Consider the following 922746-nt stretch of genomic DNA (forward strand, 5'->3'; position numbering starts at 1 on the left):
GGACAACGCGGGTATCGGCGGGGTGTTCCTCGCCGCGATCGTCATCGGTGCTGGGTTCGGCATGCTCTTCGGTTTGCTTTCATACGCACTGAACCGTAACCGCCGAGATTTCTCGTCGGTCATGCAGATGGTCGCGACTCGCTACGACCTTGTCACCGATCCATCGCACCTGCACGAAGCGCGCCGAATACTCACCCAGGCTTAGTAGCCCTAGGCGGAGCGTCGCCTCGCACTCTGGATCCACCGCTCAACGTCGTCGGCGGTGCGCGGAATCTCAGCTGAGAGATTCACGCACCCGTCTTCGGTGACGACAATGTCGTCCTCGATCCGCACGCCGATGCCGCGCAACTCCTCTGGCACCGTGAGGTCGTCGGGTTGGAAGTACAACCCGGGCTCAATCGTGAACACCATGCCGGGTTCGAGCTTTCCATCAAGGTACAGCTCGCGCTTTGCTTGCGCGCAGTCGTGCACGTCGAGACCCAGGTGATGGCTCGTGCCGTGAACCATGTAGCGACGGTGATACGCGGTGCCGTCGGGCTCGGGGAGCAGCCCCCACTCGCGTGTGTACCGCTCGATCACGGCCATCGCGGCATCGTGCACATCGCCGAAACGAATGCCGGGCTTGACGATCGCGCGCGCCGCATCTGCCGCATCGAGCACCGCTTCGTAGACGCGCCGCTGCGGCTCGGTGAACGTACCCGAGATGGGCACCGTACGCGTGATGTCAGCGGTGTAGAGGCTATCAAGCTCGACACCGGCATCAAGGAGGAGAAGGTCGCCCTCACGAACCGGGCCATCGTTGCGGATCCAGTGAAGTGTGCAGGCGTGCGCGCCTGCAGCAGCGATCGTTTCGTAGCCCACCTCATTGCCGTCGAGGCGCGCGCGGTGGTTGAACACGCTTTCGACGATGCGCTCGCCCCTGGGGTGTGATGTTGCCTCGTTAAACGACGCGAAGACCTCGGTGAAGCCTTTCGCAGTCACGTCGACAGCGGCCTGTAGCTCTGAAATCTCGAACGCGTCTTTAGTAAGTCGCAGCTCAGAAGCTGCGCGCGCCAACGAGTCGTCTTCGAGCGTGAGGTCGCCATCTGCAGCGACAAACTCGTCGAGGTGCGCGGTCTCGAGGCCGAGTAAAGCCGCGACCTGCGCAAGCGAGGGCCTGGGTCCGATCCAGAACTCACCGATTTCGGGGTTCGCGAAGAATTCGTCGCTATCGCGCCCCGCGCGCTCGCGGAAATAGAGCTTTGCTGCGCCACCGGGCTCAATTGTCAAGATCGCTCCGGGCTCAGAGTCAGAGCCCCACCCGGTGAGGTGCGCGAATGCGCTGTGCGCACGAAACGGGTAGAAAGTGTCGTTCGAGCGCTGCTTGAGCTGTCCAGCAGCAACGACGAGTCGAGTGGCGGGGAACTGCGCAGCAAGACGCTCACGACGTAGCTTCGCGTATGGTGCAGCGGGTAGCTCTGCTGGTAGCTCATCGACTCGCTCCGCCCAGTGCGACGAAATGTAGTCAAGGAAGTTGTCTGAAGTTGGAGTGGTGCTCCGGTTGCTGTTGTCGATCTCAGCTTCGTGGGTAGCGTTCGCCTGCTCGGTCATGCTCCCATCCTCCCATCTCGACCTGAGGGTCGGGAATAGACTGAAGCAATGACCAGCAGCGCGGTGGAGTTAAGTGGTGGATACGACCTCCACACCCACTCACTCATTTCAGACGGCACGACGAGGCCCGCAGAGATCGCGGCGGAAGCGGCTGCACTTGGCCTCGAGGGCTTCTCGCTCACTGACCACGACACGATCGAAGGCTGGGACGAGGCGCGCACGGCAGCCCGCGCTCACGGTATTGATTTCTTGCCGGGCATCGAGGTGACAACGCGGCACAACTGGAAGTCGCGGCACCTGCTCGGGTACGGCGTCGATCCACGCGCTGACGAGCTTTTCGAGGGGTTGCAACGCGTGCGGGATGCTCGCTTTACCCGCGCTCGCCGCATGGTCGAGCTGCTCGCCGCAGACTTCGATATTTCGTGGGAGTACGTCATGGGAAGCACCGAGACGATCGCGGTTGGTCGGCCGCACATCGCCGATGCGCTCGTTGAGGCAGGGTATTTTGCGGATCGGAGCCAGGTGTTCGCCGAGGTGCTGCACCCGAGGTCGCCCTACTATGTTCCAACCTATGCGCTTGAGATGCCTGACGCGATCGCGCTCGTGCGACGGGCAGGCGGGTTGCCGGTTTTGGCTCACCCAGTTGCAGTGCGTCAGAGTACGCCAGTTACGCCCGCAATCGTGCGAGAACTTGTCGAAGCTGGGCTGTGGGGTATCGAACTTGAGCACCCAGAGAACCGAGAAGATTGGCTCCCGCCACTTCGTAAGGTGGCAGCTGAACTCGGGTTAGAAGTCACCGCTTCGAGCGATTATCACGGCGAGGGTAAACCAAACAGGCTTGGCGAAAAGCGTTCGAGTCGCGACCTTGTTGAGCGCATTCGCTCGCAGGTCGCGACTCCGCAGTAAACGGGGGAGGCTTAGGCCTCGGGCTGAGGCTCAGCCGGCGAAGCCTGCGCACCAGAGTCTGGTGCACTAGCTGCCGCAGAATTGTTGGTGCGACGGCGGCGACGGCGGCGCCTCGGCGCTTGCTCCTCGCCCGAACCTGCCTCGCCCGGCAGCGGTGCACCGGGCTCGCCCTTGCCCTCAAGGTCGTGGCCGTGCTGTTCGTGACCGTGCGCTTCACCGCGCCCGCCGCCGCGTGGGTTCGCGTCGCGAGTGCGCTTGCGATTGCGGGTGCGTGAGCGGCTTGATCCACCGCCAGACCCCGCGCCCTCTGCGCCTGAGCCCTCGCGCTCCTTTCGCGGAGCGCTTTCTTTCACCGGAGTCGCCTTGAGGCGGCCCTTCGAGCCCTCAGGGATGTTGAGTTCACTGTAGAGGTGCGGCGATGACGAATAGGTCTCCACAGGCTCGGGCACCCCAAAATCGAGCGCCTTATTAATGAGCGCCCACTTGTGCATGTCGGCCCAGTCGACGAACGTTACGGCGATACCGGTTCGCCCCGCACGACCGGTGCGACCGACCCGGTGGAGGTAGGTCTTTTCGTCGTCGGGAACGGTGTGGTTAATTACGTGCGTGACGTCATCGACATCGATTCCGCGGGCCGCAACATCGGTCGCGATGAGAATGTCTTTCTTGCCTGACTTGAACCCAGCCATCGCGCGCTCGCGCTGATCCTGATTGAGGTCACCGTGCACAGATGCTGCTGAGAAGCCGCGATCCACAAGCTCTTCTTGCAGCTTGGCCGCCGCGCGCTTCGTGCGCATGAAGATGACTGTCTTGCCGCGACCCTCAGCCTGCAGAATTCGACCGATGACCTCGTCTTTGTCGAGGGCGTGCGCACGGTACACCTTGTGCTCAATGTTCGCCTGCATCGCGCCCTCGTCGGGGTCTGAAGCGCGAATGTGGATCGGCTTCGACATAAACCGCCTCGCGAGTGACACGATTGTGCCGGGCATCGTTGCCGAGAACAGCATGGTGTGCCTGGTAGCGGGAGTCTTTGAGAAGAGCTTTTCGATGTCGGCGAGGAAGCCGAGGTCGAGCATCTTGTCTGCCTCGTCGAGCACCATTTCGCGCACGTTTGCGAGATTCAGCACACGCTGGCTCGCGAGGTCGAGCAGACGGCCGGGGGTGCCGACAACGATCTGCGCACCCGCCTTGAGCTGGTCGATCTGGCCCTCGTAGGCCTTGCCGCCGTAGATCGGCACGACGGATGCGCCGCGGTTCTTCGCAGCAAGCTCAAGATCTTCAAATACCTGCACCGCTAGTTCGCGCGTTGGCACGACGACCAGTGCCTGCACACCCGGCTCGGGATTCTCGCCCACGCGCTGAAGCAGCGGAAGGCCGAAGCCGAACGTCTTGCCGGTGCCTGTCTTCGCCTGGCCGATGATGTCTTGGCCAGTGATTGCGAGAGGGATTGTCTGTTCTTGGATTGGGAAGGCATCGACGATGCCCTTCTCTGCAAGTGCGTCGACCATGTCTTGATCTACGCCCAATTCGAGGAATGTGGTCACGTTGCGTCCTGTTCTGTTCGATTGTGCATTGCTACGCGTCCATCGATCAGGGCGCAGCTGTCGCGGCTCCAGCGGCAGCGACGAAATACATACGTGCGAGGCCAGTCTAGTTCGAGACGCGCAATTTCCCCGTGATTCCCGCGGTATTCCTCGGACTCGGTGCTGCGACGGTACACTTACAGCGTGTTCGAGTGGATCAGAGGGCTGCGCGCAAAACAGGCGCCGTCGCGTCGGCTGCAGTCTCGCGACGAAGAGAATGAAGCCGAACGCGTTGACTTATCTGAGTTCGCACCAGGCATTCTGCCGTTCCTTGGCCTCACCGCCTACCTGCAACTCGAGCTCTATGAAGCGGCGACCAGGGGAGTCTCGGGCGCAGCAACCCTCGAGGCCAAGGAGACCCTGGCCCGAGTCGCTGGCGAAACGCTCGCGAAGCACCAGAAGTTTGCCGACGAGATTCGCAGGCGCGGCCACGAACCGCACACCATCATGCGGCCCTACACGAAGGTCATCGACGATTATGTCGAGCGGATCGACGCTGACGACTGGCACCAGCACGTGCTCTCGCTCTACCTTGTCGGCGGATTGTTTGACGGGTTCTTCGCGAGTCTCGCTGAGGGACTCAAAGATTCGTATCGCACTGAGGGAATATCGATCCTCGGCGGTGGTGAGGGGCGAGAAGCGCTTCGTGGTTTGCTCGCACAGGCGCTTGAGGAAGACCGGAAGCTGTCGCACTGGCTCGCAGTCTGGGGGCGGCGTCTCGTCGGAGACACGCTTCTAGTGTCACGCGCGGTGCTCGCGCTGAGTGAGAAGCGTGAGTTCGTCGAGAGCGAGGTCGAGCCAGTGTTCACCGAGCTCATCGCCGATCACATTCGTCGTATGGACGGGCTTGGCCTCACCGCATAGGCGGCGCTCGTGAATACGTCGATCGACCTGAGCCCACCTCACTGCGACTATTTCGCTGCGGGAGTGTGCCGCTCATGCACCTTCATTGAGACGCCAATCTCGGCGCAACTCGAGGAGAAGCAAGCCCGCTGCACTGAGTTTCTGCCGGGCATACCGAGCGAGGCCTGGCTTCCGCCAGTAGGTGGGGGTGTGAGAGCGTTTCGAAACCGTGCGAAACTCGCTGTAGGTGGCGAGGCTGGTGACGTGACGCTCGGCATCCTCGATCGTGAATGGTCGGGGGTGGATCTCAGTGAGTGCCTCATTCACGAGAATGTCATTCGCTCTGTGACTCCGACGCTCAAGGCTCTCGTAAACGATTCTGGGATTGAACCGTACCTCGTTCCAAAACGCCGTGGCGAACTGAAGTACGTGCATGTTACAGCGAACCTCTCGAGCGAGCTGATGGTTCGATTCGTGGTGCGCACCGAACACGGGCTTGGCCTCATCAAGCGCCAACTGTCAAGGATTCGCCAGGCTCTGCCGAACGCCGTTGTGATCTCTGTCAATCTGCTGCCAGAACACAAGGCTGTGCTCGAAGGAGAGCGTGAGGTGACACTGCACGGCGAAGCACTCGCCATGCAGCTTGCCGGCGAGACGCAAAAGATCACACTGCACCTGCGCCCACAGAGCTTCTTCCAAACCAACACGCAGGTGGCGACCGCGCTCTACAATCAAGCGTCACAGTGGGTGGATCGCATAGACCCCGCCTCGGTATTAGACCTTTACTGTGGCGTCGGGGGATTCGCGCTGTTCACTGCGAGTGGTGCAACGGGCTCCCGCAGGGTGCTCGGTGTGGAGGTAAGTGAACAGGCGATTCGATCCGCAAAGCGGAGTGCGAAAGAGGCGGGGATCCCCGCCCAGTTTTTCGCGGCGGATGCGACTGATTTCGCGGTCTCACTAGCGCGCGAAGAAATGCCCGAACTGGTCATTGTGAACCCGCCACGGCGCGGCATTGGCGAAGAACTTGCGGGGTGGATCGAGCGCTCGCCGATCCACCATGTCATCTATTCGAGCTGCAACCCGGCATCGCTCGCACGCGACCTCGAGCGCATGCCGTCGCTACATGTGAAAGAAGCACGGCTCTTCGACATGTTCCCGCATACGGGTCACTTGGAAGTTGCCGTGCTTCTCGAGCGCGTGAGTGCCGCTCAGGTTAGCTGACGAAGCCCACCTTGCGCGCTGCGTCGGTGCCGATCTCAACATACGTGATTGCGGCGCGATTCACGAGGAAATGGCGACCTTTGGTGTCGGTCAGTGCCACGATTCCCTCGGCCTCGGCCTGGATCAGCTCGCGGATCTCGTCTGCCGAGGCGTCGGTCTCGAACGAAAGCTCGCGCGCCGACTGATTGATGCCGATCCGTACTTCCACAATTGCCTCCTGGCTCACTGGCTTTTCTACTTCCTCGAGTGTATTCGTGACTCGCTCACACGGTGCCTGAAACCGGTGCACGTTCGCCGTCAGCGCATCACCGGGCCGGTCAGGTGCTGCTATTCGGTGGGGCGCAAGATCAGCGTGTCTGTCGTGGCAGCATCCACCGCTTCCGGCGTGTACACCCAGGCGTACTGTGCACCCAGCGCCCAACCTTCGGTCTGATCGGTGTAGTGCTTGTGGAACGCGTGACCGCTCTGGCCCGTCAGGTTCTGCCAGGTCGAGGCGTCCCAATCCGACACGTCAATCACCATGCGCATCGAGGGCACCGTAACGGTCTCGTAGCCCTGCCCGAGTTCCCAACCTGTCGCGTTCACCACCCCTGATCCACCCGATGCCTCATACGGGCCACGGTTGAAGAGTGCCTCGATAAGGGCGATGCCGCTCTCGCCGAACGTTCCGTGAGTGAGCGAGAGTGCGTGTAGCTCTCCCCAGTTCCAATTCGCCAGGTTTTCGCCTTGCAGTTCTTGAATTTCTGCGAGCGCCTGATTCGCGGCGACCTCAAGCAATTCTTGCTGCGACGCCGAGTTTCCTTCAGTCCACCATCCAGACTGTGGATCGGCGAGCAGTAGTTCGAATACGCGCGCAAATCGCGACTGGTCGTCTCTTGGAATATCGCCTCCGTGCCCCGCAACTAGCTCGGCGGTTACGTGCTCCCAGAGCACATTTGCAAAGGCTGCGGCGGCGGAATCTAAATCGTTCTGGCCATCCCAATCGGCGAGAAGATCGAGTGCCGATTGAAGCGCATCATCGTCTGTGCTGAAACTTGAGTACGCGCGCTTGAGTGTGTCTGCGGCGGGCATCTCGTTGTCCATTTGGATCTCGGCCAGGTCGCTTGCTGCGATGGGACCCTCTGCGATCCGCTCTTCGATAAGCTCGGCAATACGTGCCGCGCGGTACCCGTAATCCCAGTCTCGGCTGAGGAAATGTGGGTAATCATCGTTCACAATCGCGTTGTTTGCCGTGACGATGTAGCCAGATCGTGGGTTGTAGATCCAGGGTTGTTCCTCGAACGGAACGAAGCCCTGCCAGTCAAAGCTGCTGTCCCAACCAGGCGTCGGCAGGAAGCCCTGCTGCCCATCTGCGCGAATGGGGAGTCTGCCGGGAGCCTGATATCCAATGTTTCCTGATGTATCAGCGTAGATAAGATTTTGCGCTGGCACATCAAAGAGGCTCGCTGCAGTGCGGAAGTCAGTGAAGTTTTCTGCGATATTCAGTGCGAATATCGCCTTCGCTGTGCTTCCTGCGTCGAGCGCAGTCCAGCGCAGAGCAACCGCCGCCTCAGCCTGGTCTGACTCCTGGGGAGTGCCGCTGCATCGAGAGCGATGATCGTGCCGTCTGCCTCTTCTGTGAATGGCGAGGCCGCGATCGCGGTGAAGTCGTTTGTGAGACCAGAGACCACGGGGCCGTGGATCGTCTCGCGTACCGTGAAGACCGTGTCTTCGCCGTTGGCGACCCGAATTGTCTCCTCGCGAGTGGTCATATCTCGCCACTCACCGTCGTACCAATACCTATCGCCACTTGTTGCTTCAATAAACAGATCCGCTACGTCGGTAGTGAGGTTCGTGAAGCCCCACGCGACGTCTTGGTTATGCCCAATGACAATGCCGGGGAGGCCCGAAAAGCTGAAGCCCGCGACATCGAACGGGCACTCATCTGTGAGCTCAGCGCAGCGAAGTTGCATCTGCGTCCACACCGATGGGAGTTCGGCACCCAAATGTGGATCATTTGCGAGCAAAGGCTCGCCAGTTGCGGTGTATTGCCCAGAGACGACCCAAGAGTTGGATCCAACACCCTCACCCTGAGCGGTAATAATGCTGTCGACTTTTTCGAGCAATTGGGTAAGTGCCACTCCTCCCATTGCGGCGACTGCGCTGTCGAGACGATCTCCGAGCGGCGCATCAGAGGCCGTTATAGAAGCATGAGCGTTGGCGGCGAGAACATTTTCGCCAGCAGGATCGTCCGCGAGGATCACCGGATGCTCGCCGAACGGATATCCAGGATACAAGTCTTCGAGCTGTTTCGAGTCGAGAAACTGAGCCTCAAGTGCGCGGGCAGTCTCATCTTCGATATTCGTGCGGAGATCCCAGGCCATAGCCTTGAGCCAAGCGACTGAGTCAGCGGGCTCCCACGGTTCGGGGGCATAGTCAGAGTTCTGAAGCCCGAGTACCGAGTATTCGAGAGAAAGTTCGGCCCCCTGGCGCTCTGCGAGATAGGCATTTACTCCGTCTGCGTATGCCTCGTAGTAGCTGCGCGTCTCGGCATCGAGAGCCTCCACCTCTTGCTCTGCGACGCGATGCCAACCGAGCGTGCGCAGAAACACATCGGTTCCAAGCTGCGACTCTCCAAACAGCTCAGAGAGCCTTGCGCTTGTGAGATGGCGGCGGAAGTCCATTTCCCAGAAGCGGTCTTGCGCGTGCACATACCCCTGGGCGAAGAAGAGGTCGTCGGAGGTCTCGGCCGTGATGGTTGGGATGCCGTGTGAATCGCGCTGCACACTGACCTCGTCGGCGAGCCCTTCGACCGAGACCGTGCCATTCACTGTGGGGAACGAGCGCTGCACAGTCCAAACGCCGAGGCCCGCTGCAATGAGTGCGATAACGACGATGCAGACGAATACCCAGCCGAGAATGCGAAGCCCACGACGCCTTGGTTTTGGTTTCAACTGCCGATTTTTTGCAGTACCGGATTGCGCGATAGCTGTCGAGCTGTCGGCTTGCGTCATTGTTCCTCCGCTTTGAGTAGACGTGCGTGCACTGAGAATGCCCCACGAGTATGGCATGAGTGTGAGAAACCGATTGTCCGACCCTCTCACTAGGCTGAATCTATGATCAGTTTCGATGCCGCCCAGTCGCGTGTCCTCGGCCTCGATGCGCGTAGGCACGCACGAATTATTGGTGCTGCGGGAACAGGTAAGACCACCCTGCTCGTCGAAAGTTATGCGAACATACTCGAGAACTCTGGCTGGCAGCCCGCAGATCTCCTCGTTCTCGCCCCGAACCGACTTGTGGCGTCTCGAGTGCGCACACTCGTTGAGCAGCGGGTTCGACGAGTGCTCGCCGGTGTACCTGTGCGCACAGCGTCGTCGTTTGCGTTCTCCCTCCTTAATAGCTACGCCGCCCAGCTTGGTGATCCACCGCCGCGTCTGCTGACAGGTGCAGCACACGATGAAACGATCTCAGAAGTTGTCGGTGCTTACATCGATGCGCCGGGTGAGTCTCACGATTCGCAAGCTTCTCGCCTCGCGCCTGAGGTATTGCTCAGTGCACCTTTCAGAGCAGAACTTCGTGAACTCGCACGCGTGCTTGATGACTTCGATATCGACCCGGTCGACATGCGGGTGCAGCTTGCTGAGCTGAGTGTCAGAGCACGAACTGAAATCTATACGCGGTTTCCTGATCCAGCTATCTCAGCAAGATGGGATGAGGGGCTCGCGTTGCTCACAGAGGTTGGCGAGGTACTTGCGAAGACGAGACCTGGTGAGTTGAGTGCTAGCAGCCTGTTGCGGCGCGGGGCAGCTTTGATTCGGTCGGGCGCTGTGAGCGCACCGATGCTGGTCCTCGTAGACGACGCGCAAGAGCTCGGCGAGGGGCAGCTCGCGCTGCTCACCGCCTGTGCGATGAGAGGGAGCGCGGTTTGGGTGTTCGGCGACCCAGACACCTCAACCGGAGCTTTTCAGGGGGAGCGCACAAGCATCTTGGCAGGAGTTCACGGCGAACTCGCACGCCGAGGTTGGGAAAACCATGCAGGTGACGACGAACAAGTCGTCGTTCTCGAAACCGTGTTTCGGCACGGGCCAACTATTCGAGGATTCGTTCGAGACCTCTCTGAGCGACTCGGAGTCTCAGGTGGTGGGGCGCAACGTGAAGCGAGCAGTTCAGTCGCTGCAGACGCTGACGCTGTGGAGTTTGCCCGTGTTGCGTCGTCAACAGAACAGTTGGGCGTCATTGCTCATCGAATGCGCGCGAGAAGGCTCGGAATCGGTGGTGGGACTCGTCAGCTCAAGTGGGATGATATGGCTGTCGTATGCCGGTCCCGCGCCGAAGCGAGTCGGGTGGCGCGCTTACTCGCTATGCATCAGGTACCGGCCGGGGTTGCGGCCGGTGGTGTTGTGCTGCGTGAACACTCAATTGTTCGTGAACTCGTTGTACTTTTACAGCACGCATTGGGCATTCGTCCGCTCGACGCGGCCGCGATACTACAGCTAGCCGGTGGTGTGATTGGCGGACTCGATGCTGTGGCTGTTCGTCGATTGCGCGGTGCAATGCTCATCGAAGAGCGGCGGGCAGCCCGGGCCGAACAGCGAGACGCGCTCTCGATCGATGAGCTTATATACGACGGGTTCATGTTCCCCGACACGGGTCGGGTTCCCGACAGCGCTGGCGGGCGAGCGATTCGTAAGCTCGGGCAAATTGCCCGCTCTGGGGCGCGAACGCATACGAGTGGCGGAACCCCGAGAGAAGTGCTGTGGGCACTTTGGGAAGGCACGAAGCTGGCAGAACGGTGGCAGCGAGATGCGGTGTCAGGAAGACGTTCAACCGCAGACGACGCGAACCGTTCACTTGATGCGACACTCGGCCTGTTTTTCGCGCTGCAGCGCCACGAGGAGCAAAACAGCTCGCAGCCGATCGAAGATTTACTAGAAGAACTACTAGCGAGTACCGTTCCACAAGATTCGCTCGCGCAATCGAGCTTGCGAGACACCATCACAGTGACGACTCCCCAGGGGCTTGTCGGCCGTGAGTTCGCGCTAGTGACCGTGCTCGGAGTGCAGGAGGGAGCCTGGCCGAATGTGCGCGCACATGGCTCACTACTTGGCACAGCTGCGCTTGAGCGGTGGTTGCGTGGCGGCCAGGCCCTCCCTGCATCGAGGCGAGAAACGATCCACGATGAGTTGAGACTCTTTCTGCAATCGTGCTCCCGCGCGACAGAAGAGCTATTGGTTGTTGCAGTTGCCGACGATGAGCAATACCCGAGCCCGTTCTTCGCATTCGGGGAAGCGTTCGAGACCCAAGAACTGCCCAGCGCCCGTCTCACACTACGGGGGGTGACCGCCGAAAAACGTAGACAAGTAGTTACCAACCCAGACGGTGTCGATGCCGTCGCGTCGCTGACCGAACTTGCGCTCGCCGCTGTTCCGGGTGCGCACCCTGACGATTGGTATGGCGTATTGCCGGCATCGAGTGACATTCCACTCTTTGCCGGAGCAAGTGGTGACACCGCACAGTCAATTCCCGTGAGTCCGTCTCAACTTGAGCGGGCCGAAGAGTGTGCGCTCGATTGGGTCATTGCCGCACTCGGCGGTGGATCGGGGAATGTGCAGGCGAGCCTGGGCACTCTGGTGCATCATGCACTGGAGACAGCAGAAAACACTGACGCAGAGGCACTGCTCGAAACCATCAATGCAGAATGGAAGAAACTTCCGTTCCAGGCCGAATGGGAGTCAGAGCGTATGCAGCGGTTGGCTCAGCAGATGGCCCAGGGGCTCTCCGAGTATCTCCGCGCGTTCGAAGTGTCAGACCGTCAGCTCCTCGGGCGAGAGTCGAGATTTAGTGTGCAGATTGGGAATGCTCAATTGCGAGGTGTTGCTGACCGCATTGAGGCTCGCCCGACCCCCGAGGGTATAGAAGTGCAGGTGGTTGATCTGAAGACAGGTAAGACCGCAGTGTCAGGGCCAGCCGCAGAAGAGCACGTGCAGTTGCAGGCATATCAACTTGGCGCTTCACTCGGTGCGTTGGAAGTTGAGACACAAGGTAGCGACGAAGCACAGTTGCAGACCTCGGCGAAGCTCCTCTATGTGCATCCGGATTCGGCAAATGGGAAGGGATTCGTTGAGCGAAAACAAGCCGAACTCACGCAAGAGCGGAAAGCTGCGCTAATGCAACGAGTTTCAGATGTTGCTGAAGTCATGGCGGCCAGCAACTTTACTGCGCGGATCGAGCACCACTGCTCCGATCCACACAAACCAGGCAATTGCAGGCTGCACATTATTCAGGCGGTGAGCCACGCGTGAGCCCCGTTGACACGATGAACCCGGTATTTTCAGCAGCGCGAATCGCGCAGATTCTCACTCCTCCGGGGCAGCAGCCGATCACTCCCACCGACGAACAGCGTGCCGTCATTGAGCATCCTCTCGAGGGGAGCACTCTCGTCATTGCGGGCGCCGGAAGCGGCAAGACCGAAACTATGGCGAATCGGGTGGTCTGGCTTATAGCCAACGGAATCGTCGACCCAGAGCAAATCCTAGGGCTCACCTTTACTCGGAAGGCCGCTGGCGAGTTGCGGGAAAGAATTGTCCGCAGTCTTACCGGATTCAGTGCGAGCCTCGAGAACCTTGCAGAACTCGGAGAGCTTTCCGATGCCGAGCGCACGCGAGCCGATGCGCTTCGTACTGTGCTGGCTGACGGGCTAGATCTGCCAGAGGTGAGTACCTATAACTCCTTTGCTGCTGGTGTGCTCCAGGAATTCGGTGTGGCAGCTGGCCTTGCTCCGGGCGCGGTCGTGATCGATGAAGCCATGGCGTGGCGTGTCGCGCGCGAAACGCTGTACTCATGCAAAGACCCTGACCTCGTGACGAGCGACCTCAGTGCGTCAACACTCATCAGACACATGATCGAGATGGATCGAATGGTCGCCGACCATCTCACGAGTTTCGATCGCGTAGATCAGGTCGTAGAGGAGTTCCGTGGTGTGCTGCGGCTGCCATACAACGAGAAAGAAAAGCCTGATGCGCCGAGCGGCAAAGTGTATGCGCCCGTGCGTGATGCGGTGCAAGCGCTCGCCGAAACTCCTCTCATCACAAGGCTTGCCCGCCTCTACTCGGCCGAGAAGCAACGCCGAGGACTGATCGACTTCTCCGATCAACTCTCGCTCGCGACACAAACGCTGTCTGCTGCCCCTGAATCGCGCAGGGTACTGCGGTCTAGGTATCGAGCAGTGTTGCTTGATGAAGTGCAAGACACTTCGGTGGGGCAGACGAGACTCCTCTCAAGCATTTTTGGGGGATGCCTGTGATGGCGGTGGGCGATCCGCACCAATCGATCTACGCCTGGCGTGGTGCGTCCGCCGAAGGACTTCTCTCGTTCCACTCAGATTTTCAGGGAAGATCCGAAGAGCGAGATTCATCAGCCGGGGCTACAACCTTGACGCTGTCGGTGAGCTGGCGAAACCCTGTCAAGGTGCTTCAAGCCGCAAACATTATTTCTGGAGATCTTCGCGCTCACGCGAAGATTCCGGTACCCAAACTACAGCCGAGGCCTAACGCAACGGACGGCCGGGTCGACTGCGTCTTTCCAGAGACCGTGCACGAAGAGCGAACTCAACTTGCTCAGTGGATGGCAGAGGCGAGAGAAACGTTTCAACGAGGGGGCGCCGATCCGCTACCTACTGCGGCCGTGATTTTGCGCAGCCGCAGCGCCATGCCCGCAATTTCTGCCGCGCTGACCGAGGCAGGAGTCCCGAATCGTATCGTCGGGCTTGGCGGGCTTCTGAGCACTCCAGAGGTCACCGATGTCGTAAGTGTGCTTCGTTGCTTATGGTATGCCGACGCTGGAAGCGACCTTATTCGCATACTTGCTGGGCCAAGATTCCGAGTTGGAGTTGCCGATCTAGCGGGTCTGCGCGATGCTGCGAGATGGTTCTCACAGCGTGACGTGTCTCAGCAGCGGCTTCAGGATGAAGATCGAGAGGCCGATAGCGTGCTCCCGGACCCAGACCGGCAGTTCACGCTTATTGATGCACTCGATGCGATTGCCAGCATGAGTGACCTGGGGCACCGGGCTCTCGCAAGCATCAGCATGACTGGTAGACAGCGCCTGCAGCAAGCGGGCTTGATGCTGCGGTCGCTTCGCAGAGGAGTAGGGGGCGATATCTCGGAGCTCATCGGAAGTGTTGTCTTCGCTCTGCGGCTCGATATCGAACTTGAAGCCAATGAGACGAAGTTTGAGCAGGGTAGCGGCTCTGCTCTTGCAAATATTGAGGCATTCACTGACCTGGCCGAGGGATTTCTCGCTATCGACACGGTCGGCACACTCGCCGCGCTACTTGAGTGGATCGAGCGCGCAGCAGAAGATGATGACGCGCCGGAACACGTTCCCGCTCCGCTCCCCGGTACTGTGCAGCTCATCACCGCTCACGGAGCCAAAGGCCTGCAATGGGACCTGGTGGCGGTTCCACGGTTAGTGAACGATGAGTTTCCCGGAAAACCGCGCAGCGGCAAGGGCTGGCTCACCACAGGCGCACTGCCTGATGAACTCCGAGGAGATCGGAATGCGCGCCCTCAGCTGAATTGGTGCATCGCAACCACGCAGAAGGAGCTGCGTGACCGGATAGCCGAGTACCGCGGAGCCCTGCAGGAACGACATGCAGACGAAGAACGGCGACTTGCATACGTAGCGGTGACACGCTCAGCGGGCTGGCTATTTCTCAGCGGATCGTTTTGGGGAGGTCAGAAGCGGCCACGCAATCCTTCGATATATCTCACCGAACTTACTGAAGGCGAGTCGCCAGTTATTCCCGAGTTGCCGCTGGCCAGCATGTATGAAGAGGACCCGAGCGAAACGCTCGAACTTACTGCCAACTGGCCACTCGATCCACTGGGCCGACGAAGTGATGCCGTGTTACGTGCGGCAAAAGTAATACGCGAAGAAATCGAGCGGAGCAGCCAGGTCAACAAACCGGGCGGTTCGCACACTGACCAGGTTGTGGAACTACTGCTCGCTGAACGGAACGCTCAAATTGAAGGCGACGGGAGCCGCGCGTTGCAGTCGAAACTGCCAGAGCGCGTGACGGCTTCCACCTTCCATGAGTTTGTCGAGGACCCAGTTCAAGCCGAGCTGCGCAGACTCAGACCAATTCCGCAGCGCCCGTATCGCCGCACTCGGGTCGGAAACCAGTTTCATGAGTGGGTGGAGCGCCGGTCCACCACCGCGGGCGGCACCGTGCTCCCGCTCGCGGGTCTAGACCCTGAGGAATGGGGGATCGATCCGCACGAGTTTGATGGTGAAGCAGACCTGCGGCCACTCATTGATGCGTTCGAACGATCGCGATGGTCGAGCTTGCAACCGGTCGCCGTCGAGCTTGAAGTCTCGCTACCGTTTGCTGGTCGAACTCTCGTGTGCAAGCTCGACGCAGTGTACCGAGTCGAAGGAACAACTGAGCGCTTCGAGGTGGTTGATTGGAAGTCCGGTCGAGCCCCGGCCAATGAAGCCGAAAGGGTCAGTCGATTCTTCCAACTCGACCTGTATCGCCATGCGTACGCACTTTGGGCAAACATTTCACCCGACCTCATCGACGTGTCACTGTTCTACGTGGCAGAAGAAGTTGAGTTGCGGGGTGAAAGTAATCGGAGCCTAGCCGAACTCGAAGCGGTGTGGCTTGAGGCCGCTGAGTCGCTCAGGAATGAGGTGGACGGGGGAGATCACTCTCATCTATAGGCTGCGTGAGTTGATCATCGTTTTCGTCCGCTTGATCATCCTCCGAGGGTTCCGACGGGTCTGAGGAATCGGAGGAATCTGAGGATTTTGCCGTCTGTTCAGGCTGTTTGAGCGGTTCGATGAAGTCGGTATCGACGCCGAACATTCGGTCCTCGTCGAGCGCCTCGTAGCTTGCTGTCTCCGAGAGCCTGTCTGTAACCTCAGGAGTTTGGTCGAGGAGGTCGATGGCCTCAGCTTCACTGAGCTGCTGACGTGCTTCGAGCGGCGCGTCAAGAAGACTCAAGCGGTCGACGAGTTGGTCGAGCATTCCGACCGCGTCATCGACTATTTGCTGATCGTGTGTATCGACTCCGTGCAGCAACCAGCGTGCAATCTCGAGCTCATGGTAGAACCTCGTCCGGCTCCGGAACGACCGAGAATCACCGGTATTGCAGCGAGAGAAGTAGCGTGAAGCGACGGCCTCGAAGACGTCTGGACTGGCTTCGTGCAACCAGGCGAGGTCACTTGCAGGGTCACCAATAGAGAGTCCTGACCAGTCCAGTATTCCGACGACTCTATCTTCTTCGACGAGTACGGTATCCCCGGATAGTGTGCCGTGCACCATGTTCGGTGCAAAGTCCCACACCTCGGCCGCCTCGAGCACCTCGGTCCAACGGTGCAGTACTGTCTCGGGAAGATTTCGTGTGGCGGCAGCGCGATCCACAATTCTCGTGACGGCAAGTCGCTGGTCTTGCGCGCTCCGGTTTGGGAGCCCGCCCTGCTGCGCGAGGCTGCGAGGTAGAGCGTGGATCGCAGCGATCGATTCCGCAAGTGAGTCAATGAGTAACGCGTCGCTTTCGAGATCACTTACATCGAAGTGGAAGCCTGGAATAAAGGTCATGGCAACCGCCCGAGTCTCACCGGCGCGAGTGATGCCGAGGACACGTGGAACTTCAAACGGAAGCTCACTCCTGGCACCGTCGCTCAACGCTGAAATCCCGAGAACTGACGCTGATTGAGTGGTTTCCGCTTGTTGTGTGCGAGGCACGCTCATAATGACCTCACTGTCTTCGGTAGTGAGGATCGCAGCCGAGTAATCTTCGCTCGCGAGCTGGTGCGGTCGAACTGCGACAGCAGTCAGGCCCGGCACAGCCGAAGTCGCGAGTGCAGCTAGGGTGAGTGGAAGACTGGCCATGCCATTAGGGTAGGCAGACCCGGTGACTCAGGCGATACGCCACGCGCACTGGCTCGGAGTCTATGAAATTTTGGTGTGTTGGAGACGGTGAATCTGAGAGGATCGAAGTATGGGTGCCGAACAGATTCCGCTTGCTGGAAGTTGGATCGACCGTGACGTTGCAACCCGCAGCTCGGAAGCTGCGTTAGAGGCGGCTTGGAACGAGCCCGACGCGCGGGTGCTGCGGATATTTGGCGTCAATGTACCCATAATGAGAGGCGAATTGTCGCCGAGGCTCGAACTTCTTCCGACAGCAGGCTTCTTCGCCGAGGCAAGCCACCGAATCTACCTCGGCAGGAAAGACGGGACACCCATTTTTGCGGTCGCAATCGGCGATGAAACGCAGGGTGGGGTGACGAGCGAGTGGATCCACCCATTTGAGGTTTCTCTCGAGCTTTCGCCCGCTGAGAGAGAGCTCGTTGTTATTGCCAGTGCGCTCGCGCGTTGGCATGAATCTGCGCTCTGGTCGGCTCGAGATGGTGAGCTGACTGAGTGGGCCGACGGCGGTTGGTCGAGGCGAGACTCCCGTGGTGGCGAACTCTTTCCGCGAATGGATCCGGCTGTCATCGTGCTGATTGAGCACGAGGGCAAAGTGCTACTTGGTTCGAATACCCTCTGGGAGAGTGGACGATTCTCGCTCCTTGCGGGGTTTGTTGAAGCTGGGGAATCCCTCGAGCAGGCAGTTGCGAGAGAAATATTCGAAGAGGCCGGCGTTCGTCTCGGTAAAACTCGGTACATGGGATCGCAGCCGTGGCCGTTCCCACGTTCACTGATGCTGGGATTCCGCGCTCAGCTTGCGGAGGGACAAGATCCAGATGCTCTCGTTCCCGATACACAAGAAATCTCAGAATTGCGTTGGTTCAGTCGCGAGGAGCTTGCAGATCCCCCCGTGGGTATTCGGTTGCCCACAAAACTCTCGATTTCGGGATGGTTGATAGCTGATTGGGTTTCGGAAGGTGATCGGTGAGCGCGGAAGCCTCAGCGATACTTGAAGCCCTCGATCCCGATCAACGAGAGATCGCTGAAGCACTGCGGGGCCCAGTTTCTGTGCTTGCAGGGGCAGGAACGGGAAAGACCCGAGCGATCACGCATCGAATCGCGTATGGCGTGCGGAGCGGAGTCTATGACCCCGAACGAGTGTTGGCTGTCACCTTCACGCGAAAAGCGGCGGGAGAACTTCAAGGGCGATTGCGCGATCTCGGTGTTGAGGGAGTGCGAGCAAACACCTTCCATGGTGCTGCCCTCGCCCAGCTAGGGCATTTTTGGCCCCAGTTTGTCGGAGGAGACGCGCCGAAACTCATACCGGGCAAAGTTGCAACCATCTCACACGCGGTTGAGGCTCTCGGTTTGCGATTCGGGGCGGAGACGCTTCGAGATCTCGCGGCAGAAATTGAGTGGCGAAAAGTCTCAATGATCTCTATTGACGAGTATGCGCACCGCATTGACGAGCGCCCGAAGCTTGTGGGAGTCGACGCCGAGAAAATGGTAGCGATTCAGCAGGGTTACCAACATGTGCTCGAGGAACGACGACAGATCGACTTTGAAGACGTGCTCGTATTGCTGGCTGGAATGCTCGAAGTAGAACCCAGAGCCTCGCTGCAAGTCCGCGAACGCTATCGGTTCTTTACCGTCGATGAGTTTCAAGACGTTTCACCGCTACAGCACCACTTGCTTTCACTCTGGCTCGGTGCTCGCGACGACGTGTGCGTGGTTGGTGACGCCAGCCAGACCATTTACTCGTTCGCAGGCGCCGCGAGTAAGTACCTGTTGGGTTTCGGGCTCGAGTATCCGAATGCGCGTGAGTTTCGACTCGAACGAAACTATCGTTCTGTCGAGCCGGTTGTGCATTCGGCTAATCGGCTTATGAGAGACAGGCCCGGTGCGCTGCACCTCAGTCCCATGCGCACTGAGGTCGCGCCGCAACCGACATTCGAGTGGTTCGCGACGGAACAGGACGAAGCTCGTGCTGTGGCACAGTCGATCGCCACCGCACTGAAAGCGGGAACCCCTGCATCCGAGATTGCCGTCTTGTACCGTACGAACGCACAATCTGCGCGGATCGAAGAGTCGCTCACCAACGAAGGGATTCCTTCACGAGTGCACGGAGCGCAGCGATTCTTTGATCGTGCGGATGTGCGACGAGCCATTCTGTTAATCAGGGCACAGGCCAAAGCAGGGGATTCACGTCCGTTGTTCCAAGTTGTGAGCGACATGCTGCGTGAAGTCGGGTGGAGCACAAAGCCACCGCAAGGCGCGGCTGAGCGGGAGAAGTGGGAAGCCCTCAACTCGATCCTCGCGATGGCGGATGATCAATCTCCGACCACCTCGATTGTTGAATTTAGCGAGGAGCTCCTTGCCCGTCAGAGAGCTCAACACGAACCGAAATTTGAAGCAGTCACGCTCAGCGCGGTACACGCCGCAAAAGGCCTTGAATGGAAGTTCGTGCACGTGGTGGGAATGAGCGAAGGTATTTTTCCCATCTCTCACGCTGTGGCAGAGCACGAGATTGAAGAAGAGCGAAGACTCGCCTATGTCGCCTTTACGCGAGCGCGTGATGAACTCTTGGTTTCGGGATATCAGAGTGCCGCTCGGGTTTCACGAAGGCCATCTAGATTTGTCAGTGAGGCTGGAATTCTTCGCTGAGCGCGCATCCGCACTCAGGATGAATCTCAATGCGTGTGAGTGTGGGAAGTTCTGACACTGTGCCGTGCCTCGCGGGAAGCACCAACTGCGAGTTGTGGACCCACGTGTGACCTTCGCGCCAGGCGTGCACATAATGGGCGGCGAGAGCACCAACAAGCAGTGACACGTGCGCAGTTTCGCTGCTCGGGCGTTTGCCATAGAACTGGGCGGCTACCCCAGGAAGGGACGGGTCTTTCTCAACAAGGTGCAGCGCTTCACAAGAGTGACATGGGCTTCCGTTTGCCGACACAAGTGGTCCAACACGTACCGCCTCATCGGTGAACCGAATGAGCAGGTGTGGCACGCTTTCATAAAGCCAACGGCTCGAACGCTCGAGTGGTTCGAGAAAGCGAATGACCTGAACTGCGAGCTCTGGCGCTGCTGATGATTTCTCAAAACTGCAGAGCCAATTCGTTTCTAGTGCAGTTTGCAGGCCCGGAATCTCGCGGCCATCATCGCTCATGGTCGTGCGGATGCTGCTTGGAGGGAGGTGCTGTGAAGGTGAGTAGCGTTGAGAAACCCGGCGTTTCGGAATTCGGCGAACGAGAGCTGGGCGCAGCGTGTCGATAATTTCGTGCATCCCGAGTTTTCTTGTCTCAGCGCTCTCCACGATGCTGTTGAACTCTTCTTCGGGAATACCCGTAAGCAATCGTCGAAACAGTTGTTGCAGCTCGGGTGTCGGCGCGCTGACAAGCACATTGCCGCGTTCAAAACCTACACGGAGCGTCGTTTCGTCGCTCCAAGAGACCGCGCGACCCGGGTCTATGAGTACGTGAGCTGAAGACTTCATAATCAGAAGTGTGCAGCACTTTTTGCGCACTGCTCAGTTATCCACAACCTTGGTGAGAGTTAGAGCAGAGATCGGGGCTGTGAGCGGTTCTAGTGTTCCGGGGGTTGCGGAGCATCGGGAGGTGATTGATTCTTCCCGGGTGACGGCGGTAGTTCGTTGCGAAGCAGCTTCTCAAGCTCTGCATCAAAATCATCAGTCGTTGCCTCCTGGCCCCTGATGAGTCCGAGTCTTGAAAGCAACAGGTCGGGAGCGTCGAGCTCCTCAGTAGTGGGGAGGAGATCTGGGTGGGCCCAGAGGCCGTCACGAGTCGAAGTGTCACTTCGCTCTGCCACGATCCGCCACATCGCCGCGGCCTCACGGAGGCGCCGTGGCCGAAGCTCGAGGCCAGCCAGTGCGGCGAAAGCACGCTCAGCGGGCCCGCCCGTGGCCCGGCGCCGACGTACCATTTCGGCAATGCCCCCGGCCCCGGGGAGTCGTTTCGTTGCGTTCTCGGTCACTACATCAACCCATCCTTCTATGAGCGCAAGCATTGTCTCGAGACGCTCATGTGCGGCTTCTTGAGCGGGTGTCTTCGGTGGAATGAACGCACCACTTGAGAGCAACTGCTGCAATTCTTCTGTATTCGATGGGTCCAGGTCACGCGAGAGTTCCTCGATGTGGTCGGTATCTATGTGGATCCCACGCGCATAATCGGTGATCGCCGTGAGCAGGTGTAGGCGCAACCACTTGGTGTGCCTGAACAGGCGTGCGTGAGCAAGTTCGCGCACTGCCAAGTACAGCGTGACTGCCTCGAGGTCTTGATCGAGTCCACTCGCGAAATTAGCAACACCGGTCGGAACGAGCGCTCCTCCCTCATTTCCTGGGCCAGAGAGTAGAGGGATGCCCACGTCTCCGGCGGCCACAACCTCACCCGAGAGCTGGCCGACGATGGACCCGAGTTGCACTGCAAAGAGGGCGCCTCCGACGCTCCGCAGCATCGGTGCAGCCTGCTGCAGGGCCGCAGACATCTCCTCCGGCATTTGCGTGTTCATCGCATTCATGAGCGCCTGAGAAACTGACTCGGCAACCGGCTCAGCGAGGCTGATCCACGTATCAATCGAGCGCTGAACCCATTCGATTCTGCTCAGAGCACGAGGTGCGTCTGGTACGGGACCAAGCTCGGTCGCCTCGTCGAGCCAGAGCGACGCAACCGGAAATGCGCGCTCAGCCGGGGCCGCATTAACGGTACCTTCGCCGGCCGCGGCATCGAGCGCGGTGCGCCGAGCAATGGACCAATCGATGCCTTCGCTCGGATTATTCATGGCACCGCGAAGTGTGGAAAAGAGTGCATTGAGCATCGCAGGGTCGCCCGAGACGCCAGCTGCCTTTGCGAGTACGCTCGGGTCGAACTCGCTGTTTTGTTGACCTCCGAGCATGTTCTGCAACATGCGCTGCAGTTCTTCAAAATTCGGCCCCGGTTGTTCGTCTGGATTCTCGGGGCGATCCTCATCCATGCTCACGGTGTTCTCCTCGTGCCTGTGTTCAAAAACAACGCTACGGCACGGCCAGTGAAAGGGCGCAGTGAGAGTGCCGATTCTATTGCGCCCACTGCGAACAGGTAGGTGGCGCTAGAGGTTTCCAGGTGATCTTCACACCCCAAACGCTAGTGTTTATAGGGTGACCGACCAGACTACTGCTGCCCCCCGATCGCGCCGACTTTCGCCGCTCGCAATCACCATCGTTCTCGTGGTGGTGCTCATCATTGCGTTTCTCGCCATTGCCTCGGTAATGACTGAGGTGCTGTGGTTTGAGCAGCTCGGTTATCTTGAGGTCTTCGCGATCCAGTGGCTCGCAGCTGCCGCAATGTTCGTCATCGGGTTTTTGGGTATGTCAGTGCCCACGTTTATTGCGATCGATATTGCCTATCGCAAGCGCCCGGTGTACGCCAGATTGACCGCGCAGCTAGATCGTTATCAAGAGGTTATCGAACCGCTTCGTCGTCTCGTGAAGTGGTTGCTCCCAGCGATTCTTGGCATTTTTGCCGGCGTTGCTTCTGCAACGAACTGGGAGACAATTCTGCTCTGGTGGAACTCGGAACCGACCGGCGAAGTAGATGCCCAGTTTGGTATAGATCTGTCGTTCTATCTCTTTACGCTCCCACTCCTGCAGTCCGTCGCGGGCTTCCTTTCTGCGGTAGTGCTTATCTCCCTCATTTTGGGTGTTGGCACGAGCTATCTCTACGGCGGCATTTCGTTCAATGAGCGTGAGTTCCGCATTTCAAAGGCAACCCGCATACAGACAGCAATTCTCGCGACGGTCTACTTGCTCATACAGGCGGGTAGCTTGTGGCTCGATCAGTTTGCTGCGTTGACAGACACCAGTGGCTTTGCGACCGGCGCAATGTATACCGGGGTGCACGCATCGATCCCTGGCAAGCAGATCCTCGCTGGAATCGCGGCGATCGTCGCGCTGCTTTTCCTCATCACCTCAATCACCGGAAAGTGGCGCATGCCGGTCATCGGCACCGCACTGCTCATCGTCTCGAGCCTCGTACTTGGAGTGGGGTATCCGTGGGCGATTCAGCAGTTCAAGGTACTGCCAGATGAGCAGAGCGTTGAGTCCGAATACATCAGCCGAAACATCGAAGCCACGAGAAAGGCGTATGGTCTCGACCAGGTCAAAGTGGAGCCGTATGACGCCATTACCGATGCCGAGCCAGGTGCGCTGCGCAATGACGCCGTGGCAGCATCCAACATTCGCATCATGGACCCAGAGGTTATTTCGCGAACCTTCGCGCAGCTCGAGCAGCTGAAGCAGTACTACAAATTCCCGAACTCATTGAACGTCGATCGTTATGAGCTTGATGGTCAGGTTGAAGACACGGTCTCTGCGATCCGTGACATTGACCTGTCGGGACAGACGAGCTGGTACAACCGCACCCTCGTGTTCACGCACGGGTACGGCATGGTTGCCGCTTACGGTAACCAGCGTTCAGCTGGCGGCGAGCCTGTCTTCCTCGAGAACGGAATTCCGACGAGTGGGCGCCTCGGTGAATTCGAACCCCGCGTCTATTTCGGAATGGACTCTCCTGAGTACTCGATTGTCGGTGGCGACCATGAGAAGCCGATCGAACTCGACTATCCGTCAGATGTGTCGAGTGGTAGTGAAGCGCCCGCTGATGAAGCAGAAGATGCAACACCCGCTGAATCAGAAGAACAGGCAACAACCGAAGCCGATGCTGCTGAGATTGGTGACGGAACTGCTGAAGAAGTGAACACTGGCCGCGCAAACCTCACCACGTTTGCTGGCGAGGGCGGCCCAGAGCTCAGCAATATCTTCACCAAGATTATTTACGCATTGAAGTTCCAAGACGTCGAGGTTATGCTTTCGGGCGCAGTCGTTGATGGATCGCAGATTCTCTACGATCGAAGCCCACTCGAGCGTGTACAGAAGGTAGCCCCATATCTCACGATCGATGAGGCACCGTACGCATCGGTCGTTGATGGCCGAATTAAGTGGATCATCGATGGGTACACGACATCAGCTGATTACCCGTACTCAGAGATTCAAGATATGAATTCCCTACTCGTAGATGCTGACAACCAGCGCACGAGCATGTTGGCTAAGCCAGTGAACTACATTCGCAACTCGGTGAAGGCCACGGTTGACGCATACGACGGTAGCGTCACGCTGTACGCGTGGGACACTGAGGATCCGCTCCTCAAATCCTGGAGCAAGGTCTACCCAGGAACGCTCAAGGACGTGTCAGAGATGAGCGGTGACTTGCTGAGCCACGTGCGCTACCCAACAGATTTGTTCAAGGTTCAGCGTGAGGTACTGAGTAAGTATCACGTCACAAACGCTGGCGCGTTCTACTCGGATGAGGACGCTTGGAGAACTCCAGATGACCCGGTAGCAAGCACGAGCGAAGGTACCGCGAACCCACCGCAGCCACCGTACTATCTCACGCTTTCGGCAGGCGCGAACGCCGAACCCACCTATTCGATCTATTCGACGTATATTCCTGATGCAACGGGAGACACGGCCCGAGATATTCTCACTGGATACCTCGCTGCGAACTCGAATGCTGGTTCGGAAGACGGTAAGATTGCTGAAGACTATGGAACGCTGAAACTTCTCACGCTACCGAAGAGCAATACGATTCCTGCTCCGGGTCAGGTGCAGAACAGTTTCAACACTGACCCGAAGGTTTCAACCGAGCTCAACCTGCTCCGACAGGGTGGCACGCGAGTCATTAGCGGTAACTTGTTGACACTTCCTGTTGGTGGCGGCCTGCTCTACGTGCAGCCGGTCTACCTTGAGGCGTCGTCTGGCACGCAGTTCCCGCTGCTGCAGAAGGTGCTCGTGTCGTTCGGCGACAGCATTGCGTTTGAGGACACGCTTGACGGTGCACTGGACACGCTCTTCGGCGGTGACTCCGGTGCAAACCTCGAAGACGTCGAGGGCGGCGAGGAGCCAGGTTCGATCGCACCAGATGACGGCTCAGAGCCGTCTGGTGAGGGTGAGGAGGAGCCCTCGAGCAGCGGGAACTCTGCGACTATCACGCAAGCGCTTAGGGATATGCAAGAGGCTCTCACAGATCGCGACGCTGCAATGCAGGAAGGTGACTGGACAGCGTATGGTGAGGCAGACGCGAGGCTGAAGGATGCGCTAGAGCGCGCGCTTGGAGGCTAATCCGATCTCATCGCACACTCATTAAATCCGAGTGCGAGTTTGCTGCTCAGTGGTCACGCTTGAGCGGAAACTCGCACTCGGATTTTTCGTACCTGCTTGGATACTTGCCGTCGCTCACAATGGGCATAGGTGTGAACTTCTGAATTCGAAGTTTTCCGGAAAGAAATGTCTGGGTTGTGATGGCTGGACGCTGACAAGGGACTGTGCGGATATCTCCACGACCCGACGTCGCGGCAGCGGACCCTTCTGAGGCAAAGGCAAAGGCCCCTGACTTGGGATAAATCCCAGGTCAGGGGCCTTTTCTTGGTTGCGGGGGCAGGATTTGAACCTACGACCTCCGGGTTATGAGCCCGGCGAGCTACCGAACTGCTCCACCCCGCGGCACAAGAATTAACTTTAGCACTTCAATGACCAGAAGGCGAATCGGCTCCACGCAACGACCTGTGGATAACCAAGTTCCGTTTGTCGTACGCACGGGCACCATAGCGACCTACGCATTTTGAATGAAAGGTCTCGTACTTATGATCTCCATGGTGTCGACTCGCCACTGGAACCGGCTGAAACTCAGCATTGCGACTGCGCTCACCGCGGTTCTCGTCGTGCTCGGGATAGGTGTTGCGCCAACTCACGCAGCGACACTCGATGGAATGCTCGCCTTCAATGGGTTCCACGTTGGCGCATTCAAGAGTTCAGACGGCTCGCTCGCGTACTGTCTTGAACCCGGTGCAGACGCGCCATTCAGCACTCAGTTGGGTCCTACCGTCGTGTCATCACTGCCCGGCTACTCGGTAAACGCGCAAGATGGGTGGGGGTGGAGTGGCAAGGTAGCAACTGCGACTGCGTCCGGTGAAGTCTTGCGCCAGCTCAACTGGGTTCTCGCCGAGCATGCACCGGGCGCTTCTCCTGAGCAGGCTGTCGCCGTGCAGATTGCGCTTTGGGAGCTTCGTCGGGGCCCGGGTAACGCGGCGTGGCTCGATGAAAAATACAAGCTCATTCGCGATCACGGGGGAGCATCGTTTGTGCAGGCCGGCCTCAAACTTGCAGAACGGGCGAAGACCGAAGCCGTAGGGCCCGGTAATAGAACACCTGATGCTGCACTAATTATCAGCGCTGGTGAGGAGCACGGATCAGGAACACTCAGCTACCCAAGTGGAACCACGTCGCTCACGATCACGGGAGGCGAGTTTGAGAATGGTGAACAGCGCATGGTGCTCTCAGACGCTTCAGCGGGATCTGTCAAGTGGAGTGCGACGTTACATGACGACGAATGGGCCAGGTTCCATGAGGTGACCATCGAAGGAACGTGGGAGCTCGAGGAACGGTACTGGCCAGATCAGATTGTGTTGCACCCTTCGTCGGACCAGACTGAGCAGAAGCTTGGTTCTGGAGTCGCCGCAGTCACAGCTAAAAATGGCGGTGAATTCGACCCGGTCTCAATCACTGTCGATAGTCAGTTCACTCCCGCAATTGAAACCTCAGTGCCTGAGTTGATTGTGGATCGTGACACAGGTAGCTTCGCCGACACGGTAACTGTCTCTGCATCTGGCGAATCAGCACCTTGGCCGCAACGAACGACGAACGGCACTTACTTGCCCCTCACTGCACAGGGAACGCTGTATGGACCATTTAATGTGCCGCAAGAGGAGCGAGACGAAGCTCCCGCAGGATCGCCCGTTGCCGCGCGCAGCACGCTCAAGATCGACAATGGTCCTGGTACATATGCTGTGACTGCAGAAGCAACGCCGAGCGAGTCTGGGTATTACTACTGGGTCTGGCAAATCGATGAGGCGTCACAGTCTCGCCTAGTGAGAGACTCAGAACTTTTGCCGGCTAATGGAGTCTTTGCGGATCGATTTGGTGTCGACGTGGAAGGCCACGTAGTTCCCACTCAACTACGTTGGATCACTGCTCTGAAGGAGCGAGAACTGCAGTTTGGCACTAAAGAGCAGGTGCTCGAGGACACAATCAAAGTGAGTATGCAGCGCGGTGCTTGGTTAGTTGACCGAACGGGAGAGCGGATCCCCGCGCGAATTCGTGTGACTGCCTACCAGCTAGATGAGGAACCAAGTCAGCAAGGCGAACCTCCCGCAGAGGCGAAAGAGATTGCCAGTGTTTTTGCTGACGTGACGGAGACCGAGACTTGGATCGACGTGCCTCCGATAACGATCCCTGAAGGTACGCGTGGGTGGGTGACCGTGCGGGCGTGCTTGCTTGAGGAAGACCAAGCAGAATCTGTGCGTGGCCATATCGAGTCGTGGTGTGACGACTTTGGCATACCAGAGGAGACAGCGGTGATCGTCGAACCCCAGGAACCCAAAACGCAACCCAGGCTCGCAGTCACAGGGTTCGAACCCGGCCAGCTTGCACTCCTTGCTGGCGCCGGAGTGCTCACATCAGGTGTGTTGTTGTTCGGGCTTCAGGGAATCATTCGCCGAGGTGCACGTAGGCGTGAGGGTCAACTGTTCACCACAGACCTGTAATGATCCGCAGACTCCGTGCAGCTTGTCCAAACCTAATTCATAGGATTGGGGTGAATGCTTATGGGTATCGAGAAGGGAGCCATGATGGCTGATGAGGACACCCCAACAGAACCCGGCGCATCACAAAGTGAGCAGCACGCAGCACAATCGCAATCGCAACCACCAGTCCCACAAGAGGGTGCCACGTCGGCTGCAGAGGCGATGTATGGATCATCACCTCAGCAGCCGGCTTCGGTGCAGCAGCAGACGACGCCGATCTATGGGGCGCAGCCAACGTACGGTCAACAGCATTCTCAGCAGTCTGCGGCATCGGGATATCCGGCGTATTCACCCTCATATTTAGGGCAGCAGTACTCGTCTCCCGCCGCACAGGCTTCGCAGCCTGAGACCTCGGAGAAGAAGGGACACTCGACGGGAACCCTGCTCTCCGGTCTCGCGATCGCTGCTCTTATTGGGGGTATCGTCGGCGGGGGCGTGTCTTCGCTCGTCGTGGCGAACCTTGCGCCTCAGTCAGCGACAGTCGCACAGCACAGCGGCGCTGTGACGCTCAATAATCCTGAGAGTGTGACTGAGGTCACAGGGGTTGCCGCAGTAGCTACTCCGAGTGTCGTGACGCTTGAGGTGCAAGGGCAAAGCGCAGCTGGCTCTGGTTCAGGGGTGATTTATAGCGAAGACGGTTACATCATCACGAATGCTCACGTAGCAACTCTTGATGGGGCGGCGTCGGATGTGAGCATCCGCGTGAAACTGAGCGACGGCCGAGTCTTCGACGGCACCATTGTGGGCGTGGCTCCGTATTCAGACATCGCGGTGGTGAAGATTGAAGCTGACAACCTCACACCCATTGAGGTTGCTGATTCAACCAAGGTGAATGTTGGCGATGTTGCAGTCGCGATCGGTGCGCCACTGAATCTGGCGAATACGGTGACGAGTGGTGTCGTGAGCGCACTCAACCGGGGTATTTCGGTGGGAAGTCCTCTCATTCCAGAAAGCCCAGACTCAGACCAGCCTCACGACGATGGCTCTGACGGGCAGAATCCTGGGTTCCCGTGGGACTTCCGATTCCAGAACCCGGGCCAAGAGGAGGAAGATACGCAGCAGAGTGTCGGGCAGGTGACCCTGCCCGTGATCCAGACTGATGCGTCGATCAACCCCGGTAACTCGGGTGGTGCGCTCCTGAACAACCAGGGTCAACTCATCGGCATTAACGTTGCGATCGCATCTCCAGGTGCAACCGAGGGAACCGCAGCGAGCGCGGGTCTCGGGTTCGCCATTCCCGCGCAGCTCGCGACGAGAGTTGCAGATGAGATCATCGCCGGCGAGCAGCCCTCACACGGGCTCCTCGGTGCGAGTGTTGCAGATTCAAGCTTCGACACAGACGCTGATGCGAATCACGCGGGTGGATTGCTTCAAGATCTCACCCCTGGTGGAGCGGCCGATGAAGCAGGTCTACGCGCAGGCGACGTGATCACTGCGATTAATGGCATTCCTGCAACCGACGGAACCACGGTGTCCGCGCTCATCAGAATGCAAGCGGGTGGGAGTGAAATCACCATCGATTACACAAGAAATGGTGAGGCGGGGCAAACCACCGCAACACTCGGCACTCTGGACTGGTAATTGCTCGCCTGGACGCTGGTGCGCCAGCGTCCAGGTGTGTAGTGAACTAGAGTTTATTGAATGACCACTGCCCGATTTCACTTCGCGAGCGGTAATCTCGGCAAACTGCTGGCGATCCCGAAATACGTGTTGTCGTTCGTCTTTTCATGGTTCGTTCCGCGCTCCCATCTGCAGTGGGCATTCGGAAGCGGAATTGGTGTGGGAGAGGGGGCTCTCGCCCTAGCTCTGCATGTGCGCCAAACGCAAACCGACGCTGTGGTTTTCTGGATGGTGAGTAACGAGTCAGAGCGCGCCCTTGCGGAACGCCACGACTTCATTGCAGTCGAACGGAATTCCTGGCGCGGATACTGGGTCACACTTCGTTCTGGCACACTCGTCGTCACCCACGGGCTCGGCGATGTGAATAGGTTTGGCGTGTTTGGGGCAGTAATTATTCAGCTCTGGCACGGTGCACCCATGAAGCGCATTCACTTGGATTCGCCAGTAACCACGACAGTGACCGGACCGAGGCTCATCCGGTCGCTGCTGCGGCGGATGTATGAGCGCGGCTCACAGCAGGTGAGTTTGTATGTCGCCGGGTCTATCGATGCCGCAGAGCGGTTGCGATCCGCATTCAGGGTGGATCCCGGCAAGGTTCGCGTTCTTGGAGATCCGCGCGATGACGTGCTCGTACGGCAGGCACAAAATCCTGCGCTCGCAAGCGAGGCGCGTGCGAGCGTACTTGAAGAGCTTGGACTCACTGATGCAGGCCCTGACACGCCGATCTTCCTGTATGCACCGACATGGCGCGACGGTGACGACGACCCGGCAATACCTGTTGCGGCGGAGATCGAGTCGATCCACTCACTACTGACGGATCTCGGCGCACACCTCATCATTCGGTCGCACCCGCTTGGAGCGGGCGACTACGATCCAGTGCTCAACGAACGAGTGCATATGCTCGGAAGCGATCGGGTACGGGACATTACACCGTTGCTTGGCGCGTTTGACGCGCTCATCACCGACTACTCATCGATCGCAATTGATTTTGCTCTGCTCACGAGACCGATCGTGTGGTTCGCCCCCGATCTTGAGAGCTATACGCTCGGCAGAGGACTGTATGAACCGCTAGAGATCACGGCTACAGGGGCCGTAGAACGCAGTTGGGGCGGCGTCGTCACACGACTCGAACGGCTAGCCGAGCAAGGGTCGCACGAACTCCGTGAATCGCAGAGAAGTTCGCGCGCGCTCGCCGAAAGATTCCATGCCTATCGAGACGGTGCTTCAGCCGCAAGAGTCGCGGAGTATATAGCTGAACTCAAACGCCCCGCACACGAACTCGTACCGAATCCAGCAGTGTTCTTCGAGAGCTTTTATGGCAGACAGGTGAGCTGCAATCCACTCGCACTCGACCGAGAAATTGCCGCGCGACATCCCGATCTCGACAGATACTGGAGCGTGACCTCAGAGCGGCAAGCTGTTCCAGAGGGGGCGACGCCGGTACTTGTCGGCGGAAAGGAGTGGTTCGCAGCACGCCGCCACGCCAAACTGCTCGTGGTGAATGACTGGCTTCGGCATCGGTTCAAGCGAGCGCGGGGCCAATTTGTGCTGCAAACTTGGCACGGAACAATGCTGAAACACCTCGCACTGGGCCGCCCAAACGTTTCGCTGCGCACACGCTTGGCGATCCGCCGCGAAAGTAGCCGCTGGAGCGCCATGCTCTCTCAAAACCCGCACGCAACCGAACAGTTCCGCAAGAGCTATGCGTTCTCGGGTCCAGTGTTCGAAGAGGGCTACCCGAGGGTCGATCGGCTCGCTCTCGCAAACGCGGGGAGCGGACTGAACCCCGTTACTGTTCGAGCGTCGCGCGCAGCGGTGGGCGTGCCTCAAAGCAAGCGTGTGCTTGTTTACGCGCCTACCTGGCGCGAGAGTGCCGTAGCCGCCGTTGATGAGCTCGATGTTACTGCGCTCGCCGCCGCGTTAGGTGATGAATGGGTGGTCGTTGCAAGGGGCCACACGCGTCAACATTCCCTCGGTGGGTACAACATCGTTGGTGAGTACGGCGTGATCGATGCCTCCAAGCATCCCGACATCAACGACGTCATTCTTGCGGCCGACCTCATCGTCACAGACTATTCATCGCTGATGTTTGATGCGGCGGCATCGAACATTCCCCTCGCGTTCTTTGTGCCTGACCTTGAGAACTATCGAGACCGAGAGCGTGGCTTTACCTTTGACTTCGAAGGCGACTCGCCTGGTCCGCTACTCACCAGCCGTGAAGAGGTTGTTTCCTGCGCAAACGCGCTGGCTCGCGACGGCCGTGCCGCCGAGTGGATCGGTGAATACCAAGGTGCCTACGCGGCTTGGCAGAAACGTTTCCTCCCGCACGATGACGGGTTCGCAGCATCTCGGGTCGTAAGCAAGCTCGAAGAATGCGGTGCACTCGCCTCAAATACCGCGCTCGCCTCAAGCAAGTAGAGCACTCGCAGATCCTGCAGAATTATTTACGCTCGTGAGCGATCGACAACTCTGCCGCCTCCGAGAAGCTTGCCACCACCAAAGAGAATGCCACGCAGGAACCCCGCACCCCAGCATGTGTGCATGAGCACGAGGGCCACGCCAGTGAGCAAACGATCCTTACACCCGCGCTGATCTTGAATTCGGGCGATAGCAAACCCTATTCCGAGTGCGTACGCCACAAGCGGTGCCCAGCCCAGAGACCACCAAGCCCAGGGCAACATGCCAACTATCTGAAGCACCAGCACGAGAACTGAAACGGTCAACGCAACGACGAGGGCGCCTGGCGCGAAAAATCTCCACGGATTCGCGCGCCCGTACCGGCGTACCAGTACGGCGCGCCAGGTTCCCGTCGCGAAGAACTGCTTCGCGAGATCACTAAAGCTCGCCCGCGGCCAATACGTCACACCGAGCGAGGGATCGAACCACACGGTATAGCCAGCCCGCCTGAGCCGCAGGTTGAACTCCCAGTCTTCACCGCGAAGTATCTCAGGGTCGTACCCACCGACCGCTGCAACCGCCTCTCTACGGAAGATTCCGAGATATGCGGATTCGGCCGGGCCGGGTGTGCCGTCGCCGTGATACGCCCCGCCACCGAGTCCAAACGGACTATTGTAACCCCGCGCGATCGCACGCTGAACCGGAGTAGCCCCCGCTGCCCGCATCACACCACCCACGTTCGCCGCACCGACCTCAAGCAGAGCCTGAACTCCGCGCCTCGTGTAGTCGGAAGTGAGTTCTGAGTGTGCATCGACGCGCACGATGACAGGGTGACGGCTTGCTTCGATCGCCCGATTGAGACCGGCGGGAATGTCACGTTCGGGGTTTTCTACAAGCCTGACCCGGTGATCTGCCTCGGCGATCCTCTTCGCAATCTCATTGCTCGCGTCGCGAGACGGGCCAAGAGCGAGCACAACCTCTTTTTCACCCGGGTAGTCTTGCGCCAGAATCGTGGCAACTGCCTGTTCGAGAAACCCCTCCTCGTTGAGCACGGGCATGATGAAACTCACCGCTGGAACGTCTGGGAGTTCGGTGAGTTCGGGGGGAAGATAACGATCCACATCACGATCCTCCCATAGCCCGCTGATATCAAGGATCGAAGCAGAACTGAAGGCTATTGTGAAGCACATGCAAATTGCGAAGGACGGTAGGCGAGCAGTAAAACTCGCGAAACGTGTGCTGAAAGGCCGTCGCGCGTACTTCGATCTCAAGAAGATGCTTGAGGAACGCGGTGATCTTCCGGAAGATCGCTACCGCGTTGGTGTGTATTTCGCCGACAGCGACGTGAATCTGTACCAGATGCGACAGTGGTACGCACCGCTCGCAGAACTCGCCAAAACCGTACCGGTTGTTGTACTCGCACGCAACGCAGCAGGTGCTCGCCAACTCATGCAGGAGAGCGGGCTAGATGTTGCGTACGTGCCCAAAGTCACGAGCATCGAATCGTTCATTGCGAAACAACCGCTTGACATCATCATGTACGTGAACCAAAACACTCGTAATTTCCAGATGATGCGTTACGGAAATCGCTGGCACGTGTTCATCAACCACGGTGAGAGCGACAAAATGTACATGACGAGTAATCAGTACAAGACGTACGACTACGCGTTTGTGGCAGGAGACGCAGCACGGTCACGGCTAGCGAATGCGCTCTGGAATTATGATGTCGAGGCTCGCACAGTTGCGATCGGGAGGCCACAGACTGATCACCTGAGTGGCACGCCGCCGTACACGGCAGACGACCGCACCGTCGTGCTCTATGCGCCGACGTGGGAGGGTGACCGGCCCGCAGCAAGCTACGGTTCAGTCGTCTCACACGGCGAACGCTTGGTTCAGGAACTCATAGGTACAGGCCGACATCGCGTCGTGTATCGACCGCATCCTCGAAGCGGAGTGGTCGATAATGAGTTCGGCCAGGCGAACAAACGCATCATCTCAATGCTCGAGTCTGCGAATCAGGCAGACAGTTCTGCGCAGCACGTGTATGACGACTCGCCAACTCTTGGGTGGCAGTTGCAGGTTCCAGATGTCGCTATCTGCGACATCTCTGCAATGGTGTACGACCGGCTTGCCACCGGAAAACCACTCATGGTGACGCGGCCACTGGCGCCAGAGGCCGCGGTTGACGAGGGGGGCTACCTCAGCGTGTGCGAATGGCTTGATGCGTCGGACACCGGTGAAATTGCCGCGGTTCTCGACCGGGTCATTGGTGACGAAGATGCCCGAGACCGGCTTGGTGCCTGGTCAACTCGCTACTTCGGCGATACGACTCCCGGTGCACCCACCGCGCGTTTTCACGCGGCAATTGAGTCGCTGCTCGAGCGCGCGTCCCAGGAGCGTCTGGCACAAGAGCGCGCCTGACAGCACGCAGACACGGTGGATCACGCGGGGTGGTCAGTGTTGTATCGTTCGAGTACTTCTGTGATCGGGCCATCGAACGCGAGTTTTCCTCCATCGAGGTAGAGGCCACGCTTGCAGAACCGCCGCAGGTCTCGCTCATTGTGCGATACGAGGAAAAGCGTGCGCCCCTCGGCGAGCAGCTCGTCGATCCGCCGATAGCATTTCGCACGAAACGCCTTATCGCCGACTGCCAGAACTTCGTCAACAAGAAGTACCGGCTCGTCGAGTTGGGACACCACGGAGAAGGCCACACGCACCTTCATGCCGCTCGAAAGATGTTTGTATGGTGTGTCGATGACTTGTCCGGCCCCAGCGAACGACACGATTTCATCGAACTTTGCGGTGATCACCTGCTTAGAGAGCCCGTGGAGCCCAGCGGTGAGCATAATGTTGTCGCGAACCGTGAGGTCGCCCACAAAGCCACCCGTGAGCTCGATGAGCGGCGCTACGCCGCCGCGCACATGCACGGTGCCTTCGTCTGGAAGTAAAACCCCAGCAACAAGTTTCAGCAGAGTCGACTTTCCCTGACCGTTCCGGCCGACGACTCCGATCGCCTCACCCGGAGCAACGTCAAAAGAGACGTTTCGGAGGGCCCAGAACTCACCTGGGCGAGTTCGTCGCCCGCGCCCTGCGAAGAGGTCTTTGAAGCTTCTTCGCGATCCACGATTTCTTCTGAAGTGCACACCCAGGTCGCGCACTGAGATGATCGGAGTTAATGCGTCTGACACTCAAATCTCCTTCAAGACGCCGCCGATTGAACGGCGAAATACGGTGAGCCCAAGCAGGAGAAACAGTAGAGAAATGATGGCGGCCGAACCAACAAGCATCCAGTCGAGTTGATCTGGGAAGAACCCTGCTCGGAACAGACTGAATATTCCGGAGAGCGGATTCAACCACGCTAAGGGCTGCGCGAAACTCGGGAGATCTGATGCGCCGTAGATGATGGGTGACGCGTAAAAGAGCACGCGAAGCACCAGCTTGGTGGCTCGCTCGAGATCGCGGAAGAAGACCACGAGTGGCGCAATCAGCAGGCCGAGTCCGAGTGTCAGTACGGCGAGAAGAACCACACCCAGTGGAAACAACACGATTAGCCAAGTGATCTTTGCGCCACTTCCAATTGCGAAGATGAGGAGCACAGGAAGACTCAGCAAGAATTCAATGCCCTTGGAAGCGACGATTCTGCCCACCCAGATCCACCGTGGAAGCGCGACGGAACGGACGAGTCGAACGTCGCGCAAGAACGCACGAGTCGAATCGCCGAGTGCGCCGTTGATCCACATCCAAGGCAGAAGTGCGGTCAGGAGGAACACAATATACGGGTCTTCGCCCACTGAGCGATCAAACACCTGGGTGAAGATGAACCAGTAGATGAGGCTCATGAGCAGTGGATCGAGGATCGACCACAGGTAGCCAAGAACCGATGTTGAGTACCGAACCTTGAGGTCACGCCGTGTGAGAAGCCACAGGGATGAAATCGCAGAGCCGCGTCTGGCTCGGGCTGCATATTCTGGCACAGTCACAGAAGCTATTCTGCCGGGTTCTGTGAGTCTGTGCTGAATGTTCGCGCAGTCAATTCAGTTTGGTAGGTTAGTGGGGTGCATCTTTCGTCAACTCCGTCGTCTACCGACAACCAGACCGAGGTAAAGGCTGGGGGAGCGACTGGGAGTGCGAACGAGCAGCTCAGAGACGAAGCAGAAGAGCTGGAGCCGCGGTCGCGACGCACCCGCAGCGGCGGCGATGAGGCGCCGACCGAGGAGCCAGCACGTCGGCGAATTGAAGTGCCGACGCCTTCTGTCGTTCGGGCCCGCGAGCGCGGAAAAGTTGCTGCACAGAATCCAGTGGTGCTTCGCACTGAACAACTCACAAAGGTCTACGGCTCAGTAGTTGCGGCGAATGAAGTTTCGATCTCGGTGCACGCGGGGTCGCTCACCGGTATTGTCGGGCCAAATGGCGCGGGTAAGACGACCACGCTGTCAATGATCAGTGGGTTGCTGCGGCCGAGTTCTGGCCGGGTCACCGTCGGCAACGTCGATGTGTGGGCCGATGGCCCAGCGGCGAAACAACTCATCGGCACGCTGCCGGACCGACTGCGTCTCTTCGATCGCCTGACGGGCGCGCAGCTCTTGTACTACTCCGGTGTGCTGCACGGAGTTGCCGAGGCCGAAGTTGCCGCGCGCAGTGCTGAGCTTGCAGAGGCGTTTGGGCTTGAATCAGCGCTCGACCGACTCGTTTCTGATTATTCGGCGGGTATGCAGAAAAAGATTGCGCTCGCGTGCTCCATGATCCACGCGCCCGAAGTGCTTGTACTCGATGAACCATTTGAGGCTATTGACCCCGTTTCCGCAGCTAATGTCACCGAAATCCTTGAAAAGTTTGTAGCTGGCGGCGGCAGCGTCATCCTGTCGAGTCACAGCCTTGAGCTGATTCAGCGTGTTTGCGATCATGTTGCAATCATTGCGAGTGGGTCAGTGATTGCGCAGGGCACCGTTGACGCTGTGCGCGACGGGGTGAGCCTTGAAGAGCGCTTCCGGGCCCTCGTCGGTGAGGGTGAATCAAAGAAGGGGCTTCAGTGGTTACACGGCTCTTCCGACTCCGAGTAGCACTCGCCGGTGGCCTATTTCGAGGGTCTGTTCTGCACGCGTTGCGAGTCGCTCTGCTGTTGCTCGTGTGTGCCGCTATCGCTGTTGCCGCTGCGCTAGTTCCTAGCATTGTTGTGGAGCCGGGCGAGGTTCGAGATGCGCTCGACATCATCATGGGTGCTGTAATCGTGGCGCTTGCGATGCTCTACCCGTTCTTCGACAATCGCCGGTATCTCGTACCCAAGCAGTTCTCCCAATACCCGGTGGGCCCCGCGAAACTTGCTTGGTCGATGCTTGTTACCTCGTGTGCGAGCTGGTCTTTTCTCCTATTGCTTGTGTGGGTCGCCGCGCTCGTCGTCAGTCGGCCAGAGTGGCTTGCTGGTGGGTGGATCGCCGCACTGGTACTCGTGTTAGTTGTCGTATTTACGGTTGTCGGCGTGCGCCTGGCTGCTGGTCTCTCGCAACTGCTTGCTGGAGATCGATTTGCCGGTGGGCTGAGGCTCACCGGTGGCGTGCTCGGCATTGCTTTGATTCCCATTCTTGTGTTTGGGATTACCGAGGTGTTCAGGAGCGAAGACAACCGGATGCTGGTGGAGGCAGCGGGCCCGCTCGCGTGGTCACCGTTCGGAGCTGGATTCGCTGCGATCCACCATCTCAGCGTTGGTGAAGTGTCTGCGGCCGGCATCAAGCTCGCGGTTCTTGGCGGCACGACGCTGTGCTTTGCGTTGCTATGGTTCGTTGTCGTGCACAGGTCTGTGACACGCATCGAGTTGCCGCTCGACTCGTCTAACGCAAAACAGGGGCTCGGCTGGTTCGAGCGCTTTGCCGCGCGGCCCGCTCAGGTAATTGCTGCGAGACAGCTCACGTATTGGATGCGTGACCCCAGATACAAAATTGCGCTCATCGCTCTGCCCGTTGCGCCCATCGCGATTCTTGTCGCATTTCTTGTGGCAGGGGCGGACTTCAAGCTTGCCGTTGCTCTTCCGCTTCCCGTCTTGCTGCTGCTCTTGGGCTGGTCGCAACACAACGACATCGCTATGGATTCGACTGCGATTTGGGAACACGTAGCGAGCGGCGTTAGAGGGTGGGCCGACCGTGCGGGGCGACTGGCGCCTATATTGTTCGTTGGTGTTCCGGTCGCGGTGATTGGGTCAAGCCTCACGGTTACATTTATGGGGGACTGGCGCATTCTGCCGGCGGTTATCGGCATGAATCTTGGCGTGTTGCTCGTATCTACCGGGGTGGCGAGTGCCTTCTCGGCGATCATGCCGTATCCGGCCACACGCCCGGGCGATAGCCCGTTCGTGCAGCCGCAGTGGTCGGGGTCAGGATCTGGAACTTCCCAAACTCTCTCGATGCTCGCAGCGCTTTTGCTTTCGGTGCCTCCCGTTTGGTCGGCCGTGCTTGCGATAAGCAGTGTGACGTTTGTCGGTAATCTGTGGGCGTTCCTCTTCGGCGTTGGTTACGGCCTCGTTGTACTTCTCGTCGGAGTGATCATCGGTGGCCGCGTTTTCGACAAGCAGGGCCCCGAGATCCTTGCAGTCACTCAGATCTTCGACTGATTGGGTCAGCTTCGGTTTTCTGTAGCTCTCGGCTCAAATTCGTTTCGAGCGGTTAGACTTCCTCCATGGGAATCTTTACGAGAAACGAACCGGACTCGGGCGGCGGCCTTGACGTGCTTGATCGGGAACTCGAAAAGCTTGTCGAGGACTCGCAGATTGAAGACGGCGATCACGAACGCTTCTCCCACTATGTACCGAAAGACAAAATTGTCGAGTCAGCAATTACTGGAAAGCCAGTTCGTGCGTTGTGCGGTAAGAAATGGACGCCATCGCGCGATCCCGAAAAATTTCCCGTGTGCCCTGACTGCAAGCGAGTCTACGAACGGATGAAGAAATAGCGTTACCGATATTCGGTTGTAATCGCTGGGTCGCCGCGGGTCAAGCTCATAGCGACAGCTGGCAGCTCAGCGATACTTGCGCGATGCCGTTCGCGCGCGAGAGCAATACCTTCGGTTCCAGTGAATCGCTGAGCTACTGATCCACCATCGACGAACTGCTCGAGAACTTGCCGACTCGTCTCTGCAACATCGGTGCCTTCTGGGGTCCCGCCCGGGCCATCACCGAGGAAGATGAGTTCTGAGCGGGCGACTCCACGAGAATTGAGAAGTCGACGCACGCTTTTGCGGCCTCCGACGGAGGCCTTGTCGGTGCTCTTCTTAGCAACCGAGACCCACTCGCCCTCGTCGTTTTCGCGCGCAACGAGCTTGTACACCATGCCCATGGTTGGGCTGCCTGAGCCAATCACTACCGAGGTGCCAACGCCAAACGAATCTACGGGTGAGGCGGCAAGCGCAGCAACCGTGTGCTCATCGAGGTCGTTGGTGACTGTGATGCGGGTATTGGTCGCCCCGAGAGAGTCGAGGAGAGCCCGCACTTCGGCAGCTACCACCGTGAGGTCACCGGAATCAATGCGCACGGCCCCGAGTTCTGTGCCCGCGACGTCGATTGCCGTGCGTACCCCTTGTTCGATGTCATACGTATCGATGAGGAGCGTTGTGTCAGTGCCAAATGCGGCAATCTGAGCCTCAAACGCTTCGCGTTCGCTGTCGTGCAGCAGTGTGAACGAGTGGGCTGCGGTGCCCATCGTCGGGATTCCATAGCTGCGGCCAGCTTCAAGGTTTGAAGTGGCACTGAACCCTGCGATATATGCAGCTCTGGCAGCTGCAACCGCGCTGCGTTCGGCGGTGCGACGTGATCCCATTTCTGCCAGTGGCTTTCCATTCGCTGCGTAGACCATTCTGGAGGCAGCTGTCGCGACGGCAGAGTCGTAATTCATGATGCTCAGGGCGAGAGTTTCGAGAATGACTCCCTCTGCGAAGCTGCCTTCAACGGTGAGGAGCGGGGATCCTGGGAAGAATACCTCGCCTTCTGGGTACCCCCAGATTTCACCCGAGAATCGATAGTCGGCGAGCCATTCGATGGTGCTTGCGCTCACGACCTGCTGTTCACGCAGAAAATCGAGCTCTGCGTCGGTAAAGCGAAACTGCTGAATCGCTTCGAGCAACCTGCCGGTGCCGGCCACGACTCCGTACCGACGTGCGCCTGAGAGGCGTCTCGCGAATAACTCAAACATGCTGCGCCTGTCGGCAGTGCCCGCCTTGAGCGCGGCATCGACCATGGTGAGTTCGTAGTGGTCTGTGAGCAGAGCTGTTGAGATGTGCACGTGGTCAGCTTAGCTAGCGAAAGTCCCGCGAGGAAATAGCAGGGGGTGCGGGGAGTGGTTCAAATCCGGTCGCGATGACGTTCATGACTCCTTCTGGGGTGCGGTCGGCAGTGCCTCGGATGATGAGCGCTGGAGAGGACTGCGCAACGAAGCGATGTGCTTGCCACACGTTTGCCCAAACCACGATATTTATCGTTCCGCTCTCATCTTCAAGGGTGAGGAAGGTGACACCTCCAGCTGTGTGCGGTCGCTGTCTGTGAGTTACCAGGCCCGCAACCTCAATCGGCGATCCGTTGTGTGCGTTTCGGGCACGGTCTGATCGCACAACACCACGGGCATCGAGCCCCGCTCGCAGAAGAGCAAGAGGGTGAGTGTCGGTGGCTACCCCGGTGGTCCAGAGATCGAGAGCAGTTTGCTCCGCAGTAGAGAGCACGGGGAACAAGGGGGGCTGCACGTGCACTGCAATGCCTGGGAGGTACCTTTCTCGGTTCTCTGAGGCTGGTCCCGCAGACCAGAGTGCATCGCGGCGTGAAATACCGAGACCGGAGCAAGCGCCGGCGGAAGCAAGTGCTTCAAGCTGTTCGCGGTTGAGGTCGGCCCTGCGGGCGAGGTCTGCCAGGTCTTTAAATGGCTTCCCTGATCGAGCTCTGACGATTCGCTCGGCGAGCTGCTTGCCGATACCGCGAATGCCCGCAAGCCCAAGACGCACTGCGAAGTGCCCATCACGACGGTGCACACCGCTCGTGTCCGGTGCGTGTTGATCAAATACACCAACGGGTTCCTGTTCCGCGCTCATGCATGCATCTATTCCGGTAGGTGCATGCGTGCCGTTGGGGGACAGCTCAAGTTCGGCTTCGGTACCTGAGTGTTGCACGTCTGGCGGTAAGACCGTGACCCCGTGCCGCTTCGCATCCTCGACCAAGCTGCGCGGAGCATAGAATCCCATCGGCTGAGACTGCAGCAACCCAGCAAGAAAGGCGCCGGGGTAGTGAAGCTTGAGCCACGAACTCACATACACGATGAGAGCGAAGCTAATGGAGTGACTCTCGGCAAACCCAAAGTCAGCGAACGCCTCTAGCTGGGTATAGATGCGCTTCGCTTGCTCACTAGTGATTCCGTTTGCTGCCATGCCAGCGAAGATCTTCTCTTTGAGAGAGTTCATTTTCTCGATGCCGCGTTTGGAACCCATTGATCTGCGGAGCAGGTCGGCATCTTCGCCAGAGCTGCCACCGACTGTGGTAGCAATTTGCATGAGTTGCTCTTGAAACAGTGGCACGCCGAGCGTTCGTTCGAGTACCGGTTTGAGGCTGGGGTGCGGGTACTCAATTGGTTGCTTGCCGGCTCGACGCTGCAAGTACGGGTGCACCGCGCCGCCCTGGATCGGACCCGGCCGGATTAGCGCTATTTCAATGACAAGATCGTAGAACCTGCGGGGCCTGAGCCGGGGGAGCGTATTTAATTGGGCGCGGCTTTCGACCTGAAATACGCCGATCGCGTCGCCCCTGCACAGCATGTCGTAGACGCCCGCCTCTTCTTTTGGGATCGTCTCAAACGCCCACGCTTCTCCGGTTGCTGCGCGCACCATACGAAAGGTCTTATCGATCGCGCTGAGCATGCCAAGGCCTAGCAAATCGAACTTCACGAGCCGCATGGCAGCGCAATCATCTTTATCCCACTGGAGCACGGTTCGCCGATCCATGCGCGCATGCTCGATCGGGCATACTTCACCGACTGGCCGTTCGGTGAGCACCATGCCGCCGGAGTGAATTCCAAGATGGCGCGGGGCTCCGGCGAACTCGGCTGCGAGCCGAAGTACCGCTGACGGGATGGCTGCGTACGGGGAGTCTTGAGCTACCGATCCACCATCTTTGACCTGCCCCGGAAAACTGTCGTGATGACTAAGTTTTGAACTCCATTGACGCTGCTCGGATGGGGAGTATCCGAGGGCCTTTGCAGCGTCTCGAATTGCAGCCTTAGGTCGGTACGTGATGACATTTGCGACTTGGGCTGCATTTCGGCGCCCGTACTTCTCATACACATACTGAATGATTTCTTCACGTCGCTCGGAATCGAAATCGACGTCGATATCTGGTTCGTCCTCGCGCAAACTCGAAAGAAATCGCTCGAATGGCAGCCCGTAAAAGATTGAATCCACTGAGGTGATCTCTAGCAAATAGCACACCGCAGAGTTCGCCGCAGAACCGCGGCCTTGGCAGAGTATTTCTCGCTCGCGGGCCTCGCGTACGATGTCGTGCACAATGAGGAAGTAGCCTGGGAAGTCGAGCTGTTCGATGACTGCGAGTTCGCGTTCGATCCGGTCACGACGAGGTGGATCGAGGCCGTCTCGCCCCGCGCCATAACGTTTTGCTGCGCCACGCCAAACGAGTTCTCGAAGCCAACTCATCTGCGTGTGTCCGGTCGGGAGGTCGAGCTTCGGTAGCCTCGGCATTGCCTCCCGAAGGGAAAACGCAAGCTGACGAGCAAGCGGAACTGTGCGAGCGACAGCGTCTGGATTTTTCGGAAAGTGACGATGCATGGCGGCCGCACTTCGCAGGTGTGCGGTACCGGAAGCGGGGAGGTGCGGATCCAGCTCTGCGAGACTGCGCCGTGCGCGCACAGCAGACATGGCTTCAGCAACGCGAGTGTGTGGAAACGTCGCTGCGTGTACTCCGCCGGTGGCAAGCGTGGGAAGACCAGTCAGATTCGCGAGTGAGGTCAGCTGTTCGATTCTGGTGTCGTCTATTGGATGACCGTGGTGAGTGAGCTCGACAAAAACATTCTCGCGCCCAAACAGCGAGATGAGTCGTTCGAGTTCGTGCCGAGCCTGCGCTTCGCCCTCGCTGCGGTTTTCTGCGTGAGTAAGGGACTGCTGTACTGCGCCCTTTCGGCAGCCGGTAAGTATGATCCACTCACCAGCAGCGGTCTCTGCGAGTGCTTCCAGGTCGTACTTGGGTCGACCCTTTTCCCCGCCTGCGAGTTGCCCCTCAGTGATAGCGGTTGAGAGCCGATGGTACCCAGGCGAAGAGCGTGCCAGGGCGAGGAAGTGCGTGCCTCCCGGGTCTGTCACTCCGAGCTGCGGCGATGTGAGTCCGAGAGTAAGTTCGGCGCCATACACAGTGAGGAGTTCAGGGTGTGTGCGCGCGGCCTCTGCGAAGCGCGGAGCACCATAAAAACCATCGTGATCAGTGATGGCAAGACCTGTGAGCCCAAGTCGAACTGCCTCGGCGACGAGTTCATCAGGGGACGAAGCTCCGTCAAGAAAGCTGTAGTGCGAGTGTGCGTGGAGCTCAGCATATGCAGGTTCAGTCATACTGGCCCTCAGCAAACCAATGAATGAGGGTGTCGCGGGTTTGTCCAAGCAGCAACCAGGCAGTGCCGCCAGTGAGTTCTACCTGCAATCGGAATCGGTCGGGTCGCCCTTCCCACCAACGCTCTCGAATTGGCCAGGGCTTTGACCAAGACTGCACCTGCCCTGGGATCTTGCTGTGCTCGACACTGAGCGAGTGTGGATTCTCAGTGAGGAGGTCATCTTCGTCGATGCCGATGGTTGTCCCTGCTGCGCCGAGTAACTGTGCTCGGAGCGGAGAAGAAAAGACCAAGCTCGGCTGGGAAAACGGAAGGGACCCTGGCCAAGGACCCGGAGGGCGGGCGCCGTGTGCCGCTACGCCCCATGGTACGAATAGTTGTCTGTCTCGAAGTAAGCGCCCTCCAGCGAGCACAGTGGTGCCCACTCCGGAGGGGCCGAGAAGCCCCTGAGCTCTGCTGAGATGGTGGTGGATACGTTCGTCTGGCCCACTTGTCCATAGCCCAGGTTCATGGGAAGCTGCGCGATCGATGCGGATCGGTGACAGGTGAACCACAGCGACACCAGCACCTGTTCGTTCACCCGTGCCCGACTCAAGCGATCCAGCTTGCCAGCGGATGCGCGCGACGATATCGGAAGGGGTGAAAAACCTCGGATGTGTCCACTCTCGTTCGTGCTTGACCTCTATATCGTCGGTAAGCGTAATGCGAAGAGTGGTGCACACGAGATGTTCTTCGCTGAGGCTCGCATAGAGCTGCTCAGCGAGGGGGCTGCAGGCGAAGGCGAGTTGTTCGGTGCTGGTGAGCGGCGGTTCGAAGTGAAGCTCGGTGTCGAGATTACTGGTGGGCTGTTGTGGGCGGATCTCCTCTCCGTGTTCTGCATCCAAGCCGCGAGCGTGCCTATGTGCGAGAACCCCCGCGGGGCCAAAGCGTGCACGAACGGCATCTTCGGGGAGGGCAGCGAATGCTCCGAGCGTATAGATGCCAAGCCCCGGAAGGAGCGCTCCGAGGCGCTCATCGACTCCAGATGAAACAGGAAGCCTGCTGAGGAAAGAGGCTGATCTACCTGGTTCAATGATCCGCACATCGCTCGAGGGATCAGGGATGGTGAGTGCGTTTCCACCCAAGTCTGAAACGTGAAGTGCCGCGGCCTGGAGTGCAGCGAATCGGCTATCGGCTATACCGACGCGTGCCTCTATGGAACCTGCGGCGTGTGCCACCTGTAGTAAGGCAGTTGCGGCCTCGGCCTCTCCACCGTAATAACGTGCGGGCCCCCGAGCTCTCATTGCAACAAGTCCAGGGCGCAGCGTTTCGATCTGTGGAACAAGCTCAGTGAGCTGAGCGAGGAGATGGGTAAAATCTCGCGTTTCTTCTTCCCACTCCGGGATCTGCAACACAATGACGCGCTCTGAAGGCATAGCTATACCGCCCTCAATAGAGGGGCGTTGGCTGCAGGCCCCTGATCCACTGTGAACGTGTCATGCGACCAGTTCACAACATGCTGTCGCGTACCACGCCGATCTTCTGACTGCACAGTGAGCTGCCTACTTGAGATGGCGCCATACCCTGAGCCGAGTCCTGACCACCGAGAATTCATGACGGTGAGTCGTGATTCACTACGTACCCAGTCGCCCACAATTACGAGAGCAGAACCGTGCTCTCGGAGCCTGGCAGAAACTCGCTCAGCTTGAGCAGGGGAGACACGTGTGTCGAAATGTGCGACGACAACTGTGAGCGTTTCGCTCAGTGTGCCAACGAGGGAGAGGGCGTGTGGGCCGGGGGTTGGAATGAGTACGCAACGATCTAGTGCGATACCGAGCGCGGCGGCCGCCTCAGCTCCAAAGTATGGGCAGCCGAGCACACCGCACCAGGCGCCGCCACGGGACGCCTCAGCGAGAAACGCAAGCGCAAGCTGCCAAGAGCCTCGCACCGCGTATGTTGCGCCCATTTGGAGTGCCCCGCCAGGAAGCAGCGGCGACAAACCGGGGGTGGTTGGGAGCGCGCGTTCACCAAGCCGGAGCGGCTGCATCTCATTGATGCGCTGCTGCAGCGATGGGAGCGCAGCGGTGATATTCATGCGACCATATTCGAACATATGTTCGAATAAATCAAGCTGAATGTGTGGGCGCCCGCGTGTCGTCAGAGCCGCGTAGGATGGAGGGGATGAATGAGGAAGAGCTTGAGGAATATGAGCGTGAGGCGGAACTCTCGCTATTCCGGGAATACCGCGACATTGCGAGTCAGTTTCGCTATGTCGTAGAGACAGAGCGTCGCTTTTATCTCGCGAATGAGGTTGATCTAAAGCGGCAAGATGCCGGCAACGATTTTTATTTCGAACTCACCATGAGTGATGTCTGGGTCTGGGACGTGTACCGCTCGGATCGCTTTGTGAAGTCAGTGCGGGTGCTCACGTTCAAAGATGTAAACGTTGAAGAGCTTTCTGCGCGTGAACTCAAGCTGCCACAGGAACTCTCGATCGACGAGTAGCGGGCTTACGCCTTCTTCACATACCGCATGTAGGCGGCAACGCTAGGAAATTTTCCACAAGGCTGTCTCTATTTAGCAACCGTCGAAACTTGTGTTGCACGCTGGAACAATGAGTTACCGGAGTGTATTAACGCGGACAGTCGGCACACTGTTGCCAGGCTTGATGCTCGTCAGCACGGTGCTGTCCGTTCCTGCGGAGAGTTCAAAGTGGCAGCCGCCGGTTGAGGATCCGCTGCGCGTGTCTGGTCCTTACCGAGCTCCCGCTTCTCCGTACGCATCGGGTCACCGTGGTATCGACCTTCCTGCCCAACCCGGAAAATCAGTAATTGCCCCAGTCGCAGGGAGCGTAAGTTTTGTTGGGTATGTGGTGGATAGGCCGGTGCTGTCGATCCGCATCGATTCGCACACGGTGCTCACCTTCGAGCCGATTGAGACCCATCTTCGCGAGGGCGATGTGGTTGCACGCGGTGATGTGGCGGGTGTTGCTGGGTCGGGTGGGCACTGTCTGTCTGAGTGTGTGCATTTAGGGGTACGTGTTGATGGCGCATACGTGAACCCCATGCGTTATTTCTTGCATAAGCCAGTATTGCTGCCCTGGTGATCGACTTGCTTCGACATCCAATGAAACTTATGCCCTTGGATGGGCTTGGCGATACGTTTCTGAGAGTCGCTCCATCGAGACGTGTGTGTACACCTGCGTACTCGACAGGCTCGAGTGCCCGAGAATCTCCTGCACTACCCGGAGGTCGGCTCCGCCATCAAGGAGGTGGGTTGCTGCGGTGTGGCGTAGAGTGTGCGGTCCGCGGGGGCCACCACCAGGCTCTTCGTCAAGCTCGCGTGATACCAGTCGATAGACCGCACTACTGTTGAGCGCAGTACCGTTTCGGTTCCCAATGAATAATGCAGTTTGTGCGGTTTTAGGAGAGGGGTCTGTGTTCCGTTCGAGGAGCGGTCTCCGCCCTTCGGCGATGTAACGTTCAACCGTTCGTGCGGCAGGGGCGCCGAGCGGAACGATACGTTCTTTACTGCCCTTGCCTACAACTTTGACGCTGCGGGATCGTGAGTCGTATCCTTCAATCCGTAGCGAGATGAGTTCTGACACTCGGAGTGCAGAAGAGTAGAGAAGCTCGAGAATTGCGTGATCACGTATTTGTTCGGGATCACCTGCGGCAGCTCGAGTCTCCGCCCGGTCCAGTACCCGAACCATCTGTTCCTTGGAGAGTACTCGCGGGAGAGCGCGAGGCGTTTTGGGTGTGCGTAGCCGTGACGCTGGATTCCCCGGCACAAGGCGACGTGACTCGAGCCAGGTGCCAAATGATTTGAGCGTGGCTACGTGGCGCGCGAGTGTTGCGGGTGCGAGCCCTTGCTGCTGTCGTTCCCAGAGCCATGCCCGAAGCAGTTCAAGGTCTAACTGGTCGAGCGTTTCTATATGTTGCGCATCTGCGTATTCGGCAAAGTATGTGAGATCTCTGCGGTAGGAGCGTACGGTGTGCTCAGAGTACCCGTATTCGAGCCGCGCTGTTTCTAGAAACGCGCTCACTGCCTCGATGATCCTCATATATGTATTCTTCCCAAGTGGATCCAGGAAGTCTGTTTGCCCGGTGGCGTTTTGAGGTTTCCGCAAAAGTGTGAAATGAACTCGAAATTCGGGGCAACTCGTACTAGCATACGACTTGGGGCAGGGGGATACCCGTGGGGGGATATCGCACTAGAAACATTGGGGCTTTTAGGTTCCAGGGTTTCTGAAGTTGAGACACACAGACAGGTTTTGTGTGTACTGAACACTGCCCCGTAATTGGGGCGTTGGCATGTATCTTGTGCCCACGCAACAGACATATCACGCGATACGGGGTAGGGGGTGAGCGTGAGCATACTCAAAATCTTTCGATGAGTCATTGGACGTGTATCCAATGCTTCGACATCGGTAGATGCTGCCGTTCAGAACCCCGGAGTGACGATCCCGGTGCGGTTGCATAACTCTTTGAGCGAATCAGTCAACGTAGCCGCCGGAGCCGGTTTACCAAAACAGAAGCCTTGGGCGAGGTCAGCCCCCAGCTCCTGCGCGAAGTTCAGCAAAGCATCATTTGCGACACCCTCGACAAGCAGTCTGGCATTTACGTCGCGAGTTGCGGTAATGAGTTTGTCGAGACGGCGGCGTGCTGCAGGATCAGAGAGCGCTGCGCAAAACAGTTCTCTATCGATCTTGACCACACTAGGTCGGGCTTCCCGTATTCGTGATTCGTTCGCGGCGTATGCGCCCGCATCATCGATGAGGAACAGACCTCCGAGGTCACAGACCCGGCGGCGGATCGTACTGGTATCGGCGCAGGTTTCGCCTTCAAATAGTTCAAGCCCCCAGGGGCGATCCATTGACGTCAGCGCGCTTTCGATCTCAGGATGCAAAATGGTGCTGCCAGACGCATTGACGGTAAGAAAAAAGTCGGGTGGAAGTGCGGCCTTGGCGGTATCGCCAGCCAGTGCGATGAGATCAATCTCAAGCTGCTCACGCGTGCCATTTGCCTCTGCGATTGCTAGTTGCTCAAGTGGAGTCGACCCATTCGTGAAACGAGTAAGCGCTTCAAATCCAGTAACTTGCCACTTTTCAAGATCAACCATCGTGTGGAACACGACCTGCGCGCCGCGCGTGTCCAATTGTCTTTTGGAGTGTGAAGAGCTTCTGTCGGAGGCCACGACTCAGTGTATCGAACCGAGGTGTTTGACGGTGGTTGGAATGCGAGAAGTAAAGGAGATGGTGTTGTGAGTTCATTTACTGACACTGTTACGCGGTCCGAGGGAGTCAGGTGGCTTCGCTCACGTCGGCTCCGCCGCTCCGGCCGAGTCACTGTATTCTCCATTGTTACTGCGGGTCTCATGTCGTTATTCGGCATTCTCGGTGCCTTCGAATTATTTGAAGATGACATCACCCGGTTCGAGACCTACCTGTCAATTGCGATACTTGCTGTCGGGCTCCTCGTGGGCTGCTTTGTCTTTCTGCTCAAGCGGGAGCTTCCTTACTGGTTTGGGATCGCGTTCATAATCTCGCATGCCTCCGTGCAGGTGTATTACCTCGGTTTCTCTGACGAAGGTCAGAACGCGATCGCTGGTCTTCAAGAACTGCCGGTAATGGGGATGTATTTCGCTTGGTTCTATGGCCCCCGCATCGCACGGATCGGACAGGCGCTCATTCTCGTCGCAGTGATGTGGGCAGCAGCAGGAGGTATTTTTACTACTCTGTTGCCACTCTTGGGCATTCCGAATCTCATTGGCGTCACGATGTTCACTTGGTTGTGTGTGGAAGTGGGCCTCCTCATGCGGAAGAGAGTCTGGGGTGAAGCACAGACAGATGAGCTAACAGGCGTACTCAATCGCCGGGGGTTCGTGGCTCGGGCACAGAAAGAACTCGAACGGGCGAGTCGATACCACTATCCACTCAGTCTCGCCATAATCGATCTCGACGACTTCAAGTGCGTGAATGACACTGGTGGGCACGCCGCAGGCGACGATCTACTGCGTACGTTGACGAGTCAGTGGAAGTCGCTCTGCCGATCTTCTGACCTGATCGGAAGACTTGGTGGTGACGAATTCGTCATTCTGCTGCCGGAATCCCATCTCGCAGAGAGTGAAGTGGTGATGGGGCGTCTCCGCCAGCTGGCAGTTCATCCTTGGTCGTGGGGCATCGCCGAGGCAGAGTCGGGGGATACTCTCGAGCAGCTCCTCCAGCGCGCAGATGAAGCGATGTATGGCGAGAAACGCGGACGCAGTTCACAGCGCTCTTAGCAAACATCATCGGCTCGGTCACTCATTCCTGGTGAGCGCCCAAAGGACTGTTCCGCCACTTGTATTTACTCGCTGCTCGACGTGGCCCAGTAGTTCAAGTTCGGTCAAAGTCTCTCGTGCTTCTTGCTGAGTGATTCCAGCGTGTTTTGCTACCTTGGAGAGTTCTCTTCCGCCTCGCAAGGGGAGTGCGTCGAGAATCCGAACATGCACAGAAGGCTGTCGGTTGAACTCACCGTCGGAGTCAATTTCCAGGAGATCTCGCCCAAACAGCGCATCTGAATTCGTGCCCAAGAGATCGAGGAGTTCAGTTCCATTCGTTATGAGAGACGCTCCGTATTCTCGGATCAATCGATGGCATCCCGCAGATGCGGCAGAGGTGATAGGGCCCGGAACCGCTCCGAGTGGTCGACCTATTTCCGCTCCGTGCCCTGCAGTGTTCAAAGTTCCTGAGCGTGTACCTGCTTCTGTAACAAGGATTGCCCGAGATAAAGCTGCAATCAGTCGATTGCGCTGTAAGAAACGCCATCTAGTCGGGGCAGTGCCCGGCACAAGCTCGGAGCATACCGCGCCAAGTTCGGCGATGCGTGAAATGAGCTGATCGTGTGACGCGGGGTACGGTCGATCCGCGCCTCCTGCAAGAACCGCGATTGTAGGAGCCTCGACTGCGAGAGCCGTGCGGTGTGCAACCGCGTCAACCCCGTAGGCTGCGCCAGAGACGACTGAGAATCCTGCCGCACAAGCGTCTCCGGTGAGTTCAGCAGTGATTTGACTGCCATAGCCTGTGCAAGCTCGAGCTCCAACGACCGCGAGCGATGGCTGGGAGAGCAATCTGGGCTCCCCGCGTACCCACAACATATGTGGGGTGTGAGCGCCCAGATCGTTGAGTGCCTCTGGCCAGTCTGGATCTTCAGGAACAAGTAGTCGCATTCCGAGTGTTGTCGCAATACGTAGGTCATCCATCGTGGCTACCCGATCGAGCCGTGGCCGCCAGCGCTGAAGAGCACTTGTGAGTTGTGATGGCTGGAGTGGTTCGCGATCACAAGAAGGGAGATTCTGCACAATGTCGTGGCCGCTAGACGATGACATTAGGAAATCGAGTGCAGGAAGAACCCCGAGCGTTGCGATAAGTGATCCGGCAAGTGCATCTCCGGGCTCACTGACTCTCGACCAAATTGATCGAGCAAGCCGGACTGCGATGTTTCCCTGGTCACCGCTCAAGGGCTCTATGAGATTGCATAGTTCGAGATCATTAAGAAGAGTCGAACCTTCTCGTATGGGCGACCTATTATTCATACTGTTGCTCCTCCTCGTAGCTCTAACGCTTGTGCGAGTTCGCGGCGTCCGGGCCTGTTTCTTCCTGCGAGGTCAGCGATTGACCAAGCGAGCCTAAGCGTTCGGTCGTATCCGCGCATCGTGAGCGCACCGAGTGAAAGTGCACGGTCGATGATGAATGTGTCGTCTTTGGGGAGACGGAGCTCCGGGCCTCGAAGCCAGTCGCCGGTCACTTCGCTGTTGACACTCCACGGCGTATGAGAGAGTCGAGCCGAGGCGCGAGCCCGCGCCTCTCTCACTCGATCGAGCAGTTCGGAACTCGTTGTGCGTGATTGTCCCGTTGCTTCTTGATATTGAGCATTCGCCACACGACGAACGGTGAGCCGAAGGTCGATGCGGTCATTCAATGGCCCTGAAATTCTCTGCATATACCGCACCCGAGTAGCAGGTGTGCACCGACACTGGGGCGCAGTTTCTGGTGCTCCCGCGTTCCCGCATGGGCATGGGTTAGCTGCAAGAACGAGTTGAATTCTCGCGGGAAGTGTCGTTCGTACGTGAGCACGCATGATGTCGATCGTCCCTGATTCGAGTGGCTGTCTGAGGTTATCGAGTATCTTTCGACCAAACTCTGGCGCTTCATCTAGAAAAAGCACTCCATGGCAGGCGCGTGTGAGTGCCCCAGGTCGAATGCCGCGGCTATCGCCACTCCCAGAGATCGCGGCTGAGGTCGCGGTGTGGTGAGCGCGCACGAAAGGCGGTCGAGTGATGAGCGTGTTTACCTGCGACCCATCGAGTGAAGCGATACTGCTCACTGTGAGCGACTCGCTCGGTGATAGGTCAGGCAGAACCGTTGGAAGTCGCTCGGCCAGCAGCGTTTTACCCGCACCCGGAGGTCCGAGAAGAGAGACATGGTGTCGGCCCGCAGCTGCAATCACCATTGCCTCAACAGCTTCGGGCTGTCCCACGACGTCAGCCATGTCGGGGGTGTCTGCATGGCGGGCAGGTTCGGATCCAGCACTTTTCCTAGATGTCGATACTTGGGATGACTCCCGCGGGTCGAATGGATCTCCACGATGCCAGGCGACAGCGCTAGAAAGATCACCTACTTCAATTACTTCGATTCCGTGAACCAGCCGCGCCTCAGCACCACCCTCGTGAGGAACCATCACTCGTGTGAATCCAAGTTCTTTTGCCGCAATGACGGCACTCAGGAGTCCCACCGGTCGTCGAACGCTTCCATCCAGCCCGAGTTCTCCAATATGCGCTGTCTCTGCGAGCCTGGTAATTGGAAGGTGCTGCGATGCGGCGAGGGCTGCAAGCGCGATCGCGAGGTCAAAGCTGGAACCCTGCTTGGGTAGGGCTGCCGGGGCTAGATTAATTGTGACCAGGCGGTCTGACAGGGGGAGTCCGGCTTGTGCTGTTGCGGTGCGTACCCGCTGCTTGGCTTCCGAAAGTGAAGCATCAGGAAGACCGATGATTACCATTCCCGGGAGCTGTTGAGACACTGCAGCTTCTACCATCACCGTTGTCCCAGCTAGCCCGGTGAGCGCAATTGCGGCGGCTTGGCAGACGCATCTGCTCACGAGATGCTCCGAAGATGGACAACCTGCGGGGCAGGTGCGTTCGACTGGAGCGTGATGCCGATTCCATCGATTCTAAGTCTGCCCCCGCGAACGTTTCGTTCTCGAGACCACTCGAGCAGCAACCGTCTAAGCCTTGCTACTTTTTGAGGCGTAATTGCTTCAAGAGGGGAACCGAACCCTGTTCCACTGCGCGTCTTCACTTCAACCGCGACAGTGGTTTTCCCTTCCCGCATGATGAGGTCGAGCTCACCGTAGCGACAGCGCCAATTTCGCTCGATGAGGTGAAATCCGCGTTCGAGCAGGTACTGCTCAGCAAAGCCCTCACCCTTCGCTCCAAGAACCTGGTTGTGAAAGGTTCTGGAGGGCTCCTTTGTTGTCTGCAACTTGTTCATTTATGCCTCCTTGCACGTAATCATGGGCGGATCAAGAATGTCGCTCGGGCGAAGAGCGAGAAATGTGGAGAACTTTGCCCGGACCCTGCATAAAAGCTTGTTGTGAACGGAGTGCGCTCATGGTTCTGCGCTTCACGATGCGGGTGGTAGACTTGGCAACTGCATCTCGTAAGAGGTGACTTCGCGTGCCCACTTGTCAGTGTGAAACCATCGGTCCCTGTAAAGGGCGGTTAAACCTGCGGGCACTAGGATCTGGTCGCATTTGCGGCCGATACAACCGAAAGGTGCGGGTTTTCGCACCAGAAAAGGAGAACGGCAATGGCCGTCGTAACTATGCGTCAGCTGCTCGACAGCGGCGTCCACTTTGGACATCAGACCCGTCGTTGGAACCCGAAGATGAAGCGTTTCATTTTCACTGAGCGTTCGGGTATCTACATCATCGACCTTCAGCAGTCGCTCACCTACATTGACGCAGCATATGACTTTGTGAAGCAGACCGTTGCACGCGGCGGTTCGGTGCTCTTCGTTGGCACCAAGAAGCAGGCTCAGGAGGCTATTTCTGAGCAGGCAACTCGCGTAAATCAGCCTTTCGTGAACCAGCGCTGGCTCGGTGGTCTTCTCACTAACTTCCAGACTGTTACCGGTCGCCTTGAGCGCATGAAGGAGCTCGAGCAGCTCGACTTTGAGGGGGGCACCTCCGGCTTCACGAAGAAGGAACTCCTTCTCAAGAAGCGTGAGCTCGACAAGCTTCAGAAGTCGCTCGGTGGTATCCGTCACATGAGCAAGACTCCGTCGGCTCTCTGGGTAGTCGATACCAAGAAGGAGCACCTCGCGATCGACGAGGCGAAGAAGCTGGGTATCCCAGTTATTGCTATCCTCGACACCAACTGTGATCCCGACGAGGTCAGCTACCCGATCCCGGGCAACGACGATGCGATTCGTTCGGTTGCACTGCTTACCCGCGTGATTGCTGATGCTGTAGCGGAGGGGCTCATGGAGCGCCACCAGAAGCCTGCTGAGGGCGAGGCTGCTGCGGAACCGCTTGCTGAGTGGGAAGTTGAGCTCTTGGGAGCTGACAAGGCTGAGGAGCCGGCAGCTGAGTCTTCGGCAGAAGCAGAAGAAACACCTGAAGCAAAGGCTCCTGCCGCTGAAGAAGCTGCAGTAGAAGCTCCCGCTGCCGAGTAACGAACCCCATACATCTGGAGTGCGAGGCGCCCTGCGTCTCGCACTCCGTTGAACTAAAACGACAAGGAGTCACACAATGGCTGCAGTAAGCATGGCCGCTGTGAAGGAGCTGCGCGACCGTCTCGGCGCCGGCATGGTTGACAGCAAGAACGCGCTCGTTGAAGCCGAGGGCGACATTGAAAAGGCGATCGAAATCCTTCGTCTGAAGGGTTTGAAGGGCGTTGCAAAGCGCGGCGACCGCGAAGCAAGCGAGGGTCTCGTTGCTGCAAAGCAGAGCGACAACGCTGCAACGATCATCGAGCTTGTTTGCGAGACTGATTTCGTAGCGAAGAACGAGAAGTTTATTGCGCTTTCGGAGCAGGTCATCGACGCAGTTGTTGCTGCGGGCGCGAGCAACGCTGAGGAAGGCCTTGCGGCCACAGCAGGTGACAAGACCGTTGCTGAACTCATCAATGACGAGTCGGCAATTATCGGTGAGCGCATCGTGCTTCGCCGTGTTGATCGCATTGAAGCACCGAGCACCGCTGTATACCTTCACCGCACCTCCAAGGACCTCCCGCCGCAGATTGGCGTGGTTGTCGGGTACGAAGGCGCAGATGACAAGGTCGCACTGAGCATTGCTCAGCACATCTCTTTCGCAGAGCCTCTGTACGTGAATCGCGACGAGGTTCCTGCTGCCGATGTCGAGAAGGAGCGCGAGATCGTTACCGAAATCTCGAAGAACGAAGGCAAGCCTGAGGCCGCACTTCCGAAGATCGTCGAGGGTCGACTCAATGCGTTCTTCAAGCAGGTTGTGCTCAACGAACAGGTACACGCACTCGACGCTGACAAGCGCGACGTTGCAAAGGTTGCAGATGCCGCAGGCATTAAGGTAACCGGATTTACCCGTTGCAAGGTAGGCGCCTAACTTCATGTATCAAGACCCGGGCCGAAGTGGCCCGGGTCTTGTGCTGTGTGGGGCGCTAGGCTTGTAAATTAGGCAAAGTTGCGCTTTCGCGTCTGGGCTTCATGCCTGGCGAATGCCGATGACATCTGCGAAGTAGTACGAACGGAGAATGCTATGACTGACCTACCGAACCGTAAGCGAAGAGTGTTACTCAAGCTTTCAGGTGAAGCTTTTGGTGGCGGAACGCTCGGTGTCAACCCAGATGTGGTTAGTCAGATCGCCCAGGAGATCGCGGCATCGCTCGAGGATGCAGAAGTCGCTGTAGTCGTTGGCGGAGGCAACTTTTTCCGAGGTGCTGAACTCTCCCAGCGCGGCATGGATCGAGGCCGGGCAGACTACATGGGCATGCTTGGTACGGTCATGAATGCTCTCGCGCTCCAGGATTTTCTGGAGCAAGCTGGTGTGGAAACCCGAGTCCAGTCTGCAATTACAATGACGCAGGTTGCAGAGACTTACATTCCGTTGCGTGCGATTCGTCACTTAGAGAAGGGCCGCGTGGTGATATTTGGTGCCGGCGCCGGTCTTCCATATTTCTCCACCGATACTGTTTCTGCACAACGGGCACTTGAAATCCACGCGGATGAAGTGCTTGTGGCAAAGAACGGGGTCGATGGCGTCTACACTGCAGATCCGGCAAAGGATCCAAATGCAACGCTCATCAGTGACATAAGTTACGGAGAAGCGCTCGTGCAGGGACTTAAGGTTGTTGATTCAACCGCGTTTAGCCTGTGCATGGATAACGGCATGCCGATGCGAGTCTTTGGCATGGAACCAGAAGGAAACGTGACCGCAGCAATCCGTGGCGAGAAGCTCGGTACTGTAGTTCACAGTTAAATTCGCACTGGCAACAATTTGAGTGCTCCGATAATCACAGCGGCGCACCGCTAAACTTGAAAGCACTGCATACTGCCGGTAAGCAGTGGGTGCAGACACTATTTGTGGAGGAGAAGTAGCGTGATCAATGAGGTCTTTGCAGACGCCAAAGAGCGTATGAACAAGGCAGTTGAAGCGGCGAAGGAGTCGTTTGCTACTGTGCGAACTGGCCGAGCAAATCCTGCCCTACTCCAGAACGTCACCGTAGATTATTACGGGACTCCGACACCGCTTCCGCAACTCGCATCAGTCACAAACCAAGATGCACGCAGTCTCTTGATCACGCCATACGACAAGGGCGCGATGAAAGAAATCGAACAGGCGATCCGCGATATGCATAATCTCGGCGCGAACCCATCGAATGATGGCAACGTGATTCGCGTCACGCTCCCCGAGCTCACCGAGGAGCGCCGCAAAGAGTTCGTCAAGATTGTGAAGAACCGTGCAGAAGACGCTCGTGTCGCAGTTCGCAATGTGCGCCGCAGCACCAAGGACGAACTTGACGCCTTGAAGAGTGAAGTTGGCGAAGATGAGATCACTCGCGCCGAAAAAGAACTCGAGGCACTGACGAAGCAGTTCGTCGATCAGGTCGACGATGCGCTGAAGCGCAAAGAAACAGAGCTTTTGGAGGTCTGAACTCCATGACGGAGAAGGGCCGACGCGACGAGATTCGAGCGCAATTCGATTCAACGCGCGCTCATCTCGAAGCTGCGAATGCCCGAATTGAGCAGCGAGCAGGTCGTAATCTGTTCCTTGCAATCGGAGTAGGCCTGCTACTCGGTGCAGCTTTTCTTGGCAGCTTGTTCATTGTCAAAGATTTGTTCGCGGCTTTTGTGCTCCTTATCGCCGTGGTGGCATCTATCGAGCTCGCAACGGCATTCCGCGTTGCTGGGAGACGCGTACCGCGGATCGGTGTGGCGCTCGGCGCAGTCATGATCGTCGCCGCGGCATATTTCTGGGGTGCAGAAGGTATGCTGCTGGGCCTCTTCGCGGCAGCAACACTGCTCACACTCTGGCGGTTAGTTGAGGGGCTTTTCGCACGTTCGTCGATCGTGCCCAAAACGCTTGTGCGTGATGTGTTTTCGGGACTTTTTGCGCTGGTGTATGTGCCATTCTTGGCCGGTTTCGCAGTGTTGTTGTTGGCTGCCCCGAACGGTGAGTGGTGGGTATTTGCAATGGTCCTCCTCACTGTTTCAGTTGACATTGGTGCGTATGCAGCGGGAGTCACCCTCGGCAAACACAAGATGACGCCTCGGATTAGCCCAAATAAGACCTGGGAGGGCTTCGGTGGCGCGGCTATTGTCGCCATGGTTGCTGGCGTCATTGTCTCGATATTTGCGCTCCATGAGCCCTGGTGGGTCGGCATCATTTTTGGCGCGCTTGTGCTGCTTACAGCCACAGGCGGAGACCTCACGGAGTCGCTGATCAAGCGAAATCTTAAGGTTAAAGATATGAGTAATTGGATACCGGGGCATGGCGGCTTGCTCGACCGATTGGACTCACTGCTGCCATCGACGGTCGTCGCCTATGGGCTTGCCCTAGTGCTTGGAGTGGTGGCGTCGTGAGTCAAGAATCACAAATGAATAGTCCGTTTCCGATGACCAAAGGTCGCGAAAAGGGCTATCAGCCGAAACAGGTTGATGAGTTTCTCGACCGGGCGCGATCCGCGTACGAAGATAATGAGGCGCCGCCGCTGACTGCTGCAGATGTTCGGAATCTGGCGTTCAAGCTTCAGCGGCATGGTTATGTTCCTAGGTACGTAGACGCAGCGCTTGACAGGCTCGAAGACGTGTTCTTTGAGCGTGAGCGTCGTGCTCAGATGCGAGAAGTCGGTGAGGATGCCTGGTGGCAGGCTACCCGCGGTCTCTTATCTGAGGTGAGAGGGCGGATCGATCGTCCCCGTGGTAAGCGGTTCCGTAGGCGAGGCTGGTTCGCAAGAGGTTACCGCCGTTCGCAGGTCGATGCGTTTCTCGATCGCATTGGCGAGATGTTTAGGAATCGCGAAGTGTCTGTGACATCGAGTGAGGTCCGGGAAGTCGTATTCCATCCGCAATGGAGAGGATATGACGAAGCCCAGGTCGACGCTCTGCTCGATTCGCTCGTGGACATCATCCTTTCGACTAGATAACTGGGTGGCTGCAAGACCTGTCTTGGCCATTTCGCTTCGTTGATATAGAATCGTTATATTGTGACTTCTGAGATGACACGTTCAAAATTTTCCTGGACAAAGCTTCGTTCCGCACTTGCGGTGTCTTCAGTGGCAGTATTTCTTGGTGCCGCGGTTGCAGCTCCGCTGACAATTCCTGATGCTCAGGCCGACACTGCCGCAATGCAACTCGACGACCGTTTGTACCAGGAATTCGTGCCGAATACCGATCCGATCGATGATCTCGTTCTCCCCGATGTTCCGTTGGAAAAACTTCCTGACCCCGAACCAGAGCCTGAGCCAGAGCCCGTAGCAACTACTGCTCCAGCTGCACCGGCAGCCCCGGCAGCGTTGCCAAAGTACACGGGCGGAGGTTCACCAGCGGAGTGGATGTCAGCGGCAGGTATCGCCGAGTCCGATTGGAGCTACGTTGACTTCATCGTGAGCCGGGAGAGTGGCTGGAACCCGAATGCAACGAACCCGTCTTCTGGGGCGTGTGGCCTCGTCCAAGCGCTTCCTTGTAGCAAGGTTCCCGGTAGCGGGTACAACCCAGTCGACAATCTGCGCTGGGCAAATGGTTACGCAGTGGGGCGTTACGGTAGTTGGGCTCAGGCCTATACCTTCTGGACTAACAACCACTGGTGGTAATTCGTGGGTCGGGGGCGACGAGGGCCGAATAAGTATGAACGCGCTGCCGCTCAGCCGCAACGCGATGTAACCCGACTTGCTCACGGCGGAGCTCAGAAAGAGCACCGTAGAGGCGAAGAATGGTTCGTTCGCACGATACCCGCCCATCGAGCTGAGAAGCTCTATCGGTGTCCCGACTGTGGAACAGATATCCCCGTAGGTCAAGGCCATGTGGTCGCTTGGAGAGCTGAGCATCTCTTTGGAGATGAAGCAGCAGTGAGGGATCGCCGTCACTACCACACGCATTGCTGGCGAGCGAGGTAGCGGGTTCTCTAGGCCATTGTTGGCGTTTCTTGACGAAAGCGCAGCAAGTAGGCATCGTTATGGAGTTGCCACAGAGATGAACGAATTGTTCCCTGCGTGCCTTGTGATTGAGAGAGCACCTGGATTGTGTCATTTGTGAGGTGCGTTGCTTCAATGACAGTGAATTCGGCGACGTCTTCTGAGCGCTCGGTAGTTTGAGACACAAATTCGTCGCGGGTTCTCAGTACCCCGCACTCATGGATTTCTTTGAACTCGGGATGAACTAAGGCGGCGATGAAACTTTGGTTTGCTCGTACGGTCGGGGAGGACAAGGTTTGCTCGTTCCTGAGTACCTCCGCAATTGGATCAATAGGGGTTTCTAGTTCGAAGAGGGCGGGAGACCCGCTTTGGCTTTGACTTGGCAACAATGAAGTCGGTGCTGACACGACGCTCGCGCCTTCAAGGCCGGGGCCATAATTCGGATCCACACCTCGTTGGAACGCCTCGGCAACCGCGCGCGCACGCTCGTCTGCGGCCTCGTTGAGTGGATGGCCAGCATGCCCTTTGACCCACTCGAATTTCACGTTTCGGCCAATGAGTGCGGCATCGATTGCTTCGAGGAGCTCACGATTGAGTACCGGCTTTCCGTCCGACTTCCGCCATCCACGCTGCTTCCATCCGCGCATCCATTTAGTGACGGAATTGATGACATATTGGCTGTCACAGAGAATTCGTAGTGGCTCGTCTCTGCCCTCAGTGGCTCGGAGCAGATCGAGAACCGCCATGAGCTCGCCCTGGTTGTTCGTCGCACGGGGCCAGCCACCCGCACGCCACTGCTGATCATTGATGAACCATGCCCACCCAGCCGGCCCAGGGTTTCCGAGCGCAGACCCATCTGCTGCTGCGGTAATGGTCATCGTTAGCTCTCGACAACTTCTTCTTGTACCGATTGGTCAACAAACGTCTCGGTGACGGTACTGAGTTTCTGCGCGTTGCCCACGACTTCGCCGAGACTCTCAAAGTACCGCGCCACAGCGCCACGTTCGACCTTGAGCTGGGCCATGCGATCCTCTGCTGCAGCGAGAACCTTCGTAGCGCGGTTTTCGGCCTCGACCCACGTCGTTTGGGCACGTTGCTCTGCTTCAAACACGATCTCACTTGCTTGGCGTTCGGCCTCAGCTCGGATCTCGGTAGCAGCTTGCTGGGCTTCGCTGGTGATTCGTTGGTGTTCGTCTCTGGCGGTGGCGAGTTGAGAACGCATGGTCTGCAGTTCTTCATTCACCGTTTCGAGCTCGCGTTTCGAGTTCTCTGCGGCCTCGTGTTGACGCGCCGCAAGTTCTGTCTCGAGTTCTTCGCGCTGCGAGGCGATGGAGAGTGCTGTATCTCGCTTCTCGGCAGCCAGGGCCTCGCGTTGCGTGCGAACTTCTGTTTCGGTCGTAAGTCTCAGCTCGGCGAGGGCGGCTTCTTCTTTGTTTCGGTACTCTGCAAGTTCTGCAACGGTGTTTGCGCGAAGTAGGTCGGTCTCTTCCGTAACAGCTGCGCGCTGCAGCGCGGTTTCACGGGCGATTGACGCTTCTGCCTCGTCTCGTTGTCTCTGCAGATCCTCAGCGTGTTGCTCAGCGGCAGCAGCAAGTTCGCGACCTTGTTCGGCGCGCAACCTCTCCATCTCGGATTCAAATGCCTGTCGCTCGCGTTCGATGCGGAGTCCAAGTCGTTCGCTCTCAATCGCGAGCTTCTCTGCGGACTCCTCGCGGTTAATCCGAAGTTGTTCTTCGGCTGCCGCTGTTTCGTCTTGGAGGCGCTGTTCGTGGTCGGCAAGTTGCGAAGCGATCCGCTCCTCATGCATTGCTGTCTCGTCTGCGAGTGCAGCATCGTGCGCAGCGCGTTCGTCGGTGAGTTCCTGTTCTTGCTCGGTGCGCTGTTGCTCGAGCACGCGTTCATATGCGGATCGCTCGGCGTTCAGAGCTTCTCGCTGCTCCTTCGCTTCGGTCTCAATGCGATCTCGATGCTCATCCCATTCGGAGATGAGCCGATCTTGGTGTGCTGCCAGTTCGCGATCCAGACGCTCTTCGTGAGCACGAAGCTCTTCTGCAATTCGACTGTCGTGCGCTTCCCGTTCTGAAGCGAGTTTCGCCTCGTGCTCGTCTAGCTCGCTCGCTAGTTGGGAGTCGTGCGCTTCGCGTTCGTCGGCGAGCTTGGCATCGTGTGCTTCACGCTCATCAGCGAGCTTGGCATCGTGCGCTTCTCGTTCGTTCGCGATCTGCGCACTGTGCGCTTCAAGCTCCTGAGCGAGTCGCTCCTCATGTTCCCGTTGCTCATTGGCAAGTCGCGTCTGATGCGTCTCAATCTCAGTGGCGATCGAGGCATCGTGCGCTTCGCGTTCCGCACTGATTTCGGCGTCGTGTGAAGCACGCTCCTCAGCGATTGATGCTCGGGATTCAGCAATCGCTGTCTCGAGCGCGGCACGCTCCTGCGCGATGGCGGTGTCGTGCGCTTCTCGGGCGGAAGCAAGGCTAGATGCATGGGCATCTCGCTCGGCAGCGAGCGTCTCGTCAAAGGTATTGCGGGCTCGATCGCGAATTTCCGCGGCAACCGCATCGGCACGTTCTCTCTCGCGGAGTGCCTGCGCGGCTAGCGTTGCCAGCTCAGCAGTATGGGCGGTAACCTCACGCGAAATTCTGCCCCGATGCTCGTCCTGTTCGAGCGCTATGCGCGACTCGTGCTGCGAACGCTCACTGGAGAGTTCGCGGTCGTGGCGCTCACGTTCGTCACTCAGTTCAGCGTCATGTTGCGCACGTTCCTGTGCAATTTGCGCACGTAGATTTTCGATTTCTGTGGTGAGGGTGCGGCGCTGCTCATCTATCTCAGCAGTCAGTGTGCGTTCACGCTCGGTGTAGTGTTCTTCGAGCGCAATCTCTTCTGACTGCTTTCTCGACGCAAATTCGGCCCGATTTTGCTCATTCTCGAGTTCGAGCCTGGCCCGTTCGGCAGCCGCTTCTCGCTCGTACTCTTCTTTCTGCTGCGCAAACTGGGCCGCGGCAACCTCGGTTTCACTATTTAGCGATTCCGCTGCTTCCTGGGCTTCGGCAGTGATCGTCTGCGCTTCAGACTCAGCTTGAGCGAGCCGAGCACGTGCGTCTCGATCAGAAGTTTCAATGAGGCTCTGCGCCTCGCGCTCCGCAGAAGCGAGCGTCTGAGCTGCGATGGCCTGCGCCTCTGCAAGTAGCCGATCACGTTCGGTGTTGAGATCTTCAGATTGCCTCGCAACATCGGTGCGGGCACTGCGGATCATCACCTCGGTTTGCTCATTAGCAGAGCGCAGCAGCTCGTCGGCTCGAGTTTGAGCCTGCGTGAGGAGCCGCGTGGCTTCTTCTTCGCTCGAGGCTCGAAGTTTGGCCGCATCAAGGTCTGCCTGCGCCATGAGATTCTGCGCGTGCTGTTCCGCAACCTGAAGGCTTTTCTCTACTCGGAGTCCGAGTCCCGAGTATCCCGTAGCACCAAGCTCGGTAACCTGCGATTGAAGGTCAGCGATGAGCTGACGCTGTTCTTGGCCCGAAGTAACCGACTGCTGGTGCGCAGCCTGCAATGACTCAAGATGCGAGCGCAATGTCGCAATATGACCATTGAGCGCGCCGATCCGCTCGTCTACTTCTTCTCGCTTATAGCCGCGAAAAGCTGGCGTGAACTGCTGAGGTGAGTCGGACACAAATCCTCCGGTGAAGTGTTCTGGCGTGTGCCTCTTGCGGCTCATTTGACAACACGCTGGGCAGTTGAACCAATGATATCTGTACTGTCTTTGCCTACGATGACTACAACCTATCCAGCGCGCACACTGCAAGCTCGGGTACCGTTATACGGTTGATACTTTTTGCGCACCCGCGCATCCACTGACTGAAAAGCGGGAGGAACCTCGTGAGATATGTGCTTGCCATTGCGGCGTTGGCCATTTCAGGGGTGTTGTTGCTCCTCGGAATAGGGCAGCGCACATTTCTTGCAGGCCCTGTGGAGATCGTGCATACCGTCACGTTTGAAGATGAGACGATGTATGCAGTTGTCGATGGCGAGCAGCTTTCGAAGGTGCCGGGACAAGCGAATATATTGATGCGCGGTGAGGCAGCATTTGCCGCCGTCGCTAAGACGCGCGATATTGCTGGCTGGCTCGCCCCCTTCGGTTATCAGCAAATCGAAGTGGATCCTACGGAGAAACCAACCTCAAGCATCCAGATCAGAGCAGAAGTTCCGACAACTGACCTGTTGGAAGTTGACGACGAAGGTGCAGTCGTGCCGCTCGACCCGCGGGGGAGCGACTTGTGGCTCGATTCTCGAAGTGGGGAGAACGGGGTGTTCCGGCTTCCCGTTTCCCTGACCGAGAATCAATCCATACTGATCTCGGGCAACGGTGAAGACCCGATCCCTTCCGGTACATCAATCGCTTGGGTTCAAGAGCGCAATACGCCGTGGGCTGGGCCACTGCTCGCAGCTGGCGGAGCATTTGCGCTGCTCGGGGCCGTGCTCTATCTCATTGCTTTTGATCGAGACAAGCGTGCACTCGGACCACGCCGCGGGCGCAGAGGACCGCTCATTGGCGTGCAAAACGTCGTGGGTGGTATGCGGCGGCGAGGGGCAGACTCGCCCGCTCCAGAGGCGCCAAAGCAGGGTGTCCGATCCAGCGCCCCCGAACTGCCGACAGGGCGGATCGAAGAGTCCGAGATTCCTGATACGGGAACCGTCACAGGTGATACCGGCGAGATCATCCTGGAGTCCGTAGACGAAACAGGTGCAGATGCGCCAGGCGGAACCACGGAAGAAATAGTCGTGGAGGACGAGGGTGGCTCAGCGGCCGATGAGACAGATACAAAGGGGGATAAGCATGCGGAATAAGTCACGGCGTTCAAGTCGACTTTCGCTCATCTGCGCAGCTCTTGGGCTTTCAGCAACGCTTATGGTCTCGGGATGTTCTGCCGAATATTGGCCAGACTTTTCGCCCGAACCCGAGGGAGTTGAAGCCACGAATGAGCCGGTTGAGGGTAACCTTGCGACTGTGCCGGTAAACGAAGCACAAATCCAAACCATCATCGACCGTGTGGCAATTGCTGCTGCGGTCGGTGATAAAGATTTGGACGCGCGTGCGATTGCTGAGAGGTTCTCGGGTGACGCGCTCACTCAGCGAACGGCAAATTACAAGATTCGTAATGCGGTTTCTGATTACGGCTCGACGCCTGCGGTAATTACCGATGACCTTCTGCAGTACCAGCTTGTGCAGAGCACTGAGTCGTGGCCACGCACCCTTTTCATCACGGTTGCCTCGGAAGCGAAGACAGATGAAGAGGGAAATGTGGGCGAGGCGCCCTCACTAGCCCTCATTCTCACGCAGCGGATCGCACAAGAGAACTATCAGGTGAGTCGAATTATTTCGCTTCGCGGCGGAATTGAGATGCCACAGGCGGCACCCGCAGAAGAAGGCACCGCGGTGCTTTCCGACGATATCTCTGGGCTCGCATTGCAACCCGGTGAAGTGGGAGCTTCGTATGCGGCAGTACTCCAAGGCGGCCCCGATGTTGAGGAAGCAGCGCTGTTTGACCTCAGCAATGATCCACTCATTGAAAATTACGGGCAGGCGTGGGTAGCTCAGTCTCAAGCGAAGGCAGAAGCGGATGAGACCCCGCAGAAGTACTCGGTGACAGTGACACAGGGCGAGAACCCAATCACAAGCCTCTCTACTGGCGCGGGTGGTGCTCTCGTCGCGACTACCGTTATTGAGTCGCAAGTGATTGACTCTGATGGGGGAAGGTTCAAGCCGCGCGCTGAAGGCGCGGTGACCGCACTCTCTGGGCTTGAAGGTCAGCAGGATCGGATCGTGCGAGAAGTTGCGCATCAGTTGCTGTTCTTCGTGCCGAGTAAACAAGACGGAACACAGATTCAGTTGCTCGGAGTTACGAGCGAATTGGTTGGAGCGGGGAAGTAAGTAATGGCGGGAGTAATGCCACACATTCCGGGTGGAGGAGTCGACCTCAGTCATCTCGTGCAGCGCACACAGCAGGCGCAGGGGGCACCTGAAGGAAGCGCTCCCACGCCTACCCAACCGGGCGGCGGGCAGGTCGTTGACGTTCCTTCGATTGCAATCGAGGCCGGAGAGCAAAACTTTGAGCAGATTGCCCAACTCTCGCAGGTCGTTCCGGTTGTCTTTGATATCTGGTCCGCACAGAGCGAGGCATCGAAATCGCTGAGCCCGATTCTGCTGAAGATTACGCGGGAGTTTGGCGGCCGTGTACTGCTCGGGAGAGTCGATGCTGACTCGAATCCGGGTCTAGCTCAGGCATTTCAGGCACGGTCCGTACCGACAGTGATTGCACTGATCGGCGGCCGACCAGTGCCTCTCTTTGAGGGGGCACTTGCGGAGGAACAGGTACGAGAATTCTTCGGACAGCTCGTGCAGCTTGCTGCGCAGAATGGTGTGACGGGCAAGGTTAACGCGCCAGATCTTGCGCCTGGTGAGGATGCGCCTGAGGCGCCCGCCGAACCGCAGATACCCGCAGCCCATGTTCCGGCGGTTGAGGCGGCTGAGCGGGGCGATTACGCAACGGCGGTGAAAGAGTGGGAAGCGGTACTGCAGAAGGCGCCAGCCGATGCACAGGCAAAGGCGGCGCTCGCACAGGTGCGCCTCTTGCATAGGCTCCAGGGTCTCACTGTCGACGAGATCCGCACCGCTGCTGCCGAGCGCCCCGATGATCTTGACGCACAGATGCTCGTTGCTGACCTAGACCTCTCGGGCGGTCACATCGAAGACGCCTTTCTCAGGCTGCTCGACCTTTTCTCGGCGAGCGGCACCGACGACCGATCCACTATTCGCACACGTTTGCTCGAGCTCTTCGAAGTCGTGGGAGTAAGCGATTCGCGAGTCATCGCTGCGCGAGGACGACTCGCAAACCTGCTGTATTAGGCCAGCAATGGAAGTGAGATCGTACCTCGATCACGCGGCGACTTCGCCGATGAGCGAGTCTGTGCTTTCGAAGTATGTTGGTGCGCTTCGCACGGTTGGCAACCCCGCATCGACGCATGGCAATGGTCAGCACGCGAGTGAATTGCTTGAGGCGGCACGCGAACGAGTGGCGCAGTCGCTCGGGTGTGACTCGGCCGAGTTGGTATTTACTGGCGGGGGTACGGAATCGATCAATCTCGCGCTCAAGGGCGTGTATTGGGCGCGGCAGCGAGGCGCCAGTCGGCCTGTCATTCTCGTAGCCGATGGTGAACACCACGCGACAATCGAGGCCGCTGAGTGGTTGCGTGATGCGCAAGGTGCAGAAGTGGTGTGGCTGCCGATAGATGAGGTGGGAGTGCTGCAGCCCGAGACGCTCGAGGCAGCGATTGCGTCGGCTGGGGCTGACCGTGTGGCGTTGCTGTCGTTCCTTTGGGCAAACAACGAGGTGGGCACGGTGCAACCGGTGTCTGAGCTGTGCTCGATCGCACGCGACGCCGGTATCCCTGTGCATCTTGACGCGGTTGCGGCGCTCGGGCAGGTGCCCCTAGACTTCGCGGCGACGGGCGCATCGCTCATGAGTGTGTCTGCGCACAAAATCGGGGGAGCGGTCGGCGTTGGGGCACTTGTCGTGGCCCGAGACCAGGTTATTGACTCGCTATTTCATGGTGGATCGCAGCAGCGCGGCCGTTCGGGTACGCAGGATGTTGCCGGTGCGGTGTCATTCGCCGCTGCACTCGACGAGATCATTGAACCGGGTTCACAACAACCGAAGTCAGCACACATCGAACATCTCCGATTGCTCCGAGACCGTCTCATCGAGGGTGTTCGGGCAGTGGATCCAGAGGCGCAACTCCGCGGAGCGGATCCGCTTGAATCACGCTTAGTAGGAAATGCACACTTCACGTTTCCGGGTTGTCAGGGTGATTCCCTGGTGTATTTACTCGATGCGACCGGGGTTTCTGCATCTGTGGGGTCCGCGTGCCGCGCCGGGGTGGCAACAATCTCACACGTGCTTCTTGCCATGGGAGTGCCGGAGCAGGAAGCTGCGGGAGCGCTCCGTTTCACACTTGGTTCGGCGAGCACCGCTGCTGACATTGACGCGCTGCTTACTGCACTCCCTGCCGCATTGCAGCGTGCGCGTGCTGCTGGCTTGAGTTAGCCTCAACCTTTTGTGCTGATCCTCAAACTCAGAATGCATAATCTCTGATGAGCGCCTAGACTGCTTGGGTGAAGATTCTGGCGGCGATGAGTGGTGGGGTGGATTCGGCGGTTGCCGCGGCCCGCGCAGTCGAGGCTGGACACGATGTTGTTGGAGTTCATCTTGCGTTGAGCCGAATGCCGGGCACGCTCCGCACGGGTTCGCGTGGATGCTGCACGGTCGAAGATGCGATGGACGCCAGGCGGGTCGCAAACTTGCTCGACATTCCTTTCTATGTGTGGGATTTCAGCGAGCGGTTCAAGGCAGATGTGGTTGATGACTTCATCGCCGAATACGAGGCTGGTCGCACTCCGAACCCGTGCATGCGATGCAACGAGAAGATCAAGTTTGCGGCGCTCCTCGATAAGGCAGTCGCGCTCGGGTTCGATGCGGTTGCAACCGGTCATTATGCTTCGCTCATCGATAGCCCCAACGGGCCAGAACTGCATCGGGCGAGCGCCTGGGCGAAAGACCAGTCATATGTGCTCGGGGTGCTGACGGCAGAGCAGCTCAAGTATTGCTACTTCCCGCTCGGTGACACGCCCTCGAAGGCGCTCATTCGCGAAGAGGCGGCGGATCGAGGAATTCAGATTTCTCATAAGCCCGACAGCCACGACATCTGCTTTATTCCCGATGGTGACACCCGCGGTTGGCTTTCTGAACACGTGAAACGAGAGCCAGGCGACATTCTCGATGAGTCTGGTTCAACTGTCGGTCGTCACGATGGCGCGCACGGTTACACAATCGGTCAGCGTAGGGGGCTTCAGCTTGGGGTGCCAGCGCCAGATGGTAACCCGAGGTACGTGCTTTCGATCCGCCCGGTTTCAAACCAGGTAATTGTTGGACCGAAGGAACACCTTGCTGTCTCGCGCATTGCGGGGGGCAGGTTCAGTTGGGCGGGCGACCCAGGAATTGACCTCGCAGAGCGGTTTGCGTGTGACGTGCAAATTCGAGCTCATGCTGAGCCAGTGCCTGCGTATGCTTCGCTCGTGCCGATCCGCGAATCTGAGCGCACCGAGCAGCACAGGGTGGGTGCAACCCACGAGGTCGTGGTCGATGTCGCACTCGACCAGGCCGAACCTCTGCTCGGTGTCGCGCCTGGGCAAACCGCAGTGCTCTATATCGGCACTCGCGTACTGGGGCAGTTCACGATTGACCGCGCTATTCCGGCAGATTCTGCTCAGGCGGCGTAGTAACTTCGCGTTGCGCTCGTAGACTGGAGCGGTGACTGAATCATCTGAGAACTTCAGCGATTTCGAACGAGCGCGCGAAGAGTCCGAACGCCTCACAGCAGAGATCGAGCGATACCGCCTCGCCTACCACTCTGAGGGCGTCAGCCTCGTCTCAGATGCCGAGTACGACGCGCTATTTCGGCGGCTTGAGGCGATCGAGCGCGAACATCCAGAGCTAGCAGGCCAAGACAGCCCGACTCAGGAGGTCGGTGCTGCAGTCGTCTCAGCGGGGTTTCCAGAGCACGAACACGCGGAGCGAATGCTCAGTCTCGATAACGTGTTTTCGATTGACGAGTTTCGCGAATGGGCTGAAAAGACGAAAGCATCTGTCGGCACTGATGTTCGTTGGCTCTCCGAGCTCAAGATAGATGGGCTCGCAATCAATCTTGCTTACCGAGATGGAAAACTTGAGACCGCAACCACCCGCGGCGACGGGCGGGTCGGCGAGGACATCACGGAGAATGTGCAGTTCATCCCGGTGATTCCAACCAGTCTCAACGGGGATGATATTCCAGAGTTCTTTGAGGCTCGAGGAGAGGTGTTTCTTTGCACCGAAGACTTTGAGGCGTTGAATGAGCGGCAGCACGAATTACAGGCTGCGCACGCGGAGGCTCAGCGCGCGCGAGGAGTAGCCGAAGAAAACATCACTGTGAAGTATCCCGAGTTTGCGAATGCCCGCAATACTGCCGCCGGAAGTTTGCGGCAGCGGGCTGAGAAGAAAAACGACGCAGACCTTGCGCTTATGCGGTCTAGACTCGGCAGACTCTCGATGTACATGCACGGTATCGGCGCGTGGGATTCCCCGGCGTTTTCCAACCAATCAGATGCGTATGACCTTCTGAAGTCTTGGGGCCTTCCTGTGTCGCCGCACTCTCGCGTATTCGATACGGTCGACGAGGTGGTGCAATTTATCGAAGACTGCGGCGAGCGCCGTCATGATTTCGAGCATGAGATCGATGGAATCGTGGTGAAGGTTAACGATCTATCGATGCACGATGAGCTGGGGGTGACTAGCCGGGCACCGCGTTGGGCGATTGCTTACAAGTACCCTCCAGAAGAGGTTCACACGAAACTGCTCGATATTCGAATCGGTGTTGGGCGTACTGGTCGGGCGACACCTTATGCGGTCATGGAGCCAGTGCACGTTGCGGGGTCAACGGTGAGCCAGGCAACACTTCACAATCAAGACGTCGTTCGTGCAAAGGGCGTAATGATCGGCGACACCGTCGTGCTTCGCAAGGCGGGCGACGTTATCCCCGAGATTCTCGGTGCGGTCATCGAGCGGCGTGACGGCAGCGAACGTGAGTGGATCATGCCAGATCACTGCCCCGAGTGTGGCACTGAGCTGCGTGCGATGAAAGAGGGCGACATCGACCTCCGGTGCCCGAATGCTCGTGCGTGCCCCGCTCAGGTTCGGGGGCGCGTCGAGCACATTGGTTCGCGTGGCGGCCTCGATATCGAAGTGCTCGGGGAGGTGACGGCTGCCGCGTTAACGCAGCCACAGGGGGATGATGAGCCACTGCTTGTTACAGAGGCGGGGCTATTCTCTCTCACCGAGGATCTGCTCCTGCGTCATCCCTACTTTCGGAGAAAGGATGGGAGCGCGTCTAAGGATGCGGAGACCTTTATTGCCGAGCTCGATAAGGCAAAGACGAAGCCGCTGTGGCGACTGCTGGTCGCCCTGAATATTCGCCATGTGGGTCCCGTTGCCGCCCGGGCACTCGCCGAATGGTTTGGCTCGCTTGAAGCCATACGTGCGGCGAGTGTCGAGGAGCTTTCTGAGGTTGAGGGGGTCGGCGGCATCATCGCCGAGTCGCTCTCAGAGTGGTTTACGGTCGATTGGCACGTCGAAATTGTGGATCAGTGGGCGACCGCCGGCGTGCAATGGTCGACCCCGGGTCACCCAGGCCCTGGGGCAGCGCGATCTGTTGATGGCGTGTTGGCGGGCCTCACCGTGGTGGCCACGGGAACGCTTGAGGGATTCACGCGTGATGGGGCCAAGGAAGCGATCATTCAGGCGGGCGGAAAGGCCGCATCGAGCGTGTCTAAGAAGACGGATTACGTTGCAGCGGGTCCGGGTGCAGGATCGAAGCTGACGAAGGCAGAGGAACTTGGTATTCCCGTGCTGAACGCCGAACAGTTTGCTGTTCTCGTGACTCAGGGACCGAGCGGTTTGCGGGAGTTATCCACAGATGAGTGATTTCGCACTTGTGATTTCCCTATCTTCGCTATTCTGAACGATGTTCACTCAAGGAAAACGGCGACTCGGAGGGGGACGCGCGCCACGAAAGGAATAACCAATCGTGTCAACTGGTGCTGCATCAACACTTGTTCGAAGCTCATGGGCGCTTCAAGATCCACTACTCACTGAGTATTACGATCGCGAGTGGGGCATGCCCGTGCGTGATGATCAGGGCGTCTTTGAAAGGCTGACGCTTGAGGCGTTCCAGTCAGGCCTCTCTTGGCTGACGATCTTGCGCAAGCGTGACGCCTTTCGTGCGGCATTTCATGACTTCGATCCCGTACCCATCGCCCAGTACGACGAAGCAGATGTAAACAGACTGCTCGCAGACCCTGGCATCATACGAAACCGGCTCAAGATTGAGGCAACGATTTCTAACGCCCGCGCGCTCATTGAAATGCAAGCGAAGGGTCAGTCTCTCGCCGAAGTCGTTTGGAGCTACATGCCAGAATCTTCTCCAACGCCAACTGAAGACAGCGAGGTGCCGAGCGCATCTGACGAGTCAGTGGCGCTGGCAAAAGATCTCAAACATCGTGGGTTTCGATTCGTTGGACCAACGACAATGTACGCACTTATGTGTGCGCTCGGGGTCGTTGACGTACACCTAGTGTCGAGTCATAGGCGTGGGTGCTCGGGGCTTTGGAATCGCGACGGCTCACGTGTGGAACAGTAATTTTCGGTCAATTTGCTCATCCAACCGGGTCTTCATCTCCACTCGGTAGGATGGACAGGTTCGAACCCGACTTCTTCTGATGGAGCAGCATGCCAGAGAATCATGCGGCCCCGAGCGAGATCACTACGTCTACCGTGGAACACCTCGCCGGGCTTGCCAGGATTGCACTCACCGACACCGAGATTGAGACGCTCACGAGCGAACTCGGATCGATACTTACGAATATCGCAAAGGTGAGCGAAGTCGCGACACCTGATGTTCCTGCGACGAGCCACCCGATCCCGCTAAGCAACGTCACGCGCGAAGACGTCGTGTCTGACGTTCTTTCGCGCGAAGAGGCGTTGCAGAACGCTCCCGCGGCTGCCGACGGCATGTTCCGGGTCTCATCGATCTTGGGTGAAGAGCAGTAGGGAATACACATGAATGAACTAATTCAGCTCACCGCTGCAGACCTCGCCGCAAAGCTCCAGGCAGGTGACGTGTCCGCCGAAGAGGCGACACGCGCTCATCTCGACCGTATTGCTGCCGTTGACGGTGATCTCAATGCGTTTCTTGCTACAAATGAGGAGGTGTCGCTCGAAGCCGCGCGCGCAATTGATGCGAGACGAGCTGCGGGTGAGGAGCTTGGCGAACTCGCGGGAGTTCCTCTCGCAGTGAAAGACGTGTTGGTCACAACCGATATGCCGTCGACCTCGGGATCAAAGATGCTCGAGGGGTACCGCTCACCATTCGACGCCACTTCGGTCGCGAAGGCCCGTGCAGCCGGTCTCATCTCTATCGGCAAGACAAACATGGACGAGTTTGCGATGGGGTCCTCCACGGAGAACTCTGCATACGGTCCGACGCGCAACCCGTGGGCACTTGACCGAGTTCCCGGAGGCTCAGGAGGTGGCTCGGCTGCTGCCGTAAGCGCTTTCGAAGCACCGCTTGCACTGGGTTCTGACACAGGTGGCTCGATTCGCCAGCCCGCTGCACTCACGGGCACAGTTGGTGCGAAGCCAACCTATGGTGGGGTCAGTCGCTACGGCGCGATCGCACTTGCTTCGTCCCTTGACCAGATCGGGCCGTGCGCGCGCACTGTGCTCGATACCGCACTTCTGCACGACGTGATCGCAGGTCACGATCCGCACGATTCAACTTCGCTCGCTCACGAGTGGCCATCAATGGTGGCTGCCGCGCGCGGTGGGGCAAACCCGGAGTCACTCAGGGGGCTGCGAGTTGGAGTCGTGAAACAGCTCATGCTTGATGGCGTTCAGCCAGGTGTTAAAGCACGATTCGAAGAGACTCTTGCTTTGATGTCGGAACAGGGGGCTGAGATTATCGAGATCGACGCACCTCACTTCGAGTACGCGGTAGCAGCGTATTACCTCATCCTTCCTTCTGAAGCGTCGAGCAATCTTGCAAAGTATGATTCGGTTCGCTTTGGGTTGCGGGTGGAACCGGAAGGTGGCGGCACCATCGAGGGTGTCATGAGTGCGACCCGAGAAGCCGGCTTTGGCGCTGAGGTAAAGCGCAGAATTATTCTGGGCACTTACGCGCTTTCAGCGGGCTACTACGACGCCTACTACGGCAGTGCTCAAAAAGTTCGCACGCTCATCCAGCGTGACTTTGCGAGTGCCTTTGCGCAGGTCGATGTGATTGCATCACCGACAGCACCAACAACTGCGTGGCAGCTTGGTGCACACCGCGGTAACCCGATGCAGGACTACCTCAATGACGCGACCACGATTCCGGCGAACCTCGCGGGTATTCCAGGCCTGAGCCTGCCGGTGGGAACGGCAGCTGAAGATGGGCTACCAGTTGGGCTCCAGCTCATGGCGCCAGCGTTCGAAGACGCCCGGTTGTACCGTGCTGGCGCAGCGATTGAGACCCTCGTCACTGAACGAGACGGTACTCCGTTCTGGGCTCAAGCTCCATCACTCACTGCAGCCGGAAAGGCGGGCGCATAATGGCAAAGACAAAGCTCATGGACTTTGAGCGGGCGCTCGAACTGTTCGAACCCGTCATTGGGCTCGAGGTTCACGTGGAGCTCAATACGAAGACCAAGATGTTCTCGCCCGCGCCGAACATCTTCGGTTCTGAGCCGAACACGAACCTCGCGCCTGTGTGTCTTGGGCTTCCGGGCTCGCTCCCGGTGCTCAATGAGCAGGCGGTTCGCTACTCGATCAGTCTCGGACTCGCACTCGGTTGCGAAATTGCCGAGGTTTCAGGGTTCGCGCGCAAGAATTATTTCTACCCCGATATGGGCAAGAATTACCAGATTTCGCAGTACGACGATCCGATCGCACACGACGGTTCAGTAGAAATTGAACTCGAATCGGGACGTGTGGTGCATGTGCCGATTGAACGCGCTCACATGGAAGAAGATGCGGGCAAGCTGAATCACGTTGGTGGCTCCACGGGGCGCATCCAGGGTGCAGAGTATTCGCTCGTTGATTACAACCGTGCGGGTGTGCCCCTCGTAGAGATCGTGACACGACCGATTTTCGGCGGCGAAGCTGACACCCCTGAAATTGCTTCGGCCTACGTTTCGACGATTCGTGATCTCGTAGTATCCCTAGGTATCTCGGATGCACGGATGGAGCGAGGAAACATTCGCTGCGACGCGAACGTATCATTGCGCCTACGTGGCAACGAAGAGGCTGGAATGAGCGTGCTGGGCACTCGCACTGAGACGAAGAACGTGAACTCACTGCGTTCCATCGAACGCGCGGTGCGCTTCGAGATCCAGCGCCAGGCCCAGATTCTCTCTGAAGGTGGATCGATCACGCAGGAGACCCGCCACTGGCACGAGGACACGGGCGAGACCTCGCCAGGTCGTCCAAAGAGTGACGCAGACGATTACCGGTACTTCCCGGAGCCAGACCTTGCTCCGCTCACGCCATCACGCGACCTCGTTGAGGAATTGCGGGCTGCGCTTCCAGAGCACCCGACGCTTCGTCGCCGTCGCCTTCGCGAGGAGTGGGGCTTCTCAGCGCTCGAGTTCCGCGACGTTGTAAACGGCGGTCTTGTGAACGATATCGAAGCCACGGTCGCTGCGGGAGTTCCAGCGCAGACCGCACGTAAGTGGTGGACTGGCGAGATTGCACGCATCGCGAACGAACGATCAGCAACACCATCCGACCTCATCACACCATCGCAGATTGTCGAGCTCGTCGCTCTCGTCGATGCTGGCACACTCAACGACAAGCTGGCTCGACAGGTCATCCAAGGCATCATTGATGGCGAGGGTTCTGCCCAGGAGATCGTCGATGCTCGTGGACTCGCGATCGTGTCAGACGACGGCGCACTCATTGAGGCCGTAGATGCCGCACTCGCGCAGCAGCCAGACGTGCTCGAAAAGATTCGCTCGGGCAAGGTTCAGGCCGCCGGTGCGATTATCGGTTCGGTCATGAAAGCGATGCGAGGCCAGGCAGACGCGGCACGTGTTCGAGAGCTGGTGCTCGAGCGCGCCAGCGTTTAGGCGGTTCACATATTCGCGTTCGTGCAGGGGCGGGGCAACCCACCCCCGCACGAACGCGTAGACTCGCCACATGGGTAAGAGCGAGCAGCAATTTTCCACAAAAGGTGCTTATGTTACGGGTGGCGCTGAGTTCACGCGAGATACGAACTACATCGAGGACCGCATAGTTCGAGATCCTGAGGCTGTAAAACAACTTCCTGCCCCTCCGCAGTCAAGTATCGGATCTCTTGGTTACGGTTTGAGCGATGGTGCGGAGGCGTGGCCAGTAGAGCCGGGACGGTATCGGCTCGTTGCCGCAAATGCTTGCCCGTGGGCAAATCGCACCGTCATCGTGAGACGGCTCCTAGGGCTCGAAGACGTGATATCGCTCGGACGCCCCGGTCCAGTGCACGACGTGCGCTCGTGGACGTTCGACCTCGACGAAGGCGGTGTCGATCCGATACTAGGAACCGAGCGTCTCCAAGAAAACTATTTCACTCGCTTTCCCGGCTATCCTCGTGGAATCACAGTTCCCGCGATCGTAGATATTCCTACGGGGGGAGTGGTGACCAACGACTACCCTCAGATCACGCTCGACTTTTCGACCGAGTGGCGCGAGTATCACCGAGAAGGGGCGCCAAACCTTCTCCCGGAGAGCACGCTTGACGATATGTGGCCCGTGATTAAGCGAGTATTCACCGAGGTAAACAATGGTGTGTACCGCTGCGGTTTTGCGGGAAGCCAAGATGCTTATGAGACGGCCTACGCGAGGCTCTGGGAGGCCTTTGACTGGCTCGAGGAGCGGCTCTCAAAGCACCGTTACCTCATGGGCGCAACCATCACCGAGGCTGACGTGCGACTCTTCACCACGCTCGCACGCTTCGATCCCGTGTATCACGGCCACTTCAAGACGAATCGAAACAAGCTCGCTGAGATGGAGAACCTTTGGGGCTACGCTCGCGACCTGTTTCAGACTCCAGGTTTTGGAGACACGATCGACTTCGTGCAGATCAAGCAGCACTATTACATCACTCACGAAGATGTGAACCCGACGCAAATTGTTCCGTCGGGCCCTGACCTTGGCAATTGGCTCGATCCACACGATCGAGAGAGGCTCGGCGGTTCGCCATTCGGTGATGGCACGGCACCTGGGCCGGTGAGCGAGCATGAGCGGATCGCAGCGGGCCACAACCCGCTGTACCCCCTCTTATCTGACTAAAGTCTGGCCACCCGTTAGCGCACGTCGTCGTCGACCCAGTCCATCGACTTCGTGACAGCCTTGTGCCACTGCCTGAGTAAGCGATCTCGCTCACCAGGGTTGATTGACGGCTCCCATCGTTGATCTTCGCGCCAATTTTCGCGGAGCTCGTCGAGCCCCGACCAGAAACCAACGGCGAGACCAGCTGCATACGCCGCACCGAGCGCCGTTGTCTCGGTTACAGCCGGGCGCACGACCGAGGTATTGAGCATGTCGGCTTGAAACTGCATGAGTGTGTCGTTCGCCACCATGCCACCGTCAACGCGGAGTTCGGTGAGCGGCGCACCGTTGGCGGCTGCCACGTCGGCATTGACCGCATCCAGTACGTCGCGGGTTTGGTACGCAACTGCCTCAAGTGCTGCGCGCGCAATGTGTCCGCGATTCGAGTATCTTGTGAGCCCAACCAGTGCGCCGCGCGCGTCGGGCCGCCAGTACGGTGCAAAGAGGCCAGAGAACGCAGGAACGAGATACACGCCGCCGTTGTCATCAACCGAAGCGGCGAGTTTTTCGACCTCAGTGGCAGAAGCGATGAGTCCAATTTGGTCACGCAACCATTGCACCAGTGAACCCGCAACTGCGATCGAGCCTTCGAGTGCGTAGTGGGCGGGTTCGTCTCCAAGTTTGTAGCTCACTGTGGTGAGCAAGCCGTTGGCGGAGTGCACAATGTCTTCACCGGTCTGGAAGATGAGAAAACAACCAGTACCGTAGGTGTTTTTTGAGTCCCCGGCGTTAAACGCAGCCTGCCCGAACGTCGCTGCCTGCTGATCGCCCAAGATCCCTGCAATAGGGGTGCCGCGGAGTAGCGACGTTTCGTGCGCGGTGCCGTACACCTCAGATGACGAGCGGATCTCGGGGAGCATCGAACGAGGTACGCCAAATGCGCCGAGCAACTCGTCGTCCCATGTGAGCGTCTTGAGATCCATGAGCATGGTACGCGATGCGTTCGTGACGTCAGTGGTGTGAATGCCGCCGTTTACTCCGCCGGTGAGGTTCCAGAGTACCCACGTATCCGTGGTGCCAAAGGCGAGTTTTCCGGCCTCGGCTTCTTCCCTGGCGCCCTCAACGTTCTCGAGGATCCAGGCGATTTTGGAGGCCGAAAAATAGCTCGCGAGCGGCAGCCCAGTCTTCGCCTTGAATCGTTCGGCTCCGAGCTCGGATTCTGCTGCGAGCTGATCCACAATGCTCTGCGTTCGCGTGTCTTGCCAGACAATCGCATTGTAGATCGGCTCACCGGTCTCGCGATTCCACACCACGGTTGTCTCGCGCTGATTGGTGATGCCGACTGCCTCGATGTCGCTCTCATTGAGCTTGGCACGGCCGAGAGCGGTGCCGATCACTTCCTGGGTGTGCTTCCAAATTTCTGTCGCATTGTGCTCTACCCAGCCCGCCTGTGGCATGTGCTGTGTGTGTTCACGCTGGCCCGTGGCGATGAGCCTTCCGCCTCGGTCAAAGACGATCGCGCGGGTTGATGTGGTGCCCTGGTCGATCGCGAGAATGTAGTTTCCCATTACTGCTCCTGAATCTTGCTAACACCCGGTTCGCCGAGCACCACGCGATGGCGATCTGCGAGCAGTTGCGTCGTTCGGGCTATTTCTTGTGTCTGAGCTGCCGCATCCCAGCCCATAGTGGAAGCGATCGCTGAGGCAATCTCGACGAGCGACTCATGTGTCATACCGCCGCAGAACGCGACAGATGTGCGTCGAAGGAGCAGGTCATCGAGGTGACGCACATCTTCGTGACGCGCGAGAAACTCCAGCTCTTCAGCGAAATACCCGGGGGTAAGTGTGAGCTCACGAGGCATCTTCGGGAGAACTGCGAGCATCGCAGCAGCTTTGGTGCCGTATCGCTTGAGAAGTTGTTCGACGACTTCGCGGCTGTGGCCCGCACCGTTTCTCGCGATCCACAATTTCTTCGCGGCGCGACTCGTGGGGAACCCAATCGCGCCCCCAATTGGCAGCGCCCGCGTCTGGGTGCGACGCGCGATGCGACTAGTTGGCCAGCCAAGTAGCGCGAGCGTCTCATTACCGAGGTGCTCTGCGAGTGCGCGGAATGTGGTCCATTTTCCGCCGACCAGGCTGAGTGTGCGCACGTCGTCGAGCCACCCGTGCTCGATGCGGTAGTCGCGCGAGACGAACCCGGGAAGCGTGTCATCGTGGCGGGGGAGCGGCCGTACCCCTGAGAATGTGAAAACAATCTGGTCGCGCGAGACCGGTATCGACGGAAAGACGTGCTTTACGAGGTCGAGGAAATACTCGATCTCGTCGTCGGTGCACACCGAGACCTCGCGTGGATCGACGTTGATATCTGTAGTGCCGATCATCACGCGGTCTTTCAACGGGTAGACGAGCACGATGCGGCCGTCTGAGTGCTCGAAGAAGATCTCGCGGCCGCCTGTAGCGTCAAAGAGTTCTGGGTGATCGAGCACAATGTGCGAGCCCTTAGTACCACCCATGTAATTGGTTGGCCTGCCGAGCGCCTCATTCGTGAGATCGGTCTCTTTGCCACTGACATTCACAATGACCCGTGCACCGAACTCGAACTCCTCGCCGCGCTTGTTGTCGCGCAAGCGAGCCTTGCCGTTCTCGAACCCGACAAGTGACACATAGTTCGCGGCGCGCGCGGTCTGCTCGCTCGACACCGTGGCCGGGCCGTTGGCTTCTGTTGCGCCAGCAGCGAGACCGTCGTACAAGACGTCGAGCGCAAGTCGTTCTGGATCGTGCATGGACGCGTCGAAATATGTTGCCGTGTATTTGATCTCTGGGTTCAGTCGGGGCAAAAGCTTGAGCGATTTCTCTCGACCGTGGAAGCGGTGACGGGGCACCCTGCCGCCAGCACGTGAGAACGTGTCGTAAATCATGAGGCCGGTCTTTATGAGCAGCGCGCCTCGCTCGCGAGACTTGCCGCGGCCGTGCGTAATGAGCAGCCTGAGAGGTGCCGTGAGGATGCCAGAGAAAGTCGAGAAGATGGGAATTGTCGTCTGAAGAGGCCTGACATAGTGCGGCGCATTGCGGATCAGGCGATTGCGCTCTTGCACCGCCTCTTTGACGAGCCTGAATTCGCCATTCTCGAGGTACCGCACACCGCCGTGCACCATGTGGCTCGACGCTGACGACGCCCCGGAGACAAAGTCAGCGGCATCGATAAGTGCAACGTCGACGCCGAGCAGTGCGAGTTCTCGGAATGTCGCTATGCCGTTGATGCCGCCGCCCACGATGAGTACATCTGCTTGAGGCCGGTCTACGAGCGACGCGACCCGTTCGTGGATAGGTTGTTTGTTCGCCATGCGCATCACCTGTTCCCGTGAGTTGTGCTGGTTCTACGCTATCGTCTTGCTGTGACAATCGGGCGGTAGGCACTGCCATGTGGTGCAATGGAGTGGTGGCGAACGGAATGCGGAGAGAAGCGTCGATTCTGCACGTTGACATGGACTCATTCTTTGTCTCCGTTGAACTGCTTGACCGCCCAGAACTCGTTGGCCTTCCGGTTGCCGCTGCACACGACACGCAGCGTTCAGTGGTCTCGAGCGCGAGCTATGAGGCGAGGCGTTTCGGTGTGCGATCCGCCATGCCAGTCGCCCGAGCGAAGCAACTGTGCCCGCAACTCGTGCTTGTCACACCGGTGTTCGAGAAATATCGGGTCGCGTCGCGAAAAATTATGGAGATCTTTCGCGAGTTCACCCCACTTGTTGAGCCGCTCAGCATCGACGAGGCATTTCTTGACGTCGCTGGTTCGCTCAGGCTCTTTGGTAGCCCGATTGACATTGCGAGGCAGCTGAGAGCGCGGGTACGAGACGAAACTGGGCTTCCGGCATCCGTCGGGCTCGCAGGCACTAAGTTCATTGCGAAGCTTGCATCACAGCGCGCAAAGCCCGATGGCATACTCGAGATTCCACCCGCACGAACGCTCGAATTCCTCCACCCGCTTCCGATTGGGGCGATGTGGGGAGTTGGGGCCGCGACTGAGCGAGCGCTGAAATCTCGCGCGATCCACACCGTTGCAGATCTCGCGCGGGAGCCACTCGACTCGCTTCGGCGCATCGTCGGAAATGCCTCGGCCGAAAAGCTGCACGAGCTCGCGAACGGTCGCGATTCACGCGGGGTAGAAACGACGCGGATCGAGAAGAGTATTGGCCACGAAGAGACGTTCGCGACGGACATCACCGATCGGACAATGATTGAGCGCGAGCTGTTGCGGCTCTCGACGCGCACCTCGGAGCGTCTGCGCGACGCCGCAATCGAAGCGCGAACCATCGCGATCAAAGTGCGTTGGGACACGTTCGAGACGTTCACGCGGTCGCGAACGTTGCCTGAGCCGACAAACACCACGCAACGGGTGTACTCGACGGCGCGCGAGTTGTTCGAATCGCTTGCGCCCGCAGACAGGGCGATGCGCCCCGTGCGGCTCATCGGTGTGCGGGCCGAACAACTTGTTGACGCGGGCAGTGGATCGAATTCGCTGTGGAATGAAGACGAGCAGTGGCAGGCGGTCGACTCCGCAGTCGATGAGGTTCGTGAGAAGTTCGGGGCCTCGGGGCTCACTTCGGCGCGCCTACTCGGTGGGCGTGACGAGGTGGTCGATCCACGCTCACTACAAGACCCGGGCTAGAGACCCGTCGCACCCTCGTTCTTACTCGCCGCACCGAGCGCGAGTATCGCATCGAGCAGGGAAGCGAGCCAATCAAACACGAGCACGGTGCCGCGTGTCTGCTCCTCATCGATGAGGCGCTCGTGATCTTCTTCGCTCTCGAGACCGATGCGAGCTGCGATCGCAAGCCGAACAGCAGTTACCGTACGAGCCCAGGCAGGAAACGAGGCCTCCGTTATGTTCACCGCAGTCTCGGTCATCGACGTGCTGTTTGGAAGTGACCAATCGAGGTCGCCGATCACTTGCATAGCGTCTTGCAGCTTGCGATTAATGAGGCCCTGTTCGGTGACCCTTCGGAACGCGGTCGCATCGGCCGCATCTTCAAACGCGTCGGGAAACAATCGCGCGAGCGCAGGGTCATCGGGGGCGACATCAGAGCCACCCACCTCCAGGCTCGCGAATAGTGGATCGGGATCGAGCGCCGTCGTGCTGTGGCTCTCCATGAGCATGATGAGCTGACGAACAAGCTGATCGAGCATGCCAGCCTCTTCGGAATCGAAGAGAATCTCCACGCCGCCGTCTGCCGGTTGTAGCCTCACTGTGCATCCTCCCGTTCGACCGTCGCCCACAAACCGTACTCGTGCATCGCCTCCACGTGCAGTTCCATTGCCTCCCGCGACCCCTCAGCAACCACAGCACGACCAAAGTTATGCACCCGAAGCATCAACTCGTCTGCACGCTCAACCGTGAACCCGAAATGCGTGCGGAACACGTAACTCACGTACGACATGAGATTTACTGGATCGTCCCACACAATCACCCGCCACGGAAGCTGCGGTGCGACTGCGAGCGAGCCATCTGTGCTCGGGCTGCGCTTCGTACCTGACTCGTCTGCACCCATCATCCCCACCCCAATTCGTGAATGCGTGCCTCATCAATTCCCAAAAAGTGCCCCACCTCATGCACGAGCGTAATGCGAATCTCGCGAGAAAGCTCGTCAACATCTTCACAGTGCTCAAGCAGATTCTCTCGGAAGAGCGTGATGCGATCCGGTTCCTCCCCATAACCATACGTATCGCGCTCGGCAAGCGAAAACCCCTCGTACACCCCAAGAATGTCACTGCCATCCTCCGGACGATCCTCGATGAGGAAAATGACATTATCGAGGTGTTCGAGCATTTCATCAGAGAGCGAGTCGAGGCCATCGGAAACCATCGACTCAAACTCTTCGGGCGACACTTCGAGCATGCTTTCACCCTAACCGTTCAGCCAGAGATTGCACCTAACAATCCTGTTATCCCTCCTCGTGAGGGTCGCGAGTCGTGCGGGCAAGCCACGGCAACACCAACCACAGTGCGGCAAGGAGCACGGCGGCGGCAGCCGCCGCGATCCACCCCCAAAACTGGCCCAGCACCACGCTGAACACGAATGCCACCGTGCCAGCGATGGTGAGGCCCAAGAAAACGAGTGCGAGTGTCGTTAGGCGGTTCGAGATATGTACCGTTCGGGCTTTGCGCCCCCGTTGAAACAAGAATCGGTGGAGGCTCACTGGCGCAACCATGAGAATTGTGGTGGTAATCGCGAGCGAAACCAGCACGAGATACAGCGTGAGCTGCGTGCCCTTGATGAGCTCAGCGAACCGCTGCTGAAACGGCAAAATAAGCAGGAACGCAGTGAGGATCTGCACGCCCGTCTGTGACACGCGCAGCTCTTGCGTGAGTTCAGTCCAATTGCGGTCGGCGCGCATCGCAGGAGACTCGGGGCGGTCCGGAATGTCAGACATACCTCATCGTACGCCGGAAGCACTCACATGCGATATGGGCGAATTGGCAGAGCGAACGGTACGCCCGCGCGCTCGCCGCCGTCTGACAGCACGCCAGTGACGAGCTCGCGGGGGACCGGGTAGTTGGGTATCGCTGCCAGGTACACCTCGTGGGCCTCGAGCGACCGCACGGCCCGCTCTGCCGCATCCTCCGAGACCTCGATCGCGTGAGTGGGCTGATGCATCATGACGAGCAGCCACTCGGCTTTCCATGCCTCGAGTCCTTCATCGGTGAGCTGCTCTCGGAACAACCACGGGTTGTCTGCGTCACGAATCGCATCGATGACCGCGATGCCGGTCGAGCGATGATCCACATGATTAAGCCCCCACGGCGCCTCAAGGCCCCAGCTCATCGTCACCACTGCGTCAGGGCGAGTGGATCGGATCTCACGCGCGATTCGCCGCCGAGTCCCAACCGAGGGTTCCACGAGTCCATCAGGGAGATCGAGAATGGTGAGGCTCTCAACTCCCACGATCTCGCACGCCTTGCGTTGTTCGTCGGCGCGGCACGGCGCGGTCTCAGACGGGGTCATAGTGCGGATCCCGGCTTCGCCGGCCGTGAGCAGCAAATACGAAACCTCGATACCGCGTGCCGACCATTCGGCCGCGACCGCCGAACCTCCGTACTCCATGTCGTCGGGGTGCGCGACTACGCACAGTACCCGCTCGATTCCGGTTGCGTCGAAGAGTTCGAGAGTCGTCATAGTGCGACCCTAACGCCGCGCTCAGAGAATATACACGTCGAGGTGGTTGCCGACCGTGCCGCGGTCGTAGATCTTGCCCGGATACCCGAACGGTGTCTCGTACACGGTGCCCTTCGGTGCGGATCCGGCGAGCACGATGTAGCCGTCTCCGTCGCTGACGTAGCCACCCGCGTTGACGTGGCGCCCCGGAATTGCAAGACCACCGCCCGGAAGCACCTGCTGGCTGTAGTACGTGAACCGGTACCCGCCCCAGTTCACCGAACCAGTGAACATGAACTGTTCGAGCGTATAGAGGGCGGCGGGTGCTGGTGCATGGTCTTTGTGGGTGCTCCGGCCGCCGTCTTCTTCGGTGAGTGTGATATCGAGGTCGAGGATCGTATCGGTTGCCGCGGTCGAGGTGAGTGCCTGGTGGGCAGCCGGTGTGACAAATCTGGGCGCGCTGCTCGCGTACGCGTTTGGCAGCGAAAACGGTGCGAGAACCGTGGTGCCTACGAGCACGAGCGTCGCCGAAACTGACCCCAGTGGGCGAATGCGCGACCAGGGTAGATAGTTCGAACGATAGACAGACACGATCTCCCGAGTGTAACCGCGCACCCTGAGTGTCGAAACAATGATCGGCCCTGACTTTTGCGTCAAGGCCGATCGGATTTGGGGTCCCTGCGTAGAAAGTTCTCAAACCCTACTCCGAAGCTGAAATTGTTGATTTCTCGCTGGAAACGAGGGGTATACCGGGTATCGCAGCGGGCCGGTAACACCCCGATTCAGGACGTTCGAGGGCCCTGTGTCAGGAGGATTGGGAAACCTCAAACCTTTCTCACCCCCGCAGAAGTAGATCGACTTATCGACGATTACCTCACTGGTTTCAGCGTCGGATACCTCGCTCAGAAGTATGGTGTGCACCGTGCAACCGTCTCGAAACATCTCACCCGGAGCAACGTCGTGCGCCGCCAGCACGGCCCCACAATCGAGGAAGCCGCAGAGATAGTGAAGCTGCACGGCGGTGGCATCTCAATGCGCGCTATCTCACGCAAGATGTTGATGATTGCGTTTCAAAGCAATATCGATTCGACGATCGCCTTCAGCGTTCCGTAACGAACGCCATGCTCCGCGGCGGATGAGTTCATCCACGACCTCCGATGAGGCGCCGAGCCAAGCTGCCTGGTGAAATGGTGTGAACCAAGAGTCACCAGCGATTCTCCATTGATTTACGCTCAGAAATCGCTCTCGATCAAGAAGACGAAATACCGCCTCCCAATTGCCGACTTTGGCAACGTCCGCAAGACGATTGATGTTGTCGACGTGACTCTCCCTGAGAAGTCCCGCCTCTATCACGCCTGGCCAATCAACTTCCAACTGCCACCCTACGCTCGACATTCGGACGGTGTAACCAGAACTACTGCTGCCGGATCTACATCACTTGCCGTTGCAAGAGTCGGCAACTCGGCAGAATCAAGACCAGCAAGTTCAAGTGCTGCCTGTCCAGCTAAGTGAGCCGAACGCACAGACGGGACTGCTGCACGGATAGGTGACAGTTCTAGTCACGCCGCCAGTGCGACGGCACTCGATCTCCTCTGCAACCCGTCAGACCTTGACCGAACCTTTTGCGACCGGCGCACGGCAAAGTAGCGCTTGGTACTTCTCAACGGCTTCTGCCATTCGCTCTACATGTCTGGGTCGGAAGACGAACTGCTTGAAGGTCGGTGAGTAAAGGCAGTAGCGCGGCGATCTGCGGAGCGCTGTCGATGTGATCCGACTCTGACGCAAGACGCTCGGCACCATCAAGACGAACCTGTCTTGGGCGTTCGCCTATAACGTGGCAGCGATTCCGGTCGCAGCGTTCGGTATGCTTAACCCAATGCTCGCCGGCGATGGCGTTCTCGAGCGTCTTCGTCGTTGGCAACAGCCTGTGTCTGCGCGGCTTCACGTCCATCACCAAGCAGGCTGCCTAGCACACCGGGCCGGGTCGCCCAGCCGAGAGAAGACACCCATGACGAAGCCACACGCGGGCTACGGGCACGACCACGGGCCTCACAGTGGCCACGAGCACCACGAGCACCACGAGCGCACTGGGCACGAGGATCACGATGGTCACGTTGGCCATATGGGCCACTGCGGTCACGGCGATCATGTGGCACAGTTTCGGCGCCTGTTCTGGGTGAATCTCGTGCTCGCGGTGCCAGTCGTCGCGTTCTCGCCAATGTTTGCCATGATCCTCGGCTATTCAGTACCAGGTTGGGCCACCTGGATCGCACCTGTTATCGGCACCGTGATGTATGTCTGGGGCGGCGCCCCATTCTTGACGGGCGCGGTGAGCGAAATCAAGGCCCGCAAACCGGGCATGATGTTGCTGATCGCCCTGGGCATCACCGTGGCCTTCCTCGCATCGTGGGGCGCAACACTCGGGCTGTTGCATCACGAGCTCGAATTCTGGTGGGAACTCGCGCTGCTGGTGGTCATTATGCTGCTCGGGCACTGGATCGAGATGCGTTCGCTCGCCCAGACCACTTCTGCGCTCGACTCCCTCGCGGCGCTTTTGCCCGACGAAGCCGAGCGGGTCGAGGGTGAAACGGCCGTCACGGTGAGCCCGGCGGAGTTGCGCGTTGATGATCTCGTGATCGTGCGCCCGGGCGGCAGCGTGCCGGCCGACGGCATGATAGTTGACGGACGTGCGGCCATGGATGAATCGATGATCACCGGCGAATCGCACCCCGCGACCCGCAGCGAGGGCGATGCGGTGACCGCCGGCACGGTCGCGACCGATTCGGGGCTGCGGGTCAGAGTCACCGCCATCGGAGACGACACGACACTTGCCGGCATCAACCGACTCGTCGCCGACGCACAGAACTCGTCGTCTCGTGCGCAGCGCATCGCCGACCGGGCTGCAGGGTGGCTGTTCTGGTTCGCCCTCGCCGCAGCGGTCATCACCGCGATCGTTTGGATGCTCGTGGGCGACCCAGATGTGGCCGTGATGCGCACCATTACCGTGCTAGTGATCGCCTGCCCGCACGCGCTCGGCTTGGCGATTCCGCTCGTGGTTTCCATCGCCACCGAGCGCGCGGCTCGCGGCGGGGTGCTCGTGAAAGATCGTCTCGCGCTCGAGACGATGCGCCAAGTCGACGCGGTGCTCTTCGACAAGACGGGCACACTCACCAAGGGCGAACCGGTTGTCACCGGTGTCGCGCCAGTCGGCGATGTTGACGAGCACGCCCTGCTGGCCCTGGCCGCCGCGGCCGAGGCCGACAGCGAGCACCCCCTCGCCAAAGCGATCGTCGCCGCGGCGAGCGACCGAGGCCTCAGCCTTGCACCCGCCACCGGGTTCTCTTCTTCACCGGCGGTTGGCGTCACCGCCACCGTGGCCGGCCACGAGATTCGGGTCGGTGGGCCCCGGCTTCTGGAAGAAACCGGGCAGCCCGAGATCGGTGCAGCCGATGCCTGGCGGGCCGAAGGTGCCATCATTCTGCATGTCGTTCGTGACGGAATCATGATCGGCGGGCTGAAGCTCGCCGATGAGATTCGCCCGGAGTCGCGCGATGCCCTCGCCGCACTGCATCGGCTCGGTGTTGAGGTCGTGATGATCACCGGTGACGCTGCAGCCGTCGCGGGGGAGGTTGCTCGCGAACTCGGTATCGACCGTGTGTTCGCGGGCGTGCGCCCCGAAGATAAGGCCGCGAAGGTGGCCGAGTTGCAGCACGAAGGCACGGCTGTCGCGATGGTCGGCGACGGTGTCAACGATGCCCCCGCCCTCGCGCAAGCCGATGTTGGTATCGCTATCGGGGCGGGCACCGATGTGGCGATCGCGTCGGCAGGGGTGATCCTCGCCAGCTCTGACCCGCGTTCGGTGCTCTCAGTGATCGAACTCTCACGTGCTGCCTACCGCAAGATGAAACAGAACCTGTGGTGGGCGGCGGGGTACAACCTGATTTCGGTGCCGCTTGCCGCCGGTGTGCTCGCCCGCGTCGGGTTCGTGCTGCCGATGTCGGTCGGAGCGATTCTGATGTCGCTGTCGACGATCGTCGTGGCGCTGAATGCCCAGCTCTTGCGCCGCATCGATCTCAGCCCAGAAGCCAGCACTCGCGCCGTGCTCGAACGCACGAACTGACCTCACGCAGCCCAGGATCAGCACATGTCATCAACCACTGAATCGCACGCGTCGCACCACGGGTATATCGGCGATAAGAAGCGCTACCTGCAGCGCATGAAACGAATCGAAGGTTCGGCCCGGGGCATCGCGAACATAATCGACGAAGAGCAGTACTGTATCCACATTCTGACCCAGGTCAGTGCGCTCACCCGCTCGCGGCAGGGGGTGGTGACGGGGCTCGATGATCACCTGAAGCACTGTGTGCTCGATGCCGCCAAGCTTAGCGACGAGGCCGCCCACGAGAAGATTCAGGAGTCCACTGCCGCGGTCAACCGGCTGATCCGATCGTGACTGTGTGAGTCGGCCTCGCGGGTTAGCCTACCGGCACTTCCCGCCGAGCAAGGCTCTCGCGCCGCGCACCCCGGTGCGCTCGGAGCGCTCGGAGCGCCGACAGAATGGCCACAAGGTCAACAATCTCTTGCAGCAGCGCTCCCACCACCGCCGGCAAATAGCCGAATGCGGCGACGAGCATCAAACCGACTGAGATGATGATGCCCATCCAGATCGACTGCAGGGCGATCTGCACCGTGCGCCGCGAGACATAGGCCACATCTGCCACTCGCGCGATGTCGTTCGAGGTGATCACCGCCGCTGCTGACTCGCTCGCGACCGTTGCACCCCTGCCCGCCATCGCAACACCGACATCGGCGGCCGCCAGCACCGGGGCATCATTGATCCCATCGCCGACCATGAGTACGGGTCTCGGCCGCATCGCCTGCACAATCCGCACCTTGGTCTGGGGAGTGGTCTCAGCGTGCACCGTCTGAATGTCGACCGCGTGTGCGACAGACTCCGCGGTCGACGTGATATCACCGGTCACCATCGCGATCTCGGCTACGCCTGCTCGGCGAAGACGGGACACCGTGTCTGCAGACTGCTCACGAATCGGGTCGGACAAGATGATCACTCCGGCGAGCTCGTCACCGACCGATACGTAGACGGCCGTCTCCCCAGCTGAGAGTACGGGTCGATCGATCGGCCCGGTCACCTCTTCGATAAATGAGGGCTTGCCCACTCGCACCGAAGTGCCGTCTGCCAGGGAGGCGAGGACACCGTTTGTTGCCACCTCGTCGGCCGTCACCACTTCGGGAAGCTCAAGTTGCTGTGTGCGTGCCGATGCCACGATCGGATCGGCGAACACGTGCACGGAGTACTGCTCGGCGGCGGCCGCGAGCTGCAGCGTCTCGTCTACGGTGCGAGCAGCAGGGTGAATCTCGACGACGTCGGCTTTACCTTCGGTCAAGGTGCCGGTCTTGTCGAATGCGACTGCACGGACCCGGGCGAGCACCTCTAACACGCCACCGTCTTTGATGATGACGTTGAGCTTTGCCGCGGAACTCATCCCGCCCATAAACGCAACCGGGGTGGCGATGAGCAGCGGGCACGGCGTCGCCACGACGAGCACCTCGGCAAACCGCACCGGATCCCCGCTGAGAAACCACGCGAAGCCCGCAATCAGCAATGACACAATGGTGAACGGCACCGCATAACGGTCGGCGAGTCGCACCATCGGTGCCCGGGAGTCCACGGCCTCCTCGACCAACCGTACGATCGAGGCGTAGTTCGAATCGGCTGCCACCTTCTGCGCGCGCATCGTGAAGCTCGTCGTGCTGTTGACCGTTCCAGAAAGCAGTGGGTCGCCCGCGTGGTAGTTCACCGGGATCGGTTCACCGGTCACGGATGATTCATCAATCGTCGCGTGATCCGATAGGAGCACCCCGTCGACGGGGAGGATCTCTGAGGAGCGCACCAGCAGTTCGTCGCCGACTTTCACCTCTTCGATCGCGATGCGTTCGACCTCACCTGTTACCGGGTGAATTCGACCCGCGAATGCTGGGGCTCGGTTCAACAGTTGGTCGAGTTCTCGGCTCGCGCGGCGAGCGGCGAGGTCTTCGAGTGCTTCCCCTCCGGTGAGCATCAACGCGATGATGAGCCCCGCGACATATTCCTGTACGGCGAGTGTCGCGATCATGGCGATGACCGCAAGAATGTCGAGCCCCCAATGCCCGCGCATCAGATCTTTGAACATGTCGATCGCGGTGATCACGATCACGATACCGAGCACCAAGTATGCGGTGACCCCGAGAGCCATCTCTGCGCCGGTCAACCAGAGCATAACCCCGGTCGCCAAACCGACGAGCACGAACATCATGAGCTTGCGGGTGCGAAGAAATTCCCCCGTCGATGACATTGCGTGTGACGCTTCCGAGGTACGTGGGGCGATGGTCTGGGCTGGCACGGTGCTGTTCTCAGTCTCTCTTCGAGAGGGTTGAGAGCGCGGTGAGCGCGGTCACATCAGTGATCGTGATCCGCCCCTGTTCCTGTTGTGAGATCACCCCGGTGTCGGTGAGTTTGCGAAGTTGCCGACTGAGGGACTCTGGTGTCGTGGACAGGAGCGAAGCAATGTCCTTCTTTGCGAGCGGCAGCGTCACGTAGATAGCTCCTCGCGGCCCTGGCGTCGCAGGGAGCGAGAGCAGGTAATCGGCGAGACGAGAGCTCACGTTTCCCAAGATGACAGAAGCCAGCCGCGCCTCAGTATCATCCAAGCGCTGACTCACTCCTTGCAGCATGCGCAGCCCGATGCTCGGATGCTTCTCGACGAGACGCCCGAGATCGGCATGACGGAACACGCACAGTTCGGTATGCACGAGCGCTTCTGCTGCGTGATCGGGTCTCGTGCCGGTGAGAAACGCGGATTCTCCGATGAAGTCGCCCGGACCGAGGACCCGGATCACCTGCTCGTGCCCAGCCGCACTTGTACGAGCGATCTTCACCTGACCGGTGTGCACCACCATCAACTGCGACATATCCGAGCCTGCTGTATACGCCTGCTCGACAGCGTCTAATCGGACGGTACGTGCAAATCCCGCAACTTCCACTTGCTGCGCATGTGTGAGCCCTTGAAACAGTGGTACACGGGCCACGCAGAGATCATTTGCTGGATCAGCATCCACATCGGTTGAAACAGCCAACGGCATCCTTCCCTTCCCTTCCCTTCTAGTATGGCGACTCGTGGCACAACACACGCGCTTCAGCTGAAGCCAGGGGTGGCGCGTGCAGTGATGTACGCGTGTGGCGTCCGCGGGTTCGAGCGCTGCCCGATCACCTCGAACCCGGCGTGGGTGAGGGCTTCGACCATTTTGTTCATCGGCCACCGGTATGCGGCGGCGATCGGATGGTCGAATGCCTCTAGCCGCGGCCCCGCGAAAAAGGACATCAGCAGCGATCCGCCGTCACCCAGCCGAGTGCGCAGTGTTGCGAGCGCGTGTAGGAGCTCTTCTGAGCTCATGTGAATGGTCGAATACCAGGCGAGGATCCCGCCCCAGCGGGTCTCGCAACGGGCGAGATCTTCGATGGAATCGTGATGGAACACAACCGCGGGATGTCTGGCTCGGGCAATCGTGATGAGGCGATCCGATGGCTCGAGCCCTTCCACCGTGTGTCCGAGGCGTGCGAGGTGACCGGTCCAACGCCCGGTACCCGCGCCGACATCAAGAATGGGGCCATCGACTGCCGCGGCCCACGGCTCGATGACCGCACGGTCAGGGTCATCCGGTGAGATCTCGGCGCCGAGAATGCCCTCGATATCAACCTCAGGCGACCCGTATGCATCGGCCACCCGGTTTATTGAGGCCACAGGATCAGACGTCCGTGCTGCTGTGAATACGGCGTCCGTCGGTGCCTCAGGCCGCTGGGTCATGGTTCGATGATCACTTTGCCGGCAGTGTGCCCAGCCTCCACCATGGCGACGGCCTCCGCAGCCCGATCGAGACTGTACCGGTCCGTCACCTGCGGGTCGACGAGACCGTACTGGGCGACGCCGGTGACCTTCTCGAGCCCTTCACGCGTGCGCACCACCGCTACGCCACCGAGTTGCTGCACGGTGGTCGGGTCTGCGGTACTGATGATGACGCTCGGGTTTTTGGCGACGACCGCGAGATCACGAAGCGCCTGCCCACCGACCAGGTCGATGAGCACATCAACACCCTCCGGCGCGATGGCACGCACCCGGTCAGCCGCACCCTCCCCGGAGGCAACGAACGTCGCACCGGTCGACTCCACCAGTTCCTGCTTCGCTGCACTGGCCACACCGATGACCGTGAACTTGTGCACATTGCCGATCTGCGCCGCCATCAGCCCGACCCCACCTCCGGCGCCAAGAATCAGCATCGTCTGACCAGGTTCCAGCTCGATCTGATGCGTCACGTCATACGCAGTCGCCCCTGCGACAGGCAGTGCTGCAGCGTCAGCAAAGGAAAGCTCTTCGGGCTTCTGGACAGTTTGTGCCGCATCCAACACCGTGTGCTTCGCGAACGTTCCCTGTCCTTTGGCCGCGAGGCCGAGCACCATGTCACCGACAGCGAAGTTCTCGACCTCTGCGCCTACGGCGGTGACGACACCGGAGGCCTCTCGGCCCATCGGTGCGGGAAGCGGCCAGTGGGAGTCCGTCTGCCCCGCACGGATCTTCCAGTCAGCAGGGTTCACCCCGGCCGCTTTCACTTCGATCGCGAGCTCTCCAGGCCCAGGCGCCGGAGCGGGGCGTTCAACGAGTTCCTGCGTCTCGGGGCCGCCATAGGCGGCGAAGACCAGCGCTTTCGACATTATTGACTTCTCCTCATTCTCCAGGTGAGTGACACTTACGTGGTTGCCTGTGGTGGAGCGTCTTCACCCGAAGCCTCTGCCGCATCAGCGAGTTCCTTCGTGGCATACTCCGCGTCAATTGCGTGCTCCGGAGGTGAATAGACGGTGTAGAGCACCAAAGGCTCATCGCCAGTGTTGCGGAAGTTGTGGCGAGTACCGGCCGGGACAGCGCACAGGTCGCCAGCATCAACGGTGTGCGTCTCGCCGTCAAGGTCGGCCTCTCCGCTGCCCGACACAAAACTCAGCAACTGGTCGGTGGTGTCATGCACCTCGTCGCCGACCTCCCCGCCCACCGGAATCGTCATCGCAACGAGTTGGGAATGCTTTCCCGTCCAGAGCACCTGACGAAAATTCATGTTTGCTTTCGCGACCTCGTCGATGATGAAGTGCGTCGCCTTCTCGCCGACGCTGAACTGGTTCTCACTCATGTGTGTGGTCCTTGCTCAAGATGGAAGTTCGGATGAACTCTGGGCCGTGGCTGGTTCGACCGGGCGGCCTGTTTCATGTGCGGCTCGGGCGCGTTCACTCCTCGACAACGCAGTGGCTCCTTGGGTGTTGCGCAGCAGGCGCATCGCGTTGAGGATTACGATGAGCACCGATCCCTCGTGCACGAGCATGCCGATAGCCATCGTGACACCCCCTGCGAAGACCCCGACGAGCAGCACGACAACGGTGATGAGCGCGATCCAGATGTTCTGGCGCATGACGTTCACGGTGCGTTTGGCGAGGCCAATTGCTTCGGGCAGTTTCAAGAGGTTGTCGCCCATCAGGGCAATGTCTGCCGTCTCCACGGCCACCGCTGAGCCCGCTGCACCCATGGCAACACCAATGTCGGCGGTCGCGAGGGCCGGGGCGTCGTTCACGCCGTCGCCCACCATCGCGACCGTGTGCCCCTCGCGCTGCAAACGCGCGACAGCGTCGAGCTTGTCCTCGGGTAGCAACGAAGCATGGATCTCATCGATACCGACCGCCTCACCGATGGCTTCGGCGACAAGGCGCGTATCTCCGGTGAGCATCACCACCTTCCGCACCCCGCCAGCGTGCAAGCGCCTGATCATCTCGGGGGCATCCTCGCGGATCGTATCTGCGACACCGATTACGCCAAGCACGCTCTCATCGACCGCGACAATCATGGGGGTCTTGCCTGCCGCCGCCAGTTTGTTCGCAGCCACAGCCGCCCCCGCGTCGTTCACGATCCCGTACTGTTCGAGCAGCGGCACGTTACCGATGAGTACCCGCTTGCCGTGAGCGTCGGCCACGATCCCCTTGCCCACGACCGGTGTGACCGATCCCGGAAGATCCTCGGGGGCCACTCCTTCTTCTCGTGCGGTGTCGAGGATCGGGCGGGCAAGTGGGTGCTCGGACCCTGCTTCTGCGGCGGCTGCCCAGCGAAGCACCTCGCGCCGATCCGCTTCAGGATTGAGCACAACGATGTCGGTGAGTACCGGGCGGCCCTCGGTGAGAGTCCCCGTCTTATCGACTGCGACGGCCGAGATCTTGGCCGAGGTTTCGAGGTACTCGCCGCCCTTGATGAGAATCCCGTTGCGGGCCGAGCGGCCGATTCCCGCTACGATCGCCACGGGAATCGAGATGACGAGCGCGCCCGGGCAACCGATCACGAGCAACGTGAGGCCGAGCACTACGTCACCAGAGATGAGGCCCGCCGCAAGCGCGAGTACCATCACCGCGGGCGTGTACCACTCCGAGAATCGGTCGATGAATGCCTGCGTTTTCGCTTTCGCATCCTGCGCTTCTTCGACACGGTGAATGATGCGCGCGAGCGTCGTGTCGGCTCCGATGCCGGTCGCCATGACCTGTAGGAATCCGCCCCGCGAGATCGTGCCTGCAAACACGTGATCTGACTTCGTCTTTTCGACCGGGATCGACTCACCCGTGATCGATGCCTCGTCGATCGCTCCGGTGCCTGACACGACCTGCCCGTCGACGGGAACTTTCGCTCCGTTTTTTACGAGCACGATCTCGCCCATGTGCACCTGATGTGCGGCGATCTCGACCTGCTCACCGTCGCGCATCACGACTGCAACGTCGGGGGCCACTGCGACCAACTCAGCGAGCGCTGCACGGGTCTTGTTCATCGTGCCGGCTTCGAGTGCGTGACCGATCGCGAAGAGGAACGTCACGGCGGCAGCTTCCCAGAAGTTGCCGATGAGTGTCGCGCCGATCGCTGCAATCGATACGAGCAGGTCGATACTGATGAACTTTACGAGCAGTGCCCGGACGGCCTTCACGACGATTCCGTACCCCGCGACAATTGCTGCGGCGAGCATGAACGCGTTCGCAAGGGTAAACACATGACCAGAACCGTGGGCGTGTTCGCCAGCGTCGATCCACCAATGCGGACCGACCGTGACGTTCCAGCTGCCGCCGAAGAGCTTTTCGACGCCGAACGACACGAGAATGAGGAGGCCCGAGACAACGGGAATGAACCAGTTGCCATACCGCCACTTACGGAACGCGTTCACGAATGTGCCGCCTTTCGAATTGGTGAACTTAGTGCGTGAGGAGCCGTTTGGCTAGAACGCGGAGGCCTTCGACTTATAGCCGGCCTTATCGACAGCAGCAATGAGATCGTCGACGGAACTTCTTGTCTCATCGTGGTCGATCTCAACGCGACCCGAGGCGAAGTGCACCGTCACGTTCTCGACGCCATCGAGCTTGCCGACCTGCTTCTCGATCTTGGTCACGCACGACGGGCACGAGAAACCCTCGGCGCGCAGCAGAGTGTGGGTGGTGTCAGTAGCGTTCGCCATGATGAGTCCTTTCGCTTCACCCCGAAACGGGGATCGACCAGGAGGTTCCTGGCCTTCACGACCCAGACTATTGTGTTGACAGAGCCTCAGCCTTGACCTAGATCAAGTCGTGTTCGGAGCTCCTCTCTGTGGCTCACCAGCTACTTGGGTGCTGTGAGTCGCTTCTTGGTTGATATGCTGGGCGCCATGAAGGTCTACAAGACCGAACTGATCCGTCAGCAAGGCCCTGGCGGACGGTCGAGCAGGTCGAGCTTGCGACCCTCGAATACGTGTGGTGGTGGAACCATGAGCGGCTCCACGGGGAACTCGATATGCGTACTCCGATCGAGGTCGAACAGGCGTACTACGTTGAAACCGAGACGCTTCTGTCACCGACCGGCTGACAGGGAAATAGCCCCTGACTCAGGCAACTAAACACCTGATCAGAGGCTACTTTCTCTCAGGGTCCCTGCGTAGAGAGTTCTCAAACCCCACTCCGAGACTAACGTCGTTGATTTCTCGCTGGAAACGTGGGGTGTACCGGGTATCGGAGCGGGTCGATGGCGCACCGATTCACGACGTTCGAGGGCCTGTCGTCAGGAGGATTGGGAAACCTCAAACCTTTCTCACTCCCGCTGAAGTTGATCGCCTGGTCGATGATTACCTCACTGGTTTCAGCGTCGGATACCTAGCTCAAAAGTATGGTGTGCACCGCGCGACAGTTTCGAAGCACCTTACCCGCAACAACGTCGTGCGCCGCCAGCACGGGCTCACGACCGAAGAGGCTGCAGAGGCATTGAAGCTGTATGGTGGCGGAATCTCGATGCGCGCGATCGCCCGCACGCTCGGTGTCGGCCGCAAGCAAGTGCGTGTGACACTGATGGCCGCAGGCTCACTGACGAGCCGATGATCTCGCGGGTTGTATCGAAGCAACTTCGAATGTCGGTACTGAGCCGTAGGATTGCGAACTAGGTGCCATTGAGAGAAATAGCTATGAGTTTTGATTCACCTATGCGAACCTAAGGACCGGGTACACCTGCCCCGGATAGAGAAAATCCCCGCAAGAGAAATCACTGGCCAATTGGCGCTTCATCGCCCCACTGGGACTCCTCATCACGCTCGCGGGCGGTGCTCTTCTCCTGTCCCAACACACACGCGCCTGAACACGTAAGGACCACCGGAGTGAGAGAGGTCCGCTGAGGTGTTGAGCATTTTATTGTTCGAGTCGGATTTGGGCGATGACCTCACCGTACTCGGTCTCACCGATGGGTTCAAACCCGACAGCACGGAAGAATCGCTCCGGCCCGGCCTCCCCAGCTTCGTACATGACATTCACGTAGTCGAATCCTCGGCGATGAGCCTCGTCAAGTAGATGCTGTATCGCGAACCGTCCAATTCCTCGGGCTTGGTCATCGGCTTCAACATTGATCCGCCAAAGCACTGAACGGAACTCCTCGCGCACTGCTTCCGGGTCGAAGTTCGCGCTAATGAACGCGACCACTCGATCATCTTCGAGTACGACACGCTGCCAAAAGGTTCTGGGGTCGGCAACGGCGCTCGCGAGCCCGTAACTGACTGGGGCGAGGAACTCTTCTTGCCCTTCCTTGAGGAGCATCTGGTTAACTGCGAGGATCGTTGCGGGAGAAAGTTCCTCGATTCTCAGGTTCATCATTGTGCCTCCTGTTCAGGGTCATCCACAGGGACAGGTATCTGTTGGTCAATCCAATCAGCCTCGTTCACAAGGGCTGGAGCGGTATCACAGTGCTCGAACGCTTCGACCGCGACACTTTGGTCTATCGGGGTGAGTTGATCTAACCGATCAGCTTCTGGCACTTCGCGTTTCTCTGTCATTTGTGGTCCCTCCTTACGTTTCGTAAACGTTCGTTTTCGTCCTGCAAGTTAAGCACCATGGCGATACCTGCGAGGTTTACCCCGTCCCGCAGCAGCACGATCACCCTGTCAATACGATCAAGGTCTCTTTTGCTATACCTGCGCGTACCGCCGGCTGTGCGGGCAGGAGCAACAAGCCCACGGCTTTCGTACATGCGAAGCGTCTGCACACCGACACCCAGAAGTTCTGCCGCAACAGAAATCCCGTACACCGGCAGGCTGTACTGCTTGTCGCTCTCACCACTCACTGTTCTCCACCCACTTGCATCGAGTTAAATGACATGCTATAACAAATCTAAATCGGTTGCCATAGATTGTGGGGTGGCCGAGACAACAGATGAAAGGAGAACACCATGTATCTGCGTACTGATCCGTTCCGTGAGTTTGATCGTCTTACTCAGCGAGTCTTTGGTGGGCAGGGGACGTCCGAACAGCCCACTGTGATGCCGATGGATGCGTGGCGTAAGAACGATAACTTTTACGTCGAGTTCGACCTGCCTGGTGTCAAGGAAGAGAGCATCGAGCTTGATGTGGAACGTAATGTTGTCACGATCAAGGCAGAACGACCCGCATTGGATACCGATATTGAACGACTCGCCTCAGAGCGGCCGCGAGGGTTCTTTACCCGGCAGCTCGTGCTCGGAGACAATCTCGATACGGAACGTATCGAGGCGAACCTTGACGGTGGCGTACTGACGCTGGTCATCCCGGTCGCTGAATCCGCGAAGCCCCGCAAGATCGAAGTCGGCAAAGGCGGATCACACAAAGCAATCGCCTCATAACCTCACAAGAAAGCGCCCCATGGTGGCACAGTTGAACCGCGCACCTTCCCCGCCCCTGCTTGGGTGGCCTCCACACAGGCAAGGGCGGGCGTGGGGTTGTGATATCAGGGACATCACAATCGAAACGCACCACCACCAGAGCTTCATGGGTCGGGATTGCCCCAGCCCTCGACGCCCGGTGCGAGAAGTGCTCCTCCAAAACATCCAGATCATTACCTTGGCTGTCATGAGAGCACTGTCCCTGCGCATCTACGATGCCGGTGCCGGTGCCGATGAAGCTTACGAAGCACTACACAGTCGGGTGCGCGCGAGCAACAGGTTCTAGCACTCGAAACACTTGTATGGCGTTTTGGGAGATCTGCTTGGCGATGTGCGATCACAGCGGCAGAAACTGGACCAGCTCGCAACGGCTCACGCATCCAACCGGTCACTGGCATTCGATAACGGCTGGCCGAATTGCCTGGCAAACCACGCCTTGCAACATAACCCTTGAGCGGGGCGGCAGAGCTGATCAATAAGGGAGAGGTTCAAACCGAATCAAGCGCACTTACTCTTGTTCAAGGTTTGAACCTCTCCCATTTCCGGGTCCCTGCGTAGACAGTTCTCAAACCCCAGCCCGAAGCTGAAATCCTTGATTTCCTGCTGGAAGCGAGGGATGTACCGTGTGTCCCAGCGGGTCGTTAACGACCCAATTCAAGACGTGCGAGGGCCCTGTGTCAGGAGGAATGAGAAACCTCAAACCTTCCTCACCTCTGCCGAAGTAGACCGCCTGGTCGATGACTACCTCGCTGGTCTTAGCGTCGGATATCTTGCACAGAAATATGGGGTGCATCGTGCGACAGTCTCGAAGCACCTCACCCGAAACAACGTTGGTCGTCGCCAACGCGGACTCACAATTGACGAAATCGCTGAAGCCGTGAAGCTTCACGGAGGCGGCATCTCTATGCGCGCAATCGCACTCACGCTTGGAGTCGACCGAAAGCAGGTGCGGGCATCGCTCGTCGCCGCGGGCGCATTGTCTACTTAGTGCTGAGACTTCACCGCTCAAGCATTTGTCTGTGGGGCAATAGGCGATCGCGTATCGGCGGTTCTCGAAGTATCACGCTCGGGAGTGCAGAGTCACATTTCGACAAAGTTATCTTGGCGCATGTTGCACTAAGAGCCCCCGCCTGCCGGGGAACGAGTCGTGTAGCCATCTCGGACAGTCACACGCATGCTGAAGTTCAGCGAGGGGAAGTAGGAGCTGTGGCTACCAGTGGTTCCTACCAGAAAACAGCAAGCCCGACGTTGATCAGGGCCAGGCCGCCCACCGCGTGCGCGATCCCGGTGGGAACGGTTTGACCGCGCTTCACCTTCCGCCGACCAATCCAGGCCGCCACGAGGATCACGATAAGCAACACCAGTTTCACCGTGATTTTGATGTGATTGACGTCGGTATCGCCCATCGACGCCAGACCCACAAGCAACACGCCGGTAATGAGCTGCACCCATGCACCGATGAACTGAAAGAGACCCACGGATGGTTTCTTGAACGTTGCGAGCCACCCTCCGACGAGCGCGGCTGCTCCGAGGATGTGAAAAAAGACCAGGGTGGCGTGAAGAAGATCCATACCGATCAGCTTATGGTGGTCGATCTGTCGTTGCCGCCATCTGCCCCATAAGGGGCGGGGATTCTCGGTGACCTTTCAGGTTTATCGACATAGTGTTGACATGTTTTCGACCCTGTGTCGGCAAGATGAAACGATCCGGAAGGAAGTCATGTTTCTTGCAATCCGCGAACTGAAGTTTGCGCGAGGACGGTTTGGGCTGATGGGTGCTGTTGTGTCACTCATCGCCATCCTGATGGTGCTGCTGTCTGGTCTGTCCTCGGGCCTGGTCAACGATGGTGTCTCAGGCCTGAAGTCGCTGCCAGTCACGGCGTTTGCTTTCGACGAGGGCACGAAGACCGACAATGCGTTTTCTCGCTCGGTGGTAGACGTTGAACAGGTTGACGCGTGGAAGTCACAGCCAGGTGTCAAGCATGCTGACCCCGTCGGCGCTGGGATGACAAACGCCACCACCGACAATGGCACGCAGATTGACCTGTCGCTCTTCGGCATCGAACCCGACTCCTTCCTCAACCCAGCGGTCTCTGAGGGCGAGCAGCTCTCTGGCCTCGCTGGAATCGTCGTATCTGAGACCGCGAAAGGTGACGGACTCGAACTCGGCACAATCATCACCCTCGATCGCCTCGACACCGAACTCGAGGTCATCGGCTTCACCGAGGGCCAGGCGACGTTCGGGCACGTCGACATGGCGTACCTCAACCTCGATACGTGGAGATTGATTGCATCGGGTGCGGCGCAGCCTGGTACCCCTTCTCAGGCGCAAGTCGACGCGCTCGACTTCGATGTCGCGAGCGTGGTGGCACTGCAGGCCGACGACGGCGAGGAGATCGACGTGCTTGCTGGTGATCTAGCGGCTGGCACAACAACGGTCGATCTGAAGGAGTCCTTTAACTCGTCGCCGGGGTACGAGGCAGAGACCCTCACTCTCAGCATGATCCAGGTGTTTCTCTACGGGATCTGTGCACTGGTCGTAGGCGCATTCTTCACGGTGTGGACCATTCAGCGTCAGCACGAGCTGGCAGTGCTCCGCGCTGTCGGTGCCTCGGGCCGGTACCTGCTCCGTGACTCGTTGACGCAGGCGGCAATCCTACTTCTCGGCTTTACAGCGCTCGGCGTGGCGGCCGGTGTGGCTCTCGGTTCAGCTATGCCTGATGGGATGCCATTCGCGCTTGAAGCAGAGCCTATTCTCACCTCTTCAATCATCACTATTGTTCTGGGTCTTGTAGGTGCCGCTGTCGCGGTGCTTCGCATCATCCGCATCGACCCAAATACTGCCCTGGGAGGTCAGCGATAATGGCGACAGAACACGCAATCAAGTCAGCACTTTCACTGCGCAGCGTCACGGTCGAACTGGGAGACGGTGACAGCAAAGTGCGCCCCCTCGACCACGTCGACTTCGAAGTTGCCAGCGGCGAGTTCGTTGGTGTCGTCGGCCCATCAGGCGCTGGGAAATCCTCTTTGCTCGCAGTCGCCGGAGCACTCCTGCAGGCAGACTCGGGAACTGTCGAAGTGTTGGGGCAAGACCTGTCGAAGATCGGTCGCTCTCAGGGGAAACTCGCAAAGTTCCGGCTCCGTAATATCGGCTTCGTCTTCCAATCAGGAAACCTCATCCCGGCGCTGAATTCTGCGGATCAGCTGCGCCTAGTAAACAAACTTTCTGGAGGCCCTACCTCGTTCGACCCGCTACCACTCCTCGACGCAGTCGGCATGGCACACAAAGCGAAGAACCTTCCCGGGCAGCTATCCGGCGGAGAACGCCAGCGTGTGGGAATCGCACGCGCATTTGTCACGAACCCAGGCCTGCTGCTCGTTGACGAGCCGACGTCGGCACTTGATCGTTCACGTAGTCAGCAGATTGTGGCGCTCCTTGCTGAGCAGAGCCACGAACGAGGGGTTGCGACCATTATGGTGACGCATGATCATGACGTGATTGGTCACTGTGACCGCGTGGTAGAGATGGTCGACGGACGCCTAAGCGCGTTTGAAACGAATGTGGCTGCGAGCGCCCACTAACCCTATCTCCAGAAACCGAGGTGTATGTTCAAGGACAGACACCATGTGTGGAAAGAGGAGGCGATCGCAGTGCCCAAAATTAGTGCAGCCACGATCGTGCAACACCGCGCTCAACAAGAGCGCCTCATTCTTGATGCAGCGCACGCGATTCTCGAAGAAACTGGCGATGTCACAAGCATGCGGGAAGTTGCTGAGCGAGCGGGTCTCGCGAGATCTAGTGTCTACCACTACTTCGGTTCCCGTGAGGCGCTCCTCAACGCGCTCGTACAAGATGTGTTCCCGAAGTGGACCGAGCGTGTCACGAACGCGATGGCCGCCGAGCCCGAACCCAGCGGACGAATCATTGCCTATGCGCTGGCCAACGTGCAGCTCGTCGAGGAAGGGGCGCACGCCGTCGGCTCCGCACTCGCCGCCCTCTCACCCGGCGAAGCTCTCAACGAACAAGCCACACAGATGCATCGTGCAATACAAGAGCCATTGATTGAGACCCTTACCGAACTCGGCGTACAAAACCCTGAGGGGCTCGGTGAGCTTATCAACTCGGTAATACACGCCTCCACACGATTGTTGGAGTCGGGGCAGCAACCTGAGCAAGTGTATGCCGGGCTTACCGCAGTTATCGGGCCGATGGCACGCGAGATGCAATCGCAGAAGGTCCAGGAGATCAAGGGCGCCCAGGCTGCCGAGGTGGCTCTGGATTGGGCTTATAGGCCAGAACGTGTGGATGGGAACCCGATCTAGCCGCGGAATCACGCAGTAAAACCGGGATCGTCATGCTCCGGCACGCTTAACTGTGCCGAACCCTTCGAATACGACCCGTTGCCTGCTATGCGAGACCCAACTCGTCAAGAACGGACGAACCGCCGCAGGTACCCAGCGCTGGAAATGCCCGCAGTGCGGCGCTTCGAGCAGCCGTAAGCGCGATGACGTGACCCGCAAAGCCCAGCTCAACCAATTCCTCGACTGGCTCCTCGGAAAACATCGTCAATCCGAGATCGATGGCAACCAGACCGGTCGATCATTTCGCCGCCGAACCGCATGGTGCTGGGAACTGCGCCCCCGCATTCCCGCGACTGGAGAGATTCATGACGTGGTCCAGGTCGACGGCTTCAACCTCCGTTCTGGGTGGTGTGTCCTCACTGCGAGATTGCGCGGCAAAGTCATTGCCTACCAGTGGTGCGCACGCGAGTCCCAGGCTGCTTGGGGTGCACTCTTTCAGCGACTGCCCGCCCCGACCGTGGTGGTGTGCGACGGCGGCCCCGGCATGCACGCAGCACTCAAAGAGCAGTGGCCCAATACCCGGGTGCAACGCTGCCTTGTTCACCTGCAACGCAACGTCCGCAAATATGTCACCACCAGATCGAAAACCATTGCAGGCAAGGCGTTATGGGGGCTCGCGCTGAAACTCACCCGAGTGAAGACCCCCGATGATGCAGAGGAGTGGATGCGGCTCCTCCTTGGCTGGGAGGCCGAGTCTCTGCACCTCACGAAAGAACGCACCTACCGGAAGCACGCCGACGAGGTGCCGTCGTGGGCCAGGCCCGGACAGACCTGGTGGTACACACATCAGCGGCTCCGCTCCGGGCACCAAGTACTACGCCGAGTGATCCGAGCTGGGCACCTCTTCACGTTCCTCGACCCGCGACTGGCCACACTGCAGGTACCGTCATCGACGAAGGGATCGAGGGCGGCACCAACGCGCAGATGCGGCTCTTACTCCTCCATCACCACGGCATGCCCGAGACGCATCAACGGCGTGCGATCGAGTGGTGGCTCTACCTCCACTCAGAACACCCAGACCCGGGAAGAGTGGCCACTGATCAGCAGCGGCAACCATCGAGACCTCTCCGCCCACAACAACGCGAACCGGATCCCGGGCCCATGCTCTACGACACCGCGCTCAGCGCCGACGAAGGACTCTGGCTCCGTCAAGGATGGGCCGGCCGAGGGTGACACGCCCAACGCTATCCACACGTTCTGGCCTATACCCCCAGACTGGCGAGGTCATCGCGGAATACACCATCGACCCACGTAAGGATTACCAGCGAGCGAAACGTTGAGGGTCTGCTGAAGCTTTACTTGACTCGGGTTTCTTTACGCCGCGAGTGCGACGCTGCTTACATTAACAACTTCAAACTCGACCGGGGTCAACTTCCCTAACCCACGCTGGCGACGCTTGCGATGATATTTCCCCTCAATCCACGCCACGATCGCGAGACGAAGCTCCAGTCTCGTTTCCCACACCTTCCGGTCGAGCACATTTTTCTGCAGGAGCGAGAAGAAACTTTCCATCGCCGCGTTGTCGCCCGCCGCCCCGACACGCCCCATCGACCCCTGCAACTGGTGCCTGGTGAGCGCGTGTTGGAAGCTCTGCGAACGAAATTGACCGCCCCTGTCCGAATGCACAATCGTGCCTTGGGGATACCCGCGCTGCTCGACCGCGTTCTCTAACGCAGTCACAGCAAGGGCCGCTTGCATTCGGTCACCGATCGAGTAGCCCACGATCCGGTTCGACCACACGTCTTTCACCGCGCAGAGATAGAGTCTGCCTTCTTTCGTCCACTGCTCCGTAATATCCGTAAGCCACAACAAGTTCGGCTGCTCCGCGGTGAACTCACGCTCGACCAGATCGTCACCCACCGGCGCGCCAGCACGGGCGTTACGGGCCTTGCGTTTCGTGATTACCGAACGGATGCCGGCGACATGGCACAGCCGCCACACACGCCGTTCTGACACTTCGTAGCCCAGATCGAGGAGCTCGTCGGCGAGGAAACGGTACCCGAACTCGGGGTCTTCCGCATGAATCTCGCGTAACACCTCGATGAGATGTTGCTCCTCGAGTTCACGCTTGGAATGGGGCCGTTTCACCCACTGGTAGTACGCCTGTTTCGTAAATCCCAGCACCCTGCACGCCACCGCGACAGGCACCCTGATCGGGGCACCTACTGCAGCCATCTCTCGGACGAGCGGGAACACTATTTTGGGGGCGTGATATGAATCTGCGACAGATACGCGGCCGCCCGACGCAACACCTCGTTCTCTTGTTCCAGGAGGCGGTTACGTTTGATCAGTTCACGAATCTGAGCATCTTCCTCTCGCGTCACTTCGGCCGCGAGGGGCAGGCCACGATCAGCTCGGTCGGCATCGGTCACCCATTTTGAGAGCGCTGATTTCGAGATTCCGAGGTCTTTGCAGATCTGTGACTGGGTCGCGCCTTGTCTGACGAGCGCGACGGCGTCTTTTCTGAACTCTTCCGAGTATTTAGCCATGATCCATATCCTCCCAGCCAGTCCCTCAGAACTGGCGGACAAGAGTCAATCAAAGCTTCAGCAGACCCTACACCTCTGCCGAGTTCGCAGACGCTGCGAGACTGATGGATATTAGGCTCTCGACAGGAAGAACCGGGGTGTGTTGGGACAACGCCGTAGCCGAGAGCTGGTTTGCGTCGTTAAAGAACGAGCACTGGCACCACCACTCGTATGCGACACGTGCCAGGGCAAGGCTTGCGGTTGCTGAATATATTGAAGTGTTCTACAACCGTAAACGCCGTCATTCAACGCTCGGGTATCGCACCCCTGCATCTGTGATGGGCGCGTTCTTCGACCGTGTGCTACCAGTAGCTGATGATCAGCAAGCTGCGTAACCATCTGTAACTGAATCAATAATTAAGCGTTCTCACGTCTACAAAACTTGACACAGCCCACGTCTTCCGAGGGACCAGACGTTTTTAGAGGGAGATGACGCCGCTTCGAGATATGGATCTCTCATCGCTAAAGCTAACGTCGACGTACGGGGGTGTGCTCTCGCTCTCTGAACCGGATAAATATCCTGTGGCAACCGTTCTCAACTACATAGGCGTATCGCATCAGGGCACCGACCTGGGCGGGATGTTCCAAGGCGTAGGAGCATGGAGTGAAGTTTCTTTTGATGCGGTATGGGGTTTTCTGTGTTTTTCTCGGCGAGCTGGCCATCCTTACACCACCGGTCGGGATGATATCGTTCATCATGCACAAACTGGTAGTCCCCCGAGGTAAACATGGGTCAGAAGATTACGCTCGGCAACGTCTTCGCCTCCGTGAGCTGGTTCATTCCCATGGCCATAGTCGCGTGTCTCGTGCTGATATTCCTTCCGGACATTGCTTTATGGCTACCGAACATGATGGACGGGTAAGGTTCGTACACTTTTGGCAGGGGATTGAGCTAGCGTGAAATTCTGGCGAATGCTTGCTTTCGGTCCTGTCATGAATAGGGCCCGATAAGGAAAAGCAGGGGGTGAGCGCGATTTGCGATCGCGCTCACCCCCTGCTTGGGTCTCTTGCTGAATGGGATCGTGTTGTGTTCAGCAGGCCAATCGCTAATCAGTCACGAGCACCAGAGAAGCACTCTGGGGGCCGAAGGCGTTTGAAACTACAGCTACCTGTGCCCCTTCGACTTGACGCTCGCCGAGTTGCCCACGCAGTTGCTGCGTCGCTTCAGCAAGGAAACCGAGCCCATGGAGTCGGCCCTCAGCGAGTTGCCCACCACTAGTATTCATGGGCAACGAGCCACCGGGGCCAATGGTTTTACCCCCATCAACCCAATCTCCAAACTCACCGATTCCGCAGAAACCGAGAGCTTCAACCCAGGACATGGCTATGTGAGTGAATCCATCGTAAATTTCGGCGACGTCGACGTCATCTACCGTAACGCTTGAGCGTTCCCAAAGTTTTCGTGCGCTGTCACGCGTGCCACCAAACAAGAGATCGTCAGGGAATGTCCAATCGGGTCGCGAGCCGGTGCCGTGTGATGAAGCATCGATGAATACAGGTTTTTGCTTCAGATCCTTCGCGCGCTCCTCAGTCGTGATCAGCACTGCAACAGCGCCGCTGCCAGGATAATCGCAATCGAGAAGTCGGAGCGGTTCAGCCACATATCGAGCCGATAGATAGTCGTCCATGGTGATCGGATCGCGAAGCATTGCGCGTTCGTTCATAGCTGACCATTTCCGAGCGTTCACAGCAATCGCGCCGTAGTCTTCTTCGCGAATGCCATACTCGAATTTACGACGTTGCTTTCGCATTCCCATGACCGGGAGAACAGCCCCGGCTGCTCCGTATGGAAGGAGATATTGAGCGGCACCCTCGGCAGGAGGGAACTGTGTTTGCCCACTCATTTGACCCCATTCACGGGTGATAGCGCGAATGACCAGGGCCACTTCACAATGACCGCTTGCTACCGCCATTTCTGCTTGGATCACAGCCGAAAGGGCGGAGGCACCGGTTGCAGCGAAATCTCCGAAATCTGAAAGGCTCTCGATGCCGAGGAGGCGTTGAAAATCGACGGCGGCCTCACCCGTCGAGCCGGGGTACTCGTAGATGCCGTCGATATCTTGGATATCGATGCCGGAGTCAGCTACGGCGGCTTTGACTGCATCCACCGCGAGTACCCGAGCCTGCAGACCAAGCTCGCGACTGATCTGAGAGTAACCGACTCCGACAACTGCTGTTTTGCGACCGAAACTCATGCTGCAACCTCCTGCTGGCTGGGACGGAATTGTGGGAGGCTGTACTCTCCTCGTTCTTCGAACACTACTTCGACAGCCATGCCGATGGTAATATCTTCAGGGTTTGCCTCAAGGATGTTGGTCAGAATACGGATACCCGGATAATCATCAAGCTCCACGAGTGCGAGCACTAAGGGTAAGTCCTCGACGAATGCGGGATGGAATGCTTGATGAAGCACTGAAAATGAATATACCGTCCCAGTGCCGGCAACGGGGACCGGAATGGGGTCAGTGTCGATATCGAAACGTTCCGCTCGATCATTTGGAGGAAACTGAACGAAATCGGTTCCTTCAAAACCCTGAATGACAAGTTCGCCTTTTCGAGCGTGTTCCCAATAGAAAGCACTAGCCGTACTTGGAACAGGTGCTGGTTTTTCCATAGCTCACCTCACTGTGATTAGTAATACTTGTAAGAGACATAAAGGAGTGTACTATCGATTCGTGTCTAGTACTGACTCGACTCTCGTAAGCCTTATGGTATACCATGCAGGGAAGGCTTATTCTTCGCTCTTTTATTACGGGTAAGTGGGTAATGAGGGCCACAGACACAGTGAGGTGGATTAATGGGAAATATTCTTGAAGGCGTAAAGATTGTGGAGCTTGCTTCATGGACGTTCGTGCCAAGCGCAGGTGTTGCGTTAGCAGACTGGGGCGCAGACGTGGTCAAGGTCGAGGATACTCGGGGCGGCGACCCGGGTCGCGCCTTGGTGGTGGGGGGCCTCACTAGGGAGAAATCTCGCACGGGCCAGGACTTCATGCTGGAACTGGGAAATCGCGGGAAGCGGAGCGTCGGACTCAACCTGAAAAGCGAGGAGGGCCTCGCAATTTTCAAGAAGCTCGTCTCCGAAGCAGATGTATTTCTCACCAACTGGCTTCCGGCTGTACTTGAGAGAGCGAAGATCGACCTAGATGAACTGCGTGCGGCAAACCCGAGGCTGATTGTTGCGCAGGGCACAGGGCAAGGTACCGAAGGGCCGGACGCAAGCGCGCCGGGCTTTGACGCGACGGCCTATTTTGCGCGGAGCGGCTACTCGTTCTCGCTCAGTGCACCTGATTCAATTATGCCCTTCCGCCAGACCCCGGCACTTGGAGACCTTCCCGCGGGCCTCACCCTTGCCGGGGGTGTTCTGGGTGCCTTGTACCACCGTGAGCGCACCGGTGAGGCACTTCCTGTCGAGGTCTCATTGCTGGCGCAGGCAATGTGGACGATCGCGCCCGACATCACAGCGGCAGATTTCTTCGAAGACGTTGATCTCGTGCCGAAGCCTCCACTCGGAGTCGGGTTTAACGCTGTAGGCCATCCCTACAAGACATCCGATGATCGTTGGATTCAACTGATGTTTCTGCAGCCGGACAAGAACTGGGGAGAGTTTATACGGCGGGTGGGTCTGCCTGAGCTCGCAGAGGATGAACGTTTTACTCCGGCACAGAATCTCTTCAAAAATAGCCAAGAACTTACAGATATTCTTACTGCCCACTTTGCGGCAAAACCATATGATTACTGGGTCGAGACGCTTAAAGATGAGACCGGCGCGTGGAGCCCAATCAAGTCCCCCAAAGAAGTTCTTGATGACCCACAGACCGAAGCAAACGGCTATTTCATCCAAAACACGTCTGAAAACGGGATACAGTACCGCCAGGTAGCGCCCCCGATCCGTTTCAACAAGGAAACGCCGGCAGCATCTAGTGCACCTGAGTACGCTGAGCATACCGAGCAGGTGCTCTTAGAACTCGGCTACGACTGGCCGGAAATTATCAGCGCGAAGGACAACGGAGTGGTTTCTTAAACACTTCTGTAAGAACTCCGACGGTTCAGGTACAAACCTTGACCGTCGGAGTTCTTACGTTCGGGTGTAACAGTCACGAATGCATACCTGTCGAGCCGATCGCGGCATGTCATAACGAGCGCAACGAAGCGAGGTTTAATATTGAGTTCCCATTCTGTAAATGCTCTGGGTAGTCCATCCAATCATGACTCTAGATCCGAGCTTGAAGGGTACACGCCCTGGGCACTCTTCGGAATGACTCAGAGAGATTTACCCGGCCCTGTGCAACAACGAGGAATAGTCGGTTCGGAGGCCGTTGACCTTGATGGTTCGATTCGTGCTGGAGCGCTCGGGGTATTCGCTGATACCGTCTTCGCCGGTCCCGTGATGCAGAACCGTCCTTCGCCGACATTCGGAATTGTCACCTCAGAGCTGTCGATGAATTTTCCCACGACAATGCCGTCATTCGGTGAGCTTATTTCGATGCGTCAAGACACCGTGGAGGTCACACGCGTAGGCGGGAACGTCACAGGGGTGATACTTGGCGAGGGAAATCGTGTGCTTTCCACGGTACACATCGCTTTGCGATTTATCGACCATGGCCGAGAGTACGAACCGCTGGGTCTCCCCAAGATGGATGCGCCGGGCTTTTCGCTAGCAACATTACTGGGAGTACCTGAGGCGCAAGAAGGAGAAGCTTTCTTGCGCAAAAAAGTGGCGCCTCACTTGGCTAATCCCTCGGGTATGCTCCATGGGGGTATCGCGGTGACCATTCTCGAGTACGTTGCGTCTCGCGCAGTGCATGAGGAGACGTCGGCCTGGGAGTGCGAGAGCTTACGCGTGAACTATCTTCGTCCGGCGCCTCTCGGCGAAGAGGTGAAAGTCACCGCTCGACGGGTCCATACGGGAAGGAACCTTTGCGTTGCTGATGCAAAAATCGCCTTGCCCAATGGAAAAGTGACAAATATCGCTCGGCTCAGTTACCGGAAGGTGCAAGAGTGACTCGCGGGACCGCTCTGAAATATCCAGTATGGCTTGTGAGCGGAACACTCAGTATGAGTGGACTGGCAGCCTCGCTCAATCAGACTCTGGTTATTCCCCTTCTTCCCATTTTTCCTATCGAACTCGGTGTTTCTGCCGACGCAGCGACTTGGCTCGTTACCATCACCCTCTTGATCGGAGCAATCAGTGTTCCGACGCTTTCTCGGCTTGCTGACCTGTATGGAAAACGCCCCATCCTGCTCGTATGCCTAGCAATCATGGCAGCTGGCGCGTTGATTTCCGCGCTGGCCAACGGATACGCCGCCCTGTTTATTGGCCGAGCATTGGCGGGCTTTGGCATGGCGCTCATTCCGATCGGGATGAGTATTCTTCGAGATACGTTACCGCCTGAACGCGTCGGATCCGCAGTTGCTTTGATGAGTGCGACCCTTGGGTTTGGTGGCGCACTCGGTCTGCCTTTATCTGGTTTAATCTACGACGCCGTGGGCTGGCGGTGGGTGTTTGGGTTCATGTTTTTGGTGCCCTTACTCTTGATCGCCGCCGTCCTTATTGTGGTGCGTGGGCCAAACATCAAGGCAGGTGGACGGTTCGACTTTATCGGCGCCACGGCACTCTCGGTAGTGATCGCGGGCGTTCTTCTCGTTGTGTCGCGTGGATCGATTTGGGAATGGACCTCGTTCACCACGATCGGGTTATCAATTTTTTCTATCGTAGTGCTCGCGGCATGGATTCCATTCCAATTGCGCACCCGCGACCCCATCCTGCACCTTCGTACGATGGCGACTCGGACGGTCGCTTTTACAAATATCGCTGCCGTCTTCGTTGGGTTTGCGTTGTTTGTGAGCATGCTTTTAGCGATGCAACAGTTGCAGGCTCCGCTGGGTACCGGGTACGGGCTGGGACTGTCAGTGACCGAGGCGGGCCTGTGGATGGTGCCGTCAGGCCTCGCAATGGTGGTATTGTCGCCGCTGAATGGTTACCTGCTGAACCGGGTTGGAGGCAAGGCCGTACTAATCGCAGGAACAGTGATTATCGCCCTTGGATACGTTGCGCGGAACATTTTTTATCACACGCCCCTCGAAGTGTCGTTTGCTGCAGCTCTCGTCAGTATCGGCACAGCATTTGCGTATGCAGCTATGCCCACCCTCATCATGTCGGCAGTGCCCCTTGAACAGACTGCGTCAGCGAATGGGCTGAACACGGTGCTGCGACAGGTGGGTACTTCCGTATCGAGTGCAGCGGTTGCGGCTGTTGTCTCAATAACATATGTTTTAGTCGATGGCGGGTCGTACCCGACGTGGAACGGCATCGTGATTCTTAATATCGTTGCTGCTGTAGCTGCGCTGGTGGGTGGGGCAGCCGCGTTAGCGATCCCACGCTCTCAAATAGTTCCGGTTCACTGAGAACGAAACGCATCATTTCGCCGTGAGTTGACGTTCGAAACCATCGAGAAGCGCCGAGAGACCCGTCTCAAAATCGTCGTCTGACACCATAGCCAGTTGGATTTCTTCAGTACGGAGAAGTTCCTTGAGTGCTGGCATCTCATCAGTGATGAGGAGAGTCTGCCGGTCATCGAGGGTGACCGCTTCGTTGAGCATCGCAGTTCGTTCTGTGAGTACGATTCCGTTCGTGAATGTTGTGACTGAGCTTACCAGCTGCCAAGCAACTAGCGGGGCAAAACCTGCAGCCATGAGCGTTTTGAGGATCAAATCGATCCGTGTAAATGCATGGATGCCAGCCTTTAAAGAAAAAGAATTCTGTCGAATAAGGATTAGGTCGGCGAGGGCTGCATCCTGGCGCAATATTCGGCGAATGGTACGTTGATACGTTTCGATGAACGTTCGCCAGTCGCTGAAGTCTTCGGGGTTCGGGAGCTGGGCGTACAGTAAACCGACTGCACGGTCACTCATTGCTCGGAGCAGATCATCCTTCTTGCGAAAATACCAATAGATACTGGTGACGCCAACATCGAGCGTGCGTGCGAGCTCGGGCATACTCAAACTCTCGACCGAAGATTCTTTGATGACGGCGAAGGCCCCGTCGATGATGCGATCGGGGGTAATAGATCCGCGCTCCCGGCGCTGGGGCGTTTTAGATTTCTGAGTGACCATAGAATCGTATTCTATCAAGTCGTGCCCGTTGTCCCTTTACAACGATGGCGGCCGTCGCCTGTGCCAGGCCTACTATTTTTGCAAGTTGTTAAGATGTTAAGGACGTGTTTTCAATCCTATGAAGCTTTCTCCGCTATGACTCCTGACTCACCGACCATGACGGCCCTGACTCGTTGGGCTCAGTCGGGGCTGATGTCTCTCACGGGAGAACCAGGAGGGTTTACCGACTCAAGCCCGGCCTTCGCTTACGCCGCATTCGAAGTGCACCTCGAGCGTCTGACACAATGGCTCGGATTATCCAACGAAGATCCACTCGCTGATCCCGCGGTTGTTCTTGGCGGCCGAGCACGCGAGAATAATTTCACCCGGGGAGGACAAACCTCGGCGGGGGGAGCCACCAGGTTGATCCAGGGGGCCGATGGCTGGGGGGCATTGAGCCTTGCCCGGGAGACAGATCGGGAACTCGTTCCGGCTCTTCTCGGCACTGAAATTGGAAACCAGGATATCTGGCGTGCAGTGGAACAATCTGCAAGCAGCTCGGTCAGAGCTTTGGTGGAACGAGCGGCGACGATGGGAATGCCGACAGCGATGCTGGGCGAGGCAAGGCAAGCAGCAGGGACTTCCGTCCAAATTTCCAAACCCCGAAAGCTGCAGCTTCGCGATGCGGTCGTGGTAGATCTATCGGCACTCTGGGCTGGCCCGTTGAGCACAGCTTTTCTGGCGGCAGGAGGGGCGCAGGTGATAAAGGTTGAATTTGCAAACCGCCCGGACGGCGCACGGCAAGGCAATCAGCGTTTCTTCGACTGGCTCGGCCACCGAAAGCTGATGTGCGTCATTGAAGATAGTGCCGAAGGAGAAGCGTTCTTGGCGCGGCTGATTGATGTGGCAGATATTGTTATCGAGGCCTCACGGCCCCGTGCGCTTCATCAGCGGGGGCTCGCCTATGATCAACGCCAACACGCTGACGGAAAAATTTGGGTGCGCATTACTGGGCACGGAACGAAAGATGGGGCAGAGCACCGCGTTGCGTTCGGAGACGATGCTGCAGTGGCTGGGGGCCTCGTCGGACGAAACCGCAGCGGCGCACCTGTCTTTATGGGGGATGCCGTCGCAGACCCCCTCACGGGTGTCAAAGTCGCAAACGAAGTTGCCGCAGCTATCGACGCTGGGGGTGGAAGGTTTATCGATATTTCGATGAGCGGTGTTGCCGCGGAGTACGCTTCGGCCATAACTTCTCTGGCCGTTTCAGGCGACACGCGGAAACGGCCAGGAGAAGGTTGGCATGGAGAGCGCAGAGACGATGCGATGACTCCTGTTTCGGCCCCACCCCGGATTCCCCTCTCGCCTCCGGCGCACGCGCTGGGTGAAGACAACCGGGTGGTTCGGGCCCTAGTCGCCAGTCGTGAGAGTGCTTCTGGGGTGTTGCCGGGGCATTACTGAGCCAAAAAGTCGAGTACTGCGCTCATAGCCTCGGCTGAGCCTGGCGCGCGGTAATGGTCGACACGGCTGAGCGTCACGAGAGTTGCGTGAGGGAGTGCTGCCATGAGGTCATCAGCTGGTCCCACTGTATCTTCCTCACCGAGAAGAATGAGAGTTTCGACGTCAAGCTCTTTCAAACGCGAGAGTGCTGGCGGAGGTGCCGCGGTTTTCGCGTACGCCGCAACCGATTTCAAGGAGTTACCTGCACGGAGAGCCAGTTGACGTATTAATGCTACAGAGGGATCTGGCTCGGGTGAGAGCAGCTTGTCACCGAGGCTTGAAAACCCAGAAGCATCGCCCCACATTTGATCGCCGATTCCGACGAGCACGAGGCGAGTAAATGATTCGGGACTTCGCACGGCGGCACGCAGCAGCATGAGCGCTCCCGCAGAGAAACCTACTGCGGTTGTAATGCCCGATTCGTGCATGACAGCGAGCAACTCGGCGAGCATGTCGTCATCAGTGCCACTCGGTGCCGGCAGTTCCCCGTGCCCGGGTAGACCAAAAGGAACGACCCGGTAGCCGATTGTCTCCATCAGTTCATGCCAACCGGGAACCCCCCATGTAGCTTCGTGTGTGGAACCAAATCCGTGTACGAATAGGGCGGGCGCACGATCGGCGTCGTTGCTGTTCACATGAGAGTTCGTGTCGGTCACGGGTAACGCTATTCTGTCTGAGTGCTATCAGCAAAAATGAGCGTGGCAGCGTGTTCGCCGCTGTCAGCCATGGGTCCGCTGCTGAAGCTTGGGGCTGCGGCTCCCAGCTTGGCGGCAACCTCGGCGGCTGAGAGGCCTTCTACTGTATAAATTGCTACATACCGTACGAAGGCGTCGGGATCTGGATTCCATGCCCGGTGACGAGAGACCGCGGTGATCTCAGGAATTGCTGCACGCACCTCGGGAATGTGCGTGGAGGTGTACCACTCATTGAACGCTTGCTCCTCTGCAGCACTGCTTGGGCTCGCGTGGGCAATAAATACTGATTGTGACATGACGCTCTCCTAGGGTCTTTGTTGATATAGATGGACAATGAATACGTTATTGTAGAAAATGGTACCGTAAGGATCACAGTAACGCACGGCTTCAGTTTTATTAGGCCCTGCCATATTTTTACGAGTATTTCGCGCAAGATAGCGCCGTAGGCACGACGAAAACAATGGAGTGAGGAAAAGCATGAGTCAATCAGCACAAACGATATTCATTAATGGTCAATGGCGGGAAGCCATTGATGGTGCGAGTTTTCAGGTCACAGACCCCAGCACGGGTGAAGTCATCGGTCATGCATCCGACGGTAGCCGCGCGGACGCAGATGCTGCGATTGCGGCGGCCGCTGCGGCCTTCCCAGCATGGTCACAGACGACTGCCTATCAGCGCGCAGAGATTCTGCAACGCGCGCATGATCTCATGCGCGAACGACAAGAAGAACTTGCTCAGCTGATGACGAAAGAGCAGGGTAAGCCGTTAAAGGCCTCGCGTAACGAGGTGGGGTATGCTGCAGATTTCTTGCGTTGGTTCGCCGGAGAGGCTCTCCGCATCGGCGGCTCCACTATTCCTTCAGCGCGTGCCGACCAGCGTTTTGTGACCATTCACCAGCCAGTCGGAGTGATCGCAGCGATCACGCCGTGGAATTATCCCATTTCCATGATCACCCGAAAGATTGGTCCGGCGCTTGCTGCAGGCTGCACCTCGGTGCTGAAGCCAGCTGCCCTCACGCCACTGTGCGCGGCAGCAACCCTTGAGATTTTCCGCGAAGCGGGAGTACCTGACGGCGTAATTAACCAAGTTACTACGAGCCACGCAGCCGAGGTGGGCGACGCATTTATCGAATCCCGCGACGTGCGCAAGATTACCTTCACGGGTTCAACCGCGGTTGGCCGCAAGATCGCAGGTCAAGCGAGTGAAGCCATGAAGCGCGTCTCTGTCGAGCTCGGTGGCCACGCTCCGTTCATCGTCTTCCCTGACGCCGATCCAGTCCACGCCGCGAAGGGCGCAGCGCTAGTGAAATTCCTGAATATGGGGCAAGCTTGCATCAGCCCGAACCGTATCTATGTGCACCGTTCGATTTACGATACGTTCCTTGAAACGTTGCAATCAAGAGTCTCGGCCCTCAAAGTAGGCCGTGGCACAGAAACAGGCGTATCGATCGGACCACTCATTGATGACCGCGCTACCGCGAAGATGGTGGAGCAGGTCGAGGATGCCCGCGGGAAGGGCGCGCGTGTTCTCACTGGTGGCGAACGGGTGACGGTTGATGGCCTTGCAGGGGAAAACTTCTATAGCCCAACCGTGCTTGCAGACGTCACTCCCGACATGTTGATTTCGTCAGAAGAGACCTTCGGTCCGATCGCGGCGGTGACCCCATTCGATACCGAAGAAGAAGTTATCGAGTTGGCCAATGATACCGAGTACGGCCTTGCGGCTTACGTCTACACGAAAGACCTTTCGACAGCCATTCGGGTTACCGAAAAGTTGCATTTTGGAATGGTGGGCGTGAACGACATCAACCCCACGTCTGCCGCCGCCCCGTTCGGTGGCGTGAAGGATAGCGGTTTGGGTCGCGAAGGCGGCGCTGAGGGCATTTTTGAGTACCTTGATGTCAAGCTGATCGGTCTCTCCGTGTAGTTTCTCGTCGATCGGGAGAAAATCTACCTTCGGTTTGGGGACGACATAACGTCGTCCCCAAACCCGTTGTAAGCGTAAAAAATCGTCCGGAAATGGATCCTGCAACGAATACCGAAAGCACTACAGTAATGATATGCTGAGGTAGGGCCTTACCTCTGCCAACGAAAGCGCTTTAAACCTTCAATCATTTTGAACACAACGATGTGGAGATATCCATGGCACTACCAATTACAGAAGAACACCAGGACCTTGCAGAATCAGTTCGTGCGTTACTCGGAGCCGAAGACGCACTTGCGACAGTTCGTGCAACATACGACGGAGATTATTCTGGACTGGAGCGGCTCTGGCCTCGCTTCGGGGAGCAGTTCTTACTAGGCCTTCACGTCCCTGAAGAAGACGGCGGCGAGGGGTTCACGCTAGCGGAGACGGCGGTGGTGCTTGAAGAGCTCGGCCGTGCGCTGAGCGGCTCAGGGGTAGCTGCATCAGTCACAGTGACCGAAGCGCTCGTAACGCACGGAACCGCAGAGGTCAAAGAGAAATTTTTGTCGAAGCTGGCAAGCGGTGAACTCCGAGTAGGGCTGGGCCTGTCGGCCAACCTCTCTGTGGATTCACAAGGCCTCAGCGGAACCACGGGCCCAGTAATTGGGGGAGCATCTGGAGATGTCGTCGCTCTTGTCAACGGCGACGATCTCGTACTTTTGGCGCCAACAGAGGCTGCGGTAGCCCTCAACCCTATCGAAAACAGTCTCGACCCCTCCCTGCAGTTGGGAGAAGCAGAACTCAGTCTCAAATCCGACCAGACCACTGTCGTGGAAGGTGCAGGACGGACCGCACGGTATGTTGCTCGGCTGGCCTTTTCCGCTGAAGCTATCGGCGCCTCTTCTGCCGTGCTTGAGCAGGCGCTCGAATATTCAAAAGTACGTGAACAATTCGGCCGCACCATTGGTTCGTTCCAAGCAATCAAACATCATCTCGCCAACATGCTTGTTGCAAACGAGCAAGCTATCGCTGCTGTCTGGGACGCGGCACGCACGAAACCTGACAACACTCAGTTCACCGTTGCGACCGATGTTGCCGTCACCCAGGCGCTCCAAGCGTTCATCGAAAACGCCCAACAGAACGTGCAAATTCACGGCGGAATTGGGTTCACGTGGGAGCACAACGCGCATTTATACATGCGTCGTGCTCGGGCTATTGCAGCTCTTGTCGCTCCCGAACGTGAGGTTCTCGATGACATCTATGTGTGGGCAGACGGTGGAAATACTCGAAAATACGGCATTGATTTGCCCGAAGAAGCAGAAGAATACCGGGTACAAGCCAGGGAATTCCGTAAAGAATTTGATGCACTCAGCGGAGACGCTCAGCGCAAATTCTGGGCGGATTCTGGCTACATGTTTCCCCACTACCCAAAGCCTTACGGCAGAGGAGCCGACCCCGTGGAACAGCTCGTCATTGAGGAAGAGCTGGGTGACATGCAGTTACCGAACATGGGGATTACCTGGGTCATGATCACGCTTATTCAGCAAGCAACGCAGGAACAGGTCGACCGTTGGGTCACCCCTACTCTCTACGGTGAGTATGTCTGGTGCCAGCTTTTCAGTGAACCCGGAGCCGGGTCTGATGCCGCTGCAGTGTCGACTCGCGCGGTAAAAGTTGATGGGGGTTGGCGTCTCACCGGGCAAAAGGTATGGACCAGTGGGGCCCAAAACAGCAATCGAGGTCTGATCACCGTCCGAACAGATCCGAGTGCTCCCAAGCATAAAGGCATCACAACGATGGTTGTAGATATGCAAGCTGAGGGCGTTGACATTCGACCGTTACGCGAAATGAGTGGGGACGCGCTCTTTAATGAGGTGTTCTTCGACGACGTGTTTGTTCCCGACTCCGATGTCGTTGGCACAGTCAATGACGGGTGGAAGGTTGCACGGGCGACACTCGGGAACGAGCGTGTATCGATCGGAGCAGGAAACAGTGCGTCGTTTGAAGCTGGTGATCTGCCAGCCCTTATCTCACAGGTGAATTTGCAGAACGATAACGCAGTAACACAGGCTGCCGCGAAGATGCTTGTCGAAGAGCACACCATGCGCTTGCTGAACTTACGTAGTGTAGCTCGGGCCGTGCAGGCATCAGGACCCGGTGTTGAGGGCAATATCGGGAAGCTTATCTCGGCCGAGCACTCGCAGGGTGTCACTGAACTCGGGATGACGATCGCCGGAGAAGCAGGTGTCACAGGAAAGTTCCCCGAACTTTCATATGAGTACCTGTTTGCTCGGTGCTACAGCATCGCCGGTGGAACATCAGAAGTCACGCGAAATGTTATTGCAGAACGGATTCTAGGTCTTCCCCGTGATCCACTCAACAAATAGAAACATGGCATTGGACCCAAAGGAGTACATTTATGGCTGATCAGTCAACGAACGAGGTGCTGGTCGAGCGTCGTGGGCACACGATGCTCATTACCATCAACCGCCCGGAGGCGCGAAACGCGTGTAACCACGCGGTATGGGTCGGGGTCGGCGATGCCCTCGAAGAAGCAGAAAGCGACGATAGTGTTCGCGCTATTGTTATCACCGGGGCCGGAGACAAAGCATTCTCTGCCGGTGCAGATCTCAAAGCAATCGCTCGTGGTGAGCAAATTGTTCCGGATGGAAAATATGCGGAATGGAGTTTCGCTGGGTTCGCCAACCATCCGGTGAAGAAGCCTACAATCGCCGCGGTTAACGGAACGGCCCTCGGTGGGGGCATGGAACTTGTGCTCGCATCCGATTTGATTGTTGCGAGCGAGACTGCCATTTTCGGCCTCACTGAGGCAAAGGTCGGACTGGTCGCAGCAGCCGGGGGAGCTTTTCGCTTGAGCCAGCGGATCGCCCCCGTCGTGGCCATGGAGATGCTCTTGACGGGCGCTCCTATCGACGCAAATCGTGCGCTTGAACTGAACCTCATCAACCGAGTGGTTCCGCAATCAGAGGTCGTCGACGCGGCGATCGCTCTCGCTGAAGAAATCGGTGCGAATGCCCCCCTTTCCGTCCAAGCACACAAACGGTTGGCTTTAGGCTACAACGTAGATGGAGAGCGCCCGCTCGACGCTGCTGGTTGGGCTGCGACTGCCAAACTCATGGACGAGGTATCGGCTTCGGAAGACGCTCAGGAAGGGCCTCGTGCCTTTGCGGAGAAACGCAAGCCGAACTGGTCAGGTCGATAACACTACACGGCGTTGCCCCTAACACTCCGGGGGCAACGCCGTTTTCTGTAGGAGAGAGACGAGACGTTACACATGCGTGTGGTACCCGCGCCCCCATGGTTCATCACCGGCGTCGTTGCCCTGAGCGGACTGGCCGCGTCACTGAACCAGACCCTCGTCATTCCACTCCTTCCTGGTTTTCCCAAAGCTCTGGGAATCACAGGAGATGACGCAGGCTGGCTCATCACAGTGACGCTCTGGTACGCGGGGTGACTGTGCTAGCAATTGCTGTAAAGGGTGTTTCGGGTTAGGAGAGTCAGAACCCCAAATCTGACACCCTAATGCTGGATATTCTCTTGGAGCGCTGATTTACCGTCGGCGGACCAACCCACGGGGAATCCGGAACGACTCGGGACGCCGGAGAAGTGACGCTTTGGAGCTCGGTCCACGAGATTGACCTAGAAGCAATAGTGAATTCATTACAGTACACTTTACGGTATGCGATATAGTGTTCCTAACATGCACGTAGACGGTTGCGCATTCAGGGATGACGCCAAACCTCTCTCGATAACAACTAGAGCGTAGCCGCGAATGCAGAGGAACGGATAAGCTCGCGTTTTTTAGCGTAACACCACAGTAGTTTTCCCGAACGGCGGAATGGAGAAATTAATGAAGCTGATCGTCTTGGTCAAAGAGGTGCCTGATACCTTTGGTGACCGCAAGCTTAACCTGGAGACCGGTCTCGCTGACCGCAGCGCGAGTGACGCGGTGCTAGACGAAATTACTGAGCGCGCCATGGAGGTTGCGCTAGCGTATGCAGATGCCAATGAGGGCACTGAAGTCGTCGCGCTGTCACTCGCTCCAGAAGGGTCTGCGGCAACGGTGCGTAAGGCGCTCGCGATGGGGGCCGGCAGTGCGATTCACGTTGCTGACGATGCTCTGCTGGGCGCGGATATCGTTTTGACTGCCGAGGCGCTCGCCGCAGCAATCCAGCGTGCAGGCTTCGACATCGTGATCACTGGCAATACTTCAACTGACGGTTCTGGTGGCATGATGTCGGCGGCGATTGCCGAATACCTTGGGGTTCCGCATGCTTCGGGGCTGTCTTCAGTCGAGATCACTGACAGGCAGGTGAAGGGCACGCGACCTATCGATGGTGGGGTACAGCAGGTATCGGCGGAGCTTCCTGCGGTGGTATCGATCACAGAGGCTCTTCCAGATCCGAGATTCCCGAACTTTAAGGGGATTATGGCGGCGAAGAAAAAGCCTCTTGAGACGTTGTCGCTGGCAGATCTAAACGTTAATCCCGATGACCCCGAGGCTGCGCGTTCGATTATGCTTACGGTGGCTGAAAAGCCGCCGCGTGAAGCTGGTATCAAGATTACTGATGAGGGCGATGCGGGCGAGAAGCTCGCCGACTTCCTTATCGAGAACCGTTTGGTGTAAGGGAGAAAAACGATGGCTGAATTCGCTCAAGACGCAATACTTGTTGTCGCCGAGACAACCCCAGACGGTGCTCTTGCAAAGACTGCCGCCGAACTTATTGGTGCTGCTTCGCTCGTCGGCACTCCCGTCGCATTACTCCTTGGTAAAGCTGAGCTTGCGACTGAGCTTGCGGAGCTCGGGGCTGCGCGGGTACTCGTAGCAGAAGACGCTGCGGGTGCAGATCTTGTGGTTCCTGCGGTCGACGCGCTTACTCGGGCTACTCAGTCAGTGCAGCCCGATGCGATTGTGCTGGCGCACTCGCACGACGGCCGGGACATTGCTGCACGCTTTGCGGTACGCACGAAGCGTGCAGTGTCAGTAGACGCAGTCGGAATTGCGCGGGATGATCTGGGCATTGTTGCAAACCATTCGGTGTATGGCGGCGCCTATAACACTTCGTCGACCTCGACCTTTGGTGCTCCGGTCATCACCCTTCGGCAGGGCTCTGTTGATGCTAGGGCGGCGTCACAGCCGCTCGTGCAGGAATCTCTGTCGGCTGAAGCATCAGGGAAACCTGCTGCGAAGATTGAATCGTTTGAAGTTGAGACCCTGGTATCGCTCCGTCCGGAACTGCGTGGTGCTGTAAAGGTTGTTTCGGGTGGGCGAGGTCTTGGGTCACAAGAGAAGTTTGCTCTCGTTGAGGAACTTGCGGATGTCCTGGGTGCAGCCGTAGGCGCGTCCCGAGCTGCAGTGGATGCGGGCTATGTTCCCGCAAGCCACCAGGTGGGCCAAACTGGGGTGTCCGTCTCACCACAGCTGTACATCGCCCTCGGTATTTCTGGAGCGATTCAGCACCGTGCCGGTATGCAGACTTCGAAGAATATTGTCGCGATCAATAAGGATGCCGATTCGCCGATCTTCGAGGTTGCTGATTTTGGTGTTGTCGGTGACCTCTTTCAGGTCGTACCTCAGCTCATCAAGGCGCTCGAAGCCCGAAAGAAGTAATGGTGGCCACGTACACAGAATTATTACGTCAGGGTCTGCCGCGCTCTCCTGGCGGGGAAGCTTGGCCCCCTGGTGGCGTACAAGCACAGCTCGTTGCTAAGACGCAAAAATCGAGTGTAGCCCCTGCGACGGCCGGTGAACCGCCTGTGAATGTCGTGCCGGATACGGCAGAAGTTTCAGTTGCCGTTTCCGAGCCTTCAGCCCAACCCGCGGGCGAGGCTGACGCAGGGAGTGATGTGTCGAGTTCACAGGTGCTTCGCCAGGGGCTTCCCCGTACGACGGGCGGCGATCCTTGGCCTCAGGGTGGGGTTGTTGCAGGGAGCGCTGCGATGAACGCTGTAGTAACACCTCCTATTCCCGACCCTGGGGTGTCTACGAAGGCCACAGTAGAGCTTGAAGCTGACTCCGCTCCAGCACCTATTCCTCCGCAAGTGGACGGAAATGTCACTGCGGATAGTAGGGAGTCTGTCGCCGACTTCGTTGCCGGAGACGTAGCCCTTCGCCGGGGCCTACCCAGGGTGATGGGCGGTCGACCGTGGCCTCCAGAAGGGTTTGCGCCCGCCTCCTCGGCACCGAAGGCAACTCGTCCCGTAGCGACTCCTCAGCAAGAAGCTCCTCCCGCGGTTGAACAGCCACCTGCGGCTGCGCCTCCACCTTCTGCGCCTCAACTGGCTCCGACAGCGCGTGCAGGTGAACCTGTTGCGGTTCCGCAAGCTGCTCCAGCTGCTCCAGCTGCGCGACAAGGGCTGGCTGCTTCAACAGCCGCAGAATCGCCTGTGCAGTCGAAGCCAACGCCTGTGGTTGAGAAACCCGTGAAGCCGAAGCGTGAGCCGACCATGATCGGTGAGAAGAGCTTAGCTCAGTGGGTGAAGCTTGTAGTGCTTGGCGGGATCGGGGCAATTATTGTTGCTGGAGTTCTCGTGCTCGCAGCTCGGGGCGTTACGACGTTGCCGGGTGTGCCTGCATGGCTTGAGAAATACCCGGGGGAATATGACCTTCCGGAGTCTTCGGAGCCGGGGTTCCCTTGGTGGGCTCGTTGGAGCCATGCGCTCAATATTTTTCTGATCGTGCTCATCATTCGTTCTGGATTGTTAGTGCGCACGCAGCAGAAACCGCCCGCATTCTGGACTCCGAACAAGGGGGGCAAGAAGATCAGCATCAACCTGTGGTTACATACGTCACTTGATGTGCTCTGGCTTGTCAATGGTGTGCTTTTCGTCGTGCTTTTGTTTGTCTCCGGGCACTGGATGAGGGTCATTCCCACGAGTTGGGAAGTCTTCCCCAATGCGCTGTCGGCCCTCCTGCAGTACATGACGCTTGATTGGCCGACGGAAAACGGGTGGGTGAATTACAACAGCTTGCAGCAGATTATGTACTTCGTGATTATCTTTGTTGCGGCGCCGCTGGCAGCGATTACGGGCTTGCGGATGAGTGAGTGGTGGCCGAAGAATGCTGAGAAGCTAAATAAGTTCTATCCAGCACCGCTTGCTCGTGCACTGCACTTCCCGACGATGCTCTTCTTTGTGTTCTTTATTATTGTGCACGTGTTCCTGGTGTTCTCGACGGGAGCATTAAAGAACCTGAACCATATGTTTACGGGTACAGAGGCAGTGAACTGGACTGGTTTCTGGTTGTTCGCGCTGACGATCTTTGTCACGGTTGCTGGGTGGTTTGCGGCACGTCCGCTCATTATGGCGCCAATCGCAAACGTGTTTGGTAAGGTGAGCAACCGGTAAACACCAGCACAACAACATTCCAAATTTCAAACAACCAAATAATAGTTCCGGTATTCAGTAGCTTCTCAGCACCAGAAGGTGCCTGAGCGTGCCACCCTCCTCTTGTCAACCAATGTGTGCGTCTGTCTGTATTACAGGCAAACCCGAGCATGCGTCGACAACGCTCGAGGGTGGCGCGACTGATTTATTTGAGTATTGCGGCACCACGTTTGTCGTTGCGTGGGCATTTTTAACAAACCGCTACAGTATGGCTTTCAGTTAAGTGGTATAGTGCTTCAAGTACTCTCCAATCGGTACCCAATCTTCAACGAGGAGGAAATCTCTCATTATGGCGATTAAAGTAGGCAGTCAACTGCGATCAACGGCTTCCAGCGTGCAGGTCGTTGTCGTGCGTGGCTCGGAGGCCGACGGTACTCTCGAGGCCGCCGGCGCTGAATTGACCCACGACGCCACAGCGAATAGTGCGCCCAACGCATCCGCAGGCGAGACCATTCAAGTGGGCAAGCGCTATGTAGACGCAGACTCAGGAATAGAGCTCTTGGTCATTGCAGCCGGGCCTGGCCCGATCGCTTTCAACGGACGAAACCTCACGCTGAAAGACTCCAAACCTCTCCCAGCTTCGGATTAGGGTGTCACGATGAATATAACTTCTCTACTCGACATGTCTGTGACGGCAATGAGCGACCGGACCCTCATCGGTAACAAGGCCGACGGTTTAAGTCCCGCTGAGTTGCGTCGCCGAGCGCTTGCCGGTGCAACTTATATCCGTCAGAGCGGTGCCAAAGTCGTGGGATATTTAGGCGGTAACGGCCCTGAATTCCCGGTAGCGCTGTTTTCAGCGGCGTACGCAGGCGTTCCTTTTTTGCCCCTAAACTTTCGACTGAGTAACGAACAGTTAGATGAAATTCTTGCTCGACAAGACGGCTTGTTGTTATTGACGAGAGATGCTCAACGAATCGAACAGGGTGCGTTGTCGCTCGACGACTTCGAGCTCATCGTCCGTGATGGGGCTGAGGAAGAGGCGACACCGTCAGAAGCTGATGATATCGCCGTCATTCTCATGACGAGTGGAACTACAGCTGCACCCAAGAGCGCCTTGTTGCGGCACCAGAATTTGGCGTCCTATATCCTTTCATCCGTGGACTTCGCTTCAGCGGAGCCTGACTCCGCAACGATCGTGAGTGTTCCGCCGTACCATATTGCCGCGGTGGCTAATATGCTTTCGAACTTGTTTGCGGGCCGCCGGATTGTGTATCTTGATCACTTCACGGCGGACGAGTGGCTCGACGTTGTGCGCAGGGAAGGAATCACCAATGCTATGGTGGTGCCGACCATGCTCTCGCGTATCGTTCATGCACTTGAAGAGAGTGGCCAGGATGCTCCCGAGACGCTTCGCGGAATTTCTTATGGCGGGGCAAAAGTACCGACAACGGTTCTGCAACATGCGCTCGAAGCTTTTCCCAACGTTGGCTTCGTGAACGCGTATGGACTCACTGAGACTGCCTCGTCGATTGCGATTCTCGGTCCTGAAGACCACCGCACAGCGATGGCAAGTGACGATCCTGAGGTGCGGGCCCGTTTGAGCTCAGTGGGACGTGCGCTTCCTGGAGTGGAGATTCAGGTGCAAGACGAAAACGGTGAACCCTGCGCCCCGGGTGTCGAGGGGGATATCGTTGTCCGTGGCCCACAAGTGGCCGGTGAATACCGCGAATCAGGTTCACTCGTTAATGAGGACGGCTGGTTTAGAACTCGAGACCTCGGATACATCGATTCCGAAGGTTTCATTTTTGTAAAGGGGCGTGCGGACGATACCATCATCCGCGGCGGCGAAAATATTGCTCCCGCTGAAATTGAAGACGTGCTCTTCCGCCACGAGGCTGTTGCCGATGTCGCTGTAGCTGGCGTGCCCAACGACGAGTGGGGCTTTGTCATCGCGGCATTCATCGTAGTGAAACCAGGAGCGAGCCTCAGCAGTGACGAAGTGCGTGCCTTTGCTCGGCAGCACCTCCGCAGTTCAAAGACTCCGGACGAGGTGCACTTCACCGATGAGATTCCGACGACTCCTACGGGTAAGGTCCTGCGACGTCACCTAGTCGACGGCTTACTGGAGGGCGTTTCCAGTTGATTTGAGGTGTGTTCCGGTTACCAGCGTTTGCTCCCGGAACTCACCTATTTCTTCACGACTGAGAGCGAAGAGTCTTATGGCCTTGCCGTTGCAGATAACTGTCGAGGATTTAGCTGCTGGCCGTGTCGATCGTCTGCTCGGCGACTACGACCCTGAGGCTCGAGAAATCGTTACGCTCGTGTCAGTTGATCACCCGGTCAGTACCGAGACACTGCACCGAGCCGCCGTTCGTGCTATGTCTACAGATCGTATCCTCATCGGAGTAGCTCGCCGGATGCTACCGATGAGCTCGGATGTGGACATCTTGCTGGAAGAATTCGCTACTACCTTCGCGGTGAACGGTGGTGGAAACGACTCAGTGGTTTTCACCGATGAAGTGGACGCTCGTGCAATCGGCCTTGCGGAGGCAGTCGCACGGAATCCACATAGCTCGACAATTTTTCTCGATACCCTCCGAGCCACTGCTTCCCTCGACGTACCCGATGCGCTCCAAGTAGAATCGCTCGCGTACTCAGCGCTCCTCGGAGGGGGAGAGTTCAGAGAGTGGCTAGCCGGGCGCGAGGCCCCCTCGTCGCCGCCGATGGTAGCCGACCCCGTACTCGCGCGGCGCAAAGGCGATACGCTACATATCACTCTGAACCGGCCACAACGACGCAACGCCTACGGCGCACAATTACGTAATGAATTGGTGCGTGCACTCACGATCGCCGAGGCGGACGAAAGCATTGAGCTCGTGATCGTTGATGGTGCTGGAACGAGTTTTTGTGCGGGGGGAGACCTCGCAGAGTTCGGCCTTGCTGCAAACCACAGCGAGGCTCACCTGATTCGCACCAGAGGCGGCGCCGGAAGGCTCGTCGACGCGTTACGAGACCGAATTAGGTTCGAGATTCATGGACCGTGTGTGGGGGCAGGCGTTGAGATACCTGCCCTTGCGGGACGTCTGGTAGCAGACCCTCACACCACATTCCTGCTGCCCGAGGTCTCAATGGGTCTTATTCCGGGAGCCGGAGGAACCGTGAGCCTTCCGAGGCGCATCGGTCGGTGGCGTTCTTTCGCGCTATGTGTCACTGCTCAGCATATCGACGCCGAACAGGCACTATCCTGGGGCCTCGTTGACGAGGTACGTCCGAGGGAAGCCGCAATAGAGTTATAGCGGAACGAGCGCCCTGTTACGAGAACACACTCGACATGTGGGGCGATGGGCCTTAGCCAGAGGTTTCCTCGAGGATACGGGCGGCTTGCTCAAGCGCGAGCCGAACACCGAAGGCGAAGCTCTCGTCGTCTGCCATATCGAGCATCGCATCGTGCTCCGAGATGAGGCCGACGAGAATCGGCATATTTTCGACGTCAATGAGGGATAGCTGCGAAAGACCGACCGGAGGAGTCTGGTTGACTTGACGCATGCGTTCGGTAATGATGAACCCGCGCGTGTACAGTGAGAGCGAGGAGTAGAGAAACCACGCTTGCCTAGCGGTGAAGCCCGCCTTGGTCAAGTACGCGAGTATGCTCTCAATCCCGCGGTACACCCGGTGCGTCGAAGGAATGCTGTAGCTCGAGGTGCGCATGAGCACGAGATCTGTCAAAACGTTGGCATTCTGATGCGAAGCCCGGTCAGCTGAAAAATAGGATAATAGGAATTCTTGCCAGTCTTCAGGCTTCCATCCCTCAGTCGTCGGCAGTTGATTCTGCAGAAACGTCGTCGCTTGAGTCGTCATCTTACGGAGGAGATCGTCTTTGCTGCGAAAGTACCAGTAGATACTCGTCACACCGATTTCGAGATGGCTGGCGAGCACCGGCATACTCAAATTGTCAAGGCCATCTCGTTCAGCGACAATGAACGCGCCTGCTAGGATGTCTTCGGGTGAGATAGAACCGCGCTCGCGACGTTTGCGCGTAGCGTTTGAAGTCATGGTAGATTCCTCCCTTAACAATGGCGTATGACCGCCCTGGCGTTTAGCGGCTTGAGAGCGTACCTGATGCCCACTGCATCGAAATGCACATATGAAAAGCCTCCAAACGACTCTACCGAATCAGCCTATCACTTTGTGATATGCCTTATTCGACCGTCTGCTGGTCTTAAGCGTGCGTCGATGCGGCCTGAACTGCGCGATCCGGCCGGGTATTGCGGTTCCCGATCCTATCGGGATGAAGGGCAGCGGTGATCGCTGATCGCACGTCATGAGGGTTCTCGGGTAAGACCGCGTCAACGAAGCCATACTCATAAAGCTGGGATGGAAGAGGGCGAATTGCCTCCGCAAAATCAGCTGCTCGCTCGGAGTCGCGGTAGATGACGGCCGCGCCTGCTTCTGGGCCGATGACGGGGAAGATCGATCCTTCGAGCATGTATAGGGTATCGGTGTGAGCGAAGGCGATCGCTCCGCCGCTTCCGGCTTCACCCACGACCAACGAAACGCTCACGCTGCGTAGACTCGCGAGTGCGACCAGCACCTCAGCGATCTCGTTCGCGATACCCCTGCTTCAGACGATGGTGAGGGGTCAGCGCCTGGTGTATCAATGATGGTGAGCACGGGAAGCTCCAAACGGTCAGCCAAGGTCACAGCGCGTCGAGCTAGACGGAAATCGTCGGGACCTGGGAGGGAAAGGGGACCGCCGCTACGATCCCGGTCGAGCGCAATTACGACGACACGGTTGTCGCCAATATTGGCAATCCCAGCGCGAAGCCGCGGGCCAGGTCCGTTCAGTTCGACCCAGCCGTCCGTGATCCACGCTGCCCATTCGAGCCCTGACGGGCGTTGGGGTGCCCGGCTTGCAAGCACTGCGTCCCAAGTTGTGGTCGCGGGCGCGGGAGGAGTGGGCCCTGGGTGGTCCGTGGTGAGAGCGGGTACTCCGTCACGGACACCAAGGGCACGTTCGAGCCAGGTAAGTTGTTCTTCTTCAGGAACGATCGCGTCAATGAGGCCATGAGCCAGCGCAGACTCTGCCGTATGCGATGTTTTTGGCGGGAAATGCCCGGTTACTGTGTGCACAACGCGGGGTCCTCCGAAGCCGATCGTGGCACCAGGGCTCGCCACGCGGACATCAGCCGTGTTACCCCAGGACGCGAAAATACCGCCAGCACTTGGCGAGCGGAAGGCAGACGCGCTCATCAAACCGGCCGCGCGGTGGGCAGCGACGGCTGACGCGGTGCGGGTCATTTGTGTGAGAGCGAAGTATCCCTCCTGAAGCCGAGCCCCTCCGCTGCTGATGATCTGGGCGATGGGGAGACCGCGTTCCGTAGCTCTGCGGTAGGCGCGCACCATTCGTTCACCCGTGACAGTACCTAACGTCCCGCCCGCACGAGCAAAATCGACCTCGATGAGGACGTAATCGCCCAGAGGCCCGTGAACAAGCCCCGCACGAAGCGATTCGTCCCGTGCGTCTACAGGTTCCGCGCCCGGGAAATTGAGAGGATCGGAGGACCCAAGTTCGGCATCCCATACCTCCGAGAAGGGCAGCATAGTCGTTTCTGGTTCGAGAGCGATCGAGGTTTCCTGTGTCACTGATGGTCCAATCGTGCGAGTGGCGGCGTTGCGATCCTTGTCTAGTTGAGTCTACCGTAAGAGCAACGATAAGTCATTCGAGTCGAATCTTGAGACGGGAACGGGGCCTGAAGTCTACCTCCAGGCCCCGTTCGATCCGTATGTTCGTTCTCGAGTTACGAGGTGGGGAAGAGCAACGTTGCGCTTCCCGGGGCGAGCTTGTCTCCCGCCTCATCTTCCGTCCATATCTCAAGGTTCACAACGGTCCCGTCTTCCGTGGCGTCCATTGACGACACCGTGCCCTTCACGGTGACCAAACCACCCAAGTTTGGCTTGCGGAACTGACAAGAGACCGAGGTGATGCGTGCTTGCTCACCGGCCCAGTCTCGTAACGCATTGTGGATATACGCGAACTGCAAATTTCCCATGCCGAAAGCACCGTCATAGCCGGCTTGCTTTCCCGCCTCGTTGTCCATGTGGATCGGCACGAATTCGTCATTCACCGCGGCGTACCGGTTCCACGTAGCGAAACCGGTTTCGCGAGTGTACGGTGTAATTTCGGTTCCAACATTAATGACGGAACCTGAAGCGTCGGTAGTGTGTGTCATTCTTCTTTTCTCTCTTACGTTGGTCTAATACCGAAGGAGGGTCGTGTCCACGCGCTTAACCACGTCCCCATGTTGATTCGTCCATTCATCGCTGAGGACGGTAATCAGCATCTGGCCGAGGCGGCTCGTGCGTTCCGTGTAACTACTCAGTCGATTAACGCTTGTGATCGTGTCACCAGGACGAATGGCAGTTGAATAGGTCGCCACCATCCCCCCATTGAGCATAAATTTTAGACCGGGGCCCTCGACGCCGATCTGCTTCTCCGTGCTATCGGGATCGTTTTGATCGCTATCCACGGCATCAGGGTGCTGGCGCGAATCGACCACGGCCCAAGCGAACGGATTGAAATCCTCTGGCGCGACGACAGCATTGGTATCCGTGGAGAGATACCGCTTTGGAGGAGAAGCAGGCCAGTATGTTGCGAGAGCCCAGCGTCGAATATCTGAATCCGATACCGGGTAGCTCACGCGACGACTGATCTCCGTACCGACGGCGTTATGCATCGCCTCGGAGATGTGTGTTGAGGTTTCGGTTCCCATGGAATCCCTTCCTGATCGTGGTGGAGTCGTATTTGTTAGGCGAATGCGGAGACAAAATGCTCAAGTTGGCGGATCGTGCGGCACTCGAACGCGCCTGTGCAGTGCGTAGCGTACTCGCTTGCGACCGAGTCACCTTCGTTCCACATGCTTTTTGCCTCCGGGTTGAGGAAGTAGACGCTCGCTGCTCGCTGGCGAATCATATCGAGTGCGTCTACGTGAGGGTCCCGGTAATTATTTCGAGCATCCCCAAGAATGAGAACTGTCGTCCGGGCGTCGATTGCGGAATGATGGTTCTCGCTGAACAACCGGAGAGCATTGCCGTAATCTGAGTGGCCGTCAACGCCATAGCCGCGCCGCTCATCGTTAATGCGACGCGTGGTTTCGACGATAGTAGATGTTGTCGCGATCAGATCGGTCACCTCTGAAAGTCCATCGACGAATACGAAGGAGCGTATGGACGCAAAGTGAGACCGTAACGCATAGGTGAGTTGGAGCGCGAAACTGGCAAAACTTGCAACAGATCCAGAGATGTCTGCGAGCACTACGAGTTTTGGTTTCGGCGGGCGGCTTGGCCGAAACCGGAGATCGACCGGAGCCCCACCGGTCGAGATTGAGCGACGAATGGTAGTGCGAATATCAAGAAACCGGGGAGTGTGTGACTGTTGTGTGGTTGCAAGCGCAAAACCTAGCGCGCGCCCCAACGGCTCCACCACTTGTTCCATGTTGTGGATTGCTTCGCCCGAGGCTGTAAGAAAATCAACGTCTTCAGGGAGCGGGTTACGAAGCGTCGATGCGACCGCGTCTGCCCCCCTGTCCTCAACGAGGCGGCGACGTACCTCGCTCTGGAGTATACGCTCGAAATCAAAGGCTGCCTTACGGGCTCGCTCTTCTGCAGCCCGAAGAGCGATGCGGCCCACACCATCTTCCAGCGAACGATTCTCGAGGCGTAGTAGGTCAGTAACCAATTCGTCAGCGCGTACGGCTCGCTGTGCCCGCATAATGTAGATGGTGCCGGCGACGGCCCGCCCGGGAACAATTTTTGCATGACGATCAATGAGTTCTGCAGATATCTGGCGTACGACGTGATGGTTTTGGTGCTGGAGGCTCAGGACCAGGAAATCCCGGAGTTCTTCGTCGGGGAGACGAGAGAGAGCAGGATCAGACCCCGACGCTCCCGCAGTAAAAAACAAATCGAAGAGAAGATCGTAGGCATCACGGTATGCATTCGATTTGATGAGGCATGCCGCAAGCGACTCACGAACCGATTCACGGTCGGCAAGATCCACCACCTCGAGCGCATATGATGCATCAATGAGGTCTGATGTGGCCACGGGGATTCGTATTCGACGAAGTTCCTCGGCGAGAGCATGGACCGTTTTAATCATGAGGTGGGAGCGAGTTCTGAACGAATGAGTTCTATGTCCCCCTGATGTTTGAGGAGGATATTTGCGTGGTTCGCGACAACCTCATCGGTGATTTCGGTCACATTGAGTAGGCTCAACGTTTGCGCCCAATCGAGAGTCTCTGAAACCGAGGGGTTCTTCCTTAAATCCATGTTCCGGAGTGCGGCAACGGTTTCCGCTATCCGACCCGTGAGTTGGTCCGAGAGCTCGGGTATACGCGCAGCGATGATCTCTCGCTCCCGTTCGGGAGAAGGGTAATCTACGTGGAGGAAGAGGCAACGGCGACGCAGTGCTTCGGACAGTTCACGGTTGTTATTTGAAGTGAGGAATACGAGGGGAGTGCGTGTCGCCTGGACCGTGCCCAGCTCAGGAACTGACACCTGATAGCTGGAGAGAAATTCAAGCAGAAGGGCTTCAGCTTCAACGTCCAGCTGATCTACCTCATCGATCAGGAGGACGACGGGCTCTTCGGAGCGCACCGCATCGAGAAGCGGGCGAGAGAGGAGAAAATCTTCAGAGAAGACGTTCGAGACGTCATCATCTTCGCTCCGCTGAATGGCGAGGAGCTGCTTCCGGTAGTCCCATTCGTAGAGCGCACGCGCTTCGTCAATTCCCTGGTAACACTGGAGCCGGATCAAACGCGATCCCGTAATCTCGGCGACGGAGAGAGCGAGTTGTGTCTTTCCGGTACCGGCCGGTCCCTCAAGAAGTAACGGCTTTGCAAGTGCATCAGCAAGAAAGATTGCTTGTGATGTCGCGTTGTCGGCGAGATATTTCATCCCCGCAAGGTCCTGAGCCACCTGCTCAGTATTCGTAAAGTGCCTGACGTGTGCTATCTCTGATGCGACTTGCTGAGCCATGTGGGGAACCTCCGATGGTGCCTACGTTTCTATAGATGAGCTTACCGTAAGGCATTTGACAATAGTCAAGCGGGAGTGACATTCTGTATTCCAGGGGTTCGGCTCTCTGGCCGAAAGCTCGGTAACAAACTCGGTTCCTGGTAATGGGGATGCCGATAATCAAAGGAAATGAGGCAATGACAGCTGCTGAACCGTCGGTTGCCGCTCGCCAACAGCATGAGGCATGGCTCGAACGCCGGGTGCCCTCAGTCGAGCGTGTCCGCCCGGGGCTCTGGTCGCTTCCGATTACTATCCCCAATAGTCCGCTTCGCTACGTGCTCATTTACGTCATCGAGCTCCCTGACGGAATCGCTCTCGTCGACACTGGGTGGCCCCATGATGAATCCTGGAATGCCTTGGAAAGCGGGCTCGAGAGCATCGGCTTCTCGGTCGAAGATGTGCGCTACGTCCTTATCACGCATTCGCACACAGATCATCACGGGTTGACGCATCGAATTACAGAGCGCAGTGGTGCGCTCGTTGTCATGCACGCTGTTGAAGATGAGGTGATCCGTGAACTTGAAGCGGGGAAATCTGGTGCGAGTGAGAGCGACACTGAATGGCTCTCCGCCCGCGGAGCGAGCGAAGAGCAACGTCTGGTCATCCAAACGGAAAAGGCTCAAGGGAGCGGACCTTCAGAACCTGTCATTGTTCTACCCGATATTTTGATCACAGATGGTGACAGACCCCTGCCGGGTCGGCCTGACGTCGTCGCGCTCTGGACTCCAGGACACACTCGGGGCCATCTCTGCTTCCACCTGGAAAATGACCGGGTTCTGATCTCGGGCGATCACGTTCTTCCGCGGATCACTCCGCATGTAACTCGAGCCTCCTTCGTTCCGCTCGACCCGGCACTGACGAATTACCTCGAATCGCTCAAACGCATCTCCGCCCTCGACGTAGATGAGGTACTTCCGGCACATGAGTATCGCTTCTCTGATCTTCACGCGCGGATAGATTTCATGCTCGCTCATCACGAAGAACGATTCCTCGAGATTCTCGCCGCGGTGAGAGACGGTGCACGCACCACGTGGGACGTTGCCGAACGTATCTCCTGGTCACGTGGATGGGATGCGACGAGCGGTTTTATGCGTCAGACAGCCCTGGCTGAAACCTACACCCATCTCAAGCATCTTGAGGCTACGGGCAGAGTGAAACACGCGTCTCAGCGTCCTGATGAATGGGTCATCGAAGGCGATGCACAGGCGCATGCAGAGACATTGATACACCAAGAAATCTGAAACACACATTATTGAAAGGCTGATCTCGACTTATGGATCCTAACGAACTCAGGCGCCTCGACTTTTCGCTCAGCGAGGAGCAGGAAGCCATCCGTGAACTCTTTGCGGACTTCTTTGAAAAACAATCTCCGACGACGATCGTGCGGGAAGCCGAGCCCACGGGGTTCGACCAGAAGCTGTGGGAACAATTAATTGAGCTCGGTGTCACTCAAATGGGCGTACCGGAGGATCGAGGCGGAGACGGCGTCGGTATTTCTGAGCTAGCGATCATTGCTGAAGAATTCGGACGCACACTCGCACCCGTTCCGCTTCTTGAGCACATTGTTGCTACACGATTGCTCGCGCAGGTGAACGACGAATCTGTGAATGAGGTGCTCGCCGGAGCAATGGATGGAACCAGAATCCTTGGAATCGCGACCGAACCTCTCGTCAATAGGGGACTCGTCTCCACGGCAGCAGTGGCAGCAGATATTGTCGCTTTTGATGGTGACTCTCTCATCATCGTTAGCTCTGAGAACCGTACACACGTGCCGAACCAGGCATCGCTCCCGTATGCGTGGGTTGACCCTCACACCGAAGGGGTAGCGAAAGTATCGTCCTCGAATGCTGCAGAACTCTATGATATTGCCCTGCGTGAGCTCAAAACGTTGACGGCTGCAGCGCTTGTTGGACTCACTGAAGCTGCTTTGAAGCTCTCACTCGAGTTTGTTAAATCGCGCGAAACGATGGGGATATCAATCGGTGCCCTCCAGGGTGTGTCCTTCCCTCTCGTCGACGTCTCTATCGGTATCTCAGGGTCGCGGAATCTCGCGTACCGCGCGGCCTGGTTCCTTGATCACGAGCCCGAGGCAGAGCCTTGGCTTCAAGCCTCCGCGCTGGTCAGGGCCACCGAGACCGCGACTGTTGGGGTGACTACTGCTCAGCATATGCAGGGTGGCCTCGGATTCACTGTCGAAGCAGACGCCAGTCTCTACTTCCTTCGTGCCAAGGGCTGGGCACTTGCAGCGGGTAATCCGCGCGACGACAGTCGCCGGATCGGCGAACTTCGAATCAACGCGGCTGCATAGTAGCCATCACGAGCGTAAGGATAAAGAACCATGGATTTTAGTAAGATTGAGCTCAGCGCAGAGCATGAGCAACTCAGGGCAGACATTCGTGACTTCGTTCGCGAGTATTTCACCCCTGAAGAGTATGAACACGAACACAAAACCGGCGATGCGTTTAATGAAAAGATTCATTTGGCGCTGGGGGAGCGCGGTTGGATTCAACCTACATGGCCCAAAGAGCGCGGCGGTGCTGGGCTGGATCGACTCGGGGCGAAGATTCTCGATCTGGAGCTCAAAAAAACTCGGCTGCCTATGATCGCTCTGGGCACGACCGATCTCGTATCGAAGGCAGTAGAACGTTTCGCTAGCCCCAATATTCGTGACGAGGTGCTGAAGGGTGTTGCAAAGGGCACCGTTCGTTTCAGCCTCGGATATACCGAACCCGATGGCGGTTCAGACATTGCGGGCGCTAAAACCAAAGCTGTGCGCGACGGTGACGAGTGGGTCATTAATGGGTCGAAGATGTTCACCACGGGGGCCCATACTACGCAGTACACGTTCTTGATTACGAGGACGGACCCCACTCAGCCCAAACACAAGGGCCTCACCATGTTCCTCCTCCCTCTGGACCTGCCAGGAGTTGAAATCCAGGGCATTTGGACCTACAGCGGTGAGCGCACGAACATCGTCTATTACGATGACGTTCACGTCAGTGACGACTATCGTCTTGGAGAAGTCAACGGAGGGTGGACGGTTCTGCGTGGGCCGCTCGATGAAGAGCACAGTATCGGCGCGGGAGAAGACGACGGCCTCGACGAACCTTCGATTGGGACCAACTTCATTCGTGAGCTCCATTACGCGCTCGACGACACCGCCGAATGGGCGAAGACGGAGCGGGCTGATGGTTCACGACCGGCGGATGAAGCGGGGGTGCTCGAACGTATCGGGGCCCTCACCGCACGATACGAGGAGGCCGTGATTACTCAGGGGCCCGCTGGTCGTATCGCTGGGTCGGAAACTCTCGTTGAGGGCTCTGCCGAACTCCTCGATCTCATAGGCAGAGAAGCACTGGTCTCGAGAGACGGTGACGGAGCGGTCGGAAACGGACAGATCGACTATGCGCACAGGTTTGCCCAGGGGACTGCAACCTATGCGGGAACAGTCGAGGTATTCCGTACGATCTTGGCCCAACATGTTCTTGGTCTGCCCCGACCCAACTATCCCGGTTCACGTGACTTTGGGGTGTCGGCATCGACAAAAGTCTCGTGAGCAACGGAACATTCAGTATTTACAATAAGTTAGCAATGAAGGAGTACTCATGGCGATTGGACGCCTTTTCCACATCATTCATTTAACGGACGACTTGCCAGCGCTGGAATCTTGGTATGACGACGTGTTCAGCGTTCAGCGCGGTTTTCTCGATCACCACTACATGGAGGGTGAGCGCCGCGATGCGTCGCTCGTGTTACTCGGTGACTCCGTCATCGAGCCACTCGCACCCGCCTTCCGTGTCGATGACTGGGCGGAGTTCCCCCTCGGGCGCTTCTACAACCGCTTCGGAAAGCACTGGCACTCGATCGCTTGGTACACCGATGACGCGGGCGAGATCTGGCAGCGTCTTACCGATGCCGGCGTGCGCGTGTACATCGAGGGCGGCAAACTCACGGATACACGTCCTGGCCCTGATTCAGCGATTATGACGCACCCGAAAGACACGCTCACTCAGCTTGAGTTCATGCGGCCCAGCGGCGTCGTTGAAGAGAACGACCCGAGACTGAAGCCCGATTGGGACCCCAACTGGTGGATCAACAATCATCCGATTCAAACCCCCGGTCTTGCATACACCACTGTATTGACCAAAGATCTTGAGCGTGCCGAAAAAGTATACGGGGAACTCCTCGGCGGCACTGTGCTCCACAAAAGTTCTTCCGAGCTCACCGGTACTGACGACATCTACGTACAGGTCGGAGACACCGTGGTGCAGCTGTCGAAGCCGAACACCGACGGCACCATTGCCGCGCAGGATTTCGAAAAGAACAAGGAAATCCACCACGCGGCGGCATTCAAGGTACTCGATCTCGATAAGACCAAAGATTACCTTGAGGAAAAAGGCATCAAGACCGTAGCTCGCGATGATGAGACGCTCATCAGTGATCCGGAGACTACCCACGGTGTACCTTTCCGTTGGACCACCTGGGATGTGCCAGGCGGCCCTCGCGACGGAAAGTGACACGCGCATCAACAACCACACCGCGGTTGGGTGAGCACGTTTTGCTCATCCAACCGCGGTGTTGTTGTCGCTATCAACCTTGACACTGCAACCCGACTACGACGTAGATACCTCTACGCGTGCGAAACGACACGCCCCTCGATCATGGTCATGACGACGGGGTTCTTCTGACCGAGTTCGATGGCCTCAAGTGCGGGGGACTCAGTCAAAATAAGATCAGCCTCCATCGTCGGTCGCACGAGCTCACGGCGGTGATCCGAGCCGAGTAGCGTGGAGGCGACCTCATGCACCGCCGTAAGATTACTCGGCGGGCAAAGGTAACCGGCAAGGGCTTGTGCCGCAGTGACACGTTCGTCAACGCCAATGACTTTGCCGTCGGGGCCGCGGCGGTTGAGAGCATCGTGCATTACTTGCCAGGGGTTTACTGGACCATACGGAGCATCACTGGAGGCGACGGTCGGCACTCCGGCATCGAGTAGTGTGCGATGACGGTAAAGATGAGGAATATCAGCTGCCTCAACGTCAGTCAGGTACTGATCCCCTCGGTGTCCTAGAAAACCGGGCTGGGTGACCACGGCAAGTCCGAGGTCTCGCATGCTCGGAATAAGCTCGAGAGGCACAATCGCTGCGTGTTCGATCCGATCGCCAGGTATCGCACCCGTCTGTGAGAGAGCGACGAGAACAAGGACGAGCGCCTCCCGCGTCACACAGTGCACCGCAACCGGTCGTCCGGTCCTCCGAGCGCGCGCAATTTCCTCGATGAGTTCGGCCATTGACGGGAGCCCGGTATCCCCGAGTACGATCTTGAGCGCACCGAGCGTGATTCCTTTCGGCACCAGTTGAGGCTCGCTCAGCAGGGTTATTCGTTGAGGGATGTCACCGGCCGCACGCGCGTTCCCAATGAGTCTGGGGTCACGCACCCCGGGGGTCGCGTCGGTTATCTCGGTGAGCCCGAGACGGGAGAGCTCCGTTCCGAGACGTGCGAGGGGAGCTCCCCGGCGGGGGGGAGTTGCGTCTGCAGCCATGCGTCGCCTCGCCAAATACGGCCGGTCGGCATCCCGTTATGGTCGCGTTCAACGGCGTGAGCGGGTGCACTACGGATATCGAGCTGTGCCAGGGCGGCTGAGTTGAGGACCCACAGCGCTCCGCTCCGATGCTGGATGCGTACCGGGGCCGCGGGCGCGAGCTCGTCAAGAACTGTCACGTCGAGCGGCCCGACAGTCGACTGGTCGTAGCCGATCGCGCGAATCCAGCCGTGAACATCACGCTCCGCCGCGTGCAGCGCACGGCTCAGCGCAGACCGGTTCTTCACCGCCTCAGGCGAGCAATCGACAGAATTACGTGCAGCGGCGAGAGCGAGGATGTGTATATGATGGTCGGCCAGCCCCGGGAGCGCATACGCCCCGTCGCAATCGATGCCGACTCCAGACGCGTGAGTACGGGGGGGACGTATCGAATCGATACGTCCCCCCGTACCTCGAGGTCAACCAGACGCCCATCCATCATGCGCACATTCTGGAGAACAGTGACACGTGAAAGATCAGCCATGAGAGACATTCTCTCACCCAAATTCGAAAATTCAGCGTGCCTCGTACGAGACGGTGGCGATGCCCGCGAGCTTCCCATCGGTTCGGCGCGATTCCACCCGTACAACCGTGAGTGAGCGTCCTGTATGAACGCGAGTAGCAACCACCGTAAGGAGATCGTCCACGGGTATCCCCCTCAAAAACGAAACCCGTATCGATGTTGGTCGCCACAGCGCTTCTCCCAGAGTTTTGCGTGCGGTGTATTCAAGTGCGATGGTGTGGATGCCCCCGTGCATGATGCCCCGCGGATTTGCGAGCCAGAGGGGAATCGGTAACGTGCCGATGGCACCGTCGCTTGTTCCTTCGAACAGCATTGGCAGCATTGTCGTAAAGGGTACCGTTTCCGCAGGTGCTGGAGGCAACTCGAGGTAACCGCCCTCGGGAACCGGGAGGTACCTTCCGCTCAGCGACGCGATTGCGACACGGTCTCCACGACGGTTAGATATCTCCCCTTTCGAGAGCCCTCCTACTTGGCTTATGCCAACGATGTGGGTGTCTAGTCTGAATTCATCGTCCGACGGGTCAGCCGCAGGATTGAAATCGATCGACAGCTCCGTAGTCACCATGCCGTTCATACCCGGCGGATGACCGTCGAGGAGCACGAGACTGAGACCATGGTCCGCGAGCATTCCTAACGAAGCCCAAGCGAAAGCGCCCTCGTCGTTACGGAACCACGGGCCGGGTTTTTGGACGTAGATACCCTCACTGGGGGGATCCATGGGTACTCCCGTGAGCGACCACGGAGTTTGTTGCCGCAAGGCGGTTTCGTTGCCGAGGGTACTCAGGGGAGCTGTCCGTTCGGAATCGTGTGGGCTCAAGGCTGTACCTCAATGACAAGTGCGCCTGCTTGTCCACCACCCGCGCACATTGCGGCTACTCCAATACCACCGCCTCGACGTTGCAGATCGCGAATCAGTGTGTTGACCATTCGCGCGCCTGAGGCCGCAACGGGGTGCCCGATCGAGCAGCCGCTCCCGTGGATGTTCACGATTTCTTCGTCAATGTTGAGAAGCTTGCATGCCGCCACCGGGACGGAGGCGAACGCTTCGTTGATTTCCCACACTGCAACGTCAGAAACTTCAAGACCCGCTTTTCCGAGTACACGGGTGATTGCGTGCAGAGCACCGACGCCCATGAGAGCCGGGTCAATACCAACCGAAGTCCATGCGCGGATTGTGGCCAAAGAAGTGAGGCCCTCGCTCTTTGCGAGATCAGAACTGGTGACCGCGACCGCAGCAGCAGCATCATTCATTCCGCTGGCGTTTCCCGCTGTAATTGAGAAGCCCTCGATCTCCGGGTGGAGAACGCGGAGCGAAGCGAGCCTTTCGCGGGTAGTGTCACGACGCGGGTGCTCGTCAACGGAGAATTCAACGGTTTCTCCGCTCCAATTCTTCACCGAGACGGGAAAGATTTCTTCTTCGAAGAGGCCCTTGTCGATCGCGTCGATTGCCCGTTGGTGAGACCGTAAGGCCCACGCATCCATTTCTTCCCGGGAGAGATCTGCGTATTTTGCTGTATTCCAGCCAACCGAGATCGACATGTCCATATTTGGTGCGTCCGCGCGGTTGGGGTGTGTCGGCGGGACCCACGGATCCTCGTAAATGCCACGAAGGCCGGGAACGCGACGTTTAAGCGCAGGGCCGAGAGACGTTGACTGTACCCCTCCCGCAACAATCGCGTCCTCCATTCCAGATTTAATTTGTGCGGCAGCGAGACCGATCGTGCTGAGACTTCCAGCACAGTGTCGATTCAAAGCTGCGCCCGGAACCGTCAGCATTCCAGCCTCGACGGCAGCATGGCGGGCAACATCGCCGCCACCGTAGAGGGATTCCGCAAAGAGTACATCATCAAAACGCTCTGGGTCGAGGCCGCTGCGCTCCACGGTCTCAGTAAGGAGCGCAAGTCCAAGCTCTTCGGGAGTTGTATTTGCAAGGGTGCCTTTGTTGGCCGTGCCGACTGCGGTTCTGGCCCCGGCAACGATGACAGGATCGGTCATTCTGTGTATGCTCAACTTTCTCCATGAGGGCAGCTACTCAGGGAAATGCGTCGCTGCACCGTCGTATTGTATGGTTCTACTGAATCATATACCGTAAAGTCGTGTAGTAGGGAAAGTCCCTACGAAATTTAAGCACACAACGATGTGAGGAGACGTTCATGGAATTAGCAGGTAGTTCAGCACTTGTGACCGGTGGTGTTGGAGGATTTGGAGAGGCAACAGTGCGTCGTCTCGTCGACGCAGGAGCAAAAGTCGTCATTGCCGACCTTGATGAGCAGCGGGGGTCGGCCCTTGTTGAGAAGCTCGGAGCAGATAAAGCAAAATTCGTTAAGACAGATGCGACGAGTGAAGAATCTGTGGGGGCTGCAGTCGCAGCTGCCAAAGACTTTGGTCCGCTTCGCGTGGCCGTGATTGCGCACGGTGGCCCAGCAGCTGGAGCTCGAATTGTCAATCGTCAGGGCGAGCCCTACCCAGTGGAGACCTTCCGCCGAACCGTAGAAATCTTCCTGGTTGCCACCTACAACATTCTGAGTCAGTCAGCAGCGGCGATGTCGCAGAACGAACCACTTGCTTCGGGGCAGCGTGGCGTTGTTATCATGACAGCCTCGATTGCTGGCTTTGAAGGCCAGGTGGGCCAGTCTGATTACTCGGCAGCAAAGGGCGGCGTCATCGGTCTCACATTGACTGCAGCACGCGATCTCGCGCCGGCTGGAGTCCGTGTGATGACTATTGCACCCGGAACATTCTTCACGCGCGCATACGGCGACGTTCCACGCGAAACCATTGAAGAGCGTTTCGGAAAAATCGTTCCCAATCCGAAGCGATTGGGTGAGGCAGACGAATACGCTCAGCTTGCGCTACAGATTGTCGAAAATGATTATCTCAATGGCACTGTGATTCGTATCGACGGGGCCCAGCGCTTTAACATGTGACCTCGTACGCAAAAGAATGGCGCCTCCTCGGAGGCGCCATTCTTTTGCGTATTTAAGGCCTTGTTACGCTCCGGAAGGCGAAGCGAGCACGACATTCTTGAGGAAGTCGTTGACTGCACTTGCAAAGCTCTTGTTGTCGTCGCCGGCAATCATATGACGAGCATTACTCACAACCGTGCTGTACGGTTTATGAAGCACCCCCTCGAGCTCCTTGACGCCTTCCTCGTCGATAACGTCAGACTTGCCGCCGCGCACGATAAGCGTGGGAACTTCTATGAGCGATGCTCGTTTGAGAAGGGCATCGGCATCGGGAACGCGACCCTCGCTTTGAGCGTTCGGCTGCATCATACGGGGATCCCAATGCCAGTACCAGCGGCCATCTGCACGCAGTCGAACGTTCTTTTTCAGCCCCTCCACATTGAGCCGGCGCTCGCGCCCCGTGTATTCGGCGATGGCGTCTGCAACCTCATCGAGGTTCGCGAAGCCGTCACTGTGTCCCACCATGAAATCCGTGATTCTTTTGACTCCTTCTGTGGCTGTACGTGGCACGATGTCCACGAGTACGAGCGCGCGGGCCAGCTCAGGGTTGTCAGACTGTGCAGTGAGCGACGCAAGACCGCCCATCGAAGCGCCTACGAGCACAGGAGGATTTCCTCCCAGCGAGCGCACGAGAGAAACGGTGTCACGAGCATAACTCTCAATGGAGTAGGTACCGTCTTCTGACCATCCAGAGTCGCCGTGCCCGCGCAAGTCAACGGTGTACGAGTTCCATCCCTCGTCGACGAGACTGTCCGCCGTGCTGTCCCACGAGTGTCTCGTTTGACCTCCGCCGTGTAGGAAGATGAGGGTCGGGAGTGTGGAGTCTCCGGTACCTTCCCAATAGTCACCGGTAAGAGTCAGCCCGTCCCCTTGGAGTGAAAGGGTACGAGGTGTGTGAATTGTTGCCATGTATGTTTGCCACCGCCATGTGTCTCGTCGGTTGAGCGCTAGTCTTGCCGCTACCGGCTGTCTTGGTCTCTTGAGGTGTCGAAGAGAAGCGCGGCTTCCCTGACATATACGCACGTTATCGTAAAGCATTCAGTATGTCGAGAATTCGTACCGGCTGCCTACGTCGAAGATCATGGGGTCGCAATCAGGCGATGAAGCCAATCCAGTTCTCTGATCTAGGCCTGTTTTGCAGTACTTTTTAGAGAAGGACAGCGGGCCCATTTTCGCTCTATTGCTTGCCGAGTGGGGGCAATCTGAGCGAGGCGAGATTCATTGCGCCCATGTGATTCCATCACTGTATCGTTCTCATGTTGACACGATCAAAACATCCGCGTAGTGTATATCTCAACTTACGGTAAGCGCTACGGTAACGTTATTGCTTAACCCGGAAACCCATGAATGACAGAGAGGTCATGCATAGTCCATGTCAACGTTCACTACATGAGCCTTACAACGAGTCGCATGATGCACTCGACCGCGTAACTCCTTAATTTCCCTCCTGAACTGAACGCGGGCGGAGCAGTGTCGCTCCGTACGTCCGCTAATTCTCAATCGATAAGGCACACTTCTATGACAACAACGTCGTTGCAACACCCCGATGATATGGCAGGTATTGCGGAGGGTATCGCCGTGGGCGAATCTGATGCTCTTCGGCAGGAAGCTCCCGATGAGCAGTCCCCTCTATGGGAGAGGATAATCACACGCCTCTCATCAGTGTCTGCCATCTTGGCGGGCCTCTCAATCGTGGTCCTCGGCTTACAAATTGTGCTAGACGCCGGCGGACGCACCCTGTTTAATTCCCCAGTTCCTGGCACGTTGGAATTAGTTTCCAACTGGTGGATGGTTATCGCGGTCTTTCTCGGATTTGCTTTCACACAGTTCAAGGGCGAACACATTCGGGTGACGCTCTTGATAGAAAAGCTTCCCGTCATATGGAGCACGGCGGTCGAGACGGTCATTCTCGCCCTGAGCTTTATCATGATTAGCTTTTTAGCGTACTACCTCACGCTCGACGCTATTCAATCTGTCAAAGTCCGTGAAATAGTGCCGGGATCATTCCCCTTAGCACTATGGCCGATCACGGTACTCATGGCTTTTGGTATGTGGCTGTACGCCGCGCAAATCCTTGTATCAATCACGAGTTCCTTGCGTGCTGCCAAGCGCGAAAAACAATCTGGCGCTGAGCAGCTGCCGTTGCTGTCAGCGCAGAACGTCATGCTGGGCATTTCGGTGGTTGTATCTATCGTCATTACCATTTGTGTGCTCGCGGTGCCCATGTCGCGCGTAACAACCGGCACCCTCCTCATCGTACTCATGGTGCTCCTGCTGCTCTGCGGCTTGACGACGGCTCTCGCAATGATCGTGACCGCCGCACTCGGGCTTTGGGAAATCGTCGGGATGCCGGCTCTCGTCGAGGCTATCGAATCGGTGTCATTTCACTCGGCAGCAAGCTGGAGCCTCAGCGTCGTGCCTATGTTTGTGCTCATGGGCATTGTGCTGTGGCGCACGGGTCTTACAGCCAAGGTATTCTACGCTGCGCGGCTCTGGCTAGGTGGGATGCCAGGTGGGCTTGCGGTAGCGACGAACTTCTCGGGTGCCGGCCTCGCTGCTGCGAGCGGGAGCACCATCGGTATCTCGTATGCGCTCGGTCGGATGGCCATTCCCGAGATGCTGAGAGCCGGGTACAAACCGAGTCTTGCGACCGGTGTTGTTGCCATGGCTGGTACGTTAGGGCAGCTTATTCCACCCAGTGTGCTTCTGGTGGTCTACGCCGGTGTCGCAGCTGTTCCGGTAGGGCCGCAGCTTACGGCTGCAATTCTTCCCGGAATTATTGTTGCCGTGCTGTATGCTCTGGTGATTATTATTCAGGGACTCGTGCGCCCAGACATCGCCCCGAGAGCCAAAGCGACGGGCGTACCGATGAAGGTAAAGCTGAAGGCCCTCGTAGGTATTATTCCTTTGGTCGTCGTGATCTTTATTGTGATCTTTGGGATGCTCTCAGGTATCTTCACCGCTACCGAGGCTGGAGCATTCGGCGCTCTGGCTGCAATCGTAGTAGGTTCGGCGTTTGGTGAAGAGCGCAAGAACCCTAAGCAACTCTTTAAAAAGCTGGGTCAGTCGCTGCAAGAGACGGTGACGGCAACGGCCGGAATCTTCTTGCTTTTGATCGGTGTGAATATGCTCGGACGCTCAATGACAATGAGCGGCGTACTCCGGACGCTCACCGACTGGGTGGTCAGCCTTGGGATGCCGACCGTCGTCTTCTTGCTCGCAATCATGGTGTTGTTCCTGATTCTCGGCATGTTCATGGAGTCGATGTCAATCATCCTGCTCGCAGTTCCAATTCTGGCACCTGTGCTTATTGCGATGGACGTAGATATGCTGTGGTTCGGTATCTTCGTAGTCATGCTCATCGAGCTCGCCTTGGTGACGCCTCCTGTCGGAATGCTCACGTTCATCGTGCACCGGCTCGCGCAGGATAAAGACGTCAACCTGGGGCAAAAGATCAGCCTCATCGATGTGTTCAAGGGGGTTATGCCGTTTGTCTTTACGAGCATTACTTTCATCATCGTGCTTATTTTCTTCCCAGAAATTAGCACTTGGCTCCCAGGAAATCTTGATGTGAAGTAGAAAAGCGTCAACGATGCTTTCGGGCACGATCGAGATGTCCAGGCGATCGCAGACGGCGCCTTCATCTGCGATCTTCGCGCTGATGTTCTATCGACCTAGGAATAGACGAGGAATGTCGAATATTTTCCAACCACATATATAAAAAAATGAAGGAATGATATGAAGTACCAAAAGAATGCTCGTAAACGTCGACTGATTTCTTCAGTCGGGCTCGTGGCGTCAGCGACGTTGCTGCTTGCTGCTTGTGCTGGAGGGGATAGCGGGGATAAGGGAGGAGACTCGGTTGCGTCAGAGGACTTCAGCCCGGTGACGCTCTCCTACGCCGATGTAGGGGGTGAATCTACGAACGGGGCTCCGTTCTATGCTTTTGCTGACGAGGTTGCCGCTGCGACTGATGACAAGGTGACGTTTGAAAGCTTCTTCAGCGGTAGCCTCCTTGGTGTGACGGATTCGCTTGGTGGCGTGCAGAGCGGAACTGCTGACCTCAGCTATGTAGGCGCGTCCGCATTCCCCAATGAGATTCCCATAGCCCACTGGAATAACTCGATGGGGGCTGTTTCCAGTTCCACGTATCCGCTTTCTATCCTGCAGGGGTACATTGCTCAGCAGGAGTGGGCGCTGAGCGATCCTGAGCTGACCGCAGAGCTTGACGCGAATAACCTTATGGTGATCTGGAACTCCTTGCCAGACACCAGAACCGCTCTCATTTGTAAGGATGAGCCCGTGCTCACCCTTGAAGACGCGAAGGGGAAGCGTTTGGGCGTTTCCGGTACTCCTCCGAGTCTTCCCGAAATGGAGAGACTCGGCTTCACCCAGGTGCAGTTGAGCCCGGTTGAGTGGTACGAGGGGCTTCAACGCGGGGTCGTTGACTGCGTTGGCGGCACACCGACAGCAGCTGCGACATATAGTCTCTTTGAGGTGGCCAAGCACTGGACCTTTGCTGACTTCAACGGCTCACCCGGAACCTATACCATGATGAACAAGGAGAAGTTCGAGTCGCTGCCAACTGCTGCTCAAGACGCGATCTGGGACGCATTGCCGACGTGGCTCGTCGAACGAGGCAAGGAGTGGATCAAGAACTACGAAGCTCTAGTGACCGCGCAAGATGAGTACGATGTCAGCTTCTACGATCCTGACGAAGACTTCCAGAATCTGGTGGTCGACGAACAAGCGAAAGCCTACGAGGCACTTGCAGATTCGGCTCCGGATACGGTTGCAGACCCGGCGGCGTTCCTTGATAACTTCCGTTCGATCTATGACAAGTGGGAAACTCGTCTCTCTGAAGAACTCGACTTGCCTACGGAGCACACAAAAGACACGCTCGAGGAGATCGCTGAGTTCGATAGCGATGCGATTGATTGGGACGTGTTCCGAGATATGCTCGCCGAGGTCTACGACGCACACCGCCCTACCGCATAACTCATCTTGCAGCGTCGCTCACACGTCTTCCTTGTAAGACATAGCGACTTCGCGCGAGACAACTACGATGCTCCTTGTGAATCTCTAGCAAGGAGCATCGTAGTTATAGAAGCCATGTCGACGTTATGACAGCGTTCGCAGGGGAAGCTCCGACATCAGCAACGTTCTCTTCAGTCGCAAATTCTCTTCCGTTCGTGCCAAATCCCAAGACATTAGGAAGTACTCTCTGGTGGATCTTCAGTGCGCGATGAAGCGCCTTGCCGTCCATGCCTGAACCTCATCGCTAAACGTTGGGGTGTCATGATGGTTGTAGACAGGAGAACTCCATTGGAAGGAACCCTAACAAATGTCTACACGTCGTCCCCGCAGAGAGTTTTCTGACGAGTTCAAAGCCGATGCGGTGCGCATGGTCACCGAGCTTGGAAAGACTCGTGCGCAGGTTGCCCGCGATCTTGATATCAACGAGTCAACACTCGGAAAATGGGTTGCGAAAGCGACCGGCACCCACGGTACGGGGTCTGGGTCTGCTCGCCGTGCTCCTGACCCTGATTCAACCGACCCCTACGAGATGCAGCGCGAGATTGACCGGCTGCGTGAGGGCGGTGCTCATTGGGACCTTCGGGCTCACTCTCGTGCTACATGCTGCCGGTTCGGTCGCAGCGTTCCTCACAGGAGTGAGTCAACCCGGTGAGGGTATTGCGGGAGGCGTCGGGGTCCTGTTTGATCCGACGCACCCGGGTCGAGCGCTCGGCAGCGACGAGTTGAGTCCATTCGTGTACTGGATGGTTGTGGGCGTGATGCTCGCTATTCTCGTCGTGGTACTCATGTGGGCCTGGACTCGTTGGAGACGGCACTCACTCAAGATCGATATGGATCCGCGAAAGCTCCCTGGGACAGCCACCGCATACGAGGTGCAGGCCACCGCATCGTCCCGCGCGCTACTGCGCAGAGCAGCTACTCTCCGGCCATCGCTCGAGCGGCCAGGCCCTTCTGACGTTGGGTACCGACTCGGGCAGTACCGCGGAAAGGGCGTTTGGTCAAGCGTCGAAGACTCGATCCTGCTCATCGGTCCACCTCGCTCAGGCAAGGGACTGCACATCGTGATTCCGGCGATCCTCGACGCACCAGGCGCGGTCGTGACGACCTCCACCCGTCCCGACAATCTGACTGCGACGCTTCGGGCACGAACGCGAGTTGGCCCCGTGATGGTGTTCGACCCGCAACATCTGGCTGAAGGCGTACCGGCGGGGTTGCGATGGTCTCCAATTCGAGGGTGCGAGGATCCGCTCACTGCAATGATTCGCGCAGCCGGGCTCGCTGCCGCCACCGGGCTCGCCGACGGTGGCGTCGACGGCGGCGGATTCTGGGAAGGTAAGACACGCGTCGCACTGCAAGCGATGATGCATGCCGCGGCACTTGACAACCGCACACCCGCCGAACTGTTCCGGTGGACACTCGACCCATCAGCCGCTGCAGACGCTGTCGCGATCTTGAATGCTTCACCGCGGGCGGCAACTGGTTGGTCCGAGGGCCTTGAAGCAATGATCGAGACCGATCCGCGCACCAGAGACTCGATCTGGCAGGGCGTCTCACTGGCTCTCGCCGCTCTCGCCGACCCTCGCGTACTCGATGCGGTCAGTCCCGGCCCAGATGAAGCCTTCGACCCTGAAGCTTTCATCCGCGAGAAGGGAACCCTCTATCTACTCGCAACCGGTGCAGGCGCAGGGAACAGTGCTGCGCTCGTTGCCGCGTTCGTTGAGGACCTCGTTGAAACCGCCCGTCGAATGGCAGCACGATCGCCCGGGGCGCGACTTGATCCGCCGTTGCTGCTCGCGCTCGATGAGATCGGAAACCTTGCGCCTCTGCCATCGCTTCCCACGCTCATGGCGGAGGGAGGCGGTACTGGAATCACGACGATGCCTGTGCTGCAGTCACTTGCTCAGGCCCGAGACAAATGGAGCGAGGATCAAGCCGCAGCAATATGGGATTCGAGCATCGCGAAGATCATTCTCGGTGGTGCATCGAACTCCCGCGACTTGCAAGACCTCTCGACCTTGATCGGTGAACGCGACGAGTTCACCGACTCCGTCACGCTCGGTGACTACGGCTCACGAAGCAGTCAGCGGTCAGTGCGCCGGGTGCCGATCATGCCGCCCGACCGCATCCGCACCATGCCATTCGGCACAGGAGTCCTGCTGCTGCGTTCAGCTCCACCGATCATCGTCGACCTACTGCCCTGGCCGAAGCGCTCTGACGCAGCCTCTCTCAAACGCGAACGCAGTGAGATCGAAACACTGCTCGAAAACCGACCTACCAGCGAGTGACGAGCAACCGAGCTGGTTGCGCCTACGCACCTTCCTGATACGAGCGGCTGACGTGGCCGCTCCCAATCAGGCAGGAGGACGGTCCCATGACCATCCGCACACAGCAGTCGATCTCAGGTTTCATCGCCAGCGACCCTCAACTCACTCGGACAGACCGCGGCGACGCACGATTCTACGCACGCTTCGGCCAAGAGAACTTCCGCCGCGAAGACGATGGCACGTTTACGAAACTCGAAACAACTTTCCACAACCTAGTGATGTATCGCACCACCGCAGAACGCGCGTACGAGCGCTTCTCGAAGGGCGACAGCTTCGTCGCCGAAGGCTACCTGCACGAGTACAGCTACGAACGCGACGGCCAAGCCACAGACGGCGTGGAGTTTATCGCCAAAAAGATCGGTCACGACACCGCTCGCACCCAATACAGCGTGGAACGAAGCCAGCGCGCCACAGATCACGAAGCACCGGCACGCGGTCAAAGCCGTGCATTCGAAACCCCTCAGAAGCGACCGAGCCCTGACGCTCCGACACTCGGTCGCTGAAACGGCAGGAGCGCAACGATGACTAACAACAATCGCACTGACGAAGTGTTCGACGATATGCCCGAACCAAGCTTCAGGCCTGAAGACGAGACCACACCGCCGCACCCGATCAACTGGAATCTGCTCACCTCCCACGACCTTGAGCAAGAGCTTCTCGCACTCAACCGGTGGGTGAACTGGCTCAGGTTGGAATATGGGCTTCCGGCGTCAGAAGTGCCGCCGCTCTGGCACCGCCACCCAGAGCTTCTCTGGGAGCTGTCGGCGCTACACCTACACTGGCTCAGCGCTTACGATGCGGAACAAGACGGCTCAGCCCCGTTCGGCTGGCATCGAGACTTCGCAGATGCTCGCAACCGACTTCGTGACTGGGTTGCCGCCAGCGGCACCCGACGAGACCGCGATCGACCCACCAGACAGACACCCTGGCCAGGCGAAGAACATTCCCAAGAGGTCGTGGAACAAGTCATTCACGATCGCGAAGCCGACTTCATCGAGTTTGTACTCGAACAGGTACAGGCCCGCGAAGCAGCTGAAGACGCGTTCTACGCCAACATCGACTTCCAAACTGGGGAGGTTCGAGAATAATGACTCGTCCGTATGAGAGGAAAACCGACCGCCGCAGCCGTGAGGAGCGCAAATATTCGGTGCGAGCCGAGCACCGAGCGCAACCGGATGTCGACCTGCTGGCAGAACTGTTGATTCGCTTTGCGCTGCAGGAGGCAGGAGCAGGCCGTGCCTCTGTCTCAGAGTCGCGGAAGGCAGCCCTGGCCGGCATCAGGGCTCAGATGTAGAATAAAGTTGTCCGCCTCGGTGGTGGATGTTGTGGTTCTTAAACCCTCGCGCTTCGGCGCTTGGCAAAATTACGTGGCTTTTCAGCCTAGTCCTACAGCCTTTCGGCTCTTCTCACGATCAACATTCACAGTTGAACCTCCCGCGGTGGGCGCTCAGAACCACAAATTGCGGAGAATCGTCATGAAGAGCCCAACCCCGAACCGAACCGCGGTCGATGACTTGGCGCGACCCTCAGTGCCGTCTGGTGGCGCAATTGCGGTCACCTATCTACGTGTGTCGACGAAAGAGCAGGCAAAGAAGGGCGGCACGGACGAGGGATATTCCATCCCGGCCCAGCGCGAAGCGAACCGTCGCAAAGCTGAACAGATCGGTGCAACAGTCATCGAAGAGTTCGTTGATGCTGGCGAGTCTGCACGCAAGGCAGACCGGCCCGAGCTAATGCGAATGATCAAGTATGTAGCCGAACACCAGGTTAACTACTGCATCGTGCACAAAGTGGATCGGCTTGCACGTAACCGGGCTGACGATGTCGCCATCCATCTCGCACTGCGTGACGCGGGGGTCATGCTCGTCTCCGCCAGCGAGAACATTGACGAGACCCCGTCGGGCATGCTGCTGCACGGCATCATGTCATCGATCGCAGAGTTCTATTCACGAAACCTCGCCACCGAGACTGTGAAGGGACTCACACAAAAGGCAGCACAGGGTGGCACCATCAATCGTGCGCCGATCGGGTACGTCAACATTGGCGTGCGTGATGAACGCGGCCACGAGAGCCGCACCGTGAAAGTCGACGAAGAACGAGCCCGCCACATCACCTGGGCGTTTCAGGTATACGCCTCAGGCCGTTGGACGCTCTCGCAAATCCATCGCGAACTCATCGCCCGCGGGCTCACCACCCTGCCAACTCCGAAGCGCCCCTCGAAACCGATCGCGATCTCAACCTTGCACCGGTTGCTGTCGAACCCGTACTACAAGGGAGATGTGACGTTCAAAGGAGCAACCTACAAGGGCAACCACGACGCGATTGTGCCCAAAGAAGTCTGGTACCAGGTACAGGCCGTGCTCGACGCACACAAATCCGCAGCTGATGCCACGCAGGTGCATGACCACTACCTGAAGGGCACCGTCTACTGCGGTCAGTGCGGCGAGCGGCTGATCATCACGAACGCAAAGAACCGGCACGGCAACGTCTACCCGTACTTCGTATGCTCAGGCAGACACTCTGGGAAGACCGAGTGCACAAGGCAAGCCATGCTTATCGAAGATGTCGAGCGGCTCATCGAGAAGTACTACGAGATGATCGAAGTCTCACCCGGCATGCGGCAAGACCTCGCCGGAAAGATCCACGCAGACTTCGACCTGCTCATGGCGAACGAGACAAAAGAACTCTCACGACTCACAAGCGAACGGGACCGTCTCGATGACGAGCGGATGAAGCTGTTGCAAGCTCACTATGCGGGTGCGGTACCGATCGACCTGTTGAAGCAGGAGCAAGATCGCATCGCGGATCAGATCGGAGACATTCAGCACCGAATCGAAGCTCACCACGATGAATATGCTTCAGCAAGGGCAAACCTCGATGACTCGCTCGGGCTGCTTGCCAACATCGTCAGCGTGTACGAGCGTGCTGATGACGCAAACCGGCGACTGTGCAATCAGGCGTTCTTCCACCGGATCTTCATCGAGGAAGACAGGGATGTCCGCGTCGAGTACGAGCGCCCCTTCGGTTCACTCTGCGATACCGAGGAGCAGATGAACGCTCTGAACTGGGCCGCTGAAGCGAAGAAGAAGGGAGAGGCTCAAACCGGACAAAGAGTGGTTACTCTTGTCGAGGGTTTGAACCTCTCCCATTTGGGGTGGACAACGGGACTTGAACCCGCGACCACCGGCACCACAAGCCGGTGCTCTACCAACTGAGCTATGCCCACCATGCTGACCCAGCAAGCCGAGGCTTGAAAGGCAACCACACGATCATATCCCACCCCGGCAGCCGTCGCCAATTCGGGGCGGCGTTGCGATAATGAACACATGGCTGAAGCAAAGACGCAACCAACCGATGCGAATGTTGATGAGTTTCTCGCAAACCTGGAGCCTGCGAAGCGGCGCGAGGATGGTCTCGTGTTGGCGCAGATCTTTCGCGACGTAACGGGGGAGGAGCCGGTGCTCTGGGGGCCGACAATGATCGGCTACGGGAGCTACAACTACGTATCACCTGCGAACCCGCGCACCAAGGGTATCTGGCCGAAGAGTGGATTCTCGCCACGCAAGGCGCAGCACTCGCTGTACGGGCTCAAAGACCTACCCGAAGGAGCGGCCTTGCTTCCGAAGCTCGGCAAGTACACCGAGGGTGCAGGATGTGTCTACGTGCGCAAGCTTGAAGACATCGACCTTGAAGTGCTGAGGCAGCTGATCCGCATCGCGACGACACGGCAGGATGACCAGCCGAGCTCTTGACCGACTTGAGAGAACTAAGCGGTAGGATTCTCGGCGGCGGCGCTGCCATCGATAAGTGGCGCGAACTGTTCTGCAACTGACGCTGCGATGACTTTCGACTCCTTGGTATCTGGTCCGTTGCCCTGCGCCATCACTGTTTGACGGAAGTAAGCGAGCTCTTGAATCGACTCTGCAATGTCTGCGAGCGCTCGGTGACCGCCGCGCTTCTCGGGAGACGCATAGTAGGCGCGGGTGTACCAGCGGCGTGAAAGTTCTTTGATAGTCGAGACGTCAATCGAGCGGTAGTGCAGGCGCTCTTCAAGCAGCGGCATGTACTTCGAGATGAAGCGTCGGTCCATGCCGATGGTGTTGCCAGCAACGAGCGGGCGGCGCCCCTCAGGAATGAACTTATTGACGTATTCGATGACTGCCGCCTCAGCGTCAGCAACTGGCGCGCCAGTGGCGATGCGGGGGAGCAGGCCGGAGGTCTCGTGCATGTTGCGCACGAAGTCGCCCATGCGATCCATCACGTCGTCACCCGGGTTTATGACGATCTCGAAGCCGGGATCGAGCGGCTTGAGATCGAAGTTAGTGATGATCACCGCGATCTCACAGAGCCCATCAGTGTCGGTGTCGAGCCCGGTCATTTCGCAGTCGATCCACACGATCTGTTCTGCGGGGGCATTCGACACGGTGACTCCTTTTGCGCGGGGATAACGACCTGACCAGTCTAGCCGCGGCAGTAAGCTGGTTCTCATGGCAATTCTCCCGATCACCATTTGCGGTGAGCCCGTTCTTCACCGTCCAGCAGCACCCGTCACCGAGTTCGATGCAGACCTGCGAAAGCTCGTAGACGACATGTTTGAAACGACTGTCGCTGCTCCCGGCGTGGGGCTTGCCGCACCGCAAGTTGGCGTCGGCAAGCGCATTTTTGTGTGGATGTATGAGGATCAGGATGAGGCGGCGCCGCAGGGTGTTGCGATCAATCCTGAATTGTGGATCGCGCCACCAGAGCCCGGGTTACCCGGCGATGATGAGGTCGAGGGATGCCTGTCGTTCCCAGGTGAGCGATTTGCACTCCGTCGCTCACCCCGCGCACTGCTTCGTGCACAGGATATTGACGGAGAGCCCTTTGAGATCGAGGCGAGCGGTTGGTTCGCGCGCATCATGCAGCACGAGTTCGATCATCTCAACGGGCTTCTATATGTGGATCGCCTTGTGCATCCAGAGAACCGGGCAGCCCAAAAGATTGAGCGCAAACGAGGTTGGGGCAAGCCCGGCCTCACTTGGACGCCGGGCGTGGATCACCTCGAGGATTAGCTCCTCCGGGTTCGATAGCCTGGCTGCAAAGCATCAACGCCGATCGGGGAGACCACATGCACAAGCGCACACTCGGACAGAACCTTAAGGTATCGGCCGTGGGTCTCGGGTGTATGGGGATGTCGCAGGCCTACGGGCCAAACCCCGGATCTCGGAGCGACATGATTCAGGTGCTCCGCACCGCGGTGGATCAGGGTGTGACCTTCTTCGATACGGCCGAAGTGTACGGGCCGTATGTGAATGAGGTGCTCGTCGGCGAAGCACTTGAAGACTTCCACGATGACGTAGTGATTGCGACGAAGTTTGGCATGAGCATCGTTGACGGGCAACACAACGGCGTGAACTCGCGGCCTGAACAAATCCGTAAGGTTGCCGAGCAGTCACTCAAGAGCCTGAGGGTAGAAGCAATTGATCTTTTCTACCAGCACCGAGTCGACCCCGACGTGCCAATTGAGGATGTTGCGGGCACCGTCGGAGAGTTGATTTCAGAGGGAAAAGTGAAGCACTTCGGGCTCTCCGAGGCCTCGGCCACGACGATTCGACGAGCTCATGCGGAGTATCCGGTTACTGCCCTCCAGAGCGAGTACTCGCTCTGGACACGGGATCCAGAAGCAGAAGTGCTGCCAGTATTGCGCGAACTCGGCATCGGGTTCGTGCCGTTTAGTCCACTCGGTAGAGGTTTTCTCACGGGCGCAATATCGAGTGAAACGGTGTATGCCGAAGATGACATGCGGCGAAATCTCCCGCGTTTCGAAGCCTCGAATGCTGCCAAGAACGAACGGCTGGTGTCTGAAGTACGCGCGATTGCGGAGCTACGCAATGCTACGCCCGGTCAAGTCGCGCTCGCTTGGCTGCTCGCGCAAGAACCATGGATCGTGCCGATTCCCGGCACCCGCAGTACCGCGCGCATTGCTGAGAACATTGCTTCGTCAGAACTCACGCTCACTGGTGATGAGTTGTCTCAGTTGAGTGAACTTACAGACGTCATTGGCGTTTCAGGTGAACGGTATGGTGAGCAAACGATGTCGTTTGTGAACAAGTAGTGCGCCTGCTGCGTACCGTCGACAATGCCCGATAGCCTGGCACGAAGGCATCGTTTACGAGAGGGTGATTGCGTGGCTTATCGAGTACAGGGTGTCGTCGTTCGCGAAAAGAATGCGTCGGCGACAATCGAGACCATCATTGTTCCGAATCCGGGACCGGGCGAGGTAGTGGTTGATGTGCTTACGTGCGGTGTGTGCCACACCGACTACCACTATCAGCAGGGCGGGATCAGCGATGAATTCCCATTCCTGTTGGGGCATGAGTCCACAGCCCGAGTTGCTGAGGTGGGCGAGGGCGTGACCGAGGTCGCCGTTGGTGATCGTGTGATCCTCAACTGGCGTGCCGTGTGCGGTCAGTGCCGCGCATGTGAGAAGGGGCAGCCTCAGTACTGTTTCGCGACACACAACGCGAAGCAGAAGATGACGCTTGAAGACGGGACCGAGCTGTCGGCGGCCTTGGGCATTGGGTCGTTCGCTGAAAAGACCCTTGTTGCGGCGGGTCAGTGCACAAAGATTGACGAAGATTCTGACGCCGCGGCCGTCGGTCTGCTGGGCTGTGGCATCATGGCCGGAATCGGCGCCGCGATCAATACTGGCGAGGTGAAACGCGGTGAGTCTGTCGCGGTTATCGGTTGTGGGGGAGTTGGCACAGCAGCGATTGCCGGTGCTCAGCTTGCTGGCGCAACGACGATCATCGCCGTCGATATCGACGATGCGAAGCTTGAGCAGGCAAAGCGATTTGGTGCGACGCACACCGTGAATTCGAAGAACGAAGACCCAGTCGAGGCGATCCGCTCGCTCACTGACACGTTTGGTGCAGACGTCGTCATCGACGCAGTGGGCCGCCCAGCGACCTATAAACAGGCCTTCTATGCGCGTGACCTCGCTGGCAGGGTCGTGCTCGTTGGTGTTCCGACGCCAGATATGAAGCTCGAGTTGCCACTTCTCGACGTGTTTGGTCGCGGTGGATCGCTGAAGTCCTCGTGGTACGGAGACTGCCTGCCGAGCAGGGATTTCCAGATGCTCATTGACCAGTACAAGCTCGGCAGACTTGATCTTGAAGGTTTCGTGACCGAGCGCATCGGGCTCGGCGACGTCGAGGTGGCATTTGCGAAGATGGCTGGTGGCAATATTCTGCGATCGGTGGTTGTGCTGTGAACGCGCGCATTGAGAACCTGGTGACGAGCGGCACATTCTCGCTCGACGGTGGTACTTGGGACGTCGATAACAATGTGTGGATCGTGGGCGACGATCGCGAGGTCATTGTCATCGACCCGGCGCACGATCCAGCGGCGGTGGCCGCAGCGGTCGGCGACCGCAACACGATCGCGGTGCTGCTCACTCACGGGCACGACGACCACATTCGTGCGGCACGCGAGACAGCGGATCTACTTCAGGCCCCGATCAGTCTGAACCCTGCCGATCGCATGCTTTGGGACGCCGTCTATCCCGACGTCGCCCCAGATCGAGAAATCACCGAGGGCGACGAGTTCGAAGTTGCGGGTGTGACGCTTACTGCCCGGAGCACGCCAGGTCACTCACCCGGGTCGACCTGTTTCGTTGCGCCTGAACTGAACGCGGTGTTCGCAGGGGACACGCTGTTCCAGGGCGGGCCCGGCGCGACTGGGCGCTCGTACAGCAGTTTCGACACGATAATTGAGTCGATTCGTAACGTACTCTTCGAACTACCCGCTGAGACCGTCGTACACACTGGCCACGGTCCCACGACAACGATCGGTGCAGAATCTCCGAATCTCGAAGAGTGGATCGCGCGCGGACACTGATCACACTCGGTGCGCGTTCGCGAGACTTGTCGATCACATAGTACGATCGATGGGTTGCCTCCGTAGCTCAGGGGATAGAGCAATGGCCTTCTAATCCATTGGTCGCAGGTTCGAATCCTGCCGGGGGCGCCAACGAGAAAGCATCGCTTTCTCGTTGCGCGACCCCAATCGCTACAGCGATTGCCTACGGAGCGAAGCGAGGGGCAGGGCGCTGACAAAGGACGATCTCGATGATTGAATGTCGCCATGACAGGGAACTTCTTCACCATTGGTCATTCAAACCGCACGTTCGAGGAGTTTCTCGACCTTTTACAAGCATCTGAGATTGATCTTGTTGTTGACGTGCGCAAGCTACCGGGGTCAGATAGGTACCCGCAATTTAACGCTGATGAGCTTGCAAGTGCTCTTAGCGAGAACAGCATCGATTTTCGCCGTGCGGAGCAGCTCACGGGCCGCCGTCCGGTGAGCAAGGACGTGCGGTTTGAGGTGAACGGTTGGTGGCAGAACCGGAGTTTTCACAACTACGCGGACCATGCGCTCTCGGAAGAGTTCGCTGAGGGTCTGGCGGAATTACGTGAGTGGGGTAAGTCGCATCGAGTGGCGATTATGTGCTCGGAGGCCGTGTGGTGGCGGTGTCACCGTCGCATTATTGCGGATCACCTGCTCGCGAACGATGAGCCGGTGCGCCACATCCTCGGGCCGCGAAATATCGATGAGGCGAAGCTGAGCGAAGGTGCGCAGCTTGGCGACGGTGGATTCGTAACCTATCCTGTGGCTGCGAACTGACTCTGCCGCGGAAAGGATGGTCTACTTCTTAGCGGCCTTGGCAGCTGCTTTTGCGGCACGCTTAGCCTCGCGCACCTGAAGTAGTGTTTCTGGCGAGACAATATCGGCAACACTCATCAGTGAGCCTTCTTCGCCGTAAGGCGCAGAGGCTTCGCGCCATCCGTCACCGTCGAATCCATATTGTTTGCCGAGAAGTGCGAGAAAGATCTTTGCCTTCTGATCCCCGAACCCTGGCAGTGACTTGAGTCGTTTGAGCACGGTCTTGCCGTCGGGGGAGTCCTGTGTCCAGATCGCGCTCGCGTCGCCGCCCCATTCGGCGACGAGTTCGCGGCACAACGATTGCACCCGCTCGGCCATCGATCCGGGAAATCGATGCACTGCGGGCGTCTGCTTGAATGCCGCTACGAAGTCGTCGGTATCCACAGTGGCAAGAGCGTTCGCATCAATGTCGCCAACGCGTTGTTGGATCTTGAGAGGGCCCGCGAACGCCACTTCCATCGCGACCTGTTGGTCGAGCAGCATGCCGATGAGTAACGCAAGCGGATTGTCGCTGAGCAGTCGGTCGGCTTCAGCATCGTCGGTGAGGTGAATCATTATGATGCCAGTATTGCACCGAGTCGGGGTTCGATAATGCAGCCTACTTCCTTGGGAGTTTCTCGATCAGGCAACAATACAGTTCTTGGGCAATATAAAGTTTTATCGCAAGGGGTTCAAGAGAGAATGGTGGAAATGAATTTCCGAATATCATTTTCAAACTATATGGGGAGTTCTCGATCTTCATGAGAAGTCAGAAGTGTCTTCACCGGTAAACCTCTCGGCGGTGACCGATGCGAAGTACGAGGACCACCACTTCCGCATCGATCACGTCATAGACAACTCGGTAATCACCGATTCGGATGCGCATTTCTCCAGAACCGCCCTTGAGCTGTTTGCAACCCAGTGGGTGCGGATCAGACGCTAACGCGTCAATGGCGCGAAGAATACGTTGTGCAGTCTTGCGATCGATCTTGCGCAGTGTTTTTAGTGCGGACCGCGCATAGGTTATTTCGTAGCGCACGACCGGTGCTTACAGCCCAAATTCGGCCATGACATCAGCGTGTGACACCCGAGCTCCAGACTCGTTGCGGGCCGCTGCGGCTCCACGAACGTCGGCTTGATCTTCAAGCGCCTCCAACGCACGATCGAAGAAATCAGGGGATACGACAACAGCTCGTCGACCAGCTCCCCGAGAGGTGATCTCCACTGGTTCTCGCTGCGCAGCGGCGATGTATTCTGCCTGCTGCGCGCGGAACTGAGAAAGAGTGATCGAAGTCATATCTCAATGGTACAACTTGTACAAGATGTACGCAATGGTGGAGTGGCCAAAGCGCCCAGACAGCAAATTTTGCCACACCATTGACACACAAAGCGGGGAATCCGGCCGAAGCCGAATTCCCCGCTCAGTAACAGTTGCGCTTATGCGAACTGGTTCATGGTGTTGTCCTTGCCGCCAGCCTTGAGGGCTGCGTCTCCGGCGAAGTACTCCTTGTGGTTGTCACCAATGTCGCTGCCAGCCATGTTCTGGTGCTTCACGGTTGCGATGCCCTCGCGGATCTCGCGACGCTGCACGTCGCGAACGTAGGTGAGCATTCCCTCTTCGCCGAAGTAACCCTTTGCGAGGTTGTCGGTTGACAACGCCGCAGTGTGGTAGGTCGGGAGAGTGATGAGGTGGTGGAAGATACCCGCACGCGCTGCGCCATCGCGCTGGAACGACTGGATTTTCTCGTCGGCGAGACGACCGAGCTCGGTCTCGTCGTACTCCACGCTCATGAGGCTGTCGCGATCGTACGCCGATACGTCCTTGCCCTCTTCCTGCAGCTGATCGAACGCCTGCTGGCGGAAGTTCAAGGTCCAGTTAAACGATGGGCTGTTGTTGTACACGAGCTTAGCGTTCGGAATCTCTTCGCGGATCCGATCCACCATGCCAGCGATCTGCTCAACGTGAGGCTTCTCGGTTTCGATCCACAACAGGTCTGCACCGTTGCGCAGCGAAGTGATGCAGTCGAGCACGCAACGATCTTCGCCCGTGCCCTTGCGGAACTGGTACAGGTTCGACGCGAGGCGCTTCGGGCGAAGCAGCTTGCCATCGCGCTTGATGATCACGTCGCCGTTGCCGAGCTCTGCGTCTGAGATCTCTTCGACATCGAGGAACGAGTTGTACTGGTCACCGAGGTCGCCGGGCTCGTTCGTGACGGCGAGCTTCTGGGTGAGGCCTGCGCCGAGCGAGTCGGTGCGAGCGACAATCACGCCATTGTCGATGCCGAGCTCGAGGAATGCGTAGCGAACTGCGTTGAGCTTCGCGATGAAGTCCTCGTGAGGAACCGTGACCTTGCCGTCTTGGTGGCCGCACTGCTTCTCGTCAGAAACCTGGTTCTCGATCTGGATTGCGCATGCGCCAGCTTCGATCATCTTCTTTGCGAGCAGGTAGGTTGCCTCGGGGTTTCCGAAGCCCGCATCGATGTCTGCGATGATCGGCACAACGTGCGTCTCGAAGTTGTCGATCTGCGACTGAACGAATTCTGCTGCTGTCTCGTCACCCGCTGCGCGAGCGTCGTCGAGCTGGGTGAAGAGCAGATCGAGTTCGCGAGCATCTGCCTGGCGAAGGAACGTGTAGAGCTCTTCGATGAGCGCCGGTACCGAAGTCTTTTCGTGCATCGACTGGTCGGGGAGTGGGCCGAATTCCGATCGGAGTGCTGCGACCATCCAACCCGAAAGGTAGAGGTACCTCTTGTTCGTCGACTTCAGGTGCTTCTTGATCGAGATGAGTTTCTGCTGACCGATGAAGCCGTGCCAGACACCGAGTGACTGGGTGTAGACCGAGGAGTCGTTGTCGTACTCGGTCATGTCGCGGCGCATGATGTCGGCGGTGTACTGGGCGATTTCGAGTCCGGTGCGGAATCGGTTCTGTGCGCGCATCCGAGCGACGTGCTCTGGGTTGATCGCGCTCCAGCTGGAACCGTGCTGCTCCTTGAGCGCCTGCACTGACTCGATATCGTCGTTGAACGCAGTCATGATATTTCCTCTTCGGTGGTTGTCGTTTTGCGGACTACTTCCACTTTGGAGGCTCTTGACCGCCCAAGTTACACAATTTGAGGGTGAAGAAACAGTGTTTTTCTGTTTTTCGGAATATTCGCGAGCCGCGAGTAGGTATCAGTTCACACCCTTCCGGACCCGAGAGGCATTGAGTTAGTCGAACTGGTTTACCAACGAATGAGCCGCGCGCTCCACATAATCGCGAATCGCGTTGTCATACATCGGCGGCAATTCTGCCTCATCGAGCGCGGCGTTCATGTGAAAGAGCCATCGATCACGAGCTTCTGGGTTGATGTGGTACGGCACGTGACGCATGCGAAGTCTGGGGTGGCCGCGTTCCTCTGAATAGGTCGTGGGGCCGCCCCAGTATTGCTCGAGAAACATGCGAAGGCGGCGGATCGCGCCCTCCCAATCCTCCTGCGGGTACATGGGCGCAAGCAGCGGGTCCTCGCGTACACCGCGATAGAACGCACGCACGATCTTCTCGAAGGTTTCGGTGCCACCGATCTGAGCCCAGACCGTGTCGGTCACCGCGTTGCCGAGCTCGCCGCTGCGAAGAGTGAGTCGGGGATTCGGGGTCGAGTTGTCGGTCACTGCTCTCCTCTGGGAAGTTTTGGATACTCGTCGGCGAGCTTCACGCCGGCATCAGTAAATTTCTGGCGCAGTTCGGCCCTCAAGCCCCGCTGAACCTCCCACTGTGCCTCCGGTCGAGTGCGGACCGCAAGCCGGAGGGTTGCTCGGTCGCCGAAGACGCTTTCGAGGCCCCATACTTCAGGTTCTCCGGTCACCTTGCGTGCATAGCGTTCTGAGGTGAGCAGGGCGCGAGCCGCTTGGAGCGCAACGTCAGAGACATGCGCGAGGTCTTGGTTTGCGTTCACGGTGATATCGATGAGCGCGCGCCCCCATCCCTGCGACGCGTTGCCGAGCGTAAGGATCTCGCCGTTGCGCACGAACCAGAGTGTGCCATCCATGCTGCGTACCTGGGTCACTCGAATTCCGACGTTTTCAACAGTTCCGGTGATCGTGCCAACAGTGATGATGTCTCCGACACCGAGTTGATCCTCGAACACCATGAAGATGCCGTTTAAGACATCTTTCACGATGTTCTGTGCCCCGAACGCGAGACCGGCGGCAACGATACCCGCAGAGGTGAGTACGGCGCCGAAATTCACGTTCAGCTGACTCAGTATGAGGATGATCGCGGCGACTGCGACGAAAATCGTGATCACAGCGCGCCCGACGGAACCGAGAGTACGTGTGCGCTGAACCGCTCGTGCGTGTATGTAAGGCGCAGCCTTAATTTCTGAGGTGGTGTCGACGTTCTGTGACTTCTTCACGCCCTGAACGATCTGGGTGACCGTGCGATCGAGTAGTCTGCGCAGGATCCAGTTCACAATCACCGCGATGATGATGATCGCGACAATGATTAGGGGAGTGCGCCAGGTGGTGAGGAAGTCAGTGAAGGCGTTACTTGCCGCCTCCACGACCTCCCCAGCCGTTTCTGTGCGGAACATCATGCGGTCTCCGCGTCAGCTTTCTGGGCGACGAGTGCGCGTTCAACTCCCGCCAGGTGCTCGGTGATGAGCCTGCGCAGGGCAGCGGGTGCATCTTCGTGAGCGTCGAGCCAGGTCGCAGTTGCCACACGAAGCTCCTCGCTTGCGAGCGGTGACGGGTAGAACCCATCGATGAGCTCTTCTGCGATTGCGTAGCTGCGCGACTCCCACACAGTGAGCAGTTCGGCGAAGTAGCGATCCACATAGGGCGCGAGGAGCGTGCGGTCGTGCGCGCGGAGGAACCCGAGGCCCGTGGCACGGACGATCGCATTGGGCTTGTCGTCGGCCTCCCACACCGAAACCCATGCCGCGGTCTTGTCCTCCGCGGTAGGAAGGGCAGCGCGTGCGTGAGCAGCTGATTGGTTGCCGGTTGCGGTGCGGTCATCGGCGAGTGCGGCGTCAATCTCTTCGGCCGTTGCGCGCCCGCCCGCAGTGAGCGAGATGAGCAGCTCCCAACCGAGGTCGGTGTCGATGTCGAGGCCGGTGAGCGGGGTGCGCTCTTCGAGCAACTCGAGAATGGTGTCAAGTTGCGCTGGGCTCGATGCGAGGCTTGCGAACGACTTCACAAACTGGAACTGATTGTCCGATCCAGGCTTCGCGTCGAGAGCGAGTTGCCAGAGCGCATCCGCCACCTTTGCGAGCGTTGCCTCACGCTTCTCAGGTGAGACGTAGCTCGAAGCAGAGAGCACGAGCTGCTGGATCACGGTGCGGAGCATCGTCGAGTTGGTTTCGTTCGCGACGTGCGCGAGCACGATATCGACGAAGCGGCTCGCAGGGAACTCGCCGTCTCGGGTTGCGTCCCACAGGGTGCCCCACACAAGTGAGCGAGCGAGTGAATCCTCGATATTGCCGAGGTTATCCGCCGCGGTGGCGAGCGACCGCTCATCGAGGCGGATCTTCGCATAGCTCAGATCGTCATCGTTCAGTATGAGCAGTGCGGGCTGCGCGACGCCAACGAGTTCTGCTACCTCGGTAGTTGCGCCGTCGACGTCGAGTTCGATGCGCTTGGTGCGGCGGAGCGATCCACCTTCGGACTCGTATAGGCCAACCGCGATGCGGTGCGGACGGAGTGTTGGGTAATCTGCGGCCGCACTCTGCACAATCTGGAATGACGCGTAGTTACCCTGTTCATCCAAGGTGAAATCAGGTTGCAGGGTGTTCACGCCTGCGGTCTCGAGCCACTTCGTGGTCCACTCGGTGAGATCGCGACCACTTCTCGCCTCAAGCTCAGTCATGAGATCTGGAAGTTCAGTGTTCGAGTGGTGGTGCTTGACGAAGTAGTCGTGCACACCCTGCATGAACGGTTCGCGCCCAACCCAGGCCACGAGTTGCTTGAGCACCGAAGCACCCTTCGCGTATGTGATGCCGTCGAAGTTCACGAGCACGTCTTCGAGGTCGCGGATCGGAGCGACAATCGGGTGCGTCGACGGCAACTGATCCTGCCGGTACGCCCATGACTTCTCACTCGCGACGAATGTGGTCCAGCAGTCTGACCACTCGGTCGCCTCGGCAACGCCGAGCGTCGACATGTATTCGGCGAACGACTCGTTGAGCCACAGGTCGTTCCACCAGCGCATCGTAACGAGGTCTCCGAACCACATGTGAGCAAGCTCGTGCAAGATGGTGACGACTCGACGTTCGCGCATCGCATCGGTGACCTGGCTACGGAACACATACGCCTCGGTGAACGTCACAGCGCCGATGTTCTCCATAGCGCCCATGTTGTACTCGGGCACGAACAGCTGGTCGTACTTCTCGAACGGGTACGGGTAGTTGAACTCGGCCTCGAAGAACGCGAAGCCCTCACGTGTCTTCTCAAAGATGTAGTCGGCATCGAGAAATGGCGCGAGTGATTCGCGGCAAAAGACGCCGAGGGGAATCACGCGGCCATCGGTGCTCGTGAGCTCAGAACGCACCTCGTGATACGGGCCCGCGATGAGTGCGGTGATGTAGCTCGACATCACTGGTGTGGGCTCAAAGGCCCACGTTGCGATGGCTTCACCATTGCTGTCTCCGGCAGGCTGGGGCTCTGGCGTGGGCTGATTCGACACGACCTTCCAACGCGCAGGCGCGGTGATTGTGAATGCGAACGTCGCCTTGAGGTCGGGTTGCTCGAAGACCGGAAACATGCGGCGTGAATCGGGCACCTCGAACTGCGAGTAGAGGTACACCTCGTCGTCAGCAGGGTCAACGAATCGGTGAAGCCCCTCACCGGTGTTCATGTAGAGCATCGTCGAGCGAATTCGAAGCGTGTTTTCGGTTGCAAGACCAGGTAACTGAATTCGCGAGTCTGCATACACCTCTGCCGGGTCGAGACTCACGCCATTGAGTTCGACCTGCTCGACCGACGCAGCAATGATGTCGATAAACGTCGAAGCACCCTCTTGAGCAGAGAAACGAATAACAGTGTCGGCACTGAACGTTGTGTCGCTCGTGGTGAGATCGAGTGCGACATCGTAGCTCTGGCTGCTGACGATCGCAGCGCGCTCTTGTGCTTCGGCGCGGGTGAGATTGGTTCCGGGCACGGTTCTCCTTGTGGATCTTGAAACCTGCAAATGACGAATGACACAAGACTATGCCCGTACCCTGACCAAAGGGTGGCCAATAGGGTAGACAAGGAGTATTTCGCCCAGTCGAGCCAGTAGGGTGGGGCTATGACTGCCAATCAGCCGAACGTTGAATTCTATTTTGATCCGATTTGCCCTTGGTGCTGGATGACCAGCAGATGGGCCGCCGAAGTCGCCGAGGTTCGTGGCTTCGAGATCGCTTGGAAGCCGATCAGTCTGAAGATCATCAACGAAGGTAACGACCTCGGGTCGCACCAGGGTCTTCACGACGAGGGTCACCGCTTGGGTCGAGTGGTCGAGGCAGCCCGGGTCGCGGGGGGAGAGAGCCTGGTTGGAAAGCTCTACACCGAGATGGGAACTCGCCGACACCCAGGCGGTCGTGACGATTTCAATGCGATCATCGCTGAGTCGCTCGAAGCTGCAGGGGCTGATGCAGCGCTCGCCGCAGCAGCGGATACTGATGAGAGCGATGCGCAACTGCGCAAGAACACCGACCATGCGCTTGAGATTGCGGGCCCCGATGTCGGGGTGCCGATCATCTCGATTGACGGTGTAGCTTTCTTCGGTCCGGTGGTCACACCTGCGCCCACTGGCGACGATGCGCTCAGACTCTGGGATGGAATCTACGCCGCAGCCAGCGTGCCGGGTTTCTACGAACTCAAGCGCGGGCGCACCGAGGGGCCAAAGTTCTAGGTCACGAGCAACGGTAGGCTAGATCTATGCGTATTCATGTCGCCACAGACCATGCTGGCCTCGAGTTCAGCCAGCAATTGCAAGAGCATCTGCGCGCCCGCGGGTTCGAGGTTATTGACCACGGGCCGGCCGAGTACGATGCGCTCGATGACTACCCGTCATTCTGCATTAATGCCGCACTTGGCGTCGCACGCGATGAGCGTGACGGTGTCCGGGCGCTCGGCGTTGTGTTTGGTGGATCGGGGAATGGCGAGCAGATGGCGGCGAACAAGGTAAAAGGTATTCGCGCCGCACTCGTGTGGAATGACTCGACCGCGATGCTTGCCCGTGAGCACAACAATGCAAACGTGATCTCGATTGGTGCGCGCCAGCACGACGTGGCAGATGCGATCCGCTTTATCGACCTTTTCATCGATACGCCGTTTCCGGGCGACGAGCGGCATGTGCGTCGAGTTGCACAGCTGGGTGAGTATGAGACGACCGGCAGCATCGCCGGTAAGCAGGTCGACTCGCTATAGCTCGTGCTCTTTGCGCATTATGACGAGTTCTCTGCACGAGAGGGAAGAGTATGCCTGAGGGGCATTCCGTGCACCGAATTGCCAGGCAATTCTCGACCAATTTTGTGGGCACCGCCCCTGAGGTTTCGAGCCCGCAGGGCCGCTTCGCTCAGGGAGCAGCGGTACTCAATGGGCGCGAGATGATCGACGCTCGCGCTGTCGGCAAGCAGATGTTCTTGGAGTTCGAGGGCGACGAGTGGTTGCGCGTGCACCTCGGCATTTATGGGGCTTGGGACTTCTCGGGTGATGTGCGGGTGAATCCGTCGATTCAGATCCACGGGTACACGCCAGGCCACTCAAAGCTTGGCCAGACCGGTGAGTACTCTCGCGCCGATCGTGTGCGGGCGCTCGATCGCGATGCCGAAGACTCTGTTACGTCGATTGGTGCGCCACGTCGCACGAGAGTGCGCATGGCAGAGACCGATAGAGAGACGGCAGACTCTGGTAGTTTTCCGCCCGAGCCGGTGGGGCAGGTGCGTGTTCGTCTACTCAACGATCTCGTGTGCGCCGATCTCAGGGGCCCGACGGCGTGCGAGGTGCTGTCGCCCGCCGAGGTGGATCGGGTGATTCAGAGGCTCGGCCCCGATCCAGCAAATGCAAACACCCCCGAGGAGCGAGAACGGTTCGTCGAGCGCGCGCATAAGAAGAAGACCCCCATCGGTTTGGTATTGATGGATCAAGCGGTCGTCGCTGGCATTGGAAACGTGTACCGTGCTGAGTTGCTGTTTCGTGCAGAACTTGATCCACACACCCCCGCGAATTCGCTTGACCGCACGGTGCTCGAAGAGCTCTGGGATGACTGGGCGCACCTGCTCGAGATCGGCATTACCGTCGGCCAAATGATGACGATCGACGGGCTTGAGGGCGAGGCGTATCAGAAGGCGCTTGTGGAGCGCGATGAGCGACACTGGACGTACAAGCTCGAGGGCACTCCCTGCAAGCGCTGCGGTACGAACATCGTGCTCGAAGAGATGGGCAACCGCAAGCTCTACTGGTGCCCCGGCTGTCAGCACTAAACCGCTAGGCGGTATCCCATTCCGCGCACGGTCTCGATGTGGCCCTTGCCGAGTTTTTGGCGCAGGTATCCGACGTAGACGTCAACGATGTTTGATCCGGGATCGAAGTCGTAGCCCCACACCCGGCTGAGGAGTTGCTCACGACTGAGCACCTGACCAGCGTTTCTGATGAACTCTTCAGCAAGGGCGAACTCGCGAGAAGAGAGTTCGATCGCCCGGTCACCTACGTGTAGTTGACGCGTGCGTAGATCGAGCCGAAGGTCGCCGGCACGGATGTCTGTGGTCGGTGCGCCGTCTTCGGTGCGAAGTCTCAATCTGATGCGCGCGATGAGCTCGTCGAAATGGAATGGTTTGCCAATGTAGTCGTCGGCTCCGCCCTCTAATCCTGTGATGGTGTCTTGGATCTCGGTGCGCGCTGTAAGCAGAATCACCGGCATGCGCGAGCCGGAGCCACGAAGACGCTCAAGAACCTCAAACCCGTCGAGGCCCGGCATATTGACATCGAGCACCATGAGGTCAAACTCGTCGGTGAGCGCGAGGTGGAGCCCGTCGGTGCCATTCGACGCAACGCGGGTCGCAAACCCCGCTGCACGCAGTCCCTTGTCGACAAACCCAGAGATGCGGGGCTCGTCGTCGACGATAAGTATCGAAGGCATGGGGTCACGCTCCTGCGAATTGGGTGCCAGCGATCGGCACGGTAATGGTAAACATTGCTCCGCCGCCTGCGGCGTCGCTCACGTTCACATCGCCGCCATGTGCGCGGGCGATGACCTGCACAATATTGAGTCCGAGGCCACTTCCCGTGCGGCCATCACTCCCAGTACCTCTGGCGAATCGCTCGAAGATCTTGGCCTTAGAATCATCTGGCACTCCGGGGCCTCGGTCGCGCACCCAGAGGTGCAACAGTGGCCCGTTCGCACGGCCGCCGATCTCGACATCGCCGCCGCCGTGGGTCACTGCGTTTTGAGCGAGTTGCAGCATCGCCTGCGTGATTCTGGCGGAATCGAGCTGCGCGACACCTGTTGCGACCTCACCCAAGGTGACCGTCGCACCCTGGATCGCCTTAGCTTTGCGCGCGATGAGGTGCAGTAGATCTGAAGTGTCGACGGGCGCGAGCTGCACCGGGCTCGGGCCGTGTAGTGAGGCTGTGGCAGACAGATCGCTCACGAGCTCGCCCATGCGCTGCAATTCATCCATGGCAAGTTCGCGAGTATCTCGTGCATCCTCGGGATCGTTCGGATCCATGAGCTCGACATGCCCCCGCACGATCGTGATGGGCGTTTTCAACTCGTGCCCCACATCACTGAGCAGCTGCCGCTGCGAATCGAGCGCATCATCAAGTCGATCCAGCATCTGATTGATGGTCTCGGCAAGCTCGGCAACATCATCATTGCCGACGATTGGTATGCGTTCAGAGAGGGAGCGAGCCGAAACCCGCTCCGTGGTCTCACGCATATTGCGCAGCGGCCGCAGTAGCCGTGTCGCAACAAACGTGCCCGTACCCGCGACGACTGCGAGCACGATGGCGGAGACAATGATGAACATGCGAGCGGCCTCGTTGAACTCTCCGAGTTCTGCCTCCAGGTCATAGACCATCACAAACGCCACATCAGCGGGTTCGGCGGAGTCGACTACCTCGATCGGCGCGACGAGATAGCGCCACACCACCCCGTCTTCGGCATACGTGCCGAGCATCGCGCTTTCGGCGGGGCGGGTGCGCTCGACATGGGCAGCAAACTCGGCCTCGTCCCGAAGGTCGAGATCAAGCTGAACTCCGGGCACCATAGTGATTTTTCCCGCCGCCATACCCATCGCGCCAGTGTTATCGTCTGGACTCATTCGCTCTACTACCGCAGTGAGTGCCGCGGTCGACGAGTCCCATGTGCCCGATCCACCGGGGCCTTCGGTAACGATGTACCGAGCCGACTCGAGGTTCGCATTCAACCGCACATCGACCTGTTCGAGAATGCGATGGCGCTCAACGAGGTACACAGACAAGCCCACCGCGATCAGTCCAAGCGCGGTTACAAGCGTAATGACAGACACGATCCTCGTGCGCACGGAGACGGCGAACCGCCGCCCCCGTTTCTTGCGTGTTGAGGTATCTGTCACCTCTCCAGTATCGCCGCTGAACGCGACGAAGCCCCGAAACATAAGAGAGATCTCATCCAACGAAGCACGAAAGCGTGATGCAATGAAGAGGTGCAGCATCTACTCGTCGAGGCGCTTGAGGTCGCACCTGAAGCGGTCACCCTCGTCTCACGCGAACCACTTGGAGCAGGATCAGTTTCGGGCTTCGACGTCGCAGCGGATCGGGGCGGAGGAGACAGTGGCGATCCACTTCGCTACTACGTAGACACATCTCGGCAGGGCACACAACAAGAGACCGGCTTGGTTCTTGGTGACCTCAACGCGCCAGAAGCCCGCATCTGGTTGCACCCCGCAGATCCACACCTGCCGGCGCTCGCCGCAATCGCATTTCACGACGCCGCGGCATCGCTTCTCGCAAGATGCGGGGTAACCGACGCGAGCGCACCAACTTTCATTGCCTACCGGCCGGGCAGACGAGCCGTACTTCGCGTCGACGCCCCAGACCGGCCGATCTGGGTAAAGGTCGTTCGACCGAGCCGCATCGAGCGGATCATCTCCACACACGTCGCCTGCGAACAGGAGGGCCTCCCGGTTCCGGCAGTGCTCGGCTGGTCGCCAGACGGAGTAATACTATTTGAGAACGCCGTGGGTACTCCCGCAGCCGAGGTGCTGTGGGATCCAGATGACCTCGTCACGCAGGTCGATGAACTTCGCACACGCATAGCGAGTGTCGAAACACCCCACAAACTTCGCGGAGTAGCAGACAGACTCGACTGGTACGCAGACGGTCTCTCTCACCGAGACGATGCCGCCCAGGTGGCGAGACTCGCCAGGGGAGCCCTCGCCGACACGGAAAACCAGGTGCGCGAGCAGGTCACCCACGGTGACCTCCACTTCGGTCAGCTATTTCTTAGCGACGATGGCACGGGAGAACACAGTCGTATCAGTGGGCTTCTCGACGTCGACACCATGGGAATCGGCGACCCGGCAGAAGACCCAGCGGCATTCATCGCCCACGCCACCGTCAGCGCCATGCTCACACCGCCCGAAGCTCGAGAGCGAGTGTGGTCGCTCGTCGAAATCGCCCTCAGCCGCTGGGGGAGCGAACGCGTACGTGCACTCTTCGCCATCCACATGCTCGGGCACGCGCTCGCCGCAGTGGATCGGGATGAAGAGGTGATGTCACGGATGCTGTTGCGCAACGCGCAGGTCGTGCTGAGCGGTGGTCAGCCGTCGGATGAGCAAAGGTAAGAACCCTCTCATGAGCGTTTACTTTTCGCCTTACCGGGGCCAGGAAGTATTGAAGATGTCAGCAACGGTGAACATCCGATCAAGCAGACATTCAAGCTAGATGAAGGGGAAAATCATGAGCAACAAGATTTCGAAGAAGAAGTGGATGGTTTACGGGGCAACCGGTCTGGTTGGGCTGTCACTCTTCGCAGGCGGCGCAGTTGCGGTTGCAAATGCAATGGATCTGCGCACATCGAACGGAACCGAAATTCCTGGTGGATCACTCACCGGTGAAAGCTCAAGCGTCAGCGATGTTCGCGGAGTGAAGTCGGATGTTGCCTCGGTGGCAAGCGCGGCCTCAGCCGTGAGCTCGGCATCGGTTGCGTCGGTTGCGTCAGCAGTCTCCACGAACTCAGCTCCGTCGGCAGTTTCAGCGCCTTCGGCCGTATCAGTGCCGTCGCCTGTTTCGGTTCAGTCGCCAGCAAGCCCCGCATCGGCAGCTTCTGCGGCATCGGTGGCTTCGGCAGGATCGCTGTAACCCGTAAAGTTATGGCATAATAGATCCTTGTGCCACGGTGCGGCACTGCCGCGAGGGTTCCGCACACACCGTGAACGCACACAACTACTTCATAACTAATTCCGCGCTCCGACTTGCGGCGGTCGCAGAGAGAGAACATCATGCAGAAGCTCGACCACGTCGATGCAGCGTCGCTCAAGAGCGACGTTCCCGAATTCCGCGCAGGCGACACCGTTAAGGTGCACGTGAACATCGTCGAGGGTAACCGCTCACGTATTCAGGTGTTTCAGGGCGTTGTGATTTCACGTCACGGCGAGGGTGTCCGCGAGACCTTCACCGTTCGCAAGATCAGCTTCCAGGTTGGTGTGGAGCGTAAGTTCCCAGTTCACTCTCCTGCAATTGACAAGATCGAGGTTGTTTCTCGTGGCGATGTTCGCCGTGCGAAGCTGTACTACCTCCGCGGCCTCACCGGCAAGAAGGCCAAGATCAAGGAGAAGCGCGACGCATAGTCGGCTGATTCAAATACAGGCTCAGGCTCCCACCTTATTCAGGATGGGGGCCTGAGTTGTCTGTACTGTTAGAAATGCACTGCGCGCGACAGTGCTAAATTTTCACGAAGAATGAGGTCACGGGGCCAATGAGCGACACAGCCGAGCAGCGGAGCGGTGGCATCGTGAGATTCTTGCGAGACCTCGTCATTATTCTGGTGGTCGCGTTTCTCATCTCGTTTCTCCTCAAGACGTTTCTTGTGCGTAGTTTCTATATTCCGTCGCAGTCGATGGAGTTGACGCTGCAGGTGAACGATCGAATACTCGTGAATCAGCTTGTGCCCGACGTCGTTGATGTTCAGCGCGGCGACATTGTTGTATTTCAAGACCCTGGCGGGTGGCTGTACCCGAAAGCGAACCCCACGACACCGGGCCCTATCGGGTCGGTCTTGCAGGCTGTTGGTCTCGCGGCCGATACGAGCCACGAATACGTCGTGAAGCGGGTCATTGGTGTCGGTGGAGACCACGTCACCTGTTGCGACGCCGATGGGCGTATTCAGGTGAACGGTGTGCCGCTCGATGAGCCTTACATCGTGATACCTCCGGGGGAGCCGAAGGCATCGGCAATTGACTTTGATGTGGTGGTGCCCGAGGGTTCGGTGTGGGTGCTTGGTGACAACCGGTATTCGAGCAAGGACTCAAGATATAACCAGGATCAGCCGGGCAAGGGCTTCGTGCCCGAATCTGAGATCGTTGGTCGCGCCTTTGTGTTGAACTGGCCACTCGAACGTTTCGGGTTATTGAATAGGCCCGAGTCGACGTTCACCGGGGTTGATGAAGCTCGTGAAGGCTAAGGATTCGAGCAAAGACCCGACGCTCGATTTCGAGTGCTCCCATTTTGAGCAGGGCATCGAGCTGGTCATCGGAATCGATGAGGTTGGCCGAGGGGCGATCGCGGGGCCGGTCGCGGTCGGGGTTCACGCGGTAATTGCTGGTGTCACCGAGTTTCCGACAGGACTTCGGGACTCGAAGCTGCTGAGCGAGAAGCGACGTGAGGGCCTCGCGCCGCTGGTAGCAGAGTGGGGAGCGGGGGCCGTAGGCTTCGCTGCTGCGGAAGAGATTGATACCCATGGAATCACCGCCATGCTTGGTGCTGCCGCGCGCCGAGCGCTGCTTGAGTTGCATCGCACAGGGGTTCCGGTCGATCGTGCGCTGATCTTGCTTGACGGCTCACACGACTGGTTGTCTCCTGTGCTGCGTTCTCCGTTGAATGTCATTACGAAAGTTGGTGCGGATCGCGCGTGTGCGAGCGTAGCTGCGGCCTCAGTGCGCGCCAAGGTTGAACGCGACGCTGTGATGCGGGAAGCAGATATCAAATACCCACACTATGCCTGGGCATCAAACAAGGGATACGGTGCGGCGGCGCACTACGCGGGGATCGAGTTGCACGGCGTCACTGACTTCCATCGGAAGACCTGGGTGAAATCTATTTCCAGGGTCTAGTTCAGCCGCAGTGCTCGGAAGCCGGGAAAGTGTGCCGCAACAGGTAGGGTAGAACCCGTGAATACGCGCGCGCTTTCTTCCAGCGCCCCAATCGGGGTGTTTGATTCGGGCGTAGGCGGCCTGACCGTTGCGCGCGCAATTCGAGACCAGCTGCCGAATGAGTCGATTCTGTATGTTGCCGACTCTGCGCATAACCCGTACGGCCCGAGGCCGATCGCCGAGGTGCGTCGTCTTGCGCTCGAAGTGCTCGACGAACTCGTTGCGCAGGGCGTGAAGATGCTCGTGATCGCGTGCAATACGGCGTCTGCCGCCGTGCTCAGGGACGCGTATGAGCGGTACGACGTTCCGGTGGTTGAGGTCATCGGGCCTACGGTGCGAAGCGCGCTCGCGATCACCCGCAACGGTAGGGTCGGGCTCATTGGCACGGCGGGCACCATTCAGTCGAGGGCCTACGACGATCTTTTCGCTGTGCGTTCAGACGTGAAGCTCAGCTCGCAGGCGTGTCCGCGCTTTGTCGAACTCGTTGAGGCAGGCAAGACGAGCGGTGAAGAAACGCTGCAGGTTGCAGAGGAGTACCTGCGCCCGCTCGTCGAGCAGGGCATTGACACACTTGTGCTCGGTTGCACCCACTACCCATTCCTGCGCGGCGCGCTGAGGCAGGTTGTAGGGCCCGGCGTCGCGCTGGTTTCGAGCGATATCGAGACCGCGAACAGCGTGTTCGAGGTGCTCACTGAGCAGGGCCTTCTTCGCCCGGCAGGTGCCGGAGAACCCACGATCCGCTACGAAACTACGGGGCAAGATAACGACGAATTCATGCGGCTCGCCCGCAGAATGCTCGGAATCGGCATTGACTCGATTGATCCAGTGCCGACCGGCGCAATTGCGCTGCCGCACAACGAATCTCAACTTCTGGAGGAAGCATGACGGAACACACTCGCGTAGATGGGCGCAGCCCGAACGATATGCGTGAGGTGACGATCGAGCGCGGTTGGAGCACGCAGGCGGAAGGCAGCGCGCTCATCTCGTTCGGAAACACCCGCGTGCTGTGCACGGCATCGTTCACGCCGGGTGTTCCTCGCTGGCTCATGGGCAAGGGAACCGGTTGGGTGACTGCTGAGTATTCGATGCTTCCACGATCCACAAATGAGCGCATGCAGCGTGAGTCAGTGCGCGGAAAAATTGGCGGACGTACGCACGAAATTTCGCGACTCATAGGCCGCAGCCTGCGGGCCATCATTGACACCAAGGCGCTCGGCGAGAACACCATCGTTATCGACTGTGACGTGATTCAGGCTGATGGCGGCACGCGCACGGCCTCCATCACCGGTGCCTATGTGGCACTCGCTGACGCGATCGAGTGGGCCAGAGAACAGGGCCATATCGCGAAGAAGTCGAAGCCACTCACCGACAGTGTTGCCGCTGTTTCGGTAGGGATCGTTGATGGCGTGCCGATGAGCGACCTCGCATACACCGAGGACTCCAACGCCGAAACCGATATGAACGTTGTAGTGACGGGTTCTGGCGACTTCGTTGAGGTGCAGGGAACAGCAGAGGGCACACCATTCAATCGCACTGAACTCGATGCGCTGCTCGATCTCGCGCTCGCAAGCGCACAGGAGCTTGCGGAGAAGCAGGCAGCGGTATTGGCTCGATAACGACGAAACTGAGGAATCATGAATCTCAAACTGGTACTCGCTTCGCACAATTCACACAAACTCGAAGAGTTGCGACGCGTGCTCGAGCCGCTCGTTCCCGGCATCGACCTCGTCGGGTACGACGGCCCTGAGCCGGTCGAAGACGGCCTGAGCTTCGAAGAAAACGCGCTGATTAAGGCGAGGGCTGCGGCGGCTCATACTGGCCTTCCCGCGCTTGCCGACGACTCGGGTATCACCGTAGGTGTGTTAGGAGGAAGCCCTGGAATCTTCTCAGCGCGCTGGGGCGGTCGCGCGAGAGACGATCAGGCGAACGTGAAGTTGCTGCTAGAGCAGCTATCTGACATTGCCGAGGAACATCGGTCGGCGGGGTTTGTATGCGCGGCTGCCCTCGTGCTTCCTACGGGAGAAGAGGTGTGCGAACTCGGAGTATGGGAAGGCGACCTGCTCACTGAACCGATCGGTGCAAATGGATTCGGCTATGACCCGATCTTTCGGCCCGCGGGCGAGCGCCGATCCGCCGCCGAAATGCGCCCCGAAGAAAAGAGTCTCGTCTCGCACCGCACAAGAGCGTTCACCGAGCTTGCACCAGCGATTTTACGACTACTTGGCCCTGCTGAGGAAGAACGTTCAAAGGAGTAGCGCTCGCGCAGTACGATCGAGCGATTAAACCGAAAGGATGCGGCAATGACGGAGCATTCAGGCGGGCTTGTTCGACCCGCGGTTACTGAGCACGAGGCGGTCGCGATTGCCCACAAGTGCTATGGTCTCGAGGTTACTGCCCGAGAACTTGGAAGCAATCAGGACCGAAACTTCTTGCTTGAAGAGCGGTCGGGTAGGAAGTTTGTGCTGCGCATTGACAACGCGGCATTCCCGGACTCTGCTCGCGAGGCGCAACACGCCGCAATTGAGGCCTATCGTGCTGCAAGTGTGCCGGTTGCGTCAGTACTGCCCTCGCAGTACCCGTCGGGTAAGTTGCCTGAATCAGGCGCACTGACGACACGGTGGAACGGTCTCGCTGTTCGACTGAACGAGTTCGTTGACGGCTCTTCGCTCGTCGATGCCGGGTACCTCGCACCAGTCGTTCTCCGTGAGTTTGGTGCGCTCGCGGCGCGGTCGGTTCAAGCACTAGTTGAACTTGAACACCCGGGACTCGAGCGTGAGCACATGTGGGACATGCGGGTGGCTGCTGAGCAGACGATCCGCCTGAGCGCAGCGATCACTGATTCGGCACTGCGCGAGCGCGTGCAAGAAGCGGTTGCAGAGGCTGACACGCTGCTTGCGCCCGTTGTGGATCATCTTCCCGTTCAGGCGATCCACGGCGACCTCACCGACGACAATGTGATTGGCAGCTACGGCGACGATGCGCGGTTGCACCCACAGACGGTGCTCGACCTCGGTGATCTCTCGTATGGCTGGCGGGTCGCGGAACTTGCGGTGACGGTGTCATCGATGCTGCATCATGACGAATCGAGACCGCTGAGGGTGCTCGATACGATTTCGGCATTCCATGAAATATCGCCCCTCTCGCAAGCTGAGGCGCGCGCGCTCTGGCCGCTCGTGGTGCTTCGCGCATCGTTGCTGGTGGCGAGCGGCTGGCGGCAGCTTGAGATCGACGGTGACAATGACTACGCACGTGAGCGGATCGCGGGCGAGCAGGCGATCTTTGACGCCTCAAGGCTGTACTCGGTCGTTGAGATGACCGAACAGGTGCTTTCTCGTCTCGGAATGCTCGGTGAAATGGGCAGTGACGGGAGCGTGAGGCTCAGCGCGACTCACACTCATCCAGAACAGCAGGACGCCGTTGGTTTGGGCGCCTTGCTTCCGGGCCTTGAGAGTAACGTCGTTGTGCTCGACCCCGGAGTTGAGTCAGCCGCTCTCGATGGGGGCGCCTGGCTCGGAGACGACGCCGAACAAGGGTTGATTACTGCAGCATTTGCGCAGGGGCATGCTGCGGCCGTGCTGCCGTATGGTGTCTATCGGCTCACGCGAACGCAAGTCAATTCCGCAGATGCTGCGGCAACGTGGCCAATCGATACTGAAATTTGGGTGGATCGCCGTGTCGCAAACGCCACGCACGCCGCGGGGGCCGAAGCCTCACTTGACGTGTGTGCGCCTGTCACTGGAACGGTTCTGGCGGTGGACGAGGAGTCGGTGCGGCTCGAACTTACCCACGGGTGGATCCTGAGTATCGCCGGGTTCAGGCCGGCCGTTGCAGTAGGGCACGTGTGCGCTACGGGGGAGCGGATCGGTACGCTTGAGCACCGAGAGACGATGCGCTCGATGCGGATCGGGATCCACAGGGCAGACGCGCCGATGGTGACAACTGAGCCAGACCGGGCAGCGCTCGTGGCACCCGAACGCGTGCCCGCATGGAGCCGCCTGTCCCGAGACCCCGCGAGAGTGCTCGGCCTCGAGTCGCTCGCGCAGCGCGACGAATCTGACGATGAGCAGCAGCGGCGTGAGCGCGCGTTTGCGAGCGCGCAAGAGCGCTATTACGAGCGCCCCATGCAGGTGCAACGCGGTTGGCGACACCACCTCGTCGATACGACTGGCCGGTCATACGTCGACATGGTGAACAACGTGAGCGGGTTGGGCCACGGCCATCCGGGAGTGGCCGACGCGGTGAATCGCCAGATACGCCTGCTGAACACGAACTCGAGATTCCTGTACCGTGAGCTTGCCGAATATAGCGAACGGCTCCTCGCCCTGCTGCCTGAGGGATCAGAGCTCGACACGGTGCTGCTCGTGAATAGCGGTTCAGAGGCCGTTGATCTCGCGCTTCGGGTGGCACAGGCAGCAACTGGTCGACGAACCGTTGTCGCGCTGCGTGAGGCTTACCACGGGTGGACGATGGCGAGTGATGCGGTGACCACGAGCGCCTACGACAACCCGAATGCGCTGGCTAGTAGGCCCGACTGGATTCACATCGCAGATGTACCGAACAGGTTTCGAGGCACCTATCGTGGCGATGCAGCCGATTTGTCGGTCGGCGCAAAGTATGCGGCGGATCTCGGCAGTGACCTTGACACGCTTGCAGCCAAAGGGCGCGATGTTGCCGGATTCATCTGTGAGTCTGTGCTCGGCAACGCTGGTGGCGTGATGCTGCCCGACGGCTACCTCACAGACGTCTACGCCCGTGTGCGGGCAGCTGGCGGTCTGTGTATCGCCGACGAGGTGCAGGTCGGATTTGGTCGCATGGGGTCGAGTTTCTGGGGCTTCGAGCAGTCGGGCGTAATGCCCGACATCATCACCATCGCAAAGCCAATGGGCAACGGGTTTCCGATTGGTGGGGTGATTACCTCGAAACGCATTGCCGATGCGCTGAGCGATCAGGGTCAATTCTTTTCTTCAGCGGGCGGCAACCCTCTCTCGTGCATGGTGGGCATCGCCGTGCTCGACGCGATGGAAGAAGAGAAGCTGCAGGAGAATGCCCAGGTGGTTGGGGCAAAGCTCATCGCAGGTTTCACTGCACTCGCTGAGAAGTACGAGATCATTGGGCCGATCCACGGTGAGGGGCTCTATCTCGGTGTCGAGCTCGTGCGTGATCGCGAGACGATGGAACCAGCGAAGGAAGAGGCCGCGGCGATTTGTGAGCGCCTGAAAGATCTGGGCGTGGTGGTGCTCACGACATCTGAGCGATCCAATGTGCTCAAGGTTAAGCCTCCGCTGTGCCTTACTGCAGAGAGCGCAGACTTTGTGGTCGAGCAGCTCGAACTCGTGCTGAGTACGGGGTGGTAGTTAAGCGCTAGAGCAGGGTCGCGATTAGTCTTCGGGCGTTGCCCAAGTTGCTTTGTCCATTGAGATGTCGCGAGTCATCTCAGTGAGAAACCGAATGACGACATCGCGTTCGTCGCCTGAGAGGCGCGCTGCCGAGTGAAACCGCTGTGCGTGCTGCGAACCTACGGTTTGCATCGCAGCAGCTCTCGATTCAGGGGTCACTTCGATTGCGAAGGCCCGGCGATCCACCGGGTGAACGTGGCGCACAATATGCCCGCCCTGCTCGAGACGATTGAGCAGCTTAGTGGTCGACGCGGCAGAGATTTCGAGATAGTTCGCGATCATGCTGGGAGTCACGACCTCGTCGCGGTTCTTCGCGATGATGAGGTAGTGCAGTGCGCGCATGTCGAGTGCGCTCAAGCCCATGTATCGCTGCGACGCATCAGAGATTCGCTGCTCTTCTTCGCGAAGCGCTGAGAGCGCTTTCATGAGTGTGTCGATTTGCGCAATGTCACGCGTGCCGAGACCAGCACGGTCGACCAGCTCACTTTTGGGGTCGCTTGCGTCGACCTCGTACAGTCTGCCCGAGATCGGATCTTCACCGTGTGGTGAGTGATCGGGAGCGATCATGGTGCAATCCTATGGTTTTCGACCTGGTCATTCAGGGTATTATCTCAGGGTTAATTATATACGCTTAGATAGTAATTTTGATCGGCTCAAATGGAGGCACTCCCGCATGGCAGAAGCAACGGTCACTGAATCGCGTCGAACCCGCGTTCCCAAGTGGCTTCGAGTACTGCTCCCGGCGGTACTCATCCTCGTGTGGCTCACCGCCGCGGGTATTGGTGGCCCGTACTTCGGTAAGGTGAGCGAGGTCTCGTCGAATGACCAGACCTCGTACCTGCCCGAGTCGGCTGACGCAACGCAGGTGCGGGCGTTGCTCGGCGAGTTTAATGACAGCGACGCGATTCCTGCGGTGCTGGTCTTCACGAGCGAGACCGAGCTGACCGAGACCCAGGTCGACGAAGTGACCGACGCGATTGCGGCGCTTCCTGACATTGAAGGCGTTGCAGAAGATGTATCGCCGCCAATCCCGTCAGAGGATGGGCGCGCACTAGAGGCCTTCGTGCCGATCGACAGTGATGCTGATATCGGAGATGTCATCGGCGCTGTGTCACAGCAGCTCAGCGATGTGATGCCAGACGGAGTGGAGAGTTTCGTCACCGGACCTGCGGGGTTCTCGGCAGACCTCATCGAGGCATTCGCTGGAATCGATGGGCTTCTCCTCGGTGTCGCGCTGCTCGCGGTCTTCATCATCTTGATTCTCGTGTACCGCTCCTTCCTGCTTCCCATCGCGGTGCTTTCAACCAGCATGTTCGCGCTCTGTGTCGCGCTGCTCACGGTGTGGTGGCTCGCAAAAGCCGAAGTCGTGCTCTTCAGCGGTCAAACGCAGGGCATCCTGTTCATCCTTGTCATTGGTGCGGCGACTGACTATTCACTGTTGTATGTCGCGAGATACCGCGAACAGTTGCGTGTGCATGAAGACAAGTGGATCGCAACACTCGGTGCACTCAAGGGGTCGTTCGAACCGATTCTCGCGTCTGGCGGCACGGTCATCGTTGGGCTCATGTGTCTCTTGCTCAGCGACCTGAAGTCGAACAGCACGCTCGGTCCGGTGGCATCAATAGGCATCGCGTTTGCAATGCTTTCGGCGCTCACGTTGCTACCGGCAATCCTGTACGCCTTTGGTCGCGTGGCATTTTGGCCAAAGCGCCCGAAGTTCGAGCCAGAGGTCGTCGCTGCTGAGGCGGGCGTGCCGGGGTCGGGCCTCTGGCCCAAGATCGGCCAGCTCATTCGCCGCCGCCCGCGCGTAATCTGGGCGGTCACCTGCGCCGTGCTGCTCATCGGTGCTGCTGGCATGACGCAGCTTCAGGCCAACGGTGTTTCTCAGTCAGAGCTCGTGCTCGGCTCGTCAGAAGCACGAGACGGCCAGGTCGCACTGGGCGAGCATTTCCCTGGTGGATCGGGTAGCCCTGTCTATGTTGTCGTAGCAGAGGGCGAACTCGAAGCTGTCGCGAACAACCTGCTCAATAACGACGGAATCGACGGTGTATCTGTGGTGAGTGGTGATTCTCCTTCAGGATCCGCCACTGTGACCGAGGACGGCATCACCGCGTTCGGTCCTCCCGGTACGCCGGCGCCCGAACCGACGATCGTCGATGGGCAGGCCATGCTTCAGGCAACACTGTCCGATGCGGCAGATTCGGCGGATGCGGAGTCGACCGTGCGCGGGTTGCGTGCAGATTTTGCGGATCAGGGAACCGAAGCACTCGTCGGCGGAGTAACCGCGACCGCAATCGACACGAACGATGCATCGATCCACGATCGAAACCTCATCATTCCCGTGGTGCTAGTCGTAATTCTCTTCATCCTCATGCTGCTGCTGCGATCCATACTCGCACCAATACTGCTCATACTCACCACGGTGATTTCGTATGGCACGGCACTCGGCGTTTCCGCGCTGGTGTTCAACGGGATCTTCGACTTCCCGGGTGCAGACCCTGCGGTGCCGCTCTTCGGCTTCGTATTCCTCGTTGCGCTCGGAATCGACTACAACATCTTCCTTGCGACTCGGGTGCGCGAGGAGTCGAAGCAGTTCGGCACCCGCGACGGAATCATTCGCGGACTGTCGGTAACTGGTGGTGTGATCACCTCAGCTGGCCTGGTGCTTGCGGCGACATTCGCAGCGCTCTCGGTAATTCCGATCCTCTTCCTGGTGCAGCTTGCGTTCATTGTCGCGTTCGGTGTGCTGCTCGACACGTTCCTGGTCCGCGCCTTCCTCGTTCCAGCGCTCATGTACGACATTGGGCCCGCGGTATGGTGGCCGTCGAAGCTACGTCACCGTGAGCGCGAGCTCGAACAAGACGAGGCCCGCCACGGCGAGAAACACTAGACCCGCTGCAAGGTCAAAGTAGGGCGTCGCGCGTCGAAACCATCTCTGAAAGCTTGGCGTCGACGTAAAGAGGGCAAAGAGTACAAACCAAGCGAGCCCCAACGCCGTGAGCGCAACCACGATGAGTGTGCGGTCGAGAGCGGTCGCATCACTCGGCAGCAATTGCGAAAACAGGGCCGTGAAAAACAGGAGCGCCTTCGGGTTCGAAATATTGGTTACGAACCCGAGGGCGAGCGGGTGGCGAGTGGCCGGAACAGGCGAACTTGTGACAGGTGCGGCTGCGCCACTCCTCAGGATTCTTATGCCGCTCCGGATGCTCTGAACGCCGATCCAGATGAGAACTGCGGATCCCAGTGCCTGCAACGCTGGGATGGTGGCGGGGAAGGCTCGCATGAGTGCGGCAAGTCCGAGCACCGAGGCAGAGGTCCAGAGAAAATTGCCGATCATGATGCCGACGGCAGCGATCACCGCTGCACGCCGCTCACGCACACCGAGCCTGAGCAACAGGAACGTATCGGGCCCTGGAACGACGATTGCGATAGCGAATGTCGTGAGGAGCGTTACCCAACTCGCCGCAGTCATGGTGGTCTCGATCACTTACCTATGTTGCCAGATTTGGCGGTCCCGCTCGTGCAGGTTCGATACGATGCTTTTCATGAGCGAAGAGACAACAGACGACGCCGTTGAGTTTGCGCACCAACTGTTCGATGCGGCACGCGAGGGCAACACAGAGTTTGTGTTGACCGCAATCGATCAGGGTGTACCGATCGATCTCTCTGACGCAAAGGGCAATACGTTGCTCATGCTTGCCGCGTATCACAGCCATGGTGAGCTCGTTGCTGGGCTGGTCGAACGCGGTGCCGATGTCAATCGACTGAACGACAGGGGTCAGAGCCCGCTCGCAGGCGCAGTATTCAAGCGCGCAGACGACGTGATTCGGGTGTTGCTCGCACACGGCGCTGATCCAGGGGCTGGATCGCCGACTGCTCGCGCAACCGCGCGTATGTTCGGGATTGACCTAATTGAACATGTAGGTGAAAGCGCACGTGCCGAAGAAGACGACAAAGGCGGCGAAGCCAACTAGCGTCACCCAAGCCTTCGGCGGAACGTTTTCGGGCGAATCGTCTTCAAGCTCCACGTTTTCTACATTGGAGTCTGACTGCTCGTGTATCGTCATGCGCCCCTCACAATCGTGGAGATGTCGGAAACAAGTGCAATCGCGAGAACTATGAAAATGACAGCGATGAATGCCGTGTACATCCAGCGATACTTGTGATCGCTTCGCCAAAATTGTCGCAAGCTTGAGATTCCGGTGACGACAGCGATGATGCTGAGCCCGATACCGATGGGAGCCGATACGGCGCCTGAAAGCCCAATGATCGGAACAGCAATCGGGATTGCCAGGTACGTGATGATGCAGCGGATACCTGTAATGATCATGGCGATCTGCATGTTGCGGTGCGCTGATTGCTCAGCCTTCCGAGTCTTCTTGATGCCGTTCACTCGAAGAAGTGCTCGCATAAAGCGATCCGCTGTCGGTCGTGTCGGGGCTAGCTCGGCAATACTCGATGATTGCTCTTGAGTCTCGCTCAATTCATCAACAGCGCTCATGCTTCTCCCGATCATCAGTCTGATGTCGTCAGCGTACCAGGCGATTCTGTGGGGGAGTGTCAATCCTTCGGTGACGTCGTATGACACGCGAAGTTGAATCTCGACACGGAATACTTAACTATGGGTTATGCCACCCATAAACCGATCTGCTTGTGTGGTGCGTGTTCGATCCACACCCAAAAGGAGTAATTGAATGACTGAGATAGCTTTCTTTACGAGGTTGCTCGACGAGGCGCCTGCGAAGGAACGCTATCAACTTGCGACCGAGCAGATTCAACACGCTGAACGGTTCGGATTTGGTCGCGCATGGGTGGCGCAGCATCACTTTCGTGGAGCGGAAGGCGGGTTGCCATCGCCAATTGTTCTACTCGCCAATGTCGCGGCCAAGACCACGAAGATTCGCCTGGGCACGGCAGTGATCACGCTGACACTGGAGGATCCTGTTCGTGTGGCGGAAGACGCGGTGGTCGCTGATCTGCTTTCGGGCGGTCGCGTAGACCTGGGTATTGGAAGTGGGAGCAATCCGAGTTCGTTCATTCCGTTCGGGCTGCAGCCAGCGAATAAGGCTGCCGACTACGAACGAAAGCTTGCAACGCTGATCACAGCGCTTGCGGGCGGCGACTTGGGTGCGGAGAACACGCTTTACCCGGAGGCGGGGAGTCTTGGCCGGCGCGTCTGGCAGGCGACGTTTAGTGCGAGTGGGGGAGAACGGGCGGGTAAACCTGGTCACGGACTTCTGCTCAGTCGCACGCAACCGCGACCGGCTGAGTTGGATGGCGCACCGCTTCATGAGCTGCAGCTGCCAATTATCGATGCGTACAAGAACGCGCTGCCTGCGGGCGTAGAGCCCCAAATCACCGCCTCACGCACGGTGTTTGTGGCGGATGATCGGGCCGAGGCGCTGCGCTTCGCCGAGGTAGGACTGCGGAAGCACGCGAAGTTCTTTGGTGGGACAGAAGACAGCTCGCTCGACGAGCTCATTACTCGCAGCGATACACACTTGGGAACTCCTGATGAGGTCGCCGAGTCGCTCGCGCAGGATCGCGTCTTGGAGCACGCCACGGAGGTTGCAATCCAGGTGCACTCGGTCGATGCTCCGCACGAGCACGTGCTTCGCTCGCTTGAACTCTTCTCCGGAAAAGTCGCACCCCACTTCGGTTGGGATGTCGCGTAGGCACTTTCGCACATGCCCGCGTCGATTATGTAGCGTTTGTTCTGGGCTCAGTTACAGGCGCAGCGCTCTGCCTTGGGTACCCCGGCGAGTGCTTCTTCAATGTGTTCTCCGCAACCTGCCCAGGTTGGCTTGCCGCAGTTGCTGCATGTGATTTGTGCGCACATGGTGGCTCCTTAGTGTCTCGGTGAGGGATTAGTGTTAGCGGCCGAATAGTCGGGCGAAGAATCCGCCACCTGAGCGGGCCTTCGCCGCTTCGACCTGCGCTTGGGTGTGTTTGCCGTTGCACCACTGAGAGGCGGGCACGGTCTGTTTCACCATCGCAACGTGCTGGCCGCAACCGGCCCAGGTGGTTTTTTCACAAGTGCGGCACTTGACGGCTCGGCACATATCGTCTCCTTCAGGCACGAGAATGATGGGCGTCTTTAAGAACAAGATACCCGAGGGGGTATTTGTTTAATGATGAAACTATACCCCATGGGGTATTCTGGATGTCAACTCGAATGTAAAGGATCATTGATGTCTGATCAGGAAATTGCCGGGTCCGGTCTTGAGTACGATCCGGAGGCTAAACGTAAGGTCATTAATCGGCTGCGACGTGCCCACGGCCAACTTGCCGCGGTAATTACGGCAATTGATGAAGATGCGCACTGCAGAGACGTTGTTCAGCAGCTTGCGGCAGTGTCGAAGGCGCTTGATCGTGCGGGATTTCTCGTTATCTCGAGCGCGTTGCGGCAATGTCTGGCAGACCCGGACTCTGAGGATGGCACGAAGTCCGAAGAGCTGGAGAAGCTGTTCCTTTCACTCGCCTGACGTCCGGTGTGTGATTGAGGCGCGCGTGGCGCCGCGCACTCCTTTTGCTTGACAAAATCTATACCCTAGGGGGTATTCTGAACTCGAAACAAAATACCCCCTGGGGTATTTTCTTCGTGTGGTTGTTCGACTGAAGCTATGCAAGGTATCCAGTCGATCCACCTCACTGAATGCACAAGCGAGAAAGAAGGGTGAACATCATGCTGTTGGAGCGGATTTATGACGAGGATCTTGCGCAAGCGAGCTATTTCATCGGTTGCCAAGCAAAGGGTGAAGCAATTGTCGTCGACCCGCGGCGAGACATCGACGTATACCTTGACCTCGCGGTTAAAAACAACATGCGCATTGTGGCCGTGACCGAGACACATATTCACGCCGACTATCTTTCAGGTACGCGTGAACTTGCTGCTGCGACTGGCGGGCAGATGTACGTCTCCGATGAAGGTGGATCAGACTGGACATATGGCGATGATTTCGACGACGCCGTGCGCATGAAACATGGGCACCAGATCCAGCTCGGTAACATCACCGTCGAGGCCGTACACACACCAGGACACACGCCAGAGCACCTGTCTTTCCTCATTACGGATGGGGCTCAGGCAGATGAGCCGGGCTTCATACTTACTGGCGACTTTGTCTTCGTCGGAGATCTCGGTCGTCCCGACCTCTTGGATGAGGCCGCGGGCTTCGTCGACACCCGGTTCGGCGGTGCAAAAGACCTGTTCGCAAGCTTGCGTGATCACTTTTTGACGCTGCCCGATTACGTGCAGGTGCACCCTGCTCATGGCTCCGGGAGCGCCTGCGGCAAAGCGCTCGGTGCGATTCCTGCGAGCACCGTAGGTTATGAACGCAACTTTTCATGGTGGGCAAAGTACTTAAAGAACAACGATGAGCAAGGCTTTATCGACGAACTGCTCAGTGGTCAGCCGGACGCGCACGCATATTTTGGGCGCATGAAAAGGGAAAACAAGCTGGGACCCGCCATTATCGGGGATGCTGCCGGGCTTGTCGCGTACACGGTTGCCGAACTCAATCAGGCCCTTGCCGAAGACAGCATTATTTTCGTTGATACTCGCCATAACAGTGAAGTGCACACTGGCACAGTCAATGGCTCCCTCAATATTCCGGGCGTCGCGAAAGCCGCGAGCTATGGTGCGTGGGTTTACAACCCGGAGGTGGAAACGCGGCCACTCGTTCTCTTGGCCGACTCGCCGGAAGAGGCTGACCAATTGCGCGATCACCTCATTCGTGTAGGGATCGACACCGTGCAGGGATACATCACTTCACTCGATGGTCTCGAGCTCGTGAAGCCAAAACTGGTCTCGCCTGCGCAACTCGAGGGCGTCGAGCGGGTCGTGCTTCTCGATGTACGCAACAAGACCGAGTACGCAGAGGGTCACATTCCCGGAGCTGAGCAGCTTTCCGGCGGACGGGTGCTTTGGAACCTCAGCAGCCTCCCTGATCCAGATGCTGGCACGATCGTCACCTATTGCCAAAGCGGCGTACGTAACGCTGTTACGGCGAGCGCATTGCGTCGCGAAGGGTATGACGTGGCGGAGCTTGAGGGCAGCTACCTCGCCTGGGTGGCTCAACCTTGCAACACACCCGTCGCTGCGTAAGCTCGATTTCTGCTGGAGCATAAGTGGAAGCTCAAATCTTCATTGCGCTCATGCTCGCGGCGCTGGTGGGAGTGTCCCTAGGGCTCCTTGGAGGCGGTGGTTCGATTCTTGCCGTGCCGATTCTGACCTACGTTCTGGGCATGGATCCACGCGAAGCCATCGCGGCCTCGCTCTTCATTGTCGGCATTACCAGTGCCATCAGTGCAATTTCGCACGCGCGGGCGGCGCGCGTGCGATGGAAGACGGGAATCCTCTTCGGAGTCGCGGGGATGGTCGGTGCGTTTGGGGGAGGGGTCGTCGGAGGGTTCATTCCCGGTGTGGTGTTGATGATCCTCTTTGCCATCATGATGGTCGTCACCGCGATCGCGATGATTCGCGGCAGGAAGAGCCGCGCCGGAGGTGGGTCTGAGGGGCCCGGCGACCTGCCGACGGTGAGAATACTGATTGATGGACTGCTCATTGGTGCTGCAACGGGTCTCGTGGGTGCCGGGGGTGGGTTTCTTGTTGTTCCCGCTTTGAACTTGCTCGGCGGCCTCCCCATAGCGATCGCCGTCGGCACCTCGCTGTTAGTGATTGCGCTGAAATCATTCGCGGGCCTGGGCGGCTATCTCTTGTCGGTCCGTTTGGACTGGCCGATCGTAATTGCATTCACCGCGACTGCAGTCGCTGGATCATTTGTCGGTGTCACTTTGGCAGGCCGTATCCCCGAGCAAGCACTGCGCCGAGGCTTCGGCATATTTGTGCTTGTAATGGGTGCATTTGTGCTCGTGCAAGAAATCCCGACACTTCTCGCCTCATTCACCGTCGCATAGTGCTGATCGTTGTTTAGATAGCGCTGCGGCCGCCACCTGGAGGGTACCTGCCAACTTGCGTAGGATTGGTGAAGAATAGGAAAAACTTATTGCAGAGCTATGTATGCGCTGGGCGATACGAGTAACCACCCTCGCGGCAATGATGCCGTCCAACCGAAAGGACTGTCCCTTGTTTGGAAACTTGAGCGGACCCACGCTCCTTGTACTGATTGCGTTGATTTTCGTAGCGCTTGTCGTGGCCATCGTGCTCATAATCGTGTGGGCAGTCCGCAAGAGCGGCAAGGTCGACCCCAGGCTCGAACTGCAGCGGGCCTACGAGGCAGGCGTTCGCCAGGCAGAACTGCAGCGTGCCTACGAGGCTGGCCTCAAAGCGAACAATGAGCAAGGTCAGGGCAAACCTAACTCCGGAGCCTGAACGGTTTGCAGAATCACCGGTGAGCGAAGCTGGGGATCGTGCTTCGAGCGTCTCGCGTCTAGATGATCATCGGAACGAACCCGTCGATGACGAAGTCGCGGTTGCGTCCCAGCGGGGCCCTGATGAGGGTAACGCACAGAGAACCGCGGCCAAATACACCTAGGAGAATAACTAATTCATCACAATGAACTCATAGCTTAAACCAAGGCCCCGGGTGAATGGCACGACCAGAGGTATGACGAACACGCCAACAATTAACACCGAACCACCCGAGCCAGCCGCATATCAGACCGCAACCGTAGCAAGGGGTAAGAACACGATCGGCCGCATCGCGCTCATCACCGCGATCGTCGGCTTCATCTTCGCATGCGTGCCTGGCGCACTAATTGTCGGCTGGATCCTGCTTCCGATCGCCTTCATCCTCTCGCTCGTCTCATTCTTCATGAAGGGAAAGAAGAAGGGGTTAGGGATCGCGGCACTCATCATTTCGGTAGTCGGAACGATCGTCGGCGTGATCGTGTTCATGGCCACAGTCGCAACCGCAATCGATGAAGCATTCGGCGGAGGCGAAACAACCGCAGTAGCCCCAGCAACGGACGGTGAAGAAGCCGAAACCCCGGCAGACGACCAAGGCACTCGTGAAAGCCCCTATCCAGTAGGAACCACAATCACACAAGGCGACTGGGACCTCACCATCAACAGCGTCACACTCGACGCGACCGATGCAATAGTAGCCGAGAACATGCTGAACGAAGCCCCATCCGAAGGCAACCAGTACCTCATGGTCAACGCCACAGTGACCTACAACGGCGAAGAGTCAGAAGGGTCAAGTCCAATGGTATCCATTGAGTACGTCACAGCTGGCGGCAACACCATCAACAGCTACGACAATATGGTCGTCGCACCAGAATCTTTCGACCTGATGAGCCCTCTCTATAACGGGGCATCGACCTCCGGTAACTTCGCGTTCGAAGTACCCACCGACACAGCAGGCGAAGGAGTACTCGGGGTTCGCGCGACCATGCTCGGCGACAAAGTATTCGTAGCCGTCCAGTAACTTAAGCCAACCAAGACACCCTAACCGGAACACATGCCGGAAGGGGGTCTTGTCATCTGGTTGGGAGGAGATGTGGCAGCCTCCTGAACCAATACCGCGAAATACAAACGCTAGCGCACGTGCGTATACATAACGCACGAACCGGAGGCATTACCCATTGGCCCAGCAACGCTGCATGCCAACACCAGGACGAAACTCGACACGCAAGCCTCAATCATGAGCAAGGCAACCGCCCTGACCACCAGCGACTAGTGAAATCCCTTAGAACGCCTGTATCCAGGTTTGCGCGATTAGATGCAGAATAAGGTGCAGTAAAAGTGAAGGGCAGCAGCCAGAAAAATTACTGCCCTACTCTCGTGTAGCGTGCGCAAGGGGGGACTTGAACCCCCACGTCCGAAGACACTGGAACCTAAATCCAGCGCGTCTGCCAATTCCGCCACTTGCGCGTGGGGCCCGCAACTACGGGCACCGGTCTAGCATAGCGGTGTCTCAGCGATCCACCACTTCGGCACCCGCCGGAAGCTGCGAACCTGCCGGCACCCGCACTGTCACGTACTCAGTTTCAGGGGTGGCCGCAGACACTGAATCGCCCCGAAGCTCAGCTTCGATTGACGCAACAGTTACTTCGTCGTGCGCCGACTGCTTGGCCCCGTGGTGGCTCATCCGGTCGATCCACGCGAGTGCGAGCGCCGAGACGATGAATGCGAGGTGGATCATGACCTCCCAGAACACGCCGTCGTACGAGTAGAGCACGTCGCCCTTGCTGTCGAGCACGATGCCGTCATTCATACGACCGACCTCGATGAAGGTCTTGAGCAGGTGGATCGAGGAGATCGAAATGATCGAAACCGCGAGCTTGACCTTCAGCAGGTTTGTGTTGACGTGCGAGAGCCACTCGGGCTCATCGTGGTGGCCCTGCACCCGGATCTTCGACACGAATGTCTCGTAGCCACCAATGATGACCATAATTAGGAGATTCGCGATCATGACGATGTCAATGAGCGCGAGCACGCTCAACATCACGTCGGTTTCACTGATGTGACCAGTAACGATGACGTTCTCGATGAGGTGCCACAGTTCTACGAAGAACAGCACCACATACACTGCCTGCGCAATGATGAGCCCGAGGTAGAGCGGCGCCTGCAGCCAGCGGCTTGCAAAAATAAAGCCTGCGAGGGTTCGCGAAGCGAGGCCGGGCCCCTGCTCAGCGGTGCGTTCGGAGTGCGACTGGGTGCGAAGTGGCACGTGCGGCCTTTCGGTCGTAAAAATCAGTAAAAGTCATGCTACTGGAGGTTTGCTGAGGAATTTCCAGATGTAGACTAGCTCGAGCGAAGGGGAGTATTCCGTTACACTCGTGTCGTCAGTACGCGGTGCCACGTGGCGCGGCCGGTGCGAGTGCGGTGCATCAGAAATGGTGAACCGGGAAGAGACTTTCGGTGTTCAACCGTACGCACTCACAGTGCGTCCAATACCGAAAGAAGCAAGTGAACTCCGTTCTTCCTCTCTGGTTCGAGATTTCCTCGATGATCGTGCTCGTCGCGATCCTCATCCTCGATCTTCTGCTCATTATTCGTCGCCCACACGCACCGAGCATGCGTGAAGCAAGCCTCTGGGTTGGCTTCTATGTGCTGTTGGCGCTCATGTTTGCCGGGGCCATATTCCTTCTTGGCGACGTGCAACACGGGACAGAGTTCCTTGCAGGCTGGCTCACTGAGTACAGCCTGTCAATTGACAACCTCTTCGTTTTCGTGCTGATTCTCGGAAGCTTCTCGGTTCCGTACGCATACCAACAGCGCGCACTCATGATCGGAATTGTGCTTGCACTGATCTTCCGCGGCATGTTCATTCTTGTAGGTGCTGCGGTCATCGAGCGGTTCCTTGCGATCTTCTTTGTTTTCGGTGCATGGCTCATTTGGACCGCCTGGCAGCAGGTGAAGCCCGGAGGTGAAGAGCACGGCGGTGACAGCTGGGTGATTCGACAGGTCAAGAAGGTCGTTCCCATCAGCGAGGAGTACGACGGCGGCAAGTTCCGCACAGTAGTGAACGGCAAGCGTATGTGGACGCCGTTCCTTCTTGTCATCGTGTCGCTCGGAACAACCGACTTGCTCTTCGCGCTCGACTCGATCCCGGCGATCTTCGGTATCACGCAAAGCCCATTCATTGTCTTCACCGCGAACGTGTTTGCGCTCATGGGTCTCCGCCAGCTGTACTTCTTGCTCGGCGGCCTACTCGAGCGCCTCGTCTACCTCAAGTACGGGATCGCAGCGATTCTTGCCTTCATCGGTGTGAAGCTGATCTTCCACGCGCTTCACGAAAACTCGCTCTCGATTATCAACGGTGGCGAACCTGTGAAATGGGCTCCCGAGATCGGCACGAACTTCTCGCTCCTCTTCATCTTGGTTGCGATGGCGATTGCAACTATTGCGAGCGTGGTGCACGCCCGCAAGGATGCGAAGGCTCATGGGGAGACATTGCACCTCGGTGCCGCAAGCAATCCTGCGAAGCGTGATGAGGCGTCTGACCAAGACGAGTCATAAGAGAACCTTGCCGGGAATGGTTCTCGGGGTCGCGGTGTTAGACTGATCAATCATGTGTTCGCGGCAGATTCTTCTTCGTCGCCGCGACGGAATCTAGCCCTAGGCCACCCGTCGCGGGGTTCTCGCATGGCCGATTCACCGCGCTGGTAACAGTCTTTTTGCAGCGCGAAGCAAAGGAATGAAGAGAAGTAATGACTGAGACGAAGCCCCGTACGCTGGCCGAGAAACTCTGGGACGATCACGTGGTCGTAAAGGGGGAAGAGGGAAACCCTGACCTCATTTACATCGACCTTCACCTCATTCACGAGGTGACGAGCCCTCAGGCATTTGACGGGCTCCGAATGGCGGATCGCCCGCTGCGCCGTGTAGATCTCATGATCGCGACTGAGGATCACAATACTCCGACCCTGAACATCACCCGCGAGATCGAAGAGCCGACGAGCCGTGTTCAGATCGAGACCCTTCGCAAGAACGTTGAAGAGTTTGGTGTCCGCGCACATCCGCTTGGCGACAAGGAGCAGGGCATCGTGCACGTTGTGGGGCCGCAGCTCGGTCTCACGATGCCGGGTATCACGGTCGTGTGCGGCGACAGCCACACCTCGACGCACGGCGCATTCGGTGCACTCGCGTTTGGTATCGGCACGAGCGAGGTCGAACACGTCATGGCGACTCAGACACTCCCGCTTAAGCCCTTTAAGACGATGGCCATCAATATCGATGGCGAGCTTCGCCCGGGCGTGACCGCGAAAGACATCATTCTCGCTGTCATTGCGAAGATTGGAACCGGCGGTGGCCAGGGCTACGTGCTTGAGTACCGCGGTGAGGCGATCCGCAACATGTCAATGGATGGTCGAATGACTATTTGCAACATGTCGATTGAGGCCGGTGCGCGTGCGGGCATGGTTGCACCCGACGAGACAACGTTCGAGTATGTCAAGGGCCGCGATCACGCGCCACAGGGTGCTGACTGGGACGCAGCGGTGGAGTACTGGAAGACACTGCCAACTGACGAAGGTGCAGTCTTTGACGCCGAGGTGAATATCGACGCTTCGCAGCTTGAGCCGTTCGTCACCTGGGGCACGAACCCGGGTCAGGGCGTACTCCTCAGCGACACGGTGCCAAACCCTGCAGACATTTCAGATCCAAATGCGCGGGTCGCGGCAGAGCGTGCGCTTGAGTACATGGATCTCGAAGCGGGTACTCCTATGAAAGACATCGCGGTTGACGCGGTATTCATGGGCTCGTGCACGAACGCCCGTCTCGATGACCTGCGCGAGTTTGCAAGCATCATCAAGGGCAAGCGTAAGGCTGAGGGGGTGCGACTAATGGTCGTGCCCGGATCGGCGAGAGTGCGTCTCGAAGCCGAAGCAGAGGGCATCGACAAGATCGTCGAAGAGTTTGGCGGCGAATGGAGGTTCGCTGGTTGCTCAATGTGTCTCGGTATGAACCCCGACCAGTTGGCACCGGGCGAGCGTTGCGCCTCAACCTCGAACCGTAACTTTGAGGGTCGCCAGGGTAAGGGCGGGCGCACGCACCTCGTTTCGCCGCTCGTCGCTGCTGCAACCGCGATCAGGGGCACGCTCTCGAGCCCTTGGGATTTGCAAGACGATGCTGGTAAGGGCATAACTCACGATGCAGCTGCGCACGCAGCCGAGAAAGTGGAGGCGTAACTCATGGAGAAGTTCACTACACTGACCACCACGGCTGCTCCGCTGCGCCGTTCGAATGTTGACACCGACCAGATCATTCCGGCAGTGTTTCTCAAGCGCGTGACGAAGACCGGCTTTGAAGACGCACTGTTTCACCACTGGCGACAAGATCCAGAGTTCGTGCTGAACCAGCCCCAGTATGAAGGCGCAGAGGTGCTCATCACGGGTCCTGACTTTGGCACCGGCTCGTCGCGAGAGCACGCGGTGTGGGCGCTCCGAGATTATGGCTTTAAGGTCGTCATTTCGCCGAGGTTTGCCGACATTTTCCGGGGCAACTCGGGTAAGCAGGGTCTGGTTGCTGCGCAGGTCGAAGAAGCTGACGTCGAGCGGTTGTGGGCCGTCGTTGAGGCAGATCCAAAGACTCCAGTCACGGTCAATCTCGAAGCTCGTACAGTGACAGCTGGCGATGTGAGTGTTGAGTTTCAGATTGATGACTACACCAGGTGGCGGTTGCTTGAGGGGCTCGACGACATCGCGTTGACGCTCCGCAATGAGCAAGACATCACAGATTTTGAGGCGCGTCGTCCGAGCTGGATGCCGACGACGTTGCCTGTACAGAATGCCTAGGAGATAACTACGTGAGCAACGCAGAACCTCAGGAAGCGCCGACGCAGTCGGGTACGTTGGCAGCGGAAATTCCCGCTCGCGACAACGCAAATCAGGGCGCGAGAGTTGGACTCACCTCCGATGAGATCATCATCAACGGGGGTAGGCCGCTCAAGGGGCGAATCGAGGTTCGCGGTGCGAAGAACCTGGTGACGAAGGCGATGGTTGCTGCGCTGCTCGGTCAAACCCCGAGCGTGCTCCGCAACGTTCCGAATATTTCCGATGTTCGCGTTGTCGCAGGCCTGTTGGCGCTTCACGGCGTCCTCATCACCAAGGGCGAGAACGCCGATGAGTGGCATTTCGATCCGTCGAACGTCGAGAAGGCGCATAAGGCCGACATCGATGCGCATGCGGGTTCCTCACGAATTCCGATCCTGTTCTGCGGCCCACTGCTGCACCGACTCGGTGAGGCGTTCATCCCAGATCTTGGTGGATGCCGAATTGGTGATCGCCCAATCGATTTCCACCTCGATGCGTTGCGTGAATTTGGTGCTGTCGTGGAGAAGCTGCCGAGCGGAATTAGCCTCACTGCGCCGAACGGGTTGAAGGGCGCCAACATTGAGTTGCCGTATCCATCAGTCGGCGCGACAGAGCAGGTACTGCTCACTGCCGTTCTCGCTGAGGGGCAGACGGAGCTGCGAAACGCGGCAATCGAGCCCGAGATCGTTGATCTCATCTGCATTCTGCAAAAGATGGGTGCGATCATCACGATCGAGCCGAATCGCGTGATTTTCATCGAGGGTGTCGAGAAACTCCGTGGCTACGACCACAAGGCCATCTTTGATCGCAACGAGGCCGCGAGCTGGGCTGCAGCCGCACTTGCCACCAAGGGTGACATCTTCGTGGGGGGCGTTCGTCAAGAAGAGATGATGACCTTCTTGAACGTCTTTCGTAAGGTCGGTGGAGATTTTGAGGTCCACGATGACGGCATGCGTTTCTGGCATCCCGGTGGCACGCTGCAGCCGGTGACCTTTGAAACCGACGTACATCCGGGCTTCATGACCGACTGGCAACAGCCACTCATCGTTGCACTGACTCAGGCCGAGGGAGTGTCAACGATTCACGAAACCGTGTACGAAGATCGATTCGGGTTTACCGACGCACTCAACACAATGGGCGCAAACATCGTTGTGCACCCTGATGGGCTGCAAGACGAAACGCGCAGGGTTAAGCGACGTGAGTTCGAGCAGGCCGCAGTGGTTACAGGGCCGACACCTCTCACCGCAGCAGATGTAGTTGTGCCTGACCTTCGCGGTGGATTTAGTTACCTCATTGCGGCGCTCATCGCAGAGGGCGAATCTCAGGTTTCGAACATCGGCATCATTGCGCGCGGATACGAAGGTTTCATCGACAAGCTCCGGCAACTCGGCGCAGATTTCGTGTTTGAGGGATAGTTTTCGCCGCACGGGTATCCATGCAGCTTGGCGCCTCAGGATCCGGGATAATTGAGGCATGACTGAAACGGTAAAGCTGCGCAGCCGCTCTGGGGTCGAGAAGCGCCGACCCTCGATGTTCTGGTTGCTTGCGGCCTTAATTTTGCCGTTGTGGTCGCTCATGGTGCGCTATCGCTTCACGCGTGACTCGAAGCTGCCGTCGAAGGGCCCGTTCATTTTGGCGCCGAATCACTACAGCGAGATCGATCCAATTGCGATGGGTGCTGCCGTGTGGCATCTTGGTCGCGTTCCGAGATTTATGGCGAAGGCGAGCCTGTTTCGAGTCCCGGTGTTCGGTGCGATGCTGCGAAAGAGCGGCCAGATTCCGGTCGAGCGCGATGGTGGATCGCGATCCGCCGACAGACAGAACCCAATGGGCGCGGCAAGCCAACTCATCACGCAAGAATCAGGGGTGATCGTCTACCCAGAAGGTTCACTCACCCGAGATCCTGACCTCTGGCCAATGCGTGGCAAGAGCGGCGCCGTGAGGCTCGCGCTCGAATCTGGAATTCCGCTTATTCCCGTCGCGCACTGGGGTACGCAGCGGCTCATGCCAAGGTACGGAAAATCGATCAAACCGTTCCCGCGGAAGACGATCGAGGTCGCAGTTGGGGACCCGATTGATCTCAGCAAATTTGAGGGAAAGCCTCTCGACCAGAAGACCATCAACGCGGCAACGAGCTTGCTGATGGATGAGATCACGAAGCTGCTCGCCGGTCTGCGTGGCGAAACGCCGCCTCCTGAGCGGTGGGATCCGTCAAAGCATCAGCAGAACGAAACGGGTCGCTTTTGAACGCGCCGAGAATTCAGCAGTCGAAGGTTGCGGTTGTCGGTGCTGGAAGTTGGGGCACTACCTTTGCGAAGGTGCTCTGTGACGCTGGCTCCGATGTGACGATTTGGGCTCGCCGCGGCGAGGTCGCTGACGAGATTAGGGTGGCGAAGCGCAACAGCCAGTACTTGCCGGGGGTAAACCTTCCAAAGTCGCTCAAAGCCTCGACCGACATTGCAGAAGTGTTGAGGGGCGCACGTCTCGTATTTCTCGCGGTACCGAGTCAGACACTTCGGCAGAACCTGCTCGATATCGAACCGTATCTTGATCGGTCAAGCGTGCTCGTGAGCCTGGTGAAGGGCGTCGAGCGTTCGACCACTATGCGCATGAGCGAGGTCATGTACGACACGCTCGACCTCGATCCCGAGCGGATCGCAGTCGTGTCTGGGCCGAACATTGCAATGGAGATTGCCAAGGAGCAGCCCACCGGTGCGGTCGCTTCGTGCGCCTCGATCGAAGTCGCGCGCGAAGTAGCGCAGGCCTGCTCTGCGCCGTATTTCCGCACCTACGTCAATACAGATGTTGTGGGCACCGAGCTCGGTGGTGTGCTCAAGAACCTCATTGCACTCGCAATCGGCATCGTCGACGGTGTCGGTTACGGTGAGAACACGAAGGCTTCAATCATCACTCGTGGGCTCGCCGAGATGACTCAGTTCGCGGTATCGCAGGGCTCAGAAGCCAGCACACTGTCGGGTCTCGCGGGTCTCGGCGATCTCATCGCTACGTGCCAGTCACCGCTTTCTCGAAACAACACTGCCGGCCGCCTTATTGGGCAGGGCTTCTCTCTTGAAGAGACTCGAGAGCAAATGCAGCAAACAGCAGAGGGCATCACCTCCGTCGCACCAATTCTCGAGATCGCTGCGGCAAACAACATTGTTATGCCGATCGTGCAGCAGGTGCAGATGGTGCTTGAGGGCGAGATGAGTCCCGAGAACCTTGGGCCTCACCTCGCTACCGAAGACGGAATTCCGAAGCGAGAACTTGTGCTTGGCCGGGAGTCGAGATCAGTGTGGCGTCGCCTATTTGGCCGCCGGAAGGGGAGCGCGTGATGTCGGCAGCCGACAAGAAACGTACGATTGCGTTGGTATTTGGCGGGCGCTCGAGTGAGCACGGCATCAGCTGTGTCACCGCCGCCGGAATTCTTCGCGCGATCGATCGTGAGAAGTTTGACGTTGTGCCGGTCGGCATTACGAAACATGGCGCGACGGTGTTGCTCGGCGAAGACGACCTCGCAAACTATCGGCTCGAAGCAGGCGCCCTTCCCGAGGTTTCAGACAACGGCACGAGGGTATTGTGGCCAGCCTCAACGGAGACCCGAACGCTCACCCTGGTGTCCTCTGACGGAACGGTGGAGCCGCTCGAGCACATTGACGCAGTCATGCCTATGATGCATGGGCCGTATGGCGAAGACGGCACGATCCAAGGCATGCTCGACCTCATTGATATGCCCTACGTGGGAAGCGGAGTGTTGGGCTCTGCGCTGTGCATGGACAAGAACCTCGTGAAGACCGTGCTTCAGGGTGCTGGAATTGCGGTCGCACCGTGGCGCACCGTCACGCGTGATGAGGTGGATCGCGATCCATCGCTGGTGCATACCCTCGACGAGGGACTCACGTACCCACTGTTCGTGAAGCCTGCTCGAGCCGGGTCCTCGGTAGGAGTTACGCGCGTGACAGAGGCTTCTGAGATTCCCGCAGCACTCGATGTCGCGTTTGCTGAGGATCGGACTGTGCTCATTGAGTCTGGAGTCGTTGGCCGCGAGGTGGAGATCGCGGTGCTCGAAGGGCGGTCAGGTGAACGTCCGCGCACGAGCTCGGTGATTGGCGAGATTGTCTTTAACGGACGCGACTTCTACGACTTTGAAGCCAAGTATTTGGGTGCACCCGGTGTCGATCTCGAACTGCCCGCTCAGGTTACCGACGCCGAGTTTGACGCGATTCGAGATGCAGCAGTACGTGCGTTCGAAGTGTCACAGTGCGCGACCCTCGCGAGAATCGACTTCTTCTTGACCGAGAGCGGCCCGGTGCTCAACGAGATTAATACGCTCCCGGGCTTTACTCCGATCTCAATGTATCCGAGACTGTGGGAAGAGTCGGGTGTCGAATACACCGACCTGATTACTGAACTTATCGAGCTCGCGCTCGAAAAACGCCCAGCCTACTGACCCAAGAAAACTTCACCAATGACCACTGCACCGAATAACTTCTCCGTAGCCGTCACCTATGTCGATTCCGACAATATGCCGGTTGACTACCGGTCAGAGATTATTGCGTTGCGCGATGTGGTGGTTTCGAAGCTTGGTGCTTTAGGAATTAACGTGGTGACGATCAATGCGGCGAGTCCTGTCGAAAGCTCGAGCAGCGCACTTGAAACGGCCGACGGCGTCGTCGTGATGGGCGGAGTCGACATCGACCCGGCTTTGTATGGCCAATCGGTCGAAAGTGACACAGTGAAGCACCTGCACCCCGAGGCTGACGAGTACGAGATCGAGATGATTCGCGGGGCATACGGGGCTGATACGCCGGTATTCGGTATTTGCCGTGGATCGCAGCTCATCAACGTCGCTTTCGGCGGCACGCTTATTCAAGATCTCGGGCCCGGGATACACGTGACGGCGGTTTCCGAAAATGAACCGACGGAAGACGGCGACTGGAACAACCACGACATTGTGATCAGTGAGGGCACCGCACTCGCAGAAATCCTCGGTGAATCAAGAATTGATGCGCGCGTGAGTCATCACCAGGCGGTCGATGCGCTTGGTGAGGGGCTTCGTGTCTCTGCACACGCTGACGACGGTGTGATCGAGGGGATCGAGGCCACAGGCGGGTGGGTGGTCGGCGTGCAATGGCATCCAGAAGAGAAGAACTCCGATCCAGCACAACTCAATAGGTTGCTTGAGGGGTTCGTGCTCGCTATCGAAGAACGGACGAGGCAGCGGGCCGCGTAGCTTTCGTCTAACTACTCAGCGGCTTCTTCTTCGGCAAGGCCTTCGAGAGCGGCTTGCTCATTTGGTGCGTCGCCAAACTGAGACTCATCGATGACCTCTGAAACGCTGACGCAGTGGCGCTCTTGGGGAAGCTGTTCTACCGCACCTCTGAGTTCGGAGATGACGTTGGTGCCGCTCACTTGCTCGTCTGCGTTGACAATCACCTCGAGGCCTGGCGTTCGCCCGTACGCCTCGAACCGATACAGCGGGGCACGTGATTCATCGACGATCCAGTCGATTCCGCCCACAGTCACACAGTGATCGGTTGTTGGCCCGCTCGGTTCGATGCCGCAGTAGAGCAGCACGCTCGCAGGATCTCCCCATGCGCCGGTGGCCTGCGCGTTCGTGTTTCGTTTATCGAGACCGTCGAGTGTTGCGGGAAGGCGAACGATGACATTCGCGCACGCAGGGTCATTCGCGTCCACCGCTGGATCCATCGGCACATCGGGCGTGCACCCGGCAAGAGTAGCGGTAAGTGCACCGGCTGCGAGGAGCGCCAAACTTGCGCCCGCGACTCGATTCTTCACAGCATCAAGTTTATCCATCGGCACCTGGCAACCCGGTGAGGTCACTGTGCATAACGCTGTCCGCTGCGGTATCGCACGGTAGCGTAGGCATGTGACTACAGTTGGAGAACTCGGCGAGAGCGGCGTGCTGAAGCGCGTGCTCGAACAGTTACGTCCTGCGGAGGCCGCATCGCTCGGGCCAGGTGATGACTGTGCGGTGCTCACCTCGACGGGTGACCTCGTGGTGACGAGCGACACAATGATCGAAGGGCCAGACTTTCGACTCGCCTGGCATTCTGGGTACGAGCTTGGGTGGAAGTTGGCGGCAACGAATCTGTCAGACGTGGCTTCAATGGGCGCTCGGGCTACTGCGTTGACCGTTTCCTTCGCGTGCCCGTCGGACACACCTGTGGAGCTGCTCGCCGAAGTCTCTCGCGGCCTCGACGCAGCTTGCGCTGAGCTCGCTCCGGGGTGTGGAGTTATCGGAGGAGATCTCAGTCGGGCCCCGATGCTATTTGCCGCTGTCACTGCGATGGGCGACCTTGAAGGCAGAGCTCCGGTAACGCGAAGTGCTGCTCGAGCAGGAGACGTTGTTGCGTATGCCGGTGATCTCGGTCTAGCGGGACTCGGACTATCGCTTCTGTTCGCAAACTGTGCCGATGCGAATGGGGAAGCGCAAAGCGCAGGCCTCGCCGAGCTCAGGAGCCAGCACGGCGCTGCACTGAGTGCCCAGTTTGCTCCGTCTCCGCCGATCCACTTGGGGGTCGCGGCGAGCGAAGCGGGTGCGACCGCGATGATGGACGTGTCAGACGGCCTTGCCCTCGATGCCAACCGTATGGCACGTGCGAGCAACGTCACGCTCGAGCTCTCGTCGAGCGAAATTATACGCTCGTTCGGTGCTCAGCGCGGCGTCAAAGTGCCGCTTGAGGCGATACTTGAGGGCGGCGAAGACCACGGGTTGCTTGCATGCTTTCCCAAAGATATTGAGCTCCCGACGGGGTTCCACCCGATTGGCGCAGTGCGTGAGCGGCAAGACGCACCTGTGCAGGTTGATGGCAAATCCTATGCGCCTCGGGGTTGGGATCCGTACACTGAGTACACCCCGGGCCTCACGACCTCCAAGGAGCGCGCATGACCGAAATCACCGTGACAGGAGCTGCCGAGACCAAGCTGTCGGCCGACCTTGTAGAGATCAGCGCGAACGTGTCACTCCGTGGCACATCGCGGTCGACGGTGCTCGAAGACGCAAATGCCGCGCATGCTCGCTTGGTGGATCGGGCGAAGTCGCTCGTCAGCGATGGAACTGCGAGTGAGTACATTGCGGCACCGGTTTCGAGTTCTTCGAACTCGTGGCGTAACGAAAACGATGAGATGGTCATCGAGCACCATGCGTATGTGAGCGTCAGGATACTTCTCACCGACCTCAATCTCGTCGGAGAGATCGCGGCAGAACTCACAGCGAGCGGAGCCGATATTCGAGTGACCTGGGGTTTGAGTCCCGAGGTTCGCGATGAGCAGACTCGCGATCTCCGCGGTGCAGCCGTGCAGAATGCGAGGGCGGCTGCGGAAGACTATGCGGAGGCACTCAGTGCCTCATCGCTGCTCATGGTGTCGCTGCGCGATATTGCGCAGGGTGTGCCGATCGCTCCACGTGGGGCCAGAATGGCGATGGCGGTCGAATCTGCACCCGAAGTAACCGCAGGAGAAATCACGGTGAGTGTGCAAATCGAAGCGACGTTTACTGCGCTGTAGACAGGGGAATGGTCGCGCCCGCGAGCCGCAGTGCGGTCCAAAGTTCGGCCCTGGTATCGGCCGAATCGATATTTCGCTGAAGCAGGCTCGCTGCCGTTTTGATCCTCGTGCGCATGGTGTGGCGGTGGATCTGCAGTTCCTCTGCCGCAGGAGTGAGCTGGCAATTGTGCCTGAGCCACACCTCGAGACTGTGTTCGATCTCATCGTGGTGCCGCCGATCATGTTCTCTGAGTGGAGAGAGGAAGCCTGTGGCGCGTCGCTTTGCCTCAGGGCTTTCGGCGATGAGCTGGAACACGCCTGAGTGCATCGATGGACGATATGCCACGAGTTTTGGGGGCGCGTCGGTTTCGACCCACGCGGCGATCGATTGCTCGAGAGCTCGGTCAGCCTGATCAAGCAGTCTGCTGAGATCGTTCAGCGATCCACGTTCTGACAGACCCGCCGTGCGCTTCGCGATGAGCTTGCGCAGCTGCGTGACGTGAGCGGATTCGCATATGACAATGAGTTTGCCGTCGTGCACTCCACTGGTTATGCCCTCGCCGAGGTCTTGGGGTGACAGGTCGCCGTCACCTGCTCGCAGTGCGATAACGGCGACCTGCCCTCGAGGCAGCCTTGGATACAGTGGGGCAGCGATGGCCTCCGCATGCTCACGATCGCCGCGAATGAGCAGAGACACGATCGCTGAGCGCAGCGCTGCCTCGGCACTTGTGATTCGTGTCGCGGGAGTTCGGTCGCTACGCGTGAGCCGGTCAATGTTCTGCGCGTGCATCGCTGCTTCGATGAGGCGGGCGGCTGCTCGAGTGATCGCGATAAACGGGGTGTCGTAGGGGACGCGAATGAGTGGGAGGCCCAAATGCTCGCAGGCTTCGACGAGTGTTGGTGGAATGCGATCCCACCGCAAACCCACGCCAACTCCGAGCGCCGCGGCTCCCGCGCGTACGAGCCGTGACACATAGGCTTCAGCAGTATTTTTGCCGAGCGCAGACTTGAACTGCACGCCAGTTGTGAGCAGTACAGTGCGGGGCGTGAGGAACGGGGTGGGGTCTGGCAGATCAGACGAGTGGACCCACTGAACGGCCCGTGCCCCGGTATTGTCGTCGACTCCGGCGATCGCAACGAGACCGAGCTCGTAGTCACGCAATAGCGTGTCGAGCTCGATCCAACTCTGAATTGCCGGTTCGGCGAAATATTGCATCATCAATCGCCATTATGGCATCAATTTTCATGGTGGATCGAACGTATCCTGAGAGGGTGCAAGGAGACGGTACGTAGAGTACGTCGTACCGCGCATTTCGCTCACCACTTCAAGGAGGAACTTTCATGTCAGTTATCGGTGGCCCCTCGCTTCCGCAGGAGCGCAAGCTTGTAACCAGCATCCCTGGCCCGAAGTCACAGGAACTCATGGCGCGCAAGAACGCTGCAGTAGCGTCTGGCGTCGGTGTCGCTCTTCCCATCGCTGTTGTTGCGGGTGGCGACGGTGTGCTCGTAGATGCTGACGGCAACTCGCTGATCGACCTTGGCTCGGGCATTGCGGTGACTGGTGTTGGCAACTCGGCTCCCCGCGTGGTCGAGGCCGTGCAGCAGCAGGTCGCACAGTTCACCCACACCTGCTTCACCGTTACCCCGTACGAGGGCTACGTTGCGGTTGCAGAGAAGCTCAACGAACTCACCCCTGGTGACCACGAGAAGCGTTCGGCGCTCTTCAACTCGGGTGCTGAAGCGGTTGAGAACGCGATCAAGATCGCGCGTCACTACACCAAGAAGAACGGCGTCGTCGTTTTCGATCACGCTTACCACGGTCGCACCAACCTCACCATGGGTATGACGGCTAAGAACATGCCTTACAAAGACGGCTTCGGTCCGTTCGCTCCCGAGGTGACTCGCGTGCAGACCTCATACCCGTACCGTGACGGTCTCGCAGGCGCTGATGCAGCTGCCGTTGCTATCACCGAGATTGAAAAGCAGGTTGGGGCAGCAAACCTCGCTGCAATCATCATTGAGCCAATCCAGGGCGAGGGCGGCTTCATCGCTCCCGCAGAGGGCTTCCTCCCAGCAATCCAGAAGTGGGCAACCGAGAACGGCGTCGTCTTCATTCTCGATGAGGTGCAGACCGGCTTCGGTCGTACCGGCCAGATGTTTGCGGCAAACTTCGAAGGTGTTGTGCCCGATATGGTCACCACCGCAAAGGGCATCGCTGGCGGTCTTCCGCTATCGGGTGTCACCGGTCGCGCCGAGATCATGGATTCGGCTCACGCTGGTGGACTCGGCGGAACCTACGCGGGCAACCCACTCGCGTGTGCAGCTGCTCTCGCAACGATCGAGACCTACGAGGCAGAGAACCTGCTCGAGAAGGCAACCAAGATCGGCGAGACGATCACCGAGGTCTTCAGCAACCTGCAGAAGACCGACGACCGCATTGGCGATATCCGCGGACGCGGCGCGATGATGGCGATCGAGCTTGTTGAGTCGGGCTCAAAGACCCCGAACGCAGCACTGACAGGTGCGATCGCGAAGTACGCGGCCGAGCAGGGCGTGCTCGTGCTCACCTGTGGCACCTACGGCAACGTCATCCGCTTCCTTCCAGCACTCACCATCTCTGATGAGCTGCTCCGCGAAGGCCTGCAGGTTGTCGTCGACGCGATCGCTGCCAACTAACCCATTCGCGCAGTCATACCAACTGGCATCCTGCCCAAGTAGCAGGATCCACAACAGGAGGAATCACTCATGGCACTGAAGCCAAACGAACAAGAACTGCTCGACCGCGTACAGTCAGGGCTCGCAATCGGGGGCAAGTGGGAAGCCTCGACCTCTGGCGCGACCTTCGATGTGCACGACCCCGCAACTGGTGAGGTCATCAAGACGATCGCCGACGCGACAGTCGAAGATGCGATCCGCGCACTCGATTCTGCCGTGGCAACGCAAGCAGCGTGGGCCGCAACTTCATCGCGTGAGCGCTCGAACATTCTGCGCCGTGCATTCGATCTGCTCATGGAGCGTCGCGAAGACTTCGCGCTGCTCATGAGCATGGAGATGGGCAAGCCGATCGCCGAGGCGCGTGGCGAGGTGAACTATGGAGGCGAGTTCCTACGCTGGTTCTCGGAAGAAGCCGTGCGCGTGCGTGGTGACTACCGCCAGAACCCAGAAGGCACCGGCAACATGGTGGTCTCGCACATTCCAGTTGGGCCTTGCTACTTTGTCACCCCGTGGAACTTCCCGCTCGCGATGGCAACCCGCAAGATTGCACCGGCACTCGCTGCTGGTTGCACCGTTGTGATCAAGCCGGCCGGCCTCACTCCGCTCACCACCATCTTCTTCGCGCAGCTGCTCGAAGAGGCTGGCGTACCAGCAGGTGTGGTGAACGTGGTGCAGACCTCGAAGTCGAGCGCACAGTCGAGCGCACTGCTCTCCGACACACGCCTTCGTAAGCTCTCATTCACCGGCTCGACCCCGGTTGGCGTAAAGCTGCTCGAGGCTGCGGCACAGAACGTGCTGCGTACCTCGATGGAGCTCGGCGGCAACGCTCCGTTCGTTGTGTTCGAGGACGCAGATCTGGATAAGGCTGTCGAGGGCGCTATGCTCGCGAAGTTCCGCAACATTGGCCAGGCGTGCACGGCGGCGAACCGCATCATCGTGCACGAGTCGGTCGCCGACGAATTCGCCCGCCGCGTGAGCGAGAAGGTCTCGGCAATGACCGTGGGCCGTGGCGCTGACGAGGGCTACGACATCGGCGCGCTTGTTGAGGAGAAGGCTGTTGCGAACACCGCTCGTCTCGTCGCAGACGCGGTCGAGACCGGCGCAACCGTTGTCACCGGTGGCGAGGCGATCGATGGTCCTGGTAACTTCTTCCAGCCGACCGTCATCGACAAGCTCAGCCCGCAGTCAGCAATCATGCGCGAAGAGATCTTCGGGCCAGTGCTCGGCATTATTCGGTTCCAGACCGAAGACGAGGCTGTCGAGATTGCGAACAACACCGAGTACGGTCTCGTGAGCTATGTCTTCACCGAAGACCTCGCTCGCGGTCACCGCATGATCGAGAAGCTCGAGAGCGGCATGATGGGGCTGAACACCGGCCTCGTGTCGAACGCTGCAGCTCCTTTCGGTGGCATCAAGCAGTCGGGTATCGGTCGCGAGGGTGGTTTCGAGGGAATCCACGAGTTCCTCTCGTCGAAGTACACGCTCATCCCGCGCAGCTAATCACCGCACCAATTCGACCCGGCAGTTGTTGCTGTTATTTCTGAATGGAAACAGCAATGACTGCCGGGTCGATTTGGGCAAGCCACAGAGTGGAGCCGTTTTCTCACGAGAGCGACTCCACTCTTTGTGTTCTAGCTCGCGAGCTCAGACCACCACAGCGCAGTCTCACCGTAATTGCGCTGCTTCAATGGCGTGAGTTCTGGTGGCAGCGCGGGTTCGGGAGATCGTGTCGATCGCTCAACGAGCACCACCGATGAAGACGTGATGATGTGAGCGACCGACGCCAGGTTCGCTGCGAGTTCTTGCTCACTGAGGTCATACGGTGGATCGAGCAACACGACGTCCCATGGCGTTGCCGATCCGCAGTCAAAGCGCTCAACCTCTCGGTCGAGAAACGCCTGTACGGACTGGGTTTCAACGTTGATTGTGGGCGCGGACTGAGATGAGCCCCAAGCGCCAAGCACCGTCTTTGCGTTTCGTGAGGCGACCTTGGCCGCCGGGGGATGTTTCTCAACGAGTGTCACTTCGCGCGCGCCGCGGCTGGCGGCCTCGAGGCCGAGCGCGCCCGATCCACCATACAAATCAAGTACACGGCACTCTTCGATCATTCCCCAAGAGTCGAGTGCAGAGAAAATTGCCTCGCGCACGCGGTCACTGGTGGGGCGGGTGCCAGCTTTCGGCACCTCGAGTCGCAGGGAGCCCGCGAGTCCCGAAATGATGCGTGTCATGGTTCAGACTTCCTGCTCGATGCAGGCACGGCGGCCTCAGTGGTGGATCAATACCTGTCAACTGTACTCGGTGATGTCAGTGCTCTTCGATACTCTGGAACCATGCCACCCACCACACTGGATTCACCGCTCGAGCGGGTAATCGGTGGGCCAAGTGCGAAAGCACTCGGCAAGGCCTTTGGCATGGAAACCGTGCGTGATCTGATGTGGCACTTGCCCAGGCGATACTCCAAGCGCGGAGAACTCACGCCGCTCAAAGATCTTCCGTTAGGTGAGCAGATCTCGGTTGTCGCGCAGGTGCTCGACGTGCGGTCTCGCAATATGCAGCGGCGCCGCGGCCAGATTCTCGAAGCCCGAATCACCGACGGGGTCGGCACACTCACCCTCACCTTCTTCAACCAGGGGTGGCGTGCAAAAGAGCTACGCGCGGGGCGCCAAGGCATTTTTGCCGGCAAGGTTTCTGAATACCGAGGGGCCTTTCAACTTCAGCACCCCGACTACGAACTTTTTGATGATGACGCCGCAGTGCCTGGTCGCACTGCACTCGAAGAAGCCGCGCTCAAAGCGTGGGCAGAATCGCCAATGCCGCTCTATCCTGCTACGGCTCAGATGCCGAGCTGGAACATCGCGAGATCAGTGCTGACAGCGCTTGATTCGCTGCAAGATGTCGTCGATCCACTGCCCGATACGCTGTGGGAGACCCAGGGAATCTTGCCGCTCGGTGCGGCGTTTGAAGCGGCCCACCGCCCGCGTACCGACAGCGACTGGCAGCAAGCCCTGCGCAGTCTGAAGTTTCGTGAAGCGTTCGAACTCCAAGTCGCGCTGCTCTTTCGCAGGCAACAGCAGACGAGCATGCGCAGCACGCCGCGTGAGCCTGGGAGACTGCTCGAACTATTTGACGAGGCATTGCCGTTCGAACTCACCGGCGACCAGCGGCGCGTTGGGGGAGTTATCTCAGGGGAACTCGCTACACCGCACCCCATGCACCGCCTGCTGCAGGGCGAGGTTGGTTCGGGTAAGACACTCGTAGCTCTCCGCGCGATGCTGCAGGTGGCCGAGAGCGGTGGGCAGAACGCGATGCTCGCTCCCACCGAGGTGCTCGCGTCGCAACACTTTCGTTCGATCGTCGAGGCGCTGGGCCCCGATCTCGCTGCACAACTCAACCCGGTGCTCATCACCGGCCGCATGCCGGCCTCAGAACGGCGGCGGGCGCTGCTCTCGCTCGCCTCAGGCAATTCTCGTATCGCGGTGGGCACCCACGCTCTCATGAGCGAAGGGGTAACGTTCTTCGACCTCGGGCTAGTCGTCATTGATGAACAACACCGATTTGGGGTCGAACAGCGTGAGGCACTGCGGCAAAAGGGCACGCAGCCGCACGTGCTTGCGATGACCGCGACACCGATTCCTCGCACGGTCGCGCTTACCGCGTTTGGTGACCTCGAAACGCTCACCATTCGCGAACTCCCACCCGGTCGGCAGGGAATTCAGACGTTTGTTGTGCCTGAGCTCGAGATGCCAAAGCGGGCAGAGCGCGTCTGGGCACGCGCCGCAGAAGACATCGCTGAGGGGCGGCAGGTATATGTAGTTTGCCCTGCTATCAGTGGCGGTGGATCGCAGAGTGTTGAAGAGGGAAGCGAACAGGCCCTCAGCGATTCTGATCTTGATTCGGGGGAGTCTTCCTCTTCTCGCCCAATGCGAAATGTCGTTGATACGGTGCAAGAGCTGCGTAGCATGCCGCAGTTCGCGGGCCTTCGCATTGAAGCGCTCAGCGGAGACATGGCTGGTCCAGAGAAAGACAGAGTGATGGGGGAGTTCGCCGCTGGTGAGATCCACATACTTGTCGCGACGACAGTCATTGAGGTTGGCGTTAACGTTCCAAACGCCAGCATCATGATCGTGCGAGATGCAGACCGGTTCGGGGTTTCCCAGCTTCATCAGCTGCGGGGTCGTGTGGGGCGCGGAGAACACCCGGGCCTATGCCTACTCATGAGCGAGGCGCCGCAGGGCACCACTGCCCGCGAACGCATTGAAGCGGTGGCATCGACAAGTGACGGGTTCGTACTGGCCGAGATTGATCTTGATTTGCGCCGCGAGGGCGACATACTCGGCACCGCTCAGTCTGGTGGGCGATCCACCCTCAAACTATTGCGCGTCACCCACGACGGCGAGCTTATTGCGCATGCCCGTGAGCTCGCAGCACTGCTGCTGCTCGAGGACCCAAAGCTCGACGCGTACCCAGAGCTCAAGCAGCAAGTGGCTCGCGACGAAGCGCACCTTGAAAACCTCGCAAAGTCCTGAGTCGCATTCTTGCGCGCGAAACCAGCGTGGTACCCAGGTACTACTGAGTCGATACTTCAGAGGGATCCCTGAGAAGCCTGAAATTTCTAGGCTGTGTACAGAAGCTGAGTACACCATCTGAGGAGACACCATGATTGAAGCGCGTGGCCTGACGAAGCATTACGGCCAGAAGGCTGCTGTCGACAACGTCAATTTCACGATCAAGCCGGGCCAGGTCACTGGCTTTCTCGGGCCGAACGGAGCCGGGAAGTCGACGAGCATGCGGCTCATGGTTGGGCTTGACCGCCCGTCCTCCGGCACGGTGACGGTGAATGGTCAGCGCTATTCCGAGATGAGCGCGCCACTCGCTGAGGTCGGTGTATTGCTTGACGCGAAGGGCGTGCATCCCGGGCGTAGCGCTCGGAGCCACCTGCGAGCGCTCGCGGCGACGCACAGGATTCCCGAGCGTCGGGTGAATGAGGTTATTGAGCTGACCGGTCTTGGCGCGGTTGCAAACAAGCGAGTTGGCGGGTTCTCACTGGGAATGGGTCAGCGACTCGGAATTGCGACGGCCCTGCTTGGCGATCCGAAGGTGATTATTCTTGACGAGCCAGTCAACGGACTCGACCCTGATGGCGTGCTCTGGGTGCGCCAACTGTTGCGACACTTTGCCAGCGAGGGGCGCACGGTTCTCCTGTCGAGCCATCTGATGAGCGAGATGGCACAAACTGCCGATCACGTGATCGTGCTGGGTCGTGGGCGAGTGGTCGCCGACGACCCAATTTCCGAACTTATCGCCGGCGGGGAAACGAAGGTGAGGGTGCGCAGCCCCCAGGCCGCACAGCTCGCTTCCTACGTGATGAGCGGCACAGGGAACATCCAATTGCAGCCTCTCGAGGGCGGCGACGGTGAGGGCTTCACTGCAACCGGAATTGAAGTGCAGCGCATTGGCGAGATTGCTGCGACGAACGGCATCGTTCTTCACGAACTCACACCCATTGCCACGAGCCTCGAAGACGCCTATCTTTCGCTGACTCGAAGCGAAGTCGAGTACGCGGCCGGATAGGTCGTTTGGCTGACGAAGACCGACCCCACAGATTTACCCGTTCGAAAAGGACACAAAGATTATGACTACCGCAACCTACACGCCACAGGCGACCCGAAGCTCCTATGCGGGTACCGGCATGACTCCGCGACTGAGCTTTACCGGAGTCCTCGCATCCGAACGCATCAAGCTGACGTCGTTAAGAAGTTTCCGCATCACACTGCTGCTCACGGTGCTCGGCGGGCTTGGAATGAGCTTTCTGAGCGCCCTCGCGTTCAGTAGCCAGTATGAGTACATGGGGGTTCCCGCATCGCAGATGCCCGCAGAGACTCTGCAGAATCACCTGCTGGGAGTCGCAACGTTCCCCGCGGTGTTCCTCGCGCTGATTTTTGGTGTGCTTGGGGTATTCGCGATCTCGAGCGAGTACTCGAGCGGAATGATACTTTCGAGTCTCGCGGCCGTGCCCGCGCGCACACCTCTCTATTTCGCGAAGATTGTGGTGCTCGCTTGCATCTCAGGCATTACGGCTCTCGCGCTCATGGCCGCGGGTCTCGGCATCGCGCTCGTATTCCTTCCTGAGTCAGCGGCAGAGCTCACGTCTTCCGTTGTCATTTCGGGTGTGCTTGGTTCGAGCGTTTACCTGGTGCTACTTGCGCTCCTTGGCTTCGGCGTTGCTGCAGTGCTCCGCTCGACTGCTGGTGGCATCTCCGTTGTCGTGGGGCTCACGTTCGTTCTCCCTGTCGTGATGCAGTTCCTAACGCTTACGAACTGGGAGTGGGTTATTACAGTGAGCAACTACCTTCCAATGACACTCGGAAGTATTCTCGGCTCGGGAACCGTTGAGGTTCCCGATATGCCAAGCTACTGGGTGGCATTGCTCGCGATGGCAATCTGGGCAATCGTTCCGACTGTGTTCGGACACCTGCTTTTGAAATCACGCGACGCGAAATAGTCGCCGCTAAGGTGAACTCATAAGGGGAGGAGTGCCGATGACTCAGAGTCATGTGACACAGTCGCAGGCTGAGGTCGCGGCGCTCCTTCCGAACCCTCCGGGCGCGATACGTCGTTGGTTAAGCGCGCACCCACTGGCCGTCGATATGGCCATTCTCGTGTGTTACTTGATCGGTGCTGTCCCGCTGGCCGCGTTCGACGCCTTTACGCTCGTGACAGACCGGGCCTTTGGCAACTTCCCAATTATTTTTGGATACACGACCCTGCTCGCGATTCGACTCGGTGCCGGCGTTGTTGCACTCATTTTCCGCCGCAAGGCCCCGCTCGTCGGCCTCATAATTCTTTCGGTCGCCCTGATCGGCGATGTCGGCGCGCTCGCGGTCGCGAACGGAGTAGCACTCTGCTTCTTGCTTTATGCGGTCCCTGTCTATCGCGATGTGAGAACAGGGTGGATCGCGTACGCGATCGCTGTTGCAGGATCCGTAGTCTCGCTCGCGTTCGAACCCCTGCTTGGCGAGGTCAGTCTTTACGGCTCTACTTCGGTACGCGACGTTTGGGCGACCGCGATCATGAGTGCGATCTGGTTGCTTGTCGTCTTGCTCATTGGAATCAACCTCGGAAACCGTCGTCGCTACCTCGCTGCAATCATCGATCGGGCACACCAACTCGCGCGTGAACGCGATCAACTGGCAATGCTTGCGGTCGCCGAGGAACGGTCGCGGCTTGCCCGCGAGATCCACGACATTGTTGCCCACTCAGTGTCGGTGATGATCGCGCTGTCCGAGGGCGGGGCACGCGCGGTGCAGGCAGCACCGGAGGAGGCTGCAAACGCAATGCAGAGGAGTGCCGAAACCGGGCGAACCGCACTGACCGAGATGCGCAGATTGCTTGGAGCACTTCAGGCTGATGAAGTGGCCGAGCTTGCTCCGCAGCCGAGTCACACTGACATTCCATCCCTCGTGCGCGGCTTCGCTGAAGCAGGAATTCAGGTCGAACTGCACGAGAGTGCAGACATCGAACACATCGAACGTCTGCAGGGGCTTGCAATGTATCGCGTAATGCAAGAAGGCCTGACGAATGTGCTGCGGTATGCGGGCAAAGGGGCACATGCGCAGGTGCGAATCGAAGATCTCAGCGATGGGGTTGCAGTGACGGTGCGCGACTTCGGGCGTGCTGAGGGTACCTCTGGGCCGACAACGGGCCTCGGCTCGGGTCGCGGACTCGCGGGTCTCGCCGAGCGTTTGCGCGTGTTTGGTGGCACCATTGATTCCGGCCCTGCGCCTGATGGGCAAGGCTGGCAACTCCAAGCGTTCTTCCCCAATGACCCGCAACCCGCACCGACGGAATAGGACGAGCAGTGAACGATCCACACCACATACGGGTAATGCTTGTTGATGATCAAGAACTCATCCGCACGGGATTTCGTCTCGTGTTGCTCTCAGAGCCCGATATTGAAGTCGTTGCCGAAGCGGGTGAGGGAGAGATGGCTCTCGCCGAACTCGAGCAACTCGGCGAGGGCGGCTGCGATGTCGTGCTCATGGATGTACGCATGCCCGGCATGAACGGTATCGAGGCGACTGAGCGGATCGTGTCATCGTATCCCGCTACGAAAGTGCTGGTGCTTACCACGTTCGACCTCGATGAATATGCAGTCGGCGCGGTACAGGCCGGTGCGAGCGGGTTTTTATTGAAAGACGCGAGACCAACGGAGCTAGTCGATGCGATCCGCCGCGTCGCGAGTGGGGATGCCGCGATGGCACCCGCCGTGACCGCCCGGATGCTCGCGCAAATGCGAAGTGCGCAAAGCGAGGGTGTCGGCCTGTTGGGTGGCGCACTCGGGACCGGGGGAGCAGAACCACAGAAAGATGCGGTTGACTCGGAAGCGCTCGCCGAACTTACCGAGCGCGAACGCGATGTGTTGTCGCTGATTGCGGCGGGTAAGAACAACTCTGAGATCAGTGCAGAGCTGTTTCTCTCGGAGTCAACGGTCAAAACGCATGTGGGGCGCATACTCTCAAAACTGCAGCTCCGAGACCGGGTGCACGCAGTAATATTCGCAAAGCAGCACGGTCTGTAATGGTTCTTGATGCGTGACCCCGTAGGGTAGAGGTATGAGCAATATCGCAGTGGTACCGGGTTCCTTTGATCCGATCACGCTCGGGCATCTCGACGTGATTCGCCGAGCAGCCGCAGTTTTTGACGAGGTACACGTTCTCGTCGTGCACAACCCTGGCAAGACGGCGATGCTGCCGATCTCAGAGCGGGTAGCGCTTATCCAGCAGTCGATTGATGAGGACCCAAATACGCCGTCGAACATCACGGTTGCGTCTTGGTCTGTCGGCCTACTGGTTGATTACTGCACAGAGGTCGGCGCTTCGGTGCTCGTGAAGGGCATTCGCTCGCAGATCGACGTCTCGTACGAAACACCAATGGTGCTCATGAATCGGAGCCTCGCAAATGTTGAGACGATCTTCATGCTGCCAGACCCCGCACACGCCTATGTTTCGAGTACGCTCGTGCGGCAGGTCGCTTCTCTTGGTGGAGATGTGAGCCCGTACGTCCCGCCAGCTGTCGCGCGCTTCTTAGCAAAGACGAGGCCCGCCTGATGCGTAGCGTGTATGAAGAGTCTGTACGCGACCTCGTAGGTCGCCCTGGCGAGATGCGAGAGCGCGAGCTCGAGGTTGTGGTGCCCGAGGGATTCGGCGAGGCGCTCGCTACGATTCCCGAGGGTGAAAAGCTGTCGCTCGACCTGCGCCTTGAGTCTGTGCACGAGGGCATTTTGGTGTCTGCCACGGCACGCACCACCATGCATGCGCAGTGCGGCAGGTGCCTCAAGGATTTCGAAGCACCGTTTGAAGTCGAGTTTCAGGAACTTTTCGCGTATACTTCTTCGGAGGCCGACGAGTATGAGGTTCACGGTGATCACGTGGATCTTGAACCTCCGCTCCGAGACGCGGTAGTGCTTGCACTTCCGTTTCAGCCAGTGTGTCGCCCGGACTGTCCGGGGCTCGATCCCGAGTCCGGTGAGTTGCGTGATGCTGAGGCTGTTGAGTCGCCTGACGCGATCGTAGATCCGCGGTGGGCGGCGCTGGCTGATTTTAAGGCTGTAGAATCATCAGGTTCGGGTGCGCCCGAGACTGAGAATAACTAGGAAAGAGAGCATCATGGCTGTTCCCAAGCGCAAGATGTCGCGTTCGAACACCCGTCACCGCCGTTCGGCGTGGAAGGCTGAGGCACCGAAGTTGGTCAAGACCGTTGAAAACGGCAAGACCGTCTACAGCCTCCCGCACCGCGCCCGCGTGGTCGAGGACTCGCAGGGCAACGCTCTGTTCCTCGAGTACAAGGGTCGTCGCGTAGCTGACGCGTAAGACTTACTCGTGACCGGGAACGTGAATTCGCTCCCGCAACACGAGCACGAAGAGCCGCCGGGCGCACCTCAGGGCGCACCCGGCGGCTTTCTTCGCGCCTTTGATGTTGCGGTCGATCCTGAGCTGCTTGAGCTCGCGCTCACGCATCGTTCATGGGCGTACGAGCACGGAGCGGCCCCGCACAACGAGCGCCTTGAGTTTCTTGGCGACTCAATCCTTGGTCAGGCGGTCACGGTAAAGCTCTATCGCGATCACCCAGACCTCACTGAGGGAGAACTTGCGAAGCGCCGTGCCTCGCTTGTGTCGACGCTGGCGCTCGCAGAAGTTGCGCGCGGGTTGTCGCTCGGTGACGAGCTAAAGCTCGGCAAGGGTGAAGAACAGACCGGTGGTCGCGACAAAGACTCGATTCTCGCCGACACGGTCGAAGCGATCATCGGCGCGGTCTTTCTCTCCACTGATCCAGTGACAGCCGCGGAGTTTGTGCTGCGGCTCATTGATCCACTGTTTGAAGACCCTGAGCGCTTTTCTGAGACGCTCGATCCGAAAACGACTCTGCAAAAGGAAGCGGCGAGGCGAGGCTTGCTCCACCCTGCCTACGTTACGGTTGGGGCCGGCCCGGACCACGCCCGCAGGTTTACGTCGTCGGTTGAACTCGACGGCATTGTCGGGCGCGGCGAAGGCACGAGCAAGAAAGTCGCTGAGCTCGAGGCTGCGCGTAGCCTCATCGTGAAGCTCCGGGCGCGAAGCGCGAAGCGACGCCCACGAAAGCGCTAGTCATTGCCTGAACTGCCCGAAGTCGAGGTCGTGCGAGCCGGTCTTGCCCCCGCGGTGACCGGCGCACGTGTTGTCGCCGTTTCGGTCGTGGATCCCCGTGCGCTCAAACGTCACATGCCACTCGGAGGTGACGACGGCCTCGGTGGGCACGGCCGCACTTTGACCGCTGAGGCGGGGCTTCTGCGATCCGCTGACTTCGAACGGCGCCTGACTGGCGCTGTGCTCGCGGCACCCGAACGCCGTGGCAAGTTTATGTGGATCCCTATTGTTGCGCCGAGCCAGCAAAGTGATGTCAGGGGAGCTGCTCTTCTTGCGCATCTCGGCATGAGTGGCCAATTGCTGCTTCGTGCGAATGATGCGCCGGATGATCGTCACGTTCGGATTCGCATCTGGATCGAACACCCGGAGCACTGCGAGCTTCGCGTCGACTTTGCCGATCAGCGACTTTTTGGGTCGCTTGCGCTCGACGGGTTGGTGCCGACGCTTCCGAGTGGATCGATTCCTGCGCAGGCGGTGCACATCGCGAGGGATCCGCTCGACCCGTACTTCGACGACGCCGAGTTTGTGCGTCGTCTGCGTTCGCGTGCCACCGGCGTGAAGAAACTGCTGCTCGATCAGGCGCTCGTGAGTGGGGTGGGAAACATCTACGCTGACGAGACGCTGTGGCGGTCGAGGATCCACCCCGAAACGCTAGGAACCTCGGTCTCGCAGCGAGGAGCGACCGCGATGCTCGGCCACATGCGTGATGTATTTGCGCAGGCGCTTGCCGAGGGCGGTACGAGCTTTGACGCGCAGTACGTCAACGTGAATGGCCAGGCGGGTTACTTCGCGCATTCGCTCCACGCGTACGGGCGCACAGGGGAGCCGTGCCACCGCTGCGGCGGGCCGATTCGGCGCATCACCTTCGGCGGTCGCGGTTCGCACTTCTGCCCCCAGTGCCAGCGGCGGCGGTGACAGCGACTTGCTGATGCGCAGGTGAGTGCGGCGTCTGCCACTCGCAAACGGAGCTGCAGGTGCTGTTCGCTCTTGACAGTTCTAGAAATTGCATTCGCACTTAAGTAAAGCCTTAAATAAGGAGTTTCTAAAATGAACGCGGCTGACCGACTGAGCTTGGTTTTTGCTGCGCTCGCTGATGCAACTCGACGGGAGATTCTCTCGCGGCTTGCCGAAGGGCCCGCCACTGTCGGTGAGGTAGCCGCTCCATTTGAAATGAGTGCTCCGGCGATCTCTCAACACCTGAAAGTGCTCGAACGTGCGGGTCTCGTCACGCGCACCGTTCACGCACAGTGGCGAACACTTTCACTCCAGACAGAGCCTCTTGATGAGGCGTCGGCCTGGGTAGAGAAGCAGCGAGACGAGTGGAACCTTCGCCTTGATGCCCTTGAGGAGCACCTTGAAGGGCTGAAGAAAAATGAGGCGAAGAAACAATAATTCGAAGGAGAAAGCACAATGAATACGATCAGCCCGTCAGCGACGTCGGGCCCAGAATTCTCAATCACCCGAATACTTGAGGTGCCACGTGAACTCGTCTGGCGGGCCTGGACCGAAGAGTCAGAACTGGCCCAGTGGCTTCGACCATTCGGGGTCAGCACCGATTCTGTCTCGTTTGATGTTCGGGTGGGCGGCCACTACTCATACACGATGACGAACGACGAGACCGGCGAGAAGTTTCCCACCGGTGGGGTCTTTCTTGAGGTTGAACCGATAGAGCGCCTCGTCTTCACATGGGGTGAACCCGATGCTCCCATCGAGAGCGCGCCGGTCATCACGCTCACGCTTATTGCGCAAGATCCTCAGCGAACTGAGCTGGTTTTTCACCTGCGCGGGTTCGAGGGTAAACCCGGTGATGGTTTTGTGTATGACGGTTGGGACGAAGCGCTAGTGAACTTCAGTCGTCATCTTGCCGGTGAACGACTGGGCTAACGCGCGGGATTCGGAGAAGAAAGCGGCGAACCAGAACAATTCGATTTTGACGCTTTCATCGCAGCGAAAATCGTGAGCTGCTACTGGTTTCGGTGAGACTACTTTTTGTGGGCCGTGATTATGGTGTGACTGTGCGCATTGATCGTGATCACGAAAGATTCACAGTCTACGTACCAGTTCTTACCCCGCCGATTGACGCGCGACTCATCCACACTATGGGTGCGTATTGCGTTCTTGCACCAAGCGACAACATCATGAATCTCCAGTGAGAGGTTTCGCCGGAGTCGCTCTGCGCCTAGCTGTGTCGTATGTAAATCATCGATTCATATGTTCATCGAGACTCTGTGCCCAGCACTCTAGACAGTTCTGAATTTGCTACGCAAGTACGCAAGTGAAGTGAGATTGGGGTCTGCAAGCAATGAGGGAGGCTCGATTTCAAAGGACGCCTTTCCTGATCGGATTTTCCCCCTAGTGTTGTTCGCAACTATATCCGACTGCTTCTTGCTGAGTGACTCGAGCGCTCAGGATTCTGTTGGGGTGCGACCTATAGCGTGGCCTCATGCGTATAGAACCCACCAACTCATATAAGGCAGGCAATACTCGCAAAACAACTGCCTGGGTAGTTCTCGCGCTGTACCTGGCATTTCTCTGCTGGATTCTCTTGCTCAAGATGCACGTTACTGACTTTGGGGATCTTGCAGGTCGACGGTCGCTCAACTTGGTTCCATTCGGTGCAAGTGGTGAAATGGGCGGGCTCGGATCCCGGGAGATCCTTCTCAATGTGTTAGCTTTCGTTCCGCTTGGAATGCTCGTGTACCTTGTTGCGGCTCGACGCGGAGTTTGGCTATGGGTACCGCTTATCGGTACAGCAGTTGCGTTTGAAGTCACGCAGTTCGTCTTTGGAATTGGCGCGTCAGATATCACGGATGTCATCACGAATACGGCTGGGGGACTGCTCGGCCTCGGCGCCGGATGGTTGGGTGTTCGCTTGCTTGGCGCGCGGGCGGTGCGGTGGATCCCCATCGGCCTGTGCGTGCTGCTAGCACTGTTCATCGGTGGTTTCTACACCTGGATGCTCGCGACAGGCGTACGTTTTCGGCTGTAAGTGACCTGCGTTACACGCAAGATTTGTTGTGCTCGTTCCACACACCCAGCCCACTCCCTCCTCGCCCTGGGGTGCTGCAGGGCCAGCGAGCGTCAGGCGAAGATGGAGTGTTATGCGCATCAAATCGGCACCGAGGCTTCGCATGGCGCTAGAATTTCGCCTGACGCTCAATCGCAGAGCGGTCGCCAGTGGTGGATCGGCGAATGCGCCCGACGCGACCGACTTGACTGCGGCGACACGCCGATAAACAGGCCTGTGACCAGGCTATTTGAAATTACTTCAACTTCCGTTTGCATTCTGGTAATACCAGATCTACACTCTTGGTAGTACCAAGCTGGTAATACCAGATTGGATACTCCAGAAAACTGGCGCATTACCGAAAACAACGGAGTTATCTCATGCAACTCACCGAACAGGCACCCCAACTGGTCGATCAGGCGGAACAGGCAGCCGCCAATGCAGCAGTCGTTGACTGCGATGTACACCCCATCCTGGAGTCATCTGAGCAGCTCATGCCGTACCTTGACGAGTACTGGCAGGATCAGCTCACAGGACAAAACTTTCCTTCGATGGAGCCGAACTTTCACCCGATCGCTTCGCCGATCGCTGAGCGTCCCGGCCTTGCCAAGGGGCCGACAGGTCGCGCGGCAACCCGCGTCGAAGACCTCGTGGCTGACGTCTTCGCTGATGGTAAGACCGACTACGCGATCCTCAACCCGCTCTACAGCATTCAGCAGATGCATCAACCGCGTCGTGAGCAGGCACACGCTCGCGCATTGAACACGTGGATTCAGCGCGAGTGGCTCGACAAAGACGACCGTCTTCGCGCCTCGATCGTGATTCCTCTTGGCAGCGGTGAAGCTGCGGCTGAAGAGATCGAATACTGGGCAAACACCGACAAGCGTTTCGTTCAGGTTCTTGTACTTGGCCAGACCGAGCTCCTCCTCGGTCGCCGCCACTATTGGGCAATTTGGGAGGCTGCAGCGAAGCACAACCTCCCGGTTGCGATCCACATCGGCGGCGTGTTCCGCCAGGCTCCAACGTCGGTGGGCTGGCCGGTAACGCACCTCGAGTGGTACGTCGGTCAGCAAGCAAACTTCGAGGCCCAGATACTCTCGATCGTCTCTGAGGGCATCCTCCAGAAGTTCCCGAACACCAAGGTTGTGCTCACCGAAACTGGTTTCAAGTGGATGGCACCGTTCCTCTGGAAGTTCGACAAGCTGTGGAAGACCTACCGTCCAGACGTGCCGTGGCTCGATAGCCGCCCGTCAGACATGGTGCGTAAGCACTTCAAGGTGACCACTGCACCCTCCGATGGTGCTGAAATCAGGGGCAAGCTCGACCAGGCGGTTGACCGCCTCGGGTCGGAAGACATGCTCGTCTACTCGAGCGATTACCCTCACCAGCACCACTCGCAACCGCGCGATATCGAGGCGGGCACTGAATCTGCAGAGCTCGTCGAGAAGATCAATCGATTCAACGCATTCGAACTGTACGGCCTCACGAAGTAGCCGAGTTCAGAGACTTACGAGGATTCATCATGACTATCACCCAGACCTACGATCCGATTACCGACACTAAGTCGAGTGGCGTTGACCCCGTCAAGGTAACTACCGGCATTATTGATGTCGACATTCACCCGCTACCCGCACCCGGCAAGCTCGATCCATACCTCCCTGAGAAGTGGAAGAGCTACATGGAGCGCTTCGGCGTTCGCACCACGCATGGCCTCTCACACGTCTCGGAGTACCCGCAGATGTTCGGCAACGCGATGCGCGGCGACAGCTGGCCCGAAGAGGGTATGCCGGGCAGCGACCTGAAGCTTCTGCAGGAGCAGCACCTCGACAAGTACAACGTCGAGCTCGGCACGCTGCAGTGCCTGTCGCCCGGCGGAAAGACGCTGTCGCCTGCGAACCAGGCGCTGAATCAGGACCTCGGCGCCGCGCTCTGCACGGCAGTGAACGACTGGCAGCTCCACGACATGGTGGCTGCCGATCCCCGCCTGCGACTCGCGATGGCGTCGATGTGGGAAGCACCTGACCTCGCGGCTCAGGAAATCTACCGTATTGGTCAGGACAACGGCGTAGTTTCGGTGCTCGGCCTCGCGAAGACGCTTGAGCCCCTCGGTTCGAGAAAGTACTGGCCAATCTTCCAAGCGGCAGTCGATGTGGATCTTCCACTCCAGATCCACCTCTCACAGGGCGGCGGCCACCCAAACACCGGAACCGGCTGGACCTCGTACCACACCGAGTACCACACGGGCATGGTGCAGAGCTTCCAGAACCAGATCGTGAGCCTGATTCTCTCGGGCACATTTGATCGCTACCCAGACCTACGTGTGCTGTTTGTAGAGGGCAACGTGGCTCACTTCGCTCCACTCATCGAGCGACTCGATTACCACTGGGAAGTCATGCGCGACGAGGTGCCAGACCTCAAGCGCAAGCCGAGTGAGTACATCAGGGACCACATTTGGCTCTCAACTCAGCCGCTCGACGAGCCTGACAACCCGCAGCACCTGTTCGAAATGATCGAGGAGTACTGCGCGGAGAACATTCTTTACGCGAGTGACTACCCGCACTTCGACTTCGATTCTCCAGACTCCTCGTTCCCAGCAAGCATGCCGCAGCAGATGAAGGAAGACATTCTGCTCAATAACGGCAAGCGCTTCTTCAAGCTCGACTAAGCCACCGGCAGACAAAGGAGTATCAGTCATGGCGAAATACACAGTTGCAAACGTCGGCGATCTTCAGCCGGGTGAGCGCATCGTTGTTGAACTTGAAGGTCGCTCTGTGGGCGTGTTCAATGTCGACGGCGAGTTCTTCGCACTGCTCGACCAGTGCCCGCACGCCGGTGCCGCGCTCTGCAGCTTCGGCAAAGTGTTTGGCAAGTCCGAGGCAGTGGCGCCCGATGCAGAGATTACCTATGAGCGCTCGCGCTCGATCCGCTGCCCGTGGCACCAGTGGGAGTTCGACATTCGCACCGGCGAATCGTTCTACGACCCCGCCAATGCCCGCGTACGCAAGTACAACGTCGAGGTAGTCGAGGGTTGCCCCGAAGACGTCATCGACCTTGAAGCGCAGGGGATTCAGAAGGGCCCGCACATTCTCGAGGGCTATCACGTGAGTGTCGAGGAAGACATGGTCGTGGTAGACACGAGCCGCGTACGTCGCGGCACCCAATCACGGCGCGCCACGCGCGTCACACAACTTCCATCGACGGGAGCACGACCATGAGTACCGCAGTCAAAGAGGCGATCTTCTTTCCAGAAGCAAGCGCGACGCAGGGAACCTTCCCGGTGACCGTTGTCTCAGCAGTCGAAGCCGCAGACGGCATTCGCGCACTGACGCTCACGAGGCCCGGGGGAGAACCACTCCCAGAGTGGGGTCCCGGCGCGCACATTGACGTGCATATCTCTCCAGAGATCATTCGTCAGTACTCGCTCAGCGGCAGTCCAGCGAACCGCGAGGCGTGGCGCATCGGCATTCTGCGCGAGCCTGAGAGCCGCGGTGGATCGGAGGCGATCCACGATCGCCTCGAAGCTGGCGACACCATCTGGGTGAGCGAGCCGAAGAACAACTTCAATTTCGGCCCGGCGAAGCAGTACCTGTTTATCGCGGGCGGGATCGGAATTACCCCGCTCATTCCGATGATCAAGGCGTGCCACGAGGCCGGTGCCGACTGGCGCCTCGTCTACGGTGGCAGGTCGCTCAGCTCGATGGCGTTCACCGACGAACTGCTCGCACTCGGCGACCGCGTCACGCTGTGGCCGCAAGACACCAACGGGCACATCGATCTCGCTGGGCTGCTCGACGCGCCCGACGCCGAGACCGAGGTGTACTGCTGCGGCCCCGGCCCACTACTTCAGGCGGTTGAGGGCAAGTTCGATGCGCTCGATCCCGGACTGAAGTGTGCATTGCACATTGAACACTTCAAGCCCAAGGAGCTCCCGAAGGGTGCCATCAACCTTCCGTTCACGGTGATCTGTGATTACTCGGACGTTGAGGTTGAGGTCGGTGCCGACGAGAGCATTCTCGACGCAGTGCAGCGTGCTGGCATTCAGTTGCCTTCTTCGTGCCGCGAAGGCACCTGCGGCACGTGCGAAACCGTGGTGCTCGAAGGAATTCCGGAGCACAGGGACTCATTCCTCACAAAGGATGAGCAGGCCTCGAACGAGGTCATGACGCCCTGCTGCTCACGGTCAAAGACTCCAGTACTCGTGCTGGATTTGTGATCCGCGAGGGTCACTAATGCCCCTTCGCATGAGGCGGAGGGGCATTTCATTTCAAGAGATTCTCGAGGAGGAGAATTGAAGAAACTCACCATTGTGCCCATTGCTGTCGCATTCCTACTCGGAGTGTCGGCGTGCAGTGGCACTGCGCAGGCAGACACACAGGCCGGCGACGACGCGACATACAACTTCGACATGTCGGTCACCACGAGCGAAACTTCAACCTGGTTCAAGGGAGCCGAGAAGTTTGCAGAGCTTGTTGCCGAAGAAAGTGACGGTCGGATCAACATCAGCGTGTTCGCAAATGACTCGCTCTCAGCTGGCGATGCAATTGCGGGCATTGAGCAGGTGATGAACGGTGACAAAGCGCTGAGCTACAACTCTGCGATCCAGCTTTCCGGCATCGATGATCGCTTTAGCGCAATCGCCGCTCCGTTCACCTTCAGCAACTATGAAGAGGTGGATTCGGTGCTCGAATCGCCTGAGGCACAGGATGCATACGCCGGTCTTGCTGAAGAGCACGGCGTGAAGATGCTCGGATTCGGCGAGAACGGCATGCGCCAGATCAGCAACAATACGCATGAGATTGACGGGCCTGAAGACCTGAAGGGGTTGAAGGTACGCGTGGCAGGTTCGAAGCTGTTTATGGACATGTACCAGACCTTGGGTGCTGATCCACTGGTCATGAGCTTCTCAGAGCTGTTCACGTCGCTCCAGACCGGTACGGTCGACGGGCAAGAAAACGCGGTGGATCTCTTCTACGCGAACGGTCTCGTAGAGGTGCAGGACTACCTCACGATCATGAACTACGTGTACGACCCACTGCTGCTCATGATGAACCAAGAGATGTTCGACAGCATGAGCGACGCTGACCAGCAGATCATGCTCGATGCAGCGGCAGAGGCGAACGCGTACCAGATCGCAATGATCCGTGAGCTCGAGCAGGAACAGCTCAAGGACATCAAGGATCAGATGCAGGTCAAGGAACTCTCGGCAGCAGAAATTGCCGAGTTCCGTGAGGCGCTTGAGCCGGTTTACGAGGAATGGATTCCGACCTGGACTCCAGAGCTCTACGAAGTCATTCAGCCGAAGTAACGCTCATTTAATACAAGACAAGGAACGAAATGTTCACCCTGGAGAATCAAGTAGCCCTCGTGTTTGGCGGAGGCTCGATAGGTGGCGAGACCAATAACGGGCTCGCTGCGTGCCTTGCGTTTGCTCAGGCCGGAGCCAAAGTGGCCCTGGTTGACGCGAACCCCGATGCAGTTGCGGGCGCGCTTGATCGCTTTGAACAAGAACTCGGCGATCAGGCGAAGGGCAACGTGATCGGCCTCCAGGCCAACGTCACGAATCCCGACGAGGTGAAGGCCGCGGTCGACGCTACGATCGAGACCTTCGGCAAGATCGATATTCTGCACAACAATGTAGGTATCGCCCGTATGGGTGGTCCCATTGAGATGGATCTCGACGAATGGAACCTCGTCGTCAACGTGAACCTTACGAGTGCGTTTCTCACGAGCAAGTATGTGTTGCCGCACATGCTTGCGCAGGGGAAAGGTTCGATCACGAACGTCGCTTCCGTCGGAGGCATGCGGTACATCGGATACAACTATCCGAGCTACACCGCGACGAAAGCTGCGCTTATTGGGTTCACACAGAACCTTGCGGTTGAATACGCCTCGCAGGGAATTCGTGCGAACTCTATTTCTCCCGGGTACATTGAAACTCCGATGATCTACCGCCAGATAAGCGGTGCCTATGACTCCGTTGAAGAGATGGTGGCGGCGAGGAATGCGCTGAGCCCCACCGGAAAGATGGGGGAGTCGAACGACGTCGCAGCTGCAGCGGTCTATCTTGCCAGTGATGCCGCGAAGTATGTCAACGGGATATGCCTTCCGGTTGACGGTGGCCTGATTCAGCGCGCTACGGTTCCCGTAGCAGATCACTAGATCAGGCGCGGCTTAAAATAGCCGCAGTCGATTCGACACAAGGGGTTCTGGGCGCCGATTAAGGTGCTCAGAACCCTTTTCGTTGGAGCAGCTCGATGAGCCAAGTGAAGTGTGCGTCAGCCTTCTCGATCGCCCGCGGGAGGTCGCGATCTCGGAGCGCTGCGTAGTAATCATCGTGTTTGTGGATGAACTTCTCGATGTCGTGCTCGTAATCGAGGCTGTCGTGCGTGACCTTGAACACCTGGTCGAGCGCACGCCAGAAGAACATGAGACCATCAAGGCCTGCGGCTTCAAGTATGCCGAGGTGGAACTCGGAGTCACCCTGCACAATGTCATCTCCGGACTCTGCCTTCGTGAGCAGGTCGAGGCCGGCCTTGGCTCGCGAGAGATCTGCGTCTTCGAGCTGTGTGGTGAGAATGATCACAGCCTGCATCTCCAGCGACTTACGGAGTGACACCAGCGAGTAGATGTCAAAGTTTACGCTGAGTAGGCCAAGCAACAGTACGTCGCTCAGGGCGTCGGGGTGAACGCCAGAGAACACCGACTTTTCGCGCTCACGCTTCGTGATGATTCCGAGCGATGACAGTCTGCCGATGCGATCGCGAAGCGCAGTGCGGCTGATGCCGAGTCGTTCTGCAAGATCGCGCTCACCAGGCAGTGCGGTGCCGACATCGAGCGTTAAGAGCTGAGCCATGACACGACCGAGCGTCGGGTCCTTGAAAAACGACGTGAGAAACTCTTCGTTCTGAAAACGGTCGAGTCCCGCTTCAGGGAGAGTCGAAGTGTTCGTTTCGCTTGGTGTCATGGGGAGTGTTCGCATACCTTTACTGGCCGTCTCTCCATCCTATGGCGAAACGATGCGTCAGCTTGGCGTTACTCGCCGGTTCGAGGAGTCAGAGCCGGAGTGCGCGGCGTGGAGTGGTTGGAGCATAAGGCCGCTCTTTCAACGGTGGCAACGACTTCGTGGCAAAGATCCAAATCTTGCTCACTCATGTTGCTCTGGCTGTTCCAGAGAGCAAACATGCAGCGCCTGTCTGACTCACGGATCGGCACGACAACCACATTATTCATTGAGCACTGAACTTCACAAACAGGTATGAATAGGGGAGTGGTGATCGAGTCGTCGCCTGCATGAAGTGAATGCCAGGTTCGAGCGGGCACCCATGCGGCTTCACCCTCGAGCAGGGTGACTGTCTTCTCGCCATATACGAGATCAGCTTGGCCGCGTGTTTGCCATAGAAGAATATGTTCGAGCGTGTGCACTCGCTCGGTGAGTTCAGCGCCAGAGATGGCTGGAACAACTTCGGGAGTCACTGTGGCCCCAAGGTCGTCGTTCATCCGCATGTGTGAAGCTCCATCTCAAACAATCATCTGATGAAGGTAAGTATATGCGAAGTATGCACCATTTCGCGAGGATTTTTGTGGAATTGAGCTTCGCAAAACGGGGGAAGATCAATATCTGCACCACACCCGCAGGGCTAACGTAGAGGTTATGGACACTCAATCGCCTACTGGGCAGACCTCCATGGGGGCGCGAAGTGAGTTCTCGCAGGCGATTGAGAACCTCGCTCCCGGGTACTTTGCGCTCGTCATGGGCACGGGAATCATCTCGGTTGGGTTGAGCATGGTCGGTTTTCAGGCCGCTTCTGCTGTGCTGCTGGGGATCGCCGCCTGCTGCTACGTAGTGCTGTGGGTCCTGTACGTTTGGCGCGCGATCCACTTTCGTGAAGCTATGCTGCACGATCTCAGGGACCCAGAGAAAGCGTTCGCATACTTCACGATCGTTGCGGGCTCGGGCGTGCTTGCCGTCGCGCTGATCCGCCACGGGATCATCGGTCCCGCTGTGGTGCTCATCGCATTCGCTGCACTGCTGTGGTTTGTATTTGGGTATCTCTTGCCCTGGCAGGTCTTCATGACGCGTGACGGAAAACCGATTCTTGCCCGCACCAATGGCACCTGGTTCATTTGGGCGGTTGCGAGCCAGTCGGTGGTCGTTTGTATGGCGCAAATCGAGCCGCACGTCACCGCGGGGCGGCACTGGGTCGGAATTTTGGCGGTGCTCTCATGGTCGGTAGGGGTAGCGCTCTACGCAGGTGTCGCAATTTTGGTGTTGCTGCGCATCATCCACTACGGAATCACTGCAGCTGAATTCGAGCCCCCGTACTGGGTAGCGATGGGCGCCCTTGCGATCGCAGTGGTTGCGGGAACCAACATCATCGATATGCAGTCGACGCCAATGGTCGATGCGACGCGAACGATCATTGCTGGCACCGTCGTCATTTTCTGGAGTTTCTGCGTGTGGTTGATTCCGATGCTCGTTGGCGCCGGGTTCTGGCGCCATATCGGCCATCGTGTTCCGCTCAAGTACATGCCAACGCTCTGGTCGATGGTGTTTCCCATCGGCATGTTCGCCGTTGCGTCGGTGAACATCGGGCGTGTGGATCGTCTTCCCGTCGCCGAGGCCATCGGCCACGTGATGATGGTCGTTGCCGTGCTCGTGTGGCTCACGGTGTTTATCGGAATGCTGATCCGCATTACACGGGTACTTGCGCGCTCACTTGGCATCCGCGCATAAACCAACGACCCACTGAGTTACGCTGAATCACCGTACAGACGCACGGTGTTGCCCCACGGGTCGTTCACGGTAAGCACGCTCTCGCTCATTGTGTGCTCGATGTTCTGGGCGGCGAGCCGATCCGCAATGCTCGCGAGAGCCTCGTTATCGCCGAGGTGGATCGCGAAGCCACCTAGCCCCGACGCATCTGCGCCGCGCACACCTGCCCCCGCACTCTGCCAGGTGTTGGTTGCGAGGTGGTGATGGTAGCCGCCAGCCGAGTAGAAGACAGCGCCCTCTGATTCTGCGGTGATATCGAAGCCGAGCGTATCGGCATAGAACTCGCGCGCATCATCGAGGTCGCCAACCTTCAGGTGCACGTGGCCCATGACAGTGTCTTCTTCGCTCGGAGTACTTCCCATGTGCTCCTGAATGAAGGCGTTGGGGTCGAGCGGGGCCGAGCCCATCGTGACGTGCCCGTCCTTATTCCACTCCCACGTGTCTTCCGGGGTGTCGGTGTACAGCTCTAGCCCGTTACCGTCGGGATCCATGAAATAGAACGCAAGGCTCACGGCGTGGTCGGCGCTGCCGCCGTAGCTCGCGGGTGCAACTGTTGCGATGTTGTAGAGCACACCGGCCAATGCGGGCGCATCGGGGTAGAGGATCGCCGAGTGATAGAGGCCAGCGTCAGTATGCACGACCGGCGCGCTCTCTGCGACCTCGGAGATCAGGAGTAGTGGGTTCTCGTCTAGCCCGAGCGTCACCGAGGTCTCGGTCTCGTCAAGAACCTCGAGTCCCACCGCGTCGACGTAACTCCCTGAAACGCACCCCTGGATGAGCTATTCGCGGTGGGGAATGGCATGGCGGGCCTGGCTCGGTGTGCTGGTGGTGTCGATGCTCGGGAGTGTTGCAGCTTCACTCGTGATTTCGGGTGGACCCAATCCAATGCTGATGTACGGAATCACTCTCGTGGGAATTCTCCCCATAATCTGTGCCGCGCTCGCCGCAGTTCTCGGTCCGTGGCTCAGGCGCTTCTATCCGTTCTCACAATCGTTGCTGTTTGGTGGGATCACAAGTGCAACGGTGTGCCTCATTTTCGCAATCATCTCGCTGGTCGAGTGGATCGGCCGTGGTCCATGCCCGCCAGATACGTACTGCTCAGGCCCATTCGATGGTGTTCTTTGGGGAATCTGGTTGTTCGGACTTCCGATCTTTCTGTTCCCGTGCATCGGATTTGGCTTGTCGATCTGGGCACAAACGCGAAAGGGCCAGAAATAGTTCTGGCCAATCGCAGCGGGTGCGATCGTGATTTTCGGAACGTTCCTCTTGTTCGCACTGATCCGCCCTAGCGCCGGGATATGATCAACCCGTTATGCAGTCAGTTATCACTGAATTCGGGGCACTAGTCACAGACGCCGGTCGCACCCTGCTGCGATTCGTCGTCGGCGCGGCGCGGGCACTCTGGATGCACTGGCCTCAGCTCATCGGCCTATTTCTCGCGGGGTGGATCGGTCGAATGGGGTTTCTCTGGCTCGCGACCGTAACGTCGAACTGGAGCCCGACGGTTGCCGTGCTTATCCTGCCGCTCGCCCCGTTCTGCACGCTGCTCTCATTCGTGCTCATGCTGCGCGCGATGGCTCCGACGCTCCCTGCGTTCTCGGGAATGTTCGTCGAAACCACGGCGAAGCAGCGGTGGCGCGACGACTTCGCTGTCGCTGGCAAGGTACTTATCCCGTTTCTCGCGGTGTACGCCTCCGCCGGTCTACTCAAACAGGACGCGGCTGTGTTCCTCGTCGACACGACCGCCGATGAGAGCCTGAACACTGCTTTCCAAGACATCGACTGGGGTCGCACGAATTATGCGCCGGGCCTCGCGATCGTTGCGTTCGTGCTCGTCGCACTCATCGCCCGTAAGGTGATCTCGATGCTCGGCCTCGTCGAGCGCAACCTCGCCTGGGCGGGCCTGGCCGCGTACATTGAGATCCTCTGGGTCATGACGCTCGTGAATGTGTTCAACTCGCAGATCGAGTCACTCACGAGCTGGATCGCGACCCGCCGCATCACCGCACCCGTCATTGACTGGTGGGAGCGCACGTTCGAGGCCATCAGGGAATGGAGTGCGCTGGTCGGAGGTGCAATCGACGCTGTGTCGGCGGTGCTTGGGAACCTCGGTGCGGTTGTCGTTGTTCCTGTGGCATGGCTCGCGATCGGGGCCGCAGTCTATGGGCATCAGCTGCGGTCAGTGGATCTCTATGTGCCAGGGCACGAGGAGACGACGAAGCGGCTGCAGCGGATCCCGAACCCGGTACGACGGGTTGCTGCGCAGGTGACGGAGCCGGTCGTCACACCGGTGCGGAGCGCGTTCAGCGCGATCCGCAAGATCGCAGTGGCGGGCGTACTGCCAATGGTGATGTTCTGCATCGTGTTCCTCATATCGGGTGCGGTGCAGAGCGGCGCCACACTTCTGCTGCATGAGGCATTCGGGCCCGGCCCGGCACTGCGCCAGTTTGCGCTCGAACCCTTCGCGCTGCTCGCCGAGCGAGGAGTCTACTTTGTGCTCACACTCTCGTTGCTTGCTGCGGCGGTAAACGCGGTCGTCATGGCGCAGAAGGAATCGGATCGCGTCCTGGCTACTCAGTCGGTGGGGTGAGCACCAGGTAGACGGGTTCGTGCCAGGCGACGCGCACCTCGGTCGGCGTCACTCCGGTGGGAAGAGCGAAGAGGAACTCACGTGTCCAAGTGCGCGGGCGTTCGATAGGGGACTCGATTACCTCGTCCGAGAACGGGGCCACGGTAGGTCCCGGTGCGTCTTCGGGCACGCATCGGAGCACGACCGGGGCTAGATATAAATCGTCGGCGTTCGCGGATTCTATTCCGCTTCGGAAATCGTAGCGGTTGCCTTCGGCGTCGCCGAGTCCGACCTCGCAGGCGTCGAGGAACTGGTCGGGTGATGCCTCGAACTCAAGGTTCACGGCCCAGAGCATCGCCCCTTTGACGGCGACGAAGTCGTCTGTAGTCTCACGCGGCTCGAGCGAGATCAATCGGACCGTTACTTCGCGATCCCACTTCACCCCGTCGAGCTCGAGATAACGCTGTGTGAGAGTGCCCTCAGATGCCCCGGCGACAATCGGAGCCGACCACTGCCACGGGAGGTAGAGCGTAAAGAGCCGGAACGATGACGCGATGAGTGCGAGCGCGAGCAGAGGCAGCAGCAGCGCGAGCCAGAGTCGGTTGCGCCTCCACCAGCCGATGCGTCCGGGGGCCGCTCTGTTCGCAGGTTCGGTGTTGAGTGCCTCATTCGGTTCCAGAGCCTCATCAGTGGGCATTGCAGTACCGTCGCTCATGGCAACTCCGTCGTCGTTCGGCGCAGCACGATGCGTGTATCTGGTTCCGCAAGTTCTTCCGCCAGCGCCTTGTCGATACCGAGATTGAAATCGGCGACGTCATCGCTTTCCTCTGTCGACGCTCCAGCAGGGATGAGCAGGTGCGCGCCCTCGAGGGCGTCGGGGGAGACCTCAATCGGGATCTGGCACGAGACGGGCAACCCGGGCTGCGTCGGCCCGCAACTGTTCGTGACCGGCTGAGTGTCGCCGAAGGTTCGGCCGTCGGCGGCGCGTAGCACCACGGCGCGGTTAGGTAGCAAACCCGGCTCTGCGACGGGGGACCAGACGATGTCGAACACGATCCACACGCCCGAAGTGCCCGCGACCCGGCCAAGCGTCTCAACTTCGGAGGCCGACTGCACCCCCGTGACCGACACCTCGGCCGTGCGCATCGCGACCGTATCGCCAAGTCTTGCCTGCTGAATAAAAGGGCGCTCGCTCATGACACGATCTGATGCCGGCAACCGCTCGGCGATGAACGACCCGATGAAAAGGGCAGCCACGACGAGCACAGCGGTGAGAAGGCCAGTGCGGGAGAATTTCACGACTCATCCTCGGATTCCAACGGTTCGACCGGTAGCGTAACTCGCGCGGCGGGTACCGGGTCGCGCCACCCGAGGCTGTCGTCGAGGGTGGATCGGCGCCAGATATTCCCAGAGAACACTATGGTTGCGTCGTCTGGGATCGCGGCAGAAACTTCCTGCTGCCACCCGATCACGACGTTCGTCGTGAGCCCCGGCTGGAACGTGTACTGCGTCAGCCCGTCGATTCCTCTGAGAATGGTGGGTCGCGCCTGCTTCGGTCCGTCTTCGAGTTCGATTGTGCGCACACCGTGAACGTCGAGCGAGATGCTCTCGGAGAGCGTGTACGCCGGAACCGGTCGATCGGAAGTGTTCGTGACGTCGACCAAAAGTGCGATGTAGCGATACCCGTCTTCTGCGTAGAATGCACCCGCGAGTTCATCGAACACTCTTGCCCGCTGGGTCGAGACCTCGAACGGAGTTGCAACGAACTCCGCCCCCGACCCGTATGTGGGGACCTCGTCGTCAGCGTCGGATACCGCGTCCCAACCTCCGAAGATGCCGACCGCTCCGAGCGCCAATGCTCCAGCTACCAGCGCGAGTCGCTGGGGAGTGAGGATGTCGGAGACGGCGCCGTACCATGCGGTCGCGCGGCGAAGACGCGAGGGCGGTCGATCCGGGGTCACGTGCCAAGCATATACAGTGCTTCGGGCGTTGCTTCGCGGTGCCGATCCACTCGCCAGGTATTGTGTGACAAGGAATCTCGACCAGGAGACCCGCGGAAGGGAGACGGCGTGCACCTGAAGAGTCTGACGCTCAGGGGCTTTAAGTCCTTTGCTCAGCCGACGACCTTTCAGTTCGAGCCCGGCGTTACGGCGATTGTCGGTCCGAACGGCTCTGGCAAGTCGAACGTCGTTGACGCTCTCGCCTGGGTGATGGGTGAGCAGGGGGCAAAGACCCTCCGCGGCGGCAAGATGGAGGATGTCATCTTCGCCGGCACCTCGACGCGCGGACCCCTCGGTCGCGCCGAGGTGAAACTCACCATCGACAATTCCGATGGCGCGCTCCCCATCGAGTACTCCGAGGTGACGATCAGTCGAATCCTTTTCCGTAATGGATCGAGCGAGTACGCGATTAACGGCGAGGCGTGCAGGCTCTTAGACGTTCAAGAGTTGCTCAGCGACTCAGGTCTTGGCCGCGAAATGCACGTGATCGTGGGCCAAGGGCAGCTTGACGCGGTGTTACGTGCGACTCCCGAGGACCGGCGCGGGTTCATCGAAGAGGCCGCAGGTATTCTCAAACACCGTCGTCGTAAAGAGCGAACCGCGCGCAAGCTCGAGGCGATGGAGACGAATCTTACGAGATTGAGTGACCTGGCGGGGGAGATCCGCCGCCAACTCAAACCGCTCGGGAAGCAGGCGGAAGTCGCGAAGCAAGCGCAGGGAATTGCCGCTGAGGTGCGAGATGCGCGCGCAAGACTGCTTGCTGACGATGTCTCGCGGCTACGCGTTGAACTCGAGGGCCTGTCCAAAATTGAGTCCGAGCGGCACTCCGAACGAATCGTGCTGCAGGAAAAGCTCGAGCAGAAACAACTCCGCGTTGCGCGCCTAGAGCAGGAACAGCAGGGTGACGAACTCGATTCAGCACGCAGGGTGACATTCGCGCTCGAATCGGCCCAATCAAAGCTTCGTGGGCTGTTCGCGCAGACGCAGCAAAGACTCACGTTTCTCGCCACGCAGGCAGAGACACCAGAACAGCTCAACCACACGACGCGTGCTGCGGTCGACGAGGCGCGCGAAGAGGCTCTTGCGCTCGCTGAGGCTGTTCCTTCCCGTGAGGAAGCCTGGAACCAGGCCGCTCAGGCGACGCAACAGGCGAGACAGGCTCTTGACGCAATCGATGAGCATATCCAGGAGCAAAGCGAGTTAGTTTCTCGACACGATCTCGAACTCTCGGCCTTGCGCGGGCGAGTTGAAGCGGCCGAGCAGAAACAGCAGGCGGTTGCTGAGGAAGTTGCTCGACGCACACAGGCGCTCGAGCAAGCTGAAGAGCGCGCAGAAGCCGCGAAGAACGAACTTGAAGCGTTCGAGACGGCCAACGGATCAGTCGAGCTGCCAGAGGGCGGGCTCGATGCTGCCTACCGCGAGGCGCAGGCGAAGGAGGCAGACGCCGAGTCTCTCGTAAACGAGTATCGGGATCGCTTGCACGCACTTGAGCAGGAGCTCGCCGGCGTCGAAGCTCAAGTGAGCGCTCTCGCACGGTCACTGGAGCAGCGGGACGCAACGGCGGCGGTTCTCGAGGAACAATACAGCGGAATCCGAGGCCGGGTGGCTGACCACGTTCGGGTCGCTGAGGGCTATGAAGCCGCAGTGGGCGCAGCACTTGGTGTATTCGGTGACGCGCTGCTCGCCGACGATGCGCGTGTTGCTGGCGACGCCGTTGAACACGCACGCAGCGAAGACCTCGGGAGGTTGCGGGCAGTCCTCGCGCAGGGAACAAAGGGAGACATCGCGACTTTCGCCGATATCCCGGGTCTGACAGCCATCGCGAGCGTACTTATTGACGCACCAGATGGGGTTCGAGGGCTGCTTTCTCGCAGTTACGTTGCCGAGGATGTAGCTGCCGCGATCCACGGGTCAGCGATGCTTCGCGAGCGTCTTGAGGGCGGCAATTACACCGTCGTCACCGCCTCTGGCGACGTGCTGACCGAGCACACGCTCTCTGGTGGATCGGGGAGTGCCCCGAGCCGCATCGAGATCACCGCCGAACTCACTGAGGCGCGCGAGCGGCGCACCGCACTCGACGCGGAGATCGCAGACGCAGAAGCTCAACTTCAAGACCAACGCGAGCTTGTGGCGCGGTTGAAGACGCGAACGCGTGAGGTGTACACAGAACTGCGTGAGGCAGATGCAAAACTTGCAGAGCACGCACGTAGGCGTCAGCAGCTCGTGGTGCGCGCTGAGGCTACTCAGGCAGAAGCGCAGCGCGCAGCGACCGCACTCGAGGGTGTCACGGGCGCTTCGGCGGAGTCTGAGGCCGCGGCGCAACAGGCTGCGCGGGCATACTCTGAAGCAGAGGCAAAGCCGCGCCCCATGCTCGACGCTACGCAGCGAGAAGGCGTGCTTCTTGAACTCGAACAGGCACGGCAGCGCGAGGTTGAGGCGCGGCTCGCGTTTGAGACTGCGAAAGAGCGCGTGCGGGCCTCGGAAGAGCGCAGCCGGGCGATCGCGGAGCAGTTCGAAGCAGAACGGCTCGCCGCGGAAGACGCTGCACGCAGGTCAGTGCTCCGCGCACGACAGGTTGAGCGGGCGGATCGTGTCGCGGCCGCACTCCCGAACATCCTTGATGCGTGCGATCGCTCGCTCTCTGAAGCGAGAACCGCTCAGCAGGCAGCTGAGCAAGAGCGTGCAAAGAACAGTCAGGAACTCACACTGTTGCGTTCTGAAGAAGTGGAGTTGCGCAGTCGTCTGCAGCAGCTCACCGAGAGCGTACACGGCGCCGAGTTGAAGAGTTATGAGCGCAAACTACAGTTATCCTCACTCCTCGAGCGGGCCGGAAGCGAGCTCGGCCTGGTGGAGGACGTATTGATCGCCGAATACGGCCCCGAAGTTGGTGTTCCGGTTACAGAGACCGAGACGAGTGAAGAATCCAGCGACGAACGCGAACCTCAGTTCATTCCGTTCGATCGCGGTGAGCAGGAACGGCGGCTCGCGCGCGCTGAGAAGCGGTTCGCAGAACTCGGTCGTATTAACCCGCTCGCGCTCGAAGAGTTTGCTGCGCTTGAACAGCGGCACCAATTTCTGGTTGAGCAGCTCAGTGACCTCACGAAAACCAGGGCCGATCTTACGCAGATCATCGAAGAGCTCGACGAGAAGATGCAGGGCATCTTTGCCGCAGCCTTCGAAGACACCAAGGCGGCATTCTCAGAAGTGTTCCCCATCTTGTTCCCCGGTGGATCGGGCGAGATCGCGCTCTCGAATCCGGACGATTTGCTGACCACTGGTATCGATATTGCGGTCAGACCGGCCGGTAAAAAGGTTGAGCGACTGTCACTGCTCTCTGGCGGTGAGCGGTCTCTTGCAGCAGTCGCCTGGCTGATCGCAATATTCCAGGCCCGACCGAGCCCGTTCTACATCGTGGACGAGGTCGAGGCAGCTCTCGATGACGCAAACCTTGGTCGACTCCTGCAGGTGTTCGAGCGGTTGCGCGAAAACTCGCAGCTCATCATCATTACGCATCAAAAACGAACGATGGAGATCGCCGACGCTCTCTACGGTGTCTCGATGCGAAAAGACGGAATTTCTGCGGTTGTTGGACAGCGACTGGCGGAATCCGCCTGAGAATCGTTTCGAGATTCTAACGAATCTGTCTCAGCCCCACATTCGGTGCGACCCATGCCACATGGCACCACTACGCTACTGAGAGTAGCTTCCCAACGGTGGGGAGACTCACGTAAGAATGAAAGGCGTAGCCAATGAAGGTTTACTCCAGGAAAGCGGCAGGAGCGATTGCTCTCATCGCTGGAGCAGCTCTCGCGCTATCCGGGTGCACAAGCACCGGCGGCGACAATTCATCAGATACCGGTGAGACAGAGGCGGGTCCACTTCGGATCGGCACTCTTCTGCCACAGACCGGCACACTCGAGCACCTTATCTACGGACCTCGTGCCGCAGTGACGCTCGCACTTACAGACATCAACGAGGCTGGCGGCGTGCTCGGCCAAGACGTTGAACTCGTAGTAGAGGCCAATGAGCACGACGCATCTGATCCAACGATCATGAGCAAGAGCGTCGATGACATCATTAAGGCAGAGCCAGCCTTCGTTCTCGGCGCCATGGGCACCGGTAACACGAACGCTGCAATGCCGAGGATTACCGAGGCCGGAATCCTCATGGGATCGCCATCGAACACGGGTATCGCGCTCGCGGGCATCAACGACCTGTACTTCCGCACCATTGCTTCTGACATCATTCAGGGTCGCGCTCTTGGCAACTTGATTCTGCAGAACGCTCCGTCAACGGTTGCAGTGCTTGCCCAGAACAATGACTACGGCAATGGCCTGCGCGATAACCTGCAGGAGACGCTTGAAGCTGCCGGTGCAGAGGTGACCTACGGCGCGAACGGCGCTGGCGAGGAGTTCCCCGAGGGGCAGACGACCTTCACCTCTGAGGTGACCGCAGCTCTCGCGACGAACCCAGACGCGATCGCGATCATCAGCTACGAAGAGGCGAAGCAGATCATTCCTGAGCTTCAGGCACAGGGCTTCGATCTTTCGAAGATCTACCTCGTTGACGGCAACACGGTTCCTTACCCTGAGTTCGATGCGGGTATCCTCGAGGGCGCTCAGGGCACCACGCCTGGCCGCGCTACCGTCGGTGAGTTCCGTGACGCACTGATTGCTGCCGATGAGTCGGCAAGCAAGAGCCTTGCCTTCGCGCCTGAGACGTACGATGCAGTGGTTCTCGTTGCACTCGCGGCTGAGCGCGGTGGAGCAACGGACACGCAGACGATTGTCGACAACCTGCACGCTGTTTCAGGTGCAGATGGCGGCGAGACCTGCGATAACTACGCTGACTGCCTCGCCCTGCTCCAGGACGGACAGGACATTCACTACCAGGGTCAGGCCGGTGGCGGACCACTGAATGAAGATAACGAGCCGTCTTCGGCACTCATCGGCATCTACCAGTACGACGCCGAGAACACCCCGAATGCGGTGGGTGAGATCGAGGGCTAACCCTCGAGACACACCTCACGAGCAGAGGCCCGGATCTGTATGGATCCGGGCCTCGCTTTATGAGTGGTGCATTTGTCGAGAGGCTACGACGCTAGTGCTTCGACTTGGCTTCCACGTCAGCGGCCAGTGTGCCGAGGTACAGCTCGATGACCTTAGGGTCGTTCGCAAGTTCGCGGCCAGTACCCTCGTGGGCGTTCGTGCCCTGGTCGAGCACGTAGGCCCGGTCACAGATCTGCAGGCAGCGCCTGGCGTTCTGTTCGACCATGATGATCGTGACGCCGGTCTGGTTAATCTGCCTCGTGCGAATGAATGTCTCATCCTGTCGCACGGGGGAGAGGCCTGCGCTTGGCTCGTCGAGCAGCAGAACACTCGGCTCCATCATGAGGGCGCGGGCCATCGCCACTGATTGTCGTTCGCCACCGGATAGCGAACCCGCGAGTTGCTTCCTGCGATCCGCCAGCATCGGGAACAGGTCCCAGATTTCTTGAGAACGGCTCGCAAATTCCTTGGGCTTCAAGAACATGCCCATCTGCAAGTTCTCCTCGATCGAGAGTGCCTGGAACACATTGTTCGTCTGCGGTACAAAGCCAACGCCCTTGCGCACCAGTTGGTTCGTCTTCATGCCGGTGACGTCTTCGCCATTCAGCGTGACCGAGCCGTCGCGAATATCGACGAGACCGAACAGTGACTTGAGCAGTGTGGATTTACCCGATCCGTTCGGCCCAATAATGCCAACGAGTTCTCCCTTGCGTGCCTCGATTGTGCACCCGTTGAGAATGTTGATGCCGGGAAGGTAGCCCGCGTGAAGCTCATTTGCGCGCATAACGACTTCGGTGGATGTGGATGCAACTGACGTGTTCATCAGGCCTCCTCCTTCGCTTCCTCTTCGACCGCAGCTTCAATGGTGCGAATCATAGCTGTGTTCATGACATCGTCGTCACCGAGATCTCGATCGTGGTGAGCGCCAAGGTACGCATCGACGACAGCAGGGCTGGTCATCACGTCTTCTGGGAGACCCTCGGCGATGATCCGCCCCTGTGCCATAACAACGACCCAGTCAGAAATGTGGCGAACCATGTGCATATCGTGTTCGACGAACAACACGGTCGTTCCCTCGTCGCGCAGCTGCTCGATGTGCTCGAGCAAGCTCTGCGTCAGTGCGGGGTTCACGCCCGCCATTGGCTCGTCGAGCATGATCATCGAGGGCTCGGACATGAGCGCGCGCGCCATTTCGAGCAGCTTCTTCTGGCCGCCCGAGAGGCCACCGGCCATGTCGTCACGTTTTGCGTCGAGTTTGAATCGCTTGAGAAGCTCTTCGGCTCGTTCGATATTCTCTCGTTCCCGCTTTGCCCACAGCGGCTTGACCAGCCCCACGAAAAGATTCTCACCGGGCTGATTTGCAGCCCCAATGAGCATGTTCTCAAGCACTGTCATTTTCGTGAGTGCTTTGGTGAGCTGAAATGTGCGGATCATGCCAGAACGAGCGACCTTGGTCGCACTCGGGCGGCTGAATGTCTGACCGTTGAACGACCAGCTCGCTGCGGGGGAGCCCGATCCACCATTTGGGCGGTCGAAACCCGTCACCAGGTTGAAGAACGTGGTCTTGCCAGCCCCGTTCGGGCCAATGAGCGCGGTGATAGCCCCGCGCTGCACCTCGAGGTGGTCGACGTCTACAGCGGTCATGCCACCAAAGCGGCGCACAACATTGTCGGCCGTGAGAATTGGGTCGGGCTTTGCAACGCCGGGAACCTGGTCGAGGCTCGCGAGCTCTTTCTTCAAGAGGTCGCGGTCATAGGGGTAGTCGTGTGCGCTAGACATTGAACGCCAACTCCTTCTTGTTGCCCAAGATGCCTTGAGGCCGGAATATCACGAGCAGCATGAGCATGAGTCCGATGAGGATCCACGCGAGAATCTCTGCCTGCTGTGCGCTGAGAATGTGCCCCGGGATGTACTCGGAGGCGACGCTCGTAATTACGAGTCGCAGTACGAAGAACAGGATCGAACCGAGGAGCGGGCCGAGAATGGTTGCCGCACCTCCGAGCAACATGATCATCCAGAGGTTGAACGTGGTTGCGCGCCCCATGCCATCGGGGTTGATCGCTGCGGGGAGTGACATGAGGATGCCGCCAAAGCCACCCATAACGCCGCCAATGATGAGGGCCTGGAGCTTGTATGAGAACGGACTCTTTCCAAGGCTTCGCACCGCTTCCTCGTCTTCGCGAATTCCCTTGAGCACGCGACCCCACGGACTGCGAATGAGCAGCCAGGTGAACACCAAGAAGATCGCGACGAGGCCCCAGGCAAGAATGCGGGTCCACCAGTCATCAACGCCGGTATTCACATATTCGAGCCCGAGAAAACTCGTGCGGCCCTCCGGGAGAGGTGACAGCGCATTCAACTGCTCCCGAAATTTCGGGCTTTGAATGCCGCTCGGGCCGCCAGTGAACGGCGTCAGGTTTGCAAGCCTTGCAGTCATCCGAAGAATTTCTGCTGCGCCGATGGTGACGATCGCGAGGTAATCGCCCCGTAGCTTCACTGTTGGTATTCCGAGAAGCAGGGCAAACGCGGCCGAAGCAAGCACCGAAATGAGCAGTGCGAGGAAGAGCGGAACCCCGTTCATCACTGAGATGACAAAGCCATAACCGCCGACCAGCATAAAGCCGGCCTGGCCAATGTTCATGAGGCCAGTGAATCCGAAGTGAATGTTCAGGCCGATGGCCGCGATCACAAAGGCAGCGGTGATCGGTGAGAGCGCGGTCTGCAGGATTGCCTGCAGCATATCTATCCAGAATTCCATGTGCCTAACCGATCCGTTCCTTGCGCCCGAAGAGTCCCTGCGGTCTCACGAGCAACACAACGATGAGTATGAAGAGGGCTGCGGCGTGCTTGAGGTCGCCCGGGAGCCAGATGTTTGCCATTTCAACGATGATTCCGATGATCATCGAGCCCACAATCGCTCCGAGCGTTGTTCCAATGCCGCCAAGAATGACCGCCGCGAAGAGTAGGAGAAGGTAGTGCCAGCCGGTATTCCAGGCGATGCCGTTGAGTACAAGGCCAAGGAGCATGCCCGAGAGGCCCGCAAACGCGACGCCGACGGTCCACACGAGTCTGATCACCCGATCCACATCTATGCCGGAGGCCTCAGCGAGTGCGCGGTTATCGGCAACTGCGCGAGTTGCGCGTCCGAACCTCGTGTATTTCATCGCGAGCGCAACCGCGATGATTGCGACGAGTGAAATGCCCATCGCGATGTACGACTGCACAGTGAGAGTTACGCCAAGCAACGTCACAGTTTTTGGAGACGATGGGTCGATGCGCAGAATGCTTGCTCCGAAGAAGAACTGGAAGATGTTCTGAAGCACGATCGAGAGGCCGATCGACACGATCATCATTTGCATGAGACTGAGTTGTCGCTTTCGCAACGGCCTCCACAGCACTGCGTCTTGGAACCAACCCACAACTGCCATCAGAATGACGACAATGAGGCCGGTGAGCCAGATGTTGCCGGTGAGCTGCATGAAGAGAAACGCCAGGATGCCGCCCATCGAGAGCATTTCGGCGTGGGCAAAGTTCGAGAGCCCGGTAGTACCAAAGACGAGTGAGAGGCCAACTGCACCGAGCGCGAGCAGCAGGCCGATGCGAATGCCCGAGGCGCCCTGCTGCCAGAACCTGGGCCAGAAGTTGCTTTCGGCGCTCGTGCGGGGTGCGTCGGCAGTCTCGGTAGTTTCCTCGGCCGCATCCGTCTCCTGCGCATCTTCGGCGGGCTCCGGCTCACTCACGGCGGCGGGATCATCGGTGAGCGGGAAGAGTGCGCTCACCGACTCAAACAGTGCGACCTGAACCGTGCGGCTGTCGGCTGACTTGAAGTACTGGCCGGCGGGAAGCGTCGACTGATCCACCGTGACGGTGTACTCACCCGCCCGTGTCACGGTGAATACCCAACGCCCGTCTGCGTCGGTTGCGGCGGTTTCGTTCGCACCCGACCCCGTGAGCGCGAGTTCAATGTCAGCAGCAGGCTCGCCAGTGCTTGTCTTGATGAGGCCCTGAATGCAGCCCGTTTGTGCGTCGGGCACACAATCAGCGGCGTGAGCGGGTAATGATTGGAATGTGAGCGCAAAGAAGCTCGCGAGGAGCGCAATGAGCGCAAGCAGAGTCGCGTGTTTCACCGCGGGTCTCCGCATTTGAACGTGGTTCACTTGACCTCCATTGGTCCGCGCTGCTTCGCGCGTCGACGTTCGGGCAATGACTGCCCACCACAATATCGTCGGTTTCGTGGTGATTTGGCCAACTCGCCCGTTCGCGGCGTCATTGTTGCCGATACGAAACATCGGGTTGCAGATTTCGTCACTCTGAGTTGTCGGTAGTCTTGAATCATGGCAGAAAAGGCATGGTCGTTTGGTCGGGCATTTCGCAACGTATTTGGCGGTGGATCGGAGCCGATCACCGAAGATACTTGGGACGACATTGAGACAGCCCTCATTTCTGCAGACTTCGGCCCAGAGATCACCGATGCGGTGCTCGAGGTCGTTCGGTCAGAAGTGGATCGCCACCGTGTGACCGATGTGGTCGACCTCAAGCGAATCCTTCGCGAAACGGTGGAAACAAGGCTCGATGCATTCGACCCGACGCTTCGCCTGTCCGAGCGTCCCGCCGTCATTCTGGTTGTTGGGGTGAATGGTGTCGGAAAGACCACGACTATTGGAAAGCTCGCGAACTACCTCACTCGCTTCGATAAGAAGATCATCGTGGGGGCGGCTGACACGTTTCGTGCGGCGGCGGTCGAGCAACTCGCGACCTGGGCAGACCGCGCAGGTGTCGAAATAGTGAAACCGCAGCAGCAGGGTCAAGACCCGGCCTCGGTCGCGTTTCAAACAGTGCAACGCGCAATCGACGAGCAGTTCGATATTGCAATCATCGATACAGCGGGTCGCCTGCAAACAAAGGGCGGGCTCATGGATGAGCTCGGCAAGATTCGCAGAGTGATCGAAAAACTCGCTCCCGTTTCCGAAGTGTTGTTAGTGCTTGATGCCACGACCGGTCAGAACGGGCTTGCCCAGGCCCAGGCATTTATCGAGCATGCCGGTGTGACCGGTCTGGTGCTCACCAAGCTGGATGGTTCGGCTAAGGGCGGATTCGTGCTCGCGGTGCAGGAATCAACCGAATTGCCGATCAAGCTTGTCGGTCAGGGCGAGGGGATCGGGGATCTCACAGGTTTCACGCCGCACGTCTTTGCCGCGCAACTTATTGGCTAATGAAACTGGGCGACGCGTTCTGGTCAGTATGAGCAGTTCAGTGACGTTGCGAGGCCGGTAGACTAGGAACACTATGGCTACTTTCGGAAACCTCTCGACTCGGCTGACAGACACCTTCAAGAACCTGCGTTCGAAGGGCAAGCTGTCAGCGTCTGACGTTGACGGTACAGTACGCGAAATTCGCCGAGCGCTGCTCGAAGCAGACGTGTCGCTCGACGTCGTCAAAGACTTCACCGGAAAGATTCGTGAGCGCGCGCTCGGAGACGAAGTGAATCGTGCGCTGAACCCTGCGCAGCAAGTTGTGCAGATCGTGAACGAGGAACTCGTTGAGGTGTTGGGTGGCGACCAGCGCCGTCTTCAGTTCGCGAAGAACCCACCGACGGTCATCATGCTTGCGGGCCTGCAGGGTGCAGGTAAGACGACGCTCGCTGGCAAGCTTGCGAAGTGGCTTAAGGATCAGGGGCACACACCAATGCTGGTTGCGTGTGACCTGCAGCGCCCGAACGCTGTGACCCAGTTGGGGGTTGTGGCAGAGCAGGCCGGAGTTGCAATTTTCGCACCAGAGCCGGGTAACGGTGTCGGTAACCCCGTCAAGGTTGCGAAGAACGGTGTCGCTGAGGCGAAACGCACTCAGCATGACTTCGTCATCGTTGACACCGCGGGGCGACTGGGTGTTGATGCCGAGCTTATGAAGCAGGCGAGCGACATTCGCAAGGCGATTGATCCAGACGAAGTGCTGTTCGTCATCGACGCGATGATCGGTCAAGATGCGGTCGCGACTGCTCAGGCGTTCCAAGAAGGCGTCGACTTCACAGGGGTTGTGCTTACCAAGCTCGACGGCGACGCACGCGGTGGTGCGGCACTCTCGATTCGTGGGGTCACTGGCCGCCCTATTCTTTTCGCGTCAACGGGTGAGGGTCTTGGTGACTTCGAACCGTTCTATCCCGACCGCATGGCGAGCCGAATCCTTGACCTTGGCGATATTCTCACGCTCATTGAACAGGCACAGCAGGCCTTCGACGAAGAAGAAGCGCAAAAGGTTGCCGAGAAGTTCGCGAAAGATCAGTTCACGCTTGATGACTTCCTCCAGCAGATGCAACAACTGCGCGGTGCGGGGTCCATCAAGAAGATGATGGGCATGCTTCCCGGCATGGGCAAGATGAAGGATCAGCTCGAGAACTTCGACGAGCGCGAGATTGTTCGCACTGAGGCCATCATTCAGTCAATGACCAAAGATGAGCGTACGAATCCAAAAATTCTGAATGGTTCTCGTCGCCTGCGCATCGCAAAGGGTTCGGGCATGACCGTCACCGACGTCAACTCGCTTGTGCAACGGTTTGAACAGGCTTCGAAGATGATGAAGACTGTCGCCCGCGGTGGTGTGCCGCAGATTCCAGGAATGGGCCCCATGCCGGGAATGGGTGGCCACGGCGGCAAAAAGAAGCAGCAGCAAAAGGGCAAGGGCGCAAAACGTTCGGGTAACCCGGCGAAGCGCGCACAACAGCAAGCTGGCCTCCCGGCGCAGCCAGCGCAGGGGAGCGGCTTCGGCCTTGGCGCTGCTGGCGGAGCTTCGGCGCCCAGCGCCGACGAGCTGGCAAAGCTTCAAAAGATGCTCGGTGGGAGCAAGCGCTAGCTAGTTATCGCGCCAGATCATCGGCTTCGTCACACGAAGGAGACAGCATGACTCGAATGAGTTCGGTGTACCCGATCGGAACTGACATCGTAGCGAGAGACGTGTGGACGAAAGTTCCACTGGACTGGGCGAACCCTGGCGGGGAGACAATCGATGTCTACGCCCGTGAGCTCGTTGCTGCCGAGAAACGTTACGAGGAATTGCCGCTGCTGGTGTATTTGCAGGGTGGCCCAGGTGGTAAGTCGCCGAGGCCGCTCGGTCGTGACAACTGGCTCAGCGATGCGCTAAAGAGATTCCGAGTCGTGCTGCCAGATCAGCGGGGGACCGGCCGATCCACACCACTCTCGGGAAACGAGGTCGGAGAGTTAGCCGCTGGCGAAGCGGCGAAGCTTTTGTCTCACTTTCGTGCGGACTCGATCGTGCGTGACCTCGAAGCCGTACGCGCTCAGCACTACGACGGCAAACAGTGGTGGACACTCGGGCAAAGCTACGGCGGGTTCCTAACGCTGCACTATCTGTCAATTGCGCCGGAGGCAATCGTCGCCTCGGCAGTCACCGGTGGTCTTCCCTCGATCGACCCTGACCCGGCCGAAGTTTATCGACTCACCCTTCCGCGAGTGCGAGAAAAGAACCGGTTGTTCCGCGAGCGCTTCCCGCACCTGACAGATCGCGTGTCGCGGGTGGCTGATTTGCTTTCGGCAAGCGATGTTCGTCTGCCAGACGGCGATACGCTCACGGTGAGGCGCCTGCAGACGCTTGGGTTTGAATTCGGCATGTCCGTCGGGGCGGATCGAGTGCATTGGATCTTCGACGAGGCCTTTTCCGATGCTGCAGAAACGCGGCTCAGTGACACGTTTATTCATGCGGTGTACGACGCGACCTCGTTTGCGACGAACCCGCTGTATGCCGCACTGCAAGAGAATATCTATGGAGCAGGTCCGAGCAATTGGGCGGCCCACGAAGAGCTCACCAAGCATGCCGATTTCGCAGAGTCAGCGAGGCCACTTCAGTTCACTGGCGAAATGGTGTTCCCATGGATGTTTGAGGAGATCCGGGCACTTCGAGGCTTTCATGCGGGAGTCGAATTGCTCGCCACACAGTCTTGGGAAATCGATCTGTACGATACCGAACGGCTCGCTACCAACGAAGTGCCGGTTGAAGCGGCAGTTTATTACGACGACATGTACGTCGATGCGGCATTGTCCCTCGACACTACTGCTCGTGTCGGCGCTCTCAACTCGTGGGTAACAAACGAATTTGAACACGATGGGTTGCGCATGGGGGATGTAGTCGATCGCCTTTTCGCAAAACTCGAGGTACGCGTGGGTGGGACTTTGAGCGCCACTCAAAACCCCTGATCCCAGCAAAAATTGCAATGATGCCGTTCGTGTGGCACAATTATCAAGTTCGCTTTTGCGTACCGTGCTTCCGCGCCCTCGGGTTCGACTCGCTTCGTCCCAATTCATTGCGCGGTGTCATTTTTCTCACAATTTCTAAGGAGCCATCACATGGCAGTAAAGATTCGCCTCAAGCGTCTCGGCAAGATCCGTGCACCGTACTACCGCATCGTCGTAGCCGATTCGCGCACCAAGCGTGACGGTCGCGTGATCGAGGAGATCGGCAAGTACGATCCCACCCAGAACCCTTCGTTCATCGAGGTTTCTTCAGAGCGTGCCCAGTACTGGCTGAGCGTGGGTGCACAGCCCACCGAGCAGGTTGCGGCACTCCTCAAGCTCACCGGTGACTGGGGCAAGCACACCGGCGAGGGTTCGACCGAGTCGCAGGTGAAGGCCCCTGAGGCCAAGGAAGTGTTCGAGGCTGACACCAAGAAGAAGTCGGTGCTTCGCCCGAAGGCTGAGAAGCCAGCAGAGGCTCCTGCCGAAGAAGCAACCGAGGCTCCGGCTGAGGCAGAGGCGCCAGCTGAAGAGGCTGCCGCTGAGAACACCGAGGCGTAAGGCTTTTGGCTGAGATGGTGCTCTCAGAGGCATTGGAGCACCTCGTCAGAGGGATCGTGGATCACCCAGACGAGGTGCGCATCGATGCCCGCAGCGGTAACCGCGGTGAGACACTCGAGATTCGAGTGCATCCCGACGATCTTGGTCGCGTCATTGGTCGCAGCGGGCGCACCGCTCAGGCACTTCGTGCTCTGATCTCCGCGCTTGCATCGGGCGACCGCGTGCGCGTCGATGTCGTTGATACCGATGCACCAGAGGCTGGCTAATGGCTGACGCCCCAAAGCGTGCACATGCTCCCCGTCCCGCTAGCGGGGCGGGGAGTTTGCGTGTCGGTCGCCTATCGAAGCCACACGGGCTCAAGGGTGGCCTCAAGCTCGAGATGTATACCGACAATCCAGAGCTGCGTTTCGTGCCTGGCGCACAGTTCCATCTGCAGGTGCCCGAAGATTCGCCGTGGTTTGGCCGAACGATCGAGCTGAGAGAGCTCCGATGGTTTAATTCTGTTCCTGTTGGCTTCTTTGTCGAGGTTCCCGATCGCACTGCGGCAGAGAGCATCGTGCGCGCAATTCTGTGGATCGACGAGCAAACGGTTGCAGCGGGTGCTGAGGAGAACGCATGGTATGATCACGAACTCGTTGGACTTGATGTCGTTGAGCTCGACGATGCTGGCAATCAGGTGAAGCTCGGAGTTGTTGCCGAGGTGCAGCACTTTCCGGCACAAGATCTGCTCGCGGTAACCACCGACGGTGGCACGGTACTTGTGCCGTTCGTTGAGGCAATCGTTCCAAACGTTGACCTTGAGTCGGGTGTTGTCACGCTCACACCGCCCTCGGGGCTCTTTGGTGGGGGTGCCGAGTGAGGATCGATGTCGTCACGATCTTTCCTGGCTACTTCGATGCCCTCGAACTCTCCCTCATGGGCAAGGCCCGCGATCGTGGCTTCATCGATTTGCGAGTTCATGACCTGCGTGATTCGGCGCATGACAAGCACCGCACGGTAGACGACACGCCCACGGGCGGCGGTGCCGGAATGGTGATGAAGCCCGAGCCGTGGAGTGTCGCGCTCGACGGAATCCTCGGTGACGCTCAAGCTGATGCCGATCCGCTGATAATTTTTCCGTCGCCCGCGGGCGAGGTATTTACTCAGTCAATGGCACGCGAGCTCTCGAGCGAATCTCACCTCATCTTCGGATGCGGAAGGTACGAGGGCATCGATCAGAGAGTGTTCGACGAGTACTCAGAGCGTGGTCGTGTTCGACTTGTGAGCATTGGCGACTACGTGCTGAATGGGGGAGAAGTCGCGTCGATTGCCATGATCGAAGCAATCGGGCGCCTGATCCCTGGTGTGGTCGGCAACCCTGAGAGCCTGGTCGAGGAATCTCACGAAGATGGGTTACTCGAGTATCCGAGCTATACGAAGCCCGCAGAATGGCGGGGTCGCCGCGTACCCGATGTATTGCTGAGTGGCAACCACGCGGCGATCAGTGCCTGGCGACATGAGCAGAGCGTTGAGCGAACCAGGCGTGTCAGACCGGAACTGCTGGGCGACTAGTCTTGGTTTATGCGTGATTTTCTCTCGGCCGTAGTCGGAAAAGCGGTGCGGGTGCTCGCGAGACTGCGTGGCGGCGGATCGGCGCTGCCAGGGCTCGTAGTTGAACGAATTGACCCGGGTTTTATAGCTAGGGCGCTCAGCACCTTGCCTCTCGGTGTTGTCGCAGTGAGCGGCACAAACGGCAAGACAACGACGACCAAGATGATCGTTGAAATGCTTGAAGACCAGGGGTTAAAGGTTTTCACGAACCGAACGGGTTCAAACTTCTCGCGTGGCGTGGTTGCTGCGATTGTCGGAGAATGCTCGCTATCGGGCAAGTTGCATGCAGATGTGGCGGTGCTCGAACTCGATGAGGCCCATGCGATGTACTTCATCGATCGAGTACAGCCAAGGTTCACGTTGCTGCTCAATGTGCTGCGTGATCAGCTCGATCGTTTCGGCGAAATCGATACGACAGCAAACTACTTGCAGCGCATCGCCGACGCGACAAGCGACGAGGTCATCGTGAACCGTGAAGACAGACACATCGCGACCATTGGTGAACGAACCAGACAGCGCGCCGAACCCACGGGTGCACCGAGGGTGCGCGAGTTCGGGCTTGTGAATGACTTGCTCAGCACGTTCCCTGGTGACGATGATTTTTATGCTGGATCGGCGGATCCAGCACCGTCTGATTCCGAGCGGCCCGATGTTGATGTTGTGCTCACTGCGCTGGGTAAGCGCACAGCGACGTTTCGAATTGCGGGTGAAGCCTACGAGACTCCGCTTCTGCTCGAAGGGCTCTATAACACTTACAATGCAGCTGCAGCCCTCTCTACAGTGCGGGCGGTGTTTGATGCTGCAGCCGATACGTACCGTGCGCCGACGACAGAACAACTGCTAGATTCACTCGCTCAGGTGCGTCCCGCGTTTGGGCGCGGTGAGCGCCTCGAGCTTGACGGCCAGCCCCTTGAACTTGTGCTGGTAAAAAACCCGGCTGGCTTCAAACTCGGGCTTGCATCGTTCGATGCTGCCGATACCGGTGTCATGATTGCGATCAATGACCAGTATGCCGACGGACGTGACATGTCGTGGCTCTGGGATGTAGAGTTCGACTCGCTTCGCGAGGGCGGCGTCGCGGTCGTCACCGGCACTCGGGCTTGGGACATGGCGCTGCGACTCGAGCACGATGACGTCGAGTTTGGCGTAGTAGAAGAGGATCTCTCGCGTGCGCTTGCAGCTTTCCGAGCCAGCACTCACGGGCAACCGCGAAGGATCTACTGCACGTACACTGCCATGCTCGGGTTGAGAAAGCGGCTGAGCGAGCTCACGAATGTTGAGGAGATCTAATGGAATTGAAGATCGTCTCGCTGTACCCACGCGACATGAATATCTATGGCGATCGTGGCAACTTGCTCTCGCTCGTTCGTCGCGCTCGTGCGCACGGAATCACTCCCGAAGTCGTTGAGGTCAATGTTGGGGATCCGCTGCCTGACGACGTCGACATCATTATCGGTGGTGGGGGCCAAGACTCGGGCCAAGAGCGTGTTGCCCGTGACCTCCTGGGTCGCGGTGCAGAACTCCGTGGGCTCGCAGAAGAGGGGCTCCCAATGCTGCTTATCTGTGGACTGTACCAACTTTTTGGTCATCGGTTCGTCACCGGTTCAAGCTCAGAAATTCCAGGCATTGGTGTGTTCGACATTGAAACTCGCGCGGGGAGCGAGCGCATGATCGGCAACGTAGTGGTTGATTCCGAGGAGTTCGGTCAGATCATTGGGTACGAGAACCACAGTGGCAATACGGTGCTTGGCGACGAATCAGTTCCCCTTGGAAAAGTCTTGCAAGGCTCGGGCAACAATACGGTAGACGGTACAGAGGGTGCGAGAACCCGCAACGCCATCGGTAGTTACCTGCATGGTTCGCTCCTGCCGAAGAATCCGGCGATCAGTGACTTCCTCATCCGCGTCGCGATGGAGCGCAAGTATGGGGCTTTCACCCCGCGAGAAATCGACGACACGGTTGCGCTGCGCGCGCGAGCGAGCGCGAAAAAGCGACCAAGATAATCGCTTAAGAAGATTCTTTTGCAATTCGGGAATACATGCGGGTGCATGAAAGTTGTACCCCTTGTCATCGCATGTGACGAAACGTATGCGACAAGGTCGCACCTACACGAATAACCCGAAAGGTACACACATGAGCATCACCGCTGAGAGCATCCCCGGTTACCGCGCAGGCACTTGGGTAATCGACCCAACCCACTCGGAAATTGGCTTTTCAGTTCGTCACCTCGCTATTAGCAAGGTAAAGGGCAAGTTCGAGGAGTTCGAGGCAACTTTCGTGACCGGCGAGAACCCGCTTGACTCGAATGTGACCGCTAAGGCAGTTGTTGCCTCGGTGAACACTAACCAGAAGGATCGCGACGGACACCTCCGCACGGGTGACTTCTTTGCTGCTGAAGAGCACCCAGAGCTCACCTTCGTATCCACCGGCGCACGCTTTGAAGACGGTGACTTCAAGGTTGACGGCGAACTGACCATGCGCGGCGTAACGAAGCCTGTCACCTTTGACTTCGAGTTCGGTGGCTTCGGTGAGGACCCATACGGCAACTACAAGGCTGGCTTCACCGCAACCTCGGTCGTGAAGCGTGAAGACTTCGGTCTCACCTGGAACGCACCTCTCGAAAAGGGTGGTCTGATGCTCGGTAACGACGTCACGATCACGCTCGACGTGCAGGCAGCACTCCAGCAGTAATCGAATACCCTATTCGAGCTCGCCGGTAATCCTTCCGCGAACGCGGCGGAGATCTTCCATCAGTGAGCCGATAAGCACCCAGTGCTGCGGATGCGGCCTCGGAATCGTATACGGCGCGGTAAGCGCCGGTTCGGCCGGGGCCGCTTCTGTGTCTTCGGCAACGTGCACGAGAAGTTCAAGGTCGTGGGACGCGCGCCGGATCTCCTCGACCATCCCCACTACCGATGGATCGGTGACAAGGTCGGAATCGTACAGGTCGTACAGCGCGCGGGACATGCCAATAACTTGCGTGACGATGGGCTGCAACCGCTGAAACAGCGCGTCGTCTTCGAGGAGCTGCTGGCGGTGACGACGACCACGAGGGTTTAGGCGAAGGCTCTCACGTGCACTTCGAAGTGACGCATGAACCGTAGAACGCTCGTTTTGCAACTTCCGTGCCTCAACGAGCATGTTTTCAAGCCAGGCCTCGTCTCGGGGCGCTGCGAGCGCATCGGCGAGCCGGTCGAGAGCGTGAGAGGCATTCAGCGCCAGATCCACAATTTCAGCGTGCGTCGTTGTTCGAACTGGAGCGACAACGATTGCATTGATTGCCACACCGAGTGCCGCACCAATAGCGGTCTCGACGAGACGCTCGACGCCGTAGCCGAACTCTGATCCGCCGAGGGCAATCATAAGTAGCGCGGTAATGGCGATCTGGTTCGTTGATGTTGAGCTCATGCGCAGGAGCCAACCGACGCCCATCGCGACAAGAATCGCTGCGACGAATAGCCACGAACGCGGCCCGAAAACAGCACCCGCGCCGAGAGCTACGGAAACCCCAAGTAGCACCCCGACAACACGCTCGAGACCCTTCGTAAGCGACTGATCCACACTCTCTTGAACAACGATGAGAGCAGCGATTGCGGCAAATAGAGGGAGAGTTCCGGGAAAGATGAGTGAACACACGAACCACGCGAGAATCGCCGCACCGGCAGCCTTGAAAAGCTGGAGAGCAGACGGGCGCGCAGATACCGTGAAGCGCCTGGCCCACTTTGGGTCCGCGCTCTTCCACCAGCGGTCGCGATTCGGGCTCATAAGAGGTCGTGTTTGCTGAGTTCTTCGGCGAGCGTCGCACCATCGGGCCCGTAGACCCAGGGCACTCCGCTCGCGTCGCGGTGCAATCGTGCTTTTGAGCGGCCGCCTGCGAGCACCGCCTGACTCACCGAGAGTTGGCGGATCGCCACTGCCGCAACATTGTTCGGGTGTGCCTTCGCGAACTCGTGATAAAGCGACTCGTCGTGCTGACCGTCATCTCCGATGAGGATCCACTTGACGTCTGGGAATTCTCTCGCGAGCCTCTTCAGCTCGCGTTGCTTGTGCTCGCGACCACTGCGGAACCAACGATCGTGCGTTGGGCCCCAGTCAGTGAGCAAGAGCGGTCCCATCGGGTAAAGATTGCGTGCAAGGAATCGGCTGAGCGCGGGCGCGGCATTCCACGCGCCAGTGGAGAGGTAGATGAATGGAGTACCGGTGTGCTTTTTCGAGAGACGCTCGTACAGCACGGGCATGCCTGAGGTCGCTCTGCGCGCGTTCTCATCGAGCACGAAACTGTTCCACGCCGCGACGAACGGTTTGGGTAGTGCAGTAATGAGAACGGTGTCGTCGACGTCAGAGAGCACGCCAACTTTCGCGTGTGGATCCATCACCTTGACCGGTGCGTGACTCACTTCAGCGCCCTCGACACGAAGGGTGACTGTATGCCAGCCAGGGTTGAGCGCAACGCGCACGATCGAATCGATGACGCCGCCGCGGTCTGCGACAACCTCAGCCACGGGCTCGTCATCAACGAGCACAGCCACCTTCTGGTAGGGAACATACAGGCTCGTAAAAGTGCGCCAGCCGCGCACACGAGACACTTCTTCGACGTCTGGCCTGAAACGCGAGTGCTCGCTCGTGTCGGGCCGCAGATAGAGCACGCGCCCGAGTACGCGGATCCACTCAGTCGTGCCATAACCAATGTAGGGAATGACCCACGGTGATTTGCCTCGCTTGATGGCGCGCTTCGCACGAGATCGGTGGATGCGATCCTCGAACCGGGCCGCGAATCGCGGTCGGCTGTCGGGCAGGTCGTCGGGCGAAGTCACCAAGCCAGTGTATGACGTATTAGAACACGATGCCCGCCACCTTTTCCCAGGTGCGATCGAGCGCGGCGCGATAGCCGGCCAGTCGAAGTGGATCGGGTGCCGCAAGCGGCCGACCGTCAAGCATCGTCGCCGTTCGCAACCCGTGCAGAGCATTTACTGCCCAAACTTCACACTCGACGAGCGCGTCAGCGGTGATGTGCGTGGGCGTGAGCTGTTCGCTCCTGTTTTCGGCAATCTCGCAAATCAGTGCTTCAGTCACCGATGCCACGCGGCGTGTTGAAGCAGAAATGAACCCATCTGATCCGATCCACCAGATGAGTGCGGTTGTTGTGCCCTCAGCGACTGCATCTGCGTTCGTGAGTATTGCCTCAGCACCGAGCTCCCGGTTGAGTGCCGAGAACACGCCGATGTTTCGCCCTTTGCGTTCGGGGTGCCAGAGCACTGGATCGTCCGTTCCGATGCTTCGCAGCTCAATCGACTCGCTGAGTTCGGGGAGTGGCCTGAGCGATAGGCGTAGTTCTGGCGTCTGATTTACGCCGCCCCAAAGCTCGAGGCGGGGATTCCCCTCCCCGTATTTCTCAATCTGAGTGAGTGAGTCGCGGAGAAAATGCTCGAAGTCTGCCTCGCGAAACGGCATGTTCAGGTCGGTGCACGCCGATCTCACTGAGGTCGTAAAGCGGGCGATGTGCCTGCTGAGACCACGTGCCTCGGCGGTTCCGCGCGAGACGCAGACCCGAAACGAGTCGGCGACGTATAGTTCATCATTGGGTCGCCCCACTGCTTCACTCATGCCGCGAGCGTAGCAGGATCGCTACGCTGTGATCATGCCCAATGAGAACAACGCACTGCATTTCGCACGAGCGTTGGCCGACGCGCCAAACTGGTTTTGGTTCGACGGAGCGGCGGCCCCGAGCGGCGAGCGGCGCACGAGTTACCTCGGCAAAGGTGACGAGGTGCTCATCGCACAGCCGGGCCGCGAACAAGAGTTTCTCGACACACTGCGAAGCCGACAGGTGCCTTCCCGAGCAGTAAATGGAGCGCCACACGAGTTTCGATCAGGCTGGGTTGTCGCGTTCAGCTATGAATTCGGCGTGAACCTCATGGGTGCCTCCCCAGATACTTCGTTAGCTCCGCATGCGGGCGGACCATTAGCGATTGCCATGCGCGTGAATAGCGTAAGGTCACTGGATTCGCGAGATGCCGGTGTGGATCCACCGAGCGCAGCAGGACGCCACCGGTCGCCAGTTCCGTACTCGTGGCGGAGCAGTGAGAAGGAATACGAACAGCAGGTGGAGGCCTGTAAGGCCGCGATCCACCGTGGTGATGCGTACGTGCTGTGCCTGACCGACACCGCAGAATCGACCGTGGAGGGGCCGTACCGACCGCTCAGCCTCTACGAGCGACTGCGCGCGAGCAGCCACGCGACTCGCGGAGGCATCATCGTCGCGGGTGGCGACGCTCTCGTGAGTGCGAGCCCAGAGCGCTTTTTGAGTGTGCGCGGAAGCACGGTCTCGACGCACCCAATCAAGGGAACGAGGCCGAGGGGTGAGACTCCGGAGTCTGACAGGGCGCTTGCCACTGACCTCGCGAACGACGAGAAAGAACGTGCGGAGAACCTCATGATCGTGGACCTCATGCGTAATGATCTCAGTAGGGTGTGCGAGGTTGGAAGCGTGAGGGTCGACCGATTTCTCGACGTCGAAACGCACGCGCGAGTGCACCAGCTCGTGAGCACTGTTTCGGGTGAACTCGCCCCAGGTCGTGATGTGTTCGACGCGCTTGTTGCTTGCTTTCCCGGTGGATCGATGACCGGCGCGCCAAAGCTCAGCGCCGTCACGATTCTCAGCGAACTCGAACAGGGGCCTCGCGGACTCTACTCAGGCTGTTTTGGGTGGATCGACGATTCGGGCGATGCGGAGCTCGCCATGACGATTCGTGGGGTTCAGTTGCGCTCACTCTCAGACAGAAATTTTGCCGGAAACGTGCACGCGCTTGTGGGGGCGGGTGGTGGAATTACCGCAGATTCTGTTGCGCAGCGGGAGCGCGAAGAGCGCGACCTGAAGGCAGCCGCGGTTCTGGCCGCGATTTGAAGCTGAGCGCGATAAACTGGGTGGATGTGTGCGGCCTAGGTGGGCCGAGTTTGTTCAATAGATTTTGAGGTGCGCGTGAGCGAGCAGCAGGAAACCGAGCAGAGCTACGACTTCAGGGCGATCCAAGACCGTTGGCTTCCGGTATGGGAAGAGCTCAAGCCGTTCGAGGTGCCGCAAGACGCGAGTGTGCAGTCGGCCAAGCCAACGAAGTACGTGCTCGATATGTTTCCGTACCCCTCGGGCGATCTGCACATGGGGCACGCTGAGGCGTTCTGCTTTGGTGACATCCTTGCGCGCTACTGGCGCGGCCAGGGGTACGACGTGCTGCACCCCATCGGGTGGGATTCGTTCGGGCTTCCTGCCGAAAATGCCGCGATTAAGCGAGGCGTAGATCCACGCGAATGGACCTACGCGAATATTGCCCAGCAGAAGGCTTCGTTCCGCATCTATGCTCCGTCATTTGACTGGAGCCGCGTGCTTCACACGAGCGACCCCGAGTACTACAAGTGGAATCAGTGGATCTTCCTGAAGATGTACGAGAAGGGTCTTGCGTATCGCAAGGCGAGCTGGGTCAACTGGGACCCGGTAGACCAGACTGTGCTTGCAAATGAGCAGGTACTCGCCGACGGCACCTCCGAGCGCTCCGGCGCAATGGTCGTGAAGAAGAAGCTGACCCAGTGGTACTTCAGAATCACCGACTATGCAGATCGTCTGCTTGAAGACCTCGATCAACTTGAGGGCAAATGGCCGACCAAGGTGCTGAACATGCAGCGAAACTGGATCGGCCGCTCTGGCGGCGCCGAGGTCGAGTTTGAGATCGAGGGCCGGGCCGAGAAAGTACCCGTATTCACCACACGACCCGATACGTTGCACGGCGCAACCTTTATGGTGGTTGCCCCCGATTCAGATCTCGCGGCAGAGCTTGCTGCCGGCGCCTCGCCAGAGGTGCGTATGCAATTCCAGGCGTACCTTGACGCTACTCAGAAGCAGAGCGAAATCGAGCGGCAGAACACCGACCGCGAGAAGACCGGCGTCTTCCTTGATCACTTCGCGGTGAACCCGGTGAACGGTGAGCGCATTCCGGTGTGGGCGTCAGACTATGTGCTTGCCGATTATGGTCACGGCGCAATCATGGCGGTGCCCGCTCACGACCAGCGTGACCTCGATTTCGCGCTGAAGTTTGAGCTCCCGGTGCGCGTGGTGGTAAACGTGCTCGACGAAGACGGCACGCCAATGCCGGATCCGGCTGAGAGTGGCATCGCTACTGCGGGCGAGGGTGTGCTCGTCAACTCCGCCGAACTTGACGGCCTGAGCAAGAACGACGCCATTGCGAAGGCAATCGAGGTACTCGAAGAGCGCGGCACCGGCCGCGCCGCAACTACGTATCGACTTCGTGACTGGCTCATCTCGAGGCAGCGGTACTGGGGCACCCCAATTCCAATTCTGCACGCCGAAGACGGTTCGATGCGACCGGTTGCCGAGGCAGAACTTCCCGTCAAACTTCCCGAGGCAGCGGGTCTCGACCTGAAGCCGAAGGGCTCGTCGCCGCTTGGTGCGGCAACTGAATGGGTCAATGTGACTGATCCAGAAACTGGCGAGACGCTCACCCGAGACCCCGACACAATGGACACGTTCGTCGATAGCTCGTGGTACTTCTTCCGGTTCCTGTCATCGAACGATGCGACTCAGGCATTCGACCCGGCCGAGGCAAAGAAGTGGGCGCCAGTCGATCAGTACGTCGGCGGCGTTGAACACGCAATCTTGCACCTGCTGTACTCCAGGTTCATAACCAAGGTGATGTTCGATCTCGGGTACATCGACTTTGAGGAGCCGTTCCTCGACATGCTGAACCAAGGCATGGTGTTGCTCGACGGCGCGAAGATGTCGAAGTCGAAGGGCAACCTCGTCGAGTTCGCCTCTGAGCTGAGTGAGCACGGAGCCGACGCGTTGCGGGTGACGCTCGCATTCGCCGGCCCTCCCGAGGACGACATCGACTGGGCTGACGTTTCGGTGCAGGGCTCGGCAAAGTTCCTTGCGCGTGCGTGGCGCATTGCTCACGACATTGAGCTTTCGGGATCGACAAGCACAGACTTTGCTGCGGGGGACACCGGACTACGTCGCGCGACGCACCAACTGCTTGCTGACGCACCCGGATTGGCTGAATCGTATAAGTTCAACGTCGTTGTCGCCCGATTGATGGAGCAGGTGAATGTCACTCGTAAGGCGATTGACTCCGGTTGTGGAGCCGCTGACCCTGCGGTTCGTGAATCTGCCGAAGCAATTGCGATCATTCTGTCGCTATTTGCGCCGTATGCTGCAGAAGACATGTGGGCAATGCTTGGGCATGAGCCCACTGTGTCACTCGTAGAGTGGCCGGCGGCAGATGAGTCGCTGCTTGTACAAGAAGCGGTCACAATGATTGTGCAGGTCGATGGCAAGGTGCGTGACAAAGTAACTGTTTCTCCAACTATCTCCGAGGCTGACGCTGAGGCACAGGCGCTAGGTGCGCCGAATGCGCAGCGTGCCATCGGTGATCGACAGGTTGTCAAGGTAATCGTTCGTGCACCGAAGATCGTGTCGATCGTTACCAAGCCAGCCGCGTAATAGCACTTCGTTCACAGAGCGCTTAGGTGCTCTCAAGGCCCCCAATTTATTCACATTGGGGGCCTTTCCGCGTCTGTGGTGACGTATCGCTGCGAGAGTTTCGGCATGCAGCAACAATCAGAGGCCGACCGAAATCATCAGTCCGCAACTCAAGGGCGCTGGGGGAGAAGCCCCGTGGCTCACGCTGACGAGCCAACTCCGTTGACGTGGGAGCCGCGACCAACAATTCGTGCCAGCCTGACTCGAGCTCTCTCGCTACCCGCATTGATAGGAATCGGCGTCTTCCTGGTTGTTGCGATAGCAACGACGGTGATTCTTTTGCAAGGACAAGGGGCGAACTCCGGTGGCGTGCTTGCCCAACAAGCGATCGGGCCTGTTGCGACTCAAAATTCGACGCAAACGAAGAAAGACAAGGATGAGAGCAAATTGGAGGCTCAGATATTCGTTCATGTCGTCGGCGAGGTGCTGCACCCTGGCCTTGTAGAGCTGCCAGAGGGTGCTCGGGTACTCGACGCCATCGAAGCTGCTGGCGGCGCCAACACCGAAGCTGGTCTTGAGGGCGTCAATCTGGCACGGGTAGTGTCCGACGGAGAACAGATCGCCGTGCCGACGCTCGAAACGGCAGAGCAACTTGCCGCCGGCATCCCAATAGCGCCCGAATCTGCGTCTGGTGGTTCCGCCAATGGTGGCGTTTTGAACCTCAACCAGGCAACTGCCGAACAACTGGAGCAACTTCCGAAAATAGGCCCCGCACTCGCACAGCGCATTATTGACTGGCGTGACGCTAACGGTTCATTTAGCAGTGTGGATCAGCTTCTCGAGGTAAGCGGAATCGGGGAGAAGACGCTCGATCAATTCAGAGATCGGGTGGGTGTGTGAACACAGGCGTGAAACGGACATCTCCGGCTGGGCAGTGGCGTCTCCTGGCTCCGGCACTCCTGTGCTGGCTCTGTGCGGCGGTACTCATACATTGGCCAAGCGTGGCGATATTCGCAGTACTCACCTCCGGTGGAGTCGGCCTCTGGGCCATTATCGTGGCATCTCATCGAGGTTTGCGCCGTATAACCTCACCGACATCAAGGCCCTATCGGTGGGGAATTGGCCTGCTACTACTCACGTGCTCGGGCCTCCTGCTAGTGACCATGCAAATCGCGCTCACAGAGCATGCGCGGGAGGATCCGGTCTTGGTGTCGGCAGCAGAATCGGGAGGTGAAATCTCGGCGCTTGTGTCCATCTCCGACTACCCGTCGGCATCGGTTCAACTTGATGGTCGTGTTCGGGGCTGGGTGAGAGCAGAAGTGAAACAAGTGAATGGTACGCACTTATATCGCCCGGTTAAGCTCATGCTTTGGCTTAACGAGATGGCACCTCAGTTGTGGGCGCCCGGTGCTGAGGTTTCTGTAACTGGTGCGATCGCAAGGAGTCCGCCAGAGGGCGGTACAGCCTACGAAATGAGCGTTTCAACATTCGATACTGGCACCAAGTCGAAGCATAATCAGTCGAGCTTAAGCAACCAGATTGGGCGAGGTGCCGCAGCGCTGCGGAACGGTTTGCGTGACGCATCGGCTCGGCAGCCAGACGCAGCGCTTGTTCCGGGGTTTGCGGTGGGCGACACGAGCCTGGTGTCAGACGAACTCGAGGCGCTCATGTTGGAATCGAGTCTCACCCACTTAACTGCTGTCTCAGGTTCGAACTGTGCGCTTGTCGTGAGTGCATTTGTTGGCGTAGCCGCGTGGCTCGGTGCAGGGAGGCGCACACGCAGAGTCATTGCCGGCGCCGGACTTGCCCTTTTCGTCATTCTGGTGGGCCCCGATGCGAGTGTACAACGGGCGGCCGTCATGGCGACTGTGCTGCTCGTCTCTGACTTTGGAGGAAAGAAAGGACGTTCCTTACCGTCACTCGGCTTAGCGGTACTTGTGCTCCTCGTTCATGACCCGTGGCAATCTATCCAGCCCGGATTTGTGTTGTCGGTCGCGGCAACAACAGGAATCGTGTTGTGGTCACCATCAGTCGAGCAATGGTTGAGAACCACTACAAAGCTCCCAAAAATCTTGGCGATACCCGTCGCTGTGGCCTGTGTGGCGCAGTTCTTCTGCGCACCATTCCTCCTCTTGCTGCAACCGGGCATCTCACTCGGTGGGGTGCTCGCGAATGTGGTGGCCGCCCCCGCGGCACCGCTAGGCACGGCGCTAGGCATGGTCGCACTTGTCTTGCTCCCGCTGCATTCCGGCATCGGTGCGCTTGTTGTGGGCGTCGCAACTTGGCCTGCGCGTTGGGTGCAGGCTGCTGGTGAATTGTCACTTATGCTGCCCTTGCATCGACTGCACTGGCCGAGTGGGTGGGGTGGCGCGCTGTTGCTTGCCGCAGTGGAAGCGCTGCTATTCACCTCGATCCTGCTGCGTTCGGGGCGTGTTACGAATGGTATTGGCGAACGTCTGGAATCATTTGGGCCTTGGCGTAGGGTCCCCAGTGGACCATTGTCACTACGCGTAGCGTTGCAGGTGGTATCGGCGACTGCGGCCGGAGTGTTAATTGCGATTGTCGCGATTGTTCCGGTGTCGGTGCGTTTGGGAGTGCCCGATGACTGGTTCATGGTCACGTGTGATGTGGGGCAAGGTGATGCGATTCTGCTCCGTGACCCACAAGTTGCAAGCAGTGTGATGCTCATCGACACGGGGGATGACCCTGAACGCCTCAATTCGTGTTTAGAGCTCTTCGGAGTGAACAACTTGGCACACGTGATCCTGACTCACGATGACCGAGATCATGTCGGTGCGCTTTCTACCGTCTTGCGGAGAACTGAGCAGGTGATTATTGCGCCGAGTACTCGAGATCAAGAAGAATTTCGGCCGCTTGAGGCGCAACTCAAGATGGCTGATGTGCAGGTCCAGACCGGTGCTGTTGGCACTGGGGCATTAGATGCGGGGCTGCAATGGGAGTTTATTGGACCAAATCCCAATGGTGTTCCGGAGGACACTAATGCAGCAAGCCTGGTACTCAGCGTGTCGGTTGCGGGGACCCGCGTGGTTTTGCTTGCGGACACGGGGGAGGACGAGCAACAGTGGCTTTCGACAGAGTATCCGGAGCTTCAGGCTGATGTTGTGAAGGTTGCGCATCATGGCTCAAAAGATCAGTCACTTGATTGGTACGAACAGCTTGACCCAACGGTTGCACTCATTTCTGTGGGGGAGAACCGATACGGGCACCCTAATGGCGCACTTATCGAGACTCTCGAACTCGATGGTGCAGCGGTGCTCAGAACAGATGAACTGGGTTCAATCGCGTTGCGGGTAGAGGAGGGCGCCCGCATTGAGGCGTGGACTGCGGGTCGGCAGGATTGACATACGTCTGGCCCGTCGGTGGGAGCCGGTAAGGTAATTGCGTGGCAGTGCATAAGATACCGAAGCTCGAATGGATGGACGTGTCGCCAGCGCCTGTGGTGTTGGTTTCGGGCCCGGAAGAGTTCTTCGCCGACCGAGCTTCGCAGCGCATTCGAGATCTGCTGCGTGAAGCGCATGCTGAGCTCGAAGTGCACGATATCGATGCGGCCTCGTACGGTGCCGGCGAACTTTTCACGATAGCGAGCCCATCACTGTTTGCCGAACCTCGACTCATTCGCGTCTCGGGGGTTGAGAAATCCTCAGATGCATTCATTGAAGACGCAAAGCGATATGTGAGCGAATTTGCCGAAGACACCACACTGGTGCTCCGACATACGAGTGGGCAACGCGGTAAGGGGCTGCTTGACCTCGTGCGGAAGACCCCTGGGGCAATTGAGGTTCCGTGTCCCGAGCTTAAGAAAGACCAGGAGCGGCTCACCTTTGCGCAGGGCGAACTGAGAAGGCTGGGTGCACAAGCTACGCCCGGTGCAGTGCGCATGCTCGCTGCTGCGTACGCCTCTGGCAGCGTATCGGAGCTCGCGGGCGCTTGTGCTCAGCTCGTTTCCGACTCCGGTACTCAGATCACTGAGGAATCAGTAAATCGCGCTACTGAGGGGCGTGTCGAGGCGAGCGGGTTTAAGGTTGCCGATGCTGCAATCGCGGGAAAACAGTCGGATGCGCTTGTGTTACTTAGACAGGCGATATTGTCAGGTACCCCGGCGATTCCAATCCTTGCTGCGCTCAATATGAAATTGCGCGGAATGGCACGGGTTTTTGGTGCGTATGGTTCGAGTGCACAGCTCGCGAAGCAGTTTGGCATGGCGCCTTGGATGGTGGATCGCGCGATGAAAGATATTCGGGGTTGGCAGGAGGCAGACCTGGCTCGAGCGATTGACCTTGCAGCAGAGACAGAGCTGAAGCTCAAAGGTGGAAGTCGTGATCCCGACTATGCGATGGAGCGATTTGTGTCGTTCGTGGCTCGGCGTGGTCGCGAACGCGGATAAGACGGTGCAGGGCGGATAAGCCCGTACAAATAAGAATGGCCCCGCCGAAGCGGAGCCATTCTTAAAGCTAAAACTTAGATCGCAGCGACCTGCGCGGCAATCTTCGACTTGCGGTTTGCTGCCTGGTTCTTGTGGATGACGCCCTTCGACACAGCCTTGTCGAGCTTGCGGCTAGCAACCTTGAGGTTTGCCTCAGCTGCGGTCTTGTCGCCAGCAGCGATCGCCTCACGAGTCTTGCGAACGAGGGTGCGGAGTTCGCTCTTGTACGCCCGGTTACGCTCGGTAGCCTTAGCGTTGGTCTTGATGCGCTTGATCTGCGACTTAATATTTGCCACGTTGAATAGTGTCCTTTTGATACAGGTTGACGGGATGTTCCGTTCGGTGAGAGAGGGCACCTCGCGGGATGTGTGGTCTGAACCACACGCAAGCCAAGAATCAACTTTATCAGAAACTTGAGTAGCTCGCACGGCTGTTTCCCGCAAGCTCGTACAGCACATAGCGTGATCCACTCAATGAAAGCGGAATAACTTGGGCCGTGCTCATGGGATACTGGAGGGTAATGTCTCCACGCAGTGTAAACCCACCGAAACCGGCTTCGACCGATCCCGCGAAGATACGCAACTTCTGCATCATCGCGCACATCGACCACGGTAAGTCGACGCTTGCCGACCGTATGCTCCAGGTCACCGGCACGGTGGCCGACCGAGACATGCGAGCACAGTATCTCGACAATATGGAGATTGAGCGCGAACGCGGCATCACCATCAAGTCCCAAGCTGTACGCATGCATTGGCAGAGCGATGGAGCTGATTACGCGCTCAACATGATTGACACGCCGGGACACGTGGACTTCAGCTACGAGGTCTCTCGGTCGCTCGCTGCTTGCGAGGGCGCAATTCTTCTCGTAGATGCGGCTCAGGGAATCGAAGCTCAGACGCTTGCGAATCTGTACCTCGCGATGGAGAACGATCTCGAGATCATTCCGGTGCTGAACAAGATTGACCTGCCCGCGGCAGACCCTGAGAGGGTGTCTCGGGAGATCGCTGATCTGATTGGCGGAGACCCAGACGACATCCTTAAAGTCTCAGGCAAGACGGGCGCTGGGGTCGAAGAGCTCCTTGACCGTGTGGTTGCGCGCATTCCTGCTCCTGTCGGGGCCTCAGACGCACCGCCACGCGCAATGATCTTCGACTCTGTCTACGATCCGTACCGCGGGGTAGTCACCTACGTGCGAATGGTAGACGGCAAGCTCACGCCACGCGAGAGAATTCAGATGATGTCGACGGGTGCTGAGCACGAAGCACTTGAGATAGGCGTTTCGTCGCCGGGCCCGACACCGACTGAAGGTCTTGCTGTCGGTGAAGTTGGCTATCTGATTACCGGTGTGAAAGACGTGCGTCAGTCGAAGGTTGGCGACACCGTCACCACAAAACTTCGCGGTGCGACTGAGGCGCTTCCTGGCTACACCGATCCCAAACCGATGGTCTTCTCAGGTCTCTATCCGCTCGATGGTTCGGACTACCCAGTGCTCCGTGAAGCGCTCGACAAGCTCAAACTTTCTGACGCCGCGCTTCAATACGAACCTGAGACCTCGGTTGCGCTCGGCTTTGGTTTCCGCTGTGGATTCCTCGGCCTTTTGCACTTAGAAATTATTAGTGAGCGGCTGCGTCGTGAGTTCAACCTCGACCTCATTGCGACTGCGCCAAGTGTGATTTACGAAGTCGTGAAGGAGGACGGCACAGAAGTTGTGGTGACGAATCCTTCCGAGTATCCCGACGGTAAGATTGACGTCGTGCGCGAACCTATGGTTCGTGCTGCGATCCTTGCCCCGAAAGATTACGTCGGAACGATCATGGAACTGTGCCAGTCGCGTCGTGGTAGTTTGCTCGGAATGGAGTATCTCGGCGAGCGAGTCGAACTGCGATACAACATTCCGATGGGTGAAATCGTGTTCGACTTCTTTGATCATTTGAAGAGCCGCACGCAGGGATACGCAAGCCTCGACTATGAGGTGAGCGGGCAGCAAGAAGCCGACCTCGTGAAAGTCGACATCCTGCTCCAAGGCGATAAGGTCGACGCGTTTAGTGCGATCGTGCACCGAGACAATGCATATCACTACGGCACAATGATGACCGAACGACTGCGAAAGCTCATTCCTCGCCAGCAGTTCGAGGTGCCGATCCAGGCCGCAATTGGTGCGCGTGTGATTGCTCGCGAAACGATTCGAGCGATTCGTAAGGATGTGCTCGCAAAATGCTATGGCGGTGACATCAGTCGTAAGCGTAAGCTCCTTGAAAAGCAAAAAGAGGGCAAGAAGCGCATGAAGATGGTTGGCCGCGTCGAGGTGCCACAGGAAGCCTTTATCGCTGCGCTTTCGGGAGATGTTGAAGGGAAGGAAGCGTCGAAGAAATGAGTGCTGAGACCCCCGGGCCACGTCGGTCCAATTACTCCAGCATGCCCGTTGCCTACGCTGCAATCGGTGCATCTTCTGCGCCCGACCTGCTGAGATTTCCGCCTGCGGAGAGCACACCGTATGAAGAGACGCTGCAGCTCGGCAGTGGCACCGAACGATTTCTCACCGCCGCGAACCTGCTTATGACCTGGGGTGCTCAACGAGTTGCTGGCGTCGAGGTAGTCGATATCGATCCGGGTGAACCGAGTGAGTACCCGGGTGTGCACTTCACTGAGACTGGAACGCCAGAGCTTGGCGCGGCGCGCGAAGAGCTTTTCACTCCAGAGGGTGAGGCATATTTGCTTGCTGGCACCACTGCCTCATTCGTGGTTGGGAGCAAGGACCCTCGCCGGATTCTGGTGGTTACCACCGTAAATGAGTCCAATAGACTCGGGTTTGCTTGGGGCGATCGCGACGAAGTCGCGGGATACGGGGAGCAGCAGCTCACCGTTGAGATCCGTGAAGACAGCACAGTATGGGCAGTCGCTAGAGGGTTTACATTTCAGAGCAGTACCGGAATCACTGCTGGGCTAAAGCAGCGTGCCCACGTTAAAGAGGCCGTTGCCCAGGCACAGGCGTTCCTTCAGGCGCTCGCTCCGGGTGCCGCTCTTCGTAACGGTGTCGCGAAACCAGCGGATGAGCCGGACGAGAATGACCAGTCCGCAGACGACCAGCCGAGCGCGTAGACGTGCCAAGCGCACTTCCTGAAGGGGACCCTGCTCCGGCAGATGGCGCTCTGCCCTTGAGCGTGGTTTCTGGGGCAGGCCAACGGGGGTTCGGCGTATACGTGCACGTCCCATACTGTCGCGTGCGCTGTGGCTACTGCGACTTCAACACCTACACCGCGAGCGAACTGGGCGGCGGTGCGAGCCAGGCAGGGTACGCCAGGGAAGCGGCAGCGGAACTGAGTTTCGGGGCAAAGACGATGCGTGAAGTCGGCCTCCCCGAGCGCAAAGTCTCAACCGTGTTCTTTGGGGGAGGTACCCCTACACTTCTGCCAGCTACCGATTTGAGCTTTATTTTGGGCCGGATCAAAGAAGAGTGGGGGCTTGAGAATGACGCTGAGGTAACAACCGAGGCGAATCCAGACTCAGTTGACGAGGAGTACCTGCGCACACTCGCCGATGCAGGGTTTACTCGAGTGAGTTTTGGAATGCAGTCGGCTGTTCCTCACGTGCTTCGCGTGCTCGATCGAACGCACACTCCCGAACGGGTTCCACTCGTCGTCGAGTGGGCGCGAAATGTTGGCCTCCAGGTGAGCCTCGACCTCATTTACGGTACGCCGGGGGAATCGCTCGCCGACTGGGAACAATCGATCGACGCCGCGCTGGCGTGCGAGCCGGACCATATTTCTGCGTACGCGCTCATTGTCGAAAGTGGCACGAAGCTCGCGGCTCAGATACGCCGCGGTGAGATCGCGGAGCCAGACGACGATCTACACGCAGAGATGTATGAGCTCGCAGACCGTAAGTTCGGTGCTGCTGGGTTTGAGTGGTACGAGATTAGCAATTGGTCTCGGTCGCTGTCGACGAGGTCTCGGCACAACTTGGCGTATTGGACCGGCGAGGATTGGTGGGGTGCGGGCCCCGGCGCGCACAGCCACATTGGGGGCTTCGCTGGTGGAATGTAAAGCATCCTCGTGCGTACTCTGAGCGGATCGCCGCGGGCGTGTCTCCGGCGCATGCCCGAGAGGAGCTCAGCGAGTACGCACAGCACAGTGAACGAGTGCTGCTTGAGACTCGTATTGTTGACGGGCTAGCAATTGAGGTGCTCGATGATACCGAACGCGAGGCGGTACCCTCATTGATCGCTGACGGCCTCATTGATGGGCGTGCCGCGCTGGGGAGCAGCGGATCCACACCGCGTATCGTGCCCACGCTTCGCGGCAGGCTACTCGCCGACACGGTAATCAACAGAATCCTGCGTTAGACTGGCACTCATTGTGTTCGAGTGCCAATCGGGAGGTGCGTGATGGTTTCGGAGCGCAGTCTCGCGGTGCTCCATGCGATTGTGAGTGACTTTGTCGCCTCGAATGAGCCGGTCGGCTCTAAGTCGATTGTCGAGCGACACAGTTTTGGTGTCTCAGCGGCTACGATCCGCAACGATATGGCATTGCTCGAAGAAGACGACCTGATCGCGCAGACCCATACTTCGTCGGGCCGCGTGCCCACCGATAAGGGATACCGGCTCTACGTCGACACTCTTGCGCGCCTGCGCCCGCTTTCTTCTGCGCAACGCACCGCGATCGAGCGGTTCCTCGGCGAATCCAGCGATCTTGACGATGTGATGGCCAGAACAGTTCGCTTGCTGTCTCAGCTCACCAATCAGGTCGCTGTGGTGCAGTACCCCTCATTGCGTGGCACAGCGGTTCGACACATAGATCTCGTCACTCTCGGTGAAAATAGGGTGCTTTCTGTCTTGATTCTTGGCAATGGGGTGGTCGAACAGCAGGCCGCGACGCTCCCTGCCGCGCGGGTTACAGAGGCGTGGGTCAGTGGTCTTCGTGACAGAATCGCTGGTGCTGTAATTGGGCTCGATATTGACAGTGCGGATCGAGCAATTGCAGACCTCGCTGAAAGCCTGGATTCATGGGCGTCTGCCGAAGACACCAGTCTGATTTTGAGTGTTCTAGAGGTAGTGACGGGCCAGTTGCGGGCTAACCGCAGTGACCGCATGGCTGTAGCTGGCGCTGCAAATCTCACGAGACCGGGCGAATTCACGGGCTCTCTGCCCGCGGTGCTTGCGGCAATTGAAGAGCAGGTTACCCTTCTCAAACTGTTTGACGAGCTCGTTCAAGACGAACGTGAGATCGCGGCATCTATTGGCCGTGAGAATGAGGCGTATGGGCTTTCGAGCACCTCAATTCTCGCGACAAACTATGAAGAGCAGGGTTCGTCACGCGTCGGCGTGATCGGTCCGCTCCGAATGGACTACGCAGGGAATATCTCAACTGTCCGCGCAGTTGCGAGATACCTCAGCAAACTTTTGGGCGAGACTGGTTAAGACCGGTGTTTCGATCCACAACCCACTGAAATTTACTGAAATACCTAGGAGTACCACCGTGGCAGATCACTACGAGACGCTCGGCGTTTCACGCGAAGCGAGCCTCGAAGAGATCAAGAAGTCGTATCGCAAGCTCGCGAGGCAACTGCACCCAGATGTGAACCCGAGCGAAGAGGCCGCAGAGCGATTCAAAGACGTGACGCATGCCTACGATGTGCTTAGCGACCCAGAACAGCGGCAGCGCTATGACATGGGCGGCGGGCAAGCCGGCGGCATGGGTGGCTTCGGCGACATCTTCGAGACATTCTTTGGTGGTGGCGGCTTCGGTGGCGCATCACGGGGACCAAGGTCGCGGCACGAGCGTGGCGAAGACGCTCTCATCCGAGTGGATGTGAAGCTCGAAGAAGTGGTCTTCGGAGTGCAGCGCGAGGTCTCCATCAATACTGCGGTTCTGTGCGGTACTTGCGAGGGGAGCGGCTGCCAGCCCGGCACGCACCCCGTGAACTGTGACGTGTGCCGTGGCCAGGGTCAGGTGCAGCGGGAGGTTCGCTCGCTGTTCGGCAATGTCGTTACGATGCACCCGTGCGGCAGCTGCCAAGGCTACGGCTCGGTCATCGAGACTCCTTGCACGCAGTGCGCGGGCAAGGGTCGTGTGCGTGAGCGGCGCAGCCTGAAGGTGGATATTCCTTCGGGCATCGATACCGGTACCCGCATGCAGATGCGCGGAGGCGGCGAAGTTGGGCCGTTTGGTGGGCCCAATGGCGACCTGTTCATTGAGTTCCGCGTTGAGCACGATGACACCTTCAGTAGAGACGGTAATGACCTCCTCAGCACAATTAAGGTATCGATGACCGATGCGATACTCGGTACCGAAGTCGAGCTTGATTCGCTCGACGGCAAGGTTTCCGTTGAGATTCCGGCAGGCACACAGCCGGGCGACCTCATTTCGATCAAAGGCCGCGGCATTCAGGGGCTTCGCACGAACACCCGAGGCGACCTGAAAATCGCGATGCAGGTAGTCACACCTACCAAGCTCTCTGGCAAGGAGCGCGCGCTCATTGAGCAACTGGCACAGCTTCGCTCAGATGACGCGCCTCACTTCGGTGAATTCAAGCAGAGCTTCTTCGGCAAGCTCCGTGATCGTTTCTTCGGATAGCCAATGGCAAATATGTACCTCGATGAGTCGCTCGTCGGGGCCGCTGTGGGCGACGAGATCACCGTCACCGGAGATGAAGGTCGACACGCTGTTCGCGTGAGTCGGCTGCGAGTGGGGGAGCAGACGCTCATTGGCAATGGTCATGGGCTGATGGTCACTGGCGGCGTGAGCCAGATCGATCGCGACCGGTTCACGGTGCGCGTTGAGGCAGTGAGAAATACAACGAAACCCACTCCGGGTGTGTATCTCGTGCAAGCTCTCGCGAAGGGTGACCGCGACGATCGCGCAATAGAGCAAGCAACCGAATTCGGTGTCGATGGCGTCATTCCCTGGCAATCAGATCGCTCGGTATCTCGCTGGGAAGGCGAGAAGGCGGCCAAAGGAGTGGCGAAGTGGTCTCGAATTGCCCGTGAAGCATCCAAACAATCAATGCGAGGGTGGATCCCAGAGGTTCGTGAACTCACCACGCTTGATGAGCTCTGCTTGCTGGCACAACATGCTCACCTCCTCGTCCTCCACCCGCGCGGTGAGCGCCGATTGAGCGAGTGGGCCCGCGAACTGCATCTGGAACAAGATATCTACCTGGTCGTTGGGCCAGAGGGCGGTCTCAGCGACCGAGAGCTCGAGAAACTCGCGGAGGCCGGTGCACACACACTTCTGCTCGGTGAAACTGTGCTGCGCACGTCCTCGGCCGGTCCCGCAGCACTTGCCGTACTCAATACCCAGCTTGGTCGCTGGTAGGTAGACTGAGTGCATGGCTGAAGAGACCGTGTTTAGCAAGATCGTGTCGGGCGAGATCCCAGTAGAAAAGCTCGCTGAAACCGAGCGCGTTATTGCGTTCCCAGACATCAACCCGCAAGCACCCGTGCATGTGCTCGTTGTTCCGAAGACTTCGGAGTACCAAAATGTGACTGAGCTCGCTGCTGGAGACCCGAGCCTGCTCGCAGAGATGGTTGAGGTTGCGAAAGGCATCGCTGCTGAGCACGCAAACGGTGAATTTAGGCTTATTTTCAATAATGGTGCAAGTGCTGGACAGACTATTTTCCACGTCCACGCGCACGTAATCGCAAACCTTGAGGAGCGGTCACTTCTTGGATTCTGAACCGGGCAAATCCTCTACTTCACCAGAGGCTGAGCTACAGCGAACTGTGACACTCAGCGGAGTTGAGTTGTCTTCCTTTTTAGGGCATCGTGAGCAGTTGCTTACTGAGCTTGAAGCCGCTCATCCCGGGGTGAGTTTTCTTGTGCGCGGCGAGGTGCTCACCATCAGAGGTGAGGTACATGCAGTACGCGCCGCTGAAGAGGTCGTTCGCGAAACCCTTGAGCTTGCCCGTCGCAGCGGCTCAGTCTCAGAAACCGATGTTCGTTCAATCTCTCGTATGGTTCGCGAAGGTAATGGCCCCAGAGCTGCGGTGACCTTGAGCGAGCCAATTCTGACGGTTCGTGGAAGTGCTGTGAGACCGCAGACTCAGGGCCAACGAGATTATGTTGACGCGATTGAACAAAACACGGTGGTGTTTGGAATCGGGCCCGCTGGCACAGGTAAGACTTATTTGGCGATGGCAAAAGCGGTGCAGGCACTGCAGCGCCGAGAGGTATCGAAGATCGTGCTCACTAGGCCCGCTGTTGAGGCTGGCGAACGACTTGGGTATCTTCCTGGCAGCCTCGAAGAGAAGATCGATCCTTACTTGAGGCCCCTCTTTGATGCTGTTGGGTCGATGATGGATCAAGATCTGGTTCCTCGACTCTTAGCGAACGGCACGATCGAGGTTGCTCCGCTTGCCTACATGCGCGGGCGAACGCTCAATGAGGCATTCATTGTGCTCGACGAGGCGCAGAATACGACCCCTGAGCAGATGAAGATGTTCCTCACCAGACTCGGGTACGGGTCGAAGATGGTCGTCACGGGTGACCTCACACAGGTTGATCTGCCGTCGAAGCTCAGCGGTCTGCGCGTGGTGAGCCGAATCCTGAGGAATGTCGAGGACATCCATTTTCAAGAGCTCACTGCTGATGACATCGTGAGACACAGCCTTGTCGGTCGCATCGTCGATGCCTATGCGGCATTTGACGAAGAACAACACAGAGAAAGACTGAGCGATGAGCGTAGAGATTAATAACGAGTCAGGAATCGCAGTAGATGAGGCTCGACTGCAGCGCCTCGCAAGCTTTGTGCTTGAGTCGATGTTCGTTCACGCAGACACAGAGCTGAGTCTCATGTTCGTTGACGAAGCGGCGATCGAGCAGTTGCATGTGCAGTGGATGGATGAGCCGGGTGCAACCGATGTGCTGAGCTTTCCAATGGACGAGCTACGACCTGGTCGTCCCGATGCGAAGACCCCTGCCGGTTTGCTCGGAGACATCGTGGTGTGCCCCCAGGTTGCTGAATACCAAGCAGAAGCTGCGGGGCACAGCCTTGAACAGGAGATCACGGTGCTCGTGGTTCACGGCATGCTCCACCTGTTGGGATTTGACCATGGCACACCTGATGAAGAGGCAGAGATGTTTGGGTTGCAGCGCGATCTTGTGCTCGCATTCAGTACTCGAGAACGGACGAAGTAGGTGGGCAGTCAACCTGACGGACCTGGGCAACCACTCATTGTCCGCGTGGCGACCTCTGTGCGCCGTATCGCAGATCGGGTGGCCCTCGGTAGGGGGCAAGTGAGAGACGAGCAGCAGTTGCTCGATGTGGTGGATCAGGCTGCAGAACTCGCACTGCTCGAAGAAGATGACCGTGACTATATTCACTCGATTGTTGAGTTTGGCGACAAGTTCGCACGTGAGGTGATGGTGCCTCGCACTGACATGGTGACGGTTAACTCCGATGTTTCCGTGAGAGAAGCGCTTGAGGTGCTCCTAAATTCACGACATTCGCGCGTACCAGTAATTGGTGAAGATGCTGATGAGGTGCTTGGCGTTGTGTACTTGCGTGATGCGAGCAGCTTCGTTTTGAGGCGATCGAACGAGGCAGACGAGTCCACGGTGACGCGCATCATGAAGCCGGCCATGTTCGTGCCCGAGGTGCAACGCGCCGATCGTTTGCTGCGTCAAATGCAGCAGGAATCGAACCACCTGGCACTCGTTGTCGACGAATACGGCGGAACTTCCGGCCTCGTGACGCTCGAAGACCTTATTGAAGAGGTCCTTGGCGACATCAGCGATGAACACGACCGCGAGACGAGCGACGTCATTCGTGAAGCAGATGACGTCTATCTTGTCAGCGCGCGGCTATCCATTGATGACCTCGGTGAATTATTCGACGTTGATCTCGATGACGAAGAGGTCGACACTGTCGGTGGCCTCTTTGCAAAATGGTTAGGGCGGCTCCCCGAGGTCGGTGACGTGGTTACGGGTGAGGGGATAGGCCTCGAGGCGGTTGAAATTGAGCGTCGGAGGCAGCGTCTCATCTCGGCTCGAGCGCGGCGAGTGGATCCGCTCACTGGTGAAATTAGGTTACCGATGTTGGGAGATGAAGAGTGAACGAAACAGCACCTGAATTTCGTGCGGGATTCGTCTCGTTCGTCGGGCGACCAAACGTGGGAAAGTCGACGCTCACGAATGCTCTAGTTGGCGAGAAAATCGCAATCACGAGCCCGAAACCACAAACTACACGGCGTGCGATTCGCGGCATCGCGCACCGGCCAAGCGGCCAATTAATCATTGTCGACACCCCGGGAATTCATCGGCCACGAACGTTGCTTGGGGAGCGGCTGAATGCGCTCGTAGAGGCGACGCTCGGCGACGTAGACGTGATCGGGTTTTGTGTCCCAGCAAATGAAAAGCTCGGACCGGGTGACCGATTCATCAATGACCGTCTCGATGATTTTCCGCGAGCGAAGAAAGTCGCGATTCTCACGAAGGTCGACGAATCATCCAAATCTGAGATCTTCGAGCAATTGACGCGACTCAGCACGCTTCGCGAGTGGGACGCGGTAGTGCCGGTCTCATCTGTTACTCGTGAGCAGCTCGACGTGTTGAGCGACGAGTTGTTGAATCTTATGCCTGTGTCACCGCCGCTCTATGAGCCAGCAACAATCACAGATGAGGGTGACGACGAGCGCATCGCTGAACTCATTCGCGAGGCAGCCCTTCGTGAGGCTCGAGAGGAATTGCCGCACTCGCTCGCTGCTACCGTCGACGATCGTGAGGAACGAGAGCCCGAAGGCGAAGGTGAACTCGGACTCCTGGAGATCTACGCGTCGCTGTACGTCGAGCGTGATAGCCAGAAGGGAATTGTGATCGGCAAAGGCGGGTCGCGTTTACGTCAAATTGGCGAAGACGCGAGGAAGGAAATCGAAGCTCTTCTGGGGCGCCGCGTCTACCTCTCGCTCCGAGTGAAAGTGCTCAAAGAGTGGCAACGCGATCCCAAATCGCTCGGCAAACTCGGCTTCTAGCGTCCGCCCGAGAATCCGCCGCCTCCGCCACCACCAGCGAATCCACCCCCGGTTGACCCACCGGCGCTGCTCGAGGTGTAACTCGCCGAGGAGTTCAGTGAACTCGTGAACTGGGAGAGCGTCGACGGTAGAGCCGCGATGCCGCTCGCTGCTAATCCTGGGTACCAGTACGGTACATAATTTGGATCTGTGGCTTGGTAAGTCGTCTTCAGAACTTCGGTCCACTCTTTTTCCAAGCCGAAGAGCATGGCATAGGGCAGTAGTTTCTCGTACAGGTGGATCACGTTCACAGATCCATCACTTCTGCGCTCGGCTCCACTGTAGGACTGCAACATTTGAATTCGATCCGCCTCTGCGACACGAATGAACATGCGCACACCTTCAAGATACTCGCGAGTCTCTGCGCCTAACCTGGTGTGGGCCCTGTGCCTGACGAGGGAAATAATTGCGCATATCGCGATGACAATGCAGGCAAGCAGGCAGAGAGCAGGAATCTCTGGGTTTCGAAGCGCGAGCCCGATGAAAGCGAAAGCCGCGAGTAGGGCAGCGATTCCGAGCGACACCCAGGCAAGTACACGCGCCGCAGGTACAGCGATTTGTTCGATGTAGCCTCGCTCCGAAGCAGCTGACTTTCCTTCGGCCTCGAGTTCACTCATCGAGCTTGCGAACGCTTCGTCTTCGCTGGGAAGTTCCACTGCGTCTCCCGGGTCAGCTCCTGGAATGAGCGTCTCGAGGGCGGACTTATCGAGTGGATCAGCAACTTTTGACGTGTCTACCGCACGTACTACCGGCCCAGATGCACCGTCTTCTAGGCGGATCGCACCACCTACCGCGAGGTGAACGATCTGAGCCGCAATGGTCGATCCACGTGTACCTGTAGCGATGTGGGCAGCAAGTAGCGGCGGGAGTGAAGTGGGGACATCATATTGAGCGATGATCGTACCGCGCGCAGTTTTGCGCTTTCGTTTCGTCTGCCCGAGCACGATGACACTCGCAAGCCCTGTTGAGAGCCCGGCCCCACCAATAATGAGTGGCACGACGTCAAGGGTGAAGTTTGGAAGTCGCTGCGATGGCTGGACAACTGTGCCTGACTCTAGTCCGATCGCAACAGTTACCCCTTCTTGTGGCTCGAGGGGCACAGTAGAAATTGTCAGCGGATCGGCTTCTGAGCCGCTGCCCGATAGGGAACACTCTTCTGTGCTCTGCGCTTGACCGATGTAGCAGCGAGCGTCTGAATTGAGAGAGTCAGCGAGCTCTGGGCCAAAACTGATTTCTGCGCTGAACTCCTTGACCGGCTGGAGATGTTCGAAATCCATGAGGTCCCAGTAGAACTCGTCTGCGGTTCCGTCCTCGCGTGCCAGTATGACGTCGCTCAGCGTATAACTGATCACAAAAACCTGAAGCCCATGCAAGTATGAGTCGTCACCCACTAAGACCGCTCGGAATCCATCCTCGTCTTCTATTTCGAAAGGAACGGGTTCGCCAGCGCCGTTCGTGACAGTGAAGTCATGCGGGTTGGTAGAAGCACCCTCATAGTCGATCGGCAAACCGCGCACTATGCCGCGATTCTGGTCAAAGTCAGGAAATCTGGGAGTGACTGTCTCTGTCACATGTGCGATTGCCCGGCCATTGATGTCAGCGTCAATGTTGTACTCGACATGCCAGCTGTCGTAACTGAAGTCACTAGTGTCTGCTTGTGCCGGTGCCGCAGTGAACAACGTCATTGAACCCAGCATCAATGCCGCACACCCGAACAGTCCTCGCAACAGGAGTTTTCGCATATGCACCAGGCTACGCTAAACTTATCGCATGCTGTTCGGCTCGCTTCTCCTTAGCTGCCGCGACGAGTCCTCGACTTTCTGTTCATAAGTCTCTGGCCTCACTCGTCGCGGTGTTTGTGTTTGGCTGAGCAAAGTATCGAAGACGAAAGACGAGTCAATGAAGAACACGCAGCAGCCCTCAGGGATGCCAGTACACCGTTACCGCCCGTACAACGAGGTCTTCAAAGTAGATCTCCCAGACCGCACCTGGCCAACAAAGACAATCACTGAAGCGCCACGCTGGTGTGCGGTTGACCTTCGTGATGGCAACCAGGCGCTAATTGATCCAATGAGCCCAGAGCGCAAGCGCGTCATGTTCGACTTGCTCGTCAACATGGGTTACAAGGAGATCGAAGTCGGGTTTCCCTCGGCCAGCCAAACCGATTTTGACTTTGTGCGTCAGCTCATTGAAGAGAACGCGATTCCCGATGATGTGACAATCCAAGTGCTGACGCAGGCGCGTGAGCACCTCATCAAACGCACCTATGAATCGCTCATTGGCGCGAAGCAGGCGATCGTTCACCTATATAACTCCACGAGCATTTTGCAGCGCGACGTTGTCTTTAATTCAGATCAAGAAGGCATTAAGCAAATCGCGCTTGAGGGCGCGCGCTTGTGCAAGGCGAGTGAGAGCATTTGTGAAGGCACCGAGATTTACTATGAGTACTCACCCGAGTCCTACACGGGCACGGAGCTCGAGTATGCGGTAGAGGTCTCCAACGCGGTGCTCGAAATTTTCGAGCCCACCCCGGAGCGTAAGGTCATCATCAACCTCCCGGCGACTGTCGAGATGGCAACACCGAACGTCTACGCTGACTCGATTGAATGGATGAGTCGGAATCTGAACCACCGCGAGAACGTCATCCTGTCGCTGCACCCGCACAATGACCGCGGAACCGCAGTCGCTGCTGCTGAGCTCGGCTACATGGCTGGCGCCGACCGTATTGAAGGCTGCCTGTTCGGCAACGGTGAGCGCACTGGCAACGTTGATCTTGTTGCGCTTGGCATCAACATGTTCACTCAGGGTATCGATCCACAGATCGACTTCTCGCGTCTTGACGAGGTACGTCGAACCGCCGAGTACTGTAACCAGCTTCGTGTGCCCGAGCGCAGCCCCTGGGCGGGAGACCTGGTCTACACTGCTTTCTCCGGTTCTCACCAAGATGCGATCAAGAAGGGCTTTGAGCGCATGAAGTCCGACGCAGATGCTGCCGGCGTATCGGTCGATGAGATCGAGTGGGCCGTGCCTTATCTCCCTGTGGATCCAAAGGATCTGGGGCGCTCGTACGAGGCAGTTATCCGGGTGAATTCGCAATCCGGTAAGGGTGGTGTCGCGTACCTGCTGAAGACCGATCACTCTCTCGATTTGCCGCGTCGACTGCAGATTGAGTTCAGCTCCGTAGTTCAGGGTCACACTGATTCTGAAGGCGGCGAGGTGTCGAGCGAGGAGATCTGGAGCATCTTCCAAGACGAATACTTGCCAACAACCGACGACTCAGGCGCCGAAAAGTGGGGTCGCTACGAGATCTTCCGCACGTCGACAGTCAGCGCAGGAGATGGTGTGACAGAGCTCACCGTGGATTTCCGCGATGGCGACGACGAGCGACAGACTGTAGCAACGGGGAATGGTCCCGTGGACGCCTTCCTCAATGCTCTAAATGATTCTGGCCACAATGTAACGCTTTTTGACTATGTCGAACACGCGATGAGCACTGGCGGAGACGCTGTGGCAGCAGCCTATGTCGACCTCGAGGTCGACGGGCAGCGCCTCTGGGGTGTCGGAATCGATCCCGATACAAGCCGTGCGACGCTCAAAGCAATCGTGTCATCGGTAAATAGGTCAGTGCGTAGCGGCGTGCGCGAAGACGCGACGGTATAAATTCGCACATTTGTTCGAATGGGCGGAGTGGCGCGGCGGTGAAATTTACCGCCGCGCCATAGTCTTTAGGTGTGATTGCTTCGATACGCGGTGAGGTCTTGTCCTCGGGTGCAGGTTGGGTCGTCATTGGCGTAGGCGGGTTCGGTGTTCGTGTCGAAGTCCCGAGCGGGAGAGTGTCTCAGGCGGTCACAGGGGAGTACGTCGAACTGCACACATCTCTGGTTGTGCGTGAAGATTCGCTCACGCTATTTGGCTTTGAATCTGAGCAGGAACTGACGGTATTTGGGCATCTCATTGCAGTATCCGGTGTGGGTCCCAGGAGTGCCTTAGGGGTGCTTTCTGAGTTGTCGCCGTCAGAAATTGTTCGCGCTGTGGCTTCAGAAGACGACAAGTCTTTCCGCAAAGTTTCCGGGATTGGCCCGAAAACGGCAAAGTTGCTTACCGTCTCACTTGCAGGCAAGCTGAGTGGTCTTGTGATTGAGCCTGCCGAAACAGAGACGGCCGCGGTGTCAGACAGCGACCAGGTAGTCAGTGCCGTTACCGCGGGGCTTCAGGGGCTTGGATGGTCGGAGAATGAAGCGCACCAGGCGGTACTCGACGCTCGTGATGCGGGGGCCGCGCTCGAAGATGCGGCGTTGCTTCGCGCGGCACTTACGCTCTTACAGCGGGGTAGGCGATGACCGGAGAGCTTTCAGCGCAAGTTGCTCCTGCTGAACTGGGGTACGAGGGGGCCCTGCGCCCTGCAACTCTTGCCGAATTTGTTGGGCAAGAGAAGGTGCGCGAGCAGATGGGATTGCTGCTCGGTGCCGCTCAGATTGAGGGGCGCACACCAGACCACATTCTGCTTGCCGGCCCTCCTGGCCTCGGCAAGACTACGCTGTCCATGATCGTTGCGGCGGAACTCGGTGTACCGATTCAGCAGACTTCGGGTCCGGCGATCCAGCACGCCGGCGATCTTGCCGCAGTGCTCTCCTCGCTTGTGCCCGGCGAGGTGCTATTCATTGATGAGATACACCGGATGGCGCGAAGTGCCGAGGAGATGTTGTATCTCGCAATGGAAGACTTCAAGGTCGACATCATGGTGGGAAAGGGAGCAGGTGCTACGTCAGTTCCGCTCGAGCTTTCACCCTTCACGCTTGTTGGCGCCACAACGCGAGCTGGTCTCCTTCCAAACCCGCTGCGAGATCGTTTCGGGTTCACGGCGCACCTTGAGTATTACGCAAATGCTGAGCTCGAGGGGGTCTTGAGACGTGCCGCTGGCCTCCTCGACTTTCCACTCGAACAGGCTGGGATCGCAGAGATAGCCGGGCGATCGCGTGGCACTCCCAGAATTGCGAACAGATTACTTCGACGTGTTCGTGATTACACCCTTGTGCACAACACCGCACCAGATGCTGAGTCAGTTAATGCTGCTCTTTCGCTTTATGACGTAGACGAGCACGGTCTCGATCGTTTGGATCGCGAGGTGCTTCGCATCATTGTTGATCGGTTTGCAGGTGGTCCAGTCGGGCTTTCAACGCTTGCCGCATCGGTAGGTGAGGAGGCCGAAACAATCGAGGCAGTTGTTGAACCGTTTCTCATGCGCGCGGGCCTGATTGCAAGGTCACCGAGAGGCCGGATCGCAACATCACTTGGGTGGTCCCACCTGGGTCGTACTCCACCTCCCATGTAGTGTGTAGTTCTCGCAGGAAACCCCGCTAGACTTGTGCGGTCCGTGCGTGCACTGATGCGCGCCCTACTCTCCTTGAAAGGATCAAGAACCTATGGATCCGATGACACTCATAATGCTCGGCCTCATCGCCCTGCTGATTTTCTTCATGTTCCGCAACGGACGTAAGCGCCGTGCTCAGATGGAGGAGATGCAGAACAACATGTTGCCGGGCGCTGAGGTCATGCTTCAGTCGGGTATCTTCGCAACGATTGAGTCGATTGACGAAGAAGCAAACCGGGTCACCGTCTCAAGCGGATCGAGCACGCTCGTTGTTCACCGCAACGCGATTGGGCAGGTTGTTACTCCTGTAGACGCATCAGTTGAGGACACTGAGCAGTCAGCAGCACTCGCGCCAGATGATGATCCAGAATTCGGTGAGCGCATGAATGTCGCTGATCCCACTATTGAAGATGTTGTCACTGACGGGGGAATAGAGGTTAATGATGCTTCTGACGACACTCCTTCAAATCCACAGGGGAATTCCGACGACAAGAACTCCGACAAGGAGTAGTGCTGAGTAACAGTTCAAACTGTTGCTGACTTTGAGAAAGCGAGACTGCTGTCTTGGCCAAAAAAACCGCATCACCGGCGGTACGTAGCGCACGACGATCGCTCGTAATACTGCTGGTATTTACCGTTGGGCTCATGGGACTCATCACGCTTGGTGTGTTCCGAAGCGACGCGACTTGGACCCCGAAACTAGCGCTTGACCTGCAGGGTGGCACCCAGATTCTGCTAGCCGCCAACCAGCACGACGGCAAAGCGGTCACAGGCGAACAGCTAGACCAGGCAGTCTCGATTCTCCGACAGCGTGTGAATGCCTCTGGCGTTTCCGAAGCAGAGATCACCACGCAAGGCAGCAACCACATCTCCGTGGCAATTCCCGGCAAAGTAGATGATGCGACGCTTCAGCGAATTGAGGCATCTGCAGCACTCGATTTCCGTGGCGTATTTGCGGAGACGATTTCAGGCAATTCAGGCGCAGGTGCTGAGGCTGATGCAGAAGCAGATGCCAGCGCTGAGGCTGATGCCTCCAGTGAATCTGACGCAACGGGGTCAGAGTCTGCTGATGGTGAACCACCAGTCACGGGCGATGAGGGTGACGAGGCGGCACCTGAGGATGAAGCTGCGGCGGATCAAACAGACAACGGAGGTCTCTATCCTGATCCAATTCCTACGGATCCCGCTGATCCGGCATGGCTCACTGACGCACTTCTCGCTGAGTACGAGTCTTTCACCTGCGATTCTGACGCCGCGCTTGATGTTACGAATGCTGCGGCAGATCGCCCCCTGATTACCTGTGATGACCTTGGGCTTTACAAGTACATTTTGGGTCCAGTTGAGCTCACCGGTGATGTAATCACGGACGCGGTTGCTCAGCAGCGACAGATTTCTACGGGTGGCACCACGGGTGAATGGGAAGTCGCCATCACCATGAACAAAGAAGGCGCGACAGCATTCGGCAAGGTGAGCAACCGTCTTTACGGTCAGCAGCAACCGTTGAACCAGTTTGCATTCGTGCTTGATGGCAAAGTCCTCTCGGCGCCAACCATGAACGCGCAGATTCTTGACGGTAGGCCAGCGATTTCTGGCAACTTCACGAAGGAATCTTCGCAGGTGCTCGCGGATCAACTGAAGTTTGGCGCACTGCCGATTGGCTTTACCGTGCAGAGCCAGGAAGATATTTCTGCCACCCTCGGTAGCAACCAGCTCTCTGCAGGCCTTCTTGCAGGACTCCTCGGTCTTGCACTCGTCGTCATATATTCCCTTTTCCAGTACCGCCTACTCGGAACATTGACGATCGCGTCACTCGCGATTGCGGCGCTACTTACCTATCTACTGCTCACCTACTTCTCCTGGCGACAGGGGTACAGGCTGTCTCTTGCTGGCGTCGCGGGTATTATCGTCGCGATTGGCTTCACTGCTGACTCCTTTATCGTCTACTTCGAGCGCATCCGTGATGCTCTCCGTGATGGTTTTGGTATTGAAAGTGCTGTCGAGAATGGCTGGAAGCGAGCGATTCGAACCGTGCTTGCGTCAGATGGTGTGAACTTTCTGGCGGCGGCAGTGCTATTTGTTCTTGCGGTCGGTAACGTCAAGGGTTTTGCGTTCACACTTGGCCTCACAACAATCGTTGACGTCATCGTTGTTGCATTCTTCACGCACCCGATGATGGCACTGCTCGCTCGCACGAAGTTCTACAGCGGTGGCCACAAGTTCTCAGGTCTTGATCCACGCCAACTCGGCGCGGTTTACAGAGGTCGTGCGCAGTTCGCCGAACCAATTGCTTCGACGAAGCGCGCATCGAAGAAGGTCGCGCGCAGTCGAAACGAAGCTGAGCGCAGGCAGACTATCGCGGAGCGCAAAGCAGCCGAAGCGCTGAGCGCAGGAAAGGAGAACTAGCATGGCTCGTTCATTCTCCGAATTCGGCAATGCGCTCTACACCGGTGAGAAGTCCATCGGCTTCGTTGGCCGTCGTAAGCTTTGGTACACCATCTCGGTTGTGATCATTCTCATCGCAATTGTTGGCCCCTTCCTTCGGGGCGGCTTCCAGTTTGGTATTGAATTTACTGGGGGCAGCCAGTTCCAAGTTCACGTGGCGAGCGATACCGAGCGCGACCCCGATCTTGCTGAACAGGCTGTCGCGACCGTGCTGCCGAATAGTGTTCCGCGAGTTTCGGTTCTCGGTCAGAACGAAGTGCGAGTACAAACTGAGGCTCTTGACGATGCACAGAACCGCGCGGTCACGGACGCACTCGCTGCTGCCTACGGAGTTGATCCGGCGGAGGTAACGTACTCCTTCATCGGGCCGGCCTGGGGGCAAGACATTACTCGACAGGCTTTTGTTGCCCTGATCGTTTTCATACTGCTCTCGGCGCTCGTAATGGCACTGTACTTCAGGACATGGAAGATGTCTGTGGCGGCGCTTATCGCCTTGTTCCACGACCTGATTATTACTGCGGGAATTTACGGCATTGCAGGGTTCGAAGTGACCCCAGCTGCAATGATTGGGTTCCTTACGATTCTGGGTTACTCGCTGTATGACACCGTGGTGGTGTTCGACAAGATTCGTGAAAATACCATGCCGAGCGAGATGAGCGATCGTCGCACGTTTGCTGAAGCGGTGAACCTGGCGGTGAACCAGACACTTGTGCGTTCGATTAACACCTCTGTTGTCGCACTACTGCCAGTTGCCTCGATTCTGTTCGTAGGTGCAGGGCTCCTGGGCGCGGGAACGCTCCGTGATATTTCTTTGGCGCTCTTCATCGGTATTCTCGCCGGCGCGTATTCGACGATCTTCGTTGCTGCTCCGGCGTATGCTCATCTCCGCGAAGGAGAGAAGACGCTTGTCGAGCACGACAAGAAGGTTTTGCGGCTTCGCGGGAAGGACTCAGACGAAGTGGGCCTCGTTACTGCTTCGACTGAAGAGAAGTAGCGCAGAGGTCATTTCGAGGAATGTGCGGTCTCTGGTGTAGCGTTCTATCAACCAAGGAGGCGGCTCGTGGCGAATTCTGATACGACACACGCGACAACTTCGTCGCTGCGCCGCTTGGTGCCGCGCATTTTCTCGCGCGGTGTCACTCACGGCGCAGTCGACGAGGTAATTCGCACAGTGCGAGGCAACCACCCCCGTGCTGATCTGTCGATAATTCAGCGAGCATACGAGACTGCGGAACGCGCGCACAGAGGCCAAAAGCGCAAGTCGGGTGAACCCTACATCACCCATCCCGTTGCGGTCTCCCAAATCCTTGCAGATCTTGGGCTAGCACCAGTGGCTATAGCGGCCTCGCTGCTCCATGACACGGTGGAAGACACTGACTACTCGCTTGACGAGCTCACAAAAGAGTTCGGCGAAGAAGTGGCTATGCTTGTTGACGGGGTTACCAAGCTCGACAAGGTGAAGTACGGAGACTCCGCCCAAGCGGAGACCGTGCGAAAGATGGTCGTTGCAATGTCGAAAGACATTCGAGTGCTGGTGATCAAACTCGCAGACCGCTTGCATAACGCGAGGACTTGGGGCTTTGTCTCTGGTGAGTCGGCAAAACGCAAAGCACAGGAAACGCTCGAGATCTATGCTCCTCTCGCACACCGCCTCGGAATTCAGTCGATAAAGACTGAGCTCGAGGATTTGTCCTTCGCTGTTATGAAGCCGAAGCTTTACGCAGAAATTGACAATCTCGTTAAGCAGCGAAATCCGCAACGCGACGAACTCGTCGGGCGCGTAATAGGCGCGATTGAGGGCGACCTTCGAGAGGCGCGAATCAAGGGTGAGGTAACGGGCCGCCCGAAGGAGCTCTATTCGATCTATCAAAAGATGATCGTTCGCGGACGCGACTTTGACGAGATTTATGACCTTGTTGGCATCAGGGTGCTTACCCACTCGATTCGTGACTGCTACGCGGTTCTGGGGGCCGTGCACGCACGATGGACTCCGATCCCCGGGCGCTTCAAAGACTACATAGCCACACCAAAATTCAATCTCTATCAGTCGCTGCACACCACAGTCATCGGACCTGATGGTAGGGCGGTAGAGATTCAGATCCGCACTGTTGAGATGCATCAACGCGCAGAGTACGGTGTTGCCGCGCACTGGAAGTACAAGCAACGCCAGCAGGGGAACGAAGCTCAGACTTCTTCGAACGACATGGCCTGGTTGGCTCACATCTCAGATTGGCAGGCCGAGACTGAGGACCCGAGTGAGTTCCTTGACGCGCTTCGGTTTGAGATTGGTGCAAAAGAGGTTTACGTCTTTACGCCGAAGGGTCGGGTAATTGGGCTGCCGGCTGGCGGAACAACGGTTGACTTTGCCTATGCCGTGCACACCGAGGTGGGTCACCGCACAATGGGTGCGCGCGTGAACGGGCGGCTAGTGCCGCTCGAGACCGCGCTGCAGAACGGCGATGTCGTTGAGGTCTTTACTTCGAAGGATCAGAATGCCGGACCGAACAAGGCCTGGCTCAATTTTGTGAAGAGCAAGCGTGCTCAAAATAAGATCCGGCAGTGGTTTACCAAGGAGCGACGCGAAGAAGCCGCTGAGACCGGTAAACAGGAGCTCATGAAGACGCTCCGGAAGCAGAACTTGCCGATGCATCGGGTATTGAGTTCAGAGGCTTTGCAACAGGTCGCTCAGCAATTAAATCTCACCGATGTTGCGGCGCTGTATGCCGCGATCGGTGAGGGCAATACCTCGGCGCAATCAGTCGTTGAGAAAGTCTCTGCGCTTGTCATTGATGAACAGGTTTCGACAGAGTCGGCACCGCTGGCATTGCCACTGCATGAAACTCCTCGAGCACGTAGCTCGAATGTTTCATCGAGTGGTGTCATAGTCAAAGGGGCGAGCGATGTTCTTGCGAAGCTTGCGAAGTGTTGTACGCCGGTTCCGGGCGATGAAATTCGTGGATTTGTCACAAAGGGCCAGGGCGTTTCCGTGCATAGAAGCGACTGCAAAAATTTCAAGAGCTTGCAGTCGCAACAGGATCGGATAGTTGACGTAGAATGGGCACCGAACTCAAAGAGTGTGTTCCTCGTGCAGATCCAGGTCGAGGCACTTGATCGGTCAGCATTGCTCTCAGACGTCACTCGCACGCTCTCGGAACACCATGTCAATATACTTTCTGCGTCGGTGAATACCTCGAGCTCCCGATTGGCAATTAGCCGTTTTCTCTTTGAGATGGCAAACGCAACCCACCTTGACCATGTGCTGAGTGCGGTCCGCCGTATCGAGGGTGTGTATGACGTCTACCGCATCACTAATTGACGCCCAAAGCATTCGTCCAGTCGGTGCCAGACTCGAGCTCGATCCGGGCTGTTTGACTGAGAAGCCCGCTCCAAGGCGGCTTCGTGGGGATTGGGTACGGTTCTCAGCAACAGTCGACAAGCGACCTTTCTCTCGAACGAAAATGGCTGGGGGCTCCGCAGTAGGTCGTACGCCGTGCGAAGTGGCGTAGTGACCGCGTAGTCGCCAAAGAGCGAGAAATCCCCTGCCTCAAATGCATACTCGCGGTACTGCAGATTTCTAATTCCTGGAAGTGCAGGGGTGCGCCCACGCCGTGTTGAGATTTCAATAGGCGATCCTGGGAGTCTGATTGCCCCCCAAATCCACGCAGCTGTCTCATTGATTGCAACATACCGATCACCAAGATAGTCAGCAATTGCAACGCATCGGACTGCAGGGGACTCTGGCCACCCCACCGGTCTGTATCCCGGACCACACCGCACCAAAGTGCCGTGAAGTATCGATGCAGATTTCACGGCCTCTGGCCAGTGATCTGTGCGAGGTGGAAGTTTCGGAGTCATGCACTAAGCCTCAGCGAATTGAATGATTATTTCCAGTTCGCTGAGGCTTAGTGTGGATAACTAGTCTCCGAGTGCCGCGAGCCACGACTTCTGCGTCGCAAGCTTCTCTTCGGCTGCGGTGCGAGCCTTTGAATCCTTTGCGGCCTCGATCTCTGACTCGAGTTCAGCGATGGAGGCCTCGAGCTGACCACGAAGACCTTCGCTTCGCGCCTTGGTCTCAGGATTCGACTTGCGCCAGTGCTCATCTTCGAGGGACTTCACGTGGTCTTCAACGCGTCGGAGCTTGCCCTCGATGTCTCGAAGAGCCTCTCGTGGGACCCGTCCGACCTCGTCCCACCGCAACTGTATTGCAGTCAGCTGCTTTCGTGCGGCGCTTGGGTCAGTGAGCTCGAGTATCGGTTGTGCATCATCAATGATCGCCTGCTTCGCGACCAGGTTGGCGGCGTACTCTTCGTTCGTTTGTGCGGTTTCAGCAGCCTTCGCCTGGTAGAGCACGTCACCAGCGGCTTTGAAGCGGGCCCACAATTGATCGTCGAGTTTGCGACTTGCTCGCCCCGCTTGCTTCCACTCGTCGAGCAGATTCCGATAGGCAGGTATTCCATCCACACCCTTGTTAGCGAGTGCTTCAGCAGATGCAATGATCTTCTCTTTGCGTGACTTTACATCTTTGTTGTTCGCGTCCATTTGTGAAAAATGAGAGCGTCGAGCTGTGTCAAAGGACTGGCGAGCAGCGCGGAATCGTTTCCACAATGCGTCAGCCTGCGATTTGGGGAGGTGCGGGCCACTGCGCTGAGCTGCTTGCCAGTCGGTAAACAGTTGCTCAAACGCAGTGCTTGTCTCTTTCCACCGTACAGATTGCTCTGGTTGACCGGCGAGCCTCTCAGCCTCAGCGACAATCGATTCGCGCTTCGCTACCGCTTCTTCGCGAGCGGCATCGCGCTCTTGCTGTTGCTTCTCACCGAAAGCTGCAGCCTTCTCGGTGAGCTTGGTAACACGACTTCTTAGCGAATCGATGTCACCAACTGCTGCGGGTTCGACGAGCTGCTCCTGCAGCTTTGCTACGGTGCTGGCGACCGACGCGTCGGCGGTTCCGCGATTGATTCGGGCTTCGAGCAGCGTGATCTGACCTTCCAAGTCAGAGAACTTGCGCTCGAAGTAGGCGAGAGCCTCTTCTGGCGTCCCATCTGGAAACGATCCAACCGCACGTTCACTGTCGCCCTCTCGGACGTACACCGTACGATCTTCATCGACCCTGCCCCAGGGCGTCTCATTTGTCGCTTCACTCACCGTGCTGCTCACCTGTCGTGTTGGATCGGCTCATTCCGACCGTGGCTGTTAGACCCCTCCACTATGCCATAGGGAACGGTGCTGAACGTGAAAGTCAGTGCGCCTCGCTAACATGAGTGTGTGTCTGAGATCCCAAGTCCAACTGCGCCTCTAGCGGTGCGTATGCGGCCGAGGTCGTTAGACGAGGTAGTGGGGCAGCAGCACCTGCTGCAGCCTGGCTCCCCGCTTAGAGTGATTGCCGACGGGGGAGAAGGATCCGCAGTATCAGTTATTCTCTGGGGCCCACCGGGTACCGGCAAGACAACTATCGCCCAAGCAATTGCTCACTCGAGCGGTCGCAGATTTGTTGAACTCTCAGCGGTCACCGCGGGGATCAAAGATGTGCGCACGGTAATGGAGCGGGCGCTGAACGATCGTGATCTTTACGATATAGCGACCGTATTATTTCTTGACGAGATCCACCGCTTTACCAAAGCACAGCAAGACGCACTGTTGCCTGGCGTAGAGAACGGCTGGGTCACTCTCATCGCTGCAACGACTGAGAACCCGTCGTTCTCGGTCATCAGTCCACTGCTTTCGCGTTCACTGCTGTTGACACTTCACCCGCTGAGTGCTGAAGACTTGGCGCAACTCATCGTTCGCGCCACGTCCGATGCGCGTGGGCTTGCCGGTGGAGTAGAAGTCGATGACGAGGCTCTCGACGCACTGGTACAGCTTTCTTCCGGTGACGCTCGTAGAGCGCTCACAGGTCTTGAGGCTGCGGCATCATCAGCGGTTTCAAGTGCTCCTGAAGCTGCAACCGAAAAACCGCGTATTACTGCTGAACTTGTTTCCGTGGCTGTGAACCGCGCACTTCTTCGCTACGATCGCGACGGCGATCAGCACTATGACGTTGTAAGCGCGTTTATCAAGTCGATGCGGGGCTCTGATCCAGACGCCGCAATGCACTATCTTGCGCGAATGATTGAGGCTGGCGAAGACCCAAGATTTATCGCCCGAAGGCTTATGGTCCATGCGGCCGAAGACGTAGGTCTTGCGGATCCGCAAGCGCTAGTACTAGCTGTTGCTGCGGCTCAGGCGACACAACTTATTGGCCTGCCTGAAGCTCGTATTCCACTGGCCGAAGCCACGCTCTACATAGCGACTGCTCCTAAATCGAATGCTGCGATTACCGCAATCGATGCGGCTATCGCAGATGTCAAAGCGGGTAGATTCGGGCTTGTGCCGAAACACCTTCGCGACGCTCACTACGCTGGCGCCAAGAAGCTGGGGCACGGCAAGGGGTATCGTTATCCTCACAGCGACCCGAGAGGTGTCGTGGGGCAGCAGTATCTTCCTGATGAGCTTGCTGGAGTGCGATACTACGAGCCAACACGCCACGGAAATGAGCGTGAGGTCTCAGATCGGCTGGAGAAGATCCGGCGTATCACGAACAGTGAGTAGTAATCTGCTAAACTAGCCGATGGCCACATGGATCTCGATGCTGGCTGCACACGAGATCTTCATGGCAGGCGCCCATTAGCCGGGTTACTGCAACGGTCGTTCCCTCACCGAAGACGGTTTGTTGCGTCGCGTGCATGCACGAGCGGTAGCTCGAAACATGCGGGCGCAACGTGGCCGAGAGAACATTTTTATTGCAAACCCGAAAGGAAACCTGTGTCGACTACGTCACGCACCCGTTCCAAGACGCGTCTGTCGCGCTCACTTGGCATTGCCCTCACCCCGAAGGCAGCTCGTTACCTTGAGAAGCGCCCATATGGCCCAGGCCAGCACGGTCGCACCAAGCGTAAGAGCGACAGCGACTACGCAGTTCGTCTGCGCGAGAAGCAGCGCCTACGCGCTCAGTACGGCATTCGCGAGAAGCAGCTCGTTATTGCATTCAACGAGGCTCGTCGCCACGATGGCCTGACGGGTGAGAACCTCGTCGAGCTTCTTGAGATGCGCCTCGACGCACTCGTGCTCCGTGCAGGGTTCGCTCGCACGACCGCTCAGGCTCGACAGATGGTTGTGCACCGCCACATTCTTGTCGACGGCAAGCTCGTCGACCGTCCTTCATTCCGCGTGAAGCCAGGTCAGCTCATCCACGTGAAGCCTCGCTCAGAAGCAATGGAGCCTTTCCAGGTTGCTGCTGCGGGTGGACACGCAGAGGTTCTTCCTCCGGTTCCGGGTTACCTCGAAGTTGAGCTTGACAAGCTCCAGGCGCGCCTCGTGCGTCGCCCGAAGCGCGCAGAGGTTCCTGTGACCTGTGAAGTGCAGCTTGTTGTCGAGTTCTACTCGGGCCGCTAAGCGGACAGGCTTTGAAGGCGCTGGGATCCACCTGGATTCCAGCGCCTTCAAGCTTTTCAGGCATTGACGACCGGATAAGCTTGACGGGTATTCTTTCGCGGTACCAATTGGGTGCTGCATCGCGATCGCAGAAGGGCAGAATTACATGCGAAAGTTTGTGTTGCTTGTATTCGGCGCAGCCATTGGATTTGTGGCAGCTCATTTCGTGAATCAAAGCCCGAGCGGGCGTCAGTTTTTTGAACGCGTGAACCGCGGTACTGAGGAGCTCTCACAGGCATTCGCGCAGGGATATCGCGCAGCGGAGCAAGATCAGTTTGAGCAGAAGCTCAATGATCTTGGCCCGAAGAACTAAACAACTGAGTCAATTTTCCTAGTTGAAGGAACGAATAACCACACATGCAGACCGCTGAGATTCAACGCCGTTGGCTGAACTTCTTTGAGCAGCGAGGTCATACTGTTGTCCCGTCGGCTTCCCTGGTCAGTGATGATCCGAGCTTGATGTTCACGGTCGCAGGCATGGTGCCATTCGTTCCGTACCTGTCCGGTCTCGTTCCCGCGCCGTACCCGCGTGCCACTAGTGTTCAGAAGTGCATTCGCACGAACGACATCGAGGAAGTAGGCAAAACCCCTCGCCACGGCACGTTCTTCCAAATGTGCGGCAACTTCTCGTTTGGAGACTACTTCAAGGAAGGCGCGATCCGCTTTGCTTGGGAGCTGCTCACCACGAGTGAAGAAGACGGTGGGCTCGGGTTTGATCCTGCCGATCTCTGGGTCACGGTATACGAGGAAGACGACGAGGCGCTCGCACTGTGGAAACAGTATTCCTCTCTCCCCGAAGAACGTATTCAGAAGCTCGGCAAAGATACCAATTATTGGTCAACCGGTCAGCCAGGCCCCGCAGGGCCTTGCTCTGAGATATTTTTCGACCTCGGACCTGAGTACGGAATTGACGGTGGGCCGGCGACCGATGATGATCGCTATGTCGAGATCTGGAATCTCGTGTTCATGCAGTACCAAATTGCCGATGTAAATTCGAAGACGGACTTCACGATTCTTGGTGAGTTGCCGAAGAAGAACATCGACACTGGTATGGGTCTCGAGCGCGTTGCCTTCATTAAGCAGGGCGTTCAGAACATGTACGAAATCGATCAGGTGCGACCGGTACTCGATCGTGCAGCCGAGCTCGCCGGAAAGACGTACGGTGAGAACCATGATGACGATGTGCGGCTTCGTGTCATCGCAGACCATGTGCGCAGCGGCCTCATGCTCATTGCCGATGGTGTGACACCTTCGAATGAGGGGCGCGGCTACATACTCCGCAGACTACTGCGACGCGTTATCCTATCCATGCGGTTGCTTGGGGTTGAGGGGGCAAGTTTCGGCGAACTGTTCCCGGCCTCACGAGACTCGATGCAGTCCGCATACCCAGAAGTAGCGAGTGGCTTCGATTTCATTTCACGTGTTGCTTACGCAGAAGAGAAGACCTTCCTGCGCACGCTTGCATCCGGAATTCAGATCCTCGACGGCGCCATCAGTGAGGCGAAGGGCGGCGCGGGCAGCGTGACGGGCGAGACTGCCTTCCTGCTACACGACACACATGGTTTTCCGATTGAGCTCTCGCTTGAGATCGCAGAAGAAGCGGGCGTTTCAGTGGATCGCGCAGTCTTCACTCAACTCATGCAAGAGCAGCGAGATCGCGCGAAGGCAGACGCCAAAGCGAAAAAGGGCCAGCGCGCCGATCTTTCGGTATACAAGGAATTGCGTGGACTCGGCGAAACTCAGTTCGTCGGATATGACGCACTGAACCACGAGAGCCGTGTTCTTGGCATCGTCGTTGAGGGCGCCCCCACGTCCGAAGCTCGCGAAGGCGAGATTGCTGAGCTTGTGCTTGCCGAAACTTCGCTTTGGGCAGAGTCTGGCGGCCAAGATTCTGATCAGGGCATCATCGTCGGCGAGGGCTTTGAAGCAGAGGTACTCGACGTGCAGAAGCCGGTTCCCGGTCTCTTCGTGCACACCGTGAAAGTCACGTTCGGCAGTATTGGTATCGACGCGAGGGCAGAGACCCGTGTCGATGCTGACTACCGTCGTGGGGCAACCCAGGCGCACTCGGCAACGCACATTGTGCACGCTGCCCTTCGCGATGTACTTGGGCCGAATGCGCACCAGGCGGGTTCATATAACAAAGCTGGCTACATGCGGCTCGACTTCACCCACTCCGAGGCATTGAGTCAAGCTACAAAGAGCGAGATTGAGGAAATCTCAAATCTTGCAGTTCGATCCGACTATGAGGTTGTAACCCGTGAGATGGGTCTCGATGAGGCGAAGTCACTCGGGGCTATGGCGCTCTTCGGCGAGAAATATGGTGACCGAGTACGAGTTGTTGATATCGGGGGCGCCTGGTCGCGCGAGCTCTGTGCGGGTACTCACGTTTCAAGTTCTGCAGAGGTCGGAATGATTAACCTCGTTGCGGAGAGCTCGGTTGGCTCGACCAACCGACGTGTTGAGTCTCTTGTCGGTATGGAGGCGTTTCAAAGTTTTGCCGCAGAACGCGCGATCGTGCAACAGCTTTCGGGTGGACTTCGCGTGCCGCGGGCCGAAATCGTCGCAAAGGTCGAGGATCTGAGTGCTCAGCTTCGCGCTGCCGAGAAGAAGATAGCTTCACTCGAGGCTGCGCGGCTTGCAGAGCAAGTGCCGACGCTTTTGCAGTCGGCCGAGCGAGTTGGTGCTGTTCAATTTGTGGCAGCGGATCTGGGGAAGGTCGGCTCAGCTGACGATGTTCGCGGTCTTGTCATTCAACTCCGTGAGAAGCTCGGGTCAGAGCCGGGCGTCGTCGTACTCGCGGGAACTGTCCCAGGAGATGGTGCAGGCAAGCCGCTTGTGGTCGCGGCGACGACGGCCTCGGCCCGTGAACTCGGGATCAAGGCGGGCGACCTTGCGAAGCGAGGCGCTCAAGCACTCGGCGGTGGCGGCGGCGGAAAGCCGGACCTTGCTCAGGGCGGTGGCACCGATCCGAGCCAAATAAGTGAAGCGTTGACGCAAATTCGCCGCCTGATCGAGGGATAGCCTGTGCGGGTGGGGGTTCGACTCGGCATCGATGCGGGAAAAGCTCGCATCGGTGTTGCGCGGAGCGATCCACACGGAATGCTTGCGACCCCAATTGAGACGGTGCGACGAGATTCTGGCGGCGAGGCCGATGTGGCGCGCATTGCTGAGCTTGTTGCTGAATACGAGGCTTTCGAGCTTATTGTTGGTCTGCCGTTGAACATGCGCGGGGAACGTACGCCGTCAACCGAAGATGCTGCAAACTTTGCTGACCAACTCGCAAGAAAACTCGCAGGCCAAGTTCAAGTGCGGCTTGTTGATGAGCGACTTTCGACGGTCTCTGCGCAAGGTCAACTACACCAGGTAGGCAAACGTACCAAGGAGAGCAGAAGCGTTATCGACCAGGCCGCCGCTGTGGTGATCTTGCAACACGCACTCGATATCGAGCGCAATCGGGACGAGCCACCTGGAACACTGGTGGAGGCAACTTTTGACGACGAGAGCAATGGGGACTCGAAATGAATGAAGCGTACGGGGAGGAAACCAGGGTGAAGCGACGAGGTCGTATCGTCATCTCGGCAGTGCTCATCGTGTTACTTCTTGCGCTCGGTGGTGGAGCGGCGTACGTCTGGACCCAGTTCGGTGACAGAATCTCTCTCGCAATGGGATGGACGACAAATGACTACGAGGGTGAAGGCCACGGCGAAGTTCTCATCACAATAACCGAGGGAGAAATCGGTTCAGACATCGCTAACGCTCTTGCGGAAGCTGACGTCGTAAAGACCTCCGAGGCATTCTATGAATTGCTTCTTGCGCAAGATCCGGCAGTCGACTTCCAGGTGGGTACCTATCAGCTGAGAATGCAGATGAGCGCGCAGGCCGCTCTCGATGCACTGCAAAACGAAGAAAACCGTATGCGGTACACCGTCACAATTCCCGAGGGCACAGCCGCACTCGATGCGCTCGAACTCGCAGCCGGAGTCATGGGTATCCCGTTCGAGGAGTTCGAACAGGCCGTGCAAGATCCCACGGCGTTTGGTGTGCCCGCAGACTTCCCATCGATCGAAGGTTTCCTCTTCCCAGCTACATACACGTTTGAGCCGGGCGATACTGCTGAGTCGATCATTCAAACAATGGTGGATCGCATGTGGACCGCGCTGGGAGAGCACGGTGTCTCTCCCGAGCAATCTTGGGAGATCCTCACTCTCGCTTCGATCGTGCAGCGTGAGGCCGGATCGAATTTCGAAGACTTCCCGAAAGTATCTCGAGTCTTCCTTAACCGCCTCGATATCGACATGCTGCTGCAATCAGATGCGACGGTCGGGTACGGAACCGGAAACTACGGCACCGTATGGACCAGCGACGAGGAGCGCCAAGATACGTCGAATCCCTACAACACCTATGCGAATCCGGGGCTCCCAATAGGGCCAATTGGTCTTCCGGGTGATGTAGCGATTGAGGCTGCGATTCATCCCGCTGATGGGCCGTGGCTGTACTTCGTCACCGTCGATCTCTCAGTGGGCACAACAGAGTTCGCCACGACGCTCGAAGAGCACGAAGCGAACGTGCAAAAGCTCGCGGAATGGTGCACCACGCACCGGGACGAAGGGGGCACCTACTGTGACTGAGCGTGGGCTCTCTGACGAGGAGCTTCGTCGCCCAGCTCCCGCGCAACTTGCAGTACTCGGACAACCGATCTCGCACTCGAAGTCTCCGGTCATACACCGAGCGGCGTATAGCGCACTTGACCTCCCTTGGGAGTATGAGGCCATAGAGTGCGGGGAATCGCACCTGGCTGATTTCCTATCTTCCCGCGGCCCAGAATGGCGGGGCTTCTCGCTCACCATGCCGCTCAAAGATGAAGCGCGTCGATTGGCCGCAGTCGTTGATCCTGTGGCGGAGGAGAGCGGGGTCGTTAATACGCTGCTTAGACTCACTGATCGCGCAGGGAAGCCGCAGTGGGCGGGTTTCAACACGGACGTCGCAGGGCTTGCTGCCGCGATACGTCGCGCCGGGCTCGACGCAACGCATACGGTGGTGTTGGGTGCTGGCGCGACGGCAACTTCTGCGGTACTCGCTGCGAGAGACCTCGGCGCGCAATCAGTAACTGTTTCAGCTCGTCGCACTGAAGCTGCCGATGCTGTCGTACAGCGATTCCCCGACCTTGCCCAGGCAATGCCTCTTGGAAGCATCCCTGATGACGGATCGACTCTCGTCATTTCAACGTTGCCGGGACCAGCTGGGGCCAGCGTTCAACTTCCGGCCGAACTGTTTAGTGTGCCACTCTTTGATGTCGCATACGACCCCTGGCCGTCTCCACTCGCGCAACGGTGGCGCGAAGCTGGTGGTGAGGCCTACGCGGGACTGGAAATGCTAGTCGAGCAGGCTCTCGTGCAGATCCGGATCTTTGTACAAGGTGATCCGAACACAGCACTCGAGAACGAGCAAGCCGTGCTCGATGAGATGCGTGCCGTGAGTGTGGGAGGATAGAGCTTATGCTTCGTTGGCTTACTGCCGGGGAATCCCACGGCCCAGAACTTATTGCTGTCATAGAGGGCATGCCTGCCGGTGTGCCCGTCTCTCTTGATGGGATCAGAGAAGATCTCGCGCGTCGCAAGCTCGGTTACGGGCGTGGATCGCGCATGAAGTTTGAACAAGACGAACTGAACATCTCTGGCGGCGTCGTCCAGGGTGTTTCGATCGGCGGCCCGATCGCAATTCGCATCGGCAACACGGAATGGCCCAAGTGGCAAGAGGTGATGAGCGCCGAAAAGACTGATCTGACAGAGAAGTCTCGAGGTCGCGGAGCAGCGCTTACCCGCCCGCGTCCGGGCCACGCAGACCTGGTCGGAATGCAGAAGTACGGCTTTGGCGAGGCGCGCCCGGTGCTTGAGCGCGCAAGTGCCCGAGAGACCGCGGCACGCGTTGCGCTCGGTGCAGTAGCTCGCGCGTTCCTCGCAGAGCTCGGAATTGAGCTCGTGAGCCACACTGTTTCGCTCGGTGAGATTGAGACGCCCGAGGGCACAGTATTGCCGCGACCTGAAGACGTGGCCAAGCTCGATGCAGATCCACTGCGATGCTTCGATGAGCAGACGAGCGCTCGCATGGTTGCTGAGGTCGACGACACCAAGAAGTCTGGCGACACCATCGGGGGAATTGTAGAGGTACTCGCGTATGGCCTGCCCCAGGGCTCGGATCGTACGTTCACTGGGATCGAAGGCTCGATTCACGTCTAGCTGGCGCACTCATGGGCATCCAGGCAATTAAGGCCGTTGAAGTTGGAGATGGCTTTGAGACGACGCGTCGCCGCGGTTCGGTGGCGCACGACGAACTGCACATTCGCGATGGTCAGATTGCCCGCGATACGGGTCGCGCGGGTGGTATCGAGGGAGGCATGAGTACCGGTCAGGTGCTTCGTGTCCGTGCAGGTATGAAGCCAATTGCGACGGTGCCTCACGCCCTTCCGACGATTGATGTCGCAACTGGAGAAGAAGCAAAGGCGCACCACCAGCGCAGCGATGTCTCGGCTGTTCCAGCTGCCGGCGTTGTTGCAGAGGCAATGGTCGCACTCGTACTTGCTGAGGCTGTCGTGGAAAAGTTCGGGGGAGACAGCCTTGCCGAAACGCAGCGCAATCTTCAGGGCTTCCTCAACGCAATTCCTGAGCGGCTCATAACGGCCCAAGAGTCGTGATCGCCTCGCGTCGCGCTGCCCGGCAGGCGGGTCCTCCCGTCACCGCGCCTAAGCCTGCGCCGCCGACGCATCGTGTGCTCCCTGTAGGTGAGGAGTCGCACACGCACAACCCGACCGAGGTGGAGGCCTCGAAGAAGGCGAAGCAACGGCGTAAGCGTCGGCGCCGAGGTGCATCGAGAGTGCCCGATCGAGCAATTGTCTTCGTTGGACCGATGGCAGCGGGAAAGACGAGCCTTGGGCGGCGGGTTGCGAAAGAGCTTGCGGTGCCGTTTGTTGACAGTGACGTTCTGTTCGTGCGCGAGCACGGTGCCATTACAGACTTCTTTGCGGCTCATGGTGAGCCTGAGTTTCGACGCATTGAAGCCGAGATCATTGCGGCTGAACTTGCGAAGCCGGGCACGAAAATTCTTGCGCTTGGCGGGGGAGCAGTGCTCACTGAGTCGACACGTCAGTTGCTCGCCCAATATCCCACAATTCTGCTTATGACTACGCAAGATGCTGTGCTGCGCACTGCGAACCTCTCGCGTCGGCCGCTCCTGCGAGATGATCCATCTGCTTGGGGAAGAATTCTTGCGGAACGTAAGCCCCTGTATCTTGAGGTCGCTAACGTCACCTTCAGAACTGATCGCGCAGGCAAAGAGCAGCTGACGAAGCGTGTTGTTCAGTGGGTCAAAGCTTACGGGCGAAAAGAACGCGCGAATGCGCGACGATCCACTACTGAACGTGGGCGCGAGGTTTCAATGGATGAGAAGAAGGAACGGGAGTAACCATGTCTTCGACTGTGAGCGAGATCATCGTTACGGGTGAGTCGAACTACGCGATTTCGGTTGGGCGCGGGTTGCTGGATCGGATACCCGAGGCTCTGGGCGACAAGGTCGCCAAGGTGCTGATTGTGCACACTCCAACCGTGGGTAAGCTTGCCGATGACTTGCGTGCATCGCTACAGGAGACATATGCGCAGGTGTTGCTCGCTGAGGTGCCCGATGCTGAATCGGCAAAGCGCGTCGAAGTAGCGGCGTTCTGCTGGCAGATTCTCGGGCAGGCTGACTTTACGCGTAGCGATGCCATCATCGGCTTGGGCGGTGGAGCGGTGACTGACCTCGCAGGCTTCGTCGCAGCAACCTGGTTGCGGGGGGTCAAACTCGTACAGGTTCCGACGACTGTCCTCGGAATGGTAGATGCCTCCGTCGGGGGCAAAACCGGAATCAATACCGCTGAAGGAAAGAACCTCGTCGGCGCGTTTTATGCGCCGGCTGCAGTGATCTGTGACTTAGAGGTGCTGGGTTCCTTGCCGAAGAACGAAGTCCTGGCTGGTTTCGCAGAGGTGGCGAAGTGTGGGTTCATTGCTGAACCTGAGATTCTCGACATTATCGAAGCAGATGTGGATCGTGCCACGGATTCAACGACACCGGAGTTTCAGCGTGTTGTTGAACTTGCGATCGGTGTGAAAGCACGAGTGGTCTCGGAGGATTTCAAGGAGGGTGGTCTTCGCGAGATCCTCAACTATGGGCACACCCTGGGCCACGCGATTGAACACGCTGAGCGTTATCAGTGGCGTCACGGCGTTGCCATCGCGATAGGCATGATGTTCGCAGCAGAACTTGGGCGTATGGCTGGCTCGCTATCAGACGAGGCGGTTGCCAGGCATAAGCGCGTGCTCTCACTTCTCGGGCTTCCGATGCAGTACCCCGCAGGGCGATGGTCAGGGCTACTTGCCACGATGCAGCGCGATAAGAAGGCTCGGGCCGGAATGCTTCGATTTATCGTTCTCGATGACATCGCGAAGCCCCGGGTACTTGCTGGTGTCGATGACTCGATTCTCCAATTCGCGTATCAGGAAATTGCGAGCTGAGAGACGGGTTCGACTCTCGCGCAATCTCAGAATTGCGCGTACAATGTGGATATGAGTATCGCAGCAACAGGGCAACCGGGGTTCGTTGAGGGTTTTCGAATGCTGCTCGGAGCGGCCGGGAACGGAGCGCTGCTTGCGGAACTGCTTGGGGTAAAACCATCACAGGTGACCAGATGGAAGCAGGGCACGCAAGTGCCCTCGGCTGAATCGGCCCGCTCGATCATGGACTTTGCGTATATCGTGGCGCGGGCCGAATCGGTTATGCATACGAGGGTCGTACCAATTTGGCTCGATTCACCGAATCAGTTTTTGCGTGGTTCGACACCGCGTGAGTGCATCAAATTGGGTCGGGTGGCCGAAGTAATCGGCGCGATTGACGCCGAAGATGAGGGCGCTTACGCCTAACGGCCATGACAGGCGAGACTCTGCGGCTCTATCGTTGCTACCCAAGAATTTCTGGGGCCCGAACGGGCAAACCCGGTCACTGGTCCTATGTACCGAGGCCCCAGTTTCACGGCCGCTGGGACAATTCTGACCTGTATGACTCGTGGTATTTCTCGAAATCGCAGGTAGGGGCAGTTGCTGAGAGCTTCTACAACAAACGTGAGTGGATCCCAGAGGTCTTTTTGACTCCGGCAGGTACTCCGCGAGCAATTGCTGAGTTCACATATTCTGGCGGCTCGCTTCTCGATTTAGACGATGCGGAAACGCTAATGGGTTTGGGAATCCGGCCCAGTGAGGTTGTTGTACAAGACTTGAGCAAGACACAGCAACTTGCGCAACGGGTGTTTGAAACACGAGCGAGCGACTGCGGAGGACTCTCGTGGTGGTCAGCACAGATGCCGTCTGAGAGTTCGGTTATGCTGTGGGCCGAAGACGGGGCTCCGCCAGCGGGACTCAAACTATCAGGGATTCAGTCGCTGAGCCTGGAGCACCCAGCCGTTATAGAGGCGGCAGCCCGACTTTATCGTCCACTCGGTGCATAGGTACGCCGTGATCCACCCTTGTGGGGGCCCGCGAGAAAACCTTGCGAGCGCAGAATGAGGGCGAGCACCTGGCGATCTTCGGCGTGCATGACGCCCTCGACGAACCTGTTGAGAGCAAGGTCGAGTGAGATGAGTCCTCCGCTTCCGGCGACCTTCTGCAAGATTGCGACGAGTGTGCGGGGAGCAAGCACAGATTCTTCGAGCCCCGGCCTTCCATCTATTTCGCGCTCTGTCGAAACAAATTCCGAAAAGCCCTCACCATGTGCTCCAGAAAACACCTGTTGGCTGATGAAGGCTGCGCGTGACACTCGCTCAAGCTCGTCAGCGGAGAGCGGGATGTTTCCTTCTTTGTCTGCAATCGACGCGGCTGCCAGAAGCGCGTTTTCGACGGGCGTGTCAGTGTATTCACGCGTATGGTCTGGGTAGTGTACACGGTAGCTATTCGCCCCGAATCTGTTCACCAATTCTGCGCTCATACGGTCTATGCCGCGATAGCGGTGCGGAGTCTGTTCGTTCGCGGTCGCAAGAATGACGAACCCTTGGGCAACGGTAACCTGTTCACCGGCATTCTCTTGAACAGAGAAACTATCGCCGGGACGAAGTTGCAATACTCTGTTCAGACGCTTCAGGAACTCGGCTGGCATCGCATTTACTTCGTCGAGTATGAGGGGACCGCCCGTGGTCATCGCTCGAAGCAGTGGTCCCGGAACAAAGACGCTCGCTGTAGCACCGTCAACCGGTCTCAGTTCGTGGCTGCCGATCAATTGTGTGCTCGAGATGTCGCCGTATCCGGACACAAATTCTGGTTGTCTGCCCAGGCGTCTTGAAAGGTACTCTGCGAGTGCGGTCTTTGCTCCACCGGTTTCTCCGAGCAGGAGCATCGGCTCACCACGCATGAGTGCTGGGAGAGACTCAGCAATAATGTCTCGCATCTGCCTGGTCAGAAGCAGCCCACGTTCGAGTTGAGACCTTGCCTCACGTAATCGTAGTGAGGAGACGGCTTCGAGCACCGCGTCTCGCGTAGTCGCATCTTTGATTTGCGTATCGAGCCACGAAACGTGCTCGTCAGTTGCGTGCGCAGCTTTGGTGCGGAGTTCTGCTTGTCGTGCTCGCTCTGTAGCAAGCAGCGTACGTCGCGCGCTACCTGCACGATGTGCGAACGCATCGATCTCTTTACGTAGTTCTCGCTGCGACAGTTCATGCTTACGAGTGAGCACGGCTGTTCTCAGAACCGAAGCGCGCTCGGTGAGTGCCGAGTCCACAACCTCTCGAGTCTCCGGATCCGCGAGTAGCGCATCAAGACGCTGACGTAGCGCCTCGGCTGCATCGTGCGCAAGCATGTCTTGAGAGTGTGCGCGTGCGACACGACGCGCCCTACGAAGCTCCCTGGCGGTTTCGGCAACCTCAGCAAGCACAGGATCTGTCGCGGGCGAAAGCATATCGTCACGCTACCACTCGCTAGTGTGGTGACATGGCTGAGGCGCATGGTGAAGCTCGATTGCGCGGAACAATTATGGCCGCGTCTGCAGTGCTCGGCGTGCCAGTTCATCTTGTAGAGGGCGACAGGTGGAAGGTCGAAGACGGTGCGGTGAGCGTCGGTCTCGACAGACTAATTGCAAACCGGGACAGTGATGCCGCAGCCGCACGGGTTCTACTTTTGATTTGGGAATCAGTGCGGGAGGTGCGAGTTGCCAAACTTCGCCGGATGCGGAGACTCGCGCTCGCACGGCAGAACCCGGATCATGAACCAGTTCTTGCGACAATCGACCGGCTATTTGCAGTGCGAGAATTGACCGCGGCGATGCCTCATCTGCGGGAGCCGTTGGCCCGCGTGATCTATGCCGATCTCCCGGGTAACGTGGGCGAGTTGAATAGAAATCTGCAGTGGTTATGTGCGTTGCTCGCTATCACCGCTGATGCGCGCGCTAGTCGAAGGTACATCGAGGCTTGTTCGCTCGAAGTTGAGGAAGAACTTTCGAGACTTCAGAAGACCGGCGGTGCGACTGCTGCCGCTCAGGTGCTTCGCCTTGCACTTGCACCAGACGGCAGCCGAGCGCATCTTCAGCGCTTTGAGCGTGCGTACGCCCTTATCGTTCCTCCATTCGAACGCCTCATGAAGATTGACCGCGCGCGCACTGGAATCGAGCCCGGATCACGAGAGGGCGTGGCGTCACCAGAGCAGTCGGTCGCGACCGAAGGGAGTGATGCGGGTGTAGCCTTCGACGCAGATAATGCCGAGCCAGGTGATGCCAACGCAGAAGCGTCGAACGATGAAAGTGAGGAGTCTGCCCGCGCTGGAGATAAGCGAGATTCCGCAGAGGGATCGGATCTCTTCGTCGCTGAACAGGCTGGTTTCGTCGCAAGTGTGCTCGACACTCCTTTGCCTGCCGGAGGCGCCTGGGCCGACGAAGTGCTGCCAGACGACCTCAGCGCGACTGGTGCATCAGAAACGGCGCCGACGACGCTTCCGTCTGGGCCGAGCCATTCGGGTGGATCGGCAGCAACATCGCTCGCAATCTATCGTGAGCAAGTGCGTGAACTCTCTCCACACATTGAACGATTGCGTGAGGTATGGCAGATCGTTATTTCTGAGCGGATTGGCGCGCGCAACGTCTTGTCTCGTGTTCCAAACCCAGAAGGTGAGGTGCTCGACAAGAGCTCACTTGTTCGAATTGTCGCCGAGGTGACTGCGGGAGTGAAACGCCCGAATGCCTATCTTTCACGACATCGTGACCTGCGCCGCACGAAACGAGAAGGAAGCACGGACTACATTTTGTTGATTGACCGATCCGCTTCAATGCTTGGCGCACCAGCCGAAGCAGCCGCCGATGCGGCACTCATTATGCTCGAGTCACTTGCAGCCGTGGAACGCGATATTGCGGCAGAAGAACGTGCACTCGACATCGACCTTGAACTCGCGTTGCGAACTGCGCTGATTGTCTATGACACCGAAGCTACCGTGGTTAAGCCGCTCTCAGGAGCGCTCGATGACCACACACGACGTCGCATGCACGCCGAGATCCGGGCCCCTCGTGGATCCACGAACGACTCGGTGGCTCTTGAAGCAGCGGCACGTGAGCTTCGAATTGGTGTGGGCCGCGAACACCTGAGCGTCGGAGTGGAACGTCGCCGAGTGGTCATCCTGGTGAGCGATGGTGGAACCGACGACAGTGCGCGTGCGCACACTCGATTGCTCAATTTGCGCGCGGCGGGAGTGAAAGTGTTTGGCATTGGGATCCGTACCGGCGATCTCGTCACCCGATTTGCGCCAGACGGGATGCAGCTCGATGACGCAAACGCTTTACCCGCAGTGATCGAAGACCTCATTAGGTCGTCGGGTCTTGACCGGGACCACTCATGACAGAGTCGATAGGCTCGAGGCCGGAGGAACAGATGGAACACGCAGGCGACAGCGGCGCAACCGAACAGGTTCGGCTTGCCAGACTGCTATTTGGTGAGCTCGCGCAAGAGCTTGACCGCGCGCTCGGTGACGATCACGGTGTGAGTGGATCCGTCGACCGAGCCCTCGACGAAGCTGTGAACGAGATTCGCAAGGGAGAAGCAGGAAAGGCTGCGTTTATCGGTCTGCACGAGAGCGAAGCAGCAAGGCTGGCCGATTCATTTCACGCCGCACGCAGCGTTGCCTCGTTGGCCGGGCTTACGGTGCCCGAGCCCGAAGAGTTCTGGCTTAGCGGTGCCCAGCGAGAGAAACTCGCCCGCGCACTCATATCCGATCACTCGCTTGTAGCTGTGCCAGCCCCGTATGGGCTCGGGGCCAATCGGTGGATCGAGGTATTCCGTGCGGTTGCGAGGCAGCAGGGGAGCACGCTTTCGCTCACCGCACCACTTACCTTTGCTCCGGAAGTTCTTGGCGCGTTTGCTTCACTCGACAGCGCCCCAGCGCGGGTGCCCTCAGTGCGGGGCTGGACACTCAGGCTCGTTCCCGGAGATGATTCGCCCGCGCGCATGGGGGTGAACTACTCTGTCGGCCCACACGCAACGCTGCCAGAGATGCTCATGCTGCAGCTCATGAATCTCGTTCGAGGGGCTGATCCCGTGGATCGACGGAGCTTTACGTGGCTCCAAGGAACGTTCGCCGATGGAAAATTTGCCGCTCGCCACTTCTACGACGAATCGGGTCGGGGAGTTGGCGTGAATGCGCGTGAGATTGGGAATCAGGGGCCTCACCTTGGCGTTCGAACTCCCGTGAGCTAGTGGTTCTCCCAAACACTCGGGGCGTCTTGTCTGGTAGATGGAAGCCGCGTCGAGGTGCCCCATTCTAGAATCTCGGGGGGAAGCCGAAGTTCATCAGGGTTTGCCCCCGACTTATCGATGATCTCGTCGACTGGAACGACCCCTCCGCCAGTGCGAAGAATTCGGCCGCGTACGATCGCGCGCGCATAAATCTCGGGTTCGCCTGCGATGCCTGACCCTCGCGGAGCAGGGCGCACAAATCGCTGCTCAAGGTACACAGCCTGGTCGTCGAACCCTAAGATCTGCGACTCAACGGTAAATTTCTGCCAAGGATTCAACGACTTCCGATAAGAGATTGTCTGGCCGACAACCACTGGATACCAGCCCTCGCGCCTAAACAGTTCGAAAACACCGTTCCGAAGCAGAAGGTCGAATCGGCCAATATCCATGATGGACAAATACTTGCCGTTGTTCATGTGTCGGAGGATATCGATGTCGGTCGGCCACACCCGAAACTGCGACCGTGAGACATCAGTGAACCCGATTTTCGAGCCCCGTTTTCCGACGAACCACTGATGCCAAAGTGTGCGAGGAAGCATATGCATGTGATCAGCCTAGGTTTGGCAAGATCGATCTCAGAATCTTTTGTCGAACACCGCAAAACTGGCGGGTGTAAGATGGATCGGCGCGTTCCGCGTACGAACCTCGAATCAGCAACTGGAGCATGACAACATGGCAACCTCGAACGACATCAAGAACGGCACAGTCATCAAGGAGGCAGGTCAGCTCTGGAACGTTTTGGAGTTTCAGCACGTAAAGCCTGGCAAGGGTGGTGCGTTTGTGCGCACTAAGCAGAAGAATGTTGTCACGGGCAAAATCATTGATAAGACGTACAACGCTGGCGCGAAGATCGAGACGGCAACCGTTGATCGCCGTGACTTCCAGTACCTCTACCAAGACGGTGCAGATTTCGTATTTATGGATCTGAGCGATTACGACCAGCTCACGGTATCCGCTGCGGTGGTAGGCGATGCGCACAAGTACATGCTCGAAAATCAGCAGGTGCAGATTGGTCTGCACGAAGGTGAGCCACTGTACCTTGAGATGCCGGCTTCGGTGGTTCTTGAGGTGACATACACCGAGCCAGGACTGCAGGGTGACCGCTCAACAGGTGGCACCAAGTCGGCAACGGTTGAGACCGGTGCTGAGATTCAGGTTCCTCTCTTTCTCGAGACCGGCACCAAGGTCAAGGTTGACACTCGCACGGGGGATTACCTCGGCCGTGTCAACGAATAAGCGTTCATGAGTGCACGTACTAAGGCGCGCAAGCGCGCGCTTGACATGCTGTTTCAGGCAGATGTGCTTGAAACTACACTCGCTGAAATCGTCAGTGCCGAAGCCGGGCGTGCCCTAAACGAGCCAGACCGCGTGGCTTCGTGGATATACGCCCGTGAGATCGTCGATGGTGTCGCAGATCACCGCGAGGAGATCGATGAGTTGATTTCAAGCTACGCGCAGGGATGGACGATTGATCGCATGCCCAATGTGGATCGCGCTATTTTGCGGCTCACTTCTTGGGAGATTTTGTACAACCCCGAGGTGCCAGCCGCGGTGGCTATTAATGAAGCCGTCGGTTTAGCGAAGCAGTACTCAACTGAAGACTCGAGCAGATTTGTGAATGGAGTGTTGGGGCGCATCGCTGAACACGCGCAGGCGTGACGTGCGATAGACTTGCCCGTGTTGCAGCTTTTCTTTAATGGCGTCCAGTGAGGCGCAGAAGGGAGGCGGAGAATGAACACGCGAACGGTTCTCGACCAGGCCGAGATTTCGCGGGCTCTTACCCGTATCTCACATGAAATCATTGAGGCAAACAAGGGTGTTTCAGATCTCGTTTTAGTTGGAATACCAACACGAGGCACCCATCTTGCCCAGCGAATAGCGGCAAATATCTCTCGCATTGAGGGCGTTGACGTACCCGTAGGTAGTCTCGATGTGACGATGTATCGTGATGACCTCGCGCACCATCCCACTCGCGCGCCCATGCCAACGGAGATGCCGGAAGATATCGACGGTGCAACTGTGGTGCTTGTAGACGATGTGTTGTATTCGGGGCGCACGGTTCGGGCTGCGCTCGACGCTTTGGGCGATCATGGTAGGCCCAAGGTTGTGCGCCTTGCCGCTCTTATCGATCGCGGTCACCGGGAACTGCCGATCCGCGCTGATTTTATCGGGAAGAATTTGCCGAGTTCTCGCGACGAGCGAATCTCAGTGCGCCTCGTAGAACACGATGGGGAAGACGCGGTAACGATCTCGTGAGGCATCTCATTGACACCCGCACGCTTACGCGAGACGAGGCGCTCCTCATCCTCGATACCGCGGAAGACATGGCAGCGACGCAACAGCGCGAAGTCAAAAAGCTTCCGACACTTCGTGGCAAGTCAGTAGTGAATCTGTTTTTTGAAGACTCGACTCGCACGCGGATCTCGTTCGAAGCCGCCGCTAAGCGTCTTTCTGCCGACGTCATCAACTTCAGTGCGAAGGGCAGCTCAGTTTCTAAGGGTGAGTCTCTCAAAGACACTGCCCAAACCCTGCAGGCAATCGGCGCAGATGGGGTCATTATTCGGCACCCTGCGAGCGGCGCGGCCGCGAGGCTGGCCTCGAGTGGGTGGATCGACGCGGGTGTCTTGAACGCCGGAGATGGCACGCACGAGCACCCCACCCAAGCTCTGCTTGATGCGTTCACGATTCGTCGAAGACTGCATGGTGAGGGGAGTCGCGGCAAGGGGCTCGATGGTGTCTCGGTCGTGATCGTGGGAGATATCGCTCACTCGCGTGTTGCCCGTTCGAACCTGTGGTTGCTCAATGCGCTCGGTGCTCGTGTGAGCTTTGTAGCGCCCGAGACGCTCTTGCCGTTCGGGGTGCGATCTTGGCCCGTGGCGATCCACCATTCGCTCGACACCGCTCTTCGTGAGGAGCAACCCGACGTCGTCATGATGCTCCGCATACAGTCTGAACGCATGCACGCAGCGTACTTTCCGAACGATCGTGAATACGCGCGAAACTGGGGTCTCGACGACCGCAGGTTCGAGGGACTGAGCGACGACACACTCGTGATGCACCCGGGGCCCATGAACCGAGGACTTGAAATTTCATCACGCGCGGCTGATTCTTCGCAATCAACCGTGCTCGAACAAGTTACACACGGTGTCTCGGTGCGAATGGCGGCACTGTACCTACTGCTATCCGGCGAACGAATTGAAAGCTGAAAGAGAGAACGATGACTGAGCGTATATTGATTCGTGGCGCACGGATAGCGGCTGATCTCGTAGAGCGCGGCTCCGAGATTACGGCAGCGCCGCAGCAAGACATTCGCATCGAAAACGGGCGCATTGCGGCCCGTGGAGAGAAGCTCGAACCGCTAGAGGGCGAACGGGTCATCGACGCGAGCGGGCTCGTCGCGTTGACTGGGTTTGTCGATCTCCACACGCACCTGCGCGAGCCGGGTTTTGAACAATCCGAAACGGTGCTCACAGGCACTCGCGCAGCCGCTGCGGGTGGCTTCACCACGGTGTTCGCTATGGCCAATACGCTGCCGGTGCAAGATACCGCTGGTGTAGTCGAACAGGTGAAGGCGCTCGGTGATGCGGCTGGGTACGCAACAGTGCGACCAATTGGGGCAGTGACCGAAGGACTCGCGGGGGAGCGCCTCAGCGAGATTGGTGCAATGGCTCAGTCTCTCGCAGAAGTTCGAGTCTTCAGTGATGACGGTAAGTGTGTGCACGATCCGCTGCTCATGCGGCGGGCGCTCGAGTACGTGAAGACGTTTGACGGAGTTATCGCTCAGCACGCACAAGACCCGAGGCTCACTGAGGGTGCTCAGATGAACGAGGGCGCGGTCTCGAGCGAGCTTGGTCTTAAGGGATGGCCGGCGGTCGCCGAGGAGTCGATTATTGCTCGAGATGTGTTGCTTGCCGAACACGTTGGCGCCAAGCTGCACATTTGTCACCTGTCAACTGCTGGATCGGTCGAGGTGATCCGCTGGGCAAAAGCGCGGGGAATCGCGGTCACAGCCGAGGTCACCCCGCACCACCTCATTCTCACCGAAGAACTCGCGCGAACATACGACGCACGGTACAAGGTGAATCCGCCGCTTCGTCGCGATACTGACGTGCAGGCGCTTCGTGAGGCAGTTGCCGAGGGTTTGATCGACATCATCGCAACAGATCACGCCCCGCACCCCTCAGAAACGAAGGAATGCGAATGGGACTCCGCGGCCTTCGGCATGGTCGGGCTTGAGTCTGCGTTCTCAATCGCGCTTTCCACACTCGTGCAGCAAGGGTACGTGAGCTGGGCAGAGCTCGAAACGCTGCTCTCGCAAAAGCCGGCTGAAATTGGCGGTCTCTCGGTCGGCGCAGAAGGCGAACATCCGAGCGCGCTCGAAGTCGGGCAGCGCGCTGACATCGTGCTCGTAGATCCCAATGGCTCAAGCGAGTTCTCCCTTGGCCACCTTAAGGGTAAGAGCACCAACTCACCATTTCTCGGAATGGAGCTTCCTGGCCGCGTCACCCACACGATCCGCCACGGATACCTCACACTCGACGACGGGCAACTCACTGAGCCAGAAACAGTGGCGCAGAAAGCAAGCGAGGTGTCGCAATGAATCGAATCACATTCTTACTCATTTGGATTGCAATAGCCGCGGCAATCTTCACGTTCATGGCGATTGCCTGGCGTGCGCGAAAGCGACGAGACGCATCGCTCAGCCCAGCATCGATTGGGCTTGCGGATCAGCCGATCGCAACATTTGCTCATGTGAGTTACGTCTCGACCACTCCCGTGGGAGAACCCTTCGTGCGCGTCGCAGTACCCGGGCTGAGCTACAAGGGCTGGGCAGATGTTGCCGTACACCGCGAGGGCGTCGCGATTCAGGTCACCGGTGAGCCGCGAATTGAGATTTCAGCGGATCGAGTTCGTGGCACCGACACTGCTCGAGGCCGTATCGGAAAGGTCGTCGAGCGTGATGGAATCTCCCTGCTTCAGTGGGAGGCACTCCAAGCCGGCTCTGACACTCGAGCCCTCGAATCCGGTTTCAGATTTGATACCCCGGCCGAACAACGACGATTCGCGGCAGCAATCTCGGAAATGAACCCGATCCACCACACAGATTTACCGACATCAACCAGCATCACCCAGGAGGACGACGCGTGACGAATACGACGAATGAAGTGACAGCGCCGCCCGCGAGTGCACTTCCAGAGGGTGCCGCAGTACTTGTACTCGAAGATGGAACCCGTTACGAGGGGCGGGCATACGGAGCCACCGGCCGATCGCTCGGAGAGATCGTGTTCTCGACCGGCATGACTGGCTACCAAGAGACCCTTACCGATCCTTCGTATGCCGGGCAAATAGTTCTCATGACTGCTCCCCACATTGGCAACACTGGCGCCAACGACACCGACATGGAGTCACGCAAGATTTGGGTCGCTGGATTTATTGTGCGCGACCCGGCACGTCGGGTTTCGAACTTCCGCGCAGAACGCTCGCTTGACGAAGACCTCGTGAATGATGGTGTCGTAGGCATCTCAGGCATCGACACGCGTGCCGTGACCCGGCGCATACGCTCGGCCGGTGCAATGCGGGCCGGTGTATTTTCTGGGAGCGAGCTTGAACTGAGCGAAGATGAGCAACTCCAGCTCGTGCGCGAGCAAGCAGGGATGGCGGGCAAGCACCTCTCAAATGAGGTCACGACCCCAGAGCGCTATATGGTTGCGGCCGCCGAGGGCACTGAGCGCGTCGGATCGATCGCGGTGCTTGACCTCGGGATCAAGCGAGCTACAGTGCGTTACCTCTCTGAGCATGGATTCGACGTTACGGTGCTTCCCGCGTCAACCACCCTTGAGGAAATACGCGAGCTCGCTCCTGATTCGATTTTCTATTCGAATGGCCCCGGAGATCCGGCCGCGTCAGACGCGCAGGTCGAAGTGCTCGCGGGATTGCTCCGTGACGGATTGCCGTACTTCGGTATCTGCTTCGGTAACCAGCTGCTCGGCCGAGCACTCGGCTTCAACACCTACAAGCTTCCATTCGGGCACCGAGGTATCAACCAACCGGTGCTAGACAAGCGAACTGGCCGCGTTGAGATTACGGCGCAAAACCACGGATTCGCTGTGGATCTACCGATCGAAGGCGAGCACGAATCGCCAGCCGGACTCGGTCGAGTTCGCGTCAGTCACTACAGCTTGAACGACGAGGTAGTTGAGGGTCTTGAATGCCTCGATATTCCCGCGTTCTCAGTCCAGTACCATCCCGAAGCAGCGGCCGGACCGCACGACGCTTTTTACCTGTTTGATCGATTCCGCACGCTAGTGAAAGATCGTGCAGCATCCTCGTCGAACACCACCAAGGAGACCAAATAATGCCGAAGCGCCAAGACATCAACTCCGTGCTCGTCATCGGTTCGGGCCCAATCGTCATCGGTCAGGCTTGCGAGTTCGACTATTCGGGTACTCAGGCCTGCCGGGTGCTCCGTGCAGAGGGTGTCCGAGTAATTCTCGTTAACTCGAACCCCGCCACGATCATGACAGACCCCGACTTCGCCGATGCAACGTACATCGAACCGATCACCGCAGAGGTCATCGAATCGATCATCATCAAGGAAAAGCCTGATGCAATCCTGCCGACTCTGGGCGGCCAGACAGCGCTCAATGCTGCGATGGAACTGCACGAGCTCGGCATACTCGAGAAGCACAACGTAGAACTCATCGGCGCAAAGGTCGAAGCGATTCAGCGAGGCGAAGACCGACAGATATTTAAAGATCTCGTCATCGAGTCGGGCGCAGATGTCGCTCGCTCGTTCATCGCACACACGCTCGACGAGGCGAAAGAATTCGCGAAGGATCTCGGCTATCCGCTCGTCGTACGTCCCTCCTTCACAATGGGCGGCCTAGGTTCGGGCTTTGCCTACACCGAAGAAGATCTCGTGCGTATTGCGGGCGACGGCCTGCACTACTCGCCGACGAGCGAAGTGCTGCTTGAGGAGTCGATCCTTGGGTGGAAGGAATACGAGCTCGAACTCATGCGCGACACTTCGGATAACACCGTTGTTGTGTGTTCGATTGAGAACGTCGACGCGGTCGGTGTGCATACCGGCGATTCGATTACTGTCGCGCCTGCCCTTACCCTCACCGATAACGAGTATCAGAAGCTTCGCGATATCTCCATCGACATCATCCGTCGCGTTGGTGTAGACACTGGTGGCTGCAATATTCAGTTCGCTGTCGATCCCAAGACTGGGCGCGTCATCGTCATTGAGATGAACCCGCGTGTTTCACGTTCGTCGGCGCTCGCATCGAAGGCCACCGGCTTTCCTATTGCAAAGATCGCGGCAAAGCTTGCGCTTGGATACCGTCTCGACGAGATCCCGAATGATATTACGCAGAAGACCCCGGCGAGCTTCGAGCCGACGATTGATTACGTCGTCGTGAAGGCACCTCGATTCGCGTTTGAGAAGTTCCCCGCAGCCGACGACACATTGACGACAACTATGAAGTCTGTGGGGGAGGCAATGGCTATTGGCCGAAACTTCACCACCGCTTTGCAGAAATCGCTTCGTTCACTAGAGAAGCGGGGTACCTCGTTCCACTGGGGTGAGGAATCGCGTACGGTCGATGAGTTGCTGACCTCGATGGTTCGCCCGACCGATGGTCGCATTGTTGATATCCAGCAAGCTCTTCGCTTGGGCGCAACGATTGAGCAGGTCTTCGACGCTACCTCGATTGATCCGTGGTTCCTTGACCAGATCGTGCTCATCAATGAGGTCGCCGATCGCGTGAAGACCGCACCGCAACTCACACTTGATGTGCTGCGCGAGGCAAAGGATCACGGGTTCTCAGACGTTCAGATTGCAGGCATTCGCGGAGTTTCTGAGTCGGAAATTCGTGGACTGCGGCACGGACTTGGTCTGCGCCCTGTTTTCAAGACGGTTGATACCTGTGCGGGAGAATTTCCCGCGCTCACGCCGTACCACTACTCCTCGTATGATTTCGAAACCGAAGTCGAGCCGAGTGATCGCAAGAAGGTCGTAATCCTGGGATCTGGCCCGAACCGCATTGGGCAGGGCGTCGAGTTTGACTACTCATGCGTGCACTCATCGTTTGCGCTGTCAGACGCTGGCTACGAAACGATCATGATCAACTGCAACCCAGAGACTGTGTCGACCGACTATGACACGAGCGATCGGCTCTACTTCGAGCCGCTCACGCTGGAGGATGTGCTCGAAGTGATCCACGCAGAGCAGGCGAGCGGAGAGCTGCTCGGTGTAGTGGTTCAGCTCGGAGGTCAGACGGCGCTCGGACTCGCTCAGCCGCTGAAGGACGCGGGAATTCCAATTCTCGGAACTTCGCCGGAAGCGATTGACCTCGCCGAGGAGCGTGGAGCGTTCTCGAGCATCCTCGAGCAGGCAAACCTTCTTGCTCCTCGCAATGGGACAGCAATCGACGAAGAGGGTGCAGTACGCATCGCCGAAGAAATCGGCTACCCCGTTCTCGTTCGCCCGAGCTTCGTGCTCGGGGGCCGCGGTATGGAGATTGTGTACGATACCGAATCGCTGCGCGGCTACTTCGGGCGCATCGAAGGTCACGCGCTGGTTGGGCCTGGCCATCCACTCCTCGTGGATCGGTTCCTTGACGACGCAATCGAGATTGATGTTGACGCGCTCTACGACGGTGAGCAACTGTACGTGGGCGGAATCATGGAGCACATTGAGGAAGCCGGTGTGCACTCGGGCGACTCGAGCTGCACGTTGCCGCCGGTAACGCTTGGTCACGATCAGATTGCTCAGGTTCGTGAAGCAACGCGGGGAATCGCCGAGGGCATCGGTGTACGCGGGCTGTTGAACGTGCAGTTTGCGATCGGTCAGGGCGTTCTCTACGTGCTCGAGGCTAACCCTCGCGCGTCTCGTACTGTGCCATTTGTGTCGAAGGCTCTGGGCATTCCGCTCGCAAAGGCCGCTTCTCGCATTATGGTTGGTGACTCGATTCAGGATCTCATTGAATCAGGCTTCTTGCCCGAGCGCGATGGCTCTCGAACACCAATCGATGCCCCAATCGCCGTGAAGGAGGCGGTGCTTCCGTTTAAGCGTTTCCGCACCCACGAGGGCCTGGTTGTGGACTCATTGCTCGGGCCTGAGATGCGCTCTACGGGTGAGGTCATGGGCATGGACCGCGACTTCCCAACTGCATTCGCGAAGAGCCAAGCGGGCGCTGGTAGCTCGCTTCCCACTTCGGGTACGGTATTCCTCTCAGTGGCGGATCGGGACAAGCGTGCCGTCGTGCTCCCGGCACTGAGGCTCCAAGAGCTTGGGTACCGCATTCTTGCGACGCAAGGAACCCAGGTCGTGCTAGCGCGCAACGGTATCGAGTCTGAGACTGTTCGCAAGCATTCGAAGCGCGACGAGGGCGACACCATTGTGGATCTGATCAATCGGGGTGAGATCGACATGGTGGTCAACACGCCTTCTGGCAGTTCGGCTCGCGCCGACGGATACGAGATTCGCGCTGCTTCCGTTGCTGCGGACAAGCCGATCTTCACGACGATTTCTGAACTCGCGGCGGCTGTCGGTGCACTCTCGGCACTCGGTGATGGGTTCGACGTGAAGTCCCTTCAAGAGTATGAGGCAGATCGACAGGCTGCCCTATCGGCGGCAGTTTAGGAGCGACGTGTCGGCAGATGAAGTGAGCGCTCAGAGCTTCGGTGCTCGGCTGGCAGCAGAATTTGCTGCCGGCCGGCACCTGTGCGCGGGTATTGATCCACATCGCGAACTGCTCGTCGATTGGGGACTCGAGGACTCGGCTGACGGTGCCGAGCGCATGGGGCGCGAGGTCGTGGCAGCCGCCGTTGGCGTCGCCGCGTGTGTCAAGCCACAGATTTCATTTTTCGAACGCTTTGGATCGGCTGGGTTTGTGGCGCTTGAGCGCGTGCTTGCCGATGCCCGAGCTGCCGAGGTGCTCGTGATCGGCGACGTGAAGCGCGGCGACATCGGAAGCACATTCTCAGCGTACGCAGAGGCCTGGCTCGCTCCGGGTTCACCGCTCGAAGTTGACGCGATGACGGTCGCGCCCTACATGGGTTTTGAAACGCTCAAGGGCGCCTTCCCATTCGTGCGAGAGCACGGCAAAGGAATGTTCGTGCTCGCCGCAACCTCGAATCCAGAGGCTCGGCCTGTGCAAACAGCAACATCTGAGCAGGGTGTGACGCTTGCTCAGACGATGGTGTCGCACGCGAACGCTTGGAACGCCCGTGAGCACGGCAGCGACAGCGTGGGATCTATCGGGGTGGTACTTGGAGCCACGCTGAATCTTCAAGAATTTGGAATTGATGTGTCCAGGCGTGTCGAACCTTCGCTACCTGTGCTGGCCCCGGGCTTCGGGCATCAGGGTGCTCGCGTTGAGGACATTGCCAAGATATACGGCGGAATCGGCGATGCAGTGCTTGCGAGTGAATCCCGAAGTATCCTTGCAGGTGGAGGCGAACACCTCGCCGCGCGGATTCAGCACCGCGCAAACCTCATCACCCAGGCGCTCGAGGAGACACGATAGCAATGCAGCAGGGAGCGATGCCCGAGGTAGATAGAAAGGCGGCAAACCGTGCTGCGGTTGCCGCCAGGCAGGCTCGGGCCGAACTCAAACGAAAGTTGCGAGAAGGGGAGATCTCCCCACTTCGTGCGCTCGAATATTCCAGGGTCCCAGGGCATGCTGCCGCCACACTGCGGATTACCGATTTCCTGCTTTCGTTTCCATCGATCGGGGCCGTAAAAGCCGATCGAATTCGTGAGGAGCTGCAAATCTCTGAGCGCAAGCGCCTCGGTGGGCTCGGAACATTGCAGCGGGAGCGCCTCGAACAGTTCGTGCGTGAGCGCTCAGGCGCTGCTGCGCTTGGCGAACGACCACCACTCACCGTACTTGCCGGCCCCACAGCCGTTGGTAAGGGCACTGTCGCGGCGTATGTCCGTGAACACTATCCAGAGGTCAGCCTCTCGGTGTCGGCAACGACCCGCTCGCCGCGTCCCGGCGAAATCGAGGGTGTGCATTACTTCTTTGTAAATGACGAGGGGTTCGACCGTCTGCTTGCGCAAGACGAGCTCTTAGAGTGGGCAACTGTTCACAACAAATTCCGTTACGGCACCCCGAAGGGGCCCGTGCTAGACGCGAGCGCAAGAGGCGAGCGCGTGCTCTTGGAAATAGATCTTCAGGGTGCGCGTCAGGTTCGACAGAGCATGCCCGATGCCAGGCTCGTATTTCTTGCCCCACCGAGTTGGGATGAGCTCGTGCGCAGACTCGTTGGCCGGGGGACCGAGGGCGAGGAGGAGCGGGAGCGACGTTTGCAGACAGCAAAGGTTGAACTTGCGTCAGCTGATGAATTCGATGAGATCATCGTGAACGATGAAGTTGCGCATGCAGCCGAGCGCCTTGTCGAACTCATGCGGGGCGACCGCTAAGCTTTGCGCGTGAGCGTGTACACGGAGTTCGCCTCGGCATGGGGCCCGGTTGACCATGCTGCGGCAGCTGTAGCCTCGCTCGATCCTCGACAGTTCTGGGGAATTCCGCTCGCGCTCGTCGGTGCGGCGCTGCTAGCATTCGGCGCTCAGTATCAATCGAGGGGCCTCAACAAAGTCGAGCGACTCACCGGTGAAAGTGCGCATGCGGGGCTGTCGATCCGCCACATGCTCAGTCTCTTTCGCAGGCCATCGTGGATCGTGGGTACGCTCCTCTTAGGGCTTGCAGTGGTCTTTCAGCTTGGCTCACTCTCGCTGTCGCCCATCACGCTTGTTCAACCTATTGGTGTCGTTGGGTTGGTCATTACATCGGTGCTTAACTCCAGAATTTCGGGTGTGCGGCTCGGAAAGCGTGTAACCGGGGCAATTGCGCTCGCTGTTGTGAGCATTGCGATTTTTGTGTTTGTCGCGGCGACGAACGTGACTGATCAGCGGATCACCGACGAGAAACTCGTCACTGTACTCATTGCGTTTGGGGCCGTATTTTTGGTTGCGCTTACGCTATTCGCACTCTTCCGTAAGCGTGGGGTGGCACTGATATACATCGTTGGTGCAGGAGTGCTGTATGGCTTTGTTGCGACCCTCGCCAAAGTGCTCATCAGCAGATTTCAGCAGGGTGACTTCGAATGGCACACGTGGGCGTGTGCTGTCGCACTAATCGCAGGAGCTCTGCTCGGCATGCTCTTCGTGCAGAACGCCTACTCATCGGGTCCGCCAGATCTTGTGGTGGCCGGACTCACCGTTATAGATCCGATGGTCGCAGTGCTCATCGGAATCCTCATACTGGGGGAGGCCTCGAACGCTCCCGCGTGGGTTGCGGTCACTTTCGTTATCACCGGTGTCACCGCAGTTATTGGTGTGATGGGAATTTCGAAGTTCCATCCACAGACCGGCAAGTCAGTGTTGGATCACACTGGCAGCTTGCCCGTCGTAACTCCGCTTCAGCCTGACGACTAACCCGAGGTAATCACGTCAACGGTACTTGCTTGCCCGGTCGGTAAGCAGAGACGCTTTTAGCCCCCGGGATCCAGAAGCGCCACGGGAACGCTGATCCGCCAGCCTCGCCGGAAACCCCCACACGAGGGCCTCGAGCGATCTTAGGCACCGGCTCCGAGGCAAGTGAGAGGGAGAATGGCGCGGCCAGTAGATCGAGCGTGTTGTAGCGTTCGCGAGTGATCCCTAGTGCAGCTGCCAGGTTGCCCGGGCCTCGTGCGATCGCAGTGTCTGAAATACCCGACCGTGGAGGAGAAGAGGCCTCTGAGCGCTTGGCTTCACGTCTCGAGCGGGCGAGTTCGTGTCCGCTTACGATGTCACCGGCTCGCAATAACACCCCCGAGGCGATTCCCTCTGGGGAGCACACCAGATTCAACGCGTAGTGCATGCCATAGGTGAAGTAGACATATGCGTGGCCGGGCGGGCCGAACATGGCTGCGTTGCGGTCGGTGCGACGATCTCGTGCGTGTGAACCAGCATCGTATGGTCCCGTCGTACCGGCACCGTGATACGCCTCCACTTCAGTAATGCGAATACTCACCGAGCCATCTTCGCCCGCAAGCGCGAGAGTTGCACCAAGCAGTCGTGGGGCAACTTCTAACGCTTGAGCATGAAAGAAAGATCGATCCACACTGTTCATTGTATGGACGAAGCTTGTGTCGAAATTGAGAGGACTGGCGACGCCGTTGTCGGCAGCCCTGACGGCCACACTACCTCCCCTTTCGGAGCGAGACACGAACCGTGATCTTAATGTGATGATGCTCGGAAATTCGAAAAAACTACGTCGGTTTTGGATAGACTGGTGAGGTTGTCTTACGGGGCGTTAGCTCAGTTGGTTAGAGCAAAGGACTCATAATCCTTCGGTCGTGGGTTCAAGTCCCACACGCCCTACTCATCCGCAAGGTGCCTCAGTTGCGCTGCACTGAAGCGAGCTATACATCGTCATCTGCGGCGAGGCCGCCCTCAGCCTCCCACGACTCCACTCGTTCAGTCTTTGACGCCGAAAACTTGAGCCGAACGCCGTGACCCCGACCACCGTTACCGTCGGAAACGAAGTGTGCTCCGAGACGCTCGAGCGCACTCCGAAGTTCAATACGTTGATCTATTGTCAGCGGGAACAGACTCTTCTCAAAGTTGCGCAGCTGACGACGTGTCAGACCTGCCGCTTCGGCAGCGTCAGCCGCCGATACTCCAACGAGTGCTCGGGCGGCTCGAGCTAAATTTCCGGTCAGTGGAAGAGGTTCTTTGCTCATATGTTCACCCTGCCAGAACTCGCGATATTTATCGAGTGATTACGAACCCGCGATCGTGCGATCGGGATCATAGCCGGCCTCAATCAGTGAGGTGGCCCGTTCGGTCTGGGTGTTGAGTTCGAGCATGTCAGTATGCAGACCGAGATCCCGATCCACATGGAGCGCCATGGTGTGCGCGGCATGCCGAACATCTCGTGCCTCGATTGCCTCGACGAGAGCCCTATGATCTGAGTGCATGGTCTCAATCGTGGTGCCGAGAAACACTCTGTTCTCTGCTCCAGCGCGTTCGAGCACAGACATGACGCCGAGGTATAGGTCGAGGAGGAGCTTGCTACCACTTGCCTCAACAATGAGCCGGTGGAAAGATTCAGGCGTAGTGCTTCTGTTGCAGGTGTCATGCGTTTGTGTTCCCGCAGTGACCGATGCCTGAAGTGCTCGTTTTAGCGCTGCCAGCTGCTCGTCAGTGCGATTCACGGCCGCGTGCTGGCTCGCTTCAATTTCAAGCGAACGACGATACACCAGCACTTCCTCGAGATCTTGGTCAGCAAGAAACTCGGAGATGATCGAACTCACCGGCGTTCGGGACCGTACGAATGTGCCAACACCCGGAACGCTCTCGAGCATCCCGAACGCAGCGAGGGACCGTACTGACTCGCGAACCGTGGAGCGACCCACTCCGATGAGTTCTACGAGTTCGGGTTCTTTTGGAATGAGGCTTCCCACTTCCCAATCGCCAGCGGTGATTTTGGCGCGCAAGAAATCGATAGTATCGCGCACCTTTTGGGAGCCGCGGGTAGAGCCTGCCATGAATGACCTCGTATGTAAGTGAGCTAGACCTAACTATATCGGTGAGAACGCTACGAAACTCCTCCAACGCGCGAAGGGGAGGCAGGTTGTTGCGGGATCGACGAGCCCAATTTCACTAAATCAGATGTTATACATCAGATCTACAGGAAACCTGATGATACGGTGCAAGTCATGAGCAAATCCACTTCGATGACAACAGCATCAAACTCAGACTCGCTCCCGTACGACGCGCTCCTGGTGTGCTCATTTGGTGGCCCGAACCAGTCAGAAGATGTCGTTCCGTTTTTGCGCAATGTCACCCGCGGCAAAAACATCCCCGAGGAACGTCTGGTTGAGGTTGGGGAGCACTACTACCGCTTTGGCGGAAAGAGTCCAATCAACGAACAGAACCTGCAGCTCGTTGAGGCACTACAAGAAGAACTCAGCGACCGAGGCGTGAATCTCCCAGTGATTTGGGGAAACCGTAACTGGCACCCGTACACAACCGACACATTGCGCGATGCGGCCGCATTTGGCACTCAGCGTGTGCTTACGCTCGTCACGAGCGCGTACGCCTCTTACTCCGGCAGTCGTCAGTACCGCGAACACTTGGCCGAAGCCGTCAACGTTCTCGGGTCAGCTGCCCCGAGCATCGATATTCTGCGGCCATTCTTTAATGATCCCGGGTTCGCGCTCGCGAACGCGGACGCGATTGGAGAAGCAGCCTCACGAATCGACGGTGGCCTCCAAGACGTACATATTGTGTACGTCACTCACTCAATTCCTGACACGATGCAAGAAGCATCGGCTGTCACTGGTCCCGGGTATCGCGAACAGCACCTCGACGTTATGGCAACGATCAACAGTGAGCTCGAGACGAGACACTCGGTTTCGTTCGACTCTTCGTTGGCATATTGCTCACGCTCCGGAGACCCCCGCGTGCCCTGGCTGGAACCCGATGTGAACGATCACATTGAAGCACTCGCTTCCCAGGGCGTTCGACGCATCATTATTGCTCCAATCGGTTTCATTTCCGACCATATGGAGGTTGCATTCGATCTCGATATTGAGGCACTCGAGACCGCGGGTGAACAGGGGGTTCAGGCGGTGCGAGCTGACACGGTAGGTGTGCGCAAGGTTTTTATTTCGGGTCTTGTTGACATGATTCTTGAGCGCGCAGCGCGTGAGCGCGGTGAAGAGGTTGCCCCCACAGTGAGTGGATCGTACGCAGCTTTCCCCGACATCGCACCACCAGGAAGCTGCCGCATGCGACACGGCGAGGTGACGGGGATCCAGGTTATTGCGGGCGAAGATGACTAGAAAACCCTGTTAAGGCGAGCCTTTCCTTGCTTGCGCTGAAAACTCTAACGCGTATCGTTAACTAGTAAGGCGGAACAAAATGAACCGCTCAATCGTGTAGATGGAGGGAAACTATGGCCTATCTAGAAAAGCACTCGACTACACTTCGAGACGATGACGCACGACTTGCAGGTGTTGCGAAACACCTCACGCCAGTGCTTCACAACCTCATTGCCCTCGGAGTAAACGGCAAGCAAGCCCATTGGCATGTTCGCGGTGAAAACTTCGTGTCTGTACACGAATTTCTCGATGAGATTATTGCTCATGCCCAAGACAACGCGGACACGATTGCTGAGCGACTCGTAGCCCTAGGGCTCGCAGTTGACGCACGAATCAACACGGTTGCCGAGAAGTCGGGCAACCCTGCAATGCTGGTCGGCTTTCAGCAGGCTGAGGTGACGGTTCGTGAGATGATCGCGCAGCTCGATGCAACGCTCGACGCGCTCTACAGTGCAGTCGACGGACTTGAGCGAATTGATCCTGTGAGCCAGGATCTCGTCATTGCCGCTGCGCAACTATTTGACAAGGATCGTTGGTTCCTGAATTCCCACTACGCAAAGTAGACCTGCAGGTTCGTCTATACAACAAAGGGGCCGCGTCCTCACCATCTGGTGGGTACGCGGCCCCTTTGTTGTGAACCTTAGTCCGGTCCGTGAAATCTTACGAGTCGTAGGAACGTACTGCGATCACTGCGTTATGGCCACCAAAACCAAACGAGTTCGAGATTGCCAGCTGTGGGCCATCGCCGAGGGGCTGTGGATCGCTCGAGACTTGGAGTGGAATCTCCGGATCTCGATTTACGAGGTTGATAGTTGGGGGAGCTGTGCGATTGTGTACGGCGAGAATTGAGAACATCGCCTCAAGTGCACCTGTGCCACCGAGCAGGTGACCAGTGGCAGCCTTCGTTGCAGAAACTGGAATTTCACGAGCTCGATCACCGAATACTCCGAGCAATGCGGTGTACTCGTTGATGTCACCGACAGGAGTCGAGGTTGCGTGAGCATTGATATGCGTCACTTCCTCTGGTCGTGCACCGGCCTGTGAAAGAGCCAGCTTCATTGCACGTATTGCCCCGTGACCCTCTGGGTCATTAGCCGTGATGTGGTACGAGTCAGCAGTGACACCACCGCCTGCGATTTCTGCGTAAATCTTGGCACCACGAGCCAAAGCGTGCTCTTCAGTTTCGAGTACGAGCGCAGCCGCACCCTCGCCCATAACGAACCCATCGCGATCGATGTTGTACGGACGCGACGCTGTTTCGGGGGAGTCGTTGCGCTTCGACAGAGCTTGCATCGCCGCGAACGAAGCGATCGTAACGGGGTGGATCGCAGCCTCTGATCCGCCAGCGATTACAACGTCAGCCAGACCGAGCTGTAGGTGCTCATATGCGTTCGCAATTGATTCTGTGCTTGAGGCACACGCCGACGCAACGGTGCGTGCGTATGCTCGTGCCTCGAAATGCATGGATACGGCCGCGGAAGGGGCATTCGGCATAAGCATGGGGACGGTGAGCGGCATGACTCTGCGAGGCCCCTTTTCGCGCAGTGTGTCCCAAGCATCGAGAAGCGACCACACGCCGCCGATGCCAGTTGCCCAGTCAACGCCGAGTCGCTCGGCGTGAACGTTCGGTGTGCCGGCGTCTTCAAATGCTTCCTTCGCTGCGATGAGTGCGAACTGGCTCGACGGGTCTAAGCGTTTCGCTATCGGGCGATCTAGCACTTCTGATGGGTGAACTCGCGCTTGACCCGCGAAAGTGACAGGGAGTTCATACTGCGCTACCCATTCCTGCTCCAGGGTGCGAACGCCCGACTCACCAGCGAGGAGGGACTCCCAGCTCTCGGGTGCTGTGCCGCCAAGCGGTGAACTGGCCCCGATGCCGGTGACTACGATCTTCTTGCTCATGTTGTGTGCTCTCCGCGAGTGTGAGGAGGTGGAACCGGTAAATCCGGCAAAACTTTGGGAAATTAGGCGGCGTTGGGGTGGGGCGCGCACATGCGATGTCTCACGCGCCCCTCCCAGCCGCGACTGTTGTTGTTAGGCCTGAGCCTTAACAATGAAATCTACTGCGTCACCAACGGTCTTGAGGTTCTTGACTTCCTCATCGGGGATCTTGACGTCAAACTTCTCTTCTGCGTTAACGACAATGGTCATCATCGAGATTGAGTCGATATCGAGGTCATCGGTGAACGACTTGTCTGCTGCGACAACGTCTGCAGCGATTCCAGTCTCATCGTTGATGAGTTCTGCAAGACCTGCAAGTACCTCTTCATTGCTGAATGCCATGTGTTTCTCCTTATTTGATTGGACTTGAGATGAAACGTATGTGGGATATTTTCTCGCACATTCCTTTGCCCGACTTACCGGCGCGCGGGAAACGCGAGGGTGGTGGGCTAGGGAAGCTCGACGACCTGCGCTCCGTACACGAGACCCGCACCGAAGCCAATCGTCAGTGCGAGTTTGCCAGAGAGTTCTGGTTGCTCTTGCAGCAGCGTGTGCATTGCGAGTGGAATGGACGCAGCCGAAGTGTTGCCCTGCATTTCGATATCGCGAGCGATTGCTACACTCTCGGGCAGCTTCAACTGCTTTGCGAACTCGTCAATAATTCGCATGTTTGCCTGGTGCGGAATGAATGCTCCGAGATCACCCGGTTCAATACCCGAGACCTCGAGGGTATGGCGTGCAACCTTTGCCATCTCCCAAACCGCCCAGCGAAACACACTCTGGCCGTCTTGACGCAGTGTCGGCCACTCGACGAGTCCGCCACCGTTCCGGTACTGCTGGAACGACGAGGTCATGCCGATGGTTTCCCACTTTTCACCATCGGAACCCCAAACTGTCGGGCCGATACCAGTGTGATCACTCGGGCCAACAATGACCGCACCCGCGCCGTCCGCGAGAAGGAACGAAATCGAACGATCGGTGGGGGACACGACATCTGAGAGCTTCTCAGCGCCGATAACAAGAACGTTCTTGCATGTACCTGAGCGAACAAGCGCATCGGCTTGCCCAACCCCATACACATATCCCGCGCAGGCTGCAGAAATATCGAATGCAGCGGCTGGGGTGAGCCCCAAACGATGAGCGGCCAGCGCCGCCATTGACGGGGTGATCGCCGTGTTGGAAATAGTTGAAATGATTACGCCATCGATTTCGGATCTATCAAGTCCTGATTTCGTGATGGCTTCCTCGCCGGCATCAACCGCGAGGTCGACCGCAAGGATGTCGGCACTCGCGCGCTTGCGCTGAATGATTCCAGTGCGTTGGCGGATCCACTCATCTGATGAGTCGATCGGACCAACGAGATCATCGTTCGGAACATCGAGGTCGCCGCGAGCGGCGCCAACCGAAAGGATGCGTGTGTGTGCCGGACCAGTTGGCTGTACGAGAGATGCCAAGATTCGTTCCTTTCGGTTACGCCGCGTCGGCGATAAGTTGAACGGCCGCGTCGAGGTCTGCTGGTGACTTCACTGCAACAGAGGGAATGCCTTTGAGGCCACGCTTCGCAATGCCTGTGAGTGCGCCCGCGGGTGCAAGCTCGATAAGCCCAGTGATTCCCGCAGCGGTAAACGACTCCATGCATGAGTCCCACCGCACCGGGTGTGCAATTTGCGAGACAAGTGAGTCGCGGAATGCCGAACCACTCGTCACCAGCCCACCGTCTGCATTGCTCCAAAGACTATGGGACGGGTCGGAGACATTAGTCGCCGCGGCGGCTTCAGCGAGCACCGGAACTGCACTCGCCATGTAGGTCGTATGGAAAGCTCCAGCAACCTGGAGTGGGATGACGCGAGCACCGCGCGGTGCACTCTCGGCAAGGGTGGCAAGACCGTCGAATGCTCCCGCCGCCACAATTTGCCCGCCTCCGTTGCGGTTTGCGGCAGTCAGGCCCGCTGCTTCGATAGCTGCCAGAACGTCTTCTTCAACGCCGCCGACGACGGCTGACATTCCCGTCTTCTCAACTGCCGCAGCCTCTGCCATAGCGCGGCCACGTACACCGACAAGTCGAACGGCATCAACTTCGCTGAACACTTCGGCAGCGGCGGCGGCGGCGAACTCGCCAACTGAATGTCCGGCGACTCCCACATCTGTAAGGTCAACCCTGGATGCAAGAGCACGCCAGGTAAGAATTGATGCAGCAACAATAAGAGGTTGAGCGGTCTCGGTTGCGCGAATGGTGTCAGCATCACTGACTGTGCCATGCATAACGAGGTCTACGCCGGAGGCTTCCGAGGCGGTACCTAAAAAGGATCGCGCAGCATCGTCTTCAATCCAATCAGCAAGAAAGCCTGGAGTCTGTGAGCCCTGTCCTGGGCAGGCGATAACAATCACGTCTAATAGTTTCTCAGATCGGCCAGCCTAAGACTGCATAGACTCGACCACAAATTTGATAAATCCTTGTAGGTTATGGCTAGGATTGCCGTCGGTTCCCTCGCCGATTGCCCTGCTGAGCGATAGAGCCCGCGATGAGCGCTGACTGCAAGATGAGAGATTCGCGCGCTCCCGTTGCGTTCCAGCCAATGACTTCTGAAACCTTCTTCAGGCGATACCGCACAGTGTTTGGGTGTACAAACAATTCACGCGCGGTTCCTTCAAGTGAGCGACCGTTGTCGAGGTAACACCACAGTGTTTCCATGAGTTCACTTGAGTGGGCCAGCAGTGGCTCATAAATCTGCTCGATGAGCGTGCGCCGTGCCAACCCATCACCCGCGAGGGCGCGCTCTGGAAGTAAGTCATCTGCAAGCACGGGGCGAGGTGCGTGGCGCCATGACCTCGCAACTGCGACGCCAGCAAGCGCTGCTCGTGCGCTTCGAGATGCTTCAATGAGGGTGTCAACCGTCGGTCCGAGAACTAGCGGTCCGTCACCGAATCCTTCACTTAGGCGTGTTGCGATATCGAGGAACGACAGCAGGGGCTCTTCTGCTGCGGGCAGTTTTTCGGCATCGTGAGGCTGAGGAACCATTCGCCCAAGCACCAACACGAGTCGTGTGCCTTGCAAACCAATTAATACATCGGCGCCGGCGTGGCGCGCGGTGCGGCGCAACTGATCCACATCGACACTGCGCTCTGCACTGCCAACAAGTACAGCTGCTTCGCCCTCTCCATGCCACCCGAGGGCTGCGATGCGGCTCGGCAGCTCGTCGTCAGACTCACCGGTGAGAATCGAGTCCACCACGAGGGCCTCAAGTCGCGCGTCCCAGAGGCCTCGGGCTTCGGCTTGCCGCGCATACACATCTGCTGCAGCGAAGGCTACATCACGTGAGTAGTGAAGCACTGCCTCCCGCAGTGCTTCACTACGCGGGGTGACTCTGTCTTCTACCACAGTCACGACTACACGAATGAGTTGAAGTGTTTCCTGCAGACTGATTGAACGTAAGAGTTCTCGGGGTGCAGAACTGAACACATCAGATGCAATCCAGGGTGTTGAAGTTGGGTCTTCATACCACTGGATGAACGAGCTGATGCCAGTTTGCGCGACCAAACCAACAGCTGACCTGCGGCTTGGCGGCATGCTCCCGTACCAGGGGAGTGTGTCTTCAAGTCTCGTTACAGTTTGCGTTGCGAGTTCACCAGCGATTGTTCGCAGCCACGCGAGTTCCTGCTCTTTTGTTCCCGTTGTCATGAGCGCCTGACTACGCATCCCCGCCAGCGCCGCCGGTGGTACCAGCGAGCACATCGTCGAGACGGTACTTCTTTGCAGCCTCCACAGGAATGCTTGCGTCGATCTTGCCCTCGAGTGCGAGCCGCTGCAGTACCTTGACTACAACTGACTCGCGGTCAATGTGGAAGTGGCGGCGGGCAGCAGCTCGGGTGTCGGAGAAACCGAAGCCGTTTGCGCCGAGCACAGAGTAGTCTCCCGGTACGTATGGCCGAATCTGCTCGGGAACGTCTTTCGACCAGTCGCTGACTGCAACCTTCGGGCCCTCAGCGTTTGAAAGCTTCTCAGTGAGGTACGCGGTGCGCTGCTCGCCACCGAAGTTCTCAAAGTTGTGTTGGTCAACTGCAACACCATCGCGATGGAGCTCGGACCAGCTGGTGACACTCCACACGTCAGCGGCAACGTCCCAGTCCTTTGCGAGAAGATCTTGGGCCTCTATCGACCACGGCACGGCAACACCTGATGCAAGAATCTGAGCCCGATGCGTGCCCGACTTGGCTTCGCTCACGCGATGGATGCCTCGAACAATGCCCTCAACATCAGTGCCCTCGGGCTCTGCCGGGTGCAACATTGGCTCGTTGTACACGGTGAGGTAGTACATAACGTTCGGGTCCTCGTGTTCACCACCGTACATCCGCTCGAGGCCCGACTTCACGATGTGCCCGATTTCATACCCGTATGCCGGATCGTAGGACACGACCGCCGGGTTCGTCGATGCGAGCAACAGCGAGTGACCGTCAGCGTGTTGCAGACCCTCGCCGGTAAGCGTCGTACGCCCAGCAGTTGCGCCGATCATGAAACCACGGGCCATCTGATCGCCAGCCGCCCAGATCGCATCTCCCGTGCGCTGGAATCCAAACATCGAGTAGAAGATGTAGATAGGGATAAGTGGTTCACCATGCGTTGCGTATGAGGTGCCAACATTAGTGAATGCGGCTGCCGCGCCGGCTTCGTTAATGCCGACGTGCAACAGAACGCCTTGAGGGCTTTCCTTGTAAGCAAGCAGAAGCTCACGGTCAACTGAGGTGTAATTCTGTCCATTCGGATTGTAAATCTTGGATGTCGGGAAGTACGAGTCCATCCCGAACGTACGTGCCTCATCGGGGATGATTGGCACGATGCGGTGGCCCATACCCTTGTCCCGCATGAGGTCTTTGAGTAAACGAACGAAGACCATCGTTGTCGCGGCCTCTTGCTGTCCCGTTCCCTTGGCAGCAATTGCGTAGCTCTTGTCTTCAGGAAGGTCGAGAGCAACATGCTTTGTGCGGCGCTCTGGGAGGTAGCCCCCAAGTTCTTGACGTCGCTGCTCCATGTACTTAATCGCCTCGTCATCCTTGCCCGGATGGTAGTAGGGAGGCAAGTATGGGTTCTCTTCGAGTTGCGCATCACTAATAGGAATGTGCATCGTGTCGCGGAAGAGCTTCAAGTCTTCGAGCGTCATCTTCTTCATCTGGTGAGTTGCGTTTCGACCCTCAAAGTGTGGGCCTAGTCCGTAACCCTTGATTGTCTTCGCGAGAATGACGGTGGGGCGACCCTTGTGTTCGAGAGCTGCCTTATATGCCGAGTACACCTTGCGGTAGTCGTGACCACCACGTCGCAGACCCCAGACCTCTTCATCTGAATAATCCTTGACGAGTTCGAGTGCGCGCTCATCTTTACCGAAGAAGTGATTTCGAACGAACGCACCGTTCTCAGCCTTGTATGTCTGATAGTCGCCGTCTGGCGTGGTGTTCATAATGTTCAGCAGAGCACCATCGGTGTCTCGAGCGAGCAGGTCATCCCATTCGCGACCCCAGATAACCTTAATGACGTTCCACCCAGCGCCACGGAAGTAGCTCTCGAGCTCTTGGATAATCTTGCCGTTGCCGCGCACGGGACCGTCAAGTCTTTGCAAGTTGCAGTTGATGACGAATGTTAGGTTATCGAGTCCTTCATTCGCTGCGACCTGGAGTTGCCCACGGCTCTCAACCTCGTCCATTTCGCCATCGCCGAGGAACGCCCAGACATGCTGATCGCTCGCATCTTTAATGCCGCGATTGGTCAGGTACTTATTGAGCTGAGCTTGATAGATCGCATTGATCGGTCCAAGGCCCATCGACACGGTAGGGAACTGCCAGAAATCGGGCAGAAGCCTCGGGTGTGGGTAGCTGGGAAGTGCGTTCGGTGCATGCGACTTCTCCTGGCGAAACCCATCGAGCTGATCGGAGGTCAAACGCCCCTCAAGGAATGCGCGTGCATACATGCCGGGGGAGGCGTGTCCTTGCACGAAGATCTGGTCGCCGCCTCCTGGGTGGTCTTGGCCGCGGAAGAAGTGGTTGAAGCCAACCTCATATAGCGAAGCCGCCGAAGCATATGTCGAGATGTGGCCGCCGACACCGACGCCGGGCCGCTGTGCGCGGTGAACCGTCATTGCAGCATTCCAACGAATCCAAGACCGGTAGCGCCGTTCCAGTTCCTCATCGCCTGGGAACTCAGCCTCATTCTCTGAGGCGATCGTGTTCACGTAATCAGTGGTGGGAACCATTGGGACGCTGAGGTGCAACTCTCGAGATCGTTCAAGAAGACTTGTCATGATCTCGCGGCCGCGCCCGGGGCCACGTGTCTCGACAAGATCATCGAGCGATTCACGCCACTCGGCGGTCTCGGTTGGATCCATGTCGTCGTGATCCGGCGCGTATGGGTCTTGTGTGTTCACAGCCACGGGAATACTCCTAAATCGCCATAGTGCGCGCGAGTGAGAAAACTGGTGAGTTCTCGTCACCTCGATCGCGCAACGCAAAACGTCCCTCGATTGGGGGCGTCTTCCAGACTAGCGAACATCCACGACAAAACGCGCGATTTATGGTTGTGAAGTGTCAATTTTGAACAATGTTCGGTTGTTCCACCGCTAGTCTGGGGTGCGGTATCGAGATAGTAACGCGCGTACGCGCACGAAAGGCATTGCAGTAATGGTTCTCGCAGTTGGCACAATCGCACCTGACTTCACACTTTCTGATCAGCACGGAGAAGAGCTCACACTGAGCGAGCTTGTATCGGAAGGCCCAGTAGCGCTCGTCTTCTTCCCGCTTGCGTTTACCGGAATCTGCACTGGTGAGCTGTGTGAACTTCGTGACAACCTGACAGTGTTTGAAACTAAGAACGTGCGCCTACTGGGAATCTCTGTGGATTCTGTTTCGGCCCTCAAGGTTTGGGCTGCGAATGAGGGCTATAACTTTTCGATTCTTTCTGACTTCTGGCCGCACGGAGCGGTTGCGCAGGACTACGGCGTGTTCATTGAGGAACGTGGAATTGCCACCCGCGCAACGCTGCTTATTGGAGAGGGGCGCAAGGTTCTTGCGTCATTCGAGACCGCACCGGGTCAAGCACGAGATTTCTCTGCGTACCAAGAGGCTGTCGACGCCCTGAATTAGGCTCTGGTACTACCAGGGTTGCTATGATCGAGTAGGCCGGACTTCAAGCTGCTGGCTCAGGTGCATCGACGACGCTGAAGGAGTATGGCAATGCATACGCTTTCGGTCATCATTCCATTCTTTGCACTCGTTCTTATCGGGTACATCGCAGCGCGATCGAGGTTCATGCCTATTGAGTCCGTACCCGGACTCAATACATTCGTGCTCTATTTCGCACTCCCAGCGGTGCTCTTTCAGCTCGCAGCACGAACTCCGGTCGCGCAGCTCATTGATCCGACCACACTTTCGTTGTGGATCATTTCGGGCCTCCTCATCATGACGCTTGCGATAGCGACAGGGCTGTGGAGAAAACGCAGTTGGCTTGATGCCTCGTTTGGTGGCCTCATCTCTGTCTTTTCGAACTCTACGTTCTTGGGCATCCCGGTGATCGTCGCGCTAGTTGGGGAGTACGCTGCGGGTCCGATTGTGACGACACTGCTTGTAGACATCGTGGTGATGCAATCGGTGGCGCTTGCGATGTCTCAGCAGGGCACCCACGGCAGTGCGATTACGAAAGCCCGAACTGCACTTGTGAGAGTTGTGACGAATCCGATGCTGCTTGCGATCGTATTCGGTGCGCTGTGGGGATTGACTGGCTGGGAAATACCAACCTCGATAGACAGCATTCTCACGATTCTTGGCGCGGCTGCCACGCCCGTCGCGCTGTTCACCATTGGTGCGGTGTTGGCGCGTGAGGCACTTCGGCGGATCCCAGATGATCGAAGCGGAAGTGGGATACTCGCTGGAGACGTGAGCTGGCTCACATCATTGAAGTTGCTCGTTCACCCGACGCTTGTGTGGTTGCTCGGTCATTTGGCGATCCACTTGGGTCTGCCGCTCGAGGCGGCTGATCTTCGCGTCTTGGTGTTGGTTGCGGGGTTGCCATCGGCCGCGAACGTGTCGATGCTCGCGGAGCGACTTGGGGCTGACAATGGGCGGATCGCACGGGTGATTCTGCTGTCGACACTTATAGGTTTTGGAACCTTTGCGGTTGTTGCGATGCTTGCCTAGCCAACGCTGGGAGGCGACCCTACTCGGAGATTGAGAGCGCTAAGAACTCCCTTACATCAATGAGTTCCTCTGCGTTGATGCCGTGTGCAAGGCCCGAGTAATTCCTGATCGTCGGAGTGGTGTGGCCAGGTAGCCACTCCTCTGTGCGGGTTACGGCGGCCGGGTGGATCACACGATCCTCCATTCCGCGTCCCGAAAATACCGCAGGGCGTTGTGTAGAGAGCTGTTCGTCTGCTGGCATCGATCCGCCAGCTACAAACCCGCCCAGTATGACCGGAGCCATCACTCGCTCCGGTCTCGTGCGGAGCAGTTGAGAGGCCATGAGGCCGCCTTGCGAAAACCCGATTGGTACGACAACTGAGTGCGGCGCGAGTGTCGTGTCTACCCATCGCCAAATTGCATCTGTCGCCTGCTCGAGCGCGATGGGATCGGGATTACCGGGTTCGGTAATGTGGAACCAAGCGTGCTGCGTGGGAGCGAGAGAGACGGGTGCGCGAAGTGACGCCCACTGCATTCCCTCGGGAAGCACCTGGGCGAGCGCGGGAAGGTCTTCTTCGTTTGAACCGAACCCGTGGAGGAACAGTGCGACCTTTTCAGCCTGGTCGGCTTGCCAATTCGGTGAAGTGATGGCCTTAAGTATTGATTGAGTGCTGCTCATGAAGTTTCTGCGTTTCCTGCGTAGGTGTGTGGATCGCGATTGCTTTGCAAACGACAACAGCGCAGAAAAAGAAAAATTCCCGATTACTCGGGAATTTCTTCTAGTGGTGGGCCCTACCGGGATCGAACCGATGACATCCACGGTGTAAACGTGGCGCTCTACCAGCTGAGCTAAAGGCCCTCCGCCCGCAATTGCGAACTCGATTAGTCTAGTGGGAAATGGGGGTGCAAATCTAATCGAGCGCCCATAACTTGAAGATTCGGCGCGTCGCATAGTGACACACTGGGAATATCGCGATGAAAACCGGGGTTGTTGGCTATGCGAGAAACTCCCGCGAACGGTAGGAAAGTACAGGTGAAGAGTGGCGGCAGCGAGCACAGTGGTGCAGAACGAGAGCGGATCCACGGGAGGCTTTGAGGCTGGAGAAGCGCTCAAGCGGGCATTTCGGGAACACCCAGCGGGCATTGGTGTCATCACCGCGCAGACGCCCGAAGGCCCGGTGGGACTTACGGTCTCGAGCGTTGCTTCAGTGGCTGTTGATCCACCAGCGATTGCGTTTTCAGTCACCCGTGCGACCGGTAGTGCAGGGGGAGTGCTACACGCCGACACATTCCTCGTGCATCTCGTAGACTCGCGCCACGCAAGCATCGCGCAGTCGTTTGCCGTAACTGGTGCCGAACGCTTCACGCCCGAGCAGGGCTGGACTACGCTGCCTACCGGTGAGCCATATTTGCCAAACGTGCGCGCTGCGCTTCGGTGTCGAGCACTTCACACGCTGGAGGTCGGTTCGTCCGTCATAGTGGTCGCGGGTGTGCTCGACGCCCACTTTGCCGAGTCAGCGGATCCGATGGTGTACCTTGACCGGCAGTTCCGCGGGTTGGGCGATCCACTGTAAGTCAGCGCGTTGACTTACCAACCCCGCTGCTTCCAGGCCTCAAGATCTTTTGATTCAGCGCAGATGCTGGTCGCATCTCCGTGACCAGTGAGCACCTGGGTGTCTCCGGGGAGCACCAAGAGCTTCGACTCAATCGACTCAAGAATCTGAGAAAAACTCGAATAGTCCCAACGAGTGGCGCCTGGGCCTCCCTGGAAGAGAGTGTCCCCGGAAAAGAGTGTTCCGAGAGCATCAAAATAAAAGCTCACAGAGCCTGGGGTGTGCCCTGGTGTGTGGATCGTCACTAACTCAGAGCCACACACCGAAAAGATTGCGCCGTCGGCTAACTCAAAATCCGGAAGGATTTCACTCCCCACGGTCTGTTCCCAAAGAAACTGGTCTGCGGGGTGCAGATAGAGGTGGGTGTCCAGACGCGACGCGAGTTCAACTGCAGCGTTGATGTGGTCCTCGTGGCCGTGCGTGAGCAAAATGCCAAGTGGATCACGATCGCCAATTGCCGCTGCAATCTCAGCAGCGTCGTGGGCCGCATCAATGACCAGTGCAGAAGAGTCATCGCCGAGGATCCAGACATTATTCTCGATGGGGATACCCTCGGGTGGGTACCCAGGCTTTCCTAACCCGAGTACCCCTTGGGTGATGACGCGTTCGATGCGAACTCCGTCGGTCATGGATTACTTATTCAGCTCGTGTAACAACGGTTGTGCACGGGAGCTGACTGAGTACCCCGTGGCTCACCGATCCGAGCAGCAGGCGGGAAATCCCCCCACGGCCGCGGCTTCCGACGACCAGCATGTCGGCCTTTGCCGCAACTTGCAAGAGGGCAGTGACCGGGGGAGCCTGCACAATTTCACGCTGCACCTCGAGATCAGGGTATCTCGATGCGAGTCCTGCAACGGCGATCGCGATTGCTTCTTCAGCAGCGGCTTGCTGCGCGGTAACAAGCTCTTCGCTCCAGAGGTATTCGAGCCCTGGAGTGAGCGGTGGCATCCACGCGTAGACCGCGATGAGCGGCTGAGACCGGAGGGATGCCTCCTCGGCAGCAAACGCGAGCGCGAGCTTAGACGACTCAGAGCCGTCAACACCCACGACGATCCCAGTTCCGGCCTCGGTCTGCTCCGCCGGAATTACCGCAACGGGGCAGTGCGCGACTGCCGCGATCTTGACCGCACGGGTTCCAAAAATCGAACCAGCGAACTTGCTTCCACTGTGAGCGCCGAGAACCAACAGATCCGCATGCTTGGATGCGAGTTCGATTTCAGCGATTGGGTGGCCGACCACCGCGGTCCCGGTGATGTTGCCGGTGAAACCGAGTGTGTTCGTGGCGTAGTCGATCTCATTTGCGAGCATCTGCTCGGAGGCAACCTGAGCTTCCGAGAGAAAGGCCACGCTTTCCGAAAGGAAGGAATCATCTGCAATGTGAATGAGCTCAACGCTTGCACCACGGTGTCGTGCTCTTTCGAGTCCCCAGGCAAGCGCAGCACGGGAATGGTTCGAAGCGTCGACTCCGATGAGGTACTTTTCAGACATGCTGTGATTCCTTCCTATCGGTAATGCTCCGCTACGCGCTGAGTTCTGGAAGTTGAACGGGGTGACTACCTGCCAGCTGCTCAATTACTCGAACAACCTGACAGCTGTAACCATACTCGTTGTCGTACCAGACGTACAGCACAGCGCTTGATCCAGTGACAATTGTGGCAAGGCCGTCAACGATTCCTGCGCGGTTCGAACCCACAAAGTCGGTAGAGACAATCTCAGGTGACTCGACATAGTCAATCTGCGTGCGCAACTGGCCGGTGAGTGAAACCTGCTGCAAGAACTCATTGATCTCTTCGCGACTCGTCTCGGCCTCGAGCTGCAGGTTGAGTACGGCCATTGAAACGTCAGGCGTAGGAACGCGGATTGCGTTACCTGTGAGCTTGCCTTCGAACTCCGGAAGAGCCTTTGCAACGGCCTTTGCTGCGCCGGTCTCAGTAAGCACCATATTGAGCGCTGCCGAACGGCCTCTGCGATCACCCTTGTGGAAGTTGTCGATGAGGTTCTGATCGTTCGTGTATGAGTGCACGGTTTCTACGTGGCCCTGCTTCACACCGAAGCGGTCATTCAGTACCTTGAGTACCGGCGTGATCGCGTTCGTGGTGCACGATGCGGCACTCAGGATCTTCTGGTCGTTGGTGATCTGGTCGTTGTTCACGCCATAGACAATGTTGAGCAAATCGCCCTTGCCAGGAGCTGTGAGAAGAACACGTGAGATTGCAGAGCTGTTTAGGTGCTGACTCAGACCCTCTTCGTCGCGCCAGCGGCCAGTGTTGTCGACAAGAATTGCATCTTCGATGCCATAGCTCGCGTAGTCCACTGTTGATGGGTCGTTCGAGTAAATAACCTGGATGCGAACACCGTTCGCAAGAATGACATTCTCGTCCTCGATGACCTTGATGGTGCCATTGAATGGCCCGTGTACTGAGTCACGACGCAGAAGGTTCGCGCGCTTCTGGAGGTCGTTATCCGATCCGCGTCGAATTACGATCGCACGGAGATTCAGGCCGTTTCCGCTGCCTGCGTGCTCGATCATTATGCGTGCGAGAAGTCGACCAATACGGCCGAACCCGTAAAGAACGACATCGCGGCCCTTGGCCGGCCTTGTACCCGCAGCTGCGGCGAGCGCATCTCGAAGATAGTTCTCAAGGTCACTAGACCCTGAAGCCTTGAATCCGTTCGCGAGGAGTGCGAGGTCTACGGATGCTGGGCCAGGCTGTATTGCTGCGAGCGCCTCGACGACCGCGGAGGTGTCAGCGAGTGAGAGTTCGACGTCATCGATCTTTCGAGCGAAGCTGTGGGCGCGAATAATGTCGATTGCGGATCGGCCGATGAGGCTGCGTCCGTGTACAGACATTACGATGTCGTGATCTCGATACAGTTGACCGATGAGCGGAATCATTCGCTCAGCAATTTCCTGCTTTGCGTTCCATGCCTCAAGGTGGTCAATAGCGGGCTGATTCATCTGAACGGCTGGTTCCTTCCGGCTTTATCGGGCGCCGTTACGGGTAGGTGCGACCGAAAACTTGTGCTCCGTACAAGTATCCCATGAGCGTGACGCTATATGACACGCCGATTCGGGGATTCATCAGACAACGCCCACACTAGAAGGGTAAAGCTGTCTCGGTGCCCACCTGCACCTTGAGCAGCGCCCCGATATTACTTTCTAACAAAGGAACTCACATGTCTGTGAAGAAGCGCGGCATCCTCGCCGCTTCAGTCGCGGCTCTTGCCCTCACCGTCACTGCGCTTACTGGTTGCGCGTCTGATGCTAATACGGGCGCTGACGAGGGAGACTCGGCTGGTCCAGTCCGAATCGGTGTTGTACCCGGCGGCCAGCCCTATTGGGATGTCTTCGTCGAGGAAGCAGCGAATGAGGGTATTGAGGTCGAAATCGTAGATTTCGCCGAATACCCGATTCCGAACCCCGCGCTCACTGAGGGCGAACTCGACCTCAATCAGTTCCAGCACATCATCTATCTCGCGAACTACAATGTCGACGCAGATGAAGACCTGGTTGCGATCGGTTCTACCGTTGTCTACCCGATGAACGTCTTCTCGGATAAGTACGACGATCTCGCAGATATTCCAGAGGGCGGCGTTGTCGCGATTCCAAACGACGAGTCAAACCGTGCTCGCGCACTTCTCGTATTGCAGAAGCTCGGTCTCATCGAGCTGAAGGATGGCGGAAGCGCAACCTCAAGTCCTGATGACATCATCGCTGACAAGTCCAAGGTGACGGTGACTGAAGTTGCCGCAGACATTATTCCAGTCTCGTTGCCAGACGTTGACGCTGGTGTAATCAACAACGACTACGTCGAGCCTGCAGGGCTTGATTTCGCTGATTCACTCGGCGCCGACAGCGCCGATGACCCCGCGGTCGCGCCGTATACCAACATCTTTGCGGCACGTTCGGAAGATGCCGACAATGAGACCTACCTGAAGCTCGTCGATATTTACCAGAACAACGAAAAGGTTCAGGCTGCAGTCAAGGACTATGTTGGCGATGGCGCGGTGCTCCTCCAGACACCACGCGAAGAGCTCGCTGCAATTCTTGCGCAGGCTGAAGAAGATTACCGCGCATCGAAGGGCTAAACTGAGGGTCTTATGACTCGCGTTGAACTGCTCTCCGTCGGGAAGCGCTATCCAGCGCGGGGCCGATCCACCACTGAAACAGTGGCCGTCGATGATGTATCTATAGAGATCGCATCGGGGGAGATCCACGCGGTGATCGGATACTCGGGGCAGGTAAGAGCACGCTACTCAGACTTGTGAATGGGCTTGAGCGTGCGACAAGCGGTCAGATCTTCATCGACGGTGTTGAGATTACCGGGTTATCCGAGTCAAAACTTCGTCATGTTCGATCGCGCATCGGAATGATCTTCCAGCAGTTCAACCTCTTTCATTCGAAGACAGTCTTTAAGAACGTGGAGTACCCACTCGTTGTAGCGGGTACTCCACGTGATGAGCGTCAAGCTCGGGTCTTGGAGCTACTGAGTTATGTCGGGCTCGAAGAGTACGCGCACTCCCACGTTGAGCAGCTTTCGGGCGGACAAAAGCAGCGAGTCGGTATCGCTCGCGCGCTTGCTACAAATCCCGGTCTCTTACTTGCAGATGAAGCCACGAGTGCGTTAGACCCGGACACGTCGCGCGAGGTTCTCGAGCTTCTTGCTCGAGTGAATCGAGAGTTCGGCATCACCATCTTGCTCATCACGCACGAAATGGATGTCGTACGCGAGATAGCGCAGCGGGTGACAGTGATGGAAGGCGGCCGAGCGGTTGAGCAGGGAGACGTGTTTGACGTCTTTTCCGCACCTCAGACCGATACGACCCGACGCTTTGTCTCGACTGCGCTGCCAACGGTTCCCGATCCAGAGCACCTACTCGCACTGCGCGAAAAACACAGGGGCAAGCTGATCTCCGTCACGCTCCGCGACGGAGGAGTTGACCAGCCGGTTGTCTTTCGCACACTCGCTGACCGCGGTGTTGGTGTGAGCATTGTGCACGGAGGAATTACCGACGTTGGTGGCCGCTCATTCGGCAAACTCACGCTCGAATTGATCGGTGAGGGCGTGCAGGTTGAGCACGCGATTGCGGCCCTCGCACAAGAAACAGAACTCGAGGTGCTCGCATAGTGGATCGCCTCATTGAACTGCTGCCAAAAATCGCAGATGCCACGCTCGAAACGCTTATCTATGTGAGCTTCGCGATGCTCCTCGGCGGCATATTTGGCCTCATCATCGGAGTGTTGCTGACGACGACCCGGCAGGGTGGCATCTTGCAGAACACCCCGGTGTACTGGGTGCTCAACTTCCTGGTCAACTTTTTCCGACCGATTCCGTTCGTCATTCTTATTCCGGTCATCATGCCGCTGGCGCGCGTCATTACGGGCAAGGGGATTGGTGGGCCGGCGCTCATCGTTGCTCTCGTAGTTGCGGCATCATTCGGCATCTCGCGCCTGGTCGAACAGAATCTGCTCACGGTGCCTCCCGGCCAGATTGAGGCAGCTCGCGCGATGGGGGCAAGCCCGTTGCGGATCCTGCTTACGGTTCTCATCCCAGAGGGTCTCGGCCCGCTGGTGCTCGGATATACGTTCGCCTTTATCGCTGTTGTAGACATGTCTGCGATGGCTGGTGTCGTGGGTGCTGGCGGACTAGGTAACTTTGCGCTGCAATACGGTTACCGACAGTTCAACCCTTGGGTGACTTGGGCCTCAGTACTCATCATCGTTGCGCTCGTGCAGCTCATTCAGCTGCTCGGCAATGTTATCGCTCGCAAACTGCTGCGGCGATAGTTCGTGTAGAGCCGGTACCCTCGAGGCATGGCTTCCTACACACTCGCAGACCTGCGTAACGTCACCAACGAACTCTGGCCAGAATCAACGGCTGAAGCCTGGGACCGAGTGGGGCTTGTGAGTGGGCGACCTGAAGAGCCGATCCACCGAGTTTTGCTCGCGGTTGACGCGGTGCGTGCCACCGTTCGCGAGGCATTGGAGTGGGAGGCCGACGCGCTCATTACGCACCACCCGCTGCTTCTTCGTGGGATCCACTCAGTCGCAGAGGACACGAGTAAGGGTGCGCTTCTCGCCGAACTTATTCGGGGAAAGTGTGCGCTTATAGCCGCGCACACGAATGCCGACCAGCCAGAAGACGGCGTATCTGATGTCATCGCGTCCAGGCTCGGCTTGCTTGATGCAGTACCGATCGTTCCGCTCGAGCCCGGGCACTCCTCTGGAATTGGCAGAGTAGGAACGCTCGTCGAGCCGATGTCACTTCGATCGTTCGCCGAACGCGTCGCGAGCGAAATGCCTCAGACCGTGAGCGGAGTTCGCGTGGCCGGTGACGGCGAGCGCCTGGTGCAGCGGATCGCACTGCTCGGGGGAGCCGGAGACAGTCTGCTCGACCACCCACTTGTTCGATCGGCCGATGTGTATCTCACCTCAGATCTTCGCCACCACCCGGCCCAGGAATCCCTAGAACTTGCGACTGTAGCTGGCGGACCAGCGCTCATCGATGTCGCCCACTGGGCGAGCGAGTCGCTCTGGCTGGAGGGTGCGGCAGCAATGCTGAGCGAGAAGCTCCCGAATGTTGAGATACGCGTCAGTACGCTTCGCACGGACCCGTGGGATTTCGCGGTCTGGCAGTAGGCTTGTGCGTATGAAGGCTACCCAGCGCCAGCAGCAACTGCTCCTCGACCTCCAACAGCTTGACCATCAAATGGCGAGGTTCAGAAAGCAATTAGATCAACTGCCAGAGCGGGCAGAGCTCGCGGCACTTGAAAACGAGCGAGAAGCCGCGCGAAATACGTTTATGGACGCGCAGCGTGAACTCGACACTCGCCGTCTTGAACTCAGCCGCATCGAATCCGACGTGCAGGTGGTCGAGCAGCGACTCGAGCGAGACAACGCGCTTATTGCAGCGAGTACCTCGAGTAAAGAAGCGGTATCGATTCAGTCTGAAATTGACACGCTCATGCGACGCAAGTCAGAGCTCGAAGACAGGGAACTGGAATCCATGGAGGTCGTCGAGTCAGCCGAGGCGGTATTCACTGAGGCTGAAGCCCTGCTCGCAGGTGTGAATGCTCGACGAGACGCCATTCAAGATCGAATTCAGGGTGCAGAGCTCGCGATTGAGACACAGCGCAAGGAAGCTCAAGAACAGCGGGCAAACATTAGTGCAGAAGTACAAGGAGACTTGCTCGCGCTGTACGAAAAGATTCGTGCGCAAGTAGGCATTGGCGCAGCAAGGCTCCAGGGCAACGTCTCCGAAGCGAGTGGAATGTCACTGACCCCTGCCGAACTCAGCGATATTCGATCCACGAGCCCTGATGAAATTGTGCTGTGCCCAACAACAGGTGCGATCCTCGTGCGCGACTCAGAGTCCACCGAGACGCAGGTACACTAGAACTCGGAACGGGTCGGCGGACGGTCGCGTCGCGAATGCTTGCATTACGCGCCGAGGAACGTCCGGGCTCCGCAGGGGAGAACGGTGGGTAACACCCACCCGGGGCAACCCGCGAGAAAGTGCAACAGAGAGTAGACCGCCCATCGAGGTTCGCTGAGATGGGTAAGGCTGAAAGGGTGGTGTAAGAGACCACCGGCGCTCGTGGTAACACGAGCGGCCAGGTAAACCTCGTTCGGAGCAAGGCCAGACAGCAGATGATGACGCGCCCCGCCGAGTCTGCGGGTAGGCCGCTAGAGGGCACTGGCAACAGGGTCCCGAGAGAGATGACCGTCACCGTGTTTACACGGGACAGAACCCGGCGTACAGCCGGCCCGTTCCACTCAGTCAGAGATGGTCAGCAACTCAAATCCGTTTTCACGCACCACGATTGTGTGCTCGAATTGTGCGGTAATCGACTTGTCTTTCGTTACGACTGTCCAGTTGTCGTCCCACATCTCCCACTCATGTGTGCCCAGGGTGAGCATGGGTTCTACGGTGAATACCATTCCAGGCACGATGACGTCATTGAATCGGGGTGCCGAATCGTAATGGGGAATGATGAGGCCTGAATGAAAAGCCGAGCCGACGCCGTGACCCGTGAAATCACGAACGACTCCATAACCGAATCGCTTGGCATAAGTCTCAATGACTCTCCCGATGACGTTTACCTCGCGGCCGGGCTTCGCCGCTTTGATTCCGCGCATCATTGCTTCGTGAGTGCGCTCGATGAGCAGATCCACTTCTTCGCCAACGGTGCCAACCCGAAACGTTCGATTCGTATCGCCGTGATACCCATCGAGGTATGCCGTGATATCGACGTTGACGATGTCACCCTCCCTGAGCACGGTGTCGTCTGGGATCCCGTGACAGATTACTTCGTTTACTGAGGTGCATGTCGACGCTCTGTAACCCCGGTATCCGAGCGTCGAGGGGTAGGCGCCCGATCCAACGACAAACTCATGGCCGATTCGATCGAGTTCGGCCGTGGTAACCCCATGTGCCACCGCTGCCCCAACAGCGTCGAGCGCACGCGAGGCGATGCGGCCGGCCTCACGGATTTTGCGAATCTCGTCGTCTGAATACGTGTTGTCTCCTGTATAGGGAGGTGGGGTCTGTAGACCCACATACGGAGGCCGCTCGATCTGGGGAGGAACGATGCGGGTCGCAGGGAACGCGCCGGGAACAACAAAACCGTGATCGTCGAAGGGCATGGTTCTAGTCTAGGAGGAGCGAGATGTGAGGAGGATCGCCATGAGTAAGAGTGAATGGGGCATCGAGGGCCCCGCGGAGGAATACTGGTTTAATACACGAACTCGCGAAGTGGAAGTGGGGAAGCAGTCACTCGCGATGTACCGACTCGGGCCGTTTGCGAGCCGAGCCGAAGCAGAGCACGCAGAAGAGACAGTTGCCGAGCGCGCACGCGCCTGGAATGAAGAAGATGAGGACAACGCCTAAAGTTCGCGCCGAGAGCGCGTGCGACCGATAGTCTGAACGAGTCAGCCAACTCGGTGTGCCACGGCGCATCGGTGCCCGAATCGAGAGGAGCCAGGGAGTGAGTAAACAGCGGGACTTTGTACTTCGCACCATTGAAGAGCGCGGCGTAAGGTTCGTGCGCCTTTGGTTCACGGATGTCGCCGGAGCACTGAAATCTGTGGCCCTCGCCCCAGCAGAAGTCGAGGGTGCTTTCAGCGAGGGAATCGGCTTTGACGGCTCTGCCATTGAGGGCATGACGCGAGCGTATGAGTCTGACCTGCTTGCGGTACCAGACCCCTCCACATTTCAGATTCTTCCGTGGCGAGGTGAGGTCGAGCCTACGGCACGCATGTTCTGCGACATTCGCACCCCGAACGGAGAACCCTCAGTCGCCGACCCACGAAATGTGCTGAAGCGCACGCTGGCTCAGGCCGCCGAGCTCGGATTCTCGTTCTACACACACCCTGAGATTGAGTTCTATCTGCTGAAGTCAAAGATTGTCGGCCCCGAGGGGCCGATTCCGGTGGATCGGGCGGGGTACTTCGACAATGTGCCCGGGGGAACTGCTCACGATTTCCGTCGGCAGAGTGTGAACATGCTCGAAGATCTTGGCATCTCGGTCGAGTTCAGCCACCACGAGGCAGGCCCTGGCCAAAACGAAATTGACCTGAGGTACGCCGACGCGCTCACCACAGCCGACAACATTATGACGTTCAGGTCGGTAATTAAGGAGGTTGCAATTGCGCAAGGCGTACACGCAACTTTCATGCCGAAGCCACTCGCAGCGCATCCCGGTTCAGGCATGCACACGCATCTCTCACTCTTCGAAGGTGATGAGAATGCGTTCTACGACCCGAGTGCGAGATACCAACTCTCGGTCGTGGGTCGGCGCTTCGTCGCAGGAATACTTCGTCACGCGCCAGAAATCACTGCCGTGACCAATCAGTATGTGAATTCGTACAAGCGTCTTTGGGGCGGGGACGAGGCGCCCTCATTCGTGAGTTGGGGTCACAACAACCGCTCTGCGCTGGTTCGCGTGCCAATGTACAAGCCCGGAAAGGGCGGGGCGGCCCGGGTCGAGTACCGCGGAATGGACAGCGCTGTGAACCCATACCTCGGCTTCTCAGTCTTGCTTGCTGCTGGACTGAAAGGCATTCAAGAAGAGTACGACCTGCCGCCAGAAGCAGAAAACAACGTGTGGGCCCTTAGCGACGCTGAACGCAGAGCAATGGGCTTCGACGCTCTGCCACAGAGTCTCGAGCACGCACTATCGGTGATGGAACGTTCTGAACTCGTTGCTGAGACGCTTGGGGAACAGGTGTTTGCATATCTCATACGTGATAGCCGGCGCGAGATTGATGCTTACAGAAGCCAGGTCACACCGTTCGAACTCGAGTCAATGCTCGATACCATTTGATCGTTTCCGTGAACAGGGCGGCATCGCAAGGACCCGGGCGTCGGGGGGAACTTGCGTTGCTCGCCAAGGCAGGGTTTCAGGAACTCTCAAGGGCTCGAGAAGAACTTCATGAGCTTTCTGAGCAGCTCTCTGAAACGTCAGAAGCATCATTGCGCGACGGACTCTCTCTGGCTGCAGACCCTGACCAGGCGCTCTCGTTGCTGCTGCGACTTTCGGCGACCGGGGAAGCGGCGCTCGACGATCTCGACAGTTTCGCCTGGCAACGGTTGTGCAAGCTTGTCGGTGCATCTCCCGCACTCGGTGAGTTTCTCACACGACATCCTGATCTAATCCCGAAACTCACTGGGCGTGACGGCAGACTCCCGAGCTCCGACGAGGCACGAATTGAGATGCTCGCTGCAGTCACTTCGGGTTCGGAAACGCTTGCTGGTGAAGAGGGCTGGAATGCGCTCCGGGTGAAATACAGAGAGCTGCTCGCCGGGATAGCACTGTACGACCTCACATTCGACGGTACCCATCCCGAGATTCCCGACGCCCGATCAGTGCTTGAGGCTGTTGCTGCCGCCCTATCGAGCATTGCAGACGGGGCGCTCGAAGCGGCACTCGCTGTTGCGCGGGCCACATTAGAGGTGGGCGGATCCACACCACCAATAGATCGCGAGCGAATCGATGACGTGCGCTTCACGATTATTGCGATGGGCAAGTGTGGCGCAGAAGAGCTCAACGTTGTATCTGATGTCGACGTTATGTTCATTGCCGAGGGCGATGAGCGGATCGCAACCCTGCTGGCCCGCGAAACGATGCGAGCCATTCAAGATCCTGCCCATGAGTTACCACTCTGGCAAGTTGATCCGAATCTTCGCCCCGAGGGACGTCATGGCTCGCTCGTTCGCTCGCTCTCATCGATGCTGAATTACTACGAACGGTGGGCAAAGACGTGGGAGTTCCAAGCTCTCATTAAGGCTCGAGCAGCTGCGGGCGATCTAGATCTTGGCAATGAGTTCGTCGACGCAGTGCAGCCGCTTGTGTGGGCTTCTTCGAACCGAGAAGACTTTGTTGGTTCTGTTCAGCGCATGCGTGAGCGCGTGACAGAACATATTGACCGCGTTGAGCTTGATCTCCAAATAAAGCTCGGTCCAGGCGGCTTACGAGACATCGAATTCAGTGTTCAGCTTCTGCAACTTGTGCACGGTCAACGCGACGAGCGATTGCAATTGCGCGGCACGCTCCCTGCCCTCAGGGCACTCGTTGAAGACGGGTACGTCGCCAGGGCCGATGGCGAGCGACTCAGTGAGCACTATCAAACGCTTCGGGTGCTCGAGCACCGCTTGCAACTCAAAGATCTTAGGCGCACCGCGTTGATGCCAGGTGATGGCGACGCATTGCGGGTGCTGGCTCGAGCTTCGGGCTTAGCGTCGACAGGGGGAGAGCTTCAAACCCTCTGGGATCGAACGCGTCGCGAAGTACGAAGTTTGCACTTGAAAATCTTCTATGCACCGTTGCTCAGCGCGGTTGCCGCGCTCCCCGACGAAGACTTCGTGCTTGGTTCTGACGAAGCGAAAGCGCGACTTGCAAGTATTGGGTTCGGAGATCCGAACGGCGCGATGAGGCACCTTGCTGCGCTCACAGGTGGATCGACGCGACGTGCTCGAATACTGAGGAACCTCACTCCGGTTTTACTCCAGTGGCTCGGCGAGGGAACCGACCCCGATTATGGCTTGCTTTCGTTCCGCAAGGTGAGCGAGGCGAATCAGGAGTCGTCATGGTATCTCAAGCTCCTGCGTGACGGCGCGATGGCTGCGGAACGACTGACTAGCATCCTGTCGAATTCACGCTTCGCGGCTGATCTACTCGAGAGCTTTCCTGAAGGCGTAGCTTGGCTGGAACGCGACGACCAACTTGTTCCACCGACAGCTGATGCCCTGCTCGCAGAAATGCGATCGCTCGTATCACGTCGTACCACGCTTAAGTCGGCCGCTGAACGACTTCGACGGGTGCATCGACGCGAAATACTACGCCTTGCTATGGGGCGAGTCGTAGGCGTGATTGATGACGAACAAGTTTCATCTGGGCTCGACAGCGCCCACACCGCTCTGCTCGATGCTCTGCTTAAGTCAATACGTGCCAACAGTGAAGCAGAAATCGGTGAACCAGCTCCTGCGATCGCACTGATCGGCATGGGAAGGTTCGGTGGCGGAGAGCTTGGGTTTGCCTCAGACATTGATCTTGTTGCAGTTTCACGCGAACAACTCGCAAGTGGCGGATCAGTGTCGCGTGCGGTCAAGATTATTACTGAACTGCGAAACCTTGTCGAGGATCCGAGGTTTCCGGTAGATCTTGATTTTGATCTCAGACCTGAAGGTAAAAGTGGGCCAATCGTTCGAAGCCTCGAGTCATATCGGGCATATTACGAACGTTGGTCTGTGACGTGGGAAGCGCAGGCTCTGCTCCGAGCACGCCACGTTGCCGGCGATATCAAACTCGGTAGTAAGTTCATGTCCATGGCGGATCCGATTCGATACCCAGAAACATTCACTGACGAGCAGCTTCGAGAAGTTCGCCGCATCAAAGCTCGGGTTGAGGCCGAGCGGCTCCCGCACGGAGCGGACCCAAAAATGCACCTGAAGTTGGGTCCTGGAGGAATCAGCGACGTCGAGTGGCTCGTGCAACTGATTCAGCTCAAGCACGGCGCGCGGCATCCCGAGCTTCGCACGGTGTCTACGTTGGGTGCGCTCGATGCTGCGGTAGGGCTTGAACTACTTTCTTCAGATGATGCCGCTTGTCTCCGTGACGCTTGGGAGTATGCGAGTAGCGTGCGCTCCGCTATGCGCCTGTGGAGTGGGCGAGCTTCGGACACACTGCCACGGAACTGGCGCGATCTTCTTGGGATAGCCGGTGTGCTTGGGACTTCCCGGGAACGGACCTCCGAGATCGTTGAACAGTGGTTTGGACTCAGTCGCAGAGCACGAATCGTATTTGAACGTGAGTTCTTCGGATATACCGATGAAGAACGATTTCTGTGAATGGAAAGTGGCCGGCAAGAAAACAGGTCTGATCGTCGGTGTCAAGCTATAGACGAAGTGGATCTGGCGGTCCTAATCTTGGTACATGGGATACCTAGCCAGTGTGCTTGAAGCGCTTCTCGCAAACGAAAGCGCTGAATTTGACTATGACATCGAGTCTTAGCGGCGCTTCGTCGCCCCCAGGGCGGCTTTGACCTGCGATCGTCCAGCAAAACGACAATAGGGCGCCCATCACATTGGTGTGACGGACGCCCTTTTGCGCGAGAGCTACTTATACGCCGTAGTAGAGCTCGAATTCGTACGGATGAGGGCGAACTGACATTGGGAAGAGTTCAAGCTCCTGCTTCAACGAGATCCAAGTCTCAATGAGTTCCTCGGTGAAAACACCACCTTCGAGCAGATACGCATGATCTTCCTCGAGAGCGTCAAGCGCAGCCTCTAGCGAAGTTGGAACCTGAGGAATGTTCTTCGCTTCCTCTGGCGGAAGCTCGTACAGATCCTTATCGATCGGGTCGCCTGGCTCAATTCGATTTCGAATGCCGTCAAGACCAGCCATAAGCTGAGCAGCGAATGCCAAGTACGGGTTGCCGGAGGCGTCTGGGGCGCGGAACTCGATCCGCTTTGCCTTCGGGTTTGAACCAGTGAGCGGGATTCGAATTGCCGCTGAGCGGTTACCCGCAGAGTATGCGAGATTGATTGGGGCTTCGTAGCCCTTTACCAGTCGACGGTAGCTGTTGATTGTCGGGTTCGTAAAGGCAAGTAACGAGGGAGCATGGTGCAGAATTCCGCCAATGAACCACCGCGCGGTGTCAGAAAGACCCGCGTAGCCGTTCTCGTCGTAGAAGAGTGGCTCGCCATCTTGCCAGAGCGACATATGGGTGTGCATGCCGGAACCGTTGTCTCCGAAGATGGGCTTTGGCATGAACGTCGCGGTTTTACCCCATAGGTCTGCGGTGTTCTTAACGATGTACTTGAACTTCAGCACGTCATCTGCAGCATTCACGAGCGTGTTGAAGCGGTAGTTAATTTCTGCCTGGCCTGGAGCCCCGACTTCGTGGTGCGAACGCTCGAGGTGAAGGCCAGCTTCGATGAGACGAAGCGAAATATCATCACGGAGGTCGGCTTGCTTGTCGACGGGGGAGACCGGGAAATAGCCACCCTTGACGGCAGTCGTGTTGCCGAGATTTCCGCCCTCAATCTTGCGCGCCGAGTTCCAGTGCGCTTCTTCAGAATCTACCTCGAAGAAGGTGCGTCGAGGAGTGGTCTCGTAGCGAACCGAATCCAAAATATAGAACTCTGCCTCAGGTGCGAAGAACGCAGTGTCGGCGATTCCTGTGGAGTTCAGATAACGCTCTGCCTTCTTGGCAATCTGGCGTGGATCCTTCGAGAAGATCTCACCCGTGCGGGGGTTAAAGATGTCGAAGATCATGATGAGCGTGCGTTCTGCACGGAACTGGTCGATGTAGGCGGTGGTGACATCTGGAATCAACTGAAGGTCAGATTCTGCGATGCCAGTGAATCCCTTAACCGATGAGCCATCGAACATCTGCCCTACTTCGAAGAATTCGAGATCTACCGTCTCGGCAGGAATATTGAAGTGCTGCTGCACTCCGGGCAGGTCGGTAAAACGGATGTCGAGAAATTTCACATCGGTTTCGCCGATATAGTCGATGACTTCCTGGGGAGTCTTGAACATCGGATCCTCACTCTCTATGGCGATATATCGCCGCTTTGACTTCTAAGACTACGGGGCACACGTTTCAGACACGTGCAATCACTGTTTCGAAAATGTTTCGTATCAGTAAGCCTCCGATGCTCGTCAAGTACACACGAGAGCACTATGAGCGGATCAGTACCGTTCCAGCGATCTTGTCATGGAAGCCTCGCTGGTCTGAGTCCCAGACCAAGGGTGGGATGACAATGATTATGAGGAGGCTTCGCAGCAGTGGTCGCCATATTCCGACCCAACCTCCAGCGATAGGGACGACGTGCATACCTGTGAAACGGTGGCCGAGCGAACCCCCAATGGTTGGGATGAACACCGCCTGGAGTACCACAAAAATAATCGGATGCCACCACATTGCAAACTCGCCACCGATGAGTAAATAGGCAGGAATCGAAGCAAGTGCCCAGTCAATGGCGAGGGCTATGAGACGGCGACCGATTCTTCCAATGGAACCCTGCCCGTGCTCAGGTAGCCCGAGCCGCTCTCCTGGATACTCGCTTGGAGCGAGCTCACCGAATTTTTGCGACATTGCTTACCGAGGGCGGGGTGCTCGAACGCGATTCGGGTCGATGCCCTTTGGTATTCCGACAGGACTTGCCTGGAGCGAAGATAGTCGGTTGTATACCGCCGCGATCTCGTTGCGGTTGAGCGCTGACTTGAGCTTTTGTAGCTCGCGTGTCAATTTTGGAAGTGGAATCGCACCCTCATCGGGTCCCACGTACAGATGGTGGATCGGAATATTCGAAATTGCACGCCGCAGCTTGCGTTCCTCGTCTTGCGAGATTCTACGCGTGCGTGCGAGAGAACCCTCTGAAATAAGCACGACTCCCGCGCGACCAATGACCCTATAGACCGCATCTTGCTGGCGCGTCATGGCAACGGGCACCTCGGAACCTCGCCAGCTGCGGCGGAGCGCACTTTGAATAATTGCACCGACCGCACCGGGGCGCCCCTCGATTTGAGCGTATGCAGTGGCTTCAGCTCGCCTACCGAGCACAATCATGGCGACAAGCAGGCCAGCCAGCACGCCGGTGAGTGGCCAAAGCACCCAAGCGAACCAGTTGCCTGGGAGGAGCCATGCGAGCAATACCGCAACAAGTATGGGGCCGATAAACGAAAGAAGCATAAGAGGCGTGAGTAACCGGTCCGTTTGACGGGTGGTGTTGTACACCTGCACCATTTGCTTGATGCGGCCCGGTGACTTCGGGGTCTTTTGCTTCTCTTTCGCCATACCATCTATCGTATCGCGTCACGGTGGCTTCGCTCATTCAGGCAGCGAGACGTTCACCAATGGCGAAGCTTCTACACAGCAGACTTTTGACTTGCTGTCTCCACAAAAGTGAAGCTATCGCCGAGGTTGTGAAGGTCCGAGCTCCACCGCTGCGGATACTGAAATCAAGGTGGTGTGTATGCGGAAAGACAAAGTTGAATTCGAGGCTTGTGAGTGGGCCTGGATTGTCGTTGAGTTAGTGAATCTTGGTATAGAACGACGGAAGAGAAGCTCCTGTCTCGGAATAGGTCTGAAAAGAGAGCTATCTATGATTCTGAGAACCAGTTCCGAAACGCGTTATCGCAAGGTGAATCGGCGTGAATTGCGGAAGACGTTCGATCACGCTCGAAATGGGCACGAATTGGGATGTGAAGCATTCGGTGTGTCGATATCAGAGATGATGCAACTGCTCCGGAACAGTAGCGATACGCCGGTCGTGTCGCTACTGTGTGAAGCACTTACGAGCGCCGCGGAAGAAATCATTGAGGAGCAACAATGGGATGCGGCAGTCGCCCGCGAGCTTGTAACGCTTCATGTGGGTCGTCGAATCACACCAAAGTTCAACAAAAAATGAGGTGGGCTCCGAACTAGTGCTCGGAGCCCACCTCATTGATGGATAACCAGATAACTAGATACCTAGATCCGCTTCAAAATTGCCCTCTTCAAGGCGTGACTTCATTTGCGTCAGGAAGCGGGCTGCATCTGCTCCATCAATCGTGCGGTGATCGTAGGAGAGCGCCAAGTACACGTATGACCGCACTCCAATCGAATCTCCATCAGGAGTAGAAACAACACCAGGCTCCTTGACTACCGCACCCGTTCCGAGGATTGCGGACTGCGGAAGGAAAACGAGCGGGGTGTCGAACAGGGCGCCGCGGGAGCCGGTGTTCGTGAGCGTAAACGTTCCACCGCTGAGCTCATCTGGGGTGAGCTTGTTATTCCGCGTTCTGTCGGCCAGCTCAGCAATCTCCGTCGAGATCTGAGCGATATTCTTCGATCCGGCGTCGCGAAGTACAGGGGTGAGCAGACCGCGCTCAGTGTCCACAGCAATGCTCAGGTTCTCGACGTCAGGGTAGACGATCGAATCATCTTCGACCGTCGAGTTAATCACAGGGTAAGCCTGAAGCGCTTCAACCGCTGCAATCGCGAAGAATGGCAGGAAGGAAAGCTTCGAGCCAGTCTTTTCAAGGAACGCATCTTTCTTCGCCTGGCGAAGCTGTGCCACCCGGGTCACATCGACCTTCACCGTTGTGGTCAGCTGTGCAGTGGTTTGCAATGAAGCAACCGCACGCTCGGCCACAATCTTGCGGAGTCGACTCATCTTCTGAGTTGTTCCGCGGAGTTCGGAAACAACGCGTTCAACTGGCTTGGCCGCAGTTGCTGCTGGTTCTGCAGCTGTCGATGTAGTCGCGGTCGCCGCAGCGATCACGTCTTCTTTACGAATTCGGCCGCCAACACCGGTTCCCGTGATCGTACTGAGATCGACACCCCGCTCATTCGCGAGTTTGCGCACGATTGGAGTGACATAACCCGAAGCGCTGCTGTCGGACTGAGCCGAATCAGATGCGGTCGCGGCAGCAGCAGGCGCAGGTGCAGACGCTGGCTTCGCGGGCTCAGGAGCTGCGGCAGGCGCAGGTGCCTGTTCCACTGGAGCTGGCTCTGCGGCATCGGCCGCGGGGGGAGCCTGCTCCGCGGGAGCGGGGGTCTCCTGTGTAGGCGGTTCAGAAGCTTCGGTTTGCTGGGTCACGCCGCTGCCGATACGTGCAAGTACACCACCGACCTCGACCGTCTCGTCTTCGCCGACCAAGACTTCTTGCAGCACACCCGCGATAGGTGAGGGCACCTCGGTGTCAACCTTGTCGGTCGAGACCTCGAGTAGCGGTTCATCTACTTCAACAGACTCTCCAACTTGCTTGAGCCAGCGAGTAACTGTGCCCTCGGTGATTGACTCACCGAGCGAGGGGAGAAGGACATCTTGCGAGTCACCACTCGTTGCTGCTGCTGGCGCTGAAGTCGCTGGCGCTGAAGTCGCTGGCGCTGAAGTCGCTGGCGCTGTCGGCGCAGCAGGAGCGGCCTCGGCTGGCTTTTGGTCTTCTGGAGCCGGAGCAGCGCTTTCTGCGGGGGCGCTTGCTTCAGGTGCGCTCGAAGACTGAGCACCACTGCCGTCACCAATGCGTGCAAGTACTGCGCCAACCTCGGCGGTCTCGTCTTCCTGCACGAGGATCTCTTCGATTACGCCCGCTACGGGCGAGGGGACCTCCGTGTCGACCTTGTCGGTCGAGACCTCAAGTAACGGCTCGTCAACCTCGACCGTGTCACCAACCTGCTTGAGCCAGCGGGTGACCGTGCCTTCGGTAACGCTCTCACCCAGTGCGGGGAGGACAACCGATTCACTCATCGCGTTTCTCCTTCTGAATTCTTCTCGAATTACTCGTGCAGTCGCGACTAGATCGCGTGCAGTGGCTTTCCGGCGAGCTTCAACATCGCTTCACCGATCGTCTCATTCTGGGTTGGGTGCCCGTGTACAAACGGAGCAACGTCTTCAGGTGAAGCCTCCCAATTCACGATGAGCTGAGCTTCACCAACGAGCTCACCCACGCGTGCACCGATCATGTGCACCCCAACTACGGGGCCATTGTTAACCCGGACTGCCTTGACGCTTCCTGCGGTACCGAGGATCGAACTCTTTGCGTTGCCTGCGAGGTTGTACTCGTATGAAGTCACGTTTTCGGCGCCGAACTTCTCTGCTGCCTTCGACTCGGTGAGGCCCACCGATGCAATCTCAGGATCACAGTAGGTGACCTTAGGAATGTTCACGTCTTCAACGATGACAGGAGAAAGGCCTGCAATCTCCTCAGCTACGAAGATGCCCTGCTGGTAGCCGCGGTGCGCAAGCTGCAGACCGGGAACAATATCGCCAACTGCGTAGACACCCGCGACGTTTGTGGCGAGTCGCTCGTTGGTGAGCACGAATCCACGATCCATCTCGATGCCAACTTCTTCGTAGCCGAGACCCTGCGTAGCTGGGCCACGACCGACAGCGACGAGCAGGTAGTCAGCGGAGAGCTCGGTTCCATCTTCGAGTGTCACGGTGACGCTCGAGTCATCTTGGGTAACGCCTTGGAAGCGTACGCCAAGCTTGAAGCCGATTCCACGCTTCTTAAAAGCGCGCTCAAGCTGCTTCGACACCGACTCTTCTTCGTTTGGAACGAGATGGGGGAGTCCCTCAATGATGGTGACCTCTGAACCAAAGGACCGCCAAACGCTCGCAAACTCAACACCGATAACACCGCCGCCGAGTACGAGGACCTTCTCAGGAATCTCGTCAAGTTCGAGAGCGTGTTCACTGGTGATCACACGACCTGAGATCTCGAGCCCTGGGAGCGACCGTGAATACGAGCCAGAGGCAAGCACCACGTTCTTACCCACAAGTGTGTCTTCGCCCACTGTGACAGTGTTGGCTGCTGAGAGGCGGCCTTCACCTGCGAATACAGTGATGCCATTTGCCTTGAGTAGTCCCTGGAGTCCCTTGAACTTACCGGCGATGAGCTTTTCACGGAAGCTGTTGACAGCGGTGATGTCGATGCTCTCAACCGAGGAGTTCACACCGTACACGGACCCCTCGCGTGCGACATCAGCAATCTCAGCCGAGTGCAAGAGTGCCTTCGTGGGAACACAACCCCGGTGGAGGCAAGTTCCGCCAAGCTTGTCCTTTTCAACGATTGCTGCGGTCATCCCGAGCTGCGTCGCTCGGATTGCTGTTGCATATCCGGCGCTGCCGCCGCCCAAAACTACGATGTCAAACTGGTGCTCGGCCAAGTGGGGTCTCCCTCGGTTCAAAAATTTAATGCCTGTCCCGCGCGATGGTGCGGCGTGCACAAATTAGCCTACTACCTCAGTGAATCTGCGTGAGTGAACTTGCGTGTGTTCGCTGTTCGCGCATTTCAGCCCGTTGCCTGGTGGGCTTCGTAGAATGAAGGTGTGACCGAATCATTATTCTCAGCTGTGCACGCAGAGCGCAGGGGGAGTGTTCCGAAGGGCATTCCTCTCGTTGTCGTGCTTTCGGGGGCAAGTGATGCCGGTGGTGCAATCTCGCAACTCGAAGAATATATGTGGGAGCGCACAGGGCCCGAGGAGATTATTCGCTTTGATGCCGACCAGTTGTTGGACTATCGCTCCCGCAGGCCATTGATTACGTTCAACGAAGACCATTTCATCGACTACAGTCCTGAAGAGCTCACCCTCAGTCTCGCTCGAGACGAGCTCGACGCGCCGTTCCTTTTACTTTCCGGTTTCGAACCCGACTTCCGGTGGGAAGCGTTCGTCGACGCAGTGCTATTACTCGCACACGAGTTTGAGGTTTCCGTAACTACCTGGATGCAGGCCATACCTATGCCAGTGCCACACACCCGCGGTGTGGTGAGCACGGTGAGTGGATCGCGTGACGATCTTATTGAGCGATCAATATGGCAGCCCAAGACCAGGCTCTCAGCGAGTGTGGTCCATCTTCTTGAATACCGACTTCACGGCGTGGGCGAAGAGGTCGTGGGATACGCGCACCTTGTTCCGCACTACCTCTCGAACAATGAGTATCCAGAGGTTCTGTGTGCTGAGCTCGATGGAATCATGGCAGCGACAGGGTTGCTCTTCGCCACAGACGATATGCGTGAGAGAGCACAAGCGTTCCGCCTCCAAGTAGATCGGCAGATTGCAGATAATGATGAGTCTCGAGAAATGCTCGAGAACCTTGAGCGCCGTTTCGATATGTATATGGAACAGCAAGATGAGCGCAGTTCACTGCTCGGCGAAGACCAGGCTATGCCTACCGCGGATCAGCTCGCGAGCGAGCTAGAACGCTTCTTGGCAGAGCGTCAACAGGGCCCTGAACAGACCGATGGGCCAGGCGTGCAATAATAGACTCACGAACCCATTCAATCGCCGTGGGAATACGGCGGACTTGACATGGGTTTTCATGGTGTGCGCGTGTTTTCTAAATTTCACGCGCATCGAGAGATCTGAGAGGCCTTTGCGTGGCAGCAACGACAACTAGCAAGAATCGCTCGGCGAAGACCGCCGATAGCGAGGAACAGACCGAAGCCGAAAAGAAGCCAGTGAAGAAGGCTGCGGCTACGGCTAAGAAGGCGGCAGCGTCAAAGCCCGCCAAGAAGAAGGACACTGCAAAAAAGTCCACCCGCGCGAAGAAGACTGACGACCTTATTGACGAAGAGTCAGAAGAGGTAGTTACGCAGGAAACCGAGGCTCCTGAAGAGGAACAAACAACACCGGAGCATTCAGAGCCACTTCCAACGGGTGCGATCGTCCTCAAAGCCGGCGATGAGGAAGACGTTCCTACCGTTACTACGGCTATCCCGGGTGCAACTGCCGACCCGGTGAAGGATTATCTCAAGCAAATCGGCAAGGTCGCTCTGTTGAATGCGGCTGAAGAGGTCGAACTCGCCATGCGGATCGAGGCCGGCCTTTTCGCTGAAGAGAAGCTTGCTACCGAGACTGGCCTTCCGAAGAAACTTGAACGCGAACTCAAATGGGTTGCTCGTGATGGGCAGCGGGCCAAGAGCCACCTGCTCGGCGCAAACCTCCGTCTTGTAGTTTCGCTCGCAAAGCGTTACACAGGTCGTGGTATGCAATTCCTGGATCTTATTCAGGAAGGTAACCTTGGCCTGATTCGTGCGGTCGAGAAGTTTGATTACACTAAGGGATTCAAGTTCTCGACATACGCGACATGGTGGATCCGTCAGGCGATTACTCGTGCAATGGCAGACCAGGCGCGTACGATCCGTATTCCCGTGCACATGGTTGAGGTCATCAACAAGCTTGCACGTGTGCAGCGGCAGATGCTCCAGGATCTGGGCCGCGAACCGACTCCAGAAGAGCTGAGCCGCGAGCTCGACATGACCACTGAAAAGGTCATCGAGGTACAGAAGTATGGCCGCGAGCCTATTTCACTGCATACCCCACTGGGTGAAGACGGTGACAGCGAGTTCGGCGACCTCATCGAGGATACAGAGGCAGTCGTTCCTGCAGATGCTGTTGGGTTCACAATGCTGCAGCAGCAGCTCGAACAACTGCTCGATTCGCTTTCCGACCGTGAGGCCGGCGTCATCAAGATGCGTTTTGGGCTCGGAGACGGCATGCCAAAGACACTCGATCAGATTGGCGACACATTCGGTGTAACACGCGAGCGAATTCGCCAGATTGAATCGAAGACGATGGCGAAGCTTCGCCATCCATCACGTAGCCAGCAACTGCGCGACTACCTCGAGTAAACAAGTATAAGTGATGGGCCCCAACCAAAAGGTTGGGGCCCATCACTTTTGTCAGAGGATCATAGTCACGATCAGTGCATCAGAGGCACCGAGTAACTTATGCATTCAACTTGTGGCTCTCGTCGTACCAGCTATCTGCAATTGGACGAAGCTTCGGTTCATGCTTCTTTGCGTGGTGAGCGCAGAAGAGCAATTCACTCCCGCTCAGTTCAGCGCGTACGTAAGCTTGCGCCCCACAGCTGTCGCAACGGTCGAGTGCGCTCATTGGACGGTTTGCTTCGTTCACTTCCGTCGCTTCAGCGGTTTGCTCTAATGTGCTCATATCTACCTCCCGGCAACTTAGGTGTAACCATCAAATCATTAGAAGTTGCAGGAATGGCTTAACTTCGGCGCTGTTTCGCTCAGCGCGTAGGTGTTGCAGGTCAGGCTAGTGCTAGATATTGCCACTCGCCGCACTGCCTCGCTCAGGATGTCAGTGGGGTGGAATACAGTATGAGGGCATTAAAGAAAGCAGGTTCACTCCCGTGGCAGATTCGAGCTATTCGGCCAGACACCTCACTGTTCTTGAGGGCCTAGAGGCGGTTCGCAAGCGACCGGGAATGTATATCGGCACGACGGACTCGCGTGGTCTCATGCACTGCTTGTGGGAGATCATCGACAACTCGGTTGATGAGGCCCTCGCAGGCTACGGCACCAATATCCGTATTACCTTGCACGAGGACAACAGCGTGACGGTCGCAGATGATGGTCGCGGCGTGCCGGTAGATATCGAACCTCGAAGCGGTCTAAGTGGTGTAGAGCTTGTATTTACAAAGTTGCATGCCGGCGGCAAATTTGGTGGGGGCGGTTACGCATCCTCCGGCGGTCTGCACGGCGTGGGAGCCTCCGTAGTGAATGCTCTGTCTTCAAGGCTCGATGTTGAGGTAGACCGCGATGGAAAGACATGGGGCATGTCATTCCGGCACGGCGAACCAGGGGTGTTTTCGGGGGACGGGCCAGACAGCCCATTTACGCCGTTCGAGCAGTCCTCTGAACTCCGTGTTGTAGGCAAAGTTAAGAAAGGTCTGAGCGGGACTCGCGTCCGATACTGGGCTGATCCTCAGATTTTTCTTCCTACCGCAAGGTTTGAACCTGAGTCGCTGATTGCCCGCGCTCGACAAACTGCCTTTCTCGTGCCAGGTCTTGGTATCGAGATTCGTGACGAGCGACCAGAGTCATTAGATGAGTCAGGCGAAGCTCCGATCCACAGCTTCAATTACGAAGGTGGGCTCGCTGAGTTCGTGAACTTTCTTTCATCCGATTCACCGATCACCGACACCTGGCGAGTGACAGATTCAGGTAAGTTCACCGAAACTGTGCCGGTAATCGATGAGTCAACTGGGCACCTCGTATCACGGGAAGTCGAGCGAGAATGTGAAGTCGATATCGCACTGCGTTGGGGCACCGGCTACGAAACTGAGATACAAAGCTTCGTCAACATCATCGCAACCCCAAAGGGCGGTACACACCTTGCTGGGTTTGAGCAGGGACTTACGAAGTTCTTCCGTAAACAGATAGAGCAGAATTCTCGCAAGCTCAAGGCAGGCAGCGACAGGCCGGATAAGGATGACATTCTTACCGGACTTACCGCGATCGTCACAGTACGGGTTCCCGAACCACAGTTTGAGGGGCAAACTAAGGAAGTTCTCGGCACTGCCGCAGTCCGTCAAATTGTCTCTAAAGCAGTGACAAGTGCACTGAACGCAAAGTTCGAGTCCGCGAAAAAGCACGACAAGCTGCAAACCGGTGCGCTGCTCGAGAAGATGGTCTCGGAGATGAAGTCACGCATAGCGATGCGTGCTCAACGAGATACCGCTAGGCGCAAGAGCACACTTGAAAACTCATCGCTGCCCGCAAAGCTCATTGACTGCCGCTCGAAAGATGTCGCGAACTCAGAGTTATTCATCGTTGAGGGTGACAGTGCGCTCGGAACTGCACGACCCGCTCGCGACAGTGAATATCAGGCTCTTCTGCCGATTCGAGGAAAGATCCTAAACGTGCAGAAGGCATCGCTTGCTGAGATGCTTTCGAACACTGAGTGTGGAGCGATCATTAAAGTTATTGGGGCGGGATCTGGGCGAGATTTTGACCTCGAACTCGCGCGATACGGCAAAGTCATTCTCATGAGTGACGCAGATGTTGACGGTGCACATATTCGTACACTCTTGCTCACACTCTTTTTCCGCTATATGCGACCCATGCTGGAGGCTGGCCGCGTATATGCAGCGGTTCCTCCGTTGCACCGAGTTGTTGTGCAGAACGCTGGGCGCAAACCGAACGACATTATCTACACGTACAGTGAGCGGGAGCTGCAAGAAGTTCTGAAGAACCTGCACAAGCGCGGCAAAAAGTATGTTGAACCAATTCAGCGCTATAAAGGCCTCGGAGAGATGGATGCAGATCAGCTCGCTGAGACGACAATGGATCGCGAGCACCGTACACTCCGGCGTGTAAGGCTTGAAGACGCCCATGCCGCCTCGCAGGTTTTCGAGTTGCTCATGGGGAATGAGGTCGCTCCGCGCAAGGAGTTCATTATTGAGAACGCGGACGATCTCGACAGAGAGCGAATCGACGCCTAAGCGCTCTGAGCTGCCAAAACCGGTCGAGGAACAAGCCTCCGCGCTGGTGTACGTACGCAGAGATCTGCATGCGTACACCAGCGCATTGGTGTTCTACGGGGTTTCGCCAATATAGGTCACTGACCCTTCGAGCGGCGAGCCTGATCCGTCACGTTTGCTCATCGTCTCTGGCAGCTTTCTGGCGGTGCCATCTGTTGACAATGCTCTGGGCTGTCCCGTGCCCACCCACGCAGCTGTGAGCCCGGATTCGCCCTTCAGGAATCGCTGAGCACGCACCCCGCCCGTGGCGCGACCCTTCGCAGGGAACTCGGACCACGCGGAGATTTTGCCCGACGCGCCGCCTGTGCCGATCAGGGCATTCTCATCGGAACTCTCTGCAACAGTAACTACATTGGCTTCAGCATCTGCTTCAATAGCGGTCGCAAACAGAATCTTTGCACCCAATCCCAGCTTCATCCCGGCCATTCCACCCGCAGCTCGCCCCTGGGGCCGAACCGCAGAGGCCGCAAATCGAAGCAATTGAGCATCGTTTGATACGGCGGCAAACTCAGTCTCATCAGGTGCAAGGAAGGCTGCGACAACTGAATCCTGAGGCTTGAGCGTGATGACTTCAAACGACGGCCGAGCAGGCAAGTCGGTGAGTATTACTCGCTTGACAACACCTTGGGTCGTAAAGACTCCGACCGGTGTCTCAGTGTCGAGCGGCACGACACCCACCACTTTCAGTTTCTTGTCCGTCAATCCGAGGTACTCATTGAGTCGAACTCCTGCGGAGAACGCGATCGATGCCGCGGGAACGAGCGGAAGATCTACCGGAGTAAATCGGTGCAGCGTTCCGTCAGAGAGAATCGCACCGATTTCTCCTCGGACCGTCGTGTCAACCCTCGCACTCACGGCGCCATGCTTGGTCGCGCGGGAAGTACCTCTCGGGGTGTCAAGCGCCTCGGGGTCACGATCCACACGCAGTGCGCGACCGGTTGCAGACAGCATGACGGTACACGGAGTGTCTGCGACCTGTAGTTCGTCTGCGGAGACTGTGGAACGCGCGGGCTTCGCTATGGCGCCGGTAAGTAGAGTGCGGCGCGGAGTGCCGTAAGCGGCCGATGCTGCATCGAGCTCCTGCGCCACAACGTCACGGAGTCGCTCCTTGCTGCCAAGGATCTCGAGGAGGCGTTCAATTTCGGCCTGGAGTTCATCGCGTTCGGCCTCAAGCTCGACACGAGAAAACTTAGTAAGCCTGCGTAGACGAAGCTCAAGAATGTATTCTGATTGCGCTTCAGACAGGTCGAACACCTGCATAAGACGTTTGCGCGCCTCGTCTGCGTCATCACTCGTGCGAATAACCTGAATGACTTCGTCAATGTCAAGAATTGCAATGAGTAGGCCCTCGACAAGATGCAACCGATCTTTGCGTTTGCGGAGCCTGAACTCACTGCGGCGAGTGATGACGGAGAGGCGGTGGTCAAGGAACACCCGTAGCATCTCACGTAGCCCAAGCGTCTGTGGTTGCCCATCGACGAGTGCGACAGAATTGATGCTGAACGAGTCTTCGAGCGGTGTATACCGGTACAACTGAGCGAGTACGGCGTCGGGGGAGAAGCCTGTCTTCAGCGTGATCACAAGCTTCAAACCGTTCTTGCGGTCTGTGAGGTCAACGACATCAGTGATGCCCGAGAGCTTCTTCGCGTCGACGCCCTGCTTAATTTTCTCGATGACGCGTTCGGGGCCCACGAGGTACGGGAGTTCGGTGACTACGAGCCCGGTGCGCCGCGCCGTCAGCTGCTCAATCGAGACCTTGGCACGCGTGCGAAAGGCTCCGCGGCCGGTTCGATACGCATCCTTCACTCCATCGAGCCCAACAATCGTGCCGCCACCAGGCAGGTCCGGGCCAGGAATGAACTCCATCAGGTCTTCGACCGTGGCTTCAGGGTGGTACAGCAGGTGTTTTGCACCCTCAACAACCTCGATCAGGTTGTGCGGCGCAAGGTTGGTAGCCATACCCACAGCAATTCCGCTCGCACCGTTCACGAGAAGGTTTGGTACAGCAGAGGGCAACACGTCGGGCTGCATGATCTGGTTGTCGTAATTCGGAACAAAGTCGACGACATCTTCATCGAGCGACTCGGTCATGCCGAGTGCCGCACCCGCCAGCCTCGCCTCGGTATATCGAGATGCCGCCGGACCGTCATCAAGCGAGCCAAAGTTGCCGTGGCCGTCGATGAGGGGAAGGCGCATCGCAAAGCCCTGTGCGAGCCGAACGAGTGCGTCGTAGATGGACGAATCACCGTGCGGGTGCAACTTGCCCATCACTTCGCCAACAACACGGGCAGACTTCACGTGACCCTTGTCTGGGCGCAGACCCATGTCGGTCATCATGTAGAGAATGCGACGCTGCACCGGTTTGAGCCCATCGCGTGCGTCGGGAAGTGCGCGCGAGTAAATCACAGAGTATGCGTACTCGAGGAACGACCCCTCCATCTCTTGCGAGATGTCGATGTCTTCGATGCGTTCGCCGTGTGTCTCGTGGGCGGTGTTGGAGTCAAGTTCAGTGACATCGGCCATAATGGACTACATGCTACCGACTGCCACAGACAACGGCGGAAGGCTTGCCGCACTTCTCCCAACTGGGCTGCTCGCAATAGCGAAATCGCTTGAAAACGGCCCTCGAGAACTGGTCGAGAACGCGGTCGGTGCTTCGATAGGGCGAGAAGAATTCCAACTGCTTCGCGAGAGGCTTCCGGCAATACGCTCGCTCGTAGTAATCATGGTCGACGGGCTGGGTACAGCGAACCTCAAGGCGCGTTCAACCCACGCGCCAACGCTTGCCTCGCTCTCACAGCGCCGAATAACGACGGTGTCTCCCTCAACCACCTCGGCCGCAATTACGACTCTCACAACGGGCAAACTGCCCGGTGAGCACGGTCACATCGGGTATAAGATCCGCCACCCTGAACTTGGAATCATCACCTCTCTTCGAGATTGGGAACATATTCCCGATGTTCGAGCCTGGCAACTCGCACCGACACTTTTTGAACTTGCGGCGAGAGCTGGAATTCGGTCATCGGTTTTCGGGCGCCCTGCTCATGCTGAAAGTGGGTTCTCGAGGGCGGTGCTCACGGGCGCAAGTTATATTGGTGGATCGCGAATCGCAGATCGATTCGCCGCAGCCAAAAGTTTCATCGCAAATGAGGATGCCGCACTCGCGTACGTCTACATTGATGAGCTGGATCGAGCCGGTCATAAGAGCGGTTGGCAAAGCGAGAGCTGGGCCGAGCGACTCGAGCAGCTTGATGCTGCGCTGGCGGATTTCCTTGTCGGTCTACCAGCAGACACCGGGGTCGTACTCACCGCTGATCACGGCATGGTCGATGTCGAAGCGCACCAGCAAGTAATATTTGATCGTAATTCGAGCGAGTTTTCTGATGTGGTTGACGTTGGGGGTGAGCCTCGATTTAGAAGCTTCTACTTGCGCGAAGGCTCGGATCCACACCCATTTACGGAATGGCTGCGACGCATCGAAGGAAAGCGTGCCTGGGTTGTAACGAGGGCGCAGGCATTTGAGTCTGGTGTATTCGGTAACACGATCGGTCCAGGAGTACCGGAACGGACAGGCGACGTCTTGCTTGCTGCGCGGGGTCAGTGTGCTTACTACATGACCGACGACGATCCACAGTCGTTCAACATGGTGGGTCAACACGGTTCATGGACTGATGAGGAGCGCGGAATACCGCTCATCCTTGCAGGTGACTTTGCGGGAAGCGGCTACGCGAAAGCTGTCGAATCGTATGCGCAGGCGCGCGATACATTCGATTTGGGGCACTCGCGAAGCTGAGGCCTAAGCAGGGTCGTCGTCGCTGCGCGTACCGAAAAGGATGTCGTCCCAGCTCGGAATCGATGAACGACCGCGTCGAGATTGCTTCGAGTCGCGCTTTGAGGGCTCGAGCCCAGAGATGGGCAATGCATTTTCGTCACCTCGTTCGGCGACAGTTTCCGATGTTTCGACGGCTCGAATTGTGGATCCGCTGGGGCTCTCTGAATCGTCAGCACTAGCGTCTGCACTCTCTCCTGAGACACCTGCCGTTCCCCAGATGTTAGCGGCTGCGCCGGTGCGTTCTGGGGGAGTTGACTCGTTCTGCGCCGAGCGCTCACCCCGTCGGCGGCGAAGCGCGTCAAGCAGATCAGCTGTCTCACTTAACTCGTCGCCGCTCGCGTCGGTCTTCACGGCGAGCTGATCAATCTCGCGGCGACGTTCATATTCTTCGTCATCGTCTGGTTTGGAAGCAGCGCTCGTTGCCTCCGCACTCGAAGGTTCTGAGTGCTGCTCCTCAATGTCGTCGCGGTTCAGTAGTGCGTCAGGATCGAACGCATCTGAATCGAAGCGTTCGCGCTGGTCATTGTCAACAGCGCGGAGCTTGGGAATGAGCCTGTCACCCACGTCCCCAACTTTGGAGAGGTTCGTAGCGTCAGGAGAGAGGGGGTTGAGCACTCGCTTTCGATGATCAAAGCCCCAAATTGCATCGTGATCACCGTCCCGTGTGTCGAAGACGAGACCGATCATCCAGCCAGCATTCTCGTCGCGCCAGGAGCGCCAGGTGCTCTGCTGATTTCCAAGTCCGATAAGCCGCTCTGCGATGACTTCACCGAAGCGTTGCTCATCACCGCGATCGCCGGTGTCAGATGATGGATCGGTTCTCACCGGCACTGCGTGTGCCAGGTCCAACATGTAGCGCTGCTCTGCGCGAACCGGCTCTTCGAAGCGCTCAACGTCGCTTTCCTCAAGTCCAGTCTCGGCTGCGACTTCTGCGCGGGTTTTGCCCGAACGCAGCATCGCCTGAATTTCACGCGGACGTACTGAGAGCGTGCCCATTGATTTCTTGCTGAGTTGTCGGACTTCATTTGCTGCTAGCTCGTCAACAACGAAACGATATTCCTCGCCGAGTTCGTTGGCGAGGATGAGTGCGTTGTCTTCGCGTCGTACTACGCGCAGTTCATCCATTGCAGATCCCTTCGGTGTTCGCTCAAGCGTGTCACAGCAAAGTGAATCGACCCGGTATTGACCTGGGCGAGTGTGCGGAACTTTTCGTTTCAAGGATGTTCACAGGTAGTACAGTTTGCGTTCGGGCGAACATTCAGGCAGACTATGGCCGCTCCCTTACGCCAGACGCAAGAAATTAGCAGGAGAACATGGCAACTGATTACGACGCACCACGCAAGAACGACGACGAAGCTGCTGAGTCGATCGAAGCGTTAAAAGAACGCGGTCCGTCGAAGGGCAGTTCGTCCATTGACTCCGAAGATGCGGACAATCCGAGCTTCGATCTCGGCGGGTCCGATCTCTCTGATGTCGAGCTCGATGTTGTCGTTCTGCCGCAGCAGGCAGATGAATTTACTTGTGTGAATTGCTTCTTGGTGCGTCACCGCTCACAGCACTCACGCGACACTGATCTCGGACCAATCTGTGTGGAGTGCGACGCCTAACAAGAAAACGCATCGCGTTTTCGTAGGCGTCGGTGCCGCCCCTGCGGCAGCCCACGGAGCGTAGCGCGGGGTGGACGCCTAACAAGAAAACGCATCGCGTTTTCGTAGGCGTCGGTGCCGCCCCTGCGGCAGCTTGACCGTTAGCCTTTCGGCCGAATTGCCTCTGCGAGTGCGAGCGGCTTGCGGCTGGTGATGATCCAGTACGGAGTCGGATCGTTCTCATCTGCGATTTCGAGCTTCAATCCCATGTGGATCCACCCTCGAACGAGTAAATAGTTGCGCGCGTCGGCGTCTTGGCCGATCGATTTACGCAAGAGTTCGGAACCGAGCGGCTCTATCTTGCCGATGAACTCGACTGGAATGACCGCTCGGCCAGCTTGCAGCTGACCTTCGCTTACTTCAATGATCGGGCTCAGCGCAAAGAAGATGATTGCGATAACAACGTACATCGCAATAGCGGTTGGTATGGCTGCTTGCGCGTTGATCGGCATCATTATTAGGGCAACTGCGGGAATCACCAGCAACCACGCTACAAAAAAGCCGAACCCGGGTACGAGGCGCTCTCGATAATGCGCATTGCTTGTCTCAGCAGTCATGCTCCCATTATCTCGATAACTCTCGCGGCAAATCTGTGCGCTCTTGGAGCGGGGATCAACACGAGGTTCTGACGTTAATCCGATAGCCTGGGTGAGTGACTGACCTCGTAGAGATTCCAATAATTGCGGATCAAGTTCCGAAGTACGCGCACTTTGATGACGCCGGTGCAGATCTGTGTGCCGCAGAAGCACTTACGATCGCGCCGGGCGAGCGCGCTCTTGTTTCGACTGGCGTGGCGATCGCACTGCCAGAAGGGTATGCGGCGTTTGTCGTGCCGAGAAGTGGGCTTGCGGCCAAGAAGGGAATCACTGTGCTCAACTCGCCGGGCACGGTTGACGCAGGTTATCGGGGGGAAATTAAGGTCACCCTGCTGAACACCGATCGTTCAGAACCATTTGAGGTGGCCATTGGCGATCGGATAGCCCAGATGATTGTGACCCCTGTCAGCCGGGCGGTTTTTGTTCCGGTGTCTGAGTTGTCAGAAAGCGTGCGCGGTGCTGGGGGCTTTGGCTCCACCGGTGTGAGCGCACACGCATAGGTCCGTGCTGACGAAAGTTTCGAGGAGACGAACACATGAGCGACGAAGAATTGACTGAGAACTTAGCAGCAGAAGAGGCCGTTGAGGAGACTGAGACCCAGGAGCCAAGTCCTGAGAAGTCTGCGCCGGAGGATCGCGAAACCGCTGGCCCATTCGATATCGCTGAGGTTCCCGCGATGCGACCCTACGTTGATCTCGGTGGCATCAAGATCGCTCCTCGCGAGGGTCTGCAGATGCGGCTTGAGGTAGACGAACGCGCGAAGCGTGTCGTTGCGGTTTCACTCGAATACTCAGGATCGCTACTACAAGTGCAAGCGTTTTCCGCCCCGAAGACGAGTGGTTTGTGGAACAAGATTCGTGTAGACCTTACAACCCAGCTTGAGCAACAAGGCGCTGCGGTCGAGGAGGAAGCCGGTGCTCTTGGCCCAGAACTCGTGACGAAGACGAGTGTGCCAGAGGACCAGGGCGGTGGCACGCGGATTGTGCGATTCATTGGTGTCGACGGTCCACGTTGGACGCTTCGTGGCGTATTAATGGGGGCCGCGGCGCTTGAGGCTGAGGCACGAGAAAACATGTTCGAGCTGTTCCGCGAAATCGTTGTGGTTCGCGGAGATTCACCGATGCCCCCGGCGACCTTCTGCCTATGCGCGTACCCGCGGGAGTTCAGGCTGGTCAGCAGGTCGCACAGCAGAACGGCAAGTCGGCACAGGCGTGAGCGATCCACACCACGAACCTGCAGCTGACGATTCTGGGTTATCAAACTCAGAACAGGTTTCGCGCGGGATCGGTGCTCAGGCGCTGAACGGAAGCATCGCGCGTGCGGTGCGCGCAGGGGCCGAAGGCCAAGAACTGACCGCGTCTGGCGTGTTTGAAGCAATCGGAGGCATTCGCGGGATATTCGAGGCGATTGTGCCGAGCTTGGTGTTCATCGTGCTGTACGTGTTCACTCAAGATGCGCGCCTTTCTGCGCTGGTTCCTGGAGCCATGGCTGTACTTCTCGTCATCTTTAGGCTCATTCAGCGTGAGACAGTGGTTTCGGCGCTCTCTGGAATGCTCGGTGTCGGTATTGCAGTGCTCATCACGCTGATCACTGGGCGCGGGGTGGATTATTTTCTCTCGGGATTCATCACCAACATTGCCTGGGCGGTCGTGTTGATTGGTTCGATTCTCGTGGGTCGGCCGATCATCGGTCTGATTGCGGGCTTCATTGACGGTGACACGAAGAAGTGGCGGATCGAGCCGAGACTCCGTCGGGCTTCAACTTGGCTGACGGTCATGTGGCTTGGGTTATTTATCGCGCGGCTCGCTGTGCAGCTTCCGATGTACCTTTCGGAGCAGGTCGGGGCCCTGGGCGTTGCTCGCATTGCGATGGGGATACCGCTATTCGCGATCGTACTCATTGCTACGTGGTTTGGGATCCGAAAATTTCGCTCTTCATCAGATGATTCAAGCGGCGAGAATGGCGTAATCTCGGGAGAGAACACCCCCTCGAAGTGAAAGCAGAACGCTCCGTGACGGTGTAGGATTTATCTTGACATCGAGAGACTTTGGAGGAACCTCATGGCATCGGTCAATAGTTTCGACGCGAAAAATACACTCGCAGTCGGAGACGCAACATATGAGTATTTTGAAATCGGAAAGGTTCCGGGAAGCGCCCGGCTTCCGTACAGCTTGAAGGTGCTTCTTGAGAACCTCTTGCGCACCGAAGACGGTGCAAACGTTACGAAGCAGCACATTGAGGCACTTGGCAATTGGGATCCGAACGCTGAGCCAGATACTGAGATTCAGTTCACGCCAGCACGTGTGATCATGCAAGACTTCACGGGCGTTCCCTGTGTTGTCGACCTCGCTACCATGCGTGAAGCTGTGACTGACCTCGGTGGCGACCCGAACAAGATCAATCCGCTTGCCCCCGCTGAGTTGGTCATCGACCACTCGGTAATCTCAGATGTCTTTGGTACGCCAGATGCGTTCAAGAAGAACGTTGAAATTGAGTACCAGCGCAATGGCGAGCGCTACCAGTTCCTCCGTTGGGGCCAGGGCGCGTTTGATGACTTTAAGGTAGTTCCTCCAGGGACTGGCATTGTTCACCAGGTGAATATCGAGCACCTTGCTCGCGTGACCTTTACGCGCGAGGTAGACGGAGTGCTGCAGGCATACCCAGACACCTCTGTGGGCACCGACTCACACACAACAATGCAGAACGGCCTCGGCGTACTCGGTTGGGGCGTCGGCGGTATTGAGGCAGAGGCCGCAATGCTTGGTCAGCCTATTTCCATGTTGATCCCACGTGTTGTTGGCTTCAAGCTTTCCGGCAAGATTCCTGCTGGGGTTACGGCGACTGACGTGGTGCTCACCATCACGCAGATGCTTCGCAATCACGGCGTGGTCGGTAAGTTCGTCGAGTTCTACGGCGCAGGCGTCGGATCAGTCCCGCTCGCTAACCGTGCGACCATCGGCAACATGAGCCCCGAGTTTGGTTCGACCGCAGCAATGTTCCCGGTAGACGACGTCACCCTTGACTACATGCGACTTACGGGTCGCGATGAGGCTCAGGTTGAGCTCGTGAAGGCATACACGCAGGCACAGGGCATGTGGCATGATCCATCGAACGAACCCGAATTCTCGGAGTACCTCGAGCTCGATCTCGGAACCGTTGTCTCATCGATTGCCGGCCCGAAGCGCCCGCAGGACCGCATTGAGCTTACGAATGCGAAGAACCAGTTCGAGACAGATCTGAAGAACTACGCTCAGGCTTCGAACCCCGCGAAGGTGAAGGACGAAGACGGCAACGAATTCGCTCTCGATCACGGCGCGGTTACGCTTGCGTCAATTACGTCGTGCACCAATACCTCGAACCCTTCGGTAATGCTTGCTGCCGGCGTGCTTGCACGCAATGCAGTCGCAAAGGGACTCAAGGCGAAGCCATGGGTGAAGACCACGCTCGCTCCGGGCTCTAAGGTTGTCACCGATTACTACGAGAAGTCGGGTCTCACCGACGATCTTGAAGCACTCGGGTTCTACCTGGTCGGCTACGGTTGCATGACCTGCATTGGTAACTCCGGTCCGCTGAACGATGAAATCTCGCAGGCAGTAAACGACAATGATCTCGCTGTTACGGCAGTGCTCTCGGGCAACCGTAACTTCGAGGGCCGCATTAACCCCGACATCAAGATGAACTATCTTGCGAGCCCACCACTCGTTGTGGCGTACTCACTTGCGGGCAGCATGGATTTCGATTTCGAGACTGAATCACTCGGTCAAGACTCCGAAGGCAACGAGGTGTACCTCCGCGACATCTGGCCAGATCCGACCGAGGTTCAGCAGATCGCTGACGCCTCGATCGATTCCGACATGTTCCGCGAAAAGTACGCGACGGTATTCGATGGTGACGAGCACTGGGCCTCACTTCCCACACCAGAGGGCAATACCTTCGAGTGGGATGAGAAGTCGACCTATGTTCGCAAGGCTCCGTACTTCGACGGCATGCAGCTTGAGCCATCACCTGTGCAAGACATCACGGGTGCTCGCGTGCTCGCGAAGCTTGGTGACTCGGTTACGACCGACCACATCAGCCCTGCTGGCAGCTTTAAGGCCGAGACCCCTGCGGGGCGTTACCTCGTAGAAAACGGTATCGCTCCGAAGGACTTCAATACCTACGGTTCGCGACGCGGTAACCACGAAGTCATGATCCGCGGCACGTTTGCGAACATTCGTCTGCGTAACCAGCTTCTCGACGATGTCGAGGGTGGCTTCACCCGTGACTTCACGCAAGAGGGTGGCCCACAGTCCTACATCTACGATGCGTCGCAGAACTACCAGGCTGCAGGAATCCCGCTCGTCGTACTTGGTGGTAAGGAGTACGGTTCGGGTTCATCTCGCGACTGGGCCGCCAAGGGAACGAGTCTGCTCGGCGTGCACGCCGTTATCGCTGAGAGCTTCGAGCGTATCCACCGTTCGAACCTCATCGGCATGGGTGTGCTTCCGCTTCAGTTCCCGGCCGGTAAGAGCGCCGATGATCTCGGTCTCGACGGTACGGAAACGTTTGACATTACGGGCATCACTGCACTCAACGGTGGATCGACACCGAAGACTGTTTCGGTTAAGGCAGTGAAGGTAGACGGAACTGCAATCGAGTTCGATGCAGTGGTTCGTATCGACACCCCGGGTGAGGCGGATTACTACCGTAACGGTGGAATTCTGCAGTACGTGCTCCGTTCACTCGTGTAACACGCTCAGAGAAGAAAACCCCAGTGGTCCGCTAAGGCCCACTGGGGTTTTCCCGTCTTTAGGCTGCAATGCGAGGCCAGGGTGATTGAGTAGAATGAAATGATGCTTGAACGAATCAACGGACCGCGTGATTTAGACGCGTTGAGTGTAGAAGAATGCACCGACCTTGCCGCTGAGATTCGTCAGTTCCTTATTTCCGAAGTTTCAAAGACTGGAGGCCATCTCGGCCCGAACCTCGGTGTTGTAGAGCTCACAATTGCGATCCACCGTGTCTTTGACTCACCCAATGACCCGATAATTTTCGATACCGGGCATCAGAGCTACGTGCACAAGCTGCTCACAGGCCGCAAAGACTTCTCGCGCCTCAGGATGAAGGACGGGCTAGCGGGGTACCCGCAGCGTGCAGAAAGCCCTCACGACGTCGTTGAGAGCTCACACGCTTCGAGTTCACTGAGCTGGGCCGACGGTATTTCGCGAGCGTTTACGCGCACCGGGCGCCAGGACCGGCATGTCATTGCGGTCGTCGGAGACGGTGCTCTCACAGGCGGTATGACCTGGGAAGCACTCAATAACATCACTGACGATAACGATCGCAACCTTGTCATTGTCGTTAATGACAATGGGCGCTCGTACGCGCCGACAATCGGTGGATTCGCTCGATTCCTGAACGGCGTGCGCGTCACCGATAGCTATCGTGACCTGCAAGAGGGGAGCGAGCGTCTCTTTGACCGCTTAGGTGCTCCTGGTCGCACTGTGTATCGAGCCGCGAGAGGTGCGATACGGGGGCTCGTGAGTCGCGCTTCTGGCAATCAAGATCTGTATAGCAACCTCGACATCAAGTACGTCGGCCCGATTCATGGACATGATTTAGAGGCCGTGGAGCGCGCGCTGAAACAGGCGAAGGCATACGGGCGGCCGACCATCGTTCACGTGATCACCGAGAAAGGGCACGGCTACGCCCCAGCTGAGAACGATCAGGCCGACCAGTTCCACGCTATCGGGCAGATCAATCCAGAGAACGGAGAATCGCTAGACGCCTCCTCTGGGAGAAGCTGGACGTCGGTGTTCCGGGAGCGAATTCTCGAGCTCGCGCACCAGAACGAGCGAATTGTCGGGATCACCGGAGCGATGCTGAACCCTACAGGGCTTGATGCCTTTGCAAAGGCGTACCCTCGCCGCGTGTATGACGTTGGAATTGCAGAGCAGCACGCAGTGACCTCTGCCGCCGGTCTCGCATATGGCGGCCTCCATCCTGTTGTGGCCATCTACGCAACATTTATGAATCGAGCATTCGACCAGTTGCTTATGGACGTCGCCCTCCATCGGGCGGGAGTCACCTTTGTGCTCGATCGTGCGGGCATTACAGGCCCTGACGGTGCAAGTCATAACGGAGTTTGGGATCTCGCGACATTGCAGGTGATTCCTGGAATCCAGATCGCTGCTCCTCGCGATGAAGCCACACTGAGAGAGCTTTTGGGTGAGGCAGTTGAAATCGATGATGCACCGACGGTAATTCGATACCCAAAGGGGAGTGTGGGAGAGCCAATTGCCGCGCTGCGTCGATCAGAAGATGGCGTTGATGTGTTGCTCGAGAGTGCTGACCGAGAACACGCTGATGTGCTGTTCGTTGCGGTTGGGCCGATGGCGCGAATTGCTCTCGAAACCGCGGCGCTTCTCGAACAACAAGGCATCACCTCCACGGTTGTTGATCCGCGCTGGGTGATACCTGTTCAGCGTTCGATTGTCGACCTTGCGCGAACCCATCGGCTCGTGATTGCGATTGAAGATGGAATACGGGTCGGGGGAGTAGGCACCACGATCCGCCAAGAATTGCGCGAGGGCGGAGTCGACACCGCAGTGAGTGAACTCGGCACCCCGTATGAGTTTCTCACGCACGCTTCACGTGGCGAACTACTGGAGTATGCGGGTCTCACCGCTGTGCAAATCGCGTCAGATGTTGTTGAGCAGGTGCAGGGCAAACGACTCCCGATCGCGCGTCCCGAGTGACGGAGCAGGTGGGCCAGCCTTCCAATGAAGGTGGCCCACCTACAGATCGTTTAGCTCTCTACGCTGCCAATTTTGGGAGTGTGAAACGTGCTTCCAAACGCGCGTTCTGAGGCTCCGACGCGATCCAGGTATGGGGTCGCCCCACCAGCCTGGAACGGCCAACCGGCACCGAGGATTAGACCAAGGTCGATGTCTTCGGCGGCATGCACCACATCTTCATCGAGCATAATCTTGATCTCGTTCGCGAGTTCGTCTTCAACACGCTTCAGAATCACCTCCGCGGTGACGGGAGTGTTGCCAAAGGTGAGCGCCTTCTTCGCTTCCTTAGAAAGGTCTTCAACCTTGCCCATCTTTGTTTTCACGAGTGGATCAGAGATCTCAGCCAAGGCGTGAAGGTTTGGCGAAGCGTAGAACCGTTCGGGGAACGCGTGCACCATTGTGTCTTGCACGTGTGCAGCGACCTTCCAACCCACCAGATCAATGAGTTCGAATGGCCCCATTGGTAGACCGATTGGTGCGAGCGCCTGCTCAACGACGGGCATTGGCGTTCCTTCGTCGAGAGCACGTGCAGCCTCACCCATTACCTTGGCGAGCAAACGATTCACGACGAACCCCGGCCGATCCGCCGTAATAATCGCGCTCTTACCGAGCTTCTTCGCAATGACCATCGCGGTCGAAAGCGTTGTCTCGTTTGTCTCAGGCGCATTTACGACCTCAAGGAGCGGCATGACCGCTACCGGGTTGAAGAAGTGGAATCCAACGAGCCGCTCCGGATGAGCGAGGTTCTTACCAATCTCCTCAACAGAGAGCGACGAGGTATTCGTTGCAAGAATTGCGTCTTCAGCGATGATGGGCTCGATCTCGGCAAAGACCTGCTGTTTCACTGAGACTTCTTCAAAGACTGCCTCGATTACCCAATCGCAGTCAGCAAATTGCGACTTATCTGTTGTGCCTGTGACAAGTGCCTTCACTTGATTGGCGTCGTCGGAGGAGAGCCGGCCCTTTTCGAGCATCTTGTCGATCTCGCCTCGGATGTACCCGATGCCCTTGTCAACGCGGGCCTGATCTAGATCTGTGATGACGACGGGCACGCGAAGCTTACGTGCGAATAGCAAGGCGAACTGGCTCGCCATGAGTCCGGCGCCAATGATTCCGACCTTCTCGACCTTCTTCGCGAGCTCCTTATCGGGTGCGCCAGCAGGACGCTTCGCGCGCTTTTGCACGAGATCGAAGGCGTAGATCGATGCGGCAAATTGATCGCCCGAGATGAGTTCAGCAAGCGCTTCGTCTTCTCGCTCGAAACCGCGAACTCTGTCGTTATCTTTGGCTGCGTTCAGCAGATCGAGCGCAACATACGGTGACTTAGCTGCGGTTCCGATCTTCGCTCGTAACGTGTCGCGCGCGATCTTGATCGCCACTGGCCACTTCGTGAGGCGCTCAAGCTTGCCAGGTTCGTTTGGTCTCGACACCTTGATCCGCTTGTTCAGTACCCCATCTGCCCACGCGACTGATTGCTCAAGGAAGCTAGCAGAGCCAAACATCTCGTCGAATAGACCAAGCTCTTTCGCCTGCTTCGGCTTGAGCATGCGATTGTTTTTGAGAGGGTTCGACACAATGATGTCGATTGCATTCTCGATGCCGATGAGGTTGGGAACAAGCGTTGCTCCACCCCAGCCCGGAATTATGCCAAGGAAGACCTCAGGGAATGCGAGAGCAGCCGTTGACGAATCGAGTGTGCGGTAGTCACAATTGAGCGCAATTTCCATAGCACCGCCCAGTGCGAGTCCGTTGACAAATGCGAAAGAAGGCACGCCAAGGGTGCTTAGCTTGCCGAGCACATGGTGTCCGTACTGGGCCATAAGTCGCGCGTTCTCACGTGTAGCGAGCGTCGAGACCTTCGAGAGATCCGCACCTGCTGCAAATATGAATTGTTTGCCAGTAATCGCAACCGCCTGAATCTCACCTGAAGCAGCACGCCCCGTGAGCGAATCAAGCACCTGGTTGAGTGCTTGGAGTGTGCGAGGCCCGAGAGTATTCGGGCGGGTGTAGTCCCGACCGTTGTCGAATGTGATGAGAGCGAGGGTGCCACCAGAGGGAAGCGGAACATCGCGAACATATGACTCGGTCACTACCTCATCAGCTGAGGCTTCGATGAGTGGAGAGAAATCGATCTTGCTGTAGTCAGTCATTGCGCTTACTTGCCCTTCTTGCCGTTGAAGTGAGGGTTCTCCCAGATAACGGTGCCGCCTTGGCCCAGACCCACACACATTGCTGTGACGCCGAAGCGAACATCGGGACGCTGCTCAAACTGCCTGGCGAGTTGAACCATTAAACGCACTCCTGACGCGGCGAGTGGGTGGCCGAACGCAATCGCGCCGCCCCATGGATTCACCCGTGGATCATCGTCGGCAATGCCAAAGTGATCGGTGAACGACAACACCTGAACTGCGAATGCTTCATTAAGTTCGAAGAGGCCAATATCTTCGATCTTGAGCCCAGCCTTCTTCAATGCCTTTTCCGTTGAAGGTACGGGTCCGAGTCCCATAACCTCTGGCTCGACACCTGCGAATGCGAACGAAACCATCCGCATTTTTGCGGAGAGTCCCAACTCTCGAGCCGTATCGCCACCCGCGAGTAGTGAAATAGTTGCCCCGTCTGTGAGCGGGGAAGAGGTGCCCGCAGTCACGCGGCCGTGCGGCCTAAACGGCGTCTTCAGCCCTGCGAGATCCTCCATCGTCGTGTTTGGACGACGTCCCTCATCCTCAGTGGCAAGACCCCACCCTTCGGACGTTTTGTACGCGACCGGAACCAAGTCGGCCTGAATGTCACCTCGATCGTAAGCGGCCTGAACTTTATGCTGACTCAGCATTCCGAACCTGTCGGCGCGCTCCTTTGTAAGCTCAGGAAAACGGTCGTGCAGTCGTTCTGCTGTGATGCCCATGTTGAGCGCATCCGGGCTCACGAGTTTCTCTGCAACGAAGCGAGGGTTTGGGTCAGCGTTCAATCCTATGGGATGGTGCCCCATGTGTTCAACGCCACCGGCAATCGCAAGGTCATACTGGCCCGAACCGATCGCACCACCCATCATGGCGGTAACGGTCATCGCGCCGGCACACATGCGGTCGAGGGCGAAACCCGGAACCGTAGTTGGAAGGCCAGCAAGAATCGAGACGGTACGGCCAAGAGTAAGCCCCTGATCACCCTGTTGCGTAGTTGCCGCAATCCCGACATCGTCGACGCGATCAAGAGGGAGGTCAGGGTTGCGATTTACCAGCCCCTGTAAAGCTTTCACTGCGAGATCATCCGCACGTGTGCTCGCGTACATGCCCTTTTCGCCTGCGCGTCCGAATGGGGTGCGTACCCCATCAACAAACACGACTTCTCTCATTGTGGCCACTTTGCCTCCATTACGTGGTGTGTCAGTTGTCTTTCATCTTATGAACCCAAGATGATCCGAGGGGAACTGGTGCATGGTTTGCTAGAGAACGCGCGCTTTCGACTCGAACATGTTTATTCGTTATCTACAAAAACGGTGCACAATATTGGTGCGACTATTCCAATTTGCCAGGGGCGTGCCCCAAGCTCGCTCAGCCGCTCCGCGACTGCTTCTGGTGTGGCGATCGCGGGCGGTTCCCAAGCCAATCCCCGCAGCACGCTCGGCGGAATCAGGTTCTCTGTGGGTATGTGTTGGCGTTCAGACTCAGCAGTGGCCACAGCGCGCAGTTCACTCAGCCGCTCGGCTGCATCTGGAAAACGCTGCGGCCACGCACGATGATTTGGCATCGTGTTGGGAGCGCGAGTGGGGGGACCGGGCAGTTGCGCAGTGGTCTTCCCTCGCAAAATTGCCTTCCACCAACGATTAAGCTCTGTCCGGCTCGCGCGGCCCCGAAAAGTTTTGAGCGATGCAAGATCTTCGGGTGATCGCGGGTTCGCTAGTACTGCGGCGACTATAGAAGCATCTGGAATGAGCCTGCCGGGAGCTATGTCTTTGCTTTTCGCAAGGGTGTCTCGCGCTGTCCAAAGTTCGCGCACCATAGCAAGTTGGCGTGGTGATCTGAGCTTATTTCCTGCAACCTTGCGCCAAGGATCTTCAGGCTTTGGCTTTGGCGCTTTGCGAAGTACCGCGTCGAATTCTTGAAACGCGTAGTCCAGCTTCCCCTGTTCCTCCAGCGCGTGTTTGACCGCATCACGAAGATCGGGGAGGAGCGCGACGTCGAGTGCCGCATACTCAAGCCACGGTTCCGGAAGCGGTCGCGTCGACCAATCCGCTGCCGAATGCGCCTTCTCGAGCGTGACATCGAGGAGCTCTGCAGTAACGTACCCGAGGCCTACCCGCTCGAGCCCCAAGAGCCTCGACCCCAGTTCAGTGTCAAACAGTGCTTGTGGATCCAGTCCGATCTCTCGCAGGCTGGGGAGATCCTGATCCGCCGCATGTAGGACCCATTCGTCACCCGTGAGCGCGCTCGCGAGCGGAGAGAAATCTGAGATACCCGTTGGATCAAAAAGGAATGTACCCGCTCCGCGTCGATACACCTGCACGAGGTAGGCGCGATTGCTATATCGGTATCCTGAAGCTCGTTCGGTGTCTACACCGAACGGACCCTCACCTTGAGCGATGCGACGACTCGCATCGTGGAGTTCGTCTTGATCTGTTACAAGGGTCCAGCGTTCAGCGCTCATGAGGTGTTGTGGGGCGTTTCGATTTCGTTCGGTGATGGACAAGCGAGGCGACACCTTCTTGATGCGGGAACCCCGCGAGCAGGCACAGCAACTCTGACCAAGCCTCGATATGAGCGCGAATGTCTTCGCCTTGAGGTGTCCAAGATGCGCGCAGCTCGATCTGAGAGCTATCGCCACGTGCCTCTAGCGTACCGAAGCTGCTTGACAGCACCTTCGTAGCTGTGCCGGAGAGGAATGTATAGGAGGCCTTGCGAGAAGATAGAGCATCGACGAGCCACGACCAAGCGACGTCAGATATGAATGGATCGACACCAATCTCGAGCTCGAGGGGAGCTTGCGCGTAACACACAACACGAAATGATCCACCCCATTCTTCTGAGGAATCTGGATCGTACATGAGCACAAATCGGCCGGCGCCAGCGGGGGAGTCGAGTACAGCCTCGCTCTCTGCAGATTTGCCCTCTCGAATTCCCGCTGCAAATGCGATTGAATGGGGTGCGATTCGCTCCGGTGCTGGAATCTCACGTACGACAAGTTCGCTGCGAAGCAGACTACTACGCAGCCGCTCGGCTGCTGCAGTGAAAGCGGCCGGAGGCGGCACTGGCGTAGAAGACACATAGGAAGACTAGAGTTTGCTGTACGCCTCCTCGGCCTCCCACGCCGGGTGAGACTAAAATGCGGGAGCGATACGGCGCGAGGGAGAAATGAACTCATGAATGCGTGGAGAAAGGCCGTTGTCGCCGGCTCTGCAGCTGCGGCGGCTGGCCTCACTGCCGGGGCAGCAGCATTCGCCGCAAGCGTTCAGTTTGCGCGTTCCACAGTTCGTGTAGCCGAGCGCTCTGAACGGTCGGTGCGCGTTTTGAGAGTGGTTCGTGGTGAAGTCACCCGGGTATGGCTCGCTGGCGAAGGCGTTGATGCACTCGGGCGTCAGTCATTGCTGTTCGAGACGCCCGATGATCTCGCAAATGTCCTGAGTGGTCGCGAGCCTTCAGGTCACGCAAGGCTCGGACCGGTCGTCGCACGGAGTGGCATTTCGGTGCTCCGCGAGGTCGAACGAGTGGATCGCGGAACCCTTGAAGCTGGTGCTGAGGGGCGCATGGTTGGTTGGTGGTACACCCGCCCAGAAGAACTTGGCTATCGCGTCGAGCGAACGAGCTTCGAGTCAGAGATTGGTGAACTGGACGCTTGGATTGTGCGCCCGAGGTGGCCACGGAAACGGCGCTGGGCAGTTCATGTGCACGGTAGAGGCGCGAGGCCAGAAGAGACGTTTCGTGGCATCGCCCCGCTCGCTCGGGCCGGGGTGACCAGCCTCATAATCAACTATCGAAACGATGAACAGCAGCCACCAGGTCATGGTTCCCGCTACGGCCTTGGTATCTCTGAGAGCCGCGACGTCGATGCAGCAGTTGGGAGGGCGCTCGATCTTGGGGCGGAACGGGTCACGCTCGTTGGATGGTCGATGGGTGGAACCGCGAGCCTTCTCGCAGCGGCAGACGGAGTGAATCGCCATCACATCGATGGGATCATCCTTGATTCTCCGGGGATCGATTGGCCTGAAATACTGCGATGGCATACCAGGCTTAAGCGCGCCCCATTGTGGATCGCGAACGTCGGCATGCGCATGCTTCGTGCTGGACTCGTCTCCTCGGGTGAAGAGGGCGGCATCGATGTGCAGTCGCTTCGGCCGGAGCACTTCGCGAGCCGGCTCAGTGTGCCGACCCTTGTACTTGCAAGCCCTGATGATCGGTATGTTCCGTGGGCAGGTGCTCGAGAACTTGCGGGGTTATGCCCGGAACATGTGCAGTTAGTGACCATCTCAGGCGCGCGTCATGTGCGGTTGTGGAATGTCGATCCAGAACGGTGGGAGCAGGCAGTGCTCGATTTCGCCGCTGCGTTGCCACGACCAGGCTGGCGGGGGCAGTAGACTGATTCGGATGTCTGCTACTGAAACGCACAGCTTTGCCCGCCTGGTTGATCGGCGCCCGAGTATTACGGGAACCGAGCTTGTGGCAACGTTGGTTCCGCCCCTCAGTTCAGCGGAGCGACCTTTGAATCGTATATTCCCGATACTAACTATGAGTCGCAAGCTCGTGCACGTGACCTTCTGCGTGCGTTCGTGACGCCGGAGCCACCGGCGTCACGAGGTGGGTTCTTTGGTCTTGGTCGCAAGAAGGTACAGCCTGATTCCGGCAACTTATCGTCGACTCGACCGGGTGTGTATCTCGACGGCGGGTTCGGTGTCGGAAAGACACACCTTCTCGCTGCCTCCTGGCACGCAATGAAGGGCCGCAAGTATTTTGGTACGTTCATTGAATACACCGCGCTCGTTGGTGCGCTCGGCTACAACGGTGCCGTGAGCGTTTTGAAAGGCGCCAAGCTCATCTGTATTGACGAGTTTGAGCTCGATGATCCCGGTGACACGATGCTGATGACGAGGCTGATTAATGACCTCACTTCAAGCGGATCGAAATTCATCGCAACTTCGAACACTCCGCCCAATGCCCTCGGTGAGGGAAGGTTTGCGGCGGCAGACTTCATGCGCGAGATTCAGGCCATGTCCGATCGGTTCGAAACGATTCGCATCGACGGAGTCGACTACAGACAGCGTGCGCTTGAGGGTGAAGCTGTTTCGCTCAGTGAAGATGCATATCTTTTTGCGCTCGCAGATGTCGCTGCGTCTGGCCAACGAATGACCGACGATGATTTTGATAGCTTGCTCGACCATCTCGCCACAGTGCACCCCTCAAGTTACGCTGGCCTGATCCAGGGGGCACAGTCAATCGGTATCCGAGACGTTCACGAGATAACCGACCAGTCAGCTGCGCTACGCTTTGTCGCTTTTATTGATCGTGTGTACGACGCACAGATCCCGATTCGCGCCACAGGCACTTCCCTCACAGAAATCTTTGGCGGCGGGATGCTCGAGGGTGGTTACCAGAAAAAGTACCTGCGCTGCATGTCACGTCTGAACGCGCTGACTTCAAGCGAGATCGAATAGGGCAATGTCTGGCACTTGGCATGAAGTTGGTCGTGCTCTTCGCGCACTCATTCTTGGTGCGCGAGGCAAGAATTCGACCCAGAAGCACAACAATTTAACACCGAAAGCCACGCTGAAGTGTTCTGGCCAACCCGTTCGATTGCGGGAAGAAGATGAGGCAAGCCCTGGGCAGTTTGGCGAGGGAAGAACCCGCGACCTCGAGGTTGCTGCGTTCAGCAAGATTCGCCTCGAATATTCGCCGCAACCCGACGGTGATCCAGACCCCGGAGAGATTGTTTGGACTTGGGTTCCGTACGTTGAGAATGACGGCCGTGGCAAGGATCGACCCGTGCTGATTATTGGCAGGATCGACGAAACCACCGTCGTCGGATGTTATTTGAGCACCAAGCAACACCGTGATTTCATTTCGATTGGCACAGGGGCATGGGATTCGCAGGGGCGGCAGAGCTTCCTTTCTCCGCAGCGGCTCCTGCGAGTCACTCACACAGGAATGCGTCGAGAAGGTGTGCAAATAGATCGCCAAGGTTTTGAGCGTGCTGTTGCGGGGATTCGCGACCATTACCGTCTCAAGTAGTTTTCGCTAGCTCAGGTGCAACTGCTCGAGAACCTCCCGCACAGCTACCCGTTCCTCATCGTTGAGCCCCTGAATCGGGAGCGGTAGCGAAGACCGCTGTGCGAGACCCGATTCTTCAGCCAGAGCCGCAATCGCCCGAAAGCTTCCGTGCTTCTGAAATAGGTCCCACACTGGCAACAGCGTTTCGGATGAGGGTGCCTGTCCCGATCCACCAATCTGCGCGGCGCGGAGCAGGCTCTGAGCCGCGTTTGGGAATGTGCCGCCAATTACCGAGTACCAGGTGTCACAACCAGCAGAAAGCATTTCTGCAGCCGACGCATCACCCGATATTCCGATAGAAATTTCAGCGCCAACAGACGAACGGATCTCAGCAAGACGGTTCCGCGCCTGATCGCCGGATTCAAGGGCTCCAGGAATCTTGATAGCCACGACATTCGGAATGCGCGCCAACCTTGCGTACAGATCGTACGTGAATCTGAATCGAGTCGTGCCAGGATTGTCGTAAATGATGATGGGGAGATCTGTAGCGCCTGCGACCGCCTCGAACAATCCAATGACATCGCCCTCAGTAAGCGGCTGATAGCTCACCGGGGCAAGCAGGAGAGCTTTGGCGCCAGCTTCCTCCGCATCCTGTGCGTTGCGCAACACATGTGAGGTTCGAAGCGCCCCAACTCCGGCAAATACCGGCACCCCTTGCGCGTGCTCGACTGCAGTTCTCACCACTTCCACGCGTTCGTCGCGATCCAAATACGCATAAGCACCGGTCGATCCGAGCACTGTGATCGAGTCAACCTGCGCGACGACCAGTCGCTTGATGAGGTTCACGAAACGTGGTTCATCTACTTTGTCCTGGTACATGGGGGTTAAGGGGAATGCGCTGAGTCCGCGAAACATATTTCTCCTGCCGCAATACAAGTGTGCGAGTGAGTTCAAGTGTGCCAGCAATTGAACTTGAAGGTTGTCGTGACTCTACCCAATGTGGATAATCGAAACAGCGCGCCACTTCAAGGTGCCTACTTGAAAGGAAAAGAACATGGCGATCGATGATCTGAGTAAGAAGGCAAAAGATTTTCTCGGCGAGAACGCTGACAAAGTTCAAGAGGCGTTGAAGAGCGAGCAAGCTGAATCGATCAGCGACAAGGTACTCGACGGCCTCGCTGGTGTCGCCAATAAGGTGACAGGCGGAAAGCACAGCGACCAAATTGAAGACATCAAGACCAAGCTTGATGGGCAGATCGGTAACGAATAAGTCCGCACTAGGGAATGGGCTCGGCAAGGTGTCGGGCCCATTTCTCTTGTAAGGTCACTGCGGGAGGTCCCGGTATCCTACAAACGAAAGAACCCGGCTTGAGCCGGGTTCTTGTGAGTGCGCGATACTGGGATCGAACTAGCGCAGATTCTTTCAAGCGAACGCATCGCGTTCGCAGAATCTGCGAGGTCACTGCGTGAGGTCCCGGTTTCCTACAAACGAAAGAACCCGGCTTGAGCCGGGTTCCTGTGAGTGCGCGATACTGGGATCGAACCAGTGACCTCTTCCGTGTCAGGGAAGCGCGCTACCGCTGCGCCAATCGCGCCCAATTCTTGAGCTATTCAGTTATTGCGAGGTGGCGACGGGATTCGAACCCGTGTATACGGCTTTGCAGGCCGCTGCCTCGCCTCTCGGCCACGCCACCGTAGTGGTTGCCACCACAAAGCGGCCAAGATTTCTCTTGGCCACTGGAGCGGATGACGAGACTCGAACTCGCGACCCTCACCTTGGCAAGGTGATGCGCTACCAACTGCGCTACATCCGCATTGTCGCCCCGAGGCGACTCGAATAACTTTATACAGCGAACTGACTCTATGCAAATCCCACGCTAGAACCCGGGCGTGGCGAGTGATTGTTACGGAGCGGTGATGTGCCTAACAGCGAATTTGTCGGTGGTCACTACTAGCCTGGATCGCATGGCGCGGAGTACAGGCAAGCGTATCGCTCGAGCAATAGCGATCGCCGTTGTGCTCATCCTAGGGATTGGCGCAGTCGTTGCCTACGAATTCCGCACAGAAATAAGAGATCATTTCACAGCTGTGGGTTTTCAACCGACTTCTCGGGTTGAAGGAATCCAGACCTCAATTGCACTCACCGCGTCTGGCGATCGAATATTTCTTGCGTCGCGCCCAACCATTGGCGACCGAGAGCAGTTCAGCACGTGGTGTGCGGATGTCGATCACAGTGAAGAGGGTCACGTACTCGGTTGTTTTGCTCAGAATCGAATCAGGCTCTTTGACGTCACAGATGAGCGTCTTTCTGGCGTTGTCGAGGTCACGGCCGCGCACGAATTGTTGCACGCCACATATTCGAGACTGAGCGCGTCTGAACGGGAGCAGCTCTCTGACGAGCTCAATGACGCATACGAGGCACTGATAGCCGACGACCCGATGCTCGAGGAGCGCATGAGCGTGTATGAGCAACTTTCAACGACAGCCTTCGCGAACGAATTGCATTCGGTTCTCGGCACTGAGGTTCGAGACCTTCCAAAAGCGCTCGAGACGCACTATGATCAGTGGTTTACTGACCGGGCAAGAATAGTTGACTGGTACGACTCGTATCACAGCGTCTTCACTCAACTAACGGAGCAAGCGAATGCGCTAAGCGCAGAGCTTGAGTCGCTGCGTACCGACATCGAGCAGCGGAGCGCAGAGTACGATGCGGCGGTGCGTCAGTTCAATGCTGACGCAGCCGAATTTAAGGCGCGTAATGAGCGATTCGAATTCGATGGCCAACCCGAACTGTTCAACCAACTCAGATCCGAGTTGCTCGCCCGTCAAGATGCGCTGAGCCAAACTCTCGCAGGGCTTCAGGCCGATACAGATCGATTCAATGAGTTGCGCGAACAGCTCATTGAGTTGAATGACGTCAGCATTCAACTCAATGATGTGCTCGATAGCACGTTACCGACGCCAACAGAGGAGCCCGCTCCAAGCGGGTAGTTACGACTGCCGTGGTCACCGCCGCTCACTCAACCTCAGATGTGAGTTCGGAGTTGGATACGTGTATGATCATTCAGGTTGCCGCGATGTTTTACACAAGCGGAACGGGCGATTGGCGCAGTTGGTAGCGCGCTTCCTTCACACGGAAGAGGTCATCAGTTCGAGTCTGGTATCGCCCACCATTTACAACCGTTGTTCACGCGCTAAGGCACTCGACTCATAGCGATCTGCGCGTGCCAAGACTCGGCCATGGCGCTACCCGGTAGAATCGATCTGTTATGTATCGTCTCCGAAGGGAATGCTAAGTGGCCGACGGCTTCGCACTGTTCACCGACCGCTCTGTTGTCGCAATGCGCGTTAACGGTGAACTCCGAGATCTCGCACATCAAGTGTCTGACACGGATGAGGTGGAGCCAGTCACGATCACGTCGGAGGACGGACTGAATATCCTGCGCCACTCTGCAGCGCACATTCTTGCTCAGGCTGTGCAGAACATTAACCCAGAAACCAAGCTTGGTATTGGGCCACCCATAACCGACGGCTTCTACTACGACTTCGACCCTGAGGAGTCTTTCACCCCCGAACACCTCAAGGCTCTCGAAAAAGAGATGCAGAAGATTGTGAAGCAGGGGCAGCGTTTTGTGCGCCGCGTCGTAAGTGAAGACGAAGCACGCACTGAGCTCGCAAACGAACCCTACAAACTTGAACTTATTGGGCTCAAGGGGGAGCGGATCAGGGGTCTGACAACGAGAACGTTGAAGTCGGCGGTGCCGAGCTCACGATTTACGACAATATTGACCCCAAGACCGGTGAGACGCGTTGGAAGGATCTGTGCCGGGGCCCGCATCTTCCGAATACCAAGATGATTGGTAATGGTTGGGCACTTACGCGCTCTGCCGGCGCATATTGGCGTGGCAGCGAGAAGAACCCCATGCTGCAGCGAATTTACGGAACAGCATGGCCCACAAAAGACGAACTTCGTGCCTACCAAACCAGACTTGAGGAAGCAGCTAAGCGTGACCACCGCAAGCTTGGCGTCGAAATGGATCTTTTCAGTTTCCCTGACGAGATTGGCTCTGGTCTCGCAGTATTCCACCCGAAGGGTGGAATCATTCGGCACGAAATCGAGTCGTTCATGCGTGATGAGCTATTGAAAAACGGCTACGAGATGGTGAACAGCCCGCACATTACCAAGGGCACACTTTTTGAGACCAGCCAGCACCTCAATTGGTACAAAGAGGGCATGTTCCCTGCGATGCACCTTGACGAAGTGGCCGATAACGATGGTCATGTGGTGAAGCAGGGGCAAGATTACTATCTCAAGCCGATGAACTGCCCGTTCCACAACCTCATTTTTAGAGCCCGAGCACGGAGCTACCGAGAGCTCCCACTTCGTCTCGCAGAATTTGGCACCGTCTACCGTTACGAAAAGAGCGGTACGCTCTCGGGACTCACACGTGTGCGCGGTTTAACTCAGGACGACGCCCACATCTATGTCACCGATGACCAGGTGAAAGACGAAATCAAGCGACAGCTCGATTTCGTCTTCGCAACGCTTCGGGCTTATGGCCTCGATGATTTCTACCTTGAGCTCTCAACCCGTGATCCCGAGAAGTCTGTAGGCAGCGACGAGCAGTGGGAAGTCGCGACGGAAACCCTGCGCGCGGTAGGCGTTGAATCTGGCCTTGAGCTGGTGGACGACCCGGGTGGTGCAGCCTTCTACGGGCCGAAGATTTCGGTTCAGGCACGAGACGCGATCGGTCGCACTTGGCAACTCTCAACCGTGCAACTCGACTTCAACCAGCCCGAGTTGTTTGAGCTCGAGTACGCAGCCGCTGACGGTACGCGCAAGCAACCTATTATGATCCACCGTGCTCTACTCGGTTCGATAGAGCGGTTCTTTGCGATTCTGCTCGAGCACTACGCAGGTGCCTTCCCCGTCTGGCTTTCGCCCCAGCAAGTAGTCGGAATTCCCGTCGCTGAAGAATATGGATCGTATCTCGACGGAGTCATTGAACAGCTCAAACTGCAGGGCGTTCGTGCGGAGGTCGATCACTCAGATGACCGCATGCCAAAGAAGATTCGCACGCACACGAAAGCGAAGGTTCCGTTCCAACTTATCGCGGGCGAAGAAGATCGAGCTGCAGGGGCCGTGAGTTTCCGTTTCCGGGATGGCACCCAAATGAACGGGGTGCCCGTGGATGAGGCGATCCACCGTATCGTGCGTGCGATTCAGAGCCGCGAGCAGGTTAATACCGCCTGGACGGAATGACCAATATGGCTACATCAGAAGCGGCCGCTACAGAAACCCCGGGTGAGCGGGGGACTGTTTGGGTTGAGAATGACGTGCAGCGACTATGGGTACCGCATCGCATGGCGTATGTCGCCGATCACCATCAGCCAGATCACACTGATTGCCCATTTTGTGCCGCACCGAGCCACGACGATAAGGAATCACTCATCGTCGCTCGCGGCAAGACGAGTTACGTAATCCTCAATCTATTTCCATACAACAGCGGACATATGCTCGTATGTCCGTACCGGCATGTAGCCCAATACGATGACGCGACTCCGGAAGAAATTGCTGAGATTGGTCTGCTCACTCAAATCGCAATGCGTGCTGCGAGAACCACACTGAAATGTGATGGATTCAATATTGGAATGAACCAGGGGGAGGTCGCAGGTGCGGGGATAGCTGCCCATCTTCACCAGCACATCGTTCCTCGTTGGACGTCTGACTCCAATTTCTTTCCGATTATTGGACGCACAAAAGCGATGCCGCAGTTGCTCGGTGAAGTTCGAGATCTGATCGCAGCTACTTGGGCAGACCCTCCCGATACTGGGAACTGAACCCCAAGGCACGGTTACGATTTACAGACAACACAGGTTTAAGAAAGAGGTCTTCCCATGGCCGGTCACTCCAAATGGGCAACAACGAAGCATAAGAAGGCAATCCTTGACTCACGGCGCGCGAAGGCGTTTGCCAAATACATCAAGGTAATCGAGGTCGCTGCTCGTATTGGCGGCCCAGATCTGGCAGGTAACCCTGCACTCGCCGATGCGGTGCACAAGGCGAAGAAAAACTCGGTGCCTGGTGACAATATCGACCGGGCGATCAAGCGAGGTGCGGGGCTCACTGGCGAGTCTGTCGAATATTTCGACACAATGTACGAGGCATACGGACCAAACGGCGTGGCGTTGATGGTCGAGTGCCTCACAGACAACAAAAACCGTGCGGCAGCCGAGGTACGCACCGCGCTCAGCCGCAATGGTGCGACACTCGCAGATCCAGGGAGCGTTGCGTACAACTTCGAACGCAAGGGCGTCATCACGGTTCCCTCAGAGGGAACAACGGAAGACGACGTACTTCTCGCCGTGCTCGAGGCCGGTGCTGAAGAAGTGACCCGCACGCCAAATGGTGAAGCGTTCGAGGTCATCACAGACGCTTCTGACCTTTTCGCGGCCCGCACTTCGCTCGTCGATGCGGGAATTGACTACGATGCCGCTGATGTCGAGTTCGTTCCGAACCTGAAGATAGAGATTGATGCGGAGACCGCCAAGAAGGTCTTCCGAATTATCGATGCGTTGGAAGACAGTGACGACGTGCAAAACGTGTACTCGAACTTCGACCTGACACCTGAAGTTCAGGCTGAACTCGCGAACGACGATGACTAACTGATTGCCCGAGTTGCGCATCATCGGTATTGACCCCGGTCTCACAAGGCTCGGCGTCGGAATTGTCAGCTCAGAGGGTGGGCGAAAGCTCACCTTCGAGCACGTTGAGGTGATGCGCAGCCCAGCTTCAGAGGACACACCCGCACGACTACATTTACTCGGCGGTGCGTTGGAGCGGCTATTCGATGGTGAACGACCAGATGCGATAGTGCTCGAGCGGGTATTTGCTCAGCAAAACCTGCCGAGCGTTATGGGCGTCGCTCAGATCAGTGGTGTGGTGATGTTTCTCGCCGAGCAGCGCGGTATTCCTGTGACTCTGTACACGCCAAACGAAGTGAAGTCGCAGGTCACAGGATACGGCGCCGCAGACAAAGCGCAGGTCACAGCAATGGTCACACGTCTGCTTGGGCTCGCTGCGCCGCCTCAGCCTGCGGATGCGGCTGACGCTCTCGCACTTGCGATTACCCACGCGTGGCGCCTCGGAAGGGGTGGCTCCCAGCAGCGTTTGTCTCGCAGCTCAGTCGCGGGAGGGCCTGGGGAGACCCCGGCTCAGCGCGCGTGGCGTGAAGCGGAATCGAAGCTTGGTCGGCGTCGCAGCGGGCCAATTGGCAGGAGTTAGCAGTGGCGCTCTACCGGGAAACTGGCGTGGTGCTCCGAACCCAGAAACTCGGTGAAGCGGATCGGATCATCACGATGTTCACCAGGGGGCGAGGTATTCTCCGTGCGGTCGCAAAGGGCGTGCGCCGCACCTCGTCAAAGTTCGGTGCACGACTCGAACCGTTCATGGTGGCGGATCTGCAGTGTTTCGAAGGGCGTACGCTTGACACGATCACCCAGGCTGAAACGCTCGGTGCATACGGGCCAAAAATCAGTCTTGACTACGAAGCGTTTCGGGCAGGAAATGTCATCGCGGAAACTGCGGAGCGCATCGGAGAAGGAGATGCATCGCCCGAGCAGTTCGTGTTGCTCGTCGGGGCGCTGCGAACACTCGCAGCGGGAAAGATTGCTGTTTCGCTCGTACGCGATGGTTACCTACTTCGCGCAATGAGTATCGCTGGTTGGACGCCGGGGTTAAACGAGTGCGTGAAGTGTGGCGCGGCAGCCCCAGACGACACACCACATCAGTATTTTTCGGTTCCGCTTGGTGGGGTGGTCTGTGACGCTTGCCGGTTGGCCGGTATCCCCAAGCTTGATGCAGAAACGGTGTTGTTGCTACGGGCACTGCTTGCGGGTGATTGGGAGACGGCGGTGGGTGCGTCGAAGCGATCCCAAGATCAGGCAACAGGCATCATTGCGGCTTATACACAATGGCATCTTGAGCGCGGGTTACGCACACTCTCCCAACGGAATTTCTGAGGATCAGCTTCGCCAGCTGAACGGCAATAGAATCGCAGCATGCCTGAAGCCCCAAAAACACTCGTCCCGATCGATTGGACAGGTGAGTACCCACCATCCTTCTCGGGGCCCGCGCCAGCGCATGTGGCCATTGTCATGGATGGTAATGGACGCTGGGCAAACCAACGGGGTCTACCGCGCGTAGAGGGCCACCGTATGGGCGAACAGGTGCTCCTCGATGTGGTCGCTGGCGCAATTCAGGCTGGGGTGAAGCACTTGAGCGTTTATGCCTTCTCGACTGAGAATTGGCGCCGCTCACCCGACGAGGTTCGTTTTCTCATGGGATTTAATCGAGATGTTTTAAGACGTCGTCGTGAACAACTCAACGCGTGGAACGTGCGAATGCGCTGGGCCGGCCGAAGGCCAAGACTTTGGGGCTCAGTCATCAAAGAACTCAAGACCGCAGAAGAGTATACGAAACGCAACACCGGTCTCACGCTCACGATGTGCGTGAATTACGGAGGCCGCAACGAACTTACTGACGCAGTGAAGAGGATAGCCCACGAGGTCGCAGAAGGCCGACTGTCGCCTAACGGCGTCACAGAGCGTGTGATTGAGCGGCATCTTTACGTGCCCGAACTTCCGAATGTGGATCTGTTCATCCGCAGCTCAGGTGAGCAACGAACAAGCAATTTCCTCCTGTGGCAATCTGCGTACGCTGAGATGGTGTTTCTCGATCAGCTTTGGCCGGATTTTTCGCGAAGAGATTTGTGGGAGGCGATCCAGATCTTTCACGATCGCGACCGACGGTTCGGGGGAGCGGTCGACAAACCGAAGAATGCTAGCTGACTATTGACGACCCGGCGATCTGAGAGAATGGATCCGCAATGACTACTTCCACTCTTCGCGATCAGCGCCTAAACATAGGGCCACTCGTACTCGACGTTCCCGTCGTGCTTGCCCCGATGGCCGGCATTACGAACACCGCATTCCGCAGGCTCTGCCGCGAATACGGCGCGGGACTCTATGTGAGTGAAATGATTACGAGCCGCGCGCTCGTCGAGCGAACCCCGGCCTCGATGCGGCTCATTAAGCACCACGAAAGCGAAACCACCCGGTCGATTCAGCTTTACGGCGTTGACCCAAATACCGTTGCTGACGCAGTGCGCATGCTCGTCGACGAAGACCTCGCAGACCATATCGATCTCAATTTTGGGTGCCCTGTTCCGAAGGTCACGAGAAAGGGCGGCGGCGCGGCTCTGCCTTGGAAGAGCGATCTGTTTCGATCAATCGTCGAGGGCGCGGTTCGCGCAGCAGGCGATATTCCGCTCACGGTCAAAATGCGCAAGGGAATTGATGCGGATCATCTGACCTTCCTAGACGCCGCGCGTGCTGCAGAAGGTGCGGGCGTCGCCGCGATAGCGCTTCACGGCCGCACCGCAAATGAGTTTTATTCCGGCAAAGCTGACTGGGATGCAATCGCTACGTTGAAGGACACGATCACGAGCGTTCCGGTTCTTGGCAATGGGGATATTTGGGCGGCTGAAGATGCGATCCGAATGGTGCGCGAGACCGGATGCGACGGTGTCGTAGTGGGGCGCGGCTGCCTCGGCCGACCCTGGTTATTCGGAGATCTCGCTGCGGCGTTCCGTGCTGAGGACGGCCGCATTTCTCAGGAGGAAGCGAGCGCAAGCATTGCCAGGCCCGCACTTGGTTTCGTCATGGATGCGATGAGGCGGCACACCGAACTTCTCATTGAATTCTTCGATGGTGATGAATTGCGTGCATGTCGCGATATTCGTAAGCATGTTGCCTGGTACTACAAGGGCTACGGGGTCGGCGGAGATATCCGACGTTCACTTGCGATGGTTGAAACACTCGAGAATATGGACGAGATATTCTCCACGATGGATCGAGAGCTTCCGTATCCGGGCATTGGGGCAGAGGGCCAGCGCGGCCGCGCAGGTAGCCCGAAGCAGCCTAAGCTTCCGGATGGATGGCTGAACTCCCGCGCAAGCACAGACATTGACTTTGCTGAACTCGCTGAGGCCGAGCGAGACGACTCGGGTGGATAGTGTGAGGCAACCGAATAGGCGCTATTCCGAAGCAGATTTCGAGCGATTCGTACCTGAGCACCACAGCGGAAACCGAAGCGATTTCGAGCGCGATCGTGCGCGTGTGATTCACTCTTCTGGCCTGCGCAAGCTCGCTGCAAAAACTCAGGTGTTGAGCCCAACTGCGGGCATAGATTTCGCACGCAATCGGCTGACTCACTCACTCGAAGTAGCCCAGATCGGCCGCGAACTTGCCGCTGCACTTGGTCTCGACAGGGACCTGGTAGATGCAGCCTGCCTCACGCACGACCTTGGCCATCCTCCGTTTGGTCACAACGGTGAACGGGCGCTTGCCGACTGGGCGAGCGACGCCGGAGGCTTCGAAGGGAATGCACAGACGCTTCGCATTCTCACGCGTCTCGAAGCAAAGCGTTTTACAGACGAGGGCGTAAGTGCTGGATTAAATCTCACCCGAGCAGCACTCGATGCGAGCTGCAAGTACCCCTGGTCTTTGGCTGAGGCCTCGCCCGGCAGCGCCAAGTTTGGTTATTACGAGGATGACCGCCCCGTCTTTGAGTGGATGCGAAGGGGCGCGCCAGACCGCATCAAATGCATTGAGGCACAGACAATGGACCTCTCTGACGATATTGCCTATTCGGTGCACGATTTCGAAGACGCGATAGTGAGTGAGTACATCGATCCACTCATTCTTACGTCGCGCTCGGGGCACGACTCACTCATTGCAGACGTTGCTGATTGGGCCGGCGGTTCATTTACTGCGGATGAACTCTCGGAAGCTTACGATCGCCTCGCAACAACGAAAACCTGGCTCACGCGTTGGGACGGTTCGAGAAGAGATCAGGCCAAGCTTAAGAACTTTACGAGCGACGTGATTGGGCGGTTTGCCCGTGCCGCGATCAGAGCCACCCAAGAAGCAGTGGATCGCAGCATCGTTTCTGGATACGGGGCAAGCATTGTGGTGCCTCACGAGATCCATGCAGAAATTGCGGTGCTCAAAGGCATTGTTGCAGCGTTTGTGATGTCGAGCGGAAGACGACAGCCCACTTACCGTAAGCAACGAGAACTGCTTACGGAACTACTCGATGCGCTCTGGGCTGCGGGTGAACAAGAGCTGGAACCAGCGTTTGTCGCTGACTTTCGTGCCGCACAAAATGATCACGAGGCTCAGCGTGTCATCGTCGATCAAGTGGCCTCACTCACGGATCAATCGGCGATCTCCTGGCACCGTAGGCTTTGCGAAGTACCCCTCGTCTGACCCGTTGCCGATAGACTCTGCGCTATGGCGGGCCGGATCAAAGCGAGTGACGTCGAAGAGGTCAAGCGACGTACAAATATCGCAGATCTTGTAAGCGACCACGTAGCGCTCAAAACTGCGGGTATTGACTCGATGAAGGGTCTGTGCCCATTCCATGACGAGCGAAGCCCGAGCTTTCATGTCAGACCGGCTCTTGGGTACTTCCACTGTTTCGGATGCGGAGAATCAGGGGACGCGATTAGTTTCGTGCAGAAAGTGGATCACCTCTCCTTCGCCGAAGCGGTGGAGCGACTCGCTGCCAAGATCCACTACGTACTCACGTACGAAGAGGGCACTGAACGCCGCGAGGACGGCCCAAATCGTGCGCGCCTGCTCGCGGCCAATCAAGGTGCAAACAGCTACTTTCGTAATCAACTTATGAGCGAAGAAGCAACCGAAGCTCGCGCTTTTCTCGAACGGCGTGGATTTGCCGCGTCATCGTGGGAACAGTTCGGAGTCGGGTATGCGCCAAAAAGTTGGGATGCATTGACGGCGCACCTGCGCACACAGGGATACACGCCCCAGGAGCTCGTGCAAGCGGGACTCGTCTCAGAAGGAAACCGTGGCGTATATGACCGGTTTCGCGGTCGGATAGTCTGGCCAATTCGTGACACAAGTGGTCAGACTCTGGGTTTCGGTGCACGCAAACTCTATGAAGACGACAACGGCCCGAAGTATCTCAACACTCCGGAGACACCGGTTTACCACAAATCTCGCGTGCTCTACGGAATTGACCTCGCCAAGAAGGCTATTTCTCGCAATCGAAAGGCCGTGATTGTTGAGGGTTACACCGACGTAATGGCGTGTCATCTTGCTGGGGTCGAGGTCGCTGTCGCCACCTGTGGCACTGCGTTCGGCGCAGAGCACATCACGATGCTTCGGCGAATGATGGGCGACGACGCTGCTGCCGAAGTCATCTTCACCTTTGACCCCGACGAAGCGGGCCAGAAGGCCGCGCTACGGGCCTTTAGCGAAGAGCAACGTTTCACGGCCCAAACTTACGCTGCCGTCGCGCCCGACGGCTATGATCCCGCAGACCTCAGACTCCATAAGGGAGACGAGGCTGTTCGTGAACTCTTCGAGCGAAAAGTGCCGCTGTTTGAATTTGCGCTCCGCCAATCGATCGCCCGTTTCGATCTCAACTCAGTCGAGGGCCGCGTAAACGCGCTGCGACAGGCTGCACCGATTGTTGCGGGAATCAAAGACCCGTCGCTCAGGCCCGGGTACGCCCGTGAGCTTGCCCGGATGCTCGGCATGGAACTCGGCGAGGTGCAGCAGGCCGTTCGAGGCGCATCGAAGCAAGCGCCCCAGCCTCAATCTAACTACACGCCTACCGCGGAGGTTGTCGAAACTATTCGGCCCGAGATTACGCTCTCGAGCCTGCGCAACACCCCGACGGTTTGGCTTGAACGCGACGCAATCATGGCGATGTTGCAGCAGAGCCAGGCGGTTGGCACAGAGCTGCTCTCGCAGGCTGTCACGGCCCAGGTAACCGAACCACAACTTCGTGTGGTTCGCGACGCCATTGCCCAAGCGCTTCCGTACGTTGACGGTGACAGATTTGTTCAAGCAGTGCTCGACGCTACGCCACCGACTCATCAACCGCTTGTCCGCGAACTCGTGATTGCGACAATGCCTCAACGAGATGCCGCCCAGCTGGCTGAGTATTCGCGAGAGGTAGTGATTTCTTTGCTCGATCGCGATCTCGCTTCACTTAAGCAAGAGCTGCTCGCACGAATGCAACGGGTAGGCGATTCAGGCAGCGAAGCTTCAAGGCGCATCCAGCAACAGCTTGCCGCCCTCGAGGGGGCCAGGCGGGCTCTGAGACATGACTAGTAGGGTGAATGTGTGATCCAGCCGAATCTCTCTGCCGACCCGATCCTGCACACTTCCGATCTTTCTCTTGGGTACCCGGCACACGCCGGCGGGAGGGCGTTCCAGGCCGTTGAGGGGGTCTCTCTCTCGTTGCGGCGAGGGGGAGTGCTGGCTGTGCTCGGTGAGAGTGGATCGGGAAAATCCACACTCACGCGGTACCTTGCAGGTAGAGGGAGCGAGGGGGACAAGTCTGCCCGAATCAAGCTCAGCGGTGGTACTGCGCACACCCTTGATGTCCCGTTGGAGCGGCTCTCGAAGCGTGGGCGGAATCGTTTGACTGCGTATGTTGGGCACCTCGCCCAAGACGCGGGAGCCACGCTCACTCCAGAGCTCAATGTTGGCGATGTGTTGTACGAACCAATCGTCGAGCGAGTACGTAATTTCGATCGCGTGGCCCTGGGAAGCGTTGTTGCGGAGATGATGGATATCGTCGCGCTTCCACTCGCGAAACTGCAGGAGTATCCGTTTGAACTTTCGAAGGGTCAGCGGCAACGCGTCGCGGTAATGCGATCGCTCATGCTCGATCCGAAGCTACTGATTGTCGATGAACCGACCCTCGGTGTTGATGCGCTCAATAGGCCACGCATTGTCGAACTTCTCAAGTGGTATCAACAGCGCACGGGCGCGTCGATGGTGCTTGTGAGCCATGACATCAAAATGCTGGAAGCTCTTGCAGAGGAAGTGATTGTTCTTCAACAGGGGCAGGTCGTTGGACGTGGCGAGATCAACACCATATTCCGGCGTACCGAGCACGATTATGTGCGTCGGCTTGCCGACGCACTTCGATCCACCGCATACGACGAGATTGCCGAGGAATAGGCCCGCCCACGCCGTGACTGACGCTGATTTGCAAGCTCGATATACAGCTTGCTAGGCTAATTGAGTTGCTGCGGCAATGATCCCCTGTAGCTCAGTTGGCAGAGCGCTTGACTGTTAATCAGGATGTCGCTGGTTCGAGCCCAGCCGGGGGAGCGAAAGAAACCCTTACCGTTTCGGTGAGGGTTTTTCGCTATCCAAAGGAGGAGCCCGATGTCGCAACAGCTCGGAAGTGTCATTGCCGTAGAGCCCTATGGTTCGCCCGTTGTTCACGAGTCGGTGTGGTTAGCACCCGGTTCGTTTGTTGTTGGCGACGTGCGCATTGGTGCGGATTCGAGCGTCTGGTACAACGCGGTACTTCGTGGAGATTCAGATTCTGTGAGGGTGGGGGAACGCACAAACTTTCAAGACGGAGTCGTTATTCACACATTTCGCGGCAATCCGACGATTATTGGTGACGACGTCTCGATGGGGCATAACGCCGTTGTGCACGGTGCGACTGTCGAAAACGGCTGCCTCATCGGCATGAGTGCCACTGTGCTGAACGGTGTGGTCGTAGGAGAGGGGTCACTCATTGCCGCTGGAGCAGTTGTGCCCCAGGGCATGGTGATTCCGCCACACTCGCTCGTTGCTGGTGTACCCGCGCGTATTATTCGCGAACTCGGCGAAGCGGATCGCGAAATGGTGCGAAAGAATTCCGAGGTATATCTCGGGTACACCGACAACCACCGCAACGCGACACGCGCCGGGCACACCGAAATTTAATCTCGACCGAAAGATGCACTATGATCGGTGAGGTGCTTCTGGCACACGCTGAACAAGTGTTCGGGGATGTAGCTCAATGGTAGAGCCTCAGTCTTCCAAACTGATTACGCGGGTTCGATTCCCGTCATCCCCTCTGAAAGTAACGATGTGTCCTGGCTTTTTGACAGGTCACAGAGTCTTTCACAGGGGCGCACGGAATCATAGTGTGCGTCTCGGCGCTAATTTCAGCTAAGATTGTTCGGGTTGCGTGCCTGCAGGTTGGGTACGTACGCGAAACGATCGTTTCGGGGTGTAGCTCAGCTTGGCTAGAGCGCCCGCTTTGGGAGCGGGAGGTCGCAGGTTCGAATCCTGTCACCCCGACGAGGGCTGAAATTAGCCCGAGACAAGCTGATTGCAGCATGATTCCGACGATGAGAGGCCAAATTGCCGAAGACGAAAGCTGAGAAGCTCACCCCGACCCGCACCAAGCTGACGGTAACCGTCACGCAGGACGAGCTCGCGCCGTACCTCAAGGATGCGTACAAGTCGATTGCCGAGCAGGTCTCGATTCCTGGCTTCCGCAAGGGTAAAGCACCCGCGCAGATTATCGACCAGCGCTTCGGTCGCGACGCCGTGATTTCTGAAGCAGTGAATCACTCACTCGATGACTTCTACCAGGCCGCAGTTGCTGAGGCTGAGATCCGCCCGATGGGACGCCCGTCTGCAGATATCGAGGCAATGCCCGAGGCAAAGGACGAGAAGAGCAAGCTCGTTCTCCTTTTCGAGGTTGAGGTTCGTCCTGAGTTCAAGCTTCCGAAGTACGAGGGCTTGAAGGTTACTGTCGATGATGCTGAGGTTGACGAAGACGCAATTGAGAACGAACTCACGAGCCTGCGTCAGCGTTTTGGCACACTCGTAACTGTGGATCGCCCAGCTAAGACCGGCGACTTTGTCGAACTCGATCTTGTTGCCAAGGTAGGCGATGTTGAGGTCGATCAGGCAAGCGGTGTCTCCTACGAGGTCGGCGCGGGTAACCTGCTCGCTGGCACAGACGAGGCAGTGGAAACTCTCACCGCCGGTGAATCGACCACGTTCACGTCTCAGCTGCTCGGCGGCGAGTACGAGGGGCAAGATGCCGAGGTCGAGCTCACCCTGACCGCTGTCAAGGAGCGCGAACTGCCAGAGGCTGACGATGAGTTCGCACAGCTTGCGAGCGAGTTCGATACCATCGCCGAGCTTCGTGAGAGCCTGAAGGATCAGGTTTCAGAGGCATCAGTGTTTGCGCAGGGCCGACAGGCACGTGACATCTTCACTGAGACCCTCATTGAGAAGGCAGAAATTCCTATCTCCGAGGAGCTCGTCGAGGATGAGGTGCACCGTCACCTCGAGGGCGAGGGCCGTCTCGAAGACGATGAGCACCGCGCTGAGGTTCGGGTTGCGAGTGAAAAACAGCTGCAAATGGAGCTTCTGCTTGATGCAATTGCCGAAGCTGAAAGCGTCACACCTACTCAGAGTGAACTTTCGGATTACATCTTCCAGTCTGCTCAGCAGTATGGAATGGAGCCTACCCAGTTCCTTCAGGCCATCAGCCAGGGGAATCAGCTCCAGGTCATCCTTGGTGAAGTTACACGTAACAAGGCACTTGCAATTGCTCTTGGTAAGGCAAATGTTGTCGATAAGTCGGGCAACCCAGTTGACCTCGGCCGCTTCGTAGCCGTCGATACCGATGAAGACGAAGCTGCTGATGACGCGGAAGATGCGCCAGCGGCTGAAGAGCCGGTCGCAGAGGAAAAGCCAAAGAAGGCTGCTCCTAAGAAGGAGACCGCTGCTAAGAAGGCACCAGCAAAGAAGGCTTCTGAGAAAGAAGCTTCTGCCGACTCAGACGAGGAAGCTGCGAAGAAGGCTGCACGTTCGGCAGCCGCCAAGAAGGCAGCTGCAACTCGTGCAGCGAAGAAGGCAGCTGAGGCAGAGGGCAAGTAACGTCCACCCCCTAGCTGCAAGAAATCCCCGGTCTATACCGGGGATTTCTTCGTCTATAGCGAACTCGACCGGGTGAAGAAACGCCCACGGCGAACACGCCAGCGCAGGCGGGTCACAGTCGATACGCTCGAACCAAGTAACTTATGAATGGAGCGCCGAATGGCTGAACAGTCGCCCATGAACAGCGTGTTTGATCGCCTACTGAAAGACCGGATCATATGGCTCGGCTCTGAGGTTCGCGACGACAACGCAAATGAGATCTGCGCAAAGATTCTTCTGCTTGCCGCAGAAGACCCCGAAGCAGACATTTATCTGTACATCAACTCGCCTGGTGGTTCAATCACTGCTGGCATGGCTATCTACGACACGATGAGTTTCGTCCCGAACGATATTGTGACGGTCGGTATCGGTATGGCTGCTTCGATGGGGCAGTTCTTGCTTACCGCGGGGACTAAGGGCAAGCGTTACATCACCCCGAACGCACGTGTCCTGCTCCACCAACCGCACGGCGGGTTTGGCGGTACCGCAAGTGACATCCAGACGCAGGCTCAACTCATCACTTCGATGAAGAACCGTCTCGCCGAGATAACCGCGGCCCAAACCGGCAAGACTGTCGAACAGATTAATGCCGACGGGGACCGCGATCGCTGGTTCACAGCTGATGAGGCACTCGAATACGGATTTGTCGATTTCATTCGTGAAACTGCCACTGATGTAATCGGCGGCGGCGGCACCAACAAGTAATGCGCAAGGAAGACACGAACATGACGAATCTCCACATGCCTGAGGCACGCTACGTTCTGCCCTCATTTGAGGAGCGCACCGCGTATGGCTTCAAACGTCAAGACCCGTACGCAAAGCTCTTCGAAGACAGAATTATCTTCCTAGGTGTGCAGGTTGACGATGCGTCCGCAGATGACGTAATGGCACAGCTGCTCGTCCTCGAAAGCCAGGACCCGGAGCGTGACATTACGATGTACATCAACTCCCCGGGTGGATCGTTTACCGCGATGACCGCTATTTACGACACGATGCAGTACATCCGTCCGCATATCCAGACTGTGTGTCTTGGACAGGCTGCTTCGGCAGCTGCCGTACTGCTCGCAGGCGGAACGCCCGGAAAACGGCTTGCCCTCCCGAATGCACGCGTGCTGATCCACCAGCCGTCGAGCGGCGAAGGCGGCCGGGGCCAGGCATCAGACATTGAGATCCAGGCGCGCGAGATTCTGCGCATGCGTGACTGGCTCGAAGAGACTCTCTCGAAGCATTCGAAGCGTACTGTCGAAGAGGTTCATGCCGACATTGATCGCGACAAGATTCTGAGTGCACAGGAAGCCCTGGAGTACGGGCTCGTCGATCAGGTCCTGACGAGCCGAAAGAATCCTCAGCCCGTCATCGGCCAGTAGCAAATTGATTGCCTTGTGACGGCGCGCGGCCTGTGTTGGCGGCGCGCCGTCACTTTTTGTCAGGGGCGCCTATTAGGCTCTTGTAGAGAGTCGAGACACGAAGGAGTTTCGGATGGCCCGAATCGGTGAGAGCAGCGAGGTTCTCAAGTGTTCATTCTGCGGCAAGTCGCAGAAGCAGGTTGCGCAACTCATTGCGGGTCCGCAGATCTACATTTGCGATGAGTGCGTAGCGCTATGCAACGAGATCATCGAAGAACGCCTCTCCGAACATCAGCCAGCTGAGCCGAATGACTTCACGCTGCATAAGCCGCGAGAAATCGCTGACTTCCTCGATCAATATGTCATTGGTCAGGAGCGCGCTAAACAGTCGCTCGCTGTTGCCGTCTACAACCATTACAAGCGGGTGCGCGCTACCAACTCCCTCGTGAGTGCAGAGTTCGCGAGCGAACAAGTCGAAATCGCAAAGTCGAACATCATGATGATCGGGCCGACCGGCTGCGGTAAGACCTACCTTGCTCAGTCTCTGGCTCGCCAGCTTGGCGTGCCCTTCGCAGTCGCAGACGCCACGGCGCTCACAGAGGCCGGCTATGTCGGAGAGGATGTCGAGAACATCCTGCTTAAGCTTCTGCAAGCAGCCGACTTCGATGTGCAACGCGCTGAGACCGGAATCATCTACATCGATGAGATCGACAAGATCACTCGTAAAGCAGAGAACCCGTCGATTACCCGCGATGTTTCGGGCGAGGGCGTGCAACAGGCACTACTCAAAATCCTTGAAGGCACAGTTGCCTCCATTCCTCCGCAGGGTGGCCGTAAGCACCCGAATCAAGAGTTCATTCAACTCGACACGACCAACATTCTGTTCATCGTCGCGGGTGCTTTCGCAGGCCTCGAAGAGGTTATCGGGCAGCGGCTCGGTAAAGGCGGAATCGGCTTTGGCTCACCAATGGCGAGCAAGCGAAACGAAGCAGAACTGTTTTCAGAGGTTCAGCCCGAAGACTTGCACCGGTTCGGACTTATTCCGGAGTTCATCGGCAGATTGCCGGTTGTGGCAACCGTCGATCCGCTTGATACTGATGCGCTGAAGCGAATTCTCACCGAACCCAAGAACGCATTGGTGAAGCAGTATCAGCGAATGTTCGCTCTTGATGATGTCGTGCTTGAGTTCGAAGACGATGCGCTTACCGAGATCGCCAACCTTGCTGTCGAACGAAAGACTGGCGCACGCGGTCTTCGTGCAATCCTTGAAACAGTGCTCGGCCCCGTGATGTTTGACGTTCCATCGAATGATGACGTAGTCAAAGTTATTGTGACGCGAGAGTCGGTGCTAGATGAAGCCCCACCGGTCGTGCTCAGCGCACAAAAGGGCAGAGAGAGCGCCTAGCTCTCTACTGACTGACTTACAGACCGACCGACCGGTCGGCACTGTACACGTAGCACTGAGGCGGCGATACCTTACGAGACCGCTGCGGTGATGTCGTAGCTCATCAACACAGAGCCGTCTTCACCCGGTATAGTCATCGCTGATGCCGATAGAGCGCCCGACTCAAGCGTTGCCATACGGCCGCCTTCGACTGTTTCGGCATCATCGGTCACCGTGAACCCACTGTTCGTCACGATGCTCTCCCAGATGGCATCGCTAGCTTCCTGGTCCTCCGCACGAAGAACCAGGTACCAGGTACCAAAGCCCCGCGACCCCACGTCATCAATTGTTGCACCTTCGGGAATCACAAACTCCGCAGGGAAGTCTTCGGGAATTTCCTGACTCTTTTCGAATACCTCGTCAGGATTCTCTGCGGGCCAACTCCCACCCTCAGGTTCTTGCTTCTCTGTGGGCACTGGATCACCCGTACCAACGGCTCCAGGCTCTTCAGCACATGCAGTGAGCGGTAACACGAGCAGGCCAAGTGCGAGCACACCAGCCGTTATGCGTGGAGATTGCGCCATGTTAGTTCAACCAATCATCATCGTCATCTGTATCAGCATTGTCTACCGCACCGGTGCCAGGAGCCTGCGCGTCATGATTCACGGCTTGCACCTGGCCGGCTGCGTCAAGGTACACCTCGGCGAGCACCGTAGCGTCTGCAGAGATGAGTTCCGCACGCGGCCTGCCTTCGAGCCAGGTGAGAGTCCAAGACTCGCCCGCAGGGTGCGCGGCTTCGGTAGCTCGCACCGCATCGAGCAGCACCTGAGGTACTCCGCGATGCGGTGGATCTCCCGCGCGCCAGCGCACTCCGAGCTGCATGTGCGTTACTCCGCTGTCTCCACGTGAATTTCTGCGACAGTGATATCTGAAACATCTGCCGCAACGATGCTGAGATCTGCAACACGACCCACATCAGCAAGATCGCTGGCAGCGAGTGCCAGTCGATCTCGATCCACTTCAGGAGCCTGAATCACGGCGCGAGTAACGGGGGTGCGCTGCGAGACCTTTGCGTCTGTTTTTGCGCCGCGAATGCCGATGAGTGCACTGCCCACGAGGTTGAGGAGTTCTGCATCGGCGTCTGAGCCTGCGAGATCATTCACTTCTTGCGAAGTCGGCCACGACGCACGGTGCACCGAGCCCTCTGCAAACCATGACCAGACTTCTTCGGTCGCATATGGCAAGAATGGAGCGAACAAGCGAACAAACACAGAAAGTGCAGTGCGTAGTGCGGTTACCGCAGAGGCCTGAATCTGACCGGTACCGTTGTGTGCACGCTCCTTAACGAGCTCGAGGTAATCGTCACAGAATGTCCAGAAATACGACTCTGTGATCTCGAGCGCGCGTTGGTGATCGTACGACTCGAAGGATCTCGACGCGTCTTTGATTACCCGAGCGAGTCCCGCAAGCATAGAGCGGTCTAGGGGTTCAGTCACTTTGCCTGCACCGCTCGCATCAAATGAGAGCGTAAACTTCGCTGCATTCAGCAGCTTGATCGCGAGCCGGCGGCCAATTTTGATCTGAGTGGGATTCTGAGGATCAAATGATGCATCAGTTCCGAGCTTCGCTGATGCCGCCCAGTACCGCACCGCGTCCGACCCGTGCTGCGCGAGCATGCCAGCTGGGGTGACGACATTGCCCTTTGACTTCGACATCTTCTTGCGGTCAGGATCCAAGATCCAGCCCGAAATGCCCGCGTGCTTCCAGGGGAGTGTGCCCGATTCCAGCTCCGAGCGGAGAAGTGTGGAGAACAGCCAGGTTCGAATAATGTCTTGTCCCTGTGGGCGCAGGTCAAACGGGAAGACCATGTCGTAGAGCTCAGGGTCACGCTCCCAGCCGCCTGCGAGTTGGGGAGTAAGCGACGAAGTGGCCCAGGTGTCCATCACATCGACTTCACCCTGGAAGCCGCCTGCAGCGCCTCGCTGAGCTTCGGTATATCCCTCAGGAACATCGCTCGAGGGGTCGACCGGCAACTGCGATTCCTGCGGCAGGATTGGCTTGTCGAACTCTGGGTTACCCTCCGCGTCAAGCGGGTACCAGACAGGAAGCGGCACACCGAAGAAGCGCTGACGCGAAATGAGCCAATCACCCGAGAGGCCCTCAACCCAGTTCTCGTAACGCACCCGCATGAAGTCTGGGTGCCAATTCAGCTCCTTACCGTGGGCTAGCAACCGCTCACGAAGCGACTCGTCGCGAGCACCGTTCTTGATGTACCACTGGCGAGTGGAGACGATCTCAAGCGGCCTGTCGCCCTTTTCAAAGAACTTCACCGGGTGAGTGATCTTGCGAATCTCGCCCTGAAGTTCGCCACTTGCCTGGAGTAGCTCAACCATTGTTTGCTTCGCACTGAAGACTGTTTTCCCTGCGATTTGTGCGTAGGCCTCACGGCCAGCCTCCGAAACGATATCGCTCGGTGGATCGGCGATAATACGGCCATCGAAACCGAGAATGGCGCGGTTCGGGAGGTCGAGCTCGCGCCACCAGATCACGTCGGTGACGTCACCAAACGTACACACCATTGCGATGCCGGTGCCCTTGTCCTGCTGCGCGAGGTGGTGCGCAACAATCGGTACCTCAACGTCGAAAATCGGTGTGCGGACCGTGGTCCCGAAGAGGTCGCGGTAGCGCTCGTCATCGGGATGCGCGACAAGCGCGACACATGCCGCCAGGAGCTCCGGACGAGTCGTGTCGATGAGCAGGTCACCGCTACCGTCGACCTTGTGGAACGCGATCGAGTGATAGGCGCCCGGTTGTTCGCGATCCTCAAGTTCAGCCTGCGCCACCGCGGTGCGGAACGTGACATCCCAGAGAGTTGGCGCCTGGGCCTGATAGGCCTCACCGCGCTCAACGTTGCGCATGAATGCGAGTTGCGACGCGCGAAGCGAATCCGAGCCAATCGTGCGGTAGCTCTGTTTCCAGTCAACCGAGAGTCCGAGGGTTCGCCAGAGGTCTTCGAACTGGCGCTCGTCCTCAATCGTCAAACGCTCGCAGAGTTCGATGAAGTTACGGCGCGAAACCGGCACCTGATCCGCTGCCTTAATGCTCTTACCGTCGCCACCCTCGTGTGGTGGCTTGAAATCTGCAACATACGGGAGTGACGGATCGCAACGAACCCCGTAATAGTTCTGTACGCGACGCTCAGTCGGCAACCCGTTGTCGTCCCACCCCATGGGGTAGAACACACGGTTGCCCGTCATACGCTTGTACCGGGCCACGGTGTCGGTGTGCGTGTACGAGAACACGTGCCCGACGTGCAATGACCCTGATGCGGTTGGTGGCGGCGTATCGATGCTGTAGACGTCGTTGCGCGAAGCACCTTCACGTTCGAACGCGTAGGTTCCCTGCGCTTCCCACACCTGCCCCCACTTTGCTTCGAGGCCTTCGAGTGCCGGCTTCTCGGGGATCGCGCTCATGCGTGGGCTCCGTTTTCTCGACGCGTCGAAATCTCGCGCGGTCGGGTTCGATGTGGACGGCACCGCGTAGTCGAGCGAAAGCGCTCTGGTGCCTGAAGGTGTTTGTACCACCCCAGTCTATCTCGTTGCACCCGTTCTGGTCCTGGGGCGCGCCCCGGCCAGTCGCCAGGTGCATCCGTTTAGAATTGTGCGGAGTTGCCGCTCAAGCAGTTGTCGAGAGTGTGGATCATCGCCCAACGAAAGGTATGTAATGACTGAGAAGATCCGTGTCGGAATCGTAGGGTACGGAAACCTCGGTCGAGGGGTGGAAAATTCGATCGCTCAGCAACCCGATATGGAGCTTGCTGGCGTGTTCAGCAGGCGCGACCCAGAGTCAGTTGAGACCCTCTTTGTCGCGACGGCAGTATTTGGTCTCGAGTCGATCCACGATTTTAATGACCGCATCGATGTGCTCGTGTTGTGTGGTGGATCGAAAGAGGATCTGCCGGTGCAAACACCCGAGCTCGCCGCGAACTTCACCCTCGTCGATAGTTTCGATACCCACGCGAAGATTCCAGAACACTTCGCTGCGGTCGATGCATCCGCAAAGGCCGGCAATACAACCGCAATCATCTCGACGGGGTGGGATCCGGGCCTTTTCTCACTGAACAGGCTCTTCGGTGAAGCAATTATTCCGACCGGTGAGACGTACACGTTCTGGGGTCGTGGGCTAAGCCAGGGACACTCCGACGCACTCCGGCGCATACCCGGTGTAGCTGGCGCCGTGCAGTACACCATTCCCTCAGAAGAGGCCATCGACCGTGTGCGCGCTGGTGAGCGCCCAGAACTGACCACCCGTGAAAAGCACACTCGTGAGTGCTACGTGGTACTTGAAGATGGTGCAGACGCGGACTCGGTTCGAGAGGCAATTGTCACGATGCCGGACTACTTTGAGCCGTACGACACAACAGTGAACTTTATCTCGGCAGATGAATTAGCGCGCGACCACTCGGGCATGCCTCATGGTGGGTTTGTCATTCGGTCGGGGGAGTCGTCGGATGGGGTAGCTCAGACGATCGAATACCAGTTGTCGCTTGAGTCGAACCCTGAGTTTACTTCGAGCGTTCTCGTTGCATATGCGCGGGCCGCAGCGCGACTAACCGCATCAGGGGAGCACGGCGCCAAGACACCATTTGATATCGCGCCAGGATTGCTTTCGCCGAAGTCACCCGAACAGCTTCGAGCAGAGTTGCTGTAGACCCGACACAGGTTGGCCCGAACACGGAATTGCGCGGGCCAACCTGACGACTGGGTGTTAGTCGGTGAGGATTCCTGGGTATGCTTCGGCGTGATCCGCTATCCAGGCATCTACGGCTCCCGCTGGATCACCTTCGAACTTGTCACCGGTAACGAGACCCTCGAGCGCACCGTATGCGTCGTCATCGAGCTTGATGCCCGCGATGTAGTCCGCGGCATCAGGGTACCTCTCTGAGAACCCGAGCGTTCCGAGCACGTGGTAACCCTCGGGATCGCCAAACGCGCCCAGTGGATCGTCGAGTTCTTTCACGGGGAATGCGGCATTCGCCCAAAAAGGGCGCCACAGAGTCACAACGACTGGTTCTTGGCTATCGATCTTTGACTGAAGCTCTGCAAGCATGGCCTGCGTTGACGAGGTGACAAGCTCATACTCGTCGTCGAGACCGTACTCAGGCATCACGATGTCCTGCACTTGTTCGGTGAGTCCCGCACTCGGTTCGATGCCAACGATGCGTCCGTCGAGCTCACCCGACATTCCGGCAAGATCATCGATCGAGGTTACATCGTCCATATACTCCGGCACGGCAAGGGTATTTACGCCGTGATCAAAGTACGTTGCGAGATCCTCGATCTGGTCGCCGTATTTTTCCATGTAGCTCGCGTGCGTACGTTCGGGCGCGGCTGAGGTGTAGATGTCGACGTCACCCTCTGAGAGCGCCGTATAGAGCAGGCTTGCCTCTGACAGTTCCTCCATCTCGGTCTCGTATCCTAGCTTTCCGAGTTGGTCTTCGAGGAGATACGCCAGACTCAAGCCATCGGTCCAGGCCGGAAGGTATCCGAGTTTGATTGGCTCTTCGGTCGCCGACTCGCCAGCACTCGCGGTTGCACATCCGCTGAGTACGAGCGCAGCTGCCGCCGCTGCAGCGAGTCCGGAGGAGAGTTTACGTAAGGTCATGGGTTCCTTTCTTTCATGCAGAAGGCCGCCTCAGCTGTGTGCTGGGGCGGCCTTCTCATATTTGATTGTGAATCGGCCTGACGTTAACTAGTCAGTCAGAATTCCTGGGTATGCGTCGGCATGATCCGCGAGCCACGCCTCAACAGCGCCTGCGGGATCGCCCTCAAACTCATCACCAGTTACCAGTCCCTCGAGTGCGCCGTAGGCGTCATCGTCAAGCTTGATGTTGGCAATGTACTCTGCCGCCTCTGGGAACTCCTCTGAGAAACCAAGGGTGCCGAGGAAGTGCAGCGACTCTGGTTCACCCATCGCGCCCATCGGATCCTCGAGATCCTTGATCGGGAACGCGGCATTCGCCCAGAATGGACGCCAGAGTGTCACTACAACATCTTCTTCGCTGTCGATCTTGTCCTGGAGCGTCGCGAGCATTGCTGAGGTTGACGAGGTTACGAGCTCGTATTCGCTATCGAGACCGTACTCAGGCATCGCAACCTCTTGCGTTTGCTTGGTGAGACCGGCGCTCGGCTCGATGCCGATGATCTCGCCATTGAAGCGAGCTGCCTGACCCTTGAGATCCTCGATCGAGTTCACATCGTCCATGTATTCGGGCACAGCCAACGTGAGCACGGCACCGTCGTAGTAGGCACCGAGATCCTCGATGTTATCCCCGTACTGCTCCATGTAGCTGGCGTGGGTCACTTCAGACCACGCTGAGGGATACATGTCGATGTCGCCGCCAGCTAGGCCGGTGTAGAGAACGCTTGCTTCCGTCAGCTCTTCCATTTCAACCTCGTAGCCAAGCTTTTCAAGCTGGTTCTCGAGGAGGTACGCAGTGCTCAGGCCGTCAGTCCAGCTCGGGAGGAACCCAAGGGTAATTGTTCCCATGCTGTCGCTCTCGGTGGGCTCTGCGGTATCTCCGGTATCGCCGTTCGATGAGCAGCCGACGAGCGCGAGGCTTGCAGCCGCGGTGAACGCGAGTACCCCTGTGAGATGACGTTTCTTCATGATTTCCTTTCTTCGTGCGCGAGGCGCACGGGTGAGATGAGCAGTTACTGGGGCGTCACATGCCCGCAGGCGTAGCCGGACGAATAGCCGCTTTCGCTTCGGCAACTTCGTTTCGTCGAGCATTGATGCGACGCTTCCTCACAGTGCTCAAGAGTGAGTTCTTGTATTCGCCCGGATTACCAAGGGCGGCCGTAACGCGGTCGAGGAAGACAGCGAGGATAACGACTCCGAGGCCAGCTTCCACGCCCTGCGCAATGTTGAGGGTCGCGATTGCTGCGACAACCTCTTTACCGAGGCCGTTTGCGCCAGCCATGCCGGCAACGACGGCCATGGAGAGCGCGAGCATGATGACCTGGTTGATTCCAGCCATAATCGTCGGGGTAGCGAGTGGCAATTGGATTCCTCGCAGAATCTTGCCGGGAGTCGAGCCAAAAGCATGACCTGCTTCCACCGTCTCACTATCGACTCCACGAATACCGAGTTCTGTAAAGCGCACACCAGGTGGCAGCGCAAAGAGGACCGTGGCGAATACGCCAGGCACAAACCCGATGCCAAAGAAGATGACCGCGGGAATGAGGTACACGAACGCAGGCATTGTCTGCATGAAGTCGAGCACCGGCTTGACGATCAGGCTAAATGTTTCGTTGCGTGCCGCAAGAATACCGAGGGGGACCGCGATAAGAATTGCGATAACAGCAGCGATCAACACGAGCGCCAGTGTGAGCATCGCGTTTTCCCACTGACCCATCGCAACAACAAGCAACATCGTGATGATTGTGCCGAGTGCCAGCTGCCAGGAGCGTACGAGCCAGCCTATGAGAGCAAACACGAGGATGAGTACGGGTGAAGGAATCGCGACGAGGAAGTCAGCCAAACCTTCGACGAGCATCTTTACGATGAAGCTCACGACATCGAAGACGCCCTCAAACGCGTCTTTGAACCAGTCGAGGCCGGAAGCCGCCCAATCACCAATGGGAATGCTGATGAAGTCGTTCATGCCAGGCTCCCTTCTGTCTCAGTACTTGCTGAGCCCGTTTCTTCGAGCGTCTGAGTGATAATTGCCGAAGGCACGTCTGGCGTCGGCTCGATGATGGGAATCTCCGTCGTTGTCGCGGGAAGATTTGCGAGCGATGCAAGCAGGGTGACCCGCGGAACCACACCGATGAGCCGATCCTGCTCATCGACAACTGCAACGGGCAGGTGGCTCTCAACCGCAAGCTCAAACAATTCAGCAATGAGCTGGTCTGGTGAGACAATCGATGGAGTCGGCTTGAGCGCGTCTTGGATATCTGCGCTGCCTTCTCGAACGAGGCGGAGCATGTCTTTATCACGCACCACGCCGAGCAGCTTACGGCCGGACGAGGTCACGAAGCACGCAGCAGTTTGCAGGTCACGCATCGTGCGAAGCGCTGCGCGTGGGCCAGCAGACGCTGCCACAACGGCGCGCGGCGGTTCCATGACATCGCCAGCAGTGAGTACACGGGCACGATCCACATCTTGCACAAACTGAGCAACGTAGTCGTTCGCGGGGTCAGTGAGGATGTCGTTCGGAGTGCCGAGCTGAACAATTCGTCCATCGCGCATGACGGCGATGCGGTCTCCGAGGAACATTGCCTCGTTGAGATCGTGCGTAATGAAGACGATGGTCTTTCCGAGCTCTTGTTGGAGTTCGACGAGCAGCTCTTGCATTTCGCGGCGGATCAGTGGGTCAAGCGCCGAAAACGCTTCGTCCATGAGCAAAATCTCGGTGTCAGCAGCGAACGCTCGCGCGAGCCCTACGCGCTGCTGCATGCCTCCGGAGAGTTCGCCGGGAAGTGAGTCTTCCCAGCCCTTCAGGCCGACGCGTTCGAGCCACGACCGGGCGCGCGTGCGTCGCTCTTCGAGTCCGACGCCCTGCACTTCGAGTCCATACGCTGCGTTATCGAGCACGCTTCGGTGCGGGAATAGCGCGAAGTGCTGAAACACCATCGACATGCGCTCGCGGCGCACCTCGCGAAGTTCGGCATCGCTCATGCCCACAATTTCGTGCCCAAATACTGTGATCGACCCATCGGTGGTCTCACCGAGTCCGTTGAGCATTCGGATGAGCGTGGACTTTCCGGATCCGGAGAGTCCCATTACTACAAAGATTTCTCCGACGTTCACGTCGAAGCTGGCATCGATAACTGCGGCTGTGCCAAACGGGCGCACTTCGTCACGCGAAGCGCCGTTGCGCAGCCGCTTCACTGCCTCCTTGGGGCGTCGGCCGAACACCTTATAGGCGTGTCCGACCGAGAGCGCAAAGCCCTCGGTTGCCGGGTTATTCATGTTCCTCCTGGCGGGGTTTCCGCTGGTTTTCAATACGAGAATCGGGCGGCAAAGAGCGCGGGTGGTGCTCGCCAGCCCTCATTCGACGGTAACCACCTGCATGCATAGATCGCTAATTGACAATTCATAGAAAAGTGGTCAAACTTGGCTCCGACCTGGGGTTTCTTCAATTTTCGATCGTTACCCGTTCGTTACCAGATCCGCGTGAACCTGAGATTTCGCACAGACTTTACGACATGTATTCACACTCAGCCGACGTGACATATTCACGCTAGAATGGTCGCTATCGACTGTGATCCGGCTATCACCGGTGAGTCTTCGGAAGAACGGCGATCCACACCCACGTGTGAACGCCCATTAGACCCGAACGGGTAGGCCCGTCATCGCCAAACGAAGGGGTGCGTCGGTTCTCGACGCGCAAGCGGGGTGGTACCGCGGAGTGTGGATCGGTTCACACTGCGTCCCGGCACGATGCAGAGCGTGACAAGAAGGTACCTCCTCATAATGACCTACCCCAAGCAGACGACCGGATCAACAAGCGAGTCCGGTGCCGCACTAGGCGTCAACCCCTCACCAAAGTTCCCCAAGATTGAAGAGCAGGTGCTTGCGTTCTGGGAGCGTGATGACACTTTCCGCGAGTCAATCCGCAGACGTGATGGGCAACCGGAGTGGGTATTCAATGACGGCCCACCGTTCGCGAACGGCCTTCCGCACTACGGCCACCTGCTGACGGGGTACGCAAAAGACGTCTTTCCGCGCTTCCAAACCATGCTTGGCAAGAAGGTTGAGCGTCGGTTTGGTTGGGACACACACGGCCTGCCAGCTGAACTTGAAGCAATGAAGCAGCTCGGTATCACTGAAAAGAGTGAGATCGAAGAAATGGGCGTCGCTGCGTTTAACGCGAAAGCTCGCGAATCAGTACTTCAATACACCAAAGAGTGGGAAGAGTATGTCACCCGCCAGGCACGCTGGGTAGATTTCGAAAACGACTACAAGACACTCAATTTGAGCTTCATGGAGAGCGTGCTCTGGGCCTTCAAGCAGCTTTACGATAAAGATCTCGCTTACGAGGGCCACCGCGTGCTGCCTTACTGCTGGCGAGATGAAACCCCGCTCTCCAACCACGAACTTCGTATGGACGATGACGTGTATCAAATGCGACAAGATCCATCGGTGACAGTGACCTTCCCGTTGCACGGCGATCGCGCTGCAGCACTCGAACTCGTTGGGGTTCGTGCGCTTGCGTGGACGACCACGCCATGGACGCTTCCGACGAATGCGGCTCTCGCCGTTGGTCCAGAGATCGAGTACGCGGTTGTGCCAGCCGGCCCGAATGGCGCATCTGACGGTGGCGAAGCGGGTCAGGCGCGGTACCTCATCGCTCTCGAACTCGCGGGCAACTACGCGAAAGATCTCGGGTACGAGTCAGCAGAAGCGCTGCGCGAAAATGTTGCAGCGATCCACTTGGGCGCTGCCCTCGCAGATGTGCAGTACGAGGCCGCATTCGACTACTTCGCCGATGCAGAAGTATGGGGCACTGAGCACTGCTGGCGCATACTTGTCGACGATTACGTGACCATCACCGACGGCACCGGCATAGTGCACCAGTCTCCTGCCTACGGCGAAGACGATATGCGGATCACACTTGCGGCCGGTATGCCCACGATCGTGAGTCTCGACGATAGTGGTCGGTTCATCAATGCGGTGACAGATGTCGCAGGAGAACTCTGGATGGAAGCAAACCGTCCGCTTATTCGCCTGCTCAAGCAGCACGGCCGCCTCCTGCGCGAGCAGAGCTACGAGCACAGTTACCCTCACTGCTGGCGCTGCCGAAACCCGCTCATCTATAAAGCGGTTTCGAGCTGGTTCGTTCGCGTTGACCCAATCAAGCAGCGCATGCTCGAGACAAACGAAGAAATCAATTGGGTACCTGCGAACGTGAAGCACGGCCAGTTCGGTAAGTGGCTTGAGGGCGCTCGCGATTGGTCCGTCAGCCGAAATCGGTTCTGGGGGAGCCCGATCCCTGTTTGGAAGAGCGACGATCCCGAGTACCCGCGCGTCGACGTGTACGGTTCGCTCGAAGAACTCAAGAATGATTTCGGCACGCTACCGGTCAATGAGCAGGGCGAAGTGGATCTGCACCGCCCCTACATCGATTCACTCGTACGGCCGAACCCAGACGACCCCACCGGCAGGTCGACAATGCGTCGCATTGAAGACGTGTTCGACGTGTGGTTTGATTCGGGGTCGATGCCGTTTGCGCAGGCACATTACCCGTTCGAGAACCAAGAGTGGTTCGATACCCATCAGCCGGCTGATTTTATTGTCGAGTACATCGGCCAGACACGCGGCTGGTTCTACGTGCAGCATGTGCTTGCGACTGCACTGTTTGATCGCCCGGCGTTCAAGAGCGTCATTAGTCACGGCATCGTGCTCGGTTCAGACGGCAACAAGATGTCGAAGAGCCTGCAGAACTATCCTGACGTGAATGAGGTGTTCCACCGCGACGGTTCTGACGCGATGCGCTGGTTCCTCATGGCCTCTCCGGTCGTGCGAGGCGGCAATCTCATCGTCACAGAAGAAGGGATCCGCGAGGGAGTTCGCCAGTTCATCTTGCCGCTCTGGAACAGCTGGTACTTCTTTAGCCTCTACGCAAACGCTGACGGGCTGGAAGCGAAGCGGAGTGTAACTTCTGCTGATCCACTTGATCGCTACATTCTCGCTAAAACAGGCAAACTCATTCGTGAGGTCGGGGGGCACCTCGAAGGCCTCGACACAACTTCAGCGGCAGAGTCACTTCGTGCCTTTGCTGAGACCCTCACCAATTGGTATGTGCGGCGCTCACGCGACCGTTTTTGGGAGGGTGTAACTGGCGCGAACGGAAAGCAAGAAAACCGGCAGGCCTTTGACACGCTGTACACCGTGCTTGAAACGGTAGCGCGCGTCGCAGCTCCTATGACGCCACTTGTTTCTGAGGAGCTTTGGAAGGGCCTCACTGGAGAGCGCTCGGTTCATCTGGCCGACTGGCCTGATGCTTCGGAGTTCCCAGACGATGACGAACTTGTCGCTGCGATGGATGAGGTGCGTCAAATCACATCGCAGGCACTAGCGCTGCGCAAGGCACGTCGTTTGCGTGTGCGCTTGCCACTCTCCAAGCTCACCGTTGTGACCTCCCGCCCCGCGGCTCTCGAGCCTTTCGTCGATATTCTGCGTGACGAGCTCAACGTGAAATCCATTGATCTTGTTCAGCAGACTGAGACGAGTGCCGAAAGCTACGGCATCGTTCATACGCTCTCGGTGAATGCACGTGCGGCAGGCCCACGTCTCGGCAAGCAAGTGCAGGCTGCCATCAAGTCGGCGAAATCCGGGGATTGGACTGAGGAGAATGGCGTCGTTACAGCCGGCGACATTGTGCTCGAACCAAACGAGTACGAACTCACGCTCCACGTCGGTGACGGAGCGGACGCAATCACCCTCATTGCCGGAGGTGGATTCGTGCTGCTGGACACAGAGACGACGCCAGAATTGGAGGCAGAGGGAATTGCACGCGATGCGATCCGCGCCATTCAAGAAGCGCGCAAGAACGCCGGTCTCGACGTGAGTGATCGAATTGTGCTCGCCCTGAACGCCGCGCCTGAGTTCGCTGCTGCCCTTGAAACGCATGCTGACCTCATTGCTGGCGAGACCCTCGCCGAAGCAATCGCGACGCAGGCGACCGAAGACATCGGTGAGGTAGCTCAGAACCTTCCGAGCTACGGAGCAGGTGTGCACGTGAGTGCTGCTGGTGCGTTGGGCACAGAAAAGGCCCCAATCGTCATCACGATCGATGCGACGGGAGCAAAAAAGTGAGCGACGCCACCACGCAACGCGTGTACGAAGAGCTGCTTACAAGAGTCGGTGAAGCTCACCCAAGGCCGCGAATCGAACCGGTGCGCAGACTCGCTGAGCTTGCGGGCTCACCGCAGCTGTCATTTCCGGTGATCCAGGTTGCTGGCACGAACGGAAAGACATCAACGAGTCGCGCGATCGAGTCAATCCTGCGTGCCCATGGCCTCCGCACCGGGCTGTTCACGAGCCCACACCTTGTGGACTTTGCTGAGCGATTCCAGGTAGACGGTGAGCCTGTCGCACCCGAGGTTCTCGCCGCAGGTTGGCAAGAGTTGCAACTGCCCTTGCAAGCGGCCGATGCCGAGCTTCTCGCTGCTGGCATGGGCAAGATCACATTCTTCGAAGCTCTCGTTGTGCTCGGCCTCGTCGTGTTCGCAGACGCTCCAGTTGAAGTTGCAGTTCTCGAAGTTGGCATGGGTGGCGAATGGGACGCCACGAATATTGTCGATGCAGAAGTTGCGGTTTTCACCCCAATTGCGCTCGATCACGTTACGCTGCTGGGCCCAGACATTCAGGCAATCGCGCGCACGAAGTCAAAAATCATTAAAGACGCGAGCACCGTGATAACCGCCGCTCAAACCGCAGATGCGCTGGCCGAAATACACGCAGAAGCCGAGCGTCACGGCTCGAAGGTATACGCAGCCGGCGCTGACTTCTCACTTCTCGAAGACCGTCTAGCTGTCGGAGGTCGTCAAATTGACGTCGTCGGCATCACGGGTCACACATACGAACCCGCGTTCGTTCCGTTGTTCGGCCAGCATCAGGCCGAGAATGTTACGCTCGCGATTGCCGCAGTCGAGGCATTTTTCGGTGCGGATCGGCCAGTTCCCACGGAGATCCTCGAGACAGGCCTTGGCCAGTTGACTTCGCCCGGCAGACTGCAACTGGTGGGCACTGATCCGATCGTCTATGTCGATGCGGCGCACAATCCACACGGAGCTGAAGCTCTCGTGCGCGCAGTCACCGAATCATTCAGTTTCGACGAACTCGGCATTGTGGTGGGGGTGCTCGGTGAGAAAGACGCGAGTGGGCTGCTCGAGACGCTCGCGCCGATTGCCGCGCAGGTGTTTGCAACCGCAGTCGATTCGCCACGAACACTGTCTGCCGAAGAACTCGAGGTTGCTGCCCGCGCCTCGCTTCCGGAGACCCCTATCGAGGCGTTCCCCGCGCTTCCGTTTGCGCTTGATCGCGCGCGGAGTTGGGCGAGTGAGAGCAAGAACCGCGCGGTGCTCGTCGTTGGTTCGGTGGTGCTCGCAGGTGAAACGATCGAACTTGCTCGCGAACAGAAGTGGGGAACTGAATGAGTCGCAACGATGATTCCGCTGCATCAGATTCAGAAGAAGAACTGATTCTCTCGCCATCTGAGTCTGTGGCCCATAATTCCGCGATGCGCATTTCTGGTGGATCGGGTGGCCAGCGATCGACACGAAAGGCGCTTGCCTCGATCGTTTTGGGTTTTGAGCTCATCATTGTGGTGCTCATTGGCCTCACGATCTTTGGGCTCGGCCTCACTGACCCTAGGTGGTTGGGGCTCGTCATCGGAGGAACACTCGCAGTCCTGTGCATCATCTCACTCGGGCTACTTCGCGTGGGCGAAGTTGGCATCGTGCTCGGGTGGATCACTCACGCATTAATGCTGGCCACAGCGTTCATACTTCCAACAGCGCTGTTTGTAGGCGCGGTCTTCACCGCGCTGTGGGTCTACTGCATTGTGCGCGGCGGAAAGATTGATCGTCAGCGTGACACCTGGCTTGCATCACTAAACTAAGTAGTCGTTCATCAAATCGAAGTACAGGAGCGTGCATGTCAGTTGAGCAAACCCTCATTCTCGTAAAACCCGATGGTGTCGCGCGTGGCCTGAGCGGGGAGATCCTTCGCCGCATTGAAGCTAAGGGCTATAGCGTCACTGGGCTTCGCATGTTTACTCCAGACCGCGAGCTGCTCGCTGCTCACTATGCGGAGCACGAGGGCAAGCCATTCTACGAGCCGCTCATTGAGTTCATGAGTTCGGGCCCCGTAGTTGCTATCCGGGCTGAAGGTCACCGTGTCATCGAGGGATTCAGGTCACTCGCTGGTACGACAGATCCGACCGGTGCCGCCCCAGGAACAATTCGAGGCGATCTCGGCCGCGATTGGGGTCTGAAGGTGCAGCAGAACCTCGTGCACGGCTCGGACTCGACAGAGTCAGCGGAGCGCGAACTTAGCCTCTGGTTCGCCTAGGCCAATACGCGAAGCGCCGGTGTCCAGCTTGCTGCTGGGCACCGGCGCTTCGTTGTTTCTGCGCGTCAGAAGGTGTCGGGAATCACTCGAACCGCGCCCTTGTCTGCGGACTGAGCAAACGCTGCATACGCTCGCAATGCGTCGCTCACTGGGCGTTGCCTACCTTTCGGACGGTAACCACCGTTCGCCTCAAGCGCGATCCGCCGCTTCTCGAGCACTTCGTCAGATACATCGAGCGTGAGAGCCCGGGTTGGAATATCGATCGAGATCGTGTCACCGTCTTCAACGAGCGCGATGAGTCCGCCCGATGCAGCCTCCGGCGAAATGTGGCCTATCGATAGCCCCGAAGTACCCCCGGAGAAGCGGCCGTCGGTAATGAGGGCGCACTGTTTTCCGAGCCCACGCCCCTTCAAGAATGAAGTGGGGTAGAGCATTTCTTGCATGCCCGGGCCACCCTTTGGCCCTTCGTAGCGGATCACCACGACATCACCCTCATTGACTTGTTTGTTGAGGATCTTTTCAACCGCCTCGTCCTGCGACTCGCAGACGACGGCGGGGCCCGAGAAAGTCCAGATTGACTCGTCGACGCCCGCGGTTTTCACGACAGCTCCATCGACCGCGATGTTGCCGCGAAGCACTGCGAGGCCGCCGTCCTTCGAATACGCGTGTTCGACGCTGTGGATACAGCCATTCTCTTGATCGAGATCGAGGTCACGCCAACGTTCAGACTGGGAGAACGCTGTCGATGAACGCACGCCACCAGGAGCCGCGTGCCACAGTTCAAACGCTGTTTCGCTCGCCTTGCCACCGCGTATGTCCCACTCATCAAGCCATTCGCCAAGAGTCTTCGCGTGCACGGTATGCACGTTTTCATCGAGGAGACCGCCGCGACGCAATTCACCGAGGAGTGCGGGGATGCCACCCGCGCGGTGCACGTCCTCCATGTAGTACGTTTTTCCATTCGCGACGTTCGGCGCTACCTTCGCAAGGCAGGGAACTCTGCGTGACACCGCGTCGATTTCATCTAGGCCGAAGGCGACCCCGGCTTCGTGTGCCGCGGCAAGGAGGTGGAGAATTGTGTTCGTCGATCCACCCATTGCAATATCGAGAGCCATCGCGTTGCCAAACGCCTCTGGCGTCGCAATATTGCGGGGGAGCACGGTCTCATCATCGTCTTCGTAGTAGCGCTTGGTGATATCAACCACGAGTGCGCCAGCGTCCTCGTACAGCGCACGACGAGCAGTGTGGGTTGCGAGCGTCGAACCGTTGCCAGGAAGCGAGAGCCCAATCGCCTCAGTGAGGCAATTCATCGAGTTCGCGGTGAACATTCCCGAGCACGATCCACATGTCGGGCAAGCTGACTCTTCGATCAGCTGAATATCTTCGTCTGACACGTTCTCATTCACGGCCTCGGAGATCGCATCGACGAGGTCCAGCGTGCGCACCATACCATTCGCGAGAACTGCGCGACCCGACTCCATGGGGCCACCAGAAACAAACACGGTGGGGATGTTGAGTCGCAGTGCTGCGAGAAGCATACCCGGGGTGATCTTGTCGCAGTTGGAGATGCAGATGAGTGCGTCTGCGCAGTGAGCGTTCACCATGTACTCAACCGAGTCGGCAATGAGATCGCGGGATGGAAGCGAATAGAGCATGCCACCGTGGCCCATTGCGATGCCGTCATCGACCGCAATCGTGTTGAACTCGCGCGGAATACCTCCGGCCTCGATAATCGCATCGGAAACAATTCGACCGACGGGGGCAAGGTGTGTGTGCCCCGGCACAAACTCGGTGAATGAATTCGCAACGGCAATGATGGGTTTGCGTCCCAGGTCTGCGCCATTGACCCCGGCTGCACGGAGAAGCGCGCGGGCTCCAGCCATGTTGCGTCCGTGGGTAACTGTGAAAGAGCGATAAGTGGCCATAGTGTATTCATACTCAAGGGGGAGAGGCTCGACCAGAGACCAGTTGTACTAGTACTCGTAGTACCATGATCAGATGATTCGTCCACGCACTCCACGCGGGATTCAACTCGGCGAATTCCTTGCTGCTCGACGCAAAGCACAGCGACGAGTCGAGCTCGGCTTGCCACCCGGCACACGTCGTGGTGACATCGGCTTGAGCCGCGAAGAAGTCGCAGCACTCGCCGGCATGAGCGTGAGTTGGTACACCTGGCTCGAGCAGGGCCGCGAGATCAACGCATCACGACAAGTCCTTGCCGCGGTCGCACGCGTCTTGCAGCTCAACGAGGCCGAGACCGAGTATGTGTTCGCCTTGGCGGTTCCCGGCGCAAACAGCAACCAGCTCGAACCCGCACCGACACCAGATCATTTAACGAGGCTCGTGCGAGCACTTCCATTTCCCGCGTTCGTCATTGCTGGGGACTGGACGATTGTTGCCTGGAATGCGCGCTATGAGTGGCTCTACGAGTCAATTAGCGCGATCCTTGATGTGGATCGAAATCTGCTCAAACTTATTTATACCGACCCCAAGCTCAAAGAAATGCTGCCCGACTGGCAGCGTGACAGTAGACGCTTTCTCGCCGAGTTTCGTGCCGACTCGGGCGTGCGGTTGAGCTCAGAACGCCACCGCGAGGTTGTGCAAGGGTTAATCGAGGAAAGCCCTGATTTTCGCGCACAGTGGGCAGAACACTCCGTTGAACGGTTTAAGTCGCGATTGCGGACCTTCGTGCATCCCCAGGAAGGAGAGCTCGTCTTCGAGCATCACCGTCTCGTTCCATCAGACGCGAGCGACCTACACGTCATCATGTATGTTCCTACCTCGCCGCTCGCGATCTCTGAAGAAACCGCTAGCGTGGAGTCGTGAGTCACAAATCACTTTCGACACTGAGCCTCGCTGAAGCCCGCCGTGTTGCGCTGGCGGCTCAGGGGTTTCGTAATGTGCGCAAGATCGGCAAGCGTCGCCCGTTCGACACTGCGCTCAATCGCTTACACATTCTTCAGATTGACTCAGTGAATGTCTTTGCGCGCAGCCACTATCTACCCGTGTTCTCTCGACACGGTGGGTATGAACCCCCGAAGCTAGACCAACAATTGTGGGGGAGCGGTGAGTTCACTGAGTACTGGGCGCATGAGGCCGCATTCCTGCCAATAGCGGATCGGAAGCTATTCGGCTGGCGAATGGACGACTTCAGAAACCGACACATGAGTGACGGTCGTGCTGAGGCTTTCTCCAGAGTGATCTCTGATGTTCGGGCGCGGTTGCGAGACGGCGGTCCGCAGCTTGTTCGCGAGCTTGAGTCGGGTCCACGCGAAACGCGGGGACCGTGGTGGGATTGGAGCGATACAAAGCGAGCAGTCGAAATGCTGTTCGCTTGGGGTGAGGTCGTTTCTGTGGGCCGCGAAGGGTTTCAACGACGCTACGCGCTTGTGGAGCAGGCCGTCTCCGATGAGCATCTCGAGTCAGTCGAACGCGAGGAAGCACAGATGCAGCTCGTTGAGCGGGCAGCCGACTCGCTCGGGGTCGCAACTCTGGCCGACCTCGCGGACTATCACCGGCTAAAGCGAGGCGAAGCTAAGGCGGCCGTGCAGCAGTTAGAGGATCAAGGCATTCTCATTCCTGTTGAAGTTGACGGTTGGCGCACCTCGTCAGGGGCGCGAGAACCTACGTGGATCCACCGCGATGCCCGAGTGCCGAGTCGGCTCGCGCCGAACGCCTTGCTCACTCCCTTTGACCCAATTACCTGGTTCAGACCACGTGCCGAGCGACTCTTTGATTTTCACTATCGGATCGAGATTTATACGCCCAAGGAACAGCGACAGTTTGGGTATTACTGTCTTCCGCTCATGGTCGGCGGCAAGCTTGCCGGACGCATAGATCTCAAAGCCGACCGGACGAATAGAGACCTACTCGTACAGGCAGCGTGGCAGGAGAGCGCTGCTCCCGCGCAGACGGCAGAAGTGGCTCGGGAGCTTCTTGCTGAGGCCGCAGCATGGCAGGGACTCGATGCAATTCGCACTTCGGGTGTCGGCAACCTGAAGCTCCCGAGTATTTTCACTCCAAATGTCAGAGCCCCAGAGTAGTCTCGTTGCATGGAAACCACCCGCAGCGTTCGTCCCTTCGAAGTCGTCAGCGAGTATGAACCGAACGGCGATCAGCCGCAGGCAATCGAGCAATTGGCTCGCCGCATCAACAATGGTGAGACAGACATTGTGCTGCTCGGCGCGACAGGCACCGGCAAGTCAGCGACGACCGCCTGGCTCATAGAGGCAGTACAGCGCCCGACTCTCGTGCTCGCCCATAACAAGACACTTGCTGCACAACTCGCAAACGAGTTCAGACAGTTGCTGCCGAACAATGCGGTCGAGTACTTCGTGAGCTATTACGACTACTACCAGCCCGAGGCGTATGTGCCTCAGACAGATACCTTTATCGAAAAGGACTCCTCGATTAATGCTGAGGTAGAGCGGCTGCGACACTCCACGACGAATGCACTGCTCAGTCGCCGCGACGTGGTTGTGGTGTCGACGGTCTCCTGCATCTACGGTTTGGGAAAGCCTGAGGAATACTACGAGGCGATGGTTCCGCTTGTCGTTGGCGATCGCCTTGATCGCGATGTGCTGCTCCGGCGCTTCGTCGACATGCAGTACCAGCGCAACGACATCGAGTTTGTTCGCGGTAACTTCAGGGTTCGTGGAGACACCGTCGAGATCATTCCAATGTACGAAGAACTTGCAATACGAATTGAATTCTTCGGCGATGAGATTGAAGCGCTCTATTACCTTCATCCCGTGTCGGGTGAAGTGATCAAACAGGTCGAGTCGGTCTCTGTGTTCCCAGGGTCGCACTACGTCGCGAGCCGCAATGTTATGAACCGCGCGATGGGAACAATTGCAGACGAACTCGACGAGCGGCTCGCAGAGCTTAAGCGACAGAACAAGCTCGTAGAAGAGCAGCGTCTGCGAATGCGCACCACTTTTGATCTCGAAATGATGGAACAGATCGGTTTCTGTTCGGGTATTGAGAACTACTCCCGACATATCGATGGTCGTCAAGCCGGCGAAGCACCCCACTGCCTCCTTGACTATTTTCCCGATGATTTCCTCGTCGTCATCGACGAGTCCCACGTCACAGTGCCGCAGATTGGTGCGATGTATGAGGGAGACTCGTCGCGTAAACGAACACTCGTCGAGCACGGCTTTCGTCTACCGAGTGCGCTCGACAATAGGCCACTCAAGTTTTCAGAGTTCAAAGACCGTGTCGGTCAAACGGTGTATCTCTCGGCCACTCCTGGCAAGTACGAGCTAGGTCTTGCCGATGGCGTTGTCGAGCAGATCATTCGACCAACCGGTCTTGTCGACCCGAAGATTGTGGTGAAACCGTCTGAGGGGCAGATCGATGATCTCCTTGAGGAGGTTCGACAAAGGGTCGAACGTGACGAACGTATTCTCGTCACGACCCTCACGAAGAAGATGGCCGAACAACTCACCACGTTCATGGAAGAGGCGGGCGTTCGGGTCCGTTACCTCCACTCCGATGTCGATACGTTACGTCGCGTCGAGCTTCTCACCGAACTTCGCGCTGGTGTTTTTGACGTGTTGGTTGGTATCAACCTGCTGCGAGAAGGCCTCGACCTGCCGGAGGTATCGCTCGTGGCAATTCTTGACGCCGACAAAGAAGGCTTCCTCAGATCTTCGACATCCCTCATTCAGACAATTGGGCGTGCAGCACGAAATGTCGCCGGTGAAGTACACATGTACGCAGATCGAGTTACCCCGTCAATGCGGCTCGCCATTGATGAGACCGACCGCAGACGCGAGCTACAGATCGCGTACAACACTGAGAACGGAATCGATCCACAACCGTTGCGCAAGCAAATTGGTGACATCACTGAGATTCTCAATCGCGAGGCCGCAGATACAGAAGAGGTGCTGTCTCACCGGGTTTCGCGACACGCACAAAAAGGTTCGACGCAACGCGCCAAAGGCAAGGCGGCTTCGCGTGCTGGCGCAATCGGTGCCGAGGGTGCTGAAAAGCTCGAGGAGCTCATCTCTGACCTCACGCAACAGATGCTACTCGCCGCTGAAGAGCTGAAATTCGAGCTGGCGGCGAGACTTCGCGACGAGGTTTCTGAACTTAAGCGCGAACTTCGCAGTATGGATGCGGCGGGTCACCTGTGAGTATCGTCAGGTCCGTGAGTTTATTCGTAGCTATGTTCGAATAATTGAGATTAGCGCGATACACTACGTGAGTGAGTTCGAACACCAAAATCCGTTCATCTGCTACCCACGCGAAGATTAATGTGCAGGGCGCGCGCGTTCATAATCTTCAAAACGTTGATCTTTCGATTCCGCGCGATTCGCTTGTCGTGTTCACCGGCCTGTCGGGGAGTGGCAAGTCGAGCCTGGCGTTCGACACTATTTTTGCCGAAGGCCAACGCCGCTATGTCGAGTCGCTAAGCGCCTATGCCCGCCAGTTTCTCGGGCAAGTAGATCGTCCAGACGTCGACTTCATTGAGGGTCTCAGCCCAGCAGTCTCGATTGACCAAAAGTCAACGAACCGCAACCCTCGTTCAACTGTAGGAACGATCACCGAAATCTACGACTACATGCGCTTACTCTGGGCACGCGTTGGAATTCCGCACTGTGCCGAGTGCGGCGAACGCATTGAATCGCAAACAGTGCAGCAAATCGCCGATCGGCTGATGACACTGCCGGAGCGAACAAGGTACCAAGTGCTCGCGCCCGTAGTCAGCAAAAAGAAGGGTGAGTTCGTAGACCTGTTCCAAGACCTTGCGGCGAGTGGGTACTCTCGCGCGATCGTCGATGGCGAGCTCATTCAACTAAGTGATCCGCCAAAACTGAAGAAGCAGATCAAGCATGACATCTCGGTCGTGGTGGATAGGCTGGTTGCCTCGCCCGACGGCCTAGGACGCCTTACGGACTCACTTGAAACTGCGCTGAAGCTTGCTGGCGGCACTGTCACGATCGACTATGTCGATGCCGATGAGCACGCAGCCGATCGAACGCAAACCTTTTCAGAGAACCTGTCTTGCCCGAATCAACATCCGGTGCAGCTCTCCGAGATCGAGCCGCGAACCTTTTCCTTCAATGCGCCATTTGGTGCTTGTCCGACCTGCTCCGGGCTCGGTACCAGCATGTCAGTAGATGAAGACTTGGTGCTCGGAGACCCCGTGCTCTCGATTTCCGAGGGCGTCATTGTGCCGTGGACGAGCCAAGGCAAGAGCCTGTACCAGTACTACGAAAAACTTTTGGTCGGTCTCTCAAACGATCTCGACTTCTCACTGAACACTCCGTGGGAGCAGCTGAGCTCAGAAGTCCAAGAAGCAGTGCTTCACGGTAATAACTTCAAAGTGAATGTGCGTTGGCGAAACCGGTTTGGCCGCGAAGTAAAGTACTCGAGTGGCTTTGAAGGGGTTATCCCGTTTATCGAACGTCAGTACGCTGAGGCCGAGAGCGACAACAAGCGAGATCGTTGGGCAGAGTTTCTTCGAGAGGTCCCATGCCACGCGTGTAACGGACAACGACTCAAGCCCGAGGTTCTCGCCGTCACCGTGAACGGTGAATCGATTGCAGATGTCGGCGAATTCAGCCTCACAGATGCGAAGCGATTCTTTGATGAAGTCACGCTCACAGAGCGTGAAGCAAAGATTGCGGCACAGGTTCTTCGAGAGATCCGGTTACGGTTTGACTTCCTTATCGAGGTCGGACTCGGATACCTTACCCTCGCCAGGGCAGCTGGCACGCTCTCTGGCGGTGAAGCGCAGCGGATTCGACTTGCGACGCAGATCGGTTCGGGCCTGACTGGCGTGCTGTATGTGCTTGATGAGCCCTCGATCGGGCTTCATCAGCGCGATAATCGCAGGCTCATTGAAACGCTTATCAAGCTCAGAGACTTGGGTAACACGCTCATCGTCGTAGAACACGATGAAGAGACAATCGAGGCCGCTGACTGGATCGTCGACATCGGACCGGGGGCAGGCGTAGAGGGCGGCACAGTCGTCCACTCAGGCGAGCTGCAGGGGCTGCTTTCTCGCCCAGATTCGATCACCGGCGACTACCTTACTGGTCGGCGTTCAATCGCTACTCCACGCAAACGCCGTAAGCGAGACAAGCAACGTGAAGTCACCGTTGTCGGAGCACGGTCGAATAATCTTAAGAATGTCGACGTCACTTTCCCTCTCGGCGTAATGACCGCAGTAACTGGGGTATCCGGAAGCGGTAAATCTACCCTGGTGAACGACATCCTTTATCGAGTTATGGCGAATCAACTTAACGGTGCGCGATTGGTGCCCGGCAAGCACACCCGGGTCACTGGGCTTGAGCACCTTGACAAGGTTGTGCATGTGGATCAGGCTCCGATTGGCCGCACTCCTCGGTCAAACCCTGCGACCTACACTGGCGTGTTCGACAAAATCCGCAACTTGTTCGCTGAGACGCCAGAAGCCAAAACACGCGGGTATCTACCTGGCAGGTTCAGCTTCAATGTGAAGGGTGGTCGCTGCGAAGCATGCTCAGGCGATGGCACATTGAAGATCGAGATGAACTTTCTTCCAGATGTCTATGTTGCGTGTGAGGTGTGCGAGGGCAAGCGCTACAACCGCGAGACGCTCCAGGTGAGGTACAAGGGCAAGAACATTTCCGAGGTGCTCGAATTGCCCATTGCAGAAGCCGAAGAATTCTTCGAACCCATCTCCTCAATCCACCGATACATGAAAACGCTCGTCGACGTCGGCCTTGGCTACGTTCGGCTTGGACAGAGCGCCACGACGCTTTCTGGCGGCGAAGCACAGCGTGTGAAGCTCGCCACCGAGTTGCAAAAGCGATCAAATGGTCGAAGCATTTATGTGCTCGACGAGCCTACGACGGGCCTACATTTTGAAGACGTCAGAAAGCTCTTGCTCGTGTTGAACGGTCTCGTTGACAAGGGCAACACCGTAATTACCATCGAACACAATCTCGACGTGATACGCAGCGCGGACTGGGTCATTGATCTCGGCCCAGAGGGCGGATCTGGGGGAGGCACGGTGCTCGCCACCGGAACACCGGAGCAAATTGCGAAGCATGAGGAAAGCTACACGGGACAATTTCTCGCAGAGGTTCTCGGGAAGGATCGTTCAGTAAAGGCATCTGCGTGACCGAGGAGCGCATCGACTGGCGAAGTCGGGATCGACGCGACGCTTTTAAACCCGCCGCGGGCGAGATTCCGACGAGCCCAGGAGTCTACCGATTTTCCGACCCTCAGGGGCGGGTGCTCTACATTGGTAAGGCGAAGAACCTCAGGGCGAGGCTGTCCAACTACTTCCAGCCGCTACGTTCGCTTCAACCGAGAACTCAGCGAATGCTTTCGCTCGCAACTCAGGTTGATTGGACAGTCGTTGCGAGTGACACTGAATCGCTCGTGCTCGAGCACACGTGGATCACCCAATTCAAGCCCCCATTTAATGTTCAATTTAAAGACGACAAAACCTACCCATATCTTGCAGTAACGCTCGGGGAAGAAGCGCCTCGCCTCATCATCACTCGCAATGAGAAAATCAAACGAGCAAAGTATTTTGGCCCATTTCCTAAGGTGTGGGCAATTCGCGAGACCGCTGCGTTGCTGCAGCAAGCGTTCCCGATCCGCACTTGCAACGACGCGGACTATAAGCGTGCGATGCAATCGGGAAAACCCTGCCTCCCTAGCCAGATTGGCCAGTGTGGTGGCCCCTGTTCGCAATCAATCTCCATAGAGGACCACCGCGCACGCGTGAATGAGCTCGTGGCGTTTCTTGGTGGAAATTATCAGGCACAGTTTCGCAAGTTGCAGCGTGAAATGCGTGAGGCCGCCGCGGAGCAGAGGTATGAAGATGCTGCGAAGCTTCGCGACCAGGTTTCGGCCGTTGAACACGTTATGGAAAAGAATGCCATCGTGCTTGGCCACGATGTCGATCTTGACGTTTTTGGGCTGCGCTCTGATGAACTTTCTGCCGCCGTGCACCAGTTCATCATCAGGGGTGGTCGAGTGCGCGGCGAACGCAGCTGGATTGTAGACGTAGAACTCGATGACTCGCCAGGCAGGCTCCTTGAGCAGGTTCTGCAAACGGCATATGAGGGGGAAAGGGAACCACCTCCCGAGATCTTGGTATCTATTCAGCCCGATGAGACTTCCGGCCTCGAACAGGCGCTCTCGAGTCAGCGACCGCGCCGCGGCCAGGTGCGAATTCGTGTGCCAGAGCGCGGAGACAAGGCACAGCTCATGGAGCGCGCACGTCTAAATGCCGGAGAGAACCTGGTGCGGTACAAGATGAAGCGTGCTGCCGACATCACCTCCCGCACTGATGCACTTGCAGAGTTGCAGTCGGCGCTCGGCATGAGCGAGGCACCGCTGAGAATTGAATGCATTGATGTCTCACACCTTCAAGGAACCGGGGTCGTTGCTTCCCTTGTCGTTTTTGAGGATGGAACGCCTGCGAAGAGTGAGTATCGAAAATACCGAATCGAAGAAACTCGAGATGATACTGACTCGATTTACCAAGTCGTCTCTCGAAGAGCCGCTCAGTTGAACCAGCTAGCCATTTCTGGTGAACTTCCCACCGGCGCGTATCGCGCGAGACCGCACCTGCTTATTGTGGACGGTGGCGAGCCACAGGTGAAGGCTGCTCACAGGGCCCTCAGCGAAGCCGGAATAGACGACTTGGCGCTATGCGGAATTGCGAAAAGGCTCGAAGAGATATGGCTTCCTGAAGATCCATACCCTGTCATTCTTCCGCGAGCAAGCGAAGCACTTTTTCTTGTTCAGCGAATTCGCGACGAGGCGCATCGCTTTGCAATCACGTTCCAACGAAAACGACGCAGCACCGCGATCGCGTCTCAGCTCGCAGAGGTTCCGGGGCTCGGGCCGAAGCGTGTGCAGCAGTTGCTTCGCCATTTTGGATCGGCAACTCGTTTGCGATCCGCTTCTGTTGACGAACTTACCGCGTTACCAGGCATTGGGTCGCGTATGGCCGAGCACATCGTCAAGCACGTCGCGGGGTCCGAAGCCAACACCGCTAACGCTAAGCTTGAGGGTGCAGAATCTAACGTCGATTGAGAGGGGAAGACGATGAGTGAAGCACTCAACGGGCAAGAAATCTTGATCGTCACCGGAATGTCTGGCGCGGGACGAAGCACGGTCGCCAACTCCCTCGAAGATCTTGGGTGGTACGTCGTAGATAATCTGCCGCTCTCAATGGTGAAAACGTTGGCTGACATGGCCGACCGTTCTGGGGGAGCGCTCCCACGCATTGCCGCGGTAGTTGATGTTCGCGGCCGTGACCTATTCGCAGACATCCAAGAAACTGTGAATGAGTTGCGGCACACCGCAACCGTTCGGGTGATATTCCTCGACGCTACTGATGAAACACTGGTGCGTCGGTATGAGAGCGTCAGGCGACCACATCCACTGCAAGTTGAAGCAGGTGGATTGCTCGAGGGAATCCGCCTCGAACGCGAACGTGCTCAGGAGTTGCGTGCGACGAGCGACGTTGTCGTCGATACGTCGAGTTACAACGTGCACGAACTCACAACAGCAACGCGCGAAATGTTCTCTTCGGAAGATGTGCCAGGGCTCCAGCTGACGGTAATGAGCTTCGGATTCAAGTACGGCGCACCCACAGACGTCGACCTGATGGCCGACATGAGATTTCTTCCCAACCCTTTCTGGGAAACTGATCTACGCGCGCTTACCGGAGTCGATCCGGCTGTGAAAGACTATGTACTCAGCCGCGAAGGCGCGAGCGAGTTCATCGACGCATACGTCAAGGCCCTCACTCCGGTGTTTGCTGGGTTCCAGCGGGAGAATAAGCGCCATGCGTCTCTTGCAGTTGGTTGTACTGGCGGGAAGCACCGTTCGGTCGCCGTTGCGCGCGAACTTGCGGATCGCCTTGCCGGACTGCCAGGAGTCAGTGTGCAATTGCGCCACCGTGACCTCGGTCGCGAATAGTAAAGGTTGCGCTCATACTTACTTCTACTGTTGATCGTTGTTTTTGAAAGGAACATCTGTGCCGACTACCGCCGACGTCATGAGCGAGCTTGTGAGGCTCCCCGTGCAACGGACTGGAGAGCGAATGGCAGAACTCGCCACGGTGCTTCGCCTGTCCGGCGGCCTGCACACCATAAATGGACGCATCGCGCTTGAAGCCGAGCTCCACACGCCACAGAGCGTGCAGCGTGTGCGCAAAGACCTTATGGAACTGTACGGTGTGCGCGCCGAGGCCAAGCAGCTTCCGCCAACCAGCGTTCGCCCTGGATCACCGCAATTCCTAGTTCGTGTGCTCGATGGAGAAACGCTCGCACGCCAGCTCGGACTCATGGATCAGCGTCGGAGGCCGATTCGCGGTCTTCCGAACCGTGTCACCACTGGTGACGCTGGAGAACTCGCAGCTGCGCTCCGAGGGGCGTTCCTGTCGCGAGGCAAGATTACGCCTCCGGGCAGAACAGTGAGCCTCGAAATTACTTGCCCGAGCAGCGAGACATCCATGGCCCTCGTTGGTGCTGCGAGCCGCATCGGTATCGACGCGAAGGGCCGTGAGATCCGCGGAGTCGCGAAGCTTCTCGTTCGAGATGGTGAGTCTATCGGTGAGCTTCTCGGCGCGATGGGCGCAGTGCGATCCCGCGAGGCCTGGGACGAGCTACGCAAGGCGAGGGAGACGCGCGCTACCGCAAACCGTCTGGTGAACTTCGATGATGCGAATCTCAGGCGTTCGGCGCAAGCATCGGTTGCAGCCTGCGCGCGGGTCGAGCGTGCTCTTGAGATTCTCGGCGAGTCAGTGCCCGAGCATCTGAATTACGCTGGGCAACTGCGTTTGTCTAACCGCGAAGCGAGCCTTGACGAACTCGGAGCACGCGCTGTACCCCCGCTCACGAAAGACGCGATTGCCGGCCGCATTCGTCGCCTACTCGCAATGGCAGATAAAGCCGCCGACGAGCAGGGCATACCGAACACCGAAGCCAGCATTCCTGACGTTTTGGATCAGATCGACTCTATCTAGCTGGCAGCGAACACCTCCCGCTTATCCCTTTCCAGCAATAGACTGGGATCGCCAAAACTCAAGAGAATGGAGCTGCAATGACCGCATACTCACTCCCAGAACTACCGTATGATTACGCTGCGCTCGAGCCGCATATCAGCGGCAAGATCATGGAACTGCACCACAGCAAGCACCACAATGCTTACGTCACCGGCGCGAATGCTGCGCTCGAAGCACTTGCCGAGGCCCGTGACTCGGGAAACCTCGCCAACGTAAACAAGCTCGAGAAAGATCTCGCCTTCAACCTTGGCGGTCACGTTAACCACTCGATCTTCTGGACCAACCTCTCGCCTGAGGGTGGCGGACAGCCAGAGGGCGAGCTGAAGGCAGCAATCGACGAGTTCTTTGGCTCGTTTGAGAAGTTCCAGGCGCACTTCGCGGCAGTAGCTGCGGGGATCCAGGGCTCTGGCTGGGCTGTGCTCAGCTGGGATGTGCTCGGTTCGCGTTTGATCGTGCAGCAGCTCTTCGACCAGCAGAGCAATACAGCACAGGGCACGATTCCACTCTTCCAGCTCGACATGTGGGAGCACGCGTTCTACCTCGATTACCTGAACGTGAAGGCCGACTACATCAAGGCTGCGTGGAATATCGCAAACTGGGAGAATGTCGCGAAGCGCTTCGAAGCTGCACGCACGCAGACTCGCGGCCTTATTTAATCCCACTCACCCTTTAGGAATTATGCGCACCATTGCTTCACTCGGCCCGCTGCGGTCGAAAACGGTTATTGTCCGTTGTGATTTGAACGTACCCCTCGCCGATGACGCACATGGTGGCAAAGTCATTACCGACGATGGGCGGATCCGCGCCTCACTCACGACGATTCGCGAACTGCGAGAGTCGGGGGCGCGGATCGTGCTCGTCAGTCACCTGGGGCGCCCGAAGGGTGCTCCGGATCCACAATTTTCACTAGCGCCGGTCGCCGCGAGAATGCAGGAGCTCCTGGGAACGCCTGTAGCGTTTGTCGGTGAAACCGTCGGAGATCAGGCGTCAGCTTCGATCGAAGCACTGCAAGATGGTGAGATCGTTCTCCTTGAAAATCTCCGGTTCAATCCAGGGGAGACGAGCAAGGACGAGCAAGAACGTAGTGCGTTCGCGGCTCAGCTCGCAAAGCACGCTGACGTATTCATTTCTGACGGGTTCGGGGTCGTGCACCGCAAGCAAGCGAGTGTGTACGAGCTTGCAAGGCTCCTGCCGAGTGCAGCAGGGCGACTGGTCGCGGCAGAACTCGAGGTGTTGAGGCGGCTTACTGAGGATGCGCAGAAGCCGTATGCTGTCGTGCTCGGCGGCTCAAAGGTCTCAGACAAGCTTGGCGTCATCGCTCATCTCCTCGAGCGTGTGGATTCACTCCTCATCGGCGGCGGGATGGTCTTTACATTCCTCGCAGCGAAAGGCCACAAGGTGGCCTCCAGCCTCCTTGAAGAAGATCAACTGGAAACAGTGCGCGGATACTTGAGCGAGGCTGAGCGGCGCGGAGTACGAATCGTACTTCCCACCGACATCGTCGTTGCTGATTCGTTCGCTGCCGATGCCGAACACGAAGTAATACCAGCAGACGCGATCGAAACAAGCTCGTTTGGTGCGAGTGGAATTGGGCTCGACATAGGCCCCGAGTCAGCACGGTCATTCGCTACAGAAATCACCGACGCGAAAACTGTCTTTTGGAACGGGCCTATGGGCGTCTTTGAGATGGAAGCTTTCTCTCACGGAACTCGCGCCATTGCCAAGGCATTGACCGAGACGGCCGGTTTCACAGTCGTCGGTGGCGGAGATTCAGCCGCCGCTGTGCGCACACTCGGTTTTGCAGACAACGAGTTCGGACACATTTCTACCGGGGGAGGCGCAAGCCTCGAGTTCCTTGAAGGCAAGACACTTCCGGGGTTAGAGGTACTTTCATGAGCGAGTCATCGGCGCAACAGCGGACACCAATTATTGCCGGCAACTGGAAGATGAACTTTGACCACCTCCAGGCAATTGCTTTCGTGCAGAAACTCGCTTGGAGTCTGAAAGATGTTCGTCACGATTACAACGATGTCGAAATCGCGGTCTTTCCTCCATTCACAGATCTCCGGTCAGTACAAACACTGATTTCAGCCGACAAGCTCTCACTCAGTCTTGGCGCCCAAGATGTATCTGAGTTTGAATCGGGTGCCTACACGGGCGACGTTTCAGCACCAATGCTGAAAAAGCTCGAGTCCGCCTACGTTATCGTCGGCCACTCTGAGCGGCGTGCTGGTTACAGTGAATCAAGCGAACTTGTAGGCCGAAAGGCCGCAGCGGCACAAACTGTTGGTATCGTTCCGCTAATTTGCGTTGGCGAAACCGCCGAAGATCTTGAAGAACATGGCGCTTCGGCAGTGCCGGTGCAGCAACTCATCAAAGCTCTTGCGCAGCTTTCAGCAGATGCAGAGTTCATCGTTGCATATGAACCCGTATGGGCAATCGGGAGTGGGGAACCAGCAACGCCCGAGCAAGCAGAGAATGTGGCTAAGGCCCTTCGCGAAGTAGTTCGCGAGCAAAAAGGCGACGATGTTGCGAACGCCACTCGCATTCTTTATGGTGGATCAGTCACGAGCCAGAACATTGCTGGCTTCATGAAGCAGCCAAATGTTGACGGTGCGTTGGTTGGTGGCGCGAGCCTAAAGGTCGACGAATTCAGTCGCATTGCGCAGTACAAGAAGCATGTAACGGCATAGCCCGTTATACTGGAGTCTGACTTACTGCGCCTCGTACGCGAAAGGCATGTACATTGCTCGTTCTGAAGATCATTCTGATCTCGCTGCTCGTTCTTACGAGTTTGCTGTTGACCCTGTTCATTCTGCTGCATAAAGGCCGCGGTGGTGGCCTCTCCGACATGTTTGGTGGCGGGGTGACCTCGAGCCTCGGCTCATCCGGAGTCGCAGAACGTAACCTCAACCGTATTACCATCGTCGTGTCGATTGTGTGGTTCTTCTCGATCATCGGCATTGGGCTCGTTGATCGTTTCTCGCTTATCTAAGAATTTTTGAAAGCAGGTCATTCGTGGCAGGCAGTAACGCCATTCGTGGTGCTCGCGTCGGTTCAGGCCCCATGGGGGAGATGGATCACGGAGTACGCGCTGAACGCACCAAGGTCTCGTACTGGGACGCCCTGGGGAACGAAACCGTACGGTACTTCTCTGCGGACGTTCCAGAGGAGGAGATTCCCGAGCAGATTGATTCACCTTCGACCGGCCTTCCCGCTGGTCGCGAGAAGGAGAATCCACCGCTCCTTGCGAAGAACGAACCCTACAAGACGCACCTTGCGTATGTAAAAGAGCGACGCACCCCGGAAGAGGCCGAGGAGCTTCTTGAGGCTGCACTGCAAAAGTTGCGTGAGCGACGCGGCACTGCAAAAGCCTCAGCGTAACGAAAAGCTCAATGCAGTAAGTACCCCATCAGACTTAACGTCTGATGGGGTACTTACTTGTCCTCAATGGACTTATAGGTCGTTGAGGAGCGTCTGGATGTACTCGGTGAGGCGTCCACTCCGCACGGTGCACACATGCCTGCCACGCTCACGGAGAACGGTGGCGTCACCCTGCGCCTGTGCGAGCATCAATTCGCCGAACGTCGAATCGCTCCCAGGTATCGCCTGGTCTTCAGCGCCAGCATCGATAAGTTGCAGGAACGAACCAACGCTCGGGCCGCCCTTATGAATTTGGCCGGTTGAATGAAGGTAGCGGGGTCCCATGCCGAGCGCAACGGGGACTCGTAGTTTCTGCTCCAGCTTAGAACGCAGCTCCTCGATCAGCTCATTTACAGTCGGGCTACTCGAATTGACATACGCCTGAATCGCGAGATAGCCGTCCGAATTGATCGTTGACCGTAATTGCTGAAGCGCTTCCGTGGGACTAGGTGATAGTTCTGTTCGAATATCCTCTGTGCCGATCATTTGCCGTGCCGCGCGCTTCGCTGACTCGACGTCTGGTTGAGTGAAAGGGTCAACACCGAGCAACAGCCCAAGTGCGGCTGTCGCGACTTCCCATAGGAGAAATTGTTCGCCGAGTGTGCCGGACACCGCGAATCCCTCGTCCGGTTGCGCAAGATCAGCCGTGAGGTGAACCCGCTCCGCCGCGGTCGTGTACGACGCGGCGCCTTCTCGACCGGGCGGATAGGAGATAGGGAGAATCCCTTTTCCATCCTTGCCTGTCGATTCGGCGATAAGCTGTTCGATCCACATACCGAATGTCTCAGACAGGGATGCGTCGCCGTGCAACTCGAGTACAAACTGCTGGGGGAGACCCGCCGCAATAACCGCAGCAAGAATGAGTGCGGGATTTTCAGCTGAGTCCTCGCTGAGTTGGGGGCGTGCCATCGCCGCATCTCGTACAAGACGCTGCCCGTCTGCTCCGGCGAGCACCGACGGGACCAGTCCGAACGCCGTAAGCGCAGAAAAGCGGCCACCAGTGTGAGGGTCAGCGTTGAAACAACGCATTCCGGATGAGTCGGCGAGGAGCTCGAGCTCCGACCCTGGGTCAGTAATGACGATGATTCGTTCAGCGGGATCGATGCCCTGGGCGGCAAATGCGTGCTCGAAGGCGGCCCTGTGACTCAGTGTCTCTATTGTCGTGCCTGACTTGGAGCTCACGACCACTGCAGTGTGCTGCAAATCAGCAGACAACGCCTCGCGAACAGCGTCGGGATGCGTAGAGTCGAGCACTCGAAGGTTCGGAGCGATCACCATTGGAGCTAGACTCGATCCACCCATGCCGCAGAGCACGATATTGGTGATGCCAACGGCTGCCAGCGAACTTCGCAGCGCCACCGCCTCGGAAATTATGCTCAGTGCCTCGGCTTCAAAATTTGTCCACCCAAGGCGAACCGCTGCCTCTGCACTAGCAGCAGGGCCCCAGATCGTCGCATCTTTCGCGAAAAGCCGAGACGCGAAACGCTCGCTGACGAGTCTTTCGAGCAACTCCTCGAATCGCGCGTCACGTTGCGCGCCTAACACCGCGGGCGTCACAGAGATTCCTGCAAAGCTCTTGACACGGTCGACACCAGTTCAGACCAAGAGTCATCGAACTTCTGCAACCCTTCGACCTCAAGAAGATCTGTCACCTGCACATAATCAATGCCTTGAGCATCTATCGCATTGAGAGTCTGGTTTGCATCCAAGTAGCTTCCCGTGATTGCGTCTCCACGCACGTCACCATGATCTGCAAGCGCCATGAGCGTCGCCTCAGGCATCGTGTTCACAGTTTGGGGCGCAGCGAGCTCAGTGACGTAGAGCGTGTCGGGGAGTGCCGGATCTTTGACGCCGGTCGATGCCCACAACGGGCGTTGCGGATTCGCGCCCAGCTCGATAAGTAACCGTGCCCGTTCGCTCGAAAACATCTGGTCGAATGTCTCGTATGCTAAGCGAGCATTGGCGACCCCCGCTTGACCGCGAAGCTCGTTCGCTTCAGTAGTACCGACCTTCGCAAGTCGCGAATCAATTTCAGTATCGACGCGAGAAACAAAAAATGAAGCGACAGAATGAATCTTCGAAAGGTCATGACCTGCCCCGCGTGCACGCTCAAGACCAACCAAATAGGCATTTATCACTTGACGGTAACGCTGCAGGCTAAAGATCAAAGTGACATTTACACTGATGCCTTCAGCGATCGTCGCTGAAATTGCCTCAAGGCCTTCAACTGTTGCGGGGATCTTTATCATCGCGTTGGGGCGGTCGACCTTCTCCCATAGCTGCTTCGCCTGCGCAATTGTTCCTGCAGTATCACGGGCGAGCCCTGGCTCGACCTCAATTGACACGCGACCGTCTTTTCCATCGCTACTGTCAAAAACACCAGCGAAGATATCGCAGGCGTCAGCAACGTCGGCCGTTGTCAACTCTGTGATCGTAGCCTTAACGTCAAGTCCCCGTTTCGCGCAGTCCGCGATGCGGTGATCGTACCCTTCTCCAGAACCGATCGCTTTCTGGAAGATGGTCGGGTTCGTCGTCACACCGACAACATTCATGGTGTCGATGAGCTCCGCCAGCTGACCGCTCTCAATGCGTGTGCGAGAGAGGTCGTCCAGCCAAATGCTCACGCCCGTTGCACTCAACGCGGCAGTACGTTCGTTACCCACGATTACCTCCTGACGAGGGATATCGACTCATGCGCTGCAGCAACAACTGCATCGGTCGTGATCCCGAATTTCTCGAAGAGAGTTTCGTAATCAGCAGAAGCACCGAAGTGTTCAATTGAGACAGAACGACCGCGATCACCTACATAACGCTCCCAGCCGAGTGACAACCCAGCTTCAACGCTCACACGTGCGGCAACTGCTGCGGGAAGTACGCTTTCTCGGTACTCGTCGCTTTGCTCTGCGAACCACTCCAATGAAGGTGCGGAGATCACACGAGCACCGATTCCCTCGCTCGCCAGTCGTTCCCGCGCCTCAACCGCAAGTTGCACTTCAGAGCCCGTGGCAATGAGAAGTATGTCGAGACTGTCAGTTGGGGTATCTGCAAGAACATACGCGCCGCGCCGTACACCGGCGGCAGCTTCCTCCTCCGACACAAAGTCACCTCCGCGGGGGAGTACTGGCACATTCTGTCGTGTGAGTGCTATTCCTGTTGGTCCGGCGTGCCGAGAAAGGATCTCATGCCATGCGATCGAGACCTCATTTGCGTCTGCTGGCCTCACAATAGCGAGGTTTGGAATCGCGCGGAGCGAGGCCAACTGCTCGATGGGCTGGTGGGTCGGACCATCTTCTCCCAGGGCAATTGAATCGTGGGTCCAGACGAAAATGCTCGGCACATTCATGAGCGCGGCAAGGCGAACAGCCGGTCGCATGTAGTCGCTAAAGATGAGGAAGGTGCCACCGTAGCTGCGGGTGTTTCCGTGAAGCTGAATTCCATTGAGGATCGAGCCCATCGCGTGCTCTCGGATACCAAAGTGCAACACTCGCCCGTAAGGATCTCCAGTCCAGCTGGTCGTCGAGCGGGCCGCTGGCACGAATGAGGGCACGCCCGGGATCGTAGTGTTATTAGAACCCGCGAGGTCGGCCGAGCCGCCCCAGAGTTCTGGCATGAGCGGACCGAGCGCTGCGAGTACCTTGCCGCTCGCGGCACGGGTTGCAATGCTCTCCCCGGGGGCGAATGTAGGTAGCGCCTCCAACGCGCCTTCTGGCAGCTCCTGCGCCTCGACCCTGTCAAATAGAGCCTTGCGCTCAGGGTTTGCAGTAGCCCATGCGTCGAAGGACTTGTTCCAGGCTTTCCGTCGCTCAGCCCCGCGATCCACCGCTTTTCGAGTGTGCTCAATAACTTCCGGAGCGACAACGAAATGCTCGTCAGGATCGAAGCCAAGTACAGTCTTCAGGCCTGCGAGCTCTTCGGCGCCAAGCTTTGCACCGTGAATTCCACCGGTGTTCTGCTTTCCGGGTGAGGGCCAACCAATGATCGTCTTCAAAATAATGAGGGAAGGCTTCGTTGTCTCGGCCTTAGCCTCTTCGATCGCGGAATGAAGGTCACCGAGATCTTCAACGTAGTCGCCAGTCTTCTTCCAGTCGACAGTGAGTACCTGCCAGCCGTAAGACTCGTACCGCTTAGCCACGTCTTCAGTGAACGAGATATCGGTGTCGTCTTCAATTGAGATCTGGTTTGAGTCGTAAATGGCAATGAGGTTGCCGAGCTCTTGATGACCTGCGAGTGAGGATGCTTCGCTGGTTACGCCCTCCTGGAGGTCTCCGTCACCGGCAACAACATAAATGTTGTGGTCGAACGGGCTCGTACCTGCAGGGGCCCCCGGGTCGAATAGCCCACGCTCATAGCGCGCCGCATATGCGAATCCAACTGCTGATGCAAGACCTTGGCCGAGTGGACCAGTTGTGATCTCCACTCCAGCGGTGTGACCATACTCGGGGTGTCCCGGAGTCTTTGAACCCCATGTGCGCAGTGACTTGATGTCTTCAAGCTCAAGTCCATACCCTCCGAGGTACAGCTGAACGTATTGAGTGAGCGAAGAGTGTCCAACCGAGAGGATAAAGCGATCCCGCCCGATCCACTGACTATCTGACGGGTCGTGCTGCATTACTTTCTGGTGAAGCAAGTATGCAAGTGGAGCAAGACTAATCGCTGTTCCAGGGTGTCCGTTTCCGACTTTCTCAACGGCGTCGGCTGCGAGTACCCTCGCGGTGTCGACTGCCCGATCATCGAGTTCGTTCCACTCTAGTGAGTCTGCCAAGGGCCTGCCTCTCTCGCATGCAAGATCACACCACTCGGTGCGTTTTATGCGCGCTACACGCACGCACACACAATCCTACAGAAAGGCCAGGTACCATGGAGGTGATGTCAACCGAGATTTCTTCACGCGCAGAGGCCCCCGCTGCTGGGCCCGATCGTTCGTTTGGTCGTACGGTCAAAGCGTATGTAGCGCTGACCAAGCCGAGAGTTATGGAACTCCTGCTTGTCGTTACTGTTCCGGCAATGATCCTCGCCGAAAAAGGGCTGCCAAACCTCTGGCTCGTGCTCGCAACGCTTATCGGCGGCGCCATGAGCGCAGGCTCAGCTGGCGCTTTCAATTGCTACATCGATCGCGAAGCCGATCGCCTCATGAAGCGCACCAAAAACCGTCCACTCGTGACCGGTGAGGTCTCTGACCGCAATGCCCTCGTGTTCGCTTGGGTGCTCGGTGTCGTTTCCGTTGTTTGGTTGTACTTCACGACGAACTGGCTTGCTGCTCTGCTCGGTCTCGCTGCAATCTTCACGTATGTCGTTGTCTACACAATGTGGCTCAAGGGCCGTAGCGAGCAGAACATCATTTGGGGCGGTATCGCCGGCTGCTTCCCGGTCGTCATCGGTTGGGCGGCGGTAACTGGCTCGCTTGACTGGCCAGCCTGGATCTTCTTCCTCATCATCTTCTTGTGGACCCCGGCGCACTATTGGCCGCTCTCAATGCGTTACCGTGAGGACTACGCGAAGGCTGGAGTGCCAATGTTGGGCGTGGTTCGTGGCCGAGTCACGGTTGGGCTGCAAGTGATTCTGTACACCTGGGCGACCGTTGCATCGAGCCTGCTTCTCATCCCAGTCGCAGAAATGGGCTGGCTGTACATCATTGGTTCGATCCTCGTAGGTGGCTACTTCATCGGCGAGGCGCACAGTCTCTATTCGAGTGCGATCCGCGGTCAAGAAGGCAAACCGATGAAAGTGTTTCACGGCTCCATCACCTATCTTTCAGTGCTGTCGCTTCTTATCGCTATCGATCCGCTCCTTCCGTTCTAACGCCCGGGGCGGCATCTTTAGCGGAGTATCCTTGCGTGTATGAACGCGGCAGGTGCTCCCAAGTCTCATCCGAACACTTCCGTCGTTGCCCTGGGGCGACCACTTCACGCTCCTGACGCACCGATTAATCCGCACATTGCGATGAGTTCTACATTTGTCGGAGTCGACACGCCTGAACTCAATGAGCGGGGTTACGGTCGTTTTTCAAATGAAAGTTGGGAACCACTCGAAGAAGCTATTGCAACACTTGAAGGGGCCGATCTTCCCGGCGTAAGTTTCGCTTCGGGCATGGCTGCCGTTTCCGCTGCAATTTCTCTTGCGCCAATAGGAGGCGTAATCACTGTCGCTGGCACCTCCTACAACGGCACGATGAGCCTCGCCAGACAGCTCCATGATGAGGGAGCGGTGGTGTTGCGCGAGGTGAATGCCCTTGATCTCGACGCGACTATTGTCGCCTTTCAAGGCTCGTCTCTCGTGTGGCTTGAGTCACCAACAAACCCGCTGCTCGATGTGGTAGATCTGCCGCGACTTATTGACGCTGCACATCAAGCGGGTGCAATCGTGGTCGTCGACAACACCTTTAGCACGCCGCTCAGACAACAACCGCTCTCAATGGGAGCTGATGTTGTGGTGCACTCAGCGACAAAATTCATAGCTGGTCATTCCGATGTATTGCTCGGTATCGCGTTAACTAATCAGCGGCAGCTTCACGAAAGAATCCTCTCGCGTCGCACGCTTCACGGAGCCATTCCAGGTCCGTTTGAGGCCTGGCTCGGTTTGCGAGGACTCCGCACTCTCGCCGTAAGGCTTGAACGCGCAGAGGCTAATGCAATCGAATTGGCCCAGCGGTTGTCCGCTCACACGGCCGTGACGCGCGTGCGTTATCCGGGCCTTTCGACTGATCCCGGTCACGCGCTCGCGAGCACCCAGATGTCTGGGTACGGTGCGATCGTTTCGATTGAGTTTGAAACGAAGGAGATCGCTTCTCGATTCGTTGGATCGCTGCAATTGGCAACGCCCGCCACGAGCCTCGGCGGGGTGGAAACACTCGTCGAACGACGTAGGCGCCAACTCAGCGAGCCCGAGGAAGTGCCGGAAGAACTCGTCCGCATCAGCGTTGGAATCGAGCACATTGAAGATCTCTGGGCAGACTTCGAACAGGCGATTCAATCGGCTACCCGAAAAGACCTCTGAACGAATTGAAGCTTAACTCTCCGGGGCTTCGATGGAAGGGCGCTTCAATCTGAGCACGGTAACCGTCATCGCTGCCGCAGTGACGCTCGCGAGTACCATGTGGATCCCGACGAGCACCGGAGGCAACCCCATTCTCGACTGAATAACACCCACGGCAATTTGTATGACGAGCAGCGCGAGCAGCGCACAGTTCCACGCGAATGGTCGCAACTGTTTCGAGGCAGCCCACCCAACGAGCACTGCGACGAGCGCAAACGTCACGTAACCGGGCCAAGCGTGAAGGTGGCTCAATAGCGTGGCATCGAATCCATCACGAACAACGTTTGCGTCGCCAGAGTGCGGCCCACTCGCAGTTGTGAGCACTCCCATGAGGATAAGTACTGCCATTGCAAGCGTCGTGACATGGGTGAGGATCGCATAGCCCACCGGAACAGCGCGGACCCGCTTACCTGGTGCTTCATACATTCGCACCAGGTATGCCGCTGTGATGCAGACAATGATGAGTGAGACGGTGTAGTGAAAACCGACGAGCACAGCCGCCAGATCTTCCCAGACGATAAAGCCGCCCACAAATGCTTGCAGGAGAACTAGCCCAAGCACGATCCACGAAAGTACAAATAGGTCTTTACGCGTACTCCGAAGCTTGAATGTGAGCAAGACGACAGCGAGCGCGGCGAGGAGCAGCGGCCCGCTGATCGTGCGGTTACCAAACTCAATGAGCGAGTGGTATGTGAGTTCAGCAGTCGGCACGAGAGAACCCGGAGTACAGAGCGGCCACTCCGAGCATCCGAGGCCTGAACCTGTCAGACGAACGGCGCCTCCAGTGGCAATGATGAGCACATTCAGCACAAATGATGCCCAAGCCGCAAAGGGCAAGAACCGGGGGAGTGCGGTCTTTGCAACTTCTGACGCTCGCGCTGTGTTCATGCCCGACACGAGAACTCCTTCGGATAGCGCGCTCCGCGAACACTGGCCGGTCACGCCCAATTTTGAGCGAAAGCCTGTAGACTCGGTAGCTGTGGTTTAGTAGGGCAAACGTAACGTCTGATGATTAAGTCAGTGCCCCGGTTTGCTCGAAGCCCAGACTACTGCACCGCCGCTCAGAGCTAGCCCAGAGTGAATCTGCTCAGAAGCTGGATCTGGTAGCGAGACAACAAGAGAGGGAATGATCATGCCTGAGGTACTGATCGATCGCCCCGAACTCGAAGGCCTAGGCCAGTATGAGTTCGGCTGGCACGATAGCGACGCAGCTGGAGAAACCGCAAAGCGCGGGCTCAATGAAGATGTTGTGCGTAACATCTCCGCGCTCAAGAATGAACCTGAATGGATGCTTGAGCGCCGACTGAAAGCGCTGCAAATTTTTGGTCGCAAGCCGATGCCGACCTGGGGTGCTGACCTCACAGACATCGACTTCGACAACATCAAGTACTTCGTGCGCTCCACCGAGAAGCAAGCGAATACCTGGGAAGACCTCCCTGAAGACATCAAGGAGACCTACGAAAAGCTCGGCATTCCCGAGGCAGAACGTCAGCGCCTAGTTGCAGGTGTCGCGGCTCAGTACGAGTCCGAGGTTGTGTACCACCAGATTCGTGAAGACCTTGAGGAGCAGGGCGTGCTCTTCCTCGACACCGATACGGCGCTCAAGGAACACCCTGAAATTTTCAAGGAGTACTTCGGCACCGTCATCCCGTCTGGTGACAACAAGTTCGCCGCGCTCAATACCGCCGTTTGGTCGGGTGGATCGTTTGTGTACGTCCCGAAGGGCGTCCATGTTGAGATCCCACTCCAGGCTTACTTCCGTATTAACACGGAGAACATGGGTCAGTTCGAGCGCACCCTGATCATCGCCGATGAAGATAGCTACGTGCACTACATCGAGGGCTGCACAGCGCCGATTTACAAGTCTGACTCACTGCACTCCGCAGTCGTTGAAATCATTGTGAAGAAGAACGCCCGCGTTCGATACACGACGATTCAGAACTGGTCAAGCAACGTGTACAACCTCGTCACCAAGCGTGCTGTGGCAGAAGAGGGCGCGACAATGGAGTGGGTTGATGGCAACATCGGTTCCAAGGTCACGATGAAGTACCCATCGATCTACCTCACAGGTGAACACGCAAAGGGTGAGACGCTCTCTGTGGCATTTGCCGGACCGGGGCAGCACCAGGATGCAGGTGCGAAGATGATCCACCTCGCACCGCACACGAAGTCTTCGATTCTTTCGAAGTCGATCGCGCGTGGTGGTGGCCGCACCGGTTACCGCGGCGAAGTCAGGGTCGATGCAAACGCGCATCACGCAGCCAACTCCGTTGTCTGTGATGCACTGCTCGTCGATACCATCTCTCGCTCAGACACTTACCCAGCCATCGACATTCGCACAGACGACGCAACCCTGGCTCACGAGGCAACTGTGACGCGAGTGAGTGAAGAACAGCTGTTCTACCTCATGAGTCGCGGTCTGTCAGAAGAAGAGTCAATGGCAATGATTGTGCGCGGATTTATCGAGCCAATTGCCCGAGAGCTTCCAATGGAATACGCGCTCGAACTGAACAAGCTCATCGAAATGAGCATGGAAGGATCTGTCGGTTAACGTGACAACGCTTCAAACAGAACAGCACGGTTTCAAGGCACACAGTGACGGAGATTGGGAAAATCGTGCCCCAGTACAGACTCGGTCAGAGCGCCTGAAGTCTGTTTCGCTCGCGGATTTCCCCGAGGTAACCGGTCGTGAGGTGAACTGGAAGTTCACTCCAGTCGCACAGATCAAGTCGCTCCTTGGCGACAAGCTCATCGACGGCTCGCAGACATTTGAGATCTCTGAGGCCGAGGGAGTTGAACTTTCGACTGTTCCCATGGATTCTGAGCTGGTAGGCCGCGGCGGTATTCCAGAGGATCAGGCCGCAGCAAACGCGTGGGGTCAGGTTCAGGCCGCTCAGCGAATTCTGCTCACGAGTCAAGATCACCAGACCGTAATTGTGAAGCGTTCGGCGCTCACAACTGAGCCCACCGCTGCTCACACCATTATTGAGGCCGCACCGCAGGCAAATGCCCTGGTAATCCTCGAGAATGAGGGCGACGCCCATCTCTCGGAGACGGTCGAGATCGTAGTCGGAGATGCGGCAAACCTCACGGTAGTTTCGATCCAGGAGTGGAACGATGAGGCGATCCACCTCGCGGCCCACAACGCAACAGTCGGCCGCGACGCCAACCTGCAGCACATCGTCGTTTCACTCGGTGGCAAGATCGTGCGTGTGAACCCGTCGATCCATTTGGATGCGCAGGGTGCGAACGGTGAGGGCTACGGTGCGTACTTCGCTGACGCTGGCCAGCACCTCGAGCACCAGGTGTACATCGACCATAATGCGCCCCACACTCGCAGCAGGGTGGCGTACAAGGGCGCCCTGCAGGGCGAGGGCGCGCATGCTGTGTGGATCGGTGACGTTCTCATCCGACGCGTAGCCACCGGCACCGACAGCTACGAGGAGAACCGCAACCTCACCCTCACGGAGGGCACCCGCACCGACTCGATCCCGAATCTCGAGATCGAAACTGGAGACATTGAGGGTGCGGGGCACGCTTCGACAACCGGCCGCTTCGACGAGGAACATATTTTCTATCTCCAAAGCCGCGGCATCTCGGAAGACGAAGCTCGCAAGCTCGTTGTTCGCGGATTCCTTTTCGACGTCATTCAGCGCATTGGCAACGAAGAGATCGAAGATCGACTTCAGGAAGCAATTGACGCGGAGCTGAAGCAGAGTGTGCTCGCATAATGTCTCGCATGAAGGCGCTTGAGCTGAGTGAATTAACGCAGGACCAAGCGGTAAAAGTAGAACTTGACGGCGTACCAATCGCGATTGTTCTTGACGGACAGGGCGACGTACACGCTATTGGTGATACATGCACCCACGGCCAAATTAGCCTCTCAGAGGGCTTCGTCGAAGACGGAACACTCGAATGTTGGGCTCACGGCTCAGCGTTCTCACTCACTACCGGAATTCCGCAAAACCTTCCGGCATATGAGCCGGTTCCTGTGTACATCGTCGAGATTGAAGACGGCACAGTTTATATTGACCCCCACGTTACGAAAGAGATTGCAGCATGACTTCAGTTCTTGAGATCAAAGACCTACACGTCAGTGTTGAAACTGAGAAGGGCCCAAAGCCTATCCTCAAGGGAGTAAACCTCACGATCCGCAAGGGCGAAACGCACGCCATCATGGGCCCAAACGGCTCAGGTAAGTCGACCCTCGCATACGCGGTCGCCGGTCACCCGCGTTATGAGATCACCAGTGGCCAGATTCTGCTCGATGGTGAAGACCTCACTGAACTCGGCGCCGACGAACGCGCACAGGCCGGGCTCTTCCTCGCAATGCAGTACCCAGTTGAGATCCCAGGCGTCACCAACGCGAACTTCTTGCGTACCGCCAAGACCGCGATTGATGGCGAGGCACCCGCAATCCGCACTTGGATGGGTGCGGTACGCGACGCAATGAAGAACCTTCGGATGGATGAGTCATTCGCCGCACGTAACGTGAACGAAGGATTCTCGGGTGGTGAGAAGAAGCGTAATGAGATTCTTCAGCTCGAACTCCTCAAGCCTCAGTTCGCAGTTCTCGATGAGACCGACTCGGGACTCGACGTTGACGCGCTCAAGGTTGTTTCAGAGGGCGTGAACCGCGCAAAGGAGAACACCGGACTTGGCGTTCTCCTTATCACCCACTACACGCGAATTCTCCGCTACATCAAGCCCGACTTCGTTCACGTGTTTGTTGACGGCAAGATTGCCGAAGAGGGCGGCCCCGAGCTCGCCGAGCGCCTCGAGAACGAAGGCTACGATCGTTTCCTCGTTGAGGCTTAGGGCGTAGGCTAGAGATATGAGCGAAGAAACGACGGTCGAGTCTGAGGTGGTACAAGCTGCCCAGGTTTCGATAGATCCCGAATTCCGCGAGCAAGCGGTTGAGGCGTTGAAGAATGTTTCTGACCCCGAGCTCGGTGTAAACATTGTCGATCTTGGCCTCATTTATGACCTCGCGTATGACAAAGAGAACGACGCGCTCGTTATCTCGATGACGCTCACGAGTGCGGGTTGCCCACTCACCGATGTCATTGAGAACGATATCGCTGAGGCACTCGATGGACTCGTAGCGGCGTTCCGCATCAACTGGGTGTGGATGCCGCCATGGACTCCGCAGCGCATTACCGACGATGGTCGGGAGATGATGAGGGCGTTGGGCTTTAATATTTAGTCCACAGCTTCCGGTCTCCGCGTTCGATTTTCGACGGCTTGCCTTCCGGCGCGCTTCGCGCGCTGCCAGACCCGCCTGTCAAGCCTTACGAAAATCGAACGCGGATTCCTCTGTTTATCCGGGGTTACGCCCACACTATTACCGTCTACGATGCTGCGCAGTTCTGTCGCGCATCCTGAAGAAGAGAAGTTCACTGTGATTGTTGTCGAGGATCTCGCGATCGACGTAGGCGCGCGCCGACTCATGGGCGACGTTTCGTTCCGCGTCCACCCCGGCGACAAGATCGGGCTCGTTGGTCGCAATGGTGCTGGAAAGACGACACTTACTCGCACACTTTCGGGTGAATTGCAGCCTGCAGAAGGCAAGATCACCGTCACCGGCGAGCTCGGCTTCCTTCCGCAGGATCCCCGCACCGGAGACCCCGAGCAAATCGCACGACACCGCATACTCGATGCACGCGGGCTCGGCACACTCACGAAGAACATCGCGAAGGCTTCTGAAGAGATGGGGTCGTCTGATCCCAAAATCGCAGAAAAGGCGATGAAGCGATTCGGCAACCTCACCGACCGGTTCCAAGCGCTGGGCGGATATGCTGCAGAAGCAGAGGCCGCGGCGATCTCACACAATTTAGGCTTGCCCGACCGTATCCTTGATCAGCCCCTAAAAACACTCTCGGGCGGTCAACGCAGGCGTATTGAACTCGCACGAATCCTATTCAGCGATGCTGACACGATGATTCTTGACGAGCCGACAAACCACCTTGACGCAGATTCAATCGTATGGCTTCGCGAGTTTCTCAAGAGCTACAAGGGCGGCGTCATCATCATCTCGCACGATATTGACCTGGTCGGAGAGACCGTCAATCGCGTCTTCTATCTCGATGCGAATCGCCAGGTCATCGACGTCTACAACATGGGGTGGAAGCTATATCTCAGGCAGCGTGCTGCCGATGAGGAACGTCGCCGCAAAGAGCGAACAAACGTCGAGAAGAAAGCCTCAGCTCTCAAAGAACAAGCTGCGCGTTTTGGTGCAAAAGCCTCGAAAGCGGCTGCTGCCCACCAGATGGTCGCGCGAGCGGAAAAGATGCTGTCTGGCCTCGAAGAAGTTCGGCAAGTTGACCGTGTGGCGAAACTTCGGTTTCCCGATCCCGCCCCCTGCGGCAAGACCCCGCTCATGGCCGATGGCCTCTCAAAATCATATGGATCGCTCGAAATATTTGCGGGTGTAGACCTCGCGATCGATCGTGGGTCAAAAGTCGTAGTGCTCGGACTGAACGGTGCTGGAAAAACCACACTGCTGAGACTCCTCGCGCAAGTCGACGAGCCCGATACGGGTGAGATTGTGGCTGGACACGGATTAAGGGTCGGCTATTACGCCCAAGAGCACGAGACGCTCGACGTAAAGACGAGTGTGCTGCAGAATATGATCTCGGTTTCGCAACACCTCACCGAAACGGAGGCACGAAAAGTTCTCGGCTCGTTCCTCTTCACTGGCGACGACGTACACAAGCCCGCAGGAGTGCTCTCAGGCGGCGAAAAGACCAGGCTCGCACTCGCGATGCTCGTGGTCTCAAGTGCGAACGTGCTTCTCCTTGACGAGCCCACGAACAACCTTGACCCAGCGAGCCGCGAAGAAATCCTTGATGCACTCGCACATTTCAAGGGAGCCGTGGTGCTCGTTTCTCACGACGCCGGCGCCGTTGAGGCACTCAACCCAGAGCGAGTGCTGATTATGCCCGAGGCAACTGAAGACCACTGGTCAAAGGAATACCTCGAGTTAATCGAGCTCGCATAGACGGGCGTCGCTACGGAACGAGCTCATCGACCTCGTCTGGTTTCTCCCCAAAAGCTCCGTCGATTGGTGGAAGCAGTGAGATGACAAACGAAGCCCCATCTTGCTGCATACCGTTCTCGTAGTACGCAACGTGCCCTTCGTCTTCGAGCTCGAGCGAGCGTTGGCACACAAAATCGTTAATTACGCAGTAGTCCCGTATTCGATCGGCGTAAGTATTGAGGCTACCCTCGGGTCTCGGGAGCAGTCCGTTTACCCACTCTGTATACGAACCCGAGTCATATTCTTCGGTTCCCATGAACCTGGGGTTTCCATAAAACACAATTGCGCGGATCCTTGACTCTGCCTCGTGGCCGACCTCACCTACACGGGTGCCGACCAGGCGAAACTCTGGGGCGGAGAGCGCGTCACCAATGACCAGCGCACCCTGTGAGTAGCCAAGCAGCACAAATTCCTGCTCGGGGCAGGCCTCGGCCTGAACGTTGAGCGTGTCGATCAACAGTCGGGCTCCGTATGTGCCGCCCTCTTTGACGTCGGTATCCGCTGGGTAGTCGAGGTCTAGTTGTTGGGTCTGGTCGGGGCGGGCCTCTGCGATGGCTCGCACAACCGGGCCGAGGAGCTGTCGCTTTCCAGGCTCACCCGTGCCACGCGCGGTAATGATCAGAATCCGGGTGCACTCCAGTGAGTCAACAATTGGTTCTGGATGGAGGTCTGCGTCGTAAGTTGAGTCGGCCTCTGGGGGAGTGGCGTCTTCAGTCACCTCGGCGAGAGAATCACGTGTCGTTTGTGGATCGGGTGTAGACGCACAAGAAGTTAACAGCAGCGCAGCAATGAGTGAGGCGCCGACAGCTGTGAGTGTAAGTCTCACCCTATGCATCGAGCAGTGCGTCCTCTTCGTCAGCATCACTCAAGCCCCGACGCCGACGCCGCTCGGCTTGCTTCGCACTCATCTCACGCACCTGCTCGCTGCCCGCATTCAGGTTCTTGTATTCCTGACGTGCCGCGTAAGCAACTCCAATGCCAGCAATGATAATGAACACGTACCACTGCAGAGCATAGGAGAGATGCGGGCCCTCGTCTCTCTCGGGCCTCGGGGGAAGCACCCCGTGCTCTCCGCTAGGGGTCTCTGAGATGAGCATTCCGTAGGCGCCGGTCATAACCTCACCATCAAGGTCTAATACTTCCGCGATCTCAGAAAGATTAATGCTTGCGACAGAAAGACCGGTAGCGCTACGCCCGGCAATCTCAGGTTCACTCGCGCGAAGGCGCGCGACAACGGTGACCTCGCCTTGAGGTCGAGCAGGCAACGCAGTGAGAGCCTCATCGATTTCCGTACCGTTCGCGAGGATCCAGCCGCGATCCACAAAAAAGATACGACCATCGTGAGTGAGAAATGCGTCAATAATATTGGCGCCGACACCACTTGGCCCAGGCCGATTTCGGGCAAGAACCGCCTCACCTAAATAGCTTCCGGTCATCGTCACGGAGAGCCACTTCTGTTCATCTTCATCAAACTTGTCAAGCTCTGGCAGTGCGGTACGAAGGTCCACTGCGGGCGCGTCGTAGTTGCGGTCAATTCGATCGATCTCCGCGCGGGCTTCAGCACGTCGATCGAACTGCCAGTTGCCGAGATAAACACAAGCGATGGAGAACACGACGAACAACGCAAAATAGCCGATCCACCTGCGTGAACGTAGAAAGGTCCACCCGACCTGAACGTCACTCATCTAGTGCACCTACCGCTACTACCTCGAGCGGGAAGTCTCGATCACTGAGAAATTCGCGCAACACCTTGAGGTGTACTTCACAAGCGAGCCACGTTTTTTTGCGATCTTCAGAATGAATCTTTGGATTTCTCCATAGGAGCGCCCAATCTGCGGCGTCGCGGCATCCCGCCCGCGAGCATGTGTAACGATGCTCGAGCGGAGCGCCGAGACTGACTCCCGGTAAGACCTCATTCACGCAGATCATCCTCTGTGGTTACTGAAGTTTCGTCAGAATTCGTGCCATTCGCCGTGCTTCTACGAACTGGATCTACATCGACGATAAGTATTTGATCTGCTTCGCCCTCATTCGGCGTCTGCGCAGCTGCGTTACCCATGAGTTGGTACGGCTCGGGGAGATCGTGCTTCACCTCACCACCGTGCTGTACGGCATTACCGATCATGACCGCAAACCAGGGGAGCACTATCGAACCGATCACCGGAACCACGATCCACCAACCGCGCACCCAAAAGAGTGACCCAACGCACACAACTCGCAGGGACATCGCGATGAAATACATGCGCATGCGGTACGCACGATCTTCAACGGGGTTCACCCCTGCTGAGGTCACGCTGTAGCTCGGTACTGCGCCGTGATGAAACTTTGCCATTAGCTCCTTCTTTGCACCTATCAGTTTATGCGCTGAGCAAGAGGGGCACCTGAGCGTACGGTGCATTCGCTAGGCTGATGGACATGAACGCAAGCATCACTCCGCGCACAGTGCTCATCACTGGTGGCAACCGAGGCATCGGCTTCGCAATTGCAGAACGCATGATCTCTGACGGCCACCGAGTCGCGGTAACTTCACGCTCGGGTGAGGGGCCAGAGGGCGCACTCACTGTACGCGCAGAAATGACTGACTACGCTTCCATTGACGCCGCGTTTACCGAGGTTGAAGCCAAGCTAGGTCCAGTAGAGGTCTTGGTGGCGAATGCCGGCATCACTCGCGACACACTTCTGCTCCGCATGTCAGAAGAAGAATTTACCGAGGTGATCGACACAAACCTCACCGGCACGTTCCGGGTAGTGAAGCGAGCCGCGAAGGGCCTGCTCAAGCAGCGCTTCGGTCGAGTTATTCTCATCTCCTCGGTCGTCGGTCTCTATGGATCGCCGGGACAGATCAATTATTCGTCGTCAAAGGCAGCACTTGTTGGCTTCGCACGCTCGCTTACCCGAGAGCTCGGGGCACGCGGCATCACTGCCAATGTGATCGCTCCCGGCTTCATCGATACTGACATGACATCAGTGCTTCCCGAGGAACAGCAGGCAAAGTACCTGTCCTCGATACCGGCAGCGAGATTTGGTGATGTCGCAGAGATTGCAGGAGCAGCCTCGTTCCTTGCTGGAGACGATGCAGCATATATCAGTGGAGCAGTAATTCCGGTAGATGGTGGCCTTGGGATGGGGCACTGACGTAGCCTGATGGTATGACCTCCAATATTGCTCCAAGAAGTCGTACCCGAGTCGCCGTAGAGGCGCATTCACTCCGTGATCTTTACGAGAGTTCTGAGATTCTTCGCGTGGTGAACGTGTGGGATGCGGTCAGCACCAAGGTGGTCTCGGAACTCGCAAAGACGCGTGCGATCGCAACAGCAGGGCACGGTATTGCCGCCGCGCACGGGTACCCAGACGGCGAACACATTCCGTTCGAGTTGATGCTTGCGGCGCTCGAGCGGATCGTGTCTGCTACTGAACTTCCGGTAAGTGCCGACCTAGATGGCGGATTTGGAGACGCCGGTGAAGCTGTGCGCAGAGCCATCGGAGTAGGGATCTCGGGCGCAAACATCGAGGACCAACTTCGTCCCCTCAATGAATCTGTCGAAGTCATGCGTGCTGCAGTTCAGGCGGGGGAGAAGGAGGATGTGCCGTTTGTGCTCAATGCCCGAACTGACGCGCTCGTTAAGGGTGGGGATCGCCCGCGCGAGGACAGCATCGCTGACGCGATTGAGCGGGGTCGCGCATATCTTGATGTTGGTGCTCAGTGCATTTTTGTGCCGGGAGTTCTAACTGCTGACGAGACCCGCACGCTTGTCGAAGGGATCGGCGTGCGACGAGTGAGCGTCATCGGGTTGCCGGGAGCTTTGACAGCTGCCGAATACGAAGCACTCGGTGTCGCACGTATTTCATACGGTCCTATGCCTCAGAATGTCGCCCTCACATCGCTCAAGCGTCTCGGTGCCTCGCTCCTCGCAGACGGCGTCATTCCGGAGGACACTGAGAAACTCAACAACTTCTAGTGCTTCACTGCAGTCGGTCGAGGAGGGGGATCGCAAGTGAGAGATCTCCCTTGATCGACTCATCTGCCTGCTCAATAACGATCGGTTTCGCGTTGTAGCCGATTCCCAGTTGAGCGACCTTCATCATGAGCAGGTCGTTGGCGCCATCGCCTATCGCAACAGTCGCACTCATTGGAGTTCCGCTCGTCGCTGCCCATTCCCTTAGTGTGTTTGCTTTGGCCTCGGCGTCGATAACTGGGCCTATAGTGCGCCCCGTTAGCTTCCCGTCCTCGATCTCAAGTCGGTTTGCACTCCAGTAATCAATTCCAAGATCGTCGGCAATAAGGTCGAGCACCTCGTGAAATCCACCCGATACCACGCCGACTTTGCCACCGCGGGAGTGAACGTCTGAAATGAGTTCACGGATCCCGGGCGAGAGCCTCACTTTTGCGTAGACCTCATCAAATACAGACTGCGGAACACCTTCAAGTGTCGCCACCCGTTCCCTGAGGCTCTCCGCAAAATCGAGTTCGCCACGCATCGCCCGCTCAGTGACGGCAGCTACCTCCTTGCGAGTTCCTGCGGCCTCCGCAATGAGCTCAATAACTTCGTCTTGGATTGTGGTGGAATCGCAGTCAAGAACCACGAGTGGTGAAACCGTCATGGCACCAGTCTAGAGATAGGCTTGTTGCCATGACGACCGTGCTGAGCCTCACCGACGCAAGCTATGTCCGTAACCAGCGCCCGATCCTCGACAGCGTAAGTTGGCAAGTCGATGACAGTGAGCGCTGGGTGGTCTTGGGCCCGAACGGTGCGGGCAAATCAACGATCCTCAAGCTTGCGACTGCTACAGACTTTCCAACTTCGGGCAGCGTTGATGTTTTGGAGGAGCGTCTCGGCAAAGTCGATGTATTTGAGCTCCGCACCCGCATTGGATTCGTGTCGAGCGCCACCGCTCGTCGAATCCCACCTCATGAAAAGGTGCGTGATGTAGTACTCACCGCGGCCTATGCAGTTGAGGGTCGCTGGAATGAGCAGTACGACGCAATTGATGTGAGGCAGGCCGACCGTGTGCTTGCGGAGTGGGATCTCCTGGAGCTGGCCGAACAGAATTTTGGCACGCTGAGTGATGGCGAGCAGAAACGTGTCATGATTGCGCGTTCTGTCATGACGGACCCTGAAGTTTTACTCCTTGATGAACCGAGTGCAAACCTCGATCTGGGCGCACGAGAGCGACTACTCCAAATGCTTTCGGGCTTTGCATCTTCACCGTTCTCACCCGCAATGGTTATGGTGACGCATCACGTTGAAGAGATTCCTCCGGGGTTCACACATGTTTTGCTGGTGCGCGATGGCAAATTGTTGGCAGCTGGCCCAATTGAACAAACGCTTACGTCGGCAAACCTTGAGGCAACTTTTGGGCTGCCGTTTGACCTCACACACGCGAACGGTAGATACGCTGCCGTGGCAAAACCGTCAGACACGTAATAGTAAATTAGGCACTGCGGGCAGTGGGAGAGTGCACGATATTGCTGTCTCATCTGCTAAGCTAGATCTTTGTGCGGTATTGCCGCGAGACTTCTGTGCTCGGCATCTGCCGACAGCGCAGCGAGAAGTAATAGATTCGAAGGATAGTCATGAAGACCGAGATTCACCCCGAGTACAACGCCATCGTGTTCCGCGACCTTGCGTCGGGGGAGAGCTTCCTAACGCGTTCAACGCTCACCAGCGACAAGACGATCGAACTTGACGGCGTCACCTACCCTGTTATCGACGTGGAGATCTCGAGTGCCTCGCACCCGTTCTACACCGGTAAGCAGCGCATCATGGACTCGGCTGGTCGCGTTGAGAAGTTCAACCAGCGCTTCAAGGGCTTCGGCGCGTAACGTTTTTCACTGGCGCTGCCAGTAGTTGCTTGCTCAGATGGGCGAGAGATCGATCAAGATCTCTCGCCCATCTGCGTTGTGTAGCGACTATATGTGAACTGGCCAGGAACCCCTGGCCACGAAGTTTGGATCACGCACCTTGCGCATATAGGCCTGAAAACTCTCCGCTTGCGCTAGTGCCCACCCCACCTGCAAATTGTGAAGTAGTTCGAGATCCCCAGGGAGCGAAGCTCCATACTTGGTAGCGATCCGTTGCAAGACACGCCCCGATGCGATTGCATCTTCTCCGGCGTCGTGAGCATTCCCAAGCTTCACACCGTAGTGCTCCGCAGCAGCTATAAGTGTGCGCTTACCCTTTCGAAATCGATCCACCTGCTTGTCGATGATGAGCGGATCGAGCACCGGCACCGGATCTAAAGCAACTATGTTGTGCCGACGTTGTTCGTGACGGAGCAGCGTCAGGTCATACGGTGCGTTGTAGACGACGAGCGGGAGACCCCTCTCAATCATCTCAGCAATTCGTTCAGTGATCTGCTTCACACCGACCGTCGCATCGATGCCGCTCGAGCGTGCGATATCAGTCGAGATACCGTGTACTCGCACCGCTGCATCGGGTATCTCAACGCCTGGATTAATCAACCAGTCGTATCGTTCGAGCACTTCACCCGCTTCGCCGATGACTGCGAGTGTTGCGCTCACTACGCGAGAAGAACTCGTGTCGATACCCGTCGTCTCGGTGTCGAATACTGCAAGCCGTGAGGCCCAAAGGGGAGTACTTCGTTCACGTCGATCCTTTCACTCATACTGATGCTATCGAGCACGGACGACATTCAGCAGACGCACGTTCTTCGGGCGTTTTTGTGCAGGGGAGTACCAGCGGTGACCGGTAACATTTTCTTGTGCCAGTGAACGAACCCCAGCTGATCCGCGTGCTCGGCGCCGACACTCGAAGCTGGACATACGGAGATCCAGACGGTGGACCGATTGTGTTCGTCCATGGGTTCCGCGGCGACCATCACGGCTTAGACGGCATCGCCCGCGCCCTATCGGAATCAATGCCGGAGCTTCGGATTCACGTTCCCGATCTTCCAGGTTTCGGGGATTCGCCAGCGATACCGTCTCGAACTCACGACCTCTCGCTATTCGGTGAATGGTTACGCGAATATGCTCAGACTGTCGCACCACACGCAAGAACCATTCTCGGTCACTCCTTTGGTTCACTCGTGGTAGCAAGCGCTCTCAAGTCAGGGTTAACGGCTGCTCGCACGATCCTCATTAACCCAATTTCCTCTCCCGCGCTCAAGGGCCCGCAGGCAGCGCTCACCCAAGCTGCGATTCTTTACTACCGCGCCGCCGACGCACTTCCTGAACCTGCGGCTCGTGCATTGCTTGGTAACAAGCTCATTGTGCGCGGAATGAGCGAAGTCATGGCGAAGACGGGCGATCGGGAGCTACGTAAGTGGATTCACGACCAACACGAACAGTATTTTTCGCGCTTTGTCGACTCATCAACACTTCTCGAGGCGTTCCGAGCATCGGTGTCCCACACAGTCCCTGAGTTTGCTGGTGCTCTTACAATGCCCGTATTGCTCATCGCAGGGGAGAAGGACGACATCACGCCTCTCGCGCACCAGCTCGACCTGCAGCGCATGTTGCCGAATGCTCAACTCCAAATATTTCCTGATACAGGTCACCTTGTTCATTATGAGGCCGTACCAGATGCAATTTTGGAAATCAGGTCTTTCCTACGCCGCACTGAGGAGCAGGCTGCGTGATCGTTCACCGCATCGACGACCTCACAGCTCCAGAGCTCGCCGATTACACTCAACTTACCGACGTTGAACTCAGACGTGTGCGCGAGCCTGAAGAGGGACTATACCTCGCGGAATCCCCGAAAGTAATCGAGCGAGCAATACAAGCTGGGCATCGACCCCGCTCATTGCTGTTGCTTGAAGAGTGGATCCCAAAACTTGCACCAATGCTTGAGCGGTACCCAGAAGTACCGGCGTTCGTAGGGGAGAGCAAGCAGCTTGAGCAACTCACTGGGTTCCATATGCATCGTGGGGCCCTCGCGTCGATGCACCGACCTCCCAGCCTCGATCCACTCACAATTCTCGCGAGCTCACGTCGTATTGTCGTACTCGAAGACCTTGCAGACCACACAAACGTTGGAGCAATATTTCGCTCGATTGCGGCCCTTGGTGCAGATGCCGTGCTGTTGAGTCCAGGTTGTGCCGATCCACTGTATCGACGCGCCGTGCGAGTGAGCATGGGCGCGGTCCTGCAGGTACCCTGGGCGCGTCTGCCAGATTGGCGGGAGGCCGGCCCGATGATTCGCGACGCTGGATTTGAGCTCGCAGCTTTCGCGCTTCACGAGGACGCACAAGATCTTGCAGAGTTCGTGCACCACGTTCCAGACAAGCTCGCGCTCATGTTTGGGTCAGAAGGACCGGGTCTTTCACGCCGCGCGCTTGCTTCGGCCACGCAAGCTGTCACGATTCCAATGGAACACGGAGTTGACTCTCTCAACGTATCAACTGCCGCAGCACTCGCGCTCTGGGCAGTGCGCACTGCCGATAGTGCACAGAACGGTACGAGGTGAGCGACATGTCACTGCACCGACGCCTGCGTGTCCTTTGGATCTTTGGGTTCTGGGCCGTAATTGGCGTGGGCGCTTACGTGCTGGGCGTGCTGAGTACAACAGGTCAGTGGGTTGAAGATAGCGCGCTGTCCGCCTCTAGATACAACACCGACCCGCCGGCACCGCTGAGCCTGGTGTCGACTCCTGCGATCGCAATTTGCTTAGTAGTACTCGGACTTCTCGCTTTATGGATCCACGGCATCGCCAGGGCCCTCGTAGTGACCCTGGTGCCTGTTGTTGCGATCGTCGCGTCACAACTTCTAAAATCTGAGGTGCTCGGCCGCCCAGAATTGCTGAGCCTTACCGCAGAAAACTCGTTTCCGAGCGGCCACATGACGGTGTTTACCGCGGTGGTTGCATCTGCAATATTTGCGGTCACCCGCCACCTTCGCGCGATTGTCGCACTTGGTGGAGCCATACTACTCGGGGTCGTGAGTTGGCAATTGCTCACGTATGGCTGGCATAGACCGAGCGATGTGCTTGGCGCATTGGCTATCGGAGTCGTAAGCTTCGCCATCGTTACCACTTTGTTACCTTTACGGCCAGCGCGAGGTGTGTGGCTCGTTCGCACAGTGTCGATCGGCCTCGCAATGGTGGGGTGGATCACTGTTGGTGCCGCACTCGTGTTGCTTTTCCTCGCATGGCGACAGGGGAGTGCTGACCTTATGCTCAACGCCGCCCAGTTTGGCTCAATCGCACTCTGTGCACTCGCAGCGCACTCGCTGTTGCGCTTGGCAGTTCTAGCGCGTTCCGCCCGCGAGTAATTTAAAGTCCACCTTTTGGAGTATCGCGAAAAGGCTATGTCAGAACATTTTCACGCTCGTGGGCTGCCTAAACAGCCGGATTGTCTCTTTGCCAATTCTTAATAGCAATGCGTTCGCCGCTGCACAGCGAACGGACGAACCCTGGACCGAAATCCGAGGCGGGAATTGGCTATGCGTGCACCCAGAGATCAAATCCAGCGCACACCTTCACACAGTAACACTTTCGCTGATAATGTATATTATGTCAGTTTAGATTAATATGGGACTTCCCTGGCTCAGGAAGCCTCGCCTCGGAACCGCCCTATCAGGTCATGTGAGCATTAGCTCTTCTCGATAGCCTGTTCCAGCCGCGCGACTTTTCCGTCGAGTTCACCGACGAACCCAGGCCGAATGTCTGCTTTCATCACGAGAGAAACTCGTGGCCCAAATTGCTGCACCGCTTCAGTGGCGCGCTTGACCACGGCGAATACCTCGTCCCACTCCCCTTCGATTTCGGTAAACATTGCTGATGTCCTGTTTGGAAGTCCGGATTCCCGCACAACCCGTACGGCTGCAGCTACGGCTTCATGAACGGAACCACTTTCATCTGTGGATCCAGTTGGAGAAACAGAAAAGGCGAGCAACATTATGGAGTCCTCTCTGACGCTGTCAAAAGAATTCGGGTTTCACCCCAGGCTATGTGAGGTAACACCCGTCTACACGTACCAACGCAAGGTGTCGCGTAAGGATCCACATTCACCTGACCAGCGTAGACTGACCACGATGTACGTCAAGATTTGTGGTCTGAGAGATAGAGCTACTGCCCTTCATGCAATACGGGAAGGCGCCGACGCTGTCGGTGTCGTTATGAGTGAGGGAAGCCCGCGAAACGCGACCCGCGAAGAGGCGAAAGCCGTCGTCACCGCAGCGCATTCCTTCGATCGACACATTGATGCGGTGCTTGTCGTTCGACGCATTCACGCAGCTGACGCTGCACAGCTCGCGGTTGACCTTGGGTTTGACGTCCTACAACTTCACGGTGAGTACACTCAATCGGATTTTGAGAGTGCTGCTGTGATCCACCCACGCATATGGCGCGCGGCAAGTCTTGTGACGACACCAGACTTGCGATTCGGTGAATACTCAGAGGAGCGATTGCTTGTAGACAGCCCAGATCCGGGCTCCGGCAGGCCTTGGGACCTGAAAGGAGTTAGCTCCGCACACCTGGGCGACAGTTGGCTACTTGCGGGGGGTCTCTCCCCTGAAAACGTCGCCTCCGCGATCGCCGAGGCTCAACCAGACGGTGTAGATGTCTCAAGCGGAGTTGAGATCGCACCTGGCCAAAAGAGCCTCGAACGCATCACCCAATTCATTCGAGCTGCGCGAAGCGCGAGTTCTAATTAACCCGAGCTTGTTTCTGGGTCGCACGAATCCAGTCTTCGAGCTTTGCTGTCGCAGCACCAGAATCGATCGTTGCCGCAGCGAGCTCTAGCTTCTCCCCCAAACGCTTGAGCAGTGGGCGCTCTACAGATTCCGGATCAATCGCAAGATCATACGCAACGAGTCCGGCCGCCGCGTTCAAAAGCACGATGTCTCGCACAGGCCCCGGTTCTCCCCCAAGCGTTCGTCGCACAACCTCGGCGTTCTCCTCCGGCGTGCCGCCAACGAGGTCCGCAATCTCAGCTCTAGGTATGCCCAGGTCACGTGGATCAAGGTCGTGCTCTGTCAGCGCTCCCCTGCTCACTTCCCAAATCCTAGAGTGACCAGTGGTCGTAAGTTCATCGAGCCCATCATCACCGCGGAACACGAGCGCAGAAGCACCACGAAGACGAAAGACGCCCACGAAAATTGGCACTCGGTCAAGATCCGCAACCCCTACTGCTGAAGCCTCAGGCCGAACCGGGTTGCACAATGGACCAAGGAAATTAAACACCGTTGGGATGCCGAGTTCTGCTCGAGCACCAGCAACATGCTTAAAGCCCTGAAGAAAGCGCGCAGCGTGCACAAATGCAATGCCGGCTTCATCGAACGATTGCTTTAACTGATCAGGGTCAAGCGACAGGTCGATTCCGAGAGCACTGAAAACATCAGATGAACCTGATAAACTACTCGCCGCTTTATTACCGTGCTTGACTACAGGCGTTCCAGCAGCCGCAGCAACGATCGAAGCCATTGATGAGATGTTAACGGTTCCAAAACGATCTCCTCCCGTGCCGACGATGTCGAGCGACATTGCAGGAAGAGCAATTGGCGCAGCCTCGGCCAAAATCGCATCGCGGAACCCGATAACTTCTTCAACAGTTACGCCCTTTGTATGCAGCGCAACTAGAAAACCGCCAATCTGTGCCCCAGTTGCGTCTCCCGTCATGAATCGGGACATCGCCCATTCAGCCTGGGAAACGCTGAGATCCTCCCCTTGAAGCAGTGTCGTAAGAATTGCTGGCCAGGTCCGATCTTCACTCATACGGCAATCTTACCCACGACACGCCGCCCTACTTGATGTGTGGTCACCGAAGGGTCTTTCGGCGCGGTAGGGTGGATGGGTAAATGTCGAAAAAACTCGGCTCGCCGAGCATCGGTGAAAATACACACCAAACTTTCAGCCATAATGGAAGGGTGACAACGACCACTATGAATACCAAGTCAGCCGTGCCCACGGTGAAGCGACCCAACTCCGTCGCCGTCGGCACGATCGTGTGGCTCGGCAGCGAGGTCATGTTCTTCGCCGGCCTGTTCGCCATCTACTTCACACTCCGGGCGATGAACCCAGAATTGTGGGCAGAGCAAACGTCGAAGCATAACTTCACGTTCGCCCTGATTAACACCCTCATTCTTGTTGCTTCATCGTTCACTGCGCAGGCGGGTGTCTTTGCTGCTGAGCGCATGCAGCCACGAGCAACCGGAGCAAGTCCCGCGAAGTGGGGCATGGTCGAGTGGTTCTACCTCACCTTCTTCATGGGGGCCATCTTCGTGGCAGGCCAGGCCTGGGAGTACGCAACCTTCGTGTCAGAAGGCATCACGCTCGCGAGCGATCCTTATGGTTCTGCCTTCTACATCACCACCGGTTTCCACGGCATCCACGTTTCCCTTGGTCTCGTGGCCTTCCTCCTGGTGATCGGTCGCGTCTACGCAGTTAAGAACTTCACACACAAAGAAGAGACCACCGCGGTCGTCGTGTCCTACTACTGGCACTTCGTCGACATCGTATGGATCATCCTCTTCATCATCATTTACGTACTCAAGTAGAGTCAGGAGCAATAGAGATCATGGCTCGCGCCAAGAAGAACTCCGCTAAGACCGGACGGCGTCACCCGCTCGCCACGGCCGCACTGTTGGCTGTTGGCCTGCTTGTTACCGGTGCCGCATACGCAGGATTCAGCCAGACAGCTGCTACCGCAGAAGTGGATCTCACTTCACCTGAGGTAATCGAAGCTGGTCAGAAACTCTTCGCTGCGAACTGCGCAACTTGCCACGGCATGAACGCAGAAGGAACAGAGAACGACGGCCCAACACTTATTGGTGTTGGTGCAGCATCGGTTCATTTCCAGGTCGGAACTGGTCGAATGCCACTCGCATTCACTGGTCCGCAGGGAATGGTTAAGCCCGTGCAGTTCACGGAAGAGCAGACACTTCAAATGGCTGCCTACGTTGCATCATTGGCACCTGGACCTGGCCTCCCTGAGACCCAGTACCTCCAGGGCGAAGGTGACGTTGCACGCGGTGGCGAGCTCTTCCGCATTAACTGCGCGATGTGCCACAACGTTGCCGGTGCTGGCGGTGCGTTGACGCAGGGTAAGTGGGCTCCATCGCTCAGTGGTGTCGAGGCGACTCACATCTACAACGCGATGGTGACCGGTCCGCAGAACATGCCGGTCTTTAGCGATGCGAACATCACGCCAGAGCAAAAGTCAGACATCATCACTTACCTCAAGTACATCGATGAGAAGCCATCAATCGGCGGTTTCTCACTCGGTTCACTTGGTCCGGTAGCTGAGGGTCTCTTCATTTGGGTGATCGGCCTCGGGGCCGTCGTCGCACTCACTGTGTGGGTCACCTCGAAGTCGAACTAGACCTCGCAACGCATCAATAGTTTTCAGGAATCAAGGAGCAACATGGCAGAGGAAGCGAAGAACAGTAGCGGCGGAAGCGCTGCTGTTGTCGCCGATGGCCACGGCGTCGAAACGGCTTCGGTAGGTACCGCAGTCCTTTCTTCGGATGCCGTGCAGAATCCGGGACTCCCCCCACACCGCAAGCGTGTGACGGATCTGGACCCAAAGAAGGAAAAGAACGCCGAGCGCGGAGTTTACGGACTTTTCTACCTTTCTATTGTCGGCAGCCTCGGCGCGGTACTTGCCTACATGTTCTTCCCGATCGAGTCTGGGGACGCCTCCGAGATTCGCTTGCATACGATATTCGTAGGCAGCGGCATGGCCTTGGCCCTGCTCGCAATCGGTATTGGAGCTGTGCACTGGGGCAAGGCCCTAATGTACGACGGAGAATCTATTGACCTTCGTCATCCGGTGGCGAGCGATGAGCCAACCCGTGAGGCCTCGGCTGAAGTCTTCAAGGTTGCAGATCAAGAATCAGGCTTCTCGCGCCGTACCCTTGTACGAAATAGCTTGTTTGGTGCCCTGATTGCATTCCCTCTTCCCGGAATCACGTTGCTCCGTGGGCTCGCTCCTCAGGACATCGATCCGGTTGAGGTACTCCGTCACACTATGTGGGACAAGGGAATTCGTCTCGCACGCGATAATGGCGGCCACAAGGTCGGTGAGGCGATCCGCGCAGCTGACGTGACAATTGGTTCGGTATTCCATGTGGTACCCGAAAACCTTGGTCAGGCCAAAGATGTGCTTAACGAAAAGGCTAAGGCGGTCGTACTCCTTATCCGTCTCGACGAAAAGGATCTCAAGGAGACGCCTGAGAAGGAATCCTGGTCCTACAACGGAATCGTCGCTTACTCAAAGGTGTGCACGCACGTTGGATGCCCGGTGGCACTGAACGAGCAGCATACGCACCACCTACTTTGCCCTTGCCACCAGTCGCAGTTCGATGTTTCTGACGAAGCAAAGGTGGTCTTCGGTCCGGCCAAGCGACCGCTTCCACAGCTTCCCATTACCGTCGACGATGAGGGTTACCTCATCGCACAGAGCGACTTCAATGAACCTGTTGGTCCGAGCTACTGGGAGCGACTTAAGTGAGCCACGTGACTGAATCCCCCGCAAAGAGCGGATCGAGCCGATTTACCTCGGCAGCTGCGACATACATTGACGACCGCACCAAGATTGGTGTGGCTGTCAAGGAGTTCGGCCGCAAGGTCTTCCCTGACCATTGGTCCTTCCTTCTTGGTGAAGTAGCGCTCTACAGCTTTGTTGTCATCCTGCTGTCGGGAACCTTCCTGACCCTTTTCTTCCAGGCAACGATGATTGAGACCGTATACGACGGCCCTTATGTACCAATGAAGGGTATTGAGATGTCCGGCGCGATGGCGTCGACGATTGATATCTCATTCTCAGTTCGTGGCGGCCTTCTTATGCGTCAGGTGCACCACTGGGCGGCGCTTCTTTTCGTTGCCTCGATTGGTCTGCACATGCTTCGCATCTTCTTCACGGGTGCATTCCGCAAGCCGCGCGAACTGAACTGGATCATCGGTTTCGTTCTCTTCGTGCTTGCAATGGCTGAGGGCTTCACTGGCTACTCACTCCCAGATGACGTGCTCTCGGGCAATGGCCTCCGTATTATCGACGGCATCATCAAGGCAATTCCCATTATCGGAACTTGGCTATCCTTCCTCTTCTTCGGCGGAGAGTTCCCAGGGACAGATATTGTGGGCAGGCTCTACATGCTGCACATCATGGTCCTTCCTGCAATGGTGATCTTGTTTGTTGCGTTGCACCTGATGTTTGTTGTGATCCACAAGCACACCCAGTACCCTGGACCGGGCAAGACGCAACAAAACGTGGTGGGTTACCCAGTACTCCCCGTCTATGCAGCTAAGGCTGGTGGATTCTTCTTCATCGTCTTCGGCGTGATCATGCTCATCTCGACGTTCTTCAGCATCAACGCTGTGTGGATGTATGGCCCATACGATCCGTCACCTGTCTCTGCTGGTACACAGCCTGACTGGTACATCGGATTTGCTGACGGCATGTTGCGTCTGATTCCGCCAGGGTGGGAAACTGAGTGGTTCGGTTACACCTGGTCATGGAACATGCTCGTTCCTGTCATCATCATGGTCGGGTTCCTTGTACTCGTAGCGATCTACCCCTTCATCGAAGCCTGGGTGACCGGAGACAAGCGCGAACACCATATTCTCGATCGTCCACGAAACGCACCTACGCGTACAGCAATCGGTGCTGCCGGCGTTACTTTCTACGCTGTAATGTGGGGAGCTGCAAGCTCCGACCTCATGGCAACGCACTTCCAGTTGTCGATCGAAGGCGTAATCCACGCACTCCAGGCCCTACTGATTGTGGGACCGATTGTGGCTTACTTCATGACGAAACGTATTTGTCTTGCGCTTCAGAAGAAGGATCGCTCTATCGCACTGCACGGCTACGAGTCCGGTCGTATTGTTCGCCTCCCAGGCGGAGAATACGTAGAAGTACACAAGCCTGTTAGCGATTACGAGCGCTGGGAGCTCGTGAGCTACCACGACTACGCACCGCTCATGCTCCGCCCGAATGACGATGGACGCATTCCGTTCTCAAAGCGTCTGCGCGCTGGCTTCAGCCGCTGGTTCTTCGAGGATCGCATCGTTCCACCTACTCAGGGTGAACTCGAGCAGGGACACAATGAAGGGCACTAAGTAGTCCTTCTCCCACTAAGAGAAATGCCTCCCGCTTGCCGAAGCAAACGGGAGGCATTTCTCTTTGGGGACTAAACTCCAAGGGTGTTCGTGACGAGTTCTCGGGTATGACTGGAGGACTCGTGATGAACCTAAAGTATGTATTTAGAGAGTTGAATTAGGCTTCGAACAGGGGAATCAGGTAAAAGCAGGCCAAGACCACCGCGCACACGATTAGGAGAGAAGACTCACCTCCGGAAGTGGTGGCATAACCTTAGAAGAAGTGGCGTGGCGTTAGTCGAGGTGAGATGTAATGACGTTGCCCCGCAATGAGAATTTAGTCGTTCTGGGCGGCGAGATATGACGCGCCTACAACTTGTCAGGGCTCAAAGCTATCACAGTCATGAGCAGACTTTGCCCCTGAAGCACCATCGCTTCAAAAGCATCCTGTCCGATGACCGATACGAGATGCCGAAGCTGCGACTGCACTGACTCCCCTACCTCACGCAGGCCAATGCTAGCGATCGCCTGAAAGAGAAGACAGGCATGCACAGGAGCAAGTTCCTCGGGTTCCTGAGCTACTGCGAGTTCAATGCACGACAGCGAGGTGCGTAGGCACTCGAGAAAAAGCTCCTCTTTCGAAGCGAAGTTTGCGTATACGTTGGGTTGTGACACACCGGCGCGCGTAGCTATCGCCGAAGTTTGTGTCGCCGCATATCCGTAGCGAGCGAACTCAATCGTCCCAGCCGCGAGAAGGCTCGCACGATTCTCCCCGGTTTACGTCGAGGTCGACGTGCACCGGGTGCAGCGTTCACAGGAACGCTGCTCACCTTCACTCTAATTCGAGCAGTTTACGGTAGTGCTCTCCCACTGACTCGAAACCACGGTGATTGTAGAAGGAACCAAACCGCGCAGTAGAGGCTGATAACTGGCGAACGCCACGCCCCATGCAGTAGTGCTCATTTGCGGCTATCAGACGATCACCGTAACCGCCTCCGCGATACTCCTCGTCCACAACGATCTCTTGGAGATGTGCTGTGAGTCCCGGAGCATGCAGTAGTCGGGAAACGGTCATGAGCGAATAACCGACGACGGTCCCGTTAACCTCGGCAACAAACAGCACGTTTGTTTCCTGATCTCGGCGACGTAGAACGTTGTCGTATGCGACCGTAAACTCATCCATGCGAATTGGTTCACGCCCTGTTGAAAACTGACGGGCCAGCCCGAAGATCGCTTTCGCGTCTTCGGGCTGGCCCCGACGGATTGTGACTGTCACGATCGCGTATTACCTCGCAAAATGACCGCGGTAGTACTCGTACACCCAGCCCACCGCTGCGATGATCACTAGAGGAATCGAGAGGTAGGTAAGCCAGAACTGGAACCCGATGCACAGACCAAGCACGAAAAGTGAACCTGCGAACGCGAAGAACATCGGCCACCAGCTCCACGGGCTGAATTCGCCAATCTCAGGGTTACCGTCGTCTACGTCAGACTCAGGCAGATCCTCAATCATGGTGCCGCCCAGCTTACGCTGAACCAGCCAGAGGTACACGGCGATGAACGCTGCCAAGCCAGCGCACCCAAAGAGCGCTACTGTTCCCGCCCACTCAAGTCGCGAGTGGGTGATCAAATTCCAACCGGTATAAAGCGCCCCGACGATTACGAAGTACACCGCAACAATCGTGAAGATCACAATGTTTGATTTCATAACGAAATACTCCTCGTAGTTACTTCTGCTCTGCGAGCTCAGGGACCGTAGCAGGCTTCGGCTGCTCGATTCCACTCACTTCTGGGTGGTGGAGGTCGAATGCAGGCGACTCTGTACGAATTCGTGGGATCGAGGTGAAGTTATGGCGCGGTGGTGGGCATGAAGTAGCCCACTCAAGCGACCGACCGTAGCCCCACGGATCGTCAACGGTAACCTTCGGTGCACGGCGCGCGGTCACGTACACGTTGAGCAGGAACGGAATCATCGAGATACCAAGAATCACTGCACCAACCGTTGACACCTGGTTGCCCCAGGTCACACCGTCTTCGGGGAGGTAGGTGTAGTAGCGACGTGGCATCGCCATAACACCGAGCCAGTGCTGCACGAGGAAAGTTGTGTGGAAACCGATGAACAGGGTCCAGAAGTGGATCTTGCCAAGTCGCTCATTGAGCATCTTGCCGGTCCACTTTGGCCACCAGAAGTAGAATCCAGCGAACATCGCGAAGACAACCGTACCGAACACCACGTAGTGGAAGTGCGCTACGACGAAGTACGTGTCAGAGAGGTGGAAGTCGAGCGCTGGCGAAGCCAGGATCACGCCAGTGAGGCCACCAAACACGAAGGTGACAAGGAAGCCGAGCGACCAAAGCATTGGTGTCTCGAACGTGATCGACCCGCGCCACATCGTTCCGAGCCAGTTGAAGATCTTAACGCCCGTTGGAACCGCAATGAGCATGGTCATCAACGAGAAGAACGGCAGCAGCACAGAACCGGTGACGTACATGTGGTGAGCCCACACTGTCATCGAAAGTGCAGCGATCGAAATTGTCGCGTACACAAGCGTCTTGTATCCGAAGATCGGCTTGCGGCTGAATACCGGGAAGATCTCGGAGACGATGCCGAAGAACGGCAGTGCAATGATGTACACCTCAGGGTGACCGAAGAACCAGAACAGGTGCTGCCACAAAATGGCTCCACCCTCACCGTTAAAGATGTTCGCGTGGAAGATGCGGTCAGCAGCGAGGCCGAAGAACGCAGCTGCGAGGACCGGGAAGACCAGGATCGCAAGGAGCGACGTAATCATCGTGTTCCAGGTGAAGATCGACATACGCCACATGGTCATGCCAGGTGCACGCATCGTGATGATGGTCGTGATGAAGTTCACACCACCGAGGATGGTACCGAAACCGGTAATGCCGAGACCGAGCACCCAAAGGTTGCCACCCACACCAGGTGAGTAGGTCATGTCGGAAAGCGGTGCATATGCGAACCAACCGAATGAAGCAGCGCCCTGAGGTGTCAAGAAGCCACCAACAGCGATCAACGCACCAAAAGTGTAAAGCCAGAATGCAAAGGCATTAAGTCGCGGGAACGCGACGTCGGGAGCACCGATCTGGAGCGGCATAATCACATTCGCGAAGCCCGCAAACAGCGGCGTTGCAAACATCAGCAGCATGATCGTGCCGTGCATGGTGAACAGCTGGTTGTACTGTTCCTTCGTCGCAATGACCTCAAGCCCGGGCGCAAAGAGCTGCGCGCGAATGAGCAGGGCCATGAGGCCGCCGATCATGAACCAAACGACGGAGCTGATCAGATACATGTATCCGATCACCTTGTGGTCCGTGGAAGTAATCCACGAAACGATGACGTTACCCTTCTTCATCTTCTCTTCCCTCGTTACTCGTTCTCGGCCTTGGCTTCGTCACCGAAGAAGAGGTCCTGGTTCGGGTTGTAGTCAGCGCCGAGTGAGCCAGTGTTACCAGCAGCACGGAGCGACTCAACGTATGCGTCGTACTCGTCTTGCTCAACTACGCGGAGCTCAAACAGCATCATCGAGTGATCTTGACCACAAAGCTCGGCACACTTACCCATGAACGTTCCAGTCTCAGTGGGCGTGAAGCTCATGTAGTTCGTCTGCCCCGGAACCATGTCCTTTTTGTAGAGGTACTCGACGACCCAGAATGAGTGGATGACGTCGCGGCTCTCGAGTCGAATCTCGGTCGTCTTGTCGACAGGGAGGTAGAGAACCGGCATGGTCTCTGGCTTCGCAGAACCGTTCTCGTCGGTTTCTACCTGCTTACCCGAGAAGTACACATCGTCGCTCAGATAGTTGAAGTCCCATGCCCAACGCTTGCCGAAAACCTCGACAACGTTCTCGGGGTTGTCGTAGCGAGCCTCAATCTTCGACTGCTCCTGCGCGGTGAACGCGAAGAAGCCAAGAACGAGAATCACGGGCACAACAGTGAAGAACGTTTCGATTGGCATGTTGTACCGCATCTGCACTGGCAGACCGGTCTGACCCTTGCGCCTACGGTAGGCGACTGTTGCCCAAATAATGAGGCCCCAGGTGATGACTCCAACGCCGAGCAGCACGAGCCATGAATTCACCCACAGGGCAGTAATGCCCTCGGTGAGGTTCGTAGCATTTGTCGACCCCTCAGGAAGGAACCCGCGCTGTTGGGCAGGCGTACAGCCTGCAAGCGCGAGTGCCGCGCCGATAGCAGCGGGCGCAGCGACCCACTTCATTACACGATTGGAACGCACCACATACCTTTCGAATGCTGACGGTTTACCTCTGCGCACGGCAGAGAAAACTGATGACTACCTGTTAGCTTAGCGCGAACCTGGACGTTCCCCGAACGCAGACGGGGGTGTCGCCAGGCTTAGCTAAAGCTATCTCCACATGCGCAGCTCCCTGCTGCATTGGGATTGTCGATGGTGAAGCCCTGCTTTTGAATTGTGTCTTCGAAATCGATCGTTGCACCATCGAGATACGGGACGCTCATCTGATCCACCACGACCTCGACACCTTCGAACGAAACAACGGCATCATTCTCAAGTTGCCGCTCATCAAAAAACAGCTGATAAATGAGGCCCGAGCAGCCACCTGGCTGAACGGCAATTCGCAGACGAAGATCGTCGCGTCCCTCCTGGCTCAGGAGACTACGCACCTTTTCTTGTGCTGTTGGACTGAGAGCCACTCCGTGCTCGCGCACTGCGGTGTCATTGCTCATTACTTCTCCTCACTCACCGGATCTGAGATTCAGATGCCTCCAGTCTACGCCCCGCGCAGGCGGTACGCTTGTACCTAATACGATACCCGCACGGGTGAACAAACGAGAGGAAACCCAGGCGACCATGAGCTCTGCTAAGCCAGACCCTTCGGCCGGATCCGCAGAGGACGAGAATTCAGAGACGGTCGGCAAAGGCCGACCCACCCCTTCGAGAAAGCAAGCACAAGCTGCAAATGCGCGACCGATCGTTGGCTCTCGAGACAAATCTCTCCGCAAGCAGCAACGACAGACCCAGAATGAGGCACGAGAACGCGCACGCCTCGGCATGATGGCGGGTGAGGAACGCTATCTGACGCCTCGAGATAAGGGCCCACAGCGACGGTTTATTCGCGACTATGTCGATGCGCGCTGGAACGCTGGCGAACTGTTGATTCCAGTCATGGTGATCTTCTTGATCGTGGCGCTATTTCCGGGTTGGGTGCAGGTGTACGGCGTCTTCTTTGTGTGGGCGTTCTTACTCGTCGCAATTCTTGACGCAATCTTGTTGACGTTCACGTTGAAACGCAAGCTCTCCGCGAAGTTTGGCGAAGACAATATTCAATCCGGGTACCGCTGGTACGCGGCAATGCGTGCGCTCCAGTTCAGAATGCTGCGCATGCCGAAGCCTCAGGTAAAGCGCGGTCAGTACCCGAGTTAAGCCTTACTTGTGGGCGCGCCAACCAGCTTTGCGTAATCCACGGTTGATTGAGCGCGCCCACAGCGGCCCCTCATAAATGAATGCGGTGAACCCTTGAACAAGGGTGGCACCCGCGTCGAGACGCTCAATCACGTCGGCCGCAGTTGTCACTCCCCCGACCGCTATGACACACAGATCGTCTGGTGCGGTGGATCGAATGCGCTTCAGCACCTCGAGTGATCGCGCAGCGAGTGGAGCTCCTGACAGCCCACCGGCACCGATCTCCTCGATTCGCTCAGCAGACTCATGCAGCCCGTCACGTGAAATCGTTGTATTCGTAGCAATAATTCCGTCGAGTCCAAGCTTCACGGCGAGCGATACGATTCCATCGATCTGCTCATCGTCCATATCCGGCGCAATTTTTACAAGCAGCGGCGTGTCACCTGCTGCCTCCTTGACACCTTTGAGCAAGGGTTCGAGCAGAGTCAATTCTTGGAGGCCGCGTAGCCCCGGAGTATTCGGGGAACTCACATTCACCGCAAGATAATCAGAAATTGGAGCTAAGCGCTCGGCACTCCATATGTAGTCAGCCGCTGCATCTTCAACTTCTGTGACTCGACTCTTACCGATATTCGAGCCAATGATCGGCCTGTCGCGCTTCAATCGTGCGCGTTCGATGCGAGGTACTGCTGCAGCGGATCCTTGGTTGTTAAACCCCATCCGATTTACAAGTCCGCGATCTGCAATGAGACGAAAGCTACGCGGCTTTTCGTTTCCCGGCTGTGCATATCTCGTGACGGTGCCCACCTCAACGTGCCCGAACCCGAGTTCGCCAAGACCGAGTATCGCTTCAGCGTTCTTATCGAATCCCGCGGCGAGCCCGAACGGACTTGGAAACTCCAACCCAAGGGCGCGTACACGAAGCGACGGGTGTGGGCCACAGTATTTAGCCACAATTCCACCGAGCAGAGGTAACGCGCGGATTACCGGAAACGCGAGATGGTGCGCTCGCTCGGGATCCATACGTTTGAACACCGCATTGAACAGAACCGAGTACAGGCTCACTCTTACTCCTTGACTTCTGACGAAGGGCCGCTCGCGGCAACCTGTGTCTTGCGAAGATCGCCGATTGCAGCCTCAAAGTCGGCAAGCGATTCAAACGCTTGGTACACGCTCGCAAAGCGAAGATACGCAACCTCATCAAGCGTTCGCAGGTGAGGCAAGATCGCGACTCCGATGTCGTTCGTATCAAACTGCGCGATGCCACTCTGGCGCAGCGATTCCTCAACCTGTTGCGCGAGCATGGCAAGGTCAGCTTCGGTCACTGGCCGTCCCTGGCAAGCTTTTCGCACTCCACTCATGACTTTCTCACGACTGAACGGTTCGACCACTCCCGAACGCTTAATCACCGTGAGACTCGCGGTCTCCGTGGTCGTAAATCTGCGCCCGCACTCAGGGCACTGTCGCCTACGCCGAATCGACAGTCCATCGTCAGCGGTACGCGAGTCGATCACTCGGCTGTCTGGGTGTCTACAAAATGGGCAGTGCATGTCTAATCTCGGTTCTCAAATCTCGCCGTGACGGCTTCTCCGTGAGCTGGCAGGCCCTCTGCTCGAGCGAGAGCAATGAGTGGATCAACTACCTCGGCCAATGCCGAGCGGTCGTACTCGATTATTTGCTGTGCGCGCAAGAATGTGTGCGCACCGAGCCCCGAAGTAAAGCGAGCTGTTCCCCCAGTCGGGAGTACGTGATTGGAGCCCGCGAGGTAGTCTCCGAGGCTCACAGGAGTCGTTGGGCCAAGGAAAATGGCTCCGGCATCGGTGATGGATTCGAGCGTTGCTTCATTGTCGACCGTGTGGATCTCGAGGTGCTCTGGGCCGTATGCGTTGCTCACACGCACTGCGGTCGCGAGATCGTCGACAAGAATAATTGCTGACTGAGGGCCAGCAAGCGCCGTACGCGCTCGCTGGGCATGCTGCGTGGCCTCGACTCGAGCCATCACTTCGGTCTGAACGGCGGCTGCCAGCCCGGGTGCATCGGTGACAAGAATTGAGGCTGCAGCTTCGTCGTGCTCAGCCTGGCTGATCAGGTCGGCAGCTAGATACCCCGGATCCGCAAATTCGTCGGCAACAATGAGGATCTCAGTGGTACCGGCCTCGGCGTCAATTCCGACAATACCGTTCACCACCCGCTTGGCTGCCGCGACAAAGATATTTCCCGGACCAGTCACCATGTCTACTGGCTCAAGGCCAATCTCAGGAACCCCATGGGCAAACGCGGCGATTGCGCCCGCGCCACCAATCGCGTAAAGCTCAGTGACGCCGCACAGCGCGGCAGCCCACAGAACGGCCTGGTGCGGCAGACCCCCGTTGTCTCGCTGGGCTGGCGAAGCGAGCGCGAGACTCGGCACACCGGCAGTCTGCGCGGCAACTGCGTTCATGATGACTGAGGATGGATACGCTGCTTTGCCACCGGGTGCGTAGAGGCCGACCCTCGAAACTGGCTGCCACCGTTGACGTATCGTCGCACCTGAAGCGAGTGTTGTCACTCGGGCTTCTGGCACCTGGGCCGCGGAGCCCTTTCGAAGTCTCGCGATGAGTTCTCGCAGCGCCGTTTCTACTTCTGGTGGGCACGTTGCAAGAGACGCCTCAATCTGTTCTGGCGGCACACGAAGCGTGTGTCCATCAACACCGTCGAATTCCTTTGCCTGCACCCGCAGTGCTTCTTCGCCGCGGGTCGCTACGGCCTCTAGGAGGGGACGCACACGTTCGACCGCTTCGTCGGCGCTCATTGCAGCACGCGGAACAAGCGCACGTAGTTCGGCGCGGGAAAGTTCGCGACCTCTGAGGTCGATGGTTCGCAAAAGCACTCGCCTATTCTATCGAGACGCGGGTGTGACCACGCCGTACCATGCGAGCTCCCGAATTCCTTCGACGAGCACGTCCGACGTCTCCTCCTCGTTCACCTCAAATAACGTCGCGAGCGCCCCGGCAATCTGCGACAGGCTGAGATCGCCGTCACTCGCCCCAACCGCAGCAGCAAGTAGTGGATCGACATCCATTCGGCGTCCAATCGGAGCATCGGTCACGAGCCGTAAAGCGCGCGGAGCATCCTGCCCCGGTTTATGGTCACGCTCCTCGAATACGCGCGGACTGCACACCCAGTGAGCAGCGAGCACATCCTCATCACTCATCCGCTCCGAACGCACTCCTGACTCAAATGCAGTTTGTAGCGACCGACCGGGCCAATCTTCAGTGAAAATGCCCATCGCTTGCTCAGTTCGCACAATTCCCGCTTTTTTGTCAGTGCGCTGCAGCCGAATCGATCCGAGTCCGATTGACACAATATGCCGATCTTCGAAATCATCCATCCATGCCGACATCAGCAGCGAATGCTCTGAACTACCCGGTCTAGCTCCGCCATCGCGGGCCCAGGTCTCGGCGTATTGCACCGTGTCGACTACATCGCGCTCGATGACCCACGCATCGAGCGCGTGCGTCTCAGAGGCCTCCGCGATCCACTGTTCTACCCGCTGAAGACCATCACCGCCCCACGGTGTCTCCCAGTTCGCGAGACAGATGAGTAGCCCACCCTCAGCCAGGTGGATCGGCGCCTCACGAACTACCCGTGCCGCGAGTGCATCGCCGATCAACCCGCCGTCGCGATACTCGTATCGCTGCGCACCAGCGACATCGGTTTGCTCAGTACGTGGAGTGACAACGAACGGAGGATTCGACGCAATGAGATCGAATTGCTCCTCGCGAACCGGGCCAAAGAGATCACCCTGCCGAAACTCGATCTCGGAAGAAAACCCGTTCAGCGCCGCATTTGCTTGGGCCAGGGCAAGTGCGCGCTCGGAGATATCCGTCGCAACGACCTCAGGAATTCCCGACTGCGCCAGGTACATGGCTACAACGCCACTGCCGGTTCCCAAATCTAATGCTCGCTCTGCCATCGCACGTTCGCCTCCACCAAGTGGCATTTGCGAAAGCAATGTTCGTGTCGCACCCCCGACACCCATGACGTGATCAGACATCATAGGCCCGCGACGCAAGGCGTCGTCGAGATCCGACATGATCCACCAATGCACAATGGGCACTGCCTCGCCCGGCTCAGGTCGCGTTGACCCCGGATCGGGGAACGACACCACATTAAGCGAAAGTTCGGCTCGGTAATAGCCAGAAGGTCGTCCCGAGCGCTCAGGCGATGAAGCTATCAGCCCAAGACACATAGCCCCCGAGATGCCGAGCTCCGGTAACGCAAGTTCGAGATCTTCGGCCGAAGCCTCGTCGCCGAGAAGGAAGAGTTCTGCGAGGGTGACCAGTGGACTCTTATCGAGTCGCCGCAGCATTCGAGCGGCAGGAATAAGTACTCCTCGCTGGCGAGACCTTTCGGCGGGAGCACCCCAGAGTGCAACAATTTCGTCTGGGAAGTACTTTGCTGACTCTAAATCTTTGCGGAGCGAATTTAGGAGTCGTAGGTCGGTCTTCAGGGTCGTGTCTCCCATGCTCAATACGCGACAGTAAAGCGGGCGCGGTGATGCACCGGAGATTCGATTTCGTCGACGACTGCGACCCCGAAATCTGCTCCACTGATCGCAGACCTTCCCTGGTCGTCTGTGAGAAGCACGTCTCCACCGACCCTGTACTCGCCGAGGTACTCCCCCGCCGAGTGCGCGCCAAATTCAGCAGCAGGACTGACAAGAAACCAGTCCAGGGTTCCCTCGCGAGCTCGCAGATCGTCGAGCACTCCAGACATTTCCTCCGCTTCGGGGCGAAATTCTTCGGCAAATTCATCGAGCTCAAGAAGTCGCGGGCCACCTTCGCTCACGAGCAGTGATCCCGCGCCTCCGACGACGCCAAGTCGCACTCCCGCACGCTCCGCATCTGTAGCCATATCGGCAATCGCTGCTCGTGTTCTGCCGGCCATGTCGCCTCTCGGTGAAACGGCAATGATTAGGACCTCGGCGCCAGCTAATGCCTTCGATCGGTCATCAGAGTCGAGCAGCGATCCAAGGGAGTACGTTACCCCGGCAATCTGCGTCGCAGATTCCTTGCGTGTCACGCACTTCACGTCGAGGCCTCGCACTGCCGCAGCCTCAACGATGTGACCACCCGCGTACCCACTTCCACCGAACACAACAATCGACGACATGAGTTTTCCTTCCCCGATGAGCGACAAACGGAACACCGTTTACTTCGAGGATATTCCTTGCATCGCAGGTAGAGGCAAATACTCACGCGAATGCGCGGTCGTGGGCTCCTACAGGTGACGGAAGCACGGTTCCACCGGTGAGGTATGCATCGACCGAAGCAGCCGCAGCACGTCCCTCCGCTATCGCCCAAACGATAAGGGATTGACCGCGACCGGCGTCGCCCGCGACAAACACCCCCGGGAGGTCCGTTGAGAAATCACTTTCGCGTTCAAACCCGCCCGTAGCACCAAACTGAAGTGGAACTTCTGCCTCTTCAAGCGGCTCCGGCCCAGTGAACCCCATCGCTATGAACACGAGATCTGCGTCGATAAGACGCTCCGTACCGGGAGTCGGAATACGACCACTGTCTGTGTACTGTGTTTCGGCAATTTTGAGCGACTTAAGGTTTCCACTCTCGTCGCCGACATACTCAACGGTCGAAACGAGGAAGGAACGGTCACCGCCTTCTTCGTGAGAGCTCGAGATTTCGAAGAGCTTCGGATGCACGGGCCATGGCTCCGAATGACTACGCTCGGTTCCAGGCATTCTTCCGATTGCAAGGCTCGTCACTGACGCAGCCCCCTGACGATGCGCCGTACCGACACAGTCAGAACCGGTGTCACCGCCACCGATAACCACTACATGTCTTCCGGCGGCATCAATGTCACTCAAATTTCCCGATCCGAACTGGGCACGGTTCGATGCTGTCAGATACTCCATTGCATAGTGGATCCCACCGAGTTCACGCCCGGGAAGGTCAAGAGAACGCGGAACTGTTGCACCGGTCGCAACAATCACCGCGTCATAACGGCGACGCAACTCATGCCACGACATATCTGTACCAATCGTGACACCGCAGCGAAAGCGGGTACCCTCGGCTTTCATCTGCTCGATTCGCCTCGCGACGAGGGACTTCTCGAGCTTAAAATCAGGGATTCCGAACCTCAGCAGGCCGCCCGGTTCCTCATCCCGCTCATACACCGCGACGGTATGACCAGCACGCGTGAGTTGCTGGGCAGCGGCGAGCCCCGCTGGCCCCGATCCGACAATCGCGACGGTCCGACCGGTCAGCCGCTCAGGAGGCTGAGGCACGACCCAACCGTGGGCGAAGCCCTCATCGATAATGCTGTTCTCGATCTGCTTGATCGTGACTGCTGGCTGATTGATGCCGAGCACACACGCCGATTCGCACGGAGCAGGGCATGCGCGACCCGTGAACTCGGGAAAGTTGTTTGTCGCGTGCAACCGATCGAGCGCTTCACGTTCTCGGCCTCGCCAAGTCAGATCATTCCATTCGGGGATCAGATTGCCGAGGGGGCACCCTTGGTGACAGAACGCGACTCCGCAGTCCATGCAGCGTGACGCCTGGCGGGCAACCAGCGTTGGGTCTGCGGGGTCAACGACTTCGCGCCAGTCCATGAGCCTCAGAGCCACAGGACGCTTTGGTGCAAGCTCGCGCTCACGCACCTTTAAAAACCCACGGGGATCAGCCATGATTTGCCTCCAAGATCTGCGCCCAAGCCTGGTCACCGTCTGGGTCGTACCCTTCGCGCGTGGCACGTTCCCGGATTTCGAGCACGCGAGAATACTCGCGCGGAATGAGTCGGGTAAATCGGGCAAACGCTGCTTCCGGATCCGCCTCAATGTCCTCAATGAGCCGCTGTGCCCGGATGGAACCGGTCTGCTCAACATGACTCTGCAGAAGCTTGCGAACTTTTTCACGAGTTGCTTCAGAGAGCGGCTCGAGTTGAAGCGCCCCACTCGCAAGCTCAGCTGAGTTCACATCGAGTGGATCGAGGTCGAGGATCACTGCTTCGCCGCCAGACATGCCCGCGCCAATATTGCGGCCTGTGGGGCCGAGTATCAGCGCAAAGCCACCCGTGAAGTATTCAAGGGCGTGATCGCCAGTACCTTCGACGACAGCAGTTGCTCCCGAACTACGAACGAGGAACCGCTCGCCAACAACACCGCCGATCCACATAGAACCGCTCGTCGCACCGTAACCGATCACGTTTCCGGCGATGACGTTCTCGTCTGCGGTGTGACCAGCGTCAGGAAATGAGCGCATGGTGATCTCGCCACCGGACAGGCCCTTGCCTGCATAATCATTCGCATCACCGACAAGTCGAAGCATGATGCCCGCAGGTAGGAACGCGCCGAGCGATTGCCCGGCCGACCCGGTAAGTGTGATGTCAATCGTTCCTGGTGCCAGCCCCTCCGAGCCGAAGCGCTTGGTGACTTCGTGTCCGAGCATGGTTCCGACCGCACGGTCAGTATTGTGAATCGGCATGGTGATCACCACGGGATCACGGAACTTCAGCGCGTCAGCCGACATGTCTATCAGCGCGTTGTCGAAATGAGCACTCAAGTCGTGATCTTGCGCGGCACCTCGTCGCCGAGGAACATCGCCTGCAAACTTTGGCCCCCGCAGAATAGGCGTGAGGTCGAGGCCTTCTGCCTTCCAGTGGCGCACGGCCTCATCGATGTTCAGCGACTCTGTGTCTCCCACTGCCTCATCAAGGGTGCGGTATCCGAGCGATGCCAGGATCTCGCGAACCTCAGCCGCGATGAAGCGGAAGAAGTTCGCGACGTGTTCGGCCTGCCCGGTGAACCGTGACCGGAGCTCAGGGTTTTGAGTTGCCACCCCCACTGGACAGGTGTCGAGATGACATACCCGCATCATGATGCATCCGGAGACAACTAGAGGCGCGGTCGCAAAACCAAATTCTTCGGCACCCAGCAAAGCCGCGATTACTACGTCTCGACCAGTCTTCAACTGACCATCGACCTGTAGTGTAACTCGGTCGCGCAGGTCGTTGAGCATGAGCGTCTGCTGCGTTTCTGCAAGACCCAGCTCCCATGGCGAACCTGCGTGCTTCAGAGAATTCATGGGGCTCGCGCCGGTGCCGCCGTCATGCCCAGACACAAGCACGACATCAGAAAGAGCTTTCACGACCCCTGAAGCGACTGCACCGATGCCGCCCTGCGACACAAGTTTTGTCGAGATTCGCGCCTGGGGGTTCGCTCGTTTCAGGTCGAAGATGAGCTGCTTGAGATCTTCGATCGAATAGATGTCGTGGTGAGGTGGTGGAGAGATAAGGCCGACGCCAGGAGTCGCGTGACGGGTGCGCGCGATCCAGGGATACATCTTCGCCGGAGGCAATTGACCGCCCTCGCCCGGCTTCGCACCCTGGGCAAGTTTGATCTGAATCTCATCTGCGTGAGTCAGATACATGCTCGTCACACCAAATCTTCCAGACGCGACTTGCTTGATTGCGCTCCTGCGCTCAGGGTCGAGCAAACGTTCTTCGCTCTCACCGCCTTCACCGGTGTTCGACTTTCCACCGATCATGTTCATGGCGATAGCGAGTGTTTCGTGAGCCTCAGGCGAAATAGAGCCGTAGCTCATCGCCCCCGTGGCGAAACGCCGCATAATTGCTTCAACCGGCTCAACCTCATCGATCGACACTGGTTCGCGAACTGGAGTGAACTTCATGAGTCCACGGAGCGTCATAAGGCGCTCTTGTTGTTCATTCACACGACTCGTGTACTCGGTAAAGATCTCGCGTCGGCCGGTGCGGGTAGCGTGCTGGAGCTTGTAGATGGTTTCCGGGTCGAAGAGATGCGGTTCCTCTCCCCTGCGCCACCGATACTCACCGCCGGTTTCTAGACGCTGCCCTGCAAACGAAGCTGCATCGTCGGGGTAAGCCCTGCGGTGACGCTTGGCGATTTCTGCAGCAAGCACATCAATACCCACGCCGCCAAGTCTCGAATGCGTTCCCGAGAAATACTGGTCGATGAGATCTTGACCCAAGCCGATAGCTTCGAAGGTCTGCGCACCACAGTACGAGGCAACCGTGGAGATGCCCATCTTGCTCATTACTTTGAGCATGCCCTTTCCGAGAGCTTTGATGAGATGGTGCACCGCTTCTGCTTCGGTGAGCTCAACGCCCCCCGCAGCCGTGAGCTCTCCCGAACGAACGAGAGCTTCCACCGACTCCATAGCAAGGTATGGGTTCACCGCGGCTGCTCCGTAACCCACCAGTGCTGCGACGTGATGCACTTCCCGGGCGTCGCCGGCCTCAGCGATCAACGCGACCTGCATGCGCTTTCCCGCGCGAATGAGGTGGTGATGCACCGCCGATATCGCGAGGAGGGAAGGAACTGGTGCCAAATCTTTATCCGAGTCACGGTCAGAGATGATGATGAACTCAGCACCTGCGTCAATAGCAGCGCTCGCCTCCACGCACATTTCGGCGAGCCGATCACTCAGCCCCTTACCGTGGTAATCCACTGGATACAGCCCGCGGATTGTGACCGTGCGCTGGGCAGTAGGGTCCTCTCCAAAGTGCTGGATCCGTGCAAGCGCATCATTGTCGATAATTGGGAAATCGAGAATGACCTGACGCGCGTGCGCCGAAGACTGAGTGAGCAAGTTCAGTTGCGGGCCAATACTGGTGACAAGGCTTGTCACCAGTTCCTCGCGCAACGCATCAAGAGGTGGGTTGGTTACCTGTGCGAACTGCTGCACGAAGTAGTCAAAGATCAGTCTGGGCCGCTCACTGAGTGCTGCAATTGGCGTATCAGTACCCATCGCGGCAAGAGGTTCGATTCCGTCGCGCGCCATAGGAGTCAGGAGTAGTCGCAGGTCTTCCTCGGTATATCCAAAGGTGCGCTGTCTACGGACAATTGACGCTGGAGGATGCACTAGGTGCTCCCGCTCAGGAAGATCAGCAAGTCGGATTCTTCCTTCTTCAAGCCAGTCGCCCCATGGTTCGAGCGCAGCAAGTTCAGCCTTCACCTCGGCATCATCGCGCATTCTGCCACTTGCAAGATCTACAGCTAGCATTCGCCCGGGTTGCAAGCGTCCCCTCTTAATCACGCGTTCGGGGTCAAACTCAAGTACGCCTGTTTCGCTCGCAATGATGAGCAACCCATCGCGTGTGATTTGATACCTTCCAGGGCGGAGGCCGTTTCGGTCGAGGGTGGCAACGAGTTGTTCACCATCGGTGCCGATCATTGCTGCAGGCCCGTCCCACGGTTCCATGACGAGTGAGTGGTACTCGAGGAAATCTCTGAGTTCTGGGCTGAGCCCGTTCTCGGTCTCCCAGGCCTCAGGCACCATCATCGCGAGCGCGTGAGGCAAGCTGCGGCCTGCCTGAACGAGCAGCTCAAGCACCTCATCGAAACTTGCAGAATCGCTCCCGTGTTCGCTGCAGATGGGAGTGAGCTGGCGAATGTCGCCGAGTGCTTCACTATGCAGACCTGACTCACGCGCGCGCATCCAATTGCGGTTGCCCCTGACCGTATTGATCTCCCCGTTATGCGCTACGAGGCGCAGCGGTTGCGCGAGATGCCAAGACGGGAATGTGTTTGTCGAGTACCTCGAGTGGACGATCGCGAACCGTGAGGTGAAACGTTCGTCGCACAGGTCAGGGTAAAAGGTTGGTAACTGAAGCGTCGTCACCATGCCCTTGTACACAATGGTGCGAGACGAGAGCGAGGGTAGGTACACTCCCGTTTCACGTTCGATCCTTTTTCTGACGCGAAACGCGCGCAGCTCGAGTGCCGCACGATTCACCAAGCTGCCAGCAGCGACGTAGATGGGTTGCTCAATGTGTGGAGCCGCTTCACGCGCACTCGCACCTAGCACTTCAGGTGCAGTCGGGACTGGAAGCCATGCGAATAGATCGAGACCTTCCTCCGCTGCTATTGCGTCTAGGCGAAACCGCATCGCACGACGAGTTGCGCTCTCTTGTGGGAGAAACGCAAGACCCGTGACGTACGAGCCTTGCTCAGGCAGACCCGCGTCGACAACGTGCTGCTCTACCCGTGCTCGAAGCAGCTCGTCAGGAATGTCAGACAGAATACCCGCTCCATCGCCGGTACCCGCATCAGATCCTACGGCCCCGCGATGCTCAAGATGTTCGAGGGCTTCGAGTGCCAAACGAACGATTTCATGGCTTCGCTCCCCCTCGAGCGACACGACTGATGCAAGCCCACACGCGTCTTTCTCGTCTGACGCCCGGTGCAGACCGGTGTCCCCCAGATGAGCAATTTCTAGCCGCCCCTCAGGCATTTTTTCTCGCGCAATATACATCGACGCCCTCTTCTCTGCTCATGGGACGTCCGTGGCCCGCTGACGAGCCTGCGCGCACTCCCGCACTTCGTCAGGCTCGGAAAATCGAGAATAGCACTATTTTCTTCGACCAAATAATCCTCTATCGCAGCTTCTGCGGATTATTCGCGCAGTGCAGTATTTTCACCGAATTCCGTTCGATGATGCAGGACTCACGCCGCAGAGATGAATTGTACGAAATATGCCCGAAACATAGAAGTGGGGCCCATGCCGAAGCACGAACCCCACGATTCAAGATTCTTCGAATTCAACCACCGAAGCTAGAGACATCTCCTACGAGACGGGTGTTGTCCTCGGGCACCGGATCCACTGCAGCGCGCGCAACTTCCGCTGCAAACTCCGACACGTTATAGAGCTTTCCTGCCTGTGAGCGACGCTCTTCGATGGCCCCGGGATTCAATCGATTGAGCAGTGTTGCTGTCACCGTTCCCTCGATCATGTCGCCCGAAACCACGACAAATCCAATCCCGCGCTCCTGCAGCTCAGGAATGCGTTCTCGGAGCGCATCTTCGCCCGCGCGCTTCGAAAGCGCGACTGCCTCGTACTCCTCCATGGTGGGGGTGGTGCGAATGAAGTGAGCCTGGTGGCTCGTGACGAAAACGACGCGTGAGCCGTCGCCAAGCAGCGGAAGTGCAGCGTCAAGAACCCGAAGCTGCGCATCGCGATTAAGCTGCAGTGCGTAATCCTCCGCCATCCCGCCTTCCATGCCACCTGAGGCATTGAGCACGAGGATATCGAGCCCCCGAGCTCTTCCTGTACCGCGGTCATCATCGAAGCAACCGACGCCTCGTCGGTCAGGTCGGCTCCCTGAACGACGGCACGTACACCGAGCTCACGAAGCTCAATTGCAAGCTTCTCAGCGCGGGGTGCCTTATTTCTGAAATTTATGATGACGTCTGCGCCGCCCTGCGCGAAGTAGCGCACGGTATCGGCGCCGACTCCGCGAGAAGACCCTGTAACCAACGCCCTGCGCCCGGCGAGAGATCCAGCTTCGAACACCGGAAGGTGTGCATTCTCAGTCACGGTAAACGTCTCCTCAATAGTGTGAACAGGCTGTGAAATGGACTCGTCCTAGCGTAGTGCACGTGCCACACCCGAGCGGGTATCACGTCTCATGTATCGACTCAATAAACAGGGGTGTACGTTGCACCGTATTCGCGATACGCTGCCGGGTAATCGGCGGGAGTGCCAATCCACGGCACGCACCTCATCCGCCGGAGGCGAGGGAGGCTTCATATGGCCGATCGAACACTCCGAGGGTCCCGTATTGGGTCCACGAGCTTGCAAGGTGAAGCTGGCGTCGAGCTCTCACCTCGACGATCTGTGGAATACCTCACTGACAGCGGCAAGCGATTCACAGTTGTATTTGACGCTGACGCCGAGCCTCCCCCCGAGTGGGCAGATCAGCGCACCGGCGAGATCGGCTTTCTCGATGACGAGGCGGGTCAGGCTGCCCGCGAAGAGTTCGAGGGCAAAGGAACAACGCAGCGTACTCCGTGGGACATGCTCATTGAACGCCGCTCGCGCGAGGAGCTCGAAGAGTTGCTTGACGAGCGGTTGAAGTTACTGCGCGCGCGTCGTGGATCGGCGGAGCCGGAATAGACCTACGCCACCGGCGAGCAAACCTGCACCACCGATGAGCATCCACACGAGTGAGATCGTTGCGCCGTAGCGCAACGCCGGTGTGGATCCCGACACAAGCGGTACGTCAGCAACTACTGCACCCTCGATGAACGCGGGGATGGTCGCAATATCGTGCCCGTCTGGTGCGATGATTGCACTTGTACCGACCGTAGAAATATTGACAACTGCACGCCCGGTTTCTATCGCTCTCAGCCTGGCAATTTGCAGCTGCTGCACGTTCTCATCCGTTCGCCCAAAGTCAGCATTGTTCGACTGAGCAAGGATGAGTTCGGCACCTTCTTGAACCATGTTCTCTGCTTGCTCATCAAAAATAATGTCGAAGCAGATGGCAATCCCAGCCAGCACATCTCCGAACTGAGTATCCACGGGCATCACTGTTGGTGTCGTACCGGTTCGGTACTCGAGTTGTACAAGGTCCACGAGATCAGGCACGAGCGCGTGAAAGAAGTCACGATTGGGCATGTACTCGGCGAATGGCACTGGGAAGCGTTTATCGTAGCGACTGGTCTCTTTAGGCTGCTGCTGGCCAGTCGGCCCCCATACAACAGAGCTGTTGGTATAGCTCCCGTCCGGATCCGCCAAGACTGTTCCAATAACGATCTGCGCATCCGCTCGCTTCGAGAGCAGTGCGACCTCACGACCCCTCAACGGGTTATCTGTGAGTGCGAACTCCCCCGCATTTTCAGGCCACACAATCACGTCTACGTGCTCGTTATCGACTTCGAGAGCATCGAGTAACTCCTCTGTGGCTCGTACGTGGTCGGCAAACACATCTCCGTTTTCACGGTCATCGAAAATGCCTGACTTGGAGTTTCCTTGAATAGCTGCGACACGTAAGGATTCGTGGTTTGGTAGCGAGGCGACCGGAATCAAAGTTGCCGCAGCGAGTATCGCGACAGCGACCCCTGCAGGGATGAATGCACGCCAGGCAGATGACGTGCACGGAAAGACCGAGATCGATCCACCGACAACTGCGGCGCACACAACCACAATTACCGCGCTCAGACCGGCAAAACCGACCCATGAAACGAGCGCAGATAGCGGACTCTCAGCGAGCACATGCGCCACTCGTCCCCAAGGAAACCCGCCATATGGCCAGACACCCTGCACGCCTTCACGAAGCACCCACACACCAGCGACGGTGAGCGCCTGGGCGACGAGCAGCCAAGTTGGCCTGCGCCGAAACCAGGGCAGCGTTCGAATGCCACGCGTTGCCCACGCAGTGCACAGGCCCTGCAACACGAACCAGGCCACCATGACCGTGCTCAGTGCGAGCCATGGTATCGGCCCAAGATACAGGGTCAACCACGAGATATGGGGCAGCCAGAACGCCGAGCCTGCAGCCAGACCAGCGAGCATTGCGACTCCCGGGCGTTGCTGCCACCAGGCGGCCAGAATCAACAGCACACTCGGAAATACAAGCGGCCAAACGCTTGTATCTGGGTTCGCGAGGTCAAAGCACCAGCCTCCGAGCGCAGCTAACGGCACCGCGATCCACCAGGGCAAACGGCCCTCAGAAAATGCGGTTCTCACGATGTGCTCGAGGCCTCGACAATTCCGCGCCTGACGGCTCGTTTTGCTTCACGGGCGGTACGCGCGAGACTGCCGAGTCGGTCGATATCGTGCTCAAGGTCTGCATGCGCAATTCCGACTTCGCAGGCCTGCGCAATCTGATCGAGCAAATCGATCGTCTGTTTTGTCCATCTCACGAAGTCGCCCGCGCCCAAGCCGCTTTCCTCGAGCACCCTCTCGAGCGTCGCACCCTTTGCCCAGCTATACATGGCACCGGCGAGGCCAGCGTGAGGCATATCAGCGCGTGGCAGCCGGTATCTGTCGGCAAGATCATCGAGCATGACCCAGCGGTCGAGCACTCTGTCGAACGCCTGCCCGAACACGCCTCCGGGGCCTCGACTATCGGTTTCTTCGTCGCGGCGTGGCTCGTACGTGAGCGCGCAGCACATTGCCGCTAGTCCGCGAGCGTCGAGTCCTCGCCAGAGGTCGTCGCGCAAACACTCTGCGACGAGAAGATCTCGATCACCGTAGATTCGGCGAAGCAATTCTCCCCACGGTGTCACCTCAAGCGAGTCTTTTCGTGTAGAACCCGCGAGGTACCCAAGCTCAAGAAGTTCCTCGACCACCCGCTCGAACGTTCGCGCAATTGTCCCCGTGCGGTTCGCGACCTGGCGACGCCCCCGCTCGATCTGCCTACGGAGCTTGCGTGCGCGATCTTCCCAGCGCTTCTTGTCTGACCCGTGAGCGCGTGCAGCGGCCGCTTCATACCCCTGTAGCGAAGCCTGCTCTGCCTGCAGCTCGCGGGCCTGATCAACTACCGCGCGATCCGCCTGGAATTGAGCGAATGAGAGTTCGAGCGTCTCTCTCGCCTGATCGTACGAAAGTCGCTGAAGAAGATTCACCGCCATATTCGCAGTTGGACGGAAACTTGAGCGCACGGGGAACGAGCGCGCACCGGCAAGATGCGAGAGCGCATCGAGGTCGACCGCGTCACTCCACACGACGACAGCGTGGCCCTCTACGTCGATACCTCGACGGCCAGCGCGACCAGTGAGCTGGGTGAACTCCCCCGACGTGAGTGGAACCCGTTGCTCACCATTGAACTTATCGAGGCGTTCGATGACCACCGCACGAGCAGGCATGTTGATGCCGAGCGCCAGTGTTTCGGTAGCGAAAACGAGCTTGACGAGCCTGCGCTGAAACAGTTGCTCGATGACAGCTTTGAATGAGGGAAGCAGGCCAGCGTGGTGCGCCGCAACACCGCGTTCGAGCCCTGCGATCCACTCACGGACTCCGAGCACGCGACGGTCTTCGTCGCTCAGGGAGTCGGTCACCTCGAATGCGATCTTGCGGATTTGCTCGCGTTCATCTCGAGTGGTGAGTGTGATTCCCTCAGTGATGCACTGCCGAACCGCCTGGTCACAACCATTTCTGCTGAAGATAAAGACGATAGCGGGCAGCAGCCGAGTTTCGTCAAGGGCGCGGGCGATGTCACCCCGCGAGATACGCTTGCTTCGCCTACGCGGTGCTCCATTGCGCTCGCGTTTGCCACCGTACCTACCGCCCCGACGGGCATCATCAGTGCGGGCGCTACTGCGGCCCCGACCACTGAGCATGCGAAGCTCTGGGTTTACCCTGCCGCCCGAGGCATGATTACCCTGCTTGTCAACGAAAAGCGGCTCAAGCGCTTTTGACGTAAGCACATGCTGATACAGCGGCACCGGTCGATGTTCAGAAAGAATGACGTCGGTCTCGCCACGCACCGCGTGCATCCAGTCGCCGAACTCCTCGGCGTTCGACACCGTGGCAGACAGCGAGACGATGCGCACGGACTGAGGCAGGTGCAGAATAATCTCTTCCCACACTGCACCCCGAAACCTGTCACCTAAGTAGTGGACTTCGTCGAGCACCACGAAGGAGAGGTCGTGAAGTGCTGGTGAGTTTGCGTAAATCATGTTGCGCAGCACTTCGGTTGTCATGACGACGATAGGCGCGTCACCGCGAAGATTCACGTCGCCTGTGAGAAGACCGACCTCATCCTCACCATATTCGGCACACAGCTCGTGAAACTTCTGGTTCGACAGCGCTTTGATCGGCGCCGTGTAGAAAATCCGGGTGTCACGCTCGCGCCGCGCAAGATACACCGCAAACTCCGCAACCGTGGTCTTGCCTGAACCTGTTGGTGCAGCGACCAACACACTTCGCCCGGCCTCGAGGCGCTCGCAGGCAGTCACCTGGAAGCTATCGAGCTTGTAGCCTAAGCGCGACTCGAAGTGTGAAAGCGCTGTATCGTTCACTAGGCCTTCCCGCCACCGTTATCTGAATCATCTGACAGGTCGGGTTCACTGAGGTCTATTCCATACTCAGCAAACTCTTCGGCACGGCGTTTATCAACCCGCTTGTCGTGCAGCAGCGCTATGCCCACCGCGACGAAGTACAAGATAACCATGGGAACCGCGAGCAAAAACATGCTGGTGATGTCAACGGCGGGAGTGGTGATTGCTGCGAACAACACGATGACAAGAATTGCGACGCGCCAGCCTTTGAGGATCGTTTTTCCTTTAATGACGCCAAGGAAATTCAGCATCACCAGCACAACTGGCATGACGAACCCGGCCCCCACCGCGAGCAGAAGCTTGAGCACAAAATCGATATAAACTCGCGCGCTCTGATAGTACGCATCTTCGGTTGGTTGGAACGTCGAGAGCAAGAGCACGATGTTGGGCAACACGTACCAGGCCGCAAATACACCGGCAAGAAAGAGGGGCACAGCCGCCCCAATAAATCCCACACCGTAGAGCTTCTCGCGACGGGTCAGACCCGGGGCAAGAAATGCCCAAATTTGGTACAGCCACACCGGACAAGTGATGACAACCGCGATAAACAGCGCGATTTGCACCTTCAGATCGAATGCTTCAGTTATCGAGTTGTATGCGAGTACGGCGTCGCGACCCTGTTCTTGAAGATCATCGATCGGCCTGCGCAGTATGTCCCACACTCGCTCCGCGAGCAGCCACCCGGCAACAAGGCCGACCAGCAACCCGGCCGCCGCGATGATAAGTCGCTTACGCAACTCGACGAGGTGTTCGCCGAGGCTCATCCGTCCTTCATTGCGTCGGCCGCGCGTCTCAGTTGCCATTTCGCCAGTTTATCGGTTTTGGTCTGGAGTTTTACCGTTGCCAGCGTTAGCTTCTAGCGCTCGCAGAACCCATTCCCTCGCGGCCTCCCGAGCACTCGGAGGCGAGAGGATCTCGATAGCGCCGACACCGTGCTGAACAAGCCGCACCGCCGCACCTGAATGCCAGGCTTCGAATCGCACCCGCACGTGCCCGGGCGGCGTCAAAGGGTCCTTCACTACTTCTGGCGCAAATCCTCGAATCGAAGGTAAGAGCCGCTCTGGTACGTACGCATGTATCTCCTCGCCCTCACGACTTGTCCCGTCACTTGCATTGTGGATCGGCACGAACTCGTCAAGCGTTTCCAGGTCAGAAATCTGGCTCACCCGAAACGTTCTCTCTGCGTCGCGTTCTTGCGCAAATCCGCGGAGATACCAGGTGCCTTCGCGTTCCACGAGTGTGCTCGGTTGCACGGTTCGAGAGGTCTCGACGCCCTCGGCATCGCGATACGCGAATCGAACGGTGAGGCTATTCTCAATTGCCGAAGTAAGTTTTTGGAGCATCGCGTCGTACTCGCCGCTCTGCACGGACACTGTCGGAACCTCACTGAGTTCCATGGCCTGCGCAAGCCGCTTTGCCAATGATTTAGCCAAGCGTGCGTCATCTGTTGAAAGTATGGGCTTGAGCGCGTGGAGGCCAGCAAGCAGCGCCGCGGTTTCAGCGCCCGTGAACCGTGGAGTTTCGTCGACGGCGACGGTGTGGGTAAGTGAAACAATGCCCTGTGACTCGAAGGCTTGCCAGTCAATATCGAACAGGTCGTCGTGTTGATACGCCAGCGTCTCCCCCGGTATTCCGGCGGTACCTAAAAATGTGATGAGCTTTCGCAACACACGTTCATCGACGTCAAACGTTTCGGCAAGTTCTTGCAGCTGAGTGGGCCCGTGTTCACGCAGATACGGCACGAGTGAGAGGAGCAGGATTACTCGTTCGTTTGCTGAGAGTGACTTACGCATGAGCGTTCTCAACTCTCGTTGCGCTGTGCAGCTCAAGCGCGGCTTCGAATCTTTCGCGCACGAGCTGCTGCAAACTAGGTGGATCGAGAACGGTCACCTCGGTTCCAAAGCCTGCTATCTCAGTAGCAAGTTCGGGGAGATCGACCGTGCCAAACTGTATTTCACAATCTTCATCACCATGTTGGATCGAATCCGAGCGCGACAAGAGCGCGGTTTCCGCGATTGAACCGGGTTTCACACGCACTGCGACACGTTGCTGCTCTTGAAGTCGTTGAAGGCCAGATACCGCCTCCTCGATCAACGTTTCAATGGCAGCGGGCAGCTCGTTCCAAGTTGAGGAACCCACACGAACAGAAACCGCGCCGACTATGCGTGAGAGTAGAAACACCCTCGGTGACTCGCGTTCGAGATCGTACGAAATGAGATGCCAGCGGCCCTCGAATCGATGCAGCTGCAGCGGCATTACGCGTCGCCGCAAAGGCTCATTTCGGTCGGCGAGTTGATAGTCAAACTCTGCTTCAGCCTGCTGGCCGATCGCTTGCAGAAGCGCCGGAGCAGCAGGGTCAGTCGCCCCGAACCCCGCGCTCACTCCAAGTCTCGGCGCGTCAATAAGGGCACCGAGCGATTCAAGCTTCATCAGCGCTCGCGCTGCTTCAGCCGAGAGGCTGCCCTCTCGCCAAGCGAGCGCAGCCACTCTCAACATCATGAGTTCGCGATCGCTGAACTCGAGTCCGTGGGGTACTTCGAGCGCGGTCTTGGGAACCCGGTATCGCGCTAGATGGTTGTTGCCCGGCTCACCGGGGGAATCGATAGTTTCGACCGGAATGCCGAGGCTACGGAGTTGTTCTTTGTCTCGTTCGAATTGGCGATCGAGCGCGACCCGCTGTCCTGCATCGTTGTACCGATCTGCGTATCCGTAGACCGACGAGAGTAGCTCGTGTTTAGTCAATCCATTCGTACTCGCCACAAGTGCGAGCACGAGACTGAAGATTCGCTCTTCGCTAGAGACCTGTGAACGGGCCACTGGTGATCCGCATTATCCGACTGCGAGTATGTCGACAACAATGACGCGAGCGTCGTCTCCGCCCTCGGTGATGACGACCTGCGAGCCGGCCTTCTTGCCTGTGAGTTCGGAGCGGAAGTTCACGCCACCCGCGGTAGCTTCTTCTTCACCCTGCAACATTTGCGGGCCTGACTGCCCCCAGGTATTGCTCACGATGTTTCCATCCCAGCCCACAATGAGTACCTGCACGAGAACTCGGCTATCGGCGTGTACCTCAGCACCGTCACCCGCGATTCGCACCGCAGAAGTGGATCCGACGGGTGCGTCTCGTGGCGGAAGCACAACGCCGGGTTGACCATTAGCGTCAGTGACTACAGCGGGGAACCCGTTCGGAAGCCCGAGCGCACGTCCCTCGACCGACTGACCCGAGACATCGCTGACGTCAAATACTGCGATCACACCCGCGTCCTCGGTTCCACCGAGCTGCTGAGACAGACCAGCAGCATCACCAGGGCTAATGGCCAGCACAACTCGCTCCCCAGCAACCGTGCAACGCAAGGCCTCACTCAGTGGGTTCGCGGCCTCCGCCGAAATAATGAAGAACTCGTTTGAATCGCCGTTCCCGAAGCCATCGCTTTGGATGAGCTGTTCGCCAGTCTGCTGATCGTACAGCGCGTAATTCACGGACACGAGAGATCCCTCGTCAGCAACACGCGTGCCCGAGACAGCCCCTGAGCTATCTACGATCGAGCGCTGCGTAACCGTAATTTCGGTCTCAGCGGGTATCGAAATTTGTGGATCTTCACCGTACCCACCGAGGAGAACAACGTTCTCTGTAACTGCTCCGGCCCCAAGCATCGCAGTGCAATCGCCTCGATTCACTTCGACAGCATCAGATGAGCTGCAGGCCGTGAGACTTACGGCGACAATTGCAGTGGCAAAAACCGCCGGAACGATGCGACGAAGCATGGAACACCTTTCAAATGCGAACTTGCCCATCCTACCGAATGCAAACTGAACTAGGCCCGCTTACGCGCCGGGCTCATCCTGCATTCGCTGGTCAGCAATTTTTTGGGCCGAGCGTACCTTCTTGCGAAGTACTTTGTCGCTCTTCGAGCGAACACCAACGGCCTCGTCGGTCCAAGTTTCAGATTCTTCCCCCGCACCCATGTCAGGAAGCCAGCTTGCCATGTCTTCGTCAGAGAAATCACTCTTCGAGGCACGACGCTTCAGGCTCGGCAGAACCGTGCCCGGGGCAAGTTTGCGCGCGGTAACAAGGAATCCGGTGTGCGCCACCATACGGTGGTCGGGTCGCACGGCAAGGCCTTCGACGTGCCAGCCGCGAACCATCGTTTCAGAAGCCTGAGGGTGAGTAAAGAGACCCGAGCGCCGGAACTCCTCAACAGTGCGAGACAACTGGGTCACCGTTGCAACGTAGCAAATCACTACGCCACCAGGCGCGAGCGCATTCGCAGTTACATCAACGCACTCCCATGGCGCGAGCATGTCGAGTACCACCCGATCCACTGAGCCGTCTTCGAGCGCCGAGGGCAACGATTCTTGCAGATCGCCCACACGCACCGTCCAGTTCTTCGGCATGCTGCCCGAGAACGCCACAGCATTCGCTTGCGCGATCTCAGCGAACTCTTCTCTGCGTTCGAACGAGTGCAACTCCCCCTCAGCACCTATTGCTCGCAGGAGGTGCAGCGATAGCGCCCCCGACCCAACCCCGGCCTCGACGACACGAGCACCCGGGAAAATATCGGCAAGCGACACGATCTGTGCAGCGTCTTTCGGATACACGATTGCGGCGCCACGAGGCATCGACATCACGAAGTCGGTGAGGAGCGGCCGCAACGCCAGGTACTCTTCGCCACTCGAGTTCGTCACGACCGAAGCATCAGGCAGACCAACAATTTGATCGTGCCGAAGAATTCCTCGGTGGCTGTGAAACTCTCCATCAACTTCGAGGGTAAAGGTATTGAGCCGACCTTTGGGCCCGGTAAGTTTTACGCGATCACCATAGACGAACGCTCCCCGCAACGCTGGCGTGTGAAGTTCTGACACGTTATCTCGTCTCCTCTTTTATGAACGGTGTTGTTGCCACAGCGAGCCCGCCTGCCGAGCATCCATGCCACTCAGCGTGGGCAACACGAGATGCGCGTCGCTCCCGTCGAGCGACAGAAGATTTGGAACCCCAAAAACAAAGGCCCCAGATGCTGCTGCAGCAGCAGTTCCGGGCGGGGAGTCTTCGAACGCGATGCAGTGTCGAGCCTCGACTCCCAACGCAGCAGCCCCTCGAAGGTATGGATCGGGGTGAGGTTTCTCAAACTCAACATCATCGCCAGTGATGATCGCCTGAAATGTTCCTGCAGGCAGCAGCTCAACCACGGCCTCCGCAATCGGCCTTACCGACATCGTGACAAGTGCGCTCGGAACGTCAAATGCCCGGAATGATTCGAGCATCTCTAACGCACCCTCGATCCACAACGGACCGGTCTCGGCGAGCCCGGCCACCACACCATTCGCCCACTCATTCACAATGTCTTCGACGGACAGCGGCACACCGAGCGTCTGAAACACTCGGGCGGCAGTCGTGAGGCCCTGGCCCACGAGTCGCTCATGGATATCACTCGGCACCGCAATGTCATAGCGCTCGAGCATACGTACCTCGGCCCCGAGCCAGAGTGGTTCTGAATCGATGATCGTGCCATCCATGTCCCACAGCGTCGCGGCGGGAAACATATGTGCTGGAGCAGTGGTCATTCGCACCATTCTACTGATTCGTTCCGACTATCCTGGGAAGTGTGAATGATTCCGCCGACCCTACTGCAACGCCTCGCGCACTCATTGTCGCTTTTCAAGGCTGGAGCGATGCGGGTGACGCCACTTCGGAAGCGCTACAGCACCTCATCAGCCTGCAAGGCGCCGAGCTGCTACACATCATTGGCGGCGAAGGCTTTGTCGACTTGCAGATGCAGCGCCCAAAAATTTTCCGAAACGAAGACGGTCGCAGAGCGCTCGAATGGCCAGACACGAGACTCTATGGCACGGTACATCGCCCAGGCCAGGCACCCTCTGAATCAGTTGTCGATGCAGAGATGATCACCCGTCTCGACGGGTCCCCAGTACTCGATCTGTACTTTATGCCCGGTGTCGAACCCAGCCGCGACTGGGAGAACTTCGCAGACGAGGTCGTTGAACTCGCCGAAGTGTGGGCTGTAGATCTCGTAGTGCTACTCGGATCGATGTACTCAGACGCCCCACACTCGAGACCGATCATTGCGAACCTCTACTCAGAGAGTGAAGCCGCCCAAGAACGCTATGGGGCTTCTAAGAGCAACTACGAAGGTCCCGCCGGAATTACCTCGGCAATCGACATCGCCCTTGAGGCTGCCGGCATTGAAGCTGTCTCGCTGTGGGTGCAGGTACCTCACTACGTGCACTCAGCCCCCTCACCAAAGGCGACACTCGCCATACTCGACAAACTCGAAGAACTCCTCGACATCGTCATTCCACGCGGAGAGCTGTTCTCTCAAGCAACCGAGTGGGAGAGCAACATCAACCGCATTGCAGCGAATGATGACGACATGACGCGCTACATTCGCAGCCTCGAAGACGCGCGAGACGAAGCCCTCGCGGCCGAAACGACTGGTGACGCGCTCGCCGCAGAGTTTGAAAAGTTTCTCGAGCGCGACCGCGACATCATTCCGCACATGCGAGCGGATCACGAGATCATTGAGAATCGTGAGGCTGACGCGGGCCAGGAGAACGCAGAGCACGAAGGCAGTGAGAGCGAAGGCGTGGGGAATGACGAGCCTTCAGAAAACGAAGGCTCGGAAGGCGATGACCCTCCGAAGGATGCCCCACCTAAGGATTCTCCACCGACGAGCTAGGGCCGTATCGGCAAGGTGCGCAGACCGGGCTCGGTCACCTAGAGGGTGACCCCCAGGAGCGCCTGCGTGGCATCGGCAATGAGATCAGGCCGATCCACACCCTGGTCGAGGGCCGCATCAAGAATCGCAAGCATCACCGGGGTGTCGAGATCGTTTGCCAGTGCCGCGCGCAGCTGCTGAATAACTGCACTCGCCGACTTTGGATCGTCGCTCACCTTGGTGAGGCCCGATCTCCACGCAGCCAGTCGCCTGTCAGCCTGCGCAAGTTCACCGTCGAACCACTCCCATTCGGTGCGATAGTGGTGCGCTAGCAATGCCAATCGAATCGCAGAGGGGTCTGCGGCCGGTGTGCCATTGGTGCCATCGAGCAACTTGGAGACGAATACTAGGTTGCCCCGAGACTTCGACATCTTGTGTCCCTCATACGAGACGAGGGCAACGTGACAGTACGCGTGAGCGAGCGGCTTTCCAGAGATTGCGGTCGCGTGCGCGGCCGTAAATTCGTGATGCGGAAACACAAGATCTTCGCCGCCGCCCTGAACCGTGAAAAGCTCACCGAGATCTCTGCGAGCAATGACCGAGCACTCAATGTGCCACCCCGGTCGGCCGGGGCCCACCGGTGAATCCCAGCTCGGCTCACCTTCTCGCTCGGCGCGCCACAGCAGCGGATCGAGTAGGTCCCGCTTTCCCTCACGCTCCGGATCGCCACCGCGTTCGGCGCTGAAAGTTTCCATGAGGGCCCGCTCGAACGGTGCGACGTCGCCGAGTCGCCACTCAGAGGTCGACGAGGCCGCCCGAATATCAAAGTAGATGTCGTCGCCATCTGATTCGGGCGTCGGAACGCTGTAGGCATACCCTCGCTCGACCAATTGCTTCACACCGTAAGCGATCTCATCAATAACCTCAGTGACAGCGGTATATTTCGCCGGCGGAATCATTCCGAGTCTGTGCATGTCCGATCGGAAGAGCCCGACCTGCTCGTCGGCAAGATCTTTCCAGTCGACGCCCGTCGCATTTGCGCGTTCGAGCAGTGGGTCGTCGATATCGGTGATGTTTTGCGCATAAACCGTCTCGATGCCAGCATCGATCCACGCTCGTTGCATGATGTCGAAGGTGAGGTAGGTGAACGCGTGACCGAGATGCGTGGCGTCGTACGGCGTAATGCCGCACACATAGAGCGTCGCCCGACCATCTTGAATGGCAGGGTGTTCAAAACGACCTGACGCGGTGTTATAGAGCTTTGGCGCAGTTCCTTCTCCGGGTAGTTTCGGAACAACCGGCGCGGTCCACGTTCTCACTCTGCGACTCCTGTCACTGCCTGTGCTGCAACTTCACCGCCGGGGGTAAGTATCCCAGTAAGCAACAGCACGATGATTGTTCCTCCGAGCAGTACCCGATACACCACAAACGGCATGAAGCTGCCCTTCGAGATATACCTCATAAACACACCGATGACGACGAGCGCGACGACAAAAGCGACCACTGAGGCAATAAGTGTCAGACTCATCGGAGCCTGTCCTTCCGGAGACCTGATGACCTTGAACACCTGATAAAACCCTGATCCAAGGACTGCGGGGATAGCCAGAAGGAACGAATAACGGGCCGCCGCCTCGCGGGTGTACCCCATGAGCAAGCCCGCGGTGATCGTCCCTCCAGAGCGCGAAACGCCGGGGATAAGTGCGAGCGACTGTGCGAGTCCGTAGAACAGGCCGTGCTTCCAGGTGAGCTTTTCGAGCGGGCGGGTCCGCTTCCCGACACGATCCGCTACCCCCAGCAGAAGACCGAACACAATGAGTGAGATCGCGACAAACCAGAGCGAGCGAAGGGTGCTCTCAATTTGGTCTTGAAAGAGGAGCCCAAGCACAACGATCGGAATGGTACCGAGGATGATCCACCAGCCCATGCGCGCATCAGGATCATTTCGCGGCACGGTCTTGCCAGAAAGCGACTGAAACCACTTGCCGATAATGCGCACGATGTCTCGCCAGAAGAAGACGATGACCGCGGCCTCGGTGCCAATTTGAGTGATCGCGGTAAACGCCGCACCAGCGTCACCAATACCCATCAATTCGCTCGTTACCCGCAGGTGAGCGCTCGATGAGACCGGAAGGAACTCGGTGAGTCCTTGGACAATACCGAGGATGATCGCCTCAAAAATTCCCATGTGGTGTAACTGGCCTTCCCTGCCGTCGCAAGACACGCAGACTGCTGCGAGCCGCCGTCAAGAATAGCTCAACGAGACTCGCCAAGTGTTAATAGGTGCGAAGCAGGTCAACGAGCACGCGATGCCCGAAGTCGAGTGCGTCGAGTGGCACCCGCTCATCAACGCCGTGGAACATTCCCGGAAAATCGAGGTCCTTTGGCAATCGAAGTGGAACAAACCCGTACCCGGTGATGCCGAGCATCGAGAGCCACTTATTGTCCGTTCCGCCCGAAAGTAGATACGGTAAGACTTTTGCACCGGGATCGTGTTTCTCGAGCACAGCCTTCATTGCGTCGATGGCTTCGCCTTCGAACGGCACCTCAAAACCAATGCCGCTCGTGAGGTACTCGATCTCGATGTCGTCGCCAACGATCTCTTGGAGCTGGCTTCGCACGAGTTCCTGCTCCCCCGGCAGTGCGCGCACATCAATCAGCGCTTCAGCAGTGTCAGGGATCACGTTGTGCTTATAGCCGGCCTGCAGAACGGTTGGATTCGTCGTGGTTTGCAGGCTCGCCTGAATGAAGCCGCCGCCTGAGCCAAGGCTCATGATGAGCTCTGTGGGGCTCACCTCTTGTGGATCCTCGCCGAGAATCTCGGCGAGCGCCGCAATGAGTTCACGCGTGGTGTTTGTGAGGCCCACCGGCCACTGCTTTCGTCCAAGCGCAACGACTGCCTCCGCTATGCGGGTCACCGCATTGTCTGGCCAGAGTCGCGAGCCGTGTGCCGCTGTGCCGCGCGCGCGAATGCGGATCCAATCAAGCGCTTTTTCTCCGGTCTGAATGAGGTACGCACGCTCACCGGAAACATCTATTGAGTATCCGCCAACCTCGCTAATCGCGGTGCCCGCGCCGGCAAACAGTTCGGGATGGTTCTCGACCAGGAATTGCGACCCCAACCCACCCCCGGCCTCCTCATCGGCAAAGAATGTGAGGATGATCGTGCGGCGCGGCCTATCGCCGCTGCGCAGAATCTCCGCGACCGAGGTGAGCATCATCGCGTCCATGTCTTTCATGTCCACGGCCCCGCGCCCCCAGAGCATCCCGTCTTTAATGACGCCCGCAAACGGGTCGACACTCCAGTTCGCAGGATCTGCGGGAACAACATCGAGATGACCGTGCAGCACGAGGGCTGGAAGCTCAGGCTCTCGTCCCTCAATTCGAGTAATCACGCTCGCGCGTCCCGGCGCAGACTCAATAATTGTGGGTTCCAGGCCGAGTTCACTGAGGTATGCGGCCACGTAGTCGGCGGCTGGCCGCTCGGGCTCCGCATCTCCACCGCCTCGGTTCGAGGTGTCAATACGAATCAGATCTCGCGCGATACGCGCCGTCTCCGACAGCGAGTCTTCGAATCCTGGTTCCATACAATTCAGCCTAGCCCGGTTCACGAGTACGTGGAAACGGTTGATCCACCCACTTTCTGTGACCCTGTGAAGCTGCACAGAACCCCAGCAGGTGCATGGCTGTTACCGTTTCGTTATGTAGTCTGAGTAGAGAGCGACTCACCAAAAGTGGGGCGGTGAATGACAATGAGACAGGCAGCGAAGCAGCAAACAAGACGAGACATCCAGGGTCTTCGCGCCATCGCCGTCGCGCTTGTCGTTGTTTATCACCTCAATCCGGCCACACTTCCCGGCGGGTATGTCGGCGTCGATATGTTCTTTGTCATCTCCGGCTTTCTCATTACCGGCCAACTGGTGCGAGAAGCAGAAACGAGCGGTCGCATCGATCTCCCAAGATTCTGGGCTCGAAGAGCGAAGCGGCTACTCCCGGCCGCACTTCTCGTACTTCTCGTGACGGTTCTCGCGGTCTGGACAATCGCACCTCTGGGGTTGCGCCCAGCCTTCCTCACACAGGTTGCGGCCTCTGCCGGATACGCACAGAACTGGGTACTTGCAGCGCAGTCAGTCGACTACTCGGCTGCTGAGACGTGGGCATCACCTGTACAGCACTTCTGGTCGCTGTCCGTTGAAGAGCAGTTCTACATCGTATGGCCGCTCATTGCGGTGGTCGCGCTGGTTTTGCTCAGGCGTTCGCGCAGAAGCGATAACGGTACGGGAGATCGGTTTCCCCGCTTCCTCCAGAATCTCACTATGCTCGTTGCGCTCGTTACTATCGCGTCATTCATCACCTCAGTCGTGCTCACTACAGTGGATCCACAAGCCGCCTACTTTGTGACGCCCACTAGGGCTTGGGAGTTTGCGATCGGCGGGCTCATCGCGTGCGCACTGCCCACATCTCGCGTGATGACGCGCCTCGAGCGGTGGCTCACTCCTTCGGCGCGATCCGCCATGGCCTGGCTCGGCCTCATTGGTATCGGGGCATCGGTGGTGACGTTCTCAGACGCGACCCCATTTCCCGGGTGGATCGCACTGCTCCCTGTCATCTCAACCGCTCTGATCATTGTGGCGGCAGAACCGGAGACCCGTTGGTCACCACAGCCCCTACTCGCACGCCCGACCATGCAGTGGCTTGGCGACATTTCTTACGGTGCCTACCTGTGGCACTTCCCACTCATCGTGCTCCTCCCCTTTGCGTTTGGAGGCAGCCTTGGGGTGCTTGGCACACTCACAGTCATTACGGCGACGCTCGTGCTCGCACACCTCTCAAAAATTGCGGTCGAAGACCCATTTCGAACTGGCTTCAGCAAGGCTTGGTCGAACAAGCGCACGCTTGCGGTTACGGCAGTCGGTGTTGCGGCCATGCTCGCAGTTCCAATCGTCTCACTGGGTTCTGTCGACCGTCAGATCGTCACGGAACGAGATCGAGTCGCGAGCATCGTAGCGAATCCTACGGAGTGCCTCGGCGCGACATCACTCAATTCGGACTCAGGATGTGATCCGGCCCCACTTCAGTTGCCTATACCTGAACCCGCGCTCGCTGACCAGGCGCCCGAGCGCTGCCTCAGCGATCTCGAGGGCGCACAGGTACGCAAGTGCACATACGGCGCAGAGCCCGGCACGGCGATTCGCACGATTGCCCTCGTCGGAGACTCCCATGCTGAACAGTGGCTCACACCACTCAAGCGCATTGCCGAACAGAACAATTGGCGCCTCATTGTTATGGCGAAGGCCTCGTGTCCCTTCACCTCGGCAGAACGTGACTTTGTGTCGTTCGGCGAACCAAAGCGCGCAGAACTCAGGCAGGACTGCCTGGATTGGAACGCCGAAGTACTCGAAGAACTTGAGCAGGAGCCTCAGGTTGATGCCGTGGTCACCTCGGCAAAGGCAGCAAACAAGGTCGTCAGCAACTCAGCTTCGAAGTGGCAGGAGGCCGCCGCGGAGGGCTATGAGCGCCGATGGAACGAGCTGCCAGAGACAGTCGGAACCGTGGTCGCGATCGAAGACACGCCAGAGTTGCAAGAGGATCTCATGAGGTGTGTGACAGAGGAGGGCGAAACGGCCGCAACATCGTGCGCAGAGCCTGCCAAGGATGCGCTGGGCGACGATCCACTGAGCGATGCCGCCGCATCGAGCGAGCGCGCCGAGCTCATCAGTATGAATGACTATCTAGTCGTAGACGACGACTGCCCGCCTGTGATTGGTGGAGTGCTCGTGTATAGAGATTCCCACCACTTGAACTGGGCATACACCGAGATGCTAACGGAACCGCTCGCTGATGCCCTTGAGGAAGTGCTCCCTGAGCATTCGGAGACGGTAGCCTAGTGAATCGTGAGCAGTTCTCAGTATCGCTCGACTGCTCCCCTGCGGTCGGCCTCCGCTTCGGGTTTCGTTCTTGCCGTCGGTTCGGCGGCAAGCTTCGGCCTGTCTGGCATATTCGCGAGCGCACTGATGTCTGCCGGGTGGTCGGCGGGAGCCGCGACCACCGCTCGCATCACCTGCTCGGCACTTGTGCTGTTTTGGCCCACGCTCGTGATTATGCGGGCCGATGGCATCTCGTGCGTCGCGCCTGGTTGCAGTTACTTCTTTTCGGGGCACTTGCGGTCGCCGGCTGCCAACTCGCATTCTTCCTCGCCGTTCAGTTCATAGCACCGAGCCTGGCTCTGCTCATTGAATTCACCGGCCCGGTAATGCTCATGTTGTGGATCTGGGCTCGAAGTCGCAGAGCTCCATCGCGCCTGACCATGCTGGGAGCAGCAATTGCGGTGCTCGGAGTCGTCGCAGTATCAGGGGTCATCGCGGGAGTCACGCTGCATCCGCTCGGAGTGTTGTTCGCACTCGTTGCCGCAGCAGGAAACGCCGCCTACTATGCGACGGGAGCGACGAGCGACCACGGAATCCCAACGCTTCCGTTTGTTGGCCTGGGGCTGGTGCTTGCGACAGTGATGCTTGCTGTCGCGATTGGGGCCGGGGTACTCCCCTTCACCATCACTGCGAATCCAACAGAACTTGCTGGAGTTGAGTTGTCGCCGTGGACTGTTGTGACCGCCATGGTGTTGATCTCAACAGTCCTCGCATATTTGCTTGGCGTCGCAGCATCTCGACGGCTCGGAGCAACTGTCTCGAGCTTCACAGGGTACTCCGAACCTCTCTTCGGAATTTTCTGGACGATCGTGCTGTTGTCTATTGTGCCTACCGGACTGCAATGGGCCGGGGCTGCCCTGATTATTATTGGTGTGGTTGTGGTGAAGGTCGGAGAATTGCGCAGATACACTTCCCACTCAGCACTGCTACCGTTGCACAAATAACCCTGGAGGTGACTCGGCGCTTTTCGCTGCGATTTAATGAAGCATTCCCTGTCTGAAGAGTACCTGACCCCGCGTCCGGACTACACTCCCGGTACCCCTGACGCCGAGCGAACGCCCACCCAGTGGTTCAAGAAACCATTCATCTCAGCCAGCGCCGTCGCTTGCATCGGCCTCCTCGCAGTGTCGACCACCCTGCCAGCAATTTCCATTGCAGACGTTGGCGGTACGCCTGCTTCGGCAGCCGAACAGCACCTACTCAGCGCCGACGCTGTCGGTGGTGCTGGTGTGCTCGATGCAATTGGAACCACCGACGTAGGACTTGACTTAAGTGGCCTCACAGCACTCTCAACAGAGGCGGGTCTCCTCGACCCGGCTATGCTCGAGCCCACCGAATTTCGACTTCCTTTTGACAAAGATTGGCCGCTCACCGACGGGTTTGCGTACCGCACCGCGCCAGTGGAACAGTTTCACGACGCACAAGATTTCGCTGCAGCCGATGGCACCCCGGTCAAGTCAATTGGTTCAGGGGTCGTCATAGAGGCCGGATACGCAACCGATGGCTGCGGATTCTCGTTAAAAGTACAGCACCTGATCGCCAATGGAAGCACCCTCACTAGCCGCTACTGTCACATGCAGTCCGACTCACACAGCTATGCAATCGGAGATGAGATTGTCATCGGCGACGAAGTCGGGCGCGTAGGCAATACCGGTCTCTCGTTTGGATCGCATTTGCACCTTGCGCTCAAACTGAACGGCACACCGATTGATCCGCTTCCCTATCTCCACGAGCGCATCGCAAAGCAAGAAAGCTAGGCGGCACCTGCCCGTTCCCGGGCAAACGAAAAAACTCCTGATCTGATCGATCAGGAGTTTTTTCCATTCGTGCGCGAAGGGGGACTTGAACCCCCACGCCCTAATACGGGCACTAGCACCTCAAGCTAGCGCGTCTACCAATTCCGCCATCCGCGCGAACGTGTTTCCGGATCTTCCCGGGCAACAGAGAATAACTTAGCATGAATTGCTTAGTTGCTGCGAATCCTGTTCAGCTTCCGCGAGTGTCGCCGATCCGACACAGTAACAATGATTGAAGCTCGCGCCAGAGCGCGCGTGGGCTGTACTCACGCCTCAGGGCCTGAGCCGGTTTCGCAGCGTGTCGATCCGCTTTTGAATTTGCGTGACCGAGGCCTGCGCAACGGCTGGTCCACCACAGGTGCGACGCAGCTCATTGTGAATGTCTTTGTGAGGTTCACCGCTCACCCGGGCATACATACCGACAAGCTTGCTCAGGAGTTTGCGTTGCTCACCGAGTGTTCGGTGCAACGCGTCAGGGGCTTCTGCTCGGTCGGGCGCGTGTTCAAGAATTCCCTGCTTCGTCGCGCTGCGTTTTGCCTGACGCGATTGGCGCTGCTGCAACAGAGCACGCACCTCTTGCGGTTCGAGAATGCCTGGGAACCCGAGGAAATCGAGTTCCTCCTCACTTTCCACCTCGGCGTACCCGCCGAACTCGGCGCCGTCGAATACGGCCCGGTCGAAGTGGGCATCTGATTCGAGCGCTTCATACTTGAACCCGTCGTCGACGAGCTCTGATGACGCCGAATCTTCACGTTCTGCGGCCTGCATGAGCGCGGCCTCCGCATCCCACATCTCTTCAGCGCTCTTCGGCCCCTCAAGAACGTGATTGCGCTCCTTCTCGAGCTGCGCAGCCAGTTGCATGAGTGGCGGCACGTTCGGGATAAACACAGAGGCAACTTCGCCCCTCCTCCGCGAACGCACGAACCTACCAATTGCCTGGGCGAAGAAGAGCGGCGTCGAAAAGCTCGTCGCGTAAACACCGACTGCGAGCCTCGGCACATCGACGCCCTCCGAGACCATGCGTACCGCAACCATCCATCGGGAGTCACCGCGAGAAAACTCGTCGATCCTCGCCGACGACCCAGCGTCGTCTGACAGGATGAGTGCGACTTCCTCCCCCGAGATCTTCGCGAGCATCGTCGCATACGCTTTCGCCGCGGCGTGGTCAGTCGCTATGACGAGTCCTCCCGCGTCAGGAATATGCGTGCGAACTTCGGTAAGCCTTCGGTCCGCCGCTCTGAGCACCTTGGCGATCCAGTCGCCCATCGGATCGAGTGCGGTGCGCCAGGCCTGCGACGTGACATCCTTGGTGTTTCCCTCACCAAGGCGCGCCTCCATCTCCTCACCAGCTGAGGTCTGCCACCGCATTTTGCCGGCGTAGACCATGAAGATCACTGGGCGCACGATACCGTCGGCAAGTGCGCGCCCGTACCCATAGTCGTAGTCGGTGAGCGAAATACGCGATCCATCACCCTGCGGCGCGTACTGAACGAATGGAATCGGCGCCTCGTCTGACCTGAACGGCGTGCCGGTGAGCGAGAGCCTGCGTTTGGCTGAACCGTACGCCTCACGAATTGCGTCGCCCCAGCTCAGAGCGTCGCCGCCGTGGTGCACCTCGTCGAGAATGACCAGGGTGTCGGCGTGCTCCGTGAGGCGGCGATGCTGCACCGGTTTCATCGCGACCTGGGCGTAGGTCACCACCACACCGTGATAGTGGCTGCCGTACGCTAGGCCGTCGCTGTTCGAGTACCGCGGATTCAGCCTGATTCCCGCTCGTGCTGCCGCATCTGCCCACTGCACTTTAAGGTGCTCAGTGGGAGCCACGACGACTATTTGCGTAACGGTGTGGCTGCCGCGCAACATCGCGGCGAGGCGAAGCGCAAACGTTGTCTTTCCTGCGCCGGGGGTTGCTGATGCGAGAAAGTCTCGCGGTTCTTCTTCGAAGTAGAGGCGGATCGCCTCCTCCTGCCACGCACGAAGGCTCCCAGCAGTACCACGCGCGGCACGATCAGGATACGCGGGAGGAAGGTGTTCGGCGGCGAAGGTGCCCGGAATGGGCCGCTCATCTTCTGCCAACTCAGTCACAACGTTCTAGAATACCCGTGAAAGCTTGAGTGTGCCTCACTGCTGAGGTGAGCTGTGAACGTACGCAGTTCACGCAGCAATTTACCGAACTTCATACAAAGGAGCCGAGCAGGGTGCCCGGAGAACTACAGAGTCAGATCGAGTTGCCTTGGTCGCGATTCGTCGCCATTGGAGATTCCTTCACCGAGGGGCTCGGTGACCCGAACCCCGAGAGTCCCGGGGGTCTGCGCGGCTGGGCGGATCGATTTGCAGAGGTGCTCGCAGCACATAACTCAGACCTCGCCTACGCGAACCTCGCGGTGAGAGGCAAGCTCATTCAGCAGATTACTGTCGAGCAGCTCGACACTGCACTCGAGCTTCGGCCAGACCTCCTCAGCGTGTGCGCCGGCGGTAATGACGTGATCCGCCCAGGCAGTGACCCCGATGCGGTTGCGGCGAAGCTCGAGCACATCGTTTCTCAAGCCCGTGATGCCGGTGCCACGGTGTTGATCTTCACTGGCGTCGACGTTGCGTTTCAGCCAGTGTTTCGATCGATTCGTGGCAAGGTCGCAATTTTCAACGAGAATGTGCGCAAGGTCGCGAAGCGGAACGACTGCTATGTGGTAGATCAGTGGGCGATCGAAGAGCTTCAGGACAGCAGGTATTGGGCTGGTGATCGGCTCCACATGAACGCGCTTGGGCATCACACCATTGCGAGGGCAGCGCTCGAAACCCTCAATATTCCGAACACGCTGGAGCCACTCGATCCGCCCGAGGTGCCGCAACAGAGTTGGCGCGCGGCCCGCAAGGAGGATGTGGTGTGGGCGCGTGAACACCTCGTTCCCTGGGTGATACGAAGGCTCAAGCACGTGTCATCTGGCGACAACATTGAACCGAAGCGGCCCAAGCCAACTTCTCCTCTGCCGCAGAACGGCGCTTCGGAGTAGGCTTTCGGTATGTCGAATCTCACGAAGCAGCTTGCAGAGACGGTCACACAGTCTGGCGTACGCACAGCGTACGGAGAACCCGTAGAAATGGATGGCACGGTGGTCATGCCGGTCGCTATCTCCGGGTACGGTTTTGGCGGTGGCGAGGGTGGCGGGTCGGGCCCGAACACCACCGTTCAGGGCGAGGGCTCTGGAGGCGGTGGAGGCGGTCTTTCGCTTCCCGTTGGCGCCTACGTCACGCGTGACGGTTACACGAGGTTCGAGCCAAATATCATCGCTCTGCTCACTGTCGCGGTGCCATTTGTGTGCGTTGCTGGTCGTGCGCTCGCGCGTGTCATTCGCGCTCTCAAGCGCTAAGGCGTTCGGCGATTAAGTTCCACTCGCGATGAGATCCTCGCTCCAGGTGTGAGGTTCTCGCGGCAGGCTGGGTGGATCGAAGCGCTCAAGCAATTGCGCCATGGTCGGGGTTTCACCCGGGCGCGCGAGGCCGAGCGTCTGAGCAAGCTTGGCGCGGACCAGGTCCGGCTTTACGCCTGCTGCTTTCAGATCGCGCAGGGTGACGGCCCCGTCTCGCTTTGCGAGTCGCGCTCCGCTCGGGCCAAGCACGAGCGGCACATGCGCATATTTAATATCAGGCGGTGACGGGAGCTCCAGCAACCGCTGCAGCAAGATCTGCCGAGGGGTCGACGAAGCAAGGTCGTCGCCTCGCACGACCTGATCCACCCCCATTGCAGCGTCATCAACAACCACCGCGAGATTGTAAGCGATCGTGCCGTCGCCTCGCTTCAGTACGAAATCATCGATCTCACCCTGCGTTTGCCCCAAAATCTGGTCGACAAAAGTGGGTGCGGCGGTTGCCTCAGGCACCCGCAGCCTGAGCGCGGGTAGCCTCGGCGCAATTCGGTCGCGGGCCTCTGCCCGTTCTTCCTCCGTGCGATCTCGACAGGTGCCCGGGTATGCCCCGGGCGGCGAATGGGGCGCGCTGGGAGCGGCCAAAATGTCTTTTCTCGTGCACGTGCACTCGTATACAAGGCCACGTGCTTGCAGTGTCGCGATTGCCTGTTCGTGGTCCTCACGTCGGTCAGACTGCAGCACAGGATCGCCGTCCCAGTCGAGGCCTATCGCGCGAAGGTCATTGAGCTGGGGTTCAGCGGATCCTGCGTCACGCGCTCGATCCAAATCTTCAATGCGCATGAGAAAGCTTCGGCCGCTCGACCGCGCAAAAAGCCAGGCCAGCAGAGCGGTTCGCAGGTTACCGAGATGCAGGTCACCGGATGGGCTCGGTGCGTATCGTCCGGCACCCACGGTTTGAGGGAACTCACTCATGCTTTTAATCCTCGCATCTCGCGCAGGGTCGATGAAAACGCTCGACCCACCACTCACATTTGGTTCACTTAAAGTATTATGAATTGGTTCACTAAGTGGACCAATGGGAGTATCGGAATATGCGCGTACTCTCGATCCAATCCTCAGTTTCGTACGGTCACGTAGGCAATTCAGCTGCGGTGTTCCCGCTACAGCGGATCGGCATCGAGGTCATGCCGATATCGACGGTGTGTTTCTCAAACCATACTGGATACGGTTCCTGGAGGGGTCCGCACCTTTCGGGTGACGACATCCGCGAGATCGTCACCGGTATTGAGGAGCGAGGTGGCCTTGCAGATGTCGATGCCGTCCTCTCGGGATACCAGGGCGGCGACGACATCGGAGACGCGATCCTTGACGCCGTGACCCGAGTGAAGCAGCACAGTCCAAATGCAGTGTACTCATGCGACCCCGTACTCGGCAACGCAAAATCGGGTTGCCACGTCGCACCAGAAGTGCAGAGCCTGATTCGTGATCGAGTCGTGCCCGAGGCGGATCTCGTCACACCGAACCAGTTCGAACTTGGGTTCGTGACTGGAACCTCACCCGATACCCTTGAGTCAACGCTCGACTCCATATCCCGCATGCGAGAGATTGGGCCACGAAGTGTACTCGTGACCAGCGTCGAGCGGCCTGAACGCGCGCACGATAACGTCATGGAGATGATCTCGGTAACAGGCGACGAAGCGTGGATCGTGGAGACACCACGGCTACCCATCAAAGCAAACGGCTCAGGAGATGTCACCGCCGCGCTCTTCACCGCGCACCTGCTGCGTTCCGGGGACCCCAAGGAGTCTCTCGCCCGTACTGCTTCAAGCGTCTTCGCATTGCTCGAGCAGACGCTGGCCTCCGGTCGGCGTGAGCTCCAGCTGATCGAAGCCCAAACCGCTTACGCCCATCCAAGCATGCAGTTCGAACCGAAGCTTCTCACGTCGCACATCTAGCGCCAGAAACTACCGAGAAGCAGTCCTGTCGTTGCCAAAATCACCGCGATGCCGAGGGTACCGAAGGCATTCCCTGCCGCAGCGACGTAGCGCTTCTCACGCAGCAGTCTGACGGTGTCGAGGCTTGCGGTGCTGAAGGTCGTGTATCCGCCGAGCAGCCCGGCACCGATAGCTGGCCAGACGAGGTCCGCCCCCAAGAGTAGACCGAGTACGAACGATCCACTCAAGTTCACTACCGTGATTCCCCACGGAAACGCGTTGGTTCCGCCCCGGCCGCGCCTGACTCCGCGCGTGACGACGCTATCGATGAAGAATCGCGCTGCTGATCCCACACCACCACCGATAAGGACCGCGAGCATCTCAAGCACTCCCGCAGTCACGATCGCTGGCCTCTCGAGCGGAGTGTGCGCAATGCGGTGCCGATCCACACACCGAGGCCAGTCGCAATGAAGCCGCCGACCACGGTAGCTACCGCAAGACCGAGCGCGGCAAGCCCTTGCCCCATCAATGCGAGCTCAGCCACGCCCACCGCGAAGGCGCTGTACGTTGTGAAGCCGCCACAGAGGCCCGTGCTGGCAAACAGCAGAACGTTTGGTCGCTTTCCAGCAAGCAACATTGCGATGAGCCCGAGCACGAAAGCACCCAAGATATTGATGCCGAGTATTACGAGGTGTTGATCTGCTGGAATCGCCTCACCAAGCGCAAACCGCGCGAGTGTGCCGAGCCCACCACCGAGTGCCACGAGCCCGAGCGCGCGCGGAGTAATCAGCTTCGCTCCCCCGGTTGCTTGACTCACAGAATCGATACTAACGTTGGCCTTCACTTCTCGTGGGCGCACTGACCTCATAGTCTTGAAGAATGAGTGAGCGCTGGAAAGACGTTGCGATGGCGACCGGGCTGGTCGCGCCGGACGGAACCACCAAACCAACTGTCTTCGCTGAGATGAGCGCCCTAGCTAATGTGACGGGCGCCGCAAATTTGGGTCAGGGGTTTCCTGATGAAGATGGTCCAGAGTGGATCCGCGAGCTTGCGGTTTCGGCGATCCGGGCGGGTGAAAATCAGTACCCGCCAGGTCGAGGCATTGCCGCACTTCGTCAGGCTGTCGCCGAGCATCAATACCGGCGTTATGGAATTTCGCTCGATCCAGAGACCGAGGTGCTCATCACCGCGGGAGCGACCGAAGCGCTCACAGCCGCGATTCTCGCGCTTGCTGGCAGTGGAAATGAGGTGCTCACACTCGAACCGTTCTATGACTCGCACGCCGCGGCCATAGCGATGGCGGGCGCAGTTCATACGACTGTGCCCCTGCGCCCGCATGAGGAGGGCTTTCGCCTTGATTTACGCGCGCTTCGCGAAACGGTGACCGAGCGCACCCGGGTGATTTTGGTGAACTCTCCGCACAATCCAACGGGCACCGTGCTTTCCCAGGAAGAGCTTGAGGCGATTGCGCGCGAAGCTGATCGGGTGAATGCCGTCGTGGTCACTGATGAGGTATACGAGCACCTCACATTCGATGCCGCTGAGCATGTACCGATCGCAACGCTTCCGAGCATGTGGGATCGGACACTTACGATCTCTTCTGCGGGAAAATCGTTCTCACTCACAGGCTGGAAAGTCGGGTGGGTGTCGGGCCCTGCCGAGCTAATCGAGGCCGTGCTCGCGATCAAGCAGTTTCTCACCTACTCCGGCGGTGCCCCATTTCAACCCGCGATCGCCAAAGCCCTGCTTGCTGGCGAAAGCGACATTTCAGAACTCCGAACACGGCTTGAGTCGCGCAAGGATCGATTACTCACGGGGCTTTCCGCACTCGGTTTTCGCACCGTGCGACCTGCTGGAACCTACTTTGTGTGCGCAGATGCGACTGCGTTTCTCACCGATGAGGTGCCCGATGCCGCGGCGTTCGCGCGCTGGCTTCCCCGCGAGGTTGGGGTTGCTTGCGTACCGGTGTCAGCATTTTGTCGCGATGGATCGGAGACCGCGAGTCTCTTACGCAATTGGGTGCGCTTCACGTTTGTCAAGGATGACGCGACGCTCGAAATTGCGATCGAGCGCCTCCAAGCGCTCTCCACTATCCATGGCTAGCACTTGCGTTTCGTCGTTGCTCCTAGTTGTCGATCACCTCGAGCTTGGCGTCGAGTCCATCACCGACGAGGGTGAGTACGAACGGGCTGCCATCGTCACCATCTTCGATGTCGCCAAAGTCGACGATTGTTGCGCGAGGCGTCATGTCCATCGTGCACGCACGCTCCTCCGTCACAAATTGAACCGTGCCAGCATTCCCGCTCGCCTCAACCGTGTCGATGACTGGGGGGCAGGTAGACGACCCCCAGGTGAGTAGCACGAGCGCATCGTCATCGAACCAACCCGCTGATGGCGCATAATCAGTCGAGTCCCCCGGTGTACCGGTGAGCGCACTATTGCCATCGAGGTCTTCGTCTCCGGTGGCCGAGCCGAGGGTCACATTGAATTTGACATCTGCTGTCGGGTCAATTCCTTGCGGAAGCGCTACGAGACTCGCTCGAGGTACGAGGTCTGCCGTGCATGCCTGGTCTGACTCTCCCTCGCTCAGTTCCACGGTGACGGTCTGCCCGCCTGTAGTGACAGTTTCGGCAACGGGAACGCAGGATGACGAACCATCGGTCACAATCGCAACCATGCGGCCATTATCGAGCCACGCGATATCGAAGTCGAGGTTATCTCCTGCTGTTCCGGGTGTCGTTTCTTCGGGAGTGGTTACCGGATCAGTTTCGGCGTCGTCGGCCGACGAAGCGCACCCGGCGACGAGCAGCGCTGAAGCAAGGAGTGCCGTGGTGGTTGCGGTGATGCGACTGATTGTGCTCATACGCTCAGAGTATGGGATAAGAGTCTGCCGACGGGAGAGATTTTATACAGGTGTTAAGAAAATGAATTGCGTTTCTGTGTAGCTCGGTCGTGCAGTCAGGCCATCTATCGTTTCGTGCAGGGTGAGGCTCAGTGGAAAACTTTCTTGATCGCTGACACTGCCGCCCTGTGTCCGGCCATTCCGTGAACTCCGGGTCCCGGTGCTGCTGCGCCAGAGCAGAGGTAGATCCCGTTGCCCGCTTGCCAAGGGTTGGCGCTCAGCACTGGCCTGCCTACAACCTGTCTGAGCGTCAGCGCCCCCGAGGCAAAGTCGCCGCCCGGCATAGCCGGATTTCGAGTACCAATTTCTCGCGCAGTAGTGGATCTTGTGGCGGCCACGAGATCTTGAGTTCCCGGGGCGAACCTTTCAAGTGACCGCAATATTGTTTCGGTTTGTGGAAGGTTCGATCCAGCTGGGACATGTGCGTATGCCCAGACTACATGCTTACCTGACGGGGCGCGGGAAGCATCGAATGCCGAGGGTTGTGAGAGCACAATCATGGGGTTCTCCGCATGTCGTCCTTTGCTTACCTCATACTCTGCAAGTCTCACATCTCGTTGGGTGCCACAGACGTGAACAGTTCCCGCGCGTCCGACCTGTTCGTCTTTCCAGGGTATTGGTTGTTCCAAAACGAGGTCGACTTTACTTACCGCGTCCCCCGGCGTGACCCTTGCCGCCGCATTTGCATATCTTGTGGTGACTCGGTCGCCAGCAATAGACACCATGTCTGACGCGGAGGTGTCGAACAGATAGGCCTTCGCGTGTGGCAAATCGCTCAACTTCGTGATGTGCTCGTTGAGATGTATCACGCCACCTGCTTGCAAGAAGTCTTGGGCTAACAGTTGCGTGATAGCTCCTGAGCCTGAAGCGGGTATTGGCCAGCCGACACTGTGTGCGAGAGAAGCAAGTACTACTCCGGCCGCCGAGACACCTAACCGCGGTTGTACGCCCACAGAGTGCGCGACGATTCCAGCCAACAGTGCTCGACCTGCTTCAGTTCTCAGCCCTGCTCCACACCGAGTCAAAAGGGATGACTTTGCGAGCTGCATTGCAGCTTTGGGCTGGAAGGGCAACCGCAGTGGCGTGTCAAGCACACTTGACACTACTGATTCGGAGTTGCGTGCCAATCCCCCAACTAAGGTACGCCACGCAACTCCGTCGGCTCCTAATCCGTGCGAGGTCTTGTCGAGGGATCTCCAAGCCAGCGCGGCTCTGTTTTCCAATGGGTGCGCTATAGATATCTCCGGCATGAAGAATTTCAGTCGTTCAGCAAGCTGAATGCTGTTAAAGAATGGCGAGGCCAAAGCCATCGGATGCACTGCAGCGCCCCAGTCAGAACGATAGCCGTCACCCCAGGTCTCAGTTCTGCATGCACCGCCGACTTCGCCTGCGCGCTCGAACAGCTGAACTTCAAGGCCTCTTTGTGCCAATGTCAAGGCCGCAGCGAGTCCGTTGGGGCCAGCCCCAACTACGACTGCGTCCACTGATCTACAGCATTTCATGCTGCGGCCAATTAATGCTCTGGATTCGCATTGCGCGCTGCTTTCACCGAGTTTTGTGTCATCTGATTTAGATGAAGGAATCTACTCAGCTTTGAAGTAGACACCATCGATCTTTCCGTTGGCAGAGTCGACCGCAATGCTCATATGGAGCACTTCGCCCGATTCATTCTTCAAACCTGCAAGTGCTTTTCCGTCTTTCTCTTCAAAGCTCACTAGTGTGAAAGGTCCGTCGGGCACGACGTCACTTTCAAGCACGGAACCAAGCTCTTCAGCGCTCATTTGTTCCGTGACTTTGTCAGAGAGTCGTGATTCTAGTTCTTCGACCGAGACTCCCTGCTCAGAGTTCAGTTGAGAGACCACCCAACTTGCTTGGTTGCCAAGTTCTGAACTTGGAAAGTTGACCTCTTTGTCCTGAGCACCATTCCCGTCCGTACATCCTGTCAAGACGAGCGCAAGGGCGAGTCCTGCGGGAGCGAGAAACTTTTGAAACGACATATATTTTCCTCCATGATTGATGGCTATGTTGATAACGGGTTGAACGGTCAGGGGTAGAACTGAGTGAGCATCGAACGAGATTCGAGTTGCCAGACAGTTAAGCTTGGGTGAGCTATCTCACGAGCTCAGGTACAGGTTCAGGTGCAGGTGCAGGTGCAGGAGTCGAATAGCTGCTTTGTTCCATGAGTGTTTCCTCATTGACAGCATGATGATTCTGAAGCTCTCGTTTGAACGCCGTCCGCACGAGCATCGCCACTTTCTTCCAGCTGCGATCACGAATGAATATTGCGTCGAGCGCAACCATTGAGAGTGAGAACCACGGTAGGCCCATCAGTATGCCGATGCCGATGTGGAAGAAGAGGATGACGATGATTGCAAAGATTCTGGTGAAGCGATTGAGCATCAGGAATGGAAATGTTGCTTGGACGAGCACGGTTCCGATGGTGGCGATTGCTACACCGGGTCCCCACGCCGTCGCCAGATCGCTCAAAACAGGCCAGGTGCCGAATCGCTCGGTTTGGATGGGGTCATAAACTGCGGTCCCATTTTGCCAGGGAGCGCCTCCCGCTTTGAAGAGTCCTCCTGAGGCGTATACGAAACACAATTGGCAGATCAAAATCGCTACGGCCAAGTTGTGAAGCAGATTCGTGAAGGGGGCGGGGAGAACTTGCTGGAATCGCCATAGCTGCTTCGCTTTCGCGCCGTTGTGGTTCGCGAATTTTTCGCGTCGCCGGGCATCGAGTGACCAGCGATCGCTCAATGCGGTGAAGAACAGGTATATGAACGACATTCGGGTGAGGTTGTCGCTCTGGTCTTGTACGTAGGTGTTTATGCTCATGAACCCGACCCACAGAACGAATAGTGGGATCATTATGATTCTTGTGCGGTACCCGATCATGAAGAAAAACGCACACACTATGAGTCCGCAGGTCACAAGAGTAATTCCCCAGTCGGTGTGAGCAGCAGCGTTCACAATGTTGAAGGGGAAGATCGTCGCGAACGAACTCGTCGGGTAAAGAAGTTGACCCGTCCATGCGGCACCTGGGCCGAATGTATATCGAATGGTAGAGAAATTCGATAAGGCAAAACCGATGATCATAGCTCCAAGCAGTATCCGCGCAACTGCAAGTCCATACAGGGCCTTCTTGGAGTCAACTAACCACCCTTCGCTGAGTTCAAGTACATGTCGCAGAGAACGCGAGACGTTGCTAGTTGTCTGCGCGAGAAGTGAACAAACGCCCTCGAAAAGTGTCGCTGCTCTTCTGTCCTTGTCTAGTGTCTGGTTAGTCATTTTCGACACCTCGGTAACTCGCCATGAATGATTTTTCGAAGTCTTCGTTTGATTGGCCTGACAGCACGATCACTCCTCGCCACCCTGTGTTTGCTATTTGTGGCGCGGGTCGTTCAGCATCTGGGTTGTGGCGTTCCGCGAACGGCACAATGTTTTGACGTGATACGCGGAACTGGACTTGCCCGACGTTCTCTTCACCCCATACCGCGTATGCGACCTGGGTGGCATATGCAGTTGTGTACCGCTCTTGAACGATGTAGTTGGTAACTTTTTGTTCGTCTCCAAACTCAACCATTGCGTCGTGCATTCTCGCGAGCCACCGGTCGCCTTCGTAGTAGCCAAGAGCCGCGATTTCGCGCTGTTCAGGTTTGAGTTCTTTCCAGGAATTCAGCAGTTTTGTTGCCTGCTGGGTTGAGAGGATTGCTGCTCGAGGCGGAAATAGGTTGTAGCGCGCTTTTGAGATTTCTACTTCTGTCGCGTCGACCCAGTCGGTTGCCTCGTAGCCTTCTGAATCTGCTGTTGCACTTCCGGTATCAATAATCGCCCGAACTTCGAGTCGGTAGTCCCCGTTAATTGGCTCGGGGGCAAAGACGCTCCAGCTTTGACCGAACCAAGGGAGCATATAGGTAGAAAGCGCGTTTCCGGGAACGATGGTGCGAAGCTCGGAGTACGGCGAGATCCACAAGAATGACGCGAATATATGCCAACCTGCAAAGAGTACGAGAAGTGTCGATCCCAGTCTTGTGAGTGGTCGAGTTCTCTGACTGCGGCTATGACGCAGATCTGTTGGATCGTGGTCGGTCATCTGTTGTTCCTTGGGAGCGTTGGATGGTGGTTTTTACTTAACGATTGGTGTCTCCGGTGCTGATTGAGAAAGTGTGAATTTCTCAATCAGCACCGGAGACGGTGTGACCAGATTGTGCTTCTGGTCCAGCCAGAAGCTTTACTTGGCTTCTAGCTCATTGCGGTTGCGGCGGAGTTTCGCGAATCCGAGCAGGCCTGCGCCTGCTGCGAGGGCTCCTGCGACCAGTGATCCAAGCAAGGTGGTGCTTCCCGCACCAGTCTTAGCTAGGCCTTCACTGGTTCCCTTGCCTGATGATGTGCCTTCAGGGGAAGCACTCCCCTGGGCGTTTGCGTTGGTAGCAGTTCCCGTTTCGGAGGCGCCTTCATTTGTTGCACCCGATGTTGAAGCATTCGCCACGCTTGATGTTTCAGCATTCGCAGAAACACCCGATGTGTTGCCGTTCGTGTCTGACGAAGCCTCGGTCTGTGCTTCAGTCGACGTCGCTGCCTCGCTCGAACCCTCAGCAGTTGCCTCGGTAGCGGCCTCAGTAGTACCCTCGGTTGCGCCTTCAGCTGATGCGTTAGCCGACGCTTCAGCAATCGCGGCGGCCTGCGCAGCAGCGGCAGCGTTCGCCTCAGCGGCAGCGGAGCCTGCAGCGTTCGTGTCCGAGTCAGCGACGCTGTTCGCAGCAGCCTGCGCCGCGGCAGCTGAAGCAGCGTTCGACGTAGCAGACGCGTCAGCCGAAGCATCAGCAACGACGCTGCCCGCAGCCTGTGCTGCAGCGTTTGCGTCAGAGTCCGAAGCAGCCGAAGCTTGCGTGTCAGCGTTCGCCATCGCAGCAGCAACCGCAGCAGCGTTCGCGTTCGAATCAGCCGAAGCCGACGCTGAAGCATTCACATTCGCATCAGCCGAAGTAGCTGCCTCGGTCGAAGCCTCAGTAGCACCCTCAGCAGCAGTCTCAGTAGTACCCTCAGTTGCGGCCTCAGCCTCGGTTGATGCTTCAGCTTCGGTTGTGCCCTCGGTCGAAGCCTCAGCCTCGGTTGCGCCTTCAACTGATGCGTTAGCCGATGCTTCAGCAATCGCGGCGGCTTGTGCAGCTGCTGCAGCGTTCACGTCGGCAGCGGCAGAGCCTGCAGCGTTGGTGTCGGAATCAGCAACACTGTTTGCAGCTGCCTGAGCGGCAGCAGAAGCAGCGGCTTCGCTCGATGCCGATGCATCTGCCGATGCGTCAGCAACGACACTGCCGGCAGCCTGTGCTGCAGCGTTTGCGTCAGAGTCCGAAGCAGCCGAAGCCTGCGTATCAGCGTTCGCCATCGCAGCAGCAACCGCAGCAGCGTTCGCGTTCGAATCAGCCGAAGCCGACGCTGAAGCATTCACATTCGCATCAGCCGAAGTAACTGCCTCGGTAGCACCCTCGGTCGAGGTCTCCCCCTCAGCCTCAGCAGTACCCTCGGTTGCGGCCTCAGCTGCGCCCTCGGTCGAAGTCTCCCCCTCAGCCTCAGTAGTACCCTCGGCAGCGGCCTCAGTTGCACCCTCGGTCGATGCGTTAGCCGAAGCCTCAGCAATCGCAGCGGCTTGTGCAGCTGCTGCAGCGTTCACGTCGGCAGCGGCAGAGCCTGCAGCGTTGGTGTCGGAATCAGCAACACTGTTTGCAGCTGCCTGAGCGGCAGCAGAAGCAGCGGCTTCGCTCGATGCCGATGCATCTGCCGATGCGTCAGCAACGACACTGCCGGCAGCCTGTGCTGCAGCGTTTGCGTCAGAGTCCGAAGCAGCCGAAGCCTGCGTATCAGCGTTCGCCATCGCAGCAGCAACCGCAGCAGCGTTCGCGTTCGAATCAGCCGAAGCAGACGCTGAAGCATTCACATTCGCATCAGCCGAAGTAGCTGCCTCGGTCGAAGCCTCAGTAGCACCCTCAGCAGCAGCCTCGGTAGTACCCTCAGCTGCGCCCTCGGTCGAGGTCTCCCCCTCAGCCTCAGTAGTACCCTCGGCAGCGGCCTCAGCTGCGCCCTCGGTCGAAGTCTCCCCCTCAGCCTCAGTAGTGCCCTCGGCAGCGGCCTCAGTTGCACCCTCGGTCGATGCGTTAGCCGAAGCCTCAGCAATCGCAGCGGCTTGTGCAGCTGCTGCAGCGTTCACGTCGGCAGCGGCAGAGCCTGCAGCGTTGGTGTCGGAATCAGCAACACTGTTTGCAGCTGCCTGAGCGGCAGCAGAAGCAGCGGCTTCGCTCGATGCCGATGCATCTGCCGATGCGTCAGCATCGACACTGCCGGCAGCCTGTGCTGCTGCATTTGCGTCAGAGTCCGAAGCAGCCGAAGCCTGCGTATCAGCGTTCGCCATCGCAGCAGCAACCGCGGCAGCGTTCGCGTTCGAATCAGCCGAAGCCGACGCTGAAGCATTCACATTCGCATCAGCCGAAGTAGCTGCCTCGGTAGCACCCTCGGTCGAGGTCTCCCCCTCAGCCTCAGCAGTACCCTCGGTTGCGGCCTCAGCCTCGGTTGATGCTTCAGCTTCGGTTGTGCCCTCGGTCGAAGCCTCAGCCTCGGCAGCGGCTTCAGTTGTGCCTTCGGCAGCGGCCTCAGTTGCGCCTTCGGCAGCAACAGTCGAAGCTGCCTCACCCTCGGTCGAAGCCTCACCCTCAGTTGCGCCCTCGGTCGAAGCCTCGCCATCAGCTTCGGTAGCACCCTCGGCAGCGGCCTCGGTAACACCTTCAGTTGCAGCCTCGGTAGTGCCCTCGGCTGCGCCTTCGGCCGATGCGTTAGCCGAAGCTTCAGCAATCGCAGCGGCCTGGGCCGCAGAAGCAGCGTTCGCGTCAGCAGCAGCAGAACCTGCAGCGTTCGTGTCCGAATCCGCGATGCTGTTCGCCGCAGCCTGCGCTGCAGCGGCCGAAGCAGCGTTCGACGTAGCTGAAGCGTCAGCCGAAGCGTCAGCTACAACACTGCCAGCGGCCTGTGCTGCAGCATTTGCGTCAGAGTCAGCAGCCGCCGAAGCCTGCGTGTCAGCATTTGCCATCGCGGCAGCAACTGCTGCAGCGTTCGCGTTCGAATCTGCCGCAGCCGACGCCGAAGCATTCACATTCGAATCAGCAGAACCGGTCTTGCAGTCGGGATTTGGCTGGTTGGGGCCAAACCCGATCGGATCAAAGTTGATGAAGGCGTCGCCTGACTGAGTTGCCGCACTCAGATCATCGTTCTCCAGGGTTGTGGCAGGGCCTACGGCCCAGACCATGAGTTTGTAATAACCTGGCTCCTCGAAAGCAACGTCTTGCTGCCCTGTCAAAGCAGCGATTGTTGTGCCTTTACCGTTCTTGTTCCACTCGTTGTCCGCGCCTTGACCGAATGTGGGTTCGCCGATTCGAACCTGTGAACCATCCGGGTTCACCTTCACGAATTGCCAGAAGAAATTCGCGTTTAGCTTCTTGTCTGCTTCGGTATTCCAGGCATGAATAATGAACCTACCAGCAGGAACACTTCCACCCTCACCCGGGCCAGTTTCCACAATATTGCCCCAGCTAGTCTGAGCATTCGGGCCTACGTGGCCGGGAGCTTGCATCCAAGGCATTTTGTCCCACTGCGCCACGACCGCGGGACGCGCGTTCTCCCCAGTTACTCGAACCCTATCTACCGGGTATTCGTCTGGAATCAGCTCTGTGCCGTCGCTCAGCACAAACTTCATTTGCTGTAGGCCGACACCTTCTTCTCCGTCCGACAATTGGTCCGAACGTATGCTCACCGTGATGTAGTCAATATCACCGTCGTTCACCGTACTCACGATGCCCCAAGCATTATCAACCGTGCTCTGGATGTCCTCGGCGTACTTGAGTTTTGCCCAGTAGGTATGAGAACTGTCCCCTTGGAGCTTTCCATTGGTCCACGCTTCGGAGATCGTGGTTCCAGTGGGTACCTGCAGTACCAAGGCAGTTCGCTGCTCCGAATCAGACCTCACACCGATCGAGGACGGATATGCCTGAAGTGCTCCGATTAGCTGAGCGTTTGCGATGCAGTCTGTTGCTGCTAAAGGCTGCATAGGGGACGCGAATGCGCTCCCCGCGACTAGGGGCAAACTGACACCACCAAGTATCATGCCCGCTACTACAGCTGTAGTCAGGCTCTTTCTTTGTTTGGCTCTCGCCATGCCTTCACTTCTCCTATGATTTTCCAACTTTGGACCGGATGTTGCCGATCTCCGAAAGCCCACCTCCCAGCTTCCGGACGCAAGTCAGCAAACCACTATCGGTAACCCCTAAGATCCGAATTGCCAAAACTGCTACCTCTTCTGCGCAAAACGCACGACAGCCTCACGGGCTTGGACTCGGGAGTTCGGCTATTAGCTAGTTTTAAGCGAGGGCCGTGCATATTCGCGGATCGCGCGATACATAGCCGACTCGGAGCCAAATCCACACAGCTTCGCGACCACGATTGGTGGCATTCTGGGGTTCGCTGCCCTGGTCGAAATCGCCGCTCGGGCTCGAATAGACCTCAAATTTCGAGAAACGGTCTCACCACGTCGCTCGAAAACAGTCTGCATAGTTCTTGTCGAGACACCGAGTCGGGCCGCTACAAGAGGAGCATTTAGGTGAATATTTGCATACTCACTTTCCAGAATTCCTACTGCCCGTTCATAGATTGGTCTGTTCTCTGGAGCGGCCCCAACGGCTACTCTGACCAGTGCACGAACAATCGTGCGAGAAGTATCTTGCAGAGTTCCGATTCGATCCGTTGGAGAAAAGTCAAGTCCGCACAAACTAATGATGAATGAGAGAAACGGTCTCAAGTAGTGGGAGTCGATTTCCGAGATCCAAAGCAGTTCTTGGTTCTCATCCGCGGACAATCCTATTTGTAACCCTTCGAGCTTATGAGCTCCGAAACTGATCACGAGAATGTCGTTGTCGCAGTCCTGTGTGGATGCCCTAACCAGGGTTTCACCCGGTGGAATCAATGCGTACTGGCCCGTCCCAATATAACTACTGCCGATTGTCAAACCACCAGCGAAGACGACCACAATGACAGCGCGGCCAATAGAATTTGCATTTCGATGCCAGTCGAGCTCTAAACTCGGGCCACGCTGGTGAATGAAACACAGGTTTGAGAACGCAGTTACTCGCAAACGAAGTGGCTGCGTCTCTGCAAGCGAGTTAAGTCGTAGGTTCGAGACTGCGAGGAAATCAGCAAGCTTTCTATCTACTGTAATTTCTCGGGATGTTAGAACATGTTCCGAGTGAAAGAGTTCTTTCCCTTTGAACAAGAGACTTCTATCTATCTCGCGTTTCAATGCCGTCATGAGAGTGTTTCGTCTTCCTTCCTCCACAGCCCCCAAAATCGTTGAAGTTTATGCTCCTCTGGCTCGAGTGAAACTAAAGACAGAATCCTGCTTTTTGCCCGAATTTAAACTCTTTCTCAACCGTGCGAGAAACGAGCTCAGATTGCCGATTTCGGCAAATCCGTGTGATCTCGATCTCGATGGGTGATCCTATTCGAGAGTCATTTGGCACAGACTGGAGCAAATACGTGACAACTGATCCACCGTTACAAGCAGCCACGCACCCTCCGAGACACACTGGCGAATCACTTTCAAGGCCCCAAACGCTTCCGAGCGGCGTTCGGGCAAGATACATCGAAGCGGCGTTGCTCGTGAGCGGCTTCCGGAGCCTCAACGGTTACACCAGGCCTCGAACTACCCAAATCACTATGCTTCGCTCATTAGAGCTGACTCGTATCTCCGAATTCGGTCATGGCGTTCGGCGGCTCGTGGTTGCTGGAGTATTGATGGCTCATGTGCGTACCAATCGCTTGGAAGCGGCCCTAAGCATTGCAAAGAAGGCCACACGATTCCAAGACGACGATACGCTCGCGCCTGGGAACAACGCAGGCTTCATTCTCGAAACCGCGTTAGCAACCGTCTACTTAGCGTCAGGTATTCCAATTCATGCAATGCCTCACGTGCGAAGAATCAGAGAGGATGCGGAAGATAGCCAAGAGCCGGAATGGATCTATCGTGCACACGCACTGGAAGCCTCTGTCTTGGCACAAAGTGGAGATTTTGAGGCCGCTGACGCTGCTCTGGAAAGAATGCGAGTTGAAGGTACAGTGCTCAGGCGAAGCAGCGATAGCGCAGGCATTGCTGAGTTCGTCGCCCTAACCGCTGAGTTCCAGGTCGCATTCACGCGTCAAGATGTCGCGCGCATGGATGAGCTTATTCTCCACATCGAGAACATTGTGAATGCTGACGCCATGCTCAGTTCTCTATCGCTACTCGCAAAAGCGACCAGAGCGATCCTCCTCGGTAACTCGCACGAAGGACTCGCATACCTAGCAAAAATCCTGTCTGGTGCAGAACGCCAGTTTGCGCTTCGCTTGGTTTTGCAGTTCGCGCTACATTTGCAAGCGCTAGTTCATATTGGACGCGGCGAATATGAGCTTGCGCTTCGAGAGATAGAAGGAGAATCATCCTCAGAAACGCATTTTGCTTGCGTTGGCTACCTCCGGGCAACTGCGCACATTCGTGGACAACAATACGTCGAAGCCCTTCAAGCAACGAATGCCTGTATGCGGATTCGATCAAGACACAGTCTCTGGACACTTGGCCCGGTTCTACTTCGTCGAGCAATCGCAAATCTTAAGCTCGGCAACCCTACTCAGGCTCTTCTAGATGGTGTTGACGCACTCCATCTCATTCACCCCAATGACACCGCACTCATATTTATGTCGCTGCTCGAGCACGACATCGTTCAACTTTTCGAGTTCCTTGCCAACGAAGACATCACATGTGTGCCGCTCATAAACCGGCTTCAAGAAAATCGGGAGCCGTCAACGGCTCAAAGCTTTCAATTCTTGGATACGCGCTTGCCGAAACTCACGAAACGTGAAATAGAAATAGCAAACCAGCTCTCGACCGCGCGCACTTTGACCCAAATCTCCACGCATCTGGGAGTCGCTACGGGCACAGTAAAAAGCCAAGCACACGGCATCTACAAAAAGTTGGGGGTAGGTAAACGCAGCGAAGCCGTTGCCGAGCTTGGGCGCAGAGGGTTCTACTCTCAACCCAAGTAGATAGCGGCACGGTGTGACAGTAGTCCTGAGCAACGTAACTCATGGTTCCGCGAATGTGCACGCACTCGAGTGACGAAAATTAGTCATAAAGACTAGCGAAAGGAAACTTGGTGGATCCGACGGGATTCGAACCCGTGACCCCCTGCATGCCATGCAGGTGCGCTACCAACTGCGCCACGGACCCAGTAAGGAAGTCGGGCGAATGCTCGCCCGACAACTCCTCTAGCCTACCATTCACGAGTAATGAAACCAATTCGTGAGGCTAGGCTGCGCCCTCCAGCATCTCCGAAATTTCAAGTGCTGGGCAGTCGTGCCACAACCGCTCGAGCTGATAAAATTCGCGCTCTTCCTGGTGAAAAACATGCACGATGATGTCACCGAAATCAAGCAGGATCCACCTGCCACTCTCACGACCTTCTCGCCTAATCGTACGAAGACCCGCAGCGTTCAACTGGTCTTCAATCTCATCAGAAATCGCCTGTACATTGCGCTCAACGCTACCCGAGACGATGAGAAACACATCTGCGAGCCCGAAGAGCTCAGATACATTCAGCGCGATAGGGGCCGTTGCTCCCTTTGCGTCTGCGGCACGCACAGCAATCTTGAGATCTGCCGTAATATCGCGTGTTTCTGTCACGTATGTACCTTTCACAATTTCTGTGTCTATCCGAAGAATCCTTGCGTTGCCGCAAATATGACTGCACCGGCGAGCACCACGATGAGTGCACCGCCCGAAATAGCCAAAATGAGTGGGGCCTTGCTCTTTTCCTTCGCTGGTTCAGCAACAACTGGGATTTCTGGGCGGCGCCTCGCGCTCACCGCATCCAGTGCCGAAACCGGCATCGATCCAGAGTCAGAGGCCGAAGCCAATGAGTCTGGGTGGTCACCAGAGATATATGGATCTACAACTTGTGGGCTCTGCACAGCGGCGTGGCCGCCGGTTTCGCCCAGTGACTTCGGCAGATCAATCGAGCCAGTAACAAATAGTTCACCCGTAGCGCCGAGCGGCCCTGCAAGCCCGCCTGTGTCACCGGGGTGTGACGGCAGGATGAGTGCTGACGCACCAGTGCGTCCGGTACTGCCTTCTTGCGCGACCGCACGAGAAATGAGGTCGTCGAAGTCGCCTGAACTATCTGACGACGTGATCTGTTCACCGCGTGCGGGATCATCGAAAACCGAGCGCCATTCTTCTGGCGGCTGAATGTCGGGGAACGAATACCCACCCGTCTGAGACTCATCAGCAGTTTCGGAGTCTCCCTCGGACGAATCCTCAGTTTCGACTCGCTCAACATCTTCAGCCAGCTCGTCGGCGACCTCGTCACCTTCTTCACTGCCTAGATCCGAGTCAGAGTCTTCCTCTGCGGCAGCTGGCAAATCAGGCTCTGCCTCGATTTCTGGCTCTGGAGCAGATTCGGCTTCAGGCTCCTCCACAGGCGATTCTGAATCTGTCGCATCTTCCGGAGACTCGGTCTCTTCGTCGGCGAAGAGAGCCGCAACTGCGTCAGTGCCACCGGACTGCGCCGGGGCCTCGGTCGCCTCAATGAGATCCTCTAGAGAAAAAGCCTCGGTCGGAGCGCCGTATGAGTCATCGAACTGTTCGTCGTCCGCGGTATCGCCGGTTTCATCTTCGCTAGGTACTACGGCGCTTGAAGACTCGTCGGCCGGCGCTTCATCGTCATCGCGAGATGTAAGTTCTTCTACTGGTTCGTCTACCGTGTCCGGTGTCTCGGGCTCTTCAAGTTCCCGAGCCTCCTCAGATTCTTCAGGCCCGTCGACGCCTTCTTCAGCAAGCTTCGAAGCGCGCTCCGCAGCGAGTTCCGCAAGAGCGGCCTCTCTCAATTCGCGAAGCTCGCGCCGTGTCCGCGGCGACCCGTCTGCATTGAACGGATCAATCTCAATTTCTACGTCGCTAATTGCGGGAGTGGTCGGCTCAACGCCAGCCGCAGCGACCTGAGCGTTCTCATCACCACGTTGCTCAGCCGCCTGTTGCGCTGCCTGCTGACGCAGACGCAGCTCGCGCCTGGTTAGCGGTCGTTCTTGATCTTGCTCACTCATTGTTCGTTGCTTCCTCGGAATATAGACCGTGCTTGGCGATGTACTGCACGACACCGTCAGGCACCAAATACCACACCGGGTACCCCCGCGACACGCGTTCCCGGCAATCAGTTGACGAAATTGCGAGTGCAGGGATCTCAAGTAAGCTTACGTGATCACTCGAAAGTCCGGACAGCGACAAGTCGTGTCCTGGTCGAGAAACGGCGATGAAGTGCGCCAAGTCCCAGAGTTTCTCAACGTCTTTCCAGCCAATAATTTGCTCGACCGCGTCTGCGCCCGATATGAAGAACAGTTCTGCATCGGGCATTTGTGCTCGGAGATCTCGAAGAGTATCTACCGTGTATGTTGCCCCCTTGCGATCCACATCAACGCGGCTCACAGTGAACTGCGGATTTGATGCGGTAGCAATGACGGTCATGAGGTAGCGATGTTCGCTCTCAGACACGTGTATCTTCTGCCATGGCTGGCCGGTAGGCACAAAGACGACCTCATCGAGATCAAAGCTCTTTGCTACCTCGCTGGCGGCGACGAGGTGGCCGTGGTGGATCGGATCGAAGGTGCCGCCCATCACCCCCACGCGTCGCCGTGCTGACACGATTAGTGCTGCTGCGCCTCACCGTGCTCGCGAGCGTATGCGGCTGCCTTCTCGGCATGGCGGTTCGCGACATCGCGGAATGAGTACGTAGCAATCGCTAGAACCACGAAGATCCCGAGCACGATTGCGCCAAAGAGGAATGCAGGCATTGGCAGTTCGTTCACAACGTGGCTGGCACCTTCAGAAGCTGCTGCAATGGTGGCTGCAAATGACATGAAGACCCCTGATCTGTTCTCGAAAGTAAATAGGTTGTTGTTCAGTCTACCGTTATCAGCTAGCGAATCTGCCCAGTGCCACGCACAAGCCACTTCGTGCTTGTGAGTTCTGCAAGCCCCATCGGGCCGCGCGCATGCATCTTCTGGGTCGAAATACCAACCTCTGCGCCGAAACCAAACTCGCCTCCGTCAGTAAATCGGGTGGAAGCGTTCACCATAACCACAGCTGAATCGACCTCAGCGAGAAAGCGCTCGGCATTGGCGAAGTCACTCGTCACAATCGCCTCGGTGTGATGCGTTGAGAACCGGTCGATGTGCGCGATCGCCTCGTCAATCGAGTCGACGATCTTCACACCCATTTCTAGCGCGAGATGTTCGGTCGCCCAGGTCTCATCAGTCGCCGATCGCAGATTTTCCGAAGTGGATCGGGCCCGCTCATCACCCCACAACGCAACTCCGCCGGTCTCGAGAGCGCCCAGAAGCCGCGGCAACAAGCGCTCTGCGGCATCTTTGTGCACAAGCAAAGTCTCGGCCGCGTTGCACACGCTAGGCCGGTGCGTCTTCGCGTTCACCACGATGGACTCGGCCATGTCAGCATCGGCGCTTGCATCTACGTACACGTGCACGACTCCAGAACCGGTCTCGATCACCGGTACCGTTGAGTTTTGAACAACGGAAGCAATGAGGCCCGCGCTACCACGCGGAATAAGCACATCAATGAACCCGCGCGCACGCATGAGTCGCTCGGCGCCATCACGCCCAAACTCATCAATGGTTTGCACAACGTCGCCATTCAAGCCAGCTGCAGAAATCGCATCTTGAATGAGCTTTACGAGCACTGCATTGGACTGCTCCGCCGCCGATCCACCGCGAAGCACCGCGCCATTGCCACTCTTCAATGCGAGCGCAGCGATATCGACCGTGACATTAGGCCGCGCCTCATAGATCGCCCCGACGACACCGAATGGCACCCGCACCTGATTGATCGTGATGCCGTTCGCCAGCTTGCTACCGCGTACGACCTCACCAACTGGGTCCGGAAGCGCAATGACATCTCGCACCGCGCTCGCGAGACCACGAATGCGTTCTTCAGTGAGGGTGAGCCGATCGAGTAAGCCCTCGGCCATATCGCTCTGCACTCCCCGTTCAAGATCTTGCCTATTCGCGGCGACGATCTCAGCGACAGAGTTTTCGATTGCCTGCGCAATTGACTCGAGAGCTCGATTCTTTGCACCGCTTGTAGCGGTCGCTAGCCCCTTAGAGGCGCTCCGGGCGCGCGACAACAGTTGCATAAAGGCATCATCGTGAGACATGCCCCCAGTGTACCGACTAGAGCGGCCCCGGACCTGCCTCGAAGTGTGTCCCGTGATCCGCACCTTCAAGCACAGGCGCAAAAAGCTTGGTCTCGGTGAGCAGCACGGTCACCGCAGCCTCGGCAGCAAGCCTCGCCGCCTGAACTTTGGTCGCCGCTCCCCCTGTACCCCATCCTGACTGGCTGGCACCGATCTCGATACCTTCTAACACGTCGCCGAATGACACAAACGGGATTCGCTTGGCCCCTGCGACCGCAGGCGGGGCCGTATATAGGGCATCAACATCTGAAAGAAGTACGAGGTGATCCGCTTGCACAAGACGGGCCACCAGCGCGGCGAGCATGTCATTATCGCCGAAGCGGATCTCGTGCGTTGCGACCGTATCGTTCTCGTTGATAATCGGCAGAATACCGAGGCTCAGCAGGCGCTCGAGCGAGCGCCGAGCATTTCCTCGGTGGGTTGGGTTCTCGATATCGTTCGCGGTGAGCAGCACTTGGCCGGCAATCAGGTCGTGGGTGCTGAGCGCGCGCTGATATCGGTTGACGAGAATGTTCTGACCCACAGCGGCAGCGGCCTGCTGCGTTGCAAGATCGTCTGGCCGCTCCTCAAGCGAGAGAAACGGGACACCGGTTGCGATAGCGCCGCTCGAAACGAGGATGACCTGTGCGCCTTCTGCGCGTAGACGCGCAAGTGAGTCAACGAGTTTTGGAATCTGCGCCGCGTTCTCACCGCTAACCGATGAGGATCCAACCTTGACGACTATGCGTCGTGCGCCAAGTAGCGCTTCTCCCAACGGTTTCACTGCCGAATCACTCATTCCTCCGACTCCCACAAACCGGCCTTGCGCTCTTGCTCCAGCTCCTCCCGAGCCGCAGCCTTTGCATCCATCCTGTCGTGATACGCGGTGCGCCGCTCCTTGTTTGTACGCCGCTCGCTCGCATCAATGCGATTATCGCTGCCACGAACACCGACCTGCACTTCGGCCGCACTCGTAATCGATGGCTCCCAGTCAAAGACGATGCCAGCGCCCGGCCCGATCACCACGGTTGAACCAGCTGTGGCACCTGCCTTCACCAGGGCATCTTCGATGCCGATCTTCTGCAAGCGATCTGCAAGGTATCCGACAGCTTCATCGTTCGCGAAGTCAGTCTGCTCGACCCAGCGTTCGGGCTTCTCTCCGAGCACCCGGTAGAGCGTGCCGTAAGTGCCGCCCTCTGTGACAATTCGGAATCCCGCTCGATTGTCAACTGGTTTCGGGGTGAGCACGATTCGCTCCGGCTTCGCCTCCTCCAAAAGCCGCTCGGCTCGTGCAGCCTCCACCAGTTCTGCGAGCGCAAACTTCAATTCACGAAGTCCCTCATGCGAAACCGTGGAAATCTCAAATACCCGATACCCCTCTGCTTCGAGCTCTGGACGAATAAATTCCGCGAGCTCGCGGGCCTCGGGCACATCGATCTTGTTCAAGGCGACAAGTTGCGGGCGTTCGAGCAATGGAATTTGCCCCTCGGGCACCTCGTATGCAGCAAGCTCCGCACGGATTATCTCGAGATCTGAGAGTGGATCACGCCCGGGCTCGAGCGTGGCACAGTCGAGCACGTGTAGGAGCGCACTGCAACGTTCCACGTGTCGCAAGAAGTCGAGCCCTAAGCCTCTCCCCTCGCTCGCGCCCTCAATCAGGCCAGGCACATCGGCAACGGTGAACCGGTGGTCTTCCACCTCCACCACACCAAGGTTTGGGTGAAGCGTCGTGAAGGGATAGTCAGCGATCTTCGGCTTCGCCGCGCTCATCGCTGCGATCAGACTCGACTTACCTGCCGACGGGTACCCCACGAAAGCTACGTCAGCGATGGTCTTGAGCTCGAGCGTGACCGAACCGGACTTGCCAGTTGTGCCAAGCAGTGCAAAGCCCGGGGCTTTACGTTTCGCGCTCGCTAACGCGTGGTTTCCGAGCCCACCGAGCCCTCCTTCTGCCGCGACATAACGCATGCCTGGCTCATCGAGGTCAATAAGAGTTTCACCGGTGTCGCTCTTAACAACAGTTCCCACGGGAACTGAGAGAACGAGATCTTCACCAGTCGTGCCGGCCCGGTAATCACCAGCACCATATCCCCCGTTTTCGGCGGCGCGATGAGGCCGACGGTGGTACTCGAGCAGGGTCGTAACCTGTGGATCGGCAACCAGAACTATGCTGCCGCCGTTCCCCCCGGCCCCGCCATCGGGGCCAGCTAGTGGTTTGAACTTCTCTCGTCTCACAGAGACGCAACCATTGCCACCTCGTCCGGCCTGCAGATGCAACTGCACCTGATCCACAAAGGTCACCATGAATGTTCCTCTTTCGCTCGCGAAGCCGCAACCATACAAATTCTATTTCACTGATTCTCGGCCAGATACGACAAAAGGCGAGCCGAAGCCCGCCTTGCCGATGCCGATCGCGTGTTACGCGGCAGCTACGATGTTGACGACCTTGCGGCCACCCTTTGCACCGAACTCAACTGCTCCGCCAGCAAGCGCGAACAGTGTGTCGTCTTTGCCGCGACCAACGTTGACGCCTGGGTGGAAGTGGGTGCCACGCTGACGAACGATAATCTCGCCTGCGTTCACCTGCTGGCCGCCGAAGCGCTTCACGCCGAGGCGCTGCGCGTTCGAGTCGCGACCGTTCTTGCTCGAGCCTACGCCCTTCTTGGATGCCATGAGTCTCTACTCCTTTGAGGTTTGAAAGTCTGCTACTTGATGCCGGTGACCTTGAGGCGCGTCAAATCTTGACGGTGCCCCTGGCGGCTCTTGTAACCGGTCTTGTTCTTGTAACGCTGAATGACAATCTTCGGCCCACGGAGGTCGTTGAGAACCTCGGCGGTAACCTTCACCTTGGCGAGTGCCTTGGCATCGGTCGTGACCTTGTCACCGTCAACGAGCAGCACTGCTGGAAGCTCGACATTACCCTTGGCGTCGCCAGCTACTCGGTTGACAGTGATGATCGAACCAACCTCGACCTTTTCCTGCCTACCGCTTGCGCGTACTACTGCGTAAACCACTTGGTCACCCATCTCTTGAGAATCTTCTTATCGTGCCGAATCGCGAACTCGTCACGATCGAAGCCATATGCGCCACTCTCCGCCACCGAAGCGGGTAGGCACAACGATCAATAATAACTCGAACTATTCGTTTCGGTCAAATACAGTTCCGCGTGTCAACCTGCCCTATTTCGACTGCGTGCGAGCATCGAGGGCGTCAAGCAGCAATTGTTCAGGACTCACGGCCGCATCCGGTGCCGTTTCTGCTGGCGGAGTCGAAACTTTTACCTCACTCGACTGAGTTGTCGCAGGCGCGCCCGCACGCGAACTCGCTCTCCGGCTCCGTGATTTCGAGGCGCCCGCAGGAGGCGCGTCAGGGAGAGCATTCAGCACGCTATCGAGCACGTTCGTGAGCTGTTCTGGCTTTTCAGTAACCTCACTCGGTTCCTCAGACTTCGGCGCCGTGATCGTCGAAGCTGCCACCTGGGCGAGCATGTTCTTTGCGCCGTCAGTGATGGCGTGAGTTTGAGTCTTTGGATCGGCGGACGATTTATTTGCGGAACGCTTCGAGCGACCGCTGGACTCGCTACGGTGCTTGTGCACAGGCTCATGCTGCACGATGACACCACGGCCAGCACACACCTCACACGGTTCGCTAAATGATTCGAGGAGACCAAGGCCCAACTTCTTTCGAGTCATCTGCACGAGTCCGAGCGAAGTCACCTCTGCCACCTGATGCTTCGTGCGATCGCGGCCGAGGCATTCGACGAGGCGCCGAAGCACGAGGTCTCGATTCGACTCCAGCACCATGTCAATAAAGTCGATCACGATGATGCCACCGATGTCGCGCAAGCGAAGCTGGCGCACGATCTCTTCGGCCGCCTCGAGGTTGTTCTTCGTTACAGTCTCTTCAAGGTTGCCGCCTGCACCCACGAACTTACCCGTGTTAACATCGACGACGGTCATAGCTTCGGTTCGGTCGATGACAAGCGATCCACCCGATGGCAACCACACCTTACGGTCGAGCGCCTTGACGATCTGTTCGGAGACCCGATATTCGTCAAAGATGTCGCGATCTCCGTCGTAACGCTCTACGCGCTGCATAAGGTCAGGTGCCACGTTCGACAGGTAGTTCTCGATTACCTGGTGAGTTTCCTCACCGGCAATCGTCATGCGGTGGAAGTCTTCATTAAAGACGTCGCGCACAATCTTGATGAGCATGTCTGGCTCAGAGTGAAGCATGACCGGGCCGCCACCCTTTTCGGTGCGGGCCTGGATCGACTCCCACTGCTTCGTGAGCCGATGAACATCGTGAGTCAATTGGTCTTCACTCGCACCCTCAGCTGCGGTACGCACAATAACGCCAGCACCGTCAGGAAGTACCTGCTTGAGGATCTTCTTGAGTCGGGCGCGCTCGGTATCAGGCAGTTTGCGTGAAATGCCATTCATGGCGCCGCCAGGCACAAACACCAGGAAGCGGCCGGGAAGCGAGATCTGGCTCGTGAGCCTTGCGCCCTTGTGCCCGACAGGATCTTTCGTAACCTGCACGAGTACTTGGTCGCCGGGCTTCAGAGCGTTCTCAATTTTTCGTGCAGTGTTGCCGCCCTCAAACTCTGACCAGTCAACCTCGCCGGAGTAGAGAACCGCATTGCGGCCCTTACCAATATCAACGAATGCGGCTTCCATGCTCGGCAGCACATTCTGTACGCGCCCGAGATATACGTTGCCAATTAGTGACGACTCGCTTGAGCGGGCGACATAATGCTCGACCAGCACCTTGTCTTCAAGAACCCCAATTTGAATGCGGTCTGCCGTGGTGCGCACGATCATCTCTCGATCCACCGATTCGCGGCGCGCGAGAAACTCAGACTCGGTGATGACTGTGCGCCTACGCCCCGCATCACGACCGTCACGGCGACGCTGCTTCTTGGCCTCTAGTCGCGTGGATCCACGAACTTTTTGCGGTTCTGTAATGACTGGCGCCTGACGCTGCGCGCGCGAGGAATCATCGTCGTCATGATCTGCACCGTTGCCAGTTGTGCGACGTCGGTTTCGGCCACCACCGCTCTCGCGGTTAAAGTCCTCCCGGTCTCGATTACGATCAGAGCGATCACGATCGCGATCCGAACGATCTCGCGAATCATTGCCCGGGAACTGTTGGTCAAGAATATCGTCGAGACGCCGGAACTCACTTCGACGCGGCCTCGGCTGCACCGGCGGGACATCAGGCGCGAGGAAGATGAGTCGAGTTGTCGCACGGAAGCGCTGCTCTGGACTCATTTCTGCGAGTGGAAGTACGAGCGGGAGCCCGTCTGACGGGACCTTCTTCGCGTCCTCCTCCGGAGCTGCAGTTTCAGAAGCCACTGATTCTTCGGTTGATTCCTCAGAAGACGTGCCTACTGGCTGTGCTGACGAATCTGTCTCGGGCTGCGAAACCACACCCTCATTCTCATTGGGTGTCTGTTCTTCGGTATCTTTTTGTGTATTCACCATCGCTGGTGTGCTCCTTTAACCGCGAAACAATTGTTCCGCGAAAACCTAAATTGTGTGCGGTGTATCACCGCGAATCCCTCTGTTGCCTGAATCACCAGGCGCTCGGCTCCCGCCGAAGATCGCCACGGGGCGATCGAAGACTTGACGTCGATGTAACCTTCTTAGCGTTATCGATCGGTTACCATTATGTCACGGTCACCCGAGTCCCCGCACGATCATGTTGCGTGGCGTAATGTCTCAGGTTACGGAGACTAGGATTTCGCTTATGACAAACACCGAGATTGCACCGAGCAAATCGACTGGGTTTGCGCTCTTTTCTATCCTGCTGGGAGCGGTGGGCTTATTCGCCGCGTTCGAGCTTGCTACCGAATACATCAAGACGCTGAAGAACTCTGACTACGTTCCCAACTGCGAAGTTTCGGTACTCGTCACCTGCGGCCCGAACATGGATTCTTGGCAGGGCTCACTCTTTGGTTTCAGCAACACCATTCTCGGCCTCGTGGCGTTAGTTGCCCCAATCGCGGTTGGTGTCGCTCTCCTCGCTGGAGCTCGCTTTGCCGCCTGGTTTTGGTGGATCTACCGCGCAGGTTTGCTTCTCGGCGTCATATTTATCTTTTGGCTCGCCTACCAGAGCATTTTCGGACTCGGTACGCTGTGCCCCTGGTGCATGGTTGTCTGGACCGTGATGATCCCGCTCTTCTTCGGCACCGCATTCAGGCCCGAAGCGAAGGGGTATGTGCCTGCCTCGCCTGCAGTGCAGCGAGCCTTCACCTCCCTGAATTCGTGGGCCTGGGTGCTCGTTTTGCTTGCCTACATCCTCATCGCCGCGGTCGCCCAGTTCCAACTGAACTGGTTCGCTGAGTTCGGCCGCTAAATCTCGCCGCTAACTCTGTCGGGTGAGCTGCTGCCAAAGTTCTTCCACCTGGTGGATCGTGTGGTCTTCAGTGCCTGATGTATCGATAAGCACATCAGCTATCGCGCGTCGCGCCTCATCGCTCGCTTGATTAGCGATGCGCTGGCGCGCTTCGTCTTCGCTCATACCGCGCAGTTGGATCATGCGCTGCACGCGGAGCTCTGCCGGCGCATCCGCGACAACAACCGCATCAAAATTCAGGTCCTCTGACGCATTCTCAATGCCAGCTTCAACAAGCAGAGGCACTTCGTACACCACTACGCTGTCGAGATCGTTCTGGCGAGCCCGATCAATGCCGGTCACCAGCAATCGGCGCACTTCCGGGTGCACAATTGTGTTGAGGTCATTGAGTGCCTCTGTGTCGTTGAACACGATTGTTCCGAGGGCCGCCCTATTGAGTTCGCCGTTTTCACTCAATACATCACCACCGAAACGTTGCGTAATGAGCTCGAGACCCGGAGATCCAGGTTCGACGGCCTCACGCGCGAGCTGGTCTGCATCGATGCGAACAGCTCCGAGCTCTTCGAGCTTCTTGCCAATGGTGCTCTTGCCTGAGGCGATGCCTCCGGTTAAGGCGATAAGTTGCATACGATCCACACTAGCGCGACCGTAAGCTAGTAACGGAGGTGATCGCATGCTCGAGATCGTCACAGGACTTTCGCTCGCTGCTGCCGCGGGCCTGAACGCTTATATTCCGCTCCTGGGAATTGGCTTGCTTGCACGATTTACCCCCGTCATCGATCTCCCCGACGCATGGTCGTGGATCGCGAACGAATGGGTACTCGGGATCCTTGGCATCCTGCTCGTTGTTGAACTCGTTGTCGACAAAGTTCCCGCACTTGACTCAGTAAATGACGTTCTACAAACGATTATTCGACCAACCTCGGGTGGACTCGTGTTCAGCGCCGGTTCGGCAAGCGATACCGTCGCAGTCACCGACCCAGAGGCGTTTGTGAACTCCGCCGCATTCTGGCCGTTCGTCATCGGGGTGGTTATTGCGCTCGTTCCGCACATCTTCAAGCTTGTCGCGCGACCTGTCGTGAATCTCACGACTGGGGGCGCCGGCGCAGGCGTGATGAGCGCAATCGAGGACATTGCCGCAGTGATCGTAACAATCCTCGCAGTGGTTGTACCACTACTCGCGCTTGCAATGATTGTCGGCTGCATCATTCTTATGGTTCGCGCGATACGCAAGATGCGCAAGCGACGTGCTGCGCGTAGCGGCCAGCAACCGATCACCGAAAGTTGAAATAGCTCTGGAGAAAGCTAAAGGCCCGGCTCCCATTGGGAACCGGGCCTTTGACTTGAATGCTTAGTTGCCTTCGAGCTGTGCCTTCAGTGCAGCAAGTGCCTCGTCGTCAGCGAGTGCGCCAGCCGAAGCTGCGTCGCTCGAGAAGCTCGACGATGGCGCCTCAGCAGCAGGTGCGGCAGCGAGCTCGGTGAGCATCGCAGCAACCTGCTTCTTGTGCGCTTCCCAACGCTCCTGGGCAGCAGCGTATTCCTGCTCCCACTTCTCGCGCTGCGACTCGAAGCCTTCCTTCCACTCCTGGGTCTCAGGGTCGAAGCCTTCTGGGTACTTGTATTCGCCGTTCTCGTCGTACTCGGTGGTCATGCCATAGAGTGCAGGATCGAACTCGGTACCTTCTGGGTCGACACCCTCGTTTGCCTGCTTGAGGCTGAGCGAGATGCGGCGACGCTCGAGATCGATGTCGATGATCTTGACGAAGACCCCTTGGCCGGCCGAAACAACCTGCTCAGCGAGTTCAACGTGCTGGCCCGAAAGCTCTGAGATGTGCACGAGGCCCTCGATGCCATCGGCAACGCGAACGAATGCGCCGAATGGAACAAGCTTCGTGACAGCACCTGGAGCGATCTGTCCGATGGCGTGGGTACGTGCAAAGACCTGCCAAGGGTCTTCCTGCGTTGCCTTGAGCGAGAGCGAAACGCGCTCGCGATCGAGCTCAACCGAGAGCACCTCAACGGTGACTTCCTGGCCGACCTCGACAACGTCAGATGCGTGCTCAATGTGCTTCCACGAGAGCTCGGAAACGTGAACGAGACCGTCAACTCCACCGAGGTCAACGAATGCACCGAAGTTGACGATCGACGAGATGACGCCCTTGCGCACCTGACCGGGCTTGAGGTCAGCGAGGAACGACGAGCGGGTTGCCGACTGGGTCTCTTCGAGGAGTGCGCGGCGCGACAGCACCACGTTGTTGCGGTTCTTGTCGAGTTCGAGGATCTTTGCCTCGATCTCCTGGCCAAGGTACGGCGTGAGGTCGCGAACGCGGCGAAGCTCGATAAGCGATGCTGGGAGGAAGCCACGAAGTCCGATGTCAACGATGAGTCCACCCTTGACGACCTCGATTACGGTGCCGGTAACGACGCCCTCGGTCTCCTTGACCTTCTCGACATCGCCCCAAGCGCGCTCGTACTGAGCACGCTTCTTCGACAGAATCAGGCGACCTTCCTTGTCCTCCTTCTGGAGCACGAGTGCCTCAACCGAATCGCCAACATTGACTACCTCGTCGGGGTCAACATCATGCTTGATGGACAGCTCGCGTGAGGGGATAACACCCTCGGTCTTGAACCCTACGTCGAGGAGTACCTCGTCGCGGTCAATCTTCACCACGGTGCCCTCGATGAGGTCTCCGTCGTTGAAGGACTTAATGGTCAGTTCGACCGCTGCAAGGAAGTCGTCGGCTGAGCCGATGTCGTTAATCGCGACCTGCTTGCTCTCGGTCGTTGTGTTCGTCATGAAATTGGTCTCCAGAATGGACATGGTATTCAGGTGGGTACGTGCCGAATCATAGGATTCGAAATGGTTCGACTCCAAGAAACGCCCCACACGTGGACATGGTTGAGTCGCCACAAATGTGACACCCCAGTCTACCCCCAGATTCGCCACATTCTCAACCCGAAATCTATCGCCTTCATTTGTCATGGCTAGGCTGTTGGCGTGCCGCCTCGTTCCCCTCTCCCCCAGCGCAACGGTCTCGACCCCGCTTGGCTACGCACGCCGAACCGAGTCCGTGGCGAGTTGCCCGAGTGGCAGTTGATGCGCGACTGGCTACATTCGAGGGTGCCGTACGAAGCGAATGTGGATCAGATGATCTCCGACTCGCGCTTCGTATACGAAGATGGATCAGCGCTCAGACGAGGCGATCCATACACTCCGCACACGTTTGTTTGGTTTCATCGCGATCTCCGCGAAGAAGCGACGGTACCTGGCGCGATCCACATCGTGCACAGGGACGAGCGACTTGTCGTCATAGATAAGCCACCGTTCTTGTCTTCGATCCCACGCGGGCGACATGTTCTACAAAGCGTCGTTGTGCGGATGCGGGCAGAGCTCGGACTCACCGAACTCACGCCGGCACACAGGCTCGATCGCGTCACCTCCGGATTGCTCGTACTCACTACTGAGCAACGGTGGCGTGGCGCATACCAATCGCTCTTCCAGAACCAGCAGATTTCAAAGATTTACCGTGCTGTGGCTCCCCTTGATCCACACCTCAAATTACCCCTTCAGGTACAAAACCACATTGCAAAAGAGCACGGCATTATGCAGGCAGAAGTCGTTCCTGGAGCACCTCCGAACGCGAGGACCTTGGTCGAACTCGAGTCAGATCTCGGTGACGGTTTCGGTGTCTACCGCCTCACGCCCAAAACGGGGCGCACCCACCAATTGCGGCTTCATCTCAACGGGCTCGGAATTCCGATCGTCGGCGATCCGCTCTATCCGGTTCCGACAGGGTCAGAAATCGATGACTTTTCGACGCCTCTGCAGCTGCTCGCGAGCGAACTTTCATTCGTGGACCCAATCGACGGATCCACACGAAAATTCACAAGTCAGCGTTCACTTCCGCTGAAGTCCGAACTCACAGGCGATTAGTGAGCGGCGGCGTTCCAGTTCGGACCATAACCGAACTGAACTTCAAGTGGGACTGAGAGTGTTGCGGCACCAGACATGCTTTCATGAACGATTGTCTCGAGCGCCTCATTCTCACCCGCCGCAACCTCGAACATGAGCTCATCGTGAATCTGAAGCAGCATTCGAGACTTAAGCCCTGCCTCTCCCATGCGCCGCTCCACCTCGATCATCGCAAGTTTGATGATGTCGGCCGCAGATCCCTGGATCGGCGCGTTGAGCGCCGCCCGCTCTGCGTTTTCACGAAGGATTCGGTTCGGACTCGCAAGATCGGGAAATGGCCTACGCCTACCAAAAATCGTCTCGGTATAGGTATCGCGCTTCGCCTGCTCGACAACAGATCGAAGATAGTCGCGCACTCCCCCAAATCGCTCAAAATATTCTTCCATAAGCTGCTTGGCTTCAGCCGCAGAAATGGTGAGCTGTTTTGAGAGCCCAAACGCAGAGAGGCCGTACGCGAGGCCATAGGACATCGCTTTGACCTTCGCACGCATCTCACTCGTGACGTCAGCTGGTTCTACTCCGAAGATGCGCGAGCCGACAAACCGGTGCAGATCTTCGCCCTGATTGAATGCTTCGATCAGTCCTTTGTCGCCCGAGAGATGCGCCATGATGCGCATCTCGATCTGAGAGTAGTCGGCAGTGAGCAATGTGTCGTACTCGGGAGCATGAATAAATGCCTCTCGAATACGTCGGCCCTCTTCGGACCGCACCGGAATGTTCTGCAGATTCGGGTCGGTTGATGCCAATCTGCCTGTGCTGGCACCAATCTGCACGAGGGTCGTGTGGATCCGCTGTTCTTCGGGCCGCACAGCCTTGATGAGCGTCTCAACGATTTGGCGGAGCTTATTTGCATCTCGGTGCGCGAGCAGGGCGTCAAGAAATGGATGCGGGTTCTTCTGCTGCAAGTCAGACAGCGCCGCGGCGTCTGTCGTGTAACCAGTGCGTGTCTTACGCGTTTTTGGCATATCAAGCTCTTCAAAGAGCACCTGTTGCAGCTGCTTGGGCGACGAGAGGTTCACCTCGTGCCCGATTGCGTCGAACGCACGCTGCGCAAATCCGGCCACTCGCTCCTTGAGCTCTGCATCGTGCGCTTCGAGCAGCGGGAGATCGATCGCCACTCCCCTCGACTCCAGCGCCGAAAGAATTGGAAGAAGCGGCAACTCAATGTTCTCGTAGACGTCGAGTGTTCTGCCCTCAAACCGCTCAACAATTGCCGCGTGCACGCGAACGATAAACCAGGCAAGGTGTTCGGGTGTCGCTATTGACCCCTCTTCTGGCACGAGTTGATTCGGATCCCCCTCAGGAACCTCTTCACCGAGATAGCGAAATACAGCCTCTGCAATGGTCTTCTCGGGTGCAACCGGGCGGAACATCCATGCGGCGAGCAATGCATCGCCCGCGATTCCACCAATTTCGACCCCAACCAAACGCGCAACATTGATCTGCGCCTTCGCATCGAAAAAAATCTTCGGCGCATCAGACGCGAGCCACGCCTCAAACTGCGCATAGTCACGCCCACCGGGCTGCCAATCGAGCGTTACCGTGCTCGTTGGTGTCGCAAGACCGACCTGAATCACCTCACCGTGTTCCACAAAGTGGACAGCAGGTCGGTCTACTTTTGAAAGCCAGTCACCGAGTTCCTCATCAATGAGTAGCTTGACGACCGGGAGCTCGCTGTCACTCGATGCCGAAGTCGGTGTGCCTGTCGGAACTTCGACTCCTGCAAGTTTCGCGACGCGCTGCAATAGCGTGCGGAACTCGAGCTTTGCGAATACCTGCTGCACTGCCCCCATATCAACGTCGCCTCGCTTGAGGTCGCTGATCTCGAGCGGCAGCTCGACGTCACGCACCAAACGGTTGAGTTTACGGTTACGAACCGCGAGATGCGCGTGCTCTCGTAGGCTCTCACCGACCTTGCCACCGATCTCATCTTGGCGCCTGAGAATCTCGTCAAGCGAACCAAACTGGTTGATCCACTTCACGGCAGTTTTCTCGCCGACGCGCGGCACGCCAGGAAGATTGTCGCTCGTCTCACCCACCAGAGCAGCGATCTCTGGGTACTGCTCAGGGCGCACACCGTACCGTTCCATGACACGCTCTGCGTCGTATCGAGTGAGTTCGCTCACGCCCTGTTTCGACGGGTACAGCAGCGTCACGTTGTCATCTACAAGCTGGATCGTGTCACGATCACCGCTCACAACGAGCACCCGATATCCCTCAGCCGGCCCACGCGTAGCCAACGTCGCGAGAATGTCGTCAGCCTCGAAGTTTTCTTTCTCAATCGTGGTGATTCCCATCGCGTGCAACGCTTCTTGCAACAGCGGAATCTGACCTTTGAACTCGGGCGGCGTCTCGCCTCGTGTGCCCTTGTACTCTGGGTACTCCTCGGTTCGGAACGAATGCCGGGATATATCGAACGCAATGGCAATTGAGTCAGGTTGTTCGTTGCTCAGCAGGTTGATGAGCATTGATATAAAGCCGTGGATCGCGTTCGTATGCTGACCGGTCTGAGTTTGAAAACTATCTACCGGCAGGGCATAAAATGCGCGGAACGCAAGTGAATGGCCATCGATGACCATGAGGGTAGGCTGCTGAGTGTTATTCGACACGCACCCAGCCTACAAGGCTGGTCCGACATTGAAAGAGTGGCATGTCAGAAGAATCCACAACCGCAGAACTTGATGATGCGACACGAGAGTTTCTCGAGCAAGTCGGCGCGGGTGCGCTCTCAGTAAAAATGGGAATCGAGTTTGTTACGTTCACGCGGGAACACGCAATCGCTACGATGCCGGTCGAGGGTAACACGCAACCGTTCGGACTGCTCCATGGCGGAGCATACGCAGTTCTCGGCGAAACACTCGGCTCTTTACACGCCGGATTCGTCGCACCCAAGGGCAAGATCCCAGTTGGCGTCGACATTAACGCCACACACACCGGCTCCGCGACCACGGGCCGCGTTACCGGTGTGTGCAAGCCGATCCACACAGGACGCACGATGACGGTTCACGAGATCGTCATCACGAACGATTCGGGCCGCCGTTGCTCGACAGTGCGGATCACGAATTTCTACAAAGACGCGCCGAGCGCGTAGCAGTTCGAGCGCTCAGTCTTTCTTGGGACCAAGCTGGTCGATGATGGTCTTTGCGACGTCTTGCATCGTCAAGCGTCGATCCATCGAAGCCTTCTGAATCCAACGGAAGGCATCAGGCTCGCTGAGACCCATCTTGTCGTTCAGGATACCTTTCGCGCGATCAACCAGTTTGCGCGTCTCAAAGCGCTCGGCAAGGTCTGCAACCTCGTTCTCGAGCGTGATGATCTGCTGGAAGCGAGAAAGCGCGATCTCGATAGCGGGAATTAGGTCTGCAGGCGTAAACGGCTTCACGACGTACGCAAGTGCACCGGCCTCGGTTGCACGCTCAACCAGTTCGCGTTGGCTGAATGCGGTAAGCAGCACAACCGGAGCAATGTGATCCTTGTTGATCTGCTCAGCGGCCGAAATGCCGTCAAGCTGCGGCATCTTCACATCCATGACCACGAGGTCGGGGCGAAGTTCCTTGACCAGTGCAACTGCGGTCTCCCCGTCACCCGCTTCGCCGACAACGTCAAAACCGTTATCTCGAAGAGTCTCGACAATATCGAGGCGAATCAGGGACTCGTCTTCAGCGACGACGACACGCCTCGCTGGTGTGGGGGTTGCACTCTGCTCATTCACACCTCAAGCTTACGACACCAGCCCTGGTAAGCACCCCATTTAGAGGGTGTGGGCAGAAAACATTGCAGAACCACACAGGGCTGTGATGAGTTCTAATCCCCGGGTCATCAAGGTGCGGGCAAAGCGCGCGCAAGCGACCTTCAGAACGGGAACATCAAACCCCCTACTCGCCAGTGTTTTCTATGCGAGTAGGGGGTTACATTCGTGGTACCGGATGCGGGACTCGAACCCGCACACCTTTCGGCAGCGCATTTTGAGTGCGCCGTGTCTACCAATTCCACCAATCCGGCTCAGAGTTCCAGCTTAGTGCCTGAAACTCGACTCAAAAAATCGAGTGTGTGTTAGCCGCCAGTGAGCGTGTGCTTCCGGGGTTTCGCCTCCTCGAGGTCCCCGGTAGTTTCACCCACTCGGTGAATCCTCAGCGTGTTTGTCGTGCCAACAATTCCCGGAGGCGATCCGGCGATGATGAGCACCTTCTCCCCTGCCGTAATGTTGGGCCTCGGAAGCAGTGTCTCGTCGACCTGCGCAAACATCTCATCAGTGCTGCCGACGCGCGGCACCTGAATGCTACGCGCACCCCACGTGAGCTCCATGCGACGACGAGTGGACTGCTCGGGCGTAAACCCGATAATAGGAATCGGGAGCCTGAGCCGAGAAATGCGTCGCACAGTGTCGCCTGATTCTGTGAACACGCAAATGTAACGCGCGCCAATAAACTTTGCGACCTCGGCCGCCGCGTGTGTGAGCACACCGCCTTGGGTATGTGGAACCGTGTTGAGTGGCTCGATACGGTCGAGCGCATGATCTTCAGTCGCCTCAATGATGCGTGCCATCGTCTTCACTGCTTCAACGGGATAGGCGCCGACACTCGTTTCACCAGAAAGCATCACCGCGTCAGCGCCGTCGAGCACCGCGTTGGCGCAGTCTGAGGCCTCAGCACGCGTGGGCCTTGGGCTCTCGATCATCGACTCGAGCACCTGCGTCGCCACAATTACCGGCTTCGCATTTCGTCTCGCCACATCGATCGCTTCGGTCTGCACAAGCGGTACCTGTTCGAGCGGTAGTTCGACACCGAGGTCACCTCGAGCGACCATAATGCCGTCAAAGGCATCGACAATCTCTTCGAGGTGTTCGACGGCCTGAGGCTTCTCAATTTTCGCGATTACCGGCAGGGTGATGCCTTCTTCGGCCATAATTTCGTGCACGCGCACAATATCGGCAGCGTCGCGCACAAATGACAGCGCAATGTAGTCAACGCCGAGCTTAAGCGCCCATCGCAGATCTTCCTCGTCTTTGTCGGAGAGCGCAGGAACATTCACCGCGACACCGGGCAAGTTAATGCCCTTATTGTTCGAGACGAATCCGGGCACCTCAACGACAGTGTGCACCGTATCCTCGGTCACCTTCGTCGCGCGAAGCGCCACTTTCCCATCATCAATGAGCAGCGGATCGCCCACGCTCACATCACCTGGAAGACCCTTGTGCGTGGTACCAGCGATCTGCTGATTGCCGAGAATATCTTGAGTCGTGATTGCAAACTCATCGCCTACCTCGAGAGAGTACGGACCACCCTCAAATTTTCCGAGACGAATTTTCGGCCCTTGAAGGTCTGCGAGAACCGCAATTGGCCTACCCACTTGAATCTCGGCACGGCGGATATTGCGATAAATGCCCTCATGCACCTTGTAAGTGCCATGCGACATATTCATGCGCGCAACATTGACACCCGCCTCGATGAGTTCGAGTGTGTGGTCGTAGCTTGAGACCGCTGGGCCCCATGTAGCAACGATCTTTGCGTGACGCATGTTACAAACTCCTAAAACTCAGTGGGTTTATAGTGCGGGATTGCGAGAAACAACGTGGTGGTACACCTCGGGATCTGCGGTGTTCTCCAAGACCGAGTCAATCGGGTTACGGCGACCGGGGAGATACACGGAGATCTCACGACCTACGTGACGCTTGGTCTGGACGATGTAGATAATGATGCCGAGCACGATTGCGAGCAGCGCAGCAAGAACGTTAGTTCTGAGTCCGAGGAACAGCAGGCTAGGATCAACCCTCATGGATTCGATGATCGCCCGACCAATGCCGTACCAGACGAGGTAGAGCGCAAAGAGCCGCCCCCAACGCAGGTGCAACTTCTTTTCGAGCGCCAGCAGCACCACAATTCCGGCAAGGCTCCAAATAATTTCATACAGGAATGTCGGATGGAACAGGGTTCCCGCCGGAAGGCCGATGGGGAACGCCGGATTCGTAGATTCAATCTCAAGCCCCCACGGCAGCGTTGTAGGGCCGCCGAAAAGCTCATGGTTAAAGTAGTTGCCGAGGCGACCAAAAGCCTGCGCGAGCATGAGGCCTGGAACGAGCGCATCAGCGAACGAGAGGAACCGTACACCGGTGAGGCGCGATGCGATGAGCACACCAATCGCGCCGCCGAGCAGCGCACCAAAGATTGCTATGCCACCGTCCCAGATATTCCAGATTGCATTCTCTTCAAACGGGTTCCACCACTGCTTACCCGGAACGAAGTAATCGCCCCAGTGAGTCACCACGTGGTACAAACGCGCGCCGATAATACCGAGTAGCACTGACCAGACTACGAAGTCGAAAACGACACCGTTCTCGCCCCCGCGCCGTGTCAAGCGTCGCGAAGTCCAAATTGCGGCAAGCACGATCCCCAAGATGATCCACAGTGCATACAGATGGATCGTAAGAGGTCCAATTTGGAAAAACTGGAACGAGGGGCTCGGAATACTGAGCGGGAGAATCATTCACTCCTCTTTCACTGGCGGCAACGCCGCCGACTTGTGCTGCGCTCGCCACCCTCACGGTGACGACGGTGTCAATTCTATCTGTTGGTGCCTGCTGCGATCTCGCGAACCACCTGGGAGAGCTTTTCCACTCCGCCGTCGCGGAGTGCTTTGACAAATGCGGTGCCGACAATTGCGCCATCGGCATAGTCAAGTGTGGTCGACACGTGATCAGCATTGGAGATGCCAATTCCAACGCAGGCAAGCGCGGAACCCGCCTCGCGTAGGCTCTCGGTGAGACCTCGCGCCGCAGCATCTAGCTCTGCGCGCTCGCCAGTGATTCCCATGGTCGAAACCGTGTATACGAACCCAGTGCTGTTCTCTGAAATCATGCGGAGACGCTCCGGGGTGGACGTCGGTGCAGCAAGAAAGACCCGGTCAAGCCCAACACGCTTACTTACTTCAATCCACTCAGCGGCAGAGTCTGGAGTGATGTCTGGGGTGATGAGTCCGGCACCGCCGGCAGCCGCCAGGTCTTGGGCAAATCGCTCAACCCCGTACTGCGCAACCGGATTCCAATACGTCATCACGAGCACCGGGGTGTCGACTTCCATCGTAACCCGCCGAACTACTTCGAAGAGATGTGTGAGTTTGAAGCCGCCAGCAAGTGCGGTTTGAGTTGCCTCTTGAATCACGAGACCATCCATCACGGGATCCGAATACGGAACACCGATCTCAAGCACATCAGCGCCATTTCGCGCGAGAGCGATTGCGGCTTCTACACTCGTGTCGAGGTCAGGAAATGAAGCTGGCAGGTACCCAACCAGTGCACCTTTGCGATCTACCTTTGCGGCGCGGATCGCCTGTTCTACGCGCGATTCGCTCATGACTCGTACTCCTCGAGCTCGGTGCCATCAAAGAGACCAAAGTAGCGACCCGCCGTTGCCATGTCTTTGTCGCCTCGGCCAGAAAGACTGACCGCGATGACTGCCTCAGGGCCGAGTTCTTTCCCGATGCGGATCGCGCCAGCGAGCGCGTGCGCCGACTCTATTGCGGGAATGATGCCCTCTGTTTGACTGAGTAGCCGAAGGGCCTGCATCGCCTCATCATCTGTTGCCGGAATATAAGTTGCCCGACCAATGTCGGATAGCCAAGCGTGTTCCGGGCCTACCCCCGGGTAATCGAGGCCGGCCGAAATTGAATGAGATTCAATCGTCTGCCCGTCCTCATCTTGAAGCACATACGTGCGAGAGCCGTGCAAAATGCCCGGCCTGCCACGTTCGATGGACGCGGCGTGCCGCGCGGTATCTACGCCGTCACCGGCAGCTTCGACTCCATAAAGGCGAACATCTGCGTCATCAAGGAATGCATCGAACATGCCGATCGCATTCGATCCACCGCCAACGCAGGCGACCACTGCATCGGGTAGGCGACCCGTCTTCTCGAGCAACTGAGCACGGGCCTCTTCAGAGATGACTTTTTGAAAATCGCGAACCATTGCCGGGAACGGGTGTGGACCGGCAGCGGTGCCAAAGATATAGTTTGTGCGCTCGACGGTCGATACCCAGTCACGGTACGCCTCGTTAATTGCGTCTTTGAGTGTGCGTGAACCCGTCGTCACGGATACGACCTCTGCCCCAAGCAAACGCATGCGAGCGACGTTCAGCGCTTGCCGTTCGGTATCAACTTCGCCCATGTACACGACACACTCGAGCCCGAGTAGCGCAGCTGCCGTAGCAGTCGCAACACCGTGCTGCCCCGCACCGGTTTCGGCAATGACTCGTGTCTTACCGAGACGCTTTGTAAGGAGTGCCTGGCCAAGCACGTTATTGATCTTGTGCGACCCCGTATGGTTGAGGTCTTCGCGCTTGAGAAAGACGCGCGCTCCCCCGGCATGTTCAGCGAACCGAGGAACCTCGGTCAACGGTGAAGGTCTGCCTGCGTAATCTCGAAGCAAGCTATCGAGTTCGGCATGAAACTCAGGGTCAGCCTTTGCAGAATCGTAAGCAACGACAAGCTCATCGATGGCAGCAATAAGAGATTCAGGCATGAATCGGCCGCCAAATTCACCAAAGAACGGGCCGTGTTGGTCACGAAGATTCGTGACTGTGCTGTCGTTTGACATGTTCGCCTCTCAGTTACACGTTGAGGAACGACGCGAGCGTCGCAATAGGGTCGCTCATGACGAGCGCTTCGCCAACGAGCACAGCGTCTGCACCCGCCTCGCGATAACGAATAACATCGTCAACACCCAAGACTGCAGATTCTGCAACACGAATCACTCCGGCAGGAATCTGATCTGCAACGCGCCCGAAGAGCTCACGGTCGAGCTCGAAGGTCTTGAGATCTCGTGCGTTCACGCCAATGAGCCGAGAGCCCAGGTCAACCGCCCGTGCCACTTCATCAGCAGAGTGCGCCTCAACGAGCGGTGTCATGCCAAGCTCTAAAGTAAATGCGTAGAGGCGCTCGAGCGTCTCTTGTGGCAGAGCCGCAACAATGAGCAGCACGAGGTCTGCCCCCGCAGCACGCGCCTCGAGGATCTGGTATTCCTCGCCGATGAACTCCTTACGAAGCACCGGAATGCTCACAGCCTTGCGTACAGCCTCAAGGTCGGCGAGCGAGCCCTTGAACTTGCGTTCCTCGGTGAGTACGCTCACCGCGCTCGCACCTCCGGCCTCATATTGGCTTGCGAGTGCGTGCGGCTCAGGAATATCAGCGAGATCGCCACGCGAAGGACTCGCGCGCTTCACCTCGGCGATGACGCGAATCCGGTCGCCAGGGGCAAGGAACTCAAGCGCATCGAGAGCGGCCGTGCGAGCGAGCGCTTCGGCTTCAACTGTTGCGTACGGGCGAATCTGTCTCCGGGACTTTGCGTCCTCGAGAGAACCCTGGAGGAGCTGGTCGAGCACTGTTAGTCGTGAGATTTCGGAGTGTAACGCGGGCCATTCACGCCGTAGCCGGCCTTCGCAAGAATGAAACCAAGAAGCGCACCGAACGCAACCACGCCGACACAGACCCAAACGAGGGTTGCCATATGGAGGAAGAAGAACACGGTGCCTGCGGCAATACCGATCAACATCACAACGACTGCCGTCCAAGCCGCTGGTGAATCACCGTGACCTGGTTCTTCGTGGTGGTTGCTCATGAATCTCCTCTGCCAGACGAACACACTTCGGACACCATAAAGCTTACCGGGAACTCACAGCATTCCGCGAATGCTGCCCGAGTGGCGCGACACCTCAACGATCGGTTGGATCGTCACCGTCGGAAAGCGCATCCCATTCAGAAATGCGATCACCGGGCTCGGATGTGCGTGTCTTTTTCTTGGATCCATCGGTTCCAGAGTCATACTTGCGCCCAGCGGTCTTCCAGCGCCCACTCAATATGAGTACACACACACCAAGGATTCCAAGCAGCACACCGATAACTGCGGTGATCGTGGGCCAGGCAGAAGACGAAATCGAGGCAACGAGAAGATCGTAGGAGTCTCCCGAGATTCCGGTTGACTCCGCAATCTGGCTGCGGGCACCATCAATGGGGCTCAGCGCAATACTTGTTCCCACCGCGGCGAGCCCCGCTCCGAGAACGAGCACAAGCAACCCGATGACTTTTCGGAATACAGGGCCAGCAATTGTTAGCACCAGCGCCGCTGCGAGTGCCGCAAGTGAGATGAGCGTGATCGCTGGGCTCGCCTGTTGACCCGTTACTTCAATCCGTTCGACCGCAGAAACACCGGTGAGAAACTCAACTTGGATCCACACTTGTACGGACGCGAGCAGGCCGAGACCGCCCCCGACCACCACGAGCAAGATGAGTATTGCTTTACTGCTCATCTTGCGTGGGCGCGCCTCAGACATTCGTCTCCACGCGACTGAGTGAATTCGCGATTGCCACAGCTCGCAGCGGAGCGGCAGCCTTGCTTTGACACTCAGCGTCTTCGGTCGCTGGCACAGAATCAGCAACTATGCCGGCGCCGGCCTGCACCATCGCGACGCCATCACGGATCGTCGCGGTTCGAATTGCGATCGCGAGATCGGCGGCTCCGCCCAGTCCGAAGTATCCGACAACTCCCCCGTAAACGCCACGCTGCACGGGCTCCAGCTCGTCAATGATCTGCAGCGCTCGTGGCTTCGGCGCACCACTCAGTGTTCCTGCTGGGAACGTTGCCCGGAATACATCGATGGGGTTCATGCCGTCACGAACCTGGCCCTCGACCGAAGAGACAATGTGCATGATGTGGCTGAACCGCTCAATGCGCATAAACTCGGTCACCTCCACGCTCCCGGGCTCGCACACGCGCAGCAGATCGTTCCGCGCCAGGTCGACGAGCATCAGGTGCTCGGCGCGTTCCTTCTCATCTGCCAAGAGATCGCGTTCGAACTGCTGATCCTGATCCACTGTCTCGCCGCGGGGTCTAGAGCCAGCGATCGGATGCGTCATCACATGACCGCTCTCCTGCACAGTGACGAGAGCTTCAGGGCTCGACCCGACGATCGTGAACGGAACCCCGTCGTTGTCTTCAAGCTGCACGAGATACAAGAAGGGACTTGGGTTCAGGTGACGCAAGACTCGGTAGACATCAAGTGGATCGGCAGTGCACTGCTGGTCGAAACGTTGCGACGGCACGACCTGGAACACATCGCCTTCGACAATGTATTGCTTCGCAATGTCGACGGTGGCCATGAACTCAGGCGTGGTCGTGAGCCTCTGAGGGTCTGGGAGAGCCTCTCGGTCGAGCGCACCAAGCGGCGAGGGTTCGGGTGATGCGAGCGCTGTCTGCAACAAGTCAAGTCTGCGCTGGGCGTCTTGCCAAAGCTCACCTGAATCACTGTCGTGTGACCCGTCGTGCACGCCATCATTGAGCACATTGGCTATCAGCACCACCGAGCCCTCGCGGTGGTCAATAACGACGAGTTCAGAGACGAAACTTAAGCCTTGTGTCGGCAGCCCGGCGCCTTCAGTCGGCTGGTGCTCGAGGCGTTCAAACTGTCGGACCGTCTCCCAACCGAGATAGCCAACAAACCCGCTCGCGAGTGGAGGAATGCCGGGTACCTGGGGCGCTTTCCATCGTTCAAACACTGCGCGCAGCGCCTCGACAGGCCGGAGATGTGACACACCTCCGGGAAGCAGTCGCTCCTCGCTCACGTCAGTGCCACTCGGGCCCACTTCGCATTACCGTCGCGCTCACCGAGAACCCCAAAGCTTCCGGCTCCAACAAAGCTAAACCTGGTCCACACGCCGCCCTGCTCAGCAGACTCAAGCAGGAACGTTCCGTTTCTCGAGCCCGCAACCTTGCGATAGATGCTTACCGGAGTGTCAGCATCAGCGAACACCTCGCGACAGACGGGTATTACGGCACTTTCGGCACGTGCAGTCTCAAATTCTTCACGGGTCGTGGTGGTGCTCACCGGTTCAGCCTATCTCTCGTGGATCGCCGACAACCGCAGGAAGAGTTCGGTCGTCGAAACAACTGTGGGTGCCAGTATGGCAAGCGGCCCCGATTTGCTCGACACGCACGAGGAGGGTGTCACCGTCACAGTCCATCTCGACTCCGCGAACGTATTGTCGGTGCCCTGACGTGTCGCCCTTCCGCCAGTATTCGTTTCGGGAACGCGACCAGTAGGTCACACGCCCCGTTGTGAGGGTGCGGCGCACCGCCTCAGCATCCATCCACGCGAGCATGAGCACGCGATCGGTGTCATCTTCCTGCACGATGGCCGGCAATAGGCCATCTGCCCCAAACTTGAGACCTGAAATCGCTTGCTCAACACTCATCGGGGCTGCTCCGAAACATTCGAAAGGCGCACCTGGTGCCCTGCGCTGTGCAATGCCTGCTTGACATCACCGACAGTAAACTTGCCGTAGTGAAAAACAGATGCTGCGAGCACAGCATCTGCACCAGCAGTCACTGCGGGTGCGAAGTGCTCAAGTTCGCCGGCACCGCCCGAAGCAATGACCGGAACGTCAGCAATCGCACGCACCTGTGTAATGAGTTCAAGATCGAAACCGTTCTGGGTACCGTCGGCATCCATAGAGTTCACGAGCAATTCACCGGCCCCTCGCTCGACTGCCTCCTTGCACCAGGCCAGCGCGTCGAGATCGGTCTCACGCTTGCCACCGTGCGTCGTCACAACAAACCCTGAAGGCTGCTTGTCACTTCGCTTCACGTCGAGCGAAAGCACCAGCACCTGTGCCCCGAACCGATCGGCGATCTCTCCAATGACTTCAGGCCGCGCAATCGCGCCACTATTGATGCCTACCTTGTCGGCACCCACTGCGAGAAGCTTTGCGACGTCATCGACTTCGCGAACCCCCCCGCCAACCGTAAGCGGAATAAACACCTGCTCCGCCGTGCGACGCACGACGTCATACGTTGTGGCGCGACCATCAACAGTTGCGGTGACATCAAGGAAGGTGAGTTCATCTGCACCCTGTTCCGCGTACTTGGCCGCAAGCTCAACCGGGTCACCCGCGTCTTGAAGGTTGAGAAAGTTCACACCCTTCACGACTCGCCCACCAGCCACATCAAGACACGGAATTACGCGAATTGCAACTGACATCGTCGTGTCCCCCTAAAGCCTGGCGGCGTGGATCGCAGTTACGAGGATCGCCCGAGCGCCGAGCTCGTACAGCCTGTCCATGATCGTGTTCGCGTCGTCTGACGGCACCATGACTCGAACGGCAACCCAGTCTTCGTCGCGAAGCGGCGACACAGTCGGCGATTCAATACCACCCGCAACGGCAATCGCGGCCTCCAACTGCGCGGCTGGCAGGTCGTAATCCATGATGACGAACTTGCGAGCGACGAGCACGCCTCTCAGCCTTCGAATGAGGCGCTCAATACCCTCGTGCTTAGTCGGCGCACCGATGAGCACCGCGGTCGATTCGAGAATGACCGGGCCGAAGATTTCGAGACCAGCGGCCTTGAGCGTGGCTCCTGTCGAGACGACGTCTGCGACCGCATCTGCGACGCCGAGCTGCACAGCAGATTCGACTGCTCCGTCGAGTTTCACGGTGTGGGCCTCAACACCCCGCTGCCTCAGAAAACCGTCGACCAGTGTCGGGTAGCTCGTAGCGACGCGCTTGCCGGCGAGGTGCTCAATTTCCGAAATATCGCCGTCGGCCGGAGCCGCAAAGCGGAATGTCGAATCCGCAAAATCAAGGTGGGTGATCTCATGCGCATCGGAACCCGAATCAAGCAGAAGGTCGCGGCCAGTAATCCCAACATCGAGTGCGCCAGAACCAACATATGTCGCGATGTCGCGGGGGCGCAGGTAGAAGAACTCAACATCGTTCTTCACGTCAGCGTGCACGAGCTTACGGCTATCTTTGCGGCCGGAGTACCCCGCTTCAGCGAGCATCTCTGCGGCGGTTTCAGAAAGTGAACCCTTATTCGGAACTGCGATTCGCAGCATTGGAGGAAATCCTTCCGTAGTGGCCGCACCTTGCGGATCGGCCGAGTGAATTGACATCAGCTGAACGCGCCGACGACAGCCAAAGGCCGCACGTCGACGCTAGAGATGCGCGTATACGTCGTCGAGTGTCATGCCTTTTGCAAGCATGAGCACCTGCAAGTGGTAAAGCAATTGGCTAATCTCTTCAGCGCATTCAGCCTGCGACTCATATTCCGCCGCCATCCAAACCTCGGCAGCCTCTTCGACGATCTTCTTGCCGATCGAATGCACCCCTGCATCCAGCCGGGCGACGGTGTCACTGCCTTCAGGCCGGGTAGCGGCCTTCTCGGCGAGCTCGGCAAAGAGCGTATCGAAGGTTTTCACCGCTCCAGACTATCAGTGCTCACGTGTGCGAGTGGCCAGCCGCGGCAGTACGCAACTCGGCGATCCGATCTTCTGGCACGCCACCATACACCGCCGAACCTGCCACAAACGTGTCAGCACCGGCCTCGGCAGCAATTCCGATTGTGTCAACGGTGATGCCTCCATCTACCTGGAGCCACACATCGATTCCAAGCTTCGAACGAGCTTCGGCGAACTGGCGAAGCTTCGGCATCATGTCTGCCATAAACGACTGGCCACCGAACCCCGGTTCGACAGTCATGACGAGCACCTGGTCAAACTCGGGAAGGAGTTCGAGATAGTCATCCGCTGCGGTTCCGGGTTTGAGCGCGATACCGGCGCGAGCGCCGATCGAACGAAGCTTGCGCGCGAGCGCCACTGGATCTGCTGCAGCCTCAGCATGGAACGTCACCGAGTACGCGCCAAGTTCGGCGTACCCTGGCGCCCAACGGTCAGCGTCAGCGATCATGAGGTGCACGTCAAGCGGCACCGGCGAAACAGCCTGGATACGCTCAACAATCGGAGGACCCATCGTGAGGTTCGGAACAAAGTGATTGTCCATGACATCGACATGCACGAGATCTGCGCTTCGAATCGCCTCGAGCTCGGCCTGCAGGTTGACAAAATCGGCGGAAAGGATGCTGGGGTTAATGCGCTGCGCGGTCACGCTATGAGCCTACGGGATGCGTGGACTCCGCGTCTGAATAGCTTTGCGATAGCTTGCGGTAACTGCGTGTCAGCATCGCTCCCAATGCAAGCAGCAGGGACAGGAGACCAGCGATGACGAATATGAGAGCCATGCCACGTGCTTCTCCCGTTCCGAGCAGCCACTGCCATTGGGCGGCCCCGGCAGGGCTTTGCATGTAGGGCACGACAATGAATTCTGCGATCGGCGCGATGATGAATGCCGTGATGGGCGCGGTTGCCGCTTCGAATGTAGCCGCGAACCCGAATACCCGACCCTGACGTTCAAATGGCACGACCTTTTGAATGACGGTCTGTTCAGAGGCTTCGATTGCCGGAATGACCGTCATAAACAGGAAGATGCCGGAAATAAGGAGCCAAGGCCACTCACGAAGCCCAAAGAAGATACCAATGACACCAGTCACCGCAACGAGCAGAAGTAGCGTGCGGATCGGGTTCTTTCCCAGCCCGGTGCGAGCAACAATGAGGCCGCCAAGAATCATGCCCACCGAGGTGAGCCCTAACACGAGGCCCCAAATTTCAACCTCGAACAGGGTGAGTCCGTAGGGGTCGAGCAGCGCCATGAAGACGCCCCCGGTGAGGTTGTTGAATGTGCTGAACAAGACGAGCGCCAGTAGCCCAGGCACGCCAAGAATGGCCCGCCATCCACCGCGAAAGTCGATCGCGCGAAATTCTGGGTCGCGCACAATCTCAGGCTCGTTCACTCGCAATATATAGAGGTGGATCATGGGCGCAATCGTGCACGCCATCGCGATGAGTATTGTCGGGCCCATTCCCAAGAGCCCAACAGAGAGCCCACTGAACACGCTCGTCACGAGGAAGGTGATTCCCTGTACGGTGCCAACGAGACCGTTCGCATTGGCTCGGCGCGGCTCATCGATGAGCAGCGTGACAGTCGTCGCGAGCGCGAGGTTTCGCATTTGCTCGACGACGCACCCCGCAAGAATCACGAGCGAAAACACCCAGAACCACAATCCGGAAACGGTGAGCAGCGCATCATGCGGCACCGTGAAGAACATGATGGTCGCAAGCACAAATGTCGTGAGCGTAATCCAGGCAGAAGCACGCATCACGACAAGCTTGCGGTAGCGATCCACCAAGCTGCCAAAGTACATCGAACTCATCGCGAGCAGCAACATGTAGACGCCCCCGAGCACGCCGGTAGCGAGAATGCTCCGAGTTTCGAGATACACCCAAAACACGAGCGCAAACCAAAGAAAGTTAGATGTGAGACTCGCAACTGCGGTATTTACGAGCAGGTGAAGAAATTTTGCCCAGTTCGAGGCGCGCGAAGTCTCGGTTGTCGGTGGATCGAGGCGACCTTCGCTCATGGTTGTGAGCGTACGCCGATGCGGGTTCGAGCGCACCCATTCTCTGCGTATTCAAGGCAACATATTCGCACGGCTTTTAGATCACATCTGGCGGATCAGTCGCGCGAGAGCAACGCGATAAACATCGCATCCGTGTTGTGGCGGTGCGGCCACAGCTGAGCGCTGAGGTGGTCCCCCGCAAGATCGATCGTTTCACCGTTCCGAGCAGCTGTTCGCACCGCTGATTTTGCATCGAGCTCGCGAAGGCCGGGTTCGCGTTTGAGTAGGCGATCCACCATGACTCTCGTCTCTGCCAGATGCGGCGAGCAAGTAACGTAAGCAAGCACGCCGCCCGGCGCGAGATGAGCCACAGCCGCATCAAGCAACTCACCCTGCAGCGCCGTGAGTTCGGGTAGGTCAGACGGCTGCTTGCGCCAGCGCGCCTCTGGTCTGCGGCGAAGCGCCCCGAGCCCGGAGCACGGTGCGTCGACAAGGATGCGGTCGAAGAGCTCGTGCGTCTGCGCGCCACACCCATACGCTTCGTGTGTCCGACCATCGTGCGACACGACCTCGATCGCCTCGGGAGAAGCAATCTCCACTACTCCGGCAAGCGAGTCCCGCACGAGATCAGCGCGGTGCGGTGAGACCTCGTTGGCTCGCAGCGTTGCTCCCTCAATCACAGCTTCGGCGGCGAGTATCGCCGACTTCCCTCCCGGCCCGGCGCACAGATCAAGCCAGCGCTCCCCTCGTCTGACGGGGGCCGCGTGTACCAGTGAAAGTGCGGCAAGTTGCGATCCCTGATCTTGCACGCGCAGCAGCCCAACTGGAATACCCGCTTCGCGCTCGGCGGTCGAGATTGCCCCGGCAGGGTCTCCACCCACAAGCTCGAGTCCGAGTGGCGACATCCCTCGAGCGTTAAGCGAATCCGGCTCCACTGCAGCGAGCTCATCTGGCGCGATACCTGCCCCAGACAACAGTGCGAGATTCACCCTTGGTGCAGCGTTGTCTGCCGCAAGTAATTCTTCGAGTTCGCCGTCTCGCCCCTCGGCTCGCAACGCATCGCGCAAGGCTCGGACGACCCACGACGGGTGTGAGGTTGCAGCAGCGAGTGCTTCATCTGGCGAACCTGCTTTCGCTGCGATGTCACGATCCCACTGCTCGGGTGTGGATCGAGAAATCTCACGGAGCACCCCGTTCACGAACCCTGCCGCCCGTTCATTCGCCACCCGGCGCTGGAGTTCAACGCTCTCGTTCACCGCGGCATGCGTGGCCGTACGCATCGACAAAAGCTGATGGGCGCCGAGCCGCAGGACATTCAGCGTGCGCTCGTCAATATCTTTGACACTGCGGTCTGCGGCAAGTTCGATGATGCGATCGAGCCGCCCCATGCCTCTGAGTGTGCCAGCAGCCAACTCAGTCGCGAGCGCTGCGTCGCGAGCGTCGAGCTTTGCTTCGCGAATGCGTGAGGCAAGCGCAAGGTTTGCATAGGCGTCACGATCCATCACGTCGCGCAGCACATCGTAGGCAACTATCCGTGCCCCAGAAATGTGAGCCCGTGCCCTTCGGGGCTGGTTATTTCGGGGCTGACCGTTTCGTTGCCGATTACTTCGCGACTGACCGTCGCGGGGATGCTGCTTTCGCTGCCCGTTCATGAGAGCGTGGCCTTTCCGTCGCGACCGCGAAGCCATGCAACGCCGTCCATTACTGGTTTACTCGCCGGTTGCACCCGCGTGAGTTCCACTGCCCCATCAAGCACTCCGAGAAGCGCGCGCTTGCCAACAATTTGCGCTTCACCGGGCGCGAGCTCTGCCTCTGAGTCGTCAAGAACTGGTTGGAGTGTCGTGAGTTTGAGGGGTTGCTCGCCAAGCAGCGCAAATGCACCGGGCTCAGGGGTGACCCCTGCCCAGTGCGAGAGCACCGAGTCAGCGGTGGCAGTAAGTATCTTGATGCGTCCGTCTTCGCGCGTGAGTTTATGAGCGTATGTGTCGTCGCCCTCTTGCGGCGTACCCGCCCCCGGATTCTTTGTGATGAGTTCGACAGCTCCTAACAGCGCATGGGTCCCGTACTGCGAGAGCTCGGTGAGCGCCTCCCCGGCAGAGGTTCCCTGCGTGAATTCTCGCTCATCTCGCGTGAGCACATCCCCCGCATCGAGTGCTTCAACAAGTCGAAACACAGTGAGTCCGAGCCGCTGCTCGCCCGCCATAAGTGCACGCTGCACCGGTGCAGCGCCTCGCCATCTGGGAAGGTCTGAGAAGTGTAAATTGATCCACCCGTGGGTCGGCAGGGTGAGTAGCGGATCGCGGACGAGCCCACCATAGGCAACAATCACACCGAGCTCAGCGCCGAGCCCCGCAACCCAAGCCGCCGCATCGTCGCCGAGTCGGTTCGCCTTAAATACCGTGAGGCCGAGCTCGGTGGCCGCCTGCGCTACGGGAGACGGTGTGAAAATTCGCTTGCGACCAAGCGGCGCATCTTCTCTGGTGATGACGCCGAGTATCTCGTGCCCCTCGGCGTGTAAGGCCTTGAGGCTCGGTACGGCGAATTCAGGGGTTCCGGCAAACACGATGCGCATAACGTCTATTCTCTCAGGCTCAGTAGCCGCAATCTGTGGTGTACGATCTCAGCATGCGTACGAAAATTCATATGTTTGGTTGGTGGATCGCCTAGAGGCGGCCCACGTTCATACGCAGAACCCATCCACACCGCCTAGCAGTGCTTGTCACTCGGGCGGTGTTTTCGTACCGGTGATTGCACCGCTGGAATCACTCAAGGAGAAACTATGACCACCGCATCCCCATACGTGGCAGACGAGCACGGATTCTTCGGGCCCTACGGCGGCGCCGAACTCCCACCCCACCTCGTTGAACCAATGGCCGAGGTTGCCCGCGCCTATGAGGAAGCATCTCAAGATGCCGACTACCTAGCCGAGTACCAGGCGCTCCTATCGAAGTATGTCGGTCGGCCATCGCTGTTGTACTTCGCTGAAAATCTTACGCGGCACCTGGGTGGCGCAAGGATTTATCTCAAGCGCGAGGACCTCAATCACACCGGCGCTCACAAGATCAACCACACGCTGGGTGAGGCGCTACTTGCAAAGCGCATGGGCAAGCAGACGCTCATCGCAGAGACTGGCGCCGGTCAGCACGGAGTCGCCCTCGCGACGGCTGCGGCCCTCACCGGTCTGAAGTGCGAGGTACACATGGGCGCGATCGATGTTGCCAAGCAGCACCCGAACGTCGTTCGCATGGAGTTGCTCGGCGCAACGGTGGTTTCGGTTGAGGAGGGCGGCCGGTCGCTCAAGGAGGCCGTCGACTCGGCCTTCGGCGTCTACGCGGCAAACCCCGAAGAGTACTTCTTCGCAATCGGCTCCGTTGTGGGCCCGCATCCGTTCCCTTCGATGGTTCGCGACTTTCAGTCGGTCGTGGGGCGCGAGGCACGCGCGCAGATCCTTGAGGCCGAGGGTCGGCTCCCTGACTATCTCATCGCCTGCGTTGGCGGTGGATCGAACGCGCTCGGCCTCTTTTCTGCATTCCTGGATGACGAGGCGGTGAAGATTGTGGGCGTCGAACCCGCGGGTGAGGGACTCGACGGAGACCGACACGCCGCGACCATGACGCTCGGGTCACCCGGGGTGCTTCACGGAATGCGCACGCGCGTGCTTCAGACAGAGAGTGGCGACGCCGCCCCTGTGCACTCAATTGCGTCGGGCTTGGACTACCCAGGAGTGGGGCCCCAGCACGTGCACCTCAGCGAGATGGGACGCGTTCAGTACGAATCGGTGACCGACGAAGAGACGCTTGAGGCGTTCATGCTGCTGTCGCGCACAGAAGGCATCATTCCCGCTCTAGAGTCATCGCACGCACTTGCGCAGGCCGCGAAGCTCGCCCCGACGCTCTCTTCTGATGAAATCATCGTGGTAAACCTGTCGGGCCGTGGCGACAAAGACGTGGACTTCGTGGCCGAGCGCCTCGGCACCAAGAGCTAGGACTAGAAGCTAACCGTCAAAGACACCGCGGTCGTCGAACCGCAGTCGCAGGGCCTCGGGGCGAGCACGTCCTGGGGCCCTGCCTTTCTGCCTGGACTGTGCCCCGGCTGCATCTGCAACGAGTGCACCGCGCAGTCTCTTCGCGACGTCCGTTCCTCGACCGTACTCAAATCTGATGATGGCCCGCACGAGCTGCGCCCCTTGCGGCGCAGCATCCCGGGGAGCAAACGGTGTCGGGCCCAGCACCTCTACTCCTGGTAGTACGCCTGGTGAGGACAGCGCCGCTATTGCGCGATCCACCTCGGCGAGCCCTCCCGTGACGCTTGCGACTCGCACAGCCGGTGGGTAGCGCAGCGCCTGCCGATCTCGGAGCTCACCGCGCAACCATTCTTCAACACGACCAGTAACAAATGCTTGCACAACCGGACCTCCCCCGGATGCCATAAGACACACGCCGTCAGGCGCCGCAAGTGCTGCGGCATTCTCCCACCAGCGAATACAATCCTCACCGGCGCGCAGGTGCTCAAGACTCAGCAGACGCTCCGCGTCGAGCAACACCACCGCGCGGTAGCCTCCCGCTGCAATCGGTTCGGCGCCTCGCGTCGCGACAATGAGTGCCGGTCGCGAGTCCACGCGTTCTCTCGGGTGATCTCCGTCAGAGAGCAGCACTCGAAATCCTCGGAACTGGCGTTCGAACTGCTCGACGGTGCGTGCCGAACCCATGCCCCGCTCGACGAGTCGGTGAGCTCCGCAGCTCAGGCAGGACCACGGGTTCGCGTGTTCGCCGCACCAACGGCATGCCGCCCTGCCAGCAATGCGAAACCCAATCGGCCCTCCACAGGCTTTGCAACGAGCCAGGTCGCCGCAATCGCCGCAGACAGAGACAGGTGCGTATCCCGGAGTTGCCACCTGCACCAGAACGGGGCCGGTACGTAGCCCTTCGCGGATTGTGCGGGCTGCAAACTCTGGAACTCGACCGGCAAAAGCGTCGGGTGCGATCGATGCGTCGGCGTGCAGCATTCTAGTTCGCCTGGGAGGATTCACCTGATCATCGACGTAGCCGATCATCACCAGACGTTCGACCTCTGCGCTTCTCGCATGGGCCGCGAAGAACAGCCCCGCACCCTCGAGCTCCGCTCGCACAAGTGCAGCATCTCTCGCGTGAACATACGGGGTCAGCGGTTCGGCAAGCACAGGGTCACCGTCGTCCCACATGAGTATTGCGCCCAGCTCGTGCGCAGGCGCGTACACAGCGGATCGGTTTCCCACGATGATTCGAGGTTCCCGGTCGAGCGCCCGCAGAAACGCGGCGTACCGTTCCGCATTCGACTGGCGCGAGTCGACACGTACCGCCTCACAATGACCGAGAGCATCGAGCGCATCGAGCACCTGATCTTCATCTCGGTAGTCGGGCAACACAACGATGACACTGCGGCGCTGTTTGTGCACAGCAATTGCGAGCTTGGCGAGCCCTTCGGCCCAACCCCCTACCCATTCACCGGTTGGGAGGCGTACCGGCGAATGCGAGGCAGTAAATCCAAGCCTCTTGCCAAGAATGAGACGCTCAGCGATCTCGAGAGCAACTTCTTGCTCCTGTTCGGGCCCGGGTGCAACCTCGGTTCCTGCAGTATCCGAAGTAGGATCTTGGGTGCTTCCAGATTCAACGTCTCGTGCAGCAGCGGCTCTCGAAGTATCAACAGCAGCCTGCAGATGCTGCTTTTCAACTCGGATTTGTCGCGTCGGTATTGCGAGACGAAGGATATCTCCAGCAGACCCCCCGGCCCTGTCAGCTACAGCTCGGGCAAGTTGCCACACCTCGGGTGTGAGCTGCGGAACTGGGCCCACGATTTCTGCGATCGGTGACAGTTCACCGGTGAAATCACTTCGTTCGACAAAGCCAATGACATACCCGAAAGACTTGCGCTGCTGCGACCGAAACGGCACCTTGACCCGCTGACCAACACGGAGCGAATCTGCTAGCTCTTCTGGAATCGAATAGTCAAACAGATGGTCGAGCTGCGGAAGTGCAGAGTCGAGCAGCACCTGCGCTACCGGACGCCCCTCTGGCGCCTCTGCCCCGAGGCAACTGCAACTCATGGCAACACCCGACACATCGAAACACCCGGCACGAAGCGTTACAGGCCAGCTGCAGCGCGGAGTTCGTCCACCCGGGGAGTCGCCTCCCACAGGAAATCAGGGAGCTCACGCCCAAAGTGCCCATATGCGCTTGTCTGCCCGTATATAGGCCGGAGTAGGTCGAGGTCACGAATAATTGCGAGCGGTCGCAAGTCGAACACTTCGCGAACAGCAGCCTCGATGCGCTCGGCTGGCACAGTCTCAGTGCCAAACGTCTCTACGTAAAGACCGACCGGTGTTGCACGACCGATAGCGTACGCAACCTGCAACTCAGCGCGACGGGCGAGACCGGCACGAACGACATGTTTTGCCACCCAACGCATTGCATACGCGGCAGAGCGGTCAACCTTCGACGGGTCCTTGCCACTGAATGCGCCACCGCCATGACGGCTCGCACCGCCGTACGTATCGATGATGATCTTGCGGCCTGTAAGGCCTGCGTCGCCCATCGGACCACCAATGACAAACTTGCCGGCGGGGTTGATGAAGAGTTCAACGTTTGAGCTCGGTAACTCCACTCGCTCGAGCACAGGACGAATCACTTCACGCTCGACCGCCTCACGTAGTGCAGGAACCGAAAGGCTTGCTGCGTGCTGCGTTGACAACACAATCGCCTCAATCGAAGCGGGCGTATCGCCGTCATAGCCGATTGTTACCTGAGTTTTACCGTCGGGTCGAAGTTCGGGAATGATTCCCGACTTGCGCACCTCAGTGAGGCGTTCGGCAAGCCTGTGAGAGATCCAGCTTGGCAGGGGGTGGAGTTCTGGCGTCTCATCTGTCGCAAAACCGAACATGATGCCCTGGTCGCCCGCGCCCTGAGCGCTCAGCGCGTCTTCGTTTCCGCTTTCGCGTACCTCAAGTGAAACATCGACGCCACCGGCGATGTCAGGTGATTGCTGCCCAATAGATACCGACACTCCACAGGACGAGGCGTCGAATCCCATGTCTGAGCTGGTGTACCCGATCTCTCGAATCGTGTCGCGAACGAGTTGCGGAATCTCGACGTAGCCGGTTGTCGACACCTCGCCTGCGACGTGCACAAGCCCCGTCGTGACCAAAGTTTCTACCGCAACCCGCGCACCAGGATCTTGCTCAAGCATCGCGTCGAGAATCGAATCTGAGATGCGGTCACAGATCTTGTCTGGATGCCCCTCGGTAACCGATTCCGAGGTGAACTGTCGCAGCATGAATACTCCTTGGTGCTGAAATTTGCGGCTGTAAATGGGTGTGGCGCCGGTACCGAAAAGGTATCCGACGCCACCGACATTGCGTGCGGTTACGCCCGCGGCACCATCTGAAGCTTGCCTTCGACGATCTCGTGCAGAGCAATCGAGAGAGGCTTGTCATCGACAGAAGAGTCGACAAGCGGACCGACGTTGTCAAACAGGTTTCCGTCGTGCAGATCTGTGTAGTACTCATTGATCTGACGCGCGCGCTGCGAAGCGAAAACAACCAGTGCGTACTTCGAGTCCACCTTCTCGAGCAGATCGTCGATGGGTGGATCGATGATGCCGTTGACATTCGCCATGTTTGTTCTCCTCATAAGTAAGTCAACGACCATTCTAACGTACGAAGCCCGCACCAAACCTCAAGATGACGTAACCGTTCAAACCGCTGAGCCGAGTCCAGTGCTGAGACTTGCTCAGTATCAGCCGATCCACCCCCGAGAGGAACCCCATACTTTCAGCAGCAAACGCAGCTGATGCCGGGATACCGGGGGCTATCTCACTACCCCAGACCGACCGCCGAATGCGCTGAACCACAGGGTCTCCAGCGTCAACTGGCACCGATTCGGCCACACGACTCATGCCCTCTTTAGCAACGACGGCGAGCGACGAGGCGTCAATCATGCCGTACGCTTGCCAGCCTGAATTTGGAGGAAGCACTCCCGCCCAAGCGGCAGTCGTGATCATGTCGGGTATGGGTAGCGAGAGCTCGCTGCCTTCCAGCCGCGCGAGCCGATCCAAGAAGGCACGCGCCTCAAACACGTCATCAATCTCACCCTGTTGTTGTTCTGCCAGCGCGAAGCCGCGCATGACAAGCACAACTGGATCGGTGTCGAGAATTCCCGCGGGCGCCTGGGTACACCCGAAGACTCCAAGCACGTCGTCTCGACGCCGAATACGAACTTCTGGCTCCCCCACTCGCACCAGGCGAGCGAGAAAGCTTCGCAAATCATCGCGGGTCGCTTGGTCGGCAAGTTGAATCGAAGTAGCAGTCACGGTCATCGCCGCAAGCCTACCTCCGCAAGCTCACCCTCCCCCAATAGACTGAAGAACATTCGCAGTTTGAAGGAGGCCCCCATGCCCCAAGCTCCCACGCCAGACCTGGAAGCAATGCTTTCGGTGGTGAACGCTGGTGCGCGCACCCAGTACGACATATTTACCGGCCCGGCAATGCCAACCCCGCATGGGCGCGCGTTTGGCGGCCAGGTGCTCGGCCAAGCACTCGTTGCAGCTGGCGAGACCGTGCCTGAAGGGCGAGTGATCCACTCAATGCACGGGTACTTCGTGCGGCCCGGAGAGAGCACCGAACAAATGACCTTTGAAACGGCCCGCTTGCGCGACGGCAGGTCATTCTCAACGCGTCGAGTGCAGGCCTATCAAGAGGGCGAAGTACTCATGTCACTCATTGCGTCGTTCCAAGAATCCGACGAGGGTATCGAACACGAGGAGCGCTTCGACACCGATTCCATTCCGGGGCCAGAGAATCTGCCCTCAGTGTGGGAGAAGTACGGTCACCTTTCTGGCGAAGGACGCGCTTCATGGGTGCTCAACAGACCGTTCGATTTTCGCTACGTTGAGTCCGACACGATTTTGAGGGTTGAAGAGCGCACAAACCGGCAGCTGGTCTGGCTCCGCTCACGTGATGAACTCGACGGAGAACAGCTCGTGCAGTCGGCCGCACTTGCGTTTGCGAGCGACTACCTCTTGCTTGAACCTGTCGCACGCAAGCATGGAATCCCCTGGGCTACACCGGGAATGCGTGGAGCAAGCCTTGACCACGCAATGTGGTTCCACCGGGAGTTCCGAATTGATGATTGGCTGCTCTACGAACTTGAATCGCCCACGGCACAGGGTGGTCGAGGCCTCGCCCACGGCAGGTTCTACAACCGAGATGGCTCACTCGTCGCGAGCGTGTCTCAAGAGTCGATGATTCGGCTACCGGAGCACAGCGACTGAAACTAGCTGCGCCGGAGGTTTAGCGGCTCGTCCATCCAACGAGACACCGAAGCGCGTCCTTCGTCAGAGAGACGCATCGGCCGCATCGAAACCCCGTCGACAATCACAACAGTTGAAATCGCCCGCGCGACAACACTCCGCTCTGGCTGTGACCCGTCAACAATTTCGTAGTGCACCTCAAGGCTTGACCCTCCGAGCTTCCCGATCCACAATTCGACGGTGATCGGCTGCTCAGCGTATTCGAGCACCTTGAGAAACTCGATCTGCTGATTAGCGACGAGCATTTTTGGCCCTGCGGGATCGTCGCCGCGGAAGTACCGTTCCATGCCGGTGCGTTCTCTACCAGAGCCAAGCCAGAACGTGCGTACGCGCGACTCCTCGAGGAAGCGCGCGTACGCAACATTGTTCACGTGCCCATACGCATCGAGGTCACCCCAACGAAGCTCTAGATCTACGTGTGTCCGAGCCATCGTTAGTCGCGCGTGAGCTTACGGTAGTGGCTGCGCGAAGGCTTCGCCGCCTCAGGTCCGAGCCGCTCGATCTTGTTTGTTTCGTATGCCTCGAAGTTACCCTCAAACCAATGCCACTGTGCGGGATCGTCGTCGGTGCCCTCGTAAGCCAGGATGTGCGTCGCGATTCGGTCGAGGAACCACCGGTCGTGCGTGATAACCACGGCGCAACCGGGGAATTCGAGCAGCGCATTCTCAAGCGACTGCAGTGTTTCGACATCAAGGTCGTTCGTGGGCTCGTCAAGGAGTAGCAAGTTGCCGCCCTGCTTGAGCGTGAGCGCGAGGTTCAGTCGGTTGCGCTCACCGCCTGACAACACACCGGCCTTCTTTTGCTGATCCGGTCCCTTAAATCCGAACTTCGACACATACGCACGCGACGGGATCTCAGTCTTGCCCACCGTGATGATGTCGAGGCCATCGGACACGACTTCCCAAAGGTTCTTATCTGGATCGATGTTCGCACGGTTCTGATCCACATATGAAATCTTCACGGTCTCGCCGATCTTCAGGTCGCCACCATCAAGTGGTTCGAGCCCGACGATCGTCTTGAACAAGGTCGTCTTGCCGACACCATTCGGGCCGATGACGCCGACGATACCGTTCGGGGGAAGCGAGAACGAGAGACCTTCAATGAGCTTGCGGTCGCCGAAGCCCTTCACCAGATCTTTCGCCTCGATCACTACGTTGCCAAGGCGTGGGCCGGCAGGGATCTGAATCTCTTCAAAGTCCAACTTCCGAGTCCGCTCGGCCTCGGTTGCCATCTCCTCGTAGCGAGAAAGGCGGGCCTTCGACTTCGCCTGGCGACCCTTGGTGTTTGATCGAACCCACTCAAGTTCGTCTTTCAAGCGCTTCGCGAGCTTCGCGTCTTTCTTACCCTGAATGTCGAGGCGTTCGGCCTTCTTTTCAAGGTATGTCGAGTAGTTGCCCTCGTAGGGGTAGAGCCGCCCGCGGTCGACCTCTGCAATCCACTCTGCGACATTGTCAAGGAAGTACCGGTCGTGCGTAATCGCAATGACTGCGCCAGGGTACTTCTGTAGGTGCTGTTCGAGCCAGAGCACGCTCTCGGCGTCGAGGTGGTTCGTGGGCTCGTCGAGCAGCAGCAAATCTGGCTTCTGAAGCAGTAGTTTCGTGAGAGCGACACGGCGCTTCTCGCCTCCGGAGAGGTTTTGGATACTTGCATCGCCCTGTGGCGTACGAAGCGCATCCATAGCCTGCTCGAGCTGGTTGTCGAGATCCCAGCCGTCAGCTGCGTCAATCTCTTCCTGAAGTGTTCCCATTTCAGCGAGCAACGTGTCAAAGTCTGCATCAGGCTCGGCCATGAGCGCCGAGATCTCGTTGAAGCGATCTACCTTCGCCTTGATCGCTATACCGTCTTCAATGTTCTCAAGCACGGTCTTCGATTCATCAAGCTCTGGCTCCTGCATAAGGATGCCAACGGTGTACCCGGGAGAAAGCGTTGCGTCACCGTTCGACGGGGTGTCGAGCCCAGCCATGATCTTCAGGATCGTTGACTTGCCCGCGCCGTTCGGTCCGACCATACCGATCTTGGCGCCTGGCAGAAACGCCATCGTCACGTCATCGAGAATAAGTTTGTCGCCGACCGACTTGCGGGCACGAACCATCTGGTAAATGTACTCAGCCATATGTTTTTCGGGCGTCTTGCGCCTGAGCTCCCTGCTGTACGAAGTGGAATCTATCGCCTGCTACTCTACCGGCTTCGTGCACGACAGCTCTGAGAGCCTCACCAGTCGATCGGTCGAGTTTGTCCAATTAGACAAATATTCTGATCTGGCCCAACGGCTGGAGCGAGATCGGTCACCAGCTCTCGCGACTCAGTGGTGATTTGCCCCAAGAGGCAGGACTCATCAATTCGCACAGAAACAAAGATGCTATCGGCGACGAGGTTTGTTCTAGAAGTGTCGAAAGAGACCTGCATGGCAGATTTATCGAAGCCCGCGCTCACAAGCGAATTGACAATCGGTTGGCCGCGCACAGCCTCAGTGCCACCCGCGAAGCTCTTGAGTGCGGCGGTGAAATCAGCGAACTTTGCTTCTGCCGACCCTTCTGGCGGAACCGGCGACTCTGAATTACCTGAATCCTCGGACGGGACGCTCGGAGTGACTCGCACGGTGCGTTCTGGCACCTCTGGCGAGGGACCTTCGAGTAACACGCAGGAACTCAGACCAAAGGCCAGTGCGACTCCGCCCGCAATCACTGCGGCCACGCGCTGTGCTCGATTCACCACCATGTCTCAAGTGTATTGAGCGGGATGGAGTTTCCTGAGTGAATGCCTAGTGACGAGAGCTGTCCACAGAAATGCTTCCGAGCGCACGCAAGCCGACTTATCCACAATTTCGATCTCTGCTGAGGCGGCACGGCAGCCAGTCATTGAAGCTATAAGTGCGATTCGGTTACCGGGATACCCACTCGCGCCAGAATCCAAATCCCAAATCAGCATGTAGGAGTTTAAATGTCCCAACACATCAGCGCAGTCGGCCAAATCGCAACAGAACCAAAGCTGTACACGCCCTCGGGCGGTGTACAATTTTGCACGTTTCGACTAGCTAGCACCGAGCGTCGGTTTGATGCGCAACGCAAAGAGTGGGTCGACGGAGATACCAACTGGTTCACCGTGAATTCATTCCGCAGCCTCGCCGTAAATGCCAGCGCATCTTTTTCCAAAGGCGATCGCGTAGTCGTGACTGGCCGACTCAGGGTTCGTCAATGGGAGACCGATGAGAAGAAGGGAAACTCAGTTGAAATAGATGTCGACGGCATCGGACATGACGTGCGTTGGGGTGTATCGAGATTCACGAAGCAACAAGTCGAGCAGCCCACTTCGTCGCGCGAGAGTGGGACAGGTACGAATGAGGCTGACGGCAGCGCAGCGGCGTCTTTACTGACACACAGCGGATCGGCATCAGGTCAGCTAAGCGAGGCTCAAAACGATGCATCATCCAGAGAGAACGCTACCGATTCCGCAGATCAAGCGGCACGTGAACCAGAGCTGGTCGATGCGCCGTTCTAGCAGCTGCCGACTAGTTTCCAATTCGGTTGGAAATTGCAGCTATTAGCCGGTCAAGTGTGAAATACACGTATCCAATGAGCATGAGCCCTATCGAGAGCCCGCCGATCCAGAGTGCGACGCCTCCATTTCCGTACACGACCACATTCATGAATGGGTAGGGATAGCTCGATCCCTCGAGAAATTCCCCACCCAGTGCGCCGTATACAAACGCCAACACCAGGTAACCGAACGGAATAAAAGCCCAGCGAATCGGATCGGCGGCTCTCAATTGTCCCTTTGGTACGAACAGCAACCAGTCAACTATGAGGAGTAAAGGTGTAACAACGTGAATGAGGTTATCTGTGAGAGAAAACGCCTCATAGTCGCCCGCCTGCACGAATTCTGAAGGCACAAGGACAAAGATGTACACCAGCATCGTGACTGTAATTGCCATCATGATTGCGGCGCTCCATCGAGCTGACGGAGTGGAGTGTCCTCGCGTACCGAATGCCGCAATATCCCGAATCGTTGAAAGAACTAGGAGCAACACCCACACCAGGCATAACGCGTTACTCAGCACCGTGTAGAACAGCCATGCTTTAGGGCTTGGCTCTTCGGTAAACATCCCGGTAATACGAATGATCCCGATTGTAATGAGCACGAGCGCAACGCATCGAAATGGGAGCGCAATCGTTCGCAGTACAAGCGCCCCGGAATCCCAGACGCTCTCTGCACGCGTGCGCGAGATGATTGCATCTTTGCTCATGCACAAATCATAGGAGATATTCAGCAAACCCCGCGCGTACCTTATTTACCTTCGGCACTGCCACAGCAAGGCAGTAACCCTGGGAGGGGTTCTTGGCGAAGAAATCCTGGTGCTCCTCCGGCCCTGGGTACACCGTGTTCAGCGGGGTGATCTCGGTAACTACCCCTCCACCCCAATACTCATTAGCACGGTCCTTCGCCGACTCAAACGCTTCGCGTTGATCCTCATCTGCATAGAACATTGCCGATCGATATTGCGTACCGATGTCATGGCCTTGGCGATTGAGCTGCCGTGGATCGTGCATAGTGAAAAATGCGTCGAGAACAACCTCTGCCGGGATGACTGACTCGTCGAAAGTGACCTCAACTGCTTCGGCGTGCCCGGTGCTTCCCGTGCACACAAGCTCATAGCTCGGATTCGGCGTCGTTCCTCCGGTGAAACAGGAATGCACACGTGTAATGCCTCGCAGCACTCGATATGCCGCATCTAGACACCAATAGCACCCGCCTGCGAGCACAAAAGTTGTTGCCATGATTCAACCTCCTACAGTTTCCACCATTCGTCATCCGGCGATACCGGCAGCTGCCGCTTGTGCCTGGTAGCGAGATAACGGCTCTCGAGATTGCCCGCTGACGCCTCTGCAATCTGTTCACCCCGTAAGTAGGCGTCGATCTCCTCGTAAGTCACCCCGAGGCTCGATTCATCTGACTGTCCAGGCTCTCCGTCGAGCAGATCCGCAGTCGGCTCCTTCTTCCACAGCCGCTCAGGCGCCCCAAGTTCGACGAGCAAGGTTGCACCCTGGCTTTTCGTAAGCCCTTGCAGTGGGATTACGTCGGCGGCACCATCGCCAAACTTCGTAAAGAACCCCGTCAGGGCCTCCGCCGCGTGGTCAGTGCCGATCACGAGCAAGCCACGGTCTCCCGCAAGAGCGTACTGCGCCACCATACGAGCTCGGGCTTTGATGTTCCCCTTATTGAAATCGGAAACGTCTTCTCCAAGCGCCCCTGATATTTCAGACGCCATGCCATCGACCGAAGAGGCAATATTCACCGAAACAGATTGGTCTGGCTGAATGAACGACAGCGCGAGCTGTGCATCTGCTTCATCTCGTTGCACACCGTACGGCAGTCGCATCGCCCAGAATTCGGCTTCATGGCCTCGGCCTCGCATTCGCTCAACAGCGAGCTGTGCGAGTCTTCCTGCGAGAGAGGAATCTTGCCCACCAGAAATACCGAGCACAAACCCGCGGACACCCGGAATATTTTCGGCATATGAGGCTAGAAATTCAACCCGTCGTTCAATTTCCTGCTCAGCATCAATCTCCGGGTTAACTCCCAGTTCGCGAATGATGCGCTGCTGCAATGTAGTCATGATACCAACTCCTCAATTCCTTGGAGGCACCGCGACCCTAGCAGTCCCTTGAGTTCTCCGAACAACTCGCTCGACACTCGAACGCGCTGAGGCAATTCAAAGACTCGCACCGCGTGCTGGGTGGCAAGATTTAGGCGTATCTCGCTGTCTCCACGGTGCCGTTCAAGTGTCTGTTTCAACTCACCCAACACCTCCTCGGTGGCCCGGCTGTCGTTCATCGTTATCGAGATCGACTGCGATTCGTCTTGCACCGCGGCGTCGATACCCCTCACTCCATATGCGTGCATTGACATGCCGTCATCTCGCGCGTTGAGTTTTCCTCGGAGCGCCACGATGGTATCCGGTTGTAGGAGCGAACCAAATTCTTGATACGACTTGCCCATAAAGAGGGCTTGAATCTCTCCCGTGAAGTCTTCAATTGTCACCATGCCATAGAGGTTTCCAGACTTCGCGGTACGGTGTTGCACGCTCGTCAGGAGGCCCGCAATCACAACGGTCTCACCGTCAAAGTTTGCATCAGGGTTTGTGGCCTGTTCAACCGTCACTGAGGCCTCTTTAGCCAGCGTCGTCTCGAGTCCTCGCAGCGGGTGATCTGACACGTAAAGTCCGAGCATCTCGCGCTCAAATGCGAGCTTGTCCTTCTTCGTCCATTCCGGCCTGTCTGGCACGTGGGAAACCGGTGCAGCTTCGGTGCCTGAAGCTTCGGCAGCCTCCGCAAACAGGCTGTCGAAATCGAACCCGACGTCTCCGTTTTCCTCAGCACGCTTCTCTTTCACCGCGCTTTCAACAGCACTCTCGTGAACCTCGAGAAGAGCACGCCGCGTGCCCCCGAGCCCATCGAACGCCCCTGCCTTAATCAGTGACTCGACCGTGCGCTTGTTCAGCGCGGGCAACGCAACCTTCTTCAAGAAATCGTGGAACGTTTCAAAACTGCCCTTCGATTCGCGCGCCTCGCGAATCGCCTCGACAACGTTCCATCCCACGTTACGTACTGCGCCGAGTCCGAAGCGAATATCGTCACCAACTGCGGCAAAGTTCGCGAACGAATCATTCACTGCGGGTGGGAGTACGTGGATACCCATGCGGCGGCACTCATTGAGGTAGATCGCAAGCTTGTCTTTTGAGTCGCCGACGCTCGTCAACAGCGCTGCCATGTACTCGGCCGGGTAGTGCGCCTTCAGATACGCGGTCCAATAACTCACGACACCATACGCGGCCGAGTGAGCCTTGTTGAAGGCGTAGTCGGAGAACGGCAGCAGAATGTCCCAGAGTGCCTTCACCGCTGCGTCAGAAAATCCGCGCTCGTGCATGCCACCGGCAAAGCCTTCGTACTGCTTATCGAGCTCTTCCTTCTTCTTCTTGCCCATTGCTCGGCGAAGAATGTCTGCTTGTCCAAGCGAGAAGCCAGCAACACGCTGGGCAATCGACATCACCTGTTCCTGATAGATGATGAGGCCGTAAGTCGTTTCGAGAATGTCCTTGAGTGGTTCCTCGAGCTCGGGGTGGATCGGCGTGATCTCTTGCAGCCCGTTCTTTCGCAGCGCGTAATTGGTGTGTGAATCGGCACCCATCGGCCCGGGTCGATACAGCGCGAGCACTGCCGAAATATCTTCGAAGTTGTCTGGCTTCATCAGGCGCAGCAACCCGCGCATTGGGCCGCCATCGAGCTGGAACACGCCGAGCGTGTCGCCGCGAGCGAGCAACTCATACGAGGGCTGATCATCGAGTTCGAGTCGCTCGAGATCGAGTTCTTCGCCCCGGTTCAGCTGAATATTCTCGAGCGCGTCAGAAATGATCGTGAGGTTACGTAACCCAAGAAAATCCATCTTGATGAGGCCGAGTGTCTCACAGGTTGGGTAGTCAAACTGGGTGACAATTTGACCGTCTTGTTCGCGCTTCTGCAGGGGAATAATGTCGATGAGCGGATCGCTCGACATGATCACACCTGCCGCGTGCACGCCCCACTGCCGCTTCAGGCCCTCGAGCCCAAGCGCTGTCTCATAGACCCGCTTCGCATCAGGGTCCTCCTGGAGTACAGCACGGAACTCCGAGGCCTCTTTGTATCGCGGATGCTCGGGGTCAGTAATACCCGCGAGTGGAATATCCTTCGCCATGACGGCGGGCGGCATTGCTTTTGTGAGCTTCTCGCCCATGCCAAACGGAAATCCGAGCACTCGAGACGAGTCTTTGAGCGCCTGCTTCGATTTGATGGTGCCATACGTCACGATCTGCGCAACACGCTCGTCGCCGTATTTTTCGGTGACATAGCGGATCACTTCGCCACGTCTGCGATCATCGAAGTCGACGTCGAAGTCGGGCATCGAAACGCGGTCTGGATTCAAGAAACGCTCGAAAATGAGGCCGTGCTGCAGTGGGTCGAGATCCGTGATTCGCATCGCGTACGCGGCCATCGAACCCGCACCGGATCCACGCCCAGGGCCCACGCGTATTCCGTTGTCTTTCGCCCAGTTAATGAAGTCGGCGACCACGAGGAAGTACCCGGGAAAGCCCATCTGGGTGATCACGCCGGTCTCGTACTCTGCCTGTTTACGCACGTCGTCAGGGATGCCGTTTGGGTACCGGTAGACCAGCCCCTTCTCGACTTCTTTGACGAACCAGCTCTCCTCAGTTTCACCCTCAGGAACTGGGTAATTCGGCATGTAGTTTGCCGATGTATTGAAGCTGACATCACAGCGCTCAGCAATGCGCAGAGTGTTATCGCAAGCCTCAGGAAGCTCCCGGAAAATGTGGCGCATCTCGGCTGCGCTCTTGAGGTAGTACCCAGATCCGCTGAACTGGAATCTGTTCGGGTCGTCGAGTCGTGAACCCGATTGCACGCAAAGCAACGCCGAATGAGACTCTGCATCGTGCTCGTGAACATAGTGCAGGTCATTCGTGGCAAGCAGAGGAATGCCGAGGTCTTTTGCGATGGCGAGCAGCTCAGTCTGCACACGACGCTCAATCTCGAGCCCGTGATCCATAATCTCGCAGAAAAAATTCTCTTTGCCAAAGATGTCTTGGAATTCGGCAGCGGCTTGCCGTGCTTCTTTCACCTGCCCGAGGCGAAGTCGAGTGTGGATCTCGCCAGAGGGGCACCCTGTCGTCGCAATGAGGCCCTCTGAATACTTTTGCAGCAGCTCGCGGTCCATACGTGGCTTGAAGTAGTACCCCTCAAGTGAGGAGTAGCTCGAAAGCCGGAAGAGGTTGTGCATGCCCTCGGTCGTTTCCGAAAGCATCGTCATGTGCGTGTAAGCGCCAGCACCCGACACGTCGTCACCGCCGCCGTCACCCCACCGCACCCGCGTGCGGTCTGAGCGATGTGTGCCCGGTGTGAGGTATGCCTCGATGCCGATGATGGGCTTCACCCCGACATCATTCGCAGCGCGCCAGAAATCGAACGCCCCGTAGGTGTTGCCGTGGTCGGTAATCGCGATCGCCGGCATTCCCTGCTCCGCGACCGCTGACACCAGCGGTTTTACTCGAGCTGCTCCATCGAGCATCGAATACTCACTGTGTGTGTGAAGATGTACGAATCCGTCGGTTTCAGACACCCAAGCCCCTTCCGTGATCGCCTTCCAAGACTACCCCGCCTTCCACGAGGACGAACACCGAGAAGCTCAGAATCAGCTGCGGGAATCCGACCCCGAGAGCACCTCAATAGCGTGCTGCAGGTCGGCAGGATACTGTGACTCAAACTCGACCGGTTCGCCATTGCCCGGGTGCCTAAACCCGAGTCGCATAGCGTGCAGCCACTGCCTCGTGAGGCCTAATCGTTCAGACAGCACGGGATCCGCACCATACATCGTGTCGCCGACACACGGGTGCCGCTGCGCCGACATGTGCACACGGATTTGATGCGTTCTGCCTGTCTCGAGCTCGACCTCAAGCAGTGTCGCGAAGGGAAACGCCTCAAGCGTCGTGTAGTGGGTGACCGAAGGCTTACCGCTCGTCGTGACCGCAAACTTCCATTCGTGACCGGGATGCCGACCGATGTTGCCCTCAATGGTTCCGGAGAACGGGTCAGGGTGCCCCTGCACGACCGTGTGATAGATCTTGTCTACCTCTCGCGCCTTAAATGCGCGCTTCAACAAACTGTATGCCCGTTCGCTCTTTGCGACGACCATCAGGCCACTCGTGCCCGCATCGAGACGGTGCACAATCCCCTGACGCTCGGGCGGACCAGAAGTGGCAATGCGATACCCGGTGCCAGCAAGAGCACCGAGCACTGTCGGGCCAGTCCACCCCTGCGACGGGTGCGCTGCGACCCCCGCGGGCTTGTCGACCACTACGAGATCTTCATCGTCATACACGATGCCAAAGTCTGGAAGCTGCACGGGTACAACCTCTGGCCCAGTCTTCTCTTCCCAGCTGACCTCGAGCAGTGCTCCCGCATGTAGACGGTCTGACTTTCCGAGCACGACCCCATCGAGAAGCACGCCTCCCGCAGCAATGGCGTCTTGAGCGAAGCTCCGGGAAAAACCTAAAAGCTTCGCGAGTGCAGCGTCGGTGCGCTCTCCGGCTAGGCCGTCAGGCACGGGTAAACTACGGTGTTCCATCAGTGCTCCGCGTATCCCCAGTTTCACCGGTATCGTCGGTTGCTTCTTCTGATGCCTCCGAGGCCTCAGAGGGCTCTGTCTCCTCAGTGCCCGCCGAAAGCTTACTCTGGTCGGATTCGTCGATTTCAGGGTGGCGAGGGTGCCTCCCGCCCTCGATTCTTAGCCCAAACAGTGTGACTGCGATAAACAGAAGCATGCCGACAACGATGCCGATATCCGCCACATTGTAGATCGCAGGGTTAAACCCCAACCACATCCACGGAGTCAGGATGAAGTCAACGACGTGACCCTGCGGAAACCCGGGCTCGCGAATGAGCCGGTCTGTGAGGTTGCCGAGCACTCCCCCAAGCAGTAGCCCAAGGAAGATCGCCCACGGCACTGACCTCAGCTTGCGAATCTGCCAGAGGATCACTCCAACAACGACAACGGCAAGGATGGTAAAAATCCAGGTTTGTCCGGTGGCCATCGAGAACGCAGCCCCTGGGTTCCGCGCGAAGTGCCACTGCAGAAACTCGCCGAACACGTCGACGGTTTCTCCGTATGGAAGATTGGCCTCTACCCAGTTCTTACTGAGTTGATCGGCCGCATAGATGATAAGCGCGATAGCAAATAGCAACAGCGGCACCAACACTCGCCGACGAGTGCTAGGTACCGCTGCAGCAGTTTGTTCTTGATCCACCCTGAATTAACCGAGGCTGTCAGGCCTCGTGAGCGGCTCTGGCGAGCTGTCGAGGTCTTTGAGCTGTGACTGAATGTAGGAACGGAGAGTTGAGCGGTACTCGTTCTCGAATCCGCGGAGCTCGGCGACGGTCTCCTGCAGGCCCTCCATCTCTTCGGCGTGTGCCTTGAGATCTTCGGTGCGGCGACGCTGCGCCTCATCAACGAGCTCGTGTGCGGTGCGCTCAGCATCTTCGATCATCTGAGTGCTCTTGGCCTCAGCCTCACCGATGAGCTTGTCTCGAGTCGTCTCGCCCTCACTGACGTACTTGTCGTGGAGTTCGAGTGCCATCTGCAGCATTGCGCTCGACTTGAGTGCGTCTGGGCGCTGAGCAGGCTCTTCGGGAGCGGCTGCCTCTTCCGGCTGAGCCTGGGGTTCGGGCACGGGAGCATCGACCACAATTGTCTCTGCAGACGGGTGAACCGCAGGGGCGCCACTCTCGCTCTGTGCCGCTTCGAGCTGCTCGGTGAGTTCGTCGATCTTGGCCTGGAGCTCCGCTTTCTCAGCTTCGCGCTCACGCAGTTCCTCAACGATTGTGTCAAGAAAGTCATCAACCTGGTCGAGATCGTAGCCGTCACGGAACTTCGTGATCGTGAACTTCTGATTCACGACTTCTTCAGGAGTCAAGGCCATCGTTCATTCTCTTTCTGTCGGAAGGATCGCTCACGCAATCATCTCAATAACGCTAGCAAACTCTCGGCAAATATACGGTGATTAGAACCCGCCTGGCACCAATGAAAGCAAAATTATGCAGGCAATCATGGTGAGGAACCAGCCGAGGTCAATTGCCACCTGTCCGAGACGGATTGGAGGCAAGATCTTGCGGAACATGCGTATGGGTGGATCAGTGATAGTAAATACGGCCTCGATGACGATTGCCAAGAAGCCGCGGGGCCTGAAATTTCTCGCAAGCACGGTGATCCAGTCAAGGACAAACCTTACCCAAAGCAGAAAAATAAACAGCCTAAGTGCGACACGGATAACCGTGCCAATGGCCCAAACGATCTCCACTACGCGCTAGGTGCGACGAAAAATGAGCCTTCTGCGCTTGCTTCGGGCTCGTCGCTCCCGATCTCGATGTGCTCAGGTGAGAGCAGGAAGACCTTGCTTGTCACACGCTCGATGCGTCCATTCAATCCGAGCGTAAGCCCACTCGAAAAGTCGATAAGACGCTTTGCTTCGTCTTCGCTCATACGCGAAAGGTTCATGATGACGGGAACGCCCTCACGGAAGCTCTCAGCGATGACCTGCGCGTCGCGATACGCAGTCGGATGCACGGTCAAAATCTCGTTCATCGTCTGCGGAGTCTGCGCACGAACAGGGGTGACCCGTCGAAGCGGAGTCACAGCTGCCCGCTGAGCCGGGGCTGGCTTGGAAGCCGGCGCCGCGGGCGCACTTGCAGGTGCACGGTCCGACGTGGACTGAGCGGTGGGTTCCTCTTCGAGGCCCTCTTCCGCAAGCCCAAGGAACACCATTGTCTTCTTCAGCGGATTACTCATGTGTTCTCCCAACGGTTATTGCATTCGAGACTATCTCGCATCGGGGCGATTTCCGGTGATTGCACTGCCGATTCGCAGGTGTGTCGCCCCTGCCGCAATCGCTGCAGGGTAGTCGTGGGTCATTCCCGCTGAAATCGACGTAGCGTCGGGAGCGAGTGCGCGCACACGATCCGCATACCCAGCAAGCCGCTCGAACGCCGATTCTGCGGGCTCTTCGAGGGGTGCGACCGACATGACGCCGCGCAAACGGAGCGTGCTCGTCTCCAAGATTCGCTCGGTCAATGACTCAATGTCTGCGGGGCTTGCCCCGCCGCGACCTGGGTCGTCAGTGAGGTTTATCTGAAGAAACGCGTCAATTGTGTGGTCGATGCCTGCGAGCGAGTCCACGAGCTTCGCTCGGTCAATCGAGTGGATCGCCGATGCGTACTGCGCAGCTTGCTTCGCCTTCTTGGTTTGCAGTTGGCCAATGAAGTGCCAGTTCAGCTCGAGGTCAGATAACTCGGCTGCCTTCTCCTGCGCCTCTTGGTGGCGATTCTCGCCGACATCGGTCACACCGAGTTCCGCGAGTTGCGTTACGAGGCTCGCAGGGTGAAACTTGGTGACCACGATGAGCGTGATCTCATCCGAATTTCGCCCTGCAGCACGACAGGCCTCTTCAATACCCGAGCGCACCGTGAGCAACCGGTCACGGAGTGCATCATCTACCTGCACACCCGCAGTCATCGAAATCGCCTACCTCAGGAACTCTGGAATGTCGAGATCGTCGTCATCATCGCCGTCGAATGCTGGATCGCGCAGCTGTTCTTCAACTGGCGGGTGCGCAAGCGCGCCGCCGAACTCAACGGCCCCATCGAGTGGCTGCGAGTCGTTGACGCGTGCCTGCGAGGCGCCGACGGGCACCGGTACACCGATCGCTGACCCTTCAGTGGCCTCTTCGATGCCCTCAACGCGTCCTCCACGACGTCCGGCAGCTGCGGGGGCTGTAGCCCGACCACCAGGGGTCGGTTCTTCATCGAACCCGGCAGCAATCACTGTGACACGAACCTCGTCGCCGAGGGTTTCGTCAATAACGGTACCGAAGATGATGTTCGCCTCTGCGTGCACAACGTCTTGCACGAGCGTCGAAGCCTCGGTGATCTCGCTGAGCGCGAGGTTCGAGGAACCCTGGATCGAGAAGAGCACGCCATGAGCGCCCTCGATTGAAGCTTCGAGGAGTGGAGATGCAACAGCGAGCTCGGCAGCCTTGATCGCCCTGTCGGCACCGCGAGCAGAGCCAATGCCCATGAGTGCAGAGCCCGCGCCCTGCATAACCGACTTCACGTCCGCAAAGTCGAGGTTAATGAGACCCGGCGTGGTGATGAGGTCAGTAATACCCTGCACACCGGCAAGCAACACCTGATCGGCTGCCGCGAACGCGTCGATCATGCTGATTCCCGGCTCACTGATTTCGAGCAGGCGGTCATTCGGCACAACGATGAGCGTGTCTACGGCCTCGCGAAGCGTGTTCACGCCCGCGTCTGCCTGGGCGGCGCGTCGCTTTCCTTCGAAGCTGAACGGCCTCGTCACGACACCAATGGTGAGTGCGCCGATCGACTTCGCGATGCGGGCCACTACGGGTGCGGCACCAGTTCCAGTGCCACCGCCCTCGCCCGCGGTCACAAACACCATGTCGGCACCGGCGAGCGCTTCCTCGATTTCTTCTGCGTGGTCTTCCGCTGCTCTGCGTCCGACCTCTGGGTCTGCGCCGGCCCCGAGGCCGCGCGTGAGTTCGCGGCCAACATCGAGCTTGACGTCGGCGTCGCTCAGCAGCAACGCCTGGGCATCGGTGTTCACAGCGATGAATTCGACTCCGCGAAGGCCGAGCTCGATCATGCGGTTCACGGCGTTGACGCCGCCGCCGCCGACACCCACGACCTTGATCACCGCGAGGTAGTTCTGGTTCATGGCACCTAGTCCCCTCAACCCTAAAGTTTTAGTTGAACTTCAAAGTTAGTATTAGCGTATACGTTTCGAAATAACGCTAGGGCTGGATGCCCGCCAGACGGGTTCGACACGCCGCCCGGGTCGATCACAAACCCAAACTTGGAACACAACCAGTGCTCCCTACTTGAAAATAGGCGCCGAAGTCGATGAAACATCTATGTGACTCACCGCGCGCCCCTCAAGTGCTTCAAGCATGGTTTGCAGCAAGAGCGCCTTGCGCTGAGTCTCATCCGCGCTCCCCCAAAACACCTCGATACCGCTCGCAAGCACGAACGTCACGTCTTGATTCGACGTTGCCTTGGCGGATACGAGTTGACTACGAAGTTCGGCGGGCATGTCTCGGACAATTTTGGACGCCGCGTGGAACGCTGGCGACGAGGTTGTACGCAAGCTCCCCTCACCGATGGGCACACCTTCCGGTTTTTCGGTTGATTCTGCGACCAATACCCCGGCAGCGTCATACTGCCGAAACACGCCATCTTGCTCAAGCGAGATTGCGGGAACACGTTCTTCGATGCGTACGAGAAGTGTGTGCGGAGGAATCCGTTCAACCCCAAAACGCTGGATGAGCGGGAACCCTTCGAGCGACCGAAGCACTTCGTTCTCATCGACAAGTGCCAAGGGAACCCCCTCGAAGCGCTGCAATGCTGCGGTTACTTCCTCGACATTCACGGCTTGCGCGCCCTCGACTTGCACGTCGCGCACCGACATCAGCGGTGTAAATGCTCCCACGATCACGAAGACCAGGAGGAGAAGTATCGCCCCCACTGAGATGAGCAGGCGTCGCCTCGCGTGACGGATCGCCTGGGTAAAACGCCTGGTCTCTCGCCGTAGCCGCTTCTTCTGCTGTCGCTCGGCCGCTCGAACTCGCCGTTCTGCAGCCTGAATCGGATCCGCCGGCTTACTGCCAAACGACAACAGCCCACGTGTTTTGGGAGCCTGCGCTTCCTCAGTCGCGGTTTCTCGCACCATCTCGGTGGACGGCTCTGCACTGCGGTCATGCCCCGGCTCCACCGCAGACTCCGAGCTCACCGCTAACTCTGGATCGACCGGCAGCGCTGTGGCTTTCGGCACTTCCGGTGTCTCTGGCAGATCCGGTGTGTTCGTCGTCGAGAACGGTCGTCGCTCAAACCCTCCTGGCCGTCTCACGAGTCTCCCGGGTCTTCGCCAAGCGCGCTCACGAGTTGCGGCACGATCTTGTACACCGACCCTGCACCCACAACGAGCACCAGGTCACCGGGTTCGGCGAGCTCGCGAACGCGCTTGGTGGCGCGCTCCCAGTCGTCGATGTACTCGCCGCGTGCTCGGTCAGCGAACGCATCGGTCACAATCGCACCGGTGGTCGAAGGATCGGGTGCCTCGCGAACACGGTCGATTTCAAGCACAATCGTGTGATCCGCGCCACTCTCAAACGCCTCGGCAAATTCCTTGAAAAAGGTTCGCGTGCGGCTGTACAGGTGTGGCTGATGTACGACGATGAGCTTACCCTCACCTGCCACTGATCGAGCAGACTCGAGGAGCGCGCGCACCTCAGTGGGATGGTGTGCATAGTCGTCGTAAACGCGAACACCGCCGGGGTCACCGTGGAACTCGAATCTGCGCTGCGTTCCCTCGAATTCGGCGATTGCCCGAAGTGATGTCGCGGGGTCGAGCCCGAGACCCGTGAGCACCGCGAGTGCTCCCGCCGCATTCACTGCGTTGTACGCCCCAAATACGCGCAGGGTCTCACGATAGACCTCACCAGCGAGCTCTACCTCGAGCGTCGCGGGCCCAGTCGTGTCGACAGAGACGATGCGAACGTCAGCGTCAGCTGCGTACCCGAACGTTCGAACACGCGGCGTCCCTGATTCCTCCTTGAGTGCAGCGAGAACTTCTTGCGCCCCCGCGTCATCGGCAGAAATGACTAGGAGTTCGCGCGCGTTTCTCGCAAAGTCGACAAACGCCTGCATGAAGTGCTCGCGCGACCCGTAAAAATCGAGATGCTCCGGATCCACATTCGTGACGAGGGCGACGGAGGTGTCGTAGATAAGGAATGACTTGTCACTCTCATCAGCCTCGATGACAAACAGGTCGTCCGCACCGTGTGCAGAGGCAACGCCGAGCGACGCAATGACACTGCCGTTCGCAAACGATGGATCGAGCCCAAGACCGAGCAAGCCTGTCACGATCATGCCAGTCGATGTGGTCTTCCCGTGCGCACCAGCTACCGCTACGAGGCTCTTTCCACGCGCGAGCCAAGCAAGTGCTTGGGAGCGGTGAAGCACCGGGATTCCACGTTCGACTGCGGAGCGGTACTCGGGATTATCGGGCGAGAGTGCGCCCGTAATCACGAGCGTGTCTACGTCGCCAACATGCGTGGCATCGTGCCCGATCCACACTCGCACACCCAGCGCCTCGAGCGCGTCGGTGCTGTAGTTCGCTGCGCGATCAGAACCCGTCACCTGCACCCCGTTAGCGTGCATCATGTGCGCGATCGCGCTCATGCCCGCGCCGCCAATACCGACGAAATGCACCCGTCCGAGGTCGTTCGGAATCTCCATCTCGAGATCGGGGTAAATCATACGGCGCTCCTCATTGCTGTGCCCGTCAAGACTACCGCGCGGGCGATGAAGTGGGCCGGTTCCCCGCACTACGCCCCTGGCGCGTCGCGGTGCGCTGTGCGTCGAGTTCGCTGGGAATCAGCGGAAGGGCGATGGCTGGCGTCAGCGCAACAAGTGCCAGAGCTGCGGGAATACCAACGAATCCGATGAGCCCGCCAACGAGCGAGGGCACGACCGCTGATGCAAGGAACTGCCCAGTGTTTTGTGTTCCGAGGGCGCGGCCAGCCCACTGCGGGCCCGCGATCTCCGCAACGGCCGTGAACGCGAGGCCATTGTCAGCGACGCTCACGCAACTCGCCACGACAAAGATGATCGCTGCGGGAATTGCCCACTCTGCCCATCCAAACGCAGCAGCGACGAGCAGCACGACGACGCCCGCAATAGCGACCTGGCGCAGTGGCCGCAGCCTCGAGGCAACCTTGTCGCTCCATATGCCGGCGACAATCCTGCCGCCAGCACCGAGCAACTGCGCAGTGGCGACGAGTGCCCCAGCCGCGAGCGCGCTCCAGCCAAAATCAACGGTGAACCAAACGAGCCCGAATGTAGAGAGCACGAATTGTGGCACAACGAGCAGCACCGACACCGCGTGAATTCGAGCCAGGGTCCAGGACTCGCGGTATGGATTGCTGCCGAGCGCGGCAACCGTGCGCGGGGCCAATTCGGGATCCACCACAGCGGCGACGCAGCATACGAGCGCAATGAGCGTCAGCGCGCCACCAAACGCGAGGGCGCCCAAGATTCCATAGTGGATCGCGAGCGTTGGAACAGCAATAGCGGCAATGGCCATGCCGATCGGCTGACAGGTTTGACGTATTCCCATCGCAAGGCCGCGGCGCTCAGCTGGGAACCACCCCGCGATAAGACGCCCGCTCGCGTTATTGATGCACGCTGACATTGCCCCACTCACTACCAGCGCAACGCCGAGCATCACGAATCCGTGCGCAAGCATCGACCCTGCGACGGCGAGCACGGTAAGCGCAAGGCCGATGATGAGCACGTTCCGCTCGCCGTAGCGATCGGCCGCCGCGCCCCATGCGATGAGCGACAAAACGAGCCCGAGGTGCGGTGCACCAGCGAGCAAGCCCGCACTTGCGAGGTTCATGCCCTCGTACTGGTGCAGATAGGGAATGAGAAAAGCGGGGGTTGCCACTACGACGGTCGTCGCGGCCTGACCGAGCACCATGACGGCGAGCATGAGCCAGGGGCGTGGGGTGATGCGAAGTGTGAGGCGCGACACCTTACTGCGCCGCCGCGCGTGCTTCGAGCACCATGTCAAACAACCGCGCTGTGCCGTCGAGCGACCCCGCCCCGCGCGCACGGGTCGACATGTCGCCGAGGCGTACGGGGTCATGCAAGAGCGGAAGCAACGTGCCTCGAACCCATGCGGACGTGAGCTCGGCGTCGTCAACAAGCAACGCCCCACCAGCTTGCACTACGTCCCGGGCATTCGCCCGCTGCTCGCCATTGCCATGACCCAGCGGAACAAATACTGCGGGAACTCCGAGCCCCGCGAGCTCACTCACGGTCGTCGAGCCAGCCCTCGAAACGGCGAGGTCGCACGCCGCAAACGCGAGATCCATGCGGTCGCAGTACTCAATCACGTGATAGCCAGGCACCCCCGGATCCTCGATCTCGGTGAGTCCGCCCCACACGTGCAGCACCTGCGCGCCGGAGTCGATGATAGCCCGCGCAGATCCCGAAATTCCGCGATTGATTGCGCGCGCGCCGAGCGATCCACCGGTCACGAGCAGCGTGGGTCGTTCTGGGTCGAGTCCAAAGTGCTCACGAGCACTCTCCCGCAGCCCCGCGAGGTCGAGCGACTCAATCTCGGGGCGCAGCGGCATCCCGGTTGCTCGCGCGCCTCGAATCGGTGTGCTCGCGAACGTCACAGCGACGTAGGGGGTGGATCGCGCTCCGAGCTTATTCGCCATCCCGGGTTTCGCGTTTGCCTCGTGGATCACAAACGGCACCCGCTCGCGAGCTGCCGCCTGGTACGCGGGCGCTGAAGCGTATCCGCCAAACCCCACAACAACATCGACGTCGCGTTCCCTGATGAGCGCTCGAACGGCGCGAATTGCCCGCTGATACTTGAACGGAAACTTCAGCGCATACAGTCCTGGCTTCCTCGGAAACGGGAGACGCTCAATCGTTTGCAACTCATACCCGCGTTCGGGTACGAGTCGCGCCTCGAGCCCCTCTGCTGTGCCCAGCACAACGATCTCCGCGTCAGCTTCGCGGCGCCTGATGAAGTCGGCAAGTGCAAGCAGCGGATTCACGTGACCGGCGGTGCCACCGCCGGCGAGCAGGTACGTTGTCATGACCTCTATCGTCCCACGTGACCCTGGTGTGCCAGTTCATGTTGATAGTCACCAGCATCGCGGGCGACCGAGATCACAACTCCCATAGTGATCAGACACGAAATCAATGCGGTGCCACCGGCGCTGATGAGTGGGAGCGGCACCCCGAGCACCGGGAACAGGCCGATCACCACACCAATGTTGAGGAATGCTTGGCCCACGATCCACACAAGTGCGCCACCGACAACGGCTCGACCAAAGCGATCGCGTGCGCGCGAAATCACGCGCAGCATGACAACCGCGAGCACAATGAAGAGCACCACGACGAGCATCGCACCGATAAACCCGAGTTCCTCGCCGATGATCGCAAAAATATAGTCGTTGTCTGCTGCAGGCAGCCAGTTCCACTTCGCCTTGGATCCACCGAGGCCGACGCCGAAGAGACCTCCGCTCGCCAGCGCCCATAGGCCGTGCTGGGGCTGCCAGCCGAGACCGCTGTAATCGTCGTTGCCGCTGGCGTGGCCGAAGAGACGCTGCATACGGTTCTCGCTCGTCACCACGAAAAATGCAATCGCTAGCAGCCCGCCGACGACGACGAGCGAGAGTGACTTCCAGCTGACGCCCCCGAAGAACATTGCGCCAATCACGAGCGCCGACATGACCATCGTCGTGCCAAGGTCGCGCCCGAGCAGCACGAGTCCGAGCGCGAGAAGCGCACCCGGCACGATCACTGGAATGAGTTCATGTGACATCTTGCCGAGCAACGGTTCCTTCTTGAGAAGCACCGTGCCGATCCACACGATCAGTGCGAGCTTCAGCGCCTCAGACGGCTGTGCGCCGAATGAACCGATTTGAATCCAGTTTCGGTTTCCGCCAACCTCAAAGCCGAGTGGAGTGAACACGAGCATTTGCAGCAGAAGACCTGCGGCGAAGAAGGTCCACGCCCATCGCTTCCAAAATTCAAGTGTTCGAGTTGCCGCGAAAATCATGAGCGGAAGCCCGACCACCGCGAAAATCATCTGACGCCAAAACACACCGAGGAAGCCCTGATCCTGCGTGTACGAGGTGATCGACGACGCCGAGAGCACCATAATGAGTCCGATGCCGGTCAGGAGCAGCGTGATGCCCCAGAGCAGTGCGACGGTCTTATCGCTTCCTGATTTGAGGCTTTCACCGAGGCTAATCCGGGCACTCGCAACCATGCCGGGCTGATTCGCACTCCCCGCATTCCCGGTGTTGCCTCGTCTCGCCACCCGCTACTCCTCGCTCTCGCGAAGTTCGCGATACGCCACTTGAAACGCGTCGCCACGGTCAGAGTAGTTCTCAAACTGATCCATCGAAGCCGTCGCCGGAGACAGCAGTACGGTGTCGCCCTCGACTGCGATCGTCGAAGCGGCCCTCACTGCCTCGCGCATTACTTCAATGCCTCGCTCTGCGAGCACCTCGATCACCGGCACTTCGGGCGCGTGCTTGGCGAGAATCGCCAGCACCTCGCTTCGATCCGCACCGATGACCACTGCACCGCGCAGCCTCGACGCGTGGCCCGCCACGAGATCTGAGATATCCACGCCCTTAAGCAGCCCGCCAAGCACCCACACCACACTGCGGTGAGCCTGGAGCGACGCATTCGCAGCGTGCACGTTGGTGGCCTTTGAATCGTCGATCCACCACACACCGCGCCACTCGCCGAGTTGCTGGGCCCGGTGCGCGTCGGGAACAAAGTCCAAGACCGCCCGCGCGATGTCTGCGGGAGCTACCCCGCACGCCCGCGCAAGGGCGCTCGCAGCGAGAATATTCTGTACCATGTGGGGCGCGGCAAGGCCACGCTCCGCGAGTTCTTCTACTGTTGCGAGTTCAAGTGCTGAGTTGCGTCGATCATCGTGAAAACCACGGTCGACGAGAATGCCCTCAACGACACCGAGTCCGCTCATAGGCGGGGTATCGAGCCCGAAGCTCACCGCTCGCGCGCCCTCTACGACGTCGGCTTCCTCGACCATGCGCAGCGTCTCTGAGTCAGCACGGTTATAGACACACGCGACTTTTGTCTGCTCGTAAACCTTGGCTTTTGCGGCCCAGTACCCGCTCTCGCCTCCGTGCCAGTCGAGATGGTCGTCGGCAAAGTTTAGGCACACGCTCGAGTGCGGTGACATCGAGTACACACGCTCGAGTTGAAAGCTCGAAAGCTCGAGCACAATCGCGTCATATCCCAGTGGATCGCGGAGCACATCGAGCAGCGGAGTGCCGATGTTGCCTGCCGGAACCGCACGTAGCCCGCCGGCAAGCAGCATGTGCGCTGTGAGCTGCGTCGTAGTCGTCTTGCCGTTTGTTCCGGTGACGCAAATCCAATCTGCAATGCGGTCGGTTTTATCGCGCAGTCGCCACCCGAGCTCAATATCGCCCCATACTGCCACATCCTGCGACTGGGCCCACACGACCACCGGGTGCTTTGCCGGGTAACCGGGTGACACAACGATGAGCTCGGGCGCAAATGCCTGAAGCTCCGCAATCTGCGCTTCATCAGATTCCGCAAGTGCGCGCTCCGAACCGATCACGTCGAGCAAGCGCTCGCGATCCTCGTCGGGTTTGCCGTACACAACGCGCACCTGGGCGCCGAGCTCGACCAGCGTGTCAGCAACGGAAAAGCCAGTGGCTCCGAGGCCGAGCACAGCTACTCGAAGCCCCGACCAGTCGTGATGCCAACTGGTAAGTGCCGCCAGCCGTTGCTCCACTCCACTCACTGCTGCAGCACCCATTCTGCGTAGAAGGCGCCAATGCCAACAATTGCGAAGAGCCCAGCAATGATCCAGAACCTCACGACGATTGTCACTTCGGCCCAGCCCTTGAGCTCAAAGTGGTGATGTACTGGGCTCATACGGAAGATACGTTTACCCTTGGTGATCTTGAAGTACACGCGCTGGAGAATTACCGACCCGGTCTCGAGCAAGAAGAGGCCACCGATGAGCACGAGGAGGAATTCGGTTCGAGTGAGAATCGCGAGGGCAGCAATCGCGCCACCAATTCCCATCGATCCGGTGTCGCCCATGAACACGTGCGCGGGGTTGGTGTTCCACCAGAGGAAGCCAGCTACGCCACCCAGGAACGCTGCAGCGATCACCGCGAGATCCATCGGGTCGCGAACGGAGTAGCAACCTGCCTCACCCGGGTCATACGCGCAGTTCTGCGCCGATTGCCAGAACCCAATGATGAGATACGCTCCGAACGCGAAGATCGCTGAGCCTGCCGCAAGCCCGTCGAGCCCGTCTGTGACGTTGACCGCGTTCGTAGTGGCGGTCACAATGACCATGACCCACAGAATGAACAGAATCGTGCCGGCAATGACGCCGAGCGCCATGAAGTCGATTGGCAGGTCGCGGAACAGCGAAATATGAGTCGAGGCCGGAGTGAGGCCCTGCTCATTTGCGAATTGCAGGCCCAGGAGCGCGAACGCAACCGCGATCACGACCTGGCCAAAAATCTTTGCCCATCCGCCAAGTCCAGCGGACTGCTGCTGCCTGGTCTTCATGAAGTCATCGATGAAGCCCACGAACCCCGCACCGACGGCCATCAAGATGACAAGCAGTGCCGAGGGCGAGGGCGACTCCCCCATGATGAGCTTGCCCACAAAATAGGCGAGCACCGAACCCGAGAGAAAAATAAGGCCGCCCATCGTGGGCGTACCGCGCTTTACCTCGTGCTCCTTGGGGCCATCGACGCGAATGGGTTGTCCCCACTTCAGCCGATTAAAGGCGCGGATGAAGACCGGGGTGAGGAGGAGCGAGTAGAGCAGCGAGAATCCCGCGGCAATAAGCATGGCGATCATGCGTAGGCCTCCCCCAACCTGTCACCGAGGACTTGCAGACCCGCGGCGTTCGAAGATTTTACGAGCACGGTGTCGTCGTGCTGAAGTGTGCGAAGCAAATAATCATATGCCTCATCGAGCGATTCGAAGAACACACTCTCGCCGTCCCACGATCCCTCATTGATCGCGCTGATGTGCAGATGCCGCGCTTCCTTACCTACGACAACGAGCTCACTGATCCGCAATCGTACCGCCTGGAGCGCGATGCGAATGTGTTCCTCGACCGAGTACTCGCCAAGTTCGCTCATCGCGCCGAGCACTGCGACCGAGCGCCCCTCTGGCTTTCGTATCTGCGCCAGCGTGCGAAGCGCCGCACTCATTGAATCTGGGCTCGCGTTGTAGGCATCGTTGATGATCGTAATGCCGTCGCGCCCACCGAGCACCTGCATTCGCCCCGGCGCAGCGAGCGAGGCGCTTTCGAGCACTCGCACGACGTCTTCGAGCGAGAGTCCGAGTGTCACCCCGATTGCGGCCGCCGCGAGTGCGTTCATCACGTGATGCTCGCCGAGCACCTTGAAGAATACTGGCGCCGATTCGCCTGACGCATGCAGGGTGAACGAGGTACCAGCGCCGCTCGATACGATGTCGCTCGCCCGTACATCTGCTTCTGGGTGTTGCCCGAACCACAGCACGCGAGCTTCGGTGAGCTCTGCCATTTTGGCAACGCGCGGATCATCACGGTTCAACACCGCAACACCCGTGGCGTCAAGGCTTCTCACCATTTCGCTCTTCGCGCGGTACGTCGCCTCGATGCCGCCGAATTCCCCGGCGTGCGCAAGCCCGACCGACAGCACGACTCCGATATGGGGTTTTGCGAGCGCTGTCAGTCGCGAAATCTCGCCCTCTGCGCTCGCCCCCATTTCGACCACGAGGGTCTCTGTCTCGGGCGTGGCGCGCAGCATCGTGAGTGGGCCACCCACCTCGTTGTTGAACGACTTCTCGCTCGAAACGGTCGCTCCGCGCACCTCGGCCATGCTTGCGGCAAGGTTCTTCGTGGTCGTTTTGCCGTTGGATCCGGTAATTCCCACGATCGTGAGACGCCCGCTCTCGCGAAGAGAGTGGATCGACGCCTGCGCAAGGCGCCCCAGCGCCTCCGTGGAGTCATCAACAATGATCTGCGAGACAGGGGTACTGTCACCGAGCTCGTCACCGCTCAGTTCGCGTTCAACTACGAGCAGCGCAGCACCAGCGCGCACTGCGTTCCCCGCGAACAGGTGTCCATCGGTTCCTTCTCCGCGCCTCGCGAAGAAAATATCGCCCTCTCGCACTTCGCGTGAGTCGGTCTGGGCATTGCCGTGAGCAATTGCATCGCTCGACTCGCCCGGGGCAAGAGCAAGCCGCCCCTGAACCGCAGCGGCAATCTCTGAAAAAGTGATCTCAATCACGCAAGTAATCCTGCCTCGCGAAGCGCAACACGTACCTCATCCCGCGCCGAATACGGCAGAAACTCCCCCGCGACTTCTTGGTAGTCTTCGTGTCCCGGCCCGGCATACACAATGACGTCGCCGGGCGAGGCCAGCGATATTGCGAGGCGGATCGCGGATCGCGGATCTGCCTCCTCGTATACGCGTGCGTGATTCGCCGACCGGGCGCCCGTGAGCAGCTGTGCGCGAATCTGCTCGGGCGGTTCAGAGCGAGGATGGTAATCGCAGACGATGAGCGTGTCTGAACCCTGTGCCGCGATCCGCCCCATCTCTTCACGCTTTGTGGTGTCGCGATCGCCGTCTGCTCCGAACATGAAGATGATGTTACCTTCGACGACCTCGCCGAGTGCGTCGAGCATTGCTGCGAACGAGCCGGGCGTGTGACCGTAGTCGACGTAGAATCTTGGCCCCTCGCCGCCCTCTGTGATCTCTTCGAGCCGACCCGGAATATGAATGGGGATGAGTCCCTTTTCCAGTCCACTTGAGACTCGCTCGAGCGGGATTCCTGCTTCGTGCAGCATGATGAGCGAAAGTGCGGCGTTCTCAGCCATGAACTTGCCAAACACCGGCACGCGTCCGCGAAACTGCCCGCCCGGTCCCTGCAGCACGAACGAAACCCCGTCGAGATCTTGTCTCGTCACCGCGAGGTGCCAGTCGGCGCTCTGCCCGTACTCGGTCGCAAGTGTCGTCACTGGGATCTGTGCCTCGCGGGCCAGCCGCTGACCATACGGGCCGTCAACGACGACGACCCCCCGCTCTGCGTGTTCGGGGGTGAATAGTGCGGCCTTTGCAGCAAAGTAATGCTCCATGTCGCCGTACTCTTCGAGGTGATCTTGAGAGAGGTTATTGAAGGCAACAACATCGAAGTGAACGCCGTCAATGCGATGCCGATCCACTGCCTGCGCAGAGACCTCGAGCGCCACGCCTTCGACCCCACGTTCGACCATGCGAGCAAGGAGCCCGTGGAGCTCTGACGACTCAGGGCTCGTCAAGTCGCTCACGATGACCTCGTCGCCGATGCGGCGTTCAGCAGTGGAGCTCAGCCCGGGGGCAACACTCGCGGCCTCGAGGAGCTGAGCAATGAGATACACAATGCTCGTCTTGCCATTCGTGCCGGTGACGCCAAAAACCTTCGCCGAAAGTTCGTCGGTGCCGTACACCTCGGCAGAAACCGCACCAAGGATTGCGCGCGGATGCCCGAGTGTCACCGCCACTGGCAGCGACCGAACACCTGCCGCATTCACAATGTTTCGCCCAGCTACGTCGGTCAATAGCGCAGCCGCGCCCCGCTCGAGCGCGTCTGCCGCGAACGTCGCACCGTGATGCTTCGCCCCTGGCATGCCCACGTAGAGATCACCCGGTCGTACGTCGCGTGAGTTGATCGTCACTCCGGTGATGAGCACGTCTGCGGAATCGGCTGAAAGCTCGAATCCGAAGTGGCTGGCAAGTTGGCCGAGAGGAATCGCTGAGGTGTGTTGAGGTCTGATCGTAAGATCACCGTTGCTGATGGTCACGTGTATCCATCCTACTCGCCGATTACAGCTCGTCGCCTGTGGGGAGCTTGACGTAGCTTCCACTCGAGGGTGGTAGATGGAACGTGCGAATCGTCGCTTCAGCGGCATCATGGAATGCGCTGACAGCCGCCTGACCACCGTTGCCTGTCGACGGGAACCCCACTGACGCAACAATCACATACTGTGGATCATCAACGGGCAAGATGCCCGCGAAACTGTACACGTAGTCGCCCCGGTACCCGCCGGCCCCATCAGACTGTTCCGCAGTGCCGGTCTTACCGCCGATGCGGTAACCCGGAATTGTGCTGTACTGGTTGAGGAATCCCTCGCCCGCACTCGTTTCGAGCATGTCGAGCATTGTCGCAGCAGTTGACTCCGAGATCACGCGTACGCTTTCGCCGTGATCAGGCGCCGACTCTGTGCCATCCTCTTTGATGCAACTCTTGACGACTGTCGGGGGCACGCGCACCCCCTTGTTCGCAAAGGTTTGGTACACACTCGCGGTTTGCACAATCGTTGACGAGAGACCCTGTCCAAACATCGTCACATAGTTCGTCTGCGCATCCCAGTTTTCCGGAGCGTGCAGCAGCCCCGCATCCTCAAGCGGCATACCCGCATTCGTGGATTGACCAAGACCGAACTTCGTGAAGTAGTCATAGCGTTGCTCGGCACTGAGCCTCGACCCGAGCATCGAAATACCTACGTTCGATGAGTGCACGAGAATACCCGTGAGCGTCCAGTCCATAGTTGGGTGCTGGAACGAGTCACTAAACGAAACGCCGCCCTCGGGCTGCCAGCTGTAGGGAGTCGAGACTGTCGTATTTGGAGTCGCTTTCCCCTCTTCAACGAGTGCCGCAGCAGTAATCGCCTTGTATGTTGACCCGGGTTCGTAGGGCCAGGTGAACGACCGAGCGCTCCACCTTGAGCTGTCAGATGCGCCTGGGTCGTTGGGATCCACCGAATCGTCTTCGGCAACGGCAAGCAATTCGCCCGTCTTTACGTCCATCACGACGAGATACCCGTATTCGGCACCAACCTCTTGCACCTTTTGATTAATTACTTGCTGTGCTTGCCACTGCAGATCGAGATCGAGCGTGAGGTGGATCGTGCCACCGTTCTCAACCTTCTTGGTCTGCACGACGCTGCCCGGTAGTTGCACGCCGTCTGCACCGCGCTCATATGTTTCCGCGCCGTCGACACCGGTGAGGCACTCATTTTGCGAAAGTTCGACTCCGGCGCCGGTGCTCTCGTCTTCGCCAGCGAACCCGACGATATTGCCACCGACTGCCCCGTTTGGATACACCCGTTCGTGCTGGCTCTCAAACGTGAGCCAAGGGATCTGTAGCCGCTTGAGCTGTTGCAGTTGCGTGAGGTCGACGCCTCGCTTCACATAAGCAAAATCAGACTTTTCGTTAATCTCGAGCGCATCGTCGACAATCTTCTTGATTTCGTCACCCGTTTGACCGGTGATCTCGCCAATTTCTGCGTACGCTTCTTCCGTCGTGACAGTCACAGTGCCGACCCCGCGTTCGGTATCGGCTCGCGTGAACTTTGCGCCGTTCAGTTGGGCATTCTTCGGCGAGAGTTGCACGTCGAAACGCTCGTCCGTCGTAGCAAGAATCTCGCCATTCCGGTCGACAATGTCGCCGCGCACGCTCGAGATCGTAATGGGCACTGCACGCTTGTCTTTCGATGCCGCATTGAGTGTTGCTGCGTTCACGACTTGCACGTCGATCAAGCGAATCGCGAATGCTGCGGCTGCAATGAGCACAATGAGGAAGAAGACGATGTTTCGTCCTCTCGCCCCGCGCAGGGTTTGCCACAACACTTCAGCTCTCTCCTTTGCGCGGCCCGCGCTTAGTGCGTCTGTGGAGCGGGCAGCTTGCCTTCCCATCGTACGGCTGCTTCGACATCTACCTTGGGAGCTTCATCCGTGTCGCGAGGAGTCAACAGGCCCTGGGCATCAACGATTGGCAAAGCTTCAAGCTGCGAATTAGGAACCAGGTTCTTACCCGCTTCCTTGGTCGCGGATTCCAGCGATCCTTGAATCTTGCCGTCACTCAGGCGGATCGTTGCTGGAGCCACGTTCTGCACCATTCCCAAAGCGGTCGCGTTCTCGGCGAGGTTCTGTGGAGAGGCAAGCTTGTCGAGGTTCTGCGAGAGCACGCGCTCAACGCGCAACAGGTCTCGCTGTTCGATCTCCAGGGCGTTACTCTCGTACGCTCCCTCTGAAACCGCGATGCTCAGCGAAAGCTGGGCCGCGAAGATTCCGAGGATAACGCCGACCGCAATGATTGCTCCGAGGACGGGGCTCTTGCGTGGCTTTGTCGCAGGCGTGGTGACCGGTGCGAGGTGTGTGTCGCGCTTTCTCCCTGGCGCTTCGGCGGGGTGGGCACTGCGTGTCAGCCGGAGCTCATCGAGCTCGATGGGCACAGTCGCGTTCACGGTCTCTCCCTCATACGTTCGGCGGCACGGAGCCTCACTGGAATAGCGCGTGGGTTCGCCTCACGCTCTGCCTCACTCGCCTGCTCGGCGCCACGCACGAGCAAGCGAAGTTCTGCGCGATGTTCAGGGAGCTCAACTGGCAATCCCTGTGGCGCGGTGGATCGGCTTCGCGCCTGGAGGATGCGCTTGACGATGCGATCTTCAAGCGACTGGTACGACATGACGACGATGCGACCGCCGACACTGAGTCGATCGATCGCGGCGGGAATCGCCCGCTCAAGCGTCGAGAGCTCGCCGTTGACCTCAATGCGCAGGGCCTGGAATACCCGCTTTGCCGGATGCCGTTTGCTCAGCATCGCTGCTGGCGTTGCTGCCTGAAGAATGTCGACGAGTTGAGCACTTCGAACGATCGGCGTTTCCTCGCGTGCTGCGATGATTGCGCGCGCATACCGCCCGGCGAGTGGCTCATCACCGTAGCGCTCGAACAGCTCCCGAAGCCTGCCCTCGGGCTCTTCTGCGAGGATCTCCGCTGCAGTGCGACCAGCTGTCTGATCCATGCGCATATCGAGTGGCGCATCTTGCGCGTATGCAAAACCGCGCTCGGCCTCATCAAGTTGGAGCGACGAGACCCCGAGATCGAAGAGCGCACCGTCAATAGCGCCCACTCCGGCAACCTCAAGAGCGCGGTCGATCTCGTCGTACACCGCGTGAACGGGAACGAATCGGTCACCAAATCGCGAGAGTCGCTCACCTGCGAGTGCAAGTGCCTCTGTGTCCCGGTCAAGCCCTACGACCGTTAGACCCGGATACCTCGCAAGCATTGCCTCGGTGTGTCCGCCCATGCCGAGGGTGGCATCAAGCACTACGGCGCCTTCGCGTTCTAATGCAGACGCAAGGAGTTCGACGCAGCGCTCGAGCATCACCGAAATGTGCAGCTGAGCTGCGTCACGTGGGGTTGAATCAGTCATTAGCTCTCCCGGCTAGAACATGCCGGGAATCACCTCCTCCTGAATTTCGGAGAATGCTGATTCCTGCTCGCCGAGGTACTTCTCCCATGCCTCTGCATCCCAAATCTCAGCACGTGACCCGGCACCGATGACGGCAACGTCACGTTCAAGACCGGCGTACTCGCGCAGCCCCTGTGGCACGGTCACCCGGCTCTGCTTGTCGGGAGTCTCCGGATGAGCGCCGGACAAGAACACGCGGAGGTAATCGCGCGCCTGCTTTGAGGTAACTGGCGCCTGGCGAATGCGTTCGTGCATCGATTCGAACTCGTGCTCACTGAATACGTACAGGCAACGTTCCTGCCCACGCGTCATTACGAGTCCGTCGGCAAGCTCATTGCGAAATTTTGAGGGAAGGATGAGGCGGCCTTTTTCGTCAAGACGAGGCGTGAAGGTACCGAGAAACACGGGGCCCTCCTCTCCTCGTTAATCGCATTCACTCCAAGGTACTCCACTTTGCTCCACTTTTTGCACTAATTCAGAAACTTTTCCCAATATTCCCTAGTTTTTCCCCGAAATTACTTGGGGAGCAAAGTGGAGGTAAAATCACTATAAGGGCGAACAGTTCTTTCGATCGGTGGCTGGCGCCTACAACCGCGCATTCAACGCTCACGCAAAACGGCATAAAAAAAGACCGCAGCAACAGCTACGGTCTTTTGGTGGAGTGAAGTGGAGCGCTAGCGCCCGTCACCCATTCGTTCGTCCCAGCGACGTTCCATTCGTTCGCTCAGTGATTCCTTCTGCGAACCAGACGGCCGCTTCCCCGATGAAGTTGAGTCTTCAAACTCGTCGATCTCAGTTCGCTTCGAAAACATGACGAGCACCCCGCCCAGCATCGCGATGAAGCCGAGTAGTCCGAGCCAGAACTGTTGGATCGCGGCGCCACCAATAAGGAGCCCAATGCCAACGAGCGCTAGTAGCGTTCCGAGCACGAGCGAACGGTAGTTGAATCGACGAGGTTGACCAGAAGCAGCAGGCAACAAATCGGCCTCGCTCTGGTAGAGCCTGCGCTCCATCTCATCGAGCAGCCGCTGTTCGTGTTCTGACAGCGCCATGATGCCCTCCGCCGTGTAATTGTGGTTGTCTCACCAGTTTACTTCGGCGCCCGCGGATAGGCTAGTCGGGTGGAAGAAACGACAAGACTCGCAGGGCTTATACAGGAGCGCCTGAACGACATAATCGCGACCCATCGCGATGCTCTCGAGGCACTGGGCGCAGATTCTGTGTCCCTTATTGATGAGGCGCTGAAGTTCCTTACCGGCGGTAAGCGCTTCCGAGCGCTCTTTGCAGTGCACGGTTATCGAGCGGTGTCGCCGCTTGACATCCTCGGTGAGATCGGCGACGAGTTCTCGGCTTTGCTTGACGTCGCCTGCGCGCTCGAGCTTTTCCATGCTGCTGCGCTGATCCACGATGACATCATCGACCGGTCAGACACCCGGCGCGGGCGCCCATCGGTACATCGCAATTTCGAACAGTTGCATAAAAACACCGGGTTGCGGGGGCACGCGGCACACTTTGGCGTTTCGAGCGCGATACTGCTTGGTGACCTGCTTCAATCCTGGGCAGACGAGGCGATGTCTGATGCGTGCGAGGCGATAGCGGATCGTGCCGCTGCCCGAGCCGCTAGGCAGCATTTCAATCGCATGCGCAGCGAAGTTGCACTTGGACAGTATCTCGACGTGCTCGAAGAACAGCGTGCCGGCTTCGCGGAGCACTCGGAGCAACTCGATCGGTCGACCCGCGTGCTCGTCTATAAGTCGGCAAAATACAGCGTTGAGGCCCCGCTGCTCATCGGCGCTGCGCTCGCGGGCGCCACAGAAGATCAAGAACACGCTCTGTCAGGATTCGGACTTCCGGTCGGTGTCGCGTTCCAGCTTCGCGACGACTTGCTCGGAGTGTTTGGAAACGCCCAGGTCACTGGCAAGCCGAGCGGTGACGACCTCGTCGAAGGCAAACGAACCGTACTCGTAACGCTCACCCGGGAGCAGTTGCCCGCGACTCAGCGTCGAATTTTCGACGACATGCTCGGGACTGAGCTCGATGAGGAACAAATCGAGATGCTGCAGCGCACGATTCGCGAGAGCGGCGCTGAACGGCAAGTCGAGCAGATGATTGGTCGCAACATTGAGCGCGCCCGCGATGCATTCGACAATGCTGACCTTGACGCTGCGTCAGTGGCACGGCTCACGAAGCTCGCCGAGCGTGCGGCGCAAAGAAGCGCCTAGGAGCCGAAGAGCGCGAGACTCTGAGTGAGGTTACGAGCGTCAGCGCTACTAAAACGCGAGGCTCTGCGTTGCCCTGCGCACGGCGCTCTTGCGACCGTCGCGAAGCACAGCGATGGGTCGTTCGCCAAGCTCATCATTCTCCTGAAGCAGCCAATGCACCGCTTCCTCCTCCGAGAAGCCGCTGTCAAGGAGCGCAAGGAGCGTGCCTCGGAGCGATGGAATCACGTCTCCGTTTTGCACAAACTCCGCTGGGACTTGGACAATGCCGTCGATCTTTACCGACGCAAGATAGTGTTCTTCGAGCAGGCGATGCACTTTGCCCACTGAACAGCCAAACAGCTCAACAAGTTCGGGGACGGTCAGGTACTCGGTTGCGGGGTTCTCTTCCACACCATCAACAATGCCAGGTCGCGCAATTCGTCGCAATGCAGAGCAGGACTCGATCAGGTCACTTTCGAGCTTCACGGCGCGGATCAGCTAATTTGCACACGCCATTCCGTAGGCTTTGCGCGTGACCTCTGCACCCATCGACCCGTTGCTCGGGCGCACGCTGAACGAGCGGTACGTGATCCGCTCTCGTATCGCGCGCGGCGGCATGGCGATGGTGTATCTCGCGACCGATCTGCGTCTCGAGCGCAAGGTTGCCGTGAAGGTGATGCATGATCACCTCGCCGAAGATGAGAACTTCACTCGGCGGTTTGACCGCGAAGCAAGAAGCGCTGCTCGTCTCGCGCACGCAAATCTCGTGAATGTTTTTGACCAGGGTCACGATCTCGGGCGCACCTACCTCGTGATGGAGTACCTGCCAAATATCACCCTTCGCCAGCTACTCAAGAAGCAAAAGCGTCTCACGCTTGACCAGGCGCTCGAAATAAGTGAGGCGGTTCTCGGTGGGCTCGCTGCAGCGCATCACGCCGGTATTGTGCACCGAGACCTCAAGCCAGAAAATGTTCTGCTCGTTGATGATGGCCGCATTAAGATCGGTGACTTTGGTCTCGCCCGCGCGGTAAGCGCAAATACCACGACAGGCCAGGCGCTGCTCGGCACCATCGCGTACCTCTCCCCCGAACTCGTCACGCGCGGCATCGCAGACGAGCGAAGTGATCTCTACGCGTTCGGCATCATGCTCTATGAGATGCTGACGGGAGTGCAGCCGTTCACCGGCGAACAACCGATGCAGATCGCGTATCAGCACGCTCACTCAGATGTCCCGCCACCCTCCGAGCACAGTCAGGTCTCCACTCCTGCTGTCGACGAGTTCGTCATGTGGCTCACGAGGCGTGACGCTGACCTGCGACCCATCGACGCAAGTGAAGCACTCGATCGTCTCGAACCAATCCGCGATGATCCATATGCCGCGATTGCTCCGCTATTTTTGCGCGAAGGCGAAGAGCCCGAGGAACCGCTTGCCGCCACGACTGTGCTGGGAAACGAACTCGATGACGTCGCAACGACGCACATTACCCCGTCCACCGCGGTGCTCGATCCACTACAGAGCGCGAGTATCGCGAATGCGCTCCCGTCCGAAAATGATCGTGCGTCCGGTGGCAGCACTACCGCAACGTCGCGTTCGACATCGCCGGTAGAACGCGCTCAGAATAGTGGCACCAGGCGCTCAAAGCGGGGTCGGTGGATCGCGGGAGCGCTCATCCTCCTCTTGCTTATTGCCGGAGGGCTCGGATACTGGTTCGGTCAGGGTCCCGGATCGAAGGTAACAATTCCTGAGATTTCCGGTCTCACGATGGAGACCGCGACCGCGGAACTCGAGCAACTCGATCTGTTTGTCGAAACGACCGTGTGTTCGAGCCTCACGGTGGAAGCCGGTCTTGCCGCCGAGATTACCCCGGCCCCGGGTACTCGTGTGGATCGCAACACGACCACCACTGTCTGTGAATCGTCCGGCCCAGAGATGCTCGACGTTCCCACGATTGTTGGACTCTCGCTCGAGGACGCGGTGCAGCTCATCACTGACTCCAGGTTCCAGTTCGGTGAAGTTGTCGATACGCGATTCTCTGAAGCAGAGGCTGACGCTGTACTCGCGGCGCTCGATGAATCTGACGCTCCACTCGGTGAGACGTTCCCAGAGCAGGGAATAATAAACCTGGTTGTTTCTGCGGGCTCGATACCTAGTGTGTTCGGAATGAGTGAGACTGAGGCAACGAACACTCTCGCAGCACGGGAACTCGTCGTTGACGAGTCACTGAATACCCAGGTTCACAATGATGAGGTCCCGATCGGTGCGGCCATTGCAGTACTTCCCTCAACCGATCCTGTACGGCCGGGCGATGCTGTAGGTTTGCAGCTCTCACTCGGCCCAGAACTGTTCGAGATTCCAGACGTATCGGGCATGGGGCTTCAGGAAGCGATGGACACGCTAAGTGCCGCAGGCTTTAACCCGACAACGCTAGTTCCTGATCGCCTCAGAGAATTTGCTGAGGCAAGCGGTACGAGACCAGGCGCCGGCGAGCGAGTGCCTAAGGGCTCAGACGTGCGCGTTACAGCTCAAGTTTCGCTATAGAACTCGGAGAGCAAATCGGCCGGAGCTCCACGGCACGTTATCGCCCGTTGCGCTCCGACCGACCCTCTACGCCCGCTTGAGTTCTTCGGCGACCTGGAACGCAAGCTCGAGTGACTGCCTATGATTCAGGCGTGGATCGACCACCGACTCATAGCGCGTTGCAAGTGCCTCCTCGTCGATATTCTCTGCCCCGCCGAGCACCTCGGTCACATCGTCGCCAGTGACCTCGACGTGAATACCACCGGGGATCGTGCCGACCTCGCGGTGCGCCTCGAAGAATCCGAGAAGTTCGTTCATGACATCGTCGAATCGGCGCGTCTTATAACCCGTCGCCGTTGTGATGCCGTTGCCGTGCATCGGGTCGGTGATCCACAGTGGCTGCGCGCCCGAGTCGCGCACACCGGCGAGGAGGCCAGGCAGCACGTCGCGGATCTTGCCAGCGCCCATGCGCGTAATGAACGTCAGACGACCGGGCTCTCGCTCGGGGTCAATCTTGTCGATAAGGCGCAGAGCGTCATCAACGGTTGCTGTCGGACCAAGCTTCACGCCGATTGGATTGCGCACCTTCGAAAGGTAGTCAACGTGTGCGCCGTCTATGTCTCGTGTGCGCTCCCCGATCCACAGCATGTGGCCCGAGGTGTCGTACAGGTTGCCCGTGCGGGAATCGATTCGAGTGAGCGGCCGCTCGTAATCGAGCAAGAGTGCTTCGTGGCTCACGTAGAACTCGGTTTGCGTGAGTGCGGTGTGGTCTACCCCACACGCATCCATAAATCGAAGTGCGCGATCTATTTCGGCTGCCAATGCCTCGTACCGACGGTTCGCGGGATTAGAAACAAAGCCCTGATTCCACGCGTGGACCTGCCTGAGATCAGCAAACCCACCCTGGGTAAACGCCCGAATGAGGTTCAGCGTCGATGCCGACACATGGTACCCCTGCACAAGCCTGCTTGGGTCTGGAGTTCGTGATTGCTCAGTGAACTCGTAACCGTTCACGAGGTCACCTCGGTACGCGGGAAGTGTGACGCCCTCGCGAGTTTCATTATCACTCGAACGTGGCTTTGCGAACTGACCAGCCATGCGACCGACCTTGATCACTGGCATTGAAGCACCGTAGGTAAGCACAACTGCCATCTGAAGCAGTGTCTTTACGCGATCTCGGATTCTATCTGCGGTCGCAGCCTCGAATGTTTCGGCGCAATCGCCACCCTGCAGCAGAAAGGCTTCGCCTCGTGCCGCAGCAGCAAGCCGCTCACGAAGCTGGTCAGCCTCACCGGCAAAGACCAGTGGCGGCTGTGTCGATAGCTCTTGCTTTGCAGCTTCAACTGCTCGAGCATCAGGCCAACTCGGCTGCTGCTTTGCCTCGAGCAAACGATACGTGTCGAGCTGCTCGAAGATCTGCTGCGCCGATAGGGTCTGCTTGCTCACTGCATTCATGGCCATCCTGTATAAATATCGCAGTACCGCCCCAAATGACGGCACCCCTTAAGCGTACCCAACTCCTCTGACATCCACGCACACTCGGCGGACGCCCGAAGCGAACGAAGACGCGCTCTGCGGAAACTTGGTTGAGGCGAACAACTATCGCTGTCGCACGCTCGACGCGTAGACGTCGACGTACTCCTGATCGCTCAGTTTCTGAATCTCGAGCATGATCTCATCGGTAACGCTTCGAAGTACGAACCTGTCCGCACTGAGGCCTTCAAACCGTGTGAAGTCGAGTGGCTTACCGATCACGGTGCCGATTCGACGGATTCGCGGAAACTTCACGCCGATCGGCATTGCCTTTTCAGTGTCGATCATCACGATGGGAACGACCGTCGCGCCGGACTCGAGCACGAGTCGCGCGACGCCGGTGCGGCCCCGGTAGAGCCTCGCATCTGGGCTGCGAGTCCCTTCGGGGTAGATACCGAGTACGTCACCGCGGTCAAGAACGCTCAGCCCCGTATTCAGCGAAGCTTCTGACGCCTTGCCCCCGAACGGTCGATCGGAAGCTGACCAACAGCAAGCATGAAGGTCTTTACCAACCATCCCTTTAGGCCTTTACCGGTGAAATAGTCGCTCTTCGCGAGAAAGTACACCCGCCGATCCACCATAAGTGGCATAAAAAACGAATCGATAACAGATAGGTGGTTCCCAACAATAATGACTGGTCCACTCTCAGGGATATTCTCGGCGCCTTCGACCCAGGGTCGGTACACCGTCTTCAGAAACGGCCCGATGATCAGGTGTTTAAAGAACCAGTAGAGCACGGCCTGATTTTTCCCTTCGTCGACCCCCAGAATAGCGGAGACCTACAACCGAAACCGCATGGGGATAGGCTTTGGACATAAAATCGGTGGCAACGCTACCCGTTGAATGTACTGGCACACACAGTCCCGACACGAACAAAGGAGTTCCCGTGAATTTGTCCGAGACCCCAATCATTGTCCCCGAGGCTCCGGAGGACAACATTACGGATCTCCTTGAGGAGCGAGTGCAGGCCACTCCAGATCGCGCGCTCTTCGCAGTTCCCGAGAATGGCGGCTGGAGAGATATCAGTGCCGCAGAGTTCCGCCGCCAGGTCATCGCGCTCGCTAAGGGGTTTGTTGCTGCAGGCGTGCAGCCAGGCGACCACATCGCGTTCATGTGCAAGACGAGCTACGAATGGACGCTCGTAGACTTTGCACTCTTCTATGCCGGCGCAATCATGGTGCCTGTCTACGAGACATCGTCTGCGATGCAGATCCACTGGATCCTCGAAGACTCTGAAGCACGAGGACTCATGGTTGAGACGAGCGCACAGTTTGACAGGTTCTCTGAAATCAAAGACCAGGCCACCGCGGTCGACCTTATCTGGCGTCTCGACGAAGATGCCATCAGCGCATTGAGTGCTTCGGGCGCCGAGGTCGAAGATGCAGAGATTGAGCGCCGCAGAAATCTCGCGCAGGGTTCCGACATTGCAACGCTCATTTACACCTCGGGTTCGACCGGTCGCCCGAAGGGCTGCGTACTCACGCACTCGAATTTTGTGGATCTCTCGCGTAACTCAGCAGCTGCCCTCACTGAGGTCGTTAACGCACCGGGCAGCTCAACGCTGCTCTTTGTGACGCTCGCACACGTGTTCGCACGGTTCATTTCGGTGCTCAGTGTGTGCGGAGGTGTTCGAGTAGGTCACCAAGCAGACACGAGCCAATTGCTCCCCGCACTCGGAACATTCCACCCGTCGTTCCTCCTTGCCGTTCCGCGCGTGTTTGAGAAGGTCTACAACTCTGCAGAGCAGAACACTGAGGCCGAAGGCAAGGGGAAGATCTTCCGAGCTGCAGCGAAGGTTGCCGTGGAGCACTCTGAAGCACTCGACGCCGGCAAGGTTCCCTTCATGCTTGGTATGAAGTTCAAGATCTTTGATCTTCTCGTGTACTCGAAGCTGCGCGACAAGCTCGGTGGACGCGTGCAGTTTGCGGTCTCAGGATCCGCACCACTCAGCCGCTACCTCGGCCACTTCTACCGCAGCCTTGGAATAAAGATTCTCGAAGGTTATGGCCTGACTGAGACCACCGCCCCCGTGTCAGTGAACCTTCCGAGCAAGTTCAAGATTGGCACCGTTGGGCCGGCGCTCCCAGGCCACACAGTACGCATCGCGGAAGACGGCGAAATTGAAGTGAAGGGCATCGACGTATTCAAGGAGTACTGGAAGAACCCCGAGGCCACCGCTGCGGTATTCACCGACGATGGGTTCTTCAAGACAGGTGACATTGGCGCGCTCGATGAGGATGGTTACCTCACGATCACGGGCCGCAAGAAGGAGATCATCGTGACCGCAGGCGGCAAGAACGTCGCGCCTGCCGCACTTGAAGATCCAATTCGCGCAAACACAATCATCGGCCAGGTCGTCGTCGTTGGCGATCAGAAGCCGTTCATCGCCGCGTTGATCACGCTCGATCCCGAGATGCTTCCCGCATGGTTGAAAAACCAGGGCGAGGACCCAACCATGACGCTCGAAGAGGCAGTGAAGAACCCCAAGGTCATCGCCGAGGTTCAACGCGCAGTCGACGAGGGAAATAAGTTTGTCTCTCGCGCTGAGTCGATTCGCAAATTCGAGATCCTCCCGACTGAGTTCATCGAAGCAAATGGCCACCTCACACCTAAGATGAGCATCAAGCGCGACAACATTCTGCGTGACTTCGCGAGCGAGATCTCAAGTATCTACGGGGAGAATCCGCAGACGGAGCACGTGCAGACGCACCCCTAATCAATACTCACTAACGTCAGGTTGTGGTGCCACTCGAAGACTTCCTCGGGTGGCACCACTTTTTATATCTCGGTTTAGAACCACCTTGAGGTGCGAATCTGCCTCATTGCTTCTCCGCGTGTCTCACGGTCGAGCCTCGAGATGTAGAGTTTGCCGTCGAGGTGGTCGCACTCATGTTGCAGAGCCTGCGCTTTGAGACCCTCCCCTATGATTGTCACTTCACTGCCATCGAGCAATATGCCGCGTACAGTCGCTCGAGGGTACCTCGTGACCGTAAACCACAGGTCCGGCACTGACAAACACCCCTCGCCCATTTCCTCAGGGTCCCCACTCACCTCAACCAACTCTGGATTCAACACGTACTCGATGACGCCGTCGATATTCAGGCTGAATGCGCGGTGGGTGTATCCAATCTGCGTCGCGGCGAGACCCGCTCGCCCGTCGAAATCGACGGTGTCGCACAGGTCCGTCACCATCGCGTGAATTCCGGCGTCAATTTCGGAAATTTCATCGCAAACGGTGCGAAGCACCGGATCCCCAAACAGTCGTATTTCGCGCACAGCCATGCGTTGATGCTATCGGCTACATAATCATCCAAGCCTCAATCAGGCTTCATCCACTAAACTCGAACCGTGCATGTATTGAGTGTGAGTTCCCTAAAAGGTGGCGTCGGCAAGACCACAGTAACGCTGGGGCTTGCGTCAGCGGCGTTTTCGCGCGGTCTTCGCACACTGGTCGTCGATCTTGATCCGCAGTCAGACGTCTCAACAGGCCTGGCCGTCGATCCTGAAGGCTATTCGAATATCGCAGACGTTCTTGAGAGCCCGAAAGAGAAAACGGTCCGTCAGGCGATCGCTCCGAGCGGGTGGAATGAGTTCCACGAAGGCGGCAAGATCGACCTCCTGGTGGGTAGCCCATCTGCAATCAACTTTGATGGCCCGCACCCGTCGGCGCGGGACATTTGGAAGTTGGAAGAGGCACTCGCAATTGTCGAGTCCGATTACGACCTCGTGCTAGTGGACTCTGCTCCGTCATTGAATGCGCTCACGCGCACAGCGTGGGCAGCGAGCGACCGCGTAATGATCGTGACAGAGCCAAGCCTGTTCGCTGTAGCAGCGACCGACCGCGCGCTGCGCGCGATCGAAGAGATCCGCCGAGGTGTGAGCCCTCGCTTGCAGCCGCTCGGCATTCTCGTGAACCGCACCCAGGCGCAGTCTGTGGAGCACCAGTTCCGTGTTCGCGAGTTGCGCGAGATGTTCGGCCCGCTCGTACTTACGCCTCAGCTGCCTGAGCGACCAGCGCTGCAACAGGCCCAGGGTGCCGCAAAGCCAGTGCATCTCTGGCCCGGAGAACCAGCACAAGAGATGGCCGCGAACTTCGATATCGTGCTCGACCGCGTACTGCGATCGATGAAGAAGGCTAAAGACTAACGAGAACTCGTTACTAAGACGTCTTGCGCTTAGAGCGACGAGCGGCAAGTTCATCGGTAGGAGCGTGAGCCGCGGGCTTCTCGCGGTGGTCGTCGAGGTCAACGAGCGACGTTTCGACTTCGCGCAGCACCTTACCGACAGCAATGCCGAACACGCCCTGCCCCCTGCTCACAAGGTCAATAACCTCGTCGTTGGAGGTGCAGAGGTACACACTCATGCCGTCACTCATGAGCGTCGTCTGCGAGAGATCGTGCACTCCGGCTGCGTGCAATTGCCCGACTGCCGTACGAATCTGCTGCAGCGAAATGCCAGTGTCGAGCAGTCGCTTCACGAGCTTAAGAACGAGGATGTCGCGGAACCCATAGAGTCGCTGTGAGCCTGAACCGCTGGCTTCTCGCACGGTGGGCTCTACGAGGCCGGTGCGCGCCCAGTAGTCGAGCTGTCGATAGCTGATGCCGGCCGCGCGGGCAGCCACTGCGCCCTTGAAACCACCGTCGACATTTGGACGAGGAAGCCCGTCGTCGAAGAGCAGGTCGGCAGAGAGCGGATACGCATCAACAACAGCATCAGTGCCATCAATTGGCGGTTCCGTATGCTCCATTGTCGACCCTCTCTTGTGACTTGAACTCCATCAACGCTATCTGTGTGGGGTACCCCGTGCAACGACCGTGAGCACCGATTTCATAACTTCGACCTTAAAGTTCAAGTTGAAGGTGAGAAAAGGGCGAAACGACGCTGTTTTAGAGTGTGCCAAACTTTCGTCGCAACACGCCGGAGCGCACTGTCTCGAGATACTCAACGAGCTCAAGCGAACCGTCGACCGCGCTCGGAGAACCCTTCTTCTCGCCCCGCGATGAAATTGCGTGAGCCAACAGTTCGGCGTCGCGCTCTGCCGCAATGCGGAGCGACCGAAGGTGCCTCGGTGTCAGGCCAGCCTGTGCAAGTTTGAGAAGTGCAGCGAGCTGCCCGACAGCGTCAAGCGGAAAGACCTCGGCTGCTGGCAGCAGACCTGCCGCAATGGCTTCACCAAGAAAACGCTTGTTCGCACCGGTCGTGCGACACAGCTCCTCACTCGAGATCACCTGTTTCGCAGACAGGATCGTCGACGCACTACGCTTCGATGCCCCGGGAATAACGGGATCTCGCCCCGAATCAAGCTCGTCGAGCACCTCGCCAATCTTCTTGAGCGGAAGGTAGTGATCTCGCTGTAGCGTGAGAATGAGACGGATGCGCTCTACGTGTTCTTGAGAGAACTTGCGGTAGCCCGACTTGGTACGCTCAGGCTCGACAAGACCCTGATCCTCGAGAAACCGGAGCTTCGACGGTGTCAGGTCTGCAAATTCGTCTTCGAGATTCGCAAGCACCTGTCCGATACTCAGCAGACCGTGCGCTGCTGGACTAACCGCGCGAAGCGGAGCGGCCGCCATCAGTTCGCACCGGGAAGATCAAACCGAGACGCAAAGAAGGTGAATCTGAATTTACCCACCTGCACCTCTACCCCATCATCAAGTGCGACTTCACCTTCGATCCGCTCACCATCGGAATATGTGCCGTTAAGCGACCCAAGATCAACCACTGAAAAGGTCGTACCTGAACGGCGGAACTCCGCGTGCTTTCGAGAAACCGTCACGTCGTCGAGAAAAATATCAACGGCCGGGTGACGGCCTGCGACCGTCACATCTCTGTCGAGCAAAAAGCGCGCACCAAGGTCGGGGCCGCGACGCACGACAAGAAGCGCAGCACCCGAAGGCAATGCCTCGACTGCATCGCGCTCATCGACCCCAAGATCGGTAACGTTTGCGCGGATCATCGCATTGAGGTCTTCACGGAATTGCTCCGTTGCCTTTACCTCGGTGTTATGACCTCGCTTATCGCTCGCCACTGTCTCACCCGTTTCCGTGCTCAGCGGGGAGTTTCACCCCAATACCGTCCCCCTACGCTACCGCAGCTAGGCCCTTCCGCGCACGTTCCTGCACGAAAAACTGACGGATCTCGGCGCGTCGCGAGTCATCATTCTCCGGCTGAGGATATGCGCCTACTCGTGCGACTCGAGAAACTCGTAAACTTCGTGCGAATCCACACCGGGAAACGTGCCTGTTGGGAGCGCTGCGAGCAGGCTCGTCGGGGTGGCTGCTTCTGGCCACGCGGCAGCTTGCCACTTCTGCGTAAGGTCGGCTGACGCACGCCTACAGCAAGTCTCATCCGGGCAAAATGACCGTGTCCGATGGTCCGTCTCGCGCCCACGGAACCACCGCACGTCTTCGAACCGAACCCCGACGCTCACTGAATACATGCCTTCCTTCGCTTTTTCGATGCGCGAGGTGCACCAGTAGGTACCGCCGGAAGACATGTCCGTGTACTGATACCAGGGGTTGAACCTATCTGGCTGCGCGAAAACCGTTCGAGCAGTCCAGTTTCGGCACACGGTCGCCCCCTCAAGATTTCCGAGCGCGTCAGACGGAAATCGCACCCCGTCATTCTCATAGGCCTTAATGAGGGTTCCCGACTCGTGCACTTTCGTGAAGTGCACGTTCAAGTCGAGCCACTGGGTTGCCAGGTTCGTGAACCGGTGCGCGGCCATTTCATACGAAACCGCGAACTCGTCCCTCAAATCCTCCATAGAGATCTCGCGTCGCTGCTTCGCGTTCTTGAGCGAATCAACTGCGGCGCCCTCCGGAAGCAGCACGGCACCCGCGAGGTAGTTCGCCTCAACACGCTGCCGCAAAAAGTCTGCGTAGCTGCGCGGCTCTTCGTGTTCGCACACCAGGCTCGCCAGGGCTCGCAGGATCGGCGCACGCGCGTCACGTGACGACTGCCCCGCGCTCATGTAAATTCGCCCATTTCGCCGATCGATTACCGAACGGGTCGAGTGCGGCAGGTCAGACACATAGTGAAGCGAGAATCCGAGCTTCTCAGAAACGCGCGCAATCGTCTGTTGCAGCACCGGCCCCCTGAATACCCGGCGCTGTCCAGAAGATCTTTCGCGACTCGCTCAAGGTCTTCGAAGTAGTTCCCGGCCACACGCATCTCCGCACGAAGCTCAGTATTGGTTCTGCGCGCTTCCTCAGGGGTGGCAGCTCGCTCTCGGTGCAGTCGCTCAACTTCTTGGTGCAGGCCAATGATGGCTTGCAGCGTTTCGTCGTTCACGGTTTTTGAAACGCGGATCGGCTCAAGGCCCAACGACCTAAACACAGTGCCCCGTTGAGCTCGCTCAACGGCGATCTCGAGCGCCGCTCGCTCACTCGGTGCCTCATCTACCAAGAGCTGATCCACACTCGACTGCAGTGCGGTCGCAAGCGCGCGCAGGAGCGGCAGCTTCGGTTCACGCTTGCCATTCTCAATCGCTGAGATCTGCGACGGTGCGCGACCAACCGCCGCCGCGAGCGTCTCAAGTTTCATGCCGAGCTCGGTGCGACGCTCGCGAATTCTGCGCCCGAGAACCAGCGCATCTCCCCCGTCGCTCGAGTCATCGACAACTTGAACTTCTAACACCTGACTTGCCATTTCACCATGATGACAGACTCAAATAGTTTCAGCAAGTAGAAAAAGTGGGATATTTCTACTTGAAATTCTCTACCTCGCCGTATTGACCAGCCTAAAAATAGAACTACCAAGCAATCACCCACTCAGGGCCTCACGGCAGGAGTCGATACTATGAACACCGAAACGGCAACCCGTTCCGAGACCACCGCACCCGCTTCAGAGCGCACACACTCGTATGCAGCTCCAGCGATTGAGCCGGTCCTCGAACTCAACGGTCGCCCGCTCGAGCGGAGCGACGAGATCCTCACACCAGAGGCGCTTCAGTTCATTCTAGAGCTGCACCACCGCTTCGCACGGGCACGCCACGAACGCCTCGCAGATCGCCAGCGTCGCAGCTTCGAGATCGGCAACGGTCGCGACCCGAAGTTCCGCGATGACACCAAGCACATTCGCGAGGACTCATCGTGGAAGGTCGCACCGCCCGCACCGGGACTCGAGGACCGTCGCGTTGAAATCACCGGCCCAACCGACCCGAAAATGACGATCAACGCAATGAACTCGGGTGCTCGCGTGTGGCTTGCCGACCAGGAAGACGCAACAAGCCCGACCTGGGAAAACGTCATCGGCGGCCAGCTGTCGCTCTACGACGCAATTCGCGGTCAGCTCGAGTACACCAGCGCCGAGGGCAAGCAGTACCGCGTCACGGCGGAACGCACACCCACAATCGTTATGCGCCCACGCGGTTGGCACATGGTTGAAAAGAACATGCGGTTTACCGATTCGAACGGCCAGTCATGCGCCGCGTCAGGAAGCCTCGTGGACTTTGGTCTCTATGTCTTCCACAATGCCAAGCAGCTTATCGAGAACGGTCAGGGACCGTACTTCTACCTGGCGAAAATCGAGTCGAGCGAGGAAGCGAAACTCTGGGACGATGTATTCACCTTCACGGAGTCATACCTTGGGCTCGAACGCGGCACGATTCGCGCTACTGTGCTCATCGAGACAATCCCCGCAGCATTCGAGATGGAGGAGATCCTCTACGTACTCAGGGACCACATGGCCGGACTCAATGCGGGCCGCTGGGACTACATCTTCTCAATCATCAAGTACTACCGCGGCCGCGGCGCACGGTTCGTACTCCCCGATCGCAGCGAGGTGACCATGTCGGTGCCGTTCATGCGGGCATACACCGAATTGCTCGTGAAGACCGCGCACAAGCGTGGAGCACACGCAATCGGCGGCATGAGCGCGTTCATTCCAAACCGTCGTGACCCCGAGGTCACGCGACGCGCGGAAGAGAAGGTGCGCGCAGATAAGCAACGCGAGGCGAACGATGGTTTCGACGGCACCTGGGTTGCGCACCCCGATCTCATCCCGGTCGCGCAGTCTGTGTTCGACGCGACTCTCGGCGAGCGTCCGAACCAAGTGGATCGGCAGCGCGACGATGTCGAGGTCACTGCCGAACAGCTGCTTGATGTTCGCATCGGGCGTGCTATCACCGAGGCCGGTGTGCGCGAGAATGTGTCGATCGGAGTTCGCTACATCGAGTCGTGGATCCGCGGTATCGGCGCTGCTGCAATCGATAACCTCATGGAAGACGCAGCCACCGCAGAGATCAGCCGTTCGCAGATTTGGCAGTGGATCCACCAGGATCAGTCGACCGACAGCGGCGTGCGCATCACGCGAGAATGGGTCGCTGGAATCCTCGCAGAAACGATTGCGGGATTCGATCGATTTGAGGGTGACCGCTACGACGACGCTGCCGAACTATTTACTGAGGTAGCGCTCGGCGAGGCATTCCCAACATTCCTCACGCTGCCCGCGTACACCAAGCACCTGGTCGACCTCTAAGCGGTTAGTCTTCGCCAGACCGCTTCCCAGCACGGGCGATCGCCGGGCCGAGTTCGTCGACGAGTAATATATCGTCGTCGAGCTCGCCTGTGCGATATGCAGCACGTCCCACCATGTGCGCAGCTGCGGGAGCAGTGATCGACTGAAACACAAACACCGGCATCAGCGCGAGAAGTACGCCCCACGAACGCTGATCGAGCGCTACCGCTGCAATGACGAGCAGTAGCCCAAAGATCTGTGGTTTCGTGGCTGCGTGCAACCGGCTCAGTGCGTCGGTAAAACGCAGCAAGCCAAACCCGGCGGCGGCTGAGAGTAACCCGGCAAGCACCAAGCATACGAGTGCGGCCACATCTAGTATCGCGTCAAACATGGTGATCGCCCCCCATACCCTGCGGCAATCGGTGCTCCGCGCGTCGCTTCACGTATCGCGCCACCACGATAGTCGCAAATGTCGCCGTTGCAGCAATTCCCGCCATCAGCGGGATGGAATCGGTGTGCCCTCGCGCCACCATATCTGCACCGAGTGCGAGCATGACCGTTGTGAGCAAGACATCAGATGCGATCATACGATCAAGGATTGTCGGGCCGCGGGCAATGCGCAGAAGCGCAGCGATCGCGGTGAACGTGAGTCCGGCACCGACCACCGCGAGCATGAGAACCTCAAACGTCATTTGCGCACCGCCTTCACTTCACTGCGAGATCCGAGCGCGAGAATAAGTAGGCGCTCAATTGTCGCAACTTCCCGCCGCATGTTCATGATCTCTTTCTGAGACGGCGTATTCAACACGTGGAGATACAGAATCGATCCAAACCGATCCACCTCAGCGACGAGCGAACCGGGAATCAACGAAATTGTGAGCCCCACGAGAGTAAGAATGAAGTCTGACTTTGTACGTAGCTTCACCGCAATTATCGATGTCATCGGTGGAGAGCCCGGCCGAATCGCAAGCCAACCCACCTGAAATGATGCATATGCGAGGTTCCAGAGGAAGTACGCCACGTAGCGCAACGCATACCAAAGGTTGAATCGCCCCGCGAGTTCAACGGGCGGCAGGTAGAACAGGCGCATCACCATGATCGATACGAGCACTCCGCTCACCACGGACATGGGCGAGATCTCTTGCCAGAACATCATCCACATGATGACGAGTCCGACGAGGAGCGGCAGCTCGTGAAAACGAACGAACATCTCAAGGCCCCGAGCCGTACGGCGCTTGCGCCTAATCATGGCCGACCTCCTCACCGAGCGATGTAGATCCGCTGCCACCGTTCACATGCTTCGCCTCGAGCACGAGTGAAGCGAGCTTCCCATGGTCCGTGAGGTCGTCTCCCGCGCGCTCGGCGAAGCCAAAGAGCGGACCGGCCGCGAAGGTGAGCACAAGACTCACGCCAATCATCCCGATCGTCGCCGCGATCATGAGACGTGGAATACCCTTTTTCTCACGCGTCGGCAGTGCGTCTGGCGCATCCTGCAATCGCTCAAAGAGTTTCTCTTCGCGTTCGCGCAAGAGCACTGCCTCATTCGAGGCCGTGCGAGGAGCCCCCTGCGCTTCCTGTGCCTTCACCTTTGGGCGCCAGAACGCGAGTGTCCAGGCGCGGGCAAGTGCGTATAGCGTCAGCAGTGACACCGCTGCGCCGATACCAATGAGCCAGTACGCTGCAGTGGACTCAATCTGGGCGCCCGCAGTAAACAGCCCGAGCTTGCCAAGGAACCCAGAGAACGGTGGAATGCCGCCAAGGTTCAACATAGGCAGGAAGAAAAGCACGGCGATAATCGGCGAACTCCGCATGAGCCCACCGAGTCCAGCGAGTGACGTGGTTCCGCCCTGGCGCTCGACGAGGCCAACGGCGAGGAACAGCGTGGTCTGCACGATGATGTGGTGGGCAATGTAATACACCGTCGCCCCGAAACCAACAGAGGTCGCGATTGCGATGCCGAATATCATGTAGCCGATGTGACTCACGAGAATGAACGAGAGCATTCGTTTCACGTCGAGTTGTGAAACTGCACCAAGAATTCCGACGATGAGCGTTGCTCCCGCGACACCCATGAGCAGTGGGTCGATATTCGAATGCGGGAAGAGCATCGTCTGTGTGCGGATAATCGCGTACACACCGACTTTTGTGAGCAACCCGGCGAAGACAGCGGTCACCGGTGCTGGCGCAGTTGGGTATGAATCTGGCAGCCAAAACGCGAGCGGAAAAACTGCGGCCTTAATGCCAAACGCGATGATCAGGGTGAGGTTGAGGATGAGCTGAAGTTCGCTCGGTAGTTCAGCGATGCGGGCAGTAAGCTGCGCCATATTCACGGTGCCCGTCGCCCCATATACAAGCGCGATGGCCGCAAGGAAGAGCACTGACGATACGAGGGAGACGACCACGTACGTGACTCCGGCGCGAATGCGCTGCGCAGTACCACCGAGCGTGATGAGCACGTAGCTCGCGACGAGCAGAATTTCGAACCCGACATACAGATTAAACAGGTCGCCAGCGATGAAGGCGTTGAAAACGCCTGCGCCGAGCACGAGATAGGTCGGGTAATAGATGGAAACCGGTGTTTCCTCGTCGCCATCGGCAAGACCCTGACCGATTGAGAACAGGAACACCGATAGCAGCACAACCGCGGAAACGGCGAGCATGAGCGCCGAAACTCGGTCGACGACGAGCGAAATGCCGTATGGCGCTGCCCAACCGCCGACCTGCATAATGAGCGGGCCGGTCTTGTCGACGATGAACATCAGAATGATGCCGATAATCGATACTGCGGTCAGAGCAACGAGAGTGATCCCACGCTGCAGAGCACGATGCCCTGGAACGGCAAGCGCAAGTGCTGCACCCGCGAGCGGAATGAGCACGACGATCGGTACGAGAAAGGTCATGATTGGCCTCCCTCGCCCGGCCCCGTTTTCGATTTGCCTGAATCACTTACATCGCCCGAACCATCCGAGCTATCTAAGTCATCTGAGTCCTCAGAGTCGTCTCCGGGTATGTCATCCTCAAACTCAGTCGCATCTTCAAGATCCTCCTCAGTAACCTCTTCGGTGGTGAGGGTCTCGGCTCGCGAAATTTCGAGATCGTCGCGGTCGTCCTCGACTCGGTCTTCAAGGATGCGCGACAGTCGCCAGGACCGGTAAATGAGTGCGAGCAGGAACGCACTCACGCCGAAAGTAATGACGATCGCCGTGAGAATGAACGCTTGTGGCAGTGGATCGCTCATCGAACCATCGTCGTCTCCCCCAACTATCGGTGAGCTTCCAAACTCTCCGGACATGAGGAAGATCAACAGGTTCGTTGCATTTCCGACGAGGAGGAAGCCGAGCAGAATGCGTGTGAGGCTCCGATCCAGCATGAGATAGACACCTGCGGTGTACATCACCACCATCACGGCCACGAGGACGAGGGGCATGGTCATTGCGCGTGCTCCTCTGCAAATGAAACTGGGTCGGACTCTTCATGCTCATCGATCTCTGAACCAAGGCTTCTCAGCACATCGAGGATGAGACCGAACACGACGAGATACACGCCAATATCAAACAGCGTTGACGTGACGAGCGGCAAGGAGCCAAAAATACCGAGATCTACATCAACCCAGGTCGAGGAGAGCGCCGGCTGCCCGAAAAATAGCGGCAGCATCGCCATCGACACCGACAGGGCAAGACCGATACCGAGGATTCGACCAGCATCAAGTGGCACCGTAGCGCGCAGCTCATACCGACCACCCGCGAGGTACCGGGCGACGAGCGCGAGCCCAGCCGCGAGACCTCCCGCGAAGCCACCGCCCGGGCTGTTGTGGCCAGAGAGGAGAAGGAATATCGAGAGCAATAGCAGCGCGTGGAAGATGAGTCGAACTATCACCTCGAGAATGATCGAGCGACGTCTCGGATCGAGTTTGGAACCGGCCAACAGCCAGTTCATGCGGCTCTCGGGGTCGCCTGGATCCGCGACACGCATAAGATGAGCGCGAGTAGCATCGCGTGCCGCACGCCTACTGAGGTGAGGACTCCGGTCAATGCGAGTGTTGAGAAAGACGAGTGAGGCTACGCCAGTCGCGGCAGCGAGAATGACCGAGAGCTCCCCCATCGTGTCCCACGCACGTATATCGACAAGCATCACATTGACGACGTTGAACCCGTGCCCACCTTCAACGGCAAGCTGCGGCAGGGCGAGCGAGATTGGATCTGCGATGCGACCACCAAGGGAAATCACGGCGACAGCCCCGAGCACGAGCCCCAGCCCTAGCCCAAGTAGTAGCCGTCCGACTCGATGCGAACGCGTAGCATGCTCCCGCATGCGTGCGGGCAGCCTACGAATCACGAGCACGAACGCGATGAGCGTAATGGTCTCAACAAGCAGTTGGGTAAGACCAAGATCGGGAGCTCCATGCAGCGCAAAAATGACGGCCATCCCGTACCCGGTGACTCCGACGAGTACACCTGCTTGGAATCGAGTTCGCGCTCGAATTGCGAACACTGCCGCAACAATCATCACGACCGCAATTGGGATCTCGACGGGATTTGCAATGAACTCGAGTTCTTCCGGCCACTGGTTGGTCGCAAGTATGGTGCCGCCAAGTGTGCACACGAGTGTCGTGAGGATCACCGCAAGATAGAACGGAAGCGATCCACGCTGGGTGATCGAGGTCAAACGAACGGCAAGGAGATCGAGCCAGTGCGTTGCCAACCAGTACATGTGGGAGGCAGAAAAACGCTCGGCAGCGGGAGGGAGCGCACCAGCGATGCGTTTTGCGGGGAAGAAAAAGAAGATGCCCACGCCGATAACTAACGCTGAAAGTAGGAGCGGAACACTCAAACCGTGCCACAGCGCCAAGTGGGTGACGCCCAAGTCGCCGGAAACTAGGCCGGGAACTGCCGCCTGAACCAGTGGATCGAGCATCGGTGCACCAAAGCCGTAGACGATGGTGATGATCGCGAACAGTGCTGGCGCAACCAAGAACGTGCGCGAAGGAGTCTCTTCAATTGGCGTGTCAGGTACACCGGGTTTCCGGGCAAACGCACCCCAGATGAACCGGCACATGTATGCAACCGTGAGCATGCTTCCCGCAACAGCAACGCATAACGCAACCATTGCAATCGGCTGCTCTCGGCCAAGGGCAAGCAACTCCGTGAAGGCTGACTCTTTCGCGACAAAGCCAAAGAACGGTGGCACTCCCGACATCGAAGCAGCAACGAGCACCGCAATGAACGCGAGCACCGGGAACTGGGAAGCAACACCGCTGAGCCGGCGAAGGTCGCGCACACCAGTTGATGAGTCGATAATTCCAACGGTAAGGAACAACGGCGCCTTCGCTACTGCGTGTGCGAAGAGCAACACGAGTCCAGCGAATGTTGCGCGCGGATCCCCCACGCCAATGACCATCACCAGCAGCCCGAGCTGGCTCACCGTGCCGTGCGCGACGATGAGTTTAATGTCGAACTGCCGAAGTGCGCGGATCCCGCCGTGAATCATCGTGTAACCGCCGAGGATCACAAGGACCCACCGGTAGCCGGGCACATCAGCGAATGGCTCACTCATTCGGACGAGTAAAAACACCCCGGCCTTCACCATCGCTGCAGCATGTAGGTAAGCACTCACTGGCGTGGGCGCAGCCATAGCTCCGGGCAGCCAAAAGTGGAAGGGGAAAATCGCAGACTTAGAAATCGCACCAAGCAAAACGAGATATACAGAGACGGTGACGATCGTACCCCGTGGTGGATCGGCAATGATCTCCGACAGCAAGGGTGTTCCTGATGCATGTACGAGCAACACAAACCCAACAAACATTGCGAGACCGCCGAGTGTGGTGATCATCAATGCCTGGAGAGCTGCAGAGTTGGCAGTGCGCAATCTGAGCACGTGGCCAATAAGCAGGAACGAGAAGACAGTTGTCGCTTCCCAAAAAATAAAGAGTAGGTACAGATTGTCTGAGATCACGAGGCCGAGCATGCTCGTTGCAAAGCCCATGAATACTGCAGAGAAGCGCGGAAGACCAGTGTCACCGTCGTCGAAGTAGTTGTTGCAGTACAGCAGCACGAGAGCGCCTGCTCCGGTGACAAGGAGTGCAAATAGTGCAGCGAACGCATCGAGCCTGAACGTGAGATTCAGCTGGAGCCACGGAATCCACTCTAGGTGTTCTACAAGCGCATCGCCCGAAAAGGCTGGAATCGAGAGTGCGACCATGACAGCAAACGACGCAGCCATGACCACTGCGAAGAAGAGAAAGGCCCGACGACCGAAGCGCCGTGCGATTGGATGTGCAATCAAGGAAACGATGGAAAGAGCGAGTAACACTCCCGTCATCGCCCCCATAGGCAGCCTGCTTTCGCTCAGTTGTCTTGTCCAGCTTCAAGTTTATCGGACTCAGTGCAGCTACCCTGACCAGAAGCGGAACCCCGCTGACGCTCATAGTGAAATCGATGCTCAAAAACTTCTTGGGGAGGGAACGTAGGCGAAACTACGGCCCAAGTATTGAAGTCCTGAAATGCAGAAAGGCCCTGGAACGAATCTGTTCCAGGGCCTTTCCCTTCAAAAAATGTTCGGCGGTGTCCTACTCTCCCACGAGGTCCCCCTCGCAGTACCATCGGCGCAGTCAGCCTTAGCTTCCGGGTTCGGAATGTGACCGGGCGTTTCCCTGACGCTATAACCACCGAAACTCTATTGACATATACACACCCCACCAACCACAGGCCTAAGTCACTCAAACCCAGGGGGTGTGGCCGTACGTCAAGAACCACAAAGTAGACGCGAACATCGTTACACTTACAAACTCATGCCCCAAAACACTATTTGGGATGAAGTCAAGTCATCGGCTTATTAGTACCAGTCAGCTCCACACCTTACAGCGCTTCCACATCTGGCCTATCAACCCAGTAATCTACTGGGAGCCTCACACACCCTAAAGGTGTACGGAGATCTCATCTCGAGGCCGGCTTCCCGCTTAGATGCTTTCAGCGGTTATCCATCCCGAACGTAGCCAACCAGCCATGCCCTTGGCAGAACAACTGGCACACCAGAGGTCCGTCCAACCCGGTCCTCTCGTACTAGGGTCAGATCCTCTCAAATCTCCAACGCGCGCAGAGGATAGGGACCGAACTGTCTCACGACGTTCTAAACCCAGCTCGCGTACCGCTTTAATGGGCGAACAGCCCAACCCTTGGGACCGACTCCAGCCCCAGGATGCGACGAGCCGACATCGAGGTGCCAAACCATGCCGTCGATATGGACTCTTGGGCAAGATCAGCCTGTTATCCCCGAGGTACCTTTTATCCGTTGAGCGACAGCGCTTCCACAAGCCACTGCCGGATCACTAGTCCCGACTTTCGTCCCTGCTCGACCTGTCAGTCTCACAGTCAAGCTCCCTTGTGCACTTACACTCGCCACCTGATTACCAACCAGGTTGAGGGAACCTTTGGGCGCCTCCGTTACATTTTGGGAGGCAACCGCCCCAGTTAAACTACCCACCAGGCACTGTCCGAAAACCCGATCAGGGTTCGTCGTTAGATATCCAATATGACCAGAGTGGTATTTCAACAACGACTCCACCAACACTAGCGTGCCAGCTTCACAGTCTCCCACCTATCCTACACAAGCCACACCGAACACCAATACCAAGCTGTAGTAAAGGTCACGGGGTCTTTCCGTCCTTCTGCGCGTAACGAGCATCTTTACTCGTACTGCAATTTCGCCGAGTTTATGGTGGAGACAGCTGGGGAATCGTTACGCCATTCGTGCAGGTCGGAACTTACCCGACAAGGAATTTCGCTACCTTAGGATGGTTATAGTTACCACCGCCGTTTACTGGGGCTTAAATTCACAGCTTCGCAGTCCGAAGACCACTAACCGCTCCTCTTAACCTTCCAGCACCGGGCAGGCGTCAGTCCGTATACGTCCACTTGCGTGTTAGCACGGACCTGTGTTTTTAGTAAACAGTCGTTCCCCACTGGTCTCTGCGGCCACCACACCCTTTCCCAAGCAAGTTGGTATAAGTGGATGGCCCCCCTTCTCCCGAAGTTACGGGGGCATTTTGCCGAGTTCCTTCACCATAATTATCTCGATCTCCTGAGTATTCTCTACCTGACCACCTGTGTCGGTTTGGGGTACGGGCAACTAGCAACCTCACGTCGATGCTTTTCTCGGCAGCATAGGATCACCTGCTTCCCCATACGGGTCCGCATCGTATCTCACCCAAAGCCAGAAACTATTCATAACTGACGGGCTACATACTTACACCGGGACAACCATCGCCCGGCACAGGCTACCTTCCTGCGTCACACCTCACGCTCACCACCCGAGTTCGGGTTCGCAGCCGCCACCCCACATCACCCGAAGGATCCGCAGAATATTGGTTTGCTTAGCACTACTCGTTAGGTCTTGAACGGTTACCAGCCGGTACGGGAATATCAACCCGTTGTCCATCGACTACGCCTGTCGGCCTCGCCTTAGGTCCCGACTTACCCAGGGAAGATTAGCTTGACCCTGGAACCCTTGGTCTTCCGGAGGACGGGTTTCTCACCCGTCTTTCGCTACTCATGCCTGCATTCTCACTCGTGTGGCATCCACGACTGGTTCACACCGCCGCTTCACTCGCCACACGACGCTCTCCTACCCATCCATACGGCTGGACCACGAAGGCCTACCACATATATGAATGCCACAACTTCGGTGGCGTGCTTGAGCCCCGTTACATTGTCGGCGCGGAATCACTTGACCAGTGAGCTATTACGCACTCTTTCAAGGGTGGCTGCTTCTAAGCCAACCTCCTGGTTGTCACAGCAACTCCACATCCTTTTCCACTTAGCACGCGCTTTGGGACCTTAGTTGGTGATCTGGGTTGTTTCCCTCTCGACTATGAAGCTTATCCCCCACAGTCTCACTGCTGCGCTCTCACTTACCGGCATTCGGAGTTTAGCTGACGTCAGTAACCTTGTAGGGCCCATCGGCCATCCAGTAGCTCTACCTCCGGCAAGAAACACGCAACGCTGCACCTAAATGCATTTCGGAGAGAACCAGCTATCACGAAGTTTGATTGGCCTTTCACCCCTATCCACAGCTCATCCCCTCAGTTTTCAACCTAAGTGGGTTCGGCCCTCCACGCGCTCTTACACACGCTTCAGCCTGGCCATGGATAGATCACTTCGCTTCGGGTCTAGGACATGCGACTTAGATCGCCCTATTCAGACTCGCTTTCGCTACGGCTACCCCACACGGGTTAACCTCGCCACATATCGCTAACTCGCAGGCTCATTCTTCAAAAGGCACGCCGTCACACCTACAAGGGTGCTCCGACGGATTGTAAGCAAACGGTTTCAGGTACTATTTCACTCCCCTCCCGGGGTACTTTTCACCTTTCCCTCACGGTACTAGTCCGCTATCGGTCATCTGGGAGTATTTAGGCTTATCAGGTGGTCCTGACAGATTCACACGGGATTTCTCGGGCCCCGTGCTACTTGGGATATCTTTCACGCGGCCAAGGCATTTCGCATACGGGGCTCTCACCCACTCCGGCCAGCCGTTCCAAGCTGTTCCGCTATACCTTGACACTCACGTCGGCTGCATGGCAGCGCAGCCAGAAAGATCCCACAACCCCGATGATGCAACCCCTGCCAGGTATCACACACCACCGGTTTAGCCTCATCCAGTTTCGCTCGCCACTACTCCCGGAATCACATGTTGTTTTCTCTTCCTGTGGGTACTGAGATGTTTCACTTCCCCACGTTCCCTCTACCCGCCCTATATATTCAGGCGGGAGTCACTAGGTCAGCAAGCCGCCTAGCGGGGTTTCCCCATTCGGAAATCCTCGAATCACAGCCCGTTTATCGGCTCCCCGAGGCTTATCGCAGATTACTACGTCCTTCTTCGGCTCCAGATGCCTAGGCATCCACCGTTTGCTCTTCGAAACTTGAAATCACATAAGTAAATAATTACAGAAACACACACCCACCCCCGAAAGGGTTGATGCATGAAACCAATGAGACACACACAACCAAAAAATGATCATGCATGTATCGAAGATGCTCGCGTCCACTGTGTAGTTCTCAACGTACGGTCAAACCCACCCCACCACACAACACGTTGCGGCAGCATGGACTGAAGAAACCAAGCACACCCACCCACCCCAAAAAATCGGGACAAGCAAATGGTCTGGGTCTCCAGGACCCAACAGTATGCACTCAAAAAAGCCATTCCCTCAAACGCGCAAACATTTCCAACCAGCCCCGAAGACCTGGCGTACTCACTCACACACCCAATTGAATGCTTATGTTGTCAAATGTTCCACCCATGAGCACCCAGCAGTGAACATTCGTCACTGATCTGAGTATTCTGCGCCACCAAACGGTGACGAGTGCTCCTTAGAAAGGAGGTGATCCAGCCGCACCTTCCGGTACGGCTACCTTGTTACGACTTAGTCCTAATCACCAGTCCCACCTTCGACAGCTCCCTCCACAAGGGTTAGGCCACCGGCTTCGGGTGTTACCGACTTTCATGACTTGACGGGCGGTGTGTACAAGGCCCGGGAACGTATTCACCGCAGCGTTGCTGATCTGCGATTACTAGCGACTCCGACTTCATGGGGTCGAGTTGCAGACCCCAATCCGAACTGAGACCGACTTTTTGGGATTCGCTCCACCTCGCGGTATCGCAGCCCATTGTATCGGCCATTGTAGCATGCGTGAAGCCCAAGACATAAGGGGCATGATGATTTGACGTCATCCCCACCTTCCTCCGTGTTGACCACGGCAGTATCCCATGAGTTCCCACCATAACGTGCTGGCAACATAGGACGAGGGTTGCGCTCGTTGCCGGACTTAACCGAACATCTCACGACACGAGCTGACGACAACCATGCACCACCTGTATACGAGTGTCCAAAGAGTTCTGTATCTCTACAGCGTTCTCGTATATGTCAAGCCTTGGTAAGGTTCTTCGCGTTGCATCGAATTAATCCGCATGCTCCGCCGCTTGTGCGGGCCCCCGTCAATTCCTTTGAGTTTTAGCCTTGCGGCCGTACTCCCCAGGCGGGGAACTTAATGCGTTAGCTACGACACAGAACCCGTGGAACAGGCCCTACATCTAGTTCCCAACGTTTACGGCATGGACTACCAGGGTATCTAATCCTGTTCGCTCCCCATGCTTTCGCTCCTCAGCGTCAGTAGCGGCCCAGAGATCTGCCTTCGCCATCGGTGTTCCTCCTGATATCTGCGCATTCCACCGCTACACCAGGAATTCCAATCTCCCCTACCGCACTCTAGCCTGCCCGTACCCACTGCAGGCCCGGGGTTGAGCCCCGGGATTTCACAGCAGACGCGACAAGCCGCCTACGAGCTCTTTACGCCCAATAATTCCGGACAACGCTTGCACCCTACGTATTACCGCGGCTGCTGGCACGTAGTTAGCCGGTGCTTTTTCTGCAGGTACCGTCACTTTCGCTTCTTCCCTACTAAAAGAGGTTTACAACCCGAAGGCCGTCATCCCTCACGCGGCGTTGCTGCATCAGGCTTGCGCCCATTGTGCAATATTCCCCACTGCTGCCTCCCGTAGGAGTCTGGGCCGTGTCTCAGTCCCAGTGTGGCCGGTCACCCTCTCAGGCCGGCTACCCGTCGTCGCCTTGGTGAGCCATTACCTCACCAACAAGCTGATAGGCCGTGAGTCCATCCCCAACCGATAAATCTTTCCACCCACACACCATGCGGTGATAGGTCATATCCAGTATTAGACACCGTTTCCAGCGCTTATCCCAGAGTCAGGGGCAGGTTACTCACGTGTTACTCACCCGTTCGCCACTCTTCCACCCCTGCAAGCAGGGGCTTCATCGTTCGACTTGCATGTGTTAAGCACGCCGCCAGCGTTCGTCCTGAGCCAGGATCAAACTCTCCGTAAAAAATTACATGCACCACAACCAGCGGAATAAGCATGATCGTGAATGCGAGTTCAACCTGACAAACAACAAACATCAATACTGACGTTCATATAATTTTGTCCAAAAGGAATCGCCATCAACACAACCCAAACGGGTTATGCGACGGGATAAAAAATTGGCATTTGACAATTTAAGTGCACACTATTGAGTTCTCAAGAACCAGACACCCCCCGTACCGACCCAACCGGGCCCTCCGAAAAGCAACCTGTCTACCGTATCACATGTAATGTGATCGATGCGCATGAAATCAACCGAACCGCCCTGCGGCCCGGCTTCGTTGCGCTGACAAAGGAATACATTACGCCGATCAACCCCGGAGCGCAAACACAGGCCGTTTTCCGGGCGTGTCGCCAAGTGGTGCCTCGTGGTGAGTAATTGAACACCACATACGCGGGCGAAGGCGCGCGCAACCTGCTCGCAGATTGGTGGTGCTTAGATAGTCGGGTGACCGCAGACAAATCTCCATCTCCTGCCGACTTCAGCTTCGATATCGAGCACCGCCTCGAAAGCGACGGTGCTCACGCAAGTGACGGTCGCCCGCTCGGGCGGGCGGGCGTGATCCACACCCCACACGGAGATATTCAGACGCCCGCCTTCATTCCCGTAGGAACGAAGGCGACGGTGAAGGCGATTCTTCCCGATACCGTGAAGCAGTTCGGCGGTCAAGCTGTGCTCGCGAATGCGTATCACCTGTTTCTGCAGCCAGGCAGCGACATCGTTGACGAAGCCGGTGGGTTCGGCAAGTTCATGAATTGGGACGGGCCGACGTTCACCGACTCCGGCGGGTTTCAGGTGATGTCACTCGGTGTCGGGTTCAAGAAAGTGATCTCGATGTCGGAGAGTGCTTACGCCGACGCGGAGGTAATCGCGAAGAACAAAGAGCGGCTCGCGCACGTCGACGAAGACGGGGTGACCTTCAAGTCGTTCTTGAACGGCGACATGCACCGGTTTACCCCTGAGGTTTCGATGCAGATTCAGCACCAACTCGGCGCAGACATCATGTTCGCTTTCGACGAGTGCACGACCCTGCTCAACACTCGCGCATATCAAGAAGATTCGGTCGCGCGCACCGAGCGCTGGGCGGTTCGCTGCCTCGATGAGCATGCGAAGTTGACAGCGGATCGGCAGCACCGCCCCTACCAAGCCCTCTTCGGGGTCGTGCAGGGAGCACAATACGAAGACTTGCGCCGCCAAGCGGCACGGGGCCTCGCGAATCTTCGCGGCAGCGAAGCCACTGAACAGGAATTCGATGGCTTTGGCCTCGGCGGAGCGCTCGAGAAGAGTGAGCTCGGCACGATCGTCGGATGGATGACCGAAGAGTTGCCCCAGTCAAAGCCTCGGCACCTTCTCGGAATCTCAGAGCCGGACGACCTGTTTGCCGCAATCGCCGCGGGAGCCGACACCTTCGACTGCGTCGCGCCATCACGTCAGGCCCGCGGCGGCACGATGTACTCGAGCTCTGGTCGCATCAACGCAAAGGCAGCGCCCCAGAGGCGTCGCTTCGAACCCCTCGATCCAGAGTGCGACTGCTACACGTGCGAAAACTACACGGCGGCATACCTGCATCACCTGTTCAAGGCGAAAGAGATGCTCGGGTCTACGCTTGCGACGATCCACAACGAACGGTTTATCGTTCGACTCGTCGACCGTATTCGCGAGTCAATTATCGACGGTACATTTGCCGAATTGCGCGAGGATGTTCTCAGCCGTCAGTACGGCCGAGAGTTCGCCAAGGCAGCGGCAGCAGCAGTTACGCCGCGCTTCGCTCCTCAGCTCGGCGCACCGCAGAAATAACCCGCGTCGTAATCGGCAAGAGCACGACCTCAGCGAGCACCTTCACCACGTAACCGAGCACGACATACATCACGAAGTCGATGCCGGTAATGATTCCTGCGAACGCGATCGTGCAAAACAGAAGCGTATCGACCAACTGACCAGCTACGGTCGAGCCGATCAAGCGCGAACGCAGGAAGCGACCCTTAGTCTGCTTGCGCATGCGATCAAGCACCCACGCGTTGAGGAGCTGCCCCGCAAGAAACGCGATTAGACTTGCCGCGACAATTCGAGGTACGAACCCGAGCACTGCAGCAAAGGCTTCTTGGTTTTCCCATCCGGCGGCGGGCGGCGAAACCTGAACGATGAAAATTGTGAGCGACGCAACCGCTGCCAGCGCGAACGCAACAAAAATCGCGCGTCTCGAGGCTTTCAAGCCATACACCTCTGCAATAACGTCGCCGAGGATGTACGCGAGCGGGAAGAGGAACACTCCCCCGTCGAACACGAGCGGCAGAGAGAACGACCCGAATGTGATCGCACCAAAGGCAATCGGCTTCACTGCGACAACATTGGAAATGAGCAGCACTCCGACGAATGCCGCTGAGATTACCGCATAGCGGGAACCCGCAGATGCCGACCTCGCACCGGGAGTAAGGTACTTGCGTTCGTCGCCGGCGCCCGACTCGGTACTTTCTGAAGTGTTGTCTTTCATTGCCGCAACGTTCTCGTTACTCATCAACTTGTCCTACCCCGAGGGCTCCCCGGATCATGTCCATATTCAGCCGCGCAGCAACCCGCGCGCCATTGCCCGCTGCGATGATGAGCTGCTGCGGGCCGGGCGGTACGATGTCGCCCGCCGCGTAGACCCCCCGAATTGAGGTTTCGCCGCGCTCATCCACGACGACGAGTCCCCAGCTGTCCCTAGTGATCTCTAAGTCTCCGAGAAACTCTACCGGAGCATGCCATCTTGGTCGAACGAATCCGCCAACACGCGGAATGATCTCTCCGTCGGCAAGCCGAACCCCGGTCATGTCGGCGCGCTCACCGACGATGTCGTCGATGATTCGGCGCTCAACACGAATCCCGATTGATGCGAGCTGCTGTTCCTGATCAGGCCGAACCGTTTCGGCCCCGTTGGTAAAGACAATGAGATCAGAACTAAATCGAGAGATGAGCAGCGCCCGCGCGAACAGGTCGTTCGTTTCGCCGATGAGCGCGAGCGGCTTGTCCGTCTTCTCAAATCCGTCACACTCTACGCACGAGTGCAGCGCGGTGCCGTAATACGCGCGGATCATGGGAAGAGCCGGCAGTTCCTCAGTAAGACCGGCCGCAAGCAGCACTCTGCGAGCTACGAGTTCGACATCAGCCGATCCACGAATGCCGGTCGCGCGAACGCGGAACCCAATACCGTCTGGAAAACCGACGGAGAGTGCCTCGTCGCGAGTAAGCGGAGCGACCTCTCGCACCATCGACTGAGCGAAGCGCGCCGTCGGATACTCCTCGAACTCTTCGCGCCCAAGTCGTCTCAGCTCGAGTGGAGAGGCACCGTCACGCGTCAGAAACCCGTGCGACTGCAGAGTGGCAGAGTGCCTCGGCCGGTTCGAATCGAGAATCGCGATGCGTCGGTTTGCACGCACGAGCTGCAGCCCCGCAGAAAGTCCGGCGGGGCCCCCACCAAGAATCGCGACACCATATGGCGCGTCGGGGTTGCTCGCTACAGTCTCGATCACGCTCAAACCTCATTCCATGTCGGTACCAGAAAGCTGATTCTTGAGTCGGTTCAGTCGCGCGAGAGTCTCATCGCGACCGAGCAGCTCGAACGACTCAAAGAGAGGCGGTGACACTCGGCGACCCGATGCTGCCACTCGCAGCGCGCCAAAGGCGACGCGAGGCTTCAAGCCAAGGCCCTCGATGAGCGCCGCCTGCAGCTCTTCCTGAATCTTCGACGTGATCCACTCGTCTTCACCGAGGCGTTCAAGTGCCGAGACGCTCGTTGCGAGCACCAATGGCGCATCATCTTTGAGCGACTTCATTGCGTCGTCTTCATACACGAGCGCGTCAGAGCTCGTAAACAAGAAACCGAGCATCGGCACAACCTCAGAAAGCACGGTGATGCGGCTCTGCACGAGGGGAACAGCGGCGCGCACGGTTTCGCGCTGCGCCTCAGTTGCCTCGATCGGAAGCGCCCCGCCAGCAACCAGGTACGGCATGATGCGCTGGTAGAAATCGTCTTCCGAGAGCAGCCGAATGTGGTCTGCGTTGATCGCGTCGGCCTTCTTCTGGTCAAAGCGCGCAGGGTTGGGGTTGACGTCTACGACGTCGAATGCCGCAACCATCTCGTCGCGGGAGAACACATCGCGATCCGCAGAAATTGACCACCCAAGCAGCGACAGATAGTTCAACAGGCCCTCAGGAATGAAGCCGCGCTCGCGATGGTGCAACAGATTCGACTCGGGGTCGCGCTTCGACAGCTTCTTGTTGCCCTCGCCCATGACGTAGGGAAGGTGGCCGAAGCGCGGAATCGCTGTCTCAATGCCGAGCTCTACGAGCGCGCGGTGAAGCGCCACCTGGCGGGGTGTCGACGACAACAGGTCTTCGCCGCGGAGCACATGGGTGATGCCCATAAGCGCATCGTCGACTGGGTTCGTGAGCGTGTACAGCGGAGCACCGTTCGGGCGCACCACGACAAAGTCGATCGTCGAACCGGCAGGGAAACTGATTGGCCCACGCACGAGGTCGTCGAAGCTCAGGTCGATGTCGGGAACGCGGAACCGAAGCGCGGGCTCGCGCCCCTCTGCGCGGAACGCCGCACGCTGTTCCTCAGTGAGGTCGCGGTCGAAGTTGTCGTAACCGAGCTGCTTCGCACGCCCATTGGCCTCGTTACGCGCGTCGATCTCTTCCGACGTCGAGTAGCTCTCGTAGAGGTAGCCGGCGGCCTTGAGCTTCTCAGCGATCTCACGATAAATCTCGCCGCGCTGCGACTGGCGGTACGGCTCGTGCGGCCCACCGACATCAATTCCTTCGTCCCAGTGGAGGCCGAGCCACCTCAGGGAGTCAAGAATCTGGCCGTAGCTCTCTTCACTGTCACGCGCCGCATCGGTATCTTCGATGCGGAAGACGAACGTGCCTCCCGTATGCCGGGCATACGCCCAGTTGAACAGTGCGGTGCGCACCATCCCAACGTGTGGCGTGCCCGTGGGCGACGGGCAGAAGCGTACGCGAACGTCGCTCCCCTCTGCGGTTGAAAACTGTGGATCAGCGCTAATAGACATCCCCACCAGTTTAGTGCTGCTTTGGCACGCGAAGCTTCGGATACAGTGAGGCGATCACTCCGACAACAAGAATGAAACCGCACACGAGCGCAAGAAATGCGTAATCACTCGCCGCATAGACCACCCCGGCAAGCACCCCGGCGGTCGCACCCGATGCGCTCATACACGCGTCGGATCGACCCTGCCACCTCGGTCGCTCCTGCACCTCAGTGAGGTCGGTGAGCAGTGCCGCACCCGCAACCGTCACTGCACCCCAGCCGACGCCAACGAGTGTGAGTGCAACCTGCACGAGAAGGAAGTCGGAATCTGCCGCGTAAGCGAGCACGATCGAGAGCGCGAAGATCACCCATCCGAGAAAAATGACGGGAAGGCGACCTACTTTCGTTGCGAGCACCCCGAAGACCGGCGAGAGCGCGTACATACCCGCGATATGCAGGCTCAGCGTCACGCCGACCACGGGCTCACCGTGTGGATCGTGGTGCATGATGTGCAGAGGTGCCATGGCCATGAGACCAACCATGAGCGCCTGGGCAACACCTATCATCACGATGACGGTAATCTTTGGGAGCCTCGCGAGATCAGGCACCGCAACTGGGGCGTCTCCGCGCTCGGTCGCCGCTGAGACCTCTCGGTCGCTGATGGCTCGCGCGGTGAGCAGCGGATCGGGGCGAAGCCCAACCCAGTTCACGACAGCTGCGAGTGCCTGTGCACCGAATGTGAACACGAACACCCCGGAGAGCGGTGGAATCCCGATCCACTCACCAACGACGGCACCCGGCGCCATGAGGTTTGGCCCCACGACCGCACCAATGGTGATCGCCCAGACGACGAGCGAGAGATCGCGTGCGCGGTTGCGCGGGAGGGCGAGGTCGGTCGCGGCGAATCGCGACATGAGCTGCACTGCGCTTGCTACACCCAGCGTCGCGATGCCGAGCACCACCACTGGCCAGAGCCCGAGCGAGGCACCCGCGACCGCGATCGCGGCACCCACCATCGCAACGAGACTCCCGAGCACGACCGCCATGCGCCGCCCGTATCGGGCAGCGACCCGCGCGAGCGGGATACCCGCGATCGCCGCTCCGCCATTGAGCGCCGCCGACGCGAATCCAGAAATTGCTTCGCTTCCACTCACCTCAGCAAGCAGCAGCGCTCCGACAGAAATGCCTGCTCCAATGCCAAGGCCGCCAAGAATCGTGGCGATCGAGAGCACGATGACGGTGCGCCTCTGTAGGCGACCGCCGAGCTCGAGCGGGTGGGGCGAGGTGTGTGCCCACACCTTGAGGCTCATGCTGGCGTGAGGCCCCACGCGCCGCCATCGACGCGTGAAAGCAATCGCTTGGCGAGCCGAACCTGCGGGCTCTCATTGACCGTCGCCATCGACAGTAAGCCGATGGTGCGGTGGCGGGGTGGATCGAGTTGCATGGAAAGCGCGTCGCTTGGTAGCGCTGGAGCAGCCGCGAGCGCTAGCCCCGGTACGAGCGCAACCGCGCCGCCTGCCGCAGCCATCGCGAGCATTGCGGGCACGTTGTCGGTCGACTGAATGATGTCTGGCTCGAATCCCGCGCTGTGCGCCGCTGAGAGCAGGTGTCCTCGACACTTCTCGCACCCTGCGATCCAGTGTTCCTCGGAGAACTCGCTGAGCTGCACTGGGGTGTCAGCGGATCGCGCACCGAAGATCTGATCTGCGCGGTCATTCGACACGACGAGGTGCACGTCCTCGCTCCACAGCGGAAGAAATGCGCTGCCTGCGGGCCGTTCGGCTGCGCCCTCGTAGTCAAAAATGAGAGCACAGTCGACCTCACCATCGCGCAGCATCTCTGTTGCGGCGGGTGGTTCTGCCTCGGTGTACTGCAGCACTACTTCGGGGCCTCGACGGTGAGCGCTCGCATAATTGCGGGCACAATCGTCGCCGATGCCGACGGAAACCCGACAAGCCGCAGCGTTCCAGCCCGCTCACCGCGGAGATCTTCAATCGCGGCGATCGCAGCGTCAATCTCACTCACAACCGTGCGCCCGTGTTCGGCAAGAATGTTGCCGGCGGTGGTGAGACGAATGCCTCGCCCCGACCGCTCGATCAGCGGAACCGCGAGCCGAGTTTCAACGCGCTTAATGCGTTGGCTCACGGCCGGCTGGCTGAGCCCGAGAGCAGCAGCCGTCGCAGTAAGCGACCCAGTAACCGCGAGCGTGTGCAGTATTCGCAACTCAGTCGAGTCGATCGAACCGAGTTGATCTGCTTTCGGGTTGGTAGTCACGCCAATCACTATAACTCACCCAAAAGCGTGAGAAAAGATTCATTCGATCCGCTTATGAAAGCGGTGAATTACTGCGCCGCAGCGAACGCCTCGGCCTCTGCCTTATCTTGCTCGGTAGCCACAAGCTGCCCGCACGCGCCGTCGATTTCCTTGCCGCGTGTGTCGCGCAGTGTCGTCGGAACGCCAGCGGCGTTGAGCCGATCCACAAATTCTCGCGTCACCTCGCGCGATGACGACGTCCAGATTGAGCCAGGGGTCGGATTCAGTGGGATGGGGTTCACGTGCACCCATCCGCGGCCGCGGGAGTTGAGTTTGTCAGCGAGCAAGTCGGCGCGCCAGGCGTGGTCGTTCATGTCTTTGATGAGCGCGTACTCGATCGACACGCGACGGCCGGTCTTCTCGTAGTAGTGATAGGCGGCGTCGAGTACTTCCTCAACCTTCCATCGGCTGTTGACAGGAATGAGATCGTCGCGCAGCGCATCGTCTGGCGCGTGCAGCGAGAGCGCAAAGGTGATGGGAATATCTTCGTCGGCGAGTTTGCGGATCGCGGGGGCAAGCCCCACCGTCGACACCGTAATGCCACGCGCGCTCATGCCCAGCCCCTCAGGAGACGGAGCAATCATGCGATGGACAGCGTTCATGACCCGCTTGTAGTTCGCGAGTGGCTCCCCCATGCCCATGAACACGATGTTGTTCACCCGCTCGGGTTCAGCGCCGTTACCGACCGTGCGTTTGCGGCCGAGACCGCCCTCGGCAATGACTCGGTTGGCCTGAACAATCTGGTCGAGAATCTCTGCGGTCGACATGTTGCGCGTGAGACCTGCCTGACCGGTCGCGCAGAACGGGCAGTTCATTCCGCAGCCGCACTGACTCGATACGCAGAGGGTGATGCGACCCGGGTAGCGCATGAGCACCGATTCGACGAGTGCACCGTCGAACAGGCGCCAAAGGAACTTAATCGTCGCACCGTCGTCGGTAACGAGACGCTTCACTTCGGTGAGCAGCGGCGGGAAGAAGGCCTCAGCCAGCTCCTCACGCCGATCTTTTGGCAGATCAGTCATCTCTTTGGGGCTAGTTGTGCGGTGCTCAAAGTAGTGCACAGAGAGTTGCTTCGCGCGAAACTTCGGCAGACCCATCTCGACGACCTTCGCTTCTCGCTCAGCGAGCGTCAAGTCAGCGAGGTGTGTGGCGGGCTGCTTCACGCGCGGTGACGCGAACTGCAGCGTTGGCCGACCGTCGGGAGTCGTAAGTTGCTTCCAACCTTCGGCCTTCGGCTTCACCTGCGGGCGCACGCGATCGGTCGCGGGCCGCGTCTTCATGAGTTTTGACTCGGAGGGCGGCGGGACGGCAGCGGGTCCGTGGTTGAGCTTATTGGGATCCATAACTGTCTATTGTCTCACCCCGAGCCAGAGGATTGCCCGACCGTCAGATTGTCCCCGAATCGGCAGCTCGACCTCTACCCGCTAGCGGACCGTGTTTCGGAGTATGCCGAGACCCTCGATCTCAACCTCGACGGTGTCGCCCGCTTCGAGGCGCCCAACGCCCGCGGGTGTGCCAGTGAGGATCACGTCTCCTGGCAGGAGCGTGAACGCCTGCGACGCGTGAGCGACGATCTTCGCGAGCGAGAAGATGAGTTGGGAGGTGCGGCCATCCTGCCGAATCTCACCATTCACCTTCGTTGTGATGCGCGCGTCAGACAGGTCCGGATCCGTCTCGATCACGGGCCCGAGCGGGCAGAACGTGTCAAACCCTTTACCCCGCGCCCACTGGCCATCGGCGATCTGAATGTCCCGCGCCGTCACGTCATTTGCGCACGTAAACCCAAACACGTATTCGAGAGCGCGATCCTCTGGAACGTCCTTCGCGATCGCCCCGATGATCAGAGCGAGTTCGCCCTCGTGCTCAACACGGTCAGAGATCGACGGGCGCACAATCGCGTCGCCAGGGCCAATCACCGAAGTATTGGGCTTGAGAAAGAGCAGCGGTTCTTTGGGCGCGTCTCCCCCGGTCTCGCCCTTCATCTCCTCAATATGGTCGGCATAGTTCTTACCGACACACACTACTTTCGAGCGCGGGATCACCGGCGCGAGCAGCCGCACATCTTGGAACTTGGTTCGACGGCCCGTCGTGTCAAAGCCCGTGAGAAACGGATCTCCTGAGAGTTCGACAAGCTCAATGCCCGACCCGTCTTCGGCTTCGTCAAGAATGCCGTAGGAGATCTCTCCTCCGACCTCATAACGCGCGATCTTCACCTGATCTCCTATGCAGCCGCGTGAGCGGGCACGATAACTTCGAGCCAGCCGTGACGATCTTCTCGAGTTCCGTACTGAATACCCGTGAGTTCTTCGCGAAGCGAGAGCGTGAGTTCGCCGGGCGCATTATCTCCAAAGTCGATTGTGAAGTCCGGTGACTTCAATTGACCAATCGGGGTGATGACAGCCGCAGTGCCACACGCGAACGCCTCGGTGATTGAGCCGTCGGCAACACCCTCGCGCCACTCAGATACGGTGACCGCACGTTCCTCAACGCTGTAGCCGCGATCTTGCGCAAGCTGAATGAGGCTCTTGCGGGTAATGCCAGGGAGAATATTGCCATTGAGCTCAGGGGTGACAAGTGTGTTGTCGCTACGCACGAGGAAAAGGTTCATGCCACCCAGTTCGTCGATCGTGTCGACGGTGTTCGAGTCAGTAAAGAGCACCTGCTGGCACCCGTTCTCGGCAGCCTGGTTCTGCGGCAGCAGCGAAGCGGCGTAGTTGCCACCGCACTTTGCAGCACCCGTGCCACCCTGGCCAGCGCGCGAGAGTCCCTGCGAGAGCCAGATCGACACCGGCTTCACGCCACCAGTGAAGTACGCACCAGAAGGGCTCGCGATTATCAAGAAGCGAGCGCGCTGAGCCGCACGCACCCCGAGGAAGCTCTCGTCGGCAATCATGAACGGACGAATGTAGAGCGTCTGATCGTCACCGGAGGGAACCCACTCGGCGTCGATCTCAACCAGCTTGCGCACAGATTCGACAAACAGCTCAACTGGCAGTTCAGGCAGCGCCATGCGCCTCGCTGAGTCGTTCAGCCTGCGCGCGTTCTCCTCAGCACGGAAGGTCACAATTGAGCCGTCTGCGCGGCGGTACGCCTTGAGCCCCTCGAAAATCTCTTGTCCGTAGTGGAGCACTGATGAGGCTGGGTTCATTGATATTGGGCCGAACGGCAGAATCTCGGCGTCGTGCCACCCCTCGTCCTGAGTCCAGACAATCGAGACCATGTGATCGGTGAAGTGGTCGCCAAAGCCCGGATTCGCGAGTACCGCTTCGCGATCTTCGGCGCTACGGCGTTCGGCCTCGGTGATGGTGAAGGTGAGGTCAGTCATGACATCCGCTCTCGTAAAAGATGAAGTGAAGTGTGTGGATCAGCCACGCGACGGAAGCGCCGCGACGATCGCATCGCCAATCTGGGTAGTTGACCGAGCCTCGGTGCCACGCGACGAAAGGTCTGTGCGGACTGCCGCTCGGAGGCGATCGCCCTCGGCCTGCAGGCCGAGGTGGTCGAGCATGAGACCCGCGGAAAGAATTGCCGCGGTGGGATCTGCCTTCTGCTGGCCCGCGATGTCGGGGGCAGAGCCGTGTACCGGTTCAAACATGCTCGGGAAGTTGCCGTCGGGATTGATGTTTCCCGACGCCGCTAACCCAATGCCGCCGCCGATTGCGCCGGCCAAATCTGTGAGGATATCTCCGAACAGGTTATCAGTAACCAAGACGTCAAATTGCGCAGGGTCTTGCACCATGTGGATCGTCGCCGCGTCAACGTGCATGTAATTCACGCTAACCTCGGGATACTTCGCCCCGATGTTTTCGACGATACGCTGCCAGGTCGCACCAGCGTGCACCAGCACATTGGTCTTGTGGACCCAGGTGAGCTTCTTGCGCGGCCTTGACTTCGCGGTTTCAAATGCGAATCGCACGATCCGCTCAACACCGAATGCGGTGTTCACCGAGACCTCGGTGGCAACCTCTGCTGGTGTGCCGCCGCGGAGCGTACCGCCGTTGCCGACATACGGCCCCTCGGTGCCCTCACGAACAACGACAAAGTCAACCTCGCCCGGGTTCTCGAGCGGTGAGGTTACACCGGGATAGAGCGTGCACGGGCGCACATTTGCGTAATGCTCGAAGTCGAAGCGCAGCTTCAACAAGAGACCGCGCTCGATATTTGCTTCGCGCAGACGCGGATCGCCGGGAACGCCGCCAACCGCGCCGAACAAGATAACGTCGTGTTCGGCAATTGCTGCCTGCTCTGCCTCGGGAAGCGTCTCGCCTGTCTCAAGAAAACGCTCGGCGCCGAGCTTGAACTCGGTGCGCTCAAACTGCACATCTGAACCCGCGATAACGGCGTCAAGGACTCGGTTCGCTTGTTCGGTAACCTCCGGCCCAATTCCATCTCCGGGAATTACAGCAAGCTTGATCGTGCGGGTCACTCAACACTCCTCTTCGCGCATAGTCAACGTACTTCAGCACGCGTGATACCAGCATAGTCCCGCCTTGGACCACGCAGATACGCCGAAAGCCCCACCCGAAGGTGAGGCTTTCGTTCCGGTGACCCCAGCGGGATTCGAACCCGCGTTACCGCCGTGAGAGGGCGGCGTACTAGGCCGCTATACGATGGGGCCGGACGCATTATCAAACATTTTCAGGGCCTAAGCCCGCGTTGACAACTCATATATATTGGCACACTCTGCCCGCGCGACACAAATCGAACCCCAAAACGCCGACATTCGCGCGAGTCGTGGACCTACGTCAGTAGGTAAACGGCAGTCAGACCTACGTCAGCAGTTCGTCAGGCTTCGGTCGGAACGGTCGGGCGGGAAGGTTCGGGCCGTCCCAGACCTTAATGATTCCCCAGCAGACCGCAGCAATCGGCACGGCAAGCACGGCACCCAATATGCCGCTCAGCACGGTGCCAATGGTCAGTGCGAGCAAGATGACCAGCGAGTGCAGCTTGAGCGCGCGCCCCATGAGCACGGGTTGCAAGAAGTTGCCCTCAAGCTGGTTCACCAGCACCACGACGCCAACCACAAGCACTGCGCTGAGCGGGCCGTTTGCTACAAGAGCGACGAGCGCCGCGATAATGCCAGCGAGCGTTGCACCGACGATTGGTATGAACGCGAGGATAAAGACGAGCACCGAGAGCGGGAGCGCGAGTGGCACCTTCAATATCGCGAGGCCGATGCCAATACCGATCGCGTCAACCGCGGCGACTGCCGCCGTGCCCCGCACGTATGCGCCAAGGGTCTCGACGGTCTTGCTGCCCACGCGCTTCACACGCGCAAGGCTGTGTCCATGGAACGGGCGTTGCATGAACTTCCAGATGCCCGGTCCGTCTTTCAAGAAGAAGAACAGCACCACGACCATGAGCACGAGTCCCGTAATGAAGTTGGCAGCAACTCCGACGCCAGCCAGCGCGCCCGAGCCAAATTGTGCACTCGTCAAGAAATCAATCACCATGTCGCCCCAGTGCGACAGCTGTTCCTCGTCGGGCGCAAATGGCAGCGTGTTGACCCAGGCGATCACCTGCGTAAAGCCGTCTTGGGCCTGCTGAGCGAGCTCATCCCACTGGTCGCGCACCGCCCAGACGATGAGCCACCCGATCCCCGTAAGCAGCACCACAATACCGAGTAGCACGAGCACCGTCGACAGCACTCTCGGCACTCCCCTGCGGTCCATCCACCCCATGACCGGGGCAAACGTGCTCGCGAAGATGAGCGCAAGCAGGATAGGGATGATGACAGTCGTGAGCTGGCGCATGCCGTACACGACGAGCGCGGTGAGTCCGAGCACAATGATGATCTGCAACGCGCGCGTGGCCACCATGCCGAATGTGTCTGTCCACGGCCGCGGCTTCGACTCAAGTTCTTCCTCGAGCTCGTCGAACTCGCTTGCGATCGCGCCCGTCACCGCGAGCTCAAGGCGATCCACCCTGCGTTCAATTCTTCGTGTGCGCAACCAGCCAAACATTGAACTCCTACCGTCGTTCGTCGTATCTACACGTTGTCGCGTATGTACGAGCGCAGTTCTTGTTCGTCGCCGCTCATCTCTGTGACGTGCTGCGGCAAGTCGAGAAGCCCGGCGAGCCGCTCTGGCATGCCTATGCGCTCCCCTGTCGCTTCGAACACGATCTCGGGAAACTTCGCCGGCTTTGCGGTCTCGAGCACGATCATGGGCACCCCGGGCTCAACGTGCTCGCGCGCGACCTTCACGCCGTCGGCAGTATGTGGATCGATAATCACACCGGTCGCCGCGTGCACGCTGCGAATCGTTTCCACGCGGTCTTGGTGCGTGCTCGTACCGCTCTGGAACCCGAACTCGGACTTGAACCGAGGCAACTCTGCCGAGAGGTCGATCTTGCCGTTCTCGTCAAGTTCACGCCACGCGGCCGCGAGGCGCTCGGGATCTCTGCCAAGCAGGTCGAACACGAAGCGCTCAAGGTTCGAGGCCTTCGAGATGTCCATTGACGGGCTTGAGGTCGCGTGCGTATCGGCTGCGCCGCGCGGCGCATAGATGCCGGTGCGGAAGAACTCGTCGAGTACGTTGTTCTCGTTTGCGGCGAGCACGAGACGGCGGATCGGCAGCCCCATCTCACGCGCGAGATGGCCCGAGAGGATATTGCCAAAGTTGCCAGAGGGCACGGTGACAGAAATTTTGAATGTTTCGAGCGCCTCGGCGTCGAGGCCGTCGCTCGCGCGAAGCCACGCCCAGAAGTAGTAGACGAGCTGGGCTGAGATGCGGCCGAGGTTGATCGAGTTCACCGTGCCGAGGCTGTGCTCACGCTTGAATTCGAGATCGCCAGACAGCGCCTTGACGAGGTTCTGACAGTCATCAAAGACCCCAGCAACAGCGATGTTGTGAATGTTCTCGTCGGTGAGCGAGTACATCTGGGCCCGCTGGAAATCACTCATGCGACCCTGCGGCGAGAGCATGAACACGTTGATGCCGTACTTGCCGCGAAGCGCGTACTCGGCAGCGGAGCCGGTGTCACCCGACGTCGCACCGATGATATTGAGCGTGCGACCGGTCTTTGCGAGTACGTACTCGAGCGACTGCCCGAGAAACTGCATCGCAATGTCTTTGAACGCGAGTGTTGGCCCTTCTGACAGGCCGAGCAGCGAAATACCATCGCTGAGCTCGGTGAGCGGGATCACGCCCTCACTGAAATTCTCTGACGAGTAGGCGCGCTCGCACATCGTCGCGAGGTCTTTGCCCGGAATGTCGGTAGCAAAATACGAGAGAATCTCGGTCGCGAGAGCGGGGTAATCGAGACCGCGCCACGATTCGATGCGATCTCGTGAGATCTGAGGAATTGTCTCGGGCACCACCAGACCGCCATCGGTCGCAAGCCCTTCAAGAAGGATCGCACTGTACGGTGCGGGCTCCATGCCGCCTCGGGTCGAGATGAATTCCACCAAAACTCCTATCGATTGCTGCTCACAAGTCTAGACGTGCACTGTTCGCCGCCTCGGCATTCCCGGGCAACTCGCCTGGTAATTGCCAGGAAACGAAGGTCTCACCAAGAAACCGGAAGTGCCTTACCCTCTTCGTACCCGGCTGCGGACTGCAGGCCGACGCGAGCGTTCACATGGAACTCGGGGAGAGTTGCAGAGCCAGCGTAGGTGAACGACGAGCGGACGCCAGAGGTGATCATGTCGATGAGATCTTCGACGCTCGGCCGCTGTGGATCGAGATAGATCTTTGACGACGAGATACCCTCGGCAAAGAGTTCCTTGCGCGCCCGCTCGTACGCGTCGAGCTGGGCGAAGCGCCCCTGCACGGCCTTCGTCGAGGCCATGCCCCACGACTCTTTGTACTGCTTGTCGGAACTGTCGGTGAGCAGCTCCCCTGGCGACTCGGCAGTGCCCGCGAACCACGAGCCAATCATCACCGACCCCGCACCCGCGGCGATCGCAAGGGCCACGTCGCGCGGGTAGCGTACGCCGCCGTCGGCCCACACGTGTGCGCCGAGCTCGCGTGCGGCCTGTGCCGTCTCGTGCACTGCTGAGAACTGTGGGCGCCCCACTGCCGTCATCATGCGGGTCGTACACATTGCGCCCGGCCCGACGCCAACCTTGAGAATCGAGGCGCCCGCATCTACGAGATCGTGTACTCCGTCGGCCGTCACGATGTTGCCTGCGACGATCGGCAGGCCGAGCGAAAGCTTCGAGATCTCGCGGAGCGCGCGGAGCATTCCCTCTTGGTGCCCGTGTGCAGTGTCGACGACGAGCACGTCTGCTCCCGCTGCAGCGAGGGCACGCGCTTTGGCAGCGGCATCGCCATTAATGCCCACGGCGACGGCCACTGCGAGTCGTCCGGAGGCGTCGAGCGCCGGGCGGTACAACGAGGTACGCAGCGCTGAGCGCTTTGAGAGCGTTCCTCGCACCACGCCTTCAGACACGACCACGACGGCCTCGCTGTGCCCAGCTCCGTGATGAGCGTCTGCGGCTTCTTGCTCGAGCAGGCCGTGCACAGCGTCGAACACTGCGCGTGGATCACCTGCCTGGGAACCCAGAGAAGCAAGGTCGAGCGCGGGCACCTTGGCTCCAACGAGGTCGCCGAGCTTCGCGTCTTGTGGCACGCTTGCGAGCCTGGTTGCGGCGAGCACGCCGAGTACCCGGTCTTGGGTGAGCTGTGCGTCGCGATCCACACGTGCGACAACCACGCTCTGCCCCTCAGCGACCGGCACCAGGCGCAGCGCGTCAGCGGCCGTCTGCTCGGGTGACAGCACGATCGGCGAATCGAACGCGACCGGCTGAGCCTTGACCCACTGAATCGCTGAGATGAGCTCGTCGGTGCTCATGTCTTGCGGCAGCACGCCGAGCCCGCCTCGGCGTGCGAGCACGGCGGCGAGACGAGGCCCGGTCACAGAGTTCATGTTTGATGCGACGAGCGGAATCGTCGCGGGCGTACCGTCGTGCGGAGCGAGATCTACTGCGAGGCGGCTCTGCACCGCCGATCGCCTCGGAACGAGGAATACGTCAGAGTATGTGAGATCGAGTGTGGGCTGGGCACCAATAAACTCCATATTGACGAGGCTACCGTGTGCGCGTCACAGTAGGCTTTGACAGTTCATGAACACTTTACTTCAGTAGGGGAATACATGTTTAAGGGTTTCAAAGACTTTTTGCTGCGTGGAAACGTTGTCGATCTCGCGGTTGCCGTGGTTATTGGCGCAGCGTTCAATGAGATCGTCGGGAAGGTCGTCGATTCACTGATCACCCCGATCGTCGGCATGTTCTTCGCGGCCGATTCGCTCGACACCGCGCTGCTCATCGGCTTGCCGGGTGGCGGCACGATCGCGCTCGGTGCGGTCATTGGTGCGATCATCAACTTCGTCATCGTTGCGGCGGTCGTCTACTTCGCGTTCGTGCTGCCAATGAACAAGCTTCGCAAGCCGACCGAAGAAGAACCAGCGGTGCTCACCGAGCAAGAGCTGCTCACCGAAATTCGCGACCTGCTTGCGTCGCAGCAGAACGCTCAGCGGTAAGTTGCTGCTCCCTGCGCTTATTGTTGCCGTAGCCGCCGGTTGGTGAGCGCAGTGGCTTGCGCGCTCCACGGATCTTCGGGCCACGGGTGCTTCGGGTAGCGTCCGCGCATTTCCTTGCGCACCTGTGCGTACGGGCCGTTCCAGAACGACGCGAGGTCTGAGGTCACCGCGAGCGGGCCGCGGCCCGGCGAGAGCAGGTGAAATTGGATCGGCACCCTGCCATCCACGAGCCTCGGCGATTCGGCGAGCCCGAAGAGCTCCTGAAGCTTAGCCGCGACGACGGGGCCCGTGTGTTCCGCGGTGTCTGTCTCGTAGTTAATGCGCGCGGATCCACCCGACGGTAGCCGGAGCCGCTCGGGAGCGAGCTCGTCGAGCCTGGCCGCTTCTGGCCACGGCAGCAGCCGCCGCAGGGCACTCGTCACGTCGATGCCGTGAAGAGAAGCGTCGGCCCGAAGGGTGCGCAGGTCGGGGCCGAGCCAGTCCTCGAGCGAATCGAGCAGCGCTGAGTCGCTAACGTCGGGCCATGGCTCGCCGACTTCGCGGTGGATCAGCGCGAGCCGCCCCCGCAGCGACAGTGCCGAGTCTGACCACCTGAGGGCCGCGAGAGCTTCCTCGCGCAGGTGCGCTGCGATCGCGGGGCCGGTGTCTGTATCGCGCGGAGTGACGGGGGTATCTGAGAGCGGGATCGCTCCAAGGCTCCGTCGTTCGCGTACTCGCACACGGCCGCTCTCGATCCGCGCATCGCGGGTGTGAGCGACGAGCGACCCAGCAATGTGGATCGCCTGCTCTTCACCAAGCGGTGCGGCGAGCCTGATCACCGCACCCGTACCGTCTGCAGAACGGCCCTCGGCGCGTTGCACCTCGTATACAGCGATCCACTCACTGCCCTGTAAGGAACTGCCTTCTGGGATCGCGGCCCGCGTGCCGCTCGCGAACAGGTACGCGCGACCCGAGGAGTTGACGCGTCGCGCGATCCACTCGGGCCTCGCGAGCGCAACGACGGTGCCTACTGCGTCGGTGGTGGCAGTGGTAAGTGTGGTGGATCCGGTTCTTTCATCACCCTCAACCGCTTCTCGGGCGAGCCGTTCAAGACGCCGTGCCTCGTGCTGCCACCGCTTGGCACCCGGCGCTCGCCCAGTGCGCAATTGCCTGAGCAGTCCGACGAGGTCTGCATCTGACGCCCGGTGGTCGTCGGAACACGCCGCAACAACCTCGGCCGAGAGCTGCGCATCACCGAGTTCGGTTGCGCCTGAGAGCAGCGCGCGGGCGTCTCTCACTCCGGTCGGCAGGCGAGATACCTTCGTTCCCTGGGGCGTGATGCGGCCGCTGCCATCGACCAGGTCGAGCGACTTCAGCACACCTTCTGCGCGATCCATCGCGCCTGTAGGAGGCATGGTGAGCAGCGAGAGACCGCGCCCGCCTGGCGCGCCCCAGGCGGCGAGCACGAGTGCAGCGTCGAGCAGATCGGCCGACAGAATCTCAGGGGGCGCCTCAGCGGGCATGCGGGCAAAGTCAGCTTCGCTGTAAGCGCGAACGGTTCGCCCGGGCCCCTGCCTGGCCGCACGGCCGGCGCGCTGTTCGGCACTCGACCGCGACGCGCTCACCGTGACCAGACCGGTCATGTCGCGAGCAGCGTCGCGCCGCACCTCCCGCGACAGGCCGGAGTCGATCACGAGCCGAACTCCGGGCACGGTGAGCGCGCTCTCGGCGAGTGAGGTGCTCACGACAATGCGGTGAGGTTGATCCTTTAATCTGCCACGCACAGCGCGATCTTGCTCTTTCGATGAGATGCGCCCGTGGAGCGGGAGCACATCGACCGATCCACCACGCGCCCTGAGCAGTCGTACGACCTCGTCAACCTCGCGTGCGCCTGGTACGAACACGAGTGCGTCACTTTCGTTGTCGCTGTGAGCCTGAGCCTGGGCCTGAGCCTGAGCCGCGAGGGTGACGTCTGCAAGGTGCGAGAGGTACTCCCGGGTTACGCCGCGCTGGTCGAGGCGCGCCCCAGCAAAGGGCTCGTAGTCGATCTGCAACGGGTGGAGCACCGACGGAACGTATACGATCTCGCTGCCACCCAGCAGCTCGGCGACGGCCTGAGCGTTGAGTGTCGCCGACATTGCGGTGAGGGTGAGGTCGTCGCGCAGCGTGCGCAGTTCTGCGAGCATGCCGAGCAGCAGGTCGTTGTCTACGGATCGCTCGTGCACCTCGTCGAGCACGACCGCTGCGATGCCCTCGAGTCCCGGATCAGAGAGGAGCCTGCGTATGAGCACACCGGGCGTCACGACCTCGATGCGGGTACGTGCGCTGACCCGCCGCTCGCCACGGAAAGTGAACCCGACGCGTTCGCCGAGCTCACTGCCGTCGAGCTGGGCGAGGCGCGACGCTGCTGCGCGAACCGCGACGCGTCGGGGCTGGGTAAGAATGATCCGCTGCCCCACAACGTTTGCGACGAGTGGCGGAACGAACGTCGTCTTACCGGTGCCGGGCGGCGCGGTCACCACCATCGCACCCGTACGCGCCGCGCGTTCGAGTTGGGCTTGCGACCTCGCGACCGGGAGGCCCGCGCCTATCTTCGACAGATCGAAGGTGTGCTGATCCACTGCGAATGCGCCCGCGCTATTCGCTCGCGTTCATGCGGGCGAGGAAGATCGCTTCAGCGGCAAGCGCCTTCTTGTAAGACCCGAGGTGCAGGGACTCGTTGGGGCTGTGGGCGCGCGAGTCTGGATCCTCGACACCCGTGACGAGAATCTCGGCCTTCGGAAACTCCTGCACGAGTTCGGCGATGAACGGAATCGATCCACCGATGCCCATGTCGACCGGGGCTTTCTCGAAGCCGGCAGCCATCGCCTCACGCATGTGCGCGACCGCAGGGCCCGTGGTATCGACGAGGAACGGCTGCCCCAGGCCCACGTCGTCGATGGTGAGCCGCGCGCCAAACGGTGCGTGCGCGTGGAGGTGCGCCGAGAGCGCCTCGAAGAACTCGTTCGGGTCTTGGCCCGGTGCCACGCGCGCGGAAATGCGCACGGTGACGCTCGGGGTGAGTGTGTTCGACGCGTTCGCGATGCTCGGCGCGTCGATGCCGGTGACGGTGATTGCGGGTTGCGCCCAGATGCGCGAGAGGATCGCCCCGCGCCCAATCGTCGACACTCCGTCGAGAAGACCCGACTCTTCCCTGAGACGCTCTTCGCTGTACTCGGGTGTTTCGATGTCGGCGCTCGTGAGCCCTTCGACGGCGACCGAGCCATCTTCGTTCCAGAGCGTGTCGAGGAGCTTGATGGTCGCAAGCATGGCATCGGGCAGCGCGCCACCGAACATGCCCGAGTGCGTGGCGTGTGCCATGGTGTCGACCCGAAGGTTGAACGCGCAGGCGCCGCGGAGCGCGACGGTGAGCGCAGGTGTGTCGACGTCCCAGTTACCCGAGTCGGCAACGATGATGGCGTCGGCCGCGAGCAACTCTTTGTTCTCACGAAGGAAGTTACCGAATGACTGCGACGCCCACTCCTCCTCGCCCTCGATGAACACGGCGAGCCCGAGGTCGAAGTCTGAACCCGCGACTGCGGCGAGCGCGCGCACTGCAGTCACGTGCGCCATGACGCCGGCTTTGTCGTCGGCTGCGCCTCGCGCAAAGAGTCGGTCGCCTACCCGGGTGGGTTCGAACGGCGGCGTGTCCCACTCATCGTCGTTGCCCGGGGGTTGCGCGTCGTGGTGCGCGTAGAGCAGTACGGTTGGTGCGCCGTTTTTCGGTGCGCGTCGCGCGATGACGGCGGGGTGACCAAGCTCCGGATCCGCCATGTCTTCTTGCCCGTCGATGGGCGCGCGACGCACCTCAACCAGGTCGAAGACCCCGGTGGATCGCATGAGCTCAGCAACCCGCTCGGCGCTCGTGTGCAGGTGCGCTGGATCGAATGCGGGCCACGAGACAGATGGGATGCGCACAAGCTCGCAAAGCTCGTTGATGGTGCTCTCAAACTGTGTGTCGATGTGCTGTCGAATCGCGGTCTCGCGTGCGTCGCTCATGTAGTTATATGCCCTCGTAGTTCTCAGGTATCAGAAGAGTCTGACCATAAGTCCTTTTCAATTTCGGCGCAACCTGCCAACATAACGATATGGGCTTTCTTATGTATGGCGGAACTCAAGAATACGAGTTCGAAGACCGCACTCTCGCTCACCTGAAGGTTGCGATCACGATCAAGCTGCGTCGCCAGGAGAGCTTTCTCATGAGCTGGACGAATCCGGCGGAGAAAGGCGGTGGCCGCGTTTCGATCTGGCTCACCCCAAATGTTCCGCTCACGTTCCGTTTTAACGGAAGCCGGCCACCACAACTCGATAAGACGTGGCTCGCAGTATTGAATGAGCTCTCAAACACACCAAGGGGTCTCGTCGTCATTACCGAAGACGAGGCTCGACGGCACGCTGCAGAGAATTAGGAGATCATCATGGGCCACCTGCACTACGGCGGTCTCGAGTCATTCGAGTTTGACGATTACACGCTCTCTCACCTGAGAACGGTGATCCTCGGGAAGATGGGGCTGCAGGAGAGTCTTGTGTTTACGTGGACGGATGGCTCACAGCAGCACAGTATTTGGGTTCATCCGGCGGTTCCGATCCACTTCGAGTTTGATGATGTGGAAGTTCCTGACATCGATCCCGAGTGGCTCGAGCACCTGCTTTCGCTCGCGAATTCGCCAGCGGGCCTGCGCGTGGGCAAGCGCCAGGAGGATTCGGCTGCCAAGCAGCCCGCAACGGAGTGACCCCGGCGGAACTCAGAGGTGCTTGCCGCCCGTAACTGGCACCACCGCACCCGACACGTACGACGCGTCCTCCGAGGCGAGGTACACGTACGCTCCAGCGAGCTCGGCGGGCTGCCCTGGTCGACCAAGCGGGGTGTCTTCGCCGAAATGCTGCTGCTTCTCGTCCCACCCGGTACCCGGAATTAGCGGCGTCCAGATCGGGCCCGGCGCGACCGCGTTGACCCGCACACCGCGCTTGCCCTGCTCTTCGGCGAGCGCCCGCGTGAACCCCATGAGCGCCGACTTTGTCATGGCGTAGTCGAGTAGGTCGGGGCTCGGATCGAACGACTGGATCGATGCGGTCACGATGACAGACGAGCCCGGTTCGAGGTTCGGGGCAGCCTCGCGCATCATGAGCAGTGGTGCGACAAGGTTCGTCTCGAACACCTCGAGTATCGACTCGCGTGAGATCGCTGCGTTCTTGTCGCGCTTGTGCTGAATGCCCGCGTTGAGCACAAGAATGTCTAGGCCTCCGAGATCCGCCACGGTCTGCTCGATCACCCGAACACACTGAGCTTCTTCGCGCAGGTCGCCCGGGAGCAGTACGCACTGCCGACCCGCTTCTTCGACGAGCCTCCGAACGTCCTTCGCGTCTTCCTGCTCCTCTGGCAGGTACGAAATCGCAACATTGGCGCCCTCTCGCGCATATGCAATTGCGACGGCGCGCCCGATACCGGAGTCTCCACCGGTGATGAGCGCACGGAGGCCCTCAAGGCGCCCTGACCCCTTGTACGTATCTTCGCCGTGGTCGGGTTCTGGCGTCATCTCGTCGGTTTGCCCCGGCTGGGATTGGTGCTGCTCGGGCAGGGGTGGCTTCGGGTACTTCGAACGTGGATCCTGGTTCGGGGTCATGGCGTTTCCTCCTCGCGGCTTGGCGGAGCTAGTGGTTGCGAAGCTTCTCGATGAGCTCGACTTTCTTCAGGTCTGAGTACCCGGTAATGTCGAGCTCTTTTGCGCGCTCGCGGAGTTCTTCTACGGTGCGATCCTCGTAGTCCTCGGCCTCGCCGCCGCGCTCGCCGATCTTCGAGCGGCCCTCTTTCGCGGCCGCGTTCGCAATTCTGGCGGCCTTCTCTTTCGAGGCGCCGTCCTCACGGAGGCTCTCGTACAGTTCTTCGTCATTGATGCGTGGGTTTGGCATGATTGTGCGTCCTCTCGGCTAGACAGCTCAGCTAATGCTCACAACGCTAAGCCGCGAGAACCCGACAGACGAGGCCCTCGACGCGAGCGTGCATCGCGGGTATGCTGCCGGGATCTAGCCGTTCGCACTTGCCTTACACACAGGCCTTACACATGCGCCGCACCAGGTGCAAGCCTCTGCCGACTAATGCAGGCGCGGCCTAGCTTCGAACCATGAAACTCATGTTTAGCCTCTGGGCTGGAATCGTTCTCGTCGGCTTAATTGCGATGTTCGCGATTGTGCTGCTCGGGAGGTGACCATGCGCACGCAACAGTCTGGCCGCGTGAAAGACCACGCGCTTTCGCTCGTATTTGCCGCCGCATTTATTCTCACGCTCATCGGTCAGTCAATCGCTGGTCTGTTCGATCACAACGAGGATCAGCTCACGCACGGTGGGCCGGTGTCTTCATGGTGGGAGTTCGTCACGTCGTCAGAGTTCGTGGTCGATGTGGCGGAGAACTGGCAGTCGGAGTACCTGCAGTTCTTTCTGTTCATTCTCGCGACGGTGTGGCTCGTGCAGCGCGGGTCACCCGAGTCGAAGAAGACCGGCGACGAGGGAGTCGGGAGCGACGAAGATCAGCTCATCGGAGAGCACGCGCGAGACGACTCGCCAGCCTGGGCGAAGGTTCGCGGGTTTCGCCTGTGGCTCTTCAGCAACTCACTGCTCATCATGATGGGCACGATCTTTGTGCTGTCGTGGTTCGTGCAGGGCCTCGCGGGCACGACCGTGACGAACTCGGAGAACGCGCTGCACGGCGAACCGCCGATCTCGTTTGGTGAGTACCTGCTGTCGGCCGATTTCTGGAACCGCACGCTGCAGAACTGGCAATCCGAGCTGCTCGCGGTCGGTTCGATGGTGGCGTACTCGATCTTCCTTAGGCAGCGTGGATCGGCGGAGTCAAAACCCGTTGGTGTGCCGCACCGGCTGTCAGCGATCGAGTCGGACTAGATATCCTCACCGATCGGCAAACCCCGGGATCGGATCGGTCGGCACGACGACGACGTCTTGAATCTTCCAGTCAATGTCGGCGACTCCCGCGCTCACCTCGCTGAGTTGCTCGAGCGTCACCGAATCTTCTCGCGGCGTCACGAATATCTCGGCGTGGAACACCTGCCCCATGTCTCGCAGGCGGATCCCGTAGTCCTTGACCCACTCTTTCGATTCGAGGAGCGCAAGAATTTCATCTCGCACCGGGTGCGGATTCTTGTTGTTACAGGTGCGAGCACGGCGATCGGTCAGGTCTTGTACCGCTGCGGAGCAGTTCTTGTAACCATCCCAAATAATGCCGAGCGAGATGAAAATAGCTGCCGTGCCGTCGAGCCACCAGAGGCCCAACCCGATTCCCGCCACACCGATGATCGATGCGACGTTGGTTTGCCAGTCGGCCTTCGCCATGTCGGCATCCGCGTACAGCAGCTTGTTGTGCAGTATCGGCGCGAGCTTCGCCTTCGCTGGTCCGTACATGAAGACTGGGCCCACGATGATCACTACCATGACGGCGATCATCACCCACCCAAACCAGATGGTCGTGCCGAACAGCTCGATTTCGCCGAGCTTGGTTCGCTTGCCGTCAACGAACCCTTCGATGAGTCCGGTCACCGCGTCGAACGCTAGGATCGCGCCGACCGCGAGCAGGGCTGCGCCAGCGAGGAGGTGCCCGATCCCCATCGCCCGGTGGTTGCCATAAGGGTGCTCCTTGGAGGGTATGCGCTTCGTAAATAGCAAGGCGATGAGGAACGAGATCTGCGGGAGGAGCGAAAGCATGTCTTCGATCCACGCTGTCGTCATTGCTTGCGATCCACCGAGCACAAACGACACTGCCGTGATCGTACAGATGGTGTACCCGATGGTGAAGAATTGCCACTTCACCGCGCTTTTCAGCGCGCGAGCGTGCTTCTTCGGTAGTTCTTCTTTATCGGCTTGCTGATAGCCTTCACGATTCGTGACCATGACGATGAGTATCGGCCGCGGTGCCCGGCGGCGTCATCCCCTTGACAGTGGGAGGTGCGGGGTTCACTAGATGCCTCCGACTACCGTTCACTACCGCATCAATAACTTCGTTCGCAAGCCCCTAGCTGGCGGGGCGCGGGTCGTTCTACCGTCGTACTCATCAAGTCACTTCTGACCTGATGCCTGGGCGAAGATCGCTCAGCGACGAAAGGAGCAAGATCATGGGCTTCATTGCATTTCTGATTCTCGGTCTCATCGCGGGCGCAATCGCCAAAGCAATTCTGCCGGGACGCCAAGGCGGCGGATGGTTTGTCACACTCCTACTCGGTGTCATTGGCGCCATGCTCGGCGGCTGGCTAGGTGGCCTGCTTTTCGACGCGAACCTCGAAGAGTTCTGGTCGCTTCAATCCTGGGCACTCGCAATTGGCGGATCGATCATCGTGCTTCTCATCTACGGCCTGATCTTCGGCCGTAAGCGCGCAACAGATTGAGCAAGGCCGACTAGGCGCAACAATCTACAAAGGGAGTGAACACGTATGACACACAATTCAGACACGCACAGCGATTCAGACACGCGTGGCAACGACAATATCGAGGAGCCAACGCACGGCGACCCCGGTGTTGAGCGAACGTCGACCGTGCCGAAAGGGTCTCCGCACGAGAATCCCGACTCCCCTGAGGATGTCGAGACCGACCCCGCACTCGACGACCGGCTCGGCTCCGACTGGATCGACGAGGGCGGCGCTACATCAGTCGGCCCCGCGACCTCGGTGCCCGGTGGTGTTGAGACCGAGGAGTCGAAACGCCAGGTGCGCATCGACCGCGAGCGCGAGGAGAAAGAAGAAGAGAACCTCTAGCGCCGCGAACACACTGCGAGCGTTCGCTGCTCATCGATACTGAAGTGGAGCCGTTCGCGAAAGCGCTTACGACGCACACGTTCAATGACCCTCGGGTGACTCACGAGATCGAGCACCCGGGGGTCAACGTATGAGCCCTTCGTCACTGCCTCCGTGTTCCCAAGCCGCTCTGCCGCGATTCGCACCGCGTCGCGCAACACGCTTGCGCGGCCATGTTCGGTGGTGAGTGCCGTTCGGAGCTCCGCGGGATCCACCGCAAAAATCGCCCCCACCACGGCGACCGTGCCGCCCCAGGTGCGAAAGTCTTTCGCGCTAAATTCACGGCCGAGATGCCGACGCACGTACGCATTGACGTGGCGGCTGTGAAGCGGGTGAGGGTTCGGGTCTGCGTCCTCATCTGCACTCTGCCCCGCTTCAACGAAGCGAAACACCTCATCGCCGGGCAATTCAAGTAGCTGCGCGATAACCCTTGCCGCTCGCGGATCTCGCACGCGGCGCTTCTGCTCTTTGCCGCTCTTGCCCACAAAGTTGAACTCCACGATCGTGGGCGATACGTCAAGATGCTTCCGTTGAAGAGTCGTGATGCCAAAACTCCCGTGGCGCGAGGCGTACTCAGCGTTTCCCACTCGAAACAGCTGCTCGTCGATGAGGTGGATCACGCACCCGGCCACCCGATCACGGCCGAGCGACCGGCTGCGCAAGTCGCGATCCACCCTCGCCCGCAACTTGGGCAGCGCGCGCCCAAATCGCACCATACGCGCGAACTTGCGCTGATCTTGGCGCTTAACAAACGACGGGTGGTAGATCGCCTGCGTTCGCCCCGCCGCGTCTACGCCCTTTGCCTGCACCTTCGCAGTTGCGGAGCGGGAAATCTCAACGTCAGTCCAGGCGGGCGGGATCGCGAGAGCCTCGATTCGCTCAACCGACGCGCGCCCAGTGATGCGGCGCGCCCCCAAGCGGTACTCGAATGTATCGCCCGTATTTTCGCGCGTAATGTTGCGGGTTCGCTTCGCCGGATTCTGCTTCGTGACCATCTCCCGCCTCTACTCGTGTCGTATCTAGAACTGTGACCTGAGTCTAAAACTCGACGAAGTTCTTGTCATTGGGGTGGACAGAACCCATATATTTGGTACAAGCGACGAGTTATATAGACACTCGATGGGTTTTGCATCGCCGCTTGTAAGGGGGCATCGGTGTTCGACGCGAATGTCTTAGACGTCACGCAAGAGCTCAGCGCGTGCCTTCTCGGGTATCTCGGCGTTCCTCATCGGCGGCACTCTGGGAACGCTTGTTGGCTGGCGCCCCATCTTCTTCATCACGCTCGGACTCGCCGTCGTCGTGTTTCTGTTGAGCTTCAAACTGCGCGGCGACCGCGGCAATCCGTCGGTCAAGATTGACCTTGTGGCCTCAGTGCTCATTGGTGCGGCGATCGTTGTGCTCACCCTGGGCTTCAACAACCTGAATGCCTGGGGCATCCTTCCCGCCGAAGAGGCGGCGCCGTTCAGTCTGGTGGGGCCCTCCCCCGCACCGATCTTCATCGTGCTCGGTGTCGTGCTCGGCCAATGCTTCTTCCTCTGGACTCGCAGGCGCACCAGGCTCGGCAAGGTGCCGCTCGTCGACCTGAGCGTGCTCAAGCACCCGACCGAGCGCGCCGCTGTGTACGCGATGTTCATCATCGTGGCGATGGAGGCGGCCGTGAACTTCACGGTGCCGACGTACATTCAGGTGGTGCAGGGGCGTACTCCGTTCGACACGTCGCTCGCGATGATGCCGTTCAACCTCACCGTGTTCATCACGGCGACCCTCATCGTGCGCTTCTATAAGCGCTACACACCACGCACCATCGCACTCTTCTCGTTCACGCTCACAACAGTCGCGCTCGTCTGGCTCTCGCTCGTCGTGACGAACAACTGGGAGACCTTCCCCACGATCATCGGCCTCATCGCCTTTGGCATTGGTCAGGGCGCGCTCGTGACCCTTGTGTTCAATGTGCTCGTGACAGCAGCACCAAAGGAGCTTGCTGGCGACGTTGGTTCGATTCGCGGAACGGCGCAGAACCTCGCCTCGGCAGTCGGCACCGCTGTGATGGGTGCGGTGCTCGTCACGATCCTGAGCTTCGGAATCACCAACGCCGTGAACGATCACCCCGAGCTACCGGAAGAGCTTGTGGCCCAGGTGGATCTCGACAACGCCAACTTCATCAGCAACGACGAGCTGCGCGACCTGCTTGAGGGAACCGACGCCGATGAGGCTCAGGTCGAAGCCGCCATCAGTATCAACGAGGAGGAGCGACTGCGCACGCTGAAGCTCGGGTTCCTGTTGCTCGCGGGCCTCAGTGCGCTTGCCGCGATCCCGGCATCTCGACTGCCGAGGTACAAGCCGGAAGAGATTCCTGTGGATCCTGAGACGCTCGTGGAGCCGGAACCAGCGAAGTAGCTCGCGTCAATCCGCGCCTACTTGCGTCCGGTGAACTCGTCCATCGATGAGTAAACGTGGAACACGCGATCGGCGGCTACGTCCCACAAACGTGTCGGCAAGACCCCGCGTAGCGCCATCGCGAGTTTCACGGTCCACGGGCGCATCACCATGGGTGTGCCCTTGAGCATGCCGGTCCAGGCTGCGCTCACAGCTTTCCGTGGCGTCATGATTGGCGTGAATAGCGGGCCGCGCGCGCCCGCGAACATTCCGGTCGAGATGTAGCTTGGGCAGAATGTCGTCACGCGCACGTGGTCGTGTGCGGATCGCTCAAGCTCGAGCCTGAGCGACTCGCTCCACCCGATCATGGCCCACTTCGACGACGCATAGACACTCATGCGCGGGTTCGCGAGTGTTCCTGCGGCAGACGCAATGTTGAGGATGCGCTTTGGGCGCGATCGATCGGCGATCATTGCGGGGAGCACCTCGCGTGCGATCCACATCGGTGCGAGCGCGTTCACGCGCATCGTGAGCTCAATGTCGCGCTCGGCGTCATGTTCCCAGAACAGGCTGCTGCGCACGATGCCCGCGTTGTTCACGAGGATGTCGGGGTCACCGAGGTCCTCTCGCACCTGAGTCATCGCGGCTGCGACAGACTCGCGATCCGCAATATCGACGACGTACGCCCGCACGTTCGCGGGGGTACCGCGCCGCGCCGAAGCACTCCCGAGCTCGCGGGCGAGGTCGTCCACGCGTGCCTCGTCGACGTCCCAAAGCACAATCGTTTTCGCGCCCTCGCGCACGGCACGCCTCGCGTAGAGCTCTCCCATTCCGCGGGCGGCACCGGTGATGAGCACGGTTGAACCAGATACGACAGCATTCATACGCCCAGCCTATTTGCGGCTGTCGCGCATGCCTCGATGGTTGGTGGTTATCGCAGAGCGGCAACCGCGAGGTCGGTGCGATCGGTGACGATACCGTCAATTCCCATGCGCACGAGCTCTCGCATGCGCCCAGGACTATTCACTGTCCACACGTGCACCTCAACACCGTGGCGGTGAGCGGCTTCGATGAGGCGCTGGCTGAGCACTCGAATCGGCCCTTGCCGCTCCGGGATCTGCAGCGCGTCGATCCCCTGAAACGCCCGCGCCTGGAGCGCGCGCGACCGCAGCGCGACCGCGAGCAGAATGCGCACCATCACGCCTTGGCTTGCGCTCGTCACGACAAGGGTTGTTGCACCGACGCGTGACGCGGCCGCGAGACCCCGCGTCCGCCGCTCGTCCGAGAAGCTGGCGAGGAGCACGCGATCCGCCGCAATTTGCCCGATGAGTGCGCCCGCGGGCTCGACGGTGCCGTCGATCTTGAGGTCGAGATTCCACCGTGCACCCGGAAACTCGGTGAGTGCCGCCTCGAGCGAGAGCAATCCTCCGCGCACAGCCATGAGTCGTTCCAGCTCGCCGTACTCGACCTCAGAGACGGCGCGTGGATCGTCGAGGGTGCGCGAGAGGTCTTCATCGTGAAAGAGCACGACTGTACCGTCGCGCGTCACGTGGCAGTCAGACTCGAGGTAGTCGGCCCCAGCGGCGAGCGCGTTCGCGAACGCAGCGCGCGTGTTTTCGAGGATGCCGTCTCGTGCCAAGTCTTCGGGCACGAATCCGCGGTGAGCGAAGATGCGTGGTTTTGGGCTGTCGAAGAACGGATGGACCATTGCTCCAGTGTATGAGGAGCGGACGAGGTTACCTGGTGCGTGAGGGCGTCGTCGATTCTCAACTATGCAGCCAACGGTATGGTTCGCTCGCTACGCTGAATTAAGCGATCGGCAACCGCCTTTGGCTCCATGGGCCACTTCTGGCCCGCAACGGAACAGGTGCCGCTCATGACAGCCACACTTTCTCATACCCAAGCTTTCGAGGGCCTCGGCCCGATCCGCCCCACTCGGGCCCGCACGGGCGATTATCCGAGCATCGGTCGCGCGTACTCAAAGGTCTCGGAGGTGGTGCGCGAATCAGGTCTGCTCCGCCGTGCGCCATGGTTCTATCTCAGTGTTGGAGCCGCAATCGCGGTGGCACTCGGCGGCGCGATCACCGGGTTCATTTTGCTTGGCGACAGCTGGTTCCAGCTACTCATCGCGGGTGCGCTCGGGATCATCTTCACGCAGATCGCATTCCTCGCGCACGAGGCCGCGCACCGGCAGATTCTCGCGCTCGGGCCAGCGAACGATCGGCTCGCCGTCATTCTTGCCGGGAGCATCGGCATGAGTTATTCATGGTGGGACTCAAAGCACTCTCGTCACCACGCGAACCCAAATCGCGTTGGCAAAGACCCTGATATCGACGTCGACACCATCTCATTTGTCGAAGAAGATGCGGCCAAGTCGCGCGGATTCATTCGGGCGATCACGAAGTATCAGGGGTGGCTCTTCTTCCCGCTACTCACACTCGAGGGCCTGAACCTGCACAAGCAGAGCTTCGCGCACCTCTTCTCGCGAGGGCCGGTCAAGGGTCGTTGGACGGAGCTCTCCATCATCGCCGCGCGATTCGTGCTGCTGTTTGCGCCGATCTTCTACTTTCTGCCACTGGGCATGGCGTTCGCCTTCCTCGGTGTGCAGTTTGCCGTGTTCGGCGTCTACATGGGCGCTTCGTTTGCCCCGAACCACAAGGGAATGCCGGTGTTCGCGCACGATGCAAAGTTCGACTTCTTCACGAAGCAGGTGCGAACCTCGAGAAACATTCGCGGCGGCTGGTGGGCCACAACGCTCATGGGCGGCCTGAACTACCAGGTGGAGCATCACCTCTTCCCGAGCATGGCGAGGCCGCACCTCGCAAAGACTCGAGCGATTGTACGGGAGTACTGCGAGAAGCTCGACGTGCCCTATACAGAAACGTCGCTGCTGCGTTCCTACGCGATCGTGATCGAATACCTGAACCGGGTCGGGCTCGCGGCCCGGGATCCGTTCGAGTGCCCGATCACCGCCGAGTACCGGCGGGCTTAGCGCTTAAGCTCGCACGCGGATCGCCGCAGGTTGCACACTGATCTCGATGCGGGTGGTCTCGTGGAGATCGTCCCCGTCGACCTCGAAGACGCGCGGTGTATCAAGCTCGATGACGAGCGAGGTGATGCGGCTGTGATCCGCACTCGCACTGCTTTCAGCAGTGAGACCGTCTTCTGACTTATCCTTGCGCTTGAGCAGCCGCATGAGACCGTTATCCCACACCATGTTGCGCATGGTGTCGATCCATCCCGCGACGCCGTCGGCGCTCAACACGAGCAAGTCAAGTTCGCCGTCTGATGGATCGGCGTCGGGAAGCAGCGTGATGCCGCCCTGCAGCATGCCACAATTGCCGACAAGGAGTGTGTGGGCCTCGAGCCTGGTGGGTGCTTCGCCATCGAACGAAGCAGTCATTTCGACGAGGTCGCTCGCCGCGACGGCCCGCCCGAGTGATTCGATATAGGCGAGCCAGCCAGCCTTGTCTTTCAGGTCATCGTTCGTCTCGGTGATCATGTGCGCGTCGATGCCGAAGCCTGCCATTACCGCGAAGGCGTATCGGGTTGTCGCAGCGCCAGTATCAACGCCCGGCTCACCGCCCGTCTCACCGCCAGCCCCGCCAACCGTTCCGAGTTCGGCCCACCCGAGATCGAGCGGTCGTGACTCGCCGCTGAGTGCGAGGGTGAAGGCTCCGGAAAGATCCCCGAGAGGAACGCCAAGGTTTCGCGCGAGTAGGTTTCCGGTTCCCATTGGGATGATGCCGAGGTCGGCGGATCGCTGTGCATCGCCGGCCCGCTGCTCGTTCGCCAGCTGCTCAGCCACAGCCCGCACGGTGCCATCGCCGCCGACGGCGAGTACGAGGTCGGCACCCGCCGCTAACGCTGCCGCCGTGGCCCTCTGCCCCGGATCGTCTTCGAGAGTCTCGTGCCAGGTGATCTCGGGAACCTCGAAATCTGATTCCCCGGTCGCGTCAAGGGCCGACGCGAGGGCCTTTTCGAGCGCATCGCGCTCGGCCTTTGATGGGTTCCAAACAATGCCTACGTGGATGCCAACGTGCGTTGTGTTCATAGCGCGACCTTAGCGGCTGGCTGGGCCATTTTCAACGGGGTTACATTGACTCTCTCAGGAGGGTTAACTGTGGGGCGAACTGGCGTAATTACCGCGCCAAAACTGTCACATGCAAGGGAGACCACAATGTCAAAACTTTCAGGAAAGCGAGTCGCGGTACTCGCTACGAACGGTTACGAGGATTCGGAACTCACGGAGCCCGTAGATGCGCTCACGAACAATGGCGCGGAGGTTGAGATTGTCTCCACGCAGCCAGGCTCAATTAAGGGCAAGAACGGTCACACCATTGACGTTTCCATCACCTCGGAACAGGCAAACGCGAGCGATTATGATGCCCTCGTGCTGCCGGGTGGCGTCGTGAACGGCGACACGATCCGCGTCGATGAGCACGCGGTGTCATTCACGCGCGACTTCTTCGAGCAGCAGAAGCCGGTCGCGGCGATTTGCCACGGCGGGTGGATCCTCACCGACGCCGACGTCGTACGCGGCAGAAAGCTCACGTCATTCAAGAGCCTCAAAACAGACTTGCGTAATGCTGGAGCCGAATGGGTCGACGAAGAGGTCGTTGTCGATAACGGACTCGTGACGAGCCGCACCCCCGATGATCTTCCGGCGTTCAACAGGAAGCTCGTCGAAGAGGTCGGCGAGGGGAAGCACAAGGGGCAGACGGCTTAAGCGTCCGACCGCGCAGACCTCAATTACGCAACACGCAATTACGCAACACTGGCAGCCCCGGCGTTCTCGATCAGCGAACAGACCCAGATGCCAATGAGCGCGATGCCAGCCATGCTGAGCATGCAGATCGCGAGCACGCGAAGGCGTAGCTTCTGCTGATCGACCGTGAATCTCACCACGAGCATCGCGACGTAGAGTGCGATGACCACGATCCCAACTGTGAGGGCCAGAGGCGCTGAGCGCCCACTCCCGAGAAACACGAGTGCCCCAAACGGGATGACGCTCATGAGCATGAAGAGTCCGCCCATGACAATCCAGATGGTGCCCTTTGACTGCTGAAGTGCGGGCTGATTGATCATCTTCATGGGGTCGGGGCGCGGCTCGTTCTGCGCCGGGTTCTCGCTCTGCTCATTCATACCCCCAGAATAAGCACGGATTGGCCATCTCACGCATTGGGGTTGCAATTTATCGGAGTAGGTGTTGAGCGGGGGTTGTGGGTGTGCTTACGCCCCTACTCCACGACCTCTACTGCACAGAGATGACCAATCCGCGGTTCTCGTACGACGACCGCATGAGTTCTTCGATCCACTCTCTTGAGAGTTCGTCGGGTTCGGTGTCGGAAAATTGAAAGACAATTGGCGTGTCAGGAGACACCCAGAGCGAAGTCGATCCGGCGTGCTTGGCCTCACCGTTTTCGTCTTCGCTCGTGTGCACGATGGTGAGCGGAAACGCCTCTTGGCCGCGCAACTTGGCGAACGTGACTGAGCGCAGATGGGCAAGCGTGTTGTCGTCGATTTCGATGGTGTGCGCGTTGCCGTAGCTGAGGGTTCCCATGAGTGAGAATATAGCGCCTGGTCATACCACCCCGTAGGGTGGTGTATCGCCGCGGCGGTGACCCTAAGATTGATGGTCCGGTGGCAACATTCCGTGCGCGATGCCCCAGCGCACTGCCTGCGATCTGCGCTCGACCCCCATTTTTCGGTAGGCGGATCGGATATACGACTTCAACGAATTCACCGTGACATAAATGCGGTCGGCGATCTCGGGGTTCGTGTATCCCTGCGTGATGAGGGCGATCACTTCTGCCTCGCGCACGCTCAAGCCCTCGCGTTTGCCTGGCCACGACCCGATATCCTCTGCCGGCGAGTTCGGTACTGGTGAGTTCGGTGCTGACGGGTTCGGTACTGGCTCTCGGTCGGGAACACCTGCGGGCACCACCACGGCTCCCCCTGCGATGCGCACAAGGCTGTCTACGAGTTCGGGTGCGCCCAGCGACTTGCTCAGATATCCCGTGACCCCTTTTGCGAGGGCCTCCGCGACGAGGTGTTCGTGTGTGTTCCAGCTGTAGACGACGACTTTGCCAGAACGCGTGTCGGCCAGGATCGCAGCAAGGTCGTCTTGGTTGGACTGTGCTCGACCGAAGGTGTCGTAGAGGGTGAGGTCGACGGGTTGTTGTCTACCAACCAGCCCACCGACCTCGGTATCGACCACCTCGATTCGGTCGGAGAATGGCGCGAGCATCGCTTTGAGGCCTGCCACGACCACTTCGTAGTCGTTGGTGAGGCGGATTTGCAGTGGTGTGATGTCAATCAAACGATTCCAAGTCCTCGGTTGCGGGCCCCTCGAGCCTCGTGCCATCGGGGGCGAAGCGTGAGCCGTGCAGGGGGCAGTCCCAGGTGCGTTCGGCTCGGTTCCAGCTCAGGACTCCACCGAGGTGCGTGCAAATGCCGGAGACAGCGCAGACTCTGCCGTCGACTCGCGAGACTGCGACTGGTTTGGCACCGTCACGAACGACGCGCCCACGTCCCTCTTCGAGGTTGCGTACGGCGTCACTGTCTCGGCTCTCGGCCCCAATCGCGTCGGCCCAGTCACTCGCAAGGTGCGCAGCAACCTGCGTGTTGGCGGCGAGCGCGTCGCGCACTGCGGGAAGCTTCAGGTTGTGCTCGCGCAGGGTCATCGCCCATTCGAGGTGACCGCCGAGCATGTCTGCGGCGATGGTGAGACCCGCGGCGACGCCGTTCGTCATGCCCCACTTGTTGAAGCCGGTCGCGGTGTAGATGCGGTCGCCGCCGCGCGGCAGAGGTCCCGCAAACGGGACCCTCGTGTGGCTTCGATAGTCTTGCGCCGCCCACCACGTGACTCGCTCGGAAACGGGAAAGTGCGCGCTCACCCACCCGTCGATCTCGCGCAGGGCGTTCACGCCGCTGCCGCGGCCAGCGACGTGTGACTCTCCCCCGACGACGAGTAGTTCGCTCCCGGTGCCGTCGTGAGCAGTGCGGAGGGAGTGGGGTGCGCCGCCGCCAACCGCGAGGTACATGCCCCGCGGGATCTCGGCGTATGGCACTCGATAGGCGGAGACGTACGCGCGCGATGGTTCGTGCTTTGCGAAGAAGAGTCCGCGATCGAGGATCGGCGTGCCGGTCGCGAGCACGCACCGGTCTGCGGTCATCGTTCCGAGGTCGGTTTCGATTTCGAGGTGGTCGCCTTCAGTGTCAATGTCCCGAACCGGGCAGTGCTCCACAATGACGCCGTCACGCTCACGCAGCTCTCGCGCGAGCGTGACGAGCACGTCGAGCGGCTGCAACTGGGCCTGGTCTGGCAGGGTGAATGCTCCAGCGGTCTCAAACGGTAGCCCAGTCGTACGAGCCCACTCGGCCTCGACGCCCGCAACAGACGCCGCTTCGAATTCTTCCTCGAGTAACTCCTGGTGCTCACTATCGCGCACATATGTGAACGCGGGCCGTCGCTCGACGGCGATTCCGTCGGTCTCAAGCTGGCGCAGTAGCCAGGCTTGTCCTTCGCGGTTCGCCTCGGCGTACGCCTGCAGTACGTCATCTCCGGCGTGGTCGCGCACCTCTGAGAGTACGGTGCCCTGCAGCAGACTGAGCTTGCCTGTGGTGTTGCCGGTGGTGCCGTCGCCGATCCGCCTCGACTCGAGCACGGTGACCCGCTGGCCCGCGCGAGCGAGCAACACCGCGGTCACGAGGCCGGTGAGACCGGCGCCCACAACGACGGTGTCGCATCTGCGCGGTGCGTGCGAGTCAGACGCGATGCTCGGGCCGGTCATTCGCCAGAGCGACTTCGGGCGTGGCAGTTGTACAGGCTCGGGGTCAAACAAGAAACTCATACCAGCGACTGTAATTTGGGGCGCCGCATCCCATAAAGCCCGTTGACAAGTGGATCGTCAGTACTTACGTGTTCTGCTCGATCAATTCGGCGAGCGCGGTGAGCGCCGCGCAGATCGTCTGTTCCATGACCTCAACGGGCTCTCCATCGAACCTGAAGTGCTCGATAATTGGCTCGCGGCCAGCGGTGAAGGTTGCGAGGTAGACGGTTCCGGGAGGTTGCCCCTCGTCTGGGCCGGGCCCGCCGACGCCGGTAAGCGCGACGGTGTAGTTGGCGCCGAGCATGTGCGCGGTCGAGCAGGCCATCGCCGCCGCTGTCTCTGGTGTCACTACGGGGCCGACTGGGGTTTCGAGCAGGTTGTACTTCACCTCGGGGTGGTACGCGACGATTCCACCGCGATACCACTCGCCCGCCTCGGGTGCGGCGGAGAATGCGGCGGCGAGCTGTCCGCCGGTGAGCGACTCCGCGGTTCCGACCGTGCAGCCTGCGTCACGGACCGCTGCAATGAGCCGTTCGATGCACCGATCCACATCGTTGCCGAGTGCAGAATCGACCATCAGCTCGCCTTTCGTTCAGTTGCTTTGGTTTTTGTTGTGCTTTTCGCCGTGCTCTTCTTGGCTGTGCTTTTCTTCGCTGTGTTTTTCGTCGCGCTCTTCTTGGCTGCACCCTTTGCTGCTGTGCTCTTCTTTGCCGGGCTTCCCCGCTTCGCCGAACTCCCCCGCTTCGCGGCCCTCGATTTGGCGACGCTCTGCTTGAGTGCTTCCATGAGGTCGATCACTTCGGCACCTTCGTGCTCTGTCTCACCGAAGGTCTCCTCGGTGTCGAGTGAGTCGCCCGCTTTGCGCTTCGCCTCGATGAGCTTGCGCAGTTGCTCCTGGTATTCATCAGTGAATTGGTCGGGCTTGAAGTCGTCGGAGTAGCTCTTCACGAGCGAGGCCGAGAGCTGCAGTTCTTTCGCGCTGATGCGCACGCGCTGCTCGAGCGCGGGGAACGCCGCTTCGCGCACCTCGTCTGGCCAGAGCAGGGTCTGCAGCACGATGACGTCGTCGCGCACGCGAAGCGCCGCGAGCCTCGTCTTCTGTCTGAGCGCGAACTGCACGATGGCGGTGCGGTCGGTTTTCTCGAGCGTGCGACGAAGCAGCACGTACGCTTTCGTGGTTTTGCCGGATGGCTCGAGATAGTAGGTGCGTTCGAACATGATGGGATCCACCTGGTCGCTCGGCACGAACTCGAGCACCGAGATATCGCGATCTCGCTCTTGCGGAATGGACTTGAGGTCCTGCTTCGTGAGCACGATCGTGTCTTCGTCGTCGGCGTAGGCGCGGTCGATGTGTTTGTATTTGACGGTCTGCCCGCACACCTCGCAGCGGCGTTGATAGCGGATCCTTCCGCCGTCTTTGTCATGCACCTGGTGCAGGTCGACGTCGTGATCCTCGGTGGCACTGTATAACTTGACTGGCACATTCACGAGTCCGAACGTGATGGCTCCGCTCCATATCGCTCTCATGCGTACAGTAAAGACCACCCGCGTGTCAAAGGGCTACGCCTTGCGCCTCGGTGTGTGAATCATGTAGGTATGGCGAAAGATGGGCAATTCGTATGGGTTGATGGGCGCAAGCTGCGGGTCACGAACCTCGACAAGGTGCTGTACCCCTCGACTGGCACGACGAAGGGTGAGGTGCTTGCGTACTACAGCGCGATCGCTGAGACCATGCTGCCACACTGTGTGGATCGGCCAGCCACCCGCAAACGCTGGCCCGATGGTGTTGGTGAAGACGGCAAGCAGAATTCGTTCTTTCAGAAGGACATCGGCGAGGGCGCGCCCGAGTGGGTGGCGACGGGCGAGATTCAGCACAAGGATCATGTGAATGAGTACCCGCTTGTGAACGATGAGGCGACGCTTGTGTGGCTAGCGCAGCTCGCGTCGCTTGAGATCCATGTGCCGCAGTGGCGGTTCGACAGCGCGGGCAAGCAGCAAAACCCCGATCGTATGGTGTTCGATCTCGACCCCGGCGAAGGTGTGAAGCTGACCGAGGTCGCCGACGTCGCGTTTCTGGTGCGGGATATTTTGAGCGATATGGGGCTTCCGTCGATTCCGCTCACGAGTGGGAGCTCGGGGATCCACCTCTATGCGGCGCTCGATGGCACACTGTCGTCAGATGAGGTCGCGAAGGTGGCGAAAGAGCTCGCGCGGTCTCTTGAGGCGGATCACCCCGACGACATCACGAGTTCAATGAAGCGTTCGCTGCGGCCCGGCAAGGTGTTTATTGACTGGAGCCAGAACAATGCCGCGAAGACGACGGTTGCGCCGTACTCGTTGCGGGGGCGGATCGCCCCCACGGTCGCGGCCCCGCGCACCTGGCGGGAGCTGGCTTCGCCGCACCTCAAGCACCTGCGGTTCGATGAGGTGTTGAAGCGTGTTGAGCGGCGTGGGGATCCGCTTGCGGAGTTGTTGCGGGATGACGCTGGCGAGCGGGGCCTGGCTGAACGCGGCGCCGAGAAGCTCAACGAGTACCGCGCGAAGCGCGACGCGTCGAAGACCTCCGAGCCCGTGCCGCGGGCGGGGCGCCGTGATGTCGAGGACTCTCGTGCCGCCGATGCCGGTAGCGGCTCCGATGCGGAGGGCGACAGTATCGGCTTTGCTAGCGGTGCCGCCGCAAATACTGACGCTCGCTCCTCGCTCCCCCGATTCGTGATTCAGCGTCACCAGGCGCGGCGGCTGCACTACGATTTCAGGCTTGAGCACGACGGTGTGCTGGTGAGCTGGGCGATTCCTAAGGGGCCGCCGACCGACCCGAAGGTAAATCACCTTGCGGTACCTACCGAGGATCATCCGATGTCGTACCGGCATTTCGAAGGGGTAATCCCCAAGGGCGAGTACGGTGCTGGCAAGGTCGAGATCTGGGACTCGGGACACTACGAGCTCGAGAAGTGGCGGGACGACGAGGTCATCGTCACATTGCACGGCGCTCCCGGCGGAGGGCTCAGCGGTGGGCTCGGTGAGAGTGGTCACTGCAGTGGATCAAAGCGCTTCGCGCTTTTCCGCGCCGGAGAGTCTGGCGGCAAGCCAAGGTGGATGATCCACCTCATGAGCCCCGCCAACGCCACTCATGCCACCAGTGCCGAGAGTGCCACCAGCGCCACCAGCGTCGAGCGTGCTCAACCTGTCTCCTCAATGCGCGCGCCGCTGACAAAGCAAACGTCCCCCTCAACGCCAACGCAATCGCGAACACCAACGTTGTCACCCATGCTCGCCTTGGCAGGATCCGAGGCCGAGTTCTCTCGCCTGGATCTAGATGAGTGGGGCTTTGAAATGAAGTGGGATGGGATTCGAGCCCTGGTCGAAATAGCACACGATCGCACACTCATTCGTAGCAGGTCGGGTGCTGATATCAGCGAAAGCTATCCGGAGTTCTTTGGTCTTGCGGAGTATGTAAACGCCGAAGCAGCGGTACTCGATGGGGAGATTGTGACGCTCGGCCCTGATGGAGCTCCGAGCTTCAGCTTGCTGCAGCAGCGGTTCGGGCTCACGAATGAGCGCGACATCGCTCGCGCGCGACGTGCGGCACCTGCCTCGCTGCTGGTGTTCGACGTGTTGGAGGTGAATGGGCAGGACTGCACGAGGCTGCCGTATCGTCAACGTCGTGAGCTGCTGCAGGGCCTCGTCGAAGTGTCTGCTGGCTCTGAGGCGACGGGCGGAGCACCTGTCGCGGTTCCGGATCACTTCGACGGAACAGCGCAGGACGCCGCCGATGCGAGCGCCGAACTAGGTCTCGAAGGCGTGGTCGCGAAGCGCTGGAACAGCGCGTATCACCCGGGAGAACGCTCTGGCGATTGGATGAAGTTTCCGATCATGCACACCGATGAGGCCGTGGTGATCGGGTGGCGCGAGAGCACCTCAGATGCGAAGGGGTTCGCCTCGCTCCTGCTCGCCGATCGCACCGAGACAGGAGACCTCAGCTACGCGGGACGGGTCGGAACGGGGTTCTCGTCGGCGGAACGCCGGCGGATCCGCACCCTGCTCGAACCACTGCAGACGTCGAAGCCTGTGGTTGACGTTCCCGCCGAGGCGCAGCGAGATGCTCAGTGGGTGCGCCCCAAACTCATTGGTGAGGTCATATCGAAGGGACGCACCCGAACCGGGAGCTTTCGGCAGCCAGTGTGGAGGGGTTGGCGGCCCGATAAAACGCTGGCCTCGATGAACTAGCCGGGATCCATGCCGATGACCTTGCTGGGATCCGCCTCGATGAGCTTGCCCAGGATCGCAACCTCGGGCTAGCTCAAGCTCATAAAGTTCGAGGACTAGTTCACGTCTTCATGACCGCGCCGGGCCGGAGACGAGGACACATCCTCACCCTGCTCTTCGAGGGCCTCACGAGGATCGTCGGTCGTCACTTCAACCGCCTGCTCCTCTTCGGGAGAGACCTTGGGCTCAGCTTCGTCCCGGTGATCGGTGACGGTCAGCTCCTCGTCCTCGCTAATCTCTTCGTTCTGTTCCCAGATTTCGGCCATGCTCGCGCCTCGCTCTCTGCTCGTTTAATGCGTTTCACCAACGCAACTGGGATCCGTTCCCGTTACCTGTGAGCGGATCCCAGTTGCCCTAAAACTTCTCCTAAGTCGTCTATTCGACGTATGGATCCACCGGATCACCTGCTGCGGTTCTGCGCTGTCTGCGCGAGAAGTACAGCACTAGTGAAATAAGGAAGATCAGTGCGCCGGCCCCCATGAGCAGGTAGCCAACGAAAACGAGATCGATCCAGTCGACCGTGAGGTTGAGCGCGAACGAGAGAATCGCTCCAATGACGAAAAGCACAATGCCAGATCCCATACCCATGATGGTTCCTCCTTTGGTGTGTGTTGCCCTCACTCTCTCGTCAGCATCGGAACTAACGCTAGGGGGTTGACAGGAAACCCCAAGGCTGAGTTGTGTTTTTGGGCCGGGATGTGGGAAGGCAGGGTAACCCTCTGTGTCTCAGGTCGCAAGGGTGTGGTGGTGAGGTATGAGGACGGCGAGCCTGGTGGAGTCCATGATGCAAGAGACAGAGAACAGGATGATTGCCATGTCAGAAACTTCTACTTCGAGTTCCGCTTCGAATTCCGCCGCTAACACCTCTACTTCTACGAGCACGCCGGCCAGCCCCATTCGTGACAAGGACTACAACCTTATTTGCGTGCTCGAGGCTTCGCTGAAGAATGCATACCAGCTCGTGCAATACATCGAAGACGCGAAAGCCGCGGGCGACGACGAATTAGCAGAATGGTTCAGCAAGATTCAACACAACAGCCTGAAGGCTGGCGAGCAGGGTAAACGCATGCTCGCCTCGCGCCTCAGTTGATCAGAAGCGGCTATCTAATGGAGCAAAACTCATCTGATTGACCGGGCTAGTCGAGACCTTGTGCGTAACAGGCGCATACCCTTCAAAATGGGAACTCGACTTCGGGCCCGAGGCGTTGCTCAATCGGCCGCCTTGGGTCCACTCGCGTGGCCCACTCCGGTATTTCGGGAGCGTCAGAAGACAGATCGGCTGATGCTTTCGATGTGTGCCCATCAGGCGGATCAGCTGAAGCTTCTGCGCTGTGATCTACGAGGAGGTTGACGCGCGACTCAGCGACTGGCGCCGAGGTTTGCCCAGCGCTGCTCTCTCCCACCTTGAATCGCACACGACTCGGCGGCCGATCGACACGTCGTCGACCGGTTGGACTCGTCCACTCGTAGTTTCCGTCGGGGCGCTGAATCACCTTCCACCCGGAGTGGTGCTTGAGCCGGTGATGCGACTTGCACAGGTGCCCGAGATTTGTTGTGGTCGTCGGCCCACCAAGCGCCGCGTCTACCGTGTGGTCGATCTCGCAGCGATGCGCCGGCATCTGGCACCCGAGAAATCTGCAGCGCTCATCGCGAATCGCGAGGAAACGCTTCTGCTGCTCGGAAGGGCGGTAGCGATCAACCGAGAGAACGTTGCCCGTCTCTGGATCGGTGATCGCCGAGAACCACACTGGAGCCTCGGCCGCTATGCGCTTCGCCATCGAGACTGGGATCGGCCCATAACCCTGGAGTTCAGGGAGTGGAAGTTGAGAGTGACGCACATTCGCTGAGTGAGCACCTGGGGACTGAGAATCCGCGGACTGAGAATCCGCGGACTGAGAACCTGCGAACTGAGAACCTGCGAACTGATGGCCCGTAGATTTTGAGCCCGCAATATTGCTCGAGTCTGCATCGAGCAAGTGCGATAGTGGCGTCGAGACCTGAACTATGCCCTGAATCGAAAAGTACTGACCAGTCGCGGCGCCTTCAGCGCTAAGCGTGTCGCCGTCAAGAAGCAGTTCGCTGAACACGTCGGCACGAAGTTCTCCAAGTGAGCGGCGCTTCGCAACGAAAGGCGCAGCTGATTCAGCCGAGGGTGATTCAGCCGAGCGCGAGTCAGACGAGGGCGCTTCAGCTGATGGTGATTCGGCCGGGGTCGCGGGCTCTGAAGCATTCGATTCCACCGCACCCGCGTCAACTGCGGCCTGCTGCTTCGCAGCCTGAGTGATGCGCGAGAAGATCGCCGAGGCCGTATCGGCCGGGAGGTAAGCCCCAAGCTCAGCCATTCCGTCTTCCCGCGGCGTCAGCCACACATTACGATTCTGCTTTTCTCGCTCATGCCGCTCCTCAAGTGACACCCGTGCATGCTGCTCCGCAACTCGCCTCGCGAACGTGCGCAAGCGGTTAGGAGACTCCACCTCAGCAACCTCAAGCACACGTGCCTCAAAGCTCGCCCGCACCGCACGAGTCTCTTCGGTGTCAGGCACGCCGAGTTCGCCGATGAGACTGCCCGCATCGAGTACGACGAGAGCATGGGCCCGAGCGATCTTTGCCTCACGCAACGCGTCAACCGTTGCGGGGTACTGAGTCACGAGCTGCGCCGCCTGACTAACCTGACGCTCGGTGCTCCTCTCGGTCACATGTAATGCGACCGCTGCCTCAGCTATCGTCGCACGGTACGCGAAGGAGCGCTCAAGCGGGGAATCGTCATTGCACTGCTGCGCCTCAAGCGCCGCAACACGCTCGAGCTCGGCAAGCGCGACGAGCCGATCAGCCTCAGCCCTGCGGGCCAAACGCTCCGCCTCCTCCAGAGCACAAAGTGCAGCTGCCAACGCATCAAGGTTCGGAGAATCCGCGCCAAACGCGACCCGGCGCTCAGGTGCACCTGAGCCAGGATCGTGAGGGGTGGGCTGCGAATTCATACCCCTATTCCATCACCCGCTTCAGACGAATAAGGGGTTATGCACAGAACAGAGCACCAACTCACACTCGAAAAGAGCCATAAGCCACCTGTGAGCGGAGATAAATCCAGACAAGACCTCCTGATCAGGGATTTTCCAGCTTCTCCAACTCCCCTTCGGCCTCCTCCTGCGCATCCCGCAGCTCGCGCGCAGCGACATGAAGCCGGTCCTCGGCACGACGCACCCGGTGCTGCGCGAACGTCGAGGCGCCGTACTTCTCGCGCACGCGATCCACTGACTCGGCGGTTGCGACGACGATGTAGCAAGCAGCCACCAGAATCACCTGCGCCGACAAGTTGAACCACAACAACAAAGCAACCAGCGTCGCGAACGATGCCAGCAGCGGGTTCGACGTCGCACCGCGCACGAAGAGACTCGAAAGCTCCTGCAGCACGATGAGGCCGGCGCCGCCGAGCATGGAGCCGATCCACAGCGCACGAGCGGGTGGCCGCACGCCCGAAAGCATGCGAAACACCAGCGCAATCGCGAGCGTGTTTATTGCGAACACGACCAAGACTCCGACCCCGCGCGTGAGCACATCGACAACTGGGGAACGCGAGAACCCAAGCCACGAGGCCACGGTCTCAATGCCCATCGAACCAACAAACGAGAACGCCGCCGCAACGGCGAGCAACCCGCCAAAGCAGAGAGCAACGAGCAGGTTGCGGGCGATGACCCAGAGAAAGAATCCGTCGGTCATGGGCTGGTCGGCGATGACGCGCAGCGCCCTGCGTAGGCTCGTGATCGCGCCGATCGTGGCACCGATGAGACCGAGCAGAGACGCGATGCCGACGAGCGTGAAGCCGGTGGGTGCGTCGATCTTGCTTGGATCCACCACGTCGGTGAGCCCGGGAATCACGCTATCGAGCGCCTCGGTGAGCGCCCGCATCGCATCGGGATTATTGCCGAGCCACAGCGCCGCCAGCGAGAACCCGAGCAGCACGGCGGCGAAGACGCTGAAGAGCACGCGGTACGTCACGCTATCGGCGAGCCGCGGCCCCTGATGCTCGGAGTAGCGCAGCACCGTGCGCACGAGCCGCAACTCAAGCGCCCACGCAATGGCCTTGCGAATGAACTCCTTCATGCCTACACCTTTCCGTGAAGCGGGGTGGATCGCCACACCCTCTCCCTCCCCCAAATCCTGGCACGCCCTGGTACCCAAGCGCAGGGGGTTGCGCTCGCCGCACGAAGTCCACTAAATGCTCCATACGCCAATCACCCGCGCGACACCACCCCCTTGCTCGGGAAACCAGGCAAAAAGAGTATGGGGATATCGATCCGCGACAGCATGAAAACAAACGCACGAAAACAATCGCGCAAAATGCAACCGCACGAAAAAGTACAGCACCAATCCCGAAAGGACCCCACATGCGCGCACTGACCTGGCAGGGCAAACGGAACGTGAGCGTCGAGACGGTCGACGACCCGGGATTACAGCACCCCGACGACGCAATCATCGAGGTCACGTCGACGGCGATCTGCGGCTCTGATCTGCACCTGTACGAGGTGCTGACGCCGTTCATGGACGAGGGCGACATCATCGGCCACGAGTGCATGGGCAGGGTCGTCGAGGCGGGCCCCGAGTCGAATCTCACCGCCGACGATCGTGTGGTCATTCCGTTCACGATCTCGTGCGGATCGTGCTGGATGTGCCAGCGCGGCCTCACCTCGCAGTGCGAGACGACGCAGGTGCGCGAGCATGGCAGCGGAGCCGCGCTCTTCGGGTACTCGAGGCTCTACGGATCAGTTCCGGGCGGGCAGGCTGAGTTTCTTCGGGTCCCAAAAGCCAATTACAACCCAATCTCGGTCGCGCACGACCTTCCCGACGAGCGCTACCTCTTCTTGAGCGACATTCTGCCGACTGCGTGGCAGGGAGTGCAGTACGCCGGAATCAAACGGGGCGACACCCTCGCCGTGTACGGGCTCGGCCCGGTCGGCCAGTTCGTGGCGCGCATCGGCATGCACCTGGGTGCTGAGGTGCACGCGATCGATCCACTGCCGGAGCGCCGGGCGCTCGCCGCGCGATACGGAGTGCGGGTGTACGATCTCACCGAGGATCTGCACGACGAGATTCGCGACGCGACCGAGGGCCGCGGCCCAGACGCGGTGGTCGATGCGGTGGGCATGGAGGCGCACGGCTCCCCCGTCGCGCATTTCGCGCAGCACGCCGCCACCATGCTGCCCGACCCGGTTGCGCGCAAGTTCTTCGAGACCGCGGGGGTGGATCGCCTCGCTGCACTCCACGCGTCGATCGATCTCGTGCGCCGCGGTGGCACGGTCTCGCTCAGCGGGGTTTATGGCGGCATAGCCGACCCGATGCCGATGCTCACGCTGTTCGATAAGCAGATTCAGTTGCGCATGGGTCAGTGCAATGTAAAGCGGTGGATCGATGACCTCCTACCGCTTATTGAAGACCCGGCGGATCCGCTCGGCACCATGGACCTCGTGACGCATCGCGTGCCCCTCTCTGAGGCGCCCGACGCGTACAAGATGTTTCAGGAGAAGACCGACGGCTGCATCAAGGTCGTGCTCGACCCGAAGGCGTGACTCTCGCCTACCCGCGCACCGGTAATATGTGTGCATTCAAGCGATGATGCAAAGAGACAGGGTGTGCTGGTGCATCGAAAGCAAGCGGAGTCAGCTCACCATTCAAGTCTGACCAGGTACCTCTTCGACCTCTTGTCGACTGCTGGCGGCATTTACGGCCTCATCATTGTTGCCGGTGTGATCATCGTGTCGAATAATCTCACCGCTGCGACGTGGGAAGCATTGCTCGCGGTTGTTGCAACGCTCGTCGTCTTTTTTGCTGCGCACGCATATGCGGCGACGCTTGCTGAGATGAGCAACCGCGACCTCTCGTTTCTCGCTGCACTCAGGCGCGGAGTGGCGGATTCGATAGGCATGATCGCAATAGGAATATTCCCCGTTCTCGTGTTGCTCCTCGGTGTGCTTGGAATTCTGAAACCCGTGAACGCGGTTTGGTTAGCGCTGCTGCTCGACGTGCTGTTGCTCGGAGTGCTCGGCTGGTTCGTGACTGCAGCCCGCATTCAATCCACGCTCGCGCGATTCGGCGGGGCACTCCTCACGAGTGCATTCGGTGGCATCATCATCGCGCTGAAAGCACTCATTCACTAACTAATTGCAGCCGCCCTTTGGCAACGTCTCCGTCATTCGGCGGAGGCGGCCGAGGCCTCGAGTATGGTGCGATCATTACAACAGATCATCATTCGCTCACAGAGGAGCACCCACATGGATTTCAACCGCACACTCCCCCGCCGAGTCGTCGTGACCGGAGCACAGTCTGGCATCGGCCGCGCGGTCAGCGAGGCCGTAATCGCGTCAGGCGGAAAGGTGTTCGGAATCGATCGCACGGAAGGCGCCTGGGAGGCCGCAGGCTTCACCGCCCGCACCGCCGACATCACTGATGCAGGGAGCGTGACGCAGGTGTTCGAAGAAGTCGAGTCAATTCTCGGTGGATCGCCCGACGCCGTCGTGCACTGCGCCGGTATCTATCGTCACTCGGCAATCGAATCGACGTCGCTCGATGAGTGGAATCTCAGCATGACGGTGAACAGCACGGGCTCCTTTCTCGTTTCACAGGCGGCGAGCCGAGTGATGGAATCAGGCGCAATCGTGTTACTTACCTCGGTTGCCTACGCACGAGGCGACAGGCTCGAGCCATGTCTGGAGCTCAGCGGGGTGGCTGGCTTCGGCAAGTCCAGTGCCGACCTCCATGACCGCCCTGCAGGTCGTTGTGGACATGCTCATGAGCGAGGCCGGGAATGGACTGTGCAGCGACCCGCGCTCCGAGAGCCATGCCGCCGGGACCACTGAAAAGCTCCCCCATGCGGAAGGTCAGGTTGGACATCTGCATTATTCCTCGGACTTCTCGATTTTGGTGTTCGGCGGTAGTCTACCGGCGCCTGTTAGTGCAAGTCTTGGACTCGCCGTTCTCGGACGTCGTTTCTAAAGTTAGTAGGCACGACCGACATTTGAGTTCCGACTCTTGCGTTGGATGCTGGGAGTCCTTGGCCCAACCGTACCCGACTCCAGGCCTCCGCACGATTTCTCCTGGCATCGCGGCGTATCATGCGTCCCCTTCTCCGATTCTGACCAAGTCAGGTTCTAGGTTCCGTGTGTTGGCAGCAGCGATATCGACTTGCGCACTCGCTCTCGTAACGTTTCATCCTCAATCCATATGTAGGTTCCTCGGATACCGCGCGTCAAAAGTACGGCATAAATGTTGCGCACATACTCTAATAAGTCCTCGTCGCTAAACTTGATGCCGAGCATGTTGTTGTTCGCTTTGCCGCGTGCATCGAAGTAGCGCGAGCGCTCAAAGCGAGTACGACCTGAAATAGGGTCGAGGACAAGGTCGCCCCCGATAATGACGCCCGCATAGTTCAGGTCATAACCCTGAATCGTATGAATTGATCCCACCTCGTTCACCGACGTCTTTGAGTTCACCCAATCGGTCATTGTTCTGTTCCACTGCAGCCTACTTTCACCGATTTCTATGTCGTATGCCTGCTTGTCAGTGCGGCTCTTCCACTTCCACGCATAACCCGCGACCAACCGTGAAAGACCGAATTCCTCATTGCGGCGGAGAACTTCACGTCTCATCTCGTCGAAGTCGTCGAAAAACCGGAGATCGTACTCACCGAAATCCTGCGGGTCTGGGGTTCCCCCAGCAAGCATCTCTTTGACGAAGCCCACATAGTCAGCTTCAGCCCTCACCCGCATCTGTGTCACGAGCCGATAGAACCTATCTTTTGATTCCGTGACACTAATCAGCGCATCAAGTTCGGCGCGCGGCAGGTCAGCAGGACGAACCGCCTGATCCGAGTCGATGAGGAACAGTTGATGCGCGCTTTGGTGCTCAATCCAATCCAGCTGGCTATGTTGCGCGCCATTTGGACCAAATAATCGATCGTTGATTTCACCGAATTGCTTTGTGAGAGTCCCCATCGCCTGAGCAGATCGGCGATTAAGTCTGTGGGCCTCGTCAACTATGAGTAGATCAAATTTCTCAGTTGCCTCACCTACATCGAATGGGGTGAGGACCATATCGGGACTGAGCCCCGGCACCCTCTTGAACACGGCTTGGATTGACGCCCGCAATGACTGTTGCGGAATCACCAGACCAATGCGGAAGCCCGTTAATAGTTCACGATGCCCAGGCACGAAAAAGTCGGCGAACATCGAATCCTGATCTACTTGTTCCTCATAATCGTGATGCTGGATATCGCTAAGAAGTTTCATGAGATAGATAGCGAGGATCGTCTTGCCAGTGCCTGGATTTCCTTGCACGACGATAGTGCTACCAATACCTGACTCAATGTCTTTGAAGAGTCCTTCGAGGATGTCTTCTGCAGCGATTGCCTGATCATGTGTCAGTGCCTTGAAGGGTGACAACTTGAACAAGTCACTGTTCTCGATCTCCGGAATCGTTCGGGTGAAGTAGCCTTCGGAACGGAGCTGATCAAAGACATCGACAAAAGTTTCGCGGTAACGCTCACGTGAGAAGTAGTCAGAATCGGTTATGCCATCATTCCGATTGAGTACGCGAAACTTACCGTCACCCGCAAATAGGCGGATGAGGAATGATTCAAGATCTAGACAGGCAGACTTATTGAAGGTCTCATCGACCACAACTTGCACGCGTTCAAGGTGGTGTTTCGCTTCTGTCGCGAGGTGTTGGTTCAAACGGGCTACACCGTTAAGCGTTTCCCCAATATAGAGGTCATCCGTATCGCTAATCGTGTAGACGACCGGCCAATTCGAATGTTTGCGATCTCGCTGCCCCCACTTAGTGACACCAGATGCAGTGAAGTCAAATTTCTCAATACTAAAGCCGGTCATACTTCGTACTCCTGCCGCGCGATCTCTCCGTGGGGTACTTTGATTTAGTTTTCTCAAGTTTCTCGAGCATTATTTGCTCAGGGTCGACACCGAGTCGATCTGCCAATAAGTATGCGTAAGTCAAGACATCTGCGAGCTCTTCAATGAGTTCCTGCTCCGATTCCGACGCAGACGCATCCCATTGAAAATGTTCAAGCAGCTCAGCCGCCTCGATCGAAATGCTCTTTGCAAGGTTCTCAGGGGTGTGAAATTGAGCCCAATCGCGTTCATTGACAAATGCCCGCAGCTCGTCCCTCACTGACAAATCAGACATGTGTCACACGCTAGCAGTCTGTTGCACCCGTGATCACGTTCTACTGATGCGATATGGAACCAACAACTCGCTATCGACGTCACGTAAAAACTTCTGGAAGGGGAAGGTCGGAAAAATTTGGCCCGTCACCATCAGCTAAGTTTCACCCCCGTCACCTCGCTGAGCAACCTCAGAAGATCCTCCTGAAACCCAACGTCGTGCACCGCGGGGTGCGGTTCGCGCAGCTGCTGATAGTGCCAGTAACGTCCGCTCACGAGGGTCTCTGGGTTGTTGGTAGTGGCGAGCCACGCCTGCGTGACGTGGCCGAGCGTGATGTCACCGGTCGCCTTTGGGCCGCCCATGCGCGTGGGCATCCAGCCCGGATCCACCGCGTGCGAGAGCACGCCAGACCAACGCCGAGCGACCGCCGCCATGAGTGTCGTCACGAAGAGCTTGCTGTCGTTGTACGACATGGGCCGAGCGCCGCTCCAGTCGACGCGCAAAAGGTCGGCGACGCCCTGCTTGTGCAGCCCGCTACTCAGATAGATGAGGCGCCGCACCGGAGTGATGCGCGCCGTGAGAATGTAGGGCGCGAGCACGTTCACGTTCAGTACGTCGGCGCCCTCCCACACCCCGCAGTTGTGCACCACGACGTCGATCGGACCGAGAGCGAGCGCCTGATCCGCAACGTCATTCACCTCATCGAGGCGCGCGAAGTCACCGACAACGCACTGGGCTCCACGGTCTAAGAGATCCACCACTGCCTCGCGCCGCTTCGCATTGCGCGCGTGCAGAATCACCTCGTGCCCATCGTCAAGCAGCGACTCGGCGGTCGAGCGCCCCAGCCCATCGGTCGATCCGGTCACCAGAATGCGTGACATCACTCCCCTCAAGCTCGATGCGCAGAATGCGGTCGTCGCCGTCGCGCGGGCTGCCCCGCCCATCGGTGTTGTTCGTCAGCACCCAGAGCGCACCATCGGGAGCCACCACCACATCACGCAGGCGCCCGTTTTCCCCCACGAAGTACTCGGTCGACGTGCCCAGATCTGCCAGCGGCACCGCCCGCAGTCGCTCACCGCGCAGGTTCGCAACAAACACCGTGTCGCCCGCGGTCGCGATGCCGCTCGGGCTCGCCTCGCTCGTCGCCCACTGCTGCACCGGATCCACGAAGCCGACCTCGTCGCCGATGCCCTCGACCTCGGGCCACCCGTAGTTGTTGCCCGCATCGATGACGTTGAGTTCATCCCAGGTGTTCTGGCCGAACTCGCTCGCGATCATGGTTCCGTCGCTCGCCCACGCGATGCCCTGCGGGTTTCGGTGCCCGAGGGTGAAGACGGGTGAGCCGTTGCTTGGATTGTCTGGCGGCACGTCGCCCTCTGGGGTGAGCCGCAGAATCTTGCCCGCGAGCGAGTCGGGGTCTTGCGCGAGCCCGGCGTCACCCGCGTCGCCCGCGGTCACGTAGAGCATGCCGTCTGGGCCGAACGCGATGCGCCCGCCGTTGTGGTTGCCGGCCGCGGGGATCTCGTCGATGATCACTTGTGGATCGCCAAGCGTCAGCTCGCCTGGGTCTCCCTCGAGTGCGAAGCGCTCAACCCGGTTGCCGTCTGCCGCCGTGAAGTAGGCGTACAGATACCCCTCATGCACCGCAATCCCGAGCAGGCCGCCCTCTCCCCTGGGCGTCACGCCGTCGATCCTCGCGACCTCGCGCGTGGTGCGGTCGGAGTTAGCGCCGCCTTCGATTTCGAGGATTCGGGCGGTGTCTCGTTCGCTCACGAGGGCGGTGAAGTCTTCTGAGCCTTCGTCGCCAGTGTTGTCTGCCGGGACTAACGCGACAGACCACGGAACCTCGAGCCCCTCAGCGATCACCTCGACCGTGCCGAGGCCGGGCACCTCCTCTTCGTTCTGAGGCGGAGCCACCCTCGGGCCGTACAAACCACCACCGGTGCCGCCCGAGCAACCCGCGACGAGCGCGAGCGAAAGCGCGGCGACGAGTGCGGCTCCAGAAACAGTCAGAGCCCTGCGATCCTGCCACCGACTCATCATGTACTCCGATCCTTCATCGATCCCGAATTCGTACGTTCCCGAATTCGTGCAGTCCCGTTACCGCATCACTCGCGCAGCTGCCCGAGCACCTCGTTGAGCGCTTCGGTTGACGAGGGGTGTGTCCAGATGCCGTCGCGTAACTCGCTCGCGGTCACCCCGGCCCGCATCGCGAGCGCCACGAGGTTGATGACCTCTTGTGAGTCGACGTGGAAGAGCCGGGCGCCGAACACTTTGTCGGTCTCTGCGTCGACGACGAACTTGATGATGCCGCGAGCATCACGCAGTGTCTTCGGCCTCGGCATCGCCTTCACGTCCACGACCTGCGCGAACGCCGTCTTCACGCGGTGCCCCTGCTCGGTAGCCTCACCCTCGGTCATACCGACGCTCGAGAACGGCGGGGTGATGAACACCGTCGATGGCACGCCGACGCGGTCGCTGACGCGACGCTCGCCCGATCCACTCACCGCATCGAGCACTACGCGGTAATCGTCGAGCGAAATGAATGTTTGCTGCAGGCCACCGCGCACGTCGCCCATTGCGTACACGCCCGCGGCCGTGGTGCGCAGCTGGTCGTCGACGACGACCGCTCCCCGCGCATCAATGTCGACCCCGGCGGCGGCGAGGTTCAGGTCGTCGGTTGCGGGCCTGCGCCCCGTCGCTAAGAGCACGGCGTCGGCGGCGAGCGCCGATCCACCGTCAAGGCGCACGACCACCTCGCTGTCGCCGTCTTCGAATGACGTCGGTTCGGTGTTCGTGCGAATCTCGATACCGCTCTCGGTGAGCACGCTCGCGACCGCGCCTGCGACATCTGCGTCTTCGCGCGGCAGAATCCGCTCGCCTCGCACCAAAAGCGTCACCTGCGAGCCGAACTGCTGAAACATCGACGCGAATTCGAGCCCGATGGGCCCAGCCCCCACAATCGCGAGTCGCTTCGGGAACGGGCGCACATGCTGCAGCGACGTCGAGTCGTGCACGCGGGGCCCGTCGGCGCCGGGCAGATCGGGCATTACGGGTACGGCCCCCGTGTTGATCACCACGGTTTCGGCGACGATGCGCAGGTGTTCGGCGCGGCCAGATCCACCCCCTCGCGGCTCGACCTCGACCTCGCGCTCGGCAACGAACCGTGCGCGGCCGTCAACGACGGTTACGAGATCACGGTCATTCAGCATCGCGAAGTTCACCGCGTTGAGCTTCGCGATGAGCTGGTCGCGCGTCTCGACCGCCTCGGTGAAATACGTGTGTGGATCGTCACCCCGTCGCCGCACACTCGCCTCGTGCACGAGCGCCTTCGTCGGCACACAGCCAATGTTGATGCACGTGCCGCCATACATATCGGAGGACTGCTCGACCATCGCAACCGTCTTGCCCTGCGACGCCATCGCGGCGGCGAAAGTCTTGCCGCCCTTGCCCCACCCGATCACGAGCACATCGACCTCGAGTGTTGGGGTCGAAACACTCGACCGAAACTCACTCCCTTGCGCGTCAGCCATGCCTACAGGTCTAGCACGTGGGGCTCATGACCGAAAGCGGGTAGCCAACCGGCGAAATCGGGCGGATACTGGCAAGGCACCTCCGTTCAACATCGCAGTTCAGCACTCAAGGAGCAGTCATGTCATACAAGGTTGGTTACTTCGTCGGAAGCCTCTCGTCCACCTCGGTGAATCGGATCCTCTCGAAGGCGCTCATCAACGTCGCGCCAGATGATCTCGAGTTCACGGAGATCCCGATCCGCCAATTGCCGCTCTACAGCCCCGATTACGACGCCGACTACCCGGCCGAGGGCAAGGCGCTCAAGCAGGCGATCGAGGCAAGCGACGCAATTCTCTTTGTGACGCCCGAGTACAACCGGTCTATTCCCGGCGCGCTCAAGAATGCCATCGACTGGGCGTCGCGGCCATGGGGTCAGAACTCGTTCGACCACATGCCCACCGCGGTCGCGGGTGCGTCGATCGGCGTTATCGGAACGGCTGTAGCCCAGCAGTCGCTGCGCGCCGTAATGTCGTTCTGCAATGCGCGCCAGATGACCGCACCCGAGGCGTACATCCATTTCAATCCAGACGTGTACCAAGACGACGGCACCATTACCAATGCAGACACCGAAGAGTTTCTCCGGGGCTTCATGGCCGAATTCCGTGAGCACATCGAACGCGTGCACACCGTGCTGCCGCGGAGCTCGTGAGTTCAACGACAACTGTCAGCGAGTTCCAAGTTGTCGGGAACACCACTGTCGATAAGGTAAGCGAGACCACAACTGACCCACGAGAAGGAATCCCGTGCGCCATACCCGTTCGTCCTCTGATCAGGAGGGTCGACAACCGACCCCTCACGTTTTGAGAGGGGGTAGGGTTCAGTGATCGGCGCGGTGCTCACACTGCTGCTCGGCATTCTACTCACGCTGGCAATCATCGTCGCGTGCGGCTTCTTCGTCGCCCAAGAATTCGCGTACATGTCGGTTGACCGTTCGCGAATGACGGCGCTCGCCGAGAAGGGCGACGCGAAGGCGAAGCGCGTGCTCGCAATTACCAAGCGCACGTCGTTCATGCTCTCGGGCGCACAGCTCGGCATTACTGTGACGGGTCTGCTCATTGGCTACGTTGCCGAGCCGCTCATTGGCGAATCCATCGGTACGCTCCTTGGCGGGGTCGGCATCGACCCGGTCGTCTCCGTGCTCATCGGCACGACCGCAGCGCTCATTCTCGCGACGATCGTCACCATGATCTTTGGCGAGCTCTATCCGAAGAACCTCGCGATCGCTAGCCCAGAACCACTTGCCCGCGCGCTTGCGGTGCCGACCCGGGTGTACCTCGTGCTGTTCGGGTGGCTCATCACCATCTTCGATAAAGCCGCCAATTTGCTTCTTCGCATGGTGCGGATCGAACCGCTCGAAGACGTCGACGAAAGTGCGACCCCTCGCGACCTTGAAGCAATCTTTGATGAATCTCGACGAAGCGGTCATCTGCCGGATGAGTTGTCGATCGTGTTCGACCGCATTCTCGACTTCCCGCAGCGCGACGTTGAGCACGCGATGGTTCCGAGATCCCGCGTCGACGCCGTCGCCGCAAGCACTACGGTGGGCCAGATCCTCTCGATGATGTCGACCGGACACACGCGATACCCGGTGGTTGGCGGACAAGACGATCCAATTGGCATAGTCGAACTCATCGACGTCTTGCGCGGCAACTACGACCCCGCCACCCCGGTCACCGAGGTGATGCGTGAGCCCGTCGTACTCCCAACGGCGATGCTGCTCCCGGCCGCACTGCTCCGCATGCGCGAGACCCGCAATGAACTCGTGTGCGTCGTCGATGAGTACGGCAACTTCGACGGAATTCTCACCATCGAAGACCTCACCGAAGAAGTGATCGGCGAGATCGAGGACGAGCACGACGAAGAGTCAACGGGCGAAGTGAACATCGGGGCCGACGCCTGGCAGCTCTCGGGCGACGTGCACCTCGACGAGCTCGAGCGAATCATCGACTACGATCTCCCCCACGACGACGCCGAAACCATTGCGGGCCTCCTGATCCACGAACACGGCGACCTGCTGCCCGAGGGCAGCACCGTGCGCATCGATCTGCCCGAGCGCACCTCAGAAATGGTCGAGGGCGTCGCGGTCACGCGCTGGCTCGAGATTCAAGTGGTCGAGGTTGAACGGCACGTGCCCTCGCAGGTGCTCGTGAAGTTGTTTGAAGAAGACGAGGCAGATGCGGTGACTGAGCTCATCGATGGCAATGCTACGGACGAGGGGGTGACGCGATGAGCTGGTGGATGGTCACCATCATTACCGTCGCTCTGATCGTGGCGAGCGCGTTCTTCGTCATCGTCGAGTTCGCATTGCTCGCGGCCAGGCGCCACCGGCTCGAGGCTGAGGCAGATGAGAGCCGGGCCGCGCGAGCTGCGCTGCGCAGCATGAACGAGCTCACCGTCATGCTCGCGTTCGCGCAGCTCGGCATCACGATCTGTACCTTCTTGCTCGGGGCTGTGACGAAGCCCGCGCTCGACTACGCACTCTCCCCCGTACTCACCGCGTGGGGCTGGCCGTACGTCGTAGCCGACATCACCGCCTTTATGATCGCGCTCATCATCGTCACGTTCCTCCACCTCGTCATCGGCGAGATGGCGCCGAAATCGTGGGCAATCGCGCATCCCGAGGTGGCTGCGAAGGCGACCGCGGGTGCGGCACGCGTGATGACGTGGCCCCTGCGCCCGTTCCTATTGTGGATCAACCACATTGCGAACCGCCTCGTGAAAGCGTCAGGCGTCGAACCCGTCGAAAAGGCTGCCGCCGGCGGACAGGATGCGGACACGATCCAGCAACTCGTCACGCACTCGCGCGCGGCCGGGTCGCTCGACGATCAGTTCGCCGAACCTATCTCGCGCACCATCGCGCTCGGCGCCCTCACCATGGGTGACCTCGTGAACACCGAGCAGCGCCCAACCTCGGTATCTTCGAGCGCGACCGTTGCTGACTTGCAGCTCGCGGCCGCGACATCAGGTCACCTCCGCATTCTGGTCGGTGACGGCCCGAACTGTCGAGTGGCCCACGTGCGAGATACGCTCACCATCACACCCGAGACGCGTGCCGAGAGCATCGCTCGGCAACCGCTCGTGCTCACCCCAGAAGACTCCGCGTACGACGCGCTCGCCACGATGCGCAAGCAGAGGGAGCAGCTCGCTCTCGTCGTGGGTGACAACCGCTTATTCGGCGTCATCACGCTCGACGACCTGCTGCGTGAGGTGCTGCCCGGATCCACCGACACCGGCGAGGTCGGAGTCGAGATACAACCGGAGAAAGAAATTCGCAACCTCTAGCGTGGCTTGGTGCGTGCGGGTTAGTGTCTCTGCATGAGTCACGTACCTGAGCACCATTCCATCAACTACGTCGAGATAACGGTCACCGACCTTGAGCGCGCAAAGCAGTTCTACACGAACGCGTTCAACTGGGTCTTCAAGGATTACGGCCCCACATATGCCGCAATTCTTGGACCGAGCGGATTCGATGAGGTCGGCGGGTTACTGGTCGCCGAGAAACCACGGCCGACCGGCGGCCCGTTCGTGCTGCTGTACTCGGCGAACCTCGACGCGTCAGCCGCCGCGATCGTTGCGGCAGGTGGCGAGGTTACAGAGGGGCCATACGAGTTCCCGGGAGGGCGCAGGCTCCACTTCACTGACCCCTCAGGCAACGAGCTCGGGGTGTGGGCTGAGCACTAGGCGTTTGCGAGTGCTGTGCGCCCGTTGAGTGGTCACTTTGGTGCGCCTCCGAGATAAGAAGCGCACCGAAGCGACAACTGAACAGTGAGTTAGTTCAACGCGAAGCCAAAATTACCCGAGGCGGCGCTCGTCAATCGTGGTTTCGAGTGTGGCGCCGTTGAGCACAAGGTACAACTGCCCCTCTGTGGCTGAGCAGGTGAGTGTGTTGCGCCGCTCAAGCGAATCCGCGGCCGCATCGATGAACCTTCGGTCGAATGCTCGCACGGCGATGCCCTCCGCTCGGTGGATCGTCTTCCCCGCCCACGACCCGAGTAGCTGATCGACGTCACGGTGTGTGTACACAGCAGCGGAGCCAGCGAGCTTCGAGCCGTGGTGCAGCCGCGCGGCGTCGGGTGCACCCACTTCGATCCACTTTGTGATCTGCCCGGTAAGATCGCGCACGAGCAGCGCTGGTTCATCAGTTGACGAGACTCCCCCGGCACCGAACGCGATGCCCTCCTCGTATTCGAGCAGGTAAGCGAGCACACGGGTCACCATATAGGCGTCGGTTTCTGAGGGGTGCCGGGCGACACGTAGCGAAAGTTGCTCGTAGACCTCGCGATCCACATCTGAAAGTTCAACCTCGAATGTGTGGATCGTCGCACCTATCGTCATGGTGTACGAGCTTATCGCGGGCGGTCGCGCTGCCCACGCAATCCCCTACGCCTCGTCCCATCCTTCTTGCGGCACCGTGCAGCGCTCGCGGAAGACGAACTGCGACGGCGGCTTGCGCTCGCGGCTCGACCAGTCGATGACCGGGCGACTCGGCTGCTCAGGCACGTACCCGAGCCGATACAGCGCCATGAGTTCGAGGTCGTCGGGCACCTCGAGCAGCTCGGTCAGTCGTTTCCACTGCGAGGGCATCTCCATCGGAAACGAGATGAACTGAATGCCCATGCCGAGTTCGACGGTGGTGAGCCAGATGTTCTCCATCGCGGCGCCGAGACTGAACTGGCAGTAGAAATCGGCGAGCGGGTGCGCGTTGCGCTCAGCACGGTCGAGCATCACCCCGAAGATCAGCGGCGACCCCGCGACAAGCTTGCGGTTCTCCTCGCCGAGCGTCTGCGGCACGCGAAGCGCCCGCATCGCGGTCACTCCGGCCGGGGTGAACACCGCCTTGGTGAACGGGCGCAAAGCTGCGGGCAGCTTGTCGAAGTACATGCCCGATCGGTGCTCCGCCATCTCCTCTGCGCTAAACCTGAAGTGGTGCCGGTAGCGCTTGAAGAACGAGCCCTCAGAGATCACTGCGGTCATCGACTCGCCGCTCACGCGCGCGATGGTGTCGATCGTGTCGCGATCCTCAATCACCACGAACCGCCACGGCTGACTGTTGAACTGCGACGGCGCCGAGGCCGCCGCCTTGATGAGTAACTGCTGGTGATCCTCCGACACCTTGTCGGGCAAGAACGGTCCGTTCGTTGTGCGACGGCCGAACAGTGCGTCGAGAAATTCCACGGGGGCTCCTTTCGGGAGGCGGGTCGGAAGCGTGGGTCGGCGTTCAGGTGGTTACGGGTGAGAGATCCACACCCCGAGCGCAGCGAGATAACAGGGCGCCGCGCTCAGGCCGACCGCCGCGTGGCGTGCGGTGTGTCTGCGAACCGGAGTGGTGACGAACGGCAGCAGCGCGAGCGGCACGAGCGCGACGACGAGCAGCGCGGCGCGCACCCAGTGAGCGGGCACGGCCGCAACGATCGCGACCACGGTGAGCGCGGCCGTCACCACGAACAGCGCCGTGTGCCAGCGCCGGTTGATGCGTCGGCCGCGAAGGCTCAACGTGCCAACCGTGACGGTCGCGAGGTAGGCAAGCACCGCAAGCGGCGTGAATGGAATTGCCTGCATGATCTGCAAGAACGCCCTCCCGCCTTTGGCAGCGCCCGGCCGCGGCCCGGTGCTGTGAGTTGTTTCGAGTGAACCGGTCGGGGCCGGGTTGTGTCAAGGGGTTCCCCTGAGGGCGCCACGGGGTGTTCGATAGGGAGATGACCGCCCGCATACTCTCGATCGGCACCGCGGTGCCAGGCCCGCCGTTCGACCAGGCCGCGGCACGAGACCTCTTCGCCGCGCAACCCGGCATCGACCGGCTCGCCGCGCGGCTCATCCACTCGGCGTTCGACCATTCGGCGATCGAGACTCGGCACGCGGTCATTGGGGGCCAAGGCGCCGGTGGTGGATCGGGTCCCGGCGAGCCCGTGCTCGGTGGATCTGCACAGAGTGGATCCGCACAAAGTGGATCAGAGCTCTGGCACCCCGCCTTCGTCGACGACAGCGGGGTGATTCGCACACCCACGACCGGCGAGCGAAACGCGATCTACCGCGCTGAGGCGCCTGCGCTGTTTGCGGACGCGGCGCGATCCGCCCTCTCGGAGGCCGAGTTCACCCCGGGCGAGGTGTCCCACGTCGTGACCGCCTCGTGCACCGGGTTCTTCTCACCGGGCCCCGACTTTCTGCTCGTGCGCGACCTCGGGCTCGCGACCACGGTCCCACGCACGCACATTGGTTTCATGGGGTGCTCGGCGGCGTTCCCCGCCCTGCGCACTGCGTCGCAGATCTGTGCTGCCGACCCCTCGGCCGTCGTGCTCGTGGTGTGTGCTGAGATTTGCTCGATCCACCTGCGATCGTCGACCGACACCGAGCAGATCGTCGCCTCTGCGGTCTTCGCCGATGGTGCCGCCGCGGCCGTCGTCGTGGGTGCCGACCACGCAACCCCGCCCGCGAGCCCCTCGCTCCAACTCGGCGAATTCAACACCTTCATCACCGACGAGGGTGAGGGCGACATGGACTGGACCGTCGGCGACCAGGGATTCGAGATGCGCCTCACGGCAAATGTGCCGCGCATCATCGGGCGCGAGATCGCGGGCGTCGCGGCGCAACTGCCCGGAATTGAGTTCTCCGATGCGTGGGCCGTGCACCCGGGTGGGCGCAGCGTGCTCGACCGCGCGCAGGCCGGTCTCGGGTTGCGTGATGACGCTCTGGATCACTCGCGCGCCGTGCTGCGCGAGTACGGCAACATGTCGAGCGCGACCGTGCTGTTTATATTGCGTCGGCTGCTGCGCGACGACTCGCTGCGCGACGGCGCGCAGGTCGCGGGGCTCGCGTTCGGGCCCGGGCTGACGGTCGAGGCTGCGCGGTTCGTCAGGCAGGCGGGGTGAACGGTATCGAGGGCGTAGGCGGTGTGAGCGATAACGAGCGGCTGAACACGGCGTCGCGGGGATTTCTAGCGAGCCTCGACACACGCGATACCCGCCTCACCGAACTCATGGATAACCCCGCCTGCGACAAGCGCGAGCTCCGCCGCACCCTTGAGCGGTTTCGGTTGATCAATCGCCTCGTGAGCGGATGGGGTCGCGCGTACCGTTCCCAACTCCGGCCAGTGCTCGCGGAACTCCAAAGCCAGGGACAGGTCGACTCGCGTGCGCGACCCGAACCCCAAATACGTTCTGGTAACCAAACGCGGCTCCACGCTTACAGACAACGCCCTATCCGCATCCTAGACATCGGCTGCGGTGGAGGCGACGTACTTCGGCGCATTGTGCGGCTCGCGCGGCGCGACGGTTTCGAGGTCGAGGCACTCGGCATCGATGTGGATCCCACCGCTATCGCGGTCGCGCAGTCCCACCAGTCGCGGAACCCCGTTTCGGGCCTCACCTTTCGACAGGCGACGAGCAGAGACCTTGTTGCCGAGGGCGCAAGATTCAACATCGTGATCTCGAATCACCTGATCCACCATCTCGGCGCCTCAGAACACAGTGACGCCGAACCCAGCGGCTCTGAGTTCACCGAACTGTTCGCGGACTCGGCGCGGCTCGCGATCCACCTCTGCGTGCACTCAGACATTGCGCGACACCGCCTCGCCTACGCCGCCTACGCGCTGCTCGCGGCACCCCTCACCATCGGCACCTTCGCCTACACCGATGGGCTGCGCAGCATTCGCCGCAGCTACACGCACGCCGAACTCGTCGATCTCCTTCCGTCGAACTGGCGCGTCGAGCGGGCGACCCCCTTCCGCCTCCTCGCGGTGCTCAAGCGATAGGGCGGACTCAGCCCCAGTGAGCGTCAGGCGAAGTCCGAGCGTCATGCGAAGGATTTTCGGCTGAGCGTTAGCCTGATGCTTGATTTTCGCCTGGTCGCTAAATGGGGTGGGTGGATCGGCACCCGGGCAGATGTGGATCGCGCTTCCGAATTAACTGCGCTTATCTGACGCCAAAGTTGAGCTTATGCGTCAGAGTGTTACAGCCGACTTTCACAAATCGCGAAAGGCCCGGCATGCTTATACTCATGCCCGAAACGATCGAGACACAGCAGACCGCGCCCGCGGGTCGCGTGCGCATCGAGAACGTTGAGCGCACCTTCTCCACGCAGGAGGGTCCTCGCACCGTTCTGCGCGACCTCGATCTCGACGTAAACTCTGGCGAGATCATCGCGATTGTCGGCCCGTCAGGCTGCGGCAAGTCGACGCTGCTTCGCCTCGTTGGCGGGCTCGACTCCCCGACTGAGGGCGCGATCACCATTGATGAGGATCGCATTCGCGCGCACGACGACCACACGGCGATCGCGTTTCAGGAGCCCCGGCTGCTCCCGTGGCGCACCATCGCGCAGAACGTTGCGCTCGGACTCCCCCGCGGTACCCGCGGCCGCCAGGCGAAGGAACGCGTCGCCGAGCTCCTCGAGCTCGTGGGCCTCACCCATGCGGCAGACCAGCGTCCGCGGGAGGTCTCGGGCGGCATGGCCCAGCGCGCCTCGCTCGCACGCGCCCTCGCGCGCAGCCCCCGCGTGCTGCTGCTCGATGAGCCGTTTGGGGCCCTCGACGCACTCACGCGCCTGAAGATGCACGACCTGCTGCTTGAGATCCACCGCGCACAGCCCACGACGATTGTGCTCGTCACGCACGACGTCGAAGAGGCAATCTATCTTGCGGATCGCGTGCTCATGCTTCGTAATCTGCATGCAACCGACGCCGAGCCAGAGCGCCCCCGCGCAAAAGTTGTGGCCCTCGGTTCGAGCTCGGGTATTGGCGCGCTGGGATCCGCTCGAACTTCTGAATCACCCCACGAGACCGCGGTAAAAACCCGACCTACAAACGGCTCGATCGCCCGTCTCGTCTCTGTACCTGGCACACGCCCGCGCGATCGCGGCGCACGTGCTTTCACCGATCTGCGCACCGGCCTGCTTGACGGGCTCGGTGTTCACAAACACATCACCAAGGAGAACGCATGAGTATCACGAAGAAGACCACACGATCGATTACCGCGACCGCTGTCGCTGGCCTCCTCGCGCTCTCAATGGCAGGATGCGTTCAGGGCGAAGGTGGCGGATCCGAGGCACCTGCTGAGGGCAGCGAGTGGTCGACCAACACGCTCTCGATTGACTGGGCAACTTACAACCCGCTGAGCCTCGTCATCAAGGACCAGGGCCTCATCGAAGAGGCACTCGGCGACACTGTCGAGGTCGAGTGGCTGCAGTCGGCTGGCAGCAACAAGGCAAACGAGATGCTCCGTTCGGGTTCGGTTGACGTCGGCTCGACCGCTGGTTCGGCCGCGCTCTTCGCTCGCGCCAATGGCTCGCCCATCAAGGTCATCAACATCTACTCGCAGCCAGAGTGGTCGGCGATCGTGGTTGACGCAGACAGCGAGATCACCGACGTTGCTCAGCTCAAGGGCCAGTCGGTCGCTGCGACCAAGGGTACCGACCCATACTTCTTCCTCCTCCAGGCGCTCGAAGAGGCAGGCCTCACGATCGACGACGTCGAGGTGCAGAACGTGCAGCACGCTGACGGCTGGTCACTGCTCGCCGGTGGATCAGTGCAGGCATGGAGCGGTCTCGATCCGATCATGGCCGGGGCAGAGCAGGATTCGGGCGCAAAGCTCATCTACCGCAACGTTGACTTCAACACCTACGGCTTCTTGAACGCGACCGAAGACTTTATCGAGAACCACGCTGACGTCGCACAGGTCGTCGTCGATGCCTACGAAGAGGCTCGCGCATGGGCAGCTGAGAACCCAGACGAGGTTGCGCAGCTGCTTGCTGATGCAGCGTCGATCGACATCGAGGTTGCGAAGAAGGTCATCGCTGAGCGCTCGAACCTGGACGTATCGGGCGTCCCGGGCCAGGCTCAGGTCGACGTGCTCAACGCGATCGCTCCGATCATCGCCGAGTCGGGCGACGTCTCGGGCGGCCAGGAGGCCCTCGACAAGGCAATCTCTGAGATCGTGTTCGATGAGTTCGCTCTGAAGGCAACCGAATGACTGATGGGGTAACCACGACCACAGGGGCGGCGCAGCAGCGTGCGCCCCTGTGGTCGCTTACTTGGGTCAAGATCGCGGGCGGATTTATTGTTCCGCTCGTCATTCTCGCGCTCTGGCATTACGTCACGACGACTGGCATCGTGCCGACGTACCGGCTTCCGACGCCGTGGTCGGTCGTCGAGGCCGGCATTGAGCTCGTGCAGCGCGGCGAGCTCTGGCTGCATATCGCGATCTCGGTGCAGCGCGTGTTCATCGGCTTTGCCGCTGGATCACTTATCGCACTCGCATTCGCCGCCATCGTTGGTCTCTCGCGCATCGGCGGGGTGCTCCTCGCTCCCACGCTCGTTGCGCTCCGCGCCGTGCCGTCGCTGGCCTGGGTGCCGCTGCTCATTCTCTGGCTGCAGGTTGGTGAGGAGTCGAAGATCACGCTGATCGCGATCGGCGCGTTCTTCCCCGTGTACACCACGGTCGCCGACGCGCTGCGCCACGTGAACCCGCAGATTGTCGAGGCCGGCCGCACGTTCGGCCTGCGCGGCTGGTCGCTGTTCCTCACCGTGCAGCTGCCGGCGGTCGTGCCATCGGTCGTGTCTGGCCTGCGCCTCGCGCTCGCTCAGGCGTGGCTGTTCCTCGTCGCCGCCGAGCTTCTCGGCGCTTCGATGGGTCTCGGCTGGATGCTCAACGACTCGCAGCAGACCGGTCGCGTCGACCGTATCCTCCTCGCTATCGTGCTCCTCGCTCTGCTCGGCACCATCACGAACGCGATTCTCGTTGTGTTCGAGAAGGCTGTGCTGAAGAGGTGGATGTGACCGCAGAAGCTGGCCTCGTCGAGAACCGTCTCGTCGAGACGCGCTCCTACCCCGCCCCTGCGGCGTTCGCCGCCCAGGCGAATGTCGACGCGTCAGTCTACGAGACCGCAAACGCAGACCCGGTAGCGTTCTGGGAGGCCGCCGCGCGCAGACTCGATTGGGTGACGCCGTGGCACACTGCGCACACGTGGTCGCCTCCGGTCGAAGGCCCCGACGGTCTCACCGTGCCCGAGGCCACGTGGTTTGCGGGCGGCACCCTCAATGTCGCTGTCAATTGTGTGGATCGTCACGTTGACGCAGGTCGCGGCAATAAAACGGCGCTCTTCTTTGAGGGCGAACCCGGCGACCGCGTCACCGTGAGCTACGCCGACCTGCAGCGCCGAGTGGCCCAGGCCGCGAACGCGCTCATCCAACTCGGAATCGGGCCGGGCGACCGCGTTGTCATCTACCTGCCCGTGCTCATCGAGACCGTCGTCATCACCCTCGCGTGCGCGCGCATCGGCGCGGTGCACTCGCTGGTGTTCGGCGGATTCTCGGCCGAGGCCGTGCGGTTCCGACTCGAAGACACCCGCGCAAAGTTGCTCGTCACGACCGACGGGCAAAATCGCCGTGGCAAGCAGGTAGAGGTGAAGTCGGCTGCCGATATCGCAGCGGCGGATCTGTCCCACCTCGAACACGTACTCGTTGTGCGCCGCACCGGGCAAGACATCGCCTGGACCGAGGGCCGCGACGTCTGGTGGCACGAAGCCGTCGACACGCAACCAGACACGCACACTCCGCAGGCGTTCGACTCAGAGCACCCGCTCTTCATCATCTACACCTCGGGTACGACGGGCACCCCGAAGGGTCTCGTGCACACTTCCGGCGGATACCTCACGCACGCGAGCTACGCGCACTGGTCGCACTTCGATGCGAAACCCGACGACGTGCACTGGTGCACCGCAGACCTCGCGTGGGTCACCGCGCACACGTACGAGATCTACGGCCCGCTCTCGAACGGCCTCACCCAGGTCATCTACGAGGGCACGCCCGACACCCCGCACCGCGAGCGGCACCTCGAGATCATCGAGCGCTACGGCGTGACCGTCTATTACACGGCTCCCACACTGATCCGCTCGTTTATGACCTGGTTCGGCGATGACCTGCCGACCGGCCACGACCTCTCGTCGATTCGCTTGCTCGGCACTGTCGGCGAGGCAATCAACCCCGAGGCGTGGGTCTGGTTCCGCCGCAACTTTGGTCGCGACGAGACACCCGTAATCGATACATGGTGGCAGTCCGAGACCGGCGCCGCGATGATCGTGCCGCTCCCTGGCGTCACAACGCTCAAACCGGGTTCCGCCACCGTTGCGCTGCCGGGAATCGACATGGCCGTCGTTGACGAGTCGGGCACCCCGGTTGAACCCGGCAGGTCAGGAACGCTCGTCGCGAGGCGCCCGTGGCCCGGCATGGCCCGCACCGTGTGGGGTAATCCCGAGCGCTACCGCGACTCGTACTGGGCCCCCTTTGCGGGCCACGGCGAGCACGGCGCGTACTATGTTGCGGGCGACGGAGCTACCGTAGACGCCGACGGGTATATCTGGATCCTCGGACGCCTCGACGACGTCGTGAACGTCTCGGGCCACCGACTTTCGACCATAGAGATTGAATCGTCGTTGGTCTCGCACCCCGCGGTTGGCGAGGCGGGCGTGACCGGCGTGTTTGATCCGCTCACTGGCCAAGCGGTCGCGGCATTCGTCGTCGATGGATCGGCCGGCGCCGCCTCACACGACGAGCTTCGCGCCCAGGTCGCCCACGACATTGGGCCGATCGCGAAACCGCAGATCATTGTGCGGGTTCCTGAACTTCCCAAAACTCGCTCGGGTAAAATTCTGCGACGGCTGCTTGCGCAGCTGTGGCAGGGCGATCCGCTCGGCGATACCACCAGCCTGCAAAACCCCTGGGCCATCGATGGCGTGCGCGAAGCCGTGCGCGAGGCCCGCGACAAGGAGACCAAATGAGTGAGCACCAGTTCGGGTTCCGCACCCGAGCCCTCCACGCTGGAGGCACCCCCGACGCGACCACAGGCGCCCGGGCCGTGCCGATCTACCAGACCACATCGTTCGTGTTCGACAACTCGAAAGACGCAGCGAACCTCTTCGCCCTGCAGAAGTACGGCAACATCTACTCGCGCATCGGCAACCCGACCGTCGCGGCTCTCGAAGAGCGCATCGCGTCGCTCGAGGGTGGCATCGGCGCGGTCGCGACCGCGAGCGGCATGTCTGCCGAATTCATCACGTTTGCCGCGCTCGTCGGTCAGGGCGACCACATCGTCGCATCGGCGCAGCTTTACGGTGGCACCGTCACCCAACTCGACGTGACGCTTCGCCGCTTCGGCGTCGACACCACGTTCGTGGCGAGCGCCGACCCCGAGGAGTTCCGCAAGGAGATTCGCGCGAACACCAAGGCGCTCTACGTCGAGGTCATCGGTAACCCCGGCGGCGAGATCGCCGACATCGAGGGGCTCGCAGCCGTCGCGCACGAGGCCGGTATTCCGCTCGTCGTCGATGCGACCCTCGCGACCCCGTACCTCGTGCGCCCAATCGAGTACGGTGCTGACATCGTGATCCACTCGGTCACCAAGTTCCTCGGCGGCCACGGCACCACACTCGGCGGCGTCGTCGTCGAGGCGGGCACCTTCAACTGGGGCAACGGCAAGTTCCCCACGATGACCGAGCCGGTCGAGTCATACGGCGGCATCTCGTGGTGGGACAACTTCGGCGAGTACGGCTTCCTCACGAAGCTCCGCAGCGAGCAGCTTCGCGACATCGGCCCCTCGCTCAGCCCGCAGTCTGCGTTCAACCTGCTGCAGGGCGTCGAGACGCTGCCGCAGCGCATCGACGCGCACGTCGCAAACGCACGCATCGTTGCTGAGTGGCTCGCTGATGACCCACGTATCTCGTTCGTCACGTGGGCCGGCCTCGACGGCCACCCACACCAGGAGCGCGCGCAGAAGTACCTGCCGCTCGGCCCCGGTTCGGTGTTTGCGTTCGGCGTGCGCCCGTCGGGTGACTTTGCCTCTGACGCCGAACGCCAGCAGGCGGCGCGCGAAACCGGTGAGAAGTTCATCGACTCGCTGCAGCTCGCGAGCCACCTCGCGAACATCGGTGACGCGCGTACGCTCGTGATCCACCCCGGCTCGACGACCCACCAGCAGCTCTCTGACGAACAGCTCGAAAAGGCTGGCGTGCCTGCTGACCTGATCCGCATTTCGGTCGGTATCGAGGACCCAGAAGACATCGTGTGGGATCTGGATCAGGCCCTCACCCTCGCGACAGGAGAAACCCGATGAGCGACGCGAACACCCCCGCTACTGCACCCCAGGGCGACGCTTGCGCGCTGCCCGCGCCTGCCGCGTCTGGCCCCGCGCACGCCGAGCGCACTTGGCAGGGGCCGACCGCTCCTGAGCGCCTCGGAATTCTGCGCCGCGCCAAGTCGATCGCGATTGTCGGCGCGTCAAACAACCCCTCGCGCGCGAGCTACTTCGTTGCGACGTACCTGCTCTCGAGCTCACCGTACGACGTGTACTTCGTGAACCCTCGCGCGACCGAGATTCTCGGTCAGCCCGTCTACGCGTCGCTCGCAGACCTGCCGGTCGTGCCCGACATCGTTGACGTGTTCCGCAAGGATGAGGACCTGCCCGGCGTCGCTCGGGAGGCCGTCGAGATCGGCGCGAAGGCGCTCTGGCTGCAGCTCGGTTCATGGAATGAGGAAGCCGCTGCAATTGCCGAGGATGCGGGGCTCGACGTGGTGATGGATCGCTGCGTGAAGATCGAGCACGCTCGCTTCCACGGTGGGCTGCACCTCGCAGGCTTCGACACCGGCGTGATCTCGTCGAAGCGCCAGGTCGTCGCGTAGGTCTACGAGCGGCGGTCGGGCTCAGCCTCTGAGTCGAGTTCGGCTGCAGCTTTGACTTCGTCGCGGCGATCCGCCTCTTTGAGTTCGAGGCCCGATGCGCTCGCAAGGAACAGGTGCTTCACCGCGCGCGTGAGTGCACGGAACCCCTCGGTTGCTACCGCCACGTCTGGGGCTGAGTGGTCGAGCCCGAGCGTCGTGAGCGCGTCAGCGATGGCGCCAGCGGCGAGGTAGTCCTCGACCGCAAACTCCCCCGCGTCGCCAGCCAGCACGAGGTTGATGGTGGTGCGGCCCGCGCGAGCGAGCTGCTCCTTGTACACAGCTTTTGCTGTGGCAGTGGCGTTGCGAAGCGATCCACTGAACACTGCCGGGCCATGCGCGAGGCCGACCGCCTGCGCGACGAGCGCGTCGTCTGCGCCGATCGCATCTACGACCACCACAATGTCAGCTTCAGCGAGCCGCTCGAGCCCCTTCGATCCCCATCCGAGTCGTACCTGATAGTTCCATTGTGAGCGAGCGTCAGTCATGCCATCAGCTTAGGCTCACTGCCGGAGCTCAAGCGTCAATGTTGCGCGTAGTTACGACCTTGCTCTGCACTATTGCGCTCGATTACGCAACGGGTCCTCGCAACTCAGTGCAAGGGCGTAGAGTTGAGGCATGGCATACGAAGTTTCAAAGACCGAAGAAGAATGGCGCGCCGAGCTCGGTGAGGAAAAGTATGCGGTACTTCGCCAAGCCGGCACTGAACGTGCATGGACTGGCGAGCTGCTCGACGAAGAGCGCGCCGGGCTCTACACCTGCGCCGCGTGTGGCAACGAGCTCTTCAAGAGCGGCACAAAGTTCGACTCGAACTGCGGCTGGCCAAGTTTCTACGAGTCGGTGCGCGACGACGCGGTTGAGCTGCTCGAAGACAACTCGCTCGGCATCACTCGCACCGAGGTGCGCTGCGCGAAGTGCGGCGGCCACCTGGGCCACGTCTTCCCCGACGGATTCGGCACGCCGACCGGCAACCGCTACTGCATGAACTCGCTCTCGCTCGAGTTCAAGCCCGAAGAGGACTAGTGCGTCGCGGCTAGTCGCCGCACTCTGGCGCATTCGGGCCGGAGGCATGCCCGCCTCGCAGTGCCCGAACTACACTGGATCGCATGACCCGTCTGCTCGTTGTTCACCACTCACCTACCCCAGCGGTGCAGAGCATCGCCGATGCGGTACTCGCTGGCACCAACCACGAGGCAATCGAGGGCGTCGAGATTGTCGAACGCCAGGCACTTGAGGCCACCGTCGATGATGTACTCTCGGCAGACGGGTACCTGCTCGGCACTACGGCGAACTTCGGTTACATCTCGGGTGCGCTCAAGCACTTTTTCGATACGACGTTCAATGCGACGCACGAGGTCACTGCAAAGCGTCCGTTTTCATACTGGATCCACGGCGGCTACGACACCACCGGCGCCGAAAACGCGATCAAGTCGATCACCACCGGATACGGGTGGAGCCTGGTTGCCGATCCACTCGTATTCACCGGGGAAGTCGACGACGCACACCTTGAGCGAGCGACCGAGCTTGGCGCCTCGGTCGCCGCATTGCTCATGGAGTAAGGGGTACGGCAAAGGCCCAGAGCGCTTTCGCACCCTGGGCCTTCACTCGTGTGGATCACGGCAGTTACTTGGCGACGAAGTAGAGTCGCTTGTTCGCGAACTCGCCAATCCCGACAGGACCCATCTCGCGGCCAAAGCCCGAACGCTTTACGCCACCAAACGGCATCTCAGCAGCCTCAGCAGCAATCGTGTTCACATGCGCCATGCCGACCTCAAGCTTCGACGCGACACGAGCCGCGCGAGCCTCATCTGTGGAGAACACTGATCCACCAAGACCGAGCGCGCAATCGTTCGCGAGTTCAAGTGCCTCTTCGTCACTCGACACGCGGTACACGGTCGCAACCGGGCCGAACATCTCTTCGCGGTACGACTGCGACTCGCGCGGCACATCGACGAGCACGGTCGGCGAGTAGTACGCACCAGGGCCGTCGGACAGCACACCGCCCGCGAGCACGCGCGCCCCCTCGGCGACCGCCTGCTTCACCTGCGCATCAACGGTCTCAGCGGCAGCACGGGTCGACATCGGCGCGTACTCCCCCTCACCAATGTTCAGCTGATCGCCGGGCTTGAGCCCATCAGCGAGCTTCACGAGCTCTGCGACGAACTCGTCGTAAATGTCATCCATCACGATGAGGCGCTTGTTCGAGTTGCACACCTGACCGACGTTGTACGTGCGGAAATCCCAAGCGGTCTTCGCAACCTCAGCCACATTGTCGGAATCGAGCACCACCATCGGGTCGATACCACCGAGCTCGAGCACGCACTTCTTCAGGTGCGTGCCCGCCTGCGCACCGATGATCGCGCCTGCGCGCTCGGAACCGGTGAGCGAGACGCCCTGCACGCGCGGATCGGCGATCATTGTCGCGATCTGATCGTGCGAGGTGAATAGCGCCTGGTAACCGCCCACGGGTACGCCGGCCTGCTCCATAATCTCCTGGATGACGAGGTTCGAGCGGGCGCAGATGTCTGCGTGCTTCAAGAGGATCGTGTTGCCGAGCACGAGGTTCGGCGCTGCGAAACGCGCGACCTGGTAGTACGGGAAGTTCCACGGCATGACGCCGAGCAGCACCCCCACGGGCAGGTGCTCGATGACTGCCTTGCCCGGGATCGTCGACGGGATCTCGTAATCAGTGATGAGGCCCGGGCCGTACACGGCGTAGTACTCGATGATGTCGGTTGCGAAATCCACTTCGTCGAGGCTCTCAGCGATGGTCTTGCCCATCTCGAGCGCAATAATCTCGGCGAGTTCCTCACGGCGCTCCGCGAAGATCTCAGCGACTCGCTTCACGACCTCGGCGCGCTCCTGCACGCTCCGCTCACGCCACTCGCGGTACACCGCATCCGCGGCCGCAAGTTGCTCCTCGACACGCTCATCGGTCGCCGACTCGAAAGTTTCTACAATCTCGCCTGTGGCCGGGTTTTGAACGCGATACTTCGCCATGTTTCACCTTTTCTAATGAGAGAAATACTCCGCCTCTCACCGTACCAATACGGCCTGATCATGTCGATCGGTAGAACGACCTAGCGGAGCGTCATTCAGGCTTCGGTTGCGCTAACGGTGGCACCGGTGGACGCTATTTCAACTTTAGATTGCTTAAAGTAGAAATAGCTGATGGATCCTCTCACATAGAAGAGACGAAGTGGATCCACGAGGCTTGAAAACTAACTTCTAGAGCGTTAGCTTCCAAGCATTATTTCCCTCTCGCAATTCCCCGGCTCAACCACCACAGGCGAATCTACAAACACAAAAACCCCGGCAGAACCGGGGTCTTAAAGTGTTCAAAACTTGGCTGGGATACCAGGACTCGAACCTAGAATGACGGTACCAGAAACCGTAGTGTTGCCAATTACACCATATCCCAAAGGGTGATTCTGCAACCGTTTCCGGCGCAGCACCAAGAGATAACTTTACCGTGAAACGGCCCGGAACTCAAAACGACACCTTCCTTTTTCAAGGAACCGGCGTACGGTGGAAGGTAACCCTAGGAGGTGCATCATGAAACACGCAACATCCAAGAAGACTGGATCCGAGAAGGCTGCCGCGGAGACGACCCCAGCGGCAAAGAAGCCCTATCTTGAGCCCGGGCATGCTGCGAGCATGCGAGATGCCGGGAACGGGCAGGGAACATACCGCAGGTGGTCGGGTGGCAAGACCATCGATCATCCAGTGATGGACGGCGCAACGCAAAGCTGGAAGGCCGACCACGACTCGGAGAACCCGTGGCGCGGGCTCACAGACCCAGGTCTGATCGTGCACCCGGCGTGGAAGCGCCGCGAGAAGCGGAACTGGTTCTGGAGGTAGTTCCGCAGACGCCAGCTAGGCAGTGATCCGCTCGCGCACGAGCGGGCCTGGTTGGTGTGCGCCTTGCTGCGCCTCCGCGTCGATCTCCCACGCCCCTCGATCGCCTCGAGCGCGCGTGGGAAGCGCGCCGCATCGTCTGCCGACAATGTGAAGAGCGGCTGACCGGCGGTCACAACATCACCCGGCTTCGCGTGAAGGTCGATACCCGCTGCGAAGATCACCGGATCCACCGCACGAGCACGCCCCGCACCGAGTCGCCACGCACCGATACCGAACGGCAGCGCCTCAAGCCGAGAAACAACACCCGACACCGGCGCGGTCACCACGTGGGTTTCGCGCGCGACCGGCAGGGCCGCATCGGGGTCGCCGTCTTGTGCGCGGATCATCTTGCGCCACGCATCCATCGCCTGCCCGTTATCGAGCGCACCTGCCACGTCAGCGTCTCCGAGCCCGACAAGCGCAAGCATCTCCTGCGCGAGCGCGATGGTGAGTTCGCGCACATCGGCTGGACCCCCGCCAGCAAGAATCTCGACCGACTCTCGCACCTCATTGGCATTGCCGATCGCGAGTCCGAGCGGCACATTCATGTCAGTGAGCAACGCCGATGTGTTCACCCCGGAGTCGGTGCCGAGCGCCACCATCGTCTCGGCGAGCTCTTTCGCCATTGCGTAGTCCTGCATGAACGCGCCCGAGCCGAACTTCACGTCGAGCACGAGCGCACCCGTACCCTCGGCGATCTTCTTCGACATGATGCTCGAGGCGATGAGCGGAATGCAGTCAACCGTGCCCGTCACGTCGCGCAGCGCATACAGCTTCTTGTCTGCGGGGCGAGGCCCGATCCAGCAGCGCAAATGACCGCGCCCACCTCGCCGTCGAGCTGCGCGAACATCTCTTCGTTCGAGAGCGCTGCGCGCCACCCCGGAATCGATTCGAGTTTGTCGAGCGTGCCACCCGTGTGCCCGAGCCCGCGGCCCGACAGCTGCGGCACGGCAACACCAAATGAGGCGACGAGCGGCGCGAGCGGCAGGGTGATCTTGTCGCCGACTCCCCCTGTCGAGTGCTTATCGACCGTCGGCTTCGAGAGCCCGTCGAAACTCATGCGCTCGCCAGACTCGATCATCGCGTCGGTCATCACGCGAATCTCGTCGCGCCCCATGCCGCGCTGAAACACCGCCATCGCAAACGACGCCATCTGCGCGTCAGAGACATACCCCCGCGTGTAGGCGTCGATCATCCAGCGCAGTGCGGGCTCTGACACCTCGCCGCCGTCGCGCTTCGAGCGGATCACGTCAACAGCATCAAACGGTTCGACACTCACGGGAAAGTCCTTTCAAAAGTTAAGAAACGATGCGGTCGATATCGCGCGGACCGAACGCGTCGGGCAGTACCTCGTCGATTGTGCGGATCCCTGACACCGTTTCAAGCAGCATGCCCTCTGCAGAGTGCTCGAACAACAACTGGCGGCACCTGCCACACGGCATGATCGTTTCACCGTCGCGGTTTACACACACGAACGCGACGAGCTTACCGCCACCACCCATGTGCAGATCCCCCACCATCGTGCACTCGGCGCATAGCGTCACGCCGTACGAAGCGTTTTCGATGTTGCAGCCCGAGACTATGCGCCCATCCTCGGTGAGTGCGGCCGCACCCACCTGGTATTTCGAATACGGCACGTACGCGTGCTCGAGTGCCGCGACGGCGGCCTCGCGAATCGCGGCCCAATCGATGTCTGCCACTTACACCCCTAAGACTTGATATACGGTTTGCCAGAAGCCGCGGGGCCGCGCGACCGACCAACGAGGCCTGCGACCGCAAAGATCGTGACAACGTACGGCAGCATGAGCATGAACTGGCTCGGCACCGGCGAACCGATGACCGACAGCACGCCCTGCAGGTTCGACGCGAAGCCGAACAGCAGCGCGGCGAGCGTCGCCTTAATCGGATCCCACTTACCGAAGATGACCGCGGCAAGCGCGATGAAGCCAGCACCGGCCGTCATCTCGCGGTTGAACGAAGGCACTGAGGCAAGCGTGTAAAACGCGCCGCCCATGCCCGCGATTGCTCCGGCGAGCATGAGGTTAAGGTATCTGGTGCGCGCCACCTTGATGCCGACGGTGTCTGCCGCCTGCGGATGCTCGCCCACCGCGCGAAGCCTCAGGCCCCAGCGCGTGCGATACATGGCGAACCACACGAGGAACACCACGACGTACATAATGTAGACGATGATGGTCTGCCTGAAGAACACCGGCCCGATGACGGGAATCTCGCTGAGCCCTGGGATCGCGAACGCCTTGAACGGCTGCGGCGAGTTGAGCAGTGCCGAGTTGGGTGCGAGCACCTTCGAGAACAGGAACGTGGTGACGCCGACGACGAGCACGTTCAGCACGACACCGACGATGACCTGGTCGACGAAGTAGGAGATCGCGAAGACGCCCAGCACGAGCGACACGAGCACTGCCGCAACCATCGCGGCTACGATTCCGGCGGTGCCAGCGATCGCGACGGCAGCAGCGTCAGAGATCGACGCGTTCTTGAGTGCGCCGTTGAACACGACTGAAGCAACGACAGCTGCCGAGAAGGCTCCAGCCAGCAGCTGGGCCTCGATCGCGATATTCACGACACCAACGCGCTCACCGATCACACCGCCGAGGGCGCCGAACACGAGCGGGGTTGCGAGCGCGAGTGCGCCGCCCAGCAACCCGATCATCGGAAGCGTGGCGCCCGCTGCGGCCCAAGCGAGAAACCCGACGAGCAGCACGAAGACGTACACGCTCGTGAGCCATAGCGGTGTGCGCTTGCCCTGCTGGGTGCGCAGCGCCGAGTAGCCCGCACAGAGCACGAGCAGCACCGCTGCGATCCACGCAGTCGTTGTCGCGGGCAACGCGACGTCGGGCACCGAAGTGAGTTCATGACCACCGCTCAATCTGAACGTGGTGACGCCCTCGCGCGGGGCGAGCAGCGGGAGCAGGGTGAAGAGAATCGCGAAGATGCCGAAGATGACCGGCGCCTTCCATGAGGTTACGGAGACGCGTCGGAGTTGCTCGCTGAGCGGCTGGTCTGCGGCCGCGGTCGTGGTGGTGCTCATGCCGACACCTCCTTCTTATTGCGAAGTTTTCGCGCCTTGCGTTCTGGATCGGGCAGGTGGAACATAGCGCGCACGAGCGGCGGCGCAGCGATGAACAGCACGATGAGTGACTGCACGACGAGCACAATCTCGACCGGCACGCCCTGCGATGCCTGCATCGCGAAGCCACCGGCCTTGAATGCGCCGAAGAGCACTCCGGCGCCGAGAATACCGAGTGGTGAGGATCGGCCGAGCAGCGCGACCGTGATCGCGTCGAAGCCGATGCCCGCGTCGATATCGCCTCCGAAGCCGCTCGTGACAGTGCCCTGCACCTGGCTCACACCAGCGATACCTACGAGCGCACCTGCGATGAGCATCGCGGTAAAGTACACGCGGCTCACGTTGATGCCCGCGGTCTTCGCAGCCTCGGGGTTGAGGCCAACGGCGCGGAACCGGAAACCGATGCTCGACCGCTCAATGAGCCACCAGGTGAACGCAACCGCGATGAGCGCGAGAATGAGCCCAGCGTGCAGGTTGAACTGGGGTCCGAGAATTTTCGGGAGCACGACCGAATCCGGCATCGCCGCGGTCTTCGGGTTCTGCGACCCCGGAGCCTGCAGCACACCCTGCGTCGCGAGCATCCACGCGAGCAAATACAGCGCAATGTGGTTGAGCATGATCGTCACGATCACCTCGTGCGCGCCCGTCTTCGCCTTGAGAAAACCGGCAATTCCCGCCCACAGGGCGCCCGCGGCCATGCCCGCCGCGGTCGCAACAAGCATGTGGATCGGCCAAGGCATCGACATCGTCGTGCCGACGTAACCTGCAGCTGCAGCAGCCATCAGCAGCTGACCTTGACCACCAATGTTGAACATGCCAGCGCGGAACGCGAGTCCAACGCCGAGGCCCGCCGCGATGAGCGGGGTTGCGAACTTCAGCGTTTCGGTAAGGGGGCGAATGCCTCGCACGAAGGTATCTGCGGTGTAGTTGTAGACGGATCCCCTGAACAGTGCCGCATAGGCCCCAGAGACCGAATCCCAGATCGCAGCGAACGTGTCGCCCGGCCTGGAGAAGAAGTACCCGGCCGCCGCCTGCACGTCTTTATCGGTGAAAGCAATCATGATCGACCCCACGATGATCGCGGCAAGCACCGAGAACAGCGAGATGATCGCGTTGCCGGTGGTGATATCTGTGAAGGCCTTGCGCCAGCGCGATACCTCGGGGGCGGTGAGCGGGCTCTGTGTTTCGGTCATGCCTGTGCTCCTGCCATCATCAAGCCGAGGCGGTCACGCGGTGTGTCTCCGGGCACAATTCCCACGACCTTTCCGCGATACATCACCATGATTCGATCTGCGAGTGCCGTCACCTCATCAAGCTCTGTAGAAATCACGATGACCGGCACCCCCGAGTCTCGAGTTTCGACAATGCGCTGGTGAATGAATTCGATCGAGCCGACATCGACACCGCGTGTGGGCTGCGCCGCGACAAACAGTTCGAGATCTCGGCTGAGCTCGCGCGCAATCACCACCTTCTGCTGGTTGCCGCCCGACAGGCTGCCCGCGGGCTGCGTTGGGCCCTGCGTGCGAATATCAAACTCTTGGATCTTCTCGGTCGCAAACTCGGTGAGCGTGCCGAGCTGCAGCGTTGCAGACTTCACAAACGGTTCGCCGTGTGAACGATCGAGCATCATGTTCTCGGCCACCGTGAACTCTTTCACGAGGCCGTCGACGCTGCGGTCTTCAGGCACAAACCCCACGCCCTCGTCGAGAATGTCGCGCACAGAACGGCCCAGCAACTCTTTGCCGCCGAGCTTTACGCTGCCTCGCGCACTGTCGGCAAGCCCCACGATTGCCTCGGTGAGCTCGGTTTGGCCGTTGCCTTGCACGCCCGCAATCGCGAGCACCTCGCCGCGCTTAACGTCAAAGCTCACGTCATCGACGAGCACAATGCCCGAAGCGTCGGTCACGGTCAGGCCCTCCACCTGCAGCGCGACGTCGCCGAGTTTCGGCGCGTCTTTCTGCACTGTGAGTTCGACCGGGCGCCCCACCATCAGCGACGCCAGCTCGGCGTTGCTTGCGGTTGGAGCCGCTTCGCCCACGACTTTGCCCAGGCGGATCACCGTAATGCGATCCGCCACCTCACGCACCTCGCGCAATTTGTGCGTAATGAACACAATCGACGTGCCCTCATCGCGAAGCTGGCGCATCGTCGCCATGAGTTCGTCGGTTTCTTGCGGGGTGAGCACGGCGGTCGGCTCGTCGAACACCAGAATCTTCGCGTCGCGCGAGAGCGCCTTGATGATCTCAACTCGCTGCTGCACGCCCACGGGAAGGTTCTCGACGAGCGCGTCGGGATCCACATGGAACCCAAACCGGTCTGAAATCTCGCGCACACGCTGCCTCGCCGCGGCAAGATCGAGGATGCCCGCGCCCTTCGTGTTCTCGTGGCCAAGCATGACGTTCTCGGCGACCGTGAACACGGGAATAAGCATGAAGTGCTGGTGCACCATGCCGACTCCCGCAGCCATTGCGTCACCGGGGCCGTCAAAGTGCTGCACCTCACCATCAAGGAGAATCTCGCCCTCGTCTGCACGGTACAGTCCGTACAGCACATTCATGAGGGTCGATTTACCAGCGCCGTTTTCGCCCAGCAGAGAGTGGATCTCCCCCTCGTTCACAACGAGATCAATATGATCATTCGCGGTAAAGGCACCAAACCTCTTTGTGATGCCTCGAAGTTCAAGCTTCATGTGCTCGATCCTAGTGGTGAGTAGTGTCGCACAAAAGGCTCGGGAGCGGCCAGCCTCTGCCAGTCACTCCCGAGCCCTGTGAGATGAATTAGTTCAGGTACGACGTCACAGTGACGTTGCCGTCGATGATGTCTTGCTGCAGCGCCTCAACCTCGGCGACGAGCTCAGCATCTACCTTGTCTTCGAAGTTGTGGAGCGGAGCAAGTGCCACGCCCTCGTTCTCGAGGGTGCCGACGTACGCCTCAGGATCGAACTCACCGTTCGCGCTCGACATAACTGCTTCGTAGACCGAGAGATCCATTGACTTCAGAATCGAGGTGAGCACGAAGTCCTGGGTGCTCTCATCAGTGTTGAACAGGTCAGCGTCAACGCCTACGAGCGCAACGTCGCGGTTCGACTCCTTGATAGCCTGCAGCGCCGACTGGTAGATCGGGCCACCAACTGGGAGCAGCACGTCTACATCTTGATCGAGGATGTTCTGCGCCACGGTCTTCGCGTCCTGGTTCGCTTCGAACCCGCCGGTGAATGAGCCAGTCGTGCCGTCCCAGCCAACAACCTGCACGTCAGCGTCCTTGACCTCGTTGTAGTGGTTCACTCCCTGGAGGAAGCCGTCCATAAAGATCGTGACGGTTGGGAACTCCATGCCACCGAAGGTGCCGACCTTGCCTGACTCAGAGTAGCCAGCCGAGAGGTAGCCAGCGAGGAACGCTGCCTGAGCGGTGTCATAGAGCAACGGCTTGACATTCTCTGCGTCTTTGTTGCCATCGAAGTCATTGTCAGCTGCATCGTCAACGAGAATGTAGTCGATATCGCTGTTCGCTGTCGCCGACTCGACCGTGGCAGCCGAGAGCGCGAAGCCCACCGAAACGATCGCGTTGCAGCCCTCGCTCACCATGCTCTCGAGGTTCGGAGCAAAGTCGGTCTCACCGTTCGACTCGGCCTGAGTCACCTCGACGCCGAGTTCGTCGGCAGCCTTAACGACACCCTCATACGAGAGCTGGTTGAACGAACGATCGTCGAAGCCGCCAGCATCTGAAACGATGCAGGGTGTGAAATCGACTGCAGCTGCGTCGCCGTTCGATTCCTCCGGCGCCTGCCCACAGGCCGAAAGCCCGAGAACCAAGCCAGCAGCGGCGGTGGCGCCGAGCAGCTTCTTAGTGGTGGAGATAGTCATTCATGCCTCCCAGAATGAGTGCTCACGACAGCCGTGGGCAGTTCTTACTCAATGATAAGTTCTACCCCACCAAGGCTGGGTTGGCACACCGGTAGTAGAAATGGTTGTGATTCTGATATGAAACTGTTTGCGAACAGGGGTTTGCTTGGTGAAATCCGCTAGATCGTTGGTGGATTCCTCCATCCCATTCGCTAAGAAACCGGATCAGCGCCGCGACCGTCGAGCGCATCGATGTAGCGCAGCACAATTCCCTCACGCAGTGCCCACGGAGAGATCGTGAGCGTCGGCACGCCAAAGACCTTCATCGCGGTGCGCAACACGACAGCTCCCGCCATGATCTGGTACCCGCGCTCGGGAGTGATACCGGGCAAGTATTCCCTGACCGATCCCGGCATATCGCGCAGGGTCGGCTCCCACTCTCGAAGGCCTGTGTAGTGCAGGGGCGCGAGGTCGCCAGTGTCTGGGTCTGGCGGTCCACCGATGAGCCTTGCGAGTGAGCGGATCGTTTTCGAGGTTCCAACCACTCGCTTTGGCTTTGGCCTGCCCCTAAAGAGTTCGTTGCGAACCTTCGTGAACTCTGCCCTGGCGTGAGCTCGCAAGCGCGAGATGTCGTCGGCTGACGGCGGGTCTTGCGGCAAATACAAAATGGTGGATCGACCCGCACCCAGCGGTAGCGAAACCTGTACATCGGGGTACTCGTCGGCGCCTTGGGCGATCTCGAACGATCCACCGCCAATGTCGAAAAGCAAGATCTCGCCGGCCGACCAACCGAGCCAGCGGCGCACCGCAAGCATGGTGATACGCGCCTCGTCTTCGCCCGAAAGCACATCGAGCTTCACGCCGGTCTCGCGCTCGATTCGGGCGAGCACCTCTTCGCCGTTCGCAGCTTCGCGCAGTGCGCTCGTCGCCGTCGCGATCTGGTCATCGACGCCGATCTCTTTAACCATGGCCACGGCCTCGTTGATCGCCGAGATGATGCCGGTAATGCCCTCTTCGGTAATTGCGCCCTGGTCGTCGAGGTAGCGCATGAGCCGCAACGTCGAGCGCTGCGAGTGATACGGGTTCGGACTCGCTCCCGGGTGTGCGTCAACCACCAACAGGTGAACTGTGTTTGAACCTACGTCGATCACACCGAGTCGCATGGTGAGATTCTATGCTGAATGCATGGCTTCCCCCGATTTCACCATCGACCCCGCATCATCAGTTCCGCCTTTTCGGCAGCTTCACGACAGTGTTGTCGCGGCCGTCAAGTCGGGCGCGCTCGTTCCCGGCGCGAAGCTGCCAACCGTGCGGGCGCTTGCGGCTGAGCTCGGCTTGGCGACGAACACCGTGGCGTCTGCCTACCGCTCGCTTGAGGCGGCAGGCGTGGTTGAGGGGCGGGGCCGGGCGGGCACGTTTGTTCAGTTCGGTGACGACCCGATCGAGTCGGGTGCGCGCCAAATCGCGCTCGATGCTGCGCGGGGGTTGCGCGATCTCGGTGTGGATCGCGCCCGCGCCCTCAAACTGCTGGGAGAGGCCTTCGACGCCTAGTAGCCGGAGTCGGCTGAGGTCGAGCCTTCTGACTCCCAATCGGCGACGATGGCGGCGGTTGCGGAAACACCGAAGCGGGTTGCTCCTGCTTCCCACATTTCGCGCGCCGTCTCAGCTGTGCGAATACCACCCGAGGCTTTCACACCGAGGCGGTCGCCCACTGTTTCTGCCATGAGGCGCACTGCGTGCGCGCTCGCGCCGCCTGCTGAGTGGAAGCCGGTCGAGGTCTTCACAAAGTCAGCACCGGCGCTCTCCGAAGCCTGGCTGCAGGCAACAATCTGCTCATCGGACAGTGACGCGCTTTCAATAATCACCTTGAGCACGTGGTCGGGGCACGCGTCGCGCACGGCGCGAATCTCTGCGCGCAACCCTTCCCAATCAGCCGCCTGCACGAGGCCCGGGTTCACGACCATGTCGATCTCGTCTGCACCGTCGCGCACGGCCTGGGCTGCTTCGAACGCCTTTGCCTCGGCGGTGTGCACTCCCGACGGAAAGCCCACGACGGTCACGATTTCGCGGCCGCGCTTGTCGACCGGAAGCAGCGAGGGGCTCACGCACACGCGCTTTACACCGAGTTCTGCAGCATCTTCGAGAAATGCGTCGAGGTCGGCCTTCGTCGTTGTAGGTGCCAAAAGGGTGTGATCGGCGACCTCAAGAAAGTGTTGCGGGGTAAGTGCAGTCATGCCTCGATTGTAGGTGGTGCGGCGCATGTGGCACTCAGCCCGCGTTCAGCGGCCCGACTCGAGTGACTCGAACCGCGGGTTCGCCCAGTTCTTCAGAGGCGGCGAGGTCAATTTCGCCGACGATGCCCCAGTCGTGATCACCCTGCGGGTCTGCGAACACCTGCCTGAATTGCCAGTGGCCCTCACTCGCAGTGGATCGATCGAGGCTCAGCAGCGCCGCAGCCCGAGCGGATGCGTCAACCCCGATTTCCTCGTACTCGGTGAAGTAGCCATCGAGCGCTTCTCGCCAACGGTCACCTCCGAACCCCTGCGGAGCGTCGAGCTCATCAAGCTCGCTGTATCTCTCGAAGGCAGCAGCCTGCACCCGACGGAACAGCGCGTTTCGAATCATCACCAGGAATGCGCGCTCGTTTGCGAGCACGGACCGTGTCGACGGAGGCGTGAGTTCACCCGCCTCCTCTGCTTCGTGGCGAGCGGCGATCTCTTCGGCTCGCTCGGGATGCTGCAGTTCTTCCCACTCATCGATGAGGCTCGAATCAACCTGCCGCACGAGTTCACCGAGCCAGTCGATGAGCTCTTCGAGTTCGGGAGACTTCGCAGATTCTGGAATCGTTCGCTCAAATGCGCGGAAGGCATCGGAAAGGTAGCGAAGCACGCCGCCCTCGGCCCGACCGAGCTGGTAAAACGACACCAGATCGCGAAACCCGAAGGCCCTCTCGATCATGTCTCGAACGACCGACTTCGGGCGCAGTTCGTAGTCCCGCGCCCAGGGAACGTCTTTGACGTATACCTCGTACGCTTCGCCCAGCAACTCCGCGAGAGGCTTTGGATACGTCACTTCCTCGAGCAATTCCATACGCTCGTCGTACTCGATCCCCTCGGCCTTCATCGCCCCGATGGCCTCGCCCCGCGCGCGATGCTCTTGGGCTCGCAGAATCGCACGTGGATCTTCGAGCGTGGCCTCGATGATCGAGATCACGTCGAGCGCGTAGGTTGCAGACTCGGGGTCGAGTAGCTCAATCGCAGCGAGCGCAAACGGTGAAAGCGGCTGGTTCAGTGCGAAGTTCGATTGCAGTTCGACCGTGAGACGAAGCAGGCGCTGCCCGTTCTCCTCGTGCACCTCGACGATTCCGCCGTTGCGCAGCGTACGGAAGATCTCGATCGCGGTGCGCGCGTGCTCATACTGCTTGGCTTTGGGCTCGTGGCTGTCGAAGATGAGCATCTGCATCGTGTTGAGCGCCTCGCCCTCCCACGATTCTCCACGGCCGATGACGCCGAGCACCATTGAGTGAGTGACACGCATTCGGCTCACGAGCGGTTCGGGTTGCGAGCCAACCAGCTTTTCGAGGGTTTGCTCGCTCCACCCCACGAAACCCTGGGGTGGTGTTTTCTTCTTGGGCCCCTTACCGATCTTCTTGCCAGCCGCTGCTTTCGCCAGGGCCTTCGCGCTCTGCTTCGCGTTTTCGACCTCGTGCTCCGGCGCGAGCACGACCACATCACCCTCGGTGTCGTATCCGGCGCGACCCGCGCGGCCAGCGATCTGGTGAAACTCGCGCGCAGAGAGCCTGCGCATTTTCTCGCCGTCAAATTTCGTCAGGGCAGAGATGACGACCGTGCGGATCGGCACATTGATTCCGACCCCAAGGGTGTCAGTGCCGCAAATGACTTTGAGTAGCCCTCGTTGTGCGAGTTGCTCGACGAGGCGCCGATACTTCGGCAGCATGCCAGCATGGTGCACCCCGATGCCGGAGCGTACGAGCCGTGAGAGTGTCTGCCCGAATCCTGCGGAGAACCGAAAGCCCCCAATGACCTCGGCAATTTTGTCACGCCCCGCTCGATCCACCACTTTGATACTCGATAACGCCTGGGCCTGCTCGACCGCGTGCGACTGGTTGAAATGCACGAGATAGGCAGGCGTCTCACCGTCTGCGACCAACTGTTCGACGACCTCGTGCGCGGGCGCTACCGCGTATCGAAACTCGAGCGGTACAGGGCGTTCCACTCCGGTAACCAGCGCGGTATCTCTGCCAGTCGCATCTGACAGGTCTGCAGCAAGCTCAGTGACATCACCAAGAGTTGCCGACATGAGCAGAAACTGCGCATCGTGCATAAGCAGCAACGGCACTTGCCATGCCCAACCGCGATCAGGGTCTGCATAGTAGTGAAACTCGTCCATGATCACCTGCGTGATTCCGCCCGCATCAGCGTTGTCAACGTCTTTGTCGCGGATGGCGAGGTTTGCGAGGATCTCCGCGGTGCAGCAGAGGATCGGCGCGTCAGCATTGATCGAGCTGTCCCCAGTCACCATGCCGACGTTCGCAGCACCGAAAACGCTCACGAGATCGAAGAACTTCTCGCTCACTAGAGCTTTGATCGGCGCCGTGTACACAGTGCGACGCCCCTCAGCGAGCGCAATGAAGTGAGCCCCCATTGCGACGAGCGACTTGCCCGTACCTGTAGGTGTCGCGAGTATGACGTTGCTGCCAAGCGTGATTCCGAGAATCGCTTCCTCCTGCGCCGGATACAGCCGAAGTCCGCGCTCTTCCCACGCCCACTGTTCGAACGACGCGTAGGCTTCGTCGGGCTCTGTGAAAACGGTCGTTTCGAGCAGTCGCCCCAGGTTCATACTTGGAAGTCTTTCTCGGCTTCGTCAATTTCTCGCTGTACGCGCTCAACCTCTGCGAATTTTGCCTGCATTGTCGGATTGCCGCGCGTGAGCTTCTTGATCGACATCTCTTGTGCCTTGTTGTTGGCGAGCCGAAGGTTGTTCTCTGACTTCAGCAGGTTTTCTTTCACTTTTTGCATTTCGGTGATCGACTTATCGATGCGCTCGATCGCTGCCTGAAACTGCCTCGATGCCAGATCGTAGTTCTTGCCAAAGGAGTCTTTGAAGTTATCTAGGTGCTCCTCGAAATGCGTGATGTCAATGTTTTGAGCCTTCACGAGTTCGAGCTCGGTCTTGTACTTCATCGCGTTCAACCCGGCGTTGCGCATGAGCGTGATGATCTGAATGAAGAACTGCGGCCGCACCACGTACATCTTCGGGTACTTGTGCGATACATCGACGATGCCGGTGTTGTATAGCTCGCTGTCTGGCTCAAGCAGAGAAACGAGCACCGCGTACTCGCACCCTTTCTCATTGCGATCCTTGTCGAGCTCTTTCAAGAAGTCTTCGTTCTTGTGCTTAGTGGCGGTCGTGTCGGCCTCGTTCTTCATCTCGAACATGATCGAGACGATCTCAACCCCGTTCGCATCGGTATCGCGAAAGATGAAGTCGCCTTTGCTGCCGGTTCGAGCGTCATTGTCTTTCTCGAAGTAGGCATTAGGAAACGCCATCGCTCGAACCTGGTTGAAGCTGTTCTCGCAGTGCTGTTCGAGCGTCTCACCGATCATCTTCGTGGAGAGCCGAGCCTTCAGGTCACGCAGACGTTCGATCTGCTCTTCACGATCTTTGATCTGAATCTCGTAGCGCTCTTTCAGCGACTGCTCGGCAAGTTGCTTCTCCAGTTCTGCTCGCTCGAGCCCGTTTTTGAACTCATCTCGCTGCTTTTCAACGACACCAACCGCCTCAGTGATCGCCAATTGCTGGTTCAAGCCGATCGACTCAAGCTTTGACTTGAGCTCTTGCACTTCGGCATTTTTCTCTGCAGCAACGCGCTGCACCTCAGCCTCGAGTTTCGACTCAGCAAGTTGAGCCGCCGCTGCCTGGTCTCGCTTCAGCTGGGCGAGCTCATTCTGCAATCCGTCTCGCTGCTTCTCAACCTCACCGAGCGCCTCTGCTACCGCGAGCTTCTGCGAGGTCTCCCCCGCTTCAAGCGCCGATTTGAGCTGTTGAATTTCAGCGTCTTTCGCTGCCGCAGCCTGCTGCAACTTCGCAGCGGCATTCGCTCGCTCTATCTCGAGCGCACTCTGCTTCTCCTGATCCGCCAATTCAAGGCGCTCGTGAAGCTGCTGCTCAAACTCAGCGTCTCGAACCTGTTTGAGAATGTCGGCGTACCCTGCCTCATCAACAGTGAACGCCTTGCCGCAGTGCGGGCACTTGATCTCACGCATCTGTCCTCCTCAGGTATGTTCGACAGCTAGCCTGGCACAGACCACCGACATCGAAGCTTCCAATGCGAAGGGCGCGTGCCCCGCTACGCTGGAACGCATGGCCAATCCCCTGCTCTTCCAACCGTACTTGCTTCGCGGGCTCGAGATCCGCAATCGACTCTGGGTTGCGCCTATGTGCCAGTACTCGGCGTTCGACCTCGACGGCGTTCCCGGCAACTGGCATCTGCAACATCTCGGTGGGCTCGCGCGCGGTGGTGCGGGACTCGTAATCGTTGAGGCAACGGCAGTGACTCCCGAGGGGCGCATTTCACCGCAAGATCTTGGCCTGTGGAATGAAGAGCAGGAACGCGCCTTCGCTCGCATCACACCGCTCGCGCACGCACACGGGGCCAAGATCGCGATCCAGCTGGCTCACGCGGGGCGCAAGGCGAGCACACCACCAATGTTCCCGGGCGAGGGTTCTGGTTCAATTCCCGAAGACCAGGGTGGCTGGCAGACCGTCGCGCCGTCTGCGATTCCGTTCAGCGAGGATTTCACCACACCGCGTGAACTCACCGTCGACGAGATCACGAGCACCGTGCAGGCCTTTGTCGACGCCGCATCACGCGCCGTGCGCGCGGGGTTTGACGCGGTCGAGATCCACGCCGCTCACGGCTACCTACTGCATGAGTTTCTTTCGCCGATCTCGAACACGCGGCAAGACGAATACGGTGGGTCGCTCGAAAACCGTGCCCGGCTCGCCCGCGAAGTCGTACGTGCTGTTCGCGCAGAACACCCAGACCTGCCAATGCTCGTGCGTATTTCGGCGACCGACTGGGTCGACGGCGGGTTCTCGCCTCATGACGCCTCGATCGTCGGCTCCTGGCTTATCGAAGACGGCGCAGACCTCATTGACGTCTCGTCTGGCGCGAATGTTGCCGGAGCCCACATTCCTACCGGCCCCTCGTACCAAGTGGCGCTCGCCTCACAGGTGCGCGAGCGCGGCACACCAGTCAGCGCTGTCGGGCTCATCACCACGGCGTTCCAGGCCGAGGGCATTCTCGCCTCTGGTCAGGCCGACGTCATTCTCCTCGGCCGGCCTCTGCTCGCGAATCCGCACCTGCCTATCTCGTGGGCGGCCGAGCTGCGGGCTCCTAGCGCCGACAGCCTCGTACCAAAGCAATACGCACGTGCCAGATTCTAAAGTTTCGCTCAGCGACGCAGACCTTTTAAACGTGCGCATGCGCGCGCTCGGCCTCGACGGCGCAGGGGTCGGCGATCCGCGGCCAGGTGAACGGCCAACTGAGCGCGTGCTCGCGGTGGTACACCACCTGTTCGCGCTGCAGGGCCAGGACTGGCGGTCATCGCAGTGGGCAGTCGGCTCACGCGCACCTGACCTCACGGCAGCCAACGTGCGCGAGGCTCTGGGCGAACGACTCATTGTGCGCTCTTGGCCAATGCGCGGCACGGTGCACCTCGTGGCCGCGCAAGATATTGGGTGGATCCAGAGCCTTACAAACCCACGCATGCTCGCCGGTGCGCCGAAGCGCCGCGAGTACCTCGGTATGAGCGACGCAGTGCTCGAGCGAGTGACCGACATCACAGTGCAAGCTCTCTCGGGAGGCAAAAGCCTGAGCCGCGATGAACTCGGCACGGTGTGGACCGAGGCGGGCGTTGAATGGCAGTCGAACTGGCGGTATCACCTCATTTGGTGGCTCTGTCAGAACGGAATCACCACCTTCGGTCCCGTCGACGCCGATTCTGAACCGCGCATCGTGCTCGCATCAGAGTGGATCGAGAGTCCCCGAAGCCTGACAGGCGACGAAGCGCTCCAGGAACTCGCGGCGCGATACGTTCGCGGGCGCGGCGCGGCTTCGCAGAAAGACCTCGCGTGGTGGACCAATATGAAGGCGACGGACGTGAAGCGTGCGTTCCTGCTCGCCGAGGAGTCGGGCGCGGTGATGGCGGCGCAGCGGGACACAGTTACTGGCGCGGCCGGTGCGCTCTGGGTCGATCCACACAGCCTCGATGCGGCGACGGAGCAGCCCAGCGCCGAACCAACCTGGCGCTTGCTCGCAGCCTTCGACGAGCACTTGCTCGGGTACAACAATCGCGAACCGCAGCTCGCTCCCGGAATGCTGGATCGCATTGTGCCCGGCAAGAACGGCATGTTCCTCGCAACCATCGTGTGCGACGGCCGTGTCGTCGGAACTTGGCGCAGAAATACCAAGAACTCTGCCCTCGAACTCACCGCGTTTCCCGGCGAGACGATCGACACCCAAGCGCTCGAACCCGAGATTACGCGCCTGGCAGATTTTTACGATTTCAGTTTTTCTCAGGTAGTTGTGACGTGAGATTCTAGAGGTTATGGAGTTTGGACTCATCGCCGTAGCCGCAGTCATCGTGCTTGTCGGTGTGTCACTCCTCAGCGGTCGAATCGGTATCGCAGCACCGTTAGCACTCGTGCTCGTCGGCATCGGCATCGGGTACATTCCCGGGGTTCCGCTCATCGTGATCGACCCCGAGATTATTTTGCTCGGCGTTCTTCCGCCCATCTTGTACGCGGCGGCCGTGAACGTGCCATTCGTTGATTTTCGGCGGAATTTGAGACCCGTCGCGGGACTCTCGGTCTTGTTGGTGCTTATATCTGCGGTAATTGTCGGAGTGCTGCTGCACCTTGCCGTTCCCCAGCTACCTCTCCCGGTCGCAATCGCACTTGGTGCAGTGATCAGCCCGCCCGACGCCGTGGCAGCAACGTCGATTGGTAAGCGCCTCGGCCTGCCAGAACGCATCATCTCGATCCTCGAGGGCGAGAGCCTCGTCAACGATGCGACCTCGCTCGTACTCCTGCGCACCGCCCTCGCCGCGGTTGGCGGCGGCTTCGTCTTTTGGAACGCCGCGGGTTCGTTCGCGTATTCCGTAGTCGCCGCACTCGCCGTTGGGCTCATCATGGGCGTTATTACTGTGTGGATCCGGTCGCGCATCAACAACCCGGTCTACGACACGCTCATCTCGTTTGTCGTGCCCTTCATCTCGTTCATTCCGGCAGAAGAGATCGGCGCTTCTGGTGTACTCGCGGTCGTGGTAACCGGGCTCTACACCGGGCACTCTTCGGCACGCCACTTCAACGCCATCACCCGCACGAACGAGCGCCTGAACTGGCGCACGCTGCAGTTCATCCTCGAAAACGGCGTGTTCTTGCTCATGGGTCTGCAGCTTCACGAACTCGTCAACGAGGTGCTCGGATCACCGTTCCATCTTGGCAAGATCACACTTATTTCGGTCTGTCTCGTCGCCCTGCTGATCGTGTGTCGCGCCCTGTTTATCGTTCCGCTCATCTTCTCGATGCGGGGTCAGGAGCGAAGAAATCAGTCGCGCGGAGACAGCATCTCGAGGCTTGAAGAGCGCCTCGCACGAAAAGGCAAGGGCGACGATGAGCGCGCAGCCAGGCGGATTCAGCTTCTCAGGCAACGGGCTCAGGCCGATCTCGACCACGACCTCGAGCAGCAACTCGGCTGGCGCGAGGGCGTCGTACTCAGCTGGAGCGCGATGCGCGGCGTTGTCACGCTTGCTGCCGCCCAATCGATCCCCTCCGAGGTTCCCTACCGCCCCCAGATCGTGCTCATCGCGTTCCTCGTCGCGGTGTTCACGCTGCTCTTACACGGGCTCACACTTCCCGCAGTGATTCGCTGGCTCTGGCCCGCGGGCGTGAAGAGCGGACTCGATCGCACTGAGCTCGCAGCTCTCGGGCGCGACCTAGTCGAGGCCGGAGTTGACGCCATCGACGACGAGTTGAGTCTCGAAACCGAGGATCCGGAGCGCACGATCTCGCCCGATGCGGCAGTCGAACGCGCAAAGACGAGCACTCGAAATGCGATCGCACCACTGAGTTTTGATGCACCGCCTACCGGTGCGCACCCGACAACCGAAACGCCCGCAGCCGCCTACGCCCGACTCGCTCGCCTCGCGCTTGAAGCTCAGCGCACCGCGCTCAATGAGGAGCGCGCAATCGGCCGCTATAGTTCGAAAGCGATTCGCGCGGCCGAGCTCGCTCTCGACGCACACGAGGCTCGCATCACGCCGTTCAATCACTGACCCGATAGGGATCAGACGATTTCAACACCAGCCGCCGCAAGCTCCTTGAGGGCCGCCACCGAAGACTCAGCGGCAACGCCCGCGATGAGGTCGCTGAGCACGCGCACCCGCAAGCCTTGATTCACTGCATCGAGTGCCGATGCCCGCACACAATAATCGGTCGCGATGCCAACAACATCGAGCTCGTCGATTCCTCGCGAGCGGAGAACCTCTGCAAGCGTGCTGCCGTCTACTGCTTCACCCTCGAACGCAGAGTAGGCGGGCTCCCCCATGCCTTTGCGAACATGCACATCGATGTGATCGATGTCTAGCGACGGGTGATAGTCGGCCCCATTCGTGTCCGCAACACAGTGCACAGGCCAGGTCGAGACAAAATCTGGATCCGCACCCTCACTCGCAAAATGCCCGCCGTTGTCGCCCTCGGCGTCGTGCCAATCACGTGACGCGGCAATGAGTTCGTACTGCTCCGAGCTTCGCGGGTCTTGCAGGAGTTCGGTCACGCCTGAGGCAACCCTCGATCCGCCTTCGACCCCGAGCGCACCACCCTCAGTGAAGTCATTCTGCACGTCAACGATCAGCAGTGCACGAGCCACAGCGATCCACCTTTCGATTCGATGCCCTGAAGCACCACACTACGTGGGAGCCGAGGACTTCGCCAGGCAGGCCGTCTCACCCGACAAACTAGGCCGAACGCACCGGATTTTGGTGATGGCTGAACACAATGCTCGTGCGGGTTGACGAAACTGCGGGGTGCGCCGAAAGGTGCTCCATGACGAAATCTCGCACGTGGTCTGAGTCGCGAGCCGCGAGATGGATGATGAAGTCTTCGACGCCACCCAGGAAGAACAGCTGCATCACTTCAGGAAGCGCGCGAAGCTCGTCGCTCATCTCGGCGATGCGCTGCCGCGCACCCGACCGCACAGTGACGCTGACGAGCACCTGCAGATCGAGACCCATTGCACGCGGATCGACCGACGCGGTGAACCCCGAGATCACACCCCGCGTCACGAGGTTACGCACGCGCGCAATGCAGGTCGAGGCCGCAACGCCCACACGCTCAGCGAGCTCAGCATTCGTAATTCGACCGTTCAACTGGAGCTCGTCTAAGATCTTGCGGTCGATGGCGTCTAGATCGAGCTCTGGGCGCAGATTCTTCGAGTCCATGGGCAAAATCTCTCCTCAGCTTCACCTACCAGGGGCATCCGCACGAAATCCGAAGAGAATTCATCAAATCTCGATGGAAATCGAATATACTTCAACCCTAGCGCGACTCTTCCGTGGTTTCGACCCCTGAAGTCGAAATACGACGGAGTATCTCGCGAAATTCAATCGACACAATTTACGCATTTATTTGGAGAAGATCATGCGCGTCGGTATTCCCACCGAAATCAAGAACAACGAGAATCGCGTCGCCATCACGCAGGCTGGCGTGTTCGAACTCAAGCGTCGCGGTCACGAGGTTCTCGTGCAGGCGGGCGCTGGCCTCGGATCAGCGATCACTGATGACGAGTACATCGCAGCGGGCGCAACCATCGTTCCATCGGCAGACCAGGTGTGGGCAGACGCCGACATGATCCTCAAAGTCAAGGAGCCGATCCCCGCCGAGTACGACAAGATGCGCAAGGATCAGGTGCTGTTCACCTACCTGCACCTCGCAGCAGACAAGACGCTCAGCGAGGCAGTCGTAAAGTCGGGCACCACCGCGATCGCGTACGAGACCGTGCAGTTGCCAAACCGCGGGCTTCCGCTGCTCGCCCCAATGTCTGAGGTTGCCGGCCGCCTTTCGGTGCAGGTTGGCGCCTACTCACTTATGAAGGCAAACGGCGGCCGCGGCATGCTGCTCGGCGGCGTCACGGCTACCCGTCGCGGCAAGGTCGTCGTCATCGGCGGCGGCGCTGCTGGCGAGCAGGCGGCACGCATCGCCTACGGTATGGGTGCAGACGTCACTGTCATCGACATCTTCATTCCACGCTTGAAGCAGCTTGAAGACGAGTTCAACGGTCGTATTCAGACCCGCACCTCGAACGCGCACAACATCACTGAGGCTCTGAAGGAAGCGGATCTCGTGATCGGCTCGGTGCTCATCCCAGGTGAGAAGGCGCCGAAGCTCGTCACCGACGAGATGGTTGCGCAGATGAAGCCGGGCTCGGTGCTCGTCGATATCGCGATCGACCAGGGCGGCTGCTTCGAGAACTCGCGTCCGACCACGCACGACGACCCCACCTTCCAGGTGCACAACTCGATCTACTACTGCGTTGCGAACATGCCGGGCGCCGTGCCAGAGACCTCGACTGCTGCACTCACGAACGCAACGCTGCCGTACATCGTTGCGATCGCTGACAAGGGTTGGGTCAAGGCACTCTCAGACGACGAGGCACTCGCGAAGGGCCTCAACGCACACGACGGAGTCATCACGTTCAAGGGTGTCGCAGACGCGTTCCCTGAGCTCGACTTCAAGAGCGTCGACGAGGTCCTCGCAGCGAACGCGTAAGTTTCGCAGCGCCCACAGGCGTAACCTGGGATATATGGATCTCAAGTTTTCATTCGGAGGGGCGTCACCTGATCATCACGATCACGGTGGCGCCCCTTCCGGCATTCCGCTGCCCTTTGCTGGTTCGGCAACCGCGCCCGTGTCGACCTCGGGCGAACTCGATGTTGTTGTGCGTATCGATAATTCAGCAGATGCGCCGCTCGTTGTCGCCGAGGTCATAACGGGCGACGGGGTGACGTATGCGCGCGGCGACGTGAGTGTGGATCCGACAGATGCCGCAGCTCTTGCGAAGGCAACGCGATCCGCCATTTCTCGCGCAGTGGCGGGGCTTGAGGGCCCACTCGCCGAATCAATCACGGCGGTTGAGCTGAGCTTTCAGACCGCAGCGGAGGTACTCCCGATCCTCGGAATCGACACCGAATCGCCCGTCGTCACCGAAGCGCTCCAGGCGCGACTCGGCATCAACACGGGCACACCGATCCGGCTCACCGCGTAGCGGACTACTATCGGATTGTGGCACTCAGTCTTCGCAAGCTCCTACTTAATCCTTCACTGCATCTGAGAGTGTTGGTTGGCGGCGATGACGGTGATGATGCGACATCACGAGCGCTCGACCGCGAGTTTGAATGGTTGCACGCCACAGACCTCATAGACCCGACCCAGTTTCTCGGCCCTGCCGAGGTGATCCTCACCCTCGGTTGGCAGTTTCCCATTACTGATCCGGCAGACGAGTCCATTCCCGTGGTTCGCAAGAGTAACGCCGAGGTCGCCGAGATCTACGAGAACTACGCCGCACTCATCGCCGCGCACGGGGTCATCGGTGTGGGCTTCGGCAGTGATGTCATCCACCGGGGCGTCCCCCGTGGCCTTGAGGACGCCTGCAGGCGTCACGGCCTCATTCTCTTCGACGTACCCTACGAGATCTCGTTCATGGATCTTCTGCAAGAGGCAGCGCGTATCGTGCAGCGCGATCAGAGCGACCGCTCGATCCGCTCACTCCGGGCACAGAAGGCGATCGCGAACGCCGCAACGCGACGCGACGGGCTCACCGCCACACTCCGTGAGACCGCCAGGCAACTCGGGTGCGGTGTCGCGCTCTACGATCCGCTCGGACGACCGGTGACCACAGTGGATCCGCCTGACGGCCGGAATGTACGCGAGGACGAACTCACTCCGATCGTGCAGCGAACCCTGGCATCTGGGCATCGATTTCACTCGGTGCAGGCCGGTCCCGAACTTGAGGTCGTACTGCAGCTGCTCGGCGAATCGAACCACCCGAGCGGCATGCTCGCGCTCACACTCAGTCGTGGATTTGACGATGTCTCACGAAACGTACTGTCGAGCGTTCTTGCGCTTGTGAGCGTTTCACTCGAGCAAAACCAGGCGCTCACCTCCTTGCACGGAACCCTACGTGAGGCTCTCCTGCAGCTCATGGTCACGGGCAATGTCTCGGTGACTCGGCACATCAGCGAGAGCTTGTGGGGCAACATGCCAGAACCACCACTCGTGGCTCTCGTCGGGATCTCTCAGAGTCACGAGGCCGCACAGCTCCTTCCCGCGCTCGAACCGTTGCATCTGGAGGAGGATCTGCCCATATTCTTCGCACAGTGGCACGAGAATCTCGCACTACTCGCGCGAGACCGCGACGTCGATCGGGTCATTGCGCACCTAGACGATCTCGACCTAGTTATTGGTCGATCACGCTGCGATCGTTGGGAGGGTCTCGAACTTGCGCTCGAGGAGGCCGAACGCGCGGCAACGTATGGTGAGCGAAAAAGAAGCACCGGAGTCACGCTCTTTTCGGAGATCTGGAGCGAGGGTCTTACCGACCTCATTGATGCGTCAGAGGCCGCGCACGTAGCGCGGCGTCTCCTCGGCCCCCTTCAAATCCTCGATGCTGAGCGAGGGGGCGAGCTCATCACCACGCTCCGCGTCTGGCAGTCACACTTCGGCAAGGGTCTCGTCGATCTCGACTCAATGGTCACTGACCGCATCAAGCTTGAGGACGTTAACGCAGCGTTTGCCGAGATGCGTCAGGGCCGCGGAATTCGCAGCGTCATCGAGTACTAATCCACGTTGTTTCGAGAGCTCGCGCGCCCGGTCACAGTTGTGTGGATCGGGCGCGCAAGCTGTTTCATGCCTTCTGAAACGCGATAATGCGCTCGAGCGCCTCGGTGACTGCGGCTTCTCCGGCAGCGTACGAGAGGCGCACCGCCCGGTGGCCGGCCACGGGGTCGAAGTCGCTGCCAGGAACCACCGCCACGTCTGCTTGTTCGAGCAGTGCCCGGGCATAGGTCGAGGAGTCGCCGAAGCGTTCGAGCTGTGGGCCAAGTTCTGAATAGTAGTAGAACGCACCGTCTGACGGCGCCGAAGTGCCCCAATTAAGGTCTTGTGCTGCGTCGAGGATCAAAGTCCTCGCCCGAGCGAACGTTTCTACGACTGCATCGCGTTCGGCATAGGTCTCGGGAGTGAAAGCGCGCATCGCGAGTTCCTGCGCTGGCGCGGGTGGCGAAAGTGCAAAGTTCGACGCGAGAGACTCGAATGGCGCAACAAGTTCTTTCGGCAGAATTGCCCAACCCAGGCGCCACCCGGTCATGCCCCAGTACTTTGAGAACGAACTGATGACGATTGACTCGCGGCTCAATTCAATCGCGCTTACGCCACGTGGATCGGGTGCCCCCGGTTCAGGGAATGTAATGCCGTGATAGATCTCGTCACTTATGAGTCGCACGCCATGTTTGTTGCACCAGTCACTCAGTGCAGTGAGTTCTTCGCGGCCGAGCATTGTGCCGGTTGGATTTGCGGGTGACGCGACAATGAGCCCCGCGAGCTGGCCGTGCTCGGACACCGCTGCTTCAAGCAGTTCGGGTGTCGGCTGATATCGAGTCTCTGGTCCCGTCGGAATCTCGATGACCTCGATGCCGAGGGCAGTGAGGATGTTTCGATACGCGGGGTACCCCGGGCTCACGAGCGCGACCTTGTCTCCGGGATCGAACGCCGTAAGGAACACGAGTTGAAAGGCTCCGGATGATCCCGTCGTTACGGCAACGGTTGCCGGATCTACGGAAACGCCATACCACTCGAGGTAGTGGGTAGCGATTGCTTCGCGCAGCGGAATCGTTCCGAGGGGGCCCGTGTACCCCGCGGGCTGCAGCGTTCCAGGAGCGGGCCTGGCACTCGGTTCTCCGGCGCAGAGCGACACGACGTCGTGTCCAGCAGCGCGGCGCTTTGCTACCTCGTCGGTAATCTGCATCACCTCAAACGCGGGTACTGCAGAGCGCTTCGAGGCCCCCGCAGTGCGGGGCGCTGCCAAAGGGCGCTCTGGGACGTCTGCGGGTGTCACAGAATCAAGGCTCAGCGACGGCGGCGTCTTAAAGGGTCCGGGAACTTTCACCATTCCTCCACGTTACCCGCGCTCGGTAAGCCGAAGGTAGCCAGAAAGCGCTGAGAGCCCTTCAGCCGAGGTAGGGAGCCCGTCGCCGAGCCGAGGACTCGAGAATAGGTAGCTTGCCCACTGCGCCCTGCTGATCGCGACATTGAGACGGTTCCGCATCAGAAGGAACTCGAGTCCGCGCGGAACGTCTTCAGCGCTCGAAGCGGCGAGGCTGACGAGTGAGAACACGGCTTCTTGCCCCTGAAACCGATCCACGGTGCCCACCCGAATGTCACCGAACCCAGCAGCTCGCAACGCATCGCTCACGCACTCCACCTGTGCGTTGTATGCGGCCACAACAATTATGTCGCCCGCTTCGATCGGGCGAGACGACACCACCGTTCCAGCTTGGTTCTTCTGGCGGAGCTTGAGCCCGCCACCGAGCAGCCTCCGCACGGTGTTCACAATCTCGGCTGCTTCTTCGGGCGAACTCGTCGCGTTTCCGGTGTGCTCAACTGGAATCCAGTGGAGTCCCGGCTCAGGGCTCTCCCCCGATTCAACTTCGACCTCACGTAACCGCGTGCTCTGGTGCGAACGAAGGCGATGCTCGTACGAAAGCTCTGACACCACCGCCGAGAGAGCCGGATGCATGCGCCGCGTGTCGGCGAGGAAGTATCCGTAACCGTCTGGCATTGTCTCGTGCTCGCCCAGAAGCCAGCTCAGCGCCGACATATTCACTGGCTCGGGGTGGGCCCCTTGAGAAACCTGCGGGAGCTGTTGCTGATCACCAAGCAACAGGAGTCGCTTGGCAGAGACAGAAGCCGCAATTGTGGGTGCGAGCGAGAATTGTCCCGCCTCATCAATGACCAGTAGGTCGAGGCTTCGTCTCGCTATCCGGTCAGGGTGCGCGAAATCCCAAGCAGTACCTCCGATGACCGCGCCCACGCCTTCGTGCTCGTACAAGAAGCGCGCGTGACCGTTCGCTCTCAACACCGTGTACGACGGGGCTGGCGCATCCTCGTCGAGTTTGCCGCTCTGCGGAACTTTGGCCACTCTCGAGGGGTCAAGCCCCGCCCGCACAACCGCCTCAAGCACGTTCTCAACGACCTTGTGCGACTGCGCAACGACTCCGATGCGCCAACCGTGCGACTCCACGAGCTTTCGAATGACCCGGGCTGCAAGGTACGTCTTGCCGGTTCCCGGAGGGCCCTGAACCGCGAGCGACGAGTGCTCAAGGTCGAGCAAGGTCGACGTCACCGCACCAATGACCCGGTGATCTTCGTCACCACCAGTTCGAAGGGCCTGACCTGATTGTGGATCTACAAGCGACTCACCGCCCGAAAGAACTGGCTTTGAGCGTGTCAGCAGTTCATACACCGGATCTTTGAACCGAGTGGCTGAAGCGGTCGCGGCCGCAAGCTGTCGCCCCCAGTGCTCGATGGCTGGCTTCTGCTGACCTGCGTTCGGAGGCGGCCCTGGCGTGAGTGCGATCGGCAACGTATCAAATCGCTCGAGCGCTTGGCCGAGCGACTCTTCGATAGTTACCCCATCGTCGTGCCGATCCACGATTCTGACCTGGCGTGATGCCCTCGCCCCCGGTTCACTACGATGAGGAAATGGCGCGGGTAGGTCGTACATCGCAAACACTTGAGTACCTGGTTTGAGCGAACTCCCCGGTGCGATCGTGCCAACGAGCCTGACCGTGCGCTTCTCACTGCGCGCCCGATAAGGCTTATGCCAGTCTTCCTCAACGTAGCTCACGTCGGGTTCGATGACCACGACATCTCGCGTGTCCGCCCAGTCCTCGATCGGGTCGGTTAGCCTCGCGTAGTGAGCCCACCAGAACGACTTTTGCTCGCGGGAGTGATAGTCGATTGCGCTCGATGCAAGTTTCAGCGCGGTGCGGGCTGCCGGCTCCTCAGCCATCTCAGCTAAGCCGAGCAGTTCTGCACCGATCGCGCTGAGCTCAATCGGTGGATCCTCCGCGCGATCTACCGTGTCGATCGGAAACGGTTCGACTGCGTGCTCCTTGGCGATCTCGAGTAGCCAGTCACGCAGACGAAGCGTCGAAACGCAGTCGTACCTGTTGTAGTCAGCGATCGCGTCGAGTCTGCGTTGGCCCTCAAGATTCACCTCAGGCAGGTGCGAGCGCAATTGCTCGCTCGCTTCAGCGAACTCCACAACCGACTGTGCACCGCTCGTCACACCCTCTTCGTCGCGAAGCTCTGCCCCATGTATAACGGCTCGAGTTTCTTGATCGAGTACGAGCGTGAGCCGACCCGGAGCGCGCGTCGCACAATAGGATAAAGATCGACAAGCACGTGTTCCCGGAGCAGTTCGTCGACCTCTGCTTCGCAGACCCCGTGGCGGGCAGCTATCGAAAGTAGGTGCGTGCGCTCGTACGAGGCGTAGTGGTAGATGCGCATGCCCGAAAACCTGCGCCGTCGCTCTCGAACTAGAGCGATGAATGTCTCAAGCGCCTTCCGCTCTTCGCTCAGGGAGTGCGCCCAGATCGAGGTAAACGACTCGTCAGCGTCAACCATGCCGAAGAGGTAGTCAAGGTTCCACTTCGCAATACCATCGTCGTCTGTCTCGCGGTAGAACGGATCACCCTCGAAGTCGAAAAACAGGTCTCCCGGGTCTGGGTGCGGAATCGCAGCCAGCTCATGCGGTGCAATTACCCGGAACGGCGGCGGGCCTTCGGTCTCTGCCGCCACCTGAACGGCTGCCTGCAGAGCAAGCCGTTGAAACACCGCGCTCGTCATGCCAGGCACCAGCGACTGTTCGACCTGATCTACCCGTGCCGCAACCGCATCTAACGTCGTGAGCCCGGCCGCCAAAAGCGCGTTGCGCTGCCGAATATTAATGCCCGCAATGAGCAGTGGATCTCTCGTGCGCACCACCTCGGGCTCGCACACTTCGCAGCGCCCACACATGGCGAAGCGCTCATCGCCCCAGGCAATCGGCGAAGCAGTCGCCCTGCTGCCGTCGCTGCCTACCGCGCTGAACCGTTCGAGCAGTATTTCGTGCAGTCTCGCCCTGCGCCGTCGAAACACCGGCGCGATGTCATCAATGCGGTGTGTGGATCGCTCACCACTGCCCAGAATGAGGGTCGCCTCGGGAGCAACAGACACCCCAATTCGCTCAAGCTGTTCCGCATATGCCGCGAGCTGCATGAGCGCCGTAACCTTTGCACGCCGCGCGAGCTTGGTGTCTTGCACTTCGTACTCGCCGCTCGGCAGCAGCTCGAGAAAGTCGGCGAAGCCGATAAACCCGATCGCTGCATCGCCCTCATGGGTTCGCGGTCGCTGTGCAGGATCGAAAAAGGTCGCCTGAAACACAATCTCGGCGCGTCCATCAAGCGCGCTTCGGGTGAGCAACGCGACTTGCTCGAGCGCATCCGGTTCCATCGTTTCGGGCCTCGGGATCATCACGACGCCGCCCGGCTCTCCTGCGGTGCCGTCACCAAACACCGAGCGTAGGCGGGCAAGCTCGGCTTCTTCATGCACGTCTCCGAGCGCACCGGCTCGTGCGAGCATTGGGTCGTCGTCAGCTGGCACTTCGACATCACGCCCGAGCTTCTCGTCAACCCGCCGCAAAAATGCGAACTCGCAGGTGCTCGCTGCGGTCAGGTCGCTTGCGCTCGTCACGATGAGCGGACCAGCATCGGTTTCCCGTACGAACATCGCGCTCCTTCCGAGGTGCTAGATCTCGGGGCTCCGAGATCCACACCTGAACGCTACCGCGTGCCACTGACATCGACCGAAATCGCGCTGTATCTCACCAGAACTTTCTCATTGCGATCCGCTAAACTAGAAAAGTTGGCGTCTCAACCCGCCACGCGTCGCACTCACCGCACCGCCCGCTCTTCTTGAGCCTGGGCGCCGTTCGGCCCGATCCGCGGCGAACGGTTGCGCGATCCCGCGCACTCGACACCCGGCAACGCTACGCCCTCGTGAGTCCCAGACTCACCGATTAAATTTACGCGTGCCTGCCACCAGCACGAAAGGTCCACGTGACCGAACAAGCTTCTCAACCAACTCAGACATTCGCCGATCTCGGCGTGCCCGCACCCATTGCGCATGCACTCGAGAAGAACGGCAAGACCGAACCCTTTCCGATTCAGCGCGACACACTGCCAGACACGCTCAAGGGCCGCGACGTCCTCGGGCGCGGGCGCACGGGGTCAGGCAAGACCATCGCCTTCGGCATCCCACTCGTCGCAAACCTCGCAGGAGGCGAGGCTGGTATTGATGCCCACGAAGCCGCACACAAGCGCAAACCTTCGAGGCCCCGCGGTATTGTGCTCGCGCCGACTCGCGAACTTGTCACCCAGATCGCCGAGACCATCAAGATGCTCGGTGACCCCGCAGGCATCAAGGTCACCACGATCTTCGGTGGCATTCCCCAGCGTCGACAAGAGGCCGCACTTGAGGCTGGCGTTGACATCGTGGTTGCCGCTCCTGGGCGGCTTGACGACCTCATGCGCCAGGGCGTCATCAGCCTCGACGGCGTTGAGATCACCGTGCTTGACGAGGCCGACCATATGGCAGACATGGGCTTTCTCCCGGTCGTCACCCGCATCATGAACAAAACCCCGGAGCAGGGGCAGCGGCTGCTCTTCAGCGCAACGCTCGATAACGGTGTCGACAACATCGTGAAGAAGTACCTGACTAACCCTGTGCTGCACTCGGTCGACTCAGCAGAATCACCGGTGCCGCAACTCACGCACCACGTGTTCGAGGTCGCAGGCAAGGGTCAGAAAGACGCCCTCATCGAGGCACTCGCCTCGGGCACTGCGCGCCGAATCCTCTTCACCCGCATGAAGCACCAGGCGAAGAAGCTTGCGAAGCAGCTCACGGCGGCTGGCATTCCCGCTGTCGAGTTGCAGGGCAACCTCTCGCAGAACGCTCGCGATCGTAACCTCGCAGAGTTCGTTTCGGGCGAAGCACGGGTGCTCGTCGCGACCGATGTTGCGGCGCGCGGCGTGCACGTCGACGGGGTCGACCTCGTCGTGCACATCGATCCACCCGTCGAGCACAAGGCGTACCTGCACCGCTCGGGCCGCACCGCTCGCGCGGGCAATGAGGGCGACGTCGTTACCATCGTGTTGCCTGAGCAGCGCGGCGAGATGAAGCAGCTCATGCGGGCGGCGAAGATTCGCGTCTCCCCTATTCACGTCGACCCGATGTCGTCGAATGTCTCACGCGAAGTTCTCGACCTTATTGGCGAGATTGCGCCACGGGTCGATCCAAAGCTTACTGAGAAGCGACGCGCCGAGGCGCAGGCTGCGCAGCAGCGCGCGGCAGGGCACAATCCCGCGGGTCAGGGCAAGTCCTCTGGCGCCAACGCAAGGCGCAAGCGGTCGCGCGGCCGCGGCGGCAGTGGCGGTGGTTCGGACCAGGGCACCAGGCAGGGTGGCGGCAACAAGCAGCGCAGCGGTCAGCAAGGCCAGCGCAGCGGTGGCCAGCGCGGCCAGCGTGGCTCCGGCCAGCGTGGCTCCGGCCAGCGTGGCGGCCAGCGCTAGCCCAATCCGAGTCGAAGTTTGCCCTTAATCCATCAAAGATAACCGCAGGCTTTGACTCGGATTTGTTTGGGACTGGTCGAGTAGGGAATTCGCGCCGCCCCAAAGTTAGGGCAGAATAGAAGTATCTGCGACGATTTAGCCGCACGTACCCAGACTTCCGAGGAGAGACCGTGAAGATTCGCACCCGCATCGCCACCGCAGTAACCGTCGCATTGGCGACTGTGTTCATTGGCGCACCCGCATTCGCCTCAGAAGAGGGTGAGCGAATCGATACGCTCGCAGAGTTCTCGTCGGCAGGCCAGCCGGTTGATGTTCTCGCTATCTCGATCGTCGGCATCGTGCTGCTCGCGGTCGTGCTCATCGGTTCGACCTTGGTCGGCAACCTCTTCGAGAAGAAGAACTAACTCACTTACTAAAGAACGGGCGAGTGCGACAGTGTCAGCACCCGCCCGTTCTTGCGTTCCCGGTGAGTTTTTGCCCAGCTAGTTTGCGCTCGCGGTGAGCGGATCGCGCACAACCCTGAACGTCGCCACGAGTGGGTCAGCGGCTCCCCGCACAAACCCTGTCGGTGAGGCCGCGACTGCCTGCAAGAATGTGACGGTCTCCTCCGTGATCTCCTCCCCCGGAACGAGGTTCGGGATACCCGGCGGGTAAGCGGCGAGCGTGTCTGCCGAGATCTGGCCAATAGCCTGGTGTGCAGTCACCACGATGCTCTCAGCGAAGTACGCTGCACGCGGCAGCATACGAAGCGTTCCTGCCTCAGGCAGTTCCGGGAAAGCAGTGGTGTTGCCTTCACTCACGCCTGCTGCAGCAGTATCTCCGCGCAGTGCGTCTGACTCAGCTGCAACTTCCTCGAGCGCGGCCATGACGCGGTCAAGATCCGGAGCCGCTAACGCACCGATGACCGCAACAATCGCGGTCGCCGTCGACATCTCAAAGTACACGCCGTGCTCAGCGATAACACGGTCCCGCACCCAGTGGCCGCTCTGACCGAGTCTCGAAACATCTATGGGAATGCGCAGCGGATCTGTGGCAACGATGTCGGGGAACGCCCCGAAGCCATCGCTAATTACCGAGTAGTGTTCGCTCAGTCTGAGCCGATCCCGCAGGGCCTCTGAAAGACGTATTGCCTCGCCGATCTCATCGTGCTTGTTCACGAGCGCGTGACGCGCCGCGTCGAGCGAGCCCATCAGGATAGCGCTCGCCGAGGTCGACGACGTCATCGTGTACGAACGCGCAACGAGGGGCTCAAGTCGATCTGCAAACTCGGTCTCACCAAGATGCAACATCGCCGATTGTGTGAGCGAGCCCGCAAGCTTGTGCGTGCTCGAGATGACGAGGTCAGCGCCGAGCTTTGCAGGCGACTCTGGCAGATCCTCGTGGAAACCAAAGTGTGCGCCCCAAGCACCATCGACGATGAGCGCAGCGCCGTGACTGTGCGCGACACGGGCGAGGCCCGCGACGTCTGCGGTGGAGCCGAAGTAGCTCGGCGACACGACATAGACGCTGTGTACGTCGCGCCCGGCCTCGGCCTCGGTCGCGAGCGCTTCGCCGAGCGCCTCAGGAGTGAGCCCGTGAGCAATGCCGTGCTCGTGGTCGACGTTCGGGGCGATAAAGGCCGGAATGAGACCCGCGAGCAACACGCCGTCGGTGAAGCTTGAGTGCGAGCTTCGCTGCATGAGCACCCGCTCGCCAAGCCCTCGCACCGCAAATGCAGCAGTACGGTTGCCCTGCGACGCTCCATTCGTCAAGAACCACGTGCGCCGCGCACCCCACGCCTCGGCCGCGAGGCGTTGCGCCTGCGCGAGCGGAGAGTCGCTTCCGAGGTCAATGCCGTCGAGCATGAGCGGCACGTCGAGTTGCACCAGTCGCTCACCAAACACCTGTGCGAGGTGGTCGCCACCAGCGTTCGGCGTACACCCGTGGCCCGGAACCATGAGGCTTTGCGGGTTTGCATCAGCGAAGCGCTCGAGCGCCTCCGTATAAGGCGCAACGCGCTGTGATACCTGGATGTCAGTGAGCATAGTTCTATCGTGGCGTGGTGGATCGGCGCACAGAACCCCCAGATACGCTCTTTGGCGACATATACTCTATGGAACACCGAGTGATGAATATCACCCAAACCTCAGTTATTTCGGGAGCACAATGATCGATCTCAGGCAGTTGCAGGCGTTGAGTGCGGTGGCCGAAGAAGGATCGGTTGCTCGAGCTGCCATTCGTCTTGGATGGAGCCAGCCCACCGTCGACTACCACCTCAAGAACCTTGACCGTCTGGTCGGCACAGAGCTCACCGCACGCAGTACGCGAGGCAGCCGCCTCACCACCGCGGGGCAACTCATGCTCGAACGTGGCGAGGAGATACTCGGACTCGCTGATCGCACACTCACCGACGTTCGCGATCTCGCTGAACTCGGCCATGTGCGATTGAGGTTCGGCATTTTCCCCTCCGCCGCCGCGAGGCTCCTTCCAGGCATTGCCCTCAGACTTGGTGAACTTGGTATCGAACTCGATGCGACACTCGAAGAGGTGATGCCCCTCGTTGCAGGCGTGAATCAACACACCCTCGACGCCGCACTCATCTATGCGGCGGGTGGCTACGATCTCCCCCTACGGTCAGAAGTGCACACCACGCACGTGTTCACTGACCCGATGCTCCTCGCGCTTCCCGCTCACCATGAACTTGCCGACGTCGAGCGGTTCGACATCGACACCCTTCTCACGCTTCGAGGCGAGAACTGGGTGATGGGATCCACCCCCGGTGACACCATCGATGACCTCGTGCGAGAGATGTACGCGGCGACCGGAAAGGAGCCGACCTTCGCGATTCGCACCGACGACTACGCCGTTGTACTAGCGCTGATCGCAGCGAACATGGGCGTCGCACTCATACCAAGCCTGTTGCAGGGGCTAGCGCCCGAAGGAGTTGTGCTCAGGCCCATCACCGACGAACGGTTCACCCGCGAACTACTGCTCGCAGCCCCAGCGGGCCCGGGAGGCCCGAGCACCGCAGTGCGGCAACTGGCCGAGGCCGTGCGTCGGTCTATCTCAGCGTTAGGCTAGTGGCCCCCGTGCGCCGCGGCACTCACCTCATCTTCACGAATGAAGATCGCAATTACCGCACCCACGCAGGCGACCGCGCCGCCCAGGTAGAACGCAACACTCGTACCGTGAGCGAGTGCTGAGCTTCCGACAGCGTCAGGAGATCCGGCAAATGCGACAGAGACCAGCGTCATGATCGTGACGAAAAGTGCGGTTCCCGCTGCACCAGCAACCTGCTGAACCGTTGAGATCAAAGCGCTGCCGTGCGACGCGAGGTGAAGCGGAAGCGATCCAAGCGATACAGAGAAGACCGGCGTAAAGACTCCGGCGAGCCCAACGCTCAGCAGCAGGTGCGTACCGACCACCTGCCAGATGCTCGTTGACTCACCCATGAGCCCCATCGCTCCAAGCGCGGCGGCAGTAATGAATGCACCTGGAATAAGCATCGGGCGAACGCCGTGTGCGTCGATAATGCGACCGACAAGTGGCCCGAGCAATCCCATGAGCAGCCCGCCGGGAAGCAGCACCAGACCGGCCTCAATTGGCTTGTATCCCAGCACATTCTGCAGGTAGATCGGCAGCAGGATCAGTGACCCAAACAGCGCCATCGAGCTGCAGATGAGCAGCACCGTTGACAGCGCATACGGGCGGCTGCGGAAGGTACGCAAATCGAGGAGCGCACGGTCTTCACGCTGAAGTGAAATTTGGCGCCAAACAAAGAGCACGAGCGCCACGACACCAACGATGACCGGAATGAATGGTTCGACAAATTGTTCGCCGTTCGCCGCGGCGCCGGCCTCGCTCAAACCGAAGACAAGCCCGCCGAACGCGAGCGCCGACAGCACCACCGAAACGATGTCGATCCGCACGACCTTGCGAATACCCACGTTCGGCATGCGCAACGAACCGAGCACGAGTGCGATGATCGCGATCGGGAGCACGAGCAAGAAGAGCCAGCGCCAGCTCAATACCTCGAGAATGAGCCCCGCGATTGTTGGCCCCAGCGCCGGAGCAACCGACATCACGATCGCAATGCGCCCCATGAGTTGGCCGCGGAGTTGCACAGGAACGAGCGTCACCACCGTGGTCATGAGCAGCGGCAGCATCACCGCCGTACCCGATGCCTGCACGACACGACCGAGAATGAGCAATGCGAGCCCCGGAGCAACCGCAGAGATGAGCGTGCCGAGGCTGAACAGCGACATAGCCGCGATAAAGAGCGCCCGAGTCGGAACGCGTTGGATGAGCATTCCCGTGATCGGAATGACCACGCTCATGGTGAGCAAGAACGCTGTGGTGAGCCACTGCCCCTCTGCGGCGGTGATATCGAGCGCTACCATGAGTACCGGCAGGGCCAGGCCCATGATGGTTTCGTTAAGAATCACGACGAACGACGAACCAAGCAACAACCAAATTGCGAGTTTCTCTCGAGTTCCGAACGCCCGTTCGGCCGACTCTTGCGTGTTTTCCGATACAGATTCGGCGGGGTGCGTAGACATAGACTGCCTATTCTATTGTGAAATGACCGTCTACCATTGGCACATGGCGAACTATTCTGACGAAGAGGCAGCACTCGCTGACGGGATCCAGATTGTGCACGAACCCGATGCGAGCAGGTTCGCCGTGTATCAGCAGCAAGATGAGGCTCGATCACTCGTGGGCGAAGCGCACTATTCGCTTCGGCGCTCTGGCAAAGTCGACTTCGACCACACGCTCATCATTCCGAGGCTTCGCGGCACCGGCCTATCCAATCTGCTCGCGCAGCACGCACTCACCTCAGACGTCGCGAAGTCGAACGAGATCACCGCGTCATGCTGGTTTATTGCGCAGTACCTCGCGAGGAATCCCGAGCTCGCGCACTAGCAGCTGAGTGCGCCACGTACTCTACGGCCGCTTCGCGCCCTTGAACTTGACGAGTCCCTTGAGATTATTCTTTGGCGCCTGCTGCTGCACGAGTGCAGTGAGATCTTTCTCGATGAGCTGCTGAATACGGCCCTCGCGCTCGCTACGGTACTCCTCATCGTGACCACCACTGTAATAGGGATGGCTTGCGCGCTCTTTCAGCGAGTTACCGATCTCTTCCCAGGCGAGCTTTCGTGCCCGCTCGGCTGTCTCGCTAACGTACGTATCGTTCTCAGTGCGCTCCCTGAGCTCTGCGGCGACCTTCTCGTACACCTCTTGCCGGTGCCGAAGCGTGCGATTGTCGCCGCTACCGTACTCGGTTTCACTCCAAGCACTGCGGCCACGGTCTCGTATCTCGCCCCGCACGCGCGAAATATGTCGCGCGTCTCGCTCTCGCTCAACCGCGAGTTCATTCAGCGAATCCCGAACCATCTCGAGAATCTGCTCTTCGCGATAGTCGGCGTGCTCTTTGAGCGCGTTCATAATGATCGCGTTTTTCACCCGCATGCGCACCGCGACATCAGCAACCAGCAGACCCTGTTCAACGATCTCTTCGACCGGAGCGAGCACCCGCTTTGGGAGGCGCCGTGGAGGTGTATTGCGCGACCTACGCCTGGTAAACCAACCCATTCAGGGCCCTCCTGTCCTCACCACATCCATTATCTCCCACTACCGGGGTGTGTGAGCAGCACTTGCCCAGGTTACGGTGCGAGAATTGCCGGGATCCCGCTGATCGGGATGCGGACGAGGGAGCAGTACCCGCAATCGACGACTGCCAGGAAGTAACAATGACCCTCGCATGGATCATTCTTATTGCCAGCGGCCTCCTCGAAGCCGTCTGGGCGACCTCACTCGAAGCCTCTCAGGGCTTCAAAAAACTCAAACCGTCTCTGCTCTTCGCTGCGTCTGTGAGCGCGAGCATGGTCGGCTTATCGTACGCAATGAACACCATCCCCGTCGGCACCGCTTACGCGGTATGGGTCGGGATCGGCGCGGTGCTCACAGCTGCGTGGGCGATGCTCAGCGGCGCTGAACGACCAACGGTCATCCGCGTACTGCTGCTCATCGGTCTCATCGGCTGTGTCGTAGGCCTCAAGGTGGTGAGCTAGGTGACTAAGAAGGTTTCTACTGGCGCCCACTGGGTCGCACTCTTCGCGAGCGCTGGCCTCGAAGCTGCATGGGCACTCGCCCTCAGCGCGTCAAACGGATTCACCGTTCCACTGTGGACCATTGTGTTTCTTGTCTGCGGTGTACTCAGCATGGTGGGTCTCGGCTACGCGATGCGCGGCATTCCGATCAGTGTTGCCTACGCAATATGGACCGGAATCGGAGCTGCCCTCACGGTTTCTATCGCGATGATCTTGGGTTCTGAACCCGTTTCGGTGCTCAAGATCATCTTCTTGGGAGGAATCGTCGCGTGCGTCGTCGGTCTGCGCTTTACTGGCGAACCAACATCGGCGCAGGAACCCGCGACAGATCGTTCAATCGCTGAGGTCTGACACCCAAACTGAGTTCGAGGCGGTGGTGCCGAGAATTACCGGAGCACCACCCGCCTCGCCCCTTACGATTACCGCAACGGTTTCTGAGTAGGGCTCGCTGGGCTGCACCTCAAGTTCTGCGTCGACCACGATCCCGCGCGAAGCAAAGTACTGCAGCATGCCCGCGTCTGAGTCAGAAATGCGTTCGACTCGCACTGTAGACGGCGCGGTGGCGTCGGCGAGGAGCACGGCCTCGGGTCGGTGCACCCGGCCGTCTGCGCTCGGGATCGGATCGCCGTGCGGGTCTCTCGTCGGATATCCGAGAACACGGTCGATGCGATCCACCAAATCGTCGGTGACGGCGTGTTCGAGGCGGTCTGCCACGTCGTGCACCTCGTCCCACGAATATTCGAGTTGGCGCACGAGGAACGTCTCGAGCAGGCGGTGCCGACGGGTCATAAGCACGGCGAGTTCGCGACCCTCTGCCGTAAGGGTAACGGTGCCGTACCTCGCATGATCGATGAGTTCGTGCTCCGAGAGCTTGCGCAGCGCGTCAGATACCGTCGAGAGTCGCACCCCTGCCGTTTCAGCGATTGCAGAGTTCGTGATGGGCGCGTCTGACCACTCCTCAAGGCTCCAGATGACCTTGAGGTAGTTCTGCATGCTCGCAGTAATATTTTCGACGCTCACTCGATCAAGGGTACCTGCCCCGCGGCTTGCCGGAAGGGGCGCGCGGGAGGACACTAAGAATATGAGCACTCCTGAGATTGCGGTTGCTCGCATCTATGACAGTCTGGGCGACGCTTCGGCCGATTCGCACACGGTGCGCGTGTTGGTGGATCGCCTCTGGCCTCGCGGGGTGAGCCGCGAACAGGCAGCCATAGACCTCTGGCCCAAGGAAGTGACCCCGAGCAACGATCTCAGAAAGTCGTGGCACGCCGATCCACAGGGACACGAGCCCGAGCATTTCGAGGAGTTCAAAGCCTCATACCGTGAGGAGTTGCAGACAGATGCTGCGCAAGATGCGCTCGCAGAACTCGCGACTGCATTACGCGAGGAGAGGAGCGTGCTCCTCCTCACCGCTGCTAAAGATCCCGAGGTCAGTCACGTTCCGGTGATCCGCGAGGCGCTCAGCGATGCGCTACGCACCTCATAACTCATGAGGTTTCGAGGATGCGCCGAAGTGCGCGGAGCGCTTCATCGAACTCTGCGTTGTCCGATCCACCGAGCCCTATGACGATGCCGGCCATGCCATCACCTTGGCGCTGCCAATATGCGCCAAGTGGCTGAGCTCCGAGCGCCGCTTCCTGCGCGGCAGCAACAGCGCTTGCTTCTCGGTCGCGTAACCGTGACTGGTTGGCGCCCACAAATTCGAGCACCGCGTGCAGGCCGCCATCCATTGGTCGAACGATCACGCCGGGCACGCCAGCGAACCTTTCAGAGACCAAATCCCTTCGTTCGGCGTATCGCCGCAGCAATCTGGCCGTGTGGCGTCGAAGTTCGCCGCTCGCAAGATAGTGAGCGAGCGCAGACTGCACTACCGCAGAAACCGGCCCTCCGAGCTCATGCCGTGCGGGCTCGACGAGCGAGCGAATCGAACGTGGCACCACCATGAACCCCGCAGACAGAGCAGGCGCGACGGTGCGCGAGAATGTGCCGAGCAACACCACCGAACCGGTTACCGCATCATCAAGTGCCGCAAGCGTCGGAAGCGGGCTTCCCGTGTAGCGCAGCTCCGAATCGAAATCGTCCTCCACGATAATCACGCCGGAAGTGTGTGCCCACGCTAGGAGTTCTCGCCGACGCACGAGCGGTAGCGATCCGCCGAGTGGGTACTGATGACTCGGCGTCACAATCACCACATCGAGCATGCCCTGCGGAAGCCTCGAGGTGTCGAGCCCCTCATCATCTGCCGGAAGCGCCACAATCTGAGCGCCGTGACGCGCAGCGACGCCGCGAAGCGACGGGAGCCCCGGGTCTTCGACCCCAACGGTCAGGCTTCTCCCCCGCGTCGTGCCGAGTGCCGTGAGCAAGAGGCCAAGCCCGTCTCTGGTTCCGGCGGTCACGATGACATCGCTCGCTGGCCGCGCGGTCGCACGCATACGGCGCAGGTGATCCGCAATCTCCTCGCGAAGCTGTGGATCGCCGAGCGGCGGAGCCACAACATGTGCCCTGACGGCCGCTTCACGCCAGGCCGCTCGCCACGCGGGACTATCGATTGCGCTCGGGATCGGCACGCCGGGTCGAAGCGGGCCGCGCGCAGCCTCGGTGGGGAGTTGACCCAACCCGGGTTCGAGCGTCTCACCTGTCTCCGGAGCCGCGTGCTTTACGTGCGTCGCACCGAGCTCAGGATTCACCTCGGTTCCCCGGCCGTGCTTTGCGACGAGGTAGCCCTCGGCAATGAGTTGTTCATATGAGGAGACAACCACCCCGCGGGCAACCCCTAGGCGACGCGCGAGTTCGCGAGTCGCGGGAACCGTTTCGCCAGCACGCAGTGTTCCTGCGTCGATCGCATCTCTCAGCGCCGCCGCGAGCTGCATCGGGAGTGATACCTCTAATGCGCGATCCAGCTGCACGGGAAATTCCCGCGCAGCACTGGACGGCCGCGAATTAGGCATCGCGCGAGAGCCCGAGACCATCCTCGCCTGCGTCAAGCGGAGCGAGTATCTGCGCAAGATCAGCATTTTCAAGCTGCTCGATCGTGCGCGGATCCCACTTCGGGTTTCGATCCTTGTCGATGACCTGCGCGCGCACTCCCTCAGCGAAGTTCGGGAGCGTCGCAAACCTGGGCAGGATACGGAAATCGTCTTCGAGCACTCCCGCAAGGTCGAGCGACTCGGCACGGGTTCTCGCGATCTGCGCGAGGGTGGCAGCGACGGACACCGGTGACATTTCGCGAATCAACTTGGCGATACTGCGAGCCTCCTCATGGGTACTCGCCTCGAGCGCGGTGACGAGTCTGAGCGCTGCTCCCGCAGGATCCGCCACGACGCCCCGCTCATCACCCAGCGCAGCATCTGCGATCTCGTCAAACCACTCGCGCACCTGCAAAAGCGGCGACTCGGGTGCGGGCTCCGCGACGCTCGCAATCGCCGACTCAGGGTCAGTTCCAGCGGCGAGCGCCTCGCGCAGCGTCTCTAGGCGTTCGCTCGGCACGTAATGGTCAGCAAACCCGAGCGCGATTGCGTCGCCCGGAGTGAGCTCTCCTGCGGTGATTGCGAGGTACTCGCCGAGTCTTCCCGGTGCGCGAGCGAGCAGCAGGTGACCTCCGACGTCTGGCATGAGCCCGATCCGCACCTCTGGCATAGCGAGCCGACTGCGCTCGGTGACGACCCTGTATGCCGCGTGCCCACCGAGTCCGATGCCGCCACCCATGGTGATGCCGTCCATGATCGCGACGACGGGCACCGCCGATGTGTGCACCTCGTGGTCGAGCGAGTACTCGAGGCGAAAGAGCACTCGCGTATCTGCAACCTGCGCAATCTCTTTGATGTCGCCGCCACCGCAGAATCCTCGTTCTCCGGCACCGTCGAGCAAGAAGACGGTTGACTCCCCTGGCTCTGCGAACGCCTCGCGCAGCGCCTGAAACATTTCAATGTTCAGCGCGTTGATGGCGCGTGGGCGATTCAGAGTGACGTGGGTGAGCGCTCCCTCGCGCTTCACGAGAATGAGTGGTTCAGTTGCCGCAACAGTCATGGCGCCACGCTAGCAGGAACTTAGGGCTGAGGGTTGCGGCCGTCGTACTGCTGGAACGAGCGCGCAGTGCGCAACAGGATGAGCATGACGCCGACGATGACCAGACCACCAAGGAGTGCGGGCGCCCAGATTGCGAGTGCGGTCGCAGCAACGCCCGCAATGAGGTCGCCGACGCGCGGCCCTCCGGCAACCACGACATAGAAAATTCCCTGCATGCGACCGATGACATGGTCTGGAGCAGCCGACTGCAGGATCGTGGTGCGGAACACAGAACTCACGTTGTCAGAGGCACCCGCCCAGGCAAGGGCGATGCAACCGAGCACGATGGCGGGGAGCACGGGCGCTACTTCTGCGAGGCCCGAGTCGGTCGGCAATGGGGAGAACGCGGGAATCCCCGCGAAAAGCCCGGTAACGAGCAGCACGAGTCCGAATGCCAGCGTCGCTACACCGTACGAAGCGATTGCGAGGGTCACTGCGCGACCCTGCCTGCGCACGGCGCCGAGTGGGCCAGAGAATAGGCTCGACAGCAGCGAGCCGATGGCAAACGCTGCGGTGAGCGCACCCACGGTGACGGCTCCTCCCCAAGCACAAGCGCGCCTGCGGCAGGGAAGACGACCCTTGGCTGACCGAACGTCATCGCGATGATGTCCCAGATGAAGGTCGCCCGCACGTTCGGCGCGTGGCGGAGGAACCTCAGGCTCTCGCCCGCAGAACTGAGTGCTGCCCGCAACGGATGTTGCGCTTCGGCCCCAGGCTCACGCGTCGGACGTATCTGAGGCAGACCGAGAATACCGAAGAATCCCGCGGTAAAGAGCACTACATCGACAAGGAATGTCCACGGAACTCCGACAATGGCCACGAGCACACCCGCGAGCGCGGGACCGACGGTGATCGCGGTGCCCATGGTAATGCCGTTGAGCGCAGCGGCAGCAGGAAGAAGCTGAGGTGAGAGCAGCCGCGGGTAGATCGCACCTCTTGCCGTACCCATGATCGTTGCCGAGGCCGCATTCAGCGCGGCGAGCGCGTAGTACGGCCAGGTGGCCGACACCCCGAGAAACGCGATGGCGGTCATGGTGCCGATGCTCAGCCACGCGATAATTGAGGTGACGAGCGCGACTTTGCGCCGGTCGAAAATGTCTGAGAGCGCGCCGCCGACGAATCCCGCGAGAACCATGGGCCCAAGCGCCCAGAGCGCCACGAGTGACACCGCGAGTGTGGATCCGGTGAGGTTGTAGATGTGTAGCCCCACAGCGATGATCGTCATCTGAGAGCCGATCTGTGAGATCGAGTTGCCAATCCACAATCGCGCAAAAGCGGGACTCACGCGAAGCGGCGTTGTGTCGACCAGGAGGCGGCGGATGCCTCGTTTCTCGCCGCGCTCGGGTGTGCTCACCAGTGAACGCTATCAGAGCGGATAGGCTCCCTGTGTGCTTGATGACAGGTATGACAATGACCCGATTGCCCGAATGAAACCGCGGCGTGGCCCGGTGCAGCGCACCGAGGTTCCGCTCACGCGCGGCCTCGTAGTCGAGCACAGCCTGACTGAGTTTTGTGGGGCCGTAGTTGACGCTCGCGACGGAGTGCTCAAGCTCGAAGATTTCGATGGTGCCGTGCGGTCGTTTCCGCTTTCTGACGGGTTTCTCGTCGACGGGGTGCCAGCTAAGTTCGTTGCGCCGCAGAAGCAGGCAGCGCCTCGGCGGCGCACAGCGTCCGGCTCGTTTGCTACGCCCGAAGCGCGAGCACGGGTCGCTATGCCGAGCCGTATTTTTGTCGAGGGCAAGCACGATGCTGAGCTGGTCGAGCAGGTGTGGGGGTCTGACCTCAGGCACGAGGGCGTTGTTGTTGAGTTGCTCGAGGGGGCGGATCGCTTAGAAGAGGTGCTCGCAGCATTCAAGCCTGCAACCGACCGACGTGCCGGGGTACTCCTCGACCACCTGGTTCCCGGCAGTAAGGAATCGCGGATCGCAGATGCGATCGCACGTGGACCGCATGGTGCTCACACGCTGATTGTCGGGCACCCTTACATCGATATCTGGGAGGCAGTGAAACCAGCACGTCTTGGCCTCGAAGCCTGGCCCAAGATTCCCCGCGGAACCGATTGGAAGACCGGGATCTGTCGGGAGCTCGGATGGCCCGCAGAGGAGATGGCGGATATCGCAGACGCTTGGTCGCGCATCCGCGGGCGGGTGCGCACCTTCCGCGACTTGGAGCCGGAGCTCATCGGACGGGTTGAGCATCTCATCGACTTTGTTACCGTTGGATAGTAAACGAAAATTCACCAGGTTTTCGGCGTATCCTGAGACTGTCGCATTCCCGAGTAGGTGGTGCAATGAGCGCGCGAACACAGCCGATTTTTCTTCTCATGCCGCAGTGGCAGGGCTCCTCAGCCTCACGTGCGATGCTGCTTATGGATGGGGCGGCGCACCTTCGCGGCGACCTTCCGCAGTCAGCGAGCCTTGAGGTTCCCGTGCCCGCACACGCGGGCGATGCCCTCGGCACACCAATTGCGCGGCTGAGTTCACTGCTCGCAACGAGAAACGCCGCACGCGAACTCCTGCGTGAACGTCATGAGCCGCCGATTACCCTGGGTGGCGACTGTGCCTCGTCACTCGCCGGAATCGAGCGTGCAATCGAACGCGACCCCGGCACCGTCGTACTGTGGTTTGATGCGCACCCAGATCTGCAGCACCCGAGCACATCGCCATCGGGCGCGGCGTCGGGCATGACGCTTCGGCACGCGCTCGGCGACGGGGTTCCCGATCTCATTTCAACCTCACCCGTCGCACCCGAGCAGGTGCTTATTATCGGCGCACGCGAGGTTGACGCCGAAGAGCACGTGACGATTGAAGAGCTCGGGATCCACCGCCACGAAGTGCGTGAGGCGAACGAGCAGTCAGACCGCATTAGTGAGTGGATCGAGCGCACGCGTGCGACAAGCGTGTACGTGCACATCGACCTCGATGTGCTTGATCCGGCGGGCTTCTCGTCAGTACATGCGCCTGTGCCGTTTGGTATGGATATTGGCACTCTCACTCAGGCCATTCGAGCTGCAGTCGCGCTCGTGCCACTCGCGGGCGCGGCGATCTGCGAGTTCGCTCCCGCCGATTCGGCGATGGCAGACGAAGATGCGCCCACGGTGCTTCGAATCCTCGCCGCGCTCACCTCGGGTGGAGCACGTTGAGCGTCACGGGCCGCAACTGGCCTTTTTCGTGGATCGGCTACGCGTACGCAACCCTCGTTGGGTTCGTGTGGGGATCGATCTGGAGCACCGGCAAAGTCGAGCGCATCGACGGGCTCTGGGTATTTCGAGGCATGCCGAAGTGGACGTTCAAGCGCGGCGGAAGCTGCATCGGCGCGTGCTACCTCACTCGCACCAATGATTCCCCTCTTGTGCTCAGACACGAGCGCATTCATAAGGCACAGTGGCGCAAGTACGGGTTTGCCATGCCGGTGCTCTACGCGCTCGCGGGTCGCGATCCGCTTAACAACCGTTTTGAGATCGAGGCCGGCCTGAAAGACGGTGGGTACATTCGCTCGCCGCGATCCACCACGTAACAACCTTGCAACGAGACCACGATTCTTGGTGACACCCACGAACGGTGCGCGTATTCTCTCTTTCAGCAACCGCGCAACGTAGCGCAGTCATTCAGTTTTTGAATTATTCACTGTTCTGCCTGCGATCGCGATTAGCCCTCGCAGGCTCCCGCTATCGAAACCTGCACCGCCGTGCACCGAGGAGTCCCACGTGAGCGAGAAGGCCACACCAACGTACGAGAAGCGCACGCGTTCGAAGACCCCACTCATCGTCGCGATCATTGTCGTGCTCGCGCTCGTCGTTGCGGCAGTGCTGTATTTCACGCTGCGTCGCGCAGCTGCGCCACGAGAAGCAAAGACAGACATCAACGTTGGGCTCGTGCTCGAGCCCACGAGCCTCGACGTGCGCACCAACGCCGGTGTCGCGACCGGGCAGATTCTCATCGACAACGTGTACGAGGGTCTCGTCGGTATTACCCCGGGCACAGTCGCCGACATTCAGCCTGTGCTTGCGACCGAAATGCCAGAAGTGAGCGAGGATGGCCTCGTCTACTCGTTCACCATTCGCGACGGCGTGAAGTTTCACAGCGGCTCTGACCTCGCAATAAGCGACATCGTCGATTCGCTCACCGCAACCCTCGTGCCCGACAACGTCGGCTTTAGCGCTGAGGTCGAAGCTGTCGGTGACAATCAGGTGCAGATCACGCTGGAACAGCCGAACTCACTGCTCCTTTGGCAGCTCGCCAACACGCCGGGTCTCATTCTCGAGTCTGCGGCAACGAACAACCTCCAAAACTCCGCCAACGGAACGGGCCCATTCGTGTTCTCGGACTGGAAGCAGGGTGACAGCCTCACACTTGAGAAGAACACCGACTACTGGGGTGAACCAGCGAGTGTCGAGTCCGCGACATTCCGCTTCTTCCCCGAGGGCCGGGCCGCAGTCAACGCTCTCAAAGATGGCGACATCGACGTGCACACGGCGCTGCTCTCTCCGCTCCGCGCCGAGTTCGAGGGCAACGCAGACTTCACCATGGTTCGGGCAGCGAGTACCGACGTGTTCACGCTTGCGTACAACAATGCTCGGGCCCCATTCGATGACATCCGGGTGCGCAAGGCCCTCAGCATGGCTATCGACAGCGAGGCACTTGTGGCGAGCCAGAACGGCGATGCCAAGGTGCTCGGCAGCCCGATCACCGAGGGCGAGCCCGGCTACACCGATCTCACCGACGTGAACGCCTACGACCCTGAGGCGGCTCGTCAACTGCTCGCTGAGGCTGGTCAGCAGAACCTGAGCCTCACCATAACGGTGCCGAACTTCTATGAGACCTCGTCGCTCGATCTCATCACCAGCCAGTTCGCCGAGATTGGGGTTTCGGCAAAGGTGAACCCCGTCGAGTTTCCGACCTGGCTGAGCGAGGTGTACACGAACCACGACTTCGACCTCAGCTACGTTGACCACGCTGAGGCGCGCGACTTCAGCAACTACGTTCGCGAGGGCTACTACTTCGGTTACAGCAACCCCGAGGTGAATGCGCTCTACGCAGAGGCAATTTCGAGCATCGATCCAGTGCAAGAAGATGAGCTTCTGCAGCAGGCCGCGACGCTGGTCGCCGAAGACGCGCCCGCGAAGTGGCTGTTCAACTACACGCCAACAAATGTCGTGAGTTCGCACGTATCCGGGTTTCCCGAAGTCAACACCAATTCGCGCGTAAATCTTGCGGGTGTGACGGTCGAGTAGCCGCCGTGCCTCGGTTCTGAGGCACTATTGTCGAACTGTGACGCGATTCATACTCGGCCGCGTGGGCCTCCTGGCAATTGCCTGGTTGCTCGCGAGCGTGCTCATCTTCGCGACACTGCGCATTCTGCCGGGCGACGTCGCCCTGGTCATCGGCGGTTCGAAGGCCTCGCCCGAGCGCACGGCACAGCTTCGCGAAGCACTCGGGCTCAACCAGCCAATCCTCACGCAGTATTTCGAGTGGATCGGCGGGGTGCTGCGTTTCGATCTCGGCGAATCCGTGCTCACCGGCGCATCGATCTCCGCAGAGCTCATTGAAAAAGCCGAGGTCACCGTGCCGCTCACGCTGCTTTCGCTCGCGATCGTGCTGGTCGTTGCGCTGCCGCTCGGTGTGTTCGCGGCGTACAAGCGCAGCTCTGCACTCGGACAGGTCGTGCAGGCTTCGAGCGTGCTCGTCTCTGCGATTCCCGTAGTGTGGGCCGGCCTTCTCGGCATCATCGTGCTCTCTACATGGCTCCAGTGGTTGCCGTCGCAAGGCTTTCCTCGGGACGGATGGAGCGAACCCTGGCTCGCCTTCCGCGCGCTCATCCTGCCCGCACTCACTATCGGCCTGATTGAGGGTGCGATCCTCTTTCGCTTCGTACGCAGCGCCACTCTGCGCGCGCTCGAGGCCGATCATGTGCGCACTGCGATGTCGCAGGGTAATTCGCGGCTTCGGGCGCTCCTCGCGCATGGCCTGCCAGGTGTTGGCCTCTCGGTCGTCTCAGTGCTCGGCCTTCAAGCCGCAGCGCTGCTCGTGGGTGCCGTTGTGGTTGAGCAGCTTTTCAGCCTGCCGGGGCTCGGCCGCATGCTCGTCACCGACGTCGGAAACCGCGATCTCACAAAGGTGCAGTCCACCATTCTCGTGATGACGGGCATTATTCTCGCCCTCGGCGCGCTGGTCGACGTTGTGCACAGGCTCATTGATCCACGCATGAAGGGCAGCTCAGAAGAATGAGAATCCTTCGTCGCGTCATGGGCACCCCATCAGGGTGCTTCGCTGTCTGCGTGTTCGCACTGGTCGCGGGCGCTGCTCTCGTTTCATTCGTGTGGCTTCCTCAAGACCCGAACGCGGCGAGCGCGTCTCGGCTGTGGCTGCCGCCGCATGGTGAGCACTGGCTAGGCACCGATGGCAGTGGCCGCGACATCGCGTCGAGACTTATCGCGGGCAGTCGTGTGTCGCTCGGCGTAGCGCTCGGAACCGGACTGCTCGCCAGCATCATCGGCTTTGCGCTCGCGCTCCCCGGTGGGCTCGGCAACCGGCCGGTGCGCGAGGTTGTCGCGGTCTCGATCGATGTGCTCGTCGCGTTTCCGACAATTCTGCTTGCGATTATGCTCACGGCGGTGTTCGGCAGCGGGATCCCGATTGTCATCATCTCGCTCGGGGTGGCTTTTGGCGTGTCGATCGGGCGTGTACTTCGTGCAGAGCTGCGTCAGGTCGCGGAGGCCGACTTTGTGCTCGCGGCGCGTGTGGCTGGGCTCTCGAAGTCTCGCATTCTGATTCGGCATCTTATTCCGAGCGTGCGACCGGTCTTCGTCGTGCAGCTCACGCTGTCGATGGGCACCGCGGTGCTTGCAGAGGCAAGCTTGAGTTACCTCGGCTTTGGCGCACCCAAAGCGGTGCCGTCGTGGGGCGTGATGCTCTCTGAGACCCAGCGCTATATTTCGATCTATCCCGAGACCGTGCTGTGGCCGGGGCTCGCGATCACGCTGCTCGTGCTCGCGTTCTTCCTCTTCGGCGACGCGCTCAGAGACGCACTCGATGTGCGCGCTCCTGCGGATGAGACCGCGGAGGTGATGCCATGAACCGCCTGCGTGACGCCGAGCACGATTCGGGTGCCGTCTCACTTGAGGTCGAAAGTCTCAAGGTGGCTTTTGGTGACAAAGAGATCATCCACGGTGTGAGTTTTTCGCTCGCGGCGGGCGAGCGGCTCGGCATCATTGGTGGATCGGGATCCGGCAAGACCATCACCGCTCTCGCTATTGCAGGACTCCTCCCGACCGAGGCAAGCGTATCTGGCTCAGTGCGCATGAACGGCCGTGAGCTTATCGGGCTCTCGGATCGTGATCTCTCCCCTATTCGCGGCGAGCGCATCGCTATGGTCTTCCAAGAGCCAAAGACGGCGTTGAGCCCCTTCCGCAAGCTCGGGAAGCAGATGACGGCGGCTCTTGCACTGCACTACCGGCTGAGCCGTGCAGAGCGGCGCGATGCCGCAATGCGGCTGGCACGGCAGGTGGGCCTGAAAGACCCCGAGCGAATGGTTCGCGCGTACCCGCACGAGGTGTCTGGCGGCCAGAGGCAGCGCGCAGCGATTGCCGCGGCCGTGAGCGCGTCGCCGGGCTTGCTCCTAGCAGATGAGCCGACCTCGGCGCTTGATGTGACGGTGCAGCGCGGCATTCTCGAACTCTTTACCGAGATCACCGAGAGCAATTCGTGCTCGCTCATCTGCATTACTCACGACATCGCAGTCGTGAATGAGGTAGCGGATCGGGTGCTCGTCTTTGCAGACGGCGGTATCGTCGAACAGGGAACGGTGCAGGAGATTCTCGAGCGACCGCAGCACACGATTACGCAGTCTTTGATTGCGGCGGCGGGAGGTGTGGCGTGACCGATCCACACCCCCTCGTGCGCCTCGACCGCGTCACGAAGACCTTTCGCACCCCGCCTCGCGGTCTCTTCGAACGGGCGGGCAGCGTGACCGGCCTCGAAGATGCGACGCTTGAGATCAACGCCGGCGAAAGCGTCGCAATCGTCGGCGAGTCTGGCTCTGGGAAGACGACGCTCATACGCCAAATGCTCGGCCTGAGCACCCCAACCTCGGGCACCGTGAGCTTCGCGGGCAGAGAGGTGCGGCCGAGGCAAGACTCGCTGGGGTGGCTGCGACGCCGAACCGGGCTCGTGTTTCAAGACCCGTACTCGTCGTTCAACCCGCGTCGCACGATCGGCCAGTCAGTCGCTGAGTCGCTCGAGGGCAGCCAGATCGAAGGCGACCACCGCGCAATGGTTGCCGCGATGCTCGAACGGGTCGGGCTTCCTGCTGACTCAGCATCGCGGTATCCGCACGCATTTTCTGGGGGCCAGAGGCAGCGGATCGCGCTCGCCCGCGCCCTCGTTCATCGGCCCGAACTACTCGTTGGAGACGAGCCCGTAAGCGCGCTCGATGTGCTCGTTCGCGCGCGCGTGTTGTCGCTGCTCACAGAACTTCGTGAGGAGTTCGGACTCACGCTCGTCACCATCACGCACGATCTTGGCATTGTGCCGAAGCTCGCGGAGCGCACCATCGTGATGCACGGTGGGCGGATCGTGGAGGATGGGCCAACCGCCCAGCTTCTCGAATCGCCAACGCACCCCTACACGAGAGAACTCGTCGCTTCGAGACTCACGCTGCCAGATTCAACCTGGCGAGGCTAGCGCCTCGGCCTTGTGCCGAATCTACGCCTTCGAGGGCTCTGTGTTCAGCCCACGCAGGATCGCGTCGCGAAGGTCTGAGGGCGCGCAATTCTCACGCTCTTCCTCGCACGCGCGGCGCACAACGTCGGTCAATCGCGCACACGCCGATTCCTCGTCTTGGCACGACGCACAGTGCTCAAGGTGCTCTCTGATCGGAGCCGACTCTTCAGCACACAATTCACCGCGCAACAGCTCGTAAATATTGGCTTTCGCTTTATCGCATCCGCAATCACTCATCGCGCGGCTCCTTTCGACTTATCGCCTGCATTCTGTTTGCCTGCAACTAGTCCAACGCCCTGCTCGCGCGCGTATTCCCCAAGTACCTGACGAAGTTTCGAGCGGCCCCGGTGCAATCTACTCATCACGGTGCCAATGGGCACCTCTTGGATGTCTGCGATCTCTTGATAGCTGAACCCTTCAACGTCTGCGAGGTAGACCGCCATGCGGAAATCCTCGGCGAGATCATTGAGCGCTCTCGTCACGATTGAGTCAGGAGTACGGTCGATCGCCTCTGCCTCAGCGGAGCGCGACGACATTGCCGTGGTGGACTCTGCGCCGCCAAGTTGCCAGTCCTCCAGCTCCTCCACCGCACCCATGTAGGGCTGCCGCTGCTTCTTTCGGTACGTGTTGATGTAGCTGTTCGTCATGATGCGATACAGCCAAGCTTTGAGGTTGGTCCCCTCTTCGAATGAGGCGAATGCCGAGTAAGCCTTGAGGAATGTCTCTTGCACGAGATCTTGCGCGTCTTGCGGGTTGCGCGTCATCTTCATCGCCGCACCATAGAGCTGGTCGAGAAGCGGAAGCGCCTCCTCAGTAAACCTGGTCTGGAGGTGCTCTGCGGTCTCGTCTTGCCCGGCGGTCGAGTCTCGCGGAGTGCTATTCACGCTTCGATCCTAGCTCTTCGAACCGAGAAGCCTCGGCTGAGGGTAAGCTCGAGAGTAATGTTTGCAGCAAAAATGAACCGAGGCAAAGACGGCGAGGAAGTTCGCTCTGGTGACGTTGTGGGCGAAGAGGTTGCCCTCTGGGCGGCGCCGACGGTAAGCGCACCGATTCAATCGAGAGTGTCGATCCCCGGGTCGAAGTCGCTCACTGGCCGTGAACTCATTCTCGCCGCGCTCGCTGACGGCCCCGGCACACTCAGGTTTCCGCTTCGTTCACGAGACACCGACCTCATGGTCGACGCGCTGAAGCTGCTCGGCACGAGCATCGAGCCGCTTCCTGGCAAGAACCCGTTCGGCCCCGATCTGAGAATCACCCCCGCCGCCGAGCTCACCGGCTCGACGAGCATCGAGTGTGGGCTCGCCGGCACCGTCATGCGGTTCATGCCTGCGGTCGCGGCGCTCTCGCTCGGCCCGGTCGCATTCGACGGTGACCCCTACGCTCGCAAGCGCCCTATGCGCCCGGTGCTCGAAGCGCTGCGCTCGCTCGGCGCCGATATTTCCGACGATGGGCGTGGATCGCTGCCCTTCACCGTGCACGGCGCGGGGTCTCTGCGAGGAGGCCGTGTCGAGGTCGACGCGTCGCTCTCGAGCCAGTTTGTTTCTGCACTCCTGCTCGCCGCGCCGAGGTTCGCCGAGGGTGTGCACGTGATCCACACCGGCGAACGTCTGCCGAGTGTGCCGCACATCGAGATGACGCTCGAGGCACTGCGTGCACGCGGCGTCGAAGCTGACTCGCCCGCAGTCGGTGAGTGGCGCGTCGCACCCGGGCCGATTGCAGCGCGCGACCTTGAGATTGAGCCCGATCTGTCGAACGCTGCCCCGTTCCTCGCGGCCGCACTCGCTACTGGTGGGTCAGTGTCGATCCCGAACTGGCCCGCCGACACCACCCAGGTGGGCGACACCCTGCGCACCCTACTTCCGGAGTTTGGAGCGACTGCGACGCTTGAGAACGGTGTGCTCACCGTGGCAAGCAGCGGGCCTCTCCGCGGAGTGAACCTGCACATTCCCGAGGCTGGCGAACTGTCGCCGACCTTCGTGGGTCTTGCGGCGCTTGCCGCGCAGACGAAGCCTGACGGCTCCCCCGGCGAGCCGAGCACGATCACCGGAATCGGGCACACGCGCCATCACGAGACCGACCGCATCGCGGCACTGGTTACCGAGATCAACGCCCTCGGCGGCCGAGCTGAGGAGCTCGAGGATGGCATTGCGATCCACCCCGCCCAGCTGCACGGTGGCCTGTGGCACGCCTACGCCGACCACCGAATCGCGTCGACCGGTGCACTCATTGGCCTCGCGGTAGCGGGTGTCGAGGTTGACGACATTGCGACGACCTCGAAGACACTTCCTGAGTTCCCTGAGCTCTGGTTGGGGCTTGCGGGGGTCGAGCCAGCGCCAGCAGGCGACGACAGTGGCGACGACAGTTCTGGCGTCACTACGTCTGGTTTCGTGTCGGGTGGAGCCCTGCTCGATGGCATGGGCAACTTCATCGGCGGGTCCTGAGTCGTGAGCTGGTTCACCGTCGACGATGATGACGACGACGTTCCGTACGGCGAGTACGCCGACCACGAGGTGCGTCAGCGCCCGAACCCGAAGGCGAATCGGCCCCGCACAAAGCGCCGCCCTGAGCACTCCGACGCGGTTACCGGCATGGTCACGGCGGTGGATCGCGGTCGTTACACCGCCCTCATTCCTGGCGACGCTCGCTCCTCTGAGCGAACGGTGCTCGCAGCGCGCGCTCGCGAACTGCGCAACACCGCCATTGTGATTGGCGACCGAGTGCACCTCGTGGGCGACGTGAGCGGTGACGAAGGGTCACTCGCCCGTATTGTCGGTCTCGACGACCGCACGACACTGCTTCGCAGGAGCGCCGACGACAGCGACAGGCTCGAGCGGGTCATGGTTGCAAATGCCGAGCAGATGCTCATCGTTGTTGCGGCCGCGAATCCCGAGCCTCGCGTTCGCTTGGTGGATCGCTACCTCGTCGCGGCCTATGACGCCGGCATGCAGCCACTCCTGTGCATCACCAAGACCGACCTCGCCTCGCCAGACTCGTTTCTCGAGAACTTTGCGGCACTCGAGGTTCCGGTGTTTCGTTCGGCACCCGGCGCCTGGCCACTCGAGGAAATTCGCGAGGCGCTCGCGGGCAAGACAACCGTCTTCGTCGGTCACTCTGGGGTAGGGAAATCTACGTTGATCAACGCGCTCGTGCCTGACGCAGATCGCGCCGTGGGTCACGTCAACGAAGTGACGGGTCGCGGTCGACACACCTCGTCGTCGTCAGTCGCACTGCGCGTCGCTACCCTGGGTGCGGAAGGCGGCGAATCGGGCTGGGTGGTCGACACCCCGGGTGTGCGCTCCTTTGGCCTCGGACACGTCACGAACGATGGAATCCTGCGCGGTTTCACCGATTTGGTGCCCTATCTCGACGAGTGTCCCCGCGGGTGCACCCACACGTCGGACGCACCCGATTGCGAGCTCGATGCCGCGATTGCAGACGGGCGACTCGACGCTATTGGTGCGCAGCGAGTCGAGTCTCTGAGGCGCCTGCTCTCGTAGCGGCCGCACCAGCACCAGCACCAGCACCAGCACCAGCACCAGCATTCAAGCAGGAGTTCCTCACTCAAACGGGCGCTTCTTGCGAAGTCGTCCTGTTTGGCTGCAGAAAACCGCCTCTTTGCTGCATGCCATCAGCAAAGAGGCGCCCAGGGGTAACCCCGGGCGCCTTTCACAACGCTACGCGCTAGATGTTGTCAATGACCTCGTTCAGGGTTGCTGAGGGTCGCATGATCTGTGCCACGAGCTTCACATCTGGAAGGTAGTAGCCACCGATGTCGGCTGGCTTACCCTGTACTGCGAGCAGCTCTGCGACGATCTCTGATTCCTTCGAGACGAGCGCTTCTGCAACCGGTGCAAACTTCTGCGCCAGCTCAGCGTCTTCCGACTGGTGAGCGAGCTCCTGAGCCCAGTACTGCGCGAGGTAGTAGTGGCTGCCACGGTTGTCAGTGGTTCCGAGCTTGCGGCCCGGTGAGCGGTCCAACTCAAGGAATGTGCCTGTTGCGCGATCAAGGGTATCGGCAAGCACCTTCGCCTTCGCGTTGCCCGCGAACTCAGAGAAGTGCTCAAGCGACGCTGCGAGTGCAAAGAACTCGCCGAGCGAATCCCAGCGCAGGTAGTCTTCCTCGAGCAACTGCTGCACGTGCTTCGGCGCCGACCCGCCAGCACCAGTCTCGAAGAGGCCACCGCCCGCGAGCAGCGGAACAATCGAGAGCATCTTGGCACTGGTTCCGACCTCGAGGATCGGGAAAAGGTCGGTGAGGTAGTCACGAAGCACGTTGCCCGTCACCGAGATGGTGTTTTCACCGCGACGAATGCGCTCAAGTGAGAACTTCGTTGCGTCAGCTGGTGCGAGGATGCGGATATCGAGTCCGTCAGTATCGTGACCCGCAAGGTACTCGTTCACCTTGGCGATGAGCTGCGCGTCGTGTGCGCGTGCTTCGTCGAGCCAGAACACTGCGGGCGCACCGGTCGCGCGGGCACGCGTGACCGCGAGCTTCACCCAGTCGCGAATCGGGGTGTCCTTCGTCTGAGTACCGCGCCAGATATCGCCAACCTGCACCTCGTGCGAGATGAGCACCTCACCAGCGCTGTTGACGACCTCAACGCGGCCTGGAACAGAGATCTCAAACGTCTTGTCGTGGCTGCCGTATTCCTCAGCTGCCTGAGCCATGAGGCCCACGTTCGGAACCGTGCCGATGGTCGCGGGATCGAGCGGCCCATTTGCAATCGAGTCTTCGATAGCGGCCTGGTAGACACCCGCGTACGACGAGTCAGGAATCACAGCGAGCGTGTCTGCCTCGCCACCGTCTGCGCCCCACAGCTTTCCACCGTTGCGGATCAGAGCCGGCATCGAAGCGTCGACAATCACGTCTGAAGGGACATGCAGGTTTGTGATGCCCTTGTCACTGTTCACGTACGACAGACGAGGCCCGCGCGCAATAACCGCGTTGATCTCGTCTGCGATGTTCTGGCCGCCAGGCACCTTGTCGAGGCCCGCGAGAATCGCGCCCAGGCCGTTGTTTGGCGTGAGTCCTGCTTCTTCAAGCGCGAGACCGTGCGCGTCGAATACGTCTTTGAAGAACGCTTTGACTGCGTGACCGAACAGAATCGGGTCGCTGACCTTCATCATGGTTGCCTTGAGGTGGAGCGAGTACAGCACGTCGTCTGCCTTCGCGGTTTCGAGCGTCTCAGCAAGGAAACGATCGAGCGCGCGCGCCGAGAGGAACGTAGCGTCGACAACCTCACCCTCAAGAACAGGGAGGCTCTCTTTGAGCACAGTCTCGGTGCCATCTTCAGAGATCAAGCGGATCTTGAGCGTGTCGTCAGCAGGCAACACGATCGACTTCTCATTTGAGAAAAAGTCATCGTGCCCCATTGTCACAACGCGCGTCTTCGAGCCATCGCTGAATGGCTTGTTTACGTGTGGGTGCTTACGCGCATACCCCTTCACCGCAAGCGGTGCACGACGGTCGCTGTTGCCCTGACGCAGCACAGGGTTTACTGCAGAACCCTTGATGCGGTCGTAGCGAGCCTGAGCCTCAGTTTCTTCGTCAGTTTCTGGCTCTTCTGGGTAGTCAGGAACGTCGTAGCCCTTTGCCTGCAGCTCAGCAATTGCTGCTTTGAGTTGTGGGATCGACGCAGAGATGTTTGGAAGCTTGATGATATTAGCTTCGGGAGCTTTCGCCAGTTCACCCAACTCTGCCAGCGCATCGCCTACCTGCTGTTCCGGCTTGAGGCGCTCTGGGAACGCCGAAAGAATGCGCCCCGCGAGCGAGATATCGCGTGTGTCGAAAGCAACACCTGCTGCGCCGGCAAACGCCTCCACAATCGGAAGAAGTGAGGCAGTTGCGAGTGCTGGAGCCTCATCAGTATGGGTATAAATGATGGTGGAGTCAGTCACGTGGGGTTGTTCTCCCGTTCAAGTTTTGGTGCTGGGTTTAGCCCCTATAGCTTAGCCCATTCAGCGAAAAGTATCTCGATGTCGAGAGAAATGTAGATTCTTTGCTCAGGTAGCACTCGGTATGGTGATTGTCATGACAGAACGCGTGATCCTCGAGCCCGGAATGCCCGCCCCAGAATTCTCACTCACCGATCAAGACGGCAACGTTCTTTCTCTTGCCGACCTTCGTGGCACTCGAGTCATCGTGTTCTTTTACCCCCAGGCCATGACACCAGCCTGCACAATGCAGGCGTGCGAGTTTCAGGAGTCAACCGAGCCATTCGAAGCCGCGGGCTTTCGCGTGCTCGGCATTTCACGCGACGACGTCGAGAAGCTTAAGCGATTCGCCGACCGCGACAGCATCGAATACCCATTGCTTAGCGATCCAGACACCGAGGTGCATCGCGCATACGGCGCATTCGGTGAGAAGAACAGCTACGGTCGCATCGTTGAAGGCGTGATTCGCTCGACCTTCGTGATCGATAGCGAGGGCAAGATCGAACACGCACTGTACAACGTGAAGGCAACCGGCCACGTCGCACGCGTGCGAAAGCTACTCAGCGTCTGAACTTAATCGACGTCTGGATTGCTCGGATCTGAGCCTTCCAGAGGCTGCGGCTCGGTGGGCCGGATCATCAGAGCTGCCACGAAACCAACCACAGCGAGAAGCAGCATCACGCTCCCAACAAGCGGGGTACCAATGATGCCTTGGAGTACCCCGGCTCCCGCTGCGAACATGAGAATGTGCAACACCACCGATGAGGCGCGCACCCAATTGCCGAGTTTTCGGATTAGGCCAAGCAACGTGATGCCCACCCACACGATGCACACGATCAAACTGATGAGCAGACCGACCCAAATCGGTGCGAGCACATCCCTGTTCGGATCTGTATCTGGAAACGTCGGAAGCATGCCGATAAGCAGGAAGATACCTGCCAGACACTCGACAGTAAGGACCGCAGCAAGCACTCTCCGCGCCATAATTTGCCGCACATTCGGCATGATTCTGTGCCCTTTCTCGAAACAACTACAAAAAGACTATTGTCTTTCGTTCATTTCCGTGGAACCATATATTCATCGAGTTCGCGCACGCCGGTGTGAGCATTCTCAATCACGTAGGCAAATTACACCGCGCGAACATCTAGGCTAACCAGCCTCGCTGAGTCGCGCGCTGACACGAGAGCATCGCGCGTGCGACGCAGAGGAGGAAACATGGATTGGCGTGAACAGGCAGCGTGCCTCACTGTAGATCCGGAGCTATTTTTTCCGGTTGGCAACACCGGACCAGCGGTAGACCAGATTGAGCGGGCAAAGTCCGTGTGCGCTCGCTGCCCAGTGACCGAGATGTGCCTTCAGTACGCAATGGACACCGGTCAGGATTCAGGCGTATGGGGCGGACTCAGCGAAGACGAGCGTCGTGCTCTCAAGCGCCGCGCCGCTCGCGCACGTCGCGCCTCCTAATCCGTCGCGCTTCTCAAGCGCAGACAACGAAAAAGCCCGGGCCGCGGCCCGGGCTTTTTCGTTGTCTAGAACCTAGTCGGTACCAGAGTCAAACGCGGCCGAGAGACCGAGTTCGTCGGCGTCTTCGTCGATCCCGCCAACTGCATCAGCAATCTGCTCAGCGCCGCCAGCTTCAAGCTTGCCGACGAGTTCTGCCGTCGATCCACCGACCAGCCCGAGGGCTGCGTACTGCTCGAGACGAGCGCGCGAATCTGCGATATCGAGGTTGCGCATCGTGAGCTGACCAATACGATCTTCAGGGCCGAAGGCCGCACCCACCGTACGCTCCATCGAGAGCTTCTCGGGGTGGTAGCTGAGGTTCGGGCCAGTCGTGTTCAAGATCGTGTAGTCATCGCCACGACGCAGACGAAGCGTGACTTCACCCGTGATTGCAGAACCAACCCAGCGCTGCAGCGATTCACGCAACATCAGTGACTGTGGGTCGAGCCAGCGGCCCTCGTACATGAGGCGACCGAGCTTGCGACCGTCGTTGTGGTAGCTCGCGAGCGTGTCTTCATTGTGGATCGCGTTGACCAGCCGCTCGTAGGTAATGTGCAGGAGCGCCATACCCGGAGCTTCGTAGATTCCACGCGACTTCGCCTCGATGATGCGGTTCTCAATCTGGTCTGAGACTCCGAGACCGTGGCGGCCGCCAATGGCGTTCGCTTCGTAAACGAGTGCGACCGGGTCGTCGAACTCGACGCCGTTGATTGCGACCGGTCGGCCGGCTTCGAAGCGCACCGAAACTTCTTCGGTCTGCACCTCGACGTCGTCGCGCCACGCAGCAACACCCATAATTGGCTGAACGATGTCGAGCCCCGCATCGAGGAACTCGAGCGTCTTTGCCTCGTGCGTCGCGCCCCAAATATTTGCGTCAGTTGAGTAGGCCTTCTCAGCCGAGTCGCGGTAGGGGTACCCGTGCTCGACGAGCCACTCGCTCATCTCTTGGCGGCCACCCAGCTCTTCAACGAACTGACTGTCAAGCCAAGGCTTGTAGATGCGAAGGTTCGGGTTCGCCATGAGCCCGTAGCGGTAGAACCGCTCGATGTCGTTGCCCTTGTAGGTCGAGCCGTCGCCCCAGATCTCAACGCCGTCTTCCTTCATAGCACGCACGAGGAGCGTACCGGTGACGGCACGACCGAGGGGCGTGGTGTTGAAGTAGGTCTTGCCACCAGAGCGAACGTTGAATGCACCGGTCTGGAGTGCTACGAAGCCCTCTTCTACCAGCGGACGCTTCGCATCAACGAAACGCGCGATCTCGGCACCGTAATCCTTGGCACGACCGACAACACCCTCGATATCTGGTTCGTCGTACTGACCAATATCTGCGGTATAGGTGCAGGGCACCGCACCCTTGTCGCGCATCCACGCAACAGCACAGGAGGTGTCGAGACCTCCGGAGAAGGCGATGCCGACGCGCTCGCCCACGGGAAGGGAAGAAAGAACCTTGGACATGCTCTCTATCCTAAAGGCTTCGCGGAGGCCCTCAGTACCGCCCTAGCGAATGTCCATCTCTCGCGGGTTCGAACCAAAGTTGCGCTGCTCATCGAGCGCATCAATCGCGGCGACCTCTTCGGCCGTGAGTTGAAAGTCAAAGAGCTGTGCATTCTCAACCATGCGCTCGGCACGAACTGTCTTCGGAAAAACAATGCGGCCTGCCTGCGCATGCCAGCGCAGGATAATCTGTGCGGGGGTTTTGCCGTGCGCTGCGGCGGCAGCGGCGATGACATCGCGCTTGAAGAGATCCGACTTGCCCTGCGCAAGCGGACCCCAGGCCTCAATCTTGATGCCCTTTTCAGCACAGTAGGCCACGAGTTCCTTGCGCTGATGCAGCGGGTGCAACTCGATTTGGTTCACCGTCGGCACGACCCCGGTAGCGTCAATGATCTCTTCGAGGTGCTCAATCTCAAAGTTTGAAACGCCGATCGATGTTGCGCGCCCCGACTCAGCGATTTTGGCGAGTGATCTCCAAGCTGCTAGAGCTTCACCGAACATTGGCTGGGGCCAGTGCACAAGGTAGAGGTCGACACGGTCGAGGCCCAGCCTGCCTAGGCTCTCCTCAAACGCTCCTTCCGCCCGCGTCTGCTCCGAGTTCCACAGCTTCGTCGTAACAAAAAGGTCCTCTCGTGCAACTCCGCTGCGCGCAATCGCGGCCCCAACTTCAGCCTCGTTCCGATAGATCGCAGCGGTGTCAATGTGGCGGTACCCGGCCTCGAGCGCATCAATTACTACGCGCTCTGCCTCGCCCGGATCCACTTTGAACACACCGATGCCCAACTGCGGAATCTCATTACCGTCGTGAAGCGTGATGTTCGGAATGTTCAGCTGCGTCATTGCGTCTCCCTCATTGCGTCGCGCGTTCCGCGCACCATTCCAGGATAATGGTGTGGTCATGTCTAATGCCCAAGGCTTACCCCACATACAGTTTCCGGAAGATCTTCCGGTTTCGCAGATGCGCGACGAGATCGCGAAGGCAATCACCGACCATCAGGTCGTCATTGTTGCGGGAGAAACCGGATCGGGCAAGACAACACAGCTCCCAAAGATCGCGCTTTCACTCGGGCGAGAAGCCATCGCGCACACCCAGCCGCGACGCATCGCCGCACGCACCATTGCCGAGCGCATTGCAGAAGAGACTGGCACGGAGCTCGGCGGCCTCGTGGGCTACCAGGTGAGGTTCACAGACCAGGTGTCTAAGGACACGAAGATCCGCCTGATGACAGACGGTATTTTGCTCAACGCGATCCACCGAGACCGTGACCTCAAGGCGTATGACACCATCATCATCGATGAGGCGCACGAGCGTACGCTGAACATCGACTTTTTGTTGGGCTACCTGCAAACCCTGTTGCCGCGTCGCCCAGATCTCAAGGTGATTATTACCTCGGCAACGATCGACCCCGAGTCATTTGCGAAGCACTTTGCAGACCCAAAGACGAAGAAGCCCGCCCCGATCATCGAGGTTTCGGGCCGCAGCTATCCGGTCGAGATCCGTTACCGGCCGCTCGTCGAGGAGACAGAACAGCCTGACCCGAAGGGTGGCGCACCGAAAATTCGGCGCATCGAGCGAGACCTCTTCGACGCGATCGGCGAAGCAGTCGGAGAGTTGGGGCGTGAGGCCCCGGGCGACGTGCTCGTGTTTCTTTCGGGCGAGGCCGAAATTCGAGACGCCGCCGACGCGCTCAAAGGCCAAGTGGCGAGGGCACGAACGCCCACGGAAATTCTGCCTCTCTACGGTCGCCTATCGTCTGCCGAGCAACATCGCGTGTTCGAGCGCGCAAAGCAGCCGGGCGGGCGACGCATTGTGCTCGCAACAAACGTTGCCGAGACCTCACTGACCGTGCCCGGGATTCGCTACGTCATCGACGCGGGAACAGCGAGAATTTCCCGGTACTCGGCCCGCAGCAAGGTGCAGCGGCTCCCAATCGAGGCGATCTCTCAGGCGAGCGCGAAGCAGCGTTCTGGCCGTTCGGGTCGAACGAGTGCGGGCATTGCGATCCGACTCTACAGCGAAGAAGATTTCGAGTCTCGCCCGGCGTTCACCGAACCCGAGATTCGGCGCACGGGCCTCGCGAGCGTCATCCTCCAGATGCTCGCGCTCGGCCTCGGCGATATTGCGGGCTTCCCGTTCCTCACTCCCCCGGATCAGCGCGGCATTGCTGACGGCCTCGGGTTACTTGCTGAGCTCGGAGCGGTGCGCACGAATGGCAAGGGATCGCGCGCGAAACACACCATCACGCAAACGGGCCGTCAGCTCGCGAGGCTCCCGATCGAGCCCAGGTTCGCCCGAATGGTCATCGAGGCGAAGCGGCACGAGGTGGTTCCCGAAGTTCTCGCAATCGTTGCGGGGCTCACGATTCAAGACGTTCGCGAGCGACCCCAGGCAGAGCGCGGCAAGGCTGATCAGTTGCACGCGCGGTTCGCTGATCCGCTCGGCGACCTCATGACGCTGCTGAACCTCTGGAACTATCTGCAGGAGCAGCAGCGCGAGCTCTCGTCGAGCGCATTTCGCAGGCTGTGCAAGGCCGAGTTCCTCAACTTCCTCCGTGTTCGCGAGTGGATGGATTTGGTGCGTCAGCTCTCGCGTGCGGCAGGGGTGAAGGGCCGCGTCGGCGAGGTGAAAGGCGGATCGGCAGACGCGATCCACCGATCTGTGCTCGCGGGGCTGCTCTCGCAACTCGGTGTTCGCGACGACCGCCAGGAGCGCAAGATCGCGGGAGCCCGCGGCTCGGCAGCACCCGGCGCGGTGAAGCGCAAACCGGCGCAGGAGTATCTCGGTTCGCGCGGCACGCGGTTCGTGCTCTACCCGGGCTCGGTGCTTGCGAAGAAGCCACCCGAGGTTGTGATGAGCGTCGAGCTCGTAGAGACCTCACGGCTATTTGCGAGGTCTAACGCGGTGGTGGATCCGGAGTGGGCAGAGGAGCTCGCCGGTTCGCTCGCGAAGCGGCAGATCTCGGAACCCCACTGGGAGCGCAAGCAAGGGGCTGCAGTCGCGAACGAGCGAGTGACGCTCTACGGTGTGCCAATCGTTGCGGGGCGACGTGTGCAGCTTTCGCGGTTCGATCTGCCGCTCGCCCGCGAGCTTTTTATTCGCCACGCGCTCGTCGACGGCGAATGGTATGCGGGAACGCAGAGTTCGCCTCACGCGTTTGATCGCGCGAACACCCAGCTCAGGCGCGAACTCGAACAGCTCGAGGAGCGCACGAGGCGCCGCGACATTGTGAGCGACGATGAGGCAATTTTTGAGTTCTACGATGCGCGAATCCCGGCGAATATCGCGAGCACGCGTGACTTCGAGGGATGGTGGAAGGAGAAGCGGTCTACCGATCCACACTTCTTGCACCTGCGGCGTGAGGAACTGCTCGAGAGCGACGACGACCCCGTTGACGATCGCGAGTACCCCAGGCAGTGGCAGCACGGCGACCAGACCTTAAAGCTCAAGTACCGGTTCGATCCGACCGCCGAAGACGACGGCGTGACCGTGAATGTGCCGTTGCCGCTACTCCCCCGACTTGAGCCGCACGACTTCGAGAAACTTGTGCCGGGAATGCGCGAGGAGCTCGTCACCGCACTCATCAAGACGCTCCCGAAGGCGATTCGTAAGCATGTCGTACCCGCCGCTGATTGGGCGCGCACGCTGCTCGGCTCCGTGGGCGAGCACGTCGACGATGGACGGCTCACCGAACTGCTTGCCAACGAGATCAAGCGCCGCACGAGCGTGCAAGTCACAGCAGAAGATTTCGACCTCGAGCGGCTGCCTACACACCTCACACCCACGTTTCGTGTCATCGACGGTCGCGGTCGCACTGTCGGCAGCGGCAAGAACCTCGTCGATCTGCAAGCTAAGCATAAGGAACAGGCGACGAAGGGTGTTGCGAAGGTCGCGCAGGCGTCACTTCCGAAGAGTGACCTCGAACGCACAGGGGTTACTGCTTGGGAGTTCGGCGATCTCCCGAAACACGTCGATTCGTCGTTCGCGAAGGGTCGCGCAGGCAGCGCGGGCGTGGTGCGGGCGTACCCCGCAATTGTGGATCGGCGCACGGCCGTCGACCTCGTGCTCGTTGCAGATGAAGCAGAGCAGCAACGGCTGACCCGCCGAGGGATAAGACGTCTCGTCGCACTCTCGAGCCCGTCGCCCGCGAGCTACATTCGCGACCATCTGTCGAACCAAGAAAAGCTGCTACTCGGAGCGGGTCCCTACCGGTCGCTCGACCTCGCGATCGCCGATGTATCGCTCGCGGTCGCCGACCGCGTGATCCGCCGCCACGCACCTGATGGACTCGTCTGGCGAGCCGCCGACTTCGAGCAAATCGCTAACGACTACGCAAGCAGCCTCATCAACGAGATTTATGCGGCAATTGCGCTCACCGCCAAGGTGCTCGACGGGTTGCGACTGGCACGCAAGGCCATTGATGAGGCGAAATCCATTCAGGTGCTTGGCCAGGTGGCCGACGCCGCAAAGCAGATTGACGGCCTCGTGTTCGACGGCTTTGTGTCGCGCACAGGCCTCGCTGCACTCGAGCGAATCCCTGTGTATCTTGAGGCGATCCGCATTCGAATGCGCGGGTTGCAAGAGAATTCGGGCCGCGACCGCGCGTGGCAAAACGAGGTGGATCGGGCACTCATACTCTTCTCGGAGGCAGGTGGCACGATCCCACTTCCCGCAGACCCACCACCCCACCTTGAGCGCACGCGCTGGCTCATCGAGGAGCTGCGTGTGAGCCTATTTGCTCAGCAATTGCGCACCTCTGAGCCGGTGTCACTGCAACGAATTCAAAAGGCTCTCGCGACGAGGTGATAAAAGCTCCGCGGGGTGGCTAGACTCTGCTGGTGGGAATTTATCGGGAACTTGGTCGCCATCCGGGCGTCTACCGCGTGCTGGCATCGCAACTCACCGCGCGCTTTCCGTTCGGCATGCTGTCGATCATCATTCTGCTGCACATGCAGCTGCAGTACGGCGACTACACTTCGGCCGGTATCGTGCTCGCCGCGCAGAGTGTTGGCCAGGCGATAGCAGGCCCCCTCACGAGTCGCCTCATGGGCACGTTGGGCATGCGCCGCGTGCTCGCAACGACCTCGATCGTCTGCAGCGCCCTGCTTGTGACCATCGCGTTCGTACACCTGCCATTGCTCATCGTGACCGCGCTTGCTTTCCTCATCGGCATCACGACTCCGCCAATTACTCCGGCGGTTCGCACGCTGTACCCGCGCATGGTTCCCGGCAATCAGATTTCTGCCCTGTTTTCGCTCGACGCAGCTGCCCAGGAAATCATCTGGGTTGTGGGTCCCGTCGTCGCAGTCTTCGCCTCGTCGCAGTTCGGCACCCCTGTCGGCCTGTGCGTTGCCGCTGCGGCCATGCTCATCGGTGGTGCCTGGTTCATCACGACTCCTCTCATGTCAGTGGTGAAGCTCCCGAAGTCTCGCACGCGGCTCGGAGTGGTGCTTCGCAGACCAACCGTGCTCATTTCCACGGTGATCGGCTTCTTCTTTGTCGCATCGTTTGCCGCGATTGAGGCGGGCGTCGTGCGAGCATTCGCACCTACCGACGGCTCGGCATCACACGGCAGTCTCGAGTCAGGCCTCGTGCTCGCATTCTTTGCTGGTGGATCGCTCGTCGGCGGACTAATAATCGGGCATCGCCCAGTGCGCCCGTGGTCGGCGTTCGTGCGTATCGCAATTGTGCTTGCCGGCACCGCCGCGTGCCTCGTGAGCCTGAATATGTGGTGGCTCTCAGCCGTGCTCTTCTTGGGTGGCATCGGCACCGCGCCAACGTTCGCCGCGATTTCGAGCATGATTGGTGCGACGGTCAAGTTCTCAGAGACCGCCGAGGCATTCGGGTGGATCGGAACGGGGCAACTCGTCGGAGTCGCTGCGGGCTCGGCAATTGGCGGCGTGGCCATCGACGCGATGGGTGCGCACGGCGCGATCTACGTTTCCGTGGGTCTGCTGGTCGTCGCGGCAATTATTGCAGCGAGCACGACTCGCTGGATCCCGGATCTCAAAGGCATCGACATCGAGCAGCCACCAGAAACCGGGACAATCGCAATCCCGCTTCCGTAACGTTTTGCTGCGGCATCTGTGCGTGACAGCTCTCGCTGAGTATGTTGATCGCATGAAGAGACTCCGCACATTCCTCGGCGTTACCGCCCTGCTCGTGCTCCTGCCCCTCACTGCGTGCTCTGCGCCGCCGAGTTCGACTGAAGCGCGCGACCTCGGAGGGGTCGAGATGAACGACGGAGGTGCGGTCGGTGGATCCGCCGCCGACTCGTCGGTCACCTCGCCCGAAAGCATGGTCATGACCGATGACCGCTCGATCATTCGCACGGGCAGCCTCGACCTCGAGGTTGAGAGCGTGAGTGAAGCCTCAGAAGAGATCGCTTCAATAGTGGATCGCCTTGGCGGCGAGGTCGCTTCGCAGCAGGTGTCCGGCGATGGGGATGCGACACAAAATGGGAGCATCACGCTTCGCGTTCCCACGGACAGCTTTAATGAGGCATTCGACGCGTTCTCTGAGGTCGGTACTGTGCGCTCAGAACAGCGCGGGAGTGACGATGTGACTGAGGTCCACGTCGATCTTGCTGCTCGCGTGAAGGCTCTGGAAACTTCGGTGGGCAGGCTCACAGACCTTCTCGAGACTGCGGAATCGACAAGCGACCTCCTCGAAATTGAAAGCGCGCTTTCTGCGAGGCAAGCTGAGCTCGATGGTTTGAAGGCACAGCTCGAGTCACTCGAGGGTCAAATTGAGCAGGCCACGATCTCGATTTGGATGACCGAGCCGAGTGTCTTGCCCGGCGGTGGACCGCAGAATTTCTGGGAGGCGCTCAAGGCAGGAGTAGCATCCATCGGCAGCTTCGCCTCCGGTCTTGTGATCTTCGTCGGCATCATCTTGCCGTGGCTACTCATTCTCGGCGTCATCGCCGCAGCCGTGCTCATCCCTATCGGTATCCGCAGGAAGAAACGGAAGATGCCGACTCCGACGGAATCGGTGAACAATTTGCCCAGAGAGTGACGATACGAACACTATTTCGCCTGGATCCCACCTGAAAACGCAAGGCGCGCCGAACTAGTATTGGCGCGCGTGGTGTGCGAGACTTGGAGTCCCAAACACCGACGAAGTCACTAAGGAGTGAGTCATCTATGGGCACCTTCGCCGTCATCAACCCGGCTACTGGCGAGACCCTCGCTGAGTACCCGGAAGCGACCGCAGCCGATATTGAAGCAGCACTCGCTGCAACCCAAAAGACCTACCAAGAGTGGTCACGTAAGACGACCGTCGCCGAGCGTGCAGCGCTCGCAACCCGCGCTGCAGAACTCTTCGAGGAGCGCAAAGAAGAACTCGGCGAAATCATCAACCGCGAGATGGGCAAGCCCCTCGACCAGTCGATCGGCGAGGCAGAGTTCTCTGGTGCGATCACCGCAGCCTTCGCAAACAACGCTGAGGCTTGGCTTGCTGATGAACCACTCGAGGTCGAAGACGGCCTGAAGACATTCTTCCGCTTCCAGGGCACCGGCGTAATCCTCGGCATCATGCCGTGGAACTACCCGTACTACCAGGTTGCTCGCTTCGCAGTGCCGAACCTCATTCTTGGCAACACCATCGTGCTCAAGCACGCAGCACAGTGCCCAGAGTCGGCACTCGCGCTCGAAAAACTCTTCCGCGACGCAGGCTTCCCTGAGGGCGCATACGTAAACGTATTCGCGAGCCACGAGCAGATCTCTGACATCATCGCTGACGACCGCATCGCGGGCGTCTCGCTGACCGGTTCAGAGCGTGCGGGCGCAATCGTCGCAGAGCAAGCTGGCCGCGCACTCAAGAAGTGCGTACTCGAACTCGGCGGATCTGATGTGTTCCTCGTGCTCGACACGAAGGATATCGACCACGCAGTCGAGCACGCTGTTGGCGGCCGCATGGAGAACACCGGCCAGGCATGTAATGGTTCGAAGCGCATCGTCGTCATGGACTCGATCTACGATGAGTTCTCGAAGAAGTTCCTCGAGGCCATCGCTGGCCAGAGCTACGGAAACGACTTCGGCCCGCTCTCGTCTGCGGCTGCAACGAAGACCCTTACCTCGCAGGTGCAGGGCGCGATCGATCAGGGCGCTGACGTGCTCGTCGGCAACAACACCCCCGACGGCAACGTCTTCACCCCGACCGTCATCGGTGGTGTGACCCCATCGATGGACGTGTACAGCCAGGAGCTCTTCGGCCCCGTTGCACAGCTGTACAAGGTCTCGAGCGATGAGGAAGCGATTGAACTCGCGAACTCCTCACCGTACGGCCTCGGCTCGGTCGTGATCTGTGATGACCTCGAGCGCGCTGAGCAGGTTGGTAACCAGCTCGACGTGGGCATGGTCTTCATCGGTGGAGCCGGCCTCGAAGGTGCCGATGTTCCATTCGGTGGCGTGAAGAAGTCGGGCTACGGGCGCGAGCTCGGTAAGGTCGGCATGCTTGAATTCGCCAACAAGAAGCTCTTCCGCTTCGCAGGTTAAGACCTAACACAAAGAACGGTTCGGCTCTCATTTGAGGGCCGAACCGTTCTTTATGTATCTGCGTTGTCGTTAGCTAGCAGCTAACGACCGCACAACTTACCAGCGAGGCTTGCGCTTTCCGTCGGCACGGTTGTTGCCGAAGTCACGGCCACCGCGATCGCCCCGATCGTTGCGGTCACGATCGCCGCGATATCCACCGCGGTCTCCGCGGTCGTCACGGCCGTAGCCACCTCGATCACCGCGGTCGTTTCGATCGCCTCGGTATCCACCGCGATCACCGCGATTGTCCCGGTCACCCCGGTATCCGCCGCGATCCGATCCACGGTCGCCACGGTAACCGCCACGGCCACCGCGATCTGATCCGCGGTCACCGCGGTCTTCAAATCCCCGACCACGCGGAGCTGGGCCATTGTCTTCTTTGAGCTCGATGAGCTTGCCGCTCACACGAGTCGCACGCAGAGCGTCGAGCGCCTCGCGCGAAAGACTCTTCGGCAGTTCGACGAGCGAGAAGTCATCGCGAATCTGGATACGACCGAAGTCATCACGGGTGAGCCCGCCCTCGTTCGCGATAGCACCGATGATCTGACCGGGGTTGATCTTCTGGCGGTGTCCTACCTCGATGCGGTACATGCGCAAGTCGTCGCGCTGAGTGCGCTGGCGGCGCTCTCCGCGGTCGCCACGGTCGTCGCGGCCACGCCCACGGTCGCTGCCCGCGTCTTCAAGGAAACGCTGCGCCTGCTGGCGGTCGCGCGCGAATTTTTGATCGTCTGATTCGTCAAGGAGCAGCGGTGTGCTGCCCTGCGAAACCACCGCAAGTGCGGCAGCAACATCGTTCTCGGGCACGTCGTGATGACGCACGTAGTGATCAATGATGTCGCGGAACTTCTCGATGCGATCGGTCTCGTCGAGTGCTGCGGTGATTGCATCGTCAAAGCGAGATAGGCGCGTTGCGTTCACCTCGTCGACGCGCGGCAGCTGCATCTGCGTAAGAGGCTGCTTGGTCGCTCGCTCGATCGACGAAAGCATGCGGCGTTCGCGAGGCGTAACAAAGCTGATCGCATCACCTGTACGGCCCGCACGCCCGGTGCGGCCGATGCGGTGTACGTATGACTCGGTATCGATCGGCAGATCGTAGTTGACGACGTGGCTGATGCGCTCAACATCAAGGCCGCGCGCAGCGACGTCTGTCGCGACGAGGATATCGAGGCGGCCGTCTTTCAGAGACTGCACGGTGCGCTCGCGCACGTTCTGCGGAATGTCGCCGTTGATCGCAGCGGCTGAGTAGCCACGCGCGCGCAGCTTCTCTGCGACCTGCTCGGAATCGCCACGCGTGCGGGTGAACACAATGAGCCCGTCGAAAGTTTCGACCTCGAGGATGCGGGTGAGCGCATCGAGCTTCTGCATGTACGACACCACGAGGTACCGCTGGGTGATGTTCGCCGAAGTCTGCGTCTTCCCGGCGATCTTCACCTCTTCAGGGTCGTTGAGGTACTGCTGCGAGATGCGACGAATCTGCGCCGGCATTGTCGCCGAGAACAGTGCAACCTGTTTCTCTTCTGGTGTGTCAGCGAGGATCGTCTCGACGTCTTCCGCGAAGCCCATCTTCAGCATCTCGTCGGCCTCATCGAGCACGAGGTACTTGATCTCTGAAAGATCGAGCGAACCACGCTTCAGGTGATCCATAATTCGACCAGGCGTGCCCACGACGATGTCAACGCCGCGCCTGAGCGCAGAGAGCTGCTGACCGTAAGCCTGGCCACCGTACACCGGCAGCAGGTGCACCTGCGGCAGCTTCGAAGCGTAGCTCTCGAACGCCTCACAGACCTGGAGCGCGAGCTCTCGAGTTGGCGCGAGCACGAGCGCCTGAGGCACACCCTGGCCGGGTTCGATGCGGGAAAGAATGGGGAGGGCGAACGCGGCAGTCTTACCGGTTCCGGTCTGGGCAAGACCAACAACATCGCGGCCCTGAAGCAGGGTCGGAATAGTTGCGGCCTGGATCGCCGAAGGGGTTTCGTAACCTACGGCGGTGATTGCCTCAAGTACCTCGGGTGCGAGGCCAAGATCGGCAAAAGTCGTGCGCTGCTCGTCTACGGGGTCTGTATCGGGCGCGTTATTCTCAGAAGAGGGCATCGTATCAGTCTACACGCCCCGAGTCACTCCCAAGTGACTACGTTCGTGATTCGCGGCGGGCATGCCTCCGCGTCGGTCGCGCCTCCACTCACAGTGAGAGGAACGACCGACACGGATCCACCGGTTAGGCGTGTGGCGTGACTACCGCTCGACCGCTCAACTTGCCGTCGTGCAGGTCGTGATACGCCTGGAGCGCCTGATCCATCGAGTAGGTCTTGACGCTCGGCGAGATCTTCCCTGCCCGGTACAGCGCGACCACTTCGTAGAGTTCCTCGATCGTTCCCCAGTAGGTGTTCGTGAGTTCGGCCTCGTAGGGGTTCGAGTAGAAATCCCAACTCGTCGGTTGACCCGCGACTCCAACGATCGTGATGCGACCTCGGCGGGCGATGACCTGCTGGGCAACCTTAATCGTGGGGGTAATGCCTACAAAGTCGAACACCGCGTCGACACCCTGACCGCCGGTGAGCTCACGGACCCGATCCGCCTGCCCCTCACCGCCCTCAACTGGAATCGCACCCGACTTCTCTGCCTCAGCCATTGCCTCGGGCTTCATGTCGGTCGCGTATACCGTGGCGCCGGTGATAGCGGTAAGAATCTGCACTGCGATCTGCCCGAGTCCACCGAGCCCAATCACGAGCACGCTTTTGCCACCGCCCTGCAGCTTCGGGAGCGCGAGTTTGATTGCGTGATACGGCGTCAGGCCCGCGTCTGAGAGAGGCGCTGCGGCCACGGGGTCGGCATCACCGAGCGGAACAAGGTTGCGCGCGGGAACCGTCATGTATTCGGCCATTCCGCCGTCGCGACCGAGCCCGGTCGCGAGATAGGGCTGCTCTGCCGCGTTGTAGCAGTAGGTGTCTTGACCTCTGGAGCACGCCGGACACTGCCCGCAGCCAATGGGACCGTAAGACAGGTACGCATCACCGACATTCACGCCGGTCACGCCTTCGCCGAGTTCCTCAACCCATCCAGAATTCTCGTGGCCGAGCGTGTAGCTCGGTGCGAGCTGGTCACCCATGCTCTCATCAAACTGTTCGAAGATCGCAACATCGGAGTGGCAAGCGCCAGCGCCTGCAATCTTGAGCAGCACCTCACCGGGCCCCGGTTTTGGGCGCTCAACCTCTTCGATTGTGGGGAATGTCTTCCAAGCTGTAAATCGTACTGCTTTCATGATGCACTCCTTGCTGCGCGCACGGGGCGGTACTCAGGGCAACTACAAGCACCGACTTAACACCCAGTACTTACGCACTTTCGATCGTATGCACGCACCGCGCGAATTTCTAGTGAGTCTGGGATACCGGACAACTGCCAAGGTGAACCGATTGAACAGCACGACAGTTCGCGGTGAGATGGAACCAACACTTCGAAAGGACCGTCATGGCACTTCCAGGCGCACGCCCAGTCCGCGCACCTCGCGGCACGACCATCTCAGCGAAGAGCTGGCAAACCGAGGCTCCCCTTCGCATGCTCATGAACAACCTCGATCCCGAGGTGGCTGAGCGACCTGACGATCTCGTTGTGTACGGAGGAACCGGACGCGCCGCGCGGTCATGGGATGCCTACGACGCAATCGTCGACACCCTGCGTGATCTCGAGGAAGACGAGACGCTCCTCGTGCAGTCTGGCAAACCAGTCGGGGTGTTCCGCACGAATGTGTGGGCGCCACGAGTGCTCATTGCGACCTCGAACCTCGTCGGCGACTGGGCGAACTGGCCCGAGTTTCGAAAGCTCGAGGCCGAGGGGCTCATCATGTACGGCCAGATGACCGCGGGGTCGTGGATCTACATCGGCACCCAGGGCATTTTGCAGGGCACATTCGAGACGTTCGCGGCGGTGGCACGAAAGCGGTTCGACGGAACGCTCGCCGGAACGATCACGCTCACCGGTGGCTGCGGCGGAATGGGCGGCGCGCAGCCGCTCGCTGTCACGCTCAATGATGGGGCTTGCCTCATTGTCGACGTCGATGAGACCCGTCTACGTCGTCGGGCCGGAAAACGATACCTCGACGAGGTTGTCACAGACATCGACGAGGCGATCGAAAAGGTGCAGCAAGCAAAGAAAGAACGACGTGGATGGTCGGTCGGTCTCGTCGGCAACGCGGCAGAGGTATTCCCGGAGCTATTGCGCAGGCATCGGGCTGGTGAGATCCACATCGATATCGTGACCGACCAGACGAGCGCGCATGATCCACTCTCGTACCTGCCGATCGGATACGAAGTAGCCACCTGGCACGAGCGAGCAGAGGCCGACCCGGAATTATTCACCGCCGATGCACAGGCCTCAATGGCCGCGCATGTGCGGGCGATGGTCGAGTTTCAAGACGAGGGTTCTGAGGTCTTTGACTACGGAAACTCGATTCGCGACGAGGCCCGAAAGGGCGGGTACGATCGCGCGTTCGAGTTTCCCGGATTCGTTCCGGCGTACATTCGCCCACTGTTCTGTGAGGGGCTCGGTCCATTCAGATGGGCCGCGCTCTCTGGCGATCCCGAAGATATTCGTGTCACCGACGAGGCAATTCTCGAGCTGTTTCCAGAAAACGAGCATCTCAGGCGGTGGATCCGCGCAGCGCAAGAACGCGTCGAGTTTGAGGGCCTGCCAGCCCGCATCTGCTGGCTCGGGTATGGCGAGCGCGCCAAGGCCGCGGTGCGCTTCAACGAGCTCGTTGCCGAGGGCAAAATCTCGGCACCGATCGTGATCGGCCGCGACCACCTCGACTCTGGGTCTGTCGCGTCGCCTTACCGCGAGACCGAGTCGATGGCCGACGGGTCAGATGCGATTGCCGACTGGCCGCTCTTGAACGCGCTCACCGCAACCTCCTCGGGTGCTACGTGGGTGTCGCTGCACCATGGGGGCGGAGTGGGCATCGGCCGCTCGATCCACTCGGGACAGGTCTCGGTCGCCGACGGCAGCGAGTTGGCCGCGGAAAAACTTCAGCGTCTGCTCACGAACGACCCGGGCATGGGTGTGATTCGACACGTCGACGCCGGGTATCAGCGGGCGGCAGACGTCGCCGCCGAGCGTGGCGTGCGGGTTCCAATGGAGCCGACGATCCGCAACACAGACGAGGCCTGGTGAGCCACCATGTCCTCCCTGCTCATCGACAACATCGCCGAACTCACGACGAATGACCCTGAGTTGGGGCCGGGCGTCGGCGGCCGAGTGCACGATGCCGCGGTCGTGGTCGAAGCGGATCGCATTGCCTGGGTCGGCCCCGCCTCAAAAGCCCCGCAGGCGGACACGCGATATGACGCGGGAGGGCGAGCACTGCTGCCCGGCTGGGTCGACTCGCACACCCACATGGTGTTCGCGGGCGATCGCGGAGCGGAGTTCGAGGCCCGCATGGCGGGAACTGCATATGCCGCTGGAGGAATCAATGTCACGGTGGCCGCTACCAGGGAGGCGAGCGACGAGTCGCTCTACCAAAACCTCGTGCGGCTCACGAACGAGGCTCGGCGCGACGGCACGACAACTATTGAGACGAAGACAGGGTACGGGCTCACCACAGAGGATGAGGTGCGGTCAGCACGCATCGCCGCGCGCGTGGTTGATGCAGTGACATTTCTCGGTGCTCACGTCGTGCCAAACGGTACTTCACCCGATGCGTACCTCGACCTCGTCACTGGCCCAATGCTCGACGCGGTCGCGCCGCATGTGAGTGCGGTCGATGTGTTTTGCGAGCAGGGCGCGTTCGACGAGGCCGCATCTCGACGGGTGCTCGAAACCGCGCGCTCGCGGGGCCTCGCGACCCGCGTGCACGGCAACCAGCTCGGTCACGGCCCCGGAGTTCAGCTCGCGGTTAAGTACGGTTCGTTGAGTGTGGATCACCTCGGCTTCCTCAGCCCAGCCGACATTGCGGCCCTCGCTGAATCCCCCACCGTCGCGACGGTGCTCCCAGCCTGTGACCTGTCTACGCGAATGCCCTTCGCACCGGCCCGAGACCTCCTCGATGCCGGCGCTACACTCGCTATCGCCTCGAACTGTAACCCCGGCACCTCGTTCACGAATTCGATGGCGTTCTGCGTCGCAACCGCGGTGCTGCAGATGAGGCTGACAGTCGAAGAGGCGGTGCGCGCAGCGACACTCGGCGGGGCGACTGCACTCGGCATGCACCGCGACGGGTGGGTCGATCCACGCGGCAATGCGCAACCAAGAGTTGGCATGGTCGCACCGGGTGCGCGCGCCGACCTGCACCTTATCGATGCGCCGTCTGCGAGCCATCTCGCTTATCGCCCCGGCATGCGCCTCACTCGCGCGGTGTGGATCGCCGGCCGTGAATTCGGTCAGTGAGCGTCTCGGCTACAGCACGGACCTCGGCGGCAATCTCGCCGTATTCCGATTCTGGAATATCCTCGTCTCGGAACGTAAGCGCAATCGCGGCGACCGGCCAAGACCGGTGATCGAGCACTGCCGAAGCAACCGACGAGAACCCCGCTGTCACTGATCCACGCTCGACCGCGAAACCCCGCGTCACTGTGTCGTCGAGCACGGTACGCAGCTTCGAATACCTATCGATGCTGCGCTCGTTTTCAAGACGGTGGGTGAATGCCTGCTCGTTCGGATAAAGCGCCCGCACCTGTGCTTTCGGCAGCGCAGCGAGGACCGCACGCCCGCTCGCGGTGAGATGCATCGGCAGCCTCACATCGACATCGGTGACGAGTGACGGCGCACCGTGAGCGCGCTCCTCGATCACGTAGAGCACTTCGTTGCCGCTCGGAACGGCGAGGTGCCCGCTCAATCCCATGCGATCCACAAGATGCGCGATGAGAGGCCGACCGAGTCTCGCGAGCGGCTCCTGCTTCTCGTACGCGAGGCTCAGCTCAACAGCCGCAATGCCGAGCCCGTACCGCCGCTCCTCGGGCAGGTGCATGACGAAGCCGTGCTCCTGCATCGTCGCAAGCAATTGGTACACACTCGAGCGCGGCAACTCGAGCTGCGAGGCGATGATGCTCGCGGGTACGGGCCCACGCGATCGAGCGAGCAGACTCAGAATGCGCAGCGACTGATCGGCTGCTGGCACCTTGGGCACGCTCATGCAGGCAGCCTACGCGAGTGGGGCGCCGAGCGCCGTCTCGACGGTATCGAGTACTGCCCCGCTCTCAACGAACTCGTGCGCCTCCGCGATAGTCGGCGAGAGAAAGCTGTCGGTATCGGGCGCAGGAATGCGCGTGCGAAACAGTTCGTGTACCGCGGCGGTCGCAGGTGCTGGCGTGCCTCCACCATATGCGGCTCGGAAATCCAGAGCCCTCGTCGATGTGAGCAATTCGATGCTCAGCACTCGCGAGAGACCGTCGATCGCCTTCCTGAGCTTGAGGCCCGCAGCCCACCCCATCGACACGTGGTCCTCTTGCATGGCAGATGACGGGATCGAGTCGACCGACGCGGGAGCCGCGAGGCGCTTGAGCTCGGACACGATACCCGCGGCCGTGTATTGCGCGATCATGAGCCCGGAGTCGAGGCCGGCATCGGCCGCGAGGAATGGTGGGAGCCCGTGGTTGCGGGCAACGTCGAGGAATCGATCGGTGCGGCGCTCCGAGATGCTCGCGAGATCGGCAACGGCGATCGCGAGAAAATCGAGCACGTAGCCGACGGGGGCACCGTGGAAGTTGCCGTTTGATTCAACTCGCCCGTCGGGAAGCACCACCGGGTTGTCGATCGCCGAGGCGAGCTCCACCGCGGCGACACGGTCTGCGTGCGCGGCGGTGTCTCGTGCAGCACCGTGCACCTGCGGAGCACAGCGCAGCGAGTACGCGTCCTGCACGCGGGTGAATTCTCCCTCGCGCGGCCGCTGAATGAGATTCGAGTCCTTGAGCAGCTTTGCCATGTTTGCAGCCGCCACCGCCTGACCGGGGTGAGGCCTGAGTGCGTGGAGATCCGACTGAAACACAGCATCTGTGCCCGTAAGCGCCTCGACGCTCGCCGCGGCAGCAAGGTCGGCAACCGCGAACAACCGATCGAGATCGTGCAGCGCGAGACACAGCATGCCGAGCATGCCGTCAGTGCCGTTAATCAGCGCCAAGCCCTCTTTCTCAAGAAGCACGATCGGTTCGATCGACGCTGCGGCGAGCGCATCCGCAGCCTCGACTGGCGCCTCTTCGCCTGCGACGTGCACGCGGCCTTCGGCCATGAGCGTGAGTGCGCAGTGTGCGAGTGGGCTGAGGTCGCCAGAGCAGCCGAGTGAGCCGTACTCGTGCACGATGGGGGTGATGCCCGCGTTGAGGATCGCGGCGTAGGTCTCGACCACGACGGGTCGTACTCCGGTGCGGCCTGTCGCGAGGGTCTGCAGCCTGAGCAGCATGAGCGCGCGCACGATTTCTCGGTCAACCTCGGCACCGCTGCCTGCGGCGTGCGAGCGGATGAGGCTGCGCTGCAGCTGTTTGCGCTTTTCGACCGGTATCTGCACCTTTGCGAGTGCCCCGAAGCCGGTTGACACCCCGTAGTGGGGCACGGTGTCGTCTGCGAGCGCGGCGATTACTTCGCTAGCCTGCGTGACGCGTTCGAGGGCCGACGCACTGATCTCGATACGTGCGCCGCCGCGTGCGACCGAGACGACGGCCTCGCGGCTCAGCGGAGCATCCCCAAGTACGACGTGCTCAAGTATCGGTGTGGTGGTGTGCTCACTCATGCTTCGATTTCATCCCACTCGCGGCATGATTGGGAGGGCATTACACCGAAGGCTGTCTGGGATACCGGACATATGAGCAACACTGCCTCTGACGCAACCACACGCGAACTTGCTACCTTGCAGTTATGAGCACGACACCCGAGCAGAGGCCGCTGGCTACCGATCCACTGTGGCCCCGCACGGGCGGTTGGAAGCGGCTTGCAGATGGGGAGCGCGTCGATCTTGCTCTCGTTGGCATTCCCACGTCGCAGACATCGCTCTCCCCCACCCAGGCACATCTCACCCCGGCAGCGGTTCGCCAGGCGCTGCGACGGTATTCGAGCCACATGGTGTCATCTGGTGGGCGCGGCGACGAGGCAGAACTTGTGCTCGACGATGCCCTGACGATTGCGGATGCTGGGGACGCGCACGATCCCGACTCTGAGCACGGCGAGGCCGCCGCCACCGAACTCGTGCGAGACCTCGCATCGCGCAGCGAGCTTGTCGTCATGCTCGGCGGCGACAACGCCCTCACGGTTCCCGCGGCGCTTGGTGTTGCGGGTGCAGATCTCAAAACAGCCGGGCTCATCACACTCGACGCACATCATGACCTTCGCGACGGGCGCAGCAATGGATCCCCGGTTCGCAGGCTCATCGAAGCTGGTCTCAACCCACGCCGCATCGTGCAGATCGGCATCGCCGATTTCGCGAACTCACGTGCCTACCGCAAGCGCGCGAAAGAGCTTGGTATTACGGTGATCCACCGCGATGAGTTGCACGAGCGACCGCTGCGCGAGATTGTCGCCGAGGCAGTGCGCATTGCCGGCGCTGGTGGGGGCCCAATTCATGTGGATCTTGACGTCGACGTCTGCGACCGCTCGGTCGCTCCGGCGTGCCCGGCATCGATTCCCGGGGGCATCCAAGCGCATGAGCTTCGACTCGCCACTCGTTTGCTCGCAACACACCCTCAGGTGAAGGGCATCGACATTGCAGAGGTCGATGCGAGCGCTGACGCCCCCGACGGGCGCACCGTGCGGCTCGCGGCGCTCTGCGTCTTGGAAGCGGCTGCGGGGCTCGCAATCAGGCTGAATCGAGGCGCCAGTCAATAGGATCGGCACCCTGCGCCGCGAGTAAGGCATTCACGCGACTGAACGGCTTCGAACCAAAGAACCCGCGCGAAGCTGAAAGCGGCGAGGGGTGCGCGCTCTCAATCAGCGGTACGCCCTCCAGCGCGGGTGCGAGCTTCCGTGCATCATTGCCCCAGAGAATGGCGACGAGCGGCCCACCACGGGTTGCGAGGGCGCGGATCGCCTGCTCAGTCACAGCCTCCCAACCTTTTCTGCGGTGCGACCCTGCCTCACCCGCCCGAACCGTGAGCACTCGGTTCATGAGCATGACTCCCCGATCCGCCCACCCGCTGAGGTCGGCATGTTGAGCGGGCACGATATCGAGATCATCGTGCAACTCTCGATAGATGTTCGCGATGCTGCGCGGAATCGGGCGAACGTGGCGATCTGCCGCAAACGCGAGCCCGATCGGGTGGCCAGGTGTCGGGTAGGGGTCTTGCCCCACGACGAGCACCCGCACGTCAGCGAGCGGTCGCTCAAATGCCGCGAACACGCGATCTTCAGCAGGAAGCACCAGCGCCCCCGCAGCGCGTTCGCTCTCGAGAAACCGGTCGATATCGCTGAGCTGCTCTGCCATAGGTTCAAGCGCTTCGCGCCAATCGGGAGCTACCGTGTCTTCCCAGCGCAGCAACTACTGCTCCTGCGTCTTCGCCGCCAGCGGCCCCCGGTGCGCGTGAAACACGCTCGACTGCGCCACGGGACGAATGACGATGAGATCTTGGTTCACGTGCGGAGGCTGTTCGAACGCGCCGACAAGCACCTGTGCGACATCCTCTGCCGTGAGCGGGATGAGGTTCTCGTATGGTTTCTCGGCGTTCTCGGCATCACCGCGCAGCCGATTCAGGGTGAATTCCTCAGTGTGCACGAGTCCGGGGGCCAGCTCCATCACGCGAATCGGTTCGCCAGCGAGTTCGAACCGCAACACCTCAGTCACCGCGTGGGCGGCGTACTTCGCAGCGTTGTAGCCGCCACCTCCCGGGTATGCGGCAAGACCAGCAGTCGAGGTGAGGTTCAGTATGGATGCCCACCCATGTTTGGCCCCGCCCTCACCTGCCCTCGTCGCCTCCCGTAGCACGGGCAGAAGCGCAGCCGTCACGGAACGAAGACCGAGCACGTTCACTTCAAACATGCTCCGCCACTCATCGTTGTCTGAAGCCTCAACCGAGTCGGTGCCAATTGCCCCGCCCGCGTTGTTCACGAGCGCCGATGCTCCTCCGGTCTCGGCAACCTCCGCGGCCATGCGACGCACGGCCTCCTCGTCGGTAATGTCGCAGACGATCGCGTGTGCGCCGGTCTCGTCGGCAAGCTCCCGCAATCGATCCGCCCTGCGAGCGACCGCTACGACCTGCCAGCCGAGTTCTGCAAACCTGCGTACCGTTGCCGCACCAATCCCTGAGCTCGCTCCGGTCACCACTACGCGCTTAAGCATTCCGTCTCCTCGCCGTTCGGCCCATTACGTCTTATGTCGCATACGTTACGCTTCGTGTCGACGGGCATTGCATCGCCGAAGACGCGTGCCTACTGTCTATTGCAACACCACTCCATCGTATTCACTACGACAACCACACATCTAGGGAGCACAGCATGACCGACAAGACCTCATGGGGATTTGAGACCAAGCAGATCCACGCCGGCCAAGAGCCAGACGCGACGACCGGTGCTCGCGCACTGCCGATCCATCAGACCACCGCGTTCGTCTTCGACAGCACCGAACAGGCCGCGAACCGCTTCGCGCTTGCCGAGCTTGGTCCGATCTATACCCGCATCACGAACCCGACGCAGGAAGTTGCGGAGAACCGCATTGCAGCTCTCGAGGGCGGTTCAGCCGCGCTACTGCTCGCGAGTGGCCAGGCTGCCTCAACCTTCGCTGTGCTCAACATTGCGAACGCTGGCGACCACATCGTTTCGTCATCGTCGATCTACGGCGGTACCTACAACCTCTTCAAGTACTCGCTCGCAAAGCTCGGCATCGAAGTGACGTTCGTTGAGGATCAGGACAATCCAGAAGCATGGAAGCGCGCGGTTCGTCCGAACACCAAGCTCTTCTTCGCTGAGTCAATCGCGAACCCGCGCTCGAACGTGCTCGATATTCGCACGGTTGCCGACATCGCTCACGAGAACAACTTGCCGCTCATCATCGATAACACGATCGCGAGTCCGTACCTGGTGCGTCCGTTCGAACACGGCGCAGACATCGTCGTACACTCGGCAACGAAGTTCCTCGGCGGCCACGGCACAACCATGGGCGGCGTCATTGTCGATGGCGGCACGTTCCCATGGTCGCAGCACGCTGACAAGTTCCCCGGCCTCACGGAGCCCGACGAATCGTACAACGGCGTGAGCTATACCGGAGCCGTCGGCGACGCAATCGCGTACATCATCAAGGCGCGCGTGCAGTTGCTCCGCGACCTCGGCTCGGCTATTGCCCCGATCAACGCGTGGCTGCTGCTGCAGGGCATCGAGACCCTGTCGCTGCGTATCGAGCGTCACGTGCAGAACGCGCAGGAGATCGCGGAATGGCTCGAGGCACACGCCGATGTTGCGAGCGTTGCTTACTCGGGCCTCCCTTCGAGCCCCTGGTACGCGGTTGCGAACAAGTACGCACCAAAGGGTGTCGGCGCCGTACTCTCGTTCGAGCTCAAGGGCGGCGTTGATGCAGGCAAGGCGTTCGTGAACGCGCTCGACCTCTTCAGCCATGTTGCCAACATCGGAGATGTTCGCTCGCTGGTGATCCACCCCGCGTCAACGACCCACTCGCAGCTCACGCCAGAGCAGCAGCTCACCGCTGGTGTCACGCCAGGTCTCGTGCGCCTCTCGGTCGGTCTCGAGCAGATCGAAGACATCAAGGCAGATCTTGAGCGTGGATTCGCCGCGGCCCGCGAGGTCGTGAAGGCCGCCGCGTAGGTACTTCCCCACGAGGTACTCACCAGATACCTTATTTTGACCCGGCAGTAGATGCTGCTTCCGCAACACCGAAAGCGCATCTACTGCCGGGTCAAAGTGTGTTTTTGGGGTGGATCACGCGCCTTCGGCGCGGCGCACCATCTCGGGCACCCACAGCGGCACGAAGGGTGAAACACAGCCCGGCGAGGTCGGATAGTCGCGCAGCACGCCGAGACGCTCGCCCATCTCGAGCACCCGCGAGCGATGCTCGGGCGAGTTGATTCCAATCTCGCCCATCGCGAAGTTCATCGCCCACTGCAACCGCTCGGGTGCTTCAACGATTTCGGCGTCAATCTGGTCGAGCAGCGCGTCTCGGTCAATGTTCTGGTCGCTCTTCTTCACCCGCTGCGTCGTGAGATCCCACGCAGCAGCAGCGACAACAGGGTCTGCATCGTCAAACCACCGCTCGCGCAGAGCATCAGCGTGCGGCCCCTTCATCACGATGTAGCTCACGAGCCAATCCTGAACCTTCGGAACCCTCGCCTCGCGAAGCATCGCATCGAGCTCGTCTTCGCTGAAATCTTTCGGGCGGCTTACGAGCAGCGCGACGAGCCGCGAAGCGGTGTCGCCGGTCGCCCAGAGTTCACGCGCAAGGCCGGCGTCGCGACCCGCCTCTTTTGCAACCGCGCGCAGCTTGGTGAGATTCACGGCGTGGTCGTCGCCGTGCTTCTGATTCACCTCGAGAATTCGTGGATCAGCGAGCGCCTCGAGCCGCTCGCGCACCTCAGCTGATGTCAACGTCATAATCCGAGCCTACGCGCAGTTCTCGTAACAATGCGGCACGCAATTCGAATCCGGGCCACAATAGAGTCTTATGGACTGGCAGACCCCGGAGGATTCGTTCCTCACCGACTTCATCACCGATGCGCAGTTACGAGCACTCATGGGTCGACCACCGATCTCGGGTGGCTGGCGCGACGGAGATCCAGTTGGCGATCGCAAGTTCGTGTCGCTCGGCACGCTCACGACCGAGGCCGGTGAAGAACTCCCCCGCATTCGCATGGCGTATGAGCAATTCGGCGAGCTCAACGACCGTCGCGACAACGCGATCCTCGTGTTCCACGCGCTCACCGGAGATAGCCACCTCGTCGGCCCCGCGAGCGCGGGCCACCCGACCGACGGCTGGTGGAGCGAGATCGTTGGCCCGGGCAAACCGCTCGACACCGACAAGTTCTGCATCATTGCCCCGAACGTGCTCGGCGGGTGCCAAGGCTCCACCGGGCCAAGCTCACTCGCGCCCGATAACCGCGAGTGGGGCGCTCGGTTCCCGTACCTCACGATTCGCGACCAGGTGCATGTCACCGCGCAATTTGCCGACGAGCTCGGTGTGGATCGCTTCAGCGCCGTCATCGGCGGCTCCATGGGCGGCATGCACGCCCTCGAGTGGGGCGTCATGTACCAGGAGCGCACGGAGCGGCTTGCGGTCATCGCAGCACCGCCTGTGACGACCGCCGACCAGATCGGCCTGAACCTCGTGCAGCTCGAGGCGATCCGCTCTGACCCGGCCTACCACGGCGGCGACTACTACGACGCGCCAGACGGCATCGGCCCACATCACGGCCTCGCTACGGCCCGCAGGCTTGCGCTGCTCAACTATCGCAGCAACACCGAGCTCGACGACCGGTTTGGCCGCTCGTGGCAGTCGGCGGTCAGCCCGCTCGGTAAGGGCGGCCGGTTCGCTGTCGAGTCGTACCTCGATTTTCACGGCAACAAGTTCACCAGGCGCTTCGACGCGAACAGCTACGTCACGCTCGTGCAGGCCATGAACTCACACGACGTGGGGCGCGGGCGGGGTGGCGTGCGCGCTGCGTTGCAAACGATCGAGATTCCAACCCTCATTCTCGGCATTCCGAGCGACCGACTCTTCACGATTGAGGGGCAGGACGAGATCGCCATACACACTCCGGGCAGCCTCGACGGCGATCGGGCTACCCGGATTGACTCACCGTACGGTCACGACTCGTTCCTCATCGAGTTCGACCTCGTGGGCGAACAGCTCTTGCGACTGCTCGCGAGTTAGTCGCCGTAGCGCTGGCGGCGGGTCGCGTCTTGAATCTCTCCGACGAGCTCTTCGATAACGTCTTCGAGAAACACAGCGCCGAGCTCTGTACCTGACGCGTCGACGATTCGCGCCATGTGAATGCCGCGCAGCTGCATCTGAGCGAGCACGTCTTCGAGGTCTGTGTCGACGTGAAGCGTGAGCATCTCACGAATACGCTTCGGTGGAATCGGCTGGTCAATGAAGGTTTCGGTGGTGCGCACCAGGTCTTTAATGTGCGCAAACCCCGCGAGTCCCCCGTCGGGGTTCGAAATTGGGTATCTCGAGAATCCGTGCTTTGCGACCGAGAGTTCAACGTCGGCCGGTGTGGATCCCGCAGGAAGCACAATGAGACGATCTGGTGGGACAAGCACGTCGCCCGCCCGCTTGAGCGTGAACTCAAATGCTGCCGTGAGCGCACCGCTTCGGTCTTCGAGCACGCCTTCGCGCCTCGAGTGATCCACTATGCTCGCGACCTCTTCGAGGGTGTAAGTGCTCGTGTGCTCAGACTTCGGCTCGACGCGGAAGAGCCTCAGCACCCCGTTCGCGATCGCATTCAGCGCGGAGATGATGTGCCTGAACACGTGTGAGATCCAAACAAGCGGCGGGGCAAGCAGCAGTACCGCCCTATCTGGCAGCGAGAACGCGGCGTTCTTCGGCACCATCTCGCCAAACACCACGTGAAGGTACGTGACGATCAAGAGCGTGAGTATGAATGCTGAGATGCTCACGGTCTGGGCGTTCAGCCCGGTCCATGCGAGCGGCACTTCGAGCAGATGGTGGATCGCGGGCTCAGACACATTCAGAATCACGAGTGAACACACGGTAATACCCAGCTGACAGGTCGCCAGCATGAGCGTGACGTGCTCCATCGCAAACAGCGCGGTTTTTGCGCGCTTTGACCCAGCCTCTGCGAGCGGTTCAATCTGCGACCGCCTGGCCGAAATCACCGCAAACTCTGCGCCGACGAAGAACGCGTTCGCGATGAGCAGGAGCACCAACCACACAAGTCCTAGCCAGTCACTCATGAGATCACCCCTTCCTCACCAGCGTCTTTGGGCCCAGCAGCAGGCCCGATGTACCGCAGTCGCGCAATTCGTCGACCTTCCATGCGCTCGACGCGCAGTGTCGACCCGTCGGGCAGCTGCACCTCGGCGCCTGGTTCTGGAATTCGACCGAGTTCACGCAGCACGAAGCCCGCCACTGTGTCGAACTCGTCATCGTCTGGAACCTCAATGCCTGTCTGCTCCTGGAGTTCGTCTGGACGAAGGTCTGCCGGGAACGTCAGTTCATCGGCGGTGCCGATGACGCCCGCGGCTGCTCGGTCATGCTCGTCAGCAACTTCCCCAATGATCTCCTCCACAAGATCTTCAAGGGTCACGAGCCCGGCTGTGCCTCCGTATTCGTCGACAACAATTGCGAGTTGATACCCAGAAGACCTGAGCTGCTCAAGCAATTGGTCGACTCGAATAGTCTCCGGAACCCGAAGTGGCTCCTCTGTGAGCGCAGCAACCGGCACCTCGGCTCGCTTGGCGCGCGGAACAGACACTGCCTGCTTCACGTGAACAATACCGACGACATCGTCGCGATCCTCGTCGATGACGGGGAATCGTGAGAATCCGCTGCGACCAGAAAGCTCAAGCACTGCAGTTGCGGGTTCGAGCCGCTGTATGTTCACCATTCGCAGCCTCGGCGTCATTACGTCTGAGGCAGTGAGTTCCGAGAAGTGAAGGGTTCGATCGAGCAAGGTTGCCGTGTCGGCCTCAAGCAGGCCTTCGCTTGCCGAGTGACGCACGAGTGACGAGAGCTCTTCTGCCGACCGCGCGCCGGAAAGCTCTTCCTTGGGCTCAATACCGATAGATCGGAGCAGACCATTTGCACTGCCGTTCAGCACCTGCACTGCGGGCTTGAACACAAATGTGAATCCTGCTTGTAATGGCATCACGAGCTTTGCAGTCTGAAGCGGCATTGCAATCGCGAAGTTCTTGGGAACGAGTTCGCCGACAATCATTGAGAAGATCGTCGCGAGTGCCACCGCAATCGGCACGCTCACCAGGCGCTGAAATTCAGTGGGCAACCCAAGCGCGTTCAACGGCGCATCGAGAAATGTGCTGATGGCAGGCTCAAACAAATAGCCTGCGAGCAGTGTCGTCAGCGTGATCCCAAGTTGAGCACTCGACAGGTGAGTCGAGGTACGTGTGAGGCCGCGAATAACGATGTCGAGCCCGCGTTCGCCACCGCTGCGCCTGCGTTCGAGGTCTTGTCGATCGAGGGCTACGAGCGAGAACTCTGCAGCGACAAAAACGCCGGTGCCGAGTGTGAGGAGGATGCCGAGGGTGAGTTGCACCCACTCGTTCACCGCTCGACCCCATATATTTCAATGTTCCGCGAATAATCGCGGTTGGTACTCGGAGGGTCTGACGATCTTCGGGGGTCTGCGTCCATGATTCCCTCACTTTATCAGTGCGATTGGCAAATTCCATAGACAAAAGGCGTAGGCTTATAGGGTGTGCGATCACTTGGTCACGATGACTGTTCAAACTGCCAACATGCAGTTGCGCCGATCACACAATCTCGTCAACACTCATGGGAGAGGAATTCGCATTGGCTGAGGGAACGGATACCACAAATCACGATGGATCCGCAGAAGATTTTGGTGCTAATGCTTGGCTCGTCGATGAAATGTATAAAAAATACATCGTCGATAAGAACTCGGTAGACCAATCGTGGTGGCCGACGCTCGAGAAGTTTAAGGCTTCATCAACCGGCCCAGCCGCATCCTCTACTCCCCCCGCCGCGCCGGCTGCTCCAGCTGCACAGCAGTCCGGTAGTCACGCTGCTCCCCCAACGAGTCCGGTAACGCTCCCCGCGCGCACGACCAATGTCGCGCCGCGCACAGCACCAATTCCGGCCGAGGCGCCCCGCACGACGCCCAACCCCGTCATTGAAGCTGGCGAAGATCAGGTCACCGCGCTCAAGGGCATGGCACGCACGCTCGTCAAGAATATGGATGAGAGCCTCACGGTTCCAACCGCAACAAGCGTGCGCTCGGTCCCGGCCAAGCTCCTCATTGACAACCGCATTGTGATCAACAGCCACCTTCGACGCAGCCGCGGCGGAAAGGTGTCGTTCACTCACCTCATTGGCTGGGCACTCATTCAGACGCTCAAAGAACTTCCCGCGCAGAATGTGTCATACGCCGAGGTCGACGGAAAGCCGTCGGTCGTTGTTCCGGCCAACATTGGTCTCGGCATCGCAATTGACGTGCCAAAACCTGACGGCACAAGGTCTCTCCTCGTTCCCTCTGTGAAGCGGGCCGAGACCCTCGATTTCAACGAATTCCTCGCCGCCTACGAAGATCTCGTGAAGCGCGCTCGTGACAACAAGCTCACCGCTAACGACTTCCAGGGCACCACAATCTCGCTGACCAACCCGGGCGGCATTGGCACCGTTCACTCAGTGCCTCGCCTTATGAAGGGTCAGGGCTCGATCATTGGCGTGGGTGCCCTTGAGTACCCGGCTGAGTTTCAGGGCGCCTCAGAAGAAGTGCTCACCGAACTTGGCGTCTCAAAGACAATCACGCTCACGAGCACCTATGACCACCGTGTCATCCAGGGCGCTGGCAGTGGCGAGTTCCTCAAGCACGTCCATGAACGCCTCATCGGCGGCAAGAACTTCTACGAAGAGATCTTCGCGGCCCTCCGCATTCCATACAAGCCGATTCAGTGGGCGAACGACATTCGCGTCGATATCTCGGGCGCAATCGACAAATCGGCACGCGTTCAAGAGCTGATTAACGCGTTCCGCGTTCGTGGCCACCTCATGGCCGATATCGATCCACTTGAGTACGTGCAGCGCACGCACCCAGACCTCGAGATCGAAAACCACGGACTGACCTTCTGGGATCTAGACCGCGAGTTTGTGCCGGGCGGCATTGGCGGCCAGCGCACCATGAAGCTGCGCGATATTCTCGGGGTTCTGCGTGATTCGTACTGCCGCAAAATCGGCGTCGAGTACATGCACATTCAGGGGCCGGAAGAGCGCCTCTGGCTGCGTGAGCAACTCGAAGTTCCATACGCAAAGCCGGGCATTGAAGCGCAGATGCGTATCCTCGAGAAGCTCAACGAGGCCGAGGCGTTTGAGACCTTCCTGCAGACCAAGTACGTCGGCCAGAAGCGATTCAGCCTCGAGGGTGGCGAATCAGTCATTCCACTTCTCGACGCAATGCTCATCGACGCGGCTGAAGACGGCGTCGACAGTGTCGACATCGGCATGGCCCACCGCGGGCGCCTCAACGTGCTGTCAAACATCGCGGGCAAGACCTACGGTCAGATTTTCCGCGAGTTCGAGGGAACCGCGAAGAAGACCGGGTCGGGCGATGTGAAGTACCACCTCGGTACTTCTGGCGTGTTCACCGCTCCGAACGGCACGCAGGTGCCGATCCACCTCGCAGCGAACCCATCACATCTCGAAACGGTGAACGGCGTGCTCGAGGGCATCGTGCGCGCAAAACAAGACCTCAAGCCGATCGGCTCGTTCACTACGCTCCCCATCCTCATCCACGGTGATGCAGCGATGGCTGGTCAGGGCGTTGTCTATGAGACGCTCCAGATGTCGCAGCTCCGCGCATACCGCACGGGCGGTACGATCCACGTCATTATCAATAACCAGGTCGGATTCACGACGGTACCGATGGACTCCCGCACGGGCGTGTACTCGAGCGATGTGGGCAAGGTCGTGCAGGCACCGATCTTCCACGTAAATGGCGATGACCCAGAGTCGGTGGTTCGCGTGGCGAAGCTCGCATACGAGTATCGCCAGCGGTTCCACAAAGACGTCATTATTGACCTCATCTGCTACCGCCGCCGCGGTCACAACGAAGGTGACGATCCGTCGATGACGCAGCCGCTCATGACCGACCTCATTGAGGCGAAGCGATCCACACGTCGGCTGTACACCGAGGGCCTCGTCGGCCGCGGTGACATCACCCAGGAAGAGTACGAGAAGGCAAAGCAGGACTTCCAGGATCGCCTCGAGCAGGCGTTCATGGAGACTCACGCAGCGCAGACCGGTTCGATTCCTGTCATCGATCAGAGTGGCATTGCTGAGCACAACGAGCCCAGCGAGATCTCGACCGTCTCACTCGATACCGCGGTCGATGTCAGCGTAATCGAGCGAATCGGTGACGCGCACGCGAATGTTCCCGATGGCTTCACGGTGCATCGCAAGCTGCAGCAACTTCTGCAGCGACGCTTCGACATGACTCGAAACGGCTCGATCGACTGGGGCTTCGGCGAACTGCTGGCTCTCGGCTCACTGCTCGTCGAGGGCACCCCTGTTCGGTTTGTCGGTCAAGATGCGCGCCGCGGCACATTCACGCAGCGCCACGCGGTGTTCCATGACCGTAAGAACGGTCAGGAATGGCTACCGCTGCTGAACCTGTCAGACGACCAGGCTCGTTTCTGGATCTACGATTCGCTGCTCTCTGAGTACGCTGCACTCGCCTACGAGTACGGATACTCATTGCAGCGCGAAGACGCCCTCGTGGTGTGGGAAGCGCAGTTCGGTGACTTCGCGAATACCGCGCAAGCTGTGATCGATGAGTACGTAGCAGCTGCCGAGCAAAAGTGGGGCCAGCAGTCATCAGTCGTCATGCTTCTACCGCACGGGTACGAGGGCCAGGGGCCCGACCACTCGTCGGCTCGTATCGAGCGGTACCTGCAGCTGTGCGCCGAAGACAACATGATCGTCGCTCAGCCGTCAACGCCTGCGAACTACTTCCACCTGCTGCGTCGCCAGGCGTACGCTCGCCCACGCAAGCCGCTCATTGTGTTCACACCGAAGTCGATGCTTCGCCTGCGCGGTGCAACGTCGAACGTCGAAGATTTCACAAGTGGTACATTCCGTCCCGTTATTGACGATCCAAATATTGAAGATCGCAGTAGCGTCAAGCGGGTTATTCTCACTTCGGGCAAGGTCTACTACGACCTCGCTGGTGGTCTGCAGAAGAACCCTGATCCGCGAGTGGCAATTGTGCGCGTCGAGCAGTACTACCCGCTCCCCGCGATCGATCTCACACGTGTGCTCACCCAGTACCCGGATGCCGAGTTGGTGTGGGTACAGGATGAGCCAGAGAACCAGGGCGCATGGCCGTTCATCTCGCTCGTGCTCGCGAAGCACCTGAAGAACGACCGCATCCGCGTGGTTTCGCGTGCGGCCTCGGCGGCTCCGTCGACAGGTTCGGCGAAGGTGCACGCGGTGCAGCAAGAAGAACTCATCACCCGGGCGCTCAGCTTCGAGTAAAGATGTCAGAGCGGTGTACCCGGCGCGCACAAGAACTGCGCCCGGGTACACCGGAACTGACTGAATAACTCACCCATCCCAATGCAATGTCACATATTTGAAAGAAAAGGATTCCCATGGCAACCGAGACCCTTTCACCAGAGCTAGAGGCGGTCGTCGCTCGCGCGGCCGCCGCGGCACCCGCGTATGCCGCACTCACACCAGTTGAGCGCGCGCGTCTGCTCGTCGCACTCGCAGACGGACTCGATGCGGCCAAGGCAGACCTTGTGCAGATCGGTATGCGAGAGACCGGGCTCACCGAAGCACGCCTCAACGGCGAGGTGAATCGCACCGCCGTACAGTTGCGACTTTTCGCAGAGACTGTCGTTGACGGTTCGTACCTCGATGCGCGGATCGATTACGCAGATCCAAACTTTGTGCTCGGCCCCCGCCCAGATATTCGTCGTTCGCACATTCCACTCGGCCCGGTCATCAACTTCTCGGCGTCCAACTTCCCGTTCGCATTCTCGGTACTCGGTGGCGACAGCGCAGCGATTCTCGCCGCTGGATGCCCACTGATCGTCAAGGCGCACTCGGGCCACCCCGAACTCTCCGACGCAACCGCGGCGGTAGCTCTTGAGGCAGTGCGCAAGGTTGGGGCGCCCGAGGGCACCTTCCAGCTCGTCCACGGGCGCGAGGCAGGTGTCGCAATTCTCAAGGATGAGCGCATCAAGGCTGGCTCGTTCACCGGTTCAATCGGCGTTGGCCGGTTGCTTACCGACATCGCGGCCGCGCGGCCAACCCCAATTCCATTCTTCGGCGAGCTCGGCAGCGTGAACCCCGTGTTTATCACTGCCGACGCGATCGCCGAACGTGCTGGTGAGATTGCATCAGGCTTCCTCACAAGCGTTTCGGGCTCCGCGGGCCAGCTGTGCACCAAGCCGGGATTCGTCTTTATTCCCGAGGGGTCAGCATTGCCTGAGGCCGTGACCGCAGCAGCGGGTGAGCTGGCTGAGCACCGCCTGCTCGACCCCCGCATCGCTCAGAGCTTTAACGATCGCCGCGACACGATTCTCGAGACCGCAGGTGTCACTCCTCTCATTGAGGGCGGGGTGCGGTTTGACGACGACGGCCAGGGCTGGGCAAAGCCCACCGTCGTCACGGTGTCGCTTGACGATTTCCGCGCTGGCCATGAGGGCCTCGTCGAGGAGGCGTTCGGCCCGCTCTCTATCCTCGTTGAAGTGCCTGCGGGCACCGACCTCGCCGCGCTCATGCCTGAGTTCTACGAGGGCAACCTGACCGGAACCCTGCACCTCAGCACCGCCGAAGCCGAAGGCACTACAGAGAACGCGCCGGAACTCCGCGCCCTCGTTGCTGCACTCTCAAAGCAGGTGGGTCGCGTCCTCTTCAATGGCTGGTCAACCGGTGTCGCGGTGACTCCTGCGCAGCAGCACGGTGGCCCCTACCCCGCGACGAGCAACGACTCGAGCACCTCAGTGGGCACGGCCGCGATTCAGCGCTTCCTGCGTCCTGTCGCGTTCCAGAACGCCCCCGCGGCATTCCTGCCCGAGGCGCTGCGCGACGATAACCCGCTCGGTGTACCTCAGTCGATCGCCCAGGCTGGCGAATCAGGCGACTGGGGCAAGCGGTTCGGCGCCTAATCCCAACGCAGAAAGGCTGGGTGGATCATCTGGATCCACCCAGCCTTTCTGCGTTACTGCGTGCTTACCAGAGCACGGCAATTGCGACGTTCAGTGCGGCCAGCCCTGCGATCGCACCGAGCACGCCACCTGATGCCTGCTCCTTCTTGCGGTTCATGAGCACGACCACGAACAACGCGATGAGCACGAGAAGCTTGACGCCGATCTTTGCGTTGTCAGGCGATCCACCGGTCGCGTATACCATGCCAACGAGCGCTAGCCCCGTGACGAGCAAGAGGAGCGCACCGTGCATTATGCCGTTCGCGACCTTCGCCGTGCCCTTCTTCACGTTCATGAGTTGTGCAAGCGTTGAACCGAACACGGCACCAAAGCCGATGATGTGCAGAACGAGCAAGATGCCCTTGAGAATTTCCATGCCTCTATCGTAGGCTGGCGGGCCTCAGAACGTCGAAACGTCCATAGGTCAGACGTCGAAGAACCTTCTCGGCTGGCCCACGGACCCCACTGCGCTCGAGTAGATAGGCAAGCGCGACTGACAGCAGCCACACTCCCGTAGCAATTGCAAACGCCCCAGAGGTGTTGATCATTTCGCCCAGACCTAAGCCCCAATTCGACAGCAGCGGTGAGAGAATCACCGATTGGAACAGGTAAAAGCTCAATGATCGGCGCCCCACACCGGCTATCGCAAGCCACACTCCCCTGAGGGGAACTGACACCTTCGCCGCGACAAGCGCAAACAGCGCCACAAATCCAAAGCCGCCAAACATACCCATTGTCATACTCAGCACGGAGTAACCAGCGGCAGCCAGCTCGCCCACCTGCAATATGCCGCCAGTAATGAGCCCCGCGGGAATACCAGCCACAATGGCTATGCCCAGGCCAACAATCGCTGCAGTCTGAAGCGAAATGCGTGACGGTGCTCCCTCGAGCCAGCGTCGACGCGCGGCAAACATTCCCACGAGCACACAAAGTGGAACAGTAAGCATCAGAACAGTGAGTGGCGTACCGAGAACCCAGAAACCAAGCCTCATGAGCATTGCGAGTAGTGGGCTCTCCGTGCCAGCCGAATAGAAGTCATCACTGGAACCTGCGAGATCGGAAGATTCAATGTTCCAGGCCGCAGGCCCAACCACGGGGTCAAGCAACAGGAGACCTGCGACCAGCAGTAGGGAGACTCCAACGAGGAGTCCACCCACTACCCAAACCGTGATTTTCATCGCTCGCTCGGTACGCCAGAGGAATATAGGAGCCAGGATGAGACCAGTAAGACCGTATGCGCCAAGTATGTCGCCCTCAAAAAGCAGCACCGCGTGTACCGCTCCGAACGCGATTAGCCAGAGGTGGCGCCTGAGCATCATTTTGGAAATACTCACTCGATCCACCCCTCGCCGCCACCGCGACTCAAGAAACTGGACCATGCCGTACCCGAATAGGAAGGCGAACATCGGGTACACGCGCGCATCGATAAATACCGTCGCCACTGCACCGAGGGCTCGATCAAACGAGGTTCCGTCGATGGGGTGCATCGACATTCCATCCGTCGTGTGACCCCAAAGGTACAGCGACACGTTCGCGATAGCAATAAGGAGCAGCATGAGGCCGCGCGCAATGTCGGGGGCAACAATTCGCGCGGCCTGTTCGACCTGCGAAGCGGCTAACGGGTGAGCATTCATTCCTAGTGGAAGAAGTGGCGCTCGCCGGTGAAGTACATGGTGATGCCTGCGGCCTTCGCTGCCTCAACGACCTCGGCATCACGCACCGATCCACCGGGCTGCACGACCGCGCGCACACCCGCATCGAGCAGCACCTGCAGACCGTCAGCAAAGGGGAAGAACGCGTCAGATGCCGCAACCGAGCTCTTCGCTCGCTCACCCGCGCGTGACACTGCGAGTCGGCACGAATCCACTCGGTTCACCTGGCCCATACCAACACCGACCGAAGCGCCACCGTTTGTGAGCAGAATCGCGTTCGACTTCACAGCACGGCACGAGCGCCAAGCAAATTCAAGCTCAGCGAGCGTTTCAGCGTCTGCTGGCTCCCCCGTCGCGAGCGTCCACTCAGATGCCGACGCAAAGTGGCGGTCGGCATCTTGGATGAGGAAACCGCCAGAGACCTGGCGCAACTCCACAGGGTTCTGTTCGTACCCCTCAGGCAGCACAAGCAAGCGCACGTTCTTCTTCTGCGTGAGGATCGCCAGCGCCTCGGGCTCGAAACCTGGCGCGATGATGACCTCGGTGAAGATCTCAGAAACCGTCTTTGCCATACCCTCGGTGACGACGCGGTTCGCCGCGATCACTCCACCAAACGCAGATACTGGATCGCACGCGTGCGCGAGCTCGTGCGCGGCAGCAATTGGGTCAGCTGCACCCTCAGGAGCGACCGCGATACCGCAGGGGTTCGCGTGCTTGATGATTGCGACAGCGGGACGCTCGTGGTCGAATGCGGCCCGCAACGCAGCGTCGGCATCAACGTAGTTGTTGTATGACATCTCCTTGCCGTGCAACTGCTCGGCTTGAGCGATGCCCGCACCCTCTGTCTCGCTGAAGAGCGCCGCGCGCTGGTGGCTGTTCTCGCCGTAGCGCAGCACGGACTCGCGAAGCCCGAACACCTCGTACCCGACGTACCCCTCGGTCGTCGCAAAAATGCTGTCGATGTCAGATTCTGGCTGCTCCGACTCTTCCTCGACCTCAGCCTCCTCGCTCCAGTCAGCATCTTGCTGATCGAGGAACCAATTCGCCACAGCAGCGTCGTACTGCGCGGTGTGCACGAACGCTTCAGTCGCGAGCGAGCGACGCAGTTCGAGGGTTGTGCCACCGCTCTTCACTGCCTCGATGATCGAGTCGTACCGAGCAGGCGAAACGACAATCGCGGCGTTCGCATGGTTCTTCGCGGTCGCGCGAACCATCGCGGGGCCACCGATATCGATGTTCTCGACAACGTCTGCCGCAGGCTTACCCGCAGCAACCGTCTGCTCAAACGGATACAGGTTAACTACAACGAGTTCAAACGCCGCGAACCCGAGCTGCTCGAGCTGTTCGCGGTGATCAGCCAAACGAAGGTCAGCGAGCAGCCCCGAGTGAACCGCGGGGTGCAGCGTCTTCACTCGGCCGTCGAGTGCCTCAGCGAAGCCCGTCACCTCTGACACATCGGTGACCTGGTGGCCTGCGTCGCGAATGGTCTGCGCAGTCGAACCCGTTGAGACGATCTCAACACCGGCTTCGGCGAGCGCAGCAGCAAGCTCAAGCAGCCTCGATTTGTCGCTCACCGAAATCAGTGCTCGCTTCACCGCGATCGTGTCGCGGTGCTCGTAGAGGCTCGGGTCGTGACTCTGGACTGCCATGGGGCTCCTTGGGTTCGAGTGGTGTGGATTATGAAAATTGGGAAAGGTCTAGTTCGCCGGTCGCGATCTGGCGGATCGTATCGACGAGCAGCGGACGCTCCTGCTGCTTGATGCGCTCGTGGAGCCCATCTTCTGGCTCGCCCTCACGAATCTCAACGACAGATTGCCGCAGCACAGGACCCGTATCGACGCCCTCATCAATGACGTGCACGGTGACCCCAGTCTCGGTCGCACCCGCGGCGAGCGCGTCGCGCACGGCGTGCGCACCCGGGAACAGCGGGAGCAAGGCAGGGTGCGTGTTGATGAGGTTCGGCGAGAACTCTCGCACGAATCCAGCGGGGAGGATGCGCATGAGTCCGGCGCTCACGACGAGCCCGGGATTCGGCCCGGTTCCCACCCCGTGTTCCTGAATCGCGGCGGCGAGCGCCATGCCCCATTCCTCGCGCGAGTCGTAGTCAGACGGCCTGATGACAAAATGTGGAATGCCCGCGGCTGCCGCGTGAGCGAGGCCCGCAGCGTCGGTGTCTGCGCCAACGCAGACGACCTCTGCCGGGTAGAGCGGATCCCCAGCAGCCTCAATAATTGCCTTGAGGTTGCTTCCGCCGCCTGAGATAAGAACCGCGAGTTTCAGCACCCAGTTAGTCTACCTTCTGTGTGGTGGGCCCTGAACCTCACGAAACGTGTAGCACCTCGTGCGCTCGTGCGAACGGCTGGGCCGAGGCAAGGTGCGTGCGCTCCTGATCTGCCCATCGTTCCCAGTGCGGTGCGAACATCTCTCCATCGCGGGCTAGTGCGCGAAGCTTTCGTACCGAGTCGGGGCACTCGATCCACACACCATACGCCCCGCCACGCGTGCGCGCGGCCGCAAGCGAGTCTCGCGTGAGCGATCCACACCCTTCGATGATGAGGTGGGAGCCGGGGTCGAGCGTGACCTCGGCCCCAAATTCGCCCTCGAGCCAGTCGTAGCTGCGGTACCGCCCAGCGCGGAGCGCAACGGGGAGCCACGCGCTGCCGACTGCGAGGCCGTCCCAGCCTGGGTACAGTTCATCCATCCCCACGATTTGCGGTGTGGATCCGGTGGCCACAACCAGCTCTCGCGAAATTGCGTGGGCGAGCGTCGTCTTTCCCGAGCCTGAACGCCCATCAATGATGAGCACTGAGGGCTCCTCGGCGCGCTGCAAGAACCTGGCCGTGAGCGCGGCGATCTCCAATGTACTCACGATTCGAGCCTCCCTGCGCGCATGCGAACTACGCGATCCGCAATTGTCTTCGCTTCGCCCTCATCGTGTGTGACGAGCATTGCGGTGGTGTGAGTGGATCGCAGAAGTTCAGCGAGATCGTCGGCCAGGCGGTCGCGAAGTTCGCGGTCGAGTGCCGAAAGCGGCTCGTCGAGGAGAAGTAAGCGAGGTTTTGGTGCCAGCGCCCGAGCGAGCGAGACGCGCTGACGCTCCCCTCCCGACAGCTCTTGCACCGACCGAGACCCATACCCCGCGAGCCCAACCAGTTCAAGGAGTTCTGATACCCGCGCCTGTCGCTCATGGCGTGGCATGCGCTGCACCCGCAGACCGTAGGCAATGTTTTCGGCGACGCTCTTGTGCACGAACAGCTGCCCGTCTTGAAAGACCAGACCAAACCCGCGACGGTGCGGCGGAACGCCCACGAGGTTCTCGCCGTCCCAAGACACGGTTCCGGCCGCGAGCGGCTCGAGACCAGCAATCGCTCTGAGCAGCGTCGACTTGCCGCAGCCTGACGGGCCGAGCAGGGCCACGACCTCTCGCCGAGCTACCGAGAGACTCGCCTCTCGCACAACCGGTGTTCCCCTGGTGTACTCGACGCTCACGTCACTCACCACTAGACCTGACTGCACACTCACCAACTTCCAGTTGATACTCCGGCGGGCCGCAGTCGCTCCGCACCCAACATGATTCCTGCTGAGAGTACGCCCAACACCACCGAAGCGGCGAGCGCCGCGCCATAGCTTGCGGGCTCAGGATTACTGACGAGCGTTGCGATAACAACCGGTAGCGTCTGCGCGTCAGGTCGCACGAGAAACGCCGTCGCCCCAAACTCACCGAGCGAGACCGCGAACGCGAAGCCGAGCGCAAGCCCCGCCGTGCGCCCGAGGAGCGGAAAGTCGATGGTCGCGAGCACTCTCGCGGGCGTCGCTCCGAGCATCATCGCTGCCTCGCGTGTGCGCGTATCGATTCCCCGCAGCACCGGCAATAAGGTGCGCACAACGAGCGGAAGTGCGATGAGCGCCTGCGCGATCGGAATAAGCACGACCGAGGTTCGCAGGTCAAACCCGATGCCGAGCGGGCGGTGCATCGTGAGCAGCAGCCCGAATCCGAGCGTGACCGCCGAGATCCCGAGCGGCAACATGATGGCACTGTCGTATAGTGAGATCGTCCGCTGTAAGAGGCGCGAACGAGGCTTTCTCGACACCACGAGCACGACCAGCATGCCAAACACCACCGCGATAAGCGTCGCAAGGCATGCGATCCACAGTGAGAGCCCAATCGCGTCGAACACCGTGCCGCGAAGCGGCGAAGACTCGGGTGGATCCACAAGCGCCACGTAGTTCGCAAGTGTCACCCCAGTACCTTTCACCCCCTGCAGTGAGCGCCACACGAGCGCAGCGATCGGAAGCGCGTGGAGGAACACCAGGGTGGCGCCGAACACTATCAAGACTGGAGCGTCGCTTTGCCTCGGGGCACGTTCCTCATGCCGCATGCCATACGCTCGCTCGTGCTTCCTTCGCAGGAGCGACGAGGCTAGGAGCGCGAGCGCCACGATCACGAACTGCACGAGTGAGAGCACCGCGGCGGATCGAAGATCCAAGAACTGCACCGTGAGCCGGTAGATCTCGGTCTCGATATTCGCGAACTCTCGGCCGCCCAAGATAAGCACGACCCCGAACGATGTCGCGCAAAAGAGAAACACGAGCGCCCCCGCCGAGGCGATCGCGGGCCCGAGGGCAGGGAGCGTGATCGTGACGAAAGCCCGCACCGGCCCCGCACCGAGCATCCGCGCAGCTTGCGCCTGCCGCGAGTCAAGCTGTGACCAGTAGCCACCAACGGTTCGCGCCACCACCGTCACATTGAAAAACGCGAGGGCGAGCACGACAACGAGCAGTGATCGGTCGAGGCCGAGAAAGTACAGCGATCCACCGGGGCCGAACAGCGCGGTGAACGCGACGCCCACCACGACGGTCGGCAGCACGAACGGCACAGTGAGAAGACCTCGCAAGAAGCTTCGACCTCGAAATTTCAACTTGTAGAGCGCGAACGCCGCGGGAATTCCAAGCGCGATCGACAGCACAGTCGCAAGGCTCGCCTGCGCGAGAGTATTGCCGAGTACCCGCCAACTACGTTCGAGGCCCAGCACCTCGGGAATCCCAGCCAGATCTAGCCTGCCGTCGCTCGTGAAGCCCGTCGCGATTAGCGCAATGACGGGCCAGAGGAAGAAGACCCCGACGAACAGCGCGGGAATCGCGGCCGCAGCTCCCCAGGCGAGTGCCCTGGGGAGCCTGCGATCCACAACGTGCATGAGCCCTGCTTACAGGCCGACGGTGTCACCGAGTGTGCGCAGCCAGTCTTGCAGCCCGGCCTGCACCTCGCTCGAGGAGAGGTCGTGGGTCTGGCCCTCAGCGGGAAGCGGCGCGAACTCTGCCCATGCCGCCGGAAGCTCAGCGCTCTCATCGACCGGGTACATGTACATCTCGTCTGGGATTGACTGCTGGAACTCGCTTGAGAGTAGGTACTCGATCACGGCTTGCGCGCCCTCGGGGTTTGCAGCGCCCTCGAGCACGCCCGCGTATTCGACCTGTGTCGAGCAGGTGTCGAGCAGCGCACGGGTTGTCGATGCCGTGCCGTCTTCGTTTACGGTGAATGCTGGCGACGAGCTGTACGACAGCACGATCGGGCGGGTACCGGTATCGCTCGCACCGGTAAATTCACCGTAATATGCGTCGCTCCACCCCTGAACAATGCGCGCACCGTTCTCATCGAGCTGCTTCCAGTAGTCGGCGAAGCCCTCTTCGCCGAAGGCGGCAACTGTGGCGATCATGAACGAAGCGCCAGTGCTCGATGCCGTCGGGTCAAGCAGCACGGTGAGGTCGCGGTACTGCTCCTCGGTCAGGTCTTCGAAGGACTCGGGCTCTGCAATGCCCTGCTCTGCGAACCACGCCGTGTCGATATTGATGCAGGTCGCGCCCATATCGATCGGAACCAGTGGAACCGAGTCCTCCTCGGTGCCGTCGGGGTTCACCGCATGCGCGAGCTCAAGCGCGCCGGCTGGCAAGATGCTCGCATCAACCGGTGCCGCGACACCGCCATCAATGATGCGCGACGCGAACGTGTTGTCGACCCCGAAGAATGCGTCAGCGATCGGCGCGCCCTGGGTGAGCACAAGCTTGTTCGTGAGTTCGCCGCCATCTCCAGCAGTCATCACCTCGACGTCGTAGCCCGTTGCCTCCTTCGCCGCAGCCGAGAAGGCCTCGCCGTCGATGAAGCTGTCGTGCACCACAAGGGTGACGGCGCTCGATTCTGTGCCGGTCTCTGCCTCGTCGGCGCCACCGTTCGAGCAGCTCGTAAGTGCGAGAGCCGCAGCGAGTGGCAATGCCGAGATTGCTACGAGACGAGCAGTGGATCGATTCCGTACATACGTCATTGAAGATTCCTTCCTCCGCTGGCATGAACCAGATCAGGTGTAACGGTCGAAGCACGTCGTGCTCCCTCTCAGTCCCGCGCGTCGGGACTCCCGTGGATAACTCCCCCAGCCTAACGCTTCTTCCGGCGTCGGCGCCAATTGGGCTTCGGTTCCTCCTGCACCTCGTCGGCGCGATCCCATGAATATGCTTCTACGAGCGAGTCAGGGTCTGGGTCTGCAGGGTTGAGCGGCCCCGCAGGCTTCACCTGCTCTTCGGCCTGCTCACGCGCTCTTTGCGCTGCCTCCAGCGCCGCCTGCTGGTCGAAAAGCTCTGGCTCACGAATCGGCAGGTCAGGCTGTGGGGCCGTGACCTGCTCATCATCGTCATACTCACCGGTTTCGATCGGCTCGTGTGGTTCAGAGAGTGGATCGGGCTTAAGCCGTATCGGGGCCGGGAACTCCAAAGGTTCGGTGAGCTGATCATCGGCGTCAACTTCGAGATCGCCGTGCTGCCCGGATGTTGTGTGGTCCGAGGACGTCGCATACTGCGGTGGCACCGCGTGCAGCGCGGGAACCAGAGGCTCCTCGTCAGCACGTGCGTGCTCTGAGGCGGTGTTGGTTGATGAGAATGCGGAAGTCGTAAAGGACAGTGCACGCCGTGCAATGTTTGCTCGGGCAGCGAATCCGCCAAGCAAGCAGCCGACGCCGAGCTCAGCGGCCGCGAGACCAGCAGTAAGCCATAATTCTGGCCCGACGACTTCAAGGCGGCCGGGACCCAGCGATCCACTGGCAAGCCAGCTCAGGAGCGCGACACCAAGCCCGGTGACAATCGATGCGATGACTGCAACTGCAGTGAACCCGATGCCGGAGCATCGCCGCGCAGTCTTGCCGAATGCAGTGCCCACAGCTACGCCGACCAGCGTGAGCGCAACAGGGGCAAGAACGGCACCCATGCCCCAACCGTCGGGAATCGCGGCGAACACCGGCAGACCTGGCATAGGACCAAGCAACGCGCCAAACGGAGACGCAGAACTACCGAGACCAACCGCGAACCCCGCGCCAGTAAGCCAAGCACCACTCCACACCACGAATATCGGAAGCAACGCGAGCTGGAGCACGAACATCATGATCACGCCCCAGACGTCAAGCTGCATGGCTTGCCCTGCTCCGATCACTCGCGCAAACCCGATGACGATGGCACACGCGAATGCGATGGCTGCGAGGCCCACGTACCCGGCGACCAGCATGCCCACGAGTCGCGCAGCGCCTGCGGTTCGCTCACGAAGCACGCGGGTGCGCCGCACTTTCAGCGTGCCGAGCCACGCTCCGACCCTGGTCCACAGATCGTCCCACCACTCATGCTGCTCGGTCGCGGCCCGCACGAGAAACGCTCCCGCGGCCGGAACTCCGTAGACGAGTGCGGGAACGAGCACGGTGAGCGCGATGGGAAGAGCAGATATCGATACATACGTGTCCGCGCCGCCCGCAACTGCACCGAAGCCGACAGCGCCACCGAGAACACCGGCAGCCCCTCGTCCACCACGACCGCCAAGCCGCCATCCTGAACGCACCGCAAATGCAACAGACACCAGCGTTACTCCGAGTGGTGCCAGCGACAGCACAAAACTCATGGGCTCTGCCGCGAACCCGAGTGCCTGCATCGTCTCCGCCGATAGTTCAACTGTGAGCGGCACGAGATGCGCAAGCAACCATGCCGATCCAGCGATCTGCAAAACCTCGAGCGGCTCGGAAGACAAATCGAACGACAACCACCAAATGAGGAACGCGATCCCTGTCACGATGAGCAGCGTTGTAAGCGCAGCGGCGATACCTTCGATCGCAGTGATCGCGCCTGTCAGTAGTGCTCTCATCGCCCGAAAGTCTATCGTGTGGAGAAAGTAAAGCGCCCGCCCCGGGAAAACCGGGAGGGGCGCTTTACTGCGGGTTCTTACAGTGCGGCAAAAGCCTGTACCCCGCGCTTCGCTCCGTGGGCTGCCGCAGTAGCGGCACCAAGGCGTTCGCTATAAACGCGATGCGTTTACAGCGCTGCGAACGCCTTGCGAAGGAGTTCGGCGGTCTCGGTTGGTGTCTTGCCAACCTTCACGCCTGCAGCCTCAAGTGCTTCCTTCTTCGCCTGCGCAGTGCCAGCGGAGCCAGAAACGATTGCGCCTGCGTGGCCCATTGTCTTGCCCTCTGGCGCGGTGAAGCCTGCAACATAGCCAACAACCGGCTTCGTCACGTTCGCCTTGATGTACTCAGCGGCGCGCTCCTCAGCGTCACCGCCGATCTCACCAATCATGACGATTGCCTTGGTCTCGGGGTCAGCCTCAAACGCAGCGAGTGCGTCGATGTGCGTCGTGCCGATGACTGGGTCGCCGCCGATACCGATTGCGGTCGAGAAGCCGAGGTCACGGAGTTCGTACATCATCTGGTACGTGAGGGTACCCGACTTCGACACCAGGCCGATGGGGCCCTTGCCAGTGATCGTCGCAGGGGTGATACCCGCGAGCGCCTCGCCAGGCGTAATAATGCCTGGGCAGTTCGGACCAATGATGCGGGTCTTGTTGCCGGTGGCCTTTGCGTGTGCCCAGAGCTCAGCCGAGTCCTTAACGGGAACACCCTCTGTGATGATGACGAGCAGGCCGATGCCAGCGTCGATGGCCTCAACTGCTGCGTCTTTGGTGAATGCCGGTGGCACAAACGCCACCGAAACATCGGCACCGGTTGCCGCCATTGCCTCAGCAACTGTCGCGAAGACGGGCAGCTCAACTGCGTTACCCGCTGCGTCGGTGTGCGACACAGTGGTGCCAGCCTTACGGGCGTTCACGCCGCCAACGACCTGCGTGCCCGCTGCGAGCATGCGCGCGGTGTGCTTGGTGCCTTCGCCGCCGGTGATGCCCTGGACGATGACCTTGGAATCCTTGTTCAGGAAGATCGACATAGTTCTTCTTTTCTCTCTAGTACCAGGGGTGATTAGCGTGCGTTGGCGAGCTCGGCTGCCTTATCGGCACCCTCGTCCATCGTTGCAGCCTGGGTGACGAGCGGGTGGTTCGCCTCGTTGAGAATGCGACGCCCCTCTTCCACGTTGTTGCCGTCGAGGCGCACAACGAGCGGCTTGTTTGCTGCGTCGCCGAGCTTGTTCAGTGCGCCGACAATACCGTTGGCAACTGCGTCACACGCGGTGATGCCACCGAAGACGTTCACGAAGACTGACTTCACCTGCGGATCACCGAGGATAACGTCAAGGCCAGCTGCCATTACCTCTGCTGAGGCGCCGCCGCCGATGTCGAGGAAGTTCGCGGGCTTCACGTTGCCGTGGTTTTCGCCAGCGTATGCAACCACGTCGAGGGTTGACATCACGAGGCCGGCACCGTTACCGATGACACCTACCTCACCGTCAAGCTTCACGTAGTTGAGGTCTTGTGCCTTAGCCTTCGCTTCAAGCGGATCTTCAGCGCCCTTATCAGCGAGTGCCTCGTGACCTGCCTGGCGGAAGTCTGCGTTCTCGTCGAGCGAGACCTTACCGTCGAGCGCAACGATCTCCCCCTCACCGGTGAGCACCAGCGGGTTCACCTCAACGAGGGTTGCGTCTTCACCGACGTACACGTCGTAGAGCTTCTGGAAGACCGGAACGACCTTGCCAACGAGCTCTTCAGGGAACTTCGCAGCGCGAGCGATCTCTTCAGCCTTAGCTGCGTCGATGCCTGCAATCGGATCGACCTCGATGCGTGCGAGCGCTTCTGGCTTCTCAACCGCGAGTTGCTCGATTTCCATGCCGCCCTCAACGCTGCACAGCGAGAGGTACGAACGGTTAGCTCGGTCGAGGAGCACTGAGAAGTAAAACTCTTCTTTGATGTCAGCGCCGGCCGCAACCATGACACGCTTCACCACGTGACCCTTGATATCGAGGCCGAGGATTGCCTGCGCAGCCTCAAATGCCTCATCTGGGTTCTTGGCGACCTTCACGCCGCCAGCCTTGCCACGGCCACCTACCTTGACCTGCGCCTTCACAACGACAACACCACCGAGCTTCTCGGCGGCCGCGCGCACCTCTTCAGGAGTGTCCGCGACGATGCCGGCAAGCACCGGCACCCCGTATTGTTCGAAAAGATCGCGTGCCTGGTACTCGTACAGATCCACGTACTGTCCTTCGCTTGGGAATATTTCGGATTACCCGAGGCAAAAATGTCTCGACGTCGAGAGATATCGACTATCTGCCAGTCTAACACCGCGTGAAGTGCGGATCTCCTGACCGTTCCGCTCAGAGCTTTTCAATTGGGGCGAGCTTCACGAGCAGCTTTCTCTCGCCAACCGTGTCGAACGTGACATGCGCGATTCGCTTGGTTCCCGCCCCCGTAACCGCGTTCACGCGCCCCTCGCCGTACTCGTCGTGGCGGATCCGATCCCCCATCGCCAATTCAAGGTCACCGTTGTCGCGAACACTGCCGACAATCGTATTCGGGAAGCCGCCGCCAGCTGCCTGCGCCTCTTTTGCAGCACGCTTGCGTTCGCGCCACTTCTCGAGGGCCGACTGCATGTTGCCGCTCGCGGGTTCTGAAAGCGCAGCGGATCCACTGCCTGTTCCAAACGACACTTGAGAATCACGGTTTCGCGACCAAGAGGCGCTCGACGAACCGGCACCTGGTGATCGTGATGCGTTGAGCGCACGGGATTGAGTGCCCCCTTGACTCGTGACTTCGCCGGGAGACTGCCTCCAGTCGATGAGCGATTCAGGAATCTCTTGCAGGAACCTCGATGGCATCGCCACCGCGATGTCTCCAAACGTTGCACGCGTCGAAGCAAGTGTGATGAAGAGGCGCTTTCTCGCACGCGTAATTCCGACGTACATGAGACGGCGCTCCTCGTTAATACCGCCCACCTCATCGACGGACATCTGGTGCGGCAGCAGGCCCTCTTCAACGCCGGTAATGAACACGGCCGGATACTCCAGTCCCTTCGCAGTGTGCAGGGTCATGAGCGAAACAGTTCCGCTTTGGTCGTCAAGGTCGTCTGCGGCGGCGACAAGACTCACCTCTGTGAGAAATGCCAAGAGCCCGGCCCCTGGCTGCTGTGCGTCGAATTCTTTCGCAACCGCGAGGAGTTCTTCGAGGTTCTCGGCTCGCGCGTCATCTTGCGGATCGCGTTTCGCCCGCAGCTTCACAATCATCTCGGTTTCATCGAGCACGAGTTTCAGTACGTCGGCGACCGCAGCGTACTGAGGCGAAGCATCGGTGGCCTCATTATCCAGAGGGTCGGCCTGCGGTACACCAGCCGCATCGCCAAGCGCCAACGTAGTGGCCCGCTCAAGCATCTCTCCGAGCTCAACTACCGTAGTGCGCACCTTCGGACCAAGTGCCGGAATCTCTGCTGCGCGCAGCATCGCCTCGCGGAAGGTGATGCCCTCAGCTTCTTGGAAGTTCGCGAGATGCGCCTCAGCCATCGGGCCGACACCGCGCTTCGGAGTTCCGAGCATGCGTGACCAGGCGATGGGGTCATAGGGGTTCGCAATAGTAGTGAGGTACGCCATCGCGTCTTTGATCTCGGCTCGCTCGTAGAACTTTGTGCCACCAAGGACCCGGTACGGAATCGCAGCGCGAATGAGCAACTCTTCAAGAGCACGAGTTTGGGAGTTTGTACGGTAGAACACAGCGATGTCTCCGTACGCCATGCCCTCGGAGCGAAGCTCCTCGATCTCGTCTGCGACGAATCTCGCCTCGTCGTGCTGCGAGTAACCGGTAAAGCCGGTGATCTTTGCACCGTCGCCCTCAGCGGTCCACAATCGCTTTTCCTGGCGATCGAAATTATTGCCGATCACAGCGTTCGCCGCAGAAAGAATGTTCTGAGTCGATCGGTAGTTTTGCTCAAGCTTCACCACTTCAGCACCCGAGAAGTCACGCTCGAACTCGACAATATTTCGAATATCTGCACCGCGGAACGCGTAGATCGACTGATCTGAGTCGCCGACAACTGTGAGGCTTGCGCCAGGAATGCGCCCGAGCCCATCGAGCTCGCGTTCGCGCACCGGCGGCATGAGCCCATGAACCTCTTCAGGTTGCACCGGCTTCGTCAACTCACGAATCAGCGCGTACTGCGCGTGGTTCGTGTCCTGATACTCGTCGACAAGAATGTGCCTGAACCGCCGCTGGTAGATCGCAGCAACATCGGGATGAGCCCGAAACAGGTGCACAGTCTGACCGATGAGGTCATCGAAGTCGAACGCGTTCGCGCGCTTGAGCTCTTGTTCGTACGAGGTAAAGATCTCGTTGAAAATGCGCTCCCGCGGGTCTGAGCCGTTCATCGTCGCCGCGTGATCAGCGGCATCGGTGAGTTCGTTTTTCAACCTCGAGATCTTCGCGCCCGAGTTCGCCGGGGTAAAGCCGTACGTGTCTGCGTCGAGGTCTTTGATGATCCGCTTTAATAGCGCCCGCGAATCGGCCGAATCGTAGATCGTGAACCCAGATACGTACCCAAACCGCTCGGCCTCGCGCCGCAGAATTCGCACGCACGCGGAGTGGAACGTCGACACCCACATGCCCTCAACGTCAGCACCGAGCAAGCCCTGCATGCGCTCGCGCATCTCAGACGCTGCCTTATTCGTGAACGTGATAGCGAGAATCTGGCTTGGCCATGCTTCTTTCTCACGAATGAGATGCGCGATTCGGTGGGTCAACACGCGAGTCTTGCCAGAACCCGCCCCGGCAACGATCAAGAGAGCGGGGCCACGCGCGGTCACGGCTCGTCTTTGCTCAGGGTTGAGCCCATCGAGCAGTGGATCGGTACCAGCACCCGCATTCGCGCCGCCAAACGGCACACCTGGGTCGAGAAGTTCAAAGTCGCTCATTGTGAATACAGTCTAGGAGGCACCTCTGACAGAGAGCACCCAGAAGGCTCGAGATGCGAGAGAATGGTGCAATGCGTCGAACCGAGGTTGAACTGCCCACCGTGCTCATTTTCGCTACCGGTGGCACTATCGGAATGCATGATCTCGGCAAAGGCCTAGAGATAGACCCGAACTTTGGCGAGATCCTTGAGCATCGTGCGAACGAGATAGCGTTGCGTCTCGGATACCGCGCCCGCGTGAATCAGCTTCAGCCCGCAATCGAGAGCGCGAACGCAGACGAAGAGACTGCCCCAAAAATTGCTCGCGCTATACGTGCTCGAGTGGGAGCGATGCGCGCGAGCGCAGTAGTGGTTACGCACGGAACGGACACTCTTGCGTACACCGCATCGCGTCTCGCGTTCGAGCTCGCAGACCTCGGTGTACCAGTGACCATCACCGGCAGCCAGTTCCCACACGGAGCAGAACAGACTGACGCGTTCGACAATCTGTCCCTCGCGATCCGCACGGTCACCCAGGCTAACCCGAAAGCGCCCGTCTCAGTCGCGTTCGGTGGCACAGTGATTCCCGCGGTCCGGGCGACGAAGTCTGACGCTGAGGGGCTCATCGCGTTCCGTGCAGAACGAAAACTGGGTGGCGCGCCACGGGGTCTTCCGCAGCGATCAGTTGACGGTGGATCGTCGATCGCCCGAGTCGTCACTTTTCGATTCACCCCCGGCGTGAATGCAGCCGACCTCCTCGCTGCAGTTGGTGGTGGGCCAGACGCGCTCGTTCTCGAGTGCTACGGCGCGGGCAATGCACCCATGGCGCAGCGCGGCATTGCAGACGCACTCGCTGAGGTGAGCGCACGCATGCCGGTGGTCGCCGTCACTCAATGCGCCCTGGGCAGCGTCGACACCGAGCGCTACGCGGTCGGCCGCCAGTTTGCGGCGACGGGAGTCATCGGCGGCAGTGACCTCACGCTTGAGGCGGCCATCGCTAAGGTCGGGTACCTCATCGATCAGGGATTCACCCGGCCCGAGATTGCAGAGCTCATGCCACACAATCTTGTCGGCGAGCTCACTCCGTCAGCTGCCTGACGCCCCGCGTGCCGCCACCCCGAGATCGGGGTGATCTACGAAGATCCCGTCGACTCCCGAAGAGATGATGAGCGCAAACTCTGCCTGCCAATCGCCCCACTCCGCGTGACGCATCGAAGAATGAAATCGCATGTTCAGGTAGCGGTTCTCTGGCCTCAGCGTCCAGGTATATACGAGTAGCCCGCGTTCGTGTGCGCGCTGCGCGAGGTCGGTGGGGCCTGCTGCGAGACCGAATGGAGTCGTGCGAATGAGGCTGCTCTTATCGACGCTCACACCGTCGACCCGCCCGACCAAGCTGTCGAGGCCGGCATTCGTACGGTACCAACCGTAAGGGTTCGCACGCGGGCCGCCGGCCCTCGCTCGCGCTACCTCGTCGGCCGGTGCGCCAATGCGCTCGGCGAGAAACACAAGGCTCGCTCGCACTCCTGCATCGCGCAATTGCTCAAGCACCCCAAGCTCAAAGCATTCGATAACGAGTCGCTCAGGTCGATCCGCCCACCCGGCGGTACTGAGTTCTGACAGCAGCAACGCACCAATATCGACGCCGATCGACGCAAAATAGTCTGCGTGCTTCACCTCGACGATAACCGCGATCTCGCGCCCACTCGACGCGCTCTCCTGGTCGATAATGCGAAGCACATCGACAAGGCGCAAGATTGGCTCGGTTCGATCAAACTCCCTGTTTTCTGGGCGGATCCGCTTCAACCGCTCAACGCACCTGAGTTTCGAGAGCTCCGCCCAGGTAAAGTCCTCAGTGAACCAGCCTGTGAGCCGCTTTCCGTCGATCGTTTTCGTCGCGCGGCGATCCGCAAACTCTTTGCGCGAAGCAACATCGGTGGTGCCCGAAATCTCATTCTCATGACGCACCACAAGCACGCCGTCGCGAGTCACGACAATATCTGGTTCGACCGCATCGGCACCGAGCTCACACGCGAGCCGATACGAGGACTCGCTGTGCTCTGGCCGGTAACCGGGTGCGCCGCGGTGCCCAATCACCAGTGGGTGCAACGAATCGGAAACCATGCGTCAAGCCTACGACCCCAGGCAGCGCGCCGTCAGCGAACATCAGGCAGTGTCACAGCCAGGAGCTAACGTTGCGCCGATAGACTCAATTACATATTGCCCGATCCGCTTCGAAAGGTCCCAGCGCATGAGCAATCCCGCACTCAGCAATAACCCCGCTCTCAACGGCAAAACACTCACCGCCGAGGAGTTGCGCCGTATTTACGAACAGCCCGCAGCCGAAACGCACCGTCCAGGTGTTGATGCGCCAGCCGAGGCAGCACAGCCACCGGTCATCACGCCCTCAGATCGGCCAATGACCTATGAGAACACCATCTCGAAGACGGTGCTGCTCTTCGTCGTCGTGCTCGCACTCGGTGCCGTCGGTTGGTACATGCCGGCACTCATGATCCCCGGAGCAATTGCTGGCCTCGTGCTCGGACTCGTGAACGCGTTCAAGAAGGAGCCGAGCGTTCCACTCATCGTCGCATATGCGGCAGCGCAGGGCCTCTTCCTCGGCGGCATCTCGGGCACATTCGAAGCACTGTATCCAGGCATCGTGACGCAAGCGGTCGTCGGCACACTCTCGGTCTTCGGCGTCACGCTTCTCCTCTTCCGCAGCGGCAAGGTGCGCACGAGCCCTCGCATGACGAAGATCTTCCTCGTCGCCATGGTCGGCTACCTCGCGTTCTCGCTCGTCAACGTCGGCATGATGGTCTTCGGCGCAACCGACTCAGCGTGGGGCATGCGCAGTGGAACCCTCGGAATTGTCATCGGTATCCTTGCGGTACTCCTTGCCTCGTACTCACTCGTCATGGACTTCGAACTTATTCAGAACGGTGTCAAGAACCGTGTTCCTGAAAAGTGGGCATGGAGCGCAGCTTTCGGCCTCACAGTCACGCTCATCTGGCTGTACATCGAGATCCTGCGCATCATCGCAATCTTCCGCGATTAACAAGACGCATAGAAAATGCCCCCGGCCACAAGGCCGGGGGCATTTTCGTTATTCTGCTGTTCCCACTCGGGCGCTCACGCACCCGAGTGCCACACTGCGTCTATATCGAGTGGGTTACTCCCACTCGATTGTCCCGGGTGGCTTCGAGGTCACATCGAGCACCACTCGATTTACCTCTGGCACCTGGTTCGTGATCTTGTTCGAGATGCGTGCAAGCACGTCGTAGGGCACACGAGTCCAGTCGGCGGTCATCGCATCTTCCGACGACACCGGGCGCAACACGATGGGATGCCCGTAGGTACGGCCGTCACCCTGCACACCGACTGAGCGCACATCTGCGAGCAGCACGACGGGGCACTGCCAGATCTCACCGTCGAGCCCAGCTGCGGTCAGCTCAGCACGAGCGATCGCATCGGCCTCGCGAAGAATCTCGAGACGCTCGCGCGTGACCTCACCAACAATGCGGATACCTAGACCGGGGCCAGGGAACGGCTGACGACCGACAATCGCCTCGGGAATACCGAGCTCACGTCCGATCGCACGCACCTCATCTTTAAACAGTGCGCGAAGCGGCTCGATGAGTTCAAAGTCGAGGTCTTCAGGCAGACCACCGACATTGTGATGGCTCTTGATGTTCGCAGTCCCCGATCCACCGCCCGACTCGACAACATCGGGATAGAGCGTGCCCTGCACGAGGAACTTCACCTTTTCGCCCTCGGCCTTCGCCTCGGCGACAAGATCGAGCTGCACCTTCTCGAACGCGCGAATGAACTCGCGACCGATAATCTTACGCTTCTCCTCGGGATCGGTAACGCCCTCAAGGTGACCAAGGAAGATGTCGGCTGCGTCAACGGTGATGAGATGCACACCGGTCGAGGCAACATAGTCGCGCTCCACCTGCTCACGCTCGCCCTTGCGCAGCAGCCCGTGATCTACAAACACGGCGGTGAGCTGATCGCCAATGGCCTCATGCACGAGCGCAGTCGAGACAGCCGAGTCGACACCACCAGAAAGCGCCGAGATGACACGTGCGTTGCCAACCTGCTTGCGAATCGCCTCGATCTGCTCGGCGATAACATTGCCTGCGTTCCAATCAGAGGGAATGCCAGCAACATTGTGCAAGAAGTTCTCAAGCACCTTCTGGCCGTGGTCGGAGTGCTTCACCTCGGGGTGCCACTGCACACCATACTGTTTGCGTTCTGCCGATCCAAATGCCGCCACCGGGGTAACCGCGGTCGAAGCGAGCACCTCGAACCCCGCTGGGGCCTGCTGAACTGCGTCGCCGTGGCTCATCCACACATTTTGATCCGAGGGCTGGCCCTGGAGAATCGCTCCCCCGTCGCCCACAACCTGCGCCGCCGTTGCGCCGTACTCGCGGTCTCCCGTGTGCGCAACGGTGCCACCGAGGGCACGTGCCATGACCTGAAACCCGTAGCAAATACCAAGTGTCGGAATGCCGAGATCGAAGATTGCATCGTCAAACGCTGGCGCACCCTCTGCGTAGACCGACGACGGCCCACCCGAAAGCACGATGCCAAGTGGCTGCTTCGCGAGCACCTCGTCTGCCGTTATCGTGTGCGGCACCAGCTCGGAGTACACCCCCGCCTCGCGAACGCGTCGTGCGATGAGCTGTGCGTACTGTGCGCCGAAATCTACGACGAGTACGGGGCGGTGCCCGATATGCGCCTGCTCTGTCATGCTTGGCCTTTCATGGGAGTCGTCGACGGATCCGAGGCAGCGAGCGCGGCCTCCTTTTCATCGAGGAAGCTGGTGACCTCGCGGGCGACCCTGCCCTCGAGGAAGAATGACAGGAAGGGGATGACCCCGCCAAGTGCGATGAGCAGGAACTTGGTGAAGCCCCACCGCATCGGGCTCCACAGCAGGAAGTCTGAGATGAGGTACACCACGTAGAACCAGCCGTGCGCAATGAGGATCGCCTTGAACAGGTCGAAGCCCTCGCGAGGGAACTCGGCCTCCTGTCCCTCAGGCACGATAGGGAGGAATTCGGCGATCGCGTTCGGCGTGAAGAGAAATAGTGCAACGCCAAACGCGTACTTCATCACCATTACGGCGCACAGAAGCAACAGCATGATGCCGGTGATCACCGAAGTCACCTTATAGATGCTCAGTGAACGACGAATCCGGGGGTAGTCCTCGGGCTTGGGCTGCAGTTGCATGGCTTCCATTCTATGTCGGGTTTTGGGTTGCGGATTCGGCCGCGGCATTCGCCTCGGCCTCCATGAGCAACATCATTTCGTGCTCCTTCTCCCATGCATCGCGTGCGAGTCGGTACCAGAGGAACAGGGCGACCACTCCAAACACCACCCATTCGATGGCGTAGAAGACGTTGAGCCAGCTCACGCGCTCTGGTTCATCGGGCGCAACCGAGTCGATGGGAGTGAGCCCAGCCTCGCTCAGGAGTGTTGACGTAGCATCGTTGCTCGGGTGCAGCACGAGATACCCACCGTAAATCGGGCCCTCTGGCGCGGTATCCCAAATATTCACGAGGTGCGCGGGCAGCATGGTGCGCATAGTGTGTGGATCATCGCTGCGGGCTGGCGTCTCAGGGGCCTCGGGCGGCAAATACCTGCCCTCAATCATGAGGGTCTCAGCTGGCATCGCGTCGAGCCTCTCGATCGCTGACTGAGCTTCGGAGTCACTCGGCGCCCAACCAACTGCCACCGACAAACTCGCAACTTGCTCACCGTCACGCTCAAAGTGCGCAACCACCCAAGAGCCCAGTGCACGATCGGGGTCGTTCTCGGGGTCTTCTGATCCGCTATTCAATCGATCGCTCACGATTGCATAGTCGCCAGCGACAAAGGCGCCGTCGATAGATACCACAGCGCCCGCCGCGATCTCCGGTATTCCGGGAATCGGGTCGGTCAGCTCGTCAATTGGCCGAACGGTCTCTGTGTTTGTGAGTTCGTCGACATTGTGGCGGATCGCATTCTCCATCTGCCATTGACCGAGCCATGCAAACACACTCGCAACGACAAGAGCGAGGATCAGCGCCAGGATCCACTGGGGTCTGCGCATAACCTGCGCGAGCGTCGGCTCCCCGAGGTACTCAGGACGTCTTCTCGACATCGACTCAGCGCTCGGCGTAAACGATGCCGACCCGCTGGAACTCCTTCACATCGGAGTAACCGCTCGTCGCCATGGCGCGACGCAGCGCACCCACCAGGTTCGCACTGCCGTCGGCGATATGCGCGGGGCCGTTCATGATCTCTTCAAGAGGAACTGCCTGCTCAACGGCAACTCTGCGGCCGCGAGGCAGGTCATCGTGATGCGCCTCTTGGCCCCAGTGCCAGCCGCGGCCCGGAGCGTCGGTCGCGCGTGCGAGAGCAGCACCCAACATGACCGCGTCGGCGCCGCAGGCAATTGCCTTAATGAAGTCGCCCGACGTGCCAAGGCCACCGTCTGCGATTACGTGAACGTAGCGGCCACCTGATTCATCGAGATAATCGGTGCGTGCGCCCGCAACGTCTGCAATCGCCGTTGCCATTGGTGCGCGAATGCCGAGCGTAACCCTCGTGGTCGACGAAGCACCGCCACCAAACCCGACGAGCACGCCAGCAGCGCCGGTGCGCATGAGGTGAAGGGCAGACTGGTAGGTCGCCGCTCCCCCAACAATGACCGGCACATCGAGCTCGTAGATGAACTGCTTGAGGTTCAACGGCTCGCGGCCCTCAACCGAGACGTGTTCTGCTGAGACAGTGTTGCCGCGAATAACGAACAGGTCGACGCCCGCCTTGACGACGGTTTCGGTGAACTCTACTGTGCGGTGCGGCGACAATGCACCAGCGACGGTGACGCCAGCTTCACGCACCTGAGCGAGTCGGTCGCGAATCAGCTCGGGCTTGATCGGCTCAGCGTACAGTTCACGCATGCGCTTCACCGCAGTGACATCGTCTTGAATCTTCGAGATCTCGTCGAGCTTCGCTTCTGGATCGTCGTGACGAGTCCAGAGGCCCTCGAGGTTCAGAACACCGAGGCCACCGAGCTTACCGAGCTGGATTGCGGTGTCTGGGGACATAACCGAATCCATAGGAGCACCAAGGACTGGAATATCGAACTGAAATGCGTCAATGGTCCATGACGTAGATACCAGCTCTGGGTCTCGCGTGCGACGGGTTGGGACAATTCCGATCTCGTCGAATGTGTAGACGCGACGCGCGCGCTTGCCCTTGCCGATTTCGATCTCGTTGCTCACCCGACCAGTCTATCTGGAACACTCTGAGAGGCTGGCCGGGTGAGGCCGAGACACATGTTTACTTGCGGTAGTTTGGCGCTTCAACAACCATCTGGATGTCGTGCGGGTGGCTTTCTTTGAGGCCTGCTGATGTGATGCGCACAAACTCGCCGCGCTCTTTCAGCGCTTCGATGGAACGCGCACCGACGTAGAACATCGACTGGCGCAGGCCGCCGACCATCTGGTGAGCGACGGCCGATAGCGGGCCGCGGTATGGCACCTGGCCCTCGATGCCCTCAGGAATGAGCTTCTCATCGCTCGGAACGTCAGCCTGGAAGTAGCGGTCCTTCGAGTACGACGTGCGCTCTCCACGGGTTTGCAGCGCGCCCAGCGAGCCCATTCCCCGGTAGTTCTTGAACTGCTTGCCGCCCACGAACACAAGGTCGCCGGGGCTCTCGTCAGTGCCCGCGAGAAGCGACCCCATCATCACTGAGGATGCGCCCGCTACGAGTGCCTTTGCGATGTCGCCTGAGTGCTGAAGCCCACCGTCAGCAATGACCGGCACGCCTGCTGGCGTTGCCGCCTTCGCAGCCTCGTACACTGCCGTGACCTGTGGAACACCAACGCCAGCAATCACGCGAGTGGTGCAGATCGAGCCTGGGCCAACGCCCACCTTTACCGCGTCGGCACCGGCATCGACCATTGCTTTTGAACCGTTGTACGTTGCCACGTTGCCGCCGATTACATCGACGCCAGCGAAAGCCGGGTCGGCTTTGATCTTGGCGATGATGTCGAGCACTCCGCGGCTGTCACCGTTTGCGGTGTCAACAACGAGCACATCGACGCCCGATTCAAGCAGCGCACCGGCGCGCTTCCATGCGTCTCCGAAGAAGCCAACGGCCGCACCAACGCGCAGTCGGCCCGCCTCGTCCTTCGTGGAATTTGGATACTGCTCTTCCTTATCAAAGTCCTTTACCGTGATGAGGCCGGTGAGGCGCCCCTCGTTATCGACGAGCGGAAGCTTCTCAATCTTGTGTTTCTTGAAGAGGTCAGCGGCCGCCTCACGTGAAATACCAGCGGGAGCGGTAATCAGCGGCATACGCGTCATCGCGTCTTTAACCCGCACATTCGCGCGGTCTTTCACATCGATGAAACGCATGTCTCGGTTTGTAATGATACCGAGGAGCACGCCCGCGGAGTCGACGACCGGAAGACCAGATACGCGGTACTCGCCACACAGGGCATCAACCTCAGCGACCGTCGCGTCAACGTTCGTGGTCACAGGGTTCGTGATCATGCCCGCTTCAGAGCGCTTGACACGGTCGACCATCTCGGCCTGATCTTGGATCGACAGATTGCGGTGCAGAATTCCGAGGCCGCCCTGGCGCGCCATGGCAACCGCCATGCGGGTCTCAGTCACTGTGTCCATTGCCGCCGAGATCAGCGGAATACCCAAGCGGATGCGTCTCGTGAGCTGAGTTGAGGTGTCAGCCTCACTCGGAATGACGTCGGTATGCGCCGGAAGCAGCAGCACATCGTCGTAGGTGAGTCCAGTGAACGCGAAGGGGTCACGCTGTTCCATACAACCTCTTTAAGCTTGTGGCGGGAGAAGACGGGGGTTACTAGTCTAAGGGGATCTGACCGGTTATCGGCTGTACGGGCATACGGGACCGGGGTATCGTTCGCGTTTGGCGCAACATGTCAGCGATGAGCACGACGAGCGCGATCCACACCGCGATGAACCCAACCCACTGCCCGGGGCTCAGTGTCTCGTGCATGATGAAATAGCCAAACAAGAACCCAAACACCGGTGTCATGAACTGCAGAAAACCAAGGTACGTCAGGGGAAGTCGACGCGCAGCCTCACCGAACAAAATGAGCGGGGCAGCGGTCAGGAGTCCGCTGAGTAGCACGAGCACAGTCACGCCTGCGCCATGAGAAAGACCAGTGATCCCTACCATCGACGCGACGATGACTGCTTGGACGAGGCTCAAAGGAAGAACGACGAACGTTTCTACGGTGAGACCTGTGACACCATCGACATTGGGAATCCGCTGGTGCACCACTCCGTAAAGGCCGAACGACACCGCGAGGCCCAGCGCGATCCACGGTACCTGGCCGTACGAAATCGTCGAGTACAGTACTCCCGCGCCCGCAATGCACACTGCGATCCACTGCAATACATTGAGTTTCTCACGCCAAAAAATCACACCAAATAAGACCGTGAACAGTGGATTGATGAAATACCCGAGCGACGTCTCAAGAATGTTGCCTGAAACAACACCGATGACGAAAATCTGCCAATTGCTGTACAGCAGCAGAGATGCAAGCGCGAATGCCGCAAGCAATTTCGGATTCTTAAGGATCGCGACGACGAACGACCATCTTCGAGTGATCGTCACAATCAGCAGGCAGACAATCAGAGCCGTGACGACACGCCACGAAACAATCTCGAACGGATTGACCGCCGCTACGAGCGTGAAGTAGAGCGGAAACGCACCCCAGAGAAAGTATGCTCCGAACCCGTATCCCAGTCCAGATCGCGTCTTCCCCATGAGATCATCCTATGGCTCCGAAGCACCCACAAAATACATCGGGGCCCGCACCATAACTGGTGCAGGCCCCGATGTGAGTGAGCTGCTTAGCGCTCGATGACTGCGAGAATATCGCGGCTCGAGAGCACGAGGTACTCTTCGCCACCGGTCTTCACCTCGGTGCCGCCGAACTTCGAGTAGATAACGGTGTCGCCGACGTTCACGTCAACGGGAATGCGGGTACCGCTGTCCGACACGCGGCCGGGCCCTACTGCAACAACCTTGCCCTCCTGGGGCTTTTCCTTTGCACTGTCAGGAATAACGAGTCCAGAAGCAGTTGTCTGCTCTGCCTCGACCTGCTGGATAACGATACGATCCTCGAGCGGCTTGATGGCGACCGACACGGTTGACCTCTTTCCAAAGCTAATGGTTTCTCACCCAGACGGGTGCCTCTGTACGAGATTCTATGGCCCCCATTGGCACTCTTGCAAGGTGAGTGCCAACTCATTGGGGTGTGGATCGCGCACAGCGAACACAGCAACCGCGCGTGACCCGCGGCAGATGCGTTTACACCCCTGACTATGCTTGAAACCACACCCTTTTTCTTGCGAGGAGACCCCATGACCACCACCCCTCCCGAATACCCGCAGCAGCAGTATGCCCCTCAGACACCACAAGCGTCTCAGGCATACGGTCAGCAGCCATTGAACTATGCCTCGGGATACGCGGAGCAGAAGCCCCTCCCGACAAACACCACGGTGAAAGACACCAACACGTATTCACTAGTTGCGGTGATTCTCGCTTTCATCGTGCCACTCGCGGGCATCATTTTCGGCCACATCGGCCTCAGTCAGATCAAGCGAACTGGCGATGCAGGTCGCGGACTCGCCCTCACCGCACTGATTTATGGGTACTGCGTGTTCGCCCTCGGATTGATCTTCTTCGTTACCTACATTGGGTTCATCGTCATGATCATCAGTGCGGCGGCAGGCGCGGGCTCGGATTACTACTACTAAGCCGGTGACACGCGCGTCAACGCCTGGCTGGGATCAGCTGACGCAGCCGGGCGGCGCTCGCCTACTCGCTGAAATCTCTGCGCTTCGCCAGTCGGGTGAGACCCCCTCGGCAATTGCCCAGCGGGTTCGGTCAGAATCTTTCGACCATGACCTCATTGCTGCTGCCCTGACACAGTCAGACTTGCGGGAGCGAGCGGGCCAGAAGTTCGGCGCGCTCGCAGACCGCATGCTATTCACCCCCGCAGGGCTTGAACAGGCCTCGAGACTTGCGGTGGCAGAGCTTCATGCAACGAGATTCGCTACTGCTGGTGCAGCCTCAGTCGCAGACCTGGGGTGTGGGCTCGGGGCTGAGTCTCTCGCATTTCTCCGGGCAGGCATGCGCGTGCGCGCAGTCGAGATCGATGCACTCACCGCAGAATTTGCGCGACACAACCTTGCTGTGCAGGCTTCAGCTCTCGAGTCAGCAAAGTTCGATGTACTCCTGGGCGATGCTACCGAAGTAGGTGCGGGCGATGCCGACGCAGTATTTCTCGACCCAGCGCGCCGCACTTCGGGTCACCGCAACACAAAGCGGGTGTCCTCAGCCGACTACGCTCCTTCGCTCGATTTCACTTTCGGTGCGGCGCGTGCCGCGCGCTCTGGTGGGGTCAAACTTGGGCCGGGATTCGAACGGGAACTCATTCCCGAAGACGCAGAGGCACAGTGGGTGTCGATAGACGGCGCTCTCGTAGAAATGAGCCTCTGGTTTGGTGAAGCGGCACGGCCAGGCATTCGCCGCGTCGCAACCGTCATACATTCTGGAAGTAAGTCAACGGGCCCGAAATCGGTTTCAGAACTCACCAGTGAGTCCGACTCAGAAGACGCGCCTGCGCAGGAACTCGGCACCTACCTGTATGAGCCCGACGGTGCTGTGATCCGCTCTCGTCTCATCGGCAAGCTCGCCCGCGACCTTCATGCGGGCATGCTGCACGAGCACATCGCGTACCTCACCTCAGAAACGTTGCAAACAACCCCGTTTGCGCAGGCCTTTCGCATAGTCGAAGAATTGCCGTTTCGTGAGAAAGACTTGAAGCGAGCACTACAGGCGCGCAGCATAGGCAAGCTCGAAATAAAGAAGCGCGGCGTGGATGTTGATCCAGCCGCGCTTCGAACGCGCTTGCGCCTCAAAGGCGAGAATTCAGCAACACTGATTCTCACCCGTTCGGCGAGCAAGCACTTGGCGTTGCTCGCCGAACGGTGCTGAGTGCCTAGTAGCTACCCGACATGATCTGCGAGCAAGGCAGGGTCTGGCCGAGAAGCTCAGCCGACTCAGCCCCAGCAAGGCATGCTTCAAGTGCGTCAGTGGTCGCACCTGCGAGGCTGAAGATCGACACCATGATCACAATGCCAACGATGACACCGATCAGGCCGATGACGATACCAATGATCGCAGGAACGTTGCCCGCGCCAGCCTTCTTCGACTGCACGAGCGCGACGATGCTGAGGATCAGGCCGATGAGCGAGATTGGGAAGATGATCGAGACAATGAGCCCGACGATGCCGAGCGTCTTGCCCGGCACAGTTGCTGGCGCGCTATAGCCAGGAGCAGGGGCCGCGTAGTTTGGTGCGGGTGCTGCGTATGGTGCCCCCGGCGCCTGTGCCTGGTATGCAGGTTCTTGCGGCGCTGCGGGCGGTGCAGTCGGTGCCGCAGGCGGCTCAGTTGGCGCCGCAGGCGGGGCGGTTGGGGGTGCCGGTGGCACTGGCGGTGCCGATGGAACGTCACCTGCTGATGCCCCTGAGTTAGGCACTGGTTCGTTGTTCGGCGTGTTGTCGGACATATCGTTCCTTACAGGTTCGTGAGTAGCGTACGTGGTTCCCCCCGAAAATAACGATACCTGTACCTGCACGCCTTAGGGCAACTGAATGTCGGTAACCGGGAGTGTCGAGTCGGCACTAAACCCAAGCGATGAGGGCGAATGTCCGCTCATCACGAGCTGCGCGCCGAGCGAAGCGATCATCGCGCCATTGTCCGTACAGAGCGACAGCGGCGGTACTCGAAGTTCTACCCCCGCTGCGGCTGCACGCTCAGTCGCCTCCTCGCGCAGACGCGCGTTGGCGACCACGCCGCCTCCGAGAAGGAGCCTTGGTACCTCGAAGTCACGGCACGCGGCGAGCGCTTTCGTGAGCAGCACATCAACGACAGCCTCACGGAAACTTGCGGCCACGTCAGCGACAGGAATCTCTTCACCTGCCGCGGATCGCTGTTCCACCCATCGGGCAACCGAGGTCTTTAGGCCAGAGAACGAGAAGTCGTACCGGTGCTTCTCGAGGTACTTCGGCAGTGTGAGCCCACGCGGGAACCGAATGGCGTTAGGGTCGCCGTCTGCGGCGACCCTGTCAATGTGCGGGCCCCCTGGGTAGGGCAACCCCAGCAGCCGCGCAACTTTGTCAAAGGCTTCACCTGCAGCGTCGTCGATGGTTTCACCGAGTAATTCCACGTCTCCGACAAGATCTCGCACAAGAAGGAGCGAGGTGTGCCCCCCAGAAACCAACAGGGCGATGGTCGGCAATTCGAGCTCGCCAACAGCCCCCACGGCTTCGCGCAGACCCTCACCCTGGAGCACATCTGCCCCGACGTGCCCGACGAGATGGTTCACCGCGTAGAGAGGTTTGTCTAGAGACACAGCGAGTGCTTTCGCCGCAGAAACCCCCACCATGAGCGCTCCGGCAAGACCAGGGCCACCTGTCACAGCAATCGCATCAAGCTCGTGCAATTCAACCCCCGCGTCGGCGAGCGCCCGTTCGATTGTTGACGTCATAGATTCGAGGTGTGCTCGCGCGGCGATTTCGGGAATCACTCCCCCGAATCGCGCGTGCTCGTCCATTGACGAGGCGATCGCGTTGGCGAGCAGCGTACGACCGCGAACGATGCCGACGCCTGTTTCGTCGCAACTCGTCTCGATGCCAAGAACGAGGGGATCCGTCGTGTTCATCGCCTCTCCTTCATGTCGAGCCGCATGACGATCGCGTCGACGTCATCGGGTTGATAGTACCTGGGCCGGATGCCAATTTCCGCGAATCCCAGCGAGGCGTACAGCGCCCTCGGAACAGGCTTGTCAGCGCGCACCTCAAGAAACGTTTGGGTGGCGCCCCGTTCGGCTGCGGTATCGAGCAGAGTATTCATGAGCGCCCGTCCACATCCGCCTCCTCGCGTCCCAGGATCCACCGCGATGGTTTGGATATCACTTTCGTCACCGATCACGAGCAGCCCCGCGTATCCACGCACCTCGTCGGCCTCGTCTACAAGCACCACGTAGCGTCGATGATCCGCGTGCAATTCTTCGCGCATCATCTCGCGGCTCCAAGCCTCGGCACCGAAAACCGCACGCTCGATCTCCCAAATGGCGTCTAGGTCTGCCGGCTCCGCATCACGAATGTTCACGGCGTGACCGGTTTCGGCGCTGACGGCGGCATGACATCGGGCTGTCTCAGGTACAGCGCTCGATCCGCTTCGAACTCGCGCCCCGCGGCGAGCATTCTGGCGGCGAGGCGCACAAGAGCCGCGGCCGACACCCGCTCGGGCCGCGCTTCGTTGCTGACGCTCACATAGCCTTCCCGCGGTACGAGGTGTGGATCGGCGCTGCGCACCGGCACACCCGCCCAATCAAGCGCGCTGTACTCGGTCACAAACAACTCGCGTCGCTTCGCGTCTTGCACCACGCGTACGCCCGAGATCGCTCCCGTTTCGAGCAAGTCGAGTGCGGCTGCATCGTGGCTTACGAGGGGCAACACGCTCAGACCGCGTCCCACAGCAAACGCGTGTGCTGCGGCGATTCCAACGCGGAGGCCAGTGAACGGGCCAGGGCCCATGCCAGCGACCACATCGGTGATGCTTGACGCGTCGGTGGTGGCCGCTGCGAGCGCCTGTGCGATGAGCGTCCCGATGTGCTCTGCGTGCCCGCGCGGATCATCACTCGATACCTCTGCGATCCACCCACTAGCCCCAACTGCGACGCTCGTGCCGAGCGAGGTATCGATCGCGAGCATCACTCGCTGACCGAGTTCGGGGGCCTCGACCTTTCGAATTAGTGGTGCGCTCATGAGATCACTCCATCATGCCACCGGGTTCCGTGACCGGTCACCGTAATAACTCGCGGCTCGATCGGCGCGTCTTCTGTTGCGTCGTCCTCTGGTTCGCTGTCGCCGCCAACGGGTCGCTCGATCACTATCTCAACCCAGGAGTCGCGGGTGCCGGTGAGACCGCTACCCCACTCTGCGACGACGACCGACCCCTCAAAATCTAAATCGAGGTCTTCAATCTCGTCAATATTTGCGAGTCGGTAGGCATCCACGTGCACAAGCGGAGCACCGCCAACGAGCGATGGATGTGTTCGCGCGATGACGAATGTTGGGCTCTGCACGGGCCCGCGAACCCCGAGCCCCTCGCCGATGCCCCGAGTGAGCGTGGTCTTGCCCGCCCCCAGTGGACCCGTCAAGATCACGAGGTCACCAGCAGCAAGCACGCGCCCGAGCTTCACGCCGAGTTCATGCATGGCGTCGGGATGCTCTGCCGTAAATTGTTGCGCGTTACCCACTACTCAGCCGCCTGGCGTATCACTCGAGGGCCAATGCCCACGAGAATCTCATAGTTGATCGTGCGCATGAGTCGCGACCATACCTCAATAGCGGGATACCCACGCTCTGGGTCGCCAAACAGCACCACCGGTTCGCCGAGCTCGACGCGACCCGCAAGTGGCCCGACGTCGACGATGAACTGATCCATACCGATGCGACCGACGATCGGGCGCGGCTCCCCCGCAATCGTCACCCAAGCGCCGTTTCCGTTGAGCGCACGCGGCATGCCGTCAGCGTACCCAATCGGCACGAGTGCGAGCGTCGTCGCAACCTCGCACACATGGTTGAAGCCATATGAAACACCGGTGCCCGCAGGTACTCCGCGCAGCGCAACAATCTCAGAACGCAGCGTCATCGCGGGAACTAAGCCCAACTGCGCCGAGGTCTTCTCGACAAAAGGACTCAACCCATACGCCGCAAGCCCGACGCGCACTGTGTTGTAGTGAAGCTTCGGCCGAGAGAACGTAGCCGCGCTTGCAGCGAGGTGGATCATCTCAGGCTCGGACCCAGCCTCACGCAACATGCGTACTGCTTCGTCAAACACCTCGCCCTGTGCGTGGTCGGCTTCTTCCCCCGCGTTCGCAAGGTGGCTAAAGATGCCGCGGACACGCACGAGCCCCTCGCGTTCAAGTTCAGCGCCACGGGCGAACAGTGTCTCCCACTCTTCCTTGGCCGCACCGTTGCGGCTCAAGCCCGTATCTACCTTGAATTGCAGAGTCGCCGTCGTGCCAAGTTCTTTCGCCGCCGCCGCAAGCGCCTCGAGATGCGAGAGACGACTCACTCCCACCTCAATCGATGCCGAGATTGCCGGAGCAAAATCTACGCGCGGACCGTGGAGCCAGCACAGCAGTGGCGCAGTCACACCGGCGTCACGCAGCTGCAGCGCTTCTTCGAGATCTGCCGTGGCAATCATCGTCGCGCCGCCGCTCATCGCTGCCTCGGCCGCAATCACCGCACCGTGACCGTATCCGCAGGCCTTCACAACGACGATGATCTGACCGCCAGAGGTGACCTCACTGATCCTACGCACATTGTGGTGGATCGCCTCAATCGATACCTCGGCCACACGCATATTTCCGGTTCTCATCAGCTGGCACCCCCACCTTCAAGAACAACAAACGCCGTTGCGATTCCTGCCTCGTGCGTCATCGTGAGGTGAATCCGATCTGCCCCTCGGGTGCGCAGCACCGACTCGAGCGCGGGGTTCATAACGAACTCTGGCGCCCGGCGTTCGTCGCGGGTCACCTCGAAATCACCCCAAGTGAGGTGCCACGAATCGCCGAGTGCCTTGATCAGTGCTTCACGTGCGGCGAATCGCGCCGCAAGCGAGTGCCCAGCGAGCGACTGCTCTTGCGCGCTGAACAGGCGAGCGCGCAGCTTCGGAGTGCGCTCGAGCTGCCGCTCAAAACGCGCTATGTCGACCATGTCGACCCCGATGCCGACAATCACTCGACTGTTACCGATTTCGCGAGGTTTCGCGGCTGGTCAACATCGAGACCCTTCGCAGTCGACAGTTCGAGTGCGAACCACTGGAGCGGCACCACCTGAAGAATCGGGTCGAACAGTGCGTCGGAGAGCGGCAGGCGCACAACGTCGTCTGTGTACGGGAGAACCGCGGTGTCGCCCTTTTCGACGATCGCAATCACTCGCGCACCGCGAGCACGGATCTCTTGAATGTTCGAGACGACCTTCGCGTGCATGAGCGGCGAGGTGCGGGGGCTTGGCACAAGCACGAAAACTGGCTGGCCGTGATCAATGAGCGCAATCGGACCGTGCTTGAGCTCACCAGCCGCGAACCCCTCAGCGTGGATGTATGCGATCTCTTTGAGCTTGAGCGCACCCTCAAGTGCTGCCGGGTACCCGACGTGACGGCCGAGGAAGAGCACCGAGCGCGTATCCGCCATCCAGTGTGCGAGTTGGGCAATCTGCTCGTGCGTCGCTACAGCCTCTGCCATCTTCTCAGGAAGCGTCTCGAATTGGCGTACGGCCTCAGCTTCGGCGTCAGCCGCAAGCGTTCCCCGCACGCGGCCAAGATGCAGGCCAATCAGATACAGCGCCGTAATTTGCGCCACGAATGCCTTCGTTGATGCCACTGCGACTTCGGGCCCAGCGTGCGTGTACACCGCCGCATCCGATTCCCTGGGAATCGTCGCGCTCTGCGTGTTACACACCGATACCGTCGTGACACCGCGCTCGATCGCGTACTTCACCGCCATCAGGGTGTCCATCGTCTCCCCCGACTGGCTCACCGAGATCACCATAGTGCGATCCGTGAGCACCGGATCGCGGTACCGGAACTCGTGGCTGAGCTCGACCTGCACGGGCACCCGCGCCCACTGCTCAATCGCGTACGCGCCGATCATGCCAGCGTACGATGCGGTGCCGCAGGCGATGATGATGATGCGATCCACCTCGCGCAAGCGCGGCTCACCCAACTCGGTGAGTTCAGGGATATCGACGTGACCATCGACCAGGCGACCGCGAAGCGTGTTTCCGATCGCATCGGGCTGCTCACTGATCTCTTTCGCCATGAAGGACGACCAGCCACCCTTGTCGGCCGCCCCTGCGTCCCACTGGACTTCGTACTCCTCGAATTCGACGGGAGCCCCATCGAAATCGACGATACGAATAGCATCAGGTGTGATCACGGCGATGTTGTCTTCGTCGACCGCGATCGCACGCCTTGTCGACGACACGAATGCCGCGACGTCGGAGCCGAGGAAGTTTTCTCCGTCACCGACACCGACGACGAGCGGCGAGTGGTGCCTCGCGGCAACAACCTTGCCCGGCTCATTCTGATGCATCGCGAGCAGCGTGAAGGTACCGTGAAGCCGCTTCACGACACGCCGAAACGCAGTTTCAAGGTCGCCAGTTTCTTGCACCTCTAAACCGAGAAGTGCGGCGACCACCTCAGTGTCGGTTTCGCTCTCAAGCTCAGCACCGCGACTGGTCACCTCGTCACGCAGCTCGGCGAAGTTCTCCACGATGCCATTGTGGATCACTGCGAGCCTGCCCTCATCACCCAGGTGCGGGTGCGCATTCACGTCTGTTGGCCCGCCGTGCGTAGCCCAGCGAGTGTGACCAATACCCGTACCGGTCGCCTCGAGAGGGCTAACCTCAAGCACCCCTTCGAGGTTCGCGAGCTTGCCAGCCTTCTTGCGCACCGACACGCCACCTGCAGCGTCTATAACCGCAACGCCGGCGGAATCGTAGCCGCGGTACTCGAGCCGCCGCAGCCCGTTCAGCAGCGCTTCGACAGTATCATTCGGGCCGACGTATCCAACGATTCCACACATACGCGCAATTTTAGTGGCACGATAGGTGAACGATGAGCCAAAAACACAGCGAAGCCCAAGCCACCGATGATTTGAGCACAGAAACGGTGGGTCTTGATACACAAACGCTGATCCGCCCCGACCTCACCTCGCCGTTCACAGAGATCGACCGAGATGAGTGGGCACGACTTGCCGGCGAGACGCCGATGCCGCTGACTGAGCAAGAGGTCGACGCGTTTCGTGGGCTTGGCGAAGTGCTGGATCTCGTCGAAGTTTCTGAGGTGTATCGACCGCTAAGCCGCCTCATAAACCAGTATGCGATCGCCGCTCGCGAGATGCACCAGCGCACCAGAAAGTTCCTGCACCGCGAGAACGAACGACCGAGCACGTTCGTGATCGGTGTCGCCGGTTCTGTGGCTGTCGGCAAGTCAACGGTGGCTCGTATTCTTCGCGATTTGCTCGCCCGCTGGCCCGAAACGCCGAACGTGTCACTCGTGACCACCGATGGCTTTCTTTACCCAAATGCCGAACTAGACAGGCGTGGGCTTACGGACCGAAAGGGATTTCCTGAGTCGTACGATCGGCGGGCCCTGCTTCGTTTCGTTTCGCAGGTGAAGTCTGGCATGCCTGAGGTTCGCGCACCCCACTACAGTCACCTGTTTTACGACATTATTCCCGGTGAGTACACCGTGGTCAGGCAGCCTGACATTCTCATTGTTGAAGGGCTCAACGTCTTGCAACCACCGTCAATGTCTCACCCGCTCGCCGTGTCAGATCTTTTCGATTTTTCTGTCTATGTTGACGCCCGCACAAGCGACATCGAGACCTGGTTCACCCGCCGGTTTCTCAAGCTGCGTGAGAGCGCGTTCGCTGATCCGAACTCGTTCTTCACGCGGTTCTCTCAGCAGAGTGAGGAAGACGCGATCGCGTTCGCCCACGACGTCTGGAAGAGCGTGAATGAGCCGAACCTCATCGAAAATATTCGGCCAACGCGCGCACGGGCGACCCTTGTGCTGCGCAAAGAGTCAGACCACCGCGTGCAAAAGGTGCTGCTGCGCAAGCTGTAGTGCGGATCAGACCGCGAGGCGTTCCTTCACGATAGCGGCTAGGTCGTCAGCGAGCTGCTGAGCGTGATCAACATGTGAGGCCTCAACCATCACGCGCACGACAGGCTCAGTGCCAGAGGGGCGAAGCAACACGCGGCCGTTGCCAGCGAGCACCTCTTCGACCTGGCGAACTGCGGCCTGCAAGACCTCGTCGCTGCTTGCCTTCGTGCGATCCACACCGCGAACGTTGACCAGCACCTGCGGGTACACCTGCATGCACTCAGCGAGCTCGGCAAGTGACTTGCCAGTGCGAACAATCTCGGCCGCGATATGCAGGCCCGTGAGAATCCCGTCACCAGTTGTCGCGAACTCGCTCATGATCACGTGACCGGACTGTTCGCCACCAAGCGAATATCCGTGCTCGTTGATGGCCTCGAGCACATAGCGATCGCCTACACCGGTCTCGACAACATCGATACCGTTATCGGCCATCGCTAGCTTGAGACCAAGGTTCGACATAACAGTCGCGACAAGCGTGTTCTGCTCGAGCTTGCCCCGCGCAGACATCGACAGGGCAAGAATCGCCATGATCTTGTCGCCATCAATAAGATTGCCGGCCGCATCGACAGCGAGGCATCGATCTGCGTCACCATCGTGAGCAATACCGAGGTCTGCCCCAACTTCAATGACTTTCGCTGCAAGCGGTTCGACATGCGTGGATCCCACGCCGTCGTTAATGTTCATACCATCGGGATCATTGCCGATGACAGTCACCTTGGCGCCCGCGTCGCTAAATGCGTCAGGCGAGATACCAGAGGCCGCGCCATGAGCGCAGTCGAGCACTACGTGCAATCCGGCAAGGCTCAACCCCTCGAGTGTGCCGAGCAAGTGCACGAGGTAGCGATCTTCGGCGTCGGCGAATCTGCGGATCCGACCAACCTCGAAACCGGTCACCGCAACCGCAGGCTTGCTCATGGCAGCTTCGATGGCGTCTTCGACGTCGTCGGGGAGCTTGCGGCCACCCTCTGCGAAGAACTTGATGCCATTGTCGGGTGCGGGATTGTGTGAGGCAGACACCATCACACCAAAGTCGGCCCCCGTGTCTGCAACAAGGTATGCCGCAGCAGGTGTGGGAATCACACCAGCGTCAAGTACATCGACTCCGGCCGCAGCGAGACCGGCCGACACAGCTGCCGAGATAAACTCGCCAGAGACCCGCGGATCGCGCGCAACGATCGCGGTAGCGCGACGGCTCTCGCTTCGGGCGTTACGCCCGAGAACGAGAGCCGCTGCGTGCGCGAGGCCGAGGGCCAGGTCTGCGGTGATGTCCACCCCAGCCAGGCCCCGCACCCCGTCGGTGCCAAACAGGCGTCCCATTGAGGAACTCGCTCCTGTTTAGCGCTTCGAGTACTGAGGCGCCTTGCGGGCCTTCTTGAGACCGGCCTTCTTGCGCTCGATGACGCGAGCGTCGCGGCTGAGGAAGCCAGCCTTCTTGAGCGTTGGGCGGTTGTGCTCTGCATCGATCTCGTTGAGCGCACGTGCGATAGCGAGGCGCAGCGCACCTGCCTGGCCCGAGGGGCCGCCGCCAACGATGCGAGCGATCACGTCGTACGAGCCATTGAGCTCAAGCACGGTGAACGGGTCGGTGATGAGCTGCTGGTGCAGCTTGTTTGGGAAGTACTCAGCAAGCTCACGACCGTTTACGGTCATGGTGCCGCTGCCCGGAATGAGGCGAACACGAGCAATCGCACGCTTGCGACGGCCAACAGCAGCACCTGGAACGGTGAGTGCGGGGCGCGGAGCCTGGGTGGTTGCCTGCGATGCGGGGGTCTCGGTGGTGTAGCTCTCAGGGGCTACAGTCTGCTCTTCAGTCACGTTAAAGTCTCTCTTCTTCGTCTCTAGCGCGCTTACTGCGCAACCTGGTTGAAGGTGTATGGGGTGGGCTGCTGGGCAGCGTGCGGGTGCTCAGCACCTGCATAGACCTTCAGCTTGCGGAACAGATCTGCGCCAAGCGAGTTCTTGGGGAGCATGCCACGGATGGCCTTCTCAACAGCGCGCTGCGGGTTCTTCTCGAGAAGCTCGGTGTAGCTCACCGAGGTGAGGCCGCCCGGGAAACCCGAGTGACGGTATGCGCGCTTCTTGTCTGCCTTGTTGCCGGTGAGGACAACCTTGTCAGCGTTCACTACGATGACGTAGTCACCCATGTCCATGTGAGGAGCAAAGGTGGTCTTGTGCTTGCCGCGAAGCAATGCTGCGGCGTGCGATGCGAGGCGGCCGAGAACCACGTCGGTAGCGTCAATGACGATCCAATCGTGCTTCTGGTCAGCGGCCTTCGGCGAATATGTGCGAGTCACAATCGTGCTGCTTTCTGTCGAAATGGAGGAGTTCGTGAATCCCACTCCGATGCCGGTCTCGATCCATAACTGACTCGAGTTCCTGCGCGGTGGAGGGCTCAACAATTCGGGTGCATACGCACCAAGGATCTACTTTAGCACAGCTACTCACCTATTGCGTCCCGCCGAGCTCGAGTTTGCTCGGCACGCGCGGCGAGTTCGCTGGCATCGGGGTACACGATCTCTTCGAGCGACAGTCCGTGTGCGGGCATAACCGTGAACCTGCTTGTTCGTGAGCGTGCGTCACGCAGCTCGATGAGCTCATCGGAATCGATCCGCCCATGGCCGACCGCCACAACTGACCCCACGAGCGCCCGCACCATTGAATGGCAGAAGGCGTCTGCCTCAATTCGTGCCGCGTACGCCTCGTCATCTGTCTCACGCCAATCGAACACCAGCAATTCGCGCACCGAAGTCGCGCCCTCTCTCGCTTTGCAGAACGTCGCGAAGTCTTGCAGTCCGAGCAGTTGCTGCGAAACCTCTTGCATGAGTTCGAGATCAAGCTCGCGCGGCACTTCAGCAGTAAATCTCGCGGTAAGTGGATCTCGGCGCGCGCGCGCCGAACGCACCCGATATTCGTAGCGACGGCGAAGCGCGCCGAAGCGAGCGTCGAATTCCGCCGGTACCTCGTTCACCGAATGAATTGCGATATCGGGTGCGGATCGAGCCAACACCCCATTCAGTCGTCGAGTCATGAGCTGATCAAATGTCTGCACAGCTCCACCTGCTCGCTGGCTCCCACCCCACTTTGCGAACTGGTCGTGTGTCACATCGATGTGCGCAACCTGGCCTCGCGCGTGCACGCCAGCGTCGGTGCGTCCCCCGACAGTAAGCCTCACTCCCCCGGGCTCGGCGCGAAGCAGAGTCTCAAGTGCTGTTTCGATCTCGCCCTGTACGGTTCGCAGACCTGGTTGCACCGCCCACCCTGAGAAATCAGTGCCGTCATAGGCGAGGTCGAGTCTCAGACGGCGCGTTTTCACATGTCAATTCTGTCAGACCGACCGAAGCCAAGGGTAAAGCCACTAAAACGCAACTGTGCCCCGCAGGACAAACCTTGCGGGGCACAGTTGCTATTGCTCGGAAAGACTTACTCAGCCTTCTCCTCAGCAGCTTCCTCTGCGGGAGCCTCTGCTGCTTCTTCAGCAGGAGCTTCCTCAGCAGCTGCCTCTTCTTCGACCGGCGCCTCTTCGACTGCCTCAGCCTTCGGCTCTTCAGCCTTTGCTGCAGCCTTCTTTGGCTTCGGGTTCACTGGCTCGAGTACGAGCTCGATGACTGCGAGAGGCGCGTTGTCGCCCTTGCGGAAACCAGTCTTGATGATGCGGGTGTAGCCACCTTCGCGGTTCTCAACAAGCGGTGCGATCTCGGTGAAGAGCTCGTGCACGACCGACTTGTCGAGAATCTGGCGCATGACGCGACGACGTGCAGAAAGGTCTCCGCGCTTCGCAAAGGTTACGAGACGCTCGGCGACTGGCTGCAGACGCTTTGCCTTTGTCTCGGTGGTCTGGATTCGCTTGTGCTCGAACAGCTGAGATGCCATCTGGTTGAGCATGAGGCGCTCGTGAGCGGGGCCGCCTCCGAGGCGGGCGCCCTTTGTGGGCTTGGGCATGTGTGTACTCCTGTTGGTGTGCGATCAACGGCGACGCCGGATCGTTAGTTTGCGTCGTCCTCGTAGCTGTAGAAGTTGGTTCCGTCGAAGCCGGGAACCGCGTCCTTGAGCGAGAGGCCCATCTCGGCGAGCTTATCGCGCACCTCGAATACGGACTTCTGGCCGAAGTTACGAATGTTCATGAGCTGGGCTTCCGAAAGCGCAACAAGTTCGCTCACGGTGTTGATGCCCTCGCGCTTGAGGCAGTTGTAGCTGCGGACCGAAAGGTCGAGGTCTTCGATCGGAATCGAAAGTTCGCCTTCGGCTGCAACCTCAACCGGTGCTGGGCCAATCTCGACACCCTCAGCTGCAGTGTTCAACTCGCGAGCAAGACCGAAGAGTTCAACCAGCGTGGAGCCAGCAGAGGCGATTGCATCACGAGGTGAAATAGCGGGCTTGGTCTCAACGTCAACCACAAGGCGGTCGAAGTCGGTGCGCTCACCGGCACGAGTTGCCTCGACACGGTAGGTCACCTTGAGAACGGGCGAGTAGATCGAGTCAACCGGAATGCGGCCAACTTCAGCATCGTCGTTTCGGTTCTGCGCTGCTGAGACGTACCCACGTCCACGCTCGATGGTGAGCTCGAGTTCGAACTGCGCATCGTCGCCGAGAGTTGCAATTACGAGCTCTGGGTTGTGAACCTCGACACCTGCTGGTGCGGAGATATCAGCAGCTGTAACCTCGCCTGAACCGGTCTTACGCAGGTACGCGGTGATCGGCTCATCGTGCTCGCTTGAGACCACGAGGCCCTTGATGTTCAGGATGATCTCAGTGACATCTTCGGTGACACCGGGGATCGTGGTGAACTCGTGAGCTACTCCCTCGAAGCGAACGCTGGTAACAGCGGCGCCGGGGATCGACGAGAGCAGCGTACGACGGAGCGAGTTACCGAGCGTGTAGCCGAAGCCGGGCTCGAGGGGCTCGATCGAGAAGCGCGAGCGGTACTCGGAGATTGATTCTTCAGTCAGAGTGGGGCGCTGTGCAATGAGCACTTTGTTAGTTCCTTTCGCTGGAGTCCGCTATATGACTCATGCGGTAAGAGGGTGTTGGGAACGATCCGACAGGACCAGCGGCCCTGCCGGTGCTGCGCTGACGAACGCCAGCGCAGCAAAAAGACTCAAACGCGACGACGCTTGGGTGGGCGGCAGCCGTTGTGCGTCTGCGGTGTGACATCGTTGATCGATCCGACCTCGAGGCCAGCGGCCTGAAGTGAGCGGATGGCCGTCTCGCGTCCCGAGCCGGGACCCTTAACGAACACGTCGACCTTCTTCATGCCGTGCTCTTGCGCCTTGCGCGCCGCAGACTCAGCGGCAAGCTGAGCGGCGAACGGGGTCGACTTACGTGAACCCTTGAAGCCGACGCCACCTGATGAGGCCCAGCTGATTACGGCACCGGTCGAATCGGTGATGGAAACGATGGTGTTGTTGAACGTCGACTTAATGTGGGCCTGGCCCGCGACGACATTCTTCTTATCTTTGCGACGTGGCTTGCGCGCCGCCTGCTTAGGTGCAGCCATTGGGTATTCTCCTGAAAACTCTGTGTGATGGTCGGTGGGTACCGGAGTTACTTCTTCTTACCGGCGACGGTACGCTTCGGTCCCTTACGGGTACGCGCGTTCGTCTTTGTGCGCTGACCATGCACTGGCAGACCACGGCGGTGGCGGAGACCTTGGTAGCTGCCAATTTCGACCTTGCGGCGAATGTCTGCTGCTACCTCACGGCGGAGGTCACCCTCAACCTTGAAGTTGGCCTCGATGTGATCGCGAAGCTGAACGAGCTGCTCGTCAGTCAGATCCTTGACGCGGACATTGCCGTCGATCCCGGTATCAGCGAGTGTCTTGAGCGCGCTCGTGCGACCAACGCCATAAATATAAGTGAGCGCAATCTCTACGCGCTTGTCGCGCGGGATGTCTACGCCTGCAATACGTGCCATGCTTGGCTCTCCTTGCGGATTGGTGGAGGTGTGGTGCGCATCGGGGGATCGGGCCTCCGCCCGAGGTGTCCTCCAGTTAGCCTGGATTCTTCGATGCGCTGGTGTGTTATTGAATTATTGAATCTGCATGCGCCACAAGGGCGCAAAGAGTTATCCCTGACGCTGCTTGTGACGGGGGTTGCTCTTGCAGATCACCATGACGCGGCCGTGACGGCGGATCACCTTGCAGTGATCGCAGATTGGCTTGACGCTTGGCTGGACCTTCATGTTGTTTCCTTAGCGGTTCGCTGTCCTCGTACTTACGGATTGCCGCAAGCCGTTACTTCCCAATGAGCGCAGTCGAGCGTCTACTTGTAGCGGTAGACGATGCGACCACGGGTCAGATCGTACGGGGTCAGTTCTACGATCACGCGGTCTCCTGGAAGGATGCGGATGTAGTGCTGACGCATCTTTCCCGAGATGTGCGCGAGCACTTTGTGACCGTTGGTCAACTCAACCCGGAACATTGCGTTCGGGAGAGCCTCTGCGACCTGGCCCTCAATCTCGATGACGCCGTCTTTCTTCGCCATAGCCTCACTTATGCTTACTTTGAATCATCAGTCGTGCGAATGCCAACACCGATTTCGCAAACGCGAAAACAGGCGCAAAGCACCAAGGGACAACACTACCCCTGTAATTGCGTTTTGTAAAGTCGCGCTATGGAATCGGAACCGGCGTGATTCCGAGGGGTGCGAGCCCCTCTGCCCCACCATCTTCGGCCGTGAGTACCCAGATACCGCGCTCATGCACCGCAACGCTGTGTTCCCACTGGGCACTCATCGACCCATCAGCAATGGTTACGGTCCAATCGTCGTCCTGAATCACGGTTTCGATTGTGCCTGCGGAGATAATTGGTTCGATAGCAACGACAAGCCCAGGTTTCACTTCAGGCCCACGCTTTGCCACCGGCACATTAAAGACTTGCGGGTCTTCATGCATGCTTCGCCCGATACCGTGCCCAATGTAATCCTCGAGCACATTAAAGTCGCTGTGCTTGCGCACGTAGGCCGAAACCGATTCACCCACTTCATTGAGGTGTTCGGCGCGGGCGAGTCGTGCAATACCGTGCCACATTGCCTGCTCCGTGACATCAGAGAGCAACTGGTTAGCAGCTGAGATCTCAGGTCGCGCCTCGTCAGCAAGAGCTACGGTGATCGCAGCATCGCTGTTCCAACCGTTTATCACGGCGCCAACATCTAGAGAAACGATGTCACCCGCCTTGAGCGGCTGCTCATTCGGAATTGAATGAACGACGTCGGCATTCACGTTGGCACAGATAGTGTGGCGGTAACCGGGCTCGAGCATGAAATTGGGTGCTCCCCCGAGCGAGCGGATCGCGTCTTCAGCGATTGCATCAAGTGCGAGCGTGGTGATTCCAGGGCGGATCGCCTCACGCATCGCACGTAGCGCTGCAACGGCCGCGAGACCGGGCTCTACCATCAGCCGAAGCTGTGCGGGAGACTTATAAATCGACTTCCGCAGGAATCCACGTCGCGCCACGTCTATCGACCAAGCTTTGCTGTCAGCCCGTCGGATATACGCTGTGCAACCTCATCTATCTCACCGAGGCCGTTAACACGCACCAAGATGCCTCGTTCCTCGAAGAGTTCGACGAGTGGAAGCGTCTGTTCGGCGTAGACGTCTTGGCGGTGACGAATTACTTCCTCGGTATCGTCGGCGCGACCTTCGAGTTCGGCGCGCTTCAGAAGACGCGCCACTACTTCGTCAGTATCTGCTTCAAGAAGTAGCACAGCGTTAAGCGAGTCGCCCTGCACCATTTCTTCAAGAGCCTGCACCTGCTCGACGTTACGCGGGTAACCGTCGAGAAGATACCCTGAAACCGCATCATCCTGGTTCAACCGGTCCCGAACAATCTCGTTCGTGAGCGAGTCTGGAACGAGTTCCCCGCTCTCAATGATCGCCTGGACCTGCTTACCGAGTTCAGTCTGGCCTTTGATATTCGCTCGGAAGATATCTCCGGTAGAAATCGCTGGAATTCCGTAGTGTTCGGCAATTCGCGTGGCCTGGGTTCCCTTGCCTGCGCCGGGAGGACCAATGATGAGGAGTCGGGTTACTGTCACTTAAGGAGCCCTTCGTAGTGACGCTGTTGCAGCTGCGCGTCGATTTGCTTTACGGTCTCGAGGCCAACACCGACAATAATCAGAATCGATGCACCTCCGAATGGGAAGTTCTGGTTTGCCCCAAAGAACGAGAGGGCAATGAGCGGAATCAGTGCAACGATACCCAGGTAGAGAGAACCGGCGCTCGTAATCCGAGTCAAGACGTAGTTGAGGTATTCAGCAGTTGGTCGGCCCGCACGAATACCCGGAATGAAGCCGCTGTATTTCTTCATATTGTCAGCAACTTCTTCAGGGTTGAAGGTGATCTGAACGTAGAAGAAGGTGAAGCCGACAGTGAGCACGAAGAACACAAGCATGTAGAGCGGCTGATCGCCATACACGAGGTTGTTCTGCACCCACACGACCCAAGGCTGTGGCTCTTCGCCGGCCTTCGGCTGATTGAACTGCGCGATAAGCATCGGGAGGTACAGGATCGCTGACGCGAAGATGACCGGGATCACGCCAGCCATGTTCACCTTGATCGGAATATAGGTACTCGAACCGCCATATGTGCGGCGCCCAACAACACGCTTCGCATACTGAACCGGGATACGACGCTGTGACTGCTCAACGTATACAACGGCTGTCATCACGACAAGTCCGACCGCAATAACGAAGAAGAAGATCTCCCAGCCGCGCTGCTCCTGGATAACCCAAAGGGCGCTTGGGAAGGTTGCTGCGATCGAGGTGAAAATGAGCAGCGACATGCCATTGCCAATGCCACGTTCGGTGATGAGCTCGCCGAACCACATGATGAGGCCGGTACCCGCGGTCATCGTGATGATCATGATGAGGATCGCCCACCACTCTTGAGCGACGAGGTTTTGGCAGGCCTGGTTGGCCGAGGTGCCAAACAGTTGACCTGAACGAGCGACAGTGATCAGTGTGGTCGACTGCAACACCGCGAGTGCGATGGTGAGGTAACGAGTGTACTGGGTGAGTTTTGCCTGACCAGCCTGGCCTTCTTTATGAAGGGTCTCGAAGTGCGGAATCACAACTCGGAGAAGCTGGGTAATAATCGAGGCCGTAATGTACGGCATGATGCCAAGCGCAAAGATCGAGAGTTGCAGCAGTGCACCACCGCTGAACAGGTTGACCATGTCGTAGAGGCCGGCCGTGCCGCCTCCCTGGTTCGACGCGAGGCAGGCCTGCACATTATTGAAGTCAACAAACGGAGTTGGCACGAACGATCCGAGTCGGAACAACGCGACAATACCGAGCGTGAACACAATCTTCCGACGGAGGTCGGGTGTGCGGAAGATACGTCCGATGGCTCTGAACAAAACTCAGCCTCCTGGGTATTTCGCCGGATTCGTTCCGGCGAGGAGCAACTAGACCAGCCTACACGCGATGCGGGGCCAGCAAGATACAAGAAGGGGGTGTGGAGAGCCCGCGGGCACTCCACACCCCCTTCTCAATCAAGCATTGCTCGAATGAGTTACTTTACTTCTCCGCCGGCTGCGACGATCTTCTGCTCTGCTGAGCTCGAGACCTTATCGACCTGCACGGAAAGCTTGACCTTCAGGTCGCCGTTGCCCAGCACCTTGACAGGCTGGTTCTTGCGCACGGCGCCCTTTTCGACGAGCGCCTCGACGGTGACATCGCCACCCTTGGGGAACAGCTCTTCAAGCTTCGCCACGTTCACGACCTGGTACTCAGTGCGGAACGGGTTCTTGAACCCGCGCAGCTTCGGAGTACGCATGTGAAGCGGCATCTGGCCACCTTCGAAGCCGGCCTTGACCTGGTAGCGCGCCTTGGTGCCCTTGGTGCCGCGACCTGCGGTCTTACCCTTGGACGCCTCACCGCGACCCACGCGGGTCTTTGCAGTCTTCGAACCGGGAGCTGGGCGGAGGTGGTGTGCCTTCAGCACCTCACCGCGCTCTTCATTCTTCTCGCTCATGCGTCGACCTCCTCGACCTGGACCAGGTGAGCCACCGCACGAATGTATCCACGGTTTGCAACGGTATCTTCGCGAACGACCGACTGGCCGATCTTCTTGAGACCGAGGCTCCGCAGCGTATCGCGCTGATTCTGCTTCTCGCTGATCACTGACTTCGTCTGCGTAATCTTCAGGCTCTTTGACTTAGCCATTACGCACCTGCCTTTGCCTTCGCGGCAGCGTCGGCCGCAGCCTTCGCCTCAGCGCGCACGAGGCGAGCCGGGGCGACGCGGTCGAAGTCAAGGCCACGGCGAGCTGCTACGGAGCGGGGCTCCTCGAGCTGCCTCAGCGCCTCAACGGTCGCGTGCACAATGTTCAGAGTGTTCGATGAACCGAGCGACTTGCTCAGCACATCGTGGATACCAGCGCACTCGAGTACGGCGCGAACTGGGCCACCGGCGATAACACCGGTACCTGCTGCTGCCGGACGGAGCAGCACGACGCCTGCAGCGGCCTCGCCCTGCACCGGGTGCGGGATGGTGTTCGCAACACGTGGTACGCGGAAGAAGTTCTTCTTGGCCTCTTCGACGCCCTTCGAGATTGCGAGTGGAACTTCCTTCGCCTTGCCGTAGCCAACACCCACGGTGCCATTGCCATCGCCCACCACGACAAGCGCGGTGAAGCTGAAGCGACGGCCGCCCTTGACGACCTTCGACACACGGTTGATGGTAACGACGCGCTCGAGGAACTGGCTTTCCGAGCGGTCACGACCGCCACGCTCGTTGCGAGTACCGCGATCGCGGCTGCCGCGACGCTGTTCGCGGGGCTCGCTGCGGTGATCGGTAGCCTGCGCCTCAGCGGCTGGAGCCTCGTTCTGAGCCTCAGCAGTCACTTCCTGCTCCTTCGTTTCGTTGCTCACAGGGTCAGACCCCCTTCGCGAGCGCCGTCGGCGATCGCTGCGACACGGCCTGCGTAGCGGCTGCCGCCGCGGTCAAAGACGACAGCGGTAACGCCAGCGCCCTTTGCACGCTCGGCGACGAGCTCGCCAACCTTGCGTGCCTTAGCGGTCTTGTCTCCCTCGAATACGCGAAGATCAGCTTCCATCGTCGAAGCAGAAGCCACGGTGTGGCCCTTTGAATCGTCGATGACCTGAACGAACACATGACGCGAAGAGCGAGTCACAACGAGACGTGGACGCGCCTCGGTGCCGACAATCTTCTTGCGCAGGCGGGCGTGGCGGCGAACGCGCGCAGCCGAACGGCCCTTTGCACGGGTGATGTTAGCGGCCATGGTTACTTACCAGCCTTTCCAGCCTTGCGGCGAACGTTCTCGCCCGCATAGCGGATGCCCTTGCCCTTGTAGGGTTCTGGCTTCTTCAGCTTGCGGATGTTCGCGGCAGCCTCACCGACTGCCTGCTTTGAGATACCGCTGACGGTGATCTTGTTTGCACCCTCAACTGAGAGTGTGATGCCCTCAGGGGCGTCGTAGGTCACTGGGTGAGAGAAACCAAGTGCGAGCTCAAGGCCAGCACCCTTCTGCTGCACGCGGTAACCGGTGCCAACAACCTCGAGCGACTTCGAGTAGCCCTCGGTCACACCAATAATGTTGTTGTTGATGAGCGTGCGGGTCAGACCGTGCAGCGCTCGGGACTCACGCTCGTCGTCGGGACGGCTGACCTGGATCTGGCCATCTTCAACGGTTGCGCGAATCGGCTCGGCAATAACGAGCGACAGCTCGCCCTTCGAACCCTTGACCGTGACCTGCTGGCCATCGATCTTTACATCTACACCACCAGGAACGGTGATGGGAAGCTTTCCAATACGTGACATGACGACTTACCACACGTAGGCGAGCACTTCGCCGCCGACGCCCTTCTGCTCAGCCTCGCGGTCGGTCAACAGACCTGAGGAAGTGGACAGGATCGCGATGCCAAGACCACCGAGAACGCTCGGGAGTTCGGTCGAGCCCGCGTAAACGCGGAGACCTGGCTTGGACACGCGCTTCAGGCCTTCAATCGAAGGCTCGCGGTTCGGGCCGTACTTCAGCGTCATTGAAAGGGTCGTGCCAACGCGTGCTGGCTCTACCTTCCAGTCAGCAATGTAACCCTCACGCTTGAGGATCTCGGCGATCCGCTCCTTCAGCTTTGAGCCGGGAAGCGAAACGTCGTCATGATGTGCGCTATTTGCATTGCGCAACCGGGTGAGCATATCTGCTACCGGATCAGTCATCGTCATGAGTGACTCTACTTTCTCGCCTGGTATCGATAGCTGTTACACAACTACCGACCTGGGTGACACGCGAACTGGGTGCCCGGAACTCCGGGCACCCGATCCGCTTGGACTATTTAGTTATCTGCCTTGAACGGGAAGCCGAGCGCACGAAGCAGCGCGCGACCTTCGTCGTCGTTGGTGGCGGTGGTCACGATAGTGATATCGAATCCACGCACGCGATCAATCTTATCCTGATCGATCTCGTGGAACACACTCTGCTCGGTCAAACCGAAGGTGTAGTTGCCCGCACCGTCGAACTGCTTTGCCGAAAGTCCGCGGAAGTCACGGATACGAGGCAGAGCAAGTGTGATCAGACGATCAAGGAATTCCCACGCACGATCGCCACGAAGTGTGACGTGTGCGCCGATTGCCTGACCCTCACGAAGCTTAAACTGCGCAATCGACTTGCGTGCGAGTGTAACCTTCGGCTTCTGACCGGTGATCTTCACGAGGTCAGCGATTGCGCCCTCGATCACCTTGCTGTCACGGGCAGCTTCACCAACACCAGTGTTCACAACGATCTTCACGAGACCTGGAACCTGCATGATGTTTGCGTAGTTGAACTCCTCGCGGAGTGCCGGAACAATGTCGGCCCGGTACTTCTGCTTGAGGCGCGGCTGGATTTTGCCAGCAGCTACAGCAGTCTCAGTCATTAGAGGTCCTTCCCAGACTTCTTTGCGTAGCGCACGCGGACGGTCTTCTTCTTGCCGTCCTTCTCGATCTCCTCGACGCGGATACCAACGCGAGTTGGCTTCTTCGTCGACGGATCAATGAGTGCGACATTCGACACATGGATTGGAGCCTCAACAGTCTCGAGGCCACCCTCCTTTGCGCCGCGGTCGGACTGGCCGACGCGCACGTGCTTGGTTACGTAGTTAACGCCTTCGACGACCAGACGGTCAGTCTCAGTGAAAACCTCGATGACACGACCCTGTTTGCCACGGTATCCACCGCGCTCCTGAGTCGGGCCCGAGATGACCTCTACAAGGTCACCCTTCTTGATCTTTGCAGCCATAAGGGCTAGATCACCTCCGGTGCGAGCGAGACGATCTTCATGAACTTCTTGTCGCGAAGCTCACGGCCAACCGGACCGAAGATACGGGTGCCGCGAGGCTCCCCGTCTGCCTTCAGAATAACGGCGGCATTCTCGTCGAAACTGATGTACGAACCGTCAGCGCGACGGGTCGACTTGCGAGTACGAACGACGACTGCCTTGACGACATCGCCCTTCTTCACGTTTCCACCGGGGATTGCGTCCTTAACGGTTGCAACAATGGTGTCTCCAACGCCTGCGTAGCGGCGCTTCGATCCCCCGAGGACACGGATAGTGAGCAACTCCTTGGCGCCGGTGTTATCGGCCACCTTGAGTCGTGATTCCTGCTGAAGCACTTAGTAACTCCTTCACTCAGTAAGCGCGAGGCTTACTTAGCCTTCTCGAGGATCTCAACGAGACGCCAGCGCTTCGAAGCACTCAGCGGACGAGTCTCGTGGATGAGCACGAGATCGCCGATACCCGCGGTGTTCAGCTCATCATGAGCCTTCACCTTCGTTGAGCGTCGAAGAACCTTTCCGTAAAGCGGGTGCTTCACGCGGTCCTCAACCTCGACAACGATGGTCTTTTCCATCTTGTCGCTGACAACATAGCCACGGCGAGCCTTACGGTAGCCGCGCTGTTCCTTCTCGACCTCAGCCATATTTAGGCCTCCTTCGTTTCAGCGGCGGCATCCGCCTGCTCGGACTTCTTGGTGGTGGACTTCTTTCCGGAAGCCTTCTTCGCTGGAGCCGCAACCGGAGTGATCCGAATGCCGAGCTCACGCTCGCGAAGAACTGTGTAAATGCGTGCAATATCGCGCTTCACCTGGCGTACACGCCCGTGGTTTTCGAGCTGGCCAGTGGCCGACTGAAAACGCAGGTTGAAGAGCTCGGCCTTTGCCTTCTTGAGTTCTTCAGCGAGACGCTCGTTCTCAAAGCTGTCGAGCTCGGTGATGGCCAGTTCCTTGGTACCGATCGCCATTACGCGTCGCCCTCCTCACGCTTGATAATGCGGGCCTTGAGGGGCAGCTTGTGGATCGCGCGGGTCATAGCCTCGCGTGCGAGCTGCTCTTCGACACCGGCGACCTCGAAGAGGACGCGGCCCGGCTTGACATTGGCGACCCACCACTCAGGCGAACCCTTACCTGAACCCATGCGGGTTTCAGCAGGCTTCTTTGTGAGCGGACGGTCTGGGTAAATGTTGATCCACACCTTGCCACCGCGCTTGATGTGACGGGTCATCGCGATACGAGCGGACTCGATCTGACGGTTCGTCACGTAAGCGGGGGTAAGCGCCTGAATACCGAAATCACCGAATGCGACCTTGTTGCCGCCCTTCGACTGACCGCTGCGGCTCGGGTGGTGCTGCTTGCGGTACTTGACTCGACGGGGAATAAGCATGGTTACTTCTCCGCTCCTGCTGCAGCAGGTGCAGCCTCGGCCTGTGCACCACGGGGTGCACGGCGGCGATCGCCACGTTCGCGCGACGGCTTCTGAGCCGCCTGCTCACGTGCGAGTTCCTTATTCGTGAGGTCGCCCTTGTAGATCCAAACCTTCACGCCGATGCGGCCGAAGGTGGTCTTTGCCTCGTAGAAACCGTAATCGATGTTTGCGCGCAGGGTGTGCAGTGGCACACGCCCTTCGCGGTAGAACTCCGAACGGCTCATCTCGGCACCGCCGAGGCGGCCTGAGACCTGGATACGAACGCCCTTGGCACCAGCGCGCTGAGCACCCTGGAGGCCCTTACGCATTGCGCGACGGAATGCAACACGAGCAGCAAGCTGCTCTGCAATGCCCTGTGCAACGAGCTGAGCGTCAGCCTCAGGGTTCTTCACCTCGAGGATGTTGAGCTGGATCTGCTTACCGGTGAGCTTCTCGAGGTCAGCGCGAATGCGCTCAGCCTCTGCTCCGCGGCGGCCAATCACAATACCCGGACGGGCGGTGTGAATGTCGACGCGAACACGGTCACGGGTGCGCTCGATCTCTACGCGGGAAACGCCAGCGCGGTCGAGCGACTCGGTGAGGTGCTGACGGATCTTGATGTCCTCGGCGAGATAGTCAGCGTAACGCTGGCCCTTCTTCGTCGAGTCCGAGAACCAGCGCGACACATGGTCGGTGGTGATCCCGAGGCGGAAGCCGTAGGGATGAATCTTCTGGCCCATACCTAGGCTCCCTTCTTGGCGGCTGCAAGCTCATCAGCGGTCTGAAGAACGACCGTGATGTGGCTGGTCCGCTTGTTGATACGGAACGCACGGCCCTGAGCGCGGGGGCGGAAACGCTTGAGCGTTGCACCCTCGTCGACAAAGGCACGGGCGATGACGAGCTCGTCTTCGTTGAGACGCAGATTCTCTTTGTCAGCCTTTACACGCGCATTCGCGATCGCCGAAGCGACGAGCTTGAATACGGGCTCTGCAGCTGCCTGCGGTGCGAACTTCAGGATGGCAAGTGCTTCCTGTACGTTCTTTCCGCGAACGAGGTCTACGACGCGACGGGCCTTCTGGGGGGTGATGCGGATATGACGCACGCGGGCGATCGACTCCACCATTTCTCTTCCTCCTTCACGTCACCGCGTTAGCGGCGACGGCCCTTCTTGTCGTCCTTCACGTGACCGCGGAAGGTACGAGTCGGTGCAAATTCACCGAGCTTGTGACCGACCATGGTCTCCGTGACGAATACGGGGATGTGCTTGCGACCATCGTGAACTGCGATGGTGTGGCCCAGCATCGCTGGGATGATCATCGAACGGCGTGACCAAGTCTTGATCACGTTCTTTGAACCAGCTTCGTTCTGTGCAACAACCTTGCCAAGCAGGTGGTTGTCGACGAAGGGGCCCTTCTTGAGACTACGTGGCATCTTCTGCTCCTTACCTTCCTGCTAGCGCTTCTTGTTTCCGGATGGACGACGACGAACGATGAGCTTGTCGCTTTCCTTATTCGGATGACGCGTGCGGCCTTCTTTCTGACCCCACGGGCTGACCGGGTGACGACCACCCGAGGTGCGGCCTTCGCCACCACCGTGTGGGTGATCCACTGGGTTCATGACAACGCCACGAACGGTCGGGCGAACGCCCTTCCAGCGCAAACGACCGGCCTTGCCCCAGCTGATGTTCGACTGCTCAGCGTTACCCACTTCGCCGATGGTCGCGCGGCAGCGCGCATCGACGTTGCGGATCTCACCCGAGGGGAGACGCAGCTGAGCGTAGGGGCCGTCCTTCGCGACGAGACGAACTGACGCGCCTGCGGAGCGTGCCATTTTGGCGCCGCCACCGGGCTTGAGCTCGATCGCGTGCACAACGGTACCCGTAGGAATGTTGCGCAGCGGAAGGTTGTTGCCTGGCTTGATGTCAGCATTCGGACCCGACTCAACAACGTCGCCCTGGTTCAGCTTGTTCGGAGCCAGGATGTAACGCTTGGTGCCGTCAACGAAGTGCAGCAGCGCAATGCGCGCGGTGCGGTTCGGATCGTACTCGATGTGAGCAACCTTGGCGTTCACGCCGTCTTTGTCATTGCGACGGAAGTCGATGACGCGGTACTGGCGCTTGTGGCCACCGCCGATGTGGCGAGTGGTGATGCGGCCCTGGTTGTTGCGGCCACCCGTCTTAGGGAGCGGGCGGAGCAGCGACTTCTCAGGGGTCGAACGGGTGATTTCAGCGAAATCAGCAACGCTCGATCCGCGACGACCCGGGGTCGTCGGCTTGTACTTGCGAATAGCCATAGTGTGTTCCTTTTCGCCCCTTCTACAGCGCAGCCGTGAAGATGTCGATGGAGCCCGACTTCAGCTTGACGATGGCGCGCTTGGTGTCCTTGCGCTTGCCTGTGCCAAACTTCGTGCGGCGGGTCTTGCCCTTGCGGCTCAGCGTGTTGATCTTTGAGACCTTCACACCGAATACCTGCTCGATAGCGAGCTTGATCTCGGTCTTCGAAGCGGTCGGTGCTACCTCAAAGGTGTACTGACCATTTGCGTCGATGAGACCGTAGCTCTTCTCAGAGACGATCGGGCGGATGATGACGTCGTGTGCAGACTTGTTCAAGCTCACTTCGTGTCCTCCTTAGCGGCGCGACCGGCGACGAACGCGTCGAAGGCCGCCTTGGTGAAGACGAGATCGTCGCTGACAACCACGTCGTATGCATTGAGCTGATCGTGGAACAGCACGTGAACGTTCTGAAGATTACGAACGCTGAGCACGGTGGTCTCGTCGTCGCGGTCAACGACCACAACTACGCGATTGCCTGGAGCGACAGACGCGAGGAAATCGCGAGCAGTCTTTGTCGAAGGCTTTTCACCGATGCCGAAGCCTTCAACAACGTGCAAACGGTTCGCGCGAGCGCGGTCCGAGAGTACGCCACTGAGAGCAGCAGCAATCATCTTCTTGGGGGTGCGCTGCGAGTAATCGCGTGGCACCGGCCCGTGAACAATGCCGCCACCGCGGTGCTGCGGCATGCGAACCGAGCCCTGACGCGCGCGGCCAGTGCCCTTCTGCTTGAACGGCTTTACGCCCGAACCTGAGCGCTCGCCACGGGTCTTGGTCTTGTGGGTGCCCTGACGCGCAGCAGCAAGCTGTGCGGTGACCACCTGGTGGATCAGCGGAATATTGGTCTCGACGCCGAAGAGCGCTTCAGGAAGGTCAACCGACCCAGCCTTCTTGCCCTGTGCATCGAAAACTTCGAGCTTGGTAGCAGTAGCCATGAACTACGCCCCCTTCACTGCGTTGCGAACGAATACGAGACGACCGCGAGCTCCGGGAACTGCACCCTTAACAAGGATGAGACCCTTCTCTGCGTCGACGGCCTGCACAACGAGGTTCTGCACGGTAACGCGATCGCCGCCCATGCGACCAGCCATACGCTGGCCACGGAATACGCGACCCGGGGTAGCTGCGCCACCAATCGAGCCGGGCTTGCGGTGGTTACGGTGAGCACCGTGCGATGCTGAAACGCCCTTGAAGTTGTGGCGCTTCATGGTACCGGCGAAGCCCTTACCCTTCGAGGTTCCGACGACGTCGATCTTCTGACCGGCTTCGAAGGTGCCCTCAAGCGTGAGCTCCTGGCCGAGTGTGTACTCAGCAGCATCTGCGGTGCGAACCTCAGTGAGGTGACGGCGAGGGGTGACCCCTGCCTTCTCGAAGTGGCCAGCGGAAGGCTTGTTCACCTTGCGCGGATCAATCGCGCCCGCTGCGATCTGCACGGCGCTGTAGCCGTCGACCTCGGGGGTGCGGATCTGGGTAACCACGTTCGGAGCTACCTCAATGACAGTGACGGGAACGACGTTGCCGTTCTCATCCCAAACCTGCGTCATACCGAGCTTGGTGCCCAGGAGACCCTTTACATTGCGTACTGCAGTCATGTTCCGGAATCCCCCTTACAGCTTGATCTCGATGTTGACATCGGCAGGAAGGTCGAGGCGCATGAGCGAGTCAACGGCCTTCGGGGTGGGATCGACAATGTCGATGAGACGCTTGTGCGTGCGCTTTTCAAAGTGCTCGCGGCTGTCCTTGTACTTGTGTGGTGAACGGATCACTGCGATCACGTTCTTCTCCGTGGGGAGCGGCACTGGGCCGATAACGGTTGCACCCGCGCGGGTGACCGTGTCGACGATCTTGCGTGCCGAGTTGTCAATGACCTCGTGGTCATACGACTTCAGTCGGATGCGGATTTTCTGTCCCGCCATGTGACTCTCTACTTTCTCTTGCGTCATACCGTCGGCTTGTGACCGACGCATTGGACGTCTTGTTGCGTATCAGCGCCCTGGCAGTACGGCACCTCTCGGCGCCATGTGCTGGGTCTCTGTTCACCTGTCAATTCCTGCACACACAAAAACGGCCGGACGCATGTCTGGCCGCCAATTGGCGTGCGGGATGTGTTCGCTACCTGCGGCCTCATCACCTCGAAACCCGAGTGACAATGCACAGCCTGGCAGTGATCCGCATGCACGGAGTACTGAACCTGTCTATTTTGACACAGCGAATCCTCCGATGCAACCCGGGCGTGTCGCTCGTGCTTCGCACTCGCTGCCCGGGCCTCCCGGGAGCCCGAGACGGGCTCCCCAGCCAGTGCACAAAGGCCAGAAATGGCCTTTGCTCCTAGCGCTGGCTGCAGGCGTGTCGCTCGTGCTTCGCGGGCCCCTACCAGCGATCAAGCGAAACGATCACGGCGATTCGAAATCAGTATTGACAACCAATCAATACTGCCAGAGCGGTACGAAATTGCGGGGTATCCTGGGCAAAGTCGTTCAAGGAAGAGGGTTGCAGGGTGTCAGAGATACACGGGCGCGTCGTGAAACTTCACGATATCAACGAGGACGACATTGAGGTGTCACAGCCGAAGACGTCCGCAGCGGGTCTCAAAGCGGTTGGCGTTGCGTTTGAGCGCGGCCTGCAACAGGGCGGTGTGAGCCGCACTGTGCGATCGATGTTCCGAATTAACCAGCCCGATGGCGTTGATTGCCCGGGCTGCGCATGGCCAGAGTCGATCACCGGCGACCGCAAGAAAGTGGAGTTCTGCGAGAACGGTGCGAAGGCTCTCGCAGAAGAAAACACGCTGCGAATTGCGACACCAGACTGGTGGGCCGCCCACCCAATCTCAGAACTTGAGCAGAAGACCGAGTACTGGCTCGGACAGTCAGGGCGCATCACCCACCCCATGATTATTCGAGAGGGTGACACTCACTACTCCCCTATCCCCTGGGATGAAGCTTTCACAATCATTGGCGAGCATGTGCGCGCTACGACTGCGGATCGCTGCACGTTCTATACCTCGGGCCGCACCCCGAATGAGACCGCGTTCATGTACCAGCTCCTCGCGCGCTCGCTCGGTACGAACAACCTCCCCGACTGTTCCAACATGTGCCATGAGTCCTCGGGCGTCGCACTGAATCCCACGATCGGTATCGGCAAGGGAACCGTGTCGCTTGAAGACCTTGAGCAAGCGGAGCTCATCTTCGTCGTTGGCCAGAACCCCGGCACCAATCACCCGCGCATGCTTGGTTCGCTCGTCGAGTGCCGCAAGAACGGCGGCAAGGTCGTTGCGGTGAACCCTCTCCCAGAGGCAGGCCTGCTCCGTTTCAAGGATCCACAGACGCCAAAGGGACTTATCGGTGACGGCGAGCGCACGAGCGACGAGTTTCTTCAGATCAAGGTCGGTGGCGACCAGGCACTGTTTCAGGCGCTCGGGCACTTGCTATTGCAAAAAGAGGCAGAGGCTCCAGGTTCGGTGGTGGATCGCGACTTCGTCGCATCTTCCACGGAGGGCTTTGAAGCTTACGCCGCCGCTCGGGCGAACCTTGATTGGGATGAGATCCACAACGCGACGGGACTCGAGCGCAAGGAAATCGAGCACATTGCGGATCTGCTCGCCGCCTCAAAAGCAACCATTTTCTGTTGGGCCCTCGGAATTACTCAGCAACCCCACTCGGTGGACACCATCAAGGAGATCGTGAATCTTCTGCTATTGCAGGGCAACTTCGGAAAGCCCGGCGCTGGAGCATGCCCGGTGCGAGGTCACTCAAACGTGCAGGGAGACCGCACGTTCGGCATCTGGGAGAAGCCGACCGAAGACTTGCTCACGCGGATCGATACCGAGTTCGGAATCACCTCGCCGCGGCACCACGGCTACGATTCGACCGAGGCAATGGAGGCCATGCATCGCGGCGACGTCGACGTATTTGTCTCGCTCGGGGGCAACCTTGCACTCGCGAACTCCGATACCGAGTTTATGGAGGCGGGGCTCAAGAACACCGGCCTCACTGTGCACATTTCGACGAAGCCAAACCGGTCGCACGTCGTCCACGGCAAGACGTCGATCATCCTTCCGACGCTCGGACGAACCGACATCGATGACAAGCACCCGGGCGGCGCACAATTTCTCTCGGTCGAGAATTCAATGTCGGTAGTGAGCCGCACACAGGGGCGCCTAAAGCCTGTATCCGATCATTTGCTCGCCGAACCCGTAATCATCGCCCGCATGGCACACTCCATTTTTGGGCCGGAGCACACCGTCGACTGGAAGGCGATGGCCGATGACTACGACGTGATCCGCGATCACTGCTCGCGCGTGATTCCGGGCACAGAAGACTTCAATGCCCGCGTGCGCGCCGAGTTCGGATTCGTGCTGCCGAATCCCCCTCGCGACCGCCGGAGTTTCGCAAATCTTCAGGGTAGGGCCCAATTCTCGGTTCGCGACCTCGAATACCTCACCCCGCCTGCCGGACACCTGGTGCTGCAAACTCTTCGTTCGCACGATCAATACAACACCACGTTCTATGGGCTCGACGACCGGTACCGCGGCATCAAGAATGGCCGCAGGGTGATCCTCATTCATCCTGAGGATTTGCGCGAAACCGGGTTTGCCGACGGAGACGTCGTCGATGTCGTTTCAGTGTTTCGGGGCGAGGAGCGTCGCGCAGATAAGTTTCGTCTCGTCGCGTACCCAACAGCCCGCGGGTGCGTTGCAGCGTACTACCCCGAAGCAAACCCACTGGTGCACCGCGAGCTTGTGGCCCGCGAGTCCAACACCCCGGGTTTCAAGGCGGTTATGGTTCGGTTTGAAGCGTCGAGTCAATAATTCGATCGTCACGACTGTAGACGGTCATTGAGGGGTGGCGTAAAAATCCGACGAGTGTGAGCCCGGCTTCGCGCGCGAGTTGAACCGCAAGTGACGACGGCGCCGATACCGCAGCAAGCATCGGAACCCCGGCCATCAAGGCCTTTTGCGTAAGTTCAAAACTCGCTCTCCCCGACACCATCAACACTCGACCTTTGGCTGGGAGTTCGCCGTGTTCGAGCGCCCACCCGATAACCTTGTCGACCGCATTGTGACGCCCCACATCCTCGCGCAGCACGAGCATCTCCCCCGTGACTGCGTCGAAGAGCGCGGCCGCATGCAATCCACCAGTGCGATCAAACACGGCCTGCCCGGCGCGCAGCGTCTCAGGAAGCGTTGCGAGCACACTCGCTTCAATCACGAGCGGATCCTCATGCACCTCAAATCGCGAGGTCGTGCGAACCGCGTCAATACTCGCTTTTCCGCACACGCCACACGAACTCGTCGTATAGAAGTTTCGCTCGAGACTCGGGTCGGGCGGTGTCACTCCCGGCGCGAGCGTGAGATCGAGCACATTGTAGGTGTTCGCTTCGCCGTCGTTCGTACTCGCACAGTGGATCGCAGAGGCTAACTCCCCAGGCGCCCCAATCACGCCTTCCGACACCAAGAATCCCGCCGCCAACTCAACGTCGTGCCCTGGTGTGCGCATGGTCACCGCGAGCGGCGATCCACCCACTCGAATCTCGAGTGGCTCTTCACCCGCGACGAAATCTGCCCGCTGGGTGCGTCGCTCGCCGACCACAATGCGCGTGATGCGCTGACGCGAGGTTATTCGGGACATAGCTGCCGCAATCTACTTACGCCGGTAGGCGAGGTCGCGGATCGCCCGACCCTTCGCAATACCCTTGTTCTCGAACGCGGTGAGCACGCGCCCATCAAATCGATCGGCCCAGTCGCCATCGAAGTCGCGCTCAAAGTCTGGGGCTGCATCGAGTACCTCGCGCATGTGCTCCGCGTATTCCTCCCAGTCAGTACCGAGCCTCAGCACACCGCCGGGAGCGAGCACGCGGCTCGCGATTCTCGTGAAGTCTTCGTTGATGAGCCTGCGCTTGTGGTGGCGCGTCTTCTTCCAGGGGTCTGGGAAGAAGACCCAGATCTCTGACACCGAAGACTCTGGAAGGTACTTTTCGAGTAGCTCGGGGGCATTGACTTCGGCGAGCCTTAAGTTCTCGAGGCCCGCTTCTTTGGCTCGCAACACGGTTCGTGCGAGACCCGCACGAAATACCTCGACAGCCAGAAAGTTCTTCTCAGGGTGCGCTTCGGCTGCGTGCAGAATCTGGTGGCCCTGCCCCGATCCAATCTCTACGACAAGCGCCGCATCGCGACCGAAGATTTCGACTGGCTCACCGTGTTCGCCGTCTGCCACACTCGTCGCCGCCGGACCATGCTTGATATCGAGCACGAAATCGTCACGCGATTCTTCCCAGGCGCGAATTTGCGACGGTGTCATTCGCCCGCTTCTGCGCACGAATGAGACGGGCTTGTCGCGGAAGGTCGTGGAATCAAAGACCTTCTTGGTCTGGGGCTGTTCAGTCACCTCTATACGCTAACAAACCTGGAATGTGTGATCGCACTACGATGGAAATACGCAATCGGCGAAAGAGGGAGCAATGAAGCGAATACTGTTGGTCAACGGTCCAAACCTCAACCTCTTGGGCACTCGTGAACCTGAAGTATACGGAAGCGACACACTCGCCGATGTGGAGCGGCTCGCCACACGTGTTGCGAAGGAGTACGGCCTTGCTGTGCGAGCGGTGCAGAGCAACCACGAGGGCGCGATTATTGACGCTATCCACGAGGCGCGCAAAGACTGCGACGGCATCATCATTAACCCCGCAGGTCTCACTCACACCTCCGTTGCGCTACGCGATGCACTTGCGGGCGTTGCGTTGCCGTTTGGCGAGATCCACATATCAAATACGCACGCGCGTGAAGAATTTCGCCATCATTCCTACCTCTCGAGCCTCGCGGAGTTCGTGATCCTCGGCGCTGGAATTCAGGGATACGAGTTCGCGGTTCGGCGCATGGCGTCACTGCTCGCGCGCTAAGACACAGCCTGCAGAATCTACGTGCTCTTAGCCGCGCGCCGAAGCAGTGATGAATACATCGAGGAGCTGCGGGTTGTGTGCGTGCACGAGCACCGCAAAGACGACCGCGTCGAACAGCAAGTGAACGGTGACGACGTACCCGAGCGACTTTGTGCGCATGAAGATAATTCCCTGCATGAGCGCGAATGGAATCGTGAGGAGCGGGCCCCAGGCCCGATAGCCAAGTTCCCAGAGAAACGACACGAACACGACGGACTGCAGCAGGTTCGCGGCCCACATCGGGAAGTGTCGCAGCATCACCGTGAACACCGTGCAGATGAAGAAGAGCTCATCCCAAATCCCCACTGCACCGACGCCAATGAATAGCCGGGCAATGAGGTTCGGGGTCTCAACCTCAGGCCAGTTTGCGTACACGCCTGACGAAATGAAATAGAACGGCAGAATCAGCCAAGCAGCGATGAGCACGCCGACGAGCCATCCCCAGTGAAACTTGCCCCAGCGCCCGCCGCCGCGCCAGGGAAATCTTACGACTCGGTCACCATAGACGAAGCGTGACACAAGGTACGGGACGGCGACCGCGCCGCCCAGTGCGAGGGTGAATCTCAGCATTGCCCAATTGTCGAGCTCAGCCTCGAGCGAGATTGTGCGGATAATCGCGAGCCCTATGGCGACGAGTGAGAGGTCACGGAGCAGCGAGGGTGCTGCGGACGTCGCGGGCCCTCTGGACTCTCGGGGCGCTGCCTTGCGATCCACCACCCAGGCCACGCCGAGCCCTACGGCAAGTAGGGCCCACCCGATCCACAACGATTCGAGCACGAAGAACGCAGGCGCAGCGAGCACGGTGAGTATTGCGGCGAGCGCCGCGGTCGCGCTCGAGCGCGCGCCTGCCGGGTGGATCGTGATCTTCACGCCCCCAGGTTAGCGTCGAGCCCCGCATCTTCAACCGACACGCTCAAGAATTCGGCGCCGTTCGAGAACGTCGTAGATCGCAGCCAGGTCGAGAATTCTTGGTCAAGATCATCGTCGTATCGTTCGGTCATTCCAAATTCCGATAGCAACTCTTCAGCAGTGTCGAGCACGGAACCCCAGAGCAATTACAGCGATAGAAATTCGTCGTTTCATCAGGCGTCCTTTCGCGAGCCCCATGCGAGGTAAGAGGAAAGCCCAAGTACGAAGTACAGCCCGCCCACGATCCACGTTCCGAGCACGAGCAGTCCGGGTGAGAACATCGAGAGCACCATGATGGCACCGCCGATACTCGCGATGATGAGCGCCGACACCCTGACACCCACTGCAAACAGTACCGCGAGCACGAGTGCGCAAAGCATCACCAGCCACGCAACCAGATCGAGCTCAACTGACCCGCTCAGCGCCCCCGCACCGAGAAGCAGAGCGGGTGCCACTACAACGACCGCCCCCACCGCGCGCCAAATAGGAGCTTCGGCAAGCCGCAGACCCCGCTGCATGCGCCAGGGAACGATAACGGCTGCCCACATGAGCATTGCGACCGGCATGTAAAAGCTGCCAACGGTGAGAATACCGAGCAGGGCAAACCCCGTCACGACGACGGCGTTTGCCAGCGAGACCGCTGTGCGCCAAGTTGCCGGGAGCACAAGTGGGAGCAGCGCGAGAAGTGCAGGTGCGAACGCGAGCAACATGAACCCCGGACCATACGACTCAGAGAGTGTGGAATACACGATTTCGCTATCGGTCGTGACTCCGCTACTACTCGATTCCATGCTCACAGAAGCGAAACCCCGAGCGAGAAACGAAGCGAACACGCCGGCGAGTACGCTAAGCGCAACGGTCGCGAGACGCAGTGCGGTTGCCGCCCTCATCGACACCCGGTTCTCCCGCGCGGGGAGCCCGAGTTCCACACGGTACTGTGCCGCGAATGACGTCGGGCTACCCAGCGAAGCGAGGGCCTCTTGTGGCGAGGCGCCGCCCTCAAGTGCGTCTGCAACGTGTGCACGCACGTCATCGACTGCCGCGTCTCGAGCCGAACTGGGAGCATCGCTAAGCTCTCTGGTGAGCACACGCAAGTAGTCAGCTGTTTCGCGGTCAAACTTTTCGGGCGTCATTGTTCCTCCTTGAGCAGCCGCTCCACCTGGACTGCGAAGGTCCGCCAAGTCTCTTCAAATGTTGTGAGTAATTCACGACCTTCGCCCGTGATCGCGTAATAGCGACGCGGTCGCGATCCACCGCTCTCTTTCGCTGATTCCCATCTCGTATCAACCGCACCCGATTCCCGCATGCGTGCGAGCAGCGGGTAGAGGCTCCCCTCGCTCGCACTCAGGCCCCGTTCGACGAGCGCATTTGCGAGTTCGAGACCATACATGTCTCGGTGCGAGAGCATCGCGAGCACGCAGTACTCAAGCACTCCCTTACGGAGGTTCGTGGCAATCCGCTCACGCTGCGCATCCATACACAACACCATACCTTGCATAACAAGTATTGCAATGCACGATATCGTAGTCAGGATTCGAGAAGCGCGAAGTCGGTGGTTGCTATTAGCCTGAAACAATGAACTCTCAGCAGACAGTAGCGGCAGATGCTCATGACAGTATTCGCGTGCATGGAGCCCGTGAGAACAATCTGAAAGATGTGAGCGTCACGTTGCCCAAGCGGCGACTCACCGCAGTGACCGGTGTATCTGGCTCCGGTAAGAGTTCACTCGTGTTTGGCACAATCGCGGCAGAGTCGCAGCGCCTCATCAACGAGACATATTCGACGTTTGTGCAGGGCTTCATGCCGACACTGGCACGCCCCGACGTCGATGTGCTTGACGGCATCACGACCGCGATTCTTGTTGACCAGCAGCGCATGGGCGCAGACCCGAGGTCAACCGTCGGCACGGCGACCGATGCGAACGCGATGCTGCGCATTCTGTTCAGCCGGTTGGGCACGCCGCATATTGGGCCGGCAAAGGCGTTCTCCTTCAACGTCGCTTCGATTTCTGGGGCGGGCGCCGTCACGCTTGAGAAGGGCGGTCGCAAGACGAAGGAGCGGCGCGAATTCAAGATCGTTGGCGGCATGTGCCCGAGGTGCGAGGGGCGCGGTCAGGTGAGCGACTTCGATCTCACCGCCATTTACGACGAGAACAAGTCGCTCAACGAGGGCGCGCTCATGGTCCCCGGGTATTCGATTGACGGGTGGTACGGTCGCGTATTCGGCGGCAATGGCTTCTACGATCCAGACAAACCGATCAAAGACTTCACGAAGAAAGAACTCGACGCGCTTCTCTACAAAGAGCCAACAAAGATCAAGGTCGACGGAATCAACATCACCTACGAAGGCATGATTCCGCGAATCCAGAAGTCAATGCTTTCGAAAGATCGTGAGGCGATGCAGCCGCACATTCGCGCATTTGTGGATCGCGCGATCACGTTCGACACCTGCCCTGAATGCGAAGGCACCCGCCTGACCGAACTCGCTCGGTCTTCAAAGATTAAGGGCATTTCGATTGCCGACGCGTGCGCCATGCAAATCTCGGATCTCCTCGAGTGGGTGCGCGGTATTAGTGATGCGTCGGTCGCGCCGCTCCTCGAGAACCTACTCGGGACCTTGCAATCCTTCGTGGACATCGGCCTGGGATACCTTTCACTCGATCGCCCGGCGGGCACGCTTTCGGGCGGCGAGTCGCAGCGCACGAAGATGATCCGCCACTTGGGTTCGAGCCTCACTGATGTCACATACATCTTCGATGAGCCCTCGATCGGGCTGCACCCGCACGATATCGAGCGCATGAACGCGCTCCTGCTGCAGCTGCGTGACAAGGGTAATACGGTGCTCGTCGTCGAGCACAAACCCGAAATGATTCAGATCGCTGACCATGTGGTTGATCTCGGGCCGGGTGCCGGCTCCGGTGGTGGCGAGATCTGCTTCGAAGGTACGGTCGACGAGCTCCGAGACTCAGATACGGTGACGGGGAGGCACTTCGGAGACCGCGCAAAGCTCAAAGAACAGGTGCGGGAGAGCTCTGACACGATCGAGGTTCGAGGTGCGGATCTCAACAATCTACAGAACGTCGACGTGGACCTTCCCCTCGGAGTACTCACCGTCGTGACCGGTGTCGCAGGTTCTGGTAAGTCATCACTCATTCATGGCTACGTCACGAAACGCGAAGGGGTTGTAGCGGTCGATCAGTCGCCGATCAAGGGATCGCGCAGGTCAAACCCGGCAACGTACACGGGTGTCCTCGATCCGATACGCACGGCATTTGCGAAAGCGAACGGGGTAAAGCCAGCGCTGTTCTCCGCGAACTCCGAGGGCGCCTGCCCGGTGTGTAAGGGCGCGGGTGTTATTTACACCGACCTAGTGATGATGGCTGGTGTTGCGACACCGTGTGATGAGTGCGAGGGCCGACGGTATCAAGCCGAGGTGCTCGAATATCGACTCGGCGGCACCGATTCAGACGAGCACGGCAAGAACATCGCTGAGGTGCTCGAAATGTCCATGGCCGAGGCGCATGACTTCTTCGCGGGAACGTCACCAGCCGGGCCCGCGGCAAAGGTACCGAAGGCAGCCAAAATTCTCGAACGGCTCGTCGACGTGGGTCTCGGGTACCTCACGCTTGGCCAACCCCTCACCACACTCTCAGGCGGCGAGCGCCAGCGCGTAAAGCTCGCGATCGCTATGGCTGAGGAGGGCGGGGTGTACGTGCTCGATGAGCCGACCACCGGCCTCCACCTCGCTGACGTCGATCAGTTACTCAGCGTGCTCGACCGAATCGTTGACTCCGGCAAGAGTGTGATCGTCATTGAGCACCACCAGGCAGTGATGGCGCACGCAGACTGGATTATTGATCTGGGACCCGGAGCCGGCCATGACGGTGGAGAGGTCGTGTTTGAGGGCACTCCGGCAGACCTTGTGAAGTCGCGATCGACAACAACCGGCGAACACCTCGCACGGTACGTGGCGACCTAGCGCGACTTGCTCGCGCAGGCGACGCAGTGTTCGGCAAATGGTCGCACCTCGAGGCGTTCGGGCGGGATTTGTAGACCACACCGGGTGCACACTCCGTAGCTGCCCGCATCCCAGCGTTCAAGGGCCGCGAGCACCTCAGCCAGATCACTCCTAGCCTGAGCAGCGAGCCCTGTGAGCCTCGACCACTCCGTCGAAAGCGTGACCCCCTCTGGGTCGTGCTCGTCGTCGTCGTTTGCGTCGGCCCTGCTCAGCGTAAGCGTGTGAAGTTCTGCCTCGATCCGCTCGACTCGCGCGCTCACCTCGGCACGCAGACCGAGCAGCATGTCGTGCAACACGGCTACTCGTTTGCTGCTTGGGTAGCGGCCAGGGCCGACGGGAGTTCGTTGAGCGCATTGATGACGCGATGCAGTTCTCCAACCGCGCGAGGCTTCGGAATGAGTGTGACGCGCGCCAGCTCTGCGTGGTTGTCCCCCTCTTCAGGAAACGGATCGGAGAACGCGAACTTGCCCTGCGAGAGCAATCCCTCAAACCGCTCATTGAGCTCCTCAAGCTCGATGAGCGTAGGCTCGCTCTTGACATACAGCATGAGGGTGTCCTGTCCGCCAGCACGGGCACCTGGTTCTACCGGGAACCAGCGAAGGTCTTGGTAATTGCTCCAGAACTTGCGCACGTGCGCCACCGCCTCATCTGCGGAGTCGGTGATGAGCACCCGCTCGAGATCACCTGGTGTGGCGAAGCCTGCTGCCTCGATCTCTTCCACGACAAACCGCTCGAATCCGCGCCAGTAGCTCCCGCCGGCACGGTCGAGGAGCACGATGGGAACCGGCACCATCTTCCCCGTTTGTTGCAGCGTGAGGAGCTCAAACGTTTCGTCCATGGTGCCGAACCCGCCAGGGAGGCAAATGAACGCGCTCGATTCCTTCACCAGCATGAGCTTGCGGGTGAAGAAGTACTTCATCGCAACGCTCTGGGTCTCGTTCTCGAGGAACGCATTTGGTTCCTCTTCGAACGGCAGCCGAATCGACACTCCAAGGGATTGCTGAGGCCCGGCTCCGGTCGCTGCAGCTTCCATGATCCCTGGGCCAGCGCCGGTGACCACCATCCAGTCATCTTCGGCAAACGCGCGAGCGGTCTCCTCCGCGGCGATCGAGAGGAGGTCGCCAGGCTGAGTGCGCGCAGACCCGAAAATGGTGGCCTTGCGTATACCGGTGAACGGCTCGAAGATACGAAATGCGGCACGCATCTCCTCGACCGCAGCCGCGGTGATCTTGAGATTGAGTCGCGACGCCTCATCAGTGCCCAGGCCGACCCCCGACTCGAGGATTCGTCGAATGAGAGTGCGCTGCTTTGTGATTTCTGCGGCGGCTAAAAGGTCATCGATGGCGTCTGCAGTCGCGGGGCTCACTGGGGTCGTCATGGCCCCAGTCTAGGCCGATGCTCTGAGGCAAGAATGGGCGCAGACTAGTGTGGAGGCATGCTAGACCGCAGAACTCACCTCGCGTCCCCGCGCCATCGAGGAGAGCTCGCCCGTGTGCTTGAAGAGCTCCGCTCGAAGCACGAGGTACCGAGCGAGTTTCCCGAGGCTGCAGCGACCGAGGCGGAGGCAGCTGAGGCCGGGGTACCGCGCCTCGACCTCCGCGATATACCGTTCGTCACGCTCGACCCTGCAGATTCTCGTGACCTCGATCAGGCGTTCCATATCGAGCACACAAGCACGGGCATGGTGCTGCGCTATGCGATCGCCGATCTCCCTGGGTTCGTCGCACCGGGCGGAGCAATCGACCTCGAAGCGAGGCGACGTGGCCAAACGCTCTACCTGCCAGACGGGCGCGTTCCGCTCCACCCGCCGGTGCTCAGTGAGGGTAAAGCCTCACTTCTCCCCGATAAAGATCGCACGGCGTTTGTGTGGACCATTCCTGTGGATCAAGCAGGCGCAGCAGCAATCGGTGGTGCTGCAGTACCCGACGCACGGGTCGAACGCGCAAGGATCCGCTCTCGCGCCAAACTCAACTACGTGTCGGCCCAACAGTCGATTGATGCGGGAACACCTCACGAGCAAATAGAGCTACTTCGCGAGTTCGGGCTTCTCCGCATCGAGCAAGAAGCGCGTCGGGGTGGCGCAAGCCTGAACATGGCCGATGAGGAGATCGTGCGCGACGAGCACGGGTACCGCATCGTGCGCTCGTTTCCGCTCGCGGTCGAGGAGTGGAACGCCCAACTCTCATTGCTCACAGGGATGGTCGCTGCCCGCATCATGCTCGATGGCGGCATCGGAATCTTGCGCACCATGCCCTCACCAGACGATGAGGCACTCAGTGAGTTCCGATCACGCGTTGCGGCGCTCGGTAAGCCTTGGCCGTCTGATGTGAGCTACGGAGAGTACCTTCGCAGCGTCCCACGCGACGGTGAACACAGCGTTGCGGTATTGCACGCCGCGGCGAGTTTGTTCCGCGGTGCCGACTACGCCGTGTTCGGAGTACCTGGCGAGGACGGGGCACTCATCGCGCCGCCCGCGTCGCCGAACCAGGCTGCCATCGCTGCGCCGTACGCGCACGTGACGGCGCCGCTCAGGCGGTTGGTGGATCGCTGGACGCTCGTCATCTGTGAGGCGCTCTGTGCGGGAGCCGAGACTCCAGACTGGGTCACTCAAAGCCTCGCCGATATCCCGTCACTCATGCGGTCTTCCTCATCGCTTGCTGGGCGACTGAATTCGGCAATCATCGACCGAGTGGAAGCTGCGCTACTTCGTGACCGCGTTGGCGAGGTCTTCTCCGCAACGGTGTTGCAAGCGCGCGAGAGTTCTGCGCGCGTACTCGTCGAGGATCCACCAGTTACCGCGAACGCGGAGTTTGCGGGCGTCGTTGCAGGTCAACTCATCTCCGTGCGTGTCACGCGCGCAGACGTGCTTACCGGTGAGATTGAGCTCGAGGCTGTCTAGCCTCAGTTTCAAACTGCGGGTGAAACCGTTCTACAACTACACCGTGACGACTTCGGGGGCACCCGACTCGCGCTCGTGCCCCATTTCGTTGGCAATGCGGTTCGCCTCTTCGATGAGAGTCGCCACAATCTCCGCCTCGGGCACGGTCTTGATGACCTCGCCCTTCACAAAAATCTGGCCCTTGCCATTGCCCGAAGCCACGCCGAGATCTGCCTCGCGTGCCTCACCGGGACCATTTACGACGCAGCCCATAACCGCGACGCGGAGCGGGACCGTCATGCCCTCGAGGCCCTTCGTAACCTCATCAGCGAGCGTGTACACGTCGACCTGTGCGCGGCCGCACGACGGGCACGACACGATCTCGAGTCGGCGCTCACGCAAGTTGAGGGACTGCAGAATCTGAAGCCCAACCTTGATCTCTTCCGCTGGCGGCGCCGAGAGCGAAACACGAATCGTGTCACCAATGCCCTCGGAGAGCAAGATACCGAATGCCGTTGCACTCTTGATCGTGCCCTGGAACGCGGGGCCCGCCTCGGTCACGCCGAGGTGCAGTGGCCAGTCGCCCTTCGCCGCAAGCTGGCGGTACGCGTTGACCATAACGATCGGGTCATTGTGCTTCACCGAAATCTTGAAGTCGTGAAAGTCGTGCTCTTCAAACAACGACGCTTCCCACACCGCACTCTCGACGAGTGCCTCAGCGGTCGGCTTGCCGTACTTCTGCAGAAGCCTGCGATCGAGTGACCCTGCGTTCACGCCGATGCGGAGGGACACTCCCGCGTCTTTCGCGGCCTTCGCGATCTCACCCACGTTGCCGTCGAACTGGCGAATATTGCCGGGGTTCACGCGAACTGCCGCGCAGCCCGCATCGATCGCCGCGTAAATATACCGAGGCTGGAAGTGAATATCTGCGATAACCGGAATCTGGCTCTTCTTCGCGATGATGTGCAGCACGTCAGCGTCGTCTTGGCTCGGCACCGCGACGCGCACGATGTCACACCCCGAAGCCGTCAGCTCGGCGATCTGCTGAAGCGTGCCGTTGATGTCTGTCGTCGGCGTCGTGGTCATCGATTGCACAGAGATCTGCGAATCACTGCCCACACCAACTGAACCGACCTTAATCTGCCGGGTCTTTCGCCGAGGTGCTAATACTGCCGGTATCTTCGGCATTCCCAAATTCACTGCTGCCACGGAAGCGAGTCTACCCGGGCTCCCTGAGTCCCAGCGTGTACTCACCGTGTGAGCTTCGGCCCGCGGTTAGCCGAACAGATTCACCGGTTTCACGATGTCGGCGTACATAAGCAGCACGCTCATCGCGCCGAGTGCAATCACGACAACAAAGGTGACGGGCACCATCTTGGCCGTATCAACGGGGCCCGGATCAGGTTTGCGCAACAGCCGCGCGAGTCCCCGCTTGAGCCATTCATAAATCGCGCCAGCGACATGTCCGCCGTCGAGAGGCATGAGCGGAACGAGGTTGAATACCAGTAGCGCGACGTTGAGCGAGCCGACAAGACTCACCATGAACTGCGCGCGCGCCGCGATCGGCGCCTGATCCATACTCGCTACCTCGCCAGCGAGGCGCCCGACGCCAACAACACTCATTGGCCCGTTGGGGTCGCGTTCTTCAGCGCCAAACGCTGCATTCCACACGTCGACCATGCGCTCCGGAAGTCGAATAATCACTCCCGCGACGTTCTTCACGTTCTCACCCACGAACGCCGGCACCTCTGAAACCGGCTGACGCACCGTTTCGGTCGCTGGCGTCGCACCGATCATGCCGACGGTCTCGGTGATCGGGTTGTCATTCGCGTCGACGACTACCTGACCGCTGTCGTCGAACACGTACCGTTCGTTTGCTTGCGGGGTGAGCGTGAGGTCGTGTGTGGATCCATCGCGTTCAACCGAGACGGAAAGCGAAATGCCTGGCGACTCACTCACAATCGTACGGAACTGTTCCCAGTCTTCGATCGCTACCCCATCGACCGCAAGGAGGGTGTCCCCCGGGAGCATGCCGGCTTCAGCTGCGGGTGCGGCCGGGTCGTCACTAGAGCAGGTGGTGGCGGAACTCGACGCAGGCACAAGACACTCGCTGAGATATGCGAGCGTCGTGCTGCTCTGCGCCACCCCGAAACCGCAAATTACGATCGCGAAGAACACAAACGCGAGCACAAGATTCATGAACGGACCACCGAGCATGATGATGATCTTTTTCCATGCCGGCAACCGGTAGAAGGTTCTGTCGTCTTCTCCGTGGGCAATCGACTCTGCGCTTGCATCGCGAGCGTCGTCGATGAGCCCGGCGATACCCCGCCGAGGCTCGGGCACGTTCTCGGCTTCCGCAGTAATTTGGCCGCCCGAGTGATGTCGCTGAATCCCTGCAGGAGCTTCTTCCACGACCGAGTTCAAGAAGCCGGTTGATGCCTCCCTGGGCGCTTCTCCGGGTTTCGCGGGTGGGTACATGCCAATCATTGACACGTACCCGCCCAGCGGAAGCATTTTTATGCCGTATTCGGTCTCACCTTTCTTGCGAGACCACAGCGTGCGCCCGAAGCCAACCATGTACTGGGTGACTTTTACCCCGAACAGCTTGGCAGGTACGAGGTGACCGATTTCGTGCAGCGCGATTGAGACTGCGAGTCCCACCAGAACGATGAGAATCCCGAGCACATAGAGCAAGACGGTCATCACTGAAACAGGCTAGCGCGGGCGGCTGTGAGCAACCCAGTGATGAACGTGTGAATTAGCTCACTTCTGCGTCGTTAGCCGAAGCGTACTCCTCAGGCGTGAGCAGCGGGCCCTCCTCGGAAACCTCGACGCGGAACAGCCAGCCTGCACCGTATGGGTCGCTGTTTACAATTGCGGGGTCATCGGTTGCCGCATCGTTCACCTCGACAACGCTGCCGGTGACCGGTGAGTACAGCTCCGAGACCGACTTCGTCGACTCGATCTCGCCGCACACCTCGCCAGCGGTCAGTTGCTGCCCAACCTCGGGGAGGTCGATGTAGACAATCTCGCCGAGTGCGTCAGCAGCAACCTCGCTGACGCCAACTGTGGCGGGGCTTTCTGAGTTGATCCACTCATGCTCTTCTGAATAGCGGTAACCCGCGTGTACCTTGCTCATGCTTGCTCCTTTAACTGGAATGTATGTGTGCGCAGACTAGCTCTGTCGCTGATAGAACGGAAGTGATACGACTTCGAACGGCTCTGGCTTGCCGCGCAGATCCACCGCGACGGCAGTGCCAATTTCGGCGAACGCAGCATCGATTCGCGCGAGGGCAACTGGGTGGCCTAGTGTCGGGCTCGGCAGACCGCTCGTGATCTGACCGATCTGTTCGCCCGGAGTACCGTCTGCCGCCACCGCGTGCACCGCATAGCCCGAGCGCCCGGCGCGACGGCCCGCACCAGAGAGGCCCACGAGTACCTGCGCGGAACCCTCGGCCTTCACTACTTCGAGGGCCGCACGACCTATGAAGTCCTCTGACTTCTTGAACGAGACAACGCCGCCGAGTCCCGCCTCAAACGGCGTGGTGTCGAGACCGAGTTCGTTCCCGTACAGTGGCATTCCGGCCTCAAGCCTCAGCGAATCACGCGCTGCCAGACCACACGGAATAAGCCCGTGTGACGACCCTGCGTCGAGGAGCAGTTGCCAGATCTTTGCCGCCCGCTCGTTTGGCAAGAACAACTCGAAGCCGTCTTCGCCGGTGTACCCGGTGCGCGCGAGCATGATGTCGACGCCACCGATCTCGATCGAGGTCCACGCGTAGTACGCGAGGTCACGCACTGCCTGATGCTGCGACTCGTCGGTGACCGCACTCACAATTGCCTCTGAAGCAGGCCCTTGCACCGCGATCAGGCTGGTCTCGCTCGATGCGTCACGCACCTCAACAGCAAAGCCTGCAGCCCGCTCAGCGAGCACGTCGGCAACAACCTCAGCATTGCCCGCGTTAGGAACCACGAGGAATCGGGTCTCGGAGACGCGGTAAATGATGAGGTCATCGATAATCCCGCCGGCCTCATTGCAGAGGAGCGAGTACTTCGCCTTTCCGACCTTCATAATCGCGAGATTTCCGACGAGTGCTGTGTTCAAGTACGTGGCCGCGTCGTCGCCAGTAACCCAGACCTCCCCCATGTGCGAGAGGTCAAACAGGCCTGCCGCCTCGCGCACCGCGTGGTGCTCAGCGAGTTCGCGGTCGTACCGCAGCGGCATGTCCCAGCCACCGAAGTCGGTGAATGAGGCACCAAGCTTTTCGTGCTCGGCGTGTAGTGCAGTGTGCTTCGTCATGGCTTACTCCTCAAACGCTTCAATGGGTGGGCACGAGCATACGAGGTTTCGGTCGCCGAAGGCACCATCGATCCTCGAGACTGGCGGGAAGTACTTGTCGACCCGCAGACGCTCGCTCGGGAACGCCCCTTGCTCGCGGCTGTAGGGGCGCTCCCAGCTATCGCTCACCACGACCGACGCCGGGTGTGGTGCGTTGCGCAGCGGTGATTCCTCGACTGCGTACGCGCCCGAGATGACCTCGTCGATCTCTGCACGAATCGTCACCATTGCTTCGATGAATCGCTCGATCTCTCCGAGATCCTCCGACTCGGTCGGCTCGACCATGAGCGTGCCAGCCACCGGGAAGGCGAGGGTCGGCGCATGGAAACCGAAGTCGATGAGACGCTTGGCAACGTCTTCCGCGGTAACTCCCGACTTGGTGGTGAGCTCACGGAGGTCGAGAATGCACTCGTGCGCGACGAGACCCTCGTTGCCTGTGAACAACACTGGGAAGTGCTCACGGAGCCTCGCCGCAATGTAGTTCGCGCTGAGCAGCGCGGTCTTGCTTGCCTGGGTGAGGCCCTCGGCGCCCATCATCGCAACGTATGCGTACGAGATCGGCAGCACTCCCGCAGAGCCGAACACGGTCGCCGCGACAGGGATTCCGTCACCGGTCGTGATCTCACCCTCGGTAGTTGGGTTGCCAGGAAGGTACGGGAGCAGATGCTCGGCAACCGCGACCGGGCCAACACCTGGGCCACCGCCGCCGTGTGGAATTGCGAATGTCTTGTGCAGGTTCAGGTGGGAGACATCGCCGCCGAATTCACCGGGCTGTGCGAGGCCAACGAGCGCATTCATGTTTGCGCCATCGATATACACCTGGCCGCCCGCTGCGTGCACCTTCTCGCACACGTCGCGCACATCCGCGTCGTACACACCGTACGTTGACGGGTACGTGATCATAATCGCCGACAGCACATCGCGATGCGCTTCGATCTTGGCGTCGAGATCCGCCATATCGATCGCACCCTCGTCAGTGTTCTTGACGACCACGACGCGCATGCCCGCAAGAACCGCAGAGGCCGCGTTCGTGCCGTGGGCCGACGCGGGAATGAGGCACACGTCGCGCTCGGTATCACCGTTCGCGAGGTGGTAGCCGCGAATCGCGAGCAACCCGGCGTACTCGCCCTGCGAACCGGCATTCGGTTGCAGCGAGATGCCAGCGTAGCCCGTGATCTCGATGAGCCATGCCTCGAGGCGGTGGATCAGCTCACGCCAACCCACGCTCTGCTCTTCTGGCACGTACGGGTGGATCCCAGCAAACTCCGGCCACGAGATCGATTCCATCTCTGCTGCGGAGTTCAGCTTCATCGTGCACGAGCCGAGCGGAATCATCGTGCGGTCGAGCGCGAGGTCGCGGTCGGAAAGCCTGCGGAGGTAGCGCATCATCTGCGTTTCCGAGCGGATCTCGTTGAAGATTGGGTGGGTGAGGTATTCGCTCGTGCGAGCAACCGAGGCGGGGAATGCGAGCGAGTCGATTGGATCCACCGCGCTGAGTTCCGCACCAAACACGCGCGCGACACCCTCTACCGTTTCCGCAGTCGTCGTTTCATCGAACGACACCCCGACAGTGTCCGCATCGACGAGCCTGAGGTTAAAGCCTGCTGCCGCAGCATCGGCGACGATTGCCTTGGCACGGCCCGGCACACTCGCCCACACGGTATCGAAGTAAGTTTCGCTCGCGACCGAGATGCCAGCTGCGGCGAGCGCTGCGGCGAAGTTCTGCGCGTGCGCGTGGGTGCGCTTCGCGATTGCCTCGAGCCCGTCGGGCCCGTGGTACACGGCGTACATCGACGCGGTGATCGCAAGCAGCGCCTGCGCGGTGCAGATGTTGCTCGTCGCCTTCTCGCGGCGAATGTGCTGCTCACGAGTTTGCAGCGCGAGGCGGTACGCGGTGCGGCCCTCTTGATCCTTCGATACGCCGACGAGCCGACCGGGCAGCGAGCGCTCGAGCCCCGCACGCACTGCGAGGTAGGCGGCGTGTGGGCCACCGAAGAAGAGCGGCACTCCGAAACGCTGAGTGTTGCCTACCGCGACATCTGCGCCCTGCTCCCCCGGAGGAACGATGAGCGTCAGTGCGAGCAGGTCGGCGACCACTGTGACCATCGCGCCGCGATCCTTCGCTTCCCGGATCGTCGCCGTGTGATCCACAACGGCACCGTTGTTGCCCGGCTGCTGCAGCACGATGCCAGAGATTGGCCCCTCGGGCAGGCCCTGCGACAGGTCTGCAATCTCGACCTCGAAACCGAGCGCCTGAGCGCGACCCTGCACGACCTTGATGGTCTGCGGAAAGAGGTTCGAGTCGAGCACGGTCTTCGCGTCTGCGGCAGCCTTGTTTGCGCGGCGCATGAGCAGCACCGCTTCTGCGGTCGCGGAGCTCTCGTCGAGCATTGACGCGTTCGCGATGGGAAGCGCTGTGAGATCAGAAACCATGGTCTGGAAGTTGAGGAGCGCCTCAAGCCGACCCTGCGAGATCTCTGGCTGATACGGCGTGTAGGCCGTGTACCACGAAGGACTCTCGAGCACGTTGCGGCGAATGACCGGCGGAGTGTGTGTTCCGTAAAACCCCTGCCCAATGAGCTGGGTCTTCACGACATTCATGCTCGCAAGTCTGCGGAGTTCCGCGAGGCTATCTTCTTCCGTGAGCGCTGGCGGAAGGTCGAGAGCTTTCGAGCTGCGAATCGATGCGGGTACTGCCGTGTCGACGAGCGCGTCGAGGGTGTCGTAGCCGAGCGTATCGAGCATGACCTGCTGATCAGCAGGGGCCGCAATACCTATATGCCTATTCGCGAACGCGGGTGACGATGCCTGTTGAGTCAAAGGTGGATCTCCAGAAGTCAGGGCCATCTCGGCCTGTGAAAGATCCTCCCCGCTCTGTACGTGACCTGAGAGATTCGGCGAAGTGTCGCTGCGACACCAGACCTTGCACCGTCGGTGAGCGGGATTGCCCGCTGCTTTTCAGAGTTGCCTGTGCATGCGGTACATGTGCCTGAGAGTTTCCCGGGGAGGGATTGCTCCTACGGCGTCGGGATTCTCACCCGATCTCTCCCGCGATGCATAAGCGGCGTGTTCAGTTATGCACCCGATTCTACCCGTAGTCCCGAGCAAACCGCGACCGCTCGCCTACTTGTCGAAAAGCTTGTGAGCTGCTGCGCGGGCCCAGCGTTCAGCTTCGGCAAGCGACTCGAGCGTGAGTTGCTGTGGAGGCTCGTGGCGATCCACCACCGCACTCACGGTGTCGACGATTTGAGTGAAGCGGATCTTGCCGTCGTGAAACGCGTCGACCGCTTCTTCGTTCGCCGCGTTGAACACGGCCGGGTACGTTTCTCGTTTGCGCCCGACGTGCTTCGCGAGCGCAACCGCCGGAAACGCTTGCTCGTCGAGCGGTTCGAATTCCCACTTCGTCGCCTGGCTCCAATCGAGTGGTGCGCCCGCGCCCGCGAGGCGATCGGGCCAGGTGAGTCCGAGCGCGATGGGCAAGCGCATGTCGGGCGGCGAGGCCTGCGCGATTGTGGATCCATCGATGAACTCAACCATCGAATGCACGATCGACTGCGGATGCACGACAACGTCGATGTCGCCGTAGGATACACCGAACAGCAGATGCGCCTCGATGACTTCGAGCCCCTTGTTCATGAGCGTTGCGGAGTTGGTGGTGACGACGCGACCCATGTCCCACGTGGGATGCGCGAGCGCCTGCGCCGGAGTAACGTGCTCGAGTTCGGCGCGCGAGCGACCGCGGAACGGCCCGCCAGACGCAGTGAGCACAAGGCGCTTCACCTCGTTTTTCGCCCCCGAACGCAATGCCTGCGCAATTGCTGAGTGCTCGGAGTCGACCGGCACGATCTGCCCCGGCTTCGCGAGACCAGTCACCAGATCTCCACCAACGATGAGCGACTCTTTGTTTGCGAGCGCGAGAGTGCGCCCCGCTTTGAGTGCGGCGATTGTCGGGCCGAGCCCCACAGAGCCGGTGATGCCGTTCAACACCACATCTGCAGTGACATCTCGCACGAGCTGCGTCGCTGCCTCTGCACCAAGACCCGTGTGCTGAACATTGAACTCTTCAGCCTGCTCGCGCAGTCGCTCAGCATTCGAGCCAGCGATGAGCCCCACTACCTGAAAACGGCTCGGCTGCCGCCTTATGACGTCAAGCGCCTGCTCGCCGATCGAACCAGTGGATCCCAAAATAACAACGCGCTTCATGCACACCATTCTGCATGAAGCGCGTTGTCGCGTGCTTATTCGGCGTGCACCGTGCCGAGGATATCGAGCACGAACACCATCACGTCGTCGGGCTCGTGACCCATTTGCTCGAGACTTGCAGCCCCGTATCCGCCGTCTTCAGCTGGAACGACAGAAATGATCTGCGATCCGACTTTCTGCCCTTCGAGGGCCTTCTGGAAGCCGCCGATGACCTGTGTCGTCAAGAAGTCAGTGGGTGCGCCACGGCTCCAGCTCGAGTCGAACTCTTCGCCTGTGCGCCAGATAACGCCTCGATAGTTCACGTAGACGCGGTCACCGGCTTGCACGGTCTCGCCGTCGCCCTCGATGATGGTCGCAATGCTGAGCTCGGTCGGCGCGTCGACGCCCTCTGGCATAGTGATCGTCGGTGCGCCGTCGTCATCAAGCTTGACCGTAGGGAATCCGTCAGGAGCGGCGACCGCTTTACCCTCAGCCCGGCTCAGTAGCTCGTCTGCTTCGAGTGTGCCCGGCTCCGTCGACGCTGCCGAATCCGCGACCTCACCAAACTCCATCACGATGACGATTGAGTCTTCCTCGGTGATGCCTTCGAGGCCGGTCTCCTCAGCAGCCGCGGTGCCGAATACGTCAGCGTACGGGGTGACGATTGCAATCTGCTCACCTGGCACAGCACAGCGGATTCCCTCGTACGCCCAGGTAGCAAGCTGCTCCTGAGCTGCGGGAATCGGGCTCGTCGCTACCTGCTGCAGGCTCGTGCCGTCGGCACCATTGAACATCGACATAGCGACCTCAATGGTTTGGTCGGCGGTTGGGCTCTCACCTTCACCTTCCTTGAGAACCGAGCGCTCGGTTGCCTCGACCGAGACCGGCGTCTCCGAGGTAATTTCGAGGTCGTTGCCCACTTCACCGGTGACCTCGATTGTCTTGCTCGCACTGCCTGGCGCGAGGCAGTCTTCACCCGACGCGTCAGTGTTTGCTCCCCCACCGGCAGAACAGCCGGTGAGCAGCAGCGCAGTGGCAGCGAGTGGTACGAATACACGTGAAAGTTTCACTGAGGTCCTGTCTGAGTGAGTGGCTGGCGGTACATCGCCACATGGTCGATGTAGTAATTCTGGTGCATCTGGCTATCGAGACCCTGAGAATAACTGCGCCGCGCTACCGATTGGCCAAAGCTGCGGCATACAGTTCTTTCGACGGGATCCCTGTTAGTTCAGAGACCTCCCGCGTCACATCCTTCAAGCGTTCACCCGCGGCAACTCGCGCAGTGACTTCGGCAAGCGCCGTCTCAGGCGACACTGACTGCGCGGGTGCGCCGCCAACGACGAGCACGATCTCGCCGCGAACGCCTCCGGCGGCCCACTCAGCGAGTTCACCCAGCCCGCCGCGCTTGATCTCCTCATGCAGCTTGGTGAGTTCTCGGCATACAGCCGCGCGCCGATCCACACCGAAGGCTGCGGCGAGGTCGTTGAGCGCCTGAACAACCCGCGAGGGTGACTCGAAAAACACGAGTGTGCGCCGCTCATGGGCAAGCTCCTTGAGCAGGCGTGCCCGCTCGCCAGGCTTGCGTGGCATAAAACCCTCAAACGCGAAACGGTCGGTCGGAAGACCCGATGCGGCGAGCGCGGTGACGACTGCGGAGGGTCCGGGGATCACACTCACCTGCACGCCCGCTTCGGCCGCGAGCTGCACGACGCGGTATCCCGGGTCAGAGACGGTCGGCATTCCGGCGTCACTCACGAGCACGATGTCTTCGTGCTTCGCTCGCTCTACGAGACGTGCGGCGCGTTCGTGCTCGTTGTGGTCGTGAAGCGCGACGAGCTCAGCGCGCGTCTCAATCTCGAGAAGCCGGAGTAACTGGGCCGTATGCCTGGTGTCCTCGGCCGCAATGACCTTGGCGTGAGCGAGTGTGTCGCGAAGCCTTGGCGAGGCGTCTCCGAGGTTTCCGATAGGCGTCGCCGCGAGCAGAATCATGCCCCAATCGTACGGGCATTTGCGTGTGGTGCTGCGCTTTTCAGGTAGGCTTGGGCGGCTATGCACGACTCTCACCCCACTCCGACGCTCATTTCGCGAACCGGCGTGACCTACTTCCCGCTTGCCCTCATCGCACGCCTGCCGTTCGCGATGATGGTGGTGGGCGTGCTCACGCTCATCGTGTCTGCGCGTGGATCGCTCGAGCTCGGCGGCTTGGCATCGGCTGTTGTGGGAGTTGGGTCAGCACTCGTGAGCCCATTCGTTGGCGCCGCAGCAGACCGGTTTGGGCAGCGAATCGCGCTTCTCCTCACCGCGGTTTCTCACAGCATTTCGCTTGTTGCCCTCGCGTGGATCGCATACTCAGCAGCGCCCGATTTTTGGATGCTCGCGGTTGCATTCGCCGTAGGCGCGACGAGCCCGCAGGCCTCCCCCATGTCGCGCTCTCGTCTCGTGCTCATCATTCAGCACTTCTTGCCGGTCGAACGTCGCCCAAAGGCACTCGCAAAGGTGCTCGCCTACGAATCTGCGGCAGACGAAGTGGTGTTCGTCTTTGGCCCGGTGCTGGTCGGCGTGCTCGCGACAATATTTGGGGCGCGCACGCCAATCATCGCTGCCGCAGTGCTCACCATTCTTGTTATCACCGCGTTTGCGCTCCATCACACGAGCGCTCCCGCGAAAAGCGCAGCGGAGCGGGCGGAGACACTTGCTCCCGCGTCACACCTTGGCCGCCCGACATTGCTTGCCGTCGTCGCTGGCATCACCGGAGTGGGTCTGGTGTTTGGTACCACCCTCACCGCACTCACCGCTTTCATGCAGGAGCTTGGTGACCCTGAGGCTGCGGGCCTCTTCTACGGAATCATGGGTGTCGGTTCGGCGATCCTCGCGATTACAGTGTCACTGTTCTCACCCAAATTCACACTGAGGTACCGCTGGCTCGTCTTCGCGTCACTTGTTGTCATTGGTGAAGCGCTACTCGCAACCTCCGATTCGATTGCCCAAATCTCGCTTGGCCTCGCAGTTACTGGGTTCGGGATCGGGCCCCTGCTCGTTACGCTCTACGGTCTCGGCGCTGCGCGCAGCCCGGAGGGCCGATCCGCAACGGTCATGACGATGCTCGGGTCTGGTGTGATCCTCGGCCAATCGCTCGCTTCTGCAGTGACCGGAAGCGTGGCTGAAAACGTCAGTGTGAGCGCCTCGCTCGTGTTGCCACTCATCGCCGCAGCGTTCACGCTCGTGGTCGGCGGGCTGAACTGGGTGCTCACGCCGGCGGGTTCTGGCCGCGAGGCGTGACCTGATTCGCTGGCAGCGTAGCCTCCTGTGACACTCTCTCATCCGAGATTGTGGATCGAGTGGAAGAATGATTATATGAATGCTTTTCTCACCTCGTCCGAGGTTGCCGAATTGCGGGCTGCCTTCCCGTACTTTGCAGCTATTGATGCGACCGACGGATCAGCGCCGGCATATCTCGATTCAGCGGCAACTTCACAACGACCAGCAGTGGTACTCGACGCGGAGCGTGCATTCCTCGAACGTTCGAACGCAGCGGTGCACCGCGGTACGAGCGGAGCCGTTGGGGCAGCTACCGGAGCATTCGAAGGCGCACGCGATCTCATGGCCGAGTTTGTTGGTGCAGAGAGCTCGGAACAGATCGTGTGGGCCGAGAACGCCACCGATGCATTGAACCTGCTTGCGCTCGGAATTGGCGAAGCGAATTCCGGCAACGGCGTTTCGGGGTCGGAGCGATTCCACTTGGGTACGGGTGACGAGATTCTCGTTACTGAAGCCGAACACCACGCGAACCTCATTCCTTGGCAGCGTCTTGCGAACAAAACGGGAGCGACCCTCCGATACATTCCGGTCAATGAATATGGCGTGTGGAGCCTTGACGACGCGCGCGCGGCACTCAGCGATCGCACTCGAATCTTTGCGTTCGCACACGTGTCGAACGCGACGGGGTTTCACGCGCCGGTGCGTGAACTTGTCGATCTGGCGCATGCGGTGGGCGCGATTGTGGTGCTCGATGCGTGCCAGTCGGTGCCGCACATTCCGGTGAACTTCTCAGAACTCGGCGTTGATTTCGCAGCGTTCTCGGGCCATAAGATGCTCGGGCCGAACGGCATCGGAGTGCTCTATGGCACTGCTGAACTGCTCGCTGCGCTTCCCCCAGCCCGCACCGGCGGATCCGCAATTACCAAGGTGACCATGGATGCCGCGGAGTTCATGCCGCCCCCACTCAGGTTCGAACCTGGCACCCAGCCCGTTTCACAGGTCGTGGGCCTCGGGGCAGCTGTGCGATTCCTCACCGAGGTCGGCATGGATCGTATTGAGGCGCGCGAACACGAACTCGTCACCAGGCTCGCAGAAGGGCTCGCTGAGATTCGTGGTGTTCGACTCCTCGGCTCTCCAGATCTTTCACAGCGCGTTGCCCTCACCGCGATATCCGTCGAGGGCTTGCACGCGCACGACGTCGGGCAGTTCCTCGACGAGCGCGGTGTTCTCGTGCGCGTCGGCCACCACTGTGCACAACCGCTCCATCGCGCACTTGGTATGGCCTCGTCGACTCGAGCAAGTGTGCATGTCACGACCACCGAAGATGAGGTCGATCGATTTCTCGACGCGGTGCGCGGGGCGCAGAAGTACTTCGGGGTCGAGGTGGCAGCGTGAGTTCACTCGACAGCCTGTACCAAGAAGTCATTCTCGACCACTCGAAGCGACCGGTCGGTCGAGGTGAGCTAGAGGCCGCGCCCGGCACTCTGACTGCGACGCATCACGAGTTCAATCCGAGTTGCGGCGATGAGATCGATCTTTCGATCTCTGTGGATCCTGAGAGCGGCAAGATCACGGGCATGGCGTGGGAAGGAGACGGGTGCTCAATTTCTATGGCCTCCGCTTCCATCCTCTCTCAACTCGTGCGAGACGATGAACTCACGATCGCGGGAGCGACGGAACGTATTGACGCGTTTCGCGAGATGATCCAGGGTAAGACAAAGACACCAAACGAGGAGTTGCTGGGCGATGCTGTCGCTATGCAGGGCGTCTCGAAATTCGTGATGCGGGTGAAGTGCGCGATGCTTGCCTGGGTGGCGCTCGAAGCCGACCTCAAGCAGATTCAGGCTGCCGAGTAACTGGCAGTCACACTCCGCTCACAGTAGGCATATTGTGCTGAGCGGTCTGTGCGGCCTGTGGATGACCCACAATGAGTGCGAAGCGGGCATCATGCTCGGTGCATGACATCAACTTCTCGCACCACGCCCGAAGTGCTTCGTTGCACTAACACCGCCGATTTCCTCGCTGCACTTCCCCGACTTGTAGGGTTCACCGCTCCGCACAGTTTGTTCGTCGTGTTGTTCTCCGGAAGGCGCTCAAGCGCTTCGATCCGCCTCGATCTCCCAGACAGCGAGGATGCGCAGGAGATTTCAACGTACCTTGATGCTGTTGTCGAGGTGCTTCGTAGAAATTTTCCCCCTGAAACGCTCGAATCTCCCGCGTTGGTCATTTCGAGTGAGATGAGCTTTGCCGAAGCTCGCAACATTCCCTGGCGCACGCTTGCTCGTGGGTTACGGCGACGACTCACTCGTGAGGGAATGCCGCCGCGCGAAGTGTGCGGCATCGCACCTGACGGGTGGGTCAGCTATCTCGACCCCTCGGCACCACGAACTGGCCGACCGCTGAATGAGATTGCGGCAAGTCAAGTCGCATCTGACAAGCCGCAACCCACACTCGCATCGATCGGCCAATACGGCTCGCCACTCCCTGAAATGTGCGCATCGGTAGAGCAGGAACTTCTGCAGGCGCCACCAACAACCTCACACAAAGAGCGAGCGCAGGTCGCCAAGGAATTTGCCGCAGCAGTCCACTCCCATGCTGCGGCCGAGATTCCGAGCGCTCGAATAATGGCGGGCTTCATTCGCGTTTCCCAATTCCCCGACTGCTGGGACGTGATTCTCACCCACTTTTTAGATCAAGAAGCCGAGCGTGCGAGCGAACTACCTGAAAGCCGAATGCAGCAACGGAAATGTGCGGAGCTCATCGCTACCATTGCTGCTCACGCACCCGAAGATCTGAAACCCAACGTCTTCGCACTGTGTGCCGTGGTCTGGAGCTACGTTGGCTTACACTCGGTGGCGCAGCGTCAGCTCGACCTTGCGGCACAGCTTGACCCAGAGTGTTTTGGCGTGCGCATCGCGACACCCTTCGTCGAATCTCCGTACTTCCTGCCCAACGAGGCAACATGATTCGCCTGAAGAGTTTGTGCGTTCGCGCTAGTCACCTCGACAGCCTGACGGCCCACTCACTACATTGAGGTGCATGCCAACGCCGCCACCCTATCCGCACATGTTCGAGCCAATCACGCTTCCCGGCACCGCAATCACACTGCCAAACCGCGTGATTATGGGATCCATGCACATGGGGCACGAAGAGCTGCCCGGTGGCTTCGAACGGCTCGCAGCGTTCTACCGAGAGCGAGCAGCGAACGGTGTGGCGCTCATGGTCACCGGCGGCATTTCACCAAATGCCGCCGGTCGATTGAAGCCACACGCCGCGACAATGACCACCGAGGAAGACGCGGAGCCGCACCGACTCATTACCAAGGCCGTGCACGACGAAGGTTCGCGGATTGCGCTGCAGATTTTGCACGCCGGCCGCTACGGCGCACACCCTGACGCGGTCGCGCCAAGCCCCGTTGCGGCACCTATTTCTCCGATCACCCCGAGAGAACTCACCGATGCAGAAATTGTCGAGACGATCGAAGACTTTGTGCGTGCCGCGACCCTTGCACAGTCTGTCGGCTACGACGGGGTCGAGATCATGGGTTCCGAGGGTTACCTCATCAATGAATTCATCACGCTCGAGACGAACCACCGCACTGATCGCTGGGGTGGTGACATCGAGGGCAGATTCCGGTTTCCTCTCGAAATCGTTCGGCGAATACGTGAAGCGGTCGGCCCAGAGTTCATCATCATCTACCGACTCTCAATGCTCGACCTTGTACCTGGTGGATCGACACTCGCAGAAGTACTCGAACTGGCTGCCAGTGTGGAGGCCGCGGGGGCGACACTCATCAATACGGGCATCGGATGGCATGAGGCACGCATACCGACCATCGCTGCCTCTGTGCCTCGCGGCGCGTTTTCGTGGGTCACTCGCGAACTTCGAGGCCGTGTTGGCATTCCGCTCATTGCGACGAACCGTATCAATACCCCCGAGGTCGCCGAACGCATACTCGCTGACGGAGACGCAGACCTTGTTTCGCTCGCTCGGCCGTTTCTTGCCGATCCAGAGTTTGTCACGAAAGCCCGTGCCGGCGCCCCTGAGCGAATCAATACCTGCATCGCGTGCAATCAGGCGTGTCTCGACCACACATTTGCGAACAAGCTCTCTTCTTGTCTCGTTAATCCGAGAGCGGGACACGAGACGGAACTCGTCATCAGTCCAACTCGCCTCGCAAAACGCGTAGCGGTCGTGGGTGCCGGTCCCGCCGGGCTGTCGTGCGCCGTTACCGCTGCGGAACGTGGCCACAAGGTGACGCTGTTCGACAGTGGGTCGGGTATCGGCGGGCAAATCAATATCGCAATGCAGGTGCCTGGCAAGAGCGAGTTTCGCGAGACCCTGCGTTACTTTGGTGTGCGGATCGCAGAAACTGGAGTCGACCTCAGGCTGAATACGACCGTTGATGCGCGAGCGATTGCCGAAGCCGGGTTTGACGAGGTTGTCATTGCGACCGGAGTGTTACCGCGGCCGTTGAGCATTCCCGGTGCTGACCATGCTTCGGTGCTCGGATATCTTGACGTACTCCGAGACAAAGCTCCCGTTGGCGAAACTGTGGCCATCATTGGCGCAGGTGGAATCGGCTTCGACACTGCTGAGTTCCTCACTGAACCTGTTGGTTCTCCGGGGCTCTCGGGCGAACCCGACACACGCGAGGATTTTCTTGAACACTGGGGAGTTGATGCCGGGCATACGCATCCTGGTGGAATCACCACTCCACAACCTGTCACCCCTGCTCGACGTCTCACGATGCTGCAGCGCAAAGATGGCAAGCTCGGTGCCGGTCTTGGCAAGACGACCGGGTGGATCCACAGAACCGAGCTGGCCCGCCGCGGTGTCGAGATGATCGGCGGAGTCGAGTATGTGCGGATCGACGACGAAGGCCTCCACCTTACGGTCGACGATGAACCGCGTGTGCTTGAGGTAGATTCCATTGTCGTGTGTGCTGGGCAGGAACCCCGCCGAGACCTCGCTGACGAGCTCGCGACGCTCGGAATCACCTCGCACCTTATTGGCGGCGCAGATGTCGCGGGCGAGCTCGATGCGAAGCGCGCGATCAACCAAGGAACCAGGGTCGCCGCCGAAATCTAGACTGGGTGTCTATTCGCAACTTTCTACGTCGGTTGAGTTTCAGCTTACTCTGGTTCTACCAGAGCAATTTCTGGTGTACCGTGGATACAGATATTCGCATAACGGAGTGCCATGAAAAAGTCAGAACTTCAACCCGCAGCCGGGCTTCTCTCGCCGGCGAACCCATTCAAGAGTCATCGCTTCTACGAGAGCACCTTGAACGATGCTGCATTGAACTCTCTCATCGATTTGCTCATCGATATGCAACCCGGGCAGCAACTCCCGAGCGAACGCGAACTTACCCAGATACTCAACGTTAGCCGCAATACGCTTCGCGACCGCATTGGCCGACTCGAATCTATGGGTGCGCTTTCGCGTAAGGAACGTCAGGGCACGTTCTACACCGGCGTTCAGGCTGAGCAGACGAGCGACGTACTCATCCTCAGCCTCATGTTCCAGCAAATGACTCTCGAGTCACTCATTTCAGTGCGCCACGCGCTCGAGCGCCAGGCAGCGATTGAAGCGTGCGTGAACTCAACGCCAGAGAGTCTCGCTGAACTCGACGCGAGCATCGAGGCCATGAAGAACACTGAGGACGGCAAGGAACTGCTCGAAGCAGACGCCTCGTTCCACCGTGCGCTCTTTGCTGCCTCCGATTCGCCCGCACTACTCTTCTTCTCACGAATGCTGCACTCGGTACTCAAAGGAACACTCAAGCACCTCACACTCGAGCAAGACTTCGAGACCATGCGTCGCGTGCACACTGCGGTACTCGATGCGCTCAAAACTCGTGACCCACAAGCGGTCACCGAGGCAATTGACACGCACTTCGACTGGTTGCGTGAGCTGCGAAGCATCGAACGGGCAGCACAGGAGGTCTAGCTCCCGTACCGCCCGCACGGCCTGTACTACTGTGCCGCGGCTGGCGGTGCCGAGCTCTGCACGAGCCCACCGTCTACCGGAATGCACACGCCATTCACATATCGCGATTCGTCAGATGCGAGGAACAACGCGGCGTTCGCAACGTCGAAGGAGTCGCCCATCTTGCCTGTCGGCGAGAGCGCGTCACGCGCAGCAACCATCTCTTCCACGGTGTCGTACGCGCCGCTGATCTGCTTATAGATCATCGGTGTGTTGATGTACCCGGGTGCAACGGTATTCGCGCGGATCCCCTTCGACGCATACTCGAGCGCGAGGTTCTGCGTGAACTGCGTGACGGCGCCCTTCGTTGCCGAGTAGCTCGGGTAGTTGTACCCGATGTAGCGCATACCGCCAACTGACCCGATATTGATGATGCTGCCCGAGCCCTGCTTGAGCATGTGCGGAAGTACGTGCTTGCAGGTGAGAAACATGCTCGTGAGATTCACGTTGAGCACGAGGTTCCACTCTTCGAGTGGCTGCTCGATGGGCCCACCCATGCGGGCGATGCCGACGTTGTTGTGGAGCACGTCAATCGTGCCGAACTCTGTCACCGTGCGCTCAACTGCAGACTGCACCGAAGCGTCATCGGTGACGTTCCCGACGATTCCGAGCACCGCGGGTTCGATTCCGGCGGCTTCGCACTCTTCACGAATGCGCTGCACACCCCCGTCAACCGCGGCCTCGTTCATATCGACGATCGCGACGCGGGCCCCCTCGCGCGCGTAGGTGATCGCAGCCGCGAGGCCGTTATTGATCTCGCCGCCGATCGATCCACCGCCAAAAATGAGGCAGGTTTTGCCAAGCAGTCGGTTCATGAACTCTGTACCTTTCAAAAGATTTTGGGAAGAAAAAGGAGGGGATGGCGTGCCACCCCCTCCTCATTCACGGATTTACGCGAGTGTGCGCTTTACCGCTGCAACGATGTCGTCCTTCGACGGAATCACTGCTTCTTCAAGCACCTGTGCGTACGGAATCGGAGCTCGTGAGCCGCCGACGCGCACGGGAGCTGCATCGAGCTTGTCCCAAGCCGCCTCAACGGTCTGAGCGACGAACTCTGCGCCCCAGCCGTAGTCGCGAACTGCTTCGTGACCGACGACGAGGTGACGGGTCTTGCCCACCGACGCGTACACTGCATCCATATCGAATGGGTACAGGGTGCGTGGATCGATAACCTCGACCTCAATACCCTCTGCCGCGAGCTCTTCAGCTGCCTGCAGCGAGTACGAGAGGATCTGCTGAGTAGCCACGACGGTCGCGTGCTTGCCCTCGCGGGCGATGCGCGCCTGACCGAACGGAATCGCCTCGGTGCCAACTGGTCCACGATCGTAGTACTGGTTCTTGTGCTCCAGGAAGATCGTCGGGTTGTCGGAAGCCGCAGCGGTGCGCAGCAGACCGTAGGCGTCACCGGGGGTGCCCGGAACAACGACCTCGAGGCCTGGGATGTGCGCGAACAGCGTCTCGAGCGACTGTGAGTGCTGAGCAGCCTTACCGATACCCGATCCACCGTTTGAACGGATCGTGACGGGAACATCGAACTGGCCACCGAACATGTACCGGTTCTTCGCTGCCTGGTTGATGATGCCATCGAAGCCAAGGAACGAGAAGTCCGAGTACATGATCTCGAGGATCGGACGGGTGCCACGCGATGCAGCAGCCGACACTGCCGAAAGCAGCACCTCTTCACTGATCGGGGTGTCCATGACGCGCTCGCGACCGAACTTCTTGAGAAGACCACGGGTCACACCGTAGGTACCGCCGCCGGTACCCCAGGTCGTGATGTCTTCACCCAGGGTGAACGACTCCGGGTGGTCTTCCATGATTTGGTGCATCGCGGCGTTCAGTGCACGCCACGTCACCATGTCTTTTCCGGCGCTCATGCGCTTGCTCCCTTCGCGTACACATCAGTGAAGGCTTCGCTGACATCGGGGTATGGTGAGTTGCGCGCAAACTGCTCTGCAGCCTCGACCTCTTCGAACAGCTCCTTCGAAGTGGTCTCCCACTCCTCTGCGGTAATGACACCGGCCTCGATGAGCCGCGCAAGCAGCGTCTCGATCGGGTCGTTCGACTTCGCAGCCTCGACCTCTTCCTTGGTGCGGTAGATCTCGGTGTCGCCGGCCATGTGGCCGAGGTAGCGGTAGGTCTCGAGCACGAGCAGTGTCGGGCCCTCGCCCGCACGTGCGCGCTCGACAGCTGCCGTAGCGAGACCGTATACCTCTTCGAGGTTCATACCATCGCCACTAAACGACGGCACACCGTAAGCTTCACCGCGCTTGGTCAGGTCAGGCTGAGCAACCATGTCGTCGATCGACGCAGACTGTGCATAGTGGTTGTTCTCGAGAACGAAAATTACCGGCAGCTTCCAGATGGCAGCGAGGTTGAACGCCTCCGCAAGCACACCCTGGTTCGAAGCACCGTCACCGAAGTACGACACAGCGACGCTTCCGTCACCGAGCTGCTTCGATGCGAGTGCAGCACCCGTTGCGATACCGATGCCAGCGCCAACGATGCCGTTCGTGCCAAGCACGCCGAGCTCCTTGACACCAATGTGCATCGATCCACCCTTGCCGCCGCAGTAGCCGTCTTTACGACCGAGGATCTCAGCCATGGTGCGGCCGAAATCTGCTCCCTTAGCGAGCGTGTGTGCGTGACCGCGGTGGGTCGACGCAATTGCGTCCTTATCGGTGAGAGCGAGCGACACGCCAACGGCGATCGCCTCCATACCGAGCGACGGGTGGGTCGAGCCGCGAATGAGGCCCTCTTCTGAAAGCAGCGGCATGCGGCGCTCAAACTCACGGATCTTCGCCATGAGTTTCAGGCCCGCAAGGCCCTGCTCGTTTGCTTGATACTCAGTCATATCGTTCCCTTACGCGATGGTCGCGATGACCTCGTCGAGCTCGACCAGGTCACCCTCTTCCTTCTTGAACGTGATTACGCCGGCAGCCGGAGCGACAAGCTCGCTGACGAGCTTCGACGTCTCGAGCGATGCGATTGCCTGGCCCTCGGTGACGGTCGAGCCGTCTTCTACGAGCCATTCACCGAGATCGGCTTCTTCGTCGTCTCCGAGCAGTTCTTTGGTGAGGATGACGTCCATGATGTACTCCTTAGTTTCTTTCGGTAGGTGTGTAAAGCTTCTGACGTTTAACCAGCGATCGCAACCGTCTGGTCGATACGCTGCACAGTGAGTTCGAATGTTGCAGCCACAAGATTCTCGCCGCGAACAACTTCTCCGGCGCGGATTACGCCGTGGCGATCTACGAGGGTGCAGCTCAGGCGGGCCTGCAGCTCGCCGTCGACGGTACGCACATCGCCGATGAGCGCGATGACCTCGGTTGCCGGGCCATCGACGACAAACTGCTCGCCGCTCGCGCGGTCGATGAATGTCGCACCGACAAAGCTGCCGAGGCCAGCGCGAACCGATGCGGTCTCGTATCCTGCTTCAGCGCAGACCTTCAGTATGGCTTCGGTGATGTCTTCATTCGGCAGCACCCGCGCGATGATGGTGTCTGATTCCTGCTGCATCTCTGCACTCCGCTCTTCCGGTGTGAAAACCGGCATGTTCGTTTCCGGGTCTGTGGTGCTGCGCCAAAGCGCACCGTACACCGCGGTGACGATTGCAATAGGAGGAGGGTCACCAGCCTCCGTCTCGAGCCAAACGTGCCCGCCTTGAAGCGTGCCGTTCGGCGCCTGCCAGAAGCAATGACTGTGCATGTAGGGAGCATCGTCGCGTACACCGAGTGTGACTGAGCCATACATGAGAGGGGCCCGGTCATGTGCCTTGGTATCTGAGAAGCTCAGTGCGCGCTCAGAGGTGGCGACATCGGGAATGCAGTAACTGAGTGGCGAGTACTCTCCGCCGTGAAGCTCGGCGAAGCCGCTGTGGGCGCCAAGCGAAGCAAGAGCTTCGTGAAGTTGATCGACAATAGGCTTGCCGGGTTGCAGCTCGCAGATTGCGCGCCGCGTATGTACAGGAACCGAAATGATCCTGGGTTCCGTTTTGGGGCCTGGATGAACCAGTGGTTGCATCGTGGTCTCCTTCCAGCTTGTAGCGTGAGAAAGATATGTGGATCCACATGGGGTGCCCCGAGTGTGGGGCTTTGTCGGTGCGCGCCGGGGTGTGGCGCGCACCGACAAAAGGTACTACCTGTGTGAAATTGTTAACCGATTGCGGTGCCGCCGCACACCTTGAGTGTTTCGCCCGTAATGTACGTTGCGCCGCCCGATGCGAGGAATGCCACCGCGGTCGCGATGTCATCCGGCTGGCCGATGCGCTGGATCGGCTGCTGATCGACGGGGTATGGAACACCCTTGGTCATCGCTGTCTCCACTGGGCCAGGTGCCACGGTGTTGCAGGTGATCCCAAGAGGGCCCACCTCCTTAGCTACCCACTTCGTGAATGCGATGACGCCACCCTTCGAGGCTGCGTATGCGGGCCCGGTGCGCTTTGCGCCGTCGCCACCCGACATGGTGCCGCCAACGATGCCCGAAATCGAGCTTACATTGACGATAGCCCCGGAGCCTGCATTCTTCATGTGCGGATATACCGCAGCCTGAGTGAGAATGAAGGTTCCCTTGAGGTTGGTCTCGATGTCACGATCCCAAATCTCATCAGTCATCTCCTCAAGGGTGAGGCGCCCTGCGGTACCGGCGTTGTTCACCAGTACGTCGAGGGAACCCCACTCCGAAACCATGGAGTCGAGGCATGCGCTGACTGCGTCGCGATCTCGAATGTCTACGATCTCGCTGCGTGCGCGAACCGCGCCGCCAGTCTTCTCAGCAATCGCGGCCACTGTTTCTGCGCCGTCGATCACATCAATGATGAGCACATCTGATCCACGCGATGCGAGTTCAATCGCAATTGCCTGGCCGATGCCTCCGGCAGCGCCGGTAACGACGCTGACCTTGCCTTTGAAATCCTGAGACATTGTGTCCTTTTCTTGTGACGCTGGCTACAGACCGAGGAGGTCTGGGAGCCAGTTGCTGAGTGCCGGGACGAACGTGACGAGCATGAGCACGCCGATACCCGAGATCACGAACGGCATGACGCCCTTCGCGGCTTCACCGAACGGAATCTTCGCAATGCCGGCCGCAACGAACAGGTCGATGCCCACCGGAGGCGTGATCAAACCGATCGCAAGGTTCATCGTCATCATCACACCGATAGTGGTGAGATCCATACCGAGCTCAAGGAGCACTGGCACGAACAACGGGATGAAGAGATAGAACGCCGAAATTGCGTCAATGAACATACCCGCGATGAGCAGTGCAAGGTTGATGAGCAACACGAGCAAGACCATGCTGTCAGTCAGGTTCAGCATCCAATCAGAGACTGCGCGTGCGATCTGGTTCCTCGTGATCACGTATGCGAACAGCGTTGCCGCTGCAATGATGAGCATGATTCGACCAGACATGACGCCCGCAGAAGTGAAGATGTTAAACACTTCCTTGAACTTCAGGTCCCGCGTCACGAACAGACCAACGACGAGCGCGTACACCGAAGCAACCGCAGCAGACTCGGTCGGCGTGAAGATACCGCCGTAGATACCACCGAGAATAATCACGGGAACCAACAGACCCGGAATTGCCCGGAAAAATGCCTTGAAGATCACACGCGCAGGTGCACGATGAGTTCGCATTCCGAGTTCATCTGAATCAGAAGTTACCGCATCGTCATGCTCCATTGTCTGAACAGAAGAAGAGGCTGCGGCATCGTTCGATGCGTTTCCTGCCGTTGCCTCTGCAAGGAGCTTTCCACCTGTGTTCCGACCGAGAGCATGGTCTATATGTGAGCTTGCGCTCGCCTTTGCCATCGCCATCTCGCGTGGCAAGAACCGAGCAATGAAGTACAGCACGACCACAAGAATCAGGCCGGGCACTACACCCGCCATGAAGAGTCGACCAATCGTCACGCGATCGGCGCCACCGGCGTAGTCAGCGGCGACCACGGCGAACACGATGTACGCGATGCTCGGTGGCAGGATGATGCCAAGCTCGCCCGACGTAGCAACGAGAGCTGCCGAGTGGCGCTTGGTGTAGCCGTGCTTTGCAAGGGCAGGAATCAGGATGCCACCGATGGCAGCAACCGTCGCCGGCCCCGAGCCCGAGATTGAAGAGAAGAGCAGTGCGGTCAGGATCGCCGTGAGAGCGATGCCGTTCTTCATGTGACCGAAGCACGCGTCAGCAAACTCGACCAAACGTCTCGATATACCCGTGAGCTCCATAATGACGCCCGCGAGAATAAAGAACGGAATAGCGAGAAGTGTCTCTGAAGACAGACCGGCATAGAGAATGCTCGACGCAGGCGCAAGAGCCTTGATGCCACTGCTGTAGATGATCGTCGTGAGGGCCGAGAGACCCATCGAAACAGATACGGGAACACCAATGAACAGGCAGATGAGGAAGGTTCCGAAAAGTACGAGCTCGATCATGAGCGTTCGCCCTCCTTATGGTGCAGACGCTCTTCGTCGCGTTCGCGAGTCTTCGCATCAATCTCAGCAGCGAGCTCCATGGCCTCAGCTTCTTCGCCCACGAACGCCTCACCGCCCTTGAGTCCAATAATTGCGATCTGGATCGTGCGGATCACACACAGCAGAGCGCCAAACGGCAGTGCCATCGAGAAAATCCACTGCGGAATCTGCAGCGACGGCGTAAGACGCCCAGAGTTGAGCTGCTTGAGCGCAGTGTCAATACCGAGGTAAACAAGCACCCCAAAGAAGATGAGCATGCCGAGGCACACGAGCACAATGATGACTTTGTGCAGTACACCGCGAGTTGAATCGCGGAGCAGGCTGAAGCTTGGGTGGCTACCGAGTCGCGTTGCAGCGGCGGCACCGACCATCGTCAGCAGTACAGCGAGGTTGATGAGCAACTCGCTCGTAAACGAAAAAGAGGCGTGGAAGACGTAGCGCGCCACCACATTGGCGAATGCCAAAAGCGTGATGAACAGGAATGTCAGCGCAATGATCGTATCTTCCACCCTGCGAAGGATGAGATCAAACATTTGATTTCCAATTCCAAGAAGAGGCGGTGCCAGGCACCGCCTCTTCTCATAGGGAATTACTGAGGTGTAACAGCCTCGAGAACTTCTGGAGTCCACTTGTCTGTGTATGCGTCGTAGATCGGCTGCAGAGCCTCGCGGAAGGCGGTGAGCTGCTCAGGAGTGAGCTCCGTCACCGTCATCTGCTCCTTCATCTCTGCGAGCTGCTCCGACTCCTTGTCGCGGCTGAGTTCGATCTGGTAGGCGTTTGCCTCGGCAGCTGCCTCGTCGACAATTGCCTTGTCCTCATCGCTGAGCTCGTTGTACATGTCAAGGTTCATGCCGAGGATCAGCGGATCGTACACGTAGTTCCATACCGAGAGGTAGTCCTGAACCTCCATGAGACCGTTCGAGTAGATCACATCGAAGGGGTTCTCCTGGCCGTCGATCGTGCCATTCTGCAGCGAGGTGAAGACCTCGGAGAAGTTCATGGTGACCGGGTCAGCACCGAGCTCCTTGTAGATCTCAATGAAGAGCTCCGAGCCTGCGACACGGAACTTCATGCCCGCGATGTCCTCAGGAGCGGTGATCTCCTTTGAGTTGTTCGTGAGCTGGCGGAAGCCTGACTCGCCGAAGCCGAGCATCTTGATGTTCATGTCTTCGGTGAGGCCCGCGTACGCGTCTGCTGCGCCAGCCTCGATTGCTGCATCAGCTTCTTCGTAGTTCTGGTAGAGGAACGGAGCGGTGATTGCTGAGAACCGGGGATCGATGCCCGAGTAAATGATGGGCGAGTTGTACGAGAACGCCTTGCTGCCATCAGAGAGCATCTCAACGCCCGCTGCGGGGTCGCCGCCCGAAAGCTGCTCGTTCGCGAAGATGTTGAGCGTCATACGCCCATCAGACTTCTCGTCGAGGAGTTCGCCGAACTTCTCAGCACCAGCCCACCAGGTCGAAGTCTCCGACACTGTGATGGTCATGTCCCAGTTATAGGTATCGCCGCTAGCGTCTCCGCCACCGTTCGAAGCACCGTCTCCCGAGCAAGCGGTAAGCGCGAGCGCGGAAGTAGCAAGAATTGCTACGAGTGCAGTCTTCTTCTTCAACTGATCTCCTCCTTGAGATATTAATTCCGAGTGGATGGTTGATTCCACACGGATCTCTCTGATGAATGCGCAGGATGTCCGCCCACTCATATGTTTCCATTACGTTTCGGGTGAAACGCACCGCTTCATTATGCATCCTCTGGTAGAACCAAGCAAGTCAGTTTCACTCAGTTTGGGGATGAAAAATCAGCAGCCACTCCCAGTGTGCGCGCAATTTCGCCAAATTGGGCAGAAAAGATTTCGGTTCCGTTACGGGATTGTGACGGAACTGGTTCAACCAGGCTGAGGTAACTAGATGATGGTGATGATGATCGGAATGGTCACAATTGCCACGAGACTTGTCACGAGCGTTACCGCGGCTACGAGTCGCGTGTCACCGTCGTATTCAAAGACCACGATGCTCGCGGTGGAAGACACTGGCATCGCAGCCATGACCACCGCGATTGCGATCCACAACACCCCAAGCTCGCCCCCGAGGAGCAGAGCCAAACCCAAGGTCGCGAGCGGGAGCACGAGCAGCTTGATCGCCGATGCACTGAGCACCGCGGCAATGGGAACTCCCCCTGAGGCCATGCCCTCAAATGCAGGTTTCACAGTCAGCCCCACCGCAAACATTGCCGCTGCAACCGCGGCGCTGCCGAACATCTCGATGCTCATGCTCATCACTTCGGGCACCTGCACCTCAAGCACGCTCACAAGCACTCCGGCAACCACACTCAGCACAATCGGGTTGATAAGAATCGAGCGTTTGAACACCCTCCAGAGCATGCCGCCGATGTCGCGCCATCTCTGCTCCGATCCTGCCCCTCGCGCGCTGCTAAACGATTTCAGTAGCGGATACCCGACCATGAATAATACGTTGTGCAGCAACTGTCCGATCGCGGCACCGAGCGCAGCATCGGGTCCGTAGACGCTCATCACAATTGGAATGCCGAGGTAACCAGCGTTCCCGTACGTTGCGGCAACGGCAAATGGCCCAGGAATGACGCGGTGCCCTCGCGAGCGCGACAATTTGCGCTGAATCAAAATGGCAACGTACGCCACGATGTACACGAGCGTCGTCGCGCCGAAGACGAGCCCGACGAACCCGAGCGGCACACCATCATTCATCGGCGCATTTGCGACGGCAACGAATATATAGGCCGGCAGCGAGAAGTAAAAGACAAACGCGTTAATGCCAGCCTGCGCACTCTGAAACTTCTTCGAGAATCCGGCCGCGATGCCAGCGCCGAGCAACACAAAGAGCGGAGCGATCACGGCGAGCACTTCGAGCACGGACTCACTCCTTCGGTCTTCATCGGCACGTGTCCTTTCAGGATGTTACCCTGGTTGGACCACGGAACCCTAAATCCAAGGGTCCGCGTTTTTGAGTGACTACCCATCAACATCAATGAGGACGTACCAGTGAGCGAATCAACTTCGACCGAAGACCAGAGCATCTACGGGACCACCGAAAAGGTCACCCGCATCCGCGCAACCATCGCAAAGCGCATGATGGAGTCGCTGCAGGGCTCGGCCCAGCTCACTGCAACGGTTGAGGTTGACCTCAGTGCGATCTCCGCCATCCGCGCCAAGGAAAAGGATGCGTTCCGCGCTCGCGAGGGTGCTGGCCTCAGCTACCTTCCCTTCATCGTCAAGGCTGCCGTTGAGGCTCTGCAGAAGTTCCCGAAGGTCAACGCAACGCTCGATCTTGAGGCCGGTCTGATCCGCTACTCAGAGGCCGAGAACGTCGGTATCGCGGTTGATACCCCTCGCGGTCTTCTCGTTCCTGTGATCCACAACGCAGGCCCGCAGAGCATTACTGAGCTTGCGAAGAACATCGCCGATGTTGCCTCGCGCTCGAACGAGGGCAAGGTCACCGCTGGTGATCTCGCGGGCGGCACCTTCACCGTCACGAACTACGGTTCGGTTGGCACGCTCATGGACACGCCGATCATCAACCAGCCGCAGGTTGCGATCTTGGGTACCGGCGCGCTCGTGCGCCGCCCGGTCGTCGTGAAAGACGAGAGCGGCGCCGAGTCGATCGAGATTCGCGACATGATGTACCTCTCAATGAGCTACGACCACCGCCTCGTCGACGGAGCAGACGCGGCTCGCTTCTTGAGCTTTGTGAAGGCTCGCCTCGAAGCCGGCGAGTTCTCGCTCTAAGCTTTTCGCGGCAACGGTTCGTTACCGCCAGAGGGGCCGTGTTCAGTCAGTTCGCAAGTGTTGCGATTTCGCTGAGCACGGCCTCTGCCACAACTAGGCTTGACGTCACGTTCGCTTCATTGACAACGTTGCTCAAGCTGAAGTGGTAGTCGCCCGCCTCGCCAGACGCTGCAATCTCATGGGTGGTTTGTGTGGCGTGTGGATCGGCAATGAGCCGCACCCGCGCCGCCTCCCAGAGCCCTGTCGCGTCTGCAAGGGCTGAGGCAACGTTGAGCGATGCCGGAAATTTGGTGACGGCTTCTGCCACCGTGCCCGAGAACAACTCTTCTTGTGAGGTGAGCCCGCGCAGACGAGCAGCCTCTCCCTCAGTCATCCACTGCTGAATAAGACTGTCGGCCCGCTTCGTCGACGTGAGCGTAACCTGCGTCACACCGCCAGGGATTCCTCCCGGTCTGGCTGCGGCCCGCAAAATATCGAGGCCGCCAATCGCGCCACTCGACCGCCGCAATCGCCCCGGCCCAGCCGTAAGCGACGTGCGCATTTCAGGGTCGGCGAGCGCCCCGATTGACACGATGAGCAGGTCACGGCCCGCTTGCACGATCGTCGGCCCAAGTTCGGCTACCGATGCGATACCCGCACACTCAACGATGAGATCTGACTCGTCGATTGCGCGTTCGATATCTGACCCGAAATCTGTGACGTTCAGGCCCTCGAACTGCTCAGTTGTTCCGGGGCGCCTGGTCACAACTCCGGCGAGCGTCACACCCGCAATGTGGCCGCTCGCAAGCTCGCGGATCACCCGCGCCCCGATCGCGCCGGTGCCAATTACCGAAACCCTAAGGTCGCCTCGCCCGGGGCGGTCGACCAGACCGCTTCGCCGCGCAACCGAGAGTGCTTCTGTGATGATGGTGTCGAGGCGATGCGCGCCAGCGCCCCGTTCGGCCCACCGCCAAATGCCCGCGAACACCGCTGCCGCATAGGCCGCCCCGGTGATCTCGGCAACCAGCGGATCACCCGTCGTGTGAATGCGCTCCGTGATCAGCGCGGCAAGCTCGGCCTGGCGTTGCGCACGACCCGTTGCGAGCTCAAGCGTTACGCCCATCGCTTCGGCATTCGCAATCGCGAGCGCGAGTGTGTGGGGCGGGTTCTCCGCGAGATGGGCCGCCATCGGCGAGAGCCTGTGGGTCGTCGAAGCCTCAGCGAGAAAGGCGTCGAGTGCGAACCAAATTGTCGCGGCTTTGCCGTCGAAGTAGTTGAAAAATGTGGATCGGCTCACGCCCGCACGTCGGGTGATGTCGGCAACGGTCGTCGCGTCGTACCCCTGCTCGAGAAAGAGCTCGCATGCAGCCTCTGCGAGGGTGTCGCACGAGGAGGCCTGGGGTCTCCCCCGCGCTACCGAAGTCATAGCGCCAGCTTAACGTGTGGGCGTATGCAGGAAGAGTCAGTCAGATGGTCTAAACTCGATTTGTTGTACTCGATCCATTAACTGCACTGATCGTGCATCTGCGAGCACACACACCGAGCATCTCCCACCCGAGATCCACACAAGAACCGAGGAATACTCACCACATGCGCATCAAACCGCTACTCCCACTCGGACTGATTGCATCCGCTGCACTCGTCCTCACAGCCTGCTCCACCGGCGGCACCGACGCCGAAGCGCCCGAAACAACTGAGGGCGGCACACTCGTGTACGCAACCGGAGACGCCGAGCCGAGCTGCCTCGATCCACACGTTGGCGGCAACTACCCACAGGCGCTCATCTCAACCCAGTACCTTGAGCCCCTCGTCGGTCGCGATGCAAGCGGCACCATTACCCCCTGGCTCGCCACCGAGTGGGAGACCAGTGAAGACGGCCTGACCTGGGACTTCACGCTCAAGGAGGGTGTCACCTTCACCGACGGCACCCCGCTTGATGCCGCAGCGATCAAGGCGAACGTCGAGCATCTTCAGGATCCAGAAACGCAGTCGTCGACCGGCTACCTCGCCGTGCAGAAGGTGGCAGAGGTCGAGGTCGTTGATGACACGCACGCCCGCTTCCACATGTCGGCCCCCGACTCGGCCCTGCTCGAGTCGATGAGCCAGCAGTGGACCGCGATTCAGTCACCTGCCGGAATCGAGCGCGGCATGGAGGCAAACTGCCAGGCCCCAATCGGCACCGGCCCCTTCGTCGTTGACGAGTGGGTACCTCAGGACCACGTGACGCTCGTACGCAACGAGGACTACCAGACACCCGGCCCCGAGAACGACCACGACGGCGGCGCTTTTGTCGACGCGATCGAGTGGCGCTTCATCCCAGACGCAGCAACGCGAAACGCAGCGCTCGTGTCTGGTGAGGTCAACATCGTCGACAACCCTCTTCCGGCCGACATCGTCGCTGCCGAGGCTGGCGACGAGATCTCCCACATCGATGCCCCTCGCCCAGGCGCCGTGAACCGAATCGAGCTGAACTCGAATCAGGCACCGTTCAACGACAGCAAGGTGCGTGAGGCATTCATTCGGGCCGCAAACCCAGACGCTGGCATCGACACCCTCTTCCAGGGCACCGCGCCGAGGTCACACTCACCACTCTCGAGCATCGAACCGCTCGGGTACAGCGACGAGTCGCTCTTTGCCTACGACCTCGACGAGGCCGCTAAGCTGCTCGACGAAGCAGGCTGGACCGAAGGAGCAGACGGCGTACGCGAGAAGGACGGCGAGAAGCTCACCGTTCGCTTCCCGGTCAGCACGAACCAGTCGACTGCGACCGAGCAGTCACTCTTCCAACAGATTCAGGCGAACGTCGCCGAGGTCGGATTCGACGTGCAGCTCGAGCCGCTCGATCTCAGCTCGTGGTACGGCGCACTCGCAGCACACGAGTACGAGGCAGTCAGTGCACCGTACACAAAGGTCGGGCCAGATGTGCTCCGCATCCTGTACCATTCGGCCAGCCTGGTACCCGCACCATCGGGCTACTTCGCGAACCTCGCCCAGCTGAACGACCCTGAGCTCGACGCGCTGCTCGACGAAGCATCGGCAACCCTCGATGCAGACACTCGCGCAGGCATTTACGAAGAGGCGCAACAGCGCATCCTCTCCACGTTCACTGTTCTGCCGCTCTATGACCAGCAGAACCACTTCCTCACCCAGGGCGTCGACGGCGTTACCACGCTCGGAACCGTCGCGACTCCCACCTTCGTGAACGCGAAGCTCACCGCGTAACCCTCGCATGTCAACACCTAAGAGCATCGCCGTCGCCGTGCTGAATAAGCTCGGCGCGGCGGTGCTCGTGGTGTGGCTCACCGCCACTGTCGTCTTCTTGGCGCTCAGGGCATCAGGTGATCCACTCGAAGCAATTCTCGGCGGCCCCGGTTCTCAAGCGAGCCCCGAGGCCGTCGCGCAAGCGCGCGCAGATTACGGCCTCGACCAGCCATTCTTCATGCAGTATCTCTCCCAGCTCTGGCGAGTAGCGACACTGCAGTTCGGCGACTCCTACGCCCGCAAGCAGCCAGTCGCAGACCTGCTTGCCGCAAACGTTCCCCCAACCCTTGTGCTCGCGACGTTGGCTTTCGTGCTCGCGTGGGTACTCGCGCTCGCTGCGACCCTTGCAGCGTCGACCGCGCGGGGTCGCCTGGGTCGTGCGATTCGATCCGCTCTCACCGGAATCGAGACCGTCTCGAGCGTCATGCCACAGTTCTTTCTCGGCGCCGTACTCATCTTGGTGTTCGCTTCGCAGCTGCAGTGGCTGCCCGCGACCGGAGGCGCTTCAGGCGGCGCCCGTGCGCTCATACTGCCCGTGATCACGCTCGCTGTTCCCATCGCCGGCTACCTCGCACACGTACTCCACGGGCCACTCACCGAAGCCGACACCGCACCGTTCGCAACCACCGCACGCTCGCGCGGCGCTTCGGAGTCCCGCGTGCTGCTGCGCCATACACTCAGGCACGCCGCACTCCCGGCTATCTCGCTTTCGGGGTGGGCCTATGGTTCGCTGCTGAGCGGCGCAGTGGTCGTCGAGGTGCTCTTCGCCCGGCAGGGCCTCGGCAGGCTCTTGCTCGAAGCCACAACCGTGCGCGATATGCCGGTCGTCATCGGGTCGATCACCATCGTCGCGCTGTTGTACGTCGTCGTACTCATCGTCACTGACATTGTCGAGCGGATCGTCGACCCCCGCGGCACTGCCCGTCGTGAACTCGCGAGCTCCGGCTCAGATGCATCAACCGAGGTGGTCGCATGACTATAACGGCAACGAGACCGCGGTTCTCTCTGCGCTCCCTCGAATCGGGATGGTTCTCGGTGACGATCTCAGCGCTGTTTCTCGCGTTCATCACCATTGCAGCGCTAGCGCCTTCACTCCTCGCCCCAGGCGATCCGCTTGCGATTGCGCCCACGGAAGGATTTGCGGAGCCCTCACTCGTACATCTCTTCGGTACCGACGAGTCGGGTCGTGACATCTACACCCGTGTGGTGCATGGCGCTGGCTCATCGGTCGGCATCGGCCTCGCCGCCACCGCGATCGGCGTGGTCGCCGGCGCTGTGCTCGGATTCGCCGCGGGTCTCGGGCCTCGCTGGCTCGATGCGGCTCTCGCACGGGTATTTGAGGTGCTCTTCGCGCTCCCCACGCTTGTCATAGCCCTGCTATTTGTGGCCGTGCTCGGAGGCGGCGCCTGGTCGGCAACCCTCGCGATCGGGCTTGCAACTATTCCCGGCTACGCCCGCATGATTCGCGCGCGAGTTCGCGGAATCGCGGCAAGCGGGTATGCCGAATGGGCGCGTCTTGACGGCGCCGGCCCGTTCAGCGTGTTTGCGAAACACATCGCCCCGAACTCGCTCTGGCCGCTGGTCTCTGCAGCCACCCTGGGTGTCGGCCAGTCGATCGTCTGGGTTGCCGCGCTCGGCTTCCTCGGTCTTGGTGCCGAGCCACCCGCACCCGAGTGGGGCGCGATGCTCGACGCGGGCAGGGTGTACCTCTCGAGTGCCTGGTGGATGACTGTGATGCCCGGCCTCACGATCGTCGCAACCGCAACCGCCCTCACTGTCATCGGGCGCCGCTTCGCAGCAGGAGGTAGCCGATGACTGGCACCGTGCTTGAGATTGCAAACCTCACGGTCACCCGAAAGGGCGCTGGAGGGGTGCGAGTCCCCGTGCTGCACGATATCAGCCTGTCGCTCGCTCCTGGCGAGTGCCTCGCGATTGTCGGCTCGTCTGGTGCTGGCAAGTCCGTGCTTTCGCGAACGTTGCTCGGGCTCACCGACGCGAGTGGCGGAAACTCGTGGCGTGTGGATGCCGAGCAGTTCGACATCGCCGGGCAAGACGTTCGTCGGGCCTCGCGCCGGCAGTGGCGCTCGCTCCGCGGCAGCGAGGTCGCGCTCGTGCTGCAAGACGCTCTGCAATCCCTCGATCCATTGCGAACTATCGAGGCTGAGGTAAGCGAGGCCCTTGCCATTCGCGGTGTGCCGCGGCGTGAACGTCGGGCGCAGACGATCCGCGCGCTTGAGGCGGCTGGCCTCCCCCATGCCGAGACGCTGCTGCACCTTCGCTCAGACGCTCTCTCGGGAGGAATGCGCCAGCGTGCCCTCATTGCCTCAGCACTGATCGGCAATCCATCAATCCTCATCGCAGATGAGCCGACGACCGCGCTCGACCCCGCAACTGCGCGGCAGGTACTCGATGAGTTCGCGCGGGTGCGTGATTCGGGAGCCTCCCTCGTTGTAGTGAGTCACGACCTTGCAGCTGTTGCTCGCATTGCCGACCGCATCGCGGTCATCGAAGACGGTACGTTTGTTGAAGTTGGCCACGCCACGCAGATACTTGAAGAGCCGCACCACCCAGCCACGAAGGCGCTCGTCGCCGCAATCCCCCATCGTGGGGCTGGCTCACGACCCGATGCCGCCCCTGCTGGCGAAGTACTCGCAGAGTTCACCAATGCAACGAGATCGTTCGGCGAGAGAGGCGGAAAGTACCTCGGCGTACGAGACGTCAATCTCACGGTCAATCGCGGCCAAATTCTCGGTGTTGCCGGTGGATCAGGCGAGGGCAAGACCACCCTGTCGCGAATCCTTGCCGGGGCTGAGCGCCTCGACTCGGGCAACCTCACGCTTCGCGATGGATCGCGCGTGCGACTCATTCCGCAGGATCCGCTTGCGACCTTCGATCCACGCTGGCGAACCGCCCGTATTCTTGCGGCAACCATCAAGCGCGCGGAGTATGCCGCGGGTGAGGCGCCCACGCCCGCAGCGCTCATGGAGCGTGTGGGTTTGAGTCCTGCGTTGCTCTCGCGGTATCCGTCAACGCTCTCTGGCGGAGAACGCCAGCGCGTGGCAATCGCGCGCGCGCTTGCGGCACGACCAAACATTCTGGTGTGTGACGAGGCGGTCTCGGCGCTCGACACCGTCACTCAAGCGGGCGTACTCGACCTGCTTGCCACACTCCGCAGCGAACTCGCCATTGTGTTCGTCTCGCACGACCTCTCGGCGCTCCTGTCGGTCGCCGACCGGGTCGTGGTGATGCAAGAGGGGCGGATCGCGACACCAGAAGAAACCGAAGCGTTTCTCGCCGTCGAACACGCGTAACGGCTGCTGCCTGCCCCCTGCTGCGTACCCTACCCAACACCTGCCGCACCCCCTGCCCAACGCTTCCCCAACTGTTCAGTGGTCACTTTGGTGCGCCAAACCTGGGCAATCTGCGTCAAAGCGCCCACCGAACCAGAACGTAACGTCAAGCTAGTTCGATAGCTTTGGGCTCTAACCTGAGCTATTCACGCGACCGAAGTGCTCAATAGATATTGAGCAGCCTCACATCAACTCGCTGTTGTTGAAGTCCTTACCGAAGGATTCCCTGCATCTCGATGCTCGGGACTAGACAATCAAAATGCGCAAGGCACGTTTCAATATGCGCAAGGTGCGCCAAATCGTGGTTTCTCGTCGTGCAAGAAACTAAATTAATTGACGCGCAGACACTTCAGATCACTAATACTGCGACATCAAATTCACGCCAGAGGAGAGTGATCATCAAACTAAAACAAATCGCCATTGGCGCACTCATTGCGGGAGCGATGGCGATCGGATCCGCATCGGCTGCGACTGCAACCGCGCCAGAAGCCGGCCCAACAAGCGAAGAAGTACCGCCACCCTTTTCTGACTCCACAAGCCTGTCGCCCGAAGATACCTCCCAGGCTCGAGGCGGGATTCAAAGCTTTGGGTTCAGAGCTGGCGTAGCAGCTGGTTGCTACGGAGAACTAGACAACGTCCACAAATCGGGCGGTATGGCTTCTGTGCACGGTCGAACCGTATGTGCCACCGGCAGCGGAAATTATGTGTCCCTATCTATTGGGTACATCGGTTGGTTCGGCGAGCGGTACGCGGTTGCTTATAATGATGCCGCAGCGTCCGGGAACAAGACCGCGTCAGGACAGGTAAAAAGTGTTTGTTCCGGTAAGGGACTTCAGACTTGGCGAGCATTTGGTTATCACAGCACCTTTCAAGGAGGTTCGACCAAGTACGGGAATACCACGAAAGACGGTCGTTTCAGTTGCTAATTAATAAGGGAATGAGTGTTGCCACCGCGCTGCTGGTGGCAACACTCATTCCCTGCGCTCTTACTGGATGTAGCGGGCCCAAGAGTACCTCGTTTGAGGAGGTGTCAGGTTTCCGAGAATACGAGCCACCCGCTCCCCACCCCCCCCAAATGCTTCGGTGAAAGATCAGAGCACGCTGGAGAGAGCGAGCAGTATTTGGCGAGAAAATGGTGAACTAAGGTCAAATGCAGCAATAGATGAAAACACCATACCCATTAACTACCTCCCACACACAGATGCCCTCCTAGTAGTGTTGGACTCTGAAGTTATTCCAATGGAGGTAAATTTCAGAACCTTCTCTGCGCTAACTGACACGGGCATCCCGGTTTCGAATATTCCTGATTTCGAAATCAAATGTACTGCCAACCCCGATGCCGTGTGTCATATGACTCCGCTAACTGACTCTGTCATTATTTCGATCAGCGCATCCATCCTTTCCGAAGGTATGAATGTACTGGAAGCGTACTATGCAACACAAGAGAAGATTGACGTTAAAGAGGGGGTGAACCATTATGCAGTTTCATGAGCATTCCGACTGGAGTAGCTGGACGTTAGCGCGCAATTTTGTTCCCGAGCAATACTGGGATCTTCCGTTAGCCCGCTTCTTCCTACCGGTGCTGGTCGAAGGAAAGGTCTTACGATGGTCTGAAATTTTGCCTAGTGCGGTGCTAGCGAGTTCTTCACTCGAGGAACTCAGAACAGGTTTATCTCTGTCCATGAACAATAGGCCTCTAACAATCAGCAGCGTACTCGACGCAAGAACTGCCATCGCATTGAGTACCGTTCTGGGGGACCTAAAACTCGATGGCGCATGGTGGCAAGGCTATGGAGAACAATTAGATGGCCCTCGCTGGGCGGTTTCGAGCGACTATGTACGTTCACCTTTTCCAATCTCTGGACTCCGGGAGGGTAGTCGTCTTCCCGAGTTTTGCTGGGACGCAGAAGGTGCCTTTGCATGGGGTGGGCGGCTCTACCCAGACTCATTTGTGATCGCAACGAGTGCTACTCGACTGCGATCCATCGCATCACACCCAGATTTGGATGTCGCTGGGCTCGAAATGGCTCGATCATTTCTTCCTTTAAGCGTGAACGACTAGCTGCCCTCGGCTGCCCGACAACACTCATCCTGGAGCGCAGGCAAAAACCCCCGCGATCCGAGCGGATCAGCGGGGGTTTTGGTATTGGATGGGAAAACTTGGGGGGATCCCGGTCCAGGGGGTGGGTGGTTTTGGGGGTTACCCACATATAGAAGATTACAGAGACGCAGCCTTGCGTCATACCCACCTTTGGCGAAAGATACCTGGACTTTTGTCTAGTACTTATCCAGGCCGATTTCCGCTATCGATTAGGCCATCGGCAGCCGCACCGAGACCAGCCAGGAACGGCTTTCAGGATCAGATTCATCGGGTCCGGCTGTGAACTCACCGCTCACTCCGAGCACGCGCTCGGCCATTCTATTGAGGCCAGTACCGGTCGAGGGTAGATCGCGTCGTGGAACATCGGGCAGCGGGCTATGAATCTTGAGGCTAACGGTCTCAGGTTCAAGCGAGATCTCGATCCGCACCTCACCCATACCCGCGTACTTCAATACATTCGTGGCAGACTCGCGCACAACTCTCGCGAAGATAATTTCAGCACCGCGCGGAATGTTTTCGTCATTTGGATCCCCTACACAAGCTACCGTTCGACCGGTAGCTTCAAACTCTTCCGTCGCTTCCTCAATCGCGGCAGCGAGATCCCCCGAGGGCACCCCAGTACCACGCGGCGCGTCTTCAGCCATCTGAATGACGAACCGGAGGTCACTCAGCGCCTTTCGCGCGGAGGTCTGAATTGCAGACTGCGACGTCGGCCGCGAATTCTCGTCGTCAACGAGTTGCACGTGCATGGCGATCACCGTGAGGTGATGCGCGATACTGTCGTGCAGCTCCCCTGCGATCCACTTACGCTCGGCGAGCACCGCTTCGCGCTCCCGCTCGGCCTGCTCGACAAGTTCTCGTTCAAGTCTGGTGCCACGGGCATAGGAAATGCGGAGCGCGAGGCCCACACCACCGGAGAGCGTGGCCGAGATGAGCACGAGTGCGATGCTCGTAGGCATCGTCGCGTCTTCTCCATACAGGAACGCGTACAGCGCATTGAGGATGAGCAAGCCACCCACATACGCGAAAATAATTGTGGTGCTCGCAAGCCGGAGCACCAGACCCGCTGCAATCGCTCCGGCAACAAGTGCCGGAGCCGCGGATCCAACGAACAATGAAACTGCAATGACGCCCGCAAGCGTACTCACCGCAATGAGCGGTGACCAGATGAACAGCGCGAAACTCAGGGTCGTCGCAATGCTCAGCAGAGTGCGGAACCAGTCAAGATCGGATGAGGTAAAGAATCCGACCAAATCTATGGAGACAATGCCGCCGATTAAGACGAGCACTGCAATGCGTTCGGGTCGGGTCAGTGGTTCAGCCTGGCCCAGTTGAAAGCGCGTAGAAGCACGTTCTGATTCCCCGCGAATCGTCATGCTTCCAAGTATCCCCTATTTGGCGTTTAGCCGATGCCGAGCAGCTTGGCGAGAAGTTCCCAGAAAGTCATTTATTTCACCCCCGTTTTGTATCCGAATGTCTAAGTAGTTCTAGTCTCGTGGGGGTTGTGCTTTTTCGTATCCTCCGTATGGTCAGACTATGACTAGCCAAAGGTCTAGTCTTTAATAAAGTGCTGAATATGGCCCGTAATACTTCACAAGCCCCGCAGAACTAAGATTGATTCATGGATGAAATTCGGGTTCTCATTACCGACGACGATCCGCTCGTGCGCCTCGCCCTCAAGCAGTTTGTGGCGCGCGCACCTGAAATCTCAGTCATCGGCGAGGCAGAGAACGGCTTCGAAGCGATAGAAGCTGTCGGCAACCTTCATCCCGACATTGTGATGATGGACGTACAGATGCCCGGCATGGGTGGCATTGAAGCGACCGGAGAGATCACCTCTCGCTGGCCGGAGGTGCTGGTGCTCGCGGTGACGACCCTGGACAATCGCGAAACCGTACTCCCTATGCTTAGCGCCGGGGCTTCGGGATACATGCTCAAGGACTCAAGTCCCGATGAGATTGTGAGCGCGCTCAGGCAAGCGCACCAGGGAACGAGCTCACTCTCACCACGAGTCGCAGCCATGCTGGTACAGCATGTACGTGAGGCGAAGCCGACAACGACCGGAGACTTGGAAGCACTTACAGCTCGCGAGACAGAGGTGCTTGAGAAGCTCGCAGAGGGAAAGTCGAACGCCGAGATCGCTGAGACCCTCCACGTCTCTGAGGGAACCGTTAAGGCGCACCTAGGCGGCATCATGACGAAGTGGCAGGTTCGCGACCGTGTGCAGGTGCTCGTAACCGCCGCGCGGGCTGGTCTCATCGACTTCAGCTGAGCGAAGTACTTTCACCTTCGTGCGCACGGAGCGAGATACCCTCGCTAAACAGGAATTCCGGTTCGTGTTCGAGCGCGAGTTGTGGCAGCCGTTCGCCCCTACTTCCCGGCCAGGCGAGTTGAGCCGCAGTGGATCGCGTGTCTGAGCTGTACGCACCATAGGTCCCGGCCCCAAGAGTTTTTCAGCGGCGCGAACAATGCGTCAATTTGGTGAATTGCTGCGGATTGGGTCCAAGTGGCGACCACCGCTTTGTGATGGCGCCCCGCCCAGGCGGTTGACTCACTGTGTGTCTCTGCCACGGCACGTCCGAGTGCGCGGATCTCGACGAGCTGTGTTACTGAATCCGCGAGCGCCGCCGCAATCCCGTCGCCGAGTGCTGCGTCCGCTCGATCCACAAGGACATATCAAGGTGATCGCCAATCTAACCCCGGCCTGGCTCCCCCCTTCTCGTCGATAGCGCGGGCACGCTCGGCGCTGAGCGCTACCCGTGACAATGGCGCCGCGCCGAGAGAACGTGGTCTTCATGGTTCAGAGATCGACTGGACGGAGCGTTCAGTCACCTTGCTTCTCGAATAGTTGCGAGTGCATCCCACGCAAAATCGCCACCAACTGTGTGAGGAACGGCGATCAACACGTCACCGTCGATCACGATGTCTTCCGTATAGGGATGATCGGCGCTCGCTCCTTGGAAGAAAGCTGCCTCGGCGTCACGCAGATCAACCTCTACGTAGACCGATGACCGAAGCGCATCAAGTAGTTCACTCTTTGCCAGCTCATCGATGACAGCCACGCCGATGCTGCCCCCACCGTCAGTCTGCCGGATACCGAAAGAGCAATACAGTTGTTGGTCGCCACCGTGCAGCGTTGCCATTGTGAGGGGACCGACCTGAAGCCGCATTTGCTCGACAATAACTTCATCAGAAGTATCGAACATCTCGATTCTTGGATCGGCTCGCTGCAATACTGACGCAGGGAGCAGCGCAACGCATGAATTTGGCAGCTGGGTTGTGGCCAATTGCTCCGGCTCTTCTTCAGGCACGGAAGAAGGCTCAGGTGAATCCTTGGACGTCACCGGTCCGGGAGTAGATTCGACCGGCGCAGTAACCGCCGAACAGCCAGTGAGCCCAACGACAGTGAACCAGGCAATTACCAACATTGCTGAGAGACGTGCAGAGAGAGAAGCCATGTCGTCAGCTTACCCACAGTGATTCGGCCTGCCTGGAGAAGCAAAGAAACCCCCGGAACTACCCATTTTCGATGGTGTTCCGGGGGCTATTGGTCGGGATGACAGGATTTGAACCTGCGACCCCGTCGTCCCGAACGACGTGCGCTACCAAGCTGCGCCACATCCCGATTGCGTTTTCACGCACGGATCAGTCTATCGGCTTGGCCGAAATTGCGAAAATTGCACGACCTAAGCGACGCTATACAAGGGTCGCGATGACGACTGGATCCAATTGACCAGGCCATGTCGCAGTCAGCGTTTGCACCGAGACACCAAGCTCAGAGATCGCACCGGGAACGTGAACGACGGTAAGTTTTGCGAGCCCCGTCGAAGCAACCGACGAGATGCCGTCGCGCGTCACTTCGGCAGCCCACATCTCGGGCACCGGAGCATCCATCTCTCCTGATCCACGCAACGGAACGGTGATCTCGCGGGGCTGTACGTTACCAGAGGCGTCTTCTACCAACTTGTCGGCACCACGCCCACCCTGCGCGATCGTCTGCGCAAGCGCCGCGCGATAGACCGGATCGCCAATCGCCTCGCTCGCCCACCGCTTGCCCAGCACACCGTGCTCCATCGTGCCCACTAGGAACTCCTCGCCTCCATCGAGCGGCGCGTTTCGATAGGTCATCGGCACGTGGTACACCGTCGAGTCTCCGGCGGTCAGCAATATGCCGTTGAGCCCTACCTCACCCTCTGGGTCGTCAAGACGGTACTCAGCGACCCGCTCAAGCTTCGTGGGGTCTCCCGAGAACCACGGTTGCGCAGGAAGCCACCCAGCAAGCAGTTCGAGCTTGCCGGGTACCAGGGTCGTGTGCGGGTGCATGATAGCCATGGACCCGATCCTACGCTCGACGCATGACGAGCGGCATGGTTGCGACCTGTGAACTTACTTCTGCTTGTTGCGTGACGCCGTGCGAGCGCGGGCGACAGCGTCGAGTTCGACCTTGCGAATACGAACGTGCTCAGGAGTAACCTCAACACACTCGTCCTCACGCGCAAACTCGAGGCATTCCTCGAGCGTGAGCTTGCGGGGCGGCGTCATGGATTCGAAGTTGTCAGCGTTCGATGAACGCATATTCGTGAGCTTCTTCTCCTTAGTGATGTTCACGTCCATGTCTTCCGAACGCGAGTTCTCACCGATCACCATTCCCTCGTACACCTCTTCGGTGGGCTGCACAAAGAAGCTCATGCGCTCCTGGAGGTTGATGATAGCGAACGGCGTGACAACACCCGAGCGATCGGCGACAATCGAGCCGTTATTACGAGTAACGATCTGCCCCGCCCACTCTGCGTAGCCGTGCGAAATCGCGTTCGCGATGCCGGTGCCGCGCGTGAGCGTCATGAACTCTGACCGGAAGCCAATGAGGCCGCGAGCCGGCACGATGAATTCCATGCGCACCCAGCCAGTGCCGTTGTTCACCATGTTCTCCATGCGCCCCTTACGGGCAGCGAGCAGCTGAGTAATCGCGCCAAGATGCTCCTCTGGCGTATCGATCGTGAGGTGCTCGTACGGTTCGTGGACTTTGCCGTCGACCGTCTTGGTCACAACCTGTGGCTTGCCAACGTTGAGTTCAAAGCCTTCACGGCGCATGTTCTCGACGAGGATCGCGAGTGCGAGCTCGCCGCGCCCCTGCACCTCCCAAGCGTCGGGACGGCCGGTGTCAAGCACGCGAAGCGACACGTTGCCGATGAGCTCGCGGTCGAGGCGATCCTTAATCATGCGGGCGGTGAGCTTGTGCCCCTTCACCTTACCGACGAGCGGCGAAGTATTCGCGCCGATCGTCATCGAAATCGCGGGTTCGTCGACCGTGATAGTCGGCAGCGGTCGCACATCTTCTGCGTCGGCGATGGTTTCACCAATAGTGATGTCTTCGATGCCAGCGATTGCCACGATGTCACCGGGGCCAGCCTGCTCTGCCGGGTAGCGGGTGAGCGCCTTCGTGAGCATGAGCTCAGTGATGCGCACGTTCTGCGTCGAGCCATCGTGCTTCACCCAAGCAACAGTCTGGCCCTTCTTGATCCACCCGTTGTGTACGCGAAGCAACGCGATGCGGCCAAGGAACGGTGAAGAGTCAAGGTTGGTCACGTGTGCCTGCAGCGGGTGCTCGTCATCGTGCACGGGGGCTGGAACACGCTCGAGAATCGTCTGGAATAGCGGTTCGAGATCAGGGTTGTCAGGCAACGACCCGTCAGCGGGGCGAGTGTGGCTCGCAGCGCCCGCGCGACCCGACAGATACACAGTCGGCACGTCGAGTACGGCATCAACGTCGATGTCTGGGTTGTCTTCTGAAAGATCAGATGCCAGCCCAAGCAACAGGTCTTGTGCCTCACCCTCAACCTCTTCGATGCGCGCATCGGGACGGTCAGTCTTGTTCACTGCGAGGATCACGGGAAGCTTTGCCTCGAGCGCCTTGCGCAGCACAAAGCGCGTCTGCGGCAGCGGGCCCTCACTTGAATCAACGAGGAGCACGACACCGTCAACCATGGAGAGTGCACGCTCTACCTCGCCACCGAAGTCGGCGTGCCCCGGCGTATCGACCACGTTAATGGTGATTGGGCCGTTCGTTGCGTGCTCGCCCTCGTAGCTGATCGCGGTGTTCTTAGCGAGGATCGTGATGCCCTTCTCGCGCTCGAGATCGTTCGAGTCCATCACTCGATCGTCGACATCAGCGTGTGCGTCGAACGAGTTCGTTTGACGCAGCATGGCGTCAACGAGAGTGGTCTTGCCGTGGTCGACGTGTGCGACGATGGCGACGTTACGAAGGTCTTCGCGAGTGGCGAGAGCCATAGAGGTGGATCCTTACGATCGTAAATATGCGAACGTTCTATATTACATGAGGCACATGTGAACTGCGAACAACCCCGAGGTTGCCGCAATGACAACGCTCGGGGCTGCTCGATCTGAACAGAGAATTACGTGTTCAGGCCAAGTTCAATCGACGCACCTGGGATTGCCGCGAGGAGGTTCTGTGTGTATTCCTCGCGTGGACTCTCGAAGACCTCTTCGGTCGTCGCCTGCTCCACGATCCGCCCCTGCTGCATCACGCACACACGGTCGGCAATGAGCCTCACGACCGCGAGATCGTGCGTAATAAACAGGTACGTCAGACCGAGATCGCGCTGCAGTTCGGCGAGCAGATCGAGAATCTGAGCCTGCACTAACACGTCAAGCGCGGAGACTGCCTCATCAAGCACGAGGATGTCTGGCTTGAGCGCGAGCCCACGGGCCACCGCGACACGCTGCCGCTGACCGCCCGAAAGCTCGTTCGGGTACCGCGTCGCAAGCTCGCGCGGCAGCGCAACCTGATCGAGCAGTTCGAGCACGCGCGCCTTTCGGCTCGCCTGGTCACCGATCTTGTGAATGTTGAGCGGCTCCATGATCGTGTTGCCGATGTTATGCAGTGGATCGAGTGAGCCGTACGGATCTTGGAACACCGGTTGAAGCGTGCGGCGCAATTCAAACAGCTGCCGCGCGGTGAACTTCGAGGTGTCCCTGCCAGCAACCTTGATGGTGCCGGCGGTTGGCTTCTCAAGCTGCAACACCATCTTTGCGATTGTTGACTTGCCGGAGCCGGACTCCCCTACAAGCGCGAGTGTCTCACCGCGGTTGATGGTGAAGGTTGCGCCTTCAACCGCGACAAAATCTTCATGCCCGAAGTTGCCCTTGCGCAGCTTGTATACCTTGCGCAGGTCTTCGACCTCAATGAGCGGCTCGCCAACCTGGGTCTTCGACGTGTGGTCATCAGCTACCGAGGCGATATCGAACTCAGACGTCGGAGCGGGTGCCAAGTCTGCGTCCGCACCAATACGCCGCGACGCGAGGCTCGGCGCTGCCGAGACCAAGCGCTTCGTGTAGGGGTGTTGCGGGTTCTGCAGAATCTCGCGACTCGGACCAGACTCAACGATGTTGCCCTTGTACATCACGATGAGCTTTTCGGCGCGTTCCGCCGCAAGGCCCAAGTCGTGGGTAATAAACACTACTGCGGTGCCGAGTTCACTCGTCAGGTGATCGAGATGATCCAGAACCACGCGCTGCACGGTCACGTCAAGCGCACTCGTCGGCTCGTCAGCGATGAGCAACTGCGGCTTTGCCGACAGCCCGATGCCGATGAGTGCGCGCTGCTTCATGCCACCAGAGAACTGGTGCGGGTACTGGCGCATGCGACGCTCGGCGTCTTGCAGGCCGGCCTGCTCAAGCACCTCGATTGCGCGAGCTTTCACCGCTCTGCGTGACTTCGCGAGCCCGTTCGCACGGATCGCTTCCTCGACCTGAAATCCGATCGACCACACGGGGTTGAGATTCGACATCGGGTCCTGCGGCACGAGGCCTATCTCGCGCCCGCGAATCGTCTCCATGTCCTGCCGCCGAATGCCCACGAGCTCCTTGCCATTCCACTTCACCGATCCCTCGGTGATGTGTCCCGTGCCAGGGAGCAGGTTGATTACCGCGTGCATGGTTGTCGACTTGCCCGAACCAGACTCGCCGACAATTGCAACGGTCTCACCCGGGTACACGTCGAAGTTCACACCGTGTAGAACCTCGTTGGATGCCTTCTTCGTTCCAAACGCGACCTTGAGATCGCGCACACTGAGAATGGGATCGCTCATCGCTGTGCCCTCGCCTTCGGGTCAAGTGCGTCGCGAACGACCTCGCCGAGCATAATGAATGCGAGCACGGTCACGCTGAGCGCGATAGATGGATAAATGAGGTTCTCAGGGCGAGTACGCAGATCGCTCTGTGCCGCACTGATGTCGTTGCCCCAACTGATGTACTGTCCGGGCGGAAGACCGACACCGAGGAACGAGAGCACCGCTTCGGCTACGATCGCGGCCGAGAGTGACAGCGTAGTGACGACAATCACGGGCGCAATCGAGTTCGGGATCACGTGCTTCCAGAGCGTCTTCTGGCCCGAGAGACCAAGCGCCTCCGATGCCATCACGAAGTCGCTATTCTTCACTCTGAAGATTTCGGCGCGAAGGATACGAGCAGTCGAAGGCCAGGCGAAGCCACCGATCGCGAGCGAAATCACCCATATGTTGCGGTGATCGGAAAGCACGCTCATCACGACGATCGCAGCGAGGATGTAAGGAATCGAGAAGAAAATATCGCCGATGCGCGACAGGATCGTGTCGATGATTCCACCAAAGTAGCCAGCGAACGCACCGAAGAGCGAGCCAATCACAAAGGTCATAAGAATTACGATGAGGCCCACTGATACCGACGTCGAGGTGCCGTGGAGCATTCGGGAATAGATATCGCAGCCTTGCTTATTGAAGCCGAGCGGGTGACCGGGTGCTCCCGCACCATTCGACCGCGACAGTATGCATTCGCGTGGATCCACTGACGTAAACAATGTGGGAAAGAGTGCCACGACGGTAACGAGCAGAATAATTACCGCCGAGATCCAGAACATCGGGCGTCCGCGCATGTCTTCCCACGCGTCTGTCCAGAGGTTCTGCTTCTTCGCTTTTACCTTTACGGCGTCAACCGCGGCAACAGGTGTCTCGTCGAACGGGGCAACGAAGTGCTCGATGCCCGGCTTCTTGTCTTCTGGTTCTTGTGACTCAGGCATAACGAATCCTCGGATCGAGCACGGCGTACAGGAGGTCGACTATGAGGTTCACGCCGAGGTAGAACAGCACCATCACAGTCACGAACGACACAACGGTCGAGTTCTCGCCACGCAGAATGGCCTGGTAGAGCGTGTTGCCGACGCCCGGTACGTTGAAAATCGCCTCTGTGACCGTCGCGCCGACGAGCAGGACACCAAAGTTAGCGGCACTGTTCGTCACGGTCGGGATGAGGGAGTTACGAAGGATGTGTACCGGCACCACACGGCGACGCGGGAGCCCCTTTGCATATGCGGTGCGTACAAAGTCTTGATTCATCGTATCGATGACCGACGCTCGGGTGAGACGCATGCTCGTCGCAAAGAGCGTAATACCGATGACGATCGCGGGAAGCAGCATGTTGTAGAACGACACGTTCGAACCGACGGTCGTGCGGAAGATGCTCCACTGGATCGTGAGGAAGTACTGACCGATGAAGGCGACGACGAAGATCGGGAGGCTCATAAGCAGCAGGCCAACGATGAGGCTCACGTTGTCGAATACGCCACCCTTGCGCAGACCGGAGAACAGGCCGATGACAATCGCGAGGAAGAACTCGATTGCGATCGCCATAACGGCAAGGAGGCCTGTGACCGGGAAGGTACGAGCGAGGATGTCGCTCACCGGCTGGCCGCTGAAGCTCACGCCGAAGTCTCCGACAAAGATGCCCTTGAGATAGAGCAGGTACTGCACGAAGAAGGGTTTGTCGAGGTTGTACTGAGCCCGAAGCTTTTCCAGCACGATCGGATTTGGTGTCTTATCGCCGAACATGGCGACAATTGGGTCGCCCGGCATGGCGAACACCATGAAGTAGATGAGGAAGGTGGTTCCCAGCAGCACCGGGATCACCTGGAGGATACGGAAGATGATGTATCTCAGCATGAGCCACTCACCCTCCGTTCTGAGTTTGTCAACATGTTGGGTATTCTCTCGCAGTTTGTGTGCGATTCGTAGTCATGACTGCCTTGTCGCCAACCATAACCACGTAAAAACCCGTCCATCGCATTTGTGATGCCCGGACGGGCCAAGGCCCCGGGCAGTGTGCCCGGGGCCTTGGAATGGTGTTAGTTCTTGGTGATCTCGTGGTAGACGGGAACCGAGTTCCAGCCGAATTGCACGTTCTCAACCGATTCACCGAATCCGCCGGTGACGTTCGAGTACCAGAGAGGCGTTGCGGGGAGATCCTTGAGCAGGATTTCCTGTGCTTCCTGGAACAGCGCGTTTGCTGCCTCGATGTCGGTCTCCTGCGAGCCTTCGCTGAGGAGTGCGTCGAACTCAGGGTTCGAGTAGTCACCGTCGTTCGAACCAGCGTTGGTCGCATACAGCGGTCCGAGGAAGTTGAACAGGCCCGGGTAGTCGGCCTGCCAACCGGTGCGGAACGCGGTCTGGATGGTGCGGTTCGTGATCTCGGTACGAGCCTCAGCGAACGTCGGGTACGGGTGACCCACTGCGTCGATACCAAGGGTGTTCTTGATGCTGTTAGCTACAGCATCAACCCAAGCCTGGTGGCCGCCGTCAGCGTTGTACGCAATTTCGAAGGTGCCCTCCCATGGGGAGATCGCATCTGCTTCAGCCCACTTTGCCTGAGCTTCTTCAGGGTTGAATTCGAGAACCTCGGCGCCTGCGAGCGAGTCGCTCCAGCCGTCAATAACCGGCGAGGTGAAGTCACTTGCAGGAGTGCGGGTACCGTCGAAGATCACGTCAGTGATCTCGGTACGATCAATAGCCATCGAGAGAGCTGCACGGCGCAGTTCGCCCTCTTCACCATCGAAGTGAGCCAGGCGGCTCGGGATGGTGTACGACTGGAAGATAGCCGCTGGCTGGTTCACAGCGCGGTCACCAAGGTCGCTCTCGAAGTTTGCGAGCTGCGAATCGGGGATTGCGTCGAGCACGTCGAGGTTGCCGCCCTGCAGATCTGCGTAGGCCGCGTCCTGCGAAGCGTAGAAGATGATCTTCAGACCATCATTCATGACCTCGCGAGGCCCGTTGTAGTCCTCGTTCTTTGCGAGCTCAATCTCAACGTCGTGCTGCCAAGCGCCTTCGCCTGCAATCATGTACGGTCCGTTGCCGATCGGGTTCTGACCGAACGCATCGATATCTTCGAACGCAACATCAGGCAGCGGGTAGAACGCCGAGTAGCCGAGGCGAATCGGGAAGTCCGATGCTGGCTGCTTGAGCTTCACTGTGAAGGTGTAGTCATCGACAACTGTGAGGCCTGACATATCTTCGACAGCACCGTAGATGTCATCGTCGGTGCCGGCTTCGCCGTCAGGTCCATCGCTGATCTCGAAGCCTTCGATGTCTTCGAAGAAGTAGTTGCTCAGGTGCTGCAACTCGTTGCTTGCACCCTGGTTCCATGCCTTCACGAAGTTCTCTGCCTTAACAGAGGTGCCATCGGTGAAGACTGCGTCGTCGCGGAGCGTGATGGTGAACTCGCTCGAATCCTCGTTTGGTTCGATCGATTCAGCAACGTCGTTGTGCGCTGCACCTTCTGCGTCGTAGTAGACGAGCCCAGCGAAGATCGAGTCAAGAATCTTGCCGCCGCCAACCTCGTTGGTGTTGGTTGGGATCAGCGGGTTCTGTGGTTCGGATCCGTTGACAGTGATGATGCCGCCACCGGTAGCCTCGCCACCTTCTTCGCCGTCCCCGCCTGCTGAGCAACCGGCCAGCACCAGGGTGCCCGCCGCAGCGAGAGCGACAATGCCCCGCCCAATGCGTGAGTGCTTCACTGGTCCTCCTCCTTTTCGTTATGTAACTCCCCGATGTCACACCGACAGTTCATGCACATGAGTGCATCGGGAACCACGTTGGTATTACGGGGTTGAGCATAGCCACCTTTTCTCGGTGAATTTCCTTCAGGGGCAGCTCGTGACACAGTCGTGACTGAGATCTGTAATTTTCTCCAGTAATCACCAAAACTATGGAGGTGGAATTGTGCGATACCGCAAAACCTTGATCTCTCCATACTGAGGCTGGATAGCGTATTTCAGTAGGGTTCGGGCGCGCTCCGATACGCTAAAGCCGTGTCAGCACACCACCGAGAATTAGCGCCGCAGCCGATCCGCAACAAATTGAAATGGGAGCTCGCGATCGTGCTCGCGCTCTCATTTGGGTATTCGGGGGCGCGCGCAATCATCACGATTTTTGAGCGCCTCGCCCAAGAAGTCGAACTCTCCCAGCAGACCGCGACCATCAATCGCCCGCTCGCACAAGATCAGTGGTTCGACCTGCTGTACCAACTGCTAGGCATTGTGGGCGGACTTGCCCCGGTGGCACTCGTCATATACCTGCTCTGGAACGATGGTGCTCCACGTCTCACGAACCTCGGGCTCGGCGCCTACCCACCAGTCGCGAAGCAGCGCGGCTGGCTTCGCGAGACCGGTGGTGGGTTTATCCTCGCTGCCGCAATTGGCTTACCGGGCATCGTGTTCTATGTGTTTTCGAAGTGGATCGGCATCAACGCCACCGTCGTTCCCACAGCACTCGACGCATACTGGTGGACCGTACCGATTCTCATCCTGCAGGCACTGCGAGCAGCGCTCGGAGAAGAGCTCATCGTCGTCGCATACCTGTTTGACCGGCTCAAGCGGCTCGGCGTGGGTCCGCTAGCGACCATCATCACGAGCGCTCTCCTCCGAGGCAGCTATCACCTGTACCAGGGCTTTGGTGGTTTCATTGGGAACGTCGTGATGGGTCTCGTGTTCGGTTGGGCGTATCAGCGCTACGGCCGATCCCTCCCACTCATCGTCGCGCACTGGCTGCTCGACATCGTGAGCTTCGTAGGGTACCCGCTCGCACTCGCGCTTTGGCCGGCCTTCTTCGCTTAGGAGAGCGGTGTCGCGCTATCTGCCATGGCCTGCATGAGGCCCCAAACCTGATCGTAGAGTTCGGGCGCTGCTTCGCAGGTGCCAGCCGGACGAACCACGGTCCAGGTGTCGTCCTCGGCACGCTCGAGACCCCATGGACTCAAGCCCTCAGGGCTTCGCATCGCCGCACAACTATCAGGGAACGAGTTCATGAGACCCGACTGAATGAGCACCCGCTCGGGCGGACCTGCCTGATAAAACCACTCAACATTTGTGAACTGGTGAGACACGTCAACGGTAATTCCCGCATACGAAATTTCCATTGGGAATGTCGTACCGACATCTACCGCTGGCGCCTCGTCCACAGGGGGTTCCTCACTCGGAGTTTCACTTGGCGTCTCAGACGGAACCTCGCTTGGTTCCTCGCTCGGAGTTTCTTGAGTCGTGGGCGCATCGGCCGTTTGCTCCGGCTCCGAATCAGATCCGGTGATCGCGTTCACGAAAATGAACGCACCGATAAGCATGAGCACCGCAACGATTCCAACGATGATCCACGGAAGTGCGCGGCGCGAGCCCTTTCCTCGAGCGGGAACAGGACTCGTCGGCAACTCGTCTGCTGCAGTTCTCTGCTGCATTGGTGCAGCGAACTGTGAAGACGCGGCAACTGGCGCAGCTGAGACGGGTGGCGCGGCACCAGCCAACGAACCCATAACTTCCGTCTCCGGGACCTCTGGCAATTCGGGCAACCCCGCGAAGAGCTCAGCGATCTCGTCGGGCTCAGACGGGGTCATCGGCGTCGTCATCGGGAGCGTCGGGGCCGCTTTCGGTGCGGGCACCGGTTCAGGGAGGATCACAGGACGTAGATCTTCTGCTGCCTCGGGCTCGGTACCAGTCACAGCGTCAGAGCCAGTCAGGGATTCAGCACCCGCTTCAGAATTATCTGCGGTCTCATCTTCTTTTCCGGGCTCAGGCTTGGCTTCCGCCTCTGCCTCGGTGCGCGCTGACTCCTTGCCCGACTCCTCATCGTCGCGGGGGCCAAACAGCTCGTCCAGTGGGTTTCTACTCACAGCAACAGCCTAGAGGAATTAGCTTGAGGCTCGCAGCGCGCCAGCAACTGCGGAAATGTGTGGGGTGTCGGTGCCGCAGCAGCCACCGAATACCTGCAAGCTCGGAATATGGCGGGCGAGTTCAATCATCGCGTCCGAGAAAGCTGCTGGTTCGTCGCCCGGCCCATCCTCACCATCTCGCGCAGCATTGAGCCGAACGCCAATGATGCGAGCGGTTTCTGGCGCATGTGGATCCACACCGCGCAGCACCTCAGATGGGTGCGCGCAGTTCACCGCAAACCCAATCGCACCCCTGTCACTGTGCTCGTCAACCTCGCGAATCGCCTCGACGATACTGCTTCCGTCGGCGAGCTTACCGTCGGCTCCAACGGTGAACGACACCACGACCGGAATCGTTGCGGCGAGCGCGGCGCGCACAACGCCGAGTCCTTCTGCGGCATCGAGCGTGGTGACCGAGGTCACTCGATCCGCCCCTGCATCGGCGAGCGCGCGCACCTGCGGGCCGTGATATGCCTCGGCCTCTTCAGCGCTCATGCGCTGAGACGCTTCGTAGTCGTCAAACCTCGGCCCCACGACTCCGTTGATCTCAATCTGAGCGTTCGGCGCGACGCGGAGTACGTACTCGCGAAGCAGCGTGACCGCGTCGGTGTTCAAGGTGTTGAGCCGCGTATGTTGTGGATCTTCCTCTCCATCGACGAGCGCGATCCAATCTGGGTTTGCACGCCAGGTCGGGGTGTCGAGAAGCATCGGCAGGCTGTCGCGCTCGGTAAGCTCGAGGTAGGGGCGATAGTACTCACGCAGAGACTCACGCCCCGCCTCGGTGTCGAGCAGCACGAACGCAGCAAACTCGGGCAGTTCTTGCCCGAGACGATCTTCGAGTGCTGTCTCAATTCCTCCATCACCAAGCACCGGGGTGTCAAACACTGTAGTCATGCATCTGCCCTTTCTTCAGTCAGTAATGCGCGAATCTCGTCTCGTCTCTCAGTGAATGCAGAAACGCGAGCCTCATGCCTCGCCATGATGCCAGATTCTTTGAGCGCGAGGGTACCCGGGTCTCCATTTTCGAGGCCGACCCTCCAACGGTCGGCGATGAGCCCCATCCTGTGCGATACGGCATCGAGCAGCTGCGCTGCGCTCACTCCCCCGTAAGCCGTCGCTGCGACATGCAGTCTGCGTGCCACATCCTCAAGCGGAAGCTCGCGGAGCAGAGGTACTCCCGACCAGCAGAGAAATGCCAGGTCGTCAATAGGTTGGCCCGGGCCAGCACGGTCCCAGTCGATCATTCCCGCGAAGTCACCGTCGACAATGACCCAGTTATAGAGTCCTGGGTCATTGTGGCAAATAATCTCGCCGTTTTCGCGGTGGATCGGCTGCTCCCCCTGTCGCCACAGGTTACTCGTTGGTTCAAAGTCCTCGACCGCTCGGTGAAACTTGCTGAGCCACGCTGCTGCGTCTGCGAGTGCGGCATCTCTCACTTCGACCTGTTCTGGATCGAGCGTTTCACCCGGAAGGTAGTTCAGCACTTCGCGGCCCTCATCATCGAACCCGAGTACGTGCGGGATTCCCTCAAGGCGTTTCGTTCGCAAATGCTCCAGCAATTCGTGGACCGCCGGTGTCCATGGCCCGGTCGGGCGGTGCACGCGGGTTACGCCGTCAGCATCGCGTATGCGCCAGACGCCCCCTGATCCACCGGGAAGATATTCACTCTCGTTCACGGTTCGAGCTTAGAGGCGGCTTCCGCCTCACGTGCCGCTTTCTCGAGGGTTTCGACGTACTCGATCCACCATTCTCGCTCTTGCGCAGGGATGTTCGTTACTGTCGGGCGCAGACCAACGGCGCCGTCGATCAATTCGCGCAGAATATCTGCGTGACCCGCGTGCCGGTGCGTCTCAGCGATCATGTGAATGAGGAGGCGCCGCACGGTGGTCTCTTTGTTCTTCCACCACGGCACCACACCAGTAGCTTCGAGCCCCAGTTCGCGCACGATAGCGTCATCACTCTTCCAGGCGGTGCGGTACAGATCGACAATGAACTCACGTGATTCATCGTCTGTCGCCCACATATCTGAGTTATCGGGAGTGTCATCAGCTAGCCAGGGAGCATCGAACGCTCTCGATTGCCCAAGACAATCGGTGAAATATTCGTGTTCTACACCCGCGACATGCTTCACGAGGCCGAGAAGATTCGTGCCTGTAGGAGTCAAGGGACGACGAATGTCGTACTCACTGAGCCCCTCCAACTTCCACAGAAGCGCCTCCCTGGCCTCCTGCAAATATTGGAGCAGTAGTTCAATCTCGTTCGTGGGCGCTTCCTGGTGCTGGTTCACATTAGACCCTTCTAATTCGCTCCCGCACTTCTCGAATTTCGCGAAGATTAATGGGCGAGGTTGCCGGCTGCTCACCGTGCATCTGCACGTGCAGCTGCTGCATGCGGTTATCGAGTTCAGACGCAGTCACCGCGGCGCTCTTCAGGTCATCGAGCAACTGGGCCGGTACCTGGCGCTGGTATTTGTAGAAAATCTTGTGCTCAAGGCTCGCCCAAAAGTCCATCGCAATGGTGCGAAACTGCACCTCGACGGGCACATCAATGCGCCCGGTCGAGAGATACACCGGCACCGAAATAATGGTGTGCAGGCTCTTGTAGCCGTTTGACTTGGGGTGCTCAATGTAATCCTCGACCTCGAGCACAGTCACATCGTCTTGCTGCGTGAGCAGATCAAACAGCCGATACACATCGCGAATAAAGGCGCAGGTCACGCGCACTCCCGCGATGTCATGAATTTCGCGGCGGATCGAGTCCACATCGGGCTCGACTCCGCGACGCTCAACTTTCGAGATGAGACTCTCAGGCGTCTTCACTCGGCTCGTCACGTGCTCAATCGGGTTGTACTCGTGCATGTGCACGAACTCTTCACGGAGGATCGCGAGCTTTGTCTCAACCTCTTGCATCGCAAACTGATACTCGAGAAGGAACCGTTGCATTTGCTCCCCAAGCTCCCGTAGCTCGGAGGGTGAAATGGTGATCTCGTCACCAACAGCAACTGACATTCGCGGAACTGCCCCAGTGGTGCTCATGCCATGAGGCTAACCCGAAGCCATTTGAAACACCTGTGACTTCGTGCGCGTGTCTGGCGCCCAACCTCAAATGTGTATAAAAGTCGCATGGACGTTCAATCTGAGCGGACGTAGACTGCGCGAATGAACGCTTCAATACGTGTAACGATGCACACCTACGTCCTCGACTGCCCCGATTCACGCGCACTCGCAGAGTTCTATGCGAGCCTGCTCGGATGGGAGGTCGATGCGTCGGGCGCCGAGTACGACTGGGTAAATGTATTGCCTCCAGAAGGCGTGAGCACGAGTTTTCGGCTCGCGTTTCAGCAAGTACAGAACTACACTGCACCGGTCTGGCCAGACGGCCCGATTCCACAGCAGGCACACCTCGACTTCAGGGTGTCCTCACTCACCGAGGCAACTCCGATTGCCCTTGCCGCAGGAGCGACGCTGCATCCGGTACAACCCGGCGAGAACGATGGATGGACGGTGTTTCTAGATCCTGCAGGCCACCCGTTCTGTCTCACAGACTAAGCCGTAACTTCACCGCGAAGTGGCGGGTTCTACTCCCCCGCTTCGCACGAGAACGCCCACATCACCCCGTAGCGGTCGAAGACCTGCCCGTACCAGTCACCCCAGGGTGCTCGTTCGAACGGCATTCCTACCGATCCGCCCTGTTCGACAAACGCGTTGAAGAAACCGCGGGCCTCATCAACCGTGTCTGTGGTGTAAAGCATTGAGTACGCGGTATCTCGAAGCGGGTAGTCGCGATCGTCCATTGAATCGCTTCCGGCGATGACACCAACGGGCAGCGTGAGAGTTGCGTGCGCAACCGATTGTGGATCGGGTTCAAACGGCATGCCTTCGAGCTGCATGTCGCCGTATCGCACAAGCTCAAGCTCACCACCCAGCACCTCTTGCCAGTGCGTAAGCACCTCGTCGGTATTTCCCGGAAACGCGAAATATGTTGCAAGTGAAGCGGTCATGTTGCTCCTTCGTCGGTGAAGTTCACTTCTTCAAGTATGTGCGCCACCACCGACATTGAACACCCGAACTACAGCAAAAATGTGCGGAGCGCTTCGGTAAACGCCTGCGGCTGCTCCGAGTGCACCCAGTGTCCTGAGCCCTCAACCGTAACGAGTTCGACTTCAGGAAACAGGGACTTCATAATCGGTATTGCCTCGTCGCGCACATAATCTGACTTGTCACCACGGATCCACAGCACCGGACCACCGAAGCTCGGTGCTGAAATCCCAGGAAAGGCCATGATCGTGCGAAGCTCTGCGCGGAGCATGTCGAGATTCGGCTCCCATTCAAAGCCATTGTCGCCGTGCTTGAGATTCTGAAGTAGAAATCCGCGAACTCCAGCCTGCGGGATTGGACCCTTGAGCGCCTCGTCGGCCTCTGCTCGGCGCCCAACCTGCGCCAGATCCACACTCGCGAGCGAGTCGAGCAAATGGGCGAAGTTACCTTGCGCGGGATCAGATGTCACCGGAGCGATATCGACTACTACGAGCTTGCGCACGAGGTCGGGATGCCTGAGCGCGAGCACCATTGCGACCTTGCCGCCCATTGAATGACCCACAATGTCGATAGGCCCGCTCGCCGCGAAATCGGCGCGCAAGTGCTCGGCGGTGAGGTCGGCCATCTCCGCATAGTCAAACTCTGCAGTCCACGCCGACTTGCCGTGGTTTGGCAGGTCGACAAGCAGACTTTGCACCTCGGGCGCGAGCGCACCCGCAATGGTTGCAAAGTTGCGCCCCCGCCCAAACAGCCCGTGCAAAAATGCCACCCGGTGCGTCGCCTCGGCATCAGATTTGCCAGCGAGCATCGAAAAAACAGTTGGTTTCGAGGTTTCGGTCACCCCTCCAACTTACCCGGGCGAAGTGCGGCCCCCGCAAGTTTCATCAATGCCGCGCAATGTCAATCAGCCCAAAAGGTCCGTTCGCATCTCTCGCACTTGAGCACGAAGAGCTCTCACCATGGTGGCGACTTCCGGACGCTGCAGCGTATCCCGCCGAGAAACCATCCAATAGCTCAGCGAAATGTTCACGATGTCTTCCATAATCCGCACGAGCTCTCTGTGACGCGTAGCCATATAACCGGCCAACAGGCCGATGCCGGCACCAGCCCGCGTCGCCTCCACGTGCACAAATGTGCTGCTTCCCGAGATCGTTTCTTGTCGTTCCACGTCGAAGTCCTGCAGCATATCCAAGGCGTCCACCTGCAGCATCGTGTCCGCAAAATAGATCAATGGATGCTGCCCAAGCGTAGTGAGGTCGGTCGGCGCAACGTTGCGCTTGAGGTAGCTCTTCGACGCATAGAGTCCAAAGGTGTATTCGCACAGTTGAGACGTTTCTGCCCGATTCACTTGCGGCTCACCGACGACAATCTCAAGATCGATATCAGAGCGTTGCTGCAGCGCTCTTCGAGTCGTAGTGACAATCTCAATCGACACGTTTGGGTGCTCCTCTCGCACCCGAGCAGCGGCCGGGGTGAGAATGAATGACGCGAACCCGTCAGGGGCCGAGACTCTCACCACGCCGCGCACAACGCTCTCGTCGTTCGAGCGGCAAGGCGTCTGGCATGGCGAAAGTTGGCGATGAGACCTGGCAGTTTCACGAGGCCCAGGTGTACGCAGAGAAGAACTGGGGGCGCGAGGGATTCCCTGAGTCGTGGTGGTGGGGGCAGGCTCAGGGATTCGCTGAACCGGCAGCGTGCCTCGCGTTCGCGGGTGGTGTCGTCACGACCGGTCGCATGCGAGTAGAGGTCACCGCACTCGTGGTCCGCCTGTCCGACGGCCAGGTGATCCGCCTCGGCAACCCAGTCGTGAGCCCCGTGCGAACTCGCACGGGCGACGAGCACTGGCGGTTGTCGGGGCGCGGTTTTGGGTGGCGGATCGAAGTTTCTGCAACGGCGCCTCTCGATCAGGCATTCGTGTTGCCTGTTCCACTCCCGAGTGAGCACCGCAATGTTCCTGGCGATCTCGAGCACCTGGTCGGAGACCTCGAAGTGACGGTTCACCGGCACGGCCGCCGCGTGTGGAGCGGCCGCACATCGCTCGCTGCCCTAGAACACGGAGGCCTCAAACGCGCACGAAATGAATTGATCCGCCGCGGTCTCGACGAGACGATACCCTCAGCGCCTCCCGCAACACCTCAACCCTGACTCTGCGAGAGCAATCCACCAATTCAAATCTGAACTAGGTATGTGCGAATCTGGTTGATTTTTGCTGTTTTTGCGACCCCAGTAAAGAGGAACACGTGAGCGAAGTCTATGCGCCCCGCACCCGTGAGCATGAAACCATTGCAGGACGAGGCTCTGCCGTGATTGATCGCGGTAAACACCTCGACTTCTCGCACATCTTTCGGGAACGAAAGGGCAGCCTCGCTATCGAGCTCGGGCCACCCCACGACTTCCCACTGCACGTCGTCAGAGAGCAGAGGTCGCAGGCTCTCAATCTTTCCTGCAGCCCAATCCGCTGAGAACTGGCTCACGAGCAGGTTGCGAGGTGAGTTGCCACAGTCATCGGGGAGAGTAATCTTCATGATGCCCCTAACCGTACTCTAGGCGACCCGCCGATAGTGCGCGGCGAGCACGCCGTTACTCATTGGTTCCGCTGAAATCAGTTTCAACTGTCGTGCGCTTGGTAACCCGCCTTCGTACAGCTCGGGTCCATGCCCCGCAATCACTGGGTGGATCAGGAACCTGTACTCATCGATCAGGCCTAACCGGTCCAGCTCTTTGGCAAGCTTTCCGCTGCCGAGAAGCACCCCTTCGGGAGTGCTGTCCTTAAGTTCTTGAACTGCAGTCCGCAAGTCTCCGACGAGGTGGTGTGTGTTGGTCCACGGAAAATCATGTCTCGTCGTCGACATGACATACTTCGGCTTACTCTCAAGCTTGACCGCCCAATCACGTTCCGCTGCGGGAGCTTCGATTTCACCGCGGGCGACTGCCGGCCAATAACTCTCCATCAATTCGTAGGTGGTCCGGCCCCAGAGCATTGCCCCGGACTCATCCATTAGACGAGTGAAGTAGGCGTGCGTCTCGTCGTCAGCGATCCCTTCTTGGTGGTCGATACAACCATCGAGGGTGACATTAAGACTGAACGTCAAGCGAGGCATCGGCGGCACGCAAAGGAGCGATTTCGGCGATCTCATCGGCAACGCGATCCTCAGCAAGGTCGAGATCGTAGCGCACCTGCAGATTCATCCAGAACTGTGCAGACACACCAAAATATCTACTCAGACGAAGCGCAGTATCTGCTGTAATCGAGCGCTTACCGTGCACAATTTCATTAATGCGACGCGGGGGCACCCCGATTGACACGGCTAGCTTGTGTTGTGTGATACCAAAACCGGTGATGAAGTCCTCCATGAGCACCTCACCCGGATGAATCGGGGAGAGCTTGTCAATTGTAGTCAACGATTTCAACCCTTTCTGGCCCAGTTGCGGTCCACACGAAGCAAATCCGCCATTGATCAATAACCCTGATGCTATGTTCTCCGACCCTGTCGCCTTTCAGTGATTCGAGCCGGTTCCCTGGCGGAATCCGGAGGTCTTCGAGTGACACCGCTGCTTCCACCTGGCGCAGCTTCCGTAGCGCAACCGAATGAATCCGAGGATCGATCGACCTTACCCGTTCCCTACGCCACAATCGCTCAGTGTCCTTATTACCGAACGATCTAATCATGATATCAAAACATAACGCCAGGCGTTAATAACGTTTGGCGTTAGGCAAGAGGACACGTCCGGGCCTGTCCACTCAGTTCGGTGTTGAATCCATTTGTATAGTATCTGATTCCCATAGGTCGAGTCTGCATCCACGCGGGTCGGCTATCAGACCAAATCAGTCAGCCTGTGGAGAAAATGGGTCAACAACCTAATGTGAGCGATCACCCATCCTCGATCTCAAGGCGGAAGGCAAAGTGGAAGATCGCAGTCCTGACCCGATGTGGGAACGACCTGAAGCGGTCAAACAGGACTCTCTACACCAACGGATTCTGGGCGAACACACACGGCGTGCACATTGATTTGTGCCTTTTTATACCGTGACCAACCGTCGCCATTCGGCGCGTCCCACTGAAAGCTGCGCCCAGCACGGTTGAGACGGTCGTGCTCTTCTTCAGTAACCCAACATTTCTGCAGAAGACGATCAAAAATCTTAATCAAGTGCTCAGGTGAGCCAGCGGGACCACCAGCAATTGGTGAGTGGCTCGTGTTTGAGCGAGGATCGGCTTGGCGCGGATCAACAATCTCGATGATGATACGTTTCATGGGTACAACATGCTCGACAACTCTTTGTTCAAGAGGCAATCTCATGGCGTCGAGCGTCGCAAACGTAACAGCGTGAGCAGTGTCCAACTTTTCAAGAATTCGGCGAAGTCTTGCAGGGTATCCTCTTGACCCCTTAGACCACAGCCTTCCTCCTGAATCGAGAAACGGTCGGACCTCACCCTCAATGAGTTCAAATGTCTCGTTGGCTACTCGAAGGCGATACTCGTCACTGAATGCAACGTTGGAGCCGGACATCGAACTCAATCACTAACTCAGTTCGCGCGCTTGACCACGCTCGACTTGAGCTGCATGTTGCCAAAACCAGGCACGCGGGCATCGATGTCGTGACCGCCAGCGCCTCCGGGGTTGAGACGAATACCGGTCACCTTGGTGCCGACTTTGATGGTGCCGCCGCCACCGCCGGAGACCTTCACAGTTTTCACGAGCGTAACGGTGTCGCCATCAGAGAGCACGTTACCCACGGCATCCTTGATCACAGGCTCTTCAGGCTCACGCGCCTCAGCTTGATCTGCCGACCACTCGTGTCCGCACATGGGGCAAACGAGCAGCGCGCCTTGCTCGTACGCGTAAGGCCCGGCACACTCGGGGCACGGCGGCAACGAATCAGACATTGAACCGCCACTCGCAGACATCGCCGTCCTGCATGATGTAGTCCTTGCCCTCCATGCGGGCCTTGCCCTTCGCACGAGCCTCAGCAACAGACCCAGTCTCGACGAGGTCAGCAAACGAGATGATCTCGCCCTTAATGAAGCCCTTCTCGAAGTCGGTGTGGATAGCGCCAGCCGCCTGCGGCGCTGTCGACCCCTTCTTGATCGTCCAAGCGCGCGCCTCTTTCGGACCCGCCGTGAGGTAGGTCTGCAACCCAAGCGTGTCGAAGCCAATGCGCGCGAGCTGATCGAGACCGCTCTCCTCCTGGCCAATAGAAGCGAGGAGCTCCATGGCGTCCTCATCATCGAGCTCGATGAGTTCGCTCTCGAGCTTCGCGTCGAGGAAGATTGCCTTCGCAGGAGCGACTAGCGCAGCAAGCTCGTCGAGTTTCGACTTGTCGCCGAGCACGCCCTCGTCAACGTTGAAGACATAGAGGAACGGCTTCGCGGTGAGCAGACCGAGTTCGCGAATCGGCTCCAGATCCACACCCGCGAGCGAAAGCAACTTACCTTCGTCGAGCGCCTCTCGCGCAGCCTTCGCCGCTGCGACTACCGAGGGATCGATCTTCTTGTTCTTGAGCTCTTTCTCGTAGCGCACGAGTGCCTTGTCGAGCGTCTCCATGTCGGCGAGGATCAGCTCAGTGTTGATCGTCTCCATGTCACTCGACGGGTTCACATCCCCATCAACGTGAATGACATCGGGGTCAGAGAAGCCACGCACGACCTGTGCAATTGCGTCGGCCTCGCGAATGTTCGCAAGAAACTTATTGCCAAGCCCCTCACCCTCGCTTGCACCTTTCACGATGCCAGCGATGTCGACAAAACTCACGGGCGCAGGCAGGATCCGCTCACTCCCGAAAATCTCGGCTAGCTTGTCGAGTCGGGGGTCAGGAAGGTTCACGACACCAATGTTTGGCTCGATTGTTGCGAACGGGTAGTTCGCGGCGAGCGCGTCATTCTGGGTAAGTGCGTTGAAGAGGGTCGACTTGCCGACGTTCGGGAGTCCGACGATTCCAATAGTTAGAGCCACGAGGGTCCAGTCTACGCGACCGCGGGAGGCCAAACGCCGATGATCACCGCCATCACGACGAACGTCACGAACTCGTGCGCAATATTCATGATGGTGAGGCCGGCTGGTCTGCCCTCAAACGCATCGTGCGTAATGAACCGAGCAGCGGTGAACCCAGCCCACAAAATCACCGCGGTAAGCAGCGCCGCGAGCAAGAATGATCCACCGTAGAACTCATTTGAGATCCACGTTGCGCCCGCGAGTACCCACGCAGAAATGAGGCTCACGATCACGGTGACCACAATGGGTCCAACCGCACTCTTGCCTGAGTTGGGGTCGACTTTCGCTAGCCGCATCCAGGCATTACCAAACACCTTCGGGGTGTACCAGACTGAGCCAACGACCATCGTGGATATCGCGGCGATGATTACGGCCCAGTAATTAATGACGGGAATCATGGCAGTCTCCTTTGACTCACTCACCGAGCGGTGTACTAGCGAGTTTAGACGCTTGCAAGCGCATCGCACACGGTTGCTTGTCGGCGGGGTGTGTCAGGCTATACGCGTGCCCATAGATTTCACCGCTATCGACTTCGAGACCGCGAATAGCCACCCATCCTCTGCGTGTTCCGTTGGGCTCGTTCGTGTGCGTGACGGTGTTGTGGTGGATCAGGATTACTGGCTGATCCGACCCCCTGAGGGCCACGCCGAGTTCTTGCCTTTCAATGTGAAGATTCACAACATCACGGCAGAAATGGTTGCAGAATCGGCTCCATGGGAGGGGCAACTCGAGCGGCTTCGGGATTTCATCGGTACTGATGTCGCGGTTGCGCACAATGCGGCGTTCGATATGGGCGTGATTCGGGCGGCCTGCGCTGAGACAATCACGCCTACACCTCGACTGAAATACCTCTGCAGCGTGCTCGTCTCGCGAAAGACCTACGAGATTCCGTCGCACCGTCTTCCGCTCGCGGCTGAGGCCGCGGGATTCGGAGAGTTTGCCCATCACGATGCTCTCGCCGACGCCGAGGCGTGCGCGGCGATCATCATTGATGCGGCGAAGCGTCACGAGGTCGCCGATGTGAAAGCCCTCGCGAAGAAGGTCGGGCTCACAGTCCAGCAGCTCAAGGCGATTCCGCTGAAGCTGTGACTTCCACGTAGCCCGTCATAAGATGCCAGATATGACTGCAAAGGCGAGGATACGGGCTGCTGCAACGGCGATGCTCGTCATCACCGCAGTCACTCTTTCAGGGACGCCGAAATGGTTGTTTCGCCCGACCTCACATTAGAGCAGGCCGCAGAAATTGCGGCCGTGAGTTGCGCTCACGCAACCAAGATCACTCAGATATCACTCTCAACTACCGAGGGATACGGCGAGAACGGTCGGGTGGACTCCGTGATCGCTGAAGATTCATGCATCGACGAAAGTGCTCTCGTACGCTTCGCTCAGATGTGTTCGGCCATGAACGACCTGCTGGAACAGGGGTATGTTGGCGAGTTCTACGTCGAAGGAATCTACGGACCAGACGGGCGCCTCAGCGAGGCTCCCGCAGAACTCGATGGTCATTTCGGGCTGCGTGCAGGCGCAGCCGAAGAAGAAATGCTGATCGTTGCGCTGCGCGCGATCCACACCCGAATTTCTGACTCATCGTTGGAGTTCACTGGCTACGTGAGCGAGAACGGCACACTACTGTCACCCACCGAGAACACGCTGACCGCGCGACTCTCACCCGATACGAAACTTGATAAGCATCTCCCGTTCGTCAACACACTGTTCAGTGGCTGGCGCCACTCGGTTGCGGTGACTGACAACTCCGTCGCAGTACAGGTGAGCAACAGCCTCAATCTTGCATCTCAGCAGCTGCGGGATCTCATCGCTCAGGGTGAAGCTTCGGGAATCGAGGTCTGGACCAGACGCCGAAACTACCGCACACGAGCGTCTCGTCACCGATGCCCGCAGCGGCGTCTTCGATGAGGTGCGTCTCGGTGGCAACGGAATCGAAAGTGTGGATCAGATCGTCGAATAGTCAGGGTTTGTCGGTGGTCAATGACACCATGGGTGCATGACGATTTCTCCAGTGGTGTTCACGCTTTTGCTCGTGGTCGCGCTCGTGCTTGGCGCGGGAATTGGTGCGCTGATTATGGCGCTCCGGGGCCAGCGAGTGCAGCAAGAACTAGCCGTTTCTTCGGCCCGGTCCGAGGGGCTCGAGGAGCGGCTTCGAGAAGCTCAAGCAAACGCTGAACGGCGCATAGAGCTCGATCGTGAAGAGCAGCGAGTGCTGCAACAGCTCGCGCCGCTGCAGTCGAGCCTCGGCAAACTTGAGCGCACCGTGGTCGATATCGAGCAGCAGCGGGCGCGCCAGCACGGTGAGTTGACTGAGCAGTTGCGAGAGGCGGCCCGGGCCGAAGAGAAACTTCGCGGCACCGCCGAAAGCCTCGCGTCTGCGCTCCGTTCAAACAACACTCGTGGCCTGTGGGGCGAAACGCAACTGAAGCGCATCATCGAGGCGGCTGGCATGCTTGAGCATGTCGATTTCGAAGTACAACAGCATATTCAGACACTGAATGGGGCGGTACGGCCCGACCTCGTCGTGAAGCTGCCCGGCGGCAAATCGATTGCGATTGATGCGAAGGTGCCGTTCGATTCGTACCTCACGTCACAATCGGTTCGAGGTGACGAAGAGCAGACGTCCGCGCTCCTCGCGCAACACGCAAAGGCCATGCGCGACCACATCGTCACCCTGAGCGGTCGCGACTACGCCGCAGCGCTCGGTGACTCCCCAGAGTTTGTCATTGCGTTCGTGCCGAGCGAGTCCCTGCTGTCTGCAGCGCTCGATGCAGATCCCGTGCTCCTTGAATTCGCATTCGAACGCCGGGTGGCTCTCGCCTCACCTGTCAGTCTCTGGTCGATTCTCAAATCTGTCGCCTACAGCTGGCGCCAAGAATCGCTCTCGAACGAGGCCCGCACCCTCTTCGAGCTAGGCCGCGAACTGAACAAGCGACTCGGCACGACAGCTGGGCACCTCGACAAGCTCGGTCGAACACTGTCACGCAGCGTGCAAGATTACAACGCTTACGTCGGCTCGCTTGAACGCCAAGTACTGCCTACAACACGCAAAATCGGCGCGTTGAACGGCGACGCACTCAGTGAACCATCACAGCTCGAAGATGCGGTGAGACCGCTGGTTGCCCCAGAGTTCGCATCGCTCGAGCGTGTAGAGGCACAAAGCTCAAGCTCAGCGAACGAGAGCTGAGCGTCTCGGCGTCAGTTCTGGCTGTGTTAGTCCCAGCGGTTCGGATCCATGTCACTCGTGACGTGGCGAATTGTGCCAGAGTGTGAGCGCATCACAATGCTCTCCGCGCGAACGAATGGACCGCGACGCTGCACACCGTCAACGAATTCGGAGTCAGTGATGCCGGTCGCAACAAAGTAGCAGTTGTCACTCGCGACAAGGTCGTTAGCTTCGAGCACGCGGTCGAGATCATGCCCCGCGTCGATAGCTCGCTGGCGCTCCTCATCATCCTTTGGCCAGAGACGACCCTGAATGACTCCACCAAGCGCCTTCACCGCGCACGCGGTGATGATGCCCTCGGGGGTACCGCCGATACCGACACACAGGTCAATCCGCGAATCCCAACGCGCAGCGTTCACGCCACCAGCCACGTCGCCGTCCATAAGCAGACGCGTTCCAGCCCCAGCCTCACGAATCTCCTGAATCAAACCCTCGTGACGAGGGCGATCGAGCACTGCAACGCGAATGTCTGAAACATCAACACCCTTTGCCTTCGCGAGGTCACGAATGTTCGCTCCGATTGGCTTGCGAATATCGACAATGCCAACGCCATCGGGCCCGCACACCAGCTTGTCCATGTAGAAGACAGCTGACGGGTCGTACATGCTTCCGCGATCCGCCACAGCGATCACCGAGAGTGCGCCGGGGCGACCCTCGGCCGTGAGTCGCGTGCCGTCAATGGGGTCAACCGCGACATCGCAGTCAGCTCCGAGGCCGTTGCCCACTACTTCACCGTTGTACAACCATGGAGCGTCGTCTTTCTCGCCCTCGCCGATCACGACCGTGCCATTCATATTCACGGTCGAGAGGAAGCGGCGCATCGCATCGACAGCAGCACCATCTGCAGCGTTCTTGTCGCCACGCCCGATCCACGGAGTAGCGCGCATCGCGGCCGCTTCAGTGGCTCGCACGAGCTCCATCGCGAGGTTACGGTCGGGCTGCCAATCGCCGAGCGAAGTAGGTTCAGTCATGACACACAGACTACCGCGTAGACTGGGGTGGCCGCAGACACAAGAGCCAAGGAGCCCATATGCCAGTCGCAACCCCGGAACAGTACGCAGCAATGCTCGACGCAGCCAAGAATGGTGGCTTCGCATTCCCCGCGGTGAACGTTTCGAGTTCGCAGACTATTAACGCTGCTATTCAGGGATTCGCTGAGGCAGGCTCAGATGGCATTCTTCAGGTGAGCTTCGGTGGCGCAGACTACTTCGCTGGCCACACCGTGCAGAACCGCGTGGGCGGCGCAATTGCATTCGCGAAGTACGCCGAAGAGGTTGCGAAGGCGTACGGCGTCACCGTCGCTCTGCACACCGACCACTGCCCTAAGCAGCACCTCGACAACTTCGTGCTCCCCCTCGTCGCTGCGAGCGAAGAGCGCATTAAAGAGGGTGGGCTGCCCTACTTCCAGTCGCATATGTGGGACGGGTCGGCGGTACCGCTGACAGAGAATCTTGAGATCGCAAAAGAACTGCTCCCCCGCATGGCAGCGGCCGGCATCATCCTCGAGGTTGAGATCGGCGTCGTTGGTGGCGAAGAAGACGGCATCACCCACGAGATCAACGATCAGCTTTACACGACCCTCGAAGATGCGGTCGCAACGGTTGAGGCACTCGGGCTCGGCGAGCAGGGCCGCTACCTCACCGCGCTCACCTTCGGCAATGTGCACGGCGTGTACAAGCCGGGCGGTGTGAAGCTTCGCCCAGAACTCCTTGCAGAAATCCAATCGGGCCTCGCCGCTAAGTACGGCACTGGCGAAAAGCCGCTCGACCTTGTGTTCCATGGTGGATCGGGGTCGTCGGCTGAGGAAATCGCAGAAGCGGTTCGCAATGGCGTGATCAAGATGAATATCGACACCGACACACAGTATGCGTTCACGCGCCCCGTGGTCGACTTTATGCTCAAGAACTACGACGGCGTGCTCAAGATCGATGGCGAAGTTGGCAACAAGAAGACCTACGACCCACGTGCCTGGGGCAAGCAGGCGGAGAACAGCATGGCTGCTCGTATCGCGTTGGCCGCGGAACAGCTTGGTTCAGCCGGAAAGTCTGTGAGCAACTAGTGGCAACTGAGAACGAGGGCGACAACCGCCCGAAGCCGGAGTACGGAGAGTACGCGCCCGAGGGTTGGGAATGGAAGCCCGAGGGCGCGGAGGAGTCGGGCGCATCCGACGACACAGCCGCGGCGGCCGGCACATCGACACCCACGACCACACCGCCCAGCAACGCAGGCTCAGCGAATATGCCGGGCGTGCCACACAACCTCGGCGTAGGTGCGGCGCTACCGCCGCGAAGCAGCGCTAGTAAGCAGCAACACGGTCCGTCACAGGCAAACGCAGGTGCACCGTATCGTGCTGAGGCGCCGCAACAGGGACTAACGCAAGCCCCGTCGCAGGCGCCGCTGCATAATCAGGCCGCCCCGAGTTCATTAGCGCCGTCAACCGCCCCCGCACCCGCTGCCACCAAGCCGGCCCGCGGCGCAGACAAGGTTGTCACGATCCTGTTGCTCGTCGTCGGCCTCATCGGCGCTCTGCAGTCGGGACTCGCGATGATTAGCCTGAGTTCAACATTCCGCATCATCGGCACCGCACCAGGTTTCGAGAGCTTCACTGTTCCAAGCTGGATCGATCCGGCAGGAAAGATCATCGGCATCGCCCTGCTCGCGTTCTACGGCATCGTGCTCGTGTACTCGATCTGCCGACTGCGCGCGGGCAAGTTGACGTTCTGGGTGCCACTCGCGGCTGGGGCGATCGTCACTGTGCTCGTCATCGCCGTAGTGTTCATCGCGATTATGACGACCCCCGATCTCCTGAATGTCCTCGGCAATCCCGAAAAGTCAACGGAGCTCATCGAAAACCTGCAGGGTAGAACTGGCCTGTAGTCACCTCCGCTCAGCTACGCTGAGTTCATGAGTTCACCGTTGAGTTCAGCGTCGCCGAGCACCCCAGGCACGCCTGTTTCGTCTGGCAGGCTTCCGCGCTCGATCGTCTCGCGCTATGCCGCAGGGTCACTCGCTACGGGAGGGTTCGCAACGCTCCCCGGTTTGGTGCTCGTGTACTACCTCACCGACTCGCTCGGTGTCACTGCGCTCGCGGCTGGGGCAATCGTCACGCTCGCAAAGATTTGGGATGTCGTTATCGACCCCGTCATTGGCGGACTGAGCGACCGTGCCCTCGCGCGATCTGGATCGCGTCGCGGGCCGATGCTTCTCGGCACGGTTGGTTTGCCGCTCGCGTTTATCGCGATGTTTGCGGTTCCCGCGGGTCTCGGTTCCGTGGGAGCTTCAATCTGGGTCCTCGTTGCGTTTATCGCTGCGGCAACGTTCTTCAGTCTGTTCCAAATCCCCTACATCGCGCTCCCTGCCGAGCTCACCGACGGCTATAACGAGCGCACGAGATTGCTCACGTGGCGCGTCGTTGTTCTCACACTCGCAATCCTCCTGTTTGGTGCTGGCGGGCCAGAGATCCGCGATCTCTTCCCTGAGAATGCACTCCTCGGGTATCTCGTGATGGCCCTCGTTGCCGCGGTTCTACTCGCCATCGGCCTGGCAATCGCGACGAGCGTCGCGCCTCGATCCACACCCATCGTGCGCACCCACGAGACGAACTTGCTTTCGCACTACCGCGCGGGCATACGCGTGCTGCGCGAGAGTCGACCGTTTCGTACGCTGCTCGCTACGTTCATGTTGCAGGGCCTCGCAACGGGGCTCATGCTCGCGGGCGCCCAGTATGTGGCGACGTGGATTCTTCACAGCCAGGGCGCGGTCACCTATCTCTTTGTGGCGCTCATTGCTCCGGCGTTGCTTGTGGCACCGGTGTGGCGGTGGATCGCAGATCGCATCGGCAAGAAACGCACCTTTCGCATCGCGAGCGTGCTGTTCCTCCTCGCCACGATCGCCCTCACTGCAATGATTATTTGGCCGGGCATGTGGATCCTCGCACCGGTTGCCCTTGCAGGTGCGGCGTACGCGGGCATGCAAACGATGCCGATGGCAATGCTGCCTGACGTGATGAGTGAAGATGCTGCAACCTCAGGTGGAGGCGAAACTCGCGCTGGCGTATTCGGCGGAGTGTGGACTGCAGGTGAGACCGCAGGCATGGCGCTCGGTTCGACTGTTCTGGCAATTGTGCTTGCGGCGACTGGATATCTCGAATCGGTCGCGGGCATTTCGGTTACCCAACCTGCGAGCGCGATTTCGGGTATCGCGCTGTCGTTTAGTCTCGTGCCAGCCTTGCTAATGCTCGTGAGTCTCGTCACGCTGCGTCGTTACAGCCTTGGCGAAGGGCAACTGTGACCCCTGAAGAAATACTCGCCGAACTAAGGGAGCTGCGAGGTCGCGATGCGCCAACTCACGGCGGTCGTGTCTTCTCGTACGTGTACGACCCGGGCATGGAAGAGCTTGATGAACTCGCACGAGAGGCCGGCGAGCTCGCGCGACCGTTGAACGGGCTCGACCCAACCACGTTCCCCTCAATTGCGGCGATGGAGCGCGACATTGTCGGCTTCATGCGCCGCACGCTGCACGGCACCGGATCTGGGCTGCTTCGTAGCCCAGTAGTCGGAAGCGTGACGAGCGGCGGCACCGAGAGCTGCTTGCTCGCGGTGAAGACGGCACGCGACCTGTGGCGAGCGGAACACCCAGAACTCGCCCGACGACTTGCGCGCGAGGGGCGTCGCCCACGGCTCGTCACCACAACGCTCGTACATGCGGCATTTCAAAAGGCCGCGAAGCTCTTTGACCTTGAATGGGATCCGGTGCCGTGCGAGCCAGACGGCACCGCACCTGCTTCGCGAATTGTGGATCGGCTCGACGACGACGTCGCACTCGTAGTCGTTTCGGCGCCCACCTACCCGAGCGGGATCATTGACCCGATCGCTGAGGTCTCTGCGGCTGCACGCCGACTCGGCATTTCGTGTCACGTTGATGCGTGTTTTGGCGGACTTGCACTTCCCTGGTGGCCGCGTGTCGAACCGTGGGACTTTAGGCTTCGGGGTGTGACGAGCATCTCGGCAGACCTGCACAAGTTTGGCTACGCCCCCAAGGGTGTCTCCGTGCTGCTGCACCGCGGGAGGCGCAGGCATCGGGCGCAGTTCTTCGCGACCACGAGCTGGGCCGGGTATCCGGTCGTCAATCCGACGCTGCTTGGGTCTCGATCCGCATCACCGCTCGCCTCAGCATGGGCGATTACCAAACGACTGGGGCACGAAGGGTACGCGTCGCTCACGTCATCGTGCGCTCGGTCGGTGACGCAGATCACTCAGGCGGTCGCCTCAATACCGGGCCTTACGATCTGGGGTAACCCGACGGGTCCGGCGCTTGCGCTCATCGCAGACGAGTCGCTGCCAGCGCATGAGTGGGTGGATCCGCACCATCTCGCCGACGAGATGGTGCGCCATGGGTTCCGAATACAGCATCAACCGGGATCCACACAGCCAGATGGGGCCCGCCTCCCTCACAGTGCGCACCTCACGATCACGCCCGTGACCGAGCGGGCGCTTCCAGAATTCCTGGCAGCGCTTGAGCAAGCGGCAGATGCGGTGCGCGGAACGCCTCGTGCGGAAGCGCGCCTCGAGCTCGCAGCACTCACTGCGCTCGGCTTCGCACCGAGGAGCGTTGGCGGCCGCTTCAGGATGCCCTCACCGAGCGTGGCTTGGTTGATTCTGCGCGTCGCCGGAGTGAATCCTGGCGCAGACTCGCTGCCCGGGCGCCTTGCGCCGCTCATGACGCTCGTCGAACGGCTTCCGGCACCGGTCGCCGAGGCGTTGCTCACTGAGCTTCTCGCGAGGGTGAGCGAACCGTAAGTGGCGGGCCGTTAGCGCACCCGACCACCGAGCGCACGCTCATCGCGCTTGCCCGATGCGTCTTGACGCAGCTCCTTCGGCAACGAAAACACCAGGTCCTCCTCGGCCGTGACGGTCGCGCGCACGTCGGAATACCCTGCGTCGGCGAGGTCGTCGAGCAGCTCTTGCACGAGCACCTCGGGAACCGAGGCACCGCTCGTGACACCGACAGTGTTCACACCGTCGAGCCATTCCTGTTTCACTTCTGAGGCGTAATCGACGCGGTACGCGGCCTTCGCGCCGTACTCAAGCGCGACCTCCTTCAAGCGCACCGAGTTCGACGAGTTTGACGAACCGACCACGATTACAAGATCTGCCTGTGGGGCGATCTTCTTGATGGCAACCTGGCGGTTCTGTGTCGCGTAGCAAATGTCGTCGCTCGGCGGGTCTTGGAGGTTCGGGAACCGCTCGCGCAAGCGCCGCACCGTCTCCATCGTTTCATCGACAGAGAGCGTGGTCTGTGAAAGCCAAATGAGCTTGTCTGGGTTCTCAACCTCAAGAGTGTCGACGTCGTCTGGTGAATTCACGATCGTGATGTGATCGGGTGCCTCACCAGCAGTGCCCTCAACCTCTTCGTGGCCGGTGTGACCGATGAGCAGAATCTCCATGTCTTGCTTCGCAAACCGCACGGCCTCGCGATGCACCTTGGTCACCAGCGGGCACGTCGCGTCGATAGCGTGCAGATGGCGATCCTCAGCCGCCTGCACCACCGCGGGAGACACACCGTGTGCAGAGAACACGACGTTCGCGCCCTCGGGCACCTCGTCTACCTCCTCAACGAAGATGGCACCCATCTTCTCGAGCGTCTGCACCACGTGCACGTTGTGCACGATCTGCTTGCGCACGTACACGGGAGCCCCGAATCGGTCGAGTGCCTTCTCAACCGCGACGACCGCCCGATCCACCCCAGCGCAATACCCCCGGGGGGCAGCAAGCAACACACGTTTCTCGCCGCTCACGGGAAGGTCTTTGAGCCTCCCCACCTGACGCCGCATGCGCGGCATTGCAAGGCTCACTACGGGTGCCCCGATAGTCCGCTGATCCACAGTCGACACCTGATCACTCATACCCCCAAGTGTAGGCTGCCTTGCTGAGCGTCACCGGGTCGCACAGGTAGGCTCGAATTATGGCAGCAGAGACTCCGGCAACTCGCGACGCACCGTGGCCCGTGGGCGTCATGAGCGAAAAGATCGCGGCATGGATCGAGCGCTTGGGCCAGGTGTGGATCGAGGGTGAGGTCACCCAGTGGCAGGTGCGCGGCGGTCACGTGTACGGCAAACTGCGCGATCTCACGCAAGACGCGACCGTGAGCTTCACGGTGTGGCGGTCGGTCGCACAGCGCCTCACCAGCGAGTTTGCGCAGGGTGATCGCGTGGTCGCACTCGTGAAACCAAACTTTTGGGTCAAGGGTGGATCGCTGACGGTGCAGGTCTTCGAGCTTTCGCACGTGGGTCTCGGCGAACTGCTTGAGCGACTCGAACGATTGCGGCGTCAACTGCAAGCTGAGGGGCTGTTCGCGCTCGAACGCAAGAAGCAGTTGCCGTTCTTGCCCGGCCTCATTGGGCTTGTCACTGGCAAAGATTCCGACGCTGAGAAAGACGTCATTCGCAATGCGACGCTCAGGTGGCCCGGGGTGAAATTCAAGATCCACTACGCCGCGGTGCAGGGAGACCGTGCTGCCAAAGAGGTTGCTGCGGGAATTGCGGCGCTCGACGCGGACACAAAGGTCGATGTCATCATCGTGGCTCGCGGTGGCGGCGACTTCCAGAACCTCCTTCCGTTCTCAGATGAGCAGGTTGTACGCGCGGCCGCCGCGGCACGTGCGCCCATCGTTTCTGCGATCGGTCACGAAGCAGATCGGCCCCTGCTCGACGAGGTCGCAGATCTTCGTGCTTCCACGCCCACTGACGCTGCGAAGCGCGTGGTGCCCGATGTCGGCGAAGAGCTCGCCGGAATTGATCAGGCTCGCAGTCGCATGACGGGCAGACTGAGTCAGCTGCTCTCGCACGAGGCCGATCGCATTTCGCAGCTCCGTGCCCGGCCCGCGCTCGCTATGCCAGACCGCATCATTGACGAGCGCGCCGAAGAACTCGTGCGATGGGTGGCGCGCGGCGCCGAGCTGGCAGATCGTGCGATTGTGGATCGCGCGAGCGCCCTCGCCGAGTCCCGAGCACGCCTCGCCGCGCTCTCACCGAAGGCTACTCTCGAGCGCGGGTACGCGATCGTGCAGTTCGCTGGCGACGACCACTTGGGCGAGGTTGTGCGCGATCCTGATCACGCGCCCGCCAGCACCCCACTCACCGTCAATGTGGCAGGTGGCAGGCTTGGTGCGACGTCTACGGGCAGGCTCTGAGCGGGTGTAAGCATGGACGGCGCTGAGGGACCTATCGTCACGACACGATCCGGAAAAGTGCAGGGTATCTGGCAAGGATCCACCGCGATGTTTCGGGGAATACCGTACGCGGAGGAACCGACCGGACCGCTACGATTTGCGCGGCCAGTGCACAGAGAACCGTGGGATGGCGTATTCGACGCCACCGAGTTCGGCCCGACACCAATGCACGCCAAGACTGGCGAGCCCATCATCCCCGAACTCTCGGTTCCGGGAAGCGACATCTTAAACGTCAACGTGTGGACACCATCACTCGATCCCGAGGCAAAGCTTCCGGTCATCGTGTGGATCCACGGCGGCGGCTTCATCTCAGGCTCCCCCGCGAGCCCCTGGTATGACGGTCGAGCCTTTGCGCGCGATGGCGTAGTGCTCGTGACAATTTCGTACCGTCTCGGCTTTCGGGGGTTCGGGTGGATCGAAGGCGCGGTGCCCAATCGCGGCGTGCTCGATTGGATTTGTGCACTCGAGTGGGTGAACGGTCACATTGATGCGTTCGGCGGTGATCCCGACAAGGTCACCATCGCCGGGCAGTCTGCGGGCGGTGGCGCCGTGCTCACGCTCCTCGGCACTCCAGGAGCCGCCGGGCTCTTCAGCGCGGGGTACGCAATGTCGTCGGCAGTTGCGGATCCGTCAGTAGAAGCAGCCCGAGAACGCTCAGCGTATCTCGCCAAGCTCACCGGGGTCGATAACAATGTCACCGGGTTCTCGAAGCTTTCTGAGGCGAAGCTTCTTGAGATGCAGCCTCGCATCACCCAACCTGCCCCGCCGCATATGCTCCGAGAAGTTTCGCAGCTCCTCCGTGATGGGCTAATGATTGGCCCGGTCGCAGACGGAACTATCGTTCCGACCACTACGGTCGAATCGGTCTCGCATGGTCCCAACGCGAAAGTGCCACTGGTTCTCGGCTCAACCGAGGGCGAGCTCGTCGGCATGTTTGGTTCAAATCTGGTACTTGAGCACGTACCCAGACGCCTGACACTTCGTGCGCTCGGGGCATCTGCCGTTGCAGCGGATCGATGGCTCGATACCCCCATGGCGATAGGGCAAGAAAGCACCATCGAATTGCTCGAGCGATACGCATCTGACTCGGTCTTCCACATTTGGATCCCCCGCGTCGCTGCCGCACGAGCAGAGGCCGACGCTGGTCCTACTTGGTCGTACCGTTTTACCTGGCGCTCTGAAGATCCACCTTATTCGGGGCATTGCATTGACATTCCGTTTGTGTTCGACCGGCTTGATGCCCCTGGAGTGGCTGGGGTTGCGGGTGACGATCCACCCCAGGCCCTCGCCGACTCCGTGCACGGCGCACTCGTGAAGTTCGCAATCGATGGCACCCCTGGGTGGGAAGCAGACGACGCAGGAACCGGACCCAGCCACATTTTCGACGTTCCAGAACGTGAGTCGCCCGGCGCATACAGCACGGCACGCGCGCTCATGAGCTAGTCGCCCACGTAACGTGCATCCGCGGGCGAGTAGACTGGAGTTCATGACTGCCCAAAACGATGCAGACGTCGCAAGCCTGAGCTACGAACTCGCCCGCGATGAACTCATCCAGGTGGTGAACCGTCTCGAACAGGGCGGCACCTCGCTCGAAGAATCGCTCCAGCTCTGGGAACGCGGTGAGGCGTTAGCCACACGCTGTGAAGAATGGTTGATCGGCGCTCGCAAGCGTCTCGAAGCAGCGCGCAAAGGTGACGACGCTGCCGGGGCCGGTGACGCAGAGTAACTATGGCGAAGAAGCAACCGAATATTGTCGCTGAGCTTGGCCGCCCAGAGACCGCGAGCGAAACCGCAGCGCGTAAAGCCGAGAACAGTCGCCTATATCGGCAACGCAAGACCGTGAATAACCTCGTTTTTTCGTTGCTCGTCACGGTCGGGCTCGTGTTCGTGATTTATCTCATGGTGCCGCGCGCTGCCGGAGATTTCGAAGATCGGTCGGTTGATGTTGCGGCGCTCGCTGAGCGCGCAGGTGCGGATCGCGAGCTCGCAGTTCCCGACATGCCAGATACGTGGAAGGCGAAGCAGGCAACGCTTACCTCCGGCGACGATGGGGTGAGCTACTGGCAGATTCACTACACCACCGAGAACGAATCGTACGCGACAGTAGTGCAGGCGTTTCGCGAAGACGGCGAACCCGTCGAACCCGAATGGATCGCAGCAAAGCTCGAAGATCAAGACCCTACCGGGTCGGAGCAGCTCGGTGGCGTCAATTGGGTCGTCTACGACCACCCCGAGCGACGAGCTGATCAGGTGAATATGCGTTTCGGTCTCGAGGGCGAGATCGATGAGAACACTCTCCTGGTATTTGGAACTGATGATGGGGGTACGATCCGCGTGCTCGCCACACAGGTCGCAGCGAGCTTTGCTGGCGGCGACCCATCAGGTGCGGAAGGAGCACAATGAGCAGTAGCGTCACTCCAAGGGTCACCCCTCAGCAGGCCTGGGACACGTTCATCGCAGGTAATGAGCGATTCGTGAAGGGTGTATCAAACCACCCGAACCAAGATGTCGAGCGACGAACAGAACTCGTCAACACGCAGGCACCAGATGTAGCGCTCTTCGGTTGCTCAGACTCCCGTCTCGCTGCCGAGATTATTTTCGATCTTGGGCTCGGAGACCTCTTTATCGCTCGAAACATGGGCCACGTCGTCGCCGAATCAATCACGGCTTCTATGGAGTACGCGGTCGCATACCTCGGCTCGTCGCTCATAGTGGTGCTCGCCCACGATTCGTGTGGCGCCGTCGCTGCGGCGATCGACCAGTCGACACGCAACCCAAGCGACGTCACCCTGTCGGTCGCTAACACGCTCGCGCCGATCCAGCCCGCTGTTCAACAGCTCTGGCACCGTCAACATCACGAGACACCATACGTTGAGCCGAGCGAGATCGACGCAAACGCCGCGGGCCGCATTCACCTGAGCGCCACGGTGAACGAGCTGCTTCGCACTTCGCGTACCATCAGCGACGCGGTGGATCGCGGTGAGCTCGGCATTGTCGGCTGTCAGTACCGTCTCACCGAGGGTCGCGCCGTGCCGTACACCGCAGTTGGCCCGCTAAACATTGAACTCGCGCCCCTATAAGGCGTTTCCTCATTTCTCATTCCGAAATCCCACAACACACACAAGGAGTACCGTGACCGACATCGAGTACCGCATTGAGCACGACACCATGGGTGAAGTCCGCGTGCCAAAGAACGCGCTTTACGCCGCGCAGACGCAGCGTGCAGTAGAAAACTTCCCAATCTCGGGATCGGGCCTCGAACCCGCACAGATTGTCGCGCTTGCACGCATCAAGCGAGCAGCCGCCATCGCGAACAAGGAACTCGGAATTCTCGACGGCGCAATTGCCGATGCAATTGTTGCAGCAGCAGACGAAATCATCGGTGGCGACCACCACGGTGAGTTCCCGGTCGACACCTACCAGACCGGTTCTGGCACCTCGTCGAACATGAACATGAACGAGGTACTCTCGACCCTCGCGACGAAGCACCTCGGTGCGCCCGTGCACCCGAACGACCACGTCAATGCTTCGCAGTCGTCGAACGACGTGTTCCCGACCTCGGTGCACGTCGCGGTCACCGGCGCACTCATCGAGCAGCTCAAGCCGTCGCTCGCGCACCTCGCAGAGGCGCTCGAGGAGAAGGCCGAGCTGTGGAAGAGCGCAGTGAAGTCGGGCCGCACCCACCTCATGGACGCGACGCCGGTCACCCTCGGCCAGGAGTTCGGCGGCTACGCCGCACAGATCCGCTACGGCATCGAGCGCATCGATGCGGCGCTTCCCCGCGTCGCAGAGGTTCCCCAGGGCGGCACCGCAGTTGGCACCGGCATCAACACCCCGCTCGGCTTCCCAGAGAAGGTCATCGCGGAGATCGCAAACTCGAGCGGCCTGCCTATCACCGAGGCGCGCAACCACTTCGAGGCGCAGGCAAACCGTGACGGTCTCGTCGAGGCGTCTGGTGCGCTCCGCACCATCGCTGTGTCACTCACGAAGATCGCCGAAGACGTTCGCTGGATGGGCTCTGGCCCGAACACCGGCTTCGGTGAGCTGCACATCCCTGACCTGCAGCCAGGCTCGTCGATCATGCCGGGGAAGGTAAACCCGGTCATCCCCGAGGCTACCCTCATGGTGTGCGCACGCATCATCGGCAACGACGCAACCATCGCCTGGGGCGGCGCACGCGGCAACTTCGAGCTCAACGTGATGATCCCAGTCATGGGCACCGCACTGCTTGAGTCGATCCGCCTGCTCTCGAACGCAGCTCGCGTGTTCGCTGACAAGACCGTTGCTGGTCTCGAGGCAAACATCGAGCGCATGGAGACCCTCGCTGGCATGAGCCCGTCGACCGTCACCCCGCTCAACCGCCTCATCGGCTACGAGGCAGCCGCGAAGATCGCGAAGCACTCGGTCGCGAAGGGCATCACCGTTCGCGAGGCAGTGATAGATCTTGGGTATGTCGAGCGCGGCGAGGTCTCAGAGGCCGACCTCGACAAGGCACTCGATCTGCTGTCGATGACCCACCCAGGTGTCGCCAAGTAACCACAGCTACTAGCAAACACAGCTGCAGAGCAGCACGGAAGGGCGTCGAGGTGATACCTCGACGCCCTTCCTCGTTGTGCCCTACTACTCAGTCTCGAGCGTGCCCCGCACTGAAGCGGCGAGCGCGCTCGAGGTGGATGGGTGGAACATGCCCGCGAGCACATCGCGGTAGAGCCTAGCGAGTTCGCCGTCTGCCTGAAACCCGCGCGACCCAACGAGGCGCATTGCGACATCGATCGCGCTACGCGCCTCGTCCGTCACGAGATTGCGGCACGCTGCGAGCGCGAGGGGCCAGTCGTCGCGGGTTCGCTTCTCGTCGACGTCTCGGGCTAGGAGATTGAGTGAATCGAGCGAGCGGCGATGCGCGAGTGTTGCCTCCGTGAGCCGCGAAGCGATCTCGGGGTCGTCGATGCGGCTCAGTTGTGGATCGACCCGGTTCGGCTTATGGGCAGCCTCGCGGGCAAGCTCCAGCGCCCGATCCGCAATGCCCGCGTACACTGCTGCGGTGAGCAGCGAGAACGACGAGAAGATACCGAGAATGAGGGGGTGCTGACCCACAAGCGGCTCGACGTGTGCAGCGACATCATCGTGCGCGATACGAACCCCATCGAGCTTTGTCGTCCAGCTCTGGGTTGCTCGCATGCCGAGGGTGTTCCACTCCCCGAGGTGCGAGACAGCGCCCACACTCAGGCCATTGCTCGCCTGCTCCCTCGTGCGTGGTGCCGCGTTCTCGAGACCATCTCGGCGCACAAATCCGAACACGAGGGTGGGGTCAGCACCTTCGCCCTCATATTTTGCGTGCACACCAAGCCGTGTCCACACCGGCGACAGGGTGGTGAATACCTTCACGCCAGAAACAAGAAATCCGTCGTCGTCTTTTGTGGCGGTCGAGAATGCATCCATGAGCACCGCTTCGTTGCCGGCCTCAGAAATACCAAAGGCGAAGACCTCGCCCGCAATCGTGTCACGGAGCACCCAGTCCAGCGATCCTTCGGCGTCTCCTCCGAGCCCTCGCTCGTGCAAGAACCTCGCGACCTGCACCCAAACGAGGTGCATGTTCACACCGAGGGCCGTCGCTGGGGCGTGGGCTGCGAGTAACCGCTGTGCTGCGATGAGTTCTTCGAGGCTCAGGCCCGATCCACCCATCGACTCTGGTACCGAGGCCGCGAGATAACCGCTGGCTCGGAGATCTGCGAGATCTTCTGTGAAGAAACGATTCTCTGCATCGTATGCGGCTGCGCGGTTACGCACACGCTCAAGCAGATCAGACGGAAGAAGGCTGGAGATACGGTCAGATGCCATTTCTCCAGCCTACGGTGCTAATCCTCCAGCAGGTCAGTTACGAGAGCTGCGATGTCGCTGCGCTCGCTCCTGGTGAGTGTGACGTGGCCGAAGAGAGGATGCCCCTTCAGCTTCTCGATTACGGCCGCGATTCCGTCGTGGCGGCCAACCCGCAAGTTGTCGCGTTGCGCAACATCGTGGGTGAGCACGACCCGTGAGCGCTGACCAATACGGCTGAGCATCGTGAGCAGCACATTGCGCTCAAGAGACTGCGCTTCGTCAACAATTACGAATGCATCGTGCAGCGAACGACCACGAATGTGCGTGAGCGGTAGCACCTCGACGAGATCGCGAGCGACCACCTCATCAAGCACATTCTGCGACACGATAGAACCGAGAGTGTCGAAGACCGCCTGGCCCCACGGGTTCATCTTCTCTTGCTGATCACCGGGAAGGTAACCGAGTTCTTGGCCGCCGACGGCGTAGAGCGGCCGGAACACCATCACCTTGCGGTGCTGCTGCCGTTCGAGCACTGCCTCGAGACCTGCGGCGAGCGCGAGCGCCGACTTGCCGGTTCCCGCTCGACCACCAAGTGACACGATGCCAACCGTGGGATCGAGCAGCAGGTCAATCGCGAGGCGCTGCTCAGCACTTCGACCGTGTACCCCGAAGATCTCGCGGTCACCCCGCACGAGGCGAAGCGAGGCTTCTCCGTCAACCCTGCCGAGTGCCGATCCACTCAGTGAGTTGATGATGAGGCCGGTGCCCGGAGTGAGTTCGCGAACTGCCTCGATATTTTCGAGCCGCTCCTGCTCCCACAGGTCGTTCATGTGGTCGTCGTCGATGTCAATCTCGGCGGTTCCCGTGTAACTGTCGTCACCAGTCTGATCATTGCGGTACTCTTCGGCGCCCAGCCCGAGAGCTGCGGCTTTCACTCGCATCGGAAGATCTTTCGACACGACCGTGACCGCAAGGCCTTCGTTCGCGAGGTTCTGCGCCACCGAGAGTATGCGTGTGTCATTGTCGCTCAACCGCATGCCGCTTGGGAGCACATCTTGGTTTGAATGGTTGAGTTCAACCCGCAAGGTTCCGCCCGAATCCCCGACTGGAACAGGGAAGTCCAACCTCAGGTGCTGCTCGCGCAAGCCATCGAGCAGCCGAAGGGCTCGGCGAGCGAAGAAGCCGATCTCGGGATTATGACGTTTCTTCTCCAGCTCGGTGACCACCACAACGGGGAGCACAATGCTGTGCTCGGCGAAGCGGAAGATCGCTGACGGATCACTGAGCAATACGGAGGTGTCGAGCACATATGTGCGCTCCACCTGAGAAACCGGATTGTGCTCATCTTCCGCAAGCTGCTGGATAGGTGCTCGGGTATCGGCCACGGTGGCTCCTTCGCTCTGCCGGGTTGGTCCCAGCGAAACGAGTCGGCCGCAGCTTTCCGAGGGTGGCTTTGGCCTCCTCAACCAGGCGGGTTGCCTAGTACTCCACACCGTACGCCTTTTGGGTTAATAGCTGGTTTCGACACGCTGAAAGCAAAATGTGCAGGTGCAGGTGTCAAGCTAACTGCGGCATAGCAATTAGGGCTAGGCTTTCAGCCATGACCGACGCGAGAATAGTGCGCACACGAGCCGCACTTCACGATTCGATACTCGCACTCGCAACGCACAAGCCGTCGGGTGAAATTTCTGTCTCCGAGCTTGCGGCTCACGCTCAAATCAATCGCGTGACGTTCTACAAGCACTTTGCGAGTCCGGGTGAAGCCCTGGCAACGGCACTCAGTATCGAACTTGACGAGGCGCGCAAGCGTGACGGCCACCATCCACCGCATATCGACGCGTATACGTGGTACGTGCACGCCCTGGTGAATCAGATTGAGGCACGACGCCAGCTTTATACCATCGCGTTCCGAGAACGCGTCGAGGGTACCGTGCCGCTCATGCTCACGCGCAACCTCAATGATGTCGCTGCGGCGTACCTCACCAAGCGTCGCAAGAAGAAGCCCACGGTTCCAGACGTCGATATCGATGTCGCTGCGGCGTTTATCGCGGCCGGCACCATGAGTGCAATTTGGGTGTGGACGCTAGAGGGTGACGTGCATCAAGAACGCTTGTTCGAGAACCTCCACCACGTGCTACCCGAGTGGTTCCACGCCGAACGCAAGACCGACTAAGCAGAAATTGAATGGGGCTTCGTCGGCGCGAGCTCCGGCACCTTGCCGAACTGGCGTGTGAGCGCGAGGGCCACGATGCCTACCGCCACTGCGATCCAGCCCGCGACGCCCAACGGGTTTACGAGCGCGAGCGACAGTGGTGAATCTGCAGCAGCAATAATTGCGAAGGTGCCGGCTGCGGCGTTCAGAGAGCCGTGTGCGATCACGGCTGGCCACACCGAAGCGCTGCGCAACCGGAGCCACCCGAAGAACACACCCCAGACAATGCATCCAACCGCCATCAGAGCGACTCCGCGCCAGTCAGTAAGCCCAAAATTGTGGCCAAGCATGATGATGGGGCTATGCCACAGACCCCAGATCAGACCGCTAATTATGAGCGCCGGCCACGTGCCGAGCGGCATCAGGCTCGGGAGCAACCAGCCTCGCCACCCCAGCTCTTCACCAAAGGCGGGAATCATGTTCAAGATCGCACCAAACGGAATGAGCACTAACTGAACCACGACCAGGGTCTGAACACTCATGCCGATCTCAACGCCGCCGAGCGAGGCTGCAAATCCCGAGAAGTTCTCGAAATCAGGGGTGAGCCAGCCGCACAAGATCGCAACAGCAACGCTCAGCGCAACAAGCACAATCGGCGCGAGCAGCCCAATACCCAGAAACAACAGCACCCGTTTGACGGGTCTGAGTGGCCACAGCCCGAGAAAACGTGCACGCTCGGTACGGGGCCGTTTGCAAACGAAGACAACGATGAGCGTGGCAATCGCTGGCGTGAACATCATGGCCACGAGTAGCGCCTGCGCGAGTAGCTGAGCGCTGATCGAGGTCGCATCTCCAGGGTCCTGCAGCCACAGTGGCAAGGTGACCAGCCACGCGAGCCCGAAGGAAATAGCGATGTATACGAACACGCTGCCCCAGGGCACGCGCTTTGGACTCTTTGGATCGACCGGCAGTGTCTTACTCATCAGTGATCCACTGTAGCGGCGCCCTTGCGGCGCTCGCCAACTCCCGGGGTGTCAACCCCAGTAGGTTCGCTGATTACATTGCCCGTTTTGGCGCCTTTATCGGTGGCTCCTTGTGTATGTCGCTTTCGCTGTGTGGCTCGTGGAGTGTATGCAGGACTCCCTGCATATCGCCGTGAAGCAGGTCGTCGACCAATTCATCAACGGCGAAGGCGCTCCCTTCCCCCTCGGGAAGATGAACGCGTATCCCGGTGTTCTTTGAGGGCTGCTTCTTTTCGTTCATATCCTCAAGATACGCCAAGCTACGGCCAATAGACAGGGTGGCACCGAACGAAGGCGAATCGTTATCCGACCCGCGAGCACGGGTGTGGATCGCCAAAGGTCAGGGAATCTGGTACCCAGCAGCCTCAAAAAGTTCGTACCATTCGGCTCTCGTGAGCGTGATCTCCGCGCCAGCTACCGCCTCGTGGAGGCGACTTGCCTTCGTGGTACCAACGATGACCTCCATTTTTGCGGGATGCCGGGTGATCCACGCCGTAGCGATGGAAGTCGGGGTCGTGGCGTACTCTTTCGAGAGCTTATCGAGCACTCTGTGGAGCTTTGAAAGCTCAGGATGATCGAAGATCAAACCGTTGAAGAAACCGCGCTGGTATGGAGACCACGCCTGAAGCGTGATGCCGTTAATGCGCGAGTACTCGAGGAGCCCGCCGTCGCGGTTGGTCGACTGTTCGAGGCCCTCCATGTTCGCAGCAACGCCCTGCGCGACAAGTGCTGCGTGACCGAGCCCGAACTGCACCTGATTCACCTTGAGCGGCTGTGAAACATTCATCTTCAGTAGATCAATCTGCCTCGGCGTGTGGTTTGAGACGCCGAATGAGCGGACCTTGCCCGAGGACTCGAGAGCGTCAAAGGCCTGTGCAACTTCCTCGGGCTCAACGAGCGTGTCGGGTCGATGCAGCAGGAGCACATCCAGGTACTCGGTGCGGAGCGCTTCGAGCGACTCCTCAGCGCGGCGAATGATGTGCTCAGCAGAAAAATCGAACCCAGGAACCCCGGGACGAATACCGCACTTCGTCTGCAGTACGATCTGCTCGCGCTCGCTCGACGAGAGCTCAAGCGCCTCGCCAAAGAGCCGCTCGCAACCGTGCTCGCCACCGCCATACACGTCGGCGTGGTCGAACAGCTTCACCCCTGCTTCTCGTGCGCCGTGATAGAGGTCGCGAATCTGATTTGGTTCGAGCGTGGCGATCCGCATCATCCCCAGCCCGATGCGTGTGCTTTCTGATCTAGTCATCATGTGCTCCTTCGCACTCGGCTCTCACTTGCCTTCGCATTTCCAGTGTATCGACGCGGATCGGGCGCGCACTAGAACGTGAGAATCGCCTTCGTCGCTCTGCGTTCATCCATCGCGCGGTGCCCTTCGGCGGCCTTGTCTGCGGAAGCGAGAGCGAGACGCGTTGCTCTTTGTGTTTCTTCGGCAGGGTGGTTGACTGGGTACACCGGCGCGAAAGGAGCAGCTATGCGTCCCTACATTGACAAGGTTGCACCCGATGCGTGGAAGGCCGCGAGCGCGTACTCGGTCGCGATCAGCAGGAGCGCTGCTGCGCGAGGCCTGCTGCTCTCTGAGAACGAACTCATCAAGGTACGCACATCACAGATCAATGGCTGCGCATTCTGCCTCAACCTGCACTCTGGCGAGGCTCGCGAAGCAGGTGTGCCGCAGCAGAAGCTCGACATGCTTCCGGCCTGGCGCGAGACCGATCTCTACAACGAGCGCGAGCGCGCGGTGCTCGCAATCGCCGAGGCTGCGGCAAAGCTGCCACTCACCGAAGAGGCGAAGGCCGACCTTGCGGGCGCACAGTCGGTGCTCGGCGATGAGACATTCGTTGCGGCCGAGTGGATCGCCGTATCGATCAACATGTTCAACCGCATCTCGGTATTGAGCGAGCACCCCGTGCGAGAGCGCAAGGAATAGTTCCTCTTTCCATGCGTTTGCAAATATATGCGTAAGATCTTCGAGAGTGTCGTTATCGGCGCGGGTCAGGCGGGCCTCTCGGCCTCGTATCACCTGACGAGACTCGGCATTGATCACGTGGTGCTCGACAGCAACGATCGCCCGGGCGGCGCTTGGCAGCATCGCTGGGACGCTCTCACAATGCGCGACGTGCACGGGGTGGCTGAACTCCCCGGATCCACACCCCCACCGCTCAGCGCCGAGCGTGCCAATAGTGTCGTACCCGCGTACTTCGGCACATACGAGGCCGAGCACGACCTCCCAATTGTGCGCCCGGTCGTGGTGGATCGCGTGGAGAACGACGGCGAGATGCTTCTCGTGCGAGCGGGCGACCAGACCTGGCGTACTCGAACCATCGTCAACGCCACCGGAACATGGACGCAGCCCTTCGTGCCGTACTACCCGGGCGCCGAAACGTTCCAAGGCGAGCAATTGCACACGCACGAATATCCCGGACCCGAGCACTTCGTCGGCAAACGCACGATCGTGGTCGGCGGCGGGGCATCTGCGGTGCAGTTTCTTGGCGCGCTCGCACCGCTCACCGACACACTTTGGGTGACGCGCAAAGAACCCGTGTGGCGGGAAGATGAGTTCAACCCCGAGGCACGAATCGCTGCTGTGGGCCTTGTCGAAGAACGTGTGGCGCAGGGCTTGCCGCCAGAGAGCGTGGTGAGCGTTACTGGCCTGATGCTGCGCGAGCAAGAACGCGAGGCCGAACGACTCGGCGCGTACGCAACCCGCAAGCCAATGTTCGAGCGGATCGAACAGCACGGCGTGCGGTGGCAAGATGGCACGTTCGAACCAGTGGAGGTCATCCTGTGGGCGACGGGTTTCCGGCAGGCCATTCAGCATCTCGCGCCGCTCAAACTCCGCAGCCGCAACGGCGGCATCCAGCTCGATCGCGACGGGCGCGGAACCGGCGCGGTCGCTGATGCACGAGTACAGCTCGTTGGGTATGGCCCTTCTGCGAGCACGATCGGTGCTAACCGCGCGGGCCGATCCGCTGCGAATGGGGTTCGCAAATATCTGCGCAACAGCGCCCGCCACGAAGAGGTATTCGTGGCGGGCGCTGTTGCTGGCTAAATCCGTGCGTCGCTAGCTTGCCAGCAACTCGTCGGCATCACGCCCCGGGAGCGCAACAGTGACCTGGGTGCCCCATGGATCCTGCGTGATGACAGTGTTTCCGGTGTCCAGAAATTCGATCTTCTGTTCCCGGTACCTTGCGACGAGTTCGTCGAGGTCGTTGCGCGTCGGAAGCGTGATCGAAAGGTCACCCAATCCGAGTTGGGAACCGCGCGGGCCAGCGCCACTACTGTTCCAAGTATTCATCGCGACGTGGTGGTGGTACCCGCCCGCCGAGGCGAACAGTGCGCCCGGGTAATTCTCGACGGTGGGATCGAGCCCAAGCGAGTTTACGTAGAAGTCGCGTGCAACGCGCAGGTCACCGACCTGCAGATGCACATGCCCCACCTTGCCCGACTGCTTTTCAACGTTCGCGAAGATCTCTTCGTCAAGGTGCTGCTGGAGGTAGGCATTTGGGTCGAGGTAAATCGTATCCATGCGCAGGTCACCGTCGGCATAGAGCCATTCTTCGCGCGGGCGATCGACGTAGAGTTCGATTCCGTTGCCTTCGGGGTCAGTGAAGTAAAACGCCTCACTCACGAGGTGGTCGCTTGAACCCACGAACTTTGCGCGTGGATCCTGCGCGGAACGCAGCACTGTGGCCGAGAGGCTCGCCTTGTCCTCAAACAGGAACGCTGTATGGAAGAGCCCAGCGTCGCGTGGGCTTCCGGCTGGAAGGTCGGGTGTGTGCACGAGACGCACAAACGGAGTCTTGCCTCGCCCCAAAATGCGTACAGTTTCGGTGCCGCGAGCCCGCTCCTCGATTGGAGTAAGCGCAAGAGACTTCTCGTAGTAGTCGCTCATGAGCTCGAGGTCAGCAACACGCAGGCTCACCGCGTCCATTTCGAGCCCAGCAGTGATCACTGGTTCTTTGTTTACTGCCTGCTGATCCATCTCCATGCCTTCCATAAGACTCAAAGTTTGCATTACTTGCGGGTACAACTAACACAATACAGGAACGTTGGTTGTAATGGCAACTAATTGATACAATGGGGGCATGCACACTCCTCTCGCACATCCAGAGCGCGTGGCAATCGCCCGCCTGCACGCACTGCTCGAGCTCTTGCCAACAGCGCTCGACAAGCGACTGCGCCCAGCGGGAATCACGGCATTTGAGTACACCCTGCTCGAGACGCTCGCCGAGGCAGACGGCCAGCGCATGCGCATGAGCGAGGTCGCGGCAAAGACCAATGCGTCACTCCCCCGACTGTCGCGGGTCGCGAACTCGCTCGAACGTCGCGGCCTCACAGAGAGGTCTGCGTGCGCCGAAGATGCCAGGGCCACAAACCTCGTGCTCACCGAACTAGGAGCTGAGGCGTACCGGCTCTCGCAGGAGCTCTACGCGACGGCTGTTCGAGAACTCATACTCGACGGGCTCGAAAACCTTCCTGGCGACGGAATAGCGGGCCTCTCAAGCGTGACCTACGCGGTGCTATCAAGCCTGGACCCACGCGGGGCCAGCACGGCTGCTTGGTCTCCGCAGGCTTGCGCAGCCGATCCTGCTGCTGAGTCTGCTGACTCTGCCGAAGACCAGACCTGTGTTGCCGACCCGGTGGCCCCTGCCGACACCGACGAACCCGAAGTCTGCGCTGCCGATCCGCTCGCTACGCCAGAACGAGAGCTCGCTCAGCGCTAACCCACCCAGCCGCAGGTTCTCGGGTAGGTTTGTTGCGGCATGAACAAATCAACGACACTCCCCGAATCGGGCGCTCGCTACCGCCCCGAACCGTCGGTACTTACTGCACTCAAGACTCCGCGGCTCCTCACGAAAGAGGCGCTCGCCGGACTCGTGGTCGCGCTCGCGCTTATCCCCGAGGCGATCTCGTTCTCGATTATCGCCGGAGTCGATCCCAAGGTCGGGCTGTTCTCGTCGTTCATCATGGCAATCACCATCGCCTTTGTGGGCGGCCGCCCAGCGATGATCAGTGCAGCCACTGGCGCAGTGGCACTCGTGATCGCACCGGTTGCTCGAGAACACGGCATGGACTACTTTATCGCCACGGTCATGCTTGCTGGAGTGTTCCAGATTCTTCTCGCCCTGTTCGGTGTTGCAAAGCTCATGCGCTTCATCCCTCGCAGCGTCATGGTGGGCTTTGTAAATGCTCTCGCGATCCTCATCTTCATCGCGCAGTTCCCCCACCTCATCGGTGTGCCGTGGCTCGTGTATCCACTGGTGGCTCTCGGGTTGCTCATCATGGTGTTCATGCCGAAGATCACCCGGGTCATTCCGGCACCGCTGGTGTCAATCCTCATCGTCACCGCTGTCGTGATCGTGTTCGCGATCCAGGTTCCGACCGTTGGAGAGCAGGGTGAACTCCCCCGCAGCCTCCCCGAACTCTTCATTCCGCATGTGCCCTTGACCTGGGAAACGCTCACCATCATCGCACCGTATTCCCTGGCGATGGCGCTCGTTGGCCTCATGGAATCGCTCATGACAGCGAAGCTCGTCGATGCCATCACCGACACCCATTCGAACAAGACTCGCGAGTCCTGGGGTCAGGGCGTCGCCAACATCGTTTCCGGCCTGTTCGGCGGTATGGGCGGCTGCGCGATGATCGGCCAGACGATGATTAATGTGAAGGTATCGGGTGCCCGCACCCGCATCTCAACGTTCCTCGCAGGCGTATTCCTTCTCATCCTCATCGTGGTGCTCGGCGATATTGTCGGCATCATCCCGATGGCCGCACTTGTTGCCGTCATGATCATGGTCACCATCGGCACCTTTGATTGGCACTCCATTGCGCCGTCGACGCTGAAGCGCCTCCCCAAGAGCGAGACGTTCGTCATGGTTGCGACCGTGGCAGTTGTCGTGGCGACGAATAATCTCGCCATCGGCGTGATCGTTGGCGTGTTTGTCGCGTCGGTGATGTTCGTGCGGCGGGTCGCTCACTTCGTCTCAGTGGATCGAAAACTCACCACCACCCAGGGCGTCGAGTCGGCCCACTACACCGTGACCGGCGAGCTCTTTTTCGCTTCGAGCAACGACCTCACAACCCTGTTCGAGTACACGCGCGACCCCGACCGCGTGGTCATAGACATGACCCAGTCCCACATCTGGGATGCATCGTCGGTTGCGGCCCTCGACGCGATTGTGACGAAGTATGCGCAACACGACAAGTCGGTCGAGCTCATCGGCATGAACGAGTACACCTCAAAGTTCCACACGAGGCTTTCGGGAGAACTCGGCGGCTAATCTTCGAGTCACGCCCATTCCAGGAGCCGTGGTCATCCCTTAGCGGGGCCAACCTCGTTCAGCGCGTCGCATTCCCAAAATGCGGATTCTACGCTTACGCTATGAACACGCAACGGCGCGTGTTGAACGTGGTTGCGCCTTCGAAAGGAGTCTCACATGTCTGACACCCTGACCCAGCCAACCACGGGCTCACGCCTGGCCGCCGAAGTCGTTGGAACATTCATACTTGTGCTTGGCGGAGTCGGCACCGCCGTATTCGCCGCAGGATTCGTGGGTGATCCAAGCAGCCCGGTCAACGTTGGCTTTCTTGGCGTCGCACTAGCTTTCGGGCTTACCATCGTAGTCGGCGTCTATGCGTTCGGCCCTATATCGGGCGGCCACTTCAACCCCGCCGTCACCTTGGGCCTCGCCGCCGCTGGACGCTTCGCCTGGAAGGATGTCGCGGGATACGTCATTGCCCAGATAGTCGGTGGCGCAATCGCTTCCTCGCTCATATTCGCGGTCGCAATGGGGCAACCGGGCGGTTACGACGGAACGCTTGGAGCCAACGGCTATGGAGATGCTTCTCCTGGCGGGTACAGCCTGCTCTCCGTAGGCCTCATAGAGGTCGTTCTCACTGCGGTGTTCCTCTTCGTCATCATCGGCGCAACGTCAGACCGTGCTCCCGCCGGGTTCGCAGGCATTGCGATCGGCCTCACACTGACACTTATCCACCTGATCTCAATCCCAATATCAAACACATCGGTGAACCCGGCGCGCTCTATTGCGAGCGCAATTTACGGTGGATCCGAAGCCCTCATACAGCTCTGGGCATTCCTCGTGTTCCCAGCTCTCGGCGGCCTGCTTGCGGGATGGCTATTCAAACCACTCTTCGAGGCTACGCGACGCGTACCAAGTGCCTAGAGTGCAGGGCGCTTAGAGTACCGAGCTAACTCAATCCCTGGGTATTCCCGACAAGCTTCGCGTTGAGAGCATCTCGGGTTGAGACTCCGAACTTTCGCATAATGCGATGCATATGGCTCTCCACAGTGCGAACACTCAATACCAAGTGGGTTGCAATGTCTTGATTACTCAAACCCTTCGCGGCGAGCGCAGCGACTTCGCGTTCTCGCTTCGAGAGGAATGTGCGCATCGTGCCAAATCGCGTGGTGTTGAATACTCTGCTGCCCGCCGAAGTTCGCAGGCGCCGTTCCTCTTTCAAGGCTTTCATTCGCGCAGGAATCGCATCTTTCTCGCCGAACCATTCCGCCGCGCGCCCATAGGCGGCGAGCGCGACACCATTTCGCGCATGTCGCTCGAGTATTTTCCCCGCTTGGAAAACACCTTCCGGATCTCGAGCCTCGAGGGCCGCAAGATAACGCCCCTGGGCGCCGAGCACCGTCGCGTCGGGAAATTCCTCAAGGAGTCGAAGCGTTTCCGCCAATCGATCCTTGTTCATCGAAATCTCGACGCTCGCGAGCATTCCAAGCTGTGCGGCATAGATCGCACCTCTTTCTTTTAGCGACTGGGACGCCTTCCATAGCGTTTCAGCGCCAGCCTGCGCATTCCCGTTGAGAATCTCAATTTGCGCGTCGATCCAAGCGATTTGCTGTCCGGGTAGGGGGCCATTCTCCTCACCCTCTGACCGCGCCATCTCGGCGTATTTCTGACACAGTGCAATTTGACCTTTGCTGGTCGCCAGAACAGAAGCACCAACGAGGATTGCTATACGGCTTCCGGGAGGAAGCGGCGAAAGCTCGCCCGTTGATAGCGCTACGTCGACAAGGCTGCCGAGCTCCTGCATATCCCCACTGTGCAAATGTGCATACGCGACCGCACCTGCGAACAGTCGGAACGCAGGGAGATCAAGCGATCCCCGGGCTTCGTCGAGACCATTGCTGAGATCCCGCAAGCCTGAC

The 922746-nt window shown here is 59.1% G+C and carries 860 protein-coding genes, 19 tRNA genes, 3 rRNA genes, 1 other RNA gene, 15 pseudogenes and 3 riboswitches (2 of these 901 running past the window's edge); of the genes and pseudogenes, 422 read left to right on the forward strand and 476 right to left on the reverse strand.

Going from position 1 to position 922746, the window contains the following annotated elements; all coding sequences use genetic code 11:
• On the forward strand, window positions 1-205 hold the 3' end of the coding sequence (locus H9L06_RS00320) for a YflT domain-containing protein (RefSeq protein ID WP_187555354.1). Its footprint begins 284 nt before the window's first position; the window shows 205 of its 489 coding nt (coding positions 285-489); its start codon lies off the left edge, out of view; its stop codon occupies window positions 203-205.
• A gap of 5 nt (window positions 206-210) precedes the next feature.
• Here H9L06_RS00320 and H9L06_RS00325 read toward each other — a convergent pair whose 3' ends face one another.
• Window positions 211-1590, reverse strand: coding sequence for an aminopeptidase P family protein (locus H9L06_RS00325; protein WP_187555355.1), 1380 nt, complete (start codon window positions 1588-1590; stop codon window positions 211-213).
• Between the two features lie 48 nt (window positions 1591-1638).
• Here H9L06_RS00325 and H9L06_RS00330 point away from each other — a divergent pair, with 48 nt between their 5' ends.
• Window positions 1639-2496 carry a PHP domain-containing protein gene (locus H9L06_RS00330; protein ID WP_187555356.1) on the forward strand — a complete coding sequence of 286 codons (858 nt, stop codon included), beginning with the start codon at window positions 1639-1641 and terminating at the stop codon, window positions 2494-2496.
• An 11-nt stretch (window positions 2497-2507) separates the two neighbouring features.
• Here the strand turns inward: H9L06_RS00330 and H9L06_RS00335 are convergent, their stop codons facing one another.
• A complete protein-coding gene (locus H9L06_RS00335) occupies window positions 2508-4040 on the reverse strand; it encodes a DEAD/DEAH box helicase (protein WP_246454408.1) in 1533 nt (510 codons plus the stop codon).
• 183 nt (window positions 4041-4223) lie between these two features.
• Between H9L06_RS00335 and H9L06_RS00340 the strand changes: the two genes are divergently transcribed.
• Window positions 4224-4943, forward strand: coding sequence for a ferritin-like fold-containing protein (locus H9L06_RS00340; RefSeq protein ID WP_187555357.1), 720 nt, complete (start codon window positions 4224-4226; stop codon window positions 4941-4943).
• A 9-nt stretch (window positions 4944-4952) separates the two neighbouring features.
• Entirely contained in the window at window positions 4953-6143 is a 1191-nt protein-coding gene (locus H9L06_RS00345; protein ID WP_246454410.1) for a methyltransferase domain-containing protein, read from the forward strand.
• On the opposite strand, the gene H9L06_RS00350 is transcribed toward H9L06_RS00345, so the two are convergent.
• From H9L06_RS00350 to H9L06_RS11645, 3 genes are all read right to left on the reverse strand, one after another.
• A complete protein-coding gene (locus H9L06_RS00350) occupies window positions 6136-6369 on the reverse strand; it encodes a DUF3107 domain-containing protein (protein WP_246454411.1) in 234 nt (77 codons plus the stop codon). The genes H9L06_RS00345 and H9L06_RS00350 overlap by 8 nt on opposite strands.
• A gap of 101 nt (window positions 6370-6470) precedes the next feature.
• The gene (locus H9L06_RS11640; RefSeq protein ID WP_425489990.1) at window positions 6471-7574 is read right to left on the reverse strand and encodes a penicillin acylase family protein; all 1104 of its coding nucleotides are present in this window, start codon (window positions 7572-7574) and stop codon (window positions 6471-6473) included.
• 50 nt (window positions 7575-7624) lie between these two features.
• Window positions 7625-9136 carry a penicillin acylase family protein gene (locus tag H9L06_RS11645; RefSeq protein WP_246454412.1) on the reverse strand — a complete coding sequence of 504 codons (1512 nt, stop codon included), beginning with the start codon at window positions 9134-9136 and terminating at the stop codon, window positions 7625-7627.
• A gap of 102 nt (window positions 9137-9238) precedes the next feature.
• Here H9L06_RS11645 and H9L06_RS00360 point away from each other — a divergent pair, with 102 nt between their 5' ends.
• From H9L06_RS00360 to H9L06_RS00365, 4 genes and pseudogenes are all read left to right on the forward strand, one after another.
• Window positions 9239-12424 carry a UrvD/REP family ATP-dependent DNA helicase gene (locus H9L06_RS00360; protein ID WP_187555358.1) on the forward strand — a complete coding sequence of 1062 codons (3186 nt, stop codon included), beginning with the start codon at window positions 9239-9241 and terminating at the stop codon, window positions 12422-12424.
• Window positions 12421-13425: a UvrD-helicase domain-containing protein gene (locus H9L06_RS11650; RefSeq protein WP_281381626.1), complete on the forward strand. Its 1005-nt coding sequence runs from the start codon at window positions 12421-12423 to the stop codon at window positions 13423-13425. Before H9L06_RS00360 ends, H9L06_RS11650 begins: the two co-directional genes overlap by 4 nt.
• Window positions 13425-13469, forward strand: a pseudogene (locus H9L06_RS11880) (hypothetical protein); the annotation flags it as partial. The gene H9L06_RS11650 and the pseudogene H9L06_RS11880, both read left to right, overlap by 1 nt.
• 120 nt (window positions 13470-13589) lie before the next feature.
• Entirely contained in the window at window positions 13590-15845 is a 2256-nt protein-coding gene (locus tag H9L06_RS00365; protein ID WP_246454553.1) for a 3'-5' exonuclease, read from the forward strand.
• Here the strand turns inward: H9L06_RS00365 and H9L06_RS00370 are convergent.
• Window positions 15805-17019: a phosphotransferase gene (locus H9L06_RS00370; RefSeq protein ID WP_187555359.1), complete on the reverse strand. Its 1215-nt coding sequence runs from the start codon at window positions 17017-17019 to the stop codon at window positions 15805-15807. The two genes, H9L06_RS00365 and H9L06_RS00370, sit on opposite strands and share 41 nt — an antisense overlap.
• Window positions 17020-17128: 109 nt before the next feature.
• Here H9L06_RS00370 and nudC point away from each other — a divergent pair, with 109 nt between their 5' ends.
• Both nudC and H9L06_RS00380 read left to right on the forward strand, forming a co-directional pair.
• Complete coding sequence (nudC, locus tag H9L06_RS00375; protein WP_187555360.1) at window positions 17129-18025, forward strand: NAD(+) diphosphatase; 897 nt, start codon at window positions 17129-17131, stop codon at window positions 18023-18025.
• Window positions 18022-19701, forward strand: coding sequence for an ATP-dependent helicase (locus H9L06_RS00380; protein WP_187555361.1), 1680 nt, complete (start codon window positions 18022-18024; stop codon window positions 19699-19701). Before nudC ends, H9L06_RS00380 begins: the two co-directional genes overlap by 4 nt.
• Here H9L06_RS00380 and H9L06_RS00385 read toward each other — a convergent pair.
• Both H9L06_RS00385 and H9L06_RS00390 read right to left on the reverse strand, forming a co-directional pair.
• Window positions 19676-20530 carry a hypothetical protein gene (locus tag H9L06_RS00385; protein WP_187555362.1) on the reverse strand — a complete coding sequence of 285 codons (855 nt, stop codon included), beginning with the start codon at window positions 20528-20530 and terminating at the stop codon, window positions 19676-19678. The genes H9L06_RS00380 and H9L06_RS00385 overlap by 26 nt on opposite strands.
• Before the next feature lie 89 nt (window positions 20531-20619).
• Entirely contained in the window at window positions 20620-22023 is a 1404-nt protein-coding gene (locus H9L06_RS00390) for a zinc-dependent metalloprotease (protein ID WP_187556252.1), read from the reverse strand.
• Between the two features lie 163 nt (window positions 22024-22186).
• Between H9L06_RS00390 and H9L06_RS00395 the strand changes: the two genes are divergently transcribed.
• Window positions 22187-25204 (forward strand): UPF0182 family membrane protein, encoded by a 3018-nt coding sequence (locus H9L06_RS00395; protein ID WP_187555363.1) that lies wholly within the window; start codon window positions 22187-22189, stop codon window positions 25202-25204.
• A gap of 304 nt (window positions 25205-25508) precedes the next feature.
• On the opposite strand, the gene H9L06_RS00400 is transcribed toward H9L06_RS00395, so the two are convergent.
• Window positions 25509-25585: transfer RNA gene (locus H9L06_RS00400), tRNA-Met, on the reverse strand.
• 122 nt (window positions 25586-25707) lie between these two features.
• On the opposite strand from H9L06_RS00400, the gene H9L06_RS00405 reads away from it, so the two are divergent.
• Genes H9L06_RS00405 through H9L06_RS00415 form a run of 3 tightly spaced genes read left to right on the forward strand, consistent with a single transcriptional unit; the run spans window position 25708 to window position 31761 of the window.
• Window positions 25708-27684, forward strand: coding sequence for a hypothetical protein (locus tag H9L06_RS00405; RefSeq protein WP_187555364.1), 1977 nt, complete (start codon window positions 25708-25710; stop codon window positions 27682-27684).
• Window positions 27685-27738: 54 nt separating this feature from the next.
• Entirely contained in the window at window positions 27739-29304 is a 1566-nt protein-coding gene (locus H9L06_RS00410) for a S1C family serine protease (protein ID WP_187555365.1), read from the forward strand.
• Between the two features lie 60 nt (window positions 29305-29364).
• The gene (locus H9L06_RS00415; protein ID WP_187555366.1) at window positions 29365-31761 is read left to right on the forward strand and encodes a CDP-glycerol glycerophosphotransferase family protein; all 2397 of its coding nucleotides are present in this window, start codon (window positions 29365-29367) and stop codon (window positions 31759-31761) included.
• Window positions 31762-31787: 26 nt separating this feature from the next.
• Here the strand turns inward: H9L06_RS00415 and H9L06_RS00420 are convergent, their stop codons facing one another.
• Window positions 31788-32798 carry a glycosyltransferase family 2 protein gene (locus H9L06_RS00420; RefSeq protein ID WP_246454554.1) on the reverse strand — a complete coding sequence of 337 codons (1011 nt, stop codon included), beginning with the start codon at window positions 32796-32798 and terminating at the stop codon, window positions 31788-31790.
• A gap of 130 nt (window positions 32799-32928) precedes the next feature.
• On the opposite strand from H9L06_RS00420, the gene H9L06_RS00425 reads away from it, so the two are divergent.
• Window positions 32929-34161 (forward strand): CDP-glycerol glycerophosphotransferase family protein, encoded by a 1233-nt coding sequence (locus H9L06_RS00425; RefSeq protein WP_187555368.1) that lies wholly within the window; start codon window positions 32929-32931, stop codon window positions 34159-34161.
• A 20-nt stretch (window positions 34162-34181) separates the two neighbouring features.
• Here H9L06_RS00425 and H9L06_RS00430 read toward each other — a convergent pair whose 3' ends face one another.
• Entirely contained in the window at window positions 34182-34928 is a 747-nt protein-coding gene (locus H9L06_RS00430) for an ABC transporter ATP-binding protein (protein ID WP_187555369.1), read from the reverse strand.
• The gene (locus H9L06_RS00435) at window positions 34929-35720 is read right to left on the reverse strand and encodes an ABC transporter permease (protein ID WP_246454413.1); all 792 of its coding nucleotides are present in this window, start codon (window positions 35718-35720) and stop codon (window positions 34929-34931) included.
• A gap of 75 nt (window positions 35721-35795) precedes the next feature.
• On the opposite strand from H9L06_RS00435, the gene H9L06_RS00440 reads away from it, so the two are divergent.
• From H9L06_RS00440 to H9L06_RS00450, 3 genes are all read left to right on the forward strand, one after another.
• On the forward strand, window positions 35796-36800 hold the full coding sequence (locus tag H9L06_RS00440) for an ABC transporter ATP-binding protein (RefSeq protein WP_246454414.1): 1005 nt from the start codon (window positions 35796-35798) through the stop codon (window positions 36798-36800).
• Entirely contained in the window at window positions 36770-38341 is a 1572-nt protein-coding gene (locus H9L06_RS00445) for a hypothetical protein (RefSeq protein WP_187555370.1), read from the forward strand. The genes H9L06_RS00440 and H9L06_RS00445 overlap by 31 nt, the downstream gene beginning before the upstream one ends.
• Before the next feature lie 65 nt (window positions 38342-38406).
• Entirely contained in the window at window positions 38407-38679 is a 273-nt protein-coding gene (locus H9L06_RS00450; protein WP_187555371.1) for a DUF3039 domain-containing protein, read from the forward strand.
• A 2-nt stretch (window positions 38680-38681) separates the two neighbouring features.
• Here H9L06_RS00450 and H9L06_RS00455 read toward each other — a convergent pair whose 3' ends face one another.
• From H9L06_RS00455 to H9L06_RS00470, 4 genes are read right to left on the reverse strand one after another with little or no spacing between them, the layout of a single operon-like run.
• Window positions 38682-40004 carry a nicotinate phosphoribosyltransferase gene (locus H9L06_RS00455; protein WP_187555372.1) on the reverse strand — a complete coding sequence of 441 codons (1323 nt, stop codon included), beginning with the start codon at window positions 40002-40004 and terminating at the stop codon, window positions 38682-38684.
• A gap of 13 nt (window positions 40005-40017) precedes the next feature.
• Window positions 40018-43314, reverse strand: a complete 3297-nt coding sequence (locus tag H9L06_RS00460; protein WP_187555373.1) for an error-prone DNA polymerase — start codon at window positions 43312-43314, stop codon at window positions 40018-40020.
• Window positions 43307-44725, reverse strand: coding sequence for a DNA polymerase Y family protein (locus tag H9L06_RS00465; RefSeq protein WP_187555374.1), 1419 nt, complete (start codon window positions 44723-44725; stop codon window positions 43307-43309). Before H9L06_RS00465 ends, H9L06_RS00460 begins: the two co-directional genes overlap by 8 nt.
• 2 nt (window positions 44726-44727) lie before the next feature.
• A complete protein-coding gene (locus H9L06_RS00470; protein ID WP_187555375.1) occupies window positions 44728-45384 on the reverse strand; it encodes a hypothetical protein in 657 nt (218 codons plus the stop codon).
• An 86-nt stretch (window positions 45385-45470) separates the two neighbouring features.
• Here H9L06_RS00470 and H9L06_RS00475 point away from each other — a divergent pair, with 86 nt between their 5' ends.
• The gene (locus H9L06_RS00475) at window positions 45471-45794 is read left to right on the forward strand and encodes a DUF2469 family protein (RefSeq protein ID WP_187555376.1); all 324 of its coding nucleotides are present in this window, start codon (window positions 45471-45473) and stop codon (window positions 45792-45794) included.
• Between the two features lie 109 nt (window positions 45795-45903).
• Window positions 45904-46395 (forward strand): M23 family metallopeptidase, encoded by a 492-nt coding sequence (locus tag H9L06_RS00480; protein WP_187555377.1) that lies wholly within the window; start codon window positions 45904-45906, stop codon window positions 46393-46395.
• Between the two features lie 27 nt (window positions 46396-46422).
• Here the strand turns inward: H9L06_RS00480 and H9L06_RS00485 are convergent, their stop codons facing one another.
• Window positions 46423-47352, reverse strand: coding sequence for a tyrosine recombinase XerC (locus H9L06_RS00485; protein WP_187555378.1), 930 nt, complete (start codon window positions 47350-47352; stop codon window positions 46423-46425).
• A gap of 380 nt (window positions 47353-47732) precedes the next feature.
• Complete coding sequence (locus H9L06_RS00490) at window positions 47733-48410, reverse strand: EAL domain-containing protein (RefSeq protein ID WP_223165203.1); 678 nt, start codon at window positions 48408-48410, stop codon at window positions 47733-47735.
• A gap of 141 nt (window positions 48411-48551) precedes the next feature.
• Here H9L06_RS00490 and H9L06_RS00495 point away from each other — a divergent pair, with 141 nt between their 5' ends.
• Window positions 48552-49571: a GGDEF domain-containing protein gene (locus H9L06_RS00495; protein ID WP_187555380.1), complete on the forward strand. Its 1020-nt coding sequence runs from the start codon at window positions 48552-48554 to the stop codon at window positions 49569-49571.
• Between the two features lie 18 nt (window positions 49572-49589).
• Here the strand turns inward: H9L06_RS00495 and dprA are convergent, their stop codons facing one another.
• From dprA to H9L06_RS00510, 3 genes are all read right to left on the reverse strand, one after another.
• Complete coding sequence (gene dprA / locus H9L06_RS00500; protein WP_246454415.1) at window positions 49590-50531, reverse strand: DNA-processing protein DprA; 942 nt, start codon at window positions 50529-50531, stop codon at window positions 49590-49592.
• Between the two features lie 329 nt (window positions 50532-50860).
• On the reverse strand, window positions 50861-52363 hold the full coding sequence (locus H9L06_RS00505) for a YifB family Mg chelatase-like AAA ATPase (protein ID WP_246454555.1): 1503 nt from the start codon (window positions 52361-52363) through the stop codon (window positions 50861-50863).
• 59 nt (window positions 52364-52422) lie between these two features.
• Entirely contained in the window at window positions 52423-52818 is a 396-nt protein-coding gene (locus H9L06_RS00510; RefSeq protein WP_187555383.1) for a YraN family protein, read from the reverse strand.
• Window positions 52819-53136: 318 nt separating this feature from the next.
• Between H9L06_RS00510 and rpsB the strand changes: the two genes are divergently transcribed.
• From rpsB to H9L06_RS00545, 7 genes are all read left to right on the forward strand, one after another.
• Window positions 53137-54003, forward strand: a complete 867-nt coding sequence (rpsB, locus tag H9L06_RS00515) for a 30S ribosomal protein S2 (RefSeq protein WP_187555384.1) — start codon at window positions 53137-53139, stop codon at window positions 54001-54003.
• Between the two features lie 76 nt (window positions 54004-54079).
• Window positions 54080-54910, forward strand: a complete 831-nt coding sequence (gene tsf / locus H9L06_RS00520) for a translation elongation factor Ts (RefSeq protein WP_187555385.1) — start codon at window positions 54080-54082, stop codon at window positions 54908-54910.
• 153 nt (window positions 54911-55063) lie between these two features.
• The gene (gene pyrH / locus H9L06_RS00525) at window positions 55064-55783 is read left to right on the forward strand and encodes a UMP kinase (RefSeq protein WP_187555386.1); all 720 of its coding nucleotides are present in this window, start codon (window positions 55064-55066) and stop codon (window positions 55781-55783) included.
• 120 nt (window positions 55784-55903) lie between these two features.
• A complete protein-coding gene (gene frr, locus H9L06_RS00530; RefSeq protein WP_187555387.1) occupies window positions 55904-56458 on the forward strand; it encodes a ribosome recycling factor in 555 nt (184 codons plus the stop codon).
• Between the two features lie 5 nt (window positions 56459-56463).
• Complete coding sequence (locus tag H9L06_RS00535) at window positions 56464-57387, forward strand: phosphatidate cytidylyltransferase (protein ID WP_187555388.1); 924 nt, start codon at window positions 56464-56466, stop codon at window positions 57385-57387.
• Window positions 57384-57950, forward strand: a complete 567-nt coding sequence (locus H9L06_RS00540) for a DivIVA domain-containing protein (RefSeq protein ID WP_246454416.1) — start codon at window positions 57384-57386, stop codon at window positions 57948-57950. The genes H9L06_RS00535 and H9L06_RS00540 overlap by 4 nt, the downstream gene beginning before the upstream one ends.
• Before the next feature lie 72 nt (window positions 57951-58022).
• Window positions 58023-58616 (forward strand): aggregation-promoting factor C-terminal-like domain-containing protein, encoded by a 594-nt coding sequence (locus H9L06_RS00545; RefSeq protein WP_187555389.1) that lies wholly within the window; start codon window positions 58023-58025, stop codon window positions 58614-58616.
• 311 nt (window positions 58617-58927) lie between these two features.
• On the opposite strand, the gene H9L06_RS00550 is transcribed toward H9L06_RS00545, so the two are convergent.
• Window positions 58928-59815, reverse strand: a complete 888-nt coding sequence (locus tag H9L06_RS00550; RefSeq protein ID WP_187555390.1) for a ribonuclease HI family protein — start codon at window positions 59813-59815, stop codon at window positions 58928-58930.
• Between the two features lie 2 nt (window positions 59816-59817).
• Window positions 59818-62604 (reverse strand): coiled-coil domain-containing protein, encoded by a 2787-nt coding sequence (locus tag H9L06_RS00555; RefSeq protein ID WP_187555391.1) that lies wholly within the window; start codon window positions 62602-62604, stop codon window positions 59818-59820.
• Window positions 62605-62810: 206 nt separating this feature from the next.
• Here H9L06_RS00555 and H9L06_RS00560 point away from each other — a divergent pair, with 206 nt between their 5' ends.
• From H9L06_RS00560 to H9L06_RS00610, 11 genes are all read left to right on the forward strand, one after another.
• Window positions 62811-63779 carry a hypothetical protein gene (locus H9L06_RS00560; RefSeq protein ID WP_187555392.1) on the forward strand — a complete coding sequence of 323 codons (969 nt, stop codon included), beginning with the start codon at window positions 62811-62813 and terminating at the stop codon, window positions 63777-63779.
• Window positions 63769-64863 carry a DUF8094 domain-containing protein gene (locus H9L06_RS00565; RefSeq protein WP_187555393.1) on the forward strand — a complete coding sequence of 365 codons (1095 nt, stop codon included), beginning with the start codon at window positions 63769-63771 and terminating at the stop codon, window positions 64861-64863. Before H9L06_RS00560 ends, H9L06_RS00565 begins: the two co-directional genes overlap by 11 nt.
• Before the next feature lie 15 nt (window positions 64864-64878).
• A complete protein-coding gene (locus H9L06_RS00570) occupies window positions 64879-65838 on the forward strand; it encodes a tetratricopeptide repeat protein (protein ID WP_246454417.1) in 960 nt (319 codons plus the stop codon).
• Between the two features lie 13 nt (window positions 65839-65851).
• On the forward strand, window positions 65852-67036 hold the full coding sequence (locus tag H9L06_RS00575; protein ID WP_187556256.1) for a cysteine desulfurase family protein: 1185 nt from the start codon (window positions 65852-65854) through the stop codon (window positions 67034-67036).
• A gap of 68 nt (window positions 67037-67104) precedes the next feature.
• Window positions 67105-68268 carry a tRNA 2-thiouridine(34) synthase MnmA gene (gene mnmA, locus H9L06_RS00580; RefSeq protein ID WP_246454418.1) on the forward strand — a complete coding sequence of 388 codons (1164 nt, stop codon included), beginning with the start codon at window positions 67105-67107 and terminating at the stop codon, window positions 68266-68268.
• 31 nt (window positions 68269-68299) lie between these two features.
• A complete protein-coding gene (gene ligA / locus H9L06_RS00585) occupies window positions 68300-70507 on the forward strand; it encodes an NAD-dependent DNA ligase LigA (RefSeq protein ID WP_187555395.1) in 2208 nt (735 codons plus the stop codon).
• Window positions 70508-70610: 103 nt separating this feature from the next.
• Window positions 70611-71222 (forward strand): DNA-3-methyladenine glycosylase I, encoded by a 612-nt coding sequence (locus H9L06_RS00590; RefSeq protein ID WP_246454419.1) that lies wholly within the window; start codon window positions 70611-70613, stop codon window positions 71220-71222.
• Window positions 71223-71311: 89 nt separating this feature from the next.
• On the forward strand, window positions 71312-71632 hold the full coding sequence (gatC, locus tag H9L06_RS00595; RefSeq protein WP_187555396.1) for an Asp-tRNA(Asn)/Glu-tRNA(Gln) amidotransferase subunit GatC: 321 nt from the start codon (window positions 71312-71314) through the stop codon (window positions 71630-71632).
• 9 nt (window positions 71633-71641) lie between these two features.
• Window positions 71642-73171 carry an Asp-tRNA(Asn)/Glu-tRNA(Gln) amidotransferase subunit GatA gene (gene gatA / locus H9L06_RS00600; protein WP_187555397.1) on the forward strand — a complete coding sequence of 510 codons (1530 nt, stop codon included), beginning with the start codon at window positions 71642-71644 and terminating at the stop codon, window positions 73169-73171.
• A complete protein-coding gene (gene gatB, locus H9L06_RS00605; protein ID WP_187555398.1) occupies window positions 73171-74685 on the forward strand; it encodes an Asp-tRNA(Asn)/Glu-tRNA(Gln) amidotransferase subunit GatB in 1515 nt (504 codons plus the stop codon). The genes gatA and gatB overlap by 1 nt, the downstream gene beginning before the upstream one ends.
• Window positions 74686-74755: 70 nt before the next feature.
• Complete coding sequence (locus H9L06_RS00610) at window positions 74756-75883, forward strand: glutathione S-transferase C-terminal domain-containing protein (protein ID WP_187555399.1); 1128 nt, start codon at window positions 74756-74758, stop codon at window positions 75881-75883.
• Between the two features lie 14 nt (window positions 75884-75897).
• On the opposite strand, the gene glpK is transcribed toward H9L06_RS00610, so the two are convergent.
• Entirely contained in the window at window positions 75898-77430 is a 1533-nt protein-coding gene (gene glpK, locus H9L06_RS00615) for a glycerol kinase GlpK (RefSeq protein WP_187555400.1), read from the reverse strand.
• Complete coding sequence (locus H9L06_RS00620; protein ID WP_187555401.1) at window positions 77430-79205, reverse strand: glycerol-3-phosphate dehydrogenase/oxidase; 1776 nt, start codon at window positions 79203-79205, stop codon at window positions 77430-77432. Before H9L06_RS00620 ends, glpK begins: the two co-directional genes overlap by 1 nt.
• A 77-nt stretch (window positions 79206-79282) precedes the next feature.
• Between H9L06_RS00620 and dinB the strand changes: the two genes are divergently transcribed.
• Window positions 79283-80527 (forward strand): DNA polymerase IV, encoded by a 1245-nt coding sequence (dinB, locus tag H9L06_RS00625; protein WP_246454420.1) that lies wholly within the window; start codon window positions 79283-79285, stop codon window positions 80525-80527.
• On the opposite strand, the gene H9L06_RS00630 is transcribed toward dinB, so the two are convergent.
• From H9L06_RS00630 to H9L06_RS00655, 6 genes are read right to left on the reverse strand one after another with little or no spacing between them, the layout of a single operon-like run.
• A complete protein-coding gene (locus H9L06_RS00630; protein WP_187555402.1) occupies window positions 80524-81105 on the reverse strand; it encodes a DUF2017 family protein in 582 nt (193 codons plus the stop codon). The two genes, dinB and H9L06_RS00630, sit on opposite strands and share 4 nt — an antisense overlap.
• Window positions 81102-81410 carry an ATP-dependent Clp protease adapter ClpS gene (gene clpS / locus H9L06_RS00635; RefSeq protein ID WP_382336561.1) on the reverse strand — a complete coding sequence of 103 codons (309 nt, stop codon included), beginning with the start codon at window positions 81408-81410 and terminating at the stop codon, window positions 81102-81104. Before clpS ends, H9L06_RS00630 begins: the two co-directional genes overlap by 4 nt.
• On the reverse strand, window positions 81407-81754 hold the full coding sequence (locus tag H9L06_RS00640) for a metallopeptidase family protein (RefSeq protein ID WP_187555403.1): 348 nt from the start codon (window positions 81752-81754) through the stop codon (window positions 81407-81409). The genes clpS and H9L06_RS00640 overlap by 4 nt, the downstream gene beginning before the upstream one ends.
• A 46-nt stretch (window positions 81755-81800) precedes the next feature.
• The gene (locus H9L06_RS00645; RefSeq protein ID WP_187555404.1) at window positions 81801-82289 is read right to left on the reverse strand and encodes a DUF6328 family protein; all 489 of its coding nucleotides are present in this window, start codon (window positions 82287-82289) and stop codon (window positions 81801-81803) included.
• Window positions 82290-82312: 23 nt separating this feature from the next.
• The gene (locus H9L06_RS00650) at window positions 82313-83032 is read right to left on the reverse strand and encodes a PIG-L deacetylase family protein (RefSeq protein ID WP_187555405.1); all 720 of its coding nucleotides are present in this window, start codon (window positions 83030-83032) and stop codon (window positions 82313-82315) included.
• A gap of 21 nt (window positions 83033-83053) precedes the next feature.
• Complete coding sequence (locus H9L06_RS00655; protein ID WP_187555406.1) at window positions 83054-83602, reverse strand: hypothetical protein; 549 nt, start codon at window positions 83600-83602, stop codon at window positions 83054-83056.
• Window positions 83603-83926: 324 nt separating this feature from the next.
• On the opposite strand from H9L06_RS00655, the gene H9L06_RS00660 reads away from it, so the two are divergent.
• The 4 genes and pseudogenes from H9L06_RS00660 (at window position 83927) to H9L06_RS00670 (ending at window position 87464) form a co-directional block, all read left to right on the forward strand.
• On the forward strand, window positions 83927-84124 hold the full coding sequence (locus tag H9L06_RS00660) for a hypothetical protein (protein ID WP_187555407.1): 198 nt from the start codon (window positions 83927-83929) through the stop codon (window positions 84122-84124).
• Between the two features lie 625 nt (window positions 84125-84749).
• Window positions 84750-84981: pseudogene (locus tag H9L06_RS11655) on the forward strand (hypothetical protein); the annotation flags it as partial.
• 38 nt (window positions 84982-85019) lie between these two features.
• Entirely contained in the window at window positions 85020-87131 is a 2112-nt protein-coding gene (locus H9L06_RS00665) for a heavy metal translocating P-type ATPase (RefSeq protein ID WP_187555408.1), read from the forward strand.
• 24 nt (window positions 87132-87155) lie between these two features.
• Complete coding sequence (locus H9L06_RS00670) at window positions 87156-87464, forward strand: metal-sensitive transcriptional regulator (protein WP_187555409.1); 309 nt, start codon at window positions 87156-87158, stop codon at window positions 87462-87464.
• A gap of 22 nt (window positions 87465-87486) precedes the next feature.
• Here the strand turns inward: H9L06_RS00670 and H9L06_RS00675 are convergent, their stop codons facing one another.
• From H9L06_RS00675 to H9L06_RS00705, 7 genes are read right to left on the reverse strand one after another with little or no spacing between them, the layout of a single operon-like run.
• The gene (locus H9L06_RS00675; protein ID WP_187556261.1) at window positions 87487-89364 is read right to left on the reverse strand and encodes a heavy metal translocating P-type ATPase; all 1878 of its coding nucleotides are present in this window, start codon (window positions 89362-89364) and stop codon (window positions 87487-87489) included.
• Window positions 89365-89422: 58 nt separating this feature from the next.
• Window positions 89423-90151, reverse strand: coding sequence for a Crp/Fnr family transcriptional regulator (locus H9L06_RS00680; RefSeq protein WP_187555410.1), 729 nt, complete (start codon window positions 90149-90151; stop codon window positions 89423-89425).
• A 53-nt stretch (window positions 90152-90204) separates the two neighbouring features.
• Window positions 90205-90873, reverse strand: a complete 669-nt coding sequence (locus H9L06_RS00685; protein ID WP_017791815.1) for a class I SAM-dependent methyltransferase — start codon at window positions 90871-90873, stop codon at window positions 90205-90207.
• Window positions 90870-91775: an NADP-dependent oxidoreductase gene (locus tag H9L06_RS00690; protein ID WP_187555411.1), complete on the reverse strand. Its 906-nt coding sequence runs from the start codon at window positions 91773-91775 to the stop codon at window positions 90870-90872. The genes H9L06_RS00685 and H9L06_RS00690 overlap by 4 nt, the downstream gene beginning before the upstream one ends.
• Before the next feature lie 35 nt (window positions 91776-91810).
• Complete coding sequence (locus tag H9L06_RS00695) at window positions 91811-92242, reverse strand: cupin domain-containing protein (RefSeq protein ID WP_187555412.1); 432 nt, start codon at window positions 92240-92242, stop codon at window positions 91811-91813.
• A gap of 15 nt (window positions 92243-92257) precedes the next feature.
• A complete protein-coding gene (locus tag H9L06_RS00700) occupies window positions 92258-94297 on the reverse strand; it encodes a heavy metal translocating P-type ATPase (protein ID WP_187555413.1) in 2040 nt (679 codons plus the stop codon).
• A gap of 51 nt (window positions 94298-94348) precedes the next feature.
• Entirely contained in the window at window positions 94349-94585 is a 237-nt protein-coding gene (locus H9L06_RS00705; RefSeq protein ID WP_017791819.1) for a heavy-metal-associated domain-containing protein, read from the reverse strand.
• 269 nt (window positions 94586-94854) lie between these two features.
• Here H9L06_RS00705 and H9L06_RS12005 point away from each other — a divergent pair, with 269 nt between their 5' ends.
• The gene (locus H9L06_RS12005; RefSeq protein WP_425489991.1) at window positions 94855-94968 is read left to right on the forward strand and encodes a hypothetical protein; all 114 of its coding nucleotides are present in this window, start codon (window positions 94855-94857) and stop codon (window positions 94966-94968) included.
• A 107-nt stretch (window positions 94969-95075) separates the two neighbouring features.
• Entirely contained in the window at window positions 95076-95474 is a 399-nt protein-coding gene (locus H9L06_RS11665) for a helix-turn-helix domain-containing protein (RefSeq protein ID WP_246454422.1), read from the forward strand.
• Between the two features lie 303 nt (window positions 95475-95777).
• On the opposite strand, the gene H9L06_RS00720 is transcribed toward H9L06_RS11665, so the two are convergent.
• Genes H9L06_RS00720 through H9L06_RS00730 form a run of 3 tightly spaced genes read right to left on the reverse strand, consistent with a single transcriptional unit; the run spans window position 95778 to window position 96702 of the window.
• Window positions 95778-96236, reverse strand: a complete 459-nt coding sequence (locus tag H9L06_RS00720) for a GNAT family N-acetyltransferase (protein WP_187555414.1) — start codon at window positions 96234-96236, stop codon at window positions 95778-95780.
• On the reverse strand, window positions 96233-96415 hold the full coding sequence (locus H9L06_RS00725) for a hypothetical protein (RefSeq protein WP_187555415.1): 183 nt from the start codon (window positions 96413-96415) through the stop codon (window positions 96233-96235). Before H9L06_RS00725 ends, H9L06_RS00720 begins: the two co-directional genes overlap by 4 nt.
• Window positions 96412-96702: a MerR family transcriptional regulator gene (locus tag H9L06_RS00730; RefSeq protein WP_187555416.1), complete on the reverse strand. Its 291-nt coding sequence runs from the start codon at window positions 96700-96702 to the stop codon at window positions 96412-96414. Before H9L06_RS00730 ends, H9L06_RS00725 begins: the two co-directional genes overlap by 4 nt.
• 105 nt (window positions 96703-96807) lie before the next feature.
• Between H9L06_RS00730 and H9L06_RS00735 the strand changes: the two genes are divergently transcribed.
• Together H9L06_RS00735 and H9L06_RS11670 are read left to right on the forward strand one after the other, a co-directional pair.
• Window positions 96808-97236, forward strand: a complete 429-nt coding sequence (locus H9L06_RS00735) for an Hsp20/alpha crystallin family protein (RefSeq protein ID WP_187555417.1) — start codon at window positions 96808-96810, stop codon at window positions 97234-97236.
• Window positions 97237-97900: 664 nt separating this feature from the next.
• The gene (locus tag H9L06_RS11670) at window positions 97901-98263 is read left to right on the forward strand and encodes a helix-turn-helix domain-containing protein (RefSeq protein WP_246454423.1); all 363 of its coding nucleotides are present in this window, start codon (window positions 97901-97903) and stop codon (window positions 98261-98263) included.
• Between the two features lie 235 nt (window positions 98264-98498).
• Here the strand turns inward: H9L06_RS11670 and H9L06_RS00745 are convergent, their stop codons facing one another.
• Window positions 98499-98846, reverse strand: a complete 348-nt coding sequence (locus tag H9L06_RS00745) for a hypothetical protein (RefSeq protein WP_187555418.1) — start codon at window positions 98844-98846, stop codon at window positions 98499-98501.
• A 148-nt stretch (window positions 98847-98994) separates the two neighbouring features.
• Here H9L06_RS00745 and H9L06_RS00750 point away from each other — a divergent pair, with 148 nt between their 5' ends.
• From H9L06_RS00750 to H9L06_RS00765, 4 genes are all read left to right on the forward strand, one after another.
• Window positions 98995-100137, forward strand: coding sequence for an ABC transporter permease (locus H9L06_RS00750; RefSeq protein ID WP_187555419.1), 1143 nt, complete (start codon window positions 98995-98997; stop codon window positions 100135-100137).
• Window positions 100137-100856, forward strand: coding sequence for an ABC transporter ATP-binding protein (locus H9L06_RS00755; RefSeq protein ID WP_187555420.1), 720 nt, complete (start codon window positions 100137-100139; stop codon window positions 100854-100856). Before H9L06_RS00750 ends, H9L06_RS00755 begins: the two co-directional genes overlap by 1 nt.
• 69 nt (window positions 100857-100925) lie before the next feature.
• Window positions 100926-101597 carry a TetR/AcrR family transcriptional regulator gene (locus H9L06_RS00760; protein WP_187555421.1) on the forward strand — a complete coding sequence of 224 codons (672 nt, stop codon included), beginning with the start codon at window positions 100926-100928 and terminating at the stop codon, window positions 101595-101597.
• Window positions 101598-101649: 52 nt separating this feature from the next.
• Window positions 101650-102891, forward strand: coding sequence for an IS1249 family transposase (locus H9L06_RS00765; RefSeq protein WP_187555422.1), 1242 nt, complete (start codon window positions 101650-101652; stop codon window positions 102889-102891).
• 59 nt (window positions 102892-102950) lie between these two features.
• Here the strand turns inward: H9L06_RS00765 and H9L06_RS00770 are convergent.
• Window positions 102951-104128, reverse strand: a protein-coding gene (locus tag H9L06_RS00770; protein WP_382336680.1) for an IS3 family transposase whose coding sequence is annotated in 2 segments (ribosomal slippage) — window positions 102951-103846 and window positions 103846-104128 — 1179 coding nt in all. Because the reading frame shifts where the segments join, the coding sequence is not laid out codon by codon here.
• Window positions 104129-104193: 65 nt separating this feature from the next.
• On the opposite strand from H9L06_RS00770, the pseudogene H9L06_RS11675 reads away from it, so the two are divergent.
• Together H9L06_RS11675 and H9L06_RS11885 are read left to right on the forward strand one after the other, a co-directional pair.
• Window positions 104194-104499, forward strand: a pseudogene (locus H9L06_RS11675) (integrase core domain-containing protein); the annotation flags it as partial.
• Window positions 104500-104892: 393 nt separating this feature from the next.
• Window positions 104893-105027, forward strand: coding sequence for a hypothetical protein (locus H9L06_RS11885; RefSeq protein ID WP_281381628.1), 135 nt, complete (start codon window positions 104893-104895; stop codon window positions 105025-105027).
• Between the two features lie 183 nt (window positions 105028-105210).
• Here H9L06_RS11885 and H9L06_RS00780 read toward each other — a convergent pair whose 3' ends face one another.
• Both H9L06_RS00780 and H9L06_RS00785 read right to left on the reverse strand, forming a co-directional pair.
• Window positions 105211-106359 (reverse strand): thiolase family protein, encoded by a 1149-nt coding sequence (locus H9L06_RS00780; RefSeq protein WP_187555424.1) that lies wholly within the window; start codon window positions 106357-106359, stop codon window positions 105211-105213.
• Window positions 106356-106778: a Zn-ribbon domain-containing OB-fold protein gene (locus H9L06_RS00785; RefSeq protein ID WP_187555425.1), complete on the reverse strand. Its 423-nt coding sequence runs from the start codon at window positions 106776-106778 to the stop codon at window positions 106356-106358. The genes H9L06_RS00780 and H9L06_RS00785 overlap by 4 nt, the downstream gene beginning before the upstream one ends.
• A 183-nt stretch (window positions 106779-106961) precedes the next feature.
• On the opposite strand from H9L06_RS00785, the gene H9L06_RS00790 reads away from it, so the two are divergent.
• From H9L06_RS00790 to H9L06_RS00800, 3 genes are all read left to right on the forward strand, one after another.
• Complete coding sequence (locus tag H9L06_RS00790) at window positions 106962-108185, forward strand: CaiB/BaiF CoA transferase family protein (RefSeq protein ID WP_187555426.1); 1224 nt, start codon at window positions 106962-106964, stop codon at window positions 108183-108185.
• Between the two features lie 261 nt (window positions 108186-108446).
• Window positions 108447-109166, forward strand: coding sequence for a PaaI family thioesterase (locus H9L06_RS00795; RefSeq protein ID WP_187555427.1), 720 nt, complete (start codon window positions 108447-108449; stop codon window positions 109164-109166).
• A complete protein-coding gene (locus H9L06_RS00800; RefSeq protein ID WP_187555428.1) occupies window positions 109163-110569 on the forward strand; it encodes an MFS transporter in 1407 nt (468 codons plus the stop codon). The genes H9L06_RS00795 and H9L06_RS00800 overlap by 4 nt, the downstream gene beginning before the upstream one ends.
• Before the next feature lie 12 nt (window positions 110570-110581).
• Here H9L06_RS00800 and H9L06_RS00805 read toward each other — a convergent pair whose 3' ends face one another.
• Window positions 110582-111277, reverse strand: coding sequence for a TetR/AcrR family transcriptional regulator (locus tag H9L06_RS00805; RefSeq protein ID WP_187555429.1), 696 nt, complete (start codon window positions 111275-111277; stop codon window positions 110582-110584).
• 156 nt (window positions 111278-111433) lie between these two features.
• On the opposite strand from H9L06_RS00805, the gene H9L06_RS00810 reads away from it, so the two are divergent.
• The gene (locus H9L06_RS00810; RefSeq protein ID WP_187555430.1) at window positions 111434-112717 is read left to right on the forward strand and encodes a CoA transferase; all 1284 of its coding nucleotides are present in this window, start codon (window positions 111434-111436) and stop codon (window positions 112715-112717) included.
• Here the strand turns inward: H9L06_RS00810 and H9L06_RS00815 are convergent.
• Together H9L06_RS00815 and H9L06_RS00820 are read right to left on the reverse strand one after the other, a co-directional pair.
• Window positions 112711-113412, reverse strand: a complete 702-nt coding sequence (locus H9L06_RS00815) for an alpha/beta fold hydrolase (RefSeq protein ID WP_187555431.1) — start codon at window positions 113410-113412, stop codon at window positions 112711-112713. The two genes, H9L06_RS00810 and H9L06_RS00815, sit on opposite strands and share 7 nt — an antisense overlap.
• 8 nt (window positions 113413-113420) lie before the next feature.
• Window positions 113421-113747, reverse strand: coding sequence for a hypothetical protein (locus H9L06_RS00820; protein ID WP_187555432.1), 327 nt, complete (start codon window positions 113745-113747; stop codon window positions 113421-113423).
• A gap of 181 nt (window positions 113748-113928) precedes the next feature.
• On the opposite strand from H9L06_RS00820, the gene H9L06_RS00825 reads away from it, so the two are divergent.
• From H9L06_RS00825 to H9L06_RS00870, 10 genes are all read left to right on the forward strand, one after another.
• Window positions 113929-115377, forward strand: a complete 1449-nt coding sequence (locus H9L06_RS00825) for an NAD-dependent succinate-semialdehyde dehydrogenase (RefSeq protein ID WP_187555433.1) — start codon at window positions 113929-113931, stop codon at window positions 115375-115377.
• Between the two features lie 215 nt (window positions 115378-115592).
• Complete coding sequence (locus H9L06_RS00830; RefSeq protein WP_187555434.1) at window positions 115593-117743, forward strand: acyl-CoA dehydrogenase family protein; 2151 nt, start codon at window positions 115593-115595, stop codon at window positions 117741-117743.
• Window positions 117744-117775: 32 nt separating this feature from the next.
• A complete protein-coding gene (locus tag H9L06_RS00835; RefSeq protein ID WP_187555435.1) occupies window positions 117776-118579 on the forward strand; it encodes an enoyl-CoA hydratase-related protein in 804 nt (267 codons plus the stop codon).
• A 72-nt stretch (window positions 118580-118651) separates the two neighbouring features.
• Window positions 118652-118831 carry a hypothetical protein gene (locus H9L06_RS00840; protein ID WP_187555436.1) on the forward strand — a complete coding sequence of 60 codons (180 nt, stop codon included), beginning with the start codon at window positions 118652-118654 and terminating at the stop codon, window positions 118829-118831.
• Between the two features lie 396 nt (window positions 118832-119227).
• Entirely contained in the window at window positions 119228-120004 is a 777-nt protein-coding gene (locus H9L06_RS00845) for an electron transfer flavoprotein subunit beta/FixA family protein (RefSeq protein ID WP_187555437.1), read from the forward strand.
• 12 nt (window positions 120005-120016) lie between these two features.
• Window positions 120017-120988, forward strand: coding sequence for an electron transfer flavoprotein subunit alpha/FixB family protein (locus tag H9L06_RS00850; RefSeq protein ID WP_187555438.1), 972 nt, complete (start codon window positions 120017-120019; stop codon window positions 120986-120988).
• A 146-nt stretch (window positions 120989-121134) separates the two neighbouring features.
• On the forward strand, window positions 121135-122724 hold the full coding sequence (locus tag H9L06_RS00855; protein ID WP_246454425.1) for a cytochrome b/b6 domain-containing protein: 1590 nt from the start codon (window positions 121135-121137) through the stop codon (window positions 122722-122724).
• Window positions 122725-123052: 328 nt separating this feature from the next.
• Window positions 123053-123352 carry a hypothetical protein gene (locus H9L06_RS00860; RefSeq protein ID WP_187555440.1) on the forward strand — a complete coding sequence of 100 codons (300 nt, stop codon included), beginning with the start codon at window positions 123053-123055 and terminating at the stop codon, window positions 123350-123352.
• A 9-nt stretch (window positions 123353-123361) separates the two neighbouring features.
• A complete protein-coding gene (locus H9L06_RS00865) occupies window positions 123362-124849 on the forward strand; it encodes a class I adenylate-forming enzyme family protein (protein ID WP_187555441.1) in 1488 nt (495 codons plus the stop codon).
• Window positions 124850-124931: 82 nt separating this feature from the next.
• Window positions 124932-126002: an enoyl-CoA hydratase/isomerase family protein gene (locus H9L06_RS00870; RefSeq protein WP_223165204.1), complete on the forward strand. Its 1071-nt coding sequence runs from the start codon at window positions 124932-124934 to the stop codon at window positions 126000-126002.
• 52 nt (window positions 126003-126054) lie between these two features.
• On the opposite strand, the gene H9L06_RS00875 is transcribed toward H9L06_RS00870, so the two are convergent.
• The 7 genes from H9L06_RS00875 to H9L06_RS00905 form a co-directional block, all read right to left on the reverse strand.
• The gene (locus H9L06_RS00875) at window positions 126055-126759 is read right to left on the reverse strand and encodes a TetR/AcrR family transcriptional regulator (RefSeq protein ID WP_187555443.1); all 705 of its coding nucleotides are present in this window, start codon (window positions 126757-126759) and stop codon (window positions 126055-126057) included.
• Between the two features lie 166 nt (window positions 126760-126925).
• On the reverse strand, window positions 126926-127267 hold the full coding sequence (locus H9L06_RS00880) for a hypothetical protein (protein WP_187555444.1): 342 nt from the start codon (window positions 127265-127267) through the stop codon (window positions 126926-126928).
• The gene (locus tag H9L06_RS00885; protein ID WP_187555445.1) at window positions 127264-128349 is read right to left on the reverse strand and encodes a carboxyl transferase domain-containing protein; all 1086 of its coding nucleotides are present in this window, start codon (window positions 128347-128349) and stop codon (window positions 127264-127266) included. Before H9L06_RS00885 ends, H9L06_RS00880 begins: the two co-directional genes overlap by 4 nt.
• Window positions 128350-128504: 155 nt before the next feature.
• Window positions 128505-128936: a MaoC/PaaZ C-terminal domain-containing protein gene (locus tag H9L06_RS00890; RefSeq protein WP_187555446.1), complete on the reverse strand. Its 432-nt coding sequence runs from the start codon at window positions 128934-128936 to the stop codon at window positions 128505-128507.
• 24 nt (window positions 128937-128960) lie between these two features.
• Window positions 128961-129476, reverse strand: coding sequence for an FAS1-like dehydratase domain-containing protein (locus H9L06_RS00895; RefSeq protein ID WP_223165205.1), 516 nt, complete (start codon window positions 129474-129476; stop codon window positions 128961-128963).
• A 35-nt stretch (window positions 129477-129511) separates the two neighbouring features.
• Window positions 129512-130807, reverse strand: coding sequence for a VWA domain-containing protein (locus tag H9L06_RS00900; protein ID WP_187555447.1), 1296 nt, complete (start codon window positions 130805-130807; stop codon window positions 129512-129514).
• A gap of 50 nt (window positions 130808-130857) precedes the next feature.
• The gene (locus H9L06_RS00905; protein ID WP_187555448.1) at window positions 130858-131739 is read right to left on the reverse strand and encodes an AAA family ATPase; all 882 of its coding nucleotides are present in this window, start codon (window positions 131737-131739) and stop codon (window positions 130858-130860) included.
• A 176-nt stretch (window positions 131740-131915) separates the two neighbouring features.
• Between H9L06_RS00905 and H9L06_RS00910 the strand changes: the two genes are divergently transcribed.
• The 4 genes from H9L06_RS00910 to H9L06_RS00925 are packed head-to-tail and all read left to right on the forward strand — an operon-like array spanning window position 131916 to window position 136295.
• Complete coding sequence (locus H9L06_RS00910) at window positions 131916-133019, forward strand: MBL fold metallo-hydrolase (protein ID WP_187555449.1); 1104 nt, start codon at window positions 131916-131918, stop codon at window positions 133017-133019.
• 32 nt (window positions 133020-133051) lie between these two features.
• The gene (locus H9L06_RS00915; protein ID WP_187555450.1) at window positions 133052-134086 is read left to right on the forward strand and encodes an acyl-CoA dehydrogenase family protein; all 1035 of its coding nucleotides are present in this window, start codon (window positions 133052-133054) and stop codon (window positions 134084-134086) included.
• Window positions 134087-134116: 30 nt separating this feature from the next.
• Window positions 134117-135334 carry an acyl-CoA dehydrogenase family protein gene (locus H9L06_RS00920; RefSeq protein WP_187555451.1) on the forward strand — a complete coding sequence of 406 codons (1218 nt, stop codon included), beginning with the start codon at window positions 134117-134119 and terminating at the stop codon, window positions 135332-135334.
• A 49-nt stretch (window positions 135335-135383) separates the two neighbouring features.
• Window positions 135384-136295, forward strand: a complete 912-nt coding sequence (locus H9L06_RS00925; RefSeq protein WP_187555452.1) for a VOC family protein — start codon at window positions 135384-135386, stop codon at window positions 136293-136295.
• A 113-nt stretch (window positions 136296-136408) separates the two neighbouring features.
• Here H9L06_RS00925 and H9L06_RS00930 read toward each other — a convergent pair whose 3' ends face one another.
• From H9L06_RS00930 to H9L06_RS00945, 4 genes are all read right to left on the reverse strand, one after another.
• Entirely contained in the window at window positions 136409-137131 is a 723-nt protein-coding gene (locus H9L06_RS00930) for an amidohydrolase family protein (protein WP_187555453.1), read from the reverse strand.
• Window positions 137132-137232: 101 nt separating this feature from the next.
• Complete coding sequence (locus tag H9L06_RS00935; protein ID WP_187556265.1) at window positions 137233-137757, reverse strand: amidohydrolase family protein; 525 nt, start codon at window positions 137755-137757, stop codon at window positions 137233-137235.
• A 117-nt stretch (window positions 137758-137874) separates the two neighbouring features.
• Entirely contained in the window at window positions 137875-138600 is a 726-nt protein-coding gene (locus H9L06_RS00940) for a PaaI family thioesterase (protein ID WP_187555454.1), read from the reverse strand.
• A gap of 95 nt (window positions 138601-138695) precedes the next feature.
• Window positions 138696-139877, reverse strand: a complete 1182-nt coding sequence (locus tag H9L06_RS00945) for a thiolase family protein (RefSeq protein WP_187555455.1) — start codon at window positions 139875-139877, stop codon at window positions 138696-138698.
• Window positions 139878-140035: 158 nt separating this feature from the next.
• Here H9L06_RS00945 and H9L06_RS00950 point away from each other — a divergent pair, with 158 nt between their 5' ends.
• Entirely contained in the window at window positions 140036-140809 is a 774-nt protein-coding gene (locus tag H9L06_RS00950) for an SDR family NAD(P)-dependent oxidoreductase (RefSeq protein ID WP_187555456.1), read from the forward strand.
• Window positions 140810-140872: 63 nt separating this feature from the next.
• Here H9L06_RS00950 and H9L06_RS00955 read toward each other — a convergent pair whose 3' ends face one another.
• Window positions 140873-141757, reverse strand: a complete 885-nt coding sequence (locus H9L06_RS00955) for an alpha/beta fold hydrolase (protein ID WP_187555457.1) — start codon at window positions 141755-141757, stop codon at window positions 140873-140875.
• A 609-nt stretch (window positions 141758-142366) separates the two neighbouring features.
• Between H9L06_RS00955 and H9L06_RS00960 the strand changes: the two genes are divergently transcribed.
• The 8 genes and pseudogenes from H9L06_RS00960 to H9L06_RS11685 all read left to right on the forward strand — a co-directional run.
• Window positions 142367-144427 (forward strand): TRAP transporter large permease subunit, encoded by a 2061-nt coding sequence (locus H9L06_RS00960; protein ID WP_187555458.1) that lies wholly within the window; start codon window positions 142367-142369, stop codon window positions 144425-144427.
• Between the two features lie 159 nt (window positions 144428-144586).
• Window positions 144587-145846, forward strand: coding sequence for a type 2 periplasmic-binding domain-containing protein (locus tag H9L06_RS00965; protein WP_187555459.1), 1260 nt, complete (start codon window positions 144587-144589; stop codon window positions 145844-145846).
• 346 nt (window positions 145847-146192) lie between these two features.
• Window positions 146193-146537, forward strand: a complete 345-nt coding sequence (locus tag H9L06_RS11680) for a transposase (RefSeq protein WP_246454426.1) — start codon at window positions 146193-146195, stop codon at window positions 146535-146537.
• Window positions 146428-148170 carry a TraM recognition domain-containing protein gene (locus tag H9L06_RS00970; RefSeq protein ID WP_246454427.1) on the forward strand — a complete coding sequence of 581 codons (1743 nt, stop codon included), beginning with the start codon at window positions 146428-146430 and terminating at the stop codon, window positions 148168-148170. The genes H9L06_RS11680 and H9L06_RS00970 overlap by 110 nt, the downstream gene beginning before the upstream one ends.
• A gap of 86 nt (window positions 148171-148256) precedes the next feature.
• Window positions 148257-148712 carry a single-stranded DNA-binding protein gene (locus tag H9L06_RS00975; protein WP_187555460.1) on the forward strand — a complete coding sequence of 152 codons (456 nt, stop codon included), beginning with the start codon at window positions 148257-148259 and terminating at the stop codon, window positions 148710-148712.
• An 18-nt stretch (window positions 148713-148730) separates the two neighbouring features.
• Entirely contained in the window at window positions 148731-149297 is a 567-nt protein-coding gene (locus H9L06_RS00980; protein ID WP_382336545.1) for a hypothetical protein, read from the forward strand.
• On the forward strand, window positions 149297-149503 hold the full coding sequence (locus H9L06_RS00985) for a hypothetical protein (RefSeq protein ID WP_187555461.1): 207 nt from the start codon (window positions 149297-149299) through the stop codon (window positions 149501-149503). The genes H9L06_RS00980 and H9L06_RS00985 overlap by 1 nt, the downstream gene beginning before the upstream one ends.
• 181 nt (window positions 149504-149684) lie before the next feature.
• Window positions 149685-150737: pseudogene (locus H9L06_RS11685) on the forward strand (recombinase family protein); the annotation flags it as partial.
• 159 nt (window positions 150738-150896) lie between these two features.
• Here the strand turns inward: H9L06_RS11685 and H9L06_RS11690 are convergent.
• Both H9L06_RS11690 and H9L06_RS00995 read right to left on the reverse strand, forming a co-directional pair.
• On the reverse strand, window positions 150897-151055 hold the full coding sequence (locus tag H9L06_RS11690; protein ID WP_246454428.1) for a hypothetical protein: 159 nt from the start codon (window positions 151053-151055) through the stop codon (window positions 150897-150899).
• A gap of 304 nt (window positions 151056-151359) precedes the next feature.
• Window positions 151360-151435: transfer RNA gene (locus H9L06_RS00995), tRNA-His, on the reverse strand.
• A gap of 100 nt (window positions 151436-151535) precedes the next feature.
• On the opposite strand from H9L06_RS00995, the gene H9L06_RS01000 reads away from it, so the two are divergent.
• Entirely contained in the window at window positions 151536-151961 is a 426-nt protein-coding gene (locus H9L06_RS01000; RefSeq protein WP_187555462.1) for a DUF1801 domain-containing protein, read from the forward strand.
• Between the two features lie 14 nt (window positions 151962-151975).
• On the opposite strand, the gene orn is transcribed toward H9L06_RS01000, so the two are convergent.
• Window positions 151976-152632: an oligoribonuclease gene (gene orn, locus H9L06_RS01005; RefSeq protein WP_223165206.1), complete on the reverse strand. Its 657-nt coding sequence runs from the start codon at window positions 152630-152632 to the stop codon at window positions 151976-151978.
• A gap of 64 nt (window positions 152633-152696) precedes the next feature.
• Between orn and def (H9L06_RS01010) the strand changes: the two genes are divergently transcribed.
• The 6 genes from def (H9L06_RS01010) (at window position 152697) to H9L06_RS01035 (ending at window position 156873) form a co-directional block, all read left to right on the forward strand.
• The gene (gene def, locus H9L06_RS01010) at window positions 152697-153260 is read left to right on the forward strand and encodes a peptide deformylase (protein WP_187555464.1); all 564 of its coding nucleotides are present in this window, start codon (window positions 152697-152699) and stop codon (window positions 153258-153260) included.
• A gap of 56 nt (window positions 153261-153316) precedes the next feature.
• A complete protein-coding gene (locus tag H9L06_RS01015; RefSeq protein ID WP_187555465.1) occupies window positions 153317-154303 on the forward strand; it encodes an aldo/keto reductase in 987 nt (328 codons plus the stop codon).
• A gap of 72 nt (window positions 154304-154375) precedes the next feature.
• The gene (locus tag H9L06_RS01020; protein ID WP_187555466.1) at window positions 154376-155461 is read left to right on the forward strand and encodes an S-(hydroxymethyl)mycothiol dehydrogenase; all 1086 of its coding nucleotides are present in this window, start codon (window positions 154376-154378) and stop codon (window positions 155459-155461) included.
• Window positions 155458-156087, forward strand: a complete 630-nt coding sequence (locus tag H9L06_RS01025; RefSeq protein WP_187555467.1) for an MBL fold metallo-hydrolase — start codon at window positions 155458-155460, stop codon at window positions 156085-156087. The genes H9L06_RS01020 and H9L06_RS01025 overlap by 4 nt, the downstream gene beginning before the upstream one ends.
• Window positions 156088-156143: 56 nt before the next feature.
• Window positions 156144-156219, forward strand: a tRNA-Arg gene (locus tag H9L06_RS01030).
• 114 nt (window positions 156220-156333) lie between these two features.
• On the forward strand, window positions 156334-156873 hold the full coding sequence (locus H9L06_RS01035; protein WP_187555468.1) for a DUF488 domain-containing protein: 540 nt from the start codon (window positions 156334-156336) through the stop codon (window positions 156871-156873).
• 21 nt (window positions 156874-156894) lie between these two features.
• Here the strand turns inward: H9L06_RS01035 and H9L06_RS01040 are convergent, their stop codons facing one another.
• The 7 genes from H9L06_RS01040 to pepN all read right to left on the reverse strand — a co-directional run bounded on the left by H9L06_RS01040 (window position 156895) and on the right by pepN (window position 164023).
• Window positions 156895-157470 carry an HhH-GPD-type base excision DNA repair protein gene (locus tag H9L06_RS01040; protein WP_187556268.1) on the reverse strand — a complete coding sequence of 192 codons (576 nt, stop codon included), beginning with the start codon at window positions 157468-157470 and terminating at the stop codon, window positions 156895-156897.
• 202 nt (window positions 157471-157672) lie between these two features.
• Window positions 157673-157930 (reverse strand): type II toxin-antitoxin system RelE family toxin, encoded by a 258-nt coding sequence (locus tag H9L06_RS01045; RefSeq protein WP_187555469.1) that lies wholly within the window; start codon window positions 157928-157930, stop codon window positions 157673-157675.
• A gap of 9 nt (window positions 157931-157939) precedes the next feature.
• Window positions 157940-158188, reverse strand: a complete 249-nt coding sequence (locus H9L06_RS01050; protein ID WP_187555470.1) for a type II toxin-antitoxin system Phd/YefM family antitoxin — start codon at window positions 158186-158188, stop codon at window positions 157940-157942.
• A 140-nt stretch (window positions 158189-158328) separates the two neighbouring features.
• Window positions 158329-159924, reverse strand: a complete 1596-nt coding sequence (locus H9L06_RS01055; protein ID WP_187555471.1) for an isocitrate lyase — start codon at window positions 159922-159924, stop codon at window positions 158329-158331.
• Window positions 159925-160098: 174 nt separating this feature from the next.
• Entirely contained in the window at window positions 160099-160476 is a 378-nt protein-coding gene (locus H9L06_RS01060; protein WP_187556269.1) for a globin, read from the reverse strand.
• 59 nt (window positions 160477-160535) lie between these two features.
• The gene (locus H9L06_RS01065) at window positions 160536-161462 is read right to left on the reverse strand and encodes a mechanosensitive ion channel family protein (protein ID WP_246454429.1); all 927 of its coding nucleotides are present in this window, start codon (window positions 161460-161462) and stop codon (window positions 160536-160538) included.
• Window positions 161459-164023, reverse strand: a complete 2565-nt coding sequence (gene pepN, locus H9L06_RS01070; RefSeq protein WP_187555472.1) for an aminopeptidase N — start codon at window positions 164021-164023, stop codon at window positions 161459-161461. Before pepN ends, H9L06_RS01065 begins: the two co-directional genes overlap by 4 nt.
• Window positions 164024-164152: 129 nt before the next feature.
• On the opposite strand from pepN, the gene H9L06_RS01075 reads away from it, so the two are divergent.
• From H9L06_RS01075 to H9L06_RS01085, 3 genes are read left to right on the forward strand one after another with little or no spacing between them, the layout of a single operon-like run.
• The gene (locus H9L06_RS01075; protein WP_187555473.1) at window positions 164153-164758 is read left to right on the forward strand and encodes a DsbA family protein; all 606 of its coding nucleotides are present in this window, start codon (window positions 164153-164155) and stop codon (window positions 164756-164758) included.
• Between the two features lie 26 nt (window positions 164759-164784).
• A complete protein-coding gene (locus H9L06_RS01080) occupies window positions 164785-165276 on the forward strand; it encodes a ribose-5-phosphate isomerase (RefSeq protein WP_187555474.1) in 492 nt (163 codons plus the stop codon).
• A 50-nt stretch (window positions 165277-165326) separates the two neighbouring features.
• Window positions 165327-166331, forward strand: a complete 1005-nt coding sequence (locus H9L06_RS01085) for an Fpg/Nei family DNA glycosylase (protein WP_187555475.1) — start codon at window positions 165327-165329, stop codon at window positions 166329-166331.
• Here the strand turns inward: H9L06_RS01085 and H9L06_RS01090 are convergent.
• Together H9L06_RS01090 and H9L06_RS01095 are read right to left on the reverse strand one after the other, a co-directional pair.
• Entirely contained in the window at window positions 166328-166987 is a 660-nt protein-coding gene (locus H9L06_RS01090) for a response regulator transcription factor (protein WP_187555476.1), read from the reverse strand. The two genes, H9L06_RS01085 and H9L06_RS01090, sit on opposite strands and share 4 nt — an antisense overlap.
• 4 nt (window positions 166988-166991) lie before the next feature.
• Entirely contained in the window at window positions 166992-168443 is a 1452-nt protein-coding gene (locus tag H9L06_RS01095; protein ID WP_187555477.1) for a sensor histidine kinase, read from the reverse strand.
• Window positions 168444-168533: 90 nt separating this feature from the next.
• On the opposite strand from H9L06_RS01095, the gene H9L06_RS01100 reads away from it, so the two are divergent.
• The 9 genes from H9L06_RS01100 to H9L06_RS01140 all read left to right on the forward strand — a co-directional run bounded on the left by H9L06_RS01100 (window position 168534) and on the right by H9L06_RS01140 (window position 177553).
• Window positions 168534-169673, forward strand: a complete 1140-nt coding sequence (locus H9L06_RS01100; protein ID WP_187555478.1) for a phosphotransferase family protein — start codon at window positions 168534-168536, stop codon at window positions 169671-169673.
• A gap of 115 nt (window positions 169674-169788) precedes the next feature.
• Complete coding sequence (locus H9L06_RS01105) at window positions 169789-170190, forward strand: hypothetical protein (RefSeq protein WP_187555479.1); 402 nt, start codon at window positions 169789-169791, stop codon at window positions 170188-170190.
• A gap of 140 nt (window positions 170191-170330) precedes the next feature.
• Window positions 170331-170678: a 50S ribosomal protein L19 gene (gene rplS / locus H9L06_RS01110; RefSeq protein ID WP_187555480.1), complete on the forward strand. Its 348-nt coding sequence runs from the start codon at window positions 170331-170333 to the stop codon at window positions 170676-170678.
• 128 nt (window positions 170679-170806) lie between these two features.
• The gene (gene lepB / locus H9L06_RS01115; protein WP_187555481.1) at window positions 170807-171511 is read left to right on the forward strand and encodes a signal peptidase I; all 705 of its coding nucleotides are present in this window, start codon (window positions 170807-170809) and stop codon (window positions 171509-171511) included.
• On the forward strand, window positions 171492-172160 hold the full coding sequence (locus H9L06_RS01120) for a ribonuclease HII (protein ID WP_187555482.1): 669 nt from the start codon (window positions 171492-171494) through the stop codon (window positions 172158-172160). Before lepB ends, H9L06_RS01120 begins: the two co-directional genes overlap by 20 nt.
• 57 nt (window positions 172161-172217) lie before the next feature.
• Entirely contained in the window at window positions 172218-173084 is an 867-nt protein-coding gene (gene murI, locus H9L06_RS01125; RefSeq protein ID WP_187555483.1) for a glutamate racemase, read from the forward strand.
• The gene (rph, locus tag H9L06_RS01130) at window positions 173081-173815 is read left to right on the forward strand and encodes a ribonuclease PH (RefSeq protein ID WP_187555484.1); all 735 of its coding nucleotides are present in this window, start codon (window positions 173081-173083) and stop codon (window positions 173813-173815) included. The genes murI and rph overlap by 4 nt, the downstream gene beginning before the upstream one ends.
• Window positions 173816-173833: 18 nt before the next feature.
• Window positions 173834-174454, forward strand: a complete 621-nt coding sequence (gene rdgB, locus H9L06_RS01135; RefSeq protein WP_187555485.1) for an RdgB/HAM1 family non-canonical purine NTP pyrophosphatase — start codon at window positions 173834-173836, stop codon at window positions 174452-174454.
• 45 nt (window positions 174455-174499) lie between these two features.
• Window positions 174500-177553, forward strand: a complete 3054-nt coding sequence (locus H9L06_RS01140) for an aminotransferase (RefSeq protein ID WP_187555486.1) — start codon at window positions 174500-174502, stop codon at window positions 177551-177553.
• Window positions 177554-177577: 24 nt separating this feature from the next.
• Here the strand turns inward: H9L06_RS01140 and H9L06_RS01145 are convergent, their stop codons facing one another.
• Window positions 177578-178162 carry a MarR family winged helix-turn-helix transcriptional regulator gene (locus tag H9L06_RS01145; RefSeq protein ID WP_187555487.1) on the reverse strand — a complete coding sequence of 195 codons (585 nt, stop codon included), beginning with the start codon at window positions 178160-178162 and terminating at the stop codon, window positions 177578-177580.
• Between the two features lie 106 nt (window positions 178163-178268).
• Here H9L06_RS01145 and H9L06_RS01150 point away from each other — a divergent pair, with 106 nt between their 5' ends.
• The gene (locus H9L06_RS01150; protein ID WP_187555488.1) at window positions 178269-180485 is read left to right on the forward strand and encodes an MMPL family transporter; all 2217 of its coding nucleotides are present in this window, start codon (window positions 178269-178271) and stop codon (window positions 180483-180485) included.
• Here the strand turns inward: H9L06_RS01150 and H9L06_RS01155 are convergent.
• Window positions 180426-181082: a LysE family translocator gene (locus tag H9L06_RS01155; RefSeq protein WP_187555489.1), complete on the reverse strand. Its 657-nt coding sequence runs from the start codon at window positions 181080-181082 to the stop codon at window positions 180426-180428. The two genes, H9L06_RS01150 and H9L06_RS01155, sit on opposite strands and share 60 nt — an antisense overlap.
• Window positions 181083-181140: 58 nt before the next feature.
• Here H9L06_RS01155 and H9L06_RS01160 point away from each other — a divergent pair, with 58 nt between their 5' ends.
• Window positions 181141-181569: an ankyrin repeat domain-containing protein gene (locus H9L06_RS01160; RefSeq protein WP_187555490.1), complete on the forward strand. Its 429-nt coding sequence runs from the start codon at window positions 181141-181143 to the stop codon at window positions 181567-181569.
• An 89-nt stretch (window positions 181570-181658) separates the two neighbouring features.
• On the opposite strand, the gene H9L06_RS01165 is transcribed toward H9L06_RS01160, so the two are convergent.
• Window positions 181659-182096, reverse strand: a complete 438-nt coding sequence (locus H9L06_RS01165) for a hypothetical protein (protein WP_223165208.1) — start codon at window positions 182094-182096, stop codon at window positions 181659-181661.
• Window positions 182097-182289: 193 nt separating this feature from the next.
• On the opposite strand from H9L06_RS01165, the gene H9L06_RS01170 reads away from it, so the two are divergent.
• A complete protein-coding gene (locus H9L06_RS01170) occupies window positions 182290-183270 on the forward strand; it encodes a putative FMN-dependent luciferase-like monooxygenase (RefSeq protein ID WP_187555491.1) in 981 nt (326 codons plus the stop codon).
• A 198-nt stretch (window positions 183271-183468) separates the two neighbouring features.
• Here the strand turns inward: H9L06_RS01170 and H9L06_RS11695 are convergent, their stop codons facing one another.
• Entirely contained in the window at window positions 183469-183657 is a 189-nt protein-coding gene (locus H9L06_RS11695; RefSeq protein WP_246454430.1) for a hypothetical protein, read from the reverse strand.
• Window positions 183658-183786: 129 nt separating this feature from the next.
• Here H9L06_RS11695 and H9L06_RS01175 point away from each other — a divergent pair, with 129 nt between their 5' ends.
• From H9L06_RS01175 to H9L06_RS01195, 5 genes are all read left to right on the forward strand, one after another.
• Window positions 183787-184080 (forward strand): metal-sensitive transcriptional regulator, encoded by a 294-nt coding sequence (locus H9L06_RS01175; RefSeq protein ID WP_187555492.1) that lies wholly within the window; start codon window positions 183787-183789, stop codon window positions 184078-184080.
• A 200-nt stretch (window positions 184081-184280) separates the two neighbouring features.
• The gene (locus tag H9L06_RS01180) at window positions 184281-185699 is read left to right on the forward strand and encodes an MBL fold metallo-hydrolase (RefSeq protein WP_187555493.1); all 1419 of its coding nucleotides are present in this window, start codon (window positions 184281-184283) and stop codon (window positions 185697-185699) included.
• A gap of 50 nt (window positions 185700-185749) precedes the next feature.
• Window positions 185750-186511, forward strand: a complete 762-nt coding sequence (locus H9L06_RS01185) for a sulfite exporter TauE/SafE family protein (protein WP_382336678.1) — start codon at window positions 185750-185752, stop codon at window positions 186509-186511.
• A 181-nt stretch (window positions 186512-186692) separates the two neighbouring features.
• Complete coding sequence (locus tag H9L06_RS01190; RefSeq protein ID WP_187555495.1) at window positions 186693-186926, forward strand: hypothetical protein; 234 nt, start codon at window positions 186693-186695, stop codon at window positions 186924-186926.
• Window positions 186927-187161: 235 nt separating this feature from the next.
• On the forward strand, window positions 187162-187983 hold the full coding sequence (locus H9L06_RS01195) for a DUF4352 domain-containing protein (protein WP_187555496.1): 822 nt from the start codon (window positions 187162-187164) through the stop codon (window positions 187981-187983).
• Between the two features lie 364 nt (window positions 187984-188347).
• On the opposite strand, the gene H9L06_RS01200 is transcribed toward H9L06_RS01195, so the two are convergent.
• Together H9L06_RS01200 and H9L06_RS01205 are read right to left on the reverse strand one after the other, a co-directional pair.
• Window positions 188348-188429 (reverse strand) — tRNA-Leu (locus H9L06_RS01200).
• A 43-nt stretch (window positions 188430-188472) separates the two neighbouring features.
• Window positions 188473-189228 carry a TIGR00645 family protein gene (locus tag H9L06_RS01205; RefSeq protein WP_187555497.1) on the reverse strand — a complete coding sequence of 252 codons (756 nt, stop codon included), beginning with the start codon at window positions 189226-189228 and terminating at the stop codon, window positions 188473-188475.
• A gap of 239 nt (window positions 189229-189467) precedes the next feature.
• Between H9L06_RS01205 and H9L06_RS01210 the strand changes: the two genes are divergently transcribed.
• The 8 genes from H9L06_RS01210 (at window position 189468) to H9L06_RS01245 (ending at window position 198044) form a co-directional block, all read left to right on the forward strand.
• A complete protein-coding gene (locus H9L06_RS01210; protein WP_187555498.1) occupies window positions 189468-190520 on the forward strand; it encodes a TerC family protein in 1053 nt (350 codons plus the stop codon).
• 191 nt (window positions 190521-190711) lie between these two features.
• Window positions 190712-192190: a 3-isopropylmalate dehydratase large subunit gene (gene leuC, locus H9L06_RS01215; RefSeq protein ID WP_187555499.1), complete on the forward strand. Its 1479-nt coding sequence runs from the start codon at window positions 190712-190714 to the stop codon at window positions 192188-192190.
• Window positions 192191-192193: 3 nt separating this feature from the next.
• Window positions 192194-192796 (forward strand): 3-isopropylmalate dehydratase small subunit, encoded by a 603-nt coding sequence (leuD, locus tag H9L06_RS01220; RefSeq protein WP_187555500.1) that lies wholly within the window; start codon window positions 192194-192196, stop codon window positions 192794-192796.
• Between the two features lie 125 nt (window positions 192797-192921).
• Entirely contained in the window at window positions 192922-194229 is a 1308-nt protein-coding gene (gene murA, locus H9L06_RS01225) for a UDP-N-acetylglucosamine 1-carboxyvinyltransferase (protein ID WP_246454557.1), read from the forward strand.
• 58 nt (window positions 194230-194287) lie between these two features.
• Window positions 194288-195061 carry a lysophospholipid acyltransferase family protein gene (locus H9L06_RS01230; RefSeq protein WP_187555501.1) on the forward strand — a complete coding sequence of 258 codons (774 nt, stop codon included), beginning with the start codon at window positions 194288-194290 and terminating at the stop codon, window positions 195059-195061.
• Window positions 195058-196146, forward strand: a complete 1089-nt coding sequence (locus tag H9L06_RS01235) for an NAD(P)H-dependent glycerol-3-phosphate dehydrogenase (protein WP_187555502.1) — start codon at window positions 195058-195060, stop codon at window positions 196144-196146. The genes H9L06_RS01230 and H9L06_RS01235 overlap by 4 nt, the downstream gene beginning before the upstream one ends.
• Window positions 196146-197261: a D-alanine--D-alanine ligase family protein gene (locus H9L06_RS01240; RefSeq protein WP_187556273.1), complete on the forward strand. Its 1116-nt coding sequence runs from the start codon at window positions 196146-196148 to the stop codon at window positions 197259-197261. Before H9L06_RS01235 ends, H9L06_RS01240 begins: the two co-directional genes overlap by 1 nt.
• Before the next feature lie 18 nt (window positions 197262-197279).
• On the forward strand, window positions 197280-198044 hold the full coding sequence (locus H9L06_RS01245; RefSeq protein WP_187555503.1) for a gamma-glutamyl-gamma-aminobutyrate hydrolase family protein: 765 nt from the start codon (window positions 197280-197282) through the stop codon (window positions 198042-198044).
• An 11-nt stretch (window positions 198045-198055) separates the two neighbouring features.
• On the opposite strand, the gene H9L06_RS01250 is transcribed toward H9L06_RS01245, so the two are convergent.
• On the reverse strand, window positions 198056-198610 hold the full coding sequence (locus tag H9L06_RS01250; RefSeq protein ID WP_246454431.1) for a DUF3515 family protein: 555 nt from the start codon (window positions 198608-198610) through the stop codon (window positions 198056-198058).
• A 91-nt stretch (window positions 198611-198701) separates the two neighbouring features.
• Between H9L06_RS01250 and thiL the strand changes: the two genes are divergently transcribed.
• Together thiL and H9L06_RS01260 are read left to right on the forward strand one after the other, a co-directional pair.
• Window positions 198702-199724 carry a thiamine-phosphate kinase gene (thiL, locus tag H9L06_RS01255; protein WP_246454432.1) on the forward strand — a complete coding sequence of 341 codons (1023 nt, stop codon included), beginning with the start codon at window positions 198702-198704 and terminating at the stop codon, window positions 199722-199724.
• Complete coding sequence (locus H9L06_RS01260; protein WP_187555504.1) at window positions 199721-200341, forward strand: SIMPL domain-containing protein; 621 nt, start codon at window positions 199721-199723, stop codon at window positions 200339-200341. The genes thiL and H9L06_RS01260 overlap by 4 nt, the downstream gene beginning before the upstream one ends.
• On the opposite strand, the gene H9L06_RS01265 is transcribed toward H9L06_RS01260, so the two are convergent.
• A complete protein-coding gene (locus tag H9L06_RS01265; protein ID WP_187555505.1) occupies window positions 200328-201539 on the reverse strand; it encodes a PucR family transcriptional regulator in 1212 nt (403 codons plus the stop codon). The two genes, H9L06_RS01260 and H9L06_RS01265, sit on opposite strands and share 14 nt — an antisense overlap.
• A gap of 122 nt (window positions 201540-201661) precedes the next feature.
• Here H9L06_RS01265 and gabT point away from each other — a divergent pair, with 122 nt between their 5' ends.
• Window positions 201662-202996, forward strand: coding sequence for a 4-aminobutyrate--2-oxoglutarate transaminase (gene gabT, locus H9L06_RS01270; RefSeq protein ID WP_187555506.1), 1335 nt, complete (start codon window positions 201662-201664; stop codon window positions 202994-202996).
• A gap of 69 nt (window positions 202997-203065) precedes the next feature.
• On the forward strand, window positions 203066-204535 hold the full coding sequence (locus H9L06_RS01275) for an NAD-dependent succinate-semialdehyde dehydrogenase (protein WP_187555507.1): 1470 nt from the start codon (window positions 203066-203068) through the stop codon (window positions 204533-204535).
• Window positions 204536-204666: 131 nt separating this feature from the next.
• On the opposite strand, the gene H9L06_RS01280 is transcribed toward H9L06_RS01275, so the two are convergent.
• Window positions 204667-205263, reverse strand: coding sequence for an RsmD family RNA methyltransferase (locus H9L06_RS01280; protein ID WP_187555508.1), 597 nt, complete (start codon window positions 205261-205263; stop codon window positions 204667-204669).
• Window positions 205264-205365: 102 nt separating this feature from the next.
• Between H9L06_RS01280 and H9L06_RS01285 the strand changes: the two genes are divergently transcribed.
• From H9L06_RS01285 to H9L06_RS01340, 12 genes are all read left to right on the forward strand, one after another.
• Window positions 205366-207561 carry an ATP-dependent DNA helicase RecG gene (locus H9L06_RS01285; protein WP_187555509.1) on the forward strand — a complete coding sequence of 732 codons (2196 nt, stop codon included), beginning with the start codon at window positions 205366-205368 and terminating at the stop codon, window positions 207559-207561.
• Between the two features lie 130 nt (window positions 207562-207691).
• Entirely contained in the window at window positions 207692-208606 is a 915-nt protein-coding gene (locus tag H9L06_RS01290; protein ID WP_187555510.1) for an ABC transporter ATP-binding protein, read from the forward strand.
• Window positions 208607-208667: 61 nt separating this feature from the next.
• Window positions 208668-209537 carry an ABC-2 transporter permease gene (locus H9L06_RS01295; RefSeq protein ID WP_187555511.1) on the forward strand — a complete coding sequence of 290 codons (870 nt, stop codon included), beginning with the start codon at window positions 208668-208670 and terminating at the stop codon, window positions 209535-209537.
• Between the two features lie 37 nt (window positions 209538-209574).
• Window positions 209575-210885, forward strand: coding sequence for a sensor histidine kinase (locus H9L06_RS01300; protein ID WP_187555512.1), 1311 nt, complete (start codon window positions 209575-209577; stop codon window positions 210883-210885).
• A gap of 35 nt (window positions 210886-210920) precedes the next feature.
• A complete protein-coding gene (locus H9L06_RS01305) occupies window positions 210921-211613 on the forward strand; it encodes a response regulator (RefSeq protein WP_187556276.1) in 693 nt (230 codons plus the stop codon).
• A gap of 34 nt (window positions 211614-211647) precedes the next feature.
• Window positions 211648-212142 (forward strand): pantetheine-phosphate adenylyltransferase, encoded by a 495-nt coding sequence (gene coaD, locus H9L06_RS01310; protein ID WP_187555513.1) that lies wholly within the window; start codon window positions 211648-211650, stop codon window positions 212140-212142.
• Window positions 212142-212687 carry a YceD family protein gene (locus H9L06_RS01315; protein WP_187555514.1) on the forward strand — a complete coding sequence of 182 codons (546 nt, stop codon included), beginning with the start codon at window positions 212142-212144 and terminating at the stop codon, window positions 212685-212687. Before coaD ends, H9L06_RS01315 begins: the two co-directional genes overlap by 1 nt.
• 13 nt (window positions 212688-212700) lie before the next feature.
• Window positions 212701-212904, forward strand: coding sequence for a 50S ribosomal protein L32 (rpmF, locus tag H9L06_RS01320; RefSeq protein WP_187555515.1), 204 nt, complete (start codon window positions 212701-212703; stop codon window positions 212902-212904).
• 9 nt (window positions 212905-212913) lie between these two features.
• Window positions 212914-213678: a ribonuclease III gene (rnc, locus tag H9L06_RS01325; RefSeq protein WP_187555516.1), complete on the forward strand. Its 765-nt coding sequence runs from the start codon at window positions 212914-212916 to the stop codon at window positions 213676-213678.
• Window positions 213679-213681: 3 nt separating this feature from the next.
• Window positions 213682-214632, forward strand: coding sequence for a bifunctional DNA-formamidopyrimidine glycosylase/DNA-(apurinic or apyrimidinic site) lyase (mutM, locus tag H9L06_RS01330; RefSeq protein ID WP_187555517.1), 951 nt, complete (start codon window positions 213682-213684; stop codon window positions 214630-214632).
• Between the two features lie 132 nt (window positions 214633-214764).
• The gene (locus tag H9L06_RS01335) at window positions 214765-215109 is read left to right on the forward strand and encodes an ArsR/SmtB family transcription factor (RefSeq protein ID WP_187555518.1); all 345 of its coding nucleotides are present in this window, start codon (window positions 214765-214767) and stop codon (window positions 215107-215109) included.
• A gap of 18 nt (window positions 215110-215127) precedes the next feature.
• Entirely contained in the window at window positions 215128-215601 is a 474-nt protein-coding gene (locus tag H9L06_RS01340) for an SRPBCC family protein (protein ID WP_187555519.1), read from the forward strand.
• Between the two features lie 98 nt (window positions 215602-215699).
• On the opposite strand, the gene H9L06_RS11945 is transcribed toward H9L06_RS01340, so the two are convergent.
• A complete protein-coding gene (locus tag H9L06_RS11945) occupies window positions 215700-215924 on the reverse strand; it encodes a DUF3781 domain-containing protein (RefSeq protein ID WP_187556277.1) in 225 nt (74 codons plus the stop codon).
• Window positions 215925-216160: 236 nt separating this feature from the next.
• Between H9L06_RS11945 and H9L06_RS01350 the strand changes: the two genes are divergently transcribed.
• The 7 genes from H9L06_RS01350 (at window position 216161) to H9L06_RS01380 (ending at window position 222883) form a co-directional block, all read left to right on the forward strand.
• Window positions 216161-216706 carry a VanZ family protein gene (locus H9L06_RS01350; protein ID WP_187555520.1) on the forward strand — a complete coding sequence of 182 codons (546 nt, stop codon included), beginning with the start codon at window positions 216161-216163 and terminating at the stop codon, window positions 216704-216706.
• A 398-nt stretch (window positions 216707-217104) separates the two neighbouring features.
• Complete coding sequence (locus tag H9L06_RS01355; protein WP_187555521.1) at window positions 217105-218217, forward strand: amidohydrolase family protein; 1113 nt, start codon at window positions 217105-217107, stop codon at window positions 218215-218217.
• 29 nt (window positions 218218-218246) lie between these two features.
• The gene (locus H9L06_RS01360) at window positions 218247-219389 is read left to right on the forward strand and encodes an amidohydrolase family protein (protein WP_187555522.1); all 1143 of its coding nucleotides are present in this window, start codon (window positions 218247-218249) and stop codon (window positions 219387-219389) included.
• Window positions 219390-219417: 28 nt separating this feature from the next.
• Entirely contained in the window at window positions 219418-219939 is a 522-nt protein-coding gene (locus H9L06_RS01365) for a Rieske (2Fe-2S) protein (protein ID WP_187555523.1), read from the forward strand.
• Complete coding sequence (locus H9L06_RS01370) at window positions 219936-220937, forward strand: PDR/VanB family oxidoreductase (protein WP_187555524.1); 1002 nt, start codon at window positions 219936-219938, stop codon at window positions 220935-220937. The genes H9L06_RS01365 and H9L06_RS01370 overlap by 4 nt, the downstream gene beginning before the upstream one ends.
• 75 nt (window positions 220938-221012) lie before the next feature.
• The gene (locus H9L06_RS01375; RefSeq protein WP_187555525.1) at window positions 221013-222029 is read left to right on the forward strand and encodes a DctP family TRAP transporter solute-binding subunit; all 1017 of its coding nucleotides are present in this window, start codon (window positions 221013-221015) and stop codon (window positions 222027-222029) included.
• Window positions 222030-222058: 29 nt separating this feature from the next.
• Window positions 222059-222883 carry an SDR family NAD(P)-dependent oxidoreductase gene (locus H9L06_RS01380; RefSeq protein ID WP_187555526.1) on the forward strand — a complete coding sequence of 275 codons (825 nt, stop codon included), beginning with the start codon at window positions 222059-222061 and terminating at the stop codon, window positions 222881-222883.
• 67 nt (window positions 222884-222950) lie between these two features.
• Here the strand turns inward: H9L06_RS01380 and H9L06_RS01385 are convergent, their stop codons facing one another.
• Both H9L06_RS01385 and H9L06_RS01390 read right to left on the reverse strand, forming a co-directional pair.
• Entirely contained in the window at window positions 222951-223703 is a 753-nt protein-coding gene (locus H9L06_RS01385; protein ID WP_187555527.1) for a FadR/GntR family transcriptional regulator, read from the reverse strand.
• Between the two features lie 53 nt (window positions 223704-223756).
• A complete protein-coding gene (locus H9L06_RS01390; RefSeq protein ID WP_187555528.1) occupies window positions 223757-224227 on the reverse strand; it encodes a cupin domain-containing protein in 471 nt (156 codons plus the stop codon).
• A gap of 148 nt (window positions 224228-224375) precedes the next feature.
• On the opposite strand from H9L06_RS01390, the gene H9L06_RS01395 reads away from it, so the two are divergent.
• Window positions 224376-225458, forward strand: a complete 1083-nt coding sequence (locus tag H9L06_RS01395) for a tellurite resistance/C4-dicarboxylate transporter family protein (protein ID WP_187555529.1) — start codon at window positions 224376-224378, stop codon at window positions 225456-225458.
• A 17-nt stretch (window positions 225459-225475) separates the two neighbouring features.
• Here H9L06_RS01395 and H9L06_RS01400 read toward each other — a convergent pair whose 3' ends face one another.
• The gene (locus tag H9L06_RS01400) at window positions 225476-226237 is read right to left on the reverse strand and encodes a VOC family protein (protein ID WP_187555530.1); all 762 of its coding nucleotides are present in this window, start codon (window positions 226235-226237) and stop codon (window positions 225476-225478) included.
• 34 nt (window positions 226238-226271) lie between these two features.
• Here H9L06_RS01400 and H9L06_RS01405 point away from each other — a divergent pair, with 34 nt between their 5' ends.
• Both H9L06_RS01405 and H9L06_RS01410 read left to right on the forward strand, forming a co-directional pair.
• On the forward strand, window positions 226272-226715 hold the full coding sequence (locus H9L06_RS01405; RefSeq protein ID WP_187555531.1) for a hypothetical protein: 444 nt from the start codon (window positions 226272-226274) through the stop codon (window positions 226713-226715).
• Between the two features lie 94 nt (window positions 226716-226809).
• A complete protein-coding gene (locus H9L06_RS01410; protein WP_187555532.1) occupies window positions 226810-228087 on the forward strand; it encodes a hypothetical protein in 1278 nt (425 codons plus the stop codon).
• Here H9L06_RS01410 and H9L06_RS01415 read toward each other — a convergent pair.
• The 3 genes from H9L06_RS01415 to H9L06_RS01425 are packed head-to-tail and all read right to left on the reverse strand — an operon-like array spanning window position 228068 to window position 230027.
• Entirely contained in the window at window positions 228068-228781 is a 714-nt protein-coding gene (locus tag H9L06_RS01415) for a hypothetical protein (RefSeq protein ID WP_187555533.1), read from the reverse strand. The two genes, H9L06_RS01410 and H9L06_RS01415, sit on opposite strands and share 20 nt — an antisense overlap.
• Entirely contained in the window at window positions 228778-229365 is a 588-nt protein-coding gene (locus H9L06_RS01420) for a hypothetical protein (RefSeq protein WP_187555534.1), read from the reverse strand. The genes H9L06_RS01415 and H9L06_RS01420 overlap by 4 nt, the downstream gene beginning before the upstream one ends.
• A complete protein-coding gene (locus H9L06_RS01425; RefSeq protein ID WP_187555535.1) occupies window positions 229362-230027 on the reverse strand; it encodes a hypothetical protein in 666 nt (221 codons plus the stop codon). Before H9L06_RS01425 ends, H9L06_RS01420 begins: the two co-directional genes overlap by 4 nt.
• A 108-nt stretch (window positions 230028-230135) precedes the next feature.
• Here H9L06_RS01425 and smc point away from each other — a divergent pair, with 108 nt between their 5' ends.
• Both smc and H9L06_RS01435 read left to right on the forward strand, forming a co-directional pair.
• The gene (gene smc / locus H9L06_RS01430) at window positions 230136-233681 is read left to right on the forward strand and encodes a chromosome segregation protein SMC (protein WP_187555536.1); all 3546 of its coding nucleotides are present in this window, start codon (window positions 230136-230138) and stop codon (window positions 233679-233681) included.
• Window positions 233682-233815: 134 nt separating this feature from the next.
• Entirely contained in the window at window positions 233816-235075 is a 1260-nt protein-coding gene (locus H9L06_RS01435; RefSeq protein ID WP_187555537.1) for an ABC transporter substrate-binding protein, read from the forward strand.
• 91 nt (window positions 235076-235166) lie between these two features.
• Here H9L06_RS01435 and H9L06_RS01440 read toward each other — a convergent pair whose 3' ends face one another.
• The 4 genes from H9L06_RS01440 to H9L06_RS01455 are packed head-to-tail and all read right to left on the reverse strand — an operon-like array spanning window position 235167 to window position 239241.
• Complete coding sequence (locus H9L06_RS01440; protein WP_187555538.1) at window positions 235167-235937, reverse strand: ABC transporter ATP-binding protein; 771 nt, start codon at window positions 235935-235937, stop codon at window positions 235167-235169.
• Window positions 235937-236893, reverse strand: coding sequence for an ABC transporter ATP-binding protein (locus tag H9L06_RS01445; RefSeq protein WP_187555539.1), 957 nt, complete (start codon window positions 236891-236893; stop codon window positions 235937-235939). The genes H9L06_RS01440 and H9L06_RS01445 overlap by 1 nt, the downstream gene beginning before the upstream one ends.
• Window positions 236886-237872 (reverse strand): branched-chain amino acid ABC transporter permease, encoded by a 987-nt coding sequence (locus H9L06_RS01450; protein ID WP_187555540.1) that lies wholly within the window; start codon window positions 237870-237872, stop codon window positions 236886-236888. The genes H9L06_RS01445 and H9L06_RS01450 overlap by 8 nt, the downstream gene beginning before the upstream one ends.
• Before the next feature lie 4 nt (window positions 237873-237876).
• A complete protein-coding gene (locus H9L06_RS01455) occupies window positions 237877-239241 on the reverse strand; it encodes a branched-chain amino acid ABC transporter permease (protein WP_246454433.1) in 1365 nt (454 codons plus the stop codon).
• Between the two features lie 207 nt (window positions 239242-239448).
• Between H9L06_RS01455 and ftsY the strand changes: the two genes are divergently transcribed.
• From ftsY to H9L06_RS01505, 10 genes are all read left to right on the forward strand, one after another.
• The gene (ftsY, locus tag H9L06_RS01460; RefSeq protein WP_187555541.1) at window positions 239449-240327 is read left to right on the forward strand and encodes a signal recognition particle-docking protein FtsY; all 879 of its coding nucleotides are present in this window, start codon (window positions 239449-239451) and stop codon (window positions 240325-240327) included.
• A 73-nt stretch (window positions 240328-240400) separates the two neighbouring features.
• Window positions 240401-241960, forward strand: a complete 1560-nt coding sequence (gene ffh, locus H9L06_RS01465; protein WP_187555542.1) for a signal recognition particle protein — start codon at window positions 240401-240403, stop codon at window positions 241958-241960.
• Between the two features lie 47 nt (window positions 241961-242007).
• Window positions 242008-243318, forward strand: a complete 1311-nt coding sequence (locus H9L06_RS01470; RefSeq protein ID WP_246454434.1) for an alpha/beta fold hydrolase — start codon at window positions 242008-242010, stop codon at window positions 243316-243318.
• Window positions 243319-243468: 150 nt separating this feature from the next.
• Window positions 243469-243915: a 30S ribosomal protein S16 gene (gene rpsP, locus H9L06_RS01475; RefSeq protein WP_187555543.1), complete on the forward strand. Its 447-nt coding sequence runs from the start codon at window positions 243469-243471 to the stop codon at window positions 243913-243915.
• Window positions 243916-243932: 17 nt separating this feature from the next.
• Window positions 243933-244181, forward strand: a complete 249-nt coding sequence (locus H9L06_RS01480; RefSeq protein ID WP_187556280.1) for an RNA-binding protein — start codon at window positions 243933-243935, stop codon at window positions 244179-244181.
• On the forward strand, window positions 244181-244774 hold the full coding sequence (gene rimM / locus H9L06_RS01485) for a ribosome maturation factor RimM (protein ID WP_187555544.1): 594 nt from the start codon (window positions 244181-244183) through the stop codon (window positions 244772-244774). The genes H9L06_RS01480 and rimM overlap by 1 nt, the downstream gene beginning before the upstream one ends.
• Window positions 244771-245466 carry a tRNA (guanosine(37)-N1)-methyltransferase TrmD gene (trmD, locus tag H9L06_RS01490; protein ID WP_187555545.1) on the forward strand — a complete coding sequence of 232 codons (696 nt, stop codon included), beginning with the start codon at window positions 244771-244773 and terminating at the stop codon, window positions 245464-245466. The genes rimM and trmD overlap by 4 nt, the downstream gene beginning before the upstream one ends.
• A gap of 9 nt (window positions 245467-245475) precedes the next feature.
• The gene (locus tag H9L06_RS01495; RefSeq protein ID WP_187555546.1) at window positions 245476-246795 is read left to right on the forward strand and encodes a Mur ligase family protein; all 1320 of its coding nucleotides are present in this window, start codon (window positions 245476-245478) and stop codon (window positions 246793-246795) included.
• Window positions 246795-247508 (forward strand): type 1 glutamine amidotransferase, encoded by a 714-nt coding sequence (locus H9L06_RS01500; RefSeq protein ID WP_187555547.1) that lies wholly within the window; start codon window positions 246795-246797, stop codon window positions 247506-247508. Before H9L06_RS01495 ends, H9L06_RS01500 begins: the two co-directional genes overlap by 1 nt.
• Window positions 247509-247638: 130 nt before the next feature.
• Window positions 247639-248196, forward strand: coding sequence for a YceI family protein (locus tag H9L06_RS01505; RefSeq protein ID WP_187555548.1), 558 nt, complete (start codon window positions 247639-247641; stop codon window positions 248194-248196).
• Between the two features lie 9 nt (window positions 248197-248205).
• Here the strand turns inward: H9L06_RS01505 and H9L06_RS01510 are convergent, their stop codons facing one another.
• Genes H9L06_RS01510 through H9L06_RS11700 form a run of 3 tightly spaced genes read right to left on the reverse strand, consistent with a single transcriptional unit; the run spans window position 248206 to window position 251109 of the window.
• Window positions 248206-249270, reverse strand: coding sequence for an FUSC family protein (locus tag H9L06_RS01510; RefSeq protein ID WP_187555549.1), 1065 nt, complete (start codon window positions 249268-249270; stop codon window positions 248206-248208).
• The gene (locus tag H9L06_RS01515; protein ID WP_246454435.1) at window positions 249267-250319 is read right to left on the reverse strand and encodes an App1 family protein phosphatidate phosphatase; all 1053 of its coding nucleotides are present in this window, start codon (window positions 250317-250319) and stop codon (window positions 249267-249269) included. Before H9L06_RS01515 ends, H9L06_RS01510 begins: the two co-directional genes overlap by 4 nt.
• A gap of 19 nt (window positions 250320-250338) precedes the next feature.
• Window positions 250339-251109 (reverse strand): aminotransferase class IV, encoded by a 771-nt coding sequence (locus H9L06_RS11700; protein ID WP_246454436.1) that lies wholly within the window; start codon window positions 251107-251109, stop codon window positions 250339-250341.
• Window positions 251110-251143: 34 nt separating this feature from the next.
• On the opposite strand from H9L06_RS11700, the gene H9L06_RS01520 reads away from it, so the two are divergent.
• The 5 genes from H9L06_RS01520 to holA all read left to right on the forward strand — a co-directional run bounded on the left by H9L06_RS01520 (window position 251144) and on the right by holA (window position 259397).
• Window positions 251144-252409 (forward strand): anthranilate synthase component I family protein, encoded by a 1266-nt coding sequence (locus H9L06_RS01520; protein WP_187555551.1) that lies wholly within the window; start codon window positions 251144-251146, stop codon window positions 252407-252409.
• A 69-nt stretch (window positions 252410-252478) separates the two neighbouring features.
• Window positions 252479-255013: a leucine--tRNA ligase gene (gene leuS / locus H9L06_RS01525; protein ID WP_382336518.1), complete on the forward strand. Its 2535-nt coding sequence runs from the start codon at window positions 252479-252481 to the stop codon at window positions 255011-255013.
• Window positions 255014-255187: 174 nt separating this feature from the next.
• Window positions 255188-255892 (forward strand): ComEA family DNA-binding protein, encoded by a 705-nt coding sequence (locus H9L06_RS01530; RefSeq protein ID WP_246454437.1) that lies wholly within the window; start codon window positions 255188-255190, stop codon window positions 255890-255892.
• A 263-nt stretch (window positions 255893-256155) separates the two neighbouring features.
• The gene (locus tag H9L06_RS01535) at window positions 256156-258354 is read left to right on the forward strand and encodes a DNA internalization-related competence protein ComEC/Rec2 (protein WP_246454559.1); all 2199 of its coding nucleotides are present in this window, start codon (window positions 256156-256158) and stop codon (window positions 258352-258354) included.
• Window positions 258355-258428: 74 nt separating this feature from the next.
• Window positions 258429-259397, forward strand: a complete 969-nt coding sequence (gene holA, locus H9L06_RS01540; protein WP_187556281.1) for a DNA polymerase III subunit delta — start codon at window positions 258429-258431, stop codon at window positions 259395-259397.
• A gap of 74 nt (window positions 259398-259471) precedes the next feature.
• Here holA and rpsT read toward each other — a convergent pair whose 3' ends face one another.
• Window positions 259472-259732: a 30S ribosomal protein S20 gene (gene rpsT / locus H9L06_RS01545; RefSeq protein WP_187555555.1), complete on the reverse strand. Its 261-nt coding sequence runs from the start codon at window positions 259730-259732 to the stop codon at window positions 259472-259474.
• Between the two features lie 224 nt (window positions 259733-259956).
• Here rpsT and lepA point away from each other — a divergent pair, with 224 nt between their 5' ends.
• From lepA to era, 11 genes and pseudogenes are all read left to right on the forward strand, one after another.
• Window positions 259957-261810 carry a translation elongation factor 4 gene (gene lepA, locus H9L06_RS01550; RefSeq protein WP_187555556.1) on the forward strand — a complete coding sequence of 618 codons (1854 nt, stop codon included), beginning with the start codon at window positions 259957-259959 and terminating at the stop codon, window positions 261808-261810.
• Complete coding sequence (locus H9L06_RS01555; protein WP_187555557.1) at window positions 261807-262535, forward strand: DUF1990 family protein; 729 nt, start codon at window positions 261807-261809, stop codon at window positions 262533-262535. Before lepA ends, H9L06_RS01555 begins: the two co-directional genes overlap by 4 nt.
• Window positions 262536-262537: 2 nt before the next feature.
• Window positions 262538-263778: pseudogene (gene hemW / locus H9L06_RS01560) on the forward strand (radical SAM family heme chaperone HemW).
• Window positions 263779-263820: 42 nt separating this feature from the next.
• Window positions 263821-264852 (forward strand): heat-inducible transcriptional repressor HrcA, encoded by a 1032-nt coding sequence (gene hrcA / locus H9L06_RS01565; protein ID WP_187555558.1) that lies wholly within the window; start codon window positions 263821-263823, stop codon window positions 264850-264852.
• A gap of 58 nt (window positions 264853-264910) precedes the next feature.
• A complete protein-coding gene (gene dnaJ / locus H9L06_RS01570; protein ID WP_187555559.1) occupies window positions 264911-266008 on the forward strand; it encodes a molecular chaperone DnaJ in 1098 nt (365 codons plus the stop codon).
• A gap of 3 nt (window positions 266009-266011) precedes the next feature.
• Entirely contained in the window at window positions 266012-266749 is a 738-nt protein-coding gene (locus H9L06_RS01575) for a 16S rRNA (uracil(1498)-N(3))-methyltransferase (RefSeq protein ID WP_187555560.1), read from the forward strand.
• Window positions 266750-266762: 13 nt separating this feature from the next.
• Window positions 266763-267110, forward strand: a complete 348-nt coding sequence (locus H9L06_RS01580; protein ID WP_187555561.1) for an HIT domain-containing protein — start codon at window positions 266763-266765, stop codon at window positions 267108-267110.
• Window positions 267100-268125, forward strand: coding sequence for a PhoH family protein (locus tag H9L06_RS01585; RefSeq protein WP_187555562.1), 1026 nt, complete (start codon window positions 267100-267102; stop codon window positions 268123-268125). The genes H9L06_RS01580 and H9L06_RS01585 overlap by 11 nt, the downstream gene beginning before the upstream one ends.
• Window positions 268109-268570 (forward strand): rRNA maturation RNase YbeY, encoded by a 462-nt coding sequence (ybeY, locus tag H9L06_RS01590; RefSeq protein WP_187555563.1) that lies wholly within the window; start codon window positions 268109-268111, stop codon window positions 268568-268570. The genes H9L06_RS01585 and ybeY overlap by 17 nt, the downstream gene beginning before the upstream one ends.
• A gap of 99 nt (window positions 268571-268669) precedes the next feature.
• Complete coding sequence (locus H9L06_RS01595) at window positions 268670-269488, forward strand: hemolysin family protein (protein WP_246454438.1); 819 nt, start codon at window positions 268670-268672, stop codon at window positions 269486-269488.
• The gene (era, locus tag H9L06_RS01600; protein WP_187555565.1) at window positions 269485-270402 is read left to right on the forward strand and encodes a GTPase Era; all 918 of its coding nucleotides are present in this window, start codon (window positions 269485-269487) and stop codon (window positions 270400-270402) included. Before H9L06_RS01595 ends, era begins: the two co-directional genes overlap by 4 nt.
• Here the strand turns inward: era and H9L06_RS01605 are convergent.
• Window positions 270399-272126, reverse strand: coding sequence for a DUF2207 domain-containing protein (locus tag H9L06_RS01605; RefSeq protein ID WP_246454439.1), 1728 nt, complete (start codon window positions 272124-272126; stop codon window positions 270399-270401). The two genes, era and H9L06_RS01605, sit on opposite strands and share 4 nt — an antisense overlap.
• A 214-nt stretch (window positions 272127-272340) precedes the next feature.
• Between H9L06_RS01605 and leuA the strand changes: the two genes are divergently transcribed.
• The 7 genes from leuA (at window position 272341) to H9L06_RS01640 (ending at window position 281570) form a co-directional block, all read left to right on the forward strand.
• Window positions 272341-274101, forward strand: a complete 1761-nt coding sequence (gene leuA / locus H9L06_RS01610; RefSeq protein ID WP_187555566.1) for a 2-isopropylmalate synthase — start codon at window positions 272341-272343, stop codon at window positions 274099-274101.
• Window positions 274102-274172: 71 nt separating this feature from the next.
• The gene (ruvA, locus tag H9L06_RS01615; RefSeq protein ID WP_187555567.1) at window positions 274173-274781 is read left to right on the forward strand and encodes a Holliday junction branch migration protein RuvA; all 609 of its coding nucleotides are present in this window, start codon (window positions 274173-274175) and stop codon (window positions 274779-274781) included.
• The gene (gene ruvB / locus H9L06_RS01620; protein ID WP_187555568.1) at window positions 274778-275773 is read left to right on the forward strand and encodes a Holliday junction branch migration DNA helicase RuvB; all 996 of its coding nucleotides are present in this window, start codon (window positions 274778-274780) and stop codon (window positions 275771-275773) included. Before ruvA ends, ruvB begins: the two co-directional genes overlap by 4 nt.
• A gap of 91 nt (window positions 275774-275864) precedes the next feature.
• Window positions 275865-276323: a preprotein translocase subunit YajC gene (yajC, locus tag H9L06_RS01625; protein ID WP_187555569.1), complete on the forward strand. Its 459-nt coding sequence runs from the start codon at window positions 275865-275867 to the stop codon at window positions 276321-276323.
• A 134-nt stretch (window positions 276324-276457) separates the two neighbouring features.
• Window positions 276458-278215 (forward strand): protein translocase subunit SecD, encoded by a 1758-nt coding sequence (secD, locus tag H9L06_RS01630; protein WP_187556283.1) that lies wholly within the window; start codon window positions 276458-276460, stop codon window positions 278213-278215.
• 1 nt (window position 278216) lies between these two features.
• Window positions 278217-279248 (forward strand): protein translocase subunit SecF, encoded by a 1032-nt coding sequence (secF, locus tag H9L06_RS01635; RefSeq protein ID WP_187555570.1) that lies wholly within the window; start codon window positions 278217-278219, stop codon window positions 279246-279248.
• A gap of 66 nt (window positions 279249-279314) precedes the next feature.
• Window positions 279315-281570: a RelA/SpoT family protein gene (locus tag H9L06_RS01640; RefSeq protein WP_281381659.1), complete on the forward strand. Its 2256-nt coding sequence runs from the start codon at window positions 279315-279317 to the stop codon at window positions 281568-281570.
• A 599-nt stretch (window positions 281571-282169) separates the two neighbouring features.
• Here the strand turns inward: H9L06_RS01640 and H9L06_RS01645 are convergent.
• On the reverse strand, window positions 282170-283396 hold the full coding sequence (locus tag H9L06_RS01645) for a DUF349 domain-containing protein (protein ID WP_187555571.1): 1227 nt from the start codon (window positions 283394-283396) through the stop codon (window positions 282170-282172).
• Window positions 283397-283525: 129 nt separating this feature from the next.
• Between H9L06_RS01645 and H9L06_RS01650 the strand changes: the two genes are divergently transcribed.
• The 12 genes and pseudogenes from H9L06_RS01650 to H9L06_RS12010 all read left to right on the forward strand — a co-directional run bounded on the left by H9L06_RS01650 (window position 283526) and on the right by H9L06_RS12010 (window position 295253).
• Entirely contained in the window at window positions 283526-284839 is a 1314-nt protein-coding gene (locus H9L06_RS01650) for a replication-associated recombination protein A (RefSeq protein ID WP_382336674.1), read from the forward strand.
• Between the two features lie 213 nt (window positions 284840-285052).
• Window positions 285053-285682, forward strand: a complete 630-nt coding sequence (gene rpsD, locus H9L06_RS01655) for a 30S ribosomal protein S4 (protein ID WP_187555572.1) — start codon at window positions 285053-285055, stop codon at window positions 285680-285682.
• A 145-nt stretch (window positions 285683-285827) separates the two neighbouring features.
• A complete protein-coding gene (locus H9L06_RS01660) occupies window positions 285828-286034 on the forward strand; it encodes a hypothetical protein (RefSeq protein ID WP_187555573.1) in 207 nt (68 codons plus the stop codon).
• Window positions 286035-286078: 44 nt separating this feature from the next.
• Entirely contained in the window at window positions 286079-288745 is a 2667-nt protein-coding gene (alaS, locus tag H9L06_RS01665) for an alanine--tRNA ligase (protein WP_187555574.1), read from the forward strand.
• Between the two features lie 3 nt (window positions 288746-288748).
• Window positions 288749-289246 (forward strand): Holliday junction resolvase RuvX, encoded by a 498-nt coding sequence (gene ruvX / locus H9L06_RS01670; RefSeq protein WP_187555575.1) that lies wholly within the window; start codon window positions 288749-288751, stop codon window positions 289244-289246.
• A complete protein-coding gene (gene mltG, locus H9L06_RS01675; RefSeq protein WP_187555576.1) occupies window positions 289243-290352 on the forward strand; it encodes an endolytic transglycosylase MltG in 1110 nt (369 codons plus the stop codon). Before ruvX ends, mltG begins: the two co-directional genes overlap by 4 nt.
• A complete protein-coding gene (locus H9L06_RS01680) occupies window positions 290345-291214 on the forward strand; it encodes a shikimate dehydrogenase family protein (protein WP_187555577.1) in 870 nt (289 codons plus the stop codon). Before mltG ends, H9L06_RS01680 begins: the two co-directional genes overlap by 8 nt.
• Before the next feature lie 5 nt (window positions 291215-291219).
• A pseudogene (gene aroC, locus H9L06_RS01685) lies at window positions 291220-292415 on the forward strand (chorismate synthase).
• Entirely contained in the window at window positions 292412-293182 is a 771-nt protein-coding gene (locus H9L06_RS01690) for a shikimate kinase (protein ID WP_187555578.1), read from the forward strand. Before aroC ends, H9L06_RS01690 begins: the two are co-directional and overlap by 4 nt.
• Window positions 293183-293184: 2 nt before the next feature.
• Window positions 293185-294267 carry a 3-dehydroquinate synthase gene (gene aroB, locus H9L06_RS01695; RefSeq protein WP_187555579.1) on the forward strand — a complete coding sequence of 361 codons (1083 nt, stop codon included), beginning with the start codon at window positions 293185-293187 and terminating at the stop codon, window positions 294265-294267.
• Window positions 294268-294318: 51 nt separating this feature from the next.
• The gene (locus H9L06_RS01700; RefSeq protein WP_187555580.1) at window positions 294319-294672 is read left to right on the forward strand and encodes a helix-turn-helix domain-containing protein; all 354 of its coding nucleotides are present in this window, start codon (window positions 294319-294321) and stop codon (window positions 294670-294672) included.
• Window positions 294673-294677: 5 nt separating this feature from the next.
• Window positions 294678-295253: an RES family NAD+ phosphorylase gene (locus tag H9L06_RS12010; protein WP_187555581.1), complete on the forward strand. Its 576-nt coding sequence runs from the start codon at window positions 294678-294680 to the stop codon at window positions 295251-295253.
• On the opposite strand, the gene H9L06_RS01710 is transcribed toward H9L06_RS12010, so the two are convergent.
• Complete coding sequence (locus tag H9L06_RS01710; RefSeq protein WP_187555582.1) at window positions 295232-296692, reverse strand: AAA family ATPase; 1461 nt, start codon at window positions 296690-296692, stop codon at window positions 295232-295234. The two genes, H9L06_RS12010 and H9L06_RS01710, sit on opposite strands and share 22 nt — an antisense overlap.
• Window positions 296693-296724: 32 nt before the next feature.
• Between H9L06_RS01710 and H9L06_RS01715 the strand changes: the two genes are divergently transcribed.
• Together H9L06_RS01715 and H9L06_RS01720 are read left to right on the forward strand one after the other, a co-directional pair.
• Window positions 296725-298614: a vWA domain-containing protein gene (locus H9L06_RS01715; protein ID WP_187555583.1), complete on the forward strand. Its 1890-nt coding sequence runs from the start codon at window positions 296725-296727 to the stop codon at window positions 298612-298614.
• A 32-nt stretch (window positions 298615-298646) separates the two neighbouring features.
• Window positions 298647-299468 (forward strand): hypothetical protein, encoded by an 822-nt coding sequence (locus tag H9L06_RS01720; RefSeq protein ID WP_187555584.1) that lies wholly within the window; start codon window positions 298647-298649, stop codon window positions 299466-299468.
• On the opposite strand, the gene H9L06_RS01725 is transcribed toward H9L06_RS01720, so the two are convergent.
• A complete protein-coding gene (locus H9L06_RS01725) occupies window positions 299465-300052 on the reverse strand; it encodes a thioesterase family protein (protein ID WP_187555585.1) in 588 nt (195 codons plus the stop codon). The two genes, H9L06_RS01720 and H9L06_RS01725, sit on opposite strands and share 4 nt — an antisense overlap.
• Window positions 300053-300179: 127 nt before the next feature.
• Between H9L06_RS01725 and efp the strand changes: the two genes are divergently transcribed.
• The 11 genes from efp (at window position 300180) to H9L06_RS01780 (ending at window position 311955) form a co-directional block, all read left to right on the forward strand.
• The gene (gene efp, locus H9L06_RS01730; RefSeq protein WP_187555586.1) at window positions 300180-300743 is read left to right on the forward strand and encodes an elongation factor P; all 564 of its coding nucleotides are present in this window, start codon (window positions 300180-300182) and stop codon (window positions 300741-300743) included.
• Between the two features lie 6 nt (window positions 300744-300749).
• On the forward strand, window positions 300750-301166 hold the full coding sequence (nusB, locus tag H9L06_RS01735; RefSeq protein WP_187555587.1) for a transcription antitermination factor NusB: 417 nt from the start codon (window positions 300750-300752) through the stop codon (window positions 301164-301166).
• Window positions 301167-301238: 72 nt separating this feature from the next.
• Window positions 301239-301763 (forward strand): bifunctional pyr operon transcriptional regulator/uracil phosphoribosyltransferase PyrR, encoded by a 525-nt coding sequence (pyrR, locus tag H9L06_RS01740; protein WP_187555588.1) that lies wholly within the window; start codon window positions 301239-301241, stop codon window positions 301761-301763.
• Window positions 301760-302713, forward strand: coding sequence for an aspartate carbamoyltransferase catalytic subunit (locus tag H9L06_RS01745; protein WP_187555589.1), 954 nt, complete (start codon window positions 301760-301762; stop codon window positions 302711-302713). The genes pyrR and H9L06_RS01745 overlap by 4 nt, the downstream gene beginning before the upstream one ends.
• Before the next feature lie 11 nt (window positions 302714-302724).
• Entirely contained in the window at window positions 302725-304107 is a 1383-nt protein-coding gene (locus H9L06_RS01750) for a dihydroorotase (protein WP_187555590.1), read from the forward strand.
• Window positions 304104-304655, forward strand: a complete 552-nt coding sequence (locus H9L06_RS01755) for a PH-like domain-containing protein (RefSeq protein ID WP_187555591.1) — start codon at window positions 304104-304106, stop codon at window positions 304653-304655. The genes H9L06_RS01750 and H9L06_RS01755 overlap by 4 nt, the downstream gene beginning before the upstream one ends.
• Window positions 304652-305863, forward strand: a complete 1212-nt coding sequence (gene carA / locus H9L06_RS01760; RefSeq protein WP_187555592.1) for a glutamine-hydrolyzing carbamoyl-phosphate synthase small subunit — start codon at window positions 304652-304654, stop codon at window positions 305861-305863. Before H9L06_RS01755 ends, carA begins: the two co-directional genes overlap by 4 nt.
• Window positions 305863-309156 (forward strand): carbamoyl-phosphate synthase large subunit, encoded by a 3294-nt coding sequence (gene carB / locus H9L06_RS01765; RefSeq protein WP_187555593.1) that lies wholly within the window; start codon window positions 305863-305865, stop codon window positions 309154-309156. Before carA ends, carB begins: the two co-directional genes overlap by 1 nt.
• 7 nt (window positions 309157-309163) lie before the next feature.
• A complete protein-coding gene (gene pyrF, locus H9L06_RS01770) occupies window positions 309164-310042 on the forward strand; it encodes an orotidine-5'-phosphate decarboxylase (protein ID WP_246454440.1) in 879 nt (292 codons plus the stop codon).
• A 2-nt stretch (window positions 310043-310044) separates the two neighbouring features.
• Window positions 310045-310941: a guanylate kinase gene (gmk, locus tag H9L06_RS01775; protein WP_187555595.1), complete on the forward strand. Its 897-nt coding sequence runs from the start codon at window positions 310045-310047 to the stop codon at window positions 310939-310941.
• Between the two features lie 9 nt (window positions 310942-310950).
• Entirely contained in the window at window positions 310951-311955 is a 1005-nt protein-coding gene (locus tag H9L06_RS01780; protein WP_246454441.1) for a DMT family transporter, read from the forward strand.
• A gap of 10 nt (window positions 311956-311965) precedes the next feature.
• Here H9L06_RS01780 and H9L06_RS01785 read toward each other — a convergent pair whose 3' ends face one another.
• Window positions 311966-312631: a DNA-3-methyladenine glycosylase gene (locus H9L06_RS01785; RefSeq protein WP_187556286.1), complete on the reverse strand. Its 666-nt coding sequence runs from the start codon at window positions 312629-312631 to the stop codon at window positions 311966-311968.
• Between the two features lie 177 nt (window positions 312632-312808).
• On the opposite strand from H9L06_RS01785, the gene H9L06_RS01790 reads away from it, so the two are divergent.
• A tRNA-Ile gene (locus H9L06_RS01790) sits at window positions 312809-312882 on the forward strand.
• 41 nt (window positions 312883-312923) lie between these two features.
• On the opposite strand, the gene H9L06_RS01795 is transcribed toward H9L06_RS01790, so the two are convergent.
• Window positions 312924-313244 carry an XRE family transcriptional regulator gene (locus H9L06_RS01795; protein WP_187555597.1) on the reverse strand — a complete coding sequence of 107 codons (321 nt, stop codon included), beginning with the start codon at window positions 313242-313244 and terminating at the stop codon, window positions 312924-312926.
• Window positions 313245-313283: 39 nt separating this feature from the next.
• Window positions 313284-314051: a FadR/GntR family transcriptional regulator gene (locus H9L06_RS01800; RefSeq protein ID WP_187555598.1), complete on the reverse strand. Its 768-nt coding sequence runs from the start codon at window positions 314049-314051 to the stop codon at window positions 313284-313286.
• A gap of 171 nt (window positions 314052-314222) precedes the next feature.
• Between H9L06_RS01800 and H9L06_RS01805 the strand changes: the two genes are divergently transcribed.
• Both H9L06_RS01805 and H9L06_RS01810 read left to right on the forward strand, forming a co-directional pair.
• Window positions 314223-315350, forward strand: a complete 1128-nt coding sequence (locus H9L06_RS01805; RefSeq protein ID WP_246454442.1) for a ferrochelatase — start codon at window positions 314223-314225, stop codon at window positions 315348-315350.
• A 113-nt stretch (window positions 315351-315463) separates the two neighbouring features.
• On the forward strand, window positions 315464-315952 hold the full coding sequence (locus H9L06_RS01810; RefSeq protein ID WP_187555599.1) for a Dps family protein: 489 nt from the start codon (window positions 315464-315466) through the stop codon (window positions 315950-315952).
• Window positions 315953-316049: 97 nt separating this feature from the next.
• On the opposite strand, the gene H9L06_RS01815 is transcribed toward H9L06_RS01810, so the two are convergent.
• The 6 genes from H9L06_RS01815 to aceE all read right to left on the reverse strand — a co-directional run bounded on the left by H9L06_RS01815 (window position 316050) and on the right by aceE (window position 323746).
• Complete coding sequence (locus H9L06_RS01815; RefSeq protein ID WP_187555600.1) at window positions 316050-317291, reverse strand: beta-ketoacyl-[acyl-carrier-protein] synthase family protein; 1242 nt, start codon at window positions 317289-317291, stop codon at window positions 316050-316052.
• A gap of 132 nt (window positions 317292-317423) precedes the next feature.
• On the reverse strand, window positions 317424-317672 hold the full coding sequence (locus tag H9L06_RS01820; RefSeq protein ID WP_099725062.1) for an acyl carrier protein: 249 nt from the start codon (window positions 317670-317672) through the stop codon (window positions 317424-317426).
• 107 nt (window positions 317673-317779) lie between these two features.
• The gene (locus H9L06_RS01825) at window positions 317780-318784 is read right to left on the reverse strand and encodes a beta-ketoacyl-ACP synthase III (RefSeq protein WP_187555601.1); all 1005 of its coding nucleotides are present in this window, start codon (window positions 318782-318784) and stop codon (window positions 317780-317782) included.
• A 16-nt stretch (window positions 318785-318800) separates the two neighbouring features.
• Window positions 318801-319718, reverse strand: a complete 918-nt coding sequence (locus H9L06_RS01830; RefSeq protein WP_187555602.1) for an ACP S-malonyltransferase — start codon at window positions 319716-319718, stop codon at window positions 318801-318803.
• A 79-nt stretch (window positions 319719-319797) separates the two neighbouring features.
• On the reverse strand, window positions 319798-321009 hold the full coding sequence (locus H9L06_RS01835; RefSeq protein WP_187555603.1) for a PucR family transcriptional regulator: 1212 nt from the start codon (window positions 321007-321009) through the stop codon (window positions 319798-319800).
• Window positions 321010-321019: 10 nt separating this feature from the next.
• On the reverse strand, window positions 321020-323746 hold the full coding sequence (gene aceE / locus H9L06_RS01840; RefSeq protein ID WP_187555604.1) for a pyruvate dehydrogenase (acetyl-transferring), homodimeric type: 2727 nt from the start codon (window positions 323744-323746) through the stop codon (window positions 321020-321022).
• A gap of 247 nt (window positions 323747-323993) precedes the next feature.
• Between aceE and H9L06_RS01845 the strand changes: the two genes are divergently transcribed.
• Window positions 323994-324455, forward strand: coding sequence for a peroxiredoxin (locus tag H9L06_RS01845; RefSeq protein ID WP_187555605.1), 462 nt, complete (start codon window positions 323994-323996; stop codon window positions 324453-324455).
• Between the two features lie 84 nt (window positions 324456-324539).
• Window positions 324540-325505, forward strand: coding sequence for an AEC family transporter (locus tag H9L06_RS01850; RefSeq protein WP_246454443.1), 966 nt, complete (start codon window positions 324540-324542; stop codon window positions 325503-325505).
• A gap of 19 nt (window positions 325506-325524) precedes the next feature.
• Here the strand turns inward: H9L06_RS01850 and H9L06_RS01855 are convergent, their stop codons facing one another.
• Window positions 325525-326163 (reverse strand): alpha/beta hydrolase, encoded by a 639-nt coding sequence (locus tag H9L06_RS01855; RefSeq protein ID WP_187555606.1) that lies wholly within the window; start codon window positions 326161-326163, stop codon window positions 325525-325527.
• Window positions 326164-326267: 104 nt separating this feature from the next.
• Window positions 326268-326343 (reverse strand) — tRNA-Val (locus tag H9L06_RS01860).
• A gap of 199 nt (window positions 326344-326542) precedes the next feature.
• On the opposite strand from H9L06_RS01860, the gene H9L06_RS01865 reads away from it, so the two are divergent.
• The gene (locus H9L06_RS01865) at window positions 326543-327058 is read left to right on the forward strand and encodes a flavin reductase family protein (protein ID WP_382336672.1); all 516 of its coding nucleotides are present in this window, start codon (window positions 326543-326545) and stop codon (window positions 327056-327058) included.
• Window positions 327059-327072: 14 nt separating this feature from the next.
• On the opposite strand, the gene H9L06_RS01870 is transcribed toward H9L06_RS01865, so the two are convergent.
• The 3 genes from H9L06_RS01870 to H9L06_RS01880 are packed head-to-tail and all read right to left on the reverse strand — an operon-like array spanning window position 327073 to window position 330056.
• The gene (locus tag H9L06_RS01870; RefSeq protein WP_187555607.1) at window positions 327073-327726 is read right to left on the reverse strand and encodes an MBL fold metallo-hydrolase; all 654 of its coding nucleotides are present in this window, start codon (window positions 327724-327726) and stop codon (window positions 327073-327075) included.
• Window positions 327727-327733: 7 nt separating this feature from the next.
• Window positions 327734-328585, reverse strand: coding sequence for a universal stress protein (locus H9L06_RS01875; protein ID WP_187555608.1), 852 nt, complete (start codon window positions 328583-328585; stop codon window positions 327734-327736).
• 31 nt (window positions 328586-328616) lie between these two features.
• Window positions 328617-330056, reverse strand: a complete 1440-nt coding sequence (locus H9L06_RS01880; RefSeq protein WP_187555609.1) for a glyceraldehyde-3-phosphate dehydrogenase — start codon at window positions 330054-330056, stop codon at window positions 328617-328619.
• Window positions 330057-330274: 218 nt separating this feature from the next.
• Between H9L06_RS01880 and H9L06_RS01885 the strand changes: the two genes are divergently transcribed.
• The 6 genes and pseudogenes from H9L06_RS01885 (at window position 330275) to rnpB (ending at window position 334873) form a co-directional block, all read left to right on the forward strand.
• On the forward strand, window positions 330275-331186 hold the full coding sequence (locus H9L06_RS01885; RefSeq protein WP_187555610.1) for a MetQ/NlpA family ABC transporter substrate-binding protein: 912 nt from the start codon (window positions 330275-330277) through the stop codon (window positions 331184-331186).
• Between the two features lie 12 nt (window positions 331187-331198).
• Window positions 331199-332226 (forward strand): annotated as a pseudogene (locus H9L06_RS01890) (methionine ABC transporter ATP-binding protein).
• The gene (locus H9L06_RS01895; protein WP_187555611.1) at window positions 332226-332885 is read left to right on the forward strand and encodes a methionine ABC transporter permease; all 660 of its coding nucleotides are present in this window, start codon (window positions 332226-332228) and stop codon (window positions 332883-332885) included. The pseudogene H9L06_RS01890 and the gene H9L06_RS01895 overlap by 1 nt, the downstream one beginning before the upstream one ends.
• A 27-nt stretch (window positions 332886-332912) precedes the next feature.
• Window positions 332913-333737, forward strand: coding sequence for a Nif3-like dinuclear metal center hexameric protein (locus H9L06_RS01900; RefSeq protein WP_187555612.1), 825 nt, complete (start codon window positions 332913-332915; stop codon window positions 333735-333737).
• 10 nt (window positions 333738-333747) lie between these two features.
• Entirely contained in the window at window positions 333748-334494 is a 747-nt protein-coding gene (locus H9L06_RS01905; RefSeq protein WP_187555613.1) for a zinc ribbon domain-containing protein, read from the forward strand.
• 8 nt (window positions 334495-334502) lie between these two features.
• An RNA gene (rnpB, locus tag H9L06_RS01910) (RNase P RNA component class A) lies at window positions 334503-334873 on the forward strand.
• Between the two features lies 1 nt (window position 334874).
• Here the strand turns inward: rnpB and map (H9L06_RS01915) are convergent.
• Window positions 334875-335744 (reverse strand): type I methionyl aminopeptidase, encoded by an 870-nt coding sequence (gene map, locus H9L06_RS01915; protein WP_187555614.1) that lies wholly within the window; start codon window positions 335742-335744, stop codon window positions 334875-334877.
• Between the two features lie 40 nt (window positions 335745-335784).
• Between map (H9L06_RS01915) and H9L06_RS01920 the strand changes: the two genes are divergently transcribed.
• From H9L06_RS01920 to H9L06_RS01930, 3 genes are all read left to right on the forward strand, one after another.
• On the forward strand, window positions 335785-335988 hold the full coding sequence (locus tag H9L06_RS01920; protein WP_187555615.1) for a methionine aminopeptidase: 204 nt from the start codon (window positions 335785-335787) through the stop codon (window positions 335986-335988).
• Between the two features lie 97 nt (window positions 335989-336085).
• Window positions 336086-337423 carry a glutamine synthetase family protein gene (locus H9L06_RS01925; RefSeq protein ID WP_187555616.1) on the forward strand — a complete coding sequence of 446 codons (1338 nt, stop codon included), beginning with the start codon at window positions 336086-336088 and terminating at the stop codon, window positions 337421-337423.
• A 56-nt stretch (window positions 337424-337479) separates the two neighbouring features.
• Window positions 337480-340446 (forward strand): bifunctional [glutamine synthetase] adenylyltransferase/[glutamine synthetase]-adenylyl-L-tyrosine phosphorylase, encoded by a 2967-nt coding sequence (locus H9L06_RS01930; RefSeq protein WP_246454444.1) that lies wholly within the window; start codon window positions 337480-337482, stop codon window positions 340444-340446.
• Between the two features lie 271 nt (window positions 340447-340717).
• Here the strand turns inward: H9L06_RS01930 and glnA are convergent, their stop codons facing one another.
• From glnA to lpdA, 5 genes are all read right to left on the reverse strand, one after another.
• The gene (glnA, locus tag H9L06_RS01935) at window positions 340718-342142 is read right to left on the reverse strand and encodes a type I glutamate--ammonia ligase (protein WP_187555618.1); all 1425 of its coding nucleotides are present in this window, start codon (window positions 342140-342142) and stop codon (window positions 340718-340720) included.
• A gap of 142 nt (window positions 342143-342284) precedes the next feature.
• Window positions 342285-342701: an RDD family protein gene (locus H9L06_RS01940; protein ID WP_187555619.1), complete on the reverse strand. Its 417-nt coding sequence runs from the start codon at window positions 342699-342701 to the stop codon at window positions 342285-342287.
• A 3-nt stretch (window positions 342702-342704) separates the two neighbouring features.
• Window positions 342705-343403: a DUF4191 domain-containing protein gene (locus tag H9L06_RS01945; RefSeq protein ID WP_187555620.1), complete on the reverse strand. Its 699-nt coding sequence runs from the start codon at window positions 343401-343403 to the stop codon at window positions 342705-342707.
• Between the two features lie 667 nt (window positions 343404-344070).
• A complete protein-coding gene (gene sucB / locus H9L06_RS01950; protein WP_187555621.1) occupies window positions 344071-345840 on the reverse strand; it encodes a 2-oxoglutarate dehydrogenase, E2 component, dihydrolipoamide succinyltransferase in 1770 nt (589 codons plus the stop codon).
• Window positions 345841-345887: 47 nt separating this feature from the next.
• The gene (lpdA, locus tag H9L06_RS01955) at window positions 345888-347261 is read right to left on the reverse strand and encodes a dihydrolipoyl dehydrogenase (protein ID WP_187555622.1); all 1374 of its coding nucleotides are present in this window, start codon (window positions 347259-347261) and stop codon (window positions 345888-345890) included.
• A 162-nt stretch (window positions 347262-347423) separates the two neighbouring features.
• On the opposite strand from lpdA, the gene H9L06_RS01960 reads away from it, so the two are divergent.
• Window positions 347424-348356, forward strand: a complete 933-nt coding sequence (locus tag H9L06_RS01960) for a PAC2 family protein (protein WP_187555623.1) — start codon at window positions 347424-347426, stop codon at window positions 348354-348356.
• Window positions 348357-348472: 116 nt separating this feature from the next.
• Complete coding sequence (locus H9L06_RS01965; RefSeq protein WP_187555624.1) at window positions 348473-349726, forward strand: RNA polymerase sigma factor; 1254 nt, start codon at window positions 348473-348475, stop codon at window positions 349724-349726.
• A 97-nt stretch (window positions 349727-349823) separates the two neighbouring features.
• On the opposite strand, the gene H9L06_RS11705 is transcribed toward H9L06_RS01965, so the two are convergent.
• Entirely contained in the window at window positions 349824-350048 is a 225-nt protein-coding gene (locus H9L06_RS11705) for a DUF7455 domain-containing protein (RefSeq protein ID WP_246454445.1), read from the reverse strand.
• Window positions 350049-350250: 202 nt separating this feature from the next.
• Between H9L06_RS11705 and H9L06_RS01970 the strand changes: the two genes are divergently transcribed.
• Complete coding sequence (locus H9L06_RS01970) at window positions 350251-352344, forward strand: DNA gyrase/topoisomerase IV subunit B (RefSeq protein WP_187555625.1); 2094 nt, start codon at window positions 350251-350253, stop codon at window positions 352342-352344.
• A 93-nt stretch (window positions 352345-352437) separates the two neighbouring features.
• On the opposite strand, the gene H9L06_RS01975 is transcribed toward H9L06_RS01970, so the two are convergent.
• Entirely contained in the window at window positions 352438-354906 is a 2469-nt protein-coding gene (locus H9L06_RS01975) for a DNA gyrase/topoisomerase IV subunit A (protein WP_187555626.1), read from the reverse strand.
• Here H9L06_RS01975 and H9L06_RS01980 point away from each other — a divergent pair.
• Window positions 354893-356176 (forward strand): alkaline phosphatase family protein, encoded by a 1284-nt coding sequence (locus H9L06_RS01980; RefSeq protein ID WP_246454446.1) that lies wholly within the window; start codon window positions 354893-354895, stop codon window positions 356174-356176. The two genes, H9L06_RS01975 and H9L06_RS01980, sit on opposite strands and share 14 nt — an antisense overlap.
• Window positions 356177-356179: 3 nt before the next feature.
• Here the strand turns inward: H9L06_RS01980 and sepH are convergent, their stop codons facing one another.
• Window positions 356180-357340, reverse strand: a complete 1161-nt coding sequence (gene sepH, locus H9L06_RS01985; RefSeq protein WP_187555627.1) for a septation protein SepH — start codon at window positions 357338-357340, stop codon at window positions 356180-356182.
• 188 nt (window positions 357341-357528) lie between these two features.
• On the opposite strand from sepH, the gene H9L06_RS01990 reads away from it, so the two are divergent.
• Window positions 357529-357822 (forward strand): DUF4193 domain-containing protein, encoded by a 294-nt coding sequence (locus H9L06_RS01990; protein WP_187555628.1) that lies wholly within the window; start codon window positions 357529-357531, stop codon window positions 357820-357822.
• A gap of 140 nt (window positions 357823-357962) precedes the next feature.
• On the opposite strand, the gene H9L06_RS01995 is transcribed toward H9L06_RS01990, so the two are convergent.
• The gene (locus H9L06_RS01995) at window positions 357963-358418 is read right to left on the reverse strand and encodes a DUF3093 domain-containing protein (protein WP_187555629.1); all 456 of its coding nucleotides are present in this window, start codon (window positions 358416-358418) and stop codon (window positions 357963-357965) included.
• A gap of 95 nt (window positions 358419-358513) precedes the next feature.
• On the opposite strand from H9L06_RS01995, the gene dut reads away from it, so the two are divergent.
• From dut to dxs, 5 genes are all read left to right on the forward strand, one after another.
• Window positions 358514-358957 carry a dUTP diphosphatase gene (dut, locus tag H9L06_RS02000; protein WP_187555630.1) on the forward strand — a complete coding sequence of 148 codons (444 nt, stop codon included), beginning with the start codon at window positions 358514-358516 and terminating at the stop codon, window positions 358955-358957.
• A 35-nt stretch (window positions 358958-358992) separates the two neighbouring features.
• Window positions 358993-359700 (forward strand): DUF3710 domain-containing protein, encoded by a 708-nt coding sequence (locus tag H9L06_RS02005; RefSeq protein WP_343069251.1) that lies wholly within the window; start codon window positions 358993-358995, stop codon window positions 359698-359700.
• The gene (locus H9L06_RS02010) at window positions 359669-360454 is read left to right on the forward strand and encodes a DUF3159 domain-containing protein (RefSeq protein ID WP_187555631.1); all 786 of its coding nucleotides are present in this window, start codon (window positions 359669-359671) and stop codon (window positions 360452-360454) included. Before H9L06_RS02005 ends, H9L06_RS02010 begins: the two co-directional genes overlap by 32 nt.
• Window positions 360455-360517: 63 nt before the next feature.
• The gene (acnA, locus tag H9L06_RS02015; RefSeq protein WP_187555632.1) at window positions 360518-363187 is read left to right on the forward strand and encodes an aconitate hydratase AcnA; all 2670 of its coding nucleotides are present in this window, start codon (window positions 360518-360520) and stop codon (window positions 363185-363187) included.
• A 102-nt stretch (window positions 363188-363289) separates the two neighbouring features.
• A complete protein-coding gene (dxs, locus tag H9L06_RS02020) occupies window positions 363290-365194 on the forward strand; it encodes a 1-deoxy-D-xylulose-5-phosphate synthase (protein ID WP_246454447.1) in 1905 nt (634 codons plus the stop codon).
• A 50-nt stretch (window positions 365195-365244) separates the two neighbouring features.
• On the opposite strand, the gene H9L06_RS02025 is transcribed toward dxs, so the two are convergent.
• The 4 genes from H9L06_RS02025 to H9L06_RS02040 all read right to left on the reverse strand — a co-directional run bounded on the left by H9L06_RS02025 (window position 365245) and on the right by H9L06_RS02040 (window position 370490).
• Entirely contained in the window at window positions 365245-367383 is a 2139-nt protein-coding gene (locus H9L06_RS02025) for a 3-hydroxyacyl-CoA dehydrogenase NAD-binding domain-containing protein (protein ID WP_187555634.1), read from the reverse strand.
• 5 nt (window positions 367384-367388) lie between these two features.
• Window positions 367389-368582: a thiolase family protein gene (locus H9L06_RS02030; protein WP_382336670.1), complete on the reverse strand. Its 1194-nt coding sequence runs from the start codon at window positions 368580-368582 to the stop codon at window positions 367389-367391.
• Between the two features lie 122 nt (window positions 368583-368704).
• Window positions 368705-369874 (reverse strand): HRDC domain-containing protein, encoded by a 1170-nt coding sequence (locus H9L06_RS02035; protein WP_187555636.1) that lies wholly within the window; start codon window positions 369872-369874, stop codon window positions 368705-368707.
• Window positions 369864-370490, reverse strand: coding sequence for a DUF3000 domain-containing protein (locus tag H9L06_RS02040; protein WP_187555637.1), 627 nt, complete (start codon window positions 370488-370490; stop codon window positions 369864-369866). Before H9L06_RS02040 ends, H9L06_RS02035 begins: the two co-directional genes overlap by 11 nt.
• Before the next feature lie 96 nt (window positions 370491-370586).
• On the opposite strand from H9L06_RS02040, the gene H9L06_RS02045 reads away from it, so the two are divergent.
• The 3 genes and pseudogenes from H9L06_RS02045 to H9L06_RS02055 all read left to right on the forward strand — a co-directional run bounded on the left by H9L06_RS02045 (window position 370587) and on the right by H9L06_RS02055 (window position 373446).
• Window positions 370587-371798, forward strand: a complete 1212-nt coding sequence (locus tag H9L06_RS02045; protein WP_187555638.1) for an alpha/beta hydrolase — start codon at window positions 370587-370589, stop codon at window positions 371796-371798.
• Window positions 371799-371808: 10 nt separating this feature from the next.
• Window positions 371809-372872: pseudogene (gene zapE / locus H9L06_RS02050) on the forward strand (cell division protein ZapE).
• Window positions 372873-372876: 4 nt separating this feature from the next.
• Window positions 372877-373446: a type II toxin-antitoxin system PemK/MazF family toxin gene (locus H9L06_RS02055; RefSeq protein ID WP_223165210.1), complete on the forward strand. Its 570-nt coding sequence runs from the start codon at window positions 372877-372879 to the stop codon at window positions 373444-373446.
• Between the two features lie 6 nt (window positions 373447-373452).
• Here H9L06_RS02055 and H9L06_RS02060 read toward each other — a convergent pair whose 3' ends face one another.
• Window positions 373453-374340 (reverse strand): dihydrodipicolinate synthase family protein, encoded by an 888-nt coding sequence (locus H9L06_RS02060; protein WP_187555639.1) that lies wholly within the window; start codon window positions 374338-374340, stop codon window positions 373453-373455.
• Window positions 374341-374479: 139 nt separating this feature from the next.
• Here H9L06_RS02060 and H9L06_RS02065 point away from each other — a divergent pair, with 139 nt between their 5' ends.
• Window positions 374480-374695, forward strand: coding sequence for an Rv0909 family putative TA system antitoxin (locus H9L06_RS02065; protein ID WP_187555640.1), 216 nt, complete (start codon window positions 374480-374482; stop codon window positions 374693-374695).
• Between the two features lie 253 nt (window positions 374696-374948).
• Here the strand turns inward: H9L06_RS02065 and H9L06_RS02070 are convergent.
• The 3 genes from H9L06_RS02070 to H9L06_RS02080 form a co-directional block, all read right to left on the reverse strand.
• A tRNA-Val gene (locus H9L06_RS02070) sits at window positions 374949-375020 on the reverse strand.
• Between the two features lie 28 nt (window positions 375021-375048).
• Window positions 375049-375119: transfer RNA gene (locus H9L06_RS02075), tRNA-Cys, on the reverse strand.
• A 44-nt stretch (window positions 375120-375163) separates the two neighbouring features.
• Window positions 375164-375239, reverse strand: a tRNA-Gly gene (locus H9L06_RS02080).
• Between the two features lie 151 nt (window positions 375240-375390).
• Between H9L06_RS02080 and H9L06_RS02085 the strand changes: the two genes are divergently transcribed.
• The 20 genes and pseudogenes from H9L06_RS02085 to clpX all read left to right on the forward strand — a co-directional run bounded on the left by H9L06_RS02085 (window position 375391) and on the right by clpX (window position 393000).
• Window positions 375391-376416, forward strand: coding sequence for a hypothetical protein (locus H9L06_RS02085; RefSeq protein ID WP_187555641.1), 1026 nt, complete (start codon window positions 375391-375393; stop codon window positions 376414-376416).
• Window positions 376417-376522: 106 nt separating this feature from the next.
• Window positions 376523-376598, forward strand: a tRNA-Val gene (locus H9L06_RS02090).
• A gap of 168 nt (window positions 376599-376766) precedes the next feature.
• A pseudogene (gene thrS, locus H9L06_RS02095) lies at window positions 376767-378688 on the forward strand (threonine--tRNA ligase).
• Window positions 378689-378693: 5 nt separating this feature from the next.
• Complete coding sequence (locus tag H9L06_RS02100) at window positions 378694-379266, forward strand: HIT family protein (protein ID WP_187555642.1); 573 nt, start codon at window positions 378694-378696, stop codon at window positions 379264-379266.
• A 57-nt stretch (window positions 379267-379323) separates the two neighbouring features.
• Window positions 379324-380091 (forward strand): YebC/PmpR family DNA-binding transcriptional regulator, encoded by a 768-nt coding sequence (locus H9L06_RS02105; RefSeq protein WP_187555643.1) that lies wholly within the window; start codon window positions 379324-379326, stop codon window positions 380089-380091.
• A 13-nt stretch (window positions 380092-380104) separates the two neighbouring features.
• Window positions 380105-380710 carry a crossover junction endodeoxyribonuclease RuvC gene (ruvC, locus tag H9L06_RS02110; RefSeq protein WP_187556292.1) on the forward strand — a complete coding sequence of 202 codons (606 nt, stop codon included), beginning with the start codon at window positions 380105-380107 and terminating at the stop codon, window positions 380708-380710.
• 2 nt (window positions 380711-380712) lie between these two features.
• On the forward strand, window positions 380713-381447 hold the full coding sequence (gene recO, locus H9L06_RS02115; RefSeq protein ID WP_187555644.1) for a DNA repair protein RecO: 735 nt from the start codon (window positions 380713-380715) through the stop codon (window positions 381445-381447).
• Between the two features lie 39 nt (window positions 381448-381486).
• Complete coding sequence (locus tag H9L06_RS02120) at window positions 381487-382275, forward strand: isoprenyl transferase (protein ID WP_187555645.1); 789 nt, start codon at window positions 381487-381489, stop codon at window positions 382273-382275.
• Between the two features lie 38 nt (window positions 382276-382313).
• Window positions 382314-383501, forward strand: coding sequence for a tRNA dihydrouridine synthase DusB (dusB, locus tag H9L06_RS02125; protein WP_187555646.1), 1188 nt, complete (start codon window positions 382314-382316; stop codon window positions 383499-383501).
• Window position 383502: 1 nt separating this feature from the next.
• Window positions 383503-384756 carry a deoxyguanosinetriphosphate triphosphohydrolase gene (locus H9L06_RS02130; RefSeq protein ID WP_187555647.1) on the forward strand — a complete coding sequence of 418 codons (1254 nt, stop codon included), beginning with the start codon at window positions 383503-383505 and terminating at the stop codon, window positions 384754-384756.
• Between the two features lie 24 nt (window positions 384757-384780).
• Window positions 384781-386631, forward strand: a complete 1851-nt coding sequence (gene dnaG, locus H9L06_RS02135; protein ID WP_187555648.1) for a DNA primase — start codon at window positions 384781-384783, stop codon at window positions 386629-386631.
• A gap of 12 nt (window positions 386632-386643) precedes the next feature.
• Entirely contained in the window at window positions 386644-387489 is an 846-nt protein-coding gene (locus H9L06_RS02140; protein ID WP_187555649.1) for an ATP-binding cassette domain-containing protein, read from the forward strand.
• Between the two features lie 80 nt (window positions 387490-387569).
• Window positions 387570-387642, forward strand: a tRNA-Asn gene (locus tag H9L06_RS02145).
• Between the two features lie 57 nt (window positions 387643-387699).
• Complete coding sequence (locus H9L06_RS02150) at window positions 387700-388251, forward strand: gamma carbonic anhydrase family protein (RefSeq protein WP_187555650.1); 552 nt, start codon at window positions 387700-387702, stop codon at window positions 388249-388251.
• Between the two features lie 62 nt (window positions 388252-388313).
• Window positions 388314-388384 (forward strand) — tRNA-Gly (locus tag H9L06_RS02155).
• 152 nt (window positions 388385-388536) lie between these two features.
• Window positions 388537-388611 (forward strand) — tRNA-Pro (locus tag H9L06_RS02160).
• A gap of 63 nt (window positions 388612-388674) precedes the next feature.
• Window positions 388675-390210, forward strand: a complete 1536-nt coding sequence (gene tig / locus H9L06_RS02165) for a trigger factor (RefSeq protein WP_187555651.1) — start codon at window positions 388675-388677, stop codon at window positions 390208-390210.
• A gap of 159 nt (window positions 390211-390369) precedes the next feature.
• Window positions 390370-390954 (forward strand): ATP-dependent Clp protease proteolytic subunit, encoded by a 585-nt coding sequence (locus tag H9L06_RS02170; protein WP_187555652.1) that lies wholly within the window; start codon window positions 390370-390372, stop codon window positions 390952-390954.
• Window positions 390955-390974: 20 nt separating this feature from the next.
• Entirely contained in the window at window positions 390975-391616 is a 642-nt protein-coding gene (locus H9L06_RS02175) for an ATP-dependent Clp protease proteolytic subunit (protein WP_187555653.1), read from the forward strand.
• A 112-nt stretch (window positions 391617-391728) separates the two neighbouring features.
• Window positions 391729-393000 carry an ATP-dependent Clp protease ATP-binding subunit ClpX gene (clpX, locus tag H9L06_RS02180; protein WP_187555654.1) on the forward strand — a complete coding sequence of 424 codons (1272 nt, stop codon included), beginning with the start codon at window positions 391729-391731 and terminating at the stop codon, window positions 392998-393000.
• Between the two features lie 71 nt (window positions 393001-393071).
• On the opposite strand, the gene H9L06_RS02185 is transcribed toward clpX, so the two are convergent.
• The 3 genes from H9L06_RS02185 to valS are packed head-to-tail and all read right to left on the reverse strand — an operon-like array spanning window position 393072 to window position 396452.
• The gene (locus H9L06_RS02185) at window positions 393072-393563 is read right to left on the reverse strand and encodes a hypothetical protein (protein WP_187555655.1); all 492 of its coding nucleotides are present in this window, start codon (window positions 393561-393563) and stop codon (window positions 393072-393074) included.
• Window position 393564: 1 nt separating this feature from the next.
• Window positions 393565-393861 (reverse strand): Fe-S oxidoreductase, encoded by a 297-nt coding sequence (locus H9L06_RS02190; protein ID WP_246454448.1) that lies wholly within the window; start codon window positions 393859-393861, stop codon window positions 393565-393567.
• Window positions 393862-393866: 5 nt separating this feature from the next.
• On the reverse strand, window positions 393867-396452 hold the full coding sequence (gene valS / locus H9L06_RS02195) for a valine--tRNA ligase (protein ID WP_187555656.1): 2586 nt from the start codon (window positions 396450-396452) through the stop codon (window positions 393867-393869).
• A gap of 250 nt (window positions 396453-396702) precedes the next feature.
• On the opposite strand from valS, the gene H9L06_RS02200 reads away from it, so the two are divergent.
• Window positions 396703-397689, forward strand: a complete 987-nt coding sequence (locus H9L06_RS02200) for a diaminopimelate dehydrogenase (protein WP_187555657.1) — start codon at window positions 396703-396705, stop codon at window positions 397687-397689.
• Between the two features lie 57 nt (window positions 397690-397746).
• Here the strand turns inward: H9L06_RS02200 and H9L06_RS02205 are convergent, their stop codons facing one another.
• The 4 genes from H9L06_RS02205 to H9L06_RS02220 all read right to left on the reverse strand — a co-directional run bounded on the left by H9L06_RS02205 (window position 397747) and on the right by H9L06_RS02220 (window position 401955).
• On the reverse strand, window positions 397747-398643 hold the full coding sequence (locus tag H9L06_RS02205; RefSeq protein ID WP_187555658.1) for a glycine betaine ABC transporter substrate-binding protein: 897 nt from the start codon (window positions 398641-398643) through the stop codon (window positions 397747-397749).
• A gap of 87 nt (window positions 398644-398730) precedes the next feature.
• Window positions 398731-399648 (reverse strand): glycine betaine ABC transporter substrate-binding protein, encoded by a 918-nt coding sequence (locus tag H9L06_RS02210; RefSeq protein ID WP_187555659.1) that lies wholly within the window; start codon window positions 399646-399648, stop codon window positions 398731-398733.
• A 55-nt stretch (window positions 399649-399703) separates the two neighbouring features.
• Entirely contained in the window at window positions 399704-400645 is a 942-nt protein-coding gene (locus tag H9L06_RS02215; protein ID WP_187555660.1) for an ABC transporter permease, read from the reverse strand.
• A complete protein-coding gene (locus tag H9L06_RS02220) occupies window positions 400642-401955 on the reverse strand; it encodes a quaternary amine ABC transporter ATP-binding protein (protein WP_187555661.1) in 1314 nt (437 codons plus the stop codon). The genes H9L06_RS02215 and H9L06_RS02220 overlap by 4 nt, the downstream gene beginning before the upstream one ends.
• A gap of 504 nt (window positions 401956-402459) precedes the next feature.
• Here H9L06_RS02220 and ileS point away from each other — a divergent pair.
• Genes ileS through ndk form a run of 4 tightly spaced genes read left to right on the forward strand, consistent with a single transcriptional unit; the run spans window position 402460 to window position 408063 of the window.
• Window positions 402460-405804, forward strand: a complete 3345-nt coding sequence (ileS, locus tag H9L06_RS02225; protein ID WP_187555662.1) for an isoleucine--tRNA ligase — start codon at window positions 402460-402462, stop codon at window positions 405802-405804.
• Window positions 405801-407147: a bifunctional folylpolyglutamate synthase/dihydrofolate synthase gene (locus H9L06_RS02230; protein WP_187555663.1), complete on the forward strand. Its 1347-nt coding sequence runs from the start codon at window positions 405801-405803 to the stop codon at window positions 407145-407147. The genes ileS and H9L06_RS02230 overlap by 4 nt, the downstream gene beginning before the upstream one ends.
• Entirely contained in the window at window positions 407144-407611 is a 468-nt protein-coding gene (locus H9L06_RS02235; protein WP_187555664.1) for a DUF4233 domain-containing protein, read from the forward strand. The genes H9L06_RS02230 and H9L06_RS02235 overlap by 4 nt, the downstream gene beginning before the upstream one ends.
• Window positions 407612-407646: 35 nt before the next feature.
• On the forward strand, window positions 407647-408063 hold the full coding sequence (ndk, locus tag H9L06_RS02240; RefSeq protein WP_187555665.1) for a nucleoside-diphosphate kinase: 417 nt from the start codon (window positions 407647-407649) through the stop codon (window positions 408061-408063).
• A 65-nt stretch (window positions 408064-408128) separates the two neighbouring features.
• On the opposite strand, the gene ilvD is transcribed toward ndk, so the two are convergent.
• Window positions 408129-409988, reverse strand: coding sequence for a dihydroxy-acid dehydratase (gene ilvD, locus H9L06_RS02245; RefSeq protein ID WP_187555666.1), 1860 nt, complete (start codon window positions 409986-409988; stop codon window positions 408129-408131).
• A 73-nt stretch (window positions 409989-410061) separates the two neighbouring features.
• On the opposite strand from ilvD, the gene H9L06_RS02250 reads away from it, so the two are divergent.
• From H9L06_RS02250 to H9L06_RS02305, 12 genes are all read left to right on the forward strand, one after another.
• The gene (locus tag H9L06_RS02250) at window positions 410062-410889 is read left to right on the forward strand and encodes a helix-turn-helix transcriptional regulator (protein ID WP_187555667.1); all 828 of its coding nucleotides are present in this window, start codon (window positions 410062-410064) and stop codon (window positions 410887-410889) included.
• Complete coding sequence (locus tag H9L06_RS02255) at window positions 410886-412106, forward strand: winged helix-turn-helix domain-containing protein (protein ID WP_187555668.1); 1221 nt, start codon at window positions 410886-410888, stop codon at window positions 412104-412106. Before H9L06_RS02250 ends, H9L06_RS02255 begins: the two co-directional genes overlap by 4 nt.
• A gap of 9 nt (window positions 412107-412115) precedes the next feature.
• Window positions 412116-414203, forward strand: a complete 2088-nt coding sequence (uvrB, locus tag H9L06_RS02260) for an excinuclease ABC subunit UvrB (RefSeq protein WP_187555669.1) — start codon at window positions 412116-412118, stop codon at window positions 414201-414203.
• 71 nt (window positions 414204-414274) lie between these two features.
• Complete coding sequence (gene uvrA, locus H9L06_RS02265; protein WP_187555670.1) at window positions 414275-417181, forward strand: excinuclease ABC subunit UvrA; 2907 nt, start codon at window positions 414275-414277, stop codon at window positions 417179-417181.
• Complete coding sequence (gene uvrC, locus H9L06_RS02270; RefSeq protein WP_246454449.1) at window positions 417178-419115, forward strand: excinuclease ABC subunit UvrC; 1938 nt, start codon at window positions 417178-417180, stop codon at window positions 419113-419115. Before uvrA ends, uvrC begins: the two co-directional genes overlap by 4 nt.
• Before the next feature lie 12 nt (window positions 419116-419127).
• On the forward strand, window positions 419128-420006 hold the full coding sequence (gene rapZ / locus H9L06_RS02275; RefSeq protein WP_187555671.1) for an RNase adapter RapZ: 879 nt from the start codon (window positions 419128-419130) through the stop codon (window positions 420004-420006).
• Window positions 420007-420064: 58 nt separating this feature from the next.
• Window positions 420065-421054 carry a DNA-binding protein WhiA gene (gene whiA, locus H9L06_RS02280; RefSeq protein ID WP_187555672.1) on the forward strand — a complete coding sequence of 330 codons (990 nt, stop codon included), beginning with the start codon at window positions 420065-420067 and terminating at the stop codon, window positions 421052-421054.
• A gap of 77 nt (window positions 421055-421131) precedes the next feature.
• Window positions 421132-421749 carry a superoxide dismutase gene (locus H9L06_RS02285; RefSeq protein WP_187555673.1) on the forward strand — a complete coding sequence of 206 codons (618 nt, stop codon included), beginning with the start codon at window positions 421132-421134 and terminating at the stop codon, window positions 421747-421749.
• A gap of 22 nt (window positions 421750-421771) precedes the next feature.
• Window positions 421772-422989 (forward strand): phosphoglycerate kinase, encoded by a 1218-nt coding sequence (locus H9L06_RS02290; protein WP_187555674.1) that lies wholly within the window; start codon window positions 421772-421774, stop codon window positions 422987-422989.
• The gene (gene tpiA / locus H9L06_RS02295) at window positions 422986-423786 is read left to right on the forward strand and encodes a triose-phosphate isomerase (protein ID WP_187555675.1); all 801 of its coding nucleotides are present in this window, start codon (window positions 422986-422988) and stop codon (window positions 423784-423786) included. The genes H9L06_RS02290 and tpiA overlap by 4 nt, the downstream gene beginning before the upstream one ends.
• A gap of 53 nt (window positions 423787-423839) precedes the next feature.
• Window positions 423840-424088 carry a preprotein translocase subunit SecG gene (gene secG, locus H9L06_RS02300; protein WP_187555676.1) on the forward strand — a complete coding sequence of 83 codons (249 nt, stop codon included), beginning with the start codon at window positions 423840-423842 and terminating at the stop codon, window positions 424086-424088.
• 23 nt (window positions 424089-424111) lie between these two features.
• Window positions 424112-424477, forward strand: a complete 366-nt coding sequence (locus H9L06_RS02305) for an RNA polymerase-binding protein RbpA (RefSeq protein ID WP_187555677.1) — start codon at window positions 424112-424114, stop codon at window positions 424475-424477.
• A gap of 72 nt (window positions 424478-424549) precedes the next feature.
• On the opposite strand, the gene H9L06_RS02310 is transcribed toward H9L06_RS02305, so the two are convergent.
• Genes H9L06_RS02310 through tkt form a run of 3 tightly spaced genes read right to left on the reverse strand, consistent with a single transcriptional unit; the run spans window position 424550 to window position 429278 of the window.
• Window positions 424550-426073, reverse strand: a complete 1524-nt coding sequence (locus tag H9L06_RS02310) for a glucose-6-phosphate isomerase (protein WP_187555678.1) — start codon at window positions 426071-426073, stop codon at window positions 424550-424552.
• Entirely contained in the window at window positions 426070-427179 is a 1110-nt protein-coding gene (gene tal, locus H9L06_RS02315; RefSeq protein WP_187555679.1) for a transaldolase, read from the reverse strand. Before tal ends, H9L06_RS02310 begins: the two co-directional genes overlap by 4 nt.
• 2 nt (window positions 427180-427181) lie before the next feature.
• Window positions 427182-429278, reverse strand: a complete 2097-nt coding sequence (gene tkt / locus H9L06_RS02320) for a transketolase (protein WP_187555680.1) — start codon at window positions 429276-429278, stop codon at window positions 427182-427184.
• A 104-nt stretch (window positions 429279-429382) separates the two neighbouring features.
• On the opposite strand from tkt, the gene H9L06_RS02325 reads away from it, so the two are divergent.
• A complete protein-coding gene (locus H9L06_RS02325; RefSeq protein ID WP_187555681.1) occupies window positions 429383-430315 on the forward strand; it encodes a heme o synthase in 933 nt (310 codons plus the stop codon).
• A 39-nt stretch (window positions 430316-430354) separates the two neighbouring features.
• Complete coding sequence (locus H9L06_RS02330; protein ID WP_187555682.1) at window positions 430355-431509, forward strand: trans-sulfuration enzyme family protein; 1155 nt, start codon at window positions 430355-430357, stop codon at window positions 431507-431509.
• 12 nt (window positions 431510-431521) lie between these two features.
• Here the strand turns inward: H9L06_RS02330 and H9L06_RS02335 are convergent, their stop codons facing one another.
• Complete coding sequence (locus H9L06_RS02335; RefSeq protein ID WP_187555683.1) at window positions 431522-432436, reverse strand: COX15/CtaA family protein; 915 nt, start codon at window positions 432434-432436, stop codon at window positions 431522-431524.
• A 244-nt stretch (window positions 432437-432680) separates the two neighbouring features.
• Between H9L06_RS02335 and sufB the strand changes: the two genes are divergently transcribed.
• The 6 genes from sufB (at window position 432681) to H9L06_RS02365 (ending at window position 438548) form a co-directional block, all read left to right on the forward strand.
• The gene (sufB, locus tag H9L06_RS02340) at window positions 432681-434099 is read left to right on the forward strand and encodes a Fe-S cluster assembly protein SufB (RefSeq protein WP_187555684.1); all 1419 of its coding nucleotides are present in this window, start codon (window positions 432681-432683) and stop codon (window positions 434097-434099) included.
• A 1-nt stretch (window position 434100) separates the two neighbouring features.
• On the forward strand, window positions 434101-435279 hold the full coding sequence (gene sufD / locus H9L06_RS02345; protein WP_187555685.1) for a Fe-S cluster assembly protein SufD: 1179 nt from the start codon (window positions 434101-434103) through the stop codon (window positions 435277-435279).
• Complete coding sequence (locus tag H9L06_RS02350; RefSeq protein ID WP_187555686.1) at window positions 435279-435611, forward strand: non-heme iron oxygenase ferredoxin subunit; 333 nt, start codon at window positions 435279-435281, stop codon at window positions 435609-435611. Before sufD ends, H9L06_RS02350 begins: the two co-directional genes overlap by 1 nt.
• Window positions 435608-436366 (forward strand): Fe-S cluster assembly ATPase SufC, encoded by a 759-nt coding sequence (gene sufC / locus H9L06_RS02355; RefSeq protein WP_187555687.1) that lies wholly within the window; start codon window positions 435608-435610, stop codon window positions 436364-436366. The genes H9L06_RS02350 and sufC overlap by 4 nt, the downstream gene beginning before the upstream one ends.
• Window positions 436367-436382: 16 nt before the next feature.
• Window positions 436383-436754, forward strand: coding sequence for a metal-sulfur cluster assembly factor (locus tag H9L06_RS02360; RefSeq protein WP_187555688.1), 372 nt, complete (start codon window positions 436383-436385; stop codon window positions 436752-436754).
• A 195-nt stretch (window positions 436755-436949) separates the two neighbouring features.
• Window positions 436950-438548: an ABC-F family ATP-binding cassette domain-containing protein gene (locus H9L06_RS02365; protein WP_187556294.1), complete on the forward strand. Its 1599-nt coding sequence runs from the start codon at window positions 436950-436952 to the stop codon at window positions 438546-438548.
• Between the two features lie 10 nt (window positions 438549-438558).
• On the opposite strand, the gene H9L06_RS02370 is transcribed toward H9L06_RS02365, so the two are convergent.
• The 3 genes from H9L06_RS02370 to H9L06_RS02380 all read right to left on the reverse strand — a co-directional run bounded on the left by H9L06_RS02370 (window position 438559) and on the right by H9L06_RS02380 (window position 440919).
• Entirely contained in the window at window positions 438559-439305 is a 747-nt protein-coding gene (locus H9L06_RS02370; protein WP_246454450.1) for a cutinase family protein, read from the reverse strand.
• Between the two features lie 109 nt (window positions 439306-439414).
• Entirely contained in the window at window positions 439415-440272 is an 858-nt protein-coding gene (locus tag H9L06_RS02375) for an SURF1 family cytochrome oxidase biogenesis protein (protein WP_187555690.1), read from the reverse strand.
• A 227-nt stretch (window positions 440273-440499) separates the two neighbouring features.
• Window positions 440500-440919: a DUF3099 domain-containing protein gene (locus H9L06_RS02380; protein ID WP_187555691.1), complete on the reverse strand. Its 420-nt coding sequence runs from the start codon at window positions 440917-440919 to the stop codon at window positions 440500-440502.
• 83 nt (window positions 440920-441002) lie between these two features.
• On the opposite strand from H9L06_RS02380, the gene fabG reads away from it, so the two are divergent.
• Window positions 441003-441722 (forward strand): 3-oxoacyl-ACP reductase FabG, encoded by a 720-nt coding sequence (gene fabG / locus H9L06_RS02385; protein ID WP_187555692.1) that lies wholly within the window; start codon window positions 441003-441005, stop codon window positions 441720-441722.
• 14 nt (window positions 441723-441736) lie between these two features.
• The gene (locus H9L06_RS02390) at window positions 441737-442546 is read left to right on the forward strand and encodes an isocitrate lyase/PEP mutase family protein (protein ID WP_187555693.1); all 810 of its coding nucleotides are present in this window, start codon (window positions 441737-441739) and stop codon (window positions 442544-442546) included.
• Between the two features lie 4 nt (window positions 442547-442550).
• On the opposite strand, the gene serB is transcribed toward H9L06_RS02390, so the two are convergent.
• Window positions 442551-443189 (reverse strand): phosphoserine phosphatase SerB, encoded by a 639-nt coding sequence (gene serB / locus H9L06_RS02395; RefSeq protein WP_187555694.1) that lies wholly within the window; start codon window positions 443187-443189, stop codon window positions 442551-442553.
• A 29-nt stretch (window positions 443190-443218) separates the two neighbouring features.
• Here serB and H9L06_RS02400 point away from each other — a divergent pair, with 29 nt between their 5' ends.
• The gene (locus tag H9L06_RS02400; protein WP_187555695.1) at window positions 443219-444013 is read left to right on the forward strand and encodes an ABC transporter ATP-binding protein; all 795 of its coding nucleotides are present in this window, start codon (window positions 443219-443221) and stop codon (window positions 444011-444013) included.
• Between the two features lie 149 nt (window positions 444014-444162).
• Complete coding sequence (locus tag H9L06_RS02405; protein WP_187555696.1) at window positions 444163-444411, forward strand: type B 50S ribosomal protein L31; 249 nt, start codon at window positions 444163-444165, stop codon at window positions 444409-444411.
• Window positions 444412-444498: 87 nt separating this feature from the next.
• Here H9L06_RS02405 and H9L06_RS02410 read toward each other — a convergent pair whose 3' ends face one another.
• Window positions 444499-445134, reverse strand: coding sequence for an exonuclease domain-containing protein (locus H9L06_RS02410; protein ID WP_187556295.1), 636 nt, complete (start codon window positions 445132-445134; stop codon window positions 444499-444501).
• Window positions 445135-445316: 182 nt separating this feature from the next.
• Between H9L06_RS02410 and H9L06_RS02415 the strand changes: the two genes are divergently transcribed.
• The 3 genes from H9L06_RS02415 to H9L06_RS02425 are packed head-to-tail and all read left to right on the forward strand — an operon-like array spanning window position 445317 to window position 447816.
• A complete protein-coding gene (locus tag H9L06_RS02415; protein WP_246454452.1) occupies window positions 445317-446186 on the forward strand; it encodes an alpha/beta fold hydrolase in 870 nt (289 codons plus the stop codon).
• Window positions 446183-447013, forward strand: coding sequence for a TrmH family RNA methyltransferase (locus H9L06_RS02420; protein ID WP_187555697.1), 831 nt, complete (start codon window positions 446183-446185; stop codon window positions 447011-447013). The genes H9L06_RS02415 and H9L06_RS02420 overlap by 4 nt, the downstream gene beginning before the upstream one ends.
• A gap of 5 nt (window positions 447014-447018) precedes the next feature.
• Entirely contained in the window at window positions 447019-447816 is a 798-nt protein-coding gene (locus tag H9L06_RS02425; protein ID WP_187555698.1) for a phosphatase PAP2 family protein, read from the forward strand.
• Between the two features lie 320 nt (window positions 447817-448136).
• Here the strand turns inward: H9L06_RS02425 and H9L06_RS02430 are convergent, their stop codons facing one another.
• Window positions 448137-448442, reverse strand: coding sequence for a thiamine-binding protein (locus H9L06_RS02430; RefSeq protein WP_187555699.1), 306 nt, complete (start codon window positions 448440-448442; stop codon window positions 448137-448139).
• A gap of 136 nt (window positions 448443-448578) precedes the next feature.
• On the opposite strand from H9L06_RS02430, the gene H9L06_RS02435 reads away from it, so the two are divergent.
• On the forward strand, window positions 448579-449199 hold the full coding sequence (locus H9L06_RS02435) for a phosphoribosylanthranilate isomerase (protein WP_187555700.1): 621 nt from the start codon (window positions 448579-448581) through the stop codon (window positions 449197-449199).
• Here H9L06_RS02435 and trpD read toward each other — a convergent pair.
• Entirely contained in the window at window positions 449192-450259 is a 1068-nt protein-coding gene (trpD, locus tag H9L06_RS02440; protein ID WP_187555701.1) for an anthranilate phosphoribosyltransferase, read from the reverse strand. The genes H9L06_RS02435 and trpD overlap by 8 nt on opposite strands.
• A gap of 167 nt (window positions 450260-450426) precedes the next feature.
• Between trpD and ctaE the strand changes: the two genes are divergently transcribed.
• The 4 genes from ctaE to qcrB are packed head-to-tail and all read left to right on the forward strand — an operon-like array spanning window position 450427 to window position 454603.
• A complete protein-coding gene (gene ctaE / locus H9L06_RS02445; protein ID WP_187555702.1) occupies window positions 450427-451041 on the forward strand; it encodes an aa3-type cytochrome oxidase subunit III in 615 nt (204 codons plus the stop codon).
• A gap of 20 nt (window positions 451042-451061) precedes the next feature.
• On the forward strand, window positions 451062-451865 hold the full coding sequence (gene qcrC / locus H9L06_RS02450) for a cytochrome bc1 complex diheme cytochrome c subunit (protein WP_187555703.1): 804 nt from the start codon (window positions 451062-451064) through the stop codon (window positions 451863-451865).
• Between the two features lie 42 nt (window positions 451866-451907).
• Window positions 451908-452996, forward strand: a complete 1089-nt coding sequence (gene qcrA / locus H9L06_RS02455) for a cytochrome bc1 complex Rieske iron-sulfur subunit (RefSeq protein WP_187555704.1) — start codon at window positions 451908-451910, stop codon at window positions 452994-452996.
• The gene (qcrB, locus tag H9L06_RS02460) at window positions 452993-454603 is read left to right on the forward strand and encodes a cytochrome bc1 complex cytochrome b subunit (RefSeq protein ID WP_187555705.1); all 1611 of its coding nucleotides are present in this window, start codon (window positions 452993-452995) and stop codon (window positions 454601-454603) included. The genes qcrA and qcrB overlap by 4 nt, the downstream gene beginning before the upstream one ends.
• Before the next feature lie 348 nt (window positions 454604-454951).
• Here the strand turns inward: qcrB and H9L06_RS02465 are convergent, their stop codons facing one another.
• The 7 genes and pseudogenes from H9L06_RS02465 to H9L06_RS02490 all read right to left on the reverse strand — a co-directional run bounded on the left by H9L06_RS02465 (window position 454952) and on the right by H9L06_RS02490 (window position 459304).
• Entirely contained in the window at window positions 454952-455257 is a 306-nt protein-coding gene (locus H9L06_RS02465; protein ID WP_246454453.1) for a hypothetical protein, read from the reverse strand.
• A pseudogene (locus tag H9L06_RS12015) lies at window positions 455258-455320 on the reverse strand (hypothetical protein); the annotation flags it as partial.
• Window positions 455321-455414: 94 nt separating this feature from the next.
• Window positions 455415-455858, reverse strand: a complete 444-nt coding sequence (locus H9L06_RS02470) for a GNAT family N-acetyltransferase (protein WP_187555706.1) — start codon at window positions 455856-455858, stop codon at window positions 455415-455417.
• Window positions 455859-455867: 9 nt separating this feature from the next.
• Window positions 455868-456290, reverse strand: a complete 423-nt coding sequence (ctaF, locus tag H9L06_RS02475) for an aa3-type cytochrome oxidase subunit IV (RefSeq protein WP_187555707.1) — start codon at window positions 456288-456290, stop codon at window positions 455868-455870.
• Window positions 456291-456309: 19 nt separating this feature from the next.
• Complete coding sequence (ctaD, locus tag H9L06_RS02480) at window positions 456310-457953, reverse strand: aa3-type cytochrome oxidase subunit I (protein ID WP_187555708.1); 1644 nt, start codon at window positions 457951-457953, stop codon at window positions 456310-456312.
• 14 nt (window positions 457954-457967) lie between these two features.
• A complete protein-coding gene (ctaC, locus tag H9L06_RS02485) occupies window positions 457968-458834 on the reverse strand; it encodes an aa3-type cytochrome oxidase subunit II (protein ID WP_484497128.1) in 867 nt (288 codons plus the stop codon).
• Between the two features lie 119 nt (window positions 458835-458953).
• Window positions 458954-459304 (reverse strand): HesB/IscA family protein, encoded by a 351-nt coding sequence (locus H9L06_RS02490; protein WP_187555709.1) that lies wholly within the window; start codon window positions 459302-459304, stop codon window positions 458954-458956.
• A 124-nt stretch (window positions 459305-459428) separates the two neighbouring features.
• On the opposite strand from H9L06_RS02490, the gene H9L06_RS02495 reads away from it, so the two are divergent.
• Window positions 459429-460001, forward strand: coding sequence for a DUF3043 domain-containing protein (locus H9L06_RS02495; RefSeq protein WP_187555710.1), 573 nt, complete (start codon window positions 459429-459431; stop codon window positions 459999-460001).
• A gap of 3 nt (window positions 460002-460004) precedes the next feature.
• Here the strand turns inward: H9L06_RS02495 and H9L06_RS02500 are convergent, their stop codons facing one another.
• The 8 genes and pseudogenes from H9L06_RS02500 to H9L06_RS02535 form a co-directional block, all read right to left on the reverse strand.
• Window positions 460005-461039 carry a quinone-dependent dihydroorotate dehydrogenase gene (locus H9L06_RS02500; protein WP_187556299.1) on the reverse strand — a complete coding sequence of 345 codons (1035 nt, stop codon included), beginning with the start codon at window positions 461037-461039 and terminating at the stop codon, window positions 460005-460007.
• Between the two features lie 8 nt (window positions 461040-461047).
• A complete protein-coding gene (gene nrdR / locus H9L06_RS02505) occupies window positions 461048-461530 on the reverse strand; it encodes a transcriptional regulator NrdR (RefSeq protein ID WP_187555711.1) in 483 nt (160 codons plus the stop codon).
• A 2-nt stretch (window positions 461531-461532) separates the two neighbouring features.
• Window positions 461533-462843: a histidinol dehydrogenase gene (gene hisD / locus H9L06_RS02510; RefSeq protein ID WP_187556300.1), complete on the reverse strand. Its 1311-nt coding sequence runs from the start codon at window positions 462841-462843 to the stop codon at window positions 461533-461535.
• A gap of 15 nt (window positions 462844-462858) precedes the next feature.
• Window positions 462859-464487, reverse strand: a complete 1629-nt coding sequence (locus H9L06_RS02515; RefSeq protein WP_187556301.1) for a methyltransferase — start codon at window positions 464485-464487, stop codon at window positions 462859-462861.
• 2 nt (window positions 464488-464489) lie between these two features.
• The gene (locus H9L06_RS02520; protein ID WP_187555712.1) at window positions 464490-465134 is read right to left on the reverse strand and encodes an NAD(P)-dependent oxidoreductase; all 645 of its coding nucleotides are present in this window, start codon (window positions 465132-465134) and stop codon (window positions 464490-464492) included.
• An 82-nt stretch (window positions 465135-465216) separates the two neighbouring features.
• Window positions 465217-466668, reverse strand: coding sequence for a glutamate synthase subunit beta (locus tag H9L06_RS02525; protein ID WP_187555713.1), 1452 nt, complete (start codon window positions 466666-466668; stop codon window positions 465217-465219).
• On the reverse strand, window positions 466661-471253 hold the full coding sequence (gene gltB, locus H9L06_RS02530; RefSeq protein ID WP_187556302.1) for a glutamate synthase large subunit: 4593 nt from the start codon (window positions 471251-471253) through the stop codon (window positions 466661-466663). The genes H9L06_RS02525 and gltB overlap by 8 nt, the downstream gene beginning before the upstream one ends.
• A gap of 307 nt (window positions 471254-471560) precedes the next feature.
• Window positions 471561-472312 (reverse strand): annotated as a pseudogene (locus H9L06_RS02535) (SDR family oxidoreductase).
• A gap of 237 nt (window positions 472313-472549) precedes the next feature.
• Between H9L06_RS02535 and H9L06_RS02540 the strand changes: the two are divergent.
• On the forward strand, window positions 472550-472915 hold the full coding sequence (locus H9L06_RS02540) for an RNA polymerase-binding protein RbpA (RefSeq protein WP_187555714.1): 366 nt from the start codon (window positions 472550-472552) through the stop codon (window positions 472913-472915).
• On the opposite strand, the gene lnt is transcribed toward H9L06_RS02540, so the two are convergent.
• Genes lnt through H9L06_RS02580 form a run of 8 tightly spaced genes read right to left on the reverse strand, consistent with a single transcriptional unit; the run spans window position 472877 to window position 482367 of the window.
• A complete protein-coding gene (gene lnt, locus H9L06_RS02545; RefSeq protein WP_246454454.1) occupies window positions 472877-474490 on the reverse strand; it encodes an apolipoprotein N-acyltransferase in 1614 nt (537 codons plus the stop codon). The two genes, H9L06_RS02540 and lnt, sit on opposite strands and share 39 nt — an antisense overlap.
• The gene (locus tag H9L06_RS02550) at window positions 474487-476766 is read right to left on the reverse strand and encodes a DEAD/DEAH box helicase (RefSeq protein ID WP_187555715.1); all 2280 of its coding nucleotides are present in this window, start codon (window positions 476764-476766) and stop codon (window positions 474487-474489) included. The genes lnt and H9L06_RS02550 overlap by 4 nt, the downstream gene beginning before the upstream one ends.
• The gene (gene tatC, locus H9L06_RS02555) at window positions 476766-477608 is read right to left on the reverse strand and encodes a twin-arginine translocase subunit TatC (RefSeq protein ID WP_246454455.1); all 843 of its coding nucleotides are present in this window, start codon (window positions 477606-477608) and stop codon (window positions 476766-476768) included. The genes H9L06_RS02550 and tatC overlap by 1 nt, the downstream gene beginning before the upstream one ends.
• Window positions 477609-477617: 9 nt before the next feature.
• Window positions 477618-478598, reverse strand: a complete 981-nt coding sequence (locus tag H9L06_RS02560; RefSeq protein ID WP_187555716.1) for a helix-turn-helix transcriptional regulator — start codon at window positions 478596-478598, stop codon at window positions 477618-477620.
• On the reverse strand, window positions 478591-479622 hold the full coding sequence (locus tag H9L06_RS02565) for a helix-turn-helix transcriptional regulator (RefSeq protein WP_187555717.1): 1032 nt from the start codon (window positions 479620-479622) through the stop codon (window positions 478591-478593). Before H9L06_RS02565 ends, H9L06_RS02560 begins: the two co-directional genes overlap by 8 nt.
• Window positions 479623-479634: 12 nt before the next feature.
• Window positions 479635-480570 carry a peptidylprolyl isomerase gene (locus H9L06_RS02570; protein WP_187555718.1) on the reverse strand — a complete coding sequence of 312 codons (936 nt, stop codon included), beginning with the start codon at window positions 480568-480570 and terminating at the stop codon, window positions 479635-479637.
• A 60-nt stretch (window positions 480571-480630) separates the two neighbouring features.
• Window positions 480631-481668 (reverse strand): tRNA (adenine-N1)-methyltransferase, encoded by a 1038-nt coding sequence (locus H9L06_RS02575; RefSeq protein WP_187555719.1) that lies wholly within the window; start codon window positions 481666-481668, stop codon window positions 480631-480633.
• A gap of 18 nt (window positions 481669-481686) precedes the next feature.
• Window positions 481687-482367, reverse strand: coding sequence for an HAD family hydrolase (locus H9L06_RS02580; RefSeq protein ID WP_187555720.1), 681 nt, complete (start codon window positions 482365-482367; stop codon window positions 481687-481689).
• A gap of 41 nt (window positions 482368-482408) precedes the next feature.
• On the opposite strand from H9L06_RS02580, the gene H9L06_RS02585 reads away from it, so the two are divergent.
• Window positions 482409-483497: a PAC2 family protein gene (locus tag H9L06_RS02585; RefSeq protein ID WP_187555721.1), complete on the forward strand. Its 1089-nt coding sequence runs from the start codon at window positions 482409-482411 to the stop codon at window positions 483495-483497.
• Window positions 483498-483535: 38 nt separating this feature from the next.
• On the opposite strand, the gene mshC is transcribed toward H9L06_RS02585, so the two are convergent.
• The 3 genes from mshC to H9L06_RS02600 form a co-directional block, all read right to left on the reverse strand.
• Complete coding sequence (mshC, locus tag H9L06_RS02590) at window positions 483536-484795, reverse strand: cysteine--1-D-myo-inosityl 2-amino-2-deoxy-alpha-D-glucopyranoside ligase (RefSeq protein WP_187555722.1); 1260 nt, start codon at window positions 484793-484795, stop codon at window positions 483536-483538.
• Entirely contained in the window at window positions 484792-485661 is an 870-nt protein-coding gene (locus H9L06_RS02595) for an undecaprenyl-diphosphate phosphatase (RefSeq protein WP_187555723.1), read from the reverse strand. Before H9L06_RS02595 ends, mshC begins: the two co-directional genes overlap by 4 nt.
• 88 nt (window positions 485662-485749) lie before the next feature.
• Window positions 485750-487060, reverse strand: a complete 1311-nt coding sequence (locus H9L06_RS02600; RefSeq protein ID WP_187555724.1) for a M20/M25/M40 family metallo-hydrolase — start codon at window positions 487058-487060, stop codon at window positions 485750-485752.
• A 159-nt stretch (window positions 487061-487219) separates the two neighbouring features.
• Between H9L06_RS02600 and H9L06_RS02605 the strand changes: the two genes are divergently transcribed.
• Entirely contained in the window at window positions 487220-489361 is a 2142-nt protein-coding gene (locus H9L06_RS02605) for an acyltransferase family protein (RefSeq protein WP_187555725.1), read from the forward strand.
• 17 nt (window positions 489362-489378) lie between these two features.
• Here H9L06_RS02605 and H9L06_RS02610 read toward each other — a convergent pair whose 3' ends face one another.
• Window positions 489379-489564: a hypothetical protein gene (locus tag H9L06_RS02610; RefSeq protein ID WP_187556508.1), complete on the reverse strand. Its 186-nt coding sequence runs from the start codon at window positions 489562-489564 to the stop codon at window positions 489379-489381.
• Between the two features lie 30 nt (window positions 489565-489594).
• Between H9L06_RS02610 and H9L06_RS02615 the strand changes: the two genes are divergently transcribed.
• Together H9L06_RS02615 and H9L06_RS02620 are read left to right on the forward strand one after the other, a co-directional pair.
• Window positions 489595-490344 carry an EamA family transporter gene (locus H9L06_RS02615; protein ID WP_246454456.1) on the forward strand — a complete coding sequence of 250 codons (750 nt, stop codon included), beginning with the start codon at window positions 489595-489597 and terminating at the stop codon, window positions 490342-490344.
• A 36-nt stretch (window positions 490345-490380) separates the two neighbouring features.
• Complete coding sequence (locus H9L06_RS02620) at window positions 490381-491157, forward strand: M23 family metallopeptidase (protein WP_187555726.1); 777 nt, start codon at window positions 490381-490383, stop codon at window positions 491155-491157.
• 70 nt (window positions 491158-491227) lie between these two features.
• On the opposite strand, the gene H9L06_RS02625 is transcribed toward H9L06_RS02620, so the two are convergent.
• Both H9L06_RS02625 and H9L06_RS02630 read right to left on the reverse strand, forming a co-directional pair.
• Window positions 491228-491313: transfer RNA gene (locus H9L06_RS02625), tRNA-Leu, on the reverse strand.
• A 156-nt stretch (window positions 491314-491469) separates the two neighbouring features.
• On the reverse strand, window positions 491470-493281 hold the full coding sequence (locus H9L06_RS02630; protein ID WP_187555727.1) for a DEAD/DEAH box helicase: 1812 nt from the start codon (window positions 493279-493281) through the stop codon (window positions 491470-491472).
• A gap of 113 nt (window positions 493282-493394) precedes the next feature.
• Between H9L06_RS02630 and H9L06_RS02635 the strand changes: the two genes are divergently transcribed.
• Complete coding sequence (locus H9L06_RS02635; RefSeq protein WP_187556305.1) at window positions 493395-494207, forward strand: SGNH/GDSL hydrolase family protein; 813 nt, start codon at window positions 493395-493397, stop codon at window positions 494205-494207.
• 9 nt (window positions 494208-494216) lie between these two features.
• Window positions 494217-494564 carry a hypothetical protein gene (locus tag H9L06_RS02640; protein ID WP_187555728.1) on the forward strand — a complete coding sequence of 116 codons (348 nt, stop codon included), beginning with the start codon at window positions 494217-494219 and terminating at the stop codon, window positions 494562-494564.
• A gap of 12 nt (window positions 494565-494576) precedes the next feature.
• Here the strand turns inward: H9L06_RS02640 and gluQRS are convergent, their stop codons facing one another.
• On the reverse strand, window positions 494577-495533 hold the full coding sequence (gluQRS, locus tag H9L06_RS02645) for a tRNA glutamyl-Q(34) synthetase GluQRS (RefSeq protein ID WP_187555729.1): 957 nt from the start codon (window positions 495531-495533) through the stop codon (window positions 494577-494579).
• Between the two features lie 119 nt (window positions 495534-495652).
• On the opposite strand from gluQRS, the gene pdxY reads away from it, so the two are divergent.
• On the forward strand, window positions 495653-496516 hold the full coding sequence (pdxY, locus tag H9L06_RS02650; RefSeq protein ID WP_187555730.1) for a pyridoxal kinase PdxY: 864 nt from the start codon (window positions 495653-495655) through the stop codon (window positions 496514-496516).
• On the opposite strand, the gene H9L06_RS02655 is transcribed toward pdxY, so the two are convergent.
• Together H9L06_RS02655 and H9L06_RS02660 are read right to left on the reverse strand one after the other, a co-directional pair.
• Complete coding sequence (locus H9L06_RS02655) at window positions 496513-496896, reverse strand: fluoride efflux transporter FluC (protein ID WP_246454457.1); 384 nt, start codon at window positions 496894-496896, stop codon at window positions 496513-496515. The genes pdxY and H9L06_RS02655 overlap by 4 nt on opposite strands.
• Entirely contained in the window at window positions 496893-497312 is a 420-nt protein-coding gene (locus tag H9L06_RS02660) for a fluoride efflux transporter FluC (RefSeq protein WP_246454458.1), read from the reverse strand. The genes H9L06_RS02655 and H9L06_RS02660 overlap by 4 nt, the downstream gene beginning before the upstream one ends.
• Before the next feature lie 62 nt (window positions 497313-497374).
• Here H9L06_RS02660 and H9L06_RS02665 point away from each other — a divergent pair, with 62 nt between their 5' ends.
• Entirely contained in the window at window positions 497375-498598 is a 1224-nt protein-coding gene (locus tag H9L06_RS02665) for an aminotransferase class I/II-fold pyridoxal phosphate-dependent enzyme (protein WP_187555732.1), read from the forward strand.
• Between the two features lie 22 nt (window positions 498599-498620).
• Here H9L06_RS02665 and H9L06_RS02670 read toward each other — a convergent pair whose 3' ends face one another.
• The 7 genes from H9L06_RS02670 to H9L06_RS12020 all read right to left on the reverse strand — a co-directional run bounded on the left by H9L06_RS02670 (window position 498621) and on the right by H9L06_RS12020 (window position 508743).
• A complete protein-coding gene (locus H9L06_RS02670; protein WP_187555733.1) occupies window positions 498621-499358 on the reverse strand; it encodes a hypothetical protein in 738 nt (245 codons plus the stop codon).
• Between the two features lie 128 nt (window positions 499359-499486).
• Window positions 499487-500899, reverse strand: coding sequence for a phytoene desaturase family protein (locus H9L06_RS02675; protein WP_187555734.1), 1413 nt, complete (start codon window positions 500897-500899; stop codon window positions 499487-499489).
• Between the two features lie 81 nt (window positions 500900-500980).
• The gene (locus H9L06_RS02680) at window positions 500981-501394 is read right to left on the reverse strand and encodes a Cpe/LpqF family protein (protein WP_187555735.1); all 414 of its coding nucleotides are present in this window, start codon (window positions 501392-501394) and stop codon (window positions 500981-500983) included.
• Between the two features lie 112 nt (window positions 501395-501506).
• Window positions 501507-502685, reverse strand: a complete 1179-nt coding sequence (locus tag H9L06_RS02685; protein WP_187555736.1) for an HTTM domain-containing protein — start codon at window positions 502683-502685, stop codon at window positions 501507-501509.
• Window positions 502678-503490 carry a DUF5819 family protein gene (locus H9L06_RS02690; RefSeq protein WP_223165212.1) on the reverse strand — a complete coding sequence of 271 codons (813 nt, stop codon included), beginning with the start codon at window positions 503488-503490 and terminating at the stop codon, window positions 502678-502680. Before H9L06_RS02690 ends, H9L06_RS02685 begins: the two co-directional genes overlap by 8 nt.
• Before the next feature lie 138 nt (window positions 503491-503628).
• Window positions 503629-507225 (reverse strand): hypothetical protein, encoded by a 3597-nt coding sequence (locus H9L06_RS02695; RefSeq protein WP_187555737.1) that lies wholly within the window; start codon window positions 507223-507225, stop codon window positions 503629-503631.
• A 564-nt stretch (window positions 507226-507789) separates the two neighbouring features.
• The gene (locus tag H9L06_RS12020) at window positions 507790-508743 is read right to left on the reverse strand and encodes an AraC family transcriptional regulator (RefSeq protein ID WP_187555738.1); all 954 of its coding nucleotides are present in this window, start codon (window positions 508741-508743) and stop codon (window positions 507790-507792) included.
• A gap of 407 nt (window positions 508744-509150) precedes the next feature.
• On the opposite strand from H9L06_RS12020, the gene H9L06_RS11715 reads away from it, so the two are divergent.
• Window positions 509151-510512, forward strand: coding sequence for a helix-turn-helix transcriptional regulator (locus H9L06_RS11715; RefSeq protein WP_246454459.1), 1362 nt, complete (start codon window positions 509151-509153; stop codon window positions 510510-510512).
• A gap of 108 nt (window positions 510513-510620) precedes the next feature.
• On the opposite strand, the gene H9L06_RS02710 is transcribed toward H9L06_RS11715, so the two are convergent.
• The 11 genes from H9L06_RS02710 to H9L06_RS02760 form a co-directional block, all read right to left on the reverse strand.
• Window positions 510621-510696: transfer RNA gene (locus H9L06_RS02710), tRNA-Ala, on the reverse strand.
• A gap of 78 nt (window positions 510697-510774) precedes the next feature.
• Window positions 510775-511149: a ribosome silencing factor gene (gene rsfS / locus H9L06_RS02715; protein ID WP_246454460.1), complete on the reverse strand. Its 375-nt coding sequence runs from the start codon at window positions 511147-511149 to the stop codon at window positions 510775-510777.
• 26 nt (window positions 511150-511175) lie between these two features.
• The gene (locus H9L06_RS02720; RefSeq protein ID WP_187555739.1) at window positions 511176-512567 is read right to left on the reverse strand and encodes a hypothetical protein; all 1392 of its coding nucleotides are present in this window, start codon (window positions 512565-512567) and stop codon (window positions 511176-511178) included.
• A complete protein-coding gene (gene nadD / locus H9L06_RS02725) occupies window positions 512560-513135 on the reverse strand; it encodes a nicotinate-nucleotide adenylyltransferase (protein ID WP_187556310.1) in 576 nt (191 codons plus the stop codon). The genes H9L06_RS02720 and nadD overlap by 8 nt, the downstream gene beginning before the upstream one ends.
• Before the next feature lie 29 nt (window positions 513136-513164).
• Window positions 513165-513377 (reverse strand): hypothetical protein, encoded by a 213-nt coding sequence (locus tag H9L06_RS02730; protein ID WP_187555740.1) that lies wholly within the window; start codon window positions 513375-513377, stop codon window positions 513165-513167.
• Window positions 513378-513436: 59 nt separating this feature from the next.
• Complete coding sequence (locus H9L06_RS02735; RefSeq protein WP_187555741.1) at window positions 513437-514690, reverse strand: glutamate-5-semialdehyde dehydrogenase; 1254 nt, start codon at window positions 514688-514690, stop codon at window positions 513437-513439.
• A gap of 16 nt (window positions 514691-514706) precedes the next feature.
• A complete protein-coding gene (gene proB, locus H9L06_RS02740) occupies window positions 514707-515507 on the reverse strand; it encodes a glutamate 5-kinase (RefSeq protein ID WP_187555742.1) in 801 nt (266 codons plus the stop codon).
• Window positions 515504-517012, reverse strand: coding sequence for a GTPase ObgE (gene obgE, locus H9L06_RS02745; protein ID WP_187555743.1), 1509 nt, complete (start codon window positions 517010-517012; stop codon window positions 515504-515506). Before obgE ends, proB begins: the two co-directional genes overlap by 4 nt.
• Before the next feature lie 114 nt (window positions 517013-517126).
• Window positions 517127-517381 carry a 50S ribosomal protein L27 gene (gene rpmA / locus H9L06_RS02750; RefSeq protein ID WP_187555744.1) on the reverse strand — a complete coding sequence of 85 codons (255 nt, stop codon included), beginning with the start codon at window positions 517379-517381 and terminating at the stop codon, window positions 517127-517129.
• Window positions 517382-517413: 32 nt separating this feature from the next.
• On the reverse strand, window positions 517414-517722 hold the full coding sequence (rplU, locus tag H9L06_RS02755) for a 50S ribosomal protein L21 (protein ID WP_187556311.1): 309 nt from the start codon (window positions 517720-517722) through the stop codon (window positions 517414-517416).
• Window positions 517723-517887: 165 nt separating this feature from the next.
• Window positions 517888-520194 (reverse strand): Rne/Rng family ribonuclease, encoded by a 2307-nt coding sequence (locus tag H9L06_RS02760; protein WP_246454461.1) that lies wholly within the window; start codon window positions 520192-520194, stop codon window positions 517888-517890.
• Window positions 520195-520459: 265 nt separating this feature from the next.
• Between H9L06_RS02760 and H9L06_RS02765 the strand changes: the two genes are divergently transcribed.
• Complete coding sequence (locus H9L06_RS02765) at window positions 520460-521068, forward strand: vitamin K epoxide reductase family protein (protein WP_187555745.1); 609 nt, start codon at window positions 520460-520462, stop codon at window positions 521066-521068.
• A gap of 9 nt (window positions 521069-521077) precedes the next feature.
• On the opposite strand, the gene coaE is transcribed toward H9L06_RS02765, so the two are convergent.
• Window positions 521078-521695, reverse strand: coding sequence for a dephospho-CoA kinase (coaE, locus tag H9L06_RS02770; RefSeq protein ID WP_187555746.1), 618 nt, complete (start codon window positions 521693-521695; stop codon window positions 521078-521080).
• Between the two features lie 46 nt (window positions 521696-521741).
• On the opposite strand from coaE, the gene H9L06_RS02775 reads away from it, so the two are divergent.
• Window positions 521742-522356 (forward strand): DUF4126 domain-containing protein, encoded by a 615-nt coding sequence (locus H9L06_RS02775; RefSeq protein WP_187555747.1) that lies wholly within the window; start codon window positions 521742-521744, stop codon window positions 522354-522356.
• A gap of 63 nt (window positions 522357-522419) precedes the next feature.
• On the opposite strand, the gene rpsA is transcribed toward H9L06_RS02775, so the two are convergent.
• Complete coding sequence (gene rpsA / locus H9L06_RS02780; protein ID WP_187555748.1) at window positions 522420-523865, reverse strand: 30S ribosomal protein S1; 1446 nt, start codon at window positions 523863-523865, stop codon at window positions 522420-522422.
• A gap of 201 nt (window positions 523866-524066) precedes the next feature.
• On the opposite strand from rpsA, the gene H9L06_RS02785 reads away from it, so the two are divergent.
• Window positions 524067-525002, forward strand: a complete 936-nt coding sequence (locus H9L06_RS02785) for a pseudouridine synthase (protein ID WP_187555749.1) — start codon at window positions 524067-524069, stop codon at window positions 525000-525002.
• Here H9L06_RS02785 and polA read toward each other — a convergent pair.
• A complete protein-coding gene (polA, locus tag H9L06_RS02790; RefSeq protein WP_187556313.1) occupies window positions 524999-527620 on the reverse strand; it encodes a DNA polymerase I in 2622 nt (873 codons plus the stop codon). The genes H9L06_RS02785 and polA overlap by 4 nt on opposite strands.
• Before the next feature lie 71 nt (window positions 527621-527691).
• Here polA and H9L06_RS02795 point away from each other — a divergent pair, with 71 nt between their 5' ends.
• On the forward strand, window positions 527692-528132 hold the full coding sequence (locus tag H9L06_RS02795) for a hotdog fold thioesterase (protein ID WP_187555750.1): 441 nt from the start codon (window positions 527692-527694) through the stop codon (window positions 528130-528132).
• Window positions 528133-528144: 12 nt separating this feature from the next.
• Here H9L06_RS02795 and H9L06_RS02800 read toward each other — a convergent pair whose 3' ends face one another.
• The 19 genes from H9L06_RS02800 to H9L06_RS02885 all read right to left on the reverse strand — a co-directional run bounded on the left by H9L06_RS02800 (window position 528145) and on the right by H9L06_RS02885 (window position 543886).
• The gene (locus H9L06_RS02800; RefSeq protein ID WP_187555751.1) at window positions 528145-528753 is read right to left on the reverse strand and encodes an ANTAR domain-containing response regulator; all 609 of its coding nucleotides are present in this window, start codon (window positions 528751-528753) and stop codon (window positions 528145-528147) included.
• Window positions 528754-528958: 205 nt separating this feature from the next.
• Window positions 528959-529043: transfer RNA gene (locus tag H9L06_RS02805), tRNA-Leu, on the reverse strand.
• A gap of 51 nt (window positions 529044-529094) precedes the next feature.
• Complete coding sequence (gene pyk / locus H9L06_RS02810; RefSeq protein WP_187555752.1) at window positions 529095-530558, reverse strand: pyruvate kinase; 1464 nt, start codon at window positions 530556-530558, stop codon at window positions 529095-529097.
• Window positions 530559-530585: 27 nt separating this feature from the next.
• The gene (gene lgt / locus H9L06_RS02815; protein WP_187555753.1) at window positions 530586-531524 is read right to left on the reverse strand and encodes a prolipoprotein diacylglyceryl transferase; all 939 of its coding nucleotides are present in this window, start codon (window positions 531522-531524) and stop codon (window positions 530586-530588) included.
• 77 nt (window positions 531525-531601) lie between these two features.
• Window positions 531602-532390, reverse strand: a complete 789-nt coding sequence (gene trpA, locus H9L06_RS02820; protein ID WP_187555754.1) for a tryptophan synthase subunit alpha — start codon at window positions 532388-532390, stop codon at window positions 531602-531604.
• Window positions 532387-533628 (reverse strand): tryptophan synthase subunit beta, encoded by a 1242-nt coding sequence (gene trpB / locus H9L06_RS02825; protein WP_187555755.1) that lies wholly within the window; start codon window positions 533626-533628, stop codon window positions 532387-532389. Before trpB (H9L06_RS02825) ends, trpA begins: the two co-directional genes overlap by 4 nt.
• 13 nt (window positions 533629-533641) lie before the next feature.
• Window positions 533642-534412: an indole-3-glycerol phosphate synthase TrpC gene (trpC, locus tag H9L06_RS02830; RefSeq protein WP_187555756.1), complete on the reverse strand. Its 771-nt coding sequence runs from the start codon at window positions 534410-534412 to the stop codon at window positions 533642-533644.
• Window positions 534413-534414: 2 nt separating this feature from the next.
• On the reverse strand, window positions 534415-534648 hold the full coding sequence (locus H9L06_RS02835; protein ID WP_187555757.1) for a DUF6704 family protein: 234 nt from the start codon (window positions 534646-534648) through the stop codon (window positions 534415-534417).
• A gap of 94 nt (window positions 534649-534742) precedes the next feature.
• Window positions 534743-535336: a Trp biosynthesis-associated membrane protein gene (locus H9L06_RS02840; RefSeq protein ID WP_187555758.1), complete on the reverse strand. Its 594-nt coding sequence runs from the start codon at window positions 535334-535336 to the stop codon at window positions 534743-534745.
• 16 nt (window positions 535337-535352) lie between these two features.
• The gene (locus H9L06_RS02845) at window positions 535353-536648 is read right to left on the reverse strand and encodes a chorismate-binding protein (RefSeq protein ID WP_425489999.1); all 1296 of its coding nucleotides are present in this window, start codon (window positions 536646-536648) and stop codon (window positions 535353-535355) included.
• Entirely contained in the window at window positions 536645-536911 is a 267-nt protein-coding gene (locus H9L06_RS12025; protein ID WP_425490000.1) for a hypothetical protein, read from the reverse strand. Before H9L06_RS12025 ends, H9L06_RS02845 begins: the two co-directional genes overlap by 4 nt.
• Before the next feature lie 4 nt (window positions 536912-536915).
• A complete protein-coding gene (hisI, locus tag H9L06_RS02850; protein WP_187555759.1) occupies window positions 536916-537278 on the reverse strand; it encodes a phosphoribosyl-AMP cyclohydrolase in 363 nt (120 codons plus the stop codon).
• The gene (gene hisF, locus H9L06_RS02855; protein WP_187555760.1) at window positions 537275-538063 is read right to left on the reverse strand and encodes an imidazole glycerol phosphate synthase subunit HisF; all 789 of its coding nucleotides are present in this window, start codon (window positions 538061-538063) and stop codon (window positions 537275-537277) included. Before hisF ends, hisI begins: the two co-directional genes overlap by 4 nt.
• Window positions 538064-538075: 12 nt before the next feature.
• A complete protein-coding gene (gene hisG / locus H9L06_RS02860) occupies window positions 538076-538918 on the reverse strand; it encodes an ATP phosphoribosyltransferase (RefSeq protein ID WP_187555761.1) in 843 nt (280 codons plus the stop codon).
• Between the two features lie 99 nt (window positions 538919-539017).
• Window positions 539018-539281 (reverse strand): phosphoribosyl-ATP diphosphatase, encoded by a 264-nt coding sequence (locus H9L06_RS02865; RefSeq protein WP_187555762.1) that lies wholly within the window; start codon window positions 539279-539281, stop codon window positions 539018-539020.
• A gap of 19 nt (window positions 539282-539300) precedes the next feature.
• Window positions 539301-539966: a ribulose-phosphate 3-epimerase gene (rpe, locus tag H9L06_RS02870; RefSeq protein WP_187555763.1), complete on the reverse strand. Its 666-nt coding sequence runs from the start codon at window positions 539964-539966 to the stop codon at window positions 539301-539303.
• Between the two features lies 1 nt (window position 539967).
• Window positions 539968-541335: an MFS transporter gene (locus tag H9L06_RS02875; RefSeq protein ID WP_187555764.1), complete on the reverse strand. Its 1368-nt coding sequence runs from the start codon at window positions 541333-541335 to the stop codon at window positions 539968-539970.
• A gap of 95 nt (window positions 541336-541430) precedes the next feature.
• A complete protein-coding gene (locus H9L06_RS02880) occupies window positions 541431-542966 on the reverse strand; it encodes an RsmB/NOP family class I SAM-dependent RNA methyltransferase (RefSeq protein WP_187555765.1) in 1536 nt (511 codons plus the stop codon).
• The gene (locus H9L06_RS02885; RefSeq protein ID WP_187555766.1) at window positions 542963-543886 is read right to left on the reverse strand and encodes a methionyl-tRNA formyltransferase; all 924 of its coding nucleotides are present in this window, start codon (window positions 543884-543886) and stop codon (window positions 542963-542965) included. The genes H9L06_RS02880 and H9L06_RS02885 overlap by 4 nt, the downstream gene beginning before the upstream one ends.
• Before the next feature lie 207 nt (window positions 543887-544093).
• Here H9L06_RS02885 and trpB (H9L06_RS02890) point away from each other — a divergent pair, with 207 nt between their 5' ends.
• A complete protein-coding gene (gene trpB / locus H9L06_RS02890) occupies window positions 544094-545299 on the forward strand; it encodes a tryptophan synthase subunit beta (RefSeq protein WP_187555767.1) in 1206 nt (401 codons plus the stop codon).
• A 9-nt stretch (window positions 545300-545308) separates the two neighbouring features.
• Here the strand turns inward: trpB (H9L06_RS02890) and H9L06_RS02895 are convergent, their stop codons facing one another.
• The 4 genes from H9L06_RS02895 to H9L06_RS02910 form a co-directional block, all read right to left on the reverse strand.
• Entirely contained in the window at window positions 545309-547396 is a 2088-nt protein-coding gene (locus tag H9L06_RS02895) for a primosomal protein N' family DNA-binding protein (RefSeq protein ID WP_187555768.1), read from the reverse strand.
• A 38-nt stretch (window positions 547397-547434) separates the two neighbouring features.
• Complete coding sequence (gene metK / locus H9L06_RS02900; protein ID WP_187555769.1) at window positions 547435-548622, reverse strand: methionine adenosyltransferase; 1188 nt, start codon at window positions 548620-548622, stop codon at window positions 547435-547437.
• An 89-nt stretch (window positions 548623-548711) separates the two neighbouring features.
• Entirely contained in the window at window positions 548712-548963 is a 252-nt protein-coding gene (gene rpoZ / locus H9L06_RS02905; protein ID WP_187555770.1) for a DNA-directed RNA polymerase subunit omega, read from the reverse strand.
• Between the two features lie 34 nt (window positions 548964-548997).
• Window positions 548998-549663, reverse strand: coding sequence for a DUF8185 domain-containing protein (locus tag H9L06_RS02910; protein ID WP_187555771.1), 666 nt, complete (start codon window positions 549661-549663; stop codon window positions 548998-549000).
• 75 nt (window positions 549664-549738) lie between these two features.
• On the opposite strand from H9L06_RS02910, the gene H9L06_RS02915 reads away from it, so the two are divergent.
• Window positions 549739-550617, forward strand: a complete 879-nt coding sequence (locus tag H9L06_RS02915; protein WP_187555772.1) for an acyl-CoA thioesterase — start codon at window positions 549739-549741, stop codon at window positions 550615-550617.
• 2 nt (window positions 550618-550619) lie between these two features.
• Here the strand turns inward: H9L06_RS02915 and H9L06_RS02920 are convergent, their stop codons facing one another.
• From H9L06_RS02920 to H9L06_RS02930, 3 genes are all read right to left on the reverse strand, one after another.
• Complete coding sequence (locus H9L06_RS02920; RefSeq protein WP_187555773.1) at window positions 550620-551087, reverse strand: acyl-CoA thioesterase; 468 nt, start codon at window positions 551085-551087, stop codon at window positions 550620-550622.
• A 2-nt stretch (window positions 551088-551089) separates the two neighbouring features.
• Entirely contained in the window at window positions 551090-552769 is a 1680-nt protein-coding gene (ettA, locus tag H9L06_RS02925) for an energy-dependent translational throttle protein EttA (RefSeq protein ID WP_187555774.1), read from the reverse strand.
• A gap of 98 nt (window positions 552770-552867) precedes the next feature.
• A complete protein-coding gene (locus H9L06_RS02930; protein WP_187555775.1) occupies window positions 552868-553374 on the reverse strand; it encodes a DUF6993 domain-containing protein in 507 nt (168 codons plus the stop codon).
• 222 nt (window positions 553375-553596) lie between these two features.
• Between H9L06_RS02930 and ssb the strand changes: the two genes are divergently transcribed.
• Window positions 553597-554154 (forward strand): single-stranded DNA-binding protein, encoded by a 558-nt coding sequence (gene ssb, locus H9L06_RS02935; RefSeq protein WP_187555776.1) that lies wholly within the window; start codon window positions 553597-553599, stop codon window positions 554152-554154.
• A 10-nt stretch (window positions 554155-554164) separates the two neighbouring features.
• Here the strand turns inward: ssb and H9L06_RS02940 are convergent, their stop codons facing one another.
• The 25 genes from H9L06_RS02940 to H9L06_RS03060 form a co-directional block, all read right to left on the reverse strand.
• Entirely contained in the window at window positions 554165-554899 is a 735-nt protein-coding gene (locus H9L06_RS02940) for a Pr6Pr family membrane protein (protein ID WP_187555777.1), read from the reverse strand.
• A gap of 7 nt (window positions 554900-554906) precedes the next feature.
• Complete coding sequence (msrA, locus tag H9L06_RS02945) at window positions 554907-555431, reverse strand: peptide-methionine (S)-S-oxide reductase MsrA (RefSeq protein ID WP_187555778.1); 525 nt, start codon at window positions 555429-555431, stop codon at window positions 554907-554909.
• A gap of 11 nt (window positions 555432-555442) precedes the next feature.
• Window positions 555443-556270: an ammonia-dependent NAD(+) synthetase gene (gene nadE, locus H9L06_RS02950; protein WP_187555779.1), complete on the reverse strand. Its 828-nt coding sequence runs from the start codon at window positions 556268-556270 to the stop codon at window positions 555443-555445.
• On the reverse strand, window positions 556267-559770 hold the full coding sequence (gene dnaE / locus H9L06_RS02955) for a DNA polymerase III subunit alpha (protein WP_382336664.1): 3504 nt from the start codon (window positions 559768-559770) through the stop codon (window positions 556267-556269). The genes nadE and dnaE overlap by 4 nt, the downstream gene beginning before the upstream one ends.
• Before the next feature lie 123 nt (window positions 559771-559893).
• Entirely contained in the window at window positions 559894-560826 is a 933-nt protein-coding gene (locus H9L06_RS02960) for an RluA family pseudouridine synthase (RefSeq protein ID WP_187555781.1), read from the reverse strand.
• Window positions 560813-561505, reverse strand: a complete 693-nt coding sequence (gene lspA / locus H9L06_RS02965) for a signal peptidase II (RefSeq protein ID WP_246454462.1) — start codon at window positions 561503-561505, stop codon at window positions 560813-560815. The genes H9L06_RS02960 and lspA overlap by 14 nt, the downstream gene beginning before the upstream one ends.
• Window positions 561506-561511: 6 nt before the next feature.
• Window positions 561512-562177, reverse strand: coding sequence for a DivIVA domain-containing protein (locus H9L06_RS02970; protein ID WP_187555782.1), 666 nt, complete (start codon window positions 562175-562177; stop codon window positions 561512-561514).
• A gap of 81 nt (window positions 562178-562258) precedes the next feature.
• Window positions 562259-562459, reverse strand: a complete 201-nt coding sequence (locus H9L06_RS02975; RefSeq protein WP_343069253.1) for a YggT family protein — start codon at window positions 562457-562459, stop codon at window positions 562259-562261.
• Between the two features lie 95 nt (window positions 562460-562554).
• Window positions 562555-563043, reverse strand: a complete 489-nt coding sequence (locus H9L06_RS02980) for a cell division protein SepF (RefSeq protein WP_187555784.1) — start codon at window positions 563041-563043, stop codon at window positions 562555-562557.
• 30 nt (window positions 563044-563073) lie between these two features.
• Window positions 563074-563766, reverse strand: a complete 693-nt coding sequence (locus tag H9L06_RS02985; RefSeq protein ID WP_187555785.1) for a YggS family pyridoxal phosphate-dependent enzyme — start codon at window positions 563764-563766, stop codon at window positions 563074-563076.
• Between the two features lie 9 nt (window positions 563767-563775).
• Window positions 563776-564987 (reverse strand): cell division protein FtsZ, encoded by a 1212-nt coding sequence (ftsZ, locus tag H9L06_RS02990; protein WP_187555786.1) that lies wholly within the window; start codon window positions 564985-564987, stop codon window positions 563776-563778.
• Window positions 564988-565146: 159 nt separating this feature from the next.
• Window positions 565147-566100, reverse strand: coding sequence for a cell division protein FtsQ/DivIB (locus tag H9L06_RS02995; RefSeq protein WP_187555787.1), 954 nt, complete (start codon window positions 566098-566100; stop codon window positions 565147-565149).
• 71 nt (window positions 566101-566171) lie between these two features.
• Window positions 566172-567587, reverse strand: coding sequence for a UDP-N-acetylmuramate--L-alanine ligase (gene murC, locus H9L06_RS03000; protein ID WP_187555788.1), 1416 nt, complete (start codon window positions 567585-567587; stop codon window positions 566172-566174).
• Between the two features lie 31 nt (window positions 567588-567618).
• Window positions 567619-568863: an MFS transporter gene (locus H9L06_RS03005; RefSeq protein ID WP_246454463.1), complete on the reverse strand. Its 1245-nt coding sequence runs from the start codon at window positions 568861-568863 to the stop codon at window positions 567619-567621.
• A gap of 1 nt (window position 568864) precedes the next feature.
• Complete coding sequence (locus tag H9L06_RS03010; RefSeq protein WP_187555789.1) at window positions 568865-569944, reverse strand: UDP-N-acetylglucosamine--N-acetylmuramyl-(pentapeptide) pyrophosphoryl-undecaprenol N-acetylglucosamine transferase; 1080 nt, start codon at window positions 569942-569944, stop codon at window positions 568865-568867.
• 5 nt (window positions 569945-569949) lie between these two features.
• On the reverse strand, window positions 569950-571176 hold the full coding sequence (ftsW, locus tag H9L06_RS03015; RefSeq protein WP_246454464.1) for a putative lipid II flippase FtsW: 1227 nt from the start codon (window positions 571174-571176) through the stop codon (window positions 569950-569952).
• 3 nt (window positions 571177-571179) lie between these two features.
• Window positions 571180-572676 carry a UDP-N-acetylmuramoyl-L-alanine--D-glutamate ligase gene (murD, locus tag H9L06_RS03020; RefSeq protein ID WP_187555790.1) on the reverse strand — a complete coding sequence of 499 codons (1497 nt, stop codon included), beginning with the start codon at window positions 572674-572676 and terminating at the stop codon, window positions 571180-571182.
• Window positions 572658-573743, reverse strand: coding sequence for a phospho-N-acetylmuramoyl-pentapeptide-transferase (gene mraY, locus H9L06_RS03025; protein WP_187555791.1), 1086 nt, complete (start codon window positions 573741-573743; stop codon window positions 572658-572660). The genes murD and mraY overlap by 19 nt, the downstream gene beginning before the upstream one ends.
• A complete protein-coding gene (locus H9L06_RS03030) occupies window positions 573740-575167 on the reverse strand; it encodes a UDP-N-acetylmuramoyl-tripeptide--D-alanyl-D-alanine ligase (RefSeq protein ID WP_187555792.1) in 1428 nt (475 codons plus the stop codon). The genes mraY and H9L06_RS03030 overlap by 4 nt, the downstream gene beginning before the upstream one ends.
• Window positions 575164-576720: a Mur ligase family protein gene (locus tag H9L06_RS03035; RefSeq protein WP_246454465.1), complete on the reverse strand. Its 1557-nt coding sequence runs from the start codon at window positions 576718-576720 to the stop codon at window positions 575164-575166. Before H9L06_RS03035 ends, H9L06_RS03030 begins: the two co-directional genes overlap by 4 nt.
• Window positions 576721-576742: 22 nt before the next feature.
• Window positions 576743-578548: a peptidoglycan D,D-transpeptidase FtsI family protein gene (locus H9L06_RS03040; protein WP_246454466.1), complete on the reverse strand. Its 1806-nt coding sequence runs from the start codon at window positions 578546-578548 to the stop codon at window positions 576743-576745.
• A 29-nt stretch (window positions 578549-578577) separates the two neighbouring features.
• Window positions 578578-579165, reverse strand: a complete 588-nt coding sequence (ftsL, locus tag H9L06_RS03045) for a cell division protein FtsL (RefSeq protein ID WP_187555794.1) — start codon at window positions 579163-579165, stop codon at window positions 578578-578580.
• Window positions 579162-580133: a 16S rRNA (cytosine(1402)-N(4))-methyltransferase RsmH gene (gene rsmH, locus H9L06_RS03050; protein ID WP_187555795.1), complete on the reverse strand. Its 972-nt coding sequence runs from the start codon at window positions 580131-580133 to the stop codon at window positions 579162-579164. The genes ftsL and rsmH overlap by 4 nt, the downstream gene beginning before the upstream one ends.
• Before the next feature lie 12 nt (window positions 580134-580145).
• Window positions 580146-580577 (reverse strand): division/cell wall cluster transcriptional repressor MraZ, encoded by a 432-nt coding sequence (mraZ, locus tag H9L06_RS03055; protein ID WP_187555796.1) that lies wholly within the window; start codon window positions 580575-580577, stop codon window positions 580146-580148.
• 269 nt (window positions 580578-580846) lie between these two features.
• Window positions 580847-581224: a DUF3040 domain-containing protein gene (locus H9L06_RS03060; RefSeq protein ID WP_187555797.1), complete on the reverse strand. Its 378-nt coding sequence runs from the start codon at window positions 581222-581224 to the stop codon at window positions 580847-580849.
• A gap of 69 nt (window positions 581225-581293) precedes the next feature.
• Here H9L06_RS03060 and H9L06_RS03065 point away from each other — a divergent pair, with 69 nt between their 5' ends.
• Window positions 581294-582394 carry a polyprenyl synthetase family protein gene (locus H9L06_RS03065; protein WP_187555798.1) on the forward strand — a complete coding sequence of 367 codons (1101 nt, stop codon included), beginning with the start codon at window positions 581294-581296 and terminating at the stop codon, window positions 582392-582394.
• Between the two features lie 48 nt (window positions 582395-582442).
• On the opposite strand, the gene H9L06_RS03070 is transcribed toward H9L06_RS03065, so the two are convergent.
• Complete coding sequence (locus tag H9L06_RS03070; RefSeq protein ID WP_343069254.1) at window positions 582443-582859, reverse strand: Rv2175c family DNA-binding protein; 417 nt, start codon at window positions 582857-582859, stop codon at window positions 582443-582445.
• A gap of 46 nt (window positions 582860-582905) precedes the next feature.
• On the opposite strand from H9L06_RS03070, the gene pknB reads away from it, so the two are divergent.
• Window positions 582906-584912, forward strand: a complete 2007-nt coding sequence (pknB, locus tag H9L06_RS03075; protein ID WP_246454467.1) for a Stk1 family PASTA domain-containing Ser/Thr kinase — start codon at window positions 582906-582908, stop codon at window positions 584910-584912.
• Window positions 584913-584978: 66 nt separating this feature from the next.
• Here pknB and H9L06_RS03080 read toward each other — a convergent pair whose 3' ends face one another.
• Window positions 584979-586346, reverse strand: coding sequence for a class II 3-deoxy-7-phosphoheptulonate synthase (locus tag H9L06_RS03080; RefSeq protein WP_187555799.1), 1368 nt, complete (start codon window positions 586344-586346; stop codon window positions 584979-584981).
• Between the two features lie 144 nt (window positions 586347-586490).
• Window positions 586491-587161, reverse strand: a pseudogene (locus tag H9L06_RS03085) (lysophospholipid acyltransferase family protein).
• A gap of 149 nt (window positions 587162-587310) precedes the next feature.
• On the opposite strand from H9L06_RS03085, the gene H9L06_RS03090 reads away from it, so the two are divergent.
• Window positions 587311-589140 carry an AMP-dependent synthetase/ligase gene (locus H9L06_RS03090; protein ID WP_187555800.1) on the forward strand — a complete coding sequence of 610 codons (1830 nt, stop codon included), beginning with the start codon at window positions 587311-587313 and terminating at the stop codon, window positions 589138-589140.
• A gap of 74 nt (window positions 589141-589214) precedes the next feature.
• On the opposite strand, the gene def (H9L06_RS03095) is transcribed toward H9L06_RS03090, so the two are convergent.
• The gene (def, locus tag H9L06_RS03095) at window positions 589215-589706 is read right to left on the reverse strand and encodes a peptide deformylase (protein ID WP_187555801.1); all 492 of its coding nucleotides are present in this window, start codon (window positions 589704-589706) and stop codon (window positions 589215-589217) included.
• 66 nt (window positions 589707-589772) lie between these two features.
• Between def (H9L06_RS03095) and H9L06_RS03100 the strand changes: the two genes are divergently transcribed.
• Window positions 589773-590570, forward strand: coding sequence for a ParA family protein (locus H9L06_RS03100; protein WP_187555802.1), 798 nt, complete (start codon window positions 589773-589775; stop codon window positions 590568-590570).
• Between the two features lie 13 nt (window positions 590571-590583).
• On the opposite strand, the gene H9L06_RS03105 is transcribed toward H9L06_RS03100, so the two are convergent.
• The 4 genes and pseudogenes from H9L06_RS03105 to H9L06_RS03120 form a co-directional block, all read right to left on the reverse strand.
• On the reverse strand, window positions 590584-591171 hold the full coding sequence (locus tag H9L06_RS03105) for a MerR family transcriptional regulator (RefSeq protein ID WP_187555803.1): 588 nt from the start codon (window positions 591169-591171) through the stop codon (window positions 590584-590586).
• Window positions 591172-591310: 139 nt separating this feature from the next.
• Entirely contained in the window at window positions 591311-591997 is a 687-nt protein-coding gene (gene ftsR, locus H9L06_RS03110) for a transcriptional regulator FtsR (protein ID WP_187555804.1), read from the reverse strand.
• Window positions 591997-592452, reverse strand: a complete 456-nt coding sequence (locus tag H9L06_RS03115) for an FHA domain-containing protein (protein WP_246454468.1) — start codon at window positions 592450-592452, stop codon at window positions 591997-591999. Before H9L06_RS03115 ends, ftsR begins: the two co-directional genes overlap by 1 nt.
• Window positions 592453-592605: 153 nt before the next feature.
• Window positions 592606-594074 (reverse strand): annotated as a pseudogene (locus H9L06_RS03120) (helix-turn-helix domain-containing protein).
• 150 nt (window positions 594075-594224) lie between these two features.
• On the opposite strand from H9L06_RS03120, the gene aceB reads away from it, so the two are divergent.
• Window positions 594225-595904 (forward strand): malate synthase A, encoded by a 1680-nt coding sequence (gene aceB, locus H9L06_RS03125; protein ID WP_187555805.1) that lies wholly within the window; start codon window positions 594225-594227, stop codon window positions 595902-595904.
• Between the two features lie 4 nt (window positions 595905-595908).
• Here the strand turns inward: aceB and mnhG are convergent, their stop codons facing one another.
• The 9 genes from mnhG to H9L06_RS03170 form a co-directional block, all read right to left on the reverse strand.
• Complete coding sequence (gene mnhG, locus H9L06_RS03130) at window positions 595909-596274, reverse strand: monovalent cation/H(+) antiporter subunit G (RefSeq protein ID WP_187555806.1); 366 nt, start codon at window positions 596272-596274, stop codon at window positions 595909-595911.
• Window positions 596267-596575 (reverse strand): MrpF/PhaF family protein, encoded by a 309-nt coding sequence (locus H9L06_RS03135; protein WP_187555807.1) that lies wholly within the window; start codon window positions 596573-596575, stop codon window positions 596267-596269. Before H9L06_RS03135 ends, mnhG begins: the two co-directional genes overlap by 8 nt.
• The gene (locus H9L06_RS03140) at window positions 596572-597132 is read right to left on the reverse strand and encodes a Na+/H+ antiporter subunit E (RefSeq protein ID WP_187555808.1); all 561 of its coding nucleotides are present in this window, start codon (window positions 597130-597132) and stop codon (window positions 596572-596574) included. The genes H9L06_RS03135 and H9L06_RS03140 overlap by 4 nt, the downstream gene beginning before the upstream one ends.
• Entirely contained in the window at window positions 597125-598783 is a 1659-nt protein-coding gene (locus H9L06_RS03145) for a Na+/H+ antiporter subunit D (protein ID WP_187555809.1), read from the reverse strand. Before H9L06_RS03145 ends, H9L06_RS03140 begins: the two co-directional genes overlap by 8 nt.
• Complete coding sequence (locus H9L06_RS03150) at window positions 598780-599316, reverse strand: Na(+)/H(+) antiporter subunit C (protein WP_187555810.1); 537 nt, start codon at window positions 599314-599316, stop codon at window positions 598780-598782. The genes H9L06_RS03145 and H9L06_RS03150 overlap by 4 nt, the downstream gene beginning before the upstream one ends.
• Entirely contained in the window at window positions 599313-602210 is a 2898-nt protein-coding gene (locus H9L06_RS03155; protein WP_187555811.1) for a Na+/H+ antiporter subunit A, read from the reverse strand. The genes H9L06_RS03150 and H9L06_RS03155 overlap by 4 nt, the downstream gene beginning before the upstream one ends.
• Window positions 602211-602435: 225 nt before the next feature.
• Window positions 602436-602552: ribosomal RNA gene (rrf, locus tag H9L06_RS03160) — 5S ribosomal RNA — on the reverse strand.
• Between the two features lie 142 nt (window positions 602553-602694).
• A 23S ribosomal RNA gene (locus H9L06_RS03165) occupies window positions 602695-605805 on the reverse strand.
• Between the two features lie 449 nt (window positions 605806-606254).
• A 16S ribosomal RNA gene (locus H9L06_RS03170) occupies window positions 606255-607779 on the reverse strand.
• The 16S, 23S and 5S rRNA genes sit together here, the layout of an rRNA operon.
• A gap of 483 nt (window positions 607780-608262) precedes the next feature.
• Between H9L06_RS03170 and tgt the strand changes: the two genes are divergently transcribed.
• Entirely contained in the window at window positions 608263-609612 is a 1350-nt protein-coding gene (gene tgt, locus H9L06_RS03175) for a tRNA guanosine(34) transglycosylase Tgt (protein ID WP_223165228.1), read from the forward strand.
• Here the strand turns inward: tgt and H9L06_RS03180 are convergent.
• From H9L06_RS03180 to guaB1, 14 genes are all read right to left on the reverse strand, one after another.
• Window positions 609569-610330 carry a queuosine precursor transporter gene (locus tag H9L06_RS03180; protein ID WP_246454469.1) on the reverse strand — a complete coding sequence of 254 codons (762 nt, stop codon included), beginning with the start codon at window positions 610328-610330 and terminating at the stop codon, window positions 609569-609571. The genes tgt and H9L06_RS03180 overlap by 44 nt on opposite strands.
• Window positions 610323-611324 (reverse strand): NAD(P)/FAD-dependent oxidoreductase, encoded by a 1002-nt coding sequence (locus H9L06_RS03185; RefSeq protein ID WP_246454470.1) that lies wholly within the window; start codon window positions 611322-611324, stop codon window positions 610323-610325. The genes H9L06_RS03180 and H9L06_RS03185 overlap by 8 nt, the downstream gene beginning before the upstream one ends.
• Before the next feature lie 9 nt (window positions 611325-611333).
• Window positions 611334-612866: a glutamate--tRNA ligase gene (gene gltX / locus H9L06_RS03190; protein ID WP_187555812.1), complete on the reverse strand. Its 1533-nt coding sequence runs from the start codon at window positions 612864-612866 to the stop codon at window positions 611334-611336.
• Window positions 612867-612876: 10 nt separating this feature from the next.
• Window positions 612877-614154 carry an MFS transporter gene (locus H9L06_RS03195; RefSeq protein ID WP_187555813.1) on the reverse strand — a complete coding sequence of 426 codons (1278 nt, stop codon included), beginning with the start codon at window positions 614152-614154 and terminating at the stop codon, window positions 612877-612879.
• Complete coding sequence (locus H9L06_RS11720; protein WP_246454471.1) at window positions 614151-614723, reverse strand: LysR substrate-binding domain-containing protein; 573 nt, start codon at window positions 614721-614723, stop codon at window positions 614151-614153. The genes H9L06_RS03195 and H9L06_RS11720 overlap by 4 nt, the downstream gene beginning before the upstream one ends.
• Window positions 614723-615118 carry a LysR family transcriptional regulator gene (locus H9L06_RS11725; protein ID WP_246454472.1) on the reverse strand — a complete coding sequence of 132 codons (396 nt, stop codon included), beginning with the start codon at window positions 615116-615118 and terminating at the stop codon, window positions 614723-614725. The genes H9L06_RS11720 and H9L06_RS11725 overlap by 1 nt, the downstream gene beginning before the upstream one ends.
• A gap of 68 nt (window positions 615119-615186) precedes the next feature.
• Window positions 615187-616500: a dual-specificity RNA methyltransferase RlmN gene (gene rlmN, locus H9L06_RS03205; protein WP_187555814.1), complete on the reverse strand. Its 1314-nt coding sequence runs from the start codon at window positions 616498-616500 to the stop codon at window positions 615187-615189.
• An 81-nt stretch (window positions 616501-616581) separates the two neighbouring features.
• A complete protein-coding gene (locus tag H9L06_RS03210; RefSeq protein ID WP_187555815.1) occupies window positions 616582-617370 on the reverse strand; it encodes a fumarylacetoacetate hydrolase family protein in 789 nt (262 codons plus the stop codon).
• A gap of 8 nt (window positions 617371-617378) precedes the next feature.
• Window positions 617379-618482 (reverse strand): branched-chain amino acid aminotransferase, encoded by a 1104-nt coding sequence (locus tag H9L06_RS03215; RefSeq protein WP_187555816.1) that lies wholly within the window; start codon window positions 618480-618482, stop codon window positions 617379-617381.
• A gap of 39 nt (window positions 618483-618521) precedes the next feature.
• Complete coding sequence (locus H9L06_RS03220; RefSeq protein ID WP_187555817.1) at window positions 618522-619583, reverse strand: 3-isopropylmalate dehydrogenase; 1062 nt, start codon at window positions 619581-619583, stop codon at window positions 618522-618524.
• Between the two features lie 119 nt (window positions 619584-619702).
• Window positions 619703-619775: transfer RNA gene (locus H9L06_RS03225), tRNA-Glu, on the reverse strand.
• 151 nt (window positions 619776-619926) lie between these two features.
• Window positions 619927-621120 (reverse strand): AI-2E family transporter, encoded by a 1194-nt coding sequence (locus tag H9L06_RS03230; protein WP_187555818.1) that lies wholly within the window; start codon window positions 621118-621120, stop codon window positions 619927-619929.
• 26 nt (window positions 621121-621146) lie between these two features.
• Window positions 621147-622565 carry a threonine synthase gene (gene thrC / locus H9L06_RS03235; RefSeq protein WP_187555819.1) on the reverse strand — a complete coding sequence of 473 codons (1419 nt, stop codon included), beginning with the start codon at window positions 622563-622565 and terminating at the stop codon, window positions 621147-621149.
• Between the two features lie 101 nt (window positions 622566-622666).
• Complete coding sequence (guaB1, locus tag H9L06_RS03240; RefSeq protein WP_187555820.1) at window positions 622667-624178, reverse strand: GMP reductase; 1512 nt, start codon at window positions 624176-624178, stop codon at window positions 622667-622669.
• 75 nt (window positions 624179-624253) lie between these two features.
• Here guaB1 and mscL point away from each other — a divergent pair, with 75 nt between their 5' ends.
• Window positions 624254-624640: a large conductance mechanosensitive channel protein MscL gene (gene mscL, locus H9L06_RS03245; RefSeq protein ID WP_187555821.1), complete on the forward strand. Its 387-nt coding sequence runs from the start codon at window positions 624254-624256 to the stop codon at window positions 624638-624640.
• A gap of 17 nt (window positions 624641-624657) precedes the next feature.
• Here the strand turns inward: mscL and hrpB are convergent, their stop codons facing one another.
• Complete coding sequence (hrpB, locus tag H9L06_RS03250; RefSeq protein ID WP_187555822.1) at window positions 624658-627240, reverse strand: ATP-dependent helicase HrpB; 2583 nt, start codon at window positions 627238-627240, stop codon at window positions 624658-624660.
• A 16-nt stretch (window positions 627241-627256) separates the two neighbouring features.
• Window positions 627257-628657: a dipeptidase gene (locus H9L06_RS03255; RefSeq protein ID WP_187555823.1), complete on the reverse strand. Its 1401-nt coding sequence runs from the start codon at window positions 628655-628657 to the stop codon at window positions 627257-627259.
• Between the two features lie 89 nt (window positions 628658-628746).
• On the opposite strand from H9L06_RS03255, the gene H9L06_RS03260 reads away from it, so the two are divergent.
• The gene (locus tag H9L06_RS03260) at window positions 628747-629067 is read left to right on the forward strand and encodes a DUF7882 family protein (protein ID WP_187555824.1); all 321 of its coding nucleotides are present in this window, start codon (window positions 628747-628749) and stop codon (window positions 629065-629067) included.
• Between the two features lie 9 nt (window positions 629068-629076).
• Entirely contained in the window at window positions 629077-629391 is a 315-nt protein-coding gene (locus H9L06_RS03265) for a DUF7882 family protein (protein ID WP_187555825.1), read from the forward strand.
• Window positions 629392-629403: 12 nt separating this feature from the next.
• Here the strand turns inward: H9L06_RS03265 and H9L06_RS03270 are convergent, their stop codons facing one another.
• Both H9L06_RS03270 and H9L06_RS03275 read right to left on the reverse strand, forming a co-directional pair.
• Complete coding sequence (locus H9L06_RS03270) at window positions 629404-630282, reverse strand: SDR family oxidoreductase (protein ID WP_187555826.1); 879 nt, start codon at window positions 630280-630282, stop codon at window positions 629404-629406.
• A 28-nt stretch (window positions 630283-630310) separates the two neighbouring features.
• Window positions 630311-630568 carry a DUF7218 family protein gene (locus tag H9L06_RS03275; RefSeq protein WP_187555827.1) on the reverse strand — a complete coding sequence of 86 codons (258 nt, stop codon included), beginning with the start codon at window positions 630566-630568 and terminating at the stop codon, window positions 630311-630313.
• Between the two features lie 298 nt (window positions 630569-630866).
• Here H9L06_RS03275 and H9L06_RS03280 point away from each other — a divergent pair, with 298 nt between their 5' ends.
• Entirely contained in the window at window positions 630867-631556 is a 690-nt protein-coding gene (locus H9L06_RS03280; protein ID WP_187555828.1) for a DUF6766 family protein, read from the forward strand.
• A 6-nt stretch (window positions 631557-631562) separates the two neighbouring features.
• On the opposite strand, the gene H9L06_RS03285 is transcribed toward H9L06_RS03280, so the two are convergent.
• Complete coding sequence (locus H9L06_RS03285; RefSeq protein WP_187555829.1) at window positions 631563-632558, reverse strand: cation efflux transmembrane domain-containing protein; 996 nt, start codon at window positions 632556-632558, stop codon at window positions 631563-631565.
• Window positions 632559-632779: 221 nt separating this feature from the next.
• Between H9L06_RS03285 and H9L06_RS03290 the strand changes: the two genes are divergently transcribed.
• Both H9L06_RS03290 and H9L06_RS03295 read left to right on the forward strand, forming a co-directional pair.
• Complete coding sequence (locus H9L06_RS03290; protein ID WP_187555830.1) at window positions 632780-633049, forward strand: GlsB/YeaQ/YmgE family stress response membrane protein; 270 nt, start codon at window positions 632780-632782, stop codon at window positions 633047-633049.
• A 45-nt stretch (window positions 633050-633094) separates the two neighbouring features.
• Window positions 633095-633415 carry a hypothetical protein gene (locus H9L06_RS03295; protein ID WP_187556509.1) on the forward strand — a complete coding sequence of 107 codons (321 nt, stop codon included), beginning with the start codon at window positions 633095-633097 and terminating at the stop codon, window positions 633413-633415.
• Here H9L06_RS03295 and H9L06_RS03300 read toward each other — a convergent pair.
• Window positions 633412-634449 carry a DNA topoisomerase IB gene (locus H9L06_RS03300; RefSeq protein ID WP_187555831.1) on the reverse strand — a complete coding sequence of 346 codons (1038 nt, stop codon included), beginning with the start codon at window positions 634447-634449 and terminating at the stop codon, window positions 633412-633414. The genes H9L06_RS03295 and H9L06_RS03300 overlap by 4 nt on opposite strands.
• 217 nt (window positions 634450-634666) lie before the next feature.
• Between H9L06_RS03300 and H9L06_RS03305 the strand changes: the two genes are divergently transcribed.
• Window positions 634667-635851 carry an MFS transporter gene (locus tag H9L06_RS03305; RefSeq protein ID WP_187556324.1) on the forward strand — a complete coding sequence of 395 codons (1185 nt, stop codon included), beginning with the start codon at window positions 634667-634669 and terminating at the stop codon, window positions 635849-635851.
• 17 nt (window positions 635852-635868) lie between these two features.
• On the opposite strand, the gene H9L06_RS03310 is transcribed toward H9L06_RS03305, so the two are convergent.
• Window positions 635869-636714 (reverse strand): SDR family NAD(P)-dependent oxidoreductase, encoded by an 846-nt coding sequence (locus tag H9L06_RS03310; protein ID WP_187555832.1) that lies wholly within the window; start codon window positions 636712-636714, stop codon window positions 635869-635871.
• A 47-nt stretch (window positions 636715-636761) separates the two neighbouring features.
• The gene (locus H9L06_RS03315) at window positions 636762-637538 is read right to left on the reverse strand and encodes a glycerophosphodiester phosphodiesterase family protein (RefSeq protein WP_187555833.1); all 777 of its coding nucleotides are present in this window, start codon (window positions 637536-637538) and stop codon (window positions 636762-636764) included.
• A 168-nt stretch (window positions 637539-637706) separates the two neighbouring features.
• On the opposite strand from H9L06_RS03315, the gene H9L06_RS03320 reads away from it, so the two are divergent.
• On the forward strand, window positions 637707-638822 hold the full coding sequence (locus H9L06_RS03320; RefSeq protein WP_187555834.1) for a fatty acid desaturase family protein: 1116 nt from the start codon (window positions 637707-637709) through the stop codon (window positions 638820-638822).
• A 3-nt stretch (window positions 638823-638825) separates the two neighbouring features.
• Here H9L06_RS03320 and H9L06_RS03325 read toward each other — a convergent pair whose 3' ends face one another.
• Window positions 638826-639884: a diacylglycerol/lipid kinase family protein gene (locus H9L06_RS03325; protein ID WP_187555835.1), complete on the reverse strand. Its 1059-nt coding sequence runs from the start codon at window positions 639882-639884 to the stop codon at window positions 638826-638828.
• Between the two features lie 126 nt (window positions 639885-640010).
• On the opposite strand from H9L06_RS03325, the gene H9L06_RS03330 reads away from it, so the two are divergent.
• Entirely contained in the window at window positions 640011-640559 is a 549-nt protein-coding gene (locus H9L06_RS03330) for a type 1 glutamine amidotransferase domain-containing protein (RefSeq protein WP_187555836.1), read from the forward strand.
• A gap of 38 nt (window positions 640560-640597) precedes the next feature.
• Here the strand turns inward: H9L06_RS03330 and H9L06_RS03335 are convergent, their stop codons facing one another.
• The 6 genes from H9L06_RS03335 to ku form a co-directional block, all read right to left on the reverse strand.
• Entirely contained in the window at window positions 640598-640975 is a 378-nt protein-coding gene (locus H9L06_RS03335) for a hypothetical protein (RefSeq protein WP_187555837.1), read from the reverse strand.
• Window positions 640976-641084: 109 nt separating this feature from the next.
• Window positions 641085-641393, reverse strand: a complete 309-nt coding sequence (locus H9L06_RS03340; RefSeq protein ID WP_187555838.1) for a DUF7882 family protein — start codon at window positions 641391-641393, stop codon at window positions 641085-641087.
• A gap of 63 nt (window positions 641394-641456) precedes the next feature.
• Window positions 641457-642152: a response regulator transcription factor gene (locus tag H9L06_RS03345; protein ID WP_246454473.1), complete on the reverse strand. Its 696-nt coding sequence runs from the start codon at window positions 642150-642152 to the stop codon at window positions 641457-641459.
• Entirely contained in the window at window positions 642145-643686 is a 1542-nt protein-coding gene (locus tag H9L06_RS03350; RefSeq protein ID WP_246454474.1) for an FAD-dependent oxidoreductase, read from the reverse strand. Before H9L06_RS03350 ends, H9L06_RS03345 begins: the two co-directional genes overlap by 8 nt.
• Before the next feature lie 64 nt (window positions 643687-643750).
• Window positions 643751-644242: a CinA family protein gene (locus tag H9L06_RS03355; RefSeq protein ID WP_187555840.1), complete on the reverse strand. Its 492-nt coding sequence runs from the start codon at window positions 644240-644242 to the stop codon at window positions 643751-643753.
• Window positions 644242-645192, reverse strand: coding sequence for a non-homologous end joining protein Ku (ku, locus tag H9L06_RS03360; protein WP_187555841.1), 951 nt, complete (start codon window positions 645190-645192; stop codon window positions 644242-644244). Before ku ends, H9L06_RS03355 begins: the two co-directional genes overlap by 1 nt.
• A gap of 69 nt (window positions 645193-645261) precedes the next feature.
• Between ku and H9L06_RS03365 the strand changes: the two genes are divergently transcribed.
• Window positions 645262-647892: an ATP-dependent DNA ligase gene (locus H9L06_RS03365; RefSeq protein WP_187555842.1), complete on the forward strand. Its 2631-nt coding sequence runs from the start codon at window positions 645262-645264 to the stop codon at window positions 647890-647892.
• A 95-nt stretch (window positions 647893-647987) separates the two neighbouring features.
• Here H9L06_RS03365 and H9L06_RS03370 read toward each other — a convergent pair whose 3' ends face one another.
• A complete protein-coding gene (locus H9L06_RS03370) occupies window positions 647988-648197 on the reverse strand; it encodes a hypothetical protein (protein ID WP_187555843.1) in 210 nt (69 codons plus the stop codon).
• Window positions 648198-648306: 109 nt separating this feature from the next.
• Window positions 648307-648519 carry a DUF6458 family protein gene (locus tag H9L06_RS03375; protein WP_187555844.1) on the reverse strand — a complete coding sequence of 71 codons (213 nt, stop codon included), beginning with the start codon at window positions 648517-648519 and terminating at the stop codon, window positions 648307-648309.
• Between the two features lie 226 nt (window positions 648520-648745).
• Between H9L06_RS03375 and H9L06_RS03380 the strand changes: the two genes are divergently transcribed.
• Complete coding sequence (locus H9L06_RS03380; RefSeq protein WP_223165213.1) at window positions 648746-649021, forward strand: hypothetical protein; 276 nt, start codon at window positions 648746-648748, stop codon at window positions 649019-649021.
• Window positions 649022-649103: 82 nt separating this feature from the next.
• Here the strand turns inward: H9L06_RS03380 and H9L06_RS03385 are convergent, their stop codons facing one another.
• A complete protein-coding gene (locus tag H9L06_RS03385; RefSeq protein WP_187555845.1) occupies window positions 649104-650909 on the reverse strand; it encodes an HNH endonuclease signature motif containing protein in 1806 nt (601 codons plus the stop codon).
• 124 nt (window positions 650910-651033) lie between these two features.
• A complete protein-coding gene (locus tag H9L06_RS03390; protein WP_187555846.1) occupies window positions 651034-652032 on the reverse strand; it encodes a YihY/virulence factor BrkB family protein in 999 nt (332 codons plus the stop codon).
• A gap of 284 nt (window positions 652033-652316) precedes the next feature.
• Here H9L06_RS03390 and H9L06_RS03395 point away from each other — a divergent pair, with 284 nt between their 5' ends.
• The 3 genes from H9L06_RS03395 to H9L06_RS03405 all read left to right on the forward strand — a co-directional run bounded on the left by H9L06_RS03395 (window position 652317) and on the right by H9L06_RS03405 (window position 654782).
• Window positions 652317-653495, forward strand: a complete 1179-nt coding sequence (locus H9L06_RS03395; RefSeq protein ID WP_187555847.1) for a zinc-dependent alcohol dehydrogenase — start codon at window positions 652317-652319, stop codon at window positions 653493-653495.
• Between the two features lie 69 nt (window positions 653496-653564).
• Window positions 653565-654083, forward strand: coding sequence for a hypothetical protein (locus H9L06_RS03400; protein ID WP_187555848.1), 519 nt, complete (start codon window positions 653565-653567; stop codon window positions 654081-654083).
• Window positions 654084-654197: 114 nt separating this feature from the next.
• Entirely contained in the window at window positions 654198-654782 is a 585-nt protein-coding gene (locus H9L06_RS03405) for an SDR family oxidoreductase (protein WP_187555849.1), read from the forward strand.
• Window positions 654783-655073: 291 nt separating this feature from the next.
• Here H9L06_RS03405 and H9L06_RS03410 read toward each other — a convergent pair whose 3' ends face one another.
• The 5 genes from H9L06_RS03410 to H9L06_RS03430 form a co-directional block, all read right to left on the reverse strand.
• Window positions 655074-656810 (reverse strand): DUF2075 domain-containing protein, encoded by a 1737-nt coding sequence (locus H9L06_RS03410; RefSeq protein ID WP_187555850.1) that lies wholly within the window; start codon window positions 656808-656810, stop codon window positions 655074-655076.
• On the reverse strand, window positions 656797-657123 hold the full coding sequence (locus H9L06_RS03415) for a nucleotide pyrophosphohydrolase (protein WP_187555851.1): 327 nt from the start codon (window positions 657121-657123) through the stop codon (window positions 656797-656799). The genes H9L06_RS03410 and H9L06_RS03415 overlap by 14 nt, the downstream gene beginning before the upstream one ends.
• Window positions 657124-657254: 131 nt before the next feature.
• Window positions 657255-657983, reverse strand: coding sequence for an SDR family NAD(P)-dependent oxidoreductase (locus H9L06_RS03420; protein ID WP_187555852.1), 729 nt, complete (start codon window positions 657981-657983; stop codon window positions 657255-657257).
• On the reverse strand, window positions 657916-659145 hold the full coding sequence (locus H9L06_RS03425; protein ID WP_246454475.1) for a PQQ-dependent sugar dehydrogenase: 1230 nt from the start codon (window positions 659143-659145) through the stop codon (window positions 657916-657918). The genes H9L06_RS03420 and H9L06_RS03425 overlap by 68 nt, the downstream gene beginning before the upstream one ends.
• A 65-nt stretch (window positions 659146-659210) precedes the next feature.
• Entirely contained in the window at window positions 659211-660635 is a 1425-nt protein-coding gene (locus H9L06_RS03430) for an FAD-dependent oxidoreductase (protein ID WP_187555853.1), read from the reverse strand.
• A 119-nt stretch (window positions 660636-660754) separates the two neighbouring features.
• Here H9L06_RS03430 and H9L06_RS03435 point away from each other — a divergent pair, with 119 nt between their 5' ends.
• The 4 genes from H9L06_RS03435 (at window position 660755) to H9L06_RS03450 (ending at window position 664356) form a co-directional block, all read left to right on the forward strand.
• Window positions 660755-661324: an NADPH-dependent FMN reductase gene (locus H9L06_RS03435; RefSeq protein WP_187555854.1), complete on the forward strand. Its 570-nt coding sequence runs from the start codon at window positions 660755-660757 to the stop codon at window positions 661322-661324.
• Window positions 661325-661495: 171 nt separating this feature from the next.
• Window positions 661496-662905, forward strand: a complete 1410-nt coding sequence (locus tag H9L06_RS03440) for a hemolysin family protein (RefSeq protein WP_187555855.1) — start codon at window positions 661496-661498, stop codon at window positions 662903-662905.
• A complete protein-coding gene (locus H9L06_RS03445) occupies window positions 662902-663957 on the forward strand; it encodes a CNNM domain-containing protein (protein ID WP_187555856.1) in 1056 nt (351 codons plus the stop codon). Before H9L06_RS03440 ends, H9L06_RS03445 begins: the two co-directional genes overlap by 4 nt.
• A gap of 33 nt (window positions 663958-663990) precedes the next feature.
• Window positions 663991-664356 carry a VOC family protein gene (locus H9L06_RS03450; protein ID WP_187555857.1) on the forward strand — a complete coding sequence of 122 codons (366 nt, stop codon included), beginning with the start codon at window positions 663991-663993 and terminating at the stop codon, window positions 664354-664356.
• Between the two features lie 111 nt (window positions 664357-664467).
• Here H9L06_RS03450 and H9L06_RS03455 read toward each other — a convergent pair whose 3' ends face one another.
• From H9L06_RS03455 to H9L06_RS03465, 3 genes are read right to left on the reverse strand one after another with little or no spacing between them, the layout of a single operon-like run.
• Complete coding sequence (locus H9L06_RS03455) at window positions 664468-665010, reverse strand: YaeQ family protein (RefSeq protein ID WP_187555858.1); 543 nt, start codon at window positions 665008-665010, stop codon at window positions 664468-664470.
• 45 nt (window positions 665011-665055) lie between these two features.
• Complete coding sequence (locus tag H9L06_RS03460; protein WP_187555859.1) at window positions 665056-665850, reverse strand: nitroreductase family protein; 795 nt, start codon at window positions 665848-665850, stop codon at window positions 665056-665058.
• A 51-nt stretch (window positions 665851-665901) separates the two neighbouring features.
• Entirely contained in the window at window positions 665902-666243 is a 342-nt protein-coding gene (locus H9L06_RS03465; RefSeq protein WP_187555860.1) for a hypothetical protein, read from the reverse strand.
• Between the two features lie 128 nt (window positions 666244-666371).
• Here H9L06_RS03465 and H9L06_RS03470 point away from each other — a divergent pair, with 128 nt between their 5' ends.
• The 8 genes from H9L06_RS03470 to H9L06_RS03505 all read left to right on the forward strand — a co-directional run bounded on the left by H9L06_RS03470 (window position 666372) and on the right by H9L06_RS03505 (window position 675337).
• A complete protein-coding gene (locus H9L06_RS03470) occupies window positions 666372-667541 on the forward strand; it encodes a type III polyketide synthase (RefSeq protein WP_187555861.1) in 1170 nt (389 codons plus the stop codon).
• A complete protein-coding gene (locus tag H9L06_RS03475) occupies window positions 667538-668422 on the forward strand; it encodes a methyltransferase domain-containing protein (RefSeq protein ID WP_246454476.1) in 885 nt (294 codons plus the stop codon). The genes H9L06_RS03470 and H9L06_RS03475 overlap by 4 nt, the downstream gene beginning before the upstream one ends.
• Window positions 668423-668655: 233 nt before the next feature.
• Window positions 668656-669606, forward strand: a complete 951-nt coding sequence (locus H9L06_RS03480; RefSeq protein ID WP_246454477.1) for an ABC transporter ATP-binding protein — start codon at window positions 668656-668658, stop codon at window positions 669604-669606.
• Entirely contained in the window at window positions 669603-670634 is a 1032-nt protein-coding gene (locus tag H9L06_RS03485; protein ID WP_187555862.1) for an aliphatic sulfonate ABC transporter substrate-binding protein, read from the forward strand. The genes H9L06_RS03480 and H9L06_RS03485 overlap by 4 nt, the downstream gene beginning before the upstream one ends.
• Complete coding sequence (locus H9L06_RS03490) at window positions 670631-671440, forward strand: ABC transporter permease (protein WP_187555863.1); 810 nt, start codon at window positions 670631-670633, stop codon at window positions 671438-671440. The genes H9L06_RS03485 and H9L06_RS03490 overlap by 4 nt, the downstream gene beginning before the upstream one ends.
• Window positions 671431-673440 carry an acetate--CoA ligase gene (acs, locus tag H9L06_RS03495; protein ID WP_382336305.1) on the forward strand — a complete coding sequence of 670 codons (2010 nt, stop codon included), beginning with the start codon at window positions 671431-671433 and terminating at the stop codon, window positions 673438-673440. The genes H9L06_RS03490 and acs overlap by 10 nt, the downstream gene beginning before the upstream one ends.
• Window positions 673437-674771, forward strand: coding sequence for an O-acetylhomoserine aminocarboxypropyltransferase/cysteine synthase family protein (locus H9L06_RS03500; RefSeq protein ID WP_187555865.1), 1335 nt, complete (start codon window positions 673437-673439; stop codon window positions 674769-674771). The genes acs and H9L06_RS03500 overlap by 4 nt, the downstream gene beginning before the upstream one ends.
• The gene (locus H9L06_RS03505) at window positions 674768-675337 is read left to right on the forward strand and encodes a CoA-binding protein (protein ID WP_187555866.1); all 570 of its coding nucleotides are present in this window, start codon (window positions 674768-674770) and stop codon (window positions 675335-675337) included. Before H9L06_RS03500 ends, H9L06_RS03505 begins: the two co-directional genes overlap by 4 nt.
• A gap of 2 nt (window positions 675338-675339) precedes the next feature.
• On the opposite strand, the gene H9L06_RS03510 is transcribed toward H9L06_RS03505, so the two are convergent.
• On the reverse strand, window positions 675340-675861 hold the full coding sequence (locus H9L06_RS03510) for a 2-phosphosulfolactate phosphatase (protein WP_187555867.1): 522 nt from the start codon (window positions 675859-675861) through the stop codon (window positions 675340-675342).
• A gap of 130 nt (window positions 675862-675991) precedes the next feature.
• Here H9L06_RS03510 and msrB point away from each other — a divergent pair, with 130 nt between their 5' ends.
• A complete protein-coding gene (gene msrB / locus H9L06_RS03515) occupies window positions 675992-676396 on the forward strand; it encodes a peptide-methionine (R)-S-oxide reductase MsrB (RefSeq protein WP_187555868.1) in 405 nt (134 codons plus the stop codon).
• Between the two features lie 83 nt (window positions 676397-676479).
• Window positions 676480-676932, forward strand: a complete 453-nt coding sequence (locus H9L06_RS03520; protein WP_187555869.1) for a flavodoxin family protein — start codon at window positions 676480-676482, stop codon at window positions 676930-676932.
• 64 nt (window positions 676933-676996) lie between these two features.
• On the opposite strand, the gene H9L06_RS03525 is transcribed toward H9L06_RS03520, so the two are convergent.
• Together H9L06_RS03525 and H9L06_RS03530 are read right to left on the reverse strand one after the other, a co-directional pair.
• Window positions 676997-678373, reverse strand: a complete 1377-nt coding sequence (locus tag H9L06_RS03525) for an NAD-dependent succinate-semialdehyde dehydrogenase (protein ID WP_187555870.1) — start codon at window positions 678371-678373, stop codon at window positions 676997-676999.
• A 346-nt stretch (window positions 678374-678719) separates the two neighbouring features.
• Window positions 678720-678794, reverse strand: a tRNA-Gln gene (locus tag H9L06_RS03530).
• Between the two features lie 134 nt (window positions 678795-678928).
• Between H9L06_RS03530 and H9L06_RS03535 the strand changes: the two genes are divergently transcribed.
• A complete protein-coding gene (locus H9L06_RS03535) occupies window positions 678929-679234 on the forward strand; it encodes a hypothetical protein (RefSeq protein ID WP_187555871.1) in 306 nt (101 codons plus the stop codon).
• A 15-nt stretch (window positions 679235-679249) separates the two neighbouring features.
• Here H9L06_RS03535 and H9L06_RS03540 read toward each other — a convergent pair.
• From H9L06_RS03540 to H9L06_RS03570, 7 genes and pseudogenes are all read right to left on the reverse strand, one after another.
• Window positions 679250-680552: pseudogene (locus H9L06_RS03540) on the reverse strand (thymidine phosphorylase).
• A gap of 19 nt (window positions 680553-680571) precedes the next feature.
• A complete protein-coding gene (locus H9L06_RS03545; protein WP_187555872.1) occupies window positions 680572-680973 on the reverse strand; it encodes a cytidine deaminase in 402 nt (133 codons plus the stop codon).
• 8 nt (window positions 680974-680981) lie between these two features.
• Window positions 680982-682322, reverse strand: a complete 1341-nt coding sequence (locus tag H9L06_RS03550) for an ABC transporter permease (RefSeq protein ID WP_187555873.1) — start codon at window positions 682320-682322, stop codon at window positions 680982-680984.
• Window positions 682319-683554, reverse strand: a complete 1236-nt coding sequence (locus tag H9L06_RS03555; protein WP_187555874.1) for an ABC transporter permease — start codon at window positions 683552-683554, stop codon at window positions 682319-682321. Before H9L06_RS03555 ends, H9L06_RS03550 begins: the two co-directional genes overlap by 4 nt.
• Window positions 683551-685050, reverse strand: a complete 1500-nt coding sequence (locus H9L06_RS03560; RefSeq protein ID WP_187555875.1) for an ABC transporter ATP-binding protein — start codon at window positions 685048-685050, stop codon at window positions 683551-683553. Before H9L06_RS03560 ends, H9L06_RS03555 begins: the two co-directional genes overlap by 4 nt.
• Before the next feature lie 88 nt (window positions 685051-685138).
• Window positions 685139-686224, reverse strand: coding sequence for a BMP family lipoprotein (locus H9L06_RS03565; RefSeq protein ID WP_187555876.1), 1086 nt, complete (start codon window positions 686222-686224; stop codon window positions 685139-685141).
• A 191-nt stretch (window positions 686225-686415) separates the two neighbouring features.
• Window positions 686416-687366: a Ppx/GppA phosphatase family protein gene (locus H9L06_RS03570; protein WP_187555877.1), complete on the reverse strand. Its 951-nt coding sequence runs from the start codon at window positions 687364-687366 to the stop codon at window positions 686416-686418.
• Window positions 687367-687388: 22 nt separating this feature from the next.
• Between H9L06_RS03570 and H9L06_RS12030 the strand changes: the two are divergent.
• Window positions 687389-687565, forward strand: a pseudogene (locus H9L06_RS12030) (GntR family transcriptional regulator); the annotation flags it as partial.
• A 185-nt stretch (window positions 687566-687750) separates the two neighbouring features.
• Here the strand turns inward: H9L06_RS12030 and deoC are convergent.
• Genes deoC through H9L06_RS03590 form a run of 3 tightly spaced genes read right to left on the reverse strand, consistent with a single transcriptional unit; the run spans window position 687751 to window position 692490 of the window.
• Window positions 687751-688437, reverse strand: a complete 687-nt coding sequence (deoC, locus tag H9L06_RS03580) for a deoxyribose-phosphate aldolase (protein WP_187555879.1) — start codon at window positions 688435-688437, stop codon at window positions 687751-687753.
• 34 nt (window positions 688438-688471) lie between these two features.
• Window positions 688472-691063 (reverse strand): DEAD/DEAH box helicase, encoded by a 2592-nt coding sequence (locus H9L06_RS03585; RefSeq protein WP_187555880.1) that lies wholly within the window; start codon window positions 691061-691063, stop codon window positions 688472-688474.
• Window positions 691060-692490 carry a DUF2130 domain-containing protein gene (locus H9L06_RS03590; RefSeq protein ID WP_187555881.1) on the reverse strand — a complete coding sequence of 477 codons (1431 nt, stop codon included), beginning with the start codon at window positions 692488-692490 and terminating at the stop codon, window positions 691060-691062. Before H9L06_RS03590 ends, H9L06_RS03585 begins: the two co-directional genes overlap by 4 nt.
• 97 nt (window positions 692491-692587) lie before the next feature.
• On the opposite strand from H9L06_RS03590, the gene H9L06_RS03595 reads away from it, so the two are divergent.
• From H9L06_RS03595 to H9L06_RS03605, 3 genes are read left to right on the forward strand one after another with little or no spacing between them, the layout of a single operon-like run.
• Complete coding sequence (locus H9L06_RS03595; protein WP_187555882.1) at window positions 692588-693673, forward strand: NADH:flavin oxidoreductase/NADH oxidase; 1086 nt, start codon at window positions 692588-692590, stop codon at window positions 693671-693673.
• A complete protein-coding gene (locus H9L06_RS03600) occupies window positions 693660-694823 on the forward strand; it encodes a winged helix DNA-binding domain-containing protein (protein WP_246454478.1) in 1164 nt (387 codons plus the stop codon). Before H9L06_RS03595 ends, H9L06_RS03600 begins: the two co-directional genes overlap by 14 nt.
• A 13-nt stretch (window positions 694824-694836) precedes the next feature.
• A complete protein-coding gene (locus tag H9L06_RS03605) occupies window positions 694837-696564 on the forward strand; it encodes a cation:proton antiporter (RefSeq protein ID WP_187555883.1) in 1728 nt (575 codons plus the stop codon).
• 11 nt (window positions 696565-696575) lie between these two features.
• Here H9L06_RS03605 and H9L06_RS03610 read toward each other — a convergent pair whose 3' ends face one another.
• Both H9L06_RS03610 and H9L06_RS03615 read right to left on the reverse strand, forming a co-directional pair.
• Window positions 696576-697157 (reverse strand): nicotinamidase, encoded by a 582-nt coding sequence (locus H9L06_RS03610; RefSeq protein WP_187555884.1) that lies wholly within the window; start codon window positions 697155-697157, stop codon window positions 696576-696578.
• An 88-nt stretch (window positions 697158-697245) separates the two neighbouring features.
• On the reverse strand, window positions 697246-697728 hold the full coding sequence (locus tag H9L06_RS03615; RefSeq protein WP_187555885.1) for an Lrp/AsnC family transcriptional regulator: 483 nt from the start codon (window positions 697726-697728) through the stop codon (window positions 697246-697248).
• A gap of 199 nt (window positions 697729-697927) precedes the next feature.
• On the opposite strand from H9L06_RS03615, the gene ald reads away from it, so the two are divergent.
• From ald to H9L06_RS03630, 3 genes are read left to right on the forward strand one after another with little or no spacing between them, the layout of a single operon-like run.
• Window positions 697928-699055, forward strand: coding sequence for an alanine dehydrogenase (gene ald, locus H9L06_RS03620; protein ID WP_187555886.1), 1128 nt, complete (start codon window positions 697928-697930; stop codon window positions 699053-699055).
• A gap of 34 nt (window positions 699056-699089) precedes the next feature.
• The gene (locus H9L06_RS03625) at window positions 699090-699551 is read left to right on the forward strand and encodes a hypothetical protein (protein WP_187555887.1); all 462 of its coding nucleotides are present in this window, start codon (window positions 699090-699092) and stop codon (window positions 699549-699551) included.
• 17 nt (window positions 699552-699568) lie between these two features.
• Window positions 699569-701125 (forward strand): PucR family transcriptional regulator ligand-binding domain-containing protein, encoded by a 1557-nt coding sequence (locus H9L06_RS03630; protein WP_187555888.1) that lies wholly within the window; start codon window positions 699569-699571, stop codon window positions 701123-701125.
• Between the two features lie 64 nt (window positions 701126-701189).
• On the opposite strand, the gene H9L06_RS03635 is transcribed toward H9L06_RS03630, so the two are convergent.
• Genes H9L06_RS03635 through H9L06_RS11735 form a run of 3 tightly spaced genes read right to left on the reverse strand, consistent with a single transcriptional unit; the run spans window position 701190 to window position 706114 of the window.
• Entirely contained in the window at window positions 701190-702452 is a 1263-nt protein-coding gene (locus H9L06_RS03635) for a pyridoxal phosphate-dependent aminotransferase (protein ID WP_187555889.1), read from the reverse strand.
• Between the two features lie 9 nt (window positions 702453-702461).
• Window positions 702462-704633 carry a DEAD/DEAH box helicase gene (locus tag H9L06_RS11730; protein WP_246454479.1) on the reverse strand — a complete coding sequence of 724 codons (2172 nt, stop codon included), beginning with the start codon at window positions 704631-704633 and terminating at the stop codon, window positions 702462-702464.
• Window positions 704630-706114, reverse strand: coding sequence for a TM0106 family RecB-like putative nuclease (locus H9L06_RS11735; RefSeq protein WP_246454480.1), 1485 nt, complete (start codon window positions 706112-706114; stop codon window positions 704630-704632). The genes H9L06_RS11730 and H9L06_RS11735 overlap by 4 nt, the downstream gene beginning before the upstream one ends.
• Window positions 706115-706443: 329 nt before the next feature.
• On the opposite strand from H9L06_RS11735, the gene H9L06_RS03645 reads away from it, so the two are divergent.
• Together H9L06_RS03645 and H9L06_RS03650 are read left to right on the forward strand one after the other, a co-directional pair.
• Complete coding sequence (locus H9L06_RS03645) at window positions 706444-707955, forward strand: DEAD/DEAH box helicase (protein ID WP_187555890.1); 1512 nt, start codon at window positions 706444-706446, stop codon at window positions 707953-707955.
• Window positions 707956-708125: 170 nt separating this feature from the next.
• Window positions 708126-708359 (forward strand): hypothetical protein, encoded by a 234-nt coding sequence (locus tag H9L06_RS03650; RefSeq protein WP_187555891.1) that lies wholly within the window; start codon window positions 708126-708128, stop codon window positions 708357-708359.
• Between the two features lie 78 nt (window positions 708360-708437).
• On the opposite strand, the gene H9L06_RS03655 is transcribed toward H9L06_RS03650, so the two are convergent.
• Window positions 708438-709979: an aminotransferase class I/II-fold pyridoxal phosphate-dependent enzyme gene (locus H9L06_RS03655; protein ID WP_187555892.1), complete on the reverse strand. Its 1542-nt coding sequence runs from the start codon at window positions 709977-709979 to the stop codon at window positions 708438-708440.
• Between the two features lie 121 nt (window positions 709980-710100).
• On the opposite strand from H9L06_RS03655, the gene H9L06_RS03660 reads away from it, so the two are divergent.
• On the forward strand, window positions 710101-711015 hold the full coding sequence (locus tag H9L06_RS03660) for a LysR family transcriptional regulator (protein ID WP_187555893.1): 915 nt from the start codon (window positions 710101-710103) through the stop codon (window positions 711013-711015).
• Here the strand turns inward: H9L06_RS03660 and H9L06_RS03665 are convergent.
• Window positions 711012-712493: a DHA2 family efflux MFS transporter permease subunit gene (locus tag H9L06_RS03665; RefSeq protein ID WP_187555894.1), complete on the reverse strand. Its 1482-nt coding sequence runs from the start codon at window positions 712491-712493 to the stop codon at window positions 711012-711014. The two genes, H9L06_RS03660 and H9L06_RS03665, sit on opposite strands and share 4 nt — an antisense overlap.
• 43 nt (window positions 712494-712536) lie before the next feature.
• Between H9L06_RS03665 and H9L06_RS03670 the strand changes: the two genes are divergently transcribed.
• Entirely contained in the window at window positions 712537-712857 is a 321-nt protein-coding gene (locus H9L06_RS03670) for a GNAT family N-acetyltransferase (RefSeq protein WP_187555895.1), read from the forward strand.
• A gap of 21 nt (window positions 712858-712878) precedes the next feature.
• On the opposite strand, the gene H9L06_RS03675 is transcribed toward H9L06_RS03670, so the two are convergent.
• A complete protein-coding gene (locus H9L06_RS03675; RefSeq protein ID WP_187555896.1) occupies window positions 712879-713526 on the reverse strand; it encodes an asparagine synthase in 648 nt (215 codons plus the stop codon).
• Between the two features lie 158 nt (window positions 713527-713684).
• Between H9L06_RS03675 and H9L06_RS03680 the strand changes: the two genes are divergently transcribed.
• Window positions 713685-714005 carry a DMT family transporter gene (locus H9L06_RS03680; protein ID WP_187555897.1) on the forward strand — a complete coding sequence of 107 codons (321 nt, stop codon included), beginning with the start codon at window positions 713685-713687 and terminating at the stop codon, window positions 714003-714005.
• Complete coding sequence (locus tag H9L06_RS03685) at window positions 714006-714395, forward strand: DMT family transporter (protein WP_187555898.1); 390 nt, start codon at window positions 714006-714008, stop codon at window positions 714393-714395.
• On the opposite strand, the gene H9L06_RS03690 is transcribed toward H9L06_RS03685, so the two are convergent.
• Complete coding sequence (locus H9L06_RS03690; RefSeq protein WP_281381691.1) at window positions 714378-715064, reverse strand: metal-dependent transcriptional regulator; 687 nt, start codon at window positions 715062-715064, stop codon at window positions 714378-714380. The two genes, H9L06_RS03685 and H9L06_RS03690, sit on opposite strands and share 18 nt — an antisense overlap.
• Window positions 715065-715125: 61 nt before the next feature.
• Here H9L06_RS03690 and H9L06_RS03695 point away from each other — a divergent pair, with 61 nt between their 5' ends.
• A complete protein-coding gene (locus tag H9L06_RS03695; protein ID WP_187555900.1) occupies window positions 715126-715530 on the forward strand; it encodes a DUF488 domain-containing protein in 405 nt (134 codons plus the stop codon).
• Between the two features lies 1 nt (window position 715531).
• Here H9L06_RS03695 and pdxR read toward each other — a convergent pair whose 3' ends face one another.
• The 4 genes from pdxR to H9L06_RS03710 all read right to left on the reverse strand — a co-directional run bounded on the left by pdxR (window position 715532) and on the right by H9L06_RS03710 (window position 719463).
• Window positions 715532-716914 (reverse strand): MocR-like pyridoxine biosynthesis transcription factor PdxR, encoded by a 1383-nt coding sequence (pdxR, locus tag H9L06_RS03700; RefSeq protein ID WP_246454481.1) that lies wholly within the window; start codon window positions 716912-716914, stop codon window positions 715532-715534.
• A gap of 70 nt (window positions 716915-716984) precedes the next feature.
• Window positions 716985-718070, reverse strand: a complete 1086-nt coding sequence (locus tag H9L06_RS03705) for an enoyl-CoA hydratase/isomerase family protein (RefSeq protein ID WP_187555902.1) — start codon at window positions 718068-718070, stop codon at window positions 716985-716987.
• Window positions 718071-718090: 20 nt separating this feature from the next.
• Window positions 718091-718543, reverse strand: a complete 453-nt coding sequence (locus H9L06_RS11950) for a hypothetical protein (protein WP_343069257.1) — start codon at window positions 718541-718543, stop codon at window positions 718091-718093.
• Window positions 718540-719463, reverse strand: a complete 924-nt coding sequence (locus H9L06_RS03710) for an MFS transporter (RefSeq protein ID WP_343069258.1) — start codon at window positions 719461-719463, stop codon at window positions 718540-718542. Before H9L06_RS03710 ends, H9L06_RS11950 begins: the two co-directional genes overlap by 4 nt.
• Window positions 719464-719497: 34 nt before the next feature.
• Here H9L06_RS03710 and H9L06_RS03715 point away from each other — a divergent pair, with 34 nt between their 5' ends.
• The 8 genes from H9L06_RS03715 to H9L06_RS03750 all read left to right on the forward strand — a co-directional run bounded on the left by H9L06_RS03715 (window position 719498) and on the right by H9L06_RS03750 (window position 726790).
• The gene (locus H9L06_RS03715) at window positions 719498-720334 is read left to right on the forward strand and encodes a DUF3097 family protein (RefSeq protein WP_187555903.1); all 837 of its coding nucleotides are present in this window, start codon (window positions 719498-719500) and stop codon (window positions 720332-720334) included.
• A gap of 65 nt (window positions 720335-720399) precedes the next feature.
• A complete protein-coding gene (locus tag H9L06_RS03720) occupies window positions 720400-721251 on the forward strand; it encodes an arginase family protein (protein WP_187555904.1) in 852 nt (283 codons plus the stop codon).
• Window positions 721248-721625, forward strand: coding sequence for a Fe-S oxidoreductase (locus H9L06_RS03725; RefSeq protein WP_187555905.1), 378 nt, complete (start codon window positions 721248-721250; stop codon window positions 721623-721625). Before H9L06_RS03720 ends, H9L06_RS03725 begins: the two co-directional genes overlap by 4 nt.
• A gap of 190 nt (window positions 721626-721815) precedes the next feature.
• The gene (locus H9L06_RS03730; RefSeq protein WP_187555906.1) at window positions 721816-723342 is read left to right on the forward strand and encodes an ABC transporter substrate-binding protein; all 1527 of its coding nucleotides are present in this window, start codon (window positions 721816-721818) and stop codon (window positions 723340-723342) included.
• A gap of 37 nt (window positions 723343-723379) precedes the next feature.
• Window positions 723380-724336, forward strand: coding sequence for an ABC transporter permease (locus H9L06_RS03735; protein WP_187555907.1), 957 nt, complete (start codon window positions 723380-723382; stop codon window positions 724334-724336).
• The gene (locus H9L06_RS03740; RefSeq protein WP_187555908.1) at window positions 724333-725184 is read left to right on the forward strand and encodes an ABC transporter permease; all 852 of its coding nucleotides are present in this window, start codon (window positions 724333-724335) and stop codon (window positions 725182-725184) included. Before H9L06_RS03735 ends, H9L06_RS03740 begins: the two co-directional genes overlap by 4 nt.
• Window positions 725181-725987 (forward strand): ATP-binding cassette domain-containing protein, encoded by an 807-nt coding sequence (locus H9L06_RS03745; RefSeq protein ID WP_187555909.1) that lies wholly within the window; start codon window positions 725181-725183, stop codon window positions 725985-725987. Before H9L06_RS03740 ends, H9L06_RS03745 begins: the two co-directional genes overlap by 4 nt.
• Entirely contained in the window at window positions 725984-726790 is an 807-nt protein-coding gene (locus H9L06_RS03750) for an ABC transporter ATP-binding protein (protein WP_187555910.1), read from the forward strand. The genes H9L06_RS03745 and H9L06_RS03750 overlap by 4 nt, the downstream gene beginning before the upstream one ends.
• 21 nt (window positions 726791-726811) lie before the next feature.
• On the opposite strand, the gene H9L06_RS03755 is transcribed toward H9L06_RS03750, so the two are convergent.
• Window positions 726812-727066, reverse strand: coding sequence for an anti-sigma factor family protein (locus H9L06_RS03755; RefSeq protein ID WP_187555911.1), 255 nt, complete (start codon window positions 727064-727066; stop codon window positions 726812-726814).
• On the reverse strand, window positions 727063-727713 hold the full coding sequence (locus H9L06_RS03760) for a sigma-70 family RNA polymerase sigma factor (RefSeq protein WP_187555912.1): 651 nt from the start codon (window positions 727711-727713) through the stop codon (window positions 727063-727065). The genes H9L06_RS03755 and H9L06_RS03760 overlap by 4 nt, the downstream gene beginning before the upstream one ends.
• A 57-nt stretch (window positions 727714-727770) precedes the next feature.
• Between H9L06_RS03760 and aroA the strand changes: the two genes are divergently transcribed.
• Both aroA and rsgA read left to right on the forward strand, forming a co-directional pair.
• Window positions 727771-729270 carry a 3-phosphoshikimate 1-carboxyvinyltransferase gene (aroA, locus tag H9L06_RS03765; protein WP_187555913.1) on the forward strand — a complete coding sequence of 500 codons (1500 nt, stop codon included), beginning with the start codon at window positions 727771-727773 and terminating at the stop codon, window positions 729268-729270.
• Between the two features lie 3 nt (window positions 729271-729273).
• Window positions 729274-730326, forward strand: a complete 1053-nt coding sequence (gene rsgA / locus H9L06_RS03770) for a ribosome small subunit-dependent GTPase A (RefSeq protein ID WP_187555914.1) — start codon at window positions 729274-729276, stop codon at window positions 730324-730326.
• A gap of 184 nt (window positions 730327-730510) precedes the next feature.
• Here rsgA and H9L06_RS03775 read toward each other — a convergent pair whose 3' ends face one another.
• Window positions 730511-732727 (reverse strand): NADP-dependent isocitrate dehydrogenase, encoded by a 2217-nt coding sequence (locus H9L06_RS03775; protein WP_187555915.1) that lies wholly within the window; start codon window positions 732725-732727, stop codon window positions 730511-730513.
• A gap of 133 nt (window positions 732728-732860) precedes the next feature.
• On the opposite strand from H9L06_RS03775, the gene bcp reads away from it, so the two are divergent.
• Window positions 732861-733334: a thioredoxin-dependent thiol peroxidase gene (gene bcp / locus H9L06_RS03780; protein WP_187555916.1), complete on the forward strand. Its 474-nt coding sequence runs from the start codon at window positions 732861-732863 to the stop codon at window positions 733332-733334.
• A 2-nt stretch (window positions 733335-733336) separates the two neighbouring features.
• Here the strand turns inward: bcp and H9L06_RS03785 are convergent, their stop codons facing one another.
• On the reverse strand, window positions 733337-733768 hold the full coding sequence (locus H9L06_RS03785; RefSeq protein ID WP_187555917.1) for a hypothetical protein: 432 nt from the start codon (window positions 733766-733768) through the stop codon (window positions 733337-733339).
• A 210-nt stretch (window positions 733769-733978) separates the two neighbouring features.
• Here H9L06_RS03785 and H9L06_RS03790 point away from each other — a divergent pair, with 210 nt between their 5' ends.
• Complete coding sequence (locus tag H9L06_RS03790; protein ID WP_187555918.1) at window positions 733979-734227, forward strand: WhiB family transcriptional regulator; 249 nt, start codon at window positions 733979-733981, stop codon at window positions 734225-734227.
• A 72-nt stretch (window positions 734228-734299) separates the two neighbouring features.
• Here H9L06_RS03790 and argG read toward each other — a convergent pair whose 3' ends face one another.
• Both argG and H9L06_RS03800 read right to left on the reverse strand, forming a co-directional pair.
• Window positions 734300-735721: an argininosuccinate synthase gene (gene argG / locus H9L06_RS03795; RefSeq protein WP_187555919.1), complete on the reverse strand. Its 1422-nt coding sequence runs from the start codon at window positions 735719-735721 to the stop codon at window positions 734300-734302.
• Between the two features lie 42 nt (window positions 735722-735763).
• On the reverse strand, window positions 735764-736600 hold the full coding sequence (locus H9L06_RS03800; protein WP_187555920.1) for an aldo/keto reductase: 837 nt from the start codon (window positions 736598-736600) through the stop codon (window positions 735764-735766).
• Between the two features lie 58 nt (window positions 736601-736658).
• Here H9L06_RS03800 and hrpA point away from each other — a divergent pair, with 58 nt between their 5' ends.
• From hrpA to H9L06_RS03820, 4 genes are all read left to right on the forward strand, one after another.
• Window positions 736659-740564 (forward strand): ATP-dependent RNA helicase HrpA, encoded by a 3906-nt coding sequence (gene hrpA / locus H9L06_RS03805; protein ID WP_187555921.1) that lies wholly within the window; start codon window positions 736659-736661, stop codon window positions 740562-740564.
• Between the two features lie 32 nt (window positions 740565-740596).
• Window positions 740597-741826, forward strand: coding sequence for an MFS transporter (locus H9L06_RS03810; RefSeq protein ID WP_187555922.1), 1230 nt, complete (start codon window positions 740597-740599; stop codon window positions 741824-741826).
• Between the two features lie 52 nt (window positions 741827-741878).
• Window positions 741879-742775, forward strand: coding sequence for a DUF4349 domain-containing protein (locus H9L06_RS03815; RefSeq protein WP_187555923.1), 897 nt, complete (start codon window positions 741879-741881; stop codon window positions 742773-742775).
• Between the two features lie 128 nt (window positions 742776-742903).
• Window positions 742904-744256, forward strand: a complete 1353-nt coding sequence (locus H9L06_RS03820) for an NAD-dependent succinate-semialdehyde dehydrogenase (protein ID WP_187555924.1) — start codon at window positions 742904-742906, stop codon at window positions 744254-744256.
• Between the two features lie 96 nt (window positions 744257-744352).
• Here the strand turns inward: H9L06_RS03820 and H9L06_RS03825 are convergent, their stop codons facing one another.
• Both H9L06_RS03825 and H9L06_RS03830 read right to left on the reverse strand, forming a co-directional pair.
• On the reverse strand, window positions 744353-746386 hold the full coding sequence (locus tag H9L06_RS03825) for a DEAD/DEAH box helicase (protein WP_187555925.1): 2034 nt from the start codon (window positions 746384-746386) through the stop codon (window positions 744353-744355).
• Between the two features lie 124 nt (window positions 746387-746510).
• Window positions 746511-747554 carry an NAD(P)-dependent alcohol dehydrogenase gene (locus tag H9L06_RS03830; RefSeq protein ID WP_187555926.1) on the reverse strand — a complete coding sequence of 348 codons (1044 nt, stop codon included), beginning with the start codon at window positions 747552-747554 and terminating at the stop codon, window positions 746511-746513.
• Between the two features lie 206 nt (window positions 747555-747760).
• Between H9L06_RS03830 and hutU the strand changes: the two genes are divergently transcribed.
• Together hutU and hutI are read left to right on the forward strand one after the other, a co-directional pair.
• Window positions 747761-749458, forward strand: a complete 1698-nt coding sequence (gene hutU / locus H9L06_RS03835) for a urocanate hydratase (protein ID WP_187555927.1) — start codon at window positions 747761-747763, stop codon at window positions 749456-749458.
• Between the two features lie 6 nt (window positions 749459-749464).
• A complete protein-coding gene (hutI, locus tag H9L06_RS03840; protein ID WP_187555928.1) occupies window positions 749465-750670 on the forward strand; it encodes an imidazolonepropionase in 1206 nt (401 codons plus the stop codon).
• On the opposite strand, the gene H9L06_RS03845 is transcribed toward hutI, so the two are convergent.
• Together H9L06_RS03845 and hutH are read right to left on the reverse strand one after the other, a co-directional pair.
• Window positions 750627-751415, reverse strand: a complete 789-nt coding sequence (locus H9L06_RS03845; RefSeq protein WP_187555929.1) for an IclR family transcriptional regulator — start codon at window positions 751413-751415, stop codon at window positions 750627-750629. The genes hutI and H9L06_RS03845 overlap by 44 nt on opposite strands.
• Window positions 751416-751424: 9 nt before the next feature.
• On the reverse strand, window positions 751425-753005 hold the full coding sequence (gene hutH, locus H9L06_RS03850) for a histidine ammonia-lyase (RefSeq protein WP_187555930.1): 1581 nt from the start codon (window positions 753003-753005) through the stop codon (window positions 751425-751427).
• Window positions 753006-753130: 125 nt separating this feature from the next.
• Here hutH and H9L06_RS03855 point away from each other — a divergent pair, with 125 nt between their 5' ends.
• Window positions 753131-754093, forward strand: coding sequence for an agmatinase family protein (locus H9L06_RS03855; protein WP_187555931.1), 963 nt, complete (start codon window positions 753131-753133; stop codon window positions 754091-754093).
• Here H9L06_RS03855 and H9L06_RS03860 read toward each other — a convergent pair.
• Both H9L06_RS03860 and H9L06_RS03865 read right to left on the reverse strand, forming a co-directional pair.
• Window positions 754065-754688 carry a uracil-DNA glycosylase gene (locus H9L06_RS03860; protein ID WP_187555932.1) on the reverse strand — a complete coding sequence of 208 codons (624 nt, stop codon included), beginning with the start codon at window positions 754686-754688 and terminating at the stop codon, window positions 754065-754067. The genes H9L06_RS03855 and H9L06_RS03860 overlap by 29 nt on opposite strands.
• A 54-nt stretch (window positions 754689-754742) precedes the next feature.
• Window positions 754743-755540, reverse strand: coding sequence for an SDR family NAD(P)-dependent oxidoreductase (locus H9L06_RS03865; RefSeq protein WP_187555933.1), 798 nt, complete (start codon window positions 755538-755540; stop codon window positions 754743-754745).
• A 155-nt stretch (window positions 755541-755695) separates the two neighbouring features.
• Here H9L06_RS03865 and H9L06_RS03870 point away from each other — a divergent pair, with 155 nt between their 5' ends.
• A complete protein-coding gene (locus H9L06_RS03870; RefSeq protein ID WP_187555934.1) occupies window positions 755696-757015 on the forward strand; it encodes a bifunctional o-acetylhomoserine/o-acetylserine sulfhydrylase in 1320 nt (439 codons plus the stop codon).
• Between the two features lie 114 nt (window positions 757016-757129).
• Here the strand turns inward: H9L06_RS03870 and H9L06_RS03875 are convergent, their stop codons facing one another.
• Window positions 757130-757798 (reverse strand): DNA alkylation repair protein, encoded by a 669-nt coding sequence (locus tag H9L06_RS03875; RefSeq protein WP_187555935.1) that lies wholly within the window; start codon window positions 757796-757798, stop codon window positions 757130-757132.
• A 70-nt stretch (window positions 757799-757868) separates the two neighbouring features.
• Here H9L06_RS03875 and metX point away from each other — a divergent pair, with 70 nt between their 5' ends.
• Entirely contained in the window at window positions 757869-759074 is a 1206-nt protein-coding gene (gene metX / locus H9L06_RS03880; protein ID WP_187555936.1) for a homoserine O-acetyltransferase MetX, read from the forward strand.
• Here metX and H9L06_RS03885 read toward each other — a convergent pair.
• Both H9L06_RS03885 and H9L06_RS03890 read right to left on the reverse strand, forming a co-directional pair.
• Complete coding sequence (locus tag H9L06_RS03885; RefSeq protein ID WP_187555937.1) at window positions 759071-760120, reverse strand: hemolysin family protein; 1050 nt, start codon at window positions 760118-760120, stop codon at window positions 759071-759073. The genes metX and H9L06_RS03885 overlap by 4 nt on opposite strands.
• Window positions 760117-761451 carry a hemolysin family protein gene (locus tag H9L06_RS03890; protein ID WP_187555938.1) on the reverse strand — a complete coding sequence of 445 codons (1335 nt, stop codon included), beginning with the start codon at window positions 761449-761451 and terminating at the stop codon, window positions 760117-760119. The genes H9L06_RS03885 and H9L06_RS03890 overlap by 4 nt, the downstream gene beginning before the upstream one ends.
• Window positions 761452-761678: 227 nt before the next feature.
• Here H9L06_RS03890 and H9L06_RS03895 point away from each other — a divergent pair, with 227 nt between their 5' ends.
• Together H9L06_RS03895 and H9L06_RS03900 are read left to right on the forward strand one after the other, a co-directional pair.
• Window positions 761679-765395, forward strand: a complete 3717-nt coding sequence (locus tag H9L06_RS03895) for a multifunctional oxoglutarate decarboxylase/oxoglutarate dehydrogenase thiamine pyrophosphate-binding subunit/dihydrolipoyllysine-residue succinyltransferase subunit (protein WP_187555939.1) — start codon at window positions 761679-761681, stop codon at window positions 765393-765395.
• Window positions 765396-765511: 116 nt separating this feature from the next.
• Entirely contained in the window at window positions 765512-767035 is a 1524-nt protein-coding gene (locus H9L06_RS03900) for an aldehyde dehydrogenase (NADP(+)) (RefSeq protein ID WP_187555940.1), read from the forward strand.
• 64 nt (window positions 767036-767099) lie between these two features.
• Here the strand turns inward: H9L06_RS03900 and H9L06_RS03905 are convergent, their stop codons facing one another.
• The 12 genes from H9L06_RS03905 to H9L06_RS03960 form a co-directional block, all read right to left on the reverse strand.
• On the reverse strand, window positions 767100-767450 hold the full coding sequence (locus H9L06_RS03905; protein WP_187555941.1) for a hypothetical protein: 351 nt from the start codon (window positions 767448-767450) through the stop codon (window positions 767100-767102).
• A gap of 4 nt (window positions 767451-767454) precedes the next feature.
• The gene (locus tag H9L06_RS03910; protein WP_246454483.1) at window positions 767455-768708 is read right to left on the reverse strand and encodes a DUF418 domain-containing protein; all 1254 of its coding nucleotides are present in this window, start codon (window positions 768706-768708) and stop codon (window positions 767455-767457) included.
• Window positions 768709-768710: 2 nt separating this feature from the next.
• Window positions 768711-770375 (reverse strand): bifunctional phosphoribosylaminoimidazolecarboxamide formyltransferase/IMP cyclohydrolase, encoded by a 1665-nt coding sequence (purH, locus tag H9L06_RS03915; protein ID WP_187555942.1) that lies wholly within the window; start codon window positions 770373-770375, stop codon window positions 768711-768713.
• Between the two features lie 28 nt (window positions 770376-770403).
• Complete coding sequence (purN, locus tag H9L06_RS03920; protein ID WP_187555943.1) at window positions 770404-771009, reverse strand: phosphoribosylglycinamide formyltransferase; 606 nt, start codon at window positions 771007-771009, stop codon at window positions 770404-770406.
• A 37-nt stretch (window positions 771010-771046) separates the two neighbouring features.
• Complete coding sequence (locus H9L06_RS03925; protein ID WP_246454484.1) at window positions 771047-771595, reverse strand: nucleoside/nucleotide kinase family protein; 549 nt, start codon at window positions 771593-771595, stop codon at window positions 771047-771049.
• Entirely contained in the window at window positions 771592-772248 is a 657-nt protein-coding gene (locus tag H9L06_RS03930; RefSeq protein WP_246454485.1) for an ABC transporter ATP-binding protein, read from the reverse strand. Before H9L06_RS03930 ends, H9L06_RS03925 begins: the two co-directional genes overlap by 4 nt.
• Window positions 772245-773921 carry an ABC transporter permease gene (locus tag H9L06_RS03935; protein ID WP_187555944.1) on the reverse strand — a complete coding sequence of 559 codons (1677 nt, stop codon included), beginning with the start codon at window positions 773919-773921 and terminating at the stop codon, window positions 772245-772247. The genes H9L06_RS03930 and H9L06_RS03935 overlap by 4 nt, the downstream gene beginning before the upstream one ends.
• Before the next feature lie 9 nt (window positions 773922-773930).
• Window positions 773931-775043 (reverse strand): thiamine ABC transporter substrate-binding protein, encoded by a 1113-nt coding sequence (locus H9L06_RS03940; protein ID WP_187555945.1) that lies wholly within the window; start codon window positions 775041-775043, stop codon window positions 773931-773933.
• A riboswitch (TPP riboswitch) is annotated at window positions 775037-775147 on the reverse strand. It overlaps the preceding gene by 7 nt.
• Window positions 775148-775153: 6 nt before the next feature.
• Entirely contained in the window at window positions 775154-776893 is a 1740-nt protein-coding gene (locus H9L06_RS03945; RefSeq protein WP_187555946.1) for a cell division protein PerM, read from the reverse strand.
• 167 nt (window positions 776894-777060) lie between these two features.
• Window positions 777061-777963, reverse strand: coding sequence for a succinate--CoA ligase subunit alpha (sucD, locus tag H9L06_RS03950; RefSeq protein WP_187555947.1), 903 nt, complete (start codon window positions 777961-777963; stop codon window positions 777061-777063).
• Between the two features lie 32 nt (window positions 777964-777995).
• Window positions 777996-779162 carry an ADP-forming succinate--CoA ligase subunit beta gene (gene sucC, locus H9L06_RS03955; protein WP_187555948.1) on the reverse strand — a complete coding sequence of 389 codons (1167 nt, stop codon included), beginning with the start codon at window positions 779160-779162 and terminating at the stop codon, window positions 777996-777998.
• 121 nt (window positions 779163-779283) lie between these two features.
• Window positions 779284-781863, reverse strand: a complete 2580-nt coding sequence (locus tag H9L06_RS03960) for an ATP-dependent helicase (RefSeq protein WP_187555949.1) — start codon at window positions 781861-781863, stop codon at window positions 779284-779286.
• Window positions 781864-781934: 71 nt separating this feature from the next.
• On the opposite strand from H9L06_RS03960, the gene H9L06_RS03965 reads away from it, so the two are divergent.
• Window positions 781935-782939: an asparaginase domain-containing protein gene (locus H9L06_RS03965; RefSeq protein ID WP_187555950.1), complete on the forward strand. Its 1005-nt coding sequence runs from the start codon at window positions 781935-781937 to the stop codon at window positions 782937-782939.
• On the opposite strand, the gene H9L06_RS03970 is transcribed toward H9L06_RS03965, so the two are convergent.
• Window positions 782928-783962, reverse strand: coding sequence for a glycerophosphodiester phosphodiesterase family protein (locus H9L06_RS03970; protein ID WP_187555951.1), 1035 nt, complete (start codon window positions 783960-783962; stop codon window positions 782928-782930). The genes H9L06_RS03965 and H9L06_RS03970 overlap by 12 nt on opposite strands.
• A gap of 127 nt (window positions 783963-784089) precedes the next feature.
• Between H9L06_RS03970 and H9L06_RS03975 the strand changes: the two genes are divergently transcribed.
• Window positions 784090-784896 carry a Bax inhibitor-1/YccA family protein gene (locus tag H9L06_RS03975; RefSeq protein WP_187555952.1) on the forward strand — a complete coding sequence of 269 codons (807 nt, stop codon included), beginning with the start codon at window positions 784090-784092 and terminating at the stop codon, window positions 784894-784896.
• 114 nt (window positions 784897-785010) lie between these two features.
• Here H9L06_RS03975 and guaA read toward each other — a convergent pair whose 3' ends face one another.
• The 7 genes from guaA to groES all read right to left on the reverse strand — a co-directional run bounded on the left by guaA (window position 785011) and on the right by groES (window position 792029).
• Window positions 785011-786594 (reverse strand): glutamine-hydrolyzing GMP synthase, encoded by a 1584-nt coding sequence (guaA, locus tag H9L06_RS03980; protein ID WP_187555953.1) that lies wholly within the window; start codon window positions 786592-786594, stop codon window positions 785011-785013.
• Window positions 786591-787073: a DUF3817 domain-containing protein gene (locus tag H9L06_RS03985; protein WP_187555954.1), complete on the reverse strand. Its 483-nt coding sequence runs from the start codon at window positions 787071-787073 to the stop codon at window positions 786591-786593. The genes guaA and H9L06_RS03985 overlap by 4 nt, the downstream gene beginning before the upstream one ends.
• Before the next feature lie 10 nt (window positions 787074-787083).
• Entirely contained in the window at window positions 787084-787986 is a 903-nt protein-coding gene (locus H9L06_RS03990) for an SURF1 family cytochrome oxidase biogenesis protein (protein WP_246454486.1), read from the reverse strand.
• Window positions 787987-787990: 4 nt separating this feature from the next.
• Window positions 787991-789112 (reverse strand): GuaB3 family IMP dehydrogenase-related protein, encoded by a 1122-nt coding sequence (locus tag H9L06_RS03995; RefSeq protein ID WP_187555955.1) that lies wholly within the window; start codon window positions 789110-789112, stop codon window positions 787991-787993.
• A 58-nt stretch (window positions 789113-789170) separates the two neighbouring features.
• On the reverse strand, window positions 789171-790673 hold the full coding sequence (gene guaB / locus H9L06_RS04000) for an IMP dehydrogenase (RefSeq protein ID WP_187555956.1): 1503 nt from the start codon (window positions 790671-790673) through the stop codon (window positions 789171-789173).
• A 40-nt stretch (window positions 790674-790713) separates the two neighbouring features.
• Window positions 790714-791646, reverse strand: coding sequence for an EamA family transporter RarD (gene rarD, locus H9L06_RS04005; protein ID WP_187555957.1), 933 nt, complete (start codon window positions 791644-791646; stop codon window positions 790714-790716).
• An 86-nt stretch (window positions 791647-791732) separates the two neighbouring features.
• A complete protein-coding gene (gene groES / locus H9L06_RS04010; protein ID WP_187555958.1) occupies window positions 791733-792029 on the reverse strand; it encodes a co-chaperone GroES in 297 nt (98 codons plus the stop codon).
• Between the two features lie 216 nt (window positions 792030-792245).
• On the opposite strand from groES, the gene H9L06_RS04015 reads away from it, so the two are divergent.
• Together H9L06_RS04015 and H9L06_RS04020 are read left to right on the forward strand one after the other, a co-directional pair.
• A complete protein-coding gene (locus tag H9L06_RS04015; protein WP_187555959.1) occupies window positions 792246-792641 on the forward strand; it encodes a DUF4190 domain-containing protein in 396 nt (131 codons plus the stop codon).
• A gap of 4 nt (window positions 792642-792645) precedes the next feature.
• Window positions 792646-793884 (forward strand): THUMP-like domain-containing protein, encoded by a 1239-nt coding sequence (locus H9L06_RS04020; RefSeq protein WP_246454487.1) that lies wholly within the window; start codon window positions 792646-792648, stop codon window positions 793882-793884.
• Window positions 793885-793888: 4 nt separating this feature from the next.
• Here the strand turns inward: H9L06_RS04020 and H9L06_RS04025 are convergent, their stop codons facing one another.
• The 8 genes from H9L06_RS04025 to glmS all read right to left on the reverse strand — a co-directional run bounded on the left by H9L06_RS04025 (window position 793889) and on the right by glmS (window position 800551).
• Window positions 793889-794458, reverse strand: coding sequence for a DUF4190 domain-containing protein (locus H9L06_RS04025; RefSeq protein WP_187555960.1), 570 nt, complete (start codon window positions 794456-794458; stop codon window positions 793889-793891).
• Between the two features lie 72 nt (window positions 794459-794530).
• The gene (gene tsaD / locus H9L06_RS04030) at window positions 794531-795613 is read right to left on the reverse strand and encodes a tRNA (adenosine(37)-N6)-threonylcarbamoyltransferase complex transferase subunit TsaD (RefSeq protein ID WP_187555961.1); all 1083 of its coding nucleotides are present in this window, start codon (window positions 795611-795613) and stop codon (window positions 794531-794533) included.
• Window positions 795610-796062: a ribosomal protein S18-alanine N-acetyltransferase gene (gene rimI, locus H9L06_RS04035; protein WP_187555962.1), complete on the reverse strand. Its 453-nt coding sequence runs from the start codon at window positions 796060-796062 to the stop codon at window positions 795610-795612. The genes tsaD and rimI overlap by 4 nt, the downstream gene beginning before the upstream one ends.
• A complete protein-coding gene (gene tsaB / locus H9L06_RS04040) occupies window positions 796059-796721 on the reverse strand; it encodes a tRNA (adenosine(37)-N6)-threonylcarbamoyltransferase complex dimerization subunit type 1 TsaB (RefSeq protein ID WP_187555963.1) in 663 nt (220 codons plus the stop codon). Before tsaB ends, rimI begins: the two co-directional genes overlap by 4 nt.
• Window positions 796718-797173 carry a tRNA (adenosine(37)-N6)-threonylcarbamoyltransferase complex ATPase subunit type 1 TsaE gene (tsaE, locus tag H9L06_RS04045; protein ID WP_187556336.1) on the reverse strand — a complete coding sequence of 152 codons (456 nt, stop codon included), beginning with the start codon at window positions 797171-797173 and terminating at the stop codon, window positions 796718-796720. Before tsaE ends, tsaB begins: the two co-directional genes overlap by 4 nt.
• Window positions 797174-797214: 41 nt before the next feature.
• The gene (gene alr / locus H9L06_RS04050; RefSeq protein ID WP_246454488.1) at window positions 797215-798342 is read right to left on the reverse strand and encodes an alanine racemase; all 1128 of its coding nucleotides are present in this window, start codon (window positions 798340-798342) and stop codon (window positions 797215-797217) included.
• The gene (locus tag H9L06_RS04055) at window positions 798342-798704 is read right to left on the reverse strand and encodes a holo-ACP synthase (protein WP_187555964.1); all 363 of its coding nucleotides are present in this window, start codon (window positions 798702-798704) and stop codon (window positions 798342-798344) included. The genes alr and H9L06_RS04055 overlap by 1 nt, the downstream gene beginning before the upstream one ends.
• Window positions 798701-800551 (reverse strand): glutamine--fructose-6-phosphate transaminase (isomerizing), encoded by a 1851-nt coding sequence (gene glmS, locus H9L06_RS04060; RefSeq protein WP_187555965.1) that lies wholly within the window; start codon window positions 800549-800551, stop codon window positions 798701-798703. The genes H9L06_RS04055 and glmS overlap by 4 nt, the downstream gene beginning before the upstream one ends.
• A gap of 32 nt (window positions 800552-800583) precedes the next feature.
• Here glmS and coaA point away from each other — a divergent pair, with 32 nt between their 5' ends.
• Complete coding sequence (gene coaA, locus H9L06_RS04065; RefSeq protein ID WP_187555966.1) at window positions 800584-801597, forward strand: type I pantothenate kinase; 1014 nt, start codon at window positions 800584-800586, stop codon at window positions 801595-801597.
• Window positions 801598-801603: 6 nt separating this feature from the next.
• Here the strand turns inward: coaA and glmM are convergent, their stop codons facing one another.
• The 33 genes from glmM to rpsJ form a co-directional block, all read right to left on the reverse strand.
• A complete protein-coding gene (gene glmM / locus H9L06_RS04070) occupies window positions 801604-802953 on the reverse strand; it encodes a phosphoglucosamine mutase (protein WP_187555967.1) in 1350 nt (449 codons plus the stop codon).
• A gap of 18 nt (window positions 802954-802971) precedes the next feature.
• A complete protein-coding gene (gene rpsI, locus H9L06_RS04075; protein WP_187555968.1) occupies window positions 802972-803451 on the reverse strand; it encodes a 30S ribosomal protein S9 in 480 nt (159 codons plus the stop codon).
• A 32-nt stretch (window positions 803452-803483) separates the two neighbouring features.
• Complete coding sequence (gene rplM / locus H9L06_RS04080) at window positions 803484-803930, reverse strand: 50S ribosomal protein L13 (protein ID WP_187555969.1); 447 nt, start codon at window positions 803928-803930, stop codon at window positions 803484-803486.
• A gap of 143 nt (window positions 803931-804073) precedes the next feature.
• Window positions 804074-804949, reverse strand: a complete 876-nt coding sequence (gene truA / locus H9L06_RS04085; RefSeq protein ID WP_187555970.1) for a tRNA pseudouridine(38-40) synthase TruA — start codon at window positions 804947-804949, stop codon at window positions 804074-804076.
• 107 nt (window positions 804950-805056) lie between these two features.
• Entirely contained in the window at window positions 805057-805575 is a 519-nt protein-coding gene (gene rplQ / locus H9L06_RS04090) for a 50S ribosomal protein L17 (protein WP_187555971.1), read from the reverse strand.
• A 44-nt stretch (window positions 805576-805619) separates the two neighbouring features.
• Entirely contained in the window at window positions 805620-806606 is a 987-nt protein-coding gene (locus H9L06_RS04095) for a DNA-directed RNA polymerase subunit alpha (RefSeq protein ID WP_187555972.1), read from the reverse strand.
• Between the two features lie 125 nt (window positions 806607-806731).
• Entirely contained in the window at window positions 806732-807130 is a 399-nt protein-coding gene (rpsK, locus tag H9L06_RS04100; RefSeq protein WP_187555973.1) for a 30S ribosomal protein S11, read from the reverse strand.
• Between the two features lie 47 nt (window positions 807131-807177).
• Window positions 807178-807546 (reverse strand): 30S ribosomal protein S13, encoded by a 369-nt coding sequence (gene rpsM / locus H9L06_RS04105; protein ID WP_187555974.1) that lies wholly within the window; start codon window positions 807544-807546, stop codon window positions 807178-807180.
• A gap of 150 nt (window positions 807547-807696) precedes the next feature.
• Window positions 807697-807813: a 50S ribosomal protein L36 gene (rpmJ, locus tag H9L06_RS04110; RefSeq protein WP_084516090.1), complete on the reverse strand. Its 117-nt coding sequence runs from the start codon at window positions 807811-807813 to the stop codon at window positions 807697-807699.
• 80 nt (window positions 807814-807893) lie between these two features.
• Window positions 807894-808115, reverse strand: a complete 222-nt coding sequence (gene infA / locus H9L06_RS04115; protein WP_125099095.1) for a translation initiation factor IF-1 — start codon at window positions 808113-808115, stop codon at window positions 807894-807896.
• 127 nt (window positions 808116-808242) lie between these two features.
• Window positions 808243-809025: a type I methionyl aminopeptidase gene (map, locus tag H9L06_RS04120; RefSeq protein WP_187555975.1), complete on the reverse strand. Its 783-nt coding sequence runs from the start codon at window positions 809023-809025 to the stop codon at window positions 808243-808245.
• 62 nt (window positions 809026-809087) lie between these two features.
• Window positions 809088-809666: an adenylate kinase gene (locus tag H9L06_RS04125; RefSeq protein ID WP_187555976.1), complete on the reverse strand. Its 579-nt coding sequence runs from the start codon at window positions 809664-809666 to the stop codon at window positions 809088-809090.
• Window positions 809663-810988 carry a preprotein translocase subunit SecY gene (gene secY, locus H9L06_RS04130; protein ID WP_187555977.1) on the reverse strand — a complete coding sequence of 442 codons (1326 nt, stop codon included), beginning with the start codon at window positions 810986-810988 and terminating at the stop codon, window positions 809663-809665. The genes H9L06_RS04125 and secY overlap by 4 nt, the downstream gene beginning before the upstream one ends.
• A 155-nt stretch (window positions 810989-811143) precedes the next feature.
• Window positions 811144-811605 (reverse strand): 50S ribosomal protein L15, encoded by a 462-nt coding sequence (rplO, locus tag H9L06_RS04135; protein ID WP_223165214.1) that lies wholly within the window; start codon window positions 811603-811605, stop codon window positions 811144-811146.
• Window positions 811602-811796, reverse strand: a complete 195-nt coding sequence (rpmD, locus tag H9L06_RS04140) for a 50S ribosomal protein L30 (protein ID WP_187555978.1) — start codon at window positions 811794-811796, stop codon at window positions 811602-811604. The genes rplO and rpmD overlap by 4 nt, the downstream gene beginning before the upstream one ends.
• Window positions 811796-812503 carry a 30S ribosomal protein S5 gene (gene rpsE / locus H9L06_RS04145; RefSeq protein WP_187555979.1) on the reverse strand — a complete coding sequence of 236 codons (708 nt, stop codon included), beginning with the start codon at window positions 812501-812503 and terminating at the stop codon, window positions 811796-811798. The genes rpmD and rpsE overlap by 1 nt, the downstream gene beginning before the upstream one ends.
• A complete protein-coding gene (gene rplR, locus H9L06_RS04150) occupies window positions 812500-812874 on the reverse strand; it encodes a 50S ribosomal protein L18 (protein ID WP_187555980.1) in 375 nt (124 codons plus the stop codon). The genes rpsE and rplR overlap by 4 nt, the downstream gene beginning before the upstream one ends.
• Before the next feature lie 2 nt (window positions 812875-812876).
• The gene (gene rplF, locus H9L06_RS04155; RefSeq protein WP_187555981.1) at window positions 812877-813413 is read right to left on the reverse strand and encodes a 50S ribosomal protein L6; all 537 of its coding nucleotides are present in this window, start codon (window positions 813411-813413) and stop codon (window positions 812877-812879) included.
• Window positions 813414-813419: 6 nt separating this feature from the next.
• Window positions 813420-813818, reverse strand: coding sequence for a 30S ribosomal protein S8 (rpsH, locus tag H9L06_RS04160; RefSeq protein ID WP_187555982.1), 399 nt, complete (start codon window positions 813816-813818; stop codon window positions 813420-813422).
• A 110-nt stretch (window positions 813819-813928) separates the two neighbouring features.
• A complete protein-coding gene (gene rplE / locus H9L06_RS04165) occupies window positions 813929-814507 on the reverse strand; it encodes a 50S ribosomal protein L5 (protein WP_187555983.1) in 579 nt (192 codons plus the stop codon).
• On the reverse strand, window positions 814507-814869 hold the full coding sequence (gene rplX, locus H9L06_RS04170; protein ID WP_187555984.1) for a 50S ribosomal protein L24: 363 nt from the start codon (window positions 814867-814869) through the stop codon (window positions 814507-814509). Before rplX ends, rplE begins: the two co-directional genes overlap by 1 nt.
• 5 nt (window positions 814870-814874) lie before the next feature.
• Complete coding sequence (rplN, locus tag H9L06_RS04175) at window positions 814875-815243, reverse strand: 50S ribosomal protein L14 (RefSeq protein ID WP_187555985.1); 369 nt, start codon at window positions 815241-815243, stop codon at window positions 814875-814877.
• A gap of 32 nt (window positions 815244-815275) precedes the next feature.
• Window positions 815276-815548 (reverse strand): 30S ribosomal protein S17, encoded by a 273-nt coding sequence (gene rpsQ, locus H9L06_RS04180; RefSeq protein ID WP_187555986.1) that lies wholly within the window; start codon window positions 815546-815548, stop codon window positions 815276-815278.
• A 2-nt stretch (window positions 815549-815550) separates the two neighbouring features.
• A complete protein-coding gene (rpmC, locus tag H9L06_RS11890; RefSeq protein ID WP_187555987.1) occupies window positions 815551-815868 on the reverse strand; it encodes a 50S ribosomal protein L29 in 318 nt (105 codons plus the stop codon).
• Window positions 815868-816287 carry a 50S ribosomal protein L16 gene (rplP, locus tag H9L06_RS04190; RefSeq protein WP_187555988.1) on the reverse strand — a complete coding sequence of 140 codons (420 nt, stop codon included), beginning with the start codon at window positions 816285-816287 and terminating at the stop codon, window positions 815868-815870. The genes rpmC and rplP overlap by 1 nt, the downstream gene beginning before the upstream one ends.
• 2 nt (window positions 816288-816289) lie before the next feature.
• A complete protein-coding gene (gene rpsC, locus H9L06_RS04195; RefSeq protein WP_187555989.1) occupies window positions 816290-817048 on the reverse strand; it encodes a 30S ribosomal protein S3 in 759 nt (252 codons plus the stop codon).
• A 2-nt stretch (window positions 817049-817050) separates the two neighbouring features.
• Window positions 817051-817431, reverse strand: a complete 381-nt coding sequence (gene rplV / locus H9L06_RS04200; protein ID WP_187555990.1) for a 50S ribosomal protein L22 — start codon at window positions 817429-817431, stop codon at window positions 817051-817053.
• A gap of 26 nt (window positions 817432-817457) precedes the next feature.
• Window positions 817458-817739, reverse strand: a complete 282-nt coding sequence (gene rpsS / locus H9L06_RS04205) for a 30S ribosomal protein S19 (protein ID WP_187555991.1) — start codon at window positions 817737-817739, stop codon at window positions 817458-817460.
• A gap of 21 nt (window positions 817740-817760) precedes the next feature.
• The gene (rplB, locus tag H9L06_RS04210) at window positions 817761-818600 is read right to left on the reverse strand and encodes a 50S ribosomal protein L2 (RefSeq protein ID WP_187555992.1); all 840 of its coding nucleotides are present in this window, start codon (window positions 818598-818600) and stop codon (window positions 817761-817763) included.
• A 22-nt stretch (window positions 818601-818622) separates the two neighbouring features.
• Window positions 818623-818922 (reverse strand): 50S ribosomal protein L23, encoded by a 300-nt coding sequence (rplW, locus tag H9L06_RS04215; RefSeq protein WP_187555993.1) that lies wholly within the window; start codon window positions 818920-818922, stop codon window positions 818623-818625.
• Window positions 818919-819572, reverse strand: a complete 654-nt coding sequence (gene rplD, locus H9L06_RS04220) for a 50S ribosomal protein L4 (protein ID WP_187555994.1) — start codon at window positions 819570-819572, stop codon at window positions 818919-818921. The genes rplW and rplD overlap by 4 nt, the downstream gene beginning before the upstream one ends.
• Window positions 819573-819575: 3 nt before the next feature.
• Window positions 819576-820229, reverse strand: a complete 654-nt coding sequence (rplC, locus tag H9L06_RS04225) for a 50S ribosomal protein L3 (protein WP_187555995.1) — start codon at window positions 820227-820229, stop codon at window positions 819576-819578.
• 15 nt (window positions 820230-820244) lie between these two features.
• On the reverse strand, window positions 820245-820553 hold the full coding sequence (gene rpsJ / locus H9L06_RS04230) for a 30S ribosomal protein S10 (RefSeq protein WP_025133701.1): 309 nt from the start codon (window positions 820551-820553) through the stop codon (window positions 820245-820247).
• 581 nt (window positions 820554-821134) lie between these two features.
• On the opposite strand from rpsJ, the gene H9L06_RS04235 reads away from it, so the two are divergent.
• Window positions 821135-823444, forward strand: a complete 2310-nt coding sequence (locus H9L06_RS04235; protein ID WP_246454489.1) for an FdhF/YdeP family oxidoreductase — start codon at window positions 821135-821137, stop codon at window positions 823442-823444.
• Here the strand turns inward: H9L06_RS04235 and fdhD are convergent.
• Together fdhD and trmB are read right to left on the reverse strand one after the other, a co-directional pair.
• Complete coding sequence (fdhD, locus tag H9L06_RS04240) at window positions 823413-824264, reverse strand: formate dehydrogenase accessory sulfurtransferase FdhD (protein WP_187555996.1); 852 nt, start codon at window positions 824262-824264, stop codon at window positions 823413-823415. The genes H9L06_RS04235 and fdhD overlap by 32 nt on opposite strands.
• 12 nt (window positions 824265-824276) lie before the next feature.
• Window positions 824277-825020, reverse strand: coding sequence for a tRNA (guanosine(46)-N7)-methyltransferase TrmB (gene trmB / locus H9L06_RS04245; RefSeq protein ID WP_187555997.1), 744 nt, complete (start codon window positions 825018-825020; stop codon window positions 824277-824279).
• A 73-nt stretch (window positions 825021-825093) separates the two neighbouring features.
• On the opposite strand from trmB, the gene aroQ reads away from it, so the two are divergent.
• Entirely contained in the window at window positions 825094-825531 is a 438-nt protein-coding gene (gene aroQ / locus H9L06_RS04250; protein WP_187555998.1) for a type II 3-dehydroquinate dehydratase, read from the forward strand.
• Between the two features lie 27 nt (window positions 825532-825558).
• On the opposite strand, the gene H9L06_RS04255 is transcribed toward aroQ, so the two are convergent.
• The 4 genes from H9L06_RS04255 to H9L06_RS04265 form a co-directional block, all read right to left on the reverse strand.
• Window positions 825559-826434 carry a CPBP family intramembrane glutamic endopeptidase gene (locus tag H9L06_RS04255; RefSeq protein ID WP_246454526.1) on the reverse strand — a complete coding sequence of 292 codons (876 nt, stop codon included), beginning with the start codon at window positions 826432-826434 and terminating at the stop codon, window positions 825559-825561.
• A gap of 2 nt (window positions 826435-826436) precedes the next feature.
• Entirely contained in the window at window positions 826437-826571 is a 135-nt protein-coding gene (locus tag H9L06_RS11895) for a hypothetical protein (RefSeq protein WP_281381709.1), read from the reverse strand.
• Between the two features lie 81 nt (window positions 826572-826652).
• The gene (locus tag H9L06_RS04260; RefSeq protein WP_187555999.1) at window positions 826653-827612 is read right to left on the reverse strand and encodes an HAAS signaling domain-containing protein; all 960 of its coding nucleotides are present in this window, start codon (window positions 827610-827612) and stop codon (window positions 826653-826655) included.
• Window positions 827609-827956 carry a PadR family transcriptional regulator gene (locus H9L06_RS04265; protein ID WP_187556000.1) on the reverse strand — a complete coding sequence of 116 codons (348 nt, stop codon included), beginning with the start codon at window positions 827954-827956 and terminating at the stop codon, window positions 827609-827611. Before H9L06_RS04265 ends, H9L06_RS04260 begins: the two co-directional genes overlap by 4 nt.
• Before the next feature lie 98 nt (window positions 827957-828054).
• Between H9L06_RS04265 and H9L06_RS04270 the strand changes: the two genes are divergently transcribed.
• Window positions 828055-830457: an ATP-binding cassette domain-containing protein gene (locus tag H9L06_RS04270; RefSeq protein WP_187556001.1), complete on the forward strand. Its 2403-nt coding sequence runs from the start codon at window positions 828055-828057 to the stop codon at window positions 830455-830457.
• Here H9L06_RS04270 and H9L06_RS04275 read toward each other — a convergent pair.
• A complete protein-coding gene (locus H9L06_RS04275; RefSeq protein WP_246454490.1) occupies window positions 830454-830792 on the reverse strand; it encodes a TraR/DksA family transcriptional regulator in 339 nt (112 codons plus the stop codon). The two genes, H9L06_RS04270 and H9L06_RS04275, sit on opposite strands and share 4 nt — an antisense overlap.
• A 2-nt stretch (window positions 830793-830794) precedes the next feature.
• A complete protein-coding gene (locus H9L06_RS04280) occupies window positions 830795-831874 on the reverse strand; it encodes an LOG family protein (protein ID WP_187556002.1) in 1080 nt (359 codons plus the stop codon).
• Window positions 831875-831988: 114 nt separating this feature from the next.
• Here H9L06_RS04280 and H9L06_RS04285 point away from each other — a divergent pair, with 114 nt between their 5' ends.
• Window positions 831989-833395 (forward strand): RNB domain-containing ribonuclease, encoded by a 1407-nt coding sequence (locus tag H9L06_RS04285; protein ID WP_246454491.1) that lies wholly within the window; start codon window positions 831989-831991, stop codon window positions 833393-833395.
• A gap of 36 nt (window positions 833396-833431) precedes the next feature.
• Here the strand turns inward: H9L06_RS04285 and ispG are convergent, their stop codons facing one another.
• From ispG to rsmI, 8 genes are all read right to left on the reverse strand, one after another.
• Window positions 833432-834562 (reverse strand): flavodoxin-dependent (E)-4-hydroxy-3-methylbut-2-enyl-diphosphate synthase, encoded by a 1131-nt coding sequence (gene ispG / locus H9L06_RS04290; RefSeq protein WP_187556342.1) that lies wholly within the window; start codon window positions 834560-834562, stop codon window positions 833432-833434.
• A gap of 87 nt (window positions 834563-834649) precedes the next feature.
• Window positions 834650-836080, reverse strand: coding sequence for a M50 family metallopeptidase (locus H9L06_RS04295; RefSeq protein ID WP_187556004.1), 1431 nt, complete (start codon window positions 836078-836080; stop codon window positions 834650-834652).
• A gap of 55 nt (window positions 836081-836135) precedes the next feature.
• Window positions 836136-836516 carry a glycine cleavage system protein GcvH gene (gene gcvH / locus H9L06_RS04300; protein WP_187556005.1) on the reverse strand — a complete coding sequence of 127 codons (381 nt, stop codon included), beginning with the start codon at window positions 836514-836516 and terminating at the stop codon, window positions 836136-836138.
• A gap of 36 nt (window positions 836517-836552) precedes the next feature.
• Window positions 836553-837677, reverse strand: a complete 1125-nt coding sequence (gene gcvT / locus H9L06_RS04305; RefSeq protein ID WP_187556006.1) for a glycine cleavage system aminomethyltransferase GcvT — start codon at window positions 837675-837677, stop codon at window positions 836553-836555.
• Window positions 837678-837680: 3 nt separating this feature from the next.
• Window positions 837681-840536 (reverse strand): aminomethyl-transferring glycine dehydrogenase, encoded by a 2856-nt coding sequence (gene gcvP / locus H9L06_RS04310; protein WP_246454492.1) that lies wholly within the window; start codon window positions 840534-840536, stop codon window positions 837681-837683.
• A gap of 44 nt (window positions 840537-840580) precedes the next feature.
• A riboswitch (glycine riboswitch) is annotated at window positions 840581-840683 on the reverse strand.
• A 1-nt stretch (window position 840684) separates the two neighbouring features.
• A riboswitch (glycine riboswitch) is annotated at window positions 840685-840777 on the reverse strand.
• Between the two features lie 62 nt (window positions 840778-840839).
• Window positions 840840-841919, reverse strand: coding sequence for a 1-deoxy-D-xylulose-5-phosphate reductoisomerase (gene dxr, locus H9L06_RS04315; RefSeq protein WP_187556008.1), 1080 nt, complete (start codon window positions 841917-841919; stop codon window positions 840840-840842).
• Between the two features lie 35 nt (window positions 841920-841954).
• On the reverse strand, window positions 841955-842968 hold the full coding sequence (locus H9L06_RS04320) for an FKBP-type peptidyl-prolyl cis-trans isomerase (RefSeq protein ID WP_187556009.1): 1014 nt from the start codon (window positions 842966-842968) through the stop codon (window positions 841955-841957).
• A 103-nt stretch (window positions 842969-843071) separates the two neighbouring features.
• On the reverse strand, window positions 843072-843887 hold the full coding sequence (gene rsmI / locus H9L06_RS04325) for a 16S rRNA (cytidine(1402)-2'-O)-methyltransferase (protein WP_187556010.1): 816 nt from the start codon (window positions 843885-843887) through the stop codon (window positions 843072-843074).
• A gap of 60 nt (window positions 843888-843947) precedes the next feature.
• On the opposite strand from rsmI, the gene H9L06_RS04330 reads away from it, so the two are divergent.
• The 6 genes from H9L06_RS04330 to H9L06_RS04355 all read left to right on the forward strand — a co-directional run bounded on the left by H9L06_RS04330 (window position 843948) and on the right by H9L06_RS04355 (window position 851108).
• Window positions 843948-845177 (forward strand): MFS transporter, encoded by a 1230-nt coding sequence (locus tag H9L06_RS04330; protein WP_187556011.1) that lies wholly within the window; start codon window positions 843948-843950, stop codon window positions 845175-845177.
• 75 nt (window positions 845178-845252) lie between these two features.
• On the forward strand, window positions 845253-846551 hold the full coding sequence (locus H9L06_RS04335) for an aminotransferase class V-fold PLP-dependent enzyme (protein ID WP_187556012.1): 1299 nt from the start codon (window positions 845253-845255) through the stop codon (window positions 846549-846551).
• Window positions 846548-847012, forward strand: coding sequence for a Fe-S cluster assembly sulfur transfer protein SufU (gene sufU / locus H9L06_RS04340; RefSeq protein WP_187556013.1), 465 nt, complete (start codon window positions 846548-846550; stop codon window positions 847010-847012). Before H9L06_RS04335 ends, sufU begins: the two co-directional genes overlap by 4 nt.
• Before the next feature lie 102 nt (window positions 847013-847114).
• Window positions 847115-848122 (forward strand): DUF4192 family protein, encoded by a 1008-nt coding sequence (locus H9L06_RS04345; protein WP_187556014.1) that lies wholly within the window; start codon window positions 847115-847117, stop codon window positions 848120-848122.
• A 73-nt stretch (window positions 848123-848195) separates the two neighbouring features.
• Window positions 848196-850247 (forward strand): NADPH-dependent 2,4-dienoyl-CoA reductase, encoded by a 2052-nt coding sequence (locus H9L06_RS04350; RefSeq protein ID WP_187556015.1) that lies wholly within the window; start codon window positions 848196-848198, stop codon window positions 850245-850247.
• A gap of 111 nt (window positions 850248-850358) precedes the next feature.
• Window positions 850359-851108 (forward strand): FadR/GntR family transcriptional regulator, encoded by a 750-nt coding sequence (locus H9L06_RS04355; protein WP_187556016.1) that lies wholly within the window; start codon window positions 850359-850361, stop codon window positions 851106-851108.
• Window positions 851109-851134: 26 nt separating this feature from the next.
• Here the strand turns inward: H9L06_RS04355 and H9L06_RS04360 are convergent, their stop codons facing one another.
• The 10 genes from H9L06_RS04360 to H9L06_RS04405 form a co-directional block, all read right to left on the reverse strand.
• Complete coding sequence (locus H9L06_RS04360) at window positions 851135-851962, reverse strand: SDR family NAD(P)-dependent oxidoreductase (RefSeq protein WP_187556017.1); 828 nt, start codon at window positions 851960-851962, stop codon at window positions 851135-851137.
• Between the two features lie 75 nt (window positions 851963-852037).
• Window positions 852038-853024, reverse strand: coding sequence for an alpha-ketoacid dehydrogenase subunit beta (locus H9L06_RS04365; protein ID WP_223165215.1), 987 nt, complete (start codon window positions 853022-853024; stop codon window positions 852038-852040).
• Complete coding sequence (locus H9L06_RS04370; RefSeq protein ID WP_187556018.1) at window positions 853021-854001, reverse strand: thiamine pyrophosphate-dependent dehydrogenase E1 component subunit alpha; 981 nt, start codon at window positions 853999-854001, stop codon at window positions 853021-853023. The genes H9L06_RS04365 and H9L06_RS04370 overlap by 4 nt, the downstream gene beginning before the upstream one ends.
• A gap of 9 nt (window positions 854002-854010) precedes the next feature.
• A complete protein-coding gene (locus tag H9L06_RS04375) occupies window positions 854011-854238 on the reverse strand; it encodes a biotin/lipoyl-containing protein (protein WP_187556019.1) in 228 nt (75 codons plus the stop codon).
• A gap of 47 nt (window positions 854239-854285) precedes the next feature.
• On the reverse strand, window positions 854286-855170 hold the full coding sequence (locus H9L06_RS04380) for a PPC domain-containing DNA-binding protein (protein ID WP_187556020.1): 885 nt from the start codon (window positions 855168-855170) through the stop codon (window positions 854286-854288).
• A gap of 131 nt (window positions 855171-855301) precedes the next feature.
• Window positions 855302-856069 (reverse strand): SDR family NAD(P)-dependent oxidoreductase, encoded by a 768-nt coding sequence (locus H9L06_RS04385; protein WP_187556021.1) that lies wholly within the window; start codon window positions 856067-856069, stop codon window positions 855302-855304.
• A gap of 24 nt (window positions 856070-856093) precedes the next feature.
• A complete protein-coding gene (locus tag H9L06_RS04390) occupies window positions 856094-857572 on the reverse strand; it encodes a TRAP transporter large permease (protein WP_187556022.1) in 1479 nt (492 codons plus the stop codon).
• Entirely contained in the window at window positions 857569-858144 is a 576-nt protein-coding gene (locus H9L06_RS04395) for a TRAP transporter small permease (RefSeq protein ID WP_187556023.1), read from the reverse strand. The genes H9L06_RS04390 and H9L06_RS04395 overlap by 4 nt, the downstream gene beginning before the upstream one ends.
• Before the next feature lie 56 nt (window positions 858145-858200).
• Window positions 858201-859220 (reverse strand): DctP family TRAP transporter solute-binding subunit, encoded by a 1020-nt coding sequence (locus H9L06_RS04400; protein WP_187556024.1) that lies wholly within the window; start codon window positions 859218-859220, stop codon window positions 858201-858203.
• A gap of 291 nt (window positions 859221-859511) precedes the next feature.
• A complete protein-coding gene (locus H9L06_RS04405) occupies window positions 859512-860495 on the reverse strand; it encodes an AEC family transporter (RefSeq protein ID WP_187556025.1) in 984 nt (327 codons plus the stop codon).
• A 129-nt stretch (window positions 860496-860624) separates the two neighbouring features.
• On the opposite strand from H9L06_RS04405, the gene H9L06_RS04410 reads away from it, so the two are divergent.
• On the forward strand, window positions 860625-861368 hold the full coding sequence (locus H9L06_RS04410) for a 2-oxo acid dehydrogenase subunit E2 (protein WP_343069259.1): 744 nt from the start codon (window positions 860625-860627) through the stop codon (window positions 861366-861368).
• 46 nt (window positions 861369-861414) lie between these two features.
• Here the strand turns inward: H9L06_RS04410 and H9L06_RS04415 are convergent, their stop codons facing one another.
• The gene (locus tag H9L06_RS04415; RefSeq protein WP_187556026.1) at window positions 861415-862773 is read right to left on the reverse strand and encodes an aspartate dehydrogenase domain-containing protein; all 1359 of its coding nucleotides are present in this window, start codon (window positions 862771-862773) and stop codon (window positions 861415-861417) included.
• Window positions 862774-862937: 164 nt separating this feature from the next.
• On the opposite strand from H9L06_RS04415, the gene H9L06_RS04420 reads away from it, so the two are divergent.
• From H9L06_RS04420 to H9L06_RS04440, 5 genes are all read left to right on the forward strand, one after another.
• Entirely contained in the window at window positions 862938-864569 is a 1632-nt protein-coding gene (locus tag H9L06_RS04420; RefSeq protein ID WP_187556027.1) for an ABC transporter substrate-binding protein, read from the forward strand.
• 7 nt (window positions 864570-864576) lie between these two features.
• Window positions 864577-865584 carry an ABC transporter permease gene (locus H9L06_RS04425; protein WP_187556028.1) on the forward strand — a complete coding sequence of 336 codons (1008 nt, stop codon included), beginning with the start codon at window positions 864577-864579 and terminating at the stop codon, window positions 865582-865584.
• Window positions 865581-866423, forward strand: coding sequence for an ABC transporter permease (locus H9L06_RS04430; RefSeq protein WP_187556029.1), 843 nt, complete (start codon window positions 865581-865583; stop codon window positions 866421-866423). The genes H9L06_RS04425 and H9L06_RS04430 overlap by 4 nt, the downstream gene beginning before the upstream one ends.
• Window positions 866420-867919: an ABC transporter ATP-binding protein gene (locus tag H9L06_RS04435; protein ID WP_187556030.1), complete on the forward strand. Its 1500-nt coding sequence runs from the start codon at window positions 866420-866422 to the stop codon at window positions 867917-867919. The genes H9L06_RS04430 and H9L06_RS04435 overlap by 4 nt, the downstream gene beginning before the upstream one ends.
• Before the next feature lie 1122 nt (window positions 867920-869041).
• Entirely contained in the window at window positions 869042-869449 is a 408-nt protein-coding gene (locus H9L06_RS04440) for a hypothetical protein (RefSeq protein ID WP_187556031.1), read from the forward strand.
• Between the two features lie 819 nt (window positions 869450-870268).
• Here H9L06_RS04440 and H9L06_RS04445 read toward each other — a convergent pair.
• Entirely contained in the window at window positions 870269-871435 is a 1167-nt protein-coding gene (locus tag H9L06_RS04445) for a sensor histidine kinase (protein ID WP_246454493.1), read from the reverse strand.
• 245 nt (window positions 871436-871680) lie between these two features.
• Here H9L06_RS04445 and H9L06_RS04450 point away from each other — a divergent pair, with 245 nt between their 5' ends.
• Window positions 871681-872331, forward strand: coding sequence for a response regulator (locus H9L06_RS04450; protein WP_187556032.1), 651 nt, complete (start codon window positions 871681-871683; stop codon window positions 872329-872331).
• Window positions 872332-872887: 556 nt separating this feature from the next.
• Here the strand turns inward: H9L06_RS04450 and H9L06_RS04455 are convergent.
• The 8 genes from H9L06_RS04455 to H9L06_RS04490 all read right to left on the reverse strand — a co-directional run bounded on the left by H9L06_RS04455 (window position 872888) and on the right by H9L06_RS04490 (window position 881898).
• Window positions 872888-873517, reverse strand: a complete 630-nt coding sequence (locus H9L06_RS04455; protein ID WP_187556033.1) for a hypothetical protein — start codon at window positions 873515-873517, stop codon at window positions 872888-872890.
• A 90-nt stretch (window positions 873518-873607) separates the two neighbouring features.
• Window positions 873608-873684, reverse strand: a tRNA-Pro gene (locus H9L06_RS04460).
• Between the two features lie 71 nt (window positions 873685-873755).
• Window positions 873756-874391, reverse strand: coding sequence for a maltokinase N-terminal cap-like domain-containing protein (locus tag H9L06_RS04465; protein WP_187556034.1), 636 nt, complete (start codon window positions 874389-874391; stop codon window positions 873756-873758).
• Window positions 874392-874445: 54 nt separating this feature from the next.
• The gene (typA, locus tag H9L06_RS04470; protein ID WP_187556035.1) at window positions 874446-876347 is read right to left on the reverse strand and encodes a translational GTPase TypA; all 1902 of its coding nucleotides are present in this window, start codon (window positions 876345-876347) and stop codon (window positions 874446-874448) included.
• Between the two features lie 125 nt (window positions 876348-876472).
• Entirely contained in the window at window positions 876473-878167 is a 1695-nt protein-coding gene (locus H9L06_RS04475; RefSeq protein WP_187556036.1) for a dipeptide ABC transporter ATP-binding protein, read from the reverse strand.
• Entirely contained in the window at window positions 878164-879132 is a 969-nt protein-coding gene (locus H9L06_RS04480; protein ID WP_187556037.1) for an ABC transporter permease, read from the reverse strand. The genes H9L06_RS04475 and H9L06_RS04480 overlap by 4 nt, the downstream gene beginning before the upstream one ends.
• The gene (locus H9L06_RS04485) at window positions 879125-880051 is read right to left on the reverse strand and encodes an ABC transporter permease (protein ID WP_187556038.1); all 927 of its coding nucleotides are present in this window, start codon (window positions 880049-880051) and stop codon (window positions 879125-879127) included. The genes H9L06_RS04480 and H9L06_RS04485 overlap by 8 nt, the downstream gene beginning before the upstream one ends.
• A 182-nt stretch (window positions 880052-880233) precedes the next feature.
• Window positions 880234-881898, reverse strand: a complete 1665-nt coding sequence (locus tag H9L06_RS04490) for a peptide ABC transporter substrate-binding protein (protein WP_187556039.1) — start codon at window positions 881896-881898, stop codon at window positions 880234-880236.
• A 294-nt stretch (window positions 881899-882192) separates the two neighbouring features.
• Here H9L06_RS04490 and H9L06_RS04495 point away from each other — a divergent pair, with 294 nt between their 5' ends.
• Window positions 882193-882996: a CPBP family intramembrane glutamic endopeptidase gene (locus H9L06_RS04495; protein WP_187556040.1), complete on the forward strand. Its 804-nt coding sequence runs from the start codon at window positions 882193-882195 to the stop codon at window positions 882994-882996.
• Here H9L06_RS04495 and H9L06_RS04500 read toward each other — a convergent pair.
• From H9L06_RS04500 to H9L06_RS04520, 5 genes are read right to left on the reverse strand one after another with little or no spacing between them, the layout of a single operon-like run.
• A complete protein-coding gene (locus H9L06_RS04500; protein ID WP_187556041.1) occupies window positions 882993-884042 on the reverse strand; it encodes a hypothetical protein in 1050 nt (349 codons plus the stop codon). The two genes, H9L06_RS04495 and H9L06_RS04500, sit on opposite strands and share 4 nt — an antisense overlap.
• Window positions 884043-884060: 18 nt before the next feature.
• Complete coding sequence (locus H9L06_RS04505; protein ID WP_187556042.1) at window positions 884061-884975, reverse strand: homocysteine S-methyltransferase family protein; 915 nt, start codon at window positions 884973-884975, stop codon at window positions 884061-884063.
• Window positions 884972-885757 (reverse strand): phosphotransferase, encoded by a 786-nt coding sequence (locus H9L06_RS04510; protein ID WP_187556043.1) that lies wholly within the window; start codon window positions 885755-885757, stop codon window positions 884972-884974. Before H9L06_RS04510 ends, H9L06_RS04505 begins: the two co-directional genes overlap by 4 nt.
• On the reverse strand, window positions 885754-886368 hold the full coding sequence (locus tag H9L06_RS04515) for a DinB family protein (RefSeq protein ID WP_246454494.1): 615 nt from the start codon (window positions 886366-886368) through the stop codon (window positions 885754-885756). Before H9L06_RS04515 ends, H9L06_RS04510 begins: the two co-directional genes overlap by 4 nt.
• A 1-nt stretch (window position 886369) precedes the next feature.
• Window positions 886370-887116, reverse strand: a complete 747-nt coding sequence (locus H9L06_RS04520; protein ID WP_246454495.1) for a GTP pyrophosphokinase — start codon at window positions 887114-887116, stop codon at window positions 886370-886372.
• A 123-nt stretch (window positions 887117-887239) separates the two neighbouring features.
• Here H9L06_RS04520 and H9L06_RS04525 point away from each other — a divergent pair, with 123 nt between their 5' ends.
• Entirely contained in the window at window positions 887240-887629 is a 390-nt protein-coding gene (locus H9L06_RS04525; RefSeq protein ID WP_187556044.1) for a VOC family protein, read from the forward strand.
• Between the two features lie 29 nt (window positions 887630-887658).
• Here the strand turns inward: H9L06_RS04525 and H9L06_RS04530 are convergent, their stop codons facing one another.
• The 3 genes from H9L06_RS04530 to H9L06_RS04540 all read right to left on the reverse strand — a co-directional run bounded on the left by H9L06_RS04530 (window position 887659) and on the right by H9L06_RS04540 (window position 889646).
• A complete protein-coding gene (locus H9L06_RS04530; protein WP_187556045.1) occupies window positions 887659-888081 on the reverse strand; it encodes a VOC family protein in 423 nt (140 codons plus the stop codon).
• 68 nt (window positions 888082-888149) lie between these two features.
• Window positions 888150-888959 carry an alpha/beta fold hydrolase gene (locus tag H9L06_RS04535; RefSeq protein ID WP_382336351.1) on the reverse strand — a complete coding sequence of 270 codons (810 nt, stop codon included), beginning with the start codon at window positions 888957-888959 and terminating at the stop codon, window positions 888150-888152.
• Window positions 888960-889022: 63 nt separating this feature from the next.
• Window positions 889023-889646, reverse strand: coding sequence for a substrate-binding domain-containing protein (locus tag H9L06_RS04540; protein WP_246454496.1), 624 nt, complete (start codon window positions 889644-889646; stop codon window positions 889023-889025).
• Here H9L06_RS04540 and H9L06_RS04545 point away from each other — a divergent pair.
• Entirely contained in the window at window positions 889601-890263 is a 663-nt protein-coding gene (locus H9L06_RS04545) for a tocopherol cyclase family protein (protein WP_187556047.1), read from the forward strand. The genes H9L06_RS04540 and H9L06_RS04545 overlap by 46 nt on opposite strands.
• A gap of 23 nt (window positions 890264-890286) precedes the next feature.
• Here H9L06_RS04545 and H9L06_RS04550 read toward each other — a convergent pair whose 3' ends face one another.
• From H9L06_RS04550 to H9L06_RS04585, 8 genes are all read right to left on the reverse strand, one after another.
• Window positions 890287-890643, reverse strand: coding sequence for a hypothetical protein (locus H9L06_RS04550; protein WP_187556048.1), 357 nt, complete (start codon window positions 890641-890643; stop codon window positions 890287-890289).
• 18 nt (window positions 890644-890661) lie between these two features.
• A complete protein-coding gene (locus H9L06_RS04555; protein WP_343069267.1) occupies window positions 890662-891255 on the reverse strand; it encodes a dihydrofolate reductase family protein in 594 nt (197 codons plus the stop codon).
• Window positions 891194-891520 (reverse strand): HigA family addiction module antitoxin, encoded by a 327-nt coding sequence (locus H9L06_RS04560; RefSeq protein ID WP_187556050.1) that lies wholly within the window; start codon window positions 891518-891520, stop codon window positions 891194-891196. Before H9L06_RS04560 ends, H9L06_RS04555 begins: the two co-directional genes overlap by 62 nt.
• Window positions 891507-891788, reverse strand: a complete 282-nt coding sequence (locus H9L06_RS04565; protein ID WP_187556051.1) for a type II toxin-antitoxin system RelE/ParE family toxin — start codon at window positions 891786-891788, stop codon at window positions 891507-891509. Before H9L06_RS04565 ends, H9L06_RS04560 begins: the two co-directional genes overlap by 14 nt.
• A gap of 281 nt (window positions 891789-892069) precedes the next feature.
• Window positions 892070-892372, reverse strand: a complete 303-nt coding sequence (locus H9L06_RS04570; protein ID WP_187556052.1) for a hypothetical protein — start codon at window positions 892370-892372, stop codon at window positions 892070-892072.
• Between the two features lie 272 nt (window positions 892373-892644).
• Window positions 892645-893004, reverse strand: coding sequence for a zinc ribbon domain-containing protein YjdM (locus H9L06_RS04575; RefSeq protein ID WP_187556053.1), 360 nt, complete (start codon window positions 893002-893004; stop codon window positions 892645-892647).
• A complete protein-coding gene (gene ychF / locus H9L06_RS04580; protein ID WP_187556054.1) occupies window positions 892997-894070 on the reverse strand; it encodes a redox-regulated ATPase YchF in 1074 nt (357 codons plus the stop codon). The genes H9L06_RS04575 and ychF overlap by 8 nt, the downstream gene beginning before the upstream one ends.
• 11 nt (window positions 894071-894081) lie before the next feature.
• A complete protein-coding gene (locus H9L06_RS04585; RefSeq protein ID WP_187556349.1) occupies window positions 894082-894507 on the reverse strand; it encodes a DUF1761 domain-containing protein in 426 nt (141 codons plus the stop codon).
• Between the two features lie 106 nt (window positions 894508-894613).
• Here H9L06_RS04585 and H9L06_RS04590 point away from each other — a divergent pair, with 106 nt between their 5' ends.
• The 3 genes from H9L06_RS04590 to H9L06_RS04600 all read left to right on the forward strand — a co-directional run bounded on the left by H9L06_RS04590 (window position 894614) and on the right by H9L06_RS04600 (window position 897302).
• Entirely contained in the window at window positions 894614-895198 is a 585-nt protein-coding gene (locus H9L06_RS04590) for an exonuclease domain-containing protein (protein WP_187556055.1), read from the forward strand.
• 111 nt (window positions 895199-895309) lie between these two features.
• Window positions 895310-896023, forward strand: coding sequence for a hypothetical protein (locus H9L06_RS04595; RefSeq protein ID WP_187556056.1), 714 nt, complete (start codon window positions 895310-895312; stop codon window positions 896021-896023).
• Between the two features lie 88 nt (window positions 896024-896111).
• Window positions 896112-897302, forward strand: coding sequence for a DNA recombination protein RmuC (locus H9L06_RS04600; protein WP_187556057.1), 1191 nt, complete (start codon window positions 896112-896114; stop codon window positions 897300-897302).
• 26 nt (window positions 897303-897328) lie between these two features.
• Here the strand turns inward: H9L06_RS04600 and glpX are convergent, their stop codons facing one another.
• On the reverse strand, window positions 897329-898312 hold the full coding sequence (glpX, locus tag H9L06_RS04605) for a class II fructose-bisphosphatase (protein ID WP_187556058.1): 984 nt from the start codon (window positions 898310-898312) through the stop codon (window positions 897329-897331).
• A gap of 59 nt (window positions 898313-898371) precedes the next feature.
• Between glpX and fbaA the strand changes: the two genes are divergently transcribed.
• Genes fbaA through H9L06_RS04625 form a run of 4 tightly spaced genes read left to right on the forward strand, consistent with a single transcriptional unit; the run spans window position 898372 to window position 903139 of the window.
• A complete protein-coding gene (gene fbaA, locus H9L06_RS04610) occupies window positions 898372-899400 on the forward strand; it encodes a class II fructose-bisphosphate aldolase (protein ID WP_187556059.1) in 1029 nt (342 codons plus the stop codon).
• The gene (locus H9L06_RS04615; RefSeq protein WP_187556060.1) at window positions 899400-900218 is read left to right on the forward strand and encodes a DUF6264 family protein; all 819 of its coding nucleotides are present in this window, start codon (window positions 899400-899402) and stop codon (window positions 900216-900218) included. Before fbaA ends, H9L06_RS04615 begins: the two co-directional genes overlap by 1 nt.
• Before the next feature lie 27 nt (window positions 900219-900245).
• A complete protein-coding gene (locus H9L06_RS04620; protein WP_187556061.1) occupies window positions 900246-901631 on the forward strand; it encodes an MFS transporter in 1386 nt (461 codons plus the stop codon).
• Window positions 901628-903139, forward strand: coding sequence for a pyridoxal phosphate-dependent decarboxylase family protein (locus H9L06_RS04625; protein ID WP_246454498.1), 1512 nt, complete (start codon window positions 901628-901630; stop codon window positions 903137-903139). The genes H9L06_RS04620 and H9L06_RS04625 overlap by 4 nt, the downstream gene beginning before the upstream one ends.
• An 11-nt stretch (window positions 903140-903150) precedes the next feature.
• On the opposite strand, the gene H9L06_RS04630 is transcribed toward H9L06_RS04625, so the two are convergent.
• Window positions 903151-904182: a 4-hydroxy-3-methylbut-2-enyl diphosphate reductase gene (locus H9L06_RS04630; RefSeq protein ID WP_187556351.1), complete on the reverse strand. Its 1032-nt coding sequence runs from the start codon at window positions 904180-904182 to the stop codon at window positions 903151-903153.
• 122 nt (window positions 904183-904304) lie between these two features.
• Here H9L06_RS04630 and xseA point away from each other — a divergent pair, with 122 nt between their 5' ends.
• The 6 genes from xseA to H9L06_RS04660 are packed head-to-tail and all read left to right on the forward strand — an operon-like array spanning window position 904305 to window position 910106.
• A complete protein-coding gene (xseA, locus tag H9L06_RS04635) occupies window positions 904305-905531 on the forward strand; it encodes an exodeoxyribonuclease VII large subunit (RefSeq protein ID WP_187556062.1) in 1227 nt (408 codons plus the stop codon).
• Window positions 905532-905543: 12 nt separating this feature from the next.
• Window positions 905544-907013 carry a carboxylesterase/lipase family protein gene (locus H9L06_RS04640; protein WP_187556063.1) on the forward strand — a complete coding sequence of 490 codons (1470 nt, stop codon included), beginning with the start codon at window positions 905544-905546 and terminating at the stop codon, window positions 907011-907013.
• Window positions 907014-907056: 43 nt separating this feature from the next.
• Window positions 907057-907296, forward strand: coding sequence for an exodeoxyribonuclease VII small subunit (locus H9L06_RS04645; RefSeq protein WP_187556064.1), 240 nt, complete (start codon window positions 907057-907059; stop codon window positions 907294-907296).
• A 2-nt stretch (window positions 907297-907298) separates the two neighbouring features.
• A complete protein-coding gene (locus H9L06_RS04650) occupies window positions 907299-907973 on the forward strand; it encodes a DUF4245 family protein (protein ID WP_187556065.1) in 675 nt (224 codons plus the stop codon).
• Window positions 907970-908650, forward strand: coding sequence for a carbonic anhydrase (locus H9L06_RS04655; RefSeq protein ID WP_187556066.1), 681 nt, complete (start codon window positions 907970-907972; stop codon window positions 908648-908650). The genes H9L06_RS04650 and H9L06_RS04655 overlap by 4 nt, the downstream gene beginning before the upstream one ends.
• A gap of 52 nt (window positions 908651-908702) precedes the next feature.
• The gene (locus H9L06_RS04660; protein ID WP_187556067.1) at window positions 908703-910106 is read left to right on the forward strand and encodes a class II fumarate hydratase; all 1404 of its coding nucleotides are present in this window, start codon (window positions 908703-908705) and stop codon (window positions 910104-910106) included.
• An 84-nt stretch (window positions 910107-910190) separates the two neighbouring features.
• On the opposite strand, the gene H9L06_RS04665 is transcribed toward H9L06_RS04660, so the two are convergent.
• The gene (locus H9L06_RS04665) at window positions 910191-911408 is read right to left on the reverse strand and encodes an acyl-CoA dehydrogenase family protein (protein ID WP_187556068.1); all 1218 of its coding nucleotides are present in this window, start codon (window positions 911406-911408) and stop codon (window positions 910191-910193) included.
• A gap of 17 nt (window positions 911409-911425) precedes the next feature.
• The gene (gene phoH2 / locus H9L06_RS04670; protein WP_246454527.1) at window positions 911426-912751 is read right to left on the reverse strand and encodes an RNA 5'-3' helicase PhoH2; all 1326 of its coding nucleotides are present in this window, start codon (window positions 912749-912751) and stop codon (window positions 911426-911428) included.
• Between the two features lie 236 nt (window positions 912752-912987).
• On the opposite strand from phoH2, the gene H9L06_RS04675 reads away from it, so the two are divergent.
• The gene (locus tag H9L06_RS04675; RefSeq protein ID WP_187556070.1) at window positions 912988-913560 is read left to right on the forward strand and encodes a TetR/AcrR family transcriptional regulator; all 573 of its coding nucleotides are present in this window, start codon (window positions 912988-912990) and stop codon (window positions 913558-913560) included.
• Here H9L06_RS04675 and H9L06_RS04680 read toward each other — a convergent pair.
• The 3 genes from H9L06_RS04680 to H9L06_RS04690 all read right to left on the reverse strand — a co-directional run bounded on the left by H9L06_RS04680 (window position 913557) and on the right by H9L06_RS04690 (window position 915813).
• Window positions 913557-914522: a CPBP family intramembrane glutamic endopeptidase gene (locus tag H9L06_RS04680; protein WP_187556071.1), complete on the reverse strand. Its 966-nt coding sequence runs from the start codon at window positions 914520-914522 to the stop codon at window positions 913557-913559. The genes H9L06_RS04675 and H9L06_RS04680 overlap by 4 nt on opposite strands.
• A gap of 73 nt (window positions 914523-914595) precedes the next feature.
• Complete coding sequence (locus H9L06_RS04685; RefSeq protein ID WP_187556072.1) at window positions 914596-914802, reverse strand: hypothetical protein; 207 nt, start codon at window positions 914800-914802, stop codon at window positions 914596-914598.
• A 99-nt stretch (window positions 914803-914901) separates the two neighbouring features.
• Window positions 914902-915813: an aldo/keto reductase gene (locus H9L06_RS04690; protein ID WP_246454499.1), complete on the reverse strand. Its 912-nt coding sequence runs from the start codon at window positions 915811-915813 to the stop codon at window positions 914902-914904.
• 225 nt (window positions 915814-916038) lie between these two features.
• Here H9L06_RS04690 and H9L06_RS04695 point away from each other — a divergent pair, with 225 nt between their 5' ends.
• On the forward strand, window positions 916039-916494 hold the full coding sequence (locus tag H9L06_RS04695; RefSeq protein WP_187556074.1) for a carboxymuconolactone decarboxylase family protein: 456 nt from the start codon (window positions 916039-916041) through the stop codon (window positions 916492-916494).
• Between the two features lie 27 nt (window positions 916495-916521).
• Window positions 916522-917616: an NAD(P)-binding domain-containing protein gene (locus tag H9L06_RS04700; protein WP_187556075.1), complete on the forward strand. Its 1095-nt coding sequence runs from the start codon at window positions 916522-916524 to the stop codon at window positions 917614-917616.
• Between the two features lie 12 nt (window positions 917617-917628).
• Here the strand turns inward: H9L06_RS04700 and H9L06_RS04705 are convergent, their stop codons facing one another.
• Window positions 917629-918582 carry a VOC family protein gene (locus H9L06_RS04705; RefSeq protein WP_382336361.1) on the reverse strand — a complete coding sequence of 318 codons (954 nt, stop codon included), beginning with the start codon at window positions 918580-918582 and terminating at the stop codon, window positions 917629-917631.
• Between the two features lie 70 nt (window positions 918583-918652).
• On the opposite strand from H9L06_RS04705, the gene H9L06_RS04710 reads away from it, so the two are divergent.
• The 3 genes from H9L06_RS04710 to aqpZ all read left to right on the forward strand — a co-directional run bounded on the left by H9L06_RS04710 (window position 918653) and on the right by aqpZ (window position 921751).
• On the forward strand, window positions 918653-919291 hold the full coding sequence (locus H9L06_RS04710) for a MarR family winged helix-turn-helix transcriptional regulator (protein WP_187556076.1): 639 nt from the start codon (window positions 918653-918655) through the stop codon (window positions 919289-919291).
• Window positions 919292-919330: 39 nt separating this feature from the next.
• Window positions 919331-920848, forward strand: coding sequence for a SulP family inorganic anion transporter (locus H9L06_RS04715; RefSeq protein ID WP_187556077.1), 1518 nt, complete (start codon window positions 919331-919333; stop codon window positions 920846-920848).
• A 156-nt stretch (window positions 920849-921004) separates the two neighbouring features.
• A complete protein-coding gene (gene aqpZ, locus H9L06_RS04720) occupies window positions 921005-921751 on the forward strand; it encodes an aquaporin Z (RefSeq protein ID WP_187556078.1) in 747 nt (248 codons plus the stop codon).
• A 25-nt stretch (window positions 921752-921776) separates the two neighbouring features.
• On the opposite strand, the gene H9L06_RS04725 is transcribed toward aqpZ, so the two are convergent.
• On the reverse strand, window positions 921777-922746 hold the final stretch of the coding sequence (locus H9L06_RS04725) for a helix-turn-helix transcriptional regulator (RefSeq protein WP_187556079.1). It continues 1457 nt past the right edge of the window; only the last 970 of its 2427 coding nucleotides appear in the window; its start codon lies beyond the right edge, outside the window; the stop codon is at window positions 921777-921779.

The sequence above is a fragment of the Leucobacter denitrificans genome (genome assembly GCF_014396385.1).
In the GTDB taxonomy this organism is placed as follows: domain Bacteria; phylum Actinomycetota; class Actinomycetes; order Actinomycetales; family Microbacteriaceae; genus Leucobacter; species Leucobacter denitrificans.

What these genes read in the sequence shown, in the direction of transcription:
- H9L06_RS00325 (WP_187555355.1), bottom strand. Translation starts at nt 1,590, where the DNA reads ATGACCGAGCAGGCGAACGCTACCCACGAAGCTGAGATCGACAACAGC.
- H9L06_RS00330 (WP_187555356.1), top strand. Translation starts at nt 1,639, where the DNA reads ATGACCAGCAGCGCGGTGGAGTTAAGTGGTGGATACGACCTCCACACC.
- H9L06_RS11645 (WP_246454412.1), bottom strand. Translation starts at nt 9,136, where the DNA reads ATGACGCAAGCCGACAGCTCGACAGCTATCGCGCAATCCGGTACTGCA.
- H9L06_RS00360 (WP_187555358.1), top strand. Translation starts at nt 9,239, where the DNA reads ATGATCAGTTTCGATGCCGCCCAGTCGCGTGTCCTCGGCCTCGATGCG.
- H9L06_RS00370 (WP_187555359.1), bottom strand. Translation starts at nt 17,019, where the DNA reads ATGGCCAGTCTTCCACTCACCCTAGCTGCACTCGCGACTTCGGCTGTG.
- nudC (WP_187555360.1), top strand. Translation starts at nt 17,129, where the DNA reads ATGGGTGCCGAACAGATTCCGCTTGCTGGAAGTTGGATCGACCGTGAC.
- H9L06_RS00385 (WP_187555362.1), bottom strand. Translation starts at nt 20,530, where the DNA reads ATGAAGTCTTCAGCTCACGTACTCATAGACCCGGGTCGCGCGGTCTCT.
- H9L06_RS00390 (WP_187556252.1), bottom strand. Translation starts at nt 22,023, where the DNA reads ATGGATGAGGATCGCCCCGAGAATCCAGACGAACAACCGGGGCCGAAT.
- H9L06_RS00405 (WP_187555364.1), top strand. Translation starts at nt 25,708, where the DNA reads ATGAAAGGTCTCGTACTTATGATCTCCATGGTGTCGACTCGCCACTGG.
- H9L06_RS00410 (WP_187555365.1), top strand. Translation starts at nt 27,739, where the DNA reads ATGCTTATGGGTATCGAGAAGGGAGCCATGATGGCTGATGAGGACACC.
- H9L06_RS00415 (WP_187555366.1), top strand. Translation starts at nt 29,365, where the DNA reads ATGACCACTGCCCGATTTCACTTCGCGAGCGGTAATCTCGGCAAACTG.
- H9L06_RS00420 (WP_246454554.1), bottom strand. Translation starts at nt 32,798, where the DNA reads ATGCCCGTGCTCAACGAGGAGGGGTTTCTCGAACAGGCAGTTGCCACG.
- H9L06_RS00425 (WP_187555368.1), top strand. Translation starts at nt 32,929, where the DNA reads ATGCAAATTGCGAAGGACGGTAGGCGAGCAGTAAAACTCGCGAAACGT.
- H9L06_RS00450 (WP_187555371.1), top strand. Translation starts at nt 38,407, where the DNA reads ATGGGAATCTTTACGAGAAACGAACCGGACTCGGGCGGCGGCCTTGAC.
- H9L06_RS00460 (WP_187555373.1), bottom strand. Translation starts at nt 43,314, where the DNA reads ATGACTGAACCTGCATATGCTGAGCTCCACGCACACTCGCACTACAGC.
- H9L06_RS00465 (WP_187555374.1), bottom strand. Translation starts at nt 44,725, where the DNA reads ATGCCTTCAGAGCGCGTCATTGTGTTGCAGATCCCGGAGTGGGAAGAA.
- H9L06_RS00470 (WP_187555375.1), bottom strand. Translation starts at nt 45,384, where the DNA reads ATGAATATCACCGCTGCGCTCCCATCGCTGCAGCAGCGCATCAATGAG.
- H9L06_RS00475 (WP_187555376.1), top strand. Translation starts at nt 45,471, where the DNA reads ATGAATGAGGAAGAGCTTGAGGAATATGAGCGTGAGGCGGAACTCTCG.
- H9L06_RS00480 (WP_187555377.1), top strand. Translation starts at nt 45,904, where the DNA reads ATGAGTTACCGGAGTGTATTAACGCGGACAGTCGGCACACTGTTGCCA.
- H9L06_RS00485 (WP_187555378.1), bottom strand. Translation starts at nt 47,352, where the DNA reads ATGAGGATCATCGAGGCAGTGAGCGCGTTTCTAGAAACAGCGCGGCTC.
- H9L06_RS00490 (WP_223165203.1), bottom strand. Translation starts at nt 48,410, where the DNA reads ATGGTTGATCTTGAAAAGTGGCAAGTTACTGGATTTGAAGCGCTTACT.
- dprA (WP_246454415.1), bottom strand. Translation starts at nt 50,531, where the DNA reads ATGGATGACCTACGTATTGCGACAACACTCGGAATGCGACTACTTGTT.
- H9L06_RS00505 (WP_246454555.1), bottom strand. Translation starts at nt 52,363, where the DNA reads ATGGTAGAAGCTGCAGTGTCTCAACAGCTCCCGGGAATGGTAATCATC.
- H9L06_RS00510 (WP_187555383.1), bottom strand. Translation starts at nt 52,818, where the DNA reads ATGAACAAGTTGCAGACAACAAAGGAGCCCTCCAGAACCTTTCACAAC.
- rpsB (WP_187555384.1), top strand. Translation starts at nt 53,137, where the DNA reads ATGGCCGTCGTAACTATGCGTCAGCTGCTCGACAGCGGCGTCCACTTT.
- tsf (WP_187555385.1), top strand. Translation starts at nt 54,080, where the DNA reads ATGGCTGCAGTAAGCATGGCCGCTGTGAAGGAGCTGCGCGACCGTCTC.
- pyrH (WP_187555386.1), top strand. Translation starts at nt 55,064, where the DNA reads ATGACTGACCTACCGAACCGTAAGCGAAGAGTGTTACTCAAGCTTTCA.
- H9L06_RS00535 (WP_187555388.1), top strand. Translation starts at nt 56,464, where the DNA reads ATGACGGAGAAGGGCCGACGCGACGAGATTCGAGCGCAATTCGATTCA.
- H9L06_RS00545 (WP_187555389.1), top strand. Translation starts at nt 58,023, where the DNA reads ATGACACGTTCAAAATTTTCCTGGACAAAGCTTCGTTCCGCACTTGCG.
- H9L06_RS00550 (WP_187555390.1), bottom strand. Translation starts at nt 59,815, where the DNA reads ATGACCATTACCGCAGCAGCAGATGGGTCTGCGCTCGGAAACCCTGGG.
- H9L06_RS00565 (WP_187555393.1), top strand. Translation starts at nt 63,769, where the DNA reads ATGCGGAATAAGTCACGGCGTTCAAGTCGACTTTCGCTCATCTGCGCA.
- H9L06_RS00570 (WP_246454417.1), top strand. Translation starts at nt 64,879, where the DNA reads ATGCCACACATTCCGGGTGGAGGAGTCGACCTCAGTCATCTCGTGCAG.
- gatC (WP_187555396.1), top strand. Translation starts at nt 71,312, where the DNA reads ATGCCAGAGAATCATGCGGCCCCGAGCGAGATCACTACGTCTACCGTG.
- gatA (WP_187555397.1), top strand. Translation starts at nt 71,642, where the DNA reads ATGAATGAACTAATTCAGCTCACCGCTGCAGACCTCGCCGCAAAGCTC.
- gatB (WP_187555398.1), top strand. Translation starts at nt 73,171, where the DNA reads ATGGCAAAGACAAAGCTCATGGACTTTGAGCGGGCGCTCGAACTGTTC.
- H9L06_RS00610 (WP_187555399.1), top strand. Translation starts at nt 74,756, where the DNA reads ATGGGTAAGAGCGAGCAGCAATTTTCCACAAAAGGTGCTTATGTTACG.
- glpK (WP_187555400.1), bottom strand. Translation starts at nt 77,430, where the DNA reads ATGGGAAACTACATTCTCGCGATCGACCAGGGCACCACATCAACCCGC.
- H9L06_RS00620 (WP_187555401.1), bottom strand. Translation starts at nt 79,205, where the DNA reads ATGGCGAACAAACAACCTATCCACGAACGGGTCGCGTCGCTCGTAGAC.
- dinB (WP_246454420.1), top strand. Translation starts at nt 79,283, where the DNA reads ATGTGGTGCAATGGAGTGGTGGCGAACGGAATGCGGAGAGAAGCGTCG.
- clpS (WP_382336561.1), bottom strand. Translation starts at nt 81,410, where the DNA reads ATGATGGGTGCAGACGAGTCAGGTACGAAGCGCAGCCCGAGCACAGAT.
- H9L06_RS00640 (WP_187555403.1), bottom strand. Translation starts at nt 81,754, where the DNA reads ATGCTCGAAGTGTCGCCCGAAGAGTTTGAGTCGATGGTTTCCGATGGC.
- H9L06_RS00645 (WP_187555404.1), bottom strand. Translation starts at nt 82,289, where the DNA reads ATGTCTGACATTCCGGACCGCCCCGAGTCTCCTGCGATGCGCGCCGAC.
- H9L06_RS00650 (WP_187555405.1), bottom strand. Translation starts at nt 83,032, where the DNA reads ATGACGACTCTCGAACTCTTCGACGCAACCGGAATCGAGCGGGTACTG.
- H9L06_RS00665 (WP_187555408.1), top strand. Translation starts at nt 85,020, where the DNA reads ATGACGAAGCCACACGCGGGCTACGGGCACGACCACGGGCCTCACAGT.
- H9L06_RS00670 (WP_187555409.1), top strand. Translation starts at nt 87,156, where the DNA reads ATGTCATCAACCACTGAATCGCACGCGTCGCACCACGGGTATATCGGC.
- H9L06_RS00675 (WP_187556261.1), bottom strand. Translation starts at nt 89,364, where the DNA reads ATGTCATCGACGGGGGAATTTCTTCGCACCCGCAAGCTCATGATGTTC.
- H9L06_RS00680 (WP_187555410.1), bottom strand. Translation starts at nt 90,151, where the DNA reads ATGCCGTTGGCTGTTTCAACCGATGTGGATGCTGATCCAGCAAATGAT.
- H9L06_RS00685 (WP_017791815.1), bottom strand. Translation starts at nt 90,873, where the DNA reads ATGACCCAGCGGCCTGAGGCACCGACGGACGCCGTATTCACAGCAGCA.
- H9L06_RS00690 (WP_187555411.1), bottom strand. Translation starts at nt 91,775, where the DNA reads ATGTCGAAAGCGCTGGTCTTCGCCGCCTATGGCGGCCCCGAGACGCAG.
- H9L06_RS00695 (WP_187555412.1), bottom strand. Translation starts at nt 92,242, where the DNA reads ATGAGTGAGAACCAGTTCAGCGTCGGCGAGAAGGCGACGCACTTCATC.
- H9L06_RS00705 (WP_017791819.1), bottom strand. Translation starts at nt 94,585, where the DNA reads ATGGCGAACGCTACTGACACCACCCACACTCTGCTGCGCGCCGAGGGT.
- H9L06_RS00720 (WP_187555414.1), bottom strand. Translation starts at nt 96,236, where the DNA reads ATGATGAACCTGAGAATCGAGGAACTTTCTCCCGCAACGATCCTCGCA.
- H9L06_RS00725 (WP_187555415.1), bottom strand. Translation starts at nt 96,415, where the DNA reads ATGACAGAGAAACGCGAAGTGCCAGAAGCTGATCGGTTAGATCAACTC.
- H9L06_RS00735 (WP_187555417.1), top strand. Translation starts at nt 96,808, where the DNA reads ATGTATCTGCGTACTGATCCGTTCCGTGAGTTTGATCGTCTTACTCAG.
- H9L06_RS00745 (WP_187555418.1), bottom strand. Translation starts at nt 98,846, where the DNA reads ATGGATCTTCTTCACGCCACCCTGGTCTTTTTTCACATCCTCGGAGCA.
- H9L06_RS00750 (WP_187555419.1), top strand. Translation starts at nt 98,995, where the DNA reads ATGTTTCTTGCAATCCGCGAACTGAAGTTTGCGCGAGGACGGTTTGGG.
- H9L06_RS00755 (WP_187555420.1), top strand. Translation starts at nt 100,137, where the DNA reads ATGGCGACAGAACACGCAATCAAGTCAGCACTTTCACTGCGCAGCGTC.
- H9L06_RS11885 (WP_281381628.1), top strand. Translation starts at nt 104,893, where the DNA reads ATGGGTCAGAAGATTACGCTCGGCAACGTCTTCGCCTCCGTGAGCTGG.
- H9L06_RS00780 (WP_187555424.1), bottom strand. Translation starts at nt 106,359, where the DNA reads ATGAGTTTCGGTCGCAAAACAGCAGTTGTCGGAGTCGGTTACTCTCAG.
- H9L06_RS00785 (WP_187555425.1), bottom strand. Translation starts at nt 106,778, where the DNA reads ATGGAAAAACCAGCACCTGTTCCAAGTACGGCTAGTGCTTTCTATTGG.
- H9L06_RS00790 (WP_187555426.1), top strand. Translation starts at nt 106,962, where the DNA reads ATGGGAAATATTCTTGAAGGCGTAAAGATTGTGGAGCTTGCTTCATGG.
- H9L06_RS00805 (WP_187555429.1), bottom strand. Translation starts at nt 111,277, where the DNA reads ATGGTCACTCAGAAATCTAAAACGCCCCAGCGCCGGGAGCGCGGATCT.
- H9L06_RS00810 (WP_187555430.1), top strand. Translation starts at nt 111,434, where the DNA reads ATGACGGCCCTGACTCGTTGGGCTCAGTCGGGGCTGATGTCTCTCACG.
- H9L06_RS00820 (WP_187555432.1), bottom strand. Translation starts at nt 113,747, where the DNA reads ATGTCACAATCAGTATTTATTGCCCACGCGAGCCCAAGCAGTGCTGCA.
- H9L06_RS00825 (WP_187555433.1), top strand. Translation starts at nt 113,929, where the DNA reads ATGAGTCAATCAGCACAAACGATATTCATTAATGGTCAATGGCGGGAA.
- H9L06_RS00830 (WP_187555434.1), top strand. Translation starts at nt 115,593, where the DNA reads ATGGCACTACCAATTACAGAAGAACACCAGGACCTTGCAGAATCAGTT.
- H9L06_RS00835 (WP_187555435.1), top strand. Translation starts at nt 117,776, where the DNA reads ATGGCTGATCAGTCAACGAACGAGGTGCTGGTCGAGCGTCGTGGGCAC.
- H9L06_RS00840 (WP_187555436.1), top strand. Translation starts at nt 118,652, where the DNA reads ATGCGTGTGGTACCCGCGCCCCCATGGTTCATCACCGGCGTCGTTGCC.
- H9L06_RS00845 (WP_187555437.1), top strand. Translation starts at nt 119,228, where the DNA reads ATGAAGCTGATCGTCTTGGTCAAAGAGGTGCCTGATACCTTTGGTGAC.
- H9L06_RS00850 (WP_187555438.1), top strand. Translation starts at nt 120,017, where the DNA reads ATGGCTGAATTCGCTCAAGACGCAATACTTGTTGTCGCCGAGACAACC.
- H9L06_RS00860 (WP_187555440.1), top strand. Translation starts at nt 123,053, where the DNA reads ATGGCGATTAAAGTAGGCAGTCAACTGCGATCAACGGCTTCCAGCGTG.
- H9L06_RS00865 (WP_187555441.1), top strand. Translation starts at nt 123,362, where the DNA reads ATGAATATAACTTCTCTACTCGACATGTCTGTGACGGCAATGAGCGAC.
- H9L06_RS00875 (WP_187555443.1), bottom strand. Translation starts at nt 126,759, where the DNA reads ATGACTTCAAACGCTACGCGCAAACGTCGCGAGCGCGGTTCTATCTCA.
- H9L06_RS00890 (WP_187555446.1), bottom strand. Translation starts at nt 128,936, where the DNA reads ATGACACACACTACCGACGCTTCAGGTTCCGTCATTAATGTTGGAACC.
- H9L06_RS00895 (WP_223165205.1), bottom strand. Translation starts at nt 129,476, where the DNA reads ATGGGAACCGAAACCTCAACACACATCTCCGAGGCGATGCATAACGCC.
- H9L06_RS00905 (WP_187555448.1), bottom strand. Translation starts at nt 131,739, where the DNA reads ATGGCTCAGCAAGTCGCATCAGAGATAGCACACGTCAGGCACTTTACG.
- H9L06_RS00910 (WP_187555449.1), top strand. Translation starts at nt 131,916, where the DNA reads ATGACAGCTGCTGAACCGTCGGTTGCCGCTCGCCAACAGCATGAGGCA.
- H9L06_RS00915 (WP_187555450.1), top strand. Translation starts at nt 133,052, where the DNA reads ATGGATCCTAACGAACTCAGGCGCCTCGACTTTTCGCTCAGCGAGGAG.
- H9L06_RS00920 (WP_187555451.1), top strand. Translation starts at nt 134,117, where the DNA reads ATGGATTTTAGTAAGATTGAGCTCAGCGCAGAGCATGAGCAACTCAGG.
- H9L06_RS00925 (WP_187555452.1), top strand. Translation starts at nt 135,384, where the DNA reads ATGGCGATTGGACGCCTTTTCCACATCATTCATTTAACGGACGACTTG.
- H9L06_RS00940 (WP_187555454.1), bottom strand. Translation starts at nt 138,600, where the DNA reads ATGGATCCCCCCAGTGAGGGTATCTACGTCCAAAAACCCGGCCCGTGG.
- H9L06_RS00945 (WP_187555455.1), bottom strand. Translation starts at nt 139,877, where the DNA reads ATGACCGATCCTGTCATCGTTGCCGGGGCCAGAACCGCAGTCGGCACG.
- H9L06_RS00950 (WP_187555456.1), top strand. Translation starts at nt 140,036, where the DNA reads ATGGAATTAGCAGGTAGTTCAGCACTTGTGACCGGTGGTGTTGGAGGA.
- H9L06_RS00955 (WP_187555457.1), bottom strand. Translation starts at nt 141,757, where the DNA reads ATGGCAACAATTCACACACCTCGTACCCTTTCACTCCAAGGGGACGGG.
- H9L06_RS00960 (WP_187555458.1), top strand. Translation starts at nt 142,367, where the DNA reads ATGACAACAACGTCGTTGCAACACCCCGATGATATGGCAGGTATTGCG.
- H9L06_RS00965 (WP_187555459.1), top strand. Translation starts at nt 144,587, where the DNA reads ATGAAGTACCAAAAGAATGCTCGTAAACGTCGACTGATTTCTTCAGTC.
- H9L06_RS11680 (WP_246454426.1), top strand. Translation starts at nt 146,193, where the DNA reads ATGTCTACACGTCGTCCCCGCAGAGAGTTTTCTGACGAGTTCAAAGCC.
- H9L06_RS00975 (WP_187555460.1), top strand. Translation starts at nt 148,257, where the DNA reads ATGACCATCCGCACACAGCAGTCGATCTCAGGTTTCATCGCCAGCGAC.
- H9L06_RS00980 (WP_382336545.1), top strand. Translation starts at nt 148,731, where the DNA reads ATGACTAACAACAATCGCACTGACGAAGTGTTCGACGATATGCCCGAA.
- H9L06_RS00985 (WP_187555461.1), top strand. Translation starts at nt 149,297, where the DNA reads ATGACTCGTCCGTATGAGAGGAAAACCGACCGCCGCAGCCGTGAGGAG.
- H9L06_RS01000 (WP_187555462.1), top strand. Translation starts at nt 151,536, where the DNA reads ATGGCTGAAGCAAAGACGCAACCAACCGATGCGAATGTTGATGAGTTT.
- def (WP_187555464.1), top strand. Translation starts at nt 152,697, where the DNA reads ATGGCAATTCTCCCGATCACCATTTGCGGTGAGCCCGTTCTTCACCGT.
- H9L06_RS01015 (WP_187555465.1), top strand. Translation starts at nt 153,317, where the DNA reads ATGCACAAGCGCACACTCGGACAGAACCTTAAGGTATCGGCCGTGGGT.
- H9L06_RS01035 (WP_187555468.1), top strand. Translation starts at nt 156,334, where the DNA reads ATGACAGGGAACTTCTTCACCATTGGTCATTCAAACCGCACGTTCGAG.
- H9L06_RS01050 (WP_187555470.1), bottom strand. Translation starts at nt 158,188, where the DNA reads ATGACTTCGATCACTCTTTCTCAGTTCCGCGCGCAGCAGGCAGAATAC.
- H9L06_RS01055 (WP_187555471.1), bottom strand. Translation starts at nt 159,924, where the DNA reads ATGACTGCGTTCAACGACGATATCGAGTCAGTGCAGGCGCTCAAGGAG.
- H9L06_RS01065 (WP_246454429.1), bottom strand. Translation starts at nt 161,462, where the DNA reads ATGATGTTCCGCACAGAAACGGCTGGGGAGGTCGTGGAGGCGGCAAGT.
- H9L06_RS01075 (WP_187555473.1), top strand. Translation starts at nt 164,153, where the DNA reads ATGACTGCCAATCAGCCGAACGTTGAATTCTATTTTGATCCGATTTGC.
- H9L06_RS01080 (WP_187555474.1), top strand. Translation starts at nt 164,785, where the DNA reads ATGCGTATTCATGTCGCCACAGACCATGCTGGCCTCGAGTTCAGCCAG.
- H9L06_RS01085 (WP_187555475.1), top strand. Translation starts at nt 165,327, where the DNA reads ATGCCTGAGGGGCATTCCGTGCACCGAATTGCCAGGCAATTCTCGACC.
- H9L06_RS01090 (WP_187555476.1), bottom strand. Translation starts at nt 166,987, where the DNA reads ATGCCTTCGATACTTATCGTCGACGACGAGCCCCGCATCTCTGGGTTT.
- H9L06_RS01105 (WP_187555479.1), top strand. Translation starts at nt 169,789, where the DNA reads ATGAGCAACAAGATTTCGAAGAAGAAGTGGATGGTTTACGGGGCAACC.
- rplS (WP_187555480.1), top strand. Translation starts at nt 170,331, where the DNA reads ATGCAGAAGCTCGACCACGTCGATGCAGCGTCGCTCAAGAGCGACGTT.
- lepB (WP_187555481.1), top strand. Translation starts at nt 170,807, where the DNA reads ATGAGCGACACAGCCGAGCAGCGGAGCGGTGGCATCGTGAGATTCTTG.
- H9L06_RS01120 (WP_187555482.1), top strand. Translation starts at nt 171,492, where the DNA reads ATGAAGCTCGTGAAGGCTAAGGATTCGAGCAAAGACCCGACGCTCGAT.
- rph (WP_187555484.1), top strand. Translation starts at nt 173,081, where the DNA reads ATGACGGAACACACTCGCGTAGATGGGCGCAGCCCGAACGATATGCGT.
- rdgB (WP_187555485.1), top strand. Translation starts at nt 173,834, where the DNA reads ATGAATCTCAAACTGGTACTCGCTTCGCACAATTCACACAAACTCGAA.
- H9L06_RS01140 (WP_187555486.1), top strand. Translation starts at nt 174,500, where the DNA reads ATGACGGAGCATTCAGGCGGGCTTGTTCGACCCGCGGTTACTGAGCAC.
- H9L06_RS01145 (WP_187555487.1), bottom strand. Translation starts at nt 178,162, where the DNA reads ATGATCGCTCCCGATCACTCACCACACGGTGAAGATCCGATCTCGGGC.
- H9L06_RS01150 (WP_187555488.1), top strand. Translation starts at nt 178,269, where the DNA reads ATGGCAGAAGCAACGGTCACTGAATCGCGTCGAACCCGCGTTCCCAAG.
- H9L06_RS01160 (WP_187555490.1), top strand. Translation starts at nt 181,141, where the DNA reads ATGAGCGAAGAGACAACAGACGACGCCGTTGAGTTTGCGCACCAACTG.
- H9L06_RS01165 (WP_223165208.1), bottom strand. Translation starts at nt 182,096, where the DNA reads ATGAGCGCTGTTGATGAATTGAGCGAGACTCAAGAGCAATCATCGAGT.
- H9L06_RS01170 (WP_187555491.1), top strand. Translation starts at nt 182,290, where the DNA reads ATGACTGAGATAGCTTTCTTTACGAGGTTGCTCGACGAGGCGCCTGCG.
- H9L06_RS11695 (WP_246454430.1), bottom strand. Translation starts at nt 183,657, where the DNA reads ATGTGCCGAGCCGTCAAGTGCCGCACTTGTGAAAAAACCACCTGGGCC.
- H9L06_RS01175 (WP_187555492.1), top strand. Translation starts at nt 183,787, where the DNA reads ATGTCTGATCAGGAAATTGCCGGGTCCGGTCTTGAGTACGATCCGGAG.
- H9L06_RS01180 (WP_187555493.1), top strand. Translation starts at nt 184,281, where the DNA reads ATGCTGTTGGAGCGGATTTATGACGAGGATCTTGCGCAAGCGAGCTAT.
- H9L06_RS01185 (WP_382336678.1), top strand. Translation starts at nt 185,750, where the DNA reads ATGCTCGCGGCGCTGGTGGGAGTGTCCCTAGGGCTCCTTGGAGGCGGT.
- H9L06_RS01195 (WP_187555496.1), top strand. Translation starts at nt 187,162, where the DNA reads ATGACGAACACGCCAACAATTAACACCGAACCACCCGAGCCAGCCGCA.
- leuC (WP_187555499.1), top strand. Translation starts at nt 190,712, where the DNA reads ATGACTGAGACGAAGCCCCGTACGCTGGCCGAGAAACTCTGGGACGAT.
- leuD (WP_187555500.1), top strand. Translation starts at nt 192,194, where the DNA reads ATGGAGAAGTTCACTACACTGACCACCACGGCTGCTCCGCTGCGCCGT.
- H9L06_RS01230 (WP_187555501.1), top strand. Translation starts at nt 194,288, where the DNA reads ATGACTGAAACGGTAAAGCTGCGCAGCCGCTCTGGGGTCGAGAAGCGC.
- H9L06_RS01240 (WP_187556273.1), top strand. Translation starts at nt 196,146, where the DNA reads ATGTCGGCAGCCGACAAGAAACGTACGATTGCGTTGGTATTTGGCGGG.
- H9L06_RS01245 (WP_187555503.1), top strand. Translation starts at nt 197,280, where the DNA reads ATGACCACTGCACCGAATAACTTCTCCGTAGCCGTCACCTATGTCGAT.
- H9L06_RS01260 (WP_187555504.1), top strand. Translation starts at nt 199,721, where the DNA reads ATGACCGAAATCACCGTGACAGGAGCTGCCGAGACCAAGCTGTCGGCC.
- H9L06_RS01265 (WP_187555505.1), bottom strand. Translation starts at nt 201,539, where the DNA reads ATGATGCAATATTTCGCCGAACCGGCAATTCAGAGTTGGATCGAGCTC.
- gabT (WP_187555506.1), top strand. Translation starts at nt 201,662, where the DNA reads ATGTCAGTTATCGGTGGCCCCTCGCTTCCGCAGGAGCGCAAGCTTGTA.
- H9L06_RS01275 (WP_187555507.1), top strand. Translation starts at nt 203,066, where the DNA reads ATGGCACTGAAGCCAAACGAACAAGAACTGCTCGACCGCGTACAGTCA.
- H9L06_RS01280 (WP_187555508.1), bottom strand. Translation starts at nt 205,263, where the DNA reads ATGACACGCATCATTTCGGGACTCGCGGGCTCCCTGCGACTCGAGGTG.
- H9L06_RS01285 (WP_187555509.1), top strand. Translation starts at nt 205,366, where the DNA reads ATGCCACCCACCACACTGGATTCACCGCTCGAGCGGGTAATCGGTGGG.
- H9L06_RS01290 (WP_187555510.1), top strand. Translation starts at nt 207,692, where the DNA reads ATGATTGAAGCGCGTGGCCTGACGAAGCATTACGGCCAGAAGGCTGCT.
- H9L06_RS01295 (WP_187555511.1), top strand. Translation starts at nt 208,668, where the DNA reads ATGACTACCGCAACCTACACGCCACAGGCGACCCGAAGCTCCTATGCG.
- H9L06_RS01300 (WP_187555512.1), top strand. Translation starts at nt 209,575, where the DNA reads ATGACTCAGAGTCATGTGACACAGTCGCAGGCTGAGGTCGCGGCGCTC.
- H9L06_RS01305 (WP_187556276.1), top strand. Translation starts at nt 210,921, where the DNA reads ATGCTTGTTGATGATCAAGAACTCATCCGCACGGGATTTCGTCTCGTG.
- coaD (WP_187555513.1), top strand. Translation starts at nt 211,648, where the DNA reads ATGAGCAATATCGCAGTGGTACCGGGTTCCTTTGATCCGATCACGCTC.
- H9L06_RS01315 (WP_187555514.1), top strand. Translation starts at nt 212,142, where the DNA reads ATGCGTAGCGTGTATGAAGAGTCTGTACGCGACCTCGTAGGTCGCCCT.
- rpmF (WP_187555515.1), top strand. Translation starts at nt 212,701, where the DNA reads ATGGCTGTTCCCAAGCGCAAGATGTCGCGTTCGAACACCCGTCACCGC.
- H9L06_RS01335 (WP_187555518.1), top strand. Translation starts at nt 214,765, where the DNA reads ATGAACGCGGCTGACCGACTGAGCTTGGTTTTTGCTGCGCTCGCTGAT.
- H9L06_RS01340 (WP_187555519.1), top strand. Translation starts at nt 215,128, where the DNA reads ATGAATACGATCAGCCCGTCAGCGACGTCGGGCCCAGAATTCTCAATC.
- H9L06_RS01350 (WP_187555520.1), top strand. Translation starts at nt 216,161, where the DNA reads ATGCGTATAGAACCCACCAACTCATATAAGGCAGGCAATACTCGCAAA.
- H9L06_RS01355 (WP_187555521.1), top strand. Translation starts at nt 217,105, where the DNA reads ATGCAACTCACCGAACAGGCACCCCAACTGGTCGATCAGGCGGAACAG.
- H9L06_RS01360 (WP_187555522.1), top strand. Translation starts at nt 218,247, where the DNA reads ATGACTATCACCCAGACCTACGATCCGATTACCGACACTAAGTCGAGT.
- H9L06_RS01365 (WP_187555523.1), top strand. Translation starts at nt 219,418, where the DNA reads ATGGCGAAATACACAGTTGCAAACGTCGGCGATCTTCAGCCGGGTGAG.
- H9L06_RS01370 (WP_187555524.1), top strand. Translation starts at nt 219,936, where the DNA reads ATGAGTACCGCAGTCAAAGAGGCGATCTTCTTTCCAGAAGCAAGCGCG.
- H9L06_RS01380 (WP_187555526.1), top strand. Translation starts at nt 222,059, where the DNA reads ATGTTCACCCTGGAGAATCAAGTAGCCCTCGTGTTTGGCGGAGGCTCG.
- H9L06_RS01385 (WP_187555527.1), bottom strand. Translation starts at nt 223,703, where the DNA reads ATGCGAACACTCCCCATGACACCAAGCGAAACGAACACTTCGACTCTC.
- H9L06_RS01390 (WP_187555528.1), bottom strand. Translation starts at nt 224,227, where the DNA reads ATGCGGATGAACGACGACCTTGGGGCCACAGTGACTCCCGAAGTTGTT.
- H9L06_RS01395 (WP_187555529.1), top strand. Translation starts at nt 224,376, where the DNA reads ATGGACACTCAATCGCCTACTGGGCAGACCTCCATGGGGGCGCGAAGT.
- H9L06_RS01405 (WP_187555531.1), top strand. Translation starts at nt 226,272, where the DNA reads ATGAGCTATTCGCGGTGGGGAATGGCATGGCGGGCCTGGCTCGGTGTG.
- H9L06_RS01410 (WP_187555532.1), top strand. Translation starts at nt 226,810, where the DNA reads ATGCAGTCAGTTATCACTGAATTCGGGGCACTAGTCACAGACGCCGGT.
- H9L06_RS01415 (WP_187555533.1), bottom strand. Translation starts at nt 228,781, where the DNA reads ATGAGCGACGGTACTGCAATGCCCACTGATGAGGCTCTGGAACCGAAT.
- H9L06_RS01435 (WP_187555537.1), top strand. Translation starts at nt 233,816, where the DNA reads ATGAAGGTTTACTCCAGGAAAGCGGCAGGAGCGATTGCTCTCATCGCT.
- H9L06_RS01440 (WP_187555538.1), bottom strand. Translation starts at nt 235,937, where the DNA reads ATGAACACGTCAGTTGCATCCACATCCACCGAAGTCGTTATGCGCGCA.
- H9L06_RS01445 (WP_187555539.1), bottom strand. Translation starts at nt 236,893, where the DNA reads ATGTCTAGCGCACACGACTACCCCTATGACCGCGACCTCTTGAAGAAA.
- H9L06_RS01450 (WP_187555540.1), bottom strand. Translation starts at nt 237,872, where the DNA reads ATGGAATTCTGGATAGATATGCTGCAGGCAATCCTGCAGACCGCGCTC.
- ftsY (WP_187555541.1), top strand. Translation starts at nt 239,449, where the DNA reads ATGGCAGAAAAGGCATGGTCGTTTGGTCGGGCATTTCGCAACGTATTT.
- ffh (WP_187555542.1), top strand. Translation starts at nt 240,401, where the DNA reads ATGGCTACTTTCGGAAACCTCTCGACTCGGCTGACAGACACCTTCAAG.
- H9L06_RS01470 (WP_246454434.1), top strand. Translation starts at nt 242,008, where the DNA reads ATGACTCGAATGAGTTCGGTGTACCCGATCGGAACTGACATCGTAGCG.
- rpsP (WP_187555543.1), top strand. Translation starts at nt 243,469, where the DNA reads ATGGCAGTAAAGATTCGCCTCAAGCGTCTCGGCAAGATCCGTGCACCG.
- rimM (WP_187555544.1), top strand. Translation starts at nt 244,181, where the DNA reads ATGGCTGACGCCCCAAAGCGTGCACATGCTCCCCGTCCCGCTAGCGGG.
- H9L06_RS01495 (WP_187555546.1), top strand. Translation starts at nt 245,476, where the DNA reads ATGCGTGATTTTCTCTCGGCCGTAGTCGGAAAAGCGGTGCGGGTGCTC.
- H9L06_RS01500 (WP_187555547.1), top strand. Translation starts at nt 246,795, where the DNA reads ATGGAATTGAAGATCGTCTCGCTGTACCCACGCGACATGAATATCTAT.
- H9L06_RS01505 (WP_187555548.1), top strand. Translation starts at nt 247,639, where the DNA reads ATGAGCATCACCGCTGAGAGCATCCCCGGTTACCGCGCAGGCACTTGG.
- H9L06_RS01510 (WP_187555549.1), bottom strand. Translation starts at nt 249,270, where the DNA reads ATGAGCCCGAATCGCGACCGCTGGTGGAAGAGCGCGGACCCAAAGTGG.
- H9L06_RS11700 (WP_246454436.1), bottom strand. Translation starts at nt 251,109, where the DNA reads ATGAGTGAAGCAGTGGGGCGACCCAATGATGAACTATACGTCGCCGAC.
- H9L06_RS01520 (WP_187555551.1), top strand. Translation starts at nt 251,144, where the DNA reads ATGCCCAATGAGAACAACGCACTGCATTTCGCACGAGCGTTGGCCGAC.
- H9L06_RS01535 (WP_246454559.1), top strand. Translation starts at nt 256,156, where the DNA reads ATGCAAATCGCGCTCACAGAGCATGCGCGGGAGGATCCGGTCTTGGTG.
- holA (WP_187556281.1), top strand. Translation starts at nt 258,429, where the DNA reads ATGGACGTGTCGCCAGCGCCTGTGGTGTTGGTTTCGGGCCCGGAAGAG.
- lepA (WP_187555556.1), top strand. Translation starts at nt 259,957, where the DNA reads ATGTCTCCACGCAGTGTAAACCCACCGAAACCGGCTTCGACCGATCCC.
- H9L06_RS01555 (WP_187555557.1), top strand. Translation starts at nt 261,807, where the DNA reads ATGAGTGCTGAGACCCCCGGGCCACGTCGGTCCAATTACTCCAGCATG.
- hrcA (WP_187555558.1), top strand. Translation starts at nt 263,821, where the DNA reads ATGGTTTCGGAGCGCAGTCTCGCGGTGCTCCATGCGATTGTGAGTGAC.
- H9L06_RS01575 (WP_187555560.1), top strand. Translation starts at nt 266,012, where the DNA reads ATGGCAAATATGTACCTCGATGAGTCGCTCGTCGGGGCCGCTGTGGGC.
- H9L06_RS01580 (WP_187555561.1), top strand. Translation starts at nt 266,763, where the DNA reads ATGGCTGAAGAGACCGTGTTTAGCAAGATCGTGTCGGGCGAGATCCCA.
- ybeY (WP_187555563.1), top strand. Translation starts at nt 268,109, where the DNA reads ATGAGCGTAGAGATTAATAACGAGTCAGGAATCGCAGTAGATGAGGCT.
- H9L06_RS01605 (WP_246454439.1), bottom strand. Translation starts at nt 272,126, where the DNA reads ATGACGTTGTTCACTGCGGCACCGGCACAAGCAGACACTAGTGACTTC.
- leuA (WP_187555566.1), top strand. Translation starts at nt 272,341, where the DNA reads ATGAAGAACACGCAGCAGCCCTCAGGGATGCCAGTACACCGTTACCGC.
- ruvB (WP_187555568.1), top strand. Translation starts at nt 274,778, where the DNA reads ATGACCGGAGAGCTTTCAGCGCAAGTTGCTCCTGCTGAACTGGGGTAC.
- yajC (WP_187555569.1), top strand. Translation starts at nt 275,865, where the DNA reads ATGGATCCGATGACACTCATAATGCTCGGCCTCATCGCCCTGCTGATT.
- secD (WP_187556283.1), top strand. Translation starts at nt 276,458, where the DNA reads ATGGGACTCATCACGCTTGGTGTGTTCCGAAGCGACGCGACTTGGACC.
- secF (WP_187555570.1), top strand. Translation starts at nt 278,217, where the DNA reads ATGGCTCGTTCATTCTCCGAATTCGGCAATGCGCTCTACACCGGTGAG.
- H9L06_RS01660 (WP_187555573.1), top strand. Translation starts at nt 285,828, where the DNA reads ATGCGAAAGTTTGTGTTGCTTGTATTCGGCGCAGCCATTGGATTTGTG.
- alaS (WP_187555574.1), top strand. Translation starts at nt 286,079, where the DNA reads ATGCAGACCGCTGAGATTCAACGCCGTTGGCTGAACTTCTTTGAGCAG.
- mltG (WP_187555576.1), top strand. Translation starts at nt 289,243, where the DNA reads ATGAATGAAGCGTACGGGGAGGAAACCAGGGTGAAGCGACGAGGTCGT.
- aroB (WP_187555579.1), top strand. Translation starts at nt 293,185, where the DNA reads ATGTCTTCGACTGTGAGCGAGATCATCGTTACGGGTGAGTCGAACTAC.
- H9L06_RS01700 (WP_187555580.1), top strand. Translation starts at nt 294,319, where the DNA reads ATGAGTATCGCAGCAACAGGGCAACCGGGGTTCGTTGAGGGTTTTCGA.
- H9L06_RS12010 (WP_187555581.1), top strand. Translation starts at nt 294,678, where the DNA reads ATGACAGGCGAGACTCTGCGGCTCTATCGTTGCTACCCAAGAATTTCT.
- H9L06_RS01710 (WP_187555582.1), bottom strand. Translation starts at nt 296,692, where the DNA reads ATGCTTTCGCCCGCGACAGATCCTGTGCTTGCTGAGGTTGCCGAAACC.
- H9L06_RS01715 (WP_187555583.1), top strand. Translation starts at nt 296,725, where the DNA reads ATGGCTGAGGCGCATGGTGAAGCTCGATTGCGCGGAACAATTATGGCC.
- H9L06_RS01720 (WP_187555584.1), top strand. Translation starts at nt 298,647, where the DNA reads ATGGAACACGCAGGCGACAGCGGCGCAACCGAACAGGTTCGGCTTGCC.
- H9L06_RS01725 (WP_187555585.1), bottom strand. Translation starts at nt 300,052, where the DNA reads ATGCATATGCTTCCTCGCACACTTTGGCATCAGTGGTTCGTCGGAAAA.
- efp (WP_187555586.1), top strand. Translation starts at nt 300,180, where the DNA reads ATGGCAACCTCGAACGACATCAAGAACGGCACAGTCATCAAGGAGGCA.
- nusB (WP_187555587.1), top strand. Translation starts at nt 300,750, where the DNA reads ATGAGTGCACGTACTAAGGCGCGCAAGCGCGCGCTTGACATGCTGTTT.
- pyrR (WP_187555588.1), top strand. Translation starts at nt 301,239, where the DNA reads ATGAACACGCGAACGGTTCTCGACCAGGCCGAGATTTCGCGGGCTCTT.
- H9L06_RS01750 (WP_187555590.1), top strand. Translation starts at nt 302,725, where the DNA reads ATGACTGAGCGTATATTGATTCGTGGCGCACGGATAGCGGCTGATCTC.
- H9L06_RS01755 (WP_187555591.1), top strand. Translation starts at nt 304,104, where the DNA reads ATGAATCGAATCACATTCTTACTCATTTGGATTGCAATAGCCGCGGCA.
- carB (WP_187555593.1), top strand. Translation starts at nt 305,863, where the DNA reads ATGCCGAAGCGCCAAGACATCAACTCCGTGCTCGTCATCGGTTCGGGC.
- gmk (WP_187555595.1), top strand. Translation starts at nt 310,045, where the DNA reads ATGCAGCAGGGAGCGATGCCCGAGGTAGATAGAAAGGCGGCAAACCGT.
- H9L06_RS01785 (WP_187556286.1), bottom strand. Translation starts at nt 312,631, where the DNA reads ATGAACAGTGTGGATCGATCTTTCTTTCATGCTCAAGCGTTAGAAGTT.
- H9L06_RS01795 (WP_187555597.1), bottom strand. Translation starts at nt 313,244, where the DNA reads ATGAGCAAAGAACCTCTTCCACTGACCGGAAATTTAGCTCGAGCCGCC.
- H9L06_RS01800 (WP_187555598.1), bottom strand. Translation starts at nt 314,051, where the DNA reads ATGGCAGGCTCTACCCGCGGCTCCCAAAAGGTGCGCGATACTATCGAT.
- H9L06_RS01805 (WP_246454442.1), top strand. Translation starts at nt 314,223, where the DNA reads ATGAGCAAATCCACTTCGATGACAACAGCATCAAACTCAGACTCGCTC.
- H9L06_RS01810 (WP_187555599.1), top strand. Translation starts at nt 315,464, where the DNA reads ATGGCCTATCTAGAAAAGCACTCGACTACACTTCGAGACGATGACGCA.
- H9L06_RS01815 (WP_187555600.1), bottom strand. Translation starts at nt 317,291, where the DNA reads ATGAGCAAGAAGATCGTAGTCACCGGCATCGGGGCCAGTTCACCGCTT.
- H9L06_RS01820 (WP_099725062.1), bottom strand. Translation starts at nt 317,672, where the DNA reads ATGGCATTCAGCAATGAAGAGGTACTTGCAGGTCTTGCAGAACTCATC.
- H9L06_RS01835 (WP_187555603.1), bottom strand. Translation starts at nt 321,009, where the DNA reads ATGACAACGGGAACAAAAGAGCAGGAACTCGCGTGGCTGCGAACAATC.
- H9L06_RS01845 (WP_187555605.1), top strand. Translation starts at nt 323,994, where the DNA reads ATGGTTCTCGCAGTTGGCACAATCGCACCTGACTTCACACTTTCTGAT.
- H9L06_RS01850 (WP_246454443.1), top strand. Translation starts at nt 324,540, where the DNA reads ATGGCAATGCATACGCTTTCGGTCATCATTCCATTCTTTGCACTCGTT.
- H9L06_RS01855 (WP_187555606.1), bottom strand. Translation starts at nt 326,163, where the DNA reads ATGAGCAGCACTCAATCAATACTTAAGGCCATCACTTCACCGAATTGG.
- H9L06_RS01870 (WP_187555607.1), bottom strand. Translation starts at nt 327,726, where the DNA reads ATGACCGACGGAGTTCGCATCGAACGCGTCATCACCCAAGGGGTACTC.
- H9L06_RS01875 (WP_187555608.1), bottom strand. Translation starts at nt 328,585, where the DNA reads ATGTCTGAAAAGTACCTCATCGGAGTCGACGCTTCGAACCATTCCCGT.
- H9L06_RS01880 (WP_187555609.1), bottom strand. Translation starts at nt 330,056, where the DNA reads ATGAATCAGCCCGCTATTGACCACCTTGAGGCATGGAACGCAAAGCAG.
- H9L06_RS01885 (WP_187555610.1), top strand. Translation starts at nt 330,275, where the DNA reads ATGTCTGTGAAGAAGCGCGGCATCCTCGCCGCTTCAGTCGCGGCTCTT.
- H9L06_RS01900 (WP_187555612.1), top strand. Translation starts at nt 332,913, where the DNA reads ATGGCTTCCTACACACTCGCAGACCTGCGTAACGTCACCAACGAACTC.
- H9L06_RS01905 (WP_187555613.1), top strand. Translation starts at nt 333,748, where the DNA reads ATGAAGGCTACCCAGCGCCAGCAGCAACTGCTCCTCGACCTCCAACAG.
- map (WP_187555614.1), bottom strand. Translation starts at nt 335,744, where the DNA reads ATGCCCTTCGACGATCACGGTTTTGTTGTTCCCGGCGCGTTCCCTGCG.
- H9L06_RS01920 (WP_187555615.1), top strand. Translation starts at nt 335,785, where the DNA reads ATGAGTAAGAGTGAATGGGGCATCGAGGGCCCCGCGGAGGAATACTGG.
- glnA (WP_187555618.1), bottom strand. Translation starts at nt 342,142, where the DNA reads ATGTTCAAGACTCCCCAGGAAGTCATCGACTATATCGGCGAAACCGAT.
- H9L06_RS01940 (WP_187555619.1), bottom strand. Translation starts at nt 342,701, where the DNA reads ATGTCGCAAAAATTCGGTGAGCTCGCTCCAAGCGAGTATCCAGGAGAG.
- H9L06_RS01945 (WP_187555620.1), bottom strand. Translation starts at nt 343,403, where the DNA reads ATGGCGAAAGAGAAGCAAAAGACCCCGAAGTCACCGGGCCGCATCAAG.
- sucB (WP_187555621.1), bottom strand. Translation starts at nt 345,840, where the DNA reads ATGAGTGAATCGGTTGTCCTCCCCGCACTGGGTGAGAGCGTTACCGAA.
- H9L06_RS11705 (WP_246454445.1), bottom strand. Translation starts at nt 350,048, where the DNA reads ATGAGCACATTAGAGCAAACCGCTGAAGCGACGGAAGTGAACGAAGCA.
- H9L06_RS01975 (WP_187555626.1), bottom strand. Translation starts at nt 354,906, where the DNA reads ATGGCCGATGTCACTGAACTTGACTCCAACACCGCCCACGAGACACAC.
- sepH (WP_187555627.1), bottom strand. Translation starts at nt 357,340, where the DNA reads ATGGATGAACTGCGCGTAGTACGACGCGAAGACAACGCACTCATCCTC.
- H9L06_RS01990 (WP_187555628.1), top strand. Translation starts at nt 357,529, where the DNA reads ATGGCAACTGATTACGACGCACCACGCAAGAACGACGACGAAGCTGCT.
- H9L06_RS01995 (WP_187555629.1), bottom strand. Translation starts at nt 358,418, where the DNA reads ATGACTGCTGAGACAAGCAATGCGCATTATCGAGAGCGCCTCGTACCC.
- H9L06_RS02005 (WP_343069251.1), top strand. Translation starts at nt 358,993, where the DNA reads ATGAGCGACGAAGAATTGACTGAGAACTTAGCAGCAGAAGAGGCCGTT.
- acnA (WP_187555632.1), top strand. Translation starts at nt 360,518, where the DNA reads ATGGCATCGGTCAATAGTTTCGACGCGAAAAATACACTCGCAGTCGGA.
- dxs (WP_246454447.1), top strand. Translation starts at nt 363,290, where the DNA reads ATGCTTGAACGAATCAACGGACCGCGTGATTTAGACGCGTTGAGTGTA.
- H9L06_RS02025 (WP_187555634.1), bottom strand. Translation starts at nt 367,383, where the DNA reads ATGACTGACTACAGCAAGATCGATTTCTCTCCACTCATCGAAGCCTCA.
- H9L06_RS02030 (WP_382336670.1), bottom strand. Translation starts at nt 368,582, where the DNA reads ATGAGAGAAGTCGTGTTTGTTGATGGGGTACGCACCCCATTCGGACGC.
- H9L06_RS02035 (WP_187555636.1), bottom strand. Translation starts at nt 369,874, where the DNA reads ATGAGCGCTGAACGCTGGACCCTTGTAACAGATCAAGACGAACTCCAC.
- H9L06_RS02045 (WP_187555638.1), top strand. Translation starts at nt 370,587, where the DNA reads ATGAATGCGTGGAGAAAGGCCGTTGTCGCCGGCTCTGCAGCTGCGGCG.
- H9L06_RS02055 (WP_223165210.1), top strand. Translation starts at nt 372,877, where the DNA reads ATGTCTGGCACTTGGCATGAAGTTGGTCGTGCTCTTCGCGCACTCATT.
- H9L06_RS02060 (WP_187555639.1), bottom strand. Translation starts at nt 374,340, where the DNA reads ATGTTTCGCGGACTCAGCGCATTCCCCTTAACCCCCATGTACCAGGAC.
- H9L06_RS02065 (WP_187555640.1), top strand. Translation starts at nt 374,480, where the DNA reads ATGGCGATCGATGATCTGAGTAAGAAGGCAAAAGATTTTCTCGGCGAG.
- H9L06_RS02085 (WP_187555641.1), top strand. Translation starts at nt 375,391, where the DNA reads ATGGCGCGGAGTACAGGCAAGCGTATCGCTCGAGCAATAGCGATCGCC.
- H9L06_RS02100 (WP_187555642.1), top strand. Translation starts at nt 378,694, where the DNA reads ATGGCTACATCAGAAGCGGCCGCTACAGAAACCCCGGGTGAGCGGGGG.
- H9L06_RS02105 (WP_187555643.1), top strand. Translation starts at nt 379,324, where the DNA reads ATGGCCGGTCACTCCAAATGGGCAACAACGAAGCATAAGAAGGCAATC.
- H9L06_RS02120 (WP_187555645.1), top strand. Translation starts at nt 381,487, where the DNA reads ATGCCTGAAGCCCCAAAAACACTCGTCCCGATCGATTGGACAGGTGAG.
- dusB (WP_187555646.1), top strand. Translation starts at nt 382,314, where the DNA reads ATGACTACTTCCACTCTTCGCGATCAGCGCCTAAACATAGGGCCACTC.
- dnaG (WP_187555648.1), top strand. Translation starts at nt 384,781, where the DNA reads ATGGCGGGCCGGATCAAAGCGAGTGACGTCGAAGAGGTCAAGCGACGT.
- H9L06_RS02150 (WP_187555650.1), top strand. Translation starts at nt 387,700, where the DNA reads ATGTCGCAACAGCTCGGAAGTGTCATTGCCGTAGAGCCCTATGGTTCG.
- H9L06_RS02170 (WP_187555652.1), top strand. Translation starts at nt 390,370, where the DNA reads ATGGCTGAACAGTCGCCCATGAACAGCGTGTTTGATCGCCTACTGAAA.
- H9L06_RS02175 (WP_187555653.1), top strand. Translation starts at nt 390,975, where the DNA reads ATGACGAATCTCCACATGCCTGAGGCACGCTACGTTCTGCCCTCATTT.
- clpX (WP_187555654.1), top strand. Translation starts at nt 391,729, where the DNA reads ATGGCCCGAATCGGTGAGAGCAGCGAGGTTCTCAAGTGTTCATTCTGC.
- H9L06_RS02185 (WP_187555655.1), bottom strand. Translation starts at nt 393,563, where the DNA reads ATGGCGCAATCTCCACGCATAACGGCTGGTGTGCTCGCACTTGGCCTG.
- H9L06_RS02190 (WP_246454448.1), bottom strand. Translation starts at nt 393,861, where the DNA reads ATGCAGCTCGGAGTGCGCTGGCGCGCGGGAGATCCACCGCATCGCGGA.
- valS (WP_187555656.1), bottom strand. Translation starts at nt 396,452, where the DNA reads ATGAGCGCGATCCCCGAGAAGCCGGCACTCGAAGGCCTCGAAGCAAAG.
- H9L06_RS02200 (WP_187555657.1), top strand. Translation starts at nt 396,703, where the DNA reads ATGACTGAGAAGATCCGTGTCGGAATCGTAGGGTACGGAAACCTCGGT.
- H9L06_RS02205 (WP_187555658.1), bottom strand. Translation starts at nt 398,643, where the DNA reads ATGACCTTACGTAAACTCTCCTCCGGACTCGCTGCAGCGGCGGCAGCT.
- H9L06_RS02210 (WP_187555659.1), bottom strand. Translation starts at nt 399,648, where the DNA reads ATGAAGAAACGTCATCTCACAGGGGTACTCGCGTTCACCGCGGCTGCA.
- H9L06_RS02215 (WP_187555660.1), bottom strand. Translation starts at nt 400,645, where the DNA reads ATGAACGACTTCATCAGCATTCCCATTGGTGATTGGGCGGCTTCCGGC.
- H9L06_RS02220 (WP_187555661.1), bottom strand. Translation starts at nt 401,955, where the DNA reads ATGAATAACCCGGCAACCGAGGGCTTTGCGCTCTCGGTCGGACACGCC.
- ileS (WP_187555662.1), top strand. Translation starts at nt 402,460, where the DNA reads ATGACCTACCCCAAGCAGACGACCGGATCAACAAGCGAGTCCGGTGCC.
- H9L06_RS02235 (WP_187555664.1), top strand. Translation starts at nt 407,144, where the DNA reads ATGAGTCGCAACGATGATTCCGCTGCATCAGATTCAGAAGAAGAACTG.
- ndk (WP_187555665.1), top strand. Translation starts at nt 407,647, where the DNA reads ATGTCAGTTGAGCAAACCCTCATTCTCGTAAAACCCGATGGTGTCGCG.
- ilvD (WP_187555666.1), bottom strand. Translation starts at nt 409,988, where the DNA reads ATGGCCACTTATCGCTCTTTCACAGTTACCCACGGACGCAACATGGCT.
- H9L06_RS02250 (WP_187555667.1), top strand. Translation starts at nt 410,062, where the DNA reads ATGATTCGTCCACGCACTCCACGCGGGATTCAACTCGGCGAATTCCTT.
- uvrB (WP_187555669.1), top strand. Translation starts at nt 412,116, where the DNA reads ATGGAAACCACCCGCAGCGTTCGTCCCTTCGAAGTCGTCAGCGAGTAT.
- rapZ (WP_187555671.1), top strand. Translation starts at nt 419,128, where the DNA reads ATGAGTGAAGCACTCAACGGGCAAGAAATCTTGATCGTCACCGGAATG.
- H9L06_RS02285 (WP_187555673.1), top strand. Translation starts at nt 421,132, where the DNA reads ATGACCGCATACTCACTCCCAGAACTACCGTATGATTACGCTGCGCTC.
- H9L06_RS02290 (WP_187555674.1), top strand. Translation starts at nt 421,772, where the DNA reads ATGCGCACCATTGCTTCACTCGGCCCGCTGCGGTCGAAAACGGTTATT.
- tpiA (WP_187555675.1), top strand. Translation starts at nt 422,986, where the DNA reads ATGAGCGAGTCATCGGCGCAACAGCGGACACCAATTATTGCCGGCAAC.
- H9L06_RS02325 (WP_187555681.1), top strand. Translation starts at nt 429,383, where the DNA reads ATGTCAACCGAGATTTCTTCACGCGCAGAGGCCCCCGCTGCTGGGCCC.
- H9L06_RS02330 (WP_187555682.1), top strand. Translation starts at nt 430,355, where the DNA reads ATGAACGCGGCAGGTGCTCCCAAGTCTCATCCGAACACTTCCGTCGTT.
- H9L06_RS02335 (WP_187555683.1), bottom strand. Translation starts at nt 432,436, where the DNA reads ATGAACACAGCGCGAGCGTCAGAAGTTGCAAAGACCGCACTCCCCCGG.
- sufB (WP_187555684.1), top strand. Translation starts at nt 432,681, where the DNA reads ATGCCTGAGGTACTGATCGATCGCCCCGAACTCGAAGGCCTAGGCCAG.
- H9L06_RS02350 (WP_187555686.1), top strand. Translation starts at nt 435,279, where the DNA reads ATGTCTCGCATGAAGGCGCTTGAGCTGAGTGAATTAACGCAGGACCAA.
- sufC (WP_187555687.1), top strand. Translation starts at nt 435,608, where the DNA reads ATGACTTCAGTTCTTGAGATCAAAGACCTACACGTCAGTGTTGAAACT.
- H9L06_RS02360 (WP_187555688.1), top strand. Translation starts at nt 436,383, where the DNA reads ATGAGCGAAGAAACGACGGTCGAGTCTGAGGTGGTACAAGCTGCCCAG.
- H9L06_RS02375 (WP_187555690.1), bottom strand. Translation starts at nt 440,272, where the DNA reads ATGAGTGACGTTCAGGTCGGGTGGACCTTTCTACGTTCACGCAGGTGG.
- H9L06_RS02380 (WP_187555691.1), bottom strand. Translation starts at nt 440,919, where the DNA reads ATGGCAAAGTTTCATCACGGCGCAGTACCGAGCTACAGCGTGACCTCA.
- fabG (WP_187555692.1), top strand. Translation starts at nt 441,003, where the DNA reads ATGAACGCAAGCATCACTCCGCGCACAGTGCTCATCACTGGTGGCAAC.
- H9L06_RS02390 (WP_187555693.1), top strand. Translation starts at nt 441,737, where the DNA reads ATGACCTCCAATATTGCTCCAAGAAGTCGTACCCGAGTCGCCGTAGAG.
- serB (WP_187555694.1), bottom strand. Translation starts at nt 443,189, where the DNA reads ATGACGGTTTCACCACTCGTGGTTCTTGACTGCGATTCCACCACAATC.
- H9L06_RS02400 (WP_187555695.1), top strand. Translation starts at nt 443,219, where the DNA reads ATGACGACCGTGCTGAGCCTCACCGACGCAAGCTATGTCCGTAACCAG.
- H9L06_RS02405 (WP_187555696.1), top strand. Translation starts at nt 444,163, where the DNA reads ATGAAGACCGAGATTCACCCCGAGTACAACGCCATCGTGTTCCGCGAC.
- H9L06_RS02425 (WP_187555698.1), top strand. Translation starts at nt 447,019, where the DNA reads ATGTCACTGCACCGACGCCTGCGTGTCCTTTGGATCTTTGGGTTCTGG.
- H9L06_RS02430 (WP_187555699.1), bottom strand. Translation starts at nt 448,442, where the DNA reads ATGTTGCTCGCCTTTTCTGTTTCTCCAACTGGATCCACAGATGAAAGT.
- H9L06_RS02435 (WP_187555700.1), top strand. Translation starts at nt 448,579, where the DNA reads ATGTACGTCAAGATTTGTGGTCTGAGAGATAGAGCTACTGCCCTTCAT.
- trpD (WP_187555701.1), bottom strand. Translation starts at nt 450,259, where the DNA reads ATGAGTGAAGATCGGACCTGGCCAGCAATTCTTACGACACTGCTTCAA.
- ctaE (WP_187555702.1), top strand. Translation starts at nt 450,427, where the DNA reads ATGAATACCAAGTCAGCCGTGCCCACGGTGAAGCGACCCAACTCCGTC.
- qcrC (WP_187555703.1), top strand. Translation starts at nt 451,062, where the DNA reads ATGGCTCGCGCCAAGAAGAACTCCGCTAAGACCGGACGGCGTCACCCG.
- qcrA (WP_187555704.1), top strand. Translation starts at nt 451,908, where the DNA reads ATGGCAGAGGAAGCGAAGAACAGTAGCGGCGGAAGCGCTGCTGTTGTC.
- ctaF (WP_187555707.1), bottom strand. Translation starts at nt 456,290, where the DNA reads ATGAAATCAAACATTGTGATCTTCACGATTGTTGCGGTGTACTTCGTA.
- ctaD (WP_187555708.1), bottom strand. Translation starts at nt 457,953, where the DNA reads ATGAAGAAGGGTAACGTCATCGTTTCGTGGATTACTTCCACGGACCAC.
- H9L06_RS02490 (WP_187555709.1), bottom strand. Translation starts at nt 459,304, where the DNA reads ATGAGCAATGACACCGCAGTGCGCGAGCACGGAGTGGCTCTCAGTCCA.
- H9L06_RS02495 (WP_187555710.1), top strand. Translation starts at nt 459,429, where the DNA reads ATGAGCTCTGCTAAGCCAGACCCTTCGGCCGGATCCGCAGAGGACGAG.
- nrdR (WP_187555711.1), bottom strand. Translation starts at nt 461,530, where the DNA reads ATGCACTGCCCATTTTGTAGACACCCAGACAGCCGAGTGATCGACTCG.
- H9L06_RS02515 (WP_187556301.1), bottom strand. Translation starts at nt 464,487, where the DNA reads ATGGGAGACACGACCCTGAAGACCGACCTACGACTCCTAAATTCGCTC.
- H9L06_RS02520 (WP_187555712.1), bottom strand. Translation starts at nt 465,134, where the DNA reads ATGTCGTCGATTGTTGTGTTCGGTGGAAGTGGGTACGCGGGTGGTCAC.
- H9L06_RS02525 (WP_187555713.1), bottom strand. Translation starts at nt 466,668, where the DNA reads ATGGCTGATCCCCGTGGGTTTTTAAAGGTGCGTGAGCGCGAGCTTGCA.
- gltB (WP_187556302.1), bottom strand. Translation starts at nt 471,253, where the DNA reads ATGCCTGAGGGGCGGCTAGAAATTGCTCATCTGGGGGACACCGGTCTG.
- H9L06_RS02540 (WP_187555714.1), top strand. Translation starts at nt 472,550, where the DNA reads ATGGCCGATCGAACACTCCGAGGGTCCCGTATTGGGTCCACGAGCTTG.
- tatC (WP_246454455.1), bottom strand. Translation starts at nt 477,608, where the DNA reads ATGGCAACTGAGACGCGCGGCCGACGCAATGAAGGACGGATGAGCCTC.
- H9L06_RS02560 (WP_187555716.1), bottom strand. Translation starts at nt 478,598, where the DNA reads ATGCGTAAGTCACTCTCAGCAAACGAACGAGTAATCCTGCTCCTCTCA.
- H9L06_RS02570 (WP_187555718.1), bottom strand. Translation starts at nt 480,570, where the DNA reads ATGCTTCGTCGCATCGTTCCGGCGGTTTTTGCCACTGCAATTGTCGCC.
- H9L06_RS02580 (WP_187555720.1), bottom strand. Translation starts at nt 482,367, where the DNA reads ATGACCACTGCTCCAGCACATATGTTTCCCGCCGCGACGCTGTGGGAC.
- H9L06_RS02595 (WP_187555723.1), bottom strand. Translation starts at nt 485,661, where the DNA reads ATGGGAATTTTTGAGGCGATCATCCTCGGTATTGTCCAAGGACTCACC.
- H9L06_RS02600 (WP_187555724.1), bottom strand. Translation starts at nt 487,060, where the DNA reads ATGGAACCAGGATTCGAAGACTCGCTGTCGGAGACGGCGCGTATCGCG.
- H9L06_RS02605 (WP_187555725.1), top strand. Translation starts at nt 487,220, where the DNA reads ATGACAATGAGACAGGCAGCGAAGCAGCAAACAAGACGAGACATCCAG.
- H9L06_RS02620 (WP_187555726.1), top strand. Translation starts at nt 490,381, where the DNA reads ATGAAGCATTCCCTGTCTGAAGAGTACCTGACCCCGCGTCCGGACTAC.
- H9L06_RS02640 (WP_187555728.1), top strand. Translation starts at nt 494,217, where the DNA reads ATGTCGAATCTCACGAAGCAGCTTGCAGAGACGGTCACACAGTCTGGC.
- gluQRS (WP_187555729.1), bottom strand. Translation starts at nt 495,533, where the DNA reads ATGAGTGAGTTCCCTCAAACCGTGGGTGCCGGACGATACGCACCGAGC.
- pdxY (WP_187555730.1), top strand. Translation starts at nt 495,653, where the DNA reads ATGCGCGTACTCTCGATCCAATCCTCAGTTTCGTACGGTCACGTAGGC.
- H9L06_RS02665 (WP_187555732.1), top strand. Translation starts at nt 497,375, where the DNA reads ATGAGTGAGCGCTGGAAAGACGTTGCGATGGCGACCGGGCTGGTCGCG.
- H9L06_RS02670 (WP_187555733.1), bottom strand. Translation starts at nt 499,358, where the DNA reads ATGAGCACAATCAGTCGCATCACCGCAACCACCACGGCACTCCTTGCT.
- H9L06_RS02675 (WP_187555734.1), bottom strand. Translation starts at nt 500,899, where the DNA reads ATGAAATGCTGTAGATCAGTGGACGCAGTCGTAGTTGGGGCTGGCCCC.
- H9L06_RS02680 (WP_187555735.1), bottom strand. Translation starts at nt 501,394, where the DNA reads ATGTCGTTTCAAAAGTTTCTCGCTCCCGCAGGACTCGCCCTTGCGCTC.
- H9L06_RS02685 (WP_187555736.1), bottom strand. Translation starts at nt 502,685, where the DNA reads ATGACTAACCAGACACTAGACAAGGACAGAAGAGCAGCGACACTTTTC.
- H9L06_RS02690 (WP_223165212.1), bottom strand. Translation starts at nt 503,490, where the DNA reads ATGACCGACCACGATCCAACAGATCTGCGTCATAGCCGCAGTCAGAGA.
- H9L06_RS12020 (WP_187555738.1), bottom strand. Translation starts at nt 508,743, where the DNA reads ATGACGGCATTGAAACGCGAGATAGATAGAAGTCTCTTGTTCAAAGGG.
- H9L06_RS11715 (WP_246454459.1), top strand. Translation starts at nt 509,151, where the DNA reads ATGCTTCGCTCATTAGAGCTGACTCGTATCTCCGAATTCGGTCATGGC.
- H9L06_RS02720 (WP_187555739.1), bottom strand. Translation starts at nt 512,567, where the DNA reads ATGAGTGAGCAAGATCAAGAACGACCGCTAACCAGGCGCGAGCTGCGT.
- nadD (WP_187556310.1), bottom strand. Translation starts at nt 513,135, where the DNA reads ATGGGCGGCACCTTCGATCCGATCCACCACGGCCACCTCGTCGCCGCC.
- H9L06_RS02730 (WP_187555740.1), bottom strand. Translation starts at nt 513,377, where the DNA reads ATGTCATTTGCAGCCACCATTGCAGCAGCTTCTGAAGGTGCCAGCCAC.
- H9L06_RS02735 (WP_187555741.1), bottom strand. Translation starts at nt 514,690, where the DNA reads ATGTCTCACGATGATGCCTTTATGCAACTGTTGTCGCGCGCCCGGAGC.
- proB (WP_187555742.1), bottom strand. Translation starts at nt 515,507, where the DNA reads ATGAGTGATTCGGCAGTGAAACCGTTGGGAGAAGCGCTACTTGGCGCA.
- obgE (WP_187555743.1), bottom strand. Translation starts at nt 517,012, where the DNA reads ATGGTGACCTTTGTGGATCAGGTGCAGTTGCATCTGCAGGCCGGACGA.
- rpmA (WP_187555744.1), bottom strand. Translation starts at nt 517,381, where the DNA reads ATGGCATCCAAGAAGGGCGTAGGCTCGAGCAAGAACGGTCGCGACTCG.
- H9L06_RS02760 (WP_246454461.1), bottom strand. Translation starts at nt 520,194, where the DNA reads ATGGTGAATACACAAAAAGATACCGAAGAACAGACACCCAATGAGAAT.
- H9L06_RS02765 (WP_187555745.1), top strand. Translation starts at nt 520,460, where the DNA reads ATGACAAACACCGAGATTGCACCGAGCAAATCGACTGGGTTTGCGCTC.
- coaE (WP_187555746.1), bottom strand. Translation starts at nt 521,695, where the DNA reads ATGCAACTTATCGCCTTAACCGGAGGCATCGCCTCAGGCAAGAGCACC.
- H9L06_RS02775 (WP_187555747.1), top strand. Translation starts at nt 521,742, where the DNA reads ATGCTCGAGATCGTCACAGGACTTTCGCTCGCTGCTGCCGCGGGCCTG.
- rpsA (WP_187555748.1), bottom strand. Translation starts at nt 523,865, where the DNA reads ATGACGAACACAACGACCGAGAGCAAGCAGGTCGCGATTAACGACATC.
- polA (WP_187556313.1), bottom strand. Translation starts at nt 527,620, where the DNA reads ATGGTCATCGATGGCCATTCACTTGCGTTCCGCGCATTTTATGCCCTG.
- H9L06_RS02795 (WP_187555750.1), top strand. Translation starts at nt 527,692, where the DNA reads ATGTCAGAAGAATCCACAACCGCAGAACTTGATGATGCGACACGAGAG.
- pyk (WP_187555752.1), bottom strand. Translation starts at nt 530,558, where the DNA reads ATGCGTCACGCAAAGATCGTTGCTACATGGGGCCCAGCGGTCTCAAGC.
- lgt (WP_187555753.1), bottom strand. Translation starts at nt 531,524, where the DNA reads ATGATTCTCCCGCTCAGTATTCCGAGCCCCTCGTTCCAGTTTTTCCAA.
- trpA (WP_187555754.1), bottom strand. Translation starts at nt 532,390, where the DNA reads ATGAGCGAATCGCGCGTAGAACAGGCGATCCGCGCCGCAAAGGTAGAT.
- trpB (WP_187555755.1), bottom strand. Translation starts at nt 533,628, where the DNA reads ATGTCAAACGACAGCACAGTCACGAATCTTCGTGACCAACACGGCCCG.
- H9L06_RS02835 (WP_187555757.1), bottom strand. Translation starts at nt 534,648, where the DNA reads ATGAGCAACCACCACGAAGAACCAGGTCACGGTGATTCACCAGCGGCT.
- H9L06_RS02840 (WP_187555758.1), bottom strand. Translation starts at nt 535,336, where the DNA reads ATGAGCAGTAAAGCAATACTCATCTTGCTCGTGGTGGTCGGGGGCGGT.
- hisI (WP_187555759.1), bottom strand. Translation starts at nt 537,278, where the DNA reads ATGAGTGTTGAGCAAGCGATTTCAGGTCTCAAGTTTGGGGCAGATGGC.
- hisF (WP_187555760.1), bottom strand. Translation starts at nt 538,063, where the DNA reads ATGTCAGTTGCAATTCGCGTAATTCCGTGTCTTGATGTGGCTGGTGGG.
- hisG (WP_187555761.1), bottom strand. Translation starts at nt 538,918, where the DNA reads ATGCTGCGAATCGCAGTTCCGAATAAGGGTTCACTTTCTGAAACCGCC.
- H9L06_RS02875 (WP_187555764.1), bottom strand. Translation starts at nt 541,335, where the DNA reads ATGAGCGAAGGTCGCCTCGATCCACCGACAACCGAGACTTCGCGCGCC.
- H9L06_RS02880 (WP_187555765.1), bottom strand. Translation starts at nt 542,966, where the DNA reads ATGAACGGGCAGCGAAAGCAGCATCCCCGCGACGGTCAGTCGCGAAGT.
- H9L06_RS02885 (WP_187555766.1), bottom strand. Translation starts at nt 543,886, where the DNA reads ATGCGCATCGTGTTTGCCGGAACCCCTGAATTCGCCGTACCGAGCCTC.
- trpB (WP_187555767.1), top strand. Translation starts at nt 544,094, where the DNA reads ATGACCACCGCATCCCCATACGTGGCAGACGAGCACGGATTCTTCGGG.
- H9L06_RS02895 (WP_187555768.1), bottom strand. Translation starts at nt 547,396, where the DNA reads ATGAGTTGCAGTTGCCTCGGGGCAGAGGCGCCAGAGGGGCGTCCGGTA.
- metK (WP_187555769.1), bottom strand. Translation starts at nt 548,622, where the DNA reads ATGCTGCGACAGTTCACCTCGGAATCGGTTACCGAGGGGCATCCAGAC.
- rpoZ (WP_187555770.1), bottom strand. Translation starts at nt 548,963, where the DNA reads ATGGCGAATGTCAACGGCATCATCGATCCACCCATCGACGATCTGCTC.
- H9L06_RS02910 (WP_187555771.1), bottom strand. Translation starts at nt 549,663, where the DNA reads ATGACCGTGACTGCTACTTCGATTCAACTTGCCGACCAAGCGACCCGC.
- H9L06_RS02915 (WP_187555772.1), top strand. Translation starts at nt 549,739, where the DNA reads ATGCCCCAAGCTCCCACGCCAGACCTGGAAGCAATGCTTTCGGTGGTG.
- H9L06_RS02920 (WP_187555773.1), bottom strand. Translation starts at nt 551,087, where the DNA reads ATGGCTCGGACACACGTAGATCTAGAGCTTCGTTGGGGTGACCTCGAT.
- ettA (WP_187555774.1), bottom strand. Translation starts at nt 552,769, where the DNA reads ATGGCTGAGTACATTTACCAGATGGTTCGTGCCCGCAAGTCGGTCGGC.
- H9L06_RS02930 (WP_187555775.1), bottom strand. Translation starts at nt 553,374, where the DNA reads ATGGTGGTGAATCGAGCACAGCGCGTGGCCGCAGTGATTGCGGGCGGA.
- ssb (WP_187555776.1), top strand. Translation starts at nt 553,597, where the DNA reads ATGTCCCAACACATCAGCGCAGTCGGCCAAATCGCAACAGAACCAAAG.
- H9L06_RS02940 (WP_187555777.1), bottom strand. Translation starts at nt 554,899, where the DNA reads ATGAGCAAAGATGCAATCATCTCGCGCACGCGTGCAGAGAGCGTCTGG.
- msrA (WP_187555778.1), bottom strand. Translation starts at nt 555,431, where the DNA reads ATGGCAACAACTTTTGTGCTCGCAGGCGGGTGCTATTGGTGTCTAGAT.
- nadE (WP_187555779.1), bottom strand. Translation starts at nt 556,270, where the DNA reads ATGACTACATTGCAGCAGCGCATCATTCGCGAACTGGGAGTTAACCCG.
- dnaE (WP_382336664.1), bottom strand. Translation starts at nt 559,770, where the DNA reads ATGCTCGATGGAGCAGCTCGAGTAAAACCGCTGGTGTCAGCGGTCGCG.
- H9L06_RS02960 (WP_187555781.1), bottom strand. Translation starts at nt 560,826, where the DNA reads ATGGAACACCGTAGTTTACCCGTGCCTGACGGCCTAGCCGGAGAGCGC.
- H9L06_RS02970 (WP_187555782.1), bottom strand. Translation starts at nt 562,177, where the DNA reads ATGGCCTTGACTCCTGAAGAAGTCGTGAATCAGAAGTTCACGATCACG.
- H9L06_RS02980 (WP_187555784.1), bottom strand. Translation starts at nt 563,043, where the DNA reads ATGAGTAATCCGCTGAAGAAGACAATGGTGTTCCTTGGGCTTGCGGAA.
- H9L06_RS02985 (WP_187555785.1), bottom strand. Translation starts at nt 563,766, where the DNA reads ATGACTGCGGGTGTGCAGGTAGATGATGCACTCCGTGACCGGTTGCTC.
- ftsZ (WP_187555786.1), bottom strand. Translation starts at nt 564,987, where the DNA reads ATGAACCAGAACTACCTCGCGGTGATCAAGGTCGTGGGTGTCGGCGGC.
- murC (WP_187555788.1), bottom strand. Translation starts at nt 567,587, where the DNA reads ATGATTTACCCCGATCTCGAGATGGAGATTCCGAACGACCTCGGACGG.
- H9L06_RS03010 (WP_187555789.1), bottom strand. Translation starts at nt 569,944, where the DNA reads ATGACAACGTACCTGCTCGCCGGCGGTGGCACCGCCGGTCACGTGAAT.
- murD (WP_187555790.1), bottom strand. Translation starts at nt 572,676, where the DNA reads ATGGGTGCTGCAGCAGTGAGTGGAGTGGAGCAACGGCTGGCGGCACTT.
- mraY (WP_187555791.1), bottom strand. Translation starts at nt 573,743, where the DNA reads ATGATCGCCATGCTTATTGCCGCGGGATTCTCGCTGCTCTACTCGCTC.
- rsmH (WP_187555795.1), bottom strand. Translation starts at nt 580,133, where the DNA reads ATGACTGATTCAACCCCACGTGACGCAGCTCAGCTGCACATTTCGGTG.
- H9L06_RS03060 (WP_187555797.1), bottom strand. Translation starts at nt 581,224, where the DNA reads ATGGCGCTGTCAGAACACGAACAGCGGCTGCTCGATGAGATGGAGCGC.
- H9L06_RS03080 (WP_187555799.1), bottom strand. Translation starts at nt 586,346, where the DNA reads ATGAATGCAGTGAGCAAGCAGACCCTATCGGCGCAGCAGATCTTCGAG.
- def (WP_187555801.1), bottom strand. Translation starts at nt 589,706, where the DNA reads ATGGCTGTGCGCGAAATACGACTGTTTGGGGATCCGGTGCTTCGCACC.
- H9L06_RS03105 (WP_187555803.1), bottom strand. Translation starts at nt 591,171, where the DNA reads ATGGAGCATACGGAACCGCCAATTGATGGCACTGATGCTGTTGTTGAT.
- ftsR (WP_187555804.1), bottom strand. Translation starts at nt 591,997, where the DNA reads ATGGCGGCCGCTCCGCTTCGCGCGGTTAGTCCAGCAGCGCACGGTCTG.
- aceB (WP_187555805.1), top strand. Translation starts at nt 594,225, where the DNA reads ATGAACACCGAAACGGCAACCCGTTCCGAGACCACCGCACCCGCTTCA.
- mnhG (WP_187555806.1), bottom strand. Translation starts at nt 596,274, where the DNA reads ATGTTTGACGCGATACTAGATGTGGCCGCACTCGTATGCTTGGTGCTT.
- H9L06_RS03135 (WP_187555807.1), bottom strand. Translation starts at nt 596,575, where the DNA reads ATGACGTTTGAGGTTCTCATGCTCGCGGTGGTCGGTGCCGGACTCACG.
- H9L06_RS03140 (WP_187555808.1), bottom strand. Translation starts at nt 597,132, where the DNA reads ATGATTAGGCGCAAGCGCCGTACGGCTCGGGGCCTTGAGATGTTCGTT.
- H9L06_RS03145 (WP_187555809.1), bottom strand. Translation starts at nt 598,783, where the DNA reads ATGACCTTTCTCGTACCGATCGTCGTGCTCATTCCGCTCGCGGGTGCA.
- H9L06_RS03150 (WP_187555810.1), bottom strand. Translation starts at nt 599,316, where the DNA reads ATGACCATGCCCCTCGTCCTCGTGGCCGTGATGGTGGTGATGTACACC.
- H9L06_RS03155 (WP_187555811.1), bottom strand. Translation starts at nt 602,210, where the DNA reads ATGGGGGCGATGACGGGAGTGTTACTCGCTCTTTCCATCGTTTCCTTG.
- H9L06_RS03180 (WP_246454469.1), bottom strand. Translation starts at nt 610,330, where the DNA reads ATGAGTAACGAGAACGTTGCGGCAATGAAAGACAACACTTCAGAAAGT.
- gltX (WP_187555812.1), bottom strand. Translation starts at nt 612,866, where the DNA reads ATGTCTATTAGCGCTGATCCACAGTTTTCAACCGCAGAGGGGAGCGAC.
- H9L06_RS03195 (WP_187555813.1), bottom strand. Translation starts at nt 614,154, where the DNA reads ATGAGCCTCAAGGTGTGGGCACACACCTCGCCCCACCCGCTCGAGCTC.
- rlmN (WP_187555814.1), bottom strand. Translation starts at nt 616,500, where the DNA reads ATGGATCCCAATAAGCTCAACCACGGACCCGCTGCCGTCCCGCCGCCC.
- H9L06_RS03215 (WP_187555816.1), bottom strand. Translation starts at nt 618,482, where the DNA reads ATGACTGACCTCACCTTCACCATCACCGAGGCCGAACGCCGTAGCGCC.
- H9L06_RS03230 (WP_187555818.1), bottom strand. Translation starts at nt 621,120, where the DNA reads ATGTTTGGCTGGTTGCGCACACGAAGAATTGAACGCAGGGTGGATCGC.
- guaB1 (WP_187555820.1), bottom strand. Translation starts at nt 624,178, where the DNA reads ATGGAGTTTATTGGTGCCCAGCCCACACTCGATCTCACATACTCTGAC.
- mscL (WP_187555821.1), top strand. Translation starts at nt 624,254, where the DNA reads ATGTTTAAGGGTTTCAAAGACTTTTTGCTGCGTGGAAACGTTGTCGAT.
- H9L06_RS03255 (WP_187555823.1), bottom strand. Translation starts at nt 628,657, where the DNA reads ATGAGCGACGCACGCGAGACCGCGATTCGACAGCACATCGACACACAG.
- H9L06_RS03260 (WP_187555824.1), top strand. Translation starts at nt 628,747, where the DNA reads ATGGGCTTTCTTATGTATGGCGGAACTCAAGAATACGAGTTCGAAGAC.
- H9L06_RS03265 (WP_187555825.1), top strand. Translation starts at nt 629,077, where the DNA reads ATGGGCCACCTGCACTACGGCGGTCTCGAGTCATTCGAGTTTGACGAT.
- H9L06_RS03270 (WP_187555826.1), bottom strand. Translation starts at nt 630,282, where the DNA reads ATGACCCCGAACCAGGATCCACGTTCGAAGTACCCGAAGCCACCCCTG.
- H9L06_RS03275 (WP_187555827.1), bottom strand. Translation starts at nt 630,568, where the DNA reads ATGCCAAACCCACGCATCAATGACGAAGAACTGTACGAGAGCCTCCGT.
- H9L06_RS03280 (WP_187555828.1), top strand. Translation starts at nt 630,867, where the DNA reads ATGCGCACGCAACAGTCTGGCCGCGTGAAAGACCACGCGCTTTCGCTC.
- H9L06_RS03285 (WP_187555829.1), bottom strand. Translation starts at nt 632,558, where the DNA reads ATGGTCACGAATCGTGAAGGCTATCAGCAAGCCGATAAAGAAGAACTA.
- H9L06_RS03290 (WP_187555830.1), top strand. Translation starts at nt 632,780, where the DNA reads ATGGGCTTCATTGCATTTCTGATTCTCGGTCTCATCGCGGGCGCAATC.
- H9L06_RS03295 (WP_187556509.1), top strand. Translation starts at nt 633,095, where the DNA reads ATGACACACAATTCAGACACGCACAGCGATTCAGACACGCGTGGCAAC.
- H9L06_RS03300 (WP_187555831.1), bottom strand. Translation starts at nt 634,449, where the DNA reads ATGGTCACGAAGCAGAATCCGGCGAAGCGAACCCGCAACATTACGCGC.
- H9L06_RS03310 (WP_187555832.1), bottom strand. Translation starts at nt 636,714, where the DNA reads ATGAATGCTGTCGTATCTGGTTCAACCGTGCTCATCACCGGTGCCGCC.
- H9L06_RS03315 (WP_187555833.1), bottom strand. Translation starts at nt 637,538, where the DNA reads ATGGTCCATCCGTTCTTCGACAGCCCAAAACCACGCATCTTCGCTCAC.
- H9L06_RS03320 (WP_187555834.1), top strand. Translation starts at nt 637,707, where the DNA reads ATGACAGCCACACTTTCTCATACCCAAGCTTTCGAGGGCCTCGGCCCG.
- H9L06_RS03325 (WP_187555835.1), bottom strand. Translation starts at nt 639,884, where the DNA reads ATGAACACAACGCACGTTGGCATCCACGTAGGCATTGTTTGGAACCCA.
- H9L06_RS03330 (WP_187555836.1), top strand. Translation starts at nt 640,011, where the DNA reads ATGTCAAAACTTTCAGGAAAGCGAGTCGCGGTACTCGCTACGAACGGT.
- H9L06_RS03335 (WP_187555837.1), bottom strand. Translation starts at nt 640,975, where the DNA reads ATGAATGAGCAGAGCGAGAACCCGGCGCAGAACGAGCCGCGCCCCGAC.
- H9L06_RS03340 (WP_187555838.1), bottom strand. Translation starts at nt 641,393, where the DNA reads ATGGGAACCCTCAGCTACGGCAACGCGCACACCATCGAAATCGACGAC.
- H9L06_RS03350 (WP_246454474.1), bottom strand. Translation starts at nt 643,686, where the DNA reads ATGAGTTTCTTGTTTGACCCCGAGCCTGTACAACTGCCACGCCCGAAG.
- H9L06_RS03355 (WP_187555840.1), bottom strand. Translation starts at nt 644,242, where the DNA reads ATGGTCGATTCTGCACTCGGCAACGATGTGGATCGGTGCATCGAACGG.
- ku (WP_187555841.1), bottom strand. Translation starts at nt 645,192, where the DNA reads ATGAGAGCGATATGGAGCGGAGCCATCACGTTCGGACTCGTGAATGTG.
- H9L06_RS03365 (WP_187555842.1), top strand. Translation starts at nt 645,262, where the DNA reads ATGGCGAAAGATGGGCAATTCGTATGGGTTGATGGGCGCAAGCTGCGG.
- H9L06_RS03370 (WP_187555843.1), bottom strand. Translation starts at nt 648,197, where the DNA reads ATGGCCGAAATCTGGGAACAGAACGAAGAGATTAGCGAGGACGAGGAG.
- H9L06_RS03375 (WP_187555844.1), bottom strand. Translation starts at nt 648,519, where the DNA reads ATGGGTATGGGATCTGGCATTGTGCTTTTCGTCATTGGAGCGATTCTC.
- H9L06_RS03380 (WP_223165213.1), top strand. Translation starts at nt 648,746, where the DNA reads ATGTCAGAAACTTCTACTTCGAGTTCCGCTTCGAATTCCGCCGCTAAC.
- H9L06_RS03385 (WP_187555845.1), bottom strand. Translation starts at nt 650,909, where the DNA reads ATGAATTCGCAGCCCACCCCTCACGATCCTGGCTCAGGTGCACCTGAG.
- H9L06_RS03390 (WP_187555846.1), bottom strand. Translation starts at nt 652,032, where the DNA reads ATGAAGGAGTTCATTCGCAAGGCCATTGCGTGGGCGCTTGAGTTGCGG.
- H9L06_RS03395 (WP_187555847.1), top strand. Translation starts at nt 652,317, where the DNA reads ATGCGCGCACTGACCTGGCAGGGCAAACGGAACGTGAGCGTCGAGACG.
- H9L06_RS03405 (WP_187555849.1), top strand. Translation starts at nt 654,198, where the DNA reads ATGGATTTCAACCGCACACTCCCCCGCCGAGTCGTCGTGACCGGAGCA.
- H9L06_RS03410 (WP_187555850.1), bottom strand. Translation starts at nt 656,810, where the DNA reads ATGACCGGCTTTAGTATTGAGAAATTTGACTTCACTGCATCTGGTGTC.
- H9L06_RS03415 (WP_187555851.1), bottom strand. Translation starts at nt 657,123, where the DNA reads ATGTCTGATTTGTCAGTGAGGGACGAGCTGCGGGCATTTGTCAATGAA.
- H9L06_RS03420 (WP_187555852.1), bottom strand. Translation starts at nt 657,983, where the DNA reads ATGTCACGCATTCTGGTGACCGGATCGACCGATGGGCTGGGGCGCTCG.
- H9L06_RS03425 (WP_246454475.1), bottom strand. Translation starts at nt 659,145, where the DNA reads ATGATGAGTCGGTGGCAGGATCGCAGGGCTCTGACTGTTTCTGGAGCC.
- H9L06_RS03430 (WP_187555853.1), bottom strand. Translation starts at nt 660,635, where the DNA reads ATGGCTGACGCGCAAGGGAGTGAGTTTCGGTCGAGTGTTTCGACCCCA.
- H9L06_RS03435 (WP_187555854.1), top strand. Translation starts at nt 660,755, where the DNA reads ATGTCATACAAGGTTGGTTACTTCGTCGGAAGCCTCTCGTCCACCTCG.
- H9L06_RS03445 (WP_187555856.1), top strand. Translation starts at nt 662,902, where the DNA reads ATGAGCTGGTGGATGGTCACCATCATTACCGTCGCTCTGATCGTGGCG.
- H9L06_RS03450 (WP_187555857.1), top strand. Translation starts at nt 663,991, where the DNA reads ATGAGTCACGTACCTGAGCACCATTCCATCAACTACGTCGAGATAACG.
- H9L06_RS03455 (WP_187555858.1), bottom strand. Translation starts at nt 665,010, where the DNA reads ATGACGATAGGTGCGACGATCCACACATTCGAGGTTGAACTTTCAGAT.
- H9L06_RS03470 (WP_187555861.1), top strand. Translation starts at nt 666,372, where the DNA reads ATGACCGCCCGCATACTCTCGATCGGCACCGCGGTGCCAGGCCCGCCG.
- H9L06_RS03480 (WP_246454477.1), top strand. Translation starts at nt 668,656, where the DNA reads ATGCTTATACTCATGCCCGAAACGATCGAGACACAGCAGACCGCGCCC.
- H9L06_RS03485 (WP_187555862.1), top strand. Translation starts at nt 669,603, where the DNA reads ATGAGTATCACGAAGAAGACCACACGATCGATTACCGCGACCGCTGTC.
- H9L06_RS03490 (WP_187555863.1), top strand. Translation starts at nt 670,631, where the DNA reads ATGACTGATGGGGTAACCACGACCACAGGGGCGGCGCAGCAGCGTGCG.
- H9L06_RS03500 (WP_187555865.1), top strand. Translation starts at nt 673,437, where the DNA reads ATGAGTGAGCACCAGTTCGGGTTCCGCACCCGAGCCCTCCACGCTGGA.
- H9L06_RS03505 (WP_187555866.1), top strand. Translation starts at nt 674,768, where the DNA reads ATGAGCGACGCGAACACCCCCGCTACTGCACCCCAGGGCGACGCTTGC.
- H9L06_RS03510 (WP_187555867.1), bottom strand. Translation starts at nt 675,861, where the DNA reads ATGACTGACGCTCGCTCACAATGGAACTATCAGGTACGACTCGGATGG.
- msrB (WP_187555868.1), top strand. Translation starts at nt 675,992, where the DNA reads ATGGCATACGAAGTTTCAAAGACCGAAGAAGAATGGCGCGCCGAGCTC.
- H9L06_RS03520 (WP_187555869.1), top strand. Translation starts at nt 676,480, where the DNA reads ATGACCCGTCTGCTCGTTGTTCACCACTCACCTACCCCAGCGGTGCAG.
- H9L06_RS03525 (WP_187555870.1), bottom strand. Translation starts at nt 678,373, where the DNA reads ATGGCGAAGTATCGCGTTCAAAACCCGGCCACAGGCGAGATTGTAGAA.
- H9L06_RS03535 (WP_187555871.1), top strand. Translation starts at nt 678,929, where the DNA reads ATGAAACACGCAACATCCAAGAAGACTGGATCCGAGAAGGCTGCCGCG.
- H9L06_RS03550 (WP_187555873.1), bottom strand. Translation starts at nt 682,322, where the DNA reads ATGAGCACCACCACGACCGCGGCCGCAGACCAGCCGCTCAGCGAGCAA.
- H9L06_RS03555 (WP_187555874.1), bottom strand. Translation starts at nt 683,554, where the DNA reads ATGACCGAAACACAGAGCCCGCTCACCGCCCCCGAGGTATCGCGCTGG.
- H9L06_RS03560 (WP_187555875.1), bottom strand. Translation starts at nt 685,050, where the DNA reads ATGAAGCTTGAACTTCGAGGCATCACAAAGAGGTTTGGTGCCTTTACC.
- H9L06_RS03565 (WP_187555876.1), bottom strand. Translation starts at nt 686,224, where the DNA reads ATGACTATCTCCACCACTAAGAAGCTGCTCGGCGCCACCGCCGCTGCT.
- H9L06_RS03570 (WP_187555877.1), bottom strand. Translation starts at nt 687,366, where the DNA reads ATGCGACTCGGTGTGATCGACGTAGGTTCAAACACAGTTCACCTGTTG.
- deoC (WP_187555879.1), bottom strand. Translation starts at nt 688,437, where the DNA reads ATGACTGCACTTACCCCGCAACACTTTCTTGAGGTCGCCGATCACACC.
- H9L06_RS03585 (WP_187555880.1), bottom strand. Translation starts at nt 691,063, where the DNA reads ATGAACCTGGGGCGACTGCTCGAAACGACCGTTTTCACAGAGCCCGAC.
- H9L06_RS03590 (WP_187555881.1), bottom strand. Translation starts at nt 692,490, where the DNA reads ATGCGTGAGATCAAGTGCCCGCACTGCGGCAAGGCGTTCACTGTTGAT.
- H9L06_RS03595 (WP_187555882.1), top strand. Translation starts at nt 692,588, where the DNA reads ATGGCCAATCCCCTGCTCTTCCAACCGTACTTGCTTCGCGGGCTCGAG.
- H9L06_RS03605 (WP_187555883.1), top strand. Translation starts at nt 694,837, where the DNA reads ATGGAGTTTGGACTCATCGCCGTAGCCGCAGTCATCGTGCTTGTCGGT.
- H9L06_RS03615 (WP_187555885.1), bottom strand. Translation starts at nt 697,728, where the DNA reads ATGGACTCGAAGAATCTGCGCCCAGAGCTCGATCTAGACGCCATCGAC.
- ald (WP_187555886.1), top strand. Translation starts at nt 697,928, where the DNA reads ATGCGCGTCGGTATTCCCACCGAAATCAAGAACAACGAGAATCGCGTC.
- H9L06_RS03625 (WP_187555887.1), top strand. Translation starts at nt 699,090, where the DNA reads ATGGATCTCAAGTTTTCATTCGGAGGGGCGTCACCTGATCATCACGAT.
- H9L06_RS03635 (WP_187555889.1), bottom strand. Translation starts at nt 702,452, where the DNA reads ATGGTGAAAGTTCCCGGACCCTTTAAGACGCCGCCGTCGCTGAGCCTT.
- H9L06_RS11735 (WP_246454480.1), bottom strand. Translation starts at nt 706,114, where the DNA reads ATGTTCGTACGGGAAACCGATGCTGGTCCGCTCATCGTGACGAGCGCA.
- H9L06_RS03655 (WP_187555892.1), bottom strand. Translation starts at nt 709,979, where the DNA reads ATGCTCACTGACATCCAGGTATCACAGCGCGTTGCGCCTTATACGGAG.
- H9L06_RS03660 (WP_187555893.1), top strand. Translation starts at nt 710,101, where the DNA reads ATGATCGATCTCAGGCAGTTGCAGGCGTTGAGTGCGGTGGCCGAAGAA.
- H9L06_RS03665 (WP_187555894.1), bottom strand. Translation starts at nt 712,493, where the DNA reads ATGTCTACGCACCCCGCCGAATCTGTATCGGAAAACACGCAAGAGTCG.
- H9L06_RS03670 (WP_187555895.1), top strand. Translation starts at nt 712,537, where the DNA reads ATGGCGAACTATTCTGACGAAGAGGCAGCACTCGCTGACGGGATCCAG.
- H9L06_RS03675 (WP_187555896.1), bottom strand. Translation starts at nt 713,526, where the DNA reads ATGGGTTGGTTTACCAGGCGTAGGTCGCGCAATACACCTCCACGGCGC.
- H9L06_RS03680 (WP_187555897.1), top strand. Translation starts at nt 713,685, where the DNA reads ATGACCCTCGCATGGATCATTCTTATTGCCAGCGGCCTCCTCGAAGCC.
- H9L06_RS03695 (WP_187555900.1), top strand. Translation starts at nt 715,126, where the DNA reads ATGAGCACTCCTGAGATTGCGGTTGCTCGCATCTATGACAGTCTGGGC.
- pdxR (WP_246454481.1), bottom strand. Translation starts at nt 716,914, where the DNA reads ATGCAGCTCGCGGCGGCGCTGAGAGATGCGATCGACGCAGGAACACTG.
- H9L06_RS03705 (WP_187555902.1), bottom strand. Translation starts at nt 718,070, where the DNA reads ATGACTGTTGCGGCAACTGAACCACTCATTCTCGTGAAGCGCGAGGGA.
- H9L06_RS03720 (WP_187555904.1), top strand. Translation starts at nt 720,400, where the DNA reads ATGAGCGCGCGAACACAGCCGATTTTTCTTCTCATGCCGCAGTGGCAG.
- H9L06_RS03740 (WP_187555908.1), top strand. Translation starts at nt 724,333, where the DNA reads ATGAGAATCCTTCGTCGCGTCATGGGCACCCCATCAGGGTGCTTCGCT.
- H9L06_RS03745 (WP_187555909.1), top strand. Translation starts at nt 725,181, where the DNA reads ATGAACCGCCTGCGTGACGCCGAGCACGATTCGGGTGCCGTCTCACTT.
- H9L06_RS03755 (WP_187555911.1), bottom strand. Translation starts at nt 727,066, where the DNA reads ATGAGTGATTGCGGATGCGATAAAGCGAAAGCCAATATTTACGAGCTG.
- aroA (WP_187555913.1), top strand. Translation starts at nt 727,771, where the DNA reads ATGTTTGCAGCAAAAATGAACCGAGGCAAAGACGGCGAGGAAGTTCGC.
- bcp (WP_187555916.1), top strand. Translation starts at nt 732,861, where the DNA reads ATGACAGAACGCGTGATCCTCGAGCCCGGAATGCCCGCCCCAGAATTC.
- H9L06_RS03785 (WP_187555917.1), bottom strand. Translation starts at nt 733,768, where the DNA reads ATGCCGAATGTGCGGCAAATTATGGCGCGGAGAGTGCTTGCTGCGGTC.
- H9L06_RS03790 (WP_187555918.1), top strand. Translation starts at nt 733,979, where the DNA reads ATGGATTGGCGTGAACAGGCAGCGTGCCTCACTGTAGATCCGGAGCTA.
- argG (WP_187555919.1), bottom strand. Translation starts at nt 735,721, where the DNA reads ATGTCCAAGGTTCTTTCTTCCCTTCCCGTGGGCGAGCGCGTCGGCATC.
- H9L06_RS03800 (WP_187555920.1), bottom strand. Translation starts at nt 736,600, where the DNA reads ATGACGCAGCTGAACATTCCGAACATCACGCTTCACGACGGTAATGAG.
- hrpA (WP_187555921.1), top strand. Translation starts at nt 736,659, where the DNA reads ATGTCTAATGCCCAAGGCTTACCCCACATACAGTTTCCGGAAGATCTT.
- H9L06_RS03815 (WP_187555923.1), top strand. Translation starts at nt 741,879, where the DNA reads ATGAAGAGACTCCGCACATTCCTCGGCGTTACCGCCCTGCTCGTGCTC.
- H9L06_RS03820 (WP_187555924.1), top strand. Translation starts at nt 742,904, where the DNA reads ATGGGCACCTTCGCCGTCATCAACCCGGCTACTGGCGAGACCCTCGCT.
- H9L06_RS03825 (WP_187555925.1), bottom strand. Translation starts at nt 746,386, where the DNA reads ATGCCCTCTTCTGAGAATAACGCGCCCGATACAGACCCCGTAGACGAG.
- H9L06_RS03830 (WP_187555926.1), bottom strand. Translation starts at nt 747,554, where the DNA reads ATGAAAGCAGTACGATTTACAGCTTGGAAGACATTCCCCACAATCGAA.
- hutU (WP_187555927.1), top strand. Translation starts at nt 747,761, where the DNA reads ATGGCACTTCCAGGCGCACGCCCAGTCCGCGCACCTCGCGGCACGACC.
- hutI (WP_187555928.1), top strand. Translation starts at nt 749,465, where the DNA reads ATGTCCTCCCTGCTCATCGACAACATCGCCGAACTCACGACGAATGAC.
- H9L06_RS03845 (WP_187555929.1), bottom strand. Translation starts at nt 751,415, where the DNA reads ATGAGCGTGCCCAAGGTGCCAGCAGCCGATCAGTCGCTGCGCATTCTG.
- hutH (WP_187555930.1), bottom strand. Translation starts at nt 753,005, where the DNA reads ATGAGTGAGCACACCACCACACCGATACTTGAGCACGTCGTACTTGGG.
- H9L06_RS03855 (WP_187555931.1), top strand. Translation starts at nt 753,131, where the DNA reads ATGAGCACGACACCCGAGCAGAGGCCGCTGGCTACCGATCCACTGTGG.
- H9L06_RS03860 (WP_187555932.1), bottom strand. Translation starts at nt 754,688, where the DNA reads ATGGCAGAGCAGCTCAGCGATATCGACCGGTTTCTCGAGAGCGAACGC.
- H9L06_RS03865 (WP_187555933.1), bottom strand. Translation starts at nt 755,540, where the DNA reads ATGCTTAAGCGCGTAGTGGTGACCGGAGCGAGCTCAGGGATTGGTGCG.
- H9L06_RS03870 (WP_187555934.1), top strand. Translation starts at nt 755,696, where the DNA reads ATGACCGACAAGACCTCATGGGGATTTGAGACCAAGCAGATCCACGCC.
- H9L06_RS03875 (WP_187555935.1), bottom strand. Translation starts at nt 757,798, where the DNA reads ATGACGTTGACATCAGCTGAGGTGCGCGAGCGGCTCGAGGCGCTCGCT.
- metX (WP_187555936.1), top strand. Translation starts at nt 757,869, where the DNA reads ATGGACTGGCAGACCCCGGAGGATTCGTTCCTCACCGACTTCATCACC.
- H9L06_RS03885 (WP_187555937.1), bottom strand. Translation starts at nt 760,120, where the DNA reads ATGAGTGACTGGCTAGGACTTGTGTGGTTGGTGCTCCTGCTCATCGCG.
- H9L06_RS03895 (WP_187555939.1), top strand. Translation starts at nt 761,679, where the DNA reads ATGGGAGAGGAATTCGCATTGGCTGAGGGAACGGATACCACAAATCAC.
- H9L06_RS03900 (WP_187555940.1), top strand. Translation starts at nt 765,512, where the DNA reads ATGGCAACCGAGACCCTTTCACCAGAGCTAGAGGCGGTCGTCGCTCGC.
- H9L06_RS03905 (WP_187555941.1), bottom strand. Translation starts at nt 767,450, where the DNA reads ATGGAAATTCTCAAGGGCATCTTGCTCGTTCTGCACATCATCGGCTTT.
- H9L06_RS03910 (WP_246454483.1), bottom strand. Translation starts at nt 768,708, where the DNA reads ATGAATGCTCACCCGTTAGCCGCTTCGCAGGTCGAACAGGCCGCGCGA.
- purH (WP_187555942.1), bottom strand. Translation starts at nt 770,375, where the DNA reads ATGGCAGTCCAGAGTCACGACCCGAGCCTCTACGAGCACCGCGACACG.
- H9L06_RS03935 (WP_187555944.1), bottom strand. Translation starts at nt 773,921, where the DNA reads ATGCACGTTGTGGATCGCAGGCTCCCCAGGGCACTCGCCTGGGGAGCT.
- H9L06_RS03940 (WP_187555945.1), bottom strand. Translation starts at nt 775,043, where the DNA reads ATGACGTATGTACGGAATCGATCCACTGCTCGTCTCGTAGCAATCTCG.
- H9L06_RS03945 (WP_187555946.1), bottom strand. Translation starts at nt 776,893, where the DNA reads ATGAGAGCACTACTGACAGGCGCGATCACTGCGATCGAAGGTATCGCC.
- sucD (WP_187555947.1), bottom strand. Translation starts at nt 777,963, where the DNA reads ATGTCGATCTTCCTGAACAAGGATTCCAAGGTCATCGTCCAGGGCATC.
- H9L06_RS03960 (WP_187555949.1), bottom strand. Translation starts at nt 781,863, where the DNA reads ATGAGCGACTTTGAACTTCTCGACCCAGGTGTGCCGTTTGGCGGCGCG.
- H9L06_RS03965 (WP_187555950.1), top strand. Translation starts at nt 781,935, where the DNA reads ATGCGTCGAACCGAGGTTGAACTGCCCACCGTGCTCATTTTCGCTACC.
- H9L06_RS03970 (WP_187555951.1), bottom strand. Translation starts at nt 783,962, where the DNA reads ATGGTTTCCGATTCGTTGCACCCACTGGTGATTGGGCACCGCGGCGCA.
- H9L06_RS03975 (WP_187555952.1), top strand. Translation starts at nt 784,090, where the DNA reads ATGAGCAATCCCGCACTCAGCAATAACCCCGCTCTCAACGGCAAAACA.
- guaA (WP_187555953.1), bottom strand. Translation starts at nt 786,594, where the DNA reads ATGACAGAGCAGGCGCATATCGGGCACCGCCCCGTACTCGTCGTAGAT.
- H9L06_RS03985 (WP_187555954.1), bottom strand. Translation starts at nt 787,073, where the DNA reads ATGCAACTGCAGCCCAAGCCCGAGGACTACCCCCGGATTCGTCGTTCA.
- H9L06_RS03990 (WP_246454486.1), bottom strand. Translation starts at nt 787,986, where the DNA reads ATGTCGAGAAGACGTCCTGAGTACCTCGGGGAGCCGACGCTCGCGCAG.
- guaB (WP_187555956.1), bottom strand. Translation starts at nt 790,673, where the DNA reads ATGGAACAGCGTGACCCCTTCGCGTTCACTGGACTCACCTACGACGAT.
- rarD (WP_187555957.1), bottom strand. Translation starts at nt 791,646, where the DNA reads ATGGGGAAGACGCGATCTGGACTGGGATACGGGTTCGGAGCATACTTT.
- H9L06_RS04015 (WP_187555959.1), top strand. Translation starts at nt 792,246, where the DNA reads ATGACCACCACCCCTCCCGAATACCCGCAGCAGCAGTATGCCCCTCAG.
- H9L06_RS04025 (WP_187555960.1), bottom strand. Translation starts at nt 794,458, where the DNA reads ATGTCCGACAACACGCCGAACAACGAACCAGTGCCTAACTCAGGGGCA.
- tsaD (WP_187555961.1), bottom strand. Translation starts at nt 795,613, where the DNA reads ATGAACACGACGGATCCCCTCGTTCTTGGCATCGAGACGAGTTGCGAC.
- tsaB (WP_187555963.1), bottom strand. Translation starts at nt 796,721, where the DNA reads ATGAGCGCACCACTAATTCGAAAGGTCGAGGCCCCCGAACTCGGTCAG.
- tsaE (WP_187556336.1), bottom strand. Translation starts at nt 797,173, where the DNA reads ATGCATGAACTCGGCGTGAAGCTCGGGCGCGTGCTTGCTGCTGGTGAC.
- alr (WP_246454488.1), bottom strand. Translation starts at nt 798,342, where the DNA reads ATGAGAACCGGAAATATGCGTGTGGCCGAGGTATCGATTGAGGCGATC.
- glmS (WP_187555965.1), bottom strand. Translation starts at nt 800,551, where the DNA reads ATGTGTGGAATCGTTGGATACGTCGGCCCGAATGATACTGTCGAAGCG.
- coaA (WP_187555966.1), top strand. Translation starts at nt 800,584, where the DNA reads ATGAGCCAAAAACACAGCGAAGCCCAAGCCACCGATGATTTGAGCACA.
- glmM (WP_187555967.1), bottom strand. Translation starts at nt 802,953, where the DNA reads ATGGGACGCCTGTTTGGCACCGACGGGGTGCGGGGCCTGGCTGGGGTG.
- rplQ (WP_187555971.1), bottom strand. Translation starts at nt 805,575, where the DNA reads ATGCCCAAGCCCACAAAGGGCGCCCGCCTCGGAGGCGGCCCCGCTCAC.
- rpsK (WP_187555973.1), bottom strand. Translation starts at nt 807,130, where the DNA reads ATGGCTGCACCTAAGCAGGCGGCGCGCAAGCCACGTCGCAAAGATAAG.
- rpsM (WP_187555974.1), bottom strand. Translation starts at nt 807,546, where the DNA reads ATGGCACGTATTGCAGGCGTAGACATCCCGCGCGACAAGCGCGTAGAG.
- rpmJ (WP_084516090.1), bottom strand. Translation starts at nt 807,813, where the DNA reads ATGAAGGTCCAGCCAAGCGTCAAGCCAATCTGCGATCACTGCAAGGTG.
- infA (WP_125099095.1), bottom strand. Translation starts at nt 808,115, where the DNA reads ATGGCGAAGAAAGACGGCGTCATCGAGATTGAGGGCCAGGTCGCAGAG.
- map (WP_187555975.1), bottom strand. Translation starts at nt 809,025, where the DNA reads ATGGTAGAGCCCGGTCTCGCGGCCGTTGCAGCGCTACGTGCGATGCGT.
- rplO (WP_223165214.1), bottom strand. Translation starts at nt 811,605, where the DNA reads ATGAGCGAGAAGAATGAAGAGCGCGGTGAGGTGCTGAAGGCACACCAC.
- rpmD (WP_187555978.1), bottom strand. Translation starts at nt 811,796, where the DNA reads ATGGCTAAGTCAAAGAGCCTGAAGATTACGCAGACGAAGTCAGTGATC.
- rplR (WP_187555980.1), bottom strand. Translation starts at nt 812,874, where the DNA reads ATGGCCGCTAACATCACCCGTGCAAAGGGCCGTTCGGCTGCGCGCGTT.
- rplF (WP_187555981.1), bottom strand. Translation starts at nt 813,413, where the DNA reads ATGTCACGTATTGGAAAGCTTCCCATCACCGTTCCTGGTGGTGTAGAT.
- rpsH (WP_187555982.1), bottom strand. Translation starts at nt 813,818, where the DNA reads ATGACGATGACTGATCCGGTAGCAGATATGCTCACCCGGTTGCGCAAT.
- rplE (WP_187555983.1), bottom strand. Translation starts at nt 814,507, where the DNA reads ATGACTGAGACTGCTGTAGCTGCTGGCAAAATCCAGCCGCGCCTCAAG.
- rplX (WP_187555984.1), bottom strand. Translation starts at nt 814,869, where the DNA reads ATGGCTGCAAAGATCAAGAAGGGTGACCTTGTAGAGGTCATCTCGGGC.
- rpsQ (WP_187555986.1), bottom strand. Translation starts at nt 815,548, where the DNA reads ATGGCTGAGGTCGAGAAGGAACAGCGCGGCTACCGTAAGGCTCGCCGT.
- rpmC (WP_187555987.1), bottom strand. Translation starts at nt 815,868, where the DNA reads ATGGCGATCGGTACCAAGGAACTGGCCATCACCGAGCTCGACAGCTTT.
- rplP (WP_187555988.1), bottom strand. Translation starts at nt 816,287, where the DNA reads ATGCTTATTCCCCGTCGAGTCAAGTACCGCAAGCAGCACCACCCGAGC.
- rpsC (WP_187555989.1), bottom strand. Translation starts at nt 817,048, where the DNA reads ATGGGCCAGAAGATTCATCCCTACGGCTTCCGCCTCGGGATCACCACC.
- rplV (WP_187555990.1), bottom strand. Translation starts at nt 817,431, where the DNA reads ATGGTGGAGTCGATCGCCCGCGTGCGTCATATCCGCATCACCCCCCAG.
- rpsS (WP_187555991.1), bottom strand. Translation starts at nt 817,739, where the DNA reads ATGCCACGTAGTCTCAAGAAGGGCCCCTTCGTCGACAACCACCTGCTT.
- rplB (WP_187555992.1), bottom strand. Translation starts at nt 818,600, where the DNA reads ATGGCTATTCGCAAGTACAAGCCGACGACCCCGGGTCGTCGCGGATCG.
- rplD (WP_187555994.1), bottom strand. Translation starts at nt 819,572, where the DNA reads ATGGCTACTGCTACCAAGCTCGAAGTTTTCGATGCACAGGGCAAGAAG.
- rplC (WP_187555995.1), bottom strand. Translation starts at nt 820,229, where the DNA reads ATGACTGCAGTACGCAATGTAAAGGGTCTCCTGGGCACCAAGCTCGGT.
- rpsJ (WP_025133701.1), bottom strand. Translation starts at nt 820,553, where the DNA reads ATGGCGGGACAGAAAATCCGCATCCGACTGAAGTCGTATGACCACGAG.
- fdhD (WP_187555996.1), bottom strand. Translation starts at nt 824,264, where the DNA reads ATGTCCCGAATAACCTCGCGTCAGCGCATCACGCGCATTGTGGTCGGC.
- aroQ (WP_187555998.1), top strand. Translation starts at nt 825,094, where the DNA reads ATGAAGCGAATACTGTTGGTCAACGGTCCAAACCTCAACCTCTTGGGC.
- H9L06_RS11895 (WP_281381709.1), bottom strand. Translation starts at nt 826,571, where the DNA reads ATGACCGAACGATACGACGATGATCTTGACCAAGAATTCTCGACCTGG.
- H9L06_RS04260 (WP_187555999.1), bottom strand. Translation starts at nt 827,612, where the DNA reads ATGACGCCCGAAAAGTTTGACCGCGAAACAGCTGACTACTTGCGTGTG.
- H9L06_RS04265 (WP_187556000.1), bottom strand. Translation starts at nt 827,956, where the DNA reads ATGGATGCGCAGCGTGAGCGGATTGCCACGAACCTCCGTAAGGGAGTG.
- H9L06_RS04270 (WP_187556001.1), top strand. Translation starts at nt 828,055, where the DNA reads ATGAACTCTCAGCAGACAGTAGCGGCAGATGCTCATGACAGTATTCGC.
- H9L06_RS04280 (WP_187556002.1), bottom strand. Translation starts at nt 831,874, where the DNA reads ATGACGACCCCAGTGAGCCCCGCGACTGCAGACGCCATCGATGACCTT.
- ispG (WP_187556342.1), bottom strand. Translation starts at nt 834,562, where the DNA reads ATGCCGAAGATACCGGCAGTATTAGCACCTCGGCGAAAGACCCGGCAG.
- H9L06_RS04295 (WP_187556004.1), bottom strand. Translation starts at nt 836,080, where the DNA reads ATGACCGTCTTGCTCTATGTGCTCGGGATTCTCATCGTTCTGGTGGGA.
- gcvH (WP_187556005.1), bottom strand. Translation starts at nt 836,516, where the DNA reads ATGAGCAAGGTACACGCGGGTTACCGCTATTCAGAAGAGCATGAGTGG.
- gcvT (WP_187556006.1), bottom strand. Translation starts at nt 837,677, where the DNA reads ATGACGAAGCACACTGCACTACACGCCGAGCACGAAAAGCTTGGTGCC.
- dxr (WP_187556008.1), bottom strand. Translation starts at nt 841,919, where the DNA reads ATGAAGCGCGTTGTTATTTTGGGATCCACTGGTTCGATCGGCGAGCAG.
- rsmI (WP_187556010.1), bottom strand. Translation starts at nt 843,887, where the DNA reads ATGATTCTGCTCGCGGCGACGCCTATCGGAAACCTCGGAGACGCCTCG.
- H9L06_RS04330 (WP_187556011.1), top strand. Translation starts at nt 843,948, where the DNA reads ATGCACGACTCTCACCCCACTCCGACGCTCATTTCGCGAACCGGCGTG.
- H9L06_RS04335 (WP_187556012.1), top strand. Translation starts at nt 845,253, where the DNA reads ATGAATGCTTTTCTCACCTCGTCCGAGGTTGCCGAATTGCGGGCTGCC.
- H9L06_RS04345 (WP_187556014.1), top strand. Translation starts at nt 847,115, where the DNA reads ATGACATCAACTTCTCGCACCACGCCCGAAGTGCTTCGTTGCACTAAC.
- H9L06_RS04350 (WP_187556015.1), top strand. Translation starts at nt 848,196, where the DNA reads ATGCCAACGCCGCCACCCTATCCGCACATGTTCGAGCCAATCACGCTT.
- H9L06_RS04355 (WP_187556016.1), top strand. Translation starts at nt 850,359, where the DNA reads ATGAAAAAGTCAGAACTTCAACCCGCAGCCGGGCTTCTCTCGCCGGCG.
- H9L06_RS04360 (WP_187556017.1), bottom strand. Translation starts at nt 851,962, where the DNA reads ATGAACCGACTGCTTGGCAAAACCTGCCTCATTTTTGGCGGTGGATCG.
- H9L06_RS04365 (WP_223165215.1), bottom strand. Translation starts at nt 853,024, where the DNA reads ATGAGCGCCGGAAAAGACATGGTGACGTGGCGTGCACTGAACGCCGCG.
- H9L06_RS04370 (WP_187556018.1), bottom strand. Translation starts at nt 854,001, where the DNA reads ATGACTGAGTATCAAGCAAACGAGCAGGGCCTTGCGGGCCTGAAACTC.
- H9L06_RS04375 (WP_187556019.1), bottom strand. Translation starts at nt 854,238, where the DNA reads ATGGACGTCATCCTCACCAAAGAACTGCTCGGAGACGACGAAGAAGCC.
- H9L06_RS04380 (WP_187556020.1), bottom strand. Translation starts at nt 855,170, where the DNA reads ATGCAACCACTGGTTCATCCAGGCCCCAAAACGGAACCCAGGATCATT.
- H9L06_RS04385 (WP_187556021.1), bottom strand. Translation starts at nt 856,069, where the DNA reads ATGTCTCAGGATTTCAAAGGCAAGGTCAGCGTCGTTACCGGCGCTGCC.
- H9L06_RS04390 (WP_187556022.1), bottom strand. Translation starts at nt 857,572, where the DNA reads ATGATCGAGCTCGTACTTTTCGGAACCTTCCTCATCTGCCTGTTCATT.
- H9L06_RS04395 (WP_187556023.1), bottom strand. Translation starts at nt 858,144, where the DNA reads ATGTTTGATCTCATCCTTCGCAGGGTGGAAGATACGATCATTGCGCTG.
- H9L06_RS04415 (WP_187556026.1), bottom strand. Translation starts at nt 862,773, where the DNA reads ATGACTTCGGTAGCGCGGGGGAGACCCCAGGCCTCCTCGTGCGACACC.
- H9L06_RS04420 (WP_187556027.1), top strand. Translation starts at nt 862,938, where the DNA reads ATGCGCATCAAACCGCTACTCCCACTCGGACTGATTGCATCCGCTGCA.
- H9L06_RS04425 (WP_187556028.1), top strand. Translation starts at nt 864,577, where the DNA reads ATGTCAACACCTAAGAGCATCGCCGTCGCCGTGCTGAATAAGCTCGGC.
- H9L06_RS04430 (WP_187556029.1), top strand. Translation starts at nt 865,581, where the DNA reads ATGACTATAACGGCAACGAGACCGCGGTTCTCTCTGCGCTCCCTCGAA.
- H9L06_RS04435 (WP_187556030.1), top strand. Translation starts at nt 866,420, where the DNA reads ATGACTGGCACCGTGCTTGAGATTGCAAACCTCACGGTCACCCGAAAG.
- H9L06_RS04445 (WP_246454493.1), bottom strand. Translation starts at nt 871,435, where the DNA reads ATGACGATTCGCGGGGAATCAGAACGTGCTTCTACGCGCTTTCAACTG.
- H9L06_RS04450 (WP_187556032.1), top strand. Translation starts at nt 871,681, where the DNA reads ATGGATGAAATTCGGGTTCTCATTACCGACGACGATCCGCTCGTGCGC.
- H9L06_RS04455 (WP_187556033.1), bottom strand. Translation starts at nt 873,517, where the DNA reads ATGGCTTCTCTCTCTGCACGTCTCTCAGCAATGTTGGTAATTGCCTGG.
- H9L06_RS04465 (WP_187556034.1), bottom strand. Translation starts at nt 874,391, where the DNA reads ATGGCTATCATGCACCCGCACACGACCCTGGTACCCGGCAAGCTCGAA.
- typA (WP_187556035.1), bottom strand. Translation starts at nt 876,347, where the DNA reads ATGGCTCTCGCCACTCGCGAAGACCTTCGTAACGTCGCCATCGTCGCA.
- H9L06_RS04475 (WP_187556036.1), bottom strand. Translation starts at nt 878,167, where the DNA reads ATGAGCGATCCCATTCTCAGTGTGCGCGATCTCAAGGTCGCGTTTGGA.
- H9L06_RS04480 (WP_187556037.1), bottom strand. Translation starts at nt 879,132, where the DNA reads ATGCCTGAGTCACAAGAACCAGAAGACAAGAAGCCGGGCATCGAGCAC.
- H9L06_RS04485 (WP_187556038.1), bottom strand. Translation starts at nt 880,051, where the DNA reads ATGCTGAGATACATCATCTTCCGTATCCTCCAGGTGATCCCGGTGCTG.
- H9L06_RS04505 (WP_187556042.1), bottom strand. Translation starts at nt 884,975, where the DNA reads ATGACTACAGTGTTTGACACCCCGGTGCTTGGTGATGGAGGAATTGAG.
- H9L06_RS04520 (WP_246454495.1), bottom strand. Translation starts at nt 887,116, where the DNA reads ATGAGCACCACTGGGGCAGTTCCGCGAATGTCAGTTGCTGTTGGTGAC.
- H9L06_RS04525 (WP_187556044.1), top strand. Translation starts at nt 887,240, where the DNA reads ATGAACGCTTCAATACGTGTAACGATGCACACCTACGTCCTCGACTGC.
- H9L06_RS04530 (WP_187556045.1), bottom strand. Translation starts at nt 888,081, where the DNA reads ATGACCGCTTCACTTGCAACATATTTCGCGTTTCCGGGAAATACCGAC.
- H9L06_RS04545 (WP_187556047.1), top strand. Translation starts at nt 889,601, where the DNA reads ATGACGCGAACCCGTCAGGGGCCGAGACTCTCACCACGCCGCGCACAA.
- H9L06_RS04550 (WP_187556048.1), bottom strand. Translation starts at nt 890,643, where the DNA reads ATGAAGATTACTCTCCCCGATGACTGTGGCAACTCACCTCGCAACCTG.
- H9L06_RS04555 (WP_343069267.1), bottom strand. Translation starts at nt 891,255, where the DNA reads ATGAGATCGCCGAAATCGCTCCTTTGCGTGCCGCCGATGCCTCGCTTG.
- H9L06_RS04565 (WP_187556051.1), bottom strand. Translation starts at nt 891,788, where the DNA reads ATGATTAGATCGTTCGGTAATAAGGACACTGAGCGATTGTGGCGTAGG.
- H9L06_RS04570 (WP_187556052.1), bottom strand. Translation starts at nt 892,372, where the DNA reads ATGAAACGTATCATCATCGAGATTGTTGATCCGCGCCAAGCCGATCCT.
- H9L06_RS04575 (WP_187556053.1), bottom strand. Translation starts at nt 893,004, where the DNA reads ATGTCTGATTCGTTGCCGCCGTGCCCCGAGTGTGCCGGGCCTTACGCG.
- H9L06_RS04585 (WP_187556349.1), bottom strand. Translation starts at nt 894,507, where the DNA reads ATGATTCCCGTCATTAATTACTGGGCCGTAATCATCGCCGCGATATCC.
- H9L06_RS04595 (WP_187556056.1), top strand. Translation starts at nt 895,310, where the DNA reads ATGGTTGTTTCGCCCGACCTCACATTAGAGCAGGCCGCAGAAATTGCG.
- H9L06_RS04600 (WP_187556057.1), top strand. Translation starts at nt 896,112, where the DNA reads ATGACGATTTCTCCAGTGGTGTTCACGCTTTTGCTCGTGGTCGCGCTC.
- glpX (WP_187556058.1), bottom strand. Translation starts at nt 898,312, where the DNA reads ATGACTGAACCTACTTCGCTCGGCGATTGGCAGCCCGACCGTAACCTC.
- fbaA (WP_187556059.1), top strand. Translation starts at nt 898,372, where the DNA reads ATGCCAGTCGCAACCCCGGAACAGTACGCAGCAATGCTCGACGCAGCC.
- H9L06_RS04620 (WP_187556061.1), top strand. Translation starts at nt 900,246, where the DNA reads ATGAGTTCACCGTTGAGTTCAGCGTCGCCGAGCACCCCAGGCACGCCT.
- H9L06_RS04630 (WP_187556351.1), bottom strand. Translation starts at nt 904,182, where the DNA reads ATGCCGCGCATGCGGCGTCAGGTGGGGAGGCTCAAAGACCTTCCCGTG.
- xseA (WP_187556062.1), top strand. Translation starts at nt 904,305, where the DNA reads ATGGCAGCAGAGACTCCGGCAACTCGCGACGCACCGTGGCCCGTGGGC.
- H9L06_RS04640 (WP_187556063.1), top strand. Translation starts at nt 905,544, where the DNA reads ATGGACGGCGCTGAGGGACCTATCGTCACGACACGATCCGGAAAAGTG.
- H9L06_RS04645 (WP_187556064.1), top strand. Translation starts at nt 907,057, where the DNA reads ATGACTGCCCAAAACGATGCAGACGTCGCAAGCCTGAGCTACGAACTC.
- H9L06_RS04650 (WP_187556065.1), top strand. Translation starts at nt 907,299, where the DNA reads ATGGCGAAGAAGCAACCGAATATTGTCGCTGAGCTTGGCCGCCCAGAG.
- H9L06_RS04655 (WP_187556066.1), top strand. Translation starts at nt 907,970, where the DNA reads ATGAGCAGTAGCGTCACTCCAAGGGTCACCCCTCAGCAGGCCTGGGAC.
- H9L06_RS04665 (WP_187556068.1), bottom strand. Translation starts at nt 911,408, where the DNA reads ATGGCATCTGACCGTATCTCCAGCCTTCTTCCGTCTGATCTGCTTGAG.
- H9L06_RS04675 (WP_187556070.1), top strand. Translation starts at nt 912,988, where the DNA reads ATGACCGACGCGAGAATAGTGCGCACACGAGCCGCACTTCACGATTCG.
- H9L06_RS04680 (WP_187556071.1), bottom strand. Translation starts at nt 914,522, where the DNA reads ATGAGTAAGACACTGCCGGTCGATCCAAAGAGTCCAAAGCGCGTGCCC.
- H9L06_RS04685 (WP_187556072.1), bottom strand. Translation starts at nt 914,802, where the DNA reads ATGAACGAAAAGAAGCAGCCCTCAAAGAACACCGGGATACGCGTTCAT.
- H9L06_RS04690 (WP_246454499.1), bottom strand. Translation starts at nt 915,813, where the DNA reads ATGACTAGATCAGAAAGCACACGCATCGGGCTGGGGATGATGCGGATC.
- H9L06_RS04695 (WP_187556074.1), top strand. Translation starts at nt 916,039, where the DNA reads ATGCGTCCCTACATTGACAAGGTTGCACCCGATGCGTGGAAGGCCGCG.
- H9L06_RS04700 (WP_187556075.1), top strand. Translation starts at nt 916,522, where the DNA reads ATGCGTAAGATCTTCGAGAGTGTCGTTATCGGCGCGGGTCAGGCGGGC.
- H9L06_RS04705 (WP_382336361.1), bottom strand. Translation starts at nt 918,582, where the DNA reads ATGCAAACTTTGAGTCTTATGGAAGGCATGGAGATGGATCAGCAGGCA.
- H9L06_RS04710 (WP_187556076.1), top strand. Translation starts at nt 918,653, where the DNA reads ATGCACACTCCTCTCGCACATCCAGAGCGCGTGGCAATCGCCCGCCTG.
- H9L06_RS04715 (WP_187556077.1), top strand. Translation starts at nt 919,331, where the DNA reads ATGAACAAATCAACGACACTCCCCGAATCGGGCGCTCGCTACCGCCCC.
- aqpZ (WP_187556078.1), top strand. Translation starts at nt 921,005, where the DNA reads ATGTCTGACACCCTGACCCAGCCAACCACGGGCTCACGCCTGGCCGCC.